The organism is Lacimicrobium alkaliphilum (assembly GCF_001466725.1).
Classification (GTDB): domain Bacteria; phylum Pseudomonadota; class Gammaproteobacteria; order Enterobacterales; family Alteromonadaceae; genus Lacimicrobium; species Lacimicrobium alkaliphilum_B.
On the sequence record NZ_CP013650.1, the window covers coordinates 572,012 to 1,494,757 of the forward strand.

The 922,746-nt window shown below is 50.4% G+C and carries 792 protein-coding genes, 9 tRNA genes, 1 other RNA gene, 11 pseudogenes and 1 riboswitch (2 of these 814 only partly in view); of the genes and pseudogenes, 478 read left to right on the plus strand and 335 right to left on the minus strand.

What is annotated here, in order from left to right; genetic code table 11:
• The 7 genes from rpsC to AT746_RS02780 all read left to right on the plus strand — a co-directional run.
• Positions 1-474 carry the 3' portion of a 30S ribosomal protein S3 gene (rpsC, locus tag AT746_RS02745; protein ID WP_062476088.1) on the plus strand. The gene continues 228 nt to the left of window position 1, outside the view, so 474 of the gene's 702 nt are visible here — the last part of the coding sequence; its start codon lies off the left edge, out of view; its stop codon occupies positions 472-474.
• Positions 475-476: 2 nt separating this feature from the next.
• On the plus strand, positions 477-890 hold the full coding sequence (gene rplP, locus AT746_RS02750; RefSeq protein WP_062476091.1) for a 50S ribosomal protein L16: 414 nt from the start codon (positions 477-479) through the stop codon (positions 888-890).
• Positions 890-1,081: a 50S ribosomal protein L29 gene (gene rpmC / locus AT746_RS02755; RefSeq protein WP_062476094.1), complete on the plus strand. Its 192-nt coding sequence runs from the start codon at positions 890-892 to the stop codon at positions 1,079-1,081. The genes rplP and rpmC overlap by 1 nt, the downstream gene beginning before the upstream one ends.
• Entirely contained in the window at positions 1,081-1,341 is a 261-nt protein-coding gene (rpsQ, locus tag AT746_RS02760; RefSeq protein ID WP_062476097.1) for a 30S ribosomal protein S17, read from the plus strand. Before rpmC ends, rpsQ begins: the two co-directional genes overlap by 1 nt.
• A 184-nt stretch (positions 1,342-1,525) precedes the next feature.
• A protein-coding gene (locus AT746_RS02770) for an IS3 family transposase (RefSeq protein WP_156413604.1) occupies positions 1,526-2,694 on the plus strand; the annotation gives its coding sequence in 2 pieces (ribosomal slippage) (positions 1,526-1,817 and positions 1,817-2,694; 1,170 coding nt in all).
• A gap of 248 nt (positions 2,695-2,942) precedes the next feature.
• Positions 2,943-3,500, plus strand: coding sequence for a hypothetical protein (locus AT746_RS02775; RefSeq protein ID WP_062476102.1), 558 nt, complete (start codon positions 2,943-2,945; stop codon positions 3,498-3,500).
• 192 nt (positions 3,501-3,692) lie between these two features.
• Positions 3,693-4,385, plus strand: coding sequence for a hypothetical protein (locus tag AT746_RS02780; RefSeq protein ID WP_062476105.1), 693 nt, complete (start codon positions 3,693-3,695; stop codon positions 4,383-4,385).
• A gap of 29 nt (positions 4,386-4,414) precedes the next feature.
• Here AT746_RS02780 and purU read toward each other — a convergent pair whose 3' ends face one another.
• On the minus strand, positions 4,415-5,269 hold the full coding sequence (purU, locus tag AT746_RS02785) for a formyltetrahydrofolate deformylase (RefSeq protein ID WP_062476108.1): 855 nt from the start codon (positions 5,267-5,269) through the stop codon (positions 4,415-4,417).
• Between the two features lie 137 nt (positions 5,270-5,406).
• Positions 5,407-5,964 (minus strand): RNA 2',3'-cyclic phosphodiesterase, encoded by a 558-nt coding sequence (gene thpR / locus AT746_RS02790; protein ID WP_197414313.1) that lies wholly within the window; start codon positions 5,962-5,964, stop codon positions 5,407-5,409.
• 227 nt (positions 5,965-6,191) lie between these two features.
• Here thpR and AT746_RS02795 point away from each other — a divergent pair, with 227 nt between their 5' ends.
• The 5 genes from AT746_RS02795 to AT746_RS02815 all read left to right on the plus strand — a co-directional run bounded on the left by AT746_RS02795 (position 6,192) and on the right by AT746_RS02815 (position 16,527).
• Positions 6,192-8,936: a serine/threonine-protein kinase gene (locus AT746_RS02795; protein WP_062476113.1), complete on the plus strand. Its 2,745-nt coding sequence runs from the start codon at positions 6,192-6,194 to the stop codon at positions 8,934-8,936.
• A 55-nt stretch (positions 8,937-8,991) separates the two neighbouring features.
• Positions 8,992-10,245: a DUF418 domain-containing protein gene (locus AT746_RS02800; protein WP_062476116.1), complete on the plus strand. Its 1,254-nt coding sequence runs from the start codon at positions 8,992-8,994 to the stop codon at positions 10,243-10,245.
• Positions 10,246-10,341: 96 nt separating this feature from the next.
• On the plus strand, positions 10,342-12,810 hold the full coding sequence (hrpB, locus tag AT746_RS02805; RefSeq protein WP_062476119.1) for an ATP-dependent helicase HrpB: 2,469 nt from the start codon (positions 10,342-10,344) through the stop codon (positions 12,808-12,810).
• Positions 12,810-15,212 carry a penicillin-binding protein 1B gene (gene mrcB, locus AT746_RS02810; protein WP_082633129.1) on the plus strand — a complete coding sequence of 801 codons (2,403 nt, stop codon included), beginning with the start codon at positions 12,810-12,812 and terminating at the stop codon, positions 15,210-15,212. The genes hrpB and mrcB overlap by 1 nt, the downstream gene beginning before the upstream one ends.
• A gap of 166 nt (positions 15,213-15,378) precedes the next feature.
• On the plus strand, positions 15,379-16,527 hold the full coding sequence (locus AT746_RS02815) for a pectinesterase family protein (protein ID WP_231730995.1): 1,149 nt from the start codon (positions 15,379-15,381) through the stop codon (positions 16,525-16,527).
• Between the two features lie 3 nt (positions 16,528-16,530).
• On the opposite strand, the gene AT746_RS02820 is transcribed toward AT746_RS02815, so the two are convergent.
• From AT746_RS02820 to AT746_RS02830, 3 genes are all read right to left on the minus strand, one after another.
• Positions 16,531-17,751 (minus strand): DUF4861 family protein, encoded by a 1,221-nt coding sequence (locus tag AT746_RS02820; RefSeq protein ID WP_062476122.1) that lies wholly within the window; start codon positions 17,749-17,751, stop codon positions 16,531-16,533.
• A gap of 31 nt (positions 17,752-17,782) precedes the next feature.
• Positions 17,783-19,183 (minus strand): glycoside hydrolase family 28 protein, encoded by a 1,401-nt coding sequence (locus AT746_RS02825; RefSeq protein ID WP_231730996.1) that lies wholly within the window; start codon positions 19,181-19,183, stop codon positions 17,783-17,785.
• A gap of 95 nt (positions 19,184-19,278) precedes the next feature.
• Positions 19,279-21,984 (minus strand): TonB-dependent receptor, encoded by a 2,706-nt coding sequence (locus AT746_RS02830; protein ID WP_062476128.1) that lies wholly within the window; start codon positions 21,982-21,984, stop codon positions 19,279-19,281.
• A 329-nt stretch (positions 21,985-22,313) separates the two neighbouring features.
• Here AT746_RS02830 and kduD point away from each other — a divergent pair, with 329 nt between their 5' ends.
• From kduD to AT746_RS02900, 14 genes are all read left to right on the plus strand, one after another.
• Entirely contained in the window at positions 22,314-23,075 is a 762-nt protein-coding gene (gene kduD / locus AT746_RS02835; RefSeq protein ID WP_062476131.1) for a 2-dehydro-3-deoxy-D-gluconate 5-dehydrogenase KduD, read from the plus strand.
• Positions 23,076-23,133: 58 nt separating this feature from the next.
• Entirely contained in the window at positions 23,134-23,973 is an 840-nt protein-coding gene (kduI, locus tag AT746_RS02840; protein WP_062476133.1) for a 5-dehydro-4-deoxy-D-glucuronate isomerase, read from the plus strand.
• Between the two features lie 16 nt (positions 23,974-23,989).
• Positions 23,990-24,961: a TRAP transporter substrate-binding protein gene (locus AT746_RS02845; protein WP_062476136.1), complete on the plus strand. Its 972-nt coding sequence runs from the start codon at positions 23,990-23,992 to the stop codon at positions 24,959-24,961.
• A gap of 8 nt (positions 24,962-24,969) precedes the next feature.
• On the plus strand, positions 24,970-25,467 hold the full coding sequence (locus AT746_RS02850) for a TRAP transporter small permease (protein ID WP_062476138.1): 498 nt from the start codon (positions 24,970-24,972) through the stop codon (positions 25,465-25,467).
• Positions 25,458-26,753, plus strand: a complete 1,296-nt coding sequence (locus AT746_RS02855; protein ID WP_062476140.1) for a TRAP transporter large permease — start codon at positions 25,458-25,460, stop codon at positions 26,751-26,753. The genes AT746_RS02850 and AT746_RS02855 overlap by 10 nt, the downstream gene beginning before the upstream one ends.
• A gap of 9 nt (positions 26,754-26,762) precedes the next feature.
• Positions 26,763-27,545, plus strand: coding sequence for an IclR family transcriptional regulator (locus tag AT746_RS02860; protein WP_062476143.1), 783 nt, complete (start codon positions 26,763-26,765; stop codon positions 27,543-27,545).
• Between the two features lie 62 nt (positions 27,546-27,607).
• On the plus strand, positions 27,608-28,639 hold the full coding sequence (locus AT746_RS02865) for a LacI family DNA-binding transcriptional regulator (protein ID WP_062476147.1): 1,032 nt from the start codon (positions 27,608-27,610) through the stop codon (positions 28,637-28,639).
• A 43-nt stretch (positions 28,640-28,682) separates the two neighbouring features.
• Positions 28,683-29,870: a glycoside hydrolase family 88/105 protein gene (locus AT746_RS02870; protein WP_197414314.1), complete on the plus strand. Its 1,188-nt coding sequence runs from the start codon at positions 28,683-28,685 to the stop codon at positions 29,868-29,870.
• A 199-nt stretch (positions 29,871-30,069) separates the two neighbouring features.
• The gene (locus tag AT746_RS02875) at positions 30,070-31,536 is read left to right on the plus strand and encodes a glycosyl hydrolase family 28 protein (RefSeq protein WP_420480310.1); all 1,467 of its coding nucleotides are present in this window, start codon (positions 30,070-30,072) and stop codon (positions 31,534-31,536) included.
• Positions 31,533-33,020 carry a UxaA family hydrolase gene (locus tag AT746_RS02880; RefSeq protein WP_062476154.1) on the plus strand — a complete coding sequence of 496 codons (1,488 nt, stop codon included), beginning with the start codon at positions 31,533-31,535 and terminating at the stop codon, positions 33,018-33,020. Before AT746_RS02875 ends, AT746_RS02880 begins: the two co-directional genes overlap by 4 nt.
• A 17-nt stretch (positions 33,021-33,037) precedes the next feature.
• Positions 33,038-34,465 (plus strand): glucuronate isomerase, encoded by a 1,428-nt coding sequence (uxaC, locus tag AT746_RS02885; protein ID WP_062476157.1) that lies wholly within the window; start codon positions 33,038-33,040, stop codon positions 34,463-34,465.
• Between the two features lie 66 nt (positions 34,466-34,531).
• Complete coding sequence (locus AT746_RS02890; protein WP_062476160.1) at positions 34,532-35,998, plus strand: mannitol dehydrogenase family protein; 1,467 nt, start codon at positions 34,532-34,534, stop codon at positions 35,996-35,998.
• A gap of 66 nt (positions 35,999-36,064) precedes the next feature.
• The gene (locus AT746_RS02895) at positions 36,065-36,964 is read left to right on the plus strand and encodes a sugar kinase (protein WP_062476162.1); all 900 of its coding nucleotides are present in this window, start codon (positions 36,065-36,067) and stop codon (positions 36,962-36,964) included.
• Between the two features lie 33 nt (positions 36,965-36,997).
• Complete coding sequence (locus AT746_RS02900) at positions 36,998-37,750, plus strand: rhamnogalacturonan acetylesterase (protein ID WP_156413608.1); 753 nt, start codon at positions 36,998-37,000, stop codon at positions 37,748-37,750.
• A gap of 23 nt (positions 37,751-37,773) precedes the next feature.
• Here the strand turns inward: AT746_RS02900 and AT746_RS02905 are convergent, their stop codons facing one another.
• Genes AT746_RS02905 through AT746_RS02915 form a run of 3 tightly spaced genes read right to left on the minus strand, consistent with a single transcriptional unit; the run spans position 37,774 to position 41,249 of the window.
• Positions 37,774-38,862 carry an adenylate/guanylate cyclase domain-containing protein gene (locus AT746_RS02905; protein WP_062483905.1) on the minus strand — a complete coding sequence of 363 codons (1,089 nt, stop codon included), beginning with the start codon at positions 38,860-38,862 and terminating at the stop codon, positions 37,774-37,776.
• 53 nt (positions 38,863-38,915) lie between these two features.
• Positions 38,916-40,196 (minus strand): glutamate-1-semialdehyde 2,1-aminomutase, encoded by a 1,281-nt coding sequence (gene hemL, locus AT746_RS02910; RefSeq protein WP_062476165.1) that lies wholly within the window; start codon positions 40,194-40,196, stop codon positions 38,916-38,918.
• A gap of 36 nt (positions 40,197-40,232) precedes the next feature.
• Positions 40,233-41,249, minus strand: coding sequence for an aspartate carbamoyltransferase (locus AT746_RS02915; protein WP_062476168.1), 1,017 nt, complete (start codon positions 41,247-41,249; stop codon positions 40,233-40,235).
• Between the two features lie 230 nt (positions 41,250-41,479).
• Here AT746_RS02915 and AT746_RS02920 point away from each other — a divergent pair, with 230 nt between their 5' ends.
• From AT746_RS02920 to AT746_RS02930, 3 genes are all read left to right on the plus strand, one after another.
• Positions 41,480-42,184 carry an AAA family ATPase gene (locus AT746_RS02920; protein ID WP_062483907.1) on the plus strand — a complete coding sequence of 235 codons (705 nt, stop codon included), beginning with the start codon at positions 41,480-41,482 and terminating at the stop codon, positions 42,182-42,184.
• A complete protein-coding gene (locus AT746_RS02925; RefSeq protein WP_062476171.1) occupies positions 42,138-42,461 on the plus strand; it encodes a ribbon-helix-helix protein, CopG family in 324 nt (107 codons plus the stop codon). Before AT746_RS02920 ends, AT746_RS02925 begins: the two co-directional genes overlap by 47 nt.
• Positions 42,462-42,666: 205 nt before the next feature.
• Positions 42,667-43,284, plus strand: a complete 618-nt coding sequence (locus tag AT746_RS02930; RefSeq protein WP_062476174.1) for a sulfotransferase family protein — start codon at positions 42,667-42,669, stop codon at positions 43,282-43,284.
• A 174-nt stretch (positions 43,285-43,458) separates the two neighbouring features.
• Here the strand turns inward: AT746_RS02930 and AT746_RS02935 are convergent, their stop codons facing one another.
• From AT746_RS02935 to AT746_RS19960, 6 genes and pseudogenes are all read right to left on the minus strand, one after another.
• Positions 43,459-44,679, minus strand: coding sequence for a permease (locus AT746_RS02935; RefSeq protein WP_062476177.1), 1,221 nt, complete (start codon positions 44,677-44,679; stop codon positions 43,459-43,461).
• A 278-nt stretch (positions 44,680-44,957) separates the two neighbouring features.
• Positions 44,958-45,590 (minus strand): HNH endonuclease, encoded by a 633-nt coding sequence (locus AT746_RS02940; protein ID WP_062476180.1) that lies wholly within the window; start codon positions 45,588-45,590, stop codon positions 44,958-44,960.
• Positions 45,591-45,593: 3 nt separating this feature from the next.
• Positions 45,594-47,039, minus strand: coding sequence for an ATP-binding protein (locus tag AT746_RS02945; RefSeq protein WP_197414315.1), 1,446 nt, complete (start codon positions 47,037-47,039; stop codon positions 45,594-45,596).
• A 126-nt stretch (positions 47,040-47,165) separates the two neighbouring features.
• Positions 47,166-47,651, minus strand: coding sequence for a hypothetical protein (locus AT746_RS02950; RefSeq protein WP_062476186.1), 486 nt, complete (start codon positions 47,649-47,651; stop codon positions 47,166-47,168).
• A gap of 119 nt (positions 47,652-47,770) precedes the next feature.
• Entirely contained in the window at positions 47,771-48,778 is a 1,008-nt protein-coding gene (locus tag AT746_RS02955; protein ID WP_062476189.1) for a DUF4238 domain-containing protein, read from the minus strand.
• Positions 48,779-48,986: 208 nt separating this feature from the next.
• A pseudogene (locus tag AT746_RS19960) lies at positions 48,987-49,210 on the minus strand (CopD family protein); the annotation flags it as partial.
• Positions 49,211-49,468: 258 nt separating this feature from the next.
• Here AT746_RS19960 and AT746_RS02960 point away from each other — a divergent pair.
• The 6 genes from AT746_RS02960 to AT746_RS02985 all read left to right on the plus strand — a co-directional run bounded on the left by AT746_RS02960 (position 49,469) and on the right by AT746_RS02985 (position 53,002).
• Entirely contained in the window at positions 49,469-50,473 is a 1,005-nt protein-coding gene (locus AT746_RS02960) for an alpha/beta fold hydrolase (protein ID WP_062476191.1), read from the plus strand.
• Positions 50,474-50,478: 5 nt separating this feature from the next.
• The gene (locus AT746_RS02965; protein ID WP_062476195.1) at positions 50,479-50,823 is read left to right on the plus strand and encodes a PadR family transcriptional regulator; all 345 of its coding nucleotides are present in this window, start codon (positions 50,479-50,481) and stop codon (positions 50,821-50,823) included.
• Complete coding sequence (locus AT746_RS02970; protein ID WP_062476198.1) at positions 50,820-51,281, plus strand: hypothetical protein; 462 nt, start codon at positions 50,820-50,822, stop codon at positions 51,279-51,281. The genes AT746_RS02965 and AT746_RS02970 overlap by 4 nt, the downstream gene beginning before the upstream one ends.
• A 188-nt stretch (positions 51,282-51,469) precedes the next feature.
• Positions 51,470-52,138 carry a glutathione S-transferase family protein gene (locus tag AT746_RS02975; RefSeq protein ID WP_062476201.1) on the plus strand — a complete coding sequence of 223 codons (669 nt, stop codon included), beginning with the start codon at positions 51,470-51,472 and terminating at the stop codon, positions 52,136-52,138.
• A gap of 4 nt (positions 52,139-52,142) precedes the next feature.
• Positions 52,143-52,571: an NAD(+)--rifampin ADP-ribosyltransferase gene (gene arr / locus AT746_RS02980; RefSeq protein WP_062476204.1), complete on the plus strand. Its 429-nt coding sequence runs from the start codon at positions 52,143-52,145 to the stop codon at positions 52,569-52,571.
• A gap of 35 nt (positions 52,572-52,606) precedes the next feature.
• Positions 52,607-53,002, plus strand: coding sequence for a VOC family protein (locus AT746_RS02985; RefSeq protein ID WP_062476207.1), 396 nt, complete (start codon positions 52,607-52,609; stop codon positions 53,000-53,002).
• Positions 53,003-53,139: 137 nt separating this feature from the next.
• On the opposite strand, the gene hemJ is transcribed toward AT746_RS02985, so the two are convergent.
• The gene (gene hemJ / locus AT746_RS02990; RefSeq protein WP_062476211.1) at positions 53,140-53,571 is read right to left on the minus strand and encodes a protoporphyrinogen oxidase HemJ; all 432 of its coding nucleotides are present in this window, start codon (positions 53,569-53,571) and stop codon (positions 53,140-53,142) included.
• Positions 53,568-55,250, minus strand: coding sequence for a chloride channel protein (locus AT746_RS02995; protein ID WP_062476214.1), 1,683 nt, complete (start codon positions 55,248-55,250; stop codon positions 53,568-53,570). Before AT746_RS02995 ends, hemJ begins: the two co-directional genes overlap by 4 nt.
• Before the next feature lie 86 nt (positions 55,251-55,336).
• Between AT746_RS02995 and AT746_RS03000 the strand changes: the two genes are divergently transcribed.
• The 7 genes from AT746_RS03000 (at position 55,337) to AT746_RS03030 (ending at position 62,882) form a co-directional block, all read left to right on the plus strand.
• Positions 55,337-56,068 carry a DUF6776 family protein gene (locus AT746_RS03000; RefSeq protein ID WP_062476217.1) on the plus strand — a complete coding sequence of 244 codons (732 nt, stop codon included), beginning with the start codon at positions 55,337-55,339 and terminating at the stop codon, positions 56,066-56,068.
• Between the two features lie 69 nt (positions 56,069-56,137).
• Positions 56,138-56,482, plus strand: a complete 345-nt coding sequence (gene erpA, locus AT746_RS03005) for an iron-sulfur cluster insertion protein ErpA (protein ID WP_062476219.1) — start codon at positions 56,138-56,140, stop codon at positions 56,480-56,482.
• A 36-nt stretch (positions 56,483-56,518) separates the two neighbouring features.
• Positions 56,519-57,100: a glutathione S-transferase family protein gene (locus AT746_RS03010; protein ID WP_062476222.1), complete on the plus strand. Its 582-nt coding sequence runs from the start codon at positions 56,519-56,521 to the stop codon at positions 57,098-57,100.
• 11 nt (positions 57,101-57,111) lie between these two features.
• The gene (locus AT746_RS03015) at positions 57,112-58,284 is read left to right on the plus strand and encodes an aspartyl/asparaginyl beta-hydroxylase domain-containing protein (RefSeq protein ID WP_062476224.1); all 1,173 of its coding nucleotides are present in this window, start codon (positions 57,112-57,114) and stop codon (positions 58,282-58,284) included.
• A 303-nt stretch (positions 58,285-58,587) separates the two neighbouring features.
• Positions 58,588-60,417 carry a S8 family serine peptidase gene (locus AT746_RS03020; protein WP_062476230.1) on the plus strand — a complete coding sequence of 610 codons (1,830 nt, stop codon included), beginning with the start codon at positions 58,588-58,590 and terminating at the stop codon, positions 60,415-60,417.
• A 173-nt stretch (positions 60,418-60,590) separates the two neighbouring features.
• Positions 60,591-62,384: a trans-sulfuration enzyme family protein gene (locus AT746_RS03025; RefSeq protein WP_062476233.1), complete on the plus strand. Its 1,794-nt coding sequence runs from the start codon at positions 60,591-60,593 to the stop codon at positions 62,382-62,384.
• A gap of 78 nt (positions 62,385-62,462) precedes the next feature.
• Positions 62,463-62,882, plus strand: coding sequence for an SRPBCC family protein (locus AT746_RS03030; protein WP_062476236.1), 420 nt, complete (start codon positions 62,463-62,465; stop codon positions 62,880-62,882).
• Here the strand turns inward: AT746_RS03030 and AT746_RS03035 are convergent.
• Positions 62,868-63,353 carry an Lrp/AsnC family transcriptional regulator gene (locus AT746_RS03035; protein ID WP_062476238.1) on the minus strand — a complete coding sequence of 162 codons (486 nt, stop codon included), beginning with the start codon at positions 63,351-63,353 and terminating at the stop codon, positions 62,868-62,870. The genes AT746_RS03030 and AT746_RS03035 overlap by 15 nt on opposite strands.
• Before the next feature lie 18 nt (positions 63,354-63,371).
• A complete protein-coding gene (locus AT746_RS03040; RefSeq protein ID WP_062476241.1) occupies positions 63,372-64,658 on the minus strand; it encodes a peptidoglycan DD-metalloendopeptidase family protein in 1,287 nt (428 codons plus the stop codon).
• Positions 64,659-64,938: 280 nt separating this feature from the next.
• On the opposite strand from AT746_RS03040, the gene tyrS reads away from it, so the two are divergent.
• From tyrS to AT746_RS03055, 3 genes are all read left to right on the plus strand, one after another.
• The gene (gene tyrS / locus AT746_RS03045) at positions 64,939-66,138 is read left to right on the plus strand and encodes a tyrosine--tRNA ligase (protein ID WP_062476244.1); all 1,200 of its coding nucleotides are present in this window, start codon (positions 64,939-64,941) and stop codon (positions 66,136-66,138) included.
• 236 nt (positions 66,139-66,374) lie between these two features.
• Positions 66,375-66,707 carry a hypothetical protein gene (locus AT746_RS03050; RefSeq protein ID WP_062476248.1) on the plus strand — a complete coding sequence of 111 codons (333 nt, stop codon included), beginning with the start codon at positions 66,375-66,377 and terminating at the stop codon, positions 66,705-66,707.
• A 46-nt stretch (positions 66,708-66,753) separates the two neighbouring features.
• Complete coding sequence (locus AT746_RS03055; RefSeq protein ID WP_062476251.1) at positions 66,754-67,500, plus strand: complement resistance protein TraT; 747 nt, start codon at positions 66,754-66,756, stop codon at positions 67,498-67,500.
• A 130-nt stretch (positions 67,501-67,630) separates the two neighbouring features.
• Here AT746_RS03055 and AT746_RS03060 read toward each other — a convergent pair whose 3' ends face one another.
• From AT746_RS03060 to AT746_RS03105, 10 genes are all read right to left on the minus strand, one after another.
• Positions 67,631-68,980, minus strand: a complete 1,350-nt coding sequence (locus AT746_RS03060; RefSeq protein ID WP_062476254.1) for an NAD(P)/FAD-dependent oxidoreductase — start codon at positions 68,978-68,980, stop codon at positions 67,631-67,633.
• An 8-nt stretch (positions 68,981-68,988) separates the two neighbouring features.
• Positions 68,989-69,555 carry a GNAT family N-acetyltransferase gene (locus AT746_RS03065; RefSeq protein WP_062476257.1) on the minus strand — a complete coding sequence of 189 codons (567 nt, stop codon included), beginning with the start codon at positions 69,553-69,555 and terminating at the stop codon, positions 68,989-68,991.
• 13 nt (positions 69,556-69,568) lie between these two features.
• Complete coding sequence (locus tag AT746_RS03070; RefSeq protein WP_062476260.1) at positions 69,569-69,961, minus strand: DUF2721 domain-containing protein; 393 nt, start codon at positions 69,959-69,961, stop codon at positions 69,569-69,571.
• A gap of 3 nt (positions 69,962-69,964) precedes the next feature.
• Positions 69,965-70,408 (minus strand): hypothetical protein, encoded by a 444-nt coding sequence (locus AT746_RS03075; protein ID WP_062476264.1) that lies wholly within the window; start codon positions 70,406-70,408, stop codon positions 69,965-69,967.
• Positions 70,401-70,790 carry a rhodanese-like domain-containing protein gene (locus AT746_RS03080; protein ID WP_062476267.1) on the minus strand — a complete coding sequence of 130 codons (390 nt, stop codon included), beginning with the start codon at positions 70,788-70,790 and terminating at the stop codon, positions 70,401-70,403. Before AT746_RS03080 ends, AT746_RS03075 begins: the two co-directional genes overlap by 8 nt.
• Before the next feature lie 226 nt (positions 70,791-71,016).
• The gene (ahcY, locus tag AT746_RS03085; RefSeq protein WP_062476270.1) at positions 71,017-72,408 is read right to left on the minus strand and encodes an adenosylhomocysteinase; all 1,392 of its coding nucleotides are present in this window, start codon (positions 72,406-72,408) and stop codon (positions 71,017-71,019) included.
• A 9-nt stretch (positions 72,409-72,417) separates the two neighbouring features.
• Positions 72,418-73,422 carry an adenosine kinase gene (locus AT746_RS03090; protein WP_062476273.1) on the minus strand — a complete coding sequence of 335 codons (1,005 nt, stop codon included), beginning with the start codon at positions 73,420-73,422 and terminating at the stop codon, positions 72,418-72,420.
• A 115-nt stretch (positions 73,423-73,537) separates the two neighbouring features.
• Positions 73,538-74,353 (minus strand): cobalamin-binding protein, encoded by an 816-nt coding sequence (locus AT746_RS03095; protein WP_062476276.1) that lies wholly within the window; start codon positions 74,351-74,353, stop codon positions 73,538-73,540.
• Positions 74,350-75,312 carry a cobalamin biosynthesis protein CobD/CbiB gene (locus tag AT746_RS03100; protein ID WP_062476279.1) on the minus strand — a complete coding sequence of 321 codons (963 nt, stop codon included), beginning with the start codon at positions 75,310-75,312 and terminating at the stop codon, positions 74,350-74,352. Before AT746_RS03100 ends, AT746_RS03095 begins: the two co-directional genes overlap by 4 nt.
• Positions 75,309-76,007 (minus strand): 5'-methylthioadenosine/adenosylhomocysteine nucleosidase, encoded by a 699-nt coding sequence (locus AT746_RS03105; RefSeq protein WP_062476281.1) that lies wholly within the window; start codon positions 76,005-76,007, stop codon positions 75,309-75,311. Before AT746_RS03105 ends, AT746_RS03100 begins: the two co-directional genes overlap by 4 nt.
• A gap of 275 nt (positions 76,008-76,282) precedes the next feature.
• Between AT746_RS03105 and AT746_RS03110 the strand changes: the two genes are divergently transcribed.
• Positions 76,283-76,885: a PEP-CTERM sorting domain-containing protein gene (locus tag AT746_RS03110; protein ID WP_062476285.1), complete on the plus strand. Its 603-nt coding sequence runs from the start codon at positions 76,283-76,285 to the stop codon at positions 76,883-76,885.
• An 88-nt stretch (positions 76,886-76,973) separates the two neighbouring features.
• Here AT746_RS03110 and AT746_RS03115 read toward each other — a convergent pair whose 3' ends face one another.
• The gene (locus AT746_RS03115; RefSeq protein ID WP_062476289.1) at positions 76,974-77,546 is read right to left on the minus strand and encodes a DUF2726 domain-containing protein; all 573 of its coding nucleotides are present in this window, start codon (positions 77,544-77,546) and stop codon (positions 76,974-76,976) included.
• 106 nt (positions 77,547-77,652) lie between these two features.
• Positions 77,653-78,024 (minus strand): hypothetical protein, encoded by a 372-nt coding sequence (locus tag AT746_RS03120; RefSeq protein ID WP_062476293.1) that lies wholly within the window; start codon positions 78,022-78,024, stop codon positions 77,653-77,655.
• A gap of 167 nt (positions 78,025-78,191) precedes the next feature.
• Here AT746_RS03120 and AT746_RS03125 point away from each other — a divergent pair, with 167 nt between their 5' ends.
• Both AT746_RS03125 and AT746_RS03130 read left to right on the plus strand, forming a co-directional pair.
• Positions 78,192-78,617, plus strand: a complete 426-nt coding sequence (locus AT746_RS03125) for a CBS domain-containing protein (protein WP_062476296.1) — start codon at positions 78,192-78,194, stop codon at positions 78,615-78,617.
• A 24-nt stretch (positions 78,618-78,641) separates the two neighbouring features.
• Complete coding sequence (locus tag AT746_RS03130; protein WP_062476299.1) at positions 78,642-79,967, plus strand: MFS transporter; 1,326 nt, start codon at positions 78,642-78,644, stop codon at positions 79,965-79,967.
• Positions 79,968-80,095: 128 nt separating this feature from the next.
• Here the strand turns inward: AT746_RS03130 and AT746_RS03135 are convergent, their stop codons facing one another.
• On the minus strand, positions 80,096-80,893 hold the full coding sequence (locus tag AT746_RS03135; RefSeq protein WP_062476301.1) for a glycerophosphodiester phosphodiesterase: 798 nt from the start codon (positions 80,891-80,893) through the stop codon (positions 80,096-80,098).
• Between the two features lie 128 nt (positions 80,894-81,021).
• Between AT746_RS03135 and AT746_RS03140 the strand changes: the two genes are divergently transcribed.
• Both AT746_RS03140 and AT746_RS03145 read left to right on the plus strand, forming a co-directional pair.
• The gene (locus AT746_RS03140; RefSeq protein WP_062476304.1) at positions 81,022-81,267 is read left to right on the plus strand and encodes a type II toxin-antitoxin system CcdA family antitoxin; all 246 of its coding nucleotides are present in this window, start codon (positions 81,022-81,024) and stop codon (positions 81,265-81,267) included.
• On the plus strand, positions 81,267-81,566 hold the full coding sequence (locus AT746_RS03145; protein WP_062476307.1) for a CcdB family protein: 300 nt from the start codon (positions 81,267-81,269) through the stop codon (positions 81,564-81,566). The genes AT746_RS03140 and AT746_RS03145 overlap by 1 nt, the downstream gene beginning before the upstream one ends.
• A gap of 441 nt (positions 81,567-82,007) precedes the next feature.
• Here AT746_RS03145 and AT746_RS03150 read toward each other — a convergent pair whose 3' ends face one another.
• Both AT746_RS03150 and gltB read right to left on the minus strand, forming a co-directional pair.
• The gene (locus AT746_RS03150; protein WP_062476310.1) at positions 82,008-83,423 is read right to left on the minus strand and encodes an FAD-dependent oxidoreductase; all 1,416 of its coding nucleotides are present in this window, start codon (positions 83,421-83,423) and stop codon (positions 82,008-82,010) included.
• A 15-nt stretch (positions 83,424-83,438) separates the two neighbouring features.
• Complete coding sequence (gene gltB, locus AT746_RS03155; protein ID WP_062476313.1) at positions 83,439-87,905, minus strand: glutamate synthase large subunit; 4,467 nt, start codon at positions 87,903-87,905, stop codon at positions 83,439-83,441.
• A gap of 700 nt (positions 87,906-88,605) precedes the next feature.
• Between gltB and arcB the strand changes: the two genes are divergently transcribed.
• The 4 genes from arcB to AT746_RS03175 all read left to right on the plus strand — a co-directional run bounded on the left by arcB (position 88,606) and on the right by AT746_RS03175 (position 96,880).
• Entirely contained in the window at positions 88,606-90,951 is a 2,346-nt protein-coding gene (gene arcB / locus AT746_RS03160) for an aerobic respiration two-component sensor histidine kinase ArcB (RefSeq protein ID WP_062476316.1), read from the plus strand.
• 91 nt (positions 90,952-91,042) lie between these two features.
• The gene (locus AT746_RS03165; RefSeq protein WP_062476319.1) at positions 91,043-93,109 is read left to right on the plus strand and encodes a hypothetical protein; all 2,067 of its coding nucleotides are present in this window, start codon (positions 91,043-91,045) and stop codon (positions 93,107-93,109) included.
• 383 nt (positions 93,110-93,492) lie between these two features.
• Positions 93,493-95,751 carry a TonB-dependent receptor gene (locus AT746_RS03170; RefSeq protein ID WP_062476323.1) on the plus strand — a complete coding sequence of 753 codons (2,259 nt, stop codon included), beginning with the start codon at positions 93,493-93,495 and terminating at the stop codon, positions 95,749-95,751.
• A 115-nt stretch (positions 95,752-95,866) separates the two neighbouring features.
• Positions 95,867-96,880: a LacI family DNA-binding transcriptional regulator gene (locus AT746_RS03175; protein WP_231730999.1), complete on the plus strand. Its 1,014-nt coding sequence runs from the start codon at positions 95,867-95,869 to the stop codon at positions 96,878-96,880.
• 33 nt (positions 96,881-96,913) lie between these two features.
• On the opposite strand, the gene AT746_RS03180 is transcribed toward AT746_RS03175, so the two are convergent.
• The 3 genes from AT746_RS03180 to AT746_RS03190 form a co-directional block, all read right to left on the minus strand.
• Positions 96,914-97,759, minus strand: coding sequence for a hypothetical protein (locus AT746_RS03180; RefSeq protein ID WP_062476328.1), 846 nt, complete (start codon positions 97,757-97,759; stop codon positions 96,914-96,916).
• Between the two features lie 157 nt (positions 97,760-97,916).
• Positions 97,917-98,537, minus strand: a complete 621-nt coding sequence (gene pgmB / locus AT746_RS03185) for a beta-phosphoglucomutase (protein WP_231731000.1) — start codon at positions 98,535-98,537, stop codon at positions 97,917-97,919.
• On the minus strand, positions 98,534-100,879 hold the full coding sequence (locus AT746_RS03190; protein WP_062476331.1) for a glycoside hydrolase family 65 protein: 2,346 nt from the start codon (positions 100,877-100,879) through the stop codon (positions 98,534-98,536). Before AT746_RS03190 ends, pgmB begins: the two co-directional genes overlap by 4 nt.
• A gap of 265 nt (positions 100,880-101,144) precedes the next feature.
• On the opposite strand from AT746_RS03190, the gene AT746_RS03195 reads away from it, so the two are divergent.
• The 3 genes from AT746_RS03195 (at position 101,145) to AT746_RS03205 (ending at position 105,452) form a co-directional block, all read left to right on the plus strand.
• On the plus strand, positions 101,145-102,380 hold the full coding sequence (locus tag AT746_RS03195; protein WP_062476334.1) for an MFS transporter: 1,236 nt from the start codon (positions 101,145-101,147) through the stop codon (positions 102,378-102,380).
• Between the two features lie 83 nt (positions 102,381-102,463).
• Positions 102,464-103,330 carry an ABC transporter substrate-binding protein gene (locus AT746_RS03200; protein WP_062476336.1) on the plus strand — a complete coding sequence of 289 codons (867 nt, stop codon included), beginning with the start codon at positions 102,464-102,466 and terminating at the stop codon, positions 103,328-103,330.
• A gap of 61 nt (positions 103,331-103,391) precedes the next feature.
• Positions 103,392-105,452 (plus strand): putative bifunctional diguanylate cyclase/phosphodiesterase, encoded by a 2,061-nt coding sequence (locus AT746_RS03205; RefSeq protein WP_062476339.1) that lies wholly within the window; start codon positions 103,392-103,394, stop codon positions 105,450-105,452.
• 5 nt (positions 105,453-105,457) lie between these two features.
• Here AT746_RS03205 and mgtE read toward each other — a convergent pair whose 3' ends face one another.
• Complete coding sequence (mgtE, locus tag AT746_RS03210; RefSeq protein WP_062476342.1) at positions 105,458-106,816, minus strand: magnesium transporter; 1,359 nt, start codon at positions 106,814-106,816, stop codon at positions 105,458-105,460.
• A gap of 161 nt (positions 106,817-106,977) precedes the next feature.
• Between mgtE and AT746_RS03215 the strand changes: the two genes are divergently transcribed.
• Both AT746_RS03215 and rluF read left to right on the plus strand, forming a co-directional pair.
• Entirely contained in the window at positions 106,978-107,889 is a 912-nt protein-coding gene (locus AT746_RS03215; protein WP_062476344.1) for an AEC family transporter, read from the plus strand.
• A gap of 30 nt (positions 107,890-107,919) precedes the next feature.
• On the plus strand, positions 107,920-108,663 hold the full coding sequence (rluF, locus tag AT746_RS03220; RefSeq protein ID WP_062476347.1) for a 23S rRNA pseudouridine(2604) synthase RluF: 744 nt from the start codon (positions 107,920-107,922) through the stop codon (positions 108,661-108,663).
• Between the two features lie 215 nt (positions 108,664-108,878).
• On the opposite strand, the gene AT746_RS03225 is transcribed toward rluF, so the two are convergent.
• From AT746_RS03225 to AT746_RS03270, 10 genes are all read right to left on the minus strand, one after another.
• Positions 108,879-109,160 carry an HPr family phosphocarrier protein gene (locus tag AT746_RS03225; protein ID WP_062476351.1) on the minus strand — a complete coding sequence of 94 codons (282 nt, stop codon included), beginning with the start codon at positions 109,158-109,160 and terminating at the stop codon, positions 108,879-108,881.
• Complete coding sequence (gene rapZ, locus AT746_RS03230) at positions 109,157-110,005, minus strand: RNase adapter RapZ (protein WP_062476354.1); 849 nt, start codon at positions 110,003-110,005, stop codon at positions 109,157-109,159. Before rapZ ends, AT746_RS03225 begins: the two co-directional genes overlap by 4 nt.
• Complete coding sequence (ptsN, locus tag AT746_RS03235; RefSeq protein ID WP_062476357.1) at positions 110,002-110,445, minus strand: PTS IIA-like nitrogen regulatory protein PtsN; 444 nt, start codon at positions 110,443-110,445, stop codon at positions 110,002-110,004. Before ptsN ends, rapZ begins: the two co-directional genes overlap by 4 nt.
• 12 nt (positions 110,446-110,457) lie before the next feature.
• Positions 110,458-110,745 (minus strand): ribosome hibernation promoting factor, encoded by a 288-nt coding sequence (hpf, locus tag AT746_RS03240; protein ID WP_062476360.1) that lies wholly within the window; start codon positions 110,743-110,745, stop codon positions 110,458-110,460.
• Between the two features lie 22 nt (positions 110,746-110,767).
• Positions 110,768-112,243, minus strand: coding sequence for an RNA polymerase factor sigma-54 (locus AT746_RS03245; RefSeq protein ID WP_062476363.1), 1,476 nt, complete (start codon positions 112,241-112,243; stop codon positions 110,768-110,770).
• A gap of 87 nt (positions 112,244-112,330) precedes the next feature.
• Positions 112,331-113,056 (minus strand): LPS export ABC transporter ATP-binding protein, encoded by a 726-nt coding sequence (lptB, locus tag AT746_RS03250; RefSeq protein WP_062476366.1) that lies wholly within the window; start codon positions 113,054-113,056, stop codon positions 112,331-112,333.
• Positions 113,056-113,589, minus strand: coding sequence for a lipopolysaccharide transport periplasmic protein LptA (gene lptA, locus AT746_RS03255; protein WP_231731001.1), 534 nt, complete (start codon positions 113,587-113,589; stop codon positions 113,056-113,058). The genes lptB and lptA overlap by 1 nt, the downstream gene beginning before the upstream one ends.
• Positions 113,573-114,136, minus strand: a complete 564-nt coding sequence (gene lptC, locus AT746_RS03260; protein WP_062476369.1) for an LPS export ABC transporter periplasmic protein LptC — start codon at positions 114,134-114,136, stop codon at positions 113,573-113,575. Before lptC ends, lptA begins: the two co-directional genes overlap by 17 nt.
• Entirely contained in the window at positions 114,133-114,687 is a 555-nt protein-coding gene (gene kdsC, locus AT746_RS03265; protein WP_062476372.1) for a 3-deoxy-manno-octulosonate-8-phosphatase KdsC, read from the minus strand. Before kdsC ends, lptC begins: the two co-directional genes overlap by 4 nt.
• A 16-nt stretch (positions 114,688-114,703) precedes the next feature.
• On the minus strand, positions 114,704-115,660 hold the full coding sequence (locus AT746_RS03270; protein WP_062476375.1) for a calcium/sodium antiporter: 957 nt from the start codon (positions 115,658-115,660) through the stop codon (positions 114,704-114,706).
• 330 nt (positions 115,661-115,990) lie between these two features.
• Between AT746_RS03270 and mlaF the strand changes: the two genes are divergently transcribed.
• The 7 genes from mlaF to murA are packed head-to-tail and all read left to right on the plus strand — an operon-like array spanning position 115,991 to position 120,591.
• Complete coding sequence (gene mlaF / locus AT746_RS03275; RefSeq protein ID WP_062476378.1) at positions 115,991-116,788, plus strand: phospholipid ABC transporter ATP-binding protein MlaF; 798 nt, start codon at positions 115,991-115,993, stop codon at positions 116,786-116,788.
• Positions 116,788-117,564 (plus strand): lipid asymmetry maintenance ABC transporter permease subunit MlaE, encoded by a 777-nt coding sequence (gene mlaE, locus AT746_RS03280; RefSeq protein ID WP_062476382.1) that lies wholly within the window; start codon positions 116,788-116,790, stop codon positions 117,562-117,564. Before mlaF ends, mlaE begins: the two co-directional genes overlap by 1 nt.
• Positions 117,565-117,580: 16 nt before the next feature.
• Positions 117,581-118,042 carry an outer membrane lipid asymmetry maintenance protein MlaD gene (gene mlaD, locus AT746_RS03285; protein WP_082633135.1) on the plus strand — a complete coding sequence of 154 codons (462 nt, stop codon included), beginning with the start codon at positions 117,581-117,583 and terminating at the stop codon, positions 118,040-118,042.
• 53 nt (positions 118,043-118,095) lie between these two features.
• Entirely contained in the window at positions 118,096-118,749 is a 654-nt protein-coding gene (gene mlaC / locus AT746_RS03290; protein WP_062476387.1) for a phospholipid-binding protein MlaC, read from the plus strand.
• The gene (locus tag AT746_RS03295; RefSeq protein ID WP_062476390.1) at positions 118,746-119,042 is read left to right on the plus strand and encodes an STAS domain-containing protein; all 297 of its coding nucleotides are present in this window, start codon (positions 118,746-118,748) and stop codon (positions 119,040-119,042) included. The genes mlaC and AT746_RS03295 overlap by 4 nt, the downstream gene beginning before the upstream one ends.
• Positions 119,043-119,071: 29 nt before the next feature.
• Positions 119,072-119,329 (plus strand): BolA family protein, encoded by a 258-nt coding sequence (locus AT746_RS03300; RefSeq protein ID WP_062476392.1) that lies wholly within the window; start codon positions 119,072-119,074, stop codon positions 119,327-119,329.
• Between the two features lie 5 nt (positions 119,330-119,334).
• On the plus strand, positions 119,335-120,591 hold the full coding sequence (gene murA / locus AT746_RS03305) for a UDP-N-acetylglucosamine 1-carboxyvinyltransferase (RefSeq protein ID WP_062483911.1): 1,257 nt from the start codon (positions 119,335-119,337) through the stop codon (positions 120,589-120,591).
• Positions 120,592-120,624: 33 nt separating this feature from the next.
• Here the strand turns inward: murA and AT746_RS03310 are convergent, their stop codons facing one another.
• The 3 genes from AT746_RS03310 to AT746_RS03320 form a co-directional block, all read right to left on the minus strand.
• Positions 120,625-121,713, minus strand: coding sequence for a trypsin-like peptidase domain-containing protein (locus AT746_RS03310; RefSeq protein WP_062483913.1), 1,089 nt, complete (start codon positions 121,711-121,713; stop codon positions 120,625-120,627).
• Between the two features lie 113 nt (positions 121,714-121,826).
• Entirely contained in the window at positions 121,827-123,200 is a 1,374-nt protein-coding gene (locus AT746_RS03315) for a DegQ family serine endoprotease (RefSeq protein WP_082633136.1), read from the minus strand.
• A gap of 93 nt (positions 123,201-123,293) precedes the next feature.
• Positions 123,294-123,752: a ZapG family protein gene (locus tag AT746_RS03320; protein ID WP_062476396.1), complete on the minus strand. Its 459-nt coding sequence runs from the start codon at positions 123,750-123,752 to the stop codon at positions 123,294-123,296.
• Between the two features lie 255 nt (positions 123,753-124,007).
• On the opposite strand from AT746_RS03320, the gene zapE reads away from it, so the two are divergent.
• Both zapE and AT746_RS03330 read left to right on the plus strand, forming a co-directional pair.
• The gene (gene zapE / locus AT746_RS03325; RefSeq protein WP_269465149.1) at positions 124,008-125,102 is read left to right on the plus strand and encodes a cell division protein ZapE; all 1,095 of its coding nucleotides are present in this window, start codon (positions 124,008-124,010) and stop codon (positions 125,100-125,102) included.
• Positions 125,103-125,245: 143 nt separating this feature from the next.
• On the plus strand, positions 125,246-127,831 hold the full coding sequence (locus AT746_RS03330; RefSeq protein WP_197414316.1) for an EAL domain-containing protein: 2,586 nt from the start codon (positions 125,246-125,248) through the stop codon (positions 127,829-127,831).
• Positions 127,832-128,403: 572 nt separating this feature from the next.
• Here AT746_RS03330 and metE read toward each other — a convergent pair.
• Positions 128,404-130,662: a 5-methyltetrahydropteroyltriglutamate--homocysteine S-methyltransferase gene (metE, locus tag AT746_RS03335; RefSeq protein WP_156413610.1), complete on the minus strand. Its 2,259-nt coding sequence runs from the start codon at positions 130,660-130,662 to the stop codon at positions 128,404-128,406.
• A 98-nt stretch (positions 130,663-130,760) separates the two neighbouring features.
• Here metE and AT746_RS03340 point away from each other — a divergent pair, with 98 nt between their 5' ends.
• Positions 130,761-131,690: a LysR substrate-binding domain-containing protein gene (locus AT746_RS03340; RefSeq protein WP_062476409.1), complete on the plus strand. Its 930-nt coding sequence runs from the start codon at positions 130,761-130,763 to the stop codon at positions 131,688-131,690.
• Here AT746_RS03340 and AT746_RS03345 read toward each other — a convergent pair.
• The 3 genes from AT746_RS03345 to AT746_RS03355 are packed head-to-tail and all read right to left on the minus strand — an operon-like array spanning position 131,644 to position 133,337.
• On the minus strand, positions 131,644-132,210 hold the full coding sequence (locus AT746_RS03345; RefSeq protein ID WP_062476412.1) for an alpha/beta hydrolase family esterase: 567 nt from the start codon (positions 132,208-132,210) through the stop codon (positions 131,644-131,646). The two genes, AT746_RS03340 and AT746_RS03345, sit on opposite strands and share 47 nt — an antisense overlap.
• A 21-nt stretch (positions 132,211-132,231) precedes the next feature.
• Positions 132,232-132,576 (minus strand): hypothetical protein, encoded by a 345-nt coding sequence (locus AT746_RS03350; protein WP_062476415.1) that lies wholly within the window; start codon positions 132,574-132,576, stop codon positions 132,232-132,234.
• A complete protein-coding gene (locus tag AT746_RS03355) occupies positions 132,576-133,337 on the minus strand; it encodes a methyltransferase family protein (protein ID WP_062476418.1) in 762 nt (253 codons plus the stop codon). Before AT746_RS03355 ends, AT746_RS03350 begins: the two co-directional genes overlap by 1 nt.
• A gap of 223 nt (positions 133,338-133,560) precedes the next feature.
• Here AT746_RS03355 and AT746_RS03360 point away from each other — a divergent pair, with 223 nt between their 5' ends.
• The 13 genes from AT746_RS03360 to AT746_RS03415 all read left to right on the plus strand — a co-directional run bounded on the left by AT746_RS03360 (position 133,561) and on the right by AT746_RS03415 (position 148,008).
• Positions 133,561-134,553, plus strand: a complete 993-nt coding sequence (locus tag AT746_RS03360; protein ID WP_197414317.1) for a hypothetical protein — start codon at positions 133,561-133,563, stop codon at positions 134,551-134,553.
• Positions 134,554-134,630: 77 nt separating this feature from the next.
• The gene (locus tag AT746_RS19890) at positions 134,631-134,882 is read left to right on the plus strand and encodes a hypothetical protein (protein WP_197414318.1); all 252 of its coding nucleotides are present in this window, start codon (positions 134,631-134,633) and stop codon (positions 134,880-134,882) included.
• A 21-nt stretch (positions 134,883-134,903) separates the two neighbouring features.
• Positions 134,904-136,025 (plus strand): cytochrome-c peroxidase, encoded by a 1,122-nt coding sequence (locus AT746_RS03365; RefSeq protein WP_062476421.1) that lies wholly within the window; start codon positions 134,904-134,906, stop codon positions 136,023-136,025.
• Entirely contained in the window at positions 136,015-136,731 is a 717-nt protein-coding gene (locus AT746_RS03370) for an MbnP family protein (RefSeq protein ID WP_062476424.1), read from the plus strand. Before AT746_RS03365 ends, AT746_RS03370 begins: the two co-directional genes overlap by 11 nt.
• 91 nt (positions 136,732-136,822) lie before the next feature.
• The gene (locus AT746_RS03375; protein ID WP_062476427.1) at positions 136,823-137,917 is read left to right on the plus strand and encodes a class I SAM-dependent methyltransferase; all 1,095 of its coding nucleotides are present in this window, start codon (positions 136,823-136,825) and stop codon (positions 137,915-137,917) included.
• A 128-nt stretch (positions 137,918-138,045) separates the two neighbouring features.
• Positions 138,046-139,395: a pyridoxal phosphate-dependent decarboxylase family protein gene (locus tag AT746_RS03380; RefSeq protein ID WP_062476430.1), complete on the plus strand. Its 1,350-nt coding sequence runs from the start codon at positions 138,046-138,048 to the stop codon at positions 139,393-139,395.
• A gap of 1 nt (position 139,396) precedes the next feature.
• Entirely contained in the window at positions 139,397-139,750 is a 354-nt protein-coding gene (locus AT746_RS03385) for a tRNA-binding protein (RefSeq protein ID WP_062476433.1), read from the plus strand.
• Positions 139,751-139,854: 104 nt separating this feature from the next.
• Positions 139,855-142,767 (plus strand): heparinase II/III family protein, encoded by a 2,913-nt coding sequence (locus tag AT746_RS03390; RefSeq protein ID WP_062476436.1) that lies wholly within the window; start codon positions 139,855-139,857, stop codon positions 142,765-142,767.
• A gap of 151 nt (positions 142,768-142,918) precedes the next feature.
• Positions 142,919-143,488 (plus strand): GNAT family N-acetyltransferase, encoded by a 570-nt coding sequence (locus AT746_RS03395; RefSeq protein WP_082633137.1) that lies wholly within the window; start codon positions 142,919-142,921, stop codon positions 143,486-143,488.
• Positions 143,489-143,537: 49 nt separating this feature from the next.
• Positions 143,538-143,948, plus strand: a complete 411-nt coding sequence (locus tag AT746_RS03400) for a hypothetical protein (RefSeq protein ID WP_062476439.1) — start codon at positions 143,538-143,540, stop codon at positions 143,946-143,948.
• 210 nt (positions 143,949-144,158) lie between these two features.
• Entirely contained in the window at positions 144,159-144,644 is a 486-nt protein-coding gene (locus AT746_RS03405; RefSeq protein WP_062476450.1) for an ASCH domain-containing protein, read from the plus strand.
• A 167-nt stretch (positions 144,645-144,811) separates the two neighbouring features.
• Positions 144,812-147,310 carry a fibronectin type III domain-containing protein gene (locus AT746_RS03410; RefSeq protein WP_156413611.1) on the plus strand — a complete coding sequence of 833 codons (2,499 nt, stop codon included), beginning with the start codon at positions 144,812-144,814 and terminating at the stop codon, positions 147,308-147,310.
• A gap of 305 nt (positions 147,311-147,615) precedes the next feature.
• Positions 147,616-148,008, plus strand: a complete 393-nt coding sequence (locus tag AT746_RS03415) for a hypothetical protein (protein WP_062476456.1) — start codon at positions 147,616-147,618, stop codon at positions 148,006-148,008.
• A gap of 251 nt (positions 148,009-148,259) precedes the next feature.
• Here the strand turns inward: AT746_RS03415 and AT746_RS20260 are convergent, their stop codons facing one another.
• A complete protein-coding gene (locus AT746_RS20260; RefSeq protein WP_156413612.1) occupies positions 148,260-148,412 on the minus strand; it encodes a transposase in 153 nt (50 codons plus the stop codon).
• A gap of 398 nt (positions 148,413-148,810) precedes the next feature.
• On the opposite strand from AT746_RS20260, the gene AT746_RS03420 reads away from it, so the two are divergent.
• Together AT746_RS03420 and AT746_RS03425 are read left to right on the plus strand one after the other, a co-directional pair.
• The gene (locus tag AT746_RS03420) at positions 148,811-149,992 is read left to right on the plus strand and encodes a DUF1624 domain-containing protein (RefSeq protein ID WP_062476459.1); all 1,182 of its coding nucleotides are present in this window, start codon (positions 148,811-148,813) and stop codon (positions 149,990-149,992) included.
• Positions 149,993-150,211: 219 nt separating this feature from the next.
• Positions 150,212-150,748 carry a MerR family transcriptional regulator gene (locus tag AT746_RS03425; protein ID WP_062476462.1) on the plus strand — a complete coding sequence of 179 codons (537 nt, stop codon included), beginning with the start codon at positions 150,212-150,214 and terminating at the stop codon, positions 150,746-150,748.
• 136 nt (positions 150,749-150,884) lie between these two features.
• Here the strand turns inward: AT746_RS03425 and AT746_RS03430 are convergent, their stop codons facing one another.
• From AT746_RS03430 to AT746_RS03450, 5 genes are all read right to left on the minus strand, one after another.
• The gene (locus tag AT746_RS03430; protein ID WP_062476465.1) at positions 150,885-151,823 is read right to left on the minus strand and encodes a M14 family metallopeptidase; all 939 of its coding nucleotides are present in this window, start codon (positions 151,821-151,823) and stop codon (positions 150,885-150,887) included.
• Positions 151,824-151,912: 89 nt separating this feature from the next.
• Complete coding sequence (locus AT746_RS03435) at positions 151,913-152,761, minus strand: hypothetical protein (protein WP_062476468.1); 849 nt, start codon at positions 152,759-152,761, stop codon at positions 151,913-151,915.
• A gap of 355 nt (positions 152,762-153,116) precedes the next feature.
• Positions 153,117-153,476 carry a nuclear transport factor 2 family protein gene (locus AT746_RS03440; protein WP_062476470.1) on the minus strand — a complete coding sequence of 120 codons (360 nt, stop codon included), beginning with the start codon at positions 153,474-153,476 and terminating at the stop codon, positions 153,117-153,119.
• Positions 153,477-153,590: 114 nt separating this feature from the next.
• Entirely contained in the window at positions 153,591-154,385 is a 795-nt protein-coding gene (locus AT746_RS03445; protein WP_062476472.1) for a DUF5694 domain-containing protein, read from the minus strand.
• A 113-nt stretch (positions 154,386-154,498) separates the two neighbouring features.
• Positions 154,499-156,079: a hypothetical protein gene (locus AT746_RS03450; RefSeq protein ID WP_062476475.1), complete on the minus strand. Its 1,581-nt coding sequence runs from the start codon at positions 156,077-156,079 to the stop codon at positions 154,499-154,501.
• 479 nt (positions 156,080-156,558) lie between these two features.
• Here AT746_RS03450 and AT746_RS03455 point away from each other — a divergent pair, with 479 nt between their 5' ends.
• The 7 genes from AT746_RS03455 to AT746_RS03485 all read left to right on the plus strand — a co-directional run bounded on the left by AT746_RS03455 (position 156,559) and on the right by AT746_RS03485 (position 164,074).
• A complete protein-coding gene (locus AT746_RS03455) occupies positions 156,559-157,494 on the plus strand; it encodes a homocysteine S-methyltransferase family protein (protein WP_062476479.1) in 936 nt (311 codons plus the stop codon).
• 191 nt (positions 157,495-157,685) lie between these two features.
• The gene (locus tag AT746_RS03460; RefSeq protein WP_062476482.1) at positions 157,686-158,558 is read left to right on the plus strand and encodes an alpha/beta fold hydrolase; all 873 of its coding nucleotides are present in this window, start codon (positions 157,686-157,688) and stop codon (positions 158,556-158,558) included.
• Positions 158,555-159,031 carry a hypothetical protein gene (locus tag AT746_RS03465; RefSeq protein ID WP_062476485.1) on the plus strand — a complete coding sequence of 159 codons (477 nt, stop codon included), beginning with the start codon at positions 158,555-158,557 and terminating at the stop codon, positions 159,029-159,031. The genes AT746_RS03460 and AT746_RS03465 overlap by 4 nt, the downstream gene beginning before the upstream one ends.
• Before the next feature lie 108 nt (positions 159,032-159,139).
• Entirely contained in the window at positions 159,140-161,356 is a 2,217-nt protein-coding gene (locus AT746_RS03470; RefSeq protein ID WP_156413613.1) for a serine/threonine-protein kinase, read from the plus strand.
• Between the two features lie 337 nt (positions 161,357-161,693).
• Complete coding sequence (locus tag AT746_RS03475; RefSeq protein WP_062483918.1) at positions 161,694-162,761, plus strand: class I SAM-dependent methyltransferase; 1,068 nt, start codon at positions 161,694-161,696, stop codon at positions 162,759-162,761.
• A 151-nt stretch (positions 162,762-162,912) separates the two neighbouring features.
• Entirely contained in the window at positions 162,913-163,512 is a 600-nt protein-coding gene (locus AT746_RS03480; protein ID WP_082633139.1) for a GNAT family N-acetyltransferase, read from the plus strand.
• Positions 163,513-163,609: 97 nt separating this feature from the next.
• On the plus strand, positions 163,610-164,074 hold the full coding sequence (locus AT746_RS03485; RefSeq protein WP_062476491.1) for a hypothetical protein: 465 nt from the start codon (positions 163,610-163,612) through the stop codon (positions 164,072-164,074).
• 15 nt (positions 164,075-164,089) lie between these two features.
• Here AT746_RS03485 and AT746_RS03490 read toward each other — a convergent pair whose 3' ends face one another.
• Positions 164,090-164,653 (minus strand): ECF-type sigma factor, encoded by a 564-nt coding sequence (locus AT746_RS03490; RefSeq protein ID WP_062476494.1) that lies wholly within the window; start codon positions 164,651-164,653, stop codon positions 164,090-164,092.
• Positions 164,654-164,778: 125 nt separating this feature from the next.
• On the opposite strand from AT746_RS03490, the gene AT746_RS03495 reads away from it, so the two are divergent.
• The 3 genes from AT746_RS03495 (at position 164,779) to AT746_RS03505 (ending at position 168,637) form a co-directional block, all read left to right on the plus strand.
• Positions 164,779-165,507 carry a metallophosphoesterase gene (locus AT746_RS03495; protein WP_062476497.1) on the plus strand — a complete coding sequence of 243 codons (729 nt, stop codon included), beginning with the start codon at positions 164,779-164,781 and terminating at the stop codon, positions 165,505-165,507.
• 275 nt (positions 165,508-165,782) lie between these two features.
• The gene (locus AT746_RS03500; protein WP_156413615.1) at positions 165,783-166,019 is read left to right on the plus strand and encodes a hypothetical protein; all 237 of its coding nucleotides are present in this window, start codon (positions 165,783-165,785) and stop codon (positions 166,017-166,019) included.
• A gap of 140 nt (positions 166,020-166,159) precedes the next feature.
• Entirely contained in the window at positions 166,160-168,637 is a 2,478-nt protein-coding gene (locus AT746_RS03505) for a serine/threonine-protein kinase (RefSeq protein WP_197414319.1), read from the plus strand.
• A 53-nt stretch (positions 168,638-168,690) separates the two neighbouring features.
• Here the strand turns inward: AT746_RS03505 and AT746_RS03510 are convergent, their stop codons facing one another.
• On the minus strand, positions 168,691-170,856 hold the full coding sequence (locus AT746_RS03510; RefSeq protein WP_062476506.1) for a TonB-dependent siderophore receptor: 2,166 nt from the start codon (positions 170,854-170,856) through the stop codon (positions 168,691-168,693).
• A 207-nt stretch (positions 170,857-171,063) separates the two neighbouring features.
• Between AT746_RS03510 and AT746_RS03515 the strand changes: the two genes are divergently transcribed.
• Positions 171,064-171,432, plus strand: coding sequence for a hypothetical protein (locus tag AT746_RS03515; RefSeq protein ID WP_062476509.1), 369 nt, complete (start codon positions 171,064-171,066; stop codon positions 171,430-171,432).
• A gap of 60 nt (positions 171,433-171,492) precedes the next feature.
• On the opposite strand, the gene AT746_RS03520 is transcribed toward AT746_RS03515, so the two are convergent.
• Positions 171,493-171,903, minus strand: coding sequence for a hypothetical protein (locus AT746_RS03520; RefSeq protein WP_156413616.1), 411 nt, complete (start codon positions 171,901-171,903; stop codon positions 171,493-171,495).
• Between the two features lie 272 nt (positions 171,904-172,175).
• Between AT746_RS03520 and AT746_RS03525 the strand changes: the two genes are divergently transcribed.
• Positions 172,176-173,468, plus strand: a complete 1,293-nt coding sequence (locus AT746_RS03525; RefSeq protein WP_082633140.1) for an MFS transporter — start codon at positions 172,176-172,178, stop codon at positions 173,466-173,468.
• Positions 173,469-173,664: 196 nt separating this feature from the next.
• A complete protein-coding gene (locus AT746_RS03530) occupies positions 173,665-174,612 on the plus strand; it encodes a DUF4382 domain-containing protein (protein ID WP_062476515.1) in 948 nt (315 codons plus the stop codon).
• A gap of 265 nt (positions 174,613-174,877) precedes the next feature.
• Here the strand turns inward: AT746_RS03530 and AT746_RS03535 are convergent, their stop codons facing one another.
• The 7 genes and pseudogenes from AT746_RS03535 to AT746_RS03565 all read right to left on the minus strand — a co-directional run bounded on the left by AT746_RS03535 (position 174,878) and on the right by AT746_RS03565 (position 180,825).
• Complete coding sequence (locus tag AT746_RS03535) at positions 174,878-175,291, minus strand: LIC_13387 family protein (protein ID WP_062476518.1); 414 nt, start codon at positions 175,289-175,291, stop codon at positions 174,878-174,880.
• Positions 175,292-175,347: 56 nt separating this feature from the next.
• A complete protein-coding gene (cydB, locus tag AT746_RS03540; protein ID WP_062476520.1) occupies positions 175,348-176,346 on the minus strand; it encodes a cytochrome d ubiquinol oxidase subunit II in 999 nt (332 codons plus the stop codon).
• Positions 176,346-177,712: pseudogene (locus AT746_RS03545) on the minus strand (cytochrome ubiquinol oxidase subunit I). The gene cydB (AT746_RS03540) and the pseudogene AT746_RS03545 overlap by 1 nt, the downstream one beginning before the upstream one ends.
• Positions 177,712-178,278 carry a GbsR/MarR family transcriptional regulator gene (locus AT746_RS03550; RefSeq protein ID WP_062476523.1) on the minus strand — a complete coding sequence of 189 codons (567 nt, stop codon included), beginning with the start codon at positions 178,276-178,278 and terminating at the stop codon, positions 177,712-177,714. The pseudogene AT746_RS03545 and the gene AT746_RS03550 overlap by 1 nt, the downstream one beginning before the upstream one ends.
• A gap of 228 nt (positions 178,279-178,506) precedes the next feature.
• Entirely contained in the window at positions 178,507-179,262 is a 756-nt protein-coding gene (locus AT746_RS03555) for a substrate-binding periplasmic protein (RefSeq protein ID WP_062476526.1), read from the minus strand.
• A gap of 21 nt (positions 179,263-179,283) precedes the next feature.
• Positions 179,284-180,075 (minus strand): nucleoside-binding protein, encoded by a 792-nt coding sequence (locus tag AT746_RS03560; RefSeq protein ID WP_062476529.1) that lies wholly within the window; start codon positions 180,073-180,075, stop codon positions 179,284-179,286.
• A gap of 105 nt (positions 180,076-180,180) precedes the next feature.
• Positions 180,181-180,825 carry a pyridoxamine 5'-phosphate oxidase family protein gene (locus AT746_RS03565; protein ID WP_062476532.1) on the minus strand — a complete coding sequence of 215 codons (645 nt, stop codon included), beginning with the start codon at positions 180,823-180,825 and terminating at the stop codon, positions 180,181-180,183.
• Positions 180,826-180,925: 100 nt separating this feature from the next.
• Here AT746_RS03565 and AT746_RS03570 point away from each other — a divergent pair, with 100 nt between their 5' ends.
• From AT746_RS03570 to AT746_RS03590, 5 genes are all read left to right on the plus strand, one after another.
• Positions 180,926-182,377, plus strand: coding sequence for a PLP-dependent aminotransferase family protein (locus tag AT746_RS03570; protein WP_062476535.1), 1,452 nt, complete (start codon positions 180,926-180,928; stop codon positions 182,375-182,377).
• Between the two features lie 77 nt (positions 182,378-182,454).
• The gene (locus AT746_RS03575; RefSeq protein WP_062476538.1) at positions 182,455-183,561 is read left to right on the plus strand and encodes an efflux RND transporter periplasmic adaptor subunit; all 1,107 of its coding nucleotides are present in this window, start codon (positions 182,455-182,457) and stop codon (positions 183,559-183,561) included.
• Between the two features lies 1 nt (position 183,562).
• Positions 183,563-186,706: an efflux RND transporter permease subunit gene (locus AT746_RS03580; protein ID WP_062476541.1), complete on the plus strand. Its 3,144-nt coding sequence runs from the start codon at positions 183,563-183,565 to the stop codon at positions 186,704-186,706.
• Between the two features lie 57 nt (positions 186,707-186,763).
• A complete protein-coding gene (locus tag AT746_RS03585; protein WP_062476544.1) occupies positions 186,764-187,117 on the plus strand; it encodes a thiol-disulfide oxidoreductase DCC family protein in 354 nt (117 codons plus the stop codon).
• Positions 187,107-187,547 carry a DUF3429 domain-containing protein gene (locus AT746_RS03590; RefSeq protein WP_231731003.1) on the plus strand — a complete coding sequence of 147 codons (441 nt, stop codon included), beginning with the start codon at positions 187,107-187,109 and terminating at the stop codon, positions 187,545-187,547. Before AT746_RS03585 ends, AT746_RS03590 begins: the two co-directional genes overlap by 11 nt.
• Positions 187,548-187,569: 22 nt before the next feature.
• On the opposite strand, the gene AT746_RS03595 is transcribed toward AT746_RS03590, so the two are convergent.
• Positions 187,570-190,494 (minus strand): ligand-binding sensor domain-containing diguanylate cyclase, encoded by a 2,925-nt coding sequence (locus AT746_RS03595; protein WP_062476547.1) that lies wholly within the window; start codon positions 190,492-190,494, stop codon positions 187,570-187,572.
• 140 nt (positions 190,495-190,634) lie between these two features.
• On the opposite strand from AT746_RS03595, the gene pyrC reads away from it, so the two are divergent.
• Entirely contained in the window at positions 190,635-191,672 is a 1,038-nt protein-coding gene (pyrC, locus tag AT746_RS03600) for a dihydroorotase (RefSeq protein WP_062476550.1), read from the plus strand.
• 5 nt (positions 191,673-191,677) lie between these two features.
• Positions 191,678-192,487, plus strand: a complete 810-nt coding sequence (locus tag AT746_RS03605; protein WP_062476554.1) for a substrate-binding periplasmic protein — start codon at positions 191,678-191,680, stop codon at positions 192,485-192,487.
• Here AT746_RS03605 and AT746_RS03610 read toward each other — a convergent pair.
• The gene (locus AT746_RS03610; RefSeq protein ID WP_231731004.1) at positions 192,478-193,293 is read right to left on the minus strand and encodes an ion transporter; all 816 of its coding nucleotides are present in this window, start codon (positions 193,291-193,293) and stop codon (positions 192,478-192,480) included. The two genes, AT746_RS03605 and AT746_RS03610, sit on opposite strands and share 10 nt — an antisense overlap.
• Before the next feature lie 201 nt (positions 193,294-193,494).
• Between AT746_RS03610 and dbpA the strand changes: the two genes are divergently transcribed.
• The 6 genes from dbpA to AT746_RS03640 all read left to right on the plus strand — a co-directional run bounded on the left by dbpA (position 193,495) and on the right by AT746_RS03640 (position 201,019).
• Entirely contained in the window at positions 193,495-194,871 is a 1,377-nt protein-coding gene (dbpA, locus tag AT746_RS03615) for an ATP-dependent RNA helicase DbpA (protein ID WP_062476557.1), read from the plus strand.
• 15 nt (positions 194,872-194,886) lie between these two features.
• A complete protein-coding gene (locus AT746_RS03620) occupies positions 194,887-196,716 on the plus strand; it encodes an ABC transporter ATP-binding protein (protein WP_062476559.1) in 1,830 nt (609 codons plus the stop codon).
• A gap of 9 nt (positions 196,717-196,725) precedes the next feature.
• On the plus strand, positions 196,726-197,124 hold the full coding sequence (locus tag AT746_RS03625) for a hypothetical protein (protein ID WP_062476562.1): 399 nt from the start codon (positions 196,726-196,728) through the stop codon (positions 197,122-197,124).
• A gap of 14 nt (positions 197,125-197,138) precedes the next feature.
• A complete protein-coding gene (locus AT746_RS03630; RefSeq protein ID WP_082633380.1) occupies positions 197,139-198,737 on the plus strand; it encodes a M28 family metallopeptidase in 1,599 nt (532 codons plus the stop codon).
• Positions 198,738-198,920: 183 nt separating this feature from the next.
• Positions 198,921-200,075 (plus strand): tetratricopeptide repeat protein, encoded by a 1,155-nt coding sequence (locus AT746_RS03635; protein ID WP_062476568.1) that lies wholly within the window; start codon positions 198,921-198,923, stop codon positions 200,073-200,075.
• 14 nt (positions 200,076-200,089) lie between these two features.
• Complete coding sequence (locus tag AT746_RS03640; RefSeq protein ID WP_062476571.1) at positions 200,090-201,019, plus strand: M28 family peptidase; 930 nt, start codon at positions 200,090-200,092, stop codon at positions 201,017-201,019.
• On the opposite strand, the gene AT746_RS03645 is transcribed toward AT746_RS03640, so the two are convergent.
• The gene (locus AT746_RS03645; protein ID WP_231731005.1) at positions 201,010-201,978 is read right to left on the minus strand and encodes a phospholipase A; all 969 of its coding nucleotides are present in this window, start codon (positions 201,976-201,978) and stop codon (positions 201,010-201,012) included. The genes AT746_RS03640 and AT746_RS03645 overlap by 10 nt on opposite strands.
• Positions 201,979-202,246: 268 nt before the next feature.
• Here AT746_RS03645 and glnK point away from each other — a divergent pair, with 268 nt between their 5' ends.
• The 4 genes from glnK to AT746_RS03665 all read left to right on the plus strand — a co-directional run bounded on the left by glnK (position 202,247) and on the right by AT746_RS03665 (position 206,662).
• On the plus strand, positions 202,247-202,585 hold the full coding sequence (gene glnK, locus AT746_RS03650) for a P-II family nitrogen regulator (protein WP_062476576.1): 339 nt from the start codon (positions 202,247-202,249) through the stop codon (positions 202,583-202,585).
• A gap of 18 nt (positions 202,586-202,603) precedes the next feature.
• Positions 202,604-203,872, plus strand: a complete 1,269-nt coding sequence (locus AT746_RS03655; RefSeq protein WP_062476578.1) for an ammonium transporter — start codon at positions 202,604-202,606, stop codon at positions 203,870-203,872.
• Positions 203,873-204,038: 166 nt separating this feature from the next.
• Positions 204,039-205,727, plus strand: a complete 1,689-nt coding sequence (gene ggt, locus AT746_RS03660; protein WP_062476581.1) for a gamma-glutamyltransferase — start codon at positions 204,039-204,041, stop codon at positions 205,725-205,727.
• Between the two features lie 17 nt (positions 205,728-205,744).
• Positions 205,745-206,662: a Dyp-type peroxidase gene (locus tag AT746_RS03665; protein WP_062476584.1), complete on the plus strand. Its 918-nt coding sequence runs from the start codon at positions 205,745-205,747 to the stop codon at positions 206,660-206,662.
• Between the two features lie 199 nt (positions 206,663-206,861).
• On the opposite strand, the gene AT746_RS03670 is transcribed toward AT746_RS03665, so the two are convergent.
• The 6 genes from AT746_RS03670 to AT746_RS03695 all read right to left on the minus strand — a co-directional run bounded on the left by AT746_RS03670 (position 206,862) and on the right by AT746_RS03695 (position 213,150).
• Positions 206,862-208,484, minus strand: a complete 1,623-nt coding sequence (locus AT746_RS03670; RefSeq protein ID WP_062476587.1) for an alkaline phosphatase family protein — start codon at positions 208,482-208,484, stop codon at positions 206,862-206,864.
• A 12-nt stretch (positions 208,485-208,496) separates the two neighbouring features.
• Positions 208,497-209,336, minus strand: a complete 840-nt coding sequence (locus AT746_RS03675) for an isopenicillin N synthase family dioxygenase (protein ID WP_062476590.1) — start codon at positions 209,334-209,336, stop codon at positions 208,497-208,499.
• A 19-nt stretch (positions 209,337-209,355) separates the two neighbouring features.
• On the minus strand, positions 209,356-210,564 hold the full coding sequence (locus AT746_RS03680; RefSeq protein WP_062476592.1) for a NupC/NupG family nucleoside CNT transporter: 1,209 nt from the start codon (positions 210,562-210,564) through the stop codon (positions 209,356-209,358).
• A 20-nt stretch (positions 210,565-210,584) separates the two neighbouring features.
• On the minus strand, positions 210,585-211,217 hold the full coding sequence (udk, locus tag AT746_RS03685; protein ID WP_062476594.1) for a uridine kinase: 633 nt from the start codon (positions 211,215-211,217) through the stop codon (positions 210,585-210,587).
• A 135-nt stretch (positions 211,218-211,352) separates the two neighbouring features.
• Entirely contained in the window at positions 211,353-212,312 is a 960-nt protein-coding gene (locus tag AT746_RS03690) for a hypothetical protein (protein ID WP_062476597.1), read from the minus strand.
• Positions 212,302-213,150 (minus strand): PhnD/SsuA/transferrin family substrate-binding protein, encoded by an 849-nt coding sequence (locus tag AT746_RS03695; RefSeq protein WP_156413617.1) that lies wholly within the window; start codon positions 213,148-213,150, stop codon positions 212,302-212,304. Before AT746_RS03695 ends, AT746_RS03690 begins: the two co-directional genes overlap by 11 nt.
• 331 nt (positions 213,151-213,481) lie before the next feature.
• Here AT746_RS03695 and AT746_RS03700 point away from each other — a divergent pair, with 331 nt between their 5' ends.
• Entirely contained in the window at positions 213,482-216,535 is a 3,054-nt protein-coding gene (locus AT746_RS03700; protein WP_062476603.1) for a TonB-dependent receptor, read from the plus strand.
• Between the two features lie 106 nt (positions 216,536-216,641).
• On the plus strand, positions 216,642-217,808 hold the full coding sequence (locus tag AT746_RS03705; RefSeq protein WP_062476605.1) for an endonuclease/exonuclease/phosphatase family protein: 1,167 nt from the start codon (positions 216,642-216,644) through the stop codon (positions 217,806-217,808).
• Positions 217,809-217,905: 97 nt separating this feature from the next.
• Here the strand turns inward: AT746_RS03705 and argR are convergent, their stop codons facing one another.
• On the minus strand, positions 217,906-218,367 hold the full coding sequence (gene argR / locus AT746_RS03710; protein WP_062476608.1) for a transcriptional regulator ArgR: 462 nt from the start codon (positions 218,365-218,367) through the stop codon (positions 217,906-217,908).
• A 279-nt stretch (positions 218,368-218,646) separates the two neighbouring features.
• Between argR and mdh the strand changes: the two genes are divergently transcribed.
• On the plus strand, positions 218,647-219,582 hold the full coding sequence (gene mdh / locus AT746_RS03715; RefSeq protein WP_062476611.1) for a malate dehydrogenase: 936 nt from the start codon (positions 218,647-218,649) through the stop codon (positions 219,580-219,582).
• Between the two features lie 301 nt (positions 219,583-219,883).
• On the opposite strand, the gene AT746_RS19895 is transcribed toward mdh, so the two are convergent.
• Both AT746_RS19895 and AT746_RS19900 read right to left on the minus strand, forming a co-directional pair.
• Complete coding sequence (locus AT746_RS19895) at positions 219,884-220,654, minus strand: amidohydrolase family protein (RefSeq protein WP_197414320.1); 771 nt, start codon at positions 220,652-220,654, stop codon at positions 219,884-219,886.
• A complete protein-coding gene (locus tag AT746_RS19900; protein WP_197414321.1) occupies positions 220,567-221,334 on the minus strand; it encodes a hypothetical protein in 768 nt (255 codons plus the stop codon). The genes AT746_RS19895 and AT746_RS19900 overlap by 88 nt, the downstream gene beginning before the upstream one ends.
• 313 nt (positions 221,335-221,647) lie before the next feature.
• Between AT746_RS19900 and AT746_RS03725 the strand changes: the two genes are divergently transcribed.
• A complete protein-coding gene (locus AT746_RS03725) occupies positions 221,648-222,409 on the plus strand; it encodes a cysteine hydrolase family protein (protein ID WP_062476614.1) in 762 nt (253 codons plus the stop codon).
• On the opposite strand, the gene ispB is transcribed toward AT746_RS03725, so the two are convergent.
• Positions 222,406-223,377, minus strand: coding sequence for an octaprenyl diphosphate synthase (gene ispB, locus AT746_RS03730; protein ID WP_062483926.1), 972 nt, complete (start codon positions 223,375-223,377; stop codon positions 222,406-222,408). The two genes, AT746_RS03725 and ispB, sit on opposite strands and share 4 nt — an antisense overlap.
• A 260-nt stretch (positions 223,378-223,637) precedes the next feature.
• On the opposite strand from ispB, the gene rplU reads away from it, so the two are divergent.
• The 4 genes from rplU to folA all read left to right on the plus strand — a co-directional run bounded on the left by rplU (position 223,638) and on the right by folA (position 226,062).
• Positions 223,638-223,949, plus strand: coding sequence for a 50S ribosomal protein L21 (rplU, locus tag AT746_RS03735; RefSeq protein WP_062476617.1), 312 nt, complete (start codon positions 223,638-223,640; stop codon positions 223,947-223,949).
• 15 nt (positions 223,950-223,964) lie between these two features.
• Complete coding sequence (gene rpmA, locus AT746_RS03740) at positions 223,965-224,222, plus strand: 50S ribosomal protein L27 (RefSeq protein ID WP_062476620.1); 258 nt, start codon at positions 223,965-223,967, stop codon at positions 224,220-224,222.
• Positions 224,223-224,383: 161 nt separating this feature from the next.
• Complete coding sequence (gene cgtA / locus AT746_RS03745; RefSeq protein ID WP_062476623.1) at positions 224,384-225,544, plus strand: Obg family GTPase CgtA; 1,161 nt, start codon at positions 224,384-224,386, stop codon at positions 225,542-225,544.
• A gap of 8 nt (positions 225,545-225,552) precedes the next feature.
• A complete protein-coding gene (gene folA, locus AT746_RS03750; RefSeq protein ID WP_062476627.1) occupies positions 225,553-226,062 on the plus strand; it encodes a type 3 dihydrofolate reductase in 510 nt (169 codons plus the stop codon).
• 545 nt (positions 226,063-226,607) lie between these two features.
• On the opposite strand, the gene AT746_RS03755 is transcribed toward folA, so the two are convergent.
• From AT746_RS03755 to AT746_RS03785, 7 genes are all read right to left on the minus strand, one after another.
• Positions 226,608-228,632: a HAMP domain-containing methyl-accepting chemotaxis protein gene (locus tag AT746_RS03755; protein ID WP_062476630.1), complete on the minus strand. Its 2,025-nt coding sequence runs from the start codon at positions 228,630-228,632 to the stop codon at positions 226,608-226,610.
• Positions 228,633-228,753: 121 nt separating this feature from the next.
• On the minus strand, positions 228,754-229,563 hold the full coding sequence (locus AT746_RS03760) for a symmetrical bis(5'-nucleosyl)-tetraphosphatase (RefSeq protein WP_062476633.1): 810 nt from the start codon (positions 229,561-229,563) through the stop codon (positions 228,754-228,756).
• Positions 229,563-229,934 (minus strand): Co2+/Mg2+ efflux protein ApaG, encoded by a 372-nt coding sequence (gene apaG, locus AT746_RS03765; RefSeq protein WP_062476636.1) that lies wholly within the window; start codon positions 229,932-229,934, stop codon positions 229,563-229,565. The genes AT746_RS03760 and apaG overlap by 1 nt, the downstream gene beginning before the upstream one ends.
• 3 nt (positions 229,935-229,937) lie before the next feature.
• Positions 229,938-230,744 carry a 16S rRNA (adenine(1518)-N(6)/adenine(1519)-N(6))-dimethyltransferase RsmA gene (gene rsmA, locus AT746_RS03770; RefSeq protein ID WP_062476639.1) on the minus strand — a complete coding sequence of 269 codons (807 nt, stop codon included), beginning with the start codon at positions 230,742-230,744 and terminating at the stop codon, positions 229,938-229,940.
• Positions 230,741-231,730: a 4-hydroxythreonine-4-phosphate dehydrogenase PdxA gene (gene pdxA / locus AT746_RS03775; protein WP_062476642.1), complete on the minus strand. Its 990-nt coding sequence runs from the start codon at positions 231,728-231,730 to the stop codon at positions 230,741-230,743. Before pdxA ends, rsmA begins: the two co-directional genes overlap by 4 nt.
• Before the next feature lie 6 nt (positions 231,731-231,736).
• Positions 231,737-233,014: a peptidylprolyl isomerase SurA gene (gene surA, locus AT746_RS03780; protein ID WP_062483928.1), complete on the minus strand. Its 1,278-nt coding sequence runs from the start codon at positions 233,012-233,014 to the stop codon at positions 231,737-231,739.
• 106 nt (positions 233,015-233,120) lie between these two features.
• Positions 233,121-235,334 carry an LPS-assembly protein LptD gene (locus AT746_RS03785; protein WP_062483929.1) on the minus strand — a complete coding sequence of 738 codons (2,214 nt, stop codon included), beginning with the start codon at positions 235,332-235,334 and terminating at the stop codon, positions 233,121-233,123.
• A gap of 232 nt (positions 235,335-235,566) precedes the next feature.
• On the opposite strand from AT746_RS03785, the gene djlA reads away from it, so the two are divergent.
• A complete protein-coding gene (gene djlA / locus AT746_RS03790) occupies positions 235,567-236,433 on the plus strand; it encodes a co-chaperone DjlA (protein WP_197414322.1) in 867 nt (288 codons plus the stop codon).
• A 581-nt stretch (positions 236,434-237,014) separates the two neighbouring features.
• On the opposite strand, the gene AT746_RS03795 is transcribed toward djlA, so the two are convergent.
• Positions 237,015-237,608, minus strand: coding sequence for a peptidylprolyl isomerase (locus tag AT746_RS03795; protein WP_062476645.1), 594 nt, complete (start codon positions 237,606-237,608; stop codon positions 237,015-237,017).
• Between the two features lie 30 nt (positions 237,609-237,638).
• Entirely contained in the window at positions 237,639-238,766 is a 1,128-nt protein-coding gene (locus tag AT746_RS03800; protein WP_062476648.1) for a methyltransferase, read from the minus strand.
• Positions 238,767-238,790: 24 nt separating this feature from the next.
• Here AT746_RS03800 and AT746_RS03805 point away from each other — a divergent pair, with 24 nt between their 5' ends.
• From AT746_RS03805 to nqrM, 14 genes are all read left to right on the plus strand, one after another.
• Positions 238,791-239,402, plus strand: a complete 612-nt coding sequence (locus AT746_RS03805) for an alpha-ketoglutarate-dependent dioxygenase AlkB family protein (RefSeq protein WP_062476650.1) — start codon at positions 238,791-238,793, stop codon at positions 239,400-239,402.
• A 281-nt stretch (positions 239,403-239,683) separates the two neighbouring features.
• Positions 239,684-240,007 (plus strand): transcriptional regulator BolA, encoded by a 324-nt coding sequence (bolA, locus tag AT746_RS03810; protein WP_062476652.1) that lies wholly within the window; start codon positions 239,684-239,686, stop codon positions 240,005-240,007.
• Positions 240,008-240,151: 144 nt separating this feature from the next.
• Positions 240,152-240,661 carry a TRAP transporter small permease subunit gene (locus tag AT746_RS03815; protein WP_335338206.1) on the plus strand — a complete coding sequence of 170 codons (510 nt, stop codon included), beginning with the start codon at positions 240,152-240,154 and terminating at the stop codon, positions 240,659-240,661.
• A complete protein-coding gene (locus tag AT746_RS03820; RefSeq protein ID WP_082633143.1) occupies positions 240,661-242,031 on the plus strand; it encodes a TRAP transporter large permease in 1,371 nt (456 codons plus the stop codon). Before AT746_RS03815 ends, AT746_RS03820 begins: the two co-directional genes overlap by 1 nt.
• 60 nt (positions 242,032-242,091) lie before the next feature.
• Positions 242,092-243,135: a TRAP transporter substrate-binding protein gene (locus tag AT746_RS03825; RefSeq protein ID WP_062476656.1), complete on the plus strand. Its 1,044-nt coding sequence runs from the start codon at positions 242,092-242,094 to the stop codon at positions 243,133-243,135.
• A gap of 363 nt (positions 243,136-243,498) precedes the next feature.
• Positions 243,499-244,677: an enoyl-ACP reductase FabV gene (gene fabV, locus AT746_RS03830; RefSeq protein WP_062476658.1), complete on the plus strand. Its 1,179-nt coding sequence runs from the start codon at positions 243,499-243,501 to the stop codon at positions 244,675-244,677.
• Between the two features lie 440 nt (positions 244,678-245,117).
• Complete coding sequence (locus tag AT746_RS03835; RefSeq protein WP_062483933.1) at positions 245,118-246,458, plus strand: Na(+)-translocating NADH-quinone reductase subunit A; 1,341 nt, start codon at positions 245,118-245,120, stop codon at positions 246,456-246,458.
• A gap of 3 nt (positions 246,459-246,461) precedes the next feature.
• Positions 246,462-247,679, plus strand: a complete 1,218-nt coding sequence (locus AT746_RS03840) for an NADH:ubiquinone reductase (Na(+)-transporting) subunit B (protein WP_062476660.1) — start codon at positions 246,462-246,464, stop codon at positions 247,677-247,679.
• Positions 247,669-248,424, plus strand: a complete 756-nt coding sequence (locus tag AT746_RS03845) for a Na(+)-translocating NADH-quinone reductase subunit C (protein ID WP_062476663.1) — start codon at positions 247,669-247,671, stop codon at positions 248,422-248,424. The genes AT746_RS03840 and AT746_RS03845 overlap by 11 nt, the downstream gene beginning before the upstream one ends.
• A gap of 13 nt (positions 248,425-248,437) precedes the next feature.
• Positions 248,438-249,070, plus strand: a complete 633-nt coding sequence (locus tag AT746_RS03850) for an NADH:ubiquinone reductase (Na(+)-transporting) subunit D (protein WP_062476666.1) — start codon at positions 248,438-248,440, stop codon at positions 249,068-249,070.
• Positions 249,071-249,073: 3 nt separating this feature from the next.
• Positions 249,074-249,682, plus strand: coding sequence for an NADH:ubiquinone reductase (Na(+)-transporting) subunit E (gene nqrE / locus AT746_RS03855; RefSeq protein WP_062476669.1), 609 nt, complete (start codon positions 249,074-249,076; stop codon positions 249,680-249,682).
• Positions 249,683-249,705: 23 nt separating this feature from the next.
• The gene (gene nqrF / locus AT746_RS03860; protein WP_062476673.1) at positions 249,706-250,938 is read left to right on the plus strand and encodes an NADH:ubiquinone reductase (Na(+)-transporting) subunit F; all 1,233 of its coding nucleotides are present in this window, start codon (positions 249,706-249,708) and stop codon (positions 250,936-250,938) included.
• Positions 250,939-251,104: 166 nt separating this feature from the next.
• A complete protein-coding gene (locus AT746_RS03865; RefSeq protein ID WP_062476675.1) occupies positions 251,105-252,127 on the plus strand; it encodes an FAD:protein FMN transferase in 1,023 nt (340 codons plus the stop codon).
• A gap of 12 nt (positions 252,128-252,139) precedes the next feature.
• The gene (nqrM, locus tag AT746_RS03870) at positions 252,140-252,373 is read left to right on the plus strand and encodes a (Na+)-NQR maturation NqrM (protein ID WP_062476678.1); all 234 of its coding nucleotides are present in this window, start codon (positions 252,140-252,142) and stop codon (positions 252,371-252,373) included.
• Here the strand turns inward: nqrM and AT746_RS03875 are convergent.
• Positions 252,366-253,022: a class I SAM-dependent methyltransferase gene (locus tag AT746_RS03875; protein ID WP_062483935.1), complete on the minus strand. Its 657-nt coding sequence runs from the start codon at positions 253,020-253,022 to the stop codon at positions 252,366-252,368. The two genes, nqrM and AT746_RS03875, sit on opposite strands and share 8 nt — an antisense overlap.
• A 97-nt stretch (positions 253,023-253,119) precedes the next feature.
• Between AT746_RS03875 and AT746_RS03880 the strand changes: the two genes are divergently transcribed.
• Positions 253,120-254,013, plus strand: a complete 894-nt coding sequence (locus AT746_RS03880) for a LysR family transcriptional regulator (protein ID WP_062476681.1) — start codon at positions 253,120-253,122, stop codon at positions 254,011-254,013.
• A gap of 29 nt (positions 254,014-254,042) precedes the next feature.
• On the opposite strand, the gene AT746_RS03885 is transcribed toward AT746_RS03880, so the two are convergent.
• The 5 genes from AT746_RS03885 to rapA all read right to left on the minus strand — a co-directional run bounded on the left by AT746_RS03885 (position 254,043) and on the right by rapA (position 260,868).
• Positions 254,043-255,545, minus strand: a complete 1,503-nt coding sequence (locus AT746_RS03885) for an AmpG family muropeptide MFS transporter (protein WP_062476683.1) — start codon at positions 255,543-255,545, stop codon at positions 254,043-254,045.
• A gap of 410 nt (positions 255,546-255,955) precedes the next feature.
• On the minus strand, positions 255,956-256,279 hold the full coding sequence (locus tag AT746_RS03890; protein ID WP_062476686.1) for a hypothetical protein: 324 nt from the start codon (positions 256,277-256,279) through the stop codon (positions 255,956-255,958).
• Between the two features lie 199 nt (positions 256,280-256,478).
• Positions 256,479-257,315 carry a DUF3530 family protein gene (locus AT746_RS03895; RefSeq protein WP_062476689.1) on the minus strand — a complete coding sequence of 279 codons (837 nt, stop codon included), beginning with the start codon at positions 257,313-257,315 and terminating at the stop codon, positions 256,479-256,481.
• A 71-nt stretch (positions 257,316-257,386) separates the two neighbouring features.
• Positions 257,387-258,043 carry a bifunctional tRNA pseudouridine(32) synthase/23S rRNA pseudouridine(746) synthase RluA gene (gene rluA, locus AT746_RS03900; RefSeq protein WP_062476692.1) on the minus strand — a complete coding sequence of 219 codons (657 nt, stop codon included), beginning with the start codon at positions 258,041-258,043 and terminating at the stop codon, positions 257,387-257,389.
• Positions 258,043-260,868 (minus strand): RNA polymerase-associated protein RapA, encoded by a 2,826-nt coding sequence (rapA, locus tag AT746_RS03905; RefSeq protein WP_062476695.1) that lies wholly within the window; start codon positions 260,866-260,868, stop codon positions 258,043-258,045. Before rapA ends, rluA begins: the two co-directional genes overlap by 1 nt.
• Before the next feature lie 264 nt (positions 260,869-261,132).
• Between rapA and AT746_RS03910 the strand changes: the two genes are divergently transcribed.
• A complete protein-coding gene (locus AT746_RS03910; RefSeq protein ID WP_062476698.1) occupies positions 261,133-262,530 on the plus strand; it encodes a PhoH family protein in 1,398 nt (465 codons plus the stop codon).
• 452 nt (positions 262,531-262,982) lie between these two features.
• Here the strand turns inward: AT746_RS03910 and AT746_RS03915 are convergent, their stop codons facing one another.
• The 3 genes from AT746_RS03915 to AT746_RS03925 all read right to left on the minus strand — a co-directional run bounded on the left by AT746_RS03915 (position 262,983) and on the right by AT746_RS03925 (position 267,514).
• Entirely contained in the window at positions 262,983-263,948 is a 966-nt protein-coding gene (locus tag AT746_RS03915) for a hypothetical protein (RefSeq protein WP_156413619.1), read from the minus strand.
• Positions 263,949-264,007: 59 nt separating this feature from the next.
• Positions 264,008-265,399 (minus strand): siroheme synthase CysG, encoded by a 1,392-nt coding sequence (cysG, locus tag AT746_RS03920; protein ID WP_062476704.1) that lies wholly within the window; start codon positions 265,397-265,399, stop codon positions 264,008-264,010.
• Between the two features lie 345 nt (positions 265,400-265,744).
• Complete coding sequence (locus AT746_RS03925) at positions 265,745-267,514, minus strand: DEAD/DEAH box helicase (protein WP_062476707.1); 1,770 nt, start codon at positions 267,512-267,514, stop codon at positions 265,745-265,747.
• Positions 267,515-267,745: 231 nt separating this feature from the next.
• Between AT746_RS03925 and prsT (AT746_RS03930) the strand changes: the two genes are divergently transcribed.
• Complete coding sequence (gene prsT, locus AT746_RS03930; RefSeq protein ID WP_156413620.1) at positions 267,746-270,484, plus strand: XrtA/PEP-CTERM system TPR-repeat protein PrsT; 2,739 nt, start codon at positions 267,746-267,748, stop codon at positions 270,482-270,484.
• A gap of 46 nt (positions 270,485-270,530) precedes the next feature.
• On the opposite strand, the gene AT746_RS20160 is transcribed toward prsT (AT746_RS03930), so the two are convergent.
• Both AT746_RS20160 and AT746_RS03935 read right to left on the minus strand, forming a co-directional pair.
• Positions 270,531-270,665, minus strand: a complete 135-nt coding sequence (locus AT746_RS20160; protein WP_257721079.1) for a hypothetical protein — start codon at positions 270,663-270,665, stop codon at positions 270,531-270,533.
• Between the two features lie 120 nt (positions 270,666-270,785).
• Positions 270,786-272,411: an alpha-glucosidase family protein gene (locus AT746_RS03935; RefSeq protein WP_062476713.1), complete on the minus strand. Its 1,626-nt coding sequence runs from the start codon at positions 272,409-272,411 to the stop codon at positions 270,786-270,788.
• A gap of 324 nt (positions 272,412-272,735) precedes the next feature.
• Between AT746_RS03935 and AT746_RS03940 the strand changes: the two genes are divergently transcribed.
• The 5 genes from AT746_RS03940 (at position 272,736) to AT746_RS03960 (ending at position 280,241) form a co-directional block, all read left to right on the plus strand.
• Entirely contained in the window at positions 272,736-273,812 is a 1,077-nt protein-coding gene (locus AT746_RS03940; protein ID WP_062476716.1) for a transporter substrate-binding domain-containing protein, read from the plus strand.
• A 63-nt stretch (positions 273,813-273,875) separates the two neighbouring features.
• Positions 273,876-274,439: a TetR/AcrR family transcriptional regulator gene (locus AT746_RS03945; RefSeq protein ID WP_062476719.1), complete on the plus strand. Its 564-nt coding sequence runs from the start codon at positions 273,876-273,878 to the stop codon at positions 274,437-274,439.
• 474 nt (positions 274,440-274,913) lie between these two features.
• Positions 274,914-277,748 carry a TonB-dependent receptor gene (locus tag AT746_RS03950; RefSeq protein ID WP_062476722.1) on the plus strand — a complete coding sequence of 945 codons (2,835 nt, stop codon included), beginning with the start codon at positions 274,914-274,916 and terminating at the stop codon, positions 277,746-277,748.
• 141 nt (positions 277,749-277,889) lie between these two features.
• The gene (locus AT746_RS03955; protein WP_062476725.1) at positions 277,890-279,386 is read left to right on the plus strand and encodes a tryptophan halogenase family protein; all 1,497 of its coding nucleotides are present in this window, start codon (positions 277,890-277,892) and stop codon (positions 279,384-279,386) included.
• 150 nt (positions 279,387-279,536) lie between these two features.
• Positions 279,537-280,241: an OmpW/AlkL family protein gene (locus AT746_RS03960; RefSeq protein WP_062476727.1), complete on the plus strand. Its 705-nt coding sequence runs from the start codon at positions 279,537-279,539 to the stop codon at positions 280,239-280,241.
• An 84-nt stretch (positions 280,242-280,325) separates the two neighbouring features.
• On the opposite strand, the gene AT746_RS03965 is transcribed toward AT746_RS03960, so the two are convergent.
• The gene (locus AT746_RS03965) at positions 280,326-281,714 is read right to left on the minus strand and encodes a M14 family metallopeptidase (RefSeq protein ID WP_062476730.1); all 1,389 of its coding nucleotides are present in this window, start codon (positions 281,712-281,714) and stop codon (positions 280,326-280,328) included.
• A 162-nt stretch (positions 281,715-281,876) separates the two neighbouring features.
• On the opposite strand from AT746_RS03965, the gene AT746_RS03970 reads away from it, so the two are divergent.
• From AT746_RS03970 to AT746_RS03990, 6 genes are all read left to right on the plus strand, one after another.
• Complete coding sequence (locus AT746_RS03970; RefSeq protein WP_062476733.1) at positions 281,877-282,914, plus strand: S66 peptidase family protein; 1,038 nt, start codon at positions 281,877-281,879, stop codon at positions 282,912-282,914.
• Positions 282,915-283,002: 88 nt separating this feature from the next.
• Positions 283,003-284,586: a diguanylate cyclase domain-containing protein gene (locus tag AT746_RS03975; protein WP_062476736.1), complete on the plus strand. Its 1,584-nt coding sequence runs from the start codon at positions 283,003-283,005 to the stop codon at positions 284,584-284,586.
• A gap of 208 nt (positions 284,587-284,794) precedes the next feature.
• Positions 284,795-286,135 carry an alpha-amylase family glycosyl hydrolase gene (locus tag AT746_RS03980; protein ID WP_231731006.1) on the plus strand — a complete coding sequence of 447 codons (1,341 nt, stop codon included), beginning with the start codon at positions 284,795-284,797 and terminating at the stop codon, positions 286,133-286,135.
• Positions 286,135-286,551, plus strand: coding sequence for a cyclomaltodextrinase C-terminal domain-containing protein (locus tag AT746_RS19970; protein WP_231731007.1), 417 nt, complete (start codon positions 286,135-286,137; stop codon positions 286,549-286,551). Before AT746_RS03980 ends, AT746_RS19970 begins: the two co-directional genes overlap by 1 nt.
• Before the next feature lie 369 nt (positions 286,552-286,920).
• The gene (locus AT746_RS03985; protein WP_082633144.1) at positions 286,921-289,338 is read left to right on the plus strand and encodes a TIM-barrel domain-containing protein; all 2,418 of its coding nucleotides are present in this window, start codon (positions 286,921-286,923) and stop codon (positions 289,336-289,338) included.
• A 25-nt stretch (positions 289,339-289,363) separates the two neighbouring features.
• Positions 289,364-291,265 carry an alpha-amylase family protein gene (locus AT746_RS03990; protein ID WP_062483937.1) on the plus strand — a complete coding sequence of 634 codons (1,902 nt, stop codon included), beginning with the start codon at positions 289,364-289,366 and terminating at the stop codon, positions 291,263-291,265.
• 526 nt (positions 291,266-291,791) lie between these two features.
• Here the strand turns inward: AT746_RS03990 and AT746_RS03995 are convergent.
• Positions 291,792-292,960 (minus strand): IS3 family transposase gene (locus AT746_RS03995; protein WP_156413604.1). Its coding sequence is split into 2 segments (ribosomal slippage): positions 291,792-292,669 and positions 292,669-292,960, totalling 1,170 coding nucleotides; the frame shifts between segments, so codons are not numbered across the junction.
• Between the two features lie 368 nt (positions 292,961-293,328).
• On the opposite strand from AT746_RS03995, the gene AT746_RS04005 reads away from it, so the two are divergent.
• The 3 genes from AT746_RS04005 to AT746_RS04015 all read left to right on the plus strand — a co-directional run bounded on the left by AT746_RS04005 (position 293,329) and on the right by AT746_RS04015 (position 297,122).
• A complete protein-coding gene (locus AT746_RS04005; protein WP_062483939.1) occupies positions 293,329-294,786 on the plus strand; it encodes an MFS transporter in 1,458 nt (485 codons plus the stop codon).
• Positions 294,787-294,788: 2 nt separating this feature from the next.
• Entirely contained in the window at positions 294,789-296,489 is a 1,701-nt protein-coding gene (locus tag AT746_RS04010; protein WP_062476743.1) for an alpha-amylase family glycosyl hydrolase, read from the plus strand.
• Positions 296,490-296,726: 237 nt separating this feature from the next.
• Positions 296,727-297,122, plus strand: coding sequence for a DUF3718 domain-containing protein (locus AT746_RS04015; RefSeq protein WP_062476746.1), 396 nt, complete (start codon positions 296,727-296,729; stop codon positions 297,120-297,122).
• A 59-nt stretch (positions 297,123-297,181) separates the two neighbouring features.
• Here AT746_RS04015 and AT746_RS04020 read toward each other — a convergent pair whose 3' ends face one another.
• The 4 genes from AT746_RS04020 to tolC all read right to left on the minus strand — a co-directional run bounded on the left by AT746_RS04020 (position 297,182) and on the right by tolC (position 302,605).
• Positions 297,182-298,780 (minus strand): L-lactate permease, encoded by a 1,599-nt coding sequence (locus AT746_RS04020; protein WP_082633146.1) that lies wholly within the window; start codon positions 298,778-298,780, stop codon positions 297,182-297,184.
• A gap of 71 nt (positions 298,781-298,851) precedes the next feature.
• Positions 298,852-299,892, minus strand: a complete 1,041-nt coding sequence (locus tag AT746_RS04025) for an MBL fold metallo-hydrolase (protein WP_062476749.1) — start codon at positions 299,890-299,892, stop codon at positions 298,852-298,854.
• 154 nt (positions 299,893-300,046) lie between these two features.
• On the minus strand, positions 300,047-301,069 hold the full coding sequence (locus AT746_RS04030) for a LacI family DNA-binding transcriptional regulator (protein WP_062476752.1): 1,023 nt from the start codon (positions 301,067-301,069) through the stop codon (positions 300,047-300,049).
• A gap of 186 nt (positions 301,070-301,255) precedes the next feature.
• Positions 301,256-302,605, minus strand: a complete 1,350-nt coding sequence (gene tolC / locus AT746_RS04035) for an outer membrane channel protein TolC (RefSeq protein ID WP_062476755.1) — start codon at positions 302,603-302,605, stop codon at positions 301,256-301,258.
• 226 nt (positions 302,606-302,831) lie between these two features.
• On the opposite strand from tolC, the gene nudF reads away from it, so the two are divergent.
• The 7 genes from nudF to AT746_RS04070 all read left to right on the plus strand — a co-directional run bounded on the left by nudF (position 302,832) and on the right by AT746_RS04070 (position 309,721).
• Entirely contained in the window at positions 302,832-303,452 is a 621-nt protein-coding gene (gene nudF / locus AT746_RS04040) for an ADP-ribose diphosphatase (protein WP_062476758.1), read from the plus strand.
• Complete coding sequence (locus tag AT746_RS04045; protein ID WP_062476761.1) at positions 303,449-303,898, plus strand: DUF1249 domain-containing protein; 450 nt, start codon at positions 303,449-303,451, stop codon at positions 303,896-303,898. The genes nudF and AT746_RS04045 overlap by 4 nt, the downstream gene beginning before the upstream one ends.
• A gap of 18 nt (positions 303,899-303,916) precedes the next feature.
• Positions 303,917-304,681 carry a metallophosphoesterase family protein gene (locus tag AT746_RS04050; RefSeq protein WP_062476764.1) on the plus strand — a complete coding sequence of 255 codons (765 nt, stop codon included), beginning with the start codon at positions 303,917-303,919 and terminating at the stop codon, positions 304,679-304,681.
• Positions 304,678-305,265 carry a YqiA/YcfP family alpha/beta fold hydrolase gene (locus AT746_RS04055; RefSeq protein WP_062476767.1) on the plus strand — a complete coding sequence of 196 codons (588 nt, stop codon included), beginning with the start codon at positions 304,678-304,680 and terminating at the stop codon, positions 305,263-305,265. Before AT746_RS04050 ends, AT746_RS04055 begins: the two co-directional genes overlap by 4 nt.
• Before the next feature lie 96 nt (positions 305,266-305,361).
• Positions 305,362-307,260, plus strand: coding sequence for a DNA topoisomerase IV subunit B (parE, locus tag AT746_RS04060; RefSeq protein WP_062476770.1), 1,899 nt, complete (start codon positions 305,362-305,364; stop codon positions 307,258-307,260).
• Positions 307,261-307,468: 208 nt separating this feature from the next.
• Entirely contained in the window at positions 307,469-308,743 is a 1,275-nt protein-coding gene (locus tag AT746_RS04065) for a hypothetical protein (RefSeq protein ID WP_156413621.1), read from the plus strand.
• Between the two features lie 117 nt (positions 308,744-308,860).
• Positions 308,861-309,721, plus strand: coding sequence for a mechanosensitive ion channel family protein (locus tag AT746_RS04070; RefSeq protein ID WP_062476776.1), 861 nt, complete (start codon positions 308,861-308,863; stop codon positions 309,719-309,721).
• Between the two features lie 290 nt (positions 309,722-310,011).
• On the opposite strand, the gene AT746_RS04075 is transcribed toward AT746_RS04070, so the two are convergent.
• Positions 310,012-310,437, minus strand: coding sequence for an NUDIX domain-containing protein (locus AT746_RS04075; RefSeq protein ID WP_062476779.1), 426 nt, complete (start codon positions 310,435-310,437; stop codon positions 310,012-310,014).
• Positions 310,438-310,664: 227 nt separating this feature from the next.
• Between AT746_RS04075 and AT746_RS04080 the strand changes: the two genes are divergently transcribed.
• Together AT746_RS04080 and AT746_RS04085 are read left to right on the plus strand one after the other, a co-directional pair.
• The gene (locus tag AT746_RS04080) at positions 310,665-311,717 is read left to right on the plus strand and encodes an efflux RND transporter periplasmic adaptor subunit (RefSeq protein ID WP_062483942.1); all 1,053 of its coding nucleotides are present in this window, start codon (positions 310,665-310,667) and stop codon (positions 311,715-311,717) included.
• A 2-nt stretch (positions 311,718-311,719) separates the two neighbouring features.
• Positions 311,720-314,830 (plus strand): efflux RND transporter permease subunit, encoded by a 3,111-nt coding sequence (locus AT746_RS04085; protein WP_062476781.1) that lies wholly within the window; start codon positions 311,720-311,722, stop codon positions 314,828-314,830.
• Between the two features lie 458 nt (positions 314,831-315,288).
• On the opposite strand, the gene AT746_RS04090 is transcribed toward AT746_RS04085, so the two are convergent.
• Genes AT746_RS04090 through AT746_RS04100 form a run of 3 tightly spaced genes read right to left on the minus strand, consistent with a single transcriptional unit; the run spans position 315,289 to position 316,823 of the window.
• Complete coding sequence (locus AT746_RS04090) at positions 315,289-315,513, minus strand: DUF2798 domain-containing protein (protein ID WP_197414323.1); 225 nt, start codon at positions 315,511-315,513, stop codon at positions 315,289-315,291.
• Positions 315,503-316,183, minus strand: coding sequence for a DNA mismatch repair endonuclease MutH (gene mutH, locus AT746_RS04095; RefSeq protein WP_062476800.1), 681 nt, complete (start codon positions 316,181-316,183; stop codon positions 315,503-315,505). Before mutH ends, AT746_RS04090 begins: the two co-directional genes overlap by 11 nt.
• A gap of 1 nt (position 316,184) precedes the next feature.
• Positions 316,185-316,823 carry a lysoplasmalogenase gene (locus AT746_RS04100; RefSeq protein ID WP_062476802.1) on the minus strand — a complete coding sequence of 213 codons (639 nt, stop codon included), beginning with the start codon at positions 316,821-316,823 and terminating at the stop codon, positions 316,185-316,187.
• A 137-nt stretch (positions 316,824-316,960) separates the two neighbouring features.
• On the opposite strand from AT746_RS04100, the gene rppH reads away from it, so the two are divergent.
• From rppH to AT746_RS04150, 10 genes are all read left to right on the plus strand, one after another.
• A complete protein-coding gene (gene rppH, locus AT746_RS04105) occupies positions 316,961-317,482 on the plus strand; it encodes an RNA pyrophosphohydrolase (RefSeq protein ID WP_062476805.1) in 522 nt (173 codons plus the stop codon).
• A gap of 11 nt (positions 317,483-317,493) precedes the next feature.
• Positions 317,494-319,773 carry a phosphoenolpyruvate--protein phosphotransferase gene (ptsP, locus tag AT746_RS04110; RefSeq protein WP_062476808.1) on the plus strand — a complete coding sequence of 760 codons (2,280 nt, stop codon included), beginning with the start codon at positions 317,494-317,496 and terminating at the stop codon, positions 319,771-319,773.
• Between the two features lie 31 nt (positions 319,774-319,804).
• Positions 319,805-320,605, plus strand: a complete 801-nt coding sequence (locus tag AT746_RS04115) for a sulfite exporter TauE/SafE family protein (protein WP_062476812.1) — start codon at positions 319,805-319,807, stop codon at positions 320,603-320,605.
• A gap of 87 nt (positions 320,606-320,692) precedes the next feature.
• Positions 320,693-321,502, plus strand: coding sequence for a prolipoprotein diacylglyceryl transferase (gene lgt, locus AT746_RS04120; RefSeq protein WP_062476815.1), 810 nt, complete (start codon positions 320,693-320,695; stop codon positions 321,500-321,502).
• Positions 321,503-321,504: 2 nt separating this feature from the next.
• Positions 321,505-322,338, plus strand: coding sequence for a thymidylate synthase (locus AT746_RS04125; RefSeq protein ID WP_062476818.1), 834 nt, complete (start codon positions 321,505-321,507; stop codon positions 322,336-322,338).
• A 2-nt stretch (positions 322,339-322,340) separates the two neighbouring features.
• The gene (locus AT746_RS04130; RefSeq protein WP_062476821.1) at positions 322,341-323,357 is read left to right on the plus strand and encodes a response regulator; all 1,017 of its coding nucleotides are present in this window, start codon (positions 322,341-322,343) and stop codon (positions 323,355-323,357) included.
• Entirely contained in the window at positions 323,350-324,315 is a 966-nt protein-coding gene (locus AT746_RS04135) for a GGDEF domain-containing protein (protein WP_062476824.1), read from the plus strand. The genes AT746_RS04130 and AT746_RS04135 overlap by 8 nt, the downstream gene beginning before the upstream one ends.
• 84 nt (positions 324,316-324,399) lie before the next feature.
• On the plus strand, positions 324,400-325,476 hold the full coding sequence (gene dinB / locus AT746_RS04140) for a DNA polymerase IV (protein WP_082633384.1): 1,077 nt from the start codon (positions 324,400-324,402) through the stop codon (positions 325,474-325,476).
• Between the two features lie 77 nt (positions 325,477-325,553).
• The gene (locus AT746_RS04145) at positions 325,554-327,107 is read left to right on the plus strand and encodes a M17 family metallopeptidase (RefSeq protein WP_062476827.1); all 1,554 of its coding nucleotides are present in this window, start codon (positions 325,554-325,556) and stop codon (positions 327,105-327,107) included.
• 2 nt (positions 327,108-327,109) lie between these two features.
• On the plus strand, positions 327,110-327,331 hold the full coding sequence (locus tag AT746_RS04150) for a DUF1653 domain-containing protein (protein ID WP_062476830.1): 222 nt from the start codon (positions 327,110-327,112) through the stop codon (positions 327,329-327,331).
• Here the strand turns inward: AT746_RS04150 and AT746_RS04155 are convergent.
• Together AT746_RS04155 and AT746_RS04160 are read right to left on the minus strand one after the other, a co-directional pair.
• Positions 327,314-328,297 carry a class I SAM-dependent methyltransferase gene (locus tag AT746_RS04155; protein ID WP_062476833.1) on the minus strand — a complete coding sequence of 328 codons (984 nt, stop codon included), beginning with the start codon at positions 328,295-328,297 and terminating at the stop codon, positions 327,314-327,316. The genes AT746_RS04150 and AT746_RS04155 overlap by 18 nt on opposite strands.
• 156 nt (positions 328,298-328,453) lie before the next feature.
• Complete coding sequence (locus AT746_RS04160; RefSeq protein ID WP_062476837.1) at positions 328,454-331,342, minus strand: TonB-dependent receptor plug domain-containing protein; 2,889 nt, start codon at positions 331,340-331,342, stop codon at positions 328,454-328,456.
• A gap of 313 nt (positions 331,343-331,655) precedes the next feature.
• Here AT746_RS04160 and AT746_RS04165 point away from each other — a divergent pair, with 313 nt between their 5' ends.
• The 6 genes and pseudogenes from AT746_RS04165 (at position 331,656) to AT746_RS04190 (ending at position 339,393) form a co-directional block, all read left to right on the plus strand.
• Positions 331,656-332,756 (plus strand): sensor histidine kinase, encoded by a 1,101-nt coding sequence (locus AT746_RS04165; protein ID WP_156413622.1) that lies wholly within the window; start codon positions 331,656-331,658, stop codon positions 332,754-332,756.
• Positions 332,749-333,504, plus strand: coding sequence for a LytR/AlgR family response regulator transcription factor (locus AT746_RS04170; protein WP_062476840.1), 756 nt, complete (start codon positions 332,749-332,751; stop codon positions 333,502-333,504). Before AT746_RS04165 ends, AT746_RS04170 begins: the two co-directional genes overlap by 8 nt.
• Before the next feature lie 69 nt (positions 333,505-333,573).
• Complete coding sequence (locus AT746_RS04175) at positions 333,574-334,422, plus strand: MBL fold metallo-hydrolase (RefSeq protein ID WP_062476843.1); 849 nt, start codon at positions 333,574-333,576, stop codon at positions 334,420-334,422.
• A gap of 534 nt (positions 334,423-334,956) precedes the next feature.
• Complete coding sequence (locus AT746_RS04180) at positions 334,957-335,946, plus strand: serine/threonine dehydratase (protein ID WP_062476846.1); 990 nt, start codon at positions 334,957-334,959, stop codon at positions 335,944-335,946.
• A gap of 768 nt (positions 335,947-336,714) precedes the next feature.
• Positions 336,715-337,686 (plus strand): annotated as a pseudogene (locus tag AT746_RS20265) (methyl-accepting chemotaxis protein); the annotation flags it as partial.
• A 57-nt stretch (positions 337,687-337,743) separates the two neighbouring features.
• Positions 337,744-339,393 carry an amidohydrolase gene (locus tag AT746_RS04190; protein WP_062476852.1) on the plus strand — a complete coding sequence of 550 codons (1,650 nt, stop codon included), beginning with the start codon at positions 337,744-337,746 and terminating at the stop codon, positions 339,391-339,393.
• Positions 339,394-339,591: 198 nt separating this feature from the next.
• Here the strand turns inward: AT746_RS04190 and AT746_RS04195 are convergent, their stop codons facing one another.
• The gene (locus AT746_RS04195) at positions 339,592-342,309 is read right to left on the minus strand and encodes a TonB-dependent receptor (RefSeq protein ID WP_062476855.1); all 2,718 of its coding nucleotides are present in this window, start codon (positions 342,307-342,309) and stop codon (positions 339,592-339,594) included.
• A 501-nt stretch (positions 342,310-342,810) separates the two neighbouring features.
• Positions 342,811-343,656 (minus strand): LysR family transcriptional regulator, encoded by an 846-nt coding sequence (locus AT746_RS04200; protein ID WP_062476858.1) that lies wholly within the window; start codon positions 343,654-343,656, stop codon positions 342,811-342,813.
• Positions 343,657-343,911: 255 nt separating this feature from the next.
• On the opposite strand from AT746_RS04200, the gene gcvT reads away from it, so the two are divergent.
• From gcvT to gcvP, 3 genes and pseudogenes are all read left to right on the plus strand, one after another.
• Positions 343,912-345,003: a glycine cleavage system aminomethyltransferase GcvT gene (gcvT, locus tag AT746_RS04205; protein WP_062476861.1), complete on the plus strand. Its 1,092-nt coding sequence runs from the start codon at positions 343,912-343,914 to the stop codon at positions 345,001-345,003.
• Positions 345,004-345,133: 130 nt separating this feature from the next.
• Positions 345,134-345,523, plus strand: a complete 390-nt coding sequence (gcvH, locus tag AT746_RS04210) for a glycine cleavage system protein GcvH (RefSeq protein ID WP_062476864.1) — start codon at positions 345,134-345,136, stop codon at positions 345,521-345,523.
• A 180-nt stretch (positions 345,524-345,703) separates the two neighbouring features.
• A pseudogene (gene gcvP / locus AT746_RS04215) lies at positions 345,704-348,596 on the plus strand (aminomethyl-transferring glycine dehydrogenase).
• Positions 348,597-348,765: 169 nt separating this feature from the next.
• Here the strand turns inward: gcvP and AT746_RS04220 are convergent.
• Positions 348,766-350,184: an alkaline phosphatase D family protein gene (locus tag AT746_RS04220; RefSeq protein WP_062476867.1), complete on the minus strand. Its 1,419-nt coding sequence runs from the start codon at positions 350,182-350,184 to the stop codon at positions 348,766-348,768.
• A 614-nt stretch (positions 350,185-350,798) separates the two neighbouring features.
• Between AT746_RS04220 and AT746_RS04230 the strand changes: the two are divergent.
• Both AT746_RS04230 and AT746_RS04235 read left to right on the plus strand, forming a co-directional pair.
• A pseudogene (locus tag AT746_RS04230) lies at positions 350,799-351,134 on the plus strand (glycine dehydrogenase (aminomethyl-transferring)); the annotation flags it as partial.
• A gap of 371 nt (positions 351,135-351,505) precedes the next feature.
• Positions 351,506-353,461, plus strand: a complete 1,956-nt coding sequence (locus tag AT746_RS04235) for a M60 family metallopeptidase (protein ID WP_082633147.1) — start codon at positions 351,506-351,508, stop codon at positions 353,459-353,461.
• A 463-nt stretch (positions 353,462-353,924) separates the two neighbouring features.
• On the opposite strand, the gene AT746_RS04240 is transcribed toward AT746_RS04235, so the two are convergent.
• The 6 genes from AT746_RS04240 to AT746_RS04265 all read right to left on the minus strand — a co-directional run bounded on the left by AT746_RS04240 (position 353,925) and on the right by AT746_RS04265 (position 360,499).
• Positions 353,925-355,700 carry a hypothetical protein gene (locus tag AT746_RS04240; protein ID WP_062476879.1) on the minus strand — a complete coding sequence of 592 codons (1,776 nt, stop codon included), beginning with the start codon at positions 355,698-355,700 and terminating at the stop codon, positions 353,925-353,927.
• Positions 355,701-355,768: 68 nt separating this feature from the next.
• Entirely contained in the window at positions 355,769-357,613 is a 1,845-nt protein-coding gene (locus tag AT746_RS04245) for a hypothetical protein (protein ID WP_062476881.1), read from the minus strand.
• A gap of 205 nt (positions 357,614-357,818) precedes the next feature.
• Positions 357,819-358,421, minus strand: a complete 603-nt coding sequence (locus tag AT746_RS04250) for a Crp/Fnr family transcriptional regulator (RefSeq protein ID WP_197414324.1) — start codon at positions 358,419-358,421, stop codon at positions 357,819-357,821.
• A 209-nt stretch (positions 358,422-358,630) separates the two neighbouring features.
• A complete protein-coding gene (locus AT746_RS04255) occupies positions 358,631-359,290 on the minus strand; it encodes a TVP38/TMEM64 family protein (protein WP_062476887.1) in 660 nt (219 codons plus the stop codon).
• A 14-nt stretch (positions 359,291-359,304) separates the two neighbouring features.
• Positions 359,305-359,709 carry a DUF2141 domain-containing protein gene (locus tag AT746_RS04260; protein ID WP_062476890.1) on the minus strand — a complete coding sequence of 135 codons (405 nt, stop codon included), beginning with the start codon at positions 359,707-359,709 and terminating at the stop codon, positions 359,305-359,307.
• Between the two features lie 55 nt (positions 359,710-359,764).
• On the minus strand, positions 359,765-360,499 hold the full coding sequence (locus AT746_RS04265; protein WP_062483947.1) for an SDR family oxidoreductase: 735 nt from the start codon (positions 360,497-360,499) through the stop codon (positions 359,765-359,767).
• A 311-nt stretch (positions 360,500-360,810) separates the two neighbouring features.
• Here AT746_RS04265 and AT746_RS04270 point away from each other — a divergent pair, with 311 nt between their 5' ends.
• Genes AT746_RS04270 through AT746_RS04280 form a run of 3 tightly spaced genes read left to right on the plus strand, consistent with a single transcriptional unit; the run spans position 360,811 to position 362,421 of the window.
• Positions 360,811-361,341 (plus strand): helix-turn-helix domain-containing protein, encoded by a 531-nt coding sequence (locus AT746_RS04270; protein WP_062476893.1) that lies wholly within the window; start codon positions 360,811-360,813, stop codon positions 361,339-361,341.
• Positions 361,338-362,063 (plus strand): AzlC family ABC transporter permease, encoded by a 726-nt coding sequence (locus tag AT746_RS04275; RefSeq protein WP_062476896.1) that lies wholly within the window; start codon positions 361,338-361,340, stop codon positions 362,061-362,063. Before AT746_RS04270 ends, AT746_RS04275 begins: the two co-directional genes overlap by 4 nt.
• Positions 362,056-362,421, plus strand: coding sequence for an AzlD domain-containing protein (locus AT746_RS04280; protein ID WP_062476899.1), 366 nt, complete (start codon positions 362,056-362,058; stop codon positions 362,419-362,421). Before AT746_RS04275 ends, AT746_RS04280 begins: the two co-directional genes overlap by 8 nt.
• 111 nt (positions 362,422-362,532) lie before the next feature.
• Here the strand turns inward: AT746_RS04280 and AT746_RS04285 are convergent, their stop codons facing one another.
• The 3 genes from AT746_RS04285 to AT746_RS04295 all read right to left on the minus strand — a co-directional run bounded on the left by AT746_RS04285 (position 362,533) and on the right by AT746_RS04295 (position 367,106).
• Positions 362,533-363,240, minus strand: a complete 708-nt coding sequence (locus AT746_RS04285) for a substrate-binding periplasmic protein (RefSeq protein ID WP_231731008.1) — start codon at positions 363,238-363,240, stop codon at positions 362,533-362,535.
• Between the two features lie 532 nt (positions 363,241-363,772).
• Positions 363,773-364,312, minus strand: a complete 540-nt coding sequence (locus AT746_RS04290; RefSeq protein ID WP_062476902.1) for a hypothetical protein — start codon at positions 364,310-364,312, stop codon at positions 363,773-363,775.
• A gap of 163 nt (positions 364,313-364,475) precedes the next feature.
• On the minus strand, positions 364,476-367,106 hold the full coding sequence (locus AT746_RS04295; protein ID WP_062476905.1) for a family 43 glycosylhydrolase: 2,631 nt from the start codon (positions 367,104-367,106) through the stop codon (positions 364,476-364,478).
• A 567-nt stretch (positions 367,107-367,673) separates the two neighbouring features.
• Between AT746_RS04295 and AT746_RS04300 the strand changes: the two genes are divergently transcribed.
• Complete coding sequence (locus tag AT746_RS04300; protein ID WP_062476908.1) at positions 367,674-368,066, plus strand: hypothetical protein; 393 nt, start codon at positions 367,674-367,676, stop codon at positions 368,064-368,066.
• Positions 368,067-368,670: 604 nt separating this feature from the next.
• Here AT746_RS04300 and AT746_RS19905 read toward each other — a convergent pair.
• From AT746_RS19905 to AT746_RS04345, 9 genes are all read right to left on the minus strand, one after another.
• Positions 368,671-370,935, minus strand: a complete 2,265-nt coding sequence (locus tag AT746_RS19905) for a hypothetical protein (protein WP_197414325.1) — start codon at positions 370,933-370,935, stop codon at positions 368,671-368,673.
• Between the two features lie 142 nt (positions 370,936-371,077).
• Entirely contained in the window at positions 371,078-372,580 is a 1,503-nt protein-coding gene (locus AT746_RS04310; protein ID WP_062476914.1) for a CoA-acylating methylmalonate-semialdehyde dehydrogenase, read from the minus strand.
• 187 nt (positions 372,581-372,767) lie between these two features.
• A complete protein-coding gene (locus AT746_RS04315; protein WP_062476917.1) occupies positions 372,768-374,129 on the minus strand; it encodes a phytase in 1,362 nt (453 codons plus the stop codon).
• Between the two features lie 136 nt (positions 374,130-374,265).
• Positions 374,266-375,165: a myo-inosose-2 dehydratase gene (gene iolE, locus AT746_RS04320; protein WP_062476920.1), complete on the minus strand. Its 900-nt coding sequence runs from the start codon at positions 375,163-375,165 to the stop codon at positions 374,266-374,268.
• 42 nt (positions 375,166-375,207) lie between these two features.
• Positions 375,208-377,052 carry a 3D-(3,5/4)-trihydroxycyclohexane-1,2-dione acylhydrolase (decyclizing) gene (gene iolD, locus AT746_RS04325; protein WP_062476925.1) on the minus strand — a complete coding sequence of 615 codons (1,845 nt, stop codon included), beginning with the start codon at positions 377,050-377,052 and terminating at the stop codon, positions 375,208-375,210.
• The gene (locus AT746_RS04330) at positions 377,052-378,977 is read right to left on the minus strand and encodes a bifunctional 5-dehydro-2-deoxygluconokinase/5-dehydro-2-deoxyphosphogluconate aldolase (protein WP_062476928.1); all 1,926 of its coding nucleotides are present in this window, start codon (positions 378,975-378,977) and stop codon (positions 377,052-377,054) included. The genes iolD and AT746_RS04330 overlap by 1 nt, the downstream gene beginning before the upstream one ends.
• Position 378,978: 1 nt before the next feature.
• Positions 378,979-380,163: a Gfo/Idh/MocA family protein gene (locus AT746_RS04335; RefSeq protein WP_062476931.1), complete on the minus strand. Its 1,185-nt coding sequence runs from the start codon at positions 380,161-380,163 to the stop codon at positions 378,979-378,981.
• A 40-nt stretch (positions 380,164-380,203) separates the two neighbouring features.
• Complete coding sequence (locus AT746_RS04340) at positions 380,204-381,001, minus strand: ATP-binding cassette domain-containing protein (RefSeq protein ID WP_062476934.1); 798 nt, start codon at positions 380,999-381,001, stop codon at positions 380,204-380,206.
• A 1-nt stretch (position 381,002) separates the two neighbouring features.
• On the minus strand, positions 381,003-382,115 hold the full coding sequence (locus AT746_RS04345) for an ABC transporter permease (protein ID WP_062476937.1): 1,113 nt from the start codon (positions 382,113-382,115) through the stop codon (positions 381,003-381,005).
• A gap of 463 nt (positions 382,116-382,578) precedes the next feature.
• Between AT746_RS04345 and AT746_RS04350 the strand changes: the two genes are divergently transcribed.
• The 12 genes from AT746_RS04350 to AT746_RS04410 all read left to right on the plus strand — a co-directional run bounded on the left by AT746_RS04350 (position 382,579) and on the right by AT746_RS04410 (position 395,724).
• The gene (locus tag AT746_RS04350) at positions 382,579-383,532 is read left to right on the plus strand and encodes a sugar ABC transporter substrate-binding protein (RefSeq protein WP_231731010.1); all 954 of its coding nucleotides are present in this window, start codon (positions 382,579-382,581) and stop codon (positions 383,530-383,532) included.
• Positions 383,533-383,634: 102 nt separating this feature from the next.
• Positions 383,635-384,453 carry a MurR/RpiR family transcriptional regulator gene (locus AT746_RS04355; RefSeq protein WP_062476940.1) on the plus strand — a complete coding sequence of 273 codons (819 nt, stop codon included), beginning with the start codon at positions 383,635-383,637 and terminating at the stop codon, positions 384,451-384,453.
• A gap of 35 nt (positions 384,454-384,488) precedes the next feature.
• Positions 384,489-385,298, plus strand: a complete 810-nt coding sequence (iolB, locus tag AT746_RS04360; protein ID WP_062476943.1) for a 5-deoxy-glucuronate isomerase — start codon at positions 384,489-384,491, stop codon at positions 385,296-385,298.
• Positions 385,274-386,314: an inositol 2-dehydrogenase gene (gene iolG / locus AT746_RS04365; protein WP_231731011.1), complete on the plus strand. Its 1,041-nt coding sequence runs from the start codon at positions 385,274-385,276 to the stop codon at positions 386,312-386,314. Before iolB ends, iolG begins: the two co-directional genes overlap by 25 nt.
• 439 nt (positions 386,315-386,753) lie before the next feature.
• Positions 386,754-388,961, plus strand: coding sequence for a TonB-dependent receptor plug domain-containing protein (locus tag AT746_RS04375; protein WP_062476948.1), 2,208 nt, complete (start codon positions 386,754-386,756; stop codon positions 388,959-388,961).
• Between the two features lie 50 nt (positions 388,962-389,011).
• Positions 389,012-390,307 (plus strand): metallophosphoesterase, encoded by a 1,296-nt coding sequence (locus tag AT746_RS04380; protein ID WP_062483956.1) that lies wholly within the window; start codon positions 389,012-389,014, stop codon positions 390,305-390,307.
• 44 nt (positions 390,308-390,351) lie between these two features.
• Positions 390,352-391,737, plus strand: coding sequence for an MFS transporter (locus AT746_RS04385; protein ID WP_062476951.1), 1,386 nt, complete (start codon positions 390,352-390,354; stop codon positions 391,735-391,737).
• Positions 391,738-392,226 (plus strand): hypothetical protein, encoded by a 489-nt coding sequence (locus AT746_RS04390; protein ID WP_062476954.1) that lies wholly within the window; start codon positions 391,738-391,740, stop codon positions 392,224-392,226. It abuts the gene before it with no gap.
• Positions 392,227-392,236: 10 nt separating this feature from the next.
• Positions 392,237-393,025, plus strand: a complete 789-nt coding sequence (locus tag AT746_RS04395) for an inositol monophosphatase family protein (protein WP_062476957.1) — start codon at positions 392,237-392,239, stop codon at positions 393,023-393,025.
• 87 nt (positions 393,026-393,112) lie between these two features.
• A complete protein-coding gene (locus tag AT746_RS04400) occupies positions 393,113-393,661 on the plus strand; it encodes a PepSY domain-containing protein (RefSeq protein ID WP_062476960.1) in 549 nt (182 codons plus the stop codon).
• 7 nt (positions 393,662-393,668) lie between these two features.
• Positions 393,669-394,358 carry a response regulator transcription factor gene (locus tag AT746_RS04405; RefSeq protein WP_062476963.1) on the plus strand — a complete coding sequence of 230 codons (690 nt, stop codon included), beginning with the start codon at positions 393,669-393,671 and terminating at the stop codon, positions 394,356-394,358.
• Positions 394,345-395,724, plus strand: coding sequence for a sensor histidine kinase (locus AT746_RS04410; protein ID WP_197414326.1), 1,380 nt, complete (start codon positions 394,345-394,347; stop codon positions 395,722-395,724). Before AT746_RS04405 ends, AT746_RS04410 begins: the two co-directional genes overlap by 14 nt.
• Positions 395,725-395,965: 241 nt before the next feature.
• Here the strand turns inward: AT746_RS04410 and AT746_RS04415 are convergent, their stop codons facing one another.
• The 4 genes from AT746_RS04415 to AT746_RS04430 form a co-directional block, all read right to left on the minus strand.
• Positions 395,966-396,793 carry a methyl-accepting chemotaxis protein gene (locus AT746_RS04415; protein ID WP_062476969.1) on the minus strand — a complete coding sequence of 276 codons (828 nt, stop codon included), beginning with the start codon at positions 396,791-396,793 and terminating at the stop codon, positions 395,966-395,968.
• Positions 396,787-397,749 (minus strand): HAMP domain-containing protein, encoded by a 963-nt coding sequence (locus tag AT746_RS04420; RefSeq protein WP_197414327.1) that lies wholly within the window; start codon positions 397,747-397,749, stop codon positions 396,787-396,789. Before AT746_RS04420 ends, AT746_RS04415 begins: the two co-directional genes overlap by 7 nt.
• Before the next feature lie 406 nt (positions 397,750-398,155).
• Entirely contained in the window at positions 398,156-399,508 is a 1,353-nt protein-coding gene (locus tag AT746_RS04425) for a GGDEF domain-containing protein (RefSeq protein WP_062476975.1), read from the minus strand.
• 303 nt (positions 399,509-399,811) lie between these two features.
• Positions 399,812-400,543 carry a substrate-binding periplasmic protein gene (locus tag AT746_RS04430; protein WP_062476978.1) on the minus strand — a complete coding sequence of 244 codons (732 nt, stop codon included), beginning with the start codon at positions 400,541-400,543 and terminating at the stop codon, positions 399,812-399,814.
• Between the two features lie 342 nt (positions 400,544-400,885).
• Between AT746_RS04430 and AT746_RS04435 the strand changes: the two genes are divergently transcribed.
• On the plus strand, positions 400,886-401,368 hold the full coding sequence (locus AT746_RS04435; RefSeq protein WP_062476981.1) for a YcxB family protein: 483 nt from the start codon (positions 400,886-400,888) through the stop codon (positions 401,366-401,368).
• A gap of 69 nt (positions 401,369-401,437) precedes the next feature.
• Here the strand turns inward: AT746_RS04435 and AT746_RS04440 are convergent, their stop codons facing one another.
• The 4 genes from AT746_RS04440 to AT746_RS04455 form a co-directional block, all read right to left on the minus strand.
• Positions 401,438-402,394 (minus strand): PA2778 family cysteine peptidase, encoded by a 957-nt coding sequence (locus AT746_RS04440; RefSeq protein WP_062476984.1) that lies wholly within the window; start codon positions 402,392-402,394, stop codon positions 401,438-401,440.
• A gap of 36 nt (positions 402,395-402,430) precedes the next feature.
• A complete protein-coding gene (locus AT746_RS04445) occupies positions 402,431-402,805 on the minus strand; it encodes a PA2779 family protein (RefSeq protein WP_062483958.1) in 375 nt (124 codons plus the stop codon).
• A 244-nt stretch (positions 402,806-403,049) separates the two neighbouring features.
• Complete coding sequence (locus AT746_RS04450) at positions 403,050-405,224, minus strand: M3 family metallopeptidase (protein ID WP_062476987.1); 2,175 nt, start codon at positions 405,222-405,224, stop codon at positions 403,050-403,052.
• Between the two features lie 220 nt (positions 405,225-405,444).
• On the minus strand, positions 405,445-406,311 hold the full coding sequence (locus AT746_RS04455; protein WP_062476990.1) for a WYL domain-containing protein: 867 nt from the start codon (positions 406,309-406,311) through the stop codon (positions 405,445-405,447).
• Positions 406,312-406,546: 235 nt separating this feature from the next.
• On the opposite strand from AT746_RS04455, the gene AT746_RS04460 reads away from it, so the two are divergent.
• Entirely contained in the window at positions 406,547-408,049 is a 1,503-nt protein-coding gene (locus AT746_RS04460) for an N-acyl-D-amino-acid deacylase family protein (RefSeq protein ID WP_062476993.1), read from the plus strand.
• Between the two features lie 296 nt (positions 408,050-408,345).
• On the plus strand, positions 408,346-410,613 hold the full coding sequence (katG, locus tag AT746_RS04465; protein WP_062476996.1) for a catalase/peroxidase HPI: 2,268 nt from the start codon (positions 408,346-408,348) through the stop codon (positions 410,611-410,613).
• A 240-nt stretch (positions 410,614-410,853) separates the two neighbouring features.
• On the opposite strand, the gene AT746_RS04470 is transcribed toward katG, so the two are convergent.
• From AT746_RS04470 to AT746_RS04480, 3 genes are all read right to left on the minus strand, one after another.
• Positions 410,854-411,825: a CPBP family intramembrane glutamic endopeptidase gene (locus AT746_RS04470; protein ID WP_062477000.1), complete on the minus strand. Its 972-nt coding sequence runs from the start codon at positions 411,823-411,825 to the stop codon at positions 410,854-410,856.
• Positions 411,826-411,966: 141 nt separating this feature from the next.
• Positions 411,967-412,260 carry a helix-turn-helix domain-containing protein gene (locus tag AT746_RS04475; RefSeq protein ID WP_062477004.1) on the minus strand — a complete coding sequence of 98 codons (294 nt, stop codon included), beginning with the start codon at positions 412,258-412,260 and terminating at the stop codon, positions 411,967-411,969.
• Positions 412,260-413,072 carry a hypothetical protein gene (locus AT746_RS04480; RefSeq protein ID WP_156413624.1) on the minus strand — a complete coding sequence of 271 codons (813 nt, stop codon included), beginning with the start codon at positions 413,070-413,072 and terminating at the stop codon, positions 412,260-412,262. The genes AT746_RS04475 and AT746_RS04480 overlap by 1 nt, the downstream gene beginning before the upstream one ends.
• 156 nt (positions 413,073-413,228) lie before the next feature.
• Between AT746_RS04480 and AT746_RS04485 the strand changes: the two genes are divergently transcribed.
• A complete protein-coding gene (locus tag AT746_RS04485; RefSeq protein WP_062477022.1) occupies positions 413,229-414,044 on the plus strand; it encodes a crotonase/enoyl-CoA hydratase family protein in 816 nt (271 codons plus the stop codon).
• Here the strand turns inward: AT746_RS04485 and AT746_RS04490 are convergent.
• The 6 genes from AT746_RS04490 to AT746_RS04520 all read right to left on the minus strand — a co-directional run bounded on the left by AT746_RS04490 (position 414,041) and on the right by AT746_RS04520 (position 419,078).
• Positions 414,041-415,300, minus strand: a complete 1,260-nt coding sequence (locus AT746_RS04490) for a serine hydrolase domain-containing protein (RefSeq protein ID WP_062477024.1) — start codon at positions 415,298-415,300, stop codon at positions 414,041-414,043. The genes AT746_RS04485 and AT746_RS04490 overlap by 4 nt on opposite strands.
• Before the next feature lie 87 nt (positions 415,301-415,387).
• Entirely contained in the window at positions 415,388-416,437 is a 1,050-nt protein-coding gene (locus AT746_RS04495) for a helix-turn-helix domain-containing protein (protein WP_062477027.1), read from the minus strand.
• Positions 416,438-416,633: 196 nt separating this feature from the next.
• Positions 416,634-416,948, minus strand: coding sequence for a hypothetical protein (locus AT746_RS04500; protein ID WP_156413625.1), 315 nt, complete (start codon positions 416,946-416,948; stop codon positions 416,634-416,636).
• Positions 416,949-417,224: 276 nt separating this feature from the next.
• Positions 417,225-417,782, minus strand: a complete 558-nt coding sequence (locus AT746_RS04510) for an RNA polymerase sigma factor (RefSeq protein ID WP_231731012.1) — start codon at positions 417,780-417,782, stop codon at positions 417,225-417,227.
• Between the two features lie 13 nt (positions 417,783-417,795).
• A complete protein-coding gene (locus tag AT746_RS04515) occupies positions 417,796-418,437 on the minus strand; it encodes an energy transducer TonB (protein WP_062477036.1) in 642 nt (213 codons plus the stop codon).
• Positions 418,438-418,619: 182 nt separating this feature from the next.
• On the minus strand, positions 418,620-419,078 hold the full coding sequence (locus AT746_RS04520) for a MarR family winged helix-turn-helix transcriptional regulator (RefSeq protein ID WP_062477038.1): 459 nt from the start codon (positions 419,076-419,078) through the stop codon (positions 418,620-418,622).
• A 165-nt stretch (positions 419,079-419,243) separates the two neighbouring features.
• Here AT746_RS04520 and hppD point away from each other — a divergent pair, with 165 nt between their 5' ends.
• The 3 genes from hppD (at position 419,244) to AT746_RS04535 (ending at position 422,360) form a co-directional block, all read left to right on the plus strand.
• The gene (gene hppD, locus AT746_RS04525; protein ID WP_062477041.1) at positions 419,244-420,335 is read left to right on the plus strand and encodes a 4-hydroxyphenylpyruvate dioxygenase; all 1,092 of its coding nucleotides are present in this window, start codon (positions 419,244-419,246) and stop codon (positions 420,333-420,335) included.
• On the plus strand, positions 420,335-420,883 hold the full coding sequence (locus tag AT746_RS04530) for a VOC family protein (RefSeq protein ID WP_062477044.1): 549 nt from the start codon (positions 420,335-420,337) through the stop codon (positions 420,881-420,883). Before hppD ends, AT746_RS04530 begins: the two co-directional genes overlap by 1 nt.
• Positions 420,884-421,115: 232 nt before the next feature.
• The gene (locus AT746_RS04535) at positions 421,116-422,360 is read left to right on the plus strand and encodes a glycoside hydrolase family 2 TIM barrel-domain containing protein (protein WP_231731013.1); all 1,245 of its coding nucleotides are present in this window, start codon (positions 421,116-421,118) and stop codon (positions 422,358-422,360) included.
• Between the two features lie 110 nt (positions 422,361-422,470).
• Here AT746_RS04535 and prsT (AT746_RS04540) read toward each other — a convergent pair whose 3' ends face one another.
• From prsT (AT746_RS04540) to AT746_RS04560, 5 genes are all read right to left on the minus strand, one after another.
• Positions 422,471-425,260, minus strand: a complete 2,790-nt coding sequence (gene prsT, locus AT746_RS04540; RefSeq protein WP_156413626.1) for an XrtA/PEP-CTERM system TPR-repeat protein PrsT — start codon at positions 425,258-425,260, stop codon at positions 422,471-422,473.
• Positions 425,261-425,326: 66 nt separating this feature from the next.
• Positions 425,327-426,025, minus strand: coding sequence for an exosortase-dependent surface protein XDP1 (gene xdp1, locus AT746_RS04545; RefSeq protein ID WP_062477052.1), 699 nt, complete (start codon positions 426,023-426,025; stop codon positions 425,327-425,329).
• A gap of 305 nt (positions 426,026-426,330) precedes the next feature.
• The gene (locus AT746_RS04550; RefSeq protein ID WP_062477055.1) at positions 426,331-427,734 is read right to left on the minus strand and encodes an amidohydrolase family protein; all 1,404 of its coding nucleotides are present in this window, start codon (positions 427,732-427,734) and stop codon (positions 426,331-426,333) included.
• A gap of 162 nt (positions 427,735-427,896) precedes the next feature.
• The gene (locus AT746_RS04555) at positions 427,897-428,454 is read right to left on the minus strand and encodes a hypothetical protein (protein WP_062477058.1); all 558 of its coding nucleotides are present in this window, start codon (positions 428,452-428,454) and stop codon (positions 427,897-427,899) included.
• Entirely contained in the window at positions 428,451-428,966 is a 516-nt protein-coding gene (locus tag AT746_RS04560) for an RNA polymerase sigma factor (RefSeq protein WP_062477060.1), read from the minus strand. Before AT746_RS04560 ends, AT746_RS04555 begins: the two co-directional genes overlap by 4 nt.
• A gap of 160 nt (positions 428,967-429,126) precedes the next feature.
• Here AT746_RS04560 and AT746_RS04565 point away from each other — a divergent pair, with 160 nt between their 5' ends.
• The 6 genes from AT746_RS04565 (at position 429,127) to AT746_RS04590 (ending at position 432,580) form a co-directional block, all read left to right on the plus strand.
• Positions 429,127-429,402: a hypothetical protein gene (locus AT746_RS04565; protein WP_062477063.1), complete on the plus strand. Its 276-nt coding sequence runs from the start codon at positions 429,127-429,129 to the stop codon at positions 429,400-429,402.
• A 106-nt stretch (positions 429,403-429,508) separates the two neighbouring features.
• Positions 429,509-429,943, plus strand: coding sequence for a DUF3010 family protein (locus AT746_RS04570; RefSeq protein WP_062477067.1), 435 nt, complete (start codon positions 429,509-429,511; stop codon positions 429,941-429,943).
• Between the two features lie 28 nt (positions 429,944-429,971).
• Positions 429,972-430,577, plus strand: a complete 606-nt coding sequence (locus AT746_RS04575) for an ACP phosphodiesterase (RefSeq protein ID WP_062477070.1) — start codon at positions 429,972-429,974, stop codon at positions 430,575-430,577.
• Positions 430,578-430,621: 44 nt separating this feature from the next.
• The gene (locus tag AT746_RS04580) at positions 430,622-431,191 is read left to right on the plus strand and encodes an NADPH-dependent FMN reductase (protein WP_231731014.1); all 570 of its coding nucleotides are present in this window, start codon (positions 430,622-430,624) and stop codon (positions 431,189-431,191) included.
• Positions 431,192-431,254: 63 nt separating this feature from the next.
• Positions 431,255-431,563: a hypothetical protein gene (locus AT746_RS04585; RefSeq protein ID WP_156413627.1), complete on the plus strand. Its 309-nt coding sequence runs from the start codon at positions 431,255-431,257 to the stop codon at positions 431,561-431,563.
• Positions 431,564-431,680: 117 nt separating this feature from the next.
• The gene (locus AT746_RS04590) at positions 431,681-432,580 is read left to right on the plus strand and encodes an ATP-grasp domain-containing protein (RefSeq protein WP_062477079.1); all 900 of its coding nucleotides are present in this window, start codon (positions 431,681-431,683) and stop codon (positions 432,578-432,580) included.
• A gap of 47 nt (positions 432,581-432,627) precedes the next feature.
• On the opposite strand, the gene AT746_RS04595 is transcribed toward AT746_RS04590, so the two are convergent.
• Together AT746_RS04595 and AT746_RS19770 are read right to left on the minus strand one after the other, a co-directional pair.
• Positions 432,628-433,119 (minus strand): TspO/MBR family protein, encoded by a 492-nt coding sequence (locus AT746_RS04595; protein ID WP_062477082.1) that lies wholly within the window; start codon positions 433,117-433,119, stop codon positions 432,628-432,630.
• Between the two features lie 13 nt (positions 433,120-433,132).
• Positions 433,133-433,303: a DUF6435 family protein gene (locus AT746_RS19770; protein ID WP_156413628.1), complete on the minus strand. Its 171-nt coding sequence runs from the start codon at positions 433,301-433,303 to the stop codon at positions 433,133-433,135.
• Between the two features lie 312 nt (positions 433,304-433,615).
• Between AT746_RS19770 and AT746_RS04600 the strand changes: the two genes are divergently transcribed.
• A complete protein-coding gene (locus AT746_RS04600; RefSeq protein ID WP_062477086.1) occupies positions 433,616-435,589 on the plus strand; it encodes a BCCT family transporter in 1,974 nt (657 codons plus the stop codon).
• A 50-nt stretch (positions 435,590-435,639) separates the two neighbouring features.
• The gene (locus AT746_RS04605; RefSeq protein WP_197414328.1) at positions 435,640-437,358 is read left to right on the plus strand and encodes an amidohydrolase; all 1,719 of its coding nucleotides are present in this window, start codon (positions 435,640-435,642) and stop codon (positions 437,356-437,358) included.
• 23 nt (positions 437,359-437,381) lie between these two features.
• Here the strand turns inward: AT746_RS04605 and AT746_RS04610 are convergent, their stop codons facing one another.
• The 4 genes from AT746_RS04610 to AT746_RS04625 all read right to left on the minus strand — a co-directional run bounded on the left by AT746_RS04610 (position 437,382) and on the right by AT746_RS04625 (position 444,456).
• Positions 437,382-438,938, minus strand: coding sequence for a PH domain-containing protein (locus AT746_RS04610; protein ID WP_062477089.1), 1,557 nt, complete (start codon positions 438,936-438,938; stop codon positions 437,382-437,384).
• Entirely contained in the window at positions 438,931-439,467 is a 537-nt protein-coding gene (locus AT746_RS04615) for a PH domain-containing protein (protein WP_062477092.1), read from the minus strand. The genes AT746_RS04610 and AT746_RS04615 overlap by 8 nt, the downstream gene beginning before the upstream one ends.
• Positions 439,468-439,695: 228 nt before the next feature.
• Positions 439,696-440,298: a porin family protein gene (locus AT746_RS04620; protein WP_062477095.1), complete on the minus strand. Its 603-nt coding sequence runs from the start codon at positions 440,296-440,298 to the stop codon at positions 439,696-439,698.
• A 294-nt stretch (positions 440,299-440,592) separates the two neighbouring features.
• A complete protein-coding gene (locus AT746_RS04625; protein WP_062477097.1) occupies positions 440,593-444,456 on the minus strand; it encodes a hypothetical protein in 3,864 nt (1,287 codons plus the stop codon).
• Between the two features lie 310 nt (positions 444,457-444,766).
• Here AT746_RS04625 and coxB point away from each other — a divergent pair, with 310 nt between their 5' ends.
• The 5 genes from coxB to AT746_RS04650 are packed head-to-tail and all read left to right on the plus strand — an operon-like array spanning position 444,767 to position 449,579.
• On the plus strand, positions 444,767-446,197 hold the full coding sequence (gene coxB, locus AT746_RS04630) for a cytochrome c oxidase subunit II (RefSeq protein ID WP_062477100.1): 1,431 nt from the start codon (positions 444,767-444,769) through the stop codon (positions 446,195-446,197).
• A 15-nt stretch (positions 446,198-446,212) separates the two neighbouring features.
• The gene (gene ctaD / locus AT746_RS04635) at positions 446,213-447,922 is read left to right on the plus strand and encodes a cytochrome c oxidase subunit I (protein WP_062477104.1); all 1,710 of its coding nucleotides are present in this window, start codon (positions 446,213-446,215) and stop codon (positions 447,920-447,922) included.
• Positions 447,919-448,578: a cytochrome c oxidase subunit 3 gene (locus tag AT746_RS04640; RefSeq protein WP_062477107.1), complete on the plus strand. Its 660-nt coding sequence runs from the start codon at positions 447,919-447,921 to the stop codon at positions 448,576-448,578. The genes ctaD and AT746_RS04640 overlap by 4 nt, the downstream gene beginning before the upstream one ends.
• A gap of 2 nt (positions 448,579-448,580) precedes the next feature.
• On the plus strand, positions 448,581-449,249 hold the full coding sequence (locus AT746_RS04645; RefSeq protein ID WP_062477110.1) for a heme-copper oxidase subunit III family protein: 669 nt from the start codon (positions 448,581-448,583) through the stop codon (positions 449,247-449,249).
• 9 nt (positions 449,250-449,258) lie between these two features.
• Positions 449,259-449,579, plus strand: coding sequence for a cytochrome C oxidase subunit IV family protein (locus AT746_RS04650; protein ID WP_062477113.1), 321 nt, complete (start codon positions 449,259-449,261; stop codon positions 449,577-449,579).
• Positions 449,580-449,882: 303 nt separating this feature from the next.
• Here AT746_RS04650 and AT746_RS04655 read toward each other — a convergent pair whose 3' ends face one another.
• Positions 449,883-450,833, minus strand: a complete 951-nt coding sequence (locus tag AT746_RS04655; protein WP_062477117.1) for a universal stress protein — start codon at positions 450,831-450,833, stop codon at positions 449,883-449,885.
• A gap of 9 nt (positions 450,834-450,842) precedes the next feature.
• On the minus strand, positions 450,843-452,522 hold the full coding sequence (locus tag AT746_RS04660) for a cation:proton antiporter (protein ID WP_062477121.1): 1,680 nt from the start codon (positions 452,520-452,522) through the stop codon (positions 450,843-450,845).
• 96 nt (positions 452,523-452,618) lie between these two features.
• On the opposite strand from AT746_RS04660, the gene AT746_RS04665 reads away from it, so the two are divergent.
• Positions 452,619-452,849 (plus strand): hypothetical protein, encoded by a 231-nt coding sequence (locus AT746_RS04665; RefSeq protein WP_062477125.1) that lies wholly within the window; start codon positions 452,619-452,621, stop codon positions 452,847-452,849.
• Between the two features lie 407 nt (positions 452,850-453,256).
• Here the strand turns inward: AT746_RS04665 and AT746_RS04670 are convergent, their stop codons facing one another.
• Entirely contained in the window at positions 453,257-453,733 is a 477-nt protein-coding gene (locus tag AT746_RS04670; RefSeq protein ID WP_062483965.1) for a MarR family winged helix-turn-helix transcriptional regulator, read from the minus strand.
• A gap of 349 nt (positions 453,734-454,082) precedes the next feature.
• Between AT746_RS04670 and AT746_RS04675 the strand changes: the two genes are divergently transcribed.
• Both AT746_RS04675 and AT746_RS04680 read left to right on the plus strand, forming a co-directional pair.
• Positions 454,083-456,731, plus strand: a complete 2,649-nt coding sequence (locus AT746_RS04675) for a TonB-dependent receptor (protein ID WP_062477127.1) — start codon at positions 454,083-454,085, stop codon at positions 456,729-456,731.
• Between the two features lie 111 nt (positions 456,732-456,842).
• On the plus strand, positions 456,843-458,852 hold the full coding sequence (locus AT746_RS04680; protein ID WP_231731015.1) for a tetratricopeptide repeat-containing sulfotransferase family protein: 2,010 nt from the start codon (positions 456,843-456,845) through the stop codon (positions 458,850-458,852).
• Between the two features lie 23 nt (positions 458,853-458,875).
• On the opposite strand, the gene AT746_RS19775 is transcribed toward AT746_RS04680, so the two are convergent.
• Positions 458,876-459,073, minus strand: coding sequence for a hypothetical protein (locus AT746_RS19775; RefSeq protein ID WP_156413629.1), 198 nt, complete (start codon positions 459,071-459,073; stop codon positions 458,876-458,878).
• Positions 459,074-459,219: 146 nt separating this feature from the next.
• On the opposite strand from AT746_RS19775, the gene AT746_RS04685 reads away from it, so the two are divergent.
• Positions 459,220-459,834, plus strand: coding sequence for an outer membrane beta-barrel protein (locus tag AT746_RS04685; RefSeq protein WP_062477134.1), 615 nt, complete (start codon positions 459,220-459,222; stop codon positions 459,832-459,834).
• A gap of 10 nt (positions 459,835-459,844) precedes the next feature.
• Here the strand turns inward: AT746_RS04685 and AT746_RS04690 are convergent, their stop codons facing one another.
• Positions 459,845-461,380, minus strand: coding sequence for a cryptochrome/photolyase family protein (locus AT746_RS04690; protein ID WP_062477138.1), 1,536 nt, complete (start codon positions 461,378-461,380; stop codon positions 459,845-459,847).
• Between the two features lie 93 nt (positions 461,381-461,473).
• Here AT746_RS04690 and AT746_RS04695 point away from each other — a divergent pair, with 93 nt between their 5' ends.
• Complete coding sequence (locus tag AT746_RS04695) at positions 461,474-461,731, plus strand: DUF3081 domain-containing protein (RefSeq protein WP_062477141.1); 258 nt, start codon at positions 461,474-461,476, stop codon at positions 461,729-461,731.
• 6 nt (positions 461,732-461,737) lie between these two features.
• On the opposite strand, the gene trhA is transcribed toward AT746_RS04695, so the two are convergent.
• On the minus strand, positions 461,738-462,370 hold the full coding sequence (gene trhA / locus AT746_RS04700; RefSeq protein ID WP_231731016.1) for a PAQR family membrane homeostasis protein TrhA: 633 nt from the start codon (positions 462,368-462,370) through the stop codon (positions 461,738-461,740).
• A gap of 108 nt (positions 462,371-462,478) precedes the next feature.
• On the opposite strand from trhA, the gene AT746_RS04705 reads away from it, so the two are divergent.
• The gene (locus AT746_RS04705; RefSeq protein WP_082633151.1) at positions 462,479-462,751 is read left to right on the plus strand and encodes a GIY-YIG nuclease family protein; all 273 of its coding nucleotides are present in this window, start codon (positions 462,479-462,481) and stop codon (positions 462,749-462,751) included.
• A gap of 95 nt (positions 462,752-462,846) precedes the next feature.
• Here the strand turns inward: AT746_RS04705 and AT746_RS04710 are convergent, their stop codons facing one another.
• The gene (locus AT746_RS04710; RefSeq protein WP_062477150.1) at positions 462,847-463,626 is read right to left on the minus strand and encodes a potassium channel family protein; all 780 of its coding nucleotides are present in this window, start codon (positions 463,624-463,626) and stop codon (positions 462,847-462,849) included.
• Entirely contained in the window at positions 463,626-464,528 is a 903-nt protein-coding gene (locus AT746_RS04715) for a DUF350 domain-containing protein (protein ID WP_082633152.1), read from the minus strand. The genes AT746_RS04710 and AT746_RS04715 overlap by 1 nt, the downstream gene beginning before the upstream one ends.
• Before the next feature lie 100 nt (positions 464,529-464,628).
• On the opposite strand from AT746_RS04715, the gene glnE reads away from it, so the two are divergent.
• On the plus strand, positions 464,629-467,475 hold the full coding sequence (gene glnE / locus AT746_RS04720) for a bifunctional [glutamate--ammonia ligase]-adenylyl-L-tyrosine phosphorylase/[glutamate--ammonia-ligase] adenylyltransferase (RefSeq protein WP_062477156.1): 2,847 nt from the start codon (positions 464,629-464,631) through the stop codon (positions 467,473-467,475).
• Here the strand turns inward: glnE and AT746_RS04725 are convergent, their stop codons facing one another.
• Both AT746_RS04725 and lpxL read right to left on the minus strand, forming a co-directional pair.
• Positions 467,476-468,105, minus strand: a complete 630-nt coding sequence (locus AT746_RS04725) for a TcpQ domain-containing protein (RefSeq protein ID WP_062477159.1) — start codon at positions 468,103-468,105, stop codon at positions 467,476-467,478.
• 27 nt (positions 468,106-468,132) lie between these two features.
• On the minus strand, positions 468,133-469,053 hold the full coding sequence (gene lpxL, locus AT746_RS04730; RefSeq protein ID WP_062477163.1) for an LpxL/LpxP family Kdo(2)-lipid IV(A) lauroyl/palmitoleoyl acyltransferase: 921 nt from the start codon (positions 469,051-469,053) through the stop codon (positions 468,133-468,135).
• A 215-nt stretch (positions 469,054-469,268) separates the two neighbouring features.
• On the opposite strand from lpxL, the gene AT746_RS04735 reads away from it, so the two are divergent.
• Together AT746_RS04735 and AT746_RS19910 are read left to right on the plus strand one after the other, a co-directional pair.
• The gene (locus AT746_RS04735; protein WP_062477165.1) at positions 469,269-470,309 is read left to right on the plus strand and encodes an XrtA/PEP-CTERM system-associated ATPase; all 1,041 of its coding nucleotides are present in this window, start codon (positions 469,269-469,271) and stop codon (positions 470,307-470,309) included.
• A gap of 684 nt (positions 470,310-470,993) precedes the next feature.
• Positions 470,994-471,134: a hypothetical protein gene (locus AT746_RS19910; RefSeq protein WP_197414329.1), complete on the plus strand. Its 141-nt coding sequence runs from the start codon at positions 470,994-470,996 to the stop codon at positions 471,132-471,134.
• Here AT746_RS19910 and AT746_RS04740 read toward each other — a convergent pair whose 3' ends face one another.
• The 5 genes from AT746_RS04740 to AT746_RS04755 are packed head-to-tail and all read right to left on the minus strand — an operon-like array spanning position 471,135 to position 476,008.
• Positions 471,135-472,736 (minus strand): hypothetical protein, encoded by a 1,602-nt coding sequence (locus AT746_RS04740; protein ID WP_062477168.1) that lies wholly within the window; start codon positions 472,734-472,736, stop codon positions 471,135-471,137.
• Positions 472,736-473,752, minus strand: a complete 1,017-nt coding sequence (locus AT746_RS04745; RefSeq protein ID WP_156413631.1) for an XrtA-associated tyrosine autokinase — start codon at positions 473,750-473,752, stop codon at positions 472,736-472,738. Before AT746_RS04745 ends, AT746_RS04740 begins: the two co-directional genes overlap by 1 nt.
• Entirely contained in the window at positions 473,749-474,693 is a 945-nt protein-coding gene (locus AT746_RS19975; protein ID WP_231731059.1) for an XrtA system polysaccharide chain length determinant, read from the minus strand. The genes AT746_RS04745 and AT746_RS19975 overlap by 4 nt, the downstream gene beginning before the upstream one ends.
• A complete protein-coding gene (locus AT746_RS19980; RefSeq protein ID WP_231731017.1) occupies positions 474,675-475,352 on the minus strand; it encodes a Wzz/FepE/Etk N-terminal domain-containing protein in 678 nt (225 codons plus the stop codon). Before AT746_RS19980 ends, AT746_RS19975 begins: the two co-directional genes overlap by 19 nt.
• Positions 475,353-475,375: 23 nt before the next feature.
• Positions 475,376-476,008: an XrtA/PEP-CTERM system exopolysaccharide export protein gene (locus tag AT746_RS04755; RefSeq protein ID WP_062477171.1), complete on the minus strand. Its 633-nt coding sequence runs from the start codon at positions 476,006-476,008 to the stop codon at positions 475,376-475,378.
• Between the two features lie 333 nt (positions 476,009-476,341).
• Between AT746_RS04755 and AT746_RS04760 the strand changes: the two genes are divergently transcribed.
• The 16 genes from AT746_RS04760 to AT746_RS04835 all read left to right on the plus strand — a co-directional run bounded on the left by AT746_RS04760 (position 476,342) and on the right by AT746_RS04835 (position 496,166).
• A complete protein-coding gene (locus AT746_RS04760; RefSeq protein WP_062477173.1) occupies positions 476,342-477,754 on the plus strand; it encodes a TIGR03013 family XrtA/PEP-CTERM system glycosyltransferase in 1,413 nt (470 codons plus the stop codon).
• A 1-nt stretch (position 477,755) separates the two neighbouring features.
• Complete coding sequence (locus AT746_RS04765) at positions 477,756-478,601, plus strand: XrtA system polysaccharide deacetylase (RefSeq protein WP_062477176.1); 846 nt, start codon at positions 477,756-477,758, stop codon at positions 478,599-478,601.
• A 135-nt stretch (positions 478,602-478,736) separates the two neighbouring features.
• Complete coding sequence (locus AT746_RS04770) at positions 478,737-479,777, plus strand: FemAB family XrtA/PEP-CTERM system-associated protein (protein WP_082633153.1); 1,041 nt, start codon at positions 478,737-478,739, stop codon at positions 479,775-479,777.
• Positions 479,778-479,780: 3 nt separating this feature from the next.
• Positions 479,781-480,983: a TIGR03087 family PEP-CTERM/XrtA system glycosyltransferase gene (locus AT746_RS04775; RefSeq protein ID WP_062477179.1), complete on the plus strand. Its 1,203-nt coding sequence runs from the start codon at positions 479,781-479,783 to the stop codon at positions 480,981-480,983.
• Between the two features lie 19 nt (positions 480,984-481,002).
• A complete protein-coding gene (gene xrtA / locus AT746_RS04780; protein WP_062477182.1) occupies positions 481,003-482,454 on the plus strand; it encodes an exosortase A in 1,452 nt (483 codons plus the stop codon).
• A complete protein-coding gene (locus AT746_RS04785; protein ID WP_062477185.1) occupies positions 482,441-483,589 on the plus strand; it encodes a TIGR03088 family PEP-CTERM/XrtA system glycosyltransferase in 1,149 nt (382 codons plus the stop codon). Before xrtA ends, AT746_RS04785 begins: the two co-directional genes overlap by 14 nt.
• 12 nt (positions 483,590-483,601) lie before the next feature.
• Positions 483,602-485,506: an XrtA/PEP-CTERM system amidotransferase gene (locus AT746_RS04790; protein WP_062477188.1), complete on the plus strand. Its 1,905-nt coding sequence runs from the start codon at positions 483,602-483,604 to the stop codon at positions 485,504-485,506.
• Positions 485,503-486,708: a TIGR04063 family PEP-CTERM/XrtA system glycosyltransferase gene (locus AT746_RS04795; RefSeq protein WP_062477190.1), complete on the plus strand. Its 1,206-nt coding sequence runs from the start codon at positions 485,503-485,505 to the stop codon at positions 486,706-486,708. Before AT746_RS04790 ends, AT746_RS04795 begins: the two co-directional genes overlap by 4 nt.
• Complete coding sequence (locus AT746_RS04800; protein WP_062477194.1) at positions 486,701-487,804, plus strand: glycosyltransferase family 4 protein; 1,104 nt, start codon at positions 486,701-486,703, stop codon at positions 487,802-487,804. The genes AT746_RS04795 and AT746_RS04800 overlap by 8 nt, the downstream gene beginning before the upstream one ends.
• Positions 487,801-489,153, plus strand: a complete 1,353-nt coding sequence (locus AT746_RS04805; protein WP_062477196.1) for a phenylacetate--CoA ligase family protein — start codon at positions 487,801-487,803, stop codon at positions 489,151-489,153. The genes AT746_RS04800 and AT746_RS04805 overlap by 4 nt, the downstream gene beginning before the upstream one ends.
• Positions 489,154-489,232: 79 nt before the next feature.
• A complete protein-coding gene (locus AT746_RS04810; protein ID WP_082633154.1) occupies positions 489,233-490,597 on the plus strand; it encodes a putative O-glycosylation ligase, exosortase A system-associated in 1,365 nt (454 codons plus the stop codon).
• The gene (locus AT746_RS04815; protein ID WP_062477199.1) at positions 490,594-492,111 is read left to right on the plus strand and encodes a lipopolysaccharide biosynthesis protein; all 1,518 of its coding nucleotides are present in this window, start codon (positions 490,594-490,596) and stop codon (positions 492,109-492,111) included. The genes AT746_RS04810 and AT746_RS04815 overlap by 4 nt, the downstream gene beginning before the upstream one ends.
• A gap of 3 nt (positions 492,112-492,114) precedes the next feature.
• Positions 492,115-493,020, plus strand: coding sequence for a hypothetical protein (locus tag AT746_RS04820; RefSeq protein ID WP_062477202.1), 906 nt, complete (start codon positions 492,115-492,117; stop codon positions 493,018-493,020).
• The gene (locus AT746_RS04825) at positions 493,017-494,015 is read left to right on the plus strand and encodes a polysaccharide deacetylase family protein (RefSeq protein WP_062477205.1); all 999 of its coding nucleotides are present in this window, start codon (positions 493,017-493,019) and stop codon (positions 494,013-494,015) included. The genes AT746_RS04820 and AT746_RS04825 overlap by 4 nt, the downstream gene beginning before the upstream one ends.
• Positions 494,012-495,106 (plus strand): sugar-transfer associated ATP-grasp domain-containing protein, encoded by a 1,095-nt coding sequence (locus AT746_RS04830; protein ID WP_062477209.1) that lies wholly within the window; start codon positions 494,012-494,014, stop codon positions 495,104-495,106. The genes AT746_RS04825 and AT746_RS04830 overlap by 4 nt, the downstream gene beginning before the upstream one ends.
• Positions 495,099-496,166 (plus strand): sugar-transfer associated ATP-grasp domain-containing protein, encoded by a 1,068-nt coding sequence (locus tag AT746_RS04835; RefSeq protein WP_062477212.1) that lies wholly within the window; start codon positions 495,099-495,101, stop codon positions 496,164-496,166. The genes AT746_RS04830 and AT746_RS04835 overlap by 8 nt, the downstream gene beginning before the upstream one ends.
• Here AT746_RS04835 and AT746_RS04840 read toward each other — a convergent pair whose 3' ends face one another.
• Entirely contained in the window at positions 496,167-497,327 is a 1,161-nt protein-coding gene (locus tag AT746_RS04840) for a sugar-transfer associated ATP-grasp domain-containing protein (protein ID WP_062477215.1), read from the minus strand.
• Positions 497,328-497,549: 222 nt separating this feature from the next.
• Here AT746_RS04840 and AT746_RS04845 point away from each other — a divergent pair, with 222 nt between their 5' ends.
• Positions 497,550-498,812: a UDP-N-acetylmuramoyl-tripeptide--D-alanyl-D-alanine ligase gene (locus AT746_RS04845; RefSeq protein ID WP_062477219.1), complete on the plus strand. Its 1,263-nt coding sequence runs from the start codon at positions 497,550-497,552 to the stop codon at positions 498,810-498,812.
• A 52-nt stretch (positions 498,813-498,864) separates the two neighbouring features.
• Here AT746_RS04845 and AT746_RS04850 read toward each other — a convergent pair whose 3' ends face one another.
• A complete protein-coding gene (locus AT746_RS04850; RefSeq protein WP_062477223.1) occupies positions 498,865-502,314 on the minus strand; it encodes a fibronectin type III domain-containing protein in 3,450 nt (1,149 codons plus the stop codon).
• A 181-nt stretch (positions 502,315-502,495) separates the two neighbouring features.
• On the opposite strand from AT746_RS04850, the gene AT746_RS04855 reads away from it, so the two are divergent.
• The 11 genes from AT746_RS04855 (at position 502,496) to AT746_RS04905 (ending at position 515,004) form a co-directional block, all read left to right on the plus strand.
• On the plus strand, positions 502,496-503,161 hold the full coding sequence (locus AT746_RS04855) for a tetratricopeptide repeat protein (RefSeq protein ID WP_062477227.1): 666 nt from the start codon (positions 502,496-502,498) through the stop codon (positions 503,159-503,161).
• Positions 503,162-503,174: 13 nt separating this feature from the next.
• Entirely contained in the window at positions 503,175-504,164 is a 990-nt protein-coding gene (locus tag AT746_RS04860; protein WP_062477230.1) for a hypothetical protein, read from the plus strand.
• Positions 504,165-504,523: 359 nt separating this feature from the next.
• The gene (locus tag AT746_RS04865) at positions 504,524-506,299 is read left to right on the plus strand and encodes an asparagine synthetase B family protein (protein ID WP_082633156.1); all 1,776 of its coding nucleotides are present in this window, start codon (positions 504,524-504,526) and stop codon (positions 506,297-506,299) included.
• Positions 506,275-507,237: a polysaccharide deacetylase family protein gene (locus tag AT746_RS04870; protein ID WP_231731018.1), complete on the plus strand. Its 963-nt coding sequence runs from the start codon at positions 506,275-506,277 to the stop codon at positions 507,235-507,237. Before AT746_RS04865 ends, AT746_RS04870 begins: the two co-directional genes overlap by 25 nt.
• Positions 507,238-507,242: 5 nt before the next feature.
• Positions 507,243-508,277: a DegT/DnrJ/EryC1/StrS family aminotransferase gene (locus AT746_RS04875; protein ID WP_062477237.1), complete on the plus strand. Its 1,035-nt coding sequence runs from the start codon at positions 507,243-507,245 to the stop codon at positions 508,275-508,277.
• Positions 508,274-509,458 carry a GNAT family N-acetyltransferase gene (locus AT746_RS04880; RefSeq protein ID WP_062477239.1) on the plus strand — a complete coding sequence of 395 codons (1,185 nt, stop codon included), beginning with the start codon at positions 508,274-508,276 and terminating at the stop codon, positions 509,456-509,458. Before AT746_RS04875 ends, AT746_RS04880 begins: the two co-directional genes overlap by 4 nt.
• A complete protein-coding gene (locus AT746_RS04885) occupies positions 509,451-510,536 on the plus strand; it encodes a GNAT family N-acetyltransferase (protein ID WP_062477241.1) in 1,086 nt (361 codons plus the stop codon). The genes AT746_RS04880 and AT746_RS04885 overlap by 8 nt, the downstream gene beginning before the upstream one ends.
• A 40-nt stretch (positions 510,537-510,576) precedes the next feature.
• Positions 510,577-511,359 (plus strand): hypothetical protein, encoded by a 783-nt coding sequence (locus tag AT746_RS04890; protein ID WP_062477243.1) that lies wholly within the window; start codon positions 510,577-510,579, stop codon positions 511,357-511,359.
• The gene (locus tag AT746_RS04895; RefSeq protein ID WP_062477246.1) at positions 511,359-512,189 is read left to right on the plus strand and encodes a hydrolase 1, exosortase A system-associated; all 831 of its coding nucleotides are present in this window, start codon (positions 511,359-511,361) and stop codon (positions 512,187-512,189) included. The genes AT746_RS04890 and AT746_RS04895 overlap by 1 nt, the downstream gene beginning before the upstream one ends.
• A 52-nt stretch (positions 512,190-512,241) precedes the next feature.
• Positions 512,242-513,804 carry an MBOAT family O-acyltransferase gene (locus AT746_RS04900; RefSeq protein ID WP_062477250.1) on the plus strand — a complete coding sequence of 521 codons (1,563 nt, stop codon included), beginning with the start codon at positions 512,242-512,244 and terminating at the stop codon, positions 513,802-513,804.
• A gap of 9 nt (positions 513,805-513,813) precedes the next feature.
• A complete protein-coding gene (locus AT746_RS04905) occupies positions 513,814-515,004 on the plus strand; it encodes a hypothetical protein (protein WP_062477253.1) in 1,191 nt (396 codons plus the stop codon).
• 45 nt (positions 515,005-515,049) lie between these two features.
• On the opposite strand, the gene AT746_RS04910 is transcribed toward AT746_RS04905, so the two are convergent.
• Entirely contained in the window at positions 515,050-516,918 is a 1,869-nt protein-coding gene (locus AT746_RS04910) for a TonB-dependent receptor plug domain-containing protein (RefSeq protein WP_062477256.1), read from the minus strand.
• Between the two features lie 154 nt (positions 516,919-517,072).
• On the opposite strand from AT746_RS04910, the gene AT746_RS04915 reads away from it, so the two are divergent.
• From AT746_RS04915 to AT746_RS04930, 4 genes are all read left to right on the plus strand, one after another.
• Positions 517,073-519,187: a PQQ-dependent sugar dehydrogenase gene (locus AT746_RS04915; RefSeq protein WP_062477259.1), complete on the plus strand. Its 2,115-nt coding sequence runs from the start codon at positions 517,073-517,075 to the stop codon at positions 519,185-519,187.
• Between the two features lie 536 nt (positions 519,188-519,723).
• Positions 519,724-520,822, plus strand: a protein-coding gene (prfB, locus tag AT746_RS04920; RefSeq protein WP_156413634.1) for a peptide chain release factor 2 whose coding sequence is annotated in 2 segments (ribosomal slippage) — positions 519,724-519,798 and positions 519,800-520,822 — 1,098 coding nt in all. Because the reading frame shifts where the segments join, the coding sequence is not laid out codon by codon here.
• A gap of 31 nt (positions 520,823-520,853) precedes the next feature.
• Positions 520,854-522,395, plus strand: a complete 1,542-nt coding sequence (lysS, locus tag AT746_RS04925; RefSeq protein WP_062477261.1) for a lysine--tRNA ligase — start codon at positions 520,854-520,856, stop codon at positions 522,393-522,395.
• A 1,087-nt stretch (positions 522,396-523,482) separates the two neighbouring features.
• Positions 523,483-524,235, plus strand: coding sequence for a substrate-binding periplasmic protein (locus AT746_RS04930; RefSeq protein ID WP_062477264.1), 753 nt, complete (start codon positions 523,483-523,485; stop codon positions 524,233-524,235).
• A 73-nt stretch (positions 524,236-524,308) separates the two neighbouring features.
• Here AT746_RS04930 and AT746_RS04935 read toward each other — a convergent pair whose 3' ends face one another.
• Both AT746_RS04935 and ygfZ read right to left on the minus strand, forming a co-directional pair.
• Positions 524,309-524,794: an FKBP-type peptidyl-prolyl cis-trans isomerase gene (locus tag AT746_RS04935; protein WP_062477267.1), complete on the minus strand. Its 486-nt coding sequence runs from the start codon at positions 524,792-524,794 to the stop codon at positions 524,309-524,311.
• 530 nt (positions 524,795-525,324) lie between these two features.
• Positions 525,325-526,314, minus strand: coding sequence for a tRNA-modifying protein YgfZ (gene ygfZ / locus AT746_RS04940; RefSeq protein WP_062477270.1), 990 nt, complete (start codon positions 526,312-526,314; stop codon positions 525,325-525,327).
• Between the two features lie 145 nt (positions 526,315-526,459).
• Between ygfZ and AT746_RS04945 the strand changes: the two genes are divergently transcribed.
• Genes AT746_RS04945 through AT746_RS04955 form a run of 3 tightly spaced genes read left to right on the plus strand, consistent with a single transcriptional unit; the run spans position 526,460 to position 527,986 of the window.
• The gene (locus tag AT746_RS04945; RefSeq protein ID WP_062477273.1) at positions 526,460-526,711 is read left to right on the plus strand and encodes a succinate dehydrogenase assembly factor 2; all 252 of its coding nucleotides are present in this window, start codon (positions 526,460-526,462) and stop codon (positions 526,709-526,711) included.
• Entirely contained in the window at positions 526,656-527,129 is a 474-nt protein-coding gene (locus AT746_RS20270; protein WP_420480303.1) for a protein YgfX, read from the plus strand. The genes AT746_RS04945 and AT746_RS20270 overlap by 56 nt, the downstream gene beginning before the upstream one ends.
• 5 nt (positions 527,130-527,134) lie before the next feature.
• A complete protein-coding gene (locus AT746_RS04955) occupies positions 527,135-527,986 on the plus strand; it encodes a MaoC family dehydratase (RefSeq protein WP_062477279.1) in 852 nt (283 codons plus the stop codon).
• Positions 527,987-528,003: 17 nt separating this feature from the next.
• On the opposite strand, the gene nadB is transcribed toward AT746_RS04955, so the two are convergent.
• Positions 528,004-529,596, minus strand: a complete 1,593-nt coding sequence (gene nadB / locus AT746_RS04960) for an L-aspartate oxidase (protein ID WP_062477282.1) — start codon at positions 529,594-529,596, stop codon at positions 528,004-528,006.
• 242 nt (positions 529,597-529,838) lie between these two features.
• On the opposite strand from nadB, the gene rpoE reads away from it, so the two are divergent.
• From rpoE to AT746_RS05010, 10 genes and pseudogenes are all read left to right on the plus strand, one after another.
• On the plus strand, positions 529,839-530,417 hold the full coding sequence (rpoE, locus tag AT746_RS04965; protein WP_062477285.1) for an RNA polymerase sigma factor RpoE: 579 nt from the start codon (positions 529,839-529,841) through the stop codon (positions 530,415-530,417).
• A 48-nt stretch (positions 530,418-530,465) separates the two neighbouring features.
• Complete coding sequence (locus tag AT746_RS04970) at positions 530,466-531,053, plus strand: sigma-E factor negative regulatory protein (RefSeq protein WP_062477288.1); 588 nt, start codon at positions 530,466-530,468, stop codon at positions 531,051-531,053.
• Between the two features lies 1 nt (position 531,054).
• Positions 531,055-532,017, plus strand: a complete 963-nt coding sequence (locus AT746_RS04975) for a MucB/RseB C-terminal domain-containing protein (RefSeq protein WP_231731019.1) — start codon at positions 531,055-531,057, stop codon at positions 532,015-532,017.
• The gene (locus AT746_RS04980) at positions 532,010-532,513 is read left to right on the plus strand and encodes a SoxR reducing system RseC family protein (protein ID WP_062477291.1); all 504 of its coding nucleotides are present in this window, start codon (positions 532,010-532,012) and stop codon (positions 532,511-532,513) included. Before AT746_RS04975 ends, AT746_RS04980 begins: the two co-directional genes overlap by 8 nt.
• 114 nt (positions 532,514-532,627) lie before the next feature.
• On the plus strand, positions 532,628-534,439 hold the full coding sequence (lepA, locus tag AT746_RS04985) for a translation elongation factor 4 (RefSeq protein WP_062477294.1): 1,812 nt from the start codon (positions 532,628-532,630) through the stop codon (positions 534,437-534,439).
• Entirely contained in the window at positions 534,440-535,363 is a 924-nt protein-coding gene (gene lepB, locus AT746_RS04990; RefSeq protein WP_062477297.1) for a signal peptidase I, read from the plus strand. It begins immediately after the preceding gene.
• A pseudogene (gene rnc, locus AT746_RS04995) lies at positions 535,364-536,043 on the plus strand (ribonuclease III).
• Complete coding sequence (era, locus tag AT746_RS05000) at positions 536,033-536,941, plus strand: GTPase Era (protein ID WP_062477300.1); 909 nt, start codon at positions 536,033-536,035, stop codon at positions 536,939-536,941. The pseudogene rnc and the gene era overlap by 11 nt, the downstream one beginning before the upstream one ends.
• A 287-nt stretch (positions 536,942-537,228) precedes the next feature.
• A complete protein-coding gene (gene pdxH, locus AT746_RS05005) occupies positions 537,229-537,873 on the plus strand; it encodes a pyridoxamine 5'-phosphate oxidase (RefSeq protein ID WP_062477303.1) in 645 nt (214 codons plus the stop codon).
• Between the two features lie 19 nt (positions 537,874-537,892).
• A complete protein-coding gene (locus tag AT746_RS05010) occupies positions 537,893-538,663 on the plus strand; it encodes a TatD family hydrolase (RefSeq protein WP_062477306.1) in 771 nt (256 codons plus the stop codon).
• Here AT746_RS05010 and AT746_RS05015 read toward each other — a convergent pair.
• Positions 538,646-539,257 carry an AhpA/YtjB family protein gene (locus AT746_RS05015; RefSeq protein ID WP_062477309.1) on the minus strand — a complete coding sequence of 204 codons (612 nt, stop codon included), beginning with the start codon at positions 539,255-539,257 and terminating at the stop codon, positions 538,646-538,648. The two genes, AT746_RS05010 and AT746_RS05015, sit on opposite strands and share 18 nt — an antisense overlap.
• A 136-nt stretch (positions 539,258-539,393) precedes the next feature.
• Between AT746_RS05015 and serB the strand changes: the two genes are divergently transcribed.
• Positions 539,394-540,467, plus strand: a complete 1,074-nt coding sequence (serB, locus tag AT746_RS05020; protein ID WP_231731020.1) for a phosphoserine phosphatase SerB — start codon at positions 539,394-539,396, stop codon at positions 540,465-540,467.
• A gap of 19 nt (positions 540,468-540,486) precedes the next feature.
• Here the strand turns inward: serB and AT746_RS05025 are convergent, their stop codons facing one another.
• The gene (locus AT746_RS05025) at positions 540,487-542,991 is read right to left on the minus strand and encodes a PilZ domain-containing protein (RefSeq protein WP_062477315.1); all 2,505 of its coding nucleotides are present in this window, start codon (positions 542,989-542,991) and stop codon (positions 540,487-540,489) included.
• A gap of 216 nt (positions 542,992-543,207) precedes the next feature.
• Between AT746_RS05025 and radA the strand changes: the two genes are divergently transcribed.
• Complete coding sequence (radA, locus tag AT746_RS05030; protein ID WP_062477318.1) at positions 543,208-544,572, plus strand: DNA repair protein RadA; 1,365 nt, start codon at positions 543,208-543,210, stop codon at positions 544,570-544,572.
• 154 nt (positions 544,573-544,726) lie between these two features.
• Here the strand turns inward: radA and AT746_RS05035 are convergent, their stop codons facing one another.
• Positions 544,727-545,101, minus strand: coding sequence for a PilZ domain-containing protein (locus AT746_RS05035; protein WP_062477321.1), 375 nt, complete (start codon positions 545,099-545,101; stop codon positions 544,727-544,729).
• Positions 545,102-545,237: 136 nt separating this feature from the next.
• On the opposite strand from AT746_RS05035, the gene AT746_RS05040 reads away from it, so the two are divergent.
• Positions 545,238-545,642 (plus strand): ACT domain-containing protein, encoded by a 405-nt coding sequence (locus tag AT746_RS05040; protein ID WP_062477324.1) that lies wholly within the window; start codon positions 545,238-545,240, stop codon positions 545,640-545,642.
• A 558-nt stretch (positions 545,643-546,200) separates the two neighbouring features.
• On the opposite strand, the gene AT746_RS05045 is transcribed toward AT746_RS05040, so the two are convergent.
• Positions 546,201-547,889: an NAD-dependent malic enzyme gene (locus AT746_RS05045; RefSeq protein WP_062477327.1), complete on the minus strand. Its 1,689-nt coding sequence runs from the start codon at positions 547,887-547,889 to the stop codon at positions 546,201-546,203.
• Between the two features lie 178 nt (positions 547,890-548,067).
• On the opposite strand from AT746_RS05045, the gene AT746_RS05050 reads away from it, so the two are divergent.
• From AT746_RS05050 to dnaB, 4 genes are all read left to right on the plus strand, one after another.
• Positions 548,068-548,631 carry an RNA polymerase sigma factor gene (locus AT746_RS05050; RefSeq protein WP_062477330.1) on the plus strand — a complete coding sequence of 188 codons (564 nt, stop codon included), beginning with the start codon at positions 548,068-548,070 and terminating at the stop codon, positions 548,629-548,631.
• Positions 548,624-549,106 carry a hypothetical protein gene (locus AT746_RS05055; RefSeq protein WP_062477333.1) on the plus strand — a complete coding sequence of 161 codons (483 nt, stop codon included), beginning with the start codon at positions 548,624-548,626 and terminating at the stop codon, positions 549,104-549,106. The genes AT746_RS05050 and AT746_RS05055 overlap by 8 nt, the downstream gene beginning before the upstream one ends.
• Positions 549,107-549,118: 12 nt before the next feature.
• The gene (locus AT746_RS05060; protein WP_062477337.1) at positions 549,119-550,078 is read left to right on the plus strand and encodes a DUF4097 family beta strand repeat-containing protein; all 960 of its coding nucleotides are present in this window, start codon (positions 549,119-549,121) and stop codon (positions 550,076-550,078) included.
• Between the two features lie 136 nt (positions 550,079-550,214).
• The gene (dnaB, locus tag AT746_RS05065; protein ID WP_062477340.1) at positions 550,215-551,606 is read left to right on the plus strand and encodes a replicative DNA helicase; all 1,392 of its coding nucleotides are present in this window, start codon (positions 550,215-550,217) and stop codon (positions 551,604-551,606) included.
• A gap of 318 nt (positions 551,607-551,924) precedes the next feature.
• Here the strand turns inward: dnaB and smrB are convergent, their stop codons facing one another.
• A complete protein-coding gene (gene smrB, locus AT746_RS05070; RefSeq protein WP_062477343.1) occupies positions 551,925-552,482 on the minus strand; it encodes an endonuclease SmrB in 558 nt (185 codons plus the stop codon).
• 64 nt (positions 552,483-552,546) lie between these two features.
• On the opposite strand from smrB, the gene prmB reads away from it, so the two are divergent.
• The 5 genes from prmB to AT746_RS05095 all read left to right on the plus strand — a co-directional run bounded on the left by prmB (position 552,547) and on the right by AT746_RS05095 (position 556,817).
• Positions 552,547-553,467: a 50S ribosomal protein L3 N(5)-glutamine methyltransferase gene (gene prmB / locus AT746_RS05075; RefSeq protein ID WP_420480311.1), complete on the plus strand. Its 921-nt coding sequence runs from the start codon at positions 552,547-552,549 to the stop codon at positions 553,465-553,467.
• A 27-nt stretch (positions 553,468-553,494) separates the two neighbouring features.
• Positions 553,495-554,592, plus strand: coding sequence for a chorismate synthase (gene aroC / locus AT746_RS05080; protein WP_062477349.1), 1,098 nt, complete (start codon positions 553,495-553,497; stop codon positions 554,590-554,592).
• A gap of 275 nt (positions 554,593-554,867) precedes the next feature.
• Positions 554,868-555,416 (plus strand): elongation factor P hydroxylase, encoded by a 549-nt coding sequence (locus AT746_RS05085; RefSeq protein ID WP_062477352.1) that lies wholly within the window; start codon positions 554,868-554,870, stop codon positions 555,414-555,416.
• The gene (locus tag AT746_RS05090) at positions 555,400-556,524 is read left to right on the plus strand and encodes an ATP-NAD kinase family protein (protein ID WP_062477355.1); all 1,125 of its coding nucleotides are present in this window, start codon (positions 555,400-555,402) and stop codon (positions 556,522-556,524) included. Before AT746_RS05085 ends, AT746_RS05090 begins: the two co-directional genes overlap by 17 nt.
• A gap of 17 nt (positions 556,525-556,541) precedes the next feature.
• Complete coding sequence (locus AT746_RS05095) at positions 556,542-556,817, plus strand: YfcL family protein (protein ID WP_062477358.1); 276 nt, start codon at positions 556,542-556,544, stop codon at positions 556,815-556,817.
• A gap of 75 nt (positions 556,818-556,892) precedes the next feature.
• Here AT746_RS05095 and glgC read toward each other — a convergent pair whose 3' ends face one another.
• Positions 556,893-558,164 carry a glucose-1-phosphate adenylyltransferase gene (gene glgC, locus AT746_RS05100; RefSeq protein ID WP_062477361.1) on the minus strand — a complete coding sequence of 424 codons (1,272 nt, stop codon included), beginning with the start codon at positions 558,162-558,164 and terminating at the stop codon, positions 556,893-556,895.
• A 196-nt stretch (positions 558,165-558,360) separates the two neighbouring features.
• Between glgC and AT746_RS05105 the strand changes: the two genes are divergently transcribed.
• Genes AT746_RS05105 through AT746_RS05115 form a run of 3 tightly spaced genes read left to right on the plus strand, consistent with a single transcriptional unit; the run spans position 558,361 to position 560,413 of the window.
• The gene (locus tag AT746_RS05105; RefSeq protein ID WP_082633390.1) at positions 558,361-558,948 is read left to right on the plus strand and encodes a FlgO family outer membrane protein; all 588 of its coding nucleotides are present in this window, start codon (positions 558,361-558,363) and stop codon (positions 558,946-558,948) included.
• Positions 558,949-558,952: 4 nt separating this feature from the next.
• Positions 558,953-559,720: a FlgO family outer membrane protein gene (locus AT746_RS05110; RefSeq protein WP_062477366.1), complete on the plus strand. Its 768-nt coding sequence runs from the start codon at positions 558,953-558,955 to the stop codon at positions 559,718-559,720.
• Positions 559,721-560,413, plus strand: a complete 693-nt coding sequence (locus AT746_RS05115) for a FlgO family outer membrane protein (RefSeq protein WP_062477369.1) — start codon at positions 559,721-559,723, stop codon at positions 560,411-560,413. It begins immediately after the preceding gene.
• Between the two features lie 118 nt (positions 560,414-560,531).
• Here AT746_RS05115 and mnmC read toward each other — a convergent pair whose 3' ends face one another.
• Positions 560,532-562,520: a bifunctional tRNA (5-methylaminomethyl-2-thiouridine)(34)-methyltransferase MnmD/FAD-dependent 5-carboxymethylaminomethyl-2-thiouridine(34) oxidoreductase MnmC gene (mnmC, locus tag AT746_RS05120; RefSeq protein ID WP_062477372.1), complete on the minus strand. Its 1,989-nt coding sequence runs from the start codon at positions 562,518-562,520 to the stop codon at positions 560,532-560,534.
• A 158-nt stretch (positions 562,521-562,678) separates the two neighbouring features.
• Here mnmC and fabB point away from each other — a divergent pair, with 158 nt between their 5' ends.
• Positions 562,679-563,893: a beta-ketoacyl-ACP synthase I gene (gene fabB, locus AT746_RS05125; protein ID WP_062477376.1), complete on the plus strand. Its 1,215-nt coding sequence runs from the start codon at positions 562,679-562,681 to the stop codon at positions 563,891-563,893.
• A 176-nt stretch (positions 563,894-564,069) separates the two neighbouring features.
• Here the strand turns inward: fabB and AT746_RS05130 are convergent, their stop codons facing one another.
• Complete coding sequence (locus AT746_RS05130; protein WP_197414330.1) at positions 564,070-565,464, minus strand: family 43 glycosylhydrolase; 1,395 nt, start codon at positions 565,462-565,464, stop codon at positions 564,070-564,072.
• 359 nt (positions 565,465-565,823) lie between these two features.
• On the opposite strand from AT746_RS05130, the gene AT746_RS05135 reads away from it, so the two are divergent.
• The 10 genes from AT746_RS05135 (at position 565,824) to purF (ending at position 578,865) form a co-directional block, all read left to right on the plus strand.
• Positions 565,824-567,122: a DEAD/DEAH box helicase gene (locus AT746_RS05135; protein WP_062483977.1), complete on the plus strand. Its 1,299-nt coding sequence runs from the start codon at positions 565,824-565,826 to the stop codon at positions 567,120-567,122.
• Positions 567,123-567,244: 122 nt separating this feature from the next.
• Positions 567,245-568,375: a 4-phosphoerythronate dehydrogenase gene (locus AT746_RS05140; RefSeq protein WP_062477378.1), complete on the plus strand. Its 1,131-nt coding sequence runs from the start codon at positions 567,245-567,247 to the stop codon at positions 568,373-568,375.
• Between the two features lie 13 nt (positions 568,376-568,388).
• Positions 568,389-569,405 carry an aspartate-semialdehyde dehydrogenase gene (locus AT746_RS05145; RefSeq protein WP_062483979.1) on the plus strand — a complete coding sequence of 339 codons (1,017 nt, stop codon included), beginning with the start codon at positions 568,389-568,391 and terminating at the stop codon, positions 569,403-569,405.
• Positions 569,406-570,017: 612 nt separating this feature from the next.
• Positions 570,018-572,750, plus strand: coding sequence for a FimV/HubP family polar landmark protein (locus tag AT746_RS05150; RefSeq protein ID WP_197414331.1), 2,733 nt, complete (start codon positions 570,018-570,020; stop codon positions 572,748-572,750).
• A gap of 314 nt (positions 572,751-573,064) precedes the next feature.
• Complete coding sequence (truA, locus tag AT746_RS05155) at positions 573,065-573,859, plus strand: tRNA pseudouridine(38-40) synthase TruA (RefSeq protein WP_062477384.1); 795 nt, start codon at positions 573,065-573,067, stop codon at positions 573,857-573,859.
• A 120-nt stretch (positions 573,860-573,979) separates the two neighbouring features.
• Positions 573,980-574,831 (plus strand): acetyl-CoA carboxylase, carboxyltransferase subunit beta, encoded by an 852-nt coding sequence (gene accD / locus AT746_RS05160; RefSeq protein ID WP_062477387.1) that lies wholly within the window; start codon positions 573,980-573,982, stop codon positions 574,829-574,831.
• A 2-nt stretch (positions 574,832-574,833) separates the two neighbouring features.
• Positions 574,834-576,087, plus strand: a complete 1,254-nt coding sequence (folC, locus tag AT746_RS05165) for a bifunctional tetrahydrofolate synthase/dihydrofolate synthase (protein ID WP_062477389.1) — start codon at positions 574,834-574,836, stop codon at positions 576,085-576,087.
• Positions 576,077-576,721: an SPOR domain-containing protein gene (locus tag AT746_RS05170; RefSeq protein ID WP_062477391.1), complete on the plus strand. Its 645-nt coding sequence runs from the start codon at positions 576,077-576,079 to the stop codon at positions 576,719-576,721. Before folC ends, AT746_RS05170 begins: the two co-directional genes overlap by 11 nt.
• A 106-nt stretch (positions 576,722-576,827) precedes the next feature.
• Positions 576,828-577,334, plus strand: coding sequence for a CvpA family protein (locus tag AT746_RS05175; RefSeq protein WP_062477393.1), 507 nt, complete (start codon positions 576,828-576,830; stop codon positions 577,332-577,334).
• A 16-nt stretch (positions 577,335-577,350) separates the two neighbouring features.
• Positions 577,351-578,865, plus strand: coding sequence for an amidophosphoribosyltransferase (purF, locus tag AT746_RS05180; RefSeq protein ID WP_062477395.1), 1,515 nt, complete (start codon positions 577,351-577,353; stop codon positions 578,863-578,865).
• Between the two features lie 511 nt (positions 578,866-579,376).
• On the opposite strand, the gene AT746_RS05185 is transcribed toward purF, so the two are convergent.
• Entirely contained in the window at positions 579,377-579,976 is a 600-nt protein-coding gene (locus AT746_RS05185; protein ID WP_062477396.1) for a Yip1 family protein, read from the minus strand.
• 219 nt (positions 579,977-580,195) lie between these two features.
• On the opposite strand from AT746_RS05185, the gene miaE reads away from it, so the two are divergent.
• The gene (miaE, locus tag AT746_RS05190) at positions 580,196-580,957 is read left to right on the plus strand and encodes a tRNA isopentenyl-2-thiomethyl-A-37 hydroxylase MiaE (RefSeq protein ID WP_062477398.1); all 762 of its coding nucleotides are present in this window, start codon (positions 580,196-580,198) and stop codon (positions 580,955-580,957) included.
• On the opposite strand, the gene lpxH is transcribed toward miaE, so the two are convergent.
• Both lpxH and ppiB read right to left on the minus strand, forming a co-directional pair.
• The gene (gene lpxH / locus AT746_RS05195; RefSeq protein WP_062477402.1) at positions 580,924-581,649 is read right to left on the minus strand and encodes a UDP-2,3-diacylglucosamine diphosphatase; all 726 of its coding nucleotides are present in this window, start codon (positions 581,647-581,649) and stop codon (positions 580,924-580,926) included. The genes miaE and lpxH overlap by 34 nt on opposite strands.
• Positions 581,650-581,656: 7 nt before the next feature.
• Entirely contained in the window at positions 581,657-582,154 is a 498-nt protein-coding gene (gene ppiB / locus AT746_RS05200) for a peptidylprolyl isomerase B (RefSeq protein WP_062477406.1), read from the minus strand.
• Positions 582,155-582,590: 436 nt separating this feature from the next.
• Between ppiB and cysS the strand changes: the two genes are divergently transcribed.
• Positions 582,591-583,970 carry a cysteine--tRNA ligase gene (cysS, locus tag AT746_RS05205; RefSeq protein ID WP_062477409.1) on the plus strand — a complete coding sequence of 460 codons (1,380 nt, stop codon included), beginning with the start codon at positions 582,591-582,593 and terminating at the stop codon, positions 583,968-583,970.
• Between the two features lie 304 nt (positions 583,971-584,274).
• Here the strand turns inward: cysS and AT746_RS05210 are convergent, their stop codons facing one another.
• The 8 genes from AT746_RS05210 to putP form a co-directional block, all read right to left on the minus strand.
• Positions 584,275-585,411 carry a PQQ-dependent sugar dehydrogenase gene (locus AT746_RS05210; RefSeq protein WP_062477413.1) on the minus strand — a complete coding sequence of 379 codons (1,137 nt, stop codon included), beginning with the start codon at positions 585,409-585,411 and terminating at the stop codon, positions 584,275-584,277.
• Positions 585,412-585,513: 102 nt separating this feature from the next.
• Entirely contained in the window at positions 585,514-587,241 is a 1,728-nt protein-coding gene (locus AT746_RS05215) for an SLC13 family permease (protein WP_062477416.1), read from the minus strand.
• A 10-nt stretch (positions 587,242-587,251) separates the two neighbouring features.
• Positions 587,252-588,667 (minus strand): sulfate adenylyltransferase subunit CysN, encoded by a 1,416-nt coding sequence (gene cysN / locus AT746_RS05220; RefSeq protein WP_062477419.1) that lies wholly within the window; start codon positions 588,665-588,667, stop codon positions 587,252-587,254.
• Between the two features lies 1 nt (position 588,668).
• Positions 588,669-589,454 (minus strand): 3'(2'),5'-bisphosphate nucleotidase CysQ, encoded by a 786-nt coding sequence (gene cysQ, locus AT746_RS05225; protein WP_062477423.1) that lies wholly within the window; start codon positions 589,452-589,454, stop codon positions 588,669-588,671.
• Entirely contained in the window at positions 589,454-590,047 is a 594-nt protein-coding gene (gene cysC, locus AT746_RS05230; protein WP_062477426.1) for an adenylyl-sulfate kinase, read from the minus strand. Before cysC ends, cysQ begins: the two co-directional genes overlap by 1 nt.
• Positions 590,047-590,961, minus strand: a complete 915-nt coding sequence (gene cysD / locus AT746_RS05235) for a sulfate adenylyltransferase subunit CysD (RefSeq protein ID WP_062483981.1) — start codon at positions 590,959-590,961, stop codon at positions 590,047-590,049. The genes cysC and cysD overlap by 1 nt, the downstream gene beginning before the upstream one ends.
• Positions 590,962-591,157: 196 nt before the next feature.
• Entirely contained in the window at positions 591,158-592,375 is a 1,218-nt protein-coding gene (locus tag AT746_RS05240; protein ID WP_062477429.1) for an EAL and HDOD domain-containing protein, read from the minus strand.
• Between the two features lie 159 nt (positions 592,376-592,534).
• Entirely contained in the window at positions 592,535-594,052 is a 1,518-nt protein-coding gene (gene putP / locus AT746_RS05245; protein ID WP_062483983.1) for a sodium/proline symporter PutP, read from the minus strand.
• A 135-nt stretch (positions 594,053-594,187) separates the two neighbouring features.
• Between putP and AT746_RS05250 the strand changes: the two genes are divergently transcribed.
• Positions 594,188-594,643 carry a GNAT family N-acetyltransferase gene (locus AT746_RS05250; protein WP_062477432.1) on the plus strand — a complete coding sequence of 152 codons (456 nt, stop codon included), beginning with the start codon at positions 594,188-594,190 and terminating at the stop codon, positions 594,641-594,643.
• A gap of 6 nt (positions 594,644-594,649) precedes the next feature.
• Positions 594,650-595,798 (plus strand): serine hydrolase domain-containing protein, encoded by a 1,149-nt coding sequence (locus AT746_RS05255; protein ID WP_062477435.1) that lies wholly within the window; start codon positions 594,650-594,652, stop codon positions 595,796-595,798.
• A gap of 33 nt (positions 595,799-595,831) precedes the next feature.
• Here AT746_RS05255 and AT746_RS05260 read toward each other — a convergent pair whose 3' ends face one another.
• The 9 genes from AT746_RS05260 to queF all read right to left on the minus strand — a co-directional run bounded on the left by AT746_RS05260 (position 595,832) and on the right by queF (position 606,895).
• Positions 595,832-597,280 (minus strand): phosphomannomutase/phosphoglucomutase, encoded by a 1,449-nt coding sequence (locus tag AT746_RS05260; RefSeq protein ID WP_062477437.1) that lies wholly within the window; start codon positions 597,278-597,280, stop codon positions 595,832-595,834.
• Positions 597,281-597,292: 12 nt separating this feature from the next.
• A complete protein-coding gene (locus tag AT746_RS05265; protein ID WP_062477440.1) occupies positions 597,293-598,708 on the minus strand; it encodes a mannose-1-phosphate guanylyltransferase/mannose-6-phosphate isomerase in 1,416 nt (471 codons plus the stop codon).
• Between the two features lie 184 nt (positions 598,709-598,892).
• Positions 598,893-599,192 (minus strand): ComEA family DNA-binding protein, encoded by a 300-nt coding sequence (locus AT746_RS05270; RefSeq protein ID WP_062477443.1) that lies wholly within the window; start codon positions 599,190-599,192, stop codon positions 598,893-598,895.
• Between the two features lie 192 nt (positions 599,193-599,384).
• Positions 599,385-600,392 carry an isocitrate dehydrogenase gene (locus AT746_RS05275; protein ID WP_062477448.1) on the minus strand — a complete coding sequence of 336 codons (1,008 nt, stop codon included), beginning with the start codon at positions 600,390-600,392 and terminating at the stop codon, positions 599,385-599,387.
• 139 nt (positions 600,393-600,531) lie between these two features.
• Positions 600,532-602,220, minus strand: a complete 1,689-nt coding sequence (locus AT746_RS05280; protein WP_062477451.1) for an HDOD domain-containing protein — start codon at positions 602,218-602,220, stop codon at positions 600,532-600,534.
• Positions 602,217-602,594, minus strand: coding sequence for a DUF3192 domain-containing protein (locus AT746_RS05285; RefSeq protein ID WP_062477453.1), 378 nt, complete (start codon positions 602,592-602,594; stop codon positions 602,217-602,219). Before AT746_RS05285 ends, AT746_RS05280 begins: the two co-directional genes overlap by 4 nt.
• Positions 602,595-602,730: 136 nt before the next feature.
• Positions 602,731-604,092 carry a nucleotide 5'-monophosphate nucleosidase PpnN gene (gene ppnN, locus AT746_RS05290; protein ID WP_062477457.1) on the minus strand — a complete coding sequence of 454 codons (1,362 nt, stop codon included), beginning with the start codon at positions 604,090-604,092 and terminating at the stop codon, positions 602,731-602,733.
• Positions 604,089-605,666 (minus strand): GGDEF domain-containing protein, encoded by a 1,578-nt coding sequence (locus AT746_RS05295; protein ID WP_062477459.1) that lies wholly within the window; start codon positions 605,664-605,666, stop codon positions 604,089-604,091. Before AT746_RS05295 ends, ppnN begins: the two co-directional genes overlap by 4 nt.
• A gap of 392 nt (positions 605,667-606,058) precedes the next feature.
• Positions 606,059-606,895: an NADPH-dependent 7-cyano-7-deazaguanine reductase QueF gene (gene queF, locus AT746_RS05300; protein ID WP_062477462.1), complete on the minus strand. Its 837-nt coding sequence runs from the start codon at positions 606,893-606,895 to the stop codon at positions 606,059-606,061.
• A 71-nt stretch (positions 606,896-606,966) separates the two neighbouring features.
• Here queF and syd point away from each other — a divergent pair, with 71 nt between their 5' ends.
• Positions 606,967-607,524 (plus strand): SecY-interacting protein, encoded by a 558-nt coding sequence (syd, locus tag AT746_RS05305; protein WP_062477464.1) that lies wholly within the window; start codon positions 606,967-606,969, stop codon positions 607,522-607,524.
• Here the strand turns inward: syd and AT746_RS05310 are convergent.
• On the minus strand, positions 607,512-607,811 hold the full coding sequence (locus AT746_RS05310) for a hypothetical protein (RefSeq protein WP_062477468.1): 300 nt from the start codon (positions 607,809-607,811) through the stop codon (positions 607,512-607,514). The genes syd and AT746_RS05310 overlap by 13 nt on opposite strands.
• Before the next feature lie 219 nt (positions 607,812-608,030).
• Here AT746_RS05310 and AT746_RS05315 point away from each other — a divergent pair, with 219 nt between their 5' ends.
• A complete protein-coding gene (locus AT746_RS05315) occupies positions 608,031-608,396 on the plus strand; it encodes a DUF3192 domain-containing protein (protein WP_062477471.1) in 366 nt (121 codons plus the stop codon).
• 37 nt (positions 608,397-608,433) lie between these two features.
• On the opposite strand, the gene AT746_RS05320 is transcribed toward AT746_RS05315, so the two are convergent.
• A complete protein-coding gene (locus tag AT746_RS05320) occupies positions 608,434-608,664 on the minus strand; it encodes a DUF2789 domain-containing protein (protein WP_062477474.1) in 231 nt (76 codons plus the stop codon).
• Positions 608,665-608,749: 85 nt separating this feature from the next.
• Here AT746_RS05320 and AT746_RS05325 point away from each other — a divergent pair, with 85 nt between their 5' ends.
• Positions 608,750-609,391, plus strand: a complete 642-nt coding sequence (locus AT746_RS05325; protein WP_062477477.1) for a GNAT family N-acetyltransferase — start codon at positions 608,750-608,752, stop codon at positions 609,389-609,391.
• Positions 609,392-609,977: 586 nt separating this feature from the next.
• On the opposite strand, the gene AT746_RS05330 is transcribed toward AT746_RS05325, so the two are convergent.
• Positions 609,978-610,280, minus strand: a complete 303-nt coding sequence (locus AT746_RS05330; protein ID WP_062477480.1) for a DUF3301 domain-containing protein — start codon at positions 610,278-610,280, stop codon at positions 609,978-609,980.
• A complete protein-coding gene (locus AT746_RS05335) occupies positions 610,277-611,317 on the minus strand; it encodes a DUF3549 family protein (RefSeq protein WP_197414332.1) in 1,041 nt (346 codons plus the stop codon). Before AT746_RS05335 ends, AT746_RS05330 begins: the two co-directional genes overlap by 4 nt.
• 93 nt (positions 611,318-611,410) lie before the next feature.
• On the opposite strand from AT746_RS05335, the gene AT746_RS05340 reads away from it, so the two are divergent.
• From AT746_RS05340 to AT746_RS05350, 3 genes are read left to right on the plus strand one after another with little or no spacing between them, the layout of a single operon-like run.
• Complete coding sequence (locus AT746_RS05340; RefSeq protein WP_062477486.1) at positions 611,411-611,746, plus strand: YqcC family protein; 336 nt, start codon at positions 611,411-611,413, stop codon at positions 611,744-611,746.
• The gene (locus tag AT746_RS05345; RefSeq protein ID WP_062477489.1) at positions 611,747-612,484 is read left to right on the plus strand and encodes a pseudouridine synthase; all 738 of its coding nucleotides are present in this window, start codon (positions 611,747-611,749) and stop codon (positions 612,482-612,484) included. It abuts the gene before it with no gap.
• Positions 612,472-612,912 carry a flavodoxin domain-containing protein gene (locus tag AT746_RS05350; RefSeq protein WP_062477492.1) on the plus strand — a complete coding sequence of 147 codons (441 nt, stop codon included), beginning with the start codon at positions 612,472-612,474 and terminating at the stop codon, positions 612,910-612,912. The genes AT746_RS05345 and AT746_RS05350 overlap by 13 nt, the downstream gene beginning before the upstream one ends.
• A 93-nt stretch (positions 612,913-613,005) precedes the next feature.
• Here the strand turns inward: AT746_RS05350 and dapD are convergent, their stop codons facing one another.
• The 3 genes from dapD to map (AT746_RS05365) are packed head-to-tail and all read right to left on the minus strand — an operon-like array spanning position 613,006 to position 617,328.
• Positions 613,006-613,824, minus strand: coding sequence for a 2,3,4,5-tetrahydropyridine-2,6-dicarboxylate N-succinyltransferase (dapD, locus tag AT746_RS05355; protein WP_062477496.1), 819 nt, complete (start codon positions 613,822-613,824; stop codon positions 613,006-613,008).
• On the minus strand, positions 613,812-616,460 hold the full coding sequence (glnD, locus tag AT746_RS05360; RefSeq protein ID WP_062477500.1) for a [protein-PII] uridylyltransferase: 2,649 nt from the start codon (positions 616,458-616,460) through the stop codon (positions 613,812-613,814). Before glnD ends, dapD begins: the two co-directional genes overlap by 13 nt.
• A 10-nt stretch (positions 616,461-616,470) precedes the next feature.
• Positions 616,471-617,328, minus strand: coding sequence for a type I methionyl aminopeptidase (gene map / locus AT746_RS05365; protein WP_335338216.1), 858 nt, complete (start codon positions 617,326-617,328; stop codon positions 616,471-616,473).
• A 235-nt stretch (positions 617,329-617,563) separates the two neighbouring features.
• Between map (AT746_RS05365) and rpsB the strand changes: the two genes are divergently transcribed.
• The 18 genes from rpsB to tilS all read left to right on the plus strand — a co-directional run bounded on the left by rpsB (position 617,564) and on the right by tilS (position 638,108).
• The gene (gene rpsB / locus AT746_RS05370; protein ID WP_062477505.1) at positions 617,564-618,292 is read left to right on the plus strand and encodes a 30S ribosomal protein S2; all 729 of its coding nucleotides are present in this window, start codon (positions 617,564-617,566) and stop codon (positions 618,290-618,292) included.
• Positions 618,293-618,398: 106 nt separating this feature from the next.
• Positions 618,399-619,271, plus strand: coding sequence for a translation elongation factor Ts (gene tsf / locus AT746_RS05375; protein WP_062477510.1), 873 nt, complete (start codon positions 618,399-618,401; stop codon positions 619,269-619,271).
• 286 nt (positions 619,272-619,557) lie between these two features.
• A complete protein-coding gene (gene pyrH, locus AT746_RS05380; RefSeq protein ID WP_062477513.1) occupies positions 619,558-620,298 on the plus strand; it encodes a UMP kinase in 741 nt (246 codons plus the stop codon).
• Positions 620,299-620,321: 23 nt separating this feature from the next.
• Positions 620,322-620,879: a ribosome recycling factor gene (gene frr / locus AT746_RS05385; RefSeq protein ID WP_062477515.1), complete on the plus strand. Its 558-nt coding sequence runs from the start codon at positions 620,322-620,324 to the stop codon at positions 620,877-620,879.
• A gap of 25 nt (positions 620,880-620,904) precedes the next feature.
• Positions 620,905-621,633, plus strand: a complete 729-nt coding sequence (gene uppS, locus AT746_RS05390) for a polyprenyl diphosphate synthase (protein WP_062477519.1) — start codon at positions 620,905-620,907, stop codon at positions 621,631-621,633.
• A gap of 34 nt (positions 621,634-621,667) precedes the next feature.
• Complete coding sequence (locus tag AT746_RS05395; RefSeq protein WP_062477522.1) at positions 621,668-622,531, plus strand: phosphatidate cytidylyltransferase; 864 nt, start codon at positions 621,668-621,670, stop codon at positions 622,529-622,531.
• Positions 622,531-623,730 (plus strand): 1-deoxy-D-xylulose-5-phosphate reductoisomerase, encoded by a 1,200-nt coding sequence (ispC, locus tag AT746_RS05400; protein WP_062477525.1) that lies wholly within the window; start codon positions 622,531-622,533, stop codon positions 623,728-623,730. Before AT746_RS05395 ends, ispC begins: the two co-directional genes overlap by 1 nt.
• The gene (rseP, locus tag AT746_RS05405; RefSeq protein WP_062477528.1) at positions 623,731-625,080 is read left to right on the plus strand and encodes a sigma E protease regulator RseP; all 1,350 of its coding nucleotides are present in this window, start codon (positions 623,731-623,733) and stop codon (positions 625,078-625,080) included. It abuts the gene before it with no gap.
• A 56-nt stretch (positions 625,081-625,136) separates the two neighbouring features.
• Entirely contained in the window at positions 625,137-627,608 is a 2,472-nt protein-coding gene (gene bamA / locus AT746_RS05410) for an outer membrane protein assembly factor BamA (RefSeq protein ID WP_062477532.1), read from the plus strand.
• 45 nt (positions 627,609-627,653) lie between these two features.
• Complete coding sequence (locus AT746_RS05415; RefSeq protein ID WP_082633160.1) at positions 627,654-628,169, plus strand: OmpH family outer membrane protein; 516 nt, start codon at positions 627,654-627,656, stop codon at positions 628,167-628,169.
• Positions 628,170-628,185: 16 nt separating this feature from the next.
• The gene (gene lpxD, locus AT746_RS05420; RefSeq protein WP_062477535.1) at positions 628,186-629,232 is read left to right on the plus strand and encodes a UDP-3-O-(3-hydroxymyristoyl)glucosamine N-acyltransferase; all 1,047 of its coding nucleotides are present in this window, start codon (positions 628,186-628,188) and stop codon (positions 629,230-629,232) included.
• Positions 629,233-629,679 carry a 3-hydroxyacyl-ACP dehydratase FabZ gene (gene fabZ, locus AT746_RS05425; RefSeq protein ID WP_062477538.1) on the plus strand — a complete coding sequence of 149 codons (447 nt, stop codon included), beginning with the start codon at positions 629,233-629,235 and terminating at the stop codon, positions 629,677-629,679.
• A 4-nt stretch (positions 629,680-629,683) separates the two neighbouring features.
• Entirely contained in the window at positions 629,684-630,454 is a 771-nt protein-coding gene (gene lpxA / locus AT746_RS05430) for an acyl-ACP--UDP-N-acetylglucosamine O-acyltransferase (protein ID WP_062477541.1), read from the plus strand.
• A gap of 5 nt (positions 630,455-630,459) precedes the next feature.
• Positions 630,460-631,620, plus strand: coding sequence for a lipid-A-disaccharide synthase (gene lpxB / locus AT746_RS05435; protein ID WP_062477543.1), 1,161 nt, complete (start codon positions 630,460-630,462; stop codon positions 631,618-631,620).
• The gene (rnhB, locus tag AT746_RS05440; protein ID WP_156413757.1) at positions 631,607-632,203 is read left to right on the plus strand and encodes a ribonuclease HII; all 597 of its coding nucleotides are present in this window, start codon (positions 631,607-631,609) and stop codon (positions 632,201-632,203) included. Before lpxB ends, rnhB begins: the two co-directional genes overlap by 14 nt.
• Entirely contained in the window at positions 632,196-635,663 is a 3,468-nt protein-coding gene (gene dnaE, locus AT746_RS05445; protein ID WP_062477548.1) for a DNA polymerase III subunit alpha, read from the plus strand. The genes rnhB and dnaE overlap by 8 nt, the downstream gene beginning before the upstream one ends.
• Positions 635,664-635,786: 123 nt before the next feature.
• Entirely contained in the window at positions 635,787-636,743 is a 957-nt protein-coding gene (gene accA, locus AT746_RS05450; RefSeq protein ID WP_062477549.1) for an acetyl-CoA carboxylase carboxyl transferase subunit alpha, read from the plus strand.
• 39 nt (positions 636,744-636,782) lie between these two features.
• Positions 636,783-638,108: a tRNA lysidine(34) synthetase TilS gene (tilS, locus tag AT746_RS05455; RefSeq protein ID WP_062477552.1), complete on the plus strand. Its 1,326-nt coding sequence runs from the start codon at positions 636,783-636,785 to the stop codon at positions 638,106-638,108.
• 34 nt (positions 638,109-638,142) lie between these two features.
• Here tilS and AT746_RS05460 read toward each other — a convergent pair whose 3' ends face one another.
• The 6 genes from AT746_RS05460 to rnt form a co-directional block, all read right to left on the minus strand.
• Positions 638,143-639,027 (minus strand): GGDEF domain-containing protein, encoded by an 885-nt coding sequence (locus tag AT746_RS05460; RefSeq protein ID WP_062477555.1) that lies wholly within the window; start codon positions 639,025-639,027, stop codon positions 638,143-638,145.
• Between the two features lie 98 nt (positions 639,028-639,125).
• Complete coding sequence (locus AT746_RS05465) at positions 639,126-640,253, minus strand: patatin-like phospholipase family protein (RefSeq protein WP_062477559.1); 1,128 nt, start codon at positions 640,251-640,253, stop codon at positions 639,126-639,128.
• Complete coding sequence (locus AT746_RS05470; protein WP_062477561.1) at positions 640,253-641,092, minus strand: MBL fold metallo-hydrolase; 840 nt, start codon at positions 641,090-641,092, stop codon at positions 640,253-640,255. The genes AT746_RS05465 and AT746_RS05470 overlap by 1 nt, the downstream gene beginning before the upstream one ends.
• 186 nt (positions 641,093-641,278) lie before the next feature.
• Positions 641,279-642,988: a proline--tRNA ligase gene (locus AT746_RS05475; protein WP_062477564.1), complete on the minus strand. Its 1,710-nt coding sequence runs from the start codon at positions 642,986-642,988 to the stop codon at positions 641,279-641,281.
• A 106-nt stretch (positions 642,989-643,094) separates the two neighbouring features.
• The gene (gene tsaA, locus AT746_RS05480; protein ID WP_062477567.1) at positions 643,095-643,829 is read right to left on the minus strand and encodes a tRNA (N6-threonylcarbamoyladenosine(37)-N6)-methyltransferase TrmO; all 735 of its coding nucleotides are present in this window, start codon (positions 643,827-643,829) and stop codon (positions 643,095-643,097) included.
• A complete protein-coding gene (gene rnt / locus AT746_RS05485) occupies positions 643,816-644,478 on the minus strand; it encodes a ribonuclease T (RefSeq protein ID WP_062483986.1) in 663 nt (220 codons plus the stop codon). The genes tsaA and rnt overlap by 14 nt, the downstream gene beginning before the upstream one ends.
• A gap of 174 nt (positions 644,479-644,652) precedes the next feature.
• On the opposite strand from rnt, the gene AT746_RS05490 reads away from it, so the two are divergent.
• Positions 644,653-645,516 carry a flagellar protein MotY gene (locus AT746_RS05490; protein WP_062477570.1) on the plus strand — a complete coding sequence of 288 codons (864 nt, stop codon included), beginning with the start codon at positions 644,653-644,655 and terminating at the stop codon, positions 645,514-645,516.
• Positions 645,517-645,563: 47 nt separating this feature from the next.
• Here the strand turns inward: AT746_RS05490 and glpQ are convergent, their stop codons facing one another.
• From glpQ to AT746_RS05505, 3 genes and pseudogenes are all read right to left on the minus strand, one after another.
• Positions 645,564-646,535, minus strand: coding sequence for a glycerophosphodiester phosphodiesterase (gene glpQ / locus AT746_RS05495; RefSeq protein WP_082633161.1), 972 nt, complete (start codon positions 646,533-646,535; stop codon positions 645,564-645,566).
• On the minus strand, positions 646,532-646,915 hold the full coding sequence (gene gloA, locus AT746_RS05500; RefSeq protein WP_062477573.1) for a lactoylglutathione lyase: 384 nt from the start codon (positions 646,913-646,915) through the stop codon (positions 646,532-646,534). Before gloA ends, glpQ begins: the two co-directional genes overlap by 4 nt.
• Before the next feature lie 4 nt (positions 646,916-646,919).
• A pseudogene (locus tag AT746_RS05505) lies at positions 646,920-647,171 on the minus strand (endonuclease III); the annotation flags it as partial.
• Positions 647,172-647,255: 84 nt separating this feature from the next.
• Here AT746_RS05505 and AT746_RS05510 point away from each other — a divergent pair.
• Together AT746_RS05510 and AT746_RS05515 are read left to right on the plus strand one after the other, a co-directional pair.
• On the plus strand, positions 647,256-648,920 hold the full coding sequence (locus AT746_RS05510) for a recombinase family protein (protein ID WP_062477576.1): 1,665 nt from the start codon (positions 647,256-647,258) through the stop codon (positions 648,918-648,920).
• Positions 648,921-649,207: 287 nt separating this feature from the next.
• Entirely contained in the window at positions 649,208-649,480 is a 273-nt protein-coding gene (locus AT746_RS05515) for a hypothetical protein (RefSeq protein ID WP_062477579.1), read from the plus strand.
• Positions 649,481-649,630: 150 nt separating this feature from the next.
• Here the strand turns inward: AT746_RS05515 and AT746_RS05520 are convergent, their stop codons facing one another.
• From AT746_RS05520 to AT746_RS05530, 3 genes are all read right to left on the minus strand, one after another.
• Entirely contained in the window at positions 649,631-649,837 is a 207-nt protein-coding gene (locus tag AT746_RS05520) for a hypothetical protein (protein ID WP_062477582.1), read from the minus strand.
• A gap of 162 nt (positions 649,838-649,999) precedes the next feature.
• On the minus strand, positions 650,000-650,287 hold the full coding sequence (locus AT746_RS05525; RefSeq protein WP_062477585.1) for a hypothetical protein: 288 nt from the start codon (positions 650,285-650,287) through the stop codon (positions 650,000-650,002).
• 440 nt (positions 650,288-650,727) lie between these two features.
• Positions 650,728-652,044, minus strand: coding sequence for a VapE domain-containing protein (locus tag AT746_RS05530; RefSeq protein ID WP_082633162.1), 1,317 nt, complete (start codon positions 652,042-652,044; stop codon positions 650,728-650,730).
• A gap of 392 nt (positions 652,045-652,436) precedes the next feature.
• On the opposite strand from AT746_RS05530, the gene mobV reads away from it, so the two are divergent.
• Positions 652,437-653,348: a MobV family relaxase gene (gene mobV, locus AT746_RS05535; RefSeq protein WP_062477588.1), complete on the plus strand. Its 912-nt coding sequence runs from the start codon at positions 652,437-652,439 to the stop codon at positions 653,346-653,348.
• A gap of 19 nt (positions 653,349-653,367) precedes the next feature.
• Here mobV and gapS6b read toward each other — a convergent pair whose 3' ends face one another.
• The 12 genes from gapS6b to AT746_RS05595 all read right to left on the minus strand — a co-directional run bounded on the left by gapS6b (position 653,368) and on the right by AT746_RS05595 (position 665,483).
• Entirely contained in the window at positions 653,368-656,697 is a 3,330-nt protein-coding gene (gene gapS6b / locus AT746_RS05540; protein ID WP_062477592.1) for a PIN domain-containing protein, read from the minus strand.
• A complete protein-coding gene (gene gapS6a, locus AT746_RS05545) occupies positions 656,694-657,026 on the minus strand; it encodes a hypothetical protein (protein ID WP_062477595.1) in 333 nt (110 codons plus the stop codon). Before gapS6a ends, gapS6b begins: the two co-directional genes overlap by 4 nt.
• A gap of 357 nt (positions 657,027-657,383) precedes the next feature.
• Entirely contained in the window at positions 657,384-658,463 is a 1,080-nt protein-coding gene (locus tag AT746_RS05550; protein WP_156413636.1) for a hypothetical protein, read from the minus strand.
• 22 nt (positions 658,464-658,485) lie between these two features.
• A complete protein-coding gene (nth, locus tag AT746_RS05555; protein ID WP_062477601.1) occupies positions 658,486-659,148 on the minus strand; it encodes an endonuclease III in 663 nt (220 codons plus the stop codon).
• 9 nt (positions 659,149-659,157) lie between these two features.
• Positions 659,158-659,850: an electron transport complex subunit E gene (locus AT746_RS05560; RefSeq protein ID WP_062477604.1), complete on the minus strand. Its 693-nt coding sequence runs from the start codon at positions 659,848-659,850 to the stop codon at positions 659,158-659,160.
• Positions 659,843-660,499 (minus strand): electron transport complex subunit RsxG, encoded by a 657-nt coding sequence (gene rsxG / locus AT746_RS05565; protein ID WP_062477607.1) that lies wholly within the window; start codon positions 660,497-660,499, stop codon positions 659,843-659,845. The genes AT746_RS05560 and rsxG overlap by 8 nt, the downstream gene beginning before the upstream one ends.
• Entirely contained in the window at positions 660,496-661,572 is a 1,077-nt protein-coding gene (rsxD, locus tag AT746_RS05570) for an electron transport complex subunit RsxD (protein WP_062477610.1), read from the minus strand. The genes rsxG and rsxD overlap by 4 nt, the downstream gene beginning before the upstream one ends.
• The gene (gene rsxC, locus AT746_RS05575; RefSeq protein WP_335338207.1) at positions 661,569-663,650 is read right to left on the minus strand and encodes an electron transport complex subunit RsxC; all 2,082 of its coding nucleotides are present in this window, start codon (positions 663,648-663,650) and stop codon (positions 661,569-661,571) included. Before rsxC ends, rsxD begins: the two co-directional genes overlap by 4 nt.
• A 26-nt stretch (positions 663,651-663,676) precedes the next feature.
• A complete protein-coding gene (rsxB, locus tag AT746_RS05580) occupies positions 663,677-664,231 on the minus strand; it encodes an electron transport complex subunit RsxB (protein WP_062477617.1) in 555 nt (184 codons plus the stop codon).
• Positions 664,231-664,812, minus strand: a complete 582-nt coding sequence (gene rsxA, locus AT746_RS05585; RefSeq protein WP_062477620.1) for an electron transport complex subunit RsxA — start codon at positions 664,810-664,812, stop codon at positions 664,231-664,233. The genes rsxB and rsxA overlap by 1 nt, the downstream gene beginning before the upstream one ends.
• Positions 664,813-665,303: 491 nt before the next feature.
• A tRNA-Asn gene (locus AT746_RS05590) sits at positions 665,304-665,380 on the minus strand.
• Between the two features lie 26 nt (positions 665,381-665,406).
• Positions 665,407-665,483: transfer RNA gene (locus AT746_RS05595), tRNA-Asn, on the minus strand.
• A gap of 848 nt (positions 665,484-666,331) precedes the next feature.
• Between AT746_RS05595 and AT746_RS05600 the strand changes: the two genes are divergently transcribed.
• The 3 genes from AT746_RS05600 (at position 666,332) to AT746_RS05610 (ending at position 670,657) form a co-directional block, all read left to right on the plus strand.
• Positions 666,332-667,651, plus strand: a complete 1,320-nt coding sequence (locus AT746_RS05600; RefSeq protein WP_082633163.1) for an MATE family efflux transporter — start codon at positions 666,332-666,334, stop codon at positions 667,649-667,651.
• On the plus strand, positions 667,648-669,651 hold the full coding sequence (gene uvrB, locus AT746_RS05605; RefSeq protein ID WP_062477623.1) for an excinuclease ABC subunit UvrB: 2,004 nt from the start codon (positions 667,648-667,650) through the stop codon (positions 669,649-669,651). The genes AT746_RS05600 and uvrB overlap by 4 nt, the downstream gene beginning before the upstream one ends.
• Positions 669,652-669,742: 91 nt before the next feature.
• On the plus strand, positions 669,743-670,657 hold the full coding sequence (locus AT746_RS05610) for a LysR family transcriptional regulator (protein WP_062477627.1): 915 nt from the start codon (positions 669,743-669,745) through the stop codon (positions 670,655-670,657).
• Positions 670,658-670,912: 255 nt separating this feature from the next.
• Here AT746_RS05610 and AT746_RS05615 read toward each other — a convergent pair whose 3' ends face one another.
• From AT746_RS05615 to AT746_RS05625, 3 genes are all read right to left on the minus strand, one after another.
• Positions 670,913-671,359 (minus strand): YaiI/YqxD family protein, encoded by a 447-nt coding sequence (locus tag AT746_RS05615; protein ID WP_082633164.1) that lies wholly within the window; start codon positions 671,357-671,359, stop codon positions 670,913-670,915.
• A 34-nt stretch (positions 671,360-671,393) separates the two neighbouring features.
• Positions 671,394-672,818 carry a diguanylate cyclase gene (locus AT746_RS05620; RefSeq protein WP_062477632.1) on the minus strand — a complete coding sequence of 475 codons (1,425 nt, stop codon included), beginning with the start codon at positions 672,816-672,818 and terminating at the stop codon, positions 671,394-671,396.
• 169 nt (positions 672,819-672,987) lie between these two features.
• On the minus strand, positions 672,988-674,076 hold the full coding sequence (locus tag AT746_RS05625; protein WP_062477635.1) for a tRNA-queuosine alpha-mannosyltransferase domain-containing protein: 1,089 nt from the start codon (positions 674,074-674,076) through the stop codon (positions 672,988-672,990).
• Positions 674,077-674,213: 137 nt separating this feature from the next.
• Between AT746_RS05625 and AT746_RS05630 the strand changes: the two genes are divergently transcribed.
• The 4 genes from AT746_RS05630 (at position 674,214) to tyrA (ending at position 678,838) form a co-directional block, all read left to right on the plus strand.
• Complete coding sequence (locus AT746_RS05630; protein WP_062477637.1) at positions 674,214-675,746, plus strand: AbgT family transporter; 1,533 nt, start codon at positions 674,214-674,216, stop codon at positions 675,744-675,746.
• A 24-nt stretch (positions 675,747-675,770) separates the two neighbouring features.
• The gene (locus tag AT746_RS05635; RefSeq protein WP_062477640.1) at positions 675,771-676,346 is read left to right on the plus strand and encodes a DNA-J related domain-containing protein; all 576 of its coding nucleotides are present in this window, start codon (positions 675,771-675,773) and stop codon (positions 676,344-676,346) included.
• 270 nt (positions 676,347-676,616) lie between these two features.
• Complete coding sequence (locus AT746_RS05640; protein ID WP_062477643.1) at positions 676,617-677,708, plus strand: 3-deoxy-7-phosphoheptulonate synthase; 1,092 nt, start codon at positions 676,617-676,619, stop codon at positions 677,706-677,708.
• A 2-nt stretch (positions 677,709-677,710) separates the two neighbouring features.
• Positions 677,711-678,838: a bifunctional chorismate mutase/prephenate dehydrogenase gene (gene tyrA / locus AT746_RS05645; protein ID WP_420480304.1), complete on the plus strand. Its 1,128-nt coding sequence runs from the start codon at positions 677,711-677,713 to the stop codon at positions 678,836-678,838.
• 67 nt (positions 678,839-678,905) lie between these two features.
• On the opposite strand, the gene bfr is transcribed toward tyrA, so the two are convergent.
• A complete protein-coding gene (gene bfr, locus AT746_RS05650; protein WP_062477646.1) occupies positions 678,906-679,379 on the minus strand; it encodes a bacterioferritin in 474 nt (157 codons plus the stop codon).
• A gap of 125 nt (positions 679,380-679,504) precedes the next feature.
• On the minus strand, positions 679,505-679,699 hold the full coding sequence (locus tag AT746_RS05655; protein ID WP_062477649.1) for a bacterioferritin-associated ferredoxin: 195 nt from the start codon (positions 679,697-679,699) through the stop codon (positions 679,505-679,507).
• A 243-nt stretch (positions 679,700-679,942) separates the two neighbouring features.
• On the opposite strand from AT746_RS05655, the gene AT746_RS05660 reads away from it, so the two are divergent.
• The 5 genes from AT746_RS05660 to AT746_RS05680 all read left to right on the plus strand — a co-directional run bounded on the left by AT746_RS05660 (position 679,943) and on the right by AT746_RS05680 (position 685,183).
• Positions 679,943-680,548 carry a peroxiredoxin gene (locus tag AT746_RS05660; protein ID WP_062477652.1) on the plus strand — a complete coding sequence of 202 codons (606 nt, stop codon included), beginning with the start codon at positions 679,943-679,945 and terminating at the stop codon, positions 680,546-680,548.
• 146 nt (positions 680,549-680,694) lie between these two features.
• Complete coding sequence (locus tag AT746_RS05665; RefSeq protein WP_062477655.1) at positions 680,695-681,618, plus strand: ABC transporter ATP-binding protein; 924 nt, start codon at positions 680,695-680,697, stop codon at positions 681,616-681,618.
• Positions 681,618-682,352, plus strand: coding sequence for an ABC transporter permease subunit (locus AT746_RS05670; protein WP_062477658.1), 735 nt, complete (start codon positions 681,618-681,620; stop codon positions 682,350-682,352). Before AT746_RS05665 ends, AT746_RS05670 begins: the two co-directional genes overlap by 1 nt.
• 6 nt (positions 682,353-682,358) lie before the next feature.
• The gene (locus tag AT746_RS05675) at positions 682,359-684,188 is read left to right on the plus strand and encodes a GldG family protein (protein WP_062477661.1); all 1,830 of its coding nucleotides are present in this window, start codon (positions 682,359-682,361) and stop codon (positions 684,186-684,188) included.
• Positions 684,188-685,183 (plus strand): DUF4340 domain-containing protein, encoded by a 996-nt coding sequence (locus tag AT746_RS05680; RefSeq protein ID WP_062477664.1) that lies wholly within the window; start codon positions 684,188-684,190, stop codon positions 685,181-685,183. Before AT746_RS05675 ends, AT746_RS05680 begins: the two co-directional genes overlap by 1 nt.
• A 39-nt stretch (positions 685,184-685,222) precedes the next feature.
• On the opposite strand, the gene AT746_RS05685 is transcribed toward AT746_RS05680, so the two are convergent.
• Together AT746_RS05685 and folD are read right to left on the minus strand one after the other, a co-directional pair.
• Positions 685,223-685,765, minus strand: coding sequence for a DUF1415 domain-containing protein (locus AT746_RS05685; protein WP_231731021.1), 543 nt, complete (start codon positions 685,763-685,765; stop codon positions 685,223-685,225).
• A gap of 9 nt (positions 685,766-685,774) precedes the next feature.
• The gene (gene folD / locus AT746_RS05690; protein ID WP_062477667.1) at positions 685,775-686,629 is read right to left on the minus strand and encodes a bifunctional methylenetetrahydrofolate dehydrogenase/methenyltetrahydrofolate cyclohydrolase FolD; all 855 of its coding nucleotides are present in this window, start codon (positions 686,627-686,629) and stop codon (positions 685,775-685,777) included.
• A gap of 303 nt (positions 686,630-686,932) precedes the next feature.
• Between folD and AT746_RS05695 the strand changes: the two genes are divergently transcribed.
• From AT746_RS05695 to AT746_RS05735, 9 genes are all read left to right on the plus strand, one after another.
• Positions 686,933-687,009 (plus strand) — tRNA-Pro (locus AT746_RS05695).
• A gap of 22 nt (positions 687,010-687,031) precedes the next feature.
• Positions 687,032-687,108 (plus strand) — tRNA-Arg (locus AT746_RS05700).
• 127 nt (positions 687,109-687,235) lie between these two features.
• Positions 687,236-687,311: transfer RNA gene (locus tag AT746_RS05705), tRNA-His, on the plus strand.
• 238 nt (positions 687,312-687,549) lie between these two features.
• Entirely contained in the window at positions 687,550-688,851 is a 1,302-nt protein-coding gene (gene tig, locus AT746_RS05710; protein WP_062477669.1) for a trigger factor, read from the plus strand.
• A gap of 144 nt (positions 688,852-688,995) precedes the next feature.
• A complete protein-coding gene (gene clpP, locus AT746_RS05715) occupies positions 688,996-689,622 on the plus strand; it encodes an ATP-dependent Clp endopeptidase proteolytic subunit ClpP (protein WP_420480305.1) in 627 nt (208 codons plus the stop codon).
• Positions 689,623-689,985: 363 nt separating this feature from the next.
• Complete coding sequence (gene clpX, locus AT746_RS05720; RefSeq protein ID WP_062477672.1) at positions 689,986-691,263, plus strand: ATP-dependent protease ATP-binding subunit ClpX; 1,278 nt, start codon at positions 689,986-689,988, stop codon at positions 691,261-691,263.
• Positions 691,264-691,411: 148 nt separating this feature from the next.
• Complete coding sequence (gene lon, locus AT746_RS05725; protein WP_062477674.1) at positions 691,412-693,778, plus strand: endopeptidase La; 2,367 nt, start codon at positions 691,412-691,414, stop codon at positions 693,776-693,778.
• A gap of 223 nt (positions 693,779-694,001) precedes the next feature.
• Positions 694,002-694,274, plus strand: a complete 273-nt coding sequence (hupB, locus tag AT746_RS05730) for a nucleoid-associated protein HU-beta (protein ID WP_062477677.1) — start codon at positions 694,002-694,004, stop codon at positions 694,272-694,274.
• 176 nt (positions 694,275-694,450) lie between these two features.
• Positions 694,451-696,370, plus strand: coding sequence for a SurA N-terminal domain-containing protein (locus tag AT746_RS05735; protein ID WP_062477680.1), 1,920 nt, complete (start codon positions 694,451-694,453; stop codon positions 696,368-696,370).
• Positions 696,371-696,484: 114 nt separating this feature from the next.
• Here the strand turns inward: AT746_RS05735 and AT746_RS05740 are convergent, their stop codons facing one another.
• Genes AT746_RS05740 through pspF form a run of 6 tightly spaced genes read right to left on the minus strand, consistent with a single transcriptional unit; the run spans position 696,485 to position 702,885 of the window.
• Positions 696,485-697,264, minus strand: a complete 780-nt coding sequence (locus AT746_RS05740; protein ID WP_062477683.1) for an ATP-binding cassette domain-containing protein — start codon at positions 697,262-697,264, stop codon at positions 696,485-696,487.
• Entirely contained in the window at positions 697,261-698,256 is a 996-nt protein-coding gene (locus tag AT746_RS05745) for an oligopeptide/dipeptide ABC transporter ATP-binding protein (protein WP_062477686.1), read from the minus strand. Before AT746_RS05745 ends, AT746_RS05740 begins: the two co-directional genes overlap by 4 nt.
• Positions 698,256-699,149, minus strand: a complete 894-nt coding sequence (locus AT746_RS05750) for an ABC transporter permease subunit (RefSeq protein ID WP_062477689.1) — start codon at positions 699,147-699,149, stop codon at positions 698,256-698,258. The genes AT746_RS05745 and AT746_RS05750 overlap by 1 nt, the downstream gene beginning before the upstream one ends.
• Positions 699,136-700,167, minus strand: coding sequence for an ABC transporter permease (locus AT746_RS05755; RefSeq protein WP_062477692.1), 1,032 nt, complete (start codon positions 700,165-700,167; stop codon positions 699,136-699,138). Before AT746_RS05755 ends, AT746_RS05750 begins: the two co-directional genes overlap by 14 nt.
• Position 700,168: 1 nt before the next feature.
• Positions 700,169-701,779: an ABC transporter substrate-binding protein SapA gene (gene sapA / locus AT746_RS05760; protein WP_062477695.1), complete on the minus strand. Its 1,611-nt coding sequence runs from the start codon at positions 701,777-701,779 to the stop codon at positions 700,169-700,171.
• Positions 701,776-702,885, minus strand: coding sequence for a phage shock protein operon transcriptional activator (gene pspF / locus AT746_RS05765; protein WP_062477698.1), 1,110 nt, complete (start codon positions 702,883-702,885; stop codon positions 701,776-701,778). Before pspF ends, sapA begins: the two co-directional genes overlap by 4 nt.
• A gap of 206 nt (positions 702,886-703,091) precedes the next feature.
• On the opposite strand from pspF, the gene pspA reads away from it, so the two are divergent.
• The 10 genes from pspA to maiA all read left to right on the plus strand — a co-directional run bounded on the left by pspA (position 703,092) and on the right by maiA (position 712,247).
• Complete coding sequence (gene pspA, locus AT746_RS05770) at positions 703,092-703,775, plus strand: phage shock protein PspA (RefSeq protein WP_062477700.1); 684 nt, start codon at positions 703,092-703,094, stop codon at positions 703,773-703,775.
• An 18-nt stretch (positions 703,776-703,793) separates the two neighbouring features.
• The gene (gene pspB, locus AT746_RS05775; protein WP_062477703.1) at positions 703,794-704,030 is read left to right on the plus strand and encodes an envelope stress response membrane protein PspB; all 237 of its coding nucleotides are present in this window, start codon (positions 703,794-703,796) and stop codon (positions 704,028-704,030) included.
• The gene (gene pspC, locus AT746_RS05780; protein WP_062477706.1) at positions 704,027-704,458 is read left to right on the plus strand and encodes an envelope stress response membrane protein PspC; all 432 of its coding nucleotides are present in this window, start codon (positions 704,027-704,029) and stop codon (positions 704,456-704,458) included. Before pspB ends, pspC begins: the two co-directional genes overlap by 4 nt.
• Before the next feature lie 81 nt (positions 704,459-704,539).
• Positions 704,540-705,961, plus strand: coding sequence for a YcjX family protein (locus tag AT746_RS05785; protein ID WP_062477709.1), 1,422 nt, complete (start codon positions 704,540-704,542; stop codon positions 705,959-705,961).
• Positions 705,958-706,995, plus strand: a complete 1,038-nt coding sequence (locus tag AT746_RS05790; RefSeq protein WP_062477712.1) for a YcjF family protein — start codon at positions 705,958-705,960, stop codon at positions 706,993-706,995. Before AT746_RS05785 ends, AT746_RS05790 begins: the two co-directional genes overlap by 4 nt.
• 149 nt (positions 706,996-707,144) lie before the next feature.
• Entirely contained in the window at positions 707,145-707,945 is an 801-nt protein-coding gene (phhA, locus tag AT746_RS05795) for a phenylalanine 4-monooxygenase (protein ID WP_062477715.1), read from the plus strand.
• A gap of 18 nt (positions 707,946-707,963) precedes the next feature.
• Entirely contained in the window at positions 707,964-708,305 is a 342-nt protein-coding gene (locus AT746_RS05800) for a 4a-hydroxytetrahydrobiopterin dehydratase (protein WP_062477719.1), read from the plus strand.
• A gap of 360 nt (positions 708,306-708,665) precedes the next feature.
• Complete coding sequence (gene tyrR, locus AT746_RS05805; protein ID WP_062477722.1) at positions 708,666-710,222, plus strand: transcriptional regulator TyrR; 1,557 nt, start codon at positions 708,666-708,668, stop codon at positions 710,220-710,222.
• Positions 710,223-710,580: 358 nt separating this feature from the next.
• Positions 710,581-711,597 carry a fumarylacetoacetate hydrolase family protein gene (locus AT746_RS05810; protein ID WP_062477725.1) on the plus strand — a complete coding sequence of 339 codons (1,017 nt, stop codon included), beginning with the start codon at positions 710,581-710,583 and terminating at the stop codon, positions 711,595-711,597.
• Complete coding sequence (maiA, locus tag AT746_RS05815; protein WP_062477728.1) at positions 711,594-712,247, plus strand: maleylacetoacetate isomerase; 654 nt, start codon at positions 711,594-711,596, stop codon at positions 712,245-712,247. Before AT746_RS05810 ends, maiA begins: the two co-directional genes overlap by 4 nt.
• A gap of 58 nt (positions 712,248-712,305) precedes the next feature.
• Here maiA and AT746_RS05820 read toward each other — a convergent pair.
• From AT746_RS05820 to AT746_RS05835, 3 genes and pseudogenes are all read right to left on the minus strand, one after another.
• A pseudogene (locus AT746_RS05820) lies at positions 712,306-712,647 on the minus strand (four helix bundle protein); the annotation flags it as partial.
• 53 nt (positions 712,648-712,700) lie between these two features.
• Positions 712,701-713,869 (minus strand): IS3 family transposase gene (locus AT746_RS05825; RefSeq protein ID WP_156413604.1). Its coding sequence is split into 2 segments (ribosomal slippage): positions 712,701-713,578 and positions 713,578-713,869, totalling 1,170 coding nucleotides; the frame shifts between segments, so codons are not numbered across the junction.
• A gap of 123 nt (positions 713,870-713,992) precedes the next feature.
• Complete coding sequence (locus AT746_RS05835; protein ID WP_062477735.1) at positions 713,993-714,460, minus strand: Lrp/AsnC family transcriptional regulator; 468 nt, start codon at positions 714,458-714,460, stop codon at positions 713,993-713,995.
• A 216-nt stretch (positions 714,461-714,676) separates the two neighbouring features.
• On the opposite strand from AT746_RS05835, the gene AT746_RS05840 reads away from it, so the two are divergent.
• A complete protein-coding gene (locus AT746_RS05840) occupies positions 714,677-715,732 on the plus strand; it encodes a Leu/Phe/Val dehydrogenase (protein ID WP_062477740.1) in 1,056 nt (351 codons plus the stop codon).
• Positions 715,733-715,868: 136 nt separating this feature from the next.
• Positions 715,869-715,965: signal recognition particle sRNA small type (gene ffs, locus AT746_RS05845), an RNA gene on the plus strand.
• A gap of 38 nt (positions 715,966-716,003) precedes the next feature.
• Here the strand turns inward: ffs and AT746_RS05850 are convergent.
• Positions 716,004-716,270 carry a late competence development ComFB family protein gene (locus AT746_RS05850; RefSeq protein ID WP_062477742.1) on the minus strand — a complete coding sequence of 89 codons (267 nt, stop codon included), beginning with the start codon at positions 716,268-716,270 and terminating at the stop codon, positions 716,004-716,006.
• A gap of 195 nt (positions 716,271-716,465) precedes the next feature.
• On the opposite strand from AT746_RS05850, the gene AT746_RS05855 reads away from it, so the two are divergent.
• The 21 genes from AT746_RS05855 to AT746_RS05950 all read left to right on the plus strand — a co-directional run bounded on the left by AT746_RS05855 (position 716,466) and on the right by AT746_RS05950 (position 740,589).
• Positions 716,466-717,560, plus strand: coding sequence for a tryptophan 2,3-dioxygenase family protein (locus AT746_RS05855; protein ID WP_062477745.1), 1,095 nt, complete (start codon positions 716,466-716,468; stop codon positions 717,558-717,560).
• A gap of 354 nt (positions 717,561-717,914) precedes the next feature.
• The gene (locus tag AT746_RS05860) at positions 717,915-720,800 is read left to right on the plus strand and encodes a TonB-dependent receptor plug domain-containing protein (RefSeq protein WP_062477749.1); all 2,886 of its coding nucleotides are present in this window, start codon (positions 717,915-717,917) and stop codon (positions 720,798-720,800) included.
• Positions 720,801-721,000: 200 nt separating this feature from the next.
• A complete protein-coding gene (locus tag AT746_RS05865; RefSeq protein WP_197414333.1) occupies positions 721,001-722,680 on the plus strand; it encodes a tetratricopeptide repeat-containing sulfotransferase family protein in 1,680 nt (559 codons plus the stop codon).
• A gap of 327 nt (positions 722,681-723,007) precedes the next feature.
• A complete protein-coding gene (locus AT746_RS05870; protein ID WP_062483999.1) occupies positions 723,008-723,772 on the plus strand; it encodes a DUF3450 domain-containing protein in 765 nt (254 codons plus the stop codon).
• Positions 723,773-723,778: 6 nt separating this feature from the next.
• Positions 723,779-725,131, plus strand: coding sequence for a MotA/TolQ/ExbB proton channel family protein (locus tag AT746_RS05875; protein WP_062477755.1), 1,353 nt, complete (start codon positions 723,779-723,781; stop codon positions 725,129-725,131).
• Position 725,132: 1 nt separating this feature from the next.
• Positions 725,133-725,657: a MotA/TolQ/ExbB proton channel family protein gene (locus tag AT746_RS05880; protein ID WP_062477759.1), complete on the plus strand. Its 525-nt coding sequence runs from the start codon at positions 725,133-725,135 to the stop codon at positions 725,655-725,657.
• Positions 725,658-725,669: 12 nt separating this feature from the next.
• Positions 725,670-726,071: an ExbD/TolR family protein gene (locus AT746_RS05885; protein WP_062477762.1), complete on the plus strand. Its 402-nt coding sequence runs from the start codon at positions 725,670-725,672 to the stop codon at positions 726,069-726,071.
• A gap of 1 nt (position 726,072) precedes the next feature.
• Positions 726,073-726,684: an energy transducer TonB gene (locus AT746_RS05890; RefSeq protein ID WP_062477765.1), complete on the plus strand. Its 612-nt coding sequence runs from the start codon at positions 726,073-726,075 to the stop codon at positions 726,682-726,684.
• Positions 726,684-727,955: a tetratricopeptide repeat protein gene (locus tag AT746_RS05895; RefSeq protein WP_420480306.1), complete on the plus strand. Its 1,272-nt coding sequence runs from the start codon at positions 726,684-726,686 to the stop codon at positions 727,953-727,955. Before AT746_RS05890 ends, AT746_RS05895 begins: the two co-directional genes overlap by 1 nt.
• A gap of 272 nt (positions 727,956-728,227) precedes the next feature.
• Positions 728,228-728,680 carry a hypothetical protein gene (locus AT746_RS05900; RefSeq protein WP_062477768.1) on the plus strand — a complete coding sequence of 151 codons (453 nt, stop codon included), beginning with the start codon at positions 728,228-728,230 and terminating at the stop codon, positions 728,678-728,680.
• 192 nt (positions 728,681-728,872) lie between these two features.
• On the plus strand, positions 728,873-729,712 hold the full coding sequence (locus AT746_RS05905; protein ID WP_062477770.1) for a DUF692 domain-containing protein: 840 nt from the start codon (positions 728,873-728,875) through the stop codon (positions 729,710-729,712).
• Positions 729,712-730,458, plus strand: coding sequence for a DNA-binding domain-containing protein (locus AT746_RS05910; RefSeq protein WP_062477772.1), 747 nt, complete (start codon positions 729,712-729,714; stop codon positions 730,456-730,458). The genes AT746_RS05905 and AT746_RS05910 overlap by 1 nt, the downstream gene beginning before the upstream one ends.
• 80 nt (positions 730,459-730,538) lie before the next feature.
• Positions 730,539-730,661, plus strand: a complete 123-nt coding sequence (locus AT746_RS20165; protein WP_257721080.1) for a hypothetical protein — start codon at positions 730,539-730,541, stop codon at positions 730,659-730,661.
• 33 nt (positions 730,662-730,694) lie between these two features.
• A complete protein-coding gene (gene apt / locus AT746_RS05915; protein ID WP_062477773.1) occupies positions 730,695-731,231 on the plus strand; it encodes an adenine phosphoribosyltransferase in 537 nt (178 codons plus the stop codon).
• Between the two features lie 8 nt (positions 731,232-731,239).
• The gene (gene dnaX, locus AT746_RS05920; RefSeq protein ID WP_062477775.1) at positions 731,240-733,696 is read left to right on the plus strand and encodes a DNA polymerase III subunit gamma/tau; all 2,457 of its coding nucleotides are present in this window, start codon (positions 731,240-731,242) and stop codon (positions 733,694-733,696) included.
• A 32-nt stretch (positions 733,697-733,728) separates the two neighbouring features.
• Positions 733,729-734,055: a YbaB/EbfC family nucleoid-associated protein gene (locus AT746_RS05925; protein ID WP_062477777.1), complete on the plus strand. Its 327-nt coding sequence runs from the start codon at positions 733,729-733,731 to the stop codon at positions 734,053-734,055.
• Between the two features lie 84 nt (positions 734,056-734,139).
• Complete coding sequence (gene recR / locus AT746_RS05930; protein WP_062477780.1) at positions 734,140-734,739, plus strand: recombination mediator RecR; 600 nt, start codon at positions 734,140-734,142, stop codon at positions 734,737-734,739.
• A 112-nt stretch (positions 734,740-734,851) separates the two neighbouring features.
• Positions 734,852-736,774: a molecular chaperone HtpG gene (htpG, locus tag AT746_RS05935; protein ID WP_062477783.1), complete on the plus strand. Its 1,923-nt coding sequence runs from the start codon at positions 734,852-734,854 to the stop codon at positions 736,772-736,774.
• A gap of 189 nt (positions 736,775-736,963) precedes the next feature.
• Positions 736,964-737,608, plus strand: a complete 645-nt coding sequence (gene adk, locus AT746_RS05940) for an adenylate kinase (RefSeq protein ID WP_062477786.1) — start codon at positions 736,964-736,966, stop codon at positions 737,606-737,608.
• A gap of 506 nt (positions 737,609-738,114) precedes the next feature.
• The gene (locus AT746_RS05945; protein WP_062477788.1) at positions 738,115-738,888 is read left to right on the plus strand and encodes an alpha/beta fold hydrolase; all 774 of its coding nucleotides are present in this window, start codon (positions 738,115-738,117) and stop codon (positions 738,886-738,888) included.
• A 327-nt stretch (positions 738,889-739,215) separates the two neighbouring features.
• Positions 739,216-740,589: a Type 1 glutamine amidotransferase-like domain-containing protein gene (locus tag AT746_RS05950; RefSeq protein ID WP_062477791.1), complete on the plus strand. Its 1,374-nt coding sequence runs from the start codon at positions 739,216-739,218 to the stop codon at positions 740,587-740,589.
• Between the two features lie 119 nt (positions 740,590-740,708).
• Here AT746_RS05950 and AT746_RS05955 read toward each other — a convergent pair whose 3' ends face one another.
• A complete protein-coding gene (locus AT746_RS05955) occupies positions 740,709-741,152 on the minus strand; it encodes an Hsp20 family protein (RefSeq protein ID WP_062477795.1) in 444 nt (147 codons plus the stop codon).
• A 157-nt stretch (positions 741,153-741,309) separates the two neighbouring features.
• On the opposite strand from AT746_RS05955, the gene AT746_RS05960 reads away from it, so the two are divergent.
• Positions 741,310-741,921, plus strand: coding sequence for a DUF924 family protein (locus tag AT746_RS05960; protein WP_062477798.1), 612 nt, complete (start codon positions 741,310-741,312; stop codon positions 741,919-741,921).
• A 66-nt stretch (positions 741,922-741,987) separates the two neighbouring features.
• Positions 741,988-743,073: a zinc-binding metallopeptidase family protein gene (locus AT746_RS05965; RefSeq protein WP_062477801.1), complete on the plus strand. Its 1,086-nt coding sequence runs from the start codon at positions 741,988-741,990 to the stop codon at positions 743,071-743,073.
• Positions 743,074-743,090: 17 nt separating this feature from the next.
• On the opposite strand, the gene AT746_RS05970 is transcribed toward AT746_RS05965, so the two are convergent.
• Positions 743,091-743,831 (minus strand): peptidase, encoded by a 741-nt coding sequence (locus AT746_RS05970; RefSeq protein ID WP_062477804.1) that lies wholly within the window; start codon positions 743,829-743,831, stop codon positions 743,091-743,093.
• Between the two features lie 170 nt (positions 743,832-744,001).
• On the opposite strand from AT746_RS05970, the gene AT746_RS05975 reads away from it, so the two are divergent.
• On the plus strand, positions 744,002-745,453 hold the full coding sequence (locus tag AT746_RS05975) for a circularly permuted type 2 ATP-grasp protein (RefSeq protein ID WP_062477807.1): 1,452 nt from the start codon (positions 744,002-744,004) through the stop codon (positions 745,451-745,453).
• A 35-nt stretch (positions 745,454-745,488) separates the two neighbouring features.
• Positions 745,489-746,375 (plus strand): annotated as a pseudogene (locus tag AT746_RS05980) (alpha-E domain-containing protein).
• Between the two features lie 22 nt (positions 746,376-746,397).
• On the opposite strand, the gene AT746_RS05985 reads toward AT746_RS05980, so the two are convergent.
• Positions 746,398-747,057, minus strand: a complete 660-nt coding sequence (locus AT746_RS05985; RefSeq protein WP_231731022.1) for a 2OG-Fe(II) oxygenase — start codon at positions 747,055-747,057, stop codon at positions 746,398-746,400.
• Positions 747,058-747,089: 32 nt separating this feature from the next.
• Complete coding sequence (locus AT746_RS05990) at positions 747,090-749,237, minus strand: tRNA(Met) cytidine acetyltransferase TmcA (protein WP_062477810.1); 2,148 nt, start codon at positions 749,235-749,237, stop codon at positions 747,090-747,092.
• A 65-nt stretch (positions 749,238-749,302) separates the two neighbouring features.
• Here AT746_RS05990 and AT746_RS05995 point away from each other — a divergent pair, with 65 nt between their 5' ends.
• Entirely contained in the window at positions 749,303-749,719 is a 417-nt protein-coding gene (locus tag AT746_RS05995) for an acyl-CoA thioesterase (RefSeq protein ID WP_062477813.1), read from the plus strand.
• A gap of 9 nt (positions 749,720-749,728) precedes the next feature.
• Here the strand turns inward: AT746_RS05995 and AT746_RS06000 are convergent, their stop codons facing one another.
• From AT746_RS06000 to AT746_RS06025, 6 genes are all read right to left on the minus strand, one after another.
• Positions 749,729-751,225 carry an ATP-binding cassette domain-containing protein gene (locus tag AT746_RS06000; protein WP_156413637.1) on the minus strand — a complete coding sequence of 499 codons (1,497 nt, stop codon included), beginning with the start codon at positions 751,223-751,225 and terminating at the stop codon, positions 749,729-749,731.
• Complete coding sequence (locus AT746_RS06005; protein WP_062477819.1) at positions 751,219-752,826, minus strand: ABC transporter ATP-binding protein/permease; 1,608 nt, start codon at positions 752,824-752,826, stop codon at positions 751,219-751,221. The genes AT746_RS06000 and AT746_RS06005 overlap by 7 nt, the downstream gene beginning before the upstream one ends.
• Positions 752,819-752,923, minus strand: a complete 105-nt coding sequence (gene cydX / locus AT746_RS06010) for a cytochrome bd-I oxidase subunit CydX (RefSeq protein WP_062477821.1) — start codon at positions 752,921-752,923, stop codon at positions 752,819-752,821. The genes AT746_RS06005 and cydX overlap by 8 nt, the downstream gene beginning before the upstream one ends.
• Positions 752,924-752,935: 12 nt before the next feature.
• The gene (cydB, locus tag AT746_RS06015; protein WP_062477824.1) at positions 752,936-754,072 is read right to left on the minus strand and encodes a cytochrome d ubiquinol oxidase subunit II; all 1,137 of its coding nucleotides are present in this window, start codon (positions 754,070-754,072) and stop codon (positions 752,936-752,938) included.
• Positions 754,069-755,640, minus strand: coding sequence for a cytochrome ubiquinol oxidase subunit I (locus AT746_RS06020; protein WP_062477826.1), 1,572 nt, complete (start codon positions 755,638-755,640; stop codon positions 754,069-754,071). The genes cydB (AT746_RS06015) and AT746_RS06020 overlap by 4 nt, the downstream gene beginning before the upstream one ends.
• Positions 755,641-755,934: 294 nt before the next feature.
• Positions 755,935-757,212: an NAD(P)/FAD-dependent oxidoreductase gene (locus AT746_RS06025; RefSeq protein ID WP_062477828.1), complete on the minus strand. Its 1,278-nt coding sequence runs from the start codon at positions 757,210-757,212 to the stop codon at positions 755,935-755,937.
• 185 nt (positions 757,213-757,397) lie between these two features.
• On the opposite strand from AT746_RS06025, the gene AT746_RS06030 reads away from it, so the two are divergent.
• Positions 757,398-758,693 carry a sigma-54 interaction domain-containing protein gene (locus AT746_RS06030; RefSeq protein WP_231731023.1) on the plus strand — a complete coding sequence of 432 codons (1,296 nt, stop codon included), beginning with the start codon at positions 757,398-757,400 and terminating at the stop codon, positions 758,691-758,693.
• A gap of 1 nt (position 758,694) precedes the next feature.
• Here the strand turns inward: AT746_RS06030 and AT746_RS06035 are convergent, their stop codons facing one another.
• The 7 genes from AT746_RS06035 to AT746_RS06065 all read right to left on the minus strand — a co-directional run bounded on the left by AT746_RS06035 (position 758,695) and on the right by AT746_RS06065 (position 765,263).
• A complete protein-coding gene (locus AT746_RS06035; RefSeq protein ID WP_062477831.1) occupies positions 758,695-759,003 on the minus strand; it encodes an ArsR/SmtB family transcription factor in 309 nt (102 codons plus the stop codon).
• A 22-nt stretch (positions 759,004-759,025) separates the two neighbouring features.
• On the minus strand, positions 759,026-759,241 hold the full coding sequence (locus AT746_RS06040) for a YgaP family membrane protein (protein WP_062477834.1): 216 nt from the start codon (positions 759,239-759,241) through the stop codon (positions 759,026-759,028).
• A 73-nt stretch (positions 759,242-759,314) separates the two neighbouring features.
• Positions 759,315-760,661, minus strand: a complete 1,347-nt coding sequence (locus AT746_RS06045; RefSeq protein ID WP_231731024.1) for a hypothetical protein — start codon at positions 760,659-760,661, stop codon at positions 759,315-759,317.
• Between the two features lie 2 nt (positions 760,662-760,663).
• A complete protein-coding gene (locus tag AT746_RS06050) occupies positions 760,664-761,461 on the minus strand; it encodes an outer membrane lipoprotein-sorting protein (RefSeq protein ID WP_082633166.1) in 798 nt (265 codons plus the stop codon).
• Positions 761,462-761,475: 14 nt separating this feature from the next.
• Positions 761,476-764,004 (minus strand): efflux RND transporter permease subunit, encoded by a 2,529-nt coding sequence (locus tag AT746_RS06055; protein ID WP_062477840.1) that lies wholly within the window; start codon positions 764,002-764,004, stop codon positions 761,476-761,478.
• A 120-nt stretch (positions 764,005-764,124) separates the two neighbouring features.
• Positions 764,125-764,514 (minus strand): rhodanese-like domain-containing protein, encoded by a 390-nt coding sequence (locus AT746_RS06060; protein WP_231731025.1) that lies wholly within the window; start codon positions 764,512-764,514, stop codon positions 764,125-764,127.
• Entirely contained in the window at positions 764,511-765,263 is a 753-nt protein-coding gene (locus AT746_RS06065) for a sulfite exporter TauE/SafE family protein (protein WP_062477843.1), read from the minus strand. The genes AT746_RS06060 and AT746_RS06065 overlap by 4 nt, the downstream gene beginning before the upstream one ends.
• Before the next feature lie 94 nt (positions 765,264-765,357).
• Here AT746_RS06065 and AT746_RS06070 point away from each other — a divergent pair, with 94 nt between their 5' ends.
• Entirely contained in the window at positions 765,358-766,224 is an 867-nt protein-coding gene (locus AT746_RS06070; protein ID WP_062477846.1) for an MBL fold metallo-hydrolase, read from the plus strand.
• A 109-nt stretch (positions 766,225-766,333) separates the two neighbouring features.
• Positions 766,334-766,410, plus strand: a tRNA-Arg gene (locus tag AT746_RS06075).
• A gap of 586 nt (positions 766,411-766,996) precedes the next feature.
• Here AT746_RS06075 and AT746_RS06080 read toward each other — a convergent pair.
• Complete coding sequence (locus AT746_RS06080) at positions 766,997-769,057, minus strand: winged helix-turn-helix domain-containing protein (protein ID WP_062477850.1); 2,061 nt, start codon at positions 769,055-769,057, stop codon at positions 766,997-766,999.
• A gap of 174 nt (positions 769,058-769,231) precedes the next feature.
• Here AT746_RS06080 and AT746_RS06085 point away from each other — a divergent pair, with 174 nt between their 5' ends.
• The 11 genes from AT746_RS06085 (at position 769,232) to argS (ending at position 781,091) form a co-directional block, all read left to right on the plus strand.
• Entirely contained in the window at positions 769,232-771,088 is a 1,857-nt protein-coding gene (locus AT746_RS06085) for a serine hydrolase domain-containing protein (protein WP_062477853.1), read from the plus strand.
• 140 nt (positions 771,089-771,228) lie between these two features.
• Positions 771,229-771,819, plus strand: a complete 591-nt coding sequence (locus AT746_RS06090; protein WP_062477856.1) for a DUF502 domain-containing protein — start codon at positions 771,229-771,231, stop codon at positions 771,817-771,819.
• A 128-nt stretch (positions 771,820-771,947) separates the two neighbouring features.
• Positions 771,948-772,063: riboswitch (TPP riboswitch) on the plus strand.
• A 66-nt stretch (positions 772,064-772,129) separates the two neighbouring features.
• Positions 772,130-774,202 (plus strand): TonB-dependent receptor, encoded by a 2,073-nt coding sequence (locus AT746_RS06095; protein ID WP_062477859.1) that lies wholly within the window; start codon positions 772,130-772,132, stop codon positions 774,200-774,202.
• A 9-nt stretch (positions 774,203-774,211) separates the two neighbouring features.
• The gene (locus AT746_RS06100) at positions 774,212-774,487 is read left to right on the plus strand and encodes a hypothetical protein (protein ID WP_062477862.1); all 276 of its coding nucleotides are present in this window, start codon (positions 774,212-774,214) and stop codon (positions 774,485-774,487) included.
• Complete coding sequence (gene pnuC, locus AT746_RS06105; RefSeq protein ID WP_156413638.1) at positions 774,484-775,110, plus strand: nicotinamide riboside transporter PnuC; 627 nt, start codon at positions 774,484-774,486, stop codon at positions 775,108-775,110. Before AT746_RS06100 ends, pnuC begins: the two co-directional genes overlap by 4 nt.
• A gap of 7 nt (positions 775,111-775,117) precedes the next feature.
• Positions 775,118-775,876, plus strand: a complete 759-nt coding sequence (locus AT746_RS06110; RefSeq protein ID WP_197414334.1) for a phosphotransferase — start codon at positions 775,118-775,120, stop codon at positions 775,874-775,876.
• A 126-nt stretch (positions 775,877-776,002) separates the two neighbouring features.
• Positions 776,003-776,079: transfer RNA gene (locus tag AT746_RS06115), tRNA-Trp, on the plus strand.
• A gap of 409 nt (positions 776,080-776,488) precedes the next feature.
• The gene (locus AT746_RS06125) at positions 776,489-776,995 is read left to right on the plus strand and encodes a hypothetical protein (RefSeq protein ID WP_156413639.1); all 507 of its coding nucleotides are present in this window, start codon (positions 776,489-776,491) and stop codon (positions 776,993-776,995) included.
• Positions 776,968-777,435, plus strand: a complete 468-nt coding sequence (rimI, locus tag AT746_RS06130; RefSeq protein ID WP_062477873.1) for a ribosomal protein S18-alanine N-acetyltransferase — start codon at positions 776,968-776,970, stop codon at positions 777,433-777,435. The genes AT746_RS06125 and rimI overlap by 28 nt, the downstream gene beginning before the upstream one ends.
• A 185-nt stretch (positions 777,436-777,620) precedes the next feature.
• The gene (gene prfC, locus AT746_RS06135; protein ID WP_062477876.1) at positions 777,621-779,207 is read left to right on the plus strand and encodes a peptide chain release factor 3; all 1,587 of its coding nucleotides are present in this window, start codon (positions 777,621-777,623) and stop codon (positions 779,205-779,207) included.
• 147 nt (positions 779,208-779,354) lie between these two features.
• Complete coding sequence (argS, locus tag AT746_RS06140; protein WP_062477879.1) at positions 779,355-781,091, plus strand: arginine--tRNA ligase; 1,737 nt, start codon at positions 779,355-779,357, stop codon at positions 781,089-781,091.
• A gap of 164 nt (positions 781,092-781,255) precedes the next feature.
• Here the strand turns inward: argS and AT746_RS06145 are convergent, their stop codons facing one another.
• From AT746_RS06145 to AT746_RS06190, 11 genes are all read right to left on the minus strand, one after another.
• Positions 781,256-782,677, minus strand: a complete 1,422-nt coding sequence (locus tag AT746_RS06145) for an MATE family efflux transporter (RefSeq protein ID WP_062477882.1) — start codon at positions 782,675-782,677, stop codon at positions 781,256-781,258.
• A 525-nt stretch (positions 782,678-783,202) separates the two neighbouring features.
• Complete coding sequence (locus AT746_RS06150; RefSeq protein ID WP_062477886.1) at positions 783,203-783,904, minus strand: DUF3379 domain-containing protein; 702 nt, start codon at positions 783,902-783,904, stop codon at positions 783,203-783,205.
• Positions 783,897-784,454 (minus strand): sigma-70 family RNA polymerase sigma factor, encoded by a 558-nt coding sequence (locus AT746_RS06155; RefSeq protein WP_062477888.1) that lies wholly within the window; start codon positions 784,452-784,454, stop codon positions 783,897-783,899. The genes AT746_RS06150 and AT746_RS06155 overlap by 8 nt, the downstream gene beginning before the upstream one ends.
• 94 nt (positions 784,455-784,548) lie before the next feature.
• Positions 784,549-786,393 (minus strand): DUF885 domain-containing protein, encoded by a 1,845-nt coding sequence (locus AT746_RS06160; RefSeq protein ID WP_062477891.1) that lies wholly within the window; start codon positions 786,391-786,393, stop codon positions 784,549-784,551.
• 37 nt (positions 786,394-786,430) lie between these two features.
• A complete protein-coding gene (locus tag AT746_RS06165) occupies positions 786,431-788,176 on the minus strand; it encodes a BatD family protein (RefSeq protein WP_082633169.1) in 1,746 nt (581 codons plus the stop codon).
• Entirely contained in the window at positions 788,176-789,696 is a 1,521-nt protein-coding gene (locus AT746_RS06170) for a tetratricopeptide repeat protein (protein ID WP_335338208.1), read from the minus strand. The genes AT746_RS06165 and AT746_RS06170 overlap by 1 nt, the downstream gene beginning before the upstream one ends.
• Positions 789,663-790,010, minus strand: a complete 348-nt coding sequence (locus AT746_RS20225; RefSeq protein ID WP_335338209.1) for a hypothetical protein — start codon at positions 790,008-790,010, stop codon at positions 789,663-789,665. Before AT746_RS20225 ends, AT746_RS06170 begins: the two co-directional genes overlap by 34 nt.
• The gene (locus tag AT746_RS06175) at positions 790,007-791,008 is read right to left on the minus strand and encodes a vWA domain-containing protein (RefSeq protein WP_062477894.1); all 1,002 of its coding nucleotides are present in this window, start codon (positions 791,006-791,008) and stop codon (positions 790,007-790,009) included. Before AT746_RS06175 ends, AT746_RS20225 begins: the two co-directional genes overlap by 4 nt.
• Positions 791,001-791,492 carry a DUF4381 domain-containing protein gene (locus tag AT746_RS06180; protein ID WP_062477897.1) on the minus strand — a complete coding sequence of 164 codons (492 nt, stop codon included), beginning with the start codon at positions 791,490-791,492 and terminating at the stop codon, positions 791,001-791,003. The genes AT746_RS06175 and AT746_RS06180 overlap by 8 nt, the downstream gene beginning before the upstream one ends.
• Positions 791,489-792,424 (minus strand): DUF58 domain-containing protein, encoded by a 936-nt coding sequence (locus AT746_RS06185; RefSeq protein ID WP_062477900.1) that lies wholly within the window; start codon positions 792,422-792,424, stop codon positions 791,489-791,491. The genes AT746_RS06180 and AT746_RS06185 overlap by 4 nt, the downstream gene beginning before the upstream one ends.
• A gap of 9 nt (positions 792,425-792,433) precedes the next feature.
• Positions 792,434-793,390 (minus strand): AAA family ATPase, encoded by a 957-nt coding sequence (locus AT746_RS06190; protein WP_062484015.1) that lies wholly within the window; start codon positions 793,388-793,390, stop codon positions 792,434-792,436.
• 335 nt (positions 793,391-793,725) lie between these two features.
• Between AT746_RS06190 and AT746_RS06195 the strand changes: the two genes are divergently transcribed.
• From AT746_RS06195 to AT746_RS06205, 3 genes are all read left to right on the plus strand, one after another.
• Positions 793,726-794,091, plus strand: coding sequence for a phasin family protein (locus AT746_RS06195; RefSeq protein ID WP_062477903.1), 366 nt, complete (start codon positions 793,726-793,728; stop codon positions 794,089-794,091).
• A 101-nt stretch (positions 794,092-794,192) separates the two neighbouring features.
• Positions 794,193-794,813 (plus strand): hypothetical protein, encoded by a 621-nt coding sequence (locus AT746_RS06200; RefSeq protein WP_062477907.1) that lies wholly within the window; start codon positions 794,193-794,195, stop codon positions 794,811-794,813.
• Between the two features lie 47 nt (positions 794,814-794,860).
• Positions 794,861-795,217, plus strand: a complete 357-nt coding sequence (locus tag AT746_RS06205; protein ID WP_062477910.1) for an asparagine synthase-related protein — start codon at positions 794,861-794,863, stop codon at positions 795,215-795,217.
• Positions 795,218-795,263: 46 nt separating this feature from the next.
• Here AT746_RS06205 and AT746_RS06210 read toward each other — a convergent pair whose 3' ends face one another.
• The 3 genes from AT746_RS06210 to AT746_RS06220 form a co-directional block, all read right to left on the minus strand.
• The gene (locus AT746_RS06210) at positions 795,264-795,629 is read right to left on the minus strand and encodes a DUF2237 family protein (protein ID WP_062477913.1); all 366 of its coding nucleotides are present in this window, start codon (positions 795,627-795,629) and stop codon (positions 795,264-795,266) included.
• A gap of 79 nt (positions 795,630-795,708) precedes the next feature.
• A complete protein-coding gene (locus tag AT746_RS06215) occupies positions 795,709-796,596 on the minus strand; it encodes an EamA family transporter (protein WP_062484016.1) in 888 nt (295 codons plus the stop codon).
• Between the two features lie 149 nt (positions 796,597-796,745).
• On the minus strand, positions 796,746-797,552 hold the full coding sequence (locus AT746_RS06220) for a hypothetical protein (RefSeq protein WP_231731026.1): 807 nt from the start codon (positions 797,550-797,552) through the stop codon (positions 796,746-796,748).
• 21 nt (positions 797,553-797,573) lie between these two features.
• On the opposite strand from AT746_RS06220, the gene AT746_RS06225 reads away from it, so the two are divergent.
• Positions 797,574-798,032 carry a gamma-glutamylcyclotransferase family protein gene (locus AT746_RS06225; RefSeq protein WP_062477916.1) on the plus strand — a complete coding sequence of 153 codons (459 nt, stop codon included), beginning with the start codon at positions 797,574-797,576 and terminating at the stop codon, positions 798,030-798,032.
• A 9-nt stretch (positions 798,033-798,041) separates the two neighbouring features.
• Here the strand turns inward: AT746_RS06225 and AT746_RS06230 are convergent, their stop codons facing one another.
• Positions 798,042-798,743 carry a hypothetical protein gene (locus tag AT746_RS06230; RefSeq protein WP_062477919.1) on the minus strand — a complete coding sequence of 234 codons (702 nt, stop codon included), beginning with the start codon at positions 798,741-798,743 and terminating at the stop codon, positions 798,042-798,044.
• Between the two features lie 194 nt (positions 798,744-798,937).
• Positions 798,938-799,630 (minus strand): class I SAM-dependent methyltransferase, encoded by a 693-nt coding sequence (locus tag AT746_RS06235; RefSeq protein WP_062477922.1) that lies wholly within the window; start codon positions 799,628-799,630, stop codon positions 798,938-798,940.
• A 115-nt stretch (positions 799,631-799,745) separates the two neighbouring features.
• Between AT746_RS06235 and AT746_RS06240 the strand changes: the two genes are divergently transcribed.
• Positions 799,746-800,177 carry an Rrf2 family transcriptional regulator gene (locus tag AT746_RS06240; RefSeq protein ID WP_062477925.1) on the plus strand — a complete coding sequence of 144 codons (432 nt, stop codon included), beginning with the start codon at positions 799,746-799,748 and terminating at the stop codon, positions 800,175-800,177.
• A gap of 45 nt (positions 800,178-800,222) precedes the next feature.
• On the opposite strand, the gene AT746_RS06245 is transcribed toward AT746_RS06240, so the two are convergent.
• The 3 genes from AT746_RS06245 to AT746_RS06255 form a co-directional block, all read right to left on the minus strand.
• Positions 800,223-800,432: a hypothetical protein gene (locus AT746_RS06245; protein WP_062477928.1), complete on the minus strand. Its 210-nt coding sequence runs from the start codon at positions 800,430-800,432 to the stop codon at positions 800,223-800,225.
• A gap of 125 nt (positions 800,433-800,557) precedes the next feature.
• Positions 800,558-800,932, minus strand: coding sequence for a VOC family protein (locus AT746_RS06250; protein ID WP_062477931.1), 375 nt, complete (start codon positions 800,930-800,932; stop codon positions 800,558-800,560).
• Positions 800,933-801,645: 713 nt separating this feature from the next.
• The gene (locus AT746_RS06255; protein WP_062477935.1) at positions 801,646-803,136 is read right to left on the minus strand and encodes a DUF3336 domain-containing protein; all 1,491 of its coding nucleotides are present in this window, start codon (positions 803,134-803,136) and stop codon (positions 801,646-801,648) included.
• Between the two features lie 172 nt (positions 803,137-803,308).
• On the opposite strand from AT746_RS06255, the gene AT746_RS06260 reads away from it, so the two are divergent.
• From AT746_RS06260 to AT746_RS06280, 5 genes are all read left to right on the plus strand, one after another.
• The gene (locus AT746_RS06260; protein WP_062477937.1) at positions 803,309-804,520 is read left to right on the plus strand and encodes a DUF445 domain-containing protein; all 1,212 of its coding nucleotides are present in this window, start codon (positions 803,309-803,311) and stop codon (positions 804,518-804,520) included.
• Positions 804,521-804,553: 33 nt separating this feature from the next.
• Positions 804,554-805,411 carry a TraB/GumN family protein gene (locus tag AT746_RS06265; protein ID WP_062477939.1) on the plus strand — a complete coding sequence of 286 codons (858 nt, stop codon included), beginning with the start codon at positions 804,554-804,556 and terminating at the stop codon, positions 805,409-805,411.
• 102 nt (positions 805,412-805,513) lie between these two features.
• On the plus strand, positions 805,514-806,167 hold the full coding sequence (locus tag AT746_RS06270) for a TetR/AcrR family transcriptional regulator (protein WP_231731027.1): 654 nt from the start codon (positions 805,514-805,516) through the stop codon (positions 806,165-806,167).
• Entirely contained in the window at positions 806,160-807,617 is a 1,458-nt protein-coding gene (locus AT746_RS06275) for a wax ester/triacylglycerol synthase domain-containing protein (RefSeq protein ID WP_062477942.1), read from the plus strand. Before AT746_RS06270 ends, AT746_RS06275 begins: the two co-directional genes overlap by 8 nt.
• A complete protein-coding gene (locus AT746_RS06280) occupies positions 807,601-807,921 on the plus strand; it encodes a DUF4156 domain-containing protein (RefSeq protein ID WP_062477943.1) in 321 nt (106 codons plus the stop codon). The genes AT746_RS06275 and AT746_RS06280 overlap by 17 nt, the downstream gene beginning before the upstream one ends.
• 61 nt (positions 807,922-807,982) lie before the next feature.
• Here the strand turns inward: AT746_RS06280 and AT746_RS06285 are convergent, their stop codons facing one another.
• Positions 807,983-808,714, minus strand: a complete 732-nt coding sequence (locus tag AT746_RS06285; protein WP_156413640.1) for a hypothetical protein — start codon at positions 808,712-808,714, stop codon at positions 807,983-807,985.
• Between the two features lie 190 nt (positions 808,715-808,904).
• On the opposite strand from AT746_RS06285, the gene AT746_RS06290 reads away from it, so the two are divergent.
• The 5 genes from AT746_RS06290 (at position 808,905) to AT746_RS06310 (ending at position 816,042) form a co-directional block, all read left to right on the plus strand.
• A complete protein-coding gene (locus AT746_RS06290; RefSeq protein WP_062477945.1) occupies positions 808,905-810,449 on the plus strand; it encodes a hydroxymethylglutaryl-CoA reductase in 1,545 nt (514 codons plus the stop codon).
• Between the two features lie 87 nt (positions 810,450-810,536).
• Positions 810,537-812,150, plus strand: coding sequence for a GMC family oxidoreductase (locus tag AT746_RS06295; RefSeq protein WP_062484021.1), 1,614 nt, complete (start codon positions 810,537-810,539; stop codon positions 812,148-812,150).
• Positions 812,151-812,272: 122 nt separating this feature from the next.
• Positions 812,273-813,598, plus strand: coding sequence for an acetyl-CoA C-acyltransferase FadI (fadI, locus tag AT746_RS06300; protein ID WP_062477946.1), 1,326 nt, complete (start codon positions 812,273-812,275; stop codon positions 813,596-813,598).
• A 10-nt stretch (positions 813,599-813,608) separates the two neighbouring features.
• Positions 813,609-815,729 (plus strand): fatty acid oxidation complex subunit alpha FadJ, encoded by a 2,121-nt coding sequence (gene fadJ / locus AT746_RS06305; protein WP_062477947.1) that lies wholly within the window; start codon positions 813,609-813,611, stop codon positions 815,727-815,729.
• 115 nt (positions 815,730-815,844) lie between these two features.
• Positions 815,845-816,042, plus strand: a complete 198-nt coding sequence (locus tag AT746_RS06310) for a hypothetical protein (RefSeq protein WP_156413641.1) — start codon at positions 815,845-815,847, stop codon at positions 816,040-816,042.
• A gap of 70 nt (positions 816,043-816,112) precedes the next feature.
• Here AT746_RS06310 and AT746_RS19915 read toward each other — a convergent pair whose 3' ends face one another.
• The 3 genes from AT746_RS19915 to AT746_RS06320 all read right to left on the minus strand — a co-directional run bounded on the left by AT746_RS19915 (position 816,113) and on the right by AT746_RS06320 (position 824,017).
• Entirely contained in the window at positions 816,113-816,253 is a 141-nt protein-coding gene (locus AT746_RS19915) for a hypothetical protein (protein WP_197414335.1), read from the minus strand.
• Positions 816,254-816,576: 323 nt separating this feature from the next.
• Positions 816,577-821,025 carry an EAL domain-containing protein gene (locus AT746_RS06315; RefSeq protein WP_062477950.1) on the minus strand — a complete coding sequence of 1,483 codons (4,449 nt, stop codon included), beginning with the start codon at positions 821,023-821,025 and terminating at the stop codon, positions 816,577-816,579.
• Between the two features lie 223 nt (positions 821,026-821,248).
• Positions 821,249-824,017: an insulinase family protein gene (locus tag AT746_RS06320; protein WP_062477954.1), complete on the minus strand. Its 2,769-nt coding sequence runs from the start codon at positions 824,015-824,017 to the stop codon at positions 821,249-821,251.
• A gap of 94 nt (positions 824,018-824,111) precedes the next feature.
• On the opposite strand from AT746_RS06320, the gene sixA reads away from it, so the two are divergent.
• Positions 824,112-824,576, plus strand: a complete 465-nt coding sequence (gene sixA, locus AT746_RS06325; protein ID WP_062477957.1) for a phosphohistidine phosphatase SixA — start codon at positions 824,112-824,114, stop codon at positions 824,574-824,576.
• A gap of 85 nt (positions 824,577-824,661) precedes the next feature.
• Positions 824,662-824,874 carry a hypothetical protein gene (locus tag AT746_RS06330; RefSeq protein ID WP_062477960.1) on the plus strand — a complete coding sequence of 71 codons (213 nt, stop codon included), beginning with the start codon at positions 824,662-824,664 and terminating at the stop codon, positions 824,872-824,874.
• Here AT746_RS06330 and AT746_RS06335 read toward each other — a convergent pair.
• Together AT746_RS06335 and AT746_RS06340 are read right to left on the minus strand one after the other, a co-directional pair.
• A complete protein-coding gene (locus AT746_RS06335) occupies positions 824,871-826,172 on the minus strand; it encodes an HlyC/CorC family transporter (RefSeq protein WP_062477962.1) in 1,302 nt (433 codons plus the stop codon). The two genes, AT746_RS06330 and AT746_RS06335, sit on opposite strands and share 4 nt — an antisense overlap.
• An 83-nt stretch (positions 826,173-826,255) precedes the next feature.
• On the minus strand, positions 826,256-827,050 hold the full coding sequence (locus AT746_RS06340) for a cytochrome C assembly family protein (protein WP_156413642.1): 795 nt from the start codon (positions 827,048-827,050) through the stop codon (positions 826,256-826,258).
• A 283-nt stretch (positions 827,051-827,333) separates the two neighbouring features.
• Between AT746_RS06340 and ffh the strand changes: the two genes are divergently transcribed.
• Entirely contained in the window at positions 827,334-828,716 is a 1,383-nt protein-coding gene (ffh, locus tag AT746_RS06350; protein WP_062477968.1) for a signal recognition particle protein, read from the plus strand.
• A gap of 339 nt (positions 828,717-829,055) precedes the next feature.
• Here ffh and AT746_RS06355 read toward each other — a convergent pair whose 3' ends face one another.
• Positions 829,056-830,846: a GGDEF domain-containing protein gene (locus AT746_RS06355; protein ID WP_197414336.1), complete on the minus strand. Its 1,791-nt coding sequence runs from the start codon at positions 830,844-830,846 to the stop codon at positions 829,056-829,058.
• A gap of 200 nt (positions 830,847-831,046) precedes the next feature.
• Here AT746_RS06355 and rpsP point away from each other — a divergent pair, with 200 nt between their 5' ends.
• Genes rpsP through rplS form a run of 4 tightly spaced genes read left to right on the plus strand, consistent with a single transcriptional unit; the run spans position 831,047 to position 833,016 of the window.
• On the plus strand, positions 831,047-831,295 hold the full coding sequence (gene rpsP, locus AT746_RS06360) for a 30S ribosomal protein S16 (RefSeq protein WP_062484025.1): 249 nt from the start codon (positions 831,047-831,049) through the stop codon (positions 831,293-831,295).
• Between the two features lie 21 nt (positions 831,296-831,316).
• Positions 831,317-831,847, plus strand: coding sequence for a ribosome maturation factor RimM (gene rimM, locus AT746_RS06365; protein WP_062477975.1), 531 nt, complete (start codon positions 831,317-831,319; stop codon positions 831,845-831,847).
• A complete protein-coding gene (gene trmD / locus AT746_RS06370; RefSeq protein WP_062477978.1) occupies positions 831,847-832,626 on the plus strand; it encodes a tRNA (guanosine(37)-N1)-methyltransferase TrmD in 780 nt (259 codons plus the stop codon). The genes rimM and trmD overlap by 1 nt, the downstream gene beginning before the upstream one ends.
• Positions 832,627-832,656: 30 nt before the next feature.
• Positions 832,657-833,016: a 50S ribosomal protein L19 gene (gene rplS / locus AT746_RS06375; RefSeq protein ID WP_062484027.1), complete on the plus strand. Its 360-nt coding sequence runs from the start codon at positions 832,657-832,659 to the stop codon at positions 833,014-833,016.
• Positions 833,017-833,372: 356 nt separating this feature from the next.
• Here rplS and queC read toward each other — a convergent pair whose 3' ends face one another.
• Complete coding sequence (gene queC, locus AT746_RS06380; RefSeq protein ID WP_062484029.1) at positions 833,373-834,029, minus strand: 7-cyano-7-deazaguanine synthase QueC; 657 nt, start codon at positions 834,027-834,029, stop codon at positions 833,373-833,375.
• Between the two features lie 65 nt (positions 834,030-834,094).
• Between queC and queE the strand changes: the two genes are divergently transcribed.
• Together queE and AT746_RS06390 are read left to right on the plus strand one after the other, a co-directional pair.
• Complete coding sequence (queE, locus tag AT746_RS06385; protein WP_062477980.1) at positions 834,095-834,769, plus strand: 7-carboxy-7-deazaguanine synthase QueE; 675 nt, start codon at positions 834,095-834,097, stop codon at positions 834,767-834,769.
• A gap of 100 nt (positions 834,770-834,869) precedes the next feature.
• Positions 834,870-835,718, plus strand: coding sequence for a transporter substrate-binding domain-containing protein (locus AT746_RS06390; RefSeq protein WP_082633173.1), 849 nt, complete (start codon positions 834,870-834,872; stop codon positions 835,716-835,718).
• Here the strand turns inward: AT746_RS06390 and AT746_RS06395 are convergent, their stop codons facing one another.
• The 10 genes and pseudogenes from AT746_RS06395 to leuS all read right to left on the minus strand — a co-directional run bounded on the left by AT746_RS06395 (position 835,719) and on the right by leuS (position 846,472).
• Positions 835,719-836,891: a D-alanyl-D-alanine carboxypeptidase family protein gene (locus tag AT746_RS06395; protein ID WP_062477983.1), complete on the minus strand. Its 1,173-nt coding sequence runs from the start codon at positions 836,889-836,891 to the stop codon at positions 835,719-835,721.
• Positions 836,892-837,066: 175 nt separating this feature from the next.
• Positions 837,067-837,867: a septal ring lytic transglycosylase RlpA family protein gene (locus tag AT746_RS06400; protein ID WP_062477986.1), complete on the minus strand. Its 801-nt coding sequence runs from the start codon at positions 837,865-837,867 to the stop codon at positions 837,067-837,069.
• A 6-nt stretch (positions 837,868-837,873) separates the two neighbouring features.
• Positions 837,874-838,991 (minus strand): annotated as a pseudogene (gene rodA, locus AT746_RS06405) (rod shape-determining protein RodA).
• The gene (mrdA, locus tag AT746_RS06410) at positions 838,978-840,855 is read right to left on the minus strand and encodes a penicillin-binding protein 2 (protein ID WP_062477989.1); all 1,878 of its coding nucleotides are present in this window, start codon (positions 840,853-840,855) and stop codon (positions 838,978-838,980) included. Before mrdA ends, rodA begins: the two are co-directional and overlap by 14 nt.
• A gap of 1 nt (position 840,856) precedes the next feature.
• Entirely contained in the window at positions 840,857-841,327 is a 471-nt protein-coding gene (gene rlmH, locus AT746_RS06415; protein WP_062477991.1) for a 23S rRNA (pseudouridine(1915)-N(3))-methyltransferase RlmH, read from the minus strand.
• A 1-nt stretch (position 841,328) separates the two neighbouring features.
• The gene (rsfS, locus tag AT746_RS06420; RefSeq protein ID WP_062477994.1) at positions 841,329-841,646 is read right to left on the minus strand and encodes a ribosome silencing factor; all 318 of its coding nucleotides are present in this window, start codon (positions 841,644-841,646) and stop codon (positions 841,329-841,331) included.
• 29 nt (positions 841,647-841,675) lie between these two features.
• Complete coding sequence (gene nadD, locus AT746_RS06425; RefSeq protein WP_062477996.1) at positions 841,676-842,353, minus strand: nicotinate-nucleotide adenylyltransferase; 678 nt, start codon at positions 842,351-842,353, stop codon at positions 841,676-841,678.
• Positions 842,353-843,387, minus strand: a complete 1,035-nt coding sequence (holA, locus tag AT746_RS06430; protein WP_062477999.1) for a DNA polymerase III subunit delta — start codon at positions 843,385-843,387, stop codon at positions 842,353-842,355. Before holA ends, nadD begins: the two co-directional genes overlap by 1 nt.
• Positions 843,387-843,887 (minus strand): LPS assembly lipoprotein LptE, encoded by a 501-nt coding sequence (lptE, locus tag AT746_RS06435; protein ID WP_062478001.1) that lies wholly within the window; start codon positions 843,885-843,887, stop codon positions 843,387-843,389. Before lptE ends, holA begins: the two co-directional genes overlap by 1 nt.
• The gene (gene leuS / locus AT746_RS06440) at positions 843,887-846,472 is read right to left on the minus strand and encodes a leucine--tRNA ligase (RefSeq protein ID WP_197414337.1); all 2,586 of its coding nucleotides are present in this window, start codon (positions 846,470-846,472) and stop codon (positions 843,887-843,889) included. Before leuS ends, lptE begins: the two co-directional genes overlap by 1 nt.
• A 180-nt stretch (positions 846,473-846,652) precedes the next feature.
• Between leuS and AT746_RS06445 the strand changes: the two genes are divergently transcribed.
• From AT746_RS06445 to ybgF, 8 genes are all read left to right on the plus strand, one after another.
• Complete coding sequence (locus AT746_RS06445; protein ID WP_062478006.1) at positions 846,653-847,129, plus strand: zinc ribbon-containing protein; 477 nt, start codon at positions 846,653-846,655, stop codon at positions 847,127-847,129.
• A 576-nt stretch (positions 847,130-847,705) separates the two neighbouring features.
• Positions 847,706-848,104, plus strand: a complete 399-nt coding sequence (gene ybgC, locus AT746_RS06450) for a tol-pal system-associated acyl-CoA thioesterase (protein ID WP_062478008.1) — start codon at positions 847,706-847,708, stop codon at positions 848,102-848,104.
• Positions 848,094-848,786: a protein TolQ gene (tolQ, locus tag AT746_RS06455; protein WP_062478010.1), complete on the plus strand. Its 693-nt coding sequence runs from the start codon at positions 848,094-848,096 to the stop codon at positions 848,784-848,786. Before ybgC ends, tolQ begins: the two co-directional genes overlap by 11 nt.
• A gap of 3 nt (positions 848,787-848,789) precedes the next feature.
• The gene (tolR, locus tag AT746_RS06460) at positions 848,790-849,209 is read left to right on the plus strand and encodes a protein TolR (RefSeq protein ID WP_062478012.1); all 420 of its coding nucleotides are present in this window, start codon (positions 848,790-848,792) and stop codon (positions 849,207-849,209) included.
• 3 nt (positions 849,210-849,212) lie between these two features.
• Positions 849,213-850,070, plus strand: coding sequence for a cell envelope integrity protein TolA (tolA, locus tag AT746_RS06465; RefSeq protein WP_062478014.1), 858 nt, complete (start codon positions 849,213-849,215; stop codon positions 850,068-850,070).
• 1 nt (position 850,071) lies between these two features.
• Positions 850,072-851,436, plus strand: a complete 1,365-nt coding sequence (tolB, locus tag AT746_RS06470; RefSeq protein ID WP_062478016.1) for a Tol-Pal system beta propeller repeat protein TolB — start codon at positions 850,072-850,074, stop codon at positions 851,434-851,436.
• Between the two features lie 37 nt (positions 851,437-851,473).
• Positions 851,474-852,019 (plus strand): peptidoglycan-associated lipoprotein Pal, encoded by a 546-nt coding sequence (pal, locus tag AT746_RS06475; protein WP_062478019.1) that lies wholly within the window; start codon positions 851,474-851,476, stop codon positions 852,017-852,019.
• A gap of 9 nt (positions 852,020-852,028) precedes the next feature.
• Positions 852,029-852,781 carry a tol-pal system protein YbgF gene (ybgF, locus tag AT746_RS06480; protein ID WP_062478022.1) on the plus strand — a complete coding sequence of 251 codons (753 nt, stop codon included), beginning with the start codon at positions 852,029-852,031 and terminating at the stop codon, positions 852,779-852,781.
• Between the two features lie 54 nt (positions 852,782-852,835).
• On the opposite strand, the gene AT746_RS06485 is transcribed toward ybgF, so the two are convergent.
• The 5 genes from AT746_RS06485 to yhbY form a co-directional block, all read right to left on the minus strand.
• Positions 852,836-854,875, minus strand: coding sequence for a transglutaminaseTgpA domain-containing protein (locus tag AT746_RS06485; protein ID WP_082633174.1), 2,040 nt, complete (start codon positions 854,873-854,875; stop codon positions 852,836-852,838).
• Entirely contained in the window at positions 854,868-855,845 is a 978-nt protein-coding gene (locus tag AT746_RS06490; protein WP_062478029.1) for a DUF58 domain-containing protein, read from the minus strand. The genes AT746_RS06485 and AT746_RS06490 overlap by 8 nt, the downstream gene beginning before the upstream one ends.
• Positions 855,846-855,849: 4 nt before the next feature.
• The gene (locus AT746_RS06495) at positions 855,850-856,767 is read right to left on the minus strand and encodes an AAA family ATPase (protein WP_062478032.1); all 918 of its coding nucleotides are present in this window, start codon (positions 856,765-856,767) and stop codon (positions 855,850-855,852) included.
• A gap of 222 nt (positions 856,768-856,989) precedes the next feature.
• Positions 856,990-857,382, minus strand: a complete 393-nt coding sequence (locus AT746_RS06500; protein ID WP_062478035.1) for an H-NS family nucleoid-associated regulatory protein — start codon at positions 857,380-857,382, stop codon at positions 856,990-856,992.
• 459 nt (positions 857,383-857,841) lie between these two features.
• Positions 857,842-858,138 (minus strand): ribosome assembly RNA-binding protein YhbY, encoded by a 297-nt coding sequence (gene yhbY / locus AT746_RS06505; protein ID WP_062478038.1) that lies wholly within the window; start codon positions 858,136-858,138, stop codon positions 857,842-857,844.
• A gap of 120 nt (positions 858,139-858,258) precedes the next feature.
• On the opposite strand from yhbY, the gene rlmE reads away from it, so the two are divergent.
• The 7 genes from rlmE (at position 858,259) to AT746_RS06540 (ending at position 864,720) form a co-directional block, all read left to right on the plus strand.
• Positions 858,259-858,891, plus strand: a complete 633-nt coding sequence (rlmE, locus tag AT746_RS06510) for a 23S rRNA (uridine(2552)-2'-O)-methyltransferase RlmE (protein WP_062478040.1) — start codon at positions 858,259-858,261, stop codon at positions 858,889-858,891.
• 270 nt (positions 858,892-859,161) lie between these two features.
• The gene (ftsH, locus tag AT746_RS06515; RefSeq protein ID WP_062478043.1) at positions 859,162-861,114 is read left to right on the plus strand and encodes an ATP-dependent zinc metalloprotease FtsH; all 1,953 of its coding nucleotides are present in this window, start codon (positions 859,162-859,164) and stop codon (positions 861,112-861,114) included.
• 96 nt (positions 861,115-861,210) lie between these two features.
• Complete coding sequence (gene folP / locus AT746_RS06520; protein ID WP_062478046.1) at positions 861,211-862,041, plus strand: dihydropteroate synthase; 831 nt, start codon at positions 861,211-861,213, stop codon at positions 862,039-862,041.
• A 28-nt stretch (positions 862,042-862,069) separates the two neighbouring features.
• A complete protein-coding gene (gene glmM, locus AT746_RS06525; RefSeq protein ID WP_062478049.1) occupies positions 862,070-863,416 on the plus strand; it encodes a phosphoglucosamine mutase in 1,347 nt (448 codons plus the stop codon).
• Between the two features lie 106 nt (positions 863,417-863,522).
• Positions 863,523-864,275, plus strand: coding sequence for a triose-phosphate isomerase (gene tpiA / locus AT746_RS06530; protein ID WP_062478052.1), 753 nt, complete (start codon positions 863,523-863,525; stop codon positions 864,273-864,275).
• Positions 864,276-864,288: 13 nt separating this feature from the next.
• Complete coding sequence (gene secG / locus AT746_RS06535; protein ID WP_062478054.1) at positions 864,289-864,627, plus strand: preprotein translocase subunit SecG; 339 nt, start codon at positions 864,289-864,291, stop codon at positions 864,625-864,627.
• Between the two features lie 6 nt (positions 864,628-864,633).
• Positions 864,634-864,720 (plus strand) — tRNA-Leu (locus AT746_RS06540).
• A 240-nt stretch (positions 864,721-864,960) separates the two neighbouring features.
• Here AT746_RS06540 and AT746_RS06545 read toward each other — a convergent pair.
• Entirely contained in the window at positions 864,961-865,494 is a 534-nt protein-coding gene (locus AT746_RS06545; protein ID WP_062478058.1) for a hypothetical protein, read from the minus strand.
• A 139-nt stretch (positions 865,495-865,633) separates the two neighbouring features.
• Here AT746_RS06545 and AT746_RS06550 point away from each other — a divergent pair, with 139 nt between their 5' ends.
• On the plus strand, positions 865,634-868,021 hold the full coding sequence (locus AT746_RS06550; RefSeq protein ID WP_062478061.1) for a Lon protease family protein: 2,388 nt from the start codon (positions 865,634-865,636) through the stop codon (positions 868,019-868,021).
• Positions 868,022-868,046: 25 nt separating this feature from the next.
• Here the strand turns inward: AT746_RS06550 and AT746_RS06555 are convergent, their stop codons facing one another.
• On the minus strand, positions 868,047-869,561 hold the full coding sequence (locus tag AT746_RS06555; protein WP_156413761.1) for a SpoVR family protein: 1,515 nt from the start codon (positions 869,559-869,561) through the stop codon (positions 868,047-868,049).
• 98 nt (positions 869,562-869,659) lie between these two features.
• Complete coding sequence (locus AT746_RS06560) at positions 869,660-871,231, minus strand: response regulator (protein ID WP_062478067.1); 1,572 nt, start codon at positions 871,229-871,231, stop codon at positions 869,660-869,662.
• Between the two features lie 146 nt (positions 871,232-871,377).
• Here AT746_RS06560 and AT746_RS06565 point away from each other — a divergent pair, with 146 nt between their 5' ends.
• The 4 genes from AT746_RS06565 (at position 871,378) to AT746_RS06580 (ending at position 874,103) form a co-directional block, all read left to right on the plus strand.
• Entirely contained in the window at positions 871,378-872,292 is a 915-nt protein-coding gene (locus AT746_RS06565; RefSeq protein WP_062478070.1) for a pirin family protein, read from the plus strand.
• 301 nt (positions 872,293-872,593) lie between these two features.
• Positions 872,594-872,863 carry a type II toxin-antitoxin system RelE/ParE family toxin gene (locus tag AT746_RS06570; RefSeq protein ID WP_249762038.1) on the plus strand — a complete coding sequence of 90 codons (270 nt, stop codon included), beginning with the start codon at positions 872,594-872,596 and terminating at the stop codon, positions 872,861-872,863.
• Entirely contained in the window at positions 872,860-873,150 is a 291-nt protein-coding gene (locus AT746_RS06575) for a helix-turn-helix domain-containing protein (RefSeq protein WP_062478076.1), read from the plus strand. Before AT746_RS06570 ends, AT746_RS06575 begins: the two co-directional genes overlap by 4 nt.
• Before the next feature lie 284 nt (positions 873,151-873,434).
• Positions 873,435-874,103, plus strand: a complete 669-nt coding sequence (locus AT746_RS06580) for a DUF1707 SHOCT-like domain-containing protein (protein ID WP_062478080.1) — start codon at positions 873,435-873,437, stop codon at positions 874,101-874,103.
• A gap of 173 nt (positions 874,104-874,276) precedes the next feature.
• On the opposite strand, the gene pulA is transcribed toward AT746_RS06580, so the two are convergent.
• Positions 874,277-880,744, minus strand: coding sequence for a pullulanase-type alpha-1,6-glucosidase (gene pulA / locus AT746_RS06585; protein WP_062478082.1), 6,468 nt, complete (start codon positions 880,742-880,744; stop codon positions 874,277-874,279).
• 388 nt (positions 880,745-881,132) lie between these two features.
• Here pulA and AT746_RS06590 point away from each other — a divergent pair, with 388 nt between their 5' ends.
• Entirely contained in the window at positions 881,133-881,696 is a 564-nt protein-coding gene (locus tag AT746_RS06590; RefSeq protein WP_082633175.1) for a YqhA family protein, read from the plus strand.
• Here the strand turns inward: AT746_RS06590 and AT746_RS06595 are convergent, their stop codons facing one another.
• Entirely contained in the window at positions 881,697-882,158 is a 462-nt protein-coding gene (locus tag AT746_RS06595) for a glutaredoxin family protein (protein ID WP_231731031.1), read from the minus strand.
• Between the two features lie 41 nt (positions 882,159-882,199).
• On the opposite strand from AT746_RS06595, the gene AT746_RS06600 reads away from it, so the two are divergent.
• Complete coding sequence (locus AT746_RS06600; protein ID WP_062478085.1) at positions 882,200-883,345, plus strand: cupin domain-containing protein; 1,146 nt, start codon at positions 882,200-882,202, stop codon at positions 883,343-883,345.
• Here AT746_RS06600 and AT746_RS06605 read toward each other — a convergent pair.
• Positions 883,342-883,527 carry a hypothetical protein gene (locus AT746_RS06605; protein ID WP_062478089.1) on the minus strand — a complete coding sequence of 62 codons (186 nt, stop codon included), beginning with the start codon at positions 883,525-883,527 and terminating at the stop codon, positions 883,342-883,344. The genes AT746_RS06600 and AT746_RS06605 overlap by 4 nt on opposite strands.
• A gap of 101 nt (positions 883,528-883,628) precedes the next feature.
• Between AT746_RS06605 and pip the strand changes: the two genes are divergently transcribed.
• From pip to AT746_RS06650, 9 genes are all read left to right on the plus strand, one after another.
• Positions 883,629-884,528 (plus strand): prolyl aminopeptidase, encoded by a 900-nt coding sequence (pip, locus tag AT746_RS06610; protein WP_062478092.1) that lies wholly within the window; start codon positions 883,629-883,631, stop codon positions 884,526-884,528.
• Positions 884,529-884,734: 206 nt separating this feature from the next.
• Positions 884,735-884,811 (plus strand) — tRNA-Met (locus AT746_RS06615).
• A gap of 275 nt (positions 884,812-885,086) precedes the next feature.
• On the plus strand, positions 885,087-885,545 hold the full coding sequence (gene rimP, locus AT746_RS06620) for a ribosome maturation factor RimP (RefSeq protein WP_062484037.1): 459 nt from the start codon (positions 885,087-885,089) through the stop codon (positions 885,543-885,545).
• A gap of 58 nt (positions 885,546-885,603) precedes the next feature.
• On the plus strand, positions 885,604-887,097 hold the full coding sequence (nusA, locus tag AT746_RS06625; RefSeq protein WP_062478095.1) for a transcription termination factor NusA: 1,494 nt from the start codon (positions 885,604-885,606) through the stop codon (positions 887,095-887,097).
• A gap of 24 nt (positions 887,098-887,121) precedes the next feature.
• Complete coding sequence (infB, locus tag AT746_RS06630) at positions 887,122-889,743, plus strand: translation initiation factor IF-2 (RefSeq protein ID WP_062478099.1); 2,622 nt, start codon at positions 887,122-887,124, stop codon at positions 889,741-889,743.
• A gap of 101 nt (positions 889,744-889,844) precedes the next feature.
• Entirely contained in the window at positions 889,845-890,258 is a 414-nt protein-coding gene (rbfA, locus tag AT746_RS06635) for a 30S ribosome-binding factor RbfA (RefSeq protein ID WP_062478104.1), read from the plus strand.
• Positions 890,259-890,261: 3 nt separating this feature from the next.
• Positions 890,262-891,194, plus strand: coding sequence for a tRNA pseudouridine(55) synthase TruB (gene truB, locus AT746_RS06640; RefSeq protein ID WP_062478107.1), 933 nt, complete (start codon positions 890,262-890,264; stop codon positions 891,192-891,194).
• Positions 891,195-891,415: 221 nt separating this feature from the next.
• Positions 891,416-891,685, plus strand: coding sequence for a 30S ribosomal protein S15 (gene rpsO, locus AT746_RS06645; RefSeq protein WP_062478113.1), 270 nt, complete (start codon positions 891,416-891,418; stop codon positions 891,683-891,685).
• A gap of 477 nt (positions 891,686-892,162) precedes the next feature.
• Entirely contained in the window at positions 892,163-893,593 is a 1,431-nt protein-coding gene (locus AT746_RS06650) for a YfcC family protein (protein WP_062484039.1), read from the plus strand.
• Here AT746_RS06650 and AT746_RS06655 read toward each other — a convergent pair.
• Complete coding sequence (locus AT746_RS06655; protein WP_062478116.1) at positions 893,577-896,117, minus strand: EAL domain-containing protein; 2,541 nt, start codon at positions 896,115-896,117, stop codon at positions 893,577-893,579. The two genes, AT746_RS06650 and AT746_RS06655, sit on opposite strands and share 17 nt — an antisense overlap.
• A gap of 198 nt (positions 896,118-896,315) precedes the next feature.
• Here AT746_RS06655 and AT746_RS06660 point away from each other — a divergent pair, with 198 nt between their 5' ends.
• Together AT746_RS06660 and map (AT746_RS06665) are read left to right on the plus strand one after the other, a co-directional pair.
• Entirely contained in the window at positions 896,316-896,522 is a 207-nt protein-coding gene (locus AT746_RS06660) for a ParD-like family protein (protein WP_062478119.1), read from the plus strand.
• On the plus strand, positions 896,515-897,312 hold the full coding sequence (map, locus tag AT746_RS06665) for a type I methionyl aminopeptidase (protein WP_062478122.1): 798 nt from the start codon (positions 896,515-896,517) through the stop codon (positions 897,310-897,312). The genes AT746_RS06660 and map (AT746_RS06665) overlap by 8 nt, the downstream gene beginning before the upstream one ends.
• On the opposite strand, the gene AT746_RS06670 is transcribed toward map (AT746_RS06665), so the two are convergent.
• Positions 897,299-898,144 (minus strand): substrate-binding periplasmic protein, encoded by an 846-nt coding sequence (locus AT746_RS06670; protein WP_062478125.1) that lies wholly within the window; start codon positions 898,142-898,144, stop codon positions 897,299-897,301. The genes map (AT746_RS06665) and AT746_RS06670 overlap by 14 nt on opposite strands.
• 135 nt (positions 898,145-898,279) lie before the next feature.
• Positions 898,280-899,920 carry an electron transfer flavoprotein-ubiquinone oxidoreductase gene (locus AT746_RS06675; RefSeq protein WP_231731032.1) on the minus strand — a complete coding sequence of 547 codons (1,641 nt, stop codon included), beginning with the start codon at positions 899,918-899,920 and terminating at the stop codon, positions 898,280-898,282.
• A 213-nt stretch (positions 899,921-900,133) separates the two neighbouring features.
• Between AT746_RS06675 and AT746_RS06680 the strand changes: the two genes are divergently transcribed.
• From AT746_RS06680 to AT746_RS06695, 4 genes are all read left to right on the plus strand, one after another.
• Entirely contained in the window at positions 900,134-900,883 is a 750-nt protein-coding gene (locus tag AT746_RS06680) for an electron transfer flavoprotein subunit beta/FixA family protein (RefSeq protein ID WP_062478130.1), read from the plus strand.
• A 1-nt stretch (position 900,884) separates the two neighbouring features.
• A complete protein-coding gene (locus AT746_RS06685; protein WP_062478133.1) occupies positions 900,885-901,811 on the plus strand; it encodes an electron transfer flavoprotein subunit alpha/FixB family protein in 927 nt (308 codons plus the stop codon).
• A gap of 303 nt (positions 901,812-902,114) precedes the next feature.
• Entirely contained in the window at positions 902,115-902,501 is a 387-nt protein-coding gene (locus AT746_RS06690) for a hypothetical protein (RefSeq protein WP_062478136.1), read from the plus strand.
• Between the two features lie 151 nt (positions 902,502-902,652).
• Complete coding sequence (locus tag AT746_RS06695) at positions 902,653-903,306, plus strand: hypothetical protein (protein WP_062478139.1); 654 nt, start codon at positions 902,653-902,655, stop codon at positions 903,304-903,306.
• A gap of 168 nt (positions 903,307-903,474) precedes the next feature.
• Here the strand turns inward: AT746_RS06695 and AT746_RS06700 are convergent, their stop codons facing one another.
• The gene (locus AT746_RS06700) at positions 903,475-904,971 is read right to left on the minus strand and encodes a protein adenylyltransferase SelO (protein WP_062478142.1); all 1,497 of its coding nucleotides are present in this window, start codon (positions 904,969-904,971) and stop codon (positions 903,475-903,477) included.
• 211 nt (positions 904,972-905,182) lie between these two features.
• Here AT746_RS06700 and AT746_RS06705 point away from each other — a divergent pair, with 211 nt between their 5' ends.
• The 12 genes and pseudogenes from AT746_RS06705 (at position 905,183) to AT746_RS19610 (ending at position 918,127) form a co-directional block, all read left to right on the plus strand.
• Entirely contained in the window at positions 905,183-905,839 is a 657-nt protein-coding gene (locus tag AT746_RS06705) for a GntR family transcriptional regulator (RefSeq protein WP_082633177.1), read from the plus strand.
• Positions 905,840-906,017: 178 nt separating this feature from the next.
• Positions 906,018-906,893: a methylisocitrate lyase gene (gene prpB, locus AT746_RS06710; protein ID WP_062478145.1), complete on the plus strand. Its 876-nt coding sequence runs from the start codon at positions 906,018-906,020 to the stop codon at positions 906,891-906,893.
• Positions 906,894-907,238: 345 nt separating this feature from the next.
• Positions 907,239-908,363 (plus strand): bifunctional 2-methylcitrate synthase/citrate synthase, encoded by a 1,125-nt coding sequence (prpC, locus tag AT746_RS06715; RefSeq protein ID WP_062478148.1) that lies wholly within the window; start codon positions 907,239-907,241, stop codon positions 908,361-908,363.
• Positions 908,364-908,699: 336 nt separating this feature from the next.
• Positions 908,700-911,288 carry a Fe/S-dependent 2-methylisocitrate dehydratase AcnD gene (gene acnD, locus AT746_RS06720; protein ID WP_062478151.1) on the plus strand — a complete coding sequence of 863 codons (2,589 nt, stop codon included), beginning with the start codon at positions 908,700-908,702 and terminating at the stop codon, positions 911,286-911,288.
• Between the two features lie 293 nt (positions 911,289-911,581).
• On the plus strand, positions 911,582-912,781 hold the full coding sequence (gene prpF / locus AT746_RS06725) for a 2-methylaconitate cis-trans isomerase PrpF (RefSeq protein ID WP_062478154.1): 1,200 nt from the start codon (positions 911,582-911,584) through the stop codon (positions 912,779-912,781).
• A gap of 59 nt (positions 912,782-912,840) precedes the next feature.
• Positions 912,841-913,725: an alpha/beta hydrolase gene (locus AT746_RS06730; RefSeq protein ID WP_062478156.1), complete on the plus strand. Its 885-nt coding sequence runs from the start codon at positions 912,841-912,843 to the stop codon at positions 913,723-913,725.
• A gap of 61 nt (positions 913,726-913,786) precedes the next feature.
• Positions 913,787-914,203: a BLUF domain-containing protein gene (locus AT746_RS06735; RefSeq protein WP_062478159.1), complete on the plus strand. Its 417-nt coding sequence runs from the start codon at positions 913,787-913,789 to the stop codon at positions 914,201-914,203.
• Between the two features lie 80 nt (positions 914,204-914,283).
• Positions 914,284-915,084: a substrate-binding periplasmic protein gene (locus tag AT746_RS06740; RefSeq protein ID WP_197414338.1), complete on the plus strand. Its 801-nt coding sequence runs from the start codon at positions 914,284-914,286 to the stop codon at positions 915,082-915,084.
• 274 nt (positions 915,085-915,358) lie between these two features.
• Positions 915,359-915,565: a hypothetical protein gene (locus tag AT746_RS06745; protein ID WP_062478165.1), complete on the plus strand. Its 207-nt coding sequence runs from the start codon at positions 915,359-915,361 to the stop codon at positions 915,563-915,565.
• A complete protein-coding gene (locus tag AT746_RS06750) occupies positions 915,566-917,329 on the plus strand; it encodes a diguanylate cyclase (RefSeq protein ID WP_062478168.1) in 1,764 nt (587 codons plus the stop codon). It begins immediately after the preceding gene.
• Between the two features lie 61 nt (positions 917,330-917,390).
• A pseudogene (locus tag AT746_RS20275) lies at positions 917,391-917,564 on the plus strand (hypothetical protein); the annotation flags it as partial.
• 23 nt (positions 917,565-917,587) lie between these two features.
• Entirely contained in the window at positions 917,588-918,127 is a 540-nt protein-coding gene (locus AT746_RS19610; RefSeq protein ID WP_062478171.1) for a hypothetical protein, read from the plus strand.
• A gap of 184 nt (positions 918,128-918,311) precedes the next feature.
• Here AT746_RS19610 and AT746_RS06760 read toward each other — a convergent pair whose 3' ends face one another.
• The 4 genes from AT746_RS06760 to modA all read right to left on the minus strand — a co-directional run.
• Complete coding sequence (locus AT746_RS06760) at positions 918,312-920,243, minus strand: methyl-accepting chemotaxis protein (protein ID WP_062484043.1); 1,932 nt, start codon at positions 920,241-920,243, stop codon at positions 918,312-918,314.
• A gap of 125 nt (positions 920,244-920,368) precedes the next feature.
• Positions 920,369-921,439 carry a molybdenum ABC transporter ATP-binding protein gene (gene modC / locus AT746_RS06765; protein WP_062478174.1) on the minus strand — a complete coding sequence of 357 codons (1,071 nt, stop codon included), beginning with the start codon at positions 921,437-921,439 and terminating at the stop codon, positions 920,369-920,371.
• Complete coding sequence (gene modB, locus AT746_RS06770) at positions 921,436-922,116, minus strand: molybdate ABC transporter permease subunit (protein WP_062478177.1); 681 nt, start codon at positions 922,114-922,116, stop codon at positions 921,436-921,438. Before modB ends, modC begins: the two co-directional genes overlap by 4 nt.
• A protein-coding gene (modA, locus tag AT746_RS06775; RefSeq protein WP_197414340.1) for a molybdate ABC transporter substrate-binding protein crosses the window boundary here: on the minus strand, positions 922,106-922,746 show its 3' portion. It continues 67 nt past the right edge of the window; the window shows 641 of its 708 coding nt (coding positions 68-708); its start codon lies off the right edge, out of view; its stop codon occupies positions 922,106-922,108. Before modA ends, modB begins: the two co-directional genes overlap by 11 nt.

Consider the following 922,746-nt stretch of genomic DNA (forward strand, 5'->3'; position numbering starts at 1 on the left):
ATTGGTAAGAAAGGTGAGGACGTAGAAAAACTGCGTAAGCACGTTTCTAATCTGGCCGGCGTACCTGCGCAAATTAACATTGCCGAAGTACGTAAGCCCGAGCTGGATGCGCAACTGGTTGGTGACAGTATCGCCAGTCAGCTTGAACGTCGTGTAATGTTCCGTCGCGCCATGAAGCGTGCGGTACAAAACGCCATGCGTCTGGGTGCCAAGGGTATCAAAGTAGAAGTAAGTGGTCGTCTTGGCGGCGCTGAAATTGCTCGTTCAGAATGGTATCGTGAAGGCCGTGTGCCGCTGCACACTTTCCGTGCAGACATCGATTACGCAACATCTGAAGCCAACACTACTTACGGTATCATCGGCGTAAAAGTGTGGATCTTCAAAGGTGAAGTATTGGGTGGCTTACCCGCTGCTACAGAGCAACCAGCTCCGACACCTAAGAAGAAAGGCCGCAGCGCTAAGCAAGGGGGCTAAAGATGTTACAACCAAAACGTACGAAATTCCGTAAGCAGCACAAAGGTCGTAACCGCGGCATGGCAATTGCCGGTGGCAAGGTGAGCTTCGGTACTTACGGCCTCAAAGCCGTTGGTCGTGGACGTATGACTGCCCGTCAGATCGAAGCAGCTCGTCGTGCGCTGACCCGTCACGTTAAGCGTCAGGGGAAAATCTGGATTCGGGTATTCCCTGACAAGCCTATCACTGAAAAACCTCTTGAGGTTCGTCAGGGTAAAGGTAAAGGTAACGTTGAATACTGGGTTTGCCAAATCCAACCAGGCCGCGTGCTGTATGAAATGGAAGGTGTTCCTGAAGAACTGGCCCGCGAAGCTTTCGCACTGGCCGCTTCCAAGTTGCCTTTCAAGACAACCTTTGTAACTCGGACGGTGATGTAATGAAAGCGACTGAACTGAAAGAAAAAAGCGTGGAAGAACTGAACGCAGAGCTGCTGAATCTGCTGCGCGAACAGTTCAACCTGCGCATGCAACACAGCACAGGTCAGCTGGAAAAAAGTCATCAGCTGAAGACCGTGCGTCGCAGCATTGCGCGTGTTAAAACCATTCTGACTGAGAAGGCAGGTGCGTAATGACTGAACAAACTGTACGTACACTGCAGGGCCGTGTGATCAGCAACAAGATGGAAAAGTCCATCACTGTTGCTATCGAGCGCAGAGTGAAGCACCCGATCTACGGGAAATTCATCAAGCGTACCACCAAACTGCATGCTCATGACGAAACCAACCAGTGCAGCGTCGGTGACGTGGTAACGATACGTGAGTGTCGCCCACTGTCTAAGACCAAAAACTGGATGTTGGTGGATGTTGTTGAGAAATCCACACAGATCTAATCTGTTTTGTGGATTGAAAAAAAAGCGCCTTAGGGCGCTTTTTTATTGTCTGTAGGGCCGTCAGGAGATAGGAGAATGATTAATGGTGAATGATGAATGATGAATGATGAATGATGAATGATGAAAGAATGTCGTGATCCGCCCCTAAGAAAGTAGACACCTTAATCAAAGAGGTAAGGTGTTTATGAAAGTCTTGACTAAACGGCATTACTCAGTGGACTTCAAATTATCTGTAGTACAGAAGTCCATTAGCTCACCAGATACGGTAAAATCCTTGGCGAAACAGTTGGGAATTCATCCCAGTATGCTATCCAGATGGAGAACCGAGTTGACCCGTCCACATGCGTCTACTGAGACAAGCGTTAAGAACGAAGGGCCGGAAAAAAGCTACCAGTCACTTGAGAAAGAGAACCGGCGCCTGAAAAAGGAATTAGAGCGCGCCAAGCTGGAGGCCGAAATCTTAAAAAAGGCGCAATCGTACTTCGCCACAAAGCTCAAATAAGATATGAGTTCATTGAGTGTTACCGCAGCCGACGTTGGCCGGTCACGCTCATGTGCGAAGTACTACAGGTCTCTACAGCCGGTTTCTATAAATGGTGCAGAAGAGTCCCCGGTAAGCGAGAAGAAGCCAACCAGACGTTACTGGCGTTTCTGTTACTGACAGCCGAACAGGAAGAGGGCATACCGGGCTACCGCAAGCTCTGGAAGGCAGCGGTTGACGAGGGTTTTATCTGTAGTCAGAATCGCGTACAGCGGTTGCTACAAGCGTCAGGCTATCGTTCCCGTGCGAGCATGAAGCCAGGCTATCAGAAACCCCAGCCCGGTATGCCCGTGTTACCCAACCTGCTTAATCGGGAGTTTAAGGTAGGGAAACCGAATCATGTCTGGACCTCAGACATTACACAAATTCGCTGTGCAGAGGGCTGGCTCTATATTGCCGTGGTATTGGATTTATACTCGCGAAATGTTGTGGGATGGGCGGCCAGTTGTCTGAACAGTGCAGAGCTGGTTAAAAACGCTCTGCAAGGAGCCTGGAAAAAACGCCAGCCAACGGGAAGCTCACTGCTGTTTCATTCTGACCAGGGCTGTCAGTATCGCAGTGAAAAGGTCATCGCCTGGCTTCATAAGCGGCAGGTGACGATTAGCATGTCTCGTAAAGGCAATTGCTGGGATAATGCCTGTACAGAGAGCTTCTTCGCTCAGATGAAAAAGGAGTGGCTGAGCCCTCTGACGATCCAAAGCCGTGAGGAAACGCATTTACAGGCCAAGTGGTATATTGAAGAGTATTACAATACAGTAAGGCGCCATGGGACACTCAACGGAGTCAGCCCCATGGCTTTTGAACAACAGTAAACTACAAACAGTGTCTACTTTTCTGGGGGCATACCATCGATATATTAGTGTGTTATGTCAAGCTTTTTCAGCACTCAGCACTCAGCACTCAGCACTCAGCACTCAGCACTCAGCACTCAGCACTAATCAGACGCCTCACGCCTCAGTTTTGAATCCAAACGCTCCATAACAATACTAAGGTATCAACCCCCTTACCTAAGCTGATTAAAAAGTGCGCTATGCTGAGTTTCTGATCCGGAGGGTGTACGATGTTCAGATTCGCAATTGGTGTTATATTTTTCAGTCCGCTGCTGGCAATGGCAAATGATATGTCTGTGGTCAGCTCGCCGATCTGGAAGCAAACATGGCAGACCGCGCCGGTGCAGGTTCAGAAGTATTCTCTTGGGGTGTCAGATTATCAGCACGAGATAAAGCGCTTCAGTTTTGCCCGGCCCCTGACCCGGTATCTGTCACTGTCGGCACAGGTTATAACAAGCCGCAGGGGGCTGCAGGACTGCGCCAACAGCTTTGACCAGGCAACCTTAGGTTATGAAATTATTCCCCGTCTGCAACTGGCCGAAGAGTTTGAGCTGGGTCTGGGGTATGCACGGCTTGATGGTGGTCATATGGCTTTTATCACCGGCGACAGACTGGATATGGCAGACAGCCACAGTTTTATCCTCTCCACCGAGCTGATGCAGGGACAGCCTGCTTCCAGCCTCGAAGTGAGGCTGACCCGCACCCATTATGACGCCCATGCGGTATATGATCAGCAAACCGCCTTTACGGATAATAATGTCTCCCTTTCATACCAAATACGTTTCTGAACCAATGCCATTGTATGTTTCATTGATGTATGTTTTTTTTATGCCACAATTAAGTCAATTCACACAGATAGTTACCCGCAATAAGTGAGCAGCTATCGGTGTGAACTGGTTTGACTTCTCTTAGACTCACATAGCTGTTCCGTAGACAAAGAGAGTTGCTATCAGCAGCATTAGGCATAAGGACAGTGTATCGTGGACAGTTTCGATCTGATCCTGATCGTCACCGGCGCCCTTCTGATTCTGGTTGGTCTGGGACTATTTATCTTCGGTAAGAAAGACGGTAACAAGAACTATCTTGAAGGCTTTGGTATCAAACTGGATGTCAGTAATCCGTCCATTATCCTTATTGTGGCGGGCGTTGGGTTGCTGTTAGCGCCCAGGCTTCTGCCGGCAAACAAACCCGCCATGGGCGATACATCCAGCCCATTACAGCACATCGTTACTGAGCCACAGCAACAGCAATCAGAGTTTGTGACAGAAAAATCAACTGGCCAGGACAACACGGGAAAGGAACCACCCAAACAACAACCCCGGCACTTTATGCCTCAGGGCTATTGGCAGCTCAACGATTATCAGGAGTCTGGTGTCGCCTTACCCAATGTGCAGGGGAGTATCAGTTTCGCTAATGACTCAGAACAAAAAAGGAGCTGGCAGGCTAACCTCATTTTTATGGATATGTGGGGTAATATGGCCAGCTACAGCTATCAGGGCCAGATATGGGTCGACCCGGAGGGCAGGTATTTTATCAGCCTGCTTGCCAGCAATGATCCGGGTTTTATTGCTCAACCCCGGGCGCCGCTTGAACTAATGATGGAACAGGGCAATATGCTTCATCTGGCCTATTCCTACCGGGGCACAGATATACTGATGCACTTTATGCAGTAGTATCCCCAAGTATTCAATGCATATTTTTCTCAGGCGAACACCACAGTCTTATGGTGGTGGATGATCACCCTGTCTTCAAGGTGATAACGCACGCCATTGGCCAGTGCCTGCTTCTCACAGTTCTTGCCCTTGCGCACCATGTCGGCGGCGGTATCGCTATGGCTGATACGCATGACTTCCTGTTCAATAATCGGTCCCTCATCCAGATCTGAAGTCACATAATGACAGGTTGCCCCAATCAGTTTCACACCTCTGTCATAGGCCTGCTGATAAGGCCGGGCGCCGGCGAATGAAGGCAGGAAACTATGGTGAATATTAATCGCCTTACCGGCCAGCTCCTGACACAGGCTATCCGGCAGAATCTGCATAAAACGGGCAAGTACGGTCAGATCGATTTGATAGTGAAGCAGCAATTTCTGAATATCAGCAAAAGCCTGCTGTTTGCCCAGTGCTTCAAAATCCACCCAATGAAAAGGAATATCGTACCAGTCGGCAAACTGCTGAAGGTGGGGATGATTAGCAATGATACAGGGAATGTCACAATGCAGCTCATGGGTATGCCAGCGGTGCAGTAAGTCATTCAGGCAGTGGGATTCCTTGCTGGCCAGCAGCGCCACCTTCTGTTTGTGGTGAGAGTCTGTCAGCCGCCAGTGCATATCGTATTGTTTTGCGATGGGTTCAAACAGCCCTCTGAAGGCCTCGATACTCAGAGGCAGGGAGTCGGCGCGGATTTCATGGCGCATAAAAAAGCGCCCGGTCTGCTGATCAGTGTGGTGACTGGCTTCAATAATGGTGGCATTGTGATTGGCCAGAAACTGACTCACTGCGGCCACCAGCCCGACCTGATCGGGGCAGTCAATGACCAGACGAAAGGTTTGTTGCATGGGTTACCCGTCTGTTAGTAATGAAATTGTAGTTTGGTGAATTTCAGTAGCATTGCGACACAGAATATATGACAGGTTCTGCGATCGCCAGCGACTTTGCCGCCGGTTCTGCTATCTGGGAACTTGTTGAACGTCCTCTAATCCAGTTTTCCCCGTGCCAGCTTTTCACGAATACTCAGTCCGCTATCCAGTGGCCAGCGCGCCAGTACATGATATTGAACGCCCTGACGACCCGGGCGTGACTCAAACAAACAGAACTGTTCGAAGCTTGCACTGATGTCCGGCTGCATCAGACAGACAGGAGGATTACTGGCCTGTTTACGGTATAAGCTGATGTGGGGAACATAATCCCGGTTCTCTCCAGGCAGTCCCAGTCTGCCTGCTATGGCTGAGAGATTACCGGCCAGGTTGTTTAACGCAACAGGCACCACCGAGGGGCCAATCCAGAGGGTTCTGGGTCTGGGCCAGTAGCCCATTTGATCAATGGTGAGGTTGAAAGCCTGGTTTGTCAGCCGATCCGCCTGCGCTAAAAGTGCTTCCTGTTGATGCACGGGAACTGTGCCCAGAAAGGCCAATGTAATATGAAAATTTGCCGCAGGCACCGGCCCTGCCAGTGGCGGCAGGTTAATCTCACGCCACTTCTCTATACTGAGCTTTACCGACGGAGTCAGTTCAAGACCAAAGAATAATCTCATAATACTGTATGCAGATGCTGAAAAATCGATTTTTGTGTAGGGCTTTGAATGTTTAAGGTACTTTATATAAGTGTGAACAAACATACATTTTATTATTTTTCTTTGACGTGTGCATCTCACCAGTGGCAGTTTGCAATTCTGGATTGTTTGCGCAACCTGAAGTACTAATAGCATGCTTATTCTGGCCAGTGTAGCTTGTTGTCGGCCATGGAAAAAGGAAAGCGTTAATGGAACAACATGACTGGCAACGGGTGGAAACTCTGTTTCACCAGGCGCTGGAACTTGATAAAAGGGAGATCGAGCCGTTTCTGGAGCAGGCCTGTGCCGATGCACCCGAATTAAAGCAGGCGGTGTTGTCTTTGCTGCAACACGCTGATCACACTGTTGAACTGGTGCGGCCCATCGAAGGGGCGGCACAGGAGTTTTTTGCGACCGCTGATACACTCTGTGGTCAGCGTCTTGGTCCCTACAGGATTGTCAGGCTGATCGCCAGTGGCGGCATGGGCGCCGTGTATCTGGCCGAACGGGCGGATGATCAGTATCAGAAACAGGTGGCAATCAAGCTGATTCGGGCCAGCGCCATTGCCAGCGAAATGTTACTACAGCGGTTTAAGACAGAGCGCCAGATTCTGGCCGAGCTGGAACACCCTAATATTGCCCATTTGCTCGATGGTGGTGCCACCGACGAGGGCATTCCCTATCTGGTAATGGAATATGTAGACGGGGTCGAAATCAATCAGTATTGCTCGGATAAAAAACTGTCCATCCCCCAGCGTTTGAGGCTGTTTGTAAAGGTGTGCGCGGCGATTCAATATGCGCACCAGAAGCTGATCGTACATCGCGATTTTAAACCCTCCAATTTACTGGTGACTGCTGACGGAGAGCCCAAACTACTGGACTTTGGGATTGCCAAATTACTTGCAGAATCCGGCAGTGATGAATGGGCAGTGCAGACCAGTACTGAAGAGCGGGCCATGACACCCCGCTACTCGGCCCCGGAGCAGATACGCGGGGAAACCATAACCGTTGCCACCGATGTGCATGCGCTGGGACTATTGTTATATGAACTGCTCACCGGCAGACCTGTATATGGCAAAGAGCTAAACAACAGGTATCAACTGCAACAGGCGATATTGCAGGATACCGTCATCGCGCCCAGCATTGCCGTGACAATGCCGCGCTCTGACAGCGATCTTCCCATACCTGCGGCGACGCCTCAGGGCCTGCAGCGACAGCTTAGAGGCGATTTGGACAATATCGTGATGAAGGCGCTGAGCAAAGAGCCCCAGCGGCGCTATCAATCTGCATCGGAGCTGGCCGAAGATGTCACCAATTTTCTTGAGCACCGGCCGGTACAGGCAAGGGCTACCTCTTTTGCCTATCGTTGCGGTAAATTCCTGCGTCGCAACCGCTTGAGCAGTGCGCTGGCGGCCAGTGTGCTGATCCTGGTTACGGTGTTCAGCACCGCAATCTGGGTGCAGTCACGGCAACTGGAGGTGGAGCGGGATCTGGCCCAGCAACAGCGCGATGTGGCAGAGGTGGAGCAGGGCAAGGCCGAGGCCATGAGCCGTTTTTTACTCGGCATGTTTACGGATTTGCGCCCCAATGAATCACAGGGCCGGGAAGTCAGCCTGCGTGAAGTGCTGGACAAAGCCAGTGAACAGCTGGATCAGCAAACCGATCATCAACTCAGTGCGCAACCCTTGATCGAAGCCAGAGTGCGGCGTGAAATTGGCGATATCTATTATCGTATTGGCCGGCTGCAGCCAGCTATCGCTCATCTGGAAAAGAGTCTGTCGATATTACGCCAACACCCCCAAAGGGAGCCCAGGGATCTGTTCAGAGTATTGTTATCCCTGAGTAACACCTACAGCAGGGCAGACCGCCATGATGAAAGGCTGCCGTTGCTGGAAGAGTCTGTAGAAATCTCTAAACAGATCAATGGCCCGGAAAGTGAGCAGACGCTGGGAATGATGACCAATCTGGGCGGATTTTATAATGATATTGGTCGTGCACAGGAGGCCATCGACCTGCACACCGAAATTCTAGCCACCAGTAGTAAAGTGCTGGGGGAAGACAGCTTTATTACGCTGCTGGCGATCACCAGCCTGGGTGCTGACTACATCTCTTTGTGGCGTTATCAGGATGCAGAAGAATATTTCAGTCTGGGGTTAAGGCGCAGCACAGAGGTGTTTCACGAAAACCATAACCTGGCCCTTTACAATCTGGGTAGTCTGGCCACTTTGCTGGAAGAAACCGGCCGCTACAGTGAAGCAGAAGAAGCGGCCAGGGAGTATCTGCGTCGCAATACCCAGGTTCTGGGAGACGCGCATCAGGACACTTACGAGTCTAAATACCGGCTGGCACGGGTGCTGCTCAGGCAAAGTCATTTCGAAGAAGCGGAAGCCCTGCTCAGTGAAAGCCTGCAAGGTTTACCTGCACTGGTGGGAGAACAACATGGCGTGGTGTTGCAGATAAAAAGCACACTGGCTGATTTGCTGATGCAGACCGGGCGTACTGACCAGGCCGGTCAGATGAGTGAGGCGGCACTAAACGGCGCGCTGGCACTTTGGGGCATTGCCCATCCGAAAACCTTGCCAATGGCACTGGTCATGGCGCGGATCCATCAGCAGCAACAGGCCTCAGATCAGGCTTTTGCATTGTATGAAAAGGCGCTGGCCGGATGGCAGAGTCTGGATGCTTCGCACCCCGGGCAGTATGCAACATTAGTCGCCATGGCCAGGGCATACCTGGATAAGGGGCGGGCAGCAGACGGCGTCAGTTATCTGCGCCGGGCGGTCACTCTGGCTGACAGTAATCCTGATATCTACCATGATGATCTGCCCTGGGTACTGAAAACGCTGGTGGAGCTGTTATACAGGGAAGGTGATTCACAGCAGGCTCAAAACTATGAACAGTGGCTGGCAAAACTTAATCAGCAACAAAGCGCAGGTTATTCGGGGTCGCATTGAAACCCTTGATGGACGTCACGGAATTGAATCCGCATAACTCAAAAGGAATGATCTGATGATCAATACAATAAACACTGGGGTTTTACCTGCGTCCTCAGCAGAGCGGATAGTGCTGCTGGATGCCGTTCGTGGCTTTGCGCTGCTGGGTATACTGCTGATGAATATCGAATATTTTCAGCGACCGTTGCAGGCTATCATGCTGGGGTTTGACACTCAGCAACAGGGCATGGACTATGCGGTGGCCTGGTTTTCCTTCACTTTTGTGCAGGGCAAATTCTATACCCTGTTCTCTTTTCTGTTTGGTCTTGGTTTTGTGGTGTTTATGGATCGGGCCATGCAAAAAGGCCGCGGGGCGCGGATGCTCTTTTTGCGCAGGCTGGTCATCCTGTTGATGGTGGGTGTGGCGCACCTGCTGCTAATCTGGGGCGGTGATATTCTGCATTTATACGGTCTTCTGGGCCTGTTACTGCTGTTTTTTGTCAACAGCCCGGTGAAAAGGTTGTGGAAGTGGGGGCTGGCATTCAATTTTGTGATCCCTGTGCTGATACTGTGGTTAGGGGTTCTGGCGTTACAGGGAGCCATGAGTGTTCCTGAGACAGCGGCACAGATGCAGGCAGATTTTGAGCAGGACAGAGTAACGCTGCTGGGCGATATTGTCAGGGCTGACAGCATTTACGCCTCGGGCAGTTACTGGCAGGCGGTGCAATGGCGGATGGATGAGTGGTATAGCATGTACCTCGATGGCGGGTTATTGTTCTTCGGGTTGGTTATATTCGGCGCCTTTCTGATCGGTGCCGCTTTTGGTCGTGCCGGGGTGTTTGCCGATTTATCAGCTCACCGGGCCTTATTTAAACGTCTGATGCTGTGGGGATACGGGCTGGGGGTTCCTGCTACACTGATTTGGGGCGTTAAGGGGCAGAGCCTGGATCCCCTTTATCCTACCGTTGAATATGCGGCGATGATCACCGTCAGCCAGATTGCCAATCTGGCCTTATGTCTGGCTTATATTGGTAGCCTGTCATTACTGTTTCTGCGCGGTGCTAAATGGGTAGCCTATCTTGCCCCGGCAGGGCGAATGGCGCTGACTAACTATTTGCTCCAGTCGGTGGTGTTTACCTTGCTGTTTTACGGTTATGGTCTGGGGCTCTATGGCGAGTATGGCCGTGCCGAAACCACCCTGATGGCGTTGGCGTTTTACGCCCTGCAGCTATGGCTGAGTCACTTATGGTTACAGCGATTCCGGATGGGACCGATGGAGTGGTGCTGGCGTGTGCTGACCTACGGCAAGATTCAACCGGCCAGAGGCTGACACAGTGGGTTATAAAATCCTGCTGATTTAAGGCACTTCCGGACAGGGAAATGATAAACTTTGCCTCCGATATTTACCCGGATTATTGCTGTATTAATGAGTAGACCCTCTGCGTTACCTGTTAGCGAGACCTATCCCAGGCTGGCCAGCGCTCTGGAGCAGGAAAACGTTATTCTGTCTGCCCCGCCGGGGGCGGGTAAATCAACCTGGTTGCCCCTGCAGTTATTAAAATTGCCCTGGTTATCCGGCAAAAAGATTCTGATGCTGCAGCCACGCAGAGTGGCGGTCAGGGCCATTGCCGGCTATCTGGCACAGCAGTTGGGTGAGTCTGTAGGCCAGACAGTGGGTTATCGTATTCGTGGTGAGGCCAGAGTGAGTCAGGCCACCCGGCTTGAGATCCTTACGGAGGGGCTGCTGACCCGTATGTTGCAACAGGATCCTGAGCTAAGCGGCACAGGGCTGGTGATCTTCGATGAATTCCATGAGCGCAGCCTGCATGCGGATTTTTCACTGGCGCTGTGTCTGGAAGTGCAGGCAGCATTGCGTGAAGATTTAAGGCTTCTGGTGATGTCGGCCACGCTGGAGCAATCAGCGTTGCAGACACTGCTTCCCCGGGCGCAGAATGTTCAGAGTATGGGGCGAAGCTACCCATTGCAAATCCACTATCAGCCAGCGCCATCCCGCGCGGATTGGCTGCAGCATATGGCGGGCGTGATATTACAGGCGCTGGATGAAAACGACGGCAGCGCACTGGCCTTTTTGCCCGGCGCCGGCGAGATTCGCCGCCTGGCAGACATGCTGTCCGGCAGGTTGCCTTCGGACTGTCACCTCTACTGCCTGTTTGGCGAGCTGGGTAAAGAGGCGCAGATGGCGGCGGTGGCCCCGCTGCAACAAGGTCAGCGTAAGCTGGTACTGGCCACTAATATTGCTGAAACCAGCCTGACCATAGACGGGATAAATATGGTCATCGACAGTGGGCTGGAGAAAGTGGCCCGCTTCGATCTGAATCAGGGTATCAGTCACCTGCGCTCTGTGCGTATCTCCCAGGCGTCTGCCACACAACGAGCAGGGCGTGCCGGCCGTTTAGGGCCCGGTGTCTGTTATCGTCTGTGGCCGCAGGCTGAGCAGTCAAGGCTGGCGGAACAAAGCACACCACAGATATTGCTTAGCGATATGGCGCCGATGATCTTAGAGGCCGCCGCCTGGGGCACAGAAATTCCGGCGTTGGCACTGCTGGATCAACCCACAGATGCGCAAATTGAACAGGGCCGGGCCCTGCTTCAGTCCTTGCAGGCGTTGGACAATCAGGGGCATATCACCGCCCATGGCCGCCAGCTTTGTAATCTGGGCTGTCATCCCAGGCTGGCCCATATGCTGATCCGGGCGCAGGAAATGGGCAGTGATAAACTCAGGCTGGCCTGTATGCTTGCTGCATTAACAGAGAGTAAAGACCCACTTCGCTCATCTTCTACGGCAGCCATTGAAGAGCGATTGGGTTATCTGAGCCGTAATCCTGATGACGCGGTTCTGAGGCTGGCATTGGTGTGGTTTAAACGGCTAAATGGCACTGGTAAGCTCGATCCGGCGCGGGCAGATCTCAGCCATACGGGCGCGTTGCTGGCGCTGGCCTTTCCTGACAGGGTGGCTAAATCCCGGGGCCAGGGCCGTTATCTGATGGCCAGAGGCAGCGGCGCCAGTCTCAGTGAAAACGATAGCCTCGCTAAAGAACCCTATCTGGTGATAGCCAATCTGCTCAATACCGGTGCAGGAGGAGATGCACGAATCACGTTGGCTGCGGCGATTAAAGAAGCGCAGCTGATATCACAGTTCAGCGAACAAATGGTCACAGAAACTGTCTGTCAGTGGCAGCCTGCACAAAAAGCGATGCAGGCAAGGGCGCAGCGGCGCCTGGGGAAGCTGATATTTTCCAGTGAGCCAGTACCGGTCGAGTCAGGAGAGGCTTTACAGCAACGCTGGCTGGAGCTGATTCGCCAGCAGCGGCTGAACTGGCTGCCGATGAGCGATAATGCCTGGCAGTTTATTCATCGGGCCCGGCTGGCGGCCACATGCTTAAGTGACCTTGGATGCTGGAGTGAGTCTGCCTTGTTGGAGGATATTCAAAACTGGCTGCTGCCTTATCTGGATAATTGTACGAGTTTCAGGGCACTGCAACAGCTGGATTTTGTGGCTTTGCTGAAAAACCGGCTCGACTGGGCACAGCAACAGACTCTGAATGAGCTGTTTCCTGGTCAGATTCAGGTGCCCAGTGGCAGTCGCTGCAAACTGGATTATCGCGATGATGGTTCGGTGGTGCTGGCGGTGAGAATGCAGGAACTCTATGGCTGGACAGAGACCCCCACGCTGGGTCGCGGGCAGATAGAAATACAACTGGAGTTGCTGTCACCGGCGCAGCGGCCTTTGCAAAAAACCGCCGACCTGAAAGGCTTCTGGGCCGGCAGCTATAAAGCCATCCAAAAAGAGATGAAAGGCCGCTACCCTAAGCATTTCTGGCCCGATGATCCGGCCAATGCTCAGGCCACCACTAAAACCAAGAAGAAGATGTAATGGTACAGAAAAAAACTTCAAACACTTCCCGCAAGGCGCCAAGCCGTCGCGCTAATGTCACCAAGAGCAACGCAGGTAAAAGTCGTGCCACCAACAGCAAAGCGAGGCCTTCCCTGCGCGCCAGAATCTGGATCTGGAGCTGGCGAAACAGCTGGAAGTTCCTGCTGGTGGGCTTGCTGTGTCTGAGTGCTTATGGTCTGTATCTGGATGCCAGAATTAAAGCCCGTTTTGAAGGTAATACCTGGCAGGTGCCTGCGCAGATCTATGCCCGCCCCTATACCCTGAGCCGGGGGCAGCAACTGAGCATTTCAGAAGTGGTGGAAGAGCTCAAATGGTTGTCATACCGGCCGGTGGCTCAGGTGAAAAGCAGTGGTCAGTACGCCGTAGATGGCAATAAGCTGCACTTTTATCGCCGGGAGGCCTTGTTCGCAGAGGGAGAGGAATCCGCCGCCATGACCCGGCTGACTTTTGCCAATGGCGAGCTCAGTGATATCCGATTTAATGGCCGGGCGGTGGAGCAGGTCAGTCTGGAGCCCTATCTGGTTACCCGTTTTACCAATAGCAGCGGCGAAGACCGTATGCTGGTGCAACTGGAAGATGTGCCCCAGGAATTGATCTCCATGTTACTGCTGGTGGAAGACCGCGACTTCTATCAGCATCAGGGTATTGCCCCGCTGGCAATACTCAGAGCCCTGATGGCCAATATCAGCGCCGGCCGGGCGGTGCAGGGTGGCAGTACCCTGACCCAGCAGCTGATCAAAAACCTGTTTCTGACCAATGAAAAAACGCTGCTCAGAAAAGCCAACGAAGCCCTGATGTCACTTGTGATAGAGCTGCGTTACAGCAAGGATGAGATCCTGGAGGCCTATCTTAACGAAGTCTTTCTCGGTCAGAATGGCCTCAACGGGGTGCACGGTTTTGGGCTGGCCAGCTACTTTTACTTTGATCGCCCGCTGAATGAGCTCAGTGTGCCTGAGATGGCCCTGTTGGTGGGAATGATCAAGGGGCCCTCCTATTATAATCCCAGACGCAATCAGGAGCGTGCACTGGAACGGCGGAACCTGGTATTGCGACTGATGTTTGAAGAGCAGGATGTCGCCCCGCAACACTATCAGGCCTGGTTGAAAACGCCGATAACGCTGCGTCAGCAGGGCAAGTATAACCGCAGCACTCATCCGGCATTTATGGATAAGGTGCGCGAAGAGCTGCAGCGCATTTTGCCCGATGCGTCGTTGCAGGAGGCGGGCATAAAGATTTTTACCACCCTGGATCCATTGGCGCAGCGCAAGGCTGAGGCTGTACTGAGTAAGGGCATCGCCCGTATCAGTGAGCAGCGCCAACTGCCTGACCTCCAGGGTGCCATGGTGGTGACAGATATTGCCAGTGGCGGCATTCGCGCCATGGTGGGGGACAAGAATACGCATTATCAGGGCTTTAACCGTGCTGTGGATGCCAGGCGGCCCATAGGCTCGCTGATCAAACCGGCGGTATATCTGACCGCCCTGGAGCAGCCCTTTTACTATCATTTGGGTACACCCATTGCCGATATGCCGATAGAGCTGAAAAGCAGTGAGGGCAAATTGTGGGCACCGCAGAATGCCGACCAGACCTTCCGGGGGCAGGTCTCCCTGTTGCAGGGGCTGAGTGAATCCTTAAATGTTCCGACTGTGACCTTAGGTATGGAACTGGGCCTGGATGCCGTTGCCGATACCATCAAACGGCTGGGTGTGCACCAGGATGTGCCCTTATATCCGGCGATGACACTGGGCGCCCTGTCATTGTCACCACTGCAGGTCAACCAGCTATACCAGACCATTGCCAATGAGGGCGGTTACATTCCCCTGCACAGTATCAGCGCAGTAGTGGATAATGACGGAAAATTGCTATGGCAGCACCGACAGAGTGCCAGACAACGGGCCGATCGCAAGGCAGTCTATCTGCTCAATTACGCTCTGAACAGAGTGACCCGCGAGGGCACGGCAAAGGCCCTGAAACAACGTTTTCCACAATTGCATCTGGCGGGCAAAACCGGTACCACCAACGATTACCGTGATTCCTGGTACAGCGGCTTCGACCGCCACCACCTGTCTACCATCTGGTTAGGTACCGATGATAATCAGAATACCGGGCTTGCCGGTGCCAGCGGTGCGCTGCCATTGTATATGGATTATTTGCAGCAAAGTCATCCTAAGTCCCTGTCCCGCCCCTTCCCGCAGGGGCTTGGCATAGCGCATTTTGATCTTGATAGCGGCACGCCCGTGCAACCGGGCTGCGCTGGCAGTATCAGTGTGCCGGCGGTAACAGACGCTCTGCCAGCGCCTGCTGATTGTCTCAGTGCCGAGCGGGAAAAGCCCGGGAAGAAAGAAAAAAGCTGGTGGCAGAAGCTGTTTGGAGGGGAGTAAAACCAACAGTAACCGAAAGGGGGCGCTTAAAGGTTTCATATATAAACACTTTTTGTAAAGTTCACCGATCCGTGTTTGTTTGTCGGGCCTCTGTATTGCCTTTGCGGTTGTCGCGGAACATGATGCTCAGGTATTGGCATCGTGGCTGAACAAAAAGGACAACAAGATGAGCAAAATGCAAATAACTCTGGCTGGCACTAAAGTGTTTTATCTGCTGCTTTTGGCATCTTTTTATTCGCAGGCGGCTGTCTGGCCTGACTGGCTTTCTGAGCCTGATGTGATTGTCAGCCATCAGCCCCTCGACACTCATGTGCCGCAGGTGAAATCGTTGAATAATGCGCTGCAGCGCGTGAAAGCCTTGCCCACAGGCGCGGTTATTTATATCGCGGCGGGTGATTATTATGAGCGCCTGCAAGTGACCACCGATAATCTGAAAATAGTCGGGGCGGGTCAGCAACAAACCCGGATCTATTATGATCGTTATGCCGGTCAGCCAGTGCCGGGTGAGAGCCAGCAAACCTGGGGAACCTTTCGTACCGCAACAGTTAACATTGAAGCTAAGGATGTGATCATTGCCAATCTCACTATCGAGAACAGCTTTGATTATCCGGCCAATGAGGCGTTACCGGAAGACCATCCGGATAAGGTGCGCGGTGAACAGGCAGTTGCCCTGTATATTGGGGACAATGCTGATCGCACACAGTTAGAACAGGTGTCTCTCAAAGGGTACCAGGACACCCTGTACGTAAAGGGCAAGCGTAGTTATATCGTTAACAGCCGCATCAGTGGCCATATTGATTTTATCTTCGGCCATGGCAGTGCACTGATAACCCACTCCGATATTATTTCCAGAGCGCGCCACAAGCCGGGCAACTTTAGCGGCTATATTACTGCTCCCAGTACTCTGATTGATCAACCTTACGGACTAACCTTTCGTGATTGCCGCCTGCTGGCTGAAGAGGGGGTTGGTCAGGGCTCGGTGGCATTAGGGCGCCCCTGGCACCCCACCACAACCTTTGCAGACGGACGTTACGCCAACCCCGATGCCATCGGCAAAACGGTCTTTATCCAGACTTATATGGGCGAGCACATTGCCGCTGAGGGCTGGACTTCCATGGGCGGCACAGCAAAAGACGGTTCCCGTAAGTTATTTACACCGGCAGATGCGCGTTTTTTTGAATCACAAAGCCATGGCCCCGGCGCCGCCGTCAATGGCTCTCGGGCGCAACTGACATCTGCGCAGGCAAGTGAATATGCGCCAGATAAGGTGTTGGGAAACTGGCGGCCCCGGTTGCTGATGGCCACCAGTGATTAAACCTTATGGGGTTGCGTGGGTTAAGGGATAATCCAGCGCCGCCAGTTTATTTTGCAGTAATTGTTCAAAACCCTGCTGATCCTGAACTCCCTCAGGATGCTGAGGCCACTCGGCAAGGATTTGATATTCAATGGTTTGCGTGGCGGGTTTAAACAGCAGTAAATGGTCAAATTCGCTATCCATCTGCTTTTCTACCTGATCCAGCCGGTAGAATATCGCCATACCCAGGTTGTCGGTGTCACCGGCGAGGCTCTGGTTGCCGAAAGTGGCGATATAACCCCATTTATCGCCTTGTTGCTGTAACAGCGGCAATCCGTGCCGGACCAGACCAGTGACCAGACTAGCCACCGGCTCGCTGGTTTTTACCTGGATGCGGGTGGCGCCATCTTTGCCGTGAATATGGTAGTCAGTGCTTACATCAACCATCTGGTTATCCACCTGCCAGCCGTTGTAACTGACATTAAAAACGGCATTCAGTGAGGTGTTCTCCAGCAACTGATAACGGGTTTGCTCCACCTGCTGCATGTGCGCGACCCCGCTATCTGTCAGTCGGCCCAGCGCACCTAAGCCCAGTGCCTTACCGACTTTAAGCAGATCCATGCCCCAGTCGGCCATCTGGTGATAGCTGTCATAGCCATCCTGACCCACCTCTGGCAACACCATTTTATGGGTGGTCTTGCCAAACACATCGATGGCATTGCGCCAGTCCAGATACAGGCGATAGCCCATTCTGTCGTTTTCCCAGCCCGGGCCTTCATAACGCAGATAGTAGGAGTGATCCGTCAATTGCGGCGGCGAGGTAAAGCTGTCCACTGTTTCGAAATCGAAGCCATCGGCCTGATAGACCCTATCTTGCCAGCCACCATTCTGGCGCACCGAGAGTTCGACGTGGGCCAGGTCGGGTAACGCTGAGACCGCTTCAAGACTGAAGCTTTGCTGTTCCCCCGGTGCGACTGTCGCCAGTATACGCAGACGGTCCGCTTGTTTATCGCCATTGCTGTCTATCGCTGCAGCCATCAGATTTTCTGCACTTCTGAAGTATTGGCCATTAGCTGTGCCAGCGGGCAGCGGTATATCCAGCAGTTGTGCTATATCACTGCCCCCGGCCGGATTGCTCAGGGTAACAGTGATCTCGTTGCGGCCATTTTCATTGCTCTGAGGCGGAGGGTTACATCCGGACAACAGGCCAAGTGGCAGCAGGGTTAGTAAGGTTTTATTGATCATAAGTCTGTCCATCAGTCAGTGAGAGTCTGGTTTATTGGCGGTCTGTGGCGTTCAATAGCCCATCAAACCGCTGCCCCTGAATGCTCAGGTTTTCCAATTTGAGCCCTTGCACGTTTTCCAGCACAAAGGGAGTTTGCGCTTCTTTGATATGTACATTTTCGACCCGCACATCGGTCAGTGGCGCATCTTTATAGGCGTGAATTTCAAACACCGTATTGGTTTTTTCCACTTCTATATTGCGAAACAGGATGTCGCGGTACTGTGAAGGATGGCCGCCCTCGATGACACCCGGATAGTTCAGCTGAAACCAGAACAAATCATCGAATTCACCGATGCGCATATTGGTTACCCGGACATGTTCCACCAGGCCGCCCCGATCCAGCGAGCCTTTAAAGCGGATCGCCGCTTTGCCTTTACGCAAGACATTGCGATCAAAATACACATGGCTGATGCCCCCTGACATTTCACTTCCCAGGCCAATGCCGTCTTCGCCACCCATATCGTTGTTGCGTACTACGATATGACGGCTGGGCCTGGCAATATTGCGGCCATCCCGATCCCGACCCGACTTGATGACTACGGCATCATCGCCGGTTCTGAACCAACTGTCTTCCACCAGGGCATAGGTGACGGAGTCCAGATCAACGCCGTCATTGTTGGAAAAATGGCTGTCGACACGAATGCCCCTGACGGTGGCGTGATCGGTATAAATAAGGTGGTTGACCCAAAAAGGTGAATTCAGACTGGTGTAATTCTCCAGTAACACACGCTTTGCGCCGATAAACTGCACCAGACTCGGGCGTAAATAGGTTCCATCGCCGAACTGGCGCTGTGCCAGCGGAGTTTGGTCAATGCCCATACGACGAAGTTGTTGCATATTCTGCTGTTGTTTCTGATACCAGTCGTGGAATTCGCTCTGAGGGTTACCATCAATACTGCCAGTGCCTGTAATCGCCACATCTGTCACGTCCCGGGCATAAACCAGCGGTGAGTAGCCATACATTTCGGTGCCTTCCCAGCGGGTTTTAACCACCGGCAGATAGTCGCTGGCATCGGCAGAGAACAGCAATCTGGCACCCTTTCGCAAATGCAGTTCGATTTTGCTTTGCAGTACTACCGGCCCGGCACTAAGCCATACGCCTTCCGGCAACACCAGTTTACCGCCGCCTCTGGCAACGAGATCCTCAATAGCTGCCATGATTGCCGGCCGGTCATTCTGCCTGCCATCTCCTTTGGCGCCATAATCAAGGACATTGACTTCTCTATCCGGGATCACTGGTAACTGAATCTGTGTGACGATATCTTCAATCTCCTTATCAATATTATCCGCCAGCGCCGATCCGCAGTTCAGACACATGGCTAGCAGTACCAGCAGTCCGGCGTACAGAACACGGGGTGGCTGCTGCGTGGAAAGTATTCTGAAATCTTGCATGACAATATCCTTCAACACTCAACAAAAAAAGCCCGGCAGCCTGCTCGTACTTAACAGCACGGCGAGACTGCTGGGCGTTAACAGGATATAGCCTGTTACATGGTATAACGGGCACCGAAGAAGAACTGTCTGCCGGTATGGTTATACTCACGCATCAGGTCCAGGCTGCCGTCACCGGTAGTGAACAGACGTTCGTACTCATCGGTCAGGTTGATGACCTCCAGAGTCAGGGTCAACTGTTCGTTGAGATTATAAAAGGCGGTAAAGTCCACGTGCGTGGGGCCGGTGGTGCCGTGTTCGGCGTTGCCGTTACTGCCACTGTAATCGGTAATATAGTCATCCCTGGTGTTGGCCGAGATCCTGGCACCATACTGGTCCTGTTCGTAATACAGGGTGAAGTTATAGGAGTTCTCAGACAGCCCGGTAATTTCACCGGATGACACCTGGGTATAGTTAGCCACGACCCCGAAACCGTCCAGACCCTCTGGCAGGAAGGTAAAGGGTTGCTGATAAATCAGTTCATAGCCACGCAAGTCCGTGCCTTCCCCGTTTACCGGTACATTGTGGGTATAGGGCACTACACGTGGGTCCAGTGCGATCTGAGGATCGTACTGAGGGTCGTTATCGATAAAGGGCAGATAGGCGGGATCAACCAGCCGCTCTTCGGTTGAACTGGTGATAAAGGTTTCTATATCCTTGTAAAACACGGTGGCAGCAAACAGTGCTTCGTCGTCGAAGTACCATTCAAAGCTGACATCCACATTGTTTGATACGAAGGGGTCCAGAAACGGGTTACCGGCACTGACGGTACCATTAATATAAGAGAAAGACGGGTTACCCGGGTTCAGTGAACTGAGGCTGGGGCGGGTCATAGAGCGGGAGACACCCAGGCGCACCACCATCTCGTCGGTGGCATCCAGTGCCAGGTTCATGGCCGGCAGGAAGTTGCTGTACCCGTTGGTGATGCTGACTTTGTCCTGCTGAATAAACCCTGAAGAAGTGGTGTCTGTTTTTACATAGCGGATACCAAAATTGGCGCGCAGAATCATATCGGCAATGTCATATTCAGAATTAAATTCCAGATAACCCGCCAGGGTTTCTTCTTCCACTTCCCAGCTCTGTGCACTGCGTGGCGACCAGGTTTTGTCCAGCAGTTGCGACTCAATCTGGCCAAAGTCGGCAACAATAAAGCGATCCAGCGGGCCGTCAAAGCCGTTGCCAAAATCGGAATAGGGTAGCGGTTGCGTGAAACCTACAGCGGAGGCCTGATCAGGGAAACCATTGATTTGTTCTTCACTGTAACTGACCACACGATTGTTAAATGCCAGCCCGGTTTTGATCACCACATCATCACTGTAATAGGTTAAATCCAGTTTGGCGGTATCGTTGTCGCGCACCACATCGGTGGCGCGCAGACGGCCATCGGAGAGGTCATACAGGCTTTCATCATTGGTGTCGTAGCCATATTCCAGCGTCGGTACATTGGCGTTGTTACTGAAATCAAAACCGTAAACATGGGGCGTATTGTTGGTCATGTTGTAGCGGTATTGTTCTGAACGGGCATCAGATTCAGCAGTACCCAGCAGCGCCTTGAGTGTGAGGTTGTCGCTGACAAAGAAGTCACCGGATAATACGTACTGGCTGAAATCTGTCGATGATATCTGCTGACGACTTTCAATCCTGGATTTAATTCCGTCGTAACGTCCTGCCAGCACCTGTTTGCCATTCGGATGGATAGTGATATCTAAAGGGGTGATTTCACTGAAGGTGCTTCTGAACATCTCGAAGAAGTTGTACATGGTACGTTCGTTGTCCAGTGTCGACTGCAGGGCATCGAAGGTGATCAGTACCGCATCAGAGGGCGCATACTGAAACGATGCTGTCATGCCCAGGCGTTCCTGTTCATTACCGAAAAAATCGGGGCGCGGTAAACGCGGTGTCCACAGACAATTTATCGGATCCACGGCAACGCCGTCGTTCTGACAATCCCCCACATTGGCAGTGCCGGATACATTGGTGTTGCTGGTATCGGCAAAAACTCCGCCACCGTCTCTGACCGGAGTGGTCCAGCGCACGGTGCCAAATCCTTCCTGACGCACGGTTCGCTCTGACATCGCCACAGAAAACAGGGCGCCGAAGGTGTCATCGGCAAAGGTATTGCTGACCATCAGAGCCAGACGTGGGTCAGTTTTCTCTGTCACATCGTTGTAGCCACCCTGAGCAGAAGCGGCAACGTGAAAGCCGGTGTCATCCAGCGGCTTGGCAGTATATAAGTCTACGGTACCGGCAATCCCGCCTTCCTCCATCGAGGCGGTGGGAGACTTCTGAATATCAACCCGGTTAAAAAGCTCCGAGGCAAACACGTTGTAATCGAATGCACGACCGTTATTGACACCACCACCTGAGTCGGTGCCATCGGTACTGGCAGGGACTTCCATGCCGTTTAAGGTGGAACGGGTAAAAGAGGGGCCAAGACCACGCAGGGTAATCTGGCGGCCCTCACCCCCTTCACGGGAAATTGCCACACCCGGCACCCGTTGCAGAGACTCTGCAATGTTCAGATCCGGAAATTTACCAATATCTTCTGCGGCAATGGACTCTCTGGCATTGACTGATGAGCGTTTGGTCATCAGGGCTTTGGAGAGCGACCCCCGAAAGCCCGATACTTCAATCACTTCCATGGCTTCTTCTTCGGCTTCCTGCTGTGGCGCTTGTTGGGCCAAAGCAAAAGGTACAGTGTGCGTGCCCAGTACCAGGCAGATACAGCTAAGTAGTTTGTTACGCTGAAATTTAGGATACATATGTCACCTCTTGAGTGCTTTTATTGTGTCAGAGTCCGTCGCAAAAAATAGTACGGCGCCTCGTGCTATTTTTTGCCACCGGTAGCAAAAAGTTGTTGACAAATTGCTACCGGTGGCAAAGAATTTTAAAACCTTGTGGGGTTTATGTAAACAAAATGTAATGAGCAGAGTAGGTGATGAAATAAAAAGCTCAAATGCTTTGAGAGAAAATCTCCAAATATGAATAAAAAATTTTATATCTGAATTCTTTTCTCTGGTTTTCTTGAACACGGCCCGGCCGTTGTTAATCTCAAAAGCCCAATCAGATGAATGCAAAAAGGGAGCAACCAATGCAAGCGAGTTTTTCTTTGCAAGGTAAAAAAGCACTGGTAACCGGTGCCAGCCGCGGGCTGGGGCAGGCTATGGCGGTGGCATTGTCAAAGGCGGGTGCTCAGGTAGTGTGTGCCAGTTCCCGGGCTAAGGGTTGTGAACAGACGCTTTCCATCATCAGGGCGGCAGGCGGTGAGGGCAAAGAGGCCGTCGCCGATCTGTCTGACAGTGCCGCAGTTGAAAAGCTGGCGCAGCAGGCACAGGGGGCCTGGGGAGGCATCGATATTCTGATCAATAACGGTGGCACCATTTTCCGCAGCCCGGCCATCGACTATCCGATGCAGGAGTGGAGGCGGGTGTTACAGGTCAATCTGGATGCGGCCTTTGCCCTTTGCCAGACAGTAGGTCGTGGCATGCTGCAGCGGCAACAGGGCAAGATAATTAATATTGCTTCGATGTTGTCTTTCAGTGGTGGCATGACAGTGCCCGCCTATACCGCCAGCAAGCACGCTATTGCCGGACTGACCAAAGCGCTGGCCAATGAATGGGGACAACATAATGTCCAGGTTAATGCCATCGCGCCGGGATACTTCAAAACTGACAATACTGCCGCTCTGCAGCAGGACAAAGTACGTAACGAAGAAATCCGCTCACGTATTCCGGCCGGACGCTGGGGTGAGCCTGAGGATTTAGCCGGTGCCGCGGTGTTTCTTGCCAGCCCCGCCAGCGATTATGTGAACGGTCATATTCTGGCCGTCGACGGCGGCTGGCTGGCGCGCTAACAGGCGCCCGTAAAAAAGAATTCAATGCAACGGATTGCCAAATTACAGGAAATTAACAATGACTGAATACGATGTACGATATGCCATAGGCCAGCAAGAAGTGAAAGGCTATGACACCGGGCAATTGCGGGAGGCCTTCCTGGCTGAAAAGCTGATGCAGGCGGGAAAAGTGTACTGGGTGTACAGCCACTATGAGCGGTTTATGCTGGGCAGTGCCGTTCCGCTGGCAACGCCTTTGTCTCTGGAAAGCATCGATCCCCTTAAGGCGGATTTTTTTCTCGCCAGACGGGAACTGGGCGTGATCAATGTTGGCGGTGATGGCTATGTGATAGCAGACGGCGAGCATTTCGAACTGGCCCGCGAGGAGGCGCTGTATCTGGGGCAGGGTAACAAAGAGGTGAGCTTTCACTCAATGGATAAAGACAAGCCGGCCCGGTTCTACCTCAACTCCGCGCCGGCACATCATGCTTATCCGAACTGCAAAATAGGTAAGCAGGACGCCAATGTTTTGCATCTTGGCAGTCAGGCGACCTCCAATGAACGGGATATTAATCAACTGATTATCAATAAGGTGGTACAAACCTGTCAGCTACAGATGGGGCTGACCCGGCTCAAATCAGGCAGTGTCTGGAATACCATGCCGGCGCATCAGCATGACCGTCGCAATGAGGTGTATTTCTATTTTGACTTGGAGGCTGAACAGGGCATTTGTCACTTTATGGGAGAACCCAGACAGACCCGGCATATCTGGGTTGCCAATGAACAGGCGGTGCTGTCACCGCCCTGGTCGATTCATTGCGGAGTTGGCACCGGCAGTTATGCCTTTATCTGGGGCATGGCGGGCGAAAACCTCGACTATGACGACATGGATAAATATCCGCCAGACCAGCTGCGCTGATAATCGGGTGAACAGAATGATAGTGCGCAAACTGATACCGAGCCTGCTGATTTTAACTCTGCTGAGTGCCTGCAAAGTCCAGGATGACCGGGTGATACTGCGCCTGGGCCATGCACTGGATACTCAGCACACGGTACACAAAGCCATGCAGCATTTTGGTGAGCGTCTGCAGCAGTATTCCGATGGTCAGATGCAGGTGATGATTTATCCCAGCAGCCAGCTGGGCTCGGAACGGGAAATGGTGGAACTGCTGCAAATTGGCAGTCTGGCGATGACCAAAGTGTCGGCCAGTCCCCTAGAGGGCTTTGTGCCGCAAATGAAATTGTTCAGTATTCCCTACGTGTTTCGTGACCGCGAGCATTTCTGGAAGGTTCTTGACAGCGATATTGGTCAGCAGATCCTATCCGGGGTTGAAAAAATGCGTCTCAAGGGCCTGGCGTATTACGATGCCGGCAGCCGCAGCTTTTATACCAATGATGTGCCGGTGCATAGCCCGGAAGACCTCAAAGGCCTGAAGATTCGGGTGTTAAACAGCCCCACTGCAGTAAAGACGGTTCAGGCTCTGGGTGGTTCAGCCACACCGGTGTCCTGGGGTGAACTCTATACTGCATTGCAACAAGGGGTGGTGGATGGCGCCGAAAATAACCCGCCGAGTTACTATCTTTCCCGGCACTACGAAATTTCCCGTTACTACAGCCTCGATGAACACACCTCTGTGCCGGACGTGATCCTGGCCAGTAAAGCAGTGTGGGACGGACTCACGCCCGAGCAGCAAGGCTGGGTGGAGCAGGCCATGGCCGATTCAGTGGAGTATCAGAAGTCGCTCTGGCAGCAGGCATCCGATGAAGCCCTTGAGGCGGTGAAAGCCGCCGGTGTGGAAGTGATTTATCCTGACAAGCAGGCATTTCGGGAAGCTGTGGCGCCTTTTCATGCCTCGCTGGCTGATACCGAAGTGGGCCGGTTAATCCAACGTATCAAGCAGATGTAGGAGTCAGCATGAAGGAATTGATCAAATGGGTGGACAAATGCCTGCAATGGACGCTGATAGCGGCCATGAGTGGTATTTTGCTGGCGGTCAGCTGGCAGGTCCTCTCTCGTTATTTGTTGCGGGATCCGAGTTCGGGGATGGAAGAGTTATCCCGTTATCTGCTGATTTGGATCGGTTTGCTGGGAGCGGCTTATGCCTACCGGACCCGCGCCCATATTGGTCTGAATCTGCTGGTTTCCGGGTTGCCACCGGCGAAAAAGAAAGTTGCCAGAATTGCAGTGGAACTGCTGGTTATCTGTTTTTGTGCCGTGGCCCTGCTCTATGGCGGCAGCCACCTGGTGATGTTAACTCTGGAGCTGGAACAGATCTCTGCGTCCCTGGGTGTCAAAGTGGGCTATGTCTATGCCGTACTGCCACTGTCCGGCGCGTTAATCATATTTTACGGGATTTATCACCTCGGGCTGTTGCTCAGTGATCACCCCTGGGAGGATGATCCATGGAAATGACCGCATTGGTTCTGCTGGGGCTGTTCTTCTTGCTGTTGATTGCCAATGTACCTATCTCGGTGAGCATAGGGCTGGCAACGTTGGTGACACTGCTGATGAGCATGGACTTGCAACCGGCCGCAACCACTATCGCACAGCGGGTCGCCGGAGGCATCGACAGTTTCGCGCTACTGGCCATTCCGTTTTTTATCCTGTCCGGGCTGTTAATGGGCCGTGGAGGCATCGCCAAACGACTGATTGAATGTGCCATGGCCCTGATCGGCGCGCTGCCCGGCGGACTGGCGCTGGTGAATGTGTTGTCCTGTATGTTATTCGGTGCCATCTCTGGTTCCTCGGTGGCTGCCTGCTCTGCCATCGGCAGCTTTATGTTGCCGGAAATGCAGAAAAAGGGTTACAACCCGGGGTTCAGTGCCGCGGTAACCGCTGCCGCTGCCACTACCGGCATGCTGATCCCACCCAGTAATATTCTGATCATCTATGCCATTGCCAGCGGCGGAGTGTCTATTGCGGCACTGTTTATGGCCGGATATCTGCCCGGAATACTGGTGGGCTTGTCGCTGATGCTGGTGTCAGTGGTATACGCAAAACGGCACAATTATCCCCTTGGTGACCGCCTGCCTTTGTCTCTGGTTGTACCCAGGGTGCTGGCGGCGCTGCCCAGTTTATTTCTTATCTTTCTTGTCATTGGCGGCATTATAGGCGGTGTATTCACTGCCACTGAGGCCGGCGCCATTGCGGTGCTGTATTCCTTGTTGTTATCGGTGGGGATTTACCGTGAAGTCAGGGTTCAGGATCTGCCCGGGATTTTACTCAAATCTGCCGAGACCACGGCCATTGTGATGTTGCTGATCGGCACGTCCTCGGCCATGTCCTGGTTACTGGCCTATGAGAATATTCCCCAGACCCTGAGTGATGCATTGCTGACCCTGAGCGATAATCCTCTGATAATTCTGCTGCTGATTAATCTGGTACTGATTGTGGTGGGTGCCTTTCTGGACATGACTCCGGCAGTGCTGATCTTCACCCCCATCTTTATGCCGGTGGCCATGGAACTGGGCATGTCGCAGCTGCAGTTCGGTATTATGCTGGTGCTGAACCTTTCTATCGGGCTCTGTTCGCCGCCGGTGGGCAGTGTGCTGTTTGTGACCTGCGCAGTGGCCAAGATCCGTCTTGAGCAAATCATCAAACCCCTGTTGCCAATGTACCTGGCCATGTTTGCGGTGCTGATGCTGGTGACTTATGTGCCCTGGCTGAGTGAATTTTTACCGGCTCTGTTCGGGTTGTAGGAGTGAACTATGGAACGTTATCTTATCCCAAGTGTTGTGCATGCCTGTGAGGCCTTCCGGCTGTTGACTGAGCATCCCAATGGCATGACGGCGGTGCAACTGGAAGTGGCGCTGGATCTGCCGCGAACCACTGTATTTCGCCTGCTGCGTACCCTGTGTGCAGAGCAGATGGTGGAAAAAAAGGGTAAGAAATATATCTGCGGCATGGGCCTGATGAATCTGGGGCTGCAAATGATTAATTCAGACCGCCTGCATCAGGTGGCGATCCCGCATGTGCAGCGGCTGGCACTGAAATCGGGGCATACGGCACACCTGGCAGTACCCAACCATGGCAGCTCGCTGATTATTGAGGTTTTTGACAGCCCCCATCCCTTAAGGGTGGCCTGCCGTCCCGGCGTCAGGGCGCTGATGCACTGCTCCTCTACCGGCAAAGTGTTCCTGGCCTTTCTTTACTATGAAGATCTGGAGTTGCTGTTTGCCGACAAAGCACTGGAACAGCGAACCGCAAACAGCATTACTGATATCGGTGCGCTGCGCAGGGAATTGCAGCGGGTGGTGGCACTGGGGTACGCCATCGATGATCGTGAATATCATGAGGATGTGCGTTGTCTGGCCGTTCCGGTGCGCGACAGCCGGGGTGTGGTGGTGGCATCCATTGGTATTACCGCGCCGGCTACCGCCTTTCCTAAATCGCAGATACCTGTGGTGGCCGCCATGGTTAAAGAAGCGGCCTGTGGCATCTATAAAGATGCCTTTCAGATGGCGCGTCAACTGGAACAGAGTCTGGCATGAGTATTGTCATGACAGCAGGCTTACATTAACGTCGCCCTATCAGAACAGTAAAGAGTAAGCGAATGAGCGACAAAAAGCCCACAATCAATGATGTAGCCCGACAGGCCGGTGTGTCCAAGCGCACGGTGTCAAGGGTGCTGAACGGCTCAGCCAGTGTCGGTGAAAGAACCCGCATACTGATCCAGCAGGTGATCGAAAAGCTGGATTACTCGCCGGACAAGCAGGCCAGAGGGCTGGCATCCAGTCGCTCTTACCTGTTGGGACTGATTTATGACAACCCCGATGCCTTGTATATCGATCAGGTGCAGCGGGGTGTACTGGATATCTGTACGCGCCGGGGTTACGAACTGGTGGTGCATCCCTGCCAGTATCAGAGCAAGAATCTGGTGCAGGAAAGTCTGAGCTTTATCCGCCGCTCACGTATCGACGGAGTGATTGTATTGCCGCCGGTATCGGAGTCCAGAGAACTGGCTGCGGCGCTGCGTGAAGAGGGGTGTCAGTACGTGCGCATGGCCTCGGTGGATCTGGATGATCATGCCAATATCGTAGTGTCTGACGATCGCGCCGCAGTCAGTGAGATGGCGCGCTATTTTGTGTCCCTTGGCCATCAGCACATAGGTTTTATCAGCGGGCCGCTGAATTATCGCTCTTCGACAGAGCGTCTTGAGGGGTTTCGCGACAGTTTGCGGGCCCAGGGCCTGGATCTGACGCAGGACAGTATTGCAGAGGGGCGCAACAGCTACGACAGTGGCCTTGAATGTGCTAACAGATTGCTCTCTCAGAACCCGCGTCCTACCGCTATTTTTGCCAATAATGATGAAATGGCAGCGGCGGTGCTGCGGGTGGCGGTGAGCATGAACATTCGTGTGCCGGAGCAATTATCGGTGGCGGGTTTTGATGACAACATACTGGCATCCAGGATCATCCCTTCGTTGACCACTATTCAGCGTCCGGTCGCCGCCATGGCAACCCTGGCGGCACAGAAAATTATTCAGGCCATAGAAAGTCATGGCAATCAGGTTCAACGGGATGACTTTCTGGTCAAGCCCCATTTGATCATTCGCGAATCCGCAGGCCCATACTCGGATAATTAATATTACCGGGGCCGTGCAATTGTTTTATTTACAGGAGTCAAATATGAAAATGCTCGCCCCGCTAACAGGATCTTTGCTGTGCGTTATCTTATTGCTGTTCAGTTCAGTGTCTCTGGCTCAGAGCCAGCCCACAGACTGGGCGCAGAAGATGACCGCTTCGGAAATCAAACGTAATCCACAGGCCTGGGCAATAGAGGGCTATACCAAACCCAAATGGAACTACACCCAGGGGCTGGTGCTGTACGCAATGAGCCGGGTATACCAGCAGCAGCCGGATGAGAAGCTGCTGGCATATATCAAAGAGTATGCCGATACGCTGATTGATGAGCGTGGAGAGATCCGCGGCTACGAGATGGAAAAATACAATATCGATATGATTAATGCCGGTAAAATACTGTTCTTTTTGCATGAACAGACCGGTGATCCCCGTTATGTCAGGGCCATGCATATTTTGCGTCAGCAGCTCTCTGAACAGCCCCGAACCAGCGAAGGCGGATTCTGGCATAAAAAAATCTACCCGTTCCAGATGTGGCTGGATGGCCTGTATATGGGCGCACCCTTTTATGCCGAATATGCAAACTGGTTCAGTGAAGGTAAGGCAAGCTTTGATGATATCGCCCTGCAGTTTCGCCTGATTGAACGCCACGCCAAAGATCCACAGACCGGCTTGCTGTATCACGGCTGGGATGAGAGCCGTCAGCAGCGCTGGGCCGATCCGCAGTCAGGCACCTCCGCAAACTTCTGGTCCCGTTCGCTGGGCTGGTATGCCATGGCGCTGGTGGATGTATTGGATCAGTTCCCCAAAGGTCACCCGGATCGGGCCTTTCTGAAACATAGTCTGGCCAGTCTGGCACAAGCCGTCAGTCAGTATCAGCATGACTCCGGCTTGTGGTATCAGGTTACCGATCAGGGCGACAGAGAGGGTAACTATCTGGAAGCTTCCGGTACCAGTATGTTTGTTTACGCCTTTGCCCGTGGGGTGAATCAGGGCTATCTGGATCCGCGCTTTATGGCAGTGGCAAAGAAAGGTTTTGAGGGCCTGACCGGGGAACTGATCAAAAACCATGATGATGGCGAGATCACCCTGACACAGGTCTGTGCCGTGGCCGGTCTGGGAGGGGATCCCTACCGTGATGGCAGCTTTGAGTATTATGTGAATGAGAAAAAACGTGATAACGATCCCAAAGCCACCGGGCCTTTTATTCTGGCTGCATTGGAATTGAGTCGCTGAGGTGTCACTGCTGGCAGTGAATCCATGACAATATTTCTAATGTTAATATTTTGTAATAGTTACGCTGAATTAATTGACGGTTGAAGCTTATTTTAGCTACAATGCCACCGGTGGCATAAAGTGACAATTACTCCCCGGAAGCCGTCAATATTGAAATTATTGTGACCTGTAGCGACAGGCCACTGACAGGAAACAGGAGCTGGACATCATGCAAAGACGTACCCTACTAAAAACCATGCTAGCCCTGGGAGTCAGTGCCGCCCTGCCTGGATGTGCCAGGCAGGTGCAGCATGCTTCGCCTTTCAGTGCCTCTGACTGGCAACAGGCAGACAGTATCCGTCAATCGATCCGTCCAACAGAATTCCCGGACAAGGATTTTCTGCTCACAGACTTCGGTGGCCTGGGTGATAACAAATCCGATAATACATCCGCCTTTGCAGCCGCCATCAATACCTGTCATGAAGCCGGTGGTGGTCGTGTGGTTGTGCCGCCGGGGAAGTATCTGACCGGGCCTATCCATCTGCGCTCCAATGTGAACCTGCACCTGTCGCAGGATGCCACTATTGGTTTTATTCCCGAGCCTGAGCGTTATCTGCCAGCGGTATTTACTCGTTGGGAAGGGGTGGAACTGATGAGCTATTCGCCGCTGATCTACGCCCATGAGCAACAGAATATCGCCATCACAGGTAAAGGTGTGCTGGATGGCATGGCTGATGACAATACCTGGTGGCCCTGGAAAGGCGAAACCAGCCATGCCCATTGGCGTATTGACCCGGTAGAGAAAACCCAGGGGCCGGCGCGCACAAAATTGTTTGCCGATGCCGAACGCGGTATCCCGCCACAGCAGCGTCATTATGCCGAGGGGGCCTATCTGCGGCCGCCTTTGTTGCAGCCTTATTCCTGCCAGCGGGTGCTGATTGAAGGGGTCACCATTACCAATTCACCCTTCTGGCTGATTAACCCGGTACTCTGTGAAGATGTGGTGGTAACAGGCGTAACCTGTCGCAGTCACGGGCCGAACTCAGACGGTTGCGATCCCGAATCCTGCAACAGGGTACTGATTGAAGACTGTTACTTTGATACCGGCGATGATTGCATTGCCCTTAAATCCGGCCGTAACAACGACGGCAGGCGCATTGATGTGCCCTGCCAGAATGTGGTGGTATCAGGTTGCAAGATGCGTGACGGCCATGGCGGTATCGTAATTGGCAGTGAAATTTCCGGTGGCGCGCGAAATATCTTTCTGGAGAACTGTGAGATGAGCAGCCCGAATCTGGACAGGGCCATTCGTATCAAAACCAACTCACTGCGCGGCGGACTGATCGAAAATATCCGAATCCGCAATGTCGAGGTCGGCCAGGTTACCGATGCCATCGTAATCAACTTTCATTATGAAGAAGGCGATGCCGGTGACTTTGACCCTGTGGTACGTAATATCGAAATTGCTGGTCTGAAGGTCAGACAGGCCCGCCACGCCTTTATGATCCGCGGTTTTGAACGGGCACCTATACGTCAGTTACGGCTGTCGGACTGTAATTTTGAAAACGTTGATAAACCGCACGTGATTGAGCATGTGGAGAATCTCACATTGGATCAGGTCAGCGTGGACGGAGACCTGCTCAGTGTCAGTGATGTGCTCAGTAATCAGGAGGCACAGGGCTCATGAGTACACAACAGGCGCTTTTGCATATTCATCCGAATGACAATGTGCTGGTGGCCAGCCGCGATCTGCAGGCCGGACAGACTTTCTCAGAATTTTCACTGACTCTGGCTGAAGATATCCCCGCAGGACACAAAGTGGCCCTCAGGAACATCGGCGGCGGTGAGCCGGTGCGTAAATATGGTTTTGAGATCGGTGCCGCGACCACAGATATCCGCGCCGGAGAACATATACACAGCCACAACCTGAAAACCTGCCTGTCGCATCAGCAATCCTACCAGTATCAGCCTCAGAACAGTGAGCCGGACGAGATACAGGACCCGCCCACTTTTATGGGCTACCGGCGTAAAAACGGCAAGGTCGGCATCCGCAACGAAGTCTGGATTATCAACACCGTAGGCTGTGTTAACCGCACGGCACAGAGAGTGGCGGAGATCTGCAATCAAAGGTTTGCCGGCCAGGCCGATGCTTTTGTGGCCTTTACCCATCCCTATGGTTGCTCGCAGTTAGGCGATGACCTGAAAGACACCCGCGCTATTCTGGCGGCCCTGGCGGGGCATCCGAATGCTGGCGCAGTGCTGATTGTGGGCCTGGGTTGTGAGAACAATCAGCTTGGAGCCTTACTCGAACAGGCTGGCGAGCTGGATAAAGAGCGGGTGCGTTTTTTCAATTCACAACAGGTCATGGACGAAGTTGAGGAGGGGGTGCAGGCCATCGAACAGATGCTGCCCCTGCTGGCAAAGGACAAGCGCACCCCGTGCCCGGCGTCAGAACTGGTGCTGGGCATGAAATGTGGCGGTTCAGATGCCTTCAGTGGTATCACTGCCAATCCGCTGGTGGGGCGGATGTCTGATCGGATCACCGCCAACGGCGGCACCGCGTTGTTGACGGAAACGCCGGAGATGTTCGGTGCCGAGCAGATCCTGATGAACCGGGCCAGAGACCAGCAGGTATATGAACAGATTGTTTCGCTGGTACAGAGCTTCAAACAATACTTTATCGACCATGACCAGCCTGTGTATGAAAACCCCTCACCGGGCAATAAGGCCGGCGGTCTGACCACCCTGGAAGAAAAGTCTCTCGGTGCTATCCAGAAGGGCGGCCAGGCCAGGGTCAACCAGGTACTGGATTATGCTCAGCCGGTGTCACAAAAAGGGCTGGTGCTGTTACAGGCGCCGGGCAACGACGCCGTCTCCTCAACGGCACTGGCCGCCAGTGGTGCGCATATGGTGCTGTTTACTACTGGCCGTGGCACACCTTTAGGCTTTCCGGTGCCCACAGTAAAAATTGCCTCTAACTCAGATCTGGCCGCACGCAAACCACACTGGATCGACTTCAATGCCGGTCAGATATTAGATGGCGTATCCAGGGACGATGCGGAGCACCAATTGTTCAGTCAACTGCTGGAAATTGCTTCAGGAAAGCCGACCCGTAACGAAGAAAATGAATGCCGGGAGATCGCCATCTGGAAACGGGGCGTCACCCTTTAACGAAAACTGGAGTCATCATGTCTGATAAGACCCTGCAATTGCATCCCGATCGTCTGTTCCCTACTGACGCCAGGGTGCGGGATATTGCCCGCAGTCTGTATAACGAGGTTAAAGACCTGCCCATTGTCAGTCCTCATGGCCATACAGACCCACGCTGGTTTGCCTATGATGAGAATTTTGGCAATGCCACTGAGCTGTTTATCCGTCCAGACCACTATGTATTCAGGATGTTGTATAGCCAGGGTGTGCCGCTGGAGTCATTGGGGATCGGTCGCCAGGACGATGCGCCGGTGGAACAGGATCCACTGAAGATCTGGCAGTTGTTTGCCCGCCATTATCGTCTGTTTCGCGGCACTCCATCGCGGATGTGGCTGGATACTGTCTTCAGTGAGGTGTTTGGCCTGACACAGGTGCTGGATGAGAACAGCGCCGGGCATTATTATGAAACCATTACCCGCCAGCTGGCTACCGATGCCTTTAAGCCCCGGGCGCTGATGGACAGATTTAATATCGAGCTGATCGCCACCACTGAAGGCGCGCTGGATCCCCTTGCCCATCATCAGCATATCAGTGGCACACCCTGGGCCAAACGAGTGATCACCACCTTCAGGCCCGATGACGTGGTGGATGCGTCCAGAGAAGATTTTGCCGACAATATTCGTGCACTGGGGGAGATGACCGGTGAGGATACCCAGAGCTGGCAGGGCTATCTGCAGGCGCTGCGTATTCGTCGCGAGGTATTTCGCCGCCACGGTGCTACTGCTACCGATCATGGTCACCCCACTGCGGCAACGTCGGATCTGTCGCAGGGCGAATGTGAGAGTCTGTTTGCCCGTTGTTTATCCGGCAAGGCCAATGCCGGTGAGCAGGAGCTGTTCCGGGCTCAGATGCTGACAGAGCTTGCCGGCATGAGTCTGGAGGATGGCATGGTGATGCAGATCCACCCCGGGGCCTACCGTAACCATAACCCTCTGGTGTTTAACCATTTTGGTCGGGATAAAGGCGCAGATATGCCCTCTCAGACCGAATATGTGCAGGCACTAAAGCCATTGCTGGATAAATACGGTAATGAGGCGAAGCTGAATATTATTCTGTTTACTCTGGATGAAACCACCTATGCCCGCGAACTGGCGCCCCTGGCCGGCCACTATCCCTGTCTTAAGCTGGGACCGGCCTGGTGGTTCCATGACAGCCCGGAAGGCATGCTGAGATTCCGGCACCAGGTCACAGAAACAGCAGGTTTTTATAATACCGTCGGTTTTAATGACGACACCCGGGCCTTTCTGTCCATACCGGCGCGCCATGATGTGGCCCGGCGTATCGATTGTCGCTTTCTGGCACAGTGGATTGCCGAGCACCGGATCACCGAGCAGGAAGGCCATGAACTGGCCTATGATTTAACCTACAGACTGGCGAAGCAGGCATATAAGCTGGGGGATGCATGAGTTACCCAGCGCAATCGTCAGTGAGTTTGCCACCGGTGGCTAAGTTATGCCAGAAGGAGAGCGGTAATGTCGTTGCTTAACCAACAATCTCTGACGAATTTACCTGACGCCATTAAAGTGCCCGGCTATAACCGGGCAAAGGCTGGCATAGGGATTGTGCATCTGGGCCCCGGCGCCTTTCATCGCGCCCATCAGGCGGTGTTTACCGACGACGCCCTGGCTCTGGGAGGAGACTGGGCCATCAGCGCCGTTTCCATGCGCAGCAAGGGCCTGCGTGACAGCCTTAAACAGCAGCAAAATTTATACACCCTCGCCGTTCTGGATCATCAAAGCCGTTATCAGGTCATCGGCGCGATTAAGGAAGTTCTGGTACTGGATGAGGATCGTACAAAGGTAATGGAGCGGCTTACCGCCGCCACTACCCATATCGTCACCCTGACGGTGACCGAAAAAGGCTATTGTCTGAATGGCCAGGGATTGCTGGCCCTGGAGCATAAAGATATTCGTCATGATCTGGCCAATCCGGGTACTCCCATCAGCGCCATAGGATTACTGGTGCTGGCCCTTAAACAACGCTTTGAAAAAGGGCACGAGCCACTGACCATCATCAGTTGTGACAATCTGGCCGACAATGGCCATAAACTGGCCCAGGCGGTACTCGCCTTTGCCGCACAATCTGATACCCGTCTGGCCGCCAGAATCGCCGATGAGGTAAGTTTTCCCTGCACTATGGTGGACAGCATTACGCCGGCCACAGACGAGGCTCTGATTGAGCAGGTTGCGGATGCGCTGGGCGTTGAAGATCAGTGGCCGGTGCAGCGTGAGGCCTTCAGCCAGTGGGTTATTGAAGACAAATTCAGCGGACCCAGACCGCCCTGGGATCAAGTCGGGGTGACCTTTACCGCTGATGTCAGCGGTTATGAAAATGCCAAGCTGAGGCTGCTCAATGGCAGCCATTCTACCCTGGCTTATCTGGGGCTGGGCTGTGGTTATGAAACCGTGTATCAGGCGATGCAGAATCCGCATTTACAGCGTTTTGTACAACGCCTGTTCGAACAGGAAATCATTCCCTCATTGAAGCCTCCGGCTGAGCTGGACTTGCATCAATACAGCCGGGCGATTCTTGAACGTTACGCCAACCCCCATATCCGCCATATGTTGTCGCAAATCGCCTGGGACGGCTCACAGAAACTGCCCTTCAGATTACTCAGAACCATTAATGACAATCTGGCCGCGGATCGCAGTATTAGCAGGCTTTGTGTCGGGGTGGCCGCCTGGTTGCAGTTTCTGGTCAGTAAGGCCCGCACCGGTGCCAAGCTCACTGATCCGCTGGCAGCCAAATTGCTGGAGGTTGCCCGGGGCTGTGATGGCAATGCCGCTGCAGACGTACAGGCGTTTCTGGCTTTGTCTGAGGTATTTGTGCCTGAGTTGTCGGCCAACCAGGTATTTGTGGAACAGTTAACTCAGGGCTATCAGCGTCTGTCGACGCTTTCTGCTGACAGTCTGGGGCAGATACTGGGAGATCTGCTATGAACTGGCGGGGCAGGACATCTTCTGCTGCTGAAAAGATAGTACCGCCTCGTCTGGGCCGGAGGTAACATGAGTCGGATCATCTTTGGTGAAGTCATGGTGGAATTGTCGCAAACCTCAGAGGGGCTTTATCGCCAGGGATTTGCCGGTGATACCTATAACACCGCTATTTATCTTAAACGCCTGAGTCCTGAGCAGCAGGTGAGTTATCTGACGGCCGTGGGAGAAGATAACCTCAGCGACCAGTTGGTGAGCAGGATGCAGCAGGAAGGGCTGGATACCCGGATGGTGTACAGGATGCAGGACAAGACCCTGGGGCTGTATATGATCAGTACCGACTCTCAGGGTGAGCGCAGTTTCAGCTACTGGCGCAGTGATTCTGCGGCGCGCAGCACTCTGGCATTGCTGGCACAGGACAGTGGCCAGGAGCAACTCGAAGACTGCCAGAGTTTTTATTTTTCCGGCATTTCACTGGGCATATTGTCCGATGCAGACAAAGAAGGCCTGCTGATGCTGGTGGCAAAGCTCAGACAGCGGGGCTGTCAGATTATTTTTGACCCCAATTACCGGCCCCGGCTCTGGCGGAATGTGGAGCAGGCCCGGGCCTGGACCGACAGAGCCTATGAACTGGCAGATTTGGCCTTTCCCGGTACCGACGATCATCTGGCCTTATATGGCCATGGTAACGGTCTGGATATTATTCGCCACGTGCAGGGGCTGGGCGTCAGCGAAATCGTGCTGAAAAGTGGTGAGAAGGGTATTCAGGTGGTAAGCCCACAGCAGCATTGCATTGTGCCCGTGTTCAGGGTGGAAAACGTGGTGGATACCACCGCTGCCGGTGATGCCTTTAACGGCGGCTATATGGCGGCCAGGTTCTGCGGATACTCGCCGCGGGAAGCGGCGCAGCAGGGCGCGCGGATTGCTGCAAAAGTGATTGGGTTTGCCGGTGCCATAATCGATATCGCATAAGAGCCTGAATTTAAAGTGACGGATAAGGAAAAAATGATGTTAGTCAGATCAGTATTGGTGGCGGTACTCACAGTGGGATTATCCTTTTCAGTGGCCGCTGCACAGAGGCTTCATCTGGTGGGTGATTCCACCATGTCCGATAAGGTTAATCCGGCCTACCCTGAGCGGGGGTGGGGGCAATTGTTGCCGGGTTTTCTTAGCCCAGAGGTGGAAGTGATCAACCGGGCTGCCAACGGTCGCAGTACCCGGCGTTTTGTTAACGAAGGGCGCTGGCAGGCACTGCTGGATGACCTGCAGGCCGGGGACTATGTGCTGATCCAGTTTGGCCATAACGATCAGAAAAAATCCGACCCAGAGCGTTATGCCTCGGTGGATAAAGATTATCCGGCCTTTCTGCGCCAGTTTATCCGCCAGGTGCAGGAAAAAGATGCCACGCCTATGCTGGCCAGCTCCATCTGCAGGCGGCATTTCGATGAAAATGGCGAGCTGAAACTGAATCTGGCTGACTATGCACAGGCAGCCAGAATGGTGGCGAAAGAGGAGCAGGTGACGTTTTTTGACTTACAAAAACTCAGTTGTGACTTTATTCAGCAGCAGGGGCCGGTAAACAGCCAGCCTTATTTTATTCAGGTACCGGCGGATTTGTATCAGAAATTTCCTGAGGGTAAGACTGACAATACCCACCTGACCCTGCAGGGCGCCAGCAGAATTGCACAGCTATTCGTGCGAGAGCTTAAACGTCAACAACATCCATTGGCAGCACAGGTGGTCAGGGAAAGGCTCTGAGCCGGACGGTTACAGAACATATTTTACAGGCTGAGCGCGCCGTCCCAGTCTTTGGGCAGCACCTGGCGGCGTAGCAGCTGGCACTGCTCAATATGGTGGTTCAGCAGAGTATCGCCGGGGCACAGATGGCTGGCTTCCACAAAGCAGGCAATGGCCTCATCCCACTGGCGGGCACGGCGGTGGGCGATGCCTTTTTCTAACAGTGGGGCACAGGCCAGCTTCTGCTGTTTAATGTCATCGTTCTGATGGGCGATGATCTCGTAAATCTCCACCGGGTTTTTCTTGCCCTTGACCCGCACCCAGTCCATCAGACGATATTCGTATAACGCTCTGGCCTCTGCGGTATCCAGCAGTTGTGCGCTGACCAGAATATCCGCTTCATATTGCGGGGCCAGAGACTCCAGCCGGTAGGCGATATTAACGCTGTCACCAATAACGGTGGTGTCCATTCTGTCTTCAGAGCCGACAGTGCCGAGGATCACCGGGCCAAAGTGAATACCAATGCCAATATTGATCGGCGGGTAGCCTGAGTTGCTGCGATGCTGATTGTACTGCATCACCGCTTTACGCAGCGCCAGTGCCGCTTTGATGCTGTCCCGCGCCTTGTCTTTATTGGTGCCACCAGGATGATCAAACAGCGCCATAATGGCATCGCCGATAAACTTGTCGATAAATCCGCCATTGGTATGAATCGGCTCATTCATGCGCATAAAGTAAGAGTTGAGAAAGTTCATCAGCTCCTGTGGTGACATGCGCTCCGAGAGGCCGGTAAAACCGCGGATATCACAAAACAGGATCGCCACTTCATCTTCGTCTGCCCGGCCCAGCTCCAGCGTATCCAGACCATGTTTGGCAAAATGCTCGGCAAACTGGCGCGGCACGAATTTTTCGAAGGTTTTGCTGATGCGTGCCGCCTGTTCATTATGCGGGGACTGGCCCACAGAATAATCGGTCGGGGCCTGAAAAATGTGGGACTCCAGTTTTACCACCGGACGGCGATAGGCCACTCTGGCCTGGCGCAGCAGGCTGGCGAGGATCACCACCAGTACCGCAAGAAAGACGCAGGTGGCAATCAGCAGCAGTGTCACAGGGTGGGAAAACAGCTCCGTCATCATGATTCAGGTCATACTCATACTGAGGCCCGACAATCCCTGTCGCTTAATCATCACAGGCTCGCCAGCACTTTATCGGCGGCGCGCAGCGTTTGCTCAATGATCTCATCATCATGAGCGGCGGAGACAAATCCGGCCTCATAAGAAGCGGGTGCCAGGTACACGCCCTCATTCAGCATGCCATGATAGAACGCATTAAACTGCTGTTGATTACAGTTAATCGCCTGCTGGTAATTGGTGACCCGCTCAACATCGGTAAAGAACAATCCGAACATACTGCCGGCATAGTTAATGCTCATCTCAATGCCGTGCTTGTCTGCCAGGGCTTTAAAGCCTTTGGCGAGCTTTTCGGTGCGTTCACTCAGCAACTCATACAGGCCGGGTTTTTGAATAGCAGTCAGGGAGGCGAGTCCCGCTGCCATAGCGACCGGATTACCCGACAGAGTACCGGCCTGATACACCGGCCCGGATGGGGCAATATGGGACATTATTTCACGTTTGCCGCCAAAGGCACCAACGGGCATACCGCCGCCTATGACTTTACCCAGGCAGGTCAGATCGGGCTTGATGCCGTAATGGGCCTGGGCGCCGCCAAGGGCAACGCGAAAACCTGTCATCACCTCATCCAGGATCAGAACGGTGCCATATTCGTCACAGATATCCCGCAGCCCTTGTAAAAAGCCTTCTACGGGTGGAATACAGTTCATATTGCCGGCCACCGGCTCAACGATAATACAGGCTATTTGTTCGCCCACCTCAGAAAACGCCTGGCGCACGGAGTCGAGATTATTGTATTCAACGGTCAGCGTGTGCTGCGCCACATCAGCAGGAATACCGGGGGAGCTGGGTACGCCCAATGTCAGTGCACCAGAGCCGGCTTTGACCAGCAGGGAGTCGGCATGGCCGTGATAGCAGCCTTCAAACTTAAGAATTTTATCCCGTCCGGTATAACCACGGGCCAGACGAATGGCACTCATGGTAGCTTCGGTGCCTGAGTTAACCATGCGCACCATATCCATCGAGGGCACCAGCTTGCTGACCAGTTCGGCAATATGAATTTCGGCCTCGGTGGGGGCGCCAAAACTCAGACCTTTTTCTACCGCCGCCAGCACCGCCTTTTTGATATCCGGATGATTGTGGCCCAGCACCATGGGGCCCCAGGACTGTACATAGTCGATATAGCGCTTGCCATCGGCATCAAACAGATAAGGGCCGTCGGCCTTGTCGATAAACACCGGCGTACCGCCGACAGCTTTAAACGCCCGTACCGGCGAATTCACACCGCCGGGAATATGTTGTTGTGCCCGTTCAAACAATTCTATGGATTTTTGCATAATACCTTCGTCATTGCGGTGAACCTGCTTACAGGCTCACAGATTTTGTTTACTGCTGTACCACTGCACATCGCAGTCGTACTTTTCGACGATCTCTTCCACCCCAAGGGTTAGCGCAAACAGGGCCATTCGGATCAGCACACCGTTATCAACCTGACGAAAAATCGCCAGATTCGGATTCAGGTTGAGATCGTTATCCAGTTCATTGGCATCGGCCCGCGAGTCTCTGGGCAGAGGGTGCATGATCACGGTTTTAGACTGAAAATGCCGGGTGTAGATATCCTGATTCAGGCGAAAACGGCCCCGGTACTTGTTGGCTTCCAGTTGTGACTCAAAGCGTTCTTCCTGGATGCGGGTCTGATAGCAGATATCCGCATCCATACTGCCTTCCAGTTGTTCCGTGACTTTAAAGGAATGGCCCGCTGCCGCGATGAGCTCCAGTATCGAATCAGGCATGGCAAGTTCTTTGGGAGAGATCAGCGTAAAGCGGATATTTTTATACAGGCTCAACAGCTTCGACAGTGAATGCACAGTACGGCCATGTTTAAGGTCGCCAATCATGGCAATGTGCATGCCGTCGATACTGTGACCATGAAACTGTAGTTCTTTACTGATGGTGTACAGATCCAGCAGTGCCTGAGTGGGATGCTCATTGGCACCGTCACCGCCGTTGATGACTGGTACCCGGCTGCCTTCGGCAAACTCGGCTACCGAGCCGGCATCGGGGTGACGCATGGCGACGATATCAGAATAGCTCGACAGTACCCTGGCCGTGTCGTAAAGGGATTCGCCTTTGGATAAGGCTGAGGTGGCCATACCGGCAGTTTCCCGTACCTCACCACCGAGCAGGTTAAAGGCGGTGCCAAAGCTTACCCTGGTACGGGTACTGGCTTCGAAAAACAGATTACCCAGTATCGCGCCATCCAGCACTTTGGTTCGTTTCAGGCGATGGGCATAGGGGCGCATTCTGTCTGCCACCGCAAAAATCTCGGCAATGCTGTCGGGATCGAACTGGCTGACGGAGAGAATATGCTGACCTCTGAACTGATTCATTAACTGGCAACCTGTTGGACGGCAAAAGTGCGGCAATTTTAGCAAGGCTTAGGGGTTATACCAATCACTGATTGTGCGGATAAATTGTTATGATAGGTATTAACTTACATTCCTTATAATGGTTTGCCATGCCAGCAGATACTGGCCTGCAGTCCGGGGCTGGTTTAACTTTAATCAGACACCGGCAGGAACTTCCACCGGTGCATGTCAGAATCAAGAGGATTAAGGTTATGATTATTCTGGTTGGTGGTGAAAAAGGCGGCAGTGGAAAAAGTTGTCTGGCACAGAATATCGCTGTTTACCTGCGTACCGAGCGCAACGCGTCGGTATTGATGGTGGATTGCGATCCGCAACGTACCACGTCTGACTGGATTCAGGAGCGGAATAATAACAACAAAGAACTGCCCAATATCAATTGTGTTCAGTTATACGGCAAAATACGCAATGAGCTGTTGAGCCTCAGAAATCATTATGATTATGTGGTGATTGACTGCGGGGGGCAGGACAATCTGGCCCTGCGCTCTTCCATGGCGGTGGCCGACCATATACTGATCCCGCTGCGCCCCAAACGTCGTGATCTGAAAACCGTGCCGCATATGGAAGACATTGTCTCCACCTGCAAGATGGTCAACCCGAAAATGAATGTGGCATTTCTGATTACCCAGTGCCCGTCGTTACCCTCGCTGGCGCCGCGCATTATTGAAGCCAAAGAAGTTTGTCGTTCCTTTGAGATCCCGGTGCTGAACTCGGTTACCTTCAGCCGCAATATGTATGATGACAGTGAAGAGCTGGGGCTATCGGTGATGGAAAATGAACCTCAGGGCAAAGCTGCCAATGAGATCCGCGCCATAGTTGATGAGTTGTTCGCCCGAGCCAAAGGAGAGAAGCATGACCTTCGCCAGTTTGAAGAAAAGCTCGCCGTCGGCCAGTCCTGAGGCAATCAGTGTCGATGAATTTATCGAAGACGCGGAAAACTATGCCCGCGGGCTGAACAAGATCGTTCGCCTGCATCCTTCAGTGGCGGCAACTGAAGAAGGGCATTGTGAACCTTTAAGAACCACCAGCGTGACACTCACCAAAGAGGCCAGGGAGAAACTCGACCTGTTGGCCTCAGCAACAGGCGTTTCCCGCTCCAGGCTGGTGCGCATCTGGTTAGCCGGTGTCGAAGTCGAGCTGGAAAAAGCGCTCTACCTGGCCAGCCAGGTTCGTTAAAAGTGTAGGGTCGACTTCAGTCGACCGTTCTTTCAGACGCTCGCAAAATACTATTTAAATCCCTTATCGAGTAATGTCCGTTGTCTTCGCAGCTATTTAAAGCTCTTCCTGGTATCGCGTATCATCAGCCCACATCACTCAGAGCTTAGAGATTTCTGATAATAAACTGCTAAGCTCAATTACCCATTCAAAAAAGAGCAAAGCAATGCGTATCATCGGCGCAGGCGTAGGACGTACAGGAACTTATTCACTTAAACTGGCAATCAATGAGCTTGGCCTCGGCCCCTGCCATCATATGGAAGAAGTGCTACATAATATGGATTTGCAGGTACCCCTTTGGAAGGATGCATTGCGTGGAGAGGCAGACTGGTCTGCCATCTACGCCAATTACAACAGTGCGGTTGACTGGCCAACGGCAGGGTATTTCCGCGAACTCTATGATGCATTCCCCGATGCCAGATTTATCTTAACTCACCGCGATCCAGAGAGCTGGGCAAGTAGTTTTGGCTCCACCATTTATACGCTGTTGAGCACCAGAGGTGATGCGCCTCAGGAAATGCGTGACTGGCTGGATATGTGCGCTGGCGTGATTGAAAAAACCGGCTTTCCCTCCGGCCTTGAACATCAACAACTAAAGGACGCCTTTATCGCTCACAATGAAGCGGTTAAAGCGACCATTCCGGCCAGGCAATTATTGGTCTTTGAGGTAAAAGAAGGCTGGCAACCGCTCTGCGATTTTCTTGAACTGCCCGTGCCTGATAAACCTTTTCCAAGAACCAATCACCGACAGGAATTCTGGGACAGGGTATCGGGTAAGATTTAAAAGTTGGTTAATCCGGTTGGTATCAGTCACCGTCGGGTATCTGAAGGGTTGATCGGTTCTGGCAACAGAAGATCACAATAGCGTTTGCACTGCGCAAACTCACCCGTTGCAGTGTTTTGATTCGAGGCTTTTAATACGCGATTTACCCTGTTATCGCGCTTATCAGGTGGGAAGTCACATAAAGGATATGACTATTCCGCCCAGTAACCATGCAAACGCGAGCAGAGTGAACACAGAAAGAACCTTATCGGTAAGGGATGTACTGTCTTGGTGATCATGATCACACTGAGCTTGCTTCGCCCGGTACCACAACCAAACCAGAACACAATTAATGGTAAACAGAATGGCATTCAGAACTGACTGATAGTTGAGTTTGAAAAATTCGCGATCACCGGGTGCCGTCACGGCGGTAAAGTCAGGCAGCAAACCCAAAAAAGCAAGACTGTAATGCATCACAAGGGCGGCGATGACGATCGCTACTAACATCAGGGCCAACAGGTACAGAGCCATTTTCCAGCCATAATATTTCGCGTTAATACGCAGTACCGGCAGCACCACAAGATCCGAAAAGATAAACGCCATGACGCCGGCAAAGGTTACTCCCTGCCCAAACAAAACAGCCGCCAGTGGAATATTTCCCATTGAGCCAATAAAGGTGAAAAATGCCGCTATTGGCCCAATCAGTGTCTGGGCCAGAACTTCGGGAAAACCTGGGTTGGCAGCATTCTCACCCGCAGAACCAACAAACAAGGTCTGGAAAAAGCTCTGTGGAACCATAGCGGAAATAATACCGGCCACAGTGAAACCAATCAGCACATCTCTCCATACCATCTGCCATTCCATGACGTAGGTTTGCCCGATCTTTTCCCAGGATTGCATGCTGGCAAGCCGGGTTTTCCAGTGCATCTGACTATTTTCGTCCTCGTCTTGTTCGTCATTCTGTTGCTGGCGGGCCTGAGCTATCAAGCGTTTTGGTCGTGTGATCCGAATAAGAGCCCAGGTAATCAGAATCAAAATAATACCGCCGACATATTCTCCGACTACAAATTGCCAACCCAGAAAAATTGCGATCACCATCCCAAGCTCAATAACGAGATTAGTTGATGCCAGCATAAAGGCCATTGAGGGGGCCAGACCTGCCCCTTTGTTGAATATAGCGCGAGTAGTGGATAACGCGGAGAAACTACAGGAGCTTGAAATGAAGCCGAAAAAGGTACCGAGGAGCATGCTTCGAGGGCCATCTTTGCCCATTGCCTGTTGCATACGGGAGCGTGTGATAAACACCTGAATCAGGCTGCTGACGAGATAACCCAGTATAAAGGCCCACAGGGCCATCCAGAAAAATCCTATACTGGTTATTGCCGCTTCACTCCATAGTTGAAGAAAGTTTTCCACGAGGCACTCCCCTGTTACGAGCGAAGTTCATAACCTAACACATGGGCTGGCAAACCCAAAAAAACAGCCAGGTTGGGTAGTAAGTGCTCCGTTCTCAGCGCACAGCATTCAGCTTCTGACTTTCCGGGCGCAGGGAAGACAACACAAAGGATAGCTGCAATCTGTAGGTCCGATTTCAGCCGGATACTTTTGTTTTTGGCTCTATTGATTGCATATCGAGAAAAAAGGGCGGCTATGTGCCAGAAGCGGACGTTAACGCTTGCAGCAAGGACGCGAAGTCAGGAGCGTCCCTTGCTTGCAATTGTTAGGGTTTGTAACGCATGAAGTAGTCGCTCTTTATCTGAGTCATCTGCATTTCTAATATCTTCAACTAGTTTTTGTATCGGGTTTTGATTAGCATTCAACGCTTTTTTCTTTTTTACCACTTCTTTCAATCGATATATCTTGCATTGCTTGATAGTTTCGCAACCCTTGTCATTCAACCCTTCATATATTACATCGTCATGTATAGCTATGCAGGAAAAGTAATCGTCAAAGTGTGGGTGAATGATGATCAGATTAGTTCCACTTCGTGGGTATCGTTTGATAGGCTTAGCTAAAACATTTTTTTTGCCTTTAGATGTGTTGCAACCGGGGCAGGAAAGAGCCAGATTCTTAGCGTGGAAAGTGAATTGAGAATATTGACACTTAGGTATAACATGCTCTATATCAACCGCCTTAATATCAAACCCTAGCTCTGTCCTACAATAACAACATCTATTGTCTTGCTTAGGTCTTAGGTAATCAATAATTTTGGTCTTGATATTATCAAAAGCGGACTTTTCCCAATCACTATGCGATTGAAAATGCCTATCTACTATCTTTGTCTCATCACTTGAAAGCTCATAAGGCTCACTAATTCGTGAATACATTTCCTATATACCCAATTTCAACAATGCTTTGATGACATCTTTTAGAGGATCTACGTTTTTTAGATTAGGTAGGTATTTTTCAAAGGCACCTATTAACTCTTGATATCTGTCACTGTTTATTTTCCCTTCTGCTACGAGCTCCAAAGCTTCAGAGATATTCTTGGACAAGTAATAATTTCTGGTTGAAGGCATGTCAAAAACATTTAACAATACATCTTCTGCAGATAAACCATTGGTTTCCTCTTCTATATATTCAACATCAATTTCTGATTTCTTTCCCTCTCTGAAATGAACAATATGTGATCGCCCCAATGGCAAATCTGAAATCAAGAAATGAGAGTGAGTTGCTATAACCACATGACAGCCAGTTTTTTGGCTAATTAATCTATCAATTAGTTCTACATATTTATACTGCCAAGAAGGATGTAAGCTAATTTCTGGCTCATCAATAACAATCAGCGAATCGTTATCTAGATTAGGAATCAACGCAATAAGAGTTGACAAAATGCTTGCTTCACCGGAGCTGGCATCTGAAAAGTCAAATTCGCCACCGTCTTTTTTAAACAAATTTATCGATGGACCTCGAACTAAATCAAACTTTCGCAAATCTTCCAAAAAGGAGTAAAGCTCTTCATGAAACAAAACTATCTCGGTGTTTTCTCGTTTTTCATTTTGGGCCGAGAAATTAACTACAAACGAAAACTGTAATCTCTTTTCAGGACGGCTAGCTTTACCAAGAATATAGTTATAAGCATTGGCTATATCTTCCCAGTACTGGTCAGGACGACTCTCTAATTCTCTTCGGAACATATCTGCTCTCATTCCACCCCTTCGATCAGACAACTCCTCAAGATGCCTTTTGAAAACAGCTCCTGACACTATCCCATCCTGCTCTTGAAAGTATCTTGGCCTGCTAATTTCGTATGATAACTTAACGATTGGCTCATATTTCAAATAGTCAAAAATGTGCCTATAACTTCTGTTGTGAATCTGTTCTCCAACACTAGCAATTAGTGTCGTCATTGCCCTATCCATTAGAGCTCTACTTGACGCCCGTCCAGGCGTACTTCTTGGCCCTAGATATGTATAGCATTCCCGTTTGTAGTCAATGGATTCTCTTTTTTTTAGGTAGTCGCGCCTATTGAAATTGTCGCTTGAGAACTTGTCAGATAAACTTGTTGTAACAGCAATAATCTTCGAAGGGATGTCTAAGCCATTTCCCGCGAAAAGTTCTTTTTTTGTATTTCTGTCAAGAGCTTTTTTGCCATGCTTTTTCTCTATCCGAAAGTGTTCATTATTTATGACGTAACTCAGGCAGTAATCAACTTTCATCCTTCTTCTATTTTCACCAGCATCTCGGAAAGCCTCCACTAGGCTGGATATATATCGACTCTTGCCGGTACCGTTGTTTCCTATGATGACAGTAAAATAATTATCGTCACGATTCACACATTTCTTAGATAAATAGACGTTCGGTGTTGTAAGGTTTTCACCTTCGACTGAAAAGTTGGAAATTCGAAAAGTCATTGTATAGCCTAATTTACTCGAATCTATCTGCGGATTCTAACGCCGCCATCAAGCGGTTGTCGCGTGCATGGTTTTGTTAAATGATTGCTGGATAACTTCTCGGCCGTCCTCGTCAACCTCCCATATTTCTACATCTTCTGGGATTAGGTGGCCATACGTTCGGACATAGTATTCCGCCAAAGTTTCTCGCCGTCTTTCACTTACATTTCTAAGAACAAACAGAATCTTCCTGTATCCTCTGGGCGCGACCAAGAAGTAGTACATTGCCTCATTCCACACAGTGAGCTTTGCACTCGGAACATTATCATTAGGTGCGGTCCACTTGTGGCACTTACATTCGACGATGATTTTCTGCTCTTTACAGCCAAGATCGAAAGCATGCAACTTCTTGTTTTCCGCCACACCAACGGGAAGCTTAAGGTCGCTCTCAAGATGAATGCCTTTCGATGCAAACACACCTAGAGCGATAGCCTCAAAGTCTTTTCCCACGTGGGCGTTTGATATAGACCCAATGCGCTGGTGTGGCTTATTCATGTGCTTGTGTCCATTTAACAGTTTATTATGCCAATCTTACAAGGTCGCGTTCCTTGCTAGCTAGATTACCTTGTATGGTTGGAAAGTCCAATGTCCGCTTCTCGCTTTGAGTTAAACTCTTACATTCTGGGCTTTTTCGATCTTTCCCTACAGAGTCTCTTTACCTCTTTCAACTGAGATTCTGTTTGCGCAAATAAATGCTCTTCCGCCCTCGCGGCCATCTCAACATTAAATACCAAGGCTTCGTCCCTGGTAATAGATACTTTACCGGAAGGATAGCGATCAGAGTTATTAATCATATATGCATATTTTGGAGATAACGGATAGAAGGCGTCCATATATTGGGGAGCTTGTCCCTCGGGTATCTTTTTCATTGACTCGTGAACATTTATTATTGGATTATCAGATGTTATGAACGGTTGAGATGTCTCATTTATAAGCAACACTTGTTTATCATCATGCTGGGTTGCTGTCAGATTAGCCCCTATGTTCATTCCGAACATGTAGCTAAGAAACCACCAGTTTTTTTCCATTAGTTGACTGTACGTCTCGAATGAAAATGGAGGGTTGGGATGTCGCTCAAACGATTCTCTATCAACAGCAAAACTCATGGCCTTCTTCTTGAATGACTTTGTCCGTGTCATCTGCATTGCAAAGAACTGTTTAAACTTGACTCTGCTTTCTGATGTCTCAAATACCGAAATGTCGCCTCTGTTAAGACACGCTAGGATTTCAATTACATCGGTTTCATGAGAACCATGAAGATTTTCCAAAACATTATATTGGAAGGCTTCTAGTCTCTGTTTGATGTGCTCTGGGGGTTGCATAGTCTCTGCAAGTTTTGCTGCTCGAGATGCAATGCAGAAGTCGTTCAAATAGCCATTATGAATCTGACGAAGTTCATCTGGGCTTTTAGATGAGAAATTTCTTATGAAACGAACATCCTCATCATTCAAAAAATTTATTTTATAGAAGTCTCTTTCAGCAGCGAGTCCATAAACGCTATCACAACGATAATTTCCTTTTTTCGTCGTGTACCAAACATTCAGATCATCTAATGACCAATGCTTTAGGTAATGCGCCCAAATATGATGATGTTTGCGCTTTAGTTGGAATTTCTTATCCAAATGATATCCCTTTAACAATCACCTTAACCATAGTTACCAGGCTGCCTCAACTCTATAAATGGCAGTATTAAAGCTAATAATCATCTCTTTCTAAGAATTGTTGATTATATGGCTATGCCACAAAAGCAACCGGCCAATGTCCGCTCATCGCTCATTTCTGCCCTTCAGGATTTTGATGTGAAAATAGAAATTTCAGTTTACTGCGCTCTCAGCAACCAGCATCAAAACCCGGCTTAAGTACCGCCAGCAACACCACGGCTAGTAATACCAGCACCGGGGCTTCGTCAAGAATACGGTAGAATTTTGGGAGTGGCGGTTACTGTCGGCGGCAAAGTCCTTTATCAGCCGGTAAAGATAGAAATGATAGCCGTAGAGCAGGGCAAAAGGGGTCACAAACCACCGAAGGCACCGCCCCATTATCTTAAAGGTATCGCGGGTGCCCCGGAACAAAAAGGGTCGTATCTTAATCGACCGTCTTAATTAACACTCCTCTTCTGGAGAAAGCGACCAGGCTCCTAATAAGTGTCCGCATCGCTCATGTCTACCTACCGTCCCATTTATCTTGCCCGCTATCGGTACCGCGAAGTCTTGACAATACTTTAAGCGACACTTATAGTGCGTCGTGCATTGTGTGGCACACAGTGTGTGATATACACTATGTTGACCTTACAAATACCATGGAGTGAATGAATGAAGAATCTCTTAATCACATGTCTGATGGCTCTAATGCCAGGCGGCATCTTAATGGCGTCGGAAGAGGTCAGTCTCCCCAGGATGTGCAACACTCCGGAAATTCAGTTCACTGAGAAGAATGGCATCCGTTTGGCCTATATGGTTTCGGGAGCCTCAGTTGGCCGCCCTCTGATAATGGTAGGAGGGATAGATCAGCAAATGGCTGACTGGCCCGTGCAACTTATTGAAGGCCTGACGAAGCTCGGCTATCAAGTGATTCGCTATGACGCAAGGGACGTGGGTTGTTCGACAATCCTCAGCAAAGCCGCTCCAATTGCATGGCCCGCTGTCTTTGAGGCATTGGCCAAAGGAACGGCTCCATTACTGCCCTATACCGCGCAGGATCTCTCGCAAGATCTCCTGGCTGTAATGGATGCACTGAACCTGTCGTCAGCAACTTTGATGGGAGCATCCGGTGGCAGCACCATAGCGTCTATAACTGCAGCAAGAAATCCTCAGCGAGTGGATGGTTTGGTTTTACTGATGGCAAACTCAGGAAATCCGGCTCATCCGGTACCCGTGAATCCTGTCCGACTGGCGAGTGTGGGGGCGCCCCCGACTCCTGCGGCATCTCGTCAGGAGATCATTGAGTATCGTGCCAGGGCCGCACAAGCACTGGAGGGTACCTCTATTGTGAGAGATCCTGCAGAGATTAAATCCTGGGCAAGAACAGCAGCTGACAGAGGTTACAGCGCAGAAGGAGTAGCACGCTCAGGAGCTGCTCTGCTGGCATTGGGCGATATACGCACTCAGTTAAAAAAAGTGAAAGTGCCGACATTAGTCGTTCACGGCTCCGATGATCCATTGATATCGCCAGATGCTGGTGCGGAAGTAGCAGAAGCGATTTCTGATGCAGAATTTATCGTTATAGATGGTATGGGGCATTCACTGCCTTCTGAAGGTGTGGCGCGTGTTTTAGAAGAAGTCGCCAGAACATTTCATACTTCTTCTACAGGGCGGTGAATCTCATGGATGTTTCTGATAACCCACATTTTCTCGGACTTAAACTTGAACTTCGTCGCGGTACGCTGGTTCTGGCAGTGTTATCTGTATTACGTAAAGAAGGATATGGTGCGAGCATTCAGGAAGAACTCGCATCTGTGGGAATCGACATTGAAACCGGTGCCCTGTATCCCATGCTCAGAAGGCTTGAAAGTCAGGGGCTGCTAAGTAGCACCCGGCGTCAAGAGGAAGGGCGAAACCGGCGTATTTATGTCTCAACTGAACTGGGAGAGAGTGTGCTGGAGACTCTCCTTGGGGAACTCGAACAACTTAGTGGCAGCCTGGCGGAACTTAAGAGAATTAAATTATGAATAGCATTGATATGTACCTTAGAAGAGTAAACTTCTGGCTCTCACATCGGGACCGGGAAAGTATTTCATCTTCGATTCGGGAAGCGTTAGAAGATCAGGTCCAGGCTAAAGAGATACAGCTCGGCAGGCAACTGACGGATACAGAAATCAGCCAGGTAGTTAAGCAGTTCGGACCGCCTGCTCTTGCTGCATCAAGGTACAAGTTATATCGGCCCTTAATTGCCGGATCACTTATGCTCGTTTTTCTCAGGATCATTAGTATGGGGCTTATGGCAATTCTGCTTGTTCAGGGAGTATTGGTCAGTGTGGCTATTGTAAATGATGTGCCAATCGGTGAGGCGTTGGTTGAGGGGTTAGGGCGCGCCGTCATCGGATTTTGCATTGGATTCACCTTAACTACGCTGGTTTTCGCGTGGTTAACCCGAATCTATCCATGTGCAGGGGATGAGGCAATCTGATTAGGTCGGAACACATTCACACTCAATAGATGGGCCCGCAAGCTAAGGTGGATCTAAATCAAAGTAATGCAATTTCTTATGTAAAGCTAAGCAACATTAAGGGTGTTGTCGATTTTAATACCCAGGATTCGACTAAGTTAGGCAAACCAACAATTTAACCGCTGCGAAATGAAAAACCGGAGTCTGAAGTGGGGCCAATAATTACTACCTTTGAACGTTCGCCTGACTGTGGCAAAGGGTTGGCCCGTGATATGCCCGTGAGGTGGGCATTAGAAGAAGTGGGCCGACCTTACACAGTTCGGTATGTTTCATTTGCGGCGATGAAAGAAAAAGAGCATCTCGCGCTCAATCCGTTTGGACAAATACCAACCTTTGAAGAAGGTGATCTTATCTTGTTTGAATCGGGCGCCATCGTTTTTCACATAGCAAATGGCGGTACGATTCTTTTACCTGATGAAGCTAATGCCAGATCACGTGCAATCACATGGATCTTTGCAGCGCTTAACACCATAGAGCCCCCCATCGTGCATCGCGAAACAATCTCTTTTTCCGGGCGTGATGTAGATGGATACGTGCAGTGGAAAAGTGTGGTCGAAAATATTGTTCGTCGTAGGTTAAGTGAGTTGTCTGGCCAGCTTGGTGAATCCGATTGGCTCGACGGCGAGTTCAGTGCAGCAGATCTTCTGATGGTACAAGTCCTGCGACGGTTAGCCGGTTCAACTTTACTGAGTGAGTATCCAAATCTTATCGCTTACGTTGCTCGTGGCGAAGACCGACCCGCCTTTAAGCGTGCATTCGATGCTCAGTTAGCGGATTACCTGGGGAATAATTCAACAGAAGCTTACAAAAAGAAGTGATGAGATGAGTAAAAATCAGAAACTTAAGGCGAGTCCTTTTGCACAGACATTTTTTCATGGAACCAAAGTTGAGCTCGAAGTCGGTGGCTTAATTGAAGTCGGTCATAACTCGAATTTTGAAGAAGGAAAGAAAGCGAAATACATTTTTCTGACCGCGACACTGGATGCGGCTATATGGGGAGCCGAGCTTTCGCTCGGAAAAGGGCCTGAGAGAATTTATGTGGTAGAGCCTACCGGACCAATTGAAGACGATCCCGATTTAACGGACAACCGGTTCCCTGGTAACCCTACAAAATCTTATCGCTCTGTTCACCCCTTTAAGGTCGTAGGCGAGGTAACCGGCTGGAAGGGACATTCAGCCGAACAGATTCAGGAAATGAAGCAAGGAATTGCAAAACTTAAAGAAGAAGGCATCGGCTCTTTAAACAACTAATCAAGACTCAAAAACTGAAGCTCTAGGAAAAAATTATGAAAATTAACCCTGTTGTTCATTTTGAAATTTACGTACAAGATATGGATCGTGCCAAAGCATTCTATGAAGCATTATTTGATGTAAAGCTTGAAAATATGCCATCTCCGACACCGGAAATTGATATGGACATGTGGTTTTTCCCGATGGATAAAGATGACCCGATGAGCGGTTATGGCGCTGGTGGAATGCTGGTTAAAATGGAAGGCTTTACGCCCGGCGCAGGCGGTACGCTGGTTTATTTTGGCTGCGATGATTGTGCTGTGCAAGCCGCCCGCGCGGCAGCGAATGGAGGCAGTATACATCAGGAGAAAATGTCTATCGGGGAACACGGTTTCTGCGCAGTTGTCCGGGATTCGGAAGGTAATTTAATCGGATTGCATTCAATGACATAAGCTCAGAATAACATGCGGCACCTGACACCGATGCTAAATCATAATGAAACCAAATAGCTGATCCTGATTGTGCTTCATCTCTGCCAGTCTGTGGATGTTTCCGGCTTTTTGGTTCACTGCGCTTTGAGCAACCACCATCAAAACCCTGGTTTAAGCACGGCCAGCAGCACCACTGCCAGCAATACCAGCACCGGGGCTTCGTTAAGAATACGGTAGAATTTTGGGGAATGGCGGTTATTGTCTGCGCCAAAGTCTTTCAGTAGTTTGTACAGATAGAAATGATAGCCGTAGAGCAGGGCTACCAGAGCCAGTTTGATATGCAGCCAGACTGAGACTTTCAGCCACTGCATACCATAAAGGTGGATCAGGCCCAGACCGAATACCAGGGTGAGCAGGGCAAAAGGGGTCACAAACCACCAAAGGCGCCGCTCCATTATCTTAAAAGTGTCGCGGGTGGCCTGATCTTTGGTTTCGGCGTGGTACACAAACAGCCTGGGCAGATAAAAAATACCGGCGAACCAGGCCACCATAAAAAACACATGCAGGGCCTTAAACCATAACAACATCAGTATTGCTCCTTGAGTAATTCGGCGTGCAGCCGGTTCCAGGTAATAATGCCGACGATCTCTTCCGGGCTATCTTCATAGATATACACGGCACCATCCCGGCTGGCCTGCAATTCTTCATACACTTCGGCCAGGGTGGCCTGAGAAGGCAGGCCCTCCATGGTGAAAAACTTCAGCGGCGGGCTGCCTTCATAGCCAAGGCTGGTGTCATATTGAACCAGGGCAAACTGTTTGCCAATTTCAAAGTCCCGGGCCTGTACCACCAGCTCTGTGGGGTATTCCTGCAGGTGGGCCAGAAGCTGACTTTCCATGGGGTCGTTAAAGAGTTTGAAATCTGATTTCATCTCCGCCAGCACACCGGTTTTTTGCAGGTGCTCGCGAATAGAGGAGCTGGTGTAAGACAGCTTCTGAAAATCCAGCTGGCGGATAAAGATGGAGCGGTTACCCAACAACTGTGTGGAGGTAACATAGGCCGGTACAATCACCATCATCGCCGGCAGGATCACCTGGGGTGAAAATGACAGTTCCATCACCGCAGACAAGGCTGCCAGCGGCGCGTGCAATACGGCGGTAAGCAGCCCGGCCATGCCCAGCAGAGCGAAACTTCCGGTCAGTTCGGTGGTGTCCTCTATAAATACGCCCAGCGGCAGTAATAATATGGCCCCGGCTAGTACGCCCATACCGATAACAGGGCCGATAATACCACCGGGAATGCCAAGACCCAGTGCAATCAGGGTCAGGGCCAGTTTGGCGGCGAGTATGGCAAACAGCAGTACCAGATTGTCAGGGGAGTTGACCAGAAACTGAATGGAACTCATACCCGAACCCATGGCCTGTGGCAGCAGATAACCGATCACACCGGTCAGAAGCCCGGCAAGTAATAAGCGGCTGACCATATTCAGTGGCCGGAACCAGCGGATCAGATTCATCAGTTGATTATTAAATAAGGTTGCGAGCGCGCCCAGAACCATGCCCACAGGGATCAGATACAGGTAAATCCAGTAGCTGAAATTCACAAAATGCAATAAATCCAGTTCACTGCCTTCACCAAACACCAGCCGGGTCAGTACAGAGCCACAGGCGGCCGCCAGCATTACCGGAATAAAAATATGAATCTTGTACTCTCGGAGCACCACTTCCATCACAAAGATAACCGCCGCAAAGGGGGTGTTAAAGGAGGCGGAAATACCCGCTGCGATCCCGCAGCCAGCCAGAATGCGAATACTGTTATAGGGCAGTTTCAGCCACTGGCCGAGAAAGCTGCTGCCTGCTGCACCGAGGTGCACCGATGGGCCCTCCCGGCCGACCGAAAAGCCTGATGCCAGTGCAATGACGCCGCCGAAGAACTGATTGATACTGGTGCGCAGCGGGATCAGGCCATAGCGGTGCTTGACCCGGTGAATGACATAAGGGATACCCATGCGGTAATGCTTAAAACCGGTGAGATAGGCAAAGAACAGGATCAGTACGGCACCGATAATTGGCAGAATAAATCTGTCCACGGCGGCTAAAGTGGTAAAATTGTCGAACTGTTGAATATACAGGTGCTGTATGGTTTCAATACTCAAACGAAACAGTATGATAAGCAACGCGGCGCAGCTGCCGCCCACGATGCCGAGCAGGCAGAGTTGAACCGAAGTTCGGGGGTGTGCAAGTTCCCGGCGCAGTCCCTGTAATGACATCGTTATACTGACTTGGAGGCTTATGTGCCAGAGTCTAACACAAGCAACTGTAATCAAAGAAAAAATGAAAATATCTGGAGTATGGCTTGTTAAGAGGAAGTGAGATTAAACAGAGGCTGGGCGCCATGCGCTTCTATCTGTTGATGGCCACATTATTGGCGGTGGCCCTTTATGCCGGGGTGCGCCTTGGCAATGTGCAGTACAGCTACCAGAAAGATAAGATCGCCGGCCTGGAACAGACGATAGAATCCATTACCGAGGAGAACCATCAGCTGACTAAAGGCATGAATATCGTCGGCGTCGAACTCGAAGTGGAGCGCCTGGCCAATCAGAAGCTGCAGAGCAGCCTTAAGCAGGCGATGGAGGGAGAAGCGGATCTGCGTCAGGAGCTGGCGTTCTTCCAGAAGATCATGGCCCCTGAGCTGGAAGAGCAGGGCGTGGTTATAGACTCAATGGATATCGAGGCCAGCAACAGTGAGGGTTACTACCGATTTGCGCTGGTATTGATGCAAAAAAGTCAGCAAAAAGGTCTGGTGCAGGGAAATGCCAGACTGAGGCTGCAAGGAACCCTTAACGGAGAAACACAGGAGCTGGATCTGTTGTCGTTGATGGAAGATCCCCCTTCACAGATGGGCTTTAGTTTTAAATACTTTGAGGTGCTGTCAGGCACCTTCCGCCTGCCGGAAGGCTTTGTGCCCCAGCGGCTGCAGGTTGCCTGTGATGTGACCAAGCCTAAGCGTGGGCGGCTCGAGCGCAGCTTCCGCTGGGTATTGGAGGATACAGGTGATAACGTTGACAGCACTGAAGGGAATACTTGATTGAAATAGTCAGGTATTAGATAATGCCCGCCGTATCATTCTGTACATCCCGCATTCACTGAGGTAATCATGTCCGTTCAAACAGCCTGTCCGATAGAATTTTCTGACGCCGCAGCCCGCAAGGTAAAAGAGCTGGTAGCAGAGGAAGAAAATCCGAACCTCAAGCTCAGGGTTTTTGTGACCGGCGGCGGGTGTTCCGGCTTCCAGTATGGATTTACATTTGATGAGAAAGTGAATGAAGGCGACACCACCATTGAAAAAGACGATGTGACTCTGGTGGTAGATCCCATGAGCCTGCAATATCTTGTCGGTGGTGTGGTGGACTATCAGGACGGTTTGCAGGGCAGCCGCTTTTTGATTGATAATCCCAATGCGACTACTACCTGCGGCTGCGGTGCCAGCTTCAGCGTATGATCCCTGAACCCAATCCTTAACGCACGGAGAACGGTAATGCTTAAACTCTACGGCTCGACCACCTCACCATTTGTCAGACGTCTGCGTTTATGGCTGGCCAATGTGGAGCATGAATTTATCAATATGCAGATCTTTTCCGGCCCGGATCGTGAGCTGTTGGCGAGCATGAATCCGACCCTGAAGATCCCCATGATCGAAGATGACGGCAAAGTGATCTATGACTCCAGGGTGATCTTCCGTTACCTGAGTGACAAGTTCTCTGAAAAGGCCTTAAGCTGGCAACAGGAAAACCTGTTGACCCTGATCGACTCGGCCAACGATTCACTGGTGCAGTCTTTGATCCTTAAGCGCTCAGATATTGAAGAAGATAACAGTAAGCTGATTTTCAGATTGCAGAATGAACGTGTTCAGACCATTCTCGAGCACCTTAACCGGCTGGTGGAAGAAGGGGAATTTTCAAACTGGCACTATCCGGAAATTTGCCTCTATTGCCTGGTGGACTGGATTGAGTTCCGCGAACTGCACGATCTCTCGGCAATGCCGGCGCTGCTCGAGTTTCAGGCCAGGCACAATGATCGTATCGAAGTCACCACCACGAATCCAAGAAACCCTGACTGACAGGAAACAATATGAATCAGGCGCAAGCATCACAACAATTACAACAAGCTATCACCGCGCTGCAACAGGGCCGTGCCCAGGAAGCCAGATCTCTGTTTAACACTGTGGTACAGCAAGTGCCACAAGCGGCACAGGCCTGGCTGGGGCTGGCATTCAGTTGCTCCAATCTGGGTGACACCGAGGCGGCCATGGCGGCCATTGAGCGTTGCCTCAAGCTGGAACCCCGCAATATCAGGGCCTTGCTGTTTAAGGCTGAACATCTTGACGGTGCCGGTCAGAGTCGCAAAGCACTGAGCTTTTTTGAAGCCGCTCTGGGCCTGGCAGCAAACATTCAGGAGCCGCTGCCAGCGGATATTCAAAAAGGTTTGCAGCGGGCCCAGCAACTGAGCGATAAGTTCTCTGCCGAATACGGCGATTTCTTGCTCAGTAAGCTCAAAGAAAAAGGCTATCAGGCCGACCAGGCCAGTGATCGTTTTAACCTGTCACTGGATATTTGCCTGGGTCGCAAACAGATCTACCACCAGCAGCCTAATCGCTTCTATTTCCCCGGTCTGCCGCAGCGCCAGTTTTATGAGCGCAGCGAGTTTGAATGGATTGAGCAACTGGAAGCGCAAACGGACAGTATCAGAACCGAGCTGCAGGCGCTGCTGGAAACCCCGGAACGCTTTGCTCCCTATCTGCAGTCAGATGCGGATATCCCCGAGATCAATGAATCCGGCAAAGATATTATCAATAATCCCGACTGGGGGGCCTTGTATCTGTGGGAATATGGCCAGCAGGTCGCAGAAAATGCCCGTGCCTGCCCTCAAACCATGGCAGCAATGGAACAGGTGCCACTGCCTCATGTGACCAGCCAGACTCCCATCGTGCTGTTTTCGCGCCTGGCGGCCAATACACATATTCCGCCCCATCATGGCATGCTCAATACCCGGCTTATCTGCCATTTGCCGCTGATTGTACCTGAAAATTGTGGCGCGCTGCGCTGTGGCAGCGAGCAAAGGGAATGGGTTGAAGGCCAGACCCTGATCTTCGATGACAGCATTGAGCACGAAGCCTGGAATAACAGTGATCAGGACAGAGTCGTATTGCTGTTTGATATCTGGCGTCCTGAACTGACACAAGACGAAAGAGCGCTGGTCTGTATGATGCTCGAATCAGTCAAAGAATATCAGGGCAGCGAATAACACCAAAAATTTTAGCGCCCTGTTCAGGGCGCAAATCCCGCACCTTCGCTGCATTTCATCTCCGTTTTTCTGCAATTTATCGCTCTCAAAGACAAAAAATATCGCCAAAACCGATTGAAATTACATTCTGTAACATTTAGATTGGTTGCCACCTGGTCGATTTTTGGTCGGCCTTAAGGTCTTATTCAGAATATAATTCAATAAAAATAAATTATTCTGAATTAAGTGCGTTCCTATAATAAATTGTTGAAGGTGGTAGAAGTGAAAACAAGAATACTAAAACCCGTGGTAGCCGCCACATTAATGGCATTGGGTACAGCCTCGGCCCAGGCGGCCAATGATCGTTATATTATCCAGGTAGATAATGCCGGCAAAGGAATTGTTAAAGCACTGAGCAAACAGCTCGGTGGTCAGATTGAAGTGGACTCAGATGGTTTTATCGCCGTGACCTTCGCAGGTAAGAGCCTGGATCAGGTTCGCGGCGTTCTGAATAATCCTCACGTGACATTGATTGAAGAGGACCATATCCGTAAGCCTATGGCGCTGTTCAATGATGATCCCGGTAATCCGGAAGTGGAGCAACTGACGCCTTACGCCGTGTATCAGTCACAGGCTGATCAGGTTGCACTGCAACTTAACAATGCCAAAAAGGTCTGTGTGATCGATTCTGGTATCGCCAGAGAAACTGGTGAAACCGGTGGTTATAATCCTGACTTTGACTGGAACAGTATCACTGGTGACAGCGATTCAGGCACCGGAGACTGGTTCCGTGACGGCGGCCCCCATGGTACTCATGTTGCCGGTACTATTGCTGCCGCCGATAACAGCTATGGTGTAGTGGGTATGGCGCCGGGTAACCCCCTGCATATTATCAAGGTGTTCAATGACGCCGGTTGGGGTTACTCCTCAGATCTGGCCCATGCGGCGAATAAATGTAGCCAGGCTGGTGCTGAAATTATCAGCATGAGCTTAGGTGGCGGTGGTGCTAACAGCACCGAAGAAAATGCCTTCAATGCCTTTACCGATGCCGGTGGCCTGGTGGTTGCAGCGGCCGGTAACGACGGCAATACAACCCGCTCCTATCCTGCCGGTTACTCTTCGGTAATGATGATCGGTGCTAACGACGCAGACAACAATATTGCGGACTTCTCTCAATACCCCAGTTGCAGCAGTGGACGAGGAAAGAATGCCACAACAGATGAAACTATCTGTGTTGAAGTCACAGCCGGTGGTGTGAATACCCTTTCAACTTATCCCTCAGGTGGTGCTTCAATTGCCAGCATGAGTGCCGATAATGTTGCCTATGCGACTTCGGCGATGGAAAACACCGGTTACGCCAGTGCCGGTGCCTATTTTATGGGTACGGCCGAGTCCACTGATGCCGGTGCCAATGGCATGGTCTGTATGATTGACCGGGGTGTTATCAGTTTCCATGACAAAGTGGCGAACTGTGAGAACTCGGGTGGTGTCGGTGCGATTATTATCAACAATGAACCGGGTATGCTGTACGGCACACTGGGTGATACCAACAGCACCAGTATTCCGGCTGTAGGCGCTGCTCAGGAAGACAGAAGCGCGCTACTGTCTGCCTCTGCCGCTGAGATCAATATCTCAGTCAGTGACTATGGCTATATGAGCGGCACGTCTATGGCTACGCCAGGCGTATCGGGAATGGCAGCACTGGTATGGTCTAATCATCCTCAGTGTACAGGAACTGAAATCCGTGAAGCACTTAAGGCAACCGCAATGGATGCCGGTGCCGCAGGTAAAGATGAGTTCTTTGGCTATGGTATTGTTAATGCTTTGGATGCCCATAACTATCTGACTGCCAACGGTTGTGCCGGTGGCAATGATGGTGGTGACGGTGGAGATGGCGGTGACGGCGGTACTGCTGATATCCAGTTAGGCGCATCCGGATATAAAGTTAAGGGCACGCACTATATCGATCTGAGCTGGTCTGGTGCAGGCAGCACCAATGTGGATATCTTCCGCAATGGTGCACAACTTACCACCACTTCCAACAGTGGTAGTTTTACTGATGCAACCGGCAATAAAGGTGGCGCGGTATACGACTATCAGATCTGTGAAGCCGGAACCACAGTTTGTTCTGAGATAATCACGGTAGTCTTCTAGATTTCCCTGTGACGACCTGAAAGCGGGCTCAGGCCCGCTTTTTTTGTGTTTTGATTAAACCAGGAGTAAAGAATACTTTGCTCTGATGTTAAAAAATATCAGCCAAACCGCTTTGTTATAGAATAATATTCGGTATAACCTGCATTAAATCATCACATGTACGGGTTGTTTTAATGTATACCAAAGAGCAAATTGATCAGGCCAAGATCCTCTCTCCGCGCCGCAACACCTCAGAATCTTCAAGTATGGAGGCTTTAGCCGCTGAGCAGCTGAAGCACTTTGGTATTGATGCACGGACGGATTATGGTAAGGCGTTATACGATACGGCCTTGCACTTATATCAGGCGCAGGTCGATGTCAGTCAGCTTTGGGCGGTGACCACAAAAACCCTGAATAGCCTCAGTCATGAAGACAAGATTGCCCGCTTTAATGCGAAAAAGTTTCTGTCGTTCCAGTTGGCGAAGATTCTGGATACGCTGCAGAATCCGTTCAGGGCAGTGCATCAGAGTCTGCACAAACAACATGGTTCACATCTGGTCAAGAGCCACTATCCCCTATTTGATAATGTGACGGCGCTGTTTTCGGCCACACCGGTGATCGTGCGCACTGCCACCTATGTGTATGCCTGTACCGAATGGATAGATGATGCGTTTCAGGGTAAGGAATTTACCCATCAGATCTATTCAAGATTGCTTAACCCTACTGCCATTTCTCTGGCAAATGCCATCGTCGACCTGGAGGCCGGCAAGTATTCAGCCGACTACCTGGCCTGGAATTTCAACTCGGGAATGGCGGCCATCGATGGCGTGCTGTCCAATGTACTCAGCCATGGTGATGTACTGGTGGTGTCACGTAACGTCTACGGTGGTGTGTTCCAGTTGTTGCAGGATTATTTTGCCCGCAGTAACCGTATGGATATCCAGCTTGAGTGGTTTGACGGTTACGATGAACAGAGCTTCAGCGAGTTTTTAGCCAGGGTTAAACAACGTCATGCACAGCGTCTGAATCAGGGCAGTGAGCTGCATGTTTATATTGAGTCACCCTGTAACCCTCATGGTTATGTACTGGATGTACCCGGCATTTGTCGTATAGCTCATGAAGAGAATCATCTGGTGATGCTGGATGCCACCCTGGCAACGCCGATTTTGAGCCAGCCCCTGCAACGTGAAGATAAGGCAGAGCGGCCCGATTACGTGATCCACAGCTATACCAAAGATATCTGTGGCAGCGGAGCCACCACAGCCGGTGTTGTGATTGGCGAGACCTGGCGTATGTTCCAGCCCAAAGGCGATAAGGCGAACGGGCTGGACTGGTCAAAGACCATGTTCTGGGATGTGTTCTATATTAAAGGCGCGTTTCTGGATTCTGAGAAGGCCTTCGATGTGCTCAACGGTATGAAAACCCTTGAGCAGAGGGTGATGAATAAAGTCATCAATACTCAGGTTCTGACCCGGGTGCTGGCGGCTCATCCTGATTTTAACGTTAACAGTCATGCGCTGCCCGAACATACTAATGCAGGCCTTCGTGAGAAGCAGCACCGTCATGGCTGGCCATGTGCGCTGTTTACGGTGGATATGGAAAATGCGGCGCTGGACAGAGATACGTTTGTGCGTTTCTTCGATGCCCTGGAGCCGGGTTTCAGTCATCAGGTTTCTATCGGTCAGAACAATACTATTATTTTGTGCCCGGCACTGACCTCTCACTCTGAGCTGTCTGAGAAGGACCAGCATGCGGCCGGTATCTATCTGACCACTATGCGGATTGCAGTGGGCACCGAGAGTATTAAAGAGCTGATTGCGCACTTTATCCACTCAGCCAGAATGCATATCGATCCGATACGTCCGGGCTTCAGTGATAAGTTTATGGCCGGGGAAGAGATTGATGCCCTGTATTTACAGATCAGCACCGAAGTGTGCCGCCAGCACTATGGCTCCAGCGCAAGTATGGTAGACCTTCTGGCAGAGTAAAAGTAATCCGGATGGATGGGTATCAGGTATTTATCCTTGTTGCCGATACAGGGGCAGCAGTTATAACGGAAAAGACTTATGCATGAAGTAAAACTGGAAATTAAGTTTGATGCCCCTGTTGAAGCTCTGTATCAAGCCTGGTACAAGCCAGAGCTGTTATTGCAGTGGTTTGCCCCCGGTGAGATGATCCTGACCCAGGCCATGTCCAGCTTTAGCGTGGGTGGTAAGTACCGCATGGTAATGCAGGATCCCGATTACCAGCAGTATCTGATCACCGGCGAATACCTTCAAATTGAGGAAAACCGGTATCTGGTGTTTACCTGGCAGGTAGATGAACAAGAGCCTGTCAGTCAGGTTCGGCTGACATTTGAACGCTTAAATGACTCAACCTCATCCCTGACTCTGGTGCATAGTGAACTTCCTGATCAGGCGATGCAGGAGCATTATCAGGCACACTGGATTGCCAGCCTGGAGAAGCTTTCCCTACTTACCCTCTGAGGTTGTCAGTACGAACTTCGGCATGGTGTCACTGAGTCTGAAGTCATACACCAGTGCCGTCTCGACATGGCTGACTTCATTGCGGGCGGTAATGGTGTTGAACACAAAGTCTCTCAGATGCTGTGTATCCACTACGGTAACGTGAATCAGCAGGTCATTTTCACCGCCCAGATGATAGAGGCTGAGTACTTCAGAGGCCGGTTGTACCGCCTGCATAAAGTTCTCGACAGTTTCTCTGTTGTGGTTGGAGAGGCGCACAGCGATCATCGCCTGAATATGGGCGCCAAGAGCGTTCATATTGAGTTTCAGGGTACTGCCCTGGATCACCCCATCGTTCTGTAGTCGTTTTACGCGCTCCAGGCAGGAAGAGGGCGCCAGCCCCACCAGCTTTGCGAGGTCTTTATTTGACAGACGGGCATCCCTGAAAAGGTTCGCCAGTATTTGCAGATCCGTGTTATCCAACGCACGCATGCAATGTTTCCTTTCCTGTTAGTTCATTGCCAACATGATACGTCTGTTGGTGTCCAGGTAGCCCATATACTCCTGTGCAATAGCAGCGAATTTCACTTTTTCACTGCTGGCAATAGGCTCAGCCTTTGGCAGTTCTACTGTGCGGGGATTGCGGTGGGTACCGTTGACCAGAAATTCGTAATGCAGATGGGGCCCTGAAGCCAGACCTGTGGCACCAACATAGCCTATGATCTGGCCCTGCTTAACGCTTTGCCCTTTTTTAACCGCCCGCCTGGTGAAGTGCAGGTATTTGGTGGTGTATTTCTCGCCATGCTGGATAAAGACATAATTACCATTGTAGCGATTATACGATGCGGCAATTACCTTACCATCACCCGCAGCCATAACCGGAGTGCCTGTGCTGGCCGCGTAATCAATACCATTATGTGGGCGCACACTTTTTAAAACCGGATGCAGACGTTTGGGGTTGAAACTGGAACTGATGTATTTGAAGTTCACCGGCGCACGTAAAAAGCTTTTGCGCATGCTTCTGCCTTCAGGGGTATAGTAGTTGCCGTCTTCGTAGCGTATTGCTTTAAAGGTTTCACCGCGATTCGTGAACTCTGCGGCAAGGATCCGGCCTTTGCCGATGAATTCACCATCAATATATTCTTCTTCAAAGACCAGATTGAAATTGTCACCGGCGCGCAGTTCCAGCGCAAAGTCAATATCCCAGCCAAAGATGCCGGCCAGGTTCATAATCTGTGCTTCACTTAAGCCTGCGGCGACACCGGCATGCCAGAAGCTGCTGTTAATCGTGCCACTGGCATAACCAAGGCGGGTGTCAACCGGGCGTGATTCGATACGACTGATAATTTCATTGTCGTCATTTTTGTCGATTCGCACTGACTCAGTGGGGGAGTAGGCATAGCTAAGAGCTAGAAATCGGCCCTGGTCATCTTTCGCCAGTTGCAATTCGTCACCAGGCATCATTTTCAGAAGTTTCTTTGCTGCCTTGCCAGCCCGGCTTACCTGATAGGTTTCCTGTGGTGTCAGACCGGCGCGATCAAATATTCTGGCCAGATTGTCACCCCGTTTGACCTGATATTTGGACCAGCTCGGGCCCTCTTCACGGGCTATGCTGAGGCCAGTGTCATCCAGTTGCAATTCCAGCGGATAACGCTTACCGGGTTCCAGCTCTGCGGTATGACGGGACGCGCTTGCCTGCTCCGATGGAACAACGGACAGCACTATACCAACCAGCGCCAATGATAGTATCAACAGCTTATGGGGTTTTGGCAGTTGTTTTATGGTTTGTTTTACCACCTACAGCAACCTCTCAGATGACGGCTCACACAACAAAACTATCTGACAGAATAACAGAACAATAGTTCTGAATAATGTCAGGTTGCAGAATATCTGCTTCTGCGCAGAATTTCTACTCCCGCGCCGGTGCATAGGTATACATTAACAGTCTCAATGTGGCCAGGTGTCTGCATAAGTTGCGCCGGGGTGGTTGTCAGATGGCTGATCATAAATTGTGTGTCGGGATGCGACAGGATAGAATGGCCGACTTATTTTTAGCGGGTAGTGAAGAGAAATACAGATGAATGACTGGCAAAGTGCACTGGCAGAAATCAAGCGGGGGGCAGAAGAAATCCTGATTGAAGAGGAACTGGCAGAAAAGCTCAGACTGGGCAGGCCTTTGCAAATCAAGGCGGGCTTCGACCCCACCGCGCCGGATCTGCATTTGGGACACACTGTACTTATCAATAAGCTGCGTGCATTTCAGCAACTCGGCCACGAAGTAACCTTTCTGATTGGTGATTTCACCGGCATGATTGGTGACCCCACAGGTAAGAATGTTACCCGTAAACCTCTGACCCGGGAAGAAGTGCTGGCCAATGCTGAAACCTATAAACAACAGGTCTTTAAGATTCTTGATCCACAGAAAACCCGCATTCGCTTTAACTCTGAATGGATGAACGAAGTGGGCGCCGCGGGCATGATTAAGCTGGCGGCCCGTCAGACCGTGGCCAGAATGCTGGAGCGGGATGACTTCAAAAAGCGCTATGCCAGCGGTCAGCCTATTGCTATCCATGAATTTCTCTATCCTTTGGTACAGGGCTGGGATTCTGTAGCCCTGCAAGCCGATGTCGAGCTGGGCGGTACAGACCAGCGCTTTAATCTTTTGATGGGCCGTGAGCTGCAAAAAGACGAAGGACAAACGCCACAGACAGTACTGATGATGCCTCTGCTCGAAGGTCTTGATGGTGTGCAGAAGATGTCTAAATCTCTGGGCAATTATATCGGCATCACAGATAACCCCACCGAGATGTTCGGCAAGATCATGTCAATATCTGATGAACTGATGTGGCGCTACTATGATTTGCTCAGCTTCAGGCCGGTTGAGGACATCGCAGAACTTAAACAGCAGGTGGCACAAGGCGCAAATCCCAGAGATATCAAAATTCAGCTCGCCAAAGAGATTATTGAGCGCTTCCATGATGCGCAGGCCGCTGAAGCGGCTCATGCTGACTTTACCCGGCGTTTCTCGAAAAACGCCATACCTGATGAGATGCCAGAATTGGATATTGTCATGCCGCAAGAGGGTATCGCCATCGGCAACCTGCTCAAACAGGCGGATTTGGTTGGCTCTACTTCGGAAGCGGTGCGCATGATCAAGCAAAGTGCGGTAAAGATAGATGGTGAAAAAGTCTCCGACACCAAACTGGTGTTGACGGAGAAAGGACAGGCGGTCTATCAGGTGGGTAAGCGAAAATTTGCCCGCATAAGCCTTTGCTGATAACGCTATAAGTTGTTACCTCCGCCATAATTGGCGGAGGTATAATTTTTTGTTTATGTAACTGCCTGAGTTTATATTCAGTGACAACTGTTCTGAACAGTGTTCATTTTTCCGGTCTTAATAAAATCCTCGTGATCCTCAAAAACTCCTTGTGAAATCGGCAATCAAGGTGTATTTTTTTCATGCTGTTCCCGTTTTGTAGTAGGGATAAATTCGGATAAACAAGGAGTTGGGATATGCGACGCTCGCCTTTGGCTTGTCTCAAGCCGCTTTTCGTTTTGTCTGGGATCTTATTGTCGGCTTCTGCTTTAGCCGAGGATGAGGATGATGCGCTTGCCAAAGCGCAGGCTCAGATGAATGCGGAAGTCATGTCAAAACCCTTTCTGGCTGAGAAGCCGGAAGAGGTAGATAAGTATATTGAAAGTATGCTTAAGCAAAATGTCAAACCCAAGGAGTATCAGGGGCAACACTGGCGCCCTGGTTACACCTGCCGGGATTTACTTCGTTATAACTGGACTGAATACAGAAATTGTCGCTATTACTACCGCTACTATGGCCGGTATTACTAGAACGTCAGTTTTGAAAATGTAAGATGTTGATAATTAGGGTATTAAAATGAAAAAATGGATGCACACCTTCAAAATTTTTATGCTTGGGATGGTCATGTTGGGGCTGACAGGTTGTGCTGCCATGCACACCTCCATTGCCAAGAAAGATCTGGATGTTCAGACTAAACTGAGCACCTCTATTTTTGTTGACCCTGTGCCTAAAGAGAAACGTAAAATTTATCTTGAGGTCAGAAGTGCGGTGATGGAATTTGATCGCAATGCGTTCCGGACTGCGCTGCATAATCAGATTGGTCAGAGCGGTAATGGATACACTTTTACCGAGGATCCTGAAGAGGCACAGTACACTATGAGTGTATTTGTGCGTCAGTTGGAAAAGGCCTCTCCTTCCGCGGCAGAGAATGCCCTGCGTAGTGGTTATGAGGGAGTAGCTGTGGGAGCCGCGGCCTCTTATGCTACTGGCGGCAGTTATCGTGGTGCAGCAGCAGCTGGGCTGGTTGGTGGTCTGGTGTCTACTGCAGCGAATGCGTTTGTTAAAGATGTCACTTATCTGCTGGTGGCAGATATTCAGATTCAGGAGCGGGCTAAGAAAGGTGTGATTGTCAGAAAGGATTCCAAAGTGAATGCGAAAATCTCTGATGATGGCGCCACCACCACAACCTATTCTGAAGCCAGTAATCTGAAAGAATACCGGACTCGCGTAGTGACAACGGCTAACAAGGCAAATCTTGAGCTGGCAGAAGCGCAGCCGATGATGTTTGATAAGACGGCCTACGCGATGGCGTCTTTCTTCTGATCCTGAGCTGGGTTAAAAAAACCGGTGCCCTGAGCACCGGTTTTTTATGCGCTATAGCTTTTAAAACTCCCGCTTCTGAAGCTACTCAAACACCCTTCAGGCGTTTCGGTGTATCAGGCCTTCAGTATTATTACCCAAAAAGACTGGTATTGTCTTTTAACCTGCCCCAGTGATAAAAGGCCCACAGGCCCAGGCGTCTTGCACTTGCCAGTGGAAACTTTGGTAAGGGTGAATCAAAAAAGGGTAGATCAGGCAGGCTGTGATCACCTGCCACCAACTGCGCCAGTCGTTTGCCCGCCTGAGTGGAAAAGGATACGCCGGAGCCACAATAGCCCATGCTGTAATACACTGAGCCGGTATCGTCCGCCTTGCAGATACGCGGGTAATCATCCAGCGAGACACTGACCCAGCCACTCCAGAAATGCTCAGCTTGCAAGCCCTTCAATTGTGGGAAGCTCTGTAACAGTGCATTCAGCAGCCGTTGCCGATAAACAAGGTGTCCGGCGTCTTTACCGCGAATGGCTCCGCGGCCACCAAACAGAATACGATTGTCAGGCAGCAACCGGTAATAGTACTTGAGTGCCCGGGTGTCCATCACCATCAGGCCGGGTTTAAGGCCACAGGCCTCAAGCTGCTGTTCAGTCAGAGGCTCGGTGACAATCACACTGGAGAGTACCGGAAAGTGGCGATTATCCACTGCGCCGTTAAACTGTCGCGGCGTGTAGCCATTGGTGGCGATTACCACCCTGTCGGCTTTAATTGTGCCGCCTGGTGTGGTCAGTAAATGTTTACCTTGTTGGTTTTGCCATTGCCTGACCGGAGAATGAGAACAAAGGCTCACTCCCTGAGCTTCAGCCAGGCTGGCATAGCCCATCGCCAGTTTTAACGGCTGTACGCCAAAACAATAGGGAAACAACAGGGCACCATAAGCTTCCTGGCTATGCAGGTACTGTTGTTGCAATGTGCGGGCATGAATAAAGTGAACCGGATCCTGAAATTGCTTTTGCAATAACTCCGCCTGTTGCTCAAGGCCATTGACCAGAGAGGCCTTGTGCGCAACTTTCAGGTATCCGCCGGTGCTTTTATCGCAATCAATATTGCCTTGTTCGATCAGCTCGCTGACAGTATTGATGCCTGCTCGATACTCGGCATAGATCCGGGCGGCAGTCTGCTCGCCCCATTTTTTCTGAATCTGCGGCCAGGAAAGTCGCCCCGTGCCATTCAGCACAAACCCTGCATTGCGGCCACTGCAGCCCCAGCCAATCTGATTCGCTTCCAATACTATCGATGGGATGTTGTGTTCTATAGCCAGATGGTAAGCACAGGACAAACCTGTGTATCCGGCGCCGATAATGGCCACAGGTGTGTTGATATGTCCTTCAAGCGGATTGGGCGCCGGCGCCTGTATTTCCGACGCCCAGTAGCTTTGTGGATAGGGTTCGCCGATACCCGGTGAAGACGAGGTCAGGGGATCATACATGGCGGCGGTCAGTCAAAGCGCAGTAACATCTCTGCAGCGACACAGTCACAGCCTGTGTCGCAAACCGGGCAGTCATAACCGTCATTGATGACATTTTCCAGCCATTTACCCGGATGCTCTTTGACCAGTTCTCCACCACACTTTGAGAAGTATTTAAAGGCGCTGTTGCCGGGACTGGCCATCCAGATATGAGCCAGGCCACCACGGGCACCCTGTTTCCCGGCATTTTGTACCGATAGCTTAAGCATTTTCGAGCCGATGCCGTAAGCCCGGTAGTCAGCATCTACGGTGTTGCATTTGAAATAACACACTTCGGTGGCAGGAATGGGCCATAACTCAGGTGAACACCATTTATCCGGCTGCCAGTTTCCGGCCGCCAGGGTCAGACGAAAACCTACCAGTTTGTCACCGTCCAGAGCTACCCAACTGGCGTTTATCTGATTAGTAAAACCTGCGTGCCAGTATGCTTCCAGCGCCGCAGGGTCCATATAATTATCGCCATGCACGGTGTTGGCGAGGAGCAAGAGACGTTCAAAGTGTTCGGGCTGTAATTCCCGATAATCAATATTTTTCATTTTTTGTCTGTAGTTATTTGGTTTTTTTGACCTGAATATTAACGCTGTCCAGATGCACATCAAGGGCTTCTACTGAAATGCGGATTTCCAGCACAGACAGCCACAAAGACCATAGCAATAGCACCAGGCTGCCGGCGAAGATCCAACTGCCGACACTCTGGTATTGCAGATAGATGGCAAGCATGGACAGTACGCACAGAAAGAAACTGGCGGCGCCGCCTTCCTGCATACGTTTAATCAGTTGAATGCGTTTACGCAGGTTAGTGACTTGTTTATGGGTGCTGTCACTGTCATCTTTAAAGTTACGGATAATGGAGGCCAGAGTCACAAATCTGTTGGTATAAGCCAGCAGCAGCAAGGAAATCGCTGGAAACAGCATAGCCGGGGTAGTCAGGGTAATATCCATAGTTTAAGAGGAGCAGGAAGGAAGGTTTTCTAACAGACCCAGCGCCGCGGCTTCGGCTTCCTGCACTGAAGGATAAATGCGTTCATCTATTGCGCTGTCAATGCCGCACTGGTGACGAATTTTTGCCAGTTGGGCAATCCCCATTGCAGAGCTGATGCAGTAGGCGTCGCCGACACAGCCGGATTTTAATGCCCCTTCGTATGCCTGACGCAAGTACTCAGCGGCCTCCGGAATTGAGGCCTGGTACTCAGTACAATCTGCTATGTAGGCCCAGGGCTGAGGAGCGATTTTAGCTGCCAGTTTCAGCAAGTCATTCTTATAGTGGCGGGCCAGGCCCGAGCCGAGCGCGCCGACGAAGGTTGCCTTGACCACTTTGCCGTGCCGGTGGTTATGACATTGCAGTTTGTAGCTGCCATATTTATCTTTTCTGCTCACCGGTTCAGTCATGGCTGATGTCGAATCCTTTTTCTGTCCAGCCAGGCATATCGCCTTGCATCAAAAACAGATTGTCATAACCCATGCTTTCCAGTTCTGTGGCCGCTAATCCGGCTCTGCGACCAGTGCGGCAATAAAGCACCACAGGTGCGTCTTTGTCTTGCGGTAAGGATGATATTTTAGCCTGAATGCTGTCATGGGGAATATTTACCGCGCCGGGTACATGGCCTTCGGCATACTCCTCACTACTGCGTACATCGAGGATATGAAAATTTTCAGCGTTGTGCTTTACCTGTTCTGGTGTCAGTTGCTCAGGGGCGGTGGTTTGCTCAGGAGGCAGGGCCCAACCAGGGGAAGCCAGCAATAGCAGCAGGGAAAACAATAAGAATTTCATAACCTGTAAGGCCTTATTCTGTCTGATGCTTTGATGGTACGTCTACCGGGCTGTTGAGTAAATAGGTAGCGCCTAAACATAGGAGTAAATGACCGATCCAAGTGGATTTAAAGGTCTTTTGCAACGCGATTGTTGGTTAAACCTGTTATTTGCTCTGTGTTCAGCTATTAGAAAAAGACCGCCATCAAGGCGGTCTAAATCAGATGCAGACTCATCCACAGTTACATCAGTATCTGTAACTGTCGTCTTTGTAAGGGCCCTCTACAGGCACATGAATGTAATCGGCCTGCTGTTGAGTCATTTTAGTCACCACACCACCAAAGCCCTGCACCATATAACGGGCCACTTCTTCATCCAGTTGCTTAGGCAAGACCTCAACCCGCATGGCATTGTTCTTTTCAGCGTCACTCATACTGGCGAAGCCCTGTTTAAACAGGTGAAGCTGAGCCATAACCTGGTTCGCAAAGGAGCCGTCCATGATCCGTGATGGGTGACCTGTGGCATTACCCAGGTTCACCAGCCGACCCTCTGACAATAACAGCAGATTGTCATGGGGATCATCGCTGCGCAGAATCTTGTGTACCTGAGGTTTAATCTCATCCCATTGCCAGTTTTTACGCATAAAGGCGGTATCGATTTCATTATCGAAGTGGCCAATGTTGCACACCACGGCGCCAGCTTTGAGGCTTTGCAGCATGCTGGCATCACAGACATTCACATTGCCTGTGGTCGTTACCAGCAGGTCAGTGCTTTGTAACAGGGGCTTGTTGATGTCTTCAACCTTGCCGGTATTGATACCATCGTTATACGGGGATACCACTTCGAAGCCATCCATACAGGCCTGCATGGCACAGATAGGGTCGATCTCGCTGATCCTTACAATCATGCCTTCCTGACGCAATGACAAGGCCGAACCTTTACCCACATCGCCATAGCCTATGACCAGCGCTTTTTTGCCGGCCAGCAGATGGTCCGTGGCCCGCTTGATAGCGTCGTTCAGGCTGTGTCGGCAGCCGTATTTATTGTCATTTTTGGATTTGGTTACCGCATCATTGACGTTGATGGCCGGCACTTTCAGTGTCCCGGCTTTGAGCATTTCCTGCAGGCGGTGAACGCCGGTGGTGGTCTCTTCGGTAATGCCATGCACGTTTTCCAGCACTTGCGGGTACTTTTGATGCAGCATGGCTGTCAGATCGCCTCCATCATCAAGCACCATGCTGGCGTTCCAGGGCTGGCCGTCTTTGAGAATAGTCTGCTCCAGGCACCAGTCGTACTCTTCTTCGGTTTCGCCTTTCCAGGCAAACACCGGCACACCAGCGGCAACCATGGCGGCGGCGGCATGATCCTGCGTAGAAAAAATATTACAGGAAGACCAGCGTACTTCTGCACCTAATGCCAGCAGCGTCTCAATCAGCACACCTGTCTGAATGGTCATATGAATACAACCGAGGATGCGGGCACCGGCAAGAGGCTTTTCGGCGCTGTACTTTTCACGAATGGCCATCAGTGCGGGCATCTCGCTCTCGGCAATGGTCAGTTCTTTACGGCCCCATTCTGCCAGCGCCAGATCCGCTACTTTATAGTCACCACTTTTTACTGTCATATTGTCGTATTGCATAGTGATCCTCTATTGATTGAATTCTTCCAGAATATCCCGTTGCAACTGAAAAGGCAGCCTCGGGCCAAAACTGGCAACGCATTCGGATGCGGCGCGGCTGGCGAGATCGCCGGCCTGCTGCAAGTTCATGCCCTGCGTAATCGCATGTAAAAAGGCGCCGGCAAAGGTATCACCTGCACCTGTGGCATCTACCGCCTTGACCTTGTACGGCATCACTGGCAGATAATCCTCAGCACCATTATAAATACGGGCGCCATGTTTGCCATGGGTGACCACGATCAGTTCAGCGATTTGTCTGAGTTTGCCAATACCGGTATCCAGATCCTGATTATCGGAATAATCGATCACTTCGTCCTTATTGCAAAACAGCAGGTCAACACCATCATCACCGATAACCTTCTCCAGGTTTTCGCGGGCATATTTTACCACTGCCGGATCGGAGAAGGTCAGCGCCACTTTTACCCCTGCCTCTCGGGCGATGCGCTTCGCTTCAAGTATGGCTTCTACTGCCGTATCTGAATATACCAGGTGCCCTTCGATATACAGGTAGCGGGCTTTTCTCAGCTCTGATGCATGCAGTTCAGCAACCGAGAAGTCTGTGGTGACCCCAAGAAATGTACACATGGTACGCTCAGTATCCGGGGTAATCATCACCACACAGCGTCCGGTATCACCTTTTGTGGCTTGCTCTTTTAAGCGGTTATCGACCCCGGCATCAGCCAGATCCTGACGATAGAACTGGCCCAGCTCGTCATCACCCACCTTGCAGCAGCAGAATACTTTGCTGCCAAACTGTGCCGCCGTCACCATAGAGTTTACCGCAGAACCACCTCCGGCAAGTTTTCTCAGATCACAGTGCTGATAGAGAGCCTCCAGTAATTTCAGCTGCGCCTCTCTGTCTACCAGCGTCATGACTCCTTTTTCAATGCCCTGCTCGGCGAGAAAAGCATCACTGACCTGAAACTCTTTATCCACCAGGGCATTGCCCAGCGCCACTACATCGTATTCTGACATTAATTTAGCTATCTGTTAAAAAATCAAAGGGCGGATTGTACATGACAAAACAGGGCCCTGGCTATTGGGCAACAGGTGTACAGGCTGATATATACAGATGAATTTATGTTCTGGTTCATCTGAGTGTGTGCAGATGTTGGCACATTGCTTCTGCACCATCACTCAGGCGCAATGAAAATCGATGCAACCTGTCAGGATCGACCCTGATGATATCGTCTTTATTCAGCCTCAGCATTGGCAGCCAGGGCTGCCAGAAACCTTTAATTTGTGGCATTTCCTGATGCTGTGCGGCAACGATGGCCTGAGGCTGGCGTTTAATCACTTCTTCCATGGTGACTTCCGGATAATCATTGATCGCATCGGCGAAAATATTGGTGCTGTTACACAACTCAAGCAGGTGATTGGCCCAGGCACCGCTTCCGATACTCATCAGCGGCTTGGGATGCATATAGTAGAACACCTTAAGCGGTGTTGTTTGCTCATAGCGTTCTGAGATCTCTTGCAGAGCCTGGCGATGTTGTTGTGCCAGTTTTCTGGCCAGGGTGCGCTGGCCAAGTAATTCGCCCAGAGCTTCCACTTCATCGGCAATATCGGCCGGTTGCTGAGGGCTTGAGATAAACAGCTTATACCCCAGCGCTCTGATCCTCTGGATATCCTGAGGTTTATTGCCGCCCTGCCAGACCAGTACCAGATCCGGCTGCAGTTTTACCAGAGCCTCGAAGTTGACGCCCTGATAGCTGGCGATGCGGGGTAAGACTTTGGCGGCCTCGGGATAATCGCTGTAATCACTGACCGCCAGCAGACGGTCATCGGCTTTAAGGGAATAGATCAACTCGGTAGTATGAGGCGCAAGACTGACGATCCGCTGGGGCACCTCAGCCCACGCGACTGATATAAACAGGTATAGCAAGGCTGATAGTGTTTTTTTCATTGACCTACCTTCAGGGCAAACAGGCCGACGCTGAGTAGCAGTATCAGGCATAGCAGGATCGCCGTGCACTTGTGCGTGGCCAGCCTTGCCCGGCGAATATCCCCGATTTGCGGTAATCGGTTGCCACCACATTTCGGTGTACGACGCTTTTGTCCGCCATAGTATGCCGGGCCGCCCAATTGCAGCTTTAAGGCGCCACCGGCCAGTGCCAGAATGCGGCTGTGAAAACAGCTGCCTCTGGTGAGGGATCTGCGCCCGGCAAGGGCGCCGGAGATATTCTCAGCCAGCATCAGGGTGGACAATGCCAGGTACACCGGCAGCATCTGAAGTGCCGTAACAATCATCCCCACGGGCTGACCGAAATAACGAAAGCGGGGCTGGCGTGTGTTCCAGGCCTGGCTGAACTCATAGAGTATTCTGTAGCTTAGCGCGGCTAATCCGCCGCCAATAAAATACCAGAACAGCGGGGTGCAAAACTGATAGAAAAAGCGCAGCAAGGTGGTTTCTGTGAGGGCCTTGCTCAGGCCCATGGGAGAGAGGCTATCTGTCTGGCGCAAAAGTAATGTGGCGCCAAGATCCCTGGCCAGGGCTTTTTTATTATTTTTAAGCGCATTTTCCGCCCGTTTAAGGTTTTGCAGCACAGGTTTGAAATAGATCGCCATCAGCAGCAGGATGCCATCAAAAAATACCGGGTATTCGGCCAGTGTAATAAACAGGCCAATACAGATCAGTATGGGGGCCAGCAGCACCAGTGGTGCCAGAGTGCCGGAGAGACGCTGTTGATAAACAGAGTCTGTGCCGCGGCGATTGACCTTGTCGGCCATGCGACTGGCCAGCAGGCGAAAGAAGCTGAGCGGATGATACGCCACCGGCCATAACCACAGCCGTTCAATCAGTATGGCCAGCAGCATCACCCACAGAGGTTGTAAAAGGGGTTCAGAAAACAGCCAGGTGATCATCTGGCCAGAGTTTTTATCATGTCCATTACCAGGCTGGCGGAGTTTTTTGCCGCCTTGTCCAGATACTGGCCGAAAGATACCGATGAGGTTTTACCGGCAATATCCGATAGCGAGCGGATCACCAGAAAAGGGGTGTCGAGCATGTAAGCGGTCTGGCCGATGGCGGCGCCTTCCATTTCCACCGCGCACATATCGGGAATAAGGTTACGCAATCTGCCCGCAGCCTCATCGCAACCGATAAAGGAATCACCGGTACAGATCAGCCCTTTTTTACAATTCAGGTGCAGCACATCTTTGGCAGCGTGCTCAGCCGCCGCAATCAGAGCCGGATCACAGGCATAGCGGGCGGGCATGCCATATACCTGACCCAGTTCATAACCGAAATGAGTGACGTCCACGTCATGGTGTTGCACATGGGAGGCAATCACGACATCGCCAATATTCAGGCTGGTGTCGAAACCACCGGCCGAGCCCGTATTCACTACATAATTTGGGGCGAAGCGGTCGATCATAATGGTGGTGGCGATGGAGGCGGCTACTTTGCCAATGCCGCATTTAACGACAATGACTTCCACCCCGTGCAAGGTGCCATCATAGAAATCAAGATGACCATAACGGGAGTGGGTAACGTTTTTCATGGTTTGTTTAAGCAGTGCCACTTCCTGATCCATGGCACCCAGAATTGCGATTTTCATTACTGCGCAGCTCTAACATGGCGAATAGGGGATAGTGTACTGATAGCCGCAGGACAGGCCAACTACTAATATCAGTGCTGCTTATTCCTGCTTTTGTTTAGCTTGTCATTATCAATGATGAAAAATTAACCTACACCACTGTCAGTATACTTTACGTTTGCTGTAGAGGATTATTGAAAATCATATTTAAATTCATAAAAAACAAATAGTTATAGACTGGCATGAATATGGCTTGATGGACAAGATATATTTTATTAACTTACGGGAAGTTTCAAATGCATAAAGCTGTAGTATTTAAGTCACTATTCGTCGCACTATTGTTGACCATCGCCTCAACGGCGAACGCCGCACTTATATTTGATAATGCCGATCCGTCACAACAGTCAAGCAACCGTTCAGCCGAATCCTCTCCTGGCGCGCTTATCAGCGTATCTGTTGATACAACTATTAATCAGATCGCGGTAAAGAATGACCTGAATGCGGATGGCGATTTACGCTTTTTGATTTTTGACCACGACTCTCATGCACTGCTTTTTGACTCTGGTGCTCAATCTTTTGTGGATGACGGAATGACATGGAAAACTTCCGGGCTGTTTTCCTTTACCCTGTTAGCCGGGAACTCCTACGACATTGGTGCAATAGCAAATGTTGGCGGACTCTGGGCCTTTGATACAACGGGGAATACACAGAATGGCCTGACATCCATTGTCCAGAACCCTAATTTCACAAACTTTGCCGCGCCGGTATCTGGTGGTCACGCAGGCGGAGATGCACATGTTCGTTTGTTTGCTGCTGATGCGCAGGCGATTCCTGAGCCTTCAACGTTAGCTTTGTTAGGCCTGGTGCTTGTCGGCATGGGTTTACGTCGCCGGGTTTAGTTCTGAGTATTCGCACAATAAAAAAAGCGACTCGGCGAGTCGCTTTTTTTTTGTGCTTTTTAAACAGTAACAACTTTGGGATATATAATCAGGCCGTAACAGGTCTGCGCATACCGGGTTTATCCTGACTTTTATTGGTACCCTGAATCAGCGGCTTGGCAGGCTCTTTATACCTGACCGGTGCCAGTTTGGCCTCAATACAGTTGCGGATTTCTTCTTTGCTGTAGCCGGATTTGATTTTAATCCGCAGGTGAGGGATGCGGGCCGCGTCCAGGGTACTGCTGACGAACCAGTCACGCTGGCCCTTGTACCCTTCTTTACCTTTGGGGCTGACCAGATCGATAGCCACGACAGGGCTTAAGTCTTCGCGGTCACAAAGTACAAAATCCAGGTGCCGGCTGCCAGCTCTTGACATGGCACTACGGGCGGTTTTTTTGTCGGTTCCCTGGCGCAACGCTACCACATCACTGAGCTTTACCCGACAGATGACGCGATATTGATCACCTATGGCTTTTTCCAGCATATCCAGAAAAGAGCGTTCAACGGGAGTAAACAGGTTGGTACGTTTTTTAAAAGGAAAGGCCAGGGTTTCACCATTGAGCTTAACAGCAGCTACGCCTATCACTATCAAGATCATCAGTAAAATTAATGTCAGTTCCATTTATCACTCCGGTATGTTGCATAACAAGCTTTTGACGCCTGATTAGGTTACCGGAAGAACTGCAAAAACAGTGCCAGTGCGACTCTGTGTTGCTCTTTTCTTTACCTCACTCCTCACCACTCTTCTTGACCAGGATATCTATCTGGCTGCCTTCGCCATCGGCTGATATCACTAACACCCAATCCCCGCCGGGCGCTTGCAATACCTGGCGTCCTTTAATGGCGGTTTGCTGTACATCGCTGAATTGCTCAAGGTAAAAGCTAAGCGCCGCATCGGGTGAAACAATGGAATGAAAACTAAGGGTAGCGGGCAGTTTATCGTCAAATTGCTGACAGAATCTGGCGTCCCCGGTCAGCGGGATAGTGCGAAAGTGCTCGGGGCATTCAGACTGGGCCATGGCACCAGGGCTCAGCAACATCAGGGCTGCTGCCAGCCCTGTTAGAATCAGAGTTGATAATTGTTTTTGCATTACTTTCATGCCATAACCTTTTGATAAAACTGAGCTTGCCGGATAACAGAACCATCACCAGGGAGTCTGTTGTCACAGAGGATTGATATACTATAGGTGTTGGTGGTGCCTCGGGCAATAATGCCCGGGTTCTGTTAGGTATGGCATCACACCCGCCGGTATAAAGGAGTGTTTGAATGAGTCTGAAAAAATTTCTTACCAACAGGCTGGCAACAGTGGGGCCGGATACCAGCCTGGCTGAGGTACAGCGTATTTTCCAGGCGGCGGCGTTTCATCATCTGTTGGTGGTGGAAAATAAGGTGTTGGTGGGTATAGTCTCTGACCGCGACCTGTTTAAGGCGCTCAGCCCTAATCTGGGAACGGCATCTGAGACCATCAGGGATACAGCCACCCTGAATAAGAAAGTACATCAGATTATGAGCCGGCAGCTGTGGACATTGCAGCCTGATAAGAGCGTATATGATGCCATTGATCTATTCCTGCAGCAGAAGATTTCCTGTATTCCTGTGGTGAATGAGCATAAACAGCCCGTCGGCATTATCAGCTGGCGGGATATTCTGCGACTGTTGGCTCAAGGTAAGAATCGTCGTGAACAGGGATAAGGTTATGTATTTAAGGGCAATGCTATGAGCGTGACCCGGCTGGCTCCGAAGCGGGAGATCTTTGGCTGGTCGATGTTTGATTTTGCCAACCAGGCTTACACTCTGCTGATTATCACGGTGATTTACGGGGATCTGTTCACCCGGGTGATTGTAGCTGACGGGCCAGATTATCGTATGGGTAATCTGTTGTGGAGCATTGCTCTGGCGATCAGTTACATGATGGTAGTGGTGGCGAATCCCTTATGCGGGGCGGTGATGGACTACTCTGCCAGTCGCAAAGGCTTTTTGTTTGCCAGCTACCTGCTGACGATTGTCAGTACCGCCATGCTCTACTGGGTTGAACCTGGCTGGATTTGGCCAGCCATGTTGCTCGTCATTATCTCTAACTTTGCCTATTCCATTGGTGAGGGATTTATCGCCAGCTTCCTCACTGATTTAGGTCCTCGCAAGGCGCTGGGCTGGATTTCCGGTCTGGGCTGGAGTTTGGGTTATATCGGCGGGTTGGTGGCTACCGCCTTTGCGCTGTTTTTTTTAGGCGAAGTGTCGGCAGAAAACTACCAGACCATACGCTGGGTCGGGCCTTTTGCGGCAGTATTTTTCCTGTTAGCGGCTATTCCCACTTTTGCCTGGTTACAGGAGCGCGGGCAAAAACGTACGCCACCGCCAGGCAGTACCCTGGTAAAAATGGGCTGGCAGCGACTAAAAGGCACCTGGGCGGCAATTCACCACTTTGGCGACTTGCGCTTGTTGTTGATCTCCGTGTTCTTCGCCATGGCCGGGGTTTATATCATTATTGCCTTTTCTTTTATTTATGGTGCGCAGGTGATCCGCTGGGATGAAAACGTGCGGGTACTGATGTTTGTGATAGTGCAGATCACCGCCGCTATAGGCGCCGTGGGCTTTGGTTTTTTGCAAAGTAAAATCGGAGCCAGGGTCACTTATATTGTTACCCTGATACTGTGGCTGGTGGCCATACTGGCGATCTGGCAGACGCCGCTGCTCACCGAATTATGCCAGACGTGGTTTGGGGTTAACTGGCAGGCCCAGTATGTGTTTTTATTTGCCGGTTTGCTGGCCGGGCTCAGTCTGGGCTCATCTCAGTCGGCGGGCCGCGCTCTGGTTGGGGTGCTGACACCCCAGGGTAAAGCCGCAGAATTCTTCGGTTTCTGGAGTATGGCCAGCAAGCTGGCCGCCGTATTCGGCATGCTGGGGCTGGGGCTGATGCAATGGGCCTTTGGTCTGGCCGATGCGATTGTTTTCTGTTTACTGCTGTTTGTGCTGGCCATTATCAGCGTAATACCCATTAATGAGCAGCGCGGCAGTGACGCCGCCGATAGCTGGCGGGAGTGACAGCCCCGAATACAGCAATTGAGAGGTGGTGTTGTTGCGATTTGGAAAACTCCACAGCATGGGGGCAGTGGCGGAGCGTCCAGGGAAGGATTCACAGCGTGTTCCGAACCGAGGCAACGCTACCCGGGCTAATTGTTTTGTCGGGCGATGGCTTTTTGCAGGCTCAGAATATTATCGGTAAAGATCCAGTCAATATCGCGATGAGCCTCGCGGTTAGCGATCAACGGGTGTTCCACCTGACCCGTACCCACCCGTCTGCCTGCGGCTTTTAACTCTTGCACCAATGCCGGCGTCAGCAGGGCAAAAGAGCCAGCCACGGCGCCATGACCCAGTTCGAGATTCTGTCTGACGATGGATTTGGTGTTGGTCAGCGCCACATCAATAAAGGTTGCAGGGGGAAGTGCGGTAAAACCGCAAAGATGATCAGGCTCAAGGCTCAGCAGATGATATTCTTTATCCGGCTCAAGCGAACTCAGGGACTTTTGTATACGGGAAACTAATGCAGTTTTCTCACGCCATGATTCTTTAATCTCCAGCATCAGGTGCATTTGTCCGCCATAGCGACTGACTATTTCATCCAGATGCGGGATCTCCGGCACTGCCTGACGTAAGTGCTCAAATTTGGTTTCGCCGATCACTAAATCCGGACGCTCAAACAAGCGCCCGCAATGGTCGTCATGAGCAATCACCGGCTCACCATCCAGGGTTAACTGAATGTCCAGCTCAATCCCCCAGACCTGATTTTGCAGGCAGAGATCGAAGGCGGGCAGGGTATTTTCCACTATCACGCCGGCTTCATTGCGGCCATGGGCGCCGCGATGGGCTACCAGCTTTGTGCACTCAAGATCGGCAGACTTATAACACCCCGGGCTCAGCAGCCAGAGATAGTTAGCCAGCTTGTTTAAGTAGTGAGTGGTATCCGCCATCAATGTTCAGTTAAATACAAAATACAGAAATTCATCATAGCGCAGCAAACAGCAACTACAGAGCCGAAATTGGAATGTGTAAATCTATTGTGTATTCTGTTTGTGTATAAGTGTTTCAGGAGAAACAGATGAATTCCGTGAAATCTCTCACTAAAGTAAAAAAACGCACTAACCTTTCACTGGACGGTGCGCTGTTGCAGGAAGCAAAACACCTTGGCATAAACATCTCTAATTCTGCAGAGAAAGGGATCGAACAAGCCGTCAGGGAGCGCAAGCAAGCGCTGTGGCTGGAAGATAATGCTCAGGCCATTGAAAGCTCTAATGAATTTGTGAACAAGCAGGGTTTGCCTCTGGCTAAGTACAGAAACTTCTGATGGCACGATACGACGTTTACCGCAACCCTCATGGCGCTGGCTATATGCTGGATGTGCAAACCGATCTGCTTTATGGGTTAAACACCCGTGTAGTTGTTCCCCTCTTGCCGGAAGCAGAATCGCCGCGACCAGCCAGCCGGCTTAATCCCATTTTTGAGATTCAAGGGCAGCAGACGGTGATGGTGACGCAATTTATGGCCGCTGTACCTGTTACTGAGTTAAAAAAGGTTGCAGGCAATATCGGCGGGCATCACGACCAGATTTCCGAAGCATTGGATATGTTGTTTAAGGGCTTTTAGGTTTCAAAAACCGATCATGGGGTCGTAGTTGTTGAAACCACTAAACTCCGGATTCCGCTGTGCTACATCACGGGCTACAGGATCTGCGTTGTTCGTGATTTTAGTGTTTTTCGTGGTTGAGAGCTTTTTTACCACGAACCTGTAAATACCTCTCGCAGAGTCGCAGAGGACGCAGAGACTATGCGGTTAGCATTCTCAGCGCCCTCTGCGTCTTTGCGGTGAAAAGCTTTTTAAACCTCTGTGTTCTCTGTGCCTCTGTGGTTATTTTTGTTTTTCTCAAAGGGCGCCGGATGCCCGATTACTGCATTCGGGCATGACCAGGATTCGGATATGGATTTAATCTGTACATAGGCGAGGGTATCCCCGGATTCCGCTTCGCTGCATCCAGGCTACTTCTGTTTGGATGGATCAGATACCGCATCCTTGCGGCACTGGTGTTCTTTACACCTTCAGATAATCCAGTATGCCTTCGGCGGCCTTGCGGCCTTCGAAGATGGCGGTGACCACCAGATCGGAGCCGCGTACCATATCGCCACCGGAGAAAATCTTCGGATTGGAGGTCTGGAAGGCGAATTTACCGCTCTCAGGGGCTCTGACCCGGCCTTTCTCATCCAGTATGATGCCATAGTCGGCAAACCAGTTTGACGGGCTTGGCTGAAAACCGAAGGCGATAATCACCGCATCGGCTTCCAGTACATGCTCAGAGCCGGCTACTGGCTCAGGACGGCGACGTCCGGCCTCATCGGGCGCGCCGAGTTCGGTTTTGACCAGCTTAACGCCACAGGCATTACCCTCAGCATCCACCGCCACATCCAGCGGCTGCAGGTTAAAGCGGAACTCCACCCCTTCCTCGCGGGCGTTTTGCACTTCCCGTCTGGAGCCTGGCATATTCTCTTCGTCGCGGCGGTAGGCGCAGATCACCGACTCGGCACCCTGGCGCACGGCAGTACGCACACAGTCCATGGCGGTATCACCACCGCCCAGCACCACCACCTTTTTACCGCGCATATCGATAAAATCGGCTTCGCTTTGTTCCAGTTTCATTTGCCGGTTAGTGTTGGCAATCAGATAAGGCAGGGCCTCATACACGCCAGGGGCATTTTCGTGATCAAAACCGCCGCGCATATACTTGTAGGTACCCATGCCCAGAAACACCGAATCGTATTCATCGATCAACTGCTGGAAGGGAATGTCCTTGCCGATTTCGGTATTCAGTACAAACTCCACACCCATCTCGGTAAAGATTTCACGGCGCAGTTTTACTACATCTTTTTCCAGCTTAAAGGCCGGAATACCGAAGGTCAGCAGGCCGCCGATCTCCGGGTATTTGTCAAATACTACCGGCTTGACGCCGTTGCGTACCAGAATATCGGCACAACCCAGCCCCGCCGGACCGGCGCCGATAATGGCAACCTTTTTATCGGTTTTGACCACATCCGACATATCCGGGCGCCAGCCCATTTTAAAGGCGGTGTCGGTGATGTATTTTTCGATGGAGCCAATGGTAACTGCGCCAAAATCATCGTTAAGGGTACAGGCCCCTTCACAGAGCCTGTCCTGCGGACAGACCCGGCCACAGACTTCCGGCAGGCTGTTGGTCTTGTGGCATAATTCGGCGGCTTCGAGAATGCGCCCCTCATTAGCCAGATCCAGCCACTGTGGAATGTAATTGTGCACCGGGCATTGCCACTCACAATAGGGATTGCCACAATCCAGGCAGCGATCGGCCTGACCGGCCACCTGGGTTTCGCTCATGGGCTGATAGATCTCGGCGAACTCCTGACGGCGCAAATGGGCCGGCTTCTTGGGAGGATCGATACGCTCGACATCGACAAATTGATAAACATTCTTTGCCATACTGCTAATTCCTCCTTACTGGGCCTGAATGCGTAATTCAGCGGTTGAACGACTGATATGACCTAACAGGTTCTTCACATCACTGGTTTTGGGTTTCACCAGTCTGAATTTCTTCAGATAGCTGGCAAACTCGCCCAATATCACCAGTGAGTGCTCACTACCGGTCTCTTCATAATGCTGATTTACCAGTCCGCGTAAATGCTCGGCCAGAATCGGCTTATCTTCGATCTCCATGGCTTCTACCAGATCGCTGTTGACCCGGCGCTCGAAGTCACCGGCCACATCCAGCACATAGGCGAAGCCGCCGGTCATACCGGCACCGAAGTTCACCCCGGTCTGGCCGAGAATCGCCACAATGCCACCGGTCATATATTCACAGGCGTTATCACCTGTACCTTCCACCACGGCGATGGCGCCGGAGTTACGTACTGCAAAGCGTTCACCTGCGCGTCCTGCTGCAAACAGCTTACCGCCGGTAGCGCCGTACAGGCAGGTATTGCCCATAATGGCACTGTCCTGACTGGCGAAGGATACGCCCAGTGGCGGATGAATAACCAGCTTGCCGCCGGTCATACCTTTGCCCACATAGTCATTGGCATCACCGACAAGGCGCATTTCCAGGCCACCGGCATTCCAGACCCCGAAGCTCTGACCGGCGGTGCCGGTAAAACTAAGCCGCAGTGGATGGTCAGCCATGCCCTGATTGCCGTGATGGCGTGCAATATAGCCCGAGGCCAGGGCACCAACGGATCTGTCCGTGTTGCGAATCAGATAGTGCCAGTTGCCCCCTTTTGCGCTTTCAATGGCCTCTTTCGAGTTTGCCAGAATACGCAGGTTTAACTCGCCTTTATCCAGCGGCGCATTGGTCACCTCTGAGCAGAACAAACGGGTATGTTCTGCTGCCTGGGGTTTAGCCAGCAGCGGTGACAGATCCAGGCGGCTCTGACGGGCGCTGATGCCTTCGATCACTTCCAGCAATTCGGTGCGGCCGATCAGTTCATCGAGCTGACGCACACCTAAGGCTGCCAGCCATTCACGCACTTCCTGAGCAATAAACTTAAAGTAGTTCATCACCATTTCCGGCAGACCAATAAAATAATTATCCCGCAGGTTTTCATCCTGAGTTGCTACACCAGTGGCGCAATTATTGAGATGGCAGATACGTAAGTACTTACAACCCAGTGCCACCATTGGCCCGGTACCGAAGCCAAAGCTTTCGGCACCGAGAATAGCTGCCTTGATCACATCTAAGCCGGTTTTGAGGCCGCCGTCTGTCTGTACCCGTACTTTATGCCGCAGGCCGTTTTCAACCAGTGCCTGCTGGGTTTCTGCCAGTCCCAGTTCCCAGGGGCAACCCGCATACTTCACCGAGGTCAGCGGGCTGGCACCGGTGCCGCCGTCATAGCCGGATACGGTTATCAGATCCGCATAGGCCTTGGCCACACCCGTGGCCACTGTGCCCACACCAGGCTCAGATACCAGTTTGACCGAGATCAGCGCATCGGGATTAACCTGTTTAAGGTCAAAAATCAGCTGGGCCAGATCCTCTATCGAATAGATATCATGGTGAGGTGGCGGCGAAATCAGGGTCACGCCGGGCACCGAAAAGCGCAGCTCGGCAATATACCGATTGACTTTATCGCCTGGTAACTGCCCGCCTTCTCCGGGCTTGGCGCCCTGAGCGACTTTAATCTGGATCACATCGGCATTGACCAGATAATGGGGGGTGACGCCAAAGCGACCGGATGCCACCTGTTTGATCTTCGAGTTACGCTCAGTGCCGAAACGTTTCGGATCCTCGCCGCCTTCGCCGGAGTTAGACTTGCCCCCTAAGCGGTTCATGGCAATGGCCAGGGCCTCATGGGCCTCGGGGCTGAGTGCGCCGATACTCATGGCGGCGGTATCAAACCTCGGGTAGAGATTTTCCGCCGGTTCCACCTCGTCAATGGATATCGGGTTATCACTGAGTTTCAGCGCCAGCAAATCCCGTAACTGGGCCACAGGACGTTCATTCACCAACTGGAAGAACACCCGGTAATCTTCATAGTTACCACTGACCACGGCTTTTTGCAGGCTGGTGACCACATCAGGGTTATAGGCGTGGTACTCGCCGTCATGCACATATTTAAGCAGGCCGCCGTGAGAGAGCTTTTTGCGCTTAAGCCAGGCGATGCGATTCAGGTTCATCACATCCTGCTCGAAATCATCGAAGTTGGCACCCTGAATGCGGCTCGGTATACCCTGAAAGCAAAGATCCATCACGTCTTTGTTGATGCCGATGGCTTCAAACAACTTAGAGCAACGGTAGCTGGCCACCGTACTGATGCCCATTTTCGACATGATCTTGTACAGGCCTTTATTGATGCCCTTGCGATAGTTGAGCATGGCATCCATGGCGCTCATTTGCAGTTCGCCGTTATCCACCATCTGTTCAATGGTTTCATAGGCAAGGAAAGGATACACCGCGGTGGCACCTAAGCCGATCAGCACGGCAAAGTGATGAGGGTCGCGGGCCGAGGCAGTTTCGATGACGATATTAGCATCACAGCGCAGCGCTTTTTCAACCAGACGGCGCTGCACGGCACCCACTGCCATAGGCGCGGGAATGGGCAGACGATCGGCTTTGATCTTACGATCCGACAGCACCACAAAGGCGGCGTTTTTCTGTTTCACCAGATACTCGGCTTCATCACAGATGCGCTTAATGGCCGCTTTCAGACCCTCTTCAGGACGATAGTTGATATCAATCACTTCAGAGTAATAGTACTCCGGGTCAAATTCTCTTAGCTGTTTCAGATCCGTGTACACCATGATCGGCGATTCAAACAGTACCCGGTTGGCATAACCAGAGGTCTCGCTGAAGGGGTTCTGTTCGCGGCCAATGCAGGTGGCCAGTGACATCACATGGTTTTCCCTTAAGGGGTCGATAGGCGGGTTGGTAACCTGGGCAAACTGCTGGCGAAAATAATCGTAGATCACCCGGTGTTTGGTGGACAGTACCGCCATAGGTGTGTCATCACCCATGGAGCCAACGGCCTCCTGACCATCTTTGGCCAGCACCCGCACGATCTGCTGAATTTCTTCATAGCTGTAATTAAACTGCTTGTGGTAGGTGGCCATCATGTCATCGTCAAACATGCGCACGCCAATCTGACTGGCATCGCAGTCCTGAATCGGCTTAAGCCGGCGAATATGCTTGTCCAGCCATTCTTTATACGGATGACGGGCTTTAAGTTCTTCATCGATCTGATTAGAGCGCCAGATCTTGCCGGTGTAGATATCCACTGCCAGCATTTCACCGGGCCCCACCCGGCCTTTTTCGATCACATCCTCCTGCTTGTAGTCCCAGATTCCCACTTCCGAGGCCAGGGTAATCAGACCGTCTTTGGTGATCACATAACGGGCCGGACGCAGACCATTTCTGTCCAGGTTACAGGCCACATGCCGGCCGTTTGTCATAACGATGCCGGCCGGGCCGTCCCAGGGCTCCATATGCATGGAGTTAAACTCATAGAAGGCTTTGAGGTCCTCATCCATAGTCTGGTTGTTCTGATAGGCTGGCGGCACCAGCAGACGTATAGCACGGAACAAATCCATACCACCGGCCAGAAACAGCTCCAGCATATTATCCAGCGATGAGGAATCCGAGCCCTCAAAATTCACAAAAGGCGCGGCATCATGGAGATCCGGCAGCAGTGGGGTGCGGAACTTATAGGTCCTCGCTTCAGCCCATTCCCGGTTGCCACGAATGGTATTGATCTCGCCATTGTGGGCCAGAAAACGAAACGGCTGGGCCAGTGGCCACTTGGGCAGCGTATTGGTGGAGAAACGCTGATGAAATACGGCGATGGCCGACTGCATGCGCTCATCAGCCAGATCCTGATAAAAGTTAGGCAGATCTTTGGGCATTACCAGCCCTTTATAGATGCTGACCAGGTTCGACAGGCAGGCGATATAGAATTCACTGTCATCAGCCAGGCGCTTTTCGGCACGGCGGCGGGCCATAAACAGGCGCCGTTCCATGTCCTTTTTACGCCATCCGGGCGGAGCGTTAACAAACACCTGTTCGATTTGCGGCAGGCCGCTTAATGCCAGCTCACCCAACACAGAAGCGTCGGTGGGCACTACGCGCCAGCCAACCACTTCCAGGGTTTCTGCCTGGAGTTCTTCATTCAGTATGTCACGGGCTTTCTCTGCCAGGTTGTTGTCCTGGTTCAGGAAAATCATGCCAACGCCGTACTTTTTGCCCAGCTTCCAGCCATTTTCTTCGGCGATAGCGCGGAAAAACGCATCGGGTTTTTGCAATAGCAGGCCGCAACCGTCACCGGTTTTACCATCGGCAGCAATACCGCCTCGGTGCTGCATACGATCCAATGCGTGGATAGCGGTTTTTACCAGATGATGACTGACTTCCCCTTGTGTGTGGGCGATCAGACCAAAACCACAGTTATCCCGTGAATCGTTCGGGCTGTATAGTCTCATTACTCATGACTCCTTTAGTAAGGGCGCTTTTACCTCTCATACCTGTTTCTGTTGAGAGCTAACTACACTCTAACGACTGGGCAGGGTGATGTTCTTTCTATGGTGGCACAGGTGAACTTCTGATTGGTTCGTTAGGTTGTGCACCATTGTCGTCAGGCAGACCTTTGACAGGTTCGATTTATAAGGGATTTACCAGTCTTTCATACCACATCAGAATAATCTGATGTCTCATCTATATTGTTTCCGGCGTGTTATCGCGGGTTATTATTATTGGCTTCTGGCCTGTACTGAGCAGGCCATTTTTCCGAATTTTTATGCACTCATCGCGAGCGGCTATAGAACATACCCACAAAGCGATCAGAAATCAATTCCTCCGCACCTTGATGAATGAAATAAAATGCGCTCATTTACGACGCAAATAGGATAACTCTTTCATATGGGTGAAAATTAACACAGTTAATAGGATTTTATTTTGCGTTATAACAAAAAGGTCGATACGCCACAGCAGCCCTGATGAAAGGTCCTGAGGCAGTCTGCAGGCCTCAGTCAGCGGATATCTCAAGCATAAATATCGATTTTATATTGGATATTTACCCACTTCTTCAATGAAAGACAGGGTGCGTCAGTACAGAGATTGCTTTTATCCCGGGTGGTTTTTTAATAGCATTGCCTGCAATTCAATCAGCTTAAGCCTCTCTGCATGCAGCCATCTTCCTCGCAAAACGATCACTGGGCGATACGTTTCGCCCAGTTTGTGGCCCGTTTCGGCACTGTCAGAATCAGCATCTTTTTTGTGTTTCTTACCCTGCTGTTTACCATCGCCGGTTCATACTTTATCCGCCTGTATATGACCGGTGAAGTGCATATCGAGGATTTTGTTTCGGCGATTATGCTGACCCTGCTCAGTGCCCCCTGGGTGTTGTATTTTTTCAGTGAACTGGTCAATCAGTTGCAACAGAGTCGCAATAATCTCAAGGAAGTGGTGGCTCAGCTGGAGCGGCTCAGAGAAGAGGACGTACTGCTTAACCGCGAACTGCAAAATCATGTCAGACAACTCAACGTAGAGGTTGAGGAGCGTCGCAAGGCCCAGGAAGACAGAGAGAAGGTGTTCACGGAGCTGGAGCAGGAGATCAACAAAAAATCTGAACAGGAGCAGCAGGCCCAGCGTTTATCGACTTTGCTGCGCTCTATCATTGATGCTTCACCGGATCTGATTTATTACCGCAACGAAGAGGGACGTTTTGCCGGGTGCAACAGGGTCGCCGAGCAGATGACCGGCAAAACTGAGGCAGAACTGATCGGTCTCACCCCGCATCAGGTGTATGACGAAGAACTGGCCCGCCAGGTGGTGGAAAGTGATCATGAAGTACTGGAGAGCAATGCCGGTATCACCGAGGAGTTATGGCTACGCTTTGCCGATGGCCGTAAGCGTTACTATGAGATGCGCAAGGTGCCGTTTTTCGATAAAGAAGGCAATCGTCTGGGATTGCTGGCCTTTGGCCGGGACATTACTGAACGCAAGCAATCCCAGGTGGCGCTGGAAAAAGCCAGCCGTGACAAGACCGCCTTTATCGCCACCATCAGCCATGAGCTGCGCACACCTCTGAACGGTATTGTGGGCTTAAGCCGCATGCTGCGGGATACACAACTGACCGATGAACAGTATGGATGGGTCAGCACCATTTACGCCAGCGCCATTACCCTGGGCAATATCTTTAATGACATTATCGATCTCGACAAACTGGGCCGGGATAAGCTCGAACTGTCATTAAAAACTGTCAATCTGAAGGATTTCTTTGCCGAACTCAGCAGCATTATTCAGTTGCTGGTAGCAGATAAGAATCTGAGTTTTCAGACCCACATGGACGAACCCTTACCGGATTTTGTTGAGGCAGATGGCACCCGCTTGCGTCAGGTGTTGTGGAACCTGCTGTTTAATGCGGTCAAATTTACCCAGAAAGGCTCCATCAGTTTCAGCATGACAGCTGCAGCGCCAAAGCAGGGGATTTGTGAGGTGGTGTTTAAAGTGGCCGACACCGGTGTGGGGATCCCGGAGCAGGAGCTGGACAAAATTTTTGCCATGTATTATCAGGTGCAGCACCCTGACCACCAGAGCGCTACGGGTACTGGCATTGGCCTGGCTATCTGCAAACAGATGGTAGATTTGATGGGGGGTGAGATCAGGGTCAGCAGTGAAGTGGGCAAGGGCACCTGTTTCAGTGTGGTGTTGCCGTTGGCAGTCAGTACCCGTCCGGCGCAATTGGCGGAGCTGAAGGTCAGTGGCCTCAAGATATTGCTGGTTGAGGATATTGAGCTCAACGTGATGGTGGCCAAGGCACTACTGGAAAAGCTCGGTCAGTCAGTCGAAGTGGCCATGACCGGGCAGGAGGCGCTGGATATGGCCCGTAAGCAACAGTACGATCTGATTCTGCTGGATATTCAGTTGCCGGATATGAATGGTTTTGATGTGGCGTCAAAGCTGCATGAAGAGGAGCTGGTCACAGGAACGCCTATCGTTGCCCTGACGGCCAATGTGATCAAGGCCCGCCAGGAATACCTGGATCAGGGCATGGATGATGTGATTTCCAAGCCAATTAAAAAGAGCCGCGTTATAGAAGTGTTTAACAATCTTTTCTGTGACAGCGAACAGCTTCCGCAACTGGAAGAGAAGGCGCAGCAGAGCAAAGCCGAATCGGTGCTGGATCTGGAAATGTTACAAATGCTGGTGGATACCATAGGCGCGGAAATGCTGACCACCAGTGTCAATGTGTTTAATCAGAGTATTCCCCAGTATATGGAAATTCTGATGACCAACTTAAGCGCTAAAGATAAGGAGGAAGTCTGCTCCCAGGCACACAAGATCAAAGGGGCGGCCGGCTCAGTGGGCTTGTCCCGGGTTCAGAAAATCGCTAATCAGATACAGCAGGGGGATCACCCTGCCTGGTGGGAGAACGTGTATGACTGGGTGGAGGAGCTGCAACAGGCCCTGAAACTGGACATGCAGTCTCTGCATAACTGGCTGGCAGACCAGAGTATTGATGATTAATCTGATGTAAATCGTTAGTTAATAATAAATTGCAATCGATTGCAGGTGCTGGCACTATCTCTTAAAAGTCAGACTGACAGGAGCATGTGCCATGAAATCTATTACAGTAATATCGCTGATTCTGGTGTTGGCGGCAGGTTGCAGTGACACAGAGCAATCTGCGGCAATAAGCAACGAACATTGGGTAAGCAGTGGGGGCCTTGCTGAAGCCGTTACGACACAGCCGGTCCTGGCCTTTGAAGTGCAGGAAGGCAGAAATCTGAATGCATTCTACCGTCAGGGACCTGTCGCTGCACATTTATCACTCACCGAAGGCCTTGCTCCAAGGCTGATTGCCGCTTTTCCCGCAGGAAACTCTGGTGTAGGGATATGGTTTGATTCAACCACAGATATCGACTGGGACTGGCAGCGGCCACTTAGCCCCTTGTCTGCAGAGCGGGCCGGACAGAGGTATTATGGCATCCAGGGGCAAGCTGAGGCCGTCGGCGGCAGCCTGCGGATTACCAAGGTGCTATTGGGCAGTATCCGGGTGCTGCGGAATTATCATCAGCAAAGTGAGATCCCGGAGATTGTGGACAATGCCGAAGTGTACCCCGGGGATAATCAGATCAGCTGGAAACGACAACGCCTTGATGGTCAGGCGGGCTATCTTCTGAACCTGAAAATTACTGAAGGGAGTCTGCAGCAGGACCAAAGCAGCGGGGAGTGGATCCTTAATGCATCTGATCGGGGCAAGCTGGCTTTTAGTATTCAGGCAATGACATCGGAGACAGCTTTAACGCCGCTCGACAACATCCTCAGGGCAGAGGTGACAGAAGTCGATAACACTCATCTTCAGGCACTGCGTTTTCTCAGCTATGAAGAAAAACTGTTGGCCGGATCCTGGCGTTTTCTGACCTATTTTGGACGCGATACCCTGCTATCTTTAAGGTTGCTGATGCCGGTATTGAGCGATGATGCCATAGAGTCAGCCTTAGGCTCAGTTTTTGAACGCATGTCGCCAAAGGGCAGAGTGGCACATGAAGAAGATATAGGTGAGTTTGCCTTGCTGCGGAGTCTGCAACAGAGTCAGAAAGCGGACGACAGCCCGCAGTATGATTATGAGATGCTCGACGATGATTTGATGCTGCTGCCAATAGTGGCCGAATACCTGCTGGATGAGCGAACCGGACAACAACGCAGAGAGGCTTTTATAGCGCGCCGGAGAACAGACGGCAAAAGCTATGCTGAAATCCTGGGTGCCAATATCGACTATCTGTTATCTGTAACCCGGCCATTTTATCAGCAGCCCAGCTTGTCGAACCTGATTGGTCTGGCTGAAGGCCATTATGATGGTAACTGGCGGGATAGTGAAGAAGGTCTTGATGGCGCCCGCTATCCTTACGATGTCAATGCCGCACTGGCACCTGCAGCATTGCGCGCAGCGCTGAAACTGCATCAGAGTGGTTTGTTAAATGGGCATGGGGAATCAATTCAGAATCTTGCAGAATTGGAAGATATAGCCAGGCACTGGCAACAAAAGGTACCGCCATTATTTTTTGTAAAAATGGAGCCGGAGCAGGCCAGAAAAGCTGTTCTGCAGTACAGTAAAAAAATCGGCCTGCCTGCAGCAGTTACTGAGGAGGACATTTCACCCGAGTTTGCTGCCCTTGCACTCAACGCCGATGGTGCCCCTGTTCCTGTTATTCATTCTGATACCGGCTTCGATCTGCTTTTCAGTGAACCCGATGCGCACAGACTGCAACAGATACTCAGGAACCTGAGTGCAGACTTTCCGCTGGGACTTTATACGTCAGTCGGCATGTTGGTGGCAAATCCTGTTTATGCATCAGTGGACACTCAGGAACGATTCGGATCGGGAAATTACCATGGCACAGTGGTATGGAGCTGGCAGCAGGCGATGGTGCTCAGTGGTATTGAAAGGCAGTTACGTCGGACAGATTTGCCGGAATCAGTGCGCGCACAACTGAGACAGGCGCAAGATAAATTGTGGCAGACAGTCAGTGCTACTGAGGATCTTAAGACTTCTGAGCTATGGTCATGGTCTTTTGCAGATGGCCACTTTCAGATGAAACCATTTGGCCAGAGTCGGGGGGATATTACCGAATCTAACCCTATCCAGCTTTGGAGCACGGTCTACCTTGCTGTGCGCCCCTGAACCGGTTACAGCATACTACCCTAATCTATTGCCCCGGCCCATTTTGCCGGGATTGCAATCCATTCCATGTTATTTCAGTCTGACCCCTGTTCAGACTGAAACAGCATCTCCTGAAAGAGCGGACTTAATACCAATCCGCATGGATAATCCTCCTGAACCCGCAGATGTGTTACATAAGTTGTAAATAGAATCAGCACAAAAGCACAAAATTAACAAAATTTTAATAAACTTCACTCAAAACTATTGCAATCGATTGCAATAGATTCTATTTTTAATCTGTCGACAACGAGCACAGCAATGATGTAGTCAGTTGCAGCCTTGCTGAAAGTGCACATAAACCAGAAAGCACCATGTAAATCAGTTAGTAAATCGGGGACCAGAAAATGAAAACGAAAAAGTTAGCTTTGGCACTGGCGGTATCAACGGTATTCGGTACCAGCTACGCGCAGCAAGAACCAGCCGCACAGGAAAAAAAGGATAAGGACTTTGAACAAATCATCGTCACAGGTACGCCCACGGGTACCGCAATGCGTAAGGTTGATGCCAGTTTTGCAGTCACCAATCTTTCCGCCGAAGCAATAAAAAAACTGGCACCAAAAAGCACTGCCGATTTGTTTAAGGCGGTACCCGGGGTCTGGGCCGAGAGCTCCGGCGGTGTGTCCGGTGCTAACGTGTTTGTGCGGGGTTTCCCCGGCGGCGGTGATGCGCCTTTTCTGACCGTACAGATGGAAGGGGCGCCATTGTTTCAGCCACCGACCTTGTCTTTCCTGGAAAACTCCACACTGTTTCGTATTGATGAAACCGTCTCTTTTATGGAAGCCCTGCGGGGCGGACCCAACCCGGTTATCTCTAACGGGCAGCCGGGCCTGACCACTAACTTTATGCTTAAAGAAGGTGGTGATTACACCGAGGGTACCTTCAAATACACCACCTCAGATTATGATCTGCAACGGGTTGATGCGGTTGTAAGCGGGGCCCTGGCCGATGATCTTTACTATATGATTGGCGGCTATGTATCCAGTTCCCCGGGCATTCGCGATGCGGGGTTTAACTCGGAAAAGGGCCATCAGTTTACGGTCAATATTACCAAGGTACTGGATAACGGTAAGATGAACTTCTACAGCCGGGTCACGGATGATCACGGCGTCTGGTACTTGCCTACGCCTTTGGTGGAGGGCGTAGACAATGGTTATACCCAGATGGGTACGCTGACCCGCCAGGGCACAATTCAGTATGGCCCTGAAGGCACAGAGCAGGCCTTTGATTTCGGAGAAGGACGGGGCTGGGATGGCTCGGTATCCGGCGGTAAGATCCAGCTCGAATTTGGCGATGGCTGGCAGTTCAGCGATCGATTCAATTTTACCAAGGGTGACGCCAATACCTTAGGTCTTGTACCCGACGGTGCGCCGGTGAGGTTGTCTGAGGTGGCAGACAATGGTGTAAGTGCTGATGGCGCAGTAACAGGTGATACTTATGATGGTGATACCCTGGTGCAGCAGGTCGGTCGCTGGGTGGTGCTGAAAGAGATCGAGTCTTTTACCAATGATTTGGCTTTAACCAAAGAGTTTGATGCCCTGAAATGGACTTTTGGCTTATATACCTCCAACTTTTCAGCCAATGACTGGTGGTCACTGGGGAACCAGTCCTATCATGTTATCGCGCAGGGCGGAGAAAGTCTTACCGGCATAGATTGTAATGACAATGCCGACAGCTGTGGCTGGAACTATGATATCAATTCCACCGGTGATGGTTCTACCAGGGCTTTCTATACGGCTTTTGAATATCAGGTCAGCGATGCGCTGACGCTGGATCTGGGCCTGCGCCGTGAAAACCATAAGATAGAATACACCGTCGATGAAGGCCTGGATGGTGTTATCACCAAAGCGGTGCAGTATGACGAAGACACCACCTCCTGGACTGCCGGTGTCAACTATATGCTGACCGATAACTCCGGTCTGTTCTTCCGGGCTAATGACGGCAGCAAGATGCCCTACTTTGATGACTTCAGGGATAACTTTGGTTCATATTCCAATGGTGATGACCTGATTTTTGATATACAGCAATATGAACTGGGATATAAACATGCCGGTGACAATTTCAGTTTCTATGCCACCAGCTTTTTCAATGAAGTAGAGAGCAGTAATGTCAGCCAACCCGGCGCGCCGGCAACACTGTCAGTGACCGAAGCAAAAGGTGTGGAACTGGATGCCAACTATACCTTTGATTTCAATCTGAACCTGAACCTGAATGCGACGGTACAGGATACCGAAATCACCAAGAGTGGTGACGCCAGTCAGATTGGCAACGAAGGGCAGCGTCAGCCTGGCTGGCAGTTACGTTTCACGCCAAGTTACGATCTGGAGCTGGCAGGCGGTAACTTCCTGACAATGTACGGTACGGTGAGTATGGTTGATGATCGCTGGTCAGATAATGGCAACACTGTGGTGCTGGATGGTTACACCAAAGTGGATCTGGGCGCCTACTGGGAAGTCTCGGAAAACCTGAATGTCAGGTTGTCGGTGGATAACCTCACCGATAAGGACGGGCTGACTGAAGGAGATCCGAGAAATCCGGCGGCGCCTAACGGCAGATTTATCATGCCGCGCTCGGTGAAACTCAGCATCGGCTATAACTTCTTCTGAGCCGTCAATTAAAACTGGTCGGCTTTTACCGGCCAGTTTTTCATTCAATACCCGCCGCCGATTTGCTAGTCTAGCGGCACCTCTTATCAATAAATTCACTTCAATGCCCGAAAAAATGGCGAAAAGTATTGCCGATATTGCCCGTATTGTCGGTGTGTCAGAATCCACTGTGTCACGGGCGCTGAATGATAACCCGCTGATCGCCGAAAAAACCCGTCACAAGATTCAGAATGTGGCGCGGGAGCATAATTTCAAAATTAACGCCAAGGCGCGGGCGCTGCGGACCCAGAAGACCAATGTGATTGCGGTGGTGGTGTTATTTAAGGAGCGCACCGAGCGCGGTATTTCCGACCCCTTTTTGCTGGATATTCTCGGCGCCATTGCCGATGAGCTGACCTTGCATGGTTATGATATGTTGCTCTCCAATACCCGCACTGCCTCTGATGACTGGCGGGATTATTATTTTGATTCCAAACGGGCCGATGGCCTGATTGTGATAGGCCAGGGCGAGCATGACGCCCGTATCGATCGTCTCGCCACAGAAGATCTGCCCTTTGCGGTCTGGGGGGCGGCCCTGCCGGACAGTCAGTATTGTACGGTTGGCAGTGACAATAAAATGGGCGCCTATCTGGCGGTAACGCATCTTTTAAATCAGGGCTGTGAACATATCGCTTTTTTCGGCGATATAGCCCACAGCGAGATGGAGCAGCGCTGGCAGGGGTATTGCCTGGCCCTGCAGCAGGCCGGTAAGGACATCGACGAGTCACTGCGGTTTGCCACGGATTTCACCAGCGAGTCAGGTTATTCCAGTGCTAACCGTATGCTTAAGCAGCAGCCACTTAAGGTGGACGGTTTGTTTGCAGTGTCTGATGTGATTGCCCTTGGGGCGATGAAAAAACTGGTGGAGTCAGAGATCGCCATACCCGATGATATTGCTGTGGTGGGTTTTGACGATGTGGCCATGTCGATGTTCTGTCATCCCTCACTGACCACCATTCGCCAGCAAACCATGGAGGGCGGCAAACTGCTGGTCAATAAAGTTCTGGATAAACTGGCGGGCAGACCAGCCCGCTCACAGGTGCTGGATGTGCAACTGATAGTGCGGGAGTCGAGCAGAAAGGCCCATTGAGAGAGGTGTCAGGCGTGAAGCGTGAGGTGAAAACTAGAGACTAAACTCTGTGCCATAGACCTGATTGTAGTAATGGATCAATTCTTTATGCATATCAGCATCAAACCATTGCAGATGAATATCGAGATATTCACGTCTGCGGGAGAGCTGTGCAATGCTTTTTGAGATGGCATCTATGGCCTGTTTGCCTGCCTCTGAGCGTGAACAAAGTACGTAACCGGCAATAAAAGCCGGGGTTTCTTCTAGCCTGATATGAGCGATAGCCGGTTTTTCGGTGAACTGCTGGCTATACAGCTTAAATACATTGGGGTATTCGAATATGCCATCGACACGGCCTGTCATTAACATGGCCACCAGGCCTGAGCCCATATCTGTACCGCTGCGCTGCCAGATGCGCGGTTGCCACCGAGGGGCTTCTAATATCTGATCAAGCTCGTTGCCATATGAGCGGCCCTGCATGGTGCCTAACTGGATTTCGGGCGCCTTTTGCAATAGCTGATTCAGACTGAGCTCAGATGATGTCTCTGTGTTCAGTCCGATTTGTATTGCCAGCTCTTCGCGCAGATAAAGACGTAATCCGGGCACCACTGCCTGGGGCAGGGCGCTGGCAAGGCTGTAGTGCTGTCGTTCGGCATTATAAATCTTGTCGCCCACGCAGATATTGGGCTCCTGCTGCAAGCGCTTCAGGCCCCGTTGGGGATTGGTGGGCTCGACCTGAAACGCAACGCCATCCAATCCTTCAAGAATCAGGTCACGGAGCTGCTCGTCCATTCTGATGGATTTCTCAAATCCTGGGCTGGATTCTGCCAGCCAGATCATGGGAGCAGAGCTGACCGGCAGGGCGACAAATATCAGGATTAATACAAGACGTAACGACAACAACGATCACCTGCACAAAAATTGGTCGCGTATGCTACGCGATTTTTGTCTGATTGACCAAGTGCCGGCAGAGAAACGCTGACAATTTTAGTTTACAGTTAATCTTCTGGTGACGGACTGCCCTTATCCGCAGCGTTGTCCAGTATCTCGCCGGGTTTCAGTTCGCGAATATGAGCATACACTCTATCGGCCTGGTGCAGTACTCTGTCATCGCCAATGCCCACCGAATACATTCGGGCGTCAACAATGGCCTGCAGACCCGCCAGAGAATCTTCGACACCCACACACTGAGCGGGGGGATATTCAGCGCATCAGCCACGGTCAGAAAAATTTCCGGGTGGGGTTTGCCTTGTTTTATCTTGCCGGCATCGGCCACATAGTCAAAAGCATCTGTAATCCCCAGCCGGTCCAGTACCATCGCCGCATTTTTGCTTGCCGAGGCCAGGCCGATGGCAATGTTTCTGGCTTTCAGTGCATTAAACAGTTCAGTCACGCCCTCAAACAGGTCGGCTTTACTCATGCCGGCGATTAACTGCTGATAATGGCGATTTTTCTGTTCCGCCAGCTCCAGTATCTGCTTTTCCGGTAACCTTAAGCCGCCTTTTTGCAGAATAAACTGCAATGAGCCCATCCGATCAACGCCCTTAAGCTGTTCGTTGTCTGTTTTATCAAATTCTACACCGAGCTGATCGGCCAGGGCTTTCCAGGCCAGAAAGTGGTACTCGGCGGTATCGGTGAGTACACCATCGAGATCAAATATAAAGGCTTTGATGGTCATGGCTGTTTCTCCGCTTGAGTCTCAAGGGTGATGCTTTGTTGCAATGCCAGTTCAACGGCCTGGCCATGATGGAAAATGCTGATATTTTCGCCCTCAAGCAGATGATAGTGGCAATGCTGCCGGGCGACGCTGATTTTCAGGCGCCGCCCCAGGCAGTTAAGGTGAAAGCTGAAGCTCTGCCAGTTTGCCGGTAAGTGGGGCTCAAAATGCAACTGCTGATTGCGAATACGCAGGCCACCGAAACCATTGACGATGCCCATCCAGGAACCCGCCATACAGGCGGTATGAATACCGTATTCGGTGTTGCCATGACGATTGTCGATATCCATGCGCACCGTATCTTTGAAAAACTCATAGGCTTTTTGATATTGGCCGGTTTCTGCAAATTCGATGCTGTGTATACAGCTGGATAAGGTCGAGTCATGGGTTGTCAGTGGCTCGTAATAGTCCAGATTGCGCTTCTTCAGATCCTTTGAGAAGGCATCATCCAGCAGGTACATGGCCAGTATCACATCGGCCTGCTTGAGTACCTGATGGCGGTAAATCACCAGCGGGTGATAATGCAGCAGCAACGGGTAGTGATCGGCCGGAGTATTGGCAAAGTCCCAGGGCTTTTTATCCAGAAAGCTGTCGTCCTGCTTGCTGATACTTAAGTTGTTGTCATAGGGCAGGTACATCTTTTCAGCGGCCTGGCGCCAGGCGCTGATTTCTTCCATGTTAAGCGCCAGTTTGTCGCACAGCGCACTAAAGGCGTGTGGTGTTTCCTGCTTCAGCTTATCCGCCACCTGCACCGCAAACTGCAGGTGAGCGCGGGCCATGGCATTGGTGTAAAAATTGTTGTTAACAATGGCGGTGTATTCATCGGGGCCGGTCACGCCATCGATGCAGAACAGCCCGTTCTTGCGGGGGTTAAAATGCCCAAGGTCCAGCCACAGCCTGGCTGTTTCAAACAGCATTTCTGCGCCACAGTCCTGCATAAACTGCCAGTCGCCACTGGCCTGATAATAATTACGCAGTGCATGGGCGATGGCGGCATTAATATGGTACTGAGCGGTACCGGCCGGGAAAAAGGCTGAGCACTCATCACCGCCTATGGTACGCCAGGGGTAAAGTGCGCCTGTTTTGTGTGACATCTGTCTGGCTCGCTTTCTGGCGCCATCCAGGGTGTGGTAACGAAACTCCAGACATTTGCGGGCAATATCCGGATTGGTGGCAGACAAAAATGACAGAATATAGATTTCCGTATCCCAGAAGTAATGGCCGTCATAGCCATGGCCGGTAAGGCCCTTGGCGCCCATATTGCTGCGGCCATCCTTACCTGCAGACATAAACAAATGCAGCAGGTTAAAACGTATGCCTTGTTGCAGGCCTGCATCACCCTCAATTTCCACATCGCTGGATTGCCAGAACGCTGTGACCTTGCTGCTGTGCTGATCAAGCAGAGACTGCCAGCCCTGAGACCTGACTTCCTGCATGTCTTGTTTCAGTGCGGTTTCGATAGCGGCAAAATCCTGATCGCTGTTGTGGTGGTAGAGAATGTATTTGTCGATGACCAGCGTCTCACCCTGTTGCAGGTCAAATTCATACTCCAGCGCGGGACAGGGATCAGAATGGATCTCGCGCACCGACAACGGCGTATGGGAGAGCTGATGGCTGACTGAGGTACCGATGGCAAAAGGACTGTTGTTCACCTTGTGCAATAGTTGGATCTGCTGATTCTGCACAGTGGATTTTTGCAGCGTCAGGCTGTCTGCCATATTCAGCTGTCCCGCGCGGGGGTCGGCTTTATTGGCACTGAAGGAATAGTCCGCATCCACAGCGGATGAGAGGCTAATACGGCCGCAGAAATTCTCGGCGGTAATGTACGAGCGCAGCGCCAGCAGATTAGGGTGCGCCAATGACGCAAAGCGGCGGCTGGTGACACTGATTTGTTTGCCAGATTCACTTTGCCAGCGCATATCCCGGTTGAAGCTGGCATCTTTAAAATTCAGCCAGCGGCGGCCGGATTGGGCACTGCTGAAGCTGACTTTCTGGCCGTCCAGCGAGAATTGCATCACCTTGCCATTGGGCACCTGAAGCATCTTCTGATTGTGGCTGGCATAGCCATAGGCCACTTCACCATAGGTGATAGGCTCAGCATGATAAACGCCATTCAGGTAAGTGCCCTCACAGCTTGTTCCTTTGCCATCATGGCCTTCTTCCAGCGTACCTCTGGTACCCAGATAGCCATTGGCCAGGGCGAACAGGGTTTCTTCCAGCATGCTGTTGCTACTGTCAGTCTGTGTGCTGGTTAATTGCCAGGGTTCGGGAGCAAACAAATAATCCGTGCCTCTCGGTTGCATGGGCAGACTGTCCTTTTATCGGGATACTTGTGCCAAGGATAAGATTATTTACAAATAAATGCAATCGATTGCAATAATGTTAAATTAAGGTAAACTGCGTTTAAACTGTTAGCCTGCCTGGCAAAGGAATTTTCCTTGTGGCCGCGACTGGCGGGGCAACAATAATCCTGGATTCCGCAGTTGCGCGCGAGGTGAGAGTGCTATCGCCCGTGGGTCGACTGCCGAATTTAGGATAATTCTTTGGATTCAATACAGGTAGCCGTTTATGATTGCCAACCGCGTCAGGGTCAAGTACTCGCTGTTTCTTACCTATTTTGTGTTTGCCATATTGCTGAACAGTGTCGGCACTGTGATCCTGCAGGTGATCAACAGCTATGGAGTAAGCAAGGAAGCCGCCAGTGTGCTGGAGGGCTTTAAGGATCTGCCCATCGCCTTTGTGTCTTTTATCTTTGCCGCCTATCTGCCGAGATTCGGCTACCGCCGGGCCATGCTCACAGGCACCGCCATTGTTACGCTGGCCTGTTTACTGATGCCGCTGGTACCACAGTTCTGGATGAGCAAGCTGTTATTTCTGGCGGTGGGCTCGGCCTTTGGGCTGGTCAAGGTGTCGCTGTATTCCACAGTGGGCCTGATCACCGATGATCGTCAGCAGCACGCCTCTGTGATGAACACCATCGAGGGGCTGTTTATGGTGGGTGTGCTGTCGGGCTATTGGCTGTTCAGCGCTTTTATTGACGGCAGTAACCCGGGCTCAATGGCCTGGCTGAATGTGTACTGGTGGCTGGCAGCCCTGGCCGGCGCCAATTTTCTGATGATTTTGTTTACCCCTTATTCCAACCCGGTGCCAGAGCAGCACAGCCGACCCCTGACTGAATTTCTGGCCATGCTCAGACTGGCTTTTAAACCTCTGGTACTGGTGTTTATTCTGTCGGCTTTTTTGTATGTGCTGATTGAACAGGGCATAGGTACCTGGCTGCCTACTTTCAATAACGAAGTATTACACCTGCCGGCGGATATGAGTGTGCAGGCCACCAGTATTTTCGCCGCCTGTCTTGCTATCGGGCGGCTGGGTGCAGGGCAACTGATGCGCTTTATCAGCTGGTATCCGCTGTTAAATATCTGTCTGATTGCGATGGCGGCACTGATTTTAGTTTCTATGCCACTGGCCAGCCTGGCCGAAGTGAACCCGGGGATAAGTTGGGCGAGTGCGCCGGTCGCCGCCTTTTTGTTCCCCCTGATAGGCCTGTTTATGGCGCCAATCTATCCGGCGATTAATTCCATTATGTTGTCTTCATTACCCAAAGTGCAGCATTCGGCCATGACCGGGCTGATTGTGATCTTCTCTGCTTTGGGGGGGACGACAGGCTCAGTCATTACCGGGCTGGTATTCGGCCGCTTCGATGGCCAGAGTGCCTTTTACTTCTCGTTGTTACCGATTGTCGCGATTGCCATCACGCTGTTTTTCTTCTGGCGGGGAACAAAGAAGAGCTATATCAGTTAGATAGATAAAAACCTTGATATAATTGTGTTTATTCGGAACAGCTTTTAATATGTGCTGTAACTGATTCTGACAACAGGCTACATGTGAGAGCTTATTGGATACTGCTGGTATTTCTGATCAGCGCGTGCAGCCCCGGCCCGGAACTGAATATAGCCGGGAACCACTGGCTAGGTTACCAGCCTTATTATCTGGCAGCAGATAGCCAGTGGTCAGAATCCGGTACCAGAGTACGAGCCAACTTTACCCAACTTTCTTCCACTACCCACGTACTGCGAGTATTAGCTAATGGCCAGCTTGATGGCGCATTACTGACTCTGGACGAAGCTATCACCTTTGAGCAGCGGGCCGATTTGGGCCTGTGCGTGGCCATGGTGCTCAGCGCCTCAAAAGGGGCCGATGCGCTGGTGGTCAATCCTGACATTGTCGATCCGGACAGTGGCGATTTCAGCAATCTGAAGACCATAGGTTATGAGTCATCAGCCCTGGGCGGCTATATGTTCCGCAGAATTAAAGAAAAGCTTGCGCTGGATGAAAACAGAGTTGTTTCCAGATTATTGCAACCTGCCAGTCATTTTCGGGCCCTTAGTGAGGGGCAGGTGGACGGAGTGATTACCTTTGAACCATATCTGAGTAAATTATTGCAGGCGGGCTTTAAAGTTGCTTTCGACAGTACCGATATCAGCGGCGAGATCATCGATATTCTGGTCATGCGTGAAGATGTATGGCGTAACAATAAACGCAGCGTGCAACAGGTTATATGGCAGTACTGGCCGGTAGGATTGAATCTTCTTGAGCAGCGCCGCGCGTCTGATACCACCACTGCGGCGTTGCAGGCCAATACCGGGCTGCAGGAGCCCGCGCTTAGCCTGGCACTGAACAAAATGAGCTTTTACAAAGTAAAGGAGAGTCAGGCTTATTTACGGACTGAATTGAAAACACTGTCAATCTGATGACAGATTATCTTATCGAGCAGCAGGTTATCAGTTCGTCACCAGGTCTGGAGGCGTGCCCATGACCGCCTATCAGCAGGGCCGTATGCATTCTTTGCGGACTCAACTCACATTGATTTCTCTGGCAACCAGTATTCTGATTCTGATTATCATCGCTTTTGCGTTTGCCAGAGAGCAGCAGCACAGGGCCAGAACTCAGGCTCTTGGTGAACTTAAGACGACCAGTGCGCTGACCCAGGCCACGATCAACAGAGTTTTGCGCTTCGACATGCCTGAAGTGTTCGATGAGGTCTTTAGTGAACTGCACGTGCATCCAAAGATTAAAGCGGTGGCGATTGTTAACCAACAAGGCCGGTTCTTATATGGATATGGTAAGCAAAACCGGGACCGGCCGATCAAAGAACTGATGCCCCTGGTCGAACTGGAAAAAGTCAGGCAGGCAGCATCTACGTCACTAAGCGACTATGTGTTTCATTACAAGCAGGACAGATTGCTTGCTTATGTACCCGTCATTGCTGCTCAGGGCAATCTGATGGCCAATGAGCACTATGTTTTGCTTATTGAATATTACCATGCAAGTGGTTTCAGCCAACTGTTTGCAGCCCCTGTAACTGAAGTCTTCGTGCCGTTGGCCCTTATTCTCGGGGTCAGTTGGGGATTCTGGTTGCTGTTAAATACCATCATCACCAAACCCATCGGCAGACTGGTAGCCAGAGTCGAGCAGGCCGCTAAAGAGCCCGAGGCGCCGATAAATTTTGAACTGCGGACCGGCGGGAGTGAGATTCGTTTGCTGGCAGACGCCCTGGGGAATCTGCATAGAGAACGTCTGGCCTATGAAGACAATATCCGTCAACTGGCGTATTACGACACCCTCACTGGTCTGGCTAATCGGGTTGCTATTATTGAGCGCCTTGAAGAGTTCTCGGCTCAGCCAGAGGGCTTTGGGGCGGTTATTCTGATTGATGTGGATGGCCTGAAAAATATCAATGATGTGCGGGGCTTCAATTACGGCGATCAGGTACTGGTGTATATTGCCAACAAGCTGAGAGACTTAGGAGGCGAAAAATTGTCAGTGGGCCATCTGGGCTCTGATCTCTTTGTGATTATCTATCCGCCTGATTTTGATGATCCCGATATTGCAATTGCACAGGCAAAACAGTTTTCTGTAAAGCTGCAGGCTGAATTTCAGGCGCCGGTATGGCTGAAGGACGAATGGTTCAGCATCAATCTATCCATTGGTTTACTGTCTTACCCACAGAATCAGGGGCGGGCCGATGATATATTGCGCCATTGTGAAGTGGCAGTGCATCAGGCGAAAGAGAAAGGCGGAAATCAGATTACTCTCTATGATGATCAGTATAAGGCCCATCTGGAGCAGAATTTTATTATTCACTCAGGGTTATTAAATGCCTTAAAAGAAGATCAATTGAGTCTGTTTTTACAGGCAAAATATAATGCCGATACCAGCCTGGCAGGGGCCGAAGCGTTGTTGCGCTGGCAGCACCCTGAAAAAGGTATGATCAGCCCGGGGCTGTTTATTCCCATCGCAGAGAAATCCGATCTTATCGTTGACTTAGGTGACTGGATATTAGCTCAGTCACTGGCCTGGCTGGAGTCCACTCCTGTTGAAGACAGCTTTCAGCTATCGGTCAATATCAGTCCCCGTCAGTTTATGCGGACTGACTTTGTGACCAAGCTGGAAGCTCTGATGGCCAAATATCATACCCGGCCCAGCCAACTGGTGCTGGAGGTGACTGAAAGCCTGTTTATTGATGATATCGATGAGGTTAAACAGAAAATGCTCAGCCTGACCGAACTGGGCGTGCAATTTTCTATCGATGATTTTGGTACCGGCTACTCATCTCTGGCTTATATCAGGAGCCTCCCTGTGCAGGAGTTAAAGATAGATCGAAGCTTTATCAGTGAGATTGGCCAGGATAAAGGCGCCAGAGCTTTGGTGGAAGTGATAGTGGCGATTGCCCGGCATATGGGCTTTCGTATTGTGGCTGAGGGTGTTGAAACCAGGGAGCAGGTTGAACTACTCAACAGCATGGGCGCCATGGTGCTTCAGGGCTTTTACTTTGCCAGGCCGCAAGCCGCTTCAGATTGGTCTGTTAAGTAGTCCGGCTACATCAGCATCAGGGTCGCAGTACCTAAAAAGGCAAAGATGCCCACTACATCGGTAATAGTGGTCAGTATCACACCGCCTGCCAGGGCCGGGTCGATTTTCATCTTCTTAATCAGCAGGGGCAGGGTGGCCCCGGCCAGACCAGCGGCCACCATATTGATCATCATGGCAAAGGCAATCACGGCGCCAAGCATCAGATCATCTTTCCAAAGGGCTACCACACCGGCGATCAGCACAGCCCAGATGACGCCATTCAGCGCTCCCACCGCCAGCTCTTTGCCGATCAGCCAGCGACTGTTGCCACCGCTGACATGACCTAATGCCATGCCGCGGATCACCAGCGTCAGGGTCTGGCTGCCTGCGACACCGCCCATACTGGGTACTATGGTGTTGAGAATAGCCAGTACGGCGAGCTGACTTAAGGTTTCTTCAAACATATCACTGACCATGGCGGCCAGCAGCGCGGTGACCAGATTTACCCCCAGCCAGATGGAACGTTTCTGAGTACTTTTGAGCACCGGGGCAAAGGTGTCTTCTTCATCATCCAGACCCGCCATGCTCATCATGCTGTGTTCGGCTTCTTCACGGATAATGTCCACCACGTCATCGATGGTAATGCGCCCCAGCAGATGGTTCTCTTTGTCCACTACCGGTGCTGACACCCAGTTGTAACGCTCAAACATTTTCGCTACTTCACCTTCTGGCATATCCACCGGGATGCGCTCGGCGTCTTCATCCATCAGCTCTTCCACTGTCATATCGGCGGTGGCGGTTAAGAGTCGGATCACCGGTACCAGTCCAATCAACTTGTCATGGCGGTTTACCACATAGAAGGCATCGGTATCTTCAGGTATCTCTCCTTTTAAACGCAGATAGCGCAGAATGACATCCACTGTTACCTCGGGTCTTAAGGTAATAGTGTCGGTGTTCATAATCGAGCCGGCGGTATCTTCACCGAAAGACAGCGCCTGTTCTGCCCGCTGTCTGTCCTGCTCGTCCATGGAGCGCAATACTTCCTGGAAGATGGCATCCGGCAACCCGCGCAGCAGCTCGGCCAGATCGTCGGTGTCCATGTCTTCCAGCGCATCGGCGAGTTTTTCCGGCATCATCTGGCGGATAATGCCGTTACGCACATCTTCTGAGAGCTCTTCGAGAATGTCGCCGTGGAATTCGGGGTCAATCAGTTGCCATAATACGGCGCGGCTTCTGGCCGGGGTGGACTCGAGCAAAAACGCCACGTCCGGGGCCGGCATATGGTGCAGCATCTTGCGCACATGCACATACATACCGCTGCTCAGGGCATTATTGATGGTCTGAAGCTGTTGGTACGGAGATTGACTCTCGAAGGCTTGTTCCATGGTCCCTTATGCAACTTATTGATTTTCAGCTTAGTTTAGTGGATGTGAACGCGGAGATCAGCAGTTATCTGAGTCTGATTAGTGACTAAAGTACCATGGTTATTTATGGCCGGTAACGGTAAAGTCTGCGCAGGACATTTATTTACGACCGTTGTACTGGAATGGAAAACTTTTTCCTTGTTCTGATCTATCTGTTGATCGGCACGCAATTGCGCCGGGTCAGGCAGTTTCCGGCTGAGACCGGTATTGTCCTGAACCAGTATGTGCTTTATGTGGCCCTGCCGGCACTGGTGCTGCAAAAAATGCCATTACTGGAATTTTCCGCTCAGCTATGGATGCCCGCCGTATTGCCCTGGATGTTGTTGCTGATCACCGCCGGGGCGGTGTTGCTGGCCGGTAAGCTATGGAACTGGGAGCGCGGCGTGATTGGCGCACTGTTGGTGGTTCTGCCGCTGGGTAATACTTCATTTCTCGGTTTTCCCATGGTCGAAGCCTTCTACGGCGATACCGGTTTGCCCTTTGCAATTATCTACGATCAGGCCGGTTCGTTTCTGGCCCTTGCTACCTATTCCACCATTCTGGCTGCCTGGTTTAATCCTGCAACGGAAAAGCCGGGGGGCAAACAGATCCTGGCCAAGGTGCTGTTGTTCCCGGCCTTTATCGCCATGCTGCTGGGCCTGGCATTAAAAGGCTGGAGTTACCCGCCTTTTATGGAATTGTTGCTGGACTCTCTGGCCTCTACCCTGGTACCTGTAGTGATGATTGCGGTGGGCTTTCAGTTCCGCCTGCAACTGGATGGCGGGCAGAGTGCGCCATTGGCCTTTGCACTGGTATTTAAACTTGTGCTGATGCCGGTAATGGCACTGGGACTATTATGGCTGTTCCAGCCGCATCCCCTGTTAATTCAGGTGGCGGTATTTGAAGCGGCCATGCCGCCTATGGTTTCTGCGGGTGCACTGGCCATAGGCGCGGCGCTGGCGCCGAGATTTGTGGCGGCGCTTATTGGCCTTGGACTGTTTTGCAGTTTTCTGACCCTGCCGCTATGGTACTGGCTGTTAGGGGCGCTACAATAGCGGCTCGTTTGGGTATGGCAGGACCAGCAAGTGAGTGAAGTCAGGTTAATCAGGTTAAATAAATTTATCAGTGATTCGGGCTATTGTTCGCGCCGTGAAGCGGACAAACTGATTGAACAGGGCAAAGTCACCATCAATGGCGTGGTGCCTGAACTGGGCACTAAGGTGGCCCCGGGCGATAGCGTTGAGGTCAATGGTAGATCCATCGGCAGCAGCGCCGCCGATAAATCAGACCGGGTGTATATCGCCTATCACAAGCCGCCGGGCATTATCTGCACCACTGAGCGAAATGTACGGGGTAATATCGTCGATGCCATCAACCATCCCCAGCGTATTTTCCCGATTGGCAGACTGGATAAAGACTCTGAAGGTCTGATTCTGCTCACTACAGATGGTGATATCGTCAATAAAATTCTGCGTGCCGGCAATCGTCATGAAAAAGAGTATATTGTCACCGTCAACCAGCCTGTCAGTGAGCGGTTTGTGCGCCAGATGAGCAAAGGCGTGCCCATATTAGGCACCGTCACCCAGCCCTGTCAGGTGATCCCGCAAAGCCGTTTTGTGTTTAAGATTATTCTTACTCAGGGCCTGAACCGCCAGATCCGCCGTATGTGCGAATTCCTGGACTATGAAGTGACCAGACTAAAGCGCGTGCGGATTATGGATATTAATCTTGGCAATCTTAAGGCTGGAAAATGGCGTAATTTAACGGACCAGGAAATGGCCCGCATTAATCAGGCAGTACAACATTCTAAAAAGACGGTGGATGAGTGAGTTAGGAGTTAGGAGTTAGGAGTTAGGAGTTAGGAGTTAGGAGTTAGGAGTTAGGAGTTAGGAGTTAGGAGTTAGGAGTTAGGAGTTAGGAGTTAGGAAAAATTTTGACTAATCAAACACCTGAGTCAAGCTTTTTCTGCCTCACGCCTCACGCCTCACGCCTCACGCCTCACGCCTCACGCCTCACGCCTCACGCCTCACGCCTCACGCCTCACTCACTGCTCTTCATTAAACTTCTTCTGAATCAGCTGTTCTACGGCGGCCATGGCCGCTTCGGCGTCCTGGCCTTCGCTGACTACCCTGACTTCCTTGCCCATGCTGCTTTCCAGCATCATCAGGCCCAGTACACTGGTGGCAGACGCGGATTTATCGCCCTGATGGATGGTGACTTCGGCATCAAACTGATTGGCCAGTTTGGCCAGTTGAGTGGCGGCTCTGGCGTGCAGCCCGAGCTTATTCTGGATCAGCAGGATCTTTTCCAGTTTATCGGTACTCATTCCCGCGATAACTCCCGGTGCCGGATCTGCACATCAGGGTGTACCGCGCGAAAGGTTCTGGCCAGGCTCTCTGCCACATACACTGAGCGATGCTGGCCTCCTGTACAGCCGATGGCAATGGTCACATAACTGCGGTTATTGCGCTCGAGATGCGGCAGCCAGGTGGAGATCAAATTCTGTATCTGCCAGATAAATTTGGTGACGATGGCCTGTGAGCCGAGAAAGGTTTCTACCTGCGGATCTAACCCGGTCAGGTGTTTGAGCTCTGGTTCCCAGTGGGGATTTGGCAGAAAGCGGGCGTCAAATACGTAGTCGGCATCTTTAGGAATACCGTGTTTAAAGCCAAAGGACTCAAATACCAGCACCAGACGCGAGCTTTTCTTGCCCAGAATACGTTCACGCACCAGTTCGGCCAGTTGGTGTACTGACAGTTCACCGGTATCGATATAAAGATCGGCGCGTTCGGCGATAGGGGCCAGTAACACCGCTTCAGACTGGATGGCGTCAGTCAGGGACTTACTGCGCTTGGACAGAGGATGCAGACGGCGGGTTTCGCTGAAGCGCTTGATCAGCACATCGTCGCTGGCATCTAAGTATAAAATCATCAGTTCCCAGGTGGCAGGCAGGTAATCGAGTATCTCTACCAGCTCTTCGGGATCTTTGGGCAGGTTACGTACATCAATGCTCACTGCTACCTGATCGTATTCATCCACCACTGTATGGGTGAGGGTGGGCAGCAGGTTGACCGGAATATTATCCACACAGTAGTAGCCCAGGTCCTCCAGAGAGCGCAGCACGATGGATTTACCGGAGCCGGAGCGGCCACTGATGATAATGAGTTTCACACTATGGCCTCGTACAGTTCCTGATTGGTTTTAGCGTGGCGTAAGCGTTTTACCACGTCCTTGTCATTGAGTTTGGCGGCGATGGTGGCCAGGGTCTGCAAGTGGCCCTGGGCTTGTTCTTCAGGCACTAAAATGGCGAAGAAAATATCCACCGGCTGGTTGTCGATGGCGTCATAGGCCACGGGCCCGTCACTGGTGATCAGCACGGCCATGACTTTGTCCAGCCCGGCCAGGCGGCCATGGGGAATGGCAATGCCATTGCCAATGCCTGTGCTGCCCATTTTTTCGCGGCATAGCAGGCTGGTAAGAATAGGGTCGAGGTCAATGTCGGGCAGATGTTGATCGGCCACATCGCTGATGGTCTCGAAGATGCGTTTCTTGCTGGTGCCCTGAACTGCACAGATGGTGCAGTCAGGGGTCAGGATGTCTTTAATTTCCATGCGGAGTCAGTTTTAGTGTCGCTTGATCTTTTCTTTGTGTTTGATCACCTGTCGGTCAAGCTTGTCGATCAGGCCATCAATAGCGGCGTACATATCAGTGTGTTCGGAAGTGGCAAAGACTTCCGCGCCATGCAGGTGCAGTGTCGCTTCGGCTTTCTGATTGAGCTTTTCGACGTTCAGTATCACATGCACATTATTGATATGATCGAAATGTCGCTCCAACTTTGTAAACTTTGAGTCAACGTAATCTCGAAGAGAGTCGGTAATTTCAACGTGGTGTCCAGTAAGGTTGATTTGCATAATGCCTCTTCCTCTTGTTCGCCTATAACAGGCTTTTGCGTTGGTTGGACGGGGGAATCGACAGGGATTCCCGGTATTTTGCTATTGTTCGCCGGGCAACTTTAATACCTTGCTCGGCCAACAACTGTGCAATTTTGCTGTCGCTCAGGGGTTTGGCGGGTTTTTCTGCCGCCACCAGTTTTTTGATCAGAGCACGAATGGCGGTGGAGGAACATTCGCCGCCGCTTTCTGTGGCCACATGGCTGGAAAAGAAATACTTGAGCTCAAAAATGCCTCTTGGTGTGTGCATATATTTCTGCGTGGTCACTCTGGAGATGGTGGACTCGTGCATATCCACCATTTCAGCAACATCGTTGAGCACCATAGGCTTCATGGCCTCGGGGCCGTATTCGAAAAAGCCCTGTTGCTGCTGCACAATACAGTTTGCCACTTTCAGCAGGGTGTCATTGCGGCTTTCCAGGCTTTTAATAAACCACTTGGCTTCCTGCATATGGGAGCGGATAAACTGGCTGTCGCTGGCGTTCCTGGTATTCTTGCTCATCGCCGCGTATTGCTGATTGATACTCAGTTTAGGCAAGCTGTCGGGATTCAGTTCTACGGTCCAGCGGCCATTTTTCTTGGCTACCGATACATCGGGGATCACATATTCCGGTTCACTGGTAGCGATGGCACTGCCTGGCCTGGGGTTCAGGGTTTGTAATAAACGTAAGGCTTCACGCAGTTCATCCTCTTTAAGCCGGGCTTTGCGCATCAGGGTGCGGTAATCTTTGCTGGCCAGCAGATCACTGTATTCGAGGATCAGTGATTTTGCCTGCTCCAGCCATGGCGTTTCAGGGGGGAACTGACGTAATTGTACCAGCAGGCATTCCTGTACGCTGCGACTGCCGACGCCAACAGGGTCGAACATCTGAATGCGTTTAAGTACACAATCTACTTCATCCAGTTCTACTTCTTCATTGTCCAGGCTTTGCAGGATGTCTTCAGTGGTGACGGTCAGATAACCGACATCGTCAATAGAGTCGATAATGGCCATGGCAATGGCCTGGTCGGTGTCACTGAAATGGGTCAGACGCATTTGCCAGAGCAAATGATCCTGAATGCTGTCCGAGGTTTCCCCCTGATAGATATTGTCATCGGCGGCACTGACCGCAGAAGAACCGGGTGCCGATGAGGCGCTGTAATATTCATCCCAGGTAGTATCCATCGGCAGATCTTCGGGCAACTCCTGCTTTTCCAGGGCTTCGCCGGTTTCGATGCTGTCACTGTCTTTGCTGTTACTGGCTTCGTTGGACTCACCATTCAGGCTGTCGGCATCGCGGCGCTCTTCCGTATTCTGATCGGCAGATTCTTCTGTCTCCAGCAGCGGATTAGACTCCAGCGCCTCCTGGATCTCCTGTTGTAAATCCAGCGTGGACAGTTGCAACAGGCGAATCGCCTGCTGCAACTGAGGCGTCATGGTAAGTTGTTGGCTGAATTTTAACTGTAATGCAGGCTTCATTTACTTCTTATTCTGGTTCCGAGGGCCTTGGTTACGGGTATTCCGGCTTCTGTTCTCATACAAATATCCGCACGGCATTTTCTCTAACTATAGCTTGAATTGGTCACCCAGGTATACATCTCTGACCTGCTTGTTATTCAGTACTTCATCTGCGGTTCCCTGGGCGATTAACTCCCCATGACTAACAATGTAGGCTTTCTCACAAACATCAAGGGTTTCACGTACATTGTGGTCGGTAATCAACACACCGATGCCTCTGTCCCGAAGATGGCGGATTATATTCTTGATGTCACTGACTGATATGGGATCGACACCGGCAAAAGGTTCATCAAGCAGAATAAAGCGGGGGTTGGCAGACAGTGCCCTGGCAATCTCTACCCGCCTGCGCTCACCGCCAGACAAACTCATCCCTGAGCTGGTGCGAATATGATTGATATTGAACTCATCCAGAAGTGCATCGGCTTCCTCTTCCCGTTGCTGCTGATTGATATCCTTACGGGTTTCAAGAATCGCCATCAGATTCTGATAAACCGTCAGCTTACGGAAAATTGAAGCTTCCTGGGGCAGATAGCCGATACCGGCCCTGGCGCGAACATGCATGGGCTCGAGAGTCAGTTCCTGGTCATCAATAAAAATCTGACCTTTGTCCATGGGTACCAGACCCACAATCATATAAAAAGAGGTGGTTTTACCGGCACCATTAGGGCCTAACAGACCCACAATCTGGCCACTGGCCACTTCCAGGCTGACATCCTGCACCACCTGGCGACTTTTATAGGACTTGGCGAGGTGCTGTGCTTTTAATACTGACATCAGTCCTGCTGCTCCTGGCCGGGCTGTTGCTCTTCTTTGGTGTCACTTAAATCCTCGGGCTGAAAGATCGTCATTACCCGACCATCTTCCTCGTCAGTGCCCTGCGCCATCAACTGTTCTTTTTCCATATTGAACTGAATGGATGAACCGCGCACGCTGTGGCTGTTCTGATGCAGTTCTGCATTGCCACTCAATGTCAGGGTACGGCCCTCAACCTGATATTCAATATATTCGGCAGCGGCGCGGATGCGGCTGCCATCTTCCATGGTTTGCTCATAGCTGGCAGGTGTACCCCGGGCAATAAAGGTCTCTTTGCCTTTGCCTTTGCCGGCATCGACTTCCACTTCGTCTGCGTTGATCACCAGGCTACCCTGGGTAATGTTGACGTTTTCACGGAAAAAAGAGATCTTTTTAATGCCGTCAGCCGACTGATACTCAGATTTTACTTTAATCGGCTGATCGAAATCTTCATTCACTGCGGCGACATTGAAACTCAATAGCGCCAGGATCAGAAACTTAAATCGTTTTGCCATAAATTGTCTGCACATGGTCCAGTAATTCAAATTGTTTTGTGGTCAGATCGGCAGAGAAGCCATTGCCGCTGATAGTGTAATTGTCACCTGAGATGGTTACGCTCTGATCTGACATCATGGTCTTAGCGGTCAAATCAATTTCAATAAAACTGGTGGTGACGGTACGAATAAAACCATCTTTGTCCTGACTGGTAATCTGTACATTCGTTTCCAGTTGAATTCGGTTGTCTTCATACAGCGTTCCCTGCTCTGCTGTTACTTCCCAGGGAGCTTCATCCTGAGCGACATAAATTTTGTACTGAGGCTGTTGAAACAGAGTAAAACCAAGCAAATCGTAATGTTCCATGCTGTTGGCATGGATACTGTGGGCGAGCAGGCCTTGCTCATTGTACAGATTGGTCTGCATATTGGACGCCAGATAGTTAGGCTGCAGGAAGGCTTCATCCTGCTGTTCAGCTTCCTGTGGCTCAGACTCCAGCCACCATAGGTTATTCGTGGCGAGGATCAGTAAGAACAGCAAGCCAATGCTGATATAGATGCGCTTCATGTGCTGCTACCGTGGATGTCTTCCAGTTTATGTTGCGCTTGCAGGAGCATATCACAGACCTCTCTGACCGCACCGAAACCACCGGATCTTTGTGTGACATAATTGGCTTGTTTCTTAATATAAGGATGTCCGTGGGGAACACTAATCTTCAGTGCCGCCAGTTCAAACATGCCGAGGTCGGGCATATCGTCACCCATCGCGGCGATATGTTCTTTTCTGTGGGGGGTTTGCTCAAGTATTTCACTCATGGCCTGCATTTTGTTTTCTGCACCCTGGATAATATGCCGGATACCCAGTGCTGACATTCTGCTTTGCACTATCTGTGAATGCCTGCCAGTGATTACTGCCACATCGATACCTTGTTTCAGAATGGCCTTAATGCCGTAACCATCGAGTGTGTGAAAGGCTTTGATTTCTTCGCCCTGATTAGTCATGTAGATGCGGCCGTCGGAAAATATGCCATCAACGTCACAAACCAGCAGCCCTATCCGTGAGAATTGCGTGAATAAAGCGGTGGGCATAGTACCGTATAATGTTTTTGTATGGCTCATCTGTTATCTGATTCTTTTATAATAAACTGACCTGAAACGCGATATATGCCGCCAGCAGCAATCCACCCTGCCAGTTTTCAATTCGTCTTTTACCCCTGATGGCAAAGCTGAAAAAGATCAGCAAGCCTGTCAGTAATAACATCACTGGCACGTCCCGGTGTATCACCTGGGGATCAATTTTGCCCGGTGAGAGCAGGGCAGGCATCGCCAGCACCGCCAGTATATTAAAAATATTGGACCCAAGTATATTGCCAAGGGCCAAATCCTGCTCTTTTTTAAGCACGCTTGCGATACAAGCTGCCAATTCCGGTAAACTGGTGCCAATAGCGATGATGGTCAGGCCAATCACAAGATCGCTGATCCCATAGAAATGGGCAATGGCCAAAGCCGAATCTACCATATAGTGGGCGCTCACCGGCAACAGTATCATACCGATCAACAGCCACAGCAGATAGTTAATTGGTTTGTGACGTGTATTGACCTCTGCAGTAAGTTCCTGAACCAGCGGATCACTGCTTCCTGCGGTTAAAGACAACCCTATCAGCGCGCCAATAGTGGCGACGAATACGGCCAGAAGCAGGCCACCTTCTGTGCGGGAAAGAAAACTGTCGGCCAGTAAAAAAGCAGCAATCACAGACACAGCCAGTACCACAGGCATTTCGCGTTTCAGCGTTACAGAAGCCACCTGCAGGGGTCTGAGCATGGCAGTCATACCCAGCACCAGCCCGATATTGGCAATATTGGAGCCGATAGCATTACCTATGGCCAGGTTATTCTTGCCTGATAAAGACGCACTGATGGCCACAAGAATCTCCGGCGCTGAAGAGCCCATGGCCATGATGGTCATGCCGATCAGCATCGGCCGGATGCCAAAACAGGCCGCCAGCCCAGCAGCCCCGGTGACAAAACGGTCTGCGCTCCAACTCAGTACCAGCAAACCGACAATGAAGATAACACTATGTGTGATTGGCATAGATAAATGGGTCAGCCATTGGATGCCTGTGATTGTCGCAAATACCCGTGGCTTTGCCTATGCCAGAGCCAAGTGGCAATAAAATCAGTGATAAGGTAAAGCAAATTGAAAAAGTAAACGCTATCGTTTACAATTCATCAGGTTCGCTATTGAACGATTCCCGGGTTTGTCACTCTTTACTAAGCCTATCCGTTAATCATGTTGGACTGTCTCATTATTTAGAACACAACTTATTACTTTTTAACTTTTTCACTGCCCCTTGAAAAACAGTACAATACGCCACACAACAGGCTGCCTGAGCGAACAACAGCCAGAAAACCGGATTAGAGAATGGAAGACCTGATAAAGATCGAAAATTTGAGCTTTTCTCGGGGGGATAAACAGATTTATGACAATATTTCTGTCACCATCCCAAAGGGAAAGACCACAGCCATTATGGGACCCAGCGGCATAGGAAAGACCACCTTACTGAAGCTGATTGGCGGGCAACTGCGTCCGGATAGTGGCGATATTCGTTTTAAGGATGAGTCGATTCCGGGTATGACACGCAGCCGGTTGTTTCAGGTTCGCCGCCAGATGAGCATGTTGTTTCAAAGCGGTGCATTGTTCACTGATATGACCGTATTCGATAATGTGGCCTTCGCGTTACGGGAGCATTCTGATCTGTCCGAACGTCTTATCCATATCCTGGTATTAATGAAGCTTCAGGCTGTTGGATTGCGTGGTGCTGCGCAAATGATGCCAAGTGAACTATCAGGGGGCATGGCCAGGCGGGCTGCACTGGCAAGAGCCATTGCACTGGATCCGGAACTGATTATGTATGACGAGCCATTTGCCGGTCAGGATCCGATCTCAATGGGGGTGCTGGTGAAACTCATTAAGGCCCTCAACGATGCGCTTAGTCTCACCAGTGTTGTGGTCACTCACGATGTCAAAGAAGTCATGTCCATAGCGGACTATGTATACATTCTGGCTGATAAAAAAATCATTGGTCAGGGTACCCCTCAAGAGATAAGGCAGCATGAATCAGAGCTGGTGCAGCAGTTTCTCGGAGGTAAAGCCGATGGGCCGGTGCCTTTTCATTACCCGGCCAACAGCCTTGAACAAGATTTACTGGAGGCAAATTAATGGAATGGTTTGCACAACTGGGTAATAAAACACTTGGTCGTCTTGCCGGATTGGGTCGGGCGACTTATTTGTTGTTCAGCGCCGTGGTGGCCAAACCCCAGCCGCTGAAAATGTTCCCTCTTACTATCAAGCAACTGTATGTTGTGGGTGTGCAGTCTTTATTGATCATTCTGGTGTCCGGGGCCTTTATCGGCATGGTACTGGCATTGCAGGCTTACACGGTATTGGTGGATTACGGTGCTGAAGAAAGTCTCGGGCCGATGGTGGCGCTGTCATTGCTGCGTGAACTGGGCCCTGTGGTGACGGCACTGTTATTTGCCGGCCGTGCGGGTTCGGCATTGACGGCAGAAATCGGGCTGATGAAAGCCACAGAGCAGCTAAGCAGTCTTGAAATGATGGCAGTGGATCCGATGCGAAGGGTGATTGCACCGCGGCTTTGGGCTGGCCTGATATCCATGCCATTGCTGGCGCTGATATTCAGCGCAGTGGGGATTCTCGGTGGCCAGGTGGTCGGGGTCGACTGGTTGGGTGTGGATGCGGGCAGTTACTGGTCGGTAATGCAGTCGGCGGTAGACTTCAATCAGGATGTTCTCAATGGTGTGATCAAAAGCATCGTGTTTGCCTTTGTGGTGACCTGGATATCGGTTTTTAAAGGGTATGACTGTATTCCCACTTCAGAAGGAATCAGTCAGGCCACGACTCAAACTGTAGTCTACTCATCGTTGGCAGTATTGGGACTGGATTTTGTACTTACGGCATTAATGTTCGGCAGTTAGTGACAGAGGAATGACAATGAATTCAAGGAAAATTGAAATAATGGTGGGGTTGTTTGTGGCATTGGCTATCGCCGCCCTGCTGTTGTTGGCGCTTAAAGTGGCCAATGCCGGTATCACCGGCGATGGTGAAACCTACGAACTGAAAGCCAAGTTTGACAATATCGGTGGGCTCAAGGTTCGTTCCCCAATTAAGCTGGGCGGAGTAGTAATTGGCCGGGTAGGCCGGATTAGCCTGGATGACGATGATTACACTCCGGTCGTGACATTAGAAATCTCCGCAGAATACAAAGGTTTTCCCGAAACCACGTCAGTTTCTATCCTTACCTCCGGTCTGTTGGGGGAGCAGTATGTGGGATTACAGCCGGGCTTTACTATTGATGGTATAGAACCGCTGGAGCCGGGCGACTATATCGCAGATACCAAGTCGGCGCTGGTACTGGAAGACTTAATTGGACAGTTTCTGTTTAACCGGGATTAAATCTGAGTTAGAGCGCAGGGTTGCAGGCATTTATCTTTAAACGGAGTGATATTATGAGCGTAAAATGGTTAATAAAAGGGGTGATGGTATTGGCCATCAGTCTGACTTTCAGTGTGCAGGCTCAGGAGCCTGAAGACCCGTATCAGTTGCTGTCTGAAGTGGCAACCAAGACCTTTGACCGGATCAAAGCGGAGCGCCCTGAGATTGAAAAGAATCCCGAGATCCTGCGCGATATCATGAAAGAAGAGCTGTTGCCTTATGTGGATTACAAGTTTGCCGCCCTGAAGGTGCTCGGCAGGCACTTTAAATCAGTACCACAGGATAAAATTCCTGAATATATTCAGGAGTTTCGTAATTATCTGGTTACCACTTATGCGCTGGCTATGGCCCAGTATGATGACCAGGTCGTTGAGTTTGAACCTGGCAAGGATTATAGCGACGACAAGATGGTCACAGTGCGGGCGGTAGTCAGGGAGCAGGGCAAGCCGGATATCAATATTTCCTTTAAGGTGCGCAAGAACAGCCGTACTGAAGAATGGCGTGCTTTCGATATGGTTGCTGAGGGCATCAGTATGTTGTCCAGTAAGCAAAGTGAGTTCGAATCGATTATTCGTCAGGAAGGCATAGATGCGGTTATTGCGTTACTCAAGGAAAAAAACCAGCAGCCAATCCGTCTTGAAACTGACAAAAAAGAGGATGACGCGTGAGTGCATTGCGTCTTGAAAGCACCGCCACGGGAGAGTTTTGTCTGTGTGGTGACTTTACCCGGGATAATCTGACTCAGGTTGAGGACAGCCAGGCGCAATTCTGGCAGCAGGACAGATTGAAACTGAACCTGGCCGAGGTTTCCCGGGCCGATATGGCAGGACTGGCCTGGTTGATCGATCTGGTCTCCCAGGCTCGTCATAAATCTGTTAGTCTGCAACTTGAGAATGTTCCTGAAACCCTGTTAAAGCTGGCAAAAATCAGCGACGTTCAGGAGCTTTTACCGTTACAATAAGCGGCCCACCGCAAGCCATAAGTTGTTCTATGCAAACAGATGAAATTGAAACCCTGCTCAGACAAGCCCTTGAGCTGACTGAGCTTTACGTTAAAGGCGAAGGCTCTCACTATCAGGTGATTGCTGTCGGCGAGATTTTTGCCGGCGCCAGCCGCGTCAAAAAACAACAAATGATCTACGCTCCGCTTTCGGCACAGATCGCCGATGGCAGTATCCATGCCCTGACCATTAAAGCCTTTACTCCAGAGCAATGGCGAACTGAACGCAAGTTCATCATGCCGGAGTGATGTTGATGGAAAAATTATTAATTCAGGGCAATGGCCCACTGTTGGGTTCGGTGCAGATCTCCGGGGCCAAAAATGCGGCGTTACCCTTGTTGATGGCCAGTTTGCTGACAGATGAACCCTGTACTTTTACCAATGTGCCGGCCCTGCGCGATGTGAAGACCAGCCTTGACCTGCTGCAGCGCCTGGGTGCCGGGGTGAAATCCACTGGTGATAAGGTGATTATCGATGCCGGTCATATCAGCAATCTGGTGGCGCCCTATGAGCTGGTTAAAACCATGCGCGCGTCCATTCTGGTACTCGGACCATTGCTGGCGAAGCACGGAGAGGCTCAGGTTTCATTGCCTGGCGGCTGTGCCATTGGGGCCCGCCCTGTCAATCTGCACCTTGCCGGACTGGAACGTATGGGGGCTGAAATCGACGTGGATGCCGGTTATATCACGGCCCGGGTTAACGGCCGCCTGCAAGGTGCCAGAATCTTTATGGATATGGTCAGTGTCGGCGCTACCGAAAATCTGATGATGGCAGCGGTACTGGCCGAAGGTGAAACCATACTGGAAAATGCAGCCCGTGAACCGGAGATCGTTGATCTGGCCGATTGCCTGAACAGTATGGGAGCGAAAGTCACCGGTGCCGGAACCGATAATATCCGTATACAGGGAGTCAGCGCACTGAAAGGATGTGCGCATAGTGTACTGCCGGACAGGATTGAGACCGGTACCTTTTTGGTTGCCGCAGCGATGACCGGGGGTAAGGTACGTTGTGAAAAAGCCGCAGCCCATACGCTTGAGGCGGTAATTGCCAAATTGCGCGAGGCCGGTGCTGAAGTTACCACCGGACAGGACTGGATTGAACTGGATATGCAGGGCAGAACCCTGAGCAGTGTGAATATTAAGACCGCTCCTCATCCGGGCTTCCCTACGGATATGCAGGCCCAGTTCGTGGCGCTGAACTCTGTAGCACAGGGTACCGGTGTGGTGACGGAAACTATTTTTGAAAACCGCTTTATGCATGTTCCGGAACTGCAGCGAATGGGTGCCAGAATAGATCTGGAGGCTAACAGTGCCGTTTGCCGGGGCAATTCAGCCCTTACCGGGGCGCAAGTGATGGCGACAGATTTACGTGCTTCTGCCAGCCTTGTGATTGCTGGTCTGGTTGCTGAAGGAGAGACGCTGGTGGATCGTATCTACCACCTGGATCGCGGTTACGAAAAGATTGAAATCAAGCTTGGTGCCCTGGGTGCGAAGATCCGGCGGGTGAACTAGCCGCTAATGCCTCTTATATCAATCTGATTGGAATTAGCCATTACTGGCCAGTTCGGTAATGGTTACTTCGGTTTTCAGAACCTCTTCATCCCGCTGTAATTCGAAGGTGAGTTTGGAGCCTGGCTGCGTTTCGGCCACCAAATCCAGCGTTTTAAAGGCGCTCTCTATGGGTTTGCCGTCAATTTTCATGATCACATCTTGAGTCTTGATGCCGGCCTTTGCTGCGGGTCCATTAGGATCTACTCCGGTCACCAGGATGCCAGGCTGGTCAATATATTCGCTGCCACTGATGCCCAGATAGCCCCTGATAACACGGCCATGGGCGATAATGTCGTCCATCACCCGTTTCGCCAGGGCATAGGGAACCGAAAAGAAAATGCCAGCCACATCCTTGATGCGTCGGTTATGATCCAGAGTCTTAAAGTTGGCGTTATTGATCCCCACCAGGGTACCGTTGCTGTCTACCAGCGCGCCGCCTGAATTGCCTTCATTGAGTACCGCATCCATCTGGATAAAATCCGCATAGTTGGCGCTGCTCACATAGTTACTTAATCCAGCCCGACCGGTGGCACTGACGACGCCCTGAGTGATAGTCTGACCGAGGTTGTACGGATTACCTATAGCCAGTACTACGTCACCCACCCGCGTATTTGGGGTTTCGGTCTGAGGTATGACCGGCAGGTTATCCTGGGTAACTTTAAGCACAGCCAGATCCGTATGTGGATCCTGACCGACCAGTTGTGCATCCATTACCCTGCCGTCCTGGAGGATAACGTTAATGTACTCAGCATCTTTGATCACATGGTAGCAGGTAAGAATATGACCGCTGGCGGTCATAATTACCCCTGAACCAAGGCTGGTGCGTTCTACCGGTTGGCGGCGATATAGCAGCGGGCGGTTGTCATAGCCTGTGCTGTAAATATTCACTACGGCAGGAGCGGCATTCGCAATGGCGTCGCTGAAACTCATCGGCGCGGGTTGCGAGGCGTTACTGTCAAATATTTTCAGTGACAATCCTGAACCGTTACGCAGTTCCGGTACCGTCAGCAGCAGCACCACGGCAATGATCAGTCCCAGCAGGATGGATTTAAATAAGAATGCGCCCCAGTTTTTGTCAGTCACGGTCAATACAGAACTCTTTCAGAAATTGGCCAGAGAATAGCATTGTCATAACGGTTTTGATAGGCAGATTGGAATAAGCGGGCCCTGTTGGCCCGCCTTTTGAGAGGAAAGTTTTAGCGAATGACCAGGTAAAGGGAGCTGCTGCCCCGTTTTACGTTCAGGGCAATAACCCCTTCATTGTCCTCAAGGTAACTGCGCAATTCGCTGACGCTGGTGATACGCTGACGGTTGACCCCAACAATCACATCGCCATCCTGAAGCCCCAGTCTGGCTGCAGGGGAGCGGGGCTGAATTTCTGAGACCTTAACACCGCTGATGCCATCTTTGGTTTCACCGTCAGACAAGGTTGAACCTTCAAGGAAGGGATGAACCTGGCTGGCTGTCACATTTTGTTGAGTGTAATCCCCCAGCACTACGGTGACGTCCCGCGATTTACCGTTGCGGATAAGGGTGAGCTCCACTTCTGTACCGGCACCAAGAGTACCTATTTTGGCCCGAAGTTCTGTGAAACTGCGGATCGATTTGCCATTAATGGCAGTAATGATATCCCCTGGCTCTATACCACCTTGTTGTGCCGCTGAGTCTTTATTCACTTCTCTGACAAAGGCACCCTGATTGATATTCAGATCCATGGCCTTGGCCAGATCTGAATCCAGATCCTGCCCAAGAATTCCCAGCAGGCCGCGGCGAACTTCGCCGAACTCAATCAACTGGCTGGTGAGGCTTTTCATCATGTTCACCGGAATGGCAAAGCCAATGCCGACATTGCCGCCGTTCGGACCGAAGATAGCCGTATTGATACCAATGAGTTCACCACGCAGATTGACCAGCGCGCCTCCTGAGTTACCCCGGTTAATGGCCGCATCGGTCTGAATAAAATCTTCATAACCGCCACCACCCATGATATTAAGATCGCTGCGCCCCAGTGCGCTGATGATCCCCGAGGTGACCGTCTGAGTCAGGCCAAAAGGATTACCGATGGCCACCGCAAAGTCACCGACTCTGAGTTTATCGCTGTCAGCCAGTTTAACGGCTGTTAGGTTGTCAGCCTTCACCTGTAACAGGGCGATATCACTTTGTTCATCTGAGCCTATCTTTTTGGCTTCAAGTTCACGGCCATCGATAAGCATAATCACAATTTCATCGGCTTTATCAACGACATGATTGTTTGTAACCACATAACCATTCTCTGCGTCGATGATGACGCCTGAGCCAAGCCCGCGGAACGGACGTTCCTGCACTTGTTCGTCGGGCATATTGGGACCAAAGAAAAAGCGGAACATCTCAGGTACGCGCTGACGGGAGACCTGGGTACCGGCGACAGATATGCTCACCACGGCAGGTTTAACCTCTTCCAGCATGGGTGCCAGAGAGGGAATTTCATCCTTGTCGGAATTAAAAAAAGGCAATGCCGCATGGGCAGTTGAAAAGGCTGCAAAGACAGCCATTGTGCTTGCAAAGATGACACTGATAAAGGTTTTGTTCATTGTTGCTATTACTCCAAAGCGAATCAAATAAACTGTCTAACAGACTCAATTGAAGGAACTAAAGTTCAATGAAAACAGTGGTGAATTATCCTGTTATTTATGCTCTTCGGCGGCTTTCCCTGTACTAACACTATCGCCGGACTTACCACTGAATAATCCGGAACTGGCACTGGGATAGTCTCTGGGCTGGTAGTCTGGCGCCTGATTCTGTTGTTTGCGCGGTTTACCCTGATTACGCAAATAAGCCGAAGCCTGATCACCAAAATAGCTGAGCTGAGCTGACTCTTTGTCTTCATCATCGGTCTGTGCGAGTAGCGCTTCATAGTGATCCAGCTGTTGTTTTAACTGTTCACTTTGCTGCTCCATGGCCTCGAGTACCTGACGGCATTCATTGACATGTATGTGGCCCTGTTCAGACAACATACTTTTGATTTCTTTCTCGAGGTGCAGGCCCGATGAGCTGCCCGATTGGCGCTGGGTAACAAAGCGGCCGACGAAAAAGCCGACGATGGTACCGCACAGCAATAGTAATATTCCGATAATCCAATCCATAACCACTCCTGAAATCGCATTAATGCATTAATCTATCATACCTGAACTCACGGAAACCTGGTGGCAACTTTGCTGGTTTCAGCCTTATTGCTGGCAAAAAAACACTTGTGAAGCACAGATGTAGTATGATTCCCCATCCGGCAGTTGACGCATAGACGATCAATGCTGAATCCGGGATAATCCGTTTGGTATAATACCCGCTGAGCAAACTATGCGGCCAATTTATTTTTATTCAAGATGTGGACTATGCATGAGATGACGCCATGGCAAAAGTATCAGCAGGATTTGGCCAGCGACGACTTTGTGCACGACAAATCCCAGGAAAACGCAGTAGCGCATTTGCAGACTCTGTATGATGAGTTGCTGCAAATGCAGCCAGACATGAGTCTGAAAAGTCGTCTGAAAGCGTTACTGAAAAAGCAGCCGCAAAAGACGGTAAAAGGATTGTATTTCTGGGGCGGCGTAGGGCGGGGTAAAACCTATCTGGTGGATACCTTCTACGAATGCCTGCCGTTTGAGCGCAAGATGCGTATTCACTTTCACCGTTTTATGCACAGGGTGCATCAGGAACTGAAATCCTTAAGCGGTGAATCCGATCCGCTGAAAATTGTTGCCCGACGTCTGGCCAGAGAGGCGAGAATACTCTGTTTTGATGAGTTCTTTGTATCCGATATCACCGATGCCATGATCCTGGGAACACTGATGCAGGAGATGTTTGGCCAGGGAGTGGTGTTGGTGGCCACCTCCAATATTCCCCCGGATGAGCTGTATAAAAACGGGTTGCAACGGGCCCGTTTTTTACCGGCCATCGAGCTGATTAAACAACATACCCAAGTCGTCAATGTGGACAGTGGTACTGACTATCGTTTGCGCACGCTGGAGCAGGCCGAGATCTACCATTATCCGCTGGATGAGGACGCCAACAGGAATCTGTATCGCTATTTCGCTCAACTGGCACCGGAAGAAGGTTGTGAAAATCAGCCTATTGATATCGAAGGACGTCAGATTCAGAGCCTGCGTGAGGCCGATGGCGTGGTGATGTTTGATTTTAAGGCCTTGTGTGATGGTCCCAGAAGCCAGTCTGACTATATGGAAATTAGCCGTTGTTATCATTCTGTGCTGGTGGCAAATGTAGCGCAGATGGGTCAGCATAATGATGACATAGCCAGGCGTTTTATTGCCATGGTGGATGAATTCTACGAACGTAACGTCAAGCTGATTATCTCGGCGGACGTCGCAATGGATAAACTCTACAGCCAGGGGCGGCTGAACTTTGAGTTTAACCGTTGTTTAAGCCGTCTAAAGGAAATGCAGTCTCACGATTATCTTGCGCTGGAACATTTGCCTTAGATCTATCGCTATATCCGGTACGTATCAACAGGTTAACGCCACTCATTATACATCTGGTGGTTCGCCAGAATTAGTGGCAAAATCATTGAAATTCAATGCTTTTTTATCAGTGTCTTGCTGCAAAACGACTATAGGTAACATGGATGAACAGTACTTTACCTCACAATCAGGGAACGCTCAGAAAGCCAGTCCGGATGGCGTTATGGCAGGTTCTGATCGGTTGTATTTTCGCAAGCCCCGGCTTTGCCAGTGAGCCTTTGACCCTGAATGTGGGCGTATATTCTAACCCGCCCAAGATTTTTGCCGATGATCAGGGCCGCGTCAGTGGCATTCTCGGCGATCTGTTGTCGGAGGTGGCTGCACGTGAAGGTTGGCAACTGAAAGCGGTGCAATGCCAATGGGATCAATGTCTGCAATGGGTTGAGCAGGGTGAAATCGATATCTTGCCGGATGTGGCCTGGACCGAAGACAGAGCGGATAAGATGGCGTTTCATCAGGTTCCGGCCCTGATGAGCTGGTCGCAGCTGTATGGGAAGAAAGATCTGAAACTGGCCAGCCTGCTCGATTTGCAGGACAAGCGTCTGGCTGTATTGCAAGGGTCAGTTCAACAAAGCTATCTGGAGAACCTGGTCAGTAGTTTTGAGCTACGGGTGACCTGGGTGCCTCAGCAGAATATCGTACAGAGTTTTAAAGCGATCAGTGAGGGCAGGGCCGATGTGGTGGCGTCAAATCAGTATGTGGGTGAGCAACTGGCCAGCAAATTAAACCTGAGTACCTCTCCGGTGATGTTTCTGCCGAATAAGTTGTTCTATGTTGCCCCTCCCAGGCAACATGCGTCTGTTCTGACAACGCTGGATCGTTATCTGCAAAACTGGAAGCAGGACCCTGATTCTCCTTATTTCTCTGTGCTGGAAAAGTGGAGCCTGCCGCAGACCAATATTGTTCCGGTATTTGTCTGGTGGCTGATGGCGGCGCTGATTCTCGGTTTGTTGCTGGCACTGTTGATCGGACAGTTACTCAGACGCAGGATTGCCCGTATCGGTGATCATCTGCGCGCCAGTGAGGCCAGACTGACAACAATTCTGGATAGTGTGGACGCCTTTGTATTTATTAAGGACAAACAGCGACGCTATCAATATGTCAATCAGAAGATTTGTGACTTGTTTGGACTGAAAGAAGAGCAGATTATCGGTCAGACTGATGAGCTGTTCTTTGATGCGCAAACCTGTGAGATGCTCAGAGATGTCGATAACCGTGTGCTCGAATCCGGAGAACGGGTAACCACTGAAGAGACCGATACACTGGCTGATGGCACCAGTGAAATGACCTGTGTCTCAGTTAAGCTGCCGCTCAGGGACGCAAAGGGTAAGATTTATGCCCTATGTGGTATCGCCACGGATATCAGTGAATACCGTCAGGCGCAGCAGGAACTGCATCAACTGGCCTATTTTGATCCTCTGACCGAATTACCCAATCGTCGCTTGCTGCTGGACAGGCTGCATCAGGCGCTGATGCACGCAAAAAATAGTGGTAGTGAAGGCGCCATATTGCTGATCGACCTGGATAACTTTAAGACACTGAATGACACACAGGGCCATGCCGCCGGTGATCTGTTGTTAAAGCAGGTCGCTCAGCGACTCGGTGAGGGGCTGCATGGTAAAGAAACTCTAGGGCGTTTGAGTGCGGACGAGTTTTTGCTGGTGCTTGAGGGACTGGGCAAGAATATGGACAGCGCAGTCAATTTTGCCACCTCTCAGGCAAGAGTGTTGCTGAACAAAGTGTCGCAGCCCTATGAACTGAATGGAGTGCCATTCAGCGGTTCAGCCAGTATCGGTGTGGTGATGTTCTCTGATGCTAATGGCAGTGTGGAAACCTTGCTAAAAGAAGCCGACCTGGCCTTATGTGATGCCAAGGACGCCGGGCGTAACACCATGCGCTTCTATAACCCGGTGATGCAGACCAAAGTCAACCACCAAAGTCAGATGGAGGCGGCACTGCGTAAAGCGCTGGAAGAAGGTAATCTGCAACTTCATCTGCAACCACAACTGGATGAAGGGCATCAGGTGTTTGCCATGGAGGCACTGCTGCGATGGCAGGACCCTGACATGGGCTGGATATCACCGGCGGACTTTATTCCGGTGGCCGAAGCCAGTGGCCAGATTGTTCCTTTAGGTGAATGGGTTATGCTGCAGGCGTGCAGATTGTTGGCTGGCTGGCAACAAAACAAGGCTATGGCCGATTTAACCCTGGCGGTGAATATCAGCGCCCGTCAGTTTTATCATCCGCATTTTGTTGAGCATGTGGAGTATTGTATTACCCAAACCGGCATCGAGCCACGCTATCTGGAGCTGGAAATCACCGAAAGCCTGTTGATCGATGATCTGGAAAATACCATCAATAAGATGAACCTGCTCAGAGGCATGGGGATCAGCTTCTCGTTAGACGATTTCGGCACCGGTTACGCATCTTTGGGTTATCTCAAACGTTTACCTCTGAGCCAGCTTAAAATAGACCAGACTTTTGTCAGAGACTTACTTTCAGACCCCAACGATGAGGCCATTGTCAGTACTATAGTGGCGCTGGGGAAAAGCCTGGATTTGAAGGTTATCGCAGAAGGAGTGGAAACACCTGAACAGGCCCAGAGGCTAAAAGAGCTCGGTTGCCAGGCCTTCCAGGGCTACTATTTTGGTCGCCCCGCACCGGAGGCACACTGGTTAACCAGCCTGTGATAACTACGTGAAAAGAGATGTTCAAAACAGAGATACAAAGAGCGCAGTGGATTTAACGGTTTGTGTCATGCCCGAATGCCGTTATCGGGCATCCAGCGACCTTTGACAAAGAAATTTAACGCAGAAGGTTTAAAAAGATTTCTCACCACAGAGCCGCAGAGAACACGGAGAAGGGCAATACCATGAAGGGCCAAATTTATTGGGCTAATAGTGTCAATCTGTGTAGTTTCCTCATGCAAAGGTGCTGAGACTTTTATCTTTCCTCACCTTTAAGACCTCTGCGCCCCTGCGAGATCACTATCTTTTCTCTTATTCTCTCGCAGAGGCGCAAAGACACAGAGAAATGCGGAATGGGCGCTAAGGGCCAGCGGTGAATTACTGCATCAACAAGCTGTTGTTTCGTCCTTTTCGTGTGGTTTGTGGTAAAAAAGCCTTCAACCACGAAAAACACGAAAGGCACGAAAAGGAAATTTAACCGCAGAGACGCAGAGGGGCTTAAGCCGATATTCCCTCTGTGTTCTCTGTGTTCTCTGTGCCTCTGTGGTTAATTTAAAAGTTACAACCTACTGTAATTATTTCGCCAGTTCGGCCCGGAGTTGCTGCGCAGCGGTAACCATATTGGTCAGGGCGGCACGGGTTTCCTGCCAGCCTCTGGTTTTCAGGCCACAGTCCGGATTCACCCACAGTCGCTCGGCCGGTACCACTTCCAGCGCCTTTTTCAGCAAGTCGGTTATCCAGCCCGTGTCCGGCACATTGGGCGAATGAATATCATACACGCCCGGGCCGATATCATTGGGGTAGGCTTTGTGCTTAAAGGCATCCAGCAGCACCATATTGGAACGGGACGTTTCCACCGTCAGCACATCGGCATCCAGGGCAATGATGGCATCCAGAATATCGTTGAATTCTGAGTAGCACATATGACTGTGGATCTGGACATCGGCCGGCGCTCTGGCACAGGCCAGACGGAAACAGGCAACCGCCCAGTCAAGATATTGCTGCCACTGACTGTGTTTAACCGGCATGCCCTCGCGAATGGCAGGTTCGTCTATCTGAATAATTTTGATACCTGCGTTAATCAGATCTTCTGTTTCATCACTGACGGCAAGGGCAATCTGCCGGGCCACCTGCTCGCGGCTTAAGTCATCGCGCACAAAGCTCCAGCATAAGATCGTCACCGGACCGGTCAGCATGCCCTTTACTGGTTTGTCGGTGAGGGATTGCGCATAGCTCAGCCAGTCGGTGGTCATGGCCTGCTTGCGGGTGATATCCCCGTAAATGACCGGTGGTTTGACACAGCGGGAGCCATAACTCTGTACCCAGCCATAACGGGTGCTGGTGACGCCGTCGAGGAAATCGGCAAAATATTCGACCATATCATTGCGCTCCGGCTCTCCGTGCACCAGCACGTCCAGTCCGATTTCTTCCTGACGGGCAATGCAGTCCTCTATCTGTTGCTGCATAGCCTGAATATATTCCTCGCTACTGAGTTCCTTACGCTTGTAAGCGGCTCTGAGCCGACGAATTTCTGCGGTTTGCGGGAAAGAGCCGATAGTAGTGGTGGGCAGTTGCGGCAAGGCCAGTGACTGTTGTTTTTGTTTGCGCACTGCATAGGGCTCGGCGCGCTGTACCTGTGTAAGGCTGCCGATCCGCTCTCTGAGTGCGGTATTGACAGCCTGTGCTGAGACTAACCTGGCCTTAACCGGGGCCGAGTACTGTTCAATAGCAGCGGTGTCACCTGTCAGCAATGCCTGTTTCAGTAACGACAATTCCTGACATTTCTGACTGGCAAAGGCCAGCCAGCTTTTGATTTGCGGATCCAGCTTATCTTCCTGCTCCAGATCCACCGGACAATGTAACAGTGAGCAACTCGGCGCCAGCCAGGTTCTGCCGTTTAGTTGTGCATAAAGCGGCTCCAGTTTCTGATACAAAGCGCTGAGATCGCTCTTCCAGATATTGCGCCCGTCAATCACGCCCAAAGAGACCACCCAGTGGCGTGGCAGCATATCGATGGTGAGCTGGATATCTGTTGGTTCGGCCACACAATCAATGTGAACACCGTGCAGGGGCAGGGAGGCGATCAGATCGAGGTGGTGATCGATGCTGGCAAAATAGCTGGTCAGCAGTAATTTAAGGCTGCCCTGACGCAGCTCACCATAGGCTTGTCGAAAGGCTTTCTGCCAGTCTGCATCCAGCTCCAGACCGAGTATGGGTTCATCAATTTGCAGCCAGCCAGCACGGGCACTATTGAGTTTATCGAAGATTTGCTGATAGCCAGCCAGAAGTTGCGGTAACAGTTGCAGTTTATCGCCTTCAAAGGCGCTTAAATACAGGTAGCTGAGCGGCCCCAGCAACACAGGTTTGGACTCATGGCCAAGGTTCTTTGCTTCTTCAATCTGCTCAAGCAAGGGCTGAATATCCACCCGGATATCTAACTGCTGGCTCAGTTCCGGCACGATATAGTGGTAGTTGGTGTTAAACCATTTGGTCATATCTGACGCGGCACAGGCACAGCCGGTAGGTGCGCGGCCCCGGGCAATACGAAATTCCAGATCCAGCTTGTCACTACTATCACTATCCCTGGCAAAGCGCTGAGGGATGATGCCAAGGTAGAGACTGGTATTAAGTACATGATCATAATTGGCAAAATCCCCAACCGGCAGTAATTCAATGCCGGCTTGCTGTTGTATTGCCCAGTTTTGCCGGCGAATGTCGGCGCCGGTCTGCAAAAACTCTTGCTTACTGATCCTGCCTTGCCAGTACTGTTCCAGGGCAAATTTCAATTCTCTTCTGGTACCGATGCGGGGAAAGCCGAGCGTGTGTAGTTTCATTTGTTCGTTCCTTTTAGCCATCTAGACGTGTATATTTACCGGCATCCCTGTTTGCTACAAGCGCAAGATTTTCACGTGCAACCTGAAGAATTTTCATCATGCTCGAGCTGAAACATTTAAAGACGATGCTGGCCCTGGAGCGGGGCGGTAACCTTGCCAGCGCGGCAGATCTGCTGTTTGTCAGTCAGTCGGCCTTGTCTCATCAGCTTAAGGAACTGGAATCACGCATCGGAGAGCGGCTGTTTGAACGCAAGAGTGAGCCACTGCGTTTCACTGCCTCTGGACTTACGTTACTCAATCTGGCCCGTGAGGTGGTCCCCAGGGTTAACAAGGTGGAAGCGGAAATAAAAAGCGGTGCTCAGGCCACCGAGGAACTGCGTATCGGCATTGAATGCCATGCCTGCTTTCAGTGGCTGTTACCGGCGATCACTGAGTTTAACCGGCGCTATCCTGACGTCAGTGTCGATCTTCAGGGAGAAAACCTGTTTGACGGTATCACCGAGCTGGAACGCCAGTCTCTGGATCTGCTGTTCACCGATGACAGAGTCGCCGCAGAAGGTCTGGAGTATGAAGCCCTGGGAGACTTTGAACTGGTATTGGTAATGGGGCTGCAGGATGAGCTGGCAGAACAGTCTTTTATTCAGCCCGAAGATCTGAAAAACAGGCGCTTACTGACTTACCCCGTGCCGCTGTCGAAACTGGATCTGTTCCGTCAGTTTCTGCAGCCGGCAAAATGCCATCCACAGAGCGTCAAAACCGTGGCTAACAGTTCGGTGATGTTGCAGATGGTGGCGGCGGGCCTGGGGGTGGCTGCGGTGCCGGACTGGCTGGTAAAAGATTTCGATCGCCAGCAGCTGTTGTGCTCCCGCCCACTGGGGCAGCAGGGGCTGAGAAAAACCCTTTATGGGGCCTATCAGCCTGCCAACAGGCAGAAGATACAGGAATTTCTGCCTGTTGTTCGCAGTAATTTCCGGCAGTTGCTTACCTCTCAGCCAGTCTCTTCTGAAAAAACGCCCCAATCAATTTAGTCCCATCAATTTCCATATTAGTCTGGCCAAGATATTCAGGGAAAGGGAACGGGCTGCCAGGCCAGGTATGACCACCTTCAGACAGAACGTAGGAGATCAGTGCGCTGTTGTCACGACAGAGACGGTAGCTGAACTGTGTGATGCTACCCATGAGCATTCTGGTGCTGGGTTTGGCGGAACAGTCATGCCGTTTTGCCCAGGCTTTCAACGCGTCTTCCACACCATACAGCCAGTATGGCGGGCTGGTGGTTTGAGCATCCACCTGATAAGGATTGATGCCATCATTCAGACTATGGAAGGAGAGTATGGAGGGTGAGCCATTGCCCCGGCATTGCTCTCCATCCAGCTCCGGTTGCCGGATACCAGCCACCAGAGCCACCGCCGTGATTTTGTCAGATGCCTTGCAGGCCAGCTCGGAAGCCATTCTTGCTCCTCCTGAAAAACCCGTTGCAAAAATGGGTAAATCGGCCAGATCGAATCTTGTTTGCAGGTGAGCAATGATCTCCAGGCTTAACTGCACATCATCACCGTATTCGGACGACTAGGGCACATTCCAGGTAAAGCCGCCTCTGGGAAAAGGGCGGGCGGCCTTTGGCAGCACTAATAAGGCCTGTAAATCTTCAGCAACCTTTTGCATATGAGTAATGCTAAGGTGCTGCTCTGGATGACTGCCGGAGCCATGAAAGTCAAACAGGATAGCTTCAGGTTTACTTAGCCCTGAAGGAATAAATAGCCGGTACTGACGAGTTGTACCTGATATTTTGATTTCCTGAACTTCGTTAACAGCGGTGTTTTCGCTGGTGTTTGCCTGCAGCCGGCCCCCCTGTGGCTCAGTTGCAATGACAGAGCTGCCAATAAAAAATAGCAATAGAATCAGATATTTCATTAACCATTCTCCTTCTCAGATTGTTGATTTTTGGGCAGTAGAGCAGGCATAAAAGGAGGAACCTGGCTCTGATATTTAAGGTAGTCAGGGCCGATCTCCCGGACCAGATCCTTTTCTTCATAAGGGGTAGCCAGAAGGATGTAAATTAAAACGCCAATAGCAAAAACCAGGTGTCCTGCGGTCATAACGGGGGTACACCAGGCAATCAGAATCCAGCAACTGGATATAGGGTGCCTGACCAGAGCGTATAGAAACTTTGTTGAGAAGGGCGGTTCGACATCCGGCTTTTTAAGAAAATGGTTCCATGCCTGAGCCAGACCCAGCAGGTGGAAGTGCCCGATTGGAAAGGAACACATCACCATCAGACCCCAGAAAAACAGGTAAAGGCATAGGAACAGAGTGACGGCCAGTGGTTGGTCGACCGCCCAGATCACCGTGTCGATGGGTTGCCAGAATATTACCAGTATGGCGGTCATCAGCGCGGTGAAATACAGATAGGTCGCCCGCTGGGCGGGCACAGGCAGATAGGATTTCAGCCATAGCTTGAAGCGGGTGCGGGCAGTCAGCGAATGGTGTAAGCCAAACAAACCGATCAAACCGGCGTTGACTAGCACAGATAGCCATAATGCGCCGGATTCACCGTCATCGATGCCCTTGGGCACACCGATATTGATGATAAAGCCCATCAGATATAACAGGCTCAGCATCCCGGCCAGATATCCGCCGAGTGCATAAATAAGAATAAATAATCGTTTTGGCATATGTAATCCTCTGTTTCGTTCACATATACCTAACGACATCGAATCGCGAAGAGTGACAGTTTCAATTCAGGAGTTCGCACAGCCTTAGTGGTTGAGTTTGCTGTATTGAACCTGGCTGGTCTTTCCTGCCCATCAATTATTTTCACCTGTTGGTGGCACAATTCCTGTTGTTTTCTGCGTAAGCCTTAAGAAACCTTAATTCAGAACAACAGCAGGAAATATAATGTTGAAATCCAAGTTTTTAATCCGTCTGGCAGCCACACTGGCTGCTGCTGGCATTGTTACGGCCTGTGCACCGGCTTCCGATGACGATGACTCTGAAGTTCGTGAAGAAAGTCAGGCCATGGTGCTGTTACGGGGCTTGCCGACACTGGATACTCATCACAGTGTGGCCATAGTCGAGCTGGATCCGGAAGCGGATAATTTCGGCGATATCCTCAGTGAATATGAGCTCCCTGATCTCGATGAACCACTGCATCACCTTTATTACAGCCCGATGGGACGTTTATACGCCACGGGACTGGACCCAAAGTGTAGCCTTGCTGAGATTGATCTGGAACGCGATGCGTCAGGAGCGCCCGTCATTCAGGGGGTTGAGTGCCTCAATACTGATGGTCAGCAGGTAGGGGAAGACATCATGTGGCATCAGGTCAATGGTACCGAGTACATGTTTGTCACCTTTATGGGGGGGACCGGCATTGAACAGGCAGACTGTGGTTCTGTGGGCGTCTTCGATGCCCAAACCAACGCCGTGATCAAAGTGATTGAGGCGCGACAAAATCAGAGCACAGGCAATGAGCCTTTTATCATGTATCCCCATGGAATCTCTGCTTATGGTGATCGTATGGTGGTGACTTCGACAAGTCATCCCGAGCTTGGGAAGGGAGTGGGTAACAGCATTACCGTTATCGATCTGAACAGCTTTGAGCCGATAGAAAATATCGTGTTGGAATCTGTTCAACCTGATGGTTCACCGTCGGCGCCTGTTGAAGTGCTTTTTGTGCGTCCCAGCATCGTGCCAGATGCGGAGCCTGCCTTATTAGTCAATACTTTGCAGGGCTCTGAAACCAGGCGTATAGCCTACGATGAAAAGACAAAGACTTTCGGTACTCCTGAGGTGTTGTATGACGGCGCCAGCAATGGCACAGGTGTACCACTGGAATTTTACGGTAACGAAACTGAGTTGTTTATCAGTCATGGCCTGCCAGGGTTGTAAAACGCTATGATCTGGCCAGTTTGCCTGATCTTGTCCCAAGTGGCGACGATATTGAGGCCGAGGCTGGCGCCCACCATATGATTTTTTACAGTTCCCGCTCAGGGCGTAATCTGATTGCGGTACAGAATAATCTGCTGAATCTGGGGGATGCTGCCGCCAATGATCCAACCGATATAGACTTTATCGCCAGTCTTAATGCTCACACTGTCACGGTCACAGATCTCGATAATAACGAGCGACTGGCCAGGGTCAGCTTCAAAGACAGGTATGGTAAGGGCGTGGAAAATATCGAAGCCTTGTTTGGCTCAGGCTTTGTCCACCACCACTGATCAGTGAGCGTGAATTAGCTTATGTGGCGCTACCTGATTCTGTTGATTGGATTGCTTGGCTGGTATCTGATTGAACGGGCCGGGATTTTTATCCCGGCGCCGACGCCGCTGCAAAACTTTAAGGCGCCCTTTGTCTTCGGCAAGTTCAGTGTACCAAAGGATAACCCACTGACCGAAGAGGGCGTGACGCTGGGTCGCAAACTGTTTTATGACCCATTGTTATCGGCCAATAACCAGGTTTCCTGTGCCGATTGTCATATGCAGGAGAAGGCGTTTAGTGATGGCAAGGCCCGCTCTGTGGGCGTATCCGGCAAGCCCACTGAATTTAACAGTATGGCGCTGGTTAATCTGATGTGGGGCCCTGAGCGTTTTTTCTGGAATGGCCGCAGTACCAGCCTGGAAGAGCAGGTGCTGGGACCTGTACAGCATCCGGATGAGATGGGCCAGGACCTGGATGAGCTGCTATCAGAACTCAGGCAACACCCTGAGTATCCGCAGGCTTTTCGTCGAGCTTATGGAGAGACAAGTATTGAGGCAATGGCTAAGGCTATCGCCTCTTTTATGCGCACCCTGATTTCAGCCAATTCCCGTTACGATCAGTTTCTGCGTGGAGAAATCAGGCTCAGTGAGCAGGAAGAACTGGGCCGCAAATTATTTATGGCTCATCCCGATGTCAAAGCCAGTCTGCGTGGTGCCAACTGTATAGATTGTCACAGCCAGTTTCTGACAGGAGGCTTCAGTGATGGTTTGGATGGTTTCTCCAACAATGGCCTGGATAAGGAATCCGAGCTTAAACCGGGCCTGCAGGCGGTGACCGGAGATCCTGCGCATCGGGGGTGGTTTAAAACACCGACGCTGCGCAATATCGCTGTGACGGCGCCCTATATGCATGATGGCCGTTTCGATACCCTTGAACAGGTCATTGATCATTATAATCACGGCATCAGGTATAGCAGTACCCTGAGCCCGTTGATATCTGAGGCAGACAACCGTGATCTTAACCAACCTCAGTCTCCGGGCCTGGGGCTCGGCGAAAAAGAAAAACAGGCATTGCTGGCCTTTCTGCATACCCTCACAGATCAGGACTTTCTGACCAACGCGGCCTTTTCCGATCCAGACAAGGACATTTCCAATGAACAATAAACTCATTATTCTGATATTACTTTTTGTGGCAGTTGCTCTAGGCGTATTGGCACTCAAACCGGCACAAACCGAACGACTGACTCTGCGGTTCAAACCTTTAGTGGGCACACAGCCCCTGGTGATCGAAAGTGCTGATTATGCTAACCCCTTAGGAGAAGGGCGCTTCAGTGTGCGCAATCTGCGCTTCTTTATCAGTAATATTGAACTGGTGGCTGACGACTATCGTCATCAGGTAGCGGACAGTTATCATTTGCTTAAATTCAGTCAGACCGCTAATCAGGACAGTGTGATCCTGACAGACATACCAGCTTATCAATACCACAGCCTGATCCTGAATATAGGAGTGGATGAGCAGGCTAATCATTCTATCCAGTTGCGGGGGGATCTCGACCCCAATAGCCAGATGGCCTGGAGCTGGGACGCGGGCTACAAATTTCTGGTACTCGAAGGAGGGCTGGTAAATGATCAGCAGTTTACGCCGTTGGTCTATCATGTCGGCTTCAGTGAGAACCTCCGCAGTCTGCAGTTTGCGCTTAATTCCCGGCATTTACAGGAGGGAGTGATGACGCTGAGTCTGGACATTGAGAAACTCTTCGATGGTGTGCATAAGTTGGATCCTGCCCACTTACCGGGCATTAAGTTTGACCCTGATGATGCACGCCTGATGGCCGACAATTATGCCGCCATGTTCAGACTGGTTGAATGAGTGCCATATAAGTAAATTAAGCTGAATTCTGTCACTTTTAGCTGTTGTATTCCGTTATCCAGTAAGCCACAGGATAACGAGGGTAAATAAAATGACAGATATGAATGTAGCCATTGATCAGACCGAGGACTTTGATCAGACAAAAGCAGAAAACTTTGCCGAGCGCCTTGGTGAAATGCTCAACACCGGCGCAACGGTAGTGATGATTTCTCTGGGCCATAAGCTGAAAATATTTGACCATCTGGCCGATATGCCGCCATCGGGCAGTGAACAGATTGCTGAGAAAACAGGACTTAGCGAACGATATATTCGTGAGTGGCTGGCAGTGATGGTGGTGTCGGGCATTGTGGCCTATAACCCGGAAGACAAGACCTATTACCTTTGTGCGGAGTATGCCGCCTGTCTGACCACCGATGCCGAACTGGGTAATATGGCAGTATTCGCCCAGCACACCTCGCTGTTAGGGCAGATGGAAGAGTCTATGATCCGCTGTTTTAAAACTGGCGAGGGTACCAGTTATGGAGACTACCCCTGTTTTCATCAGATTATGGCCGAAGACAGCGGGCAAACTGTGGTGGCAGGGCTGTTTGAACATATTCTGCCGCTGGTGCCGGGTATTCAGGCCAGGTTGGAACAGGGTATTGATGTACTGGATGCAGGCTGTGGCCGGGGGGCGGCATTGCTGGCAATGGCAGAACATTATCCCAACAGTCGTTTTGTTGGCTATGATCTTTGTGCCGATGCCATAGACTTTGCCAATGCACAGGTAAAAGAACGAAAACTGACCAACATCCGCTTTGAGCAAAGGGATCTGACCGGCTACATGGAGGCAGAGCGCTGGGATTTTATTACCAGTTTTGACGCGGTGCATGATCAAAAGGATCCTCAGGATCTGATTGACGGACTAAAGATGTCACTGAAATCCGGTGGCACCTACCTTATGCAGGATATTGGCGGTTCCGCAAAGCTTGAAAATAACCTGGATTTTCCTTTTTCAGCACTGCTTTATGCCGTTTCCTGTGCTCATTGTACGCCAGTGTCAATAGGCCAGGGCGGAAAGGGTCTGGGTACGATGTGGGGCTGGGAAACGGCTGAAACCATGCTTCTTCGTGCGGGTTTCAGAAGCGTAGAACACCATCGCCTTGAGCACGATCCTATGAATGTATGGTTTGTTTCTCAGGTGTAATAGCAGCAGAGCTTATGCTTAGTTTGCACAAAGCTGTGTTGCTTCGGGCTCGGTGCCGGCAGGTTTTTAACATACAGACTGAACCAGAGCCGATACTGTCGAAATAACATGTTGAAGAGAGAATAACCTTGACTGAACTGGACTTGTTAAAAAACGCCGACCACAAGGCGGGGGTTTATACCGATAACATCGGGCAGCGTCCGGCGTTTCCGTCCGAACAGGCCATCGCCTGTCTGTCCGCGTTTGAGCAGCCATTGAGCGAGCAACGGCGGCCGCCAACAGAGACGCTGGCGATGCTCGACAAGCTTGGTTCAGAGGCTACCGTCGCCTCCAATGGTGGTCGTTATTTCGGCTTTGTGTTGGGCGCCAGCCTGCCAGTGGCTGCCGCGGCTGAACGGTTAGCTCTGGCCTGGGATCAATGTGCCTCATCGGCCGTGACCTCACCGGTTGCTCACGCTATCGAACGGGCCGCTGCCCGGCTGGTATTGGAAGCATTGGACTTGCCAGCTGAAAGTGCAGTCAACTTTGGTACGTCGGCCAGTGCCTGTGGCCTGGTGTGTCTGCATGCAGCCCGAAGGGCGTTGCTGAAACGAAAAGGCTGGGATCTGGATCGGCAAGGACTGACGGGAGCGCCCCCGATCCGGGTAGTATTGACGGAACTGGCGCATATTACAGTGATTAAGGCGTTGCGGGTGTTGGGTTTTGGTCTCAACCACCTGGAGTTTGCTAAGGTAGATCAGTACGGCCGGCTGGATCCACAAACCTTACCGGATCTTGATGCAGATACCATCCTTTGCCTGCAGGCGGGAGAAGTCAATACCGGTGAATGTGATCCCTTTGCAGAGCTGATTCCCCGGGCTAAGGCGGCGGGCGCCTGGGTGCATGTTGATGGCGCTTTCGGCCTTTGGGCCAGGGCCAGCAGTCAAACCAGGCACCTGACTAATGGTATTGAACTGGCCGATAGCTGGACCACCGACGGTCACAAGTGGCTGAATACGCCCTACGATGGAGCTATTGGTATTTGCAGAGACGCTGTTGCACTGGCCGAGGCCATGAACAGCAATGCGGTATATTCAAGCTCGGGTATGGATAGCCAGGAAAATCTAGGTCTGGAATTCTCTCGGCGTGCGCGGGGTATTCCCATCTGGGCGGCTTTGCACAGCCTGGGGCGCCAGGGGCTGGCTGAACAGGGTGACAGATATGTACGCCTGGCCAAACGTCTGGCTCAGGGGCTTGAGGATAACGGTTTTACCCTGCTGAACCGGGTCGTATTAAATCAGGTGCTGGTGCGCCTAGACAGCGATCAGGCAACGCAGGCCGTACGTGAACAGGCGATTTCCAGTGGCGAAATCTGGTTTGGTCAATCTGTTTGGCGAGGGCGGCCGGCACTGCGATTGAGTGTTTGTTCCTGGCGTACAACCGAACAAGACATTGATACAGCAGTTGCCATTCTGGCGGCTGCTAAAGCGGGAATTTAGTGTGAAACAGAACAGTAAGAACACAATTGACTGGCAGGACTTTGAAAAGGTTGAGCTGCGGGTTGGGACCATTATTGATGTGCAGGATTTTCCCGAAGCCAGAAAGCCGGCATATAAACTGCGGGTGGATTTTGGTAAGGGGATCGGTGTGAAGAAATCCAGTGCCCAGATAACAGACTTGTATTCAAAAAAGGATTTGCTGGGAAAACAGGTGGTTGCCGTGGTGAATTTCCCGGTAAAGCAAATCGGGCCTTTTATGTCTGAGTGCCTGGTTACCGGGTTCCACCGGGATGATGGTGCAGTGGTGCTGGCCACCCCTGACATTAACCTGCAAAACGGTGCCCGCCTGGCGTAGTTATTGTCCTACTCTTTGTGCCGGGCAGTTGCCTGGCACAGTGTTGTTAAAAATCACGTTTACTTACTTATGGTCTCTTGTTGTAAACACCATAAGGAGTAAAGATGATCATTCAACGATACAAAAAACTAGTCTCGGGCGGATCTCTGCTTGTCTTTCTTATTGGCGGTGCGTTATCCGGCCAGATACTGGCCCAGGAAAGTGGCCAGCTGGAACCGCAAATCGAGGGGATCACCAGTGTTTATCCGGCGCCTTTCAGCGAGTTTGAGGGCACTGATATCGAGCCTGAGATTTCTTTCGCGGCCGCTACCTATTTTGGCTACACCGGCGGGGTGATTGAAATCTGGGATCTGACCCTGGATCAGCCGGTGTTCAGATTGGATCCCGAGCCCGGGGATGCCCAGGAAGGACTGAACTCTTTCAAAATCCAACTCCCCGAAGGCATTTTACAGCCTGGCCATAATTATGAGATACGTGCCGGTCACCTGTTTACCCGTATCAATGACGCCCCCTGGAATATAACCAGTATTCAGGCCGGTAGCTGGCAGTTCAGTATTGCCGATGGGGCGAGTTCTGAACCAGAAGAGCCTCAGCCGCCAGAGCCTGAGGAGCCGCCAACACAGACCCCGGGGGCTCCCGTGGATATTGATGGTATTGTGTCTTTAATGCCCGCTCCCGGCACGACGTCGGTCAGTACCGGGGTGTTACCGCTGATCGAACTGTCGGGTAACAGTAACTTTGGTTACACCGATGATCGGGAAATCCGGGTCATTAACCTCAGTACAGGCGAACTGGTGGCCAGCTTTAACCCAGAGCCCGGCGATGGTCAGGAAGGCGCCACTCAATATGTCATCCAGTTTGAACTTGAACCGGACAGTGACTATGAAATTCAGGCTGATCACCTGTTTGCCAGGGTTAATGCTGAGCCATGGAACGTAGCGGAGATTCCCACTGGTTACTGGCGTTTTACCACGGCGGATTCGTTCAGTGACAATCCAACCCTGCCTGGTGATGACGAACCGCAAACGCCCCCTGATGATGGTGGCGATGACGGCGATAGTGGCGGTGGCAACGGTGACCGGGACTGGCGTGATATCGACACCGACCTGACCTGGACAACCAATATCCCGCAAGCGCGGCCCCGTTTGCTGTTTGATCAGCAGAGTCTGCAGCAGGCCCAGAGCTGGTATGCCAGTAATGATTTTGAACCACGGGATACCACTAATCCTGTCTACAGTTCGTTCGACCCGGTGGGAAATGCCTTCAAATATCTGTTAACCGGTGATGAGCAATATGCACAGATTGCAATCCAGGGTGCCCTGAATGCTTCGCAAAGTATCTACGATCAGATTGGTGGGCACTGCGATGAATGCCGCTGGCACGGCGACAGCGTGATACTGGTGTATGACTGGCTGTACAATGTGATGACTGAATCGCAGCGCAATCAGATCAAAACGCAGTTAGATGAGGCCTTTGCCTATTATCTGGACTTCTTCTGGGGAGCCGCTGAGCCACGCTTTGCAGAGAACAACTATTTCTGGGGTTATTTTCGTAATGCGGCCATGTGGGGCATAGCCAATTTCCATGAAGATGAGCAATCGGAGATGTTTCTGCGCCGCTCACTGGGCGAGCGCTGGGATGAAATCGGGTTGCCCCATTTTAACCAGAAATCGCCATCCGGGATTGCCGCCGAGGGCGTCAATTACGGTCCGACTATGCTGTATTACAACATATCCCTGCAGGAGAGCCTGAAGAATCTGGGCCGCGATCTGAATCAGGAAACCAACTGGTATCGCAACGCCGCCTGGTGGTTGCAGTATGCCTCACTGCCCAAACAGACCTGGGATAATCCCAATGCCGATGAACCGGGCTGGAGCTGGTTCCCCTATGGTGATGCCGGTGGATTTTGGAACGGTAACAACTTTCTCAATGGCGGTGTCAGCCGGTTTCTGACCTATGTGCTCAGTCGCTGGAATGACACTAATCTGGAGGGTTACAGCCGCGACCTGCTGACGCGTACAGGGCTGGACGGAATGGCACCAGTGGTGCTCAGGGCGCTGGATGACGGTGGTGAGGCACAGAGCCCGGATGATTTACCGCTGGATTATTTTATCGACGGTGAACTGGCCTATGCCTATGTGCGCAGCGGCTGGGATGAAGATGCTACGGTACTCAACCTGCAACTGTTATCACCGCCTATGGTGGGCCATGAGCATCAGGATTCAGGCAACTGGCAACTGTGGAAAGACGGCGTCTGGGCCAGCCGAGAATCGCCGGCACGGGGGTATGGCTCCAACAATGGTCAGATCCCCGGTTTCGCCGGGCAGGGAACTGTGGATGTTAACCATCCGCTGGCCCATAACACGCTGCTGGTAAATGGCAAAGGGCCTGCATTCGCCGGTGGTGGCCAGGTTACTGATGTGACCAGTGAGCCTGAATACTTCTTCGCCACCACAGATCTGAGCCAGGCCTATGATGAAAATCACGTCAGCAGTGTCAAACGTCACTTCCTGTTTATCCGTGAACCACAGGTGCTGCTGATTTCCGATCAGGTAGCCAGGCAAAATGAGGATGTACAGTTATCTTTTATTGCCCACTTCCAGCAGGACGTCAGTCAGCAGGGCAATGTACACAGCAGCACTAACCGCCATGTACATATCCAGTTGCATACGCTCTTACCAGGTCAGTTCGGTAGTCGAGTGGTGGATGAACAGCGCAGCCATCTGGATAATGCCCGGCGCCTGATGATCGAGGGGCAAACCGACAGTATGCTGCACCTGCTACGGGCGGATACCGCTCAGGATTCTGAACTGCAGGCCAGCATGGTTGACGGGCAGATTGAGATGCGCAGTAACGGTCAGATCTGGACAGTGCAACTGGACAGCGAAGGTCGCTTCAGCCAAATCAGGGTTGATGATGGTGAGGGCGATACACGTCAGTTGCTGATCCATCAGGGTATCGAACGGCTGGATATCAGCGACGACGGCCTCAACTGGAGCAATAGTTACCAGTATTGAGTTGAATATTAGTTTAAGGGTTGCATCGCATTCCTTATCTGAATCGCCACTGATTTTCTGGACATCTCTTGATTAGAGCAAGTGACACTAATAGTGAGAACCGGTCACTTGTATTAAGGACAAAAATTAAATACTTTTGTCCGCATGCTCGATGCTACGAGAATTATTGATAGATTTTAGAACACGTTTTAAATTTAGGAATTTACAGGTGCATATTTCTTTCGAAGTCCCAACAGTAGAGTCTTACAGGTTAATACTAAGAGCCCTAAAAGAGGAGGATTTAAACGCTTTGATGGATCTATGGGGAGATGAAGAAACCACACGTTTCATCGGAGGTATTCAAACTCGGGCTTCCGCTTGGCAGTTGTTAGCGGGGCTGACTGGACATTGGCTTTGGAGAGGATATGGCCTATGGGGGATCATTGATAAAAATTCAAAAAAAACGATAGGATGGACCGGGATCTGGAATCCCGAAGGTTGGCCTGAGAAAGAACTAATTTGGTCAATCAATAAGGCATTCTGGGGAAAAGGACTTGCTACTGAAGCCGCTTTGGCGGCTCGAAACTATGCAAAACAAAAAATGGGTATCTCACAGCCGATTAGTGTGATAGCCCCAACAAATTATTCTTCTATTGCTGTGGCAAAGAAGTTGGGGGCTAAATATGAAAGAAATTGGGAGCTAAGAGGTAATGTCGTCGAAATTTGGCGACATCCAACTTAGAAGATAAAGATACAGGAATCCATCGTAACTATTTCAGAGTGAGAGCATAATGATCAGCAGAAAATACATTATTTCAGTAGTGTTACTTTTTTTTGTGGCGTTAATATGGAATGGCCTATTCCATATGGTTATTATTGTGGAACAGAATAAAATGATTACTTTCCTTCTGCGTCCAGACCTTTCCGAAAATATTTTTTTATCTCTACTTATCACTCTGTTAATTGTAACTCTTTTCGTTGTTAGTTATAGCAAGTGGCGCAAGAATGGAACTTTATTTGAAAGTCTTGTCCATGGATTATTTTTTGCGATACTGGCGGGTGTTCTAGTAAACGCTAATCAGTATTTGATGTATCCGATCCCTGGGGTACTTGCGGGATTATGGTTTATTGGAGGATTAATTGAATTTGCGCTGTATTCCGCAACTGTCTGGTTGGTACAGCAGAATAGAGAGTTTGCATAATAAGCTCATTTCTTATACTGGTTTTACTTTCTGCCAGAGCCATCTCAAGTTTATTAATGGGATATTTAAAAAGATTTCGTACATGGGCGGATTAACTGTTTATCGTTACGATAGTGCTTGTTTCAAGGTTTCAAGAGACAATCACAGGATTAGGCTAAAAAATCACTGAGCTACCCGAGGAACTGGATTAAATTATAAGGAGTTCGCTTGATGGGAATGTCATCTACTACCACTAAAGCCTGGCGAGAGTATCTCTCAATACATGAAGACAAAAAGCATTTAAAACAGAACCTCTACGATGTCATCACTATTGGTCATACTGATGAAAGTAAAAATGAAGGGGCGAAACTTATCCTAACAGGAGAAAAAACGACTACCAGCGCTCTTCTATGGGATGACTACTTCAATGAAAAAGGTTTACCTTTCATTGGAGCATTAAGCATTCTTGAAAATGGTTTTGGACAAGCCGTTGGGATAATTGAAACGCTGGAAGTCAAGGTGCAATCGATTTCAGAAGTTAACCAACTTTTTGTCAGTGGCTATGGTGAGTGGGGCCCCTCGCTATCAGACTGGAGAAAAAAAGCCTGGCTTTTCTATTCCAGTGAGTGCAGAAACCTAGGGAAGAAACCAGATCCTGATATGCCACTGGTTTGCGAGACATTTAGATTGGTACATAAGTTTCATGTTAATAAATGATGATCTACCCCCGCTCTTGTGACCCGCGAAAAGTTTAAATATGACGCAGCGGGCTTAGTCCTCGATGGCAAGCCACCTTAAAAACAGGACATACAAGTTGGCACATTTTCACGAAATTTGGCGTTACTAGATGGGCAAGCATCACGACAACTCATTGGAGACCCCAAATGTTCAGAAAATGTCTTCTGTTAGGCGCAGGCATAACAGCTCTATCACCACTATCGGCTCTTGCCGCATTAAGCCCTGTAACCGTACAGGCACCTTCAAAAGTATTAGCTGAAAGTAATTACACAGTGTACTGGAGTTCTGGAGGGCCGGGCGCATATTACTACATCACCGAAATCAACGACCAGACTGGCGCCTTTACAAGGAAGAAACATACTTCCACTTCAAAGCTCTTTAAAAAAACCAGCGAAGGCTCCTGGAGATATAAAGTTGAATGGTGCTTACAGCCTGACGGTTATTCTGAGACCTGTTCTGGATTATCTAATACTAAAACGGTAGATGTCCAAGAACCTGTGGGAACAGCCCAACTCATTCCTTTTGAAGGTGAAAATCTCACGGGAAATATTGAGGTCAAATGGAACAGACCTACTGGCACGGTAAAGCGATATAAGCTGAAGAAGAGAAAACAAATTGGGAAAGGACTTAGCGAAGAGCAAACCTACACCATTAGTGGGTCAGCACTTTCTTATAGGGTAGGCCCCTTTGATACAGGGCGTTATCGATTTGACCTTGAAGCATGTAACGATTTTGACTGTAGAGCAGGTACTGACCGCAGCGTCTCAGTGATGCTACGTCCGCAGCATGTTAACGACTTTAATGCGGTATTGACGGGGGGGAACGATCGTGAAGTTTTGCTAAGCTGGACAAAACCACAAGGAAAGGAGCGCATCGACACGTACCGTATTCGGGTAAAAAAGCCTGGTGAATCTGCTTATACCGTTTTTGATAGTGTGTCCTCTGACAAACTTACTTATACAGTATCAGGGCTGGGAGGTGGTCTGCATTTCTTCAGAGTGCAAGCTTGTAATAAGCAATGCAGTGAATTCGATCCAGATGGCTGGAAAGCCTATGAGCTAAATAAGCCTACTACTGCAGTAGTATTGGGTGATAGTTTCTCATCGGGTGAGGCGGGTCGCTGGAAAGGAAACTCTGATACTGGGTCAGGGGACTACGGTGGGACAAACATTTCGTTTGATGGCGTGGCTTACGAGTCAGAAAGCTACGATACAAATGCATGCCATAGAGCGTTGGGGGCCCCTATCCATTCCTTAGCTGACGAATTTGAGTTCACAAAAAACTTGGCCTGTTCTGGTGCTAAAAACAATGCGGTGTGGCCAGAAAGTGAAGGTGGGTTGCGTTATAGGGGAGAGTCACCTCAGATAGACAAGCTGGAAGATTTGCTTGAAACCCATGACGTTAAACTTGTTGTGGTGGGCGTTGGGGGAAGCGATATGGGCTTCATCAGTTTGATTCAAGATTGTGCCCAGGAGTTGATTGAGGATCTCACCACCCGACTCTCCGAAGGTTGTGGCCATAGCGTAACAGGCAAGATTAAAGGCTTAAACCAGGTGAGAGCTAAAGTTAAGTTAACCGTAAGCCATATCAAAAATATGATGGAGCGGCACGGGAAGGTTAACAATGTGGACTACGAAATTGTATTGATGGGTTATCCCAGCATAGTGGAAGATGATCCTGGCCCCGGTCTGGCCGATCGCCTTGAGATGCGCTGTCCGTTCCGGGCTGAAGATGTAGTAAAAATTGAAAGCCGCCTGATGCCAGCCCTAAATGGACTTTATGCTTCGGCTGCCGTTGAAGAGGATGTTAACTTTATCAATATCAAAAATGTCTTTGAGGGGCATAAGCTATGTAACGGCTCTGCCTATCGGGCAGGGGAAGTTTATCAACTCACCGCTAGTAATACGGAGTGGGTTAGATTTCTTGATACCAGTGTGGCCAGTGCTTTCGAGGTCTCCACAGCCTTGGTATTGTTGCGCTTGGCCTATGATGCCTTGGGTAGTCTTACTAATGGAGAATGGAACTCCCCTGACTTTATGGGCCATCAAGGTCGTATCCAGGAATCAATGCATCCTAACTTTTACGGGCAAAAGGCCGTGGGGCAATGCTTGCAACAGTTTTGGCAATTGAGGCAGTCATCAGCCACCCCACAGTCATATAACTGTTATTCACCATTAGGGGTAGTGCATTCCTCCCCAGAAGACGTCATTCTGGAACAACGTCCCGAAAGAGTGTATACCCAGTCTGTTTCACAAGACATATTCTTACAGCCTGGGGAACAAATCGTGGTTCCTGTTAATATGAATTTTAATATTGACGGAGGCTGGAATAGCCTGAACACAGGGTCTTTCTACATATCCGGCGAAGGGCAAGACGCACACGCTCCTTTAATTAAGCTCGTCAATAATGAGACTGGCGAGGAGATTGTCCTCAAGGCTACCATGGCCCCTGGTGAAGGTGGGGATCAACCCATAGATGACGAACCGTTTGAAGAAGAACCACTGCTTCCTTTCGGCGCAGCCCATGGATCATTCTACTCCTTACAGGGTCTACCCTTCACCGGAGGTATTTACGATGTAGTGATCCGAAATTCTAGTGACTTATATCCTTTATTAATCAATGATATAAGATTGAGTCTTTACTAAGCTAGCTAATAAGTCGGCTTATGCCTTATGTGAGAAGGCCTGGTTCAAGAATCCAGGCCTTGACCTTTACCAAGGGCTTTGCCAGAGCATTGTTTACAGTAGCCGTTATGCTCAGCTTTGCTGCCTGCAGTTATCCGTCAGGGTTGGTGTGGCAAAACACCAATGGACACTTTGACTGATGGAAACGAATTTGGGCGGAAAAGAATTTAGCTCAAATCTAATCTGACGCTGGCACCGAAAAATCGGGTAACTGTCAGATCAGGTCTGAGCTATGGCAATTAATAGTATAACGAGGACTTACATTTATGAATCTCCGCCCTACACCTGAATTACCCCAGTTTTTACTGGGACTGGTTTTTCTGTTTCTGGGCGCCTGGTGTTTGGTAGCGCCACACAATGTTGAATACCTGTCGCTTAACCCTGAATATCATATGTTAAATGAAGTGTCAGCATTGCTTATAGGGTGCTTTGGAGCTCAGGCGGTATTGGTATCTATTTTAATTTTCTGGTCTGAGTTTAAAACCAAAACCTACATCGTATTCGGAGTAGTTGGCTCGGTCCCATTCTTTGTTTTTAATTATTATTTTGTTTTCGTAAACCCATTGTTCTCAAGCTTAATGCTGCTCGACTTCTTTGGTAATGTGTCAATTCTGTTGATCTGCCTGTGGGGAGCAAAACGTCATAAGCAAGCTGGTTAGTATTTCCTGACGAGGTATACTGAAGTCCCTGGTCTGACAACTTTTCTTTTGGACGCCTGCGCCAGACAGCCATCAGTAGAGCATTGATGACCAGGTCAACTTTGGTCCTGTTTTTCTTATGGTCCAGCACACGATCATGCGCGAGAACAGATCGATACCAACCATGAGATACGACCAGCCCTCTTAAGTCCCGATGTCAGTGAAGTCGTTCATCCACTCATTATCAGGGTTCTCGACACTAAACGCTCTGTTTAAGGTGTTTGCTGCCATTGTTTAACCCAATCGGACAGTGATTTATAACTGACACGCAATCGTCCTGCGACGGAGGAGAGTGAATGGCTTTGTCTAGTGACTTGCTCAACAGCCTGGATTTTAAAATCTTCTGGGTAGCGTATTCCGCTCATGTACACCTAATAATTTATGCAATTATAAAGCTATAAAGTGTCCTGGGATCGGGGGCGCACCAACAACCGCTTTCTAGCCAAAACTGCTTAATTTTTCCTAACACAATCGCTGGTCTTCTTTTGCACGTGTGCTTAATGGTTACTTTAGCCACGCATAGAAACCACTGCGCTCGATGTTAAGGCTCCCGCACATGACTTTCACAGGATAGCGTAACCAAATAGATTGTTTAAGGGCCAGATATTCGCGTTGTAAGCTTTTATTTTCTCTAACTTTAACAACCCTGGCGATTCTATTTTTACGCTTGCGTCACAATTCATACATCCATTGCGTTATCTGGTTTGTACGCGAATTCACATGCTTTCGCGATATCTGAAACTAGCTATTTGTGGGGCCATGTATGTCTAAGAACAAACTTAATATCGACTATCGTATCCATGCTATTGACCAGGTCAGGGGCATTGCCATCTTACTGATGGCGCTGGATCATGTGCGCTTTTTCCTCACCGATCTGCGCTTCGACCCGATGGATATAGAGCAGACCAATGGGTGGCTGTTTTTTAGCCGCTTAATAACGCACCTGTGTGCCCCCCTTTTTATTTTACTTGCCGGAATGAGCGCTGGTTTGATGCTAACGCGTCGTACACCCGGACAGGTAAGAGTGTATCTGTTGCAGCGCGGAGCCTGGCTCATATTGTTGGACTTCGTGTTCATTTCAACACTTTGGAATGGCAGCGCCACCTCTTTGCCAGTTTTCGGTCAGGGTATTCCCCTTTATTTTCAGGTTCTTGGAGCAATAGGAGTGTCTATGATGGCACTCGGAATACTACTGATAGTACCAAGACCTGCGCTGTGGGCGCTTGCCGTGGGAATTCTCTGCTTGCATAACCTACTCGATCCAATCTGGCCGGTCAGCAGTGGCGACGCGGACCCTCTGTGGTATGGTCTACATGGCTATGCATCTGTTCAGGCTGGAGCTTTCAGCATTGTATTCTACTACCCTGTACTCCCGTGGATAGGAGTAATGTTGCTTGGATACTTGTTATCACCGCTTTACAGTCGAGGTGACAATAACCGTAACACAAAACTTTTGGTGGCAGGTTCATTGGGGTTGGGGTTATTTGTTTTGTTGCGCTGGTTTGGTTTGTATGGCGACCCTCATAGCAGGCCTCTGAGCGTGAACACTCCCGATTGGGTCATGCATATGCTGACTATTGAAAAGTATCCTCCCTCATTACACTATCTGTTACTGACACTATCAATTGGTTTTATATTGTTAGCCCTGATGAGCCACAATAATGGATTATTCAAGAATCTTTTGGTGACCTTCGGGCGGGCGTCGCTATTCTTTTATCTTTGTCATTGGGTGATATTGCGTCTTAGTGTTACCTTGTTGGCATGGTTCCAACTGGGCGACGTTGCGCCGAGTATGACTTACCCTGACTTCTTCCCGGATGGATTGGGGATTGGTCTGGCGCTTGTATATTTCTGTACGTTGATGCTTATTCTATTGATGTGGCCCGCCTGTCGCTGGTTTGAGCGAAAGCGGGCGGCAAGAGTTGTCTGGACCAAATGGTTCTGAGCAAACTACCAGACAACGCGACCAACATTGACGGGGCTGAAATTGGGGCCGCTTTTCTTTGCCATTTTGTTATCTGGTTTTGCTATGGCTGCAGAGGCGCCCTTATCAGCTGCCAAACTAACTGTGCCACTGTCGTCAGGGGAGACGGGATACTGCTATTATTTTTCCATAAAGAAACAGCAGAAGTCCCTTGACCCGTCTACCGGATACGGGTTGAAGATGGACTCCGGAGCAACCGGAGAAGCCCATGTTGACGATCACCAGTGCCGGGTATCCCGTGCCACCTTGTTGTATTACGAGAAGGAGGGTCTGCTGCAACCGGCCATGCGATCAGACAAGGGTTATCGCTATTATGGCCAGGACCAGCAGCAGCGCCTGCAACGTATCCCGCAGTTTCGTGGTTTTGGTTTGTCTACCCGGGATATACGGTTGATTCTTCACAAAAGGGATGAAAGTCGTTCAGAGCAGTTGCTGCTGCAGCAGTTATCGTTGTTGGATCAGCAGATTGAACGGTTGCGGCAGCAGCAGCTTGCCATCATCCGCTTTTTGCAATTCTCCGGAACAAGTGAGGACAATATGATGACAAAACAACGCTGGAGCGAGATTATGCGGGCATCAGGGATGGACGATGAGGCCATGTGGAACTGGCATCGTCAGTTTGAGCAGATGGAACCAGGAGCCCATCGGGAGTTTCTGGAATCGCTGAATATCCCGCCGACGGAAATCGCTGATATCCGCAGCCGATGTCAGGTGTAGGTATGCGCGGCAGGAATGCCGCACATTGGCTTAATGCAGCGGGTCTTAGCAGGCCCGGCATTTATTGCAAACCTGCAGACAAGCCGTCGCGCTTTCAGGCGATACTTCAAGCTTACTTCCGGTAACGCCAGCATGCTCAGCTGATATCAGCTGAACTCTGTTGTAGCAAATAATTCAGAGCGCCCTCTATGGCGGCCAGTTGTGCCTGAATGCATTGCTCCGGTGTGGTGCGCGGGCTGTCCGGATACACTTCTGTGGTGCTGACCAAAGGCGCATCCGAGACACTGGCACAGAGCCCCATGGACGCATTGGGACAGCTGACTACACCAAACTGCTGAATCTTTTCATCAATCAGTTCACCATTTTCGTCCGCCTCAGCGATATGGGTTACTCTGGCAACACTGTCGATAATGGCTTTGTGAAATGCCGGGCTTGGGCGCTCAGTATCAGCAGCCAGATAAAAACCATCGGGAATACTCCAGTTTTCATTTTCCTTGCCATCCCGCGCAGCGGTGGCCGGGCCAAACTCGCTATTGTCTGAGTCGGTGGTTTCATGCAGGTCTATATGCAGGGCAAAGCGTTGTTTAAGGCTGGTAAGGTATTGGCGTACCTGTTGCGCCTCCAGGGCTTTGCCATCAGAACCGAAGCTGCGGTTCGGATCCACGGCGGCCGGGGTCCAGCGGTTTATGGTTTCATAACCCCAGGGGGAGATACAGGGCAGCACCAGAATATTCAGTTGGCTGCTGTATGCTACGGCGCTGGTCTGCAGAAAACGAAGCGCCCCATGTACACCGCTGGTTTCATACCCATGCACCCCACCGGTAATCAGAACGGTAGGTTTATCATACTGCCAGTTACGGCTTTTTACCGCATAAAGCGGATAGACCTTGCCGCAGATCGGGTCATAGTTGAGCTCGCCATACTGCTCTATATCAAAATAAGCGTCTAACCCTTCTATAATGGGCAGTACGTCGTTAAAGAAACTGCGTTTTATCTTCTGTTCACTCAGCCATTGGGCTTTTTCTGCTGTGGTCCATGGCTGGCCCACAGTGCCGATATGATAATTATTGTTCATGTTGCTCCTGATTTTCGTTTTGAGTTATAGGGTATTGATTCACAGAGGCTTGCTGTATTTACAGCCTGTCTTTTTGCTTCCATCAGCGCCTAAGAGGGGCATAGATGCGGTACGGTGTGTGACGAGTCATTAGTATATGTCTGACGAATATAGGTTTTCCGGAATCCCAGATTGAGCAAGACTCCTGAACTTACGCTGTTTTGTGGTAAAGCGCTCTGTAAACAGCATTTTGTATAAACCTTAGTGCAGCCAACCTCTGCGGCATATTGCACACAGCGTGATATCAGCGCGGTTTGCTGTCTTTCTTTCTGCTCAGGGATGGCTACAAGATCCAGCCAGGCGTTCGTTCCCTGAATAAACAGTGCGGCTACACCGCAAGGTAAATAGTTTTCATAGCTCATAAATACGTGCCAGTCCGGATGAATTGGCAATTGGCTGAATAAACTTACTGCCTGCGCATCCAGCCCCAGGCAATATGAGGCCATCACTCCGAAGTCCCAGGCCTGATTGTGGCTGATCTTTACGATCACAATCTTTTGAGCACTGATCTCTGCGTCCGAAATAATTAGCTCAAGCATCTGAGAGGCGCCTCTGGCAACCAGTTTATGCATGCGCAGTTCTTGTTCGGACGGTGGTTCAGTAAACATATTCTGATGCAGCTGATAACGTCTGACGCCCCGGGACTGATAGAGCAAGCGTACTTCCTGAAAAGACAGATGCGTATCGACATGATGCGCCGTCAGACAGCAGTTCAGGGCTTTTGCATCGGGTAGCTTGCTGGCAATTGATATCATTGTGCCGCAATATTCGATCAGTTCCAGGCCTAAGTGATTTATGATTTCGGCAGAGGCAGCCTGATGAAGTGAAGCCAGCGCATTCGCCTCGAGCTGTTCACTGTATCGTTGATCAGCCGTTTTTTTTGTTTTTATAAGATCCATATATATCCCCGGATAACCGGCATTATTGTTTCCCTATAGGAATACGCTGGAACAAGGCGAATTGTGCCAGTCAACTTATTGGAATTAATGATTTTTATTTTTAATGAGAAGCTGGGGTTTATTCTGAAAATGGTCTGAATTTTTAATCCTGACCGGTGTCACGACCAGAGAATCCAAAAAAATTTCCCGGATTGTCACATTCCGGCTTGGAAAACCCGTATTACTCAATGCAAGCCGAAGTGAGTTGATGCTTTTCTCGTGTTGTGTATCAACAACTTTTGGTTCCTGTGTGATGTTTTGGCCGTGCCCTGGTGCACGGCCTTTTTTTGCATTAAATGAGATTGGCGATTCAAAACTATTCTGAGGGGACAGGCAGCTTATGCATACGCAGAAAAGACAATTTGTCCCAGTATCCGCGCTGAAATACGATTTTGTTATCCTGGATATGGAAAAAGCCACAGCCGCGCAGACCTAAGGGGTCTCTCCACTCAAGAATGGCCCATTCACCATCTTCAAACAGGTTTTCAATAATGCAGGTCATCTCTGCCTGCGCGAATTCAGCTTTAAACATCCTGCAGATCGCATCTTTACCCGTTACTGGCTCCTGAGTTATCTGATGATTGACAGCATTCTCGGCATACATCTCTGCCAGGGCTTCTGCATTGCCTTTATTAAACGCGTCGACCCATTTGCGGACAAGTGTTTTTGGTGTCATAACTGGTATTCACTCCAGGTTAGTGGATAGATAAGAGCAGGAGAAATAAGCTCAGGGTATGACAATACCCTCTACGCCATTGCTCTGTTCGAAGCTGAATGTTGATTTTTATTGTCATAATAGCGTGTTGATATCCAGGCTGTCTCTGCTCGGATCCAACGCTAATAGCTGCCTGAGTATGGCGGTATGGCCCTGGCCACCGAGCACGAAGACTCTCTCTCCCGGTGCTGCATGGTGCTGAATCATGGCATACATACGAAAGTTCCTATGCCACCAGCTTGCACTGGCATCGGCGCCGACAAAACTCTTTCCTGCGCCCAGATGATTGGTGGCCAGATACATTGCCATATTGGCCCTGTCTAACTCCGGTCCATTGAAATACCTTAACTGCTGTTGCAACGACAGGGTTGCATGGACATGATTAAGTTTCTCAGTGATTTCAGCAATCCGTGCTTCGAATTTTTGTTTTTCTTGCGGGGCATGCTCTCCCATATAGTTAAAAAGGTCTTCAGCCCGCCAGTTTACTGTGCGTTCATCGAAACTGTACACACGACTCAGCCCGGCCAGTCTGGCAACCCGGAATCCAATCTGGTAAATCTCATTGACGGGCAACTCAAAGCTGCCAGCCCTATACTCCTGATATTGCCGGTTTATTTTGTCTTCGTCATCGCGGTTGTATTCCAGCAATACCTTTGTTGGCTTTGTGGCGGCGATACGCTCTGCCAAAGCAACAAGATATTCCTGGTGAGCCGGAGTCATGACATCCACTGTTTCTGTTTTGACGGCATCCAGCCCGGGATTAGCGAAATGGAAGGAGCCCATCAACAGTACTTGTGCATTGGGCGATTCGGTTGCTGATGCAGCCCCCAGCCAAAACAGGGAGCTTAAGAGGAGAATGATGTGTTTCATGTGGATTCCTTGTTCAGGATGAATAGGTTTTGTTCCCAATGCAGAGTTTTGAAACAGCGGCCCGCGCCAAAGGCGCGGGCAGTAAACCCTCTGCAGAGGGTTGCTGTAATGACTTAATCAAGATCCGCCGGCAACTGGTAGTGCCCGCTCAGACCCATTTCAAGGTATAGCTGATTTACGGCTCTTTCGATGGCACTTCTCGCCTGGGCTGCCTGCGCCTGTTCTGATGAAGAAAAGGAATCCAGGTTTTTGTACACCGCTTTATAGTCGAAGCCATGTTTGGCGGGTGAAAATACCTGGCCGTCGATAAGACGGCTTTTTCCCACCAGCGGCGTATCTGTGCTGACCTGACTGGCCTGAGCGATACGATCATCACATTTACTGGTATACAGCTTGTCCTCATCGGCGAAACTGAACAGGCTAGGTAGCACGACCTGATAACCAATTGCATTGCGACCATCGGCGTCTACCACCCCGGGAGCCAGGTTGCTGTCCTGCTCCATATAGCCATCCAGGCGGCAGCCCGGATACAGAACATGTACCAGCTTGGTATCCTGATAGAAATTTCCACCTAGCAGGCTGGTTAACTGGTTGCGAAACAGCGAGGGCTCGAAGGTGCCGCTATCGTTAGGCAGGGGGTGCTCGTCTGGCGATTGGGATGCACCAGGCAGAATTTGCTCACCGGCGGCAAAGAGTTCAAGCTCCAGACCCATATCCAGCTTTGCACGTACATCAGAGGCCGTTAACTGGGCCAACATCTGCTCAAACGCTTCGGCCAGTTGCGGATCTGCGGCGACAGCAGCCAGCGTCAGATTGGGTTCAGGTTCCGGCTGTGGTTCAGGCTCGACTATCACAGGGTCAAGGTTTCTGGCCCAGAAGTCTCGGATATGTTGTGGCCAGATATGATGGTCAGCAGCCAGTGCAATCATTGCCGAACCGCCGTTGGAGCGACCTTCGATCACCAGGTTATCTAATGTCACATCCGGAAACTGTTGCCGGACTGCTTTGTACAAAAACATATTGTCAAAGCCACTGATATCCGGAGCGGCATGTAAGGGCCGATTGTCGCCGTCAATATCAGACAGCCCGTAGCCGTCGAAGTTATAGGGTGGCAGAGTGTCGCGGCTGACGCTGTCTTCGTCGGTGAGATTCAGCCAGTACAGCACATTATCAAAGTGCTGTGGCTCGGTGGAAATATTATAACGGCCCACCATAAAGACGTTTACCGGCGAGTCGAACTGGCGGAATGCGTCCTGCCAGTACCAGGCCGCAAACTTACTGCTGCCAACAATTTTCTTCAGCATAAAGTGTTCCAGTTTACTGCCCACCGGAACATGGTGATCATTAAAATCAGCCAGATAGAGCCGCTCGCCATTGCTGTCAACTTCACATAACCCCTGATAGGGAGTACCGCTGAAGTCGCCATTATCACTGACATGATCCGGGCCACAGGGGCCGAACTCCCGGTCTATTTCATCGTACCATTCACCACCGGAACCATGATTAATAAATACCGTAACAGGCGGGCCACTTCCTTGCGGGTTAAATACCCATCTGTAGGCCTGTTTGTAATTGCCGTCGCCGGTATACAGCGTGAAGCGCTGCATCGCATCGGGTTTAAAATCAGAATCCACACTCGCTTGAGTGAACAGTGACAGGCCAGCCAGAAAGAGGCCGTAAGTAAGTTTTTTCATCGTGTTACCGCTCCATTAATAGACTACCAGACGTGATTCGTCCGCATCTTCTAGTTAAACGGATTAACACCAAAATATGTGACTGTATGACTTATCACCTTTGATGCCTGTGAAAAAAAACTGTGGCGGTTTTTTATGTTTAAGTATTTGCGATGAGGCTCACTTGCGCATCAATACAATGGGTAAATAATCATATTTGTGAGATAGGAATACCCCTGGCTTATTGTTAATTAGCGAACCAGCATTGTCACACACCAACGTCAGGGAAATACCGGGTAATCATTTCTCGGGCGAGCCTGCCTTTACCTTATTGCTGATCTATTAAAATGGCCTTTCTTTGTCTAATCAATAGATGTTTTCACTAGGGCACTTTAAGCCTGTAAAAAGTTGGCACAACAACAGTGTTGATTGCGTTTATAAGAGCGACTCGGAGGTGAAAATGTTTTGCCGTCCTGAACCAATAAGATAAGGAATATAAAATGCCAACGAATGATTTAGTCTTTGATCCTAACCTGATGTACCTGACAGACGGTGGGCTCGAGACCACATTGATTTTTCATCAACAGTGGGAACTGCCCTGTTTTGCATCTTTTACTTTGATGGAAAGTGACAAGGGATTAGTGCAACTCTGTGATTATTATCGTGAATACCTGGAGCTCTACCGTACCAGAGCTTGTGGTTTCGTTCTGGAAACGCCTACATGGCGTGCAAACAGGGATTGGGCCGAAAAGCTGGGTTATAATGACGCGCAAACCCGTAAGTTTAATGTCGATGCAATAAGTGTTTTTCGTGAGCTGGCACGGGAATATGAAAAACCAGGGTTTCCAATTCTGATCAGTGGCAACATCGGTCCAAGAGGGGATGGTTATATACCCGGGCAAATTATGTCTGCGCAAGAGTCGGAAGATTATCATGCGGCCCAAATCGCTGCGTTCAGTTCCGCTAATGCTGACCTAGTCACCGCAGTGACTATTAATTATCCTCAGGAGGCTATAGGGATAATAAATGCTGCAGCCAAACAAAACATTCCCGTTGTAATCGCATTCACTGTAGAAACGGACGGGAGGTTACCTTGTGGTTTGTCCCTGCAAGAAGCAATCGAAGAAACTGACAAAATGACCAAGGGTGCCTGTCTGCACTATATGGTCAATTGCGCCCACCCAAGTCACTATTTGCAACCCGTCATTCGCGGTGGAAAATGGTTGGAGCGTATCGGCGGAGTACGATCTAATGCTTCTGTACTAAGCCATGCCGAACTGGATGAAGCTGAGTCGCTGGATGAAGGTAACCCACAGGAGTTTGCTCATCTACACAAGGTGTTTATTGACCGTCTGCCTAATCTTCGGGTGTTTGGTGGCTGTTGTGGTACAGACTGTAGACATGTTCAGGCATTAGCGGAAACCTTTGTGGATTAGCGAAATCCGGCAAGATGACGGCTTGAGTTTGATGTTTTAAAGAATATCGTGTCCTGTAAGTACGTTGATCAAATCTGTTCAAGCCAGGATCTGAGGTTGACAGGCAGCGGGAAGTATTGACGATGCAAGACGGGTTTACGGTTGTTGCTGGAGCGCATCCGTCACCATCTGTCGTCTTTGAGGAGGAATAAATGGTACAGATCAATTCGGTCCATTTAATATGTGAAGACGGTGTAGAGTTGAGGGCTAACCTCTTTGTGCAAAATGAGGGATCCTGTAAAGGATCGATACTTATTCTGCCCGGTGTTGGTATCAGTCAGTCACTCTATCGTCCTTTTGCGCACTATTTAGCAGAAGGCGGTTTTCAGGTTCTGACAATTGATTATCGTGGTATCGGTCAGTCTTTCCGCAAGGAACTCCCTCCACATAAGCTCAGTCTGAATGCCTGGGCGAAACAGGACGCAGTAACGGCTTTTCGTTATCTGCAGAAGCTGGATGAAAACCCGGTGCTGATATTTGGTCATTCTTTTGGCGGGCAGGCTGTATGTCTCGCAGAGGAGCTGGATGATGCACAAGGGGTTGTGATGGTGGCTAGTCAGTCAGGTTATTGGCGCCACTGGCGGGGGATGGGACGGGTAAAGCTGTGGTTTTTCTGGCACTGCTATCTGCCGTTTTTCAGTCAGCTTGGCACCTATACGCTAAGTACTCCTTTATTTGATGGCCGGTTGCCGGCTGGTGTGGCCAGAGAGTGGGCCAGATGGGGGCGGGACCCCGAATATCTCAAAGGGCATCATGCTGAGGTGTCAGAGCGGTTGCTCAACAGAGATAGGAATATTGTCGCTTATGCATTCAGCGATGACGATTTTGCCCCCCCAGCGGCGGCCAGAGCGCTTTGGCAATGGTTTCCCGAGGATTGTTTGCAAGGTCATATTATGACTCCTGAAGAACTCGGTGTATCCCGGATTGGCCATTTTTCGGCTTTCAGATCATCATTTGAGAGCACCCTGTGGCGAAGCTGGTGTAGGGATTTTGATAATTTCCTGAGTAATGATTCTGATCTATGAAGCTGGTGTTTGGTAAGGGGGATAAAAAATGTGGCCTTCTTACCTGTATTCGCGATGATGGCAGTCAAACCAGCAGTGTGTTGCCAGAGCATGGAATATTGCCCCACGACCTGATCCATTATGTGGTAGAAAAACATTTCAAGATGGACGGAGCCTTTTATGCGCAGGTAAAAGCGGGCGCTAATATTAACTTCAGTCTTGAGCACAACCAGGCCTCACGATCTGTCGGTGATACGTTGCAATCCTGGCAAACTGAGTCATTGGTTGAGGCGTTGCAGGCACTCATGTGGAGTGGAAACTACAGTTACACAGACTTCAGTTACCTGGTCGAACAGGCGTGTCAGGCCAGGAAGATACCGCTTCCGACAGACATGAGCGAGTCACTGTTTGTTGCCATATGCGCTGAAATATATGTGTTGACTCAGCGTTGGCAGCGGTTGCCAGTCGGTGGCAATATCGAGTTGATATTCTGAACCGCGTTGATTGACGAAGTGATTTGGCAGTGAGCCTGCAGAGGCTTTGTATGGGGAAATATCAACCACCTTTGTTCCGGATAGAAAAGCGATAGGGAGTACAAAACAGTGCAATCAGACGACCTCCTGTTGACCGGTGGTGGCAATATCAGTCCGACTCCACAGCTTGGAGGGCTGGCGGCCGCACAGGCTATGCTTGGAAACAGAATTGCCGGTTTCAGCTTAGATAAGGTGCTGGCCGTTTCCCATCAGTCCTGGGTGTTTCTGGCCCTGAAAACTGAAGACAATGTTCGGCAACAGGTCGTGGTAAAGCTGTTACCACCTTCTACATTTAGTGCTTTGCAGCAGCAACTGTTCGAGCGGGAAAAGCAATTACTGGCCAGCTTGTCTCATCCTGGCATTGCGGCTTTTATCGATGCAGGCAGGGCTGATAGTGGCTGTTCCTATATCGTCATGGAGTATATCGAAGGCACCGATATTCGCCGATATTGTGACAGTAAGCGACTGTCGGTCTCTCAGCGGGTTCAGATGATTGTTAAGGTGCTGGACATACTGAAATTTGCGCATTCCAGACTGATCATTCACCGTGACCTGAAACCGTCTAATATCCTGGTGACAGAAGACGGCTATATCAAGTTGCTGGATTTTGGTATCGGCAAACTCATTGATGACGTCAATGATGAACGCGCCGACAATACGCTGATTTTTACACCTCAGTACGCGGCCCCTGAACAATTGTGTAACCAGCGGGTGTCGGCAGCCACAGATATTTATCAACTGGGACATGTACTCTATAAGCTGCTAGCTGGCGCACCGGCCTTCGATGTGGGTGAGGGGAATATCGCCGAACTGTATCAGGCTATACTAAAAAGTGACCCGCCGCCGCCTTCACTGCGTTTCAGGCGATTGGCGTCCGGATTGGGCAAGCGGCGTATTGCGCGCCGTCGACAATCGTCAATCGGCGACCTGAGTAAGACACTTGACGCGGACCTGGACAAAATCACTCTTAAGGCTATTGAGAAACAGCAAGAGCGCCGATACCTGACAACCGATGCCTTCAGCCAGGATTTGCATAACTGGCTGGAAGGAAGACCGATCTCTTTGTCACATCATCTGTGGACCTACCGTTTACGCAAGTATATTTGGCGTCATCGACAGGTAGTGGGTGTATCTGTGCTGTTCCTGTTGCTGCTGGCAGGTGGGTTGATCAATCATCTTTCCCGGTTACAGCAGGCCCAGCAACAGACAGCTCTTCAGGCCAGAAAAGCTGAAGATGTCGCAAGTTTTCTGACTGATATGCTGTTGATGATGGATGTGAGCCTGGATGATGCGGCCCTTCCCAGTATGGCCGACCTGGTAGACTATGCTGGTGAGCGCCTGAATGAAGCCAAAGATATGCAAGAGGATGTGCGGGCCAGGCTGGCAGTGATTGTTGCAAATGCCCAGGGGCGACTGCAGCAATATGAGCAAGCCAGGCAAACCCTGGAGACCCATACCGGGATCCTGGCCTGGCTCAACGATGATGACAGGATAGCGGATGCGCGCGTTGCGCTGGAATATGCAGAAGCGATATATGATGCCGGAAACTATCAGCAGACCCGGAAAATTCTTGACAAAATTAAGCTGGGTTCGTTGTCCTTGTCGTTTCCGCTTGATTACCAGTTATATAAACTGGATGCGGAAGTAAGCCGTAAGGAAGGGGATTACGAGCAGGCGCTGGCCAGTGCCCGAAGGGCAAGACGGTTATTGGTCGAACACCGCGGCGATGATCAGGCCGGAAGGGATATTAACAATCTGCTCGGTGGGATCCTGATAAACCTGCGTCTTTACGAACAGGCCACTGAAGCTTTCGAGCAGAGCCTGGCTCTGTCAAGAAAAATGGGCCAGCAAAGAGCCTTCGGAACTCTGGTTATCCAGAGCAATATGGCCATTTTGTATAACATCACCGGCAATACAGAGCGAGCCGAAGAGCTGGTCAGAGATAGTCTGGATAAGATGCGCGAATTTTTCCCCGAACGCTTTTCCAATATCGCCAGCCTGCTTAATACCTATGCGGTGGTGTTAAAGAACAAAGGTGATATTGACGCTGCCATTGGGCAGGTTAAACAAGCCATCGATATTTATCAGCGTCACTACGGCCCTGACTATGCAAAGCTGGTCTCCCCCTATTCCAATCTCAGTGAATGGTACCGACTTCAACAACAATGTGACCGGGCTCAGGTCGCTTATGAACAAGCAGCCCGTATCAACAATCTTGCTTTCCCGGATAAACCGCTGCCGGGTTTTGACTGCTACAGCGATGTGACCGATGAAACGATTTATTAACCTGTCTCACTGATATAAGACCGGACCGGTGCGGTCACAGTCTGTAACCCAATAGCCGCGCCCCCTCGTGGCACATCATTTCAGTTTTTCCCGTTTGATTAAAGGTGAGAAGGAATCGTGATTCCTGACACATCGATTTCTGTGACTCTGTCAGGTCTTTTGTATTGACGGTCTGCGAATGTCAGAGCCGGTCAGCCCAGGTAAGACTCAGGAAGCAGTCTTGAGTACAGTCGGCACAGAGTCGGTATCTGGCGGAACTGCCAGGGTGCGGGTCACAGTGTTAAAAACATATTACTGGCTGATTGACTACATTCAGCCAGCGGAATTTAGGAAAACCATGAACGAAGAAATAGTTAATATCGACAAGGTGAATGAGTTTGTCGGCAAGGTGATGACGGATATCGGCGGCGCTTATGCGGTACTTTTGTCTTATCTGGGAGATCAATCGGGTATTTACAAAACCCTGACCGAGTGCGGACCTGTTACCTGTGAAGAACTAGCCAGCAAGGCAAATGTCGATGCCCGTTACCTTTTGGAGTGGTTAAGTGCGCAGACTGCCGCCGGGTATATTGAGTATGATGAAACCAGCAATACCTTTTTTATGCTTCCGGAGAAAAGTATTGTGCTGGCTCAGGAAGGCCATCCGGCCTGTATGCAGGGGTTGTTCCAGCTAGTGGTCTCCCAACATGCTACCCATGAGAAGGCCTTGCACACATTTGTGTCAGGCGAGGGACGGCCCTGGGGAGAGCATCACAGCTGTTGTTTCTGTGGGACTGATCGTTTCTTCCGCCCGGGCTATGAGGTAAACCTGATTACAGACTGGTTGCCCGCTCTGGATGGCATGATTGATAAGTTGCAAAACGGCGCCCGGGTGGCGGATGTGGGTTGTGGGCATGGCTCGTCCACTATACTGATGGCGGATGCCTTCAGAAACAGCCATTTTATTGGCTATGATTTTCATTCTGAGTCTATTGCCTCAGCCTCCAAAAATGCAGACGAGAGGTTAAGCCATCCTAACTGGCAGTTTGTGGCCGCCGGGGCGGCGCAGATTGAAGAGGGGGATTTTGATCTGATCTGTCTGTTTGATGCTTTGCATGATATGGGTGACCCTGTTGGTATTGCCCGACATCTGCGCTCGAAGCTTAAAGCTGATGGCAGCCTGATGCTGGTAGAGCCTCTGGCAGGAGATAAATTAACTGACAATCTGCATCTGCTCGGTCAGGTGTGCTACTCGGCTTCTACACTGATCTGTACTCCCGCCTCTAAGGCGCAGGAAGTTGGTTTGGCGTTGGGCGCCCAGGCCGGGGAGAAAAAATTAACCGAAGTATTAAAAAGCGCAGGCTTTACCAGTGTAAAAAGGGTGGCGGAAACGGACATCAATATGGTGTTAGAAGCAAAGGTCTGACAGACCTGAGATGAACCAGACAGCCCGTTACCGGACTGTCTGTCTTTGTGTTAAAGCCCTTGAGATTAAAAGCCAAAACAAACCGGGCAATCCCGTCACAAAATCAGAGCATTCTGCGTAAACCTCCATATGACTTTTACCGGAGAGCACTATGAGGATTCCCGAAATCAATATTCGTCCCGCTAAACGCACCGATGCGCTCGATCTTGCGCAGTTGATAGACATTGCCGGGGAAGGCATACCCTCGTATTTGTGGCAGCAGTCTTGTGAGAAAGGGCAGATGGCACTGGAATATGGCTGTATGCGTGCGCAACGGGAAAGTGGGGGATTTTCCTACCGCAATGCCAGAGTCGCCACACTTAATAATGAAGTGGTGGGTATGATTCTGGATTACCCGATTTCTAATCCCACAGAACAGGATCTGAAAGAACTGCACACCTTGCCAGAGGTCGTAAGGCCATTTGTTGAACTGGAGTATCAGGCAGGTGAGAGTTATTACATCAATGCCCTGGCGGTGTATGCGCCGCGTCGACACCTCGGGATTGGTAAGCAGTTGTTAAAGACAGCACAGAAAATAGCGGTACAAAAAGGCTGTCATAAGCTTAGTGTGGAGGTGTTTTCTGAAAACCAGGGAGCGGTAGCCTTGTACAAAAAAATGGGTTTCGAGGTAACCGCTTCGACACCGGTTTTACTGCATCCCTGTCCACCCTATTACGATCAGGATGTGTTGCTGATGACTAAGCCTTGTTGAGCGATGGTGACTGTTCTGAATCTGTATCCGGTAAATGTCACTTAATTATACTGTTCTGCGTTATATAAGTATTTGCAGTAACAAACCGGGAGGAAAAATGACTGTCAAACATCAAATATCCAATCGAGCTTCTCTGAATGATCAACATTTTCAGGTGCTGATGGAGAGTGGACAATATCCTTTGTCTGAGTTTGACCACGAGGCCCACCTGCGACTTGCCTATGTGTGTCTGATATCAAGGGATGTGGTGATGGCACTGGATTACTGCAGAGATGTGATCAACAGGTTGCTGCGTCTGAATAAGGTGGATCCACATAAGTATCACGAAACTATAACCTGCGCCTGGTTAATGACGGTTCGTCAGCGAATGTCTGACAGCCCGTCTACTGACAGCTTTGCGTCTTTTATCCGCCAGCATCCTGAGTTAACAGATAACCGGCTAATCCGGCGCCATTATTCAGATTCCAGATTGTTTTCACCCCTGGCGCGGGAGCATTTTTTGCTGCCAGACAAACAACCCTTTGGCTGGGTCAGTCCTTCTTCTCTCGGCTCAGCTGTGTAACCCAGTTATGTATTTTCAGTTAGTACTCAACTTAGACTGAATCAGCTCTTTGGCCTCATTCCACCGGCGTTGTACGGTACGTCGCGAAACATTCAGCGCCTCAGATACCTCTTCATTGGTCAGGCCGACGTAGTATTTCAATTCGATGATTTTTACCAGTTGCGGGTTCGCTTCATCCAGTTCAGACAGAACCTCGTTGACCAGAATGACCTGTTTCTCCTGGCTGGTATCGGCGCAGAGCTCCTCGGTGTAGGTCACTTCCTGTGCATTACCACCTCGCTTGGCCGCACTCTGGCCTCTGGCTATATCCACCATAATCTGGCGCATGGCCGTTGAGGCAACTGCAAAAAAGTGATCCCGGTTATGCCAGGTTTGTTCATTAGTGAACAACTTTAAAAATGATTCATGAACTAATACAGTGGGACTCAGGTCGTTACTGCTGGATTGTTTGAGCCTGACGCACGCCGCTTTGCGCAACTGATGATAAATTTTGCTCATCAACTGGTTTTGTTCGAGCTGAGATTTTTCCTGATACGCATTTAACGCCAGGGTCAGCTCTTCTTCAGCAATAGATTTCATCCAATTTGCTCCATATTCGTCACGCTTTGAGGCTAAATTGCGTATAGGTTAATAAGATTAAAGTCGGGAGCTTCAATTTGCTACCTCACCTTTTGGTAAATAAGGACAACTCTGACGGGCGTTTCATGGTGTTTGGTGATGTGCACGGCCAATACTCAAGCTTAATGCATCTTTTACAATATCTAAACTATCAGAACACTGAAGATCAATTATTGTTCGTCGGAGATCTGATTGACCGCGGGGCTGACTCTCTGGCTTGCCTGGAATTACTGCATGAGCAGGGTGTTTACTCATGTTTAGGCAACCATGAACAGATGGCTCTGGACAGCATTAAAGATAGCAGCGGTCTGATGCACGAGTTCTGGTCTGCCAATGGTGGCTGGTGGTTTGACGCTTTGTCAGAGGATAAGCAGCAGCGGGTAGAAGCGCTGATTAAAGATCATATGGCATATACCCTAGAGTTTCACTGGCAGAATAAGCGTATCGGTCTGGTTCATGCCGATTTTCCAGAAGATCTGAACTGGCATGATCTGCACAAACCCGGCGTTGAGATAAAAAAAGTGCATCTGAATCAGATGCTATGGTCACGTACCCGAGTTCGGGGGCATGTCAAAGGCGCTGTTCAGGGGATCGATCTTGTTGTTGCCGGACACACTATGCTGGAACAGGCCGAACTGTCAGACAATATGTTTTTTCTCGACACAGGTGCTGCAGCGATGAACAGAAAAACGGAGTTATCACAGCCCCGCCTATCTGTGCTGGTATTCGGGAAAGAGATTAATCTTTACAGTATTGATCACATCGGTGAAGTCAGGGAACACCCACATTCCATTAATGCGTTCTGGTCAGAGTAGACACATCCCCGAGCTGTATTCCACACATTGGCACAGAGTTTAAACAGATTGCGTTGATATAAAGAGGCGCCTGTTATCTGTTTTTAAACCCAGACAGCGCCATTAATGAATTCAGCTCAAAAGGAAATAAGTCTATGAAACTATCAGGTGTGATAACTACAGTTATTCTGACGACATTACTTGCAACAGGTTGCGCGACTGATATGAAGTCCAAGTATGCCAGTCTGGATAAATTGTCTGATACAGATCGCAACAACGCGTTAAAGGAGTGTTTCATGGAAGAAAATAAACCTGATCGGCAGGATTGCATTGCCAGATATGCAGACCCCGCCATTGGCTACAAGTGTGAACGTATTCAGGTCACGGGTACACGCTTTGGAACAAGGGTTTGCTCTACTAAACGTCAGCGTGATGAAGTGGCCAGAAACAGCCAGGAAGCGTTCAGTCAGGCACAAATGCGTAATAAGTTCACTAAGGACCAGGTCGCTCCACCTCAGGGCGGTAAAAAGTAGGTGGTGCCTTTTTACTACCCAAGGTTTACGCGCGTTACCAGTTAGATAGCCTTTTGAAAAGCCCGGACTTGTGTTTGGGCGTTCTGGTGAGTTCCTGCCGATAAGTCTAAGATAAACAGAAATCAACGATGCAGCTGGTCATGAATAGTGATTTGGTAACAGGGGGCGGCGTGTCCCTGCTCGGGGAGCATGACGTTTCGGAGAGTGAACTCACTCAGGTCGGTGATATTTATGGTGCATATCGCGCAGAGGAACTGATATCCGAAACCAGGCTGTCGAGAGTGTTTCTGGCAAGCCGTATCGACGGACTCTATGAACAAACGGCTATTCTTAAGATTTTACATCCGCAGCTAACCTTATTTCACGCAGAAGCCTTTCGTAACGAATGGTCGATACTGGCCAGGCTCAGTCACCCTCATATTGCTCAAATCATTAATGCTGGCGTCAGTGCCGGTGGCGCTCCTTACATGGTGATGGAGTACGTGGATGGTCAGCCGTTGCACCACTATCTCAATCGCAAAAAGATGGGGGTCAAGGAGCGTTTGCTCTTGTTCCAACAGGTGCTCGATGCCGTGGCTTATGCCCATCGTAATCTGTGTGTGCATCAGGATTTGAAACCTTCCAATATTCTGGTAACCGCAGAGGGGCAGGTTAAGTTGCTGGATTTTGGTATCGCCAGTTTACTCAGCCGTGAAAGCGGTGATGCAACCTATCAGCCTTTTGTGGGATATACGCCCCGATATGCCAGCCCTGAACAGTTGCGTGGTGAGAAAAGCGGAGTATCGGTGGATATATGGCAACTTGGAATTTTGTTGCTTGAGGCCGTGCTGGCAATTGACAGCAAAAATATAGATTTGCAGAGGCTGCGTGATGGCACAGTGGATTCGGTGCGCAGTCTGCTGCTCTGTGATTTAGGCATGAGTCAGTGGAGACGCTGTGCAATACGTACTAAAGAATCACCCCGGCGGATTATTCGATATCTGAATTCAGAGCTCATCTGGATCATCGACAGATGTTTATGTAGCGAGCCAACGGCTCGCTATCTGTCAGTAGAGTCCCTGATTGCGGATATTGAGGCGTTTCTAAGCCAGCATCCTGTCAGAGCCTTTCCCTCTTCAGGCCTGGGCTATCGAACCAAAAAGTGGTTGGCACGGAATAAAAGTGCCATTTTAGCCGTTTTTATGGTCATGAGCGGTGTTGCGGCCACTACTCTGTGGTATATCAATGCGCTAAAAACGTACAACCAGCAATTGATCCTTGAGCGCAGCCGGGCCAACGAGCTTTCACGTTTTCTGATTGATTTAATCGAGACGATTGGCGTCGGTACAATCGCCAAACATCCGGAGGCAACGGAAGAATTACTGGCTAAAGCCGAAGCATTCCTGGCACATCAGGGCAATCGCAATCAAAGTACCCAGGCCGAGTTGTTGTCCATATTAGGGAATATTTATGTTTCTATTGGTCTTAAGGAAACGGGCATCCAGCAACTTGAGACAGCGTTGCGTCAACAACAGAATCTGAAACATGAGGACCCTTTGATGAAGGCCAAGATTCTGCGGAATCTGGCAAATGGCTATAGTTTTGTGGGTGATTTTACCCGGGCGGATAAATATATTCTGGATTCCATCGCTGCTCTGCACCCTTTGCCGGGCGATGAAGCTGCATCGCAACTGGTCAGTTCATATTTGGCTCATTCGTTGATCAAAATAGCCCAGGGCCAATATGAGAATGCAGTAGTCATGGTTGAAAAGGCAAAACAGATATTTGATAACAAGGTTCAGCCAGATCAGGAACTGCAGCACCAGCTGTTCTACCAACTGGCTTTTGCTTACCATTACAATGCCCGCTTTTCTGAAGCTGAACCTTATTATCGGCAGGTCTATGAGTTCTTTTTACAACATTATGGTGCAGGCAACCTGGAAACAGCTGAACTGGTTGTGGATTACGGGTACCTACTTGCGCAACAGGGTAAGTTTCACACAGCCCGTAATCTGGTCAATGAAATGTTGTTGCAGATCCAGCAAAACTTATACCCGGATACAACAGTGAAAGCTAAATTGTTGGGGCTGAGCGGGTATATCTACTACGAACTGAAAGACTTTGCCAATGCCTATAAAAGATTTAATCAGGCCTATATATTGAATCGCAAACTTTTAGGCAGTGAGCACCGCTTTACACTTGGAGATCTCTCCCGCTCTGCGGGCGCTAAGATAGGTTTGGGGCACCTGGATGAGGCCAGGATAATGCTGGCTGAAGTGGCTCAGGGCTACGCCCGGACTTTGCCGCAAGAGCATCCCCGCTATGCCGGGCTCTATGTCAATCTGGGGCTGTTGGCTTTGGCTGAAGGAGATAGCCAGATGGCCATTTCGCGATTTACCCGGGCGCTCTCTTTACGGCGCAATGTTTATGAGGAGGGGCACCCTTTGATTTCCAATATTAAAAGACATTTGGGCAAGGCCCACTGGCTGGCGGGAGACTCACAGCAGGCATCGGTATACCTGCAAGAGAGTTACAGTGCTCTGGCAGTGGTACCAGGGGAACATCATCCATACGCCGAAGAGATCAGAGAGCTGTTGAAGAGGATCGAAGAAAAGGCCCAGAATATAAATAGGTTGTAACGGATATTGTATATAGGCCAACAGCCCCCGCATTAATTGCGGGGGTAGTCAGCTTACAGGCTCCAGCTAACGGAAGCCATCACATTGCGCGGTGCACCGTAATACCCCTGTGCCCAGTACAGGCTGTTAAGGTACGTTTCATCAGTCAGGTTGTTGATGTTGAGGTTCAGCGAAAGATTCTGATTAATCTCATAGCTGGCCATCAGGTTTACCAATGCGTAAGCATCCTGTCGGGTGATGATCTCCTCTCCCGCATTGACATAAAGCCCTGACACTATGCCCTGAGAGCGGTAGATATCGTCCTGCCACTGCACACTGGCACCGACACGCAGTTTTTCCAGCATCGGCAAACGATACGTGGTTGCCAGCCTGAGGCTTTTCTCTGGTGTGTAAGCTTCGACCTGATCATCGCCGTCGATATCGAAACTGGTCAGGCCGATACTGGCTTGCAGGCCGGGCAGTACCTCACCAGCCAGCTCCACCTCAAAGCCCTGGCTGCTAATGCCCTCGGCACCCTTGTACACATCTTCCGGTACCCCGGTGTTGGGGTTTTCAATGGTAGTATCAAAGACGGCCAGGTTAACCTGTTCGATATCGAACCAGGCCAGAGTCAGTAATGCATTGCCATTAAACAGCTGGGATTTGATACCGATTTCTCTGGCCTCACCGGTCAGCGGGCCCAGACGTTCGAAGTTACGATCTTTTTCCCTTTGTGCCACAAAGGTCTCGGTGTAACTGGCGTAGGCGGTGAGCTGTTCGTTAATATCATAGATCAGACCCAGGTAGGGAATACTCTGACTGTCATCACGGGTTTCATCCAGCCCGTAAGATTCGCCTTTTGTCTGCCAGTCATTATGGCGCAGGCCGGTAATAAGATTGATATTTTCATTTAAGTTAAAGCGGGCCGCCAGATACCAGGCTTTTTGCGTATCGGTGACATCACTGCCGGTCAGGCCATCGGTAAACTCCGGTAGTGGGGTGTTACCGTCCCAGTTCTGCATGGCGGGTAGTAGAGGAAAGCCATTCCCTGTGTGAAAGTCATACAGTGATTTATCCTGATAACTCAGCTCGGCCCAGCTGGCACCGAATACCACTTCATGATGGCGTCCAAAGGCGGTAAATTCGCCGCTGGTGTAAATATCCAACAGGTCCTGCTCATCGTCCAGATCATATTCACTGCCGTATCCCACCAGGCCAAGACCCGTTTGTGGATCCAACCCTGTGGCGGCATCACCCAGGTAGGTATAGAACAGCAGGCTGTCTTCATCGGTGCGGTTACGGCTATAACTGACGCGTAACGACCAGTTACTGCTGAAACTGTGAGTCAGGTCGGCAAAGCTGCGCTGTTCTTCAACCTGCCAGTTGGACCAACTGGCTGAAGTGCTGGTGGAAGCGTCAAAGTTGGTGGGGCTGCCATCACCATAATAGAGCGTCAGGGCACCCCAGAGGTTGCCTTTTGCATCGCTGGTATGACTGCTATGGCCCAAAGTCAGCAAGCTGTCATCGCCAAGCTGGAAATCGAGCACGCCATAGATGACGTCTTTTTCCAGCTCATACCTGTCCAGGTAGGATTCTTTATCCTGTCTGGCAATCACCAAACGGCCTCTGGTATTGTCGCCAATACGGCCTGATACATCTCCTTCCAGGCGCGCATTGCTCCAGGAGCCATAGCTGCCGGTAACATTGGCCTGAAAATCCTCTGTGGGGCGTTTTCGCACCAGGTTGATAGTGGCTGATGGGTTCCCCGAACCTGCCATCAGGCCATTGGCGCCTCTGACGACCTCAATGCGTTCGTAGATGGCGGTATCCATATCACCGTGGGCATTGCCGTTGATCAGTGGCAATCCAAGGCCATCGATCTGAAAGTTGGTGATATCAAATCCCCTGGCTTTGAAGTAAGTACGGTCGGTTTCTACCTGCTCCACATTGACGCCGGTGACATTACCTAACACGTCATTGACATTATCCAGCGCAAAGTCATTCATTTGCTCGCGGCTGAACACACTGATGGACTGGGGCGTTTGCTGAATACTCAGGTTAAGTTTACTGGCAACCTTTGCATCTTGTGCAAGATAGCCTGTGTTGCGACTACTGGTAATTACCAGGGTTTCGATAGACCGGAGATCCGAATCAGGGACCTTATCAGGTTGTTGCTGAGCCATCGTTGGTGAGGAAGCCAGGACGGCCAGGGCTAAAGAGGAAAGAGAGAGATATTTCATCAGTACTACCGGATTAGAGCGGAAACATTTGCGCATGCTAATGCAAATGATAGTGGTTATCAGCAAGATCTGTGTAATGGGTAAATTTTATGGATTTCGTACAGGGGTAAAGGATAAAAATGAGCTGGTTGATTTTTATACAGATGGAAGCTTAAATTACTATATCCCGGTGTTTTTTCGGGTCACAAAATGGTGGGAGCCAGGAAGATGAAATTTATACAATTAGCGGGCATTCTGAGTTTATTGCTGATAGGTGGTTGCGCCTCAGATATGTCTTCAAAATACGCAAGTCTGAACAATTTGTCTGACACGGAGCGAAACAATGCCCTTAAAGATTGTTTTAAGGAGGAGAATAAGCACGATCGCCAGGAGTGCATCGCTGAGTTTGCTGATCCTGCTATCGGTTATCAGTGTGAGCGCATACAGGTGACCGGGACACGATTTGGCGAGCGGGTATGCACAACAAAGCGTCAAAGAGACGAAGTAGCCAGAGCCAGTCAGGACGCATTCAGCCAGGTGCAGATGCGCAATAAGTTTACCAAGGGGCAGGAAGCTGCGCCTGCAGGCCGCAAGTAATATACGAGTCGTTTGTTGATGTACATGAATACTTTTCCTGGCTGAATTTGTATTGCAGTCCTAACTGACCTCTGCTGGTGTCGCTGCGCTGGTAGTGTTCCGGTTTAACAACCATGTAAGCGGATTGTGTTCCGGTAATCTTCCTTGCAGCTCAAAAGACAGTGCATGCCCGGTATCGAGAAAATCTTCAGTCAGTTCTGCACGGGGGGCAAAGTCATCATTGACATAACTGTAGTAAGCGAAAAACTCTGTTCTCTCGCCCAGTGCTGTTAGCGGACGGCTGAGGCTGAGCACCACTTTAAACTTATCATTATCCAGGCGACCAATAAGCGCCAATGCATACTGATGTTCATCGGCATCGGCATCGGCATCGGCATGGTGTATTTCAGCACGTAAAAAATTGACGTCGAGCATACGCTCGACGCCCGGTTCGAAGCCAGTTTGCTGACTGAATGCGCTCGAGTATTCCATACTGAAGGTCAGGCAGAGCGAGCGTCTATTTCATGTCGCAGAGGTCTAAAAATAGTGCGGTGTCCATCAATATTATTATTCTGATATGACATGGGTTGATTACCTGCATCACAGGGTTCAAGTAAGCTCAGAGTTTGCCCCTGGACGTTGGATAGTCACAATCCGGAATAATCGTTATTGCAGTTTTAACGATGAATACCATCAGCTTTTATTTTACCTCAGTGGTATTTCCTGCTATCTAAGTAACTGAATCCACGAGCGAATCCACAGCTATGCCAAGAGCCGCACTCACTTCCATGGCGTCCCCCCTGATCAGCCTGCTGATCTACTCCATAGGCCATGGTCTGCTGACTACGCTGCTGACGCTGCGGCTGGCCGAAGAGCAGGTTTCGACTTTCTGGATTGGCGCCGTGTCCACTGCCTATTTTGCAGGTCTGATGGCGGGTACTTTTATTAACAGCCGGCTGATTTTAAGGGTCGGGCATATTCGCGCCTATTCGGCCTACGCTTCTATTTTGTGCAGTGTAGCCTTGCTATACGGCATGTTTGTGGTGCCGGAGACCTGGCTGCTATTGAGACTACTGGGGGGATTTGCCACCGGCGGTCTGTTGGTAGTCATTGAGTCCTGGATCATGGTCAGCAGCCCGGTACGTATTCGTGGTCGTATGATGGCCCTGTATATGGTGCTGTTTTATGGCGCCATGGTGCTGGGGCAAATGCTGCTTAAACAGCTTGATATCAGCATGTTGCTGCCTTTTGCTGTGGCGGCGTTAGCCGCCTCATTATCGGTAATTCCGCTGGCTCTGGCCCGTGTGGATATGCCTCATTTTGATAAACATGAAAAACTCTCAGTAGCAGAATTGTTCAGACTGACACCTACGGCGGTATTCAGCTGCTTTATCTCTGGTCTGCTGCTCAGTGTGGCCTACGGGTTATTACCCTTATATTTCTCGTTGATTGGATTTGATCTCAGTCAGATCACCGACATGGTGGCCTGGTTGATCCTCGGTGGGATGTGCCTGCAATATCCGTTGGGGCGTCTGTCAGACAGGGTTGATAGGCGTATTGTGCTTATGGCCCTGTTTGCTGCAACCCTGATGATCAGCTTGCTGTTTGTATTGTCAGATCTTAGTGCGGAATCATGGCTGACGGCCCTGCTTGTGGCCAGTCTTGGCGGAATAATCTTCGCGATTTACCCCATCAGTCTCAGTCAGGCCTGTGACGAATTGCAGCCTGAACAGATGATTGCCGGTAATCAGGGATTGCTGCTGTGCTACAGCGTCGGTGCAATGGCAGGGCCGCTGCTGGCGCCGTTATTTATCAATGGCTTCGGCGCCCGGGGGCTGTTTATTTATTTCGTGCTGCTGGCAACTATTACCGTTGTTTTCCTGCTTTGGCGCCGAAGTGTGCGGGCGGCAGTGCCTCTGGACGAGCATGTGGCTTTCTCTGCTACTACACCCAATACCCCGGTTATGGCTGAACTGGATCCCCGTGCCGAGGGATATGATCCGGGTGAAGAAGAACAGGTTGATACTCGGCTGTCGCCGAATGGCGACATTAAATAGTCCATATAAATCATTAGGTTATAAGGATGACGTGTTTTTTTTCAGGAAGCATGTTGTCAATAACAGACAGTTCTGGTCGTCTGCGTTGGTATCCGTTCTGCAGATACTATTGCCAGGCCCCACATACCTCAGGCTGGAACGGATATTGATAGACTGATGTGAGTCCCATCAATGTAAAGCAATGAGGTTACCCAAGATGAAACTACAAAATCACTTACTGGCAATATCCGTAATACCCCTGCTCTTTGCCTGCGGAGGTTCAGACAGCGGAGAATCGCCATCTGGTAATGAGCCCCAGCCAACCAGCACAGGTTTTAGCCTTGCTGTCTCTGATGCGCCCATAGATTCGGCAGTGGCGGTAGTGGTGTATTTTGATCAGATAGAGCTGATTGGTAATGGAGAAACTGTCAGCTTTGATGTGACAGATGAAAATGGCGATCCCCGGCAGATTGATCTGCTGAGTCTTCAGGGGGAAAATTTTGCCACACTGGTAGAAGATGAAGAGATTCCGTTGGGTGAATATGGACAGCTGAGAGTGGTGGTCACTCAGGATTCCTACATCGAAATGGAACAGGGTACCTTTGAACTGCGGGTACCCAGTAATGAGCTCAAACTCGATGGGTTTATCGCTGAGGCCAATGTTACTGCCGCTTATACATTGGAGTTTGACCTCAGAAAATCCCTTGTAGATCCGGTTGGTCAGGCCCATATTTTTCTCAAGCCCAGAGGCGTGCGCCTGGTGGCGAACCAGAATGTCGGTACTATTGAAGGGGTTGTGGATGAGAGCCTGATAATGGATGCCAGTTGCGCCGATAAAGTGGATCCTGATAAAGGCAACGCGGTTTATCTCTATCAGGAAGCTGATCTGGAAATGGCTGTGTTGGGTGATGATACCGATGAACCGGCGAACGAAAATGAAATATCACCTTATACCATCGCTGAAGTTGAATTTGATGAGCAAAATGCCGAGTACCGGTATCAGGCTGCCTTTGTTGCACAGGGCGACTATACCCTGGCTTTCACTTGCCAGGCAGCACTGGATCAACCTGAAACAGACGAAAACGCTGAAGATGGTTTTGTGTTTCTAAGCAGTAAGTCGGCAACTGTCGAGGCAGAACAAACTGCAGAGGTGGACTTCCCTTAAACCGGGGCGTCACGGATCGGCGACGGATCAGACCATCGCGCCATCCGGAAATAACAGTTAACTTAATGATTATGAAGGATTTTAAAACTTTGGCACGGAGCTTGTAATAGTACTATTGCCTGACTGGTCTGGCCCCAACCGGGCTGGTCGGGTTTCCAATCGGGCAACAGCCCATTTCAGGATGTTATTCCCTGAAGGTGTTTTGGCCGCGCCAATCTGGCGCGGTCTTTTTTTCCGCGCGCTCTTCTCCTACAATGCTCTGCAGTCAGAATTGATAGGCTACAATACTGGCAATGAAACTTAGCAAGGAGACAAAAACACCAGTCAGTGGAATGCTAAACCAGAATGCTTTTGCCAGAAGCAGCAAACTGATTAACATCGCCAATCCTACGCCAAGCAAGAACGATGATTGAAACAGCAAATCAGGGTAGGCCAATGTCATATAAGTGTATATCAGGCCAAACAGAATGAGGCCCAGGCTATGGCTGGCATTAAAACCAATCCAGGCCTTCCACATGCTGGTCTGGTTACTTATCTTCGGGGAACCTTGTTCCATTTGTACCTGTAAAGCGTGCTCATCCGGACTGAATGCCTGGCTTCTGAAGGTATAGAAAAAATGGATAAGGCCTAGCAGCAAAACCGTTGCGCTGCTGATACACATTAGTATATTGGCTGGCATATCGTACCTTGATGATAAGTTGGTTGGACGTGTTATCCGCTGATACTCTGTCCCGATTAGTAATACTTCAGATCTGTGGCCTTGCCCCAGAATACCCGGTACGAGAAGACGGTATAGGCGAGAATGCAGGGCACTACAATCAATGCACCCATCAGAATGAACCGCAGTGACTCGGGCGCACTGGCAGCCTCGAAGATATCCATCTTACCCGGCACAATGTAGGGAAAGAAACTCACCGCGAGCCCCTGATAACAGGACAAAAAGATCAGTAAGGCGAGAATAAAGGGCAGCCAGCAACCGGCATCATCTTTTAAGGGCAGGCGCCGCAGTACCGAATGGCACAGGGCGAACAGACTCAGGCTGACAAACGGAATGGGCCAGATAAACAACGCCTGGGGCAGGCTGGTCCAGCGCTGCCATACCAGCTCATTGATCAGTGGGTTGACTATGCAGACTCCCAGTACCCCGGCAAAGCACAACCAGACGCAGGTTTTGGCCCAATGCACGGATTTTTGCTGCAAGCTGCCTTCGGTTTTCATAATCAGCCAGCATGCTCCGATAAAGCAGTAGGCGGCGGTCACTCCGACACCGCTAAGCAGCGCGAAGCCCAGCGCCTGAATACTTTGCTCAAAGCCCATAATATAACTACCCAGCATATACCCCTGCATAAAGGCCGCCAGTAATGAACCAAATTTGAATGCCTTATCCCAGATGCCTTTGCGGGCCGGTTTGACCTTAGCGCGAAAATCGAATGCTACCCCGCGCAGAATTAAGCCCAGCAACATGAAGGTGGCGGGCAGATAAAGTTCCTTCAGCACCAGAGAATGTGCAGCCGGGAAGGCGATAAAGAGCACACCAACGGCTAATACCAGCCAGGTCTCATTGGCGTCCCAGAACGGGCCAATAGAGGCGATCATTTTGTCGCTGTGGGACTCATTGTTAAGGGGCAGCAGAATCCCCACACCCAGATCATAGCCATCCAGGATGACGTACAGCAATACCGCCAGTCCCATCAGGCCGACAAAAATATAAGGCAGAGTTTGATCGGCAAACATCAGCGTTCTCCTTGTGCCAGTGGTGCGTTGTGAGTTTTCTTATCCGTCTGATAGCTACTAATCTCTTCCACCTCGGTGGCCTTACGGGCCAGACGCAACAAGGTGCGGATATACACCACCAACAACACTGCATAGAGGCTCAGATATAAACAAAAGGTCAGCAGCACATTGTCCGGGGCCACATCTGTCACGGCATCGGCGGTCCTGAGTACGCCACTGACAAGCCAGGGCTGGCGGCCAATTTCGGTTACATACCAGCCAGCCAGGGTGGCAACCCAGCCGGAAAAGGTCATGGCAAAGGCAGACTTAAGCAGTATCGGCGAGAGCCGGTTATGCCGCCATAACTGCCAGCTACCCAGCCAGGCCAGTGTCAGCATCAGAAGCCCGATGCCGACCATTAACCTGAAGCCAAAAATACGGGCTTAACCGGCGGGTGTTCACCGACAAAGTCATTCAGGCCCTGAATCTTCCCTTCTGGATCATGGGTCAGAATCAGGCTGGCCCCCTTGGGAATGCCGATTTCAAATTGATTGCTGCGGCTGTTTTCATCGGGAATGGCGAAGAGTAACAATGGTGCGCCGCGCTCAGTTTCCCACACCCCTTCCATGGCCGCGACTTTTTGTGGCTGATGCTCAAGGGTATTGAGACCATGCAGGTCACCGACAAAAATCTGTAACGGGGTCACCAGTGCCGCGGCATAAAGCGCTGACTTCAGAGCAATCCGCGGTGCTTTTTTGCTATCACCTCGTAGCAGGCGATAGGCTGACAGCCCCGCCACCAGAAAGCTCGCAGTAAGCATAGAGGCCAGCAGCATATGCACAAGGCGATAAGGAAACGAGGGGTTAAAGATCACCGCCCACCAGTCAGTAACATGGGCCACACCATCGCGCATCTCGAAACCGGCCGGAGTCTGCATCCAGGAATTCAGCGCCAGGATCCAAAAGGCAGAAAGAGAGGTACCCACAGCCACCATCAGTGTGGCCAGAGTGTGTACCCAGTTAGGTACCCGCCCCTGGCCGAACAGCATAATGCCGAGAAAGGTTGCTTCGAGAAAAAAGGCGGTCAGCACTTCGTAGCCAAGCAGCGGCCCGGCGATATTACCGACTTTCTCCATATAGCCCGGCCAGTTGGTACCAAACTGAAATGACATGGTAATACCGGAAACGACCCCCAGTGCGAAGCTCAACGCGAATATTTTGACCCAGAAGCGATACACCCGCATCCACACCGGGTCGCCGGAGAGATCGAAGCGTATTTTGAAATAGGCCAGAAACCAGCACAGAGCAATAGTGATAGTGGGAAACAAAATATGGAAACTGATGGTCGTGGCAAATTGCAGTCTTGACAGTAATAGTACGTCTTCCATCAGCGCTCTCCTTCTGAACCAGCATCCCTGGTGATAAATTTATCTTTCATATCCAGCACTTTGCCGACCCCGGAGCTGAGTTTGAGCAGGGTATTGAGATTATCCGGGCTGAGGCGTTGCAGTTCATTGCTCCACTTAGTTAATGACTCCAGCAGATCATGAATCTCCTGCAAACGCTGGCGGGCATGTTCAGAATCCTTCTGCTCGGTGCCGTCGAGTAAAATAGTGCGCAGCAGCGAAAGGGTTGGGTCAATCTCCCGCTTACGTCGCTCTTCTATCACTTTTTTAGCCATATCCCAGATGCTGCCCAGGGCCTTAAAATACTCTTTGCGATCACCAGGCTGATGGCTGACCTTCACCAGTTGCCAGGATTGCAGTTCCTTAAGGCCCATACTCACGTTGCCACGGGAAATGGACAAGGATTCGGCAATATCATTGGCACTTAAGGGCTGCTCGCTAACTACCAGCAGCGCATACATCTGTCCCACGGTACGGTTAAAGCCCCAGCGACTGCCCATTTCACCGAAGTGCATAACAAAAGAAGAGAGGGAGGGAGAGAGTGTCATAGTGATATTCAAAAGTTTCAGTAATTTCTGAAATTATAAATATTATTTGATCCAGCGCAAGGAATTTTATCGGAGCAGGGGTTTTTAGTCGCACTTCGGCATGGCTCTGTACCAGGAACCACACGAAAGAGATTCTCATCGCAGAGACACTGGAATTGGTGTAATCACTCCCAGCGCTTCTGCGAGAGATGGGTAAAGGTCCGTAGTTTGGTGCTATAACAACTGGTATTAATCGACGGCCAGGCCATAATCCTGTTTCAGCTTGTCGATCAGATCACGGTTTTCGCTCAGGAAACGGTTAAATTGTTGAATAACCTCGCCATGTTTGAGGGTAGAAAGGTGATAGTTGTCTTTGGTAAAGGGCAGGCTGTCATCGAAAACCAGCGCATTTTTATCCTCAATAGTGGTCTGAAGCTGATACCTGGCCACATCAATATTTAGGTAGGCGCCATCAATACGGCTGTTTATAGCCATTTTCAGCAGACGTTCAAAATCAGAGCTTTCCTGGACGCGTATGGTTCCTGCTTCGATTTGCTGCATATAAGTCCAGGGTGTAAAACCGCGGATAGTGCCGAGGGTTTTAAGATGCTCTTCACCCTTGCCCTTTTTAGCCGGTAGCACCATCACCCCGTCGATATAGGCCACCACTGGCTCACTATAGATAACATTTTTGCCCTGTTTGATATCGGCCTGCCAATAACGGTTATCGGGGTATTTAAAATCAAACTTTCCACGGTTGAGAAATTCATCATGCAGCCGGGCAACGGGGCGTGCTTCATAGCTGAACTTATGCTTATATTCTTTGGCAAAGGCATCCAGAACGGCGCGGGCAAAACCTTCATATTCGCCACCTTTATCGCTGAAGTGAGGGTAATAGTGCAGATTTTCGACACCGACCACAAAATCATCAGCCAGGCTTTTTGGTAAACAGCCAAGGCCAATAACTAAGACGATTATGGGCAGAAGTTTGTTACAGAGCGACATGCTGTGTACTCCTGTATATTGTTAAAGTCGGGCCACAACTAACAGCTGTATAGCTTTTTCATCGGTACCGGCATCGCCAAGTTTGTTTTGCCAGTATTGTAGTTCAACACCAGCGAACAGCCGTCCTTTGACATCAAACAGGGCTTTGCCCATATCCCATCTTATTTGCGGCTGGGCCAGAATCCAGTGGGATACCTCAGCGCCAAACTCATTGTCCCGGGAGGCGATATATTCCATATGCCCTTCGATGGAAAAGTCCTGTTCACCGATTGAAAAGGGGTAAGCCCAGTTGAGATCCAGCATCCAGCTATTGCTCTCGGCCGGAGCGCCTCCCTGTACGATGCCTGCACTGTCATCAATATAGGCAGTTAAGTCAGAATTAAAAAAAGCAAATCCGGGCAGATCCCAGGACAGACGTATACCGGGTAGGTACTTGGTGACCTTGGCATCGGCTGCCCAGTTAAAACCCATTAACAGGCCAATATCTTTAACCGGACCGGCTCCCACCGACTTCTTGGTTATTTTGCCAAGGCTAAAATTGCTGTACCACTCGCCATACCAGTCCTGATCATTAAAGCCGTCAGCATTATCGTCGTCCAGATGATCCATAAAGAAGAAGTTGTCGCCATACGCCCAGCCGCTGGCGTGCTGGAAGGTGATGATATTGGTGTCGGCGTCGCCGCCCCCGGCAAATCCGGGCGCATCCAGCTTGCCTTTCTGATACTGAATTTCGGTAATACTCCAGTCTGCGGCTGCAAGGGAGTGACTAAGAATAAGTAACACAAAAAACAATAGGGCAGATAAACATCGCACAGCCTCACTCCCGGCGTTTATTTCTGAGTATAGATTTTAACTATAGAAGGGTTTTGCCGGATGTCTGCTTTTTATGTTTCTGTTCGATGGGTGCTTTTTTACGGGTTAGCGTGAATCGGGAGCAACGGGTTCAATCCATTCGCTACCCCTCAGCCTCGGGTCCGCCTGCGCCTTGCCCCAGGTTCGCTCCAAAGGCAGCACTCCGGCCCAGACAGGCCAGTTATAATCGGCTTCATCATCTATGGGCGGCTCGTCGCGCATTTTAACTGAGGCCTCACTGATCGGGACCCAGGCGATGGCAGTCAGCATCAGCTCCTGCTCAGTAACCGGCCGTAATTGTGACCAGCGTCCCGGTGAGACTTTATCCACAAAGCGCTCAAGCTGGTATAGCTTTTCTTCCCGATCGCTCACCAGTTCAGGAGTGCCGAACAGTGTGACAGACTGATAGTTTACCGAATGATGGAATGCCGAACGGGCCAGCACCAGGCCATTTAGCTGACAGATATTGATACATACCGCTCTGCCATCACTGACATTGCGGGCTTTAGCATGGCCATGCCAGTAGAGTCTGTCGCCATCGCGCCAGTGACAGGTCGGGGTGACAACAGGCTGACCATGGATACTCTGACTGACATGGCAAAGCAAACTGGCATCAATAATCTGCCTGACCCGCTGTGGCTCGTAACAGGCTCTTTTTCTGCCCCGTTTGACCTGTGTTTTTGCTGAGGGTGCGTCTGAACTATGACTCATGGCTGTGCTTCCTGATGATTAAATGATATGGCGTTCTGGGCAATCTACCTGAACTGGTTATAATAAAAATATCCAGATTTGTAATTTTTTAAGATACCAGATGAGTGCAGCCGCCAGTCTTAGCCTGAGCCTTGAACCTGATGCTTCCCAGCCCCGTTATCGTCAGATTGAATTACAGTTGCGTCACTTAATCGACCATGGGCGGCTGAAAGCAGGCGATAAACTGCCCTCATCCCGTGAGTTGGCGCAAAGCCTTGGTGTGTCCAGAACCAGCACATTGAACGCATACAATCAGTTGATTGCCGAGGGGTTTGTGATCAGTAAAGCCAGAAAAGGCCTGTTTGTTGCTCAGAATTCCCCTGTTTCGCAGCCACAATGCCTTGCTGCCCATCTGGTTCAGCCTGCAACAGCCTCTTCACAGCAAAGCAGCATTGATAGTTTTGACTCTGGCGCCGATGTCAGTCGGTTTCCCCATCGGCAGTGGGCCAATTGTATGAAACGCGGCTGGCTCAAACCTGATGCGGATTTGTTAAATGGCAGCTATACCAGCGGTTTACCGGTACTAAGACAACAGGTAGTAGAGTATCTGCGCCAGCTCAGGGGCCTGGATTGCTACCCGCAGCAGATAGTGATTACCGCCGGTAACCGTGACGCCTTAACGATTCTGAGTCAGGCCTTGTGTACCACTGCAGGCAATATCTGGCTGGAAAATCCCTGTTACCGGCCCATGCAGGGTTTGCTGTCTATGTTGCACCGTCCACCGCTGCCCCTGAGCATAGATGAACAGGGGGCACAACTGCCGCAAACAGACGCTTGCAGTGGTATGGTTATTCTGACCCCCAATCGTCAGTACCCTCTGGGTATGGTGATGAGCCCCCAGAGGCGGGCCCAATGGCTGAGCTGGCAACAACAGTGCCTGGCGGCCGGCCATTCACTGTGGCTGGTTGAAGATGATTATGACAATGAGTTTATTTATCAGGGCCGCAGCCATGTGCCACTGATGCAACTGGATCGGCAGCAGGGGACATTTTTCCTTGGCAGCTTTTCCAAGGTGTTGTTCCGTGGTCTGCGGCTGGGCTTTATTGTGGCGCCGGCTGAGCAGGCTGCGCGACTCCGGCAGGCTCAGAATGTATTGAGCAATTCAGCGGCGCTCACCAGTCAGCCGGCACTGGCGGAATTTATCCAAAGTGGTGAGTTTGCACGCCATCTGCGGCGTATGCGCCGTCACTATCTGGGCAACAGAAACCTGTTACTTGAGGCACTTGAACCGCTGTCGCCCTGGCTGGACTGGCAAAAAACTCAGGGTGGCATGCATTTACTGGCAATGCTTAAACCACAGTGGCAGTACACAGATCGTATTGAGTATGTTGATCAGCGCATAGCTCAACTGGCACTGAAGAAGGGACTGAAACTCAACACCTTGTCTGAGCATTACTTCACCCCGCCAGTGTCCCAGGGATTTATTCTGGGGTTTAGCCAGCTACAAGAGGACAAACTGCAGGATCAAATCCGGATATTAGCGGATGCCTTACAGCAGATATTGAACTACTGATCTGCCTGCGCTTCTATACCGTAACGTGATTAAATAGTTATGTCAGGAAATCAGAACTATCGGTAGCAGGGATATTTATGAACAATTCAGTCCTCAACAACTCCAGGCCGTGGCTCGCTGCGGCCTTATGTTATCTGTGCAGTCTGTTCGTGGACGCACAGGAGTTAGTGGAAGTAGAAGGCACCAAAGTGACACAGCAGGCAATCAAACAGCAGGTGCCCCTCAGTGGCACACTGGTGTCACTGAAGATGGGCTGGTTGTCTGCGCAGGTTGACGGACTGGTGACCGGGATTTTTGCCGACCAGGGTGAGCGTGTTGAGCAGGGGCAGGTGTTGTTGCAGTTGGACGACGAACTGGTGCGTTTCGCTGTCGCTTCAGCCCATGCACAGGCTGCTGTAGCTGAAGAATCCCTGAGCGATTCGCGCAGACGCCTTGAGGACGCCCGCGCACTGACCTCACAACAAAGTATTGCCGAAACCGAAGTTGAAGCACTCGCCTCCGAGGTGCGTGCAGCCGAAGCGCGCTGGCAAGGGGCAAAGGCCGAAGCGCAGCGTCTGCAGGCCAGCCTTGAGCGACATCAGTTACGGGCGCCCTTTAGCGGCGTGATTACAGGCCGTGATATTGATGTGGGTGAATGGGTGAGTCCGGGAACAGGGTTGCTGGAGCTGACTGGCACCGATACGTTGGTTGCTGATTTTAAGGTGCCCCAGCGTTTTTTTGGCCGGGTCGATCAACACACCCGTCTGCAACTGAGCTTTGAAGGGTATCCGCAACAGAAATCTGAGTATCCGGTGCATCGTCGTATCCCCGCAGCAACACAAGGCAGTCGCAGCTTTGGCCTGCGAGTGCAGCTTGAACCGCAGGCGGACGATGGGTCTCAGTGGTATCCGGGTATGTCGGTGTCGGCGCAAATGATACTGGATATGGGGCGCAGCGAAGTCACCGTACCCAATGACGCTCTGATTCGTCATCCTGACGGCCGCATTACAGTTTGGTTGGCACAGCAGAATGCCCAGTGGGGGAAGCAGAGCCGCGTCAGGGAAGTTCAGGTGGAAACAGGCCTGCAATTTGAAAACAGCATTGAGATCCGCAAGGGCCTCAGTGGTGGTGAAATTGTGATTGTGCGTGGCAACGAAGCACTGAATCGGGATCAGCAGATTATTCTGCAACAGGCCGGTCGCTGATATGTTTGCCGGTATAGTTCGACACGGCATATTGGTGGCAGTGACGGTATTGATCATCGTGGTGCTTGGGATCTTAGCGGCTCAGCGTATTCCGGTGCAGATGATTCCGGATCTGGATGTGCGTACCATCAGTGTGCAGACAAGCTGGCCCGGCGCCACCCCGCAGGATATTGAAAAGGAAATTCTGATTGAGCAGGAAGAATTCCTGCGTAATATTCCCTATCTGCAGCAACTGACATCCTCAGCCAGTCTGGGCAGCGCCCAGATAGAGATGGAGTTCCCATTCGGCGTGGATATTACTGAAACCCTTATTCGGGTCAACAATGCTCTGACCCAGGTACCCTCTTATCCGGTCAATGTGGATGAACCCCGGGTTTATGCCACTTCCTTTTCTGCAAATTCCTTTATGTATTTCCGTATCTCGCCCTTACCTGGCAATCCTGAGAATCTCGATATGGATATGATGCGTGACTACATCGAGGACAATGTACGCACCCATATGTCCAGTGTCGCCGGGGTGGCGGAGGTCAATGTGGGTGGAGGGGCTCGGCGACAGATTCAAATCCGCCTGGACGCCGATGCCTTGGTCCAGCAGGGGCTGACACTGGCGCAGGTGCGGGAAGCTATCAATCAGCGTAACCGCGATATCTCAGCTGGCGAAGTACAAAGTGGCAAGCGCCGCTATTTGCTCCGCACCCTTGGCCGCTTTGAGGATGTTGAGGATATCCGCCAGCTTATTCTGCGCCGTGAAGGCGACAGCATAGTGCGACTGGAAGATGTGGCAGAGGTGGAACTTGATCATTATAAGATCAGTTCTCTTTCTTTTGTCGACAATCAACCGGTTATCAGCCTGTCGGTACGCCGGGAAAGCGGCTCCAACGTTATCGATATTAAACAGGCTATGCTGGCCGAAGTCGAGGTCATCAATCAGGATCTGTTGAATCCTCAGGGCATGGAACTGGCGCTGACCGCCGATGACGTGGTTTACGTGCAGGACTCAGTGTTCAATGTTTGGAAGAATCTTATTCTCGGTGCCTTGCTGGCAACCCTGATCATGTTCTTGTTTTTGCGCTCATTCAAGGCCACCGCCCTTGGCGTAGTGGGTATCCCGATATGCACTATCGCTGCCTTTCTGGGGTTGCTGCTGGCGGGACGAACCATCAATGTCATTTCTCTGGCCGGTATCGCCTTTGCCATTGGCATGACGCTGGATAACAGCATTGTGGTGCTGGAGAGCATCGAACTGGAACGACGCAAAGGACTGGACAAACTCAAAGCGGCAGTGGCGGGTGTGCAGAAAGTGTGGCCGGCAGTGCTGGCTTCGACCCTGACTACCGTTATGGTGTTTTTGCCTGTGGTGTTTATTGCCGAAGAAGCAGGCCAGTTGTATTCAGACATCGCCATCGCTATTTCTGCGTCGATATTGGTGTCCATGCTGGTGGCCATTACCGTGATCCCCACTGCCAGCGCCAGACTGAATTTCAGCGGTGCGGCTGGTCATCATCAGCATCAGGAGTCTTCGCAAAACAGAGTGTTGGAGAGTATCAGCTGGATCCTGGCCACGGGCAAAAGACGATGGGGTTGTATTGCCATTACCCTGTTGTTAAGCCTTGCTATCGTAGTTTTTCTGACACCGCCGGCAGAATACCTGCCGGAAGGTGAAGAGCCAAAAACCTTTGCTTCCATGAATGCGCCACCGGGCTACAACCTCGACACTATGGCGCAGATAGGTGAGGAGCTGAACGACTACTTTATGCCTTTTGTGGGCGCTGATCCGCAGGACTTTCATGCCGGTGAGGCAGCAGTGCCGGCCATGGCTTATCTGAATATGAGCATTAATCCCGAAAGCCTGAGAATTATCACTCAGTCGGTTAATCCCGGTGATATAGAAGCCCTGATGCAGGCGATTACCGATAAATACGAACAATACCCCGGTATGCGCGCCTTTGCGGCCCGCGGCTCCATCATCAGCAGTAACGATGGTGGTACCCGCAGTGTTAATCTGGATATCTCCGGCCCTGGTCTGGCTGATCTGTTCTCTGTGGCGCAGGCGGCCTATGCCAGGGCCGAAGAGATTTTCGATAATCCCCGCATACAGTCCCAGCCCGGCAGTTTGTCACTTGCACAGCCGCTGGTACAAATTCGTCCCGACTGGGCGCGTGCTGCCGAGCTTGGGTTGAGTGCTGAAGATATCGGCTTTGCAACGGCAGCGCTGACTGACGGCGCTTTTGTTAATGAGTTCTTCCTGCGTGATGACAAGATTGATATGTATCTGTACAGCCGTCACGGGCCAGGAGTAAACCTGCAATCGCTGCAGGAAATTCAGCTGCATACCCCTTCCGGTGAGAACGTGCCCTTGTCTGAACTGGCCCGGATAGAAGAGATCGTCGATACCAGCAATATTCGTCGTCTGGACGGGCAGCGTACCGTGACCCTGAATATCATCCCGCCCCGTTCGGTGGCGTTGGAGACCGGCGTGGCCCGGGTACGGGAGCAACTGGTGGAACACCTGCGCCGGACCGGCCAGGTGCGAGCCGGTGTGACCCTGAGTATATCCGGCGCAGCCGATCAGCTGGACGCCACCCGGGAGGCCCTTGGCAGCAATTATCTGGTGGCACTGACCATAGTGTATTTACTGATGGTGGCGATTTTCAGTCACTGGGGCTATCCGCTTTTGATCATGACCACTATCCCTCTGGGAATAGCCGGTGGTCTTGCCGGACTGGCGTTACTGAATCTGGTCGGCTCAGCCCTGCCCTTGTTTGGGCTGAGCCCGTTACACCAGCCATTTGATATGATTTCGATGCTCGGCTTTTTAATTCTGATGGGGACAGTGGTGAATAATCCGATACTGATTCTGCATCGTGCCATAGATAACGTAAAGCAACAGAGTATGGCTGCACTGGAGGCGGTCGAAGAGGCGGTAAGATCAAGACTCCGGCCCATCACCATTTCTACTATTACGACGATATGTGGTCTGGCGCCGCTGGTATTTCTTCCCGGGGCCGGTACCGAATTATACCGGGGCGTGGGTGTGATCGTGATGGCCGGAATTATCGGGGCGACCCTGGTTACTCTGACGTTGTTGCCTGCTGTGACGGTTATTGTGCTGAACTGGCGTGACACAAAGCGGGTCGCAAGCTAACTGATCCTGATACCCACTTATCCGTACTCAGAGTATCAATAGTTCAGATCCAGGCCGATGCATCAGATAAAGCTTTTTTATGATGGAAGTTGCCGGTTATGCCGTCACGAAATGCAGTGGCTGGCGCCTAAGCTTAAGGGCAAGTTGCAGATGGTGGATATCAGCGAGGATGGATTTTCCTCTTTCGCTGGCGTGGATAAAGCGCACATGATGTCGGTTCTGCATCTTTGGGATGGGCAAACCTTTATTACCGGTATTGACGCCAGTCTGTATTACTGGCGTCTGGCTGGCTTTCACTGGCTGGTAACACTACTGCGGCTGCCGCCTTGTTACTGGTTGGCCAGCAAAGCCTATGGTTACTGGGCCGCGAAACGTATGCAATGCACTGCAGGAGTGTGTGATGGCCGCTGATCAGCGAATTTCAATGCCTCCGATGATGCGTATTCTGGGCTATGCCGGATCAATCCCGTTTTTATTGCTGCCCTTGTTCTACTGGCAGCAGTGGTGGTTGTCTGAACTCCGGATATCGGTACTATTTCAATTGTACAGCTGTCTTATTCTGGGCTTTATGGCGGGAGTGCTCTGGCCGGTGCTGTATAAATCTGACCAGCCCACGCGCAGAGCAGGCTGGGTGGTAAGCTTTGTTGTGATGAGTTTTCTGGCATTCGCTTTATTGACAGGTTCGGCTTTGCTAATCCAGGCAGTCTTGTTTTTGAGCCTGCGGCTTTATGAAGTCTGTGCGGGGTTGGACCAGGCTTATCCCTGTGGCTATGTCTCGTTAAGAAGTCAGTTGACCGCAGTGGTAATACTTTGCCATCTGTGGATGTACTGGTTGATTTGACGCCCTTGCTCCGACGAATGACTCAGGCCGATTTACTGCCAATAGGTGTCGGTCCCGGAGGGCTTCTCCATACTCTGACACTGTTACGGCCCGTTGATTTTGCCTGATAAAGCGCTTTATCGGCTTCGATAAGTAAGCGCCGGTAATCATCCAGTGCCACACTGCCACTTATGCCTGTGCTTACCGTGAGGGTCAGTCCGAAACCAAGATGGCTGTAATCGGCATGCTGGATTTGCTGGCGGATACGTTCACAGATCTCCGTGGCCCTTTGCACATCAACCCCTGGCATCACCAAAGAGAACTCTTCACCACCCCAGCGGGCCGCATGATCTTCCTCGCGGCAATTACTGGCTATCACTGAGGCGACCGCCTGAATGGCTCTGTCACCGACATCGTGAGACCAGCGATCATTCACCAGTTTAAAATTATCAATATCGATAATGGCGAGAAAATAACCATGATGCTGGGTAGGATTCTGACTGAGCCGCTTAAGGTAATTGTCAAAGGAGCGCCTGTTTGCCAGGCCGGTAAGGGGATCCTGCATAGCCTGTTGTTCGAATAATTTTGCCTGTTGCTGAATTTTTTGAGTTTGCAGTTCGACCTGTGAACGGAGCTCTCTGGCATGAGCGCGCAATACATGCTCTCTGGCACGGATAAACGCGATCAACATCAATAATGCCAGCAGCAGTGCACCGGCAATGACTTCAGTGCGCTGCCAGAAATAGGGCTGCACTGTCATTTCCAGATTCAGCATGCGACTGTCTGCCTTTGCCCCGGCACCGGGGTAACTGGCTTTGACTTTAAAACGGTACTCACCGGGAGCAAGGTTGGTATATTCAGCCACGGGCACGCTACCTCTGGCTACCCAGCCATTATCAAATCCTTCCAGCCAGGTATGGTACTCGATGGCATCGGGCAGGATATAGCCCAGTCCGGCGAACCTGAATTGTATCCTGCGGGTATCGGCAGCCAGTTCAAGGCTATTGGTTACCGGCAGCGTCAGACCATCTACTTCTATGCTTTCCAGTACGACCGGTACTGCAAAGTCACTCAGCTCTTTGATATTGTCCGGATTAACCCGGGTAACGCCTTTAGCGGTGGCAATCCATATATTGCCGTTTGAGTCCTTGGTGATGGCCGGACTTGAGGTGCCATTGGCCTGATGGCTGAGCATGCCCTCTCCGCTGGAAAAGACCCTGACATCCGCCTGTTCCAGTAAGCCGTCAGCCAGCGCATGAGCCTGTTGCAGCGGCATCCTGACCATACCCAGATTTGAGGATAACCACAGATTCTGTTTGCTGTCTTCAGTTACCTGAAACAGCTTCTGAATCGGAAAACCCTGCTGCTGGCCAATGATACTCAGGCTCTGATCATGATAACGGTATCGAACCAGCCCACGATCCGTCGCCAGCCACATATATTCACCATCCTTGCCGGCATAGAAGCCATATACTGAACTGGTGTTATCCAGATGTTCCAGTGTCAGGGTTTGCATGCCGTCCCGGGTATAAATGGCGGCACCAGATTCTGTGCCAATCCAGATATCATCATTGTGATCCTCAGCCAGCGCCATCACATAATCATCCAGCAATCCGTTGGTCCGACTGTAGTGGCTGATCCCCTGCTGGTTGATTCTGTTCAATCCCTGAGAGGTCCCGGCCCATATATTTCCCTCATGATCCGCAAGCACCGCTCTGACCTGGTTTGAGGCCAGGCCCTGCTCCATGGTGATTTGCCGGAACTGATTGTCGTCACCGAGAAGCAGTAACCCGTGCTGGTGAGTACCGATTAGCAATTTGTCAGCTTGTTGTGCCAGGCTCAGTATGGAGGGCAACGGCGTTTCTTTTAAAGGCAGCGGAACAGGCTCAGCGATATTACCTTCAATGCGGGCCAGGCCATGACTGGTGCCCACCATAATGCTGTTGTCATCGGTATTTAATACGCTGCGTACATAATCACCGGGTAGCCCCTGTTGCGTGCTGATGGTGCTGAAGTTAGCCGTTCGTATTCTTACCAGACCAGAGTTGGTGCCAATCCAGAGGCTATTTTCGGCGTCCTGGAACAGCGCTTTGATACGGCTATCCGGCAGTCCGTGTTGGGGTCCCATACGGTCAATCTGTTGATCGACTATCCTGTACAGCTCGCCTCTGGAGGTGCCGATCCACAATGCGCCCTGATCATCAGCCAGCAACTGGCTGATGCCTTTATTCAATTGCTCCGGGAGAAAAGCCCTGAAGGTATCGCCCTGACCGCGGTAGAGACCGGTTTCGGCTCCGATAATCAGTTTGCCACTCTGATCTTCGGTGATGCTGATTACCGGAACGGATGGGATATCACGGATCAGCGTCAGCATACTTTGTGTCATTCTTACCAGGCCGCTGGCTGTACCTACCCACAGATTGCCGAGATTATCTTCATGCAGGGTCTCAATGGTCAGAGACGGAAGCCCGTCGGCGGCGGTAAAATGTCTGATGTTCTGCTCTGAATCAATTCTGAACAGTCCCTTACTGTTGGTGGCCAGCCAGATATTGGCTTTTCTGTCCTGGAGCACATAATTAATCCGGGCATCAAGGTGGGGCATGGGCTGCCATTGATGGTCACTATAACGGGAAAATGCGCCTCTTGAGCCGGCGGCAAGCAATTCACCCTCTGGTGTGACGCTCAGGGCACGGATACCGGAGTCATTCAGCGTCTCCACGGTGTCGCTGCCAAAACGGCTAAACTCGCGACCGTTAAATCTGACCACTCCTTCCCAGGTTGCAAACCACAGGTAGCCATCCGGGGTTTGTCTGATGCTGTTGACACTGTTGTGCGGCAGGCCCTGTTGATCGCTCCAGTGCTCAATAAAATAATCCGACAAAGGTGTCGGTTCGGCGACGACTTTATTGCTGAACAAAATTGCCGCCAGCATAAGAAAGCCAAAGATTTTGAGTAAGAGGGTGGACATGATCAGACTCTGATATTGCTCTGTGGCTATAATACCTGCCCTGTACAAAGTCTGTACAGAAAAAAGGGCCAGAGTTTAGGGCGCGGTCTGGTCGAATCTGTCATAATTAGTCCGGGATTGATATCAACTTCAGGGGATCTATGAACGAATTAACTATCACCACACCAGATGACTGGCATCTGCATTTCCGGGACGGTGATATCTTAAAGGAAACGGTTGCCGCTACTGCCCGTTGTTTTAAACGCGCCATTGTGATGCCAAATCTGGTGCCGCCTGTTACAACTGCCACAATGGCTGACGAGTATAAATCCAGGATCCTTGCTGCCAGGCCTCAGGGCAGTGATTTTGAACCGCTGATGACCTTATATCTGACCAATGATACTTCCATAGAGGATATCCGCGAGGCGAAACAGGCCGGTATTGTGGCAGCTAAACTCTATCCTGCCGGCGCCACAACCAACTCCGATGCTGCAGTATCGGCGCTGGATAGCCTGTATCCGGTATTTTCTGAGATGGAAAAGCAGGGCATGTTGCTGCTGGTTCATGGTGAGGTAACAGCAGCTGAGATCGATATCTTCGATCGTGAAAAGGTTTTTATCGACAGACATCTGCGCGTCATTGTTGAACATTTTCCCGGGCTTAAGGTGGTGCTGGAACACATTACCACTAAGGATGCCGTGGAGTTTGTCACTGAGGCCTCGGACAACGTAGCTGCCACTATTACGCCTCAGCATCTGATGCTCAACCGCAATGATTTACTGGTAGGTGGTATCCGACCGCATAATTACTGCCTGCCGGTACTTAAGCGCAATACTCATCAGCAGGCCTTAAGAGCGGCGGTGGCTTGCGGGTCTGCCAAGTTTTTTCTGGGTACGGATTCTGCCCCTCATGAACAGCACCGTAAAGAGTCCGCCTGTGGCTGCGCCGGTTGTTATAGTGCCTGGAGCGCGCTGGAATTGTACGCTCAGGTGTTTGAAGAGTTGGGCGTGCTGGATAAGCTGGAGGGCTTTGCCAGCCACCATGGCCCGGACTTTTATGGATTACCCCGCAATACCGGCACGGTCACCCTGGTACGTGAACAATGGCAGATTCCTGAACAACTGACGTTGCCCAATGGTAATCCTATTGTGCCTTTTCAGGCCGGCACTATGGTCAACTGGAAGCTAAAAAGAGACTAAGGCTGATGAAGCGGCTGATCTTTTTAACCTTGTTGATTATCAGCAGTAATGCATGGACGCAGCCCTCTCTGACATTGCTGACCCATGAGGAGCCGCCTTTTGTTTACCGGGATAAAAATAATGATCTGACGGGCTATGCGGTAGAGCTGGTAGGGGGGATTCAACAGCATCTCGATAGCAAGGAGCCCATTTTGCTGAACCCCTGGGCCCGTGCCTATATGCGCGCTACGGAACAGGGCAATGTGCTGATATTCCCCTTAGTCAGAAATGCCGAAAGAGAGCCCTTGTTTCATTGGGTCATGCCGCTGACCCGTAACCTGCATGCCGTGTTTGCCAACAGCGCGATGGATACGATAACCACACTGGAAGAGTTAGAGCAATTATCTGCTATCGGCGTGCAGCGTGGTGACTTTCGTGAAAGTCTGCTGATTGACGCCGGAATGACAAATCTGGTGTCCTATACCACATGGAAACAGGCGGTTTCGGCGTTGATAAAGGGGCGGGTCGATGGACTGTTCTTTTCGGCGGCGGGTCTGGAGTATTACTGTCGCCAGTTAGAGCAGGAGTGCGGGCAGTTTAGCGCAATTTACACTCATGATATTGAAACCACTTATATTGCGCTGTCGCGACGGGGGATCAGCGACGACGAAGCTGGTCGTTGGCAACAGGCCGCTAAGGATTTTCGCGCCTCGGAAGCTTTTGAGAAACTGCGGCAGACCTGGCTGGCGCGCATCCGCTCAGAGCACGGTCTGACTTTGCACTATGCTGACGGTGCCCTGAATCTGTGGGCCGCTCCACAAGTGGCTCATCCCTGATTTTTCAATCTGTCATCAATGGCCTGCAACTGAGCTCTGAGCTGGTCGATATCCTCTTTAGTCGCCGGTTGTGGCTGATGTTTTTCTTCTTCGTCGTGCATGACCTGCATGGCATCGACGATAATACCGATAAACAGATTCAGTACCGCGAAGCTGGTGATAATGATAAAAGGTACGAAAAACAGCCAGGATAACGGAAACAGCTCCATCGTGGGTCTGACAATACCCATAGACCAGCTTTCCAGCGTCATGATCTGAAACAGGGTATAGGCCGAGGCGCCAATACTGCCAAACCATTCCTGCATCTGGGCGTCTGGATGGGTACCAAAGAGTTTGGTAACCAGCACCGCCGAAACGTAGAAAATGATTCCCAGCACACCCACTACCGACGCCATACCGGGCAGCGAGTGGCCTAATGCGCCTATAACTCTGCGCATTTGCGGAACCACGGAGAACAGGCGCAGGATCCTTAAGATTCTGAATGCCCGCAGTACCGACAGGGGGCCGCTGGATGGGATCCAGGACAGGGTAACAATAATCAGATCAAACCAGTTCCAGCCGCCGCTGAAAAAACGATGCCGATAGGCAAGCAGTTTCAGTATCAGCTCGAGGGTGAAGATGCTCAGGATCAGAGCATCGACAGCGTGCAGGATACCTAGCGTATCAGGGGGCAGTGCCATGGTTTCAAGACCCAGTGTCACTGCGTTAATCAGGATCAGGGCAATAATGCTGTTGGTAAACCAGGGGTGTTCCACCAGTCTGATCAACAAAGGTTCTGATAGCGGGGTTGTCTGGGCTGGTTGCACGTTGCTGCCTTGTTATCGATATGGATTACTAGCAAAGCCTATCTATAGGGCCATCTGAAGATTTTACAAGATAATCAGATCGTTAAAATGACGAAAAAAGCTTAGAATAGGTTATCTTTTGACGGGACGGGCGAATAAGCTGTATCTGCCCTTTTCGGTTGCCCCGCGCCAAATTCATGTTTTTTACCTCAGAGAGTCCTTATGAGTCAGGCTTTTTCCTCTTTATCTTTGCCACAGCCTTTGCTGGAGAATCTTGATAGTCTCAACTATCAGGCTATGACCCCCATCCAGTCTGCCAGCCTGCCTTTCATTCTTAAAGGGCAGGATGTGATCGCGCAGGCGAGCACCGGTAGCGGTAAAACAGTGGCCTTTTCTGTGGGCTTACTGACAAAACTGGACGAGCAGGACAGCAAAGTGCAGGCACTGGTGCTGTGTCCGACCCGGGAACTGGCCGAACAGGTGTCGACTGAGATCCGTCGCCTGGCCCGTTACAAAGATAATATCAAGGTATTAACGCTGTATGGCGGCGTACCCCTGGCCTCACAGGTCGCTTCATTACGACATGGTGCACAGGTGGTAGTGGGTACGCCTGGGCGGATTCTTGATCATATGTTGCGCCGTAATCTTGATTTAGGCGCAGTCAGTACCCTGGTGCTGGATGAGGCAGACCGGATGCTGGATATGGGCTTCGCGGAGGAAATAGCGGCGGTGACCACCGCTACGCCAAAGCAACGACAGACCTTATTGTTTTCTGCCACCTACCCAGCGCAGATTGCCCAGATCAGCGCCGATATTCAGCGCGATCCTGAGCAGGTTAAAGTGGAGTCTCTGCACGACGCCAGCAGTATTATCCAGCGTTGTTATGAAGTCAGCAAAGACAACCGACTGACAACGGCACAGGCACTGCTGACCCATTTTTCGCCGCAGTCCGCTATCGTGTTTTGTAACAGCCGGATTGATTGTCAGCAACTGGCTGAACAGCTCAGTGAAAAGGGATTCAGCGCCGCACCACTGCACGGAGATATGGAACAGGCTGCACGCCAGGAAGTGTTGATTCAGTTTGCCAGTCGCAGCCTCTGTGTGCTGGTGGCGACCGATGTGGCAGCGCGGGGGCTGGATATTGAGGATGTGGATCTGGTGCTGAATTATCATGTCTCGGCTGACCCCGAAGTGCATGTACATCGCATCGGCCGCACCGGGCGGGCCGGGAATAAAGGGCTGGCACTGACCTTATGTAGCCCTGAAGAAACAAAATGGGCAGCGGCCATCGAAGAATATCAGCAACAGAAATTCAACTGGGCAGATGCGGGTAAACTGCGTTTTAAGGCCAGCGGTATTACTGAACCCTTGTATCGTACCTTGCGTATGGAAGGTGGGCGCAAACAAAAAATTCGTCCCGGCGATATTCTTGGGGCACTGACCAAGGATGCCGGCATTGGCAGTGAAGATATCGGCAAGATTACCCTCGCTCAGAACTGCAGTTATGTGGCTGTTAAAATGCGCAGTGTTAAACGGGCTATGGCCCATTTCCGGGAAGGTAAACTTAAGGGCAAACGTATCCGCGCCCGTAAGTTATAGTGGTAAGGATTGCAGATGTTTTCATTTTTTGAGCGCCTGGTACAGGCGTTCCCACAAGAGTCTCCACAGCAGCCACCGGCTAATCTGCTTGGATTCTGCTGGTATTATTCGAAAGGCATGAAAGGTGCGCTGATCAGCCTGTCCTGCCTGAGTGCGGTGATTGCGGTTCTGGAAGTCAGCCTGTTTGGCTATCTTGGCCAGCTGGTTGACTGGTTTTCAACCCGCAATCCACAAACTTTTCTGGCCGAGGAAAAGACCAGCCTGCTGTGGATGACACTGGTGATTCTGGTGCTTTTGCCCGGCGCCATTGTGCTCCATTCACTGGTGAATCATCAGACTTTGTTGGGCAACTTTCCGATGCGGATCCGCTGGCAGGCTCACCGTCATTTGTTGGGGCAGAGTCTGGGCTTTTTTCAGGATGAATTTGCCGGGCGGGTCGCCACAAAAGTCATGCAGACGGCACTGTCAGTAAGAGAGACGGTACGCAAGCTGCTTGATTTGATGGTGTATGTAAGTGTTTACTTCGTTAGTGTTTTCGTGCTGGTGTTTAACATCGACTGGCGCCTGAGTATGCCTCTGGCAATCTGGCTGCTGGCGTATATCACTATCCTCAGAGTGCTGCTGCCTAAGCTCAAATCGGTTTCTGAAAAACAGGCCGATGCCCGCTCGATGATGACAGGGCGTATTGTTGACAGCTACACCAATATCGCCACAGTGAAACTCTTTGCGCATACCAACAGAGAAGTGGGCTACGCCAGAGACAGTATGGATAACTTCCTGACCACGGTGTATCCGCAGATGCGGCTGGTAACTGTACTCAATACCTGTGTCTGGATCAGTAATGCGCTGTTGATCTTCTCCATCACCGCACTGGCTATTTATCTGTGGATCGGCAGAGCGGCTACCGCCGGCAGTATTGCGGTGGCGGTAAGCCTAAGCCTGCGATTAAACGGCATGTCACAGTGGATTATGTGGGAAGTGGCCGGATTGTTTGAAAACATAGGTACGGTGCAGGATGGTATGAATACCTTGTCGATTCCCGTCAGGGTCAATGACAGAGAGGATGCCGGCAATCTGGATATCGGCGGTGGCAGCATCGAATTTAAGGATGTGGGATTTGCCTATGATGAACGCAATAAAGTGTTTGAAAAACTCAATATCCGTATTGCCCCGGGCGAGAAAGTGGGACTGGTGGGGCGTTCCGGCGCCGGTAAATCGACATTGGTTAATCTGTTACTGAGGTTTTATGATGTGCAGTCCGGGCAGATATTGATTGATGGTCAGGATATCTGCGATGTGTCACAGGAGAGTCTGCGCGGTAAAATCAGTATGGTGACTCAGGACACCTCATTGCTGCACCGTTCTGTGCGGGAGAATATCCTTTACGGCCGTATGGATGCCAGCGAAGAGGAAATGCGTCATGCAGCCCGGCAGGCAGAAGCCGATGAATTTATTCAGCAGTTATCCGATTTGCAGGGGCGCACAGGATACGATGCCCATGTCGGTGACCGGGGGGTGAAACTCTCAGGTGGTCAGCGCCAGCGTATCGCCATCGCCAGGGTGATGCTCAAAGATGCCCCTATTCTTATTCTGGATGAGGCCACCTCGGCTCTGGATTCTGAGGTTGAAGTGGCGATTCAGCAGTGTCTGAATAAAATCATGCAGAATAAAACGGTAGTGGCTATCGCTCACCGCCTCTCTACTATTGCGGCAATGGATCGCTTGCTGGTTCTGGATGAGGGGCGTATTGTGGAGTCTGGCACCCATGCACAACTACTGGCTCAGAACGGCATTTATGCCAGATTGTGGGCCCACCAGACAGGTGGCTTCCTGGGATTGGATTGAGAAATAGCGATGACTGATTATCAAAGAGTTCATGGCAGTGTCAGCATTGAATTGCAGGACAGAATTCTGATTCTGCACGCAGAAGGGCCGGCCAATGCTGATTTGATTCAGCAGTATCAACATGATGTAAAACACTATCGCGAATTATTGCGCGGCAAGCCCTGGGGTAATCTGGTGGTGTTTTATAACGAGCCATTGTTCCCGCCGGATGCCAGGGAGCTGATGTACCAGTCAATACAACGGTCAAGGGAATCAGGTATGGTAGCGGTGGCGGTGGTATTGTCCGACGTAAACAGCCCCCTGACTGTTCGCCATTTCTGGGACGCTATCTATACCCACGTCGATATGCCCCATGATTTTTTTGATTCTCAGGATCAGGCTTGTGAATGGCTGAAGACCTTTCTCTGAGTAAAGGAGTGTTTATGCGAGTGTTAGAAGTATTTTTGGTGGCGCTGGTGTTGTCTGGTGTTGCCCGGGCCGCTGAAACGCCGGTGAGTTTTTCACAGGAGTCCTATAAAGACTATGTGAAAACTCTCGCGTCTGATCACTTTGAAGGGCGAGGCCCCATGACCGAGGGGGAAGAGCGCACAGTCAGTTATCTGGTTGAAGAGTTGAAAAAGCTCGGCGTGCAGCCGGGATACCAGGGTGATTTTATTCAGACCGTGCCTATGGCCAGTATTGCGGCCTCACAGGATATGCAATTGGACATTGGCGAGCTGAGTTTTGAGCCCGGTACAGACTTTGTGTCCAGAACTCAGAAAATGACCAAACTTACTGAGTTAAATGACTCAGAAGTGGTTTTTGTCGGTTACGGTATTGATGCCCCTGAGTATGGATGGAATGACTATGCCGATATGGATGTGAAAGGTAAAACCCTGATTATGCTGGTTAATGACCCTGGCTATGCGACTCAGGATGAGTCTGTGTTTCGTGGTAACGCCATGACCTATTACGGCCGCTGGACCTATAAGTATGAAGAAGCCATACGTCGTGGCGCCAGCGGTGTATTTATTGTGCATGAAACCGGCGCGGCGGGTTATCCCTGGAGTGTGGTTGAATCCGGAGCCACGGGTAGCAAATATATGCTGGTGGATGACACCGGCAATGAAAACGAGCTGGAAGCCATGGGCTGGATTCAGAGTAAGACCGCCGAACAGATTTTTGCCTCTGTGGATCTGGACTTTACGCAACTCAAAGCTGCGGCGGCGAAACCTGGCTTTAAGCCAATGACGCTGGGCGTTAAGGCAAACCTGCGTACCACCCACTGGAACAAGATGGGTGAGAGCAAAAATGTCGTTGGGGTAATTCCTGGTACCAGCCGTAAAGATGAGTATTTATTGCTTACTGCCCATTGGGATGCGTTTGGTAAAAAAGTCGGTGTCAAAGGGGATAATATTTTTAATGGCGCCGTGGATAACGCCTCAGGGGTGGCAGGTGTGCTGGAGCTGGCGAGAATGCTGAGTGAGAGGGAAGAGCCGCTGCAACGTTCCGTGCTTATTGCCTTTTTTACCGCCGAAGAGACGGGCTTGCTGGGTGCGTTCGCCTTTGCCCAACAGCCACCTGTACCGACACGTCAGATGGTTGGATTATTTAATATCGACAGTATGAACCTTGCCGGGGCCACTGATTATGTTCTCAAATACGGTGATGGACTGCAGGAACTGGAGGACTGGTTAGAGGACGCTGCAGCCGGGCAGGGGCGGCGCGTAAAACCCGACGCCAACCCGCAAAATGGCCTGTTCTTCCGCTCCGATCATTTTGCTCTGGCGCAACAGGGGGTGCCGGGGTTGCTGTTTATGGATCTCGGTGACAGCGATCCCGAATATATTGCCAATCGCTATCATAAACCTGCCGATGAATTTCTTGAAAGCTGGCAGTATAGCGGGGTTAAAAATGATCTGAACCTGATCTATTCCTTGCTGGACAAGCTGGGTAATTCAGATGCCTGGCCCGGCTGGAAAGAGGGAGCGGAATTTAAACACATCCGGCAATCTGATCTGTCCCGGCCAACGGGTAATTGACCCGGTAGGTATAGCCCGCCTTGCCAGTCCGGCGCATGATACGCCGGACTTAGTTTTATTGTTGCAATGTGCTTTTTACTTTTTGTTACCTGAAGTTACCGTTTTATGGGATGAATGGGGTTGTGAGTAAGGAATAAGCAAACTAAATTTAGTTATGTGCCACAAGTAATACAGAGGTTGGCAATGCAAAAGTGCATGATTCCGGCGGTTCTTTCAGGCCTGATGTTATTGGGCTGCGCAAGTCACACACAACAGGTTGAGGTCAACCCGCAATCTCATTTTGCCGATGAGGCTTTTGACGGCTATCAGCAGGTCGCTATTGAATCCCGGGAGGAAGTCTTTGGTCTCAGCCGGGAAATGCGCAGCTTTGTTGATAAACAGATCCTGCGGGTAGATGACCCCAAAGTCCGCATCCGTAATCTGGTCAAAGGTATCTTTGATCATTCCCATATGAACCTGCTCTATGACACCAGTGCCAACACCACTGCCTCGCAAACTTTTGACAATCGCATAGCCAATTGCCTGTCTATGTCGATCATGACCTATGCTATGGCAGATTACGCTGGCATGGATGTGGCCTTTCAGGATGTGGATATTCCCGAGTTCTGGACCCGGGATCAGGGATACAGTTTACTTAATGGGCATATTAACCTGAAGATCCTGCCGCGCAATGAACACAACACCACTTATATCCGCAAAGGCGGCTTGGAAGTTGATTTTGATCCTCAGGGATACCGTGTCAAATTCCCCAGCCGGGAAATCGATCAGCAGCAGATCCTGGCCATGTTCTATAACAACAAAGCGGCTGATTATCTGATCGATCAGAATTACCCTGCGGCTTATGCTTACCTGCGGGCCTCGGCGACCACCGCACCGCAACTAAGTGAAACCTGGGTCAATCTGGGCGTGCTTTACAGGCTAAATGGCCAGTTGCAGAGAGCTGAACGGGCGTATCAGCAGGCGATTGCGCTGGATGACAACCAGACTGCAGAGGAAAACCTGGCGCATTTGTATAATCTCACTGGCCGGCATGAAATGGCGGAGGCGATACTTGCCCGTATTGAACGCAGGCGCCTGGCTAATCCTTATTATCATTACCTGTTGGCTGAGCAGGAGTTTGAGCAGGATCACTGGCGTCAGGCCATAGAACATTACCGCAAAGCACTGTCTCTGGACAGAAACAAGCATGAGTTCTATTACGGTCTGGCGAAGGCTTATTATCAGCTCGGCGATCTTTCTGCTGCTGAGCGTTATCTCAGAATGGCCAAACGCCGTTCAGTCTTTGATCAGGATGAGAAACGTTACCAAAGCAAACTGAATCTGCTCACCCGTATCTAGGCACCGGAATCGACGTGAAGACTCCCCTGCAGAGCCTGTTTGTCCTGCTTTGCCTGGGTCATAACCCGGCTGCTTTAGCAACGATAAATCCAGACAGGCTGGAGCAGCACGTAAAGGTGCTCAGCGCCGAAGCGATGGCAGGCAGACGCACCGGCACGGTCGGTTCCGAGCTGGCTCAGCACTATATCGCCAGCGCCTTCGCAGAATTAAGAATAACGGCTTTTAAAGACGATTATCGCCATCCTTTTCATTTCGGTGCCTGGCTCTCTGAGCAACAGGGGGTGAATCTGGTGGGCTGGGTACCAGGCACAGAGCGACCAGAGGAATATATTGTGGTCAGTGCCCATTATGATCATCTGGGCAGTAAAGGCAGAGAAATCTTTTATGGCGCGGATGATAATGCCTCCGGCGTTGCAGCACTATTAGTGATTGCTGAAAATGTTTCTGCAGCGCCGCTGCGCCATTCAGTGATCTTTCTGGCCACGGACGCCGAAGAGCTTGGTCTTTATGGCGCCAAAGCCTTTACAGAAAAACCTCCAGTACCACTGGACAGGATCCGGCTGAATATAAATCTGGATATGCTCGGTATTGGCGACCGCCGCAACAGGCTTTACGTAGGTGGAGGCAGGGGTAATAAAACCTTAAGCCAGGCCATCCGCAGGGCCGAAGTGCAGGAGCCATTCCAGCTACTTGCCGGTTACCCCCGTCAGCCCCGGGGATTTGGTACAGGGCGCAGAATCAATTACCGCAACGCCAGTGATCATGGGGCGTTTGCCAGACATGGCATCGACTTTCTCTTTATTACCACAGGGGATCATGCTTATTACCACACCGGGGACGATCGCTTCGAACAACTGAACATGAAGTTGTTTTCTCAGGCAACACAAGCTGTCTGGTCGTTATTAAAGCAAGTGGATGACAGCAACCTCAGCGCTCAGAAATAAGCCAGCTGGATCCCAAGGCTGATGCGCTGCTGATGGCGGTTGTAATCAATAAGGGAGTCGCCATAGCCATTAAAATACTGCAGTAATACCTCATATCTGTCACTGATCGGGTAGCTCAGGTTGACTTCGACACTGCCTTTATTGTCACTGGTTTTGAGGTTGTTCCTGAGCAGCGTCACCAGATTAAAGTTACCCAGACGAGTGCCGTATCCCAGCTCGAAATGTCCGAGGTAGTCAGTAATATCCGGATTGTCGTCGCCATGAGGATCCAGAGGATCTTCTTTCTCATCTTCTTTGAATCTGTACCAGGCCTTGAGGTAATAAAAGGAGGTTTCGTCACTGAACAGCAGTGAGCCATAAAGCCGGTTCCAGCTTCTGGAGCGCAACTGGTTCTGACCATTGGACTGATGATTGATACCAATCTGCGCCATATTAAAGCGATAACCCAGGATCTTCAGTTTGGTTTCAAAGGTGTAGAACAGTTCCGGCTCATAATTGGTCTCCCGGAAGGGCTTGGAAATTTCACTGTTATACACCTGCCACAAAGACAGGGCGGTAAAGCCAAAATACAATCCCTCAATACTTTCAGTTTTATTGGGAAGGTGCACAGGCATCTTGATGCTGATTTGAAACTTTGCCTCGAAATTATCAATACTACCTTCGCTGAACCCGCCGTCACCCAATTGATTCGGGTTGCTTTGATAGCTGAAAGGAAGCAGGTAGTTAAGTTTGTGCTGGGTAAAACTATAGGGATTGCCCTGGCTGCTGACATCCGCCTGCATACGTTTTTTCACCAGGTTGTCTTCATCTCCGCTCACCCGCTCTATCAGCAGAAATTCTTGCTCTTTTTGTTGCTGAGCTTCCTGTTTAGTCTGCGCTACGGCGATTTGACTCAGCCCGCTGGCCGCTAGCAGCGCCAGTATTCCCTTCCACTTTGCCATTTGTCGTTTATATTCCATCCATTTACACCAAAAGCAGATTCTACCCCAACCCCTATGCCCGGTAATACCAATTCGGACGAATATCTCAGATTTGCATGAGTTTGTTGTTTTTCTTCTGCACCATTACGGGGCGCCCTGTGAAAGAGGCCCTGTAATGGTGCATTTATATCCGCAGGCTAACCGGATTGTAAATATAACATTATGTTTTAAAAGAGTAATTTATTCTGGCACGGCACTTGTTTAGCTCTTGGTGTCGACACACAAATAACTAATCAGGAGCAACAAGATGAAATTAGTCAGTGCCATCATCAAGCCTTTCAAGCTTGACGATGTTCGTGAAGCGATTTCAGAGATTGGTATAGACGGTCTGACCGTTACCGAAGTGAAAGGCTTCGGTCGTCAGAAAGGCCATACCGAACTCTATCGCGGCGCCGAATATCAGGTAGATTTTCTCCCCAAGGTAAAGCTGGAGATTGCCGTTCAGGATGATCACCTCGATCGGCTGGTAGAGGCCATCGTTTCGGCGGCCAAAACCGGCAAGATTGGCGACGGCAAGGTGTTTGTCTTCGACTTACAGCATGCGGTGCGGATCCGTACCGGTGAAACCGATAACGACGCTATTTAACAGCAGGAGGAGAAAATAATGGAACAAGCATTTCATTTGCAATATGCGCTGGATACCTTTTATTTCCTGGTCTGCGGCGCGCTGGTAATGTGGATGGCGGCGGGCTTCACGATGCTCGAAGCAGGTTTGGTAAGAGCCAAAAACACCACAGAAATCCTGACCAAGAACATCGCCCTGTATGCCATTGCCTGTATCATGTACATGGTTTGTGGTTACGCCATCATGTATGACGGCGGTATCTTCCTGGCAGGCATTGAGAGTGTGGATGTGGATGCCACCCTGGGCGAGTTTGCAGCCCGTGAAGATGGTTTTGCCGGTGGTGCAGTGTATTCTGCCGCCTCAGACTTTTTCTTCCAGGTGGTGTTTGTGGCAACCGCCATGTCGATTGTTTCCGGCGCTGTTGCTGAGCGTATGAAACTGTGGGCTTTTCTGGCTTTCGCTGTGGTGATGACCGGGGTGATCTATCCTCTGGAAGGCAGCTGGACCTGGGGCGGCAACGACGTTTTTGGTCTGTATAATTTGGGCGACCTGGGTTTTTCTGACTTTGCCGGTTCCGGCATTGTACATATGGCCGGCGCAGCAGCAGCCCTTGCCGGTGTGCTGTTACTGGGGGCCCGTAAAGGCAAGTACACCAAAGACGGAAAAATTAATGCTATTCCCGGTGCCAACCTGCCACTGGCCACGCTGGGTACCTTTATCCTGTGGATGGGTTGGTTTGGCTTCAACGGTGGCTCGGTACTGAAACTCGGTGATATCGCCAACGCCAACTCTGTTGCCATGGTGTTTCTCAACACCAACGCAGCCGCAGCCGGTGGTGCCGTTGCCGCACTGATACTGGCGCGTATACTGTTTAAAAAGGCCGATCTGACCATGGCTTTAAACGGTGCTCTGGCGGGTCTGGTCGCTATTACCGCAGAGCCAGCAACACCAACAGCCCTTCAGGCGACTCTTTTCGGTGCCGTTGGTGGTCTGATAGTGGTGGGCTCTATTGTGGCACTGGATAAGCTCAAAATTGACGACCCTGTGGGGGCCATTTCCGTGCACGGTACTGTGGGCCTGTTTGGCTTGCTGATAGTGCCGCTGACTAATACGGGGGCGACGTTCAGTGGCCAGATTATCGGTGCCGTAACCATCTTTGCCTGGGTCTTTATCGCCAGTCTGGTCGTCTGGGGTGTGCTCAAAGCCGCCATGGGTATCCGGGTTAGTGAAGAAGACGAATATCAGGGACTGGATGTGGTGGACTGTGGTCTTGAAGCCTACCCGGATTTCACCGGTTCACGTAAGTAATACAATAGCTTAGAGTTATCAGAGCGGGCCTGTTATATAACAGGCCCGCTTTTTATTGGTTCTCTTCAACGGAGTGTTGATAATTGGCTATTAACGGATTTATCCTTTATTCTACAGTTACTTAATCTAATCGCTTTTACCCCGAATCCAGTTCAGGAAGCCCCATATGCTTAGCTTACAGCGCCTTGTACTCGTTCTTTGTCTTATCGCACCGAATGTTATGGCTTACGACCGAATAACAGGCTTGCCCTTTGCCTCGCGCTCTGAAGTGATTGCGCAAAATGGTATGGCGGCTACCAGCCAGCCGCTGGCCACACAAGTGGCGCTGGACATTCTTAAAAAAGGTGGCAATGCTATCGATGCGGCCATTGCTGCAAACGCCATGCTGGGGCTGGTGGAGCCGACGGGTAATGGCATTGGTGGTGATCTTTTTGCCATTGTCTGGGATGCCAAGACCCAGAAGCTGTATGGGCTCAATGCTTCAGGTCGCTCGCCGAAGTCTCTGACCCTGGAGTATTTCCGGGAACAGGGTATGACAAAGATCCCTTCCCATGGGCCCTTGCCGGTTTCTGTGCCCGGTGCTGTGGATGGCTGGTTTGAGTTACACGGAAAATTTGGCAGCCTGCCGATGACCGAAATCCTTGCGCCCAGCATCGACTATGCCAGAAAAGGTTTCCCGGTCTCAGAACTGATTGCTTACTATATGCAACGCAGCGCGCCGATTCTGAGCAAGTTTCCTGGCTTTAAAGAAACCTATATGCCTGATGGGCGCGCGCCACGTAAGGGGGAAGTGTTTACAAACCCGAACCTGGCGTCGACCTATGAAAAAATTGCCACCGGCGGCCGGGATGCTTTTTACAAAGGGGATATCGCCCGGATTATAGCGTCTTATATGAAAGAGCAGGGTGGTTTTCTTACTGAGGAAGATCTGGCCGCTCATACATCGGACTGGGTTGAGCCGGTGTCCACTAACTATCGTGGATACGATCTGTGGGAACTGCCGCCCAATGGCCAGGGCATTGCCGCGCTGCAAATCCTCAACATCCTGGAAGGCTACGATATTGAAGGCATGGGTTTTGGCTCGGCAGAATATATTCACACCTTTGTGGAAGCCAAGAAACTGGCCTTTGAAGATCGCGCTAAATACTATGCCGATCCCGATTTTAATGAGATCCCGGTGGATTGGCTAATCTCCAAAGACTACGCCGAACAGCGGCGTAAACTGATTGATAACAACAAAGCCGCCAGGCGTTATGACGCAGGCATTAACCATGGCGATACCATTTATCTGACCACAGCAGATGCACAGGGCAACATGGTGTCGCTTATCCAGAGTAACTACCGCGGCATGGGCTCTGGTATGACTCCAACCGGCCTGGGCTTTATTCTGCAGGACAGGGGCGAGATGTTCTCGTTACAGCAAGGTCACTTTAACCAGTATGAGCCCGGTAAACGTCCTTTCCATACTATTATTCCGGCTTTTGTGACCCGCAATGGTAAGCCCTGGCTGAGTTATGGTGTAATGGGGGGGGCTACGCAGCCACAGATGCATGCCCAGATCCTGATCAACCTTATCGATTTTGGCATGAACCTGCAGGAAGCAGGAGATGCGCCGAGGATATTACATTCAGGTTCCAGCGAACCCACAGATGAGGTGATGGAAGACGGTGGCTATGTGAGCCTGGAAAGTGGATTCAGCCCTCTGGTTCGCCGTAAGCTGGTACAGATGGGGCATACTCTGACTGATGTGTCCGGCGCTTTTGGCGGTTATCAGGCAATCATGTGGGATGCACAAAATGCGGTGTATTATGGTGCATCAGAGAGTCGCAAAGACGGTCAGGCCGCAGGCTACTGAGGTACAGACAAAGAGCTATGTCGCAGCCACAAAAAGGAGTCTGTGCAGAACCGAGTCTGCATGCACTTTATCTGTTATTCAATGTGATTGATGAAGATGCCGCCAGGATCAGAAAGAAGCTGGCGCAATTGCTCAACATCTTCGAATACTATGATGAAGAGCATTATGAAGCCATGGTGTCAGGTATGGTGGCTATTGGCAGTAATTACTGGCTCGAGCTCTATCCTGGCCTTATCCCTGTTGAGCTGGCGCCGTTTCCTGATTTACACAGTGAAGATCGCCGTGCCCCGGCCGAACCTTGCGATCTGTTTATTCAGATCCGTGCCGACCGTGCAGATATCTGCCATCTGATGGGTATGGAGGTCTGTGAGCTGCTCCGGGAACAGACTGAGCTGGTGGAGCAGGTAAAGGGCTTCCGTTATCTTGAGGGCCGTGATCTGACAGGATTTGTGACTGATGCTGATAATCCTAAGGGCATGAAAAAGCTCGACGTCGCCATTGTCGGTGACGATGATGCGGATTTTTCCGGCGGCAGCTATGTGCACGTGCAACGTTATCGTCATGACCTGCTGCGGTGGCAACAGTTGGATCTGGCCCGTCAGGAGATGATAATGGGTCGCACTAAAGACGATAACAAACGCTTAAGTGACACCCTGATGGCGGCGTTTTCTCACGCTGCACACACCGGCAATGCTGCCAAAGCGAGTAATATGCTGTTTCACAGCATGCCCTACGGTGATATGCAGACACAGGGATTGATGGTGGTGTGTTGCTGCAGCAGTGCCAGGCCTTTTGTTGCACGTCTTGAGAGCATGATATTTGGCGATCAGGATGGCAATTATGATAGGTGGCTGGATTACACCAGCGCAGAAACCGGCGCAGCCTTCTTCGCGCCGTCTATTCAGTTTTTAAAACGCCACGCCAGCGATTTATAAGACACAAAAAGACATCTTCACCGGCAGAGCCGCCGAGTAAAAGAAATATTCACCACAGAGACACAGAGAGCACAGGAAAGTAAAGGGGTTAAATCCTTGGTATCTCTGTGTTTCTCTGTGGCTATTATTGTTTTTCTTAACGTCGCTGGGTGCCAGAAGACCGGAGCTTTTCCTCACCCCTTACTCTTCACAATCATTTTCAGCGCTCAAACACTTCCTGCAGCACATGGCCGGTGGCCTTATCAGGCTGGCTGATACCCAGCAGCGCCGACAGTGTCACGGCTAGATCTTCAGGAGAAACCTGGCGGGTGACTTTTTGCGCGGGAATTTTCCAGCCGGCAAAGTGCAGCGGAACATGGGTATCGTATCGGTACGGCGAGCCATGGGTCGCCGCCGCATAGTTGCCGGACATGGCAGAAGACTGCTGAACCAGCACCACATCGCCACTGCGATCTGGTACATAGGCGTTTTGTACTTTGGTGGCGATGGGGTCAAAAGACAAATCCTTTGACATCAGTTCGCTGCGGGTAAAAACCCGGCCAACACCGGGCACGGTTGCAGCCAGGTCCGCCAGTTTCTGTTGTGCTTCGGGCACGGGTATCTGGTGTTTGGCCAGCAATGGGTAGTCGAGATAAACCGATGGTAGTTGTACCGCCCTGATGAGTTCACCTTCAATGTTGAAGTGCTCAGTTAGGGCCTTATTCAGGGCTTTGACCTGGGTGCTGATATCACCACGAAAAGCACTGAAACCCAGCGATCTTTTGTATTCAGGGATGGCGTCTACGCCATGATCCGCTGACAGGGCGATCAGAACATTTTCCAGACCTATATGATTGTCGAGGAAACCGAACAGACTGGCCAGAGTACGATCCAGACGGATAAGGTTATCCTCCGCTTCGAGGCTGTTCGGGCCGAACATATGGCCAACATAGTCGGCAACAGAAAAGCTGACAGCCAGATAATCGGTATGCTCACCTTTGCCCAGCTGATGCTCGCTGATCAGCATTCTGGCGAACTCCGCAGTCAGCTCATCGCCGAATGGGGTATATGTCAGCATGCTGTAGTAAAGTTTGTCCGCCTTATCCGGCAGCTGATGGGGAAAGCCCTGGTTAAACCCCTTTGGCGGGATCTGAAAGGTACGATTGGCACTGCTGTTCTTATAGCTTTGTGTTGGCAGGCTTAAATCCCATTGGCTGTCAACAAAGCTGTCCTTTAACCCGGACTGATTGAAACGCTGTGCATAGCCCGGCAGATGTTTAAAAAAGAAACTGCTGCTGATCATATTGCCGCTGTTTTTGTCATACCAGAAGGATTTGCCATGTTGTCCGCCAGTCAGCACCGCACCGCGGTCCTTGATTGATACCGAAAAGATCTTCGCCTTGCCCTGGCTGGCCAGGTATAGCTCATCGGAAAAGGTCGAAGCCATCAGGTTGGCAGGCGAAGAGCTGTAGCCCTCGGCGCCAAGTAAATGAGTTGACTCATCTGCTACACAATAGACCCGCTCGCCGGTTTGCCGGTCAGCCCAGTTGTTGGCTGCTATTCCGTGCTGAGAGGGCAGTGCGCCGGTTGCCAGGGTCCCATGGCCCACTGCAGTCAGTGTGGTGTTGTGCCGGTAATGGGCATTGATATACCGGGTGCCCTGTGTAAGAAACTGATTAAAACCTGGCTGTTGTGGCGCTTTGATAAAGTTATCCTGATAGCGGCTGAGCATATCTCCCCGCAATTGATCGACAGTGATCTGTAAAACCAGTTTCGGTCGCGCCAGTGCACTTGTGCTGATCACGACAAGGCCAATCAGTAAAGCTATGGATCTGATGCTCATATTCATGTGCTCCTATTTTACGCCCAGTTCACGAAGTCGTTCTTTGAGGTAGCTGTCTGCGGTATGCCGGTCAGAGAGCACTACTTCCGGGCGGGGATGTAAAAACAACGGCAGGGATATGCGCGATCTGCTCTGATCGGCTCCTTGCGGATTGATCACTCTGTGGGTGGTGGAAGGAAAATAACCTCCGGAAGCTTCCTGTAGCATATCGCCAATATTGACGATCAGATTGCCAAAATCACAGGGCACATCCAGCCATTCCCCTGTTTTGCTCTTAACCTGTAAACCAGGCTCATTGGCGGCCGGTAGTATGGTCAGCAGATTGATGTCTTCATGGGCTGCCGCCCTTATTGCGCCGGGCTCTTCACCACCAGTCAGTGGCGGGTAATGCAATACCCGCAGCAGAGTTTGCTGGCTGTTTTTAACCATCTGTGACAGCGGTTCACGGTAGTGACGGCAAACCTCATCCGGAGAATATTTCTCTACCCAGCCCAACAGTTCGGCAGCGAAGTCTGTGGTCTGGGTATAGTAATCTGCCAGTTGTTGTCTGAGGCTTTCAGGACAGCGCCCCCAGGGGTAATAATGGAAATATTCTTTAATGTCTTTGGTTTTATGCCCTTTTGCCACTTCAGAAACGGTCGGCGGAAAGTAGCCATCCTGAGTTTCTTTGTCATATAAAAACTGATGCTTTTCTTCGCTGTCGAAAAACGCCTTACCGGCTTTGTAGATATCATCGACCTTTTTCTGGTCAATCGGGTGGTTCTTCAGAACGCCAAAGCCGGTCTGGTGCAGGGATTCCACAAAAGCCTGGTCGGCATTGTCGGCGTGATAATCTATGGCTATGAGTTTCATATGCTGTTTACCTAATCAATTACAGGAAGATAAAAAAGCCGGCGATGGCGGCGCTCATCAGGTTTGCCAGTGAGGCGGCAAATACTGCCCGTAAACCCAGTTCGGCAATTTCATGGCGCCGGCTGGGGGCCATACTGCCCAATCCCCCCAGTAGTATGGCGATGGAGCTTAAATTGGCAAAGCCGCACAGGGCAAAGGTCACTATCGCCTGCGTACCCTCACTTAACTGATCTTTGTAGCTTACAAAATCCAGATAGGCGACAAATTCATTCACTACAATCTTCTGACCGATAAAGCTGCCGGCGCGAAGGGCTTCATCCCAGGGGACACCGATAATAAAGGCCAGAGGCTGGAACACATAACCAAGAATAATCTGCAGGGTCAGATCCCCAGCGCCAAACCAGCCGCCAACCCATCCAATCAGGCCGTTTAACAGGGCAATCAGGCCGACAAAGGCCAGCAACATGGCACCGACATTCAGGGCCAGCTTAAGACCACTGGCGGCACCGCTGGCGGCGGCATCGATCACATTGACACTCTTCTCTTCTGGCTCTGCCAGTTCCTCAACATCGTTTTTAGGAGTTTCGGTTTCCGGAAGAATCAATTTTGCCATCATCAGGCCACCCGGTGCCGCCATAAAGCTGGCGGCGATAAGGTATTTGAGTTCTACCCCCAATCCGGCGTATCCGGCCAGCACAGAACCAGCCACCGAAGCCAGGCCGCCGACCATCACAGCAAACAATTCAGAGCGGGTCATGGTGGGGATAAACGGCCGGACCACCAGAGGCGCTTCGGTCTGGCCCACAAAAATATTGGCGGTGGCAGACATGGATTCAGGCCGGCTGGTTTTTAACAGCCAGCGAACCGCACCGCCAATCAGGCGTATCACCCAGCCCATAATACCCAGGTAGTAGAGCACGGCGATAAAGGAGGAGAAAAACACAATAATGGGCAGCACATGCACGGCAAACATAAAACCGAATTTCATCTCGCCCATATCGCCGAACAGGAAGCTGATTCCTGCTTTGGCAAAGCCGATGACCTGTGAAACGGTTTCGGCCATAGACAACAACATGTCCTTGCCAAAGGGAATATAGAGCACCAGTGCTCCCAAAGATAACTGCAATGCAAAGGCGCCCAATACGGTGCGCCAGTTGATGGCTCTGCGATTAACAGAGAGCAAAAAGCCCAGAGCAAATAGTGTCAGTATGCCAAGCAGACTAATCATATGACCTTCCTGTTGTTATTTTAATTTTCCCGGTGCAGCGCCTGTTGTATATGGGATTTGAGTACATCCAGGGCAATGCGGTTCTTGCCACCCTGAGTGACCACCACATCGGCGGTAAAACGGCTGGGAGCAACAAACTGATGGTACATAGGCTTGACCGTGGACTCATATTGCTCAGTGACAGACTGCAGAGTCCGGCCCCGCTCCTGTACATCCCGGGTAATACGCCTGAGCAGGCAGATATCCAGCGGCGTATCAATAAATACCTTGATATCGAATAAGGGCAGCAGCTCAGGGCTGGCCAGCAGCATAATGCCCTCGACAATAATTACCGATGCCGGTTCCAGTGTCTGGGTTTCTGCCAGTCGCGTGTGGGTGGTAAAGGAATATTGTGGATATTCAATGCTTCTGCCTGCTTTGAGTTCCAGCAGGTGTTCTATCAGCAGTTCATGCTCAAAGGCATTGGGGTGGTCGTAATTGGTTTTCAGCCGCTCATCCATGGTCATATGAGACTGATCACGATAGTAATGGTCTTCGCACAGCACCAGAATATTCATGCCGGAGTCCAGTATTTCGGTGATCAGGGTTTGGGTGAAAAGTGACTTTCCCGAGCCTGAGCCCCCTGAAATAGCGATGATACTGGTGTCTGACATGGTGATAAGATCGGCAGTGATTGATTGCGCCAAGATTACCAGTCAAATTGTGAAAAGTCAGTTACAGGGGCTTTTTTAGCCTGAATTAACCTTACGTAAACTTAAGCAGAATAATTCTGCTAACTGGCAAATGAGTTACTTGCCAATAAATTCAAGATCAGCAGCCTGCAATTGCTCCAGGGCGTAATTATGTAATTTTGAACGTGAACCTTCACCCTGAGCCTTAGGGGGATAAAAAGGAACCTTTTGTTCGGGGGCATCGGCAAACACTTCATCCAGTGCCGCTCTGATTTCACTTAACATCTTATCCAGATTGGTGCTGAAATCAGGGCGTTTTCGGATAGTGTGCCCTAACTCAATAAGGCGGTAAAAGTATCTGTTTGCCAGCTCCAGTAATTCCTCAGGCACATTTTTGTTGTGGTTAAGTGCCGGAGCACTGGTACTCAGACAATAATCTACCAGGGCAATATAGAAACAGAATGGTTTATTGGAGAGTTGCACCTGGACATTATTCAGATTATTACAAAGGGTGCGGTTGTGCAGATCGATGATGAGTTTGGGAGGCATATTAACGCCGTCTTCTGACAAGGCTTCAGCCCTGGCGGCCCGAATGCCGGCAGCCCTGTAGTGAAAGAATGCGATTGTCATCAACAGTGCTGCCAGCAAGGGATACACTGAGAGGCTGTCGCTGAGAAAATAGGGGCGGGTCAGCAGTGACAGGCTGAAGTTCTGTGCCGGGGCCTGCAGTTGCTGTTCAAGGACCCGTCCTTCACGATTTTCCATTTCCGCTTCAATCCCTTGTAATGCCAGTATTCTGACCGGTAACTGATTGTCCTGAGCCTGGGTGTTCAGTCTTTTCAGGTAGGCCCGGACGCTGGCCTTGTCTGCGACAGATTTCATCTGGTCATTGGGTAATTGCAGCCAGGGTAAATCCAGCGCAATGCGTTTTTCCAGTGCTACCACTGCCAGGTCGACATGGTGTTGATGCATACTCTTAGCGGACAGGAAATATGCAACCTGAAATATCAGCGCCATAGTGACAAAGACCAGTGCTAATCTGATGTGGGGTCGTGGTTTAAGCAGATTATTCAACATGACAATTAGGTTCTGTGGTAAGACGGCTGAAATAACTGGAATTCTGGTTTCTGGCGATATCGATAAGGGTATGCTGTACCGCGCAGAACAGATCGATATTATTGGTATCCATTTTCAGGTACCACTTGCTGCCGCTTACGGCTTGTTCTATGGGGGTAATATAGTTCTTAGACAGAATGGTTTCGTCACTCTCCCGCCAGAACGAGGAGATAATATCCACTTGCCCCGAGGTAAGTAGTTTCCTCAACTCCGTATGAGAGTTGGCATAGGCTATCTGCATGTTGTCCAGCGGCAGATTAAGAGACTTTAAAAGCTGAATCGGAATAATATGGCCCGAGCGACTGGTGGGATAATCCAGCAATCCCAGCCGCTTCCCCAACAGGTACTCTTTACTGATGAGCGGTTTTTCGCGCATGGCAATCAGATAGGCTGAGTAGTCGGGGTAGGCTGCTACCATCTTATAGCCATAAGTTGATTCGCCTTCTACGGCCTCGAGCAAATTCTCCTTAATCAGCGCCAGATCGGCTATGCCTTTGCCAACAAATTGAAGCACCTGAGCTTCACTATGGCTCCAGAAAGCCCTGACTTTACCGAACTGCTTGCCGACCACCTGATTTTCGCACAGGGCCTGAGACAGGTTTCTGGCCACAGACTCGGTATTCATAAACAGAATCAGAGCGCTGGAACTCTTGTTGGTTCCCGTACTACATTCGGCATTTTGTTGAATCAACGGCATAAATGTCGGCGGTTCTTTAAGATGAAGACGTTGCGCTAACAGCCAAAGCACACTGCACAGCAACAATGCCAGAAAAATCAGTGAAGTTTTTGACCAGGTCAAGCCGGTGTACTGCATAAAAGGTCTGAGGAGATAAGTAATGCTAAACATTTGAACAGTTAACTTTACTTGTTTCAATAAATAATATTACCCGTATTTGGTAACCCATTGATTCATAGCTAATATGAACAAGAAGTTATGAATCTTTATGAGGCCTTTCTATTTTCCCCCGACAGAGGACAATTTATACTGAGAATACCAAAGAGTGCATAATTTCTGCACAGTGCGTGAGAGTCGGTTTAGTATGCGGTAGCGGACTCGAAGCGACATGAATTTGCAATAAACACCAACTAAACTCTGTTTTGCACATAACAACTGAAACTAGGAAAACACAATGTTTATGAAATCCAAGCTTAACCGCGTTGCCGTAGCGGTAGCCATGTCCGTAGGTTTATCCGCAGGCGCCATGGCCCAGGAAACTTCTTCCAATATCAGTGGTAAGATAACCGGTCCCCAGGGCAATCCGGCTGCAGGTACAAGAGTCACTATCACTCACGTTCCTTCCGGTTCCACCAAAACTGCTTCTGTAAATGCCTCTGGTCAATTCAGCGCAGAAGGACTGAGAGTCGGTGGGCCATACCGTATTGTCATAGACTCTGATCAGTTTCAGGATACAACCGTTGATGAAGTATTCCTGACGTTGGGAGAAGCTTACAACTTAAATCTGTCCCTGGAAGCTGAGCAGAATATTGAGAGTATAATCGTCACTGCCAGCCAGCTATCATCATCGGCACTGGGACAACTGAGCCCGTCAGCTTCTTTTAGTCTGGAAGATTTGCAAAAAGCCCCTTCGATTAATCGCAACATTACTGATGTTATCCGTATGGATCCCCGTGTATATGTTGACGAAACCAGCGGTGACGCCAATCCGGTGCAATGTGTGGGTAAAAGTAACCGTTTTAATAGCCTCACTGTTGACGGCGTTAAAATGAATGACTCCTTTGGATTGGGCTCAAATGGTTATCCAACAGTGAGAATGCCGTTTTCTTATGACGCTATTGAGCAGGTTTCAGTTGAGATTGCACCATTTGATGTGATTTATACAGGATTTACAGGCTGTAACATCAATGCAGTAACCAAATCCGGTACCAACAGTGTTAAAGGTGGTTTCTTTTACGATTATGGTAGCGACTCTTTGCAGGGCGATGAGCTGGAAGGTGATAAAATCAACGTCCCTGATAACAGTGATAAGCGCTACGGTTTCAACGTAGGTTTCCCCATCCTCGAAGACAAGTTGTTCGCCTTCGTATCTTATGAAAAGTATGAAGGTAACAGCATCTTTACGCGAGGAGCTATAGGATCTGGCGCGATAAATGAAGTCGATCTTCGTCAACAGGATCTGGATGAGATCGTCCGTATCTCTAATGAGCTGTACCAGTACGATCCGGGTCCGGTGCCGACCAGTTTGCCAGAGGAAGATGAGAAGTTATTGGTAAAGCTAGACTGGAACATCAATGATAATCACCGTTTAAGTTATACCTATAACTATAACGATGGTTTTTTCATGAACACTTCTGATGGTGACGCAAATGAATTCGAATTGCTTAACCATATCTATGAGGTAGGCGCTGAACTTAAATCCCATCAGTTTTCTTTGTACTCTGACTGGACTGACAAGTTTTCTACCGAGGCGCGTTTCTCCTATCTGGAGTTGGATAACCGCCAGATTTCAATTGAAAATGCAAGCGGCACTGTCGGTGGCAGTAACTTTGGTGAAGTCCAGATCGATGTGGAAAATCCTGACAATGGTGAAGAAGTTACGGTTTACCTTGGCGGAGATGACAGCCGTCATGCTAATGATTTGAATTATGATGTCACTGGTTTGATCTTACGTGGTAAGTACATTACCGATGATTATCATACGCTTACCTTTGGCTATGAGCGGGAAGCTTTGGATGTCTTCAACGTGTTTGTTCAGCATTCAGAGACGGAAATGCGTTTTAATAGCATTGCCGACTTTGAAGCAGGACTTCCTTCGGCTATTTACTACAACAACGCGCCATCCGGAGATCCGAATGATGCAGCCGCGGTTTGGGATTACAAAATTCACTCCGTATATGTTCAGGACGAATTCTATGCGAACGATGATTTGACGCTACAGGTTGGTGTGCGCTATGACTGGTATTCAACAGATTCAAGACCGGAAGAAAACCCGGACTTCACTGCTGACTACGGTTTTTCGAATGGCACCAATCTTGACGGCGAAGGGCTTATTCAGCCCCGCATAGGATTTAACTATGTGCTTAACGAAAGCACTGATTTGCGCGGTGGCATAGGGGTATTCAGTGGTGGTAACCCCAATGTTTGGTTCTCGAATAACTTCTCTAATAACAATGTGCTGCAGTTTGGTCAAAGAGGCAGGAATTTTGGTTATACCGATGGCTCACGCTCTTTGTTCGATGACGATATTGTTTATAAAGATCTGGAAGATGGTGTGCCGGCAGGCCCAGGATATGGGATCCCTTCTGAGTTGTATGATGCTGTTGCAGCTGGACAAGGTGCTAACAATGAAATCAACTATTTCGATCCTGACTTTGAACTGCCCTCTGAAACCAAACTCTCTCTTGGTATTACGCACGTAACTGAGCAGGACTATGTACTGCAGGCCGATTTGTTAGTTTCACGAACTAAGAACCAGGCTATCGTGTTACGTGGGGATTTAGAGCAGGTCGGCACAAACGACGAAGGCTATCCAATCTATGACAGTGTTCGTCTGCCGTCCTTTGTTCTGACCAACAGCTCAGAAGACAGCACCTCTTATACGGTTTCATTTGGTTTGATGAAGTCATGGGAAAATGGTCTGAGTCTGACGACTGGTTATGCTTATAACCATGCCGAGGACGTCCAGCCAATGACCAGTTCAGTGGCTTTCTCAAACTATCAGTACCGTGCCTTTACCGATCCACAGGAGCAGGTATCAAGCCTTTCTGACTACAACATAGAGCACAGACTAACGGCTGCGCTGACATATGATGTAGAGTTTATGGATGGGTATGAAACCAGCTTTTCAGCCTTTGGATTGATCCAGTCTGGCCGTCCGTTCAGCCGCACCATTCCAAGAGGTGAGGTTAACGATATCTACAACTTTAATCCCTATCTGGACAGCAACAACGTCCTGCCTATGGGTAACGAGCGTAATGGTGAAGACGGTTCCTGGTGGAATAAAGTTGATGTGCGTGTCAGTCAGGAGTTGCCCGGATTTATGGATGGCCATACTGCCAGCGTATTCCTGGTTATAGACAATTTCACCAACATGTTAAATGATGATTGGGGTATTGCAGAGCGCGTAACGTTCAATACTGCAGACTTTGATGATCCAACGCCGGAAAGCCGGCAGGGTGATGCGTCATTGTGGCAGGCACGTATAGGCTTTAACTACAATTTCTGATAATTCTGAGTTAAACCCGAGTTAAATCAGCTCAGTTTCTGATGCTGTAACATGATAAGCCGACCTTAAGGTCGGCTTTTTTCTGCAGAGTAAACAAGGATTGACTATGAGAAACCAGATAATGATATTGTTTGCATTAATCACCACAGGAGTGCAGGCAATGGAAATCCGCGTCGCCACCTTTAATGTCAGCATGGAGGCGGAGAACTATGTGCCCCGAGGTACGCAGGTTTCTGGCGAGGAAATGTTTGCCCACCTGGCTAGTGGTGAACACCCGCAGATACGTAATACTGCGGAGATTATTCAGCGGGTACGGCCGGATATTCTGCTGCTGAATGAATTTGACTACCATCCGGATCACCAAAAGGGCATTCAGGCTTTTGTGCGCAACTATCTGAACCAGTCTCAGTCCGGTGCCGAGCCCATAGATTATCCCTATTTTTATATTGCACCGGTTAATACCGGTGTCGATTCAGGTCATGATCTGGATAATGATGGTGTGGCCTCAGGCAGCGGAGCCGACGCATTCGGTTTCGGGCTCTATCCCGGTCAGTATGGGATGGCTGTGTTAAGCCGCTTTCCGATCCACAAGGACAAGGTGCGTACCTTTCAACGCTTTTTATGGAAGGACATGCCCGATAATCTGATGAGTGCTGTGGTAGACGAGCAGGGTAAACCCTGGTTTTCCCCTGCAGCGCAACAGGTTTTGCGGCTATCTTCAAAATCTCACTGGGATATTCCCGTCGATATCAATGGCAAAACGGTGCATGTGCTGGCCAGCCACCCTACACCGCCTGTCTTTGACGGCCCTGAAGATCGCAACGGCAAGCGGAACCATGATGAAGTGCGTTTTTGGGTGGATTATCTGAGTGGCGATAAACAGGCAGCCTATATCTATGACGACCAGGGCACCAGAGGTGGTTTTAAGGGCAAGCGTTTTGTTCTGGTCGGGGATCTCAACGCCTCACAGACGGAGGGCGATGCCTATAAAGAGCCCATAGTGAACCTGCTGACTCACCCTAAGGTGAATGGTGGCTTTGTGCCCAAAAGTGAGGGTGGGGTGCAGCATAGCCCGGATAATCCCCTGGGCGCGATTCACACCGCGGCCTGGCGTATGCGCCCGGACTATGTGCTGCCCTCCGAAGCTGGCTGGAAAGTTGTGGATGGTGGAGTATTCTGGCCCACCCCTGATGAGCCCTTATTCAGGCTGGTAAAAGATCGTAATGCCTCCTCCGATCACCGCCTGGTATGGCTGGATCTGGCGGTGAAATAAAAAAGTGGGGTCAGAGTAAACTTTTTTCACTAGTCAGAGTAACCATGGCTTAGGTCTCCGTTAAAAAGTTTAAAAGTTTACTCTGACCCCACTTTTTTCACACATTCTCAAATAACGTCTCTACCCGTTTGCGGGTCTCTTCGATACGGTTGATATCTGCAGGGGCGATAAAAATAGTATCGTCACCGGCGATGGTGCCCAGCACACCATCTGCTTTACCCAGTGAATCGAGCAGACGGGCGATTAACTGCGCGGCGCCGGGGCTGGTGCGGATGATAACCATCACATTGTTATGCACAATATCCAGTACCAGTTGCTTGAGCGGACTTTTTGCCGTGGGCATACCCAGTTCCGGGGGCAGACAGTAGACCATATCCCCGCGGGCATTGCGGGTACGTACCGCCCCGAATTTGCTCAGCATTCTTGAGACTTTTGACTGGCTGATATTCTCAAAGCCTTGTTCTTTGAGGGCTTCGACAATCTCACCCTGCGAACCAAAATTCTCTGCTTTGAGAAAGGCTTTAAAAGATCTAATCAGGTCGTCTTGTTTGGCTGTCATGCTGTATCCAGTCTGCTCTCGAATCGCATTATTATACTTACCTTGCGATGCTATACCATAGTCTTATGCTGGCCCTGTGCCCGGTAATGGCCGCTTACAGTGCCTGTTTACGCAGGTTTGGGGCGTCTTCAGAGGGTTTAGGCACTTGCTATGGTGTTCGCCAGACAGTAGACTTTGCCGGCATATTTATTCAATTACTGCCTCCCGCTTATTGCTGTCTTGATAAATCGGGAGTGCAAGCTGATGCTCAGCGACGATTACCATTCACAGGAGAAAATCATGAAAGTAGCGGTTTTAGGTGCTGCTGGCGGAATAGGCCAGGCCTTATCTTTATTGCTGAAAACCCAGTTACCAGCGGGTTCTGCCTTATCTTTGTACGATGTTGCCCCTGTAGTACCTGGTGTGGCCGTTGATCTCAGTCATATTCCTACCGATGTAAAAGTACAGGGCTATGGTAAAGATGATCTGGCTGATGCCCTTAAAGGAGCCGATATTGTGCTGATTCCGGCCGGTGTTCCCCGTAAGCCGGGCATGGACCGTTCCGATCTGTTTAATATCAACGCCGGTATTGTTAAAAACCTGGTAGAAGCGGTAGCCGACAATTGCCCGGAGGCCTGCATCGGGGTTATCACTAACCCGGTTAATACTACTGTGGCCATTGCCGCCGAGGCTCTCAAGGCCAAAGGTGTGTATAACAAGAACAAACTCTTTGGTGTGACCACCCTGGATGTGATCCGCGCCGAGACCTTTGTGGCCAACCTTAAAGATCTGAATCCGGCCAATGTACATGTACCGGTAATCGGTGGTCATTCCGGTACCACTATCCTGCCACTGCTGTCTCAGGTTGAAGGGGTGGAGTTTTCTGACGAAGAAATCGAGAGCCTGACCCACCGTATTCAGAACGCCGGTACCGAAGTGGTTGAGGCCAAAGCCGGTGGTGGTTCTGCTACTCTGTCTATGGGGCAGGCTGCGGCCCGTTTCTGTCTGTCACTGGTGGCTGCAATGCGCGGTGAAAACGTAGTGGAATACACTTATGTGGAAACTAACTCCGATGATGCCCGCTTCTTCTCTCACCCTGTGCGCCTGGGTAAAGACGGTGTTGAGGAGATACTGCCTTACGGTAAGCTGAGTGATTTTGAAGAGAAAGCCAAAAACGATATGCTCGAAGGCCTGCGCGGCGATATCAAGATGGGCGAGGATTTCGTTAACGGCTAAAAAAGGCGTTAAATTCAGATAAACAAAAAACCGGCTTTCGCCGGTTTTTATGTCCATGGATGGACGGTATGCCGAAAATGTCGGGAACGTTTTTTCGGCGATGTCCATGGATGGACGGTATGCCGAAAATGTCGGGAACGTTTTTTCGGCGATGTCCATGGGCTGTGAGCGACTGGAAAATGTAACGCATTTTCAGTGAACAGCGCGAAGGCAAGGACGCCGAAGCTGGGCTTTTGAAAAAGGCAGGGAGCCTGACTCAAAAGGACTGTATGCCGGAAATGTCGGGAATGTTTTTACGGCCTTATCCCTCCTGCCACTTCATCAGGTTTAGAAACTGGCGCCGGGTTTTTGGTCCATAGGTACGAAAATGAGGTTGCGGGTTCTCAAGGTAGCGGGCTTTGTTGAGCGCGATATGATCGCCGCCAGTGAAACGCGCGACTTCTTCCATGCTGATGTTATAAGGTACCGTGGCATTTAAGCCAAAGACTTTGCTTTTGAGTGTTTGCGTCAGCTCGGGATAGCCATATTTTTCCCGGAATTCATCGCTGATCTGAAAGCCACGAAAGGCCTGAATCTGATCCTGTGGAGAGCCATACCAGATGGAATCTGTTCCCCATAACACATTATTCTCACCAACATATTTGAAGAGTTTGCCCAGCAGATGAGCGGCCTGCTGTGGGTGGCGCATCACAAAACGCCAGGTAGAACCCAACTCGGCGTAAACGTTAGAATTTGGCGGGATCTCGTTGTCGATAAGAGACTGGACCAGACTGTCGATACCGGCCCGGCCACTGCCATCCACAAACCCCTGTTCCTCAACATCCGGGTCAAAGCCTGAGTGATAAATAATAAAGTTAATATCCGGGTAGGCTTTGGCAACAACACCGATATCTGTACACAAACTGTGTTGGTAGGATTGTTTGCCAAAAGGAATGCCTTTGTGAATACAGATATTGCGCACCCCAAGCTGTCGGGCCTTTTCGATCATGGCAACGCCGGGCTCGTTATGCATAAAGAAGCCGTTACCATCCGGGCCCCATTGGGTATAGGTTTCCAGGCGCTGACCTGCCATTTCTCCGCCAGTTCGTCCATCCCCTGTAAATCGCCATCCTGATTAGGATTTACCCGGCCATGTAACAGCAGACGCTGATCGCCTTCCATTTCATCGATAATTCTGCGGGTGGCGTCGGCCTCTTCTATGGTCAACGGTTCGCTCTCCCGGCGCGAGGGAACAAAAGACAGCACCATCATGCTGGTATCACTGTCGAGAAACACATCTTTTACAAACTGTTTTGGCCCCAGGCATTGCAGATAGGTTTTGTCACCGGGCATATCTGCCAATGGACAGTTTGCGCCGGGCATTCCGGAAAAAGGTTTTGCCTGTTCCGGCAACTGGTTTAGCCAGCGACCGTCCGGGTCGACAAAATGCCCCTGAATATCGAAGATAAACTCATTTCCGGATAACACCTCAGTGGCGGGCTCAGACTCCAGTGCGGCATCTCCAGACAACTGATAAAAACCGCCATTGAGGCCAGCCGCAGCATTGACCTTATTGGCACACAGCAAGGTGGTGGCCGCGGCACAGGCAGACATCACAAAGGTTCTGCGATCCAGGCCCAGTTTGTTGGCGTTCAGCTCAACCTGCTCGTGGGCGAGCTGATTGATCTGTAATTCCCGTTTACTGAGCGTTGGCGGGACAAATTCTCCGTTGGAGGTACTGTCCATTTTAATCGGAAGCGGAGCATATTTCATGTTGGCGCACAGGTGATGAGAAAACCTGCTTTTAAGCTAGCAGAGGATCCCGCTCATTGCCGGAAAATTTAGCGGTATGTGCCAACGGGCGCTATTGTCTGCACGGCTCATGCTTTACTTCGCTATTTCAGCACATTGGTTAATTAAACTGGTTGTCTATAATCAGACAGAGACGTTCAGTCTGTATATGCGGCGTTGAAGGAGAGATGTATGCTGATGGTAGTGGCTTACAGAAGACAGGGGGCGGCCCCCGCACAGGATAAAAGTAATTCTTTGCGTCAGAATAAACATATCCGGTTGACAGGAGCGCAGGATGCGTAAAGCCAATCTTCCCGGTAGTCACAATCATCCGATCAAAGACTCAGAACCCAAACCCTGCATGCCGGAGCAGGAGCTCACCCGTCAGTCCGCCTGTGTGCGCCGCGCTGCATTATTGTGTATTGATCTGCAATATCTTGGGGCCAGCGAAGGCCATGGTCTGTTTGAAAATCACAGGAAGTCAGGTGTATCTGAAGAGGCTATCCAGTATTACCTGAACAGAGTAGAAAATACCGTGGTGCCGAATACTACCCGGCTGCAGGAAAAATCCCGGCAACTGGGTCTGGAGGTGATCCATGCCCGGATCCAGAGCCTGACCCGGGATGGTCGTGATCGCAGCCCGGAACATAAACGTCTGGGGGTGCATGCACCTCCCGGTTCGGAACTAGCCGAATTCCTGCCTGAAGTGGGTCCAAAAGGTGATGAAATTATTATTAACAAGACAGCCAGTGGCCTGTGGACGTCTACCAATATTCATTATGTGCTGCATAATCTGACCATTACCGATCTGTATATTGCCGGGGTCTATACCAATGAATGTGTCAGCAGTGCGGTCAGAGGGGCGGCAGATCTTGGCTATCAGGTGACCTTGATCTCTGATGCCACCGCGGCGATTACGCCTGAGTTGCACAGGGCCACTATTCTGACCACCAAAGGGCGTTATGCTAACGTCAGAACAACACGGGATGTTATCAGTGAACTGGATACTTTTGCCGTCGATTCATCCGGGGTACAAACGCGCCAGAGTAGAGACTAAGCGACTCTGTCTACTGATAGCATGGCCAGGGCAATCAGCGCCTGTTTGTATTCGCTGTCGGCGATATGCCGGATAGACTCAATAGCCTGCTCTGAGGCCTGAACGGCTTTCTCCCGGGTATAGTCCAGCGCACCAGTCTCACTCATGGCTTTGAGAATAGGCTGCAGATCAGCCAGCCCGTCGCCATTTTCAATGGCGCTGCGGATCAGGGCCGATTGCTCAGCATTACCGTGCCACATGGCATACAGCAGTGGCAGCGTGGGTTTGCCCTCGGCCAGATCGTCCCCGACATTCTTACCGGTTTTATCGCTGTCTGCATCATAATCCAGCACATCGTCAATCAGCTGAAAGGCGGTGCCAAGATAGCGCCCGTAATCCTGCAGCGCCTGTTCTGTTTCAGGGGGTTGATCGGTCAGCACGGCGGCCAGTTGCGTGGCGGCTTCAAACAAACGGGCCGTCTTACTGTAGATCACCTGCATATAACGCTGTTCGCTGATATCCGGGTCATTGCAGTTCATCAACTGTAATACTTCACCTTCGGCGATCACGTTAGTGGCATCGGAGAGAATTTCCATCACCCGCATGCGCTTGAGGCTGACCATCATCTGGAAAGAACGGGTATACAGAAAATCCCCCACCAGCACACTGGCCTGATTGCCGAACAGCTCATTGGCGGTCTCGCGGCCGCGACGCATAGTCGACTCATCCACCACATCGTCATGTAACAGGGTGGCGGTATGGATAAACTCGATAATGGCTGCCAGGGTATGATGCTGGTTATTCTGAATGCCCATAGCCTGAGCGCTGAGAACACAAATCAAAGGCCGGATGCGCTTGCCGCCACTGTTAACGATATAAAAGCCCAGTTGATTGATCAGTGCCACGTCAGAGCTGACCTGCTGCTGAATCAACTGGTTTACTGCCTGCATGTCCTGCTCTGCCAGTTGGCGAATCTGCGCTATATTCATCGTTTTTTGGGCATATCGGTTGAAGTCTGGCGGCATTCTTGCAGAAATCCGATTTCTGTTCCAGTAAAGTGAGGTGGATTCAGGTTATAATATCGGCCTAAAAAGGGTTGTCAGCCCTCTGCCCCAATGGCCCGCCATGCGGGGCGTGGACCAGTTAAATAATTTGACGATAGCTCTTGCCCCGGTTGCGCACTTCACGTACAATTCGCGCCCTGTTTTAGAATTGTAGCGTCATGAAGACGCATAGAGCGGAGTTAAGTATGTACGCGGTTTTCCAAAGTGGTGGTAAACAACACCGTGTGGCTGAAGGCCAAACCGTTCGTCTTGAAAAGATCGAGGTCGCACCAGGCGAGTCTGTTGAATTTGACGATGTGTTAATGGTCAGCAACGGTGATGACATTAAGATCGGTACCCCATTTGTCAATGGTGGTAAAGTTAAGGCGGAAGTGGTTACTCATGGTCGTGGCGATAAGATCAAGATCGTTAAGTTCCGTCGCCGTAAGCATTCACGCACTCAGATGGGCCACCGCCAGTGGTTCACTGAAGTGAAGATTACCAGTATTAGCGCTTAAGAGGAGTACTGACAGATGGCACATAAAAAGGCGGGTGGTAGTACTCGTAACGGTCGTGATTCAGAAAGCAAACGTTTAGGTGTTAAGCGTTTTGGTGGTGAATCTGTGCTGGCCGGCAGCATTATCGTTCGTCAGCGTGGCACTAAGTTTCACGCTGGCAGCAACGTAGGTTTGGGCAAGGATCACACCCTGTTTGCTCTTGAGAGCGGCAAGGTTCAGTTTGAAGTAAAAGGTCCCCAGAACCGCAAGTATGTGAGTATCGTTTCTGAGTAAACGGCAGCTCACATAACTTGAAAAGCCCCGCCGAAGCGGGGTTTTTTTTTGCTCCGGGTTTGTTCCTGCAAAGAGAAGGGCAGCAACCCGCAGAGCAATATCATAATGCAATATTAATCCGGTAGAATGCCCCTAAGCAGTTTGCCAGTGAGGTCAGACAGATGAAATTTGTAGATGAAGCTGAAATCCGCGTCGAAGCGGGCGACGGTGGTAACGGCGTCATAAGCTTCCGTCGTGAGAAGTACATTCCCAAAGGTGGCCCCGATGGTGGCGACGGTGGGGATGGCGGCAGTGTTTACCTGATTGCTGATGAAAACCTTAATACACTGGTGGACTATCGTTTTGAACGCATTCATCGGGCCCAGCGCGGCCAGAACGGTCAGGGTAGTAATTGTACCGGCCGCAGTGGTGAAGATCTAACCATCAAGGTGCCGGTGGGTACCCGGGCTACGGATGTGGACACTGGCGAAGTACTGGGAGACCTGACCCGCCACGGCAAGAAACTGATGGTGGCCAAAGGCGGTTTTCATGGTCTGGGTAATGCCCGCTTTAAAAGCAGTACCAACAGGGCGCCGAGACAGAAAAGCGATGGCACTCCCGGCGATGTGCGTAACCTTAAACTGGAACTGATGCTGTTGGCCGATGTCGGTTTACTGGGCTTACCTAATGCCGGTAAATCCACCTTTATCAGAAGTGTGTCTGCGGCCAAGCCAAAAGTGGCGGATTACCCCTTCACTACGCTTATTCCCAACCTTGGTGTGGTCAGGGTTGAAGGACAACGCAGTTTTGTGATTGCAGATATTCCGGGGCTTATTGAAGGGGCAGCCGATGGCGCCGGTTTGGGTATTCGCTTTTTAAAGCATCTGGAACGCTGTCGGGTGTTGTTACATATTATTGATGTCTTGCCCGTGGATGGTTCCAGCCCGGCGGAAAACGCCAAAACTATAGTGGCAGAACTCGAGCAGTACAGCCCCAGGCTGGCGCAGAAACCGCGCTGGCTGGTTTTTAATAAAACAGATCTGGTCAGTGAAGAAGAACTTGAACTGATTAAACAAGAGGTGATAACCACCCTGGACTGGCAGGAAAAAAGTTTCTGTATCAGCGCACTGAGCAAGCTGGGTACTGAAACCCTTTGCCAGCAGGTAATGGGCTTTCTGGACAGCCTTCCCGAAGAACAGGAAGCGGAAGAAGCGTCAGAAGAAGTCGGGTTTAAATGGGATACCTATCACAAAGAACAATTACAGGAACCGGATGATGATGACGATTGGGACGATGATGATCCCGATGATGATTCCGGAGTAGAGATTATCTACACGAGGTGAGGAACAGAATGCGAATTTCAATGATAGCGGCAATGGCCAAAGGGCGGGTAATAGGGTCAGCCAACCGCATGCCCTGGCATTTGCCTGCTGATCTTAAACATTTTAAAAAAATAACCCTGGGCAAACCTGTGGTTATGGGCCGCAAGACTTTTGAGTCCATTGGTAAGCCCTTACCTGGCCGCAAGAACATTGTGGTCAGCAGCGACCCGACTTTTAAGGCCGAGGGTGTCGAGCGGGCAGAGAGCCCGGAGCAGGCCCTGGAACTGGCGCAAAAAGAGCAGCCTGAAGAAGTGATGGTGATAGGAGGGGGGACCCTCTACAGTCATTTTCTGCCGCTTTGTGAGCGTCTCTATATCACAGAGATCAAGCTGGATGTGGACGGCGATACCTTTTTTCCTGACTACCAGGCCCAGGCCAACTGGCGCGCACTGGAAGAAGAGCATCTGCAGGCCGATGAAGAAAATCCCTATCCGCTGGTATTTAAGACCCTGCAACGACGCAAGGTGCTGGAAGTTTAAAGAAGCTTTCTACCACGAACCACATCAAAAGCAGATTTCACCGCAGAGACGCGGAGATCACGGAGAAGGGCATACCTTGTAGGGGCCAATTTATTGGACTGTCCCAGGATATTTGTCGAATAGATTCCATCTCGCAGAGGCGCAAAGACTTAGAGAAATGTGGAATGGGTGCCATAACTCCCCCGCGTTCTCAGCGGCTCTGCGAGAGAATGTTATTTGTTCGTGGGTTTACTCCGGACTGTCCCTGCCCTTCGCCCTGCGGGCCGCCATTAAACTACTGGCGTTAAAAATCGCTCCAGGCGATTTTTTATGTTTCGTGGTTGAAGGCCTTTTACCACTAACCACAAGAAAACAGATTTTCACTACAGCGGCACAGAGAGCGCAGAGGATCTAATAGTTGTGCCATGCCCGAATGTCGTTATCGGGCATCTAGTGACCTTAGACAAAAGCTATTTAACCGGAAAGTCGCAGAGGGCGCAGAGATTTGAATCTTTAATCTCCGTTACCGCCGCGAACTCTGCGACTCCGCAGTGAAATTGCAAGTTTTAAACCCTGAACTGCTTTACCGAGCCCTGCAGTTCATCGGCGAGTTTGGCCACTTCGTGGCTGGAGTCGGTGGTCTGCTCGGCGCCGGTTGAGGTTTCTTCGGCGATGGCGACGATATTCTCCAGTTTCTCGCTGATTTCCTGAGACACCTTATGTTGCTCTCTGGCCGATTGTTCTATCTGGCTGGAAACGTCGTGGGCTTTATGTACAGCGTTAGTGATCAGATCAAGCGCCGAAGTGGCTTTTTCGGTTTGTGCGACACAGACCTCTGCCTGTTGTTTGCCCTGTTGCATCACGGTAACGGCTTTTTCCGCCCCGGCCTGCAGAATTTCAATCATGGACTGAATTTCCTGAGTAGACTCCTGGGTGCGGCTGGCAAGGGTTCTGACTTCATCGGCTACCACCGCAAAGCCCCGGCCCTGTTCACCGGCTCTGGCTGCCTCTATGGCGGCATTAAGCGCTAACAGGTTGGTCTGATCGGCCACACCGCGAATCACATCCAGAATTCCGCCTATGCTGGCGCTGTCCTGATTCAGCTTGTTGATGACTTCGCTGGCTTTTTCAACTTCCTGTGCCAGTGCCATAATCGTGGTTCTGTTTTCTTCGGAAATGACTTTGACCTTCTCCGCCTCTGAATCGGCATTGCGGATCTCGTTCAGGGTATCCTCCGCGCTTTGTGATACCAGTTGTGACGTGCTGTTCATTTCTGTAGTCGCCGTCGCTACCTGAGCGATCTGCGATTTTTGCTCCTGAATAGAGCGGGTGGTTTGTGCTGTGACTGTCGAGGTTTGCTCTGAGGCAGCGGCGAGCTGGCTGGCTCTTGAGCTGATACCTGATATCAGGTTTTTAAGGCTGTCGATCAGATTATTACAGTTCCTTGCCAGTTCACCGAATTCATCCTGAGAAGAATCATCCAGCTTCTGGGTCAGGTCCCCTCCGGAAACCACATGCAGCATTTCATTGACTTTATTCAGCGGTACTGTAATGGCTCTTACACTGAAAAAGGCGATAGCGGCGGCCGCTCCTGCCGATACCAGCATAATAATAATGGTGCTGGTGGTGCCTGTGGCCACTGAATCGGCAACATCTTCCTTGGCCACAGCGGTGATATTATTGGCTTGTTTTAACAGGGCATCCAACTCGACAACTGCTGCATTGATATTGGTTTCTGAATCAGCCAGCGCGCCGCTGGCGTTGGCCTGACTTTCCAGACGAGAAACCTGATTGTTGATAATTCCCTGTGAGGAGGTCACTGTACTTTCAATATCCAGGAGCATTTCCTCAATATCAGAGAGCATGCCGCTGCTGTCTCTGTCTGCTGCACTGTCGAGCATGCTCTGTTTAGTACTGAGTACGTTATCCAGGGTCAGTTTTAATTCATTACCTATGGTTTCCGCCCGTGTCAGATCGTTGGTCTTGTTATATTGTGATGCCACACTGATCAGTGACATCAGTTCGGTTTCCAGATCGGCACCTATTTGTGCTGCCTCTGACAGCGGGCCACCACTGCGGGCATCATTGAGATCGGAAAAATCCAGCAACAACATCGAGGTATCATCTGTGTTGTCTTCCAGATTCATCAATTGCATGGACAGACGCTGACCCAGTTGCAGGTCGTTGCGGCGACTGTCAAACATTCTGACTATGTTCTTTTCATATTCCCGGTAAACGGACTCCACTTCGTTGATTGATTTCGTCAGTGCTGCCTGGCCGCTTACTGCAGATTTAAGCTGTTTCAGCTGGCTTTCAAAATTACCCTTACTGCTGTTGAGCTGTTCCTGCAATGTATCCAGTTTGGTCAGATCCGTCTCATAATAGCCTTCAAAGGTAATTCTGCCCATATTGACGAAGGAAACTTTTAATCCACTGCTGCCCTGCAGAGTAGGAATTGCCAGCTCATTTACTTCTTCAACGGCCGAATCGACGCTGCTGAGATTGACTAGAGAAAAAATGCTGATAATAAATAGCAGCAGGGTGATGATGGCAAAGCCACCTATTACGCGCATTGCTACTGTAAGTTTCATAGAAATCCCCGGGACAGCTGTTGGTCAATTGTTAATGGCAAAATTACCAGAGTAATGGGTATAGATCACTTGGCAAGTTAAACATATGCTAAGTCCTTGTATCGACGCAAAGATTTTATTCTTAAACCGAACCTGTCTGATAAAACCTTCCGCTTTCAATCTCTATAGCTGTCAGCTTGCCACCCCAGATGTAGCCGGTATCGAGAGCGATGCAATTATGCTGACCCGTATTACCCTCCAGCGCTGCCCAATGACCGAACAATACACGTTGATCCTCTCTGAGCCTGCGATCAGGATGACTAAACCAGGGATACAGCCCCGTTGTTATATTATTCAGACCTGATTTACTCATCAGGTCGAGCTTGTGATCGGTGGTCACCCAGCGCATTCGGGTCAGGGCATTAATAATAAAAACTAAACGCTCGTGTCCGGCTAAGTCCTGGCTCCATGCTTTGGCATCATTGGTATACATGGTGGCAAGCAACTCCTGCCAGTCGTCGCTGCGCAGAACCCGCTCAACTTCTTGCCCAAAAGCAGCAGCTTCAGCCAGGGTCCAGTCGGGGTATAACCCCGCGTGACTGAGCAATGTATTGGCATCCGGCATCCAGGTCATCGGACGTTGTCTGAGCCAGTGTACCAGTGCATCACGGTCTTCTGCTTTGAGTATGGGGGCAAATTTGTCCTGGGTTTTTGGTGCCTTTATACCCAGATGTACCGCCAGAAAATGGAGATCATGGTTACCCAGCACTGAATTGGCATTTTCTCCAAGTGAAGAAAAAAACCTCAGTGTTTGCAGAGACTCAGGCCCGCGGCCGATAAGGTCTCCGGCACCCCATAGTTTATCTTTTCCGGGTTCAAAACCGACACTGTCTAATAGTCGCCGCAGTGCCGAGTAGCAACCCTGAATATCGCCAATGATAAAAGTGCGCATCAGTTAATCAGATTAGGAACAACGAGACTGAACACCGGTATAGGTGCCTGAAAGGTGTTGCCGTCAGCACTTTGCATTTCATAGTAACCCTGCATAGTGCCTACAGGTGTATCCAGAATCGCGCCGCTGCTGTATTCGTAGCATTCGTCTGGCGCGATAACCGGCTGTTTTCCTACCACTCCCGCACCTCTGACCTCGGTTTTTTTACCGTCAGCATCGGTGATCAGCCAATAACGGTTCAGAAGTTGTACAGCTTCCCGTCCACAGTTTTCAATGCTGATATGGTAGGCGAAAGCATATTTCTGTTGAGCCGGGTTAGAACTCTCAGCAAGATGCTGGCTCGTTACCCGGATGCGGATTGCCTCACTCATTTGTCAGTCCCCTGATGAATTCTGAATGACATTGGCCAGCGTGGCGAAGTCAGTCAGAGAGAGTGTCTCTGCTCTGGCTTCCGGATTCAAGCCAAGGGCGCTGATTTGTTCTTCATCAAGCAAGGTTTTCAGGCTGTTGCGGATGGTTTTGCGTCGCTGATTAAAAGCCTGTGCGCAAACCTGATTCAGTCGCTGGGCACTGTTCACCTTCACCGGTTTGTCAGTGTAGGGAAGCAGCCTGACTACTGCGGAGTCTACCTTGGGCGCAGGTTTAAACGCGCCCGGTGGTACTTCCAGTACCGGCAATACCTGACAGTGGTATTGGGTCATCACCGACAGCCGGCCATAATCTTTGCTGCCCGGGGCCGCCGCCATGCGTTTAACCACTTCTTTTTGCAGCATAAAATGCATATCACTGATGTGCTCTGCGAAGCTGAACAGATGAAATAACAGCGGCGTAGAGATATTGTAAGGCAGATTGCCAAACACCCTCAGCGGCTTTTCTCTGTCAGCGAGGGAGGCAAAATCAAATTTCATCGCATCGGCTTCGATGATATTCAGCTTCGAAGCAATAAAAGGGTGGCTTCGTAAGCGGGCAGCCAGATCTCTGTCCAGTTCGACCACTGTCAGTTTGTCAGTCTGATCACAGACCGGCTCGGTTAAGGCGCCCAGACCCGGACCAATTTCAACCAGGTTTTCACCCGGCTGCGGATTGATGGCGTCAATAATGGATGAGATGACATAGGGATCGTGCAGGAAATTCTGACCGAAACGTTTTCTTGCGGTATGGCCGAGGTGTTTTTTGCTCATCGCCGGGCTCCGGCCATTTCAATGGCTTTTTGCAGGGCCAACCTGAAACTACCGGTATCGGCATTACCGCTACCAGCCAGATCCAGAGCAGTACCATGATCCACGGAAGTGCGGATAAAGGGCAGACCCAGAGTAATGTTAACGGCAGCACCGAAGCCTTTATATTTAAGTACCGGCAGGCCCTGATCATGATACATGGCGAGTACCGCATCGGCCTGTTCGAGATACTTAGGCTGGAAAATGGTGTCAGCCGGCAAGGGGCCGGTCAGATCCAGACCTTCCGCCCTGAGCCTTTCCAGTGATGGAATGATCACATCCAGCTCTTCGGTGCCAAGGTGTCCACCTTCACCGGCATGGGGGTTCAATCCACACACAAAAATCCTGGGATGGGGAATATTAAATTTGGACTTGAGATCTTCATGCACAATACGGATGACTTTATGCAACCGCGCTTCAGTAATGGCTTTGGATACATAGGCCAGCGGAATATGCGTGGTGGCCAGCACCACCCGCAACCCTTCAGTGGCGAGCATCATGACGACGTCGGCGATATTGGCCTGATGGGCGAAATACTCAGTATGACCACTGAATGAAATACCAGCCTGATTAATAATGCCTTTATGCACCGGGCCGGTGACCACCGCATCGAATTCACCACTGAGATTCTTAACACTGGCCTGACGCAGGGTTTCCACCACATACTGACCATTGCCCTGATCCAGTTGCCCGGGAATCACTGTGTTGGCCACGGGGATATCCTGGATATAGGCTTGCCCGGGCTGTTGCAACTCATGCTGCGTTTCAGAGTAGGGTAGTAGTGTCAGCGGCAGGTCCAGAGCTTTCGCTCTTTGCAGCAACATCTCCTGGCTGGCAAAAAGCACCAGCTGAGCGTCCCATTGTTGTTGCAATAAGGTGATGATCAGATCCGGGCCAATACCGGCAGGCTCACCCGGAGTAATGGCGATACGCAGAGGTCTGTCACTCAAAGCCTGTTACTCCAGCACTTCGATATAGGCGCTGTCGCGCATTTCCCGCAACCAGTCATCGGTTTCTTCGGCAAACTTACGGTTAAACAACAGTCGATAAGCCTTTTCTTCCTGAACCTTATCGGTGACATCCCCAATCCGTCTGTCCAGTAACTGAACAATGTGCCAGCCATGAGATGAGCGGAAGGGTTGACTTATCTGATCTTTCTCAAGGTTTTCCAGTGCCTCTTTGAAAGCGGGCACATAAGCACTGGGATCTGACCAGCCCAGCTCACCACCTTTGAGGGCAGAACCGGGATCGGCTGAGTGCTCTTTAGCCAGTTCAGCAAAATCCGCCTCGCCGGCAAGAATCTGTTGTCTGAATTCTTCCAGCATCTTTTTTGCCCGCTCTTCACTGAGGATCACTGTGGGCTTAATCAGAATATGGCGAGAGTTAACTTCAACGATTTCTACCTGCTCAATGCCTTTAAGATCCATCACCTTGAGGATATGAAATCCGGCGCCGCTGCGAATCGGACCAATCAGTTCGCCGGTTTTTTTGTCCTGTACGGCCTCAGCGAAAAGGGTAGGCATGGCGTTGATATTCATCCAGCCCATATCGCCGCCTTCAAGGGCTTTGGCACCGGACGAAGATGCAATGGCAATTTTCGCAAAATCTGAGCCGTTATTGAGCAATTCCAGCACCTTGTCAGCCCTGTCTCTGGCGCTTTCGATATCTTCTTCTGTTGGCTCGGGAGGAAAACCGATCAGAATATGACCAAGTCGATATTCCGCCTGTTCAAGGCCCTGTTGTTGCATCAGTCTTACCAGGCTTTCCACTTCCTGAGGCGTGATATAGACCCGACGGCGAACATTGGCCCGGCGTACTTCACCGGTAATCAGTTCGCGGCGAACCTCTTCACGGTAGCTGTCATAGCTTACCCCCTCTGCGGCAAGGCTGGCCCTGAGTTGTTCCACTGTGGCACCCTCGCTTTCGGCGATACTGGCAATGGTTTGTTCCAGTTGCGGATCGCTGACCTGGATCCCCATACGTTCCGCCATCTGCATTTGCAAACTGGTCAGAATAAGACGTTCTGTGGCCTGGGTACGTACCGCCTGATCTGATGGCAGATCCTGGCCAGAGGCAACGGCATTACGTTTAACCGATTCGACCAGTTCCTGGATCTCACTTTCCAGCACCACACCCTGGTCAACAATGACTGCGACACGATCGAGTTCCTGAGGTTGACTGCTTACAGCAGCCGGGAAAAACAGTAAAAAGCATAGTACAGCGTTTAGTTTCATATTCGACTTCATTAGTTTGTAATTCTCCGGATCCTGATCGCCGCCCAGCTTGCCCACTTTTACGCTGTGGTCAAGGGTAAAGTGCATGGCGACCAGACCGACCATATCAATTATTCAAAAAATAGGGATGCCGATATCCGAACAGCCCTTCATTTAACAGGGATCTGGCCGAATCTTTGCCACCAAATCCTCTAAATACAAATTGTAATGCGATACCTGACTCGAACTCATCGCTACTCTGTTCACCCAGAGCGTCAAATCTGTTACTGAGATACCGCTGGGCGACAAATTGCAGTGCCCAGCAACAGGACTGATATTGTACACCGGTGAAACTCTCAATGGTCCTGTTGCTTGACAAGTCTTTATACCAGCGTCCTACCCAGTGCCAGTTTTTTGTTATTGGCCAGCTCGCCGTCAACCCTACCTGATCGATCTCGTTACCGGAAATATCCCGCACATAGCGATGGTTTAATTGTATTAGCTTGTCATCTGCCAGTTTGTAGTCCAGCGACAGGTTACTGCGTTCAACCCGTTGATTCACAGATGAAAGTTGAATCTGTGAGCGTACAAACCACTTTGAGCTGATGCGCCAGTCCAGTTCGGCCGCCAGCGCCGATCTGTCTTCATCCCGGATGTTGTCGCGCAGGCGGGTGTCACCGATATAGAATATCTGTCCCAGACTGAGACGCAATTGTTCAATGTCATTGTCATCCAGCAACCTGGTGGTCAGACCCAGAGTAAACTGGTTAGAGTCACTGATGCGATCCAGTCCGGTAAATTCCTGACCACGAAATAAGCCGATGTAATCATTCAGTAATCTGCTGGTGTCGTAACGTCCGATCTGCTGCTGATTCTGATAGCTGGTATACAGATACTGCATTTTTGGTTCCAGTGTCTGAGTCATCTGATCGCCAAAAAGTTCTATTTGTCGTTCAAAGTTTATTGCCCCATAAAGCCGGCCTCGTCCGAGAGTACGACTGACAGATTCATCCAGCGTTGATCCTTCGGGCAGAGACTGACGATAAAATGTCTGCAACAGAGTACCCTCTGCGATAAATTCCCCCCAACTGTTGTGCAAGGGCAGGCTCAGAGTTGGTGCGAGATGCAGGCGGGTTGCTGATGGGCTGTCTTGCTCGCCATTTTCAAAATGGGCCAGTTCGGAATCAAATCTGAACCTGAGCAGCGAGGTCAGATCCTGATGATAATCCAGCTTCAGCTCCGGAATAGCACGGTAACTGTTTGGGTGGTTACCAATGATTTCGAAATCCCGTATCTGTGCCGAAAAATTAAGCTTGTCCGAGAAGTACCAGAGTTGCAGATTCTGATTCAGGTGTGTATCGGCTCTGTTGTAAAAGTCTGAGCCCAGATCGACGATATAGTTGTCGTCGCTGAGGCCATTGATCTCGGCGCTTACCTGCCAGTTTTCTGATAACTGTCCCTGATGCACAAAACGATAAAAATAACGGGCTTCGTCGAGATCACTGCGACGGTCATCATGGAGATATTCGAGATCAAGCTGGCCATTGTGAGATTGGGTCAGATATCTGAATTCAGTTTTTAATTGCAGGCCCCGGTCTGACATCAGGCGCGGAGAGAATGTGGCATCGTAATTGGGGGCAATATTCCAGTAATAGGGCTGTTCAAAGGCAACACCGACCCTATCCGAGCTGGAAAGGGTCGGGAATAACAGACCAGTCTGGCGCTGTTCAGAGACCGGGAAGCTGAAATAGGGGAGGTATAGTATTGGTATACCACCCAGATAAAAACGAGTATTTCTTGCTTCGCCCCAGATTTCATCGGGCGCCAGCGTAATGCTGCTGGCTTTTATTAACCAGTCTTCCTGACCTGCGGGACAAGTGGTAAAACTGACCTCTTCCAGAGCAATTCCATACTGGTTGCTGATATCGATATGTTCTGCCTGACCACGGCCGACAAAGCCGAGCATCTGATATTCGGTGTTATCAAGTGACAGGCTACCGGACGCCAGATCCAGGCCCATGTTGTCGCTGGTGATATAAATCTGGTTGTCAGTAAAGGCGATATCACCGCTGGCTCTGAGCTGACGGGCGGTTTTGTCTATCAGGGCCTGCTGAGCCCTGATATTGCCCTGTTTGCTTTGAATTTCCACATTCCCACTGAATTCTGCAAGCTTATCCTGTTGTATCTGCGCTTCTTTGGCCTTGACTCTGATGTCATTATTGCCTGGCAGAGCCTGACTACTGACCGACAATTCCGGGGGCACTAAACATAACTCTGTCTCTGCCCAGACGGCAGTACAAAACAGCCCCAGAGGCAATAATGTAAAACGGGATAATTTCATAAAGGCGCGGACGATGCTCGATAAACCCATCAGTGGCGAAAAGGCAATTTTAAGGGTTTCAGCCTGTTTTACCAGTAATATACCGAAGTTAGGTTAAAGTAGCGGATTTCACAGTCCTGCAATGATGGATAACTGGCACAGGGAAATTGGCGTCAGGAGAACTGATTGGGTATATTAGCCGCCGCAGTCAGTGGTGTGTTTGCACTTAAGCATTATCGTTAAGGAATCTTATATGCCCATTTGGGGAAAGGTGCTCGGTACTTTCTTTGGTTTTATGTTTGGTCGCATTCCTGGCGCCATCCTCGGTTTTATCGTCGGCCATTTGTTTGATCGTGGTTACAGCCAGGATTTTAATCAGATGGGCGGTTTCGGGCGTTTTTTTGGCAAAGCCGACGATCTTAAGCGCCAGGCGGTATTCTTTCATGCCCTGTTTTCCTGCATGGGTCATGTAGCCAAAGCCAATGGTCAGGTGACCAGCGACGAGATTAAGATGGCTACGGCGCTGATGGATCAAATGGGCCTGAGCGGAGAAACCCGCAGCGAAGCCCAGCAGGCTTTCAGAGAGGGTAAAGCCGCAGATTTCCCCTTAAAACAAACCTTGCAGGAATTTCATCAGTCCTGCCATGGCCGCCGGGACATATTGCAGGTGTTTCTTGAGATCCTGATCCAGGCCGCCTACGCCGACGGTGGTCTGGATAGTGCTGAGCAGAAAGTGCTGGAAACCACTGCCAGCTATCTGGGCTTTCGTCAGCATGAGTTGCTGTATTTATTATCTGTTTATGAAGCGGAATTACGTTTCCGTACCCGCAGCCATCATCGGCGCAGTAGCAGTAGCAGTAGCAGAAGTGGTAGCGGGCCGAGGGGGCGAGGCACATACTCTGATGCCCAGAGTCTGAATGATGCCTATCAAATCCTTGGCGTGAAGAAAAGCGACGATATGGCGAAGATTAAAAAGGCCTATCGTAAGCTGATGAGCGAGAATCACCCCGATAAGCTGGTATCCAAAGGACTGCCCAAGCAGGCACTGGAGGTGGCTAAGACCAAAGCGCAGGATATTCAGGCGGCCTATGAGCTGATTAAGAAGCACCGCGAAGGCTGAGGTTTACATCATCACACGACCATCATCTTTCACCACATAGTCGCATAGAGCGCAAAGGTTTTAATGGTTTCTGTCATGCCCGAATGTTGTTGTCGGGCATACAGCGACCTTTGACAAAAGCTATTTAACCGCAGAGCCACAGAGAATAGATTAACGGTTCAGGACTCTGCGAGATCTTCAGCATTTATCTTTTGTGATCTCGCAAAGGCGCCAAGCCGCAGAGATTTCGATGGTTAAACGCTTTGACACCCTTCGTGTTTTTCGTGCCTTTCGTGGTCAAAAGCTTTTAAACCACCACACGACCAAAGTGTCGGGAACACGTGGAACACAGAAGGTTGGCTTACGTAGCGCAGGACAGCGCGAAGTAAAAGCACGAACCCCGTTGAGGCACTGGGTTCCCGCCAACAACACGCAGGAACGACGGCCGGTCATGCCCGAGTGCCGTTGTCGGGCATCTAGTGACTTTTGCGTAAGGCTAAATTCAACACAGAGAAGTATGGGGGATTAGATCATTAATACCTCTGTGTCCTTTGTGCCTCTGTGGTGATAAATATTATATTTTTCCGGAATATCAGTGCATTTCAGAATTGCGGTGGCAATATCGTGGCTTTTTTCAGTATCACAGGCTCTATCGGCACATCGGGCCAGCCAAAGGTCTCGTGCACATCGGTTTCTACGGCGGCAATCTTATCCAGCACGTCCATGCCTTCGGTAACCCGGCCAAATACCGCATAACCCCATTTTCTGCCGGGATCCAGACTGTCATTGTCATTCATATTGAAGAAAAACTGCCTGCCGGCTGAGTGCGGATCGTTCTCTCTGGCCATGGCCAGGGTATAGCGTTCGTTCTTATTGCCGTTGCCGGACTCGTTGAAGATGGTGCGAATCGTCGGTTTGCTGTTAAATTCACTGTCATAACCACCGCCCTGAACCACAAAATCTTTGATAACTCTGTGGAAAATGGTGTCTTCATAGCTGCGCTTGGACACATAAAGTAAAAAGTTATTGGTGGTGATAGGGGCTTTGATCCGATCCAGCTCTACCACGATATCGCCCATGCTGGTTTCCAGCTTAACCCTGGGGAAAAGGTTATCAGGCTGAATCTTGGCGCCTTCATCTTTGGCCATCACGCCAATGGATACCAGTGTCATAAAAGCAATAAGCCAGGTTTTCATAGGGCTCCTTCTGGGGCTTGATAGCCGCGGTTATCTTCTGATGGCTGATAAGATACTGAATTTATTATTTGCTGCAACCTGATGATAGCCGCCAAACAAGCGTTTCAGTTTGTGATGATAGTCCAGGTGGCGATTGCCGATAATTCTCAGCTCGCCACCCGGGTACAGGCAATCTCTGGCCTGTTTAAACATCTGCCAGGCAACATGATCGGTGATGCGCTGTTGCTGATGAAAGGGCGGATTGCAGAGGATTATATGGGCCTTTGCTGTTTTAATCTGGTCAAGACAATTGCTGACAACAAATGTACATCGGCGTAAGTGTTCAGGCAGATTATGTGCAACATTCTGACTCGCCGAGGCCACCGCCATAAAAGACTCATCCACGAATGAGACTTCATCCGGCGAGGCTGAACAGAGCATGGCCATGCCCAGAACCCCATTTCCGCAACCCAGATCAATCACCTTTTTTCCCTGCGCTTCAGGCAGGTGCTTAAGCATAAAGCGGGCGCCGATATCCAGTTGCTGGCGGGCAAATACATTGGCATGATTGTGTATCAGCCAGTTCATATCTGGCATTTTCCAGCAGGTAGGATAGGGTGAAAGCAGGTGTTTATTCTCTTGTGGCTGGCAAAATATCAGCCTGGCTTTTTTCTTTGCCAGTGAAGTGGTAACTGGTCCCAGGTATTTTTCGAACAGAGCCAGGGTTGAAGAATGAATCTGGTTAACCCTGGCACCAGCGATAATACGTGTTCGCGGGGTAGTTGCAGATTGCAGCTGGCAAAGCTGATGTTCAAGTAATGCCAGAGTTCTGGGGATTTTAATCAGCACCAGATCCGGGTTTTCGGCAGGTATGCTCAGACTATCAAAGAACTGCACACTGTCTGGTGCCAGGTTGTTGATGTTGAGGTTTTGCCGGCACGCCAATTGTGACACCAGTGAGTCTCCTATCCACCTTGGGGTGTGATCTGCCAAAGCGCAACACAGGGCTCCACAATCATCATTCAGGATCCATATTTTCAGATTGCCAGATTCAGCTGTGAGCTGCCCGAGCATATATTCATCGGCGGCATCCCAGGCCTGCTCGCTTTTGTGTTGGGATTCGGCCGGATAGCGATAAAGTTCAAGGGCCTTATCTGTTAGGATCAATCTGGTATTCATTGAGGTCAAGGTTCCACAGCGATAATGCAAAATGATTTGTTCGGTCAACAGGATATCCAACTGGCAGATGCCGATTTAAGTTATGTGCCCGATTTTCTTTCTGTGAGCGAGGCAGATGCCCTGTTGGCTGTTCTGAGAGGCACACTTGCCTGGCGTCAGGATAGTATCAGAATTTACGGCCGGGAAGTTAAAATCCCCCGCCTGCAAGCCTGGTATGGTGACCCGGAAGCACAATATCGTTATTCCGGGCTGGATATGCGCCCTTTGCCCTGGACTGAGGAATTGCGGGAACTGAAAATGACTTGTGAACAGTTCACGGGCAGCCGTTTTAATGCCGTGCTGGCTAATTATTACCGGGATGGAGCAGATGGTATGGGCTGGCACGCCGATGACGAACCAGAGTTAGGTACCAGCCCGGTGATTGCCTCCGTGAGTCTGGGGCAGCGCCGTAATATGGATTTCAGACACCGTCATAATGGGGAAAAGTACCGTATCAGACTTGGCCATGGTAGTTTGCTGGTGATGGCGGGCCTGACCCAGCAATACTGGCAACATGCTCTGCCGAAAAGCCGCAAGGCCATGGATGACAGGATAAATCTGACTTTTCGACGGATTATTCACCCAACTCAGAGATGAGTTGTCAAGCCCATGATATTTAATAATATTTTTTGAATACTCCGGGCCATTGGAATACAGTCAGGTAATCACTTCTAGTTATAGATGATGGAGTTGTTTTCATATAAAAATATATATCGGGGGCTCAGTAAGTTAGTATAAAGCCAGTGATTTATTTGCCAGTCAGACCTTGTTAAGCCACCGCAGATGACTAAATTTAGTCTGAGCGTAGCGTAAAATTTCGGGGATTAGCGCTGCTCTGCAACCATGCACACAGCCCAACAAGGGAAAGAGGAAAGTTGATGAATATTCAGTCCAGAATCGAAGAAAAATTACTCAGTCATTTTGATCCTGCTTATCTGGAAGTGGTGAATGAGAGTCATCAGCACAATGTACCGACAGGCTCAGAAACCCACTTCAAGGTTGTGCTGGTATCACCTTCTTTTAGTGGTGAGCGCCTGATTAATCGCCACCGGGCGGTGAATGCGGTTCTGCGGGATGAATTGGCCGATCATATCCATGCATTGGCGCTGCACACCTACACTGACAGTGAGTGGCGGGGTTTGTATGGCGGGGCGCCTGATTCGCCCGATTGCCTGGGCGGATTAAAGCGCAAAGCCTCCTGAGTGATATCGTTCACTGCTGTTGTCCTTTGAGCAACAGCAGTGCCTTTCCCCGTCCTGCTGGCCTTTCTTTATTGTTGCCATTCCAATTCAGTGAATATTTTGTTAAAAGCTAACAAAATACTAAAAGTAAGAGCGCTTCCTTCCTTGTTGTATCAACGTTGCTCAATAATTATCAACCAGTTCAATGATCTGCTGTGTAAGCTGGTCAGTTGGCTGACCTTACTGATGGTGCTGCTGGTGTTTACCATCGTCGTGCTCAGATATGGTTTTAATCTGGGCTGGATAGCCATGCAGGAGTCAGCTTTATATCTGCACGCCATGGTGTTTCTGTTGGGTGCAGCCCATACCCTGAAGGCCGATGAGCATGTCAGAGTGGATATTTTTTATCGTAAGGCGTCACCCCGGCGCCAGGCCTGGGTCGATATACTCGGCACTTTGCTGCTGTTGATACCGGTGAATCTTTATATTCTCATTATTAGCTGGGATTATGCGGCCAAATCCTGGGGACTGTTGGAGGGCTCCGGAGAGGCCGGAGGCTTGCCACTGGTTTTTGTTCTTAAGTCTTTGATCCCGTTATTTGCTCTGACTATGCTGCTACAGGGCATTGCGCAGATACTGACGAAGCTCCCGTTACTCAACACAGGTGAACACTGATGGAATGGCTGGCATTGGTGATGTTTGTGCTGGTTTGCCTGGTACTGATGCTCGGCTATCCGGTGGCCTACTCTCTGGCAGGTACGGCACTGATTTTTGCCGCAGTATGCTCTTTATTCGGGGCATTCGATATGGCTTATCTGAGTGCGTTGCCAAGCCGGATTTACGGCATAATGACCAATCAGACTCTGTTGGCTGTGCCTTTGTTCGTGTTTATGGGTGTGATGCTGGAAAAGTCCAGGGTTGCTGAGCAGTTATTAACTGCCATGGGGCAGGTGTTTGGTCGCTATCGGGCGGGACTGGCAGTTTCTGTGATCCTGGTCGGTATGTTAATGGCCGCCAGCACCGGCATTGTGGGTGCAACGGTGGTCACCATGGGCTTGTTGTCTCTGCCTACAATGCTTGAGCGGGGTTATTCACCAGCACTGGCTACCGGCAGTATCTGTGCCACCGGCACTCTGGGGCAGATTATTCCGCCCTCTATCGCGCTGGTGCTGCTGGGGGATGTGTTATCCAGTGCTTATCAGCGTGCGCAGCTGAATATGGGGATTTTCTCACCGGAATCGGTATCGGTGGGGGATTTGTTTGTCGGCGCCCTGATCCCGGGCCTGATACTGGTGGTGATGTATCTGCTCTATGTATTAGGGCTGGGCTTCTTCAGACCACAGTCAGTGCGAAAAGATCAACCTGAGCAACCCCGGAGGCTCGGCATTTTGCCATTGTTGCGGGCGCTGATGCCGCCGTTGATTCTAATGGTACTGGTATTGGGCTCGATTTTACTGGGGCTCGCCACACCCACAGAAGCCGCCGGAGTAGGGGCTTTAGGTGCACTGTTGCTGGCCATGTTCAGCCGTCAGTTGTCACTTAAGCGATTGCAGGAGGTGATGTTAAACACCACCAAAGTCACGGCCATGGTGTTTTTGATCCTCATCGGCGCGTCGGTATTTTCACTGGTGTTCAGAGGCTTAGGTGGTGAAACCCTGATCGAGGATTTCTTTACCGGTTTGCCGGGCGGTGTGTTCAGCGCCATGTTAGTGGTGATGCTGGTGATTTTCCTGCTCGGTTTTATTCTCGATTTTATTGAAATCACCTTTGTGGTGGTGCCCATAGTCGGACCGGTATTGTTAATGATGGGGGTGGATCCTGTGTGGCTGGGAATTATGATTGCCATTAACCTGCAAACCTCCTTTTTAACCCCACCCTTTGGTTTTGCGCTGTTCTATCTGCGTGGTGTGGCCCCTGAAAGTGTCAGAACATCGGATATGTATCGTGGGGTCATCCCCTTTATTATCCTGCAACTGTTACTATTGGCAGGCTTGGCCCTCTGGCCTGAGTTAGCCACCTGGTTGCCTGATAAAATCTATAGCTGAAACAAGGAGTAAGTCTTGAGAATCGTTAAAACACTCTGTGCAGTAGCGCTGACGGCGTTAATGTTTGGTTGTTCTGATCAGCAGACGGAGGTCGCAGAGACATCGGCGACTCAGCAGAGCTATAAATGGAAGCTGGTAACCTCCTGGCCGAAAAACTTTCCCGGACTGGGCAGAGCACCGGAAACCTTTGCTGATTACGTTGAGCGTATGTCAGCGGGTCGATTAACCATACAGGTCTATGGTGCCGGCGAACTGGTACCGGGGTTTGAAGTGTTTGATGCAGTATCCAGTGGCACCGCGCAGATGGGCCATGCCGGAAGTTACTACTGGAAGGGCAAGGCGCCAGCGGCGCAGATTTTTACGGCTATCCCTTTTGGTATGAATGTCACGGAAATGAATGCCTGGATCCATTACGGCGGCGGACTGGAATTGTGGCGTGAGCTGTACAAGCCCTTTGGTGTGATCCCTTTTGCCGGGGGTAATACCGGCGTACAGATGGCAGGTTGGTTTAAAAAAGAAATCAACAGCATCGAAGATCTTGAGAATCTTAAGATGCGGATGCCCGGCTTAGGTGCCGAAGTGCTGAAAAAAGTCGGTGGTATGCCGGTGGCGCTGCCCGGTGGGCAGATTTTCACTTCTCTGCAAACCGGGGCTATTGACGCTACTGAGTGGGTCGGCCCTTATAATGATTTGGCTTTTGGACTGCATAAAGTGGCGGATTATTATTACTACTCCGGCTGGCACGAGCCCGGTGCCATGCTTGAGTTTACCGTTAACGAAGAGGCATACCGGCAGCTACCGGAGGATTTGCAGGCCATCATTGAAGTGGCGGCCAGGGCAGTTAATCAGGATATGCTGGATGAATATACCGCCCGTAACAATGAAGCGCTGATGGCGTTGCAGGATAAACATGGGGTCAAGGTGTTGCCTTTGCCCGATGATGTGATGCAGGCATTGAAACAAGCCTCGCTACAGGTGATGGAAGAGCAGGCTGCAGCGGATCCGCAATTTGCCAAAGTGTACGACTCCTATCGTAAGTTCCAGCGGAATGTCAGCCGTTATCACCAGTTATCGGAGTTTGAGTACTATAAAAATCGTCAGTAGACTCTAGGGCCTGTTGTTCTTTGCTGTATGAATTTTATTCTGATTAAACGCTTTTTAATCGAGGCGTAGCGAACGCCATAAAACAGCTTTAGCTGGCCGCGAAGCGGTGAAAGACAGGAGTCTTTCATAAGGAGTAAAAAAACGTTTAAGACGAATCCGAAGGACAGCGTTTGTGCGGCATCTCTGCTGCTTCAGCACTCATTCATGTAGAACAACTACACCACAGTCGTGCTTTATTGTATAAATACCGCACAACTCGCTGCAAAAGCATAAAGCAAAGAACAACAGGCCCTAGCTGCTCAGAGTTGTTTATCAAAACCGGGGCGATACAATGGCCCCGTTTATTTCAAAGGGATCTCAACTATGGTTATTCAGCCGAAAATTCGCGGCTTTATCTGCACTAATGCTCACCCTGTGGGCTGTGCGGCTAATGTAAAACAACAGATTGATTATATTCGTCAACAGCAACAACCCGAAGAGGGCCCGAAGAATGTACTGGTGCTGGGATGCTCCACAGGATACGGGCTGGCATCACGTATTACTGCCGCCTTTGGTTATGGCGCCAAAACTCTGGGTGTGTGCTTTGAGAAACCACCTTCTGAGCGCAAAACAGCCACTGCAGGCTGGTACAATACTGCGGCCTTTCATCAGCAGGCAGAAGCGGCCGGACTCTATGCCAAAACTATTAATGGTGATGCCTTCTCCAATGAGATTAAGGCTGAGGTGATCGAGGCCATTAAGGCGGATATGGGTAAGGTTGACCTGGTGGTTTACAGTCTGGCGTCACCACGGCGTACCGATCCCAATACCGGTGAGACCTTTAAGTCGGTGTTAAAACCAGTAGGGCAGGGCTACAAGACCAAGACCTATGATACGGATAAGGATCTGGTACACGAGATAGAGTTGGAACCGGCTACTCAGGAAGAGATTGACCATACCATCAAGGTGATGGGCGGAGAGGACTGGGAAATGTGGCTGGATGCGCTGGATGCAGCGGATCTGCTTGCCGAGGGTTGCCGTACTACCGCCTATACCTATATAGGTAAGGAACTGACCTGGCCGATTTATGGCCATGCCACTATCGGCAAGGCCAAGGAAGATCTGGACAGAGCGGCGGCAGCCATTAACAGTTCCAAGGCAGACAAGCAGATTAAAGCCTATGTATCTTCACTAAAGGCATTGGTCACCCAGGCCTCATCTGCGATTCCGGTTATGCCGCTGTATATTTCTCTGATTTACAAGGTGATGAAAGAAGAGGGTACCCATGAAGGCTGTATCGAGCAGATTCAGGGATTGTTTGCTGAAAAACTCTTTGCTGCGCACCCACAAACCGATGAAGCAAACCGGTTGCGCATGGACGACAAGGAAACCAATGAGCAAACTCAGGCCAGGATAAAGGCATTATGGGATCAGGTGACACAGGACAATTTCCATCAGTTGAGTGATTATGCCGGTTACCATCAGGAGTTTCTGCATTTGTTCGGCTTTGGCTTCGATGGTGTCGATTATGATGCCGATGTTGACCCCATGGTAGATTGGTAACAGGACGTTATTAAGGAGCCGCCTTCATGGCGGTTCTTTTTTGCTCAAAGGCCGACTCTGGCCTAAAGTTGCACAAATATGCTCTGTATAGCCATGGAAAAGGTCGGTGGGTTAGTGCTAAAATGCGCCGCTTAGAAAGCAGGCTGGACGGTTCTGGTCTTTTTTCCTGTTATATAGGCTATTGGCAGTTTGCTCGCATGCGCAGCATTTATCGCTTGTTGTAGCAACCTTCTGAAAGAGTAGGCAAGGCCCGGAAGGCCTTTGCGATGCGGCAGCGGCCACAGAGCCGAACCGCAAAATCATGTATTAATGTATAAATTGCAGGCGCTTGTCACTGGTTTCAGTGGTCAGGTGAAGTTCGCTTTGAGTCCTCATCAGGGTTGGATTTTCAATCCAGGCAATCCTGATGAGTATTCAGTCAATGAGTAGTGCAATTGCGTATGATTAAAATCACCAAAGGGTTGGATCTCCCCATAAAGGGAGCGCCACAACAACAGATCCAGGATGGTCCCCGGGTAAACCGGGTGGCTGTGCTGGGAGAAGAGTATGTCGGGATGCGTCCTACCATGCATGTGCAGGTAGAAGACAAGGTCAAGAAAGGGCAGTTACTGTTCGAAGACAAAAAGAATCCTGGCGTTAAATTTACTGCACCTGCTGCCGGTACCGTGGTTGAAGTTAACCGTGGCGCCCGTCGGGTGTTGCAATCGGTAGTGATTGAACTGGATGGAGACGATAAAGAAAGCTTCCCCAGCTTCGACGAATCCAAACTCGACAATCTGGAACGCGACGAGGTAGAGAAAAACCTGGTCGATTCAGGATTGTGGGTTGCGCTTCGGACACGCCCGTACAGCAAATCACCTGCATTAGGGTCTAAGCCCGCGGCGATTTTTGTCAATGCCATGGATACCAACCCATTGGCGGCCGATCCGGCCCCCATTATTGCTGAACGCCAGCAGGACTTTATCAATGGTTTGAAGGTGTTGAGTAATCTGACCGAGGGCAAACTCTATGTGAGTAAAGCCGCCGGAGCTGATATCGGTGTTGGTGATGCCAAAGCTGAGGTGAATGAATTTGCCGGCCCTCATCCGGCTGGTCTGGTGGGTACACACATCCATTTCCTGGACTCTGCTGGTCCCAACAAGGTGGTCTGGCATATCAATTATCAGGATGTGATGGCCTATGGTGCGTTCTTTACCACTGGTGAGATTGATAATCGCCGGGTAATCGCCATCGGCGGGCCTGCTGCCAAAAACCCTCGCTTGCTGCGCACTATTCTGGGCGCCAGCACCGAGCAGCTCACAGCCGGTGAGATGACTGGTGGTGATATCCGCGTGGTATCCGGCTCGGTACTTTGTGGTACCAATGCCCACGGTGTGCATGGTTATCTGGGACGCTTCCATCTGCAACTGAGCTTGCTGGCAGAGGGCAATCAGAAAGAACTCTTTGGCTGGCTGCGACCTGGGCGGGATATGCACTCTGTTACCCGCGCTTATCTTGGTCACCTTTCGCCCAAACGGCTGTTCAATATGACTACCTCCACCAATGGTTCAGATAGGGCTATGGTGCCGATTGGTAATTATGAGCGCATCATGCCGCTGGATATTTTACCCACCATGTTGTTGAGAGATCTGCTCTCCGGTGATACTGACAGCGCTCAGTTGCTGGGATGTATGGAATTGGATGAAGAAGATCTTGGATTGTGCACTTATGTGTGCCCTGGCAAGTATAACTATGGACCCGTCCTGCGTGAATGCTTGACCAAAATTGAGAAAGAGGGCTGATCCATGAGTTTAAAAGATTATCTTGAGAAAATAGAACCTGATTTTGAGCCGGGTGGTAAGTATGAGAAATGGTACGCTTTGTATGAAGCGGCGGCCACGATCTTCTATACACCAGGCAAGGTAAATAAAGCCGTTACTCATGTGCGCGACAGCATCGATCTTAAGCGCATTATGATTATGGTGTGGATGGCCACATTCCCGGCTATGTTCTACGGCATGTATAATGTAGGTCTGCAGGCAAATGAAGCCTTGCTGGCCGGTGCATCCTGGGCCGATACGGTGGATGTATACTGGCAGGCAGGGTTGTTCTCAGCCTTAGGCGGTGAGTTAGGCACCCAGGCTGCAGGCTGGGGTTCAATGCTGCTCTATGGCGCCTGTTTCTTTGTACCTATCTATGCCGTGACCTTTATTGTCGGTGGTTTCTGGGAAGTGCTGTTTGCTTCTGTGCGCAAACATGAAGTTAATGAAGGTTTCTTCGTCACTTCGGTATTGTTTGCACTGACGCTTCCGGCCACTATCCCGCTGTGGCAGGTGGCACTGGGTATTACTTTCGGTGTGGTCATTGCCAAAGAAGTGTTTGGTGGTACCGGCAGAAACTTCCTTAACCCGGCGCTTTCCGGTCGTGCATTCCTGTACTTTGCCTACCCGGCACAGATTTCCGGTGATGCTATCTGGACAGCGGCTGACGGTTTCTCAGGCGCTACGGCTTTGAGCCAGGCGGCCAGCGGTGATCTGGACTATGCCGATACCCAGCTGTGGTGGGACTCATTCTTTGGCAACATTCAGGGCTCTGTGGGTGAAGTCTCTACTCTGGCGCTGCTGATCGGCGGTCTGTTTATCATGTATATGCGCATCGCTTCATGGCGTATTGTGCTGGGCGTGCTGTTTGGTATGGCGCTGTTCAGTACCTTGCTCAACATGATTGGCAGTGACACTAATTTCATGTTTGACATGCCCTGGTACTGGCATCTGGTAACCGGTGGTTTTGCCTTCGGTATGCTGTTTATGGCGACAGATCCTGTGTCTGCTTCATTTACCAATCAGGGTAAATGGGCGTACGGCATTATGATCGGCTTTATGTGTGTGATGATTCGCGTGCTCAATCCCGCTTTCCCGGAAGGCATGATGTTAGCCATCCTGTTCGCTAACCTGTGGGCACCTTTGTTCGACTACTTCGTTGTGCAGGGCAATATCAAACGGAGGATGGCACGTGTCAGCTAAACAAGAAACTTTCGGAAAAACCGTCGGCATCGTTGTTGCCGTCTGTCTGGTCTGTTCTATTGTAGTCTCCGGTGCAGCGGTGGGCTTGCGCTCGTTGCAGGAAACCAATGCCGCATTGGATAAACAAAGCAATATCCTGCATGCAGCTGGTCTGCTGGAAGAAGCTAAGGGTGATATCGCAGGTACCTATGAGGCTCTGGTTGAACGGCGCTTTGTGGACCTGGAATCAGGCGAATATGTGGAGATGCCCGAAGACTATGATATGTATAAGGCAGCCAAAGTTACGGAAAAGAGCTCCAAAGTCGAAGACAGCAATGTTGGTTTTCAGCGCCGAGCCGACGTGGCCAGTGTTTATCTTGTAAAGGATGAATCTGGCACTGTGACCCGTATCGTACTGCCGGTACATGGCAGCGGATTATGGAACCTGATGTATGGCTTTCTGGCTATCGACAATGACGGTAATACCATTCGTGAGCTGATTTATTATGATCAGAAAGAAACTCCGGGACTGGGCGGTGAGGTGCAAAACCCAGACTGGCAGGCGAAGTGGGATGGTAAGAAGATCTTCAAAGACGGTGATGTGGCCATCGCAGTAGAGAAGAATGCCTCACCGGATAATGATTACTCTGTTGACGCACTTTCAGGGGCAACGCTGACCAGTAACGGTGTGCAGAACACGCTGGATTACTGGCTGGGTGAAAACGGCTTTGGCCCTTACCTGAAAAAACAGCCCTGGAAGTCTTGAGGAGGCAATAGCAATGGCAAATGCAAAAGAGTACAAAAAAACGCTGTTTGGGCCGATTCTGGATAATAACCCGATTGCCTTGCAGGTGTTGGGTGTCTGTTCGGCGCTGGCGATAACAACCAAACTGGAAACGGCCCTGGTGATGTCACTGGCATTGACTGCCGTAGTGGCTTTTTCCAACCTGTTTATTTCTATGCTGCGGCACCATATCCCTTCCAGTGTGCGCATCATCATTCAGATGACTATTATCGCTTCACTGGTAATCGTAGTGGATCAAATCCTTAAGGCCTACTCCTACGAGATATCCAAACAGCTGTCGGTGTTTGTGGGCTTAATCATTACCAACTGTATCGTCATGGGGCGGGCAGAAGGCTTCGCCATGAAAAATCCGCCGATGATGAGTCTGCTGGATGGTATAGGTAATGGCCTGGGCTATTCCTTTGTGTTGATTGTTATCGGCATTATCAAGGAATTGTTCGGTTTCGGTACCCTGCTGGGTTACGAGATTCTGCCACTGGTTCAAAATGGTGGCTGGTATCAGGGTAATGGCCTGCTGATTCTGCCTTTCAGTTCATTCATGCTGATCGCCGGCCTGATTTGGATAATCCGGACTATCAAGCCAGAGCAAGTGGAGCCTAAGGAGTAAGCCATGGAACATTATCTGAGTTTGTTAATTAAGAGTATTTTCGTCGAAAACATGGCCCTCTCGCTGTTTTTGGGCATGTGTACTTTTCTGGCTGTATCCAAGAAGGTCAAAACTTCCATGGGTCTTGGGGTAGCGGTGATCGTGGTGCTGGGTATCTCCGTACCTGTGAACCAGGTTATTTATGTTAATGTGCTGGCGCCCGGTGCTCTGGATTGGATGGGCTTCCCTGAAGCCGATCTGAGCTTTTTGAGTTTCCTGACCTTTATCGGCGTGATTGCGGCGTTGGTACAAATACTGGAAATGTTGCTGGATAAGTTCTTTCCGCCTTTGTACAACGCGCTGGGTATTTTCCTGCCATTGATTACGGTGAACTGTGCCATTTTCGGTGGTGTGGCCTTTGCCGTACAGCGTGAATACAATTTTACCGAGAGCATCGTCTACGGCTTAGGCAGCGGTATTGGCTGGGCTCTGGCGATTACCCTGTTGGCAGCGGTCAGAGAAAAGCTCAAGTACGCCGATATGCCTGAAGGTATCCGCGGGCTGGGTTCAGTATTTATGATTGCCGGTCTGATGGCGCTGGGTTTCCAGTCCTTCACTGGCATTGCGCTGTAACGCACGACACATAGGAGTATCTAATGAATCAGGTTGAGATTTATCTTGGTGTCGGCATGTTCATCGCCATCGTGCTGGTGCTGGTGTTCATCATTACCTTCGCCAAGTCAAAACTGGTGCCTTCCGGTGAAGTCACTATCGAAATAAACGGCGATCCGGAAAAGTCCATTACTGCGCATCCCGGTGACAAGTTGTTGGGCGCTTTGGCGAATGCCGGGATTTTCGTTTCCTCTGCTTGTGGTGGTGGTGGCTCATGTGGCCAGTGCCGGGTAGACATTAAAGAAGGGGGTGGTGAAATTCTGCCCACCGAGCTTGACCATATTACCAAACGGGAAGCCCGCGAAGGTTGTCGCTTGTCCTGTCAGGTGGCGATCAAGCAGGACATGAAGATTGAACTGGAAGACGAAGTTTTCGGTATCAAGAAGTGGGACTGCGAGGTTATCTCTAACGATAACAAGGCCACCTTTATCAAAGAACTTAAGCTTAAGATCCCCAATGGTGAGAGTGTGCCGTTCCGTGCCGGTGGTTATATTCAGATCGAGGCGCCGCCTCATCACGTGAAATATAAGGACTTTGAGATCCCTGAAGAGTATCGTCCGGACTGGGAGCGCTTCGGCTTCTTTGATATAGAATCCAAGGTAGATGAAGAGGTCATCCGTGCCTATTCCATGGCAAACTATCCGCTGGAAGAAGGTATTATTATGCTTAACGTGCGTATCGCTACGCCACCGCCTAATAACCTCAGTCTGCCAGCCGGTAAGATGTCATCTTACATCTGGAGCCTTAAAGAAGGTGATAAAGCCACGATTTCAGGTCCCTTCGGTGAATTCTTTGCCAAGGATACCGATGCAGAAATGGTCTTTGTTGGTGGTGGTGCCGGTATGGCACCCATGCGTTCTCATATCTTCGATCAGCTTCGCAGAATCAAGACGGATCGTAAGATCACCTTCTGGTATGGTGCCCGTTCATTGCGCGAGATGTTCTATGTAGAGGACTTTGACGAGCTGCAGGAACAGAACGATAACTTTACCTGGCATGTTGCCCTGTCTGACCCGCAACCGGAAGATAACTGGGAAGGTTATACCGGCTTTATCCATCAGGTGTTGCTGGAAAACTATCTCAAGGATCATCCGGCGCCGGAAGATTGTGAGTTCTACATGTGTGGACCGCCCATGATGAATGCGGCCGTCATCAACATGCTCAAGGAAATGGGTGTGGAAGATGAGAATATTATGCTCGACGATTTCGGCGGCTGATATTCAGAATCTGAAAAAGGGGCCGCAGGCCCCTTTTTTGATACACCACTAAAAGATATTCACCACTGAGACGAAGGACGCAGAGAGGTGCAGTAAGCTAAACCCTTACAACCTCTGTGATCTCTGTGCCTCTGTGGTTCAATTGTTTAGCTCGATGAGTATCTATATGTTAGGGAATAGTTTGAAACATCGTTTAGTTCAATTGTGCATATGGCCGCTGGTATTGCTGCTGGCAGCTTGTACTCAGGCTCCGGTGGAGTCGGTGCTACATGGCAGGACTATGGGTACCACCTACAATATTAAGTTTGTAAACAGCACGGGGCTGGACGAAGAACAATTAAAACAACAGATTGATCGCAAACTGGAGCGCGTCAATGCACTGATGTCCACCTATGACCCGCAGTCAGAACTGTCTCAGTTTAATCAGTGGCAGAGCACCGAGCCCTTTTCTTTGTCTGACGAGACACTGCTGGTGATGCGGGAGGCAAAGCGACTGGGAGAGCTCAGTGGTGGCCTGCTGGATGTGACGGTCGGGCCGCTGGTAAATTTATGGGGTTTTGGTCCCAAGGCGCGGCCGGAGAAAATTCCATCGCCACAACAAATCGAGGCGGTACGGGCAGCCATAGGGCTGGACAAATTGGTACTGGATACAAACAGTGCGCGCAAATTGCAACCGGATCTCTATGTGGATCTGTCGACCATCGCCAAAGGTTATGGGGTGGATGTGGTGGCTGACTTTATGCAGGAGCAGGGCGTCGAGCATTATCTGGTGGAGATTGGCGGGGAAATGCGCCTTAAAGGCGTAAAAGCATCGGGTCAGTCCTGGCGGGTAGCCATAGAAAAACCCATATCCACAGAGCGTGCGGTACAGCAGATTATCAGCGTGGGTGACAATGCGCTGGCAACCTCAGGAGATTATCGCAACTATTACGAACAGGATGGCGTGCGCTACTCCCATCTGATCGATCCCAGCACCGGTTATCCGATACAGCATAATCTTGTCTCTGTTACCGTGGTGCACCCCTCAAGCATGACCGCCGACGGTCTGGCTACGGCCCTGAATATTATGGGGGCGGAAAGAGGACTTGCCTTTGCTGAAAAACATAATTTGGCTGTTATGCTGATCACCCGCGAAAAAGATGGCTTTAAAGGGTATAATACCGCTGAATTTGAGCCTTATTTGCAGTAACAGAGGTAAATTGTGAGTACATTTTTTCTGGCGTTCGGTTTTTTTCTGCTGGTAGTGGTATCCATGTCGGTGGGCTATCTGGTGCAGAAGAAAAGTATTTCAGGCAGTTGTGGTGGTCTGGGTTCCATAGGAATCGAAAAGGCCTGTGACTGCCCGGAACCCTGTGATCGCAAAAAGGCCCGTCAGGAGCGTGAACAGGCCCGCCAGGAAAAGCTCCGGGAATGGCAGCAAAATAAGATTATTTAAGTGCAGTTCCTGCACTGGTGCTGGTGACCTGAGGTTTTTTGGCTACCATAAATACGGCCATACCCTTTTGAGGTTTCCAGCAGTAATCTATTTCGAAGCCAGCGCTGAGCAGGCTGCCCTTGAGCTCCGCTTCAGAAAATATCTTCAGTAAAGGCATTAATCCCAGTTTTCTGGCCAGTGGAGCCACATATCTGATATAGCGCCATCGGCTGTCGGCCAGACACACTGTACTGGACACAAACACCCCGCCTGGCTTCAGCCAGCAATAGATTTTTTTAATCAGTGCCTCTTTATCGGCCAGCAGATGCAACAGGCTCATGGTCATCACCATATCCACAGGCTCTGCAATTTCGACATCGCAGGCTTCTGCCTGCTTAAAACTGACATTATCTATTGCTAATGCTGTGGCTTTTTCTCTGGCAATTTCCAGCATCTTTGCTGATACGTCGGTGGCCAGAATGTGGGCGACAAAAGACGCATGCAGCAGTGCTGTTGAGCCGGTACCGCAACCTAACTCCAGTATGCGTGTATCTGCGTGGAAATACTCCCGGGTCTTCTGCAGCTTATGCTCATATGAAGGAATATCTGCAATTGGGCTATCGGCGTAGCGCCGAGCGTGCCTGTCCCAGAATCTGGCAATCTGTTGCATGATAACGGTCTTTACCTTTACTTGACGTGAACCCATAATAGCCATGCAAAAAAACGGATGAAACAATTAAAAATGCACCTCACCTATACAAAAATGCATGAGCTGGCGCGGGATTAATTTTGACTGGAACCGGGCCAGGGCTTTCCTGGTAACGGCTGAGGAGGGTTCGTTCTCGGCTGCAGCCCGGGCCCTGAATATGACTCAGCCAACCCTCGGCAGGCAGGTCTGCGCATTGGAAGCCGAACTCGGCGTCACCTTGTTTGAGCGATCATCCAGAGGGCTTATTCTGACCCCCAGTGGCCATGATTTGCTTATCGAGGTCAGAGCGATGGCTGACGCTGCCGGGCGTTTTTCTTTAACTGCCACCGGGCATACCCAGACTGTGGCTGGCAAAGTCAGTATCAGCGCCTCAGAGGCCACCGCGGCTTTTGTGTTGCCCGCTATTCTGGCCAGACTTCGTCAGCAGGCACCGGGAATAGAAATTGAACTGATTGCCACCAATGACAGCAGCAATCTGATACGACGGGAAGCCGATATCGCGATCCGCGCCTACCGGCCTGTTCAGCCAGAACTGATTGTCAGAAAGCTCGGGGACATAAGAGCCCACCTGTACGGGGCGAAGAGTTATCTTGCTCGCTTTAGCCGCCGCACTTGTGCCGCAGATCTTAACGGTGCCGATTTTCTGCGTTTCGACCACGGTACTGTGCTTGAAGACGAACTTAATCAGCGTGGTTTTGCGCTGACAGAGAAAAACTTTCCGGTTACCATCGCCAGCCATCTGGTGCAATGGGAGCTGGTTAAAGCCGGTGTCGGGATTGGCTTTATGACGGAGGATATCGGTGATGCGGAGCCGCTGGTCGACAGAGCATTAGCGGATTTCCCCGCCTTTGAGGTCGGGCTTTGGCTGGTGGTACATCGTGAGCTGCATACCAGCCGACGGCTTAAGCTGGTGTTTGATTTTCTGGCTGAGGCGCTGCAAACAAATAGCTAGCGCTGTTTTGTGTCAACTGGATTCAGCCCTTAAGCGCGATCACCGGCAATCGCCCGGACTTTATCCCGGATCAGATACAGCAGTACCAGACTTGGCAACACCATCAGTGCGGTCAGCACAAAGAACAGCTGCCAGTTGCCGTCCAGATAATCCACAATTACGCCGCTGTACGCGCCCAGCGTGGTTCGCCCAAAGGTGCCTATGCTGGCCAGCAACGCATACTGGCTGGCAGTAAAAGCGCGATTACACAGCACTGAGATAAACGCCATAAAGGCCACGGTGCCCCAGGCTGCGGTAAAGCCATCGACCACAATGGTGATAAACAATAAGGTTTTATCCGGCCCCACGGAGGCCATCAGGGCAAACAACAGATTGCTGGCCGCCATTACGATACCGCCCACAAACAGCCCTTTGATAATGCCGATGCGGAGATTCAGCAGCCCGCCGGTGACCGAGGCCACGATAGTTACGGCCCAGGTCAGTAGCTTCGAATAAGCGCCGATATCTGAGTTGCTAAAGCCAATCTCTTTGTAAAAGACGATGCTCATTCGCCCGAGTATGGCTTCTCCCATTTTAAACAACACCACAAACAGCAACAACGACAGCGCGACTTTAACGCCATTACGGTTAAAGAAGTCCCGCAATGGCTCACCCAGAGAGACCAGCAGCCAGGCCAGGGCTTTTTGTGTGCTGCCTGATGCAACCGGCTCCTGTCCGGGTGCCTGGCGCAGCATTTTGCTGATATTGCTGATAGCAAAGACAGCCAGCCCTGCCACCAGGAAATTGACAACGCCGGTCTGATAGCTGAACCAGGTGGGGGCAAAAACCTGAGCAATACACAGGGCAATGGCAAGAATAATGGCAGTGAATACCAGCGTAGCCTGATGTTTGTGCACCGATATCGCGCTCAGATAACGGCTTTGTGCCTGCTGGTAAACATTCTCGCGGTAAGACGGCGGCTCGTTGGCAACCCATACGCCAATACTCAGTAGCGCCATGATACCGGCCAGTAACAGATAAATATCTGACCATTGCCAGCCGGGTAAATCGGCCATAAAAAAAGGAATGGCGCCGAGCCCGGCATAGCCGGTCCACCAGCCTGACGTGGCCATGGCGGCAGCCGTGGATTGTTGCTCGTTCTGCTGCTCCGGGATGCTGTCAATCCGAAACGCATCGATAACGATATCCTGAGTGGCAGAAGCCAGCGCAATCGCCAGTGCGGTGAGCCCGGCAAAAGTCAGCGTCTGTGTGGGATCCACCTGAGACAGCCCCAGGCAACCCAGCACCATCAGCCATTGCATCAGTAAAATCCAGCCGCGCCGCTGGCCCAGACGCTGACAGAGTATTGGCAGTTTGATGCGATCTACCAGTGGTGACCACAGAAAATTAATCGAATAGACCGCAAACACGGCGGAAAAATACCCAATCGCGGAGCGGGTCAGACCGGCATCTTTTAGCCAGGCCGACATCACCGACCCTATCATTACCCAGGGAAAACCGCTGGCGATGCCGAACAGAAATATGCTCAGCATAGTGCGGTTACGAAAATGATTTAGCTGCGTTACGACAAAGGACAAGAGGCAGGTTCGGGGTTAGCTGATAATCAGGCTATTGGGCCATGGTTAAGTACAGGAATCAAGCAGTATGGGGCATTAAACATCGCCCTGGGAAGGCACTAAAAAGAAATTTCACCACAGAGGCACGAAGGTTACAGAGAGGTAATGGGCACTAAACAGTTTATCCCTCTGTGTTCTCTGTGCCTATGTGGTTTTTCCCACACAAGTCGCTGGATGCCTGAAAAAGGCATTCGGGCATGACCAAATGTCGCCCCGGTGTTTTGTTAGAGAAAATCCGGTGTCTTTTGTTGTCGCTGCAAATCCGGTGGTTATATTGAATTTCGCAGAGGAGCAAAGGCGCAGGGATAAGAGAGGAGGCAGTCCTGTTAAGGCCTGACACCGACACAGTCCAGGGGGTACTGGCCTTCGCCTTCGAGGTATTCAAGACAGGTGATGAGTTCACTGCGCAGGTAGGGATCTTCCAGCAGCTTTTGCTCTGACCAGAAATGTACCTGATGTAATAAGTGCCAGAATACCCGCTCTTTTTGGGAGCAAGGCTGGGTCAGGGTGTCCTTTACCTGGCTCCATTCCTCCATGGTATCCCAGAAATACAAATCCACCTCGCGGTAGGGGATACGCCCCTCCCAGAAAGCTCTGACAAAATACACCAGCTGAGATGCTTTGCGGTTAATAAAACTATGAACAGTCACAGGTTGAATATTGCTCCGGCCCGTTTTCCACCTAGTATAGTTAGGAATTCAGGAATTATCCTGAAGCGCCTTTAACTGAATTACTGGTTGCTCTGATACTAATCAGTGTAAGTTGCTTTCTGAAGAGATAATGCCATCAACTGATGTATTTTTACGGCAAATGACAGCGTTGTCAATAAGGTGTTAAGAGACCAGGATTTCACCATCCCATATGGATTAGCCAGCCCTGCACCTCTCTGGCCAAATAGGGATATTGGCCGGCAATCAGGTCGGTGCCGATGATCTCCCGTTGCCGGTAATGCAACTTCAATGCTTTTTGTGCTGCGATAAGGCGTTGTTGGCGCTTACTGAGGGTCCAGGCATTATTCCAGCGGTTATAGATATCCAGCACTGGCATCGTCAGTGATGCCATTTTCTGTGCCAGTTGATGATTGCGCTGTGGATCCGGCCAGTAGGGCGATACCGTGACCAGTGCATCGGGCAGCCCCTGTTGCTGCTCTGCATAGCTATCCAGTAGCGCTGCGGCACTGATGCCCTGTGCCACCAGCAATACAAAGCCGGGGTAGCTTTGGGCGAATTCTGTTGCTGCCGCTATGCGTTCGCTCAGCAAGGTTTCAAATTGCTCAAGCTGTTCAGCGCTGAGCCGGACTGCCGGTTCGGATGGTTTGGTACTTTCTGCAGGTGGATCCTGTTGCTCTGCACCGGTGTTCTGAAGAGGGTGAAAATCCACATCAGGGGCGGTCATTACCAGGGTTACCCAACCTTCATTATTCAGATAACCGGCCAGGGGGCCTAATGATTGGGGGCCCAGATGAGGCATGCCAAAATCATTGATCAGGATCGCCACACCCATATTATTGGCAATGGTATGTTCATTAAACAGCACTGAAAATCGCTGTTCACCGGCTTCCAACTGGCGATACTGATACTCGGGCAAAGCGCGCTCAAGATCCTGGTTTATCATTTCACCAGGGATCAGTTGCTCCGCCTGACAGGTCAGCGAAAAAAATAACAGCAGTATGCATCTTTTTATCATAGGTCTTTTTATCGGGGGCAGAGCGCATAACTTAAGCTAATTAGTCTCTCTGGTCTCACCTGTAGCTACGACTAAAAAGGGCAGGGTGAACCAAATCGGATGGGTTCTTCGGTTACCGGGTGAGTCAAGGCCAGCATACAGGCATGCAGCTGTAACCGTTCGGCCATTTGCAGCGCCTGCGGATGAGCATACAGACGATCTCCGAGTATCGGATGGCCGAGGCTGAGCATATGCACCCTGAGCTGATGTGAGCGCCCTGTCACCGGGAGTAGTTCGACACGGGTTGATGCCTGCACGCGCTCCAGTACACGCCATTTGGTCAGTGCGGCCTTGCCTTTTTCCATGTCTACCATTTGTTTGGGACGGTTAGGCCAGTCACAGATAAGTGGCAGGTCGATTTCACCGCAGTCCTGTTGCGGGTTACCCCAGACTCTGGCCTGATAGATCTTATCTGTCTGCCGATGCTGGAATTGTGCACTGATATGTCGGTGGCTATGTTTGTTCAGTGCCATCAGCATAATCCCGGAGGTAGCCATATCCAGACGGTGTACTACCGTGGCAGTGGGGAACACGGACTGCGCTCTGTGTTGCAGGCTGTCTTTATGCTCCGGGGCTTTGCCCGGCACAGACAATAACCCACTGGGTTTATCCAGCACCAGCAAATCCTCATCCTGATACAGGATTTTCAGCCAGGGTTCGGTGGGAGGCGTATACTCAAGCAACGCCATCAGTGAGAATTCACTATCAGCCTGATGGCTTCCAGTTGCAGCCTGGCGCCATTGATCAGCTCACCTAACTGGTGTATCTGACGGGCCAGATGCTGGATTTCCTCATCCCGGATACTGGGGTTAAGCTTTTTCAGATTCAGCAATCTGTCCAGTTCATCCCCAAGCTCCGATTGCATCCTGCCCAGGCAGGAATGACGCAATTCCCGGGCGGTTTTACCCGCCGCTTTGCCCGCCTGTTTCAGGCCCGTCTGAATTTGTGCTTCCAGGGCCTTTAGCAGTTGTCCGGCAATCTTGCTGTTAAGGGGCTGTAGCTCGGTAAATGACTGCTCCACTTCGTTGCCTTTGGCATCCAGACACAGGCGTATGGGCGTGGGCGGCAGATGCCGGTGTAGCTGAAGATCACGGCTGGCATTGGCGCTTAATACAAACAGACATTCAATAAAGTAACAGCCATTTGCCAGGGATTTGTCCTGCATCAGCGCCAGGCTGCTTTTGCCCAGGGTATCGGTGAGAATCACATCCATGGCGTGGCGTACCATGGGGTGATCGGCACTGAAAAACTGAATATCCTCCATGGCCAGGGCGGCCTGGCGCTCATAGGTGATCGTCAGACCCTCTTCATCCAGGCCGGGCAACTGATTAACCATAGTATCGCCGGGTCGCAGGATATAACTGCTTTCGTCCCGGTCTTCCTGGACCACGCCGATGGCGTCGAGTAGCCTGCCCATAAAGCGTTCCAGTCTGGCAGAGTCATCGCTGCTGCGAATCGCCTCCAATAGCGGTTCCACTTTGCCACGGCCCGATGAATTAAGCTCCAGCAGCTTATCTCTGCCCGCTTCCAGTTCTGCCTTAAGTTGCCGATACAGCAACTGACTTTGTTGTAGTACGGCATCAAACAGGGCGGGATCTGAATCGGGGCGCAGGGCCGCAATGAGTTGCTGCTGAACCTGTTCAAATATACTGCTGCCCACCGGGCAGGTTTGTTCGAACGCGTTAAGCCCCTGATGGTACCAGTCAAGCAGCCTGTGTTGGGCACTGCCGGTGAAGTAGGGCAGGTGAATTTGCACGTCCTGTTGCTGGCCGATACGATCCAGCCGGCCAATGCGTTGCTCCAGCAAATCTGGCAGCAGTGGCAGATCGAATAGCACCAGATGATGGGCAAACTGAAAGTTACGCCCTTCACTGCCGATTTCGCTGCAAATCAGCGCCTGAGCTCCCTGCTCTGACTGGGCAAAAAACGCCGCCATCTTGTCCCGTTCGACAATACTTAAACCCTCATGAAAGACGCCGGCATGGATCCCGGCTTTGACCCGCAGTGCCTCTGCCAGTTTCATGGCGGTGCCGGCGCTGGCACAGATCACCAGCACTTTTTCATCTTTGTGCTGTTGTAGTAATTGCACAAACCAGTCCACCCGCGGGTCGTTTTGTGTCCAGCTTTCCTGAACCGACCCGTGGCGCTCCGGGGTCAGATAGTACTGAAGTTCCGGGATCTCTTGTCCGAACAGTGCCTTGTACTGATCTGGCAGTGTCAGTGGGTAGCTGTGCAGAATACGGGCCGGAAAACCTTTAATACCGGAGCGGCTGTTTCTGAACAGCAGGCGGCCGGTACCATGGCGGTCTATCAGTTCGCCCAGCAGGTGCTGTTTTTCCTGTTCAGTGGCCTGGTTTACTGACTTGAGCCTGTCGGCCAGCTCCGGGGCAAAATCTGCGATGGCACTGATCTGTGCCATTGATAAGGTTTCGCCCTCGAGTAAGGGGGTGAGGGCGTCGGCTAAATGGCTGTATCCCTGTTCCTCCTGCAAAAACGCCTGATAGTCATAGAAGCGATCCGGGTCGAGCAGACGCAGGCGGGCAAAATGGCTGGCATGACCGAGTTGATCCGGTGTTGCGGTCAGCAGCAACACGCCACTGGTGACGGCGGCCAGTGCCTCGATACACTGATAAGCCTGTGAGGGGGCATCCTCTGACCATTGCAGGTGATGGGCTTCATCCACTACCAGCAGATCCCAGGGGGCGGCTTCGGCCTGGGCCTGATATTTGGGGTTCTGTGCCAGAAAATCCAGACTACAGAGCACCAGCTGCTCCGACTCAAAAGGATTGGATGATTCTTCATTTAAGGCCTGGCAGCGCTCGGTATCGAAGATGGCGAAGGCCAGATTGACCCGGCGCAGCATCTCCACCAGCCACTGATGCACCAGACTATCGGGCACCACAATTAATACGCGGGCGGCGCGGCCGGTGAGAATTTGCTGATGAATAATCAGTGCCGCCTCTATGGTTTTACCCAGGCCCACTTCATCGGCCAGCAGCACTCTGGGCGCGTAACGACCGGCCACTTCAGAGGCGATATGGATCTGATGGGGGATCAGATCGACCCGTGCCCCGGTCATGCCCAGTAACGGGGATATCTGGTGCTGATATTGCTGCTCCAGGCAGGCCAGGCGCAGATCAAACCATTTGGGATCATCATACTGGCCACTGAGCAGCCGCTGATCGGGCTGATCGAGTATAAAATGATGGTCCAGAAAGGTTTCTTTGAGGCTGGCTTTGCGCCCCGTATCCAGCCTCTGACCACTGTAAGTCAACTGGCCATCCTGTTCGCTGATCTCATCAACAAGCAATTGCCAGCCCTCATGGCTGGATATTTTGTCACCAATGGCAAAAGTTACCCTTACCAGCGGGGCGGAAGCCAGGGTGTAGGTGCGTTGTTCGCCGGTGGCGACAAACAGCAGGCTGACGGTTCTGTCAGCAATCTCCACCACAGTGCCCAGTCCGAGCTCCGATTCTGTCTGACTTATCCAGCGTTGCCCCAGGGCAAATGACATAGTATCTCCGGTAAAAAGAATAGCGGCGGCGGATTTTACTCTGCCGGAAGAGAATTTCCTACCACGGAATAGATCATGACCTCTTCTAAAAGTAGGTGATCAGCGGGCAAAAGTGTTCTATTGTGAACTTGTCGCGGTGCAAACTCACCGCAGACAAGGCACAAAGCTTATGCGGTCCATGGCTGACTGCTTATGGACGCAATGATGGTCACTGCACGGGGCCTTTGTCGACCCTGAGCAGAGATAACCCAGCCGGAGATGCTAATGGCAAAAACCAAAGCTGTTAATACCAAGATCTACGTTCTCGATACCAATATCCTCCTTCACGAACCCTTCGCTTTCCTGTCCTTTAAAGAAAATGACGTCGTCGTTCCAATGACGGTGCTCGAAGAGCTGGACTACATTAAAGACAGCAAAAAAGATGTGGCCCGGGATGCCCGCATTTCTATTCGCGCCATGGAAGATGTACTGCATGACGCCACGCCGGATCAGCTCACCGCAGGGGTTTCCCTGAAGGGATTAGGCTCTGGCGAAGCCGCACCCATCGGGCATTTTTCCATTTTCTCTGATCACGGTATGCCTAAGGCACAACAGGTGTTTACCAGCAATGAAAACGATAACCGTATTATTAATGCCGCCCTGCATATCCAGCAGCGCGCCACCCCGAGGCAGGTGGTGCTGGTTACCAAAGATATCAATATGCGACTTAAAGCCAAGGGCGCAGGGCTGGCCCATGTTGAGGATTACCGTACCGACCAGTTGATCAGCGATATTAAATACCTGAGCCGCGGTTATCACAAATTCGAGGGCAATTTCTGGGACAAAGTTAAGTCGGTGGAAAGCCGCACCGAAGGCCGCGAGACGGTGCACAGTATCGATCGTAAAGTGTTTCCCGAAGCCTATATCAATGAATTTCTGATTGATGACTCGAAGCAGTTTGCTGCCATAGTAGAGGGCATGACCGAGTCTACTCTGGAAATTCTGGACTTAGGCTATGAACGTCTGATGTCTGGCAAGGCCTGGGGCATTCATCCGAAAAATATCGGTCAGGCCATGGCGCTGCATGCGCTGCTCGACCCCTATATCGACCTGATCATTATGACAGGTCCGGCCGGTTGCGGTAAGACCCTGCTGGCGCTGGCCGCAGCCCTGGAGATGGTCGTAGAGCGCAAGATGTATGACAAGATTATCGTTACCCGCAACACCCCGGAAATTGCAGAATCTATAGGTTTCCTGCCCGGTACTGAGGAAGAGAAGATGGCGCCCTGGCTGGCGGCCATTACCGACTCGCTGGAGGTGCTGCACAAGAATGACGAGAACGTCAAAGGCTCTATGAGCTATATCATGGAAAAGGCCAACATTCAGTTTAAGTCGGTGAATTTTATGCGCGGGCGCAGCATTCAGAACGCCATTGTGATTCTGGATGAAAGTCAGAACCTTACGGCCTCACAGCTTAAAACCATTATTACCCGCTGTGGCGAGGGCACTAAGCTGATTTGTACCGGTAACCTGGCACAGATCGATTCTAACTACCTGAGTCCGGTGACATCAGGCCTGACGTACCTGGTGGAGAAGTTTAAGAACTTCACCGGCAGTGCCACCATCAACCTTGATGGCGTGGTTCGGAGCCGCCTGGCGGAATTTGCCGAAGAGCATTTGTAAAAGGCTTTTCACCACAGAGGCACAGAGAGGTAAGGGGGATCAAACCCATGATACCTCGTTGCTCTTCGTGCCTCGGTGGTTAATTGTGCCTTTCTCAAAGGTCGCTGGATGCCCGATAACAACATTCGGGCATGACCGTTTGTCGTTCCCGCATGCTGTTGGCGGGAACCCAGTGCCATTTTCTTTACCACGAACCATACGAAAAGCACGAAAAAGCTAATTTCACCACGGAGGGCACAGAGAGGTAAAGGAGATTAAACCCTTGATACCTCAGTGTTCTCTGTGCCTCTGTGGTTATTCTATCTTTTTATACTTTAATCAGTCGTAGCTCGTATAAAGCGAAGTGAAATACGGGGATTTGTAGCTCTGTCCCGTAATCCGCTTCGCTCCTTACAGGCTACTGATAACATAAATGGTGAGCCATCTGCGATCCCAGCGGCTCTGCGGTAAAGTTAGTTTTGGTTAACAATTTCAAAGCTAAACAGTCCACCGTTGATGGCGGCCAGGCTTTGTTCTGAAATCTGTCCGGTTGGCATCAGCGATGGGCCGGTGGGTTCTGCAAGTAAATAGGTATTGCCATCCAACCTCAGGGTTTCGTCCTTACCACCATAGGCCAGTTGTACCCCTAAAAGAGCATGGTTGGGCAGATAGATAATGGCAACTTTTACGCTCGGCAACATGGAGCGAAGCAGGGCGGCAGCCACCACAGTTTTGCTGTCACAGTCGCCATGGTTATTGACCAGTACCTGCGCCGGTGGCAGATAGCCAGAGCCATCGGATACCATGCGGCTTTCCAGATCATTATAGGGAATGGTCTGCAACCAGCTCAGCAGCATATTGACATAGGCTCTGGCCTGGCTGTTGTCTTTGAGTTTAGCGTATAAAGCATTGGCCGCTGGTAGCAAGGTCGGTACACTTTCTGTGGCATAACGACGATGATCAGGTTTTACCCCCTCTTCGCCAAAGTGATTGGTAAAGTGGGTGTAATAGTTAGCAAAAAGGTAATCGTCAAAGGCCTTCTGGTGCAGTTGCTGGAGCTTTTTCTGCCAGCTTTCGATGTTCTCCTGATCACGGGATCTCACTTCAAAGCTGAGTTGCTCACCGATTTTCTGTATTTTTATTCGTGCTTCTCTGGGATCGGCCTGCTGCGCCACCTTTTGCATGGCCACCATCACATGGCGCTGGGCAATATGCGGCTGATAACTGACCAGCTTCTGAAATTGCTGATTAACCTGTTGTTTATCAAGACTAAAATTCAATTGTTGCGGAAGCTCATCATGATCCAGCCAGCGGTAATTTAACTGTATTCCGGTGGCAGTTTCTGTTTTCTCAAAAGACAATTGCTTAGCATAACCCGGGCAAAGGGCCGTTACGGTCAGAATAAATACAGAGAAAGGATACAACCTGAACCGATACAAATAAAAATGTCCTGATGATTTTTCAGTCAGTATAGATCTGCGCTGATATCAGAACAATTCTAATCCTGATGACTGTCGCTCTTAAACCAGTTCAGTTTCTCGCGCAGTGTAACAACAGTACCAACAATGATCAGCGCCGGTGGCTTAATATGTGCTGCACGCCTCTCAATATCAGCCAGGGTGCCGGTCACCACCTGCTGGTTCTCGGTGGTGGCCTGTTCAATCAAAGCGATAGGCATCTCCCTGTCCATGCCATTGGCAATCAACTCGCGGCAGATTACCGGCAGGCCGGTGAGACCCATGTAAAACACCAGAGTCTGACCTTTTTGCACCAGCGCCGGCCAGTCCAGATTAATGCTGTCGTCTTTCAAATGGCCCGTAGCAAACACCACTGACTGGGCATGCTCCCTGTGGGTAAGAGGAATTCCTGCATAACTGGCTGCACCACTGGCGGCCGTAATGCCAGGCACTACCTCGAATTCAATCCGGTGCTCAAGCAGGGTTTCAATTTCTTCGCCGCCGCGGCCAAATATAAAGGGATCACCGCCTTTCAGGCGCACCACTCGCTTACCGGCTTTGGCCTCGCTGACCAGTAACTGGTTAATATCCTGCTGTGGCAGAATGTGGTTGCTGGCTGCCTTACCCACATAAATTTTTTCTGCGTCACGGCGGACCATATCCAGGATTTCCTGCGATACCAGACGGTCATATACCACTACATCGGCTTTTTGCATCAGACGCAGGGCACGAAAGGTCAGAAGTTCTGCATCACCGGGGCCGGCGCCGACCAGATACACCTGACCTGTTATCTTGGGCTCAGCCTGCGCTAAATGCTGTTCCATCAATTGCCCAGCGCGTTCTTCGTTACCTTTGAGTACCTGTTCGGCAATATCACCGTCGAAAAAGGCTTCCCAGAAATAGCGGCGCTGAGTCAGGTTGCCAAAGCGCCGCTTTACCTTATCCCTGAACTGCTGAGCAAAGTCGCCAAGACGGCTGATGCTGCGGGGAATATCGGCTTCCAGTTTCTGACGCAGATAGCGCAGTAAGACTGGTGCCACGCCGCCACTGCTCATGGCAATGATAATAGGTGAGCGGTCGATAATAGAAGGGGTAATAAAGCCGCATTGCTCGGGGGCGTCCACTACATTCACCAGCAAGTTTCTGGCTCTAGCCTGTTCGCTGATTTGTTGGTTAAGGGTGCGATCATTGGTGGCCACAAATACCAGCTGCCTATCTCCGAGATCCTCTGGCTGATATTCCCGCGCTATCCATTCAAGATTGGTATGGCTTTCAATCAGTCTTTCAACGGTAGAGCAGGCCTGTGGCGCCACTATGGTGACGCTGGCATGGGTGCGCAACAGCAACTCTGTTTTACGGGCAGCCACTTCTCCTGCCCCAACCACCAGTACATTCAGCGCGGTGGTATCAACAAATAAGGGAAAATATTGCATAGAAACACGCTTAAATCAGACTTTAACAGTGAGTCTGACATAATTGCTTATAACAACAAAATATCAAATTAAGAAAATATATGCTTTTTAGTGAGGAGGTAGGAGTGAGGCGTCAGGGGAAGTGATGGAATTATATATGCTGAATAAAAAGCTATTCACCACAGAGGCACCCAGCAGCCATTGCTCTATTATTGTGCCACCCGGTAGCATCTGCCAAGCAAAGGTGCTGGGCAGGCAGAGAACACAGAGGTATTAAGGTTCTGGACCTTCTACTTCTCTGTGCCCTCCGTGGCTCTGTGGTTAAATTTCTTTCTTTCTCGTTTCAGTGGAAGAGTTCAGCCTGAATTACTCTTTGGGCTTACGCTCTTTTCTGGGCTTGTCAAATTTGGGCTTATCCCGTTTTGGCGGCTCTTCACTCCATTCCCTGATCCCCAGCTTCTGCCCGGCAACCCTGGCTTTTTGCAATACCTGCCGTACTTCCGGGGGCATGCCTTCGGGTAAATCTACGGTGCTGTAACTGTCATGGATTTCGATGGCACCAATATGCTTGCTGTCCATACCCGCTTCGTTGGCAATGGCACCGACGATATTACCGGGTTTGACACCATGAGTATGGCCAACATCCAGGCGGTAGCGCTGCATACCTTCCTCGGGCTTGGAGCTGCGACGGCGAGGTTTATCACCGGGTTTGCCATCCCGTCCTCTTGGACTGCGCTCAGGTCTGTCTCTGCTACCCCGGTCACGTTCAGGGCGTTCAACTCTGGGGGGGCGGGCGTTAAGATCCGGGCGATCAGATTCGCTCAGAAGCAGCGGTTCATTACCCTGAGCCAGCTTAGCCAACGCCGCCATCAACACTTCCGGTTCCGCTTCAGTTTCTGCCTGAATAGCTTCAATCACACTGATCATCGCTTCCAGCTTGTCATCATTCATCGCTTCGATAACGGATTGTTTAAAGCGTTTCAGGCGCTGCTCGTTCAGCTCAGATATAGAAGGAATGGTCATCACTTCAATTTTCTGACGGGTGGCCTTTTCTATGGCCCCCAACATGCGCTTCTCACGGTGCGAGATAAACAATATGGCTTCACCGGAGCGTCCGGCACGGCCTGTACGGCCGATACGATGCACATAAGATTCGGTGTCATAGGGGATATCGAAATTGATCACGTGGCTGATGCGCTCCACATCCAGTCCCCGGGCCACCACATCGGTAGCGATCAGGATGTCTATTTTACCCTGCTTGAGACGATCAACAGTACGTTCTCTGGCACTTTGCTGAATATCACCGTTTAAGGGTTCTACGGCAAAGCCTCGGGCGGCGAGCTTTTCCGCCAGTTCCATGGTCGCGTTTTTGGTACGTACAAACACAATGATCCCATCGAATTCTTCCACTTCCAGAATCCGGGTCAGGGCCTCAAGTTTATGATGACCCGCGACCTGGCAGAAACGCTGGCGAATGGTGCTGGCGGTACTGACCTTAGAGGCAATTCTTACTATTTTTGGGGATTTTAAGTACTTGTTGGTGATATTCCGGATACGATCGGGCATGGTCGCCGAAAACAGCGCGGTCTGACGCTCTTTCGGCGCATGACTTAAAATCCATTCCACATCATCAATAAAGCCCATGCGGAGCATTTCATCGGCTTCATCCAGTACCAGAAACTTGAGCTTATCCAGCTTCAGGGTACCTTTTTTGATGTGATCGATGATTCTGCCCGGAGTCCCTACTACCACCTGCACGCCTCTTTTCAGCGGCCGGATCTGGTTGTCATAGGATTGTCCGCCATAGATGGGCAACACTTTGATATTGCGGTCAAAGCTCGCATAAGTATGAAAGGCCTCTGCCACCTGAATGGCCAGTTCCCGGGTGGGTGCCAACACCAGCAGTTGTGTGGTTGTGTCGCTACTGTCTATCTTTGCCAGCATGGGCAGGGCGAAGGCCGCGGTTTTACCGGTACCTGTCTGAGCCTGACCTAACAGATCGTGACCTTCCATAATCAGCGGGATGCTTTCCGCCTGAATCGGAGAGGGCTTTTCATAGCCCACTTTCTCCAGTGCCTTGAGTACCGGCTCGGGAAGGTTTAAGTCTGTAAAGCTGAGATCTGTATTACTGGTCATAGGGTTCCTGCTGCTGATCGCCGACATCCGACAATATTAAAGCCGCAATTATATGCGATTTAGCGGATTTAAGACAGTAATACCCGTAAAAGCCGCGAAAAGTCGCAAAAGCCCTGACAGGTCTCTTCAGGCATAATTTATCCCTTCAGGAGTGTCGTGACAATTGACTGTCCGGCGACTCTGGCCTATGGTGGGAATCTACTTATACTCACTGTTATATAAGGATTTCCAGTGTTTCGTATATTCTTGATTATGTCTTTTAGCCTGGCTTTGGTGGCATGCAGCCAACAAAGCGGTGAACAGCATTTGGAAAAGGCCCGGGGCTATGTAGCAGATAAAGATTATCCTGCCGCGGTGATTGAACTTAAAAGCGCGCTGCAAAAGTCGCCTCAGCTTGCCGCGGCGAGATTTGAACTTGGCCGTATCTACGTCAAGCAGCAGCAATTCCAGCAGGCGGAGAAAGAGCTGAATCGCGCTATGGAATATGGTTATCCCGAGGAAGAAGTCATTCCTTTGTTGTCCAGGGCATACCAGAAAACCGGTGCCGACGTGGCCCTGAGCAAACTGAAAAACCAGTACGCGGGCTTAAGCGAGGAAGAAGCCGCAGAAGTGGGCTTTTACAAACTGGAATCGCTGGTCAGGCTGGAACGCACAGACGATGCGCGGTCGCTGATTGAACAAATCAAAAGTTATGATACAGACTCACCTTATAAGTCCCTGGCTCTGACCTATTCCTATTTGTTGGATGAGGAAGTTGACCGGGCTAAGTTGCAGTTACAGGAAGTTCTTAACAACCATCCCGACCAGCCTGATGCCCTGACTTTACTGGGGCGGTTGTATGTCAGTGAAGGCAACCGTGACGGTGCTATCGATGCCTATAAGCAATATTACGCTGCTTATCCTGACGATCATCAGGTTAGCTTTATGCTGGCGCGGCTGCTCACCGATGCAGGGCGAACAGAAGAAGCCGAACCCATTGTTGATAAATTGTTGAAGATCAGCGATACCAATCCATTGCTGAATCAGTTGAAAGGCCTGAGTCGTGCCAGTGATGGTGACCACAAGGAAGCCCTCAAATACACTGAAAAAGCCCTGATGAATAAAGGCACGGATCCTGGAATGCGCCTGGCTGCGGGTTATAGCGCCTTTCAGCTCGGGGATTTCAGTACTGCGGTACAGCACCTTTCTCATGTGGCCAGTGATTTACCCTCTAATCATCCTGGTCTTAGACTCCTGGCAGCCAGCCAGATCCAACTGGGGCTGACCGATGAAGCCGGTGAAACGCTGCGGCGTCTGGAGGAAGTCTCTGACCAGGAAGCACAACTGTTTTCAGCCGCCGGATTTGAAATGCTCAAAGAAGGCAATATCAAGGGCGCGCAGGAAATGGTGGCCCGTTCCCAGGGGCTGAGTGATTCTGCTACCGATCTTACCCGCTTAGGTGTATTACAACTCTCCCTTAATGACGTAAAGGGTATTCTGAATCTTGAGCAGGCATTGGAGCAGGAGCCTGAGCAGGATACAACCAGAGCGACACTGGCAACAGCCTATCTGGTAACAGAACAATATGACAAAGCCATGCAATTAGCCCAGGAGTGGAAAGAGCAGGGTGATGTGCAGGGATATTTGCTTGCCGGCACAGTACTGAGACGCCAGGGTGAAAATGAGCAGGCCCGGGCTGAGTTCGAACAGGCCGGGCAGATGGCGCCGGAGGATCCTAAAGTCAGACTGGCACTGATTGATCTGGCGTTGGCTGAGAATAATACCGAACAGGCAATAACCTCTTTGCAGCAGTTGCTGGATGAGCACCCGGCGCAGATACCTGCACTGTCGAGATATTTTGATCTGATGCACCGCCAGGAGCAGAGTGATGAAGGTATATCGCGAATTCGAAAAGGACTTAACAGTCAACCGGATAACCTTCAGCTTAAAATATTACTTGCACATGCGCAGTTGCTGACAGGGAAGCCAGAGGAAAGTATTAAACTGCTGGTTCAGGAAAATGCCGACAAGGATTTACCGGTTAAATATTGGGATATTCTGGGGCAGTCTTACCTGCGCAGTAACAAAATAAAAGAAGCCATCAACCACTATGACGCCTGGCTGGAAGAGCATCCGCACAATCTTAAAGCGATAATGGGCAAACTGTTCCTGCTGGATATACAGAATCAGTTTGAGCAAGGTCTTGAACTGTCTAAAGAGGTCATGTCCCGTTATCCGGATGATGTACGGCTGTTGTCTGTGTATACCCATTTTCTGTTGATGACAGGTGATTTTGAAGAAGGTCGCAAACGTTTTGATACCTTGCCTGCAAAGGTTAAGGCAAGTCCTTTGGGGCGTGGTCTGCATGGCCGGTTACTGGCTGGGGAAGGTAAGTGTGCTGAGGCGCTGCCAAACATTCAGGCAGCCTACGAGGACAAACCCAATTACCGGCACCTGTCGCTGGCGGTTCGTTGCCTTAATCAACTTGATAAACGTGATGAGAGTTATCAGTTGTTAAGTGAGCATGCGGAGCGTATGCCCCAGGATCAGGCTTCACTGATGATGCTGGCGGAACGTGAAATCCCAAGAGATATGAACAAGGCCGCAGAGCGTTACAAACAGGTACTTGAACTTAACGACAGCAACTATCTGGCGCTCAATAATCTGGCCTATCTGCAAATGAAGCTGGGTAATCTGGATGATGCATTGGATAAAGCTCAGCGGGCACTGGCTCAAAGGCCTGAAGATCCGGCAGTGCTGGATACGGTTGCCCAGGTTCTGATTGCCAGAAAGAACCTTTCTGAAGCTGAAAAGTATCTTGCCAGAGCCGCTGAGAACAATAACGCCGCTGATGAAATATATCTTAACTATGTGGAGTTGTTGTTCGAGCGAGGCAGAACTGAACTGGCTAAACGCAAACTTGAGCAGCGTGAATATCGTCAGGAAAGTGCGATTAAGCGGGCTGATGAGCTGAAACAGAAACATCAGTAGTTAAAGCCTGGTACAACAAAAAAGAGTGGCAGCGCCACTCTTTTTTTTAACCTTTACTATTTTGTAATACTTCATCCAGCAAACGGTCGAGCTCTTGCCCTAGCTGTCGTACCTGTTTGGCCAGTGACTTACTGGATTGATCTCTTTTCGATTCGGGCAGTTCCAGCCGATTTCTTTTCATTGCCCGCTCCTTTTGTTGCATAGACCATATCAATATATAGTCCGTGGGCTTCAATAGAGATCAACTTACCATCGATCTAACCCAGATATTCAGCTGCCGGGAACTGAGAAAGTCGTGATTTTACTCTAAGTTCGCAAATACACAGCCGTAAGCAGGCAGGCTGAGCCTGCCGTTGTCCAGGGAACCCACGCTGAGTCCATGCTGATTATTCAAAACCGCAACAGATTGAAGATCCAGCTCACAATTTACGGCGTCATCAGAGAGGTTAAAACACACCAGCAGACTCTGTTGGGGGGTTTTGCGCACAAATGCCAGTATCGGCTCCGGTGCATTCAGAAACTCAATGCTGCCGCTGGTCAGTGCGGGTTGTTGCTTGCGCCAGTGCATAAAATGACGAAAACTGTTCAGTACAGAATCAGGCTGTTTTTCCTGCAGCTCTACCGCCAGCGTTCTGTGACTTTCGGGAACCGGCAGCCAGGGTTTCACTTCACTGAATCCGGCATGAGGCCGGTCTGATTGCCACGGATGAGGTGTCCGGCAGCCATCCCGGCCTTTGAAATTAGGCCAGAAGGTGATGCCGTATGGGTCCTGCAAATCTTCATAGCGCAGCTCGGCCTCTGTCAGGCCCAGTTCTTCTCCCTGATACAGACAGATGCTGCCGCGCAGAGATGAAACCATGGCCAGCAATAGCCTGGCAAAATCCTGCTGGTAGCTGTCATTTTGATTCCAGCGGGATACTGCCCGCTGCACATCATGATTACTGATGGCCCAGCAGGGCCAGCCGTCCAGCATTTTTTGCTCAAGTTCCTCAACGGTGCGGCGAATATAGGCGGCAGAAAACTCATCACATAAAAGCTCGAAGCTGTAACCCATGTGCAGGCGCCTATTGCCTTGTGTGTACTCGGCCATACTGGCCAGAGAATCTTCCGAAGAGATTTCTCCTAAGGCCACAGTGCCGGGATATCTGTCCAGCAGACCCCGGAGTTCTTCTACAAAGCCAATATTTTCCGGCTGTGTATTGTTAAAGTAGTGGTACTGGAACGCATAGGGATTGTCTTCACTAAATCCACGCCCTTTACGCTCCTCGGCAGGCTTGGCCGGATTGTTGCGCAATTGCTGATCATGGAAGCAGAAATTAATCGCGTCCAGGCGCAGACCATGCACGCCTTTTTTGAGCCAGAATTCGACATTATCAAGCACCGCTTCACGGACGCTGGGGTTATGAAAGTTAAGATCCGGCTGGCTGACCAGAAAATTATGCAGATAATACTGACAACGACGTGGCTCCCATTGCCAGGCTGAGCCACCAAAGATTGACAGCCAGTTATTCGGTGGTGAACCGTCGGGTTTGGCATCGGCCCACACATACCAGTCCGCTTTGTCATTGTCGCGACTCTGGCGGCTTTGCACAAACCACTCATGCTGATCAGAGGTGTGACTGAGCACCTGATCGATCATCAGCTTAATCCCGAGCCCGGATGCTTTTTCTACCAGTGCGTCGAAGTCGGCCATAGTGCCAAACATCGGGTCGATATCGCGATAATCACTGATATCATAACCAAAATCCTTCATTGGCGATCTGAAGAAGGGCGAAATCCAGATGGCTTCCACACCAAGACTGGCCACATAATCTAGCTTACTGATAATACCGGGCAGATCTCCTATGCCGTCGCCGTTACTGTCCTGAAAACTGCGGGGATAGATTTGGTAGATCACGGCGCCTTGCCACCATGGCTGCTGATTCATACTCTATTTGCTTTCGTTTGTTACAGAAATGTTGGCGAAGCATACGCCACAGCCATTTGCTGTGTAAAAACCCTGCATACGTATTCAATGTTTTTTGTATTCTCTGTCATGCCGGCGTTCTTAATATAAAGCCTTTTATATCATTCACTTAGGCCTTCGATATGGTTTGTGAGGCGTTTTTTCACTTATCTGCAGGCATCTCATCATATCAACCTTGCAGTAAACAGAATGTTGGCAGGCCTGTGGCTTAAGCCCGTAGAGCTTTTGAATATCGCCTCAATACGCCCTATGCTGAGCGAAACAAACAAATAATAAGGACAATCTATGCAATGCCGCGCAACGGTAATATGGCTGGCTTTACTCGTATCTTTGAGTGCTTTTAAGGTTTTCGCTCAGGCCGCCACAGACGAGACCCTGATCATTGGCACTAAAGTGGCACCACCTTTTGTGATTAAACAGGAAAACGGTGACCTGTCCGGTATCAGTATCGAATTGTGGCAGCAGGTCGCTGAGAATATGGGGGTCGACTACCGTTTCGAAGAGGCGGAGCTGGATCAGCTTATAAGCGGCCTGGAGAGCGGACGGTTCGATGCTTCTGTTGCTGCCCTGACGGTCACTGCATCCCGTGAGTCCAGAGTAGACTTTACTCATCCCTATTTTACGACAGGGCTGGCCATTGCTACCTCTAAACAGAGTAGCGGCATCTGGACTATCATTTCAGGGCTGTTTTCCTGGCAGTTCATGGTTGCTCTGGCCGGCCTGGGAGGACTGCTGCTGGCAGTGGGAGTAGTATTGTGGCTGTTTGAGCGTAAAAAGAATGCCGGGATGTTTGGCGGTACGCCCGCACAAGGCATCGGTGCCAGCTTCTGGTGGGCTGCGGTGACCATGACCACCGTTGGCTATGGTGATAAAGCACCGACGACGTTTGCAGGGCGGGTGGTAGGTCTTATCTGGATGTTCGCTGCGATTATTCTGATTTCCAGTTTTACTGCGGCTATCGCCACCAGTCTCACCGTCAGTCAGCTTGAGACTAAAATAACCGGTGCCGATGATTTACCCAATGCCAGTATTGTCAGTGTAGGCAGTTCAGCCAGCGCAGGTTATCTGCAAAGAAACGGTATTGGTTTTATGCAACGCACTTCATTAGAAGCGGCCATTGAAGAAGTCGCCAGAGGCAAGACCGATGCACTGGTGTATGACAAACCTATTATGCAGTATATGGCACGACAGACTTACCCCGGCAAGCTGGCAATCTTGCCAGATATTCTTGAACGTCAGGATTATGCTATTGCTGTAGCCGAAAAAAGTCCGCTCAGAGAATCCATTAACCAGGAGTTGCTCAGGGTTATCGCCACTGAGAACTGGCAACAGCGACTGGAGTATTATCTGGGTCAGAACTGATGGCAGGCCATAGACAAGACATGTGCAAACTAATGCACCTGAGCTTATATTCGCGGAGATGAGATGACGGATAAATCGACGATATTGGACAAGGCGTTGCAGCTTGGTCTGGAAAGGGGCTGGGAAGAGCTCCGCCTGCACGATATCGCTGACGCTCTGGATATTCCGCTTGCGGACATCGCTCAGCATTTCAGTCAGAAGGACGATCTGGTGGATGCATGGTTTGATCGCGCCGATCAGCATTTGCTCAGTATCAAAGCTGAATCCGACTGGCTTGCACTACCTGCTGAGCGGCGCATTGAAGAGGTGATCTGGCGTTGGCTCGAGGCATTGGCACCCTATCGGCGGGTTACCGGCCAGATGTTGCTTTATAAACTGGAACCGGGTCATATTCATTTGCAGATAGGCGGCGTTCTGAGGATCAGCCGCACCGTACAATGGTTGATGGAAGCGGCCGATCTTAAAGCCCGGCATCTGCACCGCATCCGCCAGGAAATTGCTCTGAGCACTGTGTTTGTGAGTACTTTTGTGCACTGGCTGACTGACAGTTCAGTGCATCAGCAGAGTTGCCGGCAAAGCCTTAAACGCAAACTGGCTGTGGGAGCAAAGCTGAATATCTGGAAGTAGTTATTTTACTACCAGATACTGAGTGGCTTTATTCTCTTCTACAGTGCTTGTTCAGTTGTCAAGGTCAACGGAAAAATGTATCAGAGCGTCTGCATTTAATGCTTTTTACGATAGGTCAATGACCGCAAAAATGACGGGTTTTTAACAGAAATATTTCATTAATGTAATTAAGTTACACCTCATTTATATATTCTTCTTTCATGCCACTGCCTTGTTAAATAAAACTAAACCATAAAAAACAACAACTTAAGTTGGTCACTCGCAGTGATATCTGACAGTGCATTGCAACATAATGTTATCGAAATGTTACTGAATTTCTATGAATACGTATGCAAGACATTGTGCCTGTCAAAGCTCTGGCGTTACTATCCTCGGCAACAAAAGTGACATATTTCTGCACTGTTTTGTGCAGACATGCACAGTAACAGTGCCTCTGGCACAGCAACTCTACACATTAAAATCAGGACACTAGGCATGAAAACATTTAAACCCAGTCTTATTACCAGCGCACTGATTTCCAGTGGTTTGGTATTTGGCGCGTCGCCGGTAATGGCGCAATCTGCTGAACAACAGGCCGAACAGAATGAAGCTGTAGAAGTTATTCAGGTATCGGGTATCCGGGCCAGCTTACAGCGGGCTCAGGCTATCAAAATGGACAGTACATCCATAGTTGAAGCACTGTCAGCTGAAGACATTGGTAAATTGCCTGACACCAGTGTGGCTGAGTCATTAGCCCGCTTACCCGGTCTGGCCGGGGAACGTCGCAATGGTCGTACCAGTGGTCTGTCTATTCGTGGTTTCAACGAAAACTACATAGGTACTTCACTCAATGGCCGTGAGCTGCTGGGGATGGGTGACAACCGGGGGGTAGAGTTTGACCTTTACCCTTCAGAGATTGTCTCGAACATCGTTGTTTATAAAACACCTGAAGCTGGCCTGATGGCTCAGGGGATAGGTGGTACAGTAGATCTGCAGACAGTGAGCCCATTAGGCGCAGAACGTACTATTACCTTTAATGCCAATATTGAACAAAATGAAAAGTCATCCGGCAACCCGGACTTTGATAATAAGGGGCACAGATTCGCTTTTAACTATGTGGACAGTTTTGCCAATGACACTTTGGGTGTTGCGTTGGTGCTGTCATCCCTTGAGACGCCTCGTCAGGAAGAGCAATTCCGTGGCTGGGGTTATGCCGATGTTTCCAAGACCGAAACCGCAGACGGTGAAGCGATTCCGGCCGGCACCAAAGTATTGGGTGGACACGATTCTTTCGTGCGCTCGGCGATGCTCGAACGTGACTCAGTGGCTGCAATTGTTGAATATGCGCCATCTGACGATCTGAAAATCAAGTTTGATGCTCTCTATATCGACTTTCTTGAGAACGATGTCAGACGTGGTCTCGAAGAGGGTGGCGCAGAATGGGGGACCGGTGCTTACACAGTAACCGGCGTCGAAGATGGCCTGGTGACTGAGGGCTATTACGATGGTTTCTATTCCGTAGTCCGTAATGACGCGCGCTCTCAGGACGCCGAATTGACCACCTTTGGTCTGAATGTTGAGTACCAAATCAATGATTACTGGGAAGCAGAGTTTGATCTTTCTACCGGCAATGTGGATAAGACCATCACTGACGTTGAAAGCTACTCTGGTGTTGGTCGTGCTGGCATTGACGGTCGCCCAATTACTGCCCGTTCGTGGGAAATGACATCTACCGGCGCAGTATACAGTGACCATCCTACTATGGCGCCGGTTGATCTGACCGATCCGTCGTTGATTACACTTGCTGGTCCCCAGGCCTGGGGGGGCTCTTTGGCGCCGGTTGAACGTTTCCAGGGCGTTGATGGATTCGGACCAGAAACCGCGCAGGATGGTTTTGTTAACCAGCCTATATTCGAAGAAGAGCTCACCAGTGCACGCTTTGAAGTAAAAGGTTTTGTGGAGTGGGGAATTTTCTCTGGCCTGAATGCGGGTGTGAGTTATCAGGATCGCAGCAAATCCAAGATCAACAATGGTGCATTCCTGACTGCTCCAACCTGGCCTGGTGATGCCCCCATCCCTGATGTACTGGGTGTGGCAGATCTCAGCTTCACCGGTATCAATGGGGTACTGGCTTACGACAGCTTGGGATTGTTTAACGATGGTTTCTACACTGAAACCGATGCAGCATTGTTTGAAAATGGCCGCTTCGGTGACACCTATACTATAGACGAAGAGCTGCTGACCGTATTTGCCAAGCTGGACATCGACACTGAAGTCGCCGGTATGTTTGTACGCGGTAATTTTGGACTGCAATTGGTCAATTCCGATCAGTCCGGTACCGGCTTCAGCACGACAACAGGCCCTGGCGGCTTTACTGAGGCGGTACCGGTAACAGATGAAGACAGCTACACCGATGTGCTGCCAACACTGAACCTGAGCATCGAAGTGGCGGACAACCAGTTTGTGCGTACCAGTATGTCTAAGGTAATGAGCCGTCCGCGTATGGACGATATGCGTCCTAACGCCCAGGTGAACTTCCAGTTTAACGATGGCAACATCTTAAGTGGTGATATTGAGAACAGTCCCTGGAGTGCAAGCTCAGGTAACACTGCTCTGAAACCACTGGAAGCCAATCAGTTTGATTTGGCTTACGAGAATTACTTTGCCGATGACGGTTATTTTGCCGCTGCCTTTTTCTACAAGGACCTGAAAAACTGGCACAGAAACGGTGAAACTATTGCGGATTTCTCTGACTCATATATTCCTGGTTTCCATCAGTCCTCCGATGAAACAGGCAATCAGGCGCCGGTGTTATTTGAAGGACCCCTTTCTTTCGTTGAAGACGGTTTGACTGGTTTTGTTCGCGGCTACGAATTACAGGCCAGTGTGCCAATGCGTCTGGTCAGTGATGCGCTGGATGGTTTTGGTGTGGTTGCCAGCGCTACCTTCATGGACGGTGAACTGGATGACGGTGGCCGGGTGCCCGGATTGTCTGATGAAATTTATCAGTTGACTGCTTACTATGAGAAGAATGGCTTCGAATTCCGGATTTCCGGTTCCAAGCGTGATGCCTTCTCTACCGAAGCTCGTGGTCTGAGTCTGTCATTGGTTGAGACCATGGACAGAGGCTTTGAGTTGTGGGATGCGCAGATTGGTTATGACTTCAGCGAGTCCGGTATTGAAGCACTGAAAGGATTACGGGTAACTCTGCAGGCACAGAACCTGACGGATCAGGATACGGTGCAGACTGATGGTGACGATCCGCGTTTTGTAACGCTGTATCAAAGCTTCGGCGCCAACTACTTGTTGGGTATTAACTATACCTTCTGAGTTGACTGGGCACAGCCGGCCAACCAGGCTCAAGTGCCCATGTTGTTGGTGAAACCGACATACTGCTAGAATCAAAAACCCGACCAGTACTCTGGTTGGGTTTTTTTGTCATACCAACTGGCATAAACGGGCTGTAATTAGATGAAAAGTGTAATGCGAAAGGTGGTGATCCTCGGTGGCGGAACTGCGGGCTGGATGTCGGCGGCATTGTTGAAGAAAATTCTTGGCAGTGCGGTGGATATTGAGCTGGTTGAGTCCGAGATGATTGGCACTGTCGGTGTTGGTGAAGCTACCATTCCACCGATTCGGCTGGTCAATAATGTGCTGGGTATTAAAGAAGCCGATTTTTTACGTGAAACCCAAGCCACAATGAAACTGGCCATCAGGTTTGAGAATTGGCGGGTACCGGGAGAAGGTTATTTTCACACCTTTGGTGCACCGGGTAAGAGCATGGCCTTTTGTCATTTTCATCATTATTGGCGGCGGGCGCAGCAAGAAGGACTTAAAGACAGTTTGTGGGAATATGATCTGAATTATCTGTGCGCACAGGCGGGTAAGTTTTCTCACATCAACAGCAAAAATCCTGTACTGGAGCTACCTTATGCCTACCACTTCGATGCATCTCTGTATGCCCGTTTCCTGCGCAATTACAGTGAGAAACTGGGCGTCGTTCGCACTGAAGGTAAAGTTGAGAAAGTCGACCAGGACAATGACAGCGGCTATATTCAGTCTCTGCAACTGGATAACGGTAAGATCATTGGCGGGGATTTGTTTATCGATTGTTCCGGTTTCCGCGGATTGCTGATCCAGCAGAAGCTGAATACCGGCTATGAAGACTGGAGCCACCTGTTACCCTGCGATCGCGCTGTTGCGGTACCTTCAGAACGTTTTCAGAAAACACTGCCCTACACCCGATCCATCGCCCATGGAGCAGGCTGGCAGTGGCGCATTCCGCTTCAGCACCGTAATGGCAACGGTATGGTATACAGTAGTGCTCATTGCAGCGACGAACAGGCCGCGGATTCGCTGCTGGCCAATCTCGACAGTAAAGCCTGTGGTGACCCCAATTTTATCCGATTTTTGACTGGCCGACGTCGTAAACAGTGGCATAAAAATGTGATTGCAGTAGGTTTATCCAGTGGTTTTCTTGAGCCACTTGAGTCAACCAGTATTCATCTTATTCAGTCTGCCATTGTCCGCCTGATACATTTGTTTCCTCATCAGGGTATCCAGCCTTCGGCGGTCACCGAATACAATAAGCAGTCAAAACTTGAGTTTGAACAAATCAGGGATTTTCTGGTGTTGCATTACCATGTTAATCAACGCACAGATACGCAATTTTGGCGCGATCTGCAAAGCATGGAGATTCCAGATTCTCTGACTCAGAAAATCGCCCTGTTTGCCGAAACGGGCCGCTTGTTTCGGGAGCAGAATGATCTTTTCCTTGAAAGCTCCTGGCTACAGGTGATGATGGGACAGGGAATTATGCCTAAAGATTATCACCCTATGGCAGAAAATCCTTCCCGGGAGCAACTACTTGGCATGTTGCAGCAAATCAGGCAGGTCAAGCAGGATCCCTTGCCCAAAATGCTTGATCACGATGAGTTTTTAACCGGTTATTGTCAGATAAAGGAGTAAGGGCGGCGCCTGCAAATTTGACCTGGATCATAAAATGGCTCTATTCCGCTCCCGATATAGATTAGTCTGATAAAAACCTTGATCTTAGTCAGGTTATTATCTGAAAAAGCCTTGCACAATGCGCTCAGATTCTTTAAATGGAGCGCAACAATGAAAAAAACACTTCTTACTACCCTGCTTGCCACTGCCGCTTTTGCCCCGGTGGCGATGGCGGATTTCAGCCTTAATGTGGGTGCGATTAATGTCAGTCCGGATGAGAGCAGCAGCTATCTGAATGTGGTGGAAACCGTAGCCGGTTTGCCGCAAAACTCTAGCCAGCTGGCTGTAGACAGCAATACTCAGCTTGGTCTGACACTGGACTATGCGTTTACCGATAACTGGACGCTGGAAGTGGTTGCCGCCACACCCTTCTCCCATGATATTACTCTGAACAGCACAGTGGGCGCGGTCAATGGTCTGAAGGTGGGTGATACCAAGCATCTGCCACCGACGGTGCTGGCCCAGTATCACTTTTTCTCCAAACAGGATGCGTTTCGTCCGTTTGTGGGCTTAGGCCTCAATTACACGCTGTTTTTCTCTGAAGGGGTGAATCAGGAACTTACTGATGTACTGGTTGCCACCGGTGCAGCCACAGCCAGTGATAAGGTCAGTCTGCATCTGGACGATTCTTTTGGTGTGGCGCTGCAGGCGGGCTTTAACTACCGCTTAAACCAGAAATGGGGCGTGCATGGCATGGTGGCCTGGGCGGACATCGACAGTGATGCAGAAGTCCGTGTTAACGGGACGGCCGTGCAGCCCATTGATGTTTCCATCGATCCCATGATCTTTATGCTCGGCGCGAAGTACTACTTTTAAGAGAAATTCGGTTATAAGCAACACTTCTCTCAACCGGTGTCGCTGTTCTTAGCTGCAGGCCTTTGGCCTGCAGCTTTTTTAATTTCAGGTATTGTAGCTATTCAGTAAGGTACCAGATTCCAGCTCTATCAACAGGCCATTAATCACGGCGATTTTACGACCGTCTTTATGCTGCATAAAAAACACAGCAGGCTGATTGCGTTGCGGCCTCTCGGTCGGTGCGTTTTGTTCGTTGATCAGTACCGGAAAACCGGTCTGGCTGTCGAGCAGCTCAGGTTCACCGGCGAAGTGGCTATAACCTTGCCTTAACAGCTCCAGATAGCGTTCATCCGTGAGTTTGAGCGCTGAATCCAGCTGCCAGGCCTTACCAGTCTGGTATTGCCAGTCACTGGCGTCGAATTCAAAGAAGGGATAAAAGGGTGACAGGTCTCCCACATCTTTAATTTTGGCGAGACGTGCCTCAGGCAAATCCAGATCCAGGGCAATATCCAGTCTGTACTGGTGCGCATCCTCTATTTGCAGATCCTGAATAATCACATCCCGGAACGCCTCGCGCTCATTCATGGGGATGTCATGATAGGGGCCAAGATCCATGGCCAGGTAACTCTTGCTGGCGATACTTTCCAGAGACCTTTCGAGCATGGCCAGATTTACCCGTCTGGCGGCCTGGCGATTCACATCTCCGGGATAAGAGCCGGATTCAATCAATATGGTACTGATGTCCATGCCAGATAGGGTGTCGCCAAAGGCCCGGTGAGCATAGGTATCATCGTAGCGGCCCATTTGTTCAGGGATCAACTGGTCGCCGACCTTTTTCATTACACCAATCAATTGCATGGCACGCTGGCGTATAGAGTTAATGCTTTTTTGTTCATCATAAGCAGGGGCCAACAAGGAAATGGTGGCGGTTTTTGGCACAGGTCCTGCGGAGTAAAAGCGACTCTGATCATGCAGGTTAAAACCAAAATCCGGCTTAAGGGTTTTGGCCTGCTCCATCAGTATCCGGCCTTCGGGGGTCTGCAAGTCTTTGGCGTCACGATTAATATCAATACTCTGTACATTGTGACGTTGAGCCAGCTCGGCACCATCGGGATTAAGCATTGGAATCATGTGCAGGGTCAGTCTGTCCTCCCAGCTTTCGCGCCAATCCTTGTCTTTGCCGATACGATTGATCAAATCAAACAGCGCCGGTGTGGCGGTGGACTCATCCCCATGCATTTGTGACCACATCAGTACGGTTACCGGTCCCTCGCCGACGCTGATACGATAGATGGGCCGACCCTGATAGGAGCTACCTATTTGTTCAGTGTCAAACAGCGGATTTTGCTTAACCTGCTCCAGATACGGCAGGATATCGGCCTGGCGAATCTGTGCCTTGTTGAGATCCGGCACCTCATATTGACTGGCCGGGGGTAATTGAGCTGAAAGGGCGGCAGTACTGAACAGAATCATGGGTATCAGAAGTTTTCTCATTATTTATTACTTTCTCAATTAATTATTACTATTTTGTGTTTAAAATATAATAAATTATCACTAGGGTGTTGAGATTATCCTTCGACATCACAATCGTCAAGTTTACCCTGGTCATATTTTAAGCGATATCAGGGCAGTAAAAACAATAACCGGAGACACATTATGGATCGCAGAGCCTTTATCAAAGCCACCGCTGTCAGCGCCCTGGCAACACAACTCGTACCTGCTACCAGTATAGCGGCGGCTGACAAGAGATCGATGGTACCAAAGCGTCTGCAAGCGGGTGATAAGGTAGCGGCCATTGCGCCGGCGAGCGCCATCTTCGACCCGGTTGAGCTGGAAATTGCTAAAGAATCTTTCGAAGCATTGGGTTTGCAGGTGGTGCCGGGTAAACATGTGCTGGATCGACACGGTTATCTGGCCGGAAAGGATGAAGATCGGGCCGCCGATATTAACGCGGCTTTTGCTGATCCTTCCATTAAAGGCATCATCGCCCTGCGTGGCGGCTGGGGTTGTAACCGGGTATTGCCTTATCTGGATTTTGATACCATCGGCAAGAACCCCAAAGTATTACTGGGTTACAGTGATATCACCGCGTTGCTCAACAGCATGTACAAAGAAACCGGACTCGTTTCTTTTCATGGGCCGGTAGGGTTGTCGTACTGGGGCGATTTTCAGGCCGATCAACTTCGCCGGGTAGTATTCGAGGGTGAACAAACCATGATGCAGAACTATCCGCAGGAAGAAGGGGCACTGGCAATGCGCAGCAATCGTGCCCGCACGGTCAAATCAGGTAAAGCCAGAGGCATCCTTGTGGGTGGTAATCTTACGGTGCTCACCAGCATGATCGGCAGCCCCTATGTGCCGGATATGCGCGGTAAGATCCTGCTGTTAGAAGATGTGGGTGAAACCATTTATCGTATCGATCGTTATATGTCCACCCTGCAGATGGCTGGCATACTGGATCAGGTGGCAGGGGTGGTCTTTGGTCATTGCACCAAATGTGAGCCGCAAAAAGGCTATGGCGGATTTACCCTGATGGAAGTGATGGAACACTATCTCAGGCCATTAAATGTGCCAAGTTACTATGGTGCCCAGTTTGGTCATATTAAAGATAATCATATTCTGCCGGTGGGCATTGAGGCCGAAATGGATGCAGATGCCGGCACGCTGCGTCTGCTTGAACCCGCCGTAGTTTAAAACATGAATAAATGACTGATCGGATTAGGCAAATTGCGCTAACCGCATCTAATCTTAAGGCCAACACAATCTGATTGTTGGCCTGTTTTTGTACTCTATTCGCCGCTATTTTTTATATTTTTTCCTGTTTTACAGCCTGATTCTGGTACTTGTTTTCCTGGGCTACCGGGTGTTGATTGAGTATCCTCAGGATCTGGCCACCATAGAAGAGCATCAGAAGCGGGAGCTGGGGAGTCTGTCCAAGGGCTTATCCTTAAGTCTCAATAACCTGCAGGCCGTTGTCACTGATTGGGCCCACTGGACAGACACCCATGAATATGTCCAATCGCCACAGGATCACCAGCAATATATCCAGGACAATATCCTCTCCAGTACCTTTGAAACCTTCGATCTGATTGCTATCGTCTATTTTAATCGTGATTTTGAAGAGGTCTTTGCTCAGGGATATAGCCAGCAAGACGAGACGCTGATACCGGCCCACCAGGTACTGGATTTCCCGCTGGGCAATGTTTTTCGCAGCCGCATTGACCCGGGGCAGCCCTGGGAGGGCAATGGCTGGATGGCTACCAATGAGGGTCCCGCGGCCTTTGCACTGCAATATATTACAGACTCCAATGAGCAGGAGCCTCCTTCCGGCTATCTGATGTTTGTGCAGGCGATCACTAATTCGCAGATTGAAAACTTACAGGCCATCACGCGTCTGCAACTGGAATTTAAGCCCACCTCGCTGAATGATCCCGAGACCTTTGGGGTGGTATCCCTGATGACACCTGAGCTGGTTGAAGGGTTTCAGTTACAGCGCAAACGCTTGTTGGATGACTTTACCGGCACTCCCATTATGCTGGTGACCATTACCCATGATCCGCTGACCATGCCCAAACTCATTGGTTGGTCTGAAATTCTGATCCTGTTGTTATTGCTTGTTGTGCCCGCAGCGCTGATGCTGTCTATCGACAGAACCCTGATTCGCCCGCTGTGGCGCAATACCCGATTGATAAGAACTATGGTCGATAAGGGTGAATTGCAGGAATTACCCCAGCAGCTACCGGTTCTGGAACTGGAGCAGATGCGTAAAGCCTTTAATAACTCAGTACAGCTGGTTCACAGTCAACAAAAAAAGCTGCAGGCACTCTCAATGACAGACGGGCTGACCGGCATTGCCAACCGACGAGCTTTTGATGAGGGGGCACTGTCTGCCTGGCACAAAGCCCTGCGCCAGGGTGAACCTATCTTATTGGCCATTCTGGATCTGGATTACTTTAAATCCTTTAACGATACCCTCGGCCATCCTGCCGGCGATGAGGCGCTGAAATGTATTGGTTCGACGCTGACACAATTTTGTCGTCGCTCCTCAGAGTTATGTGCCCGTATCGGGGGAGAAGAGTTTGCCGTGGTAATAACAGGGGAAGACAAAGCCAGCGCCGAGCAGCGTATACAAAGTTTAAGACAAAGTGTGGAGGCCCTGGCCATTCATCATCCCGGCTCTGATATTGCCGAAGTGCTGACCTGTAGTATCGGTGCACTCTATATTCAGCAGCCCGGCGCCGACTACCGTAACCTGGCTCTCTCTGAGCTGCTGACCTTAGTAGATAAAGAACTCTACCGTGCCAAGCAACAGGGGCGAAACAGGGTGAGTTTTCAATGTTACAGCCTGCCACATCCATGTGATTAAACATGAATACGTATGCACAGCGCTGATTTAAATATCCTCACAGGCTAGTATGAAGGCAATCTTTAACAGCTTGTAAAATCTTATGTTAATGTCTCTCGCCCGATTTCCGCTTATAAGCTTATTTGTGCTATGCGCCAGCCTGTTTAGTCCCAACGCTTCAGCAGATTATCAGCTTAACCGTATAGAGCCGGTTTCATGGTGGACAGGGATGAAAGATCCCGCTTTACAACTGATGATCTCCGGTAAGAATATCGGTGAGCTGACGCCTCAGCTGGACTATTCCGGTGTTACTCTGAAGGCCGTGCATCAGGCTGACAGCCCCAATTATCTGTTTGTGGATCTGAGCCTGGATGCGGATGTTGAGCCTGGTATCTTTAACATTGAATTCACTGATAAAACGGGTCAGGTGGTGTTAACCACTGACTATCGGCTTCACGCCCGCCAGCCAGACTCATCAAACCGTGAGGGCTTTACTCCGGCGGATGTGATTTATCTGATTACACCTGATCGTTTTGCCAATGGTGATGTCAATAACGATGAAGTGACAGGTCTGAAAGAAGGGCTAAACAGGGAATACAAAGGTGGCCGTCATGGCGGCGATATTCAGGGCATTCTCAACCATCTGGATTATCTGGACGACCTCGGTGTGACTCAGCTGTGGCTGAACCCGGTACTGGAAAATGATATGGAGAGCTATTCCTACCACGGCTACTCTACCACTGACTATTACCGGGTAGATCCCCGTTTTGGTTCCAATAAATTGTACCAGCAACTTGCTAAACAGGCCGGTGCCAGGGGCATGGGTTTGATCAAGGACATTATCCTTAACCATATTGGTTCAGAGCACTGGTGGATGGAAGATTTGCCTTTTGCTGACTGGCTTAATTATCAGGCTGAGTATCAGGCTGGTGAATTTATCGGTACCACTCATCGCCGTGAAGCGCAGCACGATCCCCATGCTACAGAGTATGATAAAAAACGCTTTAACGACGGCTGGTTTGTACCCACTATGCCGGATTTAAATCAGCGCAATCCTTTTATGGCTAACTACCTGATTCAGAACAGTATCTGGTGGGTGGAATATGCCGGTCTTTCCGGTATTCGTCTGGATACTTACTCCTATCCAGACAAAGCCTTTCTGGCTGAATACGGCCGCCGTTTAATGCAGGAATATCCGAATCTGGGCATTGTGGGGGAAGAGTGGACAGTAGATCCGGCGCTGGTGGCCTACTGGCAAAGAGGGGCTCAGCGTCATGATGGATATCAGTCCTATACCCCGAATATGTTTGATTTTCCTCTGCAGGAAGCGGTAGTTAACGGCCTGACTAACAAAGAAACCTGGGGTACGGGCCTTCGCGAGATATACCAGTCACTGGCCAATGATTTCCTGTATGGCAATCCTGCTGATCTGGTGATCATGCCCGATAATCATGATATGAGCCGGATTTACACTCAGCTCAATGAAGATCCTGAGCTGTTCGAAATGGCCATGGTGCTGTTTGCCACCACCCGGGGATTCCACAGTTTTTCTACGGCTTTGAGATCCTGATGGGGAATCCGGGCACCGATGATCACGGTATTATCCGCACCGACTTTCCTGGTGGCTGGGCCGGTGACAAGGTTAACGGCTTTACTGGCGAAGGGCTTAAAGATAAACAGCGCCGGGCACAGGATTTTGTGCGCAGTTTACTGAACTGGCGTAAAACCGCCGATGCAGTGCACAGTGGCAAGCTTACTCATTATGCACCCGATAACGGCTACTATACCTATTTCCGCCATACAGATGAGCAAACCCTGATGGTGGTGATCAATAAAAATAAGCAGGTGATAACGCCGGATATTCCGGCCTATTACGAAGTTATCAAGGGCCAAAGCCGGGCCACTGATGTACTCAGCGGTGAAGCTCAGGATCTGAATGATTTAACGGTGCCGGGCCGCAGTGCACGGATATATCAATTGCATTAGGTATTGAAAAAGCAGGGTGATCTCGCAGGGGGTCAGAGATGCAGAGGTTAGGTGTTGCTCTGTTGCTGTCATGCCGGGCCTGACCCGGCATCTTTATCAGGTATAAAGAACTTTCTGCCCTCTTCGTGCTCTTCGCGTCTTTCGTGGTTGAACACTTTTTTTAACCACGAAAGGCACGAAAAATATAAAAAGGCTTTTATTCTCTGCGCCTTAGCGCCTCTGCGAGATCGCAGGCTTTTTTCTTTGTGTGATCTTGCATAGGCGCGGGGGACAGGGGTTTGAAGGTATTATTGCGTGGCCCCTATAAAACGCAGTGGAATACGGAACAGTTAACAGGGGGCTCCCATATTGAGAAAATACAGGACAATAATGAAAAAACTTAGCCTAGTGTTTGTTATCTGGCTCTTTAGCCTGCCATTGCTGGCGGCCGAGCTTACTGGTCATCAGTTGCAGGGCGGTGTGCTGGTGCTTGAAACGGATCAGGGCCAGGTAACGCTGACCCCATACGGTGACGGCGCCTTTGAGGTATTTTATCAGCCCGACGGGGTGGTGCAATTGCCGTCCTTTGCTATTGCAGAACAGGCTGAAAAAGCTGCCGGTACCCTGCAACAGGATGATGGCAAACTGGTGTTTCGGCATGGTGACTTAACGGCGGTGATCCAGCCTTCGCCACTGCGCATCGCCTACTATCAGGGCGATCGTTTTTTACTGGAAGAGGAAGCAGGGCTCTTTGTACATCAGACCCTGCGCGGTTTTCGCTTTAAACTCAGTGGAGAAGAGAAGTTATTAGGTGGCGGCCAGCGGGTGCTGGGAATGGATCGAAGAGGCGAGCGCCTGCCCCTGTATAACAAGGCTCATTATGGCTACACCACAGAATCGAAGCAGATGTACTACGGTCTGCCTGCGCTGCTTTCCAGTCGTAATTACATACTGACTTTTGATAACAGCGCCAGCGGACATCTGGATCTGGGCCATAATGAGGCGGATATTCTGCAATTTGAAGCCGCTTCCGGGCGCACCGCCTATATTATTGCCGCTGGTGCAGACTACCCTGACACGCTTGCCAACTACGTGGCTGTTACCGGTCATCAGCCTATGGTGCCCCGCTGGGCGCTGGGCAATTATGCCTCGCGCTTTGGTTATCATTCTGAGACCGAAACCCGCGATGTGGTCAGACGCTTTCAGGATGAGGATATTCCGCTGGATGCGGTGATCCTGGACCTGTTCTGGTTTGGCGAAGAGGTCAAGGGCATGATGGGCAATCTGGACTGGGATCGTGAGGCCTTTCCCACCCCGGAGAAAATGCTCAGTGATTTTAACCAGGATGGCGTAAAAACCATCCTGATCACCGAACCTTTTGTACTGACCACTTCAGATAAATGGCAGGAGGCGGTTGAGGCCGGTGCGCTGGCAAAGAATCTGGCAGGCGAGGTTAAACGCTTTGATTTCTATTTTGGTAATACCGGGCTGATTGATGTGTTTAACCCGGATGCACAAGACTGGTTCTGGCAGACCTATCAGCGTTTGCTGGAGCAGGGCGTTGGTGGCTGGTGGGGCGATCTCGGCGAGCCGGAAGTGCACCCGGCAGATACCCTGCATCAACTGGAAGATGGCCGCATTGTCAGTGCCGATGAAATTCACAATGCCTATGGCCATCAGTGGGCAAAAATGGTCTATCAGCGTCATCGTCAGGCCCGCCCCGATGAGCGTCCCTTTGTGATGATGCGTTCCGGCTTTGCCGGTTCCCAGCGTTACGGCATGATCCCCTGGACCGGTGATGTGAGCCGCTCCTGGGACGGGCTTCAGCCGCAGGTGGAACTGTCCTTAAGCATGGGGTTACTGGGTCTGGGCTATACCCATTCGGATTTGGGCGGTTTTGCCGGTGGCGAGAGCTTTGATGCCGAACTTTATACCCGCTGGTTGCAATACGGCGTATTTCAGCCGGTGTACCGGCCTCATGCTCAGGAAAATATTGCGCCGGAGCCGGTATTCCATGACCAGCAGACCAAAGACATAGTGCGCGAGTTTATTAAGCTGCGCTATGCCATGCTGCCTTACAACTACAGCCTTGCATATCAGAATAGTCAAAGCGGCATGCCGTTGATGCGCCCGCTGTTTTTTGAAGAGCCGGGCAATCCGCCGTTGATGGATAATAAAAGCAGTTATTTATGGGGCGATGCCTTTCTGGTCACGCCGGTGGTGGAGCCCGGCGTTACAGAAGTGGAGGTCACCTTACCAAAGGGCGTCTGGTTTGATTATTTCACTGGTCAGCGCTACCAGGGTAATCAACAAATCCGCCAGCCCACCCGTTTGGCAACGCTGCCGGTACTGGTGCGTGGCGGCAGCTTTGTGCCGATGACAGAGCCGGTACAAACTACCCGCGATTACAGCTCTGAGCAGTTAACTCTGCACTACTACGCCGACCTGCAGGTGCCGCAGGGCAGTGGCATCATGTATGAAGATGATGGCAAAACCTTCGATGCGGTGGCTAAAGAACAATACGAATTGTTGCACTTTTCCGCCAGCCAGCAGGCTCATCAGCTGGATATCGAGCTTAAGCGCGAAGCCTATGATTACAAAGGTATGCCAGAGCAGCGACAGATCACCCTGGTGGTGCATAACTGGCAGCACTCCCCGTCCGCTATTGCGATCAATGGTCGTCCCGTGGATTTGTTAACAGATAAAGCTCAGGCTGAAGAAAGTGGGCAAGGGGTATGGCTGGAAGATAACAGGCTGCATCTGCTTTTTAGCTGGCGCAAAGAAAATATCAATATTGCTATCCGATAAACGGCAAAAACAGGATGAACAGAATATGAGAAGTAAAAGAAACGTTTTAACGCCGTTGCTGGCAACCCTGATGCTGGGCTGTTCACCGGCGCAGCAAAGCTCCTTTGAAACCGGCAATGCAAAACAGGCTGACAGCGAACCACAAACGCAAAAGGCGATATCAGAGATGCCAGAACGACCAGTGGTATACCAGATGATGACCCGCTTGTTTGGTAATACCAATACCACCAATAAACCCTGGGGCACGATTGAGGAAAATGGTGTGGGCAAGTTTGCCCATATCAATCAGGCCGCGCTGCAGGGGATTAAAGAGATGGGGGCGACTCATGTCTGGTACACCGGCGTGCCCCACCATGCGGTGATCCGTGATTATACGGAGTATGGCATCAGTAATGACGACCCTGATGTGGTTAAAGGCAGGGCCGGATCCCCTTATGCGGTGAAGGATTATTATAATGTTAATCCGGATCTGGCCAGCGATCCGGCCAATCGCCTGGCTGAATTCGAACAATTGATTGCCCGCACTCATGCACAGGGCTTAAAAGTGGTGATCGATATTGTGCCTAATCATGTGGCCCGTCATTATCAGTCTTTATCTGCGCCCGAAGGGGTTGAGGACTTTGGTGTCAGCGATAACACCAGTGTCGAATATGCCAGAAGTAACAACTTTTATTATATTCCCGGTCAGGCCTTTGAAGTACCCGATGGTGAGCCGCCACTGGGCGGTGAGGCCCATCCTCTGGCCGACGGACAGTTTGATGAAAGTCCGGCCAAGTGGACAGGTAACGGCTCCCGCGCTGCCAAGCCCAATGCCGGTGACTGGTACGAAACGGTTAAGATTAACTTTGGGGTAAAACCCGATGGCAGCTATGACTTTCCGGCGTTACCGGCTTCCTATGCCGAACGTAGCTGTGCTGATCATCGTGCATTCTGGGCCGACAAAGACCTGCCCGACTCCTGGTATAAGTTCCGTGATATTGCGCTTTATTGGACAGATAAAGGTGTCGATGGGTTTCGCTATGATATGGCGCAAATGGTTCCTGTGGAGTTCTGGAGTTTTCTCAACTGCTCTGTAAAAGAGGTTAATCCTGATGCCTTTTTATTGTCGGAAATCTATATCCCTGAGCAGTACCGAAACTATATCCGGTTGGGCAAGATGGATTACCTGTATGACAAGGTGGGTACCTACGATGCCCTGCGTGCGGTGGTTGAGGGCAAGACCAGTACCGATACGCTGCCACCGGTATTTGCTGAAATTGCCGATATTCACGGCAATCTGCTGATGTTTCTGGAAAATCATGATGAGCAGCGTATTGCCAGCCCACAATTTGCAGGCGATGCGAACAAAGCGAAGCCGGCGATGGTGGTCAGCAGCACAGTGGCATCCGGTGCCAATATGATCTATTTCGGTCAGGAAGTGGGTGAGCCCGGTGCGGAAGATGCCGGTTTTGGTAAGGCCAGCCGTACCACTATTTTTGATTACTGGGGTGTGCCTGAGCATCAGAGGTGGATGAATGGCGGCAAGTTTGATGGTGGTCAGCTAAGTGACGAGCAGCGCCAGTTAAGAGACTTTTACGCCCGTTTATTAAACCTGGCCTCCACCGAGCCTGCGTTTCAGGGCGAAATGGCTGACCTGCATCAGGCCAATCGCGAGCAGCCCGGCTATAGCGGTAATCTGTACAGTTTTGCCCGTTTTAATGGTGAAGAGCGCATCCTGGTCATTGCCAATTTTGATCAGCAGGGCAAGGAATTTGAGTTAGTGGTGCCCGCCGGTGTTACCGCAGCCATGGCGCTGACCAACGGCGAGTATCTGTTGCAGGACAGGCTCTATGGAAAGTACCAGGGTAAGTTAAAGGTGGATAAGGGCAAGGGCAGCACCATGATCCAGTTGGGTCCGCTGGATTCACTGGTGCTTAAAATCCGTTAACGGCTTTTTCTACCACTAACCACATAAAAAGCAATTTGCACCACGGAGACACAGAGGGCACAGAGTTTTTAAGGCATGGGCCCTGCATTTCTCTGCGCCTCTGTGAGAGGAAAATATAGGTTCGTGATTTTAGTGGGTAGCCTGTATAAAGCGAAGCGGAATACGGGGATTACTCCACTCTGTCAGAGGTTCTGATTTTCATCAGGATGACACAGCAACAATTGAGCCTGTGCGTTCTCTGCCTGCCCAGCACCCTTGACTGCTGGATGTAATCAAAGATGCAACACTGTTGAATCAAAGGTTACTGGGTGACTCTGTAATTATATTGAATCTCGCAGAGGCGCAAAGCCGCAGAGATTTAATTGGTTAGATCCGGTTTTCTCTGCGTTCCCGGCGTCTCTGTGAGAGATAGTTATTTGTTCGTGATTTTAGAGTTTTTCGTGGTTGAGGGCTTTTTTCTACAGAGATATTAAGGCGCAAAGAAGTGCGGTGGTATGCCCCCAGAAAAGTAGACACTGTTTGTAGTTTACTGTTGTTCAAAAGCCATGGGGCTGACTCCGTTGAGTGTCCCATGGCGCCTTACTGTATTGTAATACTCTTCAATATACCACTTGGCCTGTAAATGCGTTTCCTCACGGCTTTGGATCGTCAGAGGGCTCAGCCACTCCTTTTTCATCTGAGCGAAGAAGCTCTCTGTACAGGCATTATCCCAGCAATTGCCTTTACGAGACATGCTAATCGTCACCTGCCGCTTATGAAGCCAGGCGATGACCTTTTCACTGCGATACTGACAGCCCTGGTCAGAATGAAACAGCAGTGAGCTTCCCGTTGGCTGGCGTTTTTTCCAGGCTCCTTGCAGAGCGTTTTTAACCAGCTCTGCACTGTTCAGACAACTGGCCGCCCATCCCACAACATTTCGCGAGTATAAATCCAATACCACGGCAATATAGAGCCAGCCCTCTGCACAGCGAATTTGTGTAATGTCTGAGGTCCAGACATGATTCGGTTTCCCTACCTTAAACTCCCGATTAAGCAGGTTGGGTAACACGGGCATACCGGGCTGGGGTTTCTGATAGCCTGGCTTCATGCTCGCACGGGAACGATAGCCTGACGCTTGTAGCAACCGCTGTACGCGATTCTGACTACAGATAAAACCCTCGTCAACCGCTGCCTTCCAGAGCTTGCGGTAGCCCGGTATGCCCTCTTCCTGTTCGGCTGTCAGTAACAGAAACGCCAGTAACGTCTGGTTGGCTTCTTCTCGCTTACCGGGGACTCTTCTGCACCATTTATAGAAACCGGCTGTAGAGACCTGCAGTACTTCGCACATGAGCGTGACCGGCCAACGTCGGCTGCGGTAACACTCAATGAACTCATATCTTATTTGAGCTTTGTGGCGAAGTACGATTGCGCCTTTTTTAAGATTTCGGCCTCCAGCTTGGCGCGCTCTAATTCCTTTTTCAGGCGCCGGTTCTCTTTCTCAAGTGACTGGTAGCTTTTTTCCGGCCCTTCGTTCTTAACGCTTGTCTCAGTAGACGCATGTGGACGGGTCAACTCGGTTCTCCATCTGGATAGCATACTGGGATGAATTCCCAACTGTTTCGCCAAGGATTTTACCGTATCTGGTGAGCTAATGGACTTCTGTACTACAGATAATTTGAAGTCCACTGAGTAATGCCGTTTAGTCAAGACTTTCATAAACACCTTACCTCTTTGATTAAGGTGTCTACTTTCTTAGGGGCGGATCACGGAATTAGCGCTAAATGCCCGGCTCTTTATTCATAATTCAGCATTCATAACTCAGCATTCACCACTAACCCACTGAATACGTATGTAATGGGCATAAATCCCTCGTGCCTGTGGACAGTATTTTGTAACATCAAAGGCCAACTATCGTTAACACTATTCTTACAAGTTGTCCTCTGCTGAGCAGAGCATAACGGCAAAGCAGGAAATCCAGTATGCAGAGTACCGACATCCCGGCTGATGTGCAGAGCAACCTCGACGCCGCGCCCGCCCCTCTTAAACGCCGTAAACCGGAACTCAGTTTCTGGCAGATCTGGAACATGTGTTTTGGTTTTATGGGCATTCAGTTCGGCTTTGCCCTGCAAAATGCCAATGTCAGCCGGGTTTTTCAGACCTTAGGGGCTGATTACAACAATATGGCGCTGCTGTGGGTGGCGGCCCCTATTACCGGCTTAATAGTGCAGCCGATTATCGGTTATCTGAGTGACAACACCTGGAGTCGCATGGGGCGGCGGCGGCCATTTTTCCTCTATGGTGCCATTGCTGCCAGTCTGGCGCTGTTTATCATGCCCAACTCACCCACGTTGTGGGTGGCCGCCGGCATGCTGTGGATTATGGATGCTTCTATTAATGTGTCCATGGAGCCATTTCGCGCCTTTGTCGGCGATATGCTACCGCGTAAACAGCGGGCCCTGGGCTATGCCATGCAGAGCTTTTTTATTGGTGTGGGAGCAGTAGTGGCCTCGGCACTGCCCTGGATGATGACCAACTGGATGGACATCAGTAATACGGCGGCGCCGGGCGTGATCCCCGATTCTGTTAAATATGCTTTCTATGCCGGGGGGGCGGTGTTTTTTCTGGCGGTGCTGTGGACAGTATTGAGTACCAAAGAGTACTCGCCAGAAGAACTGGCGTCCTTCAATGACGCAGAGCCTGAACAGGGCGGCATTGAGTATGTTGAACGCAGCGCCGGTAAATATCTGCGCAGTGGCACTATCTGGTTGGGAGTCGGACTGATATTGGCCTGGCTGATTGATGCGAACATTGAGAACCTGGATAAAAATCTCTATCTGATGGCCGGTGGTCTGGCCTGTTTTGGACTTGCCCAACTGGTAGCCGGATGGCTGGCCAGCAAAGGTAAGAATAAAAATGGCTACTCTCAGGTTATGAGTGATCTGTTCAATATGCCTGAGGCGATGAAGAAGCTGGCCGTGGTGCAGTTTTTCTCCTGGTTTCCCTTATTTGCCATGTGGATTTATACCACCGCAGCAGTAACCAGTCATCATTATGGCAGCACAGATACCAGTTCGGCCCTGTACAACCAGGGTGCTGATTGGGTGGGAGTGCTATTTGCAGTGTATAACGGCGTGTCTATTCTGGCCGCCATTTTGATTCCGCAGATGGTTAAGCTGACCAACCTCAGGCTGACCCACCTGTTTAATCTGGGTTTAGGCGGCCTGGGTTTTATCTCCTTCGTGTTTATTCAGGATCCCAGGTGGCTGGTGGTGCCGATGATCGGGGTGGGCTTTGCCTGGGCCTCAATTTTGTCTGTGCCCTATGCGATTCTCTCCAACGCATTACCGGTGGCGAAAATGGGCTTGTTTATGGGGATCTTTAACTTTTTTATCGTTATCCCGCAGATCCTGGCCGCCAGCATTCTTGGCTTTCTGGTGACGAAAATTTTTGATGGTCAGCCCGTTTTCGCGCTGGTGGTGGGCGGCGTGAGTATGCTGATTGCAGGGCTGATGACCCTGCGAGTCAGGATTCAGGAGGAATAACAATGACAAAATCTTATCCGCTTTTGGGCGCAGTGAGCGCCGCCATTTTATTGCTCTTTGCTTGTAAGCCACAAACCGAATCAGGTCACAAAACGCTCGAACAACAGCGCCCTGAGTACGCAGGTACGGAGCATCCTTTCGCCAGCGAGGCCGTATATTTTCTGATGCTGGACCGCTTTGTGGATGGCGATCCTGCCAATAATCACCAGGATCAGGGCGGTGATTACCCCACTTTTGATCTGCCCCTTAAGGGAGAAGATGGCTGTGAGGCCAATGTGGGTTATATGGGCGGTGATTTTAAAGGCGTGTTGGATAACGCTGAGTTTATCCGCGATATGGGGTTTACTGCCATCTGGATGACCCCTATTGTGGATAATCCTGATCAGGCCTTTGCCGGCGGCGAGCAGATAGACTGCGGTGGTGCCTTTAAAGACGGCGGAAAAACCGGCTATCACGGCTACTGGGGCGTTAACTTCTTCGAGGTCGATGAACACTATCCCTCCCAGGGACTGGGCTACAAGGAGCTGACCAGTACACTCAGGGATGATTTCGGTATCAAGACCGTACTGGATATTGTTACTAACCATGGTTCGCCGTCTTTTACCATGCCTAAAGATCAGCCAAAGTTCGGTGAGATTTATGATAAGCAAGGCGAACTGATCGCCGATCATCAGAACCTGCCGCCAGAAGAGCTTGAACCCGATAGCAATCCATTGCATGAATTCTTTCATACTGAGCCGGATATTATGCAGCTCTCCAACCTCAACGATACTCACCCGGCAGTGCTGAATTATTTCGTCGAGGCATACAGTCACTGGATTGAACAGGGCGCCGCGGCGTTTCGCATCGATACCATCAAGCATGTGCCACACCATTTCTGGAAGGCCTTCAGTGACAGGATCAGAGAAAAGCATCCGAACTTTTTTATGTTCGGTGAGAGCTTTTCTTATGATGCCAATTTTATCGCCCAGCATACCCAGCCTAAAAACGGCGGGATCTCTGTACTGGACTTTCCCGGGCAGGAAGCCATGAACAAGGTATTCGGCGATCCTGATAGTGACTATGGCGAGCTGGAAGAATATCTGTATCTTACACATGGGCCATATCACAACCCTTATGAGCTGACCACTTTCTATGACAACCATGATATGCAGCGTATGCAGGCCAGCGATGAGGGCTTTATTGACGCCCACAACTGGCTGTTCACCAGTCGTGGTATTCCGGTCATCTATATGGGCTCGGAAATGGGCTATATGCGAGGCACCAAAGAGCATCAGGGCAATCGCAATTATTATGGTCAGGAGAATATCGAGCAGGCCAAAACCCATCCCATTCGTGACAACCTGGCCCGCATTGCCAAAGTGCGGCAGCAGCTTCCGGCCTTGCAGAGAGGGTTGCAGGTTAATCTGCTCCTGGAAGGACACCGGGCGGCCTTTTTTCGGGTACTGCAGAATGAAGATATCGCGCAAACGGTGTTGGTATTGCTAAACAAAGGGGATACAGAAGCCGACTTTGTGATCAGTGACTATCTGCAATCCGGGAAGTGGCAGGAAGTCTTTAGTGACCAGATGCAACAGATTGCTCAGGGACTGGAGTTTGCCGATAAGGTACCGGCCCACGGAGTCCGGGTCTGGGTCTATGACGGCGAGATTCATCACCCTCAGCTAACGCAACAGTTACAGCTGTTGATGGAAAATCGCTGATAAACTAAGAGGGAATTAACTTATTTTTAACAAAGCCGGCTCAGGTTGCCGGTTTTGTTTTATCTCCACTGCATGGCCTCCAGCCCAGTTAAATAAAGCCTTTCAGGTCAATGAAACCATACCCAAACAACCTGGTTGGTATTAATTTCTATACTTAGGTACTGAAGCGGGTGCTGTAAGCAGGAGTTGCTCATTTGTTAGCCTATTTTCGTCAAGACAAGCGAAGAGGCGTATATTATGAAAAAATCAACTTTAGTGTTTATCGGTGCGGTATCGGCTTTCACTTTTGCTCCGGCAAGCTTTGCCGACATTAATGATGACCTGGCCAATATCTGTACTATCGTTAAAAATGACGACAAGTCTGAGCTGCGTAAAAAGTTGCGTGATGTTCAGAATAATTACAGACTCAGACTGGGTGATTACTACACCGGTATCTCCTGTGGCGGTAACAGCCTGATCCGTTACGCTATGGAGAATGGATCTACTGAGACCGGCACTTATATGATTAAGCGCATGGGGGTCAGTGAACTGACTGCAGCGGAGAAAGACGGCATGCCGCTGCAAGACTGGGCACAGAATAACGGTTATATCGAAAGCGAAATAGGTAAAGAGCTGCTTGCCCGTATTAACTAACAGTCACGATGAACTGAGCAATTTCACAAAGCCCGGCAAATGCCGGGCTTTTTGTTGGTTTAGAAAAATAACCAGGCTGCCGTTCCGGCTGCAAGGCAGTAGTAGAGCATGGGAAGTAAGGTATAACTGATAATCCGCCCTTCCTGTCCACTGATTCTGACGACACTCGCTGCGGCGACCACGTTTACTACGCAAATCATATTACCGGCATTGGCTCCCAGCATTTGCAAGGCCAGTATCAGGTGTTCAGGTGTTCCGCTTTGTGCTGCTACAGATTGTTGTAACGAGGCAAACATCATATTGGAAAAGGTGGCTGAGCCGGCAATAAAGGAACCGAGTGCACCGATAAAGGGCGCAAACCAGGTCCAGTGCTGGCTTAACTGACTGACCGCCAGTTGAGCAAGTTCCATCGGCATTGAAGCTAATTGTGCCTGATTATCGGATGAGTTGAGAAAGACTCTGACCATAGGAACGGCGGCCGCAAGGGAAATGACCGCCCCTTTGAGGGTGCTGGCACTGGTTTTCATCGAATCGGCCAGTTGCGTAACGGTCAGACCCTGGAGTGCCAGGGTACTTAAGCAAGCCAGTAAAAATAGGGTTCCCGGCAGATACAGTGGTGCAACAGAGGCCGATATCTCGCTCGAGAGGATGTTATTCCATTCCAGGGTGATGGATTGCAAAAGTGTTTTTACCGGCAGTGCGTTTAGTCGTGAAATAACCAGCAGCAGGGCCACGATAAGATAAGGCGACCAGGCCCGCAATAGCCCCATTCCGGCACCGGGCTCAGAGACGCCAACAGCTTCATTCTGTTGTTTATGGTCAATAAACTGCCAGGCTATGGTTGGCAGTAGTATGCCTTTTCTGACCAGAGAGCTGACGATTACCAGGCCGCACAATGCGCCAAGCAAAGATGGAAATTCCGGGCCGAGAAATCTGGCTACCAGGTAGGCCGGCAGGGTAAAAGCCAGACCGCTGACGATGGCAAAAGGCGCAATGGCGAAACCCGGGCGCCAGGACTTAAGCGGGCTGAAGAAGCGACACAGGATCAGGCACAGGATTAATGGCAGTACTGAGGCAACCAGTAAATCAATGCTGATAGCGGTAACACTGGCCTGCCTGATGATCTCTGCATCCGGCTCGTTCAGCCCCTGAGTCAGGCCAACCAGCACTGGTGTGCCTACCGCGCCGAAGGATACTGCCGTAGAATTGGCAATCAATGCCAGGCTGACAGCGGCCAGCGGCGGAAACCCAAGGGCCAGCAACAGTGGCGCACAAATCGCGGCGGGTGTGCCGAACCCGGCCGCACCTTCAAGGAAACTGCCAAATAACCAGGCGATAATAATCAACTGGACTCTGGGATCCGGTGAAAGGTGAACAAAGGCCTGCCTGATCCTATCCAGTGCGCCTGAGTGACGGAGGGTATTGAGTAATCCCAGGGCACCAAACAGTATCCATAATATCGTGGCCGCTATAATCCAGCCTTCAATCAATGAGGCACTAATCACAGTGCCCGGCACATGCCATACATACCAGGCCATAAAGGCCGATATGGCCAGACTAACAGGCATCGCCCGGGTTGCCGGTAATCGCAGTATCACCAGTAATATCAGGATGCTCAGAACTGGCATCGCCGCACTGAGCAATTGCAGATTTGTCAAGATAACGGCTCCACAAAGCTTGTAGTACAGGTTAGCGTAATATTATCCACAGTGGTTTGCGCCAGATCAGATCATTGGGCTCTGTGTTGCCGTTCAGATTCATAGGTCTGGGTAATGGCCTCATCCAGTGAATGGTCAAAAAAGCGCTGCTTGTGCGGGTCGTCCCCTGTGAGTCTGGCTCTGCTGGCGCTAACATCTACCTGTTTTTTCAGTGCTTCCAGGTCGGCTTCCTGAAGCGAGTTTATCTGAGCCAGCAACTCGTCAAAATAAAACCGCATGGCATTTATCAAGGTATGGTCCTCGACGGGCTTGCCATGACCGGGTAACCAGAACTCAGGGGAGATATCCTGCATGTGCTTTAACGTAGCCAGCCACTGCCGGGTATTGCCATGGCCAAGGTACGGCACTGCGTCCAGTAAATCACCACAGGCTAGTATTTTTTGCTGAGGCAGGTATACCACCAGATCGGCGCGGGTGTGGCCAGACATGGGAATGACGCTGGCGTCAAATCCATATTTGGCTAAGTCTAATGGTTTACTGATAACCCTGTCGGGTAAAACAAAGCTGGTATCTTTATTGTTCTTAAGCCATATCCTGGCTTGTTCAATCAACTGCGCTTGTTGTGTTGCTTCAGCTTCACTGAGCGGGGAGCCATCCATTTTTATCCCTTGCTCAAGGCGATCTTCTGCGATAGGCAACTGCGCTTGCAGGTAGGTGATTTGCTCTTGCAGGGTTTTCTGTGCCCGCTGTGGAATATCCTCTAAGTGACTGGTATGGCCAATAATGGCCAGCTTGTCCCCATAAGCGTTTTTGTAGAGTGCATTGCCCTGAATATGATCTGCATGCCAGTGAGTGTTCACCAGTACAGCCACGGGCAAGCCTATTGTATTGTCGATAAAGCGGATAATAGCGGCAACGTCTTCGGCGCTTTGTTGACTGTCTACCACTAACACGCCATTGTCACCGCGCATAATCAGGCTATTGCTGTCATCAAAGCGTTCAGTGTCAGGTTGCACCGCAACCCAGACGGAATCAGAGACTTGCTGAATATCTATTGCAAAACACAGGCAAGGCCAGCTAATCAACGCCATAGCAACACAGCTCTTGAACATAATAAACTTCTGGGTAGTCCGATAAATTTATAATCTACCTGACTGGTGCCTCAGATAAAAGCTGTAAGGGGCGAGTGGAGGGCATTGAGGGGCCATACCAATCTGAACAAATGATTGTTCGCTCTGACAGAACAATTATCTATGCGCAACGGTACTACTGACTACCACAGGAGGCCCGTATCACTAACTCTGCAGGAATCAGGACCGGCTCTGGTTGTTCACCTTTGATCATTCGCAGCAGGCTGGTTACCAGTAACTCGCCCGCTTTCTTGGTATTCTGGTGAACAGTGGTCAGGGGCGGATTGGCAAAACTGGCCAGCAGAATGTTGTCATAACCCACCACGGCAATCTGTTCCGGTACTACTATGCCTTTGTCCTGCAATGCACGCATGGCGCCTATTGCAATCAGATCACTGGCGCAGACGATGGCATCCACAGTGTTATCCTGTTCCAGCAGTTCAAGAGCTGCCTGATAGCCAGAGTCTTCAGTGGTAATGGCATCGATTTGCAAAGGCTTGCCTTTGCTGCCAGCTTGTTGCAGGGCGTGGCACATGCCCTTAAAACGTTCAAAGAACTCCGGGCAATGGCTGTCAGCACCACCGACAAAGGCCAGGTTCTTGCGTCCCAGACCAATCAGGTGTTGAGTGATTTTATAGCCGCCCTGAAAATTATCACAGCCGACCGACAATCCCGGGTGGTCTTTGTCCACCTCGCCCCAGCGTACGAAGTGGGTCTGCTGTTGTTCCAGCTTACTGAGTTTGTCCTGATAATTCACATAGTCGCCATAGCCAAGCAGAATAATACCATCGGCTTTGTTGGTATCTTCGTAGTCTGCATGCCAGTCGGTGCTGTAATGCTGAAAAGAGACCAGCAAATCATAGCCTTCCTGAGCACAGGCCTTAGTGATGCTGCCGAGCATAGACAGGAAAAAGGGATTGATCATGGAGTCATCTGAAGTGGGATCTTCAAACAGTAATAAGGCGATGGTGCGGCTGTTACGCTGGCGCAGACTGCTGGCGTTCTTATCGACTTTATAGTTTAACTGGCGGGCTATTGCCTGAACTTTCTCCCGGGTTTCCTGATTCACCAGCGGACTATTGCGCAAAGCCCGTGAAACGGTAGATTGAGACACGCCCGCCATATGGGCAATGTCAAATGATGTGGCCTTGTCTCTCATTAAACTCCCCCTCTTATGGAGGGTCGTCGCAGTATAGATATGATGTTTATACACCAGGTTATGCAACAAGGTCTAATAAAGCTTTTTCATTGCTCATACAAAGCAGGTTGTGGCGGGAACAATAATGATCAGTAATGGCTAAGATAAAGGGGAGGTGGCTCCTCCCCCTGGTTTGATGGTGGTTAATCAGTTGTTGTTTGAGGCCATCAGCCCCTGATTAATATCAATCAAATCCTGTTCGGTGAGTGAGCCCACGGCTTTTTTCAGTTCCAGTGAGCTGATGATGAAATCATAACGTGCATTGGCCAGGTCCCGTTTGGCACTGAATACATTACGGGTACTGTTAAGCACATCAACAATAGTACGGGTACCCACTTCAAAACCAGCTTCGGTGGCCCTCAGTGCGCTCTCTGCAGACACTACGGCCTGTTCCAGCGCTTCAGTGGTGGAGATGGCGGCAATGATATCGTTATAAGCGCTACGAACCGAGCGGATGGTTGAACGATGTGCCAGTTCAAGATCTTCACTGGTAGCCACATAGTTGTATCTGGCCTGATCTACCTGAGCACTGGTGCGTCCTCCTGAGTACAGGGGAATGCTCAGGTTCAGTCCAATTGAGCTACCATCGGTTGAAGGTAAGCTGTTTTCGATACCAGAAGCTTCGATATCACTTTTGCTGCCTTCATAGCGACCACGCAGAGACAGTGTCGGGAGGTGACCAGAGCGGGCTGAACGGATATCGTCCTGAGAAATATCTTTGGCTAACTTGGCGGCGAGTAACTCCAGATTCTGATCTTCAGCGATATTTACCCAATGACGAGGGTCTTGCGGTGAAGGACGACTCGGTGAGAAGTTCTCGGTATTCAGCACAGCCAGTTCATCATGGTACTTGCCGGTAATAGCGCGAAGCTCTTCAAGACGCAATTCCACATCATTTTCGGCGCGAATCTGTTGTGCTACGGTACTGTCGTAGTTGGCCTGCGCTTCATGCACATCGGTAATGGCTGTCAGGCCAACTGCAAAGCGTTGCTTGGTCTGTTCAAGCTGTCTTTCGATGGCGTTTTTCTCGGCTTTGACAAACTCGAGACTGTCTATGGCCCTCAATACAGCAAGGTAGGCTGTGGTAGTGCGCAGAATCAGATCCTGAACCTCGTTTGAGTAGGACACTTCTGCCTGACGGGCAACTTTCTCTGCTCTGTCCATCAGAATCCAGTTGTTATGGTCATACAATGACAGATCCAATTGCAGCCCCCAACTGGTGGTATCAGTATCGGATTCAATGATTACGATACCGCTTTCCTGGAAGTTAACCCGTTCGTCTGTCGCCATCGAGTAACCGGCAGATGCCGATATTTGTGGTAATAACGATGCACGGTTAATGGCTATGCCTTGTTCGGCAGCCTGCTGCTGAGCCTTGGCTTTATTGACAGTCGGGTCATTTTTCAGCGCTAATTGGTAAACCTGGTGAAGATCATCGGCGTAGGCCTGTGAGGTAAAACTAAAACCTACAAGTAGCGCCAGCAGTGATTTTTTCATGTATGTTCCTAACATTTTTCTGAACCGCCAGTGTAAAGTAAACGGGGGCGTTTATTTTCTTAGTGTATCAAAGTTTAAGTGATTCAGGCGCTCACTTTAACCCTTTTCAGGTAACAGCGCGTGACCAAGTGTAACAGAATATGTGGGCTATTTTTGTCTGAACTGATACTGCCTTATGTTAGGCTTGGATCAAAGAGCAGAATAGAGTAAGTGCAGGGTATCGGCGATGAAATCAATTAGCAGTTTTACCTCTGAGGATGTGCAGATTGACGAGCGGGAAGAGGTCTATAAGGGGTTCTTCCGGTTGCACAGGTACCGTCTGCGGCACCGGCTATTTGCCGGTGGCTGGAGTGATACTATGGTCAGAGAACTGTTTGAACGAGGCACTGCGGTCTCTGTCTTGCCTTATGATCCAAAGCGCGACGAACTGGTATTGATTGAGCAGTTTCGTATTGGCGCCATGCAAACCAGCCCATCGCCCTGGCTCTACGAATGTGTGGCCGGTAATATTGAACCCGGTGAAGCCCCTGAGGAGGTTTGTCGCCGCGAAGCGCAGGAGGAAGCCGGGCTGGAGCTGGGGCGTTTATATCCGATGCTAAGTTACTTATCCAGCCCCGGTGGTACCTCTGAGCGACTTTATTTGTATATGGCAGAGTGCGATTCAAGCTGTGCACAGGGGATTTACGGGGTTGACGAGGAACATGAGGATATTCGTGTGGTCAGGATGAAATCCGATGACGCATTGAAAATGCTCGGAGAAGGACAGATTGATAACGCTGCAGCGGTAATTTCGTTACAATGGTTTGCCCTGCATAAGCAAAAAGTACTGGATAACTGGCGTAAATGACGGTGATTGAGCAGCGAAAGCGAAAAAAGTATGTGCCCAGCCTGGCAAACCTGCAGGCGGTCTGTGCAGCCAACTACGGCCGATTACAGAGGTTGTTGCCGCAGGTGGACGAGCAGAACATGGCCTATTGTTTTGCGGCCGGTAACAACATTAGCTATGCCATCGTTATCCAGCAGTGCGAGCCTTACACTACCACGCTGGAAATGCGCCAGGTCAGCTCTGCGCTGCCGGACTATCTGCAGCCAGTGATGCAGATCCGTCTCTATCATGACGCTCGTCTGGCTGAGGTGCTGGGGTTCCAGCATATGGGCAAGTTCCGGCCCAGCTACCAATACCCCAATCAACTGATGCACCAGAAAAATGAGAAAGAACTGGTTAACCATTTTCTTGGTGAATGGCTGGGGTTCTGTCTGCGCAATCCTTCCTCTTCCACCGTCAGTCCCTGACAATACCGGAAAGCCTTTTTGACCGCCTCAGATTCCTGTGTACGGGTGATACAGATAAGCGACTGTCATCTGTTTGCTGATATTGAGCGCAGCGGTTATCTGAAGATCAACCCCTATACCAGTCTGCAAAAGGTACTGGCGTGCGTGAGGGACCTTGAGCCTGAGCTGGTGCTGGTGACCGGGGATCTCAGTGGTGATCTGTCTGAATCCGGGTATCGTCATTTTCAAACCTTGTGGCAACAGGCCGGGATCCCGGCAGCCATGCATATTATTCCCGGTAATCATGATCAACCGGCACTGCTAAGGCAGTTTTTTGGCAGCGAAATGAGCTGGTTACAAAGATCGCTGAAACTGGACAACTGGCATCTGCATGCTCTGGACAGCCATTATCAGGGCACACTGGGGTATGTTGATAAGGAACAACTGTCAAAGCTGAAAGGCAGGGTAAATGCTGCGCCAGATGTTTTTCATCTGGTGGCAGTACATCATCATCCCGTTGCCTGTAACAGCTGGATGGACAAACACCAATGGTGTAACCGTGAGGCCTTTCTGGCGCTGTTGGATGAATTGCCGCAGATCAGACTGGTGATCCATGGTCATGTGCATGCGGATTTGAGCTGGCAGCATGGCAACAGTCAGATTCTGGCCTGTCCGTCTACCTGCTGGCAATGGCGACACACCGAGGAATTTGCCGTGGATGACAAAGCACCGGGGCTGCGTCTGCTGGAGCTTGGTCAAAAGGGCACATTTAACACCCGTATCATCAGAGTGAGTAACAGATGAGTAATCAGGTAATGATTTATCTGCATGGCTTTTTAAGCTCGCCCAAATCGGTCAAGGCGAATCAGATGTGTGCCTTTATGGCAGAGCGTCATTCTCAGGTTGAACTGGAAGTGCCGCAACTGGCCAATTTCCCCGCCCAGGCACTTGAGCAGGCCTGCGCGGTGGCTGAGCGGCATCAGGGTAAGGAGCTGGCCTTTGTGGGCAGCTCCATGGGCGGCTTTCTGGCGACTCATCTTGCCAACAGATTCGGCGGTCGTGCCGTGCTGATTAATCCGGCGGTGCATCCTCATTTGTTGTTGCGTGATATGCTGGGTAGCCATCAGAATCCCTACACCGGCGAGTGCTTTGTTCTCACCAATGCTCATGTACAGGAGTTGCAACAACTGGATATCAGGCATATCAATAAGCCGGATAACCTGTGGGTGTTGTTACAAAGCGGTGATGAAACGCTGGATTATCGTCTGGCCCTGGATCTGTATCAGGATTGCCGCATCACGCTGGAGCAGGGCGGCAGCCACGCCTTTGATGGCTTTGAACGTTATCTGGCCGATATTGCCGGCTTTGTATGGGCAAAGCCCGGGTGAGTTGGTAACATCAACCTGTAACGCCGCCATCGGTCTGTAGTTAAACCAGCGGTGTTGACTAAAACAATAACAACGCTTTCAACAAGATGATTCAGCATGTCCAATCAAAGTTATAACGCACAAGCCATTGAAGTTCTGAGCGGTCTGGAGCCGGTAAAACGTCGTCCCGGGATGTATACCGATACCACCCGACCCAACCACCTCAGCCAGGAAGTGATCGATAACAGTGTGGATGAAGCGCTGGCCGGTCATGCCAGCGATATTAAAGTGATATTGCATGAGGATCAGTCACTGGAAGTGATTGACGATGGCCGCGGTATGCCGGTGGATATTCATCCGGAACATGGCATCAGTGGTGTCGAGCTGATCATGACCAAGCTCCATGCCGGCGGTAAGTTCTCGAATAAAAACTATCAGTATTCCGGCGGTTTGCATGGCGTCGGCCTGTCTGTGGTCAACGCCCTTTCAAAACGGGTTGATATTACCGTTCGCCGGGATGCACAGGTTTATCAGATGGCCTTTGAGAACGGCGATAAAGTGGCGGAACTGGAGGTGGTGGACAGTTGCGGTAAACGCAATACAGGCACCCGGGTACGATTCTGGCCTGATGCCCAGTATTTTGATTCATCCAAATTTTCGGTAACCAAACTACTGCATGTGCTCAGGGCCAAGGCGGTGCTTTGTCCGGGCCTGAGAATTCGGTTTGAAGATAAAGTCAGCAAGGAATCCCATGAGTGGTTTTTTGAAGACGGATTAAAAGATTATCTGTACCAGTCGGTCAAGGCCTACCCTTGTGTACCTGAAGATGCGCCTTTTGTAGGCGCCTTCTCAGGTAACCATGAAGCCGCTGACTGGGCGGTGATCTGGCTGCCCGAGGGCGGCGAATTGATCACCGAAAGCTATGTAAACCTGATTCCTACTACGCAGGGCGGTACCCATGTAAACGGGCTGCGTCAGGGACTTCTGGAGTCCATGCGTGAATTCTGTGAGTTTCGTAATCTGCTGCCCAGGGGCGTCAAACTGACCCCGGAAGATATCTGGGACAGATGCAGTTATATTCTTTCCACTAAAATGCAGGATCCGCAATTTGCCGGTCAGACCAAAGAGCGCTTGTCTTCCCGTCAGGCTTCGGCCTTTGTCTCAGGTGTGGTCAAAGATGCCTTCAGTTTGTGGCTGAACCAGCATACCGAAGTGGCCGAACAACTGGCGCAGATCTGCATCAGCCATGCGCAGAAACGGCTGCGACAGAATAAGAAAATCGAACGTAAAAAAGTCACTCAGGGCCCGGCGCTGCCCGGTAAGCTCACTGATTGCACTACTCAGGATAATAATCGTTCAGAGTTATTTCTGGTGGAAGGCGACTCGGCCGGCGGCTCGGCCAAACAGGCCAGAGACAGAGAGTTTCAGGCGGTGATGCCGCTCCGGGGTAAGATTCTTAACACCTGGGAAGTGGAATCGGCACAGGTGCTGGGTTCCAATGAAATTCACGATATCTCTGTGGCGCTGGGCATCGATCCTGACTCAGAGGATCTGTCCGGATTGCGCTATCACAAAATCTGCATACTGGCTGACGCCGACTCAGACGGCCTGCATATCGCCACCTTGCTGTGCGCCTTGTTTGTGCGCCATTTCCGCTCACTGGTTAATCACGGCCATGTGTATGTGGCCATGCCGCCATTGTTCAGAATCGATGTGGACAAAGAAGTATATTACGCCCTTGATGAGGGTGAGAAACAGGGCATTTTAGATCGTATCGAAGCGGAGAAAAAACGCGGCAAGGTCAATGTGCAGCGCTTTAAGGGCCTGGGCGAAATGAACCCTATACAGCTGCGCGAAACCACCATGGATCCCAATACCCGCCGCCTGGTGCAACTGACAGTGGACGACGATATCAGCACCATGGAGCTGATGGATATGTTACTGGCTAAGAAACGCGCCCCGGACCGAAAAACCTGGCTGGAAAGCAAAGGCAATCTGGTAGAGATAGAGGTCTAGCGGCTTTTTCCTGAGGTGATGCCGGATCCGGATCGCTGAGGTAAAAAATGCGTCTTTTAAACTACAGGCGTGGTCAATATAATGGCATCCACGCTTGGTTTAATGTTACGAGTTGATGATTCCCCGCCCTTTAATTAATAGGTATTCCGGTTTTGCAGATTCAGAGTGAGCAAGGCGTTTTTCTCCGCGCGCTGCCTGGTGTTAACCAATGACATGGTTCAAGGGTTTGTCGCGGTTGCTCATCGCCATTAGCCTACTATTGGTGGCGGGACTGGCTATTTTGCTGGTACTGATTATCGATACTCAGCCGCTGGTGGAAGCCAATAGTGCCGCGCAGGTAGAGGAAGCGGATTCAGTGGCACTGCTTTTACCACAACTTCGAAATGCCTACGCCCGCAGTCAGCATCCTCAGGTCCTGAGTATCAGTGCAGAGCAACTCGACAGCCTGGCTGGTGTTGTGCAGCGGGCACGGGCGGGCGTTCGTGGCCAGGTGAATATCACTCAGGATGCGGGACTACTGGCAGTAAGCTATAAACTGCCCTTCCCGGGGACTTACCTTAATCTCAATGCTGAGCTCAAAGCCGGTAAGGGTATACAGTTAGGCACTATGCAATTAGGCAGTCTCAATCTGCCCGGTGACTGGGTGTTGTCACTGGTCAGTAAGCTGGTGGACTGGAAGCTGGACGCTGATATTGCCAGTGCGCTGCTTGATCGAGTCCGTCAGGTTGATATCAGCAACAGCGCCGTGGCCATCAGACTGGCCCCTTTTGCGGATTTATTGCAGGAGCTAAGAGAGCTTCCGCCCTCTGCGCTGTCGCCTGAAGATGCCCGGAAACAACAGCGGGTGCACCATTATCTGGGCATGCTTGATAAGCTTCAGATGCCGGGTTCTGACACTGTGTCTTTGCATTATTATCTGCAACCGTTGTTTGCTGAAGCGCTCAGGCGCAGTACCGGAGCAGATGCTGTTGAGGAAAATGAGAGCGCGTTGCTGGCATTGGCTATCTATACCGGTAATCGTCATTTTGCCCGGTTTGTCGGCATAGAGGCGCTGCCGCGTAATGGGCATCGTGTCAACATTGTGCTCTCAGACAGACAGGATCTGCATCTGCATTTTGTTTACTCTGTGGCCATTAAGCTGCTCTCTGATCAGGGTATCAGCATAGCCGTCGGTGAATTTAAAGAGCTGATGGACAGAGGCGAGGGTGGCAGTGGTTACAGCTTTGTAGACCTGGCGGCGGATATGGCCGGGGTCAGACTGGCGAAAATGGCACTGGAGCCGGATACTGCAGAGCTGATCCAGCGGCGACTGGCACAGGCAGAGGATGAGTCGGTGTTCTTCCCGCAGGTTCTGGACTTGCCAGAAGGGATGGACAAAGAGGAATTTGCCCGTCGCTTTGAGGCAGTAGACAGTCCCGCCTACCAGCAACTGGTGAACAAGATCCGTGAGCGATTAGATACACTGGCGCTTTACCAGCCATGAAACATGGCTAACAGCAGCGCTGAATTGGCTCAAGATATTGCAAAACCGGTGCACAGTCAGGATGATATGCCCCGTTAAACGTCGTGTCGCACAATACTGAATCTACAAGGAGCACCATTGGAATTCTGGCTGGATAAAATTTTTACCTTTATGCTGACTCACAAGCTGGTGACCACCCTGCTGCTGCTGTTTGTGATGCTGGGCATCAAACGTCTGATTGTGCGGCTGGTGCGAAGAAGAGGGAAAAAGCGGGCAGAAGACAAGCGCCCGGCGGTTAATGCGATTAAGAATGTCAGCAATATGTTGCTGGTGGTATTTATCCTGGTGCTCTGGTCAGCAGAGGTACAGACTCTGGCCTTTTCCATTGCCGCCTTTATGGTCGCCATCGTGCTGGCCATGCGTGAATATATTCAGTGCTTCACCGGTTTTATCTATGCCACCAGTGCACGTATGTTCCGGGTCGGTGACTGGATCCAGGTAGGTGATCATTACGGTGAAGTGATTGAATCAGACTGGCTGAGTCTGACCTTGCTTGAAGTGCATATGGAAACCTATGAATATTCAGGCAAAACCCTGAATGTACCCAACAACCTGTTGATCACGCGACCGGTTAAAAACCTCAATTTCCTGAAGCGTTATTCGACCCACTCTTTTATTCTGACCCGTGATCAGAGTGTCAATGTGTTTGCCTTTAAGGAGCAGCTACAGGAAAAAGCCCGCTCTTACTGTGAGCATTTTCATGATGTGGCGTTGCGCTACAATAATCTTATCGAAAAACGTCTGGATGTGAATATTTCCGGGCCGGATCCTGCTATCCGCATTACCACCAGCCATCTCGGTGATACGGAGACCCGTATTACTATTTTCTGCCCTACCGATCAGGCCATAGATATTGAGCAGAAAATTACCGAAGACTTTATGCAGCTATGGTTTGCCAGCCGTGATGCCAAAGAGCCGCTACCGCAGCCGGATGAATAACTTAAAGGCGTATTTTGTAAATCTAAGCTAATTCTAACGATTAACACTCTGATTATTCAGGTGAATCGGTCAATTTAGGCCTGTATGGTGTGAGTAAATTTTCAGATTGTACGATTCTTGTACTTTTTCTGATTTGAGGTTTTGATTGGACTTTATCTTTATATTCACTTGAAACAGTAAGTTACAAATCATAGCCGCCAGAAATCAGTTTATACTCTGCTTTTTTCAGGCTTATGCTTGTAAAAGCAGAGCTTTAAAGCTGAGGCCAGTCCTAACGGTTATTTAATGCTTCACTCTGGTACCTTATTAAACCATTCCCGCAGTTCAATCAGCTCTTTATCCCGTTGCCAGTCACGCAACTCAAGTTCAAAAGGATTGCTGAGCTGGATAGAGCTGATATCGGATTCTACCCATTCAGGCACCGGGTAGGTTTTCAGTTCAGGTGTAAATGCCGGTGGCAAACGGCAGTGATAGACCCGCAAACCGGAATCTGTCTGACCCAGATAGCGCCCCACTTCCACATTAAAGCCGGTTTGCTCCCAGGTATGCCGGTGCGCAGTGCACTGGGCTGATTCTCCGTTCTGACCCGCGCCACCGGGGATATCAAGGCCGGAGGAATGTCGGTTAGCTGTAGTTACAAGCCATTTGTCGATTTTGATTAGGCAGGCTGCTCCGCCGACGTTACTCTCCCGCTGCTGAGCTTCTACCCTGCACATTGGCTGCGACGGGGGCTCACTGCTGCAGGAAAAGAGCAACACAGAGGTACACAGAAGTAATCTTTTTTGCAATTGGGTACGTACAGTTCAGGAATTTAGCGCCTATGGTAGTATAAGCGCCCCCTGCAGGCTATCACTTGCATTAAGGCTTCTTTGATTTTTAGTACGGTTCAGCCAGGTGCCAAACCGGTTGCACCAATTTTCACCAGAAAAGGGCTTTGAGCCAGATGGCAAAGAAATTTACGATTTCACCTGTTTTGATTTTGTTGCTGATGGTATCGGCGGTTACTGTCTATTTGTATCTTCAACCTGAAGAAGCTGAGCCTTCGCGGCAGATGAGCGCAGTGCCGGTAACGGTTGCAGAGGCAACGCAACAGGATTTTGCGGTAGTGGTCGAGGCATTGGGCACGGCGACGGCCAATGAGGCCGTGCAGATTACCGCTCAGCAAAGCGAGGTTATTGCCCGTATCGGTTTCGATGATGGCGATATGGTGGAAAAAGGGCAGTTGTTGGTGCAACTCAATGACCGGGAAGAAAAAGCCCGTGTCAGTGAGCTGGAAATCAATTTACAGGAAGCCAAAAGACAACTGCAGCGTATTACTAATCTGGCCCGCGAGAATGCCACCTCTGCCCAGTTGTTGGATGAGCAGGAAGCCCGCGTGAATGCCCTTAAGGCCCAGCTTGAAGTGTCCAAATCGCAGTTGGCAGAGCTCGAGATCAGAGCGCCGTTCGCCGGCAAACTGGGGATCCGCCGGGTCAGTAATGGTGCGCTGGTGCGCCCTGGCGATCTGATCACCACACTGGATGATCTGAGCAAGGTCAAGGTGGATTTCAGTATCGCCGAGCGTCATCTGTCAGATGTGGCCAAGGGCCTGCCGATTTCGGCAACTACGGTGGCCTATCCCGGCGTTGTGTTTCGCGGGCAGATAATCAGCATGGACTCAAGGCTGGATCCGGTAACCCGTTCAGTGCAGGTCAGGGCCCTGGTGGACAACCCCGAACTGCGTCTGCGCCCAGGTATGTTGTTGCAAATTCTGTTGCAAAAACAGGTGCTCAATACCCTGGTGTTGCCGGAAAGTGCTCTGATTCCGATTCAGGATCAGCAATTTGTCTATGTTGTTGGTGATGATAGTAAAGTTCAGAAACGGGAAGTAAAAATTGGCCGCCGCAAGCCCGGGCTGGTACAGGTGGTATCCGGTCTTGATGCCGGTGATCGGGTAGTGGTGGAAGGGGCGCTCAAGCTCGGTGATGGTATGCTTGTTAACGTGCTGGAGCCATAACTATGCTGTTATCGGATCTCTCTGTAAAAAGGCCGGTATTTGCCTCTGTTGTTAACCTGCTGCTGATTGTCTTTGGTATTGTCGCCATCACTAAGTTGTCTCTGCGCGAGTACCCTGATGTAGAGACGCCCATTGTTTCAATCAGCACCAATTATCCCGGTGCGTCGGCCTCGATAATTGAAACCCGTATTACCCAGTTGCTTGAAGATCGTATCAGCGGTATCGAAGGCATCAAGAACATCAACTCCAGCAGCCGCAATGGCCGCTCTTCCATCAGTATTGAATTTCATCTGTATCGCGATATTGATGCGGCGGCCAATGATGTGCGCGAACGGGTCAGCCGGGCGCTGAATAACCTTCCGGCTCAGGCCGATCCACCTGAAGTGTATAAATCGGACTCCGACGAAGATGTGGTGGTCTGGTATAATCTGCGCAGCGACAATATGTCAGTGATGGAGCTGACCGATTATGCTGATCGCTATGTGGTGGACCGCCTTGCGGTAGCCGATGGGGTGGCCAGGGTCAGAATTGGCGGCGGACGAACCTACGCCATGAAAGTCTGGCTGGATCGCAATGCTATGGCCGCCCGTAACGTGACGGTGGAAGATATCGAGCAGGTGATCCGCTCCGAAAATGTGGAACTACCCGCCGGAGAGATAGAGTCCTCCGATCGTGATTTTGAGGTCAGGGTTGCCCGCTCATTTCTTGACCCGGATGATTTCTCGCGCCTGACGATCAAGGCCGGTGCCGACGGTTATCTGGTGCGTCTGGGCGAGGTAGCGAATGTCGAACTGGCCGCCGAGGACGATAAAACCGAGTTTCGTGGCGATGGCGTGAATATGATTGGACTGGGCATTGTTAAACAGTCCAAGGCCAATACGCTGGAGGTGGCCAGAGCGGCCCGTAAAGCCATCGAAGAGGTGGAGCGGAATCTGCCGGGTAATATTTTTATCGTGCCCAGCTATGACTCCTCGGTGTTTATCGAAGAGTCCATTAACGAGGTTTACAATACTCTGGCCATTGCCATGGTGATGGTGGTGGTGGTCATCTACCTGTTCCTGGGCAATGTTAAAGCCACCCTGATCCCCGCCGTAACAGTGCCGGTAGCGCTGGTGGCGGCCTTTATGGTGCTCTATACCCTGGGTTTTTCCATCAACCTGCTGACCTTGCTGGCGCTGGTGCTGGCCATTGGTCTGGTGGTGGATGACACTATCGTCGTGCTGGAAAACATTTATCGGCGTATCGAGATGGGCGAGCCACCCTTGCTGGCCGCTTATCGTGGTGCCCGTGAAGTGGGCTTTGCGGTGATTGCCACTACGTTAGTGCTGATCGCGGTATTTCTGCCGCTGATTTTTCTGGAGGGCAATATCGGCAGATTGTTTACCGAATTTGCCATTGCCATTGCCGCCGCCGTGGCCTTTTCCAGTTTCACCGCCCTGACCCTGTCGCCCATGCTTTGCTCGCGAATTCTGGAAAAACGTGAGCGCAGCAGTCGCTTCGGGCGCGCCATGGACAAAGGCTTCTCGAAGCTGGAAAACAGTTACTACCAGTCTCTGGATAAGAACCTGCACCAGCCCTGGGTAACCGCACTGCTGATTATCGTCAGCGTGGTAGCCTTATATGGACTGTCAAAAGAAGTGCCCACCGAGTTTGTACCCAAAGAAGACCGTGGCAACTTCTTTATCATTATGCAATCGGCAGAAGGGGCGAGTTTCGAGAGCAACAGCCGCAACCTGAAAAAAATCGAAGATATTCTGCTGCCCTATATCGGCAAGGAAGAAGTCGACAGAGTACTGGTAAGAACGCCTGGCTGGGGCGGCAGTGCCGGTATTGCCATCGTTGGTGCTGTGCCCTGGGATGAGCGCAAGCGCAGTACCTTTGAACTGATGGATGAAATCAGCGGCAAGCTGACCACCATTCCCGATGTGCGCGCTTTTGCGGTGATGCGCAGCAGCCTTGGTGGCGGTGGGCTGGGCCGGCCGGTGCAGTTTGTGTTAAAGGGCAATACCTATGAGGAGCTGGTCAGCGCCCGGGATATTCTGATGAAAAAAGCCGCTGACAATCCCGGCCTGGTGCGTCTGGACAGTGATTATAAGGAAACCTGGCCGCAAATACTGGTGAATATCAATAAAGAGCGGGCCGCCGATCTGGGTGTTTCTATTGGTGATATCGGTCGGACGCTGGAGACCATGCTGGGGCAGCGGCGGGTATCCACTTACCTTGATCGGGGTCAGGAGTACTACGTGATCATGGAAGGCCGCAAGGCCGATTACCGCAGTCCGCAGAGTATTGACAATCTCTATGTGCGCTCGCAGCGTTCAGGTGAGCTGATCCCGCTGGATAACCTGCTCAGTTTTGAGGAGCAGGCTACTTCATCGACCCTTAACCGCTACAACAGAATGAGGGCCATTACGATCAGTGCCAACCTGGCTGATGGTTATACCCTGGGTGAGGCGCTGGATTATCTGAACGGCATCGTCAGTGAGGAGATCTCTGACACCATCGCCGTGGACTATAAAGGTGAGTCTCAGCTATTGCAGGAGTCCGGCAATTCAGTGCTGTTTATCTTTGCCATGGCCCTGGCGGTCACCTATCTGGTGCTGGCGGCACAGTTTGAGAGCTGGGTTCATCCGCTGGTGATTATGCTGACCGTCCCCCTGGCATTGCTTGGCGCTTTTATTGGTTTATATCTCACCGATCTGTCGATGAATATCTACAGTCAGATCGGCATGATTATGTTGATTGGCCTGGCGGCTAAAAACGGCATCCTGATCGTGGAATTTGCTAATCAGCTGCGGGATGTGGGTATGGAGTTTGAAGAAGCCCTGAAACGGGCGGCCAAGCAGCGGCTGCGTCCTATCGTCATGACCGGCTTTACGACCGTATTCAGCTCTCTGCCATTGGTACTGGCCTCCGGGCCAGGCTCAGAGAGCCGGATGGTCATCGGTATGGTGATCTTTGCCGGTGTTATTGTGGCGACCTTTATGACCCTGTTTGTGGTGCCTACTGCCTACTACTGGCTGGCCCGCCATACCGGCTCACCCATGCAGATGACCCATAAACTGGAAAAAATGGACGAAGAGCTGCCGTACCGTAAAGGCGAGGTGGATTAACGGTTAAAACATAGGTAACCACGAAAGGCACGAAAATCACGAACAAATAACTATCTCTCGCAGAGTCGCTGAGACGCAGGGGCCTTATAGCATCTGTTCCACAGCGCCTTTGCGCCTCTGCGAGATCGAATTAATCGCCTGGCAACTTACCGAGCCCCCAATGTAGGGTCGAATTTATTCGACCAGCAGAGGCGAGATTGGCACCGTTAGCCCAATAAATTGGGCCCTACATGGGGCGGTTTAACAAATCCCGTATTCGCTTTCGCCCCTACAACCTCCGCGCGCTCTGCGTCTCTGCGGTGAGTATGCCGCTGTTATACATTTAAGCCTCTGTGGTAAAAAATCCACGCATAATCCCGCAACCTTTGAACGAACCAATGTACGTGCTGGTAACATCCGGTTGTCAAAGGTGCTGGACAGGTCCGCTGCGCTTCCTGGCCGGCTACACAGCCTGACAACTATTTCACCAGCCACTCCACAATGCGGCGGCTGAATGGGGCGAACAGCATCACCAGTGGAAAGGCACACAGATGTGCCAGCACATAAGCCCGTAGCCATAACCAGATAAAATTCTCTACCAGGCCAAGGTTAATCAGGGTCAGTATGCCTGACATACAAAAAGCCATAAATCCGCTCATTATAAAGGCGAACAGCCAGCCGGAGTGTTTGGGGTTAAACATCATTGAAAACCTTATCCAGGATCTGTTGAGTAAAGTGTTTTTTCAGATAAAAGCCCCGGGGACGGGTGCGGATCCGCTGGCCCTGTTCGCCGATGGCGTCGGTGAGGGCCTTGCCGTCGGCGGCTTTGGGTCGTAACTGCAGCACTTCGCCATGTCGAGCTGTAACAGACTCGATTTTGCCCAGCGCGAGCAGCTCCATGATCTCTTCCCAGTCCTGGCGTAAGGCGGCTTCCTCGTTCTGATCGGGCTGCCAGACAAAGGCGCTGCCGACCCGGCGCTCCGCAGGCGCAATAGTGCGACTGGCCAGAATCGGCAGCCAGCAGACGCAGCTTAATTTGTTACGCACATTGGAGTGCTCCCAGCTCATTCCGGCAATATTAACCAGCGGCGCATAGCAGACATAGGTGGTTTCCAGCGGTTTACCCTGCTCATTAACAGGTAAGGTTTTGAGTTCTACTCCAAGTTGCGGAAAATCCTGCTCTGGTTTTGAACCGGCTTCTGCCCCCAGCCACAGTTCCAGCAACTGGCCACTCCAGCCTTTATGCCGTTGCAGGTTTTCTGGTGTGGCGAAGCCGGCCAGATCCGCCAGTTCGCCCAGTGTCAGCCCGGCTAACTGGCGGGTTCGTTCCAGCAGTTCCTCAATGCTCGCAGGAGGGTGTTGGGGTAGTTGCACCTTATTCTGTTTCCCGCGTTGTGATGGTCAGGGCACCGTTGACCAGGCAAAATTGTGCTAAATAATAGCTGAACATGACAGTGAATTCATGCCAGACAAAAGCATCAATAAAGTATACCCAGGCCAGCAAGGTATCTGAGATGACGAAGCTGACAGCACCCACTATCAACCAGGGAATTCCTTTGCTGGCAATAATGGCAGTGGTCGCCATTGCGCACAGCGCCAGCATATAGGCCACAACGGGCCAAAGCATGTTGCCAAGCTCAGGTTGCAGACGCCAGAACAACGCACCGGCAAACGCCACAATAAGTGCCAGGGGCAGTAGTTTCCAGTGCTGCCAGTGGCGAAAACGCCAGAAGTTAATGCTGTAGATTAGCTGTGCCAGTAAAAAGGCGGCCAGTCCAAGATTGAAACTCTGGGGTAGCGGCAAGGCCAGCAGGATGTCGCCACAGGCTGAAAAAGCCAGAGCAGTGAGCAGCAGGTACTTATTATTTTGGGCATTGCGCATCACCAGTAGCATCAGCCACATTACGGGGATGGCTTTGAACAGAAAATCAAGAGGATAGGCCCGTAAATGCAGGCTGAATAGATAGAACAGCGCACTGCCGACGAAGATCAGATTCCAGTGTCTGCTTTTCATTAACCTGCTCCATCGTAGGGGTTTAGGGGGCTGTCACGAGCCAGCTATACAGCAAATATTGGCTGAATTAGCTTTGAAAGAGGCCTAGTTTATGGAAGAATGCGTTACTATAAAAGAACTAATGCCCGGGAGTCTAAGTGATTGATGCCGAAGGATTCCGCGCGAATGTCGGCATAGTGATTTGCAACAGGATAGGGCAAGTATTTTGGGCAAGACGCTATGGCCAGCATTCCTGGCAGTTTCCACAAGGCGGAATTGATCAAGGTGAAACTGCAGAGCAGGCAATGTATCGGGAGCTGCACGAGGAAGTGGGGCTTAAACCACAGGATGTGGAAATACTCGGGGTAACCAAAAACTGGGTAAGATACAAATTGCCGAAGAGGCTGATACGCCAGGGTACGGATCCTGTCTGTATCGGGCAGAAGCAAAAATGGTTTTTGCTGAAGCTTACCTGTAAAGAGGAAGATGTTGATGTTTTGCACTCGGGTCATCCGGAATTCGACGGTTGGCGCTGGGTTAGTTATTGGTACCCTGTACGTAATGTGGTGTCTTTCAAACGGGATGTTTATCGTCGCGTAATGAAGGAGTTTGTGTCCATTGCCATGCCCGTTCAGACCAGACCAGCCGGACAGCGGTCTAAACGTCGGCGCAGGAGTTAGGACAACACATTATGCTCACTCAACTTAAGCGCATTGTTCAGGAAGTCAACCAGATCCCGGATCTGGATGACGCCCTTACCTGCCTGGCGAGTCGGGTGAAAAGTGCCATGCAGGTGGACTGTTGTTCCATCTATCTGGCCAGCTACGAGCATCAGTATTTTCTGCTGATGGCCACCGAGGGCCTCTCCAAAGAGGCCATTGGCAAAGTCTCTATCGGATTTTCAGAGGGGCTTATCGGCCTGATCGGCCAGCGCGAAGAGCCGATTAATATCGAAGATGCCCAGTCCCATCCGCGTTTCAAACATTACCCAGAGGTCAAAGAAGAGACCTACCATGCCTTTATGGGCACACCTATTATTCACCAGCGCAAAGTGCTGGGAGTGATGACCATTCAGCAACAGAAAAAGCGACGCTTTAGTGAAGACGAAGAAGCTTTTCTGGTGACGCTGGCGGCGCAGATTGCGCTGGAAATTGCCCATGCTGAAGCCCGCGGCTCTATCAGCCTCACGGATGGTGGGGATAAGTCCCGCTGGCAGAAGTCGCTGCGGGGAGTACCAGGTTCCGGTGGTCTGGCAATTGGTGTCGGTCATGTTCCGAATATCAAACACAGCTTGCGTGGTCAGATGCTGCGCCGTGCTGAGAAGCCGGAAAAACAGATTGAACGGTACCGCCAGGCGGTGATCCGTACCCGCAAGGAAGTGAAGAAGCTGTCAGATAGTATGGCCGACGCAGTGCCTGAAGATGTGCTGGCGATTTTTCAGCTCTATCACAACCTGCTCGATGCCAACAGTCTGGGCCGCGAGGTGGAAGACAAGATCAAAAGCGGCTGGGATGCCGCCTCATCCCTTAAGATGGTGGTAGAACATTACATCAATAAGTTCCGCGCGATGGACGATCCCTATATGCAGGAACGGGCCGTGGATGTGGAAGATCTGGGTAACAGAGTACTGGGCCATCTGCTGAGCAGATTCAGGGTGCAGGCGCCTGTGCCCGAACAGGCGATTCTGGTGGCTGAAGAAGTCAGCGCCTCGATGCTGGCGGAGTTCCCCCGCGAAAAACTACAGGCAATAATTTCAGTGCGTGGCTCAAATAACTCTCATGCCGCGATTCTGGCCAGAGCCATGGGGGTGCCCGCGGTGATGGGGCTTTCTGATGTGCCGGTATCTTTACTCAGCGGTAAGGATATTTTGCTGGATGGTTATTCCGGCGAGATAATCGTATCGCCGAGCCAGAGTATCCGCCAGGAATTTCAGAGTCTGGTGGACGAGGAAAATGAACTCTATGATGCTGTCCGCGAAGAGGCGGATCAACCCGCTGAAACCCGCGATGGCTGCAAAATGGAGTTATATATTAATGCCGGGTTGTCTGCTGAGCTGGAGTCCATCTATGGTGAGGCGGGCGACGGTGTCGGTCTGTATCGCACCGAAATCCCCTTTATGATGCGTGAGCGTTTCCCCTCAGAACATGAGCAATGTCAGATTTATCGCGCCATGCTCGAGGCCAGCCCCAACAAAACTATTACTATGCGCACCCTGGATGTAGGCGGCGACAAGCCTTTGCCTTATTTCCCGGTAGTGGAAGAGAATCCCTTTCTGGGCTGGCGGGGGATTCGTATGACACTGGACCATCCTGAGATCTTTCTGGTGCAGTTACGGGCCATGCTCAGAGCCAGTCTCGGTCTGGATAATCTCAAGATCATGCTGCCCATGATTACCACTATCTATGAAGTCAGTGAGGCTAAACGTCTGATACGTCAGGCGTACTATGAAGTGGCCGAAGAAGCTCAGGCTGAAGGACAGGAACTGAAAATGCCCGAAGTGGGGGTCATGCTCGAAGTGCCCGCGGTCATGTATCAGCTTCCGCAACTGGCGGATAAAGTGGACTTCTTTTCCATTGGCAGCAATGACCTGACGCAATATTTACTGGCGGTGGATCGCAATAATCCCAGAGTGGCTAATCTGTATGACAGTTATCATCCGGCGGTGCTCAAAGCGCTGAAGCAGATCATTGAAGATTCTGCGAAACTGAAAAAACCGGTCACCCTCTGTGGCGAGATGGCCGGTGAACCCGGTGGGGCAATTCTGTTGCTCGCCATGGGTTACCGCAAGCTGAGTATGAGTGGTTTTAACCTGAGTAAGATCAAGTGGGTGATACGCAAAGTATCGCTCGATGATGCCAAAGTGCTGCTCGATGAAGTGATCGAAATGGAGCACCCAACCCAGGTCCGTGAGCGGGTAAACCGACATCTTGAAGCCCTTGGCCTGGGCGGTCTGGTCAGGGCTGGTAAGTAAACGCCATTAACCGTTAAAAGAGAATAATTTCTTGGAACCTTTGTTGTTTCTGATTATAAGTTGTGTGTTTCTGGGGCTGATCGCCGGTCTGATGGCAGGCTTGCTGGGTATCGGTGGTGGCCTGATTATTGTGCCTGCGCTGTTATACCTGCTGCAGATTAAAATGGGTATGAGTATCGATATCGTCATGCCCATGGCGGTAGCGACTTCTTTGTCGACCATTATTTTTACCGGCTGTTCTTCGTCGCTGACCCATTGGCGGCTGGGCAATGTGGATATGCGGATATTCGCCCTGTGTTCGGTCGGCATTGCCCTGGGCGCTATCGGGGGAGCACAGTTGGCGGCGTTGATGCCGGCGGTACTGTTGAAGAACATCTTTGCCACCTTGGTCATGCTGCTGGCACTGCGTATGGCCTTTGGTAAAAACCACACGTCACAGTCGACACTAAACAGACCCCGCTTGCTCGGGATTGGCGTGGTGACCGGCAGTATTTCGTCATTGTTAGGTATCGGAGGCGGTGCCTTGTTGGTGCCGGCATTGGTGTGGTTCAGGATATCGATGAAAGTGGCCATAGGCTGTGCCGCAGCATGTGGTATGGTGATTGCGATCTTCGGTACTGCCAGTTTTATGCTGGCAGGCTGGAATAACCCGGATCTGCCCACAGGTAGTCTCGGGTATGTGTACCTGCCAGCTATGCTGGCCATTGTCAGTGCTTCTATGCTCAGCGCCAACTGGGGAGCCCGTCTCAGTCACCGACTGCCGACTCTCACCCTGAAGAAGATTTTCGCTGGCTTTCTGATTCTAGTAAGCTTGCGCATGTTTTTTAGTTAGCTGCTCCTGGGCAGAACCAGCAGATGCCTCATCACAGAGGTTCCGGTATCAGGTGGATACCGGCATATCGACTATTTGGAAGAATAAATGACAGAATATTTGCAGTTTCCGGCTATTGATCCGGTCATCTTCAGCATCGGTCCGGTGTCAGTGCACTGGTATGGTGTGATGTATCTGGTTGGATTTGTGGCTGCCTGGTGGCTGGCTAACCGGCGGCTCGAACGCACAGGATGGAGTAAGGAGCAGCTCAGTGATCTGATGTTTCTGGGTTTTCTTGGGGTGATCATTGGCGGCCGGTTGGGCTATGTGTTTTTCTATCAGTTCGGGCAATTCCTCGATGATCCGTTGTATCTTTTCAAGATATGGACTGGCGGCATGTCTTTCCACGGCGGCTTGCTTGGTGTTGTTGCCGGCTTATGGTGGTTTGCCCGCAAACACAACGCCAGTTTGTTAAGGGTTGGTGATTTTATCGCACCGTTGGTACCGGTGGGTCTGGGGGCCGGACGTATCGGTAATTTTATTAATGCCGAATTGTGGGGGCGCACCACTGATGTGCCCTGGGCAGTATTGTTTCCGGGCGCGGGTCCCTTACCCCGCCATCCTTCTCAACTCTATGAGTTTTTCCTTGAAGGAGTGGTATTGTTTGCCTTGCTGTGGTGGTTTTCAGCAACCCGTCGTCCGGTGGGTGCGGTGTCGGGGTTATTCCTGATTGGCTACGGCAGTTTCCGTTTTATTGTCGAGTTTTACCGCGAGCCCGATGCCCATATCGGCTTATATAATGGTCTGATTTCTCAGGGGCAACTATTGTCCTTGCCGATGGTTCTGATAGGGTTAGTGATGATGGTGGTGGCCTATCGTAAGAGGTCGTCTGATCAAAGCCGCAAAACCAAGAGTTGAGTATGCAGCAATATCTTAAACTGATGCGCCATGTGCTTGATCATGGTGTCAAAAAAGAAGACCGTACCGGAACCGGCACGATCAGCGTATTCGGTTATCAGATGCGTTTCGATCTGTCTCAGGGTTTTCCGCTGGTGACCACCAAGAAATGTCATCTGCGCTCGATAATCCATGAGTTGCTTTGGTTTCTTCAGGGCCAGACTAATATCGCTTACCTTAAAGAAAACAACGTCAGAATCTGGGATGAGTGGGCTACCGACGAAGGCGATCTGGGCCCGGTTTACGGCAAACAGTGGCGAAGCTGGCAGGGCGTTGACGGTGAGGTGGTAGACCAAATCGCACTGGTTGTGGAACAGATTAAAACCAATCCTGATTCGCGCAGACTGATTGTCAGTGCCTGGAATCCTGCGGTGCTGCCTGATACCCGTTATTCCCCAAAAGAAAATGCGGCCATGGGGCGTCAGGCATTGCCTCCCTGTCATACCCTGTTCCAGTTTTATGTGCTCGAAGGTAAGTTGTCCTGCCAGTTGTATCAGCGCAGCGGTGATATTTTCCTCGGTGTGCCTTTCAATATTGCCAGTTATGCGCTGCTGACCCTGATGGTGGCACAGGTTTGTGATCTCGAACCCGGTGATTTTGTGCATACCTTCGGTGATGCCCACCTCTATGTTAACCACCTGGAGCAGGCTCAGACTCAATTAACGCGCGAGCCTTTCCCCCTGCCACAGATGAAACTGAACCCTGAGGTAAAAGACATTTTTGGCTTTACCATTGATGATTTTGAATTGTTGAATTATCAGGCTCACCCTCATATCAAAGCACCGGTTGCGATATAGTTATGACAACCAATGTGCTGATCTGCGACGATTCAGGTTTTGCCAGAAGGCAGATGGCGCGGTCGATTCCCAGGGGCTGGGATGTCAATATCAGTTTTGCCGAGCACGGTAAGCAGGCCCTCGAATCTATCGAAGAAGGTCTTGCCGATGTGATGTTTCTGGATCTGAATATGCCGGTGATGGATGGTTACCAGACCATGGAGCAGATCCGTGCCCGCGACTTACCGACCATGGTGATAGTGGTTTCCGGCGATGTACAGCCTCAGGCCCGCAAGCGGATGCTGGCCATGGGGGCCCTGGATTTTATCGCCAAACCCATAGATAACGACAAACTCACCGAACTGTTGCGCCAGTATGGTTTGTACAGTGGCGAGAGCGGTGGTGGGGAATTGCGCGAGTCAGCCGGGGCCGGTGAAATTGACCGTCTCGATGTGTACCGGGAAATGGCGAATGTGGCCATGGGCCAGGCAGGTGAAAAGCTGGCCCAGTTGCTGGATGTGTTTATTAATCTGCCTATCCCCAATGTTAATCAGATTGAAACCAATGAACTGCGCATGGCGATTGCAGAAATACAGCAGAAAGCCCATGTATCGGCAGTATCTCAGGGCTTTGTCAGCACCGGGATAAATGGCGAAGCGCTGGTGATCTTCAATGACACCGATTTTGCCAGCATGGTTAAGCTGCTTAAATATCCCTCCAGAGAAAACGATGAGCGTCTTGAAGTCGAGGCGCTGATGGATGTATCAAATATCCTGATTGGCGCTTGCGTTAACGCCTTGTCGCAGCAGCTTGACCTGAACTTCAGTCGCAGTCATCCGATAATTCTGGGACGTCACTGTGATCTGGAGCAACTGCTGCAAAGCAATGTTTCACGCTGGAGCAAGATTGTTGCGGTGGAAATCGGCTATTCCATTGAGCAACATGACATTCACTTTGATTTGTTGCTGCTGTTGCCCCAGGCTTCCATGGATATGATGTTCGAAAAGCTGGTAGCGCATAGCGAGGTGGCAAATGGCTAAGCCAAATGCTGAACAGGCCGAACTGGAAGCCATGCATTGGCAACTCAATCTGCTCGGCTCTATCGAGGTGGGTATTGTGGTGCTGGACAGGGAATACCGGGTTAAGACCTGGAATGAGTTTATGCATAACCACAGCGGCATACTACCGAGCAAAATACGCGGCCAGAGGCTGTTTGAGTTTTTTGAGGAAATCAACGAACAGTGGTTTATCCGTAAAACCCGCCCTGTTTTTGAACTGAACAGTCCGGCCTTTTTGATCTGGGAGCAGCAGCCTTATCTGTTTAAGTTTGCCAGTCACCGGCCGGTGACCAGCGCCAGTGAACTGATGTACCAGAACATTACTCTGTTCCCGTTGATGGCCCCAAGTGGCAAAGTAGAACACCTCTGTATCATGGTGTATGACGTCACCGACGAGGTCATCAGCAAACAGCAGTTAAACCAGGCCAATGACAAGCTGCAGCAGATGAGCAGGATCGATGGTCTGACCGGACTGTATAATCGTCGCTTCTGGGAAGAGTCCTGCATGCTGGAGTTTAAGCGTTGCATGCGTAATCAGGGGCAGGCCTCTTTGTTGATGCTGGATATCGATCATTTTAAACCCGTGAACGATAACTACGGGCATCCGGCAGGGGATCAGGTGATCATGAACCTGGCAGAGATCATTAAAACCTCAGTACGGGAGACGGATATTCCAGGCCGCTACGGTGGTGAAGAGTTTGCCATCGTGCTGCCGGATACCGATGCCAAATCAGCACTCAGAGTCGCCGAGCGCATCAGGCTGGCCACTGAGAAAACCCTGATCAGGTACGAACAACTGGAACTGCAGGTCACTATCAGTCTGGGCATTGCTCAGTTAGACGAACGGCAGGACGACTATATGGCCTGGATTAGTGAGGCAGATCAGGCCCTGTATCAGGCCAAAGAAACAGGTCGCAACAAAGTGGTTATTAAAAGCTAATACGAACCCAACCGGACTTGACATTCCCCAGGTTTACCGCAGAATAACTGTATATTAATACAGCCTTTGGTTTATCAGCCTGCCATGGCCAAGATCATTCATATCGACATGGACTGCTTTTTTGCTGCCGTAGAGATGCGCGACAATCCGCAGTGGCGGGATATCCCTCTGGCCATCGGCGGCAGCGCAGATCGACGGGGAGTGATTGCCACCTGTAACTATCCGGCGCGAAAATACGGCATTCACTCCGCCATGTCTACGGCGCAGGCCCTTAAACGTTGCCCTCAGTTGAAACTGGTGAGAGGGAGTATGCAGCGTTATGTGGAGGAATCCCGCCGCATTCGCGAGATTTTCAGCCGTTATACCGAACACATCGAACCCTTGTCGCTGGATGAGGCTTATCTGGATGTGAGCGACAGTCAATTGTTTCAGGGCAGTGCCACCCTGATTGCCGGGGACATCCGCCGGGCGATTTTTGCTGAAACCGGTCTGACCGCTTCTGCCGGCGTCGCCCCCTGTAAGTTCGTGGCCAAGATCGCCAGCGACATCAACAAACCCGATGGTCTTTACACCGTCACGCCAGCAGAACTGGATGGTTTTGTGCGTAAACTGGAACTCAAAGCGATTCCCGGTGTAGGCAAAGTCACCTGGGAAAAGCTGCAGGCCATGGGGCTGTTTACCTGTGATGATGTGCGCCGTTATCCCTTTGATAAGCTGATAAAGCGTTTCGGTAAGTTCGGCCTTGCCCTGTGGCAGCGCTCACATGGTCAGGATCTGCGTAAGGTTAAAGCCGGGCGGCAGCGCAAATCAGTGGGTGCGGAGGTGACGTTGCCGCAGGATCTGTATGACTTTGAGCAATGCTGGCAGGTGGCAGAAAGCTTATTTGGTAAGTTGCAACAACGTCTGGCCGCGTGTCAGCAGGATCTGGCGATCCAGAGTCAGGGGGTAAAACTTAAATTTTCCGATTTTGTACAAACCACGGTTGAACATCGCCAGAGTCGTCTGGATAAGGCCGCTTTTGTGCCGTTGTTGCACGAGGCCCTGAGTCGTCAGCAGGGCAGAGGGATCCGGCTGGTAGGTTTACATGTGGCCCTGCCAACAGAAGCTGACAGCCAGCAGCTTTGCTTTGAACTGCCATCCCTTGAGTGCCAGAGTGCTTAGGGGCAGAATAGGTGCTTCTAAAAAGCCGCTGATTTTATTCCTGTTATTCACAAGCGGCTATCAATATGAGGCATTCTATGGCATTTCCCCAGGCAAAAAACGAATCCAATCTCGATAAAGCCATTAGCACAGACAGCGACTGGGACGCGGTGATCCTGATCGCCCCTGATCACCAGCATCTGAATAATCTTACCCTGAAAGAAACTATCGACGCCCACCAGCGTATTGATGCCCGGGTAGGTACAGACTGTATGTTGCTGATAGCCAGTGGCATCGCCGGCGGCAGACTGGTCTACGCACCGACAGGGGAGCTGAACCGTGGTTTTGATGATGTGCGCCGCTTCGGTGATGCAGCCAAAAAAGCCATTGTTATGGCCCGCGACGCCGGCGCCCGCAATCCGTTGCTGGTGGTTTCCGGTGTGCCGGAGAATGATGATTTCGCCCATGCCCTGGAAGTGGCCTATCTGGGAGCCTGTCAGGCTCTGTGGCAGCCACTGGAAGCCCGCGAGGCGCTTAATGAGGCTGAGATTGAGCCGGTACAGAGTATTGGTCTGTATGCCAAAGGTAAACTGGATATGGACTGGTTGCAGGCCGTAGAAGCCGGTCGCCGTCTGGCCCGGGATCTTTGCGGTACCGAGCCTGAGCGTATGGCTCCGCCCCGTTTTGCACAATACTGTGAACAGGCCTTTGCCGACAGTGCGGTCAAAGTCGAAGTGATCAGTGACGATGACACACTGCGCAAGGATTACCCCTTATTGCATGCAGTAGGACGCTGCTCTGTGCATGTTCCGCGGCATCAGCCGCGGGTGATTCGCCTCGAATATACCGGTGAGGGTGAAATCCAGCAGAACCTGTTTTTTGCCGGTAAAGGCATTACCTATGACACCGGTGGGGCGGATCTGAAAACCGATGGGCATATGGCCGGTATGAGCCGGGACAAAGGTGGCGCCGCTGCGGTAGCCGGCTTTATGCAATGTCTGGCCCGATTTAAGCCTAAAGGGATTCGGGTTGTGGCGGAAATCGGAGCGGTGCGTAACAGTATCGGCTCTGATGCCTTTGTGGCGGACGAGATCATCACCAGCCACGCCGGTGTGCGGGTGCGTATCGGTAATACCGATGCCGAAGGGCGACTGGTGCTGGCCGATTTGCTTTCACATTTGCGTGAGCAGGCCAAAGATGCAGTGGATCCCACGCTGTTTTCCGTGGCCACTCTGACAGGCCATGCGGCACGCACTTATGGCCCATACACCGCTTATGTGGAAAATGGCGCGGCCAGAACGCATCACTGTGGCGATAAACTGACCCGCGTCGGTGATATCTGGGGTGATCCGGGCGAAGTATCCCGTTCACGGCGGGAAGATTTTGATTTTGTCAGACCGCGCACTAAAGCCGATGATGTGCTCTCTTCCAATAACGGCCCTTCGGCGACGACGGCGCGGGGGCATCAGTTCCCTATGGCTTTTTTGACTATCGCTTCGGGGCTGATCAGGCATGACAGCAATGCCGAAGTGCCGCTGCCTTATGTGCATGTGGATATTGCCGGCAGTGGTGTTGAGGGCGGCGACTGGCAACATGACAGCCCGACCGGCGCGCCGGTCGTGGCACTGGCAGCCCGGTATATGGGGTTCTAGCCATGACAGTTAAACCCGGTCGATACCGGCATTACAAAGGCAATGACTATCAGGTGCTGGGCGTGGCCCGGCACAGTGAAGATGAGACAGAGTTTGTGGTGTATCGGCCTCTGTATGGTGAAGGGGCCCTGTGGATCCGGCCTCTTAGCATGTTTACCGAAGAGGTTGAAGTGGAAGGTAAACTCGTACCAAGGTTTGCCTTTGAATCAGGCTTGCACGATTAACTGCCAGCCCAGAATGCCCTGAGGGTTTGTCACTTCCTTACATTCCTCAATGGTCATTCCAAGGCTGGTTAGTTGCTGGCATTGCTGAGTTATTGTGTCTTTATCATAGGCGGCGCCAAGCATCGACTGCATACGTTGTAAATGGCTGGAGAAATCTTCCTCCATGCTATTAAGCCAGTTGATGATATCTGATGCGTTAAAGGCCTGCATACGATTAAACATATCGCCAAGATCGCGATAAAACTGCAGTATGATGCCATCGGCAATCCCGGGGCCCTGTTGCCGTAAAAGTGTCGTCATTTTTCTGACCGGAATCGAAAGCGCCCTGTCGGCCTTTTGAAAGTCATCATGGCTCCCATTGCCTTTGAGCATATTAAAACCCGCCGCAAAGGCGTTTCTGGCTAATTCAAACACACCACTTTGTATTACCTGTTGCAGGGCATCGCTACTGGTACTGGCATGCTGGTAAATCAGACCGTCACGATGATGGATAATAGCCGCCATCCTGCCTTGTGGTGTCAGGATTTCTGCGGCGTTTATCAGCGCATGGTCACCGGCATATTCAATACCAAACTGACTGAATATCAAATCCGCCGAGGCAGTCTTTATCGGCAGCGCTGCACCATCGGCCACCAGCCCCCCTTGCAGGCCAAGTGTTTCTGTTGTGGTCTTAACCGCAGCCAATGAATAGTCGAGGCAATAGTGCCTTACCTCAATCTCAGTATTCTGATTGAGAGGTTGGGATTGTGTGGTTTTCTCCAGACATTGGTGGGCAATGTCACTGACAGCACCTTTACCACAGGCCAGTTCCAGCATTACTGCGGGTGGCTGGTGCTGAAACTCGCTGATAAAAAACTGATTCCAGAACTGTTCAATTTCTGCATGCTCTGCTTCCTTGTTTTGGAATCCGGCTCTAGTGGCTTTTTGCCAATAGGCATCCCATGCACCGGCGTTGCTTCCCGACATAACATCTGCTGTTTGTGAGGTAATAAGAGGATTACCATATATAACGCAGATATATAGGTCAAGGCGTCAGAATACCAGGGTAAACGGAACAATCATCTTGGTGTTTCATACAAAACAGGCCACCTGCTGGCGGCCTGTTTTACTGAGAGCAAAGGATTAATATGTCAGTGTGACACCGGCAAAGACATAGCGACCCAGAGCATCATAGAAGCCGGGGAAGGTATTACCGTTGCCTGAGCCTGTCGGCGCGTTGGGCAACAACGGTGGCTCTTTATCGAGCACATTATTGATACCCAGTCTCAGTGAGACATGTTCATGGGCCTGCCAGGTGGCTGCAAGATCCAGGTAGTTCTGGCTGCTGAACGTGGTTGGTCCGGCCGGAGTGTTCACACCGGTATACTCTTGTGCTTCGCCCAGATAACGCCAGGTAGCCGTCAGGTTGGCGTCCCATGGTGTAGTCCAGGTGGCACGCAGATTATGGCGCCATTCCGGAGAGGGTTGCAGGCAGGAAGTGCGGTCCCAGTAGCCGGCACATTCAATCACAGGATCGCCGGGTACGGGCTCGTTATCCAGCTTCTCCAGCCAGGTTCCCACCAGGCTCAAATTGAGCGTACCCATATCATCCAGACTGAAGTCATAGGTGGCTTCGATATCCACGCCACTGGTGGCAAGGAAACCTATATTGATATCCGTTGCCGTAACGCTGGCCTGGCCGACCCACAGGTTACCATTGGGCCCACGGTTAACCAGATTACAGAAGGTGGGGTCACCGGTGGCTCCGCACTTCTGAATGATAGTCGTCTGTGGAATATTGGTAATGGCCTTATCTACTTCAATATCGAAGTAGTCAATATTCATATTAAAGCCGGGTAATGCGCTGGGAGAGAGTGCAAAACCAAAGGAGATGGTATCAGACTCTTCCGGATCCAGGTTGGGATTACCTCCGGTAATGGTATTGTACTGCCCGGCAGGACTAGTCAGCCCGGCAGCCTTGTACTGGGATGGATCAAGGCCGGTACGCACACAGTCTTCCAGCGACATAGTGCCGTTGGCGCCACAAGGGTCGTCGTTCATATTAAACAGACCCAATGTCTGAGGCCTGAACAGATCCCGTACATTCCCTGCCCGCACAGCACGCTGGAAGCTGCTGCGGAAACGTATGTCTTCGTTAATTCCCCAGTCCAGAGCGACTTTATAGGTATTGGTGGTCTTATCGGTGGAGTAGTCAGAGTAGCGATAGGCCAGTTCCAATGTTAATTCTTCAGCAAAAGAGCGTGCTTCCAGCAGCGGGATGTCCAGTTCACCAAAGAATTCTTTGACATTAAATCCGCCGCTCACCGCGCCGGTCGGGCCGCCCTGACCAGCACCATCGCCTGAGGTAAACCCCTGGTCAGGTGCAAATACCAGTGACTCGCGGCGGTATTCCAGGCCCGCGACCACACCAACACCAGTGGAGGTACCCGGGAACATAACGCCGGCTTCGGTCAGATCACCTGTCACATAACCACTGACCTGGGTGGTGGTAGTGTCACCACGGGAATACAGGGGCAATACCAGATAGTTTAACTGGGCCTGAGTCACACCGCCCTCGCGGAACACATTCCAAGGCACACAGTTTGGATCACTACCGTCAAGCACAGACTGACAAACCGGGTTGCCTTCACTATCCGCGACTACATTCAATGCCCGGATAATACGGGTGGTAGACAGATCATTCTGGTAGGTTTGTACCATGCTGACGTTGGAGTAATTCGCAAATACGTCATAGGACCAGTTGTCGTCGATAATGCCTCTTACCCCTAACACGCCACGGTGTGAAGTGTGGCGCAAATCATTGCGGCGAGGCGCACCTTCAACACTGCGCCGGCCTATATAGACGCCCTGAAGTGTATCTTCTCTGGTCAGGCCCTGAGAGGCACAGATGGTTTCAAACTGCTGATCAGACATCAGTGGGTTGCCGCAGAACAGCGTATTGGTTACAAAGAAGGCGCCGGATGGGGCAATCTGCGCCACACTGCGATCATCCATAAAGCTCAGTTCTGCATACACATCGGCATGCTCATTGATTTCATAGTTACCGATAGCACCAAAGGTTTTGCGTTTATCCGGACGCTGGTAGTAATTCAGCGGGCCGTAGTTATAGAGATTTGTAAAGGGTACAAATTCATCACCGCTGACTTCATAAGCATACTGATCAAAGTCAGTAAACTGACCGGCGGGTGTGGTACCCGAGCCGCCGCAAATGAACTCATTATTGGCATCATAAAACAGCGCGCAGGCACTGAAATCACGCTCCGACTGGCGCAATGCTTTGATATCCCTGAAGGTACCATAAAGGGTTACATTACCGGCACCGTCGGCAGTATTGGCCCCCAGCATAAAGGAAAAGTCATTGGAATGACCGTCCCGTACATGGCTGGTAGGCAACTCAAAATTCAGTGCTTCAACCTTTTCCTGAATCGCGTCGTTGTCATTTTGGTGCTGGTAGAAGCTGTGCTGGTAATCAAAAGTAAAGCCTTCGAAATCATCTTTAAGAATAAAGTTGACCACCCCGGCCACGGCATCCGAACCATAGGTTGCTGATGCGCCTCCGGTCAGTACCTCAATCCGCTCAATCAGGGATGCGGGGATCTGGTTTACATCCGGAGCAATACCGCCAGCTATGGGTGAACCTGCTGGCAGGCGACGGCCATTAACCAGCACCAGCGTGCGGGTACTGCCAAGGTTTCTTAAGTTGAGGGTGGCGGTACCGGTGGCGCCATTGGCGGCCATGCCGGTTTGAGCAGCAAACAGAGCGGGCATATCGTTAAGGATATCTTCGACACGGGTTAACCCCGTGATGGCAATGTCTGCGGCGCTGATTTCGGTCACTGGACTGGCGCTGACCATATTCACCCGTTGGATCCGCGATCCTGTGACGGATATTTTTTCCACTTCTTCAGTTTGTGTCTGATCCTGTGCCTGTGCACTGGATAAAGGCATCAGCAGTGCACTGCCAAACAGCCCCATTTGTACTGCTAAGGCGATCTTTGTGCCATTAGTCATGTGTTTCTCCCGTTATCTTTGTAATGGTTATAGTGAGATAACCTCTGTTATCCGGCTCTAAGCTAGTCCTTACGCGCGCACGGAAATATAAGGGATACGCAGATGGTGGTGACGGAGTGACAAAGGGAGTAAATCAGGTGACAAGCGGGTGGAACTCTTGCCAGATGAATAAATGTGCGATCCTAAGTCTTTGAAATATAAAGGTTGAGATGAGTTCCAGGGAGAGTTTTTATCGTCCTTAGTTAAGCCTGGTTGCCTTAGCCCTGCGCTCTGGTGAATAATCACCCTTTGATTCCTTTTAAGCGGTCGTTTGATGTTAGGTTCGCTGATAAAAAACCTGCCCGGCTGGCGTTTCTGGCTTGGCAACATCCTGTTCTGGTTGTTGATGAATACCTATGCCGCCGATCTGGGCTACCGCAGTATGACCCGTGCGGGGCGGGAAGTAGAATGGCTGCTCGTCTGGTTTTACTATTTTGGCTGGTGGATGCCCTGGGCCATCGTGACGCCATTGGTGCTGGCGGCCACCCGTATAGTGGCTCTGAACTGGCAAAAATGGCAACGCACACTGACACAATTTACCCTGATGACACTCGGTGCGTTTGGAATTTATCTGGCACTGGCAGTGCCGATGATTGCCTGGTTCGAGCTGGGATCTATCACCTCTGAAAAGCTGCTGGAATCCTGGAGTCTTTTGTTTGAGCGCAGTGCCTGGCACTTTGATCTGCTCACCTATATTGCTGTGGTTTCAATTGGTTATATCACTCAATATTATGACAAGGCCCGTAAAGAAGAAGCCCGCAGCGAGAGTTTATTGCGCCAATTAGTGCAACTGGAGTTGCAATCGCTTAAATCACAACTGAACCCACATTTCCTGTTCAATACCTTAAATACTATCGCCAGTCTGATTCGTCTGGACGAGAAAGACAAAGCCGTGAGAGCGCTCAGTGAACTCAGCCTGATGCTGCGCAAGGTGTTGGAGAATCAGAGCAATCAGTTGATTAGTCTGGCTCAGGAAATGGAGTTTATTCAAAGCTATCTCACCATTCAGCAGATGCGCTTTGAGAATAAGCTGGAAACCCGGGTTGAGGTGAATCCGGAATGTCTGGAGATGGATGTGCCTTTTATGCTGTTACAGCCGCTGGTGGAAAATGCGGTGCAGCATGGTTCGCAACTCGAGTCTGATAAAAACCGGTTGTCGTTGCAGGTTTGGTGTCAGCCTGGCGAGCTGCATGTGAAGCTGACCAATAAGGTGCCCGAAAATGATGAACATCATGGATTTGGTATTGGTTTGAAAAATTGTCGCGAACGTCTGAATAAACTCTATGATCAAACGTATCAACTACGTCTGACTGAGCTGGATAACGGATACTTTGAGACTTACCTGATTTTGCCTGCCGGAGGAGAGGATGATTAAGGTACTGATTGCTGATGATGAAACCCTGGCCCGTAAAACCATAGCCCTGTTGTTAAAAGACCAGCAGGATATCGGTGAGGTATTGCAGGCTGCAGATGGCAATCAGGCGCTGAGTCTGTATCAGGCAGAAAAACCGGAACTGATTTTTCTGGATATTCAGATGCCAGGCCTGACCGGTATTCAACTGGCCGAGAAGGTGGATCCTCAGTGCGTGATTATTTTTGTCACCGCTTATGATCAATATGCGATCACCGCTTTTGAGCTCAATGCTATCGATTATCTGCTTAAACCCTACGACGATGAACGGTTTTACAGGGCGCTGGATAAAGCCAGGGCGCGATTGCGCGAGCATGAATTTGGCGACTATCGCCAGATAGGGCAGCTGATCCGCCATATGCTGGATGAGCAGCACCGGCAATACAAAAGCCGGCTGGTGATCAAGGACCCCGGGCGTATCCGGTTGGTCGAGGTAGAGCAGATTGATTTTATTCTTGGGGCCGGTAACTATGCCGAGGTGCATCTGTTTGACGGCAAGTCTGTGCTGCATCGTGAAACCCTGACCAGCCTGGAGCAACAGCTGGACCCGTCGATTTTTGTACGTATTCACCGTTCTTCCATTGTGCGGCGCAGCAGTATCTGTGAATTACGGCCAAATGAAAAAGGTGATTACACCGTGATCCTCAAAAGCGGCCAGCAACTGACCTTGTCGCGGCGCAATAAACATAAGCTGGATGAATTGCTGGGCTAAAAACTTGATCTAAATTGCTATGAAAGCGCTATAGTATTTCCTCGATATAACAAAACAAAGGATTTGACCATGCGCTTATTTTTCCTGTTGCTATTGCTTCCCTTCAGCCTGTTGGCCAATGATGACAAGTTCGCCGATGTTAAAATTGAACGCACTCACCTGGCCGAATCCGTATACATGCTCACCGGTGCCGGTGGCAATATCGGCGTATCAGCGGGGCCTGACGGGGTACTGATTATTGATGATCAGTTTGCGCCGCTGGCAGAAAAAATCGCTGCCAGTGTTGCTGATGTGGCCGATGCTGAGGTGAAATATATTGTAAATACTCACTATCATGGCGACCACACAGGCGGTAACGCCTGGTTTAAGCAAAAGCATCACGCCACCGTATTTGCCCATGACAATGTACGCAGTCGGCTGGCCGATGACGAAAATCATCACCACGACGCCTTGCCGGTGGTGACCTATGAAGAAGGGGTCAAATTTCATTTTAACGGCGACACCATTCGTGTGATGCATCTGCCGGCAGGTCACACCGATGGTGATTCAGTGGTGTGGTTTGAAAAAGCACGGGTTTTGCACACCGGAGATCTGTTCTTTGAAGGTCGCTTTCCTTATATCGACCTTGGCGCCGGAGGAACAGTGGCCGGCTATATTGCCAATGTGGAACGGCTGATCAGCATGCTGGAAGACGACATGCAGATTATCTCCGGCCACGGCAAACTGTCCACCAAGGCGGATTACCAGAAATCACTGGATATGATGAAAGAAACGGCCGCCTTCGTACTGACCCAGAAGCGTGCCGGCATGAGTCTTGAGCAACTGACTGAAAAGGGGCTGGATGAAAAGTGGAAAGACTGGTCATGGAACTTTATTACCGAAGAAAAGTGGATCGCCACCCTGTATAAAGGCCAGTAAGCTTCTAAAGTTATCAGTTATCAGTTATCAGTTGTCAGCAATAAGTCGTAGCCCGTATAAAGCGAAGCGGAATACGGGTATTGCTCCACTCTGAGCACAAAAAAACATTAAATTTACCGCCGGGTCGCAGAGAACGCGGAGGTTGCAGAGATTATTGGTCTAAACCTCTGCGCTCTCAGCGCCTCTATGGTTAAGTCTCTTTGTCACAGGTCACTGGATGCCCGATAACGGCATTCGGGCATGACGTACTCTGGCTCTCCGTCACTCCCGCGTGCTGTTGGCGGGAGTCCAGTGCCTTTATTCACTCATTAGTAGCCCCCAGGCAGCAAAGCTCACCGGATGTCCGATAACGGCATTCGGGCATGACACGAACAATTAAGACCTCTGCGCTCTCAGCGCCTCTGCGTGAGTTCAGGTTGTAAACAGAGATCTGACAATAGGACGATAACCAGGATAAACAGCCGTAGGCCAGAATGACCGGCAATAAACAGCATGCTAAAGTGAGAGCTGTTTTTTGTTGTTGCAGGAATCCCTATGTCTCTACCCACTTTTGACGATGTGCGCGCTGCCAGTGAGCGCATCCGGCCTTTCGTGCACCGTACCCCTGTTGTTAACTCCAGCCTGCTTGATTCCTGGCTCGGCCACCAGGTGTTCTTTAAGCTTGAATGTCTGCAGCGTACCGGCGCGTTTAAGTTAAGAGGCGCAACGAATGTGCTGGCCTGGCTTAAAGAAAAGGATCAGTTGCCTGAACGTATTGTCGCTAACAGCTCCGGCAATCATGCACAGGCTATCGCCTATGCTGCTTCGCTGTTTGATATCCCTGCAACCATTTTCAGTACCGAAAACGTATCCAGGGTCAAAGCGGCGGCCACCCAGTACTATGGCGCAGAACTTAAACTCTTTGCCACCCGTACAGAGGCGGATGAGGCAGTACAACAAGCCGCTGAACAACCCGGGGCGCTGTGGATCCCTCCTTTTAATCATCAGCAGATTATTGCCGGTCAGGGCACCGCAGCGCTGGAAGCACTGGAAGACCTGAAACAGGTCGATGCTGTGTTTGCACCTTGTGGCGGCGGCGGCTTATTGGGCGGCACTTTACTGGCTGCAAATGGCCTGTGTCCGGACGCCGAAGTGATTGGCGCCGAACCGCTGGCGGCCAACGATGCTGCCAACTCCCTGCGAGAGGGCCATATTGTGCGTCTTGACGGTCCGCCGAAAACCCTTGCCGATGGCGCTGCCACGCCGGCAGTGGGAGACCTGACATTTCCTTTATTGCAGCAACTGGATGGGTTTTATGAAGTGGATGAAGTGCAGATTGCTTACTGGACACAATGGTTGCAGCATCTGCTGAAGATTCACCTTGAACCCACCTGTGCCATGACCATGGCCGCTGTGGTCGGCTGGCTGCAGGAGCGGCCGGAGCCGAGCAAGGCGCTGGTGATTATTTCAGGTGGCAATATCGATGCGGCGAAAATGCAGCAGATATGGAAAGTGGATTATCTGGACCAGCCGCCGATACTGTAATATGTTCGGTACTGTTCGGTTTGGCAGCGATCGATCCTTCAAGGTCCAGTTTACGTAAGCTGGCTATTCATTTGTATTCACAGTGGGTGTGCTATGTGGTTTAACGCCGAACGAAAGAACTGGTCTATGCTTTGTAACCTTGTCAACAGCCTTAAAGATGCGGCTCTGGTACTGGATAGCAATGACCGGGTGCAACATGCTAACGCTATTTGCGCTGAATTGCTGGGCCAGCCTCTCACCAGCCTCAAAGGTCAGCAACTGGACAGGTTTATGCAACCAGCCAGTGCCGAAGACAAACAGGGCGTGCATGCCACTAACCGCCATAGCAAACTCTATAAGCTGCCTTCACAGACCCTGTTGGAAGTGAAGTTCTCCACACTGCAGCAGGACGACAAGACTCACAGTCTGGTATTGATTGACCCTGTGGCTGAGCCGGATATGCTGACCCAGTTAAAAGAAAAGGTGTTTAACGGCACCGATGAAGCACTGGTAGTGGTGAATGAATCAGACAAGCTGGTGCTGATCAATCAGACTGCTCGCCGGATTCTGAATCTGGAAAAAATCAAAGCCGGGGACAATTTCGCCGGCTCTTCAGTGGTTAGCCGTATTGCCAAAATCAAAGATACCCAGACCTTAAAACCCGATGCCAACATCGACTCTACGATGCAGGTTAATGTGCAGTGGATTGAACTGGAAGGCAAGGTCTACAAGGCGATCCGTATTCAGGATATCTCCGCCTTCACCAATCAGTTACATGAAGTGGAAATGCTGGGCCGTGTGGTGGCCAATACCAGTACCTCGGTGTTGATTACTGACCCTGATGGGTTAGTGGAATATGTGAACCCCGGATTTGAAAAGCTTACCGGTTATTCCCTGGCTGAAGTTAAAGGCAGAAAGCCGGGGAGCCTGCTTCAGGGCGAGCAAACCAACCGGGAAACCGTAGCGCGGATCTCCAAAAAGCTGAAGCAAAAAGAGCCCTTCTATGAGGAGCTGCTCAACTATGACAAAAACGGCGAACCCTACTGGATAGTGCTGGCGGTAAACCCCACTTTTGATAAAAACGGCCGACATACTGGGTTTGTGGGTGTCAGCTCTGATATTCGTGAGATCAAGAAGCAGGTGCTGGAACAACTGAGCCAGAAAGAGGCCATCAGCAGCCAGTCTGCAGTGATGGAATTTGATCTCCAGGGCAGGCTGACATTATGCAACGACTATACTCTGGAGCAAATGGGCAAGATCAGCTCACAGGAGTTTGCCGGTATTGTCGGTAACATCTTTGGCCACCTCAGTGACCGTGAGGCGACTGAGGTTAAAAACGGCGCGTCGGCCAGCGTGACGCTTAAACTCGAAAATGCCGCCAGCCAGCTGGTTACCCTCGAATGTATTATCAAACCGGTGAATGATCTCAATGGTAAACCGGAGAAGCTTGTGATGTTTGGTAATAACGTCTCGCAGCGTAACAGGGTGATTGAAGATACCCACAGCGCTATGTCACAGGTACTGGACAGGATCCAGAGTATTGTTACCAGCATTAATGCGGTATCTGATCAGACCAACCTGCTGGCCCTGAATGCGGCGATCGAAGCGGCCAGAGCCGGAGAAGCCGGCCGTGGTTTTGCAGTGGTTGCCGATGAGGTACGCACCCTGGCCCAAAGCTCGAATAAGGCAGCCTCTGAAATTGGAGAACTGATCACCGAGACCAAATCTCATGTTGACGAGCTCTCGACCTTTTTAAGTTAAGCTAAGGCGCAACCGCCTTGCCGGCTGGAAAAATAATAACAATAAGGAGAACCTGATATGCGTCGTTTTCTGTGGATACTCACCACACTGGCTCTGGTGGCGGCAAGCCCGATAAGCCAGGCCGCGCCCAAACTTGTGCACAATGTTCAGGGCTACCATATTCTGCCAGAGCAGGGCCTTGGCAGTTTTACTGTACTGGTTTTTGAAAAGGGTAAGGTGCTGGCTACCGGTAATGATGAGCTGCTGGCAGAGTATCCCGATGCACAGAGAATTGACGGTCAGGGCAAGACCCTGTTGCCGGGGCTGACAGACGCCCATGGCCATATTCTGGAGCTGGGTGAAAACCTGCTTAAGGTGGATGTGCGCGGCAGCGCCAGTGCACTGCAGGCGGCCAGGCAGGTTGCAGATTTTGCCGCCGATAATCCGCAGCAGCAATGGATCAGCGGCCATGGCTGGAATCAGGTACTGTGGCCGGATAAGAACTATCCCACTGCAGGCCATCTGGATAAGATGATTAAAGATAAACCGGTCTATCTGACCCGTGTGGATGTGCATGCTGCCTGGGTCAACAGTAAAGCGCTGGAACTGGCAGGCATCGATAAAAACACGCCGGATCCACAAGGCGGCCAGATCCTGCGTGATGAGAACGGCAATCCAACCGGTGTACTGATCGATAACGCCATGCAGCTGGTCAGTACTCTGTTGCCTGAGCAAACTGAACAAAGTCTTGAACTGGCACTGGATACGGCCTCTCAACATTTGTTATCGCTGGGCATTACCAGTGTGCATGACGCCGGTATCAGCCAACAGCAGGCCGAATTCTATCGCCAGCAGGTCAAAGCCGGTGAGTTATCACTGCGCATTTATGCCATGCTCGCAGCATCGGATCCGCAACTGAAACAAATGCTCGAGCAAGGGCCCTTTGCCAGCCAGGACGATATGCTGGTGATCCGTTCAGTCAAAGGCTTCGGCGATGGTGCGCTGGGCAGCCGCGGTGCGGCGTTGCTTGAGCCCTACAGTGACCAGCCTCATCATCACGGGCTGATGGTGACCGCAGAAGAGAAACTTCCGGCCCTGTTTGAACAGGTGCTGGGCCATGGTTTTCAGTTTAACTTTCATGCCATCGGTGATAAAGCTAACCGCCTGGCGCTGGACAACTTCGAAAAGGCTTATCAAAAAGTAGGGGGTAAAGACCTTCGCCATCGTATAGAGCACGCCCAGGTGGTTACCCTTGAGGATATTCCTCGCTTTAAACAGCTTAATATTATCGCCTCCATGCAGCCGGTGCATGCCACCAGTGATATGAATATGGCCGAGGACAGAATCGGCGCCGAACGCCTTAAAGGTGCCTATGCCTGGCAGCGATTTTTAGCGCAGGGTACAGTGCTGGCGGCCGGCTCGGATTTCCCGGTGGAACTGGCCAACCCCTTTCATGGTCTGCACGCAGCGGTGACCCGCCAGAATCACAAAGGCGAGCCTTTAGATGGCTGGATCCCCTCGCAGCGCATGACCCTGCAACAGGCGCTGCGCGCCTTTACCCTGGACGCGGCCTATGCGGCCCATCAGGAACAGGTATTGGGTAACCTGGCGGCAGGCAAATGGGCCGACTTTATCCTGGTGGATCAGGATATCTTTGACATTCCGCCACAGAAAATCTGGCAAACCCGGGTGCTGCAAACCTGGGTGGCCGGTGAGCAACAACATTAGGCAGTGATAAAGCAGGGAACCTGCAGGATCAATAAAGGGGCATTCCGGCTTTTGTTAGCCGGAGTCCGGCACTTTTGTTTATCCGGTCGTAGCGAAGCGGAATCCGGTAATCGCGTTTAAACGTCAATCAGTTTACAGAACTGAAAACAAAAAAAGCCGTCTGCATTGCTGCAGACGGCTTTTTTGATTACCACCGCATCAGAACTTGGCTGAAACGCCAACGAAGGCTCTGCGGCCGTAGTTGTACTCCGACAATAAGGCTTTTGCGCCAGACTCGCTTTTCACAAAGGCCTTCTGATTTTCGTCAGTGAGGTTAAGGATCTGCAGCATGACAGAAAAGTTGTCATTAAAGTCATAGCTGAAGTTGGCATCCCACTGACCATAACTGTCAGTGTATCTGTCGATATGTCTGGACAGACCGGCGAAATACTCGCTGCGGTAGGTATAAGACAAGCGCGCCAGAATACCGTTTTTCTCATAGAAACCGCTGACATTAAAGGTATCTCTTGAGTTATTCGGCAGGATCTCATCCTCTTCATCCATGTCGGCATCCTGATAGGTGTAGTTGGCCATGGCGCCATACCCATTACCGAAATCATGCTGAAGGTTAACTTCAACCCCCTGGTTGGTGCCGCCACCGCCATTGACCGGCGTGCGAAGCTCCATCTGCGCAATGTAATAACCTACATCTTCCTCATCCAGTACGTTAACGCTGTCATCCTCTGGCAGCAGTACATTGGTTTCGACCATTTCCTCGGTGACATAGGATTTAATATCTTTATAGAAATAGGCCAGTGACAAAATAGATGCATCGGTGAAATAATATTCCGCCGAGATATCGTATTGGTCTGCCTCAGTAGGATTCAGCCAGGGGTTGCCCTGAATACCGCCGGTACGGGAGTAGATTTTTCGCTGCGCCAGCAGATCATAGTCTGGCCGTGAGATCACGCTGGCCGCGGCAAAGCGCAGAATGATATCGTCTCTGAAATCATAGGAGATATTCAGACTCGGCAGCACATCAGTGTAATCCCGCTCGACCGTTACCGGTGACTGCGCATCGGCCAGTTTATCGCCGGGGAACCAGCCATCAGGCTTTAGGATATCGAAACCTACACTGGTCTGATCGGTTTTGGCGATACGTACACCGACATTACCTTTCCATTTGCCTGAATTAAAGTTGGCCTGCACGTAGGCGCTGGTGACTTTTTCTTTCAGATCCAGCGCATAAGACGGATGCCAGTAACTTCTCAGCAGTCCGACTTCATCAAAGGCAGAGTCAAGGTTGCCAAAGTTAAAGTCATACAGGTAAGGCTGGCTGCCACCGCCCATAAAGTCATCCACAGTGCTGTCGGCCCAGCCGCCTAAATCCAGTGACTGCACACCAAAGCCGGGGTACAGGCTTTCAAGATAAGCTGAGCCGCTGTATTCCTCGTTGTAAGAGAACCAGGGGTAATGCTCATTCAGCTGCACCTGTGAGGTCTTCTCGTGATCACTATAACGCAGACCCACATCAATAGAGGTAAAGAAATCACCGTCCAGCAGGTAATTCAGGTCGGTCTGAGCATAGACCTCTTCCTGATCATTGACATAGTTTTTATCGGCAATATACACACCCACATAGTCTTGTGGGGTGGTTTGCTGATCCAGAGTAAAGTCGATGTGCTGGCCGCTCAGATCGAAGGTGGCATTGGTTTGCGCTTCAAAGTCCAGCGCGCGGATAGATATCGCCCCTTCAGCCTTGGTAATACCAGCCTGAGCCGAGAAGGTAAAAGCGTTGGAATTCCATTCAAATTTCAGATCATGTACGCGGGTTTTATAGGAACCCTCTTCACGGGTGGTGGTGTAACGAGACTCCAGATAATTACCAAAATGGTTCCAGCGGGCATCGGGGTTCAAATCGGCGTCATTGGGGGCCAGAGAACCACTGGTTAAAATGCCGTTTTCAATAGTACCGGACAGATCCGCAAAGCTGTTTTCGCCTATCCATACACCATTGGCAAAAGAGCGGTTTTCTTTGTCAGCTTCTGAGTAAAGATTGTTAAAGGTGAGCTGTTTATTGTCATCAAAGGCGTACTGCAGGCTGCTGCTGATAGTGGTCAGTTCTTTGTCTGCCTCAAAGCGAGAGGCATCTACGCTGCGTGGGCTGTAATAAGTCTCGCCATCAACGCTGTCTAAGTAGTTAAAACCGCCAGCACGGTAGCCATCCCGTTGGGTGGTGGTTTCTTTAAGCACGGCACCGATATTAAACCCGAAGTTTTCATTGTCATTTTTCCAGCTATAGAAGCCTGACAAAATGGGGCTGTGCTCACCGGTGGTTTCCTGATAAGCGCTTTTAAGTGAAAATGCGGAAGAATGAGCTTCATCATCGAAGGGCCGGCGGGTTTTGACAATCACCGTGCCGCCTAAAGAGCCTTCCTGTACCTTGGCCTTCGCCGACTTGTGCACTTCCAGAGTGTCGATCAGTTCCGTGGGCAGCAGGGAGTAGTTAAAACCCCGGGAAGCGGTAATAATAGAAGAGGATGCCGTCGCAGAGGCCACATTCTGACCATTGAGTAAGGTCAGATTCAGATGAGGAGCGGTACCCCGGATACTGACCCGGTCACTTTCACCTTCTGAGCGCTGCACCTGTACACCGGCGATACGCTGCAATGCATCGGCCACTGTCTGATCCGGGAACTTGCCGATATCCTCAGCAGAAATGGCGTCAACAATAGTGTCGGAAAAGCGCTTGATGTTCAGGCTCTTCTGCACTGACGCGCGATAGCCCTTAACCTCAACCACCTCAACATCGGCATTGTCTTTTTTCTCGTTTTCGCTGTTGGATTCTTGTGCAAAAGCCAATGTGCTCAGGCCATAGCCTGTCAACAGGGCAATCTGAACTGCGGTGGCAAGTGTGTTTTTCTGCTTATTAATCATGCGAGTCTCCTGTGTTAACGCATGCGGGATTATTCATAAATAATTTACAAATAAGAATACAATATTGCAACACTGATCTGTTTTAATAAATAATTTATTAATCTTTAAATTGTGTGAATTTGTTATCATGGCTCTTGTAAGTCGGGAGGGTTTTGTTTAAATTATTGAAATATAAAGCAAAAAAACGGCATGGATGTTAAAGGGTGATTGTTTGAATAATGCACGTCGAAGTGGCAAGCTGGTGTGCTTTTTGTAAATAGTTAATTTATTCTGATGGTAGACAGATGGAATAACTTCTGCCGATCTCGCAGGGACACAAAGTCATCAGAGTATTCGGCCATCCGACAGGTAGCCCGGATGTAATGAAGCGGAATCCGGGTAAAGCTAAGGTTCTCCCGCATATCCTTTCCCCGTCACTCCTGCATACAAACTCTTCGTCACTCCCGCATGTTGTTAGCGGGAGTCCAGTGCCTTAAACCATCATTCAATGCCCCTGACCTATCAGGCCAATCGCGTGCGGATAAACTCTGCCAGTTTGCTGCTGGCCTGGGGATGTTGCTCAGACTGAATAAACAGATTGATGCCCACTTTGCCAAGCTCCGGCAGGGCAGGGTGTCTCAGCTCAACCAGTTCATCGGGCAGGGTACTTTTTGCCAGCACAGTAATACCCAGCCCCTCTTTTAATGCCGCCGTAATACCGCCGATATCCGCATTGGTGTAACTGACCCGCCAGCGCAGGCCCGCCTGTTGCAGGCTCTGGCGTGCACGCTGGCGATAAATACAACCCTGTGGTGCGGCCACCAGAGCAATGTTATCGGCATTGAGCTGATAACCGGCGTGGGCCACCCAGATCAGGTCATCCTTTAACAGGGTTTCGGGGCGGTTATCACCGGGCTCATCATCCAGCGCCAGGATCAGATCGTACTCTTTGCGCTGATCTTTTCGCAGCAAGGATTTACTTAAGTCGCAGCTGACTTCGAGGGTCACATCCGGATAGGCCTTGGAGAAATCGCCGATAATGCTGGGCAGCACCCGGGTGGCAAACTCACTGGGCAGGCCGAGGCGCAACTGGCCGGTGAGCTGGGATTGCTCAAATTCGCGCAGAATATCATCATTCAGAGTCAGCATCTGCCGGGCACGGCGATACAACAGCAACCCATCGGCATTGATCTGCTGCTTCTGGCCCTGGCGGTTAAACAAGCGCCGGCCAATCTGCGCCTCCAGGCGTTTTATCTGCAGACTGATAGCTGGCTGCGAGCGGCCCAGGTATTCACCGGCCTTGGCATAGCCGCCCATATCCACCACCGCCACCAGGGCCCGTAAATTATCCAGAGAAAGTTGCTTCATGTCGTTTAGTAAGGAGAAAAAGTGGGGTCAGAGTAAACTTTTTGAATCTTGTGTAAATCAATCAACTGAACGTTTAGAAAAGTTTACTCTGACCCCACTTTTTCTACTCCTCACCCATATATCCCATCAGCTTTACTAATAAAAAACAAATAATACATAACAAAACTTAATCATTCTATTAAGATTTCCAATTTGTTGCACCACTGGCAAGGGCCTATAATTCAGGCCACTTTATCATCAATCTCAGGTAAGGCTATGTCAACGACGCCAAGCAAAACGGTTTTGCACCCCAAACACCTCGAAGCAGGTGCCAAGATGGTGGATTTCCACGGTTGGGAAATGCCAATCAACTATGGTTCACAGATTGAAGAGCACCACGCCGTGCGCCGTGACGCCGGTATGTTTGACGTCTCCCATATGACCATCGTTGACATCAAGGGCCCTCAGGCCAAAGCTTACCTGCGCTATTTGCTGGCCAACGACGTAGACAAGCTCAAGGTCAAAGGCAAAGCCCTTTACAGCGGTATGCTGAATGAGCAGGGCGGTGTGGTGGATGATCTCATTTGCTACTACTTTGCCGAAGACGACTACCGCCTGGTAGTGAACTCTGCCACCCGTGAAAAGGACATGAACTGGCTGACCAAAGTGGCCGAGGGTTTCGATATTCAGATTATCGAGCAGCCTGATCTGGCCATGATCGCCGTGCAGGGCCCCAATGCCAAAGAAAAGGCGGCAACCCTGTTCACTGACGAGCAAAAATCTGCCGTTGAAGGCATGAAGCCGTTTTTCGGCGTGTACAGTGGCGATTTATTTATCGCCACCACAGGTTATACCGGTGAAGCGGGCTATGAGATTATGGTACCGGCGGCCGATGCCGGGGCGTTCTGGCAGAAACTGCTGGATGCCGGTGTACAGCCTTGTGGCCTGGGTGCCCGCGATACTCTGCGCCTGGAAGCGGGTATGAACCTGTACGGCCAGGATATGGATGAAAACACCTCGCCACTGGCAGCCAATATGGGCTGGACCATCAGCTGGTTACCCGAAGAACGTGAGTTTGTTGGCCGTGCTGCCGTTGAAGAATATAACCGCAGTGGCAAAGAAAAGCTGGTTGGCCTGGTGATGGAAGAAAAAGGCGTGCTGCGCAGTGGCCTGACAGTAAAAGTAGAAGGCGGCGAAGGGGTGATCACTTCTGGCACCTTCTCCCCCACATTAGGCCACAGTATTGCCATGGCCAGAGTACCGGCACCAGTGGGTACCACCGCCGAGGTGGAAATGCGCAAAAAGTGGGTTACAGTAAAAGTCGTTAAGCCCAGTTTTGTGCGCAACGGCAAAAAGGTTGAACACTAAGTAACAAGTGACATGATAAGTGGGGTCAGAGTAAACTTTTTCTTGCTAAACAAAAACACGATCTCACGTCGCAAAAAGTTTACTCTGACCCCACTTATCGCTCAAGCAAAGAATTAAAAGAGGAATTCCAATGAGTAATATCCCGTCAGAACTGCGTTATGCCGCCTCCCACGAGTGGGTTCGCCCTGAAGGTGACGGCACCTACACCGTCGGTATTTCCGAGCACGCTCAGGAGCTGCTGGGAGATATGGTATTTGTTGAGCTGCCTGATGTGGGCGACACCGTGGCTGCAGGTGACGATGTGGCCGTGGCCGAATCGGTAAAAGCCGCCTCTGATGTGTACGCGCCAATTGGTGGTGAAGTGGTCGCCATCAACGAAGAACTGGAAGACTCACCAGAGCTGGTTAACTCCGACCCCTACGGTGATGGCTGGTTGTTCCGTATCAAGGCCGACGATGACAGCGAATTTAACGAGCTGCTGGACGCCGAAGGCTACGAAAACAGCATCGACGAAGAATAAACCTTTAAAAAGTGGGCGAGAATAGGATAAGTGGGGTCAGAGTAAAATTATTTGCATTGCAGTATGCTAAAAAACTAAGCAAGCGCAGCCAAATAATTTTACTCTGACCCCACTTATCCTGCCCCACTTTTCACCCCACTTTTTATATTTTTTAACTTTTAAACCTGACAAGTGAGCCTTATGTCTGATCCGACTCTTTCCCTATCGCAACTGGAACAAAAGCAGGATTTTGTTCGTCGTCATATCGGCCCCGGACAGGCAGAAATTGCTGCCATGCTGGAAACCGTTGGCGCCGACTCGCTGGAGGCGCTGATTGAACAGACCGTACCAGCCGGTATCCGCCTGCCCGAGCCGCTGAAGCTGGGCGAGAGTCAGACAGAAAACGAGGCGCTGGCCAAACTCAAAGCCATTGCCAGCAAAAACAAGGTGCTGCGCAGCAATATCGGTATGGGCTATCACGACACCCACACCCCCAATGTGATCCTGCGCAACGTGCTGGAAAATCCGGGCTGGTACACCGCCTACACCCCGTATCAGCCGGAAATTGCCCAGGGCCGCCTGCAGTCGCTGCTGAACTTCCAGCAGATGACCATTGATCTGACCGGCCTGGAGTTGGCTTCAGCCTCATTGCTGGACGAAGGTACCGCCGCCGCCGAAGCCATGGCGCTGGCCAAACGGGTATCGAAAAACAAAAAATCCAATCTGTTTTTTATCGCCGATGATGTGCACCCGCAAACCATCGACCTGGTAAAAACCCGTGCCGATCTGTTCGGTTTTGAAGTGCAGACCGGCCCCGCCGATGACGTGGCTGAGCTGGATGTCTTCGGTGCATTGTTACAATACCCTGGCACTACAGGTGAGGTACGCGACATCAGCGACCTGATTGCAGCGGTACAAAGCAAAAAAGGCGTTGTGGCGGTAGCGGCCGATATTATGAGCCTGGTGCTGCTCAAATCCCCCGGCGAAATGGGCGCCGATGTGGTGCTTGGCAGTGCCCAGCGTTTTGGTGTACCCATGGGCTACGGTGGACCCCATGCGGCGTTTTTTTGCGACCCGCGATGCGTACAAGCGCTCTCTGCCCGGGCGGATTATTGGTGTGTCTCAGGACAGCCGCGGCCAGCCCGCGCTGCGTATGGCGCTGCAAACCCGTGAACAGCATATCCGCCGTGAGAAGGCCAATTCCAATATCTGTACCGCACAGGTGCTGCTGGCCAATATCGCCTCTTTCTATGCCGTGTACCATGGCCCAGAGGGCTTAAAAACCATTGCCAACCGTATCCACCGCCTCACCGATATTCTTGCCAGCGGCCTTAAACAGAAAGGTCTGGCCCTGAAGCACGCGAGCTGGTTTGACACCCTTACCGTACTCACCGACAACAAAGACGAGATTGTCGAACGGGCGCTGAAGGCGGGTATTAATCTGCGTACCGATCTCGATGGCATGCTGGGTGTGAGCCTGGATGAAACCACCACCGCTGCCGATGTCAGCGCGCTGTTTGACGTATTCTTAGGCGAAGGCCATAACCTTGATGTAAACAATCTGGATGCGCTGGTGACCACCGAAGGCAGCGATTCCATCCCTGCTGATCTGGTGCGCACCTCAGACATTCTTACCCATGAAGTGTTTAACAGCCACCACTCTGAAACCGAGATGCTGCGCTATATCAAATCCTTAGAAGATAAGGATCTGGCCCTGAATCACTCGATGATTTCACTGGGCTCGTGCACCATGAAGCTCAACGCCACCGCCGAGATGATCCCCATCACCTGGCCGGAGTTTGGCAAGCTGCATCCCTTCTGCCCCATCGATCAGGCTCAGGGATACCAGCAGATGATTAACGAGCTGGGTGATGATCTGGTGGAGATCACCGGCTACGACAATATCTCCATGCAGCCTAACTCTGGTGCGCAGGGTGAGTATGCGGGTCTTATCGCCATACAGCGTTATCATGAAAGTCGCGGTGAAGGGCACCGTAATGTGTGCCTGATCCCGAGCTCGGCCCACGGTACCAACCCGGCCTCGGCGCAAATGGCCAGCCTGAAAGTGGTGGTGGTGAACTGTGATAAAAACGGTAACGTGGACATGGCCGACCTTAAAGCCAAGGCCGAAGAGATGGCCGATAACCTGTCGTGCATTATGGTGACCTATCCTTCCACCCACGGTGTGTATGAAGAAGGCATTCGCGAAATCTGCGATATCGTGCACCAGCACGGCGGCCAGGTGTATATGGATGGTGCCAACCTTAACGCCCAGGTGGGCCTGACCACCCCCGGCTTTATTGGCGGCGATGTGTCGCACCTGAACCTGCATAAAACCTTCTGCATTCCACACGGTGGCGGTGGCCCAGGCATGGGCCCTATTGGCGTAAAATCACACTTAGCGCCGTTTTTGCCGAATCACCCGGTGGTAAAAATACCCGGTACCGGCGAAAACAACGGCTCGGTATCTGCCGCGCCATGGGGCAGCGCCTCGATTCTGCCTATCAGCTATATGTACATCAAAATGATGGGCGGCGAAGGGCTGAAAAAGGCCACCGAAGTGGCGATCCTCAACGCCAACTATGTGGCCAAACAACTGAGCGGCCACTACCCGGTACTGTATAAAGGCCGTAATGACCGCGTAGCGCACGAGTGCATTATCGACCTGCGCCAGCTTAAAGAAGCCTCCGGTGTTACCGAAGTGGATATCGCCAAACGCCTTAACGACTATGGCTTCCATGCGCCCACTATGAGCTTCCCGGTTGCCGGTACGCTGATGATCGAGCCCACCGAATCCGAAGCCAAAGTCGAGCTGGATCGCTTCTGTGAGGCCATGATCAAGATCCGTGAAGAAATCGCCAAAGTGGAAAGTGGCGAGTGGAGTGAAACCGACAACCCACTGCATAATGCCCCCCACACCCTGGCCGATATCTGCGATGACGAGTGGACGCACAGCTACAGCCGCAACACCGCCGCTTACCCGGTAGGCTTTGTGGGCAAAAGCAAGTTCTGGCCTACGGTAAACCGCATCGACGATGTATATGGCGACAGAAACCTGATCTGCTCCTGCCCCAGTGTGGAGAGTTATCGGTAGGGAGAGAATCTGCTGTTTGCAGCCAATCAGCTGTTTAATGGATAGTTAAAGCCTACTTTGAAGTGGGCTTTTTTATTCTGATGATGCTATATGCATGCATCCAGATTGCGGCTGCGCACCCCATGCGCAAATTGGCCTGTGCTCACCGATCTAAATTTTATTTTGTATTTCAGGCCTTAACATCTGCTCTTAGAGGCGCTGGAAGTTCGGGATCGACTTTTTGCTTCCAACTACTAATACCATTGCGCAGCTCACTGGCGCGTATGGTGATTGGATTGTCCCAAACGGTTTGCGCCCGAAAATTAATGACATTGAATTTTACTACCGGATCTTCCTGAGTGAGGTCGAACTCGAGCAAGCCTGCATTATGCCCTCCGGTGAATGGTTCACGCAGACGAATCTCCGGTGTTTCAATTGATTCCGGCATCGGGGTGTCCTGAGCGAGGCCAGAGCTGGCAAATTCGTAAAGATCGTAGCCCCCCTGAGCTGACCATGGAATACAGTTTGCCTCGGAGCGGTGTATATCCCCAGACATTAACAGCACGCCGCTGATATGTTGATCACGGATAAAATCAAACAGGTTATTACGTTCGTGTCGGTAACTGGTCCAGTTGTCCTCCCCAAAGGAGTCTGGATTGTACGACCAGCCGCCACCACAGATAAGCACTTTAAACGGCGCAGAGCTGGCCTTAAGCCCATCTTTTAACCAGGCTAACTGTTCACTGCCAAGATGGCTCTTGTCCGGGCCATCTGGCTGGCCGTTTGAGTCTCGGTGATAGCGATTATCGAGGAAAAAGAAGTCTACCCCGGCATAATTGTATTGAAAGAATACTCCAGGAGATTGCTCGGTCCCATATGAGGGATTTGCCCAGTAGCGTTTAAATAGCTTCAGGCTTTCCTCCTTCATCGGATTGTCTTTATCGCTATTATTCAGGCCATAGTCGTGATCGTCCCAAATGGCTAATTGCGGAACCCGGCTACAAAATCCCTGCAGTTCTGGTACAGAGCGCTGGATTTTGTACAAGTCAGACATAATGCCTGGTTCTACTGTATCGGCATAAATGTTGTCACCTAGCCAGCAAAACAAATCTGGATCCCAACGATCCAGAGCGTCCCAGATGGGCTGATCTGGAAATTCTTGCCAGCGTGCGCAAGACCCAAAGCCAAGAAGGAATTTGGCGTTTTTTGCGGGGGCGGTTTTGAACTGGAAAGGGGGGATATTATCCATGTATTTCGCCGGTTTTCCATCGACCCACGGACGGTAGTAGTATTTAGTATCCGCTTCCAGACCTGAAATATTGATATGTGCAACAAAGTCATTTTCCGGGCCAGTTTGCACTTCTTTGCTGTGCCTGGCATCCGAGAGATCAGATTGCTTCCCATATTGTATGCTAACCTGATAGCGACCACTGGAGCGCATCCAGATGTTAATATCATTTTGTCCAACAGAACCCGCCATTGGGCCATGCAAAAGTCGAGGGTAGCCTGTGGCCGCAGCCAGTGCCTGGCGCCATGCTCCAGAAATTAAAGGTAACGTCCCACCAGCAATGGCCAATGATTTTAAAAAATAACGCCGAGTTGTTTTCATAAGTTCTCCAGTAATAGGTCTTTGCAGCAAATACTAATTTTGAAACCTTTGTTTATGATTGAATTGCAGCGGGTTATTGGTTTCACTTCACTCGCGACTTTCATCCTGGCAATTGCTGTCCGCAAAGCTTCGATCAGTTTATCGGTGCTATCGTCACCGACGCAGACCGCAACCGACATTGCCATACAGCGCTCTCCAGCTGAGCCGTAGGCCGGCTCCCATAAATACTGAGACTATCTGGTCAGGTAGCGTATCTGGCAAACCTACTCACTGAGTAGCTTTGCTATTCTAACTATGACAGTGGCATCTGATGACAAAGGTGTTTTCAATCCTGCTCATGAATAACCCCCACATGTATCCAGCCTGCGGCTGGTTTAAACTATCGAACATCGAGTTGGTGGAATGTATATTTCATAAAATACTTTAATGGAAAAAATATATCAACCTTGAAGGAGCGCAAGCGACGTTAGTCTGAGGGTCTGCTGGTGCAATTAAGGAAGGGAGGCTAATCCCGCGTCATGTCTTTGTTGTTAACTGGCAAATTCAGAGCTTTGGTGACATCCGCTATGGTCAACAAAACCCGGACATCTTTATAGCTGATTTTTCTGCTTTTGCCGGTTGCCGGTACGCTGATGATCGAGCCCACCGAATCCGAAGCCAAAGTCGAGCTGGACCGCTTCTGTGAGGCCATGATCAAGATCCGTGAAGAAATCGCCAAAGTGGAAAGTGGGGTATGGAATGAAACCAACAACCCACTGCATAACGCCCCCCACACCCTGGCCGATATCTGCGACGATGAGTGGACGCACAGCTACAGCCGCAATACCGCCGCCTACCCGGCAGCCTTTGTGGGCAAAAGCAAATTCTGGCCCAGCGTTAATCGTATTGACGATGTATACGGCGACAGAAACCTGATCTGCTCCTGCCCCAGTGTGGAGAGTTATCGCTAAGCTGCTGGATTTTTCGAAGTAATGAAGATTGCTCGCAGACAAATGCAGTAATACTAAAGACCCGCTAGCTAAGGCTGGCGGGTCTTTTACTATGTAGTCTGGATATAGAGTGGGGCACTAGCAGAGCATTATGCTGTTTCAACCACTCTGACCCTTTGATCGTCTGAAAAGCGAGAGAGTTTAATCAACAAATCGGGGCACTGATGGATATTAGCGCACCTACGCTGCACATCTGCCTTAAATCAAAAGTCTCCACAACAAACGAGATAAACTCAAAATAAAACAATTTGAAACTTTCGTAACATTACTTTAATGTTAATTGATGGTTTGCAATACATTATAAATAATAAAAGATAAGGGTTAGTAAGAAAATGAAATCAAAAACAACAAGGGTTAGCTTTGTTTGCTTGCTGGTAGCTTTGGGTGTACTGCATGGCTGCGGCGGCAAAAATACTGAAACAGTCACAGATACTGAGAAGGTAACAGACAGTGAAAGCGGCACCGATACTGATACGGGAGGGGGGGATAATTCATCTACCAGCCCATTAACCTTTGAAAGCCAGGTAATCGTGGCGGCGGCCAGTCCAGGCCTGTGCATTGGTAGTACAGACAATAATGAAGCTGTCGTGCTGACGGATTGTCAAAATAGCGAGACCTCGCAGCTTTGGAGTTATAACGAAAGCACCAAGACATTAACTCATACACAATCACAGAAATGCGTTGCCAATGTACAAAGCAAATTAGTACTGCAAGCCTGTGATGATAGTTCTGCTCAGGCATGGTCTTATGAAGACAATATTTTTTCGCAGAACGGGGAGTCGTTTGACGTTAACATGTCGCAGCTTTCGATAATTGTGTACCCCACCCATGGTGGTGCCAATCAGCAATGGCTTGTTCCCTCGTTAGCGGCGGCCGAGATTGATGAAAACTATGTGAGTGAGTTCCCCTTTCCGGACTGGGATGAAAACGCCTACAAGATGGAACAAATCATGGATATTATTAATCGGCGCACAGCCATTGACGAAGCTCTGCCGTTTCCGCGTGATGTCAGCAGCTATCCTGGCGAAGTCGATGAATCCAGGCCCCGCATATCCAAAGAAGTTACATTCAACCGCTATTTCCATGAAGATCAAACTCTGGATACCCTGAAGCGTCAGCACTGGATTAGCACCGGAACTTACGCACCGGCGGGAGAGATCATTGAAATCAATGTGAGTGCCGAAAAAGACCTTGAAGATTTGTACGCCATTATCAATGTGCACACTGATGTACTGGCATTGACATCTCCTAACGTGACCAATAGCAAGCAAGTTAAACGTTACACCAGTGTCTCAACAAAGGTTCGACTGAGCAGAGGTATCAATAAACTGCGCAGTCAGTACGGAGGACAGGTAATTATTGCTTCTGAGCGATCTGAAGATCTCGATGTCACCGTGAGCATTGCTAACGTGGTGGAAACGGTTCATTTCAAACTTGGTCGCGACAAATTTACCAATTGGCTTGCTATACGAGAAAATAGTGCGCCCTGGGGCGTACTGGAAGGCAAGCATGTGTATCTGGATATGTCTAAAGAGGAGTTACAAAAAGTAGAGGATCCAGAGGCACTGCTTAATACCTTCGATCAAACCATTGAATTGGTGCGGGATTTAGCCGGTTTTGAAAAGACTGCTACGGGCGTGCACAAGATGCCTACATTAAAAGAACGTTTTGTTTCTGACGTGCAAATAACCGCGGGTTTTGCTCACGCTGGTTACCCTATCATGGCAGGCCCGGGGTGGAATTTGTTCTCAGTGGATACAGCCAGAAACAATGGCTGGGGGAACTGGCATGAGACGGGACATAACTACCAGCAGTTTTGTCTTTGGAGTCGCCCGTTCGGGACAGAGTCATCAGTCAATCTATTTTCGTTATATGTTCAGGACACGCTTGGACAGCAATCTCGCATACAGCAGGAAAACCGATATGCAATTGCGATCAATAAGTTGAATGACGATTTTTCGTTCACTGACGATGCAGATGTATGGGACAAGCTGGTCTTTTTAATGCAAATTAAGCACGCGCTGCCAGATATCGGCTGGGATATGTACCGTCAACTAAACAGACGTTTTCGGGAACTTGACTCCCAGCAGCAACAGTCTGTGTGTGCCACGTCTCAGGCGAGTTTCGATGCGACTTTCGAATTCCTCAGTGAAATTACCGGCTATGATCTGACGCAGCATTTTAAAACATGGGGAGTTGGGGTGTCTGAAGCAAGCTATCAAAAAGTAGCCGACATGGGGTTACCACAACCTCCCGTGGATATCTCCGCTCTTAACCCCGGTAGCTAAGCCATCAGAGCGAATAAAACCAGAGCACAAGCGGTTTGCTTGTGCTCATTTCCAACCTGACCTATCCAGACCAGTCTCCTGCATTAATCAATGCAGAAAACTCCAATTAGGCAGTCTCAGTTTAGGGGAAGTGGACAGAACCACAGTTGTAGCCGCAAGATCGCTGCCTACCCGGCAGCCTTTGTGGGCAAAAGCAAGTTATGGCCCACGGTGAACCGTATCGATGATGTATATGGAGACAGAAACCTGATCTGCTCCTGCCCCAGTGTGGAGAGTTATCGGTAGGGGATAAAATCTGTGTGAGGTAATGCAGATTGCTCGCAGACAAATGCGGTAAAACTAAAAACCCGCTATCCACCGATAGCGGGTTTTTTACTTTTGAATTTTAGTAGAGAAGTCATACACCGTTACCGCAGCTTAGTAATTAACATGCAAAACTTTTTCGTAACGGTAGAAATAATTTTTAGAAAGGTTTCTGCCTTATAAGAAAAGAAATTGAATGCTCATTGATAGAATCAAGTTCTTTAAGCTGTTTTTTAAACTTAATGTTCCACATGTCGGAAATGTTGAAGACTTGCTCAAGAGATTCAGCATTAAATGGTCCACACGAGATACTCATAATTCCTTCCATTAATTGATCTAAATAGTCATGCCCATTTTCGATCAGGCTACCAGTGTATCTTGGAGTTCTACCTGAGTGTACAATTAAGTTTCGAGTTCGATATATTCTTCTTAATTGCCAACTAACCTTAGTCTCATGTGTCAGCAAATGGTTTCGAATACCTTCAGAGCTACTTAGAATTCTACATAAGTTGAAAGTTCTGAATCTAAGAAGGTGAAAGTCTTTGAAGGATTTATATAGTTCATCTCTAAGGTCTTGATTTTTGTCAATGGCTAACAAGTAAAGCGCTTTTAGAGCAAGAGATTTTCCTGAAGTGTTTGGTACCTTATTAAGAACTCTTTTTGATATTTTTCTATCCCAAGAGTATAAGTCTGAAGTGTATCTCTCTAAAATTCTATGGATATATCTTATGGTTAAAAAAGGCATAAGGAAATTTACTATGGCCTTAATCTTACTTTTACTGACATGTGATGGAACTAGTGTTTCAATCGCTGTCCATAGATTAACAAGTTGATTCTCAACTACGTCATTACCAATGCTAATGCCATGAAGGTCAGCGGCACGATTGAATTTCTGAAAACTGTTATCTCTGAGACTTAGAGTTGAGATTAGTTTATTTAGAGCTTTTGAAGCTTTTTGGGGCTTGAAATCAAACCCTTTTTGCATTGGACCTGTTGTAGGCTGAACCAAATGAACTAATTCAGTACAACACTTTTGAGATACCAATGCTTCCCTCTTCCAAGAGATCTGCTTTTCGTGATGAAATAAAGAAAATACATCACTCAAATTATCTATTTTTCTCTCAGCCAAGCTGCGGGCACTGTGGCGGTCAAAAGCTCTAACCTGTTTGATAAGAACGTATTCATAATCCTCACCTTCCTCCGGCAAGAGCCCTTTTAACTTTGCAGTCTCCTCATACTCTGTAGGTATCTCATCGGAAATCTCTATGTTGAACGCTTTGACTGAGTCACTTACTTCCTTTATAAGAGAATCCACCAAAAAGAGAGCCTCGAAATGATGAATTTTCGTGTCTAACTCACTAAAGAAGTCTTCAATTTGGTCTAGTTTTGTAATTTTTTTTCCATCGTTTTCATGAAAAAAAAAGGTTTTTACTCGGTTATAGAGAAAGGCTTTACTGTAACCGATGTTCATGAGCGATGTACAAATGGTCCTGGATAGAAAGTCTATATCCCTCTTACTCTGGGACAACAAAGCTTTGTGGAGATGATCTTTACAAGCTTCAAAGTACCTTCTTGGTCCTAACGATTTACCTAATACTTCTAATCGCTGCCTCACATCGTCAAGGGGAGAGTTATCTGGATCTAGAATGTAATAATTTAGATCTAGCTCTAAAAGAGATTTTGCAATCTTATCATTTTGGATGCTCCACTTAAGCTCATCCAATACATGGGTTAAGCTGCCGGACTCTATGATTTTCTCTTCAATGTCGCTGATCAGCGATAGTGCCTCTGCACATAGGAACGAAGCATTTAAGGCGGAAGGCTTATAGCTATCTAGTGTGAAGTCGAACAAGAGTTCATTCATACGTTGAGCAAAAAACACTAATCCATCAAGATCTTGGGTTAGTTCCCATTTGCTTAATCCGTAAAACTTCATAGATGCCCTCTTTGTCCTAACGCAATCAAAAGAACAGAGTTGCTGAAATAGTAAATTCTAACCATCATTCAAATATTCTTCGCAATCAGCTCTGCTTTCAGCAGCCCGCCTTTGGTAAATAATTTGGGTGAAAACTTGGGATTGCGTCTGGCTTTATAGGCATCCAGGATCAGCTTCAGGCCCTTTGCTTCGAGCAGGGAGATATTCACTTCGGTGTCCATTTCCGCGGATTCGACAAAGTCTTTGGAGAAGGTAGGGGCGACGATAAGTACCTGGGCCACACGCTTGCCCTGATTTTCGCAGCGGGTCGCGTAAGCTTTAACCTGTCTTGATGTGGTGGAATATTTAGCGAAGTCGCCGTTTTTACAGGTTTTAGCTTCGCCGATAATCACGTCGTCTTCACTAATGGAAATAATAATATCGGCTTTGTCTTTGGTGGTGTTGATGCTTTTGCGCAGTTCTTCGTCTACCAGCAGATCCAGTTGCTCAAAAATGGCTTTGGTGACTTCTTCGAACCTGATGCCGACTTCCGATTCCTGTATCTCTACGCCTGCTTCTTTAAGTGCAGCGAGATCTCTTCTGGCCAATGCATCATAATTCTCAATCAGTTTATCATTGGCGCTGGCAAAGCTTTCCAGGATCACAAAGCGCGGGTTGCCACGCTTTGACAGCCCCAGTTTGTCTCTTACTGCTTTGATATCATCATTGGGCAGCAGAAACAGGATATCGTGAGGGGTGATGCTTAAAGCGCGTAATTTGTCGGTGTCTATCTCGTCTCTGTCTTCCAGCTCATATTCTTTTTTCAGTAGCTTATCCAGCGACGGAATATGCAGCATCAGTGCGGTACACATATCCTTAAAACCGCTGGCGCTAAGAGCATTAAACTCATGTTCTGTTGCTCCTTTAAGAGTCTGGATAATCACATCGATGCGTTCATCCAACGTCGTACCGATTTTATCGACATTAATGCCAAGATCCGCGATCAGGTTTTTCAGCCGCTCTTTACGTTCATTCTGGGTTTCATCGGCCGAGAAGATATCTCTGGATAATATATGCCGGATACCAATGCCGGAGTGAATGATCTGGCTGATCTTATCGGCCCGGCCTACTCCTCTAATCTTTTTGCCATAGCGTTTAAGAATGTTCGACAGCTCAGCGTCAGCGAGCGTTCTTAATATTCGCAGCACATGCTTATCGGACAACTCTTTGTGCTGAATATCATTGAGAATATTCACCACCTCATCGGCAACCATGACTTCCGCGCGTTTGCGGTTAATAAACAGCACGCCCATTTCCCGCAGAGTATTAAGTCCATCGGCAACATTGGCTTTAGGGATGGGATTAGAAAGGTGTTCAATCGCGGTAGCTTCGTCTATGGAAATCTCCAGCCGATCAGCCAGTACATTCAGTATGCTGCGCTCATCGTCAGTGATCTTTGCTTCACGATTGGACTTTTCATCGTTGAAATAGGCGGTATCCAGACAATCCCGATATATCTTCAGCCGGTTTCCCCGGCTGAATGGTTCAGCTTCATCGGCTTCTTTTATTTCCCGCAGAAGCTCTTTCGACAGGTTTGAAAGGGCATTCCACTCTTTACTGTATAGGGTTTCAATCCACGAAACTCTGGCAATGCTGTTGCCGTCTCTGGAGAGAATATTTACCAGCAGTGCAATTTGCGCATCAGCCATGGCTAGTTGTTCTTTCACTGAGGTCTTGAAGTGCTTCGAAACGGCATTAAATAGTTGGGTAATTTCACTACCTGAGGCATTTTTAATCTGGCCGTCGATCCGCTCAATGCTTTTGGCCAGCACTTTGTCTGTTTGCGCCGCGTTGCTACAAAGCCGGTCGAGGCAGCTAATAAACTTAGACTTTTCAATCTGGTTAATACTGGAGAGAACCTGGCTGAGTTTCATATAACATCCCTGTCTGCTGTGGCAGACACATTGTGTAAGAAGTAACCACCATACAAAACAAATTTATTTATATCAAAGTATTAGTGGCCCCGGCTAATAGCTGGCAGGGTTCAAAAGGCTTATAGCGGTTGAAATTCAGTGCTCTTTGCTTATAAAACGGATTGGCGGGCGATCTCTGAACGACGGGAACAAGTGTTCCTTTGTGCTAAAGCTGGGTTAAGCCCATTCTGGCCCGGATCCTCGACAGTGCCACATCGGTAATGCCCAGATACATCGCAACCTGATACAGCGGATAATGATGGGCATCGTCACCGTATTCTTGTAAAAAGCCCTGATAGCGCTGCTGGGCATCCTGCAATAAGAAACTGGCTTCCCGTTGTTCCTTTTTTATCGCCAGGCCTTCGAGTAGGGTGCGGGTAAGGTAGTTCCAGCTGGTGTGGTTGTCAGCCAACTGAGTCAGTTCGCGGTAACTGATACAGGCCGTCAGATTACTGGTCAGCGCCTGAGTGGAAAACAGGCTGGGCTGTCGGGCAATAAGGCTACGCATACAGGCAAATAAACCACCAGGGCGGGTCAGAGACTTATTGCGCTCTTTACCCTCGGGAGTCAGGTAGTAATAGCGGCCTAGTCCTTCAAGGATAAAGTACAGGCGGTCGGGGGTTTCTCCGGCGCGAAAAATCGCCTCATCGCTTTGCCAGTGTTTCAGTCTGAAACAGCCACTGGCTGCATGCCAGGCGTCATCATCCAACTGAATATAACGGCTGAGGCTATGTCTGAGATTTTCCAGCTCCGGCATACGGATATCCACTAACAGTTATTGTCCCTGACCCTACAGCTTATTTCAGTTATCAGGCGCTGTCATTGGATTTATACCGGGCGCCGTTTCAGTTTGTGGCGTGTTATTTATGCCTTTTTCATTGTGGGCGTTGATGTTGACAAAGACACCCGCTATCGCAACGAGGCAGGCTGATAAAACCGCTCATTACAGTGTTGCCTGCTGGCATAACCGCCATCGCCCTAATTTTCTGTATTCAGCGTGCGCCGCTTTTTGAATACAAACCAACCCAGCCACAGTACGGCGCTCAACCCAATGGCCGTGAATATTGCCGGTTTGGGGTTTTCCAGGGTGCTGATGGCACCGGCATAGGCGCCGATAATTGCATAAGGTACGGTACTGCACAGCCAGAGCATCATAAATCGGCCAAATCGCATTCTGCTGATACCCGCCATACAGGCGGAGACTTCTGGCAGAATCGGCATGGCCCGCGACAGCAGAATTACCATCCCTCCATGCTGAACAAAGGTATCAACCGCCTCAGCGCGTTTGGCAGGGTGTTTAAGCAGCAGCTTTAGCAGGTAGTCGCCATATCTGTAACTGAACAGGTATCCGCCCATGCCGGCCAGAGAAAGCCCCAGTATTGCCGACAGTGCACCGGCCAGCGGCCCCAGAAAATAGCCACTGAGTAGGGTAATGGTCAGGGTTGGCATCGCGATAAACAAATCCGCAAACAGCAATGTCACCACAATGGCACTAACATACACGGGGTCAACGTGCTGAGCCGCATCCAGCCACAGGCGAATGTGTTCAATGCTGAGTAAACCAGTGGCGTTGAACAGCAAAAAAGTGCTGGCAAATATCAGCATCAGAATGAGTATCAGGGTAAACATGGGTTTCATGGTAACTCCGCGGCTCAGGGGTAAATGAGAGGAATATCAATGGCATTGCTAGTGTCTGAACGGGTCAGTCGCGCCTGTTTAAATGAAGGCGGGCCGGTAAGGCTGACACGCGCAGCATTGGAAAATCCCAGCCCCTCAGCCGGCCAGATCCCGGTCCAGTTTTTGGTTACTTTGCCGTTCAGGTCTTCGTCATGCAGTACCTTCACGGCAAACACTACCGGGGCATGGGTAAAGCGGAATTCCATGTTATCAACCCCCGTCTCTACCGGTTGGGTTTGTATGCTGAGGGCCTTGCTGTGATCTTTGGGAAACCCCGCTTTACCAAACAGCATCACCATCATCTGGCCCTGCCGGCTGGTTTCGATCTGGCTGACGCGTACGGTCAGCTCCTGTGCGGTAACGGTGGGAAGTATTAACATTATCAGTAGTCCTGTATTGATTGCTGCGGGCAGTGTTGTCGGGATCTTCATATTTTTAATGTCCTTTCATTATTTTTCGCGCTAACGGGGGCAGGATCGCCAGTAACACGCGTAGTAGTCTGACTTTGCCGATATGATTCGATGTTTTGTCTTGTTTAATACCTCCTATGATTGCGGCTGCAGCCTGCTGTGCAGAAAGTTTTACTGTGCCACGGCCGGTGGTCATGGGCGTATCTGTCAGGGGTAAAAAGGCCTGAAGCACACGGACATTGGTGTTTTCCAGCTGGTAGCCGAGGCTTTGGGAAAAGCTGGCTAAAGCGGCTTTGGTGGCACAGTAGATGGCTGATTGGGTTTTGGGCGCCAGGGCCAGGCCTGAGTTAATATTCACGATGCGGCTTAGCTGGTTGCTGTGCAGCAACGCAGGCAGCAACCAATGGGTTAAGGCACAGATGGCGGTAAAATTCAGGGTGATTTCCCTGGCAATGGACCTGTAGTCAAAATCATCATCCAGAAAGGTGGGGGTATATTGCACGGCTGCGTTGTTGATCAGCAGGTCAATCTGCGGATGCTCATCGACGATACGCTGGCACAGAGCCGGGTAGATGTCCGGGTTGCCGAGGTCGGCAGCATAGGTATGCAGCGCCGGAAACTCGCGTTTAAGGTTATCCAGTCTGGCCCCGGCCCGGGCAATTACCAGAATACAGTTATAGCCTTCAAGCTGGCGCACCAGCTCCAGGCCGACACCAGACGTGCCGCCGGTTATCAGCACCGTTTTATTGTTTAACTTCATCTTCACTGTATGTTGTTCAATGTATTTCAGTGCATTAGAACGCCATGCAAGGCTGGGGGCCTTAACCTGGGTTAAGTGGGAAGAAAAAACTGTTTCAGCCTGAAGGGCTAACTGACAGTCGGGTGGAATCAATAGGGTCTGAGAATCAAAAGGGTCTGAGTTATTGAAATACCTTTAGCGCACAAACGCTTTGCTGCGCTATTTTGCTACTACTACAAAACCGGTCAAGGCCGTTAATCAACTCAGGTTATACTTGACAGCCGGTCGTTCCTTATATAGAACGTTCCATATAAGGAACAGCTGGAGTCACTTTGGATAAGCACACACTCGCTACCTTGGGCAGGCACCTGCAGAGCCTTCGTCTGGCCAGTGGTTTGTCGTTATCGCAGCTGGCCGCCGAAGCCGGTATTGCCAAGTCTAATCTGTCACGTCTGGAGCAGGGGCAGGGTAACCCGACGCTGGATACCATCTGGCGGCTTGCGGTGCGCTTAAATGTGCCTTTTGGCAATCTGGTATCGCCGATCAGCGTGCCTCTGGGGGACGAAAACGTTCAGGTACGCCTGATTGACCAGGGCAAAGACAGCCCTCAGGTTGACGCTTACTGGATGTCATTGTCTCCCCATACGTTACGCGAGGCCGAAGCCCATTCAGCCGGTACTTCGGAGTGTATTACCGTGATCAGCGGCCAGCTAAGCGTAGGCATACCTGGCAATACCAAACTGCTTACTGCCGGGCAGAGCCATCACTTTGCCGCCGATCAGCCGCACCGTTACCAGACCACCGACATCCGGGCCACGGCCCAGTTAACCATTATTTATGCTCCCACGGGGGCACAGCTATGAGTCTGCCAGTTAACAACGCGTCAGCCTGGCGTACCGGCGTGCGCGAAGCCTTGCCTTTACTGGGAGGGTATATCCCGGTGGCGATTTCTTTTGGTATGGTCGCGGTGCAGGCCGGTTTCAGTGTCTGGCAGGCCGTGCTTATCTCCGCCTTTATCTATGCCGGTGCTTCGCAGTTTCTATTTGTTGCAATGGTCGCATCCGGTGCGCCCTGGTGGCTGGTGGTACTGATGACCCTGCTGATTAATGCCCGTCATGTGGTCTATGGGCCAAGCCTGGCACCCTGGCTACCAAAAAGCCGCTGGTCACCGTTACTCTGTCACGGCATGACCGATCAGATCTTTGCACTGGCGCTGACACGGCTGCCGCAGTTAGCCATTACTGAACGACTCGGCTGGTACAGCGGTGCCATGCTGCTGGCCTGGTTCAGCTGGATAGCCGGCACGGCCTTGGGCGCTGTGGCCGGTGAAGAACTCACCCGGCTCTGGCCGTTACTGGGCGAAATCATGCCGTTTGCGTTGCCGGCGCTGTTTCTGGTGCTTTTAGCCCCGCGATTCAGTTCCGCGCTCTGGTGTATCGCGCTGGGCTGTACCATTTTAGTGGCGATGCTGCTGTCGCTTTATGGCTTTACCAATAGCGCGATCCCTTTAGCTGCGCTATCCGGCGCCTTATGTTTTTATCTGGTTAGCGCCACCACCAAAGCAGGAGCTAACCCGAATGGATAATGGCTGGTGGTTAACCTTACTGCTGGTAAGTACCGGAACATTAGCAATGCGCTTACTGCCGCTGCTGTGGATGCAGCGCCATCTGTTAAAGCAACAAAGCCGGGAGGGGCTGGCGGTGATCCCTGCCTGGCTGAGCGTGCTTGGCCCGTTAATGATTGCCGCTATGCTCGGAGTATCGCTGGTGCCGGGCACACCCGGTATCGCGGCCTGGCTGGCAACAGCCCTGGGTGCGGCGGCGGCACTGTTGGCCTGGCTGTGGACTAAATCCTTAGGCTGGCCGGTGGCGGCAGGTGTGGCCGCTTATGGCCTGGTTATTGTGCTGGCAAGAATGGCCTTTTTTACACAGGGCATAATGTAACCTTATCGGATTACATCTGACCTGTGGCGGTAGCATTTCGGCCTGATCACAAAAACCAATATGTAACAGCTAAGCAACCCGCCCACAACAGCAAGGTGAGAGGCTAAAGCGTCACTCGACCACTACAGCCGGGTCAATACCATGGCCTTCAAGAATGTCGGCCAGCTCCCCGCTGGCTTTTATCGCAGCAATACCCTGGTTGATCAGTGCCAACCAATGTGCCTTGTCTTTTTGTAACCTGATGCGCAGAACGCCTTCTGTGTGGAGGGTGGCAAAAGCAATGTCCGCTTTATGGACCGAGGCCCAGAATTTGGCTGTTTCCCGCTCCAGAATAGCGCCCTTGAACCGATCTCTTTTCAGCCCTTGTATCAACAGGCTCTCGGTCAGAAAATCTTCACGCTGAAACTTATCGTCATCAAAGTAGTAGTAACCCGCAATGGTACCGAGGGTGCGTCCATAATAGGCCTGACGATTGGGGAACAGGTGCTGGTTGCCTTGCAGCGTCACAATGTATTCATTGACCTCGAACAAGGGCTCACTCACAACATATGCCTCGCCCGCCTCACCGCCTGGCAACCATTCCAGGCTGATAAACTCCAGGTCAATCAAGCCGTCCTTCATCGCCTTCTGGGCTCGCTTGGCAGGGAAGTTCACGGTTTTAAAGTCAATGTCCACGTGGCGTGAAATGGCATCGGTCATCTGTTGAAAAACACCCGTAGTGCCGGCTACCGCGCCACGTTGATAGGGTACCCAACGCCCCTCTACACCCTGATCATAGTAAAGTATGTTGTCGTCCGCTTCCCCGGCGGCAACAGACACGCAGGCCAGGCAGAAATACAGTGTGGCTGCTGCCCACAATTGTATAACGGGGGATGTACCGGAGCGTAACAACCTGCTGCACATCGTCAGTCAAACCCAACGGCGAGAGTTGGCCAAGGGATCAACAGCAACAGCGCTGAGATGCCAGCGGCATAATAGATGAACGGTGTGGTGGAACCTTGAGCCGACATGCTGAGCTCTCCCTGAGTGACAACGCCAGTGGTCTTAGCGCCAGTATAACCTGAAATAATGGTGTGAACAGTGCCTGTGTAAACACATCCTGATCCCAGTGCTTAACGCGTTGCAAATACTGAAATGCTCAATGGCCGGGCCTTTACTGGTTTGTTTCACAGTGCGGCAAAGCCATTCAGAGCAGGTGTGCTGAGTGATTTTTAACCACCATACAAAATAAATTTATCGATATCAAAGTTTTAGTGCAGGAGTGCCGCGAAGGGGTCGTTCTGAGGAGGCAGATGGTTGAGAACCGCGCAATGACAGGCGCGCTGTAACGCCGCCTGCCTCTTAGGATGCGCTATAAACTGCTATAGCAGCGATAGGAGTCAGCGGCTTTGTCTGGTGAGATTATCTGAATATTGTCGTGTTCAACGCCTTCGGTCAGAGGTCTGAGTTGCTGTTCGAAGTCATCTGCCACCGCGGCTATTTTTTCACCCTGTTTTTCCAGAGCCTCAAAGTCAGCCCGGTGTTGTTCTACCAGTTGTTCAATTTGCTGAGCAATCTGTTCCTGCTGTCTGAGATAGCTTTTATTGATATGTAGCGTGTCCTCTGTTTCCTGGATCGCCAGTTCAGAAACTTGCTCCATCTGATCAGTCAGTTTATCCATTTGAGGTTCAATCGCATTTATCGGGCGCTCCAGCTTGTGCATGACCTGCTCTTGCTGCATCAGGCGCTGGTAAGCCTCTATCTGTTGTGCCGTCATCTTGTGTTCGCTCACCAGCTGACAATGGTTATAGATTCTGACTTTGTATTCGTCATGCCTGTCTTTGGTGGGTGCTGCCTGGGCAACAGTGGCAGACAGCAAGATAAGGGCGGAGATTTTAATGAGTTGGTGCATGTTTACTTTTCCTGATTTCGTTTTGGTCCTCCATATAGTCGAAGCACAGCAGTAAAAAGTTTAAACACACAACCTGTTTTTTAGCCCGCCTCCGGGTTGGACTGTTGGGGGAAAGGGGTTGGATCATTTCAATCCAACCCCTTTCAGGCCGAGACTGCAGAGCTTAACGCCAACGGCAACGCGTTGTTACCGGGCCGCAGAGCCGGGCATAAAGCAGGCCCAGTAAGGCAATCAGGCTCAGCCAACCGGTGGTACCGCCACCGCCGTCGCTTTCGCTGTTATCGGGCCCGCCGCCGACAGGTGTGTCACCTGTACTACCGTCACCGCTGTTATCATCGCCGCTATTGCCATCATCACTGGATTGGCAACCGCCACACACTTCAGCAACCTCTTCTGAGCTCAGTGCATAGTTGTAAATGCGAAAGTCATCAAGCAGGCCGTTAAATGCCGGGTCGCCGGTAAACTGGCTTTGCCCGATCTGATTGTCGGCTGAGAGAATGTCCATCGGATTGTTGACAATCGAATCGTTACTGGCCACGGCTTCACCATCTACATACAGCGTTGCGGTGTTATCTGCCAGGGTTACAGCCACATGCACCCATTTCCCGGTGGGCAGCTTTGCGGTTTCAACGGCCTGTTCTTCAGCGGGGCCGTGCAGGGTAATGGCAAAGCGCATGTTGCCGCTGCCGGTGCTGGGGGTCAGCATAAAGTAGCGATCCACATCATGGCCAAAATCAAAGATTCGCTGCCAGTTCGCGCCACCATTCCAGTTTACCCAAGTGGCTATAGTGATATCGCTGTGGTGCGCCGCCTCAGGATTCAGGTTTACCAGATCACCGGCGCCGTTAAACTCAATCGCCTGCCCGGACTGCCCTGTCACAAAGCTAGGAGAACCGGAGGTTGTGCCGTGATTAAATCCGGTGGTGTCGTCGGTATTATCTTCAAACTCATAATGGGCGACCAGGCGCGGGCCCAGCGCCTGGGGTGTTGCCGAAACCTCGCTGCTGTTTTCCGAGAGGTTATAGCCGCTATCTGCAGCCTGGATCACATAAGAATAGCTGATACCGTTGTTCAGATTTCTGTCCACATAGCGGCTTTGGGTAATGCCGGTTTCGATCAGGCTGTAGCCATTCCCGGCAGCACCAGAGCGATATACGTTGTAGCTGCCCATATCCGCTTCACTGTTGTCGTCCCAGCTCAGGCGGATTTCAGTGTCGCCTGCTGTTGCGGTGACACCGGTTGGGGCTTCAGGTGCGGTGCTGTCGCCACTCTCGATTTGGGTGAACGCAAACTGCTGATTGTCACGGCCCTCTGAGCGCCACTGTTCGACATTGGCACCGTCTGCGGTGGAACCATCCTCGACATTCAGCGGTTTGCTGCTGGCCCGGTTAAGGATTTCATAGTAACCGTTGTCCTGATCCACTAAACGAAATTGCTGAGCCTCAACGCTTGCTGCACTCCATATGTGGATGTTGTTGCCGTCCACAATCGAAAAATTGGTGTTGTCGATGGCAAAGCCGGTATTGCCCGCCGGGTGAAAGGTCCAGTAATGCTGGCTGTAATCGGTGGCATTGCCGTTTTTGTCACGCGCCCGGCGGGCAACCCATTGTTGGCAGAGTGAACCATCATCGGCGGCCTGGGTTACATTGTTGCCCTCGCTCAGGGCACTGCAACTACCTGTGTCACTGCGGGTTTGTATTGGTTTGCCGCTGTGTTTCGCGGTGATGGTGTAGGTGCCGCCGTCTTCCAGGTTGGCAGTAACCGGGGTCGGTGCTTCCCCGCCCTCGATGCTGAAATCCCGGGTAAATACGGGCCAGCCGTCGGCATCAAAAGACATCTCCCGTAAGTCAATGCGGGCCGGCCAGCCACTTTCTGTTGTACCATCGTAGTAGTGCAGCGAGATGATGTTCTGGCCATTGTTGTTGAAGTATCCGTAGTGGCCTGGTGCCAGCTTGTTGCCCTCACTCACCAGTACAGGTGTGCCGCCGTAATTCCACATATCGCGGCCATTTTTATCCAGATAGGGGCCCGTTGGGCTGGTGGAGCGTCCCATCACAATGTGGTAGCTGCTGTCTTTGCCGTCACAACAGGCACCGAGTGTGGCAAAGGCATAATAGTAGCCATTGATGTACTCGATTGCGGCTGCTTCAAATTCATTCCACTGGCCGTTATTGCCGATAATGGCCCAGCGATCTTCGTTCAGGCGTTTGCCGGTAGCCGGGTCAATCGGGCGCAGGTGAATGCCGCCAAAGTGGGTGCCGTAGGCCATCCAGATATCGCCGTTGGCATCTTTGAACAGGCCGGCATCGATGGTTCCGATTTTCTCACCGGCGGAGCTTGGTGGCTCGGTGTCATCAGAAACCACCATGCCGTGATCTGTCCATGACGGATCGTTAAGGGAAGGAGTGGAAGCAACGCCAATGGCGGTGGTATTGCAACCGGGGCTACCGCAGGGAACGGTGTAATAGAGCCAGTACTGACCCTCAAACTGAATAAGATCCGGCGCCCAGAATGTGCCGTCAAAATCAGGAGTTTGTTCGTCTATCCACTGTGGCCAGTTGCCATCAGCAAACACGGGGTCCACCACTTCCCAGGTGATAAGGTCTGTTGAGCGTTTGGCGGCGACACCATTGCCTGTTCCGAAGGTCCAGTAAACGCCGTCGTCCTCTTCAATTGAGGAGGGATCGTGCATCTGGTCTTCATGATACAGGTTTATCGCCAGCACACTGGCCGGTAAAAGGTAGCAGCCGAGCATCAGTAGCACGGCGAGTAAAGAGGTCTTTGAGAGGGTCATGGATAGCTCCCTGATTGATTAACTGCGGGAAAAGAGCGCTAAGCCAGGTGGTTGCCTGTTGGCAATCAAACCAGAACAAATTCCCGAATACGTATTGATGTGGGCCCAATGCCTGTTGAGTACCACCCGGGTTCTATGGATATAGGACAGGACAATCCTGCTGCATCAAAGAACTATAATATTAATATATTATAAATACAAGAATGGCAGAACGGCTTGCGTTGCAAACCTAAGGAGGGAAAGCGAATACAGGGATGTATTGTGTTGCGAACCTAAGGATGGAAAGCGAATGCAGGGATGTATTGTGTCGCGAACCCCGAATCAAGTGCGGGGCGGGCTCTAAGGAGTGAATAAATTCCGATAACCTGCCAAAGCCTGAAGCCGCTGTCGGGTTGAAACCCGACCTGCAGCACCTGACCATCATCTTTCACCGGTTCGCCATTGGATTGGCCTCGCGTAGCAGTAGATAAAACTGCACAGCAGCCGGGACCTGATCATTTGACAGATCGCTGCCTGTCAAAAACACTTTAAGGTAACGGCTTAACTTTTCAGTAAAAGGAGGTTCTTATGAATGCAGAGCAATATCTGAATGAGTTTGTTCTCAACCGGTTGCCGGACAACGGTTCACTGCCGGAGTTTTATAAGGCAGCGGGAGAGCAGAAGGAGCAACTGCAGCAACTGGCTAATGAGATCATTAACCTTCAGACCGAAGCCGCGATCCCTTCGGATTATACCCGAACACAATCCTATGATGCCCTGGCTGAAGAGGGCGGGAACATTGCGTCAAATATTGAGCTGGCGGGAAGCCAGACCGATCATGAATCCCGCGAGAGGCGTCTGGACGACATTCAGCGCGAAATGGAAGCCCCTATTGAGGCAGGCAGCGGCAAGGCAACCAGAATTGGCGAAAAGCTGAGCGAGCTTGAGCGCCTGACTGACAGTATTGTTGAACGGATATAGTAAAACAGGCGGTAGGTGGAACAGGGCCTGTAATCAGTTGAAACAGCGGTCCGGTTTCTGGCGTGCCGGTACCGGTTTCCCGGTTTTGTGGAGTACTGGGCGTTTGTGCAGTACCCGTCTGGTTATCGCCCCAATATCTAAGGGTCTTTAAACTCTGAGAGTACCACCGGATCCCGCCCTCGTAACTTGGCATCGTAAAAGGCTTTATCAGCCCGCTCTATAAAGGTCCGGGGAGTATCATCGCCTCGTTGGGCGACACTGGCAGAGTATACCCGAACACAGTCTTATGATGCCCTGGCTGAAGAGGGGGGAACGCTGTGTAAAATATGGAGCCGGCGGGTAGTCCGACCGATCTTGAATTCCGTGAAAGGCGCCTGAGCCATTGTTCCGGTATTGTTGCCCCCAACAAGAGATGTGTTCGTGGTCTCTGCTTCTGTTGGTTCGTTGACTTTAAAATACCACCTACAGCGGTTGAATATCTGTCAGCACTAAAACATGAGTGTGGCACGCGTGATCTGTGTGCGTGCCACAGCCAGTTAAAAATACTGTCTCATTATTGACCCATCAAGGTGCAGGTGCTCTTCCCTGAGCATCCTTAATGCAACTAATCTGAGGCAGGTAAGACGACTTCGCTGTACTTGTTCATACCAGAACCCCCATAAGAACCAGCGTCGTAAACGTAACCGTAGACGGCGCCACTGTTGGTACGTTTAATGATTTGTCCGCGAACCCACAATGCATTTACACCTTCTACCTGAAGCTCAGGCTGGTGCCAGTTACCGCTATCGTCCCGATAGGTGTGATAGATGTGTCCGCTTCCTTCTTCGATATAAAGCACATGTACGTTTGAACCGAAGCCAACCGCATCCGCGCCAACCTGTTCTGAGTCGGCCGCGTTGGTGACAACGGCATGTGAGGTTACCTGTTTCGCTTCCGATAACTCACCCGCACTGTTGGCTGTGCGCTCCCACAGTTCGCCATTCGAGAGGCGATAAACAATGGTTACGGTGTCTGATTGCGGCAGGTATACCAGCGGTAGTATTGCACCATTGCTGTCTACGTCGGTGCCGGTATCGGAGGCGACTTGCTGGCGTGGGCCGAGCGTTCCGTCCGGCAGAATCCGGCGATACCACGCCGTTCCGTCAGTGCCTGTGTAAGCGAAGTGAACCACATCGTCTTTACCCAACACCACCACCGGTCCTGAGAGTGCCGGGTTAAGATCCGCATCTACAACGGTTTCCTTGCCCCAGGTTCCGTCCGGTGTGCGGATTTTAAAAAGCAGCTTTTCCAGTGTGGCATATACACCCACTACGCTGCCATCTGAACGAACCGCCAGATCAGACATTTGGGTCGGGGGCTCTACGGGTGACGCAAGTTGTTCGTCTGTTATCGCCCAGGTGTCTGGCTTCTCAGGATGATCCGAGGTACGGAACAAGTGGTAAAAAACATGCTCTGAAGTCTGATGAAGTGTGTGGATACGATTGCCTGATTTTGCCTGAGCGACCCCTTCCAGATCACCGGTTTGCGGACGATTGTCACCGCCGGCTTCAAACCAGGACTTGCCGCCATCCTCAGACTTAACCATCATCATCATATTGTCGGTTTCTGACGGCTCCATCAGTACATAAAGATCGCCGTTGCTGGCCTCCCACGGCCCTATCCGAACCGGTGTCTCAACAAATGTGCCACCAATGTGCCCATCGGGAACGTTAGCGGTAATGGTAGGGGTTGCAGCCGCAGCAAGTGGCTCTCCCGATGCATCCGTTAACCGGAATGCGAACGTATCACCTGTCAGGTTGCGATTGGCACCGTCTGAAAAGTAGCGGATCACGATCGGAAATTCCCACTCTCCGTGTTCTTTTGACGCCGACCAGCCGGGCGTTGTGTCACCGTAGCTGATACCACTTCCTTCACTGAAAGGTAATGCAGAACTGTCGATCAGATCCTCAGTCGGGTCGCCATAATCAAAACGCTGGCTTGATATAATGCTTACTCTGGGTGAGGCCGTTTGCCCTTCGACTTCAAAGGTTTGAATGTCAGCGGCACTACCGGCAGGCAGATACAGTCCCATTCTGGAGTCGGGAATTTGCTGAGCAGTATCAATGCTGAATGAGAGGCCCTGAACAATATCATCCCATTCATACTCCACTTCAACCTCGCTGCCCTGGCGAACAATTTTTATCTGGATCCATTGATCGGTCTTTACGGCGAAGGGCTGTGACGATATGACAGACTCGGCATCGTCGACAACTTTAACCAGATTGATATCACCGCCGGCGGTGGCGTCTACGCGCAGGTAATTTCGTGCGTCCTGATAGCCAAACACGACACCTGCTGTGTTGCCTTCAGAAAGGCGCAACAGTGCACCGTACTCTACGGCTTCCCAGCGTGTATCGTAGCGGCCTAATGCCAGCAACGGCTGTTCTGCGGCTTTGACCTTCAGATAATGGCTGTTGTCTTCGGTACCAGGTATGAAGTCTGCGTTATCACCGTGGATTAACTCAAACCTGTTGCGGGCGTCAGAAGCCTTACCGTCTGAGAATTCCAGAGCATAATCTTTGATGGGGTAGGGGAAATCCTCAGCAAGCAGAGGCTGCCATAAACCATCGTTATATTTGTATTCAAGGCTAAACGCGTGGTGCTGTTGGGTGTCAGATACAGACTCCACCTCGAAACGAACCCGGAACGGGCTGTCTACGTTAATTGTGGCATTCTGGTTTGTGGCGGCAGCCCATCCAGAGTCTGAATTGAGTGCTTCATTGGCATCGGCGCGAATGCGAAAGGCCGTTTGCCTGAGTTCGTTACCATTACTGGCGGAATCTGTGTTGCTTGGCTCATTGCGCGAACAACCACTGCTTATGGTCGTCATCGCGGCGAGCGCCAGCGCTAAGCGAACAGACGTTTGTGATAGGCCATTAATGGGCTTGATATAGTTTTTAATCATCGTTTTATTCTCTCGATTTTCGGTATGATCCAGAACAAAAGCTGGCAATTTTTTGCAATCTGCTTCGCTACTTCATTGTGGGCATGGAGAAGCTGTTGGTAACCAGGCCACCTTTGGGCCATCTGGCTGTCACAGTCTTCATCTTGGTGTAAAATCTGACACCATCGTTTCCGTGCATGTTCAGGGGACCAAAAACAGATCTTTTCCAGCCGCCAAAGCTGTGAAAGGCCATCGGTACCGGAATAGGGATATTGACCCCAACCATTCCCACCTGAATGTGTTCGCAAAACTGTCTTGCACTTTCACCGTTTTGAGTGAATATCGAGGTGCCATTGCCATATTCATGGGCATTGATTAAATCAACGGCTTCCTGATAGGTCTCAACCCTGACCACTGACAGCACAGGGCCAAATATTTCTTCTTCGTAAATACGCATACCCGGTTTTACATCATCAAACAGGGTAGGGCCCACGAAGTAACCTTTCTCATGCTGGTCAACGGTAAAGGTTCTGCCATCAACAAGCAGGCTGGCGCCCTCTTCAACACCGCTATCAATGTAAGCACGTACCTTCTGCGCATGTTCTTTACTGATCAGCGGGCCCATATCGGGTTCTTCATCAGCGCCCAGGCCTGGCCCTACGCGCATAGACGCGATTTCTGACTTTATTGCTTTGATCAAAGCGTCTGCTGTCTGGTCGCCGACACATACCGCCACCGATATGGCCATACATCGCTCACCTGCTGAGCCATAGGCTGCACCCATCAATGCCGACACCGCTTGCTCGGGCTGTGCATCGGGCATTACCAGCATATGGTTCTTCGCTCCGCCCAGCGCCTGAACCCGCTTGCCGTTTGCGCAACCTGTTGTATAAATGTATTCGGCAATGGGTGTGGAGCCCACAAAGCTGACGGCCTGTACTCTGGGATCATGCAACAGCGTATCCACAGATTCTTTGTTGCCATTTATCACATTAAACACGCCATCTGGCAGGCCCGCTTCACTTAGCAAGCGGGCGATTTCCATCAATACACTGGGATCTTTCTCTGAGGGTTTCATTATGAAGGTGTTGCCACACGCCAGGGCAATAGGAAACATCCACAAAGGCACCATGGCAGGGAAGTTAAAAGGGGATATTCCGGCACACACACCCACTGGCTGCATCAGAGAAAAACTGTCCACTCCGCGGCCAACATTGAGGGAGTGCTCCCCTTTCAATAAGTGTGGAATACCACAGGCAAACTCAACAACTTCAATGCCCCGGGTCAGTTCGCCCCTTGCATCGGAGAGCACTTTACCGTGTTCCTGAGTAATGAGCCTGGCTAAATGATCCAGGTTTTGTTCTAACAAGGCTTTAAAGCGAAACATAATACGGGCCCTGTTCAGCGGTGTTGTTGCACTCCAGGCCGGGAGCGCTTGTTCCGCAGCGGTGATGGCCGTTTCGGTTTCTTCAGCCGTCGATAAAGCGACTTCAAGGCTCGGTTCACCGGTTGCAGGGTCGAAAACCTGACTGACATTCCCGCTTTCGCTGCTTACCTGTTTTCCACTGATGTAGTTGCCTAGTCTTTTCATGCATTACCTCTATGTATAGTCAAACCTGTCTGGGTTCTGATTCATGGTTCCTGAGGCAATACCAACCTCAATAATGGAAAATATATTCTATATGATACAAAAATAGAACAAATAAATCAATTTGTGATGTGAAGGCGCCATAGACAGACATCTATGGCGCCTGAACGGTCATTTAGAAGTGGGAGGTTTAGTGACGCGTCATATCTTTGGTACTGACGTTCAGATTCAGCTTTTCTGCCACATCTTTCCAGGATACATACTTAAAGTTTGAGCTTTCGCGGTCAGCGCCTTTCTGAACCTGGTTGTAAGTATTTTGCCCGTCCTGCATAACGAGCAAGCCCTGAGGGTATTTTGAGCCCAGATTAACGTTCACAACCATCAGTCCGTCAGTTTCCTCAACCGCGTCGATGTCGCCACCCACCACGGTAAATGAATCAACAAAATCGTTCTGGCCTTCTCTGTCGTAGAGCGCGAAGGTGTTGTTGCCCTGACTGGATGCCAGAAGATAACCTTTGCCATCTCCGGCGTTATAAAGGGTTAAACCTTCTATATCCTCCCAGAGATTGTGGCGCTGTTGCTCCTTACCTTTGCTGAAGTCAAAGTCGCATGCGTATTCTTCTTCCCCGGGTAGCCAGGTCCGGGAGTAGGGAACACCGAACTTTCTTGCCGTGGCAAACAGATTCCAGCTGGATTGTTGTGTGGGGTTATCCAGCTTAACCCGCCAAATGCCCACGTCTTCCTGAGCCAGATAGAGTGCATTGTGTTCAGGGTCGGCAACCATTCCCTCAAAATGAGGGCGTTCACCGTCATCATCGGAGCAAGGTGTCCATTCACTGCCGTCATCCATCGGGAAAGCATGAGGAAAGGTCATACTGGCTATTTTCCGGTAGCCAATGCGACCGTTGTCGGTATCAAATAACTCTACTTGCTCTACGCGGGTCGTTGCGTTTTGTGTGACAAATGCCATAGGTTTGTCAGTCTGGATGGCGGTCAGTCCGTAGGCGGTATTTCCCTCGTTAACCTCTTTCTGATTGCGGGTAAACAACAAGGGAACGTCACTGTCGGTGACATCGTTTAATACCGCCTGGCCATCGGCGTTGATATCGATTGTATAGATTGACAGTTTATCCAGGCCTCTGTCGGATGCGATAGCGATATCCGTTTTTTTACCATTCAGATCAAAGTCATAGATGATATCGACATTGTTGAACCGTCCGCCTTTGTTTTCACAGTCGAATGATCCTGGTTCGCAGCCCGGCGCCGGGGCGGGTTTGATAAATTGCATCAGGTTGCCATCCAGGTCGTAAATATCTAATCCACCTTGTTTCAACGTGGTGATCACCAGACTATTCGCTTTTGTAGTGGGGTGGATCCAGATAGCGGGGTCGTCAACGTCGGTATATTTACCTTTGAGGTCATCGAAGTGATCCCGGGTTTCAACAACCGGAGTGACTTCGGCTATTTCGTTGCGGGTATCGGCATAAGCCGCGATGGGTAATACGCAACTGATGGCTAAAATGGAATGTGATACGGATTTTAGTGTAAACATAATGGCTCTCTTTTTTTGATGTAGTGCGCCTAGCTTACCCCTGTGCTGGTAAACTCCCCGTTGACAGAAAATTAAACAAAGTTAATCTTTGATGAGGCACGGATAAAAAAGAAGTAATTCCAATTTAAACAGTGCCTTATGTTTCAATCGAGAGGCCAGTCTGGCGTGCAGTGTTAACCAGGTTTTCGAAACCGAGCTTTGCATAAGTAAGAGGGTGGGCAATGGATGGATCCTGTTCGGCTTCGACAACAATCCAGCCTTGATACTCACATTCTTTGAGTGCATCAAAAATCGCCGTGTAATCAATACAGCCATCGCCAGGCACAGTAAACACACCGTTTAACACAGCATCAAGGAAACTCAGGTGGCGGTTTTCGGCATCGTCCAGTATGTTCTTTCTGATATCTTTAGCGTGAACGTGATTGATTCTGTTACCGTATTTTTTTATCAGGCTCACCGGGTTGCCGCCCGCATAGGTAATGTGGCCGCTGTCTAGTAACAACCCCAGGGCGGGGCCGGTATGTTTCATCAGCAGGTCAACGTCTGACTCGCTTTGTACCACTGTTCCCATATGATGATGGTAAGCCAGCTGCACACCCTGCGACAGGCAGTAATCCGCGACTTGTGTCAGCCTTTGTCCAAAAGACGACCATTGTTCTGGCTTCAGCTTTGGCCTGTGGCTAAGGGGGATATCCTGTCGACCATGAATACAGCCTGTTACTTCACAGTAAACCATAACGTTGGCACCACCCTGCCTGAGCAGCTGTAAATGTGCCTCGATATCGGCCAGCTCCTGCTCAACCGACTGTGAAAGCAGTTTGCCGCTATACCAGCCAGACACAAGCTGTAAGTCATATTCTGCTAACACCGCATTGAGGACTTCGCTTTTTCTGGGAAATTTGTTGCCCAGCTCAAATCCGGCGTAGCCCGCTTGTTTTCCTTCTCGCAGGCAAGTTGAAAGAGGTGTTTCGGCACCCAGAGAAGGTAAGTCATCGTTCGTCCAGGTAAGAGGGTTTATTCCAATTTTTATTGTCATCAGGCGTTTTCCATTGAGTTTTGTTCAGGGCGATATCGCGTATTAATACGGCTGTTTGCTTTTTGCTTGCACATACATTTTTTGCGCGCTCTTCACTTCATTAACATCGGACACCTGCGGAATTGCGACATCCCACCAGGCGTCGCCATTTGGTGTCGATATATCCGGGTCGGTGTCGATGGCAATTAAATAGCTGTTAGTGGCCTTTTTGGCCCGGACTATTGCCTGTTCGAGCTCTTCAATAGTGGAGACTTTTTCTGAATCGGCGCCCATTGATTTGGCATGGGCAGCGAAATCGATACCGGGTGTGCCCTGTTGTGAAAGGCAGTCGTTAAACAGGTTATTAAAGGGTTTGTTACCGGTGGCTTTCTGGAGACGATTGATACAACCAAACCCGCGATTGTCCAACAAAATAACAATGACTTTCGCGCCCAGCATGACAGAGGTTGCCAGTTCAGAATTCATCATCATGTACGAGCCGTCTCCTACAACGACGAAGACTTCTCTGTGTTTGTCGGCCAGTTTGACGCCAAGGCCTCCGGCAACTTCATATCCCATACAGGAAAACCCGTACTCCACGTGATAGCTGCTGATGTCATCACAGCGCCACAATTTATGCAGCTCGCCAGGGAGACCCCCGGCGGCACACACGATGACATCAGTAGCATCCGTCTGACGTTTAAGCGCGCCCAGCACCTGTGCATCACTCGGCAAACCTTTTTCGGGCGGGCGGGTAACCTCATCATAGGTCGCATGCCATTGCCGGTTTAACGTGGCGATCCTGTCTGTCCAGCCAGAGTTGACTTCTCGTGTGTTGCACAGCGCAGTATGCAAAGATTCAATGGCCGTCTTTGCATCGGCGTGAAAAGGGTGAGCGCCGTGCTTAACCGCGTCGCTGTGCCCCACATTTATCTGGATAATAGGTTTGCTCGCATCAATGAATGTGCGCGACTGCGTGGTGAAGTCCTGCAGCCGGGAGCCAATGGCCAGAATAAGATCCGCTTCCTTGGCCAACTGATTTGCCGCTGTCGTTCCCGTAACACCAATAGCTCCTACTGACATGGGGTGGTTCCAGGGAAGGCTACCTTTTCCCGCCTGGGTTTCCGCCACCGGGATACCATAGGATTCGGCGAATTCACTGAGTACGTCTGTAGCACGGGAATATTGTACGCCTCCACCTGCAATGATCAGTGGGCGTTGTGACTTACTCAGCATTTCAAGCGTTTGGTTTAACTCTGCTGTCTCAATCCCTGGCCGGCGTATCTTATGTAGGGTTTCAGCAAAAAAGCTGACAGGATAATCATAGGCTTCAGCCTGCACATCCTGCGGAAACGCCAGCGTAACCGGACCACAGTTTGCAGGATCCAACAGGGTCTGAATGGCCATGGGTAAGCTGGTTATCAGCTGTTCAGGGCGGACAAAACGATCGAAATAGCGGCTTACAGGTTTGAAGCAGTCGTTTACCGATATAGTGGGATCGCCGAAGCATTCAATCTGTTGCAGAACCGGATCCGGTGTTCTGTTGGCAAAGGTATCTCCAACCACAAACAGAACCGGCAATCGGTTGGCGTGAGCAAGTCCGGCTGCGGTTACCATATTGAGCGCCCCGGGACCAATCGATGTGGTACACATCATCATGCGCTGGCGTTTCTGTTGTTTGGCAAATGCTATCGCGCTGTGAGCCATTCCCTGTTCATTATGAGCTCTGTAAGTGGGGAATCCGTCTCTGTGCTTATACAACGCCTCGCCAATACCGGCGACATTACCATGACCAAAGATGGCAAATGTGCCGCCGAAAACCGGAGTCTGCTGACCATCAATGTCGATAAATTGCTGCGTCAGATAGCGGATAAGTGCCTGAGATGCGGTTAAGCGTATAGTTTCCATTAGGCTACCTCTGTAGATTTTCTGTTGTGCCAGGACCTGACAAGCTGCAGATAATTGTCTTCGACGCGCTGCATCAGCTCGCTGTCGCTGATTTCGTTTCTGAACCAGGCACGGCTGGGCTCACTGAAGATACTCCTTCCCACTGCAAAACCTTTACACAGGTCGAAACCTGCGCTGGCCCGAAATGCCGCTTCAAGATCCACTAATGGAGCGTCTAAGCCAAGTAGAATAACACCCCGGCAATGGGGGGCCCGGTTTTTGACAAGTGCGGATATTTTTTCCCAGGCAGTTTTACCTGGCGCGGGAAGCTTCCACCAGTCCGGGCGGATCCCCAGGTTGTACAGGCGCTCAATAACGCGAACCAGATTGTCTTCGTTGGACGCCATATCCGCAGGGGGAATGATTTCAAGCAGAAATTCATGGCCACTGGCGCAGCAGGAGCGATACAGGGCACGGATGGTTTTTTCCTGTTCCAGTCTTAACCCGGCTTCATCTTCGGGATGAAAGAACACCAGACATTTAACGATATGCTCTGTGGGCCAGCTGACAAGCCTGGAGCCAATTGATGCGTCTCCTTCCAGAGTCAGCGGTCTGGAGGAAGGCAGTTCAACCGGTCGTCCAATCCACCAACCTTTGCCTGTTATGTGGTTAAGCGCATCCTGACCGTATGTGTCGTCTATCAGCACACCCGGTTGATAGGTGAAAGCGGGGTTATTTGCGGCGCTCTCTGCGGCCTTTAATAACAACAGTTTTAGCTCGGGAATACGGGCCGGGTCGGCGTCATTCTCCTTCGCCATATCATAAAGTTGTTTGCGATGATCGAAGGCGAAAATACACAGTTCATCCCAGTGTTGTGGTGAGCGCGTGGTTACCCTGTGCAGATGTGTTATTTCCTCATCCAAATCAGGACGCATTACCTCATTTTTCCGGGAAAGATAGTTGTTCAGTTCTTCAACAGTAGGTATTGCAGGAGCACATGACAACCTCGATACCACCAGAGCGCCACAGGCGTTGGCATAGTCACAACAGTTCGCATAGCTTTCATCGCGCAGCCAGCCTTTTAAAAAGCCACTGATAAAGGCGTCACCCGCGCCCAGAACATTTAAAACCTCTATCTCTACGCCATACCGGGTAAAGCCCTGATCCAGATTATCGGGGATCTCGCCGTCAAATACCGAGCACCCCAGTGCCCCTCTTTTTACGACTATCTCGGCGTCTGTTATCTGTCGGATTGTTCTGAGCGATGTAATGGTATCTGTGCTGCCACCGGCAATATGAATCTCTTCTTCGGTACCGACAATCAGATCGAACAGGGGCAAAATCTCAAGCAGGTGCTGAGTCACATTGTCATCAGAAACAAACCGGTTCTCACCTGCATCTAATCCTGTCAGCCCCCACAAAACCGGGCGGTAGTCGATGTCCAGTATCACTTTTGTTCCGGCACGTCTTGCGTATTCGATAGCCTTTAAGCTGGTAGCTTTGGTATGTTCCGTTGAAAAATGCGTACCTGTGATGAGCAATGCTTTGCCCGATGCAATGTAGTCATAATCAAAGTCCGATGTATCCAGGGCCATGTCGGCACAGTCTTGCCGGTAAAAAAGCAGCGGAAAGCTTTCTTTGTCTTTTATTGATAGCAATACCAGCCCAGTGAGTCTGTTGTGATCTGACTTTACGTGGCTGACATCGCAGCCGACTTTTTCCAGCTCTTCAGTGAGAAAGCGGCCCATATGATCATTGCCGACCCGCGTTAGCATAGAGGATTTCAGGCCTAAACGAGCGGTGCCGTACGCAATATTGCAGGAAGAGCCGCCGAGTGACTTTTTAAAAGAAGAGACATCTTCTAATCTGCTACCAATTTGTTCCCCATACAAATCTACAGCAGCTCGTCCTAGACAAATTACGTCAAATTTATGCGTCTTGCTCATGTTAGTTTTTCTCCTTTCCATGCTCCAGATGGAGTAATCGGGATTGAGTTTTTGAATCCACTTCTGATACGTGAACCCACTGTCCCAGACGATATGATTCTTCGATTGCATCAATAATTAAGGCGACTTCATATCCCGCCCGGAAATCGGGCCAGATAGCCTGATCACGGGAAATACCCTCTATAAGGTCTCTCACTTCGATAATTTTCTGATCGTTGTAGCCCACGCCGTGGCCTGCAGATGCGCAAAAATTCTGATAGTCGGGATGCTCCGGACCAATCAGAATTCGCTTGAAGCCCTGGCGGGATGTTTTTTGGTCAGACGTATAGAGTTGTATTTCGGCGAGGTGCTCCTGGTCAAAAACAATGCTGCCCTTCGAGCCGGTTACTTCATAGGTGAGCCCCATTTTTCGTCCCCAGGCAACACGACTGGCTTCAATTGTGCCGATAGCACCGCTGTTAAAACGGAGCATCGCGTGTGCCTGATCGTCATTTTCCACGGATTCTTTATCAATGACTGAACCGGCTGTGCTTCGTTCTTTTATCACCGTATTCAAATCACCATTCACTGCAGAAATGGCTCCCACCAGAAACTGCGCAACATTGATAATATGTGAACCGAGATCGGCCAGTGCCCCGGCTCCTGCGGTGGCTCGTTTCAACCGCCAGTTCATGGGAACACTGGCATCTGCCAGATAGTCTTCATTGTGGGTTCCGCGAAAGTGAACAATATCGCCAATTTCTCCGCTGTCTATAATCTGTTTTGCCAGTTGTGTCGCCGGGTTCTTAATATAATTAAATCCGACCATGGTTTTGACTCCTGCCTCTTCAGCAGACAGGGCCATTTGTAGTGAATCTACTGCGTTTAATGCCAACGGTTTTTCGCAATAAACATGTTTGCGAGCTTTAATTGCTGCAAGCGCAATGTCTTTGTGCAAACCATTGGGAGCGCATATATCAACGACATCAACCTCATTGTCATTAACCAGCTCATGCCACTTTCCGGTCGCACGACTAAAACCCATTTCTTTCGCCTTCACTGCGGCTTGTTGCGCCGTAATATCTGCCAGCATCTCACATTCAACGACAACGCTAAGTGGAAAAACGGCGGCAACAGAATGCAATGCGATTGCATGAGATTTACCCATGTACCCTGTTCCTATTAAGCCAAACTTTAGTGTTCGCATGTGCTTTCAATACCTTGTGTAATTGTGTTGGCAGACTGCATTATGGTGTGTCGTTCCGTGACAGCTCGGCTTCCAATACGGCCATGTCCTGACCACCAGACATAGCTTCAAATATGAAATCCTTACTGACATCCGCTTTTTTGTAGCTACCCGTGCAATGGCCTTTGTTGAGTACAATAAAATGGTCCGCAATAGGAAATGCATGATGGATATTGTGTGTAATAAATATTATGGCGATCCCTCTTTTCCTCGCATTCTGGATGACGTTAAGCACTTGTGCCGTTTGGGTAACGCCAAGTGCTGCGGTTGGCTCATCAAGGATCAGAACCCGGGCTCCAAAGTGCACCGCTCTGGCAATTGCCAGACATTGTTTCTCGCCTCCTGAAAGGTTTGCGACCAGGTGATTCGGATCACGGATATGAATACCCAGTTCAGCCATACTCTGTGCTGCAAGCCTGTTGGCTTTTTCCAGATCAAAAAAACCGAAAGGACCTGCCTTAAAGGCTGTCTCCTGGCCAAGCACGAAATTTCGGCTGATACTCATCAGAGGAACGAGCGCCAGATCCTGGTAGACGGTGGCGATGCCGCGATCTAATGCATCCCGTGGAGAGGTAAAAGTCGTGTTTATGCCATCCACAAAGAAAGCGCCGTCACTGGGCTGATAAACACCAGACAGGATCTTGATCAGTGTTGACTTTCCGGCACCGTTATCACCCAGCAAGCAATGCACCTGGCCTGGGAAAACCTCAAGATTCACACACCTCAGGGCTACAATGGCGCCGAAGTAACGACTCACATTTTCCAGGCTTAAGATGGCCGGGGCAGACGAGACGTTCATGTTAACCACTCTTTGTGATTCGTTGTCGAATCAGGTTATTGAAGACCACGGCAGCGAGAAGTAAGGCGCCCAGAATGACCCGAAACCAGTCGGTGTTAATGCCGGTAAAAAAAATGCCTATTTGCACGACACCAAAGATGATAGCTCCGCACAGGGCCCCAATTACCGAACCATACCCGCCGGTTAATAAGGTTCCCCCTATTACCACGGCAATAATGGCTTCAAATTCTTTCAGTAACCCTCTGTCGGCTGCTGCTGAGCCGAACTCAAGCACCTGACAGGTAGCGTAAAGCGTGGCACAGCAGGCGGTTAATACAAACAGGAGTATTTTCACCTTAGCGGTATTGATACCCATATTTCTTGCCGCTTTCTCATCTCCGCCGGTAGCAAAAATCCAGTTACCGAAGGTGGAATAGTGAAGAATGATATGTGCGAAGACGACAAGAAATACGGCCCACACAATGACCATGGGGATCCCGGTTACGAGCGGGCTACCGTCCTCGAATGTCGCGATTAAGCCTGCGCTTCCCAGCCATGAAAGCAGAGTCTGCCCAATCTCTGCGCCAAATAATGCGGCAAACCAGTCACCTTCAACATGATGACTCACACCACTGACAATAGTGCGGTTGGTGAACTGTATGGACAATGCGATGGTTAATCCACGCAGAATAAATAAGAAGGCCAACGACACAATAAAAGAGGGTAAGCGGGTTCTGACTACCGTAAAGCCGATAAGCGCGCCAATGGCGGCGCTGACGGAAAAAGCCAGCAGTATACTTGCCCACAGCGGCCAAGCCCAATACAGCGTCGGAATGGCGACAACCATACCTGAGAAACCAATCATTGAGCCCATGGATAAATCAAACTCTCCGGCAATCATCAGCAAACAGGCACCGGTGGCCAGTATGGCTAACTGTGCTGAGACGATTGTCCAGTTCAGTACCCCATCGACCGCAAACATGCCGGTGTCAGAGGCGACAAACGAGAACAGGATAAACACGAAAGCAACGCCCGCCAGTGCGGCAAAATCAGGGCGCGCAAACAGCGCCTGCAATTTTGATACGCTATGACCTTGCGCTGACACTTTATTAGTGGCGTTTTCCATCTTTGTCATTATCGCCTTCCCATACCGGGTCGCGGTTTAGCTTCGTTACGACCCGAATTGTTCAAAATATAATTTCTAGCACGACGTAATTTAGAATAAAAATTCCAAATAGACAATAACTGAAACAGGAATTTTTTGGAATGGATGGTGGAAAACGGTTTGTGAAGAATCGATTTCAGGGCCTTATAGCAAGGAAATACGCGAGTGTTTAAAGTCACGTCAGAGCCTTAGTAAGGCACAGATGGGGTTACTTTCAGCGTTAGTGGGCAACCGGATCCCGGGCATGGCTCAGGCGGTGATAAGGAAGGTCAATACGCGGTTTTTGTCAGGTTGCCAACACAGGCAAAAAAATATCATTGCAAAATACAGACATCCCGATTACATTGAAAATAGAAATTATATTCCATAATAGTAAAATTCGAATGAAATTTTCATTAACCGCTTAGCGGCTAAGATCCGGACAAAACCTTGTATGTACTTATTTAAGCGAACAAGACCACTTCTGGCCTTTGTTATTCTCTTTCTGCACATGGCTTTTGCATTTCACGCAAGCGCTGCTGATGAGCGGTTTATCATGATAACCCACGCACCGGATTCTGATCCCTGGTGGAACGTAATGAAAAACGCCGTCAAAGAAGCCAGTGAAAAAATGAATGTGGAGGTCTCGTACCAGAATCCTGCCAGTGGCGATATAACGGACATGGCCCGAATTGTTGAACAATCAGTAGCAAGTAACCCTGATGGAATCATTGTTACGATTGCCGATTATGATGTGCTCAAACCTACATTGTTAAAAGCGGCAAAGAAGGGAATTCCGCTTATTACAATCAACTCCGGAACAGAGCAACAAAGTCGGGAGCTCGGCGCGTTGATGCATATTGGCCAGCCCGAATATGATGCAGGCTTCGCGGCAGGCAAGAGAGCATTGCTTGCAGGCGTTGATAGATTTCTTTGCGTTAATCACTACATTACTAATCCGGTATCGGTAGACAGATGTCGGGGCTATGCAGATGCGATTAACGCAGACCTTCAAAAGAGCATGATAGATGCCTCTGAAGATCCGGTACGCATTGAAGCAAAAGTGCAATCCTATCTGCGTCGTCATCCGCAGATTAACGGCATTCTGGCGCTGGGGCCAACATCGGCGTCGCCCACGATCAGAGTGGTTGAGAAGATGAGGCTGGGGGGGAAAGTGCACTTTTCCACCTTTGATGTGAGCGAAGATATTGCGCAGAACATCGATGCCGGTGTCATTGCATTTGCGCTTGATCAACAACCTTATTTACAGGGGTTTATGGCTGTCACCAGTATGACGCTGTATGTGAGGTATGGACTGTCACCGAGGAATAATATGCACACCGGCCCTGCGTTTATCACCAAAGACAACTTAAAAACGATTAAGCAATTGTCGGGGACGGTGCGCTAGATGTCCTTTTCTCTGGTTGCTTCAGGTTAGCTATAGAATGTTTGTTTTATTCACTCTAGTATTGTTCCAATTTATTTTATCGAGTGTTAGAGATTATCTGTTATGAGCATAAAAGCGGCGAAGGATCTGGAACAGTTAAACGCGGCAATTACGCGTCAATTCGGTGACCTGAGTAAAAGACTGCAACAAGTTGCAAAGTATGTGTTGGAAAAACCCAACGGCATCGCTTTTGGAACGGTAGTCATGGTCGCCAATGAGGCCAAAGTGCACCCGTCTACGCTTATTCGGTTTGCCAATGCTTTTGGATTCAGTGGTTTTAGCGATATGCAGAAATTGTTTCAGCACAAATTGCTCAAGGAGTCTTCTAACTATGAAGACAGAATAAAACTACTCCAGGATGATCATTCTCTGGACACTGATTTTGTTGGTCTGCAGGTGTTGAAGCAGTTTAGCCAGGCCAATGGCAAGGCGCTTGAGTATCTGACGCAGAATATTAACGCCAGTGAACTCGAAAAAGCCCGGGAAATTCTGAAAAGTGCTGACACGGTTCATGTGAAGGCTGTAAGGCGGTCTTTCCCCATTGCCAGTTACCTGGCATACCTGCTGAATCACATTAACTTACGTTGTTATCTTCATGATGGGGTAGGGGGATTGCATAAAGAGCAGGAACACCTTATTCGTTCAAATGACGCAATTATTGTTATCAGCTTCCATCCTTACGCCAGTGAAACGCAATCCGCAGCGGAGGCCGCCGTTGCATCCGGTGTCCCTCTTATTCTGTTTACTGACAGCCCGCTGAGTCCGTTAAAGGAGCTGGCGACGGTGTGCTTTACGGTCAAAGAAGCCGAAGTGCATTCGTTCCGATCACTGACATCGACCATGTGTCTGGTGCAATCACTGGCGATTAGCCTGGCACACTGATTTTATTTTCATACGCTAAAAAGCCAAGGAGATACATGTCTTATTTACACAGCAAGCCAACCAAACGAGGTGAATCAGGTTGTATTCAGAACATCACCCCAGAAACCGCAAACTGGCAGTATGTTTCCTTTGCAGTCTATGACATGTTACCCGGCGAGATGAACCGGTTTTACAGTGACGACCAGGAAACCTGTCTGGTTATCATCAGCGGTCTGGCCTCCGCCAGGGCCGGAGAGCACAGCTGGGAAAACATTGGCGATCGCATGTCCGTTTTTGAAAAAAAAGCGCCTTACAGCGTTTATGCACCACCGGGTGAGGCTATCGAAATTACTGCAAACACAGCCTTGCAAATAGCCATATGCCGGGCGCCAGCAAAGGGAAAATTTCCGGTGAGGTTAATCCGCCCGGAAGATTGTACCTATGAACAGCGTGGTTCCGGAACAAACACCCGTCATGTTTGCAACATATTGTTCGCCAACATAGAGGCAGAAAAGCTATTGGTCGTAGAAGTGATCACGCCGAATGGGCATTGGTCCAGTTACCCTCCCCATAAACATGACAGTGATAACATCCCACAGGAAAGTGCACTGGAAGAAACCTACTTTCATAAGATTGATCCTCCTCAGGGATTTGCATTCCAGCGGGTCTACACCGACGATCGCAGTATCGATGAAACGATTACCTGTGAAGATAACAGCGTTGTAATGGTGCCCAGAGGATATCACCCGGTGGGAGCGGCCCATGGTTATGATCTTTACTACCTGAATGTTATGGCCGGCCCATCCAGAGAGTGGGTGTTTAAAAACGACCCTGATCACGAATGGATGATCAACAAAGCCAACTGATTTTGTATTCGGAGTTTACAATGATTAATATCGCACTGTTCGGGGCCGGAAGAATCGGTAAGATGCATGCTGGTCTGATAGCCGGTTCCGCTGATGCCAGGCTTCGCTATGTTTATGATACTCACCGTCCTTCAGCTGAGGCCGTGGCAAATCAGTTCGAATGTGGAATTGCCGATACGATCGAGGTGATTTTAGAGGACGATCAGGTTGACGCAGTACTCATCGCAACCTCAACCGACACACATGTTGATCTGATTGCAAAAAGTGCTTTGGCAGGGAAGGCTATTTTTTGTGAAAAGCCAATTGATCTTAATACAGAGCTGGTCGAACAGTGCTGGCAGAAAATCAGGCATTGCAACGTACCTATTCAGATTGGTTTTAACCGGCGCTTCGATCCAACCCATAGTACCTTAAAGAGCAAACTCGTCGAAGGTGCTGTGGGCGAACTGCAACAGGTTATTATAACGAGCCGCGATCCTGATATAGCGCCAAGTGAATACTTACGCCATTCAGGTGGCATATTTCGCGATATGATTATCCATGACTTCGATATGCTGCGATTTATTACCGGTGAGGAATTCAGCGAGGTTCACGCGATTGGAAGTACATTGATCTCTCCGGATCTGAAAGAGTTTAACGATGTGGATAGTGCAATGCTTATGTTGAAAACCCGGTCAGGTAAATTGTGTCATATCAATGCATCACGCCGGTGTGTCTATGGTTACGACCAGCGAATTGAAGCCTTTGGCTCCGCAGGAAAGCTTAATTCAAACAACCCCAGGCCACATAGTGTGAGTGTATCCACGGACAGCGGTACAGATACTTCGAGCGTGCTGAATCCCTTCTTTATTGAGCGGTACACGGAAGCCTACAAAGAGCAGCTTGCGCAATTTGTGCGGGCAGTTTCTAAGGGCGAACAACCGTCCCCCTCTTTTGTTGATGGCTTAATGGCTCAGAAGCTCGCTGACGCAGCGCAGCAATCCCTTCAAACAGGGCTGCCTGTTAAGCTGGACTAACACGCAGCAACGGGTATTTGAGTTAGCCGTCTCTTGTAACCGGTATTCGTTACAATTTCTAAACATCCGATGCTTCGGGCTGGCAGCCGCCTGGCCAGTCCGGACCCTCCTTCCTCTCTATTGCGAAAAAAAAGCATGCTTTTTCAGAAAATCCATTCCAAAAAAACTTATTATAAATCAATTAAATAGTTATTTAATATGGTTGTGTGGAAAATTTATATCGAAATGTACGTTCTATTCCTTGCATCAATAAAAAATACATTCTATATTGGGCACATCAAATATGTTGATTATTTGTTAATAAAAATAACTTACACACTAAAACCTACATGGTGCGATCTTGCCTGCATAGTAGTCGACATGGGACTGGTTGATGAAAGTCCAATTGTTGAGACCGGTATGACCATAGCCAGTATTAGAAACGATAAGGAATAGATACGTGAAAGTACATTTTCCATACAAAAGAGCATCACACTTAGCCGCCAGTATTTCCGCGATACTGATGTCAACGCCCTCATTTGTTGCCAATGCACAGGAAGACGAGCCTATCGAAAAGATTGAAGTGACCGGTGCGCCTGTATTCCGTGACAGAACGGCCAGCGTTTCTCCCGGGCTGGAATATGGTGTTAACTTTTTCCAGCAATTTGAGCCGACATCCGTCGGTGACATGTTGAAGCGCACCCCAGGTATATCATTCAGCAGTGATGTCGGCGAATATGATGCGCCGCAAATGCGGGGGCTGGGTGCGGGCTATACGCAGGTACTTATCAATGGTCGGAAAGTGCCATCGGCGGGATCAGATCGCGCGGTTTTTGTTGACAGAATACCGGCTGAAATGGTCAAGAGTATACAGATTATCCGTAGCCCGAGTGCAGACCAGGACAGTCAGGGTGTCGGCGGTACAATTAATATCATACTAAAAGACGGCGCAAGCTTTGAAGGTGGAAGTATTCGCCTGGGCTTGTTGACCTATGATGATGGCAAGCTGCGTACCAGTTCTGCGGCCAGTTATAGCGGAAGCAGTAATGATATGAACTGGAACCTGTCGGCGAGTTTTCAGGAACGCTATGTTCCTAAAGTGAAATATGAGCGTCGTTACGAGCCGGATGGAACACAAACCGAAGAAGAAAAAGAGGATGACGTAAGAGACAGTGACGACATTACGCTCAGTGGAAACGTCACCTATATGCTTGATGATGATTCAAGTCTTCAGTTCACCGGTAACTATGTTTCGACGTCCCGTGAAGAAGACCAGACAGAAACAGTGTATGAAGTGGAGGATGGTGAATTCACACTGGATGAACTGGTAACGGATGACGTGGATATTGAGGAAGACTCTTATATCTTCGGTGTCGTCTACGATACGTATCTGGGTTTGGATACCCAATGGGACGTCGCCCTGACTTATAGCCAGATCGAATTAACAGAAGATGTGCTGATCCTTGAAAGAGGGTCTGAAGATGACCCATGGGAATACGCGGGCATTGAAGATATTGATTCTGAGGATTCTGAACTGCTGTTCAATACCTCTATTACTCACAATTTAGCCAACGGTATTGAGTTGAAAGCGGGAATCGATGCCTCCCGCAAGGAACGTAACGAAGTGCTCATTGAGTACAATGTTGATGGAGAGACCGGCGTTATAGAGGACATCGACCTGGAACAGCGTTATCAGGTTGATGAAGACAGGTTGGATGGCTATTTCCTTGGTCAGATTCCGTTTGATGGAGATGCCAAGCTGGAGCTGGGGGTTCGGATTGAACATACTCAGCGTGACATTAGTGCCGATGACCTTAGTGAAGATTCGTCCAATACTCACATCAACCCTTCGCTGCATTTCTCAAAGCAATTCAACGAAACAAGTACATTTCGGTTCAGTCTGGCAAAAACTGTTCGCCGCCCTGACTTCAAACAACTCTCTCCTACCATTCAGTATGATGAACCGGAAGACGGTGACGCTAAACAGGGTAATCCGCTACTGGAAGATGAGGTGTCCTACGGCGTCGATATCGGGTTTGAAAAATCATTCTCGACCCGGGGTATTTTTGGTGTGAATGCATTTTATCGTGATGTAAAAGATGTCATCGAGGATGTTGGGGTCGGGACTGCACCCGGTGGTGGTATCCTGTTTTCTTACAATAACGCGGGTGACGGCAGTATCTGGGGCCTTGAGATGGACCTGAATATGCCGGTATCGGACAATACAGGCCTGTTTGCAAACCTTACCTTGCTGGACTCCGAGATTACGGATCAGTTTACCGGCAAGGATCGTCAGTTCAGAGATCAGTCCGATTACATCTACAACTTTGGCGTTACGCACAATATCCCCGAATGGGAAACCAGTATGGGCTTTAGTTATCAGAAGCAGGGAGATAGTTTTTCGGTTGATATAGACCGCGACGTTATCCTTAGCTATGACGGTAACCTGGAAGTGTTCATAGAAAAACGCTTCGGAGAAGATTATGTACTGCGATTGACCGGTACAAACTTGCTCGATGCCCACAAGTTTGAGTATTTCGACAACTATGCCGGTGATTCGGCGGCCGAAATTCTTGCTAACCATGTGGCCGGAAATATCGACGAACTGGAAGTTGAAGACGAGGAAGCCAGCCGCGTCATTACCTTAACCTTCAGAGCATTTTTCTGAGTCAGGTTGGAAGGAGTTAATTCTTGATAAATCAGTCGGTTACAAAATATTTGAAGGCTAAAAATCGTCTGGCACTGGTTATTTCCTGTCTACTCCTGACTACCAATGCCTGTGCTTCAACAAACGAAGTGGCTGCGTCTGAAGACGGCCTCAATGTGGGATTTATTGCCTTTGGCGACAGTGGCTACCATGTTGACTATCTGAAGAAGAAGCAGTTTGTGCCAAAGCGTTCTACAAAGCAGGATTTCATAGACTATGAATATCAGGACTGGCTGGATGATGGCAAAGATCCCAAATACTTTGTGGTTCCGCCTATGCATTACGTAGCAGAAGTCGACAGTATGGTGAATGCAAGCGGCATGTATCCGGTGGCAAAGGCAATGAAGGGATACTGTCAGCAGAACGAGTGCCAGTTCTCAGTAATGGCCGGTGATAACATTTATCCTGATGGGGCCACACTTGGGCTTGATGGCAAAGATGACACGACACGTTTCGACGACATGTTTGTGAAACCTTTCGGAGACATGGGCAAAGACGATCCAGACTATCGTATCTATACGGCACTGGGGAATCACGACTGGAATACATCCAGAGAAGGCGCCATGGCCCAGGTACGTTTTATGGAGACACAAAAACCGTTCTACATGGATGGAATTTTCTATACGGTTAAGCCACCCGCCGGGAATGGGGATATTGAACTATTCGTTATCGACACGGAGGTTATGCTGGCAGCGGTTGAAGTAAAAGAGGCAGAACTCAACCCTGACGGTAGTGAAAAGGTTCATGATGAAATCGATACGCCCAAGGAATGGACCAAACCCCAGACTGAGGCGGAAAGGAATATGGTCAGCTGGTTTGAAAGTAAGCTGAAGAACTCTACTGCCAGATGGAAGCTGGTGCTTGGCCATCACCCCATCTGGTCTTCAGGAGGCAGTAAGTTTGAACAGGCCAGGGTGTTGCGTGAACTGATTTTACCCGCGATGTGTAAGTATGCCGATATGTACATTGCCGGCCATGAGCACTCTCTGGAACTTCACGAGGACAGTTGCGAAACCGTCTTTGGTGATGGAACGGAACAACCGCCTTTACTACAACTTCTATCCGGTGCTGCCGCAAAACAGCGTGCTGTCAATGTGCCGTTTAAATCTTACCAGGACAAAAACTATCAGCAGAACAATGCGCTGTGGGTGAAAGGCATGGTGTGGGGCTATTCACATGTGCAGCTGGTTGATGATGTGGCGACGGTTAAATTGATCACCACCCCCAATGATGGAAGTGCGAAAAATAACGTGGAATTTACTTATCAGTTTAATCGGCGTTCAGGACGGGTTGAACTCAGCCAGTGACGCGATACTGACAAATCCTTATTTAAGAAGCTAGTGGTAGGAAAATGAAGCAGTTGTTGCACTTTTTTCAGTCAGGAGAGGACAAACCGGTTAGTCCTGATCTGGAATACATCAATCAGGAATACAAACGTCATCGTCGCAATATTATTTGGGTAATCACCTTATGTTATGGGCTGGGATATGTTTGTCGCCTGGCTTTTAATGTAGTGAAAAAACCGCTGATGGATAGCGGCGTCTTTACACCTGAAGAGTTGGGTATCATCGGTTCCTCGATGCTTTATGGCTATGCTCTGGGTAAATTTACTAATGGCCTTCTGGCAGATCATGCACATGTTGGCCGTTTTTTTGCTGCAGGGCTTTTTCTCTCAGCAATGTCCAACCTGGGAATGAGCTTTTCTGATTTGGCCTGGGTGTCGGCGTTGCTTTGGGGGTTAAATGGTTGGTTTCAGGGCTTTGGCGCGCCATCCAGTGTTGTTTCCATGGCAAACTGGTACACCAATAAAGAGCGCGGTCGGTACTATGGAATCTGGAGCACGGCCCATTCCATTGGCGAAGGGTTAACCTATCTTGGCATTGCATGGCTGATTGCAGCAGCCCCCAAAGGGCTGGGCCTGGACTGGCAATGGGGCTTGTGGACACCGGCGCTGATTGTTGTGATCGCAGCAGTGATAGTCTGGCGTTTTATCCCCGACAGGCCTCAGGCACTGGGTTTGCCTCCGGTCGCCCAATGGTCGTCAGACAAAGGTGCAAAACCTGCCGTTGCTCAATCGGAACCGGTATGGCGTACACAGCTTAAAGTACTGACCTATCCGTCAATATGGATTCTGGCGGTAGCCAGTTCCAGTATGTACATAACCCGGTACGCGATAAACAGTTGGGGCAATGTATATTTACAGGAAATCCGTGGCTTTGATCTGTTTGATGCAAACCTGTTTATTTTCTTCAACACCGTGGCCGGTATTCTCGGTTGTTTGGTTTATGGCTTTGTGTCCGACAAGCTGTTTGATGCGCGCAGACCACCGGCAAACCTCATTTTCGGGCTACTCGAGCTTGGCCCTCTGCTGGTCATTTTCTATGGTCCACAAGAGCCCATTATTCTGGCGATTGCGCTGGTTGTGTATGGTTTTGGTTTAAGCGGCATTTTAGCCTCCCTTGGCGGCCTTTTTGCTATCGATATCGCGCCGAAAAAAGTGGCCGGTGCGGCGATGGGGTTTATCGGTGTGTTCAGCTATCTGGGAGCAGGAATGCAGGACTATATAAGTGGTAAACTCATCTATGAAAGCGAGATCATTTTCACGTTTCCGACACAGCAAGATAACTTCAATGTGTACTTTTATAATTATGATAAGCCAATACTGTTCTGGGTAGGGGCATCGGTGCTGTCAGTAATTCTGGCAACATCACTTTGGAAAATCAGGGCGGCAGATTAAATGGACAGTTTTATACGTACAATGCTGTTAACGGGGGGCATGTTGCTTAGTCTTGCTGGTTGTGGAAATGAGCCAGAGAACGCGCTGTGCAGTAAACACCAGACCCTGCATGAAGCCCACAGGGAAGCAGTAACAAAAGTGAATGTAACCTATACCGGTGAAGGCGATATCTCCGCGCAGCTTCGGTTTCCTGTTGAGGTTGTAAATATTGAACAGCTCATTCAGCCAGCGAGGTTGATTGCTCTGGAAACGACGCATACGTGTTCAACGCAAACGCCTGATATTCAGTCCAACAGCGAAGCCGTTGTGATTAACCTTTCTTACGACTGCGAACAGGGGAATACTCTTCGAAAAGCCAATATGTTGATTTTTCAGGAGTTTCCGAAGATTGATGAACTGGAAGTGCATATCAGCACTCCTGTCGTTAACAAGCACTTTGTTTTAAACCGGCAGTGTTCAATGCCTATATACAATTTTGAAAAAGAGTAGGGAAGCAGTAATGAGTAATTTGGAAAAGCGCATCAGGTTTGCAAGTGATCTTGCACGTAAAGCCGGCAGGCTTGCACTGGATTATTATAAGGATATCGGGGCGCTCACGGTGGTCAGCAAAGGGGTCCAGGACATGGCCACCGAAGCGGATATCAATACCGAAAATCTAATTCGCCAGGCGATAGAAGAGCAGTATCCTCAGGACGCCTTCTTTGGCGAGGAAAGTAATGAAACATATGAACCTAAAGCCGAAGGCGGAGTTTGGGTAGTCGATCCGATTGATGGTACACAGCCTTTTATCAGCAGTATTCCAAGCTGGTGCATCTCAATCGCTTACATAGAAGACGATTCTGTCCGGCTTGGCGTCATTTATGACCCCTGTCATGATGAACTCTTTGTTGCAGGAAAGGGAATGGGCGCGCAGAACAACGGAAAGGCTATGTCGGTATCTCCGGCAACGAGTTTTGCCGAGGGGCTTGTTTCTGTGGGTTATTCAAACCGGGTTTCCCCGGATGCGACGCTATTGCCATTAGCGAGGCTTATGACTGAAAACGGAATGTTTCACCGCAGTGGAAGCGGAGCATTAAGCCTTGCCTATGTCGCAGCGGGCAGATTGATAGGATATTTTGAACCCCATATGAACGTGTGGGATTGTGCTGCCGGTATGTTGTTGATCGAAGAGGCCGGAGGGCGCGCAATTAACTTTTTTGATAATCAGGATTATCTGAAAAAAGGGGGGCTGGTTGTCGGAGCCACGAAGGGGGTATATCCTGCTTTGCTGGCGATCGTTGAGGGGTAAGATAAATTATCGTTAATCTTCTGCTAACCGTATTTTTAATTTAGCTGCGATAGACTGCCATCACCAATTCAAATAAGGCTAAATTATATGAGAAATTTACTGTTGCTCCTCATCACTACGGTTGGCGTAAGTCAGTTTTGCTGGGCGGATTATGATAAATCTGAAGTCGGCGCTATTCTGGAAATTGTAAACGGAAGCGGAATGTCAGCGACTCAGGCGATGAGAAAGGCTATGTCCAAATACCAGGGGCACCTGGTTGATTATGAACTCGAAGACGAAGATGGTTTGCTTTTCCACGAAATCAAGCTGATTGACCTGGATGAAGACACAGAGCGTAAGGTTGTTATCTCAGTGCATGACGGCAACGTTGTTTCTGAAAAAAAAGAAAAGCTGTGGTCATGGTTTAAAGAGGATGACGATATAAAGGCGCTGAAAAAACTCGTGGCCAATCAGTACTCAATGCTCGAAGCGATCGAAAAGCTCGGGCTTGCCACTGATGATTTATTGCTGGATATCGAGCTGGAAGATAAACAAGGTGTGGTTTATTTTGAGATCGAAGTATTTTCCGGTGGTGAAGAACGCGAGCTACTAGTTGACAGTAAAACTAAATCTATCATCCCTGTATTTAAGCGGTAGTTGACCAGTGAAAATACTTGTTGTTGAGGATGACAAAGCAACGCGCGAATATGTTCAGAAGGGTTTTCAGGAAACCGGTGCAATTGTAGACACCGCGGTGGACGGACCTGATGGCCTGTTTATGGCGACAACTAATGAGTATGACGTTATCGTGCTGGACAGGATGTTGCCTAAAATGCAGGGACTGGCAGTTTTGTCTGCACTGCGTGCTGCATCTATCGCCACACCTGTGATTATCCTCAGTGCATTGGGGCATGTTGACGAACGTATTAAAGGGCTCAGGTCAGGTGGAGACGATTACCTGGCCAAGCCCTTTTCTTTTCAGGAGTTGCAGGTCCGGGCCGCTATTCTCGCAGAAAGGCGAAAACAGACAGCAAATCCTGGGACAGGCCCGGCCACGACATTATCGCTGGGAGACCTGACAATGGATTTGATAGGCCACAAGGTGACCCGCAATGGCAGTGAAATCAAGTTGCAGCCGAAAGAGTTTCAACTGTTGAAGTATTTGCTGGAGCATCCCGGCCAGGTGATTTCCCGTACACTGCTGTTCGAGCAGGTCTGGGACTATCACTTTGATCCAAAGACCAATGTTATTGATGTGCACATCGCGAAGCTACGTAAGAAACTGGAAGAGAACGACCAGTCTCAATTGATCCATACCATCAGAGGCGCTGGGTATGTCCTTGGGCCAGCCTGATCAAAAACTGCGCACCTCAGTCTGGCGCTTCACCCTGTTGTTTACCCTGTTGGTGCTTTTAATTACCAGCAGTCTGCTGGTGTTGGTTTACCACTATACAATAGGAGAACAGGAACGCCAGAAAGCCCGGCAAGTGGAAATGACAATGCAGTCTTTGATTGAGCTTGCCCAAACGCCGCAGATGAATGAAAGCGGATTTATAGGCGTTATTGAAAGCCGGATAAATAAAAGCGCGTCAGTGGTTCTCGCGCTGGAGGTCGATGGTGAGTATGTTGGGAACCTGGGCAGAGTACCGGATAATCTCAGCACTTTTCCGGAGCTGAATTATTTTCCCATTGCCGTGGTTGACCCTGATGGACAAACCTCTATTGCTATGGTTTTGGGTGCAGAGCTATCAAGTCCTTTTGGTAACCTGGTGGTTGGGGTGATTGATGAAAATTATATGACACGTGATATCGCATTTTTTACGATCAGCGGTGTTGGCCTGTTAGCGTGTTTGTTGATCACAACAGTAGCCGGTTTTTTGTTTAATCGCTCTGTTTTGTCAAGGGTCAGGCAAATTGCTCAGCTCAGCATGGATGTTCAGGCGGGGAACCGTGAGGCCAGGCTACCACTAAGTAAAAGAAACGATGAATTTAATGCTATTGCCTATCAAATCAATAGCATGCTGGATGAAATTGATGAATTGATTGATTCAGTGGCGCAGGTTACTGACAACATCGCACATGATCTTCGTACTCCGTTAACCCGCATTCGTATTTCACTGGAAGATAACCTGAATGATACCGAAAACGATACAGCCCAGCGGAAATGGAAAGATGAGTTAATCGAGAGCCTGGACGATGTTATGGCAACATTTAATGCGATGCTGGAGCTATCTCGTTTAGAAAAGGGAGTGGAGCAGGGGCAATTTGAGCCGACGGATATCACACAAATCTGTGCCGATGCGATTGATCTGGCCAGCGCTTTAGCTGAAGAAAAGGGGCAGCGGTTGACCTGTCATTTTTCTGAAAATGAAGACCGCCCGATAGTTCAGGGTGAGCGAAGTCTGCTTTTCCGGGCCGTGTTTAACGTGTTGGAAAATGCGATAAAATATTCACCGCAAAAGAGTACTATCTCCCTGCATATTGAAAACCATGAAAAGGCTTGTGAAATTGTCATTAGAGATAATGGCCCCGGTATCCCTGCTGAGCTTCATGAGCGAGTATTTCAACGTTTATATCGGGTAGATAGCAGCCGGCACTCCAAAGGGTATGGGCTTGGCCTTTCTATTGTTAAAGCTGCTCTAAATCTGCATAACGGTCATGTCAATTTGGATTCAGGTGAACAGGGCTTGACGGTAAGGCTTTTCCTCCCCAGGCAATAGGTGAATTAGCCGCGATTTGTCTGTCCACCTCTTTTGTCTCTTAGACTGGCCTGACAGCTAAAAAACACGGGGCTGAACGGGTAGTTCAACCTGACAAGCTACATTTACCTATGGATTCTTTTTTGCTGAATCAGTTAATGCTTAGTCGCACAGCTCTTCATTTTCAGACTGGTTGCTTAACGTTTTCGCGCTCTAGCAGTCTATAAGTTTAAGTTCCTCCAAACATCTTGCCAGGCTTGAGTTATGCCTGCACCTGGCTGATTTTAAATTGTTGTACAACGTTTTGCAGTTCAGTTGCCAGTTGTGCCAGTGAGTGGCTGGTTTCCAGGGTTTGTGATGCCGCTTCAGTCGATGCTTTGGCAATATCGTTAATATTCACAACATTGCGGTTGATCTCTTCCGAGACGGTCTTTTGCTGATCCGCTGCACTGGCGATCATATAGTTTTTCTCACTGATAGCAGAAACCTCAATGGTAATTTTTTCCAGCGCTTTGCCGGCAATATCGGCTTTTTCAACACACTTTTCTGCCAGCTGATTCCCCTGCAACATGACCTGTACCGCTGAGTTGGTTTTTTGCTGCAGCCGCTCAATAATGGTGCTGATTTGCTCCGTTGAATCATGGCTTCTTGACGCCAGGGTGCGCACTTCATCGGCGACGACCGCAAAGCCACGACCTTGTTCACCGGCTCTGGCCGCTTCAATGGCCGCATTGAGTGCCAGCAGGTTAGTCTGCTCGGCTATTTCACTGATCACCTGCAGTACTGTAGAGATATTTTTCGCTTCTTCCTGCAGCAGGTTCATTTCCTGACTGGTTTTTTCGACTTGTTGTGCCAGCTCACGAATGCCCTGTACCGCGTCATTGACCAATTGCCGGCCTTTTACTGATTCGGTGTCTGCCAGCTTTGAGGCTGCCGCGGCTTCTGAGGCTGAGTGGGATACGTCCTGAACCGTGGTGGTCATTTGGTTCATCGCCGCCGCCACAGACTCTGTCTCGTGTTGCTGGCGGTTAACGCCATCTCTGGTGCTGGCAGTGATGGAATTTAATTCTTCCGCTGAGCTGCTCAACATTTCTGTCGACTGATACACCTCGTACATGGACTCATAAACCGCTCAAGCATCTGATTCAGCGAGTCTCCCACGGCATTGATTTCATCGGCGCCGTCATATTGATAACGTTTGGACAGGTCTTTGTCGTCACTGATCTTTTTCATTAAGTCTGCCAGGTATTTAACTGGTCTGGAGATACTCAAAGACACCAGAATTACCACAGCAATAATAAAAATGATGGTCAGGGTGCTGACGACTGAGGACAGTAAACGGGTTTGTGCCCGGTAATCTTTGATTTGCTCCTGAATTTCTGAAGAAAGCTCAGCTAGTAATGCTTCAGTGGCACGTACCTGATCACGCACCTGACCCATTAATCCTTCTTTACTGGTGAGACCTAATTGTTTCTGTCCCTCTACAAAGGCTGCAAAGTGGCGATTATAGTTGTTCATCAACCGTTCAATTTCTTCCTTGTTCTGAGCGGGTAACGCGCTTTGTCTGAGGGTTGTCATAAAATCATCAAAGCTTTCATCGAAGCGCTGTGAGTATTTCATATCCGAGCGCAACATAAAGTCTTTCTCGTGGCGCCTGAGCATCAGCATATCTGCTTTGAGGGCGTCATTTTCAACTTTATCTACCTGTTCTTCTGCCGCATGCACGGCATTTCTGAGGGCGCCATAAAAACCCGTTTGCGGTGTCAGACCTATTTCCACGCTTTTTTGGAGTAGCGCATCAAACTTGTCTTTATATTTACTCAGAATCTCAACCAGTTGCTTGGCTTTTTGTTCCGGAAGCCCCACTTCTGCCAAGTCAGACCTTAGTGATTCTGTGGTGGCCTGCAGCGCATTGTAGTTGCTATTGAACTTATCGTGGTAGCTGGTATCACTTCTGAGTAAAAAGTCTTTCTCATTGCGCCGCAAGGTCAGCATGCCGCTGTGGGCCTGATTGGTGGTCACCTCGATTTGGCTGAGTCTATCCATGTTAGCACTGGTGATGTTCTGCATTAATGACATTCCCGCCATTCCAGCTAAAACCAGGATGCTGATAAGAATTAATTTATTTCGGATACTGGATAAACTGAACATAAAACCTCGTCAGATTATTGTTTGGGTGGGATGGCAGGTGCATACAGCTTCTCTGTCTATAGGGATAAAGGAACTGCTGCGCAAAAACAGTGTTCAATATAAAAGTAGAGCGTTTGCTTATTCATGGCACTACACACCAGTTTCGACTGCATTGGTTAAGCGTAGGTTGGATTGTTACAATCCGCTACGCCGGGAATAACCACATTCGCCACTTAATTCGACGCAACGGGTGGTCAGGCTTCCCGATTCTGCTGGGCGCCGATAATTTTGCTCAGTATCAGTATTGTTATCGGCCAATAGTTTAAGAACCTTTAAACTCTGAGAGTACCACCTGGTCCCGCCCCCGTACCTTGGCATCGTACAAGGCTTTATCAGCCCGTTCTATAAACGCCCGGGGGGTTTCATTTCCCCGTTGAGCGACACCAAAGCTTGCCGTTAATCTGATATTGTTCACCCAGATTTTTTTGCTGACGATTTTGCGCAAGGCCTTTGCCAGGTCATAAGCATCAGACAATGAGGTATTAGGGCATACCAATAAAAACTCTTCTCCGCCCCAGCGAGCTAAAAAGTCAGTGAACCGACAATTTTTACTAATCGTTTTAGAAAACTCCTTAAGAATATCATCACCAGTTGCGTGGCCATAATTATCATTTATGGGTTTGAAGTGATCGATATCGATGAAAATAAGAGACAGTACCTCAAGCTCCTTGGTGAATATTTTCTGTATTCCCGCTCTGTTAAGAGCGCCCGTTAAAGGATCTCTTTCAGCTTTGTCTTTTAGCTCTTTTGTCTTTACATTCAGTAGCTGATTGAGCTGCCTCAGATCCTCCGCCTTTTTTTCTGTTTCATTAAGGCGTTTACGTGACCATTTCAGGCTGAAAAACAAAAAGCAAATCGCTGAACTCACCCAAAGAAAAATAAGGAAAAATAACACCTGATTGTTGGTAAAATACTTGCCGGTAAATTTTATGTATTCCACCTCAATAAAATACTGTCCAGGCTGAATATTATTGCCTGTCGCCAGTTCCAGCATCATGACATTATCAAACTCGGGCACGGCGTATTTTATCGGCAGCCTTTGTTCGACAATCCACCAGGTTGCCACCTGCAGGCTTTCCATCGGGATTTCATTCGCGCCTGTTGCGTTTTCTGGCCAGTATTCAATACCGACATATTTCCATGTATTCTGATTACCGACACTGCCGTAATCAGGGCTGAAATTCCGAAGCTGAAAGCGGAGGCTGTCATGGCCTTTGTTAAGATATCGCGCCTTTAGATAAACAGTTGAAAAAGATGACAGATCTATTCCCTGACCGGCCTGGTTTTGTTGTTGGTCAAAGAAGCTTATCGAGATTTCGCAAAACGGCCAGTTGTAATCAGTGATAATGACATTGCACTCCATAAGCCAATTGCCATCTTTTTCCGTCAGTGTTGCAACAGAGCCACCGCCCATACTTTGATCAGATATTACTGAAGGATTGTCAGTGTTGCCGGGATGGAGTAGCAGCGTTTTTTCCAGCACAAAAAACTGCAGAACGATGGCAACAAACGTTACTATTAACAGCAGTACCAATGCCAGGTTGTAGAGTTTTCTGTGCTCCATGAACACCTCAGTATTAAGTTTTTTACATCCCTTTTTGTAAATGGTTAACATCACCCCGGGCCGGGGAGCGCGGCAGGCCTGTTTGTTCCATCACACTACAGGCCCTGATGAAGGACATGAACGACATATTTAGCAGATCTGGCAAAGTTATAAAGATAATTCGCCTTGTCAGATATGAAAGCTTTTTGTGGCACTGACTGAGTCAGGCTTATCTTAGTATCTATTGCCAGAATCGCTATGACAAGCACCAAGCCGTATGCTTGTGCTTTATTACCGGCTTATTGATAAGGCCCCTGTGGGGTGCAGACGAACCTGCCGGAGTGGGCCAGAGGTACAGTTGCCAGCGGCCAGGCTCTAATGAGTATGGCGCTCAGCGCCTTTAGCGATAACCTGTTTTTCTGCGGCGGTAATCATTTCTGCCAGTTCGCCGCTGGCTATGCTGTTGGTAATTACGCTATCAATGCGGGGCACTAACTCTTTGTGATCCTGATGGATGTAGTGAAACAGCGCCAGCCGTTCTAAGGGTTTGCCTGAAGGCACCACCATATCCATCTCCAGTGCCCTTAATACCAGCATGCCATCCAGTGTATTGGTGAGGGCCACATCAACAAACCCCTTCGCGACCATGCGCATGATTTCAGCGGTGGAGTCAAAATCATGTACATCTGTCATTCCGGCAGTGATGTTATTGGTATGCTTTACGCCTCTTACTTTGGCAATGCTGAAGCGGTACAGGGCATCTCTGTTATGAATCTGCAGATTTCTGTTTTTCAGCACGTAGGGCATGGTTTCAAGGTAGTAGTAGGGGGTAGGAACACGCACCATGGTGGGGTTTTCTTCACCGTAGGAGTATATGCGCATTATTTCACCGTCGAGATGCCTGTTCACTGCCGCGTATTCTGCACGCTTCCCGGGAAGAGGGGTGATGGATACGGTAATACCAATCTTCTGGTAGAGCTGAGGGATCACGATTCTGCCTACTTCCTGCTCGGCAAGCAGGTTTATCGAGGCAAAGTGGTACGATTCGGCCGCTGACACGCCGACAGAAAAACACAGTACAATTGGTAGCCACTTAGTTAACAGCATTTCAGTCAGGGTGTGCGATAGCGCTATATCCCCCCGCTATCGCATTCATTTTTCTGAATTGTCTGCACCCTGCCCTGGTGTTACAGCGCGGTCTGCTCAATGTTGCTGCAGAATTCTGAATCTCTAACTCAGATTAGTTCGATATTCTTTTAATGTACATAGCCAAATTGGGCCGTCAGAGATTAACACTAAGAACCACAAGGTCAGGATTACGACCTCAGTCACAACGCCTCAACGTCAACAGGGGGGCCTGTAATGCTGTTTTTTTATGACTTAACGTATCCCGTCCGTACAGGAATAGGTTAGATTACTCCTATTGTTTACCAGCAGCCTGATACGCCAATGCCATTTAGTTACACCACCACCTATGTGCTGGACAGAAGTCATTTCAGTGAAACCTTTGATGAGTCCGCCTCCCTTAAAACCGGTATCAGGGCTTATATTAAGGCCCTCGGACTTGCCACTGCCGGGATGGCGGTATTATGGTTAACTCCGTTTACGGCTTACCTGGCCTGGTTTCTGGTAGGGTTAGGTGTGGTTGAAGGGTTAAATGTACGCTTTAAAAAGTCCTGGTGGCTGGCCCGGCAGATGTTAAGCCGGGCAGCGAATAACGAAATGACCCTGATTATTGATGAGCAGGGCATTCACACCAAATCGGTCTACGTCGATAATACACTGGCGTGGGCTGACATCAATGATATACAGCCAACCGGGCGGGGCTGGTTGTTTTATCAGGGCAAGGCCAGATTTTATTTGTCCAACCGTTGCCTGTCTGAGGAGGCGATAGCCTTTATTCGCAGTAAGGCAGAGGATAAGCGCGTGTAGGCAGGATCCGTACTCGTTTGCCTGGCATCATGGAAATAGTGCAACCTCTCTTTCAGGAGCTCTGGCGCATCACTCCGGGGTGGATTCAAGCCGGCACCGGGCGCGTGTTTTCCCCTCGGAATCCTGAGCCGCGTGAATCTGCTGCTGGCTATCCAGCAGGTTGCTGTCATCCGGGCTTATCTTCAGTGCCGCGTCAATGAGTTCAATGGCTTTGCCATGACAATCAAGATAACTCAGGAGTATGGCGTAGTTGTTCAGATAGGAGATTTGCTGCTCTGCCAGTGGCAGGCCTTTTGCAAACCAGTTGGCAGCAACCAGCGGTTGTTCTGAAAAATAGTGATTGGCGAGTAAGAAGTAGGGCAGCCAGTACTCAGGCCACTGTTTTGTGGCGGTTTTCAGTGCGGCTATCCCGGTATCAGTCTGGTTGGTGTTGAGTAAATCCTGGCAGGCTTTGGTATAAACAAAGGGATCCAGGTGCTTACTGGCTTTGTCGCCGGGTAACATCGTTAACATCCAGTAATTGCCCCGCTGCCAGGTACGCTCAAAGGTCGCAAAATTCAATCGATGCCTTTGTGTCACGCCGGTATTGAGAATCACCTCGGCAGTTTCAAGGTCATAACCTGTCACTACGGCATAGTGCCATTGCGGAAGTATCGCAATACCGTTGTTTTGCAGCACGATCACCGGAATATTTTCGGCAATCAGACTTAACAATTGCTCCATATTGGCGCGCTGTGCATAAGCCAGCAGACCCAGTTGCCGGGCAGCGGCTGTCATTTCAACCTGCAGGCTGCCTTCCAGGTCAGGAACAAAGGTGTTGAGAGCTATATCATTGGGGCTGTGTTCAAGTCCGTAAAAACCGGCTACCTCAGAGAGCGTTGTCGGGCCGCAAAAATATTGTTGCTGAGGATAAAAAGGTATATCAGGAATAAGGTGCTGGCGTGCTATCTCAGGCGGAGCTGACAGTAACCGCTGAGTCTGTTGGGGCGTCTGACAGCCACTGAGTAACATCAGCAGGCCAGCCATAAGGCCGGCCTGCCAAAGTGAGATTGCCAAAAGCTTTTAACTGATAGGTCGGATAAAAGGATAAACGTCAGTAATACCCATCAAATCCAGCACTGCCACAACCACCAGCACCGTTACAATGGTTCCGACAATGCCGCCTGCCGGCATCTCATTCATCTGACTGTTTAAGGCATCCAGTTCTTCATTGGTCATATTGGCAATGCGCTGCTCTGCCTGTTCAGGGCTGACGCCAAGAGTAACCAGTTTATTCTGTACTTCAGCATTGTCTAAGAATGACAATACCTGCTGCTTATTGTATTGGTGTTGCTGACTGGCGATAACCTGGTCAGAACTGTATGGTGCTGCGGATGCCTGCCCGAGACTGAAAATTAAAACTGATCCAGTGATAACGGCTTTTAAAAATTTACTCATCATTCAGATATCCTTGAACTCGTTTTTTAAGATCTGATTTGCTCGCCAAATCAGCGTCACATTGCAGAGTGTTTAATTTTCGCAATAACCAGAGCCTAAGCTAATTAGCGGGTTTAAGCAAAAAAGACGAGGCCAGTTGCGGACTGACTACAGGTAAACAGGATATGAGTTTTTAGCCGTGCGCAGGCCAGTAAAAAAGGCGAAGCAGTTAATCTGCTTCGCCTTTGTTTTACGTGGCGGTGGCTTATTTTACCGGGAAGCCACGGTCACGCATCAGCGCTTCCACCTCGGCGTCACGGCCTCTGAAGGCACGATAGGCCTCGGCGGGATCCATGGCATTGCGTATGGAGAACAGATGCTCAACCAGTTTTTTCGCCATGGTCTCATCGTAAAATCCGCCCGGGGCGCTGGCAAAAGCTTCGGCGGCATCGGAGGTGAGCACCTCTGCCCACATATAGCCATAATAGCCGGCAGAATAACCTTCACCGGAGAAGATATGACCAAAATGCGGTGTGCGATGGCGCATCACAATCTCTTCCGGCATACCCAGTTCTTTGAGGGTTTCACGCTCAAAGGCATCGGGGTCGATACCTTCAGGATCGGTGGTGTGCAGTTTCATATCCACCAATGCCGAGGCCAGATACTCCGTGGTTTTAAAGCCTTCGTTAAAGGTGGCGGCCTTTTTGATCTTCTCTACCAGTTCAGCCGGAATCGGCTCGCCGGTCTGATAATGTACCAGGTAGTTGTCAATCACATCATCGGTCAGCAGCCAGCGTTCCAGAAGTTGTGACTGAAACTCGGTGTAATCACGCACACCACTGTTTAGGGTGGGGTACGCCACATTTGAGGCCAGTGCGTGCAGGGCATGGCCAAATTCGTGGAAGTAGGTTTCGGCGTCATCCCAACTGATCAGCACCGGCTCACCGGGTTTGCCTTTGACAAAGTTGGAATTATTGGAAGAGAGTACGGTTTGTTTACCATCAAAAGTGGTGTGACTGCGGTAACTGTAGGCCCAGGCTCCGGAGCGCTTGCCCTGGCGCGAGAACGGATCCAGATACCACAGGCCAATATGCTCGCCGCTGGTTTTGTCTGTCACTTCCCAGACTTTAACGTCTTCATGGAATACCGGAACTTTACCCGCTTCTACCGGTTTAAAGTCAAAGTTAAACAAACGCCCGGCCACATAGAACATGGCTTCACGCAGCTTATCCAGTTGCAGATATTGTTTTACTTGGTCGGAGTCCAGATCGTAGCGATCTTTGCGCACTTTTTCGGCGTAGTAGCGGTAATCCCAGGGCTTTATGCTGATATCGGCGCCCTCTTCATCGGCGATCGCCTGCATATCCGCCACTTCCTGTTCAACCCGTGCCAGGGCTGCGGGCCACACTGACATCATCAGATCCATGGCATTTTCTGGTGTCTTGGCCATACGGTTTTCCAGCCGCCACTGGGCATAGTTTTCATAGCCAAGCAGTTCAACCCGCTCATCCCGCAGTTTGAGGATCTCGGCAATAATGGCATTGTTGTCGTGCTCACCGTCATTGTCACCGCGGCTGTAATAGTCATTCCAGACCTGTTCACGCAATTCACGCTCGGTAGAATAAGTCAGGAAAGGATCCATGGAGGAGCGAGTGTTGGTGATGGCATACATGCCTTCTTTACCGCGTTCGGCCGCGGCCTGGGCGGCGGCGTCGATCACAGATTGTGGCAAGCCGCCGAGTTGATCTTCAGTCAGGTATAAGACATAGCCTTCTTCATCGGCCAGTACGTTATTACTGAACTGGGTGTGCAGTTTTGAAAGTTGCTTGTTAATTTCGGCGTAACGTTTCTTCGCTTCTCCGGTCAGGGTGGCGCCATTGCTGGCAAAGCTGTCATAAATCAGGCTTACCAGACGTTGCTGATCGGGGCGCATTTGTTTCAACTCATCACTTTCATAGACCGCCTTAATACGCTGAAATAAGGCATCATTCTGAATGATTGCGGACTGGTATTCTGCGAGTTTGGGCGCCAGTTCGCGCTGTATTTCACGAAACTCGGGGGATGATAAATTTGAGCGCCATATCCCATAGTACGGGTACACCCGGCTTATCTCTGCACCGGCTTTTTCATAAGGCACAATGGTGTTGTCAAAGGTCGGCTCAGCCTGCTGGGAGGCAATGGCATCCAGCTCAGCCAGATGTAGCTCTATACCTTTTTCCATTGCCGGTTTAAGCAAGGCCAGTTCCATTTTATCGAAGGCGGGTACGCCACCAAAAGGACCTGACCACTCTGCCAGCAGTGGATTGTCAATTTTCTGTGGTTGCTCTGTGGCGCTTTCGGCCTTGTTGTCGGGAGCCTGAGCATTTTGTCCGCAACCGGCCAGGGAGCCAACCAGTGCTGCGGTGATTGCGGCGGCTAGCCATTTTTGCTTAATCTTCATCGTTATCCTCTTTTTATGTTTCATACGGGGATGTTTGTCATCAACCAGAACCGGCTAAAGTGAGATTAGCCGGGCCCCGGGCAGACATTGTTCTGTCTGTATAATTCTGTGCCTGTTGAAACTATCGCTATTACCCCGGCATTGCAATCCGCGCAGTGCAGAGGGGATGTTGTTACCGCCAGCTACCGGCAACCGAGGTTTACTGAGGATGCTTTACTGATTAAAGGGTATATCCCGGTGCGATAGCAAGATTATCCACATTATTCAGGGTAAAGCGGTTTTGTAGCCATAACTGATATTCGGCACCTTTTAGGGTGGCCCGCTCGGTACAATCTACATTCCAGCGTCTGAGCAGGTAGCCGGCCATGGCAGCACGGACATTAATCAGTAGCTGGCTGCTTTCCATACCGTAGTCCATTTCAATGGCTGTAGGGTGTTGCACGTTTTTGGGGTGAGGCACCAGTTGCAAGGGGATCAGCCGTTGCCATTCCTGGTCGGATTCACTATTTTCATGGGGCAGTGGTGCTTCTTTGATGGTGACTTTGCTGATGCGGGTCAGGACAAAATCTCTGAAGCTCTGGGTTTTGCGGTCAAAAGCCCGCACATGCCAGCGCAGGCCATTATCCACAATCGAATGGGGCACTAGATCGCGGCTGCCGGAACCACTGGAAAGGGAGGTATAAATCACATTGACGGCTTTTTGGCTGAGAATAGCCTGCACCAGTTTTGCGACGATAAAAATATCCGGCACATTCAGGCTGGAAGGGGCTTCGACAGGAAAGTGAATATCACCGATGGCATCAAAGCCATCAGAAATATCGTTGGCCAGCTTTACCAGAGTGCGCTGCGCATCGTGCTCGAATACAGGTTTAAACTGGCCGGTCTGAACGTAGCGTTTTTCTCTTGAATCGTAGCTCAGGTTAGCCGGAGCAAGCTCTTTGTAGATACTGAAATCCCGCGAGCCTGCCGACAGTCCTACTTCAAAACGGTTAATCAGATCCTGGCGGTAAATGGCCCCTCTAAATAACAGGCAAAAGTCGATGTAGGCCAGACGTTGTTTCTGGGCAAAACTGATTTGTTCGAGCATAAAAAGTGAGCCAGCAGATAAGGATGTTAGCAGTGTGGTTTATTTTGACAGGGTTGTAAAGCAATGCCATGTCGGCGCTGATTTGTACCTGAAAATATCACTCTGCCTCTGCGCCTGACAGCATGGGCCCGGCATTGTTGTGATTATGTTTTGCCTGATAGATACTCAGTCCCTTATAACTCTTTGTTTTCATTGCTTTGTTGGGTTGTGTTTTATTGATTAACGGGAGCGCCGGATGAAATTTTCAGGATTGGTTACCTTGTTACTGGGCTTTATCAATGCGGCCTTTGCGCTGCCTGAAGCCGATCTGCTGATTCAGCAGGCGCGGGTCATTGATGGTTCCGGGAGTCCGGAAAAGGTTCAGGATATCGTCATCAATGACGGACGAATCGTGGCCATAGGTAATGATCTTGGCGATGAGTGGAAAACAGGGCGTCTGATCGAAGCTACCGGCATGGTGGCTGCCCCCGGTTTTATTGACCTGCATGCCCATGGAAACCTGAAAGAGGAGACTGCATTCGACAATTTCATTGCCATGGGGGTCACCACCATTGGTCTGGGGCAAGACGGTTCAAGTCCGATTATCAATGATTTCAGGAGCTGGCGTGATGAGATCCATCGACGTGGGTTGGGGCCGAATGTGGCCATGTTTGTTGGGCACGGATCACTTCGCGCTCATCTGGGCATAACAAAGGGCACACCCACGGCGTCACAGATGGAATCGATGAAAGCGTTGTTAGCGCAGCACCTTGAATTCTGCTTCGGTATGAGCACGGGCCTGGAGTATGTGCCTGGTCTGTATGCCGGTGCCGAAGAGTTGCAGCAACTGGCAAAAGTAACCGGAGAGCACAATCGCATTATTGCCAGCCATATGCGCAATGAAGACGACGGCGACGTGGAAGCGTCGATTGATGAGTTACTGGCCCAGGGGCGTTATGCGCCGGTTCACATATCCCATCTGAAATCTGTGTATGGCAAGGGTGCTGAGCGGGCAGAGCAGCTGCTGTTAAAACTTCGTCAGGCCCGAGAAGAGGGCATCCGGACTACCGCTGATGTCTATCCTTATATGGCCAGTTACACCGGCATTGCGATTTTGTTTCCGGATTGGGCAAAAACCACTGTTGATTTTTCCTATGCCCGTGAACATCGCCGAGCCGAACTGAGGCAATTTCTTAGCGATAAAGTGAACAGTCGCAATGGGCCTCAGGCCACGCTTTTGGGCACGGGGAAGTTTAAAGGAAAGACACTGGAGCAGGTTGCCCGTGAACATCAGCTGCATTTTGCCGACCTGTTGATTGATGTTATTGGACCGCAAGGTGCATCCGGGGCCTATTTTGTCATGGATGAAGCCCTGCAATACCGCCTGATACAGGGGCCGGATATCGCCATCAGTTCCGATGGCAGCCCCACCAGTTTTCACCCCAGAGGCTATGGCAGCTTTGCTAAGTTGATTGAAACCCTGACCCTTGAAGAAGCGCTTTTTCCATTACATCAGGCTATCTATAAAGCTACAGGTTTGCCGGCATCGATTCTGGGCCTCACTGACCGTGGGTTGCTCAGAGAGGGGGCCTGGGCCGACATCGTTATATTCAAGCCCGAAAATGTGCGGGCTAAGGCTGATTACCTGTCACCTCACCGGCTTGCTGAAGGCTTTAGGTATGTCTTGGTTAATGGCGAAACAGCAATAGATGACTACCTGCTCAGGAAAGCCGGCTCTGGTCGTATTCTGCAACCCTGAGCCTTAATTCGTTTTTTGAAATCACTGGGTGACTGATTAAACATCGCTTTTCTCTGTTGCCCTTTTGCCCTGGTATAGCTTTTCACGATTAGAACAATCGCTTTTATTCAACTCCCAATTCACAACTTTGTGTCTATGCTTCTGTTTGATTAAAAACAGCGGGTTTGTGCTGTTTTCATCAAACCACAGGCAAAGGGGCAGTTCTTGCCCTGACAGTAACTGCCCAGGTGGCCGGTGAATAACGATGGTAGATTCGCTGAATCATCAGAGTCAATCGTGAATGAAGGAAGCAGAAAATGAATAAACAACCCATGCTACTGCGCTCTGCGCTGGCCACGCTGGTGAGCCTGACTTTTTTGTCCGGACCGGTACTGGCAGAAACGGCGGAGATGACCAAGCCAAAAGGTGCTTCAGGCACCGGCAGTGTTAAGCCAGGTCAGGCCAGAACGAATCAGTTCTGGTGGCCGGAACAACTGGATTTATCGCCACTCAGAGATCATGACGGTCGCTCTAACCCTCTTGGCGCCGAGTTTGACTACGCACAGGCGTTCAGCACTCTGGATCTGGAAGCGGCGAAAAAAGATATCGATGCTTTGCTGACCACCTCTCAGGATTGGTGGCCTGCAGATTTTGGCAACTATGGCCCATTTTTTATCCGTATGACCTGGCACAGTGCCGGAACATACCGCACTCTGGACGGCCGCGGTGGCGCCGATGGTGGCCAGCAGCGTTTTGACCCGCTTAACAGCTGGCCGGATAACGGCAACCTGGATAAAGCCAGACGTTTGCTGTGGCCGGTTAAACAAAAATACGGTGAGGCACTGTCCTGGGCCGATTTGATGGTGCTGGCCGGGAATGTGGCACTGGAGAACATGGGTTTTGATACCTACGGCTTTGCCGGTGGCCGTGCCGACGACTGGGAGCCTGATATTGTCTACTGGGGTCCTGAAGTGGAAATGCTGGCCAGCGATCGTGAAGACCGTGACGGTGAATTACAGCGTCCTTTGGGCGCCACCCATATGGGGCTGATTTATGTGAATCCCGAAGGGCCGAAGGGTAAACCGGATCCCATGGGTTCAGCGAAAAATATTCGCACGGCGTTTAGCCGTATGGCCATGAACGATGAAGAAACCGTGGCATTGATCGCCGGAGGTCACACCTTTGGTAAGATGCACGGCGCCCATAAACCGGGTGACTGTGTTGGTAAAGAGCCTGGCGCAGCAGGTATTGAAGAGCAGGGCCTGGGCTGGAAAAACAAATGTGGCAAGGGCCATTCAGAAGACACCGTCACCAGTGGGCTGGAAGGTGCCTGGACGCAGCAGCCCACCCGCTGGACCTCCTTGTATTTAAGTAACCTGCTCGGCTTTGAATGGAAGCAAACCCGCAGTCCGGCTGGTGCAATTCAGTGGATCCCTACTGATGAGTCACTGCATAAAGCGGTACCGGATGCGCATATTGAAGGCAAGTTTAATCCACCGGTTATGACCACCGCCGATCTGGCCCTTAAAGCCGACCCTGAATATCGCAAAATTGCCGAGCGTTTCCTGGCCGATCCAAAGGTTTATCAACAGGCATTCGCTAAGGCCTGGTATAAGCTAACGCATCGGGATATGGGTCCGCCACGTAATTTCCTTGGCAGTGAAGTACCTGATGAAATTCATATCTGGCAGGATCCGATTGCCGCAGACACAGAGTCGACAATTAATCAGGCGGATGTGGCAAAGCTTAAGCAACGGATTCTGGATTCTGATCTGAGTGTGTCTGAACTGGTGCGTGTCGCCTGGGCTTCAGCGGCCAGTTACCGTGATTCAGATATGCGTGGTGGCGCCAATGGTGCCCGTCTGGCATTGTCTCCGCAAAAAAACTGGGAGGTAAACAATCCTGATGAAGTGGCCAAAGTGCTGAACGTGCTCAAAGGCATACAGCAGGATGCCAATAGCGGTTTTCTGAAACCCAGAAAGGTGTCACTGGCGGATATGATTGTGCTCGGTGGTGCGGTGGCCATTGAACAAGCCGCTAAAGACGCTGGTTTTGAGGTGGATGTACCCTTCAGGCCTGGTCGTGGTGATGCCACCCAGCAGCAAACGGACACCAATTCCTTTGGTTTTCTGGAACTGACTGCCGATGGTTTCCGTAACTATTACGATGCCGGCAGAAGCTACGAGTCACCAACGGTAACACTGGTGGATAAAGCCGATCAACTGAATCTTTCCGTGCCTGAGATGACGGTGTTGGTGGGCGGTATGCGTGCCCTGGATGCCAACTATAAGGGCATGGAGCATGGTGTATTCACCGACCGGCCGGGTACGCTCAGCAATGATTTCTTTGTGAATTTGCTGGATATGGGCACGGTATGGAAGAAAACTGACACCGAGGGAGTCTATCAGGGTGTGGACCGCCAGTCCGGTGAACCTAAGTGGACCGCCACTCCGGTGGATCTGATCTTTGGTTCTAACTCTGAGTTGCGGGCAGTCGCCGAGGTGTATGCTTATGACACCTCGAAAGAAAGGTTCGTACAGGACTTTGTTAAAGCCTGGAGCAAGGTCATGAACCTCGATCGCTAGTTTGGTTCGGGCTTAAAAAAAGCGACAGCGCTGGTATCAGGCTGTCGCTTTTTTATGTCCAGGGATGGACGGTATGCCGGGATGGAAGGGAGCATTTCCCGGCGATGTCCAGGGATGAAGATGTAGGTCGGAATTTATTCCGACAATCTGTTAAAGCAGACCATCACAGTCTGACTCAGGCTGTATTGGCTTCCTGCTTGTCAGAAGCGCGTTTGCGCCACCACAGTGTCAGCAGGTAAATCAGATTAACCGGGATAGCCAGCATACCCAGCTGCATGGTGAGCTGGGGGCCAGCGACAATCCCAGCATGGTTGCTGCCAGCAACAGGGTCACCATCACATCCATAACGCCTGGTTTTATCTCGGTACAACGCTGCCAGAATTGTCTCATTTGTTCGTTGATGGTATTTCTGAAGTACAGCATCACAACGATCATCAGTATCGGCACCACATACATAGCAACCTCTCCGGTGGGCGTATTGAGAATGGCGTGAATGATAATGGCAGGGATCAGAGACCCGGTCTGGTAGCGTAACCATCCCATAATCAGTGCACTGAACAGCACCCCCGCGATGTTGCCGAAGTTGTACAGATCGAGACCAATATACTGGGAATGGCTGAGGGTAAACATCAGTGAGGAGGCGATGATGGCCACGGCCGGAGAAAAAGCCCGCTGCAAACGGCCCTGTACATAGCCTCGCCAGAATACTTCTTCGAGCACAGGCACCAGCACAAAACTGCCAACCGCCATAAAGATCCACCACTGCATGGTGCGTTCTGCATTGAGCAGGGCTTCCCGCCAGGGCACACTCTGACCAATGTCCAGCTCTGCATCGAGCAGCCACAGGATTTTATTCGGCATGTCTGCCAGTGCCCACATGATCACGCCAAGGGTAATTAACTTAAGCCAGGGCTGGCCATTGCACGTGATTGCATTGCTGTGCAGGGGGCGACCAGTCAGTATCCAGCAAAGCACCAGCGCCAGCAGCATCCAGCCGGCGTACTGCAGAATCAGAATCATACCTATGTCGACACTTAAGGCAAGATAATCAGGGTCTGCTTGCTGGGCAATAGTAGCCAGGGGGGTGCTGGTGATGCCTGCCATTGAAAACAATAACTGGCTGATCAGCGAGCCGGCAAAAAATACCAACAGTACTTCGGTCAGGGCACCACACTGATGCCAGGGAGTTTGGGGTTGAGTTTGTGTCATCATTCACTCTGCGTTTTGGTTAAGGTGAGTGAAGACTAAAGATTGCGAGACAAACGGGCGTCTGTTTAGGTCGGATTTGTCCCGGATAAGGTAAAAATTGTTCCGTTTATACCACAGTTTATCTTTTCCGGGGCCGGCGAGCGTCTATTGCTGCTGTCGGTATTGACTCGGTGTCATACCGGTATGTTTGCGAAAGGCGGAGTTAAAGGTGGCTTTATTGTTAAAGCCTGCCTCCAGGGCGATATCCAGAATGGTTGAAGCGCTGTGTTGCAACTGCTCTTTGGCCTCCTGCACACGATGACGATTAACAAAATCGTAAAAATGACAGCCCTCTACCTCATTCAGGTATTGGGATAAGGTATGCCGGCTCACCTTTGCCTGTTCGGCCAGTGTCTGCAGACTTAAAAAGCGGTCTTTGAATACCTGTTGCTGCGACATCAGCGCCGCCAATCGCTGCGCGAGTTCAGCCTGCTGTGCGAAGGGAAGTGAAGTGTCTTTCGCACTGGCAGGGGGGTTGGTGGCTTGTCCAGACCAAGAAACACCTGGGGTTGATTAAGGCCCTGATATCCGGTCAGAAAAATAAGCACAATGAGCACCAGCGATAGCCAGCTGTCGAGCTTGTCCAGCAACTGAAAATAAGGCTCCATCACGACTAAGACCAGTGAACTGGCTTCCATCAGCAGGAATCCGGCGACCAGCAATCGCAGCCAACTGAGGCTGACCTTGTCATGGTAGGAATACTCCTGATTCACGCGGGCCTGGTGCTGATACAGCACGATTGCACTGGCAAGGGTATACAAAGTAAGGTGCAGTAATTTAATAAAGGGCAGACCAAAGTTCGGGCCTGCCTGCCTGGCCGAGGTGCTCAGGTTCTCTAATAATTGCGCCTGAGGCATCAGTAATAGGGGGGTGAACAGCGCCAGCAAGGCGGCCCAGGGCAGCAGGTGAAGGGCATCCTTATACAACAGTTTCTGTTGCCGCCGGGTCAGCAGTTTAATGTATGCAAACAGCAGCGGGCCGAACAGCATGATGCTGGTGCTGAGAACAATGTACAGTCTTGGCCATTGTGACCAGCTTTGTGTAACGGTCATAAAGTGGGTGACCAGTCCCATCGTCAGTGCCAGCATCAGTGTGCCTAATACGCGGTTTGCCAGCTTTGGCCCCTGTTTTCTTAACAACAGGCTGGCAGACAGGAACGCCCCCTGGGCCATGCCAATCAATAATAATCCGCTATCAAAGTCGAGTGTCACTGTGTTTCCTCTGGTTGCAGAGCTGAGTTTGCCGGTTTTGTGGCAAAAAATCATCCACACTGGCCACTTTCAGGGCTGTTAGCCCAAGGTTTGAGTTATGAAAAGCCCCCTGGATCTTGCTAGACTGTGGTCAGACCTCTTTTGGCAGAGCACAACATGAACAGCACCAATATCACTGTATTACTGGAAAAACAGGGCGCTATCGCCACCGTGACCTTAAACCGCCCTGATAAGCACAATGGTCTCAATGAAGCCATGTTCTATGGCTTGCTGGATGCGGCCAAAGCAATTAAGACAGATCGCAGCATTCGCTGTGTGATCCTGGCCGGTGCTGGTGAATCTTTCTGTGCCGGGCTGGACTTTGCCGCGGTGGCGAAAAAGCCCTCTATGGCGGTGAAGTTCTTTCTTAAATGGCCCTGGTCCAAAGACAATCGCTTTCAGCGCGTTGCGCATATCTGGCGGGATTTACCTATGCCGGTGATCGCTGCCGTTCACGGCAACTGCTTTGGCGGTGGTATGCAGATTATCCTGGGGTGTGATTATCGTATCGCGACGCCGGATTCACGGTTATCGATAATGGAAAGCAAGTGGGGGTTGATTCCGGATATGAGCGGCACGGTAACCCTGTCACGCCTGACCCGGGTCGATATTGCCCAGGAATTAACCATGACCGGACGAATATTCAGTGGTGAACAGGGCGCAGAGTATGGGCTTATCAGTAAAGTCAGCGACGAGCCTCTTCAATCTGCGCAGCAGCTGGCCACCACGTTATGTGGAAAAAGTCCCGATGCGGTGGCCGCAGCCAAAGCCCTGTTTAAAAAAACCTGGAAAAAAGACACCCGCGGAGCACTGCTCTGGGAGCGGCTGATTCAGTTGCGCATTCTGGGCCGCAAAAATCAGCGCATTGCCATGCAAAACGGTCTGGCAAAAGACAAGTCGCCAAAACCGTTTAAAGACAGGACTACCTTTTAGTTGTGCTGTTGCCGCGCAGCGATAAAAGCCCTGGCAAGTTCAGTCGACACACTGCCAAAGTCCCAGAATATGTTAGTAGTGGTGTTGATAATTACCGCCACTGCCATATTGTACTGTGGAATCACCATCAGCCAGCTTTGTGAGCCCCGGGAGACGCCGCCGTGATTGGCGGTTAGCAGTTTACCGATACCCTCACCATAGTCGTACATGGGCACGCGCCAGCCAATGGCATAATGTTGTTCGTTTGGCTCACCGTTATTCAGTGTTTGTGCACTCCAGAACTGCTGGCGAACACGTGGCTGGATAAAATCGTTATTGATAAACCCCAGCCCCAGCTTAACTAAATCCGAAGGTGTAGAGATAAAACCTCCACCAGCCAGTCGATGGCTCAGATCCACGTCACGCCATGGCCTGACAACGGGTTTTGACTCATCCTGGCGCCAGTAAAAGCGGGCCATATCATCTGTCGCCTGGCCGATGGCTGGCTCCGCAAAGGTGTCTTGCATATTCAGTGGGGTAAGTACTTCCTTGTGTATCAGTTGTTGGTAGGGAGCCTGAGCGGCTTGCTGCATCACTGCGCTGAGTAAAACTGTGCCCAGGCTGGAATAGCTGAATTTCTCACCGGGTGCAAAGAGCATGTCGCTGTCATCAAACAGCCGCACTGCATCCAGCACATCCTCATACCGGGTGTTAAGGGTCATAAACCGGTACAGGCCAGCCCATTCGGTACTTTCTTTATAATGGGGAATACCGGCCATATGCGAGGCCAGTTGCCTGGGGGTGATCGTATTCCAGGCCGGATTTAACTCTGTCAATTTGAAACGGGATAGGGGCGTGTCCAGATTCAGGATGTCTCTTTGTACCAGGCGAGCCAGTAACGTTGACGTCAGAGCTTTTGAGGTACTGCCGATACGAAACTGGGTTTGTGCATTGACGGGGTTATCGGCCGCGATATCGGCCCATCCGGAACCGCCACGCCAGACCAGTTCACCATCGATGGCTACTGCTGCTGAGATCCCCGGGCTGTTAATCTGTTTGCGATGAGTTTCGAGTGCCGCAGTCGCGTTGTTAGCTGCCTGCGCATATCGATCATTCATTACCTCAGAAAACGCCGGGCTATCAGCAGGAATGGTCAGATAGCCCCACGGGGGCATGGGGGCTTTGTTCTTGTGTGCATAAAACTGATAAACCGGCGCCAATAAAATGTAACCGGCGATAACAATAAAAATAACCGTGAATAAGATAACTTTGCGCATCTTGTGCTCCTGAACTTAGTATGGACGAGAGTTCAGAAGGCTAGAGCAGCAGGCGGCACAGGTCTTATTGATACTGAAAAATGCTGATCATTTTTGAAATCGATGACGATATTCTTTGGGTGTCATGCCCATTTTCTGTTTAAACGCACGGTTAAAAGGGGCGATGGAATTAAAACCGGCTTCCAGTGCAATAGTGAGTATGGGATCTGAGGTGCGATCCGGATCCGATAGCGCATTGCAGACAGCCGGTATGCGGTAGCTATTGATGAACTGGGTAAAATTATCAAAGCCCATCTGGGCATTGATCACCTGGCGCAACTGATGGGCCGGTACCTTTAGCTCACGAGCCAGTTGATTAACGGTCAAACCATTTTGTTGATAAAAGCCCTCCTCCATGAGTCTGGTAAGCACGGCAATCAGTGGATGCGGTTCAGGCTTTGTGTTTTCTCTGGGAAGTGGGGAAGGCGACTCGGTTGATGGACGGCCCGCCATAAGGATATATCCGTACGTAAAGTAAAGGCTTACCAGCAGTGCCGCGGCTGCATTGCCGAGACTGAATAGCCAATGATCCTTAAGGCTGGTCTGAGCCAGCTCAACCAGCGTTAGCAGGACCATGTAAAAGCTGATGGTGAGGATCATTATCAGCCGTAAGCGCCGGCGTTTTTCAACCAGATCATCCTCAAAGCCTTTTATTGCATCGATCAGGATATACACCAATATCGATAAACACAGGGCGTGATGAATATCATGGTAGAGACCACGTCCCGCCCTAAACAGAAAGAAATAGCCGATCCAGAGTAGCCAGGCGCCGCTGATTGCCAATGCCCAACGTGGTAGTGCAGACAGCACTATTTTATCTTTGGTATGTAACCAGTACAGATTCAGTAATGCCAGGGAAGTGAGATCAGTGAGCAATAACAGTGGTGGACGTAGCCACCCATAGTGGTGATTGGCAATGGGCGCGGTGAGTAACAAATAGGCGGCACAGCACACCACCAGCACGGCATAACTCCAGGCGACCTTTGGCACTGCACGATAAACGCTATTCAGCAGTAAACTGAACAAAACACCGACTGCGGCGAAGCGGCAGAATAAGTCAACAACCTGTATCGGCGCCAGCAGTATAGGGTTTTCCATAGGGGATAAAGCCAGGTCATTCTGAAGGCAATCGATACTACAAGCAGCATGAAATATAGTAAACCTTTGCCCTGATAGCAGTCGGCGGTAAAAAAGCCAGCTATGACCTGCGCGCCACAGAGCATAAAAGTCAGGGCGTTACTGCTCTGTTACCCTGAGCTTGTTCTTGATAACTAAAACATTCCAGCAGAGCTTCTCAACAGGTTGCACCATCTGACCGGGCTTTGATCGTCAGGATTCTGCCGCGTTGGTCAAAGGCGATCTCTATTTGATCGCCTTGTTTGAGGCTTTGCTCAAGCATCTTAAGATGTTTCATTTGCGCTACCAGCTCCTGTGTCAGAACAATGAGTTGCTGTTCACAGGTTTCTATCTGCCAACTGCTATCGATACTCACTAATCTTGCATTGTTACTATGGTGGGCGTTCAACAGCGCCTGGCTTTGCATATAGCTGGCATAGTTTTTTTCCTGTTCAATACGGGTTCTCTGCTTCATTTTGGTAATGGATGCCAACAACGGATCCTCTTCTTCGTGCAGGCTGTGAATGTGAATTGTCTGAACTTGCTTGGGGGGCTTTGAAGTTGCTGCTGAACATTCCCGACAATGCTGAACAGCACAATAACGCCAGCACACAGAGAAATTCCAAGCGTCCAGTTCCAGAAATTGAAACCTGATAAGCCCTTTCCCGTCTGATTATTGGCCTTAGACAAAACATACTCACGGTTTTGCCTGGGCGCCTTCAGTTGACGTTTCCTCTGTTGATAAAGCTGCTCAACAGATTTCCCAGAGTCAGTCATGATCCATCTCCAATAATCTCTTGAGTTGTTTTTTAGCGTAACGAATCCGGCTTTTTATGGTTTCTGTAGGTTCGCCAGTGATTTGGGCAATATCCTGCAGGCCAAAACCTTCGTGATGAAGAACAAAAGCTTCTCGTTGCAAAAAGGGCAAACTGGTTATCGCTTTATCAAAGCGTTTTTGCAAATCGTCACCCGGGTCTTTTATTGCTTGAGCAACAACGTCAACAGGCTCTGATAATGGTTGGCGTTGTATACGTCTGAATTCATCCATCAGCTGATTACGGGCTAGTGTAAATAACCAGGCTCTGAACTGGCCGTTACTGCGATAAAGGTGGCGTTTATCGATGACCCTGAGCCAGGTCTTTTGGCTGACATCATTAGCCAGCTCTTTATCTGCATGGCTGACCAGGTAATGATATAGATCGTCAGCGCAATTATCGTAAAGTCTGGCCAGCAGTTTACTGTCTCCAGTTACAACATATTGTCGCATCAGTTCGTCATTATCGATTTCAATATTAAAAATCGACTTAATGGCTACCGTCAGAGTCATTCGTTTCCTTACCTTAGCTGTCGAGATTGAAGCTCAGCATCACTACCTGACCGGACTGCCTGATCGCTTTGCCTTCTATTACTTTGGCCTTGTATTTCCATCTGAGCAAGGCTCTTTTTGCCTCCCGTTCAAATACTCTGGTCGGCTCAGCGTCCAGTACTCTTACGTTCTCAACCTGGCCTAGGGAGTTGATATCAAAAGACAATTTAACCCAGCCTTCAATACCTTCTCTTGCGGCCTCAACAGGATATTTGGGTTCAACTCTGACGATCGGCATGGCATTGTTATCTGAAGGCATAAAGCTTTGCAGTGTTTCGGTGCCAAAATCGCTTTTAGGTATAGCTGGGTTATAGTTTGTACCTATTCCCGGGACTTCAGTATTCTGAACCGGCTCTGCGCGTGTTCTCTCCGGAGGTATCAATAATTCTGGCGGTGCCGGTAGCGTTTCTCGGGGCTCTTCAAGTCTGGGCTCCTCCATCACGGCGACAATGGGGATGTAAGTTGCCTGTTCAGCTTTTGTCGTTTCATCAATACGAGTCAGGGTATCCATCAGAACAAACAATCCAAACGTTACTGCACTTGCAAGTATGCTGAAAGTGAATACTTTGATGAAGTTTTGCGGGATGCTCTCGGGCATAATGTTTGCGGTTTTCATTGTTTTCCCCTTTGTTGTCTTCATTGATATAACGCCCGGAAACATCCAAAAGGGTTAAAGGCAGAAAATTTTTCCGAAAAACGTTCTCTTTCTGAGAAGAAGTTATGTTTCAGCTTATTGGCGGATATCTACAAATCAGGGAAATGGAACATCTGAGCAGGTTCTTTTGTGAGACGTCTCAATTACTTCAGAGCACTGGCGTGTTCGTACAAGCGGTCGATCAGGTGACTGAACTGACTCTGTTCTTCTTTACTGAAACATTCCAGCAGAGCCCGTTCATACTGATATGACAGCGGTACAATCTCTTCATAGACAGACTTGCCCGTTGCCGATAAACGAATAATGGACCGGCGGCGATCGTCTTGTGCCATATTTCGTTCGATCAGTTTACGTTTTAACAGCTTATTGACTGAGCGGCTCAAAATGGATTTCTCGATCTGGGTTTTGGCTGAAATTTCGTCTGCTGAAATATTCGGGCATTCGCCCAGTACAGCCATAATCCGCCACTCGGTAATGGAGATGGCAAATTTGTCTTTGTAGGTGTCAGCGATAATACCACTGACTTTATTAGACAGAATCGACAAACGATAAGGAAAAAAGCGTTCCAGTCTCAGCACCGGGTTGTCTTGTTTATTTGCCATTTGCTGTCCTCTAATGTTTCCACTGTATCATCCCCGGATTTGGCCGGATTGACAATAGTTGTTACTGCAACTAAATTGGCTGCCATCATAATTATTCCAGTGTGCGTCGGGCTTTAACAGGCTTTGCAGCATACAAAACAAGATCCAGTGGCAGGAGGCAATAACATGGCCGATTTATTTGAAAACCCGATGGGTTTGGACGGTTTCGAATTTGTGGAATTCACCGCACCGAAAAAAGGGGTGCTGGAAACCGTATTTGCATCCATGGGCTTTACTAAGGTCGCTGTACATAAATCAAAAGATGTTGAACTGTGGCGCCAGGGCGATATTAATTTTATTACTAACTACGAGCCCAGGAGTTACGCTTCTTACTACGCTGAAGAGCATGGCCCTTCAGCCTGCGGTATGGCCTTTCGGGTGAAGAACGCCCAGTTTGCCTATAAAGAAGCCCTGAAAAAAGGTGCTCAGCCTGTTGAAATTCCTACCGGGCCGATGGAGTTGCGTTTACCTGCGATTAAGGGAATCGGTGGGGCCAACCTGTATCTGATCGACCGCTATAAAGAAGGCGAGACAATATACGATATCGACTTTAACTGGATTGAAGGTGTCGATCGTCATCCCGAAGGTTGTGGTTTCCATACTCTGGATCATCTGACGCACAATGTGTATCGCGGTCGCATGGATTATTGGGCCAACTATTACACCAAGCTGTTTAACTTCCGTGAAATTCGCTATTTCGATATCAAAGGTGAATATACCGGTTTGTTGTCTAAAGCCATGACCGCACCTGACGGCAAAATCCGTATTCCGCTGAATGAAGAGGCCGCCGGTGGCGGCGGTCAGATCGAAGAGTTTCTGATGCAATACAATGGCGAAGGCATCCAGCATATTGCGTTTGCCTGTGATGATTTGCTGGCCTGCTGGGACCGCCTCAAGGCGCAGGGTACCAAGTTTATGACGGCGCCCCCCGAGACCTATTATCAGATGCTGGAAGAGCGTTTGCCGGGGCACGGTGAACCTGTTGATGAGCTTCAGTCCCGCGGTATTCTGCTCGATGGCACTACCGAAGGCGGTCAGCCTCGTCTGTTGCTGCAAATTTTCTCTGAGACGATGCTTGGGCCGGTATTCTTTGAGTTTATCCAGCGCAAAGAAGATGAAGGCTTCGGTGAGGGTAACTTCAAGGCCTTGTTTGAGTCGATTGAACGTGATCAGGTGAACCGTGGTGTGGTCAAAAAGAAAAATGAGGAGACGGCATAATGGCAATTAAACGTATCCATCATGTGGCCTACCGCTGTAAGGATGCCAAGCAGACGGTCGAGTTTTACCGTGACTTGCTGGGCATGGACTTCCAGCTGGCGATTGCTGAGAACGAAGTGCCTTCTACTAAAGAGCCTGACCCTTACATGCATGTTTTTCTGGATGCGGGCATGGGTAATGTATTGGCCTTTTTTGAGATCCCCAATTCGCCGGAAATGGGCCGTGATCAGAATACCCCAGCATGGGTTCAGCATATTGCGTTTGAAGTAGAGAGTATGGATGAGCTGCTGGCCGCGAAAGCGAAGCTGGAAGCCAATGGCGTCGACGTATTGGGTCCCACTGACCATACGATTTTTAAATCCATTTATTTCTTTGATCCTAATGGTCATCGTATTGAACTGGCGGCAAACACGGCTAAGCCAGGCATGTTGGGCGAACTCAAGCGTGTCGCTCCGGATATGCTGGACGAATGGGCGCGTACCAAGAAGGCCCCCAAGCATGCCGACTGGCTGCATAGCGGTGGCGATTTTAAAGGGGCCGGAGAGTAATAACTCAGGTAGCCTTTACCCTAAAAGCATTTCTTTCTGACCCGGCCTCTGGCCGGGTTTTTAATTTCCAGTCGCTCATTTGTGAAAATATATTTGCCATCAGTGGTGCTTCGATACTACATTTGTAAGCGCTTTCAACAATCTGGGCTTATTTATGTCTCTATTCCGCTTTTCCCAACTCGTCGTGATTTGTTTGCTGACGTCGCTTTTCTTTGTCTGCGTCGCAGAGCCGTTGGCGAAAGCGCAAAAGACGATGGCGCCTGTTCCGGTAAAACTGGTTGAGCAGGACGGAAACTGGATTATTGAGCGTCAGGGCCAGCCCTACTTTATAAAGGGAGCCGGAGGGCATCAGCATCTGGCTTATCTGGCCCAAAGCGGTGGAAATTCGCTGCGTACCTGGAGCACTGATAACGCAGAGCGAATACTCGACGATGCCCATCAGGCTGGTCTGACGGTAATGCTGGGATTGCGTATGGGAAAAGAACGGCACGGCTTTGATTATAATGATGAGGCCGCCGTCACTTCGCAGAAGGCGCGAATCCGGGAGACAGTGCTCAAATACAAAGATCATCCGGCACTGCTGGCATGGGGCATAGGTAATGAACTCGATTTGTTCTATACCAACACCGATATGTGGTATGCCGTTGAAGAGATTGCCGCGATGATCAAAAGCCTCGACCCATATCATCTGGTGACGACGGTAACGGCGGGCATCAATAAAGAAAAAGCAGAGCTGATCGCCAGTCGTGTACCCAGCATTGACTATCTGAGTATTAATATCTACGGCGGACTGGAAACCCTGCCTCAGACTCTGGATAAAATTGGTTATAACGGCCCTTATGTGGTGACGGAGTGGGGGCCAACAGGCCATTGGGAAGTTGATAAAACAGACTGGGGCGTGCCGATTGAGCAAAGCAGCAGTGAAAAGGCCGCAATTTATCGGCATAGATATGAGCAGGGCATCGCCGGTGCGCCGGGTAAAGCGCTGGGCTCCTACGCGTTTTTATGGGGGCAGAAACAGGAAACCACCCCAACCTGGTATGGTGTGTTTACCGAAGCAGGTAACCCGACTGAGGTGGTGGACAGCCTGCATTACCTCTGGACGGGTGAATGGCCCGTTGAGCGGGCACCGTCGATTTTGTCTTTTAAATTACAGAATCAGGCCGCCACAGACAGTGTGCACCTTAAACCCGGCCAGCCGGTGGACGTGATTGTTGACTACCAACCGGGCAGCGACAGTCAAATTCGCATTGACTGGGAGGTGTTACCGGAGAGTACGGATATTAAATCCGGTGGCGATCCCGAATCCCGTCCGCAGCCGCTGCCGTTAAAACAGCTTGCTGACAATAAAAAGGGGACGATGCAGTTTCTGGCACCACAAGACGCGGGGCCTTACCGCCTGTTTGTGACCATAGAAAATGGCAGTGGCAAGGTCGCCAATGCGAATTTTCCTTTTATGGTAACGGCGGCCAACTAATCAGATAATTACCCACTCAGCGTGAGCAATTATCTGTGCGGATTGGTATAAACCTGAGTGTCTGAAAAGCAGTATTCAGGTTTGGTAGCACCAGCTAACAGCAAAAACGCTTATTTATCCAGGCTTTCCAATAGCAATGACGCTTCCTCATATATGGGATGGCTGCTGTCTTTGGTCGCTATCCGCAGCTCACTTCTGGCTTCTTCATTGCGGTTCAGCCTGGCCAGGACATAGCCCAGATGATAGCGGACTTCCGGATCGGAAGAGTTCAACACGTAGGCTTCGCGTAGCCGTGACAACGCTTTTTCATAATTGCCTTTACGAGCATGGATCCAGCCCAGTGTATCCAGCAGTGCATGATTGCTGTTGCCTGCCGCGGTGAGCGCTTTTTCTGCCGTGCGCAGGGCTTTGTCCAGATCAGAGGCCGCATAGAGATTAGCAAGGTTGTTCAGCACTGCCGGATGATCTTTAAACTCTGTGGTGTCCAACAGCGCTTCATAGTGGTGCTGAGCTTTGTCATTATTGTTGGTAACCAGATAACTGTCGGCCAATAGCTTACGGATCCACGCAGGGGTTGCGGCTTGTTCTATGATGGGTTCCATAACGGTATGGAACTGCCCGGCATGGTGGCCATCCAGAGTCATCTGATAGAAGCTTACGATGGCTCCAAGGTTGCCGTTATCCTCGGCAATAGACTGGCTGAACGCCTGGCTGGCGACGTTCCAGTTGTTACCGGCACGGGCATATTCACCTTTAATCAGCCAGAGTTGCGATGGCTTTATATCGGTGTCTGCGAGTCGGTCAAGCAGGGTTTGGGCGGCAGATAAATTTCCGTTGCTCAGCTCCATTCTGGTCAGTGCAAGCAATATTGCGCTATTTCCGGGTTGTAACTGTTCGGCTTTCTGGAGGCTCTTGCGGGCTCCGGTAGCGTCGCCCGCCTGTTGTTGCAGGGTCGCCAGCTCCAGTAATTTCCCGGCATCGTCACTCCACAGACTGAATAAGACATTCAGGTTGGACGTTGCCGCTTCAGGATCATTGGTCTCAAGATACAATCTGGCCTGTAAACCTATATATTGAGGGTTAAACCGGTCTGTCTTACGCAGGCCATCAACAATACTCAGCGCCTCTTTCCACATGCGTCGCTGCAACATAATATTGAGAATTTTCTCCTGAGCTTCTTTGTTCTGAGGAGCGTAATTGAGCACTTTCTGTAGCTGGGCGGCGGCCGCTTCCTGATTACCTGACTGTATTTCCAGGTCGGCCAGTTTCAGCAGAGCAGGAATATGGGCCGGGCGATCTTTTAGAAACTCCCGGAGGACATTACCGGCTTCAGAATAATCTTCTCTGGCCTCATATAGCAGCGCCAGATTGAAGTTCGCGGTATCGTTGTCGTTGTCTTTAGCCAGCACTTTACGGATAGTTATTTCCGCCTGCTCAAACTGCTTCCTGGCGATTAATAATGTGGAATACAGGTTCAGTGTTTGATGGTGCTCGGGATGTTGCGCGACCAGCTTCGTAATAATGCTATCTGCTTGTTCCTCATCGCCCATTCGCAGCAAGAGTTTTGCTTTTAGCAATTGAAACCTCAGCTGTTGAGCTGTTGTCTCAAGCTGCTCAATATTCTCCAGCGCTTTGGCATATTTTCCCTGTCTGGCCAGTAAATCTGCCTGAGTATATTTCAGCGAGGGAGCACTATCGAAACGGCTTTGTAATGCTTCCAGGGTTTTTTCAGCCCGGAACAGGTTATCCTGGGTGAAGTAAAGGTTGATTAACAGCAACCCCAGGTCAAGATCGTTGATGACCCGGCTCTGATGCTTTTCCAGTAAGATGATCGCCCTGTCAGCGTTATCTTTGCTGATATAGGTTTCAGCCAGCAGGCGCAACGCCTTGGTATCTGCAGGCTGCCTTTCTGTATGTTTCAGCAAAATACGCTGAGCCGATTCCATATTACCCTGCATGTACTCTGAAAGACCATGTACGTAGCTGTTGCTGCCCTTGTAGAGAAGTCCATCTGGATCAAGTTCGGCCAGGTTCTGGCTAAGCGTCATTAACTGCTCTTTGGCGGCCTCAGGGTTACCCTGATAGCTCAACATCCAGGACTTGAGGATATTGGCCGTAGGCTCAAGCGGGTTAAGCTCTAACAATAGCTCGTTATACTTGCGGGCCTGCTCATAATTGGCGAGGCTAAAATGGCTGTGAGTTAGGCCGCGCAGAATAAGTAAATCATCGGTGTCGATCGCATAGGCCTTGTTAAAAGCGCTTAGCGCCTGGTCAAACTGTCCTTGCCTGAGCGCAATATCACCTTTCAGTTGCCAGGATTTCTCATTATCAGGGGCTTTTTCAATTGACTGATTAATCAACGCTTCAGCTTCGCCATGTCGGCGCTGTTGCATGTAAAATGTTGCCATTGTATTTATAGCCCGGACTTCATCCGGAAACAGCGCTTTGGCCTGACTGAACTGTGCATCAGCTTGCTCCGGGCGCTGCCGCAGAAGATAGGCCTGCCCACGGAGCAGATGCCATTCGAATTTACCCCTGCGGCTAAGCGTGTCATAGCGATCTTCAAAAGCGATCAGAGCATCAACTTTATTCTGAAGAATCAGGCTGCTGCCAAGCAACGGCAGCACTAGGTTCAGGTCGGCCCCCAGTTCCAGCGCCTCCATAAAAAGCTGCTCGGCGGCTTGCATATTGCCAGTGTCGAAATAGACATTACCCATCAGCAGTGTGGAGGGAAGGTGGTCGGGGTTATCTTGCAGGGCGTTTTTAAGGTGAATAAAAGCGTCTTCGTGTTTGCCTTTATCGTAGGACGCTATAGCAGCTTCGTAATGTTCCGCAAAATCCTGGGCCAGTGAGGCTCCAACCCAGAGTAGCAAGGTCAGTGCGATAAGAATCGACTTCATAAACAGCAACCAAAAACGAGAAAGGGGTAGATTACTCTACCCCATAACTGTCTGTGTAAGAAAGGATCAGACGTTTCTCTTGCGTCCTGCCAGGGTGGCAAGGCCTAATAAAAACAGTGCGATGGCAGCGGGTTCCGGCACTTCTGTCGTTATTTTCTGGCTGGTTTGCAGCCCGCTTAACTTCATGAAGTCGTTACCTGTTGACCAGCCCATATTGGCGATAAACGGATTGTAAGCACTAATCAGCCAGGATTTAGACGTGACCGTAGGAGAAATACTCTGATAAGTATTGTTGGCAACGTCAGAAAAACTGCCCTGCGATGTCCAGCCACTGGTCAGAAATGAATTCCAGCTGGTGCCGGATAAATCAGTCATACTGCCGTTACCAGTATAAGCAGCAACTGAAACATCTGAATCATTGTAGTGCCAGCCAATGCTGAAACTGTCCAGGGATACTTCCTGATCAAAGGTAATCAGCATTGCATCATACTGACCTGAATTATCCATTGAGTGATGTGTATTGCTGTTATATTCGTTCCAGTCGTGAATGACCCCTGAACCACTCGACCACTGGCCAATCCAGGCCTGCCTCATATTCTGGTAGCCTGTTCCGGACCAACCCGTAATATTGGCATTGACACCATTGATATTCATGCTCAGAGAGCTGGATGTTCCGGAAGAATTACTCAAATCCCAGACTTGCGTCGCTGCGCTGGCCTGAAAACCAATCAGGGCTGCGATTATTAGCAAAGACGTTTTAAACATTGCTTGTATCCTGAAACTACTGTTGAACCCAAATTTATGCAGTTGCTGTGCCAATAGTAAATAATCGTTTTATTTCAATTGTTTACAAGTTTTGCGCAGTAAAAGTCGGTAAAGTGGTGTAAATAAAACCGACAGTGGAATGCATATCAACCATTATATGCGACTTTGCCTTTCGCAACCACGCTCAGCAACGTAATACCAATCCACACAGATAATTGCCCTCTCAGAGCGAGCCAGAAGGGCTTGGATCAAGGCGGCGTTTTACTCCGGGCATCCATGCCCTTCTCCCGAAGCCCGGCATACACTCATCTCTGATAGACCTGCTTTCCAGCCTGTATCACCATTGCAATATCACGGGTATTCGCAACAGACTGACTGGGATCGGAGCTGAATACGACAAAGTCGGCAATCAGACCCGGAGCCAGTCGTCCAAGATGCCTGGTCTGACCCAGTACCTCGGCGCCTTTGTGAGTAGCCATAGCCAGAATTTGCATCGGGGTAAGTCCGGCATCGGCCATCAGCGCCATTTCCTGATGATAGCTTAGCCCGGGGATTACCCAGGGATTGCCAAGGTCGGTGCCGATACTAAGGGTGACACCGCGTTCATGCAAAAGTTTTACAAAGGCCAGTACTATGGGCCAGACCTGCTTTGCTTGTTGATAATCCTCTGCCTGCCAGCCGATATTGAAATGATAGAACCTGCGCCAGTTGTTAAGTAAGTCAGGATGAACCAGTTCCAGTTCTTCATGTGCCGTCACCTGTGGCCGATCAGCAAAAAATGCGTTGTAAAACACAATCAGAGTGGGATCTACTGCGGTGTTTGTGGTTGTCAGTGTCTGCGTGAGCTGATTGATCTGTTGGCTTTCCAGCGACACCTGCTGATACCATTCAAACCAGCTGAAACTGCCAGGACGACGGTGTTGCAGATAGTGCTGCCGTTGATTGTGCTCAAGCAGGTCTGGTGAGACCGGCATGGCATGTACCAGATGATCAATGCCAAGCTCTGCCCCTGCAATCCAGCTGATATCCTCAAGGTGAGCAATAACCGGTAACTGAAGTGCGTCGGCACTGTCTACTGCGGCAGCGATTTGTTCTTTGCTAAGGCCGGTGTAGAGTTTGATGTAGTCAACGCCAAGTCGGGCCTGCTCGCGGATCTCGCGATGGATCGTTTCATTGGTGCTTACCTCTGCCACCAGTCCATCAAAAGCTTGGGTGTTGATAATCGCTCCGGCCACAAAGGCTTTAGGGCCTTTTAGCTGACCATCTTGCTGAGCTTTCTTGTAGGCTAAGTTAGCCTTGGTATCGCCACCCGGGTTACGAATTGTGGTAATACCATGTTGCAGCAGTTTGTCTCCATTCCAGCGGCCGATTTCAAGACTGTTGGCGGCATGGAAGGTAATATTCTGACCTTCTGCCTGGTAGCTGACTTCACCCAGAGTGATATGTGCATGAGTATCAATAAAGCCCGCAGTGACATATTTCCCTTGCAGATCCACCACCTGATATTGACCGTTGAGAGTTGGCTTGTTCTGACCCACTGCGACAAAACGGCCATCGCTGACCAGCAGATAGCCATTTTTGACTATCTTGTTGTCCTCAGGATGAATCAGGGTGGCATTAATATACAATGTCGAAGGGGCGGCGGCGACTGATAATGCTGGCCAGATAAGTGTCAGAATCAGTGCGATAATATAGATAATTCGGTACATGTTGTGTTTCCTGATTGATAAATTTCAGGACTATTAGTCGTGGGCAGGGAAAAACACTTACAACCAGCTGGGCATTTTTACTGCCAAAAACGCATTTTTATCGCTCGCAAAAAGACCGGCGCCTCCATCCATGGATATTTGTTAGTCTCCAGACAGGCTGCGTTATTCTGAGAGTCGCTTGAGGATTATTTCTGCCGTGCGCTTTTTGTGACGGAAAAATAATAGCGCCAGTAGCAGTGTGAAGACCGCCAGCAGTAAGCGCGGTATATCGACGGTGATGGTACCTGTTGCCAGGTAATCGACACCAACCAGAAGCGCTAATACCAGAGTGAAGATCAACGTGGCAGTCCAGCTCAGCTGCCAACGCAGAATTTCCTGTTTAATCAGGCTGATATGTTCAGGAATCGATTCCGTCAGCGTTTTGTTCCTGAGTAAACGGAAACTATGTAACCGGCTGCGGTTCAGCAAAAGGTAGGTCACGCTGCTCCAGAAAAAAGCAAAGCCCAGCCATATTGATTGCATCAGGTCCGTATCGGCTCGGAGTTGTGTTATAAACAGGTAGCCAACGGCTATCACCAGTATGGTCTCGGTAATCACGTTAAACGTCATCAGCCAGAACTGCTTTTTGTGGCGGCGTTTTAATTTGTCCAGCTCAACAGCGGGTTGCTCCGGCGCTGATTGCCAAAGTTCAGACAACCCGGATAACTCATCTTTTTTCATTCCTCTGCTCCTGCCAGTAGTTCTGATAGTTTCTGCTTTGCCCGGTTTAGCCTTACTGCAACATTACTGTCACTGAGGCCCAGCACCTCGCCGATCTCGGTGTTATTCAAATCTTCCAGCTTTAGCAGTATCACCTGGCGCAGACTTAAAGGAAGTCGGTTAACCGCGATGATCAGTTTTTGCTGGCGACGGCTATGGATTAAATCGGATTCGGGACTGATATTGTCATCTTCTATCTCGTCAGTTAACTCATATTCCGTAGTCCGGCTGTGGCGACGAATATGATCCACCGCAACATTGTGGATCACGCGGTAAATATAAGTGTTCAGCGCACACTGACCGCTAAAAGCTGATAAGGAACGCCAGACCGCCAGGGCCATATCCTGGGCCAGTTCATCACGCATAGCCGGACGAGCCTCATAGCCGGACGCGGCCCTGATAATTCTTGACCAGTATTGCTGGACAGTTTGTTCCCCCTGGCCGCTTTTGTTATCCCTGTTGTTATCTGCCAAGTGTCATGACTCCGAAATCCTCAGCCTGATTTGTCTTTGGCCCTATAGTCGTGTCATCACCACAAAGCTTACAAAAATATTTTTGTAAGCTTTGTGGTAATAAGCCGACTGCAATCTGTGAATCCCCATTGTGGGGACATCAACAAATGGAGCACGCATTATGTTTAGGCTGAAATCATTTCGTCAACTGAATAAAAAACGCACCCTGACTGTTATCTGGTCTTTGGTGCTACTTTGCTGGCTGGGCATGGCTGCCGCCTTGTTGCTGTCAGCAGATAAGAATATAACCCTTGCAGTGGTTGCTGTGGTGGCGGTGATCACCGAAGTGGCATTCTGGTTTACCGCGCTGATACTGGGTGTGGCTATGGTGGATGCCAGAAAAGCCGTAGTCAGTAAGGTTACCGGTTTTTTTAACAAACCGGCTAAAACAGTTTAATTGCTCGTCATCAACCCTCAGCGCAAGCCAGAGCCGGCAGATATTTAATCCAATTACTTATGCGAATTGGTATCATACTGTCGGCCAATGATGCTTAGGAGAAGTTATGAAAGTCTGTGGTGTTGATTTAAAAGGTAATGAAGCGAATATTTGTTTGTTGTCTCTGATAGACGGGCTGTTTCATGTGCCTGATTGTCGCAGCCGGAAACTGACGCTGGCCGATACAAGTGCCAAGGGGCTGAAGCATTTTCAGAGTACCTTTGCCAAGCTGGTGGCAGACTACAAGATTGAGAAGGTGATCATTCGCCAGCGCCCGGCCAAGGGCAAGTTTGCCGGGGGCGCCATTGGTTTTAAACTGGAAGCGGCCATCGAGCTGATTGATAATCTGGAGGTGGTGGTGTTCAGCCCGACGGATATCAAAGAGTCTCTGCGCCGCAATCCTCTGGCGGTACCTTTTGCCGAAACCGGTCTTAAACAGTTTCAGGAAACGGCTTTTAATACCGCCTATGCCTGGCTGATGAAATCTATCCATACTTCATAGTCAGCCAAATCTGATATAGGCTTGGCGTATGAACTATTTAGCTCATCTGTTTCTGGCCAGGCCAAACCCACCATCCCGCATGGGAAATCTGCTCGGAGACTTTTGCAAAGGTGTGGATCTCAGTTGCTATCCACAGCCGGTGTTAGAAGGGCTGGAAAATCACCGGCTGGTGGATCGCTTTACCGATAGCCATCCTTTGGTAAAGCGGGCTAAGCGCCGTTTCAGCCCTGAGCGCAGACGTTTTGCCGGAATCGCCATGGATGTGCTGTTTGATCATTTTTTGCTGCGCCACTGGCAGAATTATAGCGACCTGGAGCCGCAGCGCTTTTTTCAGCTCACCTACTCGCATCTTGATCAGGCCTTACCCGATATGCCACCGCGGATGCAAAAAGTGGTAGCAAGCATGCTTGAACACAACTGGCTGCTGCAATATCAGACGCTGGACGGAGTGGGCTATGCTTTGGATCGCATTGCCGGTCGGATCCGCTTTGCCAACCGCTTTTGGGGTAGTATTGAAGAAATTGAGGCGCATTACGCTGAATTTGAGCAGTGTTTTGAGCACTTTTTTCCTGCCCTTATTGAACATATTGATCGGCACGGGCCGGAAAACCATAATCAGGGCGGATTCGTATAGAACATTGTTTTTATTGACCGATAATCCGGATAACAAAGGAGAGTATGATGCAGTTAAAGCTACAAACAGTGATATGCAGCACCCGGCCCGGGCGGATTGGCCCCCCGGTGGGGAAGTGGTTCAACGAGTTTGCAGGCCAACACAGCAGTTTTGTCTCTGAGCTGGTGGATATTGCTGATTACAACCTGCCGGTCTATGACGAACCTAATCATCCCCGTCAGCAGGATTATCAGAAAGATCATACCAAAGCCTGGTCGGCCAAAATCGAACAGGCAGATGCCTATGTGTTTGTGATCCCCGAGTATAACTTCTGCCCGCCACCGACGTTTTTTAATGCCCTGAACTTTATTTACAACGAGTGGAATTATAAACCCTGTGGTTTTGTCAGTTACGGCGGTGTTTCTGGCGGATTGCGTTCTGCGCAACTGGCTAAACAACTGGTTACCGCGGTGAAAATGATGCCGATCCCGGAGGGCGTGCTGGTGCAGATGCCCTGGAATAAAGTGGATGATAAGCGTGAGTTTACCGCAGAAGAGCCTCACAAAAACTCTGCCACCGATATGCTTAAAGAGTTGCATCGCTGGGCCGCGGCGTTAAAAGCGATGCGGGAATAATCCGCCCGGAGGATAATCCGGGGTATTGGTGAGCAGCTGTTGCTGGAAAAGCTGGACCGTCAGATGAATATTTCCAGCAATGTATCCTTGTCAGCCAATCTGGAAATGATGGAGAAGGGGCGTATCGAACTGTTCGTCTACGATCAGCGCTCCGCGGGTATCATGATTAATGAGCAGGGGTACCGGGCAGAGGGTTTTCATGCTGTTTATCATATCCAGGATGCGGTTACCTGCTTTGCTTTCAGTTGCACTATGGACAGGGCTTTGGTTGAGCAGTTCCAGAGTGCTCTGGATAACGTAGTTAAAACGGATTTCTACCGGCAGCTATTCGACAAGTATTTGCCGGGGCGCTTTCTGCCTGAGTCTGATTAATCTGAATCCGATGCCACTATCGCTAGTAAAAATGCGTCGGTGGCGGAGATTGATACAGCAATTGCCGTGCATTTTTAATCAACCTTTTTTGTTGTAGCCTTTATATTGAGTGAGCTTATGAAGACCTGCGCGTTTTTATCCATGGACCATATGGGTGATTATTATGTCTATGATGATTTACTGATTGCACCTATGGCGGAGCAGGGCTGGCAGGTTGAAACGCTGTCCTGGCGGCAAAATGATGTGGATTGGGGCAGGTTTGATGCGGTAATACTGCGCAGTTGCTGGGATTATCAGCAGTATCCGGATGAGTTTCTGGGCGTGCTGGCTCAGATTAGTCAGCGAACCTTGCTGTTTAACGACCTCGGAATTGTGCGCTGGAATATCAGTAAGGAATATCTCAAAGATCTTAGCGCCGAAGGAGTACCTGTTGTTCCCACCCTCTGGCAACAGGAATTTAATGCAGAGCAGGTGGCTAATGCCTTTGCCAGTTTCGACTGTGAAGAGCTGATTATCAAGCCTGTCGTCAGTGCCAGTGCCGGCCACACCTACCGGCTCAGCGCTTCTGATTATCAGCAAAAACTCAGTGAACTGAAGGCGGTTTTTTCGGGGCGTAAACATATGCTTCAGCCCTTTATCGATAATGTGCTGGAGGAAGGGGAGTTTTCATTGTTTTACTTTGATAACCGTTTCAGTCACGCCATTCGTAAGGTTCCCAAGCCGGGAGATTTCAGGGTTCAGGAAGAGCACGGCGGGCAGCTTTTTCTTGTGCAGCCCGACCCGGAGCTGTTGGTGCTGGCAGAGAAATCTCTTAAGGCCATTCCGGGTAAGACCCTTTACGCCCGGCTGGATTTTATCCGTTATCAACAAAGCTATAGGGTAATGGAGCTCGAACTTATTGAGCCCTCATTGTATTTCAATATGGACAGGGATTCTCCTAAGCGCTTTGTTCAGGCTTTGATCAAAAAACTGGCGCCGCAGGCGGATGCCGGTGCCCCTGAGTTACTCTGCAGATGAACAGGACTGTACCCGGAAAAACCTGGGGAAGCTTCTCAGGAGCTGATTCAGAGTAAGCCCGGGTTGGCTTGCCAGAGTGTCCAGTTAAGCAGGGTCGCGAAACTGACCCAAAGCAGATAAGGCGCAAACAAGGCACCGGCGGTTTTATTGCAGCGCCAGAAGCTGCCCATGGTCAGCAGAATCAGACACCAAAGCAGCAGTATTTCGATAAAGGCCAGCGCGCCCATGGACCAGGTGAAAAATAACCAGCTCCACAGGCCGTTAAAAACCAGTTGCAGCGCGTATAAGCCAAGCGCCTGTTTCTTCGCAGAGTGACTACTACGCCACACCAGCCAGGCGGCAATGGCCATCAGCGTATACAATAATGTCCACACCGGGCCAAATAACCAGGCAGGCGGCGCCCAGGAGGGCTGGTTCAGTTGCTGATAAAAGGCCGGCGCACTGACCGAGGCGATGCTGCCAATGGCCGCGACGGCATAAGTCACAACCAGAAAAAATATCAGCATCAGGCTTTGACGTAACAGTGTCGGTTGAGACATTGGTTTCTCCGTTTTATTGCTGTTGTTTCTGTTGCAGTTCCTGCCAAAGCTGTTCGGCTTCGCTTGTCAACTGAGCATAGCCTCTTATATCGCCACGACGTTGTGCCAGCATTGCCTGTTCAAGTTTGGCATCATATTGCTTACGCAGTTTTTTCGTCGGATCACGCCGGAACAGTCTGAACATTGGCTATCCACCCATGAATGAGTTAATAAGTTACTTACGGGCCTTCTGGGAGACGGAGCAATCCGTCAGTGCCGGGTATGTACTGGCATGCAGAAGTGTTTGTCTATTACGTCGTCAGGAGCGATAAAGACCAAAACGGACTCGCTGTATTAGTTCGGTAGTAATTCAGGGCGCGGTGTTTAGCTGCAACCTGTTTGGTATTGATATACTTAATCCTGTTGGTATAAGCCAGGTAATTTCAGGAGAACTTGTTTTTCAGGCCTGACAAGGGCAGGGTGTATATAGAAATGCAAATAATAAGGAGTTCTGAGGATGTCGGAGAACACCCCGGCGAAGATTAACCCTAATGTGTTTTATCCTGCAACCGGATTGATTCTGCTGATCCTGCTGTTCTCGGTTATTTCTCCAGATACCGCTGACGCAACATTTAAAACGGTGCAAGCGGCGATTATTACCAATGGCAGTTGGTTCTATGTGGTTGCGGTGGCCGTTATCCTGGTCTCTGTACTGTATCTGGGCTTTTCCCGATTCGGCAGTATCAAGCTTGGCCCCGACCATTCGGTACCTGATTATGGCATGGGTACCTGGTTCGCTATGCTGTTTTCCGCGGGTATGGGGATCGGGCTGATGTTTTTCGGTGTCGCCGAACCGGTTATGCACTTTCTGGCGCCACCAACGGGCGACCCGGCCACCGTAGATGCGGCCAGGGAAGCCATGAAGATCACCTTCTTTCACTGGGGCCTGCACGCCTGGGCTATCTATGCCATTGTGGCGCTGATTCTGGCATTTTTTGCCTATCGTCATGGTCTGCCGCTGACTCTGCGTTCTGCTCTTTATCCGCTTATCGGTGAACGCATTTATGGTCCCATAGGTCATGCTGTGGATGTGTTTGCGGTAATCGGCACGCTATTTGGTGTGGCCACATCCTTAGGTTACGGGGTGGCACAGGTCAATGCCGGTTTTAACTATCTGTTTGAGATGCCGATCAGTACTAACATGCAGATATTGCTGATTATCGGCATTACTGCATTGGCCGTGATCTCGGTCACCACAGGTCTGGATAAAGGGATCCGCCGCTTATCTGAGCTCAATATGATTCTGGCCGTGGCATTATTGCTCTTTGTTCTGCTGCTTGGCCCGACGGTATTTTTGTTGCAGGCCTTTGTGCAGAATACCGGTTCCTACCTTTCCGATATTGTCGGCAAAACTTTTAATCTGTTCGCCTATGAAAAAACCGACTGGATAGGCGGCTGGACAGTGTTTTACTGGGGCTGGTGGCTTTCCTGGGCGCCTTTTGTGGGACTGTTTATCGCCCGGGTGTCCCGGGGGCGTACCATTCGCGAGTTTGTTCTGGGCGTGTTGCTGGTACCCACAGGCTTTACCCTGATGTGGATGACCTTTTTTGGTAATTCCGCTATTGAGCTGATCCTCAATCAAGGGGTGACAGAGTTGGGGCAAATGGTGCAAAAAGATGTGTCGATTGCCCTGTTTGCTTTTCTGGAACAATTTCCGCTCTCCAATATCCTGTCGCTGTTGGCAACCCTGATGGTGATCGTGTTTTTTGTCACCTCGTCAGATTCAGGCTCCATGGTAGTGGATATGCTTTGTTCCAATGGCCGTGACGATACGGCGCTTTGGCAACGGGTATTCTGGGCCAGTGGCGAGGGCGTGGTGGCTATTGTACTGTTGCTTGCCGGAGGACTCGGGGCCTTGCAGACCATGGCGATTGCCAGTGCGTTGCCTTTTACCATTGTTTTGCTGATTGCAACTTACGGGCTGATTAAGGCTCTGCGTGTGGATGTGCAGAAACGCGATGCACTGCAGAACAATTATCTGACCGCCGCTACTATGGGTACCAAAAACTGGCGGGAACGTTTGCAAAATATTGTCGATTATCCGAGTAAGGAAGTGGGCAGGCGTTTTATTCAGAAAGTTGCCACACCGGCGTTTGAGGATGTCGCCAGGGAAATGCGGGACAAAGGCTACCAAGTGGACGTGACCAAAGAGGATCCCGACCGTCTTGGCTTTAAAGTCATACATGGTGAGGAAATCGATTTTGTCTATGAGATTGTGCTCAGGCCACATGTACGTCCTGCATTTTTAACTCCTGAGTCTGAGGCCGACCCGGAAAAGATGGCTGAGGATAAACTCTATTTTCGCGCCGAGGTACATCTTGGTGAAGGTGGCCAGGATTATGATGTATTGGGCTGGTCGCGGGACGCGGTGATTGGTGACATCATCGATCATTATCATAAACATATGCACTTTTTACATGTGCTGAGATAAGCCGTGGCCGCTGCAGGTTGCCACGGCTGCTGATGATAAGGAAATAACAGGTGAAAACAGAATATCTGGCAGATGCCAACCCAGGTCGTCGCGGTGGTTATTGGCTGATTCTGGTACTGGTGGTAACGGCAGTATTAGCCGCCTGCACCGAGGGGCCGGTCACGAGATTGCCGGTTGCCGATACGGTGATCATTCAGGCTAAAGTATGGACCGCCGACCCCCATAATCCATGGGCCGAAGCGGTGGCTATTGAGGGAGAGAAAATTCTTGCGGTAGGCAGTGAAGTTGAGATTAATGGTTTTATTGGCGATAGCACCGAATTGATCGATGCGGGCGGCAATCTGGTGTTACCGGGCTTTATTGACAGCCATGTACATTTTCTCATCGGTGGTATGGGGCTGTCGTCGGTACAGTTGCGGGATGCGAAAACACCACAAGAGTTCAGCCAGCGTATCGGCGATTTTGCTACAAGTGTGCCCGAGGGGCAATGGATCTTAAATGGTGAGTGGGATCATGAAAACTGGGGGGGCGAACTGCCCAGTCGGGAATGGATCGATGAGCTGACGCCTGAGCATCCGGTGTTTGTGATGCGTCTGGACGGGCATATGGCGCTGGCAAACTCCCTGGCCCTTGAGCTTGCCGGGGTCGATAGTGACACCCCGGATGTGGAAGGCGGTGAGATAGTCCGTGATAGCCAGGGTAATCCCACCGGGGTGCTTAAAGATAATGCCATGAATCTGGTTCAGTCTGCGATCCCCGAGCCTGACGAAACGCAACTCGATGCCGCCCTTGAAGCTGCCAGTGAACATGTGGCCAGCAGGGGTATCACCAGCGTGCATGATATGGGTGACTGGCAGAGTATGCGCAGTTTGCGTACCTACCAGCGTGCTCATGAAAAGGGCCAGCTGCGCACCCGGATTTATGCGGTGGAGCCGCTGGAAACCTGGCAGAAGGTGGCTAATTATGTGGCCGAGCACGGTCGCGGCGATGAGTGGCTCAAAGTCGGTGGCGTAAAAGGCTTTATGGATGGTTCACTGGGTTCACATACGGCAGCGTTTTACGAACCCTATACGGATACGCCCGATGACAGTGGATTTTTTATCAACCCTCCTGAGCAGATGGAAGAATGGATCACGGCTGCGGACCGCGCCGGTTTACAGTTGATGGTGCATGCCATTGGCGATCGGGCCATCGGCAGACTGCTGGATATATATGCTGGCATAGAGGAGGTTCAGGGTGGTGTCGACAGGCGCTGGCGCATTGAACATGCCCAGCATATAGAACCTGAAGATATTATTCGTTTCAGTGAACTTGATGTGATTGCCAGTATGCAGCCCTATCACGCTATCGACGACGGTCGCTGGGCAGAACGGGTGATAGGTGCCGAGCGGGCAAAAACCACTTATGCCTTCAGAGATCTGCTCAACGCCGATGCTCATCTGGCTTTTGGCAGCGACTGGTTTGTGGCACCGGTCTCGCCGATCATGGGGATTTATGCGGCGGTAACGCGCAGAACCCTAGATGATAATAATCCTCAGGGCTGGGTGCCGGAACAGAAAATCAGTCTGGAGCAGGCACTGATAGCCTATACCCGCGGTGCCGCCTATGCCTCGGCAGAGGAGAAAATCAAAGGTTCTCTGGCACCTGGTAAGCTGGCAGATCTGGTGATTCTCGATCAGGATCTGTTCAGTATCGAGGCAGAACAAATCGCCGATGTGCAGGTACAGCGCACTATTGTTGGTGGAAGAACCGTGTTTAGTCGCGACTAACTGCGACTTTATGCGGGTTCGTTTTACATCCAGGAGGCTTTATGGGCCTCCACCTCGAATAGCCCGGTATTGATAATCTGGCGACCCTGCTGGCAGCGGATAAAGGGAATGCTCTGGCCGCCACAGGCCAGTATCAGGGTCACAGAACAGAGGTTATAGGGCTTCATCCAGATACTCTGTGCGAATCGGGTCTGCTGGATTTTGCTCAGGGCAAAACTGTAATAATCCACACCAAACAAACCCTTGCGGATATAAACAAAGTTATTGTCGATGGCAAAGCCCCAGCGTTTCCAGCGCAGGTAAATCAGGGTGCAAACCAGTAACAGGCTTAACCCGGTGATGAAAAGTGCTATGGCCTCAGGGGCCAGCAGTAGGGCGATACCAGCGTGCAGCAACAGCGCAAACAGACAATGCCGCCAAAAAAAACGCCGGTCAACAGGCTGATAATCAATCTCGCTGAGCCGGTTGTCAGGGTAGATGTCTTTAAGCAGAGCCTCACACTCATCGGCTTTAATGGAAGGGACAATGATCTTATTATTTAGCATCATCATCTGGCCATGTTCAATATTGGCGTTGAACTGCTCCAGCTTAAGATTAATACGGCCAATCAGGCGGTCCAGCCAGTCTTGTCTGCGCACCAGCATTTGCAGACGGGAGCGGCGCATGGAAACCTCATGGCGGGTAAACAGGCCGCTGCGACGGATATATCGGTCATTCAGGCGACTCAGTCGGTAGCCGTAAAAGCTGATGATGGCGCCAAGCACCGAAAACAGGGTGAGAATCAACATTGCCAGGAAAATCAGTGTCAGCAGCGTCAGGCTATACTGCCACAGTGTTTGCTCAGAAGGGTCGAGCATGGCTTCCAGATCCAATCCCGAAGACATCATTACTCCGGCCAGCCATTCAAAGATATTGTCAAAAAAAGGCGCCAGGCCGCCTAAAAAGATCCAGATGCGGTTACTGGTTACCCCGTGGATCACCAAATCTGACAGTGAGCGGCGATTCAGCTCCACTTCCTGTGGTTCAGTTACAGGCACTGACGGATCGGCGGCCTCGTTCTCTGGCGCGCCATTGCTGGCTGCGGGTTGGCTGGCAAAGTGGACAATGGCTGATTTGAGAGATAAGGCCTGTTGCATGGGCAGGGCAAAGATCTTAGCTTCATCTTTGCTTGAGCCGGCAGTGTCCAGTACCACGCAGGTATGGTTGCCGGGCCGGTAGAACAGGGGCTGTTCCAGTTTCACGTTATGGATGCGATGAAAGGGTAAATCCAGATGCTTTTTACTCAGCACTCCGGAGCGTATCTGAATATGATCGTGACTGAGCCGGAAGCGGTAAAAATGAAATTTCAGCCAACTGCTGCCAAGCACAACGCCCAGCAGTATTAATGCTCCCGCAATAGCCTCTGGCAAGTTTTCGATGATAGTCGAGTAGCCAATCAACAAGGCCGGGATCAGGTAGATAAATTGCCCGACTATCTGGCGCAGCAGATTGAAACTGAAGTAAACAATGGCAATCAGCGGCAGTTTCTGCCATTGGTTCTGCTGTATTGTCAGTTGTTTCTCGTCATGGGGTTCAGTCATGTTGGGCAATGTCTTTGTGCTCAAGGATAAACCGACGTATTTGCTTGGCTTTAGCCAGCGGCAGGCCGGGAATGGCAAAGGTGTGCATGGCGCCGCCGGCGCTGAAAACCTGAAGGCTGGCCAGGCCGGCCTTGCGCTCAATCGGCCCGCGTTTGAGTTCCACATGCTGAATGCGCAGCACCGGCTGGGTCGTCACACTGATAAAAATGAGCCCGCTACGATAACTGAGGTCGTGCTGACGCAGCGCATAACCTTTGCGTTTATCTGCCAGATAGAAATAGCCGGGGATCACTACCGCAGCGATGCTCAGCCCCAGTCGGGTGCTGTCCAGATGAGCGGTGATAAACTGGGGCAAACTGAGCCAGCTTTGCCATTGCAGCGCCACAGTGACCAGCAACAATAACAGGAAAAAACACAGATTAACCAGCAGATTAAGTTTTGGGTAGAGCCGTGACATGGGCGTGAATTCAAGCTCCTCAATATCGGGCAGCTCATTGAGTTGCGGATTGACAAATTCCTCGTTATGCATTGAGTTTCCCTTTGATTGATGGCCCGGAGCTATTCTGTCATCTGACAGGTGCTAGTCTTGCATACGGTGGGTAGTTATAAAATGTTATTGGAGCGGTAGCAAGGCAGAAAAGAGAAGGTGAATTGTTACAGGGGATGATTCATAGCCGCGCCAGTGATTGACATGGGTGCTAAAAGGAAGTCACGGGTGTTCGAGACTTCCTGCAGATAACTATTACTCAGATAAAAATCAGAAGCTGTAACGGCCGGTGAGCATCAGAACATCCAGATCCTGGGTTTTAAGATAGCTGGCACCGGCGGCGATTGCCGGGGTGAAATAATAGCTGCCACCGATTTCGAAGGCGGTATCGGAGCCATCACCAATATCCATATAAGAAATACTGCCTTTTGCTTCTAATTTGTCGGTCAGCATGCTGCGTACACCAGCTGCGATGCTATAGCCGTTCTCGTCTTCAGAGAAAGATGAACCCAGCGCTGAGGCTTTAACATCCAGTCCCTCATACGCCAGCGTAGCGTAGACATCTGTGCTGGATGTGGCGGCATAACGATAGCCCAGCCCGAGGGTGGTCCAGTCCAGATCGACTTTGGTTTTGGTGCTGAAAACACGTACCGTATCCGAAACAGAGGTAAAGCGACCCTGGAGGAAAAAGTCATTGCCAATTAATGCAGTGCCTGCAGCACTGAAACCTTTCAAAGAGATATCGTCAAGCTCATCGATGTCGACCTTGGCGTAGGAGATTTCCACATTGTTCCAGTTAGGTGCGGTGGCTGAGGCTGGGAGAGCGATTAGTGCAGCGCTGAATAAAGAGGCAAAAACTATAGTTTTGTTCATTTAATGATTCCTTTTGATTAAGCGTCAAACCATATGACGCGGGCGCGAATTATCCATATAAATGTGGGTAAGTGAACCGTTACTTCCGAGATTCAATGACGTTCGCAGAATTAGCGTGCAAATCGCGGGATTTTTGAACAATGGTGGTATTGCCTGTTTATTTAATCTGCCCTCTTAGCAGATTTGCGCTGTTGGCGAGGCTGGCAAGGGTGCCCATCACGCCGGCTACCGAGGCAATAATAATAGGAATAGACTGGCCCGAAGTGATAGCCATGCCGCCTATGATGATAATGATCAGTAAACCAATAGGTAAGCGATAGTTTTCCAGGTGCCGGCTTCGCTCTGATGAATAAGCTCCGCGATGGCGTTTTTAGGTTCGGCATTGAGAATAAACTGTCTGAAACTCTGATTCGCAATCTGAATGTCATTGTCTGTAATTTTGATCAGGCCATCGAGCAGCAGTTGTTCGATCATCTCTTTATTCAGCGGGTTCAGATGATCGCCCTTGGCCAGATGATAGAGCGCCAGTTTTTCAACATTACTGCAGGACTCCCATTTAAAGCGATAGAATGCATCGGCGAGGATCAGCAGCAGTTTGATGGTCTGCTCCGGCGATCCGTCCTTCTCAGCGTTGTGTTCACTGGCAATAACCTGCTCAGCACCCAGACAGCTGCCGAGTTCGGGCAGTGCGGCGATTTCTTTGTCTAAAGTGGGATAGTGCAGAGCCCTGAGCAGACCTTTGGGCGGTATCACCCTGAAATCCATCAGGCATTCAGCCCAGGACAGGTATTCCACTTCGCTGATAGCAGGCGCACTCCCGGCCAGTATTTGTTTTTTCTGGCGTATACGATTGAGCGTATGGAACTCAGTCAGGATCCTCAGTCCATGCAGTTTGCCCAGCAGTACCAGTGATTTGAGTTGCATGATCAGCTCAAGCAGACACTGGCGTTGTTGAGGCTGTTCCAGACTGCTTTCGATATCCCATAACTCTACTTGCAGCGCGCCGGAGTCCTCCACCCGTTTAAGATTGATTTTAAGGTTTGAGAAACTCTGATTTTGTTTATGGCAGGCCATCAGTTGCGGGCAGAGTGACATCAGCTCGGTGAATCTGCCGATGAGCTCATCAGCCACTTCCTGTGTCGTCATTCCCAGCAACAAACTAAGGTGAATGCCGTTGTGCTGAGGCGCTGCGATCTGAATAGTTAACCCCGGATGAATGCCTGGGGTCAGGGCGCTCTTATCACGCCGCTTAAAGATACGCAGGTTACTCAGGTAAGAAGGCGGATAATCCAGCCGCTGCCACAAAAGATTGCGATGGAACAGTACCCAGATCGCCGGCAGCAGTAACATCAGTAATAAATACAGGGCGATGATGGCCCGGGGTTGAGTGATCCCAGCCCTGAGGAGGGTTAACTGTGGTGCTGAGAACTCGGGGCCTGGCTGTTGTGCCAGATTTTTGAGCCATTGCCAGGCATACCGGAAACCCGACAGGGTAGTCAGCGCCGGATAGTCATCAGTGTTGACTGACAGCAAAAATCCTTCACATTGCCCGCCTTGTGTTGCCGCAGCGGGTAGCAGTTGTTGGGGGGCAATACGCTGGTGAGTGACTGAGTTGGGGTAGTTGTTCAGCGCAATCTTGTGGCGTTCGCTTCGCTCCTGGTTCCAGGCTGCACAATGATAGTTCTGATAATACTGCAGCAGATTTTTAAGGGGTAAAGAAGACGTGGGGGCCAGATACACAGCCTGGCCGGGGATAAATACGAGCAACACCAGTATCACAAGCCATCGGCCATGGCTGCTTGTTTCAGTGTTGGTTATGCGGGCCCAGAGTAGCAGGCCGGTACAGATTAAGATAAAACAGAGCAACAGGCTTAACAGCAGATTCATCAGTGTCATATCCGGAAAAAGCATGATTTTGGCCACGACCCAGAAAACCGCGCTCAGGTAAATCACCAGCGAGAAAAACAGGCAGCCATGGGAGAGGTGAAGCCCTCTGGGCAGCATGTTATGCAGATAAGTGGATAGTTTACCGATGCGAATAACTAACAGGAGCAGCCAGCAGAGTAATAACATCAGACCCATTGCCATGGCATAAAACAGAAATTGAGTGAACTGGTGGGCCTTAAGGGTGCTGTCGGGGTAGAACACCAGCACCGCCCACTCATCTATTGGTGCCGGGTGGACCGCGAATTGCCCGCTTTGTCCATGATAATGGCCACTGAAGATCTGTTTGTTGCTATTTCCATCACTGTCCAGGCCGGCCTTGAGCCAACGGGCGACGGCGGACGTTTCGTCACCGAGGTGGAAAATGTTTTCTGTCAGGGTGCGATCACTGTGAGTATGAAACAGTACCTGTCCGCGCTTGCGATTGACCACCATAAAGATTAAATCCTGTTGGTGTGGCGCTCTGAGGCTGACCGAGGGCAGGATAATGTCGGCACCCAATACAAAACCATCTGGAGTCTCTGTGTTGTCACCGGAATCACCAGCCGAATACAGGGGCATGGATATGGTGGTGCCACGGGTGCCGTTGTCGATATTCAACAGACGCTGGATGTAGATATGCTCAAACTTGCCGTTACTGTTCGCTCTGGGCAGACTAAAGCCACGCATATCCCGGACTTGCTTGAAATAATCCCGGTGAGACAGGTCATAGATTGATGTGGCGCCATTTTCATAAAAGTAGATACTCGGCAGGGTCAGTCTGGCATCCGGATTGATGGTAAAGATGCTTTTAAACATCCCGGTATCAATGGGGTGTTTGAGGTACATACTCAGATCTTGCCCTTGTGGGCTGAGCACAAAATCCTGATGATAAATATCCATTAGTTTGCTGTCGGGACTAAGGCGCTGGTAGTTAAAAGGTTGGAACTGTTGCTGCCTGGGCAGCAGCCAGCGGGCACTGGAGGTTATGCCATAGAAGGTTAGATCACGGATGTTGGGAGCACAAAAATCAGGTCTTGTCTCCTCATCCTCAGACTTGCAGCTATGACGTAAGGTCTGTTCAAGTGGCAAAAAGTGTCGTACCAGATAGCGATAGAAGCTTTGATATTGCTCCAGTTCAGAAAACACTGTCTGAAGGTCCTGTTTCAGTTCTGCGGAAATCTGCAGCGCATAATCCGCAGCCATTTGTGCTTTAAAATGGTGCAATTGCCGGTGTTCCAGTGAAGCAAGCAGCCAGGCGCCAAGCAGGATAAACAGGGCATAGCTGATACAGTAAAAGCCATAGCGATAAAGTCGTCCCATAGCGTGGTGCAGAGGCATCAGTAGCAGGCGCAGCAACAACCAGACAAAAATCAGACTGACCAGGCTGATGATAAGCATCGACAGATTCCAGCCCCCGCTTTCTTTATTACTCAGTTGGTGTTTTGGCAACAGCCCCACCAGATAGAAACTGTGTAATTTGCCGGTTCTGGCACTATCTGCTGATCCTGCGGTGTCCGATACTGTCGCTGTTACAGGGGTTTCGAGCCTGAAAGGGTAGAGAAAAACCCGGTATTCGCCATGAGACAGGGTCATATCGATATGCCGGCTGAGGCTGGGGAGACTCAGTTTGGCACTGTCCTGGGCGCCTTGTTGATCCATGCGCCATTGGGTTTGCTGCTGATACAATGCCTGCTTAATACTGGTGAGATCCACCACAGAGATACTTTTCTCATCGCCGCTGCTGGTTAAGACAATGCCCTCGCCATCGGCAAACAGGTATTGACTGAACCCCTGCTCAGGAAAGGGCAATATATCTTCTACCTGTATTCTGTCGGTAAATTCCTGGCTTGTGATTGTCAACTCATGGTGGCTGAGCTTAAAGTCAGTGCTGCGTTGCGGGGCTGATTGTTGCACATACTCCGATTTGTTCAGTTTGTTATTGCTGCCGGAAAGTGGCTTTTTCTCTCGTCTGAAGCTCGGGAATAATGAACGCAGCGCGCTGACACCCGCATCGTACTGATACAGACTGTTCAGCTTGATCAGATTCTCATTAAAGTGATTAGAGGCTTCGTAAAGTATCCGGTAGTAATCCTGACTGATGACTCTGTCCTGCAGATCCATGTAACGGTAGTAGGCAAAAACACTGAAACCCAGCACCAGCAATAGTGCCAAGACCCAATATCTTTTAGTTGCGGGAACAGCAGCAGAGCCCGAACGCTTGTCTTGTGACATGGTTCACTTCCCTGAGGGCGGAAACCTACTTAGTTCTTCTCAGGTAAGTAAGGGCTAACCCTTGCCAAAAAGCAAATTATGACAGCCTTTTAGCGTCCGGCCCATTGTTTTCGGGTGCTGTAAACATGTCGTAAATTTTATTGATATTCATATTCGCGAAATTTTAAAAGCCTGCCTACACTTGTCACAAATGGTTAAAAAACAATCAGTTTGATGTTTTTTTCAACGTCAAGGATGCGTTGATGAGTCTGCCACACGATAAGCCATGGCAGGGAGTCATCAGGACTGAATAATAAAAAGGGTTGAGGATATGGCGTTCGCTGTTGTTCTGGTTATCCTGGTTTTGGGCTCGGTGCTGTTTCATTTTCTGTCCCCCTGGAATATTACTCCTATCGCCTCCAACTGGGGCAGCATAGATGTCACCATGCTGATCACCTTAGTGATCACGGCGGTGGTGTTTATCGCGGTTAACTTCTTTATTGCTTATGCGGTGATCAAGTTCCGCCATACCCCAGAGCGCAAGGCCCAGTATGAGCCTGAGAATAAGAAACTTGAGTGGTGGCTGACTCTGGGGACCAGTGTCGGCATTATTGCCATGCTCGCCCCCGGGCTGATTGTCTATGCCGATTTTGTCAATGTGCCCGAAGATGCTCATCAGGTTGAAGTGGTGGGGCAGCAATGGTCCTGGAGTTTTCGCTTTCCTGGTGAAGATGGCGAACTGGGTAAAAGTGCTATCGGGCATATCAGCACAGACAATTCCTTTGGTGTCGATCCACTGGATGAAACCGGGCAGGATGACAGGTTGCTGACCAGCAATACATTGCTGCTGCCGGTTGATCGTCCTGTCAAGTTGCTGTTGCGCTCCAAAGACGTGCTGCACAATTTCTATGTACCTAATTTCCGCGTCAAGATGGACTCCGTGCCCGGACAAGTCTCCTATCAGTGGTTTACGCCCACCCGCACCGGTGATTTTGAAATTCTCTGTGCTGAATACTGTGGTATCGGCCATTTTAATATGCGTGCTTTTGTCAGAGTGGTGGAACAGCAGGAGTATGACGACTGGCTGGCGGGTTTACCTACCTTTGCTGAGAGTCTCAGTGGCGATGCCTCGGAGAAGCTCAGTGTTAAAGCAGAAGAAGGCCAGCAGGTGGCACAGCAAAAAGGCTGTATGGCTTGTCACGGCTTTGAGAGCAGCCCCGCCGGGCCCTCCTGGCTCGGTCTTTATGGTTCAACCCGGGTAATGAAAGATGGCAGCGAAATCCTTGCCGATGAGGATTATCTGACAGAGGCGATATTGGAGCCCAATGCCACAGTGGTAAAAGGCTACGCCCCGATTATGCCCAAGCTTGAACTCAGCGAACTGGAAGTAGAGTCGGTGATCGCCTTTATCAAAGAGCGGGGCAGTGAAGGGGAGATGCCTCAGGGCAACGACAAGGATGAGAATCAAAAAAGCAGTGCAGACAGCCAGGCTTCCGGTGCCGATCTCGCCCAGAGCAAAGGCTGTACCGCCTGTCACAGCGTTGATGGCAGCCGCCTGGTAGGTCCGAGCTGGCAAGGCATTTATGGCAGTGAGCGGACACTGGCAAGCGGGGAGACGGTGACGGTGGATGACGCCTATCTGAAAGAGTCCATGTTTAAGCCCAATGCCAAAGTGGTTGAAGGTTACCCGCCGGTGATGCCGCCCTCTCAGATAAGCACCGCTCAGGCGGATGCCCTGATCGAATATATTAAGAGTCTGTAATAGGAGTGGACAGTAATGACAGCACAGGATCACCATGCGCCCCAGAGTTTCTGGACCAAATATATCTGGAGTCAGGATCATAAGGTCATTGCCATTCAGTATTCGCTGACGGCTATCTTTGTTGGCCTGATTGCTCTGGTGTTATCAACCCTGATGCGTTTGCAGCTGGGGTTCCCCGGCAGTTTTGATTTTATCGATGCCAGTGCCTATTACCAGTACGTGACCATGCATGGCATGATTATGGTGGTGTATCTGCTGACGGCCATATTTCTGGGCGGCTTTGGTAATTATCTGATCCCGCTGATGGTGGGCGCCAGGGACATGGTATTTCCCTTTGTGAATATGCTCAGCTACTGGTTTTATCTGCTGGCAGTGGTGGTGTTGCTGGCCAGCTTCTTTGTTACCGGCGGGCCCACCGGTGCAGGCTGGACCCTGTATCCGCCACAGGCCATTTTGCCGGGAACCCCGGGCTCTGACTGGGGTATTATTCTGATGCTGGTGTCTCTGGGGATATTTATTATCGCCGCCACCATGGGCGGGCTCAATTATGTCACCACTGTGTTACAGGCCCGCACCCGTGGCATGACCCTGATGCGTATGCCGCTGACCATCTGGGGCATCTTTATGGCTACTGTGCTGGCCCTGTTGGCGTTCCCGGCGCTGTTTGTCAGCGCCATTATGATGCTGTTCGATAAACTTCTTGGCACCAGCTTCTTTATGCCGGCCATTTTGTCGATGGGTGAGCAAATGGGCCATGAAGGCGGCAGCCCGATTCTGTTCCAGCACCTGTTCTGGTTTTTTGGCCATCCCGAGGTGTATATCGTTGCTCTGCCAGCCTTTGGTATCGTCTCAGATCTGATCAGCACTCATGCGCGCAAGAATATTTTTGGTTACCGGATGATGGTATGGGCCATTGTGGTCATCGGTGTTCTGAGCTTTGTGGTCTGGGCTCACCATATGTACGTGAGCGGCATGAACCCCTATTTCGGGTACTTCTTTGCCACCACTACCCTGATTATTGCCGTGCCTACCGCGATTAAAGTCTATAACTGGGTACTGACACTATGGCAGGGCAATATCCGCATGTCAGTGCCGATGCTCTTTGCGCTGGGTTTCGTATCGACCTTTACCATCGGCGGGCTGACCGGGTTGTTTCTGGGTAATGTGGTGGTGGATTTACCCTTATCGGATACCTACTTTGTGGTGGCACATTTTCATATGGTGATGGGGGTGTCACCGGTGCTGGTGATCTTCGGTGCTATCTATCACTGGTACCCGAAGATGAGCGGTAAAATGCTTCATGACGGTATGGGCAAGTTCCATTTCTGGGCCACCTTTATCGGTACCTATGCGATCTTCTTCCCCATGCACTATCTGGGGGTACTGGGCGTGCCCAGACGCTATTACGCCTACGAAAATTATGACTTTATTCCTGACTCGGCCAAGGATCTGAACGCCTTTATCACCATTGCGGCAATATTTGTGGCGCTGGCGCAACTGGTGTTCCTGTTTAACCTGGCCTGGAGTTATTTCAAAGGTAAGGAATCGGGCCCCAACCCCTGGGAAGCCACGACGCTGGAATGGCAGACTGAGACCACACCACCGGGCCATGGCAACTGGGGAGAGACAATCCCGGTCTGTCACCGCTGGGCCTATGACTACAGCGTGCCGGGCTATGAACAGGATTATCTGCCACAAAACTATCCGGAGGAGGCTAAAGCATGAGCATTTTTCAGACACTCACGGAAAAGCCCTGGCTGGAGGGCACCAATGAGATCCAACAGAAAAGCCCTGATCGGGTTAAGAAATCAGCGGTGAAAGTGCTGTTATCGGTGATTTCTGTACTGTTCTTTCTGTTCTTTGTGGCCTTTCTGATGCGCTCGCAATATCCCGACTGGCGACCTCTGGCTGAAGAGCCGGGGCAGCCACTGTTTTACCGGGGCCAGCTGTGGCTGAATACCCTCTATTTAATCTTAAGCAGTTTGTGTTTTCACTGGGCCAGCCGGGCCGTGAAACACAACAACGCAAAAAGTGTACAGGTGGGGATTCTTATTGGTGGCTTGTTTGCGGCGGCCTTTATCGGTGGGCAACTGGTGTTCTGGCAACAACTTCAGGCCCAGGGCTTTTTTGTCAATCACAGCCCGGCGCTGAGCTTTTTCTATTTATTTACCGGCCTGCATATCGCCCATTTACTCGGTGGCATGATTGCCTGGGCGATGGCACTGTTTAGTCTCAAAAAGGCAGGAAACGGCTCGCTGGTGAGCCTGTGTGCCACCTACTGGCACTATCTGCTGGTGCTGTGGGCGTTGCTGTTTGCATTGTTGGTCAGCAAGCCGGAAACCTATGATGCGATTGCCGCATTTTGTGGGCTGGGGCAATAACTATGACAACACAAAGCTCTTCCAAAGCCCAGGGCCTCAGCGGCATGGTGCAGGACTGGTCTGCTGATAAAGAGGCCTTTGAGGTGCCCTGGGGCAAGGCCATGATGTGGATCTTCCTGCTCAGTGATACTTTTGTATTTGGCTGTTTTCTTATCGGCTATATGGCGGTGCGGATTGCCGCCGTCGATCCCTGGCCTCCTGCCACCGATGTTTTCGCCCTCACTATTGCCGGACAGTCTATTCCGCTGGTGCTGATCGCCATTATGACTTTTATCCTTATTACCAGCAGCGGCACCATGGCCATGGCGGTCAATTACGGCTATCGCAAAAACCGCCACAAAGCGGCCTGGCTGATGTTACTGACGGCGCTTTTGGGTCTGACCTTTGTGGGTATGCAGGCGTTCGAGTGGACCAAGCTGATTGAAGATGGCGTTCGTCCCTGGGAGAACCCCTGGGGGGCGGCGCAGTTTGGTGCGGTATTTTTTATGGTCACAGGTTTTCACGGCCTGCATGTGTCCATCGGTGTGATTTATCTGACCATAGTGGCGATCAAAGTACTGCGTGGTCATTACGAGAAAAAAGGTTATGAGATCATCGAGATCACAGGCCTCTACTGGCACTTTGTGGATCTGGTCTGGGTGTTTATTTTTGCATTCTTTTACTTGTGGTAGGAGAGAGTTATGAATACTTCAACCTCTGAAGGGCAGCAGCATCCCATCAGCCTCTATCTGAAGGTCTGGGTATTGCTGTTTATCCTGAGTGCCCTGTCTTATATGGTGGACTATGTTCAGCTTGAAGGTCTGCTGCGCTGGTCTTTGATTTTGATTTTTATGTTTCTCAAGGCCGGGCTGATTATCGCCATTTTTATGCATATGATGTGGGAGCGTATGGCACTGATCTGCGCCATTCTGATTCCTCCCCTGTGTTTGCTGGTGTTTGTCGCACTGATGGTTGCAGAGTCTGAATATACCCTGTTTACCCGCTTTAGTTTTTTTAGCTAGTCCGGGACAGCTGATCTCGCTGAGGCGCAGAGCTCGCAAAGTAAGACGGATAATTTTAACCTGTCATTCCCGCTAACTTCGTGCTCTTCGTGGTCCAAAAGCCTTTAACCACGAAGGACACTAAGAGCACGAAGATGGCAAGAGAAGAATATCTTCAAACCTCTGCGTCTTTGCGCCTCAGCGAGATCAAACAAAAAACAGGGCGATCTCGCCAAGGCGTAGGGGCGCACAGAATAAAAACAGTTTGAGCGGTCCAACCCCTTAAAACCTCTGTGTTCTCTGTGCCTCTGTGGTTAATTGTCGTTAATCTAATTTCACCGGGCAGACAAAGCCTGGTGGTTTTAACGCCAGCACTGAGCAATCCACACTGTTCAGAATGTCCTCAGCTGTATTACCGATCAGCATGCCCAGGATACCCTGGCGGCTGAGGGTGCCCATCACAAGTAAATCAACATTATGGTAGTCGGTCTGTTGGGCCACCACATGGGCTGGTGTACCATGCACTACATGGGTTTTAATCTTTGTTTGCTGTTCTGATAATACATTAGCGCAGAAATTTGCCATTCTCGACTCATAGTGTCGCTGCATATCCCTGTGCAAGCGTTCAAAGGTGCTGTCATCCAGCCCCCCACGCGTCTGAAGATGATCCTCGTTGTCCAGTTTCCAGGCCTGTACCAGATGAGCTTTGGCACTGAGCAAACCGGCCAGCATAGCTGTAGTTGTTGCAATATCAGGATTCAGATTTGCACGCTGGTTGTCATCGTTGTCAGGGTTAAGATCGACGGCACCCATAATATTGCGCATCGGATAGTAAGAGGTGCTTTTTACTGCCCACACCGGACAAGGGCATTTACGGATTAAGTGCTGTGCCGTACTGCCAAAGATGCGTTGTTTCAGATTGCTTTCGCTCTGGGCATTGAGCATCAGCAGATCCACAGATAATTCATTAACCTTGCGTAAGACTTCAATTACGGGCTTGCCTTTAGCAACGAGAGTGGTGGTTTGTATCCCGGCGTGAATAAAATCTTCAGCAATCATGTCGAGACTTTTCTGTGCATGTTCAGTGAGCTTCGATTCAACCTGACTTGCCAGTACTTTTTCTGGCATAAAAAGACTTTGGGAGACAGGTGTCATCACTTCCATCAAGGTCAGCTTTGCGCCGCTTTTCTGACATAGTTGCCTCACCTGGCGCAAGCTCATATCCTGATTCAGATCTGGTCTGGACAAAAACAATATATGTGTAATGTTTTCCATAACCGCTCCTTAATCGTTTTCACTTTTGCGGGTCAGGATATGTGCCGCCTGAGCCGCCGCATCTTTAAATGGCATCAACACCAGATCGACACCCAAATCATCTAATTGTTGCTTTTCTCCCGGATAGTAACTGGCAAGTGCAATTTTACCTTCAAAGCCATGGTGGCGGATTGCACTAATCAGAGAGCGACTTGGATCTTCATGAGTCAGGCCTGTCTCATGGCGGGGCAGGGTGGAGATGATCCAGTGAGTGTGACTCAGCGGTAAATGTTCTATAAAGTCCGGGTCGCAGGCATCGCCATAAAAGGCATCAATACCACGTTTGTTCCACTTCTGCACCACATCGGGATTAAAGTCCACCACTGCCAGACTATAGCCTTGCTCAGACAGAGTCTCTGCGATCTCGCTGCCAAACCTGCCGAGACCATAAATAATCGCATCATAGCTTTTACGCTGGGTGTTTTGTGCAGGCTGAGATTCCCGGTATGGGTTTCTGCGCTCAAATGGTGTCAGCCACTTTTCCAGTTTGAGGTACAGGGAATGAGAATAGGTGATCATATAGACCGAAAGGGCGATGGTAATCAAACCCACCAGCGTCACCAGTCCCAGCACCTCATTGGTAAGATGACCTATGGTTACGCCCATGGCAACAAAGATCAGAGAGAACTCACTGATTTGTGCAACCGTCAGTCCGGCCAGAAAGCCTGTGCGTTTGCGGTAGCCCATCCAGCCCATAATGATCACCACAATCAACGGATTTCCTATCAGCACAAAGAGGGAGAACACCAGAGCCGGGATCAGTTGCTCACCAAGTAAGGAGAGATCCAGTTGTGTACCCAGGGAAATAAAGAAAAACAGCAACAGAAAATCCCTTAGTGACGACAGCCGTGACACTATGGATTCACGGTAAGGGGTGGAGGCCAGCGCCACACCGGCAAGCAAACCGCCCAGTTCCATGCTGAAACCCAGACCATGTCCTAAGGCGGCCAGTACTGCTGCCAGAGCGATAGAGAATACCAACAGCAATTCGGTGTTTTTGGCGATACGTTTAAGCAGCGGTGTCGCCAGGAACCGGGCAAACACCAGAACCAGGATGAGCATAAGCAGTCCACCGCCAGCGATTCGCAGCAGATGATCACTGTAGTCCGGATTCCCGGTCCCGCCAACGCCGATTGCCGATAAGGTAATCATAGCGACGACCACGACAAGATCCTGAACAATCAGAAAACCAATGGCGATCTGCCCGTGCAGGGAGTCCACTTCTTTTTTGTCGGACAGCAGTTTGACAATAATAATGGTGCTGGAGAAGGTGAGAGCAACGGCTACATAGGCAGAAGTAATTGTATCCAGGCCCACAGCCAAGCCAATGCCAAAGCCAATTGCAGAAGTAAAGGCGACCTGCCCTAAGCCTGTCGCCAAGGCTACGGGCCCCAGAGTTCTTATCAGCTTAAGATCCAGTTTAAGACCAACAAGAAACAGCAGCACTGCGATGGCCAGTTCAGCTAATAGGGCTACACTGTCAGCACTATGTACGATATTCAGAACAGAAGGACCTGCCAATACGCCAACAGCTATAAAACCGACGATCATAGGCTGGCGCATCAACTGACCGATGACACCAACCAGGGCGGCAAGAGCCAATAAGGTAGTCAGTTCATAGAAAGGATTCTCCCGAATCAGTTCAAGCATCGTTTGCTCCACCGTTATTGAACACGACCAGCTTAGTAAAACCTGGAACGCAGGTATTGTGACAGATCAATATTGCAGTTTGTATAGTTTCTGCCCATGAACATTGCTGGCTTACTCGTTTTAGCTTTTTCAGCTGATCCGGGAACACTGATCTCGCTGAGCTTGCAAAGTAAGACGGATAATTTTAACCACGAAGGACGCGAAGAGCACGAAGACGGCAGCAGAAGAACATTTTCAAACCTCCGCGTCTTTGCGCCTCAGCGAGATCAAACAAAAAAACAGGGTGATCTCGCCAAGATGCAGGGAACAGAGAGTAATACAGTTTGAGTATCTCTGTGGTTAATTGTCTTTTTCCAATGGCTGCTGGATGCCCAGCAGCCATTGAATTAGCAATGTACTGATCAATTACACCGTGAAATCAAAGGTGCTGGACATGCCCGATAACTACATTCGGGCATGACAGGCGGTCATTCCCGCAGTTGTTGGCGGGAATCCAGTGCCATTTTTCTTATAACCACGAACCACACGAAAGGCACGAACATTAACGTGAGGCTGCTCTGTTTTTCTGTTCGTGCCTTTCGTGGTTCAGTGCTTTTTCTTCCCAGCTACGCCAAAGCAATATTTACCACTGAGAGTCACAGAGGGCATGGAGCTATGTAGGGCCCAATTTATTGGGCTAACGGTGTCGCTCCCACCTCTGCTGGTCGAATAAATTCGCCCCTACATCTCTGTTATTAATCCCCCTGAATAATCTGGCTGACTTCCAGCAGAGGTGAGGCGTCGATATCCTTGGCGTCCATCATGGATGCCAGCCTTTGTACCGCAAATACCAGCTGGTTTTGCTCCCAGTCCTCAAGTTCCGCAAAGCGTTTGACAAAGCTGGCCTGCAGCGGTTGCGGCGCCTTGGCGTAAACACTTTTACCTTTTTCGGTCAGAAACACTCCCACCTTACGTTTGTCTTTGGCGTCCCGCTGGCGCAGGATAAGCCCTCGACTCTGAAGTCTGTCGAGAATACTGGTCACCGTCGCCGGGCTCAGATTGGTGGCACTGGCGAGCTCTTTAACCATGGGGCCGCTGTCATCAGCAATACCCGCCATAATCAGCAACTGTGGCACGGTTAAATCCACATGCTTTTCCAGTTGTTTGGAGTGCAGACCAATGGCCCTTATCACCTTGCGCAGCGCTATCAATAACTCATCATGTTTTTGCATTGGTTCTCCCATACTTTACTGCTGATTATCTCAATAAATGCAGGAAAAGCGTCTTTTTATCTGTATTTACCAATATTAGTTTGTCAACGAATCAATATTGGTGAACTATTTTTCACCTTGTGCGTAGTCATGCTGTTAGTATGATTCGGAAAATTCAGTTATTCAGGCAGTAATAACCGAATTATCAGCGAATAATGTAGAAATTTACACCTTATCGTCGATGATCAGGCCGGTTAACTTGATTTTCAGTCTATATCGCTTAACACTATTAATTAGTGTAAAAATAATATGTGCACAATTTAAAACCAACACCAACTCACCAAATCAATTCAGGGACACAAAGTTAATTATGTTTAATCGTAAAAAACTGAGTATTGCCGTTATTTCAGCACTCGCTGCCAGCCCTTTGGCGTATGCCCAGGACGAAAGCGAAAAAGGAAAAATTGAAACCATTCAGGTCACTGCTACCAAGCGAACGGAATCTATCCAGGACGTGCCGGTTTCAATGAGCGCTCTGAATGGTAAGCAGCTTGAGAAACTGGGGCTGGACAATTTCAATGAATACGTAGAGTTCCTGCCCAATGTGGTATTCCAGGGCACGGGGCCTGGGCAGAACGAAGTATATATCCGTGGTGCGGCCACCACCCAGACCAATATCTCGGTGTCTACCGTGCAGGCGCTGCAGCCTTCCGTAGCGTTTTACCTGGATGAACAACCGGTGTCTATGCAGGGCCGAAATCTGGATGTGTATGCCACCGATATGCAGCGGGTTGAGGTACTACCCGGGCCTCAGGGTACGTTGTTCGGTGCCAGTTCTCAGGCCGGTACAGTGCGTATGATCACCAATAAACCCGATCATGCGGGTTTTGCTGCAGGCTTTAAGACCAGCATCAGCTCGACCAAAGGCGGGGAGATGAGCAATTCCGTTGAAGGCTATATCAACATCACGCCTACCAACGATTTGGCGCTGCGTGTGGCGGCCTACAATGATTCCCAGGGTGGCTGGATAGACAATGTGCTGAACGATCCCGACAACGGCGGTTACCGCGGCAGTGCCCAGGTGATCAGCCGAATCTCAGGCGGTGTGCTGGCGGACCCTGCCAATACGCCGGTAACGGTGCCTAAAAACGACGCGCTGGTGGAAGATGATATCAACGATGCAACCTATTCCGGGGCTCGTTTCAGCGCGTCTTACCATATTAATGACGACTGGAACCTGCTGGTACAGCATACCCAGCAATCACTTAACACCGAGGGTGTGTTCTCTTATGATCCGAACCTGGAAGGTGAAAGCTCAACTAACCGCTTTCAGCCTGAGAGCAATGACGATGACTTCGGTTTAACCACCTGGACCCTGGAAGGGCGTTTAAAACAACTGGAAGTGGTGTATACCGGTGGTTATCTGGATCGTGAAATCAACTCGCTGATTGATTATACCGGTTATACCAACGGCGGACTCTTTTCCGCTTACTATGTGTGTCGCTATTTTGGCCTGCCAGCGGAAGAACAGGAATGTCTGGATCCGACCAAATTCTATAAGGAAGAAACAGACACCAGCCGGGTCACGCACGAGTTACGTTTCAATACCCCGGTAGAAAATCGCTGGAGACTCACAGCGGGTGTGTTTTATGACGATCAAGATCTCTCCACCATCGGCTTGTTCAAGATTCCCAATACGGACTTGTTCCCCGATATGGCAAGAACTCTGGTGGGTAATGAAGGCATCAACAGTGATGGCGGCCCCTTCCCCTCTGAAGTCGGGTTTGTTAACGACATTACTCACACCATTGAGCAGATAGCGGTATTTGGTCAGGGCGAATATGACCTGACCGATACCCTGACGCTGACTCTGGGTGCCCGTTGGTATGAGATTGACGATACCTATAAAGGCTCTACAACCACCGCCGATGTCAGCGGTCGTTTGCGCGCTTTTGGTGATGGCAGCGACCAGGCACTGATCGACTTTTTCGGTGAAGAAGCGGCTCAGGGCTATATTGACGCCATCGCCAGCGGTCAGCTGGATGTCAGTCTGGTGGATGAAAACGGTACGGTGACAGTGGATGATGTCATTTACAAGGCCTCTCTGGACTGGAAAGTCAACGATGATGTGTTGTTATTTGCCACCTATTCAGAAGGGTTCCGTCCGCCGGTCACTAACCGGGTAGGGGGTGGTGCCGCCACAAATAGCAGTGGTGTATTCGCCGACTTCCGTATTCCGGTCTACTCTACCACCGATACCCTGGATAACTATGAGCTGGGCATGAAAGGGGATTTCCTTGAGCAGACCTTAAGAGTGAATGCCACTGCGTTCTACTCAGAAATTTCTGATTTGCAGACGTCTCGCTTCGACCCCACAAACATCAGTTTCCTGGTGTTTACCGATAATGTGGGTACCGCCGAAATTACGGGCCTGGATGCAGATTTCCAGTGGTATGCCACAGACAATTTCGTACTCAATGGTGCCATGAGCTGGCTGGATACGGAACTGACAGAGATTAACACTGAACTGCGTGGGATTGCGCCGCCGGAAGGCAGCCGCCTACCTTTCTCGGCGGAATTTTCCGGTAACCTGCAGGCCAGCTATTTCTACATGCTGGAAAATGGCTGGGAAGGTTACGTCAATGGTGCCATCAACTACACCGGCGATCGCCTGGTGGGGATGACCATGGACGCCTATGTCATGGAAGATGCTACCCAACTGATCTATGGCACCGGCAGCGGGCTGAAGATCGAGCAAGAGGCAGCGCTGTTTGAAGGTGTCACCTATACCGATGAGTCAGGTAATACCTTCGCCGGTGGCCGTTATGTGCAGGAAAGCTATGCGGTAGCCAATATCGCCTTTGGTGTCAGAGCCAACGACTGGACTGCTGAGCTGTATATCGACAACATCACTGATGAACGTGGTATGCAGTATATCGATACCCAGCAGTTTACTCCCAAGGTGGTAAGCAGCCGCCCCCGTACTATTGGTGTGCGGTTCTCTTACGACGCGTTCTAAGAAGACACTTGTCGTAATATAAAAAGGCAAGCGCAGTGCGCTTGCCTTTTGCGTTTTAATCTCCACACAATGACATCAACGACGCCAGGCACACTTAAGATGGAGTATGAATTGAGCAAACCCACAGGCGAAATGCTGAGGCAAATCCAGCAACTGATTCAGCAGGCCAGCTTCGAACAGGCAGAAGAGCAGGCCAGGGAATTATTGGCGCAGCAACTGCCACCGGCTGTTATGCAGGAGCTTTATTATTTGCTGGCCGTCAGCCAACGTTATCGGGGCGCACCTGATGAGGCACAGCAGACTCTTAAAAGATTACTTCAGCTGAATCCGGAGCATGCCAGGGCGCTTCAGGAACAGGGCTATCTGGCTCAGGCCAGAGGTGATAACTTTGCTGCCGCTCAGGCCTTTTATCGGGCCACAAGGTGTAACCCGGCTTTGTTAAGCAGTTGGAAGGCTTTACTGGCCTTGTACCAGCAGGCCGGACAAAAACAGGCCATGGAGCTGGCACAGCAGCATATCAGCGCCCTCGAGCAGTTACCGCCACCTTTGCTGGGGGCATCTGATCTGATGTACGACGGTAAACTGATGCAGGCGGAACAACTGTGCCGCCAGTTTTTATTGCAGCATAAGCATCATATTGAGGCTATGTGTTTGCTGGCCGAGATCGGTGTGCGTCTGAAAATCTATGATGATGCCGAATTTTTACTGGAAAGCTGTGTAGAGCTGGCCCCGGAACACATAAGTGCCCGCACTCAGTATCTGACTTTGCTGTTGCGCACCGGCAAATATGCCAAAGCCGAACAGCAGGCGAGATGGTTGCTGGAGCGCCAGCCGGACAATTCCGCCCATAAAATCAGTCTGGCTGCGGCACTGGTGGGCCTGGGCGAGAATGAGCAAGGCATTGCGCTTTACCAGAGCGTATTGGATAAACTGTCACAACCAGCAGATGTATATCTGCAACTGGGACATGCGCAAAAAGCCATTGGTGAGTTTGATGCCGCTGTCACCAGCTATCAGAAAGCCTATCAACACCGACAGGACTTTGGTGATGCCTACTGGAGTCTGGCGAACACCAAGACCTACAGGTTTAGTGAACAGGAAGTGCATAACATGCAGGCCAGAGCCGGGGATGAGCAGACTCCGGTGGATGATAAAATTCATTTTTATTTTGCTCTTGGCAAAGCCTTCGAGGATCAAAAGGACTACCAGAATGCCTTTGAATACTACGCCAGTGGTAACCAGTTAAAACAGCAGCAGTCTGGCTACGAGCCTGATAAGACCACGCAAATGGTGGATGCCCAGATTAAGCACTGCACTGCAGAGTTATTTGAAAAGCGCGGGCAATTAGGGGCCACGAACCCGGACCCTATCTTTATTCTCGGGTTACCCAGGGCCGGCTCTACGTTGCTGGAACAAATTCTTGCTTCGCACTCTAAGGTGGATGGCACCATGGAGCTGCATAATATCCTTGGTCTGGCCATGCGTCTGCGTGGTCGCAATGCCAGTCAGGCGCCAGCTTATCCAGCCAACCTGTGGGAGATAAAAGACGAGTACTTCGCCCGCTTCGGTGAGCAGTTTATCGACAACACCCGCTCATACCGGGGGAATGCGCCATTTTTTATTGATAAGATGCCAAATAATTTTCTGCATATTGGCCTGATTAAACTGATATTACCCAATGCGAAAATTATCGACGCCCGCCGTCACCCTATGGCCTGTTGTTTCAGCGGTTTTAAACAGCTATTTGGCGAAGGGCAGGACTTCAGTTACAGTCTTGAAGCCATGGGCGGGTATTACAAAGATTATGTGAGACTGATGGAGCACTGGAACAGAGTGTTACCCGGGCAGATATTGCAGGTTCAGCATGAAGAATTGCTGCAGGATACCGAAGGGCAGATCCGCCGTATGCTGGATTTCTGCAATTTGCCCTTCGAATCCGGGTGTCTGGAATTCTATCGCACTAAACGCAGTATCAAGACACCGAGTTCAGAACAGGTGCGCCAGCCAGTTAATAAGCGTGCCGCGCAGCAATGGCGGCATTTTGAACCTTATCTGCAGCCACTGAAAGAAGCATTGGGTGAAGAGCTATTGGCGCAATATCGCCGCTATGAACAACTATGACAGGCAGGAGTAAAAAACGAAACTCAGTCCTGTGACTGATGTCGTTTGATATAGCTTTGGATAAAACGGCGCAGTTCTTTGGCGGCTTTGGTGTTTTGTTGTTCGCAGATTTGCACAAACTCATCCCGGGTCTGCTTATCGATGCGAATAAGCAACTGGCTGTCTTTTTTACTCTTTTTGCTCTTTGAGGGCATGGCATTCGGCTTAATGATGGGGAGCAAAATTGTAACCTGTGACACTTTTATGTCAATTTAATGAACAGGTGTTATTGATAAGAGAATAACCGGCTTCAAATGACTGGCGGTAAAGGGGTAAACAACGCTAGACTTAAGCACGCTCTAACGTAACGGATATAACAGAGAAAACTATGAAAAAACGCACACTTAGTGGATTGATGGGCGCCTTATTACTGACCAGCACCTGGGCTCAGGCCGAAGGCGCCATGTATGGCCTGCTGGGATTAAATTACGCAGAGGCCGATCAGGAAGAGATCAGCGCCAAGGGACCTGGATACAGCTTTGCTATGGGCTATGAGTTTCACCGGCAATGGTTTGTGGAGCTGGGCTATCAGCAACTGATTGATGAGGATACCGATGCACTGACTGCTGACAACCTTGGCAGTGAGGACAGCAATAGTGCGACGGGAGATGCCATCTATGCGGCGGTTTTAGGTAAAGCGGCTTCTCAGGCGGGCACGCTGTTTTACCGCTTAGGACTGATGAGTGTTAAGTGGCAGGCCGACAGCTATTTACCAGAGGGCAGTGAATGTGCTCAGGGGCAGGCGACTGAGGTGACGGTGAATGCAAACCTTAACGCAACCCGCTGTGCAGTAGATGATACGGTGATTGCCGGTGTAGTCGGGTTGGGTTTTGATTTTGTTCTGACCGAAACAGTGGATTTACGCCTCGAAGCGCAGCATATCCGCGGAGAAGATGATCTGCAGGTCAATCTGGTGCAACTCGGTGTAAGGTACAATTTTTAATTAAGACTAATCATAAGTCATCCAGATTCGTCAGTAAGTTCTGACCCCAGCCCAGCAGTGCCCGTTGATCTTCGGCTGATTTCTTCTGCCATTGGCTGAGCATTAGCGCCATTCTGGGATTATCACTGAACTTGTGCTGATGCTTGTCGATAAAATGCCAGTACAGGGCATTAAAAGGGCAGGCTTTATGACCTGTAGTCTGGTTCACGCTGTACACACAGTGTTTGCAATGGTTGCCCATTTTGTTGATGTAGCGTCCGCTGGCGGCATAGGGTTTACTGGCCACAAAGCCGCCGTCGGCATACAGGGCCATGCCGAGTGTGTTTGGCAACTCCACCCACTCAAAGGCATCCACATATACCGCCAGGTACCAGCGACATACCGCTTTAACATCCAGACCACTGAGTAGGGCAAAGTTGCCAATTACCATCAGACGCTGAATATGATGGGCATAGGCCTGCTCCAGCGAACTGGTGATGGCCTGGCTGACGCAACGCATATGGGTCTTGCCATTCCAGAACCACTTCGGAAGGGCGCGCCTTGCATCCAGCGCATTGTTGTTTTCATAGTCCGCGCCGCAAAACCAATAGAGCCCGCGCACATATTCACGCCAGCCCAATATTTGCCTGACAAAGCCTTCAGTGGCATTTAAGGGCGTCAGACCTTTTTCGTATGCTCCGATAGCGGCGCGGCATACCTGCATAGGGCTGAGTAAGCCAATATTAATATAGGCAGACAACAGGCTGTGAAATACCGTGCTGTTGTCATCGGCCAGGGCATCCTGATAGTCACCAAATAGCGCCAGACGATGCTGAATAAAGTCATCCAGGGCTGCGCTGGCCTGCTCTGTGGTTACCGCCAGCGCAAAGTTGTCCAGCTCGCCGGGGTTATCGGCAAACTCCTGTTGTACCAGCTCCAGTACATCCTGTGTTATCGCATCCGGGGTAAAACCGACCGGCTTAGGGGGATTAAGATCCACTTTCCAGGGCTGACGGTTTTGCTTATCAAAGTTGTACTGGCCTCCTGCTGGCTGGTTGCCGTCCATAAGCAGACCTGTTCGCTGCCTTGCCCAGCGATAATAATGCTCCATGCGTGGTTGTTTTTTATTGCTGAACCAGTCCAGCATTTCTGACCGACTAAAAATAAAGTTACTGCCAGATAAAGCGTTAACCGGTATCTGCAGCTCTTGTTTAAGGCTTGCAAATTCCGCTACCAGCCGGTGCTCACCGGGCTCAACATAATACAATTTCTGATATGGAGTTTGTTGCAACTGATGCCTGATCAGTTGTGAGAAATTGCACAGTCCGGCTCGTTTGCTCTCCTCGTATTGAAAATAGATTACCTGATATCCGCTCTGGCGCAGGGCATCGGCGAAGTGGCGCATGGCGGAGAAAATCAGCGCGATCTTGATTTTATTGTGAGGTACATACCCGGCTTCATCAGCCAGCTCCGCCATCAGGATATGATCTGTATCCTTGTTCAGTTGCCTGATGGCGGGTTGGTGATGATCTAATTGATCACCTAAGAGTAATAACAGGTTCGGCATAAGTCACATAAGTCGGTACAAACAGACACTTATTCGGTTGTAGTGGCAAAGGGGATCAACTATGTTGATCACATTGGTATAAGGAGTGCGGCAATGAAGAATGAAGTGGACAGCAGGTTTGTGTTAGCGGTATTTGAGAAAATTCGTGAGCACGGTAAGCAACAGGATGAGTATCATGTGCTTGATGGGCTCAAGGCCTGGACTGATTTTGATGGCTATACCGTGTTTATCGAGGATGCTCAGGTGCAGTTACGCTTTGGCTTTCACAATCAATATCACTTTGAATATGACAAGTCCGAGCACCTTGAACAGTTTGAGAAGAAGTTAAAGCAGATTGATGAAAAGTATTAGGCTGAATCAGAGTACAAAATAGTAAATGGCCAGATAATGGCAGCTACAGCCAGCTATAACGAAAAGGTGCCAGATGGCATGGGTGTATTGCCGTTGTTTGGCAGTGTAGAAGATAACGCCAAGACTAAAGCATATACCGCCTGCCACCAGTAGCCATAAACCGCCGCCAGGCAAAGCCTGATACAAAGGGTAGATAAACGCGACAGCCAGCCATCCCATCAGCAGATACAGGGTTACCGACAGACGCGGAAAACGATGCCGTGCAAACCACTTAAAAACCACACCGGCCACGGCGATAGACCAAATCAGCACCGTGCCAAGAGTGCCAACCCAACCGCCAACACTCACAAGCATAAAAGGAGTGTAAGTGCCCGCTATCAATAAATAGATGGCGCTGTGGTCAAATAACTTAAGCCAGTGTTTTAACTTCTCTGCGGTGATGCTGTGATATAAGGTTGAGGTCAGAAACATCAGCAGGAGTGAACTGCCGTAGATGGTTGAGGCGATGATGCTGAGGTTGTCTTCACTGCGTAGCAGCAAAAACACCAGTCCGGCGATGGCGATAAAAAATCCCAGGCCATGGCTGACGGCATTGAGCCATTCTTCGGCGACACTATAGGGTCTGGATGGACTGGACAAGCTTAACCTCCGGTGACGTATAATGATACATGCTAACTATAAGTGCGCATGATTATAGATTTTCAGCGTACAACTGTACACTAACAGAAGTAAAATAGGCGTTTTGGCTTGGCACAATGGCATTTATATATGGTGGAAACCCGCCTGGGGCACTGGTATACCGGCATCAGCCCGGATCCGGTCAGGCGTTTCACCGAACACCAATCCGGCGGGCCGAAAGCGGCCAAGGCCCTGAAAGGTAAGGGGCCACTGACAATGATCTATCAGGTGCCGGTAGGGGATCGCAGCCAGGCCAGTCGCGCAGAACACTGGGTTAAGTCTCTGACCCGTCAGCAAAAACAGGCGCTGGTGGCGGGCAGGCTGGCGCTTCCTGACTATTGAAGAAAAAGCCAGGTGATCAGGCAGAGGCGCCAAGACGCAGAGGGTTTCAAGAGGAAAATAGCATTACTCTGAGTGTTTCAGCCAGAGCAATAATGTCACTGTTGTTCAGGGGGCTTTTGCTGTTTTAGTTCCAGCAACTTATCAAGTTTGTTGTGCAGGGCCTGAACCGATTCGTCCAGTTCTTCCACGTGCTGCTGCATTTTTATAATACGTTTGTTTTGCACCGCTAACTGGTCTTTTTCCTGCGGGGTTATAAAGTATGACGCAATGTAACCGGAGATCACGCCAAACAAGCTGACGCCGCTTATTATCAACAATATGCTGACCACGCGACCGGCGGTAGATACCGGATAATAATCTCCATAGCCGACAGTCGATATGGTCACCAGGCTCCACCAGATAGCATCTTCAGCAGTGCGAATATTGGCATTGGGCAGATCGAATTCAATCAGATAAATAGACAGGCCAGACGCACCAATCAATATCACCAGTGCCACCATCATGGTAGCCAGTGTCGTCTGAATTCTGTCCTTGAGGGAAGACAACATCAGGTGGCGGGTTTGTTTGATCAGGCGGATAACACGCAATACCTGCAGAAAACGGGCGAGGCGGAAGATTTCAATGGCCGGGATACTGGCGACAAAATCAATCCAGTGCTCCTTGAAGTAGAGACGTCGATCTTTGCTGTGGGCCAGGTTATAGAAGAAGTGCATCAGGAACACCACACAGATAAAGGTATCCATGATCAGCAGGTAATGGCGCACATCTGCCGATAATTGCATCACCATCAGCACAGAGATATTCACTACAGCAACGATGGACAACACCATCATGCCAATGTCAAAAGGGCCGAGTTTAATCTTTTGTTGTGTCATCAGGATACTAACCCCAATACCAGCATGGCCACACCCACAGTCAGTGCCATTTCGATGCTGGCTACGCCGACATTGTGCTGGTGATCCACTTCACGAACCAAATCAATACCTTTTAATACAACTTTTTTTGCCAGCCAGCCAAGAACAATGGTGAGCAGGGTAAACAGCAGGGCAATAAACAGCCAGTTAATCAGGTTGCTGATATAGGCCTGCGGATAATAAACCAGCAGTTTGCTGGCGGCGCTGACGGCAAAGGCGACACCAAGCAGGTTGCCGCCATGCTGAACTGCCAGTGCGACCTGGCCTCTTACCAGTACATCCTGCATTGAGTCATCCTGGTTATCCTGAGCAAAGCGTCGCTCCATCAATCTTGTGATCACCAGCATTACCGTCTGGGCAACGAAAAAGCCGCTGAGAACGGCAATACCGCTGTAAATGGTAAAACCCTCTGTCCATAACATCACACTACGAACAATGATCGCCGTGGCGATAGTATTGGCGCCATCGACCAGGCCAATACTGACATTGCCCTCGAGTATCTGTTGGCGTTTGTTAAACCGCTTAAGAATGACTTTATCATGGGCCCAGCGTCCAATTTTGATAAGGATAATACCGCCAATCCCATAGATGAACATTTGCATTGATTGGGTCAGATAATCATCGGAAGAGGCTTGCTCCGCTGCACTCCAGATCACAATACTCAGCGCCAGTAAACTCGATGCCACGCTGACACCAAAGGCAAAATTATCTTTGCCGGATAACTCATCGGTACTATCAACCTGCGTCCACAAGGTGTAGACCCAGCGCATTATAATCAGCAGCACCAGCGCGATAAGAATATCGAGGCTGAAATAGGCCAGCATCTGTGGGCTGTAAGACAGAGTTAGCATCTCTGTTTGCATCGCACACTCTATTTCGTTGAATTAATGCTTTAATATTCGTTACTTATCAGCTTAAGTGCAAGGTAAAACACCACTTACCGCGATTAAGGACAGGACAAAAATGCTCGAACAACAAGCGCAGGAATACTGGCAGCAACTGACACAAGCCCACTCAGAGGCCTCATGGTTGCAACAACACCAACGGTCCCTGCTTCCGGTTTTAGGGTTAAGTGATTTTATCGCCCGTAGCTGCATCCAGGATTTAAACGTGGTGGCACGTCTGCTCAGACAGGACGAGCTCAGCGCGCCGCATCCGGATTACCAGTCTCAACTGAATCAACTGCTGGAGCCGCTCAGTGATGAGGACGCAGTGCATGAGGAATTACGCAAATACCGGCGACTGCAGATGGTACGGCTTGCCTGGCTGGATCTGACCAATCAACAATCCATTGAGGATTCTCTGCAACAGGTATCCCTGCTTGCTGATGCCCTGATCACCAGCGCCATCGACTGGTGTTATAACAGCCTGGCTGAGCGCTTTGGCTATCCCTTGCAGGATGGTCGTCGTCAGCCCATGTTAGTGATAGGTATGGGTAAGCTTGGTGGTGCGGAGCTGAATTTTTCTTCTGATATTGACCTGATTTTCTGCTATCCGCACCTGGGTGAAACCCAGGGGGGTAAAAAGACCATTGAAAACCAACAGTTTTTTACCAAGCTGGGACAAAAACTTATCGCGGCCCTGAACCAGATGACAGCTCAGGGCCAGGTCTTCAGGGTGGATATGCGCCTGCGCCCATTTGGTGACAGTGGCCCATTGGCCATGCATTTTGCCGCACTGGAGGATTACTACCAGGAGCAGGGGCGCGAGTGGGAACGCTACGCCATGGTCAAAGGACGGGTAATCAATGCTGAGGGCCATTTCAGCCAGGAGCTCGGCGCTATTTTGCGGCCCTTCGTGTTCCGTCGTTATATCGATTTCTCCGCCATTGATGCGCTGCGCAACATGAAGGCACTGATCAGTAAGGAAGTTCGCCGTCGTCAGCTTACCGATAATATCAAGCTCGGAGCTGGCGGTATCAGGGAAGTAGAGTTTATTGTCCAGACATTTCAGTTGATCCGCGGTGGCCGTGAGCAGGAATTGCAGCAACCGGGCTTGCTGAATATTCTGCCTGTGCTTAAGGAGCGCCAGTATCTGCAAGCGGAAGATGCCGACAGGCTACGTGAGGCTTATCTTTTCCTGCGTAAGACAGAGCACTGTCTGCAGCAGTTTTCTGACCAACAAACCCAGCAACTGCCTGTCGATGAACTGGATCAGGTGCGTCTTTCCACTGTCATGGGCTTTGATCAATTCTCAGAGTTTAAGTCAGCACTGGAAACGCACATGGCATTTATTCATGAACAGTTTATGGAACTGATTGGCGATGAGCCGGAGAACCAGAATGTGGAGGAACTCAGCGACCTGGTGGATCTCTGGACCTTACCGCTTAGCGATGAAGAAGCGCTGCCCTTGCTTCAGGATTATCTGTCGGCTAACAAAAGTGAACGCTTCTGGCAAAAACTCAAAAGCTTTGCCGAAGAGATGCGTCAGCGCAGCATGGGTAAAAGAGGACGTGAAACCCTCGATAAACTGATGCCCACAATGCTGCAGCTGGTGCTGGAAAGTAAGCAGTCAGAGAAATTGCTGGAACGCATGACCGCAGTGATCAAATCCATTTGCAGGCGCACCACCTATCTTGAACTGTTACTGGAGAATCACAGCGCCATGGAACAACTGGTGAGACTATGCAGCGCCAGCCCCTGGATCGCTGAGCAGATCACCCGCTTCCCGATTTTGCTGGATGAACTGCTGAATTCCGAGCACCTCTATGAACTGACGCCTCTGGATGGCTATGTTGATGAACTCAGACTCAGCATGTTGCGGATCCCGGAGCAGGATCTGGAAGCGCAGATGGAGGCACTGAGACAGTTCAAGCTCAGCCAGCAACTGAAAATCGCGGCCGCCGATGTTACCGGCGTATTGCCTGTGATGCAGGTCAGCGATCATCTGACGTTTTTGGCAGAGGCAGTGATCCGGGAAGTGGTACTGGACGCCTGGCAGCAGATGCAGGCCCGTTATGGCCGCCCGGCCGGGATTGAAGATAATCAGCTGGGGTTTGGTGTAGTGGCTTACGGTAAGCTCGGCGGTATCGAACTGGGCTACGGTTCAGATTTGGATCTGGTGTTTCTGCATAACTGCGATTCTCAGCAGGAGACCGACGGTGCCAAGGCCATCGAGTCAGGCAACTTTTACATCAAGCTGGCACAGCGAATTATGCATTTGTTTAATACTAAAACCGCCTCCGGTGACCTGTATGAAACCGACTTGCGTTTGCGCCCGTCCGGCAATGCCGGGCTGCTGGTCTGTCATATTAAGGGTTTTGCTGAGTATCAGGAGCAGGAAGCCTGGACCTGGGAGCATCAGGCTTTGGTAAGAGGCCGGTTTGTGTTTGGAGATACCCGCTTAGCTGAGGACTTCAGTCGTATCCGTAAACAGATATTGTGCCGGGAAAGACCCGTTGAGCAGTTGCGGGAAGATGTCAGCAGTATGCGCGAGAAGATGCGCGATCACCTAAATAAGGAACAAAAAGAGGGCGACGTATTTGATCTCAAGCAGGGCCGGGGCGGCATTGCCGATATAGAGTTTCTGGTGCAGTACTGGGTGCTGGCCTACAGCACCCGTTATCCGGCACTGTGCGAGTATTCTGATAATGTCAGAATACTCAGGGCTCTGGAAACCCATAAGGTAATAAGTTCTGATTGGGTTAATGTGCTGACCCAGGCCTATCTCATTTACCGCAACGCAGGTCACCAATATACCCTGGCGGGCCAACCGGCTATCGATAGTTCAGGCAGTCTGCAGGAATTGCAACAGCAGGTCAGTAGTATCTGGGAGCAGGTTTTCGGAACCCGCCAGTCGCTTAATCAGTGACTAATTGCGCTCTCCGGGTCGGGCAGGGCTGCAATATTGCCTGAGGTAATCATCGACCCGGGCGGTGATCACAAAGGTCCGCTGCCGGGGGCAGAAAAAGGCCTGCACAGTGCCATTAAAGTTACTGTCCACGGCTCTGGCAATTTGCCCCAGAGTACCGGCAATAGTGTCTTCGACCTGAAAGCTGTTTTTTACCACAAAATCCTGATTAAGCTCCCACAGCAGCTGCATACCTTCGGCCTGAGCATAGGCGGTCATGACTTCTCTCAGCGTGCCGCCGGCTTTAAAGGTGCGGTATCTGTGCTCGCCGACCCAGCGGCCGGATACTGAGCTCTGCAAACTTTCCATACTTTGCAGTCGTTCTGTGAGTGGCTGATCAGGGAGTTTCACATCCATCACAAAGTCGCTGGTATTTTCCAGCGATAAGTCGGTCGGCCCTGAACGGTACTGAGCATAAAAATCAGTCAGGCCGGTGGCCGGGTTGCGTTTGGGTTTCTGTCCCTCGGGGGTGGGACTTGAACTGCGAATGGATTCCAGATTGATCACCACAGTGGCAATGATGATCAGGACCAGGGCCAGACCCAGGTGCCGGTACCAGACAGAATGTGTAGAGGCTTTATTCTTTCTCATAACCTTGGTGCAATTATCCCTGATCGATTAATACAATGATTCCGGTGAATGTTCCGGCCGGGTTTTGAATCTTTTGTGCATCCATAAATACTGCTCCGGAGCTTTTAGCACCATTTCCTCAATACGTTTATTGACGCGACTTACATCCAGTTTATCGTCTCCCGACGGAAAATCTTCAAGGCCGGGAAGAATATGTACCTCGTAGCCGCTGCTGGTGCGCAGTGGCAGAAGAAACACTGTCTCACAGTTGGCCTGATTGGCGAACAGCAAAGTACCCGTAGTAGTGGCCGTTTCTTCAACGGCAAAAAAAGGCACAAACTCACAGCGCTTAGGGCCATAATCCTGATCCGGCAGATAAAGACACAACTCCTGACTATTCAGGGCAGCGATCATATCTCCCACCGCTCTTTTATGGATCAGATACTTGTTGGAGCGAACCCGTCCATGGTACTGCATATATTCCATCAGCGGATTATTGTGGCGCCGGTAAAAGGCCACGGAAGGATGTTTCAGACCGATAACCCGGCAATTGAACTCCAGGTTCATATTGTGGATCGCCAGACCGAAGACGCCTTTGCCCCTGGCCAGTATACTTTCTACGTGCTCATAGCCGACCACTTTGCCGAGCCCACGTACCCGCCAGTCAGGCCACCACCAGCCCATACCCGCTTCAAACAGCGCCATTCCGGCGGACTCGAGATTCGCCTTAACCAGTTGCTCTCGTTCCTGCTCTGACATATCCGGAAAGCTCAGTTCTATATTACGCTGTGCTACTTTACGGCGGGATTTCACGGCGTGGTATAACAGACGGCCAAGTGCTTTGCCAAGCCACATCTGTAACCGATAGGGCAACCAGGAAATCAGATATAGCAACACAATACTCAGCCAGGTCAGCCAGTATCTGGGATGAAGAAAAGAAAACTGGAATTTAGGAGCTTTAACCTGCACGTACAACCCTGTGACTTTTTCCGCGCATTTTAACCCAGGATAGGCGCTGTGTCGTCAGAGTATTGAATTTCCCTGTGATACAATAGCCCGGACTATTTCCCCGGGCCGGCAGACCAGAATGAGACATGCCGGTTTTATTATTTGCTTGTTTTCTGCTCTGCACTTAGCATGGGTAACAGCAGGGCTGCACTCTATCTTGGAAGCGAGTTTTATACATGTACGAGAGCTTTTACGGACTTAATGCCAAACCTTTCCAGCTGACGCCGGATCCGAGTTTTTTCTTTGCCAGTAAATGGCATAAAAGGGCGTTGTCATATCTGGAATATGGTCTGGCGCAGGCGGAAGGATTTATTGTTATCACCGGTGGTATCGGTACCGGGAAAACCACTATTGCCAACAGTCTGCTGGAGGAAATCCAGGACGATATTTTTGCTGCCCAAATTGTAACGCCAAAATTGTCTCCCGATGAACTGGTGAAAATGGTCGCCAGTAAATTTGATATTAACGTAGCTGGTAAGACCAAGGCGGATATTCTCAAAGATCTGGAAACCTTTCTGTTCCAGCTGAATCAACAGGGCAAACGCGCGTTGTTGCTGGTGGATGAAGCCCAGAATCTGCCACTGGAGACCATAGAAGAGTTGCGAATGCTCTCCAACTTTCAGTCTAAAGGTAAACCATTGTTGCAGAGCTTTTTACTCGGACAGGAAGAGCTTCAGCCCATCTTAAGAGCGCCGAATATGGAACAGTTCAGGCAGCGCATTGTGGCCTCCTGCCATTTGTCGCCGCTGACGGACACGGATGTAAAAAACTATATTGAGTTTCGTCTGTATCACGCCGGCTGGCGTGGCGCGGCATTGTTTACCGAGGGTGCCTACCAGAAGATTTTTGAATTCACTCAGGGCGTGCCCCGTAAGATCAACACCCTGACCGACAGAATACTGTTGTACGGGTTTCTGGAAGAACTCAGGGAGCTGGATGAAGCGGCGGTAGAAGCTGTGGTGGACGAAGTGGCTGACGAAATGTTTATCCATGACTCTCCTGCAGTAAAGGATACCAGCCCCCTGCGTGAACCGGATCAACCGTCCTCGCCTTCGGCACAGGTCACCAAGGATATTGAGTACTATAAATCCATGCTCAAGGAACTGACCGATGCACTGGATGATGCCATCAGCCAGAAGGTTAAACTGACCCGTTATATCGACAAGCTGCTGAAGAAAAAATACAAAACCTACGTGCGTCTGAAATCCGACGAATAACGTTGTAGGTCGGATTTTATGTCCATGGATGGACGGTATGCCGATGTTGCATTGACGCATTCGCTGGCCAATCCGACGATTGTGATAATACCAGCCATCCTGTTTAGCCGGCGCTATTGTCGGACTAAAGTCCGACCTACGTGAGCAGTCCGTTGCTGGTAAGCGGTATTTTATATCCATGTTGTAGGTCGGATTTTATGTCCATGGATGGACGGTATGCCGATGTTGCAGGGATGCATCTCGTCGGCCAATCCGACGGGATGGACGGTATGCCGACGTTGCAGGGATGCATCTCGCCGGCCAATCCGACGATATGGTGGGTGCTATTGCATAAAGCCCGGCCTGCATTCCTTACCATCCCCGGTTATCCCGCACCATCCCCGTCATCCCGCACTTGATGCGGGATCTTTAACTGCTAAGCATCAGTACCCTAATAATTATTGGAATATTATTTCATGATCTCAGGAGATTTATGGAATATTTAAGTAATTCAATCGGTTGTCGATAAAAAATATCAGGAACTACTGGTCAAATGCAGGTTCAAACTGCTATGGTGTGTAAATAATCAACAATTTGGTTATCCGGCCAGGTAAATAACAATAATAATGCCGCCGGAACACAACAAAGCTGTAGAAAAATAACAATTAATTGTCGCGCTTTTCATCAACTTTTTGGGGAAAATTGATGAGTAAAATGGGTATGAATACTTCCGCTGACGGAGTAAGAATACGTCACCGCCGCCAGGCTTACTATCATGGCAAATACCACCGGGAGATTATGCTGGTGGGTATTGTTGTGCTGGCTTTGGTGACATTGATTAACTGATTACAGTCTGTACGTCAGGGTAACTGAGATACGGGTATCTTCCAGATCCCGTGCCTCATTATCTGAGTCGCTGTCCAGATATCTCAAACGGTAACTTACTTCCAGATCCGGGTTCAGTTCACGGTTAAGACTGAGGCTGTACCTGTCCACTTCCTGATCCGATCCACCTGCAATGCTGTCAATCTGTGAGCGGCTTGTTTGCAGTGTCAGTTGTGTGCGAGGTCCAAGGCGATAGTTGGCCGACAGTCGTGTGGCACGATTGCGCTGTTCTCTGGATGTCTCCAGATAATCCAGGTAGCCATAGCTATAATTTGCCGACAGGGTCAACTTGCGCAGTTCATAACCCAGATTAACAAAGGCCGACTTTCTCTGTACTACTTCGTCGGTGATCTCGGCATTCTGGTCGAACAGGGTAAAGAACTCTTCATCTACTCCGGGCACATAATCAGGGCTGTCAGGCTGGAAGCAGTTTTCCAGTACCGGGTTACCCAGCGGGCACACAAAAACACCGAGAAACTCAGTATCCAGTTGCAGCCTGTCGTAGGTTGTCAGTCCCTCTGAATAGCCCATACGGCTGCGCCAGGCGCGATTGTTATGGGTAAGGGCAAAGCGGTAATTGTCACCAAAGAAGCTCTTGTCATAGCTTGCCTGAACAGAAGTATGACGGCTGAATGCCCAGTCCAGATCGAAGCCAACAAACTCTTCTTCTTCATCCCGGCGCTCGAAGCGGTTGTAGGTAACGGCGATATAGCGGCTGGCGGATTCACGCCACTCAAGACCGGCACCATAGGTCTTGGAACTTAAATCATCGGTAAGAAAGTCCGAGCCTTCAATACGGTTAGATTCGTCACTGCCACGCACGATGACATGCAGGTCACTGTATATCCCAACGCCCACTCTGCCGTTCACGGAGTTAGATTTGAAATCCCCTTGGGTGCGGCGGGTTGTCTCCGAGTACTGACTGCTGATATCCCAGAAAACCCGCTCAAACTCACGGCCCTGATAGATCCGGCCTCTGAGGCTCAGACTGTCATTATTAAAGCTTCTGTTCTGATTCAGGGCATCCTGATCGGCCCGGGTCTGATTACCAGAAGCAATCAGGTCGACACCGATATAAGCCGGATTACGGCTGGAAAAGGCGGCGCTGGCACTGTCGGTTCTGGTGCTGACCAAATCTTCAGCATTTAATATCGGATCGGCCACCAGCGCATTGCCTGTGGTCAGCGCACGATACCGTTTGGCAGTATTCAGCTGCAGTTGCAGCCGTTGATCCAGTAAGCCCAGACGGGAATTCAACTGATAATCGGTAAAACCTTTGTCCAGTTCGCTGCTCTGCTTATTCTGCATCACTTCCGTATGCGACACATTCAATGCCACATTCAGCAATCTGCTGCTGTAACGGGTTAACAGCGACGGATTTAACAATAATGCCTGGTTATCCAGATCACCACGACTGTCTGAATCTGTTTGGTAGTGGGTTGCCGTCGCCTCTATGGTTGGCTCAAAAGTCAACTCCGCAGCATTGGCGCTGGTTACCAGCGCCGAGCTTCCACAAAGCAGTACCAGTTTTTGCAGTCCGGGTTTTCTTGTTGCAGATGCCACTATCGCCTCCCTGCATAATAATAACCATAGCCATGTTCGCCGCTGCGCAGACGCAGGGATTTGTTGACCACAAAGCCTTTCGCCATATCCGGATCCAGTGTTTCCACCGCAGAGTTCAGATCGGCCAGCTTGGTCTTACTTTCTTCAACTACAATCAGCGCCTGGCCCGCAAGGTTGGCTAACACAGCGGTTTCGTTGATTCCCAGCAAAGGTGGAGTATCTACAATGACCACCCTGTCAGGGTAGCGACTGGCGAATTCCTGCACAGTCTCTTCCATTTTTTCACTGGCCAACAACTCAGTGGAAAGATGGTGAGATTTACCCGCAGGTATCACCCGAAGCTTCTCAACATTAGTGTGATACATGACATCTGCTACATCGTCGGTTTCGCCCAGCAGATACTCCATCAATCCATCGGGGGCCGCATCGATACCTAATGTCCGCATAACGTTCGGGCGCAGTACATCGGCGTCCACCAACAGCACGGTCTTATCCTGCTCCAGTGCGATACTCAGTGCCAGATTAACCGCGGTATAGGTTTTACCCTCACCAGGGTTAGAACTGGTAACCATAATGATATTAGGATTATTCAGCGTCTGTGATAGCGGGCCAAAAGCGTTATTCAGTACTTTGCGCTTAATGGCCCTGAACTCTTCACTGACCCGTGAACGGTTTGACGAAGGGGTAACAAAATCTTCTTCGTTCAAATTCAGCTCAAGCACCAGTCTGTTTTTATCATCATCGTCAGATTTCCGTGATGATGTTTTTGGCGCAGGCGCCCTGGTCGCCGCTGTCGTTGCCTGAGCTTTGGGCTTTGCAGGCTGCGGAGCGGCTTTTGGTTGCTCTTCAACGCGGGCTTGCTGTTCTGACTTAGCCTTTGCCATCGCCGCTTCGGGCGTCGACATACTCTCGCTACCGTCTGCTGCCTTGTTCCCGGCCTCGGCTTCTGCCTGCAATCTGGCTTTTTCGGCTTCGGCGGCTTTCTTACGCTGTAAGGCTTTTTCTATAGTACTCATAACCACCCTCCCAGCAGTTGTTTCGGTACGCCACCATAGACCAGCTCAATCCAGGTCAGCAGTGCGTATCCGAACACAAGGACCAACGACGACGTTGCAAAGATCCATATTCGCCGGTGATTGATTCTGGTCATGGTCTCGGCCTCCTTATGTGAGACAGAGCCTAAAACCGGAATATTAAAGGTTTCCACCAGTTGCTGGTAACTGACCACGACCGGATTGATCTGGCTCACCAGAAAGGCGATACCTAAGCCGGTCCCGAATCCAATAATCAGCACTCCGGTATAAAGCACTACACGCATCGGACCGGAAGGTTTGTTCGGCAGGATAGGGGGATCGATGACCCTGAACTGAACATCATCAGAGGTCGCTTCAGCCTTTCTGGAAAGCTGCGCCGATTCACGACGTTCCAGCAATTCCTGATATTTGTTGCGGGTAATACCGTAATCGCGGTTTAAACCGGTAAGCTCGGCTTCGAGCTCGGGGATCAGGTTGATTTTCTCTTCCAGCTCCTGAACATTGCTTTCATAGTTACTGACCCGCACTTTCACCGAGGCAATTTCGCTTTCCAGATTCGCCACCGTGATTTTCATCTGCTGGTAGACCGGATTCTGGCCCAGATTACCGAAACGGCTGTAGGAGCCAGAATCTTCTGCGGCCTGGCTCATCGAGGCCAGTTGTTCCCGGCGATCTTCTTTAAGCTGCCTGAGCAGACTCTGGGTTTTAACCACATCAGGGTGTTGTTCCGTGTAGCGGATCAGCAGTTCATCCAGTCTTGATTCCAGATTTGCAATACGGCTGTCGTACTGAGTACTGATCCCCTGGTTACCACTCAACTCAGGTGTGGCAAGGCCAAACACCGGCTCTTCACCGGTAAGTTGCGCCCTGGCTGAGGCTAACTGAGATTCCAGCTCCCGCAGCCTTAGCCTGGCCTGTTCCAGGTTGTTCCTCTGGCTTTGTAATTCATTGTAGTAATCGCCGCCCCCCCGGGCAGAATATTCTGACGGTTGCGTTTAAAGTCGGCCAGACGTTGTTCAGCTTCTTCCAGACGCACTTCATACTCAGCGATTTGCTGATCCAGGAATTCTTCAGCGGAGTCACTGCTTTGCCGGGTACTGCCCAGGTTTGATTCAATAAACTCGTTGAGCGTGATCTGCACGATACGCTGAGCCATGGCCGGGTTGTTGTCGGTATAGGCAATAGTGTAAATGTTGGCATCACGGGTACTGGTGAGCTTGATATTTTGCCTCAGACCGGCAATCACTTCATCGAACTCTGCACTGGTCCGGGCGGTAATATCCAGGTCGGCTTCGCGCGCGATTTTTTCCAGATTAGGCCTGCTCAGCAGGGTTCTGGCCACCAGACTCACTTGTTGCTCGGGGTTGTTGTAGACCGCCAGACCCCTTAACAGAGGACGCAGCAGGCTGTTAGTGTCTACGTAAACTCTGGCTGAGGATTCATAGGTGTCGGGAAGTGACACCACATACAGCCAGCCGATAGGGCAAATCAGCCAGGACGAAATGAGGATATAACGCTTTTTGATCCAGACCCCTTTGACATAGGTCTGGATCTGCTCAAGAACTTGTTGAAATCCGATCATATAAATACTACTGCTCTTATTGCTTAGAACCAGGTTTCAGGAATGATCAGAATATCTCCGGGTAAAATATCGACATTGTTACTGATATCCCCATCCCTGACCAGGGCGTCTACGCGAACAGAGTACTCACGTTGCGTTCCATCTACTACACGAATCAGCTTGGCGTTATCTCCTGCTGCGAACTCTGTCAGACCGCCTACAGCAATCATCAGATCCAGCAAGGTCATATTTTCCTGATAGCTTATTGCCTGAGGATTGGTAGCCTCACCAATAACCCGAACCTGTTCACTAAGTGGGCCGGAGAAACCGGTCATACTAACAGTGACAATAGGATCGCGAATATACTTGGACAGCTCCTGCTCAAGATCACGGGCCAACTGAGTGGGGGTTTTACCGGAGACGACCACATCTTCAACCAACGAAGTGGTAATTTTACCATCCGGGCGCACAACAAAAGAACCTGAGATCTCCGGGTTGCGCCAGACAAAAATGCTGAGGTTGTCTCCCGGACCAATCAGATAATTGTAATTATCAATCGATGAAGTCAGTGATGCGTGCGTTGTCGCAGGAGGCAAATTGCCAGAGCTGCTGCACCCGGCAACCAGTGCCGCGAACAGGCACATAACTAGCAGTTGAGTTTTTCTTAGTATTTTCATGTCAGTAACTTCCTTTCTTATTCCAAGAACTTAGTCTGGCAAAACCATCGGTATTCGCATTACTATACCCAAGTAACCTCAAAATGCGAGCTTCAGAGCCACAGGACGCAAAAAGCGATTCAGGCCGTGTCAGATGTTGTCGATTTGGGACCACCAAACCTTTCAACGTCTGCCTTACCCGGAGTGTTTTTATCTCCCGCTGAAATCTGTATTTTGAGGTTACTTGGATATATTTAGCACTATAATGCAACGTCAAAAAAAGTTAGTCTATCTCAATTACTTATTTTTGTTTTTAAACCGCCCTGAAAACTGGTCGAAATATAGGATGTATTTGTGAATTCAGCCAATAAACGACAATCCAAGCGTTCGAATATCTTGGTATTGCTGGAAGGCACTCTGATAGCTTATCTGGCTTATGTGGCTCACCCCCTGGTCATGCAGTTGACAGAACAGACTGCCCGGATGGATGACAAATTGCTGATCAATATGGCGCTGCTCACCTTTTTGGTGCTGATCTCTGCCTTGTCAGTCGGTTTGTATGAACTCAAGCTCAGAGAAACCTTCCGCGGCATCATCCGGCGGATCTTTGTCAGTGTGGCACTCGCCTATTTTGTTATGGAGTTGCTCACCAGCACCGTATTCCAGAATCTGGAAATGCATCCCTACTATCTGCCCACCGCATCGGCATTAGTGATCATTGTGCTGGTGTTATTCAGGTATTTCTCCAATCGCCTTGGCCTGCTGGGTTTAGGTAAGGTGCGTCTGGTGGTATTGGGTGCCGGTCAGAGGGCCTCTATTATTGAAAAACGCATGCGCCGTGAAGTGGATCGTATCGGTTTTGATCTGGTGGGCTTTATTCCTATACCCGGAGATGACAGGGAAAGCGGTATTCAGTCAGAAAAGCTGATCCATGTGAAAGTAGACGAAGGTTTCCGCGACTTTCTGATTGAGAATGAAATAGAGGAAGTGGTGATCGCCTGTGACCAGCGCCGCGGTACCTTGCCGATTGAAATTCTGTTCGATTGCCGGATCCGCGGTATTGAAGTGGTGGATATTCTCGATTTTATGGAGCGGGAAACCGGACAAATTGTGGTCAACCTGATTTATCCGAGCTGGGTGATCTATTCCAATGGTTTCTCCAGCCAGAACTACCTGCGGGATTTGGTGGACTACGGTATCAATGCCGTGCTGGCCTTTTTAGTCTTGCTGGTGACCTGGCCCTTTATGCTGATGACAGCCATTCTGATTTATCTTGAAGATGGCCGTAAAACCGGCGCCTCAGTGTTCTATAAACAGGAACGGGTAGGGCTTAACGGGCAGCTGTTTAATATCATTAAGTTTCGTAGTATGCGCCCCGATGCCGAGTCCGGTGGCGCTCAATGGGCAACAAAGGGTGACAGCAGGGTAACTAAAATGGGTGGCTTCATCCGCAAATACCGGATTGATGAATTACCGCAGTTACTGAATGTGTTTCGCGGTGAAATGAGTTTTATCGGCCCCAGACCAGAGCGTCCCGAGTTTGTTGAGCAACTGATTCAGCAAATTCCCTATTACAACCAGCGTCATAATGTTAAACCCGGCCTCGCTGGCTGGGCGCAGCTGAATTATCCCTATGGCGCCAGCGTTGAAGATTCGATGGAAAAACTGAAATTCGACCTCTATTACGTCAAGCATCAGAGTATGTTGCTGGATATTCTGATATTGATCCGCACCGTTGAAGTCATTCTGTTTGGGAAAGGGCGCTGAGATGCAAGATGTGAAAACCTGCCTGAATGCGATGACCGTGGATGTGGAAGATTTTTTCCATGTTTCGGCTTTCGATAAAATTATCAGTCCAGAGGACTGGGATCAGTATCAGCCCCGGGTAGACAACAATACCCGCCGCTTATTGGACATTTTCGCCAGACACGGAGTCAAATCCACCTTCTTTGTACTGGGTTGGGTAGCAGAGCGTTATCCGGAACTGATCAAAGAAATTCACCGTCAGGGTCATGAAGTGGCAAGCCATGGCTACGCCCATCGCCGCGCCAGTGAGCAAAACCGGCAGGAATTTACTGCGGATGTGCGCCGTTCCAAAGATCATCTGCAGGATCTGCTTGGCGAAGAGATTACCGGTTATCGGGCGCCGAGTTTTTCCATCGGTTATACCAACGAGTGGGCCTTTGAGGCGTTGAAGGAACTGGGTTTTGTGTACAGCTCAAGTACCTATCCGGTAAAACACGATCTTTACGGTACACCGGACTGGCCCCGTTTTGCCTATCAGCGCAAAGAAGATATTACCGAGATCCCTATTCCGACCCTGAAGATGTTTGGCAAACAGGTGCCCATCGGCGGTGGTGGCTATTTTCGCTTGTATCCCTATGCATTGACCCGTTATCTGGTGCAAAAATACCTTGAAAAAGAAAAGCAGCCTTATTCCTTCTACTTTCACCCCTGGGAAATTGATGCGGATCAGCCCAGGCTGAACAACGCTTCAGCCAAATCCAGATTCCGTCATTACGTGAATCTGCAGCATACAGAGGGTAAGCTGGAAAGGTTGCTGCAGGACTTCAGCTGGTCCACCATGCGTGATGTATACGGGGTAAGCGCCTGAGGAATAAAGTGGGGTCAGAGTAAACTTAATTGTTTGATTACAGGGGCTGGTTGTTTAAAAGGCAGGATTAAGTTTACTCTGACCCCACTTTTTGAAACGGATAGAAATTTAAAATAACAACAATAGGATGTGTGCGTGAGTGAAGTGGTAGTAGAGCGCTTCAATGGCGAAGCGGAACTGGCAAAACATTGGGATTCGTTTGTTGCACAATGCGGCAATGCCACCTTCTTTCATCTGAGCGGTTGGTTGCAGATAAATCAGCAGGTAATGGGCCATAAGGGCCACTATCTGTATGCCTCAGAGCAGGGCAACATAGTCGGAGTACTGCCGCTGGTAGAGCAAAAAAGTGCGCTTTTTGGCCATGCGCTGATTTCCACGCCTTTTTGTGTATACGGTGGTGTGGCGAGTGACTCGGCCGAAGTGCGGCGCAAGCTCGAAGATGCGGCTATAGAGCTGGCCCATAAGCTGCAAGTGGATTATCTGGAGCTACGCAATAAAGAGGCCAGTGATAATCCCCGACTCACCGAAAAGTGCGCCCATTCTTATTTTGCCTGGCCGTTGGGCGAAGATCCTGATGCCATACTGGCCGGCGTGAAGAAAAAACAGCGTGCCGTTATTCGCCACTCGCTGAAAAATGATCTCAGCTTCCGGGTGGATAAAGACACCGACACCGCCTACACCGTTTATTCAGAGAGCGTGCGCAACCTCGGTACACCAGTATTCCCCAAAGATTACTTTAAGGCGCTGAAGCAAGTATTTACTGACAACTGCAATGTGCTGACCGTGGAACACCAGGGCCAGCCGGTTTCCTCGGTGCTGAATTTCTATTTCCGCGATCAGGTGCTGCCTTATTATGGTGGCGGGGTACCGGCGGCGAGGGATTTAAAAAGTAACGACTTTATGTATTATCAGCTGATGTGTGATGCCAGAGCCAGGGGTTACCAGCATTATGACTTTGGCCGCAGTAAAGATGATTCAGGTGCGTATAAATACAAAAAGCACTGGGGCATGGAGCCGGTATCGCTGCATTATCAGTTCCATCTTGTCAAAGCCAGAGAGCTGCCCAACTTAAGTCCGAATAATCCCAAATATCAGTTGTTTATCAAGCTGTGGCAGAAACTGCCGTTATGGCTCAGCCGCACCATAGGGCCATTGTTGTCCAGGTATCTGGGGTAGGGTATGAGTAATAAAGAACCACTGCTGTTTCTGTGCCATCGCATCCCTTTCCCGCCGAATAAAGGGGATAAGATACGTTCATTTAATATCCTCAAACAGCTTGCCGGGCAATATGATATTTATCTGGCGGCGTTCGTGGATGACGACAACGACTGGCAGTATGAAAGAGACCTGCAACCGTACTGCAAAGAGATGTCACTGCTGCCACTGAACCCATTGTGGGGCAAGGTCAGGGGGCTGCTTGGTATGTTGCTCGGCAAACCCATCAGTCTGCCTTATTTTTTCAGCAGCCAGCTCCAGCAGTGGGTGACGGCTAAGATCCGCAGCGCCGGGATCAAAAAAGCCTTTGTCTACAGCTCGGCCATGGCGCAATACATCGAAAAGGCGACTCTGGATAAAAGGGTGGCGGATTTTGTTGATGTGGATTCAGACAAATGGCGCCAATACGCCGAGAAAACGGCCAATCCGCTGATGAAACTGGTTTATCGGTGGGAATACCGGACTCTGGCGGCCTATGAGAAGAAGATTACCGCCGCTTTTGATGCCGTTACGCTGGTGTCTGAGGACGAAGCCGGCTTTTTTCGTGAACAATTAACGGCAGAGCTGGCGGCCAAAGTGGATGCCTTTCCCAACGGTGTCGATGGTGAGTTTTTTAATCCGGATACCTGCGGGCCACGGCCCATAGCCGATAATTATCTGGTCTTTACCGGCGCCATGGATTACTGGGCCAACGTGGATGCAGTGCTGTGGTTTGTTGAGCATGTCTGGCCGGTAATACACAAACAGCATCCGGCGCTGAAATTTGCCATTGTCGGCGGTAACCCAACAGACAAAGTCAAAGCCCTGGCTCGCCGGGAAAATATTCTGGTTACAGGCCGAGTCGAAGATATCCGCCCCTATATCAAACATGCGCAACTGGCAGTGGCCCCGCTTCGTATTGCCCGCGGCATTCAGAATAAGGTGCTGGAAGCCATGGCCATGCAACAAGCCGTGGTGATGACCAGTATGGCGGCCGAGGGCATTCGGCTGCCGGCGAACCAACAGACTCTGGTGACCGATGAGGCGGATCTGTTTGCAGCCAGTTGCCTGGAGATGTTATCCCAGCCAGACAAAATTGCTGCACTGGGACAGGAAAACCGTGAATGGATAGCCCGTCACTACCAGTGGCAAGCTGTGGTAGAAAAACTCGCTGCGGTACTCAAGTAGCAGTAATGGAGTCTCTGTGATGTCTGAAGGTTTAGCGAAAAGAGTCAATCTGCTCAGCATCTTAGTGCTGCTACTGGCTACCTGGCTGGGGTTGTTCTGGGACAGTGTGATGGCGACGGTAGCCATCTGGGAAAGATCGGAGACCTTCGCCCATTGTTTCCTGATCCTGCCTATCTGCATCTATTTGCTGCATCGTGACTGGCCTGCACTGAAACAGCTGCCAATCAAACCCAACTTATGGTTACTGCTGCCGCTGCTGGCTACCCTGATTTTCTGGTTGTTCGGTGACCTGGCGCATATTGCTGCGATTGAACAGCTGTCCACCTTTATGATGCTGCCGCTGATGTGTTGGCTGGTGCTGGGTAATCAAATCGCGTCAAGAATGTGGTTTGTATTGCTGTTCTGGATGTTCAGCGTGCCTGAAGGGGAGTTCCTGATCCCCGCACTGCAGGAGGTCACTGCTGATTTCACTGTAATGGCGATTCAGATGACCGGTATTCCGGTATACCGCGAGGGGCTTTATATTGCTATTCCCGGCGGGCTGTTTGAGGTGGCGGTGGCCTGTTCCGGTATCCGCTATCTTATTGCCTCGCTGACTCTCGGCTGCCTGTTCGCTTATCTGACCTATTACAAGTGGCACAAACGCCTGTTGTTTGTGCTGTTTGCGCTGGTGTTGCCCATTGTCGCCAATGGTCTGCGTGCCTACGGTATTGTGATGATCGCCTATATGACCGATATGGAGTACGCCACCGGTGCCGATCATCTGGTCTATGGCTGGCTGTTCTTCGGTGTGGTGATCTTTATTATGTTTTCCATCGGCAGTATCTGGCGCGATCCTGAGCCGGAACTTAAGTCACCAGAAGGCGCCGATACCAGGGCATTGCCGCTGCGCAATACTGCATTCGCCTGGCTCAGTGCCGTGATCCTGATCCTGGCCGCAATAGGCTATAACACCTCGGCCCGGGATATTCAGCGTCCTGCAGCCCCAAATCTTAAGGCGTCCTGGCCGGTGGCACTGGATATGGAAAGTGCCTGGCTGCCGGTATTCCAGAACCCAGACCTGGAATATTCGGGTAAGTACCAGCAACTGGATTTTTATGCGGTCTGGTATGGGCATAACGCCGAAGACAGCAAACTCATCAGCAGTGTTAATCAGCTTTATAACCGCTCATCCTGGACCCGGATTAACAGTCAGAGCCATGCAGATTACCAGTTGCTGGAGATCTCAAGCCTGGATGGCCACCGCAGAATGCTGGCCTACAGCTATGTGACACCCTGGCTGCAATCGCCCAGCAATATCAAGGTCAGACTGACCCAAGCCCTGCAGGCCTTAGCCGGGCAGCCACAACAGGGTATGGCGCTGGTGATTTCGCAACCGGTTCAAAACGACGATGATCGTAACGCCTTCCGTGAGCGGGCGGAGGAGTTTTTCAGTCACAATTATCAGCAGGTGCTGAATGACAACCGCTAGTCTGCCAGTGCGCCATATTGCCCATGTACTGTTCCGTTTCGACACCGGCGGGCTCGAAAACGGCGTTGTGAACCTGGTCAATCGTTTGTCACAGGAGGGTTACCGGCACAGTATTATTACCCAGAAAGGGGTTAACCCGGAATTTGCCAAAAGGGTGACGGCGAACAACGTCGACTATCATGATCTGAACAAAGCCGAGGGCAATGATTTTTCTATGTATCTGCGTCTCAACAGCCTGTTAAAGCGGCTGCGCCCGGATATTCTGCATACCCGCAATCTGGCGACGCTGGAATCTCAGGTGGTGGGCTGGTGGCGGCGTATTCCGACGCGGATCCATGGGGAACACGGCTGGGATGTCAGCGATATAGGCGGCACTAATCCAAAGTATCAACGCCTGCGGCGACTGATTAAACCTTTTGTGCATCAGTATGTGGCCCTTTCCGGCGAAGCGCGGGATTACCTGTTACACAAGATAAAGGTTCCGCCGCAGCGCATTCATCATATCTGCAACGGTGTGGATATGGACAGATTTTCCACTCCGCCGTTACCGGTTTCGCCTTTTCCGGAACAACAATTACCACCGCAGGCGCTGGTGTTCGGCACTGTGGGGCGTCTGGCCGAGGTGAAGGATCAGGGAACGCTTATTGAAGCTTTTGCGCTTTTATGTAGCCGTTATCCGCAGCACCCGCTGAGGCTGATGCTGATTGGTGACGGCCCCATGCGTGGAAAACTTGAGCAACAGGCCAAAGAAGCCGGCATCGCGGAGCAGATCTGGTTTGCCGGTGACAGGGCCGATGTGCCGGCACTGATGAGCAAAATGCAGGTGTTTGTGTTGCCGTCACTGGCCGAGGGCATTTCCAATACCTTTCTGGAGGCCATGGCATCCGGATTACCGGTGATTGCCACTAATGTGGGGGGGAATCCGGATCTGATGCCGCCGGAGCACAAACACAGCCACCTTATCGGGGTTCAGGATACACAGGGGTTAATGCAGGCCATGAGCCGATATATCGATAACCCCGATATGATAACTGAAGATAGTGCCTTGGTAAGAAAACACTGCCAAAGCCACTTTAGTCTCGCTAACATGGTGGCAAAGTATCACCAACTCTATCAATCACAGACAGCGCAGTAAGGATTCAGGGGAATGTGCGGAATAGCAGGTATTTTTCAACTGGCCAGTGAAGGACAGCCCAGCGAGGCAGTACTGGCAAAGATGAACAACATCCAGGAACACCGGGGGCCGGACGCCGGCGATTACTTTTTTGATCCCGGTGTGGGTCTGGCCCACCGGCGGCTGTCGATTATCGACCTTGAAGGCAGCCCGCAGCCCATGCTTAGCGCTGATCAACGTGCCTGCATTGTATTTAATGGCGAAATCTACAACTTTAAAGAGTTGCACGCGGAGCTCGAAAGCAAGGGCTATAAATTCAATACCCATGGTGACACTGAAACCATCCTTAATGCCTACCTGGAGTGGGGCGAGGACTGTGTTCAGCATCTGCGCGGTATGTTTGCCTTTGCCATCTGGGACAGAGAAAAGCAAAAGCTGTTTATGGCCCGCGACCGTATCGGTATCAAGCCGTTTTTCTATTCTTTACTGCCTACCGGCGAATTTGTATTTGGCTCAGAACTCAAAGTACTGACCGAGCACCCGGCTTTTGATCGCAAGCTGCGCGATACCACTATCGAAGATTATTTTACCTTCGGCTATGTGCCTGAGCCTTATACGGTTTATCAGAACAGCTTTAAGCTTTCCCCGGGCCATACCCTGACTCTGGAAAAAGGCATGCGCGCATTGCCAGAGCCCAAGCAGTACTGGGATATTCCCACACAATGGGATGCCGATCTCAGTGCCGATGAGGTACAGGGCGAGCTGATCGAGCGGCTCAAGCAGGCCGTGGATATCCGTTTGGTTGCCGATGTGCCACTGGGCGCATTTTTGTCAGGTGGAGTGGACTCCAGCGGCATAGTGGCGCTGATGTCACAGCTGCAATCTGATCCGGTCAATACCTGCGCCATCGGCTTTGATGTCAAAGCCTTTAACGAAACCGAGTTCGCACAGATGGTGGCCGATCGCTATCACACCAATCACAGGGTGGAAACGGTACAACAGACGGATTTTGATCTGATCGACAAACTGGCATTTTTGTATGATGAGCCTTATGCCGACAGCTCGGCCATGCCCACCTACAGAGTCTGTGAGCTGGCCCGTAAGCATGTAACGGTGGCTCTTTCCGGTGATGGCGGGGATGAGCTGTTTGCCGGTTATCGTCGCTATAAGATGCACCTGCACGAAGAAAAGATCCGCAATATGTTACCGCTGGGTTTGCGCAAGCCGATTTTCGGCCCCTTGGGCCGCCTGTATCCGAAGATGGACTGGGCACCGAAATTCCTGCGCGCCAAAACTACCTTTCAGTCTATGGCCATGGATACGGTGCAGGGTTATCACAACTCCATGTCTATTCTGCGCGCCGATGAACGGGCCAAACTCTTCTCAAAAGAGTTTCAGAGCAGTCTGAACGGCTATAACTCACTGGAAGTGTTTAATCGCTACGCCGACAAAGTTAAAGGGCTGGATCCGATGAAGATCGCCCAGTACCTGGATATGAAAACCTATCTGGTGGGCGATATTCTGACCAAAGTGGACAGAGCTTCCATGGCCCACTCGCTGGAAGTGCGGGTGCCGATTCTGGATCATAAATTTGTGGAATGGGCCTTTAAGAGCCCCTCTGATCACAATCTGCACAACGGCATTGGCAAGTACTCCTTTAAGAAATCACTGGAGCCGCATCTGCCTCACGATGTGCTGTACCGCAAGAAGATGGGTTTTGCGGTGCCGCTGGCCGACTGGTTTAAAGGCCCGCTTAAAGACAGGCTCTATGATGGTCTTTTATCCAAACAGATGACCGAATCAGGCTATTTCAGTGGCAAGCAGCTCAAGCGTCTCATTGATGATCATGTGTCCGGCGTGCGCGATAACAGCGCGCCGCTGTGGACCCTGATGATGTTTGAGTCCTTTATGCGCCAGCAACTGGGTAAAGCCGCATGAAGATACTGCATATACTGGATCATTCGATTCCTCTGCACAGCGGCTACACTTTCCGTACCCGCTCTATATTGCGGCAGCAGCATGCCCTTGGCTGGCAAACCTGCCACGTCACCAGCCCCAAGCATGGCAAGTTTGAACAGGATATCGAAGAAGTCGACGGCCTGAAGTTTTACCGTACTCCGGTGCCCAACGGGTTGTTAAGCCGGTTACCGGCCCTGAGTCAGATGGCGCTGATTGCACCCATGCGCAAGCGCATCCTCGAAGCCATCGAAGAAGAAAAACCCGATGTGCTGCATGCTCATTCACCGGCATTAAACGGTATGGCGGCCCTGCAGGCAGGGCGTAAAACCGGCTTGCCGGTGGTCTATGAAATTCGCGCTTTCTGGGAAGACGCGGCGGTGGATCACGGTACCTGTAAAGAGGGTGATCTGCGTTACCGTCTGACCAGAAAACTGGAAACCCATGTGGTCAGACAGGCCGACAAAGTCACTACCATCTGTGAAGGGCTGAAACAGGATTTGCTCAGCCGGGGGGTACCGGAATCGAAAATCACCGTGATCCCGAATGCGGTGAATATCGAGCAGTTTAATCTGATTACCAATAAAGACAGCCAACTGGAAAAACAATTTGGTCTGCAGAATAAGAGAGTGCTGGGATTTCTGGGCTCTTTTTATGCTTACGAAGGGTTGGATCTGCTGATCAGGGCGATGCCTTTTATCATCAAACAGTTTCCCGATGCCGTATTGCTGCTGGTGGGCGGCGGGCCACAGGAACAGAACTTAAAGTCTCTGGTTAAAGAACTGGGTATCGAAGATAAGGTGATTATGCCGGGTCGGGTACCCCATGATGAAGTCTCAGGTTATTACAGCCTGGTGGACTTACTGGTGTATCCGCGCAAATCCATGCGCCTGACCGAACTGGTCACCCCCCTCAAACCTCTTGAAGCCATGGCGCAGGGTAAACTGCTGCTGGCCTCAGATGTAGGCGGGCATAAAGAACTGATCGAGGATCGCAAAACCGGCTGGCTGTTTAAAAGTGATGATGTGCAGGCCCTTGCCGGCAAAGCCGGTGAGGTACTGGCCAACCAGGGCGACTGGCCGCAGGTGATTGCTAATGGCCGGGAGTTTGTCGAAAAAGTACGTAACTGGCCCAACTCGGTGGCGAATTATCAGGCCCTGTATAAGGAGATTTGCGGTGGCTGATACCTTTCGCGGCCTGCATATTTGCCTGGTGGGCCCGGTGCCGCCACCGGCTGGTGGCATGGCCAATCAGACCAGGCAGCTAAAGCAACTGCTGGAACAGGATGGCGCAAAGGTTACCCTGGTGGCGGTTAATGCGCCCTACAAACCAGCTTTTGTGGCCAAAATTCCTGTGTTAAGGGCAGGTTTTCGGTTATTACCCTATTTCTGGCGCTTACGTCAGGCCATCAGACAGGCCGATGTGGTGCATCTGATGGCCAATTCCGGCTGGTCCTGGCATTTATTTGCGGCACCGGCCATACGGGTTGCCGCCGGGTTGAAAAAGCCGTTGCTGGTCAATTACCGGGGCGGACATGCCGAACCTTTTTTTCAGCAATCCTGGCCAAAAGTGGAAGCCTCATTAAATAAAACCCAAGGCATTCTGGTTCCCTCACCTTATTTACATGAAGTGTTCGCCAACTGGGGTAAACAGGCTGAAGTGGTGCCCAATGTGCTGGATGAAAACACCTTTTATCCGGCTAAGGAAACAGCTACCGACAGGCCTTTACATCTGATTGTGACCCGTAATTTAGAAGCGATTTATGATGTGGGGTGTGTGATCGATTGTTTCGCAAAGGTTCTGGAGCAACATCCTGATGCCCGGCTTTCTATCGCCGGCAGTGGCCCACAAAAGCAAAGTCTTGAACGTCAGTGCCAACAACTTGGTATCAGTGACAAGGTCAGATTTTTAGGGCGGTTGGATATCAGCGAAATGGCAGAGTTATACCGCAGCGCCGATGTGATGCTTAACGCCAGTACCGTGGATAACAGTCCTAATTCGCTTATCGAGGCCATGGCTTGTGGTGTGCCCATCGTCAGCACTAATGTTGGCGGTATCCCTAAGCTGGTGACCCATGAGCAGGATGCCTTGTTAGTGCCGCCGCGCCGCCCGGACTTGCTGGCCGAACAGGTATTGAGATTACAGGCCGAGCCGCAGCTCAGAGAGCAACTGATCAGCGAAGGGCGAAAAACCATCGCCAAGTTTACCTGGGCCAGGGTAGGGCAGGCGCTGTTGACACAGTATCAACAGGCCATCGGCAAGAGTAAGGAGGCGGCATGAGTTCTGTGTACACCAAATTGGTTTCGGGGGTGTTGTTTCCGCTGCACGAGAAACTGAAGAAACACAATACTGTGGCAATTCGCAAAGCACTGGAGCAGAGCCAGTGGCATTCTCCTGAGCAGCTTAAAACGGCTCAGTCACAACGATTACAGCAGTTTATCCGCACTATCTGTGCCCATGTACCTTATTACAAAGAGATGATGCAAAACCAGGGGCTCACTCCCGATGATATTCAGTGCTCAGAAGATTTGGTTAAGCTACCCTTTCTGGATAAACAGACCATTGCCGATAATTTTGATGCTCTTAAATCAGATATCGCCGGGCCGTTGAACCGTTTTAATACTGGCGGCTCCAGCGGTCAGCCGCTGATTTTCCTGCTTGGTAATGAACGGGTATCTCATGATGTGGCCGAGAAGTGGCGGGCGACCCGCTGGTGGGGGGTGGATATCGGCGACAAGGAAATTGTGGCCTGGGGTTCGCCCATTGAGCTGGGAGCGCAGGACAAGGTTCGGCTGGCCCGCGACAAGCTGTTTCGCTCACAGCTGATTCCGGCATTCGATATGACTGAAGAGAAGTTGCGTGGTTTTATCGCCAGCATCAAAGAAAGTCGCCCCAGGATGCTGTTTGGCTACCCTTCGGTGTTTGATTTATTAGCCAAAACTGCTGAAAAAGCCGGTATCAGACTGGATAATCTCGGTATTAAAGTGGCATTTGTCACCTCCGAGCGTCTTTACCCCTACCAGCGCGAGAATATTTCAAGGGTGTTTGGTTGCCCGGTGGCCAATGGTTACGGTGGCCGCGATGCCGGCTTTATCGCCCATGAATGCCCATCCGGTGGTATGCACCTTTCCTATGAAGATATTGTGGTAGAGATTATCGACAAAGAAGGCAAGCCGTTGCCCGCCGGTGAGGCCGGTGAAATAGTGGTGACCCACCTTGGTACCAGCGAATTTCCTTTTGTCCGTTATCGTACCGGTGATATTGCTGTGTTGTCAGACAAACGCTGTGCCTGTGGTCGCGGCCTGCCGATGCTGGAGTCTATTGAAGGGCGCAGTACCGACTTTGTGGTGGCAGCAGATGGCACCATGATGCATGGTCTGGCACTGATTTATATTCTGCGTGATATGGACGGCATCGAAGCCTTTAAAATTACTCAGGAGAGCCTGCAACTGACCCGGGTAGAAGTGGTATCCAAACAACAACTGACAGATTCGATGGTTAAGCAGATTGAAAGTGGCTTTAAGGCCAGGCTCGGCGAGGAAGTTCAGATTGATGTGCAGGCGGTGGCGGAAATTGCCGCAGAAAAATCCGGCAAATACCGCTATGTGATCAGCAAGGTGGTGCAATGATAGACAGTATTTATCTGCTTATGGTGGTGTGTGCCATATGCTATCTGTTTTATTGGTCAAACAGTCAGGATGATGATTAATGCGTGATTTACTGATGGTTGGCTTCCTGTTTGTGGCCATCTATTACTCTTTCAAACGCCCCTATATCGGTATGGCAGCCTGGGTCTGGATCGCCCTTACTGCGCCGGCCGAGTGGGCCTTTGGTTTTTCTCAGGAATTCCGTCTCAACCTGACCATAGTGCTGGTGACCGCGCTTTCCTGGTTGTTTGTAACCAGGAACAAGTCGTTCAAGATGACCGGGCTGACGTTCTGGGTGCTGATGTTTGGCCTGTGGACGCTGATCACCACCAGCTTTCACCTCAACTCCGATTCAGACTGGATCTGGGGCTACTGGAACCAGTTCCTGAAGATTCTGGCGCTGTTCTTCTTTATCACCCTGACCATTACCAAACGCCTGCATATTGATACCTTTGTCTGGGCCATTGTGCTGGCGATTTCTGCTTATGCGGGTATGGAGGCGGTGAAGTACGTGATCTCCGGTGGCAGTCATCGCATTACCGGGCGGGCGGGCATTATTGCCGATCGTAATGATCTCGCCGTGGCCATCAATATGTGTATTCCACTGGTGATCTATCTGATTCATATCACCAAACACAGATTATTACGTCAGGGTCTGTGGGTGCTGCTGCTGCTGAATATTCTCAGTATCGTCGGTACCTTCTCGCGGGGCGGTTTTATTGGCTTAACGGTACTGGGCTTTGCCTTCTGGCTGAAGTCGAACCGCAAACTGGTGTGGGCCATCGCGGCAGTGATTCTATTGCCGATTCTCTATGCCAATGCTCCCGAAGACTGGCAAGAACGACAGGGCACGGTGGCCACCGCGGCAGAGGAAGACGGCTCATTTATCGGCCGTATCTGGGCCTGGAAAGTGTCGACCATGATTGCTCTGGATAACCCTGTAACAGGGGGGGGATTCCGGTCGGTGACCGAGCCAACCTTATGGAACTACTATGCGCCGCTGACACCGGAATTCGGCCCGATTTACTCCAAGCCGATTCCCGATGGCATCAATCCCAAGTCGGCCCATAATATTTATTTTCAGGTGTTGGGTGACCATGGTTTTGTGGGGTTGTTTATCTTTTTGATGATGTTACTGCTGGCGCTGCTGAATAATATGAAAAATGCCAGACTGGGCAAGCAATATGGTGTGTACTGGTACCATCAACTGGGTAATGCCATGACCCTCTCCCTGGTTGCTTATGGTGTTACCGGAATGAATGTAAGCCTGGCTTATTTTGATCTGATTTATGCCGTGATAGGTCTGGTGGTGGTGATGAATATAATGCGGCCACAGATTATTGCCAGCCAGAGTGTTCCAGATAAGGCAAAAGCTTCGTCAGCAGTGCCAAAAGCACGGGCGCTTGCCGGGAGCAGGGCGGGATGACGACACCTCAACCCCCTCAGGATCCGCAGCAGCAGGCAGCGCAGAATACAAAAGTACACAGTAAAGTTTACACGGGCTCGGCATTTATGCTGGTGACCCGGGTTGGTGTGAAATCCATCGGCCTGGTCAGTTCTATAGTGCTGGCGCGCCTGCTGGTGCCGGAGGATTTTGGTTTGGTGGCTATCGCTATGGCTATCTATGCCTTTATTGAACTCTTTGGGGCCTTGGGCCTGGGTACGGTTCTGATCCAGAGCCAGTCCAATGACAGGGATGATTACAATACCGCCTGGACCTTTAAGGTACTGTTCGGCCTGGTTTCGGCAGCGGCGATGGCCCTGGCGGCACCCCATGTGGCGGTCTTTTATGCAGATCCGCGGCTGGAGAATGTGATTTATGTAATTGCTCTTGCCAGTATTCTTTCCGGGGCAGCCAATATCGGCGTAGTGAACTTTCAAAAGGACATGGACTTTCGCAAGGAGCTTAAATACCAGTTGGTGCCAAAGATTATCAGTTTTGTCATCACCCTGACCCTGGCCTTTATTTACCGCAACTACTGGGCACTGGTGATTGGTATGGTTTCCAATCAGTTGATTATTTTGCTGTTCAGCTATTGGATGCATTCCTTCCGTCCGCGTTTTGGCCTTAAGTCTTTTAATAAGCTGTTCAGCTTTTCGCGCTGGTTGTTGCTGAATAATGTGTTGTTTTATCTAAATGACAGGTTGAGCCAACTGATTGTGGGTAAAATGCTCACTCCCACTGCAGTGGGCTTGTATGCCATGGGTAAAGAAATTGCGCAGCTGCCGACCATGGAAATGGCCAAGCCTATCAATAAAGCCACCTTCCCGGTTTATTCACGCTTTAAGAATAACTTTACCGAGTTACGCAAAGCTTACTTAAATACTGTTGCGTTAACTGCCAGCATCACTATGCCGGCGGCACTGGGGATTGCCCTGATTGCACCCTTGTTTGTGGAAGTGGTGCTGGGAGATAAATGGCTACCCGCTGCGCCACTGATCCAGTTACTGGCTTTGTCCAGCATGCTGACCAGCCTGACAGTCAATAACGGCTATATCTATATGGCCTGCGGCAAGCCAAATATTATGTTTTTAATAAATTTAATTCGCACTGCCATGTTCTTTGCCTTTTTTATTCCGCTGCTGGATTTAAATGGCATTGTCGGCATTGGCCAGGCCAGGCTTGTCACTACCCTGATTATGCTGTTTGGCGCTCAGGCGGCTGTGGTGCTGTTTCTTAAACTACAGGTATTGCCCTTGTTAGCGGTATTCTTGCGCCCGACCCTGGCCTGCATGGTAATGGGGGGCGCAGTGTTGTTGATTCAGCAGGCTGATTGGCTGCCGGGGCAGGGGCTGTCGCTGTTAATGCAGATTATCGCGGGTGGCCTGAGTTATACCCTGGTGTCATTGCTGTTATGGCACTGGCAGGGCTACCCTGAAGGGCTTGAGCGCACTGTGGTTGAGCGGATTTACCCTGGTTATCTGCAAGGTAAAGTGTGAGCTATGAATAAACTCTCCTCTTACGCCCCTGCTGATAAATTGGCCAGTGAGCTGCAACAACAGCTTCAGGGGCAGGCTGACTGGCTCAAGCCGGAAGCTTTACTGGATGGTATAAAGAACAGAACCGCCTGGCAGCCCTATCATGCCTTACCTGAGCTGAAGCAAACTCTGGGAAAACTGGAGTCAGACCGGCCAGAACTATTGGGAGTGTTATTACAGTTCTTACTGATGCGCCTGATTGCGGACTTCAGCTCTGCGAATCTCACTTTGAATCTCACAGATGACATCGCTGAGCTGTACCAGCAAAGTTTTGCCCGTATTCTCGGCCAGCCGAAGCCGGAAAAGGCCGATGACAGCTATTACAAAGATCTGGCGCTGGTCAGTGGTGTGCTGTTTCCGGCGGGAGAGAGGGTCGTCGAGCCCTTTTCAGTATTGCAGCGCAGCCTGATGTTTAATGCCGGGGTAACGCAAAGCCTGCAGTTTATAAAATCCGGCTTGTTGGCTGGTGGCTATAAGCCCGTATTCAGATTACACGTGCATCTGGCCGAGCAAAGCCGCTTAAGTGAGCAAAGCTGGTGGCAGACCTGCCAGCGCCTGGCCCGGATGCTTGAGGTTAACCCTGATATCAGAGGCATAGTAGGTTCCAGCTGGTATTATGATCCACAGGTACCGGCCATCAGCCCCCATCTGGGATTTATCAATAAATTGTTGGCAGAGAACGGCGCATACTGGTTTTTTTCTCATATCGAGGGTAGTAACAGCGGGGCCTTTGCCACTTCCCAGACCCGTAAACAGGCATTTGAAGCAGGCAAATATCTGCCCAGAAATTATGTGGTGTTCTGGCCCCGAAACCGGGTATTGAACTGGTACCAGCAAGTAAAGAATAGCCAAACAGAGGCAGGTGTATGAAAACCCTGATTTTCAGGTTAAGCAAAATATTGGGATTGTTTTATCTGGCCCGCAAACTGACCGCAGATAAGACCCGCATTCTCTGTTATCACGGTATTTCGGTGGACGATGAACACAAATTTCGTCCTGGCCTGTTTATGCAAAAGTCCACCTTTGCCCGGCGTATGCAACTGCTTAAAAAGTGGAAGTTTACTTCCATCAATCTGGATGACTACGTTGCTCAGAGAGAGCAGGGCCAGGTGCAGAAAGATTCGCTGATTATCACTATAGATGATGGCTGGCAGGCAATTCTTGACGGCATGTGGCCCGAAATTAAAGCCTGCCAGTTTCAGGCTACCCTCTATCTTTCCAGTTACTTTATTCAGCATCGCCGGCCGGTATTTAAAGTCGCGGTCTTTTACCTGTTCTGGAAGCACAACAGGCCATTTAAACCGGCGCAGGATAGCTGCCTTGAAGAATATCGGGCGCAGGAGCTGGATGCAGCGAAGTTGCTGGAGGTTGTAAAGCAACTGGGTTCAGACTATGAGCAGCCGGTTTTAAAAGAATTATGTGCTTATTTTGGTGAATCAATCGAGGCATGGCAGCAAAGTGGCAAGTTTATGTTTTTATCACCACAGCAGGTGTCAGAGCTGCATAAACAAGGCCTGGCGATTGAACTGCATACCCACAAGCACCGTTTCTCTGAAGTAGGTTTAGAAGAGGCCCGACAAGAGCTGGAGCGTAATCATCAGGCCATTGTTGAAATGACAGGCAAGCAGCCCAAGCACTTTTGCTATCCCCGGGGGGAGTTCCGTGAAGAGCAGTTAAAAGTACTGAGCGATATGGGCATTCAGTCTGCCACTACTACCGACAATGAGCTGTGTTCAATTAAACACCATACCTACAAATTGCCCCGTATTATGGACAACGACAATATCAGCGAACTGGAATTCGAAGCAGAGATCAGTGGCTTTATGACTCTGTTACGCGGGCTTGGCCGAAGAGGGCAGTCATGAGCTCACTCTTTTCCCGGCTTCGCGCGCTGTTTTATATGCTCAATAAAGAAGCACAGCTGGCCGGTATCAGTAAAACCAGCATGTACCGGCAGACTCTGCAGTTCTGCCTTAAGACCGGCCTGGGGCCACGCTATTTTGTAGTCGCCGGCATGGCCCGCCAGGGATTTGAGGAACAGGACAAGTGGCAGCATATTTCTGCCAAAGACTATTATGCGGCGCTAAAGGTACTGAATCCGCCCCAATACCGCAAACTGACTCAGAGTAAGCTCTCTGAAAAGGCGCTGTATAAGCTGATGCATATTCCCACCCCTGAGCTGTTTGGCTATTTTCATCCCTATAAAGGCTTTGATAACACAGGTCAGCCGCTGACCGATGCCGCACAGCTTGAGACTCTGATGAGTGCGCATACCGATAGTACTTTGTGTATCAAACCCATAGAGGGTTGGGGCGGTGCCGGAGTAATGGCGGGCAGAATTCTGCTGGATGATAACGAGCAGCAGCCGGTGTTTCAGCCCTTGCATTCCAAGCAGCAGATGAATGCCAGAGAACTGATAAACAGCTGCAAAGGCAAAGCGGCCAACGCTGAATTTGTACTTGAGGCCTATATTCAACAATCTGAACAGTTTATGGCGATGAACCCCGATAGTGTGAACACCTTGCGAATCTGGGTTCTGGAAAGCTCTCCCGGGCAGGCCCAGGTGATTGGGGCGTACTTAAGAGTGGGCAGAGCAGGCTCTGCCATTGATAACGCCTCAGCAGGGGGGATTATGTGCCCGGTAAGACTTGTCGATGGCAAAGTTGAGCCAGGGCTGACCAAATATACCCCTCATAGAGATGATATTACTCAACACCCTGATCATAATGCGCAACTGGCAGGCATGACTCTGGAGCACTGGCAGGAGATTAAAAGCTTTGCCTGTAAGGTACTGCTTAGATTACCCTATACTCGTTTTGCCGGACTGGATGTGACCATGACAGCACAAGGACCGGTATTAGTTGAAACTAACGTGGCGCCGGATAAAGACGGTGCTGCTCATGCAAATATCCCCTCTATCAGGCTCAGGGAGGCAGCTGAGAAATCTTATGTTTAACAGTATTCGTCGCGCGATAAGACTTTCCCGTGAGCGCAGCAGGGAAGATAACGCCCAGCCCTTCTCCCGCCAGTTATGGGAAATGGCCCGGTTGCAACTTACCACCAAGCTGGGGCCGGGGAATTATCATAAATACCGGCTGTGGCAGAAAGACATCCCCTGGGAGGAGAAGAAAGGCTATTGGCATGATCAGAAGTATTATGAGTTTCTGAATCGGGTTAATCCATACAAATACCGGATTGTGGCTCGGCACAAAGTTCTGGCTAAAGCGCTGTTGCAATTTTATGGAATTGCCGATGCGGATTACCATGGTTACCTGAGCCAGTCAGGTGGTTTTAGTGCGACAGGACAGCCGGTTAAATCCGCAAAGGATCTTGAGTCTTTGCTCGCAGGCAAACCTGAACTTAGCAAGGTTTGCTTCAAATTGGTTGAGGGCTCCGAGGGTATAGGATTTTTCGCTGTGGAGATAAGCCGGGATAATGGCATACTGCTTAACAAGCTGGGTGACAGCCAGACATTCTCTGTGGCCGATTTTCTCGATAAGGAACTTAAACTGCCACTAGGTAATGAATACATTATTGAATCCTATCTTGAGCAGCATCCGGATCTGGCACAGTTTAATCCCAGTAGTCTGAACACTATGCGTGCATGGGTAACCCGCACGGCATCGGGAGAAGTAGATGTTGTGGGTGTGTACCTTCGTGTAGGCCGTTCAGGGAAACTGGTCGATAACGTTTCTTCAGGCGGTTTCGTCGTGACCATGGACAATGACAGCTTTAAAACAGGGTTTGGAATTCTGAAAAATCAGGATGGTGCGGCGACCGACAGTCATCCTGATTCAGGCTTTAAACTGGCTGGGGTACAAGTGCCATTTAAACAAGAAACCCTGAAGCTATGTAAAGATGTAATAAGTATCCTGCCATCGACACAGTTTGTGGGGTTGGATATTGCGTTTACGCCACATGGCCCCGCCATTGTCGAATTTAACTTAGCTCCCTCACCGCAAGGGGCTGGTTCTTTGTTAAAAAGTCATAAAGAGTTATTTGCTGATTTATTGTAGCTAATGACCTTCCAGCATGCGCCGGACTCTTTCACCTTTTTTGAGGTTGGCATAACGGCGCATAAAGTCACGCATAGTCCGATCCATCAACGCCGTTTCATGTATTTGCAGAAACTCTGTACCGCCGATATCGTTAAGCTCCAGTATAACCGGCCCTTCCTCTCCCATAATGACATCCCAGTGCAATATGTTCATGGTGCTGATGACGCTTGAAGCGTGCTTGATCTCGGTTAGCAGTTTGTCCCAGTGTGGAATAGTAAAGTCTTCAAAGCGCTTACCCGTAGTGGGGTGAGTTTCAGAGTACTTTGCGAAGGGCCAGAAGCCATTGATGGCAACAGATACGGAACCATTCTCTGGATCTATTCTGCAAACCAGATTACCACTTTTGCCTTTGCTGAAATTGTCATTGGTATTTCCTGGCATGACGACTTTCCACACTGCACTGTGCACTATGGGGTTGTGTTCATCATTCAGCACCATTACGCGCAGCCCGGAAGGCACAACCGTGCCTGTAAACTCATTAATTGCCGGATGCTGACTGACGACATCCTGAAACAGATAGCCCATTCTGCGTCGGTACAACCTGGTATCCGGATTGTTGATCGTGAGTTTAATAAATTCATCAAAGGTAAAGGTTTTACCGTCTTTGGTGATGACCTTGTCAGTGTCCTGATCATAGCTCTCTACATAGTATCCCCCGATACCCTGTTGGCAGAGCACAGGTTTAACAAACATCGGCTCTTTTCGCGATGCCATCATGTCTTTAACCTGATCAATCTGATTCATTTTAACGGGAATAAAATCGGCAAGGGGGCCTGCAGGTTTAAAAACACCCACCAAATGGACCGTTGGAAGTTTGAACACTTCACAAACCTGCGCAAAAAGAAGTTTGTCCCATGACACTGTCACCCCTGTTCTGACATTCAGGCTTCGGTTGAAAGGCTCTATGTATCCGGATCCCAGTGTATTGGAGTATCGTTCTGATCCGCGTTCTGCTGTATAAATGCGATACTTGTAATAATCCCAGACATCACAACAGGGATTCAGCCGGTACAACTGAATAATATCCAGAATTTGTGTGGTTATGCTTTTATTGTGGGCTCTTTTTACTTCCTGAGCCTGGCGATAAAGGCTTTTCAACTTGAATATATAGTTGTTCATACTCGCTAAAATCCCTGCGTTGATAAATATACCGCTTAGTAGAAGTAAGCTATCAGTTTAAACGACGTTACTTTACTGTATTCAATAACACAGGCAACAGAATATTCCCTGATAAACCGAAATTGAAAAAAATTGAGCGCAGAGTGCGTAAATTATGTGGTTTCTGCCAGAGGCAGTATCTATACTTCCTGCACCTTAAAGGAGCATTAAGAGAACAGATGTATGGGCAAGAAGCTCAGCTTTTCATCATGGTCCGGAGAGCGCAGAATCGCCTTGATTTCCTCCGCCCTTAGACAAATCGCTAAAATCGAACTGGCAGCACATCCCAGAAAAATAGTTGCTATTACCGGAAGTGTAGGAAAGACCACCACAAAAGAATATGTAGCCTTAGTCCTGAGTGAGGGCTTCAATGTCAGAGCCACCTCAGGTAACGCTAATAGTCGCACAGGTGTCCCATCCACTATTATCAACAGGCCCAATGTCAAAAGCTATATAGCCTTGACTAAGGCTTTGCTTGTAACTGCTTACGGCCTCTTTTCCCGCAATAAAAAAGAGCAGTATCTGGTGCTTGAGGTGGGGGCAATGCTGCCCGATCAAATAAGAAAGCAAGTTACCGCTTTTACTCCCAATATCTCTATTGTCACTTCTGTCGCACCTGGTCATCTGGAAACGCTCGGTAGCATTGAAGCCGTAGCTGAAGAAAAAAGTCGTATTGTTTCTGCTTTGCCTGAGAATGGTGTAGCAATCCTGTGTGCGGATGACAGCCGGGTCCGGGAGATGCAGGCCTTGCATCCGGGTAAGACGCTTTTATTCGGCTTTGAAGAAAAAGCCAATGTGCATATGCAGATAGTTACTCAATCCTCAGAGGGCATCGAGGCGTTGTTATCTGATCCCGAAGGGCAGGTGCAGATGCATTTTCCTTATGTGACTAACCGTTATCACTTATACAGTGTTATGGCGGCCTGGTGTGCAGGTCTTGTGGCCGGAGTAGACAGAGCAAAGATGCAGGCTGTGCTGCAAAATGTGCAGCCCAGACCAAACCGGGGAACGATCCAGAATGGCTCCTCCAATACTTTAATTCTGAACGATGCCTTTAACGCCAATCCGCTCTCGGTTAAGGCGGCACTGGAGACTTTTGCTTCGGTAGCGACCGATCGGCGCAGAGTTGTAGTACTAAGCGATATGCTCGAGTTGGGAGAGCAAAGTGAAGCCTTGCACTATGAGACAGGCAAACAGGCCGGCGCGGTAGCCAGTCAGTTTATTGCCTGTGGCGAATACGCCGATGCTTATATCAGAGGGTTCAAAGAGGTTCAGCCAGAAGGCAAGAGCTTTTGTTGTGAGGGTGTTGACCAGGCAGAAGAGGTTCTGAACAGGCTGTTACAGGCAGACGATGCGATACTCTTTAAAGGCTCCCATGGTACAAATCTTTATCAGTTAGCCAGTAAAATTTCGTTGAGATTTAGTGCTTCTGAACAAAGCTCATAAAATATAACACTGCAGCGCTGGTGCGCTGCAGTGTTAAAGGGGAGCAATTCGCCTATAGCTCAATATCCAGTCTTGGCCAGGTATCAGGGTCTGCTGATTCCTTGCTGTGGAAATTATGGGTACGGCCGTCGCGCATTTTCAGCAGAATGCCGAGGTTTTCCACGTCATCCAGCCAGCCACGTACTGTCCAGGTGATATCGATTTTTACTGGCTCGGTGGAGTTGGTGTCGGGCAGATCAATTAACGCCCTCGGCTCATCACCGTGTAAATCACCGTTTTTGTCCAGCCAGTCACCAATTTCACGTACCCATTTGCGTTTGGCACTGCGGTCGGCATAGTCGCGGCTGGCCTGATCCTCATGCCAGTCTTTAGCAACCAGGTGTAATTCCGCCTGAGAGCTGCCGTACTGAGCTTTTGGGGTCAGTGTCAGCGTTGCTTTTTGGACCCTGACTCTGTCGGTACCTAACAATTCCACCGGGAACTTGAGCAGTATATTGCGCCCGCCTGATAGCGACAGCTGGCTGCTTTGCCCCAGTGATTTAAAGGTGGAGCTGGCCAGATAGGTATCCGATGAAGGGTAAAGGGTTATCTTGCTCTTATCCTCACGAATATCCGGCACGTCAACGCTCAGTGGTTCTGATGGTGCCGACATAAAGCCTTTGCTGTTGACCGCCTGCACTCTATATTCCAGCGTGACGCCCGGCACCAGGTTCTGCACCGTCAGATAGGGTTCGGTTACTTCATCCAACAACACATTGTTTAAAAGTACCCTGTACGTTTCGATATCTTCCTGCTCAGGGGCTTCGTCCCATTCCAGTTTTAAAAAGGTATCGGTCAGTTCTGTCACCTGTAAACCCGATGGGCGGGTTATATTGCTATCGGTCCGGTCTTCTTCAATGGGGTTGCCGTTGACCAACACCGTTGCCTGACGGGCTACTTTGCCGCCGTTGCCTTCACAATCCAGTCTCAGAGTGCCGGACTCGGTAAAGGGACCAATAACTTCCTCGCCCTGGGTATTTTTGTGTCCTTCCCAGATACCGCTGGCCTGGCAACTTTGCGCATTCTCGCTCGACCATGCCACGGTAACAGGTTCATTTTCGGTGGGCTGTTCAGGCGTTACAGTCAGGGTCATAGTCGGGGGCAGCTCTGTAGAGCTGTCCACCCCGCCAATGGGCTGATCCAGTGCTATGACCATCTGATCCAGGTACACATGGGAGGTACTGCAGTTGCCGTCCAGGCCACCTTTAAAGATATTGAACCAGGCCAGGCGATTGTGCAGGAAGTCATGACCCTCATTACGGAAAATCATATTGGTTTTTTCATAGCTCAGCTGGCCATTGACCCAGCCACGGATTACACCATCGGCCTGCCCTGGGGTATTCATACCCACCTGCATCTCAATCTGATACCAGATTCCACGTTCCAGCACGCCGCCGTCGCCCTTGCCGCAGAACAGATTACCGGGCTTGCTGTCACATTCTCCGGCTTTGGCCTGACTCCAGTCATCACCATCCCAGTGGGCCGCACTGCCGGTACTGCCTGGCTGTAGCGGGTGATAAAGGTATGAGCCTAAACGCATAGCTGCTTCCGGCTTGGTGGCGCAGGCTTCACCGTCATTACTCTCACAGTTACGATAATTCAGGCGCATAGACCAACAGTTAATACCATCGCCCGAGGCACCGCCATTACCGCACTGACCAACGGGGTCAGCCCAGGTGCGCACATCGGCAAGGCCCGGAAATTTACCGCCTGCACCTGAGATATCGCCGTTGGCTTTGCACATATTGATATCCCAGTCATCGCTTAACTTGAGGTAGTAGCGCATATACAGGTTATCAGGGGCAAGGTTGGCATTTTTCAGGGGCCAGAAAGCGCTGAGGGACCAGTTTTTGTCTTTCTCCATTTTCACTTTCAGGCATTTACCATCGATACAGTTTTCGTCAGTAAGTTCGGCATAAGCTACTGAGCTTTCCCTCATCGGGCGTGGATCGTCCACTACCGGGTCGCGAAGGTATTTGCCTGTTTGCCACCAGTTCTCATCTTCCCAGGGTTCGCAAAATACAATATCGCCCCGTTCAGAGAGGCGAGGCTCTTTTGAACAATCTCCCAGGCGCATTTTCGCCTGACTGGCAGGCAGAGTGATATTCCTGGGAGCAGAGAGCGGGCTGAGGTTGCCAGCCGAATCAAAGGCCTGCACCTGAACCTTCAAGGTTTCACCCGGTTCGTAGGCCATGGATTTATATTCTGTACCAAGTTGCTCGGCAACCTGCTTATCGTTAACCATCACCTTATAGCCGGCTACACCAAAATTATCCTCACTGGGTTGCCATGTTACCGACACCGCACCGGGATAGGGATGCTCTATGCTAAAATTAGCCGGGGTGGTGGGAGCCTCGGTGTCTTCTCCCTCTGGTAATTTCAACAGGTAGGCATTTTGTACCGGGCTGTGTACCAAAACAAAGCTGTCGATGGATTCCAGATGGGCGAAACGGCCAAAAGTGCCTTTGCTTGCCTGAGGCCCGGGATCGTTTGACAGGGCCAGGCTTTGCCAGGACATATCTTCAGAATTAAAGCGATACAGCTTGCCATTGCCGGGCCAGGCATAAAAGTGGCCGTCTTTGCTGTTATAAGTCAGGCCCGGTGCATCATGTTTTTTAATAAAATCGGCATCACCTTTAAGTGGCGCAGCAATGCGCCGGTACCCAGACTCTTCGGTCAGCTCATAGATATATTGCTGACCGTCACCGATAATTAAAAACAGCCGGTTAACAGGATCAATCGCACCATTTAAGCCCAGGCCGAGACTGCCACTGTTGTTGAGCTGCTTATATGTGCCACCATCAGGGTGATACTCATAGCTATATAGTGCCTGCCTGTTATGTAAAAAGACCTTGCCCGTTTGGCTGTCATAGGCGGATACCACACCATTGCTGGGAGGGGGAACATCACCTTGAGAATTGTCAAGAGACCATGTGTTTGTCGAAGGGTTGAACAGCCAGGTCAAATTGTCCAGCAATGGTGAGAAACGTCCAGCCAGACCACCTGAAAAAGCCCATAGTAGCCCGGGCTCCTGAATAAAAGAGACTCCATCATAAGTGTGACGTGAGTTGGGCTGGGTGCCATTAAATGGCTCTAATTCGCTTTGAGCGGGTTTAGAATCTGGATCGGCTTTCAAGCCAGGCTCAGTCAACCTTTGCATAGTTTGATTTATCGAATCTAAGACATAGAGCTCATTGCCATAGTAGTCGACATGGCCACCACCCCAGATATACATCTTGCCTGTTGCAGGATCCAGATCACCACCACTCCAGGCATAAATGACATTTTTGCAATAGTAGCTAAAGCTATAGTCATAAAGCCCATTGGGCGGACAATAATCCTCCAGTTTGGTATTGGCTATAGGCTGCCAGCCAAATTCATCTTCCTGCGCTGATAAGGTACCGCTGAACATAAGTGATAAACTGCTAAGGCCGATAAGAAGAGGCCGGAGAATCGGTTCCATAAATGGCTCCAAAAAGGTGAATACTCTGAGATACAGACTAACGGTTTGACTAACCCGTGACAATAACGCTAAACGCTATGAGTATAGAAGAAGATAAGTTTAAAATCTTGATGTATGGGTGGTCTAAACCACCGGTATAATTTAGTATCCTACTCTTATTACGTGGGGAAGCGAGATTTAGATGAAATTCTGCTATGGCCGGTTCAGTCTGTTAGTTTTACCTTTGCTGTTAATATCCACTATGGTCAGTGCTTCCTGTTTCGATATGGAATGGAAGCGGGGTAAGCCTTTTGATTACTATGCGCCAGAAACCAGAGCTGACACAGGAACGTATCGGGGGGGGTTATTGTACTTGGTGGAGAACCGCCACTTCACTCCTGAAATCCGAAGTCTGACAAAAGGCACATCAGCTCGCCAGCCTGGTGATATTCTCTTTGTGCTGAACTCTATACCCAACCATCCTGCGGCGCTGGATGCGTACTCCCGTTATGAAAAACGTTATAACGAATCTGAGCTTTTCAAAAATAGAATGGACACCCGTAAGCCGGTGTATCCCGCAGATTGCTTTTTTGAACGTGCTGACAGAGTTTTCCCCGGAAATGGTCAGACTATGGCGGTGTGGGGTATTCATGAATATCGTTATGGACGGCTCGATAAGGCCAGAGAAAGGCTTGAACGGGCAGTGGCATTGCAGCCCGATAATGTCGAAGCCCATTACAATCTGGGACTGGTTTATGCGGATCTTAAAGATATCACCCAGGCCAAAAAGCATGCTGAAATAGCCTACCAGGCAGGTTATCCCCTGCCGGGTTTGCATAATAAGATCGCCGAACTGGAAAATAACTAAAAGGAAACAGGGTTTGCATACGAAATTATTGATTTCGGGGGGCTGTTTGCGCCCCAATGGTTTTGAACTGGGTGAAGGCAAGTATTACGGTAAGGCATCATTGGTCTCACTGGATCTTCAATCCGGACAGTTTGAGCAGATACTTAGCAAATCAGATGGTGGCGCCCATTATCCGGCAGAGCATCCTAACCAGCAATATACTGCAGCCTGTCTTGATGGTGACACGCTTTGGTTACCCACAGATACAGAAGTGTTGCAGTATCAGTTACCAGATCTGAAACAACTAAACTGCTTTTCTCACCCTTGCTTCCATAATATTCACTCGGTGCATGTGTTTGGTGATGAGCTGGCGGTCACCTCCACTGGTCTGGATAATGTGGTGATGCTGGATAAAACCAGCGGTGAAATCAAGCGTATTATGAATACTCAGGGGAAAGATCCCTGGCATCGTTTTGACCCTGATACCGATTACCGGCTGGTGCATTCGACGCGGCCTCACGACAGCCATCCGAACTATGTATTTAAACTTAATAACAAACTCTGGGTTACCCGTTGTACTCAGGAAGATGCGGTATGTCTGGATGATGTGAGTCAGAAAATCGACATTACCGGCAATGACAATATCAGTGTTCACGATGGCCTGTGGTGGAAGGGTAAGCTGGTATTTACCAGAGTGGATGGTTTATTGGTTATCTGCGACCCCGAAACGGGGAAAGTGACGGAGAATCACGATCCTTTTGCGGCCCACAGAAACAGGCCTATAGGGTGGTGCAGAGGTCTGTATATTGATGAAGATATGTTTTATATCGGCTATTCCCGTTTGCGTAAGACTAATCTTAAATCCAAGCTCAAGTTTTTGTCTCAGGGTAACTTCAAGTATGGCTCCGGCAATAATTCTCTGGTGGTGGCGTACAATATGAAAACCAAAAAGGTTGAGCAGGTTTTCGAGAGCCCGGAAGGCATGATCGACGCCATCTACGGCATCCTGCCCTGGCGGTATTGATACAATACCGCCATTCCGGCATGTTTTTAGCCGGAATCTTTGTTATGCATGTACAGATCAGAAGTTAGTTCACACGGCATTGGTTGAGAGATCCTGACGTTCGTCAGGATGACGAGCAAGGAAAGAAAGACGGGTTTCAGGGTGATCACGGATGTCAGGTTACAGGCTGACAGAATATTCGACCTGTAGGTTGGACTTTAGTCCAACAAAACAAGGCAGAAAGTAGGGTCAGAGTAAACTTAGTCATCAAAACAGATTGGCTCTGATCACGTCGGTTTTTAATTAAGTTTACTCTGACCCCACTTTTTGTATCATGGTGCTGTTTTATCAGGCAAAAAGGTTAAGGAAAGCAAGCAATTATGTGGAAACTGGAAAGCAGCTCAGAACCGGCACAGAATCACACCGCAAGCCAGCGTATTGAGGTAACCCGCACAGGCGATAAAGCCTGCAGGCTTACCCTGGTTGCCGAGCATGGTTTATCGGTAGCTGAAAATGATCAGCACCTGGTCTGTGTGCTGGGCAGATTGCGCCCCTATAACCAGGATTACGGCCTTGAACAGCCGGCTCAGTGGTTGCTGGAATGCCTGGCCGAAAAAGGCGCTGATTTCTATGCGGCTATTGCTGGCTTCTTCGCGCTGGTGATACTGGATAAACAAACCGGTGCCCTGCGGCTGGTGACCGACCATGTAGGCAGTGTGCCGGTGTATCTTGCCCAACACGCAGAACAGTATTGGGTTACCGATTCCCTTAAGTTGATTGAGCCTGATCTGAAGGGTGAGAGTCTGGAGCTTAACCCTCAGGCACTGTTTAATTATTGTTTCTATCATTGCATCCCTGCTTCGCGATCCATTTATCGCAGTGCCCAGAAACTCAAACCCGGCACCGAGCTGTGTGTGCAGGTATCGGGTGAAATGCAGGAATCCAATCTGTATCAACCCGACTACATCTATTCTGAGCAAAGTACAGAGGCTTTGATGGCTCAGTGCCGCGAGGTGATTGAACTTGCTGTTAAGCGCAATATTGCGCCAAAATCTGCCGCCTTTTTAAGCGGTGGGCTGGACAGTTCTACGGTGGCTGGGATGTTTGCCAAACACCAGCCCGGGGCTCCCACTATTTCTATTGGTTTTGATGCCAAGGGCTATGATGAAACCGAGTACGCAAAAATAACCGCAGAAAAGTTTAATACCAGCCATCAGGTGCACTACCTGCAGCCGCAGGAAATCGTAGATAATTTTGTTGAAGTGGCTGGCTATTACGATGAGCCTTTTGGTAACTCATCGGCTATGGCGGCCTATATCTGCGCTAAAGTGGCAAAAGAAAGTGGCACCGAAGTGATGCTGGCCGGTGATGGTGGCGATGAGCTGTTTGGCGGCAATGAACGCTATGCCAAGCAGAAGGTATTCGAAGCCTATTCCCAGGTGCCAGGGGTATTACAAAAGCCGCTGGAGATGCTACTCAATACCCCTCTTGGTAAGCTGCCGGTACTGAAAAAAGGTCTCAGCTATGTGGATCAGGCCAATATTCCGCTGCCGGATCGTATGGATACCTACAACTTCCTGAATCGTTTTGATCTGAAAACCATGTTCCGGGAAGACTTTCTGGCCAGCATTGATACCGAGGAGCCCGCCAAAGCCAAGCGTGATCGTTACCAGCAATGTCGCTGTGATGACCCTGTTGAGCAGATGATGTATCTGGACTGGAAATTCACTCTGGCAGACAACGATCTGGTTAAGGTCTCCAGAATGTGCCGCAAAGCCGGTGTGGAAGTGCGTTATCCGCTGCTGGAAAAAGAAGTGGTGGATTTCAGCTGTACTGTGCCGGCCAGCGTTAAATTGCCCGGTAACAGACTGAGAGATTTTTATAAAAATACCTTCCGTGGTTTTCTGGCAGATGAAACCCTGAGTAAATCCAAACATGGCTTCGGGCTGCCATTTGGGGTGTGGATGAAAGAACAACCCACCTTACAGAAAATCACCAATGACAGTCTTAAGCGGCTGCGGGAACGGGAGATTTTCCGCCCTGAATTTATTGATACAGCCTTAAGCACCTACCAATCCGGCCATGCCAGTTATTATGGCGAGTTGATCTGGATTATGGTGGTGCTGGAATTGTGGCTGACCAGCAGGGGGCTTTGATAATGCTGGGCTATGGGTTGTCATTGCTGGGCAAGCTGTTGGGCCGGGGTAAGCTCTCCATACTGATTTATCATCAGGTGCTGGCCGAATTTGACCCCATGCGCCCCTATGAGCCGACGGCACAAACCTTTGACTGGCAGATGGCATTATTGGCCCGGTACTTTACGCCCATTTCTTTGGATCAGGCATTGCAGGGCCTTAAGAATAATAACCTGCCAGCCAATGCAGTATGTGTCACCTTCGATGACGGTTATCTGAATAATCTGACCGTGGCTCAGCCTATTTTAGAAAAATATGCCATTCCTGCCACGGTATATGTGGCGACCGCCTTCAGTGAAGGCGTGAATATGTGGAATGACAGGGTGATTTATCTGTTTGCCGATAAGACGCGCACAGCGCTGCAACTGGATGGTGAACAGGTCACCCTCGGTGACTGGGAGCAGCGCAGAGAACTTGCAGGCCAATGGCTGAAGAAACTTAAATATCTGCCTGTTAAACAGCGTTTAGAAAAAGTCATTGCCTTGTATCAGGAGAACTCCCTCAGTGAGCAATCACCCCTGATGATGACACCGCAGCAGGTCAGAGAACTGTCTGATAAGGGCGTAACCATAGGTGCGCATACTGTTAACCACCCGATTCTGAAAGTGTTATCCGCCGAAGAGCAACAGCAGGAAATCACCACAAGTAAGGCACAACTTCAGGACTGGACGGCTAAGCCGGTAGAGCATTTTGCCTATCCGAATGGAGTGGTGGGAACGGATCTGGATGAGCATACGGTGGAGTATGTTAAGCGGGCCGGTTTTCAGTCAGCCGTGGTCACCAATTGGGGCACATCAGACAACGCCACATCACCCTGGATGTTGCAGCGCTTTACGCCATGGGACAGAACCCCGGCGCGTTTTCATCTGCGCCTTGCCCGTAACCAGGCCGGAATATAATCACAGTGCAATTCTTACCTCCCCTGGCTGATGCAAGTGATTTTCCTGCCCCGCAAATCCGGGCATTACCTGCTGATAAAGAGCAAACTGCTGCCTTGCCGACAGAGCAGATTAGGGGTCAGAAGCGATTACTTTATGTTAAGGCCCGCCATGCCTTATACCATATCGCCGGGGCCGCACAGCAAACCAGAGTCTGGCTGCCCGCCTACCATTGTCCGGCATTAGTGGAGCCATTTCTTGCTGCAGGTAAAACGGTGCTGTTTTATTCACTGAACGCTGATCTGACGCCAGATATGGACTCGCTTTGTCAGGAACTGAACCCCGGGGAGATGGTGGTGGCGGTGCGCTATTTTGGCTTCGATTGTGGAGTTGAAGAACTTGCAGAACTTTGCCGGGAAAAGGATTGCATGTTAGTCGAGGATCTGGCCCATGCAGCACTTGCCACAGAGCTATACGGTGAGCTGGCCGTTACCAGCCTGGTGAAGTTTTATCCAGTCAGCGGTGGGGCTGAATTATGGCTGCCACAAAAAAGTACATATAAGGCTCAGATAGAGAAGCAGTATGCTGGCTTACCAGGGCCATTTGCACAGCGGTTAAAAGAGCTTTTTATAAAGTTGAGCAATAAGGTTTTCGGGGCGGGAAAAAGTAGTTACCGCTATTTCGATGCAAGCGCCATCAGTCGTTGTTTAAACCAGGAAGAACGGCAATATCTGGCCTGCAGACCCGCAATTCAGGTTAGTGAAAAGCGAAGGCAGCATTACCAAAGCCTTGCTGTGCTACTGCAGGGTTCCAGTTGGGGGAGGGTGTTATTCGGGCAATTACCTGAGCATGTGAGCCCTTACGTATTGCCCTTTTTGCTCAATGACGAAGCTGGTTTTGCTCATTTGCGGAAAAATGGTATTCAGATATACCGCTGGGAAGAAATGGTCAGTGGGCAATGTGATGTCAGCCTGGACTACCGGCAGCGGCTGGTTCAGTTGCCCTGCCATCAGGATCTCACTCAACAGCAATTACAGACTATTGCGGAGGTGTTGCGTTGAAACCACAAAGCAATGCCATTTACTGGCGGTTATACACACCGGAGCAATATCCGGGGGAGCTTTGGCAGCACTGGCAGACACTGAATCTTAAGTTTCACCAGGGTAATAAAATGCTCAGTGCGGAGTTTGTTGAATTGCTGGTGAAGTATTTCAGCGACACACTATATATTGCCGCCGGTTATTCTGAACCCAACAATCGTCATTCTGAACTTGATTCAGAATCTTTACATCCGGTAGTCAAAGGCGCTGAAGTTGATTCAGAATCTTTAAATCAGGAAGTCAAAGGAGCCGGGCTTGATTCAGAATCTGCTGGCAGTAACCACCACCCCGAACCCATTGCTCTGGCACTACTGGAAAGGGCAGGAAAGGGCCGCTGGCAGGTGTTTAAGCCCAGTCAGGCTCAGGTCGGATTATTGCTGATGGAGCCAGGGCGGGATCCATCCCTGAAGCAACTGGTAAAACAATTGCCGGGGCTGGTCACCAGAGTGGATTTTTATGGCCTTGATCCGTTGGAACATCAGGGCCTGATAGACAATCTCGCCGCCGAAGCTCAGTGCTACGCCACCAATATCAGAGTGGCGCTTAGTGATGACTTTGAGCAATATTGGGCTCAGCGTCCCAAAAATCTGAGAAAGAACATTAATCGTTATATTAACCGTGTGTCCAGAGAGTTGGGGGATACAAGATTGGTGTATGCGACAGAGGTTGAGGAAGTCCGCGTTGCAACACAACGATACGGCATGCTCGAATCACAAGGCTGGAAGGGTTATGAAGGTACGGCTCTGCACCCAAGCAATGAACAGGGGCAGTTTTATCAGACTCTGATGGCTGATCTTGCCGCTAAAAACCAGGCTATGGTGGTGGAAATGTATTTGCAGGAGAGACTGCTGGCATCCAGACTCTGTTGCATGAGTGACAATACACTGATTATTCTGAAAACCACCTTCGATGAGTCAATGAAAAAATATGCTTTTGGGCGACTGCTGCTGCATGAGCTGATTAGCCATTGCTTTAATCTTAAGGGACTCGAATATATCGATTTCTACACTAATGCTACCAGTGATCAAATGGACTGGTGCACAGATTCCCGCCCCATGTATAACGCCAGTTATTATCCAGTGAATATTGCCGGGCAGTTATTGAAATCTGCGGTACGGCTGAAGAAGCGTATTAATGGCTGAGTCAGACCTGTTCAAAACAGCAAATAAGCAATGCCTGCAGAGCTATGAGGAGCTTCAGCCGCTGATCACGGAAGAGGACGGCCCCTCGCGGATACCGGTATTTCTTCGTCCTGCCTGGTTCAGATTGTTTGAACAGCATATCAATGAAGCCAGCAAGTCACAGTGGTTGTATGCAGATCGACAGGACGAATCTCCGTTGATTTTGCCGCTGCTTGGCAGAACTGAACAAAAGTGGGGCACCAGGATCACTTATCTTAATGGTATGAGTAACTTCTATTCGCCCATGTTCGATACCTTAGGTGGAAACGGAGCTGATAGTGACTATCAGCAGCTACTGGAGACAGAGGCCGGACTGCTTGCAAACACCGACTGCGTAAACTTTTTACCCCTGATAGATAAGCAGGCAAAAGCCTGGGCGTCAGCATTTAAGCGGCTGGACTTTCGCAGCCATATCTATCATCACTCTGTGAACTGGTTTCATGAGGATATCCGCGATCTCGATCATTACTGGTCTCTGCGTCCGAGTCGCCTGCGTAATACCCTGAAACGTAAAAAAGATAAATTGGATAAAATCGGCGGTTATGAAACCAGGATGCTTTGCACAGGCAGCAGAGAAGAGTTGATCCAGGGGCTGATTGATTATCATCAGGTGTACTACCATAGCTGGAAAAAAACCGAACCCTGGCCTGCATTTATCGATGCCATTGCCGAATACCAGTGGCAACAAGGCGAATTGCGTCTGGGCCTGATGTATCACCAACAGCAGCCAGTAGCGGCGCAGCTTTGGTTTATCAATGGTGATACAGCGTATATTTATAAACTCGCTCACCGGACAGATTATACCCCCCAGAGCGTGGGTACCGTGCTTAGCGCACAGATGTTTGAACAGGCCATAGAGCATGACAAAGTCAGCCGCATAGACTTTCTGACCGGAGATGATCATTACAAGCAGGACTGGATGCAGCAAAGTCAGCCGCTATATGGAATTCAGGCCTGTAACAGCCGGACCATGGCCGGGAGAGCGTTAGCAACCATCAATATTCTCTCGCGCATGAGAAAAGTGGCACCAGTCAAATAGAACACTTTGAGACCAAACAACGGATGGAAACACTAATACTATGATTTCTGGTCATTTTATCCCCTCATCAGCAGGTAAGGTGCTGTTGACCCTTACCGGTACGCTGCCAGCGAAGCAGGCGATTTTGTGCCTGCCGCCGTTATTTGAGGAAATGAACCTCGCAAGAGCAGTGATGGCAAAACAGGCGCAGTATTTTGCTGCTCAGGGCTTGCCTGTATGCCTGCTGGATTATTCAGGCACCGGCGATAGCGAAGGGGAGATTGATCAGGTCAGTACTGATATCTGGCTGCAGGATATCATTGCCGCAGGTCAGTGGTTGCTGGCTCAGGGCGTTGAACAGGTTAGCTTGTGGGGCGTGCGTTTTGGCGCACTGATGCAATTACACTTTCAGCAGCCGTTACATCAGGCACTGCCGGTGAAAAACCAGTTGCTGTGGAAGCCGGTGACCGGTGGTAAATTACTGGCCAGCCAGTTTCTGCGTCTGAAACAAGCCAATAGCATGATGCAGGGCAACGCCGAGAAGGTAAACTGGCGGCAGCGGATAAAGGAAGGTGAAACCGTTGAAGTCGCCGGATACCCGCTAAATGAAACATTGCTGGCTTCTATTGAACAGCTTAAAGCAGAGACGGACGCACAGTCACCTGTTACCTGGCTGGAACTGGGCACAGATAAGCTCACTCCGGTGATAGCGCGTTTAACCGCAGAGTGGCCCGAAGAGAGCTTGCCGATTCAGGCGGTTCCTTGCCCGGCGTTCTGGCAGATCCCGGAAACCTTCGATGTTCCATCTTTGTACCCGATGAGTTTAAAAGGAGTGCAGGGCTAATGGAAAAAGCCATCAGTTTTGAGCTTAATGATCAGCAGCTTTTGGGTATTGTCCATCAGCCACATGAATGCCGTTCAACCGGCGTATTGCTTGTGGTTGGGGGGCCTCAGTATCGGGTGGGCAGTCACCGTCAGTTTGTGCAGTTATCCAGAGCGTTGGCCTCGCAGGGCATTGCCTCACTGCGTTTTGATTACCGGGGTATGGGTGACAGTGAAGGTGAAAAGCAATCCTTTGAAGCAATTTGTGATGATATCAAAGTGGCTGCTGATGCCTTTTGTGCTCAAACCGGTTTAACTCAGCTGGTGATCTGGGGCCTGTGTGATGCGGCCTCTGCGGCAATGATGTACGCCCACAAAGACAACAGAGTTAAGGGGCTGGTACTGCTCAATCCCTGGCTTCGCAGCGAAGCGGCTATGGGCAAGACTATGGTCAGGCATTATTATTTACAGCGGCTGTTATCAAAGGATTTCTGGAAGAAACTGCTCGGCGGCAAGGTAAACCTTGGGGGCAGCATTAAAGACGCCAAAGGCTTTGTGCAGGACTCCATGGCGACAGGCGATCAACAACAGGGCAGTTATCAGCAGCGGATGCAAGCAGGCATTGGCAAGTTTGACGGGCCAATATGTCTGATTTTAAGCGGGGTAGATCTCACCGCCAGGGAATTTGAACAACAGGCAGTGGGTAGCAAGGGCTGGCCCGCCATTAACGGTGACAAATGCCAGATTCACCGGCTGGAACAAGCCGACCATACCTTTTCCGCCTCAGAGTTTAAACGGGAAGTGGAAAAGCTTACCTACGCTTTTGTCTGTAGCCTGTTGAATAAGAAGTAATTAGTATATCTGAAAATCAGTACCTGACAGCCACATGAAAAAGGACTAATCCATGCTGTTTAATTCCCCGGAATTTTTGTTTGCCTTCTTACCTCTGACATTACTGGCGTTTTTCTTCTGTGCCAGGCGGTGGGGAAATGAGGCGGCGATAGGTGTACTGGTTGTTTGCTCTTTGTTCTTCTATTCCTGGTGGAATCCGGTCTACCTATTGCTGTTGCTGTTCTCCATGGTGTTTAACTTTAAGCTAGGTCAGCGGCTCGGTAACTCTGGCAGTAAAACCTTACTGACAGTGGGTGTGGCGGTTAATCTGGCATTAATTGCTTACTATAAGTACGCCGGATTTATTGTTTTTAATATCAATGCCACTTTTGATACGTCCTGGGATCTGGGGCAAATACTGTTGCCTCTGGCTATTTCCTTTTTTACCTTCCAACAAATTGCCTATCTGGTGGACTCCTATAAGGGGATCACCAGAGAGTATTCATTTATTCACTATGCACTGTTTGTGTGCTTTTTCCCTCAGCTGATTGCCGGCCCTATCGTTCATCATAAAGAGATGCTGCCTCAGTTTATGCGCAACGAGCGGTATCGCTTCGAGGTGAACCACTTTGTGGTTGGGATCAGTATCTTCGCTATTGGTTTGTTCAAGAAGACCGTGCTTGCTGACGGTGTTGCTGTCTATGCTAATCCTGTTTTTGCGCAGGTAGATGCGGGGCAGACAGTGGATTTCTTCACTGCCTGGGGTGGCGCGCTGGCCTATACCTTTCAGTTGTACTTTGATTTTTCCGGCTATTCAGACATGGCAATCGGCCTGGCAAGAATGTTTGGCATCATATTGCCCCTTAACTTTTACTCGCCATATAAATCGGCCAGTATCTCTGAGTTCTGGCGGCGCTGGCATATTACCCTGTCGCGCTTTCTCAGAGACTATATCTATATTCCGCTGGGTGGGAACCGAAAGGGCGAAACAAAGCGCTACACAAACTTGTTTATTACCATGCTGTTAGGCGGCTTGTGGCACGGAGCTGGCTGGAATTTTGTGATATGGGGTGCGTTACACGGATTCTATCTTGCTATCAATCATGGCTGGCAGCGAGTGACCGCTAACTTTTCTGAGGGGGTCCGTAAGGCGGGTTTTTACGTTTTTGTCTCCTGGATGCTGACTATGTTATGCGTTGTTATTGGCTGGGTATTTTTCAGGGCCGTAACCTTAGATGGCGCAACCGGTATGTTGCAAAGCATGGCGGGTATGAATGGAGTCGCTATACCCAATGGCATAGCGGTCAGGCTTGGGTTAACCGATCTGCTTTATTCCCTGGGCATTTCAACGCCAAATGGTGGAGGAGAGATCTTTATGAAGACCTGGCTGTGGAACGTCGTATTGCTGTTTGCAGTAGTTTTGCTGCCTAATGTTCAGGATTTATTTGCCCGTTATCAGGGGTCTCTGAGCTCATTGTGTTACGCGAGATCGGCAACCTTCTGGCCACTGATGTCAGTTATGCAAGGAAATGGCTTCAGAGTGACCTGGTATTGGGCTGCTGCAACAGGAGCGATGGCGGCGCTGGCGGTACTGACACTTTCGCAGGTCAGTGAATTTTTGTACTTCCAGTTCTGAGGACTATCGATGAGGTATATTCTGGTTTTTGCGCTTTCGTTCTCGTTTGTTTTGGCTTCTATAGGGGTAATCAATTGGGTCATTGATCCTTTCGGAATGTACTGGTCGCCGGTTTATCAGGGCGTTAATGCGACTAAGCCTGAGGCCGGGAACCGCTCAAGGGTTTCTAAAGCCTATCGCAGTGTTGAAGCGGCGCCGCAGGTGTTACTGCTGGGAAACTCCAGAATTGAGATGGGGATAGATCCTGAACATGAATTATTTAATACCAGGCAGGTTTACAATTTGGGTATGCCAGGTGCGAGCTTGTCGATGCAACTGGACTATGGACTGAATGTCATTCATGCCAATAAAACGGTGAAAGAGGTGGTTCTGAGTGTGGATTTTCTGGACTTCCTGTCGACGAAATCGTCGAACCCGCCATCTTCTGCAAAGGCTGACTATAACAGCCGATTACCTTATCTGAGTTCAGAGAATAGCGAGCAGACGGAATGGTTTATGCTGAAGGAAAAGATGGCAATGACCTTATCTCTGGATGCGCTCTCTGCGACCATCAGAACCCTTTTTTCGCAAGACTCTCAGGTCAGCAGCATAACCTCAAAGGGATTTAATACGGCCCAGGAGTATCGTCAGATTGTACGTCTGGAAGGCGTTATCCCATTGTTTAACCAGAAGTTAGATGAGATTGAGCAGCGGCTCGATCAGGAAAATCTGGTATTTGAGCCAGAAAATGAACAAGGGTACTCAAAAGAATTTTCGAAGCTGCATACTTTTATCAGCGCTCTGAATGATGCTGACATCAGCCTGACTATTTTTACCAGCCCTTATCATTACTCTTACCTTCAGGTGCTGTCAGAAAAAGGCTACTGGCAGGACTTTATGAAATGGAAAACTTACCTTGCAGCTTTGAAAAGCCATAACGAATCAATAGATATCTGGGATTTTAGTGGGTTTAGTCAGTTCTCTCTGGAGCCGGTGCCTGTATCTACGCCACACCAGGAAATGGATTTTTATTGGGAGCCCGCACACTATAAATCAGAGGTGGGGGATTTAATATTACAGCGCATGAAAACCGGAGAGCCTGATAACTTTGGTCATCCTTTGAACGAACAAACTATCGAGACAATAATCCGGGCGAATAACGAAGGGTTGCTACGATCACAGGCGCAATGGGATAAACTGAAATCAGGACTTGGAAGATAGCCCATACCTGAACAGGTATGGGCTTTATACCAAATGGTATTAGGTTTACAGACGATACCGGATACCCGCTCTGGCCTGGCGGCCCGGGTCGACAAAGCCTACCGATTGTTCGAAGTCTTTATCCAGCAGGTTATCCAGATTCAGGCTCAGGCTGAGGTTGTCACTCAGATGCCAGCGGGCCGCTAAGGCCACTTCGGTGTAACCGTTCATCAGGATCTCACCTGTGGGCACGGAGCTGTCGTAGAACTCGCCACGGGAGTCGGCAGAGAGCGTGATGCTCAGATTATCCAGCTGTGCATTAAGCTGAATACCCCCGGACCATTTCGGACGGCGGCGCAGGTGGCTGTCGGTGTCTTTGACATCGATATCCAGATACGCAAAATCCAGACTGGCGCTGAGCCACTCGTTCAGTTGCCCGCTGCCGCGCCATTCAACGCCGGAGGTGTGCACTTCTGAGCGATTCACATTGGTAAAGAGTTCGGCATCGAAATCGACCAGATCTTCAAACTTGTTGTAGAACAGGTTCATCTGCACGCTGTAACCGCTTTGCCCCTGCACGCGGATGCCGATTTCGCTGTTCTCGCTCAGCTCAGGTTTCAGCTCAGGATTTCCTACCAGTGGGTGGGCCAGGGCGAAGAAACTCGGTAATTTATACCCTTCGCTGTAGCTTGCATGTAATTGCGTTTGTTGATTGAGTTGCCAGGCCAGATTCAGCCTTGATGATAACTCGTTGTCGAAATCTTTTGGTGCATCAAAGCGCAGGCCCAGTTCCAGGGTCAGGTCATCCAGTCGTTTACTGGTTTCCATAAAGGCACTGTAGTTCTCCTGCTCCAGTCTGAAGTTGACCGGCATGGGAAAACCAAAATCCAGAGTGCCACGGTTTTCACCTGTGGCCTTTTTGCCACTGGCACCGCCGAGCACCGACCAGCTATCAGATAACTGCCAGTTAAGGTAGATTTCGCCATCCAGCTTGCGGTAATCAGATTCAATCATACTGGCCGGAATACCGTCGATAACCCCGGGGGCAATGCCCGGATTATCGGTCTGTTCTTCGGTACGGGTCCAGGAAATCCGGCTGGTCCATTTAAGGGTATCGCTGCTGTCAAACTGGCTGAGCCAGCTGGCCAGCGCGTGTTTGCTGTCACGGCGCTCCGCTTCTCTGGGAAAGGCAAGAATCTCGCCGCCGCTGTCTTCGGCAAAGGCCAGCCTGTCTGTACTGCTTGCGCTTAACAGCAACTGATGTTCGCTGTTTTTGGTATCGGCACCGAGTTTCAGCAGCGCCTGTTGATGCTGTATCTCGGCAAAATCTGAGCTTTGCTGCTGATTGGCTGACAAGCTCAGTAATGCGCTTAGATCCTGGTTACTCTGAGTTGACAGGGTCAGGTTGCCGCGCTGTTGTTTGTCGCTGCCCGCTTCCACGCTGAGGCTGTTACCGGCACTTTGACGGGTAATAAAGTGGATCACCCCGCTGACAGCCTCACCACCGTAGATGGCGCTGGTGCCACCGCGATAGACATCAATGCGTTCAATCACTGCCGGGTCGAGCTGGCTGAAATCAAAACCGCCCCCACTGCTGTTGGTGGGATCATTGACCGTCACGCCGTCGATCATCACCAGGGTGAAATTAGATTCTCCGCCACGAATGGCAATATGAGAGCGGCCGGCCACACCATCAGTTGAAATCAGCAGGTTGGGGATCTGTTTGAGCAGGTCGAGAGTATCCTGGGGGTTAATCCGCTCAATTTCGGCCCGGCTCATGCTGGTACTGGTTTGCAACTGATTTTGTTGCAGCCGGGTGCCGGTCACGGTTAGGGATTCAATGTTGTCTCCTTGACGCTGACTGGCGAAGGTATCAGAGCTCAGGCCGATCAGGCCGAGTGCGCCGAAAGTCAGAGGTAAAAGGGTTAATTTCACCGGTTACTCCTTTGGTTTTTAAGAAAATTCACTTGTAAAGGTAAGGCAGAGGTTGGCAATATACAGAACTGAATAAAAAAGTCATATTTTTGACTGTTTTGACCACCATTTAATCGCTACAGGCTGTTAAGCGAGTCAGCCAGGAAGGAACACTGTGAAACAATCTGCATTTAAACATCAACTCTTCGTCGCACTGATACAACTGGTACTGGTTGCCCTGGCCTGTGTTCTTGGCTATGCCCTGTCACGGGAGATGAACCTTATTCCCAAGGCTGTATTGCGCCTGCCGGAGGTGTATGTCAGTACGGCGGATATGTGGAGCCTGACGCGCATTTTTGTGGTGATTTATCTGATTCAGATTGTGATCAGCTCGCTGAGCCTTAAAAGTCATGGTTTTACATCACTGAGGCGTTTCGGTACCGAGTATATTTTTTACCTGTTTGCCTATACCACGGCATCCTTGTACAGCTTCCTGGCCACCACAATTAACTATGATCCCCAGCTCATTGCCGCCATTGGCCTGTTGTCGACACTGTTTTACCTGCTGGCCATGATGGCCGTGGTGCTGTGGCGGGATAAGGCTGCTATCGGCGCCGCCATCGGTCAGCCTGTCTGGGCGCTGTTAAAACGCCTGGTGAGTATTCCCGGTGTGCTGGCTATTGTGTATTTTCTGGTGCCACTGGCGCTCGGTGTGGCCTTTACCGCCGATCGGGATATCGCTAACCGTATTACCCAGATCCGTATTTTCTTCAACCCGGTGCCTGAATCCGAATGGGGGCTGAAGAACCTTTATCCTGAACTGGTGTTCGAGCAGCCTGTACTGGTGAAAAAAGCGCCGCAGGATCCGGACAGCCTGTATGTGCTGGAGCGGGTTGGTCGCGTGTATAAGGTGCCGTTTCCTGACGGTGGCAATAAGGAACTGGTGCTGGATATCCGCGATCAGTTAGGTGAAGTGGAAGTGGAGAACGGCGCCATTGGCATGGCCTTTCATCCGCTTTTCAATCAGGCCGATGATCAACAGTTTATGTACCTGTATTACACCGATACCCGCCCGGAAGAAGGCCAGCTTAACAAACTGTCCCGTTTTGATTTGAGTGAAAGCGATTTAGATGCCCGTAAGGCTTCCGAGTTTAAAATTCTGAGCCTGCCGAGAATAGATGATGGTTTCCATAACGGTGGCTCTGTAGAGTTTGGCCCTGACGGTTATCTGTATATTGGTTTAGGTGAGGGAGTGCGGCCCAAAGGTGTGCAGCTTTCTGCTGAGGTTTTCCGGGCCGGAATATTGCGGCTGGATGTGGATATGCAGCCCGGCAACTTGCCGCCGGAGCCCTTTGAACACGGTGAGGTTCAGGGGTATCACGTGCCCGCAGACAATCCTTTCGTCGACAGAGAGGATATCCGCTCTGAGTTTTGGGCTTTGGGACTACGCAACCCCTTCCGGTTTACCTTTGATGCCGAAACGAATGATCTCTGGTTGGGTGATGTGGGCTCGACCATCTGGGAAGAAATAAATCTGGTGGAAAAGGGTAAGCATTACCAATATCCGGTTATTGAGGGGCGCAATCCTACTGGGAAATCTGGTTGGGAAGAGCTGGATATTCCCATGCAGGGGCCGGTGTATACCTATCAGCACACCGCTTATGATCGCGCGGTGATTGGTGGTGCGGTGGCCCGTGGCGATAATTACCCGTCGTTGAAAGGCAAGTACGTGTTCGCCGATAATTACTCGGCCAAGATATTTGTGATGGATGCCGACAAACACCAGGTGGATGAGGTACAGCTGATTGCCAGGGCCAGCCAGTATGCCCAGCGCGGTGTCAGTTCGGTGGTACAGGTTGAATCCGGTGAGATCCTGGTGACCACCTTAGGTGCTGCTTCTGAACCAAGCGGTGAAGTGCTGGTGCTGGTGAAAGCCGAAGAAGCCGATGTGGTAGAGCGTGAAGACGAAAATACTGAGGCGCCAAAGGATTATGACGAAGAAACCACAGCGGCCTTATTTGCGGTCAACTGTGCCCGGTGTCATGGTGTAAAGGGTGATGGTAAAGGGCCGGACTCATCCATGCTGGGTGTGGAGCTGCCCGATCTGACTTCACCCATGTACCATTTTGAAACCTCGGCCGAGGATATTCATGCAGTGATCGAAAAAGGCGGTGCAGAGGTGGGCATGAGCCCGATGATGCCGCCATGGGGTGGTTTCCTTAAGCCTGAAGAAATCGATCACCTGGTGATTTACATTCAGTCACTGCCTGACAAGCATCACCATCATTGATGGCAGGATGAATACAGAAGTTTAGCCTGCAGGGAGCGAAGCGGATTGCGGGTTATCCCCGGATTGCGCTTCGCTGCATCCGGGCTACGCCTCTATCCAACCTAAAAATGCTTATTGTAGGTCGGATTTTAATCCGACAACGTACGGCAAAGCGAATTCTTGCGGCATGTGTCGGAATAAATTCCGACCTACCTGGGTAGGGGATATGGTAGGTCGGACTTTAGTCCGACAATAGCGCCGGCTAAACAGGATGACAGGTATTATCACAATCGTCGGAATAAATTCCGACCTACACCTTATGTAGTCCTTCCCGCGCAGGCGGGAATCCAGTGTTGCTTTCTTATCTGCTTCTGCGCCGTTTAAGTCCTTCCCGCGCAGGCGGGAATCCAGTGCCCTCTCTTTCGCTATAACCTATACCTTGAACAAGGAATAAAATTTTCTATCAATTGTCGTGCCGGGGTGTGGCTGCCCCTGTCCAAAGCGGCGCAAATCCGCTAGAATCCGCCTCCCTTGTTTTGTAAAAAAATGACCGATTTATGTTAGAAATCAATCCACTGAAAACTGGTCTTGCTGATGTCCGTGAGCGCACTGCGGCGCTTAGGGGGTATCTTTGACTTCGATCTGAAGCAGGAAAGGCTGGAGGAAGTTAATCGCGAACTGGAAAACCCCGATGTCTGGAATGACCCCGAACGGGCTCAGGCACTGGGTAAAGAGAAAGTCGCTCTGGAATCGGTGGTGGAAACCATTCTTGAACTGGAGCAGGGCAGTGAAGATGTTGAGGGCCTGATGGAGCTGGCTGTAGAGGCCGATGATCAGGAAACCCTGGATGAAGGTCAGCAGGAACTCAACGGCCTGATCGAAAAGCTTGAGGATCTGGAATTCAAGCGCATGTTCAGCGGCCCCCATGACACCAATGATTGTTATCTGGATATCCAGGCAGGGTCCGGCGGCACTGAAGCCCAGGACTGGGCCAATATCCTGCTGCGTATGTATCTGCGCTGGGGTGAAGATCATGGTTTTAAAACTGAGCTGATCGAAGTCTCCGACGGTGACGTGGCCGGTATCAAAAGCGCCACTATCCGCTTTGGCGGTGAATATGCCTTTGGCTGGTTGCGCACTGAAACCGGTGTGCATCGTCTGGTGCGTAAATCCCCCTTTGATTCGGGCAACCGTCGGCATACCTCCTTCGCCTCGGCCTTTGCCTATCCGGAGATCGACGACAATATTGAGATCGATATCAACCCGGCGGATTTACGTATCGATACCTACCGGGCCAGTGGTGCCGGTGGTCAGCACGTTAACCGTACCGATTCAGCGGTGCGTATTACCCACGAGCCCAGCGGCATCGTAGTGCAGTGTCAGAATGACCGCTCCCAGCACAAGAACAAAGATCAGGCCATGAAACAGCTCAAAGCCAAGCTTTTTGAGATGGAAATGCAAAAGCAGAACGAGCAGAAGCAGGCCATGGAAGATACCAAATCGGATATTGGCTGGGGCAGCCAGATCCGCTCTTATGTGCTGGACGACTCGCGGATTAAAGATCTGCGTACCGGCGTTGAAACCCATAATACCCAGGCCGTACTTGATGGCGGGCTGGATAAATTTATTCAGGCGAGTCTGAAATCCGGACTCTAGTCAGACCCAGGCCAAAGCAGGAAAGAGTAACATGACCACAGATATCCAGCAGGAAGAGAACCGACTGATCGCAGAGCGCCGCGCCAAGCTGGCCGAGATCCGTGAAAACTGCAAGGCCAATGGCCATCCTAATGATTTTCATCGTGAGCACTACAGTCAGGATTTGCAGGATGAATTCGGTGATAAGGACAAAGCCGAACTCGAAGAGCTGGGTAAGATTGTCAGTGTGGCCGGGCGTATTCTGGCCAAGCGCGGGCCATTCCTGTTGCTGCAGGATATGAAAGGCCGCATTCAGGCTTATGCCAGTAAGGATGCACAGAAAGATATCAAAGCCCGCTTCGGCAGCCTGGATATTGGCGATATTATCGGTGTAACCGGCGAGCTGCATAAATCTGGCAAGGGCGATTTGTATGTGAATATGGCCCAGTACAGCCTGCTCACCAAGTCGTTGCGGCCGTTGCCGGAGAAATTCCATGGTCTGGCCGATCAGGAAACCAAATACCGCCAGCGCTATGTGGATCTGATCATGAGCCAGCAGACCCGCGATACCTTTAAAGTGCGCAGCAAGATCGTTAACGGCATCCGTCGTTATTTAAGTGAGCGCGACTTTATGGAAGTGGAAACGCCGATGCTGCAAGTGATCCCCGGCGGCGCCACGGCCAAACCTTTTGTGACCCACCACAATGCCCTGGATATCGATATGTATCTGCGTATCGCGCCGGAGTTGTATCTTAAGCGTCTGGTGGTAGGTGGTTTCGAGCGGGTATTTGAGATCAACCGTAATTTCCGTAATGAAGGGCTATCCACCCGCCATAACCCGGAATTTACCATGATCGAGTTCTATCAGGCCTATGCCGATTACCGCGATCTGATGGATCTCACCGAAGATATGCTGCGCACGCTGGCCAAAGACGTGCTCGGTACCACAGATATCGTTAATACCCTGCGTGATACAGAAGGGAATGTGCTGGAAGAAAAGCACTATGACTTCGCTCAGCCTTTTGCCCGCCTGAGCATGAGTGATGCGATCCTCAAATACTGGCCGGAAGCGGACGAAGCAGCAATCAAGGATCCGGAAAATCATCTCGATAGCTTAAAGGCCATGGCGAAAAAGCTGCATATCAAAGAGCCCGAAGTGGACGGTATCTGGGGTGCCGGTAAATATCTGTGTGAAATCTTCGAAGCCACTGCCGAAGAACAACTGGATCAGCCCACCTTTATTACTGAGTATCCGTGGGAAGTTTCACCGCTGGCCCGTCGTAATGACGTTAACCCCTTTATTACCGACCGGTTTGAGTTTTTTGTCGGCGGCCGCGAACTGGCCAACGGTTTCTCGGAGCTTAACGATGCCGAAGATCAGGCGGCCCGCTTCCGCAAGCAGGTGGAAGAAAAAGATGCCGGCGATGAAGAAGCCATGCACTTTGATGAAGACTATATCCGCGCCCTGGAATATGGTCTGCCACCCACAGCAGGTGAGGGGATTGGTATCGATCGTCTGGTGATGCTGTTTACCGACAGCCCCACCATTAAGGATGTGATCCTCTTCCCCCATATGCGCCCGCAAGGGGAGTAAGTAGTCAGACAGTGAGGGGAGAAGTGTAGCCTGCAAGGAGCGAAGCGGATTGCGGGTCATCCTCCCGGATTTCGCTTCGCTGCATCCGGGCTACTCCTCTATTCAATCTGGAAATGCTTTTTGTAGGTCGGATTTTAATCCGACAACGTCAGACAAAGCTGTACTGTAAGGCATGTGTCGGAATAAATTCCGACCTACAAGAGAGATACCCGGAATCTTTGTCTGACAGTTGAGCCCTGATTTTCATCTTCACCGCTGTTGGTCAAATGTCCTGACGTTCGTCAGGATGACACTCGCTTGTTGCCGGGCTACTCTTCACATCTATCTCGTAGTGAGGGGAGAAGTGTAGCCTGCAAGGAGCGAAGCGGATTGCGGGTCATCCCCCGGATTTCGCTTCGCTGCATCCGGGCTACTCCTCTATTCAACCTGGAAATGCTTTTTGTAGGTCGGATTTTAATCCGACAACATCAGACAAAGCTGATCTGTGAGGTATGTGTCGGAATAAATTCCGACCTACAAGAGAGATGCCCGGAATCTTTGTCTGCCAGTTGAGCCCCTGATTTTCATCTTCACAGCTGTTGGTCAAATGTCCTGACGCTCGTCAGGATGACACTCGCTTGTTGCAAGGCTACTTCTCACATCTATCTCGCAGTGTGGGGAGAAGTGTAGCCTGCAAGGAGCGAAGCGGATTGCGGGTTATCCTCCCGGATTTCGCTTCGCTGCATCCGGGCTACTCCTCTATTCAATCTGGAAATGCTTTTTGTAGGTCGGATTTTAATCCGACAACGTCAGACAAAGCTGTACTGTAAGGCATGTGTCGGAATAAATTCCGACCTACAAGAGAGATACCCGGAATCTTTGTCTGACAGTTGAGCCCTGATTTTCATCTTCACCGCTGTTGGTCAAATGTCCTGACGTTCGTCAGGATGACACTCGCTTGTTGCCGGGCTACTCTTCACACTTATCTTCTTACACCTCTCTCACCTAATTGATAATTCAGCATTTTCTGCCTATGTTCAATAGGAGCCCATAACCGAGCCCAGGCTTGAATAGGGTGTGTCCTGTGACTAACCAAGTAGGTATGACAATGAAAAATCTCGCTTTAATCTTTGCTTCCACTTCGCTGGTGAGCATTTCTGCTAATGCTGCCACCGTAAGTATTCGCGCCGATGAATGGTTCCCTATGAATGGTGAGCCGGGGGCTTCAAAACCAGGCTTTATGATTGAACTGGCTGAGCGTGTATTTGGTGATGCCGGCCATACAGTGGATTACAAGCTCATGCCCTGGGAGCGGGCTCTGGATTCGGTCAGAAAAGGAGATTTTGATTGTGTGGTGGGTGCTTATAAGGACGACGCTCCGGACTTCGTGTTCCCTGAAGAACACTGGGGGCTGGATAATACGGCTTTTTATGTACAGGAGGGCAGTGATTGGACGTTTAACGGTTACGACTCGTTGCTGACTCAGAAAGTTGCGGTGATCAATGGTTATGCTTATGGCGAGGAGTTTGATCAGTTGGTTAAAGAGAACCCTCAGGTGTTTCAGGGCATAGGCGGTAATGATGCACTGGAGAAAAACATCAAGAAACTGGAGGCGGGCAGGGTGGATGTACTGGTCGAGTCACCTAGTGTGCTGGCCGCGAAAATGAAGGATATGGGTGTGACCGGGTTTAAGCGCGCCGGAGACATGGGTGAGCCGTCTAAAATGTATATTGCCTGCAGCCCGGCTAAAGAGAGCTCTAAAGACTATGTGAAGCTGGTGGATGAAGGCACGGCTAAACTCAGGGAGTCTGGTGATCTGGAAAAGATTATGGCCAATTATGGTATGACTGACTGGAAGTAATTCGCCTGAGAATGAATAACATTGCCGGCACGAATTATCGGGCCGGCAATGTAAAGGCGTCTTGAGCGGATCTTTAATGTGAGTGATCGCAGCCCTGATCGCCATGCACATGGCCATGGGCCAGTTCTTCTTCAGTGGCTTCACGCACATCCAGCACCTCAACATCAAAGCTGAGGGTGACACCGGAAAGAGGGTGGTTGCCGTCGATCACCACACCATCATCATTCACATCGATGACCACAACAGATTGTTCGCCGTCATCGGTGGTGGCACGAAACTGCATGCCGACATCCACGTCCATGCCTTCAAACATAGACTTGGGCACCACCTGCACCAGCTCTTCATGGCGCTCACCATAGGCCAGTTCCGGCGCTACCTGCACTTCAAAACTGTCACCAACGGCTTTGTCTTCCAATGCATCTTCCAGCCCCTGGATGAGGAAGTTATGGCCGTGAATAAAGCGCATGGGTTCACCATCTCTTGAAGAGTCAATTTGCACACCATCGGCTGAGCTGACGGTGTAATGCATGGTAACCACTGCGTTAGGGGCAATTTTCATATTGGATTTCTCCGGTTAATCAATTTTGGCCAACGGCCATGAGGACTCTATTTTGACAGTTTTTGGCTATAGATGAAATGGTGGGAAACAGAAGTCAATCTTAACCGCTTAGTTGCCGGCTAAAGATCCTGACGTTCGTCAGGGTGAGGTTTTCAATTTGTCTGAATTTAGAACAGAAGTGTAGCCTGCAAGGAGCGAAGCGGATTGCGGGTCATCCCTCGGATTGTGCTTCGCTGCATCCAGGTATGTCCAGCACCTTTGATAACTGAATCTTATTCATCGAAATGTTTTAGTTCAAAGGTTGCTGGGCTACGCCTGTATTCAACTCAAAAAGCTTTTTGTAGGTCGGATTTTAATCCGACAACGTCAGACAACGCTAATCTGTGAGGTATGTGTCGGAATAAATTCCGACCTACCAGAGAAATAGCCGGAACCTTTGTCAGCCTGCCGATGTGTATATTTTATCAGCACCGCTACCGGTTAAAGGTCCTGAATCAGGTTCAGGACGACGGACTATTCTTTGATTGACGTTATCCGCCAAGCGCCGATTTATCGCTTTCTGCTTCCAGGGTGTAGGGCAGTGGCTGTACCTTAAAATGCGTATCTGGCTGCTCTTTACTGCGCAGGATCTCATCCGCCGCAGTGTCATTAGCCAGCACGGCCAGTACCCAGGTCTCTTTGGCCAGGGCAACACAGCTCAGCACGGTGCCGCCACGGCGCCAGTTCTCGCCAAGCTGTTTTTCCAGTATATCGCCGGGTTTCAGCGCGCGGTGCCCTTCTGCTTTGAGAATAAAGGCAGCGCGCTTGTTTTTACCCAGAAACTTAGTGCGGGCGACCACTTCCTGGCCCATATAGCAGCCTTTGCTGAAGTTGATGGCGTCCAGGGCCTGCATATTCATCATCTGAGGCACGAATTCGCCACTGGTATCGGCGTTAAGGCTGGCGATACCGGCCTGAATATCGATTAAATTCCACAGTGGAGCCGGAGACAAAGGGGGAGCCTGGCGCATCAGATCCTCGGCAAGATCTGGTTTGAGCAGTAACATGTAGCGCCGGTGGGGGCTGTCAAACCCTATCACCACCCCCTGGCTATTGCATACAGCGCCCTGATCTTTCTCTGGCAGGCTGGTAAAGTGCTCCGTTATCCATTGCTCTACTGACTCACCGCTGCCACCTAGCAATAGGTAGTCCTCTGCCGGGGTGATCTCTACCTGCGAGAATACGGCATATTTTTTAAGTTGCTCCAGTGACTTGTCGACGGCGCCCCGGTGACCAATCAGGAAATTATTGTCACCGTCGGTGGCGACAGTGTAAATGTCCCAGGTTTTACCTTTGAACTCGCAATGACAGGCGAGCAGAGACCGTTGTCTGGACAACAGGTTAACATCATGGGTTAGCTGACCCTGCAGATATTTAGTGGTGTCCGGGCCAGATACTTTCAAGGTTGCTCTGTCTTCAAGCTTAACCAGATATTCACCAGGTAAATTCTTCGCGCTCTCGGGTAAGTAATTCTCTGTCATCGAAATCTGTTTTCTGTTGATCTTGAATTAAAATATGGGGATAGCTGAGTTATTTGCAAGTGTGACGACTTCTGCCCTCTTTGATTAGAGCAATTGAACGGTTGAATTGGTATAGTGCTGGTAATGATTTCTATCTGGAGAAGAGATGTTCACCACCAAACGGATTAACCGTATGAAGTGGGCCTGCCGCCGTGGCATGCTCGAGTTAGATGTACTGTTATTGCCTTTTCTGGAGCAGGCGTTTGATGAGTTGAGCGATCAGCAGAAGGAAACCTTTGAACGTCTGCTGACCTGCGATGACCCCGACCTTTTTGCCTGGGTAATGGGGCATAAACAATGTGATGATCCGGAATTGGCGGCTATGGTGGACACCATCGTCAGCCGTGTCAAAGTATAGAATAGAGACGCAGTCTTCAGTTTATCGGCAGCGCGCGGTGCTGGCCATTCATGTTCTTATATTGCTGAGTATCTGGTTATGGCAGCCGCATAGTTTCAGCTATCAGCAATCTGTACAATGGGTCCTGTCGTTGTTATGTGGCGTATCGCTGATTTGGAGGCTGATTCGACCACCTGCAGAGTATATATTTTATGTCTCGGAGGAAGGAGACTGGCAGTGGGGGCAGCCTGACCAGCCCCAAAGGTTGCTGGCATCTCAATCCAGAGTCACCGGCTGGGTATTATTGATTTGCCTGCAGGACAAGTTATCAGGCGCAACGGCAGAGCGACTGATGCTGTTCAGGGATCAGTTGTCAGAACAGAATTACCGCAGGTTATGTCGGATCATCCTTCGGCGGCAATCCAATTCACAGGAGTAAAGGCTATGCAGATCAGGGAATTTACACCGGCATCACTGCCAGCAGTTCCGCCCATGCTGCTTAAAGCAGCAGTTAAATCTTCTTTTTCCGGCGAAATGCCCACCTTGCCGAATCTTACGCTCAGATGTGAAGGACTTAAGGCCGGGTCAGAGAAGATGGATGAATACCATAGCCTTATCCACTGGCCCCATAAAGATCGGGTTCATCCGGCCTGGTTACATTGTCTGGCACTGCCTCTGCATCTGGCCTTGTTACTGGACAAAGGGTTTCCCTTCAAGGTTATGGGGCTGGTTCATATGGAAAACCGCATCCGTCAGTACCGCCCCATCGGGCGTGATGAAAAGCTGGATGTCAGCTGTTACTTTGACGGGCTCAGACGCCACCGTCTTGGCTGGCAGGTGACGCTGGTAACCCAGGTGCTTATTGACGACGCATTGGTGCTGGAAAGTAAGGGGATTAGTCTGGTGAAAACCGGAGACTTGCCGAAACGGGCGCTGCCGGCAACATCGGCTAATTTGCCGGAAGGGGAAATCTGGGAGCTGGATGCCAGTCTGGGTCGCCAGTATGCCAGGGTGTCAGGAGACTATAATCCGATTCATCTTTATCCCTGGTCGGCCCGCTTCTTCGGGTTTAAGGCTCAGATCATTCACGGCATGTGGAGCAAGGGCCGCTGTATCTCTGCCCTGGCCGACAAGCTGGGCGACAGTTTCGATATCAGAGTCAGCTTCCGAAAACCGATTTTTTTGCCCTGTGAAGTGAGTTTTCACTGTCAGTCTGAGGCGCAAAGTGGCAGCTTTACCCTGGGTTCTGCCGATGGGGAAAAATTACACCTGAGCGGCAAGTACGAAAGGATATAGCACCTGCCCGGATAGGATTACTCCGGGGTCAGAACAGAGGGCGTCGGATTCTCAAGCTGATCGGGATAGTCCAGATTATAATGCAACCCGCGACTTTCCTTGCGCAGCATGGCACAGCGCACAATCAGTTCTGCCACAGTGACCAGGTTTCGCAATTCCAGCAGATTATTGCTAACCCGGAAGTTTGAGTAGTATTCGTTGATTTCCCTTTTTAGCAGTTCAATCCGGTGCCAGGCCCGCTCCAGTCGTTTGTTAGTGCGCACTATCCCTACATAATCCCACATAAATAGCCTGAGCTCGTGCCAGTTATGCTGGATCACCACCTCTTCATCGGAGTCGTTGACCTGGCTTTCGTCCCAGGGGGTTATGCTCTCTTCCGTGGCTGGCTGATGCAGATTAGCCTGGATGTGTTCGGCGGCGGCGCGGGCAAATACCACACATTCGAGCAATGAATTGCTGGCCATGCGATTGGCGCCATGCAGGCCGGTGTAGGCCACTTCACCTATTGCATAGAGATTGTGCAGATCAGTGCGTGCATTGAAATCGGTGACAATACCGCCGCAGCTATAATGGGCCGCGGGTACTACCGGTATCGGTTCTCTGGTGATATCGATTCCCAGACTCATGCATTTCTCATAGATGGTGGGAAAGTGACTGATAATGAAATCTGCCGGTTTATGACGGATATCCAGATACATGCAGTCTGCACCCAGACGCTTCATTTCAAAGTCTATGGCCCGGGCCACAATATCCCGTGGCGCCAGCTCAGCACGCTCATCGAAGTCAGGCATAAAACGGCTGCCATCTTCGCGGATCAGATAGGCTCCTTCACCACGCAGGGCTTCGGTAACCAAAAAATTGCGGGCCTGGGGATGATATAAACAGGTGGGATGAAACTGATTAAATTCCATATTCGCCACCCGGCAACCGACGCGCCAGGCCATGGCGATACCGTCACCACTGGAAACATCGGGGTTAGAGGTATATTGATAAACTTTACTGGCGCCGCCGGTCGCCAGGGTCACAAAGCGGCTGCGGATATGCTCCACACGCTCGTCCTCGCGATTCCACACATAGGCCCCAAGCAATTGTTTCGGCTGCTTGCGGCTGCGAATCAGGTCCACCGCATTGTAACGTTCAAAAAGGCGGATGTTGGGATGGCGGCGCACCGCATCCACTAAGGTGGTCTGTACCGCTTTGCCGGTGGCATCGGCGGCATGCAGGATGCGTCGGTGACTGTGGCCCCCTTCGCGGGTCAGGTGGTAACGGGCATCGCCGCTTGCGTCGGTTTCCTGATCAAAAGGTACGCCAAACTGAATCAGCCACTCCAGTGCATTTTTAGCATTGGAGGCAGTAAATTGCACCGCTCTGTGTTCACACAGCCCGGCACCCGCTTCCATGGTATCCTGCACATGGGAGTCGATGGAGTCATTTTCATCAAATACGGCGGCAATCCCACCCTGAGCATAGAGTGTCGAACCCTCGCTGACGGCACTTTTGCTCAGTACAATAATATTGCAGTGAGAAGCCAGCTTCAGGGCCAGACTCAGACCTGCAGCACCGCTTCCTATAATCAACAGGTCACAATCGTGTTCAATCGCATGGCTCATGGGGTAAACTTACTGGCTTTTAACTGTTTGCGGCATGATACTATTGAAAAGCGTAAAAAGATTCACCATTTGTCCTTCAGTTCCGTGCTTTAGCCCTGATTTTGTTGAAAATAACGAGTATCAGCACAACTAAAAGAATAAAGCTGAAAATAAAATCGAACTTTTTTTTTAACCCGCAGTCTACCTCTGTGCTTGCGTTGAGCCATAGCATCAGAAAGTAGTGGACAGGAGATGTGGCTCGGATGAGCGAGCAATATACAGATCAACAATTAGTTGAAAAGGTACAGCAGGGTGACAAAAATGCCTTCAATCTGTTGGTAGTAAAATACCAGCACAAGGTGGCACATCTGGTATCAAGGTATGTGAAGAATTCCGGTGATGTGGCTGATGTAGCCCAGGAAACCTTTATTAAAGCCTATCGTGCCCTGCCAAATTTCAGGGGCGACAGCGCCTTTTATACCTGGTTGTACCGGATTGCAGTTAACAGCGCCAAGAATTATTTGGTGGCACAAGGGCGAAAGCCGCCAGCCAATGATGTTGACGCAGACGAAGCAGATTTTTACGATGGCAGTGATGCCTTGAAGGAGAATAATTCTCCGGAACGCTCACTGATGTCGCAGCAAATGGAAAAGCTGCTATTTGACACTGTGGATAAGTTACCGGAAGATTTACGCATGGCAATTACCCTGCGCGAATTGGAAGGCCTGAGTTATGAAGAGATAGCGACGGTGATGGAATGCCCTGTGGGCACTGTCAGGTCGCGGATTTTCAGGGCCAGGGAAGCTATCGATAAAGTCATACAGCCCCTTTTGCAGCGTTAGTCAGATTAAGACAGCAAAACGGTGACGCGTTAACAGGAACCTGAGTTTATGACGGAAAAGAAATTTGAAGATCTATCAGCCTGGATGGATGGTGAGTCCGGCACAGGCATGATCGGAGAAACCTGTAATGACAAGGAATTGTCATCTAAGTGGCGCAATTACCACTTGATCCGTGATGGATTGCGTAAGGAACTTCCCTCACAACTGAACTTCGATATCAGTGAAAGTGTTGCCAGGGCCATTGCAGACGAGCCGGCGATACTGGCGCCGAAGAAAGGACTGCGGGATATACCTGTTATCGGTAGTGTGGTGCCATTGATACGCCATGGTGGTCAGTTCGCTATTGCTGCATCCGTTGCCGCCGCGATGATTATCGGCGTACAGCAACTTAATCAACCCAAACCTGAACAGCCATTCAGCTCCGCTCCGGCGTTGCAATTGCCTGGTATGCAGACTGGCGGATTGTCACCGGTAAGTCTTGAACAGACACGTGCTTTGCCGCCGGCGAGTGCCATTGAGCAGAAGCGCCGTATCAGTGCTTATCTTAATGATCATCAGCGCCAGTTGCGCCTGAAAGCTCAGGATACAGAGCGTGCTGATGCAGACAAGGCTGATAAGGAAACCGAACAGAAATAATATGGGTTGTCTTCGCGCACTGATGTTACTGCTGCTTGTTGTCGGTCTGCCCCTGTCCGCGCAGCAGGAGGATGGTGCTAAAGCCTGGCTTGACAGAATGGCCTGGTCCCTGCGTAACCTTAACTATCAGATATCTTTCGTTCTACTCTACCCCAACGGGGATTTTGAACCCTATACCTGGCGACACGCGCTGGTAAACGGCAAAGAAATGGAACATTTGAGCCTGCTCAATGGTCCTGGCCGTGAAATTGTGCGTGTAGCAGACCAGGTCAGTTATTTTGAACCCAATGTTCCTCCCTATTCATTGAGCTCCAATGTGATCAATGGCCCAATCCCTGCTGAGCTTTTCCGCGAGCCGTCGAGTCTGGCTCAGGGCTATGATTTTGTGATGGTGGGTACCAGTCGTGTATCCGGCAGACTGGCGCAGCAACTCAGGATCGTGAGTAAAGACAAAAGCCGTTATGGCTATAACCTCTGGCTGGATAAACAGACGGCATTGATACTCAGGCTGGATATGTTGAATATGCAGGGCGAGCCTCTGGAACAGATCCAGGTCACATCAATGGAAGTGAATGAGGAGCCTGACGATTACTTTTCTCGTATTGAAACAGAAAAAATGCCTCAGCAGATTGCTCTGTCCAGTACCCGCAGTCAGGAGGCTGACTGGCAGTTTGGCTGGTTACCAGCCGGTATGACGGAAGTACGCAGAGGGGTGCACCGCCTGCCCCTGACCGGTCAATGGGTCGATTATATGATGCTCAGTGACGGGATGGTGGATGTGTCTGTATACCTGCAGAAGATCGACAGCGGGCCGGCAGAAAACGGCTGGTTACAACAGGGCTCCAATACCTTGTTGTCATTACAGGTCGGACAAATGGAAGTGACAGTGGTAGGTAAACTGCCACCGCAGACCGCCAGCTCTATTGCTAAATCCATCAATATAGCGGCATCGACCCATGATTGAAGAGCTGGGTACCATCAAGGCGGTGGATAAGGATCATATCTGGGTCGAAACCATGATCAAGACTACCTGTGGCGGTTGTGTGGCCAATGATCACTGTGGTACCGGCACCGTTGCCCGTGCCTTTTCGCCAAAAACCCAAACCCTGATTTTCAGATGCAGCAAGCATGCTGAAGTGGGCCAGCAGGTTAAACTGGGGATCCCCGAAGAGGCCTTGCTCAGTGCATCGGCGCTGATGTATCTGCTGCCGTTAGTGGTGCTGGTGATCAGTGCCCTGGGGGCGCAATATGCGTTGCCTTATCTGGATCTGCAAAGTGAACTCTGGGTGGTGCTGTTCTCTTTTGCTGCCACCGGCCTTAGCTTCGTTAAGATCCGTCGTATGCTGCAACAGGATGATAAGCAAGTTTACCAGCCCCGCCTGCTGGCGCTGTTACCCCGTAAAGGCGGTGCCGGAAATATCCCTGTCAGTGCTGAAGAGCGCAATATACCCTCAAGCTGATCCCCTTGCTCCGTAAAGGTTGTTTTATGCAACAGATCGCAAAGCGAACCAGAACAGGGTAAAATCGCCGCCTTAATTTGAAACAACGCATTCAGCATACGAAGTAGCAGGTACATGTCAGAAAACACTAAGCAGCTTAAGCATATTCGCAACTTCTCCATCATTGCCCATATCGACCACGGTAAATCTACCTTGTCGGACCGTCTTATCCACACCTGTGGCGGGCTTACCGACAGGGAAATGGCAGAGCAGGTGCTGGATTCTATGGATCTTGAGCGGGAGCGGGGCATTACCATCAAGGCGCAGAGTGTCACCCTCAATTACACCGCCAAAGACGGCGAGACCTATCAGCTGAATTTTATCGACACCCCGGGCCACGTGGATTTCTCTTATGAAGTGTCACGTTCACTGGCAGCCTGTGAAGGTGCGCTGTTGGTGGTGGATGCCGGCCAGGGTGTGGAAGCTCAGACCCTGGCAAACTGCTATACCGCCATCGAGATGGATCTGGAAGTGGTGCCAATTCTGAATAAGATTGATTTGCCCCAGGCCGAGCCTGACCGGGTGGCAGCGGAAATTGAAGATATTGTCGGTATTGATGCCCTGCAGGCGGTGCGCTGTTCGGCCAAGACCGGTGTCGGTATCGAAGACGTACTGGAGGTGATTGTACGCCAGATCCCGCCGCCAACAGGAGATGTGGACGCCCCATTACAGGCGCTGATCGTCGATTCCTGGTTTGATAATTACCAGGGGGTGGTGTCGCTGGTGCGCGTGATCAATGGTGAACTGAAGGCCGGTGACAAGATAAAGATCATGTCAAACGGTCAGGTACATCAGATTGACAATATTGGTATTTTTACCCCCAAGGCGACCAATACAGGTGTACTGCGTACCGGTGAAGTGGGTTTTGTGATTGCCGGTATCAAGGAAATTCAGGGAGCTCCCGTGGGTGATACTCTGACGCTGGCTAAACGGCCCGCTGAAAAGGCCTTACCGGGCTTTAAGAAGGTCAAGCCACAGGTGTATGCGGGCATGTTCCCGATCAGCTCCGATGATTATGAAGATTTTCGTGATGCCCTTTCCAAGCTGGCACTTAACGATGCGTCGTTATTTTTTGAGCCGGAGAGTTCTTCTGCCTTGGGCTTTGGTTTTCGTATTGGTTTCCTCGGTATGCTACACATGGAAATTGTGCAGGAGCGACTGGAGCGCGAATACGATCTGGATCTGATCACCACCGCGCCTACCGTGGTCTATGAAGTGGTAACCACCAAAGGGGAAACCCTGAGTGTGGACAATCCGTCCAAGTTACCGGCGGTAAATGATATTGAAGAGATTCACGAGCCTGTGGTTGAAGCTAATATTCTGGTGCCCAAGGATTATCTGGGTAATGTGATTACGCTTTGTGTCGAAAAGCGCGGTGTGCAGACACATATGACTTATCACGGTAATCAGGTAGCGGTAACCTATGAGCTGCCGATGGCTGAAGTGGTGATGGATTTCTTCGACCGGCTTAAATCCACCAGTCGTGGATTTGCATCTCTTGATTATAATTTCAAAAAATTCCAGGTGGCCGATATGGTCAGGGTGGATATTCTGGTTAACGGTGAACGTGTAGATGCACTGGCATTGATCACGCACAGGGAACATTCCCAGCGCCGTGGCCGGGAGATGGTGGATAAGCTGCGTGAGCTTATCCCCAGACAAATGTTCGATATCGCCATTCAGGCGGCCATCGGCAATCATGTTATTGCCAGAAGCACAGTCAAACAGTTACGTAAGAACGTTATCGCCAAATGTTATGGTGGTGATGTCAGTCGTAAGAAGAAACTGTTGCAGAAGCAAAAAGAAGGTAAAAAACGCATGAAACAGATAGGCAACGTGGAATTACCACAGGATGCCTTCCTGGCTGTGCTGAAGGTAGGAAAGTAAATGGCTAATTATTTCTCCATATTTCTGGTGGTGATCACAGTGGCATCAGGGCTGATCTGGCTTGCTGATTCACTGTTGTGGGCGCCCAAACGCAAGGAAAAGCTGAGTCTGGCCCAGCAATCTGCCGGAGGGCAACTGGACGAAGACACCATCAAGAAGGTGGCACCGGTTCCTTACCTGGTGGATACGGCACAGCAGATTTTTCCTGTTATTGCTTTTGTGCTGGTGCTGCGCTCTTTTTTATATGAGCCGTTCCAGATCCCATCCGGTTCAATGATGCCGACCTTGCTGGTGGGGGACTTTATTCTGGTGGATAAATTCTCTTATGGCCTTAAGGATCCCGTGGCGCGTAACAAGTTTATTGAAATGGGCAGCCCGGAGCGTGGCGATATTGCCGTGTTTAAATACCCTGAAGATCCCAATGTGGACTTTATCAAGCGCGTGGTGGGACTGCCTGGCGATACGGTGGTGTACCGTAACAAGCAGGTGTATATCCGGCCAGCCTGTGAGCAGGCCGATCGTAGCCAGTGCCCTGAACTGGAACCGATGGAACTGAAGTTTGAGAAGCGCGGTGAGTTTTACCATAACATGGTTCCCCAGGAGCGCTTTACCGAGCAGTTGGGAGAGGTATCCCACGAAATTTTGCGCACTCCTGCAGCCATGGCTCAGGAGCAGCACTATTATGCCCAGCCCGGTACCAAAGCGGACGAGTTTCTGGTGCCAGAGGGCCACTATTTTGTGCTGGGTGACAACAGGGATAACAGTCGTGACAGCCGTTACTGGGGCTTTGTTCCCGATGAGAATCTGGTCGGTAAGGCTGTGGCCATCTGGATAAGCTTCGAGTTTGACAGGCCGCCAAGTAGCTGGGTACCAGGCTGGATCCCCACCGGGATCCGCTTTGACCGTATCGGTGGTATTGAATAGATGCAGCAGGATTACAACGCGCTGAATCAGAAGCTGGGTTACCAGTTCCGGGATGAAAGTGCGCTGGAACTGGCACTGACTCATCGCAGCGCCAGCAAGCAGCATAACGAGCGTCTTGAATTTCTCGGTGACTCGGTGCTGGGAATGGTGATTGCCAAAGAACTGTACCAGCGCTTTCCCAGCCAACCGGAAGGCAAGCTTACCCGCATGCGCTCCACCCTGGTCAAGGGCGAAACCCTGGCTGAATTGGGCAGGGAGTTTAATCTGGGCGAGTTGCTGAAACTGGGGCCGGGCGAGCTCAAAAGCGGTGGTTTTCGCCGTGACAGCATTCTGGCTGATGCCGTTGAAGCCATTATTGGCGCCATTTTCTGGAAGCCGGGCTGGATACGGTAAACAAGCTGATCCTCAACTGGTATGCCCCGAGACTGGAAAAACTCAATCCGAACGAACACCCCAAAGATCATAAGACCCGCCTGCAGGAATATCTGCAGGGGCGTAAACTGCCACTACCAGACTATGAAGTGGTAGAAGTGACAGGTAAATCCCATGAGCAAACCTTTGTGGTTGAGTGCCGGGTTGCGGCACTGGAGCAGGTGGTTTCGGCCAAGGGCAACAGTCGTCGCCGTGCAGAACAGCAGGCGGCCCGCAAAGTAATGGAGCAACTCAGCCATGACAGCTGAACAACAGAATTACTGCGGTATGGTGGCCATCGTCGGCCGGCCCAATGTGGGTAAATCCACCCTGCTGAATAAGTTACTGGGTCAGAAGGTCAGTATCACTTCCCGCAAACCTCAGACCACCCGTCATCGTATTCTTGGTATTGATACCGAAGAGAACCGACAGACGGTGTATGTGGATACCCCCGGACTACACCGAGAGGAAAAGCGCGCCATCAACCGCTTTATGAACCGGGCCGCATCGAGCTCGCTGTCTGATGTGGGGCTGGTACTCTTTATTGTTGAAGGCACCCGCTGGACCGATGATGACGAGATGGTGCTTAACAAGATTAAGGAAAGCGGTCTGGAATGTTGGTTACTGGTCAACAAAACCGACAAGATTACAGACCGTGAGACCTTGTTGCCACAGATGGCATGGCTGGCCGAAAAACACGATTTTGCCCAGGTGATTCCTCTTTCAGCCAAACAGGGCCACAATGTGGACAGAATCAGGGACATGGTGCACAAAAGTTTGCCACCCAGTGATCATTTTTTCCCTGATGACTATATTACCGATCGTTCGTCCCGTTTTATGGCGGCGGAAATTATTCGCGAGAAGCTGATGCGTTTTACCGGTGATGAACTGCCTTATTCCGTCACCGTCGAAATTGAGCAATTTAAACTGACGGAAAAAGGGGTGTATCAGATCAATGGCCTGATCCTGGTTGAGCGGGATACTCAGAAGGCCATGGTTATCGGTAAAGGTGGCCAGCGCCTGAAAACCATTGGTCAGGAAGCTCGCCAGGATATGGAAAGGTTATTCGACAACAAGGTTTTTCTGGAGCTTTGGGTCAAAGTAAAATCCGGCTGGGCCGATGATGAACGGGCACTGCGCAGTCTGGGCTACGGGGAAAATCAGTAGGTCGGGCTTCAGTCCGACAAAGCGGATTGGCGTTTATCTTGTCGGAATAAATTCCGACCTACAGGTGTGTGGTTATCATGTAGGTCGGGGTTCAGCCCGACAAAACGGATTGGCGTTTACACTTGTCGGAATAAATTCCGATCTACAGGTGTGTGGTTATCATGTAGGTCGGGGTTCAGCCCGACAAAACGGATTGGCGTTTACACTTGTCGGAGTAAATTCCGACCTACAGCTGTGTGGTTATCATGTAGGTCGGCATTTATCCCGACAAATAAAAGGGGCAGTCAATGATAGAGAATCTTGCAGCATTACGGCGTGAATATACCCAGGGCGGTCTGCACAGAGAAGATCTGAATGCTGACCCTATCCTACAGTTTGAAGCCTGGCTGCAGGATGTTATCACCGCCGGCATTCCCGATCCTACCGCCATGACGGTTGCTACAGTGGATGCACAAGGGCAGCCTTCCCAACGTATTGTGTTACTCAAAGATGTGTCTGAGAAAGGCTTTGTTTTTTACACTAATCTTGAGAGCCGCAAGGCAAAAGAGCTGGCTAATAATAATAAGGTCTCACTTCATTTTCCCTGGCATCTGCTCGAACGTCAGGTAAAAATATGCGGCCAGGCACAGCCGTTGTCAAAAACGGAAGTAGCCCGTTATTTTCTCTCCCGCCCCCGTGAGAGTCAGCTAGCGGCCTGGGCATCGGCGCAGAGCCGACCCATCTCCACCCGTCAGATGCTGATGAGCAAATTTAACGAAGTGAAACAGAAATTCGCCGACGGCGATGTGACCTTACCGGCATTCTGGGGCGGTTTCAGGGTGGTTCCGCATGAGATAGAGTTCTGGCAGGGAGGGGAGCATCGATTACACGACAGATTTTGCTACCGTTTAGAGCAACAGGGGCAATGGAAAATTGAACGTCTGATGCCCTGAACTGCACTGGAGTCCGACCATGATCGACAGCCATTGCCATCTGGATTTTGACGCTTTTGATGAGGATCGCAAGCAGGTGATTGAGCGGGCCCGGAACAAAGGCGTTGAACGTATTGTGATCCCCGGGGTGGCTTCTGCCAACTGGCAAAATCTGATTCAACTTTGTGAAAGGGAGCCGCGGCTGGAATTTGCACTGGGATTGCATCCCTGGTTTCTCGCGCAGTTCCAGCCCTCAGATCTGAGTCTGCTGGATGACATGCTTAATCAGTACAAGGGTAAGGTAAAAGCCGTTGGCGAGATAGGGCTGGATTATGGCGGTACGGTTAATATCAGCCAGGAGCAACAGGAAGAGATATTCTGTGCTCAGCTTGAGCTGGCCCAACAACACGAATTGCCTGTGATCGTTCACCATCGTAAATCCCATCATCGTATTCTGCATTGTCTCAAAACCACGGGTTTTGCCCAGAGTGGGGTTATCCATGCCTTTTCCGGCAGTATTGAACAGGCGCAGGCTTATCTGAACAGGGGCTTTAAACTGGGTATCGGCGGTACCATTACCTATCCGCGGGCCAGCAAGACCCGGCAAACGGTTGCGGCTTTACCTGCCGCGGCTATTTTACTGGAAACCGATGCGCCGGATATGCCCGTCAATGGCCGCCAGGGGCAGCGCAACAGCCCTGAATATCTGGACGAGGTGCTGCAGGCATTGGCAGAGATAAGGCAGGAGTCTGCTACTGAACTGGAGCGGCAAAGCGATGAAAACAGCCGTTTGTTATTCGGCTTGTCTTAACAGCGGGTAACGCAGTTTATAAAAGCCCCGGGTGACTAATACGCCTATGGCGAAGGCCAGTAGCATCAGTACCTGAGTCTGGTGGTGGTTGTGCTTAGTCAGCGCTGCCTGATATTGCAATACCCGCTCGCGGTCGAGTATTAATTTCAGATAACCCTGCAGATTGTCCTGATGGATGATTTCCTGTACGTAAATCAGACTGTTGGCATCCTGGCGGTCCGTATATAGGCGGGTGATGCTGATATTCTCACCGGCCTGATTCAGTTCAATACCTCTGGCGTCGTGCAAACTGGCGGTGCGCACATGGGGATCCTCTGCCAGTTGGTCGAGTAACTGCTGTGCGGATATGATGCCGTCTTGCTCCGATGATAAGGTCAATGCCGCCAGGCCCGCTCCTTGCGCAATCAGGCTGCGACCCAGTTGATCGGCCTGGGCCTGCAATTCTTCGGTATCCTGCCCGGCGCTGAAAAACCAGATATTGACGACAATAATCAGCGCGGCGATGGCTAACCCGAGGTTCGCCAGCCGTTTATAGATGGAATAGGTGCTGGGACTGACCTGTTCCGCCTGGTCAAAGGAAATGGACACTTTCATAGTGTCTCCACTATATCAACTCAACCGGTGAATTGGTATCAGGTTCAGGTCCGCTATATCTGATTCCATTTATCACTTGGGGCACAGAGGGGGATTGGTTAGAATCTGCAGTTCACTTAATACCCGGATAATGATTTTGACCGAACTGCAACTCAAATCCAGTCAACTGCACTCCAGTCTGTTTTTACGTCAGCTTTTTGAGATCCCCGACCTGAAGCTGTTTCAACTGCAGCCGGAAAAGGTCTGCACCAATCTCAGTGCTGAGCAACTGGGCGGCATGGCTTGTTCCATAGGTGATGGTCAGCCTTCACGGGTTTCTGAGAACTGGCAACCGGCAAAGATGATTATCAGGGCTCAGGCGCTCACCCTAGACAAAGTTCTTAAGGTGCAGCAGGCCCTGCACGAGCAAATGCAGGTGAAGGGGATCCGGGCTATTGCGCTGAATGACCGCAAACAGGATTACGGTGTTGGTCTGGATATCGCGTTATCACCGCAGGGGGTGCCTAAGGAGCTTTTGCATAAGCTGGCGCTGACACATCAACTGGAGCTGAATCTGCTAACCCGCTCAGTGAGCCTGAAGAAACCAGGGCTATTGCTGATGGATATGGACAGCACCATGATTGCGATGGAGTGCATTGATGAAATAGCCAAACTGGCCGGTGTCGGTGAACAGGTGTCAGAGGTCACCGAACTGGCGATGCAGGGCAAGCTGGATTTCGCCGGCAGCCTGTGCAGCCGGGTAGCCTGTCTTGAAAATGCCAGCGAAGAAATCTTGTGGCAGGTCAGGGAGGCGATGCCAATCATGCCGGGACTGGAGCGATTGGTTTCATTGCTTAAAAGTCATGGCTGGAAGGTGGCACTGGTTTCCGGTGGCTTTACTTTCTTCGCCGATTATCTGAAACAACGTCTGGGGCTGGACTTTGCCCGTGCCAATGAGCTCGAGATAATCGACGGCCGTCTGACAGGCAAAGTGCAGGGCGAAATTGTCGATGGCACGGTTAAAGCCAATACTCTGGCAGAATTAGCGCAGCGTTATGATATCGGCATGCAACAGACTGTTGCGATGGGGGATGGTGCCAACGATCTGAAAATGATGGCGCAGGCCGGCCTCGGAGTCGCCTATAAAGCCAAGCCCGTGGTGTTGCAGCAGGCCGATGCGGCAATACGTTTTGGCGGCCTTGACGAGCTGCTTTACCTGCTTGAATCCTGATTCAGATGGATTGATTCAGTCAGTCGCTGGTTGCTGTCTGGGGCGCTTGCTGAGTCTTAGCCTGCTGTCCGTTTTTCGCCGGAGTGGTGCCTGAGGGCAAAGCTAACCCATAGCGATATATGGACTCTGCGGTCACATCGATGATATCCGCCACTGCAGCGATGGCCCAGAGCTGCTCTTCCAGCATTTTTGCTTTATGCACAGCATAGGTACCGACATAATTAAGCTCAGCATTGAGCAGGGAGATATCCGGCCTGCCGGTTCGGGTCACAAACAGTCGCAGTGCCAGAAAACGTCCCTGATGTTGGGCATTGCGAATAAATTGCCGTCGCTGACTGTCGTCTCTGAATTGTTGGGCTACTCTGACCTGGAAAGCCTGATGGATCTCCTGAGCCGCAGGGTCGAAGGCAATAAATAGCTCAAAACTGGCCGGTTTATTGTGGGTTCTTAAGTGTTTTACTGCCTGTTCGATAAAACCTTTTCCTTCGACGATCACGCCGTACAAGGGGTACAGATTGAGTTTGTGTTGCTCTGCAAGGTGAGTAAACAGCCCATAGAGTGGGTGATGGGAATTGGGACTGGTTACGCTTTGCGGGGTTAACTCTATACCGTCTTTGCGGATAAACATTGCTATATTCGGGATGTTGGCTGCATAAATATTACGCAGTGCCTCGCCAATACCGGCCATATCGCGGTCTTCACCCTTGCTGCGTAGTTTGCGTCTGTTGCTGCGGATCAGGTCATCGAAGAACTTTCTCGCGGTCTCTTCCTGTTCAGCCAGTTTAAGATGAATGACCTTGGCGTCATCACTGATACGCACGACCTCATAGCTGATTTTGGTCAATCCATATTTGTGCATCTGTTTCTGCAATTTAGGAAACAGCAATTGCAGCTCTTCACCCATCGCCAGTGGAAAAGGGTTCTGCATTTCTACTTTCAGGCCAGAGGGAGATAAGTCTTCGGTGACGCCGTTTAAGCGCAGCTCCTCAAAACTCAGGGTAACCGGGCTGCGCAGCATAAAGCGGGTTTCCCGCCTGAGTTCCTGATAACGAAAGCGATACGGCGTGATCTCAGCAGGATGGCGGTTGCGCGGGTGACAGAAGACCTGCAGGCCGGATAACTGACCTTTGGCCAGTTTACGCCGCTGATAGGCCCGGGTGTTCCACTCATTGCTGATGTCGGTGATAAGGGCAATATGGGTCAGGGTTTTCAGTTTTGACATCAGCCTTGCCGAGGGAGGCATATTCATACGGCGGATCTGATCATTGACGGTATCCGGCAGTGACAGCGGAGTATGGCACTGCTCCGGGTGCATATCGGTTAACTGCAATTTGTACACCCGCCAGCTTGCCTTGCGCGAACCATAGGCCAGATACGCATCTTTTACCTCAGGATGGGCCTCCAGCTCTTCCAGGGTGGCACTGTAGAAGTAAACCCGCCCTTCGGTGGTATGCGTAAACACATACAGATAGGTGCTTTGTTCGCCCTGAGGTTTTTCCAGCAATCGTTGCAGTCGCTGCCTTGTGAACAGGTAGCCCATGCGCAGTCCGCCGGTCTCGTCATTCCAGAACTGGATACTGTCTTTATTGCAGTCATTGCTGATCAGATACCTGGGCGTCAGCTTGTCGTCGTTATTTTCAATAAACACCGGCACCGAGGTGATATGGGGAATGTAATACTGTTCATAGCCCTTGACCATGATGGCCTCAATGGTGTTATCCATATTGACCTTATAACGCCGTTTGTTGCCCTGAATAAAACGTTCGAGAAATTCATCAAAAGCTTGCTGTTCTTTGTCATAAAGGCGTTTCAGACACACACGTTGCTCTTCGCGACTGCGATCCACATCGGTGACAAGGTAGTTAACACTCTCGCCGCGATGAAGCCCGTATTCTGTCTCCAGTCCGCGGAAATGGATCTTCAGTTTATCACCGGGTTTGAGCAGGTGGCGTTTGTTGACTTTGAGCTTTAATCCACTGATGGAGATATCGACACTGGTGGCGTGGATGGACTCATTCAGCTCAGTAAAGGCTTCCACCGGCACCACAAAATTCATTCGCTCCTCACGGCGCTGGTTGACGCCGGAAAAGTTAATAATCGGGGTCTGATATTGCTTCTCCGGAGGCAGGTCCGGCAATGTTTGCTCAATGGCTTGTTTGTCGCGTTGTTTTTGGTGCATTACGCGGAAATTGTTTTCCGTGTTGGTAACGGCCTCATACACGCCAATGGTGTAGCCGCCAAAGCTGCGCACCTGGCGTTCAAACACTTCGATGGCCACATCATCCAGAAAATGAGTAATGCCCTCGTGCTCATAGGGCTGACATTTGCCGTCCACCATGCCTCGCAGGTCGATCATGCGTTGAGTGGGTTTGGACTGGCGCTTGAGTTCCATTTTCAGAAGAAAACGCTTGGGCTTAGGAACAGAAGCGGCCACCTGAGACAATATCTGGTTGAACGCCGGTTCTTTTACCACCGGTTTCAGTTGTTCAATAAGATCCTGATATTGCTCTAGTCCCTGACTCATGCTGATTCAAACCTGCGCTTTGTGTTGAATATAATCTGTTATCGGTGATTTTGCGTATTTCTTGTGCCGATCCGCTGGCCGGTGCAGGCCCACAGATATGCGGAATACGATGTTATCTTACTTTATTGTTGCAGATTCCGTGCCGTCTGTCCCGCTGGTGATCCATGATACCGACAAGATATACTGTCACCAGAATTATCAAAACGGGATGGTTAGGTGGCAAAACGAAAGAGTGCCTTTGTCTGCAATGACTGTGGTTCAGAATATCCCCGTTGGCAGGGGCAGTGTAACGACTGTGGTGCCTGGAACAGCATTTCAGAAATTCTGTTATCTTCGGGGCGGGAGACTCATGATGCCCGGCGTCGCGGCTATGCCGGACAAGTTGCGGCACAGGTGCAGACCCTTGAAAATATTGATTTGCAGGCGTTACCGCGATTCTCTTCCGGATTTAATGAACTGGACAGGGTATTGGGGGGCGGCGTTGTACCCGGCTCGGCCATTCTGATTGGTGGCTCGCCCGGAGCCGGTAAAAGTACCTTGTTGCTGCAGACAATGTGTAAGCTGGCTGCCAGCCGTCCGGCACTGTATGTGACCGGTGAGGAATCTCTGCAGCAGGTAGCCTTGCGGGCCAACCGCCTGGGGTTGCCTACTGACAAACTTAAGTTGCTGGCTGAAACCAGTATTGAAACCATCTGCGATCTGGCCCTTGAACACAAACCACAGCTGATGGTTATCGATTCTATTCAGGTGATGCACCTGGCTGATATTCAGTCTGCACCCGGCAGCGTTTCGCAGGTGCGGGAGGGGGCGGCCTATCTGACCCGTTTCGCCAAGCAGCATCATATCGCCATGCTGATGGTGGGCCATGTCACCAAAGACGGCTCGCTGGCGGGCCCCAAAGTGCTGGAGCACTGTATTGACTGCTCGATGATGCTCGAAGGTGACGGTGACAGTCGTTTCAGGGTGCTCAGAGGGCAGAAGAACCGTTTCGGTGCGGTGAATGAACTGGGTGTATTCGCCATGACCGACAAAGGCTTAAGGGAAGTCAGTAATCCTTCGGCAATTTTCCTCAGCCGTGAAGATGATCCCTCGCCGGGTAGCCTGGTGATGGTAGTCTGGGAAGGAACCCGGCCGTTGCTGGTGGAGATCCAGGCGCTGGTGGATTATTCGCAGATGGCCAATCCAAGGCGACTGGCGGTGGGACTGGAACAAAACCGGCTGGCCATGTTGCTGGCGGTGCTGCATCGTCATGGCAATGTGCAGATGAATGATCAGGATGTGTTTGTGAATGTGGTTGGTGGTGTCAAAGTGGCCGAGACCAGTGCCGATCTGGCGCTGCTGTTGGCGATATTATCCAGTTTCCGTAATCAGGCGTTGCCCAGAGAACTGATTGTGTTTGGTGAAGTGGGCCTGGCCGGGGAAATCAGACCGGTACCTAATGGGGTCGAGCGTTTAAGTGAGGCGGCCAAACATGGCTTTACCCGCGCTATTGTGCCCAGCGCCAATGTACCTAAACAATCAATACCCGGAATGGCTGTGGTGGGTGTAAGGCGGTTGTCTGAAGCGCTGGAAGCGATTTAAACACTGTCATCAATGGTTGATCGCGCAGAGGCGCAAAGCCGCAGGGGATGGGGTTCTGATTTCACCTCTGCGTGAGAGTAATGGGTATCAAGTATCAGGCGTAGCCCGGATGCAGCGAAGCGGAATCCGGGAAAATCAATGGTTGTGATAATTATTAATTATCAGAAGGAGAGGCCAGCTTTTCCAGTTCACGCTTAAGCAGGGCATCGTCGCCGACATTCAGCTCGATCAGGCGGCGTAGCCTTGAAGCGCTGTCGATATCTAACATATTGATTTTGACGCCCACTTGCCTGTCATCCTGATGTTTGACCTCACCTTCCATCATCAGACTGCTGCCCATGCCGGGCAGGCTCACCACCAGCAGCACAGATTTGCCACTGTCAGTAATAAAGTCTTCAGGGGCCTCCAGCAACACCCCTTTTAAGGATATATCCAGCAACCGGCATTGCCATTTTTGGGAGCCCTGCCGGGCCTCCACCGGAGCCGAGAATATGATACGGGTAAATTGACGACGGTTTTCTGTATTCATGCTTTAAGCATAGCCTTGTTAAGCTGAAAATCATACTTTTTGTATTGGCTAATTGTATGATTTCCAGTTAAAAAATATGTATAACATTACCTATACATGGTGACTAATTACTCTGGATCAACCACAGGAGAAACCGATGGCGGCAGAACGGCAACTGGAAAGACTGATCAGTCAGATGCAACCAAGGCTCGATCCCCGTACTTTTGTGTTTGCCTGCCTGGGACAGGAACAGGCAATGCCGGAGGGACTACAACCACAGATGCTGTTTATGGAAAAGGAAGGGCCAACCCTGATTGTTGAGCAACAGCAGGCACTTAAACATGATCTCGGTTATGAGTTTGTCAGCCGTATGATCACACTGAATGTTCATTCAGCGCTGGATGCCGTCGGTTTTCTGGCCACAATTACTTCCCACCTTGCCGGTTATAATATGGGGGTGAATCCGGTTTCCGGCTTTTACCACGATCATCTGTTTGTACCCGCAGATAAGGCAGAGCTGGCTATGCAGGCACTGACAGAACTGATTGATCAACAAACGTAGCGCAGGAAAGCGCGAGTAAAGGATAATTTCACCACAGAGGCACGAAGAACACAGAGATTTGAATGGTTAAACGCTTTGACCCATTCGTGTTTTTCGTGCCTTTAATGGTTTAAAAGTCTTTGACCACGAAAAACACTAAAGGCACCAACAAAAGAAATATTTACCGCTGAGTCGCGGAGGGCGCAGAGGATGAAAGGTTTTATCAACTCCGCGTTCTCTGCGGCTCTGCGGTAGATTTACCATCATTAAAGGTCACTGGATGCCTGATAACGGCACTCGGGCATGACTGACTGTCGTTCCCGCATGTTGTTGGCGGGAATCCAGCGTCTTTGTTCTTTACCACGAAAAACACTAAAAGCACGAAAAAACACAGGTACTGTCATCCTGATGGCAATCAGGATCTGTTTAAGCTCAACTGAGTTCTATAGTGATCAGTGCATAAATCTCACGCAGAGTCGCAGAGGACGCAGAGGTTTTACCGCCGTTAATACCTCTGTGTTCTCCGTGTCTCTGTGGTGAATAGCTTTTTGTTCATAATTTATAATTCAGCATTCATCACTAAATACTCACCCTGCGGTACTGACGATATTGCGGGGTCCAGAAATTGGCTTCTATTTTGCTGTGCAACATTTCATCGGACATTTCCAGTGCCAGCCCTTGTTCCTGTGCCACCTTACCCACTTCAAAGGCGATTTCTTTGCTCAGTTTAAATAATTCGGTGAGCGGTGGCAGTAATCCGCCCTTGCCGGTATTGGCCAGTGGTGAGGCCGCCGCCAGCGTCGTACTGGCGGCCATGAGCATCTCTTCGGTGATTAGTCTGGCCTTGGTGGCCACCACGCCCAGGCCGATGCCCGGAAAAATATAACTGTTATTACACTGGGTGATCGGATAGGTCTTGCCCTTGTATTTAACCGGCTCGAAGGGACTGCCGGTGGCGATGATCACCTCACCCTCTGTCCATTCGATAACCTGCTCGGGTCTGGCTTCCACTTGCCGGGAGGGATTACTCAAGGGGAAAATAATTGGCAGTTTACAGTGCTGTTTCATGGTTCTGATCACCTGTTCGGTAAACAGTCCGGCCTGACCGGAAACGCCAATCAATACATCGGGATTGGCGCAGTGGATCACATCCAGCAGGGAAGGATAGTCACCGCTGAAACTCCACTCACTGATATTGTCCTGTTGCTGGCACAGTGCCTGCTGGAAATCCCGCAATCCTTGCATGCCATCGGTGAGCAGCCCATACCTGTCGACCATATAAACCTGCCCTCTGGCCTGTTTTTCATCCAGACCTTCGGCACACATTTGTTGTACCACTTGTTCGGCGATACCGCAGCCGGCCGAGCCCGCTCCCACAAATACCACCTTTTGTTCAGATAATTTTGCCCCTTTGGTGCGACAGGCAGCCAGCAGCGTACCCACGGTTACTGCCGCAGTACCCTGAATATCATCATTAAAACAACGTACCTGATGGCGATAGCGATTCAGCAGTGGGGTGGCATTTTGCTGGGCAAAATCTTCAAATTGGATCATGGCATCGGGCCAGCGCCGCTGTACCGCGCGGATAAATTCTTCCACAAAGGCATCGTATTCCTGCTGGCCGATACGCTTGTGGCGGGCCCCCATGTACATGGGATCATTCAGCAGTTTCTCATTATTGGTTCCCACATCCAGCATGACCGGCAGGGTATAGGCCGGGCTGATGCCGCCGCAGGCGGTGTAAAGTGACAGTTTGCCGATGGGGATGCCCATTCCGCCAATGCCCTGATCGCCCAGACCCAGGATGCGCTCGCCGTCGGTGACCACGATAACCTTAACCTTTCCTTTGGTGGCGTTATGCAGGATATCGTCTATATGTTCGCGCTCGGCATAGGAGATAAACAGCCCCCGGGAGCTGCGATAGATATCGGAAAACTGCTCACAGGCGTCACCAACTGTAGGGGTGTAGATGATCGGCATCATCTCTTCGAGATGTTCCTGTATCAGACGGTGAAACAGAGTTTCGTTATTGTCCTGAATGGCACGCAGGTAGATATGCTTGTTAATCGGCGTATCAAAGCTTGAATATTGCATATAGGCCCGGCTCACCTGTTCCTCGATACTTTCGTAACGGGGCGGTAACAGGCCATTAAGGTTAAAGGCCTTGCGCTCTTCTGCACTGAAGGCGCTGCCCTTGTTAAGCAGAGGGGTTTCCAGCAATGAAGGGCCGGCATGGGGGATATACAAAGGGCGTTTTTTGGTTGTCATTGCGTCAAGCCTTTGGATTCAGGAAACTATGGGCGCCGATCATCCCTGAATAACAGGCCGATTTCCAGCGTAAGGACATCGGATCACCACAAAAGCGAATGTTTTTTGTTTCAGCCTTTAAACCTTAGTGTAATAGTCAGCGACTAACTCAGTACATAAACAACAGGAATCACATTCATTGCAAGCAGATGGACAGCTGATAGAGGCCAGTGAACAGTTTATCGATAAGGCCGAGCGGGCGCTTATCGAAGCGGTCAGGGCCGGTGACAAGCAGGCTTATCGCAAGCTATATGAAAAGCACCTGGGGCGCGTCTATGCGTTGTGCCTGCGCCTGAGTGGAGACCGCTCTGTGGCTGAAGAAGCTACCCAGGAGGTGTTTATTCAGTTGTGGCGCAAAATCGACAATTATGGCGGTCAGAGTCGTTTCAGCACCTGGCTGCATGGGGTAACGTCTAATGTGTGTATTTCTTATATGCGCAAGCAGAAGAGCTGGCTGCAACGGTTGTTCTCTCAGGACCAGGATGAACTGGAAGCGCTGCATGCAGAGCCTGAGAGCAACTGGGATCTGGATGACTATATCCAGCGCTTGCCACACAGAGCCAGGCAGGTCTTTGTACTGCATGCCATTGAGGGGTACCGGCATGAAGAGATTGCCGGAATGTTGAATATGGCGGTGGGTTCGAGTAAGGCCCAGTTGCATCGTGCTAAACAATTGCTCAAGGAGTGGATGGATAATGCCTGACCATGATTTTGAACAGAATTTGCAACAGCGACTCAGTCGTTTGCCTGAAGAACGCCAGCCTGATCGGGATCTGTGGCCCGGCATCGAACATGCGCTGAATGCTCGTCAGAATACACCGCCAGGCTGGCGCAAGGTATCCGCTCTGGCAGCTTCTGTAATGCTGGTGGGGTTGCTGGGGTGGCTGTCACTCAGTCAATGGCAGGCCGGTGATCAGCAGCAACAACTGGCGACACTGCTGAGTGAACAGCACCAGCAACAAAAAGATTATCTGCTGGCGGCCTATGCCGATCAGCCTGCGCTGACGGATAACTGGCAACAACAGCTGGAAGAACTGGATGAGGCTGCCAGCGCCATAAAACTTGCCCTGGAACAGGATCCACAGAATATGGCGCTGTTGAAAATGCTCAAGCAGGTTCATCAGCAGCAGATCGATTTAATTGAACGGGTGCATGCACCTAAGTATCAACAGATTTAACGGGGAAAGACCATGAAAAATATTCTGTTACTGAGTTTCTTGCTGCTGTTTACAGCAGGGCTTAATGCCGCAGAATCGGTAGATAAAACACTGCCGGCAGACATGAATGGGCGGGTCAGCATTGAGCACCATTCCGGTAAGGCGGTGATCCGAACCTGGGACAAACCACAGGTGAAGGTGACCGGTACTCTGGATAGTCGCGCCAAGGGTTTTATTTTCGAGACCAGAGGCAATGAGATCCGCATTGAAGTAGAAATGCCACGCAATTATCAAAACGGCAGTAACTGGCTGAACTGGGACAAAGAGGAGGACAATCTGGAAATTTTCCTGCCCGCTGACAGCTTTGTTGAGTATGAGAATATTAATGCAGAATTGGATGCTAAAGACATTCGTGGCGGGGTTGACCTGAGCTCTGTCAATGGAGATATCCGGGTAACAGATCTTCAGGGCAGGATTCGTATCAGTACGGTCAATGGCGATATCCGCAGTCAGGATCTGAACGGGAATATCAATCTGAATACGGTCAATGGCGATATCAAGGACAGAGACTCCCGCGGTGAAGAAATTGTTTACGAATCAGTTAATGGTGATATCCGCGCTGACACTCAGATACCCAGAGTGAAGCTGGAAACGGTTAATGCCGACAGCGAACTCAAAATGGGGCGGGTAGAACAGTTAAAAGCCAGTAATGTAAATGGTGACACCAGTGTCAGGCTGGAGCTGGCAGAGGGCGGAGAGGTTAAAGCCAGCAGTGTCAGCGGCCGTCTGGAACTGCGCTTCCAGAAAGAGGTGTCGGCTCGCTTCGATATAGAAGGCCATGCAGGCGGTGATTTACGCAATAAACTCACCGATGACAAGCAGGGTAAAGCCAAGTACGGGCCTTCACGCTGGCTTAAATTCAGCACCAAAGAGGGTAGCGGCCGGGTAAATGTCTCTACCGTCAGTGGTACTGTGGTGCTGAGTAGTTACTGAGCAACTCTGTTAGCAGGCAGCTTCGGCTGCCTGATGCCGTGTTGCCCTTTTTTGAATCAATCTGTTCGGTTTTATGCTTTATACTAAGTGCCGATTCACGCATAATATCCTTCGGTGTTTATCAGGAATTTAATCAGTGAAAGTGGTCTCTCACAAAGAGCGTGACAGTAAGGTCGAAAAGCTCAAGATCCCTCCCCACTCTATGGAGGCCGAGCAATCGGTAATCGGCAGCATGCTGATTGCGCCGGATTGCTGGGACAGAGTAGCGGAGATCCTGCTCGAGAAAGACTTTTATAACCGCGCTCACCAGACCATTTTCAAAGCCATTCTTAAACTGTTGTCTGACAGCCAGCCGGTGGATCTGATCACTGTTTCCGATCTGCTAGAGCAGCAGGATGAGCTGGAAACTGCAGGCGGCTTTGCTTATCTGGGCGAGCTGGCCAAGAATACCCCCAGTGCTGCCAATGTGGTGGCCTATGCAAAAATCATTAAAGAGCGTGCCATACTGCGCGAACTGATTGGCGTGGCCCATGAAATAGCCGAGTCGGGTTATAACCCGGAAGGCCGTACCAGTGGTGATGTGCTGGATATGGCCGAAAGCCGGGTGTTCGAAATTGCCGAGCAGCGCTCAGGCAACAGCGAAGGGCCACAGGATATCGAAACGGTGATGACCCATACCGTTGATCGGCTCGAAGCGCTGCTTAAATCCGGTAAGGAAGTCACCGGGGTATCAACAGGTTTTAAAGATCTGGATAAAAAAACCAGTGGCCTGCAACCATCGGATTTGATTATTGTGGCGGCCCGTCCCTCTATGGGTAAGACCACCTTTGCCATGAACCTGTGTGAAAACGCCATGCTGCTGGAAGAAAAGCCGGTACTGGTATTCAGCCTGGAGATGCCTGCAGAACAGCTGATGATGCGTATTCTGGCCTCCTTAAGCCGGGTCGATCAGACCAAAATCCGTACCGCACAGCTGGATGATGAAGACTGGGCTCGGATCTCTAACACCATGGCCATGCTTAAGGAAAAAGATAATCTGTTTATCGATGATGCCTCCGGCCTGACGCCCATGGAAGTGCGCACCCGTGCACGCAAACTGGCTCGCGAACGTGGCGGTATTTCCATGATCATGGTCGATTATCTGCAACTGATGCAGGTGCCCGGTTTAAGTGAAAACCGTACCCTGGAAATCGCCGAGATATCCCGCTCGTTGAAATCTCTGGCTAAAGAGCTGAATGTGCCGGTGGTGGCGCTGTCGCAGCTTAACCGGAGTCTGGAGCAGCGTGCTGACAAAAGGCCGGTAAACTCGGATCTGCGGGAATCGGGCTCTATTGAGCAGGATGCCGATTTGATCATGTTTATCTATCGGGACGAGGTGTATCACGAAAACAGCCAGGAAAAGGGCATCGCCGAGATCATTATCGGCAAGCAGCGTAACGGCCCTATTGGCACAGCGAGGCTGACCTTCCAGGGCCATTTCTCGCGTTTTGATAATTACGCCGGCCCGGCCATCGCCGACGAATACTAAAAAACAAACCACAAAAAGCCTATTCACCACAGAGACACGGAGGGCACAGAGAAGTAAAAGGGGCTAAACCACTAAATATCCCTGTATTTCTCTGCGCCTTTGCGCCTCTGCGAGAGGCTATTTTTAAGTTCGTGAGTTTAGTGTTTTTAGTGGTTTAAAAGCTTTTGACCACGAAAGGCACGAAAAACACGAAAGGGGTCAAAGCGTTTAACCATTCAAATCTCTGTGTTCTCTGTGTTCTCTGTGCCTTAGTCGTAGCCCGTATAAAGCGGAGCGGAATACGGGGTCGCTGAAGACTGAAATCTGATAACTGTTACCTTACTGACTACGCAGCAACACCAGCAGGGCACCATTGCCGCCCCATTCCAGTGTGGCCTGATGAAAGGCCAGTACGTCAGGGTGCTGGATCAGCCAGTTGGGCACATGGCGTTTCAGCACATGACCGCCTATACCATGCACAATGCAGACACAGCTGCAGTGCTGCTTGCGGGCGGTATATAACAGGGCGGCAATCTCCAGTTTCGCCTCATCCCGTTTAAGGCCATGCAGGTCGAGAATCAGATCCGGTGGATAATCGCCGCGGCGCAGCCTTTTGACTTCGTGCGTGTCGATACCCGGCCTGACATATTTAACCGGCAGATTGGGATCGAACCAGGCTTCAAAACCGTCGGAAAACTGGAAGCTGGCAGCGGCCTGACGGGCGGCTCGCAGTTCCTCACCCCTTTGGTTAGTCCGATTTAATCTAACCTCAAGGGTTTTTTTCTTGCTGGCCGGTGGCAGAGGCTGTATTTTGTCCTGCTTTATGGGCTTTACCTTACCAATCTGCTGGCGAAACAGGGCAATATCTTCCTCTGCCAGTGGCGGCTTTTTCGGCATGTTCGATACGATCAGGTAAACTTCACCCTATGATAACAAAATCGCGGGACTTTGAATGCAAAGCATGACGGAACAGGAACTGGCCGCGCAGGCTGTGCGCGATCTGCGCAGCATGCTGGATCTGATGCGCTGGTGCGCCACGCAGTTTAATCAGGCCGGTTTGTATTATGGCCATGGTACAGACAATCCCTGGGATGAGGCGGTTTCTTTGGTATTGCAGTCTGTGCATTTACCCCATGACAGCCCGCAGGAGCTGTTTGCGGCACGCCTGACCGAAGCGGAGAAGGCTCAGATTGTTGGCCTGGCTCAGCGCCGGGTCAATGAGCGTATTCCGCTCGCTTATCTGACTCATCAGGCCTGGTTCGCTGGTTTACCCTTTTATGTGGATGAGCGGGTGCTGATACCACGCTCACCTTTTGCTGAGCTTATTCAGGGTCACTTCGCCCCTTATCTTGATTTTGAGCCTGATACCATTCTGGATATGTGTACCGGCAGTGCCTGTATCGCCATTGCCGCGGCTAACGCCTATATCGATGCCGAAGTGGATGCAGTGGATATCAGCGCCGATGCTTTAGCTGTGGCGGAAATTAATATTCAGGATCATGCTCTGAGTGACCGGGTATTTCCAATCCAGTCCGATTTGTTTGAGAATCTCAGTGGTCAGTGTTATGACCTGATTATTGCCAATCCTCCTTATGTGGATGCCGAGGATATGGCGGACTTGCCCGGGGAATTTCATCATGAGCCTGAGTTGGGGCTGGCGGCCGGAGAAGACGGGCTGGATCTGGTGCATAGCCTGCTAAAACAGGGGCCGGATTTTATGAGCGATCGTGGCTGGCTGTTTGTGGAGGTGGGCAACTCCATGGTACATGTGCAGCAGCAGTATCCGGATCTGCCGCTGGTGTGGATCGATTTTGAGCAAGGTGGCCATGGTATTTTTGCCATCAGTAACAAAGACTTAAAAATCTGGCTCAGTAAACAATAACTTTTTCAGACTAAACAGACGGGAATTATGGCCGGTAATCATTTCGGAAAGCTTTTCACGGTCACCACTTTTGGTGAAAGTCATGGTATCGCTATCGGCGGAGTGGTGGATGGTTGCCCTCCGGGGCTGGAGTTAAGCGAAGCCGATCTGCAGGTGGATCTCGACAGGCGCAAGCCCGGTACCTCAAGGTACACCACCGCAAGACGGGAAGCCGATGAGGTGAAGATTCTCTCCGGCGTGTTTGAAGGTAAAACCACCGGCACCTCTATCGGCTTGTTGATTGAGAACACCGATCAGCGCTCTAAAGATTATTCCAAGATTAAAGACATCTTCCGTCCCGGTCATGCCGACTACACCTATCAGCAAAAGTATGGCCTGCGTGATTACCGGGGAGGTGGCCGCTCCAGCGCCCGGGAGACGGCTGTTCGGGTGGCGGCTGGTGCCATCGCCAAAAAGTATCTGAAAAATCGTCTGGGTATTGAGATCCATGGCTATCTGTCTCAGCTCGGCCCCATAGAGCTGGCGCCTGTAGATCTGTCTATTACCAATGACAACGCCTTTTTCTGCGCTGATGCCGGCAAGCTGGATGAGCTGGATGCCTATATGCGTGAGCTGAAAAAATCCGGTGACTCCATCGGTGCAAGGGTGTCAGTGCTTGCAACCGGAGTGCCGGTGGGCCTGGGTGAGCCGGTGTTTGATCGTCTCGATGCTGATATTGCCCATGCCATGATGGGGATCAATGCGGTCAAAGGGGTGGAGATCGGTGACGGCTTTGCGGTGGTCAACCAGAAAGGCAGTGAACACCGTGATGCCATGACCCCGCAGGGCTTTAAATCCAATCGCAGTGGCGGCGTGCTGGGCGGTATTTCCAGTGGTCAGGATATTGTCGCCCATATGGCATTAAAACCTACCTCCAGCATCAGTGTGCCCGGTGAGTCTGTGGATATTCAGGGTAATTCCGCCGAGGTGGTCACCAAGGGCCGTCACGACCCTTGTGTAGGGATCCGCGCCGTGCCTATTGCTGAGGCGATGCTGGCACTGGTGCTGATGGATCATTTCCTGCGTCATCGCGCTCAGAACGCCGATGTCACCAGCCCCACACCGGTACTGCCCGCTTCAGATTAATGCGTTGAGAGTTGACTCGTTACCCGGAGTCAGGTTAACAGGCAAAGGTGGTAGCGGATTCTGAAAGACGCCGAGATTCCGTCCATGGAGGCTTGGTTATGGCTTCCATGCCACAAACACTTTCAGAACCCGCTACCACCCTTGCTAAAGAGTTTCCCCGGGATTTATTGAGCCTCGCTATTATGGCGGTTACAATGCCGCGCCCGGGTTATGCTGATAACCCTTTTCGTGAATTTCGTGTCTTTAGTGGTAAAGACAGGACCTGAGGATCGGCTTTGGCAGTAACACATCATTATCAGGATCTTATTCGTTTGTTTGACGGCCAGTTTGCGGCCAGTCATAACACGCGCCTGATCAAAGGTGATGACGAACCCGTCTACCTGCCAGCCGATGCTGCTATCCCTTATCATCGCATCATTTTTGCCCATGGCTTTTACGCCAGCGCCCTGCATGAAATTGCCCACTGGTGCCTGGCCGGGCCTCGGCGGCGCTTACTTGAAGATTATGGCTACTGGTACTGCCCCGATGGGCGTAATGCTGAGCAGCAGGCTGAATTTGAGCAAGTAGAAATCAAACCTCAGGCCATCGAATGGGCATTCTGTATCGCCTCAGGCAAAGAGTTTAAGGTCAGCACCGATAATCTTAACGGTGTTGAACCTGACCGGGCGGCATTTACTGCCAGGGTGCAGGCCCAGGCTCTGAGCTATCTTGAGAGTGGATTTCCCGAACGTGCCCGTCAGTTTATTCAGGCTCTGCAGCGTTTTTATGCCACGCCATGCATAGGCGTTAAAGATTTTATCTCTGAGGATGCAACCCGTGTTTAAGCTTGGACTGATTATTAATCCTTATGCGGGCATCGGCGGGGCGCTGGCCTTAAAAGGCAGCGATGGCGCCGAAATCCGGCAAAAAGCGCTGGCCATGGGCGCGAAACAGCTTGCACCTGAGCGCACCGCTCAGGCGCTGGAGCTGCTACTGCCCTATCAGTCACAGATGAAAATATACACCGCCGCGGGAGCCATGGGTGAAGAACTGGCCCGCCAGATGGGTTTTGATACCCAGGTGTGTTATCAGCCGCCAGCACAGACGGAATCCGAAGATACCGAGCAGACGGCCCGTGAGTTAATAGAGGAGAAGGTCGATCTGCTGCTGTTTGCCGGTGGTGACGGCACCGCCCGCAATATCTGTGCGGTGGTGGATGAGCGTATACCGGTACTGGGCATTCCGGCCGGTTGTAAGATTCACTCCGGCGTGTATTCCGTCACCCCGAAAGCCGCTGGCCGGGTGGTGGAAAAGCTGGTTAAAGGTGAACTGGTCAGCCTGCATCAGGCCGAGGTGATGGATATTGATGAGCAGGGTTTTCGTCAGGGGATCGTCAAAGCCCGGCATTTTGGTCAGATGCAGGTGCCGGCAGAACTTGAATACGTGCAGTCGGTAAAAATGGGCGGAAGGGAATCAGAAGAACTGGTATTGGATGATATTGCCGCCCATGTGATTGAGCAGATGGATGATGAGATTTATGTGATGGGTTCAGGCTCTACGGTCGCGGCGGTGATGCAAAGCATGGGGCTGGATAATACGCTGCTTGGGGTGGATCTGGTGCAGAACCAGCAGTTGCTGGCCAGCGATGTGACTGCCCACGAGTTGCTTGAGGCGATCAAAGATAAATCAGCGAAGCTGGTGATCACCCTGATTGGCGGCCAGGGGCATATTTTTGGCCGTGGCAATCAACAACTCAGCCCACAGGTGATCAGAGCCGTAGGTAAACAGAACATTATACTGGTGGCCACCAAGTCCAAACTTAATGCGCTGAACGGGCGACCATTACTCACTGATACCGGCGACCATCAGCTGGATCAGGAACTTTGTGGCCTGATGCCGGTGATCACCGGCTATCACGATCAGGTACTCTACCCGGTGCAGACCCCTCAGTAGCAGGCGAACAGACAGTTATGACAGAACAGCAGTTTATAGCGTACATCGAAGAAATTGAGCAACATTTTCATCAGACGGTGGCCGAAGGCAGCGAACAGGAATTATTTGTGTCCAGCTACCTCAATGGTCATTTTGATCTGATGGTATCCAGAGCGCTGAATCTGGGTATTTACAGCACAGAGGCGCTGGACAAGGCGGTACGGGAGAGCCTGCAACAGGCTTTTGATAATAAAGAACTGGAGCCTGACGACCAGCAACAGGTGATACGCCTCTGGCAGCGCTTAAATCCCTGATTCATCATTAAGCACTCAGCACTCAGCACTCAGCACTCAGCACTCAGCACTCAGCACTCAATTTCCCCTCACTCCTCACTCCGTAACAGAATGCAATGACTGCCCCAGCATTTCTGCGGTCACCAGGGTCACGCCTTTATTGGTCACTCTGAAGCCCCTGGCAATATCCTCTTCCTTATTGACGCCTATCTGGGTATTGGGCGGTATATGGGTGCCGCGGTCAATTATGGCTTTGCGAATATGGCAGTGACGGCCAATATCTACTTCCGGCAGGATCACAGAGTCTTCCACCAGGGTATAGGAATGCACATTCACATCCGAAAACAGCAGTGAGCGGTTTAACCTGGCTCCGGAGATCACACAGCCACCTGAAACCATAGAATCCGTGGCCATACCGACACGGTCGGCTTCGTTGATCACAAACTTGGCCGGTGGCTGTTGCACCTGGTAGGTCATGATCGGCCAGTTGTCGTCATAGAGGTTCAGCTCCGGCACCACAGAGATCAGCTCCATATTGGCTTCCCAGAAGGAATCCAGGGTGCCGACATCCCGCCAGTAGGCCCTTTTCCCCGAGGCATCCCTGAATGGGAAGGCCTGCACCTGGCAGCTCTCGATGATGGCGGGAATAATATTTTTGCCGAAATCGTGTTCAGAATTCGGATCTTTGGCGTCACGGATTAACTGCTCCATCAAGAACTCAGTGTTAAACACATAATTACCCATAGAAGCGAGAGTCTGAGCTGGATCCGTGGGCAGGGGTGTCGGATGGGCCGGCTTTTCGTCGAAGCGACGAATGCGGAATTGCTCATCGACCGTCATCACACCGAAGGAGCCGGCGGCTTCTTCGATAGGTACTTCCATACAGGAGACAGTCATATCGGCACCGGATTCCACATGGTAGGCGAGCATCTCGCCATAATCCATCTTATAGACATGGTCGCCAGAGAGTACCAGCACATATTTTGGCGCCTGAGCGCGGATAATATCCAAGTTCTGAAATATGGCGTCTGCGGTGCCTTCATACCAGGCTTCCGATGTGCGCTGGGAGGCTGGCAGCACATCAACAAATTCGCCCATATTGGTATTTAAATGAGACCAGCCGCGCATCAGGTGTTTGATCAATGAGTGTGCCTTGTACTGAGTCGCGACACCAATCTTCTTAATGCCGGAATTAATACAGTTAGATAAGGGAAAATCGATAATCCGGAACTTACCGCCGAAATGTACTGAGGGCTTGGCCCGCCACTCGGTTAATTCATGCAGCCGGGAGCCTTTGCCTCCGGCCAGAATCAGAGCATAGGTGTCACGGGTAAGGCGGCTGATAAAGCGAGGGTTGTTATCCAACATGATTGAGTTCCTTGTTGAGGCATTTATCTATCTGCATTTTTAGGCTGCTTAGATATACAACTATCAGCAAAAACTGCAGTGAGCAAGCAGAACAGGGAGAGAAATGGAATTGGCAGATCGCGGCGAAACTGGTGCAGTTATTGCAGGTTCTTGTGACCAAAGATACTGGAACAACCTTTTAGTCGGAACTCATGTTATGAAACAACTTTGCACTGTGGCACTGATTCTGGCGCTGATGGCCTGCAGTTCGCAAACGCCGCCGCCGGACGTCGACGAACTGGGAAATATTGAACTGCATACCTATGAACTGGCGCAGGAACTGTTCGAAAACTTTGAAAGCAAGTATGCCGCTGCCCACAACTACAGTTATGCAGTAGCGACCTTCGTGCCAGTTGCCCAACTGCAATACCAGCCAAATCAGCAACACCCGCTAATGTTACTGGGGCATCAGCTGGAGCAGGGGATGATCACAGAAGCCAGCCGCCGTGGTTATATTCCTCAAGACTTTAAGGTTACGGACGATATTATTATAGAGAAGCACGCCGACAGAGTGTTGTCGCGCAATGTGGACGATTTGTCTGCCACCCAGCGGGTAGATTTTTATATCAGCGGCACAGTCGTGGAACAGGCATCCGGAGCCATTGTTAATGCCCGGATTATTCAGGTGGATAACAAGGCCGTGGTGGCCGCTGCCACCAAATTCTTTCCTGAGAATCTGTTCTGGCGAGAGCAGAAAGTCACCACCCGCAATGGCATGCTGTATCGGCAAGACGCACCGGAGTAACAAGATGAACAGAATTTTATCCCTTTGTGCAGGCAGTTTACTGTTGTCAGGTTGTGCAAGCTGGTTTGGTGCACAGGAGTCGGCACAGCAAACAGAACCCATGGTTTCAGATGACCCCCACAAGGTAAATATCCGCCAGTATCAGGGGCCAAAGGGCGCGGATCGTTCGGAGCGTGATCCTTCGGCGGCATTGTATGTAAGGCAGAATCAGCCAGGTGTGGATGCCTTTGGCGCCATCAGTGGCGGGACAAATTATGCGAACCGGGGTGCCTTGTATCAGAGTAAACCGCTGGTCAAGCATGTGGGCGCCTATGTACAGAATATGGCTCAGGATCTGATTTCCAATATGGAATATCTATCGGATAAAACCCCTGTAGGTATTACCCATTTCGCCTTGCTGGACAGTGACCTGCAACAAACAAATCTGCTCGGCTATCAGCTGGCGGAGTCATTTATTCATGAACTGCATAAATTCCGTATCCCGGTAGTTGATTATAAATCCACCGAGTATATCCGCGTGACCGAACAAGGAGATTTTATTCTGTCGCGGGACTATCTGGAGCTTAAAGAGAAAGCGCCGCTGGAATACGTGCTTACTGGCACGCTGGCCAAACATCAGGGCGGTTATCTGGTCAACGCCCGGATTCTGGGGATGGAGTCAAAAGCGGTAGTGGCCAGCGCCCAGTCGCTGATCCCCTTTTATGTGGTTGAGGCATTGTTACCTTCTGATCAGCAACTGACCGACGGCGTGAAACTGAGGCAGGGGGAGTAAATGCGTCGCCTGCTGATAATATTTTTGCCTGCTTTAGTGTTGCAGGGGTGCTCGGTGACACTGGATTCACCTCTGCTTGGGCGCGAGCAGGCTGATACGCCGGTGCAAACGCCTGAGCCAGAACAACAGCGGCCGGTTAACGGAATATGGTATCAACCTACGCTCACCGAACAGCAGGAGCAGGTTGACTCAGATGCATGGGTATTGCGCAGTGCCGATAACAGTTATCAGGCCAGTTACATTCACAAAACCCTGAATGACTATGCCGAGCAACTGGCCATGGGCCTGGTGCATAATCTGGCTGTGATAAAAGGCCAGGGGCGTGTGGCGGTAGGTTCATTTGTGGAGCTCGACAGTGAGCTTACCAATACCACCGTGCTGGGCAATCAACTGGCTGAGAAGCTGATCGCGCAGTTGCAGGACTTTGGCCTGGCCGTGGTGGATATCAAAACCATGCCCACTATCATGGTTGGGCGAGACGGAGACCGGGTTTTCAGCCGTGAAGTCAGGGCGCTGAGTGGTGAACTGCAACTGGATTATGTGGTTTCAGGTACGCTGATCCGCAACGCCAGGGGCATTCAGATAAACAGCCGCATGGTGTCACTCAAAGATCAGCAGGTGGTGGCCAGCGCCTCGGGATTTATCCCTAACGTGGTGGCACAGTCGCTGGTACCGATGATGGTGCAGCTTTAACCTCAGGCAAGCGCTGATGCGATATTCAGAACACGCTGTGTATCCATCCATGGAAGCTCCGCCACAGCGTCCCTGCTGTGGCGGCTTCTGAATATCACATCACCATCCGCATGTAATATTACCCTGGCTGGCGTATCAGTTCACGAATCAGAAAGCGATTAGGATTTAACGCGGCCAGCGTGGTGCCATCCAGCGGCATAGGGTTGCCGTTTAGCTGGCAAGCCAGCGCCTCAGCGAGTATCGGGGCTGTGCATAATCCTCTGGAGCCCAGACCGCAGAGAATAAATAACCCCGGCAGATCCTGTGCTGGTGGATAATGCTCATCCTTGTGTCCCTTACGCAACTCCCCATAAGCCCGGCGCTGGGCTTGTATGTCCGGCATGGCGCCCATTACCGGCAGATGATCCGGTGTACTGAGTCTGACAGAAGCCCGCCCTTGTTGCTTTGCTGCGAGCTGGTGAACCCAGTCACAATCGGCCAGCGCCTTTTGTTGGGTCTGCAGATTCTGCAGCTCTTCGTCCCGGCGATAATCGCAGTTCTGATCATTCTTAACATAGGTTGACCCCATTGCATGACAGCCTTCAAAGGCGGGGGTCAGGTAGCCTTTGTGACACAGCACGGTACTAAGCGCATTCAGCACACCCTGTTCGGGGATGGCTTCTACCTGACCCCGTACCGGCCGCAGTGGCAGTGCTGAGATGGGACCTATTCCGGCACTTCTGGCGCCGGTGGCCAGCACCAGGCAGTCAGCCTGATGCCGGCCACCGCTTTGCCAGTGCAACAGCCACTGATCCCGTTCCCTTGTTAAGGCCCTAAGTGTTCTGCCCGTTTCAACCTGAAGCTTGTCGCCACAGGCCCTGAGTAATGCCTCTATCAGTCCCGCCGGATTGATCCAGCCGCCCTTGGCAATAAACAGGCCCGGATAGGGCAGGGGCAGACCAGCGATTTTACTGGCCTGAGCAGCGCTGACAGGGTGCACCAGGGATTCTGGCCAGTGGCCTTTATCCGCCAGTTTCTCCAGCCTCGCCAGCTCTTTGGGATTAAAGCCCAGTTGCAGCACCCCGCAGAATTGATGGGCAAAATCATCTGCACTGGCCAGATGCCGGTATAGACGTTGAGCATAGCCAAAGGCCTGAGCCATGAAATGGCTGCTGATATTGCCCTGGGTATGTAACTGGGGGTAAAACCCACCTTGCGGGTTGCCGGAAGCATCGCCGGCAAGGCTTTCGGTAAAAAGCCTGACCTTTAAGCCACGGCGACACAGGGCATAGCACAGATTGGCCCCGGCCAGACCACCGCCCACAACGGTGACCTCCTGCGCCACAGATGTATGGCGGATATACCAGGGTTTGATCACCTCAGGCTCAGCTTTGCTGTGCAGCACGCCAGCGAGCATATCCCGCTTAGTGCCAAACCCGGGGCACTTGGTTACCTCAAATCCTGCCTGTTGCAGGCCACGGCGCACTGCTCCGGCAGCGGTAAAGGTGGCAAAGGTACAGCCTGGTTTCGCCAGTCTTACCATTTGCCGGTACAGCTCCTCTGTCCACATATCCGGATTCTTACCCGGTGCAAAGCCATCTAAAAACCAGGCATCGGCCAGTCCGGTTTGCGGGCAGTGCATAGCCGGTAACAGCTGGCCAATATCGCCAAAATGCAGATCCAGTATCAGCTCATAACCCCGACAGTGAAAGACCAGCCGGTGGCACCCCGGCGTCAGATCCGGGTACTGCCTAATCAACTGCTGACTATAGTCTTTGAGCTCAGGCCAGTGATCCAAAGCCTGTTGTATGTCGTTTTCTGATAGCGGGTATTTTTCGGTGGAGATAAAGTACAAGCGCCCCGGTCCGCATTGCTGTTCGATGTGAAGCTTGTCCAGAGCCTGCCAGCAGGCAAGAAAATTCAGGCCTGTGCCAAAACCGGTTTCTATCACTGTAAAATCGTCATCATCCTGTAACAGACGAAATCGCTGAGAGAGGTCATTATGTTGCAGAAACACATATTGGCTTTCCTGCAGGCCATTGTGGTTGGAAAAATACACATCGCCAAAGGCCTCTGCGACAGGGGTTCCGTTGTCGTTATAACTGATTTGTGCGTTTTTAATGGGCATTTAGGCTGACAATTGTACGGCAAAGGGCGTATTTTATAGGATCTGAAGATGGAATGATAAAGGCAAGGATACAAAGGCTGTTTTGGGTTAAAGAGCAGACCACTTTGCACGTCAAAATCATTACCATAAGGACAATTTTTTAACGCTAAGGTGAAAGCATGAAAAGAGCGGTGATTACAGGACTGGGGATTGTTTCCAGTATTGGTAACGACAAAGATCAGGTTCTGCAGTCCCTGCGCCAGGGCAAAAGCGGTATTCGCTATTCCCAGCAGTTTGCCGATATGGGTTTGCGCAGCCAGGTGTGGGGGAATATCGAACTGGATGTGAAAGACCATATCGATCGCAAGGCATTGCGTTTTATGGGCGAGGCAGCGGCCTATGCTTATATCGCTATGCAGCAGGCCATTGATGATGCGGGGATCGGCGAAGAGCTGGTGTCCAATGTGCGTACCGGGCTGGTGGCAGGCTCCGGCGGCGCTTCTTCCAAGAATCAGGTGGAAGCAGCGGATATTCTGCGCGAGAAAGGCGTAAAACGTGTAGGCCCTTATATGGTGCCCCGCACCATGAGCAGCACAGTCTCTGCCTGTCTGGCCACGCCGTTTAAGATTAAAGGCATCAACTACTCTATTTCATCAGCCTGTGCCACCAGCGCTCATTGTATCGGCCATGCGCTGGAGCAGATTCAGCTTGGCAAACAGGATATGGTGTTTGCCGGTGGTGGTGAAGAAGTGGACTGGACCCTGGCAATGGAGTTTGATGCCATGGGTGCACTTTCGACCCGCTATAACGCGTCACCGGATAAGGCATCACGAACCTATGACGCCGATCGCGACGGTTTTGTCATCTCCGGCGGTGGCGGCATGGTGATTGTCGAAGAACTGGAACATGCGCTGGCCCGTGGTGCTAAGATCTATGCCGAGATCATCGGCTACGGTGCCACCTCTGACGGTTATGATATGGTCGCCCCCTCAGGTGAGGGCGCAATACGCTGTATGCAACAGGCTATGGAAGGGGTGGAAGATAAGATTGATTATCTGAACACTCATGGCACGTCTACGCCGGTAGGCGATGTCAAAGAGCTCGAAGCGATTCAGCAGGTATTCGGCGGCAAGTCACCGGCCATCAGCGCCACTAAGGCCATGACCGGCCACGCATTAGGCGCGGCTGGTGTACATGAAGCCATCTACAGCATGCTGATGATGGAAAACGGCTTTATCGCCCCCTCGGTGAATGTCAGCAATCTGGATGAAAAAGCCGAAGGCCTGGATATTGTCACCCAGGCCCGTGACGCCAGTATCAATACCGTGATGTCCAACAGTTTCGGCTTTGGCGGCACCAACGCCACTCTGGTACTGCGCCGTTTCGAAAAGTAAGCACAGGCTATTGCCTGCTAGAACCTGCCATCGCCAGCGCGGCGATGGCAGTTATTCCCCCGGTTAGTGTTTCTGATAATTTCTTATCCGGATTTTCTCTGAGTTTTGCTGTGTTTTTGGTTTTGGTGTACCAGAGGTTGTGCTGGCACGAAAAGCAATATTCAGCATCCCTCTCTTCAGTATTGACGAATCATCAGCCAGCGCTGGTTTGCGCCGCCATTTGGGGTCCATTGAATGATATTGGCTGAATTGGCCTGGCTCTTGGCGTTTACATCTAATACCAGGTCACTGAGTTTTGACTTAATTTCCACCTGATTGCCGTCAAAATTGATGCGCCATTGTTGCCCTTCGCTGCCCCAGTACTGCCACTGGGCAATATTGGCGCCGGGCTCATGGCTGCCTTCCCAGACATCCATACTCTTGAGGCTGTTGGCATTAATCAGACTGTAGGTTGAGGTATCCTGGCGGATCACATACCACTTCTGATGCAGGCCGCCAAAAAAATCATACTGCACAACGTTACCGCCGTTGTCTGTTGCCGCATTCTGGATCTCCAGGGGTTTACCACTATGCTGAGACACCAGACGATACAAGCCATCACTCACCCCGCCGCAGCTGTTAGCCGAACTGAAATCAGAACTCATTGATGGCCAGTCGTCGACAAAGCTCATTCGCTGGATATCCAGTTTGGCCGCGCCATTATCATTAAGATCATAGTAGTGGGTAGAAACATAGTTACACCCTTGTTCCTTTAATACACCTATATGGCCGGGGCCTTTGCGATTTTCCACCTGGTTTGGCAGCAGGTTACGCTCTTCAGTGTAGGGGCCAAATACGCTGGTAGCGCGGGCTACCTGAACCTCATAGGTGCTGTCTTCACCCCGGCAACACAAACCACGGGTGAAAAACAAATAATAGTAATCGCCCTGGCGGGTAATATAAGGCGCCTCAATAGATTGATGTCCACCCCCGTAAATATGGCTGACGGTCCCGGCTAATTTGCCCGTTGTCTGGTTGATCTCCGCGACCCCCAGTCCGCCAAACCAGGAACCGTACGACATATAGACCTTGCCGTCATGATCGCGAAACAGGGCCGGATCAATGGCATTGATTTCATCGGCACCACCATGAGATTGCACTACCATGCCGATGTCCTGCCAGTTCGGATTTTTCAGTGACTGAGTGCGCGCTACGCCAATCGCGGAGCGGGAACTGCCGAAGGTTGATACAGAGTAATAGACATAGAAGTAGTCGCCCATCTGAATAGCATCGGGTGCCCAGAAATGCCCTTCAAATTCAGGCACGGCACTGCTGATCCAGCTCGGCCAGCCGGCACCAAAAATGGTGCCCGGGTTGTCCCAGTGCTTTAGATCGGTTGAGCGGCTGAACCATACGCCATTTCCCGTTGTGAACTGGAAATAGGTGTCCTGATCACGGATTAATGTAGAAGGATCGTGGGAGTTCGTAATGCCTGTAAGCTCGAGAGAGAGTGCCGGGCCGCTACTTATAATCAGCATGATAAGCAGAAGACACTGGAGTTTACCGAGTGGCGAACGCGTAGTTGATTGCATGTGATACTTAACCTTTCAAATGTTAATTTAATAAAATATTATTATCATATATTTAACAAGGTGAAAGGTTAGCAGACACAAGAAACCTTTTGTAGGGTAAATTTCGTACTTTATGACTGAGTCAATAAACACTTATCGAAAAAGTGCTGACAGGTTAGTTCACGGATTGAGTCTTATTGCCCGGTCCTGCCGACATTATATAGACAGCGAGGGGTTTTACTGTTAGAGTGCGCGCTCATTTTGGTGCCCTTCGGTCGGCACTCCTGTCTTGTGAATCTTTCCCGCAGACATCTGAATCTCCTGCCTCGGACCGTATCCATGTCACAGACATGAACAGGCAGGTCAAGGACACTATCTTTATGTTATTTAACGAACTCGGCCTTTCGGCTGAACTTTTGCGTGCCGTTTCCCAGCAGGGTTACACTCAGCCTACCCCTATTCAGGCCAAGGCCATTCCCGAAATTCTCAAAGGCAGCGATGTATTGGCGGGCGCGCAAACCGGCACCGGTAAAACCGCCGGTTTTACTCTGCCGCTGCTGCAACGCCTCGGCGAAACAACGCCCAAAGACGGCAAGCGCCCGGTGCGGGCGCTGGTGCTAACTCCTACCCGTGAACTGGCGGCGCAGGTGAGCGAAAGCGTGCGTGCTTATGGTAAGAACCTGCCGCTGAAAAGTGCAGTGATCTTTGGCGGTGTCAGTATCAACCCGCAAATCTCGGCACTGCGCCGGGGTGTGGATATTCTGGTGGCAACACCGGGGCGATTGCTGGATCATGTGGGCCAGAAAACCCTGGATCTGTCGAAGGTGGAAATTCTGGTACTGGATGAAGCGGATCGTATGCTCGATATGGGCTTTATCCATGACATTAAAAAGGTGCTGGCATTATTACCCAAAGCCCGTCAGAACCTGTTATTTTCGGCGACATTTTCCGACGAAATCAAGCGCCTGGCCGATGGTCTGCTGAACAACCCGGTACTGATCGAAGTGGCCCGCCGGAATACGGCATCAGAAACCGTCGAGCAGATCATTCACCCGGTTGATAAGAGTAACAAGCGCAAGCTGCTCTCTTACCTGATTGGTTCTGAAAACTGGCAGCAGGTACTGGTATTTACCCGTACTAAACATGGTGCCAATCGCCTGGCGCAGCAACTGGATAAAGATGGTCTGAGCTCAGCGGCTATTCACGGCAACAAGAGCCAGGGTGCCCGCACCCGCGCGCTGGCCGATTTTAAATCCGGTAAAGTGCGCGTGCTGGTGGCCACCGATATCGCCGCCAGGGGGCTGGATATCGATCATCTGCCTCATGTGGTCAACTATGAACTGCCTAATGTTCCGGAAGATTATGTACATCGCATTGGTCGTACAGGTCGTGCGGGTAATGAGGGTAAGGCGGTTTCCTTGTTAAGTATCGACGAGAATAAATTGATTCGGGATATTGAACGTTTGCTTAAACGTCAGTTGCCCAGAGAGGTTATCGCCGGTTTTGAACCTGATCCGAATGCCAAACCTGAGCCAGAGGTCAGCCGGCCGCGCACAAATCAGGGGCGCAACAGACCAGCAGGAAGGGCCAGAAGTGGTAACGGTAATGGCAATGGTGCTTATGCCGGTAACGGCCGTAGCCGCAATCCTTCCAGGCAAAGCCGCGGCGCCACCGCCTGAATTAACGTAAATCAGTAACACTTTGCCGGGCAACACGCCCGGCAATATCCATTCTAAACTGCTTTGCCTGTGTCTTTCGGATAAGGCAGAATAGCGCCCCTCATTGTGTTACTGCCAACGAAATGAAAATATACTGCGAAGACAGCCTGCTCTATGCCACAGAGTTTTTCTGTGACTGGGGTGAAGTGTGCCTTTTCAGCGGCCGCTCCGTTAAACCTGAAGACATTCAGGATGCCGATGTTCTGCTGGTGCGTTCCACTACTACAGTCAATCAGTCCCTGATTGGCAAATGTGAAAAACTGCAGTTTGTGGGCACCGGCACCGCCGGTTTTAATCATCTGGGCACGGATTATCTCGATCACCGCCGCATCCCCTGGTCAGCAGCACCGGGTTGCAATGCCCAGGCGGTGGCTGAGTATGTGATCAGTGCCTTGTTCGCCCAGGCGCAAAAATTTAACTGGCAACTGAGCGAAAAGCGAGTTGGCATAGTCGGCGCAGGGCAGGTGGGTACAGCGCTGAGCCAAAAATTAGAGGCACTGGGTGTGGATTATCTGCTTTGTGACCCGCCACTGGCTGAGTCCGGTGACCGGCGTGCCTTTGTGGATATGCCCGACATCATGGCCTGCGACATCATCAGCTTGCATGTGCCGCTAATAGAAACCGGTCCTTACCCGACACGCCATCTGTTTGATGGCACTCTGCTGGCGAGCCTCGATCAGCAACAACTGCTGATCAATGCCTGTCGTGGTGAAGTGGTGGACAATCAGGCCTTGCTTGACCTGTGTCGTGCAGGCTCTCAGCCGCTGCTGGTAATGGATGTATGGGAAAATGAGCCGGATATTTGTGCTGAGCTGGTGCCCTACACTCAGCTGGGCACAGCCCATATTGCCGGCCATACCCTTGAGGGGAAGGCCCGTGGTACCGAAATACTCTATCAGCATCTGGCCGGGCTGCTTAATAAGCCTGTGGTGCATAAACTGGCGGATTTTCTGCCAAAACCCGATGTCAGTGAACTGGCACTTCAGCGTTCTCTGCCCTCACAACAAGCACTGGGTGAACTGGTCTTTGCGATTTATGATATTCGCCGGGATGATGCGGACTTTCGGGCTCGGGTTACCACGCCCGGGCAGTTTGAATATATCCGCAAGCACTATGCTATAAGAAGAGAATTTGCTTGTGCTGCAGTTAGCACTGGAAATTCAGCGATGACAGAGGCAATCTTAGGCCTCGGATTTTCTGTTTACACCTCATAGGAGAATGACCCGCATGTCCCGTGCTTTTGATGTTGCCGTTTTAGGTGCCACAGGCCTGGTTGGCCAACATATGATTGAAATTCTTGAGCAAAGAGATTTTCCGATCAATAAACTTTATCCTCTGGCCAGTGCGCGGTCTGCCGGTGGTACGGTGAGCTTTAAGGGCAAAGATGTGCAGGTAGAGGATGCCGAGAACTTTGACTGGTCACAGGTACAGCTTGGCTTTTTCTCTGCAGGGGGCAGTGTCTCGGCTAAATATGCACCTCTGGCGGCAGAGGCTGGTTGTGTGGTCATCGATAATACCTCCCAGTATCGCTATGAGCCGGATATCCCGCTGGTGGTGCCTGAGGTGAACGCCCATGCCCTGGCGGATTTTCGTAATCGCAATATTATCGCTAACCCTAACTGCTCGACGATTCAGATGCTGGTGGCGCTTAAACCCATTCAGGATGCGGTGGGTATAGATCGCATTAATGTGTCCACCTATCAGTCGGTATCCGGAGCCGGCAAGACGGCGATGGAAGAGCTTGCCAGGCAGACCGCCGATTTGCTCAGCTCAAAGGAAATTAAGCCCAGCGCCTTTAGTCGTCAGATTGCCTTTAACGCGATCCCACAGATCGATGTGTTTCTGGAGAATGATTACACTAAAGAAGAAATGAAAATGCACTGGGAAACCCAGAAAATCATGGGTGATGAGGGCATTCGTGTTAACGCTACTGCAGTAAGGGTACCGGTGTTTTACGGCCATGGTGAAGCAATTCATCTGGAAACCCGTCAGCCGATTGATATTGAAGAAGTGAAAAACCTGCTGGAAAATGCGCCGGGGGTGGTATTGATGCGTGACCCAGCTGATTTCCCGACTCAGGTGGGTAATGCCAGTGGTAAGGATGAGGTATTTGTGGGCAGGGTTCGTCAGGATCTGTCACATCCCAATGGCATCAATTTGTGGGTCGTGTCGGACAATGTCCGTAAAGGTGCGGCCACCAACAGTATCCAGATAGCAGAAGTGCTGATCCGCGATTATATGTAATCAGGACTATTTCGTACTAAGCCCGGCAGATGCCGTAATGCCAGTCAGTTAAGCTGACTGGCATTTTTATATATCTTCAAACTCTCCAGTAAAGCAGATAGTTTGGCTGTCCCTGCAGGTATGACACACCGTCCCTGGTGTGCCAGTTACTTTTGCATTGGGCATCCCTGCCCAATGCCTTTCAGGCCAGCTAAAGCTGTCCTGAAACGCTCCCGGCGTTTTAGTGTGCGCAACGTCCATGTAGCTCACCCGCTGTGCGGACCAACTGAAGCTGTTCTGAAATGCTCCGGGCGTTTCCTGATATGGGTGAGGTTTAATGAAAACTCATTGTTGCCGATATGTGATATGTAATGAAATTTTAAGTAATCAATACCCTTGGCTTTATGGATCAGCTAAACCATCTGGTTTATAGTTCCTGTTGGAACGCTATTTGCTGGGTTCTGTGAGATAGCCAAAGCAATGACAGAATTGCGTAAGCGATGTGCTGAGTGCCGGTTTACTTATAAAAATATATAACTGAGAAGCCTGAACCCAGGTTTATTTTTCTTTTTCGGGGCGACAAGGACAACTATGAGAATGCGACAATTGCTGATAGTAGGTTTGGCATGTTACTTGTCGTCAACTGTTCTGTGGGCTTCTGATTTTCAGCAGGTTCAGATTAAAGGACCGAAACATTCCGATCGCCAGTATTCCGGGGTCGAGTATGGGCCCATCGAGTCCAGTGATACCCTCTGGAGCATCGCCCGCCGTTATCGCCAGAATAATGATCTGAGTATCTACCAGGTCATGGCCGCCATCTATGAACTCAATCCGGACGCCTTTGAACAGCAAAACCTGAATCTGATGATCGATGGCTCTGTGCTCAGACTTCCGAGCGAAGCGTACATTGCCCGCATCGATGCGGATGAGGCACAACGTCGAGCAGAAGAGGATGAACAACGCTGGCGGGAGGCCCGCGGGGCAGAGGGGCAGACAGTCAATATAAAACCCGCCAAGCAGGTTGCCAGTACAGAGGATCTATCCGCAGCTCGTCAGGCACTGGAGGCACAACTTCAGAACCTTGACAGGCAAAACCGTAACGAATTTGAGCAATTGAGGCGGCAAATTTCTGCCTCAATTGAATCCGTACAAGCCTTGTTGGATGACAATGAACGGGTTTATGGCCGTCTGGATGCGGTCAATGAAGACATTGAAGAACTGCGTAATCGTATTGGTCAGGAAGGTGAGATTCAGCAGCAAATGGGCCAGTTACTGGCGCTGCAGAACGAATTACTGGCCAGATCCGAACAGCAACAGGCTAAAGAGCAACAAAAGGCCTGGTATCAGCATCCGGCACTGAAGATAGCCGCCGGTATTATCCCTTCACTGTTGCTGCTTGGCGGTCTGTTTATGTGGCTCAGACGCCGTCAGTCAGAGCCGGCCTCAGAACCCGCCCCAGTTAACAAGAGCGAGGCACCGGCTGCTGTTGCTGAAGACAATCAGATGGATGATCTGTCCGATGCGCTGACCGAAGAGATGTCCGATGATTTCGATGAGCCGGATCAGGATGATGACGACCTGTTCGGTGAGGAATTACTCGATGATGTCCTTACTGATGAATTAGAAGAGTCTCTGGATGCGGCGCTGGAAGATGAGCTGGAGAATTTCGACGATCTTGCCGACGAGATGTTGGTGCCAGAAGATAAGGAAGAGGAAGAACAGCCAGAGCGTGAGGAAGATGAACAAAGCTCTCAGGAACAGGACGACCTTGATGATTTATTTGCCGAAGACAACGACGATGAGGCCATCGACTTGTCTGAGCTGGATGATGAGGACGAACAAACCGCTGAGCCAGAGACGGAAGACGAGGTTGCAGATGATTTTGAGCAACTGGAAGAGCCGGATGAAGACGACCTCTCTGCCGACGCCGATACAGGTGCAGATGCGGACAGCACCGAAGATGAAAAGCCGGAAATCAGTATTGATGAATTACTGGATGAACCGGTATCCAAAGATACTCAGGAATCCGATGATGAGTCCGATGATTTTGTCGAAAAGCTGGAAAAATCAGAGCAGCTCAGCGATGAGCTGATCGGCGAACTGGATCAGGAAATTACCACTAAAAATCAGCAGTTGGATGAACTGACTGATGATCTGCTGGGTGAGCTGGAACAGGCTGACACCATGCAGGACGAGCTTTCTGATGAACTGCTTGAAGAGCTGTCAGATGAAGGGGATGAATCTGAGGAGCAGGCTGACCTTCAGGACACTATTTCCGATGAGTTACTCGAAGAATTAGGAGAAGAGGCGGCAGAAGATGAGTCTCCTGAGGCTGATGCGCAGGACGAGTTGTCAGATGAATTACTTGAAGAGCTGGCTACCGGGGGTAGTGATGAGCAGCCAGAGGATACTGTTGAACAGCAGGATGAAACTGGCACATCGGAACAAGATGCTGAACCGGATGATCAGGAAGCCGCGGCTTCACAATCTGTAGAGGATGAAGCTGCTGAAGAAGCAGTGACCGATGGGGAAGCGCCTGATACAGCGCAGGCGGATACAACAGAGCAACAGGACACTGAAGATAAGGCTGACGAAGATGATGAGGCTTCGCAACAGGAACTGGATGCAATGCTCGAAGCCGAATTTGAGCAGAATGAACAGAATCTGGCTGATGATGCTTCTGATGAGTTTGAAGAGCTTGACCAGGTCTTAGAGCAGAATAAGGATGAGCCTGATACCGATGATGAGGTGACTGATACTGAGGCCTCGCAGAGTGAGTCTGAGCGTACTGAGCAAAAAGAATCACAGGTTGATGACGAGCTGGAGAAAGAGCTTAACGAATTACCCGATCTCGGTGACTGGCTTCAAAGCCATGAACAGGGCAAGCAGGACAAGGAAGCGAATTCGGATCACGAACTGCTGGATGAACTTGAATCTTCTGATTTTGATGAAATGCTCGAGTCCATGGAGCAGGACGAGGATCAGGAGTCGGATCTTGATATTGAAACCCTGCTCAATGAGCAACTGGCTGAGCCGGAAGCGCCGGAACCTCTTGCTGATACTGAAGATGATTTTCTGGACATCGACGCGCTGTTAAATGAGAGCGTGGAGGCAGAAGAGGATGACAGTGAAGAAAAACCAATAAATCTTGATACGGCACTGGGCAGCTATGCCGGTGGTGATAAAGATGAAGAGTTGATGGATGTTGATAACGACAATGGCATGGGCGCTAAACTGGATCTGGCCCGGGCTTATCTGGAAATGGAAGACAATGAATCCGCCATCGAATTGTTGCAGCAGGTGGTGGAGAAAGGCGATGGGGAACAACAGGAAGAAGCCAAAGCCATACTGGATAAACTGCTGTAATTATCTTCACTGCCAACCGCAGTAAAAGCAGAAAAAGAATTATTCACCACTGAGACACAGAGGGCAAAGAGAAGAGCTACTCAGCGTCTTTACGGTGAATTATGGCATCAAAATTAAATTCTATCTCGCAGAAGACGCAGAGGTTTTACGGCTTGTATTCTCCGCGTTCTTTGCGGCTCTGCGGTGAAGGCTTTTTTATTCATAATTCCATCACTCCCTCTGTGCCTCCGTGGTGAATCTTTAATAGAGGCCTCTCGCATCCTATTCTGCTTTGGGTATAATCCCACGCAAATTGAATATCAAAGCAGAGCAGCATGCGCATTGCCTTAGGGGTCGAATACGACGGTTCCGGCTATTATGGCTGGCAGCGGCAACGTGAAGTCAACAGTGTTCAGCAGGAGCTGGAAACGGCCCTGAGCCGGATCGCCGATGAAACCATTGAATTACAGTGTGCCGGTCGCACCGATGCCGGCGTGCACGCCACCGGTCAGGTGGTACATTTTGATGTGCAGGCCGAGCGGCCGATGCGGGCCTGGACCATGGGCATGAATGCCAATTTGCCGGATAGCATTGCGGTGAAATGGGCACAACAGGTAGATGACGATTTCCATGCCCGCTTTTCTGCTACTGCCAGACGCTATCGCTATATTATCTATAATCATGCCTATCGCCCCGGCATTCTGCGTCAGGGGGTAACCCATTATCACCGGCCACTGGATGTTGACAGAATGCAGCAGGCGGCAAATTGTTTACTTGGTGAGCATGATTTCAGCGCATTCAGGGCGGCGATTTGTCAATCCAAATCGCCGTTTCGCCATATCAGTCATCTGCGGCTGTGGCGGCAGGGTGATTATGTGGTGTTGGAAATCAAGGCCAATGCTTTTTTGCATCATATGGTACGCAATATCACCGGCTCGCTGCTGGATATTGGCAGCGGTCGCCAGCCGATTGACTGGATGCAGGAATTATTAGAGGGTAAAGACAGGGAAAAGGCAGCGGCAACAGCCAAACCCAATGGTTTATACCTGACAGAGGTCACCTATCCGGTGGAATTCGGGCTGCCGGAATCATCGGCCGGGCCATTGTTCCTGCAGGAGGAAAGCTGCTAAGACCAGTTTTTTTTCGGTTTACGGCGGATTTATGCTTTAATGGCGCCAATTTGGCGTGCAATTTCAGCCGCCGTGTAATCAGTGCTAAATTTAATTCTTTAAAGCATTTGAAGGGTCTCCATGAGCTGGATTCAGAAAATACTACCTCGTACCCAGTCGTCATCCGGAAAAGCGAATGTGCCGGAGGGTGTCTGGACCCAATGTAATCAGTGTGGTGCGACGCTTTATCGTCAGGAGCTGGAGCGACAGCTGGAAGTCTGTCCTAAGTGCGACAATCACATGCGTATCACCGCCCGTGCCCGTATCAACAGTTTTCTCGATCAGGGCGAGCGTCAGGAACTGGGGGCCGAACTGGAACCTCAGGATATACTCAAGTTTAAAGACTCCAAGAAATATAAAGACAGGATCAGTGCGGCGCAGAAGAGCACCAATGAAAAAGATGCACTGGTGGTGGTCAGAGGAAAACTCAATGGCATGCCGGTGGTTGTAGCGGCCTTTGAATTTGCCTTTATGGGCGGCTCTATGGCTTCGGTAGTGGGTGCCCGCTTTGTCAAAGCCGTTGAATGCTGTATTGAGAATAATATGCCACTGGTCTGTTTTTCTACCAGTGGCGGTGCCCGGATGCAGGAAGCGCTGTTGTCTTTGATGCAGATGGCAAAAACCAGCGCGGCCCTGGCCAGATTGAGTGAGAAGGGACTGCCTTATATTTCTGTGCTGACCGACCCTACCATGGGTGGTGTGTCGGCGAGTCTGGCTATGCTGGGGGATGTGAATGTTGCCGAGCCAAAGGCCCTGATCGGTTTTGCCGGTCCCAGGGTGATCGAGCAGACGGTTCGCGAAACTCTGCCGCCGGGCTTTCAGCGTAGTGAATTCCTGCTCGAGAAAGGTGCCATCGATATGATCGTCGATCGCCGTCAGTTGCGGGATAAACTTTATAGCGTATTAAGCAAACTGCATCACCAGCACCACTGAACATGAACCAGCCTCTGACCGGCCAGCCGCAGGATCTCAGTGGCTGGCTGTCTTATCTTGAGTCCATACACCCTTCCTCCATTGATATGGGGCTCGAGCGGGTACGCATGGTATTTGAACGCTTATGCCTGGATTTCAGTCACAGTCAAATCATCACAGTGGCCGGTACTAATGGTAAAGGTACTACCTGTGCGATGATTGAGCAGGGGCTAATGCTGGCAGGAAAATCCACAGCCGTATACAGCTCCCCGCACCTGCTCGATTACCGTGAACGGGTCAGAATCAATAATACTATGCTGTCTGAGCAGTCTCACTGTCAGGCTTTTGCTCTTGTTGAGCAGGCCAGAGGCGATATCAGCCTGACCTACTTTGAGTTTGGTACGCTGGCGGCACTGGTGCTGATCGCTCAAAGCCAGCCGGACTATGTGATTCTTGAAGTGGGTCTGGGCGGGCGACTGGATGCGGTTAATATTGTGGATGCCGGAATTGCGGTGATAACGACCATTGGATTGGATCATCAGGATTATCTGGGCACAGACACAGAACAAATTGGTGCTGAGAAGTCCGGTATATTGCGTCAGGGTTGTCTGGCTGTTATCGGAGAACCACAGCCACCCCAATCTGTGGTTAATGCCGTTGCAACGAATGCCGCCAGTGCGTTCTGGCAGGGCCGGGAGTTTAGTTATCAGATTGGTGGTCAGCAATTTACCTGGCGTTCCGGCTCCGGCTTGGAGAAGACGGGACCTTTACCCGCCATTCCGCCAGCCAATGCTGCTACCGCACTCAAAGTGCTTGAGTTGACAGGGCTGCTGGATAAGATTGATGTCCCCGGATTATTACGACAGGTAAGTGTACCCGGGCGCTGCCAGTTACTCGCAAGCAAACCTGATGTGCTGGTGGATGTGGCTCATAATCCTCAGGCGGTGAAGTATTTGTGTGAGCAACTCAAAGGGCGCAACTGGCAACGTCTGCATTTGGTGGTGGGCATGCTTAAGGATAAAGATATCAGGGGCTGCTTTGAATTACTGATACCCTTCAAACCCATCTGGTATCTGGCTGATTTACCTGGCCCCCGTGCTGCCACGGCTGGAACACTTGCCAGTTATCTTCCCGGGCAGGACAATGTGTTTACATATAATAATGTACAGTCAGCCTATCAGCGGGCCTGCGAGAATGCCGCTGAAGATGATGTGATACTGGTATTCGGGTCTTTTCTGACCCTGGCTGAAGTAATGGAGTCGGACAATGGCCGATAATGAGGAAAAAAACACACAACGGGGCGGTTCAGCCTTTCAGAACCGGCTGGTTGGCACGGTGATCCTGGTGGCGCTGGCGGTAATTTTCCTGCCGGATATTTTTGATGGTGAAAAAGTGTCTCACAAGGATAGGTTTGTGGAGTTGCCCAAAAGACCCTCTGCAATTGAGATCGAAGAGCCAGGCTCTTTTCCTCGCCAGCAGGTAGCGGATCGTGTCAGCCGGAAAGTGGAGATTGTTGATGATGTGGCGGTGGATGATCCTCAGTCTGCCGGTGAGCCAGTTACAACAGAACCGGAACAGCAAACAGCGGTAGCGCCCCCGGAGAATAACGTCAATAACAGCGAACCCAGGCAGGGTGACTATCCGGTAGAAGATACAGCAGCGGCGGAACAGAGTGGATGGGTTATACAGCTTGGCAGTTTTCGTCATGAGAAAAATGTGGCGGAGCTGATGAGTAAGCTGGAAGAAGGTGGATATCGGGCCTTTAAGCGTAAAGTCCAGACCAGTTCCGGTACACTGACTAAAGTTTTTGTCGGTCCCGACCTGCAAAAAGAAGCACTGGAACAGAGAGTGGCGGATTTGAATAAGCTTACCGGACTGCAGGGTAAAGTGACGGCTTACTCTGTAGAGTGAATAATTTCAGTGTAATAAAGAAGGCTTATTAGCGACTGCGGATAATTGAGATTTTCCTGCAACCTTTTGTTAGAATGCGCCCGGCAATTTTCAATCGAAATACGGCATGAATTGGATCGACTACTGCATTCTCGGCATTATCGCCCTGTCTACCCTGATCAGTCTGGTCAGGGGCTTTGTCAAAGAGGCCATTTCGCTCGCCGTTTGGTTTGCGGCCTTTTTTATCGCCAGTCAGTTTTATCTTGATCTGGCCGCTCATCTGACCAATTTTTCCGACCCTATGATCCGCAGCGCGGTGGCTATCGCCATTCTCTTTGTAGTAACCCTGATATTGGGGGGCCTGCTCAATTATATCGTCGGGCAGATGGTTGAGTATACTGGCTTGTCGGGCACGGACAGGGCCCTTGGTGCGGTATTCGGATTATTACGTGGGGCACTGATTGTCAGTGCACTGCTGTTTTTTATGGACGCCTTCACGGCATTTCCGGACTCGGCATGGTGGCAGCGCTCCCTGTTGATCCCGGAGTTCAGGGTCGTGATCGAATGGTTCTTCGAATATCTGCAGAACCATTCCAGTTTTTTAAACTCTGAAGAGTCCGCAAAGGCTCTTTAACTGATAGGTAATTTGCATGTGTGGTATCCTTGGTATCGTAGGTAAAGGCCCGGTAAATCAGGCTTTGTATGATGGTTTGACCGTTTTACAACATAGAGGACAGGACGCCGCCGGCATTGTCACCGTAGACAACGGTATGTTTCATTTGCGCAAGGCCAACGGCCTGGTGCGCGACGTTTTCCACAGTCGCCATATGCAGCGGCTAACCGGTAATTTTGGTATTGGTCATGCCCGTTACCCCACAGCGGGCACTTCAAGCTCCGCTGAAGCGCAGCCGTTTTATGTCAATTCGCCCTTTGGTATCGCCTTTGCTCATAATGGTAACCTGACCAATGCCCATGAGCTTGCTGATGAAGTGTTTCGCATCGCCCGCCGGCATATTAACACCACATCGGATTCCGAGTTGCTGTTGAATATTTTCGCTCATGAACTGCAGTCCATCGCAGGTCTGACGCTGCAACCTGACGATGTCTTTCAGGCGGTCAGTCGGGTACATAAGAAAATCAAGGGAGCCTATGCGGTGGTGGCGGCCATCATCGGCAACGGTATGGTGGCATTTCGCGACCCTAACGGTATCCGTCCGCTGGCACTGGGTAAGCGTCAGACGGAGCTTGGTGACGAGTATATGGTGGCCTCAGAGAGTGTGGCCCTGGATGTGGTGGGTTTCAGCTTTGTGCGTGATGTGGCGCCGGGTGAAGCCATTTATGTGACGGAGGATGGTCAACTGCACACCCGCCAATGCGTTGATAATCCTTCTCACTCACCCTGTATCTTTGAGTTTGTCTATTTTTCCCGTCCCGATTCCTTTATAGACGGTATCTCCGTGTACGCTTCACGGGTCAATATGGGCCGCAAGCTAGGACAGAAAATTGCCCGGGAGTGGGCCGATCTGGATATTGATGTGGTGATCCCCATCCCGGAAACCTCGAATGATATCGCCCTGCAGATTGCTCAGGAGCTGAACCTGCCATATCGTCAGGGATTTGTTAAAAATCGCTATATCGGCCGTACCTTTATTATGCCGGGGCAGACTCAGCGCAGAAAGTCTGTGCGACGTAAACTCAACGCCATTTCTTCCGAATTTGCCGGCAAGAATGTGTTGCTGGTGGATGACTCTATTGTGCGCGGTACGACCTCTGAGCAGATTATCACCATGGCCAGAGAGTCTGGCGCCAAACGGGTGTATTTTGCCTCTGCCGCTCCGGAGATCCGCTTTCCCAATGTCTATGGCATCGACATGCCTTCGGCCAATGAGCTGATTGCTTATGGCCGGGAAATTGATGAGATCTGCGAGCTGATTAAAGCCGATGGTCTGATCTTTCAGGATATTGAAGATCTGGTGGAGGCTGTCAGAGAAGAGAATCCGCAGATTACCCGCTTTGAAACCTCAGTTTTTGATGGCATTTACATTACCGGCGATGTGGATCAGGAGTACCTGAACCGGCTGGATATGTTACGCAGTGATAATGCCAAGCAGATCCCACAGATGGAACTATGTAATCTGGAAATGCATAATCTGGACTCGGACTAAACACTAAAAAGAGCATTTCACCACGAAAGGCACGAAAAACACGAAAGAAACGCCGTCATCCTGATGAAAATCAGGATCATAATTCGTTAGGGATCTCGCGGAGGCGCAAAGACGCAGAGAAATGCGGAATGGGCGCTAAGGGCCGACAGTGAATAGCTTTTTATTCATAATTCAGCATTTATCACTAATCATTTCCCCTGCGTCTCTGCGAGAGATCATTATTTGTTCGTGAATTTAGTGTTTGAAGGCCTTTTACCACGAACCACACGAAAAAATCGCCAGGAGCGATTTTTAACGCCAGCAGTTTAATGGCGGCCCGAAGGGCGCAGGACAGGGATAGTCCGGAGTAAAAGCTGTTTACCGCCGAGTCGCAGAGGACGCAGAGGTTTTACGGCTTGTATTCTCCGCGTTCTTTGCGGCTCTGCGGTGAAGGCTCTTTACCTCGAACCACACGAAAGGCAACAAAAAGGCCAGTCTGAGACTGGCCTTTTCAGTATGATGTTGACCGTTATCAGGCCATATATTCAGGGCCTAATCCCATACTCCAGAGAATCACTGAGGCGGCCATAATCACCACCAGCAGCACCAATCCACAGGTAACCACCGAGCTGGCGTAAATAAAGCCTTTTTCTTCGGGTATGTGCATAATAATAGGCGTACCTGAATAAAGCAGATAAACAGAGTAAGTCAGGCCTGCCAGACCTACCAGCATCACAAACCACAGCACCGGATACAATGCAGCAAAACCCACCATAAACAGTGGAGTGGCCGTGTACGCCGCCAGCTCCAGTGACTGGGTGAAAGTCGGTTTGGCATCAAAGGTGGTGGCCATCCACTGAATCAGATAGGCCAACGCCACAACCCCGGCAATCAGGGCAAAATACATGGCGATGCTCATCATCATGGCACTTTCGTGGGTCAGCTTGATCAAATCGCCAACACCGATACTCCACCCCAGATGAGCTGCAGAGTAGTAGCTGGTTAATGACGGGATCAGAGCAATAATCAGAATATGTGTCAGGCTATGAGACAGGCTCTCATGGCGCTTTTCAATATCCTGCCATTCTTCTTTTGGGTGGGCATACAGGCCCCACAGGTGGTTGAGTATCATAAGTACCTCTCTTAGCGCAGACAGCTTTTTCTATTTGGCTTGTGCATCGGCACAAGGTTAATAAGATGATATAAGAATAACAAAAAATTAACACTGTTTTTTGACCTGAATCATCATCATGGCTGATTATTTGATAAATCTGCTTCTGTTGTTGGTCACTGCAAGCAATTTAACCTCATTGTCGTTAAAATAGCGCCTTTGAAATCAGACAGATTTAAGATGTATCAGTCATTACTTGAGCCTATTAACGCCTTTTTGCACTGTCCAACGCCTGAACCTTGGATGGAGCAGGCAAGCCAGCCGGAAAATCTGCCGACTCTGCTGATCGATCATGCCAATTGTGAGCTTAAGGCGGCGCAAACGGCCATGTGGCTGATGCGTACCTATGCACTGGATCATGCCGGCAGTGAGGCGTTGTTGGCCTGGCTTAAGCCTTATGAGGACTATGTGTACCGGGGCATTGGCACCGCTGACTTTGAAAAAGTACGCTTATCTAAGAAACTGATCGGCAAGTCGGATTTTGAATTAGGGGATGAGCTCATCGATAAGATGGTGTTGCTGATCAAAGAAGAGTTGCATCATTTTCAGCAGGTAGTGGAGATACTTAAAGCGCGTGATATTGACTACGTAAACTTAAGTGCGTCCCGCTATGCCAAAGGATTGATGCAGAAGGTGCGCAGCCATGAGCCAGCTAAACTGGCAGATAAGCTGATCTGTGGGGCTTATATCGAGGCCCGCTCCTGTGAGCGATTTGCCGCGCTGGTGCCTTATGTGGATAACAGCCTTGGGGAGTTTTATCTGTCTTTGCTGCGCTCTGAGGCCCGGCATTTTCAGGATTATCTGAGTCTGGCTGAAAAAGTCACAGGCGGGAATATCAGCGAGCGGGTGCAGCTATTGGGCGAAACCGAAGCGCAGCTGATTTCATCCCCGGATCCGCAATTGCGTTTTCACAGCGGTGTGCCCTTGAGTTCAGTGGACTGAGGCGTAACCCTCAGCACACTGCTCTGACTGTACCAGTCACCCAGTACAATGCGCTGCGCCTGTTTATCACCGAGCTGAAACTTATGTATCGCAGGCCTGTGAGTATGGCCGTGGATCAGTTTGCTGACGCCGGCTTCTGTCATCACCCTGTCGACTTCAGAAGGGGTCACATCCATAATCTGTTCGCTGCTGTTCTTCTGATGTAACGCACTGGTTTTTCTGGCGTTTTGAGCCACTCTTCGGCGATACCACAGTGGTAGTGCAAGCATCAGTTTAGGCCACCACCAACCGCGGGACTTTTTACGAAAGGCCATGTATTTATGGTCCCGGGTACAGAGGCTGTCACCATGCATAATCAGCACTTTTTCACCGTACAGATCGATCACCTGCTTTTCCGGCAGCAACTGAATACCGGTCTCCCCGGCAAACTTTTTACCAATCAGAAAGTCACGGTTGCCGTGAATAAAGTAAACCGGTACACCGCTATTCGTCAGGGTTCTGAAGGCTTGTTTGATATGTTGGTTAAAGTGGCAGGTATCATCATCACCAATCCAGGCTTCAAACAGATCGCCGAGCACATAAAGGGCTGCGGCGTCCCTGGCCTGACTTGACATAAAGGTATCAAACGCCGCAGTGATATCGGGCCTGTCTTCACTCAGATGCAGATCGGCGATAAACAGGGTGGGTTGCATAGATAGGTTATTCGCTGATCTCAACAGATTGGATTACCACTTCTTCGAGAGGAACGTCCTGGTGCATGCCTGAACTGCCAGTGTCGACTTTGCGGATTTTTTCTACCACGTCCATACCGCTGCTGACCTCGGCAAAGACACAGTAGCCCCAGCCATCCATGCTTTCACCACGGAAATTAAGAAAGTTGTTATCCGCAATATTGATAAAAAACTGGCAGGTGGCGGAATGAGGGTCATTGGTCCGGGCCATCGCCACAGTCCCTTTGTTATTGGCCAGGCCATTATTGGCTTCGTTTTTAATTGGTGCCTTGGTTTCTTTCTGACGCATACCCGGCTCCATGCCGCCACCCTGGATCATAAAACCGTCAATCACGCGATGGAAAATGGTGTTGTCATAAAAGCCTTCGCGAGCGTAACTCAGAAAGTTCTCAACAGTGGCTGGCGCCTTGTCGGCCAGCATGGTCAGTTCAATGGGACCGTAATTGGTATTGAGTGTTACCGTCATGATGATGTCCTGATTGTGAAAAAATAGGGTGAAAGAGCACCATATGGTTTAAAAAACGAACACCAGAGCTGCCTGAAAAAGCCTCAATCAAGGCGTGGTTGCGCAGGAATAGTGGTGCTCTTTTAAGCAATCAGAACGCAGAGTGAGGCTTTTTCAGGCGCTCCCTGCGGGCGAGGCTCAAAAAAACGCGCATCCGGCGGCAAATTTTCTTGATTTAGACCCACTAAACCTTCAAAAATTTGCCTTGCCTGCGCGCTTTTTGAACTCTCGCTGATGTTGTTTATTTAAACCATATTGTGCTCTATTGTATCCCAAAGCCGTGGCTCAGGGAATGATCTGTCTTTTCAGGATGGAAACGGGATGCAGCGGCAGGGCCCTTAGGGTAAAATTCGCGCCTTAATCACGTCATTTATGATTTATTCTCAAGGATTTACCTATGCTGCACATTTTCAACACCCTGACTCGCCGAAAAGAGCGCTTCAAACCTTTGCAGGAAGGCAAGGTGGGGTTGTATGTGTGCGGTATTACGGTGTATGACCTTTGCCATATGGGCCACGCCCGTACCTACCTGAGTTTTGATATGATGGTGCGATACTTAAGGCACTCAGGCTATGAAGTGAATTATGTCCGCAATATTACCGATGTGGATGACAAGATTATCAGGCGGGCACAGGAGAATCAGGAAGCCTTTACTAACCTGATTGACCGTACTATTGCCGATATGCATCAGGATTTTGATGCCATTGGTTTGTTGCCGGCGGATATTGAGCCCCGTGTGACGACCCATATGGATGAGATCATTGATGTGATCCGGCGTCTGGTGGAAAAAGGCCATGCTTATCAAAGTAACAGTGGTGATGTGCTGTTTGATGTCAGTACTTTCGAGCGCTACGGCAAACTCAGTGGCCAGGATCTCGAGCAGTTGCAGGCGGGCTCCAGAGTGGAGGTCAGTACCGATAAGACCGATCCGCTGGATTTTGTGTTGTGGAAATCCGCCAAGCCTGGTGAGCCAAGCTGGGACTCGCCCTGGGGTAAAGGCCGGCCGGGCTGGCATATCGAATGTTCGGCCATGAACCACAAGCATCTGGGGGAGCATTTTGATATCCACGGTGGCGGCTCCGATTTGATTTTCCCACACCATGAGAATGAAGTGGCCCAGTCCTGCTGTGCCTTTGACACTCCCTATGTGAATTACTGGGTGCATACCGGCATGGTGCAGGTCAATGAGGAGAAGATGTCCAAGTCACTGGGCAATTTCTTTACCCTGCGCGATGTGCTCAAAGAGTACGATGCACAAACCCTGCGTTATTTTCTGCTCAGCGCCCATTACCGCAGTCAGTTAAATTACTCAGAGGAGAATATCCATCAGGCCAGAGCCTCACTGGAGCGCTTATATACGGCACTGCGGGGAGTGAATCCGGATAACAGTGTCGATGCAGGTTATGGTGGTTATCAGGCGCGCTTTAATCAGGCCATGGATGATGATTTTAATACCCCTGAAGCCTACTCGGTACTGTTTGATCTGGCCCGGGATATTAATAAAGCCGAAGCCGGTGAAGCGGCTAAGCTGGCGTCAGTATTAATCCGCCTTGGCGGTGTGCTGGGGCTGTTACAGCAATCACCGGAGCAATTCCTGCAGGGAACGGGTAGTGATGACCAGGCGGATGTGGCAGAGATCGAGCGCCTTATACAGGTGCGCGCCGATGCCCGTAAAAACAAAGACTGGGCGGCAGCCGATGCGGCTCGTGATGCTCTTACGGCCATGGGGATTGAGCTGGAAGACGGCCCGCAAGGCACCAGCTGGCGGCGTAAGTAATTCGGCTCCACGAACTAAAAGCATGACCACAGAGGGCACGGAGGATGGAAGGGTTAAACGCTTTGCTCCTTTTCGTGCCTTTCGTGGTCAAAAGCTTTTAAACCACCACAGGACCAAAGTGTCGGGAACACGTGGAACAGCCGAAGGCTGGCTTGCGTAGCGCAGGACAGAGCGAAGTAAAAGCACGAACCCGGTTGAGAAAGACAAGACCAACTACAGAGGCACAGAGAACACGGAGGTATTAATGGTTTAATCCCCTTTACCTCTCTGTGTTCTCTGTGCCTCTGTGGTTAAATTCTTTTAGTTACAATGGGTTAGAAGGTATCAGGCGTAATATCTGGCCGTCAGGATGGTCGGTGAGCAGGTAAACGGCGCCGTCCGGACCCTGGCGCACATCACGCACACGCTGGCCGATGTCGATACGTTCCTCATGGGTGACCTTGTTGTCATCGCCGAGCTCCAGTCTGACCAACTGGCGAAATTTCAGTGAGCCTACTAACAGATTGCCCTGCCAGTCGCTGAAGGTTTTGGCAGTGTAAAAGGTCATGCCACTGGGCGCGATAGAGGGCACCCAGTAATGCAGTGGCTGCTCCATTCCGGATTTTTTGGTGTCGCCAATTTCACCACCACCATACTCTTCGCCATAGGTGATCTCTGGCCAGCCATAGTTCTTCGTCGCTTCGGCGATATTAATTTCATCACCGCCCTGGGGACCATGCTCGTGGGTCCAGAGTTCGCCAGTTTGCGGATGCAGCGTCGCACCCTGAATATTGCGATGACCGTAAGACCAGATATCTGACAGTGCCTTGTCATTATCGGTATAGGGATTGTCTTTTGGGATATCACCATTTGGCAGTACACGTACTACTTTGCCATAGTGGCTATCAAGCTCCTGCGCGCCCTGACGCTGTGAACCGCGATCCCCTAAGGTAATAAACAATGCACCTTCACGGTCAAATACCAGACGACTGCCAAAATGATGGCCGGTATCAATTTTAGGCCTGGCACTGAAAATAACCTGCAATTCGCTCAGGCCCTGCTCTTCTAAAATCGCGCTGGCAACGGCAGTGCTGCTTTTCTCGCTGCCGGAAACCGGTTCGCTGAAGCTGAAATAAATACGCTGGTTCTCGCTGAACATAGGATCGATGGTAACATCCAGCAGACCGCCCTGATTTTTTACCAGAATCTCCGGTAAGCCGTTTAACGGCTCTGATTTATTGCCATCGGCATCGACAATTCTGAGTTTACCGGTTCGTTCGGTGACCAGCATACGGCCATCAGGCAAAAAGGTCATCCCCCAGGGATGCTGCAGCCCGGAAGTCACGACTTCCACCTTAATACTGGCCTGTTCACTGTCAATTTGCGCCGGGGTGTTGGCGCACGCTGCAGAGCTCAGGCAAAGGGTTAAACTGGCAAAGAGTAGCGCTAGGTTACGGGTCATCTCGATTCCTTCAGGTTTTTAGTACTCTACTATGCTAGTGGAAAAAGCTAAGCTTTTCCCGCACTTGAGCGATTTTTGGCGCTATTTGAGCGAATCGGTTCTCTACAAGGCAAAGCTGATTTTCAGCAAACTCAGTACCACAACCGTATAGAGGATAGATACCGGCAGGCCGACGCGCACGAAATGAGAAAGTTTGTAATTGGCGGCGCTGAATACCAGCAGATTGGTCTGATAACCCCAGGGGGAAATAAAACTGGCGCTGGCTGCAAAGGCCACCGCCAGAGCAAAAGGCAGTACCGGCGCATCCAGCATTTGTACCAGCCCCCAGGCGAAAGGAAACATCAGCGCGGCAGCGGCATTGTTGGTGACCAGCTCGGTAAGCAGTAAGGTCAGCAAATAGATCGCCACCAGGGCCACAAAGGGACTGCTGCCTTCGAGTAACGGAAAGACCAGATCATTAATACTGGCAATCAGTCCTGATTGCTCCAGCGCGCCGGCCAGACCCAGTGCGCCGACTATCACCATAATCAGATTGACCGGCAAGTGACGCTTTAATTCGGCACCATTGCTGATACCGGTAAACACCAGCAGGGCCAATAAAAATACCAGACCGGTGGCCAGCGACACCACATTAGTGGCACTGAGCAGTACCGTTAACAGAAAACCACCCAGGGTCAGGCGCTCCTGAACCGGACTGAGTTTTTTCGGCAGGCTGTGCTCGGTGAGAATAAAGAAATTCTTTGACAGATTATTGCGGCTGTCAAAATCCGGTCCGGTGGCAAGCAACAGGTTATCACCGGACTGTAGTCTGATATCACCGAGCTTACCGGAGAGGCTTTCACCGTCACGGCGAATGGCCACAACCGCGGCATCAAACATGGCCCGGAACCCTACCTGCTTAAGGGTTTTGTCAATAAGCTTGGCGCGGTTGGAGATGACCACCTCGGTAAGATTTTCTCTGAGCAGGCCATTGGTTTCGGCAAATAGCGTCAGGCCGGGAATATGACTGAGGCTGTCTACCCGTTTGACATTGCCGCTGAAAATCAACTTGTCTCCGGCCTCGATAACGATTTCCGGTGTCACAGGTGTCAGCAGGTGGCCCTGGCGGATAATTTCTGCCAGATACAGCTCGGGCAGGTTACGCAGATGGTTTTCCTCAATGCTTTTACCAATCAGTGGTGAATCGGCATCCACCTTAGCTTCAATAAAATACTCTTTGTAATCCGCCTGTTTGATTTTGATATCCGGCAGCAGAGGCGACATCAGAAACAACAACAAGCCGCAGGCCAGGCCCGCGACCAGGCCATACAGAGTAAAATCCAGGAAGGCAAAGCCAGGGTGACCTTGCTCTACCAGGAAACTGTCCACAATCAGGTTGGTAGAGGTACCGATTAAGGTTACCGTACCACCGAGGATGGCAGAATAAGACAAAGGAATAAGTAACTTTGAGGCCGGATGGAACTGATTCTGGGTGACCGGACTGATCAGGCTGGCAACAATGGCGGTGTTGTTCAGCAACGCTGAACTTGTGAAGGTGAGCCCGAACAAACGCCAGTAACTGCTGGTATAGCTGGCATTAATAAGTTTCCTGCCAAGCAGCTTCAGCAATGAGGTCTTATCGATGGCGTTGCTGATAAGCAGCAGCAGTACCAGAGTGATCAGCCCCTGATTGGTAAACCCGTGTGACAATTGCAACAGGGATAGCTGACCGCTAGCCAACAGTGCCAGCATCGCCATGGAAAAAATCGCCGCCGGGCGCTTATCGGTAAAGATAAGCGCCGCGATGGTGGCAATAAAAATCCCTGCAACCAGTAGCTGGTTTATGTCCATCTAATTCAACTCAGAGTTTGCTGATATCCAGCGCCTGCCAATGGGGGAAATGTTTACGTACCAGGGCATTAAATTCCAGTTCGAATTCGGAATAAGCCTGATTATTTTCCTTCTCTGCGGATTTGTCAGCTTCGATAATCATGCCGGCACCGACTGTACCATTGGTCAGACGATCGATAATGATAAAGGCGCCGGTTTTGCGGTTACGCTGGTAAGGGTCGCAGGCCACAGGCTGAGTCAGTTTGATGCTGCCAACGGCAATCTCATTCAGATTCAGGTGCAGCAGATCCTTTTTCTCCATGGTATTGACGTCGATCTGATAATCCAGACGTTGCACGGAGCCGGTCACTGACTTAGTGGCAAACTTAAACTCATATTGTTTGTTCGGCATCAGCGGATCTTCCGCCATCCACACTAAATGGGTCTTGTAGGCTGCGCTGTGCAGTGGCAGGTTATCGCTTTTGACAATCATATCACCACGGGAGATATCAATTTCATCATTCAGCGTCAGGGTCACTGCCTGTGGGGCATAACCGATGTTCTGCTCACCTTCGAAGGTGACAATCTGTTTGATGGTAGAGGTTTTGCCCGAGGGCAGGGCGGTGATCTCGTCACCCGGCTTGATCTGACCGGAAACAATAGTGCCGGCAAAACCACGGAAATTCAGATCCGGGCGGTTGACGTATTGTACAGGGAAGCGGAAATCCCGCTGCATCTCGTCTTTGTGGACTTCAATATTTTCCAGCAATTGCATCAGAGTCTCACCCTGATACCAGGACATACTGTCGCTGCGGTTGACCACATTGTCGCCCTTGAGGGCAGAGATGGGTACAAAGCGAATATCAGGAATAGTCAGTTGCTTGGCAAACTGCAGATAGTCTTCACGGATCTTGTCATACACTGCCTGGTCATAATCCATCAGATCCATTTTATTGACAGCCACAATCACATGCTTGATACCCAGCAATGAAGCCAGGAAAGAGTGGCGGCGTGTCTGAACCTTAACGCCGCCCCTGGCATCCACCATCACGATGGCCAGATCGCAGGTGGAAGCACCAGTCACCATGTTCCGGGTGTACTGCTCATGGCCGGGGGTGTCGGCGATAATAAATTTACGCTTGTCAGTGGAAAAGTAGCGGTAGGCTACATCGATAGTGATGCCTTGTTCACGCTCTGATTGCAGGCCATCCACCAGCAATGCCAGATCCACCTCTTCACCCGTAGTGCCGACTTTCTTGCTGTCTTTACTGATGGCGGCCAGTTGATCTTCATAAATCATCTTGGAGTCGTGCAGCAGCCGTCCAATCAGGGTGCTTTTACCATCATCCACACTGCCGCAGGTCAAAAAGCGCAGCAGATCTTTGCGTTCATGTTGCTCAAGGTAACTGAGAATGTCCTTTTCGAGGAGATCATTTTGGCTATTCATGTTAACAGCTCACTAGAAAATAAGGGTTTAACAGGGATTCTTTCTGGTTGTAGCGCAGCGGTGTGCGCTGCTCGCTCAGGGGTTTGTCGGCATCCAGCTCACAGACACTGCCACCGGCGGCACGGACAACGGCATGGGCAGCCGCGGTATCCCATTCACAGGTAGGCCCAAGGCGCGGATAAAGGTGAGCCTTGCCCTGGGCCACAAGGCATAGCTTTAAGGAACTGCCCATGGCCACCAACTCGGTTTCGCCCGGTAACTGATCAAGCAGTGCCTGAATTTCAGGGCTTTGGTGAGAGCGGCTGCCAACCACTTTCCAGCATTCACCGCTTTGGTGAGTGGCGGGTTTAAGTTCTTCGGTATTACCGGATTGGCTGAACCGGGCAAACTCGCCAACGACCCCTGAGTAGGTGGTATCGAGCACCGGTGCGTACACCACACCTAATACCGGCTCACCATTTTCAATCAGGGCAATATTGACCGTGAACTCGCCATTTTTCTTGATAAACTCTTTGGTGCCATCAAGGGGGTCCACCAGCCAGTATTGCTGCCACTGACGACGTTCCTGCCAGGGAATATCGGCGGATTCTTCTGATAAAATGGGCAGGTCTGATATGGCTTTCAGGCCGTCAACAATAATATGATGGGCGGCCAGATCCGCCTCGGTGAGCGGACTCTTGTCATCTTTGCTATAGATATCAAAATCTTTGGCATAAATCGCCATAATGGCCTTGCCGGCTTGATGGGCAATGTCAGTCACCTGTTCAGCCAATTGCGCCTTACTCATTACAGATAGCCCTTCTCAGTCAGTGCAGCGATTAGCTTATCGGCAGATTGATCCGGTGTTTCGCCATCGAAGGTCAGATGCACTTCCGGTGACTCAGGAGTTTCATAAGCCGAATCAATACCGGTAAAGTGCTTGATATCGCCTTGCCGGGCTTTTTGGTACAAGCCCTTGGGGTCGCGCTGCTCGCAGACTTCCAGGGGGGTATCCACAAAGACTTCGACAAACTCTCCGGCTTCGAGCAAATTGCGGCAGAACTTTCTGTCTGTTCTGAACGGCGAAATAAAGGCGGTAATCACTATCAGCCCTGCGTCTACAAACAACTTTGCCACTTCGCTGATACGGCGGATATTTTCCACTCTGTCTTTATCGGCAAAGCCCAGATCACCACAAAGGCCATGGCGGATATTGTCACCGTCGAGCAGATAGGTGTGCTTCCCGGATGCTGCCAGTTTTTGCTCCAGCACATTGGCGATAGTGGATTTACCCGAGCCGCTTAAGCCGGTCAGCCAGATTACAGCGGGCTTCTGATTTTTTTGCCGGGCGCGATCGGCTTTATTGGTTTTGTGTTCATGCCAGACGATATTGTCATTCATCAGAAATATCCTTCCATTTTCTTTTTCTCCATGGAGCCTGAACTGTCATGGTCGATGACCCGGCCCTGACGCTCGGAGGTCTTTGTTAACAACATTTCCTGAATCACATCAGGCAGGGTGGCGGCATTTGATTGCACCGCCCCGGTCAGAGGATAACAACCCAGAGTACGGAATCTGACTGACTCCATCTTTGGCGTTTCCCCCTCTTCAAGGGGCATGCGATCATCATCTACCATGATCAGTACGCCATCGCGCTCTACAACAGGGCGTGGCTTGGCCAGATACAATTCAGGAATTTCGATGTTTTCCAGATAGATATACTGCCAGATGTCCAGTTCGGTCCAGTTGGACAGCGGAAATACCCGGATGCTTTCGCCTTTATTGACCTTGGCGTTGTAAATATTCCACAGCTCAGGGCGCTGGTTTTTCGGATCCCAGCGGTGGTTCTCGTCGCGAAACGAATAGACCCGCTCCTTGGCCCGGGATTTTTCTTCGTCACGGCGGGCACCACCAAAAGCAGCATCAAACTGGAACTTATTCAGCGCCTTTTTCAGTGCCTGGGTTTTCATAATATCTGTGTGCTTGGCACTGCCGTGTGTAAAGGGGCCGACACCCATATCGATGCCTTCCTGATTCTTATACACGATCAGATCCAGCTTATGCTGTTTGGCCATGCGATCGCGAAACTCAATCATCTCGCGAAACTTCCAGGTGGTGTCTACGTGTAACAGGGGAAAGGGGATCCGGCCCGGCGCAAAGGCCTTGCGGGCAAGATGCAATAACACCGAGGAATCTTTACCGACGGAATACAGCATAACCGGGTTATCGAACTCCGCCGCGACTTCACGGAAAATATGGATACTTTCAGCTTCGAGCTGCTTGAGATGGGTAACGGATGGAATATTGGCGTCCATGGTATTGATCAGACCTGTAATGTTGTCGGAAATAGAGTTATGCAAATGTGTTCTATACATAGAACAATATCACGATCCAGCCGATTTTGGCTATGCAAGATCGCTATAACAAATACCAAACTACCTGATTGCAGTTTGTATCTTTTGGGTCAGGAAAGAGGTTGTTTGGGGGCATTGATGCCACTGCCGGTTCTGATCAGCCGGCACTCTCTCTGAGTGTTGCCCAGCGTACAGCATCCAGATAATGTCGGGTGACTTTGTCGATATTGACTCCCATCCTGTTGCACTGTTTTTTTGCGCTTTGCCAGCTGGCCTGCTCAAAAGCCTCAATCAGCAACAGGTATTCGGCAAGCCTGCCCTCACCCTTAATCAGCGCGTCTTTGATAACCTGAGAGATGGGCAGGTTATCGAGTAACTCCGCCAGGGGGGCATCCAACATTCCCTCCAGCAAAGACAACAACCCGGTCAGAAAAGCCGCATTCTCGGTGGCTTGCTCACCGGGCATCGTCGAGATTAACTCACAAAAACGGGCCCGCACCAGAGACATCACTGTGAGTGCCGGGGGCTTCCTGTCCACAAACTGGGCGGTAAAAAGCACAGATACAAAACGACGAAGTTCCTGTAAACCCAGCAGCACAATGGCTTGCTTGATATTGGAAATTTCATTGCGGCGTTTAAAAATTGGTGACTGGGCGTACCGGAGCAACTTAACGGACAGGTGAACATCACCCTGGAATACCTCAGTGATGGCGGGGATATCCGGTTCAGGTTCGGCCAGTGCACTCATCAGCTGTGCGACGGTCATCTGTGAGGGATCCAGTGTGCGGCTCCTCATTACCTCCGGCTTGCTGAAGAAGTAGCCCTGAAAGTATTCAAAACCCAGCTCCATGGCCTGATGGTACTCATTGTGAGTTTCGACTTTTTCTGCCAGAAGCTTGATGTGGGGGAAGTCTTTGATGGCATCTTTAATCAGGCGAATCTCGTCAACCTGCGTGACCTGATAATCAATTTTTATGATGTCAGTGTAGGGATAAAAATGTTTCCATACGCCTTTGTGCTCATAGTCATCCAGTGCAATGGTATAACCATGTTGCTTCAGCTCTTTGCACGCTTCCAGCAGCTTTCTGCTCGGTGTTACTGTTTCCAGTATTTCCACTACCACAAATTCTTTGGGCAGCAGCATGGGGTAGCCGTTTAACAGGGTGTCCTGAGTGAAGTTTATAAAGGCCAGTTTATCTTCGGTTAGCTTATCCATGCCGAGATTAAACTGCAGGCCTTCAATCATTTTCGATGTGGCTTGTTCATCGCAGACATCGGGGAAAACATTTTCAAGACTGTCTCTGAATAGCAGTTCATAGGCCACTAACTGCTTTTCCCTGTTGAGTATGGGCTGACGAGCTGCGAAAAACGCCATGATAGATTTTATCCCCGAAGATAACGCTTAGACTATGCTAATAGATTGCCGCAAAGGATACCAGAGAGGATTAATCTGTCTGTAACATTCTGATACTAATAAAAAATACCGGCGATTGTCGCCGGTATCTGAGTTCTGAAGTACTTATTACAGAGTTTTTCAGCTTAATTCTGCTTTAAGCCTGGCTTCCATTTCTTCGTGTTTACTCTGCAACGCATCACTGGGTGGTGCGGTCAGATTACTGACAATGAAAATGGTCAGTGTACACAGAATAAAGCCGGGTACGATTTCATAGATCACACTGCTTAAACTTTCGCCCCCTATGGTAACCGGCGCATAAATCCAGAACAGTACTGTGGCCGCACCGACCAGCATACCCGACAGCGCACCTGTGCGGTTCATGCGTTTCCAGAACAGGCTGACGATAATGACAGGGCCAAATGCCGCGCCAAAACCTGCCCAGGCATTGCTGACCAGATTCAGCACGCTGTTCTGTGGGTTCCAGGCCAGCGCAATGGCCACCAGTGCCACTACCAGTACTGAGATTCTGCCTACCAGCACCAGTTCTTTGTCACCGGCGTCACGGCGTAAAAAGGCCTTGTAAAAATCCTCAGTCAGCGAGCTGGAGGTGACCAATAGCTGAGATGAAATGGTACTCATAATGGCGGCCAGAATTGCGGCCAGCAGGAATCCACCGATCATCGGATGAAACAGGAACTGGGAGAAAATAATAAAAATGGTTTCAGCATCATCCAGTTGCATTTTGGTTTCTGCCACATAAGCCACGCCCACAAAGCCGGTGGCCAGCGCACCAATAATGGACACGATCATCCAGCTCATGCCGATACGACGTGCTGTTTTGATGGATTTAACCGAACGGATTGCCATAAATCGCACAATAATATGAGGTTGACCAAAATAACCAAGACCCCAGGCCAGCAGGGATATCACGCCCAGTATGGAAAGGGCTTCTCCGGTGGCGCCGTTTACAAAAAGCTTAAGCATATCGGGATTAATGTCGCTGACCGCAGCGCTGACCTCACCGACACCGCCTAAGTGGTTGAAGGCAACAATAGGTACCAGTACCAGCGACACAAACATAATACAGCCCTGTACAAAGTCGGTCATACTGACAGCCAGAAATCCTCCGAACAGGGTATAGGCAGCTACCACACCGGCAGTAACAAACAGCCCTGTGCTGTAATCCATACCAAAAGAGCTGTCGAACAATTTACCGCCAGCGACCAGGCTGGCAGAGGTATAGAGGGTGAAGAAGATAATGATGACTAAGGACGAGAAGATACGCAGGTAGCGGCCCTTATCATCGAAGCGGTTAGCGAAGTAATCAGGGATGGTTATAGAGTCATTGGCCACTTCCGTGTATACCCGCAGACGAGGAGCCACGATCAGATAGTTCATAAAGGCGCCAATCACCAGTCCCACGGCGATCCAGCTCTGAGAAATGCCGGCCAGATACATGGCACCCGGCAAACCCATCAGCATCCAGCCACTCATATCTGAGGCGCCGGCAGATAATGCGGTGACGCCGGGACCCAACTTTCTGCCACCGAGCATATAGCCGGAAACATCGGAAGTGGATGTGCGATAAGCATATAAGCCGATGCCAAGCATGGCGATAAAATATAATGCGAGCGAGATTAACGTACCCGTTTCAATATACGTACCAGTTTCCACAAAGCTCTCCTGTGATTGTTTTGACTGAACAAAAACACGACGAAAGGTAAAAATTAGAAAATTCAGTCAATTAGCGTACCATGCTATCAAGTTGTTAACCCATTCTCCAGAGTACCTATGAATCTGCAAACACGCTGGTGTAAATTTGAACAATTAAGCAGCCTGACGCTTCAGGCCATCTGGGCTTTGCGTCAGCAGGTTTTTATTATCGAACAACAAAGTATCTATGCTGATATTGATGGTTTGGATCCTCATGCCTGGCATGTGTTACTGGAACAGCAAGGGCAACTGGTCGGTTATGCCAGGCTGCTTGGCGATTCTGCTTTTGATTGTTATCGGTTGCAGCGTATTGTGCTGGCAAACGAAGTGCGGGGACAGGGGCTGGGAAATCGATTAATGGCGCAGCTGATTGCAAAAGCGCAAGCCTTAAACGAGCATTGCCAACTGCGACTCAGCGCTCAGGTTCATCTGCAGCATTTCTACCAAAACTTGGGATTTCAGTCTCAGGGCTCAGAATATGATGATGGCGGTATTATGCATATTGATATGCAGCGTGCGCTGTATAAGGAGTAAATAATTATGATCAGGTTCTTTGCCATTACTACTATGGCGGTGCTGTTAAGTCATGCCGCGCAGGCGCAGTATTTCCCGGAGCAGGGGCAATGGCAAAGCCGGCCAGCAGGACAACTGGGCTTCGCGCCGCAGAAGCTGGAAAAGGCAGTCAGCTTTGCCAAAGATAATGAATACTCAGGCAGCCGGGATCTGCGCATTGCCATTCTCAAAGGATTTGAGCGAGAGCCTTTTCATACCCTGCTGGGGCCGGTAAAAGACCGCGGCGGTCCTGCGGGAATGATTGTAAAAGACGGCTATATTGCCGCACAGTGGGGTGATCTGGGCCGGGTCGATATGACGTTCAGTGTAACCAAAAGCTATTTATCGTCGGTGGCCGGTATCGCTGTTGATCGGGGTTTGATCGCCAGTGTTGAGGAAAAGGTAGAGGATTATGTATGGGATGGCACTTTTGCCGGCGCCCATAACAGCCAGATTCGCTGGCGGCATTTGCTTGACCAGTCATCTGACTGGTCCGGCAGCTTGTTTGGAATCAAAGACTGGGCTGACAGGCCGCCGCAGGAAGGTGGCCTGGATGACTGGAAGTATCGTGCTCTGAATCAGCCGGGTACCGTGATGGAATACAATGACGTGCGGGTAAATCTGTTGGCCTATTCGCTATTGCAGGTATTCCGTAAGCCACTGCCGCAAGTCCTTAAACAACATATTATGGATCCCATCGGTGCTTCCACAACCTGGCGCTGGTTTGGCTATGACGATGCCTGGGTGACATTAGACGGCCTGCAGATGAAATCTGTCACCGGCGGCGGTCATTCGGGCGGGGGGATTTTTGTTTCCACCCTGGACCAGGCCCGTTTTGGACTAATGGTGCTTCGGGATGGACGTTGGCAGGATAAACAGGTTTTATCCAAGGCCTGGCTTGAACAGGCGACAGCGCCTTCCCCGGCGAATGACAGTTACGGATTTATGTGGTGGCTGAATCAGGGCCAGCGGAAATGGCAGCAGGTGGATGACAGCAGCCTGTTTTATGCCGCAGGATTTGGCGGTAACTTTATTGTAGTGGATAAAAAGCAGGATCTGATGATTGTCACCCGCTGGCTGGAACCGTCTCAGATTGGCGAAATGGTAAGGCTGGTAACAGAAAGCCTGCAACACTGACGGGCCGTGTTACAGGCGGCTTCTTTTGGTTGTTTAGTTGTTGTCGATGAGGGCCAACAACTCGGTGGTCTTTTGCTGCAACAATGTCTTATCGGCTTTCGTTTCCACATTCAGGCGGATCACCGGCTCGGTATTCGACTTTCTTAAATTAAACCGCCAGTTGTCAAATTCCAGCCCGATACCATCAGTATTGTCCCGGCGTTTTGCCAGAGGCTGATATGTTGCCAGAATCCTTTCCAGAGTGGCATCTGCATCATCTACTGTGCGATTGATTTCCCCCGAAGAAGGGAAGGCCGCAATACGCTCAGCCACCAGTTCAGACAAGGGCTTGCCGGTATTGGACAATAACTCGGTCACCAGCAGCCAGGGGATCATGCCGGAATCACAATAGGCAAAGTCGCGGAAGTAATGATGGGCGCTCATTTCACCGCCATATACGGCATCTTCCTTGCGCATTCTTTCCTTGATAAAGGCATGACCGGTTTTGCTCATCACCGGACGGCCACCGGCATTGAGGATAATATCCTGGGTATTCCAGTAGACCCTGGGATCAAAGATAATGGCAGCGCCGGGATCTTTGCTTAAAAAGGCCTGTGCAAGCAGGCCAACGATATAATATCCCTCGACAAAGTCGCCGTTTTCATCAAACAAAAAGCAACGATCAAAATCGCCGTCCCAGGCAATGCCCATATCCGCCTGGTGTTCAATCACGGCCTGGCGGGTCTGGTGCCTGCACTCCGGTAACAGCGGGTTAGGGATACCATTGGGAAAGGTACCGTCACCCTGATGATTAATTTTAATAAATTCAATCATTACGCCTATGTGTTGCAGCGCTTTCTCGATGGCGTCAACAGCGTGGCCGGCGGCGCCATTACCGGCATTAACCACCAGCTTAAGCGGTTTTAACTGCCCGGGATCAATATAGCTGAGCATATGTTCGGTATAGGCTGGCAGTACCGATTGCTTCTGATACTGACCAGTGGTCTTTAGTGCTTTTGCATCAACCAGACCTTCACCTTTTGCAAATTCGCCTTGCATTTGCTTTTTTGCATATTCAGCGAGACGCACAGCCACATCCTGCTCATCATAGCTTTCTGCCAGCGTTTTTACCTTATCCAGGCCGGTATCACCGCTGATGGGGCGAGAGCCCTCCCGCACCAGTTTCAGGCCGTTGTAGTCGATGGGATTATGACTGGCAGTGACCTGGATGCCGCCACTTTGATTAAGATAACTGGTGGCAAAGTAGATCTCTTCGGTACCTGTCATGCCAATATCTGTGACCCTGGCGCCACCATCTATTAGACCCGCACTCAGGGCCAGTTTCAGTGGTTCAGAGGTCAGGCGGATATCGGCACCCACTACCACCTCTTTGGCGTCCAGATGTTCGGCAAAGGCTCGTCCGATACGATAAGCAACAGTTTCGTTGAGCTGCTCACCGAGCTGACCACGGATATCATAGGCTTTAAAACAACTTAAATTCATGCTCGTTTTGCCTCAGCTTTTAACCCGGCCATAGCGATCTGAAAAACGCACAATATCGTCTTCACCCAGATAGGCGCCCGATTGCACCTCAATCAGTTCCAGCGGTATTTTGCCAGGGTTTTCCAGGCTATGGGTTGTGCCAATGGGAATATAAGTGGATTCATTCTCGGTCATCAGAAAGGTTTTATCATCACAAGTGACTTTGGCTGTGCCTGTCACCACAATCCAGTGTTCGGCGCGATGATGATGCATCTGTATAGACAGCTTTTCGCCGGGTTTGACTTTGATACGTTTGACCTGGAAACGCTCGGCCTGATCAAGCGAATCGTAGCTGCCCCAGGGGCGGAATACTTCGCGGTGAAATTCGTACTCAGGGCGTTTAGCCGCTTTGAGTTTATCCACCACTTTTTTAATCTCCTGAACCTTGTCTTTATGTGCCACCAGCATCGCATCTTTGGTCTCAATCACGATCACATCGTCCAGACCAATAACCGACACCAGTCGCTGTTCGGCGTTGATATAACTATTGTTGACCTGCTCAAGGATGACATCTCCCCGTACCACGTTACCCTGTTCATCTTTGGGTAATACCTCCCACAATGACGACCAGCTGCCCACATCACTCCAGCCCGCATCCAGCGGAACCACAGCGGCGGCATCCGTTTTTTCCATTACAGCATAGTCGATAGAATCAGAGGGGCACTGAGCAAAAGTCTCAGCGTTGACCCGGACAAAATCCAGATCCTGTTGTTCAGACTCGATGGCGGCTTTACAGCTCTGGTAAATGTCCGGTACGAACTTTTGCAGCTCCTGCAGGTAACGGCTGGCTTTAAACATAAACATGCCGCTGTTCCACAAATAGCCGCCGTCCTGTAAATATTGCTGAGCCGTATCCAGATCCGGCTTTTCCACAAATTCCGATACACTAAAGCCATTTTCGTCGCCGGGGATGGCATCACCCTGGCGAATATAGCCATATCCGGTATGGGCACTGGTGGGCACAATACCGAACGTCACCAGCTTGTCCTGCAATGCCAGTTGCTCTGCGTTGGCAATAGCCTGGTGGAAAGCGGCAATATCCTCAATCAGATGATCAGCGGCCAGTACCAGCAATACCGGATCCTGACCCTGTTGCATTGCATGCAGTGCGGCAAGGGCAATAGCCGGAGCGGTATTTTTACCCATGGGTTCGAGCAGAATACCATCGTGTTCTATACCTGATTGCAACAGTTGTTCGGCGACAATAAAGCGATGGGCTTCGTTGCACACAAATATCGGCGCTTCATTGTTAAGGCCCTCGAGCCGGTGCAGGGTTTCCTGCAGCATGCTGTGCTCATTGGTCAGAGGCAGAAACTGTTTAGGAAAGGCGGCACGGGATTTGGGCCAAAGGCGACTGCCAACGCCGCCGGCCATAATGATTGGCTTCATAAGGATCATCCTGACTGATATTTTATTATCTGCCAAGCATATCACTTCAAACTGCGCTGAGGTATAGGGTAAATGCACCCAATATCATGCCGGAGGGGTGTGATTGTCTGGTGTCAATAAATTGCGGCGCCAGCGTTGCCGTGGTGATTGCGGTACGTCCCTGTACCGTTACTTCAGGCTGTACTCAGTTGACGCTGATCTTGCCGCGCAGGGCATCCATGGACTTTTTGCCCACTCCCTGGACTTTGATCAGATCATCAATGGAATGAAAACCGCCATTTTCATCCCGATACTGGATGATGGCCTCGGCCTTTTTCTTACCTATCCCGGGTAAGGACATCAGTTCTTTGGCTGAAGCTGTGTTGAGGTTGATTACAGCTTGTGTTGCTGCCACTTTATCCTTGCTTACATCCTTACTCAATGCCACGGACTGTAAAGGGGCAACCAGACCGAGCATAACAACACCCCATATTAACCATTTCATAGATCTCTCCTTTTTCCTTTGATTTCCTTTAGGGTGTGACGACTTGCGTCAATGCTACCTCGACACGGTATTCAATGAACATCGATTGCCGAAGTAAAGATTAGTGTAGAAGAAAAATATTGAGTTTGAAGTTTCGGACATAAAAAAGGCCGGTAAAAACCGGCCTGAAAGATTCGCGAATGTGGTTGTTGTTTACAATCTTTCCAGTACCGCCTGGGTAAAGTCTGTGGTGCCATGGTTGCCGCCGAGATCCCGGGTGGTGCGATCGCCGGACTCGATCACATCTTTTATGGCGTGGCGAATCTTCTCTGCCTTATCAGCCATACCCAGGTGCTCGAGCATCTGGATTGCTGCCAGGATGACCGAAGTGGGGTTCGCCAGGTTCTTGCCGGCAATATCCGGTGCAGAACCATGCACAGCTTCAAAAATAGCGCAGTTTTCGCCGATATTGGCGCCGGGAGCCATACCCAGCCCGCCAACCAGACCGGCACAAAGGTCAGAGATAATATCGCCAAACAGATTGGTTGTAACAATGACATCGAACTGATGAGGATTCATCACCAGCTGCATACAGGTGTTATCGACGATCATCTCTGTGGACTCAATTTGTGGGTAGCGTTGTGCCACTTCTCTGGCAACTTTGAGAAACAGCCCTGAAGTTGATTTAAGGATATTGGCCTTATGCACGGCAGTGACTTTTTTACGCCCTTCCTTAAGCGCCATCTCATAGGCGAAAGTGAGGATGCGCTCAGCACCTTCACGGGTGATTTTACTCATCGCTTCGGCTTCGTTGCCATCTTCGGAAACTTTCTGGCCCAAACCGGAGTACATGCCTTCCGTATTTTCCCGCACGGTAATGATGTCGATATCTTCGTAACGGGCCTTGGTGCCCTTGAAGGAAAGTACCGGGCGCACATTGGCAAAAAGCTTGAACTGTTTACGCAGACTGACGTTGATAGAAGTGAAGCCTTCACCCACAGGAGTGGTCAGTGGCCCTTTCAGGGTAATACGGTTTTTGGCAATCAGATCCAGTGTTTGCTGGGGAAGTAACTCTCCATGGTTTTCCAGCGCCATCAGACCGGCATCGGCGAAATCATAGGCAAAATCGCAGCCCGCTTTATCAAGGATTTGCAGGGTGGCATTGACTATGTCAGGTCCGATACCATCGCCACGGATAACCGTTATACGCTGTTGAGTCATGGAGAGTTCCTCTGTCTGTCGTCTTATATTGGGGAGACCCCTGTATTTTGGGGTAATTTACGGGCGCGATTTATAGCATTAAATGCGCTGATCTTCCAGTAAAAACGGCAGTTCTGCGGGGAATTCCGGTGACTGCTGATTATCCGGTTGGCCAATAACACTGGCTGTTTTCCATGGCCTGTAAAACCACGTCCTGCATCTCGTCAGGCTGAAGCTGCAACACTTGCATTGCCTGCTGCAGGTAGATGCTGTTGCGACCCTGAGTTGGCTGATCGCCAAAGTAGATCTGGCGACTCATCATGAGCCCAACACCTAACATAGTTGCCAGGGTTTTGGCCATCCCTTTCAGTTCCGACTCTGAGGGTAGCTGGTGATGACAACGTATGGCATCGAGGCTGGATTTTTCCTGCTGCCACGCCCTTGCCAGCGTCAGACTCTGTTGGGTGCAGGATACGCTGGCTGGCAAGGAAAAAAGCTGATCCAGCGAGAAAAGTTCCTCTGCCCGTGCGGGCAGTCTGACTCTGCGCTTGAATGCGGCATTGATAAACAACCCGGAGCAAAAAAAATAGCCCAGCGTAACCAGAGACTCAGTCTGCAGCTTCGATTGTCTGTCACCCAGCGCTTCGAGCACATGACCAAGCAATACGCAAAATTGCAGTGCATGTTGTTGCAACGGAAAATACTGTTGATTTAACCGGTTGAGAAGGGCCTGCTGCACCAGTATGCTGCTGGTGCGCTCAAATCCCTGAAACAGTAATGCATGCTTTACCTCTTCCAGTTGCAGCTTCATACGGGAGCGTTGGCTGGCGGTATACTTCAGTTGCCGGGCCAGGAAACCTTCGGTGGCGATATGGTTGCTGATCATATCCACATCGGGTTCATCCTGCTTGAGCAGATCCTGGATGGCCAGTAATTTAGCCGGTGGTTTACTAAGAGGTTGAGTGTGTGGCAGCCAGCCATCTGACTCCTCAGTGTCCTGATGGGAGGACAGCCAGTCTTTATCCCACAACCTGTCTGTCAGTGACAGGCTTTTTATCCCATAGGCAGCTCGTGGCCGAATGGCCTCGGTGATTGCAATGACCTCAACCTCTTCACTGAAACTTTTACTACGGGAATGATAGCGCTTTATCAGGCGGGCGTTGGGTGTCTGTGACAAGAGTATCGCGATACCCTTATCCTGCAGTTGAATCATCGCTCCAGGGGGCACAAGGCCAAATGCGAGGAGCAGCGGTTCGAGCAGATTATAACAGTTACATGGCAGCTGTCTGGCGAGCGCACGCAGCAACTGATGCCAGTGTTTTTGGGGCGGTTTATCACGGTCTTCAGTACTGATCAGGCCTACCAGCATTAGCAGCAATTGTGGATGACTAAGGCGGGCAAAGCGCTGGTAGAAACCGTTTTTTTGGCGAAGGGGCAGTAACCGCGCCACAGGGATAAGGCTGCTGGCCCAGATCTGCTGTTCAAGGCGTTTAATTTGTTTCAGGAAATCATCGCCCGTTGTGGGCCAGCTATATAGATCGAGCGTCATCGCGGCGCACATCAGGCCAATGCTGCTCTGTGGGTGCCAGCGATGACAATGGCTGAATAACATGGCCAGTAGTGTGCGTTTAAAACGTAAGTTCTGACTGTCTGAGTAGTCAGGGAAATTCAGCTGAGCCATTGCCAGCCATGAGTCTGGTGCTTGTGCAAAACTATCCTGCAGCTGGTGGGCCTGATTAAAACAATGAGAGATAATCTGTCCGGCAGGCGCACCGTCCCGGAGCCTGTTTTCCAGTTCGATAAACCCGGCCAACTGCTCGCCGAGCGCTACAGATAAGGGCTCGGTCACTGCCAGTCAGTATACTGCTGATAGGTACCGTCACCCCAGGCGATAAGAATGTCATTTTCAAACAACAGGGGCGTACACTCATTCATGGTGGTGATGCCATCGGACTCCATATGCTGGGTACGGTAGAACATGATCTGAATTCGTTGATCTTTAACCTGCTTGGCTTCACTGATATCCGGTGCGCCCATAAGAGCGATAATCTCTTCGCGGCTGGTGCCCAGGTCCAGCTTGGCCACCTGTACTTTGTTGTATTGTTCTCTGTCCCGCCAGTCCATAGCGTCGGGATCATCGGGATAAAAAAACAATACCAGCGCAGCGAAAATCAGATAGATCAGAAAGCCAATAGCGGCACGGCGTATAATTTTATTATTCATTGTTATGTCATACTCTTGTGCCTGAAAACCATTAATGATCGTTCTGCAGAATCAGTTCTGCGAATCACCCGTTATCAGACTGAATGTTACAAAATAATGCTTTCATTTTAGCATTGATAGTCTTCCATTTACCTTATTATTTGACCAGCTTGTAGCACGGATAGTAATGATTGCCGGGTAACTTCATGCGGTTCTGGGCAACAAAAGACTCCAGCATGGTATCCAACATATCCATCAGTCTGGCGTCACCGTGGATGCTGAAGGGACCCTTTTGTTTTATCTGTTCAATGCCTTCAGCCTTGACATTACCGGCGACAATGCCGGAGAACGCCCTTCGCAATGCTGCGGCAAGATCGGCCTTTGGCTGCTCAAGATGCAGATTGAGCTGAGACATGTTGTCATGGCTGGGGGAGAAGGGCGACTGAAAATCCTGATCGATTTTCAAAGACCAGTTAAACTGATACGAGTCGCCTTTCTGACGCCGGTACTCGGTTACCTCCGGTTGATTCTCGCGAACCGTTCTGGCCACCTCAGAAGCGTCATCAACGATGATGGTGTACAGGTTTTGCGCTGCCTTGCCCAGGGTAGCACCGACAAATTCATCAATACTGTTAAAGTAATCTTCACTTTCTTTCGGACCGGTAAGAATAACGGGCAGCACCTGTTCACAGTTCTGTTCACTGAGCATAATGCCAAGCAAATACAGCAACTCCTCTGCAGTGCCGACACCACCAGGGAAAATGACGATAGCGTGGGCCGTGCGCACGAAAGCCTCAAGCCGCTTTTCAATATCCGGCATGATCACTAATTCGTTGACAATCGGGTTAGGGGGCTCGGCGGCAATGATACTGGGTTCAGATATGCCCAGATAACGGCCATGGCGATAACGCTGTTTGGCATGACCAATCGTCGCTCCTTTCATGGGGCCCTTCATCGCGCCTGGTCCGCAGCCGGTGCAGATGTTCATCTCCCTTAAGCCAAGCTGATAGCCCACTTCCTTGGTATATTTGTATTCCGTCTCACCGATGGAATGACCACCCCAGCACACCACCATATTCGGATCGCCGGTAGCCTGAATGGCGTTGGCATTGCGCAGCATATCAAACACCATATGGGTGATATGGGTCGACTCAGACTGATCGACAAAGAGGTTGCCCTCATATCTGGCCCCCATGTGCAGCAAGTCTCGTAATACGGCGAACAGATGTTCATGAACCCCTTTAATCAGCTTGTTATCCACAAAGGCCAGTTCAGGAGGATTGATCAGTTCAATCTTGACACCGCGTTCCCGCCTTAGCAGATTGATTTCAAAATCCTCATAGGGTGAGAAAATATTTTCATAATTATCTTCCTGGGCACCGCTGTTGAGTACTGCCAGGCTGCAGTTGCGAAACAGCCGGTAAAGCTCACTTGATGTGGATTTCTTAAGGCGATCAACTTCCAGTTGGGAAAGCAGGCTCATGGAGCCGATTGGGTTTAACTGTACTGTTCTTTTCATTCTGGTCCTTTGTCGATAACACAGCGGTTCCGCCCCTGAGTTTTGGCGCTGAAAAGGGCTTTATCTGCCCGCTCGAATACGCGATGAATATCATCTCCCTCTGCAAAGCTGGTGGCGCCGATGGAAACCGTAATCTTGACACTCTGTTGTTTAAACTTGAAGGGGATTTTTGCAATCTGGTCGCGCAGCTTTTCCAGTGGCGCCTCGAGTTCTTCCTTTGAGGTTTGTGGAAGCAACAGAATGAACTCTTCGCCTCCCCAGCGAGCCAGGAAGTCAGTTGAGCGTAAACTCTTACTCATTTGCTGCGCTATCACCTGCAAGGTCTTATCACCTGCAGCATGACCATAACTATCGTTAATGTTTTTAAAGTGATCCACATCCACCAGCGCCAGGCTTAAATCCGTGCCATAGCGACGCCATCGGCGGTATTCCAGTTCTGCTCTGTCGTTGTAGGCGCTGCGATTAGGAACCTGAGTGAGTTCATCATGATGACTGCGATATTTCTGTTGCAGCAATCGCTGCTTGTATTCTGACGTTTCCTGTTCAAGATGACTCAACTGGTCCTTCATATCATTCAGCAACTTCATTAGTGCACGTTGCTCATCCTGATCTGTTTTTTCCCGTGATTCCAGAGTGGCAGCCATTTTGGTCAGATATTCATTGGCTTGTTTTCGCAACAGCTTGAGATTTTCAGCTTCTTCGATGGCCACTTCAATCTGCAGAACCTGCTGCTTTAGCTGCGCAGTGTTATTGGTTTTCAGTTGAAAAGTGGATTCGCTCTCTTTGATTGAATGGCTGACAGATTGGCTGACTTTATCCAGTGTACTGTGCAGGCTTGAGACAAAGCGTTCGGCGTGCTTACGTTCCTGAATGACTTCCCGCAGTATGGTACGGATGATAATCAGGCAACATTCCAGCAGTTCTTCATGGTCCAGGCCTTTAGCCAGTTGGTCACGAACTTTTTTCAGTTCCTGATCTTCCTTGGCGCTGGTGCTGAGCTGTGAAATCAGCTCCCTCAGTTCATTGGTAATCTCTTTGTGTAGTATCAGTGTCGCGTCCTTGAGCGGTGGCTGCTCTTCAGAGTGACAAACTTTGTTATGTTCCTGAAGATTGGTCAGGGCTTTCTGGAATAAGTCCAGGGCTTTTTCAAAATGAGGCAGAGAAGTAAATACAGAGGCCTGACTCTGGCGGACCTGGCGTAAAAATGCATGGGCATCATTTTTAAGGGGCTCGGGCAGTCCGCTGTTCTCGCGCAGCGCCTGAATAGCATTTTCAATCAGACTGTGTGACTTCTGATTCTGCAGTCTGACCTGATCGCTGTTTTCCATCAGCAGTGCCGTCAGTTTGCCGATACTCACCTCGGCCAGGGTGAAATTGATCTTACCGCCAAGGTGCCCTCTGAGGGTTTGCAGCTCTTTATCCAATGCCGGTATGGCACCTTCGTAAAACTTACTCAGTCTGAGAATGAATTGAGACAGGGTATCTATCTGATGCTTAAAGCTGCGCAACACTTTCTGTTGGTTTTGAGAAGACAAATCCAGTTTGGTGTTTGTGACCTGTGACCCATTATCCATTCTCTGCTTCACCCGGGGAGTCGCTCGTAGTTCTTTCCATTATAATGGCTAATACAAGTGTTAAGAATATTTTTTTATAACAAGATGTTAGCGAGCTTTTAGCGGCTAATGCAAACGGGCCGCCCAGGGTGGCTGTTGCTAAGGGGTTTTGGGAAAAAACAAAAAGGCGGGAACCCCGCCTTTTATTATGACTTTCTATACCAATACTCTGGGACTAAGACGCTAGTCGTCGTTTAAGGGACGTTTGACCAGATAGTAAGGCAGTCTTTCCTGTGCAGGTTGTAACATGTTTTGTCCGTCAGTTGAAAAACTGAGGCTATTTTATTTATCTGACAAAAAAATGAAAGTTGTTTTGTAATCTTTCTTTTTGTGTTTCAGTTTTTTTTGGTTTTTTATTGTCTTATCAGGCGCTCAAACTGTGGGTTAGCCTCAAAGTTACTGCGAAAAGGGCTGATATCAAGCCCGCCTCTTCTGGTGTAGCGGGCATAAACGCTGAGTTTTTCCGGTTGGCATTGACGCAGGATGTCACAGAAGATGCGCTCGACACATTGCTCATGAAATTCGTTGTGCTGCCTGAATGTAATCAGGTATCTCAACAGGCTGTCGGCAAAAATTTCTCTGCCCTGGTAATGAATGCTGACGCTTCCCCAGTCTGGCTGTTGGGTAATCAGACAATTGGATTTGAGCAGATGACTGATATGCTGGCGTTGCACCACACTATCGCCACATTGCAGTATACCGGGTTCCGGGTGATACTGGTCGACTTCAATATCGAGATTGTCCAGTAACTCGCCTTCACCGGCATGGATCTGGAATGCCTGTATATCATCCAGCGAATACAATTTCACCTCAACATCAGCTCCAGCGCATTGGCTTAAATCCTGAATCAGAATCTGTTGCAGCTCTTCTGAGTCGCGGACTTTCCATTGGTTAAAACTGTTCAGATAGAGTTTGAAAGACTTGGACTCAATCAGGTTCGGGCTGCTTGCTGGAACGTAGGCCTGAAGCACGGCGACACAGGGTTTTCCTTTGGGGTTGAGCCAGGAAAGCTCATAACCATTCCAGATATCTACCCCGGTGAAAGGTTGCCGTTGAACAATTCCTAACTCTTCCCGGTTAAGACTCCTCGGCACCGGCTGCAGCAGTTGTGGGCTGTACTGGTCAATATATTCCGAAGTCTTACCCAGGCTCAGATGAGTCAGTGAAGCCGGTGTGTGTGCGTCAGTCATAAATTACCCTGAGATCTGGAAATGATACAATGGATGTTAGCAGTGCATTATATCGCTTAAATGGATAACAGATGAATAACAGTGTTACACAAAGCCTGGACGATTTTATTCAGCGCTATATTGAGGCTCATCAGCAACAGAACCATGGCCTGAAAACGCAGTGGGATGAGCAATGGCCATCACCCTGCGAATTGGGGCAGCCGGATCCACAGGGGCTGATCCGATGGCAACCGGTGAAACGACATCAACAAGCTGACTTCAGCGCAACCGAGCAAGCGCTGGAGATGGTTTTTCATGCTGATATCAAAACGTATTACTCCAGTTACTGGAGTGAGGGCCTTAATGCCAGTACGGCACGAGGAGGCTTACAGTTGCTTCAGGCCTGGAACGAGGATGATTTCGAACGCTTGCTGCAAAATCTGGTCGGCCATGTATTGATGAAACGGCGGCTGAAGCAGCCTGAGACGCTGTTTTTTGCTGTTACCGATGATGATGATTTTATCATCAGTCTGGACAACGCATCGGGTAAGGTGATGCTCGAACAGGTTGGTCTGGAACCAAAAGAAGTGCTGGCTGAGAGACTGAGTGAATTTCTGACAAAAATCGAACCGCAGGTTCAGTCAGTGTGATCTGTCCGCATTTTCTTATCTAACAGTTTTTCCAACAGCGTTTCCAGCCTGTCCATGCGGACCTCCAGCTTGTCCAGTCGCTGCTCCGTTGATATCGGCGTGACAGCCGCTTGCCGGGGTTTGGGTAACTCAATATTCGGATTCTTTTTCCATTTTTGCAGCACTGCCAGAATTTCCGGTAGTGGTAACGGGTGACTGGCGTGGCGTTTAATCAGGGCTACAGAGGGCGTTTTTCCGGATTGGCTCAGCGACTGACACAGCGACAGAATGTAGTGGTGATGTTGCATGGTGGTGTTGGTCTCTTTGTTGGTATTGCTAAAAACTGGTCAGATTCGCTATTTTATCATGGGGTACCGAGATGGGTATTTTAATAAACTCATATTTTTCAGTTAGTTATCTTTTGGCCTTGATGTTGCAGAGCTAAAACTCCAATCCCGAGCAGAGACGGGTGAGTTCAGGGTTGTGCGATCTTGCAGACAGCCCTCATTTTTCAAAAAGAGGTAACAATGAAAACAACAATAGCGGCACTCTCACTGATATCTGTCTTTACCCTTAGCGGTTGTGTAATTTCTGTAGATGGTAATGGCGATGGATACAGTGACAGTGGTTGGCAAAAACGAGAAGCTCAGAATCGACAATTGATTGCGAGACTGGAGCCGGGCCGGGACTTTAATCAGATTTCAGCTGAATTTGGTTCGCCTGATTTCAGTGAATTTCATCAGAATGAGCAGGGCAGTTATCAGGTGCTATTTTATCGTACCCACAAGAACAAAGGTGATGGTGTGACCACTATTGATGAGTGTACGCCACTGGTATTTAAGGATGGCGAGCTTGTTGGTTGGGGAACCAGCGCTTATGCTGCGGTAAACTAGCCTGATACCGCTATTTATCTGGTAACAGGCTGAGGTATTATCTCAGCCTGTTATTGAGTTGGTCTATCACTTCTGCCCAATCCGCATCTTCCTGCAAGGCACCACGAAGCAGGCTGGATTGTGAAGAACTCCAGAACGGTGCGTCTTCCAATCTGGTTTTGCTGTCCAGCCCTTTATGCGTGTCAATAAAGTGATTAATAGCTGCTTCGTCATCTGCCAGCCCCAACTGGCCAAACAAATCCTTTAGTGTAGGGTTACCGATATTCATATTTTGACTCTGCCTCTTAACAAGGGTTTAACAAACCGTGCGGCTTGAGTTATTGTAACTATAGTCAACCCTCTCGGATTTTTGCATGAATACAGCTCCCCTGAACCCGGATGATATTAAAGCCGTTTATCTGACAGAAGAAGATCTGGTAGTGGCCTCATCGATTTTGTATCAGGCATATCATGATGACCCGCTGTTTATGGAGATTTTCAAGGCAGAGGATGATGAATATGAGTCCAGATTACGGGGCGCAATCCGCGAAGAGCTGAATACGTTCTGGCGGGCCCGCCAGCCGATGATTGGCATTTTTGAAGGTCAGCGATTATTGGCTGTGGCCTGCGTGTTGAGACCGGACGCAGGTTTTGGTCCCGGACGTTTCTGGCACTGGCGTCTGAAAATGTTGCTCACTGCCGGCCTTTTCGGAACCCGGCAGATGGTGGAAAAGGAGCAGAAGGTCAAAGACAATGTGCCGGCCAGACACTACCACCTGCTGTCTTTTATCGGAGTACATCCTGATCATCAGCACCGTGGTCTGGGACACCTGCTGATGGGGGCCGTAGACACCCTGGTCAGAGAAGATCCGCAGAGTCAGGGCGTGGCGGTACTGGTAACGTTGCCAAAATGCCTGAGTTTTTTTGAGCATGGTCAGTATCATCATTTGAGCGAACTTCAGGTTGGACGTATTCGTGGTCAACTGATGTTCCGGGACCGCTCTGAAAAGTCGTAAGAAGAGTGCCTCTCCTTTTGTACGAAATATCTTACATTTTTGTAGGAAAATCTGACTTTCTGCATCAGTAGAAAGACCTACAAAATTTCTTAACATATTGAAAATAAATAATAATTTAAAAGTCTTTCCGGTTTGCGATATTTCTGTGCCCAGAAACTTTTTTACCTGCCCATGGCAAACTTCTGCCGTTGCTATATCTTTACTCCTGTCACAAGGAAACACGATGGGTCACGGACGCATTCCAGGGACAACTTCAGGATGAAGAATACCGGTATTGAGGATGGCCGGTAATGATGGAAAACGGAAAGGGATAGGTTCAGGATGAACCTCTCAGTCAGGATGATTGAGTAATAAGGAGAGGATGACAAAAGGATTTGGAACAAGGACTGATACAGCAAAGGCATGCATTATAGGGAAGTAGTCATCGGTAGGGGCGCGGCTTTTTAGCCGCGCCTTTATTTATTTGCGGTCGCTGAAACCTGCTATCGGCTCCATCCGCTATCTCCGTATTGGTTCTTTGTCGCTCTGATAATAGCTATATCTCAACATCATCGAGATAACTTGCCGTTGAGTCTGGTATTTTTATTCAGATTCTATAGGGTGGCAATGTGGTCTGGGTCACATGTCGGCCACGCATTACCAGCACGCCCTGATAGGCATCTTCGCCATTACCGGAAAACTCGAAGTTGAACTCTGTATGCCAGTCCAGTTTGCCCCGGTAACTGCCAATCCGGGTTTTACGCCGCGACAGAGAAATTAATTGCAGGCCCTGTTGGTTACAGTAACGGGTCAAATATTCACTGGCACTCTCACTGATGGCACGAATACGCCAGAACTGCCAGCCAACCCCAACCAGCACAAAGATAAGAACCAGTTCAAACAGTGTCATCGTCCCTGCTCACTAAAAAGGGTGCCGATAGCCCTGAGCAGTGTCTGGCTCTTATGAGGACTGCGCAGCATACCAAGCATCTGCTGTCGTAAGGTCGGGATTCTGACTAAATCGGCAAAAATGGCGCTGAATAACTCCGGCGCCTGTGTCGCCACAGTGTCCATATAGCGATTAAACAATTCATGCTCAGTCAGACGATGCCAGTGCCGGCCGCTGATGGTGATCAGAATATCCGTGGCCAGCGCCGGCTGACTAAGTAACTGACGAATAAAATCTGACACACGGCGATTCTCTTTACTTCGGGATAGCGCCCGCAGCGACGCTATCTGCACTTGATCCTCGGTTGATGAATTTGCCCACTCCAATATCAGATCAGTAAAGGCCACATCGGGATGATGATTTTCCATGGCTTCACAGAGATGAAGCCTGACTTCGGCAGCCAGCTGGGAAAACTTTTCCAGCACAATGTCGCGGACGCCGGGATCGTCCATGGCCGCAGCAATATCATTGATGCCTTGTAAGGGTAATTCTGTCCAGTCCTTGTCCTGTGGCGCCTGCATATAGGCCAGGGCCTGTTCAAAGTACTGACTGCGCGGTAGCGCCAGCTGTTTCCTGATCAGACTATTAAAACCTGCCATCTGCTGTTGTGGGGGGGCAAAGCTGTAAGGATGATCTGGCACATCCTGTACAGATTCTCCCTGGGCCTGTCTGGCCAGGGCCTCGAGCAGAATACGCAGGAAGTGATCCCTGGGTCCCGGAACCAGCTTGCTCTGCTCATCAAGGGGAAGCTTTAAAAACCAGATAAAATATTCTGGCGCAGGGCTGTGGGCAACGGCATGTTGTCCTGGAGTAGCTTGCCAGAACAGCACAGCGATCCACGCAGCGCCAAGCCTGGGTGAAGGGTGGGGGATAAGGCCATTTTCAATATCCACAAACTCTTGTGCAGTTAACGTCCGGATCCCCCGGGACATATCAAAAACCTGATATTGGCTATTGGCGTGTAGCAGAAATTCACTAATAGTACTGATGTTCGACATGTTATCCTTGGCGGTTTTAAACAGGCAATCTGAACCCGGGCAATTATCCAGGCGGATTGGTATTATACCCTGAGAAGCAGTAACAGGCATCCTATGTCAGCAGTCAGTAGTAAGCACAAACAGACTCTCCGGTTACTCGGGCGATTGCGCCTGAGTCTGGAACAGCAGGCCTTATGGCAATCAGTGCCGCCATCGTCGGCCGAACTTGCCAGTGAGCAGCCATTTTGCTGCGATACACTGATGTTTGAGCAGTGGTTACAGTTTGTGTTTATTCCGAAGATGGAGGCGCTGTGTCAGCATCAGTTGCCTTTACCGGGCCACATGAGCTTACTGCCAATGGCAGAACAGGCCTGGCCGGAACATGTCAGAGGCAGTGAATTGATGCAAACATTGCATGCTTTCGATCAGTTATACCGGCAGGAGCCATAAATGCTGCCGGTTCTCTATCAGGATGACTATATGATTGCGGTGCACAAGCCAGCCGGGTTGCTGGTTCATCGTAGTCTTATTGATAAATATGAAACCCGTTTTGCCATGCAGATGGTGCGTGATCAATTAAATCAGCATGTGTTTACCGTGCATCGGCTGGATAAACCTACCTCCGGCGTGCTGTTGTTTGCTCTGAATCGCGATGTGGCAAGACTGCTCAACCCGATGTTCGCAGAGGGTAAGGTAGAGAAAACCTATCGTGCTATTGTCAGGGGTTTCAGCCCACCGGGAGGGCGCATCGAGCATGCACTGAAAGAAAAGCTTGATGCCATTGCAGATAAAAAGGTCCGTACTGACAAAGAGCCACAGTCTGCAATCAGTGAGTATAAGACAAGGGCACGTTTTGAATTGCCTTTTGCTGTGCGGCCATACAAAACGGCCCGCTATTCACTGGTGGAGCTTCATCCTCATACCGGCCGCAAGCATCAGTTACGCCGCCATATGGCGCATATTAATCACCCTATCCTGGGGGATGCCAATCATGGTGACGGCAAGCACAATGCCATGCTCAGAACCGAATTTGATTTTCAGGGACTGGCATTAAACGCATCTGAGATAGCGCTTAACCATCCGGTAAGCGGGCAAAAATTAGTGATCAAATCTGAGTCTGAACCACGTATGCAAAGACTCCTGACCCTTTGGCGAGACAATAACTGGGAGAGAGAATGTCCAGAGTAAGTATTTTTTACGGCAGTGTGTATGGCAATGCCCAGCAATTAGCAGAAGATGTACAAACGGAGCTGGAACAACATGGCGTGAAGGCCGAGCTGCTGGATGAGCCAAAACTGGACGATGTGCAGATGGCCGATGAGCTGTTGTTTATCAGCTCTACTACCGGGCAGGGCGATGTACCACCTAATCTTGAAGGCCTGATTCTGGATATGGAGTCCCGCTTTCCACTGCTCGACGGACGCCCCTTTGCGGTGGTGGCGCTGGGCGACAGCAGCTATGGTGATACTTACTGTGGCGCGGGCCGGCATATTTATGCGTTGCTTGAGGAGTTGCAGGGCAGCGCCAAAGCACCGCTTCTTAAGGTGGATGCCTGTGAGACGCTGGAGCCTCAGGACGAGGTGTTACCCTGGATTAAACAGCTTTATACGAACTAAGTCTCTCTCTGAGAATGTTGTTTTTACAGCAGAGAATGACAAATGGAACACCCTGGCAATTCTTTTTCAGGGTGTTCCGGTGCACAGTTGCTATTATTCCGCGGCTCTGAGCAAAGCGTTAATACCGACTTTGGCGCGGGTTTTTGCATCGACTTTTTTCACAATAATGGCGGCATACAGGTTGCACTTGCCATCTTTTGAGGGCAGGGTGCCGGAGACCACTACAGAGCCTGCCGGTACCCGGCCATAATGGATCTGGCCGGTTTCTCTGTCATAGATACGGGTGCTCTGGCTGATATATACGCCCATGGAAATCACCGCACCTTCTTCTACAATCACCCCTTCGACGATCTCTGAACGGGCGCCGATAAAGCAGTTGTCTTCAATAATAGTGGGGTTGGCCTGCAGGGGCTCCAGTACTCCGCCAATACCTACGCCACCGGATAAATGTACGTTTTTACCAATTTGTGCGCAGGAGCCAACCGTAGCCCAGGTGTCTACCATAGTGCCTTCGTCAATATAGGCGCCGATATTGGTGTAAGAGGGCATCAGCACCACATTTTTCGCCACATATGAGCCGGTACGTACCGTTGCCGGTGGCACCACCCTTACCCCCTCATCGGCAAACTGACGGGCAGTATAATCGGCATATTTCAGCGGTACCTTGTCGTAGAAGCGACTTTCAGCCCCGTCTATTAACTGGTTGTCATGCAGACGGAAATACAACAGCACGGCTTTTTTCAGCCACTGGTGGACGACCCATTCTCCGGCAATTTTTTCGGCCACGCGAGCCTCACCCGTGTTAAGCATGGCAATGGCCTGTGACACGGCATCGGCCACTTGCATATCTGCGCTGTCCAGCTCGTTACGCTGTTCAAAGGCCTGTTCTATGATGGATTTCAGTTCTGACATGTTTCACTCTGTGTTTGTTGATTCAAAATGGACATTAGTTGCTTTTTCAGTGTGACCTGTTGTTCATTGGTCAGGGCTTCGCCCTGACTGTTGGTGAGAATAAACAAGTCCTCCGCCCGCTCACCTATGGTGGTGATCTTGGCCATATGCAGAGACAAGTCGCAGATCACAAATTGTTGCGAGATGGTGGCCAGCAGCCCCGGTGCATCAAGCGCTTCCAGCTCAAGCAGCGTCATATTGGCCTGATTGGTAAAAAAGCGCATTTTCACCGGAACATTGAGTTGTTTCATCCGTCTGGGCATCTTTCGGTTGTTCTGGTGGGCACTGCCCGGTCGTTCCAGTTGGGCAAGAATGGCATCTTTGAGGCTCTGACGACGGGAGCCAGAGGTGATGCGGCTGCCATCATCCTCAAGAATTACAAAGCTGTCGAACACGTAGCCATCCTGTGTGCTCATAATCTGTGCGTCATGGATTGAACAGTTACGGCTGTCCAGTACCGAGGCAATCTGTGCAAACAGGCTGGCCCGGTCGCGACCATAAAGAATAAGCTCGGTACCGGCCTTTGAGGTATCATCGCTGACTTCAACAATGACCTGATTCTCTGCCAGGCTTTCATTGCCGAGGATGACACTGGCATGCCAGACCAGCTGGCTGGGCTTAAACCGCACAAAATAGTCCCAGTCCAGGCGATCCCAGAACTGTTGTACCTGATGGTCGTCTTTGCCCATAGAGGCCAACAGGTTAAGGGCTTCCTGCTGGTGTTCTTCCACTTTGGCTTTAAGATCAATCTGACATTCCAGGCCGCTTTCAAGGGCCTTTTTGGTCATCAGATACAGCTCTCTTAACAACGACGCTTTCCAGTCATTCCAGAGGTTATCATTGGTGGCGCGGATATCTGCCAGAGTCAGCGCGTACAGATGCTCCAGATAATTGACATTACGTATCTTGCCGGCAAATTCATTAATGACATCAGGATCATAGATATCCCGGCGCTGCGCGGTAACGGACATCAGCAGATGATTCTCTACCAGCCATACCACCAGTTCCTTGTCTTTTTTGCCAACGCCATGAGTGTCGCAAAAAGCACGCAGATCTTCTGCGCCGAGCTTGGAATGGTCACCACCGCGACCTTTGCCAATATCATGGAAAATGGCGGCGATATACAACAACTCAGGCTTGTCCAGATTCTGGAAGATCCTGTGGCAACGGGGGAAGTCCCTGGCGCCTTCACTCTGACTGTAATGATAGATATGTTTGATTAATCTGTGGGTGTGTTCATCTACCGTGTAGGCATGGAAGAGATCAAACTGCATCATGCCCACAATCTGGTTCCACTCGGGCAGATAGGCCTGCATGATGCCGTGCTTGTGGGCCACTTCCCAGGCAAAGGAGAAGAAATTCGGGTGTTTGAGCAGTCGCATAAAGAGTTCACGGCAACCAGGGCGTTCACATAAAAACGCCGAACGGAAATTACGCCGGGCGTTACGCAGCAGTCTGAGTGTGGCCGAATGTAACCCCTGTGCCTGAGGTGTATCTGAAAGCAGTACTAAAAAACTCAGCAGCTTTTCCGGGGTGTCAAATACCTGGTCATGGCGGGCCTGTAACAAGCCATCGGCAAGGGCAAAATCCTGATTAATCGGCTCAAACCGGCGCACTTTTGCTGCCAGTATATCCTGGCGAAAATGCTGCAACAGCATCTCATTGAGCTCTGAAATCCGGCGCACCGTGCGAAAGAACGCTTTCATCATGGTTTCTACCGAGGCTTTGCCCTCATCACCATATCCCAGGCGTTTCGCCACCTCGGGCTGAAAATCAAACAACAGACGGTTCTCGCTGCGCCCGGCTTCCAGGTGCAGGGCAAAGCGAATGCGCCATAAATGATTACGACACTCGATCAGCTCTTCAAATTCTCTGGCAGTAAAGTAATTGTGCTCCACCAGTTCCTGACCTTTGAGCACCTTAAAATGTTTTTTAGCCACCCAGCCAATGGTCTGAATATCCCGCAGACAGCCGGGGTTCTCTTTGACATTAGGCTCGAGGTTATAGGCGGTGCCGTTAAACTTGGCGTGGCGTTGACGTTGTTCATCGTATTTGGCTAGAAAGAAATCTTTACTGCTCCAGAACCCTTTGCCCTGAACTTTTTGCTGCAAGCGATTAAAAGTCTCTTTGCTGCCACTGAGCAGGCGCGCTTCGATAAGATTAGTCGCGATGCTGACATCGTCTTTTGCCAGCTTGATTGTCTGTGACAGGGTTCTGACAGAATGGCCCACATCCAGACCAATATCCCACAGCAGCGTCACGAAACGACCAAGCTTTTCATTGATCTCTTCGCTGGGCTTTTTGTGATTCAGCAGCAGCAAATCAATATCTGAATAGGGTTGCAATTGCCCGCGGCCGTAGCCGCCAACGGCCACCAGCGCCAGTTCAGGATAGCTGTGTAATTCCAGTAGCTGCCAGATATGGCGCAACAGCGCATCCACAAAGGTTGCCCGGCCGCGCACCAGATTATCCACCTCTGTAAGTGAGGCATTGTCTTCCAGCCATTGATGGTTATTTTCGATACAGGCCTTGAACGCAGCGATATTATCCACCGTGCTGATGCGTTTTATCTGGCCGAGCAGGCTCTGCAGCGACAAGGGCAACTCCTTAGTGGTTGATTACCCGCGCAATTGTTTCATCACTGCGCAGGGTCAGAATTTCACAACCCGTGGCGGTAACCAGCAGGGTATGCTCCCACTGGGCACTGAGACTGCGATCTTTAGTGACCACTGTCCAGCCGTCTTTGAGTAGCTTGGAATGACGCTTACCGGCATTGATCATAGGCTCAATGGTCAGGCACATGCCTTCCTGCAACACCTCACCGGTACCGGGTTTGCCATAGTGCAGCACCTGAGGATCTTCATGGAATTCGGCGCCAATGCCGTGACCACAATACTCTCTTACCACTGAGTAGTGATGCTGCTCAGCATGTTGGGCAATCGCATGGCCGATATCACCAAGCTGTACACCCGGGCGTACCAGTTCAATACCTTTATACATACATTCCTGGGTGACTCTGATCAGACGCTCCGCAAGAATACTGGGCTGACCTACCACAAACATCTTAGAGGTATCACCGTGATAACCATCTTTGATCACTGTGACATCAATATTGATGATATCCCCGTCCTTGAGTTTCTTATCTGAGGGGATACCATGACAGATCACGTGGTTGACAGAGGTACAAATGGATTTGGGAAATCCATGGTAATTCAGCGGTGCCGGAATAGCACCCTGCTGATTGACAATGTAGTCATGGCAGCGCTGGTTAAGTTCATCGGTGGTGACCCCTTTTTGTACATAGGGACCGATCATCTCCAGTACTTGTGATGCCAGCTTTCCGGCGATGCGCATCTTGTCTATTTCGTCTTTTGTTTTGATAATGGCGGTCAATGTTTTTCCACTTTCCTGATTCCAACATTCAGAGGCGCATTCTAGCCTCTGCGCCGCCGTCTGTATAGGCAGGGAGACAGCATTGAGGCTAACTTCGACATAACAATCAGTTGTATCTTATAGCCTGACTATGGTATAAAGCCGCCCGCAAATTAAGCCTGTTCCAACAGAGCCGGTGTAATTTGCATTAACATTATTTAATCACACACATATATCGACACAGTTTTCGGGGTGTCTGGGAGTGCTTCAGGTACTGTTCAGATCGAGAACTGGGATATATGGAGGCCTAACCCCATAAGGAAAAATTATGGCAAACGTATCTATGCGCGACATGCTGCAAGCCGGCGTGCACTTCGGTCACCAGACCCGTTACTGGAATCCGAAAATGAAACCTTACATTTTCGGCGCCCGTAATAAAGTACATATCATCAATCTTGAAAAAACGGTTCCATTGTTCAATTCCGCACTGAACTACCTGTCCGGCGTATCTGCCAAAAAAGGTAAAGTGCTGTTTGTCGGTACCAAACGTGCTGCCAGCGATGCAGTTAAAGATGCCGCGATCCGTTGCGATCAGTTCTACGTGAACAAGCGCTGGCTCGGCGGTATGCTGACCAACTGGAAAACCGTTCGCCAGTCCATCAAGCGTCTGAAAGATCTTGAGCAACAGGCTCAGGACGGCACTTTTGAAAAGCTGACCAAAAAAGAAGCCCTGATGCTGACCCGCGAAATGAATAAGCTGGAGTCCAGTCTCGGTGGTATCAAGAACATGGGCGGTCTGCCTGATTGTTTGTTTGTTATTGACGCGGTACATGAGCACATTGCTATTACCGAAGCCAGAAACCTGGGTATCCCGGTTGTTTCCGTAGTGGATACTAACTCAGATCCTGACGGTGTGGATTATGTTATCCCTGGTAACGACGATGCCATTCGTGCCGTTCAGCTTTACCTGAACGCCGCCGCCGATGCCATCGGTGAAGGCCGTGAACAGAACCTGGAAGCCCAGGCTGAACACGACGATTTCGTCGAAACTGAATAAGCGTCATGCAGTTGTCACAGCGGCCTGAAACACTGAGCCGCTGTGACACTGTGTCTCACAAGGGTTCCCTTGTGGTCCAACGAACAACTCTACAGAGGAAAGAGAAATGGCAGTAACTGCAGCTCTAGTAAAAGAACTTCGTGAACGTACCGGTGCCGGTATGCTGGATTGTAAAAAGGCGCTGGAAGAAACCAATGGCGATGTTGAGCAGGCCATTGAAAATATGCGTAAATCCGGTCAGGCCAAAGCCGCCAAGAAAGCCGGTCGTATCGCCGCAGAGGGTGTGATCCTGACTAAAGTCGAGGGTAACCATGCGGTGATGGTTGAACTGAATTGTGAAACCGACTTTGTTGCCCGTGATGAAAGCTTCCTGGCCTTTGGTGATAAGATTGTTGACCTGGCCCTGGCTAACAGACTGAACGACGCAGAAGCGCTGAACAATCTGGAACTGGACGGTATCAAAGTTTCTGAAGCCCGTGAAAACCTGGTTGCAAAAATCGGTGAGAACATTACTGTTCGCCGTGTGGTCAGCATCGAAGGTGATAACCTGGGTGCCTATGTGCATGGTGGCCGTATCGGCGTATTAACCATCCTTGAAGGCGGTGATAGCGAGCTGGCTAAAGATGTGGCCATGCACGTTGCTGCGTCTAATCCGCAGTTTGTTAAGCCTGAACAGGTTCCGGCTGATGTGGTGGAAAAAGAAAAAGCCATTCAGATCGATATCGCCATGCAAAGCGGTAAGCCTGCAGAAATTGCTGAGAAGATGGTTGCTGGTCGTATGAGCAAGTTTACCGGTGAAATCAGCCTTACCGGCCAGCCGTTCGTCAAAGATCCTTCTCAGAGTGTTGGTGCCTTGCTTAAAGCCAGCAATGCTGATGTGGTCAACTTCGTACGTTTCGAAGTGGGTGAAGGTATTGAGAAGAAATCTGAAGACTTCGCCGCCGAAGTACAGGCACAAATGGCCGCAGCCAAGAAATAAACTGGCCTGCGACTTTTGCCCGGTGGCAATGTCATAGATACCCAAGTCACTCGCAATGTGAGGTTTCTTGGGTATAATACGAGCACCTCTTTAAGGGGTGCTTTTTTATGTCCAGGGACGGACGGTATGCCGGAGTCGCAGGGAGCACCTCTTCGGCGATGTTTGCTCTGGCGACATCCTTAGATACCGGTGGTAACCTGAACTGGAATGCAATCAGAGTGCGCCGGTGTTGTCAGGTTGAAAAATGGCGTTGGTTCACCGCAATTTATACAGGAACAACTGATCAATGAGTATTAATCCCAAATCCGCCTACAGACGCATATTACTCAAACTCAGTGGTGAGGCCCTGATGGGGCAGGAAGGTTTTGGTATCGATCCTAAAGTGTTGGATCGCATGGCTCAGGAAATTAAAGAGCTGGTAGAGTTGGGTGTGCAGGTCGGCCTGGTTATCGGAGGTGGCAATTTATTTCGCGGTGAAGGTCTGGCTAAAGCCGGTATGAACAGGGTTGTCGGAGACCACATGGGTATGCTGGCTACGGTGATGAACGGTCTGGCCATGCGTGATGCCCTGCACCGGGCTTTTGTTAATGCCCGTCTGATGTCCGCTATTCCCTTAAACGGAGTCTGTGATGCCTATAACTGGGCCGAGGCTATCAGTCTGTTAAAGTCAGGCCGGGTGGTCATCTTTGCTGCCGGCACAGGCAATCCCTTTTTCACGACAGATTCGGCAGCTTGCTTACGAGGTATCGAAATTGAAGCCGATGCGGTGCTTAAAGCGACCAAGGTCGATGGCGTTTTCGACTCGGATCCGGCCAAGAACCCGGATGCGGTAATGTATCAGCAACTCACCTATCAGGAAGTGCTGGAAAAAGAACTCAAAGTCATGGACCTGGCCGCCTTTACCCTGGCGCGGGATCATAATTTACCTATCAGGGTGTTTAACATGAACAAACCCGGTTGCCTCAAAGATGTGGTGATGGGCGAAGATGTCGGCACCTTGATCGATCATCAGAAGAATCTGGCTTAGAAAAGTAAAACAGGATTACAACAATGCTAAATGAAATTAATAAAGACGCCCAAGAGCGTATGAATAAATGTATCAGTGCCCTGAAGAGTCAACTGGGTAAAATTCGTACCGGCCGTGCTCACCCCAGTCTGCTCGACTCTATCACGGTGTCTTACTACGGCGCTGATACACCACTGAATCAGGTGGCGAATGTGGTGGCCGAAGATGCCCGTACGCTGGCCCTGACCGTATTTGACAAGAGTGCCACACAAGCTGTGGAGAAGGCCATTATGCAATCAGACCTTGGCCTCAATCCCATGAGTGCCGGTACCGTGATTCGTATTCCCATGCCAGCACTGACAGAAGAACGTCGTAAGGATTTTATCAAGGTTGTGCGGGCCGAAGCCGAGCAAAGCCGTGTTGCCATTCGTAATATCCGTCGTGATGCCAACAGTGATATCAAAGAATTGGTAAAAGAAAAAGAAATTGGCGAAGATGAGGGTCACAGCGCCGAGGAAGGGATCCAGAAACTGACCGACGAGTTCGTAGGTAAAATCGATCAGTTGTTGGCCGACAAGGAAAAAGAGCTGATGGAAATCTGAGCGGCGCTCGGTTCAAAGGATTTTCATGACAGCCAATTCTGCGATACCCAGACATGTTGCCATCATTATGGATGGCAACGGGCGCTGGGCCAAACAACGGGGCAAGATCAGAACCTTCGGGCATAAGGCCGGGGTCGAGTCTGTGCGCAACGCCGTTACTTTTGCCCGAAAGCAGGGTATCGAGGCCCTGACCCTGTTTGCCTTTAGCAGCGAGAACTGGAATCGCCCGGCAGAGGAAGTCGGGGTGTTGATGGAGTTGTTCAATCTGGTATTGAAAAGTGAAGTCAAGAGGCTGCACAAGAATGATGTCCGGCTAAAGGTGGTGGGTGATACCAGTCGCTTTGATGGAAAATTGATTGAGCGGATACATGCCGCTGAAGCCCTGACCGCTGATAACCAGTCACTGGTACTGAATATTGCCGCCAACTACGGTGGTCGATGGGATATTATCCAGGCGACCAGAGATTGCGCCGAAAAAGTCCGCGACGGGCAACTGGAGATCAGTGATATAGATGAAGAACTCTTTTCCCGTCATATCTGTCTGGCTGCTCTGCCACAGCTGGATTTGCTTATCCGCACCGGTGGCGAGAGCAGGGTGAGTAATTTTCTGCTCTGGCAACTGGCCTATTCTGAGTTGTATTTTACCCCTACTCTGTGGCCTGATTTTGACGAAGAGGCATTCGGTCAGGCGTTATCCGATTTTGCTGCACGCCAACGGCGCTTTGGCATGACCTCTGAGCAGGTGGAAGTATGAGCCTCAATTCTGTGCGCTACAGGAGTCATCCCGAATGTTAAAGCAACGGGTAATAACAGCGCTGGTGCTGGCTCCGCTGGCCCTGATTGCGATTTTGTTTCTGCCTTTACGTGGCTTCGAACTCTGCATTGGTCTGATTGTGGTACTCGGTGCCTGGGAATGGGCTAACCTGATGGGGCTTAAGAATCGTCCTGCCAAAGCTCTCTATACCTTGCTGGTAGCGGCAATTTGTACCCTGCTGGCTTATCTGGTGCCGGTAAAGCAGATATGGGTACAGGGGCAACTCACGGAGTTATATCTCTTTATACTGGTGATAGCAGCGCTGTGGTGGGTAGTTGTGCTGCTGATGATACTGGCCTATCCAAAATACACTGCGTTGTGGCGTAACAGTCGCTCTTTGCGGGGACTTTTCGGTATTCTGACTCTGGTACCCACCTGGGTAGCTATCGTGACACTGCGCACTCAGCTCTATGATGTTGACACCCTGTATGGCGCGTCACTGATTTTTTATGTGCTGGGCATCGTGTGGGCGGCCGATATTGGTGCCTTTTTTATCGGCGTTAAATTTGGCCGGCATAAGCTCAGGCCTAATGTATCCCCGGGCAAGACGCTGGAAGGGCTGCTCGGTGGTATTGCCGCGTCTTTTGCGATTATCGGTTTTGCTGCTCTGCATTATCAGGTTAATGCCAGCATGATCTGGACGCACCTGATCATAGGTGGATTGACTGTAGCCGTATCGGCACTGGGGGACCTTAATGAGAGTATGTTCAAACGTTGTGTGGGCTGTAAGGACAGCGGCACGCTGCTGCCGGGCCATGGCGGTATTCTGGATCGTATTGACAGTCTGACCGCAGCCTTTCCGGTTTTTGCTCTGTGCTATGTGTTGTGGATGACCTGATGCAACGACTTACTCTGCTCGGCTCAACCGGTTCAATCGGCGAAAGTACGCTGGATGTTATCCGTTTGCATCCCGGACACTATCAGGTTTTTGCCCTGACCGCCCATACGCGCCTGGACAGACTGATGCAGCAGGCCCGCGAGTTTAAACCTCAATATCTGGTGGTGGCCGATAAGGCTGATTACCGCCAAGCCTGCGAGCTGGCATCACAATATCAGGTCAGTAGTGAGGTTCTCGCCGGTGCCGAGGCGCTGGCCTTTGTCAGCGAACACCAGCAAACAGATTCTGTGATGGCGGCCATTGTTGGCGCTGCAGGTTTGTTACCTACCATGGCTGCGGCCAGAGCCGGGAAAAAGGTACTGCTGGCGAACAAGGAAGCGTTGGTGATGTCCGGCCAGCTTTTTATGGATGAGGTCAGCAAAGGCAAAGCACAACTGTTGCCTATAGACAGTGAACATAATGCCATTTTTCAGTGTTTGCCGACAGATTATGTCTATGGGGATCCGCAGGCAAAAGGCATTGCCAGAATCCTGCTGACAGGCTCGGGTGGTCCGTTTCTGCACACAGATAACAGCAAACTGGATACGGTGACACCCGCCCAGGCCTGTGCCCACCCTAACTGGAGTATGGGCCAGAAAATTTCAGTCGACTCTGCCACCATGATGAACAAAGGCCTGGAGTTTATCGAAGCCTGCTGGCTTTTCGGTCTTAAGCCTGAGCAAATTGAGGTGGTATTGCACCCACAAAGTGTGATCCATTCGATGGTGCAATACAATGATGGTTCAGTACTGGCTCAGTTGGGGCACCCGGATATGCGCACTCCCATTGCTCATGCCCTGGCTTATCCTGAGCGGATTGCATCTGGTGTTGCACCGCTGGATTTCGCGCGGATGGCAGATTTTTCTTTCCGGGCTCCGGATTTCGACAAGTATCCGAACCTGGCGTTAGCGATAGAAAGTTGTGCCGCTGGTCAATATGCCACCACCGCGCTCAACGCAGCCAATGAAATCGCGGTGAAGGCATTTCTGGATGGTGAACTCCCATTTACAGGTATCGCAGAGGTAAACCGCAGCGTGTTGGATCGGCTCAAGCCCTGTGAACTTAACAGTATTGATGACATCATAGGCTTTGATAACGAAGTCAGGGTATTGGCCAGTGAGTGGATTGGTCAGATGTCACAGCGGGCACTGGGGTTGTAAATGTTAAGTTTCCTGTGGAGTTTATTGTTTTTTATTCTCGCCCTGGGGGTGCTGGTGGCAGTCCACGAATGGGGACATTTCTTTATAGCCAGGCGCTGTGGTGTTAAAGTACTGCGTTTTTCGATTGGCTTTGGCAAGCCACTATGGCGTCGCACCGATAAAACCGGCACTGAGTTTGTGATTGCGGCGATCCCACTCGGCGGCTATGTAAAAATGCTGGACGAGCGGGTTGAACCGGTTCGCGATGAGGATTTACCCCGGGCCTTTAATCGCCAGAGCGTGGGGCGGCGTATTGCCATAGTGGCGGCGGGACCGATGGTGAACTTTATCTTTGCCGTATTTGCGCTGATGTGTATGTATATGCTTGGCGTCGAGACCGTCAAACCTGTTGTGGGTAATGTACCAGCGCAGAGTATTGCGGCAGAGGCCGGTACCCGCAGTGGTATGCAGATTCTGCAGATCGGTAGCCGGGAAACACCGGATTGGGAAGCGGTTAACCTGGAGCTGGTATCACATATCGGAAAATCTCGGCTGGAGATGATGGTCAGTGATCAGCAGCAGGGCAGACAACGGCTGGTTCTGGATATCAGCAACTGGCAGTTTGATCCTGACAAGGAGTCAGCCCTGCTCAGTCTGGGTCTGGAACCCTACAGGCCGGATGCCACTACGGAGCTGGCATTTGTCGCTGAAGACTCGCCTGCACAGCAGGGAGGTTTGCAGGCAGGAGATAAAATACGGCAACTGAATGGAACTCCTGTGCAGAATTGGGTACAAATAGTGGATTTTATCAGTGCACGGCCTGATGAAAGCCTGACGTTGCAGGTAGAGCGACAAGGTGGTCTAAGTGACATACAGGTTCAGGCCGGGCGTCGGGAGATAAATGGTGAATCTCAGGGATATCTGGGGATCGTGCCCCGTTCTGAGCCCTGGCCGGATAGCTACCGGATAACCAGACAGTTTGGCCCGGTGGGCGCCCTGGTGGAAGGTGCCGATAAAACCTGGCGCTTAATGGTGCTCAGTGTTGAGATGATAGGCAAGCTGATTAGCGGAGATGTGTCAGTAAAAAATTTGAGTGGCCCTATCTCCATAGCTCAGGGAGCAGGTGTCAGTGCTGGTTATGGGTTGGTGTATTTTTTAAGCTTTCTGGCTTTGATCAGCGTTAACCTCGGTATTATTAATCTTTTACCCTTGCCGGTACTTGATGGTGGACACCTGCTTTACTATTTTATTGAACTTTTGACGGGCCGTCCTGTGCCTGAAGGGGTGCAGGAAGTCGGGTTTCGTATAGGTGGCGCACTGTTGTTGCTGTTAATGTCAGTAGCAATTTTTAATGATATCGCTCGCTTGTAGACTAATAACAATATGGGCTTTTCGCGAATCCCAGCAGTTTGGATGAATATTTTTTGATGAAGTTGAAACAGTTAGTTGTTGCCGGATTGATGCTATCCGGAGCCTTTTTTGCGTCGGCAGAAAACGCCAGCGAATTCGTGGTGGAAGATATAAAAATTGAAGGTCTGCAGCGGGTAGCACTTGGTGCAGCCCTGACCTACCTGCCGGTTAATGTGGGTGATAAACTGAACTCCTTCCGGATATCTCAGTTGATTCGATCTCTTTATGATTCGACTCATTTCGAGAGTATCAAAGTGCTCAGAGATGGTGGCACTCTGGTTATACAGGTGCGTGAGCGGGCCACTATCAGCCGGATTAATTTTGAAGGTAATAAAGACATCAAGGACGAGCAGCTTCAGCAAAGTCTTGAAGAGAGCGATATCCGTGTCGGTGAGCCGCTGGACAAGACGGTACTGACCTCGATTGAGAATGGTCTGAAAGATTTCTATTACAGCATCGGTAAATACAACGCCGATGTCAGCGCTATCGTGACGCCGTTGCCCCGTAACCGGGTTGACCTCAAATTGTTATTTGAAGAGGGTGATGCGGCCGATATCAAGCAGATCAACATTGTCGGTAATGAAGTATTCAGCGATGCGGAACTGCTGGAACAAATCGAACTGCGCTTTGACACGCCCTGGTGGGACTTTTTATCAGAAACCCGTTATCAGAAACAAAAGCTGACGGGTGATATGGAAACGCTCGAGAGTTACTATAAAGACCGGGGGTATCTGCGCTATAGCCTGGACTCCACACAGGTGTCTATGACGCCGGATAAATCTGGTATCTATATCACTCTGAATATGGATGAGGGCGAGCAATATACTATCTCAGAGGTGGAGCTTATCGGTGATTTGCTTGGCCAGGAAGAAGCCATCAGCCGGATTCTGCCTCTCTCCGAAGGCAAAATGTATAACCTGGCGGAAGTCACTTACACAGAAGAGTTTCTCAGTAAGTACCTTGGGCGTTTCGGTTATGCTTTTCCCGAAGTGACCACCATCCCTGAAATTAATGATGAAGATAAGACCGTTAAGCTGACCTTGTCTGTGGATCCGGGTAAACGTATTTATGTCAGACGCATCAATTTCAGTGGCAATGATGTCACTGCCGATGAAGTACTGCGCCGTGAAGTGAGACAGATGGAAGGTGCCTGGTTGTCGAATACGGCGCTCGAGACTTCCAAAGCCCGTATGTCAAGACTGACTTACATGGAAGAGGTCGACTTTGAAACGGTGCGCCTGCCCGGTGAAGAAGACAAGGTGGATGTGAACTTCAAGGTCAAGGAGCAGCCGTCCGGTTCCTTCAATGCCGGTATCGGTTACGGCGATCGCACTAAACTCAGTCTGCAGGCCGGTATTCAGCAGGATAACTTCCTCGGCACAGGCAAAAGACTGGGTCTTAATCTGAATACGGTTTCTTACCAGCAAAGCGCGACCATTTCCTACACGGATCCCTACTTTACCATTGATGGTATCAGCCTCGGTGGCACCCTGTTTTATTCAGAATTCGATGCCGGTAACGCCAACCTGGTGCAGTACAATAATAAATCCTGGGGTTTAGGCGCTAATTTCGGTTATCCGGTGGATGAATATAACCGTCTGAATTTCGGCGTAACCTACAAATATAACAAGATCTCGCAACTGCAAACCTATGATCAAATCAGAAATTTTTATGACATGTTTGCCGACCCTAACGATCCGGATGCCGGCATCCAGTTTAATACCTATGAATTCAGTGCAGGATGGAGCCGCAGTACACTGAACCGTGGTGTGTTCCCGACAGCAGGTTCATCTCAGCGGGCAACGGCAAAGATTACTGCCCCCTTTTCTGATGTGGACTACTTCAAGATTAATTTTGATACCAAGTTCTACTTCCCATTGTCGAGAGACCAGCGCTGGTCGTTCCTGGCAAGATTGGAAGCGGGCTACGGTAACGGCTACGGTGACCTGGACGGCAACGATCAGATTTTGCCATTCTGGGATAATTTCAGGGCTGGCGGTAGTGATTCACTGCGTGGTTTCGAAAATAATACGGTAGGACCAAGACCCATTTATCGCCGCCCCAGTACTATTACCGCCCCTGATGGCAGTCAGATTCCGCTTGGCCCTAATGCTGATACCATAACCGATACCACCAGACTGCGTGCCATTGGTGGTAATGCCATGGTGCTCGGAGGCGTGGAATTAATTGTACCCACACCATTTCTGGATGAAGAGCTGGATAATTCTGTGCGTACCAGTCTGTTTGTGGACGTAGGGAATGTATGGGACACTGAATTCAGAGTAGAAAATTATGATGGACTGGCGGAATCGGAACGCAACAAGATTGCCGATTATTCCGATATCGGTCGTTTCCGCGCCTCTGCGGGCCTGTCGGTGCAGTGGCTGTCTCCCATGGGGCCGATGATTTTCAGCTTTTCCCGTATCCTCAAAGAAGAAGATGGTGATGAAAGTCGCTTCTTCTCCTTTAATATCGGGCAGACATTCTAATAAAATAGGCCTGCTTACAGGCTCAGTATAAATAAGGAGAGTATTTTGAATAAATTCAACAAAGGTGTTTTAGCTGCAGCGGTACTTGGTAGCTCTATGCTCAGTTCAGCAGCCATGGCGGCGCAGAAAATCGGTGTGGTGAATGTTCAGGGCATTTTTCAGTCTTTGCCTCAGGCGGCAGTGATCCAGGAAAACATCCGTAATGAATTCAAGGACCAGATCGAAGAGATCGGTCGCATGGAAAAAGACATCAAGTACTACATGGAAAAACGCGAGCGTGATGCCGCCACGATGAGTGATGCCGAGCGCAAAGAGCTGGAAGACAAGCTGATTTCACTGCGTGATGAATACGCCGGCAAGACGCAGCCCCTGCAACAGCAGATCCAGACCCGTCAGGGTGAAGAGCGCGACAAATTGCTTGGCCTGATCAAACAAGCGATCGATGGTATTGCTGAGAAAGAAAACTATGATCTGGTACTGAACTCTAATGCCGTTGCTTATATGGCTGAAGCCAACAATCTGTCACAGCAAGTGGTGGATCAGGTCAGTAAAATCAAATAACAGGCCGATTTGGTAGATGAAAACCTACAGCCTCAGTCAACTGGCTGAGTACCTTGGCGCCGAAGTCCGGGGCGATGGCGATGTGAAGATTCACGCCGTCTCAACCCTGGCCAGGGCGGGCAAAGGTCAGATTTCCTTTTTATCCAATAGCAAGTATCGTAGCCAGCTCAGAGACACGAAGGCTGATGCTGTGATCGTGCAGCCAGACGACCTGGAGTTCTGTCCTGTTAATGCGCTGGTGATGAAAAACCCCTACGTGGGCTTTGCCAGACTGGCGCAATTGATGGACACAACACCGGCGGCGGCAGAGCTGGTATCACCTCACGCGGTGATGGCGGCAGATGTCGAGCTGGGCCGGGGAGTCGGGATTGGCGCCAATGCAGTGATTGAATCCGGGGTCAAGCTTGGTGACGGTGTGCAAATTGGCGCAGGTTGTGTCATTGGTAAAAACGTGACCATTGGTGCCGGTACTAAACTCTGGGCTAATGTGACCCTTTATCACGATGTACAGATCGGTCGTGATTGCCTGATCCAGTCCGCTGCGGTGATTGGTGCAGATGGCTTCGGGTATGCCAATGATAATGGCCAGTGGGTTAAGATCCCCCAGCTTGGCCGTGTCATTATCGGTGACCGGGTCGAGATTGGTGCCAGTACCACAATAGACAGAGGCGCACTGGATGATACCTGCCTGGCTGATGGTGTGATCATCGATAACCAGTGCCAGATAGCGCACAATGTGGTTATAGGTGAAAACACGGCGATAGCCGGTTGCACTGTAGTGGGAGGCAGCACCCGTATTGGTCGCAACTGTACCATAGGGGGGCTGAGCGCCATTACCGGCCATGTTGAAATAGCCGATAATGTGCACTTTACCGGTATGAGCATGGTGACTAAGGGGGTCAGTCAGGCCGGGGCCTACTCATCGGGCTTACCGTCCCAGCCAAGCCGCGAGTGGCGTAAAGCCGTGGCGAATGTGCGCAGTCTTGAGCGGCTCAGCCAACGTGTCAGAAAACTGGAAAAACATTATTCAGAGCACGACAGTGCTGACAAAGGAGACAGGTAGTTGGCTAACGAGTTAAAGCGCATCGACATCGAAGAGATCATGGAGCTATTGCCCCATCGTTATCCTTTCTTGCTGATAGACAGGGTGACAGATTATGAGCTGGGTGTTTCCATCAAGGCCTATAAGAATATTTCATTTAATGAACCCTGTTTTACCGGGCATTTCCCGGGTAAGCCTATTTTCCCCGGCGTGATGATTCTGGAAGCCATGGCACAGGCAGCGGGGATACTCGGCTTTAAAACTGCGGGAAATACCGATGAGCTGTATCTGTATGCCGGCATTGATAAGGCTCGTTTCAAGCGTCCGGTGGTGCCCGGTGACAGACTTGAGTTCGATGTGGTGCTGATCAAAGAAAAACGGGGAATCTGGAAGTTTTCCGGTGTTGCCAGTGTGGATGGTGAGGAGGCCTGTAGTGCCGAATTCATGTGTGCAATGAGGAAGATGTAATAAGGTGATTCACCAGACAGCCCTAATAGATCCTGCCGCCACCCTGGGCAGCAACGTAAAAGTTGGTGCTTATACCGTGATTGGTGCAGATGTAGAGATTGGTGACAACACGGTGATCGAGTCCCATGTGGTGCTCAAGGGGCCGAGCCGTATTGGCAAAGACAATCATTTTTATCAGTTCTGTTCCATCGGTGAAGACTGCCAGGATCTCAAATATGCCGGTGAGCCGACAAGGCTGGAAATTGGTGATGGCAATACCTTCAGAGAATGTGTCACGGTGCACCGGGGCACGGTTCAGGACAATTCATTAACCCGCATAGGTAACAACAATCTGCTGATGGCCTATGTGCATCTTGCCCATGATTGCATGGTAGGTAGCAATAATATCTTTGCTAACAATGCCAGCGTTGCCGGCCATGTACATGTTGGTGACTGGGCCATCTTAGGTGGCATGTCAGGAGTGCACCAGTTTTGTCATGTGGGATCTCATAGCTTCTGTGCCGCAGGGACCATACTGCTGCGTGATTTACCCCCTTATGTAATGGTTGGTGGTAAAGGGGCCAGTCCTCATGGTATTAACGCCGAAGGCCTGCGTCGTCGTGGCTATTCAAAAGAAGCCATATTGCAGATCCGCCGTGCTTATAAGGTGCTTTATCGCAGTGGTAAAACCACCGAAGAGGCATTGCGTGAACTGCGTGAGATGGCAAAACGGGCACCAGAACTGGAAATGTTGGTGGACTTTATCGCTAACTCATCCAGAGGCATCGTCCGCTAGTTTCTATGACAACCTCAGTAACCCGAATTGGTCTTGTCGCCGGAGAAGCCTCCGGCGATATTTTAGGTGCCGGCCTGATTCAGGCCCTTAAAAAAAGGCTGCCTGAAGCCGAGTTTGTTGGTATTGCGGGACCACAGATGCAGCAGCAAGGCTGCCGGACGCTTTTCGATATGGAAGAGTTATCGGTAATGGGCCTGATCGAAGTACTTTCGAGAATACGTCGGTTGCTGGCCGTGCGACGTTCCCTGGTTGAACATTTTACTGTTAACCCGCCCGATGTATTTGTGGGCATTGATGCTCCGGACTTTAATCTGGGCCTGGAAGAAAAGCTCAAGCAGCAGGGCATACCCACAGTGCACTACGTCAGCCCCACAGTGTGGGCCTGGCGGGAAAAACGTATTGTGAAAATAGCCCGGGCCACCAACATGGTGCTCAGCCTGCTGCCGTTTGAAAAGATCTTTTATGATCGCCATCAGGTGCCCTGTACTTTTGTCGGCCATACCCTTGCCGATGCTATTCCGCTGAAGCCGGATCAGCGGGCGGCCAGGCATGAGCTGGGACTGGACGATAATGATAAAGTACTGGCAGTGTTACCGGGCAGTCGTGGTGGTGAAGTACAACGCTTGCTGCCGCCCTTCTTGCAGACGGTTTCATTATTACAACAAAAAATACCCGGGCTAAAGGTGCTGATCCCCGCCGCCAATGACAGACGCAGGGAGCAGATTCTAGCCGGTCTTGAGGACTGTTCTGCAAAGCCGGATGTCAGGGTGCTGGATGGTCAGTCCCGCCAGGTTATGATAGCTGCAGATGCGGTTTTACTGGCTTCCGGGACGGCCTCATTAGAAGCCATGTTGTGCAAAAAGCCGATGCTGGTGGCGTATAAATTTAACTGGCTGACTTACCAGATGGGTAAACGTATGTATAAACCGGAGTGGTTTTCACTGCCAAATCTGCTGGCCAATGAAGAGTTGGTACCTGAGCTGGTTCAGCATCAGGTGGTGCCACAGACCATGGCTGAGAAATTACAACCTATGCTGGAAAATGGCTCCCCGGAACTGATTTGCCGCTTTGAACAATTGCATCAGCAGTTGAAGATTGGCGCCGATGAGCGGGCTGCCGAGGCCATTATAAGGTTGTTAAATGCGAACGAACATGCAGCAATATAAACTTATTGCCGGTGTGGATGAAGTGGGCCGGGGCCCTCTGGTGGGCGATGTGGTGACGGCTGCGGTTATTCTCGATCCCAGACACCCCATTCAGGGGCTGACAGATTCCAAGGCCCTGAGCGAGAAGAAGCGTCAGCATTTTTATGCACTTATCAAAGAAAAAGCACTGTGTTGGGCCATCGGCAGAGCGAGCCCGGCAGAGATCGACAGCCTGAATATACTGCATGCCACTATGCTGGCCATGGAGCGGGCGGTAGAGGGGCTGTTTATTCAGCCTGAACACGTGATGGTAGATGGCAACCGCTGCCCCAACTGGCGCTACTCCAGTGAAGCGGTGGTAAAAGGTGACGGTCTTATTCCAGCCATATCGGCGGCGTCAATTCTTGCCAAAGTCACCAGAGATACGGAGATGGCCGAGCTGGCCAGGCGTTATCCTGAATATGGATTCGAACGTCACAAGGGCTACCCCACCCCGGCGCATCTTCAGAGTCTGACCGAACTCGGCCCGATTTCACAGCACCGACTCAGTTTTAAACCCGTGCAGCGTGCTCTGCAACAACAGCAGGACAGTACCGATGGCTGAACCGGATTTCGTACACCTGCGGGTGCACAGCGACTTTTCGATGATGGATGGCCTGAATAAAACCGGGCCGATTCTGGATAAGGTCAGGGCGCTTAACATGCCGGCGGTAGCGATAACCGATCAGATGAATCTCTGCGGCCTGGTACGTTTTTATGACAAGGCCCATAGTCTGGGCATTAAACCCATTATCGGTGCCGATTTCTGGATTCAGAGTGACGCACTGGGCGAACAGATTTATCGTCTTACCCTGCTGGCGAAGAATAATCAGGGCTATCAGAATATTACCCAGCTTATTTCCCGGGCTTATTTGCGCGGGCATATTCAGGAACGCCCGGTTATTGATCAGAGCTGGCTGGCAGAACATGCTGAGGGCATTATTCTGCTCAGTGGCGCCATGCAGGGCGATCTGGGCATCGCCCTGAGCAAAGGCAATGGGGAGTTGGCAGAGGACATAGTGGCTTTTTACCAGCGCCATTTTGCCGGACATTATTATCTGGAGCTGATGCGCACCGGCCGCCCCGGTGAAGAAGATTATCTGCATCGGGCGGTGGACATTGCCAGGCAACATCAGTTACCTGTGGTGGCGACCAATGAAGTGTGTTTTCTGGAGGCCCGGCACTTCGATGCCCATGAGATTCGGGTGGCTATTCATGATGGTTACACCCTGGACGATAAACGCCGGCCAAAACGTTATAGCGCGGAGCAGTATCTTCGCAGCAGTGAAGAGATGGCTCAGCTGTTTGCCGATATTCCCGAAGCCCTGCAAAACAGCGTAGAGATCGCCAGGCGCTGCAATGTGACGGTGCGTCTGGGCGAATACTTTCTGCCCAAATTTCCTACCGGTGACATGACCGATGAAGACTTCCTGGTGATGAAGTCTGAGCAGGGGCTGGAAGAGCGGCTGGCATTTTTATTTCCCGATTCGCAGGAGCGTCAGGCCAAACGTGGCGAATATGATGAGCGGCTGAAGATAGAACTGCAGGTCATCAACCAGATGGGTTTTCCCGGTTACTTTCTGATCGTGATGGAATTTATTCAATGGAGTAAAGATAACGGTATTCCGGTGGGACCGGGGAGAGGCTCAGGTGCCGGTTCTCTGGTGGCCTATGCGCTGAAAATTACCGACCTTGACCCGCTGGAGTTTGACCTGCTGTTCGAACGTTTTCTTAATCCTGAACGGGTATCCATGCCGGATTTTGATGTGGATTTCTGCATGGACCGGCGGGATGAAGTGATCGATCACGTGGCGGATCTTTATGGTCGCGAAGCGGTCTCTCAGATTATCACCTTCGGCACCATGGCGGCCAAGGCCGTGGTGCGCGATGTGGGCAGGGTGCTTGGACACCCCTATGGGTTTGTCGACAGGATTTCCAAGCTGATCCCCGGCGACCCCGGTATGACCCTGTCCAAAGCCTTTGAGGTAGAACCCCGTCTGCCGGAAACCTATGCTCAGGACGAAGAGGTTCGGGATCTTATCGATATGGCCCGCATCCTTGAGGGGGTCACCCGTAATGCCGGTAAACACGCCGGTGGCGTGGTGATTGCGCCGACTAAAATCACTGACTTTTCACCTTTATATTGTGACGAGCATGGTCAGTATCCGGTTACCCAGTTTGACAAAAACGATGTGGAAACGGCCGGGCTGGTTAAGTTCGACTTTCTGGGACTGCGCACCCTGACCATTATCCAGTGGGCGCTGGATATGATCAAAAGCGGTCAGGGCAAAGACATTGATATCACCGCTATTCCTCTTATAGATTCCCCCAGTTTCAAACTGTTGCAGAATGCCGAGACCACGGCGGTGTTTCAGCTTGAATCCAGGGGCATGAAGGATCTGATCAAGCGCCTGCGCCCGGACAGTTTTGAAGACATTATCGCCCTGGTGGCGCTATTTCGGCCCGGGCCGCTGCAATCTGGCATGGTGGACAACTTTATCGACCGTAAACATGGTCGCGAAGAAATTTCCTATCCCGATGCGCAGTATCAGCATGAATGCCTGCAGGAAATTCTTGAACCCACCTACGGTATTATTCTGTACCAGGAGCAGGTGATGCAGATCGCTCAGGTGATGGCCGGTTATAGCCTTGGCGAAGCCGACCTGCTGCGCCGGGCAATGGGTAAGAAAAAGCCCGAGGAGATGGCCAAACAACGGGAAGTGTTCAGAACCGGAGCGGCGAAAAACAATATTGATCCTGATCTGGCGATGAAGATCTTCGATCTGGTGGAGAAATTTGCCGGCTATGGATTCAACAAGTCCCATTCGGCCGCCTATGCACTGGTGTCTTACCAGACGCTGTGGCTGAAAACCCATTATCCGGCCGAGTTTATGGCGGCGGTGATGTCGGCGGACATGGACAATACCGATAAAATCGTCACCCTGGTGGATGAATGTCAGCGTATGGGGCTGACAGTATTGCCCCCGGATGTGAATACCGGTCAGTATAAATTTTCGGTTAACGGCCAGGGGCAGATTGTTTACGGTATTGGCGCTATCAAGGGAGTGGGTGAAGGCCCCATTGATGCCATTATCGAAGCCAGAGCCAAAGACGGCGGCTTCAGTGACCTGTTTGACTTCTGTGCGCGGCTGAACCTTAAACGCATCAATAAAAGGGTACTGGAAAAGCTGGTGCTGGCCGGTGCCATGGATAACCTTGGCCCCCACCGCGCCTCTTTGATGGCCAGTTTACCGGAGGCTATCGCCGCCGCCGATCAGCATGCCAGGGCTCAGTCCTTTGGTCAGGAAGACATGTTTGGTCTGCTGAATACCGAGCCTGAGCAGGTACAACAAGCCTTTGCCGATGTACCTCAGTGGCAGGAAAAAGTCTGGCTGGATGGCGAGCGCGAGACGCTGGGGCTGTATCTTACCGGCCACCCCATCAATCAGTATCAGCAGGAAATCCGTCACTACAGCCATGGCCGTCTGGTGGATATCAAGCCCACCGGCAGGGAGGGCAGTGCCACTGTCGTGGGGCTGGTGATCGACATGCGGGTGTTAGTGAATAAGAAGGGGCGGCGCTGGGCGATTGTGACACTGGATGATAAAAGTGCCAGAATGGACGTACGTTTCTTCCCTGATATGCTGGAAGAATATGAAGCTGTGCTGCAAAAAGATAAAATTTTGGTAATATCAGGACAGGTCAGCTTTGATGACTATTCCGGGGGCAATACAATGTCGGCCCGTGAAGTGATGGACATTATTCAGGCCAGGGAAAAAAATGCCAGAGCGGTTATACTGCAAATTCAGCAGCAACAGTGCAGCATGGCGCAGGTGGCACAGTTAAAAGGGTTATTGAGTCAGTTTCAGGGGGGAACCTGTCCGGTTCATTTCGATTATTATCACCCTCATGCGCAGGCCGTATTGGCGGTTTCCGCCAACTGGTATGTCACCCCGGATGATGATTTACTGCATCAGTTACAACAGGTATTGGGAGAAGAGCAGGTCAGGCTGGAATTTCATTAACCAGTACCGCACTTTTTACCAGAGCGCCGCCCGGCGGTATGCATAGCAGACAAAGGGCTGGCAACAGAATTTTTATTATTTTCCCTGATACAGGGGAAATTTCAGACGTGTTAAGGTTGTGGGATGAGTTTGAACTATCTGAGTTTTGAGCAGCCGATTGCTGATTTGGAAGCCAAGATCGAAGAATTACGCCTGGTGAATCAGGGCGGCGAATTCGATGTGGGGCTGGAAGAAGAAATTACCAAGCTCAGGGAAAAAAGTGCTGAGCTGACCCATAAGATCTTCAGTGATTTGGGTGCCTGGCAGGTTTCTCAACTGGCCCGCCATCCTCTGCGTCCTTATACGCTGGATTATTTACCACGTATTTTCACCGAGTTTGATGAGCTGGCAGGTGACCGGGCCTTTGCTGACGATAAAGCTATTATCGGTGGTCTGGCCAGGCTGGATGAGCAGCCAGTAATGGTTATCGGCCATCAGAAGGGCCGCGATACCCAGGAGAAGATCAAGCGCAATTTTGGTATGCCCAAGCCAGAAGGTTATCGCAAAGCGCTCAGGCTGATGAAGATGGCGGAGCGATTTAATCTGCCTATTATCACCTTTATTGACACTCCCGGCGCTTATCCCGGGGTGGGTGCTGAAGAGCGGGGGCAGAGCGAGGCCATCGCCCACAATCTCAAAGTGATGGCCGGGCTCAAGGTTCCGGTTATCTGCACTGTGATTGGTGAGGGTGGTTCAGGCGGCGCACTGGCCATAGGTGTCGGGGACAGGGTCAATATGCTCAAGTACTGCACCTATTCGGTGATTTCTCCCGAGGGTTGTGCCTCGATTCTGTGGAAAAGCGCAGAAAAAGCCCCGCTGGCCGCTGAAGCCATGGGTGTCAGCGCCGAGCAGATCAAGAAGCTGGGCCTGATCAACAGCATAGTGGATGAGCCCTTAGGAGGCGCTCATCGAGATTATGATGGTACCGCAGCCAGCCTCAAAGCCTGTCTGAAACAACAACTGTCGCAGCTACAGAAACTGGCCATACCGGAATTGCTGGAAGAGCGGTATCAGCGGTTAATGTCTTTCGGATATTGTTAGAGCCGCACCCGCGGCTCTTTTTTTTTGTGTTGATGGCCGATGCTTTACAATGAGTTTGAACAACGCCTGCTCATCAGTCTGCAACCTTCGCAGCCGGTTTATGTGGCCTACAGCGGGGGGATGGACTCCCATGTGGTGCTGCACCTGCTGGCGCGTTTTGGCGCCAGCCATCCGGGGCATTCCTATGGCGCTGTGCATATACATCACGGTTTAAGTGACAATGCCGATAGCTGGCTGGAGCACTGTGCGGCGATCTGCAAAACCATGGGTATCGACTTTGTCAGCCAGCGCCTGACATTCAGCCAACAGAAACGCCAGAGTCTTGAAGCCCAGGCCAGAACCGCCCGATATCAGGCGCTGGCCACTGTTATACCCCAGGGATCCCTGGTATTGCTGGGACAGCATCAACAGGACCAACTGGAAACCATGCTGTTACAGTTAAAGCGTGGTGCCGGCCCTAAGGGACTGAGCGCCATGGCGGAGCTGTCTGAACGGGACGGACTCCGTTATTTGCGTCCGCTGTTGGCATGTAGCCGTCAGCAGTTGAGTCAGTATGCCCGCCAGCATGGTTTGCAATGGATCGAGGATGAATCTAATCAGGATTCAGGCTTTGACCGGAATTTTCTGCGCCATCAGATTATCCCGCTGTTAGAACAGCGCTGGCCAGGTATTCAAAAAGCCGTTGCCCGCAGCGCGACACTGTGCGCCGAGCAGCAGCAGCTACTGGATCAGCAAAGCCATATTAGCCTGGAGCAAGTGAGGGCTGAGGATAACACCCTGTGCCTGGCTGCTCTGAGTCAGTTCAGCAGCGCCTGGCGCAGCCAGATAATCCGGACCTGGCTGTCTGAGCAGGGAGCGCCCATGCCGCCACAGACCGTCATAAGCAGACTCCACCAGGAACTGATTGAGGCCAGAGCGGATGCCTCGCCATGCATCAGTTGGGGAGCCTGGCATTTCAGACGTTTTGATCAACGCTTATATTTACTCAAAGGTCAGCCTGCCGCGACGGCAAAAAACCTAATATGGCAGGGAGAGACCGAGCTGAATCTGAACCATGGCGGTTGTCTTTATTTGCAGCGGAGCGAGAATCCGCCAGAACAGGGTGATTGGCTGGGGATGCAGGTGGATGGCAGGATCAGTATCGAATTTGACGGTTGGTCAGAGCGTTTTCGTCCTTCTGGTGCTGATGTCAGTAAGCCCCTGAAGCAATGGCTGAGGTTATGGAAAATACCGCCCTGGCAAAGAGCGCAACAGCCTTTACTCAGAAGTGATGGCCGCCTGGTGGCCGTGCCAGGCTATGCTGTGGCTGAAGGGTACCAGCCCAAGAAGGGGGATAAGCGCAATCTTTGGGTGGCAATTGTATGACTTCAGCGACATTTAAGCGGCAAACCATTGCCGCTTAAGCGGATTCCACTTCCTGGAAATTACCTTCTTTGAGCTGATAAAGAGCCATATCGGCCCGTTCAAACAGGCTGTCGCTGCTGTCACCCTGGCGGTACAGGCTGACCCCTATGCTGCAACTGACATTGTGCTGACGCAGTAAGGGGTAGCCATTCATAGCCCGGCGAATGCGTTGGGCAATACAGAGCATGGCCTTCTGATCGGCATCTTCGATCAGACAGCAAAATTCGTCGCCACCGAAGCGAAATGCAAAGTCGGTGTCCCGCAGACAATCGTTTATGGCTTTGGCCACGTTGATCAACACCTTGTCACCTTCCTGATGACCGTATTCATCATTGATCGCTTTGAACTTATCCATATCGATCACCACCAGTCCAAACAGGCTTCCGTTGCGTCGGGCATGACTGATCAGACGTTGCAGCGCTTCATCAAAGCAGGCCCGGTTACCCAGTCCGGTGAGATGGTCTTTGGTCGCCATTCTGGATAACTGAGCGTGTCGCATAGCATGAGCCAGTGGCACGACAATACAATCATGCAATTCGTATAACAGCCTTTCTTCATGGCTGCCGGGTTTTCGTGCAAAGCGATAGCTGATGTTGATCTGAGGCTCGGTATGGTGAGGTGCCTCAAGCTGACGGTGATAGACGCCTGCCAAACCTGTGGCATAACCCAGCTCCGGCGTGTGAATCTCCAGCCCGGTTACGGTCAGTCGCTCTCCCAGCAAAGTCAGAGCAATATCTGCCAGCTTATCCAGCTCCGGTGTTGACAACATACGCTGTAATATTGCCAGCATTTCGCTATCAGATAGCAAACGGCCGGAGTCGCCAAAATGGAAGAATCTGTTTTTATCAGTACTGCTGTATAAGGGGGCTAATTGGTCCAAAACTCACTCCTGCCGGGTTTTTGACGTCAGGTCAATGGCATCACACTTGGTAAATGCATGAGCAAATTTTGTGCCAGATAAGGTACTTCCGATTAGTGTTATATTTCCAGAAACGCACCAATCTCTTCGAGGCGTTGTACACCATCCTCATAACCTTGCTGGATAAGTGCCTGGCAAAAGGGACCATCAAACAGCAGATAGCTGAGCAAGCTGGATTCTGAATCCGGGCGAATACCAATCAGTCGCATCAATGTGCGCACGCCTCTGGGCAGACGTTGGTAATAGCGGGCGGCAATCTCATTAAAATTGACGTTGGGATTGATGACCAGGCAATCAATAGGCTTAAGGTGGGTGGCTTTACGCTGTTTGTCACTGAGTAATGACAGAGTATGGTTAATACGGTACAGACGCTCCAAATCAGCATGCAGCGTATCTGCAAAAATCGTATCCAGCAAATGGCCGGCAATCATGGCGCTGCTGGGATGGTGCTGAAGCTGATGCTTTTTGTCTGGTTTCGGTTGTTCCACCCCTATCACCAGAATTTTTTCTGCGCCTAAATGTATGGGGGTACTTAAGGGCGATAGCTGATGGATTGAGCCATCCCCATAATATTGCTCTGCGATGCGAACACTGGGGAACACCAGAGGAATGGCGGAGGACGCCATCAGATGCTCGACATTAAGTTGGCTGATAGTGCCCTGGCGCTTAGCCCGCCGCCAGGGTTGCAGGTCCGAAGCGCCCTGAAAGAAGCTGATAGAATCATTGGTACTGTAGCTCGAAGCGGTAACACTGATGGCTTTAAGGTAACCGCGCTGGATATTGCGATCGAGGCGGTTAAACTCCATATTTTGTCTGAGCAGATGGTTGAGCGGACTGTTGTCCAGCAGGCTGGTAGGGCGGCGGGGATGATCTTTTGTCTGTAACCCCTGCAACTGATTTTTGAGTAAGTAACCAAATACTGATGTCAGATCGCTCTTGTACACCTGTTCACTGCGAAAGTTTTTCCATACCCATTCCATCTTTCTGACACCAAGATGATAACAGGAAGCATAGCAAGCCAGCGAGGTGGCATTAATAGCGCCGGCTGAGGTACCGCAGATAATCGGAAAGGGCAGGCTGTGGCTGCGTGGCAGCAGATGAGTAATGGCTTTGAGTACGCCAACCTGATAGGCGGCTCTGGCACCACCACCACTGAGCAGCAGGGAAAATCTGTGTCGTTCGAGCATTATAGGTTCACGCAAATCCCTTCAGCTGCGGCGAACAGCTTAAGATCCATCTGGCCGATTTCAATCACTTCCTGGCAGTGCTGTTCAACGGATTCGATCTCCGCATCGGTGCGCATTTCATCATGGCTGTAAAGAGCCAGTTGTCTGGCCCGGCAGGCCATAGCCAACTTTACAGCTTCTTCGGCTACAGAGTGACCCCAGCCCGATTTTTTTGGCATATCGGATAACATATACTGGGCATCATGGATAATCAGGTCAGCCTCTTTGGCAAAGTTGACCCAGTCGAGAAAATCCGTGGCTTTTTTATACGGAGGATAGAGCTCGTTATCGGTGATATAGGCAACCCTGGCATTATCAGCCTCGATTAAAAAGGCACTGCCATTACCGGGATGATTCATTTTATTACGTGTGATGGTGGCGCTGTTAACAGACCAGCTTGAAACATTGTCAGGTATCGGCTCAATACAGATGTTCGAAGGTAATGTCTTATAATCCACCGGAAAATAACTGCCACTCATTTGCTCAAGAATGGCATATGGCGTATCGGGTGTGGTCTGCCCTGGGGTGATATAAATATTTCTTCCCGCCTGATAAATAGGCGCGAAGAAAGGAAAACCCTGAATATGATCCCAGTGATTATGGGTCAACAGCAGATGGATATCATCCTGTTTCCGGAGTAGCTTTTTCCCCAGATTGCGGATGCCGGTGCCGGCATCCAGGATAATATCGGTGCCATCATTCAGTTCGATATGCACACAGGCGGTATTGCCGCCGTAGCGGACATACTCGGGACCCGGTGTGGGCACTGAGCCTCTGACACCATAAAAGGTTAATTTCATATTCTTATCTGACCTGTTTCTGATCTCAACGTCGGCTCCATCCGAAGCGCAATATAAATCAATAACAGTATAAGCTACAGGAACATCAAAGTTCGATCAGCTTTTGTCAGGTATATTCGCGGGAATATCTGTATAGATAAAAAATGCCGGTTATTAACCGGCATTTTCAATACTCAGCAAAACCTGTTACAAACCGCTGACAAAGCCGGCAATCTGGTCCAGCACCATCAGTTGTTTTTCGCCGCTGCGGCGATTTTTATATTCCACCTTGTTTTCATCCAGATTACGTTCACCGATGATGATCTGATGAGGTACCCCAATCAGTTCCATATCCGCAAACATCACACCGGGGCGCTCTTTGCGATCATCGATAAGCACATCCACTCCCGCTTCAATCAGCTGATTGTACAGCTGGTTGGCAGCCTCCTGAATACGATGGGATTTATGCATATTCATGGGAATGATGGCGACTTTAAAGGGCGCAATAGCATCCGGCCAGGTGATGCCGAATTTGTCATGATTCTGCTCAATAGCGGCCGCCACAATGCGGGTCACGCCGATACCATAACAGCCCATAGACAGCGGCTGGTGTTTGCCTGACTCGGTCAGTACACCGCAGTTCATTGACTGTGAGTATTTATCGCCAAGCTGGAAAATATGGCCCACTTCGATACCGCGCTTAATCTCCAGTACACCCTTACCGTCAGGAGACGGGTCACCCGCCTGAACATTGCGGATATCCGCGCTTTCAGCAGGTTCAACGTCGCGTTGCCAGTTGATATTGAAAAAGTGCTTACCGTCGATATTGGCGCCGGCAGCAAAATCACTGATACAGGCGACGCTGTGATCGATGATAAAAGGGATAGGCAGATTGACCGGGCCCAGTGAGCCCGGACCTGCGCCTATACTGCGGCGGATTTCTTCTTCCGTGGCAAAAGTCAGCGGGCTGGCCACCTGAGGCAGTTTTTCGGCTTTTACTTCGTTTAATTCATGATCACCACGTACCAGCAAGGCAACCAGCTCGCTGTCGCATTGATCACTGGCTTTGACGATCAGGGTTTTCACGGTCTTTTCTATGGGTACCGGGAATTGTTCAACCAATTCCGCGATAGTAGTGGCTTTGGGGGTTTCGACCAGTTCCATTTCCCCTTGTGGGGCAACCGGGGATTGCTGAGGCCCTTTGAGTTCAGCCATTTCCACATTCGCGGCAAAATCAGACTCAGTACTGAAGGCAATGGCATCTTCCCCCGAGTCCGCCAATACATGAAATTCGTGCGACATACTGCCGCCAATCGAGCCGTTGTCGGCGATAACCGGGCGATAACTCAGGCCAATGCGCTCAAAAATGTTGCAGTAGGCACGGAACATCTGCTGATAAGATTGTTCCAGGGACTCCTGAGTCAGGTGAAAAGAATAAGCATCCTTCATGATAAACTCGCGGCTGCGCATCACACCGAAACGGGGGCGCACTTCATCACGGAATTTAGTCTGGATCTGAAACAGATTCAGTGGCAGTTGCTTGTAACTGCTGACTTCACGCTTGACCAGGTTAGTGATGACTTCTTCATGAGTGGGGCCTAATACAAAGTCACGCTTATGTCTGTCATTCAGCCGCAGTAATTCCGGGCCATACTCATCCCAGCGTCCGGACTCCTGCCACAGATCGGCAGGTTGCACCATGGGCATTAAGATTTCCAGCGCGCCCGCTCTGACCATTTCTTCGCGCACAATATTGGTGACCTTGTTCAGCACCCTGAGTCCGGTTGGAAGCCAGGTATACATACCGGAAGCCAGTTTGCGGATCATACCGGCACGAATCATCAGCTGATGACTGATGATTTCCGCGCTGGCAGGCGTTTCTTTCTTGGTTGATAGTAAATACTGACTGCTTCGCATAGGCATCACTCAATAGTAGGCACCTGATTCTGAGGGTACCTTGACCAAAAATCGGGCGCCATTCTAACAGCCCCCCCGTCAGGGCAGAAGTGTAGTCAGCAGATTTTTATGCTTTTTCGGCACAAATGTTCTCAATGCCCACCACTTCGATGCGATTCTGCTCACTTTGCCAGTGAATATTCAGATTATCCAGACGTATGGCAAAAGATTGTGGCCGGGATTGGCTGGATTTGTAGGCAGGGCGGGGGTCCTGGGCCAGTACAGCCTGGATCAGGCGCTGCATTTTGTCCGGTTCCGGGCTCAGTTGCTCAAGCTGGATCATAGCATCTGCTGAGAACCTTACCGGTACAGGCTGCGGGGCTTGACTGGCAAAACCACCGGCGGCCCCGGGATGCGCATCGGCATAAGGCAGATATGGTTTGATGTCGACAATGGGGGTGCCATCGAGCAGATCCATGCCTCTGACCTGCAGGCTCACCTGACCCTTATCTGTCTTCAGACTGACAAATTCCACCACGGATAAACCCAGCCCGTTGGGTCTGTGGGTACTGCGACTGGCAAAGACGCCAACACGCTGATTGCCTCCCAGTCTTGGCGGGCGGACTGTCGGTTTCCAGCCGCGCTCCTGAACCTGATGAAAGCGGAACAGCAGCCACAGATGAGAAAACTGCTCAATACCGCGGAAACAATTGATGTCATTAAAAGGTGAAAAAAAACGGATTTCACCTATGGCCTCACTGACCAGACCGGGCTGGCGGGGGATGGCGAACTTTTGCTTGTAAGGAGTGTGGATAATCCCCAATGGTTGCAGAGATATGGGTGCCGGCTCAGTTGTTGTCATTCGCCTGTCCCTGCGGTTCCTGTTCACAGAGCGGCCAGCCCCCCAGGTGGTGCCAGCGATTGATGATAGTGCAGAACAGATCGGCGGTTTTCGAGGCGTCATATAAGGCCGAGTGGGCCTCATTCTGATCAAAGGAGACTCCGGCCGCCTGACAGGCTTTCACCAGTACGGTCTGACCGAATGCCAGGGCCGCAAGGCTGGTGGTATCAAAGGAGACGAATGGATGAAATGGGGTGCGTTTGATCCCACAGCGCTCAATGGCAGCATTGACAAAATTCTGATCAAAGGCGGCATTATGGGCCACGATCACCGAGCGCTGGCAGTCCGCCTGTTTTTGCTGCTTGCGGATCTGCTTGCACAAATCTTTCATCGCGTCACTCTCGTCAATGGCGCCGCGCAAAGCGCAATATGGGTCGATACCATTAAACTCCAGTGCCGCTTTTTCCAGATTGGCGCCGGCAAAAGGCTGAATATGGTGATGAAAAGTCTGATCTTTGTGTAACAGCCCCTGTTCATCCATCTTCAGTGTTACGGCGGCTATCTCCAGCAGGGCGTCGGTTTGATGATTAAAGCCAGCGGTTTCCACATCAATAACCACCGGAAAATAGCCTCTGAATCTTTGCTTGAGTTGTGGTGTTGGCGCTGTCATTGTGACCTTTTTGCAACTTGGGGGCGCGGCATTATGCCAATTCCGGGGCAATTTTGCCATCAAGTGACGGTCCCTGTTGCCGATAAGATGAGTATATTGACTATAGTGTAATGAGTATAATCAGGTCTGTGGGTCATCACAGGCCGGGTTCGTCTGCAGATAACAGGATAAAGCATGAAAAAGTGTATTGTGGCGCTGATGGCAATATTGGTATTGCCCGCCTCTGCCAGTATCCGGCACTATGCGGCCAAAGTGGAGGATTCGCAATGGCAATTACTCAATCAATCCCGCCTGCAATGTACCCTGAGCCACACTATACCAGGGTATGGTGATGCCCTGTTCACCAGCCAGGCCAGTAAGGAACTGAATCTGGAGTTTGAGCTGGCCATGCAGAGGCTGCCCAAGCAGTATGGCGTGGCCGCGGTCTATTCCATTCCGCCCTCGTGGATGCCCGGTGCGATGCAAAAAGAAATTGCCGATATGTCCATTCGCAAACAGTTTAATGGCGATTTGCCGGAACAGGCGGCCTGGACTATTTTATCGGAGCTGGAGAAAGGATACTGGCCTACCATTTACTATCAGGACTGGCACAATCCCTATGACAAAGTGGCGGTGGGGCTTAATGCCAGTAATTTTGTCCGTCAGTATTATGCCTTTTCCCAATGCGTTGCCAATTTGTTGCCCTTCAGCTTTGAGGATATTGCATACTCGGTATTGACCTATGAAAAAAATTCCGATGAATTTACCCGTCAGTCAAAGAAAAAACTGAACATGATCGGTGAGTATCTCAAAGAAGATCCTGAGCTTGAACTGGTGCTGTTGGATGCCTATACCGACAGCTATGGCGGTAGCTGGCACAATGAGCAGCTCTCTGTCCGCCGGGCAGAAAAAGTTAAAAATTACTTTACCGGAATGGGCGTGCCGGAGGGCAGAATCGAAGTGACCGGACATGGTGAGCGGCGCCATATTGCCCCGAACACGAATGAGCTGTCGCGGGCCAAAAACCGGCGGGTTGTGATCCGGATGGACAGACTTTAATCCAGAGTCTGTTCGTCCGTTTATTGCTGTGCTTTGAAGGCTGGCGATCAGCGTATGCGGTCAGGGAAGTCGGTAAAAATCCCGTCTATCTGCAGATCCTTTAGTACCTTAAGCCATTGGGACCAGCTCATCTCGCCGTGCAAGTCATCAACTCTGAGGGTATAAGGATGAATCACCAGTCCGGCGGCTCTGGCCTGTTTAACCAGCGACAATGGTTTTCCACTGTTAATATCTATCAGCTGAGGCAGCCATGGGCCGATTCCCTGGGCATAGCGGGCCACCTCAGCCAATCCTTCTGAGCTTTGCAGATAAGCATAATCAGTAGTGCTCTCCCGCCAGGCGTTTTCACCGATCAGCTGAATAATTGGCAGCCTGGCATTAAGTTCAGTGCGCAGACGCTTTATTTCATCAAAATCAAAGCACTGTAAAAAGATTCTGGCATCGCTGCGGTCCAGATCATGCTCACGTAACAGGCTCATCACTATCTGGCTGATATCCTGACCTTCCTGGCGGTGAAAGGCTGGCGCCTTGATTTCCGGATACAAACCCACCTGCTTGTTTGTGGTGCGGTTAAGTTCCTGAATCAGCTCCAGCTGTTCGGTGAAAGTGGCAATACGAAAGTGGCCGTTGCCCCGATACCGTGTCGGGTACACCTGGTGGCCCTCAGGATCCCGGCGTTCATTAACCCAAAGGGTTTTCAGCTCGGCCAGAGTGAAATCTATGACATAAAAGCGGCCATCCTCTCTGGCTCGGTCGGGATAGTGCTCAGCCACATCGGTAACGGTATCCAGATGGATATCATGCAATACAACCGGCACCGCGTCTTTACTCAGTACCAGATCCTGCTCGATATAATCGGCACCCTGAGCATAAGCAAGTATGGCAGCCTCAAGCGTGTGTTCCGGCAGGTAGCCGGAGGCGCCTCGGTGGGCAATGATGAGGGGTGTGGCTATGGCAGTGACACTGAAAAAGGCGAGTACCAGCGAGCCCAGCCAGATTTGGAGCTGTGCGTGTTTCACTGCCGCTGGATCAGCTCTATGGCATAACCATCGGGGTCACGGACAAAGGCAATTTCGGTGCTGCCACCTTTGACCGGCCCAGGCTCCCGATAGACATCAGCCCCTTTGGCATTGAGGGTTTTACACAGGCTGTAAATATCTTCACAGCCTATGGCGATATGCCCGAAAGCCTCACCCATTTCATAGCTGTGCTGGTCCCAGTTGTACGTCAGCTCTAATACAGTGTGATCCGTTTCCTCACCATATCCGACGAAAGCGAGGGTATAGCGATATTGCGGATTATCAGACTGGCGCAGCAGTTTCATTCCCAGCAATCCGGTATAAAAATCGATGGAGCGCTGTAAGTCGCCGACTCTGAGCATGGTATGTAATAAGCGCATGACGCTAATCCTCCGTTTTGTCTTTAAACTCACATAAATCTTCGATCAGGCAGGCGCCACAGCGCGGCTTTCTGGCCACACAGATATAGCGTCCATGCAGGATCAGCCAGTGATGCACATCCACTTTAAATTCTTTGGGTACCACTTTGAGCAGTTTCTGCTCCACCTCGTTGACGTTTTTTCCTTTAGCCAGGCCGGTGCGGTTACTGACTCTGAAGATATGCGTATCCACGGCGATGGTTGGCCAGCCAAAAGATAATTAAAACAGATGTTGTGTATATTTTGGTATAAAATCAACGATGGAATCATCTCTGGCAACGTTGGGAAAGGAGCTCTTGCAATGCCGAACGCCCTCAAACCACTATTATACAGTTACATCCGTTTTTCAACCGCGGAACAGGCCAAAGGTCATTCTCTCTCTCGCCAAATGAGCTATGCAAAGAAAATAGCTGATGAAAGGGGGTTAAGGCTTGATGATTCGCTAACCATGCGGGATCTTGGCCTTAGTGCGTTCCATGGAACGAATATTACGAAAGGTGCATTGGGCACCTTTTTGAGTGCTATACAGCAAGGAAAAGTTCCAGTTGGTTCTATCTTATTAATTGAGAGTCTAGACAGGATATCCAGGAGAGGGGTAACTGATTGTAACAGCATTATCACCCAGATTATAAATGCTGGTATCACTGTGATAACAGCAATGGACAACAAGGAGTATAACAAGCAGCTTATTGATGAAAATCCGTTTGAGCTATTTGCTATGTTGATGATTTTTATTCGGGCAAATGAGGAAAGTGCAACGAAGTCTAAACGTGTTCGTGATGTTCTTACTGCGCAGTGTGAAGACTGGTTGGCTGGTAAGCGTGAATTCCGGGTTAAATGTGGTAAGGCACCTAAATGGGTGAAGTGGGATGAGAATATTAAAGGCTTTGTTTTCGAGCCGCGAGAACGTGACATTGTCCTGCGAAAAATTGAACTATATAAGCGTGGATATGGTGGTTTGAAAATTGCCGAAGTGCTTAATTTTGAATTCGGTGCTGGGACAGTACACCACACAGGAGCAAATGTGTATAAAGAGGTTAAGCGCCGCTCTTTAGTTGGTGAACTTCAGGTCAAAGTGGGGGAAATTGATTACATTTTGGATGGTTACTTCCCGGCATTGATCACTCACAGCGAGTTCAATTCATTAGTCGCTGATTCATCAAAGCGTGGCGCGATCAAGCACTCGCAAAAGTTTGTTGGGATTCTTGCCGGGATTGATGTATTCAAGTGCGGGAGGTGTGGCAGGTCCGTCGGTTCTCACGTTATATATAGAAAAAAAGAAATTGATGATGTAAAAAGCAGTCACAAGCGGTATGGCTGCATAGAAGCTAGACGAAATAACAACTGTTCTATGAAGTCGACTATCCAGATAGATATCGTCGAGAAGGCCCTTGTGCGCTTTTGTCAGGATAAAGTCAACTTACAGCGGATCTTGCTCAATGGCAGTGACCGCGATGACATTAATGCTGAAGAAGTACAACTTAAAACTCGGTTAGAAAAAGTCGAACGAAACATTGATTCACTGCTAGAAACTTTACTTATTCTTACTGAAGAGCCCCCACAGGCAATTGCTAATAAAATTAGAACTCTTGAATCTGAAGTTATTGATATCCGGGAAAAAATTACTGTTAACAAAAATAAACTGGCTAGGATCGACAATTCATACAGGGATGAAGTGACAGAGCGTTGGCTATCTCTGACCGAGAACCTGAACAGGCTGGATAGTGAAAGGCGTTTGCAGCTACGTCAGCTGGTTAAAGACACGTTCAAGTCAGTCACTCTACAAGTTGATGTAAAAGAAAAGCTGGATTTAAAAGGATTGGAAAGCTTGATTGACGCTCAATTAACTGGGGGTCAAACGGATAAGTGCTTTGACCTAACATTAGAGTTTCATAATGGAAAGAAGCGAATGCTTAGACTAGACAAGTACTCAGGAGAACTCATGGCTGGTTTTGATCTTGCCTGATGGATAAGTGGGCGATTAAGTGGATTAATTATTAACAATTCGAAGCCTAATGTTAGTGGAAGGCTGAAAATATGAGTTAGTAGATAATATCTATCCTAGATGAAATTAGGTTATTCACATTCACTCTTTCCCAGAGCTAATGATGTTGCGAATTTATAACCAGTTAATAAAGTTTGATAAAACTAAAAAATCAATGCTATTATTAATGTGTGATAATTTTCTATTTAAATGGATCTGCATAATTTAAATAAAAAGTGGCGATTTGTACAAAACAAAATGAGGGTGGAATGTCAGAATTGGAACTCAACCTATTTATAAAAATATTTAAACAAGGTTCAAATAAGGACTTGGTAAGTAAGCTGTTTGAAGAATTAAGCGATGTAGACAGTATTTCTGCTCTAGAGGGTTTTGTTGAGAGCTGTCTTGTCGAAGAAAAAAATGTAGATGGATTTAGAGACTGTGTCATCCGTAAAATAAAAAGTGAAAAAAATCAAAAAAATAAAATAGTATTGAACTCTATTTCATCAGTTATGGACTTGAAAAGAAGACGAAATCGGTAGGTCGCTCGACTCTTTACTGTACTGAAAAGGACGTAAAACACATGGTTTGTGCTCCATTCTTCTCAGGGGGGATTTTATGACCAGCGTTAACGTCGTCCTCTGCAACTCAGTCCACTAACTCAAAAGATTTTACAGTCTCATAGAGGAAAGTTAAGGCCAAATTTTTTCCTTCAGCTTTCCTATCAGTGAATGAAGAATAATTCTTTCTTTATCAGTGATTGCGTCTACTCCATAGTCATGTATCTTGAGAGCAACACATGCTTCTTCCTTGTTTAATTTGATATTGTAAGTTCCGCCCGATGTCAGAAATGTGTAAGATGAAGCTGGTTTGGTCTTAAAAAAATTTTCAATTTTCATTCGTTTTCTCTTATAAATCTGAAAGGTTAATTCAATTATCTCTAAAATTAATGTCAGCGGTTAGTATGTCATTGAAAAACTCTATAAAAGTAAAGCTCTACAGTTATGGGGGTTTATGATGAACATTTATACTTATTATTGCAGGATCATCATATCTGCTTTCTATTTGAAATCAGCATCGGTAAAACCTTTGAATCTGGCGCAGAAACTTTTTATGACTTGTGCTGACAATTCTTCGAAGATTTGATTTCCTATACTGATACCTTTTTTCACGATCTTTCCTCGTTTGTCAATGACAGCCAATTCGTATCCTTGCGCAACAAGTAGTCCACTGTTTGATGCTTTAATCAGACGGCTATTTTGGTCTTGGTGGGAAATGTCAGCAGAATTTTCTGTTTGGGAAATTCGTTTGTTTAATGAGGTCTTTGTGTGTTCTGTCGTCCTAGACATGTTGATTCCTTTTTTTTGCTTTCCAGATTCCAGTTGATTTTATTTTAGCTGATTTTTATTGGAGCAGGCCAGAAAATCCAAGTTTTTTTGAGACTATTTTGTCTTTTAAATCAATGTGTTGGTTGGCTGTGTTTAAAGTTTTATTATATTACTGTCAATAATGTTAAATATTTGGGGTTGCAAGTGCCTTTTTTGTTTCCCGGTTTTGGGTTAATTGGTTAATGGTGATCTATCGTGTAGATAAAATCATGAAAACTTCTTATGTGACATTTGTTAATGTTCTAGATCTTATTAACCATTTAACCATTTAACCATTTTGTTAGGTTCGCTCTATTAGTTTATGGGGTTGTTCTGTTAATGTTATAGTTGTTTTACAATAAAGTTGTTTTTGCTAAAAAAATACCCACGATATCGTGAGTACTTGTAATAAAGGGTGGAGTTTAGTAAAAACCATTCTTATCGCGTGATCTAGAAAGTTTCAACTCATAATAAGTTGCATTGGCTCTTCCTTTCTGGCTTTGTATTTTTCCTTCAGCGACTAGACGTGTCAATGCTTGTCCTACCTGCCTTACGAATCGCTTATCAATCTTCTCAAGATCGCAAATATCTGTTGCTTTAAACAAGCGTTTAGTGCATGCCTCATCGTCTACAAGCACATAACGATCAAGCAGTATTTCATACCAGCCACCTTTGTCAGCATGTTTGTCGTTGTTCAGCGCAAATTGTGCCACTTGGTCAGGAGTTAGGTTCCAACTTTTGCCTGACTCATAGCAATGTTTTACTTCTAGCCAAAATTGCTTAAGTTTATTCGGTTCTTGAAGCTGGATGCGACCTTGTTCATAACTCCACCCCAACAGGTAGTTAAGCTGCTTTATATCTACGGCTTCTTTGAGTTCAATCACTACATAACGACTATTACCGCTATCATCCTTTAGAAAATTGGTTCCGTTGACGGACGCAATTAAGTGAGTTTGTCGAGGTTTCTGCACGTCGATGCGCGCATACGGTGGGCGCACTGTATCTATTTGTCGCGTGATAAAAGCCTTTAAGCTACCCTGTGAGTTTCTGCTCGTTCGCTCTAATTCACCAAGTTCAACTACCCAACTTTTAATAACACTCAACACAGAATCTTTTACGTCAGGGTTCAATTCAGCACCCTCCAAAAAGGCACCTGAAACAACGCTGCAAATACGTTTTATTGCGGTTGTTTTCATGAAGCTTTGATCGCCTTGTATTATCGGCACAAGCTTTGAGCTAAAGTCAGCTTCGTAAAGGGATGCAACGCAGCCTATTAGCCAGTGTTGAAGAACCACTTTAGCATCGCCAGGGTTCTTTGCGTTGAGGCATGAGATCACCTTTTCTACTCTATTAGTTCCATCCCAGTTTCCGTCTTCCAGCCACTTTGCTACGGGGTGAACGCAGTTTTCTTCCGCAATGGCGGAAAGATGGTCGTCGATAGCTATCTTCGGCAATCCAAAACGGCCACACCAGCCAACCAAGTTACTACGTAAGGCATCAAATGACGTAAAAATCACTTCGTTATTTTTGGTTACCTCCAGTTCTAGGTTCATTGCGTTTCGTTGTACCCGATAACCCAAATGTTCGATCATTGCTTCAAGGTTTTCAGCCGTATTTAAAAGAGTTGTTTTGCCCTTACAGCTCGTAGAAAAATCTGGGAAGTCAGGTTTTGTACATGACCGTACGGTGCTAGATCCCCATGAGTGGATGTTTTGGATAGGATTGATTGAATTAAACATAGAAACTCCATTTGATTACCAGCATAACATCGCTCTGTTCATTCGAGATAAGATGCTAGCTTCTTCCTGTTGAACTTAACCTTAGGCAATTGGGGCACCCGCTTGCCTCATTTCACATTCATGATAGTAGCTGATTTTTTTTAAAAGCATCGCGATTGAATTATTTAATCTTAATAGTTTGAATTTAAAGGACTTATCTCTCTTAGGAAGTTGATGCCAGTTAGAAATGTTTTTTTTGCCTCGCAGAGCTTACGGTATTTCGAAGAAATGCGGAGTAAGTCCTTCGTTTACTTATAAATCATATTTTGTCTATACATTCACACCTTCATAAATATCATGAATGTAAATCTAAAATGAATTCATTTGATATATAATAAAAAGCAAGGAGGAGCATGATGAACGAACAATTAAAGAGCTATGGAATATTTCGATTGGAGAAGCTTAAGTCAATTGGTGAAGTGCGACGTTCACTCATGCATGTTTTTCGTGAGCAAGAGACACCCAATGCTGACTCCAGTAAGTATCATCTTAATCAAAATTTGATCGCCAAGTACGTAAAGGATAGCGACAGTGCTTTGGCTCGTTTGCGAGCCCGACTTGAACGCATGTCAAAGTCCCCCCGAAAAAACGCTGTCTTAGCTGTTGAGGCGGTTTTTACCGCCTCACCTGAGGCGATGTTGCAGCTGGCAGTAGAACAGCGCATACGATATTTTAGAGACTGTGTTCGATGGGTTGGCAAGTTCGTGGGGGCGGAAAGCATCATTACAGCACAAGTGCACAGATGCGAAACGACAGATCACCTCCATGTCATTTTTTCTCCGATTCCTCAAGGCGATAACTCGCTGAACTTCAGAAAGCTCTTCGGTGGAAATAAACATCGGCTGTCACAGATCCAAGATCAGTTTCATCAGGAAGTCGCGGGAAAGTACGGACTTGACAGGGGGGTAAAGGGGTCTCGAGCCACCCACCAATCCCTAACTGAATACAATTCGTTGGTTAATCATTCATTACCAGAGCTTCGAGCAGAGAAGCATGAGCTTGAGCGTCAGTGCAACGACCTAAACAAAAAAATACTACGAGGACGTCAGTTGTTAGACGCCATTACTTCTGACATTAAAAAAGCAGTGGTGGAACATTCAAATACTGTCCGATATTGCTTAACTGCTCTAAAAGAACGACTGATGGACCGTTGGGGCATGATCTATGAGGGCAATAACCAGTTTAAGCGTGAAGCAGATGAGTTTATAGAGGAAGTCGAGGATAAGCCTAAAAGGGAGCACCCCGTGCCAAGACGGCGTATGTAAAATAAGGGTACAGATAAGTCTATTTAGTAATCTCTCGAATGTGGGTGTTGATTGCGTCAAAACTCATAAAGTGGCCTTCGATAAACTGAGTAGCTAGTTGTCTGATTAGGATATTTAACTTTGGTATGTGTCGTAAATGCTCCATAACAGCGCATAGTAACAACGCAAGTTTTTGCTCAGCTTCTTTACCATCAGCTTGGTGGATTGCAAGCTGACAGCAGGAATTGAAGACATGCTCTGTATACTCAAAGTTTCCGGGGTTTGTCATCCAATTTTTCCGTGAGGTCTCTCCGTTAAAAATAGTTTGAGCGAGAGTAATCACCAAGATTTTATGAAGGTGTGCTATTGCCTCTTCAGTGTTCTGATAGGCGTTAGGATACATTTGTAGCAGCTTCGCCAAAAAGTAGTTTGAGTACTCATCCTTGGATCTGGCTAGTTGTAATAGCTCTTCGTAAGTGAGCGGATAAGGGATTCCACAAGTGACATGGCGATAGAGCCCTACAAGTTTTTGCTCAATATCTAAATTTACACTGATGGACATACAAAATTGCAAGGAATTCGCTATTGGATAGCTTGCTTGCTTTGATAATTGGGCAAACGTTGGATCAATGCATAGCCATGGTATATCGTTCGAAATAGAAAGGCTGAGGCTTGAATACACCGATTCATCTACTGAGGCGTGGATCTGCACAATGTCTGGCGGCATATCCACTAAACGCGGGGTTATTATTTCCGCTGTTTCAAGTGCGTGCTTTATCGCGTTTTGAACATCGGCGGTATACGCCTTTACATGTGCAGACGTCGTTATTCTTATTTTTCTTGTGTCTTTCTCAATGCCCATCCTCATATAGTCTTCCCTGTTAATATTTTCAAGGAATGCTTCAAGTAAGGCCTTGGTTTCCATGGTGATCGCCAAGGTGGTAGTGCTCTGAATCAGGCCATGAATCAACCCGGTTAAACCAAGGTAGACAATTGCATAAACATCTAAGATGATTTGACTTGGTTGACTTTCCCCAAAGTTCGGCAGCGGGTGTTTGATAGAAGAAGTTGAGCAGTACTGATTAAGTGCTGCGTGCACAGGACACTGCTTTTCAAATCGGTGTCCTTTTAGAAATAGAGGGATTGCTGGGTTAGAGCATATGGCTTCTTCGGTACCGTCCGTGCTGAGCAGCAGTTTTCTTTCTACGCTGCTGATCATTTCTTCCGGGTCCTCAGGTAGCGACAACTGATAAAAGCAATCACTGCCATCATTGTTGGTTTGTCTCAGATCGCATGCCATCCTCAGTATTGCAACGTAGGGTGGTAAAACCTCCACAAGTTTGACTTCCTGCATCCCATGGTTGGCGCTCTCTCCCACCTGCATATTAAGCAAAATCTCACCCAATGGGGAGTCACTTTTCAGCAACGAGGAGTGACTTGGTTCGATATTCTGTACTATCAGTTTGGAGACTGCTTTTCCTTCGAGAAGGAAATTGAAGCCCCCTAGACATACATCTGTTGTTTTTGATGGCTCGAGGTGCAAATCCTCTTTTTTAAGTGCTGCCTTGGAAAAATGGAAATTGGTTATATCTTTAGCACAGTCGTTCGGGTTTTCTACAAACCAGTTGACAAGAATATTCTCAGCCCGAAAAAAACCATCGTTGCAGGATATTTCAATGAGTAATGGCAATGCCAGCTTGGATGGACGTATGAACAACTCGTTGGGAATATTTTTGAGTAGAGCCGCATACTTTGCTTTTGGTGTTTGATTTCTTTTGTGCAGATGAATTAAGTAATGCCATAGTGGGAGAGGATCAGCATCCAACTTCAGTGCTGACTCCATGGCCTCGATAGCACCGGATATATCATTGATCCTCTCAAGCTGTCTAGCTTTGACTTCCCACAAGAATCCGCACCAGTCTTCCGCTGGTATGTCATCTAATATAGCTTTGAGGGTGATCAGTTGGTGGCTGTTAAAAAGAGCGATGATGTAGATTCTAACAAGTGGTGATAGCCATAAATCTCCTTTGGGTACTACCGGATTCAAAAGAGTGCATACTTGTGAGGCTAGATCGGCATCAGTTAATTTGGTGGTTAAGTCCAGCATTCTGTGCGGGTTTAATTGTGATAACTCACTTGTGTGGGCTGATACTAACTTAGCAACTGCGTTTTTGATTTCCAGCTTGGATTTTGGGCTGCCATCGTCTTTAAGACAAAGTAATTCTATAGTGACAAAGTGTCGTTCTATATCGTTGGTTGTGTCAACCTTACCGCCTCGATTGAGCCACTGAGCAATGTCATTGGATTGGGCGATATGACTGAGTATGAAAAATTGCTCTCGTGAGATCTCCGCATTTTCTGTTAGACGCTTAATCAAGAATTTTCGATAAGAGAAGTCCCTCTCTGCCTTATCGATTTCAGCCTGAGGGCCTGTAAGGGTGTTCGAGCTACGTTCCTTTATACTCCGCAGAATCGAGGCTGCCTTAGAGTCCAGTTGCTCAATGGCGGAAATGTGCTTCCAGCAAGCATCGATCAAGCGGTCTTCGCTTCCGCCAAAATAGTTTAGAAAGCCAATTGATTGAATAATCAATCTTTTGTCTTTGCCCTGACATTCATTCAGCAGTGCTATGGCCTCGTCTACAAGTTCCATAACCAGCCTTTTTTCTGAGCGGGTTATGAGCCAATAATGCGTTGGAGAAATTAGACTGTTGAAATGATTACAGCGTGTAATCAAGCTTACAACTTTGCTATTGAAGGATGGGTAGATAGTTTTTAGGCGCTCGGCAGCCGCGACGGACTGCTCAAGACTCTCACATCGCAGTAGCCCTCGGGTCAATCCGCATAGTGTTATCTCTGTTAAGGCAGTTGCTTTGCTGGTGAAATGACTCTCAAGATAGTTTTTTGTAGCAATAAACTCAAAATACACTTCCTGGCAATATTCACCCTGCGGGCTAGTGACCTCATATCTGGAGATGGCATCTTTACTCCTTTCGTTGTGGAGATCTAGCCTCATCAAAATTGAAAGGGCAATGTCGTTAAAAAGGCCATCAGGAAAGGCTCTGATGCAGTTTTCTATTTGTGAATAGCTATTTTCTGGAGGCTGGCCGTATGCCAGTTCAACAAGCACAGAGGCTGCCGACAATATTGCTGTAGTAGAGGCATCGAGTTGATCTGTTGTTTGAAGTGTTGTGAGTTTTTCTTTGGCAGTGTCTATGTTGCGATGACGAAGGCTAGTGAGTATATCAACAATCGGTTTCTGGATTACTGATGGAGTTATTGCTTGGTGAACGTGCTTTTCTCTGACGTTATCTCCAAGTCCAGAATGGTTTTGAATAATCCGCCCAGTGGGGGGGCCATTGTCCTTTATCATTGGTGGTTAATTATCTTATTACCGGCTACATTGTCGCCTTTGCCTGAGTGTGTCTGAATTATTGTTGTGGATTTGTTGGGTTTAATCTGGCGGATGATCTCCAGAGTGTCGTTAGAGGCGAGCAGGCTCCTTTCAATTGCAGATTCACTCATATCACTATTGAGTTCCATGCGGGAAATCTGGTTTTCTAACGCTCTCAGTGTTGAATCATCAACAAGCCAGTTTTTCAAACGGTCTTTGAGGTTTGCTCTTGAGAGGGCCAATGAGTGCTTCAGCATGTCGTAGATGGTGCTGGCTAATATTGATGTAGTGATAGCCTCAGAAATCATGGAGTACTCCGGTTTTTATTTCGCATGACTATCCATTTTTACAGATATTGGTTTTGCTGTTTAGTTATACTTTGCTTAACTGAAGAGTTTTTCAAGTGTAGTATTGAAAATAATTGTCTTTGGAGTAGCCAAAACAGGATTACTCGACGCCAAGACGGCATAGGAGAAGCGAGCAATTTGGATAAGGCTGAGAGAGAAGTTTATGCACAGTTAAAAGAAAAAAGCCGACTGACCAGTCGGCTTTTGGAAACTGTAAGAGTTAACAACCTTTGTTACTTGCTATTGACGCGTGTTACTTTGCGAGTACTGCCTTCTTTTAAGGCCTTTGTGAAGGCTGCACCTAAAGCTCGCATACCATCAATTTTGCGTTGGGAAAGTTCGCCTTGTCGGTTTGAAAGCATGATAATCCCCCTCTGAGTAACCATGATCTTTGTGGCTCAATAACCAGTGGTCAAATTCTACCCTTTTTTTAGTTACATTTGCAAGCCTAGCATAAAAGGCGTTGAGTTTCGAATATTGAGCCTGGGCTATGTACAACGATACGTCTATGGTGGCGCTGTGTGCGTTGATGAAGGCAATAATTATCTCCCCGAGAATGCGCATCTCTTTTAGTTGGAAATTGCTCTTAGGTCGTTGATATGGCGTACATTTTTCACGATTACTTACAAGGTCAAATTTTATTTCGTAAGTATGCTCATCAGTAATTACCCCTGTAACTTGTTCAATGTGAGCTAAAGTTTCAGCGGGCAAAGTAGAGGTTGTGTCAGTTTTGGGAGTAAAATAAATCTCGTACTGTTCGCCCAATAGCTCGAATTGAGCAACTTGCACTGGGATTTTCTCTCCAACGTCAAAATCCTCAAATGTCAGAGGGACGTATCGTAAAACTTCAGTACAAGACAGTATATCCAAGAGATCACCTTGGACTTGTTTACCGGTGAGATGAGGCTGTTTACTTAGATTGTAATGATACGGCGTCCCCCCTGCTGTAATGATCATGGATTCAATATGTGCCAGCGGCAAACCATCTTCACTTATACCCAGAAAGAAAACTATATCCCCCCTTTCCCAGATAAATGTAGATAGATCAACTGTAGGAAGGTCTCTCTGATCTAATAGTGATTGGATATTATTGATACAGCCGTAGACATGGGTAACCGTACCGCCTGATTGCTCGAGCAGATTGTCAATATTCAATGTGTAATGCATGAATTCAATATTCATGTATCTACAGATCTCTTCGAGTCTACTGCACTCTTTATGAACTGAGCTCGGACTATATTGCTCAAAGGCATTTCTGATTTCTTCTGAAGCAGCTAGTGCTTCACAGCTGGATTTTGACAAAAACTTTTGATACAGAGGATGTTCTGAAATCTCCTCATAAGTTGGCGCGCCAGATGTTGCGGATAAACCTGCACCGGAAATCAGTACTAACCTCATTGAGAACTCACTTTTGATATATTCAATATTCGGTCTTCTCTTTGAACTCACACAAGTCTTCAATGATACAGGCACCGCACTTCGGCTTGCGCGCCGTGCAGACATATCGGCCATGCAAGATAAACCAGTGGTGTAGGTTGAACATAAACTCTTTTTTGTTAGGAGTATTTTTTATAATCGCTTGCTCAGTCTGCTCAACCGTCTTGCCTTTGGCGTAGCCAGTACGGTTCGCCACGCGCTGAATGTGCGTATCAACGGCGAGGAAGTATCTACCTTCATTATCTTTTAGCCAGCCAAAGGCGGTATTGAGCACCACATTGGCTGTTTTACGGCCAACTCCCGGCAGGGCTTCCAGTGCGGCTCTGTCCTGGGGCACCTGTGAGCCATGTTGTTCCACCAGTATACGGCAGGTTTTGATTACATTTTCGGCTTTGGCGTTAAACAGGCCGATGGTTTTGATATAGTCTTTCAGGCCATCAACCCCCAGAGCCAGAATGGCTTCAGGGCTATTGGCTACCGGATAAAGTCTGGCTGTGGCCTTATTCACCCCCACATCAGTAGCCTGTGCGGATAAGATCACCGCGATCAGCAATTCAAACGGGCTGTTGTAGTTAAGCTCCGTAGTAGGGTGGGGGTTATCGTCGCGCAGACGGCTGAGGATTTCTCTGCGTTTAAGGTTATTCATAGCGGACCTTTAATTTTCAGCGGTGACTCTGGCACGCTGTACTACTTTATCAGGGGCCCGGGCCAGTTGCTCAAAGCGTTTGTCGAGCAGGTTTTTCAGCGCAATCAGAAGGCCCATACCAATAAAGGCGCCGGGCGGTAAAATGGCCAGTAGAAAGTTATTGTCACTGTGGAAAAAGGTGATCAATAAGGATTTGGCCCAGTCACCGAGTAAAAATTCAGCCCCGACAAACAGGGTGCCATAACCCAGCAACTCGCGCATGGCACCGAGTAACACCAGTACTATTGAGAACCCCAGTCCCATCATCAGACCGTCGAAGGCGGCGAACTTAACCGGATTTTTTGACGCATAAGCTTCCGCCCGGCCTATGATGGCGCAGTTTGTGACGATCAGCGGAATAAAAATACCCAGTGCCAGATAGAGGTTAAAGGTAAAGGCATTCATCAATAACTGCACTATGGTCACAAAGGCGGCGATAATCATCACGAAGATAGGAATACGGATCTCATTTGGCACCCAGTTACGTACCAGTGAGACGGTGGTATTGGAGCCGATTAACACTAAGGTGGTGGCCAGCCCCAGACCCAGCCCGTTGATCAGGGTGCCGGTCACGGCCAGCAACGGGCAAAGTCCCAGCAGTTGCACCAGAGCCGCATTGTTTTTCCACAGGCCCTGATGGGAAAGGGTTTTATACTCACTCATGCTGACTCTCCTGAGGATTCTGAGGCAGGCACTGATTCCCGGCCTGATAGAGCTCACTCTGGCGCTGTGTTACAAAAACCAATGCTTTTCTCACAGACTCCACCACGGCTCTGGGGGTGATAGTGGCACCGGTAAACTGATCAAAATCGCCACCATCTTTGCGTACGGCCCAGCTTTTCTGGTTGCTATCGGTCAGGGACTTGCCGTCAAAGCTTAATATCCAGTCAGAAATCCGCCTTTCTATTTTATCTCCCAGCCCCGGTGTTTCTCTGTGCTCCAGCACGCGCACGCCACTGATAATACCATCAGCACCGACACCGACAATCAGGCGAATATTGCCGCTGTAGCCATTTGGCGTCATGGTTTCAATGGCCAGTGCCTGTGGCTGGCCATCGAGTCTGGCCCGATAGACAGTCTTTGGCTCTGCATTACCCAGCAACTCTGAATTGACCACCAGGGTGCAGTCATGCTCCAGATCATTATCGTGCCAGTGGGGCGGAATAATGCTGTTAAGGGTTTTTTGCAGCTCGTTGCGCTGCTGTTGTTGAATAACCGGACTGGTAAAAAAATCTGTCAGTGCAATCAGGCCCGAGGTTACCAGCGCAAAGGCGGCCAGAATATAGCCATTTTTCTGCATACTTCTGGTCATGACTTTTTCACCTTTTGTCTGGCGCGACTGTGGCCATAAGTTCGCGGCCGGGTGTAATAATCGATCAACGGCACCGCCATATTCATCAGTACAACGGCAAAAGCGATGGCATCGGGATAACCGCCCCAGGTGCGGATGATAATAATCCAGACACCAATAAAGGCACCGAAAATCAAGCGGCCTTTATTTGTGGTGCTGGCTGACACCGGGTCCGTGGCAATAAAAAAAGCGCCGAGCATGGTGCCGCCACTGAGCAGATGAAACAATGGTGAGGCAAACAGATCGCTGTTACTGATATGCAGAATACCGGAAATCAGCGCCATGGCACCGAGCATACTCAGCGGGATATGCCATTTAATCGCCCGGACTTTGAGCAAAAACAGGCCACCGGCCAGATAGGCCAGATTAATCCAGTACCAGCCTGCGCCCAGCCCGTTGCTGAACTCAGGTTTGTCGAGGGCTTCGGTATAGGTCAGTCCCATGCCTAAATCGGTTTTTACACTGTCCAGCGGTGTCGCCATGGTGTAACCATCGGCCAGACTGCGCACCTGATTGAGACTGTAACCTTCGGCGGTAAAACCGGTAAAGATCAGGTAGCAGGCATCCAGAAAATCATAGCCCCTGGCAGCCAGTTCCTGCGGTGGCAGCCAGGCTGTCATGGCCACAGGGAAAGACACCAGCAGGGCGATATAAGCCGCCATGGCAGGATTAAACAGGTTAAATCCTAGCCCGCCATAGAGCTGTTTGACGATAGCGATGGCAAAGAAAGCGCCGATAGCCACCACCCACCACTCGGCCAGCGGCGGCAAACACAAGGCCAACAGCAAGGCGGTCAGTAGTGCACTGCAATCAGACAAGGCCTTCTCAAAGTCTTTTTTACGGATCTCCAGAATCAGCGCTTCGGTGCCCAGGGCAACGACGGCGGCGATAGCAAACTGAATCAGTGTGCCCCAGCCGAAAAACCATAACTGGGCGGCAAAACCCGGTAATGTGGCGTAACAAACCAGGCGCATTAACTGTGCCGTGCTGCGCTGATGATACTGGTGGGGCGAACTGGTTACAGCGGTGTTCATGATGAGTCTTTATCCTTCATGGCTTTTTTAGCCTTGGCTCTGGCAATGGCGGCAGCCACTTTCTGTTTCTTTTCTTTATCAGCGGATATTAATGGTGTATCGCCGTCGGAGCTTGTCTGCTCCGGCTCTTTTTGGGTCTGAGCCGCTTGCTTTTTCGCTTTGGCACGGGCCACCGCAGCGGCGACCCTGGCGGCTTTATCCTCTGCAGGGGGGCCTGAATCCTGACTCTGTTCAGCCGGTTGTTGTTTTGCCGCCTGTTTTTTGGCTTTGGCGCGGGCTACCGCAGCTGCAACCTTACTCGCTTTATCATCCGCAGGGGAGCCGGAATCCTGATTCTGTTCAGCCGGTTGCTGTGCTGCCGCCTGTTTTTTGGCTTTGGCGCGAGCTACTGCAGCAGCCACTTTACTGGCCTTATCATCCGCAGCCGGGCTGGCGCCCTGATCTCCCCGGGCAGTATTTTCCTGAGCCGCTTGCCTTCTGGCTTTTGCCCGTGCAATCGCGGCGGCCACTTTGTCTGAGGTCCCAGCGGCGGGTTGTTCAACGTCTTGTTTGGCTTTAGCTCTGGCCAGTGTCGCCTCTACCCGGGCCCGGTTGTCACCGCCATCTTTTTCCATGGCCGCTTTTCTGGCTTCACTGGCTCTTTGGTGACGGGCTTCCCGTTCGGCTTTTTCCTGCTCCAGTCGCTGTTTTCTGGCTTCAAACCGCTCCCGGGCCTTGTCGGCCTTTTGTTTTTCCTCTTCTTCGGTGCGTATTTCTGCCTTGGCAATACGGTAGTAATGTACCAGTGGGATTTTGCTCGGACAGACGTAGGCACAGGCCCCACATTCAATACAGTCAAACAGGTTATAGTCTTTGGCCTTATCCAGCTCTTTGGCCTGTGCATGCCAGAAAAGTTGTTGTGGCAGCAGCTCAGCGGGGCAGGCATCGGCGCAGGCACTGCAGCGAATACAGGGCTGTTCGTCAGCGGCTACCGGCATTTCCTGCTTATCGGGTGCCAGAATACAATTGGTTATTTTAACCACTGGCACCTGTGTTGAAACCAGTTCAAAGCCCATCATTGGCCCGCCCATAATCAGCTTTTGCCGTTCTGCCGCTTTGATGCCTGCATGCTCAAGCAAGTGGGCTACGGGGGTGCCGAGCAACGCCCAGACGTTTCCCGGATGTTGCAGTGCCCGGCCGGTAAGAGTGACAACCCTCTGTAGCAGGGGTTTACCGGTAAAAATGGCGTCGGCAATGGCATAGCAGGTGGCCACATTCTGCATCACCACACCGACATCCACGGGCAGACCGTTGTGCGGTACTTCCCGTTCAGTAAGCATCTGGATCAGCTGCTTCTCGCCACCGGCAGGGTACTTGGTGGGCACTGAGCAGATAATGTAATCAGGGTTTTCCTGACAGGCCACCTGCATCGCATTGATGGCCTGAGGCTTATTGTCCTCAATGGCAATCAGCACATACCTGGGGTTCAGAAGATGGCAGAGAATGTCAATGCCCTGGCGGATCTGCCAGCTATGTTCACGCATCAGGCGATCATCGGCGCTGATATAGGGCTCGCATTCCACTCCGTTAATGACCAGAAATTCGATGTCTTTTTTCGGAGATACCTTGATATGGGTCGGAAAACCGGCGCCACCCAGACCACTGATGCCAGCCTGGCAGATGCTTTCCAGCAGTTTAGCTTTAGATTGCTGGCGGTAATCCAGCATGGGTGTCAGTTCGACCCACCGTTCTTCACCGTCAGGGGTCAATTCGACAGTCAGTTCCGGTAATCCTGAGGGGTGAGCGGAAACATGTTCTGTGATGGCGGTGATTTCACCCGATGTGGAGGCATGTACCGGCACAGCAAAAGGGTTCATACTCTGAGTCAGGGCCTGACCTTTGTCGACCTTGTCCCCGACGGCCACTTTCAGTTGTCCCTCCACGCCAATATGCTGCTTTACCGGTATAAAGAGTTTATCTGGTAAGGGGATCCGTGCGATTGGCGTCTGATTGGACAGCTCTTTGAACTGCCCTGGATAGACTCCCCCCGGAAAGTCCGAGAAGCTGCCCTGGCGAATTTTTTCTATCAGTGACTGCAATGGAAATCCTATTAATCAGACCATGGTTATTCTACGTTTTTGACGGCAATACTGTTTAATTGCCAGCGCCAGGATGAAACTGTGGGTTTGAGCGGCACCATATCGATACAATCGACCGGGCAGGGATCCACACAGAGATCACAGCCGGTACATTCCTCAATCAGCACAGTGTGCATCTGTTTGGATGCTCCGACTATGGCATCAACCGGACAGGCCTGAATACACTTTGTGCAGCCAATACATTCATCTTCGCGGATGTAGGCGACCTTTTTGTTGTCTTCTTCACCATGAGCACTGTCCAGGGGCTTAGCTTCCACACCCATCAAATCGGCCAGATGTCTTATGGTCGCTTCACCACCGGGTGGACACTTGTTGATTTCATCCCCCTCGGCAATCGCCTGAGCATAGGGACGGCATCCGGGATAACCACATTGACCACACTGAGTTTGTGGTAAAATCGCATCGATCTGATCCACCAGTGGATCACTTTTAACTTTGAAACGGATTGCGGCATAGCCGAGAATCAGACCAAATATCAGTGCCATTGCACCGATAGCAATCAGGGCAAACAACACCGGCATCAGAGTTTAACCAAACCGGTGAAGCCCATAAAGGCCAGCGACATCAGGCCCGCGGTTATCATGGCAATGGAGGCGCCTTTAAATGGGGCCGGGACATTAGCGGCCGCCAGCCGTTCACGCATTGCGGCAAACAAAATCAGTACCAATGAGAAACCCAGCGCCGCCCCCAGACCATAGATGACGGATTCAATAAAATTGTGCTGTTCACGCACATTTAACAGGGCAACTCCGAGTACTGCGCAATTGGTGGTGATCAGAGGCAGAAAAATACCGAGCAGACGGTACAGGGTCGGGCTGGTCTTATGCACCACCATTTCAGTGAACTGCACAACCACGGCGATCACCAGAATAAAGCTCAGGGTGCGCAGGTAGCCGATATCCAGTGGTAACAGGATATAGTGCTCAATCAGATAACTGCTCAGAGACGCCAGTGTGAGTACAAAAGTGGTGGCCATGGACATGCCGATGGCAGTTTCCAGTTTATTGGATACCCCCATAAAAGGGCATAACCCGAGAAAATTCACCAATACAAAATTGTTTACCAGCACCGTGCCAATCAGCAACAGCAAGTATTCAGTCATGCCTCAGTACAGAGCCTTATCAGTGCGTTAAAAATCCGGCGCCCATTATCCGTATTTATGCGCTGTTTAACAACTTGATATTAAAACCAATTACATTAGATAACTGAACGACTCAGAGCGAGTCAGAAGGGCTTAGGTCAAGGCGACGTTTTACTCCGGGCATCCATGCCCTCCGCCTTACGGCCCTCCTTCGGATGTTCAAAGATTTTCCCGAAATCTTTGTGAAGGCATAGTGGTTCTACGTCAAGAAGCGGCAACGCAGAGATAAGCCCTTCTGGTCGCTCCCTGCGGGCGAAGCTAAAATGCCCCCTGGCTTCGTTATGGTCCTTTGATTTAGACCCACTAGACCTTCAGGACCATGCCTTGCCAGAGAACATTTTAGCGCTCGCTGAGTGATCAATTATCTAGTGAAATTGGTATCCGGGTTATTCTGATGGAAGTTGTGCATAAAAGTGCACACTTTGCCGACTCATCAATCGTTTTGAGAAAGATGGCTCCCCCTCCCCGACTCGAACGGGGGACCTGCGGATTAACAGTCCGTCGCTCTAACCAACTGAGCTAAGGGGGAAAAGCAGGATAGATATGCAAGGAATTTGGCTCCCCCTCCCCGACTCGAACGGGGGACCTGCGGATTAACAGTCCGTCGCTCTAACCAACTGAGCTAAGGGGGAGCAGAAAATTACCCTGATAGATTGAAATGTTTCAGCTTCGAACAGATTCGAGGCTGTTTTCAACGGATGCGAATATTAATGAGGCCCTCTGTGACTGTCAACAGCGGATGTCATTATTTTTCCGCCTTTCTGCGTTTCTGGCTGTTTGCTGAACAATAATATTAATTTTCGCTGAGCGGGGGGAGGTAATGGCAGTGAAAAGCGGCGTGAAATTTATAAAGTACGCATATATTAAGTGAGATAGTTATTCGATTTTAATATTATAATCTGCTTGTCATCTGTATGGATAAACAGGGTTTAACAAAACCGTAACATTGCTATCCGGGGCATAAGGTTAGTGTTGACTTACAAAATTTTGTCCACAGTAACGCACAGCGGGCGTGGTGATTGGCGAGTAAGAAGTTATCCACTAAATCTGTGGATAACTATGTTGATGAAATGGTCTGAAAACCTGCAGTGCCTATATCCTCGCTGTCAATAGGCTTGCCACAGAATCTGATAAAATAATATAAAGTTAATTTAAAACAATGAGTTATGTTTCTGTTGGGGTTTGCCGGAATAAATTGGTCAGCTAATGCACGATTATTCCATTGACTTGTTAGTTATTTACCTTGCCTCTGCATAAAATTCCAGCCAAAACAGCTTTTTATTGGTCGTAATCAGTAACTCTGTGTTGTTGCAGGAAATTTCTCCGACCTGTGCTTTTGGCTGTCTGTCGATCAAGCCATGGTTTTCTTACCGGCAGTCACCTATCATATCGCTCCCTCATCCATCTCAAGAGTGATCCAGTGAGTCAGACCAGTAAGCCCGATCTGCTAAACAGCTCTATCCCCGGCACGTTGCGTCGTATGACTGTGCCGATGATTCTGGGCATGATTATGCTGATGACATTTGGGCTGGTAGATACCTTTTTTGTCAGCTTATTGGGTACAGAAGAACTGGCCGCTATCAGTTTTACCTTTCCGGTTACTTTTACTCTGATCAGTCTGAACATAGGTCTGGGCATTGGCACCTCGGCCACTATTGCCCGATATCTGGGGTCGGGGAAATCCTATCTGGCCAGGGAGTTTGGCACCGGGGCACTGATGTTGTCGTTATTGTTGGTAGGCAGCCTGGCAGTGATTGGCTTTTTGACTGTTGATCCCATTTTCCGTCTGCTTGGGGCCAGCAGCGAACAGATGGTACATATCAAAGACTACATGTATGTCTGGTATCTGGCAGGCGTTTTCCTGGCGTTTCCTATGGTGGGTAATTCGATTCTGCGGGCCGCCGGTGATACCAAGACCCCCAGTATCATTATGGCCGCCGGTGGCTTGATTAATGCGGTGCTGGACCCTTTGCTGATATTTGGTTATGGCCCTGTTCCTGCGCTGGGAATTCAGGGCGCGGCCATTGCGACTATGATTGCCTGGGGCAGCGGCTGTGCTTATATTCTGTATTTACTGGTTCACAAGCGCCAGTTGATTCTGCCAAGGTTGCTGACGTTGCCGGAGTTTCGTCAGACCAGTAGCGAGATCCTTAAAATTGGTTTGCCCGCAGCAGGGGCTAATATGCTCACGCCCATTGCAAATGGTATTCTTACTGCTATTGTTGCCACCTATGGCGCTGAAGCGGTGGCCACCTGGGGGGTTGGCAATCGTCTTGAATCCATCGCTTCTATTGTGATCCTGGCGCTGTCGATGAGTTTACCTCCCTTTATCAGCCAGAATTATGGTGCCGGAAAGCTTCATCGGGTTAAACAGGCCTATATGTTGTGTATTGGTTTTGTACTGATATGGCAGTTACTGATATTCGTGCTGATGTGGCTTGCCTCACCTTATATTGCCATGGCCTTTGCCGAAGAAAAGAAAGTGGCCGAGCTAATCCAGCTGTTTCTGTTGATAGTGCCCCTGGGATATGGGCTTCAGGGAGTGATTATTCTGACAAATTCATCTTTTAACGCCTTGCACAGACCCATGAGCGCGCTGTGGCTGAGTATTTTACGCTTGTTTGTATTCTTTGTACCCATTTCCTATCTCGGCAGTCTTGTTTATGAGCTGGCCGGGATGTTCTGGGCAGGGGTGCTGGCAAACCTGATGACCGCTTGTGTGGCTTTTCTATGGTTCAGACACCGGTTAGAGTACGAGCAGAAACTCCATGATCAGAATGTCCGGGAAGTGATGTCATGAGCAGAGGATTTGAACTGGTATCGTCCTATAAACCGGCCGGCGATCAGCCCAAAGCCATAGAAGCACTGGTGGAAGGGCTGAATGACGGCCTTGCGAGCCAGACGTTGCTTGGTGTAACCGGCTCCGGCAAGACCTTTACCATGGCCAGCGTGATCAACCATGTGCAGCGCCCGACTCTGATCCTGGCGCACAATAAAACCCTGGCGGCACAGCTCTATGGAGAGATGAAAGAATTTTTCCCTAACAACGCTGTTGAGTATTTCGTTTCTTATTATGACTACTACCAGCCAGAAGCGTACGTGCCCACTACCGATACCTTTATTGAGAAAGACGCCTCCATTAATGATCATATTGAGCAGATGCGGCTGTCGGCCACCAAGGCGCTGATGGAGAGGCGGGATGTGGTGATCGTATCCAGTGTATCGGCTATCTATGGTCTGGGTGATCCCGAGTCTTATATGAAAATGCTGCTGCATTTGCGTCAGGGCGATCTGATGGATCAGCGCGATATTCTGCGCCGGTTGGCAGAACTACAATACACCCGCAATGATGTGAATTTCGAGCGCGGTACCTTCAGGGTACGTGGTGATGTGATTGATATTTTCCCGGCAGATTCTGATCGTGAAGGGATTCGGGTTGAACTGTTCGATGAAGAGATCGAGAAGATCAGTCTGTTTGACCCGCTCACCGGTGCGGTTGAGCGCTCTGTGGTCAGGGCCACGGTATTCCCCAAAACCCACTATGTCACGCCGCGGGAAAAGATCCTCGATGCCATAGAGAAAATTAAGGTGGAACTGGCAGAACGCCGTGAACAACTGAAATCGGTCAATAAGCTTATTGAAGAGCAGCGTATCAGCCAGCGTTGTCAGTTTGATATCGAGATGATGCTGGAACTGGGCTATTGCTCAGGCATTGAGAATTACTCCCGCTACTTGTCCGGCCGGGCGCCCGGCGAGCCACCACCGACTTTGATCGATTATTTTCCTGCCGATGGGTTGTTGTTCATTGATGAATCCCACGTCACGGTTTCGCAAATCGGTGCCATGTACAAAGGCGATCGCTCACGTAAGGAAACCCTGGTGGAATACGGCTTTCGTCTGCCCTCGGCGCTGGACAACCGGCCCCTGAAATTCGATGAGTTTGAGGCGCTGTCACCGCAGACGATTTATGTGTCGGCCACCCCCGGGAATTATGAGCTGGAAAAATCCGATGGGGATGTGGTGGAGCAGGTGGTAAGGCCCACAGGTCTTATCGATCCGGAAATTGAAGTGAGGCCGGTGGCGACTCAGGTGGATGATTTATTATCTGAGATCCGGTTGCGTAGTGAAGTTGATGAGCGGGTGCTCGTCACCACACTGACCAAACGCATGGCCGAAGATCTGAGTGATTATCTGGATGAACATGGGGTAAAGGTGCGCTATCTGCACTCGGATATCGATACGGTAGAGCGCATGGAGATCATTCGCGATCTGCGTCTGGGCAAGTTTGATGTATTGGTGGGTATTAACCTGCTGCGGGAAGGTCTGGATATGCCGGAAGTGTCGCTTGTGGCGATACTGGACGCGGATAAGGAAGGCTTTTTGCGCTCTGAGCGTTCATTGATCCAGACTATGGGCCGGGCGGCCAGGAACCTTAATGGCAAGGCCATTCTGTATGGCGATGTGATCACCGGCTCTATGCAGCGGGCCATTGATGAAACTCAGCGTCGTCGGGAAAAGCAGATTGCCCATAATCTGGCTCACGGGATCACGCCGACCAGCCTGAACAAGTCGGTGACCGATGTGATGGATCTGGGAGGCAGTTGGATTTCCAACAAGCGTCGCAAGGTGGCCGAATCTGAAAAGCAATATCAACTGCGCTCACCCGATGAAATCATGAAACAAATCAGTGATATAGAGTCAAGAATGTTTGAACATGCCAAGAATCTGGAATTTGAACAGGCGGCGGCATTGCGTGATGAAGTGGAAGCCTTGCGTCAGCGACTGGTGGCCCTGTCGTAAAAGATACGCGGCAAGCCGGCAGAACAGTTTGCATCTGTAGCAAAAACGGGTGTAGTATGTTTTGGCATACCTATAACAAGATCTGAAAATTATGCTGAACAGACTACAAGAATCCGACATCAAGCTGCTGCGCGTATTTTATGCCGTAGCCTCCTGCAACGGTTTTACCGCTGCCGAGCCGGTCTTGCGTATGCAGAGGCCGAATATCAGTGCGGCGATCAAAAAGCTGGAAGAGCGACTGGATCTGGTGCTTTGCCATCGTGGTCGGGGCGGGTTTCAGATGACCAAAGAAGGTGAGGTGGTCTTCCAGGAAACCAAGCGTATATTCAATGCCTTCGACAACTTCGTGTTTAATCTCAAGAGTCTGCATGATGACTATTCAGGACATATTACGCTGGTATTGATGTCCAGCCTGCCACTGAAATTGTCTCAGGCGGTGAGTAAAGCGGTCAAAAGCACCATGCAGAAATTTGACGATATTCACTTTAATATTCAGACCCGTCTGTACAATGAAATTGAGCATGTGGCGCTCTCAGGTGAATGTCACCTGGTGGTATCAAGCTATGATATGGTCAAGCCAGAGTCGCTGGTTTTCCATCCTCTGGGGGTGAGCAATACCGGCCACCTGTACTGTCATGAATCTCATCCGCTGGCCAAGTATACCGGTGATTTCCCCGACTCTGTGCGGCTGGAGGATTATGCCTCGGTGGGCATCACCGGCTTGTCCTCGTCTAATTATGTGAATGAGCAGCAACGCATGGCTATTCACACCTTCTCAGACTCCTTTGAAAGCTGCCTGTCAGCGGTGCTGACCGGAAATTACCTGGGGCTGCTGCCTGACTCGCTGGTACAAAGCAATGCCCAGGGACTTGGGCTGGTAGCCATAGGCGGGGAGGCGTTTCGGTTTAACCATGAGTTTTTCGCCATCAATGGCAAAAATACCATTCTCAACCCGGTACTCAAACACTGCATTCGCGAGCTGAACTATTTTGCTCAACAGGAGTGATGGCGACGGCAGGTCTGGCTTTAGCCCCACAAAAAGGTTGAAGAAGCAACGCCTGTGGGCATAGATAGACTCGTTCTCTGCTTTGTACTGGTATTACTTGCGTAGCCCATCAATTGGGCCTTCCATTTATTTCACCACGAAGAACACAAAGGGCACGAAGCTTAAAAATTCCATCCTTCGGTTCGCGAGACACTACATCCTTGTATTCGCTTTCCATCCTTCGTGGTTCTTCGTGACCTTTGTGGTGAAGTCGTCCTATTTAGTGCGGGCCAGATAAGTGTCCAGTTTATTGGCGAAGGCTTGTTTGTCGGCCTGACCTAAAGGCGGCGGGCCGCCTGTATGGGCGCCACTGGCGCGCATGGTATCCATAAAGTCGCGGATATTCAGACGTTGTCGCACATTGCTTTTATCCAGCCACTCTCCACGGGGACTCAGTACCAGGCAGTCCTTTTCAATCACCTCCGCTGCCAGCGGAATATCGCTGGTAATAATCAGATCCCCTGCTTCGGCCCGGCGCACGATTTCATCATCTGCAACATCGAAGCCGCTGGACACCTGTAGAGACCGCACATAACGACCATTAGGAGTGCGCATGGGTTGGTTGGCTACCAGTATGGTGTCGGTTCTGGTGCGCTCGGCGGCTCTGAACAGAATCTCTTTGATGGCGACCGGGCAGGCATCGGCATCGACCCAAATTGTCATTATTAGTCCTTACTTGTTATGAGTGGCGGCAGTATCAGGTATGCTCTTCACTGATACAAATACAATCACGCCCTTTCGCTTTGGCCTGGTACAAGGCTATGTCTGCACGTTCAAAACAGCTGATCATGGACTCCTGCTGTTTTAAGCAGGCAATACCAAAGCTGCAGGTAACCGCTTTGGCCACTGAAAAGCTGGTGCTGCGGATCCTTTCGGCGATGCGACTTGCCAGCACCTGAGCATCTTCAGGACAGTCTTGCTGGCTCATAATAACAAATTCTTCACCGCCCCAGCGGGCGACAATATCCTGTTCACGCACACATTGTTTCAACACAGCTGACAGCGTCTGCAGCACTTTGTCACCGGCGCTATGGCCATACTCGTCGTTTATCTCTTTAAAGTGGTCAATATCTATCAGAATAAGACTGCAGTGCTGATTCTCGTTGGTATTGCGATTGTCCGGCTGCATACGGGTATTGAAAAAATGCCGGTTGTAGAGTTTGGTCAAAGGATCATGGTTGGAAAGGAATTCCAGTTCAAGATTGGAATCCTGCAGTTCCGCTTTTAGCGCTTCCAGCTGATTACTCTTGGTTTCCAGCTTAAGACTATAGCGCCGGATCATCAGGTTCCAGGCGACCAGTATCAGGATAATAACTAAGGTGATAAGTGCCACCCGCCAGGTCAGGGTGTAGTTGTAGCTTTCAATCACCCTGACATTGTTCCATTGCTGTTGAATAGCAAGGTGGTCAGCTTCCGGTAATGACAGCAAGGCATCATTGATTACCGGCAGCAGGTTAGCATGTTTGGGAATGACCGCCATCCGCAGCTCATCCTGTGGCCAGGCCCAGCCATTTATTTTCAACTCCAGCAATGCCTGTTGTTGTACATAGGCATTGACTGAATACAGCGAGCCTACGAACACTTCTGCTCTGCCATCGGCCACAGCCATCAGGCCGTCCTTCTCACTTTCAACCTCAAGCACATCCAGGGCGGGAAAATGCCGCTGTACATATTCCAGTAGCCGGTAATCTTTAGGTATCGCCAGACGTCGCTCTCCGATGTGCTCAAGCCCTTGTAAAAAGGGTTCTTCCCTGCTGGAAACCAGTACATTAGGGGCATATAGATAGACATCGCTAAAGACTAAAAAGTCTTGTCTGTTCTCACTCTGGTTGAGCATAGGGGTGAGGTCACAGCTGCCTTCGCGCAGTAGTTGCAGGGTTTCACTCCAGGAATTTGTGGGCCTGAGTCTGAATTCCAGCCCGGTACGTTGTTTCAATCTCTGCAGATAGCCTGAAGACATGCCGATATGCTGACCTTTTTCTATGGCCTCATAGGGCAACCAGTCGGGGTCGATGCAATAGGTTAATACCGGCCAATCCGTGGCAATAACGGTATCTTTCTGGCTCTGAGCCAGACTTTGCTGAGTACAGGAAAGCAGGCCAGCAAAAAAGCAAAGCCGCATCAGCCAGTGACCTGGGTACTGCGCTGACAAGTTAAGCGCTTTCACAGCGATGCAAGCTCAAAACCGGGGATAAGGACATCAACGCACAGTTAATCTTGTCGGTATTTTTATTCAGTGTGTTACCTAAATTGCTATCAATCAAGTCTTTTGCGCTGGCACATCAATGCGCTTATAACACTTGACTGATATGTCGGGCATATTGCCGCATCAGATTAGAGCCTTTGTAGCTATCCGGTGGAAACACTAAAGGTGCAGATTGACTGAGTTTCCTGAGAGTATCCACGGCAGCTTTAGCCTCCGAAGCCGGGTCCTGTGGAATGCTGGTATACAGACACTCACCGGGAACATATTCAGGGTAAGCCAGGCGCTTGGGGGCCAGGGGAATACAGCCGGCGGCCATGGCTTCGAGCATGGCCAGGCCCTGAAAGTCATGAATGGCTGTGGACAGCACAATATCGGCCTGCTGCAACAATTGCCGGTAGTCTTGAGGGTGCTGTAAATAACCGAAATGAGCAAGCCGCTGCTTAAACTCAGTCTGGATGTACCTGAATTCTTGCGGTTGGCGCCGGAACTGTTCGCCCACCACACTTAGGGTGAACTCTCTGTCAGAGGCCTGAAGCTGCCTCAGGAACAACAGTAATCCTTGTGGGCCTTTGTCATATTCCCAGCGATGGTTCCACAGAATATGGGGGCATTGCAGATTGACCTGTCGTGGTGGGCAAAAATCATTGTCTTTAATGGCAACGGGCAGAATCGCAGACTTTTTACCGAGACTCTGAACCAGGCCCTCAGGCACCTCATCCGGCATCTTGTTCAGAAGATCCGCCACGCCAGTCATAAAGGTGTTTTTATTAAACTGGCTGTTAAAGAGTATTTTATCGGCACTGAGCCCGGCGTAGAGATTAACCATGGCCGGTTCCAGGCTGTTGTGCTGGCTGGCAGATTGAGGATAGGCGAACTGGTTTTCATGCATATATAAAATGGCGGGGAGACGTGCCAGGTTGGGATGTAAGCCTTTAATGCTGGCCAGATCGACCATGGAGGTCACGATAAGCAGATCCCAGTCTTGTTGCAACTCTGGAGCATTCAGCCAGCTCACCGGATTGCCGCGGATGCGCCAGCGAAAATACCGTGGTGGCAGGGTCAATACTGACCACTGATATTGTGGCAACCCCTGAATAAGCTGTTCCCGCCAGTGCTTGTGGCTACCGGTATCATAGGCAGAGAGTAACAAAATTCTGGGGCTGTCATCTTTCATCGGCACTATTTTGTCACAGATTGTCGGGGTTGTGGCAGTGACAGATGGACTATGGCAAACTTGCCGCATAATGCAGGGCTGCTTCTGTCCTGTGAGCATAAACGACCAATATAATAATAACTTAGGGAGATCCTCCGGTGAGTACTAATAACTGGACCAGTCGTGCGCTGGATAAGATTGAACGGGTAGGGAATAAGTTACCTGATCCGGCAGTAATATTTCTGATCAGTCTGATCATTGTTTGGGTGTTATCGGCGCTGTTGTCGGGCACCAGTTTTAGTGCCATTGATCCCAGAACCGATGCCCCGGTGGTGGTGAATAACCTGCTGACCGGCGAAAATCTGGCAGATTTTCTCTCCCGCATGGTGACCATTTTTACCAGCTTTGCGCCTTTGGGTGTAGTACTGGTGGCGATGCTGGGTGTGGGGGTGGCCGAGCATTCCGGATTTATTAATGCCGGTCTTAAGCGTATGCTCGACTCCACGCCGAAAATGTTGCTGACGCCCTCTATTATTCTGGTGGCGATTATCAGCCATACCGCCACCGATGCCGGTTATGTGCTGGTGATCCCACTGGCCGGGGTAATTTTTTATGCCATGGGGCGACATCCGCTGGCGGGGATTGCGGCGGCCTTTGCCGGCGTCAGTGGCGGCTTCAGCGCTAACTTTGTGCCCTCGGCCATAGATCCTTTGCTGCAGAGCTTTACCCAAAGCGCGGCACAAATTATCGACCCGCAAATCCAGATCAATCCACTGAATAACTGGTTCTTCACCAGTGCTTCGAGCATATTGATTATTCTGCTGGGCTGGTGGCTGACCGACAGGGTGATCGAGCCAAGATTGCAGAATACCCAGGTGGACGGCGATCCCGATGAAATCCCCAGATTTGAAGATTTGGGTAAAAAAGAAATCACTGCATTGCGGGTATCGGGGCTGACCATGTTGGTGGGTACATTGTTGTTGGTGGTGGCACTGTGGCCAGCTGATTCTCCTTTGCGAAGCCCTGATGGTGAACTGGCCTCTTTTACCGCGCCACTGATGCACAGTATTGTGCCGCTGATCTTTTTACTCTTCGTGTTACCCGGGGTGGTGTATGGCTATCTGGCCGGCACATTTACCTCCAGCAAAGATGTGATCGGAGCCATGAGTAAATCCATGGGTAGCATGAGTTACTATGTGGTGATGGCATTTTTCTGTGCCTTGTTTATCGATGCCTTTGGCAAGTCCAATCTCGGTGCCTTGCTGGCCATAGAGGGGGCGCAGTTACTCAAAACTCTGCAACTGCCGAGTATGGTAACCATTGTGGGGCTGGTTTTTCTGACGGCATTTGTGAACTTGTTTGTGGGCTCGGCATCGGCGAAGTGGGCGCTGCTCGGACCTATTTTTGTACCCATGCTGATGCAGTTGAATATCTCGCCGGATCTGACTCAGGCCGCCTACCGTGTGGGGGATTCCTCGTCGAATATTATCACCCCGCTGATGCCCTATTTCCCACTGGTGGTAGTTTACTGTCAGCGTTATGTAAAAGGTACGGGTATCGGCACCCTGTTGTCACTGATGCTGCCGTTTTCAGTTTGCTTTATTCTGGCCTGGAGCGCATTTTTGCTGATTTATTGGGCTCTGGGTATTCCTCTTGGACTGCAGTCAAGCTATGTGTACCCGGCTCCCTGAATCCGTCAGTGAAGGGGGCTGGCGATGAGCCGGGCCCCGGATATCACCGGGCCCTTGCATGATATTCTGAGGGAGTATCCGCAGGGCCTGAGTGAGCATCAACTGATAACCCGGCTCAAACAGCCGCAAGTAGGCATACTCAGTGCCCGTCTTAACCTCGCCGATCCCTTGTGTTTATTTCAGACCCATTTTTATGTGTTTCATCAGCTTTATCAGTTACGTAATCAACTGCGCGAGCAACAGCAGGGGGATATGACAATCTCTGCCACTTCGGTTTGCCTGTTGCCTTTTACTCCTGGAGAGAAGGCGCTGGGCGAATCAGATTCGCTGGCAGCCTATTATCTGGACTGGAATAACTTTGATAATACCGGCAAGGAGGATGTTAACGCCTTACTGAATGATTTCTGGCAACGAATGGCCGGGCAGGTGCCCGACGATGAGCGACGCCAGGCGCTGGCTGCGCTGGATTTACCTGAAGATGCCAGCGCGCAGCAAATACGCCGCCAGTACCGTGTTCTTATCCACCGACATCATCCTGATAAGGGCGGCGATACCGATGTGACCCGCAAGCTTAACGCCGCCTATCGGAAACTGCTCTGATATCGGTGGCGCTGATCGTGGTTCAACAGGGTGAGGTTATGGGGCTGTAAGTGACTTTCAGATAACAATGCTTGCCAACGCAGTCGAGTAATGTTAAAAAGTCAATCCCTTTAAAGAATATTGCACCGAAATGAAAGTAAAGAAAACGTTACGGAGCTTACTTAAAACGTCCCGATACTGCTGATCTTTTCGGCCGGTTTTCTCAACCGGTGTCATACTTTCTATTGTCGCTCTTTATCTCACTATCTATTTACAACAGGTTTTATTCCTATGTTAAAAGACGCCATTAATAATGTTCACGTATCCGGTGAACAGGTCATTATTACGCCCGACGCACTGGCAAAAGAACTGCCGGTCAGCCAGTCGGCGCTTGATATTATTCAGCAGTCCAGGGCTACCATTGCCGATATTATTCACCGCCGTGATCACCGCTTGCTGGTGGTCAGCGGTCCCTGCTCAATTCATGATATCGACGCAGCGAAGGAATATGCCCTTAAACTTAAAGAGCTGCACGAAGAAACCAAAGACAGTCTGTATATTGTGATGCGGGTTTACTTTGAAAAGCCGAGGACCACCGTTGGCTGGAAAGGGCTGATCAATGATCCTCATCTGGATGGCAGTTTTGATATCGAGACCGGTCTGCGTAAGGCCAGGGAACTGCTGATCTGGTTGTCTGAGCTGCAGTTGCCGGTCGCCACCGAAGCCCTGGATCCCATCAGCCCCCAGTATCTGTCTGAGCTGTTCGCCTGGGCTGCTATTGGTGCCAGAACCTCTGAGTCACAAACTCACAGAGAAATGGCCAGTGGCTTGTCTATGCCCGTAGGTTTTAAAAACGGTACCGACGGCAGTCTGGATATCCCCATCAACGCACTGAAATCCGCGGCTTCCGGGCACAGTTTTATGGGCATCAATAAGCAGGGCCAGGTCAGCATGATCCAGACCCAGGGCAACCCTGACGGGCATATTATTCTGCGCGGTGGCAAGCAGCCTAATTATGACTCCGTATGTGTAGCCGAATGCGAAGAGCAACTGCAAAAAGCCAACCTCAGTGCCGGCCTGGTGGTGGATTGCAGCCATGCGAACTCGAATAAGGATTATCGCCGCCAGCCTCTGGTAGCAGCGAATGTGATGAACCAGATCCTCGAAGGTAACCAGTCCATTATCGGCATTATGCTGGAGAGTCATCTTAACGAAGGCAATCAGAGCAGTGATGGTAAGCGACTGCAAGATCTGCAGTATGGGGTGTCTATCACCGATGCCTGCATTGACTGGCAGAATACCGCACAGTTACTGAAAAAAATTCGTGACAAGCTGATCACCGTATTGCCTATGCGGATGAAGAAAATGGAGCAGGCGGTGTAACCATGAGCATGGACTCCGATCCACTGGCGCATTTGCGCCAGCAAATCGATGCACTGGACAGTGAACTGGTAGCACTGCTTGGCAAGCGCCTGGCGGTAACCAAACAGGTAGGGGAAATAAAAAGCCGCATTGGGCTGCCTATCTATGTGCCTGTCCGGGAAGCACAGCTGTTGCAAAAACGACGGGCCGAAGCAGAGGCGCTCGGCCTGTCACCGGATCTGATTGAGGACTTGCTCAGACGCATCATGCGTGAGTCATACCAGACCCAGCATGTACGTTATCAGTGCACTAAGCCGGATCTGGGCAAAGTGGTGGTTGTCGGTGGCGATGGTGCGCTGGGGTCAGTGTTTGTGGAGATGTTTGAGCGCAGTGGCTATCAGGTTGAAATACTGGAAAAAGAAGACTGGCACAGGGCACAGGATATTTTGTCAGATGCCGGGCTGGTAATGATTTCGGTCCCCATGAAGCTCACAGAACAGATCATTGCAGGCCTGCCTGAGTTGCCAGAGGATTGTCTGCTGGTGGATATTACCAGCACAAAAACCGGTCCACTGGAAGCCATGTTAGAGGCGCACAAAGGGCCAGTATTGGGGCTGCACCCTATGTTCGGGCCTGATGTGTCAAGTCTGGTGAAACAGGTGGTGGTGGTTTGCAATGGCCGCATGCCGGAGCGTTATCAGTGGCTGTTGGAGCAAATGCAGAGCTGGGGCGCCATTCTTAACGAGTCCACCGCCAAAGAGCACGACGATGCCATGGCCTTTATTCAGGTGATGCGTCATTTCTGCTCTTTTGTGTATGGTGCTCACCTGGCCGGAGAAAATCCACCGCTGGAGCAACTGATTCAGTTCAGTTCACCTATTTACCGGCTGGAGCTGGCGATGGTAGGGCGGTTATTCGCGCAGTCACCGGACTTGTATGCCGATATTATTTTTAATAACAAGGACAGTGTGGCGCTGTTACGGCGTTTTCAGCAGCGCTTTAATGCTGCCCTCGAAGTACTGGAGTCCGGTGATAAAGGTGCTTTTATCAAAGAGTTTTTTCACATCGGTCAGTGGTTTGGCGACTTTGCCAAAAAGAGCCTGGTGGAAAGTAAAAAGCTGCTGCTGAAGGCGGATGATGACCGGGCCTGATTATTCGATGGTGTAACAGTGGCAAGCCAAAGAGGCACAGGGCCTCTTTGGTTTTTTAATATCCTGCTTAGTCTTTATCTGCCTGTGACTGATTGTAGTTTTCAATGCCCAGTTGCTCTATCAGCAATAACTGGGTTTCCAGCCAGTCCACCTGCTCTTCTTCCTTGTCCAGTGCACAGGCCAGCAAATCGCGGCTGACGTAATCCTGGATTGACTCGGCGTATTCGATAGCTTTGCGTAACCGGGTTATGGCGCTGTGCTCAATATTCATATCGCATTTGAGCATTTCTGCGGGGTCCTCACCGATATGCAGTTTGCCCAGATCCTGCAGGTTGGGCATGCCATCGAGGAACAAAATCCGTTCCATCAGATCATCCGCCAGCTTCATTTCGCGGATCGAGTGCTGGTACTCTTTGTCAGCCAGCTTGTTAAGCCCCCAGTTTTTAAAGATACGGGAGTGCAGGAAATATTGATTGATAGCAATCAGTTGATCGCCCAACACCTTGTTAAGGTGCTTGATCAGTTCTTTGTTACCTTTCATTGTTTTACCCTGAATATTACCAGCTGGTATGAATTGTCAGGGTAAGTATAGAGAAGTCTGAAGCGGCTGTCTTGAGTGATCCAAAAAGGAAGGTGTCTGGAGTCTGTTTATGGTGCTGCAGGTTTTCAGCAAACCTCTTTAAACAGGGATTCGTCTACAATGGTGTTGTCGATAACCTGCTGTGCCAGTTGCACACATTTGCCGCACTGACTGCCCACACCGAGCTGTTTGCGCAGTTCACGCATATTGCCAATTCCCTCTTTACGGGCGGCGTCAGCAATCTGTTTATCGGTGATACCGTGGCACAGGCACACAAACATAAATCATTCTCCTTTGTCAGTGCTAATGATAATAATTGTTATTTGATGAATTGGCAATGTCGTTGTCGCTTTTTTATCTGTTGCAGGGTAATTTTCTGTTCCGATCAGGACTTTTTCTGTTTTTGGCTAAACTTCTCCCTTGGAATTATCCTGTTCGCCCACACCTAAGAGAATTGATTATTTAACTATGTTGGCAGAGGGTGCTCTGCCAACGGTTTTTACCAACAAAAGATGGAGAAAATGATGAGTGTACTAGTTGGTCGTCCCGCCCCTGACTTTACTGCTGCCGCTGTACTGGGCAATGGTGAAATCGTTGAAAACTTTAACCTGAAAGAAAATATCAAAGGGAAGAAAGCGGTCATTTTCTTCTATCCGCTGGACTTTACCTTTGTTTGTCCTTCTGAACTGATCGCTTTTGACAAACGCTATGACGAGTTTAAAAAGCGTGGCGTCGAGGTGATTGGTGTGTCTATTGACTCACATTTCAGCCACAACGCGTGGCGTAACACTGCTGTTAATGACGGTGGTATTGGCGCAGTGAAATACCCGTTGGTTGCAGATATCAAGCATGAAATCTGCCAGTCCTATGATGTGGAGCATCCTGAAGCCGGTGTTGCCCTGCGTGGTTCATTCCTGATTGATGAAGAGGGTGTGGTCCGTCATCAGGTGGTGAATGATCTGCCACTGGGCCGCAACGTTGACGAAATGCTGCGTATGGTGGATGCGCTGAATTTCCATGAAGAGCACGGTGAAGTCTGCCCCGCAGGTTGGCAGGAAGGTAAAGACGGTATGCAGGCAAGCCCAGAAGGTGTTGCTAAATACCTGTCTGAGCACAGCACTGAACTTTAAGCTGTAACATTGACAAAGCCGCGATAGTTCTCGCGGCTTTTTTTTACCTCTTTGTTGTGGGATTAGCCCGGACAGACTTGAATTTGTGCCCTGTGGGCCCATATCCTAGCGGTGCTTCCCAATTCTTTGATCATGTAAGGAATCCTATGATCTCAGTAACCAATCTTGTTAAAACCTTTGGCAACTTTAAGGCCGTTGACAGCCTCTCTTTTGAAGTCAGGGCCGGTGACGTGGTCGGTTTTCTGGGGCCCAATGGGGCCGGTAAATCCACCACCATGAAAATGCTTACCGGTTTTCTTCCCCCCACCTCGGGGGAAATTCGAATCAGTGATATGGCGATGGATCAGTCCAGTAAGACAATTCAGAAGCAGATAGGCTACCTGCCGGAAGGCGCACCGGCCTATGGGGATATGACGGTGTCAGAGTTTCTCAGTTTTATTGCTGATATCAGGGGGCTCAGAGGCCAGAAGAAAAAAGATCGTATGCATGAGGTGATTGCTCAGGTACAGCTTGATGAGGTGCTCAGACGCCCAGTGGAAAACTTGTCGAAAGGCTTCAAGCGCAGGGTAGGGCTGGCTCAGGCCATTATTCATGATCCGGATATTCTGATCCTGGATGAGCCCACTGACGGGCTTGATCCCAATCAGAAACATCAGGTTCGTGAGTTGATCAAAAATTTCTCCAAAGACAAGATTGTCATTATTTCCACCCATATTCTTGAAGAAGTCACCGCGGTATGTAACCGCGCCATGATCATCGCTGCCGGTAAGATGCTGTTTGATGCCAGCCCCGCTGATCTGCAGAAAAAATCCCGTTATTACCAGGCCATCAGTCTGCATTTTACTCAGCTTACGGATATTTCAGGGCTTGCAGAGCTGCCGGGTGTAGAGGATATGGAAGTGGATCGACACAATGGTCGGGTCACCCTGTTTCCCGAAGGACAACAGGATCTGATGCCTGCGGTCTCAGCCTATATCCGCGATCGCGGCCTGCAGGTAGATACCCTTTACCAGGAGCAGGGCAGACTGGATGATGTGTTCAGACAAATGACAGAAGAGGTAAATGCATAATGGCCAATGTCATCACCTTATTTCGCCGGGAGTTTTCGAGCTTTTTCGCCACACCGGTAGCCTATGTTTTTATTCTTATCTTTCTGATGTTAAGCGGCGTATTCAGCTTCTACATTGGTAATTTGTACGAACGGGGCCAGGCAGATCTGTTGCCCTTTTTTAACTTTCATCCCTGGCTGTACTTGTTTCTGGTGCCCGCCATCGCTATGCGTAGCTGGTCAGAAGAACGAAAAAGCGGCACCATTGAACTGTTGATGACACTGCCGGTGAGTATCTTCGAAATCATGCTGGGTAAGTTTCTCGCCGCCTGGGCCGTCTTAGGCCTGGCACTGCTACTGACTTTTCCATTGTGGCTGACGGTCAATTATCTGGGCAACCCTGATAATGGCATCATCATTGCCGCATACCTGGGAAGCTGGCTGATGGCCGGAGCGTTTCTGGCCATCGGTATCTGTATGTCGGCGCTGACAAAAAGTCAGGTGGTGGCCTTTATTCTGGCCGTGGTGGTGTGTTTTGTGTTTGTCTTAAGTGGCAGCAGCATTGTGCTGGATGCCTTTACCGGCTGGTTATCGCCACTGCTGCTGGATACCCTGGCCTCCTTCAGTTTCCTTACCCATTTTGAGTCTATGGCCAAGGGGGTTATCGCACTGGATGATGTTGGCTATTTTGTCATCGTTATCGGTATCTGGTTGTATGCAGGCTTGCTTGCAGTTGAACAGAAAAAAGCGGAGTAAGACAGGATGATCAATAAGCTTTCTTCTTTACTGGCGGCGGTATTATTGTTGCTGGTTTTCTTTGTTCTGGTATTACTGAATAACCAATTGCTGAGCGGCTTGAGGGCAGACCTGACCGAAGATAAGGTGTACTCCTTGTCCGCCGGCAGTAAACAGATTCTGCAAGAGCTGGATGAACCGGTACATTTGTATTTTTTCTATTCCGATAAGGCCTCCAAAGGCATGACCAGTCTGCGCAATTATGCCAACAGGGTAGAGAGTCTGCTGGAGGAATATCGCAGTCTGGCTGATGGCAAGCTAATTCTGCACAAGATTGATCCTGAGCCGTTTTCCGAAGCCGAAGATCAGGCCAACCAGTTTGGTCTTACCGCAGCGTCTGTTGGTGTGGGCGGGGATGCTGTTTACCTGGGCCTGGCCGCTCGCAATGCCTATGATGACGAGAAGATTATCCCCTTCTTTGATCCACAAAAAGAGAGCACTCTGGAGTATGAACTGAGTAAGTTGCTATATCAGCTCAGCGATCCACAGCCGGTTAAGGTAACCCTGGTGACGGATTTGTCGGTGCAGGGAGGACAAAATCCCATGACAGGGCGTTTCGACCCGCCCTGGACCAGTTTTACCCAGTTACAGCAGTTGTATGAAGTAGAAACCCTTGGCAGTGATGCCGCCGGGCTGCCCACTGATACTAATGTGCTGGTGTTGGTACATCCGCAGAATCTGAGCGAATCTATGCTGTTCAGCATCGACCAGTATCTGATTAAGGGTGGCAAAGCACTGATCTTCCTCGATCCACATCATGAATCAGATCCGATGGCCGCGATGGGTGGTGCCAATGGCTCTGAACTGACTCTGATGCTCGATGCCTGGGGGGTTGAGTTTTCCACTGATCAGGTGGTACTGGATGCTGCTGCCGGCCTGGAGATACGCACACAAACGGGTACAACGCGCCACCTGGGATTTCTGGGACTGGATAAGAGCCTGTTGGACGAAAGTGATGTGATCACCCGTGATCTGGACATGATTAACGGGGCTTCCTTTGGTTATTTTAGCCGTCAGGGCAACACCGGGCCCGACTGGCAGCCCCTGTTGCACTCATCTGAGTCTGCAGCGGTCACTGACAGCAGTGCTTATGCCATGGTTCGTGATGTCAGTCAGCTCGACGGTGATTTTGACCAGGCTGCCAGACGCACTCTGGCAGTACGGCTGTCGGGCTCTGCGTCATCGGCATTTGAATCTGTGCCGGAGGGGGTGGATAACGCCGGGTATCAGCAGCAAACTCAGGCACTAAACGTGATTCTGGTGGGGGATACCGATCTGCTCACCGATCGCTTCTGGGTCAGTCAGTCTAACTTTTTTGGTCAGACCATCTATACCCCTTTTGCTAATAACGGTGATTTTCTTACCAATGCGGTAGAGAACCTCAGTGGCAGTGAGGCATTGATCAGTATCCGCAGTCGTGGCACCTTTTCACGGCCATTCGAGGTGGTCAATGCGTTAACCGTTAAGGCAGAAAAGTCCTTCCGCGAACAGGAAAAGCGCCTGCAGCAGCAACTGGATGAAACAGAAAGCCAGCTGGCGCAATTGCAGGAGCAAGGGGGAGAATCCGGTGCGCTGGTATTATCTCAGCAGCAACAACAGATGCTGGAGGAGTTTATGCAACAGAAAATAGACATCCGTAAAGCCCTGCGGGATGTTCGCCATCAACTGGACAAGGATATCGAGCAATTGGGTACCCTACTGAAATTTATCAATATTGCTCTGGCGCCCATAGTGCTTGTGTTGCTGCTTGGCGGGCTGTTCCGCCTGTTACGGGCTTCCAAAGGGAGGAGCCTGTAATGCAGAAACATTTATTGTCATTGTTTTTGATTTGTCTGCTGGGTGTGCTGGCAGGCTATCTGTTACTTCAGCGTGAGTCGCAAAATCCGGAGTTACAGAGCGGGCCTTTTATTCCGCAATTGCAACAAGCCAGCGATGCCGTAAATGAAATTACTGTGGTCACCACCAACGGTGAACGGATTGAGGCGGTGCTGGAAGATGATTTGTGGCGCATGAGCAGCCACGGACATTACCCGGTTGATAAGCAAAAGCTGGCTGCATTGATTCAGGATGTCATCAATGCCCGCAAGCTTCAGCCTAAAACCAGCCGAGAAGCGCAGTTATATCGCCTGGGGCTGGCAGAATCTGAACAGGGCCAACCGGCTGAACTGAGCATAAGATCGAATCAGGATAGCTGGAACATCATCGTGGGCAATAAACCCTCTGCTGGCCTGGGGCATTATCTGCGTTTTGCCGATAGCTCTCAGGCCTGGCTGGTAGATCAGAGTTTGTCGCTGCCAGTCAGTGCCCGGGACTGGATGCGTCAGCCGATTCTGGATGTGAGTATGGATGAGGTTGTCAGTGTCAGCCGACAGGATAGCGTCAGTTGGGATATTAACCGCGATTCGCCGGATACAGACTTTCAGTTGCAGCCTATGAGTGAAGAACAGCAACTCAGTTATACTGGCGTGCTGGACAGTTATGTCAGCAATATTCTTAACCTCAGTTTTGAACAGCTGGTGGATGCGGACGCAGCATTCTGGGATAGTCTGACGCCGGTGGCTGAATTCAGCATAGTACTCAGAGACGGACGCCAGATTACACTGGAAATGGCGAAGGAAGAAGACACTCACTACGCCGTCTATTCGGTAAATTCCGGATCGCCCTATTGGCAGAACTGGTTCTATCAAATCTCCGGCTTTTCTGCCGGGCAATTGCTTAAATCGGCACAGGATTTTGTCGCAGACGATGAACCGCCGAAGCAAAAACTGCCGGTTAATGCCGGGGCTGAATAGCCAGTGGTTTAGCCTGAGCGTGGGCGAGGTGCTGCAGAACTACTGACGCTTGCAGTCATTCAGTTTTTGTTGCAGCACCTGGCTGCCTAGCTCCCTGGCTTTGGCGATATTACGCAGGGGAATATTCTGCGGCTGCCGGTAGTTTGCCAGGGCCTCTTCGATTCCACTTTCCCTGAGTAGATGCAAAATGGGAAAGGGCGCGCGATTGGTATAATTGGAGGGGTCATCGGCAGCTTCACCGTCAAACTGATATTGCGGATGGAAGCTGGCAAGCTGAAAATCACCCCGGTAACCCTGCCGGTCAAGAAAGTCATCTGCCCGTTCAACTAACTCAAGATAATGATAAAAATCCCCGAATCCCTGCGCCACAATTAACAGGCTGGTGACCACATCTTGGTTAGCGCGCAGATGTTCAAGCTCCGTTTCAAGCGACTGAAGCACGGCTTTGATTTTACGCTGATAACAAACTGAATAACGGGTATGAACAAGCTCCTGTCTGGCGAACGGGCAGAAGTTCAGCCCGATCACCATAGTTTCGACCCAGTGCTTAACCGGTTGGATAAATTGGTCGTCCTGATCCACGTTTCGGTCTCAGCTGTGAAAATTAACGTAGGCTTCCAGAGTGTTTTCAATCAGGCTGGCAACGGTCATAGGGCCGACGCCACCCGGTACCGGCGTGATCCAGCCTGCTCTTGCGGATGCAGCCTCAAATGCCACATCACCAACCAGAGTGCCGTCATCCTGGCGGTTGATGCCCACATCGATGACTGTCGCACCTGTTTTAATCCATTCGCCGGGGATAAACTCCGGTTTACCTACGGCCACCACCAGCAAGTCTGCCCGTTGCACATGAGACTCTAAATCACGGGTAAACTTGTGGCACACCGTGGTGGTACAACCTGCCAGCAATAACTCCAGTGACATCGGCCGCCCGACAATATTGGAGGCACCCACAATCACGGCATCCAGTCCTTTAACCGGGCGCCGGGTGGATTCGATCATTTTCATAATACCCTTGGGTGTACAGGGACGAAGAGAAGGAATCCTTTGCGCTAACCGACCGATATTATAGGGGTGAAAACCATCCACATCTTTACTCGGATGAATACGTTCCAGTATAGCCTCGGCATTGAGTCCGGCGGGTAATGGTAATTGAACCAGAATACCGTCAACCTCTTTATCGGCGTTGAGGTCGTCGATCAGATCAAGCAACTCCTGTTCTGTGGTGCGTGCCGGCAGATCATAAGAGCGGGAGACAAACCCGACTTCCTCACAGGCATTGCGCTTGCTGCCCACATAAACCTGAGAGGCCGCGTCACTGCCTACCAGTATAACGGCCAACCCCGGTGCTCTTTTACCGGCATCTTTAATGGCTTTAACCTGACTGGCGACTTTCTGACGAACTTGCTGGGCGATAAGTTTTCCATTAATAAGCTGTGCTGACATGATGATAATGATCTGGCTTTTGGAGATTGATAAGTTAATCAGTATTGTCCCATGAACCCTGCAGCAGGGCAATTTTTCGGCCTATGACAAGCAGTGGTATCAGGTGGTCAGTATGATCGGATAATATTGACTGGTATCTGCTGTTGTCTCCCTCTTTGATTCGTTAAAATGGCGTTTAATTCACCCATGCGCTGGAAAAATAGGCATACGCACCAGGGTAGATGAAAAAGTGTTTGACGCTCTCATACCAAGCCGGTAATATTCGCGCCCCGTAGCAGACACGAAGTTGCTGCGAGCAAGAATCGGTGAGTAGCGCAGCTTGGTAGCGCACTTGTTTTGGGTACAAGGGGTCGCAGGTTCAAATCCTGTCTCACCGACCATTTCTTGCTTCGGGTTCGAAAAGCGCCCGTAGCTCAGCTGGATAGAGCAACGGCCTTCTAAGCCGTGGGTCGCAGGTTCGAATCCTGCCGGGCGCGCCAGCGAACCGGTCGCCAAATTCGACAAATCCGGATTTGGAAGCCAAGATGGAAAGCCCGATGGCGCAAACAATGGATGTGTTAGTCTGTATCAGCCGAACAACATTAGTCGGCAAGCATCTACTCAGTGGTGGGCGTAGCTCAGTTGGTAGAGCCCCGGATTGTGATTCCGGTTGTCGTGGGTTCAAGTCCCATCGTCCACCCCATTCCCTGCTTATTTTTTGAATAGTTTCTCCCCCTTACCGGATTTGTCATTAACAGCCTGCATCTGAGCTCGTTTTTCGCTGGAATTAGTTGGGTTGTACCGGTATAATGCTGCGTCTTTTTATCAGGCCCTGAATCATCCATCATCAATTGGCCGTCGCCGAAACATCGCGATATGGCGGCACAAGGGCTGTGGGGTGATATTACACAAAGCCGAACAGGCAAAGTTGAGGTAGAAGAATGCAAGTTTCAGTTGAGACGACTCAAGGTTTAGAACGCCGTCTTACCATTACTGTACCGGCTGAAAAAGTCGATACAGCCGTGAAATCACGTTTACAACAATTAGCTAAAACCCAACGTATCAACGGTTTCCGTCCCGGTAAAGTGCCTGTGACCGTGATTAAGAAGCGTTTTGGCCAGGCGGTCAGGCAGGAAGTGGCTGGTGAGGTCATGCAGCGCAACTTCTATGAAGCCGTAGTGCAGGAGAAGTTGAATCCAGCCGGCATGCCAGCTTTTGAGTTAAAAAAAGACAGCGACGGCGAAGATCTGCAGTTCGTTGCGTCCTTTGAAATCTATCCGGAAGTTGAAATCAAAGATCTGGATAAAATCAAGGTAGAAAAGCCGGTTGTTGAGATTACCGATAAAGATCTCGATAACATGATGGATACCCTGCGTAAGCAGCACGCTAACTGGAAAGAAGGTAAGCGCAAGGCCAAGAAAGATGATCGCGTGACCATCGATTTTGTTGGCACCATTGACGGTGAAGAGTTTGAAGGTGGTAAAGCCGAAGACTTCCAGCTGGAGCTGGGTAAAGGCAGCATGATTCCGGGCTTTGAAGATCCTATCGTCGGTCATAAGCCGGGTGAAGAAGTGGTTGCTGATGTGACCTTCCCGGAAGATTATCATGCCGAAAAACTGAAAGGCAAAGAGGCTCAGTTTAAGATCACCATCAAAAAAGTTGAAGGTCTTGACCTGCCTAAAGTTGACGACGAATTTGCCAAGCTCTTCGGTGTAGAAGAGGGCGGTGTAGACGCATTGCGTGACGAAGTGCGTAAAAATATGCAGCGTGAACTGGAGCAGACTCTGAAGAATCAGGTTAAAGAGCAGGTGATTAATGGTCTGGTAGAGAGTAACCAGATTGACCTGCCTAAGGCGCTGGTAGAGCAGGAAATTAATCAGTTACGTCAGCAGGCGCTGCAGCGTTTCGGTAATCAGCAGCAGGGTAATATGCCTGAACTGCCTGCCGAATTGTTTGAAGAGAATGCACGCCGCAGGGTATCTGTAGGTTTGTTGCTCGGTGAAGTGATCAAACAGAAAGAGCTGAAGGTCGATGAAGGCAAGGTTCAGTCTCTGATTGAGACCACCGCGTCAGCTTACGAAGACCCACAGGAAGTGATTAATTACTACAAGAGTAATAAAGAACTGATGCAGCAGATGCAGAATCTGGCCCTTGAAGAGCAGGCAGTAGAAAGTCTGCTTGCCGATGCTAAGGTCAAGGAAGTGAAAAAGAAATTTGACGACATAATGAACAAGCAAGCCTGATTTCGTTCTTGCTCGTTGACTTAGTCTGTCAGCACCTGATTAAATGCCCGGTAAGTACCGGGCATTTTTTATTTCTGCAGGGATGAAATTCAAGCCGCAAACACAGGATGTGCTCAGGCGGTAATTTGTGAGACGTTAATGATGATGGAAAAGTCTTTAGAACCTATGAACTCCCTCGTTCCCATGGTGGTTGAGCAAACTTCCAAAGGGGAACGCTCCTACGATATATTCTCGCGACTGCTGAAAGAGCGGGTAATCTTTATGGTTGGCCAGGTGGAAGACCATATGGCAAACCTGATCGTGGCGCAGATGTTGTTCCTTGAGTCTGAGAATCCGGACAAAGATATCTTTTTGTATATCAATTCTCCTGGTGGTTCGGTTACAGCTGGTATGGCCATCTATGATACGATGAACTTTATTAAGCCGGATATCAGCACCGTATGTGTTGGTCAGGCGGCCAGCATGGGGGCATTTCTCCTGTCTGGCGGTGCTAAAGGCAAGCGCTATTGTCTGCCAAACTCCAGAGTGATGATCCATCAGCCACTGGGTGGTTTTCAGGGCCAGGCATCGGATTTTGAAATTCATGCCAAGGAAATCCTGTCTGTAAAAGAGAAGCTCAACCGTTTGTTGTCTGAACATACCGGTCAGGATTATGAGACAGTTGCCCGGGATACCGACAGAGACAATTTCCTGAGCGCTACATCGGCTAAAGAATATGGTCTGGTGGACGAGGTGTTGAACAGCAGACTGGATGCCCACAAACAAAAGTAAGTCCGGCGAGAGCGTGTTGACCTTTGCTGTATATTTTTGCAACGCGTTGTGCGGTATTTATACAATGAAGCGCAAGTGTGGTGTAGTTGTTCTACATGAATGAGTGCTGAAGCAGTAGAAATGCCGCACAAACGTTGCCCAAAGGGTTCGTCCTAAACGCTTTTTACTCATTGTTGCTTATTTTTGACTTAATCCATTAGGCCTGCAAATAAGCGCCGCGATTAAAAAGCGTTTAGTTGGAACAAAATTCATACAGAAAAGGTCAACACGCTCTAATCCAAATGGATTATTTGGCCGATAGAGATGAATAGATGTAAGCTTAGGTAGTGATTTATGCCTGAGTCTGACAGAGGTAAAATATAAATGAGCGATAATCAGAGCGGGGAAGGTGACAACAAACTCTTGTACTGTTCCTTCTGCGGCAAGAGTCAGCACGAAGTCCGCAAGTTGATTGCCGGACCATCGGTGTTTATCTGCGACGAATGTGTGGAATTGTGTAATGACATCATTCGCGAAGAGATCAAAGAAATCGCACCGAAGAAGAAGCAGAGTGCGCTGCCAAAACCGAGCGAGATCCACAAGCACCTCGATGACTATGTTATTGGCCAGGAGCATGCCAAGAAGGTTCTGTCAGTGGCGGTGTACAATCACTATAAGCGGTTACGCAATGGTGACGTACACGAAGGTGTCGAGCTGGGTAAGAGTAATATTCTGCTCATCGGTCCTACCGGTAGCGGTAAAACCCTGCTGGCCGAGACCCTTGCCCGTTTTCTGGATGTGCCCTTCACTATGGCCGATGCCACAACACTGACCGAGGCCGGTTATGTGGGTGAAGATGTTGAGAACATCATTCAGAAGCTGTTGCAAAAGTGCGATTACGACGTTGAAAAAGCCCAGCGTGGCATCGTCTATATTGATGAAATCGACAAAATATCGCGCAAATCTGATAACCCCTCGATCACCCGGGATGTATCCGGAGAAGGGGTACAGCAGGCGCTGCTCAAGCTGATTGAAGGAACCATTGCCTCTGTGCCGCCACAGGGGGGCAGAAAGCATCCTCAGCAGGAATTCCTGCAGGTGGATACGTCCAAAATTCTGTTTGTTTGTGGTGGTGCTTTTGCCGGACTGGATAAAGTCATTGAACAACGGGCACAAACCGGAACCAGTATTGGTTTTGGCGCTGAGGTGCGAAGCAAATCGGATATGATGGGCCTGAGTAAATTGTTCCAGCAGGTTGAACCTGAAGATCTGGTCAAATATGGTCTGATCCCAGAGTTTATCGGTCGTTTGCCGGTTGTGGCGACGCTTGAAGAACTCAATGAAGATGCGCTGATTCAGATTCTGCGTGAACCGAAAAATGCCCTGACCAAGCAATATGCAGCCTTATTCTCTATGGAAAATGCTGAGCTGGAGTTCCGCGAAGATGCTCTGCACGCCATCGCGGTGAAGGCCATGGAGCGTAAGACCGGTGCCCGTGGATTGCGCTCAATTGTTGAAGGCGTGTTGCTGGAAACCATGTATGACCTGCCTTCGATGGATGATGTCAGCAAGGTGGTGATTGATGAGTCTGTGATTCGTGGTGAGTCCAAACCTATACTCATCTATGACAATGCCAAAGAGAAAAAAGCGGCGTCAGAATAACACCCGCGAAAGGGCCCAAAGGGCCCTTTTTTATGCTCAGGGATGATAATTCAGTGGTACGGGCTGATGCCCTATTGTGTATCAGTGATTGAACTTTCTGCCTCCATCCCCATATTATTAGCCAACAGAAATTGTAAAGAGATTCCTTATGACGAGTGAGCGGACCGAAGTGGTCGAAATGCCGGTATTGGCACTACGTGATGTGGTGGTCTATCCGCATATGGTTATTCCCTTGTTTGTCGGGCGCGAGAAATCTATTCAGTGCCTTGATGCCGCTATGGACAAAGACAAACAGATTTTTCTGGTGGCCCAGAAGGATGCGGGTGTGGATGAACCCGAAACCGACGATATTTATCGTGTAGGAACTATCGCTACTATTCTGCAACTTCTGAAATTACCCGATGGCACGGTGAAAGTGTTGGTGGAAGGTAATGTGAGGGGCGAGATTCAGACCTACTTACAGGAGCAGGAATACTTTGTTGCGGAAGTACTGAGAAAGGTCGACGAGCCTATTGATGAAGCCGAGCAGGAAGTGATGATTCGCTCAGCCACCTCACAGTTCGAAGGTTATGTAAAGCTGAACAAGAAAATTCCTCCGGAAGTACTGACCTCGTTGAATGGTATTGAGGATGCGGCGAGGCTGGCTGACACTATGGCTGCTCACATGCCGCTTAAACTTTCTGAAAAACAGAAAGTGTTGGAAATGGACCAGGTGGGCGAGCGTCTGGAATATCTGATGGCGCTGATGGAAAGTGAGATTGATCTGCTACAGGTGGAGAAAAAGATCCGCACCCGGGTTAAGAAGCAGATGGAGAAGAGCCAGCGCGAGTACTATCTGAATGAGCAGATGAAGGCTATCCAGAAAGAACTGGGGGAGCTTGACGATGCGCCGGATGAATTTGAAACCCTGAGTAAAAAGATTGAAGACGCCAGGATGCCGGCGGATGCCAAACAGAAGGCGACTGCTGAACTACAGAAGCTGAAGATGATGTCGCCCATGTCAGCCGAAGCCACGGTCGTTCGCAGCTATATAGACTGGCTGGTGACCGTTCCGTGGTTCAAACGCAGCAAGGTGAAGAAGGATCTCGCTAACGCGGAAAAGATTCTGGACGCAGACCACTATGGTCTGGAGCGGGTAAAAGAGCGCATTATCGAATATCTGGCGGTGCAACAACGGGTCAGAAAGCTCAAAGGACCGATACTCTGTCTGGTCGGGCCGCCAGGGGTGGGTAAGACCTCCTTGGGCCAGTCCATCGCCAAGGCTACCGGCCGCAAATACGTGCGTATGGCTTTGGGTGGCGTCAGAGATGAAGCGGAAATCCGCGGGCACAGACGTACTTATATCGGTTCACTGCCAGGCAAACTGGTGCAGAAAATGGCCAAAGTCGGGGTCAAGAATCCGCTGTTTTTGCTGGATGAGATCGACAAGATGTCATCAGATATGCGGGGAGACCCGGCTTCAGCCTTGTTGGAGGTGCTGGATCCGGAACAGAACAGTACCTTCAGTGACCATTACCTGGAGGTGGACTATGACCTGTCTGATGTGATGTTTGTGGCCACATCTAACAGCATGAACATTCCGGGCCCGCTGCTCGACCGTATGGAAGTTATTCGCCTGTCCGGTTATACCGAAGATGAAAAACTCAATATTGCCAAAGGTCACCTGATCGAGAAACAGATGGGCCGTAACGGCCTCAAAAAAGGTGAATTGATGATAGAAGAGTCGGCTATCATCGGTATTATTCGCTACTACACCCGCGAAGCAGGGGTGCGCAGTCTGGAGCGCGAAATTTCTAAGATCTGCCGTAAGGCGGTGAAGAATATTTTGCTGGATAAGTCTGTCAAGAAAGTGGTGGTGTCTGCCAAGAACCTGTCTGACTATCTCGGCGTGCAGCGTTTTGACTACGGCAAGGCAGATAAGAATAATCAGATAGGGCAAGTCACCGGGCTGGCCTGGACTCAGGTAGGTGGAGACCTGCTGACCATAGAGACTGCAGCCGTGCCGGGTAAGGGGAAAACGACCTTCACCGGATCCCTCGGTGATGTGATGCAGGAGTCGATTCAGACAGCCATGACAGTGGTCAGGAGCCGAGCAGGTAAACTGGGTATCAACAAAGATTTCCACGAGAAGCGGGATATCCATGTGCATGTTCCCGAAGGGGCTACGCCAAAAGACGGCCCCAGTGCTGGTATCGCCATGTGTACAGCGCTGGTATCAACCCTGACCGGTAATCCTGTCAAGTGTGATGTGGCCATGACCGGTGAGATTACTCTTCGTGGTGAAGTGCTTGCCATTGGCGGCCTCAAAGAGAAGTTACTGGCTGCTCACCGTGGTGGTATCAAGACGGTGGTTATTCCCAAAGAAAACGAGCGGGATCTGAAGGAGATTCCGGACAACGTCAAACAGGACCTCGACATTCATCCCGTACAGTGGATTGACGAGGTTTTAGTCCTGGCGCTGGCCAATAATCCTGAAGGATTCGAGCCCGTAGAGCCTGAAGAGCAGGAAAAGTAGCAAATTTGCAGATTTTTTCGTGGTCAGGGCTTCCTTACAGGAAAAGTTGTGGTAGCCTTGAACAGGAAGTGGCTTGAAGCCCTGTCACAAAAGGGATGTAAGCCATTCTCAATAACTAAAAATATCTAAGTCTTAGCTTGAAGTTAATATTCAGGCTTGTTATAACAAATTCGCAACAAGTATGCGGAACAGATAAATAATAACAAATGAAGGGGATGATATTGTGAATAAGTCTCAACTAATCGATAAGATCGCTGCCGGCGCTGATATTTCAAAAGCCGCTGCAGGTCGTTCGTTAGACGCATTGACCGATGCAGTTACTGAAGCGTTGAAAAACGGTGATCAAGTTGCTTTGGTTGGTTTTGGTACTTTCTCTGTACGTGAACGTGCTGCCCGTAGCGGCCGCAATCCACAAACAGGTGCAACTATCCAGATAGCCGCGGCCAAAGTGCCTTCTTTCAAAGCTGGTAAAGCGCTGAAAGACGCCTGTAACTAAGCACAAAACGTGTTTAAAAAAAGCGATGAGTTGTCTCATCGCTTTTTTTATGTCCAGGGGCTGTGTATGGACTGTGATGTCCAGTGAGTACGGCTTTGTTGTTTTCCCCGACAATACGGTATAATCACCGCCATTTTCAGTCTGCCGTCAGGCTAAACCGGAGTTAAAAGACCAAGATGTTAGAAAGAATCAGAGAGGGCTCTCAGGGGCTGGGTGCCAAAATTATTCTCGGGCTGGTGATCATCACCTTCGCTTTGGCTGGCGTTGGCAGTTATCTCAATGCGACCAGTGATCAGCCTGTCGCTACCGTTAATGGTGACGAAATAGGCCAATCAAGCCTCGAGCGAGCCTACCAGAATGAGCGAGCCAGGATGGAGCAGCAGTATGGTGATGCGTTCACCGATATGATGGCAGACTCAGAATATATGCGTAGTTTCAGACGCAATCTGTTGGATCGTCTGATTGCTGACAAGTTAGTAGAGCAGGCGGCTGAAGAGTTGGGACTGAGAGTCAGTGATCAGCAAGTAAAGCAGGCTATTCTGGATACGCCCAGCTTTCAGATAGCGGGCGTGTTTAATAACGACAGATATCAGGCTATATTGCGCCAGAATGCTCTGCAGCCAAAGGACTTTCGCGATACTCTGCGACGGGACCTGACCCGTCAGCAGGTGGTTACAGCGGTTTTAGGGTCCGAATTCAGCCTGGATAGCGAATCGCAACAGGCGTACAGATTACAGCAGCAAACACGGGATCTTGGCTACCTGTCGATACCAGCCAGTGCCTTCGGGCAGGAAGTGGACGTGTCTGACGAGGAGATTAACGCATTTTATCAGGCTAATATCGCCAGTTTCGATACTCAGGAGAAAGTCTCCCTGCGTTATGTAGAGCTTGAGGTTGAGGACTTATTGTCCGACGCGGAAGTGAGCGAGACTGAACTGGAGGAATACTATCAACTGAATGCTGAACAGTATCGCAGTGAAGAAGAGCGCCGGGCTTCCCATATACTTCTTGAAGTGGATGATGACAATGCCGAAGAGCAAATGGCACTGGCTCAGGAGCTTCGTCAGCGACTACAGGATGGTGAAGATTTTGCGGCACTGGCAGAAGAATATTCTGACGATACTTTCAGTGCCGAAAACGGTGGTGATCTTGATTGGTTTGGTCGTGAGGTTATGGATCCGGATTTCGAGGAGGCGACCTTTGCGTTGCAGCAGGAAGGAGATATCAGCGAGCCGGTAACCACAGAATTCGGTATTCATCTTATTAAGCTCACCGGCATCAAGCCCGAGCAAGTGCAGAGCCTGGAAGAGCTGCGCGATGAAATCACTGCACAGGTAAAACGGGATAAAGCGGTAGCTGAGTTCTATGATCTGCATGAACAAATCGCCAGGGTGGCTTTTGAGATGCCCGATAATCTCGACGAAGTGGCGCAGTTGGCGGGTCAGCCGGTGCAGTCTACGTCTCTGTTTTCCCGCACAGATGCGCCCGAACTGTTTTCCTCCAATCAGATGATGAACGCAGCATTTTCCGCTGAGTTGATCGAAGACAGGGTTAACAGTGACGTGATTGACGTCTCTTCCGAGCATCTGGTGGTTATGCGCGTTGGTGAGCATCAGCCACAACGAACCCGCGCGCTGGATGAGGTTGAGCCCATGATCTACGAACAATTGCAGGCCCAGAAGGCGCAGCAGGCTGCCCGCGACTGGGCTAAAGAGATACTCGGTGATTATCAATCCGGTGAAACCGATGCTGCAGAAGAAAAGCTTGCTCAGATGTCATTGAGCTGGGAAGAGTATGAAGCACAGATGCGTTATGGTGCGTCCTTGCCTCCGGCGGTGATAGAAGAGGCGTTCAGGCTGTCTGCACAGCAGAATGACAATATGGCCGTGGTGAATACTAACGATGGTAACGTAGCCCTTGTCAGAGTCGATCAGATTCACACTGCTGATGATGCCGAGCCGGCAATGCTTGGACAGTTGTCTGAACAATTATCTGAGGGTCGCGGCCAGAGGGTATATATGGATTTCATTGAAGCGCTGAAAGAAGACGCAGATATTGAGGTGTATGCCGTGCAACCGGAACCGGCTCAGTATTAATCCTGTAGATATGGATTAATCTTTAGAGAAAAACGCTGCTTCGGCAGCGCTTTTTTTATTCCGGGCTTCCTGCCCGGCCAGCTAAAGCTGTTGAAAATCGCTCCTGGCGATTTTTTATTGCCCGGAAATCAGTTCCTGATGGGCCTGAATGGTTCGCCTGGTGTACTCGGATTTTGGCCAGTTGAAAATCACATCCGTCTTGCCTGACTCCACCACATCGCCTTTTTCCAGAACCAGTATACGGTCGCTGATATGTCGGACGATGCCGAGATTGTGGGAGATAAAGATAAAGCCCAGCCCCAGTTGCTGCTGAAGGTTCATCAGCAGGTTGGCTGTCTGCGACCTGACTGAGGGGTCCAGTGCCGCGAAGGGTTCGTCGGCCACTATTACCTGTGGATTGAGTATCAGTGCCCGCGCAACGGCTGCGCGCTGATGTTGGCCTTCCGAGAGCATATGGCGATAAAAATACTGGTGCTCTGGCAGCATCCCTACCTGAACCAGGGTATTCTCGATTTGTCTTTTTCGCTCCGTTGAGGACATCCCGGTATTGAGGATCAGCGCTTCTTCCAATTGACGACCGAGAGTCAGTCCCGGATTAAGTGACTCTTTACTATGCTGGAAGATCATCCTGATGGCACTGAAACGGCGCCGGGACCCGCTATCACAAACGGGATCGCCGTTTAGCAATATACTGCCGGCCTCGGGTTTCACCACGCCTACCAGTAACTTGGCGAGCAGAGATTTGCCGGAACCGTTTTCTCCCATTATCGCCATAGTTTCACCTCGTTTCAGCTCAAAGCTAAGGGGAGACAGGCGGAATAACTCCTTATTCCCCAGTAAGCCGCTTTTTTGCTTACGGTAAGACAGGCCACTGACGGTTAACAGAGGATTCATGACTTACCCCGGTGTAGTGGGAAGTGACAGGCGTAATGATGTCCGTGAATGCGTCGGGTGTCCGGCATCTGCACGCACTCTCTTTGTGCTCTGGGGCAACGGGGTCCCAGCCGGCATCCTATGGGCAAGTGTTGCAGGGTAGGGATAGTGCCATCCAGGCAGGATAGCGGTGATTTGGACGGCAGATCCCGTCTGAAACTTGGAGCACTGTCGAGCAATGCTTTAGTGTAAGGGTGCAGCGGACGGCGTTTAATTTGTTCCATTCTTCCGCTTTCTACGGTCTGGCCACAGTATAGTACCGTCATAGTATTGGCCATGGCCGCAATCGCCAGCAGGTCATGACTGACAAAGAGCACACTTAAACCTTGTGTTTTGTTGAGTCTGGCCAGCAATTTCAGAATCTGCACTTTGGTTGTGGTTTCCATGCCCATGGTTGGATTGTCGGCGATAAGCAGTTTGGGTCTGGATACCAGCGCCATGGCGATGGAGAATTTCTGACAGATATCTTCCGGTAACTGATGAGCATAACTGGACAAGCACAGATTGTGGTTGCGGATACCTACCCGATGGAGCTCCTGAATCGCGATCTCTGCGCGCTGCTGTTTGCGTTGCCAGAACCAGCCTTTATTGAGCCGATGTGCGGGAATGCTCTCTTCAATCTGCTCCATTAAGGTGGCAGAAGGATCCAAAGATGCTGACGCATTTTGCAAAATCACCGAGATCTCATTGCGGGTTATTGCCCGTCGCTGCTCTCCAGACATGCCGAGCAGATCCTGACCTTTCCAGTTCATGCGATCCGCAGTCACCCGCCATCTCTGTGGGATCGCACCGACAATGGATTTTACTATCAGGCTTTTGCCGGAACCGGACTCACCGACCAGTGCCCGAACTTCGCTGGTATCGATACTCAGGCTGACTTTGTCCAGCGCACTGACCCAGCCCATGGGAGTGTCAATTTCCAGGGTGAGATTTTTAATATCCAGCATCGGCATTATTGCAGCAACCTGTTTTTCAGAGCGGTACGCAAACCGTCACCGACGAGATTGATTGACAACACCATCAGGAAAATAGCAGCACCGGGCAGAGCTACACTCCAGGGGGCAGCATAAGCGGTATCCAGGGCATCAGACAACATGGTGCCAAGCTCCGGTGACGGAGACTGGGCACCGAGGTTCAGAAAACCCAGCGCTGAGATATCCAGAATAGCCACAGATAACGCCATAGTGGCCTGCACTACCAGCATTTCCACCATATTGGGCAGAATATCCTTGATCAGTAATCTGTGATTACTGGCACCATCGAGACGTGCCGCAACAACGTATTCTTTCAGGAACTCGCGTCTTACCAGATCTCGGGTCTGATGAATAAACTGAGGGATCAACGCCAGGGTAATGGCCCACATACTGTTAAGCAATCCGGTTCCCAAAATAGCCACGATGATAATGGCAATCAATAAAGTCGGAATGGCCATGATGGCGTCCAGCAGATGATTGATAACGCTTGCTCGCAGTCCGCGACTGATACCGGCATATGCACCGATACTGCAACCTGCCAGCATGGCGATCAGCACTAATATTACACTGGTGCCCAGGGTAATTCTGCAGCCGTGGATAACGCGACTCAGTAAGTCTCTGCCAAGGCTGTCTGTACCGAATAAGTGGTTAATGTCGCCATTGGCGGCCCAGGCCGGTGCCAGCAAAATTCTATCTGTGTTTTGCTCAAGGGGGCCGTACGGTACCAGTGTCGGCCCCAGAATGGCGGCGAGGATAAAGAACAGCAGACACCAGAGCCCCGCCAGGGCAATATGATTGCGCCGGAACTCAGTCCAGGTGTGGCGCATAGGTGAAGGATAATATTCCTCCTGGTAGAAACTAGGCCTGGGCATACAATAGCCTTTTATTCAGGGGGTAGAGAATGCGCACCACCAAATCTACAGAGATGGTGAAGGTGACTACCACAGCCGAAACCGCCAGCATACCCCCACGAATGGCTGGAAAGTCACGTTGATAAATGGCCTGTATCAGCCACTCGCCAATACCGGGCCATGAGAAAATCACTTCGACGATCATGGCATTGGTCAGTAGCACAGTAAACTGCATAGCCAGTTGTGGCATGATGGGTAATAAGGCGTTTTTCATACCGTGGCGCCAGAATACCTGAACGTGGCTCAATCCTTTGGTATAGGCAGCCTTGATAAAGTCGCTCGAATATACCGACACCACTGAACGGCGTATCAGCCTGATCACCAGGGCCGTGGTAACAATTGACAATGACAGGGTTGGCAGTACCAGATGTCGCAAGGCATCTTCGAAGGCCGCATCTTTAAAAGGTAAGTCTGAGCGCAGAATATCAACCAGAATAAAGCCTGTCTCGTAAGGGATATCATAAAGCAGACTGATGCGGCCCGACATCGGCAGATAGCCAAGCTGCAGCGCGAAAATGAGTATCATCAACAGGGACAACCAGAACACCGGAAAAGAAAATCCCGCCAGGCTTATGGAGAGAATACTCATATCTGTATAAGAGCGGTGTTTTAAGCCCGCCAGAACCCCCAGAGGCAGGCCGATGACCAAAGAGATCACCATTGCGTACAGACTGAGTTCGATGCTTGCGGGTAATAACTGCAGGATATCCTCAAACACCGGAGTCCGGGAATTCAGGCTGACTCCCCAGTCACCTGCCAGTGTCAGTTTCAGATAGGTCCAGAATCCGTTTAACCAGCCTTCATTCAGCGCGTACATCAGTTGCAACTGATGCGACTGATCATCCGATGAAGCAGGAATACCGGACAGGTTCGTCAGCGCATCGCCGGGTAACATAAATGCCAGCACATAGGAGGCAAGGCAGAGTATAAACAGGGTAATGACTAACAGATTCAGACGTCGGCCAATGGCTATCAACATGCTAATCCGTCTCCTTGCTGACATTGGCGAAGCTTATGCCGCCGAAGGGATTGATCTGCATGCCGGTCAGCCCTTTACGGTGCGCCTGGAAACGATAGGCATGGGCAATGGGAACCAGAGGTACCTGATCCGCCAGTATCTGATTGGCTTTCTGATAATAGCGCATGCGCACAGATTCATCGGCAGTCCTCACAGCCTGATTAATCAGTTGGTCGTATTCTGCAGAGCACCAGTTCGCTCGATTGCTGCCAGAGGAAATTGCCGAACAGCTCAACAGCGGACGATAAAAATTATCCGGGTCTCCATTGTCGGCGGACCAGCCTATCAGCACCGAATCATGTTGTCCCTGCAACAACAGGCGGCGGAAAGTGCTCCATTCATGGCTGACAATACGGACCTGAATGCCGACTTCAGCCAGATAATGCTGGATCAGCTCGGCCATTTTTGTGGCATTGGGATTGTAAGCCCGTTCGATAGGCATAGCCCATATGGTCATACTGAAACCTGAGTCGATACCGGCTTCCTGTAACAATTTCTTTGCCTGAACCGGGTTGTATGAACTCTCCTGAAGATTCTCATCAAATGCCCAGGACGATGGCGGTAATAACCCTCTGGCCGCCACCGCGGTATCAAAATAGACGGCGTCGAGTAGTGTTTTTCTGTCTACAGCGAGTGCCAGCGCCCGCCTTACTCTGGCGTCATCGAAGGGCGGCTTTGCTGTGTTGAATGCCCAGAAACCCACATTCAGCCCCGGACGTTCCTCAAGCACCAAATCCGGGCGTTCCTCTATGACCTGCAATTCGGTCTGCGCCGGATAGGCAATCACATCACACTCTCCGGTAATGAGTTTTGCCAGACGCAAAGAGCTTCGGGGAGTAATATCGTAGATAAGTTGTTGCTGAGACTGATTACCTTCCCAGTAGCCGTCATGACGACGATAGCGGATATATGCATCTTTTCGGTAAGCATCAAATTTAAACGGGCCTGTGCCAATAGGACGGGTATCCAGCAATTCAGGGGTGTTTTCAGACATCAGCTGACTGGCGTACTCCTGAGACAGAATTACCGCGAAGTCTGTGGCCAGCGTGGCCAGAAAAGAGCTGTCGGGATAATTAAGTTTGATTTCGACCCGGAATCCGTTAACCAGGCTCACATCTTTTATGATTTCCTGCAGACCGAGACTTTCGAAATAGGGGTATCGCCCCCCGGATACATCGTGATAGGGGTGATTAGGGTCACGCCAGCGATTAATACTGAACAGTACATCTTTGGCATCGAAACTGCGGCTTGGCCGGAAGTAGGGGGTCTGGTGGAAATTAACGTGCTTGCGTAACTGAAACGCATAAGTCAGTCCGTCCCGGCTTACTGACCAACTGCTGGCCAGCGAGGGAACCAGTTTGCCGGTTTGTGGATCAAAGTCGATCAATCTGTTGTATAACTGATGAGAGGTTGCGTCCGCAGTGGTCCCGGAGATATCCAGTTGCGGGTTAAAGGTAACAGGGCTGCCCTCGGAACAGTAGACCAAACCCTGTCGGGTGAGCTCACTCTCCCCTGCTTTCTGACATCCGCTGATTATCAGCGCGCACAGCAGGATATGGAAGTGATGTTTCACTGTAACCTTTCCTGTTCATCGTTGGCTGACTCCAGCAGGTTATATTTTTTCAGATAGCCTCTCAACTGATGATAGGTAAGTCCGAGTTTTTCTGCGGTTTTCTTCTGATTAAACTGACTGTCAGCCAGGGCTGAGCGAATTAATTCAATTTCAAAGTCCTGAGACAGGCTTTTCAGATCGACCGGAAAGCTGAAACCGGGCTGCGCATGGCCATTACTTTGTGGGGCTCTGGCTGCCGATGGCGGGATGTCAGCTTCACTGATTATTTCTGTTGTGCTGGTGGGTTTAGTGTTAGTGCGCTGTTTTATCTGTTGTTGTGGGCGATACGGAGAGGCAAAAGGATCGAGTATCATTTCATGCACCGGAAGGTGCGGGTTGTTACAACGGTATACGGCACGCTCCACTGCGTTCTTTAACTCCCTGATATTACCTGGCCAGTCGTATTCGAGCATCGTGCGCCTGGCTTTTTCGGTGAAACCACTGAACAGCTCCATTTCCAGTTCCCGGGCCATGTTAATGGCAAAGTGCTCCGCCAGCAGCAAAATATCTTCCCGCCTTTCCCGCAAGGGGGGCAGGGTAATCACGTCAAAGGCGAGTCTGTCCAGCAGGTCCGCACGAAAACTGCCTTGTTCGGCCAGGGTTGGCAAATCCTCATTGGTTGCGGCAATCAACCTCACATCTACTTTGACGCTGCGGGATCCCCCGACCCGTTCAAACTCACCGTATTCAATCACTCTTAACAGCTTCTCCTGAATCAGGCCTGAGGTATTAGCCAGCTCATCGAGAAACAGGGTGCCGTTGTGTGCCGTTTCGAAGCGACCCTCCCGGCGCTTCGATGCACCGGTAAAGGCGCCGGCTTCATAGCCGAACAGCTCACTCTCGAGCAGGTTATCATTCAGTGCGGCGCAGTTCAGTTTCAGGTAATTCTGTTCCCAGCGCTTGGAAAGGTAATGTAAACGTGCTGCAATCAGTTCTTTACCCGTGCCGCGCTCCCCGATAACCAGAACGGGTTTATCCAGCGGTGCAATTTGAGATACCTGTTCCAGCACCTCTAAAAAGCTGTTGGACTGACCGAGTAGATTATCTTGTTGGCGGAAGCGACTCACGTTGTTCCTTAAAAAGTGGTCTAAAAGACTAATTTATGGTTGATATAAATAATATTCTAGATGAAAGGGAAAAGGTAGTAAATTAATAGTTTTTTAAAATCAAAGAGTTATAGTTTTCTGCTGATTGGCCTGGTTATTGAATAACTGTTATCAGACAAGGTCATAACGACCGGTCACCCAAGTTAAATGATAAAGAGGTAAGTATTATGGGCATTTTTTCCCGATTCTCTGACATTGTGAACTCTAATCTGAATGCGTTGCTGGACAAGGCTGAAGATCCAGAGAAAATGGTCCGTCTGATCATCCAGGAAATGGAAGATACCCTGGTGGAAGTTCGTTCAACCTCAGCGAAGACACTGGCTAACAAGAAAGACATTGTCAGTCAGATTGCCAAGCTGGAATTACAGGCCAGGGACTGGGAGAGTAAAGCGGAACTGGCTCTGAGTAAAGATCGTGAAGATCTTGCCCGGGCGGCCTTAATGGAACGCAAAAAGACCGATGAGCATGTTGAAGTGCTCAAGCGTGAGCTGGCTCTGGTGGAAGAGCAAATAGGCAAGCTGCAAAGTGACATTGGACAATTGCAGGAAAAACTGGCCGATGCAAAAGCCCGTCAGAAGACCATTATTATGCGTCAGCAGACGGCGCAGTCGAGACTTGAAATTAAACGCAACCTCGACAGCGGCAAAGTTGATGACGCAATGGGGCGCTTCGAGCGATATGAGCGTAAAATAGATGATCTGGAAAGCCAGGTAGAGGCTTACGATTTGGGCAGGAATACCCTGGCTGATGAATTTGCCGAGCTCGAAGCCAGCGACAAGATCGATGAAGAGCTGGCAGCGCTGAAAAAGAAGGTAAAGACTAAGCAGCCCTCTGGCAACAGCAAAAAGTAACGGTTTAAGGAGAGTGTTGTGGAAGGTGTAATTGGTATCATTGTCGCGCCCATTATCATTTTTATGATCTTTGTGGCGCCTATCTGGTTGATTATGCATTACCGAAGCAAGAAGCAGGTAGCACAGGGACTGTCAGAGGAAGAGTTTGCCGCCCTGACAGAGCTGGCTAAGAAAGCTGAGGTGATGAATGAAAGGATTCAGACACTTGAAGCCTTGCTGGATGCCGAGGCTCCGCAGTGGAGGAACAGAGCATGAAAGGTAAAGGCCAACTGTATCGCGACAGCAAAAACGGTAAGGTAGCCGGGGTTTGTGCAGGGGTTGCCGCTTATTTTGGCTGGGAAGCCTGGCTGGTAAGGATCATTTTTATCTCGGCAGTATTGCTGGCTGGCGGTCCTTTTTTCATCATGGCTTATATTGCCGCCTGGTTTATTCTGGATAAAAAACCTGTTCAGAATCCCTCCTTCGGCAATATGCAGAGTTCAGCAGGAAAGGGCTGGCAGAATAGTGAATCTGCAGATGCCGTGGAAGTAAAATCTAAGGTCTGGCAATCCGGTGAGCCTCCGAAGCAGGCCTTTCATGATATCGTCGGGCAATTTGATCGGCTCGAAACGAGGCTGCGCAGAATGGAAACTTATGTCACCTCTGCACAATACCAACTGAACCGGGAAATAAGCCGGTTGTAGCCAAACTGCTTTAACTTCTTCAGGTGGTTTGGCTATACACAGGGCAAGAAGCCCTGTTACTTCGTTTTGTTTAAGGGTCTTATGACATCCAGTGGTTTACACCATCAGGCATTAAAGAAAATACGCAGTAAGGCACAACTGGTGGCCTCCAGAGTTACAGATCAGCACATCAGGCTGGCGGTAACAGGCTTAAGTGGTGCAGGTAAAACGGCATTTATCACCTCGCTGGTGAATCAGTTACTGGAGGCCGGTCATGGGGCCGAGCTGCCGTTTTTTACTCCGAGCCGACAAGCACGGCTGATCGGTGCTCAACGGGCCTCGCAACCCGATTTACAGCTGGCCAGATTCGAATATGAACAGGGAATGCTATCCCTGAATTCGGATCCACCCGCCTGGCCATTGCCGACAAGGGGGGTCAGTCAGATCCGTATCAATATCCGTTATCAGCATGCACAAAGCCTGCGACGTATATTGTCGGATACCGCCACTCTGGTATTGGATATTATCGATTATCCCGGTGAGTGGTTGCTGGATCTGCCGCTGTTAGAAATGGACTTTGAACGCTGGAGTGAATTCTGTGAACACCAGCTACACCAACCGGAACGTCATGAGCTGGCGAAGGATTTTCTGGTTCAGTTGCAGCAAACTGACTGGCTGGCAGAGGGGGATGAAATGCATCTTAAAGCCCTGGCCGACAGCTACAGCGATTATCTGCATGCATGTAAGGATGCCGGACTGGAATTGATCCAGCCCGGACGTTTTGTACTGCCTGGTGAGCTCGAAGGGGCACCTATTTTACAGTTTGTACCTGTTCCGCACGCGTTCAGGGGGGGAAATGCCTCCGCCATTCCTGATGGCTCCAACCTGGCTCTGGTTAAAGAGCGCTTCAGGCAGTACAAAGAAAAAGTCGTGAAGCCTTTTTATCGCAATTATTTCAGACAATTCGATCGGCAAATCATTCTGGTCGATTGTTTATCGGCGCTGAATCGCGGTGAGCAAAGTTTTAAGGAACTACAGCAGGCGATTAACTGGCTGTTAAAAAGTTTTGATTATGGAAATAACTCCATCCTGCGACGACTGTTTGCTTCCCGTATCGACAAACTGGTATTTGCCGCCAGCAAGGCTGACCATATTACCCCGGACCAGCAGGATAATCTGATTCGCCTGCTGGAGTCTATGGTACACAGTGCCCGCCAGGATATTACCTATCAGGGTAGTAAAATTCAGACCACTGCCTTTGCCGCGATCAGGGCCTCACAAGTGGGTAAAACGGACTATCAGGGGAAAACCCTCAGTGTACTCAAAGGCACAGATCTCAAGGGTAAACCGGTTATGCTCTATCCCGGAGATGTGCCCTCCTGTTGTCCTCAGGGGGATTTCTGGCAAGCGCAAAAATTTGATTTTCCGGCTTTTGCACCGCCAAAACGCAACCCCATGTCCGCCTTGCCCCACATTCGTATGGATCAGTTACTGGAGTTCCTGTTAGGTGACAAATTAGGATGAAAGATAACACTGAAAACACCGGACTGAGACCGACGGTGCATATCCCGGTGGCTGAACATGAAAACGCTGAGCCCGAAAACCTGCGCCCGGCGATAAAAATAGAAAATGCGGAATTTGACGCATCCGTGACCGCAGCGTCAGAGGAGACCGATAATCAGCTATCGGCGCCCGGCAAGCTGTTCTGGTTTGTGGTGCTGCTATTAGTGATGGCCATCGTTCAGTTGGCGGTGAGTCTGTATGGGGCGTTTCAGGCCGGTGCCTGGTTAGGGATAGCCTGGCTAAGCCTGCTGGCATTGGGCGGAGTGGCTATGGGGGTATCGCTGGTGCGTGAATGGCGTGCCTTTGCCAGGCTGGAACAACGCTCTCAATGGCAGCAGACATGCGGCCGTCTGGCTCAGAGTCCGGCGATCGGCGAGGCACGGGAATATTGTCTGGAGTTAGCAAATCAATTGCCTGATTCCGCTCAGCCAGAGGTGACAAGCTGGCTGAGTCATCTTCAACCGCATTATTCAGATAAGGAAATCATTGCCTTATTTGAGCAACAGGTGCTTGGTGGAATTGATAAAAAGGTGATGAGCCAAATCAGTCATGAAGCCAGTGCCTCAGCGGTATTGATAGCCGTCAGTCCCTTCGCCCTGCTGGATATGTTACTGGTGCTTTGGCGTAATCTGAAAATGATTAATCAGATTAGCCGCAGTTATGGAGTCCAGACCGGCTATTGGGCCAGAATCAGGCTGATTCGCAAGATGTGTCACAACATAATCTATGCTGGTGCCAGCGAGTTAGCGGCTGATGCGTCAGTGTGGGCATTGGGGGGCAGCCTGACGGCGAAGCTGTCGAGCCGGGTGGCACAGGGGCTGGGAGCCGGAGTGTTGACTGCCAGAATGGGCGTGCAGGCGGCGCGGTTATGTCGTCCCATGCCCTTTATGCAACTTCCTGCACCCAGTACCAGCAAAATTGCCTCGCAGGTGCTCAGCAGACTGAAAAAAATGCAGCCAGACAGCGACGCCGAGCATAAAGCAGGTTCTGAATAACAGCATCAGACCTGTCACAGAAGCCTTGTAAAATTAATGTTACGCCTTTACGGCGCTCTGAAAAGACAACACTGCTTTTTCTTTGCCACTATTTAAGTAGACTCACGTCCAACTAAAGCGGTCTTACAAGCGACAAGTGACAGGAATTTATGAGTAAAACTACCCAGTACGTATCACGTCAGTCAGACGAGAAGGGGATTATTCATTGGAGTGATGAAGAGAATGCGGTCTGGCGTGATCTGGTTGCCCGGCAACTGGAGATTATTCAGGATCGCGCCTGTGATCAGTTTATGCACGGGCTGGAGTTACTTGATCTGCCAGCCGACAGGATCCCGCAACTGGCAGAAGTAAATAAGGTGCTGGAACGTGAAACCGGCTGGCAGGTGGCTGAAGTTCCGGCACTGATCAATTTCGATGAATTTTTCCGTCTGCTGGCAAACAAGCGTTTCCCGGTTGCAACCTTTATCCGTACCCGGGAAGAATTTGATTATCTGCAGGAGCCGGATATTTTTCATGAGATTTTCGGTCATTGCCCTTTGCTGACCAATCCGGCCTTTGCCCATTTCACTCATACATACGGCAAGCTGGGATATGCAGCAAGTAAACAGGACAGAGTGTATCTGGCCCGTCTGTACTGGTTCACCGTGGAATTCGGTTTATTACGTCAGCAGGGTGATCTGAGAATCTATGGCGGCGGTATTCTGTCTTCACCGGGTGAGACCCTGTATGCACTGGAAAGTGACAAACCCAAGCGGTATGAAATGGATCCGGTGGAGGCGCTGAGAACCCCTTACCGGATTGATATTATGCAGCCCGTTTATTATGTTCTGGATAACCTCGATGCCTTATTTGAAATAGCGGACATGGATATGATGGCGCTGGTAGAAAAAGCCAAAGCGCTGGGCCTGCATAAACCCAGGTTCCCACCTAAAGAAAAGATGGCAAGTTAACTTAAAAAGGGAAATATGATGACAGATTTATCTCAACAAAAATGTGAAGCCTGTCGCGCCGACGCGCCTAAGGTGTCTGATGATGAGCTTAAAGAGCTGATGGGGCAGATCCCTGACTGGACACCAATGGCCAGAGACGGCGTGATGCAGCTGGAGCGTGAATTCAAGTTCAAAAATTTCAAGCAGGCTATGGCCTTTTCCAACAAGGTTGGAGAATTGGCGGAAGCCGAATTTCACCACCCATCCATACTACTGGAGTGGGGCAAGGTGACAGTCACCTGGTGGACCCACGCCATCAATGGCCTGCACAAGAATGATTTTATCTGTGCAGCCAAGACAGACGCCCTGCTTAGCGACTGATAAACATTGTTTTTATGCACAACAGGAGCCTTAGGGCTCCTTTTTTGTTCGCCTCATCCCTGAGGCTCACCCGCTGCGCGGGCCAGCTAAAGCTGTCCTGAAGCTCTCCCGGAGCTTTAGTGTTCGCCTCATCCCTGAGGCTCACCCGCTGCGCGCGCCAGCTAAAGCTGTCCTGAAGCTCTCCCGGAGCTTTAGTGTTCGCCTCATCCTGTGAGACTCACCCGCTTCGCGGGGTAAGCTAAAGCTGTCCTGAAACTCTCCCGGAATTTTAGTGTTTGCAACGACCCCTGCTGATATTTTGCTGTTTTCCCCTGCATAGATGGCATAAAATGTTTACAACTTAGTGGCAGAGGTGTCTTTATGCGTTTGGAAATCAGTTGTCAGGACAGATTAGGTATCACTCAGGATGTGTTGGATATCCTGGTTGAGTATGAAATTGATCTGCGCGGAATAGAGATCGATAAGTCCGGCAAAATATTTCTGCATTTTCCAAATATAGACTTTGCCGAGTTTCAGCATTTGATGCCGAAGATTCGTCGGATTGAAGGTATAGAAGATGTCAAAACGACGCCCTTTATGCCTATTGAGAGAGAGCAAAACCAGCTCAAGGCGCTGCTAAAAACTCTGCCGGACCCGGTTTTTTCCATCGATACCAAAGGCCTGGTATTGTTAGTCAATGAGGCTGTGCTATCCAGTCTGGAAAGCGAGTACACGGAGATCATTGGTCAGGAGATTACAGAGTTAGTGAAAGGCTTCAACTTTGCCCGTTGGATGGATGGCAAAGAAGTCTATGCCCAGACCCATAAAGTGAAGTTTATCGAACAGGATTTCCTCGCAGATATTTTGCCGGTCAAGGTGTCTGACGGTGAAGGCGGAGAAATTCTGGCGGGTGCCGTTCTGTTGCTCAAATCAGAGTACAGGCTGGGGCAGCAGTTGACGGTATTTCATCAAATCAGTGACGATTCTTTTTCTCAGATTCAGGCCCAGAGCTCGCAGATGAAAAGAGTGGTTCGCGAGGCCAAAAAGATGGCTGAGCTGGATGCACCTATACTGCTTTTCGGCGAAACCGGCGCGGGCAAAGAGCTCATCGCTCGAGCCTGTCATCAGGCCAGTCGCCGTGGCACCAGTCCCTTTCTGGTACTTAACTGCGCGTCCATACCCGATGAAGTGGCCGAGCAGGAATTGTTTGGCTGTGCATCGGGTAGCTACGGCAATGAACAGGGGCAAGTTGGCTTGCTGGAGCAGGCACAAAGCGGCACCTTGTTTCTGGATGAAGTAGGAGACATGTCATTGCAGATGCAGGCCAAGCTGCTGCGGGTATTGCAGGATGGTTCGTTCAGACGTGTTGGTGATGCCCGTGAAGTGAAAGTGGATGTGCGCATCATCAGTACCACGCAAAAAGATCTCAGCCTGATGGTACAGGAAGGCAAGTTCCGCGAAGACCTCTATTATCGCCTGAATGTACTGAGTCTGGCGATTCCGCCTTTGCGCGAGCGCAAGTCAGATATTATTGCCCTGGCTGAGTTTTTCCTGAAACAGCAAAGCAGTAAACTCGGGCGCAGACCGCCCACCCTGAACAAGTCCTGTGTGGACTATTTGCAGTCCTATCCCTGGCCAGGCAATGTGCGACAACTTGAGAACGCTCTGTACAGAGCGCTGAGCCTGTTGGAAAAAGACGAAATGGGCCGCGATGACGTGCAGCTCCCCAGTAGCATGGGGGCACCCAGCTATTTCAGTGAGCAGATTGAGGGTACCCTGGATCAGGAAGTAAAACGCTTTGAAAAAGATCTGTTACGTCGTTTGTACCCTTCCTATCCCAGTACTCGTCAACTGGCGAAAAAACTCGGTCTGAGCCATACCGCCATTGCCAATAAACTGCGTGAATATGGCATTAATAAGAAAACTGTAAAGGTATGAATACATGTATATTGACAAGGTTGTAGTGCAACGCTCCCTTGTCTTATTCCCCTTTTTACCCGGTAAATGGGAGAATGTAAGGGTTCTGTCAGGTACTGATTTATCATCAGTAATGACGACTTTGAGCAGCTAGTCATTTATCATAAAACAGATTCCTGAAGTCGTGATAAGGTTAATAGTCGCAGGGTTTACCCATGGGCCTGCCCACGGGCTTTCGAGGCCGGGGAGAGGCACAACAGGACCTTTACCGACGAGGTGGCATTGATGCCGGATACCTTCACCGGAAGTGGGTGAGGCGCTACCGGCAGTGGAAAACCCTGAATACATCCATAGTTGGAAAGAGAAGTCTGAATAATCAATGAAATTAGCAACATTAAGAAACGGAACACGGGACGGACAGTTGGTTGTGGTCAGCAAGGATCTTAAAACCGCTGTCGCTGTGACACATATCGCTCCGACCATGCAGTCTGCGCTGGACAACTGGGATACGGTTTCTATGCATTTACAGGCGACTTACCACTCTCTGAGTATTGGTCAGCTGGATGATGTGATCGCCTTTGATCCCAATGAATGTGAATCCCCTTTGCCCCGTGCGTATCAGTGGGCGGACGGCAGTGCTTATGTAAACCATGTTGAGCTGGTGAGAAAAGCCCGCGGTGCAGAAATGCCGGAGAGCTTCTGGACTGATCCGCTGATGTATCAGGGCGGGTCTGATGATTTTCTTGGCCCCATGGAAGATATTCTGATGCCCAGTGACCAATGGGGTATCGACTTTGAAGGTGAAGTGGCAGTGGTGACAGGTGATGTACCCATGGGCGTGTCACCACAGGAAGCGGGGAACCATGTGCGTCTGCTGATGCTGGTCAACGATGTGTCCCTGCGCGGGCTGATCCCCGGCGAGCTGGCCAAAGGTTTTGGTTTTTTCCAGTCCAAACCCTCTTCATCTTTCTCGCCGGTGGCGGTGACGCCTGATGAGCTGGGTGATTACTGGCAGGACTTTAAAGTCCATTTGCCGTTGTTGTCTACTTACAACGAAAAGCCCTTTGGTAAACCTCAGGCCGGTGAAGATATGACGTTTAACTTCGGTCAGCTGATTTCCCACGCGGCCAAGTCCCGTAACCTGAGCGCCGGCAGCATTATCGGCTCCGGTACCGTATCCAATAAGCAGGGCACGGATCATGGCACCTCCATTGAAGAAGGTGGAGTCGGCTATTCCTGTATCGCCGAAGTGCGGATGATAGAAACGATCCGGGATGGCAAGCCGGTGACCGAATTTATGAAGTTTGGTGATCGTATACGTATTGAAATGCTGGATGAAGAAGGCGAGAGTATTTTCGGTGCCATCGACCAGCAGGTTAAAGAGTACCGCTCGTGAGCCTGAAGTTATACGGTTACTGGCGTTCGTCGGCCAGCTACAGGGTCAGGATTGCACTGAACCTTAAACAACTGGATTACGAAATCGTTCCGGTGCATCTGGTGAAAGAGGGCGGCGAGCAACATCTGTCGCCCTATACCCGTCTGAATCCCGCAGAGCTGGTACCGACGCTGGTGGATGAAGACGAAGATATTATTCTTAACCAGTCACTGGCGATTATTGAGTACCTCGACGAGCGCTATGATTCGGGCATGCCATTGTTGCCGGAGCATAAACTTCAGCGTGCCAGGGTAAGAGCTCTGGCCTATGACATTGCTGCGGATATTCAGCCTCTGGTAAATCTGCGCGTTTTGCAATATATCCAGCAACAGTATGGCGTTGATGATGAAGAAAAGGCTCAGTGGTGTCGCCATTGGATCGGTAAGGGCTTTAGTGCCATCGAAGAGCGTTTGCAAACTACAGCGGGCAAGTATTGCTTTGGCTTTGACCTGTCACTGGCAGATGTTTGCCTTGTGCCTCAGGTCTTTAACGCTCAGCGTTTTGCGGTTCAGATGGAGGACTTTCCGCTTATTTCCCGTATCGCTGCAAACTGCAATAAACTCGAGGCCTTTGAACGGGCGCTACCGGAAAATCAGCCGGACGCGGGATAAAGCAGTTATGAATACTGAATTATAAGTGATGAGTGCTGAATTATGAATGCTGAGTAATTCAGTGTTTACCCGCTTGAGAGGTTTTGACAATACTGGTCAGAATTTTTACTAACTCTTCACTTTCGTTCAAAAGTTCTGATATCTCAAACTCAGGTACTAACTCTGTAGCAAGCAATAGCCGAAGCCAGTAATGAGACTCCCTGGCTTCTTTCCTTGCAATTGACATTTTCGCGGTAAAATCCGCTTTGCTATGTCCCGCTTGAGCCTCTTCAATATTCGCACCTACAGACGTACCTGACCGCAGAAGCTGAGATGCCAGGGTCCTCGATACACGATTCTGTTTATCCAGAAACTGGCACAATCGAACAAGCCTGACTGAAAACTGAAACGATCTCTCCTTAACCCCTAATTCAGCATTGGTATGCCCCCAGAAAAGTAGACACTGTTTGTAGTTTACTGTTGTTCAAAAGCCATGGGGCTGACTCCGTTGAGTGTCCCATGGCGCCTTACTGTATTGTAATACTCTTCAATATACCACTTGGCCTGTAAATGCGTTTCCTCACGGCTTTGGATCGTCAGAGGGCTCAGCCACTCCTTTTTCATCTGAGCGAAGAAGCTCTCTGTACAGGCATTATCCCAGCAATTGCCTTTACGAGACATGCTAATCGTCACCTGCCGCTTATGAAGCCAGGCGATGACCTTTTCACTGCGATACTGACAGCCCTGGTCAGAATGAAACAGCAGTGAGCTTCCCGTTGGCTGGCGTTTTTTCCAGGCTCCTTGCAGAGCGTTTTTAACCAGCTCTGCACTGTTCAGACAACTGGCCGCCCATCCCACAACATTTCGCGAGTATAAATCCAATACCACGGCAATATAGAGCCAGCCCTCTGCACAGCGAATTTGTGTAATGTCTGAGGTCCAGACATGATTCGGTTTCCCTACCTTAAACTCCCGATTAAGCAGGTTGGGTAACACGGGCATACCGGGCTGGGGTTTCTGATAGCCTGGCTTCATGCTCGCACGGGAACGATAGCCTGACGCTTGTAGCAACCGCTGTACGCGATTCTGACTACAGATAAAACCCTCGTCAACCGCTGCCTTCCAGAGCTTGCGGTAGCCCGGTATGCCCTCTTCCTGTTCGGCTGTCAGTAACAGAAACGCCAGTAACGTCTGGTTGGCTTCTTCTCGCTTACCGGGGACTCTTCTGCACCATTTATAGAAACCGGCTGTAGAGACCTGCAGTACTTCGCACATGAGCGTGACCGGCCAACGTCGGCTGCGGTAACACTCAATGAACTCATATCTTATTTGAGCTTTGTGGCGAAGTACGATTGCGCCTTTTTTAAGATTTCGGCCTCCAGCTTGGCGCGCTCTAATTCCTTTTTCAGGCGCCGGTTCTCTTTCTCAAGTGACTGGTAGCTTTTTTCCGGCCCTTCGTTCTTAACGCTTGTCTCAGTAGACGCATGTGGACGGGTCAACTCGGTTCTCCATCTGGATAGCATACTGGGATGAATTCCCAACTGTTTCGCCAAGGATTTTACCGTATCTGGTGAGCTAATGGACTTCTGTACTACAGATAATTTGAAGTCCACTGAGTAATGCCGTTTAGTCAAGACTTTCATAAACACCTTACCTCTTTGATTAAGGTGTCTACTTTCTTAGGGGCGGATCACATTCATAATTCATCACTAATCACTAATCACTAATCACTAATCACTCAGCCCTCATCACTAATCATTCATCCCTCAGCACTGCTTTATCGGCAGTTCAGTAGTGTTTTTCACTTGCTTAAGAGCAAAGGTTGAACTCAGGTGGTCTACGCTGGGCAGGTGAGTCAGTTTGCTTTTCAGTAACAGCTCATATTCTTCGATACTCTCTACCACCACCTTGAGCAGATAATCTTTTTCACCACTGGTGGTGTGACATTCTACGACTTCGGGAATATCCTGAACCGAGGCCTCAAAACTGTTAAGGGATTCCTCATCATGGTTTTTCAGGGTCACGTAGATAAATACGTTGACACCCAGGTTGAGCCTTTTATTGTCCAGCAGGGTGACCTTGCGACGAATAATGCCATCACTTTCCAGCTTCTTTACCCTGCGCCAGCATGGGGTATGAGACAGGCCAACCCGTTGGCTCAGCTCCGCCATTGAGACAGTGGCGTCTTTTTGTAAAACACGCAGTATTTCCCGATCAAATTTATCTAGTTTCATATAAGGCTATGAGATAATGAAGTTGTCCAAGGATGCGGAAAAAAAGATTGTTTTTCAAGGGAATTTAATAGGATATGCATCCTAGTTTTGTTCAGATTCAATTACGCTCTTTGCGTCAACCGATCCCTTCGTCTGAACATAGCAAGACATATCCTCTGGGCCATGCGCTACTATGTGCGCAAATCCGAGCTACCACAACTTATCAGGTGAATATTTATGTCTGTTTTTGATCACGCAGCCTATGACAAGCACGAGCATGTGGCTTTCTATCATGATGTCAAAAGTGGTCTGAAAGCTATTATCGCCGTTCACAATACTAATCTGGGTCCGTCGCTTGGTGGCTGTCGTATGTGGCCTTACGCCAGCAGTGCAGAAGCGTTGACAGATGTGTTGAGACTTTCTAAGGGCATGTCATACAAATCCGCTATGGCTAATCTGAAGTTAGGTGGTGGCAAATCGGTGATTATCGGTGATCCCCGTAAGCATAAATCGGCCGACATGATGTTAGCCATGGGCGATTTTGTGCAAAGTCTGGGCGGCAAATATATCAGTGCCGAAGACTCAGGAATTTCGGTGAGTGATTTGCAGACCATGGCACAGCGCAGTGATTATATTGCCGGTACCCAGGCGAAGTATCGCTACGATGGTGGTCCGGCTGATGGCAACCCTGCACCTTCTACTGCTTATGGTGTGTTCATGGGCTTGAAAGCCTCGGTTGCTTATGGCCTTAAATCCGATCTCAATGGCGTATCAGTAGCGATTCAGGGGCTCGGACATGTGGGTTTCCGTCTGGCTGAGCATCTGCACAAAGAAGGCGCAAAGCTTTTTGTGACGGATATCTACCCGGATAATCTGGATAAGGCCGTGGAACAGTTTGGGGCTACCGTGGTAACACCAGATGAGATCTTTGGGCTGGATGTGGATGTGTTTGCCCCCTGTGCCCTCGGTGCTGCGATAAATGATCAGACGATCGATCAGATAAAGGCAAGAGTGATTGCCGGAGCTGCCAATAATCAGCTCGCCGAAGAACGCCACGGACAAATGCTGATGGATAAAGGGATCCTGTATGCCCCTGATTATGTGATCAATGCCGGGGGGGTGATCGATATATATCATCAGAAGCAGGGCAGCTCCGCCGAGGCCTTGCGCAAGCATATTGAAGGCATAGGCGATACGCTGACAGAGATTTACCAGAAAGCAGCTCAACAGGGCCTGCCGACTAATATCGAAGCGAACAGAATAGCCGAGCAGCGTTTTTTAGCCGGGGCCTGAGCAGGAACTCCATTTAGCGGTTGTACTGTGTTCAGAGTGACAAGTCGCACAACCTGTTAATCCGGCTTGAAACCTGCTCAGGCTTCAGAGATAATGCGCGCCGCCTGAGGGTACCTCAGGCTTTCAATGGTGGTCCCGTTGGTCCTCCCGCAATGATACTTTATGAACCCGGTCAGGCCTGGAAGGGAGCAGCCGCAGTAAAGAACTCATGTGCCGGGATGTGGCTGGCGGGACCGCCACCCTCCTTATTCATTATTTAATCGGATTGGTCTTATTCCTGGCGTTTTTTGTCAAGAAACTCTTTGGCTTTGGTCAAGGCTGTGGCCACATTCATTTCCATCTGATGACGTTCGTTAGGGGATACATAAAACGCCATGTCCACCTCATAGCGAATATATCTGGGCGGTACCTGATTTAGCGTCAGGCAACAAAGATCGGCGAGATAGTCTTGGTTTTCTGCTTTATCCAGTCCCATTTGTTCAATTCTTTCCAGTACCAGGTGTTCGTAGTAATTATGGATATCATCGTCCAACTTCATGTTCCGCCCCTTATTTAGTTTTTTTTGCTGTCATTCAGGCGTTCAGCCTGAAACGGCTAATGACAGGGTGATGATTACCTCTGTCGATGCAGTAACAAATTGTCTACAAACCTAAGATAGTCAGAATACAGGCATACTGGCAACTGTTTAGCCAAGCAATGTTAGAATAGCGGCTTTTATAAACCGGGGAAGAACATGAAGAAGAATCAGCAACCCGTATATTATGGTGAATATTTGCAGTTGGACAAACTGCTTGGTGCACAGACCCTGCAGAGCAGCAAATATGGGCCGCCAGCTCATGAAGAGACGCTTTTTATTATTGTGCATCAGACCTATGAACTCTGGTTTAAGCAGATACTGCATGAGTTGTCTTCTGTGATGGATGTGTTTTGTGAGCAGCAAGTCAAAGATCAACAACTGACCACTGTGGTGCACAGACTCAAGAGGGTGATCAGCATTCAGGAATTGTTGAATGATCAAATCGGCATCATGGAGACCATGAGCCCCCAGCAGTTTTTGTCTTTTCGGGATTATCTGGTGCCGGCATCAGGCTTTCAGAGCATTCAGTTCAAGATGCTGGAAATTTCGTTGGGACTGAAACGCGGAACACGGATAGATTTTGACAAACAATCTTTCTATAACAGACTGAATCAGTCAGACCGTGACTTTCTCGAACAACTGGAACAAAAACCCAGCCTGTTCGAACTGACTCAGAGCTGGTTAGAACGGTTACCTTTGCTTGAGTTTGGTGATTTTAAGTTCTGGCAACTATACCGCGATGCGACTGAGAAAATGCTTGCCAGCGATGAGCAGATCATTCGCAGTAACCCGACCTTGTCTGACAAAGAGCGGCGTCAGGAAATAAAAGAGCTGGAAAGCACCAGAGAAACCTTTTCAACCTTATGGAATGAGGAAAAATACTCTAAATGGCAGGCCGATGATCAATTCAGGTTGTCACAAAAAGCCCTGATGGCAGCGTTGTTTATTAATCAATACAGTGAAGAACCTCTGTTTAACCTGCCGTATCAGTTTATCACCTGCCTGACCGAGATAGACGAGAAGCTGACCATCTGGCGCTATCGTCATGCCATGATGGTGCAGCGTATGCTGGGTGGCAAAATAGGTACCGGGGGATCTTCCGGTCACGAATACCTTAAGCGCACCACAGAAACCAATCGTATATTCCAGGATTTTTTCAATATGGCCACCTTTCTGTTACCGAAAGAGGCCTTACCGGATCTGCCAGTTTCTGTTAGACAGCATCTTGGGTTTGCCCTGAGTCAGAATTAACAGTGAGTTTCCAGTAACCGCAATTATGCACCGCATGATGCAGTGGTATGGAATACATTTTTGTATGTGAAGTAATTGCAAAAAGGCCAGCAGGAGATTAATCCTCACCAGTAAAATCAAGGGGTTCAGCGTGCTGTGTAGTAACAATAACTTTACATTACCGCGCAGCAGGACAATCTAATCTGCAAAATGTTCCCTACAGAGTTTCTGATCTGTATTGACCCTGCGTCAGGCCTGTGTATATTATCAGCGTAGAGGTTCACTACCTCTTTAAATAAGAAGCCGCATAAGCGGTAAACAATAATCACTAAAAAAATGTGTCACTCACATTTTAGTGGTCCAGGGAGACAAAACATGTATACAAGATCCAGATTAGCTGGAGCGGTGCGTACAGCACTGACTCTGGGTGCTGCTACTGCAGCTTTCACACCTGTAGCGATGGCTCAGCAAGAAGGCGCGGAATCAGTAGAGAAAATTTCAATTACGGGCTCACGTATCCAACGTGTCAACATGGTTAGCGCCAGCCCCATCACAGAAATCACTGCTGCCGATATCGCCATCACAGGTATGACCCGTGTGGAAGATATCCTCAACGATATGCCTGCGTTGTTCGCAGCTCAGACCGGTAACGTAGCCAATGGTTCAACAGGTACAGCAACGCTGAACCTGCGTAACCTCGGCTCTACCCGTACTCTGGTGCTGGTTAACGGCCGTCGTCTGCCTTCAGGTTCACCGGGTGCCGGTGGTATTGCACCGGATGTAAACCAGATCCCCGCTTCTTTGATTGAGCGTATCGAAGTACTGACCGGTGGTGCATCTGCTACTTACGGTTCTGATGCGGTAGCCGGTGTGGTTAACTTCATCCTTAAAGATGATTTCGAAGGCTTTAACTTCGATTACCAGCACAGCTTCTATCAGCACAAGAATGACAATGGTGAGATTCAGGACCTGGTGAACAGCTATGGTTTCGATCTGCCAACCAGTCATGTCCGTGACGGTCACTCTAATGACTTCTCCTTTATGGTTGGTGCCAATACCGCCGATGGTCGTGGTAATGTGACCATGTACGGTACTTTCCGTGATATCAAAGCCCTGACTCAGTCAGAGCGTGATTTCAGTGCCTGTGCGCTGGGCGGAACCTCTGCCGATTTCAGCTGTGGTGGTTCAAGTACTGTACCATGGGGCCGTATCACTGACTTCGCTACCTTTGATTATCAGGTAGAAGGCGATCAGTTTGTACCGTTCCAGGATCTGTATAACTATGGTCCTCTGAACTACTACCAGCGCCCGGATGAGCGTAAGACTATGGGTGCCATTGGTAAGTATGAAATCAATGAGCATGCCGAAGTTTATGCAGAACTGAGCTACATGGATGACCGCAGTGTTTCTCAGATCGCGCCTTCCGGTGCCTTCTTTGTTACTGACAGAATCTTCTGTGGTAACCCCTTCCTGTCTGCTCAGCAGGTTGACCTGCTGTGTACTCAACGTGGTCTGTCTACCGATGAATACAGTGAAGGCACTTATATTGGTCGTCGTAACGTAGAAGGTGGTCCTCGTCAGGATGACCTGCGTCATACCTCAATGCGCGGTGTGCTCGGTGTACGTGGTATTATCGATGATAACTGGTCTTACGATGTGTTCGCTAACCATGGCTCAGTAGCGATGGTGGAAACATACCGTAATGAACTGTCCAGCACTAACATTGCCCGAGCTCTGGATGTACTGGCAGATGAAGATGGCAACCCGGTTTGTCGTTCAGTGGTCGAAGGCTATGACACGGCTTGTGTGCCCTGGAACGTATTTGAAGCTGGCGGGGTAACCCAGGAAGCGCTGGATTATCTGATCAAGCCGCTGTTCGCCCGTGGTGATACCTACACCACTCAGGTCAGTGGTTATGTGACTGGCGATCTGACCGAAGCTGGCGTGATGGTACCAGGTACTTCTACCGGTGTAGGCGTGGTACTGGGTGCGGAATACCGCCGTGAAGCACTTAAGTTTGAACCTGATACAGGCTTCACCTCAGGTGATGGTGCCGGTCAGGGTGGCCCGACTCTGGGTGTTGAAGGTAGCTTCAGCGTAACTGAAGTCTTCGGTGAGCTGGATATTCCATTACTCGAAGCCAAGCCTTTCGCCGAAGAGCTGACTCTGGAACTGGCGTTCCGTCACTCTGATTACTCCACTGACAAAACCACCAATACTTACAAATACGCACTGGATTGGGGCATTAACGAAGATATTCGTTTCCGCGCCAGCTTCCAGCGTGCGGTACGTGCCGGTAATATCCGTGACCTGTTCCGTGCCCAGGGTATTGGTCTGTTTAATATGAGCATTGACCCTTGTGGTATTGGTGGCAGCCTGAGCCTTGAGCAGTGCCTGCGCACAGGTCTGACTGCAGATCAGTATCAGACTCCTGCGCTGGAGAGCCCGGCTGGTCAGTATAACTTTATTGGCGGTGGTAACCCTGGCCTGGATCCGGAAGTATCTGATACTTTCTCTTTCGGCTTCGCACTCTCGCCCAGCGCATTGCCCGGCTTTAACATGAATGTCGACTACTTCGATATCGAAGTGGAAGAAGCCATCAGCAATATTCCGCCGGCAACCATTCTGAATCTCTGTGGTACCACAGGTGATTCCCGTTACTGTGACCTGATCAATCGTGGTCCTAACGGTAACCTGTGGGTAGGCAGTGCCAATGTTGTAGCCACTGATATCAATATCGGCTTCCTGGCCACCTCTGGTGTGGATATCGAAGCCACTTATGACTTCGATATCGGCGATATGGGCGGCATTAAACTGGCTATGGTTGGTACCTGGTTAGATAACCTTGAAAATCAGCCTCTGCCTGGTGCACCTATTGATGATTGCGTAGGTCAGTGGGATCGTTCAGTCTGTGGTCAGCCTACACCTGAATGGCGCCACAACCTGCGTGCATCTTGGAACACGCCCTGGGATGCGACTCTGACAGCCACCTGGCGTTACCTGGGCTCTGCTGATGAGTATCAGGGGCCTGGTGAAGCAGTTGGTCCTGATAACCTTGGCTCAGAAAGCTACCTGGATCTGGCCGGTACCTGGCAGGCCACTGAAAACGTATCTTTCCGCCTTGGTGTAAACAACCTGCTGGATAAAGAGCCACCTCTTATCCCTAACTCACCAACGGGTTCCGGTAACGGTAACACCTTCCCTGGCTTCTATGATGCTCTGGGACGCTATGTATTCGCTGGTGTAAGTCTGACTTACTAAGCGTTAATACCAGCCAAATATAAGCGGCCTCTTAGGAGGCCGCTTTTTTTTGCTCGTCTAGTCCCTGAGACTCACCGCGCTTCGCGGGCCAGCTAAAGCTGTCCTAAAACTCTCCTGAAGTTTTAGTGTGCATATAAAATTGCAGCACTTGGTATTATGATATTGTTCAGGAAACACTGAGGTAGTATCTGAAGATGCCGGTGGAAAATGAGATAAAGAATATTGTCAGCTTATGTCAGCAGGCAAAGTGGCAGTCGGCTCTCGATTTATGTCAGCGGAGTCTGCATCGCGCTGAAGACTCACATAAACATTACTTTAGTGAACTTTTAGCCGAAATTTATATGGCAATGGGGTTGTTTAAAGAAGCTGAAACTCAGTTGCTTAATCTTACAACTGATTTCCCCCATAGACTGGATTATGTGCAACAGTTAGCTGATTTATATGCCCACCAGCGCGAAACTGACAAAGGTGTTCATCAGTATCAACGCTTTTTGCGACACAACCCTGATAATGCTAATGCCCATTTTAACCTGGCTCTGTTGTATAAAAAGCAAATGCAATTTGATAAAGCTGAGGCTGCGTATCAAAAAGCGTTGGCGTTAAATATTGAGCAGCCTGAAGAGGTGCATACCAATCTTGCTGTGATGTACTCAGAGCGTCGACGGGAACACGAAGCTGAGGCAAGCCTGAGACAAGCATTAAAAATTAACCCCGACTATGTTCCGGCTTTATTTAACCTGGCAACATTGTTTGAAGAATTCGGCATTAAGGAGCAGGCGACGGGGCTGTATCAACAGATACTTCAACACCAGCCTGACAACGTTGAGGTGATGGCCCGTCTTGTTCAGAGCGAAATAATCACACCGGAAAAAAAGGGGGTCTTAGAAAATCTGGAATCAGTGCTGAAGCATAATCCGGCACTGACTCAACTGCACAAAGAAGCCGGCTATTTTGCTCTTGGTAAAGGCCATGATGATCTTGCTGAGTTTGACATTGCTTTTACCTTTTACAACAAAGCAAACCAACTGTGCAGCAAGAGATTGCCACCCTATAATGCCGGGCAAATAGAGAATCAGGTGCAAGAAACCATAGGCACATTTGATTCTGGTTGGGTCCAAAAGAGTCAGACATCCAGTGATTTTGCACCGGTTTTTATTTGTGGCATGTTTCGCTCGGGCACAACCTTGCTGGAGCAGATACTGTCTGCCCACCCCAGAATTACCAGTGGTGGTGAACTGGGGCTGCTAAAACACTGTATTGAACGACTTGTTTCAGATGATTTTACGGATGGCTCGCCCTCTGCAACAAATATACAGGCGTTGAGTGAGCAGTATCAAAATGGGCTTGGGCAATTATTTGCCAAAGCAGAAATCGTGACCGACAAAAGGCCTGATAATTTCTGGCATCTTGGATTGGTGCGGGCGGCTTTTCCCAAAGCAAAAATAATTTGTACTGACAGACACCCTTTAGACATATGTCTATCTGTCTATTTCCAGCATCTGGGTAATGAACTGTCGTACAGTGCCAGTCTCAACAACACAGCACACTACTATACTCAGTATAAAAAGTTGTTGCGTCACTGGATAAGCCTGATGCCTGAAAATGTGTATTGTGTTGATTATCAACAGCTGGTTATGAATCCGGAAAAAACGATACGAATGGTACTGGAATTCTGTGAGTTACCCTGGTCAGACGACTGTATGCAGTTTCATCAATCCAAAGCTGTGGTGAAAACGGCAAGCATATGGCAGGTCAGACAACCGCTATACCAGAGCTCGCTGGATAGGTGGTGTCACTATAAGAAGCATTTTCAACAGGCGAGAGAAATCCTGGCGGAAGAACTGGAGAAGGTCAGTTCCGACAGCTCTGAATACGACTAGCGCATCACTGTAAAGTTGATGTGCACTTAAAGTCACCGACAGTGTCTTAATCCTGTAACCTTACGCTTCACCGTACTAAGCGTCTACTTATCGCCTTTGGCATTAGCTGATTGATACCGGGGATTAATGAATTGTAAATGAGCCGCCGGGTAACCTTGACAATTTTGTCTGTTCCGTGTGAACATTCGAGGTTCGAGCCTTTGAGTGATCGCACTCCTGTAGGCTTCTTACCAAAAGCAGAACCGTTTTTAACGCCCCTCACGAAGGCTAGACCAAGCCTTGGGTGAGGATTCAAGATAAAAAAATTGGTTGGGAACTATGTCCAAAATGAGCAAGAGAAATCTGATTGCTTCTGCCGTTATCGGCGCATTCGCGCTAGGTGGCAGCCAAGTTGTCTCTGCAGAACCGCTTAATGATTTGCATAAAGAAGAAGCAAAAATCCATTCGGCTGCAGCGCAATCCCAAAAGAAAATTAACAGCATTTACGAGCAAACTCAGGAATTACTGGCTGAGTACCGTGCTGTTGTCGATGAAACCGAAAACCTCAAGGTGTATAACGATCACCTGGCTCGCCTTGTTGCCGACCAGGAAGCTGGTATTGCCTCATTGCAGCGTCAGATCGACGGCATAGAGGGTGTCAAGCGCGGCGTTGTGCCTTTGATGTATCGCATGATTGACTCACTTGAGCAGTTCATTGAGCTGGATGTGCCGATCAACTACGACGAGCGTATGGATCGTGTCGCTCATTTGCGTGATCTGATGGGTAGATCCAATGTCACCACTTCTGAGCAGTTCCGTCAGGTACTGGAAGCCTATCAGATTGAGAACGAGTACGGTTCACGTATCCGTGCCTATCAGGGTGAGCTGGAGCATAACGGTCAGACCATCTCTGCAGATTTCTTCAATCTGGGCCGCACGGCGTTACTGGCGTTGTCCCTGGATCAGAAAAATGCCTGGGTATGGAATAACGACAGCCGTTCATGGGAGCAGCTGGGTGATGAGTACCTGAGTTCAGTGGTTAAAGCCGTTCGTATGGCCCGTAAACTGGTGCCTACTGATATGATTAAATTGCCAATTAAAGCTGCGGAGTAATTCAGAATGAAAACATTATTCAAATCTGTGCTACTTACGGCGGCAATGGCTGTAAGTGTTGCACCAGTTCAGGCTGCCACGTCCTTGGACCAGCTGCTTGAAGAAGTAAAGAAAAACCGCGTGTCTGAAGCACGTATTAACGCCCAGCGTGAGGCCGAGTTTAATGCGGCCCGGGCCGATAAGCAGGCCCTGTTGCGTAAAGCCCAGGCTGAACTCAAGGCGGAACAGGACCGCGGCGATCGCCTGACCAAGCAATATGCCGACAACGAAGTGCGTCTGGCTGAAAAAGAGCAGGAGCTGGATACAGCTACCGGTACGCTTGGTGAGATGTTTGGTGTGGTGCGTCAGGCTTCCGGTGAAGCTTATGGACGTATTTCCTCTTCCATCGTCAGTGCCGAGTATCCCGGCCGTGGGGCTTTCCTTGAAGAAATGTCTTCAGAAGCCAAAGGTCTGCCTAATATCGAAGAGCTCGAAGAGCTGTGGATTGCACTGCAGACTGAAATGACTGAGTCCGGCAAGGTATCCCGCTTCGAAACAGAAGTGGTCAGCCTCGATGGTGGTTCAAGCCGTCAGGAAGTGGTTCGTGTGGGCACCTTTAACCTGATCGGTGAAGAAGGCTATTTGCTGTATAACTCTGAGAATGCACAGGTACAACCTCTTGGTCGTCAGCCTGATAGCTATATGGTTGATGCTGCAGAAGACTTTAAAGGTGCCACATCTGGTATTGCACCTTTCTACGTAGATCCTTCTCAGGGCGCAATTCTTGGTCTGTTAACAGCCAAAGCAACTCTGTCTGAGCGTTATCATGCTGGTGGTTTGCCTGGTTATGTGATCACAGGTCTGTTTATTCTTGGCCTGCTGATTGCGCTGTACAAGATTGTTACGCTGACGGTGACGAGCGGTAAGATTCGTTCTCAGCTTAACAACATCAGCAATCCTTCCTCTTCAAACCCGCTGGGTCGTATCCTGCAGGTTTACAATGAGAACAAAGGTGTTGACGTAGAGAACCTTGAACTGAAACTGGACGAAGCCATTTTGCGTGAACTGCCGAAGATTGAATCTGGTGTCAACATCATCAAGATTCTGGCGGCCATTGCGCCATTGTTGGGTCTGTTGGGTACGGTTATCGGTATGATTGCCACCTTCCAGCAAATCACTCTGTTTGGTACCGGTGATCCGAAGATCATGGCCGGCAGTATCTCAATGGCATTGGTAACCACTGCTCAGGGTATTATTGCAGCCTTGCCTCTGATTCTGTTGCACAGCATCGTAGCGGGTCGCAGTAAGTCAATTATGCATACCCTTGATGAGCAGGCAGCGGGTATCGTTGCTGCCCACGCTGAGGCGGAGAAAGCTTAATATGTTATACCTGATAGAACTCTGGGAATCTGTCAGGGATTTTATCGCTACCGGCGGTGACGTGCTTTATATCGTCGCTGCCGCGCTCTTCCTCATGTGGTTATTGATGATTGAGCGCTATTGGTATGTGTCCTCAGTTTTCCCCAAAGTGATGAAACAGATCATCAATGACTGGGAAAGCCGCAAGGACACAACATCCTGGTACGCGCATAGAATCCGTGAAGCATGGATTTCACAAGCATCAGACAAGCTCAGTGAGAGATTGTTGTTGATTAAAACCTTAGTGGCTATATGTCCTCTTATAGGATTGTTGGGTACAGTGACGGGCATGATTTCAGTCTTCGAAGTTATGTCTGTGCAAGGGACGGGGAATCCTCGTCTTATGGCCGGCGGTATCTCTATGGCGACTATTCCAACGATGGCCGGAATGGTAGCGGCCCTTTCGGGGGTGTTTTTCAGTTCCCGTCTGGAAGCGAAGGTTAAAATTTCCAAAGAGAGATTGGTCGACAGCTTGCCTCATCATTAAAGAGAGAATTATATGGCTCGTAAACAACGTACCGAAGAAGAAGACGCGACTATTGATATGACACCGATGCTCGACATCGTGTTTATCATGCTGATCTTCTTCATCGTCACGACCTCTTTTATAAAAGAGGCGGGTATAGAAGTAAATAAACCTCAGTCTGATCAGGCGAGCAGACAAAAAGCCGCCAACATCTTTATCGCCATAACCGAAGGTGGTGATGTATGGATGGACAAGCGTCAGATTGATGTTGAACGGGTCCGTGCAAACTTAGAGCGATTGTTGGCAGAACAACCTACAGATGTGGTAGTTGTTCAGGCCGATATGGAGTCTAATCACGGAGTAGTGGTAGAAGTAATGGATCAGATCAAAGCCGCTGGCATTGATCGGATATCTATAGCAGCAAAGGAAAATTAATATGCTTCGTCTAATAGTTTCAATACTAATAGGTGCGGCCATTACCTTTGCCTTGTTTGTGTTGATGGCCAAACTTATTGCTAATTCATCCAGACCTGTTGATGAGGCGCCTCCCGCTCCTGTTATCGACATCGTCATGAATGAGCCTGATCAATCAACGCAGACCCGTTCAAGGGTGCCGCCACCACCGCCACCGCCACCCCAGCAGCCGCCTAAAATGGAGCCGCAGGAACCGGATTCAGCTGAACCCGATGCTAATATGGCATTTAACATGCCTGGTGTGGATGTAGGCGGAGCGTCAGTTGATATCGGTGATCCAGGGTCATTGATGCGTGACGGTGAAGCAACGCCTATCGTCAGGATAGAGCCTAAGTATCCGATTGAAGCGGCCAGAGATGGCAAGGAAGGTTGGGTAAGGTTGTCATTCACTATAAATGAAGTGGGTGGCGTTGAAGATATCCAGGTTATCGATGCAGAGCCTAAGCGTATTTTTGACAGAGAAGCCAGAAGGGCGCTGAGTCGCTGGAAGTATAAGCCGCAGATTGTCGATGGCAAGCCAGTTAAGCAGTACGACATGAAGGTTCAACTGGACTTTAAATTGGAGCAATCGTAATGAAATTAACGAAAAATCCAATCACTAAGGTGTTAGCGGTAACCATGCTGGCCTTTGGCGGTTACTCCTCAGGGGTAATGGCGCAGAGCACACCCGCAGTTGTCTGTCCCGATCATGAGACGCCTTCATCGAAGGTTCCGAGTCAGCGAGTCGGCAGGAAAATTCAGGATGCGTTCGAGGCCTACAGTAATGATTTGGTCGATGAAGCCATTTCGATACTGCTGGATATCGACACCTCTGATGAGTTTGACCGGGCCTATACAGATCGCTTTGTTGGCAACCTGTTGGCGGCCAAAGAAGGTGAAGCAAAAAGGGCACTGACTTATCTCGAGGGAGCGGCGAAGAAGAAACTGCTGAATGATACTGAGCATGCCGCTACGTTGAAGCTGGTCGCCGATTTGAATCTGCAGGAACAGAATTATGCCACTGCCGTTGAGTGGTATAAAAAATGGCAGGATTTCACCTGTAAGGAAGATCCCGATGTGTATGTTCGTATGGCTCAGGCTTATTATGAACTGAAACAACTGGATAAGATTATTGAGCCGGCCAACAAAGCCATTGCTTTGTATGACAAGCCCAATAAAAACCCTTATGTGCTGAAAATGACTTCTTACTATGAACGTAAGATGTATCCGCAGACCATTGAGGTGGCTGAAGAGTTGGTGCGGATGTTTCCGGACACACCTCAGTGGTGGACGCAGCTTGGTTTCTTCTACATGTTGGTAGAAGATTACAAGAAGGCATTGTCTACCTTTGAGATGGCGCTCAACCAGGGTTATCTGAAGAAGAAGTCAGAGATCAATGCACTGGCTCAGCTTTATGCGACTAATGAGATCCCTTACAAGTCAGCAGTACTTCAGGTGAAGTATTTAAAAGAAGGGTTGCTGGAAAGGGATGCAGGCAGATTGGCGAGTATCGCTAATGTGTGGCATCAGGCTAAGGAGATCAGAAAAGCTGCTGATTACTATGGACAGGCTGCTGCTCTAAGTAATGATGCCGATCATTTTCGTCGTCAGGGTACTTTGCTGTTGGCTGCAGAACAATACAGTCAGGCCATTTCAGCATTGCAGAAGGCTGTGGAGCTGACACCTGAAGATGAGTCGGGTAATCTGTATATGGCTATAATGGAAGCGTATTTTTATCAGGGTAAGTTTAAGGACGCACATAAGTATGTGCAGCTTGCCAAGAAAGATAAGAATACCGCCCGCAGTGCCAGAAGCTGGGAGCCTTATATTAAGGACAAAGCTAAGAATCGTGGTATCAACATTTAAAAAAAGCCCTCCGGGGCTTTTTTTTTGCTCGTCTCATCTCATCCCTGAGATTCACCCGCATAGCGGGGTAAGCTAAAGCTGTCCTAAGATTCTCCCGGAATTTTAGTGTCAAGGGATGGACAATGTCGGGACTGTCGGGAATCTCTTTGTCTGGGGATGCCTTGTATCAGCAAAATACAGCGATAAATGAAATATTTTTCCGGGCACCTTGGTCTATGCTATTGGTAGTGCCAATTGGCCTATATATAAAATTGTAAAACAGGAAGATAAAGATGAAACAGATCAAGAAAACAGGTATTGCAACAGCTCTGGGCGCAGTCGTTATTGGTTCTTTAAGTCATGTGGCTGTGGCCAGTGAGGCCGGCAATTTTGGTATGCAGACACTGGAATCTGGCTATATGCAATTTGCGGAAGGCAAAGACAGCGAAGGGAAATGTGGTGGCGATAAAGCCAACAAAGAAGGTAAGTGCGGCGAAGGGAAATGCGGCGGTGATAAAGCCAAAAAAGAAGGCAAGTGCGGTGAAGGGAAATGCGGCGGCGATAAAGCCCATAAAGAAGGCAAGTGCGGTGAAGGGAAATGCGGCGGCGATAAAGCCCATAAAGAAGGCAAATGTGGCGAAGGGAAATGTGGCGGCGATAAAGCCCGCAAAGAAGGCAAGTGTGGTGAAGGGAAATGCGGCGGCGACAAAGCCAAGAAAGAAGGCAAGTGCGGCGGCATGAAGTAAAATAGCACAGGCAGTTCCGAAAAGGCCGGTGTTTGCCGGCCTTTTTAATAGGCCGGGCTATATCCAACAACCTCTGGTTGTAAATCGGGACTTTAGTCTGAAAGCTGTGTAAAAAAGGTGCTGGATAAACAGGACAAATGAGTAATCTAAGTTTTTAGACAGACCCGTCTATAGAAGATCAATGGAGGTAGTATGACCAAGGCACAGAATCTTGTCGGCCTGGGATTACGTCGTGAAATGCTGGATGAACTGGCAGATTCTCTACCCGAGCAGGTGGACTTCTGGGAAATTGCTCCTGAAAACTGGATCCCTCTGGGTGGTGGTTACGGGCGCAAACTCAGAGCGCTGACTTCAAAACGGCCTTTTAAGACCCACGGGCTCTCTCTTTCTATTGGCAGCCCTGATCCGCTGGATACAGAATTTGTTAAAACCGTAAAAGCCTTTCTCGACTTACATGGTATAGAGGATTACAGCGAGCATTTAAGTTATTGCTCTGCAGATGGTCATCTTTACGATCTTATGCCCATTCCCTTTACGGAAGAGGCTGTTAAGTATGTGGCGGAGCGGGTCAGGCAGGTTCAGGATATTATTGAGCGACCTTTGATTCTGGAAAATGTGTCTTATTATGCAGCGCCGGGTCAGGAATTGTCAGAGCAGGAGTTTACCCTGGCGGTATTGCAGGAAGCCGACTGTAAACTGCTGTTAGACGTCAATAATATCTATGTTAATTCCGTTAATCATGGATACGATGCCGAGAGCTTTCTCAAAGCCATGCCCACAGAGCGGATTGCTTATGCGCATATCGCGGGCCATTATAACGAAGCAGAAGACCTGATCGTCGATACCCATGGTGCCGATGTTATTGAACCAGTTTGGGAGCTGCTGGATAGAGCCTATGCCTGTCATGGTGTATTTCCTACCTTGTTGGAGCGGGATTTTAATATTCCGCCGATGCAGGTCTTACTGCAGGAAGTCAACAGAATCCATGCGCTGCAGGACAAGCATCTGCCAGCACTGGGTAAGAGGGCCTGATGCACAAGTTTCACCAGTTACAGCAGCAATTTGCGCAGCACCTGAAGAATCCCGGGTTTTGTCCGGCGCCATCAGACATAGAAAGCCGCAGGCTTTCGATCTACAGGGATTTGTTTTTCAACAATATTCTCGGGTTTCTCGGTAATGGTTTTCCGGTATTGCAGTCATTGTATGATGAAAAAGTCTGGCGGCAGCTTTGCCGGCAGTTCTATCATCAGCATCATTGTCGTTCCCCTTATTTTGTGGATATCAGTAAAGAGTTTGTAGAGTTTCTGGCCAACGAATATCAGCCTTTGCCATCTGATCCCTCCTTTTTAGCTGAACTGGCTCATTATGAATGGGTCGAACTGGCAATCAGTATCAACAAAGACATCCCCTCCGGTGAATACTGGGACGGCGAGCAGGACTACAGCAGTATTCAGATGTCTGAACTGGCCTGGTTGCTGAGCTACCAGTTTCCGGTACACAAGATTTGCCCGGAGTTTCAGCCACAGCAGGCAAGTGGTCCATACTTTTTTGTTGTTTGCAGGGATAAAGATGATGAAGTCTGCTTTACCGGCATCGATCAGGTGAACGCCTTTATGCTTAACCATATTGAGCAACAGGGGCCCATTGAGTTAGATAGTTTATTTAGTGCAATGGAACAGGCGATGCCCCAGTTCCCCTCTGACCAGTTACAGGAGCAGGCTAAAAAAGCACTGGATGCATTTATGCAAAAACAGGTGCTGTTGCTCCCTCAGAATTAAAGGGTAACAGGAGTTACGCCTATGAATTCAACTTGCTTTGGATTAAAATTTGCCGCTGTTGTTAATCAGGGTAAAGCGTCATGCATCAAGATAATGAATTCAAAGATCCCTTCAATATGAAATACCTGCTGGCTGCGCTGGTTGTGCTGCTGGCCTTGCCTTTATTGCATGTTATTCTTGCCTGGGGTGTTTACTATTTTTAACCGGTTGCGTGAAATGGCGAAGGGGCAAGGCTGATGAGTGCAGAATATATCAAGTCTGTGATTACTACTGTGCCGGATTACCCTAAGCCCGGCGTCCAGTTTCGTGACGTGACTTCGGTTATGCAGGATAAAAAGGCGTTTGCCAGTTGTATTGATTTACTCGCAGAACATTACCAGTCCCATCAGTTTGATAAGATAGCAGGTACCGAGGCAAGAGGTTTTATCTTTGGTGCGCCACTGGCTAAAGCGCTGGGGGCCGGTTTTGTGCCGGTGCGCAAGTTTAACAAACTACCCAGAGCTGTGATTCAGCAAAGCTATGAACTGGAATACGGAACCGATGTGCTGGAGTTGCATCAGGATGCTATAGGTCGGGGCGAACGGATACTGCTACTGGATGATTTACTGGCAACCGGCGGAACTATGCTGGCGACCGCTCGTCTGGTGCGCCAGTTAGGTGGTATCGTCGATCACGCGGCTTTTGTGATCAATCTGCCTGACCTTGGTGGCGCGGCGAAACTGTCTGAGCAGAATATCAGTTGTCATTTTTTGTGTGAGTTCGAGGGAGATTAACAGACTCTATGAGTTATCAGGTTCTTGCACGTAAATGGCGCCCGGCAAACTTTGCGCAACTGGTTGGACAGGAGCATGTGGTCAGTGCCATCTCTAATGCGCTGGACAATGATCGTCTTCATCACGCCTATTTGTTTACCGGTACCCGTGGGGTTGGTAAGACCACCATTGCGCGGATTTTTTCCAAGAGCCTTAACTGTGAACAGGGACTGGGTGCGACTCCTTGTGGTCAGTGTTCAACCTGTCAGGAAATCGATTCCGGTAGCTTTGTTGATTTACTCGAGATCGATGCGGCTTCGCGCACCAAGGTAGAAGATACCCGCGAGCTGCTGGATAATGTGCAGTACCGGCCGACCCGGGGGCGCTTCAAGGTTTATCTGATCGATGAAGTACATATGCTCTCCAAGCACAGCTTCAATGCGCTGTTAAAGACTCTGGAAGAGCCTCCACCTCATGTAAAATTTCTGCTGGCCACGACGGATCCACAAAAACTGCCGGTTACCATATTATCCCGCTGTCTGCAGTTTAATCTCAAAGCCCTTTCCAGAGAGCAGATCTCCAAGCAACTGAAGCATATCCTTTCGCAGGAGAGCATCCAGTCAGACATCGAAGCGCTGGCTCAGATTGCCCGGGCTGCTAACGGAAGTATGCGTGATGCGCTGAGCCTTACTGACCAGGCTATTGCTCAGGGCAATGGTCAGGTGTCGGTGCGGGTAGTGGTCGATATGCTCGGCCTGATGGATAAAAATCAGGTCCTGAAATTATTGCACTCAGTCATAAAAGGCGAATCTGAAAAGGTGCTGGAGCAGGTTGAAACGCTGTCGTTCCAGGCCCCCGATTACGCCCAGTTACTGGCGGAAATATTAAGCCTGCTGCATCAGATTGCTCTCACTCAGCTGGTGCCGGATAGCTGCAAGCTTGAGACGGTGACCGCGCGGGCTATCTACCAGTTGGCCAAAAGCCTGGATCCGGAACAGGTTCAGTTGCTCTACCAGATTGCCTTACAGGGGCGCAAGGATTTGCCTTTTGCCGCCGATGGCCGTGCCGGCCTGGAAATGACCCTGTTAAGAATGCTGGCATTTGCGCCATCGGCGCAAAAAAAAACACTGGCCGAATTTGATGCCCTGACAGCGAGCCAGGCCATCTCACCGGAACAACAACAAGATATTGATTCAAAAGAAGATTTAAACCAACTGGAAGAACAGCAACAGCAGATCTGGCAACAGGCCGATAAATTACACCAACCCGTTATTGACGCCGGGGCACAAAGCCCTGATGCTGTATTGCCAGAGCCAGAGCCAGAGCCAGAGCCAGAGCCAGAGCCAGAGCCAGAGCCAGAGCCAGAGCCAGAGCCAGAGCCAGAGCCAGAGCCAGAGCCAGAGCCAGAGCCAGTTTTAAGCCGGACAGAACAGATTCTGGCATTAAAAAAGAAATTACGCAGCGAAACGCAGCAGCAAGACTCTGCTGCAAAAACGCAGCAGAAAACAGCCTTTAAAATACCGGTTAAAGAGCCAAAGTCACCGCAGCCCGGGATCGCAGACAGAGCGCCTGAGGTTGAGCAGCCAGGTCAATCAACTGTGGCATCGGATCTGTTTGCAAATCAGCAAAGTGAGATTGCGGCTAAACAGCCTGATCGTCAGCAGCCTGATGGCAGTGCGCAGCCCGATGATAACTCCCCGCCGCCCTGGGACGATGATGCCGTTGCCCAACTGGCTGAAGAACCTGCGACTGAGGGCAGATTTATTGATACCTCCGAGGCTGTGGAAAGCGTATCTGCGGAGCCTCAAATCAGTTCCCTGCAGGTTGAAAATCAGCCAGAGCAAAATACTCCGTCGCCACTGCAGGCAACAGAGCCGACAGCGTCTGATGTCGGGGGGCATTCAGTGGCCGCTCCTGCTGAGGCCGGGCAGCAGGCCAAAATGACTTCCGGGCCAGACTTTGCCGGGCCACAAAACGATGCCGGGCAGTTGCAGGGTGTACAGGAAACAGAAGCCATACTGGCTGAATATCAGCAGGAAGAAGAAGCCGTACTGCAGGTTGATATGGACATTCCGGTATTTGTGGGAGAGCAGGAAAAGGTTCTGCACGCTTCACAAATTGACAGCTGGAGCCAAATGATTGAGAAAATGCCTGTCAGCGGGCTGATCAAGCAACTTGCCCTGCATAGCCGTTGTAATATCTCCGGCAATCAGGTCAGCCTGCACTTACAACAAAGTAAACAACATTTGTACACAGAGTCGGCACAACAGCAACTGGCGGCAGCATTGGAACAGGTGTTGGGGCATGCTGTCGAAATGAAGGTCGAGTTGGGGCAGCCAGTGAATACGCCTTTTGCCCTGGGTGTCGCGATCAAAAAGGTGCGTCAGCAGTTTGCCGAGCAGACCATTGAGACCGATGAAGCGGTGTCGCTGTTAAAGAATGAATTTGGTGCGTCATTGGTGGCGCAAAGTATTAAACCACGATAAGCACGCGTGCTTGTATTGAAAATGAGGTAATTATGTTTAAAGGTGGAATGGGTAATATCATGAAGCAGGCGCAGCAGATGCAGGAGCGCATGCAGCAGGCCCAGCAGGAGCTGGCTGATTTAGAAGTCACCGGTGAAGCCGGTGCCGGATTGGTTAAGATCACCATGACCTGCAATCACAATGTCCGCAAGGTCGAGATTGATCAGAGTCTGATGGAAGATGATAAAGACATGATCGAAGATTTGGTGGCCGCTGCCACTAATGATGCAGTGCGCAGGATACAGGAAACCACCAAGGAAAAAATGTCTTCTGTAACCGGCGGTATGCCACTGCCTCCGGGTATGAAAATGCCCTTCTAGTTTGACTGATAATCACCCTTTTGTCCTGGCGCACTGGTTTTGCCCGTGCGCCTGTAATCTTTTTCCGGCCGGTCAGATTAGCCCATGAAGTTCAGTCCAATACTCAGTGAATTAATTAACAGTCTTAAGTGTTTGCCAGGTGTTGGCCAGAAAACGGCACAGCGCATGGCATTTCAGATGCTCGAACGCAACCGGGAAGGGGCGCTGGCCTTGTCTGATGCTCTGAGAAATGCCATGGAGCACGTAAAGCATTGCTCTCAGTGTCGTACCTTTACGGAGTCTGAGCTCTGTGATATTTGCGCCAGTCCTATTCGCCAGCAGGCCGGTGTTCTGTGCGTGGTGGAAAGTCCGCAGGATGTGATGGCTGTAGAACAAACCAGTGAGTTTAAGGGCCTGTATTTTGTATTGATGGGGCATTTATCTCCTATCGACGGAATTGGTCCTGCAGAGATTGGTCTCGACAGCCTGGCACAGATGCTGGACAGTAACCCCGTTGAAGAAGTGATTCTGGCCACTAACCCCACTGTAGAAGGTGAGGCCACGGCCCATTATATTGCTCAGATGTGCCGCTCCCGCGAGATTAAAGCCAGCCGCATAGCCCATGGCGTGCCGGTGGGTGGTGAGCTGGAATATCTGGATGGCTCAACCCTGACCCATGCTTTTTCGGGCCGCAGAGTGCTGTAATTTATCTCCCGGCCATTGATTTTCTGTACTTAATCCCTATCTCCTGAGTTGAATCATTTTTTGCACCTGCAGCATCCGCGCAGGTATTAACTGAACCAGGAGAGCTGAGTTTATGGCCGAAACAGCCCATAAAGAAACCCATGGCTTTCAGACTGAAGTAAAACAGTTACTTCAGTTGATGATCCATTCCCTTTATTCGAATAAAGAAATTTTCCTGCGTGAGCTGGTCTCTAATGCCGCCGACGCCTCTGACAAATTGCGCTTTAAAGCGCTCTCCGATGACAGCCTGTATGAGAATGATGGCGATTTACGGGTGCGCCTGTCAGTGGATAAAGATGCGGGTACCCTGACCATTTCTGATAATGGTATCGGTATGACCCGGGATGAAGTGATTGAACATCTGGGTACTATCGCTAAATCGGGAACCGCTGAGTTTTTCAGTAAACTTTCCGGCGATCAGGCCCGGGATTCTCAGTTGATTGGCCAGTTCGGTGTCGGTTTTTACTCTGCCTTTATTGTTGCAGATAAGGTTACCGTGCGCACCCGGGCAGCGGGTGAAAGCGCTGATCGTGGTGTGGAATGGCAAAGCGAAGGAGAGGGCAGCTTTACCGTTGCTGATATCGATAAAGCCGGGCGTGGTACCGATGTAATTCTGCATCTGAAAGAGGATGAAAAGGAATTCCTCGATGACTGGCGCCTGCGTTCTATTATCGGTAAGTACTCTGACCATATCAGTGTCGCGGTGCAGATGTATAAAGAAGAAGTACCTGAGCGCGATGGCCCTGATGGTGAGAAAATTCCCGCTGAGCCTGCTCACTGGGAAACCATCAACAAGGCCACTGCGCTGTGGACCAGAGATAAATCAGAGGTTACTGACGAGGAATACAAGGAGTTTTACAAACATATCTCTCATGATTTTGGCGACCCGCTGCTGTGGTCTCACAATAAAGTTGAAGGTAAGACGGAATACACCAGTTTGCTGTATGTGCCGGCCAAAGCGCCCTTCGATATGTGGAACCGTGAGCAGAAGCATGGTCTGAAGCTCTATGTGCAAAGGGTGTTTATCATGGATGACGCCGAGCAATTTATGCCCACCTATCTGCGCTTTGTTAAAGGGGTGCTGGACTCCAATGATTTACCGCTGAATGTGTCCCGTGAGATCCTGCAGGACAATCGTATTTCCCAGGCCATGCGTCAGGGCTGTACCAAAAAAGTGTTGCAGATGCTGGAGCGCATGGCCAAAAACGAACCTGAGCAGTATCAGTCGTTCTGGAAAGAGTTTGGTAATGTGCTCAAAGAAGGGCCGGCAGAAGATTTCAGCAATAAAGAGAAAATTGCCGGCTTACTGCGTTTTGCTTCTACCCAGCAAGACAGCGATGCCGAAACCGTATCCTTGGATGACTATATCGAGCGGATGAAGGAAGGTCAGAATAAGATCTACTTCATTACCGCCGATAGTTATGCGGCCGCCAAAACCAGCCCCCATCTGGAGATCTTCCGTAAAAAAGGTATCGAAGTACTGCTTATGTCTGAGCGGATTGACGAGTGGCTGATGTCACATCTGACTGAGTATAAGGAAAAAGCCTTCCAGTCCATCACCAAGGGCGATCTGGACCTGGGCGATCTGGATGATGAAGAGAGTAAAAAGGCTCAGGAGCAGGCTGAGAAAGAAGTCGAAGGACTGACTGAGAGGGTCAAGAAAGCGCTCGGTGATAAAGTCAAAGAGGTTAAACTCAGTCACCGTCTGATTGACTCCCCAGCCTGTGTGGTGGCTGATGATCAGGGTATGAGTACGCAGATGGTTAAACTGATGCAGGCGGCAGGACAGCCGGTGCCTGAGGTGAGCTATCACTTTGAAGTCAATCCTGAGCATGCGCTGATAAAAACCCTGGCTAATATTCAGGATGAAGACAGATTTGCACAGCTGACCGATATTCTGTTTGACCAGGCTTCGCTGACCGAGCAGGGCAGCATGAAAGATCCTGCCAGTTATGTGAACAAGGTCAACCAGTTACTGGTGAGCCTGGTAAAGTAAAGTTTGAGTAAAGATAAACAAACGGGCCTTCTGGCCCGTTTGTTGTCTCTAAGGCTGAAAATTCTCACACTATGGTCGGATATGCACCTTATTGGTGCCTTTTCGTCTTGTCAGTTCAGGGCTTAATGTGTAAAGTCCGTGTTTGTTTAATATTCATCTAATTGTCACAGACCAGTAAGAGGACCAGGTATGCGCATTATTTTGCTTGGCGCGCCCGGCGCGGGAAAGGGTACCCAGGCCCAGTTTTTAATGGGTAAATTCGGGATCCCACAGATATCCACCGGGGATATGTTAAGAGCAGCGATAAAGGCGGGCACAGAACTGGGCCTGGAAGCGAAGAAGATCATGGACGAAGGTAAACTCGTCTCTGATGAGTTGATAATTGGTCTGGTAAAAGAGCGTATTGCTCAGCCAGATTGTGAGAATGGATTCTTACTCGACGGGTTCCCCCGGACTATTCCTCAGGCCGATGCCATGCAGGAGCAGGGGATCAAAGTGGATCATGTTATCGAGTTTGATGTGGCAGACGATGTGATTGTTTCGCGTATGGCAGGTCGTCGCGTACACCCTGCTTCGGGGCGCGTCTATCATATTGAGCACAATCCGCCCAAAGTAGAGGGTAAAGACGATATTACCGGTGAAGATCTGGTGGTGCGCCCTGATGATCAGGAAGACACGGTACGTAAACGCCTGGCTATCTACCATGAGCAAACCAAGCCGCTGGTCGATTATTACCGGCAGCAGGCTGAAAAAGGCAACTGTGAATATCATAAAATTGATGGTACCAAGCCGGTAGAGCAGGTTAGTGAAGAGTTGGGTAACTTACTCGACTGAATCTCCTGTAATGACAGGTTTTAACGAATAAGATCAACGCCGGTACTGGGTAACCACTACCGGCGTTTTGTTTTTAAAGCTATCAGCTCTCAGTTTTCAGACACCACCGTCATCCTGATAGCGATCAGGGACTGTTTAAGCCCGGTGTGTAACGAAAGATATAATTAAGATCTCGCAGAGTCGCAGGGCCGCAGAGGATTCAAAAGTGGGATAACTGATCTTCCTGCGCCTTAGCGCCTCTGCGAGAGAAATAATCTGTTCATGCTTTTCATGTGGTTGGTGGTTTAAAAGCCTTTCACTACGAAAGGCACGAAAAGACACAAAAAAAACCACAGGCACCGTCATCCTGATGGCAATCCGGATCTGTTTAAGCCCGGTGTGTAACGAAAGATATAATTAAGATCTCGCAGAGTCGCAGGGCCGCAGAGGATTCAAAAGTGAGATAACTAATCTCCCTGCGCCAGCGCCTTTGCGAGCGAAATAACCTTTTATAGAAGGAGATACAGATGGAAGGGGTATATCAGGCAGGTTCTGAACAGCATCCGGCCGTTGTCATGTTGCACAGCTCCATGAGCAGCGCCCGTCAGTGGCGGGCTTTGGTTGCGCAACTTGAGCCTGATTACCGGGTGGTTAATCTGGATCTCTATGGCTATGGTGAGGGCCCCGGCGTAGAGGACGCCAGCACCTTTAGCCTGGCAACAGAAGCCAGGCGGGTGATGCAGGTTCTGGATGAGCTGGAGGCAGAGCAATTTCACCTGCTCGGCCATTCCTATGGTGGTGCTCTGGCCTTGAAACTGGCTTTGGAGCAAAATCATCGGGTGACATCCCTGATGTTATTCGAGCCGGTAGCCTTTCATTTACTCAGCGAGGATGAGCCTGGATATCAGGAGGTCAGGAGACTGGCCTCTGGTATGCAGGATGCTAAGCCAGGGCAAGCTGCTGCCGCTTTTGTGGATTACTGGAATGGTACAGGTTACTTTGCCGGTCTGCCTGAGCCAATGCAGGCACTATTCGCGCAACAGGTGGATAAGGTCCGGCTGGACTTTCAGGCGTTGTTGGGAGAACCATACGTGCCTGAGGATTATGCCAAAATCAAACAGCCGGCGCTGCTGATGACGGGTAAACATAGTCGTCAATCGGCTCATGCCGTCGCCGCCATTATTGGTCACCAACTCCCCAGGTTAACTGCCAGGCCTGTGCCAGGTGGGCATATGGCGCCGATCAGTCATAGTGAGTTGGTCAATGAACAGATTCTGACATTTCTGGACAACATTGCCTGACCTGGCCAAAAAGCACTTGTATATTTGCATTGCCTGTGACAATGTTAACGGGTTGTTAATTTTTGGAACTGTATTTTGTCCTCGATACGTCAACATGTGCTCTGTTCCTCTTTGCACCACAATAGCACTGACTATCATTTGTCAGAGTGGTTTGACGAATAGCTTTATCCCTCCCTTTTTGACGGTCTGAGTCTTCTTCCCGCTTACATTTGTGTAACGCTGTGCAGAGTTGTGTCTGAGCCAGTCATCTGTGGCCGTTTTACCGGCCAATCTTAAGCCGATCCTATCGGTACCCTTGTGACATAAAAATAAATCAGGAGCTTTGTGATGAAGCCTATGTTGAAGATAGCTGCGCTGCTTGCAGCCGCTTATGGTTCTCAGGCTCAGGCCTGCATTACCGCAGAATCAGAAAATAATGACAGTGAAGCCAACGCCAATGGCCCGCCATGCGCTGCCACCACAGTGCAGGGCACAATAGATAGCCGACAGGATGTGGACTGGTATCAGTTCAGCCTCGCCGGGTCAGGGGATATCAATATCAGTCTTAGTCATGATAATAACGATGATTTTGACTGGGAGCTGTATGAGGTTTCAGGGCCAGCCGTAGCCAGCGGTGCCACCAGCGCTAACCCGGAAACAGGCAGCTACGCCGCTGGTGCCGGGGAGCACTTTATAAAAATTACCCGTTACAGTGGCACTGGCGGTTATCAGCTGAATGTTGAATTCCCCGATGGTTCCGCGGGAACACCTGTCTGTGGTGACTATGGCCCGCGCCCGGCTAAACCTCAGGCACTGACCGCGACGCTGGTGGGTAATGGGGACGACAGCTGTCCGGTTCTGCCAGATGATGGCGCGGTATTGTTGATGGGTGGTGGCACTGATGTGGATGATGCCTTTAGTTTGCGGGTTAAGCCACATATTGATGGTGGTGATATTGTCGTGCTCAGAACCACAGGTACCGATGCTTACAACGACTACCTCGCTGGTCTGACCGATGCCGACTCAGTAGAAACGCTAATCGTAGATAGCCGGACACTGGCAGATTCAGACTATGTGAAATGGGCCATAGAGTCTGCTGAGTTTGTCTGGATTTCAGGAGGGGATCAGTCTGATTATCTGAATCAGTGGGCCGATACCAAAGTTCAGGATGCCATCGATGGGGTCTATCAGCGTGGTGGTGTGATCGGAGGTACTTCGGCAGGCAATGCAGTACAAAGTGAATATGTTTATGATCCTGATGGTGTGTCTGGGGCGGTGAGTGATGAAGTGGTGACCGACTTTTGTCATAGCACCATCAATGTCACGACACCTTTCTTATCGACGCCGGTTATGCAAGATACTATTACCGACACCCATTTTTATGAGCGCGACAGAATGGGCCGGATGGCAGTATTTCTTGCTCATATCGGTATGGGGAAGCGGGCCATCGGCGTATCAGAGGCCACCTCCATGTTTGTTACGGCAGATGGCAATGGCATTGTTGACGGTCAGTATGAAGCCTATGTGCTGGAAACTGACGCACAAACCAGCTTTACCCAAACCCAGTGTGGTCAGCCGGTAGTACTGCAGGACTTGCTTCGTTATCGTTTACTGAGTGGGGACAGCTTTAACCTGATTACCGGGCAGAGTAATGTGTTGCCAATGCGAATGGATATTAATGGTAGCAGCAGTAGTTTCTATGTTCCCTCCAACCCATATTAATTAGCGTTTCAGGGAAGCTTTAGCTGGCCTGCGAAGCGGGAGCTCTCGCAGTATGAGGTCAGAAAAGAAAAACGGGCGATTGTATCGCCCGTTTGTTTTTCAGGGAAACATGTTCTAGCTTATGAGTTTTCGATCAGCTGGCTGCCAATTTCGATTTTCCTGGGCTTCTTGGACTCAGGAATAACCCTTTCAAGGTCAATATGCAGCAGGCCATTTTTCAGATCCGCAGCCAGTACCTTGACATGATCACCAAGCTGGAATTTACGCTCGAAGCTGCGCTCAGAAATGCCTTTGTGCAGGAATTTACGCTCCTGATCTTTTTCCTGAGCAGCCTTGTTACCGGTAACATGCAGGGTGTTTTCTTCAACCTGAATTTCCAGTTCAGATTCATCAAATCCGGCTACGGCCATAGTGATTCGGTATTTATCCTCACCCAGTAACTCAACATTATATGGTGGGTAGGAGGGTTGTTTTTCATTACGTGATGCAGCATCGATCATTGATGCAAGGTGGTCAAAACCGATAAAAGAACGGTAAAGTGGAGAGAGATCTATATTGCGCATAATCATATCCTCGTAAGCAATATGGTTTCGGGCAGTTGCCCTGTTGTGCCCCGAACATTCGGCGGCGGTTTGTGTCGACCCTTTCGCCATCGACAATTCCTATATAGGGTTGATGGCTCGGGTTTCAACTCTCAGCAATAAATTTTTTGGAAAAAAGATGAACAACAATGATGATCAGGCTGTGCTGGAATTCTGGTTTGGTGAAATTAGCGGTGAACTCGCTACCCGGGATAAACAGAAAATGTGGTACGCCTCTTCAGCACAAACCGATGAGACTATTCGCCAGCAGTTTGGCGGATTGCTGCAACAGGCCGACGAAGGAGAGCTGGAGCACTGGGCCTATAAGCCACGTGGGCGTCTGGCGCTGATCCTGCTTTTTGATCAGTTCAGTCGCAATATCTATCGCGGTAAGCCCGAAGCTTTTGCGTTTGATAACAAAGCCCTGGCCCTGTGCGAGCAGGGGCTGGCCTGTGGGCAGGATAAACAGCTTAATCTGGTTGAGCGGTTATTTTTTTATCATCCGCTGGAACATGCAGAAGATTTGCAGGCACAGCAGCAATCGGTGTCGCTGTTCGCGCAGTTGATGAATGAGTATCCTGATGGCCCGCAATATCAGGCCGCCAGTAGCGCACACCGTTATGCCGTGGAACACAGTGATATCATTCAGCGGTTTGGTCGTTTCCCGCATCGTAATAAAGTACTGGGACGCCGTTGCACCGATGAGGAGCTGGCTTATTTAGACCAGGGTGGCAAACGCTTTGGTCAGTAACGTGTTAAAATAGCCCATAAACGCAGCGCCCAATATTAATGGGCGCATGACCCTTGGTACCAAAGTATGCGAACCTTCTCTTGTCAGTGCGGTAATACTCTGCATTTCGCCAACACCCGGTGCGTCAGTTGTGGCCTGATGCTGGGTTTTTTGCCTGATGAAAAGAAACTCAGCGCCTTTACCAGGCATGATGCCGGCAGTTGGCGTGCCGCTGCAAATGGCAGACTCTATCGTCAGTGTAAGAATTATTCTATTCACGATGTGTGCAACTGGATGATACCCGTTGAGGAGCAAGGTGAGTTATGTGTTTCCTGCCAACTGACCCGCACCATACCCAACCTAGATCAACCAGAGAACCGGCGACTGTGGTTCCGGATGGAGCAGGCCAAGCGACGTCTGCTCTATACCCTGTTTAAACTCGAACTGCCGGTGGTTTCAAGGCAAAAAGATCCCGTTCAGGGGCTGGGTTTTGAGTTTCTGGAGGATCAGACTGAAGATGAGTATGGCAACGAACTGACGGTGAAAAACTTCGTTACCACCGGCCATAGTGCCGGCATTATTACCCTTAATCTCAAAGAAGCCGAACCCAGTTCAAGGATGAAAATGCGTGAGGAGATGAATGAGCAATATCGTACTTTGCTTGGGCACTTTCGTCACGAATCCGGTCACTATTACTGGGACAAGCTGGTACGCGGCAGTCAGTGGCTGACGGAATTCCGACAGCTGTTTGGCGATGAGCGGTTAGATTATACCTATGCACTGCAACATTATTATGAGCAGGGCCCTGCGCCTGACTGGCACAAAGTCTGGGTCAGTGCATACGCAAGCATGCACCCCTGGGAAGACTGGGCAGAGACCTGGGCGCATTATCTGCATATGGTGGACACGCTGGAAACCGCCAGCGATTTTGATTTCAGTGTATCCTCACATCAGGTGATCAACCCCTTGCAGCAGTTGCCGCAAAGTGATGAATCTAAAAACGAGGCTCATTTTAATCAGTTATTTAATGACTGGTGTCGCCTGACGGCGGTATTAAATGCCCTTAACCGCAGTATGGGGTTAGACGACGCCTATCCCTTTGTGATTTCCACTATCGCCACCGATAAGCTGCGCTTTGTGCACAAGGTTATCGGCGCAGCGGCTGTTGGTTAGTCGGGCTAATTCGGCTATTAATCCTCTTTTTCCCAGTCGAATCTGGGCAGGCCACTAAATGCCTGTCGCAGCCCTTCGTTCCACTGTTTTTGCATCGACTTATACATGGGGCTGAACGCGGTATATTTACTGTGCCAGGGAGCCTCAATACTGTTGTTGGTGTGTATCGCCAATTCTATGGGTAAACCCACACTGATATTGCTGCGTACCGTAGAATCGAGTGACACCATGGCACAGCGCCCCGCGTCTTCCAGAGAGGTATGGGGAGTGATAATGCGATCCAGTATGGGCTTGCCGTATTTGTTTTCGCCTATCTGCAAGTAAGGAGTATCTTCTGAGGCGCTGATGTAATTGCCCTGAGGATAAATCATATAGATTTCGCAGGCCTTACCGGCAATCTGACCACCGAGAATAAAACTGGCCTCGGCACTGGCATTGCTTTTCTCCAGTGCCGGCGCATGCTGTTGCTGCTCTTTCTGACTCAGCGCACCGATGTAACTGGCAACATCATAAAGATGTTTACCTTTTCGCAGATTAAAAGGCGCCCGGGGGTCTTCCAGATCCGAGTTAATGGCGTTAACCACCGCCTGTGAAGTGGCCAGGCTACCCGCGGTAAGCAACACCACGACCCGCTCATCGGGCCAGGCATAACGATGCATCTTACTGTAAGTCGCTACATAGTCCACCCCGGCATTGGTGCGCGAATCAGACGCAAACACCAGGCCTTTGTTCACACTGATTGCCAGACAATAGGTCACACATTACCCCTGTACAGCTGAAACGCTGAATCACATAAATTATTTTTCGCCACATTCTCTATGCAGATGTTAGTAAAAACAATCAGTTTTGCATTCTGCTGTACAACTGCCACTATTTATACTGTGTTCGGGCGATAAAAAAGTCTAATTACAAAAAGGAGAGTAGCAGAATGGCGATTCGCTGGGGAAGCTACAAAGTCAGCAATTTGTATGATGAGTTGTTACGCGCTGCAGGCAAACCTCGCGCTGCAGCCGAGACATTATGTGGATATCTGCGCAGTCTGACGGATAAGGATCTGGAAGAATATAAGGTTGCCGCTGAGTCCGCCATCCACGTTATGGGCATCAGCTTCCGGGTCTATCATGAAGACGAAGGGTCTATCGATCGCGCCTGGCCCTTTGACATTATTCCACGCATTATCGACAAGCAGGAGTGGCTAAAGGTTGAGGCGGGATTAAAACAACGTGTCAAAGCACTGAATATGTTTATTGATGATCTGTATAACCAGCAGCAGATCATCAAAGATGGCGTATTTCCCGCTGACCTGCTTAAAAAATCAAAGAACTTCCTGCCTCAATGTAAGGGGGTTCATCCACCACTGGGGATCTGGGCACACATCTGCGGCTCAGATCTGGTCAGGGATAAAGATGGTACCGTCTATGTGCTGGAGGATAATTTGCGGGTGCCCTCAGGGGTATCTTATATGCTTGAGAACCGCCAGGTGATGAAGCGTGTGTTCCCCGAGATGTTTGAACAATACAATATCCTGCCGGTGGATGATTATCCCTCTCACCTTTACGATACCTTGTGTCAGTTATCGCCCCGTGATATTGCCCAGCCGGAAATCGTGGTACTCACGCCAGGTATCTATAACTCTGCCTATTTTGAACATGCTTACCTTGCTCAGCAGATGGGGGCAGAACTGGTGGAAGGACGGGATTTGTTTGTGGATAAAGACGATATTGTCTATATGCGCACCATTGAGGGCCCGGCGCGGGTGGATGTGATTTACCGCAGAATCGATGATCATTTTATCGACCCCGATGCGTTTAACCCTGATTCCATGCTCGGTGTGCCTGGCCTGATGCGGGCCTGGCAGGCGGGCAATGTGGCGCTGGCCAATGCTCCGGGTTCCGGTGTCGCCGATGACAAGGTGGTCTATGCTTTCGTGCCGGAGATTATTCGCTACTATCTCAACGAAGAGGCGATTATTCCCAATGTTCCCACCTATAAATGCATTAACAAGGAGGAGCGGGACTATGTGCTTGAGAATATTCATAATATGGTGGTCAAACCTGCCAATGAATCCGGTGGTTATGGCATGTTGATCGGTCCCCATGCCAGCAAGGCGGAATGTGAAAAGTTTAAACGTCTTGTTCGCAGGGATCCCCGCAATTACGTGGCCCAGCCGATGCTGATGCTTTCCACGGCCCCCACCCTTATTGACAATAAAGCGGAGCCAAGACACCTGGATTTACGTCCTTTTGTATTAAGTGCTAAGGATATTCAGGTCACTATGGGCGGCTTAACCCGGGTGGCTCTGACCAAAGGATCGATAGTAGTGAATTCATCTCAGGGTGGCGGCAGTAAGGATACCTGGATAGTGGATATGGAGGCTTAATCATGTTGTCACGGGTAGCAAGCAATATATTCTGGATGGCCAGATACCTGGAGCGGGCGGAAAATACCGCCAGGGTGATTAACGTTAACTCTCACCTGTTACTGGATTTACCCAAAACGGTAAAACTGGGTTGGGAGCCCATTATCGATATTTTGTCAGTAAGAGAGGATTTCTATGCTCACTATGAGCAGGCCGATGAACACAGTGTGGTCAAATACATGGTCTCGGATAAAAATAATCCTGGTTCGATCATCAACTCTCTTACCAATGCCAGGGAAAATGCGCGTACCATCAGGGAAATCATTCCCAGAGAGAGCTGGGAGCAGATCAACGCCCTGTACTTATCAGCAAAGAAAAACTGTCAGTCGATTCTTGGCCGGCGCCACCGCTATGAATCCTTGATTGGTGTGATTCGCGGTAATCAGACCATCACCGGCATGTTATCCGGCACCATGACCCATGATGAAGGCTATGCCTTTTACGTATGGGGCGCAATCTTGAGCGGGGCGATATGACAACCCGTATTATTGATGTGCGTTCGGCGACATTGCTGCCAGATATCACCCATGAACAATCTGCGTTCGATAACATTCAGTGGATGGGGGTACTCAAATCCATGTCGGCTTATCAGATGTACCGGCGGGAAATGCGTCTGCGTATCAACCGGGCCGATGTGTTGAAATTTCTGTTGTTGGAATCCCATTTCCCACGGTCCCTGCTGCATACTCTTGAGCAGGTTAAAGATCAATTGCAGGAGTTGCCGCAGCACGAGCGCGCCATTGCGCCCATTGATGTGCTGCAATCAAAGCTGCTGGAAGCTAAGCCGCAATCGTTAAAGCAGGAACGCCTGCATGAGTTTATTGATGAAATGCAACTGGGTCTGATCAAAATAGCCGAGCAGATCAGCGATACCTATTTTTAAGTCAGGCAGGGCATCGATGGCCTTAAGCTGGAGGATCAATTGCCCCGCCAATACTGGCGTTAACCCTGAACCAACCGGCAATACTGTAGCGATTCCGCATCGCAGGCCGGACTTCATGGGGGAAGCGCTCGCTTAAGAAAATCAGCATTTGTCCAAACAGTGGCGTGACCTTCAGAAAGGGTTGGGGGGTGCCCTGCTCGTACATCAGTAATTCGCCGCCGTCGCAGCTGCTCCAGCCCGGGTTCAGATACAACACCGTGCTAAGCACTCTGTTGGTGCGACCTTTAAAGGCATCCAGATGCTTTTTATAAAAATCCCCGGGGCGGTACTGAGCAAAATGACACTCATAGTCAAATAAACCCATAAATAACCGGCGATTAATGGCCAGGCGCAGATTTTCCATCAGCAATATAAATGCCTGTTGTGCCGGGGTCTTGCCGTTCAGCCAGTGAATCGCATCGGTACGCACAAACTGGTTCTGTTGTTGTTGTAACTCACGACCAATACCCGCCGGCTCGAAGCAGTGCTGATTGAGCTGACTGACTTCCGTCAGTAGTTGCTGAGCGATGTCGAGTGGCAACAAACCGGGAGTCAGGCAATAGCCTTTGTCGCTCAGATCATCGGCGAGTTTATCCAGTGCATCAGGTGTGAGCCCTTGTTGGGGCAAAGTAACAGCGGTCAAGGCGTTTTCAGTTCTGGTTGAGGTAGCGCTTTTTACTCCAGTTTGATGATTTTGTCATCAAAAATTAATGCGCAGACTAATTGCCTTAATAGCTTGGTAAAGGCCTTGCGCCCGTTTATTTCCATAGCATCACAAATCTGTTGTTGTGACTGGTATTGCAGGGTATAGCGTATCAGAGCGTCAGTATCCGTTTCGGTAATGTCGTCGGTATCGGATTGTTGGCACCACCACAGGCAAAGCTGCTGCAATGCCACAAAAATTGAATCGACCGTGCCATAGCCCTCAGCGAAGCGTTTTAGCTTATGATTGTCTGACATTAGCGGGGCTTCAATGGCGGGGAAGCTCAGGATTACCCGCCTGACCAGCTCTGACTCAATATGTTGAAAGGGGCCGGGTAACAGGGCTAAAAACTCCCGCTGAAATTCACTACGAATCGCTGAAAGTGTATGTCTGCCTTGTTCTGTCAGCCCCTGCAAAACAATTATACTGTGTTCACCACTGGCCATATCCTGTTTCAGTCCCAGTCTGCAGGGCACAAAGTCGTTTTTCTGCCAGAATCGCATCAGTTGGCCGGTTGCACCAAATGAACTGCCAACAATGTCGAAGTTATGGGCTTTGGCATATTGACTGAGCTCAGCAAGACAATGACTGCCGAGCCCCTGTTGCCAGAAATCTGGTGCGACAGCGATACGCACAATACGTAAATAGCGCAAACCGGCCAGTGTACTGTTGTTCAGCCAATGGCTCAGATTCTGCGCCAGCAGATGACCCTGAACGCGGCGTTTGCCCAGGGCAATATCAGCGTCCAGATGACTGAGCCTGTCTCCTCCCTCTTCGTCGGCTAATATCGCCGCAAAGATTTTGTCCTCAGTCTTTAATACAAAAAGCCGGCTTTGTGGTGCATCTAAAAGGCGCACCAGATCATCAGGGCTGGTCTGATAGTGGGCGTTGATCAACAGCTCAAACAACTGATGTAATAGTTGTGGCTGCTTAATCAGTTTATCAGGCTGTAGTTGCATGAATACCAGCTTATCGGTATTGATGGGGGCGGCTGCAGGTACCGTCTTAGCGCTGTCCATCAGCATCACCTTAAACCAGAAGTTTTCCAGACAATCACCCTGTTGCCAGCGTACAGGTTGATCAATGTGCAGATAACGGGCCTGTGGACGCAGCGTCTGTAACACCGGTTTGAAGCGCAGCTCAAAGCCGCGCCCACAGCCTTCATAGCCATGCACTGTGCTGCTGAATACGATTCGGCTGTAACTTTCGGCCAGGGTTTTAAGCAGCGGCGCAGGGATGGCCGCCGCTTCATCTACCATTAACAGGTCGGCCCCGGTGTTCTCGCGAATAATCTGATCCACAGGCTGAAAGCGGATACTGCCACCGGCTTTTGCAGTAAGTTGATAAGGATGTCTCTGCGCACTCTCAATATTTTTAGCAGCATGGATAAAACACTGTTCAGTTTGCTCTATAGCGGGCGCAGTAATCAGAATATGCTTTTTCTCAAGATTGATTAAGCTGGCTGCGGCAATGCCCAGCGCCGAAGATTTGCCGCGGCCCCGATCGGCGGTGAGGATCAGTGGGCGGTTTCTGTGCCCGGTAGCTACTTTAATCACAGCCTCCACCGCTTGCTGCTGATCTTCTGTGATATAGGGGCCTCGCAGACGGGGTAGTGGGCAGGTTATTGCTGCCATTTCACCGGTGCCTCCCTTTTCAGTCAGGGTAATAACCTGCTTATCGGAATCAGCCTGTTCCAGCAGCCAGTTGATAAACCGGCTTTGCATGCTGCTGAGGTCAAAACCATAAGAAAAGCGCTTAGTCCACTGGGGATCGGTAAATGCTGGCCAGCTTTTACGTTCAGGGCAAAGCAGCAACATCAGCCCGTTTTGAATAACGGTACCGGACAGCGCCATCAGGGCATTGGCCCGTATTCCCGAAAAGGCATTGTAGATAAGCAGATCATATTCTCTTCCCAGATAGTGACGATAAGCTGCACAGTCCACACCTGTTTTATCAGGCTGATGACCAACCCACAGGCTGCGGCCAGAGAATTGCTGGCGGATCTGTTCAGCTTGGGCCATTGTCCATGTTTCACTGCCACTGATTAACACCAACTGGCGATGAAAGCGCCCGCTCAGGCGCTGCTGCAGCCAGCTATCTGGTAATGTTGGTGCGGACACTGGGTCTCCTGAGTCACAAAATAACTGATATAATTGAGTTTATTGAAAATATCTAAGGAATACGAATGCGCTTTTTATCCCGTCGTCTGGTAATGCCCAATGATCTTAACTATGCCAATGCCCTTTTTGGCGGCCGGGCACTGGAATGGATAGATGAAGAAGCGGCAATCTACGCCATTTGCCAGTTGGAAAGCAATTATCTTGTCACCAAGCATATTGGTGAGATCAGCTTTGAAAGCCCGGCGTTGTCAGGTGATGTGGTGGAGTTCGGCCTGGAAACCAAAAAGGTCGGGCGTACTTCTATTACCGTTTCCTGTCTGGTGCGCAATAAGGCCACCAAAAAAACCATCTGCTTTGCCGATGATATTGTCTTCGTGCGGGTAGATCCTGAGACCAAAGCCCCCATGCCCCATGGCAAAACCATGGAAGAACTGCAAAAACAAACCGAGCAGGAGCTGCGCCGGTTAAATATGGCCGAATAGCCTGTTTTTTCAGAGTTCTTCTTCGAGCTCCAGTACGGCAGTGACATCTAAGTCCTTAGGGATGATATGGGTGGCGACCACTACGGGTCTGCCTGCGGCAAGATGGTTAATGGTTAGCGCCATTTTGTTTTGTTGTGTCACTGCCAGGCCTTCGAAAGGCTCATCCAACAATAACAGCTCGGCGTTGGTGAGTATGGCTCTGGCCAGATTCAGGCGTTTCAGTTCGCCACCTGATAATCTCCGGCCTACAGGGCCGAGCCATTGTTGCAAATTAGTCTGCAGTTGCGGTAGATCCGCCATCAGCAGCACCTCTTTAAGTTCTTGCTCACTGACCTTTTGATTGGCGATACATAAATTATCCCTCAGGGTGGCACTGAGGCAAACGGGAGTCTGGTCACTGTAGTGCCAGTTCTGAACATGGCCTTGCGCTAAGTCTTTTCCGTTTAGCCTGCGCGAACCCTCATAAGGTAGCAGGCCACAAATGCCCTTGAGCAGGCTTGATTTACCCGTGCCCGAACTTCCTTTAATCAGCACAATACCTTTGTCTGGTATGCGCAGATTCACATTCGGTACGGGCATGTTGGTTGCTTTAAAGTCTTTTAGCTGCAGGGTCTTTATTGGTTGCGTGCAACTGAGTTTTGTAACCGTAGTGACCTTTAGCTGCTCCAGCCCCTCAGCGCCATGAAGGTAGTCTGTCAGCGCGGGATGGCTGGTGATTGCTGGTGCCAGCCAGTCACGTGCGGTTAAAAGAAGCATGACTAACACCAGCAGTACCGCTTCGCCAGCATAGTGCTGCGGGAGTTGTGCGATCATTAAAACCAATAGTCCCAGACTGACGGCATGCAGCAGACTGACACCTGAGTCACTCTGAAACTGACGTTTTTTTCTGGCCCGCCAGAGTGACGAGGCATCAGCAAGGTTGATTGTTTTTTGCAGCGGCCATAGGGTTGCCGCCTTTAACTGCGCTTCGCTGTCTTCTACAAAGCGCTGCTGCGCTTGCAGCAGGCCTTTGGTCTGACGCAGACCGGCAATAACAAGCCACAGGGTAATCAACAAATAGACCAGCAATAGCGACCAGGCGTAGGAAGACAGTCCCGGTACCAACCAGATTGCGCTGCCGACACCGATTGAAAGCATGATAATTGCGCCGGCGTTTTGCGCTATCCAGGCAATCCAGATATTCGCTACTGCTTGAGTATGCTGGGTCAGCGCCTCGGCACCAGTGTCACTATTATCTAACCAGCCATTGATACATCGCCTGAACAGGTTCAGGCGTATGTCACAGAGGTGATTCAGGAGCTGCTGGTGGCCGAGCCACATCTGCCCGTATCCTGAGGCTATCCGAATCAATGCCAGAGCCCGGATCACCACAGCCGGTAACATGTAGTTAAAACCATTGCCTGCAACAGCACTGGCAGCAATAAACCAGGCTGAAAACAACAGCAGGATCAATCCTGAACCCATGTGCATTAATGCCAGCAACAATGCCGGTAGCCTGCTTAACACAATACTTTCACCTCGGAATCCTTGACCTGCCAATGTTTGTTAAACCAATCCGCCGGCAGCGTTTTATGGGAGGCCCAGATGAGAGTGCGGCTCTGAAACCTTTGTCTGATAATACGGCTTACCCGTTGATGTTGCGCTTCCGTCAGATGGGCAGTGGGTTCGTCCAGCAATATGAGCGGTGCATCAGTAAGCAGGGCTCTTGCCAGTGCCAGACGTTGCTTTTGTCCGCCAGACATGGGAGGGCGTTCACCCATTATGGTGTCGAGTCCGTCTGCCAGCGTCTCAGCCCAGTTTTTCAGCTCGACCTGCTCCAGAGACTGCCATAGCTGTATATCGGTATAGGCGTGCCCGAGGCACAAATTTTCTCTAAGGGTAGCGGGGGTGATAAGAGCATGTTGGGTGAGCAGAACTTTTTTTCCGCAGACACTGTGACTGGCTGGCCGTTGCCCCATAAGGCACTCTAAAAGCACACTTTTTCCACTGCCTGAATCGCCCTGTAACTGAACCCAGTCGCCTTTATTAAGGCTCAGATGGTGGCATATCAGCCGGGGCACCACACTCTCAAAGTCTTGCAAGTCAAAACCATTGAACTTCTCATCCACATCTTTATGAAGCGGTCTGTTCAGTATGGGGTGTAGTTCCCCGGCGGCGGCTATTGCTGCCGATCTCTGATGATAGTAACGGCCCAGCAGTTTTAGTTCAGCGAAGCACAACGGCGCAATCAACAGCATAAAGAGCCCCTGATCCAGTGACAAGGTCGCACCAATGCGGATCTCGCCCAGCAGATTAAAGCCAACAAACACGGCCACCAGAGCCACGGCCAGAGTGGAGAAGAAATCGAGCACAGTGGTTGATAGAAACCCCAGACTAACCACTTCCATGGTACGCCGGTTAAGCATTTTACTGCTGTTGGCCAACATATTGAGCTGGCTTTGATGGCCGTCGTGAATATGAATCAACTGGCTGGCTTGTAACCTGTCTGCGAAAAGGCTGCCGAGCCTCTCCAGGGCCACAAAGTGCTTCTGGTGCAATGCCGATGTGCCCGAGCCGATAAGATACATAAACAGCGGGACCACGGGCATACTGACCAGTAATACCGCGGCCACTGCCCAGTTAACCGGAAACAGTAAAATAATCGCGAGTAGTGGCGTGACTACAGCCATGCGTTGCTGAATCCGGTATCTGACCAGATACTGTGCAACAGCGGGAATATGTTCCAGCCAAAGTTGTTGCCAGAAAAAATGATTGTGCTGACGAACCAAAGCATATTGGCCTGACAGCAATTGAGCATGCAGTCTGTGTTGAAACTGCTGGCTGATACTCAGTTCAATGCGTTGGCTCAGGGCCTGACGAGACCATTCGAACATGACCCAGCTAAAAGCCGCACAACCGAGAGAAAATACATCGGATTGCTGTGCCGGATTAGCCTCCACTATCAGGGTCTGGGCAATGCTGCACAGGAACCAGTACAAGGTAATCTGGCTGACAACTGCGGCAACACCAAACAGGGTCAACAATAACAGGGCGGCCCGATGGGCCGCCCCGTTTGCATTCAGCCAGTTACTTAACTGGTGTTCCTGCGATTTATTACGCTCACTCATCCCTGTCCAGATCTTCTGTGGATTCGAGCCACATGGCGTTGATAATGCCAAAGGCACAAGCTAACAGTACGCCTAAAATCCAGGTGAAATACCACATAACTCGTCTCTCCTAATAAAGAACATGACTTTGATTCATTTGTGACTGCTTCAGTCGCCCACGCATCACCCAAAAGCTGTATGCGGTATACCCCAGTACGATGGGTACAAAAATACAGGCTACCGCGAACATGATCTTAAGGGTCAACAGACTGGAAGTGGCGTCCCACATGGTCAGACTGACATCAGGATTGGTAGAGCTGGGCATTAGAAAGGGGAACATCGACAGCCCTGCGGTCAGAATAATCCCGGTCATGCTCAGCGCGCTGCTGACAAAGGCCCAGCCGCCCCGGCCTTTCCAGGAGAACCAGGCACAGGCCAGCCCGGAAATAATACCGGTCAGTGGGGCAAGCATCATCCAGGGGTAGCGACCATAGTTTTGCATCCAGGCGCCGGTTTCCACCGTAACCGTTTTATTCAACGGGTTTGATGTGGCTAAGGTGTCCACTGCAGAGGTGATGACATAGCCCTGGATGCCAAAGGCAACCCACAAACCTGCCAGGATAAACAAAACAACAGTTGCCAGTGACAGCACCACAGAAACGCTTCTTGCACGGACCAGTAAATTATCAGCCGTTTTTAACTGTAGCCATGTGGCGCCATGGTTAAGCAACATGGCAACGGAAATCAGACCGGTCAGCAGCGCAAAGGGCGTCAATAACCCAAAGAAACTACCGGTATAGGTGGATCTCAGGTTGGCATCCATTTCAAAGGGTACACCAAGCAGTAAGTTGCCAAAGGCCACACCGAAGATTAGCGCCGGGATCAGGCCGCCTGCAAACAGGGCCCAGTCCCAGCTTTGTCGCCACTTTTTGTTCGGTAGTTTACTGCGATAATCAAAACCTAATGGCCGCATCCACAGAGCGATTAGCGTCAGCGCCAGAGCCAGATAGAAGCCCGAAAAGGCGGTGGCATAAATCACCGGCCAGGCCGCAAATATGGCGCCACCGGCGGTGATAAACCAGACCTGATTACCATCCCAGTGAGGACCAATGGTGTTAATCATTATACGGCGATCTTCGTCGGTTTTGCCGACCAGCGTCAGCAGCGAGCCGACGCCCAGATCAAAGCCGTCAGTGATGGCAAAGCCGATCAGTAATACGCCGATCAGGCACCACCAGATAATACGTAAAACTTCATAATCGATCATGCCTGCGCTCCTTTAACCTGCATATCAAGATTGTCCTGTTCGGCTTGTCTGGCAAGCTCTGATGGTCCTTGTCTGGCAAATTTTTGCATCAGATAAAACGCCAGGATAAACATCACCAGATAGAAGCTGGTGTACAGCACCATGGTCAATACCACATCGGATACAGACAAGTTAGATACCGACGCGTGCACCGGCAACACCTCAGCAATTGACCAGGGCTGGCGACCAAACTCGGCCACAAACCAGCCGGCTTCTGAGGCAATCCAGGGCAGGGGCAGGCTCCACAAAGCGGCTTTGAGCAACCAGCGGGGCTTGGTAATCTGGTGCTTGGTGCTATACCAGAAAGCGAGCACAAACAGAGCCAACATCAAAAATCCACTGCCTACCATCAGCCGGAAACTCCAGAATAGCGGTGCCACCGGAGGGATGCTGTAATCCATAGCTTTTTGTATTGCGGTTTCATCAGGCGCACTGATATCGGAAGTGAAAGGCTCCAGCAACATGGCATAGCCAAGGAAGTCTTTGTTAGCGTTGAAGGCTTCCATTTCCTGGGTTGTTGCAGTGCCACCCTTAACTCGCTCAAGCAGGCCATAGGCCTGACTGCCGGCAATAATCTTTTCTTTGTGCTGTGCTTTTAAGGCCAGTAAACCTGTGACCTCCTCATCCAAAGAACGGGTGGCGATAAGGCCCATCATCCAGGGTATTTTTACCGCATAATCAGTGGTCTGGGTTTCATCATTGGGAATACCAAACAAAGTGAAGGCCGCTGGGGGCGGCTGAGTTTGATACTCGGCTTCAATGGCTGCCAGTTTAACTTTTTGCACATCACCCAGCTCATAGCCACTTTCATCACCCAGTACAATTACAGACAGAATCGAAGCCAGCCCAAAGCTCGATGCGATGGCGAATGAACGCCGGGCAAAAGCAATATCCTTGTTGTTCAGCAGATAATAGCTGGAGATTGCCAGTACAAAGATAGCACCAGTGACATATCCGGCAGACACGGTATGTACGAACTTCACCTGTGCCACGGGATTAAAGACAACCTCGGCGAAGCTGGTCATCTCCATGCGCATGGACTCAATATTAAATTCGGCTCCCACAGGGAATTGCATCCAGCCGTTGGCGATCAGGATCCATAAGGCTGAAAAGTTTGAGCCTATGGCTACCAGCCAGGTCGTCATCAGGTGTTTGACTTTGGACATCTTGTCCCAGCCAAAGAAGAACAGGCCGACGAAGGTGGATTCGAGGAAAAAGGCCATTAAGCCTTCAATGGCCAAAGGCGCACCAAAGATATCGCCCACATAGTGGGAATAGTAAGACCAGTTCATGCCAAACTGGAATTCCATGGTCAAACCTGTGGCCACACCAATAGCGAAGTTAATGCCAAACAGCTTGCCCCAGAATTTGGTCATCTGCTTGTAGATTTCCTTACCCGTCATCACATAGACCGATTCCATAATCGCGAGCAGAAAACTCAGGCCCAGGGTCAGAGGCACAAAGATAAAGTGGAACATGGCCGTCAGGGCGAATTGCCAACGGGACAGTTCGATCAGGGTTTCATTCATAGGGGTATCTCCATTATCGGGCCTTGATCTGTGATTCAACTTTTGTCAGCGAATAGCCTGACACAGCCCACAATAGCAATATTTGATCCATATCACTTAATGAGTACCTAAAAAGTAATAGCTGTTCTTAACTTATTGTAAAAAATAGAGAAATTCTTTATTGAAAGAGTAAGCAGAAAAAAGGTTGAGACGGGGCTAATGGCTTTGACTATTTTTTCTGTCATAAATGACAGCTGAATAAACTTCGATACAGGTGCCGGTGTATTCCGGCACCTGTAAAAAGGCTATGCTGTTCTATTTTTCTTCGAGACGCTCAATACCCAGGGCTTTTAATACATACTTCTCGTACAGAGGTTCGCTGTTACCGGTTTTCATTTTACGCAGAAAGTACTTCTCGAAACCTATTTTGGCCAGATGCACCCATTTGCCTTTTTTAAACCAGGTCACATTGCGTGGTGGTATTTGTGGCATTGCCACAAAAGCCGCGCCGGTGTCTCCCATGTCAGCCAGACATATTGCATGCCATGTGCCTTTTCTCTGAGGTTCAGTGCCATCAATGATAATGGCTTTAAGGTTATGGGCGATGGCGGTCATCATAGTTTCAATCATATAACCTGTTTTCGGTGTGCCTGTGGGAACAGGTGTATCTTCCACCGGTGGAATGGCTACACAGACCCCACCGGAGAAAATATTCGGGTATATGGGTGAGCGCTGAAAGGCATCGGTTATCACAAAGCCTTTGGGGTTACACAACTTATCTACACCTGCTACTGCATCAACACCTGCAAAGGGGGGAATGAACATACTGTGCACAAAAGGCAAATTATGCTGCATATCTACATTGCCTTTTCTGTCCAGTTCGCTGAGCAGCATCTGTTTATCCTGCACTTCGTCTACCCGCACATTGCAAAGCCATTTAATGTCCCGCTGCCTGAGTTCAGACTCAAGCAGTGACTTGGAATCCCCCACACCGCCCAGGCCCAGATGGCCGATATAAGGCTCGCTGGTGACATAGGTGATAGGCACTTTGTGCCTTATTTTGGCATCCCTGAGGGCTTTATCCAGGATAAAGGCGTATTCATAGGCCGGTCCAAAACAACTTGCGCCCTGAAATGCACCCACAATGGCCGGCCCTGGCTGAGCAATCAGCTTTTCAACACTGTCCCGGCAGCGTAGCGCGTGGTCGAGGGTACAAACAGACTGGGTATAATTATCGGGACCAGCTCCGGGGATGCTGTCAAAGGCCAGTTTCGGGCCGGTGGCAATCACCAGGTAGTCATAATCGATGTGTAAGTTATCCTCAGTAAGCAAACGATTTTGCTTAGCTTCAATTGCTGTGACTCTGGCACAGACAAAATCAATTTTCTTTCTGTTCAGATACTTTTCAATCGGAATGGTAATGGCATCGGGTTCCCGCCAGCCCACCGCAATCCAGGGGTTTGACGGTACGAATCTGAATTCCGGGCGCTCATTAACCATCACCACCTGATGGGATTCACCAAGGGCTTGCTTTATTTCATAGGCGGCAGGCATTCCTCCGGTGCCGGCCCCCAGAATAACCACTTTAGCCATAGTTCCTCTTTCTTATATCAGTTACGTTGTAAAGCAACTGTTAACAAGTTTGGTGCCAGAATGTCCGGGCCCTGTTCTGGCGGCTTTCGCGCGCTGTTGATGAGGATATGTGGTAATAAGCTTGTGTCTGTTTTGTCAAATATGTCAGTATTGAGGGTAGTGTTTTGCCAAAAATGGCAGTTATTATGAATCTTCCTGTTATCCAGTCCATGATCGATGCGGTAGAGAAACCGGCGATTTTTATTACTCCTGATTATCGTATTCAGGCCGTTAATCAGGCGTATAAGGACACTTATTCGCAGCAGATCTATACCGGTAGCAGTCATTGCTATGAGATTTCTCATGGGGCTTCTGAGCCCTGTGATCGCCACGGAGAGGATTGCCCGCTACTAAGCTGTGCTCAATCTGGCCGAACAGCGAGGGTTGTGCATGTGCATCAGACTCCACAAGGAAAACAGCATTGCGATATTCTGATGCGCCCGATCAGGGATGAAGATGGCATGACCCTTGGATATCTGGAGATCCTCGACCGCATACTATACGCCTCGGCAGAGGTGGCAGAGCATAAGATGGTGGGACGAACTGAGTGTTTTAATAAATTGCTTAACCGAATTAACAGAGCGGCGTCATCGGATATCAGCGTGTTATTGCAGGGTGAAACTGGCACCGGCAAAGAGCTGGTTGCCCGTTCGATTCACGATGCCAGTGAACGCCACAGTAAACCTTTTATCATTATTGAATGTGCCGGGCTGAATGACGCGCTATTTGAAAGTGAGCTATTCGGGCATCATAAAGGCGCGTTTACCGGCGCGACACATAACAAGAAAGGGCTGGTTGAGGAAGCCGATGGGGGGACCCTGTTTCTTGATGAGATAGGTGATGTGCCGCTGCATTCGCAGGTTAAACTGTTACGTTTGCTGGAAACCGGAACCTTTCGCTCAGTAGGAGGTTTGCAACCTAAACGCTCAGACTTCAGGCTGATTTGTGCTACTCACAAAGATTTATTGCAGTTGGTTGAAGCAGGGGAGTTCAGGCAGGATCTATACTACCGGATAGCGGGGTTAACCTTGCGTTTACCGCCACTAAGACAACGACGGGACGATATCCCCTTGCTGATTGAGCAATTTCTTGGCACCGGATATAAAGGGCACAAAACCTTCTCTGCCCAGGCAATGCAATGCATCACAGCGCACGATTTTCCCGGTAACATCCGGGAACTGAAGAATCTGGTTGAACAGTCCGTATTGATGGCCAATGATGATGTTATCTGGCCTGAAGATCTGCCCGTTGCGTTGCAGGAAAGAGGCGAAGTGCAAGGAACAGCGATTACCTCCTTACAGGAGCATGAGCAGCAGTACCTGACTAGGTTGTGCCAGACCTACCAGGGCACGCCGGAAGAATTAGCCAGACAACTGGGTGTCAGTGCCCGCACACTCTACCGCAAACTACAAAAATATGGCCTCAAACTGAATAAGTCCTGACTTATGCTGTCAGCTCAGGGCAGAACTTAGCCTGCAACAATTGCATAAACTTCATGGTGTCAGGATCTTTGATGCGGTAATACACCGTCTGCGCTTCTTTGCGGCATTCCACCAGACCTTGCTGGCGCAATACCGCCAGATGCTGCGAAAAAGCCGACGGGCTTAAATCAAAGCTCTGATGCAGCGCACCTACATGCAATTCTCCGCTGGCCAGTCTGCACAGGATCTGCAATCTGTGCTCATTGCCTAAAGAACGCAAAAAGGCCGCCGCCTCGGCGGCTTCCTGCTGATGTAAAGTTATATTTTCCACATGCGTTACCTGCTACAAGGGATTATTTATGCCGTGCCAGTTCTGCTTCGGTTTTAAAGCCAAACACCTTACGCAGCACTATGGTGGCCGGGCAAAACCCGGTAAATGACTGCTGGAATAAATTGGCGCCAATAAACACCGTCAACCAGACAAAGTATGGGTGCACCCATACCGTCAGGGCCACGGATAATAACACCATAAAACCGGCAAAGGCAGTCAGGGCTCTTTCTGCGCTCATTATTTCTACTCCCGGGTTAATGTTAAATCAGTGGTTCACTTAATGACCACTGAACTCAGATCACTGCAATCCGTTAAAAACTGTATCGAATCCGCCCATACAGATTATTGTTGTCCTTAAACTGGCCAAAAAAACTGTGTTCATCTTCGCCAAAAAACAGGTTCATTCCGGCGCTCATACTCCAGTTATCATCCAGACGGTAATCCAGCGCCGGGCGTAGATAACCGTCCTGATCTGTCGGTGAATAGAACGTGAATAAGGACAGGCTCAGATCATCGCGCTGATTACGCCAGGTCAGCCGGTTGGTCAGTACCACACGGTTTTGCTCTGCTTCCCAGTCTGGAAAAGGTGAGTTAGCCAGCAGTGCGGCATGGTTTTGTGTATGTTCCAGATAAAACTGAACACTACCGGTCAGGCGAGTGATCACTTCCTGCTCATAGCCCAGCAGCGCGCGCCATTGGCTATTGGGAATGCGGGGATTTTCACCTTTGCCATCCTCTTTACTGCGATGATGACTGATTTCAGCATTAAACAGGCCGCTGCCCAGAGGCATGCGAATGGATGCACCAAGGGTTTGTAGGCCACTGAACGTCGGAACACCCTCCGCACTCAGAGCTTCAGGACTTTTGTAATACCCATCGTAGGCATACAAGGCCAGCTCCTTTCCTTTAATATTACGGAACAGCCGCAATGCCCATTCATCGCCTGAAGGGCGTTTTGCATTAAAGCCAGGTTGCGGGGCAATCACACCGCCGGCCCTGGGATTGAAAAAGGAAAAATAATCGCCGCTGATATAGTTGTCGCCGTCAAACTCCGGGCTGTAAACCAGATCCAGATTGAACCAGTCAAAATAGCCAGAGGCTTTAACGGCATCAGATGGGGCTTTGAGATATTCATCTTCGCGTCCGGCAAAAAAGGATTGCCAGTCTTTGGGGAACAGATCATTGAGAAACAGATAGTCTCCGGTGCCCCAGGTCAGGATCTGACGACCGGCTTTAATATCAAACTGCTGACCTAAGCTGAATTGTGCGGACAGCTCACGGATACGGCCCCGCCAGTCAGACAGCACCGCATCGTAGCGGCCTTCAGCCTTGGCCTCAAAGCTGATTTCCTGCCACTGGTAACTGGTTTCCAGACGCAACCGGGCATCACCAAGACTCAATGCATCATGGTAAGGGCTGGATTCCGTGCGCCGGCCCAGTGCCAACTCCGCAAAGCCGTGCACCGGCAGTCCGGCAGAGGTTTCTTCAATTCCCCAGTCGTCATCTTCCCAGCCCCAGTCATCCTGCTGTTGGGCTGAGTTCTGTTCTGAATCGGCCCCCAATTGCCAGCCGTCATCAGTATTTTGCTGGGCATAGGCAGCAAAGCCGGGCGCAAGAGCAATCAGCGTAGCGAATAAGTGGGTACGACCTGAACTCATTATCAGTCTCTCAGCTCCAGCCAGTCACGGGGTGGATTACGCAGACTACGCTCAGAAAACACATCATCTGGCAGGCCCAAATCGTAGCTGATAAAACGAAACTGCATTTCTGTTTCGCCACCACTGCGCAGATCCTGAACCCGGGAGTGGGTAACAGTCGGATAGCCCTGTATTTCTTCCGTTTTTAAAGCCTCGACGCGACGATAGTTTTCGCCTTTGCTGTCGAAAAAGTCAATTTTAACCGGCAGCATAGTGGCCTTATCGATACTCACCTGGTAACGGGTAAACTCTACTGAGCCCGGATCTTTGGGGTTCGCTTCCAGCACATACTGCTTATCTGTTTCGTCGAGCAGGCTAAAGTTATCCTGTGAGGTGCTGCGCCCGGATACATCTTCATAGAAAAAGTGTGAACCCACAAAGGAGGTGCGCTTATCTCCGGCAGAAATACGTTTGACCAGATCCAGTCCCGGCAGGTAGAGCCAGCGGTCATCATCGCGATCGGTGTTTTTTACCACCCTGAATACCGTATCGCGCACATCGGCAGGGCGGGAGAAAAACACCATCATGTCCTGTGAACCGCCATCTTCGCGATCTTTACGCAGGATCACAAACTGGCGCATTTGTTTGCGGCCCTGGGCATCGGTGATCAGCATGCGCGCGGCACTGCGTCCATCGTCACCGGCATAGTAGGCGGCCAGTTCGGCGCGCTTAACAATTTCCTGCACATCCACCTCCTGTGTTTGCGCTAAAGGGCTGAGCATCAGTGACAGCGGCAATAACCATTTGTAGGGTAATTTCATCGTATTTCTCCTGTTCATTTATCGCTACCAAATAACCCCTTGCGGGTCAGCGCCATCACCGAGGGCAGCATCACCAGGGTTACCAGTGCCGAAATGGCCATAATCGAAGCAAGGAATACGCCCACGGTGATATAAGGCACCAAGGGTGCAAATAACAAGGGCGTAAAACCCATCGCAATCACAATGGCGTTACGTGATATGGCCCGGGCGGGTTCTTCAAACATCAGTTTCAGGCTTTGTTGCCAGTTCTGCTGTTTGGCCCAGGTGGCACGGAAGCGTTCGATAAAGTGAATGGCAAAGTCTACCGACAGGCCCAGAGTCAGGGCTGAGAGCACGGCTATTGGCATATCATAGTCTTTGCCAATCCAGCCGATCAGCCCATAGATCAAGGTTATGGTCAGGGTTAATGGCAACATGGCCAGAATACCGAAGCTGACTGAGCGGAACAGCAGCATCATCATCAGCATCACAATCACAAAGGCACTGACCAGGCTATCGAGCATCCCCTCTACCATTTGTTGTTGCCAGACCACATTTAAGTAAGCCTTACCGGCCCAGTTTACTTTCAGGCCGTCGGGAAGAGGGTTAGCGGCAATATAGTCTTTCACCAGGGTCACAACCGCAGTCATATCTTTATTATCGCCACTGGTCAGTTGCAGCCAAATCAGACTCTGACGGTAATCAGGCGTCACAAAATGCCACAGATCCTGTGGCCGATGAGAAGACTGATATTGCAACAGGGTCTGAGATACGCCATTGGCGGTATCCGGCAAAACAAAGTCTTTGTCTTCGCCGCTGCGTAACTCGCGGTTCACAGTTTTTACGATATCACTCAGGGAGTTGGACTTACCCACCAGACCGCTGTCTTTAAGGTGTTGCTGTAAACCGCTCATATAGCTAAGAACAGCCGGATTTAAAAAGGCCTTGCTCTGACTCTCCAGTTTTTCCAGCGCAAGGGCCAGTTCAGTGAAACGATCCGATTCATCCATATCCAGCTCAAAGCTTTTATCATAGATGGCACTGATCAGCGTCGACAGACTGCTGCTGGCATCAAATTGCTGTTGCTGCTGTAGCAGCCAGTTGATGGTATTTTGTGACAGTTCTTCACTATCTACGGTTTCTGTCAGTAAGGCTTTAACATCTGCACTGGCATCACCCTGTTGCTGCATTACCAGATAGGCATCATAGGTGCCGGCGAAGTGCTCATTCAGTACCCGATCGGCGATGCGCAGTTCGTGATCGGCCTTAAACCAGCGCACCGGGTTGTCGTTGATTTGGATCTGGCTGATGCCCCACACTGCGATAGCAAACAGCGCAATAAAACCAGCCAGCCAGAGTTTGGCGTGGCTGCCCGCCAGCCTGCCGAGGCGAACCAGCGCAGGCGCAAGTTTAGACTGACTCTCATCGGGCAGTTTCTGAGTCAGGTTGAGCAGAGTTTTTTCACTCAGACCGCTTAAATAAGCAGGCACAAATATCACGGTGAGCAAATAGGCCAGCATAATTCCAAAGCCCACAAAGGCGCCGAAGATCTGCACCGGCGGGATAGGGGTGATAATCAGCGATAGAAAGCCCACGGTAGAAGTAATGGAAGTAAACAGCATCGGCGTAAACAGGTGGCCCATTACCTCTTTTAATACCTTTTTGACCTCGTCACCGGGCTTATAACGATCGGCAAATTCCGACAGAATATGTACCGAGTCGACCACCGCGATGGGCATCAGGAAAATAGCGATCATCGATGACATAATATGCACGGTAAAGCCTATGCCGATCAGCAGACCCATAGTGATCAACACCGTTGCCATGGCGACGATCATAGGCGCGACAATAAAGGGGATATTGCGGAAAAACACCCACAGCAGAATAAAGATAGTCAGTCCCGCCAGCGGCGCACTGATCCCCATCTGTACAAACATCTCATACCCGAAACGGTCTTCGGCCACGGGCAAACCGGTAATATGCCACTCGTCCTGGCTGTCTAATTCACTGATTTTACTGCGCAGTTGCTGAGCAATGGCATAGCTTTGGTTTTTATCGATGATGGGCACATAGAGTGCCGCGGCCTGGCCATCACCAGATACCAGTGTGTTGTATAAAAGCGGCAGACGCTCGGCCTTGTCGCGGATTGCGCTGGCTTGTTCATCGGTTTGTGGGGCGGTTTTCATCATCCACTCAAAGCGGATAGTGCCAGGCTCTTTCTGGTCTATATTGTCCACATTGGCTAGTGACATCAGATCGGCCTGCACCACACCCTCAATACCTGTGGCGAATTCCGTCAGGCTGACCAGATGGCCCAGGGTTTGCGGATTGTAAATGCCGTCAGGATTAACCACACCCACCACCACCATATCGTGCATGGAAAAACGGGTTTTGGTCTGATTATGAAATTCTCGCTGGGAATTGTCCTGCGGCAGCATATTCTCCGGATCGGTATCGATCTGGATGCCCGGCAACTGGGCGACAAAAACCAGGGTCAGAATCAATAAGCCCCAGTACACCAGCTTGCGTTTCGCCGTGACCAGTTCGATGAGTTTGTCAGCCATAACCACCCTCAAATACAGTAATTACTAATTTAGAAATAAGCGAAATATAGTTCAAAAAAACAGGCTGTCAATGATTAATTCAGATTTCTCTAAATTACACGGCAGCCTTTTCAGATAGTGTTAAGGGGTCTCAATCCGAAGATCCGCTTTCTTCCAGGCTTCAAAGCCGCCGTCTACCGAGTAGACTTTATCAAAGCCCATTCTCATTAATGATTCGGTGGCCAGAGCACTGCGAGCGCCGCTTCGACAATAGAGGTAAAGCTCGCGCTGGGCCAGTTCTTCCAATGGCGACTCCGCGCCTTTAACCTGAGGCAGTTCGGTGAGACTGGTTTCCAGAATGCCGCGGGGCAGGTTAACCGCGCCCGGAACAAAACCTTGCGCATACTCCTGCGGTTCGCGCACATCGATGATCACAATCTGATGAGCAAGCTGTTGTTCCAGTTCGCTGATGGGCACTTCCTTGATCCCGGCTTTGGCTTCAGCCACCAACTGTGGTGCGGTTTTAATCATAAGTAATCTCCTAAAGTCTGAAACAGAATAAATGCGGCCAATATCACCAGCAATAGTGCAAAGCCTTTTCGTAACCTGTGCTGAGGCCAGTTAACTGACCAGCGCTGCCCCAGCAGGCTGCCGACTATGCCCATGGCAGCAATGATCAGTAGTAATGTCCAGTCCAGTTGGCTGGTGTCTGGTAATAGCCAGGCATTTTTTGCAAAGCCAGTCCAGGCGCTGATATTGATCAGCACTAAACTGGTGGCTCTGGCGCGAAAAAAATCCAGTGCGGTAAACCTGAGTATAGCGGGCACCAATAAAAATCCCCCGCCAACGCCGGTAAAACCCGTGAGCATGCCCACCGCGGTGCCTACACCGAGCATTAAGGGCAGACTGGTTTGTTTATCATCCAGACGGACTTTACCACTGTACATAAAGCGGCTTGCCATCAGCATCAGTAACGCAAATGCTGTCAATTGCACTAGACCAGAAACCAGGCTGCCAAGCCAGGCCCCCATATAGGCACCGAGCATACCGGTGATGCCAAGGCGTAAAGCCAGTTGCCAGTCAACCAGACGTTTGCTGTGACTGAGCAGTAATGAGAGGGTGCTGATGGCCGCCACAATAAACAGTGCGCCGGTAATCGCCAGTTTGGGTTCATGACCTGCCAGATACACCAGTACCGGCAGTGCCAGCACGGCGCCGCCGGAGCCAAAAATACCAAGACTAAGACCTATACTGGATGCTGCAAGTAAGACCAGTGTCACCAAATCTCCAAAAATGAATAACTTATAACTATTGGTTGTATGGTAATTCGCATTTTGCTAAATTACAAGGCGTTCAGTTAATGAGGAGCAACAGATGTCATTACAGGTACAGGCTTTTTTTCATCAGGATACCTCAACCTTGTCCTATCTGGTTTTCGATGAACAGGCCAGAGAAGCGGCGATTATCGACCCGGCGCTGGATTTTGATTACGCCGCCGGGCACACCAATACTGAATTTGCAGACCAGTTGATTCAGGCGGTGAAAGACAATGAGCTGTCTTTAAAGTGGATTCTGGAAACCCATGCTCATGCTGATCATCTCACCGCGGCTCAGCATATCCGCGCACAGCTGGGCGGTAAAATTGCCATCGGCAGTGGCATTACAAAAGTACAAGAGAACTTTCAGCGCCTGTTTAACCTTGGTGATAAGCAGGACGTACAGGGGCGTGATTTCGACCATCTTTTTGCCGAGGGCGATACTTTTACAGTAGGGCGTTTTCATGGCCGTGTGATTACCACACCGGGCCATACCAATGACAGTCTGACCTATCTGATTGGCGGCAATGCCTTTGTGGGCGACAGCCTGTTTATGCCCGACGCTGGCACTGCACGCTGTGATTTCCCCGGTGGTAGTGCCGAACTGCTATTTGAATCCGTACAAAAGCTCTATGCGCTGGATGATGACACCAGGATTTATGTCTGCCACGACTATCAGCCCGAGGGAAGATCGCTGCGTTATGTAGCTACAGTGGCCGAGCACAAGGCCAATAATATTCATATTAATAAAGATACGACTGTTGAGGAGTTTGTGCAAAAACGCAATAAACGAGATAAAACCCTGGGTATGCCAAGGCTGATTATTCCCAGTATTCAGGTCAATATCCGCGCCGGCGAACTGCCGCCGGCGGAAAATAATGGTGTCCACTATCTGAAAGTACCGGTAAACCTGCTGGGCTGTTAAGGCAACGGACAAATTGATGCTTTGTCTTGCGCAGTGCTTGATTAAATTAATCAGTTCAGTAAAATGCGCCCTCGCTTTGGCAGTCAGCTGCTAAAGTTAAAAAGTTTCAGGACGCATAGCTCAGCTGGATAGAGTACTCGGCTACGAACCGAGCGGTCGGAGGTTCGAATCCTCCTGCGTCCGCCATATAAACGAAAAAAGCCCCGATGTAGTTTATCGGGGCTTTTTTCGTTTATGCGCGGCCCAGTGGGGTGAGAACCTCCTCAGGTTCGACCATTTTGTCAGGAACAAAATGGAACAGCCGAAGGCTGGCCCCGAAGGGGCGTAGGGCAGGAAGCCCGGAATAATCCTCCTGCAGATTAAGCTCGGAGTAAAAGTACGAACAAAAAGACATTCTCACCGCAGAGTCGCGGAGATCGCAGAGGAGAGAGGGGCAACATCTCTACGTCCTCTGCGGTAAATTTACCATTAGCAAAGGTCACTGGATGCCCGATAACGACACTCGGGCATGACCAAAGGTCGTTCCCGCATGTTTTTAGCGGGAACCCAGCGCCTTAATCTTTGCTACTCATCACACGAAAAAACTTTAACGCCAGCGGTTTATTGGCTGTCCGCAAGGGCGAAAGGCAGGACGCCCTGAGTAACCCCCCAGTGTAGGGTCGAAAGCGAATACTGGGGTGTATTGTTTCGCAAACCCCGCGTCAGGTAGGGGGCAGGTACTGAGGATGGAATTCATTCGACCACCAAAGCGCCCCTGAACCGGCTATCCACCTTATAGTCTGACTTCCACCAGATCACTGTCAGCCAGCCGGGATTTGACCACCGTCAGCCTGGTCTGGTTAAGATCAAAGTTTAACCGAAAGCGGTTTTTGGCCAGCTCTTTGTGTTCGGCTTTACCTGTGACGATATTAACTCTGTGCAAAAGTGCTGTATTTTCTTTGTGAGCCGTGTAATACAGCCAGTCTCCGTTTATTTGCCAGCGATTAGGGGTTACAGCGGGTAAACGGGTGAGCAGGCGAGGGGAACGATCAACCTCAACCAGGTAGGCGTTGAATTGCAGGTCTATCATAATATGGCGCTGTTTATCGATACTGACTTTAGCCAGGTAGCCGGTCTCTGCGCGCACATGCTCCTCAGAAGTCAGGCTGTATCGGTATAACACGGGCCTGTTTTTCTCCAGCCGGGCATAAATTAAAGCATCTCCTGTGACAGTCCAGAAAGGCGGATAATTTTTGTCGATGGAGCTGGTAATAAATTTGAGGTCACCAGAGTTTATTTGAACCGTAAACACTCTGTTACCAGCCAGGCCCGTCAGCATGGTTTCCTGCTGATTGATTGTCAGCGCACTGATATCTGAGTCCTCTGGAAAAGCGGCGACAAGTTGTGTGTTCTTGTCTGAATCTAAGAATTTTATGCTTAACGTTCCTTGATGGCGTGAAACAAAATAGAGCCGATGAGTCTGCGGCCCATAGACAGGAAAATCCTCCACACCAGCGGATTCATAATAGTCCGAAGACAACAGTGGGTTGACAGAGAAAGGATTGGGTTGCTCACCCAGATCCAGATAGTTGCCGCTATGTTGGCGCATATAGAAGCAGTCATCAGCGCATTGGTAGAAGATATTGTTCAGATAAGACTGGTTGTGGGCCATTTTGCGCAGTTGTTGATCATGACGCTGATATTGCATCAATTGCCCCTGAAAATTCGACATAGTCAGCACGTTATCATCTGGCCCCCAGACCAGTCTGTGCATAACCTGTGGTAACAGATGGGTATGCACCAGCTCCCCCGTGGCTAAATGCAGTAACAACAATTCGCCTTTGTCTTGTTCGACGCCACGCAGTATCGCCAGCAGCTCACCATTGTGAGATTCCTTCGCAAAGATATCGCCGTGACCTGAGACATTCGGCGCGCTGATATTTTCCAGCTTGCTGTTTTTCAGGTGAAACTGCCAGATCCCCTGTGGCTGGCCGGCGCTGAATTTATCTTTAAGGTAGACGGACGCCCCATTGCTGGCCCAGCTCAACAGGTACATATCATTGGTAACAGTGCTCAGAGGGCTGGTGCGAACAATGCCTTTTCCAGGGCTATAGCCTGCCAGGTAATGACTTTGTGAATGGATATCACTGCGGGTATAAAGCAGTGTCTTGCCATCAGGGGCCCAGAGTCCGCCGGCATAGTTGGCCTGCTCAGAGGTAAGTCTGGCTGTTTTTCCTGAGCTGAGATCTTTAACGTAAAGTTGCAGGTAGTCGTCTTTATTAGCGCGGTGAGAAAATAGCAGCCGGTTATGTACCGGATCATAATCGGGACTGACTTCTGAGCCGGACATGTCAGTAAGATAACTAATGCTCAGGTCTGATTCTGCAGGGCTGCCAATAAGCCTCCCAAGCCACAGACTGCTAATTAACACCGCCAGTATCAGGGCTGACACAACCCATACAAGGAAAGGTTTGCTGTGCCGGTTTTGTCTGGCAGGCGGCTGATAAGATACCGGCGCAATCAGCATATAGCCTTTTAGCGGCAGGGTTTTGATATAGCCGGGATCACGGGCGTTATCCTTTAGTGCCTCCCGTAACTTTTTAATCGCGGCGCGCAGTGCATCGTCAGTAACAACACGTCCGGGCCAGAGTTGCGCCGTAATGGCATCGCGACTTAACAGCTGTTGCGGGTGGGTGGCAAAAAATAACAATAACTCACTTATCTGAGGCTCCAGTTTACGCGGTTTCGGGTCCTGATTATCAGTTGCGGATACTAAAGTCCCCCGTTCGGAGTCAAAAATATAATCGCCAATGTGTAGTACCACATCTTTTTCTCTTAAATTTTTATTATTCAAATCAATACCTTGAAACTTGTGAACTGGTGTGACCGAGTTGCAGATGTCCCCGGTCACAAAGCATCACAAGGGTTCCGTTGTGGTGCGGGGCATTTGGCGATATTGCTTGGCAGTATTACATCACAGGCTCCGTTTTTGTCCAGTTTACAGAGTCATAAAACAACGAGGAAAACCATGACCCGACTTATTCAGAGTCTATTCTTACTGCTGTCCCTGCTGTTAATTTCCCAGGTCTGTGCCGGCCAACCTGTACCAGATAATCTGGAAGATCTCGGGCAGACGATAGATAAGATCCGCTCAGACACAAAAACACCGGGTATCGCAGTGAGCCTGCTGCTAGCTGACGGTAATCTCTGGTTTCACAGTTCCGGTTTTGCGAACCTGAACAAGCGTACCCGCATCAATCAGGATACGCAGTTTCGTTTCGGCTCTGTTTCCAAGATGCTGGTGAGTCTGTCTGTCCTGAAGCTGGTGGATCAAGGCGTGCTGAATCTGGATGATAAAGTGGCAGATCTGGTACCCGAGGTATATTTTGACAATCCCTGGCAAGTGACACATCCGCTTACAGTAGCGCATTTGCTGAATCATACTTCAGGCTGGGATGCACCGCATTTTGCAGAGCAAATCAGTGTCAGTGATAAACCGGTGAGTATTAAACACGCCCTTGAGATACATCCCCATTCCCGCACGTCACGCTGGCCGCCCGGAACGCGCAGCGCCTACAATAATACCGGGCCATTGGTGGCTGCCTATATTGTCGAAAAATATACCGGTCAGACCTATGAGTCTTTCGTTAAGGAACAGTTCTTTACGCCACTTTCAATGAAAGACAGCGATTATTTCTACACCGATCATTATCGCACCCATGCTGCAACCTTTTATCAGGGCACCAGTGAAACACCCTACTGGCATCTTAATAATCGTGCAGCAGGTGCATTGAATAGCAGTCTGGCTGATATGGGCAAGTTTCTGGCCTTTTTGCTCAGACGTGATCAAAGCCCGGCATTATTATCCGAACAGGCCCTGAATAACTTCCAGCAACCACAGGCAAGTCTGGCGACATCAACTGGCCTGCAGCTGACATGGGCTTTAGGTAATAACCTCTATCATGCCAATGGGCAGGTATTATATGGCCACCAAGGCAGTCTGCCCGGGGCCAGTGCGATGGTCGTTTACCAGCCAGCGCTGAATAGTGGTTATGTGATCGCGGCGAATACCGGCGGGCCTGGTGTATCGCAAGTGCATAAACTGCTAGCAGACTTTATCACCCGATCATCTAATCCGCCTGTGGTTAAGCCTGAGCGCATGATCACCGACGAGGATAAACGGCTCAGCGGCTTTTATCGCAATATCAGTCCTGTTGCCGAACTGACAGATTCCTTTATGCGTCTTATTCCCTGGTCGCTACGTGTGACTGAACAAAACACGTTGCTGTCGATACCCTTTGCCGGCCCGAAACGCCAGCTTGTTGCCAATGCCACTACCGGGTTTAAGCAGCAATCAACAGGCAAAGTGGTACTGGTACAGGCTGAGGATCCTGTCGTCGGTGACGTATTACACTATGGCCCCCACACCCTGAAAAAGGTCAGTGTGCCTGGCGCCTATCTGCCCCGGATCGTGTTGGTGCTATGGCTCGTCAGTATTCTTTTGGGATTAGCCTTTGCCCTGATCTGGATACCGCGGAAATGGATGGGGAAAATCAACAACAGCGCTAGTCTGCGTATCCGCAGTTGGCCCATGATAACGCTGATACCGCTCGTTATTGTTGTGGCTTGCCTGCTGATGATCAAAAGCAGCGCCACGCCTTTTGTGTTAGCGGGTCAGCCCACAGTACTGTCATTGATAGTGTTTTTTGCCAGCATAGTGTTTTTCCTGGCCGCCCTGTGGAGTGTTCGTATCTGGTATCTGATCAGAAATGACAAAATGGGACGACTGGTAAGGTGGCACTCAGGCATGCTGATATTTCTGAACCTGGTTATTGCGCTGTACCTGTTATCACAGGGACTGATTGGTGTCAGGCTATGGGGTTAATACCATCGGCCCGATAAAATTGGGCCTTTCTTTTTATATGTGAGGCCCAATGGGGTGAGCCCCCCAGGGCTCGGCCATTTTCCCTTTGCCCATACCAGTGCTACATTGGCTGTTGTAATTTAACACTGCCAGGAACACAGATGACGTCCATTTCTCAGACCTTTGCCAAAGGGTTACTCTTTTCGCTTCCCATAGCCATTACTCTGGGGGCGCTTTACTGGTTTTTCAGCTGGGCGGAATCCTTGCTCAGCCCTTTGCTGGAATATATGTTGCCGCATGGCTGGTATATCACCGGGATGGGAGTGTTATCCGGTCTGGTGATTATTTTTCTGCTCGGGTTATTGGTACAGGCCTATTTGCTGCGGCAGATATTTGAGTGGCTGGAAAACAGTCTTAACCGCATACCGCTGGTGAAAACCTTGTATGGCAGTGCCCGGGATATTATGCGTTTATTCTCGGGCTCAGATCAGCATGAGTTGCAAAAAGTGGTGTTGGTAAGGATGCATGAGGATATTCGCATGATTGGTTTTGTCACTAATGAGGATATTGATTTTGCCAAAGAGGATGATGTGATTGCCGTCTATGTGCCACTGAGCTATCAGGTGGGTGGTCATCTGTTGTATTTACCCCGCAGCCGCTGCGAGCCGCTGGATATGCCAGTGAAGGCCGCCATGCAACAAGTGCTGACGGCCCATATCAGCCAGTCAAAACCAGTAAAACACCCGGTCTGATTTTCGATTCAGTCGTTGAACACGAGCGACCAATAATCTGCTATACCTTGTCTGGTGAGTATTTGCAGCTTGCGCTTGTACGCAGGCTTGTTACAATCCGCGCCAGATTTGTCGCTTAATGCACAAGTCCATTAACCAAGGGGTGCCGTGAGGCTGAGATCCGTATCTGCTGAAAGATGCAGTAGTGGGAACCCTTAAACCTGATCCGGATAATACCGGCGTAGGAATGGTTCGGGAACCGCTCCCAAACATCTCCCATTGACCTGCCGTAATACCGGATCTTTTCATACTAAAACGAGAAGATCCCAAAATGACACCAGCGAAAAACACTCTATATCTGGCCGTGGCACTGGCTTTTTCTGCTAACGCACAGACAAGCAGCGACGAAACTAATGGCCTTGAACATATTCTGGTTACCTCTGATTTTAATGCACAAAATTTGCAGGTGGTGCCTTCCAGCATTTCAGTTATTGGTCAGCAGCAAATTACTGAGCGTCAGGCCCAGCATCTTGAACAGATCCTGAATGTGGCCCCCAATGTCAACTTTGCCTCTGGCGCGTCCCGTGGCCGTTATGTGCAGATCCGCGGTATCGGTGAGCGCAGCCAGTTTTCTGAACCCGTTAATCCATCAGTCGGTGTGGTGGTGGATGATGTGGATTTTTCCGGTATCGCCGCCATCGGCACTCTGTTTGATGTGCAGCAGGTTGAAGTATTAAAAGGCCCTCAGGCCACCGAATTTGGCGCCAATGCGCTGGCCGGCGCGATTAAGATTCAGACCACACCGGCAGGAGCTGATCAGGCTTCGCGCCTGAGTCTGAGTCTGGCTGAGCACAATACCTGGTCGGCGGGCGTGGCCCACGGCGGCGATCTCAGTGACAAGCTGGCCTACCGGGTCGCACTACAGCAATATAAAAGTGATGGCTTTATTGAAAATATCTATCTGAATCGGGATGACACCGGCAATCGCGACGAGCTGACATCCAGAATCAAACTGGCCTGGCAGGCATCGGATGATCTGACGCTGGATTTAAATTATCAGTATTTTGATATTGATAATGGCTACGATGCGTTTTCACTGGATAATGATGACAAAACCCGCTCCGATGAGCCCGGGTTTGACCGCCAGAAATCTCATGCGCTGAGCCTGAAGGCCGACTGGCAACTGTCCTGGGGTCGACTGCTTGCCATCGGCGCACTGTCCGATTCGGACATTGATTATGGCTATGATGAAGACTGGACCTATGTCGGTTTTCATCCCTGGGAGTACAGCTCCTTCGACGCCTATTATCGTCAGCGTGACACCAAATCTCTGGAGCTTCGGGCTATCTCTGATGACAGTTCGCGGTTGTTTGCCGATACCACAGACTGGGTAGTGGGCGTGTATTCCAAGTCGGTGGATGAAGACTTACTGCGTCAGTACACTTATGCAGAAACGGATTTTCAGAGTACTTACCAGCCCGACAATCTGGCCCTGTATGCCCAGACCCGCACCCATTTTAATCACAGCACCCGCCTGACGGTGGGTTTGCGTGTCGACCGCTTTAATATTGATTATCAGGATAACGGCGGTTTCGCTGAATCCCTTGAAGATACTATCGTCGGCGGCAAACTGGTGCTGGATCATAGTGTCGCCAGCGGCGCTATGGTGTATGCCGGTATTTATCGTGGTTACAAGGCCAGTGGTTTTAATCCTGATGAGCGGGTCAGTCAGCAGCAGCGGTTATTCGATCCTGAATATAACTGGAACTATGAAGTCGGCGTAAAAGGCAATACAGATAAGGGCCATGTGCGTCTGGCGGCGTTCTATATGGAGCGTAAAGATACACAGATCAGTGATTATGATCTGCAGTACAGAGACGATGGTTCCGCCACTTTTATCGATATTATTGATAACGCGGATAATGGTACCAATTATGGTCTTGAACTGGAAACCGGCTGGCAACTGACTCCATCTCTCAGCGTCTTTGCTAACCTGGGCTGGTTACGGGCAACATTCAAAGGTTTTGAGCGCGCAGACGGCTCTTATGTGGAAGAAAGAGATCAGGCTCAGGCGCCACGCTATACCTTTAATCTGGGGCTGGACTGGAATATTACTGACAGCCTGCGCTGGCATATCGAGGCCGATGGCAAAGACAGTTTCTACTTCTCTGACGGCCATGATGAACGCTCTGACAGCTCGGTACTGGTGAACAGCCGCCTGGCCTATTCTCATCAAGACTGGACGCTGTCATTATGGGGGCGCAATATCTTAGATCGTGAATATCAGGTGCGCGGATTTGGCGGCTTTAGCAACGATCCGCGAGAGTTTTATGAAATTCCTAAGCCCTACTATCAGTTCGGCGATGGTCGTATGTTAGGTGTGAGTCTGGACTATTTATTTTAAGGAAGAATGATGCAAAACAATCAGGCAAATAAACTGGTAGCAGAAATATCCCTGTATCCGCTGGCTGAAAAGTATATTGCGCCGATCAAAACCTTTATTGATCGGCTCAACCGGTATCCGGAACTGGAAGTGGATACCAGCATGACCAGCACCAGAGTCAGTGGCGACTATCTGCCGGTTATGGAAATACTGGCTAAAGAGATGCAACGCAGCCATCAGGAAATTGGCCAGGCCATTTTTGTGTGTAAGTTTTTAAATGGCGATGCCTTGGGCAGCGGCGAATGAGCGACACGATGGCGTTACTGGCTCAGCAATGGGCCAGTCAGTCAGGCTGGGAGATACTGGCTGTGGTGCTGGCGCTGGCCTATGTGTACCTGGCGGCCCGGCAGAATATCTGGTGCTGGCCCTGTGCGCTGATCAGTACAGGTATCTACAGCTGGTTGTTCTGGGAACACACCTTACCACTGCAGACCGTGCTGAATGTGTATTACCTGGGTATGGCCGTGTATGGCTGGTGGCACTGGCGTGCCATGGCCCATGAAGAGGATTCAGATACAGCTGTGCAGACACGCCCCTGGCTCTATCATCTGGTAGCCCTGGTGACACTGTTGCTGATTTCGATTCTGCTGGCCGGCGTATTGCGCCCCTGGTTTAATGCGCAGTTTCTGTATGTGGATGCGTTGGTTACCGTATTCAGCCTGTTTACTACCTACCTGGTCACCCAGAAAGTGCTGGAAAACTGGTTGTACTGGATCGTGATTAATATGCTGGCGGCATGGCTCTACTGGCAATCCGGTTTGCTGCTGACGGCATTATTGTTTACAGGCTACTTTGGTTTTGCTGTGTACGGTTATATCAAATGGCGCGGCAGTTATCTGAATCAGTCGCCGAGCCCTTATGCTGCCTGAATCTGTTGTGGCTGAACTGCGTGGGCTGGATTTTATCGGCGCAGATTTTCAGCTGCAGCCATTACCATCCGGTGCGATTAACCGCAGCTATGCATTGCAGGCAGGGCAGCAGCGCTACTTTTTAAAATGTTTTGCCGACAACACCCCAACCCGGCTGAACCGCCAGGCACTTTTTTCCATGCAAAAACAGCTGGCTGCGGCTGGCCTGGCCTCCGAACCCTGTTATCTGTCAGAGCAGTGCAGCTTTATGCTCGAAACCTGGCAGGAGGTGAGGACGCTGGAAGATATCGAGGTTTCCGTTGAGGAGAAAGTGCTGATTCTGGCCGGACGTATGGCGCGCATTCACCAACAGAATATCGATTGCCCGGAGCTGGATCTGGTATCAGACTGGCACCACTACCTGCAACTAGCCGGAATCGAAAGTGGGGTGCTGTATAACAAGGTGGCGGAATACCAGCAATACTGGCAGCAACTACCTAAAATCACCTTTTGTCATCACGATCTGGCCTTTGCCCATCTGTGTATTCAGCCGCAGGGCCTGGTGCTGGATTGGGAATATCAGGCCCGTTCGGTGGCTGAGTTTGATCTGGCCTGTGCCATTCTGGTGAATCAGCTTGATGATCAGCAGGCCCGTATGCTGGTAGAGCGCTACGGGGAAGCCACCAGGCAGGATACTCTGGCGCTGTGGCACCAGGCTCAGGCTCTGCTGCCACTGGCTGAGCTTACCAGCGAGCTATGGTATCGGGCTGCAGAGCACTCTCGATAATCTGCTTTTTGTTGCCGGTTTTTTTGTTCTCTGGTGTTGTTGCGTATTATTTATTCACTCAGTCAGGGCTGAGGGGAAATTTCCTTTACCTTTAGCCTTGCATGGGTATAATTCTGCCTCCATTGCAGGGGTGTAGTTCCAATTGGTAGAACAGCGGTCTCCAAAACCGATGGTTGGGGGTTCGAGTCCCTCCACCCCTGCCACAAATCTCAGAAACCAGCCAAAGTGGCTGGTTTTTTTATGCCCTGAAAAAGAGAAAGGCATTGGAAGTGTGGAGGGCGAGAAGCCCCATGGGTTCGACATCTTTGTCGGGAACAAAGTGTACCGCGTCAGCGCCGCTTGCGGTCAGGCACAGGGACGTGCCTGAGGAAATCCCTCCACCCCTGCCAGCATTTAAGAAGCCTGCCATAGTTGCAGGTTTTTTTATGTCCAGGGAAGGACGGTATGCCGGAAATGTCAGGAACGTTTTTTCGGCGATGTCCAGGGATGGACGGTATGCCCGGGTTGTAGGGAACATTTCCCCGGCGATGCTCAGGGAAGGACGGTATGCCGGAAATGTCGGGAACATTTTTTGGCGATGTCCGGGGATACTATTCGACCCCACAGCACTTCATGATAAACTCATCAGCGATGAAAGCCTTAAGTCCCTATCAACAAGCTATTCTCACTGAACTGGGTATTGTTCAGTGGCATTTGCGCGCGCCACAACGGCTGGCATTGCTCGCTACAGATGCAGATACCGGTGTTGAAACTATTGCTGCCCGGCAGTTTACGGCTGCGGAGGCTGAAAACATCCCCGACACCCGCTTAGTTGAAGCTGGAACTTTGACAGAGCAGGAGATTGCAGATTCTCAGCCTGATGCTCCGCCAGTGACTGAGCAACATGAATATAACCAGCCACAGCAACAGCCTGTGCAGCAGGTGGATAGTCAGCATCCGATGTTTCAGGATATTCAGCTGGCGCTGAGGTCGCAACAACATGGGGCAGCGTTAAACTGGCAGGTCTCTGATAACTTCAGTTTTGATGGCAAGGTACTCAGCGCTCCCACACCACAGACCCTCAGCAATACACCGGAGCTTAAAAAGCAATTATGGCAACTGTTGCAGCAGCACCTTTAATTTTCAGCCCTATCAATGCTGACAATTATGACGCCGTTTTTCGTTTGCAATGCGCCTGTCATTCTCACCCCTGGTCGAGGGGCACCTTTGCCAGCTGTCTGACCCCTCCATACTTTGCCTGGCAGCTGAAAGGTGATGAGCAGTTACTGGGTTTTTACGTGGGCCTGCAGGTGCTTAAGGAAGCTACGCTGATGGATATCGGCCTGGCCCCTTCGGCCCGGGGGCAGGGATTATCCTATCTTTTGCTGGAACACTTTTTTGCCCAGTGCCGGGCAAAGGCCATGGAAGAAATCTGGCTCGAAGTCAGGGTATCCAATCAGGGGGCGATCCATCTTTATCAGAAAACCGGCTTTGAGCTAATTGAAACGCGCAAAAATTACTACCCCTGCGCCGAAGGCCGTGAAGATGCGCTGATTATGAGGCGCTTGCTGGCGGACTGAGCGGTTCGCAAAGACTGAAATCATTGGCTGATTGATTTACTGTGTATTTTCATCTTGTCGATACCCTTTGTGCTTGATTTCAGGGCGACTTCTGCCATCAATTTGGGTACAATCCGCGCCCATATAGTGATATTCAAGTGACCCCTGCCAGTAGATCTGGCACAGCAATAACAACAGAGAGTAACGTGGCCAGTAAAAGCTATCTTGAACAACTTAATAAGCGCAGAACCTTTGCGATCATCTCTCACCCGGATGCCGGTAAAACCACTATTACAGAGAAAGTCCTGTTGTTCGGTAAAGCCCTGCAAAAGGCCGGTACGGTAAAGGGTAAAAAATCCGGTCAGCACGCCAAGTCAGACTGGATGGAAATGGAAAAAGAGCGGGGGATCTCCGTGACCACCTCGGTGATGCAGTTTCCTTATCATGACCACCTGGTTAACCTGCTTGATACCCCGGGCCACGAAGATTTCTCTGAAGATACCTATCGTACGCTGACGGCCGTGGACTCCTGCCTGATGGTGATCGACTCAGCCAAAGGTGTCGAGGCCCGTACCATCAAGCTGATGGAAGTCACCCGTTTGCGTGATACACCCATTATCACTTTTATGAACAAACTCGATCGCGATACCCGCGACCCTGTGGATTTGCTTGATGAAGTGGAAGATGTACTGAAAATAAAGTGCGCCCCTATTACCTGGCCCATCGGCATGGGTAAGGAGTTCAAGGGCGTATACCACCTGCTGCGGGATGAAACCATTTTGTATCAGACCGGCCAGGGGCATACCATTCAGGACAGTCGCAATATCAAAGGGCTGGATAACCCGGAGCTGGATGACGCCATTGGCAGTTATGCTCAGGAATTGCGTGAAGTGCTGGAGCTGGTGCAGGGTGCGTCACATGAATTTGACCAGCAGGAGTTTCTGCGCGGTGAACTGACGCCGGTGTTTTTCGGTACCGCACTGGGTAACTTTGGTGTGGATCATATGCTCGACGGGTTGGTGGATTGGGCGCCGCGCCCTCTTAACCGTCAGGCTGAGCAGCGTGAAGTCAGCGTCGAAGAAGAAAAGTTCAGCGGCTTTGTATTTAAGATCCAGGCCAATATGGATCCCAAACACCGCGACCGTATCGCTTTTTGTCGCGTGGTTTCCGGCACCTTTGAAAAGGGCATGAAGTTGTTTCAAAGTCGTATTGGCAAGGATGTGCGTATTTCCGATGCCCTGACCTTTATGGCTGGCGATCGTGAGGCGCTGGATAAAGCCTACGCCGGCGATATTATTGGTCTGCATAATCATGGTTCGATCCAGATTGGTGATACCTTCAGTGAAGGGGAAACGCTTAAATTTACCGGCATCCCTAACTTTGCCCCGGAGCTGTTTAAACGAATTCGTCTGCGCGATCCGCTTAAGCAAAAGCAATTGCTTAAAGGTCTGATCCAGCTCGCCGAGGAAGGTGCGGTACAGGTGTTCAGGCCGCTACAGAATAATGACCTGATCGTTGGCGCCGTGGGGGTGTTGCAGTTTGATGTGGTGGTGGCCAGGCTGAAGGCTGAATACAAGGTCGAAGCCATCTATGAGCCGGTAAATGTCAGCACAGCCCGCTGGGTATACTGTGACGATGCCAAAAAGCTCGATGAGTTTAAGCGCAAAGCCGAGGTTAATCTGGCGCTGGATGGTGGCGACAATCTTACTTATATTGCCCCCACCATGGTGAACCTGTCACTGGCTCAGGAACGCCACCCTGATATTAAGTTTGTGCAAACCCGCGAACATTAGCATTTAACTGTAGGTCGGGATTTATCCCGACACAAATGCGGATGACGCCAGAATTGTCGGGCTTAAGCCCGACAGCAATGGCAGGCATTACCAAGGTTGTCGGAATAAATTCCGACCTACAACGGCCGAAAAAAGTTGAACTTAACGATGAATATACAACAGCTATTACTGGACAGATTTAAGCAGGCGCTGGGTAAGATTGATGCGCCCAAAGATACTAACCTGCCTTTGACCCGCAGCACCCGCCCCGAGTTTGGTGACTACCAGTTTAATGGAGCTATGGCGCTGGCCAAGACACTGAAACAAAAGCCAAGGGATATCGCCGAGCAAATCTTAGCTGCGGTTGAACTGGATGATATGGTCGAAAAGCTGGAAGTGGCCGGGCCGGGCTTTATCAATATTCATCTTCGCCCACAGTGGCTGGCACAAACGCTGAGTGACGCCCTGTCCAGTGCACATCTGGGTGTCGATAAAGAAACTCCGCAAACCGTGGTGGTGGATTATTCCTCTCCTAATCTGGCCAAAGAAATGCACGTGGGTCACCTGCGCTCCACCATTATCGGTGATGCTGTAGTCCGGACTCTGGAGTTTATGGGTCATAAAGTGATCCGCCAGAACCATATGGGCGACTGGGGTACCCAGTTCGGTATGTTGCTGGCCCATCTGAGCGACAAACTGGCGTCCGATCAGGTGGCGGAAACCGCCCTGTCGGATCTGGAAGATTTCTATCGTGAGGCCAAGATCCGCTTTGATGAGGAAGAGGGCTTTGCTGACCGTGCCCGCGAATATGTGGTGAGGCTGCAAAGTGGCGACACACAGTGCAGCCAGTTATGGCAGAAGTTTATTGATGTTTCTATCACTCACAGTGAAGAAGTGTATAAAAAGCTCAATGTTACCCTCAGCCGCGGCGATATTATGGGCGAAAGTGCCTATAACAAGGAGTTGGCAGGGATTGTGGCCGAGCTGAAAGAAAAGGGTATTGCGGTAGAAGATCAGGGCGCTCAGGTAGTATTTTTGCCCGAACTGGCCGACAAGGAAGGCAAACCGGCCGTGTACATTATTCAGAAATCCGGCGGCGGTTATCTCTACTCCACCACGGATCTGGCGGCTATGCGTTATCGTTCGTTCGATTTAGGCGCCGATCGTATTCTGATCTTCACCGATGCCCGTCAGGCACTGCATTTTAAACAGACCGAAATGGTCGGCCGAAAAGCGGGCCTGATACGCGAGCAAACCACCTACGAGCATTGCCCCTTTGGCATGATGCTCGGCAGTGACGGCAGACCTTTTAAGACCCGCACCGGTGGCACCATCAAGCTGGCCGATTTGCTCGACGAGGCCGTACAGCGCTCAGCAACCCTGCTGGCGGGCAGAGAGTCAGATCTTAATGATCAGCAGCGCGAAGAAATCGTGCGCAAAGTGGGTATCGGCGCGGTGAAATATGCGGATTTAAGTAAAAACCGTACCACCGATTATATTTTCAACTGGGATACCATGCTCAGTTTTGAGGGTAATACCGCGCCTTATCTGCAATATGCCTATACCCGGGTACAGAGTATTTTCCGCAAGGCCGAAGTGGCACAGGATGGGATCAAAGGCGAGATCATTATCAGCGAGCCTCAGGAACGGGCTTTGGCGGTACAGCTGACCCAGTTTGTTGAAGCTTTGCAACAGGTAGAGAAAGACGCTGCCCCCCATGTGCTGTGCAGCTATCTGTTTGAGCTGGCCAGCTTGTTTATGACCTTCTATGAGGCCTGCCCAATCCTCAAAACCGATGTGGCCGCAGAGCACCGTCAGAGCCGCTTATTGCTCGCCAGCCTGACCGCCAGAACCCTGAAAACCGGTCTGGAATTGCTGGGTATTGAAACCATGGAGAAAATGTAGCCTTTCCTGCGTACTTATCGAGCGGTTGAAAAGGTTATTGCATCAAGGAGGCACAGAGGACACAGAGATTAGAAGGTTAATGCTCTTTAAGCCTCTGTGTTCTCTGTGACTCTGTGGTTAGATTGCTGTTGTCCCGGAACGGGAACCCTAATCAGCGCCGGACTCTATACCATCCTGGTTTTCCATTTCCCCTGTCTGAATACCCATAAGCCTATAACGGCCAGCAGAGACTCCGCGATGGTGATGGCGATAAAAACACCATTAGTCCCTAACTGCCAGTATTGGGCAAGTCCGTACGCCAGTGGGATTTGCAACAGCCAGTAGCAGATAAAGTTAATTCTGGTGGGGGTCATGGTATCGCCCGCCCCGTTGAATGCCTGAATCAAAATCATGCCAATGCCGTAAAAGCCGTATCCATAGGCGATAAATCGCAGACAATTGACACCGTCAGCGATCACCAGCGGATCCTCGCTAAACAGACCGATTAGGGTTTCAGCAAAAAGAACAAAAATAACGGCCACTGCCAGCATAAAATACAGATTATACCGGGCCACTTTCCAGACCGATTGTTCGGCCCTGTCCGGCTTACCTGCCCCCAGATTCTGGCCTACCAGCGTTGCCACAGCGTTACTCATACCCCAGGCCGGCAGAATGGTGAAAATCACAATCCTGATAGCAATGGTATAACCTGCCACGGCGGCGCTTCCATAAGTGGAGACGATTCTGACCAGAGCTACCCAACTGGCAGTGGCAATCAGGAACTGCAGTATCCCGCCCAAAGAGACTCTGACCAGTGCCAGCATATCTGTCCACACAGGCTTCAATTGTGCCAGTCCAACCCGGATTCGGCTGGCTCTGCTGCTGCCGTGATGACATAAATGGTATAGCTGATAGATGACTCCGCTACCCCGACCTATCAGGGTCGCAACCGCTGCGCCTGTTACGCCCATTTCCGGAAAAGGACCAATACCGTAGATGAGCAGGGGATCCAGGACAATATTGAGTCCGTTTGCCAGCCACAGCGAGCGCATCGCCACATTGGCATCTCCTGCACCCCGGAAGATGGCGTTGATCAGAAACAGGTAGATAATGGTAATCGAACCTGTAAGCATCAGCAGCGTATAGTTTTTGCCCATCTCCAGCACCGCATCGTCTGCGCCCATTAAACGCAGTATCTCTTCGGCGTAACTGATACCTATGGCGGCAATCAGCAGGGATACCAGCATGCCGGTCCAGAGAGCCTGTCCGGCAACCTGATTGGCTTTTACGGTATTGCCTTCGCCAATGCGTCTGGCGACCATGGCCGTTACGCCCATACTCAGACCAATGGCGATGGCATAGATCAGTGTCAGTACAGCTTCTGTCAGGCCGACAACCGCCACGGCTTCGAAGCCCAGGGATGCAACGAAGAATATGTCCACTACGGCAAAGATGGACTCCATCATCATCTCCAGCACCATAGGCACCGCGAGTAAAAAGGCCGCAACACCAATAGAACCTTTGGTGAAATCCTGTTGTATATTGCCTGTCAGTGCTTGTTTAAATAATCCATACACAGAGGTGTGTTTTGTTGTGTGTTCCGTCATAAGAAAATCCTGTCGAACTCGCTTCAGACTCAATACGTCTGTCCGTCCGTCACCCCTGAACCGATGCGCTAGGCAGGGCATCACGGGCGATCACGAACAGTTCGGTATTGTGAAACGTAAAAATATGGACCTGCAGGCCCGGTAAAGTAAAAAGGTTATTCAGGGTTGCTGAGATTGAATCCCCGGAAGGCTCCGGACTGATTATTTAACAATCAGAAAATAAGGGAATGACCGGGGAACTCAACCTGAATGCAATATCAGCAATGCGTGTGATGACTGAATTGTTCATTGGCTTATCCTCGGTTGAAGCTGGTGGTTAGACTAGTCGGATTAATTATCTGTGGAGATTAGTATTACCCGGCTGATAGTAATTTGCCACTGGCAGAGCACGGGTTCAAGAATATATTTGTTAAAAAATGCAACAGGGGTATTGGCGTCAACAGTGCAGACAGGTGGCTAGAACACAGAGTTCAGAACGTCACTGCCCTGAATCTCTCTGTTCTATGTGGTTGAAAATGCCGTTTCTCAGGCCGAGAACAATAACCGGCTTTGCAGCCTGTCCTGTATTTTTTGCAACGACTGCTGGTTATCACCCACCATAATCAGGCTCGCCTGTTGCAAATCCATTCCCCGGCCCTGGTATTGACCGTCACTGAACTGCTGTTGCAGCTTCTGATTGTCTTTATGGGGCACCACAAACACAGTGACCTTACCGTATTCACCCTCAATCACCATGTGCAGGCTTTTTACCCGGTTGAAGTCACAAAAATTGGCGTAGTAGACTTTACCAATGTCATCGGTGAACTGACCGCCAAAACTGGCCAGTTTGGCATTCACCTGTTCAAGAGGCACATTTTCATCGACCTGCAGGGCATTCGCATCATGGTATACGTGGGCCAGGGCGTGTTTGCTCAGATCCACGTCCTGTTGCTGCCACAGGGTAAAACTCACTCCCAGCATAAATATCACTGAAGCGGCAATCGACAAATGCCAGCGGCGTTTTATCTGTTGTTGTTTATGAGATTGCATCGACTGCTTTAACAATAAACGCTGCGCCAGGCCGTCAGGCACCGGTACTTTTGCCGTATGCTGCAATGCCTTGTCCAGCTGCTTCATTTCATCCCAGAACTGCTGTTTGGCCGGATCACTGGCGGCGGCTGCTTTGACCTCTTTATTGTCACAATAAGGATTGGCATAAATGGTACGGCGGAATTCTAAATCATCCATTTTTACGCCCTCTTGTCTGTTCACTGCTTTCTAAAGCCTCTTTAATCTGATTTCTGGCCCGGAATAAACGGGTCATTACGGTGTTCTTGTTCAGGTCCAGTTGCTCTGCGATTTCATCACCGCTGTAACCGAACATAATCTGTAAGATAAGGGGCTCACGGTATTCTTCGCTTAAACTTGCCATGAGTTTATGTAACTGGCGGTGTTCAAGCTGGGTTTCATGGCCGGGCCCGTCGTCAGACAGCGCGACATCATCCATATCCACCAGGTCGAACTGCTTGCGCTCGAAGCGGCGGGCATTCTCTCGCCGCAATATGGTGATCAGCCATGACTTTGCCGCTTTCTCATCGTTCAGTGAATCGAGCGACTTCCAGGCTCGCAGGAAGGTTTCCTGAGTAATATCCTCAGCGACGGCTTTGTTACCCACCAGCCAGTATGCATAGCGATAGATGTCGCTGTGCAATGCCTGCACCAGGGTTTCATAGCGTTTTTGTTTGCTTATCATGTCCGTATTGACCGGGGGCGATATACTTTGCTTTCGTGAAAACATAAAGTTTTGCTACTTATTTTGTAATACCAGTTTAAGTGCACAGGCTGTTGATACAAAAAGTCCGGCGTCAGCCGGACTTTTTGTTTCCTAAGTTTCAGGCTTTTTTGACCTCAGCCACCCAGTTACGGATTTTGCTCTCCAGAATGGTCATGGGTACCGGACCATCCTTGAGTACCTCATCATGAAAACCCTTGTAATCAAAGTCTTCACCTAATTCATCCATGGCCCATTGCCGCAGTTCCATGATTTTTAGTTTGCCAATCATGTAAGCTGTGGCCTGTCCAGGCATGGCGATATAGCGCTCAATGGCTTTGGTGGCATCGCCCGCCGGGTTAGGGGTATTTTTAATCAGGTAATCAATAGCCTCTTCGCGACTCCACTTTTTCGCATGGATACCGGTATCCACTACCAGGCGACAGGCTCGCCATAACTCCATCGCCAGGCGACCGAAGTCAGAGTAAGGGTCTTCATAGAAGCCCATATCTTTGGCCAGTTCCTCAGTATACAGTCCCCAGCCTTCAGTATAGGCGGTGAAAGAGACATATTTCTGAAACTCAGGAATACCATCCAGCTCCTGGGCAATGGCCCTTTGCATATGGTGGCCTGGAATGCCTTCGTGATAGGCAAGGGCCTCCATCTGGTAGGTCGGCATATCCTGCATATTATACAGGTTGGCGTAGTAAGTACCTGGACGGCTGCCATCTTTGGCCGGGCTTTGGTAAAAGGCCTTGCCAGCAGACTTTTCTCTGAATTCTTCTACCCGTTTGACCACCATGTCAGCCTGAGGCAGCAGTCCGAAGTACTCAGGGATCTTTTCTTCCATGGTATCGATCAGCGCTTTGGCTTCACTCAGGTAGCGATTACGCCCTTCGTCAGTGGCAGGATAGTAGAATTGCTCATCGGTGCGCATAAATTCGAAGAATTCACTCAGGTTGCCGTCAAACTCCACCTGCTGCATGATCTCTCGCATCTGGTTGTGGATCCGCTCTACATTATCCAGCCCAATCTGGTGCACCTCGTCGGCATTAAGATCTGTGGTGGTAAACCACCGAAGACGGTTCTGGTACCACTTATCACCATCAGGTAAACGCCATACACCATCACCCTCAGGTGAGAGTGTTTGCTGATGAGCCAGTTCGTCGATCAGCTTGTCATAAGCTGGTTTGACTTTGGTGATTAACGCAGTTCTGGCTTGTTCCAGCATATCTTCTTTCTCGGTTTCACCCACTTCCAGCTGCGCGATTTTGCTATTAATGTCTTCCCAAATCGTGGAGCGTTTCTCCATTTCGGCAAAGGGAATGCCTGTTACCACATTTTCTGCCGCGGTAATCATCTGGTCGTAAGACCATTTGGGAGGAAATACGCCCAGCTCTTCACGGATTTTTAACTGATCAATCACCTGGTTGAACAGTGTCTCAACACCGTTAAGACGTTCTATGTAGGCTTCGGCGTCATCCAGAGTCTTAACGCTGTGAATGTTAATCAGAAAGCTTGGGACAGTGGTATGCCAGGCGCGGAATTGATCCATAATGTAGGTATGATGGCGAAATTTGTCGTTGGCCAGCTTTCGTTCGACATCGGTTTTGTAAACCTTAAAACTCAGCTTTTCCTGGTCGCTGAGCTGGTCGAGATCGAAGCTTTCCAGCTTAGCCATGCGCTCTTTGAGCAACGTTACCGTCTCGTTGTTGTGCTGTTCTGAGATATCGTCCCACTTTCCGTAATCCCATTTAAGCCCCAGATAACTTTGGTACATGGGTGAGCGCTGCAGATCCTGTTCAAAACTCTGTTCGAAAAATTCGGCCAGGCGCTGAGATTCACTCTGTTGCTGCTGTGCCTGTTGCTGCTGTGCCACAGTCGATTGCTGTGATTCAGGGGCCGGACTGCATCCGGTAATGGCCAGGGCGATTAGGCTGGCCTGAAATAATTGCTTATGTTGCATTGTCATGTTCCTGTCGTTGTTGTTATTCGAAAGTGTATTATTCAATCTTTAATGAGACCAACTTGTGCCCGGGTCTGGATTTTGATCTTACAGCTGTCTTACGTTGGGTTTGCAGTAAAGTGATCAGTTTATCGGCCTGCCAATCACGCTCTGTTTTGCCGTAACGACTGCCAAGTAGCAGATTGATCTGTTCATTCAGGGCCTGGTCTTGCAGACGCTGCTGGCAATCTGCCAGGTTGCCACTGATACCTAAGTTGCAGCATAGCCATGGGGTTAGTGCAGCGATAACGGCCTGACTATCGTGGCGCTTTATCGCCTGTTGCAATTGTTGCCAAAGCTGCTTTTCATCATCTGTTGCGGCCGTATTTGGTTTAATTCGCGCCGCTGATGGTTTACGACGACTCTGGCACCACCAGAGCAACAGGGTCAACAGCCATAAGACCAACAGCAGGATACTAATGACAGACCACCAGTTGCCGGGGCTGTCCTGATTTTCATCGGCAGATGCGGATTGCGGCTTATCCGGCGCTGTCTGCTGTTGGCGTTCAGATTGCTGTTGATTATCAGTATTATCGCTGCTGACAGGCAGAGGTACATCCTCTGCGGAGCTAATCTGTGCCGGAGCAACCTCAATTGTCTGCTCCTCCAGTGTGGCATACTCAGTCTGGCCGGTGAGGGTGTTAAACCAGGCCACCTTTACTTCAGGTATGGTTAGTGTGCCAGCCTGGGTCGGGATAATGGCAATGGTCTCACGGCGCTGTGCCACCAGTGTGTCATCCTTTTCCACTGTACTGGTATTGGCCTGATCCGGATAGCTTTTGAATTCATCAGGGTACTGGCTGTTAATTTCAGGCAATTGCTCTTCCACCACACCCAATGCAGTCAGGGTCAGAATCCGGGTAATAGGTTCACCCACTTTGTACTGATCGCCTGCACTTTGCCACTCCTGATGCAGTTCCACATATTCACTGGGTAGCCAGTGCTGGCGGTAATTATCCGGCATGGCCAGTACTTCAATATCTATGGGTTTACCGACCCGGCTGACCGGTTTGGACTGATTGAAAAATCCGTAGGAACGGTTGCTGGGCTGGGTAATCTCGCCGTCAAAGATGGGCCCCTCAATAGTAAATTTGCCACTGGATTGGGGAATAATCGCGAAGCGCCGCTCTATTACCCGGTAACGCTGGCCACTGGAGATTTCTGTGTACTCTTTGTCTTTACCAATCTGACGGATATCGGCATTCTCCAGCTTCGGCGCGGTCAGGCTGCCACGCTGCAGATCTCTGGATAAATACAGCTTCGCCACATAGTGGATTTGTTGCTGTAAATATACCTTATTCAGATCCACTTCGGTTTCAATATAGATGTCTCTGGCCTGGTTGGCACTGGACTGACTGGCAGGTAATACCATCAGTTCAATAGGCTCCGAGCGCTGACCGGCAATCTCAAAGGCCGGAATGGTAAACCTGCCTGCTTTTCGGGGAATAAGCCGGGTGGTCCAGCGAGTGGTGCGGGTCATATCGAAGTTGATAATCTGAGTCTGGGTGCTGACAGAGGTACGACCAACAACAAAGTCTTTAAGCAGCACAGAAGAATCAAACAGGTTGTTATCCACTGCATCATTGGCGGAGACCTCCAGTATGATGGCTTCATCCACCATAGCCGGATTTTTATCCACACTGGCCGTGACCTCAGTCACATCAGCCAGAGCCGGCAGCGATAAAAACACTGTAGCGGCCAGCATGGCCCAATACGAATTCAGTGTTCTGATAACCTTGTGCATTACCAATTCCTTTGTAACCTGTTGGGTAAAGATTGACGGCGACGCTGCTGATTTTCCAGCATCATTTTGCGCTTAAGCAGATAAGCAGGATCATCAGGAACTCTGCGCAATAACTTCTCCAGCCGTTGTTGTTGTTCACGCTCCTCATCGCTCAGAGGTTGTTCCTGTGCCTGTGAAGATTGTTGCTGTTCTGCCTCGTCCTGTTCGGTGGAGTCGCTTTCCTCAGCGGACTGTTGTTGTTCCTGCTGCTCCTGTTGTTGTTCCTGCTGTTGTTCCGATTGCTGCTCACTCTGCTGTTGATCGTCCTGACTGTTTTCAGGAGATTGCTGCTGATCCTGTTGCCCCTGCTCATTCTGGTTTTCGCCCTGCTGATTCTGATCCTGCTGTTGCTGATTATCCTCTGAGGACTGCTGCTGATCCGACGAATCCGAGGACTGCTGTTCCTGTTGCTCTTGCTGTTCTTTCTGTTGTTCCAGCAGCTCTTTATTAAAGCGGGCATCCTTATGCTCAGGATCAGCCTTAAGTGCCTTCTCATAGGCTTCTATTGCCTGATCCAGCTCGCCGAGTTTTGCCAGTGCATTGCCCTGGTTATACCAGGCCTGTGGCCCCTCGCTTGCGGAAAAGGCTTCCAGGGCTGCCTCATAATTGCCCTCACGGTAGTGGGCACTGCCGCGCCATAGTGGATCCCGGAAAGTTTCTGCGGCAGTGTCGTAATCTTTCTTCTTAAAGGCATTCTGGCCCTGCTGATCAGCACGCAGCCAGAGGTCGTCCCATAAACCGGCCTGTGCAGACGGGGTGTAAAAAACCGGTAATAACAGGTATAACATGGCCACACTCAACAGGCCGCGGCGAAAACCGTAGGCGGCCAGGGGTAATAAAATTAACAACAGATAGGGGCCTGCTTCGTGCCACTGATCTCCCTGATTATCTTCTTTTTGCTCCTTCTCTGCCTTGTCACGGCCCAGTAACGACTGATTAATCAGGTTGTCGATATCGCCGTCATCGGGACGCAGTTCGCTGAATACGCCACCGCCATTGCGGGCAATCAGCTGCAGATTGTCTTTGTCGAGCCTGGGGATCACAATACTGCCACTGCCATCTTTCATAAGCTCGCCATTTTGCAGTTTTATCGGCGCACCTTCTTCTGTGCCGACGGCCAGCACCGACAGACGATAATTACTCTGATTGATCAGTCTGGTCAGGGGCGCAACCTGAGCCATTTCCACCCCATCGGTGATCCAGAATATTTCACCTTCCTGATAACCTGCGCTTTGCAGCAATTCTGTTGCCAGTTGCAGGCCACTTTGCGGATCACTGCCGGGCATTGGCATGATCTCCGGTGACAGCGCCGGAATCAGGCTGATCAGCGTCTCACTGTCACTACTTAAAGGACTGATCACATAAGCGTCACCGGCATAGGCCACCAGCCCCGTTTCTCCTTCGGTGATCTGTTTAATCAGATCAATGGCCTTATATCTGGCACGGGTCAGCCGGTCCGGTGTGACATCGGTGGCGCGCATGGAAAAGACATATCCATTACCACCACCTTACCGGTATGTAACTGGTAAACCGGTTGTGGCAAGCGTTCCCAGGTGGGCCCGGCCAGTGCAACGCTGGCCAGTATCCAGCAGATGGCTACAAGATAAAGTGGCGGGCGGTTTCTGACTCCGCCCTGTGCTGTTAACAGGTGCTGATACAAATGGGGGGCCAGTACCTGCTGCCAGCCACTGCGATGACGATTCAGGTAAATCAGCGCAATAAACAGCACTGTGAGCGGGATCAGCGTCAGCAGCCACCAGGGGCGCAGAAAATGAAATTCGTTCAGCCACATCATACAGCCGCTCTCCTTCGCTGTCTTAACCAATACCAGACTGGCGGCAGACACAACAGGGCACTGAGCAGTAAAGCCAGTGCCAGCGGGTAGTAAAACAGTGCAGTTTGCGGGCGCATCTGCCGGCTCTCGCGGGCAATGGGTTCAAGTTCATCGAGGCGCGCATAGATGGCTTCCAGACTCTGGGTATCTCTGGCACGAAAATACTGGCCACCGGTACTTTGTGCTAACTCTGTCAGCATATCTTCATCCAGATCCGCAGAGGGGTTAACGCGCCGGTTACCGAAAAAACTCTGTACCAGCATCTGATCAGCACCAACACCAATGGGATAGATGGTGACATCGTTGGCAACGGCTAGTTCATTGGCCTGCTCCGGGCTGATATTTCCTGCGGTGTTCTGGCCATCGGTAAGCAGGATCAGAATCCGGTTTGATTCCTGTCTGGCCTCAAAGCGTTTCACTGCCAGGCCAATGGCATCACCGATAGCGGTCTGATCGCCTACCAAACCGATCACTGTTTCATCAAGAAGTTGCGCCACGGTCTCTCTGTCATAGGTCAGTGGCGCTTGCTGATAAGCTGTATCGGCAAACAGAATCAGCCCGATGCGGTCGCCCACCCGGCGCTGGATAAAATCTCCCAGTACATGCTTGATCATGCGTAACCTGTCTACCTGTTGACCGTTGACCACCATATCCTCAACTTTCATACTGCCGGACAGATCCACTGCCACCATCAGATCCCGCCCTTTGGCAGGAATATTAATCGGCTCGCCCAGCCACTGCGGACGTGCAGCCGCAAGCACCAGGCACAGCCACGCCAAAGTTGCCAGAATCAGTCGGGCAGCTCCGGGGCCGGCTGCGGATTTTACGCCGGGCAGGTCATTGTCTACCCGGGGCACCCTTAATGCTGCGGTCTGCACTTTCTGGCGGGATGGTAACAAGCGCACCAGTAACGGCAGGGGCAGGGCAAGCAGGGCCCAAAGCCAGGCAAATTCAAACATCACTGGCCTCCTTTTCAGAAGGGGGTAATGCCTTATGGATCCAGTCTCTGACCAGTGCTTTACAGGCTGCGCTATCCAGATTGGGCGATTTGTCCTGATACAATGTGTCCAGCAGCGGGCGGTATTGCTGCATAAAAGACGCCCGTTTTTTTTCAGGCAGCCTGGCGCCAAGAAATTCCAGCCATTGTTGTTGATGCAACGCCGCGCTTTGTGCTCTTGGGAAGTAACTTAAGGTCAATCGCTTAAGCAGGCTATTGAGTTGCTGCGGCCAGTCTTTGTCTGCCTCGCTGATCTGCTCCAGCTCAGATAAGGCCTGGCGCATGGCAGCGCGATAGCGATAGCGCTTTATCAGCCAGCGCACTGTGATCACAATCAGGCCCAGACAGAGCAGGGCTAATATCCACCATCCGGGGGCAGGAGGCCACCAGCTTACCGGCTCCGGCAGGTGAATATCTTTAAGTTGTTCAAGGGGGGAAGCGTTCATACTCGGCCCCCCAATTGCTGTTCCAGTGGCAGGCCGGCACTGATTGGCAGGACCTGACAACGGCATTGTTTGAGCTGGCTGTGGATATGTTCAAGTTGTTGTTGATGACGCTGCCGGTATGTCTGTGCCGTAGTCGCTTCACCCAGCGTCAGGCTCTGCGTCCGGTTGCCGTCGGTAATGCTGACATCCTGAGGGACCGGTACCTGGGGCAATTCATGCTCAAAAGGATCGCTGATAGGATAGGCCACCAGTTCACAATGACGACTGAGCTGGAACAGATGCTGGCGCGAAAGCTCGTCAAACTGACTGAAATCGCTGAGCAGAAAGATCAGGCTGCCGGGATGGGCCATACGCCGCATACGGGCACAGGCATCGGCAAAGGTAATTTGTGCGGTCTGCTCATTCTTTTGCGGATGCAGTCTTAATAAGCCATTGAGTAACGACAGTACGGCTTTTTGCCTTGTCATGGGCTTATATTCAAGGTGTTCGCTGTGATTGTAAATCAGCCCACCAATACGGTCCCCGCGTTTGCGGGCCGACCAGGCTATCAATGCGCTTAAATGAGCGGCCTGTACCGACTTAAACACGAAGCGGGTACCAAAATGCATGCTGGCACCGAGATCGGTGAGCACGAATATGGGCCGCTCCTTTTCTTCCCGGTACAGTTTGGTGTGGGTCTTGCCGGTTCTGGCCGTTACCCGCCAGTCAATGGCACGGATATCATCACCAGGCTGATAGTGGCGGGCTTCATCGAATTCCATCCCGCGCCCACGGGTTTTGGCCAGATAGGTGCCTGCCAGTTTTGACTGTATGGTCTTGCGCGGGGTCAAATCCAGCATCGATGTTTTGCTCTGGTAATAGAGCAACTCTTCCAGCGCCAGATTGACGCCGTCAGTATGATGGCGCTTCAGCCAGTCGGTTATTTCCTGCACTGACTGCTCCTAGGGTACCGGTACCAGTTCCAGGATCCGGGCCAAAACCTGATTGGTGGTAATGCCCTGTGCTTCGGCATCATAGCTGAGCAACAAACGATGGCGCAGTACATTGGCAAACACCGCCTGAATATCATCGGGGCCGACAAAATCACGGCCCAGCAGCCAGGCATGCGCGCGGGCACAGCGATCCAAAGAGATAGTGGCACGGGGGCTGGCGCCAAATTCAATCCAGCGGGCCAGATCCTGATCCAGCTTTTCCGGCAGCCGGGTAGCCATAATCAGTTGCACCAGATATTTTTCCAGCGCTTCAGCAAGATGGATTTGCAATACCTCTTCACGGGCCGCGAAAATATCCTGCTGGCTGAGATTAGGCGTCGCCACCTGTTTCAGGTGCAATGCTTCGTTGCGGGTCAGGCGCAGAATTTCCAGCTCTGTCTCGGCACCCGGGTAGTCGATTTCCAGATGCATTAAAAAACGATCCAACTGGGCTTCAGGCAACGGATAGGTGCCCTCCTGCTCAATCGGGTTTTGGGTCGCCATCACCAGAAACAGCTCCGGTAACGGATAGGTTCTGTTGCCAACGGTGATCTGCCGTTCGGCCATGGCTTCGAGCAGTGCCGACTGGACTTTGGCCGGGGCACGGTTAATCTCGTCTGCCAGCACCAGATTATGAAACAACGGGCCTTTCTGAAATACGAAGCTGCCGTCTTCCGGGCGGTAGATATCGGTGCCGGTAAGATCTGCCGGTAACAGATCCGGGGTAAACTGAACACGGTGAAAATCACCCTCAACACCGGTGGCCAGTGCGTTCACCGCACGAGTCTTGGCTAACCCGGGGGGGCCTTCAACCAACAGATGGCCGTCTGCCAGCAGTGCGATCAGAATATTTCTGGTGAGGGTGGATTGACCCAATACCTGGGCATCGAGATAGGTCTGAAGTTGTTTGAATTGTTCTACTGCCATTGCCCTTCCAAATCTTGTTTTGCTTAACTGCGCCGCATTTGCACTGATGCGATCCTGCGCCATTATTACCCTGTTAACTAGCTGTTATGGGGTCATTGCCCCCTAATCCAAGGTGATTGGCTATAAAAACTGGCAGTTGGAGGGCAAAGTCGGACAACAGTTCCCTGAAACACAAACTCTGTTACAACAATGTCAGGCGTTATAAAAATAAATGCATATTTTTCAATTGGTTAATTAATTCTGATTAAATAAATAACCAGAATTGTTCAGTTAGTATGCGGATTCTAATTTAGCGGCGTAATCTTAGCAGCGTCGATACATAACGGAGCGAAACAATGACTAAATTAGACAGCATCAAAAACACAGTAAATGACGCCGAAGACTTTGCCCGCAAAATCTGGCTGGCAGGCCTGGGCGCTTACGGTAAGAGCCTGGACGAAGTACAGGGTCGTTACGAAAAACTGAACGCCGACGCATCAAAACTGTTTGATGAGCTGGTAGTCAAAGGTACCAAACTGGAAACTGAAGCCAAAGGCAAAATCAAGGCGAAGACCAATGTCGAAGCCCGCGTTGCCGAAGTACGTCAGAAGCTGGGCCTGGACAAGCCTGAAATGGAGCAGAAAGTCGATGAACTCTCTGCCCGTATTGATGCCCTGACTGCTGCCGTTGCAGCACTGGCGGAAAAGCAAAATAAGGCGTAAGCCAATTTTTGTGAGGACGATAAGCCAGGGAGTGGCCTGAATATTGTGATCACCCTGCCAACGGGTAAAGGTGATCTGTACAGACCCTAAAAAGGAGAGTCATGGTGAAGACAATCAAGAAAGTCGAAAAAAGCGGACGCAATACCTGGTTGGCCGGCCTCGGTGGGTATGACACCAGTCGTGATGTGGCGGCAGAAAAAATCGATCAACTGGTTGAAGGCACCGGCTCGACTATTGACAGCCTGGTGAGCCGGGGTCAGTTGGTAGAAGCGGATCTGAAAAAACGTCTGCAACTGCCTCAGTGGCTGAACCAGAGACTGGCGACCATTCGTGCCAGCCTGAACCCTGGCCAGCAACAGCTTCAGACTGCTACCCATAAGCTTGATCAGGCGCTGAATACCTTAGAAGCCGTGCTTGAGAATGTTGAGCAGGAGCAGAAAAAGGCAGAGCAGGCTAAGAAGGCTGCTGCCACTAAAGCCGCAGCCGCGAAAAAAGCCGCTGCGAGTAAAAGCACAAAAGCTAAACCAGCAAATGCCTCTGCGGCTAACAAGACCACTGTTGCTAAGCCAGGCGCAAGTAAAAGCAGCTCAGCGACGGCCAGTGGGGCGAAGAAAAGTACGGGCAGCCAGTCAGGTACAGCTCGCAAGACCACAAGCCGCAAGACGGCGGCAAGTCGCACCAGGTCGAAGACCAGTGACACCAAGAGCAACAGTAACAGCTGATTGCAGGAATTGACTGAAAAGCCCGCTAAGCATAAGCGGGCTTTTTTATGGGAAAAGTAGCGGAATTGAAAAAAACCGGCCGCATGCTGGTATCAGGTCGAATGACAGACGTGGCTTTGGGTAACTTTATGGCTTTACATCAGAGGATTATTCCCAGCCAGGTAATAGACAGACCCAAAGGCTATTTTCCGGTGCCGGCCCTGCGCCAGATGCAGGGCGAGTATCTGAACCTGGCCAGGGATGTATTCAGTCAGCAGGTCGCCCGGCAGCGTAACCTGTTTGACATGGCCTACATAGACCAGATGCTGGCCAGCCCCCAGGACTTCACCGGGCCCTTCGGCTCCAGGCTCTGGCAGGTGACATTACTGGAACTTTGGTTGCAGGAGCTTGGTATACACCACTAATCTCAAAACCCCATATTGGGTCACCGGGTATATCAGCCCTGGGCTGTCATTGTGGCTGAATCGCATACTGCTGGAGTGTTTTAAGAGGCACTACCTTTAACGCAGCTTCATGCACTGCGGCCAGAACGACGCCAGGGGCAACTCCTGCTCTGTGGGCTTCAAGCCAGCGACTGGCACAGAGGCACCAGCGATCTCCTGTTTTAAGGCCAGGAAAATCATACAAAGGGTTAGGGGTGCTCAAATCATTGCCCTGAGCCTTTGAGTATTCCAGAAAGGCGTCTGTCATAATGGCGCACACACTGTGATTACCAATATCACCTGCAGGTACATAACAGAATCCTTCGCGGGTAAATCCGCCATTACCACAACAGAGTTGCAGTGGCTCGCCGAGAACATTTTTTGCATTTGCCATAGTCATCCTTCGTTGTCTGATTCGTATAAAGATACAGATTAGAGCGCGATAAGATCAGATGTGATCCGGACTCGGATAATCATTGATCTTGCTTGTAAGAGAACCGTCTTGGGGTTGAATAAATACTCAGTGTTGTCACAGCGATTAAAATCAACAACATACCCAGTATTTGCAGGACTGTGAGACCTTGATTTAAAACCACGACACCAAACAATGAGGCTGTGACCGGTTCGATCATCGCTACAACTGAGGCTACGGCCGGAGCCGTGTAGTTAAGGCCGGCAATATAGAGGATGAATGACAACCCGGCACCCAGTACCCCAAGCACCGCAAAGAGAGGCCAAACCGGCGAATTCAGAACCGCCACTATCCTGTTGATATCGCCGGGCCAGATAAGGATCGCCACCAGCACCGTGAAGGTGATCATCAGAATGGCCTGCGGACTACCATGCGGAGCTGCATACTTGAAGCCGAAAATAAATGCCGCGTAGGATAATCCGGATAGCAGTCCGGTTGTTACACCCAAGGGAGTAACAGCGCTGCTGCTGATGTCATAAATACCAGTAAGCAACACTATGCCAAACATTACGATGGCAATCGCAGCCCATTTCAAGCTTGTAGCACTTTCCAGCTTAAGTACAAACGACACAAGATAGACAAACACCGGCGCGCAATACATCAGTGTCGCCGCTACTGCTACGTTGCCCTGTGCAATGCTGATAAAATAGAACAGAAAGTTGCCGGCTACCCCAATCCCTGCGATTACCGCCCAGAACCATAACTTCGGACTGGTCAGCCCGCTTCCCTGAGGACGCAATGCAAGCCAGACCAGAACAAATAACAGCCCGATCGCGCCACGGAAAAACGCCACCACAAAGGCATCCCAGCCTTTGGTCATGAGAATAGCGCCGATCCCGCCAGACAACCCCCAACACAGTGCTGCCAGTGCCACGAAGACCGTTGCCATTTTGTAAGATGGAATCCACCGCATTGACGGTGGCGGGTGCGAGACCATTGTGTAGATCCTTTGCTATCAATTGCGGTCGGGCAATGCATCGCTATCAGGATCAGCGTAGTTGATATGGCAACAGGGATCTAATCTGTGTTTAATGCGCGTTAAAAGTGCTGACTGGTCGGCTCAAAGGGTGACTCAACATTGGCGTCGTTGTATTTGCCGACGGAATCTTCGATGACTTCACTTGCAATGGCGGTTTCCTGTTCGCTGCGGGTATTAGCCACCAGTACAACCTGACCGTTTGCGATCGCATCTTTGACCAGATCTGAAAGCCAGCCATCCTTTTTTCCGGAGCTGTCTGGTGAGCCTGTGGCGCCAGTTGCGGCTCCGATTAAACCGCCAATACTTGCGCCCCAGCCGATCAGCATCAGTGGAGCAACCAGCGGACTGGCCACAAACAGTGTGACGCTGGAAGCCGCCAACGCTACGCTGCCCAGCGCACCGATACCTGAACCAGTTGCGGTACCAATTGCGCCGTCTACTAATATATCTTTTAGTGCGGCATCGCTCTTGGCTTCCTGTGCCGACGAGACGGAAGCCGAATTGGCTGAGAATATCTGTATTTGTTCACGCGGTAAGCCTTTTTCGACCATCCTTGAAAGTGCGCTTTGGGCTTCGTCGCGAAGGGGAAAAAATCCCGATACATGATGGCAATAATCGTTCATGGTATTTCTCCTTAGATGTCCTTCATGAGAGGGGTGAAGTTCAAGTTTGTCTGATGAAAGTGATTGGGTCTGTACGCTGGCAAACAGAAAGAGCCAGGCTTTTAAGGTGACAGCGGTGTTGTGAGCCCCTATACCGCCCGCCTGAAACCTTAACAGCAGAATGCGGGCGAAAAAGCAGGGCGGGAATTTGTATTCGAATAAAAGATCTGTCACCGTTTTATAGTGCGAGTGCTGATCAGTCATGCAGCAAAGAGGTCGAGCCTGATGAGAAAATCAATCCGACATACCCTGGTGGCCTTGTTAACCCTTCTTGCGTTAGGGATTGGCTATCTATGGCTGACCTTTGCCAGTTCCTTTGGCTACAACCCGCCCGGTAATTTGCCTGTGGTAGATGACGACGCCACCTATTCTGTATTTGTCTATGGCACGCTCACCAAGCCCTGGGTACGCTGGCTGGTGATGGGGCGTGCCGGGGACAGTGAACCTGCCGAACTGCCCGGTTTTCGTAAAGAGGCGCTGGATATTAAACCTGAGGATGGCGCAATTACCCGGGGACAGGTAATCAGCGTAAGTGCCGATGAACTCAGAGCACTGGATCGATACGAGCGGCTGGGAGTGCGCTATGAGCGGGTTGAACTGACGCTGGAAAATGGTCAGTCAGCCTGGGTATACCGGCTGATGGAGCCGGTACTGCTGGAGATTACCGACGAGATTTCAGAGTAATCCAAAGATTCATAATCGTTGCAACTGAATATCAATTTTGTCGTAGTACAAGGTGGTTTTACCCTCAAAGCCGGAATCCGTGCCTACAAATAACCAGATACTACCATCACTGCCGGTAGTAAATTCAATGCGACTGTCGCTGGTGCTGGCCAGTACCTTCTCTACATATTTGCTGCCTTCACAGTTGGCGTCTTTGGCGGCAATATCGCCGATGATTTTGGCGTTTTTACCGTTATTGTTTTGTACGCCCTTGTCCAGATTAAGGTAATAGTCGGCCTGCCTGGGTTCCTGCTCGCCGAAACCGAATTTCATCCACACCGCTTCACCGGGGGCACCGCCTATACCCATACAGCCCTCACCGGCATTGGTCAGAAGGTTAACGCTGATATCTGCCTGGTAGCGGCTGCTGGGCTCCAGTCCGGTAAAATGGCCTTTGATGTACATAAACAAGTCGTCGCTGCGATTGTGGCCTGACAGCATAAAGCCTTGTTTCTGACTATCAGTAGGCAGGGGTTTCAGACCAGAGCTCAGTTCATGGGTGTCGGGATCATCGGGCGGATAATCGGAAAAGCCGGCTTTCCAGCCGTGGTCGCTTTGTTCAAAGTCAAAGCTGTAAACGGGATCTTCTTTGTTGCCGCCACTGTTAAGCTCAAGTTCACAGCCGCCCAGAAGCAGGCTCAGGGCCAGCACTGAAGTGATTTTATTGTACATGGGGTGTCTCGTTGATGAATTGGCTCTTATCCTAGGTAAGGCCAGGACTGTTATCTGTATCAGTTGTTAATCGGCCTCCGTCAATTTGTAAAAGGTTGTAGGCAAGACTCTCACTTTGTTTTTTGTGGTGTAACGCGGTGTTTGGCAGGGCCGATGCAAGGAACTGGCCCCATTTGTATGATTACGGGATTGTATTATTGAGCGTTGTTTATAGCGTACCAACCGCTAATCATGAATGCCTGAAAAAAGCGTACGGGTAAATGGATGCCGCTTTGCTTAAGGAGAGCTTCAGTTTCAGCCGGCGGGATAACGGTGAGCATGTCTCGTAACGTTAAAGGAAGATTGGCCAGTGATTCAGCGCTGGCCCCCATCAGTGATTGCACTGTTACCCAGTTTTTCAGCATGGACGCAAAGGCGTCCGAGTTCAGATCATAGCTAATTTCTGTGCTGACTAAGACGCCATTCACGCACAGGCGACGCCACATTTGCTGATAAAAATGTAATCTGTCTTCGCGCTTCACAAAGTGAGCAACCAGGATACTCAGAACGGCATCAAAAGCTGGCCCGGAAGGCACGTCCTCAATATATCCATGAATGAGTTCACAGCGGTTCAGTACGCCAGCTTCCCAGAGTCTTTCGCGGCATACATCAAGCATTCCAACAGATGGATCGACGCCAACAAATGTCCACTCAGGAAATGACGTTGACAGCGACAGTATTTCAGCACCCGTGCCAACGCCAACACAAAGCACGCGGGCGCGAATGGGTGCATTCTTTAAGATAAGACCAATCAGGAAATGCATATTTTTGGCAATAGGAGACAGCGCCGAGTTACGCTCATCATAAGCTCTTGCGGCTTCCGAAAAATGGCTGATGGTGTCTGACATTCTTTTCTCCGGAATAGTTAAGTAACTTTTATTGTTACATTGAGGGCTGATAAAAGGCAACACATGTAACTTAGAAAGTTCCATGATAAAGTGCTAAGTCAAAACAAGGTGAACTATGAGAAAAGACAGCAGACTTTCGCGGGTGCTGCACATACTGGTGCATTTAGAAGCGATTAACCAGCCCGTGACGTCCGAACGTATGGCAGAGATGATATCGACAAATCCGGTGGTCGTGCGCCGTACTATGGCACTTCTGCGCGAAGCCGGTTATGTCACTTCTGCCAAAGGGCATAATGGTGGCTGGCAGCTGGTTAAGCCTCTGAAAAGTATAACCTTGCTGGATATCCATCAGGCACTTGGTGAGGGCCGCATTTTTACCATTGGTCTGACCGATGAGCACAGCCAGTGTGTTATTGAGCAGGCCGTCAATGCCGCCTTAAAGGACGTTATGAATGAAGCGGAGGCGTTAATGCTGCAGAGATTCGGGCAAATCACGCTGGATAAATTAGGTACTGAAAAAATATCCGGTTACCTGCAAAAAGGCTGAGTTAAACACTTTAACTGGTGTTCAGTTAGTCAGCGGCATGGATGCTCAGAACAGCCGCTTTCCTGTGATGGCAATATAAAGGGCGACTACGCCAACCAGCGAATACACCAGCTCAAACGCCCCAATGTCAGCTATTCCTTCCTCCAGTGCGGTGGCGATAAGCATGTATCCAAGCACTATTGAAGGCAGGCCTGCAATACCAATTAAAATGCGAATGGCTGGCGAAAGTCCGGGTTTGTCTGCTGTGTTATTCATTGAGTACTCTGTTTATGTTTTTGATGGCCTGATCTGACGGGCCTTAAGACCATACAAGCCACCGCTGAATGAGGCAAGACCAGTGACAAGAAACCGGGGCATTACCGGAACTGGCAGGGAAGGGGTTATCTCTTTTCTTCCATAAGCCCCACCAGGTTGCCGTCAGGGTCGCGAACAAAACCCGTCCAGAGTTCATGGTCAGGCATCCTGGCCGCAAGCTGTGGGATACGCTCGTTTTTGGCTCCACGACTAACGATGGCGGCATGTACGGCTTCAATATCAGCAACGTTGAAATACAAAATCGAATTTGCGCCTGTCGCACCTGCGCCCTGGGGAGTACTGAGCATCAGTCGGATACCATCCGCATTTAGGAATGCAAGCTCGGGGCCTGCACTAAATAAAAACTCTAATCCCAATACGTCACGGTAAAATTCCAGGGCTTTTTCTACATCACTAACAGTAATGGCTATCTGGCCGATGGTGGATAGTTTTTCTGACATTTTGATGTCCTCTTAGCAGGTGTTTGTGACCCTGTTCTCAGTTAACCCAAAACTTGATTGCTATTGGCGTTAGATACGCCAATAGATGATTTTATTTCTGTTTTTAATATAGATAGCTGGTGATTTAAGTTTTTGTGCAAGCCGTCAATTTTCCGCTTTAGCTTTACGTCAAAAATATCCATCTCTTGGAATATCGGTGCAAGGCATATTCCAATCCAAACTAAGAAAACGGCAACGTCAAAGTAGGATGGGCTGCCTTTAATGAGGCTAGGATAATGACCAAAAAGGTAGTAACCAATTACAATTACTAGAAATCCCCATCATACAGTCTTGAAATTCTCCGAACTCCTCATGCTTCTCCTGGCTTGGATAGGGGCTTATAACGGGTTCACCTAAAGAAGGATTCCGTGATTAAGTGCGGAAGGCTTTCATGTTTCAGGGTTTTTTAGCATGTTTTTTAGTCAGATACTACTGCTGGCCGGTGGCTTGCAGCGGTGGGAGCAGGGCGCTGTTTAACGCCGGAAGATTTCTCTGTTTGTGATTTATGGTGGGTTAACTGTGCGGGTGAACAGTTAAAAAAGGGGGCCGCAGTCGGGCCCCGTACAGTGAGATTTCTTAGCTGGAAATACTGTATCGGAGACCGGTTAAGCTGTCTCCGATGCCAGATCTGTTTGGCTGTTTGTCTGCTGGCAGAAAAACAGCGCGCAAGTTCTTTAACTTCCCGTATTTGCCAGTTTGTGTGCGGGTTTTTCTTCTTTGCCCGAGAGTATCCGTACCTCGCGCTGTTTCAGCAGCTTCACATAGTGGTTAAAGGTTTTACTGATCTTGGTGCTGCGCTCAATAAGATCCAGTTGTGGCCAGGTGGCGCGTTCACCTGCGCGGATAAGCTCTTTAAGCCCCTCTTCAGTGGGGTTGGTGAGCAGGTGCTTTAGGCTGCCCAGGCTGCGCCGGGGCAGAATATTGATATCACCCTCATATTGCTGATCAATAATGGAGCGCAGTTTATGGATCCCCAGTTTGGTGGCATTACCGGGTATCAGGTTCTCCATCACATCAAAGGCATATACGCCGTTGCTTTTGGCCAGATTAACCAGGTGTTTTTTGGTCAGCGCATACAGGCCTTTGCTGTGCTGTTTGGTGCGAGATAAAAATGGCACCGCCAGCGGGTTGGTCTGGCTGACAATACTGTGGTTAACCCCGTACAGGCGGGCCAGGCGGTCAAAGGGCATATCGGCCATCAGTGAGCCATCGGCAAACCGGCGGCTTGGAATGTAGGGGACTATCTCACCGGCCTGATTCCGGGCTTTTAACTGCACCGGGTCAAATACCCAGGGAATGGCGCAAGAGGCGCGCACAGCCTGCGTAATAACCGCATTAGGTGAGGTTTTAGCGTTCAGCAGGCGCGAATACTGGTGTAAATCTGCCGGTGATACGGTAATGGTGACCTTACGCCCGGTCAGGTTGTAGGCATCCTCGAAGGTCATAAGATCAAACAGTTCGATCAGTGCGTTTTCCAGATTGGTGCTGTCCAGCCAACTGCCTTTCTTGAGGCCGCGCCAGCTGCTCCATTTCTGGAAGCGCTGATAAATGTTTTCTGCGGTGAGCATTTCCATCAACTGCGCATCGGTGCGGGTGGCCACCAGCGCGGCAATAATGGAGCCGGCACTGGCGCCAGAGATCACCTCTGGCAGCAAATCGTGTTCGAGCAGCGAGCGCACCACACCGCAGTGGAAAAAGCCTAATCCCGCACCGCCACTTAACATCAGGCAGCTCTGGCCATAGGCAAAAGAGGTTTCTTCAAAAAACGACAGTTTTTCATGAAAGTCGATATCGGCCTCATCGGCGGCGTAGATAAAATCCAGTGCCGCGCAGACTTCATTGAGAAACTCCTGGATCAGCACTTTCGTGCCAACTTTGCAAGAATGGGTCAGATCCGGGTTGGCAATATTGCCAAGGTTACCGTGAATGCCTTCATGAAGAATAAACATCAGGGCCGGGGCATCATTGGTGGCGCGGGCGTCTTTCATCCGCTGTACGCGTTTTCTGATCAGTTTGTAATCATAATCGCGGGATTTATCTTCTGCTTTCCATGCATCGGCACCAGAGAGGCGATCATGCTCAAGGCTGGCTTGCAGGAATTCCTGGTAGCTTTGTGCCCCGGCTATTGCCTGCTCAAGATGTTGTAAAGATTTGCTGTTGGCCATTTGCTGCTGCCTACATGGTTGATTCATGATACCGATTTAATGCCAATTAATTTGAAACGACAACCTAATTAGGGTTCGATTATTAAAGGGTTTTAGATTGACCATTCTAACTTCTGTGGTTAGCCTGAAGCTCTCCCGGTATTCCGATAATAATAGGCACTAAAGATCTGATATGGAATGGAATAGTGAGTTATTGATCCTGTTGCTGATCCCCATCATCAGTGCCTTTGTGGGATGGTTTACCAATTATCTTGCGGTGAAAATGATGTTTTATCCGCTGGAGTTTGTGGGCATACGGCCTTTTTTCGGCTGGCAGGGGCTGATTCCGGCTAAACGGCGCAAAATGGCCGAAATCGAAGTGGAACTGGTACTCGGCAAGCTGCTCAGCGTAGAGGAAATCGTCAATCGTCTGGATGCCGGGCTGCTCACTCAGGCTATTCAGCGGCGACTCAAACAGGTACTTAGGCGTATCGTCAACGATGTAATGCAGGAAGCGGCGCCAACACTCTGGTCTGCGCTGCCGGTGCAGGGCAAGAATCTGGTTTACGCCCGTATCGAGCTGGATATCCCCAATGTGGTGGCAAAAATGGTCAGGGATTTTCAGCAGAATGTTGGCGAGATCCTGGATATCCGCGAACTGGTGGTCGAGCATTTGTCTGATGATCCTGAACTGATTAACGAAATCTTCCTCAAGGCCGGAGCCAGAGAATTCCCCTTTATCGAACGCTCAGGCCTGTATTTTGGGTTTCTGTTCGGACTTCCCACCATGCTGGTGTGGCACTTCTATCAGTTGTGGTGGATTCTGCCCTTAGGGGGCCTGATTGTTGGTTATGCCACCAACTGGATCGCCATCAAGATTATTTTTGAGCCGAAACGGCCCACCAAAGTGGGTATGTTTACCTTTCAGGGCATGTTTTTGAAACGCCAGAAGGAAGTCTCCAGAGTCTATTCGGATATCATTCAGGAGCGGCTGCTGAATTCCCAGACTATTACCCATGCGGTGCTCAAGGGCTCCGGCTCGGCGCAATTACTGGAATTGATTGAATTGCATGTCAATGACGCCATTGAGCGATACGTGGCCGTGGCCCAGCCTTATTTTGCCCTGAGTGTGGGCTCTGATGATTACTTCAGAATGAAAGAGCTTGCAGTACGGCGCCTGTTCGAGGATTCTGATAAATTCCTGCGCTATGCCCATGATTACGCCAACCAGGCTCTGAATATCGGCGATGACCTGTGCCTGAAAATGGAAGGGCTGAGCCCGGAGGAGTTCGAAGGGGTGCTGCGACCTGCCTATAAACAGGATGAATGGAAGCTGATCGTGGTGGGCGCCATTCTTGGTATGCTGGCGGGCTTCGCTCAGCTATATTTTGTATTTGGCGGTTAATCACAACCAAAGGTTTTTTACAGGGAATTGTCGATGAAGGTTTTTTTCTCTGCCTGTTTATTGTTTTTGTCTGTCGGAGTGGCGCAGGCGGCCTCGGTCTGGGAGGTGACCTCCAAAGATGACAACGTCCTGTACCTGGGCGGAACGCTGCATCTGCTCACCGCTGAGGATTATCCGCTGGACAGCGCCTATAAAAGCGCTTATCGGCTGTCCGACAGATTGATATTTGAAACCGATCAGGCGGTGCTGGAGACTCCGCAATTCAAACAGGCCCTGATGCAACGTTTTGCGCTGGCAGAGGGAGAAGAACTGTCTGATTTTCTGGCGCCACAAACCTATGATGATTTACGAACAGCCCTGAAAAAGCGCGGCATTGCCGTGGAATCCATGCAGGGCTTTAAAGCCTCGATGGTTGCGCTGACCCTGACTATGAGTGAATTTCATCGCCTTGGCTTTACTCAGCCCGGTGTAGACAAGTACTTCTACAATCTGGCGCTTGAGGATGGCAAATCCACAGGTCAACTCGAGACGCCGGCCCAGCAACTGGATTTTCTCACCAGTATGGGTCACGACAATCCGGAACAGTTGATTCGTTACACGCTCAAAGACATCGACCAGATGCCTGAAATGATTGGTCCGCTGCGCCAGGCCTGGCTGGATGGTGACCTCAGGCAACTGGACAAACTCGGACTCAAACCTATGCAACAGGAATACCCGCGAGTGTACGAGGTATTGATTAAAGAGCGTAACCGGCAATGGATGAAGCAGTTAATACCCATGTTTGCGTCAAAACAAACCCATTTTGTGCTGGTGGGAGCCCTGCATTTAACCGGTGAAGATGGCTTATTGATCCAGCTCAGGCAACAGGGCTTTAAGCTGAAGCAACTTTGATGTCGCCGGGTATAAGGGTTTTCATCCTCACGGATTAGCGCTAGGCTGGTTATACCGGCTGGTCTGATTGGTATTATGTCAGCCGTCTCAGGGGGCGAAAAAGTGGCAACTAAAACCGCGGAACGGATACTCTTTACCAGTCTCGATCTGTTTAACGAACATGGCGAGACCGCTGTTACCAGCGTGGATATTGCCATGGAACTGGATATCAGCCCGGGTAATCTTTATTACCACTTTAAAGGCAAGGAAGTGATTGTGCTGGCACTGTTCGATATGTACCGGCACAAACTTAGTCGTATTCTCGCTGCCCCTGATCCGGATCTTTCTTTGCAGGACTTCTTCTGCTTTTTGTATCTGTCGTTGGATTGTTCATCGTTGTTCCGGTTCTTATACCGCAACCCGACCGATCTGATGGAAAAATATCCGGCCCTGTCCAGGGGCTTCAGGCAATTGCTGCTGACCCGTGAAGAGACCGTCGCCAGACAACTGGATTACCTGCGCCGGAATCAGCAACTGAAATTGCCTGCGGATTCCCTTGCGCCACTCAGTGAACAGATTGGACTGGTTTTCAGTCAGGCCGCCAACTATTATCTGATTAAAGAGCAAATGCTTGATCAAAAAGGCTTTATTCAGAAGTGCCTGGGGAGCATCCTGTTTTTGTTGCGGCCTTATCTGAAGGGCGACAGTGAAGATGTCGGGGTGTTGAAAGAGCTTATCGGTGAACTGCGGTTTAATCAGGAAAGCAGTGATGAGTAAGAAGATCAGTTTTTTAGACAAGGCCTTTTGGATCACTGAGAGTGAAGACAGCCCCAAACATGTGGCCAGTCTGCAGATTCTGGCCCTGCCAGAGTCAGCCGATGAGAACTATCTGCCCAATCTGGTCAACACCTTTCGCAAATTCGATCAGGCTGTCTGCCCCTTTAATACAGTGGTACAACGGGTGTTGGGTTTTCCCTGGGCCCTTAAGCCAGTGGATAAACTGGACATGCAATACCATGTGCAGTACCACGAAATAGACGATGTGTCAGACCGTCAGCAGTTGCATCAGTTTATTGCCCGCTTGCATGAGCCACGGCTGGATCGTGAGCAGCCCCTTTGGCAGTATCATATTATCAGCAGCCGTCAGGGCCGCCAGTTTGCCATCTATGTGAAAATTCATCACATCTATGGTGATGGCGCCACTCTGATTCGCTGGTTTCAGGCGGCTTACAGAGACAAGCCACAAAACGACGATTTCGCTCCGGTCTGGGCCCTTGAGCAGCCCATCAGAAAGCGGCGGGCATGCCACTGGTTTAAGGGGCTGATGACCAACTGCTGGCATTTTATCCGCACTATCACCGATCTGATCTGGATCCTGTTCCGCATTCTTGTCAAATTGCTGCGAATTAATACCCATTATATGCCGGTGCCTTTCACCGGTACCCGCACTGTGCTAACCGGGCAAGTGCACAAGGGCAGGGTAGTGGCGACAACGGATCTGGATTTTAAGCGGGTACAGGCGCTCTCCAGGCGTTTGCGGGCATCGGCGAATGAAATTCTGTTGTGCTGTTTTGATATCGGCGTGCATCGGTTTTTAAAAGATTATGGCCACAGTTTTAAGCGGGCCCTGTATACCAATATGCCGATCAATTTAAGAAAACCCGGCGAACAGGTTGGCGGCAATAAGATTGCTATTGTGCCGGTAATGCTGGCCCATGGTGAAACAGACCCATACCTGCGCCTGCGCCAGATTATTGAAAACCACCGCATCGTAAAACATGCGGCCAGGCGCTCAGAGCCCGGTGCCTTTGCCTATTACACCATTCTGATCCAGTCGGTGGCGCTGGTGTTTGAATTGCTGCGGGTCTCAGACTGGTTCAGGCCCATCGCCAATATTCTGATCTCTAATGTGCCGGGGCCGAAGAACAGGCGCTATCTCAAAGATGCCGAATTACTTGCAGTCTATCCCATCTCAGCCATTACACCCGGGGGCGGGGTCAATATTACCCTGCTGACCTATGGCGATACCGCTAATATAGGGCTGGTATGTACCGACAGGCGTATCAACTCACTCGATAATATGGCTCATTATTTTAATGAAGCCTTTGATATGCTGGAGAAATGTGTGGATGATCCCAGTCTGACCATCGACGATATTGGTGAGCGTGTGGAAGATGATATGCGCTCTATAGTTGCCGAGCAGGAGATTCATGAAAATGGTCATTAAAAGACAACTTGTATGTGGTGGTGTGGCGCTGATGCTGGTTGCCTGTGCCACGGTTAAAACGGTTCCCGGGGCAGAAGATGTCCGGCTGTTGAGTGCCGCAGAACTGGTAAACTGTCAGCGACTGGGTTCAGCCTCCGCCCAGGTGATGGATAAAATCACCTTTGTGGAGCGGGATAAGGAAAAGATGGCGAAGGAGCTGCTGAAACTGGCTCAGAATGAGGCGGTGAAGATGGGAGGCAATGCCCTGCAGATAGCCAGTGACATCAAAAACGGCAGTCGTCAGTTTGATGTTTATCGCTGCTAAATAAGCCTTCCTGATAGCATCAGCTGTGCCAGGGGCGACAAGTCATAGTCAGGCCAGGGCCTCAGAACAGAAATGCCAGCACCTGCTTTTCGGCTCTGACCTGCTGGCCATACTCTGCAAATAATCTTTCATCCAGTAGTGCGTTATCAAGCTTGTATTCGGGCTTATGTTGCTCAAGGTAGGCCAGCAGTTGCTGTTCAATTTGCCCTTTATGGTAATCCAGTATGCGCTGCTTACTGCCGTTGATATAAAGTTTCAGGTATTGGCTGAGATCGCCGTACAGACTGTTTTCCAGCATACTCATGGCGCTACTGATACTCAGATCAATACCCAGATTCACCATGCTGCTCAGGGGCCCGGGTAGCAGTTTTGTGAAAACCTCTCTGGCATCTTTGACCGCGGCATAATTGTCTTTAACCAGATGGGTTTGCAGTAACCTGATATTTTTGGCGCGGAGCATGCCCTGAGGTTTGTCAAAGGTGGGTGAGGCGCAAAGCGTAATCAGCAGATGTGCCTGATAAAGCGGGTTACCCAGAACGTCGACTTTAAATTCGCACAGCAATGCCGTTTGTATCTGGTCATCACCAGGCAGACTGGTAGTGGCTTCAATGACGTTAATGCGCCCCTTACCATTGGGAATACTGATACTGAAGTGCAGCGGAAGGTGGGGTTTTAGCATGGCATCGAGTTCAGCTTTATTCATTTCTACACGGCGCAATCTGCCCAGCCGTACCATCAGACTCAACAGCCAGTACTTTAACCTGCCAAAGCGCCCCGACTCCATGCGTATCACTGTTTGTTGTCCCCACTCGTTTTACCGACTAAGCCACTGTTATCAATAAATAAATTATATAAAAAGTGGATCTTTGACCCATTATCAACAATATTTTAATGCACTTGGCCTGATCCAGCTCCCATCATACGGGATTGCACCCGGAATCCGGTAGTCGTTCAACAATAAACACAACAAAGGTGGTTGATTTATGTTTATTCCAAGCATGCTGCTAAAGCAACTCTATAACAGAGGCTCGCTGGTGAATACCGGTGATGGTGTCAGGTTTATGCTCAAGAACCGCTTAAAAGACGCCCATGTGACCGAAATAAGCGAGGTTCGTATTGGTGATAAAACAATTCCCGAGCAGCAAATCAGTCTGCAACTGGCTGACGGGCAGAAAATGTCACTGAAAGAGTTTAATGAAATTGGCAGTTACGACTTCCCCCTGAAGAGCAGCATTGCCGTGTTTATTCATCAGTGCCAGCCACTTCCCAGACAGAAACACGCGGTTTTTGTAAGCTTTAAGGCTTCACCCTTTGGCACCCTTAAGTTTGAAGTGGAAGATGTGGTTACCGAGGATAAGGTGGCTGAGAACAAGATTCCCCGTGACGAAATGGACGACTATGGCGAGTCAATTATAAAAACCCGTCAGCAGTATTTTGAGAAGTTCAGCGGTGCGAAGATCAACCATGTGGGCAAGTATTCTATCGACCCCCAACAGTTGCATGGCAATATTGAGCATTTTATTGGTGTGGCGCAGGTGCCTATAGGCATAGCGGGTCCCTTTACCATCAACGGAGAACATGCTCAGGGAGAATTTATGATCCCGCTGGCGACTACTGAAGGCACATTGGTAGCGTCCTACAACCGGGGCATGAAATTACTGAATATGAGTGGCGGTGTAAAATCCACCGTAGTGGATGATGCCATGCAAAGAGCTCCGGTATTTGTATTTGAAGATGCCAGGGGAGCCAGGGATTTTGTCCAGTGGGTGAAGAATAACTTTGAGACCATCAAGGCCGAAGCCGAATCCACTACCTCTGTGGGTAAGCTCACCTATATCGATAATTTTCTGTCGAATAAATTTGCCTTCTTGCGTTTTAACTTCAAAACCGGTGACGCCGCAGGGCAGAACATGGTAGGTCGCGCCACCTTTGCGGCCTGTGGCTGGATCCTTGACCATTACGAAGGTATTAAAAACTTTTATCTGGAATCTAATTTTGCCACCGATAAAAAGGCATCTCATATAAATATCATGCGCACCCGTGGTAAAAGGGTGACAGCCGAAGTGACGATAAAACGGGAGCATCTGCTACAGGTGATGCGGGTGGATCCGCGGCAAATTGATTACCATGGCCGGGTCGCCGGCGTGGGCTCTTTTCTGTCAGGTGTTAATAACACAGGGCTGCACTCACCCAATGGCATTACCGCCATGTTTATTGCCACCGGCCAGGATGTGGCCAATGTCTCGGAATCTTCTGCCGCCATTCTCTACTCTGAACTGACCAGTGAAGGAGACTTGTATCTTTCTATCACCATCCCGTCGCTGATTGTCGCCACCCATGGTGGTGGCACCGGCATAGGCACCCAGCGGGAGTGTCTGGAACTGCTGGGATGCCATGGCAAAGGAACAGTCAATAAGTTTGCAGAGATTGTAGCGGCAGTGGTACTGGCAGGGGAAATTTCATTGGCATCTGCTATTTCATCTTCGGATTGGGTCTCATCCCATGAGCAATACGGCAGGAACAGATAGCGATAAAGGTACTGGTTTTCTAATTCCTGATTCACTGGTACGATGTGTTGATTGGCGGGTGTTCCGCGCAGGCAGATTGGCAGCATTGTGGCAGTGACAGACTTAAAAGACTTTGACTATATCGTAGTAGGGGGCGGGTCAGCCGGTGCTGCACTGGCGGCAAGGCTATCTGAAGATCCTGCCTGTCAGGTATGCCTGCTCGAAGCCGGTGTGCCTGACAACAATCCGTTGATCCATATTCCTTTCGGCCTGGCCCTGTTGACCCGCTTCAAATCAATCAACTGGAATTATTACACGCAGCCTCAACAACATCTGGATCAGCGTCAGCTCTACTGGCCGAGGGGAAAAACCCTGGGGGGATCGAGCTCTATTAATGCCATGTGCTATATCCGTGGCGCGAAAGAGGATTATGATCACTGGCAGCAACTGGGTGCTTCGGGCTGGGACTGGCAGTCGGTATTGCCTTACTTTAAAAAATCCGAGGATCAGCAGCATGGTGAAGATCCCTTCCATGGCGTTGGTGGCCCACTGGCAGTAAGTGATCTGCGCTATCTGAGCCCGATAACCGAACGTTTTATTCAGGCCGGAAAATCGGTGGGCCTGAAGCATTTGCAGGATTTTAACCGGGATAATCGCGAAGGGATTGGTGCCTATCAGGTCACCCAGAAAAATGGCCAGCGCTGTTCTTCGGCAAAGGCCTATCTCAGCGACGTCAAAAACCGTGAGAACCTGCATATCATTACCCGAGCAGCCGTGCGTCGCATCCTGTTCGAGAAGTGTCGTGCCACCGGCGTTGAGTTACATTCAGATATCGGAACAAAAACGCTCACTGCCAGCAGGGAAGTGCTGTTATGTGCCGGTGCTATCAACAGCCCGCAGTTGTTAATGCTGTCCGGTATCGGTCCTGCACAACATTTACGGGAATGCGGTATCGAGCCGCTGATGGATTTACCTGGGGTGGGGCAAAATTTACAGGACCACCTGGACGCCATTGTGCAATATCAATGTAAAGGTGCCGGTGGTTACGGCCTGACCCTGAGAGCTCTGCCTGGGTATCTGCGCGCCGGTTGGCAATACCTGTTTGACCGCAAAGGGTTATTGACCAGCAATATCGCCGAGGCAGGAGGGTTTGCCTCTACCTCAAAAGCCGGCGGAATACCGGATATTCAGTTTCACTTCTTACCCGCCATATTAAAAGAGCATGGCAAAACGCTGGTGGGGGGCTATGGCTTTGGTTTGCATGTGTGCTGTTTATATCCAAAGAGCCGTGGTCAGATCCGTCTGAATAAGGCCAGCCCGTGGGCGCAGCCGCTGATTGATCCTAACTATCTTGAGCACCCTGATGACCGCCAGGTGATGCTCGAAGGGGTAAAACTGGCACGCAGAATACTGGAGGATGACATTTTTGCTGATGTACAGGGTACAGAAATGCTGCCGGGCCAGAATGTCGTTGATGACGAAGGGGTACTGAGTTTTATCCGGGAGCATGCTGAGACCATTTATCATCCTGTTGGTACCTGCCGAATGGGCAGTATCGATGATCCTATGACCGTGGTCGGCCCTAATCTGAAAGTAAAGGGCATTGAAGGTTTAAGGGTGATCGATGCTTCTGTTATGCCGACCCTGATCGGTGGCAATACCAATGCGCCTGTGATTATGATCGCTGAAAAAGCGGCGGATATGATTCGTCTCGGTGATTGATTCTTTAAATACAGCGACTTATCCGCACGCTATTAGTAGATCCTTGTACTAGAATTTGAAATTTACCTGCTAAAGAGTACAATCACCACCTAACAGGTCAGACCACTATATAAGGATCTTTTATGCCTACCAGCAAAAAATCAGCTGCACCCCGTGTGGCGACCCAAAAAGGCGATCGCATAGCCATTGTCAGCGGATTACGCACCCCTTTTGCGAAGATGGCCACCTACTTTCACGGTGTTCCGGCCGTCGATCTCGGCAAAATGGTGGTCAATGAAATGTTGGTCAGGGCTAATGTCGACCCTAAGCTGGTAGAACAACTGGTCTATGGGCAGGTCGTGCAAATGCCCGAAGCGCCGAATATTGCCAGAGAAATCGTACTGGGTACCGGCATGTCGGTACATACCGATGCTTATAGTGTTTCCAGGGCCTGTGCGACAAGTTTTCAGGCTACAGTCAACATTGCCGAGTCGATGATGGCGGGCAATATTCAGGTGGGGCTGGCTGGTGGTGCCGATTCTACTTCCGTGTCGCCTATCGGGGTTTCAAAGAATCTGGCCAGGGCTCTGGTGGATCTGCAAAAAACTAAAACACTGGGGCAGAAGTGGAATGTGATCAAGCGTCTTGGCTTTAAAGATCTGTTACCCGTACCGCCGGCTGTGGCGGAGTATTCTACCGGGCTTTCTATGGGGGATACGGCTGAACAGATGGCTAAAACCCATCAAATCAGTCGCGAAGATCAGGATGCGCTGGCGCATCGCTCTCACAGAAATGCAGCGAAAAGCTGGGAGGAGGGCAAACTCAAAGACGAAGTGATGACCGCCTATGCCGAACCCTATAAAGGCGCGCTGGAGCAGGATAATAATGTGCGCTTCGACTCCAAACTGGAAAGCTACGCCAAGTTGCGACCTGTGTTTGACCGTAAATACGGTACCGTGACTGCTGCCAATGCGACGCCGCTGACCGATGGCGCTTCGGCAGTGCTGATGATGACAGAGAGCCGCGCCAAAGAATTGGGCTATACGCCGCTGGGCTATATTCGCAGTTACGCGTTTTCGGCCATAGATGTGTGGCACGATATGCTGATGGGGCCCTCCTACGCCACGCCCATCGCCCTGGACCGGGCAGGCATGACCTTAAAGGATCTGACCCTGATCGAGATGCATGAAGCCTTTGCTGCACAAACTCTGGCCAACATAAAAATGTTTGCCAGTAATACCTTTGCAAAGGAAAAGCTCGGGCGGAACAAGGCCACCGGCGAAATTGATATGGATAAATTTAATGTGATGGGCAGCTCTATCGCTTATGGCCATCCCTTTGCTGCTACCGGTACAAGAATGATTACCCAAATGTTAAATGAACTGAATCGTCGTGGCGGCGGAACCGGTCTGGTTACCGCCTGTGCTGCAGGGGGCCTGGGGGCTGCCATGATTCTGGAAACGGAATAAGGAGGCAATAATGTCAACAAATAAGAGTGCGTTTAGTTTATCGCGTCGTGAAGACGGTATTGCCATCCTGACCATGGATGTACCCGGTGAAAGCATGAACACCCTCAAGGCCGAATTCGCCGAGCAAATATCCGAACAACTGGATGAAATTGATAAAGATCCGGGCGTTAAGGGGCTGGTCGTTGCCAGTGGCAAATCCGGCTCTTTTGTCGCTGGGGCTGATATCAGCATGTTAGCTGACTGCCAGTCCGCCGAGGATGCAGAAGAGTTGTCCCGCTCCGGTCAGCAGATGTTCCAGCGTATCGAAAATATGAAAATTCCGGTGGTGGCGGCAATTCATGGCCCCGCCTTAGGCGGAGGACTGGAACTGGCTCTGTGCTGTCACTATCGCATCTGCAGTGATGAAGATAAGACCGCCATGGGCCTGCCGGAAGTGCAGTTAGGTTTGTTGCCGGGCTCCGGTGGTACTCAACGTTTGCCGAAACTTATTGGCATACAGAAAGCCATGACCATGATGCTGACGGGTAAACAGCTGAGGCCTAAACAGGCGAAGCGGGATGGTCTGGTGGATGATGCGGTGCCGCTGTCAATTTTGATGGATGTAGCGGTGCAGTTTGCTAAAAAACGCAAGCCCAATCGTGAAGGGCCCAAACTCAGCCTGATGAATCAGGTTCTTGAACGCACCCCCTTTGGGCGTAACTTTTTGTTTAAGCAGGCGCGCAAGAAGACGCTGACTAAGACCCGCGGCAATTACCCAGCCCCTGAGCGCATCATTGACTGCATAGAGGCAGGGGTCAGTGGCTCCAGAGGCTATGAGAAAGAAGCCCGCTATTTTGGTCAGTTGGTGATGACACCGGAATCAAAACAGTTACGCAATATCTTCTTTGCTACCACCGAAATGAAGAAAGAAACCGGTGTTGAAGGGGTTGAACCTGGGTCATTGCACAGAACAGCGGTGCTTGGTGGCGGCCTGATGGGGGGCGGAATAGCCTATGTCACCGCGACTAAAGCCGGTTTACCGGTGCGGATCAAAGACATACGCTCCGAAGGTATCGCCAATGCCATCAAATACAGCTATGACCTGCTGATTAAGAAGGTCAAACGGCGCTTTATGCGTAAATCAGAAATGCAGAAGCAATTGTCACTGCTGACAGGCAGCACGGATTATTCCGGTTTTAAGAATGTGGATATTGTGATCGAAGCGGTATTTGAAGATCTCAAACTTAAGCAACAGATGGTGGCCGATATCGAAGAAAATTGTCATGAAAAGACGATTTTTGCTACTAATACCTCTTCCATCCCGATTGGCAAAATCGCCGCTGAGGCAAAAAGGCCTGAGCAGGTGATTGGACTGCACTACTTTTCACCCGTGGATAAAATGCCGTTGGCAGAGGTGATTCCTCATCCGGGAACAGACGATCAGACTATTTCCACCACAGTAGATTTTGCCCGTAAGCAGGGCAAGACACCGATAGTGGTAAAGGACGGCGCAGGGTTCTATGTTAACCGTATTCTTGCACCCTATATGAACGAGGCGGCTAACGTGCTGCTAAGCGGTGAGCCCATTGAGCAGATAGATAAAGCATTACTCAACTTTGGTTTTCCGGTTGGCCCGATGAAATTGTTGGATGAAGTGGGAATTGATATCGGTGCCAAGATTTCTCCCATACTGGTAGAAGAACTGGGCGACAGGTTTAAGGCGCCTGATGCGTTTGACAAGCTGTTAGCCGACGACCGTAAGGGTAAAAAGAATAAGAAGGGCCTGTATCTCTACAGCGGTAAGAAGCCAGGCAAGGAAGTGGATGAGTCTGTATACAGTTTGCTTGGTTTGTCACCTTCACAGCAATTCAGCCACGAGCAGATAGCCGAACGTTGTATTTTGCTGATGCTTAATGAAGCGGCAATGTGTCTGGATGAGGATGTGATTCGCAGTCCCAGGGACGGCGATATCGGCGCCATCTTCGGTATTGGCTTCCCACCGTTTTTGGGCGGCCCATTCAGATATATGGATAGCCTGGGAATCGATCATGTGGTGGCAAGGCTGGAACATTACCAGGGGCTCTATGGTGACCGCTTTGCTCCAGCCGCATCACTCAGGAGCATGGCCGATGAGGGAAAAGGTTTTTACTAGCAACCTCTTCTTAACATAGCTTTAACGAATAAAGAACTAAAAAATAAGTTCGGATTGGTATAATAAGGCTGCCTGTGATCACACAGGCAGCCTTTTTCTTTTTCGGATGCAGATTATGATTATCGGATTATTGGCCTGTCTGGTTTCGGCGTTATTTTGCTATGTAGAAAGTTTTCGCAGTGGCCTGAGTGCCAAACGCTGGGGATTGGCCGGGCTGGTGTTCGGGCCCCTGGTTTTGCCGCTGTTTAATGTAAAAAGACGTATGGCGCTTCGCCGGGTGCGGAGTTTCAGCTGCGCTTATCTGCGAGCATAAAAAAAGAGAGCCAGGCTCTCTTTTTTGAATTCTTCTGCTATTCAGGCAATCCCGAACAACAAGCTTTGCATTATATGCGCACTGAACCTGGCTTCCAGATCTGGGTAGCAGGAGCCTGAGTCTGTACCTGCTTCTTGGCACCATCGGCCGCTTTATCAGCAACAGGGGCGGCAGTAGTCATAACAAGAGCCATTGCATAAGCTTTCAACATGATTTCTCTCCAATCGGGTTAATTATTCTTAACAGCTGTTGTCAGCTGCCGGCAAATACATAGCGAAAGCTGTGCCAGGTGTTGTAACTTATTGAAATGTATACAAAGGTATGGTTATCAGGGTTGCATTTTTTAAAGCTGTCAAAATCCCGTCAGTGACGCTAATCCTGTTCAGGCGCGCAATGGCAACGGTTTGACTCCTATGATGATTTTTCTCAGAGGCAAAGTATTTCAGGGGGAGGGATGAAAAGTGGCTGATGCGGCAAGGTTTGACCGCTTTGTCAGAAGCAATAGCAGAGGAAATCCGGGAGCCCGGTATCAGTTCAGAGATTTTGTTGTTTTATCAGCTTGGACAGGTGGCGATTTTCAATCAACAGTCGGGTAAAGCGCTCTGCGCTTAATGGCTTGCTGTACAGGTAGCCTTGTAGCATCTCACACTCATAACGACGCAATATACTTAGCTGCTGTTCTTCTTCTACGCCCTCTGCCACAACCTTAAGGCCAAGGTTATGGGCGATAGTGATAATCGCACTGGTCATATGCCTGTCCACAGAGCTGGTGGCAATTTCATCAATAAAGGCTTTATCTATCTTAAGCGTGTTCAGCGGGAAGCGCTTAAGATAGGCCAGGGATGAATAGCCTGTACCGAAATCATCCAGGGCGAGATGAATACCCATTTCACGAAGGCGCTGCATCAGCTGCAGCGACTGCTCAGGATGCTGCATCAGGGTCCCTTCGGTGATCTCGCATTCCAGGTGCAGTGCCGACAAGCCGGTTTCTTTTAGCACTTGCTCAATACGTCGATCCAGGTCCGGCAGCTCAAACTGTCGGGCAGAAATATTGATGGCGACCCGGCCGGTGAACAGCCCTTTCTTAACCCACTCCTGTGTCTGCTCGCAGGCCTTGCGCAGTACAATATCACCGATATCGATAATCTGTCCGGTCTCTTCGGCCAGCGGAATAAACTGATCCGGGCTGACAATGCCTTTTTCCGGATGTTCGAAACGCACCAGGGCTTCCATGCTGACTAACTGACCCGAAGCAATATCGACCTTGGGCTGATAATAGACACTGAACAGATCTTCTTTAATTCCATGTCTGATCAGGTTCTCTATCTGCAACTGGCGTACCGCATTCTGATTCATTTCACCACTGAAAAACTGGTACTTATTGCCGCCGGCATTCTTGGCAAAATACATGGCGGTATCGGCATTTTTCAACAGTTCCTGCGGGGTTTTGCCATCCTCCGGGTAAAAAGCGATACCCAGACTGGCACCCAAAACGAACTCCTGACGATTGATGACAAAAGAGCGTGCCATATCATCCAGAATACTCTGTGCCAGATGGGTGATGCGGTGCACATCGGTAGTGTTTTCAATCAGAATGCTGAATTCGTCGCCACCGAGACGGTAACAGGTGGAGCTGGTACCGGTAATCTTCTGCAATCTGTTGGCGATCTGTTTAATCAGCAAATCGCCGGTTTGATGTCCCATGGAATCATTAATCTTTTTGAAATTATCCATATCCATACAAATCAGGGCATGAGAGGTGGTGCGCCTGATCAGGTTCTGGTGGCTGGCCTGGAAAAATGAACGGTTTGGCAGGCCGGTCAGCGTATCGGTGTTGGCCAGCTGCAACAGTTCTTTTTCTGTCTGCTTGCGCGAGGTGATGTCGGAGAACACACCGACAAAGTGACTGACATTACCATTTTCATCATGAATGGCGTCGATATTGAGATCGATCTCATAACGCTCATTACCATGGCGTGTTGATTCAATTTCACCACTCCAGTTGCCTTTCTGTTTCAGCGCCTTGCGCACCTCTTCGGTGAAGGCTGGCGGGTACTGCTCGAAATTCAGATAACTGGCAAGGGCTTTTTGTTTAGTCTCACCGGTATGATGACAATAAGCCTGATTCACAGAAACGATTCTGAAACTGGTGTCGGTAATAAAAACGCCGTCTGAAATGGTTTCGATAGAGCGTTTAAACAGGCGAAGCTGCTCTTCTGCTTCTTTAAGATGACTGATATTTTTCAGGGTGCCTGTCATTCTCAACGGCTTCTTGTCCGCTGACCAGGTAACGACTTTACCCCTGTCGAGTAACCAGACCCACTTTCCGCTGAAGTTCTTTACCCGGTAGGTGATTTCATAAAACTCACTCTGTCCCTGCAGGTGTTCAGCCAGTGTCTCACGGACTCTGGAGATATCTGAGGGATGAATATTTGAGGGTAACTCGGTGACTACCCGTTGATTATCCTGTGGAAAATCCATAATACCCCAGATATTGGAACGGAAAACTTCCCCTTTGGGGATATCCCAGTCCCAGAGTTCGTCGCCGCTGCTCCACAGCGTCAGCTTCAGACGCTCTTCACTGTCCTGTACTCGCTTCTGACTATTCCTACGGTGCTGATATTGATTGTACCAATAGCTGAGGATTAAAAAGCCACACAGGGCATAAATAATCAGTGCATAGCGGTGCAGCCACAATGGCGACTTAATGCGTATTTTTAGCGCCGTAGCCTCAGACCAGGGACCGTCAAGCTCTCTGGCCTGAACTTTGAAAACATAGTCTCCGAATCCCAGATTAGTAAAACTGGCCTGGCGAATGCGATTATCCGCTTCCAGCCACTGATCAGACAGCCCCTGCATCTGATAGCGATAGTTGATGGAATTGGCGTTGACGGGGTTAATCCGGGCAAACCCGAACGAAAACGGGGAGGCGTTATTCTCAAGCGTCAGTTCCGTTGTGCGGTGAATAGGCTTGTCCAGCGGACTGCCAATATCATTAAGTCCTACCTGCTGATTAAGAATCTGCAATTCAGTAATCGTTGGTTTCAAGTCGGTGGCTTTAACTGAATCTGAAAGCCTTTCCGGCCTGAATACATGAAAGCCATTGGTGCCGCCAAAAAGAATATTGCCATTTCTGGTAATCAGCCCGGCTGACTCATTCAGTTCATTGTAATCGAGTTGCGCCCTTGAAATATGCCGGACTATTTTGCCATCCCTAAGGGCTATCTGGTCTATCCCCCGGAAGGTTGCCACCCATAAATATTCTTTATCTAATAACATGGTCAGCACCACATTATCAGACAAGCCGTTATCTTTATTAAAATGCTGAACCGGTTGGTATGTCTCTTTATCCAGTTTGTACAAACCACTTTTGAGGCTTGAGACCCAGAAATAGTTATCGCCCTCAATTACTGAATTTGCATTAGAGAAAGGTGATGAATCCTGAACTGATTGAGTGAGTAAATGATTGAACTGTTGGGTCTCCAGATTAAACAAGCTTATGTTGCTGTTAGATATCAGCCACACATTTCCTTTGCTGTCCACTATGTCAGGTTTTACTAGTTGCCCCTTGCTGTTAGCAACCTGCACACGCTCTACTTCGAAATCCTCCAGTGAGATGGAGGTAACCGTTCCGGCGGATGATAACCATGCTTTGTTAGCTGCCAAATTGATATTTTCAATTAATTCGCCGGCCAGAAGATGCTTTACCTGAACAGGAGCTTTATCTTTTGCCAGTTGATAAACAAACACGCCATCAATTGTTGCCAACCAGATTCTGTCTTTCTCATCGATCGACATATCCCAAATAGAGTGAGAAAAGTCCTTTAGGAAATGTGTAAACTCACCCGTATTAGGATCAAACAGGTTAAGTCCACCAAATTGTGTAGCTATCCAGATATTACCATCTCCCGACTCCGACAGTGCCCATACCATGTTGTCAGACAACGCGATATTACTTTGGGGGATGGATTCATAATGTTTAATAAAGGCGGCGTTCTCATTAAATCTGTGTAGACCACCGGAATAACTACCCAGCCATAGACTACCTTTGCTATCAACAAACAGTCTAAAAATATATCGGCTGCGCAGAGATACCAAAGCGTCGTTATTCTGACCGATGGTCAGACTGTTATTTGTGTCAGGGGTTAATATGCTTAGACCTTCCGTGGTACCAATCCAGATATCTCCATTTTGTCCTTGTGCCAGAGTGCGCACTGTATAACCTGGTAATGAGGGGGATGACAGAGGGCTAAGAGATTTTACCAATTTCAGATTCTTGTCCAGCACAAAAACCCCCTGTTCTGTTGCCAGCCAGAGTTGGTTATCAACTTTTAAGACATCAAGTAGAGTGCGTGCTGGTATGACGAGTTCCCATGGATTATCGCCATTCAACTCATATAGTTTATTGTCAATTTGGTCTAGGATCCGGATTCCATGACCATAACTTCCTAACAACAATCGGTTGTGTTCTTCTTTGACTACTGTTATTTCGGGAAAATGCTCGGTTCCTGCCAAGTTAACAATACTGAAATTATCAGATTGTTCATGATATTCGTAAATATGGGATTCATCAGTGATCCACAGAGTCTGTTCTGAGGTTTCTGTGATTGTCCAAATCTTCCCACCTTTTAGGTTACTGTTTTGGCTGGTGTAACGGCGAAAATTATCACTATCTGGGGAGTAGCGGGCCAGTCCTTTTTCGGTACCTACCCACAATCTTTCCTTTTGGTCGATAAACAATTTTCGTACAAACTTATTCGGCAGGCTGGAAGGATCATCCGGATTATGACGATACTGCTTAAACTTATAACCATCGAAACGATTAAGTCCGTCAGCAGTGGCAACCCAGATAAAACCTTGTTTGTCTTCAATAATATCGATAACAGTAGATTGGGTAAGGCCCTCGGCGACAGAGTAATTGTCAAATTGCAGCGCAGAAATATCCGTTGTGGCAGCGGCTGTCAGGGGATAACAGCCGAGCATAGTCAGAACTGACAATAAACAAGCCAGATTAGTCAACGAAACACGCAAAGGACACCTTTGTGGCAGCGTACGCTGCTTTTTATAATAATTTTAGTGTTTCACCTTCAGTCATCCTTAACCCGAATATAGATCGCGCTATCCCGCTGCGCATAAGGCGTAAGGCTTCCTAAAGTAAAAGATGTTGGCATGCAAGTCAAAGAATATGCTGCTAAAAGCAGGGGCTTTATGGCACCAGAGCGGCATTTGCCTTGAAATTGGTCATATTGCTGATCATTTGCCCTGCCAGTGAAGTGTGGCTGAGTTGGGTGGGTTGGCTATAAAGCAATACCTGAGCGGGATGCTCTTTGTTGATCTGCTGTCTGAAAAAATCGGCCACTTGCGCCCTGCTGATATCCTGAATTTGAGCACTTAATCTGTGTTGCTGATTGAACTCATAGTCCTGATTGCCAATCGCAAGCCACAGACGCTGACTGCGCATCGATAAACTGGTGTCACGGGCGATTAATTGTTTGCTGATACTGGACTTAACCCCTTGCCATTCCTGTTCTGCTATAGACAGCATCAGCTCGGGTCCTTTAAGTAAAAAGTCGTCAATGTGCATCACCAGCTCTTCCAGTGAGTAATTTGGTGACTGAATATAAAAGCCAACACCGGGGTGCTGGTTATAGGGCATATATCCTGAACCCACTACATAGCCCAGTTGTTTTTCAGTGCGTAGCTGGTTGAAAAAGGGGCCGGCCAGCAACTGTTCAGTAAGTATCGTGCTGGCGATACTGGTAATGCTGTTATCCGGAGATTGCAGATAAAGCAATACCGCATTCTCGCCAGGTTGGCAGCGCACCGGCAAAAGATACCGCTGTGCAGACTCGAGACTGACAATCCGGCGCGCAATGGCAGACATAGGTTGTACGTCTCTCAGCACTTTTGTATTTATGTTATCGGCAAACTGACGTGCCTCGGTTTCTGTGAAGTCGCCGTAGGCAAAACCATCGAGGTGCATCTTCTCTAAAATACGACCTTGCATTGTCCGCATGGTGTCTGGAGTGGCTGAGTCCAGAATTGGCAGCATCTCCAGAGGTGAGTCTGACAATGGCTGCAACAGTACTGACAGGCGGGTAAATAGCCTGTTGATTGGTTTGTTCAGCAGGTTATTCTGCATCGCCTGCCATTGTCTTGCTCTGGCCCGTTCAAATTGGCTGTCGCTGAAGTCAAACCGGATCACATCCAGCAGCATTTTCTCAGCCAACTCAAACTGTCTGTCACTAAAGCCGCTGGTATGCAGGGAAAAGCCTCCCTGATGCGCATAAAAATGAAAATTCAGCCCGGCGATCATGGCCTGATAATAATTCTGGCTGAGTTTTTCCTGCACAATGCTGGTCCAGATACGTTTATAGCACCGCAACTCAGGATCGTTCTCAATGGCGCCGCTGTCGAAGGACAGATACAGCTCCCCCTTTGGCTGTTTGAAATCGGGGTCCTGACCAAACCAGAATTTGAAGCCCTTGTCACTAATCAGTGGCTGTGGCAGATGGAATTCGGGATTGGCGCGTCCGGGCTCGGTGCGTACGCAAAGATAAGGATTGGCCTCTGGCAGCTTCATTGACGCAGGCACCGGGGCATCAAGCAATTGTTGGCGCAGAGGCGCGGAGAGTTTCTCTACGGCATACGGGGTAGAGTACCAGCGAGCCTCCCGGTTCGTTTTCAGCTCCGGCATAATCAGTTTCAAACGCATATTATCCGGATTCATCTGTGCCAGTAATGAGCTGACCAGCTCCGGCTCATAGCTCTCCATCAGATAGTCTCCTATCAGGACATGCTCAGCAGGATAATGATGCATTTGTACGGAAAGGTTTGATGCCATATCCATGGCTTTGGGTTTATCATGAAAGTCGAAGGCCAGTTGATTGAACTGTTTTCTTTCATCGAATCGCCAGGGGCTGACCCCCTCAGTTTTGATTAATTGCAGATAGGCGAAAACATCTGACAATACTTTTGGCCACTGTTCGGCTCCTTGCGCAGTCAGCTGAAGGTTAATATTAAAGTCTTTAAAATTGCTACCCTGAATGCCACCGCCGGCACTTAGATTGGTCGCCAGGCCTTGTTTTTTAAGATGATAAAGCAGGCTGCCCTGACCTTCGTCCCCAATCAGATGACTCAGCAGATAGAGCGGTTTGCTGCGGTAATAGGGTTGTACATCGGGCAGGGCAAAGGTGACGATCATCCGTCTGGCGGTCTTAATCGGCACCACTTTGAGAATTAATCCGAGCTGCTCGGGTAAATACAGTGGCGGCAATTCGTTGGGCGCAGAGGCTTCTTGTCCGCCAGATATAGACTCAAAATAGTTGCATACCATGCTCTTGCTCTGACTGAGGGGTAAATCGGAAACCACACACAGAGTGATATTGCTGGCCCGATAATGTTCAGTGTGCATTGTCTCCAGCATGTTTTTCAGCTCAGAGCTGCTGAAGCGGGAAAAAACCTGCAGGTTGCCGACCGAAAACTTGCTGAAAGGATGCTCAGGATTACAGGTTTCTTTGTGTACCTGGTACAGGCAGCGCAGGTCGTCCTGTTGTTTGAGACGGAATTCCGCGTCAATGGACTGCGTTTCAGATTCAATATTAGTGGCGGAAAACTCAGGGCGTTGCAGCATCGCAGCAAATTGGGCCAGTGCGGGTTCCAGACCTTGTGTCAGCACATCAAAATAAAAGCTTGAGTGTTCAGTACCCGTCCAGGCATTAACATGTCCCCCCCATGAAGACAGGTAATCCGCCAGATGGTTGGGGCTGTTATAGCCTTCACATCCCAGAAACAGCATATGTTCAAGCAGGTGTGACAGACCTTCGCAGTCTGCGGGATCCTGAAAGTGTCCCATAGCAATAGTTGCCGAAACCGCAGACTTTCTGGTGTCGGTGTCTTCTACCAGTAAAACGCGCAAGCCATTAGCCAGGGTTAAATGCTGGTAGCGGCATTGATCATGTTTGCTTTGAATCACCAGTTGTCATGCCTTCGGGGGTGTTTACAGGTTATGAAATAGGATAATCTATGCAATTGCAACTCCATTGCAGTTTTCAGGATATTTCAAGTTAATGCAAATCTTCATTATGCGTCATGGTGAGGCACAAAGCCGTTTTTCCCAGGATGCCAGCCGGGAGCTTACGCCCCTGGGGCAAGCCGAGTCTGTTGCTACGGGCAAGTGGCTTAGCCAGAGTGCTGAACAGGTCAGTTTGGCTATTGTCAGTCCCTATGTCCGGGCGCGGCAAACGCTCAGGTCTGTGCAGCGTCAGGTGCCGGTGACAGAAGTGATGCAAACCGAAGATGTAACCCCTTATGGCGATGCGACAGACTTTCGTGACTACCTTCGGGCGTTGATTGAAACCCGGCCAGAGCTGACCAGTATACTTATTGTCAGCCATATGCCTTTTGTCAGCGCTCTGGTTGATGCTCTGTGCCAGCAACAGCATTCGTTGCTCTTTGCAACGGCCGGTGTCGCCGAACTCAGTTTTGATGTCAGCTCGGCACAGGCTAATCTGGTTCGTCAGTATATTCCCTGACAAAGTTGTTAACCCTGAACAAATTGCTAACTTTTTCTTCAGCTTCGCGGGCGACTTCCGATAAAGAGCAGAGGAGGGGAGAGGCATGTCAGGTAAAACACTACCTGCTTATTTGCAGCAGGTGTTGGAAAATCATATTGAGCAGTCAGATCTGGTGCGGGATAAAGAACTGGAAGATATCTTCAGTGGTTTAACGCGCCTGAACGATAATGTTGAGCGACTCAAGTCCATTATTCTCAAACGCAGGGAAGAGGCTGACAGGGCCGCACAATCCGCCTCGGAGAAAAACAAAGACTAGTTGTTCTGATTTTCTGCCTTATTGTCAGTTGGGGTCTGATAAAAGGTTGGCATTACGCGTACAGATTTCACCATATTCTCATTGTTTTCAATGATCTCCAGTGGGTAACCTGCGATCCTGCAGCACAGATTCACCTGGGGAATTTCCTCAAAATGCTCAATGATTAAGCCATTCAGTGTTTTTGGGCCCTCGGTGGGGAACTGCCAACCCATTTCTTTGTTGAGGTCGCGGATATTGGCGCTGCCATCAACCAGCACACTGCCGTCTGACTCAAGATTCACCTCTTTGCTGTGTGTGGGCAAAATAGTGGTGGTGAAATCACCCACAATCTCTTCGAGAATATCTTCCAGCGTTACCAGCCCCTGAATATCTCCATACTCGTCTACTACCAGACCGATGCGCTCTTTGGCCGCCTGGAATTTGTATAACAGTGTATGCAGAGGAGTAGATTCAGGGGTGAAATAAATTTCCCGTACCGCCCTCAGTAAGCTGGCTTTGGAAAACTCATCTTTAGTCAGTAATTTAAGCGCGTCGCGCATATGCAAAAAGCCAACAGCGTCATCAATATTGTCGCGATATAACAATACCCGAGTGTGCTGCGAATGAAACAACTGCTTTTGAATAGACTTCCAGTCATCGTTAACATCAATAGCGACAATCTCATTTCTTGGGATCATGATGTCTTCGGCGGTGACTTTTTCCAGATCCAGTATGCCCACCAACATCTCCTGGTGCTGTTTGGGGATCATGGCGCCCGCCTCATGTACGACGGTGCGAAGTTCCTCACGACTGAGGCTGTCTCCACCACTGCTGGCCGGGTTGATTCGAAACAGGATTAAAATGCCGTTGGTAAAACCGTTGATGATGTAGACCAGCGGATAGAAGATTTTCAGCAGAGGTAAAAGAATAAAAGAGCTTGGGAAGGATATTTTTTCAGGATACAGCGCTGCCAGGGTTTTCGGGGTAACCTCTGCAAACACCAGTATCACTAGTGTCAGTGCAAAGGTCGCAATAGCGATACCAATATCCCCGAACAGTCGCATCCCAATGATCGTTGCCACTGCCGACGCTGCGATATTGACCAGATTGTTGCCAATAAGAATGAGACCGATCAGCCGATCGGGTCTTAGCAACAGTTTATGCACTCTCCTGGCGCCGCTGTGATCTTCTTTAACCAGATGCTTGAGCCGATATCTGTTTATCGACATCATGCCGGTTTCCGAGCTGGAGAAATATGCAGAGAGTACAATTAAGACGGTCAGCAGAATAAATAGCGAACCGGTGGTGATTTCGTCCAAAAAGGATTCCTGTTTAGTTTTCTGAACCGGCTGCTAACAGCCATGCCCTTCTCATCAGACCAGGGAGTGTGCCAAACTTGCCATCACATTCCCAGCAAAACTTCTTTTACGAACCGACTGCCAAAATATGCCAGAGTCAGAATCAATGCGCCAGTCACTGTGCCGATGATGATGGGTCTGCCGCGCCAGCCCAGTTTATGGTGGCCAAGTAGCAAAATGCTGAACAGCAGCCAGGCAATCAGTGACAGCAGGGTTTTGTGGGCCTGATGCTGGGCAAACATATCATCCAGAAACACAAAGCCGCTGATCAGCGACAGGGTGAGTATCGCCGTGCCGATCAGCAGCAATCTGAAGAAGATCCTTTCCACTATCATCAGTGGCGGCAGTGAGGAGTGCAGCAGCGATACCTGTTTGTGTTTCAGCCTGAAATTAATATAGGACAGCTGCAGCGCGTATAACATGCTGATCATCAGACAGCCATAGGCAAACAATGCCAGGGTGATATGAGCAATCAGTGCCGGGCGCATATCGATATATATCACATAGGAATCGGGAATGAGCTGATTGATCAACACCACTATTGCTGCAAAACCGTACACCATCGGCAGGAGCAGGGCATTGGGCAGACTGAATGAGGCGATAGTCATCGACAGGGTAATCATCAACGCCACCAGTGACGCTACGTTAAGGATACTCATATTCTGGCCGGAGCCACTGAATATACCGTCGAGCACCAGCACCAGGTGGGCTATTACTGCAAGACTTCCCACCAGGATTGACAGCTTATGTTTTGGCCCTTCATGGTGAAATAATCTGGCGCTGATATGGCCTGTGGCGATCAGGTAAAGAGCACAAACGGCCAGTGCCAGTATCAACATGCGGTATTCTCCTTTAGCAGCATAAGGCGCTTTTTTCTCCCGCTGATTTCCATACTTTTAAGTTAATTGAGTATAACTGATTGCTTAGCCAGTTAATTTCTGTGCCAAGTATATCCCCTGAGTTCAGGCTAAACCAGTGGTGATATGCGGATGATTTGATTACATCCTTCATTGCCGTATATAGATTCGCGACGGACTTAGGTATACTTTGCAGCATAAAAATCATTCTTTGAGCCTGTTGTGTTTGTGTCAAGACACAAAGGTGGTAAGTCAGGAAAAATAGATGTTTGAGAATCTGAGCGAACGATTAGGTAAAACCCTTAAAAATATCAGCGGCCGGGGCAGGTTAACCGAAGATAATATCAAGGATACCCTGCGTGAGGTCAGAATGGCCTTGCTGGAAGCCGATGTGGCCTTGCCGGTGGTACGGGAATTTATCGGCCAGGTTAAGGAAAAGGCCGTCGGTATTGAGGTCAGCAAAAGCCTTAATCCCGGTCAGGTGTTTATCAAGATTGTTCAGTCAGAGCTTGAGGCCATTATGGGCCAGGCGAATGAGAAACTGGACCTGTCTTCGAAGCCGCCGGCGGTGGTGATGGTGGCGGGCCTGCAAGGTGCCGGTAAAACCACCAGTATCGGTAAGCTGGCCAGATTTTTACGGGAGCGGGAAAAGAAAAAGGTACTGGTGGTCAGCGCCGATATTTACCGCCCGGCGGCGATCAAACAACTTGAAACCCTGGCCTCTGAAGTTCAGGTGGGTTTCCATCCCTCCAGTGTCGACCAGAACCCGGTTGATATTGTAGAGGGCGCCATCGAGCAGGCACGTAAACAGTTCTACGATGTGTTATTGGTGGATACCGCCGGCCGTTTGCACGTTGATGACAAGATGATGGGCGAGATCAAGGCCCTGCATCAGGCCATTCAGCCGATTGAAACCCTGTTTGTGGTGGACGCCATGACAGGTCAGGATGCCGCCAATACCGCACAGGCTTTTAATGATGCACTGCCACTGACAGGTGTGATCCTGACCAAGGCCGACGGCGATGCCAGAGGTGGTGCTGCGCTCTCTGTGCGTCATATTACCGGCAAGCCGATAAAATTCTTAGGCATGGGAGAAAAATCCGATGCCCTTGAGCCTTTCCATCCGGATCGTGTTGCCTCCCGTATTCTGGGCATGGGCGATGTACTCAGCCTGGTGGAGGAGATTGAGCGCAAGGTTGATAAAGATAAGGCTCAGAAACTGGCCAAAAAGGTCCAGAAGGGCAAAGGTTTTGACCTGCAGGATTTTAAAGAGCAGCTTGAACAGATGCGCAACATGGGCGGTATGATGTCGCTGGTGGACAAGATGCCGGGCATGGGCAATATGTCGGCACAGATTAAAGACAAGGCTAATGACAAGTCCTTTAATCAGATGGAAGCCATCATTAACTCTATGACGCCCGGTGAACGCCAGCGCCCGGAAATTATTAAGGGCTCAAGAAAACGCCGCATTGCTTCGGGTTCGGGTACGCAGATTCAGGATGTGAACCGGCTGCTTAAGCAATTTACCCAGATGCAGAAAATGATGAAGAAGATGTCTGGCGGTGGCATGGGCAAGATGATGAAACGTATGAAAGGCATGATGCCCCCAGGTGGTCCAGGCGGCCCGGGCGGTATGTTTCCGCGCTGATCATAGTGAGGGGTGAGGACAAGCCGCCCCTCTCAATTTTTGCTACTACCCACCACGAAGCGCGAGAAAAAGCAGACCACGAACCACACCTAAAGCACGAACAAAAGAAATACTAACCACGGAGACGCAGAGGGCGCAGAAAAGCGAAGGGAGTACGCCGTTGAGATCAAAGGGATCAGAGTGGTTGAAATACCATCCATGCTGCCAGCAGGTTTCTTCGTGCTCTTCGTGCTCTTCGTGCGCTTCGTGTTCTAAAAGCCTCCAACCACGAAGGACGCGAAGATGGCAGAAGGGAGGGGGATTCGCCATCAGGATCTCTGTAAACAAAAGCCTGCCCGGTTAATGATCGGATTTTATATTAATAGACAGAAGCAACTCATCCAGAACGCTTTGCATATCTGACCACCTCTCGGTTGCAATAAAGATACTCATGCTGGAGCGGACATTTATCCTGTCATGGCTTGGTGGCCCCATACGGGTTTCATCCAGTTCCTTTTGCAACCTGTCAAAAAAACGCATCGCACTCTGCTCTTCAATATTAGGAAGACATAACAGAAACTGCTCTGGCCCATATCTGCCAAGAATGTCGGTATCCCGGGTGACTTTTTGTAAGGTCTTTGAGATATCTCTTAGTATCTCGTTACCTTTTGCCAGGCCGACTGCCATGTTGAGCTCCCTGAAATTACTGAGATCAAGCAGTGCCAGCGCATTGGTTTTGCCTTTTTCCGGGGCCTGGACTCTTTGAATCTGGCTCACGGCAACATCGCTGTTCAATAAGCCTGTAGCAGGATCGATGGTTAACTTCGCATGGTGCTTTTTACGCAGGTAATAGGTTATTGTCAGCGTGAAGAGCAGAAATGCCGCAATACCGACGCCAACAATGGTGCGCTTAATGCGCCGGGCTCGTTCAATCTCAGATTCCAGAGAATAAATCTTGGAATAAAGGTTGGCGACCCCCAGAATACTGGCCGAAGACTGGCTGTGTTTATTGTTAGCGCTGCTTCGGCTTGCGTATTTATCAAAGGCCTTTTCGGCCTGCGGCCAGTCTCTCAACACCATCTGCATGTCAACCATCAGCTTCAGATAGTCGAGATTACTTTCCAAATGGCGCTTCACCGCAGGATGCATAGACTGCAATGAATGAAGATAATCTGCTACGCACTCCTCATCTCGTTCGTACACGCATGGCACAACCTGGTACCACATTACCATCGCTTTATAAACTGGGTTAGATAAGGGTTCCACGGCCCTTTCCAGCGCTGGTAGCTCGGCTTTGAGGTTTTCAATATCACCGGTCCGATAGTAGTAGCCCGTCAGAGCATGATAGTAAAAGTAATTGGTCAGTGGCGTCGCAACATCGCGGTTTATCCGCTCAAATTCATTGATGGCTTGCATGGCGCGTTCATACTGACCACTTGCCAGTAGCGAGCTGATGGCACTGATCAAAATCGTTAACTGGTTACTTCCGGTGTAGACTTTGAGCCCCATTTCGTGGGCTTTAAGGTATTGTTCAGCGGCAAGGACGTGCTGCTGCAGGTTGCCATAGATAAGACCGATACTGTTATGAATGTGAGCCAGGGCCTGATAATTATTGGTTTTCGAATAGCGTTCGAGAACATTAAACATCATGCCCAAACGTTCACCTACCGACAGATCCATACGACAGTTTGTGATCAGACCAAGGGTAGCACTCAGGTAAATATCGCTGTGCCTCTCTGTAGCCAGTGATTGTGCTTGGTCATAATACTCACAGCGCTGTGGCTGCTCTTTAAGATCGTATGTAAATCCAATCTGATAGATCGCTGAGGCGTAAAAATAGCTTTGCTTATCTACACCTTCTCCGCGGGTAATCTCAAACAAAAGCCTTTGCGCATCGGATGCCTTACCGTCACAAATAAGAAAATGTGATTTTTCCACAAGTAGCGCAAACTTTTGTGACTGAGTCAGGTTATTGGATGTTAAGTGATTTTCAAGCTCGGCAAAGTCGTCCGGATTTGGACAGTCGTAGGTAACGGTTTTAGTCCGTTCAATAAATTCATCAACAGGTTCGGCCACCTGAGCATGGGCTATTGGCGTTCCAATCACCAGTATAAACTGAGCTACCAATAGCAATCCCTTATTCATCATCATCTTATTTATTTTTATTGCAGATAAACCTGATTGTACCTTGCTCAAATGAAAAAACACATTATAACCCCTTACCCCGCACGCTTCGCTCCAATTATTTCCTTGCATTCACACCCCAGATCCGTACAATACTGCGGCCCTTCGACCTGCCGGTCGTAAGGGTAAGTAAGTTAATGTCAACGCTTAACGAGTTTGAGGCACATATGGTTACTATTCGTTTACAGCGTGGTGGCGCAAAAAAGCGTCCATTTTATCAGGTCGTGGTGGCTGACAGCCGCCGTGCGCGCGATGGCCGTTTTATTGAAAACATCGGCTTTTTCAACCCGACTGCACAAGGTCAGGAAGAAAAGTTGCGCTTGGATCTGGACCGTGTTGAGTACTGGGTAGGACATGGCGCAAGCCTGTCTGACCGCGTTACTCGTCTGGTCAAAGATGCAAAAGCTGCAGCTTAAGCTGCATAACTGAGGTATAGGATGAGTGACGCGTCTGAAACTCTGGTGGTCGGCAAAATCGGAGCGCCTTATGGTGTGAAAGGTTGGGCCAGGATCACTGCCTATACTGATACCCCTGAAGGGATATTTGATTACGCGCCCTGGCTGATTAGTCAGGATGGCAAACAAGTGGAAGTTCAGGTGGAACAATGGCGTCAGCAAAGCAAGGGGCTGGTGGCGAAGCTGGTGGGTATTGAAGACAGAGACCAGGTCGACAGACTGAAGAATCTGGAAATCAGTATCCGCAATGAGCAGCTGCCGGAACTTGAAGCCGGTGAGTTTTACTGGCGTGAGCTTGTGGGTATGCAGGTTGTGACTGAAAAAGGTTATAACCTGGGTGTAGTCCGTGAGTTATTTGAGACCGGCTCTAACGATGTCATGATCGTGCAGGCCAATCTTAAAGACGCTTTTGCCAAGAAAGAACGCATGATCCCTTACTTGCCTGAACAGGTGATAAAGCAAGTGGATCGGGCGGCCCGTACCATTAAGGTAGACTGGGAACCGGATTTCTGATGACCCGCTGGTTTGGGGTAGTCAGTTTGTTTCCGCAGATGTTCGACAGTTTCACTCAGCAGGGTGTATTCGGTCGGGCGGTAAAATCCGGTCTGCTGGAAGTAGCGTGTTTTAATCCAAGAGATTTTACTCAGGATAAACACCGTACCGTGGATGACCGGCCTTATGGTGGTGGTCCGGGTATGCTGATGATGGTGCAGCCGCTCACAGACGCTATCCGTTCTGCCAGACAGGCAGCCGGAAAATGCCCGAAGGTGATTTATTTATCACCTCAGGGTAAGAAACTTGACCAGCAAGGGGTCAGGGCATTGTCTGAACAGGACAGCCTGATCCTGGTTGCCGGTCGCTATGAAGGCATCGACGAGCGAGTCATACAAGCCGAGATAGATGAAGAATGGTCTATCGGTGATTATGTCTTAAGTGGCGGGGAGTTACCTGCCATGGTGCTGATGGATGCGATAGCGCGTTTTGTGCCCGGTGTACTGGGTCATGAGCAATCCGCCGAGCAGGACTCCTTTAACGAAGGCCTGTTGGATTGTCCGCACTATACGCGTCCGGAAAACCTCGACGGTCGCCTGGTTCCTGAAGTGTTGTTATCAGGAAACCATGAAAAAATCAGGCAGTGGCGGTTAAAACAGATGCTGGGGAGAACCTGGCAACGACGCCCTGAATTGTTAAACGACCTGGCTCTGACTGAGGAGCAGAAACGTTTGCTGCGAGAGTTCTTAGATGAGAATGACATCTTAAATGAGAATAACAACAGCAAGCCCTGCAGCTAGATGACAGTTAATCCAGGATGAGAGGTTATGATGAGCAAAGTCAATCAAGATATCATCAAGCGTATTGAAGAAGAACAGTTGAAAAAAGACGTTCCTGAATTTGGCCCCGGTGATACCGTAGTCGTTCAGGTACGGGTTAAAGAAGGCGAGAAAGAGCGTCTTCAGGCTTACGAAGGTGTTGTAATCGCCAAGCGTAACCGTGGCCTGCACTCTGCATTTACCGTACGGAAGATTTCCAGCGGTGAAGGCGTTGAACGTGTATTCCAGACTCACAGTCCTGCGGTGGCTTCAATTGAAGTCAAGCGTCGTGGTGCTGTTCGTCGCGCCAAACTGTACTATCTGCGCGAGCGTAGCGGTAAGTCTGCACGTATCAAAGAGAAGCTTAACTAAGATAAATTTTCCCGTTGACATTACTTACCAAAAAGCCCGGCAATTGCCGGGCTTTTTAATGGCTGGAGTTCGCGTTTCCTCTTGTAGAGTTTATACCAATCAGACTAAATAATTGGTCACTTAGCGAGCGCTAAAATGCTTGCTGGCAAGGCATGGTCCTGAAGGTCTAGTGGGTCTAAATCAAAGGACCATAACACAGCCAGGGGGCATTTTAGCCTCGCCCGGGGGAGCGGTCAGAAGGGCTTATCTCTGTGTTGGCGCTCCTTGACGTAGAGCCACTATGCCTGCGAAGCGCCGCCTTGACCTAAGCCCTTCTGACTCGCTCTAAGCTGACCAATTATTTAATCTGATTGGTATTACTCATACTCCAGCGGATCTGTTGCCCCGTTCTCAGCAAAGGCTTCTAGTCGTTCATTACAGGCGCCGCATTTTCCACAGGCTTTTTCTCTGCCGTTATAGCATGTCCAGGTCTTACTGTAGTCCAGCCCCATGGCCAGGCCATCGGTAAGGATGTCGGTTTTGCTGACGTCCAGATAAGGGCAGGCGATTTCAACCGGTTCATAGTTGGCAATCGCGCAAACGTCATTCATCTTATGCACAAACTCAGGCCGACAGTCGGGGTAAATGGCATGGTCCCCTGAGTGGGCGCCATAGAAAACCTGTGAGGCGTTAAGAGAAACAGCATAACCCACCGCCATTGAGAGTAAGATCATATTGCGGTTGGGCACCACAGTGTTCTTCATGTTCTCGGCGGCGTAATGACCTTCAGCCACCTCCATGTTATCGGTCAGGGATGAACCGCCGATCAGGCTGTTGATAGCGCTGATATCCACAATCTTGTGGGCGATCCCCAACTCCTGGCAGACGGCTCTGGCATAATCGAGCTCTTTGCGATGGCGCTGACCGTAGTCGAATGACAGGGCATAGAGCTCCAAGCCTTGTCGGTATGCTTTGTTAAGTACGGTAAAAGAGTCCATGCCGCCGGAAAAGATCACTACTGCTCTTTGTGTCATATCTGTTGCGCCTTTATAATCATTTGCTTGCACTAATTTTACCAGCCTGAAAGGAAAATCCCTACGTGAGTGTGTTAAAGGTCAATGAAATGTTTGAAACTATCCAGGGGGAGGGGTTCTATACCGGGCTACCAGCGATTTTTGTCCGCTTGCAGGGTTGTCCTGTGGGTTGCCCCTGGTGCGATACCAAGCACACCTGGACGCTCGATCCGGCCTTTCAGACCGACACGCAACAGGTGCTGGCGAAAACCTCAGACTCAGAGCAGTATTTCAGTGCCGATGAGCACAAACTGCTGAGTTTATTTGAGCAGCAAAAGTATCATGCCAGGCATGTGGTGATCACCGGCGGTGAACCGGCCATGTACGATCTGACTTCGTTAACCTCGTTGCTGATTGACAAGGGCTATAGCGTGCAAATCGAAACCAGTGGTACCTTTGAGATCCAGGCCCACCCTGGAACCTGGATAACCCTGTCGCCAAAAGTGAATATGAAAGGGGGCTATAAGGTGTTGGATCAGCCTCTGCAAAAGGCCAATGAAATTAAGCATCCCATAGCAATGCAAAAACATATTGATGAGCTGGATGCGCTGCTGGCCAGAACGGCGACTAACCCAAAAGCAATGATTTACCTGCAACCTATCAGTCAGCAACAGCGGGCCACGGACCTCGCGGTTGCTACCTGTATCAAAAAAAACTGGCGCTTATCACTGCAAACCCATAAATTTATCGGCATTGAGTAATACCATTATCTCTGCTGATTGGTATGAAACAGTTAATCAGCTTGTCTGTACAGACTCGATTCGCTAAGGTAATAACATCACAGGCGAGAGAAACTACGCAATGAGACTGTCTGCGCTTTTAATCGGTCTGATGGTGGCCATGCCAGCCCTGTCAGCCACCTGGAATATCAAGTATCCCCGCCCCATGTCGGATGAAGACAGTCGCCATCAGTACCCACTACAGTTGTTGGAAAAAGCCCTTGAGAAAACGGGGGTTAAATACCAGTTGACTCCGACCGACAAGATCCTGTTGCAGAGTAAAGCGCTGAAACAGCTTAAGGGTAATCGTGAAGTCAGTGTGGTCTGGAGTATGACCGATGAGCAGCGGGAGGAGGAGTACCTGCCTATCCGCATCCCCATCTATAAGGGCCTGATTGGCATGCGGATCCCCCTGGTCAGAAAAGCCGATGAGGACTTGCTCAAATATGTGCAAAGTATGGAAAAGCTCAATCTTTTCAGTCCCCTGTCAGGGCATGACTGGCCGGATACCAAGATCCTCCAGGCGAATGGCTTTGCCGTGGTCACAGAAGAAAACTATGAACAGCTTTTTACGCAGTTGGCTGCAGGTAAGGGGGATTTTTTTCCACGTTCGGTGGTAGAGGTCTGGCAGGAGCTGGGTAAGCATGAGAACCTGATCTCAGAGTCTCATATTGCGCTGCATTACCCTACAGCCATGTATTTTTTTGTGAATAAAAACAACCAGTCCTTGGCCCGTCTTATTGAAAGTGGTCTGGAAAAATTGATTTCATCTGGTGAGTTTGAGCAGCTTTTCCTTGCCGCTCATCAACAAAGTCTTACCAAGGCCGAATTAGACAAGCGGCGAATCTTTCGCCTCGATAATCCTGTTCTGCCAGCGGCAACGCCACTCGCCCGGGATGAGCTGTGGCATCAGCCAAAGAGCCCTGACTGATCAGTCTTCAAAACCCAGTTTAAGCTTGGCGTAGTCCATCAGGCGTTTGAACAATCCGCCCTCATTGACCTGTTGCAGAGTTACCAGTGGATAACTGGCGACATCTTCACCCTCTAGCTGTAAATACAGAGTGCCAACCACCTGACCTTTTGCCAGCGGCGCTTCGAGTTTGCTATCCAGTTCAAAGTTGGCTTGCAGGTTCTTACTCTGACCGCGGGGAATGGTAATAGGGGTATCCTGCATAATGCCCAGGTCTACCGTATCTCTGTCACCCATAAAGATTTTGTGAGCCACAAAGCTCTCTCCTGCCTGATAAGGCACGATGGTCTCGAAAAACCGGAAGCCATATTTGAGCAGCTTGCGGTTTTCTTCTTTACGTGCTCTTTCGCTTTCCGTGCCCATGACTACAGAAATCAGACGCATATCATCCTGAATAGCTGAGGTAATCAGGCTGTATCCGGCCTCAGAAGTGTGGCCGGTTTTTACTCCATCGACCGCGAGACTTCGATCCCATAACAGGCTGTTGCGGTTATATTGTTTGATGCCATTAAAACTAAACTCTTTCTCAGAGTAGATTTGATAGACCTCCGGAACATCACGGATCAGCGCCGCAGAGAGAATCCCCATATCCCGCGGTGAGGTAAACTGTTCAGGGTTATCCAGGCCGTGGCTGTTGGCGAAGCGGGTGGATGTCATACCCAGCTTTTCGGCATAGGAATTCATCATACTGGCAAACGCATCCTCACTGCCGGCGATGTGCTCCGCCATGGCCACGCAGGCATCGTTGCCGGATTGCACAATAATTCCCCGTAGCAGGTCGCTGACACTGATCTGCTTACCCACTTCGATAAACATTTTTGAAGATTCCGGAAAGTTCTTGGCCCAGGCGTTTTCTGATACGGTCACCATATCCTGCATGGTAATGGCACCGGAGTTGAGCTCCTGACCAATTACATAAGCTGTCATGATCTTAGTCAGGCTTGCAGGAGCAAGGCGCATATCTGCATTTTTGGAGGCGATGACTTTACCCGTTTGGTAATCCATCAGCACATAGCCTTTGGCAGCCACTTCTGGTGCACTGGGAATGACTACCGCAGCTTGCGCTACTACGCTGGAGAAAAGGAAAAAGATGCTGAAAATTAGTCTGCCAGAAAAGTCTGTTATTGCTTGCATTACCCGTCCACTAAGTTGTTGTTAATCAAATATGTGATTGTTATTTTGCCCATTCTGGCAGCGAATCAGTAACACGTTATTTGCTGATACCGGTCCGGACTACAGAGGTGACAATATAACATTAAAAGCCGTAGCTGTGTGCCTTTGCCGTTATTGCTGCTTCGGAATAAGGCACTTAATGCGGTGCATAGAGCTGGTAGGCTCCCTGATAACCACTGCGTTTCAGTTCTTCGACTAAATCGCCCGCCGTCGATTTATCTTCAATGGGCCCAAGCCGCAATCTGTAGACACCATTAAACGCCAGTAATTTCGTAGGTAACTGATAAAGATTTTCCAGCCCTCTGGCCAACTGTCTGACCTTGTTCTCATCACTTAAGGCCGCGACCTGTATAAACAGGGCCTGAGCGGCTTCCTTCTGCTCAGGAAGCAATGGTGGCTCACCGGCAATCATCATGCTGCCACTCTCATCAACATAAATGCTGTCGACCTGTACTTTTGCGGTACCGGTTTTGAGCATGTCCAGTTTCAGGGCAGCGGCGTAAGACAAATCAATGATGCGATTCCCGTGAAATGGCCCCCGATCATTAACCCGCACAATCACCTGCCTATTATTTGCCAGGTTAGTCACTCTGACAAAAGAGGGCAGGGGGAGGGTTTTGTGCGCGGCACTCATCGTATACATATCGTACACTTCGCCATTGGAGGTCAGGTGGCCGTGAAATTTCTGGCCGTACCAGGACGCTTCGCCTTGCTGGCTGAAATTCTGAGCACTTTGCATAGGCTGATAGGCTCTGCCAAACACCTCATAGGGTGCGTTGCCCCTTGGTGTCAAGGGGACATAGACAGGTTGTGCATCGGTCAGTGAAATGTCCGATGGCGGACGCACAGGGGGCGAGTCATTACGTTGACTGTAACGGCCCTGTTGTACTGTGCAGCCGGTCAAAACCAGTATCAGCGCATAAATGAACAGCTTCATCTTTTGTTATTCTCTCGATAGCAGACGTTTTTGCGTACCTATCCCCATCAGAATGCCAAATCCGGCCAGCAATGTCACCATTGATGTACCACCATAACTGATCAGCGGCAAAGGCACACCGACCACAGGCAGCAAGCCAGAGACCATACCCATATTGACGAAAACGTAGATAAAAAATGTCAGGGTTATGCTGCCGGCAAGCAATTTGCTGTAGGCTTCCTGAGCACGCATCGCAATGATCATTCCTCTTACCACAATAAAGGCGTAAAGGGTCAGCAGCAGTACAATACCGGTAAAACCAAATTCCTCACTGAATACAGAGAATATAAAGTCAGTATGCCGTTCCGGTAAAAACTCCAGTTGCGACTGGGTGCCCTGTAACCAGCCTTTGCCGGGAATACCACCGGAGCCGATAGCAATTTTCGACTGAATAATATGATAGCCCGAACCCAGCGGATCGGACTCAGGGTTCAGAAAGGTCAGTACCCGCTGTTTCTGATAGTCCTTCATCAGGAACATCCACATTATCGGAGCAAATGCAGAGCCCAGTGCGGCGATAGTGCCGATAATTTTCCAACTGGTACCGGCGAGAAACAGCACAAACAGCCCGGCACTGGCCAGCAACAATGAGGTACCCAGATCCGGTTGCTTGGCAACCAGCAATGTCGGTACAGCCATTAACCCAAAACCTACCACGATATGCAGGATCCGCGGGGGCAAATTAAACCGGCTGATATACCAGGCCACCATCATGGGGACAGCCAGCTTCATGATCTCAGAAGGCTGGAAGCGCATAAACCCCAGATCCAGCCACCGCTGCGCGCCTTTTCCTACGGTGCCGAACAGCAATACCGCAATCAGCATCAGTACGCCCAGTACATAAAAATGTATGGATAAGCGGCGGTAAACAAGGGGAGGAATCTGCGCCAGCAAAATCATAACGCCAAGGGCCACTGCCAGCCTGATACCCTGGCGGATGATCAGGTCTATGTCTTTACCCCCGCGCTGTATATCACCACCAGCCCGGTGCCCATTAACAGCAACAAACCGAGAAGCAGAGGCAGATCAATATGCATCCGCTGCCAGATACTGTTTGGGTTGGCTTCCAGTTTATTTCGCAGCATAGTTACCACTTTCTTTGTTAGCGAAATAGTAATCCATCACTTTTCGGGCAATGGGGGCGGCCTGAGAGCTGCCGCCACCGGCATTTTCCATGGCAACCGTCACCACAATTTCCGGCGCATCGTAGGGTGCATAGCCGATGTACATGGCATTGTCTTTGTGGTGATCCGCGATAGTTTCTTCATCATACTCTTCGTCCATCGCGATACCTATTACCTGAGCGGTGCCCGTCTTACCGGCGGAAATATAATCTGTATCCTTGAACGCATTTCTGGCTGTGCCATGTTCACTGTTTACCGTGCCATGCATGGCATCGAGCACCACGTCCCAGTTTTCTGGTGAATTGAGCACGATGGGCTGGAGTTCTTTGGGGGCTGCCAGATGCAGTTGGTTGTCAGTATAGTGCCCGCGCAACACCTGCGGCACAAAGCGCACACCCCGGTTGACCAGCGTGGTGACGGATTTTGCCAGTTGCAACGGGGTCGATGTCCAGTAGCTCTGACCTATGCCAACGGATATTGTATCGCCAATGTACCAGGGCTCGTTATAGCGGGCCCGTTTCCAGCCTCGGCTGGGCATATTGGCCGCAGATTCTTCGTACAGATCGATGCCGGTGTAATCACCGAAACCGAATTGCGTCATCATATCACTGATATTGTCTATGCCGGTTTTATAGGCCAGATCGTAGAAAAAGATATCACAGGAGACCTCAATAGATTTTTTTACGTCCACCCAGCCATGGCCCCATTTTTTCCAGTCACGCCAGGGGCGTTCTACATTTCGAAGCTTGTAGGTGCCGCGATCAAACATGCGGGTCTCTTCGGTAATAACACCCTGTTCCAGGCCCAGCAGCGCAAGATGTGGCTTGACGGTAGAGGCGGGTGGGTACTGCCCCTGTGTCGCGCGGTTAATCAGTGGTCTGTCTCTGGATTGCAGGAGTTTCTGATAGTCTTTGCTGCTGATGCCATGTACAAACAAATTGGGGTTATAACTGGGGTTACTGTATAGCGCCATTACACCGCCATTTCTTGGGTCAAGAACGACAACGGAACCCCGGTATCCCTCGAGTGCCTTTTGAATAACCTGCTGCAGTCTGACATCCACATTCAGTACCAGATCCTCTCCGGGTACCGGAGGCTGGAATTTCAGCGTACGAATAATACGCCCCTGATTGTTGACTTCGACTTCCTGATAGCCGACCTCACCATGCAATTTTCTCTCGTGGAATTTTTCCACACCCAGTTTGCCAATGTTGTAGGTGGCAGCGTAGTTCTCGGCTTGCCCCCCTTCGATCAGCTTTTGTAGATCTTTCTTATTGATTCTGGCTACATAGCCGAGCAGATGAGTCAGTGTTTCAGCATAAGGGTAATGTCTGGTAAGACGGGCCTCTACGGAGATGCCCGGGTATTTATGTTGATGTGCGGAAAATAATGCCACTTCCTCATGGCTGAGTCTGGCCTTGAGGCTGACGGGACGAAACCGTCGATGATTTTTCAGTTCATCGCGAAAATCACTGATGTCGTCCTCCGACAGATCAAGCAACTGGCTCAGACTGGTAAGGCTGGCTTCCAGATCTGTTACCTGCTCCGGTATTACCTCGAGACTGAAGGTGGGACGATTCTCAGCCAGTAACAGTCCGTTGCGGTCATATATCAGACCCCTGTTGGGCGCCACCGGCAACACTTTGATGCGGTTACCATTGGAGCGCGTCTGATAGTCAGTGTACTTGGTGACCTGAAGGTAATAGAGGTTGCTCACCAGGGTTACGATCAGTGCTGCAATGCCCAGCAGCGCGATCACAGTCCTGCGCGCAAACAGATTAGCTTCTGCGGTATGATCTCTGATGGTAATGCGTTTTGGAGGCACGTTACTCTCTGTGGTATGGATGGTTATTATTCAACGACCAGGCCCGGTATAAACTCTCTGCCAATAATATCCGCACCAGTGGATGTGGCAAGGTCAAGGCCGACAGAGACCAGCGTTGTTCGGCGGCTGAGATACAATCTGGTGCGAGTCCCTCAGGGCCTCCTACCAGGAGGCTGACATCCCGACCGTCCATCTGCCAGCGTTGCATCTGTCCGGCCAGCTGTGGCGTGGTCCAGGGCCTGCCTGTAACCTCCAGGGTGACAATCCTGTTGCCTTTCGGGATGGCAGCAAGCATGGACTCTCCCTCTTTTTTCAGAATACGGCCGATGTCTGCGTTTTTACCACGTTTGCCTGCGGTGATCTCGGTCAGTTGCACCGGCATATCCGGTGGGAAACGACGCAGGTACTCGTTAAAGCCTTGCTCAACCCAGTCTGGCATTTTACTGCCTACCGCAATTAACTGAACGCGCAAATTACCCCCAGAGTTTTTCCAGCTGATAGAAATCCCGGGTTTCATCCTGCATCACGTGGACGATGATATCACCCAGATCTACCAGCACCCACTCACCGGTGTCCTGCCCTTCAATGCTCAATGGTGCGTGATTGGCGTGCTTTGTGGCCTCAACCAGCTTTTCGGCGATCGAATTAACATGGCGTTTCGAGTTGCCTGAGCAGACCAGCATCATATCGGTAATACTGGATTTTCCGGTCACATCCAGAGTCACTATGTCCCTGCTTTTTGCGTCTTCCAGTTTATCCAGAACAAAGTCTTTAAGTTGTTGGGTTTCCAAAAAAGCTCCTGATTGTTTAAATATGGCGACTACGCCCGTTTTTGGTAAAGTTGGTGTTGCTGAATATAGTCCAGTACACCGGCCGGTAACCAGGCAGGATTAATATCACCCTGATTAAGCGCTGTCCTGATAGCGGTCGATGATACCGGTACAAGACTGGTCTTGGCCAGATAGATCAGACCACAGGCCTTGTGTTTTAGCGCCCCGGGGTCATCAGTTTGTCGCTCACTCACCAACCTGGCTATATTGACATTAAAATCCGGTAAAATATCCCCCCGCTGACAGACCACCAGATGACAGTACTCGAACAATGATTGCCATTCATGCCAGGAGTCCAGATTACACAGAGAATCCATACCGATAAAAAACACCAGTGGCAGGTGGTTGCCGAACTCAGTCCGAAAGTCTCTCAGAGTATCTACGCTGTAAGAAGGTTTATTCCATTTCAGCTCTCTGCTGTCGACTACAAATAACGGCCACTGCTTACAGGCCAGCTCCAGCATGGCCAGCCTATGTTCCGGGCTGCTGTGCGGCATCTGTTTATGGGGTGGAATATGACAGGGCAGCAGACGTACCTGTTCAAGCCCCAGTTCTTTTGATGCCTCAGATACGGGTTGCAAATGACCGATATGAACCGGATCAAAGGTGCCGCCTAATATTGCCAGCATATCACCAGATAAATCAGTATTTATCGCAGCGTCTGACATCAGTTATAGTCCAGCGCAATATCAGCCAGTGGCATGGGGATAAACATCAGGCACAAATGACAGAGTTCAATATAAGGTCGTGGCACTGAGGATTGTTTGATGGCCTGATCGAAGCAGGCAAGCTTATCAGCCATTTGCGACAATTGATTGCTGTCGAGGCGCTGCAGAGCCTGCTGATAAAGCGGCTGGCGGTTGCGCCATATTCTGTGCTGATTCCACAAACTGTGCAGTGCAGCGCCCTGACTAACGGCTTGCTGCAGAGTTCGCAGAGTCTGCCATTCCCTGACCAGCGCCCATAATACGATAGTGGGTTCCACACCTTCGGTTTCGAGCCGGTAGAGCATCTTCACAGCCCGTTGCGGATCACCCGCCAGCAGCACATCGATTAACTGAAATACGGTAAAGCGTGACTGGTCCACTATGGCTTTTTCAGCTTGCTCGAGGGTTAACTGGCCGGACGGATAAATCAGCGCCAGTTTTTCTATTTCCTGTCTCGCTGCCAGCAGATTGCCTTCGCAATAGTCACTTAAAAGTTTAACCAGTTCCGGGAACGCCTGAATGCCAACTTTCTGTAATCGTTCTGAAATCCAACGATTCAGGTGCTGTCCCTCAAGAGGGTAACAGGGAATAAAGACGCCATGCTGATCCAGACTTTTAAACCACTTTGTATTTTGCACATCCTTGCCGATGCGTCCGCCGTGAATCAGAATCAGCACATCGGGGTTAGGGGATTGTGCGAGACTTTGTAATACCTTCGCGCCCTCCGCCCCGGGTTTTCCTGTGGCCAGTTCCAGCTCTATCATTTGCCGGCTGCTGAATAAAGAAAGGGTCTGACTGGCTTCTATCAGGCTGTTCCAGTTAAATCCTGTATCGACGGTCAGGCTCTGGCGTTCATCAAAGCCTTCAGCCCGGGCCCGATCGCGTACCGCCTGAATGCATTCCATTTGTTGCTGGGGTTCATCACCGAATATCAGATAGAAAGCCTGCAGACCTTTGTTGAGGCTGTCCGTTAAACGATTTGGGTAGAGCTGCATCAGAGTTCCTGATTACTGAGCCGGCTTAACTGGCGGATAATACGCTCAGCAGCAAGCTGACGAAGCTCGTCCAGGATCAGATTCAGTTCCCGCGACTTGGCCAGCACGGCGTTGGGATCATCCTGGTATTCCCGGCTGAGATCAACGGTGAATAACAGTGGTTCCTGTTCTGGCAATTGTACTTCGTAGCGTACCTGATAAATCAGTTCATACTCAGCCACCTGACCCGTTCTGAACAGGGACAACAGTTCCCGTTCCAGCTTTTCCGGGTATAGGTAAAGTACCGCGGCGGAGGTTTGAGGTTGCGGCAATAAAGTTACTGAATACCGTTCTAATCTGTCCTTCATCGCTCTGACTAAAGGCGCATGAGGATTACTGCCGCTAAGGTGTAGTTCGCGAAACGGACTGCCCAGCGGATCGGCGCCGCGCAATGTAAAACCACAGCTGCTGAGCATCAGGCTCAGCAGCGGTAACATCAGGATAACCGCCAGGCGTTTCATCAGTTAGCCACAATATTCAGCAGTTTACCGGGCACGTAAATGACTTTACGCAGGGTTTTACCATCCGTGTGCTGGCTGACATTGGCCTGCGCCATTGCCAGATCCTGGACCTGCTGCTGGGCGGCATCAGCCGGTACGGTCATTTTTGCCCGTACTTTGCCATTTACCTGCACCACGATCAGTTTCTCATCTTCAACCAGGGCAGCGTCATCAGCCTGTGGCCAGTCACTGAATTCAATTTCTGTGTCTTTGCCCAGTTGTTGCCACAATTCATGGCAAATATGCGGCGTAATAGGGTTAAGCAGCGCCAGCACGATTTCTATGGCTTCACGCATTAAGGCGCGATCCACCTGAGTGTCCTGCGGTGCTTTTTGCAGGTGGTTCATCAGTTCCATCACCGCCGCAATCGCAGTATTAAAGGTTTGTCTGCGGCCCAGATCATCGGTAACTTTGACCAGTGTCTTGTGTACTTCTCTGCGCAGGGCTTTCTGATCGGCGTTCAACGCCCCTTTGTCCAGCGCTGGAGCGTCACCGGCGAGCAGATGTTCCTGAACCAGCTTCCACAAACGCTTCAGGAAACGGTGAGCGCCATCGACCCCTGAATCAAGCCATTCAAGGGTTTGCTCTGGCGGCGCCGCGAACATGGTAAACAGGCGAATGGTATCGGCGCCATACTGGTCAATGACCTGTTGTGGGTTGATGCCGTTGTTTTTGGACTTGGACATCTTGGTCATGCCGCCATGGATCACTTCCTGCCCATCGCTGCGCAGCACCGCTTTAACAATGCGGCCTTTTTCGTCCTTTTCCACATCCACATCGGCAGGGTTGTACCATGTCTTCGCGCCTTTGCTGTCTTCGCGATAATAGGAGTCGGCCAGTACCATGCCCTGACACAATAACCGCTTATAGGGCTCATCGGAGTCCACCAGGCCTTCGTCACGCAGTAATTTGTGGAAAAAACGCGAATACAAAAGGTGCAATATGGCATGTTCAATACCACCAATGTACTGATCCACAGGCAGCCAGTAGTTGGCTTCTTCGGGATCCACCATGCCCTGTTGATATTGGGCACTGCAATAACGGGCGTAATACCAGGAGGACTCCATAAAGGTGTCGAAAGTATCGGTTTCACGACGGGCCGGCTGGCCCTGATATTCTGCCGCTGACCAGTCGCTGTCGCCTTTGATAGGGGAGGTCACACCATCCATCACCACATCTTCAGGTAATCTGACCGGCAATTGTTCAGTGGGCACAGGAACCGATTCGCCATTCTCCAGGTTCAGCATCGGGATAGGCGCTCCCCAATAACGCTGACGGGAGACGCCCCAGTCCCGCAGGCGATAATTTACCGTGCGCTTACCTTTGCCCAGCGCGGTCAGTTTTTCGGCGATGGCATCAAAGGCCTTGTCTGAGCTCAGGCCGTCAAATTCACCGGAGTTGATCAACAGGCCTTTATCGGTGTAGGCACCCTGGCTGATATCACAATCGCTGCCATCAGCGGGTTTGATCACCTGTTTAATCTCAATATTGTATTTGTGCGCAAATTCCCAGTCCCGCTGATCATGCCCGGGTACGGCCATCACAGCACCGGAGCCGTAATCCATCAGTACAAAGTTGGCGACCCACACTGGTACCTGTTTGCCGGTCAGCGGGTGCACGGCAAAAAGACCGGTATTACAGCCTTTTTTCTCCATGGTGGCGATATCGGCCTCGGCCACCTTGCTGTTTTTACACTCATCGATAAAGGCGGACAGCTCAGGGCTGTTTTCAGCGGCCTTGAGTGCCAGCGGATGCTGTGCGGCAAGGGCCACATAGCTTACGCCCATCAGGGTATCCGGGCGGGTAGTGTAGACGTCGAAATCGGCAGTGCTATCAGCCAGCGAGAAGGTAAGTTCAACGCCTTCTGAGCGGCCAATCCAGTTGCGCTGCATGGCTCTGACCTGATCCGGCCAGTCTTCCAGCTTCTCCAGATCGTCGAGCAGTTGCTGTGCATAATCGGTGATTTTGATAAACCACTGGGGAATTTCTTTCTGCTCAACCAGCGCCCCCGAGCGCCAGCCCCGGCCATCGATAACCTGTTCATTGGCCAGCACAGTCTGATCCACAGGATCCCAGTTCACAGTGGCGTTTTTCTTATACACCAGACCTTTTTCGTACAAACGGGTAAAGAACCACTGCTCCCATTTATAGTAATCAGGCTTACAGGTGGTGACTTCGCGTTTCCAGTCATAGCCAAAACCTAATGACCTGAGCTGTTCTTTCATATAATCAATATTGGCGTAGGTCCATTTAGCCGGTGCTGTTTTATTCTCTATTGCGGCATTTTCAGCCGGTAAGCCAAATGCATCCCAGCCCATGGGTTGCATAACATTTTTGCCCTGCATGCGCTGAAAACGGCTGATCACATCGCCAATGGTATAATTACGCACGTGGCCCATGTGCAGTCGGCCACTCGGATAGGGGAACATAGACAGGCAGTAAAATTTTTCCTTGTTTTCATTCACTCTGGCTGAAAACAGATCGCTTTGTTGCCAGTGTTGCTGAACCTTTTTTTCTATTTGCTGAGGATTATACTGTCTTTCCATCAATTTCGAGTTCCGGGCTGTTGAGGTGATTTTCGCCACGCCGGGTGGCTGACATAAGACCCCATAGAATACCCCAGCGCCTGCACAGGGAACAATAGCGAAGGATGAATTCATTGGTATTGTGCTGTCCGGCCCTATACTCTGAAATAAAATGCCGTTTAATGACAAAAGGAGAATTCCGTGCAAAAGCATCAATCTGATTATGAGCAATTGCTGGACAGGATGTCTGAATGGGTAAAACAATCTGTAGAACAGGATGTGTTAACCCTGATGCAGATTGAGGAGCAGGCCAGAGCTTATCTTAAAGCCGCGGAGGATCTGAGTAAGGATGAGATGGAGATGTTGGAAAATACCCTGACCCGTGACTTACAAACGTTCGCTCACCACTGGCAACGGGATGCAGATAATTCCCCCTGGTGGCAAGCCACTAAGGATAAATTCTGGTCCTTACTGGCGGATCTTTCCGATAAAAGTCGGCTGGCGATGACTGAATCCTGGCGGGATATCCAGCATCAGGGCATTTACCAGGCCGGAGAAGCGGTGGCACTGGGAGAGCTGGAATGCACCAAATGTCACAACCGGCATCAGGTGACCCATGCTGAAGTGATTCAGCCTTGTCTGGAGTGCGGTAACAGAGCCTTCTCGCGAGTACTGTGAACGTTGTGGCGATACGGATATATTTGGCAGGTAAAAAAAAGCCCGCCTGAAAGGCGGGCAAAGCAACAAGTGTTGAAGGAAAATGAAAACTTTTCCAGGGAACATGTCAACAGGAGATGTGACAAGTGTATCTGACTATAAAGATGAAACATCATGCGCTAGTGCAGAATACGCAGCGAATTGTACTGGCTTGTGAAAGTCGCGCAATTGAGATTTTTTCCTTTCTTTAATTAAAAAAACTAATGTGTAAATAGAATGTTTCCTGGCGATTTTTCGCGCTCACCCTGTATGGATTCTTTAATGTGTTGATATGTAAGAATAAAATGGAGAGGGTGAAAAATGACCAATAGAAATTTTTTTTGCCAGAAAGTGATTTCGTGACGTCCCTTTTTGTGGGCATCATTAAGATTCTATCTCTTTAATTGTTTTGTCTTGTGTTCAACTGTCTGAAAAATAAGCAGTTGAGGTGACTTGGGTATATAAGCCGATGACCTGGCTTGGTATGCTATCAGCCCGTCATATATTCTGTGTCGGGGTATTGACCACCAGGTCAACAGTATGAAAGGAATATAAAGGATGCATCGGCATAACATTCGCGTGTATTACGAAGACACGGACGCAGGCGGTATAGTGTATTATGCCAACTATCTGAAATTTCTGGAGCGGGCCAGAACCGAGTGGCTCAGAGCCCTGGGTGTTGAACAGGACAGGTTGCTGGAACAATCCACAGGTTTTGTCGTCAAACACCTGGAAATAGACTACCAGTCTGCGGCGCGCTTTAACGAGATGCTGGTGGTGGAGTCTCAACTGGCAGCGTGCAAACGGGTCAGTCTGGTGTTTGACCAGAGTATTTATAATCATAACAATCGGCCACTGGTAACAGCCAGGGTCAAAGTTGGCTGTGTGGATCTCAGTACGATGAGACCCAGAGCCATTCCGGATTTTGTTTTAGGGGAGCTGTCAGGTGTCAGGTGAAATGTCTTTCTTTGGTCTTTTTTTACAGGCCAGCTTTCTTGTTCAACTCGTTATGTTGCTGCTACTGGCCACCTCTGTGGTGTCCTGGGCGTTTATTTTTCAGCGTAGCAAGGCACTCAATCACGCCCGTCTGGAAGTCAGAAAATTCGAAGACAAGTTCTGGTCAGGGGGCGATCTTAACCGCCTGTTTCAGGAAATTTCTGCCCGCCAGCATGTTTCCGGTATGGCCAGTTTGTTTGTGGCCGGCTTCAAGGAGTTTGCCCGTTTACGCAAAAGTGGCTCTGCCTCCCCCCAGGCAGTGATGGACGGTACCTACCGGGCGATGCGGGTGTCGCTGTCCAGAGAAGTGGATGCACTGGAGAGTAATTTACCTTTTCTGGCCACGGCAGGTTCCATCAGCCCCTACATTGGCCTGTTTGGTACTGTATGGGGAATCATGAATGCCTTTATTGCCCTGGGTGAGGTACAACAGGCTACCCTGGCGATGGTTGCCCCTGGTATTGCTGAAGCGCTGATTGCCACCGCCATGGGCTTGTTTGCTGCAATTCCGGCTGTTATCGCTTACAACCGATTCAGCCACCAGGTGGAGAAACTGGAGAATAGCTACGGTAATTTTATGGAAGAATTTTCCAGTATTCTGCACCGTCAGTCTCACAGTTCAGACAGCGCAACGCGGGAATAAAGCATGTACGAGAGAAAGCGCCGTCGTCCGGTATCTGAAATTAATGTTGTTCCTTACATAGACGTCATGCTGGTGCTGCTGATCATTTTTATGGTTACGGCACCTCTGGTGACCCAGGGCGTAAAAGTTGAGTTACCTAAAGCATCTGCTGAAGCCTTATCAGAAGACAGCAAACCGCCATTAATCGCGTCAGTGAATGCTGATGGTGAATATTTTCTGAATGTCGGTGAAAGTCAGGAAGAGCCACTGACCGCTGTAGATTTGGCTACGCTGGTGGCGGCCCATTTGCAAAAAGAGCCGGATACCCCGGTGGTGGTAAAAGGTGACGGGCGGGTTCCCTATGATAATGTAGTGCAGTTGATGGTGCTGTTGCAGCGGGCAGGCGTGCCCTCTGTGGGGTTGATGACGGATTCGCCGGAGTAATGGATGCAAAGTCTTAAACCGGCACTGGCCTTTTCAGCGGTACTGCATCTCGTTATGGGGGGCTTACTCATGGTCAGCGTGGACTTCAGTTCAATACCAGAAGTCACCCAGCCACAGATGAATGTGGTGCAGGCGGTTGTTGTTGACAGTGCCGTGATTGAGCAACAGTTTGAGGCAATCGAACAGGAAAAAGAAGCTGAGCGTCAGCGCCTTGCTGATATAGAGCGACAAAGACGTGAAGCCGAGCAGCGGCGCAGGGATGAGCAGCGACAGGCAGAAGAGGCGAAAAAACGTCAGCAACAGGAAGCACAGCGTAAGGCTGAGGCTGCGGCACAGGCTAAGAAGAAAAAACAGGAAGAACAGGAAAGAGCCAGACGACTCGAACAGGAACGACAAAAGAAAGCGAAGGAAGAGGCTGAGAGAAAGGCCCGGGAAGCTGAAGAGCGTCGTAAAAAAGAAGAAGCTGCAGCCAGAGAAGCAGAACGCAAGCGCAAGGAAGAGGCCGCCAGAGCAGAACAGGAACGATTGATGCAGGAGCAATTACAGGCAGAGCAGGCCGCGAGACAAAAGCAGAGGCAACGTCATATTCTCTCTGAAACAGACAAATACCGTGCACTGATTATGCAATCGATTCAGCGTAACTGGATTGTTGATGATTCTATGAGCGGCAAGTCCTGCAGACTGAATATCAGTGTTGCATCAAATGGTTTTGTAAAAACAGTGAGAATATTGGAAGGTGACCCCAGGACCTGTAAGTCCGCTGAAACTGCGGTATATAAGACGGCGACTTTACCGGTACCTAAAGATCCGGATGTATTGCAGCAATTTTTGAATTTTAACTTAACGGTGAAAAGAGACTGATATGCCCAGAACGTTCCCTTTACCAGGTTTACTTTTTATTCTGTTGATGATGGTCAGTGCCAGAGTCAGCGCCACGCTGGAAATTGTGATCACAGAGGGCATCGATACCGCGCGCCCGATTGCGGTAGTGCCTTTTAAGTGGGAAGGCCAGGGCAGTATGCCTGAAAGGCTGTCTGATGTGATTGCGGCAGATCTCAGACGCAGTGGTAAATTCAATCCGGTTAATGTGGCCCGCATGCCACAAATGCCGTCTCAGGACAAAGATGTGGACTATGCCGCCTGGGCTGCAACAGGTGTTGAGGCAATACTGGTGGGAAGAGTGGAGCAGGAAACCATGGATCGCTACCGGGTCAGCTTCGAGTTGATCGATGTGGTACGGGGACAGATTACCGGTGGGCAGGCGCAGATGTTAAGTGATGGCAAGCTCATCAACAGCAAAGATCATGTTCTGGCCGGACGCCAGCATGTTATTGATGGCGGCGGTTTCAGACAACATGCCCACAGAGTGGCAGACATTGTGTACGAAAAACTAACGGGTACCCGGGGCGCCTTTTTAACCCGCATTGCCTATGTGATTGTGCGCGACAGAGAAACAGAAGAGTTTCCTTATCAGTTGGTCGTCGCAGATTATGATGGTTACAACGAAACGGTGCTGTTGCGTTCCAAAGAGCCTTTGATGTCACCGGTATGGTCACCGGATGGTACCAAGCTGGCTTATGTGAGTTTCGAGAACCGCCGCTCTCAGATCTACATTCAGGACATTTACACCATGAGCCGCACCCGCTTAACCGATTACCCGGGAATTAACAGCGCCCCGCAGTTCTCGCCGGACGGCAAACAAATGGCGATGGTACTGTCCAAAGATGGTCAGCCGGATCTTTATATTATGGATCTGGCCAGTCGAAAACTCCGGCGTCTGACAAATAGTCGCAGTATTGACACTGAACCAAGCTGGACTCCGGATGGGCAAAACATTATCTTTACGTCAGAACGGGGTGGTAAACCTCAGTTATATCGCGTAAATTTAGCATCAGGTAAGGTTCGTCGCCTGACTTTTGATGGTGAAATGAACCTTGGGGGAACTGTTACCCCGGATGGTAAAGAACTGGTGATGGTGAATCGCACCAATGGTGCATATCACATCGCCCGTCAGGATCTGTCTTCTGGTGTAATGCAAGTGCTGACTAAAACCTATCTGGATGAGTCGCCCAGCATTGCACCAAATGGCAGTATGATTATTTACAGTACTTTGCATCAGCGTCGGCAAGTGTTGTCGCTGGTGTCGCTGGATGGACGGTTTAAGGCAAGGTTGCCCGCGGCTAACGGACAGGTCAAGTCACCAAGCTGGTCGCCGTTTTTAATGTAATTTGTTAAACCCTTTGAAAACAATAAGGAACACGAGAATGCAATTAAACAAAGTATTCAAGGGCGTGATCATAGCTCTGCCTGTCGTTACGCTGATGGCTTGCTCCTCCAGCAGCCAGGTAGATGATCAAGCTGCCGATACTAATCAGGCCACTGAAACCGCTACCGAACAGCAGGATTCAGGGGTACAAACCGGTAGTGCCGAGCAGATGAAATCTCCTGAAGAGATTAAACGTGAAGAGCTTGAATCCTTGCAGAATGAGCAGATGGTTTACTTTGATTTTGATGTTTCTACCATCAGGCCTGAGTTTTATTCCATTCTGGACAAGCACGCTGCGTTCTTAGTCAAGAACCCGGGTGAGACGGTAACCATTGAAGGCCATGCGGACCATCGTGGTACTCCTGAGTACAACATTGCACTCGGTGAGCGTCGTGCCAAGTCGGTGGCCACCTATTTGCAGAATGCCGGTGTCAGCACATCTCAGATTTCTGTCGTTTCTTATGGTGAAGAGAAGCCTCTTGATACCAGTAATACGGAAGCGGCTTTTGCTAAAAACCGTCGTGGCGTATTGGTATACCGATAAGAGAGCCCTATGATTTATCGTGGTCTCGCATTCGTTAGTTGTTTCGCTATGGGAGCGGCAGTTGCCGCTCCGGCACCGGTTTCTGACCTCGGTGTTGGCAGCCTTGAGAACAGGATTGCCACACTGGAGCGTATGGTTGAGGCCCGTTCCGGTGCCCAGCATAATATCCAGCGTCAGTTGGATATGATGCAGCAGGAAGTTAATGAGCTACGGGGCTCTGTTGAAGAGCATAGCTACAAGCTGGAGCAGATTCTGCAACGCCAGCGGGAGCTGTATGTAGAGATCGACAACCGTATGCAGGCGCTCAGCAGTCCGACTGAAAAGCAAATGCCGATGGTTGCTAAAGATAACAGTAGCGCACCCGCTTTAAGTTCACTGGGTGAAGATGAAGCCTACGACAGGGCGGTTAATCTGATCCTGCGGGAAAAGCGTTATGATCAGGCTATTCCGGAGTTTGAGGCTTTTCTGCAGCAATATCCGGGCTCTTCCTATGCTGCCAATGCCCATTACTGGCTGGGGCAGTTACTGTTCAATAAGCAGCAGTGGAACGACTCCAGGGAGCATTTTGAGAAGGTTGTCAGTGATTACTCTGACTCGAACAAAAGAGCGGATTCCTTGTTGAAACTGGGTATGATTGCCCAGAATCAGTCCAATTTTGCCAGGGCTCAACAGTTATTTGAGCAGGTAATCAGGGATTATCCGGAATCGTCGGCCCGCAAGCTCGCCGAGCCCCGTTTGCGGGCGGTTAAAAATAACGGTTGAGTTTGTCAGATATAAAATAAATATCCCCTGGCTGTCCGCAGTCGGGGGATTTTTTTATGGGTTAGAGTCAATAAGATTGGCAGCATGGCGATGTTTTTTCAGGGCCTTTTTCAGGTCACCGAGCAGAAGCTGCATGGTCTTTTTCAAATCAGGTTGGCCGGTGATTGTAGATTTTCCATACCTGCTGTGTAGATAACAACGTGTCATTTCGCTGAATGGATGGGCAATATCCGCTGGCAACTTTTGCTGTACCCTGGTATTAAAATCCTTCGGCCCCATCCAGCCTGGCCGCTTCAATTCTATGCGCTCAAGCAGTTTAAGGCTTTTGTGGTAGTAATAGGCCGGTGTTTTGTGTCGGGGCGCAAGCCAGTGTTTGTATTGATAAATCGCCAACAATATAGCGGTGAACAGCACCAGAGCGCCGCCTGCCAGTGCCAGTCGCACAGGCGTCAGTTCACCCAGCAGGGACTTTAGCATGTCCTCCTGGTTGTCCCGGTTAAATCCGAGGATCCAGCGACTCCACAGATAATCCATATCAGCCAGCAACAATCTGAGTTCATTTACCCAGGCCAGCTGTTGCAAGCGGCGCAGCGTCGAGCCCTGTAAAAAGCTGTCTTCATATTCAACGGCCTGCTGCAAGCCGAACTCTAATCTAAGCGGCGATACCAGAGCAGTAGGGTCTAGCCTTTGCCAGCCTTGATCTGACAGCCATTCGACCCATGCATGGGCATCATACTGATAGATGCTCATATAATCGTCACCACGCATCTCTCCGCCCAGATAACCCGTTACCATGCGTGCCGGTATGCCACCCAGTCTCAGCGCGTAGGCCATTGCGCCGGCATAATGGACACAGAATCCGGCCTTGTCCTCGAACAGAAACTGGTCCACAGGATCCGTTGGCATGGGATTCGGGTTTAGCGTGTAGCGAAAATTCTGCTCTGTAAAGTAACTGGAGATGGCTTCGATAAACTCCTTGTCCTGTTTATGCTGTTGGCGTAGTCGCTCAACCCATTTACGGGTCCTCGGGTTTCCCTGTTCCGGCAGTTGCAGATTTAGCCGGGTATCCAACGCCGGGATATCTGGTAACAATGGGCTCTGCGTATAAGATCTGACGCTGTAAGAAAGCCCGGATTGTAACGGAAACCGGCTAAGTAACTGGTATTCACGCCCCTGCCATATTTTGCTATCGCGGGTTACGGCCAGATCGAGTCCGAACAGCCATGGTTTGTCACTCGGCTCACTGAGTACCTGATAGTTCAGGCTTGGGCCTGATACTTGCGGGGTAAAGCGTTGCTTACTTCGCTGATAACGTTGACGCAGTCGTTCCCGGTAGGGTGCTGTCTGCCAGCTTTTTCCATCAAAGTCTTCCAGTACCAGAGCACGCCAGTAGCGCTGACTAGCCACCGGAATGTCATTGTCAAAGCTGGCTCTGAAAGCCAGATCCGAAGAGCGCGCAAGTTGTGCAAGATCGCCCGGTGTGACCTTGTCACTGAGGCCCGTTTCACCTCCTTTCGCCATCGGCATTTGCCACATCGGACCCAATTTCGGAATGATAAGAAATAACATGATGGCCACAGGCAGTGCCTGTAAACAGAGCATGCCAGTGCGTTTAATTTGTCCGGACCAGCTGTTCGCAGGACTGACATGGAAAGCCAGGCTGAGCAAAAGCATGATTGTCAGGGTGGCGTACAACAGACTAAAAGCGATATTCTGGTTAAACACCAGGCCCGTACCAATCAGGAAAAACTGAATGCTGACCAGCTGAAAATAATCCCGGCGGCCTGCCAGCAGCATTAATTTCAGGCTACTGGCGAGTACCAGCAGGTTTAACATTCCCAGTAGCAGGCCAAGCTGCCAGCCGAAGGTTGCCAGCACAATGGCACTGAGAATGGCCAACAGGTTGAGCGTGCGCATTGAAATCTGATGTTTCTGCCAGTTCATAAACAAACTGAAGCGGATCACAGTGGCACAGCAGACAATCAGCAGGATCCAGGTCTCCAGTGGCTCTATCAGGGTAAAGCTGCAGATGCACAGCACCAGCATCAGTAACAGGTGAGCTTTGTTGTATGCTGATGGGTTTAATCTAGCCATGCGTATGCCCGGTTTGATAAAGTGCAAGGGCACTCAGACATTGATGGCGGTGGGCATTCCCTTTCCCCGGCTGAATAATTTTACTACCAACTTCAAGCCCAAAGCGTTGCCCCCGGTTTTCCAGCTCAAGCACCATAAAGCACAGGTGTGACAGGCGGGTTTCCAGATCTTCGGTTGACTGTTGTTGCAGACGCAGCCATACCTCATTGTTGCTGGTGCTGGAGAATTTTTTGCTGACCATGCCCTGGCCTTTGGCCACTTGTTTCCAGGCCACATGATAAAGGGGTTGCCCGGGTTGATACTCCATCAGACTGTCAAAATCATCATAACCTTCCTCTGTAGCTGTATTTCCCTGGGACTCTTCCCCTCCCGCCTGACTGTAGGTAATGACAGAACAGGGTAAGGGGCAGGGATAAACCAGTACCTGAGAATCAAAGCGCAGGTGGGTCCAGCAACGAAACAGCCCCAGCGGATAATAGCTGTTGAGGGTGATTCTGGGCATAGGCAGCCGTCCCCGCCGGGTAGTAGCGATGGTGAACTCGGCCGGATTGGTTAATCTGTCGAGGTCGACCGATATCTGTATTTTTTGGTTGTAAATACCAAGGTGAAGCCTGCCATGAGCATGGTGTTTCTGTTTGGAAGTGTCTATCCATAATGGCAGACAGGCACTGTCTCCGGCAAAAGGATATCCGACTTTACCAATCAGAACCCGCAGACCGGCAAAATTCAGATAACTGCTGAGCAGGCTGACGAGAAACAGGGCCAGGAGGAAAAAGCCGAGTAGCAGTATAAGGTTATTCTGATAATTGGTGCCCAGTACAAAAAGCGCCCCGCACAGCAACAGATAAAGCATCCCGAAGCGGGACGGAAAAATAAATATATTGCCCAGATCCAGAGTAAAATCTGAGGCTGGCGGAATACGCTTATCCAGCCACAGATTGACACCGGATTGGAACTGTCGTTTTAACATGGTTTCAGGCAGCCAGAGGGTCCACCTGCTCCAGCAACAACTTGCTGAGGCTGGTTTGTGCCGGGTGATCAGCTAAAGCAGAGCGCAACCTGTGTTCGGCAACCGCTGGCAACACTGCCTGGACATCTTCCGGAATCAGGTAGTCCCGGTTGTCTATCATTGCCCAGCTGCGTGCCGATTGCAGCAATGCTTTACTGGCCCTGGGTGAAAGAGCACTTGGAAATTTGTCTGACTCACGGCTATAGGTTACCAGGCGCAAAATATAATCCAATATGCTGTCTGACCCATGTACCTCGCTGATGCGCTGTTGCAATTGAATCAGCTCTGAGGGGCTGATAACAGAGTCTAATTGCACGGTGTCCCGTTGCTGTGGTTGCCTGAGCATGGCCTTTTCAGCTTGCCAGTTTGGGTATCCCAGTTGAATGCGCATCAGAAACCTGTCCAACTGAGACTCAGGCAGAGGATAAGTGCCCGCCTGGTGCTCTGGGTTCTGGGTGCCAATGACAAAAAAGGGCGAGGGTAGTGCATGGGTTTCTCCGTCCAGACTTACCTGATGTTCCTCCATGGCTTCGAGCAAGGCACTCTGAGTCTTTGGACTGGCGCGGTTAATTTCATCGGCCAGCACGACCTGATTAAACATCGGTCCGGGATGAAAGCTGAACGCCTGGCGCTGACTATCAAAGATATTCACCCCGAGCATGTCTGCCGGCAGTAAATCTGAGGTGAACTGAATACGTGAGAAGCCAAGTCCGAATACCCTTGCTAATGCATTAGACAGGGTCGTTTTGCCCATTCCAGGCAGATCTTCGATAAGAAGGTGTCCACCGGCAAGCAGACAGGTGAGGGCCAGCTTCACTTCCTGCTCCTTCCCGAGAATCACTTTGCCGATTTGGTTAACTGCCTGTTGTATCTTCGCTTGCATGAATGACTGCCTGCTTTTGATGGGATTAATATAACAATAGCCGTTTTATCTGAATTCAGATTGTTGCAATAAACCGGTTTGTTGACTACTTTGCCATAACAAATTGTCTGCGGCGTATTTTAGATCATAACCGTGACACTAAAGAGATACCTCTGCGGAATGCAGACAGATATAAAAAAGGCCGGGGAATCCGGCCTTTTTTATATTTCGCTGTCAGAGACGTTATACGCCGTATTTTTTCAGTTGCCCCTGTTGCTTAAGTTTAGCAAATACTTTTGGTGTGCGACCAATACCGGTCCAGGTATGCTCATTACCATCTTTATCGGTATAACGGTATTTTATCGGGCGTTTCTGACCGGTTCTTTTTCCGGCTGATACCGCAGAGCCTTCTAGATCATTGATATCCAGTCCGGCTTCCTGCATTTGTTTCAGAATTGCATCCCTGACCGCTTTTTTCTTCTCAGCTTCTTTCTGCTGTTCGGCTTCGAGTTGTTTCTTCTTTTCAATCACATCAGTGAGTTTTTCACTAACCTGTTCCAATTCAGAAACAGAGAGTTCCTTTACGGCAGCCTGAAGGCGTCGGGCATGGGTAAGAATCTTTATAAAATCACTCATCAAGTCACCTTTTCATATTAATTTAGGGGCATTGTCATGGTATAAAAATACTTAGTTTAAAATATATTCACAGGCGCAAAATTGCAATAAAAACAAAGCTTATTTCTTATTCAGAGTACATTTAACCTGTAGGGAAATAATGTCGCCTGGAATTCTGATTATATAATGGATTTCTCTGGAGGAAAGGCTATCTTGCCCGATTAACTCATTACAGATAACAATAAATACCATCGCTAAGACCTTAGCATTGGTAATTAAAGTATTTAGCACCGTGTTTCTATTGCCGGTAATGTGCAAAAACGCTTTTTCGAGTGGCGCTCCATTGATAATGGATCTAATGCCATTGGAATATTAACGGGCTGTTCACAAGCATTGGCCGGTTGGAAAAACCGTCGGGCATCGGCTGGGGGGATTCAGTGCATCATTACCATAACCTGCCTGAGGCAGCCGTTGGGCTGCTCAGAGTTTTGGAATGCGGATTTTCTTCTCTTCGCTTTGACGGTAAAGCACCAGGGTATGACCGATAAGTTGCACATTAACGGCTTTGGCTTCACGACTTATAGCATCACAGATAAGGCGTTTTTGCTCTCTGTCATCGGTCGGAATCTTGACTTTGATCAGCTCATGATGCTCCAGAGCCAGGTCGATTTCTGCCATAACGCCTTCAGTCAGACCATTATTGCCAAGTTGTACGACGGGTTTCAAAGAGTGCGCAAGGCCTTTGAGATATTGCTTTTGCTTGGTAGAAAGAATCATTAAGTTACAAATTTATCTGGTTATTAAACAGGCACCTCAGACTAAAGAGGGTGCCGCCGGGGTTGAAAAAAGGGTATTCTAGCGTTATCTCACCGCTATGCCTAATGACATTCTCAGGATATGACAAAAAAGACCCGCTCCGCCAGCAGTGCCCGTTGGCTGAAAGAACATTTTGATGACCCTTATGTGCAAAAAGCGCAGAAACAGGGCTGGCGCTCCCGGGCCGTGTTTAAGCTGGAGCAGATTCAGCAAAAAGACAGATTGATCAAACCGGCGATGACCGTCGTAGATCTGGGGGCTGCCCCTGGAGGCTGGTCACAGTTGTCTGCCCAACTGGTGGGGGCAAAAGGTCAGGTGATCGCCTGTGATATTCTGCCGATGGAACCCTTAGCCGGGGTCGACTTTCTGCAGGGCGATTTTCGTGAAGATGCTGTGATTGAAACATTATTAAATCGAATTGGCGGAAACAATGTGGATGTGGTGTTGTCTGATATGGCACCTAATATGAGCGGCAACAGTTCGGTGGATCAGGCCCGCTCTATGTATCTGGTGGAACTGGCAATGGATATGTGCCGACAGGTATTGAAACCCAATGGCAGTTTTGCTGTAAAAGTGTTTCAGGGCGAGGGCTTTGATGACTTTTTTGTGCAAATGAGACAGGCATTTAAAAGTATTAAAACCCGCAAACCGGATTCTTCCAGGGCGCGTTCCCGTGAAGTTTATCTGGTGGGTACGGGATATAAGTCCGAATAAGGACAGATTTGGCAGGCAAAACAAGGCCTGCTCTGTCACAAGAGTGCAAACTATAGTAGTCTTGGGGCTGCCGGATGAGCGAGTAGAGCCAGATCAAAGAATCTGACGTACTTATCTGGCAGTATCTAAAAAGCTGCCGGTTTAGACTAAGGTGTAAACCACAATACAGGCGGGGTTACCCGTTTGTCATGGCAAGCCGGATGACAGTAGCAACTGATGTAAGTCAGCAACCTGTCCGGCAAACAAACTGTTTTTACAGAGGTTATAGCGTTGAGCGATATGGCAAAAAATTTAATTCTGTGGTTGGTGATCGCCGTTGTTCTGATGACGGTATTTCAGAGCTTTACACCCAGCGATACCGCCGGCCGGCAGTACGACTATACCCAATTCATCAAAGAGGTGAATCAGGGGTTGATCCGCGAAGCACGCATCAGTGGCCGTGAAATCAAAGGTATTAAGCGCAGTGGCGAGAATTTCGTTACTTATATACCTACGGCGTACGATGAAGACTTGCTCAACGATTTATTGAAAAGTGACGTCAGAGTGATTGGTGAGCCACCGGAAAAACCTTCCATGCTGGCTAACATCTTTATCTCCTGGTTCCCGATGTTGCTGCTGATTGGTGTATGGATTTTCTTTATGCGCCAGATGCAGGGCGGCGGTGGCCGTGGCGCCATGTCCTTTGGCAAGAGTAAAGCCCGTTTACTGGGTGAAGACCAGATTAAAACCACCTTTATGGACGTGGCCGGTTGTGATGAAGCCAAAGAAGAAGTCTCTGAACTGGTGGATTTTTTACGCGACCCATCTAAATTCCAGAAACTGGGCGGTAAGATCCCCACTGGTGTTCTGATGGTAGGCCCTCCGGGTACAGGTAAAACCCTGCTGGCCAAAGCCATTGCCGGTGAAGCCAAAGTACCGTTTTTCACCATCTCTGGCTCTGATTTTGTGGAAATGTTTGTTGGTGTCGGTGCGTCCAGGGTACGTGACATGTTCGAACAGGCAAAAAAATCCGCCCCTTGCATTATCTTTATCGATGAAATCGATGCGGTGGGTCGTCAGCGTGGTGCCGGTTTAGGTGGTGGTCATGACGAGCGTGAGCAAACCCTTAACCAGATGCTGGTGGAGATGGATGGCTTCGAAGGCCATGAAGGTATTATTGTTATCGCCGCAACTAACCGCCCTGATGTTCTTGACCCCGCCTTGTTGCGCCCCGGACGTTTCGATCGTCAGGTTGTGGTAGGGTTGCCGGATATCCGTGGCCGCGAGCAAATTCTCAAAGTGCATATGCGTAAAGTGCCAATCTCAGACAATGTCGATGCGTCTGTTATTGCCCGTGGCACACCCGGATTTTCCGGTGCTGATCTGGCCAACCTGGTGAACGAAGCGGCCTTGTTTGCTGCCCGGGCCAACCGGCGTCTGGTGACCATGGAGGAGTTCGACAAAGCCAAAGATAAGATCATGATGGGCGCCGAGCGCAAGTCCATGGTGATGTCGGAAAGTGAAAAGGAAATGACGGCTTACCACGAAGCCGGTCATGCCATTGTCGGGCGCATGGTACCAGAGCACGATCCTGTGTATAAAGTGTCGATTATTCCACGAGGAAGGGCTTTGGGGGTAACCATGTATCTGCCGGAACAGGACAGATTCAGTTACACCAAACAACATATTGAAAGCATGATCTCCAGTTTATATGGTGGCCGCATCGCCGAAGATATTATTTACGGTGGCGAGAAGGTCACCACCGGGGCCTCCAATGACATCGAACGCGCCACAGATCTGGCCCGTAAAATGGTCACTCAATGGGGCTTGTCAGAGAAAATGGGGCCGATGCTTTACGCCGAAGAAGAAGGTGAAGTCTTCCTTGGGCGCAGCATGGCCAAGGCCAGTAACATGTCTGATGACACGGCCAGAGCCATTGATGCTGAAATCAAGGCGGTTATCGATCGTAATTACCAGCGTGCAGAGAAAATCCTGCGGGATAATATGGATGTTCTGCACACCATGAAAGATGCGCTGATGAAGTACGAGACCATCGATGCCAAACAGATCGATGATTTGATGGCGCGCCGGGAAGTGCGTCCACCAGCAGATTGGGATGATGATAACAACAAGCCTAAAGATAATGAGCCTAAGGATTCGGGTAAGGGCGAAGAAGAATCGAAAGACAAGGATAGCAAGTCAGGTGGCCCTGAAGTGGGCAAGCCCGGCGACCTGCCAGGCTGATCATTATTATCAATGAATAATACCAACAGGTATAAACAAGGGCGCTTCAGGGCGCCCTTGCTGTATGCAGTACCATAGGTTTAAGAGAAACGAACAATGATATTTGCCGGTAAAACGCTGGATTTGTCCACCCCAAAAGTCATGGGAATACTAAATGTTACCCCTGATTCCTTTTCTGATGGAGGACGTTTTAATCAGCTGGATCATGCTTTGCAACAGGCACAAAGCATGCTTGATGAAGGGGCCGACTTCATTGATGTAGGCGGTGAATCAACCCGGCCCGGTGCTGCTCAGGTTTCAGTTCAACAGGAACTGGACAGGGTGGTGCCGGTCATAGAAGCCATCAGCAGCAACTTTGACACCCTGATTTCCATCGATACCAGTAAGGCCGTGGTGATGGCAGAAGCGGTTAAAGCCGGGGCAGTATTGATCAACGATGTGCGGGCCTTGCGGGAAGACGGTGCCCTTGCAGCGGCCGCCGCCAGCAACGCAGCCGTGTGTCTGATGCATATGCAGGGGCAGCCCCGTACCATGCAGCACAGCCCCCATTATGATGATCTGATTGATGATATCAGTGATTTTTTCCGGCAACGGATCCGTGCCTGCGATTCTGCCGGAATTAGTCAGGAGAAGATTTTACTGGATCCGGGCTTTGGTTTTGGTAAGACTTTGCAGCATAATTATCTGCTGTTAAATAAGCTTGAGCATTTTCAACAGCTAGGTTGCCCTTTGCTGGTGGGCATGTCCCGTAAATCCATGTTGGGTAAGTTGCTGAATAATGAAGTGGCAGAGCGTCTTGCCGGAAGCCTGGCCTGTGCCACGATAGCGGCATTCAAAGGTGCTCAGATTATCCGCGTGCATGAAGTGGGGCCCACAGTCGATGCACTTAAAGTGGTTCAGGCAACCCTGAACCCGCAAGAATTATAAATCGGTTTAAACCGGTATAAGGACGACAATGAGTCAGAGAAAATATTTTGGTACAGATGGTATTCGCGGCAAGGTTGGTGAAGGCGTTATCAATCCTGAGTTTGTATGCAAATTAGGATGGGCTGCAGGTAAGGTGTTGTCCGGCCGGGGTACCAACAAGGTATTGATCGGTAAAGACACCCGTATTTCCGGCTATATGCTGGAATCGGCTCTGGAGTCGGGCCTTTCCGCTGCGGGTATTAATATCGGGCTGCTCGGACCGATGCCGACACCGGCAATCGCCTATCTGACCAAGACTTTTCGCTCAGAGGCCGGCATTGTTATCAGCGCCTCTCACAATCCCTATTATGATAATGGCATTAAGTTCTTTTCTGCAGATGGTTTTAAGCTGGCCGATGATATAGAACTGGCCATTGAAGCACAGATGGAACAGCCGATGGAGTGTGTGGCCTCGGACAAGCTGGGCAAAGCGATTCGGGTCGCGGATGCGGCCGGCCGTTATATTGAATTCTGTAAGGGCACGTTTCCTTCCGAGTTATCCCTGACCGGACTTAAAATTGTCGTGGATTGCGCCCATGGTGCCACCTACCATATCGCGCCAAATGTTCTCAGGGAGCTGGGCGCCGAGGTGATCGAAATTGGCACCAATCCCGATGGTCTGAACATCAATGAAAAAGTGGGCGCCACCTCCATGCTGGCGATCACTAACAAGGTGCTGGAGGAGAAAGCCGATCTCGGCTTTGCTCTGGACGGTGATGGTGACCGTATTATGATGGTGGATCACAAGGGCAATCTGGTGGATGGTGATGAGATTGTGTATATCATCGCCCGTGATGCCCTCAGGTCGGGACGCCTGAATGGTGGCGGTGTAGTGGGCACACTGATGAGCAATCTGGGGCTGGAAGTGGCGCTGGCCCAACTGGCCATTCCTTTTGCACGCAGCAAGGTGGGCGACCGCTATGTGATGGAGTTACTGAATGAGAAGGGTTGGAATATCGGCGGGGAAAGCTCCGGCCATGTGCTGAATCTGGCTGTTGCATCTACCGGTGATGGTATTGTTTCCGGTTTGCAGGTGTTAACGTCCATGTTGCGAGCGGATATGAACTTGTACGATTTACGCCAGGGCATGGAGAAGTTTCCTCAGACCCTGATTAATGTGCGTTATGGTTCAGCCCCTGCGCCAATTGAGAGCCAGGAAGTGAAAAAAGCCGTTGCCGCAGCAGAACAGGAAATGGGTGATGATGGCAGGGTACTTTTGCGTAAAAGTGGCACTGAGCCGTTGGTCAGAGTGATGGTGGAAGCGACCGATGAAAGCACGGCTCTGAAATGGGCAGAATACATCGCTGAATCGGTACGAAAAGTGAGCGCACAGTAAAGAAACGCGCACCAGAAGCTTGTAACTTTGTGGTGGGTTGGTTAAACTCTCGCGCGCTTTAAACCTGAATCCAGGTTGACACGAGCCCGGCGAGTCTGGAGTCATGATGGCGAATGTGAATAACAACAGACGGCCAATAGTAGCAGGTAACTGGAAGATGAACGGTAACCTGACTCTGGTCGGAACAATGCAGGAACGCATTAACAGAGCCAGACCGGATAATGTGGATATTGTTGTCTGCCCGCCGGCTGTGTATATCAATGAATTTGATACAACGGCGATACTGACAGGCGGTCAGGATATCAGCGTGTTTGAGGCAGGCGCCCACACCGGTGATATCAGCGCAGTGATGCTCAAAGAGCTTGGTTGTCAATTTGTGATTGTCGGCCACTCAGAACGGCGTACCGATCATGGTGAAAGCAATGAGCTGGTTGCTCAGAAAACCAGGGCAGCGCTGGAACAACAACTGACGCCTATAGTCTGTGTTGGCGAACCCCTGGAAATACGTGAAGCGGGCCAGGTGTTTGATTATGTTGCTGAGCAACTGGATGCGGTTACCGACACCATTGGCGCTGAGCGGTTATCTGAACTGGTGATTGCTTATGAGCCAGTGTGGGCCATAGGTACAGGCAAGTCGGCAACACCGGAGCAGGCACAGGAAGTACATAGATTTATCCGCGAGCATCTGGCTAAGGCTGATAAAGAAGCTGCGCAGGGTATCAGAATTTTATATGGTGGCAGTGTTAACGCCGCTAACGCCCGGGCACTTTTCGCCCAGGCAGATGTAGACGGCGGGCTGATAGGTGGCGCCAGTCTCAAACAAGATGAATTTTTAGCAATTTGCCAGGCGGCAAACTGATTTGAGGTAAAGCATGCTTTACGAAGTATTAATGGTGGTATATCTGCTGGTCGCGCTGAGCTTAATTGGCCTGGTGCTGATTCAACGCGGTAAAGGCGCAGATATGGGTGCTTCTTTTGGTGCCGGTGCGTCCAATACCGTATTTGGCTCAAGTGGTTCGGGAAATTTTCTCAGCCGTTCTACTGCCGTGTTAGCGACGTTATTTTTTGGCATCAGCCTGGCCCTTGGTGCCATGACGGCGGGTCAGGAAAAACAGGGCGACGAGTGGGAGAATCTTGAAGTGCCGGTATCTGAGCAGGCTCCTGCTGAGAAGGATGTACCCGGCAATCAGCCAACAGATATTCCTGACTGAGTTTATGCGGATGTGGTGGAATTGGTAGACACGCTATCTTGAGGGGGTAGTGGCCTAACGGTCGTGCGAGTTCAAGTCTCGCCATCCGCACCAAAAACAAAAAACCGGCTTTCGCCGGTTTTTTTATGTCCAGGGACGGACGGTATGCCGAAAATGTCGGGAACATTTTTTCGGCGATGTCCAGGGACTGTGAACGCCCGGAAAATGCAACGCATTTTCAGTGACCAGCGCGAAGGCATGGATGCCGAAGCTGGGCTTTTGATTCAGGCAGGATGCCTGATTCAAAAGGACGGTATGCCGAAAATGTCGGGAACATAATTTAGGCGGTAGCGGCTATTCGGTGGCTGGAGCACTTTTGAGATAATCCCCCAATCCCCCCAGTTGCAGTCCCTGAACATGATCGACAATAGGAGCCAGTTCCTTAAAGCCATCAGGGTTCAGTCCATGTACCTTATAGGTCAGCACAATTTCTGTGCCGCTGTCTGTTTTGTTTAGCTTCCAGTCCAGTGCCCCATAGAGCCCCATGGATTGCAGCGGCCCCAGGCCGCCGGTCATACGCAATAAAGAAGGAGGCTGAACTACCTCTATCTGCATATGCTGAACCTGGTTGTCTCCGGAAATTTCACAGAAACACCCTCCGGCTTTTGCTTCAATACTGAAATTTTCAGCCTCACCAAACCAGCTGTGATCGCCCGGCCACCATTTGCCTACATCATGGATTAAGGCTTGCCAACTGACCTCCGGAGACGAGGGTACCTGTACCCGGTTTTCAATAATAAAACCGTAATCGCTGATATGTTTGACCTCAGCCTGAGCCGATAAGCTGATGGCAGTTGCCGCAACGACACCAATTAACACTGTCTTCATTCTTTGCGTCCTTCTAATCCGGTTTTTGATTATTTAATAGCCGGAAAAACACCGATAACAGGGGTTTTGCATCAAGGCGTTTGACAGGCCCGTCAAATCAGGTTTCACTTGAGTTAAAGACTCAGTATTAGCCTATTTAATGCCACACGCAACAGAACTGACCCACCAGCAATTGACTGCCAAACCGAGCCGGCAACGAATCAATCAGGCCCTTAAGGATGATCGCGCCCTGAGTTCGAGCTTTATCGGCCAGAACCGCGCGCGTGAAGCCCTGAATTTCGGCCTGGGGATCGACGCCAGAGGCTACAACCTGTATGTGATGGGGGAGGCTGCGACTGGCCGTTTTACTCTGGTGCACGAGCACATTGCCCGTCATGTGAGTAATATGCCCAGTCCCGATGACTGGTGTTATATCAATAATTTTGAGGACGAGCGGGAACCTTATGCATTGCATCTGCCAGCCGGAGACAGCCGTAAATTACTGACGGATATGAACGGGCTGATTGATGAATTGCTGGATACCTTTCCGGCTGCTTTTGACAACCCGGGGTATCAGCGCAAGAAGGCCAACATCAAGCGTCAGTTCGACAAGCGTTATGAGAAGGCCATCGAAGAGGTGGAGCAGTTTGCCCAGAGTCAGAATGTGGCACTGTATGAAGAAAACGGCACCATCAGCTTTGCCCCTATCGTTAAGGGCAAGCCGGTAACCGATGAAGAATTTACCAAATTGTCGGAGCAGCAACGTCAGCACTTCTACGATCTGATTAATCAGCTTGAAGACAGGCTCTCTGAGCAGTTGCTGGAATTACCGCAGTGGAAGCGTGAATCTTCAGAAATGCAGCGTAAGCTGAAAAAGGAGACCGCTGAACTGGGGATAAAACCGATACTTAAGGAGCTGGAACATAAGTATGCCGGTGATCTTGGCATTCTCAAGTCGTTGCGTCAGCTCAAACCTCATCTGGTGGAAACGGTGGTGGAAATCCTCGCCGAGGAAAACAAGGAAGAAAAACAGGACGAATACGATAAGCGCTCTGTGCTCGAAGAGCAGTATCTGCCGAACATTCTGGTCAGCCATGATATTAACGATGGCGCGCCGGTGGTCTATGAGCCCAACCCTACTTATCAGAACTTGTTCGGGCGGGTGGAGTACACCAATGTGCAGGGCTCGGTGTTCACTAATTACCGGATGATCCGCCCCGGTGCGCTGCACAAGGCCAATGGCGGCTATCTGCTGTTGGACGCCGATAAAATGATTCAGCAGCCTTATGTATGGGAGGCCCTGAAGCTGGCGTTGATGCATGGTGAACTGAAGATGGATCCCAACCAGCATGATATTGGCATGGTTAACTCCATGACCCTGACCCCACAGAGTATTCCTTTGAAGGTTAAAGTGGTGCTGATGGGTTCGCGGGATCTGTACTACACCCTGCAGGAATACGAAGACGAATTTGATGAGCTGTTCCGGGTATTGGTGGATTTTGACTACGAGATCCCGCTGGATAAGGTGACCCTGTTCGATTTTGTCGGCCGCGTACGCAACCAGATCAAAGATATGGGGCTGGAGAGTATTTCCGCCAAGGCCATGTACCGGCTGGTTGAATTCAGCCTGCGTCTGGCAGAACATCAGCATCGCATGTCGGCCCGTTTTGCCGATGTGATTGAGCTGTTGCATGAAGCCCGCTACTTTTGCCTGCAGCAACAAACAGATTGTCTGGATGTGGGCCATATTGAAACGGCCCTTCAGGCCAAGACCAGGCGCAGCGGACGCATCAGTCAGGCGTTGCTGGATGATATCAAGGAAGGACAGATCCTGATTGAAACCGAAGGAGAGGCCATCGGCAAGGTCAATGGCCTTACCGTGCTGGAAATTGGTGACAGCCTGTTCGGCACCCCGGCCCGGATCAGCTCAACGGTTTACGCCGGCGCCAATGGCGTGGTGGATATCGAGCGGGAAGTGGAGCTTGGACGGCCTATTCACTCCAAAGGGGTCATGCTGCTGACCGGCTATCTGGGGCACAAATATGCCCAGTGGTTTCCGCTAACCCTGTCTGCCAATATTGCTATTGAACAATCCTATGGCCAGATAGATGGCGACAGTGCCTCGCTGGCGGAGTTGGTGGCGCTGATTTCTGCTCTGACGCTGATCCCGGTCAAACAGGAACTGGCGGTTACAGGCTCAATCAATCAGTACGGTCAGGTGCAGAGTGTGGGCGGCGTGAATGAGAAAATTGAAGGCTTTTACAAGCTCTGTGCGCATCGCGGCCTGACCGGTAATCAAGGGGTGGTGATCCCCAAATCTAACCAGATAAATCTGATGCTGGAAAAAGAAGTGATTCAGTCAGTGAAACAGGGCCGCTTTCATATTTATACGGTGGAGACTGTCGATCAGGCACTTTCTGTGTTGATGGGCCATGAAGTCGGCGTGATCTCCAGCCGTGGCCGCTACCCTAAAGGCTCCATCAACAGTCTGGCGGTGAACCGGTTGCAGCAGATTGCCCATATTGTGAATGGCTCTGATCAGGATTAGACCGTAAAGGCCTGACCGGCAGCTTTCAATCTTTCTGTTCAGGGCATTGGCATAGAAGCTCAGTATCACCCTCGTCATCGACCATCTCCAGCCTGACTTCAAAGCCCCACAGGCGATACAGGTGTTTGATGACATCCGTGCTGCTTTTTGCCAGCGGAATACGGTTGCGTGGCACATAGCGCAGAGTCAGTGAGCGGTCACCGCGGACATCGACATTGTAGATCTGGATATTAGGTTCAATATTACTCAGATTATACTGGGCGGAGAGTTTCTCGCGCAGTGCCTGGTAGCCTTCTTCATTGTGAATGGCCGTAACTTCCAGGTGGCTGTCTTCGTCATCATCATGGATGGCAAAGAGGCGGAAGTCCCGCATCAGTTTGGGTGACAGAAACTGGCTGATAAAACTCTCATCCTTAAAGTTCTGCATGGCAAAATCCAGCGTGGTTTGCCAGTCGGATCCGGCTATATCCGGGAACCAGCGCTTATCTTCTTTGGTTGGCGTTTCACAAATACGTTTAATATCCATAAACATATTAAAACCCAGCGCATAAGGGTTGATGCCTGAGTAATAAGGGCTGTTGTAGTCTGGCTGAGCCACCACATTGGTATGGCTGTGCAGAAACTCGAGCATAAAACGATCGGTGACTTTGCCCTCGTCATACAGGTGATGGAGGATATGATAGTGCCAGAAGCAGGCCCAGCCCTCATTCATCACCTGAGTTTGCTTTTGCGGGTAAAAGTACTGGGCAATTTTACGCACAATACGCACCAGTTCCCGTTGCCAGGGTTCCAGCAGTGGCGCATTTTTCTCGATAAAATAGAGCAGGTTCTCCTGCGGTTCCTGAGGAAAACGGCGGCGCTTTTCATCGGTTTCCATGGCTTTTTTCTTTGGCAGGGTGCGCCACAGCTCGTTAACCTGAGACTGCAGATATTGCTCGCGGCTCTTCTGGCGTTCTTTTTCTTCACGCAGTGAGAGTTTTTGCGGCCTTTTGTAACGATCCACACCGAAATTGGCCAGCGCATGACAAGAGTCCAGAAAAGTTTCTACTTCACTGATGCCATGCTTCTCCTCACAGCGGGCAATATAGTTTCTGGCAAATACCAGATAATCGATAATCGAGCTGGCATCGGTCCAGGTACGGAACAGATAGTTGTTCTTAAAAAAGGAATTATGCCCGAAACTGGCGTGGGCCATCACTAACGCCTGCATGGTGATGGTGTTTTCTTCCATCAGATAGGCGATACAGGGGTCTGAATTGATCACAATTTCATAAGCCAGCCCCATCTGGCCACGCTTGTAGCCTTGTTCGGTCTGGATAAACTTTTTGCCATAAGACCAGTGGGTATAATTGATGGGCATACCGATGCTGGCATAGGCATCCATCATTTGTTCGGCAGTAATCACTTCTATCTGATTCGGGTAAGTATCCAGCCGGTAGAATTCCGCCACACGGGTAATCTCCTCCAGATACTCGTCCAGCAGAGGGAAGGTCCAGTCGGGGCCGTCAGAAAGTGCTTTGGATTTGCGTTTGGCTTGCATCATTACCACCTGTTTTTGAAGTTGCCAATGGTATCTGAGGAGCGTTGATTTAATACGCTCTCAGGCTGAGTATAGTTCAGCTCATCAGCTGGCAAGGCTCAGGCAGAGATCTTTTTAAGGCTGGATTTTTCTTTATCGGTTAATACCAGTGACTGAAGGTGTTGTTGTAGCTGCTGCTGGTCACAGCCCCAGAATTGTTCGAGCCCCAGTCCCTGCATGCTGTGTAACAGATTCAGCGGATACCGCGGAATATCAGGGCTGCAGCGCCAGGCCTTATAGAACATATTCAGCGCCCGGTAATGTTGTTTAAGTTGCACATATTTGCGTCCCCAATGGTTGTACACGGCGCTTTTGGCATCCTGTTGTGCAAAGATATGTTCAAACAGATAGCCATGGATGATTCCCGCTGACAGCCGCTCAGCACTAATGTGCATTTGCGCCAGCTTACTGTCAGCCCTGAAAAGCCAGAGGCTGGCTGAGGGGTGGGCCATCTTTATGGCCAGATAAGTCAGCAGTAAACACTGAAACACATCAAAATCTCCAGCCTGAAGCTGTAATCGTGTCAGGGCATCATTGACTTCGGGCTGGTTATCCATGGCTTTTATTGCCAGTTGCGTAAAATCCGCAAAGCGTCCGAAATCAATCGCGCCCTGGTCCCACCGCAGTTGTCCGGAAAATTGCATCAGGCTGGTTTTCAGTGTTCTGGCATCGGGCTGTTGCAATGACTGCAGTAAAACCAGCGTAATGCGCCAGATAAGTAACAGGTTGATGGCGTAGGGGTCCTGTCGGCTTGGCGATTTTGCGCTCAGATACTGATCCGCAGCATCATAGCCCTGTAGCATAAACAGCAGTGTGGCCTTAAGGTTGATTTCATTTGGGGTACGCTTGTTATCGTGCATAGATTCACAAAGGGCCAGCATGCTTTTAAGCTGCTGGCGCTGCTGCAACATTCTCATCTGATATAACAGGCGCTTTTGGGGCAGCAGATTGGCCTGCTGCAACTGCTGCTGCAATTTCAGCAGTTCCTCAGCATCCCCCTGGGCATATACCAGGTTAAGCAGCCACTCGAAGCGTCGTTGTTCATTGCTGATTTGTAGTGCCAGGGTTCTGGCTTGCGCCACCTGATTATTCTGCATCAGGCTCATGATCTTCAGAGTGAGCACCACATCCTTTATTGGCACAGGTAATTTCTCTGTTGGTGTCTCCAGTATAGCGGTTCCCGCAAACTGGCAGTGCTCACCATGACACGCTTTGAGTAAGGGACGGGTGGCGTTGATCAGCATTACGCTTTGTTTTAACAGGGCCAGCAGTTTAGATTCGCTTACCGGTTTTGCCAAAACCGGTGTTGGCAGAATCCGAAAGGGCAGGTCGGCCAATACCTGTTCAGGTTGTTCGGTGACAAAGGCTACCGGGATCCAGGTGGGCAAGATATTGCTGCGGATCATGTAGCGCAGTAAATCCGTTGCCCGCAACGCATCGCCAAGATCAAAACCAAATATGATCAGGTCTGCCTGCAGTTCATTCACCTGCGCCAGCAGTTCAGTACCATTGCTGACAGCGCAGATCTGGCTGATACCCTGCGCCCTGAGCAGTTTAATCAGTGAGGCCTTCCCCTCCTGACTATGATCTACCAGCAATATTTTCAGTTGTGTGATGTTAATCGGTGCCATAGATGCTGTGAATGATCTTATCTGGTTAAAGCCTATCAGCCGATTATTGCAACCGGATAACTTATCTTTACTTTGCTAAGCTGAAATGAACAAGCGCATCATTCAGAATCATAGATATGGCAAATTCAACCAAATAAGGCAAATCAATGAGCGATTTACTGGTACAGAAAAACCTCGACTGCCGGACTCAGAAGTCACCTTGTCAGGGCGTAGAGCAGATTATTCAGGGTAAAGAGAAGGATATCGGAGGTTTCAATGTGCGCCGTTGCTTGCCGGTAGCACAGTTGCGCAGTGTCGGGCCCTGGGTGTTTTTTGATCATATGGGGCCGGCGGAATTTGAACCGGGTAAAGGGCTGGATGTGCGGCCCCATCCACATATTAATCTGGCCACCGTCACATATCTGTTCGAGGGCGAGATCCTGCATCGTGATTCTTTAGGTAACACCCAGGCTATTAAACCCGGCGATATCAATCTGATGGTGGCGGGCTCTGGTATTGTGCATTCAGAGCGGGAGCGACCGCAGGTCAGAGAGCAGCAACACAGACTACATGGCCTGCAGCTCTGGCATGCCTTACCTGAAGAAGAGGAAGAGACTGCACCGGCTTTTTACCACTATCCGATTGAGGATATTCCATCAGCCGAGATCCGGGAAGTGCCGGTCAGGGTGATGATGGGCAGCGCCTGGGGCCTGACTTCCCCGGTAAAAACCTTCTGTAATACCCTGTATCTGGAAGCCTTTTTAGAGCAGGGCCAGAGCCTGATCCTGCCGGAAGCACAGGAATCGGCACTGTATGTGGCCGAGGGCCAGGTGCGTATTCAGCATACCACAGTGCCAGAGCATGCTCTGGCACAGCTTAAAGCCGATACCAGCGTGACCATTCACGCCGATAAGAAAAGCCGTATTGCTGTGATTGGTGGTGAGCCACTGGGGGAGCGCTTTATGCACTGGAACTTTATTTCCAGTCGCAAAGAACGGGTCGAACAGGCTATGGCCGACTGGAAAGAACAGCGTTTTACCCCGGTGCCCGGCGATGATAAGGAGTATATTCCGCTTCCCTGAGTGTTCAATATTGCGGCTTTAAGGTTATGATGGTGTTGCCTCAGCCTTTAATAAAAACAGGGAAGTCATTTGCAACTAGTTGAAATAAAAAGAAACACTTACCTAATCCCGGCCTACGGGTATAACTATGACGATAGCTTTGGCAATGCGTTGGGGAACTCGATTGTTATAGGCTAATTTTTAACTGTCTGACATCGTAGCATTGTTTAATTTATCGACTATATACGTCATTGGCGTATAATGCGCTATTATTATGGTAATCATAGAAACCCCCGTTTTCACAAGGCTTATCACCGAGTTAATGAGTGATGACGAATACAAGGACTTGCAGGAAGCGCTGGTCAACCGTCCGGATATGGGAGCCTTGATCAGAAACAGTGGCGGTCTGCGAAAGATACGCTGGGCCTTGGAAGGCCGGGGAAAAAGTGGCGGTGTACGGATCATTTACTACTGGATGACAGCCGATGATCAGCTATATATGCTGCTGGCGTACCCCAAGAATGAGAAAGAAAATTTAACTGATGCGCAAACCAAGGTGCTCAGACAGATAGTCCAAAGGTGGTCGAAATGAATGAAGAACAGTTTAACGCCTTGCTGGAAAGTGTCCGACAGGCGGATGAAATTATCCAGGGAAAGGCTAAAGCTGCCCGGGTGCTCGAGTTTGCTGAACCAGAAGTAAAGTCCATCCGCGCCAAGACCGGGCTGACTCAGGAGCGCTTCGCCAATGTATTAGGGGTGAGCAAACGCACTCTGGAAAACTGGGAGCAGGGACGGCGCCATCCGACCGGGCCTGCCCGCGCGCTGCTTAAAATACTGGACGCTGATCCCATACATGCACTGGAAGCTCTGAATCATTAATTAAGAACGCTGCTGCGTATGCTCAGTTACCAGAGCATGGTGGTAATTATCAGGTGGAAAATACTTTACCCATTCCGAATTACGAGGCGTTTGCCTGTTAATTTCTCTTTATTGTTTAGGCTTTTCGGCCAATAGTTAGCCTGTTTGGTGTGTCAGAAAATGCAGTGAATTTTCAAGCTATTGAAATTTAAGGAAAAAATAGTTGGCTCAATATCTGCTTGTGTCAATAGAATAACTATCTGATCAACAATAACGATAAAAATAATCTTTACAGGAGTTCCACTATGGCCATTGATACCAGCGGTGTAAAACTGGAAGACCGCCCCTTTGAGCAGGTAAAAGAGCAGGCGATAGATCAACTGATTATGAATTACAGCCATGGTATTTGGTCTGCCGAGGCCTTTGAAAGGCGTCTGGACGTGGCTACCGAGGCTAAAACCCATCAGGAGCTGGTGGATTTGGTGGCCGATTTGTCACTACAACCCGATACTCAGTATCAGCAGCAGCGCGAGCGCAGTTTTTCTCCACGATACCAGGCGGGTGAAGATAAGCAGAATGAAAACATTATCAGCGTGCTGTCATCCAATCAGCATAGCGGGCAATGGCTGGTGCCTGCTGAGATCAGAGTGATCAATGTGCTGGGCTCTGTGGAGCTGGATTTCTCCGAAGCCATTTTTCAGCATCAGCATATTGTTATCCGGGTCAATAACTGGGTCGGCAGCCTGAGTATTTTAGTGCCTGAAGAGGTCAATGTGGTGTCCAATATGTTCAATATTATCGGCAGTGCAGAGAACCGCGCACCGTCAATGGGCGGGCGTCAGGCACCCAAAATCGTGATTGAAGGCTATTCGGTGCTGGGATCGCTGGAAGTCAGTCTTAAACGAACCATCAAGGAAAAGTTTGTTGCCTTTGCCAATCAGTTCCGGGACGTGTTTGGTATGGGTAAGCAGTAGGTTTAACGGGTATAGGAACAAAAAATCCCGGCTTCCTGAGCCGGGATTTTTTATGTCCAGGGATGGACGGGCAGGTGAGTTGATCCTGCACAACCTGCACTTCCGCCATCCATGGCGGTCTTACTCAGAGAATGTCGGGAAGATTTTTTCGGCGATTCCGTGGTTCTCTTTGACTATTCAGCCGGTGGGCAGCTATCGCTCCACTGATTATTTTCGTAACAGCCATTTTGATTGCGGAACAGATCACCTGTCTGCTCGTCACTTCCATCGGCATCGTTAAAGATGAGATTAGTGGAGCGCACGCCATCTGGCATCTGAAAAAAGTACCAGTCATCGCCGACATCTGTCATCGCTGTGCCCGGCCAGCCGGGCCCGTTCACGCCGGCATTCCAGTAATACAGGTTAGGCGTAGACCAGTGGGCAGGCTTTTTAAACCAGAACGACAAACCGGGCAGGGTGCAGCTGTCACTCCAGCTATTGGCGCTGATATCAAAGCAACCATCACCTTCGCGGTACAGGTCTCCGCTCTGCTGCCCCTGATTATTGTTATTAAAAATCAGGTTGGTCGCACTGACCCCGGCCGGAAACTGGAAGCTGTACCAGTTATCACCCAACGCCTGCATGGGCACACCGGGCCAGTTCACTGCATCGGTAGCTGGCTGGGTATTCCAGTAATACAGACGGATATCGGCCCAGTCGGCGGGTTTTTGCACATAGACCGTCATGCCAGGTTCTGTTACCTCAATGGCGCTGGGGTTGCAGGGGTATTCACCCTGTGCGCCGTTCTGAGGGCTGACCAGCACTGCGGCTGTCAGAGGGGGCACGCTGTAGCTTTCACCCTCTATGACAATAGTTTTTACCTGCTCATCGGCGCCATTTAGCTGTGCCGGGTGTAACTGACTGCCTGAGGTGCCGGGTACGTTGACAGTGCGCACTTCATCATCGGCGTTAAACAGCACCAGCACACCGTCATACTGAGGATCCAGGTCGTTTCCGGCACAGATGCCGTCACTTAGGGTCATGGCAATGAGTCCGGGTTGCTGGCCGCTGCCGGTATTGTGATAACCCAGGCGCTGATTCACCTCATCGGAACCGTCTAAGCGGAACAGCGGCGATGAGTAACGAATCTGTAACTGCTCCTGAAATACGGTCGCGGCCAGTTGGATATGCTGGGGCAGGGCGGCGGCATTAGCATTACTCAATACTGCAGCCTGGCCTTGCCAGCTTCCCTGATTGTCCTGAGCCGGTGGCAGGCCCACTGCCCAGTTATTGCTCTGCATGGAGAAATCCACGGCATTAAACCAGTCTCCGGAGTTATAGGAGTTTCTGTCCATCGATTTACTGCGCAGCAGGTCGGTACCCATCTGATAGAAGGGTACGCCCTGGCCAAAGTTGATCAGCGCATTGCCAAGCAGATGGGCTCTGACCCGGTTGTCAATGCTGAAGTCGCCCGGCAGCTTGCCCTGGTTATTATCCCAGAAGCTTTCGTTATCATGTTTATCCACATAATTAACCGCTTCCTGTGGATCCAGGGTATACCCCGTACCGCTGTAGTTAACGCCGGTGTTACTGAGGCCGGTATTGTCTTCAAACTGATAGCCTTGCAGGTTACCGGCCATGCCAATACGGATACGGTCTGCCTGATCCAGTGGACTGCCGGCACCATTGGCAATACCGTTGGCAAAGGTACCGTTGCCGTTGACCCAGCCCTGGGCCGCGCCATTGCTGGTGTAATTACCACCACGGGCGGCAGAACGAAGGCGATCATTAAAGGTGGCAATCCCTGTACCGGCCATACCGAACTGAGAAGCCTGTGCAAAGCGCTGATTGCCGCTCACTTCACCAAAGTCCCAGCCTTCGCCGTACAGGTAAATGCGCTGGCCATCCACGCCGTGTTCGGCAAGGTTCAGGCTGGCAAGTTGCTGCTGTGCCTTGAGCATGGCTGATTTGGGAATATGGCCCATTAAATCGAAGCGGAAAGAATCGATTTTATAGTGCACAGCCCAGTTCACCAGGGTATCCACCATCAGTTTTTCCATCATCTGATGTTCAGTGGCGGTGTTATCACAGCAGGTGCTGTTTTCCACTACGCCGCTGACCGGATTCAGGCGCTGGTAATAACCGGGCACCACTTTATCCAGCACCGAGTTATCCCATAAGCCGGAGGCAGAAGTATGGTTATAGACCACATCCATCACCACATTCAGGCCGATATCGGCCAGCGCTTTGACCATAGCGCGCAGCTCCAGCACTTTGATGGTGCCGTTGGCATCGGTGGCGTAGGTGCCCTCAGGCGCATTGAAGTGGAAGGGGTCGTAGCCCCAGTTAAAGCCGTCTTTGCTCTGTACACTATTTTCGGCGCTGGTAATGGCCTGAATCTCAGCGGTGGTGGGATCGGCGTCTTTAAGCTCTGTCAGTACCTCATAGATAGCCATATCGCCATATTGCTGACAGCGGCTTTGCACGACGTCTGCATCAGATACCGCGCACAGGGCTGAGAAGGGCGAGTCCAGATCGATACGCTCGGCCGGATTTTCATTCACCGAAGAGATATCGAAAATCGGCAACAGGTGGAAGTGTGTCAGTCCGGCCTGTTGCAGGTTTTTCAGATGAGTCATACCCGCAGAAAGGTTCGCGCCATTTTCGCCATTGTGGGTAAAAGCCATATAGGTGCCGCGATGGGCTTCTGGCACGCTGGTATCGTTAATACTGAAATCCCGCACATGGCCTTCATACAGACTGATGTCTTTGAACTCGGGCAGGGATTTTTGCAGCGCATCCCAGCCAGCGGGTTTAAGGCTGGCATCAGAGGCCAGGTCGATAATCTGCGCAAAACCGCCATTGGCACTGAGATTCAGGGCATAAGGGTCGGTCACGCTGTAAGACTCGACCTGGTCGGTCAGCGGATGGTAGACGCTTAGCTGATAACGGTAATAGGTTTTATCCCAGCTGCTATCGCCAACAAAGCGGTAGACGCCGTTTTCGATGCTGTCGGCCTGATGAGTACTAAGCAGATTACCCTGCGCATCATAGCGCAGCAACTGGGCGGATTGTGCCGTGGGTGCCCAGAGTTTCAGCACTGGCAGATCGTTTTCATAACGCACGCCCAACCAGGTATCGGTGGCATACAGTGCATCAATGACCCTTGCGGCTTGTACCTGGGTGGCTTCGAGCAGGTTGCCGCTGCTATCCAGCGCCGCCGCTACTAACTGACCTTTTAGGGCCGTGCTGGCCTGCGTTGTATCTGCCTCTATGGCATAGGCCGGCCAACTGGCCAGATGCGGATTCTGTTCTGTCAGTTCTGCACTGAGACTGCCGGCCGACTGCATGGTCAGATAGCCATCGGCGCCACTGAGCTGGCCCTGTTCGATTTGGATCTGGGCATCCATGGAATAGTACAGTCGCCACTGGGCTGCGCGGTTATCGGCTACCTGCCAGGCCAGCGTACCGAGATCCAGCCAATGGGCACGGCGCTCTTTAATGCTGACATCAATGGCATCGGGTGTAATACAGCTGTTGCGCCAGAAATCGCCAAACTCGCCATAACAGCCGCTGGCATCGCGATATAGATCGCCGGTCTGGTTACCAGCATTGTCGTTAAAGATCAGGTTGGCCGAATTCACTCCCTGCGGGAATTCAAAGCGGTACCAGCCATCGCCAATGGCCTGCATGGCAATACCCGGCCAGCCCGGTGCCCCTTCGGCATTCCAGTAATACAGGTGAATCTCATCACCCCAGCCATCCGGGGCCTTAAACAGCACCTCCATACCGGGCTCAGGCACAGTGCAGCTGTCCTGCCAGCCGTTTTCAAAATCGAAACAGCCGTCAGCTTCACGGAAAAGATCCGCGCTCTGATTGCCGGCGCCGTCATTAAAAATCAGATTAGAATAGTTAACCCCATCAGGGAACTGATAGCTGTACCAGTTATTGCCCCGTTCGGTCATGGCCTCGCCGGGCCAGCCCACATTGGCGGCATCCACCGGGCCGGGCTCCCAGAAATAGGCATTGGCATTGGGCCAGTCCTGTGGCTTGTTAAAATAAACGGTAAAGCCGGGGACAGGGCAGGAGTCTGTCCAGCTGTCATTTTCGATATCGTAACAGCCGTCGCCCTGACGGTAGAGATCGGCGGTCTGGTTGCCGGTGAGATCATTGATGATCATGTTAGCAGCACTGACGCCGTCAGGAAACTGATAGCTGTACCAGTCATTACCCAGCGATGTCATTTCAATACCGGGCCATTGAGGGGCACCGCTGGCGGCCCAGTAATAGAGGTTTGGTACATTCCAGCTCAGAGGCCGGCGCACATAGACCGTCATGCCCGGCTCAGGGTCAATGACGATTTCACAGCTATCCTGCCAGTTGCTATCGATATAGCAACCGTCTCCTTCGCGGAACAAATCGGCAGTCTGATTGGCGCCACCATCGTTAAAAATCAGGTTGGCGCTTTGCACATTGTCAGGCATCTGATAACGGTACCAGTCGCCGCCTTCATGTTGCATGGCCACACCAGGCCACTGTACCTCGTTGCCGGTTCCGGCATTCCAGTAGTAGAGGTTAACACTGTCTGTCCAGCCCTCAGGCTTTTTAAAGGTCAGAGTGATCCCCGGCAGTGTGCGCTTCTTCACGGTGATTTCGGTGCTGTTGGCGTTTTTACCAAAGTTGTCAACGGTGGCGCGGAAGGTCAGTTGAGTATCATTTTCCAGCTCACTGACATCATAAAAGACTTTATAACCGGCGGTGGCATCGGTGCCGATATCCACAAACTCGCCGCCATCAATGCTCAGGGCAAAATGCACCTGATGTACATCACCCAGCTCGCTGGCGTCTTCTAATACGGCGCCGACTTCCACCAGCCCGGAAACGCTTTGCTCAGGTTGTAAGCTGCTAAAGGTGATTTGTGGAACCGTTTTAGGGATTTTTACCCTGTCAGAGCCCAGCAGCACGCGCGTAGAGAAAGGAGGGAGTTCCATCTCAATACGCCCGTCTTTTGCGCGCTGAACACCGCTCTGGCGGGGAAACATAACCCTGTAAACCCGTGCCATGGCAGCAACATCGACGTTCTGAGTCTCATCACTGGTGTTCACCAGCACCAGTGCCTGGCGTTGTGTTTGCGGGTCGAATCTGGAAAGTGCCAGTACGCCGGGGCTGTTTTCACTTTGCAACACACTCTGGTGACCGACACGCAGGGGGCGTATGCTTCTGTAGGCACCGGCCAGCTGGCGAATATGCTGATACAAAGGGTGGCTGGTATCGAAATTATCATCGGCTGTGCTGGCATCTGAGCCAAGCAGGTTGTTGTCGTTATAACCCGGTACCTGAGAAGGGAACATATCTTCACGGGCATGGTCATCGCCGCCATCACCGGTAAATCCCTGCTCGTCACCGTAATACACCACAGGTATACCACGGGAGAAAAACATCAGCGATTGCGCCAGTTTGGCGCGGGCCAGCTTTTCGTCCTCAGAAATGGGCAGATTATTGATAAAATGTCCGATACGGCCCACATCATGGTTACTGACAAAATTCATCAGATGGTTGGTATTGGTTTTGCCATCTTTGTAGAGATCGTCCTGAGAAAACACCCAGGCCAGCCGATCTGTCCCCTGGTAATCAGTGACGGCGTCCTTAATGGCGTAATACAGACCAAAATCCAGTACTGAGGTGAATTGTGCATCACGGGTAAAGCGGGCCAGATTGGCTGGCAGGCCGTCAAAGTTCTCGCCGAAGATAAAAAAGTCACGAATCCCTTCTGCCTCAGCATGGGCTTCAATAGCCGGGATCCATTGTTGCCAGAGTTCAATATCCACATGCTTGATGGTGTCGACCCTGAAACCATTAATTTTAAGGTCGCTGATCCAACCCTTAAAGATGTCGATCATGCCCTGAACCACCTGAGGATCGCGGGTATTCAGATCATCCAGCCCAAAAAAATCGCCATATACTGAAGACTCACCGCTGAAGGTGCTGTCGCCCTGATTGTTGTAGTATTCAGGATTATTCAGCCAGGCTGGTGATTTAGCCTGCTCAAGCCCCTGTGGAATAAAGGGGCTGTAGGGATTTTCGGCTTTCTCTTCAAGGCTGATATAGGGGCAACTGCTGAGCCCGTCGAGCAGCGTACCATCGGGGTTATGGCACTGCTGATAGCGGATCACATCGCCGGTGTGGTTGATCACCACATCCAGAAATACTTTGATGCGCATCTTGCGCGCTTGTTGGACAAACTCTGCCAGTTCTTCGTTGGTACCCCAGTGGGGATCGACCTGAGTGTAATCCACGGCCCAGTAGCCATGGTAGGCGGCAGAGTTGCCGGAAACGGGAATATTCTTAAATGGCGGGCTTATCCAGATAGCAGTGATACCCATTTCACGCAGGTAGGGCAATTTTGCGCTTAAACCGGCCAGATCGCCGCCATGGTAGTAGCGCTCATCGGTGGGGTCGAAGCCGGTGCTCTGACGATCACCGGATAATCCGCCCATATCATTGTTGGTATCGGCGTTATAGAAGCGGTCCGTCAGTGCAAAATAGAACACTTCATCTTCAATGCCGGCAGCAGTAGCTGGCATTGCCAGCATCATCGCCAGGCTTGCCCAGGCAAGACCCGTCCAATGTAAACCGAACGCCCGTAACCATCTGGATAACATAATTTGCCCCTTTATCGCTTCCCTCAGGAAGCCGTTTTTGTGAATTCGAACATTTACAGCAGCGTAAAATCACAGACGGCACAAAGCCCTGCTTTTTCCGCCAGGCTTTAACATTCTATTTACCAAATGCTGAATCTAACAAGGACTCCGGACTGTGCTAAAAAATCGAAAATGCACAGATAAAGTTCGATAAGTAATTTAAAAACAATGCGTTATGATTATTTTTCTGGATTTTTCTTTGCTAATGAATACGTTTGCAAAGAATTCGGTTAACAGAAGGTTAATGCTTTAAGTGCAAAATTATTGATTCCGACAAGTGAATTGCCTGGTTGAATTATTCTGAGTTCGTTATGCTTCGCAGCATGTTATGGTTTGAAAAAGTCCTCTTATGTCTGATCCTGCTGAATCACCAAAAACACCACAATCCGGTAAATGGGAACAGGGCCTTGAAGGTCTTCTGTGGAATTCCCGTTATCTGGTGATGCTGGCGGTATTGCCCAGTATACTCGGCGCCATGGTGCTGTTTGTAATAGGTACAATGGATATAGTCAGAGTGCTGTGGCAGACAGTGCAGTATTACACCGTAGGTGGTGTCACGGATATTCACGATACTGTAGTGACGGATATTATTATCGCTATTGATATCTACCTGATTGCCATTGTGCTGATGATCTTTGGTCTGGGGGTATACCGCTTGTTTGTGTCGCAGATTGAGGCCTCAGAAAGTGAAGGCCCGTCGCACCCCTTTAATGTGAAATCCTTCGATCAGCTCAAAGATAAGATTGTCAGAGTGGTGATACTTGCGGTGATCATCGAGTTCTTCAGAGCCGTTGTTGATATCCATTTCAGTACGCCTCTGGATGCTATCTATCTGGCCCTGTCGGCCCTGGCACTGGCTGCGTCCCTGTACCTGATGAGCCTGGCCTATAAAGCCAGTAACGGTAAGGAGTGATTAAGCGACTGAACCGGGTTCAAAGCGCTGTTGCAACCAGGCTTTTATCTGCTCTGACTCATACAGCCATAGTGCCTGGCCGTTTTCCTGATCGATTTTCAGACAGGGCACTTTGATTTTGCCGCCTTGTTGTTGCAGTTCTTTTCTATAAATCGGATTCTTCAGTGCATCGCGCTTTTCTACCGGCAATCCCAGCCGCGCCATTTCCTTGCGCACTTTAATGCAGAAGGGGCAGGCCCGGTATTGATACAGGGCCAGTTTGGTTGCAGCCTGCTCTGCCGCTCGTTGCTCTTCTTCTGAGCGGGCAATCGCTTTAGGTGTGGTCAGTTTTTCACTGAGTAACATAAAAGGCGTGAGGATCAATCTGACAGCGCGGAAAAAATAACGGACAATAATACGCATAGGGCCTGTTGGGTAACTGATAACAAAGGCCGCGATATTAGCATTTTTTCCGTCAGGCATAAAAGCACGCCACCGACAGAGCACAGAATAAAAGAGGCAATATGTATAAGCTGAATCTGACCGATGCCGGGCAATTTTTACAGCAGCACTGGCAAAAGCAGCCGCTGTTAATTAAAGGCGGTTTTACCGAATTTCAGGATCCACTGGATGAACATGATCTCGCTGGTCTGGCTCAGCAGGAGGAGATCGATGCGCGTATCGTCGCCAGACAAAAACAGCAATGGCAGGTTCACCAGGGCCCCTTTTCCGACCAGGACTTTGAACGTTGTTGCACAGGTGACTGGAGCTTACTGGTTCAGAGCGTGGATCGTTATCTGGACGAGGGAACAGCGCTGTTAAATGCCTTTGATTTTATCCCGGGCTGGCGAAGAGACGATCTGATGGTGAGTTTTTCTGTGCCCGGTGGTGGTGTCGGCCCCCATGTGGATCAGTATGATGTGTTTATTATTCAGGGCAAGGGCAAACGTCGCTGGCAGGTGGGCCGGGCTGAGGCCGGTGAAACTCTGCATCCACATCCGCTGCTGAGTCAGGTGGAAGCCTTTGAACCGATAATCGATGCGGTGCTGGAATGCGGTGATGTACTCTATATTCCGCCGGGATTTGCTCACTGCGGTGAGACACTTGAAGATTGTCTGAATTATTCGGTGGGTTTTCGTGCACCGGATCAAAAGACGCTGCTATCGTCCTTTGCCGATTTTGTACTCGATGCACAGGGTTTCGGACAACGCTATCAGGATCCAGACCTTAGCCTGCGTCCCTTTAGCGCTGAAGTCAGCCGTAATGAAATCCAGGCTCTTAAAGCGCTGATGCAACAAACCTTGCAGGATGAGAGTTTTGAGCACTGGCTTGGCAGCTTTTTAAGTGAAGCGGATGACCAGGCATCACCACAGCGCTGTGTTACTCAGCAGCAGGCGGCAGTGTATCTGCAACGCGGCCAGCCAATAATACGCTCATTGGCCTGTAAAGGCGTCTGGCTGGAAAATACCGGGCAACAATCGCTTATTACCCTGTATTTAGGGGAGTTACGCATCCCCTTCGACCCGGCATTGAAGCCCTATGTTGAGCAACTACTGAAACAGCCTTGTTGGTGCTATGACAATAACGCAGGGGAGGATTTATTCAGTCTGTTGGCCGAACTGGTAAGCCAACTGCTTAATAGCGGAATGTGGTCATTGTCACGGGACTAACGATCTTTATCATCGTCATTGTCCACCAGGGATTCCAGGGCTGAGCCGGGATCTTCCTCGCCACAAAGTGAGCCATCTTCCGGGCTGGCCACTTCGGCATCATGGTGCGATAACCTGCCATGGCCTTTGTCATCTTTCTCTGTTTGCGGTTTTTTGCCGACCGTGCCGGGATTCTGTTGCATCAGATGCTCCTTATGAGAGATTGTCTCTATCAGAGTATAGGCTTCCTGACTATTTTGGCATGACTATACTAGGAATGAATCTCTATCAAAAGGAGGTCTCAATGCCATACCTTGATACCAGACAGGGCCATCAGCTTTATTATCGTCTGAGCGGCCCACAAGGCTCACTACCACCGGTGGTTTTTGTTCATGGCGGTCCAGGAGCGGCCTGTCAGCCTCAGGATGAGCAGTTATTCAGCCAATGTCAGCGTCAGGTCGTCTGGCTGGATCAGCGCGGTTGCGGCAAAAGCCGCTCTGAACAGCCGCTGGAAAATAACACCAGTGACCATTTGATTGAGGATATGGAACGTTTGCGCCTTGAGCTGGGTATTGAGAAATGGGTACTGGTGGGCGGCAGTTGGGGCAGTGCTCTGAGCCTGGCCTATGGGATTAAGCATCCGCAACGGGTAGCTCAGATGATCCTCTGGGGTATTTTTACCTGCTCGCAGGCGGAGCTCAACTGGTTCTACATTGACGGTGCCCGGCACCTGTTCCCTGAAGAATATCAGCGATTTATCCAGCCTGTGGCAGAGCATGAAAACCCCATTGACGCCTATCATCGTCTCGTCTCGCAGGGGCCAGCGGCACAAAGAGAACAGGCTGCCTCGCGCTGGGCCAGGTGGGAAGCGGTAAATTCTTTTATTAATCCAAGTGAACAGACGCTGGATAAATTCAGCGATCCAAAGGTCAGTCTGCCAATGGTGCTGTTAGAGACCTGGTACTTTATGCAGGGTGGTTTTTTTGCCTATGACAATTACATCATGGAGAACCTGCATAAGCTGGGTGATCTGCGGGTCGATATTGTGCAGGGCCAGTACGATACCATTTGCCCCATGACCTTTGCCTGGCAGGTGGCCAGCAGCCTGGCTAATTCTCAGTTACATATTTCACCTATGGCGGCCCATGACGCATCTGAAGGCCAAAACCGAGAACGGCTGCAACAACTTATTGCCGCGCTGTGATTAAAACATGCCCTGCAGGTTCCGGAAAACGGCTAAGGAAATATGAATCTGATGGTTTAACCTCCGCTTTGCCGGATAATTAAGCAAACGATGAAGCAATTGACTAATATTTTACTATATGGCTTGCGCGGCGTTAGGGCCTATGTATAATACGCACCATCTTGAGGCGGCGGCAAAAACCTAAGCCACAAAGAAACGATTTCTAACGCGGGATGGAGCAGTCTGGTAGCTCGTTGGGCTCATAACCCAAAGGTCGTCGGTTCAAATCCGGCTCCCGCAACCACTTTTGATAAGTTGGCCTTAATGGCCATTTGTCGTAAGATATAAGTGGACAAGGGTCCAGACACTAAAAGCCCCGCTAGAACGGGGCTTTTTTGTAAGTTTCGTCTACGAAACCTGATATCTTTTGCTGGTGTTCTGGTTGAAAAACGCTCTGGTAGCAGACCGGATTGTTGAGTAAGCTAAGTAACTATAGAAAAGATACTTACATTTTTAAGGAGAGTGATCTCCACCAAGTGTCTGGGCGTTGAGCCCTTTTTTTGTTTTTGGAGCCTGGGTTTGGCAAAGCTGGAACAAACGCTAACAGAAATGTTGACCCCTGCGGTTGAAGCGCTGGGGTTTGAATTGCTGGGTATCGAATTTATCCGTGCCGGCAAACACTCGACATTGCGTGTGTATATTGATCACCCTGATGGCATCACAGTAGACCATTGTGCCGATGTCAGCCATCAGATCAGTGCGGTGCTGGATGTGGAAGATCCCATCAGTACTGAATATAACCTGGAAGTGTCCTCTCCGGGCATGGACAGGCCACTGTTTAAAGAGGCGCATTACGCGCAGGTGGTAGGCGAGGTTGTTTCTGTGCGTCTGCGGATGCCGATGGATAACAGGCGGAATTTCAAGGGCAAGGTAACCGGTTGTGAAAACGGTACCTTGAGTCTGGAAGTGGATGGTGAAGCCTTTCAGTTGGCCATCGCCAACATTGAAAAAGGTAATCTGGTTCCGTCATTTGATTAAGAACAGGCGTCCGCTTAAGGACGACTCAGATAGGAAGGTTTAGTGAGGCAATGGGGCAATGAATAAAGAAATTCTATTAGTGGCTGAAGCCGTATCCAACGAGAAACAGGTTCCCCGGGAGAAGATTTTCGAGGCGCTGGAATACGCTATCGCCAGTGCTACCAAGAAGAAAAATCATGGTGATATCGAAGTGCGGGTCGCGATTGACCGCGAGACCGGTGATTTTGATACCTTCCGTCGCTGGAAAGTCATCCCCGATGATCAGCCACAGGAAAACCCCTATGCCGAACTGACCCTGTCTGCCGCTCAGGTTGAAGAGCCGGATATTCAGGTGGACGACTACGTGGAAGAGCAAATTGACTCTATCGTATTCGATCGCATCACCACCCAGACCGCCAAGCAGGTTATTGTACAGAAAGTCCGTGAGGCCGAACGGGCTCAGGTGATGGAAGAGTATGAAGACCGTGTGGGTGAACTGGTTACCGGAACGGTTAAGAAAGTAAACCGTGACAATATTATTGTGGATTTGGGTAATAATGCCGAAGGCGTTATCTACCGTGATGACATGTTGCCAAGAGAAACCTTCCGCGCAGGCGATCGGGTTCGTGGCCTGTTATATACCATCAAACCAGAGGCCCGCGGTGCTCAGCTGTTTATCAGCCGCACCCATCCCGACATGCTGGTAGAGCTGTTTCGCATCGAAGTGCCTGAAGTGGCCGAAGAAGTGCTGGAAATTCGTGCCGCAGCCCGTGATCCGGGCTCCCGCGCCAAGATTGCGGTGAAGACCAATGACAAGCGTCTTGATCCTGTCGGTGCCTGTGTTGGTATGCGCGGCTCTCGTGTGCAGGCAGTGTCCGGCGAGCTCGGTGGTGAACGGGTGGATATTATACTGTGGGATGAAAATCCGGCTCAGTTTGTGATTAATGCCATGGCTCCGGCCGAAGTAGCGGCCATTGTGGTGGATGAAGATAACCGCACCATGGACGTTGCCGTTGAGGCAGATAACCTGGCCCAGGCCATAGGCCGTAGTGGTCAGAATGTGCGTCTGGCCAGTCAGCTTACGGGCTGGGAGCTGAATGTGATGACCGTGGCTGATATGAACGCCAAGCACGAAGAAGAAAATTCTAAAGTGCTGCAGGGCTTTATTGATGGTCTGGATATTGACGAAGATTTTGCCGCTGTGCTGGTTGATGAAGGCTTTACCACCCTCGAAGAAGTGGCTTATGTACCGGTATCTGAATTGCTGGCCATCGAAGGGCTGGATGAAGACATGGTTGAAGAGCTGCGCGAACGTGCGCGTGCTTACCTGACCACCAAAGCTCTGGCCGATGAAGAGTCGCTGGAAAATGCCGAACCCAAGGAAGAGTTACTTAATCTGCCTGGCATGGAGCGCCATGTAGCGTTCTTACTGGCCAGCCGCGGTATTACTGATCTGGAAGGTCTGGCAGAGCAGGGCGTCGATGAAATTTGCGATTTGGAAGAACTGGGCGAAGAGAAAGCGGCGGAGCTGATCATGGCTGCCCGTAATATCGTCTGGTTTAATGAAGAATAAGGTCAACGGGAGGAACAACCACACATGGCAGATGTATCCATAGAAAAGCTTGCCGGTGATATTGGCACATCGGTTGACCGTCTGGTTAAGCAATTTGCTGATGCCGGGATCAAGAAAGGTCCTGAAGAGCAAGTCACAGAAGATGAAAAGCGAATCCTGCTTGAGCATTTAAGCAAGCAGCACGGTGGTGCTGCATCACTTGAGCCTAAGAGAATGACACTCAAGCGCCGTACTACCAGTACACTGAGCGTCAATTCATCGGGTAAGTCCAAGGCTGTGAAAGTAGAAGTGCGTAAAAAACGCACTTATGTAAAACGCAGCGAAGTGGAACTGGCGAAGCAGGCTGAAGAAGAGGCCAGACTTAAAGCGGAAGAAGAAAGAGCCCGCGAACAGGAGCGCCTGGAAGCCCAGAAAAAAGTCGATGAAGCAGCCAGGAAAGCTGCTGAAGAACAGGCCCGTAAACAGGCAGAAGCCAAAGCCAGAGCTGAGGCGGAAAAAGCTGAGCGTGAAAAGCGTGAAGCTGAAGCCCGGGCACAGGAAGAAAGCCTGACGGATGAAGAGCGGGCAGAACGGGAAAAGATTCGCCAGGAAGCGGAGCAAATTCGTCTGCAACAGGAAGAAGAAAGTCGCCGTAAGCTTGAAAAAGAAGCTAAAAAGGCGGCTGATAAGGCCCGTAAACTGGCTGAAGAGAATGAACGTCGCTGGAAAGAAGAAGATGAGCGCCGTCGTCGTCGGGAGTCAGAAGAGGTCCATTTGCATTCCAATCGTTATGCGCAGGAAGCGGAAGACGAAGAGGACATACAATTCGAGCGCGGCGGTCGTCGTCGTAAATCCAAAAAGAGAAAAAATGCTGGTGCAGATTTGATGCATGGTTTCAACAAACCTGCCCAGCCGGTGGAGCGTGTGGTTAAGTTAGGTGAAACAATTACCGTTGGCGAACTCGCCAACAAGTTGGCCCTTAAGGCTACGGAAGTGATCAAAACCATGATGAAAATGGGTGAGATGGTCACTATTAATCAGGTACTGGATCAGGACACTGCGGTGTTGGTGGTCGAGGAACTGGGGCATAAATACGAACTGGTCAATGACAATGCCCTGGAAGACGAATTACTGGAAGAAAATACCAGTGCAGAGAAAGTTGGCCGTGCGCCAGTGGTTACCATCATGGGCCACGTTGACCACGGTAAGACCTCGTTGCTGGACTATATTCGCCGCGCCAAAGTGGCTGACGGAGAAGCCGGTGGTATTACCCAGCATATCGGTGCCTACAGTGTCGAAACTGAAGGTGGCAAGATAACCTTCCTGGATACCCCCGGACACGCAGCCTTTACGGCTATGCGTGCCCGCGGTGCCACGGCAACGGATATTGTGATACTGGTTGTCGCCGCAGACGATGGTGTAATGCCGCAGACCAAAGAAGCTGTGCAGCATGCCCGGGCCGCGGGTGTACCGCTGATTGTGGCGGTCAACAAAATGGACAAAGAGTCAGCGGATCCGGATCGGGTCAAAACAGAACTGTCACAACTCGAGGTGATTTCCGAAGAGTGGGGCGGTGAGCATCAGTTTGTGCCTGTGTCGGCATTGACCGGTATGGGTGTCGATGATCTGCTCGAAGCCATCTCCCTGCAGGCTGAAGTGTTGGATCTGAAGGCGCCGGCTAAAGGTCCGGCTAAAGGTCTGGTGATTGAGTCACGACTGGATAAAGGCCGTGGCCCTGTTGCGACTGTGCTGGTTCAGCAAGGTGAATTGAAAGCCGGTGATATTCTGCTATGTGGCTTTGAATATGGCCGTGTTCGCGCCATGCGTGATGAAAATGGTCAGGAAGTTAAAGTGGCCGGGCCTTCTACACCGGTGGAAATCCTCGGTTTGTCCGGTGTACCGGCAGCCGGTGATGACGCCAGAGTGGTGACAGATGAGCGTAAGGCTCGTGAAGTGGCTGCTACCCGCCGTGCCAAGATGCGCGACCTGAAGCTGGCCAAGCAACAGAAATCGAAACTGGAGAACATGTTTGCGGATATGGAATCCGGCGATGTGACCGAACTGAATATCGTCCTCAAAGCCGATGTTCAGGGCTCCATAGAAGCCATTGCTGATTCACTGACCAAACTCTCTACCGATGAAGTGAAAGTCAATATTGTCGGCAGTGGCGTGGGTGGTATTACCGAAACGGATGCCAGCCTGGCCTCAGCATCTGGTGCTATCATCGTCGGCTTTAATGTTCGTGCCGATGCCTCAGCCCGTAAGATGGTTGAAAACGAAGAGATCGATTTGCGCTACTACAGCGTTATCTATCAGCTTATAGACGAAGTGAAAGCCGCCATGACAGGTATGCTGGCACCTGAGTTTAAGCAGGAGATTATCGGTCTGGCTGAAGTGCGCGATGTATTCCGTTCACCCAAGCTCGGTGCAATCGCCGGTTGTATGGTCACCGAAGGTATTGTTAAGCGCAGCGCACCTATCCGCGTATTGCGTGACAATGTGGTGATCTACGAAGGTGAACTGGAGTCACTGCGTCGCTTCAAAGACGATGTGCAGGAAGTCCGTAATGGGATGGAATGTGGTATCGGCGTGAAGAACTATAATGACGTTAAAGAAGGCGACCAGATTGAAGTCTTCGAGACGGTGGAAGTGAAGCGCGAATTGTAAGTTCCGGGCGCTGTCACTTAAATTACAACGGAGGCTTAATGCCTCCGTTGTTGTCTTAACCGAGCTTATCTGACACTAGCCACAAATAACTGAGTAGCATCATGGCAAGAGAATTTTCCCGTACCGACCGCGTCGGTCAGCAGATCCACAAAGAGATCGCCAGTATTTTGCAGCACGAGTTTAAGCATCGTGATCCCCGTCTGGGTATGGTTACCGTATCCGGTGTGGAAGTCTCGCGGGATCTGGCGTATGCAAAGATCTATGTCACCATCTATGCCGATGATGACGACAAGATCAAACTGCAACTGGATATCCTGGAAGACAACAAGGGCTTTGTGCGCTCCTTGCTGGCCAAACGCATGAGTATGCGTACTGTGCCGGCGCTGCGATTCCTGCAGGATAAGTCGATTACCGAAGGGGTGAGATTGTCGGCCCTGTTGACCGAAACGGTAAACAAAGATAAAGAGCGGGCCCGCAAGGCTGGCCGTGATCCGGATGCAGAAGATCAGGAATAGATTGTGGCAAAACGTCGTAAAGGCCGTGATGTACACGGCATTTTTTTGCTGGATAAAGACCTGGGAGGCTCCTCCAATCAGGCCCTGCAACAGGTAAAAAGAGTTTTCGGTGCAGCCAAGGCGGGTCACACCGGTGCACTGGACCCGCTGGCCACAGGTATGCTGCCCATTTGTCTGGGTGAGGCAACTAAGTTCAGCCAGTTTCTGCTCGATGCCGATAAGAAATACAGTGTGACGGCCAGGCTCGGTATTCGTACCACCACCTCTGATGCTGATGGCGATGTGGTGGAGCAAAAGCCGGTAGATGTCAGTGAAGCGCAGTTACATCAGGCGGTGCAGAGTTTTAAAGGTGCCGGTAAACAAGTACCCTCTATGTTTTCGGCCCTTAAGCACCAGGGCAAACCCCTTTATTATTATGCCCGCCAGGGCATAGACGTGCCCCGAGAAGCCCGCGACATTCAGATATTCAGCATTGAGGTCACCGACTTTGATGGTCAGAATGTGGATATGCTGGTGCACTGCAGTAAGGGCACCTATATTCGCTCCCTGGTGGATGATCTGGGTCAGATATTAGGTTGCGGCGCTTATGTGACCCGGCTGCATCGCAGTGCCGTAGCAGATTATCCGGCTGATAAAATGCTCAGCCTGGAAGCACTCCGGAAAACCGCAGAAGATCTGAAACGGGATGGAGACTGTGACTGGCAGCAACTGGATAAATTGTTGTTACCGATGGAAACCGCGCTGAGTAATTTGCCTGTCGTCACCATTCCCGCTGTTAAACTGGTGTATTTCAGAAATGGTAACCCGGTAGAGGCTCCCACTGGTGAGCTCCAGGGGCAAGTGAGAACTTACAGCGAGACAGAGCAGTTATTCCTCGGTGTCGGCGAAATAGAAAGCCCCGGCCGCGTCGCCCCCAAACGCCTGGTGGTCTATTAGTGATGAGTGAAGGGTGAGGAGTGAGGTTGATGGTTCAGCATTCATCGCTCGGTTATACCGTTCGCCAAATTCTACCCTTCGTGTTTCTTCGTGATGAAATCGGTCTGCTTATTCTTCCTTGATATTCCCATCCACATCGCTATAATACGCGCTCTTTTTGACCCGCTGAATTAGTGATCGGCAGGTCTGGTTTAATGCCCAAGAGCAATCAGGAGAATAGTATGTCACTAACTAAAGAAGAAACCGCAAACCTTATCGCCGAATACGGTGTAAAAGAAGGTGATACAGGATCACCGGAAGTGCAGGTTGCGCTGTTGACTCACAATATCAACAAGCTGCAAGGTCACTTTAAAGACCATAAAAAAGATCACCATTCACGTCGTGGTCTTCTGCGTATGGTCAGCCAGCGTCGTAGCATGCTGGACTACCTGAAGAACAAAGACCAGACCCGTTACCTGGATCTGATCAAGCGTTTGGGTCTGCGTCGCTAAGACCAAACCCAAACTCGAAAAAAGGCACCTGATGGTGCCTTTTTTTGTGCCTGTCAGAACTGTAATTTATTGATTACATTCGGCTAACATCTGTAAAAACGATCAATTCTGCGGCTATTTTCTCGTAATTTTAGTTGTTATAGAGTAAAGCCGAAGGGTCTCAAGGCGGTGATGCACGTATTAAAGATGAAAGCACGATTGACGGTCTTACTAACTACGCCGGGAACTATGGCTCAAGCACTGCCAGCTATCATAAAGGCGATATGCTGGCGGGTAAGTTGCGACTGTAAGTTACCTTGTTGCGTGGTTAAAACCCAATCCGGCCATGCACTTACCTGGTTGCAGTCGCGGGTGCAATAAAGCAAGATCCATTAACAGCGAAATGACCCTGGTGGAATAGCCGTATACAAGGACTACAGCTAAGGCGCCTGACAGGCGCCTTATTTATTGGCTCATGATTTAACGGAGAATATGCCCATGACTCAGGGCTTCAGAGTGCCTCATACCCTTATCCTGTTATTGGCGATGATGTTGGTGGCCTATATTGCCACCTGGATAGTGCCTCAGGGTTTTTTCGATCTTGTGACCACCGAACAGGGGCGACAAATGGTGGTGGCGGGAACCTATCAGGTCAGTGAAAGCCGCAGTTACCTCACGCCATGGGATTTTCTGACCACTATTCCCCGTGCTCTGGCCGCAGCTCAGGATGTGATTTTCTTTGTTTTCACTGTGGGCGGGGTACTCGCTATTGCCCGGGCTACGGGCACCATCGATGCGTTGATTGGCCGTTTACTGGAACGTTTCGGCGATGCACCACAAAAGCTGATATTTGTTGTGGTGTTTGCCTTTGCCCTGGCCTCCGGTGCTATCGGTACCGCCGGAGAATATATTCCTTTTGTATTGATTCTGGTGGGATTGTGCAAGGCCATGCGGCTGGATGCCATGACCGCTGTGGGCATGATTGTGGCAGGTTATGGTATCGGCTACGGTGTGTCGGCTTTTAATCCCTTCACGGTGCTGATCGCCCAGCAGATTGCAGAAATACCGGTTTACTCAGGGCTGGAACTGAGGCTGGCGATTTTTATTCCCTTTGTGCTGATTGGTTTCCATCACGTATGGTCCTATGGCAAAAAGGTGCTGGCTGACCCTGACAGCTCGATGATGGCTGGCTTGCCTTGCCCCTTGCATGGGGCAGAGCAGGGCCAGTACCCCAAACTTAATCGTCGCCATCAGCTGATACTGTTGGGCTTTGTTCTGGCGCTGGTGACCGCGGTGTGGGGAATTGCCACCAAAGGCTGGTATCTGTACGAACTGGGTGCGGTGTTTATTGCCTGGGGTATGTTTACCGCCATTGTCGGGAAACTGGGGGCTGACAGGGCGGCAAATGAGTTTATTGAAGGGGTTAAAGATCTCGCCACCACCGCCATGTTGATTGGCGTCGCCCGGGGCATCGCGCTGGTCATGGAAGACGGCCAGATCCTGCACTCGCTGGTGCATGGCTTATCACTGCCATTGTCCTATTTAGGCGCGGAACTGGCAGCGGTGGGCATGCTGATTATTCAGACCCTGCTTAATCTGTTTATTCCCTCTGGTAGTGGTCAGGCCTATGTGACCATGCCCTTAATGGTGCCGGTGGGCGATATTATTGGCGTACCCAGACAGGTGGCGGTGCTGGCCTACCAGTTTGGTGACGGGTTTTCCAATATGATCATTCCCACCAATGCCGTACTGATGGGCATTATCGGCATGGCGGGCGTGCCTTATCATTTATGGTTCCGCTTCTGCATCGTGTTGCTTGGCAAACTGATGCTGGCGGCGGCAGTGGTATTAGTGCTGGCCGTAACCTTTGGTTACGGTGATGATGTACAGCCTCAGGTCAACACTCTGGTCATTACTGACACAAACTAAGGGTTGCGCTGTCGCAGTCGGTTTTCAGCGGCAGCGCCTCAACAGGCAGGGCGGGCCAGAACAAATATCCCTGGCCAATCAGACAACCCGACTGAAGTAAAAACTGCCGTTGTACCGGGGTTTCGATGCCCTCGGCAATGACCTCCAGCCCCAGCGCCTTGGCCATGGCAATAATAGCCAGGGTGATTTGACTGTCTTCTTCATTTTCCGGCAGCTCGCTGATAAAACTGCGATCGATTTTGAGGGTATCGATAGGTAGCCGGCGCAGGTAAGACAGTGAGGAATAACCGGTACCAAAATCATCGATCGAGAGTCTGAAACCTTGCTTGCGCAGTTCGGTTAACAGCCTCATGGTGGAGTCGGCCTGTTCGGGAATTAAACAGCTTTCGGTCAGCTCCAGTTCAATTCTGCCGTTGGTAACATGGTGCTGCCCAAGCAGCAGACACAGTCGACGGCAGAATGTCGGATCGGCCAGTTGTAGCGCTGACACATTTACCGAAACAGGCAAACCCAGCAGTCCGTGGCTATTTATATCTTTACACACCTGCTCCAGCACCTGTTCACCGAGCGCGCTGATCAGGCCAAGTTTTTCTGCCAGCGGAATAAAGTCAGCCGGTGCAATCATGCCATAATCGCTGTGATGCCAGCGCACCAGAGCCTCAAAACCCCTTATCTGATTGGTTTTCAGGCATATTTTGGGCTGATAGTGCACCGCCAGTTGATGGTGATGCAGGGCGTGCCTGAGCGCCTGCTCCATTTTCAGTTCGTCGGCGGTTTGCTGGCCGGTCCTGGACTGGTAGAAGCAATACTGATTACGGCCTGCATTTTTGGCCTCGTACATGGCAAGGTCTGCATGTTTGATCAGCTGTTCTGCGCTCTTACCATCTTTGGGGTAGAGGCTGATACCGATGCTGGTAGTCAGAAAAAAGTCCTGCCCTTTAAGCCGCACTGGCTGGTCAAACTGGCTGACCAAACGCTTGGCTAAGGTCTGCAGAGACTGACAGTTGTCAATCTCCGGCACCAGAATGGTAAATTCATCGCCACCTAAGCGGGCCACCGATTCACCCTCGCGCACGGTCGCATTGAGCCGGTGCGCCACCTCTTTAAGCGCCTGATCTCCTGCCTGATGGCCGAGGGTGTCATTGATACGTTTAAATAAGTCCAGATCCAGAAACAGGACCGCCATTTTATGCTGGTGGCGATGGGCATTGGCGATGCTCAGTTGCAATCTGTCCAGAAACAGCCTCCGGTTTGCCAGCCCGGTGAGTTCATCCACATAGGCCAGTTGATGGATCTTGCGTTCCTGGTTTTTACGTTCACTGATATCGCTGAAAATGGCGGCAAACTGGGTGATCTGCTTTTTCTCATCACGAATGGCCGTTACCGATAACCACTGTGGATAGAGATCGCCATTTTTACGTTTATTCCATATTTCACCCTGCCAGTGACCGCGTTCGTGCAGGGCCTGCCACATGGTGCGGTAGAAATCTTTGCCATGCATACCGGAACTGAGCAACTTGGGGGTCTGGCCAATGGCCTCCACGGCATCGTATCCGGTCACCTGAGAAAAGCTGGGATTCACGGATTCTATGATGCCGTCAGGGCTGGTGATCATAATGGCGTCCATGGATACATCAATCACCTTCTGTGCCAGGCGCAGGTAGCCTGTCGAGGTTCGTAAGGCTGAGTCCCGGTCATGCAGAGCCTTCTTCAACTGATCAATATAGGCGTATTCGACATTGGCGAGAATATCGCTGAAGGATAACAATCCACAGAATTGTTCCTGATCATTACATACTGCCAGGTGGCGGATATTCCGCTCTTTGAGCATATCCACCGCCTGTAACAGACTACAATTTTTGTGAACCGTTAAAAGCGGCCTGTAACAACACTGGCCGAGTGACAATTCGGCGCTGTTGTTGGCGATCACAGTGATCAGATCCCGTTCAGTGATAATCCCGGGCGGGCTATCGTTGAATTCCACAATCGCGGCATCGCTTTGATGCTGGCGCAAGGCTTTGGCTGCATCGGCTAATGGCATGTCTGCAGCGAGTTTTAGCGGTAGGCGGCTGATACTGGAGCCAACATCACGCAGGCGCAGGAAGAATTCAATACGTTGCTGACGTACGATATCGGTTTGAGTCAGCATGCCCAGTGGCTGCTGATGACTATCCAGCACCAGCAAACGGCGGATACGTTTTTTCAGCATCAGGCTGGCCGCTTCGGTCAGGCTCAGGTTTTCCTGGATATGGATCACCGGCTGACTCATGACCTCGCAAACGGGCTGGGAAAAGCTTTGTGCAGACTGGAAATCCAACTTCCTGGCATCAGCCTCGGTCCAGATACCGATAACCTCCGGCCCTTGTTTGATCAGAATGCAGCTGATCTGATGTTGATGCATCAGGGTTGCGGCCTTATGCAACGGTGTGTCCGGGCTACAGGTGATCAGCTCACGGTTTGCCAGTTGGGCAACGCTGGGCTCATAACTATCGGGATCGGTCGGACAAAAGAGGGCGTCTGCCATAATAGATGCTGCTTAATGGACAAAAACAACTGGCAGCTTATCAGTCAGAAAAAAAGAGGGATTGATCCAGCGCAAAGTAGGTATCCGGCTGATGCTTTTTCAGACGCCAAGGCACAGACGCGGCTGGCTACAGAAGTTGTTGCGATCAGCGTATCGAAAATATATGATCCATATATGTTTCGTATATAAGGGGCTCAGATGGGTATCCTTAAGATCAGTGATGAATTGCACGAAGAAATTCGTAAGGCCAGCTCGGTAATGGTTCGCTCCATTAATGCTCAGGCCGAGTACTGGATAAAAATGGGCATGCTGGCTGAGGCCAACCCGGGTATGTCTTTTTCTGAAATAGTCAGTGAACAGATGCGGCAGGCCGATGTTAATATAAGGAAGATTGCCGGTGGCTGAGGTGATACTCAAAAGTGCCGGGGAGTTGCAGCTGATGCGCCGGTCAGGGCGACTTCTGGCATCGGTGTTCAGTTATCTCGATGACCAGATCAGCGTTGGTATTTCCACGATGGCGATCAACGACCTGGCAGAACGCTATATTGTTGAACAACTCGGTGCCCGCCCCGCCAGCAAGGGGCAATATGGTTACCGCTACGTACTCAACACCTCGGTTAATTATGTGGTTTGTCATGGTGTGCCGGCTGACAATCAGAAGCTGAAGTCCGGTGATATTGTTAATGTGGATATCACCCTGGAGCAGGGCGGTTTTATCGCCGATTCCAGTAAGATGTATATGCTTGGTGAGGTGACCCCCTTTGCCAGACGACTGGTGGAAACAACCTATGCGGCAATGTGGGAGGGAATACGTGTTGTTAAGCCCGGCGCCAGACTGGGCGATGTTGGCCATGCCATTCAGCAACATGCCCACAAACAGGGGTACTCGGTGGTGCGCGAGTATTGTGGCCATGGTATTGGCCGACAAATGCACGAGTCACCGGATGTGCTGCACTATGGACAGCCGGGAACTGGCCTGGTTCTGCAACAGGGCATGACCTTTACCATCGAGCCGATGATCAATCAGGGCAAGGCCAAAGTGAAAGTCAAAAAAGACGGATGGACGGTGGTCACCAGCGATAAAAAATTATCGGCGCAATGGGAGCACACCATTGCTGTTACGTCAGATGGATATGACGTGCTGACACTCAGGGATGAGGAGTGTACTGAACAAACGGCGACTAGAGAGAGCTAGTCGGGCTTTTCGGGTCGTCAGGCGCTTGCTGCGGTTCTATATCCATCAGCTCTTCGAACTCCAGTTCGAACGGATTCAGCAGCTTCTCGACGCCCCAGTATTTTAACCGCGCCTGCCATTGCAATGACTGCGCGCAGTGCTCAACAAAATCATTGATAAGTGGCAACAGATTCTGATATCCGTGGCTGACCAACAGGTGCCTTGAGTAGGCATCATGGGGTGTTCTGGCTACATAAAGTTCTTTCAGTTCGGGTTTATGCTGTTGCCAATATAAAAAGCTGGCGCGGGTCATGATAAAGGCGTCGATTTCGTTGCGGGACAGGCGCTGATAGTTGTCGATATCATGCCCGACATCAACACGCAGAAGCTCTCGATCCTCGATAATCTGTTCCAGTCCCTTATAGTAAAACCCCTTTCGGCCGCCAAGACGAAGGCCGCGAAAATCCTCAGGCCCCTGATACTGAAGAGGCTGCTGTGAGCTGCTGATGACGATATCGGCGTCCCAGAAAATCGGCTCCGAACTCTGTAGCTGGCTGTCTCTGAATGCGAACCAAAGCGGGTTGGCCCACAGAATCACATAGGGTTTGCCGGCATCAACAAGCCGGTTTAACTCAGTACGTTGCAGATGCACCAGTCTGAACTCGACCTGATCCTGCCAGTGATTAAATTTTTTAACCCATTCTTGGCTCAGGTCATTATTTTTTTCTGGCAAATAGAGAGGGGGATCGGAGTGGTAGGCATACACCGTCACTACGGGGCGCGTGTCAACGGCGCAACCATTACCCGCCAGGGCAAGTATCAGGGCGAACATCAAGGGTAAATAATGCTTCATTTTACCTCGGGTCTGCAGGTCTGGCTCAATCAGCCCTCAGGGGCTCAGTACCAGATTAACAAAAAGCATGGCAGTGTTCTGTCATTGTGCCTATCAGACCAGTGCCGATAAAACGTCGGCACTGCCCGGCACGGCTTACATATTCGGGTAATTGGGCCCACCAGCCCCTTCGGGTACTACCCAGCGGATATTCTGTGTCGGGTCTTTGATATCACAGGTTTTACAATGCACACAGTTCTGGGCATTGATCTGCAGTTTAGGCCCGTCACCTTCCTCGATGATTTCATACACCCCGGCCGGGCAATACAGCCGGGCTGGCTCATCATATTTGGCCAGGTTAACCTTTATAGGCACGCTTTCATCAATCAGTTGCAGATGGCAGGGCTGGTCTTCCTCGTGATTGGTATTAGACAGGAACACCGATGACAGTTTGTCAAAACTCAACTCACCGTCGGGCTTGGCGTAGCTGAGTTTCTGGCACTGTTCTTTGGGCAGCAGTTGTTCGTGATCGGGGTGCTCGTCTTTAAGGTTGACCGGCAGCTTGCCGCCAAACCAGTTCTGGTCCAGAGTATTAAAGGCGCCGCCCCAGAAGGTGCCGTATTTATGGATGGCCGGACCGAAGTTGCGTGAACGGTACAACTCGTCGTACAGCCAGGAATCTTCAAAGCGGCGGCTGAAGTCAGTCAGCTCTTCTCCTTTTTTATCCTGACCCAGCGCCTCAAACAGGCTCTCAGCGGCCAGCAGACCCGACTTCATCGCAGTATGGTTGCCTTTGATTTTGGCAAAGTTCAGGGTGCCGGCATCACAGCCCAGCAACAACCCGCCCGGGAAGGTCATCTTCGGCAGCGAGTTAAAGCCGCCTTTACTGATGGCTCTGGCCCCATAAGATACCCGTTTACCACCTTTAAGGTATTGTGCGTAAACCGGGTGATGCTTGAGGCGCTGGAATTCATCAAAGGGGCTTAAGTAAGGATTCTTATAATTCAGATCCACAATCAGGCCCACCAGAATCTGATTATTCTCGGCATGATAGAGATAGCCGCCACCGCTGGCTTCACTCAGTGGCCATCCGGCACTGTGCACGACCAGGCCTTCCTGATGTTGCTCAGCAGGTACATCCCAGATTTCCTTAAAGCCGATGGCGTAATGCTGCGGCGACTTGCCTTTATCCAGTTCGAACTTTTCAATCAGCTGCTTGCCCAGGTGGCCACGGCAGCCCTCGGCAAACACTGTGTATTTGGCGCGCAGCTCCATACCCGGCATATAACTGTCTTTGTGCTCGCCTTTGGCATCCACGCCCATATCACCAGTCAGCACACCGGCGACCTTATTATCTTCAACAATCAGCTCAGCGGCAGCAAAACCGGGGAAGATTTCAACGCCCAGCTGTTCGGCCTGCTCCGCCAGCCAGCGACACACATTGCCCATGCTGACAATATAATTGCCTTCATTATGCATGGTTTTGGGCACCATAAAGCCGGGCAGTTTGCTGGCTTTTTGCTCATCTTTAAGCAAATAAATATGATCGTCGCTGACTTTGGTGGTCAATGGTGCACCTTTATCCTCCCAGTCGGGGAAGAGTTCATACAGTGCGCGGGTTTCCAGCACGGCGCCGGAGAGAATATGGGCGCCCACTTCGGAGCCTTTTTCCACCACGCAGATCATCAGCTCCTGCTGTTTTTCCTGCGCCAGTTGGGCCAGGCGACAGGCGGTGGCAAGTCCGGCGGGCCCTGCACCTACAATAACGACGTCAAACTCCATCGATTCTCTTTCCACCTGTCACGCTCCTAAAATTGCTGAAAATAAGGTAAGTTAACCACAGTTAGCAGAATGTTTAAATTGACGTAAATCAAACTGCACGCTGGCATAGGCTAGTGTTGGTTGACGTTTACGTCAACAGTAAGTACATTGAGCGCCATTAAATCAGGCGTTTCCTTAACAGGGACCGAAAGCTCTCAGACCCTACAAAACCTCAAACAAGGCGGCAGAATGAAAATACTAGTGCCAGTAAAACGCGCCATCGACTACAACGTCAAGGTGCGGGTTAAAGCAGATAACTCCGGCGTGGATCTCACCAATGCCAAAATGGCCATCAACCCCTTTTGTGAAATCGCGGTAGAAGAAGCCGTACGCTTAAAAGAGCAGGGCAAAGCCGAAGAAGTGGTGGTGGTGTCAATTGGTGCCAAAGCCTGCCAGGAACAGATCCGCACCGCACTGGCACTGGGCGCCGATCGTGGTATTCATGTGGAAACGGACGAGGTGCTGGAGTCATTACAGGTAGCCAAGGTACTGCAAAAGGTGGTGGAAGAAGAACAGCCACAGCTGATTATTCTGGGTAAACAGTCTATCGATTCTGACAATAACCAGACCGGCCAGATGCTGGCGGCACTATGCAATATGGGCCAGGGTACCTTTGCCTCTAAAGTGGAACTGGATGGTGACAAGGTCAAAGTCACCCGTGAAATTGACGGCGGTCTGCAAACCGTTGGCCTGAGCCTGCCAGCAGTGGTCACCACCGACCTGCGCTTAAACGAACCCCGCTATGCCTCTTTACCCAATATTATGAAAGCCAAGCGTAAGCCGCTGGATGTCAAAGCCCTGGCAGATTTTGGGGTGGAGACTCACAGCAAGGTTAAAACCTTGAAAGTGGAGCCGCCTGCGGCGCGCCAGGGCGGCGTGAAAGTGGCCGATGTGGCTGAGCTGGTGGATAAACTGAAAAACGAAGCGAAGGTGATTTGATATGGCAATTCTGGTTTACGTAGAACATGACAACGAACACCTTAAGCCTGAAAACCTTAAGCTGATTAATGCTGCCAGCCAGATTGGCGATGACTTACACCTGCTGGTGGCCGGCGAAAACTGCCAGGCGATAGCCGAACAGGCTGCAAAAATTGCAGGCGTGAAAAAAGTGATGCTGGCCGACAACGCCGCATACGCCCATCAGCTGGCGGAAAATACCGCCGAGCTGGTAGCCGAAGTGGGTAAGGACTACAGCCATATTCTGGCAGCAGCTACCACCACCGCGAAAAACTTTATGCCCCGCGTCGCGGCGCTGTTAGATGTGTCGCAAATCTCCGACATTATCAAAGTGGAAAGTGCCGATACCTTTGTGCGCCCGATCTATGCCGGTAACGCCATCGCCACCGTGCAGACTGAAGATGCCATCAAGGTAATTACCGTACGTACCAGTGCCTTTGATGCCGCCGGTGAGCAGGATGGTGTAAGCATCGATAACCTGGATACGGTTAAAGAGAATACCCTCAGCGAGTATGTTGGCGCTGAGCTGACCGAATCAGAACGCCCCGAACTCACCGCAGCCTCTGTGGTCATTTCCGGTGGCCGCGGTATGCAAAACGGCGATAACTTTAAACTGCTCGAAGGCATTGCCGACAAACTCGGCGCCGCCATTGGTGCCTCCCGCGCCGCTGTGGACGCCGGTTTTGTACCCAACGATATGCAGGTGGGGCAGACGGGTAAGATAGTTGCACCGGATCTGTATATCGCAGTAGGGATCTCAGGTGCCATTCAGCATCTGGCAGGTATGAAAGACTCCAAGATTATCGTTGCCATCAACAAAGACGAAGAAGCACCTATCTTCCAGGTAGCCGATTACGGTCTGGTAGGCGATTTATTTGAAGTACTGCCGGAGCTTGAAAAAGCGCTGTAACCCAGCCTTTTTACATCTCTTAAAAAACGCCGTATGGGTTATGCCGATGCGGCGTTTTTTATATCCCAATAAGCTCAATATGGCATTCAGCCCAATTCTCTGTTGCGGTGATTATCAGTTGATAAAAAGGGCTTTAATACATCAGGTTTATGGTCGCCCCGTTAACGATGGGGTAAAGTGTTTTTTATGTCGGTGGCCAGCGTCAGGCTTTATACCGACACACAGCTGTTTTGGATAAAAGGCCTGGATCGAGCGTGCTGCCATGCCGGAGTTGTCGCTCACTGTTATAAAGGAGTACATCTAATGGAAAGTGAAAGCTGGTTGGTAGTAGCAGGGTTAGTTGCGGGCATCGTAGCCGTTGTACACTCAGTATTAGGAGAAGTTCTGATTTTCAGACGCATGCGTAAGAACACCCTTGTGCCAACCCAGGGACAACCGGTACTCAGAGAACGCCACGTAAGAATATTATGGGCTACCTGGCACATTGTATCTGTATTCGGCCTGGCCATTGCCGGAGGACTCCTGTTTATGGCGGGGTATCCGGATACTGATGTTCAGAGCATATTTCTAAGCGCCACCGTCATCTCTATGGGCCTCTCCAGCGCGTTGGTTCTTTTCGCCACCAAAGGTATGCATCCGGGATGGATTGGGCTCCTGATCGTGGCTCTATCGGCATCAATGGCATTCTAAATGGTGAGAGGTGCCATCGACAATTGCTTGTTCGGAGAGAAAAAAATTAGGTACAGTAACACCATGTAAGAACAATTGGTTTTGGACTTATACTGAATTTCGTTTAAAACATAGTCAAAAGCCTTATAAAGCATGGGAAAAGGTAAGTCCGATGTTGTGGTCCATACTTTGTCGAAATAAGCCTGCCAAGTGCGAGGAAAACAGGAAAAGTGCCAAATTGGCCTTTCAGGATATGTGGATTGCCGGTACGCTCGGTGTATTTTTCGTCGCTCTAATGAGTAACCTGCCAACACATCTTGGCCAAATAACCTGGCCTGGAAACAGTCAATACACACTGCAAGTACTTTTAAACTATGCATATTTGTTGTGGTTTTTGTTCTATTTTTTTATATCCAACCTCAGCAATTCTATGCTGCGAAAATCAAGAAAAAGAGACTTATTTTTTGATGTTGCCCAGTCTTTTGCCGCATTTTATGCGGCTTTTAAATTAGGGTTTATAGCCTTGAGTTTGGATTTTTCATTCTCGGCCTACTCTCAAGCTAGTTGCTCAATATTTATCATATGCCTGCTTTCTTTGATTGTTTTCGGCTGGGAAAGCAATAAAGATATAAATTTAATAAGAGTGTATGGGGCAGTTATTGCACTTGTTTCATGTTGTGCAGCAAAGAATTTTGCTTCCGGGCAATATGGCGAAGTCTTTTGGTTATACTTCGTGCTTGCGGTATTACTAGTTACTTTGTGGTTGCTCTTATGGCCTTTTATTTGGATACGTATAGATGAAGCTGAAAGTACACCGGGCTTATAACACGTGACTGTGGCCCCGTGTCAATATGGGAAATAATGGGGGCCAGTCTTGCATTGTGCACAAGGTCGCAATGTTTACTTTCAGCTTCTCGTACAAACGACAATTAGGCGCTGGTGACTGCTATCTTTAGGCTTTTTACTACTTTCATGCGATTAATTAACCGACCGCTCAGGTGCCACAAAAGGTCTGATAGCGCTCGGTAAACTCCTCGGGTGCCGGAGTAGCAAAGGGCCGGGTTTGCGCATTCTCCTCAAAGGGCTGCTGCAGGGCGCTGAGCAGGTCGTTAAACAGGCTGTAGTCATTCTCATCGCTGGCGGCGCTGAGTGCCGCTTCTACCATATGGTTGCGGGCAATCAGAAAAGGATTAATGGTATTCATCTTTGCGGCCCGTTGCGCCGGACTGAATTCAGCACTATCTGGCTGGTCGTTATGCAGACGCTGTTGCCAGTCTTTCAGCCAGCTGTTGAGGCCGTCCTCATCGTCAAAGAGTTTTAGTAAGGGCTCGGTATTGCCCCTTAATACATCACTGAGGTAACGCCAGGCCAGAGTAAAATCCACTTTATTCTGGTGCAGTAGATCCAGCCAGCGTTCAGTCAGCGCCCTATCGTTATTATCCTCGCTGTAAAACAGTCCGAGTTTTTGCCGCTGGCCTTGCAGCAGGTAACGGCGGTACATGTCCGGAAAACGGTTGATGGTTTCTGTCAGCACTTCGACTTTTTGTTCATCTTCTCCATCAAGCAGTGGCAATAAAGTTTCGGCAAAACGGGCCAGATTCCAGTGCATGATCTTAGGCTGGTTGGCATAGGCGTAACGGCTATGTTGATCAATAGAGCTGAATACGGCGCCGGGCTTATACTGCTCCATAAAGGCGCAGGGGCCGTAATCGATGGTTTCACCGGAGAGGGTAATATTATCGGTGTTCATCACGCCGTGAATAAAGCCGTGATTCATCCAGCTCGCTACCAGTTCTGCCTGCCTTTCTATCACTGCCTCCAGCATCGCCAGATAGGGGTTGTGCTGTTGCGCTAAATCCGGGTAGTGGCGATTAAGGGTGTAATCGGCGAGCGTTTTCAGGTTCGCCACATCATTTTGGCCGGCAAAATACTCAAAGGTACCGATACGGATATGGCTGGCCGCTACCCGGGTTAAAATGGCACCGGGCAGTGCCTGCTGGCGATACACCTGTTCATTGGTTGCCACTACCGCCAGGCTGCGGGTGGTGGCAATGCCCAGATGATACAAGGCCTCGCTAAGAAGCACTTCGCGTAGCATGGGGCCAAGAGCCGCCTTACCGTCTCCACCGCGGGAAAAGGGCGTACGGCCAGAGCCCTTTAAGGCCAGATCCCAGCGATTTTCGTCGCTGTCTAACCACTCGCCGAGAACGACAGCGCGGCCATCACCTAACATGGGCGCCAGATGGCCAAACTGATGACCGGTATAGGCCTGCGCAAAAGGTTTGATGGTGCCTGGTAATTGGTTGCCGGCAAAAAGGGAGGGCAGGGTTTTGTCATCAGCAGACTCCAGCTCCAGCCCCAGTTGCTTTGCCAGTGGCCGGTTCAGGTACACCAGCTCGGGCGTAGCAATAGTATCCGGCTGCCATTCGATGCACCCCTCTGGCAGGGCTTCGATATAGGTATATTGCAGTGGCAGCGTGATGTCAGACATTCGATCTCCGTTTATTGGGGGCTATCCATAGCATGGCAAATCCTCGCAGTGCAGCCAAATTAAGTTTCACCATTGCGACAACCGCCTTGTCAGGAATCAGCAAAGAAAAGCTGGTTTTGTCGACAATATAATGGTTTTTATTTGACGAGCCAGTAATATGTGACTATATTGTCGACACTTTTGGCAATCAGGTGATGCACATTTGTTGAGTATGTTCAGCGAAGAACCGGTGACTTCGGCAGATAAAACCTTTTATCGTCTGCGCACTGATATTGTCGAGGGGCAGATCCCTGCTGGCTCAAAGCTCAGTGAAACCGAATTGTCGACAAAGTATCAGGTCAGCCGGGCGGTCGTGCGCGAGGCTATAAATCGTCTTGAGACCTGTAACCTGGTCGAGCGTAAAGCCAATATTGGTGCCCGGGTAGTGGCGCTGACACCTGAAGGCCTGGTGCAGTTGTATCAGGTCAGGGAATCGCTTGAGGGAATGGCGGCGCGGCTGGCGGCAAAAAATATGACTGATGACGAGATAGCCGCGCTGAATGAGCTGCTCAGCAGCCATTTTCAGGAAGTGAAACAGGGGCAGTCTTATTATCAGGAAGCCGGCGATGTGGATTTTCATTACCGCATTATTCTTGGCAGTAAAAATCAGCACCTGATCTCCATGTTACTTAACGGTATTTATCATCTGGTGCGTATGTACCGGGTGCAGCTGGGTATGGCCGGCCCCAGAGTGACCACAGCCTTTGATGAGCACCGGCATATCGTGCAGGCCATATCCCATCGTGATGAAGAGTTGGCAGAAATGCTGATGCGTCGCCATATTTTATATTCGAAAAATAATATTGCCGCCAAACTGGAAGCTAAGTAGCCAAAGGTAGCGGATGCTGTTGTTGTAATTGAGGACACGCGGTAAATCCATCCATGGACGCTTCGCCACAGCATCCATGCTGTGGAGAGTTCACAATTACAACAACAGCACCCGAGTGTGTAAGGTTAATTAAATCGAAAGATCAGATAACACAATTTATGCAAACAGAGGAAAGACTATGAGTGCAGGTAAGAAATTTCGTCAGGCGCTGGCCGACAACCAGCCCCTGCAAATCGTCGGGACCATTAATGCCTACGCAGCCATTATGGCGAAAAAAATCGGTCATCAGGCCATTTACCTGTCTGGTGGCGGGGTGGCTAACGCCTCTTATGGGCTTCCCGATCTGGGCATGACTTCATTAAACGACGTATTGGTGGATGTACAGCGCATTACCGCTGCCTGTGATCTACCCTTACTGGTAGATATCGATACCGGCTGGGGCGGCGCCTTTAATATCGCCAAGACCATCCGCGATATGGAAAAGGCCGGTGCGGCGGCGGTACATATGGAAGATCAGGTGGCGCAAAAGCGATGTGGTCATCGCCCCAACAAAGAAATTGTCTCCACAGCAGAAATGGTGGATCGCATCAAGGCGGCTGTAGATGCCCGTACTGACCCGGACTTTTTTATTATGGCCCGCACCGATGCCTTTGCTCAGGAAGGCTTAGAGGCCGCGATAGCCCGTGCCAGGGCCTATGTTGAGGCCGGTGCTGACGGCATTTTTGCCGAGGCGATTCAGACCGAAGAACATTATCGGGCCTTTGCACAAGCGCTGGATGTGCCGATTCTGGCCAATATTACCGAGTTCGGTAAGACCGAGCTGTGGAACAAGGCGCAACTGGGCGAGTGGGGTGCTGATATGGTGTTGTACCCATTAAGCGCATTCAGAGCCATGAACAAAGCGGCCGAAAATGTGTATCAGACCATTCTGGAGCAGGGCGATCAGAAAGCCGTGGTAGATAGCATGCAGACCCGCATGGAGCTGTATGACTATCTCGATTATCACCAATACGAACAAAAACTCGACCAGCTCTTCGCCAAAGGCAAAGAGTAAGCAAAGGCATTTTTACCACAGAGGCACGGAGAGCACAGAGGTATTGGGGATTTGTCTTTTGGTTGCTCTGCGCCTTTGCGCCTCTGCGTGATCAATCAGGCAAAAGCAAAGGATCTCGCAGAGTCGCAGTGACTCAGAGATTTAATAACAGCTCCCAGGCGCTGTCGGTCGTACTTCAGTCCGACAACTGAGTATTAAAAAAGAGAACTCGGAGATGTAGATGTTATCAGTGGATAAGCCTCTGTGCCCTCTGTGTCTCTGTGGTTAGAAAGGCTTTTAATTGGCTCTGTGGCCGATGGTGAACAAACAGATTTAATAACAGCAAAATTTTCAGGAGAACATCGAATGGCAAAAGTACTAAAAGGGGCCGGATTACGCGGCCAGGTAGCAGGTAAAACGGCCCTTTCAACTGTGGGTAAATCCGGTTCGGGCTTAACCTATCGCGGCTATGATATTAAAGATTTGGCCAAACAGTGCCAGTTCGAGGAAGTGGCTTATCTGATCCTTAAAGGCAAACTGCCGAATCAGCAGGAACTGAATGAATATAAACAGACCCTGCGCAGTCTGCGAGGCCTGCCTGATGCGTTAAAAGAAGTGCTGGAGCGTATTCCTGCTGATGCCCACCCAATGGATGTATTGCGCACCGGCTGCTCCATGCTGGGTAACCTCGAAACAGAAGAAAGTTTTGATCAGCAGCAACAGGCTACCGATCGCATGCTGGCTTGCTTCCCCAGTATTATCTGTTACTGGTATCGCTACTCTCATGACGGCGTGCGTATTGATGTAGAAACCGACGATGACTCTATCGGCGCTCACTTTTTGCATATGCTGCACGGTAAAAAATCCAACAGCCTGCACGAGCAGGTAATGCATGTGTCACTGATCCTCTATGCCGAACATGAGTTTAATGCGTCGACCTTTACCGCCCGGGTTTGTGCGTCGACGTTATCGGATATGCATTCCTGTGTCACCGGTGCCATCGGTTCTCTGCGTGGTCCGTTGCATGGTGGTGCTAACGAGGCCGCCATGGAGATGATCGAAGGCTTTACCTCGCCGGAGCATGCCGAGAAAGAAATGCTGGGCAAACTGGAGCGTAAAGAGAAAATCATGGGCTTTGGCCATGCCATTTATTCCGACTCTGATCCACGCAATGAAGTGATCAAGACCTGGGCCAAAAAGCTTGCCGAAGATGTGGGCGACACTGTGTTATATCCGGTTTCCGAGCGCTGTGAAGAAGTGATGTGGCGTGAGAAGAAACTGTTCTGTAATGCCGACTTCTTCCACGCTTCGGCCTATCACTTTATGGGCATTCCCACCAAGCTGTTTACGCCGATTTTTGTGATGTCACGGCTTACTGGCTGGGCCGCCCATGTGATGGAGCAGCGCGCCGATAACCGCATTATCCGCCCCTCGGCAGATTATAACGGTGAAGCGCCACGCAATGTACCGCCAATGGCAGAGCGGGATTAATAGAAATTAGCCGTGTCATCCTGACGAAAGTCAGGATCTCGTAAAGCCAGTTGTGCGCCGTGTGGAATGTCGGGATAAATCCCGACCTACGGCCCTGTAGGTCGGACTTTAGTCCGACAACAACCTAGTTAAAGGGACAGGGCAGGCAGAGAACACAGAGTTATGTAGGTGATCAACGGATAAATCTCCGTGACCTCAGCGTCTCTGCTGTGAGATTGCGTTTCGCTGAGATTGTAGGGCCCAATTTATTGGGCTACCAGGGAGCAAGTCAGACCTGGTCAGGCGAATATATTCGCCCCTACAGCCCAACAATGACCAGATACTAAAGGGGGAGTAATGAATACCCAATACCGTAAATCCTTGCCGGGCACCAGCCTGGAGTATTTTGATACTCAGGCGGCGGTGGATGAAATCGAAGCCGGTGCCTACGCCAGACTGCCTTACACCTCCAGAGTGCTGGCAGAAAATCTGGTGCGTCGCTGCGAGCCTCAGCAGCTTACCGATGCCCTCAAACAGCTGATTTACCGTAAGCGGGATCTGGACTTCCCCTGGTATCCGGCGCGGGTGGTTTGCCATGATATCCTTGGTCAGACCGCACTGGTAGATCTGGCCGGTCTGCGTGATGCCATCGCCGAACAAGGTGGCGATCCGGCCAAAGTGAACCCGGTAGTACCGACCCAGTTGATTGTGGATCACAGTCTGGCTGTGGAGCATGCCGGTTTCGAGGCCGATGCCTTTGACAAAAACCGTGCTATTGAAGAGCGGCGTAACGAAGATCGTTTCCACTTTATTAACTGGACCAAAACCGCCTTTAAGAATGTGGATGTGATCCCGCCCGGTAACGGCATTATGCACCAGATCAATCTGGAGAAGATGTCGCCTGTGGTGCAGGTTAAAGACAATGTGGCCTTTGTGGATACCTGTGTGGGCACTGACAGCCATACACCTATGGTGGATGCGCTGGGCGTGATTTCTATCGGCGTTGGCGGGCTGGAAGCGGAAAGCGTGATGCTTGGCCGGGCTTCTTATATGCGCCTGCCGGATATTATCGGCGTAGAACTCAGCGGTAAGCTGCAACCCGGTATCACCAGTACCGATATGGTACTGGCACTGACCGACTTTTTACGCAAACAGCGGGTTGTGGGTGCCTATCTGGAGTTTTATGGTGAAGGGGCCGACAGCCTGTCAATTGGCGACCGCGCCACCATTTCCAATATGACACCGGAATACGGCGCCACTGCGGCGATGTTTTACATCGATAAACAAACCACCGATTATCTGACCCTGACCGGCCGTGAAGACAAACAGGTGGAGCTGGTGGAGAAATTTGCCAGGCACACAGGTCTATGGAGCGACAGCCTCAAATCCGCCGAATATGAAAAAGTGCTGAAATTTGATTTATCCTCGGTGCGCCGCACGCTGGCCGGGCCGTCCAATCCCCACGCGCTGCTTCCAGCCTCGGATCTGGTCAAGCGCGGTATTGCCGGTAAATACGAACAGGAAGAGGGTAAAATGCCCGATGGCGCGGTGATTATCGCCGCCATCACCAGCTGTACCAATACCAGTAATCCGCGCAATATGATTTCTGCGGGTTTAATTGCCCGCAATGCCAATAAGCTGGGTTTAACCCGTAAACCCTGGGTAAAAAGCTCCACTGCACCGGGTTCAAAAACCGTGAAAACCTACCTTGAAGAAGCCGGCCTGTTGTCGGAGCTTGAGAAGCTGGGTTTTGGCGTGGTGGGCTATGCCTGTACCACCTGTAACGGCATGAGTGGGGCTCTGGATCCTGAAATCCAGAAGGAAATCGTCGAACGCGATCTGTATTCGGTGGCGGTGCTCTCCGGTAATCGTAATTTTGATGGCCGGATTCACCCTTATGCCAAAAATGCCTTTCTGGCCTCACCACCGCTGGTGGTGGCCTATGCCATTGCCGGCAGCATTCGCTTTGATATCGAAAAAGATCCCCTGGGTTATGATGCACAGGGTAACCCAGTGACCTTAAAGGATATCTGGCCCGATGATGAAGAGATTAGCGCCATCGTCAAACAGGCGGTGAAGCCTGAGCAGTACCGCGAGGTCTACGACCCCATGTTTGAATTAAGCGTGGATTACGGTGAAGACACCAACCCCCTGTACGACTGGCGTGAAAAAAGTACCTATATTCGCCGTCCTCCCTACTGGGAAGGTGCCTTTGTCGGTAAGCCCGATATGCAGGGTATGCGTGCACTGGCGGTACTGGGAGATAATATCACCACAGATCATTTATCGCCTTCTAATGCCATTATGCTGGACAGCGCCGCTGGCGAATATCTGGCGGAAATGGGGCTGCCGGAGGAAGATTTTAATTCTTACGCCACTCACCGCGGCGACCATCTGACCGCACAGAGGGCGACCCTGGCCAATCCCAAGCTGTTTAACGAAATGGTTCGGGATGAAAAAGGTGAGGTCATTCAGGGCTCGCTGACCCGGCTTGAGCCAGAAGGTAAGGTGATGCGCATGTGGGATGCTATCGAAGCCTATATGCAGCGTAAGCAGCCGCTGATTATTATAGCCGGTGCCGATTATGGTCAGGGCTCATCCCGTGACTGGGCCGCCAAAGGGGTGCGTCTGGCCGGGGTGGAAGTGATTGTGGCTGAAGGTTTCGAGCGCATTCACCGCACCAATCTGATTGGTATGGGCGTGTTACCGCTGGAATTCACGGACGGTCAGAACCGCAACAGCCTGAACATCGATGGCAGTGAAACCTTCGATGTTAAAGGTGAGCCGTCCCCCGGTGCCATGCTGACCCTGGTGATCCATCGTAAAGATGGAAGCACCGAGGAGGTGCAGGTGAAATGCCGCCTTGATACCGCCGAAGAGCTGTCTATTTATGAAGCCGGTGGTGTGTTGCAGCGCTTTGCCAAGGATTTTCTGCAGAGCAACTAAAAAGGATTTCACCACAGAGATCACAGAGAAGAACGTCATCCTGACGAAAGTCAGGATCTTTTTCCAACGGCGGGATTACTGCAGGTATGCCTTCAATCATCTGATAAGGGGCGCTGGGTTCCCGCCTTCGCGGGAAAGACGGATTGCCAATGGGGTCATGCCCGAATGTTGTAGTCGGGCATCCAGCGCCTTTGATTATGTGGGTCGTGGTTTTAGCCAGAAAACCGCTTGGCAGATGTGTAAACCCTCTATGCTCTCCGTGCCTCAGTGGTGAATCTGAACAGGAATAAAGTATGAAGTTTAAACCGCAATTAAAAATCCCCGCCACTTATATGCGTGGTGGCACCTCCAAAGGGGTGTTTTTCTGCCTTAAGGATCTGCCCGAAGCAGCCCAGAAGCCAGGGCCGGAGCGAGATGCATTGCTGCTGCGTGTGATTGGCAGCCCGGACCCATACGCCAAGCATACCGACGGTATGGGCGGGGCTACCTCCAGTACCAGCAAAACGGTGATTTTGTCTAAGAGCACAAAGGTGGATCACGATGTGGATTACCTTTTTGGCCAGGTGGCCATCGACAAGCCCTTTATCGACTGGAGCGGCAATTGTGGCAATCTCACCGCCGCTGTGGGTGCCTTTGCCATCAGTAATGAGCTGGTGGACAGAAATCGTATTCCCGAAAATGGCACTGCCGTGGTACGCATCTGGCAGGCCAATATCGAAAAAACCATTATCGCCCATATCCCAATAACAGAGGGTCAGGTGCAGGAAACCGGCGATTTTGAGCTTGATGGCGTGACCTTTCCTGCCGCCGAAGTGAAAGTGGAATTTATGCACCCGGCCGATGGCGAAGGTGCGGTGTTCCCCACAGGCAATCTTGTGGATGAATTAGAAGTGCCGGAGCATCTGGTGCCAGGCGGTAAACTTAAGGCCACCCTGATCAATGCCGGTATTCCCACCATTTTTGTAAATGCCCTGGATATTGGCTATACCGGCACCGAATTACAGGACGCGATTAATGGAGACCAGCAAGCGCTGGAGCGCTTTGAAGCATTACGTGCTTATGGTGCCCTGAAAATGGGGTTGATCAGCGAACTAAGCCAGGCCGCTGCACGCCAGCATACGCCGAAAATAGCCTTTGTCGCCCCCCCGGCCGGTTATATCGCCTCAAGTGGTAAAGCGGTTAACGCTGAAGATATTGATGTGCTGGTGCGGGCGTTGTCTATGGGCAAATTGCACCATGCCATGATGGGCACCGCTGCTGTGGCCATTGCCGTGGCCGCAGCCATGCACGGCACCCTGGTTAATCAGGCCGCAGGTGGGGTGGAGCGTGAGTCGGTGACTTTTGGACACCCCTCCGGTACCTTGCAGGTGGGTGCCAAAGCGGTACTGGAAAAAGGCCAATGGCAGGTAGAAAAAGCTATCATGAGCCGCAGCGCCAGAGTCTTAATGGAAGGCTGGGTCAGGGTACCTGCTGCCGATGAGGAAACTGAATAAGGATTGCACAAGGGCGAAAAATCCCCTAGTGTCATCACAAAATCATCAGGGGTGACATCATGGTGCTTGCGGGCCGTTTACGGGTTTATCTGATAGCGCTATGGATTGTCGGCTCTGGCAGCAATATTGTGAATGCTGCAGGTCCGGTTGCAGAGACAAGTACTGCGACGATCGTTGAGAATGTCAGTTACCAGAACATAACCGCCTTGCCCTGGAGAGAGGCGGATCACAGGTTTAACTATGGTCCGCAATCATTGCAATTCGGTGGACTATGGCTGCCTGAAAGTGCCAGCGCTGATAATCCCGCACCTCTGGTTATTTTTGTGCACGGTGGCTGCTGGTTAAGTGCATATGATATCCGCCATAGTTACCCCTTAAGTACCGCCCTGGCCGATAGCGGTTTTGCTGTGTGGTCTATAGAATACCGGCGTAGCGGCGATCCCGGCGGCGGCTGGCCGGGCAGTCTGGAAGATGTAATAGCAGGCATCAGTCATATCAGACAACTGCAAGATTTCTCCGTAGATCTTGAGCGTGTGGTTCTGACCGGTCACTCGGCGGGTGGTCATCTGGCATTGCTGGCAGCGCAGCACAATGATTTACCATCCCTGGATGCGGTCGTTGGTCTTGCCGCGATTACCGATATTTCTGAATACGCGCTGGGTGATAACGGCTGTCAAAAGGCCGCCGCCGGATTTATGGGGGGCTCGTCATTACAGGCACCAGCGGCCTATGAGCAGGCACAGATCAGTGTGGATAAACTCCCCTCCACAGTGTCTCTTCTTCATGGTGAGCAGGACAGTATTGTGCCCCTGACACAGAGTGACGGCTTTGAACATCACAGATTACCCCGCGCCGGACATTTTGACTGGCTGCATCCCCAGACACCGGCATACAGACTGTTGATTAACAGGCTGGAGCACTATTTACCGGAACACACACCATGATCCTGGTGGCAACCAATTCGGTAATCTATCTGGTTCAATCTGCAAATAAGGTGATACTGCTGTGACTCAACAACGCCTTTATCAGCTTATCTATATCAGTGATGCTACTGGCCCTGTGACTCAGACCATACTGGATGATATTGCCATTCAGGCCAAAATCTATAACGCCGGGGTACAGATAACCGGCAGATTGCTGGCCACCGATAAACACTTTATTCAGGTGCTCGAGGGCGGGAAGGGTGAGGTAGAGGCACTGATGGGAAAAATCAGCGAGGATAAACGTCATCATAATCTGCGTATTCTGAGTCGCGGCCCAGTCGTCGGGAGGGAGTTCAGCCAATGGTCTATGGGCGTAAAAGGTTATCTGGATGAGCAGGAACAGCAGGATATGATTCAGATACTGAATATGTATGGTGCCAACCATAGTTACTCAGAGGAGCAGGTTGAGGCGCTGTATTTTCTGATTCAAAAAGCCTGAGTCGCTGCTATTACCCAGGAAGCCTTGCTAAACCTGAGTTCCGATAATAAGCTGATAGCTATTGCCTTGCAGGAGTACTGTTGTTGAGACTGAGCCTGTTTATTCTGTTGGCCATCGCACCCTGGTGCCTTGCTCAGTCAAATTCAGCACCGGCTGATGTGCCAGCCAGCGTCGAACTCTGTGTAGATGATTTTCCTCCCCGTCAGATCCTTAATAAGGATGGCAGTTGGTCAGGCCACAGTATTGATGTGATCCGAGCCATAATGGCCCATCTGGACATCCCTCTCACCATTACTGCCGATACCCCGTTCCCCCGTTGTTTACTGAAAATGCAACAGGGTGAAACCGATCTGATGGTAGGCCTGAGAAAGAATCCGGAACGTGAGGCATATATGCAGATGATGCCTTACTCAGTGGCTGCTACCAGCCTGTTTTTCTCAAAAAGTGATTTTCCCGGGCAGATAAATAAACTGACGGATCTTCAGGACAGGGTAATTGGCGCAGTAAGAGGTTTTACCTATTCTCAGGGTTTTGAATTGTTTCGCCATCGACTGCAACTGGTGGAAGTGCATTCGTTGGACGCCGGCTTCGGCATGCTGCAAAAAGGGCGTATCGAATTGATGCTGGCTACCGACTACCTGGGACAGATCATCATCAATAAACCGGAATTTAGCGGGCAGTTCAAGGCCCAGCCTCTGGCACTGACCACCGAAGCGCCGGTGTATATCGGTTTGTCAAAACAAAGTCCGGCCTTTATCTGGGCTGAACGAATTCAGGCTGCTGTTGATACACTGCGCGAACAGGGGCATTTTGAGGCTATTCTTAAACGCAGTAAAGCAGCACTAAAAGACCAGCGGCAGGAGCAGGAAATTGATGACTAAAGTGCCGCTGCGAGAGCAAACAAAGAAAAGCCGGGGATCTTGCTGAGACGCAGAGATCGCAGAGGGTTATTCCCGCAAGGTGTTAGCGGGCATGCCCAGCACCTTTGATCGCAGGGTGCTAATATTGGCACTTTGGTAATTCAATGGTTGCTGGGAATCCAGCGCCTTTGATTCGCTGTTGCCGCAGCTAACGTCATTTCTGCAGTTGTCGAGGATAAAAGTCATGCTAAGATAGCGACGAATTCTTTATAAAAACCAATAACAAAGGTAAAGCATGACAACACTGGCTCAATTTATTCAGGAACTTGCCACCGACGCTACACTGCATCAGGCTTATGCCGATGATGCAGTGCAAACCATGCAAAATTATGGCCTTAGTGCCAGTGAAATCGACGCGGTAACCAGCGGCGATAAAGATGCGATTGAGCAATTAACAGGTAAAACCGTTAAACCTGTTACGTTTTTCCATCCAGTGAAATAAATGGCTCCGGGCCAGAAGCCAGAACCCGCCGGGTATCAGTGCCTGGCTGCATTGTTATTACTGGCCCTGTTGCTACTACCTTTTTCGTCAGTCTTTGCTGAGCCAATTGCTGGCGAACAAATTCAACAGCAACTGGATCTGGCAGAAAGCCAGCGTACCAGCGCCCCGGATAATGCCAGAGCCATTCTCAAGCAACTACAGCAGTCTTCTGATTCTTTTAGTCCGGCCCAACAGCACCAGTTTATCTATATTCAGGCTTATCTGCTTGCTATTCAGGGCAAGTTATCTGAAGCCATATCTCTGCTGGAACCGCTGCGGCAAAGCCCATTTACTGCCAGTCGTATTAAAGGGCATCTGTTGCTGGCGAATATGTATGAAGCTCGTAAGGATTATACAACTGCCTATGAATCCCTGTATCAGGCCCTTAAAGATATAGCGAAGGTAGCGGACCAGGAACTTCATGCTGCTGTCTATACCGTAGCCGCCCAGCTCCATATTAGCGCCGGGGTATATAAACAGGCAAAAGACTTTGCGCTGAATATTGCTCAGGCCTCAGCCTCTCCCAGAAGCCAGTGTATCAGTCAGATATTAGTGCTCTCAGCAGAAATTAAACTGCATAAGCAATATGCCCGGAGCGAGGCCCGGGAGGCTGAACAGCGCTGTTTAGACGCCGGTGAGCCACTGATGCAATATACAACCACGGTATACACTGCCGAAGTGGATATTGTCGATAATCCCGCCCTGGTAAAAGCCAATATGCTGGAAATACTGCCGGCGCTTGAGGCTATTGGCTTTCCCTTTACCCTGGCCAGTGCCCGTTATTATCTGGCCCAGGCCCATTTTAAGCTGGGTGAAATCAGCGAGGCCATGGCACTGGCGCAGCAGGTGCACCAGCAGGCCAGTCAGATTGGCGACAGCCGCCTCGAAAACCAGAGCCTGTTACTGCTGGCCGAAATTCGTGAGCAAAACGGCCAGTCCGGGCGGGCCATGGATAACTATAAGGCCCATATCCGTGCCCTGAACCGGTTTATGGATGAATTTAAGCAGCGTAGTATCGCTTTTTATCTGGCCCAGGCCGATTATATTGACAGCCAGAACCGCCTGGCGCTGCTTACCAGTGAAAACAAATTGCTCCAACTTCAGGCCAGCGCCGAGCAGCAACAACGTCTTTACGCCACCTTAGGTGGCAGTGCGGTGATAGGCGGTTTGCTGCTGGCCCTGTATGGCCTGAATCGTAAACGGGCCCAATTAACGACGCTGGCCACCACAGATTTTCTGACCCGCCTGTATAACCGCCGCCACTTTACCCAACTGGTGAACCGGCGCCTGGGCGATCGTCGCGGCAGTCAGGTGCACAGCCTGCTGCTGTTTGATCTGGACTTGTTTAAAAGCATCAATGATCAGTACGGCCATGATGTGGGCGATAAGGTGCTCAGCCATATCGCCGCGTTATGTCGCAGTAATATCCGTGAGCAGGATTTCTTAGCGCGTATGGGCGGCGAAGAGTTTGCCCTGTTTTTGCCCGGCTGTGACGCTAAGCATGCCTTTGACAGAGCAGAACAGTGCCGGGCGGCCATCGCCGATAACCCGCTTGAGGTGGGGGAGCAGAAGATTAATATCACCGCCAGTTTTGGCATCAGCACCGCCACTGCGCCCACGGAATTTGAAACCCTGTTTAAGCAGGCCGATGAGGCCCTGTATTGTTGTAAGGACAAGGGCCGCAACTGCTGTGTTGTTTATCAGTCTGAGCTTAGTGGTGACTAAGAATAAGGGCTCCCTGATCTGTATTGGCCTGGGTATAACCCTGGGCAGCCAGCTTAGTGAGCTGACGAAAAACCAGTTGCAGCAGGCGGATGTGGTGTTTTTTCATGCCAACAGCCATTATCTGACCGATTTTCTGGCCCGTTTAAACCCTAATCTGGTGGATATGCAGCCCTTTTACGCACAGGGTGAAACCCGGCTCGACAGCTACAAGGCCATGGTGGCAGCGGTGGTGGAACAGGTACAGCAGGGCAGGCAGGTATGCTGGGCCTGCTACGGCCATCCGGGCATTGCCAGTTGGCCCCTCATCAGGCCATTCGCCAGTTGCGCGAACTGGGTTACCGCGCCGAAATGCAGCCTGGCATCAGTGCCGATGCCTGCCTGTGGGCTGATCTGGGTGAAGACCCTATGGACAGCGGCTGTGTGCAGATGGAAGCCAGCCAGTTTCTGTTTTATCAGCAACAGATTGATACCAGTGCCTATCTGGTGCTGTGGCAGATCAGCATCGCCGGTGATCATACCCTGAAAAGGCTCGATAGTGACCGCGACGCGCTCGCGCTGCTGGTGCAAAAGCTCGGGCAGTGGTACTCGCCGGAGCATCAGGTGATTCTCTATGAAGCCGCCGACCTGCCCATCTGGCAGCCGCGCTTAGAGCGCGTGCCTATAGCAGAACTGGTGAATGCGACCCTTAACCAGATCACCACCCTGGTGATCCCCCCTCAATCCAGTAAACAGCCCGATACGACGATGCTGGATAAACTTGGCGTGCCTGCAGAGCATCCGCTGCGTCAATTACAGTAACGTCATGCGGGCATGTCCAGTGTGTTTATGTTTAATGTTTAAGGCACTGGATTCCCGCCTGCGCGGGAATGACGGGGGTGTCATGCCCGAAAGCGGTTATCGGGCATCCAGTGCCTTTGTGTTTATGGTGTAAAAGGTCGCTGGATTGCCGCTAAAAGCATGGTGAATAACGGGTGTGTCAGACTCAGGTTTTAAACTGATTTACCAGTTTGCGCAATTCACTGGCCCGTTGCTGCAATGTCTCAATGGCCCGCAATTGCTGCTCGGCATTGTCGTGAATGGTGCCGGCGCTGTCAGAAATTAAATGGGCCGACTGGTTAATATGTTCCACCACGGCACCCTGTTCTTCGGTGGCAGCGGCTACCTGATGATTGCCGGCATTGATTTCTTCAAAACGTTGCTGGATTTCTTTTAAAGACTGTGCCGATTGGCGCGTGCTCTCGGTTACCTTTTTACTGCTGGCATTGCCTTCCTGCACTGCGGTCAGAGATTCTGCAGAGGTTTTCTGCAACCGGGTGATTTGATCGCCAATCTCTTTGGTCGAATCCTGGGTGCGCTTTGCCAGGTTGCGCACTTCATCGGCCACCACCGCAAATCCACGGCCCTGTTCTCCGGCCCTGGCGGCTTCAATGGCGGCATTTAACGCCAGCAAATTGGTTTGCTCAGAGATGGCATTGATCACTTCCACCACCGAATTGATCGCCGATGCCTGTTCGGCAAAGTCGTTAATGGTCTGGCTGACCATTTCCATTACCTGATTCAGCTCCTGCATGGTTTCAGAGGTAAGCTGCATATTGTTGTTGGTGTCGATGGTTTTTTTGACCGCCGAATCGGTATCGTTGGCGGTACGGCTGGCCACATCCGAGACTTCGTTAATGGTCTGTCCCATTTCGGTAATCGCGGTGGCCACCTGATCGGTTTGTGAGCGCTGTGATTCAGTAGCCTTAAAGGTGTTTTCGGCCAGGCCCGCCAGTTGTTCAATGCCCTGTACCATCGCCTGTTCCGTTTGCTGAATGGCGGCCACTAATTCGCGCACTTTGCCGATAATGGCATTGAAGCCCTGTGCCAGGTGGCCCAGTTCATTGTCAGTGGAATCATCCAGCCGTTTGGTAAGGTCGCCGCCATGGCCGGACATTTCCAGTAACTGATCGCCGACGCCGCGAATCTGCCGACTCAGCCAGTTGGCAAACACAACCGTAAGAAAAATAAACACCAGTGCCAGCGCTAAACTGGCCAACACGGAAAGCAGGATCACCTTATTAATATCGCCACTGACTTCCCCCGTGGGCAAGGCTGCAACCACTTTCAGGCCAGAATCTCTGACCTGCTGTAAGGCCAGATACATCTGTAGCCCTGCGATTTGTGCTTCAGACAGGGAGAACTCGCTGCTTTGATCGCTGCGCGCAGCAACGGCCTGATAGCCTTTGATATTGCGGATGTTTTCGCCCACTTTTGAGCTATCCGTATGGGCAATAATTCTGTCACTACCGTCAATCAGAAACACAAAACCGTTCTCTCCCAGACTGCGACGGGAAACGATATTGGAGACTTCTGTCACATCATAACCGAGGCCGGCCACACCCACGCGCTGGCCATCCACAATAACCGGCACATTGACAAACATGGTCAGTACGCCGCTACGTTCATCTGAATCGATCGCCAGCTCCAGCTCTTTATCGCTGGCCAGAAACTCAAAAAACCACTTGTCACGGGGCTCGCTGGCAGCAACAGATTTAAACAGTCCCTGTTCGGTATAGTAGTTCTGGCTGCGCGCTGACACCCAGAATATGGTTGCTGCGCCGGTATTCTGTTTGGTGTTTTTCAGGTATGCCAGAACCCTGCTATGCAATGAGGATTGTTGTTCATCTTCTGCCATCCAGTCATGCAGCAGGCTATTCTGAGCAAGACTTTTTGAGAGGGTAATGGGTGTCATGATCTCACCACGAATCTCTGCACTCAGGCGGCCGACTGCATCAGGTAGATACTCCTGCTCGGTCTTGCCGTAGTAGAGTGAGGAAAACTGGCTGATATTGATAACGGTCGCTACCAATGTGGTGACCAGTAAAGCAATAAACACAAAGGCAATAAAAATAGACTTCAGGCTGTATTTGTTCATCTTTACTCCAAAAGCCATTTTGAATATTGGTGGCTTAACAACGACAATGCCTTTAGCTGGAATATATTAACCCACTGGCATATAAGTGTTTTTGAGAGTTTAGCTGGTATCTGCCGATTCGGTAGTTATTGCACCAGGGCAGCTGTTTTTATCTGGGCATATAGCCGGGTTCCAGGGCTTAAGTTAAGCATCATTGCTGATTTCTGGCTGATTCTGGCCAGCAGTATAGTTTTTCCTGCTTTAAGCCTGACCAGAATCTGACCCTGAGGCTCTGGCTGTAAGGTGTCTACCTGTGCGCTGAGGATATTCAGTATGCTGGAATGGTTCGGACGCTCAAGACACAGACTCACATCCCTGGCGTGGATCTGCACCCTGAATTCGCCATCGGCTGAGTGCAGTCCGGGCAGCAATAATTCGCCGATTTCTGTATCCAGACGGGTTAAACAATATTCCGGCTCCGGTGTCGCCCTTCGTGCTCTGATCACCGTGGTGGCATCGCTGCGGTGGGCCAGGGGTAAGTCCAGTCTGGTCAGTAACTCATACAGCTGCCCCTGTGCCTGAATCCTGCCATTTTCCATCAGCAGTAAGGTGTCGGCCAGTTGGGCGATTTCATCGCGGCTGTGGCTGACATAGAGCATCGGGATGGCCAGCTCTTTATGCAGTTTTTGCAGATAGGGCAGAATTTCCTGTTTACGCTGATAATCCAGTGCCGATAAGGGCTCATCCATCACCAACAACGCCGGGTTGATGGCCAGAGCGCGGGCTATGGCGACACGTTGCTGTTCGCCGCCGGAAAGGGTATGAGGCTTACGCTCAAGCAGCGGTTCAAGGCCTAAAAGGGTAATCAGCCCGTCTATTTCAATGGTTTTGTTATTATTGCCCGGCCAGGCGCGTTTTTGCGCATAGCGGATATTGCCCAGTGCGCTAAAGTGGGCGAACAGGTTTGGCTGTTGAAACACAAAACCCAGTTGTCGCTGATGGGCAGGTATAAAGTGATTGTTATCCTGCCAGACATGGCCCTGAACCGACAGGGTGCCGGTGCAGTTTTTTTCCAGCCCGGCAATACAGCGCAGCAGGGTAGTTTTGCCACAGCCCGAGGGGCCAAAAAGAGCGCTGATGCCGGTCTCTGGCAGTTCAAAGGCGCAGTTAAGCTCAAAGTCAGCCCGTTTAAGTGTCAGATTGGCGTGGATACTCATGGGCTGACCAGTTTAAAGCGCCGGTTGAGAGCATAAATCCCCAGCAGCAGAATAAAAGACAGCCCCAACAACAGAGCCGATAAGCCGTGAGCGGCGCCGTAATCGAGCGCCTCCACATGTTCATAGATGGCGATGGACACCACCTGGGTCTGACCCGGAATATTACCGCCAATCATCAGTACTACACCAAACTCCCCTAAGGTATGGGCAAAACCTAATACTGCGGCGCTGAGCAACCCGTGACGGGCCAGAGGCAGGGCGATAGTAAAAAAACGATCCAGAGGACCAGCTCTTAAGGTAGCGGCTGCATCCAGGGTGGCAGGATGAACCGAGGCGAAGGCATTTTGCAGCGGCTGTACCACAAAGGGCAGGGAATAGAAGACTGAGCCTATTACCAGGCCGCTAAAGCTAAAGGCCAGCCCGCTGCCGCCAAACAGGGTCGATAAAGCTCCCAGCGGGCCGTCCGGCCCCAGCGCCAGCAGCAGATAAAAGCCCAGTACCGTTGGGGGCAGCACCAGTGGCAGGGCGATCATCGCCTCTAATAAAAACTTAAACCGCCAGCGGCTGCGGGCCAGCCACCAGGCCAGCGGCGTGCCCAATACCAGCAAAATAAGGGTGCTGATAAAGGCCAGTTTAAGGGTCAGCCACAGGGCCATCAGATCGCCGTCAGCGAACATGGGTTGTACCTTTATTATCGGTGTCCTTCCTGTCGGGCAGGGCGTAGCCCCACAGTGCAATGACCTTACGGCCACTATCGCTTTGCAGAAAATCACTTAATGCGGTTGCCGCAGGGCTGGTCTTCAGAACCACTGCCTGTTGCACAATCGGGGCGTAACGTTCTGCTGGCACCAGATAATAATAATCTTTTGAGATATCAGCCTGTAGCAGCTGGCTTAAGGCCAGCAGGCCCGCTTCGGCGTTACCGCTGTGTACAAACTGCCAGGCCTGATTAATGTTTTCTCCCCGTACCAGTTTAGTTTGTAGTGGCTGCCACAGATCCCGGCTTTGAAGATATTGCTGTGCGGCCAGGCCATAGGGCGCCAGACGCGGGTTGGCAATCGCCAGATAGTTAAAACGGCTTGTCGTAAGAAATTCCTGCGTGGGGTGTGGATGTTTCGGGGTATATAAAGCCAGCTGGCCGATGGCATAAGTGAAACGGCTGTTTTTTACTATCTTACCTTGTTGTTCCAGTAATTCGGGGCGTCTGGAATCGGCGGCAAGAAAAACGTCAAAGGGCGCACCTTGCAGAATCTGACCGTATTGTTTGCCGGTGGCGCCGCTGATGACGGTGATTTTATGCCCATGTT

Coding starts and splice junctions, on each gene's coding strand:
- kduI (WP_062476133.1), top strand. CDS start 23,134: ATGACTGAATACGATGTACGATATGCCATAGGCCAGCAAGAAGTGAAA.
- AT746_RS04160 (WP_062476837.1), bottom strand. CDS start 331,342: ATGACTAATGGCACAAAGATCGCCTTAGCAGTACAAATGGGGCTGTTT.
- AT746_RS03945 (WP_062476719.1), top strand. CDS start 273,876: ATGACGGATAAATCGACGATATTGGACAAGGCGTTGCAGCTTGGTCTG.
- AT746_RS06150 (WP_062477886.1), bottom strand. CDS start 783,904: ATGGATGATTTAGAATTCCGCCGTACCATTTATGCCAATCCTTATTGT.
- AT746_RS03055 (WP_062476251.1), top strand. CDS start 66,754: ATGAAAAAATGGATGCACACCTTCAAAATTTTTATGCTTGGGATGGTC.
- AT746_RS04130 (WP_062476821.1), top strand. CDS start 322,341: ATGACAACCAATGTGCTGATCTGCGACGATTCAGGTTTTGCCAGAAGG.
- AT746_RS06240 (WP_062477925.1), top strand. CDS start 799,746: ATGAGAAAAGACAGCAGACTTTCGCGGGTGCTGCACATACTGGTGCAT.
- AT746_RS03300 (WP_062476392.1), top strand. CDS start 119,072: ATGCAAACAGATGAAATTGAAACCCTGCTCAGACAAGCCCTTGAGCTG.
- AT746_RS05395 (WP_062477522.1), top strand. CDS start 621,668: ATGTTAAAGCAACGGGTAATAACAGCGCTGGTGCTGGCTCCGCTGGCC.
- AT746_RS04065 (WP_156413621.1), top strand. CDS start 307,469: ATGACATGGTTCAAGGGTTTGTCGCGGTTGCTCATCGCCATTAGCCTA.
- AT746_RS02950 (WP_062476186.1), bottom strand. CDS start 47,651: ATGAATAAGCCACACCAGCGCATTGGGTCTATATCAAACGCCCACGTG.
- AT746_RS02920 (WP_062483907.1), top strand. CDS start 41,480: ATGATTATTCTGGTTGGTGGTGAAAAAGGCGGCAGTGGAAAAAGTTGT.
- AT746_RS04170 (WP_062476840.1), top strand. CDS start 332,749: ATGATTAAGGTACTGATTGCTGATGATGAAACCCTGGCCCGTAAAACC.
- AT746_RS05900 (WP_062477768.1), top strand. CDS start 728,228: ATGAAACAGATCAAGAAAACAGGTATTGCAACAGCTCTGGGCGCAGTC.
- ffh (WP_062477968.1), top strand. CDS start 827,334: ATGTTTGAGAATCTGAGCGAACGATTAGGTAAAACCCTTAAAAATATC.
- AT746_RS05655 (WP_062477649.1), bottom strand. CDS start 679,699: ATGTTTGTGTGCCTGTGCCACGGTATCACCGATAAACAGATTGCTGAC.
- rnhB (WP_156413757.1), top strand. CDS start 631,607: ATGCAGCAATATAAACTTATTGCCGGTGTGGATGAAGTGGGCCGGGGC.
- AT746_RS05315 (WP_062477471.1), top strand. CDS start 608,031: ATGAAAACAACAATAGCGGCACTCTCACTGATATCTGTCTTTACCCTT.
- AT746_RS05560 (WP_062477604.1), bottom strand. CDS start 659,850: ATGAGTGAGTATAAAACCCTTTCCCATCAGGGCCTGTGGAAAAACAAT.
- ggt (WP_062476581.1), top strand. CDS start 204,039: ATGCTTAGCTTACAGCGCCTTGTACTCGTTCTTTGTCTTATCGCACCG.
- AT746_RS06760 (WP_062484043.1), bottom strand. CDS start 920,243: ATGAACAAATACAGCCTGAAGTCTATTTTTATTGCCTTTGTGTTTATT.
- AT746_RS04220 (WP_062476867.1), bottom strand. CDS start 350,184: ATGAAAACAACTCGGCGTTATTTTTTAAAATCATTGGCCATTGCTGGT.
- iolD (WP_062476925.1), bottom strand. CDS start 377,052: ATGGAAACTATACGCTTAACCGCATCTCAGGCACTTATCCGCTATCTG.
- rsxB (WP_062477617.1), bottom strand. CDS start 664,231: ATGCCGGTGTTGTTTGCCCTGATTGCTATCGGTGCAATGGCACTGATA.
- AT746_RS02825 (WP_231730996.1), bottom strand. CDS start 19,183: ATGCAAGATTTCAGAATACTTTCCACGCAGCAGCCACCCCGTGTTCTG.
- AT746_RS03080 (WP_062476267.1), bottom strand. CDS start 70,790: ATGAAATTCTTATTGTTTTCCCTGCTGCTATTGCTGGCTTCCCCTGGT.
- AT746_RS04580 (WP_231731014.1), top strand. CDS start 430,622: ATGATGCAGTTAAAGCTACAAACAGTGATATGCAGCACCCGGCCCGGG.
- AT746_RS04445 (WP_062483958.1), bottom strand. CDS start 402,805: ATGAGTAAATTTTTAAAAGCCGTTATCACTGGATCAGTTTTAATTTTC.
- AT746_RS04145 (WP_062476827.1), top strand. CDS start 325,554: ATGGCATTTCCCCAGGCAAAAAACGAATCCAATCTCGATAAAGCCATT.
- rimI (WP_062477873.1), top strand. CDS start 776,968: ATGGCAACTGTTGCAGCAGCACCTTTAATTTTCAGCCCTATCAATGCT.
- AT746_RS03665 (WP_062476584.1), top strand. CDS start 205,745: ATGTCGCAGCCACAAAAAGGAGTCTGTGCAGAACCGAGTCTGCATGCA.
- cgtA (WP_062476623.1), top strand. CDS start 224,384: ATGAAATTTGTAGATGAAGCTGAAATCCGCGTCGAAGCGGGCGACGGT.
- AT746_RS02815 (WP_231730995.1), top strand. CDS start 15,379: ATGAGCAAAATGCAAATAACTCTGGCTGGCACTAAAGTGTTTTATCTG.
- AT746_RS03350 (WP_062476415.1), bottom strand. CDS start 132,576: ATGAAATATCTGATTCTATTGCTATTTTTTATTGGCAGCTCTGTCATT.
- AT746_RS06570 (WP_249762038.1), top strand. CDS start 872,594: ATGAGTGATGACGAATACAAGGACTTGCAGGAAGCGCTGGTCAACCGT.
- AT746_RS03360 (WP_197414317.1), top strand. CDS start 133,561: ATGTTGAAATCCAAGTTTTTAATCCGTCTGGCAGCCACACTGGCTGCT.
- AT746_RS04280 (WP_062476899.1), top strand. CDS start 362,056: ATGGATAATGGCTGGTGGTTAACCTTACTGCTGGTAAGTACCGGAACA.
- AT746_RS05025 (WP_062477315.1), bottom strand. CDS start 542,991: ATGAGTCAGGGACTAGAGCAATATCAGGATCTTATTGAACAACTGAAA.
- AT746_RS06550 (WP_062478061.1), top strand. CDS start 865,634: ATGCCACACGCAACAGAACTGACCCACCAGCAATTGACTGCCAAACCG.
- AT746_RS04460 (WP_062476993.1), top strand. CDS start 406,547: ATGAAATTTTCAGGATTGGTTACCTTGTTACTGGGCTTTATCAATGCG.
- AT746_RS03175 (WP_231730999.1), top strand. CDS start 95,867: ATGGCGAAAAGTATTGCCGATATTGCCCGTATTGTCGGTGTGTCAGAA.
- AT746_RS03225 (WP_062476351.1), bottom strand. CDS start 109,160: ATGAGTACCGATAAACTGGAAAAGATCCTGCTGATCCAGAATAAGCTC.
- pip (WP_062478092.1), top strand. CDS start 883,629: ATGCCATACCTTGATACCAGACAGGGCCATCAGCTTTATTATCGTCTG.
- lysS (WP_062477261.1), top strand. CDS start 520,854: ATGACCACAGATATCCAGCAGGAAGAGAACCGACTGATCGCAGAGCGC.
- rpsB (WP_062477505.1), top strand. CDS start 617,564: ATGGCAAACGTATCTATGCGCGACATGCTGCAAGCCGGCGTGCACTTC.
- AT746_RS06355 (WP_197414336.1), bottom strand. CDS start 830,846: ATGATGATGAATAAGGGATTGCTATTGGTAGCTCAGTTTATACTGGTG.
- AT746_RS19895 (WP_197414320.1), bottom strand. CDS start 220,654: ATGGCAGGTCAGCGCCTGGAAACCTATACCCAATGGGGCCCGGATGGT.
- AT746_RS03970 (WP_062476733.1), top strand. CDS start 281,877: ATGGATCGCAGAGCCTTTATCAAAGCCACCGCTGTCAGCGCCCTGGCA.
- AT746_RS06175 (WP_062477894.1), bottom strand. CDS start 791,008: ATGTTTGAATTTGCCTGGCTTTGGGCCCTGCTTGCCCTGCCCCTGCCG.
- AT746_RS03880 (WP_062476681.1), top strand. CDS start 253,120: ATGAGCTGGCGCGGGATTAATTTTGACTGGAACCGGGCCAGGGCTTTC.
- AT746_RS04670 (WP_062483965.1), bottom strand. CDS start 453,733: ATGCAAAAACATGATGAGTTATTGATAGCGCTGCGCAAGGTGATAAGG.
- rapA (WP_062476695.1), bottom strand. CDS start 260,868: ATGTCATTTGCCCTGGGGCAACGCTGGATAAGTCAGACAGAATCGGAG.
- AT746_RS06750 (WP_062478168.1), top strand. CDS start 915,566: ATGGCTCCGGGCCAGAAGCCAGAACCCGCCGGGTATCAGTGCCTGGCT.
- frr (WP_062477515.1), top strand. CDS start 620,322: ATGCTAAATGAAATTAATAAAGACGCCCAAGAGCGTATGAATAAATGT.
- AT746_RS03405 (WP_062476450.1), top strand. CDS start 144,159: ATGGGAATGTCATCTACTACCACTAAAGCCTGGCGAGAGTATCTCTCA.
- AT746_RS04550 (WP_062477055.1), bottom strand. CDS start 427,734: ATGTACCGAATTATCTATATTATCGCACTGATTCTGACACTTATCTGG.
- AT746_RS04790 (WP_062477188.1), top strand. CDS start 483,602: ATGTGCGGAATAGCAGGTATTTTTCAACTGGCCAGTGAAGGACAGCCC.
- AT746_RS04265 (WP_062483947.1), bottom strand. CDS start 360,499: ATGAAGTTAAACAATAAAACGGTGCTGATAACCGGCGGCACGTCTGGT.
- AT746_RS06565 (WP_062478070.1), top strand. CDS start 871,378: ATGAGCGATTTACTGGTACAGAAAAACCTCGACTGCCGGACTCAGAAG.
- hemL (WP_062476165.1), bottom strand. CDS start 40,196: ATGCAAAAATCCATAGAATTGTTTGAACGGGCACAACAACATATTCCC.
- AT746_RS06050 (WP_082633166.1), bottom strand. CDS start 761,461: ATGAAATTACCCTACAAATGGTTATTGCCGCTGTCACTGATGCTCAGC.
- AT746_RS04200 (WP_062476858.1), bottom strand. CDS start 343,656: ATGAAGCAACTTTCTCTGGATAATTTACGGGCCCTGGTGGCGGTGGTG.
- dnaX (WP_062477775.1), top strand. CDS start 731,240: ATGAGTTATCAGGTTCTTGCACGTAAATGGCGCCCGGCAAACTTTGCG.
- AT746_RS05465 (WP_062477559.1), bottom strand. CDS start 640,253: ATGCTCGAACGACACAGATTTTCCCTGCTGCTCAGTGGTGGTGGTGCC.
- rsxG (WP_062477607.1), bottom strand. CDS start 660,499: ATGACCAGAAGTATGCAGAAAAATGGCTATATTCTGGCCGCCTTTGCG.
- AT746_RS05135 (WP_062483977.1), top strand. CDS start 565,824: ATGTTATTTAACGAACTCGGCCTTTCGGCTGAACTTTTGCGTGCCGTT.
- AT746_RS03785 (WP_062483929.1), bottom strand. CDS start 235,334: ATGAAATTATCCCGTTTTACATTATTGCCTCTGGGGCTGTTTTGTACT.
- AT746_RS03960 (WP_062476727.1), top strand. CDS start 279,537: ATGAAAAAAACACTTCTTACTACCCTGCTTGCCACTGCCGCTTTTGCC.
- AT746_RS04885 (WP_062477241.1), top strand. CDS start 509,451: ATGGCTGAGTCAGACCTGTTCAAAACAGCAAATAAGCAATGCCTGCAG.
- AT746_RS03505 (WP_197414319.1), top strand. CDS start 166,160: ATGAATAGTGATTTGGTAACAGGGGGCGGCGTGTCCCTGCTCGGGGAG.
- iolE (WP_062476920.1), bottom strand. CDS start 375,165: ATGACAATAAAAATTGGAATAAACCCTCTTACCTGGACGAACGATGAC.
- lptB (WP_062476366.1), bottom strand. CDS start 113,056: ATGTCAGTATTAAAAGCACAGCACCTCGCCAAGTCCTATAAAAGTCGC.
- AT746_RS03215 (WP_062476344.1), top strand. CDS start 106,978: ATGGAAAACTTTTTCCTTGTTCTGATCTATCTGTTGATCGGCACGCAA.
- AT746_RS03805 (WP_062476650.1), top strand. CDS start 238,791: ATGCAAAATGATTTGTTCGGTCAACAGGATATCCAACTGGCAGATGCC.
- AT746_RS04155 (WP_062476833.1), bottom strand. CDS start 328,297: ATGTCGGGAAGCAACGCCGGTGCATGGGATGCCTATTGGCAAAAAGCC.
- AT746_RS03850 (WP_062476666.1), top strand. CDS start 248,438: ATGGCAAATGCAAAAGAGTACAAAAAAACGCTGTTTGGGCCGATTCTG.
- cydB (WP_062477824.1), bottom strand. CDS start 754,072: ATGATCGATTATGAAGTTTTACGTATTATCTGGTGGTGCCTGATCGGC.
- recR (WP_062477780.1), top strand. CDS start 734,140: ATGAAGTTCAGTCCAATACTCAGTGAATTAATTAACAGTCTTAAGTGT.
- argS (WP_062477879.1), top strand. CDS start 779,355: ATGAATATACAACAGCTATTACTGGACAGATTTAAGCAGGCGCTGGGT.
- nadD (WP_062477996.1), bottom strand. CDS start 842,353: ATGTCAGACGCTGCGATAAATACTGATTTATCTGGTGATATGCTGGCA.
- uppS (WP_062477519.1), top strand. CDS start 620,905: ATGACAGCCAATTCTGCGATACCCAGACATGTTGCCATCATTATGGAT.
- AT746_RS03670 (WP_062476587.1), bottom strand. CDS start 208,484: ATGAGCATCAGATCCATAGCTTTACTGATTGGCCTTGTCGTGATCAGC.
- AT746_RS06290 (WP_062477945.1), top strand. CDS start 808,905: ATGTTTATTCCAAGCATGCTGCTAAAGCAACTCTATAACAGAGGCTCG.
- AT746_RS05665 (WP_062477655.1), top strand. CDS start 680,695: ATGATCTCAGTAACCAATCTTGTTAAAACCTTTGGCAACTTTAAGGCC.
- AT746_RS06125 (WP_156413639.1), top strand. CDS start 776,489: ATGATAAACTCATCAGCGATGAAAGCCTTAAGTCCCTATCAACAAGCT.
- AT746_RS05115 (WP_062477369.1), top strand. CDS start 559,721: ATGCGTCGCCTGCTGATAATATTTTTGCCTGCTTTAGTGTTGCAGGGG.
- ispB (WP_062483926.1), bottom strand. CDS start 223,377: ATGAATATAGCGCAGATTCGCCAACTGGCAGAGCAGGACATGCAGGCA.
- AT746_RS04520 (WP_062477038.1), bottom strand. CDS start 419,078: ATGGCAAATAAACAAGACAACCCGGTGCTGAGACTGGAACGCTTTTTT.
- AT746_RS03630 (WP_082633380.1), top strand. CDS start 197,139: ATGCGAGTGTTAGAAGTATTTTTGGTGGCGCTGGTGTTGTCTGGTGTT.
- rpmA (WP_062476620.1), top strand. CDS start 223,965: ATGGCACATAAAAAGGCGGGTGGTAGTACTCGTAACGGTCGTGATTCA.
- AT746_RS02860 (WP_062476143.1), top strand. CDS start 26,763: ATGGAACGTTATCTTATCCCAAGTGTTGTGCATGCCTGTGAGGCCTTC.
- AT746_RS03705 (WP_062476605.1), top strand. CDS start 216,642: ATGAGAAACCAGATAATGATATTGTTTGCATTAATCACCACAGGAGTG.
- AT746_RS03190 (WP_062476331.1), bottom strand. CDS start 100,879: ATGCAACCGAGAGGCACGGATTATTTGTTTGCTCCCGAACCCTGGCAA.
- AT746_RS19890 (WP_197414318.1), top strand. CDS start 134,631: ATGATTTTTTACAGTTCCCGCTCAGGGCGTAATCTGATTGCGGTACAG.
- AT746_RS04275 (WP_062476896.1), top strand. CDS start 361,338: ATGAGTCTGCCAGTTAACAACGCGTCAGCCTGGCGTACCGGCGTGCGC.
- glgC (WP_062477361.1), bottom strand. CDS start 558,164: ATGTTGGATAACAACCCTCGCTTTATCAGCCGCCTTACCCGTGACACC.
- folP (WP_062478046.1), top strand. CDS start 861,211: ATGATATTTGCCGGTAAAACGCTGGATTTGTCCACCCCAAAAGTCATG.
- dinB (WP_082633384.1), top strand. CDS start 324,400: ATGGCCAAGATCATTCATATCGACATGGACTGCTTTTTTGCTGCCGTA.
- arcB (WP_062476316.1), top strand. CDS start 88,606: ATGCAGCCATCTTCCTCGCAAAACGATCACTGGGCGATACGTTTCGCC.
- accD (WP_062477387.1), top strand. CDS start 573,980: ATGAGCTGGATTCAGAAAATACTACCTCGTACCCAGTCGTCATCCGGA.
- AT746_RS04085 (WP_062476781.1), top strand. CDS start 311,720: ATGCTGTTATCGGATCTCTCTGTAAAAAGGCCGGTATTTGCCTCTGTT.
- AT746_RS03340 (WP_062476409.1), top strand. CDS start 130,761: ATGCTCGAGCTGAAACATTTAAAGACGATGCTGGCCCTGGAGCGGGGC.
- AT746_RS06085 (WP_062477853.1), top strand. CDS start 769,232: ATGACCCGACTTATTCAGAGTCTATTCTTACTGCTGTCCCTGCTGTTA.
- rpsO (WP_062478113.1), top strand. CDS start 891,416: ATGTCACTAACTAAAGAAGAAACCGCAAACCTTATCGCCGAATACGGT.
- AT746_RS05885 (WP_062477762.1), top strand. CDS start 725,670: ATGGCTCGTAAACAACGTACCGAAGAAGAAGACGCGACTATTGATATG.
- AT746_RS03330 (WP_197414316.1), top strand. CDS start 125,246: ATGAACAGTACTTTACCTCACAATCAGGGAACGCTCAGAAAGCCAGTC.
- yhbY (WP_062478038.1), bottom strand. CDS start 858,138: ATGATTCTTTCTACCAAGCAAAAGCAATATCTCAAAGGCCTTGCGCAC.
- AT746_RS05790 (WP_062477712.1), top strand. CDS start 705,958: ATGAAAGATAACACTGAAAACACCGGACTGAGACCGACGGTGCATATC.
- AT746_RS04810 (WP_082633154.1), top strand. CDS start 489,233: ATGCGTGATTTACTGATGGTTGGCTTCCTGTTTGTGGCCATCTATTAC.
- rlmE (WP_062478040.1), top strand. CDS start 858,259: ATGACAAAAAAGACCCGCTCCGCCAGCAGTGCCCGTTGGCTGAAAGAA.
- prpB (WP_062478145.1), top strand. CDS start 906,018: ATGAGTGCAGGTAAGAAATTTCGTCAGGCGCTGGCCGACAACCAGCCC.
- AT746_RS03445 (WP_062476472.1), bottom strand. CDS start 154,385: ATGAAACACATCATTCTCCTCTTAAGCTCCCTGTTTTGGCTGGGGGCT.
- ptsP (WP_062476808.1), top strand. CDS start 317,494: ATGCTCACTCAACTTAAGCGCATTGTTCAGGAAGTCAACCAGATCCCG.
- AT746_RS05755 (WP_062477692.1), bottom strand. CDS start 700,167: ATGTTGATAGCCATTGGCCGACGTCTGAATCTGTTAGTCATTACCCTG.
- AT746_RS03490 (WP_062476494.1), bottom strand. CDS start 164,653: ATGAAATCTATTGCTGAAGAAGAGCTGACCCTGGCGTTAAATGCGTAT.
- AT746_RS06655 (WP_062478116.1), bottom strand. CDS start 896,117: ATGGCAGACGCCCTCTTTTGTCCGACCGATCCCGATAGTTATGAGCCC.
- AT746_RS04195 (WP_062476855.1), bottom strand. CDS start 342,309: ATGATTAATAAGCAGAAAAACACACTTGCCACCGCAGTTCAGATTGCC.
- purF (WP_062477395.1), top strand. CDS start 577,351: ATGTGTGGTATCCTTGGTATCGTAGGTAAAGGCCCGGTAAATCAGGCT.
- AT746_RS03145 (WP_062476307.1), top strand. CDS start 81,267: ATGGCACGATACGACGTTTACCGCAACCCTCATGGCGCTGGCTATATG.
- AT746_RS02845 (WP_062476136.1), top strand. CDS start 23,990: ATGATAGTGCGCAAACTGATACCGAGCCTGCTGATTTTAACTCTGCTG.
- zapE (WP_269465149.1), top strand. CDS start 124,008: ATGACGCCATGGCAAAAGTATCAGCAGGATTTGGCCAGCGACGACTTT.
- pyrC (WP_062476550.1), top strand. CDS start 190,635: ATGAACGAATTAACTATCACCACACCAGATGACTGGCATCTGCATTTC.
- AT746_RS05750 (WP_062477689.1), bottom strand. CDS start 699,149: ATGCCCAGGCCTAGTTTCTACCAGGAGGAATATTATCCTTCACCTATG.
- queC (WP_062484029.1), bottom strand. CDS start 834,029: ATGACACAAAGAGCAGTAGTGATCTTTTCCGGCGGCATGGACTCTTTT.
- surA (WP_062483928.1), bottom strand. CDS start 233,014: ATGAAACTAAACGCTGTACTATGCTTTTTACTGTTTTTCCCGGCTGCT.
- AT746_RS03440 (WP_062476470.1), bottom strand. CDS start 153,476: ATGACACCAAAAACACTTGTCCGCAAATGGGTCGACGCGTTTAATAAA.
- AT746_RS04980 (WP_062477291.1), top strand. CDS start 532,010: ATGATTGAAGAGCTGGGTACCATCAAGGCGGTGGATAAGGATCATATC.
- AT746_RS03940 (WP_062476716.1), top strand. CDS start 272,736: ATGCAATGCCGCGCAACGGTAATATGGCTGGCTTTACTCGTATCTTTG.
- AT746_RS05040 (WP_062477324.1), top strand. CDS start 545,238: ATGGCGGCAGAACGGCAACTGGAAAGACTGATCAGTCAGATGCAACCA.
- AT746_RS04935 (WP_062477267.1), bottom strand. CDS start 524,794: ATGAAAATTGCCCCTAACGCAGTGGTTACCATGCATTACACCGTCAGC.
- gcvT (WP_062476861.1), top strand. CDS start 343,912: ATGTCAACGACGCCAAGCAAAACGGTTTTGCACCCCAAACACCTCGAA.
- AT746_RS03840 (WP_062476660.1), top strand. CDS start 246,462: ATGAGTTTAAAAGATTATCTTGAGAAAATAGAACCTGATTTTGAGCCG.
- syd (WP_062477464.1), top strand. CDS start 606,967: ATGAATAACAGTGTTACACAAAGCCTGGACGATTTTATTCAGCGCTAT.
- AT746_RS05045 (WP_062477327.1), bottom strand. CDS start 547,889: ATGACAACCAAAAAACGCCCTTTGTATATCCCCCATGCCGGCCCTTCA.
- accA (WP_062477549.1), top strand. CDS start 635,787: ATGAGTTTGAACTATCTGAGTTTTGAGCAGCCGATTGCTGATTTGGAA.
- clpX (WP_062477672.1), top strand. CDS start 689,986: ATGAGCGATAATCAGAGCGGGGAAGGTGACAACAAACTCTTGTACTGT.
- AT746_RS03125 (WP_062476296.1), top strand. CDS start 78,192: ATGAGTCTGAAAAAATTTCTTACCAACAGGCTGGCAACAGTGGGGCCG.
- AT746_RS04470 (WP_062477000.1), bottom strand. CDS start 411,825: ATGATGACACAAACTCAACCCCAAACTCCCTGGCATCAGTGTGGTGCC.
- AT746_RS05335 (WP_197414332.1), bottom strand. CDS start 611,317: ATGTCGAACATCAGTACTATTAGTGAATTTCTGCTACACGCCAATAGC.
- AT746_RS04715 (WP_082633152.1), bottom strand. CDS start 464,528: ATGCAAACAGAGATGCTAACTCTGTCTTACAGCCCACAGATGCTGGCC.
- AT746_RS02895 (WP_062476162.1), top strand. CDS start 36,065: ATGAGTCGGATCATCTTTGGTGAAGTCATGGTGGAATTGTCGCAAACC.
- dapD (WP_062477496.1), bottom strand. CDS start 613,824: ATGTCAGAACTGAAATCCATCATAGAACAGGCCTTTGAACAGCGTAAC.
- AT746_RS04025 (WP_062476749.1), bottom strand. CDS start 299,892: ATGTTCAAGAGCTGTGTTGCTATGGCGTTGATTAGCTGGCCTTGCCTG.
- bolA (WP_062476652.1), top strand. CDS start 239,684: ATGAATATTCAGTCCAGAATCGAAGAAAAATTACTCAGTCATTTTGAT.
- adk (WP_062477786.1), top strand. CDS start 736,964: ATGCGCATTATTTTGCTTGGCGCGCCCGGCGCGGGAAAGGGTACCCAG.
- rnt (WP_062483986.1), bottom strand. CDS start 644,478: ATGACAGCGCCAACACCACAACTCAAGCAAAGATTCAGAGGCTATTTT.
- AT746_RS05215 (WP_062477416.1), bottom strand. CDS start 587,241: ATGGACATAAACCAGCTACTGGTTGCAGGGATTTTTATTGCCACCATC.
- pspC (WP_062477706.1), top strand. CDS start 704,027: ATGAAAGGTAAAGGCCAACTGTATCGCGACAGCAAAAACGGTAAGGTA.
- AT746_RS03595 (WP_062476547.1), bottom strand. CDS start 190,494: ATGTCCACCCTCTTACTCAAAATCTTTGGCTTTCTTATGCTGGCGGCA.
- AT746_RS05785 (WP_062477709.1), top strand. CDS start 704,540: ATGACATCCAGTGGTTTACACCATCAGGCATTAAAGAAAATACGCAGT.
- AT746_RS04555 (WP_062477058.1), bottom strand. CDS start 428,454: ATGAAAAAAGATGAGTTATCCGGGTTGTCTGAACTTTGGCAATCAGCG.
- metE (WP_156413610.1), bottom strand. CDS start 130,662: ATGAAACTACACACGCTCGGCTTTCCCCGCATCGGTACCAGAAGAGAA.
- AT746_RS04660 (WP_062477121.1), bottom strand. CDS start 452,522: ATGCTTGAACTGATTCGGGAGAATCCTTTCTATGAACTGACTACCTTA.
- AT746_RS04835 (WP_062477212.1), top strand. CDS start 495,099: ATGTTTAACAGTATTCGTCGCGCGATAAGACTTTCCCGTGAGCGCAGC.
- AT746_RS03515 (WP_062476509.1), top strand. CDS start 171,064: ATGAAATTTATACAATTAGCGGGCATTCTGAGTTTATTGCTGATAGGT.
- AT746_RS04745 (WP_156413631.1), bottom strand. CDS start 473,752: ATGAGTACTATAGAAAAAGCCTTACAGCGTAAGAAAGCCGCCGAAGCC.
- AT746_RS05275 (WP_062477448.1), bottom strand. CDS start 600,392: ATGACTCAACAGCGTATAACGGTTATCCGTGGCGATGGTATCGGACCT.
- ahcY (WP_062476270.1), bottom strand. CDS start 72,408: ATGCAATACGACAATATGACAGTAAAAAGTGGTGACTATAAAGTAGCG.
- AT746_RS20270 (WP_420480303.1), top strand. CDS start 526,656: ATGATCCGGAATTGGCGGCTATGGTGGACACCATCGTCAGCCGTGTCA.
- AT746_RS05835 (WP_062477735.1), bottom strand. CDS start 714,460: ATGAAACTAGATAAATTTGATCGGGAAATACTGCGTGTTTTACAAAAA.
- AT746_RS04890 (WP_062477243.1), top strand. CDS start 510,577: ATGATTTCTGGTCATTTTATCCCCTCATCAGCAGGTAAGGTGCTGTTG.
- AT746_RS05680 (WP_062477664.1), top strand. CDS start 684,188: ATGCAGAAACATTTATTGTCATTGTTTTTGATTTGTCTGCTGGGTGTG.
- AT746_RS06095 (WP_062477859.1), top strand. CDS start 772,130: ATGACACCAGCGAAAAACACTCTATATCTGGCCGTGGCACTGGCTTTT.
- AT746_RS06650 (WP_062484039.1), top strand. CDS start 892,163: ATGACTCAGGGCTTCAGAGTGCCTCATACCCTTATCCTGTTATTGGCG.
- AT746_RS05325 (WP_062477477.1), top strand. CDS start 608,750: ATGAATACAGCTCCCCTGAACCCGGATGATATTAAAGCCGTTTATCTG.
- AT746_RS03480 (WP_082633139.1), top strand. CDS start 162,913: ATGAGGATTCCCGAAATCAATATTCGTCCCGCTAAACGCACCGATGCG.
- murA (WP_062483911.1), top strand. CDS start 119,335: ATGGAAAAATTATTAATTCAGGGCAATGGCCCACTGTTGGGTTCGGTG.
- AT746_RS04515 (WP_062477036.1), bottom strand. CDS start 418,437: ATGAAAACCGCAAACATTATGCCCGAGAGCATCCCGCAAAACTTCATC.
- argR (WP_062476608.1), bottom strand. CDS start 218,367: ATGACAGCCAAACAAGACGACCTGATTAGATCTTTTAAAGCCTTTCTC.
- AT746_RS03910 (WP_062476698.1), top strand. CDS start 261,133: ATGGCAAAAACCAAAGCTGTTAATACCAAGATCTACGTTCTCGATACC.
- AT746_RS03270 (WP_062476375.1), bottom strand. CDS start 115,660: ATGCCAATCACACATAGTGTTATCTTCATTGTCGGTTTGCTGGTACTG.
- AT746_RS03025 (WP_062476233.1), top strand. CDS start 60,591: ATGTATACCAAAGAGCAAATTGATCAGGCCAAGATCCTCTCTCCGCGC.
- folA (WP_062476627.1), top strand. CDS start 225,553: ATGCGAATTTCAATGATAGCGGCAATGGCCAAAGGGCGGGTAATAGGG.
- AT746_RS05925 (WP_062477777.1), top strand. CDS start 733,729: ATGTTTAAAGGTGGAATGGGTAATATCATGAAGCAGGCGCAGCAGATG.
- arr (WP_062476204.1), top strand. CDS start 52,143: ATGAGTAAAAATCAGAAACTTAAGGCGAGTCCTTTTGCACAGACATTT.
- acnD (WP_062478151.1), top strand. CDS start 908,700: ATGAATACCCAATACCGTAAATCCTTGCCGGGCACCAGCCTGGAGTAT.
- AT746_RS03095 (WP_062476276.1), bottom strand. CDS start 74,353: ATGAAAAAAACACTATCAGCCTTGCTATACCTGTTTATATCAGTCGCG.
- AT746_RS05250 (WP_062477432.1), top strand. CDS start 594,188: ATGAATCTGCAAACACGCTGGTGTAAATTTGAACAATTAAGCAGCCTG.
- AT746_RS04510 (WP_231731012.1), bottom strand. CDS start 417,782: ATGACTCTGACGGTAGCCATTAAGTCGATTTTTAATATTGAAATCGAT.
- AT746_RS04490 (WP_062477024.1), bottom strand. CDS start 415,300: ATGCGCAAAGTTATCTTATTCACGGTTATTTTTATTGTTATCGCCGGT.
- AT746_RS04825 (WP_062477205.1), top strand. CDS start 493,017: ATGAAAACCCTGATTTTCAGGTTAAGCAAAATATTGGGATTGTTTTAT.
- ctaD (WP_062477104.1), top strand. CDS start 446,213: ATGACAGCACAGGATCACCATGCGCCCCAGAGTTTCTGGACCAAATAT.
- AT746_RS05185 (WP_062477396.1), bottom strand. CDS start 579,976: ATGATACTCAACCACCTGTGGGGCCTGTATGCCCACCCAAAAGAAGAA.
- AT746_RS05285 (WP_062477453.1), bottom strand. CDS start 602,594: ATGAATAATAAAATTATACGCCGTGCCGCTATTGGCTTTCTGATCTAT.
- uvrB (WP_062477623.1), top strand. CDS start 667,648: ATGAGCAGAGGATTTGAACTGGTATCGTCCTATAAACCGGCCGGCGAT.
- AT746_RS06255 (WP_062477935.1), bottom strand. CDS start 803,136: ATGGCCAACAGCAAATCTTTACAACATCTTGAGCAGGCAATAGCCGGG.
- AT746_RS04625 (WP_062477097.1), bottom strand. CDS start 444,456: ATGTCACAAGACAAGCGTTCGGGCTCTGCTGCTGTTCCCGCAACTAAA.
- kduD (WP_062476131.1), top strand. CDS start 22,314: ATGCAAGCGAGTTTTTCTTTGCAAGGTAAAAAAGCACTGGTAACCGGT.
- fadI (WP_062477946.1), top strand. CDS start 812,273: ATGCCTACCAGCAAAAAATCAGCTGCACCCCGTGTGGCGACCCAAAAA.
- cysS (WP_062477409.1), top strand. CDS start 582,591: ATGCTGCACATTTTCAACACCCTGACTCGCCGAAAAGAGCGCTTCAAA.
- cysN (WP_062477419.1), bottom strand. CDS start 588,667: ATGAATAGCCAAAATGATCTCCTCGAAAAGGACATTCTCAGTTACCTT.
- AT746_RS04805 (WP_062477196.1), top strand. CDS start 487,801: ATGAGTTCTGTGTACACCAAATTGGTTTCGGGGGTGTTGTTTCCGCTG.
- htpG (WP_062477783.1), top strand. CDS start 734,852: ATGGCCGAAACAGCCCATAAAGAAACCCATGGCTTTCAGACTGAAGTA.
- AT746_RS05745 (WP_062477686.1), bottom strand. CDS start 698,256: ATGCCGATGCTGGATATTAAAAATCTCACCCTGGAAATTGACACTCCC.
- dnaE (WP_062477548.1), top strand. CDS start 632,196: ATGGCTGAACCGGATTTCGTACACCTGCGGGTGCACAGCGACTTTTCG.
- AT746_RS06390 (WP_082633173.1), top strand. CDS start 834,870: ATGAGACTGTCTGCGCTTTTAATCGGTCTGATGGTGGCCATGCCAGCC.
- AT746_RS04385 (WP_062476951.1), top strand. CDS start 390,352: ATGAAGCAGTTGTTGCACTTTTTTCAGTCAGGAGAGGACAAACCGGTT.
- AT746_RS03645 (WP_231731005.1), bottom strand. CDS start 201,978: ATGGAATATAAACGACAAATGGCAAAGTGGAAGGGAATACTGGCGCTG.
- AT746_RS05860 (WP_062477749.1), top strand. CDS start 717,915: ATGTATACAAGATCCAGATTAGCTGGAGCGGTGCGTACAGCACTGACT.
- AT746_RS05035 (WP_062477321.1), bottom strand. CDS start 545,101: ATGAATACAGAAAACCGTCGTCAATTTACCCGTATCATATTCTCGGCT.
- AT746_RS03245 (WP_062476363.1), bottom strand. CDS start 112,243: ATGAAGCCTGCATTACAGTTAAAATTCAGCCAACAACTTACCATGACG.
- AT746_RS04435 (WP_062476981.1), top strand. CDS start 400,886: ATGCCATTTAGTTACACCACCACCTATGTGCTGGACAGAAGTCATTTC.
- AT746_RS03495 (WP_062476497.1), top strand. CDS start 164,779: ATGGTGTTTGGTGATGTGCACGGCCAATACTCAAGCTTAATGCATCTT.
- AT746_RS04030 (WP_062476752.1), bottom strand. CDS start 301,069: ATGAGAGACAAGGCCACATCATTTGACATTGCCCATATGGCGGGCGTG.
- AT746_RS03030 (WP_062476236.1), top strand. CDS start 62,463: ATGCATGAAGTAAAACTGGAAATTAAGTTTGATGCCCCTGTTGAAGCT.
- AT746_RS04010 (WP_062476743.1), top strand. CDS start 294,789: ATGACAAAATCTTATCCGCTTTTGGGCGCAGTGAGCGCCGCCATTTTA.
- AT746_RS03625 (WP_062476562.1), top strand. CDS start 196,726: ATGACTGATTATCAAAGAGTTCATGGCAGTGTCAGCATTGAATTGCAG.
- AT746_RS04455 (WP_062476990.1), bottom strand. CDS start 406,311: ATGCTCGAACAAATCAGTTTTGCCCAGAAACAACGTCTGGCCTACATC.
- AT746_RS03865 (WP_062476675.1), top strand. CDS start 251,105: ATGTTAGGGAATAGTTTGAAACATCGTTTAGTTCAATTGTGCATATGG.
- AT746_RS06600 (WP_062478085.1), top strand. CDS start 882,200: ATGTATAAGCTGAATCTGACCGATGCCGGGCAATTTTTACAGCAGCAC.
- AT746_RS06225 (WP_062477916.1), top strand. CDS start 797,574: ATGAGAAAATCAATCCGACATACCCTGGTGGCCTTGTTAACCCTTCTT.
- AT746_RS06020 (WP_062477826.1), bottom strand. CDS start 755,640: ATGAATGAAACCCTGATCGAACTGTCCCGTTGGCAATTCGCCCTGACG.
- AT746_RS03420 (WP_062476459.1), top strand. CDS start 148,811: ATGTCTAAGAACAAACTTAATATCGACTATCGTATCCATGCTATTGAC.
- AT746_RS04685 (WP_062477134.1), top strand. CDS start 459,220: ATGAAAAAACGCACACTTAGTGGATTGATGGGCGCCTTATTACTGACC.
- AT746_RS05475 (WP_062477564.1), bottom strand. CDS start 642,988: ATGCGAAGCAGTCAGTATTTACTATCAACCAAGAAAGAAACGCCTGCC.
- AT746_RS02795 (WP_062476113.1), top strand. CDS start 6,192: ATGGAACAACATGACTGGCAACGGGTGGAAACTCTGTTTCACCAGGCG.
- lepA (WP_062477294.1), top strand. CDS start 532,628: ATGTCAGAAAACACTAAGCAGCTTAAGCATATTCGCAACTTCTCCATC.
- AT746_RS03555 (WP_062476526.1), bottom strand. CDS start 179,262: ATGTCGCTCTGTAACAAACTTCTGCCCATAATCGTCTTAGTTATTGGC.
- AT746_RS03035 (WP_062476238.1), bottom strand. CDS start 63,353: ATGCGTGCGTTGGATAACACGGATCTGCAAATACTGGCGAACCTTTTC.
- AT746_RS03130 (WP_062476299.1), top strand. CDS start 78,642: ATGAGCGTGACCCGGCTGGCTCCGAAGCGGGAGATCTTTGGCTGGTCG.
- AT746_RS06490 (WP_062478029.1), bottom strand. CDS start 855,845: ATGTTAAAACGACAGTTCCAATCCGGTGTCAATCTGTGGCTGGATAAG.
- AT746_RS03075 (WP_062476264.1), bottom strand. CDS start 70,408: ATGACTGAACCGGTGAGCAGAAAAGATAAATATGGCAGCTACAAACTG.
- AT746_RS02900 (WP_156413608.1), top strand. CDS start 36,998: ATGATGTTAGTCAGATCAGTATTGGTGGCGGTACTCACAGTGGGATTA.
- AT746_RS04390 (WP_062476954.1), top strand. CDS start 391,738: ATGGACAGTTTTATACGTACAATGCTGTTAACGGGGGGCATGTTGCTT.
- AT746_RS04045 (WP_062476761.1), top strand. CDS start 303,449: ATGACGGTGATTGAGCAGCGAAAGCGAAAAAAGTATGTGCCCAGCCTG.
- AT746_RS19980 (WP_231731017.1), bottom strand. CDS start 475,352: ATGATCGGATTTCAACAAGTTCTTGAGCAGATCCAGACCTATGTCAAA.
- AT746_RS19970 (WP_231731007.1), top strand. CDS start 286,135: ATGGGGAATCCGGGCACCGATGATCACGGTATTATCCGCACCGACTTT.
- AT746_RS03525 (WP_082633140.1), top strand. CDS start 172,176: ATGCCAAGAGCCGCACTCACTTCCATGGCGTCCCCCCTGATCAGCCTG.
- AT746_RS03520 (WP_156413616.1), bottom strand. CDS start 171,903: ATGGAATACTCGAGCGCATTCAGTCAGCAAACTGGCTTCGAACCGGGC.
- kdsC (WP_062476372.1), bottom strand. CDS start 114,687: ATGAGCCATACAAAAACATTATACGGTACTATGCCCACCGCTTTATTC.
- AT746_RS06705 (WP_082633177.1), top strand. CDS start 905,183: ATGTTCAGCGAAGAACCGGTGACTTCGGCAGATAAAACCTTTTATCGT.
- phhA (WP_062477715.1), top strand. CDS start 707,145: ATGAGTAAAACTACCCAGTACGTATCACGTCAGTCAGACGAGAAGGGG.
- AT746_RS03450 (WP_062476475.1), bottom strand. CDS start 156,079: ATGAAAAAACTTACTTACGGCCTCTTTCTGGCTGGCCTGTCACTGTTC.
- mlaF (WP_062476378.1), top strand. CDS start 115,991: ATGGAAGACCTGATAAAGATCGAAAATTTGAGCTTTTCTCGGGGGGAT.
- AT746_RS05910 (WP_062477772.1), top strand. CDS start 729,712: ATGCACAAGTTTCACCAGTTACAGCAGCAATTTGCGCAGCACCTGAAG.
- AT746_RS03410 (WP_156413611.1), top strand. CDS start 144,812: ATGTTCAGAAAATGTCTTCTGTTAGGCGCAGGCATAACAGCTCTATCA.
- AT746_RS06695 (WP_062478139.1), top strand. CDS start 902,653: ATGTTGTGGTCCATACTTTGTCGAAATAAGCCTGCCAAGTGCGAGGAA.
- AT746_RS05635 (WP_062477640.1), top strand. CDS start 675,771: ATGAGCCGGGCCCCGGATATCACCGGGCCCTTGCATGATATTCTGAGG.
- AT746_RS04650 (WP_062477113.1), top strand. CDS start 449,259: ATGAATACTTCAACCTCTGAAGGGCAGCAGCATCCCATCAGCCTCTAT.
- AT746_RS06280 (WP_062477943.1), top strand. CDS start 807,601: ATGAAAATGGTCATTAAAAGACAACTTGTATGTGGTGGTGTGGCGCTG.
- AT746_RS03690 (WP_062476597.1), bottom strand. CDS start 212,312: ATGTTGAATAATCTGCTTAAACCACGACCCCACATCAGATTAGCACTG.
- lpxD (WP_062477535.1), top strand. CDS start 628,186: ATGAAAACCTACAGCCTCAGTCAACTGGCTGAGTACCTTGGCGCCGAA.
- AT746_RS05960 (WP_062477798.1), top strand. CDS start 741,310: ATGAACAACAATGATGATCAGGCTGTGCTGGAATTCTGGTTTGGTGAA.
- mlaE (WP_062476382.1), top strand. CDS start 116,788: ATGGAATGGTTTGCACAACTGGGTAATAAAACACTTGGTCGTCTTGCC.
- miaE (WP_062477398.1), top strand. CDS start 580,196: ATGTATCAGTCATTACTTGAGCCTATTAACGCCTTTTTGCACTGTCCA.
- AT746_RS06160 (WP_062477891.1), bottom strand. CDS start 786,393: ATGCAACATAAGCAATTATTTCAGGCCAGCCTAATCGCCCTGGCCATT.
- AT746_RS04400 (WP_062476960.1), top strand. CDS start 393,113: ATGAGAAATTTACTGTTGCTCCTCATCACTACGGTTGGCGTAAGTCAG.
- AT746_RS03365 (WP_062476421.1), top strand. CDS start 134,904: ATGTGGCGCTACCTGATTCTGTTGATTGGATTGCTTGGCTGGTATCTG.
- AT746_RS03925 (WP_062476707.1), bottom strand. CDS start 267,514: ATGACCAGTAATACAGATCTCAGCTTTACAGACTTAAACCTTCCCGAG.
- AT746_RS02995 (WP_062476214.1), bottom strand. CDS start 55,250: ATGTCATTACAGGGACTGCGCCGGGAACTTGCACACCCCCGAACTTCG.
- glmM (WP_062478049.1), top strand. CDS start 862,070: ATGAGTCAGAGAAAATATTTTGGTACAGATGGTATTCGCGGCAAGGTT.
- AT746_RS03500 (WP_156413615.1), top strand. CDS start 165,783: ATGGAAGAAAATAAACCTGATCGGCAGGATTGCATTGCCAGATATGCA.
- AT746_RS20260 (WP_156413612.1), bottom strand. CDS start 148,412: ATGAGCGGAATACGCTACCCAGAAGATTTTAAAATCCAGGCTGTTGAG.
- AT746_RS06555 (WP_156413761.1), bottom strand. CDS start 869,561: ATGCAAGCCAAACGCAAATCCAAAGCACTTTCTGACGGCCCCGACTGG.
- AT746_RS04570 (WP_062477067.1), top strand. CDS start 429,509: ATGAAAGTCTGTGGTGTTGATTTAAAAGGTAATGAAGCGAATATTTGT.
- AT746_RS04795 (WP_062477190.1), top strand. CDS start 485,503: ATGAAGATACTGCATATACTGGATCATTCGATTCCTCTGCACAGCGGC.
- AT746_RS03475 (WP_062483918.1), top strand. CDS start 161,694: ATGAACGAAGAAATAGTTAATATCGACAAGGTGAATGAGTTTGTCGGC.
- AT746_RS05530 (WP_082633162.1), bottom strand. CDS start 652,044: ATGTTTAATTCAATCAATCCTATCCAAAACATCCACTCATGGGGATCT.
- AT746_RS05510 (WP_062477576.1), top strand. CDS start 647,256: ATGCCGAACGCCCTCAAACCACTATTATACAGTTACATCCGTTTTTCA.
- AT746_RS04845 (WP_062477219.1), top strand. CDS start 497,550: ATGGGCAAGAAGCTCAGCTTTTCATCATGGTCCGGAGAGCGCAGAATC.
- cysC (WP_062477426.1), bottom strand. CDS start 590,047: ATGAATGACAATATCGTCTGGCATGAACACAAAACCAATAAAGCCGAT.
- tolR (WP_062478012.1), top strand. CDS start 848,790: ATGTACGAGAGAAAGCGCCGTCGTCCGGTATCTGAAATTAATGTTGTT.
- AT746_RS19905 (WP_197414325.1), bottom strand. CDS start 370,935: ATGACGACCATAAGCAGTGGTTGTTCGCGCAATGAGCCAAGCAACACA.
- AT746_RS03655 (WP_062476578.1), top strand. CDS start 202,604: ATGGAACAAGCATTTCATTTGCAATATGCGCTGGATACCTTTTATTTC.
- AT746_RS04440 (WP_062476984.1), bottom strand. CDS start 402,394: ATGGCTGGCCTGCTGATGTTACTCAGTGGCTGTCAGACGCCCCAACAG.
- AT746_RS04485 (WP_062477022.1), top strand. CDS start 413,229: ATGAACAGCACCAATATCACTGTATTACTGGAAAAACAGGGCGCTATC.
- AT746_RS03585 (WP_062476544.1), top strand. CDS start 186,764: ATGCATCAGATAAAGCTTTTTTATGATGGAAGTTGCCGGTTATGCCGT.
- AT746_RS06030 (WP_231731023.1), top strand. CDS start 757,398: ATGAATCTTCCTGTTATCCAGTCCATGATCGATGCGGTAGAGAAACCG.
- gapS6b (WP_062477592.1), bottom strand. CDS start 656,697: ATGATAAAGGACAATGGCCCCCCCACTGGGCGGATTATTCAAAACCAT.
- AT746_RS05975 (WP_062477807.1), top strand. CDS start 744,002: ATGGCGATTCGCTGGGGAAGCTACAAAGTCAGCAATTTGTATGATGAG.
- AT746_RS04335 (WP_062476931.1), bottom strand. CDS start 380,163: ATGCGAACACTAAAGTTTGGCTTAATAGGAACAGGGTACATGGGTAAA.
- AT746_RS06265 (WP_062477939.1), top strand. CDS start 804,554: ATGAAGGTTTTTTTCTCTGCCTGTTTATTGTTTTTGTCTGTCGGAGTG.
- pyrH (WP_062477513.1), top strand. CDS start 619,558: ATGAGTATTAATCCCAAATCCGCCTACAGACGCATATTACTCAAACTC.
- AT746_RS06330 (WP_062477960.1), top strand. CDS start 824,662: ATGTCAGGTAAAACACTACCTGCTTATTTGCAGCAGGTGTTGGAAAAT.
- AT746_RS05295 (WP_062477459.1), bottom strand. CDS start 605,666: ATGGATAATGGGTCACAGGTCACAAACACCAAACTGGATTTGTCTTCT.
- AT746_RS06660 (WP_062478119.1), top strand. CDS start 896,316: ATGGGTATCCTTAAGATCAGTGATGAATTGCACGAAGAAATTCGTAAG.
- AT746_RS06230 (WP_062477919.1), bottom strand. CDS start 798,743: ATGTACAATAAAATCACTTCAGTGCTGGCCCTGAGCCTGCTTCTGGGC.
- AT746_RS05660 (WP_062477652.1), top strand. CDS start 679,943: ATGAGTGTACTAGTTGGTCGTCCCGCCCCTGACTTTACTGCTGCCGCT.
- cysD (WP_062483981.1), bottom strand. CDS start 590,961: ATGGACGCCAATATTCCATCCGTTACCCATCTCAAGCAGCTCGAAGCT.
- gloA (WP_062477573.1), bottom strand. CDS start 646,915: ATGCGCTTATTACATACCATGCTCAGAGTCGGCGACTTACAGCGCTCC.
- AT746_RS02965 (WP_062476195.1), top strand. CDS start 50,479: ATGGATGTTTCTGATAACCCACATTTTCTCGGACTTAAACTTGAACTT.
- AT746_RS05010 (WP_062477306.1), top strand. CDS start 537,893: ATGATCGACAGCCATTGCCATCTGGATTTTGACGCTTTTGATGAGGAT.
- AT746_RS04300 (WP_062476908.1), top strand. CDS start 367,674: ATGAATGCAGAGCAATATCTGAATGAGTTTGTTCTCAACCGGTTGCCG.
- AT746_RS06055 (WP_062477840.1), bottom strand. CDS start 764,004: ATGGCTGACAAACTCATCGAACTGGTCACGGCGAAACGCAAGCTGGTG.
- AT746_RS04615 (WP_062477092.1), bottom strand. CDS start 439,467: ATGCATAACGAGGAATTTGTCAATCCGCAACTCAATGAGCTGCCCGAT.
- AT746_RS03020 (WP_062476230.1), top strand. CDS start 58,588: ATGGCATTGGGTACAGCCTCGGCCCAGGCGGCCAATGATCGTTATATT.
- AT746_RS04600 (WP_062477086.1), top strand. CDS start 433,616: ATGTCGGAGAACACCCCGGCGAAGATTAACCCTAATGTGTTTTATCCT.
- tolA (WP_062478014.1), top strand. CDS start 849,213: ATGCAAAGTCTTAAACCGGCACTGGCCTTTTCAGCGGTACTGCATCTC.
- AT746_RS02855 (WP_062476140.1), top strand. CDS start 25,458: ATGGAAATGACCGCATTGGTTCTGCTGGGGCTGTTCTTCTTGCTGTTG.
- AT746_RS04815 (WP_062477199.1), top strand. CDS start 490,594: ATGACGACACCTCAACCCCCTCAGGATCCGCAGCAGCAGGCAGCGCAG.
- AT746_RS05490 (WP_062477570.1), top strand. CDS start 644,653: ATGAAAAAGTGTATTGTGGCGCTGATGGCAATATTGGTATTGCCCGCC.
- AT746_RS03835 (WP_062483933.1), top strand. CDS start 245,118: ATGATTAAAATCACCAAAGGGTTGGATCTCCCCATAAAGGGAGCGCCA.
- AT746_RS03375 (WP_062476427.1), top strand. CDS start 136,823: ATGACAGATATGAATGTAGCCATTGATCAGACCGAGGACTTTGATCAG.
- AT746_RS04585 (WP_156413627.1), top strand. CDS start 431,255: ATGAATATTTCCAGCAATGTATCCTTGTCAGCCAATCTGGAAATGATG.
- AT746_RS05895 (WP_420480306.1), top strand. CDS start 726,684: ATGAAATTAACGAAAAATCCAATCACTAAGGTGTTAGCGGTAACCATG.
- AT746_RS03100 (WP_062476279.1), bottom strand. CDS start 75,312: ATGATCACCTGGCTGTTTTCTGAACCCCTTTTACAACCTCTGTGGGTG.
- AT746_RS05015 (WP_062477309.1), bottom strand. CDS start 539,257: ATGAAAGTGTCCATTTCCTTTGACCAGGCGGAACAGGTCAGTCCCAGC.
- bfr (WP_062477646.1), bottom strand. CDS start 679,379: ATGAAAGGTAACAAAGAACTGATCAAGCACCTTAACAAGGTGTTGGGC.
- AT746_RS06400 (WP_062477986.1), bottom strand. CDS start 837,867: ATGAAGCTGTTCATTTATGCGCTGATACTGGTTTTGACCGGCTGCACA.
- AT746_RS04260 (WP_062476890.1), bottom strand. CDS start 359,709: ATGTTAATACTTCCCACCGTTACCGCACAGGAGCTGACCGTACGCGTC.
- iolG (WP_231731011.1), top strand. CDS start 385,274: ATGGATGATCAACAAAGCCAACTGATTTTGTATTCGGAGTTTACAATG.
- AT746_RS06090 (WP_062477856.1), top strand. CDS start 771,229: ATGACGTCCATTTCTCAGACCTTTGCCAAAGGGTTACTCTTTTCGCTT.
- AT746_RS05840 (WP_062477740.1), top strand. CDS start 714,677: ATGTCTGTTTTTGATCACGCAGCCTATGACAAGCACGAGCATGTGGCT.
- katG (WP_062476996.1), top strand. CDS start 408,346: ATGAATAAACAACCCATGCTACTGCGCTCTGCGCTGGCCACGCTGGTG.
- AT746_RS04315 (WP_062476917.1), bottom strand. CDS start 374,129: ATGTTTACACTAAAATCCGTATCACATTCCATTTTAGCCATCAGTTGC.
- tilS (WP_062477552.1), top strand. CDS start 636,783: ATGCTTTACAATGAGTTTGAACAACGCCTGCTCATCAGTCTGCAACCT.
- AT746_RS05110 (WP_062477366.1), top strand. CDS start 558,953: ATGAACAGAATTTTATCCCTTTGTGCAGGCAGTTTACTGTTGTCAGGT.
- AT746_RS03935 (WP_062476713.1), bottom strand. CDS start 272,411: ATGAATCAGCAGCCATGGTGGCAAGGCGCCGTGATCTACCAAATCTAT.
- mlaD (WP_082633135.1), top strand. CDS start 117,581: ATGAATTCAAGGAAAATTGAAATAATGGTGGGGTTGTTTGTGGCATTG.
- AT746_RS06495 (WP_062478032.1), bottom strand. CDS start 856,767: ATGCAAGCGAAGATACAACAGGCAGTTAACCAAATCGGCAAAGTGATT.
- AT746_RS06745 (WP_062478165.1), top strand. CDS start 915,359: ATGACAACACTGGCTCAATTTATTCAGGAACTTGCCACCGACGCTACA.
- AT746_RS05175 (WP_062477393.1), top strand. CDS start 576,828: ATGAATTGGATCGACTACTGCATTCTCGGCATTATCGCCCTGTCTACC.
- AT746_RS04905 (WP_062477253.1), top strand. CDS start 513,814: ATGAGGTATATTCTGGTTTTTGCGCTTTCGTTCTCGTTTGTTTTGGCT.
- AT746_RS06235 (WP_062477922.1), bottom strand. CDS start 799,630: ATGTCAGACACCATCAGCCATTTTTCGGAAGCCGCAAGAGCTTATGAT.
- AT746_RS06730 (WP_062478156.1), top strand. CDS start 912,841: ATGGTGCTTGCGGGCCGTTTACGGGTTTATCTGATAGCGCTATGGATT.
- AT746_RS05240 (WP_062477429.1), bottom strand. CDS start 592,375: ATGGCGTTTTTCGCAGCTCGTCAGCCCATACTCAACAGGGAAAAGCAG.
- AT746_RS03015 (WP_062476224.1), top strand. CDS start 57,112: ATGAATCAGGCGCAAGCATCACAACAATTACAACAAGCTATCACCGCG.
- AT746_RS02930 (WP_062476174.1), top strand. CDS start 42,667: ATGCGTATCATCGGCGCAGGCGTAGGACGTACAGGAACTTATTCACTT.
- djlA (WP_197414322.1), top strand. CDS start 235,567: ATGCCCATTTGGGGAAAGGTGCTCGGTACTTTCTTTGGTTTTATGTTT.
- AT746_RS02940 (WP_062476180.1), bottom strand. CDS start 45,590: ATGTATTCACGAATTAGTGAGCCTTATGAGCTTTCAAGTGATGAGACA.
- lptA (WP_231731001.1), bottom strand. CDS start 113,589: ATGGCAAAACGATTTAAGTTTCTGATCCTGGCGCTATTGAGTTTCAAT.
- AT746_RS03195 (WP_062476334.1), top strand. CDS start 101,145: ATGATTGCCAACCGCGTCAGGGTCAAGTACTCGCTGTTTCTTACCTAT.
- nusA (WP_062478095.1), top strand. CDS start 885,604: ATGAATAAAGAAATTCTATTAGTGGCTGAAGCCGTATCCAACGAGAAA.
- AT746_RS03590 (WP_231731003.1), top strand. CDS start 187,107: ATGGCCGCTGATCAGCGAATTTCAATGCCTCCGATGATGCGTATTCTG.
- AT746_RS04865 (WP_082633156.1), top strand. CDS start 504,524: ATGTGGAAACTGGAAAGCAGCTCAGAACCGGCACAGAATCACACCGCA.
- AT746_RS04690 (WP_062477138.1), bottom strand. CDS start 461,380: ATGCCGAACCTGTTATTACTCTTAGGTGATCAATTAGATCATCACCAA.
- AT746_RS05615 (WP_082633164.1), bottom strand. CDS start 671,359: ATGACAATTTGGGTCGATGCCGATGCCTGCCCGGTCGCCATCAAAGAG.
- rplS (WP_062484027.1), top strand. CDS start 832,657: ATGAGCAAAGTCAATCAAGATATCATCAAGCGTATTGAAGAAGAACAG.
- AT746_RS03620 (WP_062476559.1), top strand. CDS start 194,887: ATGTTTTCATTTTTTGAGCGCCTGGTACAGGCGTTCCCACAAGAGTCT.
- AT746_RS05675 (WP_062477661.1), top strand. CDS start 682,359: ATGATCAATAAGCTTTCTTCTTTACTGGCGGCGGTATTATTGTTGCTG.
- rplP (WP_062476091.1), top strand. CDS start 477: ATGTTACAACCAAAACGTACGAAATTCCGTAAGCAGCACAAAGGTCGT.
- AT746_RS03950 (WP_062476722.1), top strand. CDS start 274,914: ATGAAAACATTTAAACCCAGTCTTATTACCAGCGCACTGATTTCCAGT.
- ygfZ (WP_062477270.1), bottom strand. CDS start 526,314: ATGACAGAGAATTACTTACCCGAGAGCGCGAAGAATTTACCTGGTGAA.
- AT746_RS05810 (WP_062477725.1), top strand. CDS start 710,581: ATGAAATTAGCAACATTAAGAAACGGAACACGGGACGGACAGTTGGTT.
- AT746_RS06545 (WP_062478058.1), bottom strand. CDS start 865,494: ATGAAGACAGTGTTAATTGGTGTCGTTGCGGCAACTGCCATCAGCTTA.
- mdh (WP_062476611.1), top strand. CDS start 218,647: ATGAAAGTAGCGGTTTTAGGTGCTGCTGGCGGAATAGGCCAGGCCTTA.
- AT746_RS04100 (WP_062476802.1), bottom strand. CDS start 316,823: ATGAAAAGCAGACACTGGAATCTGATCTTCGTCGGCAGTGCGCTGTTC.
- AT746_RS05890 (WP_062477765.1), top strand. CDS start 726,073: ATGCTTCGTCTAATAGTTTCAATACTAATAGGTGCGGCCATTACCTTT.
- modB (WP_062478177.1), bottom strand. CDS start 922,116: ATGTTCGCTGACGGCGATCTGATGGCCCTGTGGCTGACCCTTAAACTG.
- ybgF (WP_062478022.1), top strand. CDS start 852,029: ATGATTTATCGTGGTCTCGCATTCGTTAGTTGTTTCGCTATGGGAGCG.
- AT746_RS03895 (WP_062476689.1), bottom strand. CDS start 257,315: ATGATAAAAAGATGCATACTGCTGTTATTTTTTTCGCTGACCTGTCAG.
- AT746_RS04775 (WP_062477179.1), top strand. CDS start 479,781: ATGAGTAATAAAGAACCACTGCTGTTTCTGTGCCATCGCATCCCTTTC.
- AT746_RS02800 (WP_062476116.1), top strand. CDS start 8,992: ATGATCAATACAATAAACACTGGGGTTTTACCTGCGTCCTCAGCAGAG.
- AT746_RS04930 (WP_062477264.1), top strand. CDS start 523,483: ATGAAAAATCTCGCTTTAATCTTTGCTTCCACTTCGCTGGTGAGCATT.
- rbfA (WP_062478104.1), top strand. CDS start 889,845: ATGGCAAGAGAATTTTCCCGTACCGACCGCGTCGGTCAGCAGATCCAC.
- parE (WP_062476770.1), top strand. CDS start 305,362: ATGTCCAATCAAAGTTATAACGCACAAGCCATTGAAGTTCTGAGCGGT.
- AT746_RS06190 (WP_062484015.1), bottom strand. CDS start 793,390: ATGGCAGTAGAACAATTCAAACAACTTCAGACCTATCTCGATGCCCAG.
- AT746_RS02925 (WP_062476171.1), top strand. CDS start 42,138: ATGACCTTCGCCAGTTTGAAGAAAAGCTCGCCGTCGGCCAGTCCTGAG.
- modC (WP_062478174.1), bottom strand. CDS start 921,439: ATGAGTATCCACGCCAATCTGACACTTAAACGGGCTGACTTTGAGCTT.
- AT746_RS03390 (WP_062476436.1), top strand. CDS start 139,855: ATGATCATTCAACGATACAAAAAACTAGTCTCGGGCGGATCTCTGCTT.
- AT746_RS03990 (WP_062483937.1), top strand. CDS start 289,364: ATGAGAAGTAAAAGAAACGTTTTAACGCCGTTGCTGGCAACCCTGATG.
- AT746_RS02870 (WP_197414314.1), top strand. CDS start 28,683: ATGAAAATGCTCGCCCCGCTAACAGGATCTTTGCTGTGCGTTATCTTA.
- AT746_RS04955 (WP_062477279.1), top strand. CDS start 527,135: ATGCAGATCAGGGAATTTACACCGGCATCACTGCCAGCAGTTCCGCCC.
- mobV (WP_062477588.1), top strand. CDS start 652,437: ATGATGAACGAACAATTAAAGAGCTATGGAATATTTCGATTGGAGAAG.
- AT746_RS02905 (WP_062483905.1), bottom strand. CDS start 38,862: ATGACGGAGCTGTTTTCCCACCCTGTGACACTGCTGCTGATTGCCACC.
- AT746_RS06245 (WP_062477928.1), bottom strand. CDS start 800,432: ATGAATAACACAGCAGACAAACCCGGACTTTCGCCAGCCATTCGCATT.
- aroC (WP_062477349.1), top strand. CDS start 553,495: ATGGCCGGTAATCATTTCGGAAAGCTTTTCACGGTCACCACTTTTGGT.
- AT746_RS03460 (WP_062476482.1), top strand. CDS start 157,686: ATGGTACAGATCAATTCGGTCCATTTAATATGTGAAGACGGTGTAGAG.
- AT746_RS04090 (WP_197414323.1), bottom strand. CDS start 315,513: ATGATGTTTAACCCCAAACACTCCGGCTGGCTGTTCGCCTTTATAATG.
- rpoE (WP_062477285.1), top strand. CDS start 529,839: ATGAGCGAGCAATATACAGATCAACAATTAGTTGAAAAGGTACAGCAG.
- AT746_RS06670 (WP_062478125.1), bottom strand. CDS start 898,144: ATGAAGCATTATTTACCCTTGATGTTCGCCCTGATACTTGCCCTGGCG.
- AT746_RS06680 (WP_062478130.1), top strand. CDS start 900,134: ATGAAAATACTAGTGCCAGTAAAACGCGCCATCGACTACAACGTCAAG.
- AT746_RS05105 (WP_082633390.1), top strand. CDS start 558,361: ATGAAACAACTTTGCACTGTGGCACTGATTCTGGCGCTGATGGCCTGC.
- AT746_RS04610 (WP_062477089.1), bottom strand. CDS start 438,938: ATGACTGAACCCCATGACGAGAAACAACTGACAATACAGCAGAACCAA.
- mnmC (WP_062477372.1), bottom strand. CDS start 562,520: ATGCCCATTAAAAACGCACAAATCAGTTATAACGACAACGGAACCCCT.
- AT746_RS06070 (WP_062477846.1), top strand. CDS start 765,358: ATGTCATTACAGGTACAGGCTTTTTTTCATCAGGATACCTCAACCTTG.
- AT746_RS03680 (WP_062476592.1), bottom strand. CDS start 210,564: ATGATTAGTCTGCTTGGCATACTGACACTATTTGCTCTGGGCTTTTTG.
- pspA (WP_062477700.1), top strand. CDS start 703,092: ATGGGCATTTTTTCCCGATTCTCTGACATTGTGAACTCTAATCTGAAT.
- AT746_RS04675 (WP_062477127.1), top strand. CDS start 454,083: ATGTTTAATCGTAAAAAACTGAGTATTGCCGTTATTTCAGCACTCGCT.
- fabV (WP_062476658.1), top strand. CDS start 243,499: ATGGTTATTCAGCCGAAAATTCGCGGCTTTATCTGCACTAATGCTCAC.
- lptC (WP_062476369.1), bottom strand. CDS start 114,136: ATGAAGCGCATCTATATCAGCATTGGCTTGCTGTTCTTACTGATCCTC.
- lpxH (WP_062477402.1), bottom strand. CDS start 581,649: ATGCAACCCACCCTGTTTATCGCCGATCTGCATCTGAGTGAAGACAGG.
- rpsP (WP_062484025.1), top strand. CDS start 831,047: ATGGTTACTATTCGTTTACAGCGTGGTGGCGCAAAAAAGCGTCCATTT.
- AT746_RS02970 (WP_062476198.1), top strand. CDS start 50,820: ATGAATAGCATTGATATGTACCTTAGAAGAGTAAACTTCTGGCTCTCA.
- AT746_RS05310 (WP_062477468.1), bottom strand. CDS start 607,811: ATGCAACATCACCACTACATTCTGTCGCTGTGTCAGTCGCTGAGCCAA.
- AT746_RS06685 (WP_062478133.1), top strand. CDS start 900,885: ATGGCAATTCTGGTTTACGTAGAACATGACAACGAACACCTTAAGCCT.
- AT746_RS06395 (WP_062477983.1), bottom strand. CDS start 836,891: ATGCAAGCAATAACAGACTTTTCTGGCAGACTAATTTTCAGCATCTTT.
- AT746_RS03725 (WP_062476614.1), top strand. CDS start 221,648: ATGCGTAAAGCCAATCTTCCCGGTAGTCACAATCATCCGATCAAAGAC.
- mrcB (WP_082633129.1), top strand. CDS start 12,810: ATGGTACAGAAAAAAACTTCAAACACTTCCCGCAAGGCGCCAAGCCGT.
- AT746_RS19610 (WP_062478171.1), top strand. CDS start 917,588: ATGCTGGGCCTGCTACGGCCATCCGGGCATTGCCAGTTGGCCCCTCAT.
- lon (WP_062477674.1), top strand. CDS start 691,412: ATGACGAGTGAGCGGACCGAAGTGGTCGAAATGCCGGTATTGGCACTA.
- AT746_RS04295 (WP_062476905.1), bottom strand. CDS start 367,106: ATGACCCTCTCAAAGACCTCTTTACTCGCCGTGCTACTGATGCTCGGC.
- AT746_RS04765 (WP_062477176.1), top strand. CDS start 477,756: ATGCAAGATGTGAAAACCTGCCTGAATGCGATGACCGTGGATGTGGAA.
- AT746_RS04565 (WP_062477063.1), top strand. CDS start 429,127: ATGTTTAGGCTGAAATCATTTCGTCAACTGAATAAAAAACGCACCCTG.
- bamA (WP_062477532.1), top strand. CDS start 625,137: ATGAAGTTGAAACAGTTAGTTGTTGCCGGATTGATGCTATCCGGAGCC.
- nudF (WP_062476758.1), top strand. CDS start 302,832: ATGAAATCAATTAGCAGTTTTACCTCTGAGGATGTGCAGATTGACGAG.
- AT746_RS05170 (WP_062477391.1), top strand. CDS start 576,077: ATGGCCGATAATGAGGAAAAAAACACACAACGGGGCGGTTCAGCCTTT.
- AT746_RS04075 (WP_062476779.1), bottom strand. CDS start 310,437: ATGTGCAGGGTAGAAGCTCAGCAGCGGGAGAGTAACGTCGGCGGAGCA.
- AT746_RS03800 (WP_062476648.1), bottom strand. CDS start 238,766: ATGAATACCAGATTGATCCTAACAGATAAGGCCCTTGAACTTTATCGC.
- infB (WP_062478099.1), top strand. CDS start 887,122: ATGGCAGATGTATCCATAGAAAAGCTTGCCGGTGATATTGGCACATCG.
- AT746_RS05270 (WP_062477443.1), bottom strand. CDS start 599,192: ATGAAATGGTTAATATGGGGTGTTGTTATGCTCGGTCTGGTTGCCCCT.
- AT746_RS03065 (WP_062476257.1), bottom strand. CDS start 69,555: ATGAAAAATATTGATTATCGGGAATTACAGCCCGAACACTTTGAACGT.
- AT746_RS04420 (WP_197414327.1), bottom strand. CDS start 397,749: ATGGATAGACTCAGCCAAATCGAGGTGACCACCAATCAGGCCCACAGC.
- AT746_RS05260 (WP_062477437.1), bottom strand. CDS start 597,280: ATGAATTTAAGTTGTTTTAAAGCCTATGATATCCGTGGTCAGCTCGGT.
- AT746_RS03140 (WP_062476304.1), top strand. CDS start 81,022: ATGAATTCCGTGAAATCTCTCACTAAAGTAAAAAAACGCACTAACCTT.
- AT746_RS03580 (WP_062476541.1), top strand. CDS start 183,563: ATGTTTGCCGGTATAGTTCGACACGGCATATTGGTGGCAGTGACGGTA.
- AT746_RS06200 (WP_062477907.1), top strand. CDS start 794,193: ATGGTGAAGACAATCAAGAAAGTCGAAAAAAGCGGACGCAATACCTGG.
- AT746_RS06170 (WP_335338208.1), bottom strand. CDS start 789,696: ATGCGCGCCACCGATGTCACACCGGACCGGCTGACCCGTGCCAGATAT.
- AT746_RS03755 (WP_062476630.1), bottom strand. CDS start 228,632: ATGAAACTTACAGTAGCAATGCGCGTAATAGGTGGCTTTGCCATCATC.
- AT746_RS03510 (WP_062476506.1), bottom strand. CDS start 170,856: ATGAAATATCTCTCTCTTTCCTCTTTAGCCCTGGCCGTCCTGGCTTCC.
- truA (WP_062477384.1), top strand. CDS start 573,065: ATGCGCATTGCCTTAGGGGTCGAATACGACGGTTCCGGCTATTATGGC.
- sixA (WP_062477957.1), top strand. CDS start 824,112: ATGCAAATCTTCATTATGCGTCATGGTGAGGCACAAAGCCGTTTTTCC.
- prpF (WP_062478154.1), top strand. CDS start 911,582: ATGAAGTTTAAACCGCAATTAAAAATCCCCGCCACTTATATGCGTGGT.
- AT746_RS05855 (WP_062477745.1), top strand. CDS start 716,466: ATGAAGAAGAATCAGCAACCCGTATATTATGGTGAATATTTGCAGTTG.
- AT746_RS03320 (WP_062476396.1), bottom strand. CDS start 123,752: ATGGATTGGATTATCGGAATATTACTATTGCTGTGCGGTACCATCGTC.
- AT746_RS06700 (WP_062478142.1), bottom strand. CDS start 904,971: ATGTCTGACATCACGCTGCCACTGCAATATACCTATATCGAAGCCCTG.
- rpmC (WP_062476094.1), top strand. CDS start 890: ATGAAAGCGACTGAACTGAAAGAAAAAAGCGTGGAAGAACTGAACGCA.
- AT746_RS19915 (WP_197414335.1), bottom strand. CDS start 816,253: ATGTTGAAAGCTTATGCAATGGCTCTTGTTATGACTACTGCCGCCCCT.
- AT746_RS05090 (WP_062477355.1), top strand. CDS start 555,400: ATGCAACCCGTGTTTAAGCTTGGACTGATTATTAATCCTTATGCGGGC.
- hppD (WP_062477041.1), top strand. CDS start 419,244: ATGGCCGATTTATTTGAAAACCCGATGGGTTTGGACGGTTTCGAATTT.
- AT746_RS04240 (WP_062476879.1), bottom strand. CDS start 355,700: ATGAAGTTTTACGGATTAAGCAAATGGGAACTAACCCAAGATCTTGAT.
- trmD (WP_062477978.1), top strand. CDS start 831,847: ATGACCCGCTGGTTTGGGGTAGTCAGTTTGTTTCCGCAGATGTTCGAC.
- AT746_RS04255 (WP_062476887.1), bottom strand. CDS start 359,290: ATGAAACCCATGTTTACCCTGATACTCATTCTGATGCTGATATTTGCC.
- AT746_RS06165 (WP_082633169.1), bottom strand. CDS start 788,176: ATGCACAAGGTTATCAGAACACTGAATTCGTATTGGGCCATGCTGGCC.
- AT746_RS04785 (WP_062477185.1), top strand. CDS start 482,441: ATGACAACCGCTAGTCTGCCAGTGCGCCATATTGCCCATGTACTGTTC.
- AT746_RS04725 (WP_062477159.1), bottom strand. CDS start 468,105: ATGAGAAAGAATAAAGCCTCTACACATTCTGTCTGGTACCGGCACCTG.
- AT746_RS04395 (WP_062476957.1), top strand. CDS start 392,237: ATGAGTAATTTGGAAAAGCGCATCAGGTTTGCAAGTGATCTTGCACGT.
- pulA (WP_062478082.1), bottom strand. CDS start 880,744: ATGTTATCCAGATGGTTACGGGCGTTCGGTTTACATTGGACGGGTCTT.
- AT746_RS06205 (WP_062477910.1), top strand. CDS start 794,861: ATGGGAAAAGTAGCGGAATTGAAAAAAACCGGCCGCATGCTGGTATCA.
- AT746_RS03530 (WP_062476515.1), top strand. CDS start 173,665: ATGAAACTACAAAATCACTTACTGGCAATATCCGTAATACCCCTGCTC.
- AT746_RS05520 (WP_062477582.1), bottom strand. CDS start 649,837: ATGAAAATTGAAAATTTTTTTAAGACCAAACCAGCTTCATCTTACACA.
- AT746_RS05350 (WP_062477492.1), top strand. CDS start 612,472: ATGTCCAGAGTAAGTATTTTTTACGGCAGTGTGTATGGCAATGCCCAG.
- AT746_RS06590 (WP_082633175.1), top strand. CDS start 881,133: ATGTCTGATCCTGCTGAATCACCAAAAACACCACAATCCGGTAAATGG.
- AT746_RS02820 (WP_062476122.1), bottom strand. CDS start 17,751: ATGATCAATAAAACCTTACTAACCCTGCTGCCACTTGGCCTGTTGTCC.
- glnE (WP_062477156.1), top strand. CDS start 464,629: ATGCTCGAACAACAAGCGCAGGAATACTGGCAGCAACTGACACAAGCC.
- ispC (WP_062477525.1), top strand. CDS start 622,531: ATGCAACGACTTACTCTGCTCGGCTCAACCGGTTCAATCGGCGAAAGT.
- AT746_RS04755 (WP_062477171.1), bottom strand. CDS start 476,008: ATGAAAATACTAAGAAAAACTCAACTGCTAGTTATGTGCCTGTTCGCG.
- AT746_RS04150 (WP_062476830.1), top strand. CDS start 327,110: ATGACAGTTAAACCCGGTCGATACCGGCATTACAAAGGCAATGACTAT.
- AT746_RS03980 (WP_231731006.1), top strand. CDS start 284,795: ATGAAAGATCCCGCTTTACAACTGATGATCTCCGGTAAGAATATCGGT.
- AT746_RS03050 (WP_062476248.1), top strand. CDS start 66,375: ATGCGACGCTCGCCTTTGGCTTGTCTCAAGCCGCTTTTCGTTTTGTCT.
- gcvH (WP_062476864.1), top strand. CDS start 345,134: ATGAGTAATATCCCGTCAGAACTGCGTTATGCCGCCTCCCACGAGTGG.
- hrpB (WP_062476119.1), top strand. CDS start 10,342: ATGAGTAGACCCTCTGCGTTACCTGTTAGCGAGACCTATCCCAGGCTG.
- AT746_RS04350 (WP_231731010.1), top strand. CDS start 382,579: ATGTACTTATTTAAGCGAACAAGACCACTTCTGGCCTTTGTTATTCTC.
- AT746_RS03135 (WP_062476301.1), bottom strand. CDS start 80,893: ATGGCGGATACCACTCACTACTTAAACAAGCTGGCTAACTATCTCTGG.
- AT746_RS06580 (WP_062478080.1), top strand. CDS start 873,435: ATGGCCATTGATACCAGCGGTGTAAAACTGGAAGACCGCCCCTTTGAG.
- apt (WP_062477773.1), top strand. CDS start 730,695: ATGAGTGCAGAATATATCAAGTCTGTGATTACTACTGTGCCGGATTAC.
- AT746_RS05055 (WP_062477333.1), top strand. CDS start 548,624: ATGCCTGACCATGATTTTGAACAGAATTTGCAACAGCGACTCAGTCGT.
- AT746_RS06315 (WP_062477950.1), bottom strand. CDS start 821,025: ATGCTCGGCTGTTATCCCCTGACAGCCGCTGCCACAACGGATATTTCT.
- AT746_RS03760 (WP_062476633.1), bottom strand. CDS start 229,563: ATGCGCACTTTTATCATTGGCGATATTCAGGGTTGCTACTCGGCACTG.
- ppnN (WP_062477457.1), bottom strand. CDS start 604,092: ATGAAAAGAACAGTACAGTTAAACCCAATCGGCTCCATGAGCCTGCTT.
- AT746_RS06195 (WP_062477903.1), top strand. CDS start 793,726: ATGACTAAATTAGACAGCATCAAAAACACAGTAAATGACGCCGAAGAC.
- AT746_RS05340 (WP_062477486.1), top strand. CDS start 611,411: ATGTCAGCAGTCAGTAGTAAGCACAAACAGACTCTCCGGTTACTCGGG.
- ybgC (WP_062478008.1), top strand. CDS start 847,706: ATGCATCGGCATAACATTCGCGTGTATTACGAAGACACGGACGCAGGC.
- AT746_RS06250 (WP_062477931.1), bottom strand. CDS start 800,932: ATGTCAGAAAAACTATCCACCATCGGCCAGATAGCCATTACTGTTAGT.
- AT746_RS06690 (WP_062478136.1), top strand. CDS start 902,115: ATGGAAAGTGAAAGCTGGTTGGTAGTAGCAGGGTTAGTTGCGGGCATC.
- AT746_RS06045 (WP_231731024.1), bottom strand. CDS start 760,661: ATGAGTTCAGGTCGTACCCACTTATTCGCTACGCTGATTGCTCTTGCG.
- tsaA (WP_062477567.1), bottom strand. CDS start 643,829: ATGACAACAACTGAGCCGGCACCCATATCTCTGCAACCATTGGGGATT.
- AT746_RS05265 (WP_062477440.1), bottom strand. CDS start 598,708: ATGAAGCCAATCATTATGGCCGGCGGCGTTGGCAGTCGCCTTTGGCCC.
- glnK (WP_062476576.1), top strand. CDS start 202,247: ATGAAATTAGTCAGTGCCATCATCAAGCCTTTCAAGCTTGACGATGTT.
- AT746_RS03120 (WP_062476293.1), bottom strand. CDS start 78,024: ATGAAAGTAATGCAAAAACAATTATCAACTCTGATTCTAACAGGGCTG.
- AT746_RS06560 (WP_062478067.1), bottom strand. CDS start 871,231: ATGGCACCGATTAACATCACACAACTGAAAATATTGCTGGTAGATCAT.
- AT746_RS03550 (WP_062476523.1), bottom strand. CDS start 178,278: ATGACACTCTCTCCCTCCCTCTCTTCTTTTGTTATGCACTTCGGTGAA.
- AT746_RS05625 (WP_062477635.1), bottom strand. CDS start 674,076: ATGAAAGATGACAGCCCCAGAATTTTGTTACTCTCTGCCTATGATACC.
- AT746_RS04190 (WP_062476852.1), top strand. CDS start 337,744: ATGCGTCGTTTTCTGTGGATACTCACCACACTGGCTCTGGTGGCGGCA.
- AT746_RS04575 (WP_062477070.1), top strand. CDS start 429,972: ATGAACTATTTAGCTCATCTGTTTCTGGCCAGGCCAAACCCACCATCC.
- AT746_RS05620 (WP_062477632.1), bottom strand. CDS start 672,818: ATGCGGCTTTGCTTTTTTGCTGGCCTGCTTTCCTGTACTCAGCAAAGT.
- AT746_RS04340 (WP_062476934.1), bottom strand. CDS start 381,001: ATGAACGTCTCGTCTGCCCCGGCCATCTTAAGCCTGGAAAATGTGAGT.
- AT746_RS04640 (WP_062477107.1), top strand. CDS start 447,919: ATGAGCATTTTTCAGACACTCACGGAAAAGCCCTGGCTGGAGGGCACC.
- AT746_RS04080 (WP_062483942.1), top strand. CDS start 310,665: ATGGCAAAGAAATTTACGATTTCACCTGTTTTGATTTTGTTGCTGATG.
- AT746_RS04235 (WP_082633147.1), top strand. CDS start 351,506: ATGAAATCAAAAACAACAAGGGTTAGCTTTGTTTGCTTGCTGGTAGCT.
- AT746_RS05640 (WP_062477643.1), top strand. CDS start 676,617: ATGTTAAAAGACGCCATTAATAATGTTCACGTATCCGGTGAACAGGTC.
- AT746_RS05060 (WP_062477337.1), top strand. CDS start 549,119: ATGAAAAATATTCTGTTACTGAGTTTCTTGCTGCTGTTTACAGCAGGG.
- AT746_RS03425 (WP_062476462.1), top strand. CDS start 150,212: ATGGACTCCGGAGCAACCGGAGAAGCCCATGTTGACGATCACCAGTGC.
- AT746_RS06500 (WP_062478035.1), bottom strand. CDS start 857,382: ATGAGTGATTTTATAAAGATTCTTACCCATGCCCGACGCCTTCAGGCT.
- pnuC (WP_156413638.1), top strand. CDS start 774,484: ATGAGCGACACGATGGCGTTACTGGCTCAGCAATGGGCCAGTCAGTCA.
- AT746_RS04175 (WP_062476843.1), top strand. CDS start 333,574: ATGCGCTTATTTTTCCTGTTGCTATTGCTTCCCTTCAGCCTGTTGGCC.
- AT746_RS05210 (WP_062477413.1), bottom strand. CDS start 585,411: ATGACCCGTAACCTAGCGCTACTCTTTGCCAGTTTAACCCTTTGCCTG.
- AT746_RS05095 (WP_062477358.1), top strand. CDS start 556,542: ATGACAGAACAGCAGTTTATAGCGTACATCGAAGAAATTGAGCAACAT.
- era (WP_062477300.1), top strand. CDS start 536,033: ATGACAGCTGAACAACAGAATTACTGCGGTATGGTGGCCATCGTCGGC.
- cydB (WP_062476520.1), bottom strand. CDS start 176,346: ATGTTTGCCGATCAAACTCTGCCTTATATTTTTGTCGGCCTGATGGGA.
- pal (WP_062478019.1), top strand. CDS start 851,474: ATGCAATTAAACAAAGTATTCAAGGGCGTGATCATAGCTCTGCCTGTC.
- AT746_RS04310 (WP_062476914.1), bottom strand. CDS start 372,580: ATGAAAAGACTAGGCAACTACATCAGTGGAAAACAGGTAAGCAGCGAA.
- AT746_RS02890 (WP_062476160.1), top strand. CDS start 34,532: ATGTCGTTGCTTAACCAACAATCTCTGACGAATTTACCTGACGCCATT.
- tsf (WP_062477510.1), top strand. CDS start 618,399: ATGGCAGTAACTGCAGCTCTAGTAAAAGAACTTCGTGAACGTACCGGT.
- AT746_RS03400 (WP_062476439.1), top strand. CDS start 143,538: ATGATCAGCAGAAAATACATTATTTCAGTAGTGTTACTTTTTTTTGTG.
- AT746_RS05955 (WP_062477795.1), bottom strand. CDS start 741,152: ATGCGCAATATAGATCTCTCTCCACTTTACCGTTCTTTTATCGGTTTT.
- hpf (WP_062476360.1), bottom strand. CDS start 110,745: ATGCAAATCAACCTTACTGGACACCACGTTGAAATTACCGACTCTCTT.
- AT746_RS03370 (WP_062476424.1), top strand. CDS start 136,015: ATGAACAATAAACTCATTATTCTGATATTACTTTTTGTGGCAGTTGCT.
- rluA (WP_062476692.1), bottom strand. CDS start 258,043: ATGGCGTTGCTTGAGTATACGCCTCCCACCGAACCCTGGCTGAAAATC.
- AT746_RS06215 (WP_062484016.1), bottom strand. CDS start 796,596: ATGGCAACGGTCTTCGTGGCACTGGCAGCACTGTGTTGGGGGTTGTCT.
- AT746_RS04945 (WP_062477273.1), top strand. CDS start 526,460: ATGTTCACCACCAAACGGATTAACCGTATGAAGTGGGCCTGCCGCCGT.
- AT746_RS05515 (WP_062477579.1), top strand. CDS start 649,208: ATGTCAGAATTGGAACTCAACCTATTTATAAAAATATTTAAACAAGGT.
- AT746_RS04450 (WP_062476987.1), bottom strand. CDS start 405,224: ATGAAGATTAAGCAAAAATGGCTAGCCGCCGCAATCACCGCAGCACTG.
- AT746_RS03090 (WP_062476273.1), bottom strand. CDS start 73,422: ATGTCAGAATACGATGTAGTGGCGCTGGGCAATGCCCTGGTGGATAAA.
- AT746_RS05550 (WP_156413636.1), bottom strand. CDS start 658,463: ATGAGGTTAGTACTGATTTCCGGTGCAGGTTTATCCGCAACATCTGGC.
- cysG (WP_062476704.1), bottom strand. CDS start 265,399: ATGCAATATTTTCCCTTATTTGTTGATACCACCGCGCTGAATGTACTG.
- AT746_RS06100 (WP_062477862.1), top strand. CDS start 774,212: ATGCAAAACAATCAGGCAAATAAACTGGTAGCAGAAATATCCCTGTAT.
- AT746_RS04710 (WP_062477150.1), bottom strand. CDS start 463,626: ATGACACAACAAAAGATTAAACTCGGCCCTTTTGACATTGGCATGATG.
- AT746_RS05995 (WP_062477813.1), top strand. CDS start 749,303: ATGCGCTTTTTATCCCGTCGTCTGGTAATGCCCAATGATCTTAACTAT.
- AT746_RS04125 (WP_062476818.1), top strand. CDS start 321,505: ATGCAGCAATATCTTAAACTGATGCGCCATGTGCTTGATCATGGTGTC.
- AT746_RS05880 (WP_062477759.1), top strand. CDS start 725,133: ATGTTATACCTGATAGAACTCTGGGAATCTGTCAGGGATTTTATCGCT.
- AT746_RS06155 (WP_062477888.1), bottom strand. CDS start 784,454: ATGTTTTCACGAAAGCAAAGTATATCGCCCCCGGTCAATACGGACATG.
- AT746_RS04330 (WP_062476928.1), bottom strand. CDS start 378,977: ATGAGCAAGACGCATAAATTTGACGTAATTTGTCTAGGACGAGCTGCT.
- AT746_RS02850 (WP_062476138.1), top strand. CDS start 24,970: ATGAAGGAATTGATCAAATGGGTGGACAAATGCCTGCAATGGACGCTG.
- AT746_RS19910 (WP_197414329.1), top strand. CDS start 470,994: ATGAGTAAAATGGGTATGAATACTTCCGCTGACGGAGTAAGAATACGT.
- AT746_RS02985 (WP_062476207.1), top strand. CDS start 52,607: ATGAAAATTAACCCTGTTGTTCATTTTGAAATTTACGTACAAGATATG.
- AT746_RS04055 (WP_062476767.1), top strand. CDS start 304,678: ATGAGTAATCAGGTAATGATTTATCTGCATGGCTTTTTAAGCTCGCCC.
- AT746_RS02960 (WP_062476191.1), top strand. CDS start 49,469: ATGAAGAATCTCTTAATCACATGTCTGATGGCTCTAATGCCAGGCGGC.
- holA (WP_062477999.1), bottom strand. CDS start 843,387: ATGCAGCTCTACCCAAATCGTTTAACGGACAGCCTCAACAAAGGTCTG.
- rseP (WP_062477528.1), top strand. CDS start 623,731: ATGTTAAGTTTCCTGTGGAGTTTATTGTTTTTTATTCTCGCCCTGGGG.
- AT746_RS06605 (WP_062478089.1), bottom strand. CDS start 883,527: ATGCAACAGAATCCCGGCACGGTCGGCAAAAAACCGCAAACAGAGAAA.
- AT746_RS04595 (WP_062477082.1), bottom strand. CDS start 433,119: ATGTCTCAACCGACACTGTTACGTCAAAGCCTGATGCTGATATTTTTT.
- AT746_RS04415 (WP_062476969.1), bottom strand. CDS start 396,793: ATGTTGAGCAGCTCAGCGGAAGAATTAAATTCCATCACTGCCAGCACC.
- AT746_RS04820 (WP_062477202.1), top strand. CDS start 492,115: ATGAATAAACTCTCCTCTTACGCCCCTGCTGATAAATTGGCCAGTGAG.
- smrB (WP_062477343.1), bottom strand. CDS start 552,482: ATGCCGAAAAAGCCGCCACTGGCAGAGGAAGATATTGCCCTGTTTCGC.
- AT746_RS04850 (WP_062477223.1), bottom strand. CDS start 502,314: ATGGAACCGATTCTCCGGCCTCTTCTTATCGGCCTTAGCAGTTTATCA.
- AT746_RS06005 (WP_062477819.1), bottom strand. CDS start 752,826: ATGAGTGAGCGTAATAAATCGCAGGAACACCAGTTAAGTAACTGGCTG.
- AT746_RS03170 (WP_062476323.1), top strand. CDS start 93,493: ATGAAAACGAAAAAGTTAGCTTTGGCACTGGCGGTATCAACGGTATTC.
- AT746_RS03565 (WP_062476532.1), bottom strand. CDS start 180,825: ATGAGTCATAGTTCAGACGCACCCTCAGCAAAAACACAGGTCAAACGG.
- AT746_RS06180 (WP_062477897.1), bottom strand. CDS start 791,492: ATGAACGCTTCCCCCCTTGAACAACTTAAAGATATTCACCTGCCGGAG.
- rsmA (WP_062476639.1), bottom strand. CDS start 230,744: ATGAGCAAAAAACACCTCGGCCATACCGCAAGAAAACGTTTCGGTCAG.
- AT746_RS05600 (WP_082633163.1), top strand. CDS start 666,332: ATGACTGTGCCGATGATTCTGGGCATGATTATGCTGATGACATTTGGG.
- AT746_RS02865 (WP_062476147.1), top strand. CDS start 27,608: ATGAGCGACAAAAAGCCCACAATCAATGATGTAGCCCGACAGGCCGGT.
- AT746_RS03575 (WP_062476538.1), top strand. CDS start 182,455: ATGAACAATTCAGTCCTCAACAACTCCAGGCCGTGGCTCGCTGCGGCC.
- AT746_RS03010 (WP_062476222.1), top strand. CDS start 56,519: ATGCTTAAACTCTACGGCTCGACCACCTCACCATTTGTCAGACGTCTG.
- uxaC (WP_062476157.1), top strand. CDS start 33,038: ATGTCTGATAAGACCCTGCAATTGCATCCCGATCGTCTGTTCCCTACT.
- ppiB (WP_062477406.1), bottom strand. CDS start 582,154: ATGACGGTAACACTCAATACCAATTACGGTCCCATTGAACTGACCATG.
- AT746_RS03700 (WP_062476603.1), top strand. CDS start 213,482: ATGTTTATGAAATCCAAGCTTAACCGCGTTGCCGTAGCGGTAGCCATG.
- AT746_RS06025 (WP_062477828.1), bottom strand. CDS start 757,212: ATGGCTAAAGTGGTTATTCTGGGGGCCGGCACCGGAGGAATGCCTGCC.
- AT746_RS06220 (WP_231731026.1), bottom strand. CDS start 797,552: ATGACTGATCAGCACTCGCACTATAAAACGGTGACAGATCTTTTATTC.
- AT746_RS06575 (WP_062478076.1), top strand. CDS start 872,860: ATGAATGAAGAACAGTTTAACGCCTTGCTGGAAAGTGTCCGACAGGCG.
- AT746_RS03110 (WP_062476285.1), top strand. CDS start 76,283: ATGCATAAAGCTGTAGTATTTAAGTCACTATTCGTCGCACTATTGTTG.
- AT746_RS19900 (WP_197414321.1), bottom strand. CDS start 221,334: ATGAAATATGCTCCGCTTCCGATTAAAATGGACAGTACCTCCAACGGA.
- AT746_RS05255 (WP_062477435.1), top strand. CDS start 594,650: ATGATCAGGTTCTTTGCCATTACTACTATGGCGGTGCTGTTAAGTCAT.
- thpR (WP_197414313.1), bottom strand. CDS start 5,964: ATGAGATTATTCTTTGGTCTTGAACTGACTCCGTCGGTAAAGCTCAGT.
- AT746_RS06260 (WP_062477937.1), top strand. CDS start 803,309: ATGGAATGGAATAGTGAGTTATTGATCCTGTTGCTGATCCCCATCATC.
- AT746_RS05870 (WP_062483999.1), top strand. CDS start 723,008: ATGAGCAAGAGAAATCTGATTGCTTCTGCCGTTATCGGCGCATTCGCG.
- AT746_RS05345 (WP_062477489.1), top strand. CDS start 611,747: ATGCTGCCGGTTCTCTATCAGGATGACTATATGATTGCGGTGCACAAG.
- AT746_RS02830 (WP_062476128.1), bottom strand. CDS start 21,984: ATGTATCCTAAATTTCAGCGTAACAAACTACTTAGCTGTATCTGCCTG.
- AT746_RS04165 (WP_156413622.1), top strand. CDS start 331,656: ATGTTAGGTTCGCTGATAAAAAACCTGCCCGGCTGGCGTTTCTGGCTT.
- AT746_RS05945 (WP_062477788.1), top strand. CDS start 738,115: ATGGAAGGGGTATATCAGGCAGGTTCTGAACAGCATCCGGCCGTTGTC.
- AT746_RS03535 (WP_062476518.1), bottom strand. CDS start 175,291: ATGCCAGCCAATATACTAATGTGTATCAGCAGCGCAACGGTTTTGCTG.
- prsT (WP_156413626.1), bottom strand. CDS start 425,260: ATGAAGTCGATTCTTATCGCACTGACCTTGCTACTCTGGGTTGGAGCC.
- AT746_RS05965 (WP_062477801.1), top strand. CDS start 741,988: ATGCGAACCTTCTCTTGTCAGTGCGGTAATACTCTGCATTTCGCCAAC.
- AT746_RS04290 (WP_062476902.1), bottom strand. CDS start 364,312: ATGCACCAACTCATTAAAATCTCCGCCCTTATCTTGCTGTCTGCCACT.
- AT746_RS06310 (WP_156413641.1), top strand. CDS start 815,845: ATGATTATCGGATTATTGGCCTGTCTGGTTTCGGCGTTATTTTGCTAT.
- AT746_RS19770 (WP_156413628.1), bottom strand. CDS start 433,303: ATGTTCAGACTGTTCCGGCGTGATCCGACGAAAAAACTGCGTAAGCAA.
- AT746_RS04655 (WP_062477117.1), bottom strand. CDS start 450,833: ATGGAAAACATTACACATATATTGTTTTTGTCCAGACCAGATCTGAAT.
- AT746_RS04015 (WP_062476746.1), top strand. CDS start 296,727: ATGAAAAAATCAACTTTAGTGTTTATCGGTGCGGTATCGGCTTTCACT.
- AT746_RS05950 (WP_062477791.1), top strand. CDS start 739,216: ATGAAGCCTATGTTGAAGATAGCTGCGCTGCTTGCAGCCGCTTATGGT.
- cydX (WP_062477821.1), bottom strand. CDS start 752,923: ATGTGGTATTTCACCTGGATTTTAGGCGTACTGTTAGCTTGTGCCTTT.
- AT746_RS04855 (WP_062477227.1), top strand. CDS start 502,496: ATGAAATTCTGCTATGGCCGGTTCAGTCTGTTAGTTTTACCTTTGCTG.
- queF (WP_062477462.1), bottom strand. CDS start 606,895: ATGACTGACGCACACACACCGGCTTCACTGACTCATCTGAGCCTGGGT.
- rimM (WP_062477975.1), top strand. CDS start 831,317: ATGAGTGACGCGTCTGAAACTCTGGTGGTCGGCAAAATCGGAGCGCCT.
- rsxD (WP_062477610.1), bottom strand. CDS start 661,572: ATGAACACCGCTGTAACCAGTTCGCCCCACCAGTATCATCAGCGCAGC.
- AT746_RS03635 (WP_062476568.1), top strand. CDS start 198,921: ATGCAAAAGTGCATGATTCCGGCGGTTCTTTCAGGCCTGATGTTATTG.
- AT746_RS05140 (WP_062477378.1), top strand. CDS start 567,245: ATGAAAATATACTGCGAAGACAGCCTGCTCTATGCCACAGAGTTTTTC.
- AT746_RS05875 (WP_062477755.1), top strand. CDS start 723,779: ATGAAAACATTATTCAAATCTGTGCTACTTACGGCGGCAATGGCTGTA.
- AT746_RS04245 (WP_062476881.1), bottom strand. CDS start 357,613: ATGAAACTCAGCCAGGTTCTCTCCAGTATTAACCAGATTGAAAAGTCT.
- AT746_RS06040 (WP_062477834.1), bottom strand. CDS start 759,241: ATGAGCGCAGAAAGAGCCCTGACTGCCTTTGCCGGTTTTATGGTGTTA.
- AT746_RS03060 (WP_062476254.1), bottom strand. CDS start 68,980: ATGTATGATCCCCTGACCTCGTCTTCACCGGGTATCGGCGAACCCTAT.
- AT746_RS03105 (WP_062476281.1), bottom strand. CDS start 76,007: ATGAAAATCGCAATTCTGGGTGCCATGGATCAGGAAGTGGCACTGCTT.
- prmB (WP_420480311.1), top strand. CDS start 552,547: ATGACGGAACAGGAACTGGCCGCGCAGGCTGTGCGCGATCTGCGCAGC.
- AT746_RS04840 (WP_062477215.1), bottom strand. CDS start 497,327: ATGAACAACTATATATTCAAGTTGAAAAGCCTTTATCGCCAGGCTCAG.
- tpiA (WP_062478052.1), top strand. CDS start 863,523: ATGGCGAATGTGAATAACAACAGACGGCCAATAGTAGCAGGTAACTGG.
- AT746_RS06060 (WP_231731025.1), bottom strand. CDS start 764,514: ATGATTAAAACCGCACCACAGTTGGTGGCTGAAGCCAAAGCCGGGATC.
- AT746_RS03430 (WP_062476465.1), bottom strand. CDS start 151,823: ATGAACAATAATTATCATATCGGCACTGTGGGCCAGCCATGGACCACA.
- mgtE (WP_062476342.1), bottom strand. CDS start 106,816: ATGGAACAAGCCTTCGAGAGTCAATCTCCGTACCAACAGCTTCAGACC.
- AT746_RS04135 (WP_062476824.1), top strand. CDS start 323,350: ATGGCTAAGCCAAATGCTGAACAGGCCGAACTGGAAGCCATGCATTGG.
- erpA (WP_062476219.1), top strand. CDS start 56,138: ATGTCCGTTCAAACAGCCTGTCCGATAGAATTTTCTGACGCCGCAGCC.
- AT746_RS05800 (WP_062477719.1), top strand. CDS start 707,964: ATGACAGATTTATCTCAACAAAAATGTGAAGCCTGTCGCGCCGACGCG.
- nqrE (WP_062476669.1), top strand. CDS start 249,074: ATGGAACATTATCTGAGTTTGTTAATTAAGAGTATTTTCGTCGAAAAC.
- gltB (WP_062476313.1), bottom strand. CDS start 87,905: ATGAGACTATACAGCCCGAACGATTCACGGGATAACTGTGGTTTTGGT.
- AT746_RS04430 (WP_062476978.1), bottom strand. CDS start 400,543: ATGCTGTTAACTAAGTGGCTACCAATTGTACTGTGTTTTTCTGTCGGC.
- cysQ (WP_062477423.1), bottom strand. CDS start 589,454: ATGAGTAAGGCGCAATTGGCTGAACAGGTGACTGACATTGCCCATCAA.
- lpxB (WP_062477543.1), top strand. CDS start 630,460: ATGACAACCTCAGTAACCCGAATTGGTCTTGTCGCCGGAGAAGCCTCC.
- AT746_RS06275 (WP_062477942.1), top strand. CDS start 806,160: ATGAGTAAGAAGATCAGTTTTTTAGACAAGGCCTTTTGGATCACTGAG.
- AT746_RS20160 (WP_257721079.1), bottom strand. CDS start 270,665: ATGAAAAGAAATCGGCTGGAACTGCCCGAATCGAAAAGAGATCAATCC.
- AT746_RS05735 (WP_062477680.1), top strand. CDS start 694,451: ATGTTAGAAAGAATCAGAGAGGGCTCTCAGGGGCTGGGTGCCAAAATT.
- secG (WP_062478054.1), top strand. CDS start 864,289: ATGCTTTACGAAGTATTAATGGTGGTATATCTGCTGGTCGCGCTGAGC.
- AT746_RS05330 (WP_062477480.1), bottom strand. CDS start 610,280: ATGACACTGTTTGAACTGGTTCTTATCTTTGTGCTGGTTGGGGTTGGC.
- fadJ (WP_062477947.1), top strand. CDS start 813,609: ATGTCAACAAATAAGAGTGCGTTTAGTTTATCGCGTCGTGAAGACGGT.
- AT746_RS03985 (WP_082633144.1), top strand. CDS start 286,921: ATGAAAAAACTTAGCCTAGTGTTTGTTATCTGGCTCTTTAGCCTGCCA.
- AT746_RS03875 (WP_062483935.1), bottom strand. CDS start 253,022: ATGCAACAGATTGCCAGATTCTGGGACAGGCACGCTCGGCGCTACGCC.
- iolB (WP_062476943.1), top strand. CDS start 384,489: ATGTCTTATTTACACAGCAAGCCAACCAAACGAGGTGAATCAGGTTGT.
- tig (WP_062477669.1), top strand. CDS start 687,550: ATGCAAGTTTCAGTTGAGACGACTCAAGGTTTAGAACGCCGTCTTACC.
- ptsN (WP_062476357.1), bottom strand. CDS start 110,445: ATGGAAATTAAAGACATCCTGACCCCTGACTGCACCATCTGTGCAGTT.
- AT746_RS04180 (WP_062476846.1), top strand. CDS start 334,957: ATGTCTCTACCCACTTTTGACGATGTGCGCGCTGCCAGTGAGCGCATC.
- tolC (WP_062476755.1), bottom strand. CDS start 302,605: ATGAAAAAATCACTGCTGGCGCTACTTGTAGGTTTTAGTTTTACCTCA.
- folD (WP_062477667.1), bottom strand. CDS start 686,629: ATGTCAGCACAGCTTATTAATGGAAAACTTATCGCCCAGCAAGTTCGT.
- rplU (WP_062476617.1), top strand. CDS start 223,638: ATGTACGCGGTTTTCCAAAGTGGTGGTAAACAACACCGTGTGGCTGAA.
- nadB (WP_062477282.1), bottom strand. CDS start 529,596: ATGAGCCATGCGATTGAACACGATTGTGACCTGTTGATTATAGGAAGC.
- AT746_RS03115 (WP_062476289.1), bottom strand. CDS start 77,546: ATGGAACTGACATTAATTTTACTGATGATCTTGATAGTGATAGGCGTA.
- udk (WP_062476594.1), bottom strand. CDS start 211,217: ATGTCAGACACCAGTATCATCGCTATTTCAGGGGGCTCAGGCTCGGGA.
- AT746_RS04620 (WP_062477095.1), bottom strand. CDS start 440,298: ATGAACAAAACTATAGTTTTTGCCTCTTTATTCAGCGCTGCACTAATC.
- leuS (WP_197414337.1), bottom strand. CDS start 846,472: ATGGAAAGACAGTATAATCCTCAGCAAATAGAAAAAAAGGTTCAGCAA.
- AT746_RS20225 (WP_335338209.1), bottom strand. CDS start 790,010: ATGATGTGGCTGAACGAATTTCATTTTCTGCGCCCCTGGTGGCTGCTG.
- AT746_RS04495 (WP_062477027.1), bottom strand. CDS start 416,437: ATGGAAAACCCTATACTGCTGGCGCCGATACAGGTTGTTGACTTATTC.
- AT746_RS03435 (WP_062476468.1), bottom strand. CDS start 152,761: ATGGATCTTATAAAAACAAAAAAAACGGCTGATCAACGATACAGTGAA.
- AT746_RS04645 (WP_062477110.1), top strand. CDS start 448,581: ATGACAACACAAAGCTCTTCCAAAGCCCAGGGCCTCAGCGGCATGGTG.
- prpC (WP_062478148.1), top strand. CDS start 907,239: ATGGCAAAAGTACTAAAAGGGGCCGGATTACGCGGCCAGGTAGCAGGT.
- apaG (WP_062476636.1), bottom strand. CDS start 229,934: ATGAGTGAGGCAATCCGCATCCGGGTAACGAGCCAGCATCTTGCTGAG.
- AT746_RS06210 (WP_062477913.1), bottom strand. CDS start 795,629: ATGGCAAATGCAAAAAATGTTCTCGGCGAGCCACTGCAACTCTGTTGT.
- lgt (WP_062476815.1), top strand. CDS start 320,693: ATGACAGAATATTTGCAGTTTCCGGCTATTGATCCGGTCATCTTCAGC.
- tyrA (WP_420480304.1), top strand. CDS start 677,711: ATGAGCATGGACTCCGATCCACTGGCGCATTTGCGCCAGCAAATCGAT.
- AT746_RS03415 (WP_062476456.1), top strand. CDS start 147,616: ATGAATCTCCGCCCTACACCTGAATTACCCCAGTTTTTACTGGGACTG.
- AT746_RS04735 (WP_062477165.1), top strand. CDS start 469,269: ATGTACGAGAGCTTTTACGGACTTAATGCCAAACCTTTCCAGCTGACG.
- AT746_RS04895 (WP_062477246.1), top strand. CDS start 511,359: ATGGAAAAAGCCATCAGTTTTGAGCTTAATGATCAGCAGCTTTTGGGT.
- AT746_RS03795 (WP_062476645.1), bottom strand. CDS start 237,608: ATGAAAACCTGGCTTATTGCTTTTATGACACTGGTATCCATTGGCGTG.
- AT746_RS03455 (WP_062476479.1), top strand. CDS start 156,559: ATGCCAACGAATGATTTAGTCTTTGATCCTAACCTGATGTACCTGACA.
- folC (WP_062477389.1), top strand. CDS start 574,834: ATGAACCAGCCTCTGACCGGCCAGCCGCAGGATCTCAGTGGCTGGCTG.
- AT746_RS03395 (WP_082633137.1), top strand. CDS start 142,919: ATGCTACGAGAATTATTGATAGATTTTAGAACACGTTTTAAATTTAGG.
- AT746_RS04975 (WP_231731019.1), top strand. CDS start 531,055: ATGGGTTGTCTTCGCGCACTGATGTTACTGCTGCTTGTTGTCGGTCTG.
- AT746_RS03820 (WP_082633143.1), top strand. CDS start 240,661: ATGGAATGGCTGGCATTGGTGATGTTTGTGCTGGTTTGCCTGGTACTG.
- AT746_RS20165 (WP_257721080.1), top strand. CDS start 730,539: ATGCATCAAGATAATGAATTCAAAGATCCCTTCAATATGAAATACCTG.
- AT746_RS05130 (WP_197414330.1), bottom strand. CDS start 565,464: ATGCAATCAACTACGCGTTCGCCACTCGGTAAACTCCAGTGTCTTCTG.
- rsxA (WP_062477620.1), bottom strand. CDS start 664,812: ATGACTGAATACTTGCTGTTGCTGATTGGCACGGTGCTGGTAAACAAT.
- clpP (WP_420480305.1), top strand. CDS start 688,996: ATGGAAAAGTCTTTAGAACCTATGAACTCCCTCGTTCCCATGGTGGTT.
- AT746_RS03465 (WP_062476485.1), top strand. CDS start 158,555: ATGAAGCTGGTGTTTGGTAAGGGGGATAAAAAATGTGGCCTTCTTACC.
- AT746_RS03570 (WP_062476535.1), top strand. CDS start 180,926: ATGAGTGCAGCCGCCAGTCTTAGCCTGAGCCTTGAACCTGATGCTTCC.
- nqrF (WP_062476673.1), top strand. CDS start 249,706: ATGAATCAGGTTGAGATTTATCTTGGTGTCGGCATGTTCATCGCCATC.
- tyrR (WP_062477722.1), top strand. CDS start 708,666: ATGCGTTTGGAAATCAGTTGTCAGGACAGATTAGGTATCACTCAGGAT.
- AT746_RS04425 (WP_062476975.1), bottom strand. CDS start 399,508: ATGTTAACCATTTACAAAAAGGGATGTAAAAAACTTAATACTGAGGTG.
- AT746_RS05470 (WP_062477561.1), bottom strand. CDS start 641,092: ATGAAATTAACCTTTTATGGTGTCAGAGGCTCAGTGCCCACACCGGGT.
- AT746_RS06485 (WP_082633174.1), bottom strand. CDS start 854,875: ATGGCTAGATTAAACCCATCAGCATACAACAAAGCTCACCTGTTACTG.
- AT746_RS03485 (WP_062476491.1), top strand. CDS start 163,610: ATGACTGTCAAACATCAAATATCCAATCGAGCTTCTCTGAATGATCAA.
- AT746_RS03355 (WP_062476418.1), bottom strand. CDS start 133,337: ATGCCAAAACGATTATTTATTCTTATTTATGCACTCGGCGGATATCTG.
- AT746_RS06340 (WP_156413642.1), bottom strand. CDS start 827,050: ATGTTGATACTGGCACTGGCCGTTTGTGCTCTTTACCTGATCGCCACA.
- AT746_RS02915 (WP_062476168.1), bottom strand. CDS start 41,249: ATGAATCAGTTCAGAGGTCAGCATATTCTCTCCGTCAGCCAGTTCGAT.
- lptE (WP_062478001.1), bottom strand. CDS start 843,887: ATGAAACGCCTGGCGGTTATCCTGATGTTACCGCTGCTGAGCCTGATG.
- pdxH (WP_062477303.1), top strand. CDS start 537,229: ATGATAGAGAATCTTGCAGCATTACGGCGTGAATATACCCAGGGCGGT.
- AT746_RS04970 (WP_062477288.1), top strand. CDS start 530,466: ATGACGGAAAAGAAATTTGAAGATCTATCAGCCTGGATGGATGGTGAG.
- AT746_RS04345 (WP_062476937.1), bottom strand. CDS start 382,115: ATGACAAAGATGGAAAACGCCACTAATAAAGTGTCAGCGCAAGGTCAT.
- coxB (WP_062477100.1), top strand. CDS start 444,767: ATGGCGTTCGCTGTTGTTCTGGTTATCCTGGTTTTGGGCTCGGTGCTG.
- AT746_RS03955 (WP_062476725.1), top strand. CDS start 277,890: ATGAAAAGTGTAATGCGAAAGGTGGTGATCCTCGGTGGCGGAACTGCG.
- purU (WP_062476108.1), bottom strand. CDS start 5,269: ATGCAACAAACCTTTCGTCTGGTCATTGACTGCCCCGATCAGGTCGGG.
- AT746_RS04665 (WP_062477125.1), top strand. CDS start 452,619: ATGAACATTGCTGGCTTACTCGTTTTAGCTTTTTCAGCTGATCCGGGA.
- lepB (WP_062477297.1), top strand. CDS start 534,440: ATGGCTAATTATTTCTCCATATTTCTGGTGGTGATCACAGTGGCATCA.
- AT746_RS03675 (WP_062476590.1), bottom strand. CDS start 209,336: ATGAAACTCATAGCCATAGATTATCACGCCGACAATGCCGACCAGGCT.
- AT746_RS03165 (WP_062476319.1), top strand. CDS start 91,043: ATGAAATCTATTACAGTAATATCGCTGATTCTGGTGTTGGCGGCAGGT.
- AT746_RS04475 (WP_062477004.1), bottom strand. CDS start 412,260: ATGTCGCAGCAACAGGTATTCAAAGACCGCTTTTTAAGTCTGCAGACA.
- AT746_RS03070 (WP_062476260.1), bottom strand. CDS start 69,961: ATGGATATTACCCTGACTACCCCGGCTATGCTGTTTCCAGCGATTTCC.
- gapS6a (WP_062477595.1), bottom strand. CDS start 657,026: ATGATTTCTGAGGCTATCACTACATCAATATTAGCCAGCACCATCTAC.
- AT746_RS02880 (WP_062476154.1), top strand. CDS start 31,533: ATGAGTACACAACAGGCGCTTTTGCATATTCATCCGAATGACAATGTG.
- AT746_RS03205 (WP_062476339.1), top strand. CDS start 103,392: ATGACCGCCTATCAGCAGGGCCGTATGCATTCTTTGCGGACTCAACTC.
- AT746_RS04590 (WP_062477079.1), top strand. CDS start 431,681: ATGAAGACCTGCGCGTTTTTATCCATGGACCATATGGGTGATTATTAT.
- AT746_RS05320 (WP_062477474.1), bottom strand. CDS start 608,664: ATGAATATCGGTAACCCTACACTAAAGGATTTGTTTGGCCAGTTGGGG.
- AT746_RS04900 (WP_062477250.1), top strand. CDS start 512,242: ATGCTGTTTAATTCCCCGGAATTTTTGTTTGCCTTCTTACCTCTGACA.
- AT746_RS04530 (WP_062477044.1), top strand. CDS start 420,335: ATGGCAATTAAACGTATCCATCATGTGGCCTACCGCTGTAAGGATGCC.
- AT746_RS04355 (WP_062476940.1), top strand. CDS start 383,635: ATGAGCATAAAAGCGGCGAAGGATCTGGAACAGTTAAACGCGGCAATT.
- AT746_RS02775 (WP_062476102.1), top strand. CDS start 2,943: ATGTTCAGATTCGCAATTGGTGTTATATTTTTCAGTCCGCTGCTGGCA.
- nth (WP_062477601.1), bottom strand. CDS start 659,148: ATGAATAACCTTAAACGCAGAGAAATCCTCAGCCGTCTGCGCGACGAT.
- AT746_RS04005 (WP_062483939.1), top strand. CDS start 293,329: ATGTGTTTTGGTTTTATGGGCATTCAGTTCGGCTTTGCCCTGCAAAAT.
- AT746_RS05850 (WP_062477742.1), bottom strand. CDS start 716,270: ATGAAGTTGGACGATGATATCCATAATTACTACGAACACCTGGTACTG.
- xrtA (WP_062477182.1), top strand. CDS start 481,003: ATGTCTGAAGGTTTAGCGAAAAGAGTCAATCTGCTCAGCATCTTAGTG.
- AT746_RS06595 (WP_231731031.1), bottom strand. CDS start 882,158: ATGCCTGACGGAAAAAATGCTAATATCGCGGCCTTTGTTATCAGTTAC.
- xdp1 (WP_062477052.1), bottom strand. CDS start 426,025: ATGTTTAAAACGTCTTTGCTAATAATCGCAGCCCTGATTGGTTTTCAG.
- tyrS (WP_062476244.1), top strand. CDS start 64,939: ATGAATGACTGGCAAAGTGCACTGGCAGAAATCAAGCGGGGGGCAGAA.
- AT746_RS04830 (WP_062477209.1), top strand. CDS start 494,012: ATGAGCTCACTCTTTTCCCGGCTTCGCGCGCTGTTTTATATGCTCAAT.
- AT746_RS06145 (WP_062477882.1), bottom strand. CDS start 782,677: ATGACGGAACACACAACAAAACACACCTCTGTGTATGGATTATTTAAA.
- AT746_RS03315 (WP_082633136.1), bottom strand. CDS start 123,200: ATGAACAAAACCTTTATCAGTGTCATCTTTGCAAGCACAATGGCTGTC.
- rpsQ (WP_062476097.1), top strand. CDS start 1,081: ATGACTGAACAAACTGTACGTACACTGCAGGGCCGTGTGATCAGCAAC.
- AT746_RS05905 (WP_062477770.1), top strand. CDS start 728,873: ATGACCAAGGCACAGAATCTTGTCGGCCTGGGATTACGTCGTGAAATG.
- AT746_RS05145 (WP_062483979.1), top strand. CDS start 568,389: ATGTCCCGTGCTTTTGATGTTGCCGTTTTAGGTGCCACAGGCCTGGTT.
- AT746_RS03150 (WP_062476310.1), bottom strand. CDS start 83,423: ATGGCAAAGAATGTTTATCAATTTGTCGATGTCGAGCGTATCGATCCT.
- AT746_RS03605 (WP_062476554.1), top strand. CDS start 191,678: ATGAAGCGGCTGATCTTTTTAACCTTGTTGATTATCAGCAGTAATGCA.
- AT746_RS05610 (WP_062477627.1), top strand. CDS start 669,743: ATGCTGAACAGACTACAAGAATCCGACATCAAGCTGCTGCGCGTATTT.
- AT746_RS03885 (WP_062476683.1), bottom strand. CDS start 255,545: ATGCTGAGCATATTTCTGTTCGGCATCGCCAGCGGTTTTCCCTGGGTA.
- AT746_RS05740 (WP_062477683.1), bottom strand. CDS start 697,264: ATGAATCCTCTGTTAACCGTCAGTGGCCTGTCTTACCGTAAGCAAAAA.
- AT746_RS05525 (WP_062477585.1), bottom strand. CDS start 650,287: ATGTCTAGGACGACAGAACACACAAAGACCTCATTAAACAAACGAATT.
- dbpA (WP_062476557.1), top strand. CDS start 193,495: ATGAGTCAGGCTTTTTCCTCTTTATCTTTGCCACAGCCTTTGCTGGAG.
- AT746_RS03825 (WP_062476656.1), top strand. CDS start 242,092: ATGTTTGGTTGTTCTGATCAGCAGACGGAGGTCGCAGAGACATCGGCG.
- AT746_RS05670 (WP_062477658.1), top strand. CDS start 681,618: ATGGCCAATGTCATCACCTTATTTCGCCGGGAGTTTTCGAGCTTTTTC.
- pgmB (WP_231731000.1), bottom strand. CDS start 98,537: ATGACCATCAAAGCCTTTATATTTGATCTCGATGGTGTACTCACCGAT.
- mlaC (WP_062476387.1), top strand. CDS start 118,096: ATGAGCGTAAAATGGTTAATAAAAGGGGTGATGGTATTGGCCATCAGT.
- tolB (WP_062478016.1), top strand. CDS start 850,072: ATGCCCAGAACGTTCCCTTTACCAGGTTTACTTTTTATTCTGTTGATG.
- fabB (WP_062477376.1), top strand. CDS start 562,679: ATGAAAAGAGCGGTGATTACAGGACTGGGGATTGTTTCCAGTATTGGT.
- AT746_RS04695 (WP_062477141.1), top strand. CDS start 461,474: ATGAAGAATGAAGTGGACAGCAGGTTTGTGTTAGCGGTATTTGAGAAA.
- AT746_RS03965 (WP_062476730.1), bottom strand. CDS start 281,714: ATGAGAAAACTTCTGATACCCATGATTCTGTTCAGTACTGCCGCCCTT.